The sequence below is a fragment of the Methanobacterium lacus genome, from assembly GCF_000191585.1.
GTDB lineage: Archaea > Methanobacteriota > Methanobacteria > Methanobacteriales > Methanobacteriaceae > Methanobacterium_B > Methanobacterium_B lacus.
In genome coordinates this window covers 1,605,172-2,527,917 of the sequence record NC_015216.1, presented here as the reverse complement: position 1 = coordinate 2,527,917, position 922,746 = coordinate 1,605,172, and the positions used below count along the sequence as shown (strand labels likewise).

Annotated in this window: 900 protein-coding genes, 17 tRNA genes and 7 pseudogenes (1 of these 924 only partly in view); 517 read left to right on the top strand and 407 right to left on the bottom strand. The window is 36.3% G+C overall.

The genetic code is table 11. From position 1 onward, the window contains the following. Window positions 1-163: 163 nt before the first annotated feature. From METBO_RS12300 to METBO_RS12285, 4 genes are all read right to left on the bottom strand, one after another. Window positions 164-916, bottom strand: coding sequence for a HesA/MoeB/ThiF family protein (locus METBO_RS12300; protein WP_013646047.1), 753 nt, complete (start codon window positions 914-916; stop codon window positions 164-166). A 129-nt stretch (window positions 917-1,045) separates the two neighbouring features. Continuing rightward, window positions 1,046-2,098 carry a radical SAM protein gene (locus tag METBO_RS12295; protein WP_048186473.1) on the bottom strand — a complete coding sequence of 351 codons (1,053 nt, stop codon included), beginning with the start codon at window positions 2,096-2,098 and terminating at the stop codon, window positions 1,046-1,048. An 11-nt stretch (window positions 2,099-2,109) separates the two neighbouring features. Continuing rightward, window positions 2,110-2,514 (bottom strand): hypothetical protein, encoded by a 405-nt coding sequence (locus tag METBO_RS12290; RefSeq protein ID WP_013646045.1) that lies wholly within the window; start codon window positions 2,512-2,514, stop codon window positions 2,110-2,112. Window positions 2,515-2,819: 305 nt separating this feature from the next. Next, the gene (locus tag METBO_RS12285; RefSeq protein WP_013646044.1) at window positions 2,820-3,893 is read right to left on the bottom strand and encodes an ABC transporter substrate-binding protein; all 1,074 of its coding nucleotides are present in this window, start codon (window positions 3,891-3,893) and stop codon (window positions 2,820-2,822) included. A gap of 549 nt (window positions 3,894-4,442) precedes the next feature. Between METBO_RS12285 and METBO_RS12280 the strand changes: the two genes are divergently transcribed. The 10 genes from METBO_RS12280 to METBO_RS12235 all read left to right on the top strand — a co-directional run bounded on the left by METBO_RS12280 (window position 4,443) and on the right by METBO_RS12235 (window position 19,986). Then, window positions 4,443-5,057: a 4Fe-4S dicluster domain-containing protein gene (locus METBO_RS12280; RefSeq protein ID WP_013646043.1), complete on the top strand. Its 615-nt coding sequence runs from the start codon at window positions 4,443-4,445 to the stop codon at window positions 5,055-5,057. Next, on the top strand, window positions 5,050-5,970 hold the full coding sequence (locus tag METBO_RS12275) for a CoB--CoM heterodisulfide reductase iron-sulfur subunit B family protein (RefSeq protein WP_013646042.1): 921 nt from the start codon (window positions 5,050-5,052) through the stop codon (window positions 5,968-5,970). The genes METBO_RS12280 and METBO_RS12275 overlap by 8 nt, the downstream gene beginning before the upstream one ends. Beyond that, the gene (locus tag METBO_RS12270; RefSeq protein ID WP_013646041.1) at window positions 5,967-8,282 is read left to right on the top strand and encodes an FAD-dependent oxidoreductase; all 2,316 of its coding nucleotides are present in this window, start codon (window positions 5,967-5,969) and stop codon (window positions 8,280-8,282) included. The genes METBO_RS12275 and METBO_RS12270 overlap by 4 nt, the downstream gene beginning before the upstream one ends. A gap of 58 nt (window positions 8,283-8,340) precedes the next feature. Next, window positions 8,341-9,045 (top strand): ABC transporter substrate-binding protein, encoded by a 705-nt coding sequence (locus METBO_RS12265; protein ID WP_013646040.1) that lies wholly within the window; start codon window positions 8,341-8,343, stop codon window positions 9,043-9,045. 285 nt (window positions 9,046-9,330) lie between these two features. Further along, entirely contained in the window at window positions 9,331-12,957 is a 3,627-nt protein-coding gene (locus tag METBO_RS14000) for a PKD domain-containing protein (protein WP_013646039.1), read from the top strand. Window positions 12,958-13,145: 188 nt separating this feature from the next. Further along, a complete protein-coding gene (locus METBO_RS13995; RefSeq protein WP_013646038.1) occupies window positions 13,146-17,072 on the top strand; it encodes a chitobiase/beta-hexosaminidase C-terminal domain-containing protein in 3,927 nt (1,308 codons plus the stop codon). Window positions 17,073-17,246: 174 nt separating this feature from the next. Further along, complete coding sequence (locus METBO_RS13470) at window positions 17,247-18,152, top strand: DUF11 domain-containing protein (RefSeq protein WP_013646037.1); 906 nt, start codon at window positions 17,247-17,249, stop codon at window positions 18,150-18,152. A 118-nt stretch (window positions 18,153-18,270) separates the two neighbouring features. After that, on the top strand, window positions 18,271-18,915 hold the full coding sequence (locus METBO_RS12245; RefSeq protein ID WP_013646036.1) for a MotA/TolQ/ExbB proton channel family protein: 645 nt from the start codon (window positions 18,271-18,273) through the stop codon (window positions 18,913-18,915). Further along, window positions 18,912-19,226, top strand: coding sequence for a DUF2149 domain-containing protein (locus METBO_RS12240; RefSeq protein WP_013646035.1), 315 nt, complete (start codon window positions 18,912-18,914; stop codon window positions 19,224-19,226). The genes METBO_RS12245 and METBO_RS12240 overlap by 4 nt, the downstream gene beginning before the upstream one ends. 61 nt (window positions 19,227-19,287) lie before the next feature. After that, on the top strand, window positions 19,288-19,986 hold the full coding sequence (locus METBO_RS12235; RefSeq protein ID WP_013646034.1) for a hypothetical protein: 699 nt from the start codon (window positions 19,288-19,290) through the stop codon (window positions 19,984-19,986). Between the two features lie 173 nt (window positions 19,987-20,159). Here the strand turns inward: METBO_RS12235 and METBO_RS12230 are convergent. Further along, window positions 20,160-20,269: transfer RNA gene (locus tag METBO_RS12230), tRNA-Met, on the bottom strand. A 185-nt stretch (window positions 20,270-20,454) separates the two neighbouring features. Between METBO_RS12230 and METBO_RS12225 the strand changes: the two genes are divergently transcribed. Next, a complete protein-coding gene (locus tag METBO_RS12225) occupies window positions 20,455-21,285 on the top strand; it encodes a methanogenesis marker 8 protein (RefSeq protein ID WP_013646033.1) in 831 nt (276 codons plus the stop codon). 106 nt (window positions 21,286-21,391) lie between these two features. Here METBO_RS12225 and METBO_RS12220 read toward each other — a convergent pair whose 3' ends face one another. Then, window positions 21,392-21,772, bottom strand: coding sequence for a CBS domain-containing protein (locus METBO_RS12220; protein WP_013646032.1), 381 nt, complete (start codon window positions 21,770-21,772; stop codon window positions 21,392-21,394). Between the two features lie 340 nt (window positions 21,773-22,112). Between METBO_RS12220 and thiC the strand changes: the two genes are divergently transcribed. The 8 genes from thiC to afpA (METBO_RS12180) all read left to right on the top strand — a co-directional run bounded on the left by thiC (window position 22,113) and on the right by afpA (METBO_RS12180) (window position 29,574). Beyond that, window positions 22,113-23,387, top strand: a complete 1,275-nt coding sequence (gene thiC, locus METBO_RS12215; RefSeq protein ID WP_013646031.1) for a phosphomethylpyrimidine synthase — start codon at window positions 22,113-22,115, stop codon at window positions 23,385-23,387. Between the two features lie 106 nt (window positions 23,388-23,493). Next, the gene (locus tag METBO_RS12210; RefSeq protein ID WP_013646030.1) at window positions 23,494-23,751 is read left to right on the top strand and encodes a TIGR04165 family Cys-rich peptide; all 258 of its coding nucleotides are present in this window, start codon (window positions 23,494-23,496) and stop codon (window positions 23,749-23,751) included. Between the two features lie 149 nt (window positions 23,752-23,900). Next, window positions 23,901-24,179: a glutaredoxin family protein gene (locus METBO_RS12205; protein WP_013646029.1), complete on the top strand. Its 279-nt coding sequence runs from the start codon at window positions 23,901-23,903 to the stop codon at window positions 24,177-24,179. Next, window positions 24,176-24,685, top strand: a complete 510-nt coding sequence (locus METBO_RS12200; RefSeq protein ID WP_013646028.1) for a ferredoxin-thioredoxin reductase catalytic domain-containing protein — start codon at window positions 24,176-24,178, stop codon at window positions 24,683-24,685. Before METBO_RS12205 ends, METBO_RS12200 begins: the two co-directional genes overlap by 4 nt. A 235-nt stretch (window positions 24,686-24,920) precedes the next feature. Beyond that, window positions 24,921-26,603, top strand: coding sequence for an ATP-dependent DNA ligase (locus METBO_RS12195; protein WP_013646027.1), 1,683 nt, complete (start codon window positions 24,921-24,923; stop codon window positions 26,601-26,603). Window positions 26,604-26,689: 86 nt separating this feature from the next. Further along, the gene (locus tag METBO_RS12190; protein WP_013646026.1) at window positions 26,690-27,082 is read left to right on the top strand and encodes an OB-fold nucleic acid binding domain-containing protein; all 393 of its coding nucleotides are present in this window, start codon (window positions 26,690-26,692) and stop codon (window positions 27,080-27,082) included. A gap of 165 nt (window positions 27,083-27,247) precedes the next feature. Then, on the top strand, window positions 27,248-28,600 hold the full coding sequence (gene glmM / locus METBO_RS12185) for a phosphoglucosamine mutase (RefSeq protein WP_013646025.1): 1,353 nt from the start codon (window positions 27,248-27,250) through the stop codon (window positions 28,598-28,600). 398 nt (window positions 28,601-28,998) lie between these two features. After that, a complete protein-coding gene (afpA, locus tag METBO_RS12180) occupies window positions 28,999-29,574 on the top strand; it encodes an archaeoflavoprotein AfpA (protein WP_013646023.1) in 576 nt (191 codons plus the stop codon). Here afpA (METBO_RS12180) and METBO_RS12175 read toward each other — a convergent pair. Further along, entirely contained in the window at window positions 29,567-29,893 is a 327-nt protein-coding gene (locus METBO_RS12175; protein ID WP_013646022.1) for a hypothetical protein, read from the bottom strand. The genes afpA (METBO_RS12180) and METBO_RS12175 overlap by 8 nt on opposite strands. Before the next feature lie 142 nt (window positions 29,894-30,035). Continuing rightward, a complete protein-coding gene (locus METBO_RS12170) occupies window positions 30,036-30,524 on the bottom strand; it encodes an adenosine-specific kinase (RefSeq protein WP_013646021.1) in 489 nt (162 codons plus the stop codon). A gap of 210 nt (window positions 30,525-30,734) precedes the next feature. On the opposite strand from METBO_RS12170, the gene METBO_RS12165 reads away from it, so the two are divergent. The 14 genes from METBO_RS12165 (at window position 30,735) to METBO_RS12100 (ending at window position 47,032) form a co-directional block, all read left to right on the top strand. Beyond that, window positions 30,735-31,289: a helix-turn-helix domain-containing protein gene (locus METBO_RS12165; RefSeq protein ID WP_013646020.1), complete on the top strand. Its 555-nt coding sequence runs from the start codon at window positions 30,735-30,737 to the stop codon at window positions 31,287-31,289. Window positions 31,290-31,337: 48 nt separating this feature from the next. Further along, window positions 31,338-33,011, top strand: coding sequence for an AMP-binding protein (locus tag METBO_RS12160; protein WP_013646019.1), 1,674 nt, complete (start codon window positions 31,338-31,340; stop codon window positions 33,009-33,011). A 55-nt stretch (window positions 33,012-33,066) separates the two neighbouring features. Then, entirely contained in the window at window positions 33,067-33,375 is a 309-nt protein-coding gene (locus METBO_RS12155; RefSeq protein WP_013646018.1) for a 4Fe-4S dicluster domain-containing protein, read from the top strand. Beyond that, window positions 33,336-34,391 (top strand): 3-methyl-2-oxobutanoate dehydrogenase subunit VorB, encoded by a 1,056-nt coding sequence (locus METBO_RS12150; protein WP_013646017.1) that lies wholly within the window; start codon window positions 33,336-33,338, stop codon window positions 34,389-34,391. The genes METBO_RS12155 and METBO_RS12150 overlap by 40 nt, the downstream gene beginning before the upstream one ends. Next, a complete protein-coding gene (locus METBO_RS12145; RefSeq protein WP_013646016.1) occupies window positions 34,391-35,836 on the top strand; it encodes a 2-oxoacid:acceptor oxidoreductase family protein in 1,446 nt (481 codons plus the stop codon). The genes METBO_RS12150 and METBO_RS12145 overlap by 1 nt, the downstream gene beginning before the upstream one ends. A gap of 224 nt (window positions 35,837-36,060) precedes the next feature. Continuing rightward, a complete protein-coding gene (locus METBO_RS12140) occupies window positions 36,061-37,776 on the top strand; it encodes a 2-oxoacid:acceptor oxidoreductase subunit alpha (protein ID WP_013646015.1) in 1,716 nt (571 codons plus the stop codon). Between the two features lie 2 nt (window positions 37,777-37,778). Next, a complete protein-coding gene (locus METBO_RS12135; RefSeq protein WP_013646014.1) occupies window positions 37,779-38,639 on the top strand; it encodes a thiamine pyrophosphate-dependent enzyme in 861 nt (286 codons plus the stop codon). Between the two features lie 155 nt (window positions 38,640-38,794). Further along, the gene (locus METBO_RS12130) at window positions 38,795-39,568 is read left to right on the top strand and encodes an exodeoxyribonuclease III (RefSeq protein ID WP_013646013.1); all 774 of its coding nucleotides are present in this window, start codon (window positions 38,795-38,797) and stop codon (window positions 39,566-39,568) included. 191 nt (window positions 39,569-39,759) lie between these two features. Then, entirely contained in the window at window positions 39,760-41,073 is a 1,314-nt protein-coding gene (gene gatD / locus METBO_RS12125) for a Glu-tRNA(Gln) amidotransferase subunit GatD (RefSeq protein WP_013646012.1), read from the top strand. A 21-nt stretch (window positions 41,074-41,094) separates the two neighbouring features. Further along, complete coding sequence (gene gatE / locus METBO_RS12120) at window positions 41,095-42,975, top strand: Glu-tRNA(Gln) amidotransferase subunit GatE (RefSeq protein WP_013646011.1); 1,881 nt, start codon at window positions 41,095-41,097, stop codon at window positions 42,973-42,975. Between the two features lie 21 nt (window positions 42,976-42,996). Continuing rightward, complete coding sequence (locus tag METBO_RS12115; protein WP_227717275.1) at window positions 42,997-43,944, top strand: NAD(P)/FAD-dependent oxidoreductase; 948 nt, start codon at window positions 42,997-42,999, stop codon at window positions 43,942-43,944. A gap of 43 nt (window positions 43,945-43,987) precedes the next feature. Next, complete coding sequence (locus METBO_RS12110; RefSeq protein WP_013646009.1) at window positions 43,988-44,824, top strand: TIM barrel protein; 837 nt, start codon at window positions 43,988-43,990, stop codon at window positions 44,822-44,824. A 245-nt stretch (window positions 44,825-45,069) separates the two neighbouring features. Continuing rightward, a complete protein-coding gene (locus METBO_RS12105; RefSeq protein ID WP_013646008.1) occupies window positions 45,070-46,191 on the top strand; it encodes an AAA family ATPase in 1,122 nt (373 codons plus the stop codon). Between the two features lie 112 nt (window positions 46,192-46,303). Further along, window positions 46,304-47,032, top strand: coding sequence for a DUF4013 domain-containing protein (locus tag METBO_RS12100; protein ID WP_013646007.1), 729 nt, complete (start codon window positions 46,304-46,306; stop codon window positions 47,030-47,032). 65 nt (window positions 47,033-47,097) lie between these two features. On the opposite strand, the gene hemA is transcribed toward METBO_RS12100, so the two are convergent. From hemA to METBO_RS12030, 14 genes are all read right to left on the bottom strand, one after another. Further along, window positions 47,098-48,324: a glutamyl-tRNA reductase gene (hemA, locus tag METBO_RS12095; protein ID WP_013646006.1), complete on the bottom strand. Its 1,227-nt coding sequence runs from the start codon at window positions 48,322-48,324 to the stop codon at window positions 47,098-47,100. A gap of 58 nt (window positions 48,325-48,382) precedes the next feature. Beyond that, window positions 48,383-49,009: a precorrin-2 dehydrogenase/sirohydrochlorin ferrochelatase family protein gene (locus METBO_RS12090; RefSeq protein WP_013646005.1), complete on the bottom strand. Its 627-nt coding sequence runs from the start codon at window positions 49,007-49,009 to the stop codon at window positions 48,383-48,385. Between the two features lies 1 nt (window position 49,010). Then, window positions 49,011-49,487: a methanogenesis marker 9 domain-containing protein gene (locus METBO_RS12085; protein ID WP_013646004.1), complete on the bottom strand. Its 477-nt coding sequence runs from the start codon at window positions 49,485-49,487 to the stop codon at window positions 49,011-49,013. 4 nt (window positions 49,488-49,491) lie between these two features. Continuing rightward, window positions 49,492-51,093: a methyl coenzyme M reductase system, component A2 gene (gene atwA / locus METBO_RS12080; protein WP_013646003.1), complete on the bottom strand. Its 1,602-nt coding sequence runs from the start codon at window positions 51,091-51,093 to the stop codon at window positions 49,492-49,494. A gap of 165 nt (window positions 51,094-51,258) precedes the next feature. Next, on the bottom strand, window positions 51,259-51,975 hold the full coding sequence (locus METBO_RS12075; RefSeq protein ID WP_013646002.1) for an MJ0144 family RNA dihydrouridine synthase-like protein: 717 nt from the start codon (window positions 51,973-51,975) through the stop codon (window positions 51,259-51,261). A gap of 96 nt (window positions 51,976-52,071) precedes the next feature. Next, a complete protein-coding gene (locus METBO_RS12070; protein WP_013646001.1) occupies window positions 52,072-52,833 on the bottom strand; it encodes a GTP cyclohydrolase III in 762 nt (253 codons plus the stop codon). Then, window positions 52,830-53,735, bottom strand: coding sequence for a 2-phospho-L-lactate transferase (gene cofD, locus METBO_RS12065; protein WP_013646000.1), 906 nt, complete (start codon window positions 53,733-53,735; stop codon window positions 52,830-52,832). Before cofD ends, METBO_RS12070 begins: the two co-directional genes overlap by 4 nt. 36 nt (window positions 53,736-53,771) lie before the next feature. Further along, window positions 53,772-54,533, bottom strand: a complete 762-nt coding sequence (locus METBO_RS12060) for a coenzyme F420-0:L-glutamate ligase (RefSeq protein WP_013645999.1) — start codon at window positions 54,531-54,533, stop codon at window positions 53,772-53,774. A gap of 19 nt (window positions 54,534-54,552) precedes the next feature. After that, a complete protein-coding gene (locus METBO_RS12055; protein ID WP_048186801.1) occupies window positions 54,553-55,155 on the bottom strand; it encodes an IMP cyclohydrolase in 603 nt (200 codons plus the stop codon). Between the two features lie 55 nt (window positions 55,156-55,210). After that, a complete protein-coding gene (locus tag METBO_RS12050) occupies window positions 55,211-55,603 on the bottom strand; it encodes an ExbD/TolR family protein (RefSeq protein WP_013645997.1) in 393 nt (130 codons plus the stop codon). 54 nt (window positions 55,604-55,657) lie between these two features. After that, the gene (locus METBO_RS12045; protein WP_013645996.1) at window positions 55,658-56,497 is read right to left on the bottom strand and encodes a MotA/TolQ/ExbB proton channel family protein; all 840 of its coding nucleotides are present in this window, start codon (window positions 56,495-56,497) and stop codon (window positions 55,658-55,660) included. Beyond that, window positions 56,494-57,108: a ribonuclease HII gene (gene rnhB / locus METBO_RS12040; protein WP_013645995.1), complete on the bottom strand. Its 615-nt coding sequence runs from the start codon at window positions 57,106-57,108 to the stop codon at window positions 56,494-56,496. The genes METBO_RS12045 and rnhB overlap by 4 nt, the downstream gene beginning before the upstream one ends. 134 nt (window positions 57,109-57,242) lie before the next feature. Then, a complete protein-coding gene (locus METBO_RS12035) occupies window positions 57,243-58,316 on the bottom strand; it encodes a rod shape-determining protein (RefSeq protein ID WP_013645994.1) in 1,074 nt (357 codons plus the stop codon). A 1-nt stretch (window position 58,317) separates the two neighbouring features. Next, window positions 58,318-58,947: a hypothetical protein gene (locus METBO_RS12030; protein WP_013645993.1), complete on the bottom strand. Its 630-nt coding sequence runs from the start codon at window positions 58,945-58,947 to the stop codon at window positions 58,318-58,320. A gap of 652 nt (window positions 58,948-59,599) precedes the next feature. Between METBO_RS12030 and METBO_RS12025 the strand changes: the two genes are divergently transcribed. The 8 genes from METBO_RS12025 to METBO_RS11990 all read left to right on the top strand — a co-directional run bounded on the left by METBO_RS12025 (window position 59,600) and on the right by METBO_RS11990 (window position 65,667). Next, window positions 59,600-60,283 (top strand): archaetidylserine decarboxylase, encoded by a 684-nt coding sequence (locus METBO_RS12025; protein ID WP_013645992.1) that lies wholly within the window; start codon window positions 59,600-59,602, stop codon window positions 60,281-60,283. A 25-nt stretch (window positions 60,284-60,308) separates the two neighbouring features. Next, window positions 60,309-61,028, top strand: coding sequence for an archaetidylserine synthase (locus METBO_RS12020; protein WP_013645991.1), 720 nt, complete (start codon window positions 60,309-60,311; stop codon window positions 61,026-61,028). After that, on the top strand, window positions 61,018-62,508 hold the full coding sequence (locus METBO_RS12015) for a DUF515 domain-containing protein (protein ID WP_013645990.1): 1,491 nt from the start codon (window positions 61,018-61,020) through the stop codon (window positions 62,506-62,508). Before METBO_RS12020 ends, METBO_RS12015 begins: the two co-directional genes overlap by 11 nt. Before the next feature lie 82 nt (window positions 62,509-62,590). Further along, entirely contained in the window at window positions 62,591-63,544 is a 954-nt protein-coding gene (locus METBO_RS12010; RefSeq protein WP_013645989.1) for a hypothetical protein, read from the top strand. Window positions 63,545-63,580: 36 nt separating this feature from the next. Next, window positions 63,581-64,300 carry a sortase gene (locus tag METBO_RS12005; RefSeq protein ID WP_013645988.1) on the top strand — a complete coding sequence of 240 codons (720 nt, stop codon included), beginning with the start codon at window positions 63,581-63,583 and terminating at the stop codon, window positions 64,298-64,300. A 1-nt stretch (window position 64,301) separates the two neighbouring features. Beyond that, window positions 64,302-64,670 (top strand): dihydroneopterin aldolase family protein, encoded by a 369-nt coding sequence (locus tag METBO_RS12000; RefSeq protein ID WP_013645987.1) that lies wholly within the window; start codon window positions 64,302-64,304, stop codon window positions 64,668-64,670. Window positions 64,671-64,749: 79 nt separating this feature from the next. Further along, window positions 64,750-65,121 (top strand): DUF5518 domain-containing protein, encoded by a 372-nt coding sequence (locus tag METBO_RS11995; RefSeq protein WP_013645986.1) that lies wholly within the window; start codon window positions 64,750-64,752, stop codon window positions 65,119-65,121. A 45-nt stretch (window positions 65,122-65,166) separates the two neighbouring features. Continuing rightward, window positions 65,167-65,667 carry a CcdC protein domain-containing protein gene (locus tag METBO_RS11990; RefSeq protein ID WP_013645985.1) on the top strand — a complete coding sequence of 167 codons (501 nt, stop codon included), beginning with the start codon at window positions 65,167-65,169 and terminating at the stop codon, window positions 65,665-65,667. Window positions 65,668-65,695: 28 nt separating this feature from the next. On the opposite strand, the gene larB is transcribed toward METBO_RS11990, so the two are convergent. After that, entirely contained in the window at window positions 65,696-66,460 is a 765-nt protein-coding gene (gene larB / locus METBO_RS11985; protein ID WP_013645984.1) for a nickel pincer cofactor biosynthesis protein LarB, read from the bottom strand. Between the two features lie 152 nt (window positions 66,461-66,612). Between larB and METBO_RS11980 the strand changes: the two genes are divergently transcribed. From METBO_RS11980 to sucC, 15 genes are all read left to right on the top strand, one after another. Continuing rightward, complete coding sequence (locus METBO_RS11980; protein WP_048186471.1) at window positions 66,613-66,810, top strand: hypothetical protein; 198 nt, start codon at window positions 66,613-66,615, stop codon at window positions 66,808-66,810. A gap of 300 nt (window positions 66,811-67,110) precedes the next feature. Further along, on the top strand, window positions 67,111-67,365 hold the full coding sequence (locus METBO_RS11975) for a hypothetical protein (protein ID WP_013645982.1): 255 nt from the start codon (window positions 67,111-67,113) through the stop codon (window positions 67,363-67,365). 76 nt (window positions 67,366-67,441) lie between these two features. Then, a complete protein-coding gene (locus METBO_RS11970; protein ID WP_013645981.1) occupies window positions 67,442-67,759 on the top strand; it encodes a P-II family nitrogen regulator in 318 nt (105 codons plus the stop codon). A 27-nt stretch (window positions 67,760-67,786) separates the two neighbouring features. Then, entirely contained in the window at window positions 67,787-68,155 is a 369-nt protein-coding gene (locus METBO_RS11965; RefSeq protein WP_013645980.1) for a P-II family nitrogen regulator, read from the top strand. 67 nt (window positions 68,156-68,222) lie between these two features. Further along, window positions 68,223-69,713 (top strand): nitrogenase subunit alpha, encoded by a 1,491-nt coding sequence (locus tag METBO_RS11960; RefSeq protein WP_013645979.1) that lies wholly within the window; start codon window positions 68,223-68,225, stop codon window positions 69,711-69,713. Further along, window positions 69,713-71,095: a nitrogenase component 1 gene (locus METBO_RS11955; RefSeq protein WP_013645978.1), complete on the top strand. Its 1,383-nt coding sequence runs from the start codon at window positions 69,713-69,715 to the stop codon at window positions 71,093-71,095. Before METBO_RS11960 ends, METBO_RS11955 begins: the two co-directional genes overlap by 1 nt. Before the next feature lie 178 nt (window positions 71,096-71,273). Then, the gene (nifE, locus tag METBO_RS11950) at window positions 71,274-72,641 is read left to right on the top strand and encodes a nitrogenase iron-molybdenum cofactor biosynthesis protein NifE (protein ID WP_013645977.1); all 1,368 of its coding nucleotides are present in this window, start codon (window positions 71,274-71,276) and stop codon (window positions 72,639-72,641) included. Then, window positions 72,631-74,016, top strand: coding sequence for a nitrogenase component 1 (locus tag METBO_RS11945; protein WP_013645976.1), 1,386 nt, complete (start codon window positions 72,631-72,633; stop codon window positions 74,014-74,016). The genes nifE and METBO_RS11945 overlap by 11 nt, the downstream gene beginning before the upstream one ends. Beyond that, the gene (locus METBO_RS11940) at window positions 74,013-74,333 is read left to right on the top strand and encodes a NifB/NifX family molybdenum-iron cluster-binding protein (protein WP_013645975.1); all 321 of its coding nucleotides are present in this window, start codon (window positions 74,013-74,015) and stop codon (window positions 74,331-74,333) included. The genes METBO_RS11945 and METBO_RS11940 overlap by 4 nt, the downstream gene beginning before the upstream one ends. A gap of 112 nt (window positions 74,334-74,445) precedes the next feature. Then, window positions 74,446-74,658 carry a 4Fe-4S dicluster domain-containing protein gene (locus METBO_RS11935; protein ID WP_013645974.1) on the top strand — a complete coding sequence of 71 codons (213 nt, stop codon included), beginning with the start codon at window positions 74,446-74,448 and terminating at the stop codon, window positions 74,656-74,658. Window positions 74,659-75,061: 403 nt separating this feature from the next. Beyond that, entirely contained in the window at window positions 75,062-75,271 is a 210-nt protein-coding gene (locus METBO_RS11930) for a 4Fe-4S dicluster domain-containing protein (protein ID WP_013645973.1), read from the top strand. Further along, window positions 75,261-76,388, top strand: a complete 1,128-nt coding sequence (locus tag METBO_RS11925; RefSeq protein ID WP_013645972.1) for a 2-oxoacid:acceptor oxidoreductase subunit alpha — start codon at window positions 75,261-75,263, stop codon at window positions 76,386-76,388. Before METBO_RS11930 ends, METBO_RS11925 begins: the two co-directional genes overlap by 11 nt. A 54-nt stretch (window positions 76,389-76,442) precedes the next feature. After that, entirely contained in the window at window positions 76,443-77,309 is an 867-nt protein-coding gene (locus tag METBO_RS11920) for a 2-oxoacid:ferredoxin oxidoreductase subunit beta (RefSeq protein ID WP_013645971.1), read from the top strand. 1 nt (window position 77,310) lies between these two features. After that, the gene (locus METBO_RS11915) at window positions 77,311-77,859 is read left to right on the top strand and encodes a 2-oxoacid:ferredoxin oxidoreductase subunit gamma (protein WP_013645970.1); all 549 of its coding nucleotides are present in this window, start codon (window positions 77,311-77,313) and stop codon (window positions 77,857-77,859) included. A 9-nt stretch (window positions 77,860-77,868) separates the two neighbouring features. Further along, window positions 77,869-78,975: an ADP-forming succinate--CoA ligase subunit beta gene (sucC, locus tag METBO_RS11910; protein ID WP_013645969.1), complete on the top strand. Its 1,107-nt coding sequence runs from the start codon at window positions 77,869-77,871 to the stop codon at window positions 78,973-78,975. A gap of 168 nt (window positions 78,976-79,143) precedes the next feature. Here the strand turns inward: sucC and METBO_RS14100 are convergent, their stop codons facing one another. After that, entirely contained in the window at window positions 79,144-79,686 is a 543-nt protein-coding gene (locus tag METBO_RS14100) for a hypothetical protein (RefSeq protein WP_320406854.1), read from the bottom strand. Between the two features lie 13 nt (window positions 79,687-79,699). Between METBO_RS14100 and METBO_RS14095 the strand changes: the two genes are divergently transcribed. Beyond that, window positions 79,700-80,032, top strand: coding sequence for a hypothetical protein (locus tag METBO_RS14095; RefSeq protein ID WP_320406853.1), 333 nt, complete (start codon window positions 79,700-79,702; stop codon window positions 80,030-80,032). 27 nt (window positions 80,033-80,059) lie between these two features. After that, window positions 80,060-80,209 carry a hypothetical protein gene (locus METBO_RS14090; RefSeq protein ID WP_320406852.1) on the top strand — a complete coding sequence of 50 codons (150 nt, stop codon included), beginning with the start codon at window positions 80,060-80,062 and terminating at the stop codon, window positions 80,207-80,209. A gap of 92 nt (window positions 80,210-80,301) precedes the next feature. Here METBO_RS14090 and METBO_RS11900 read toward each other — a convergent pair whose 3' ends face one another. Both METBO_RS11900 and twy1 read right to left on the bottom strand, forming a co-directional pair. Next, window positions 80,302-81,186, bottom strand: a complete 885-nt coding sequence (locus tag METBO_RS11900; RefSeq protein WP_013645967.1) for a DUF1002 domain-containing protein — start codon at window positions 81,184-81,186, stop codon at window positions 80,302-80,304. 220 nt (window positions 81,187-81,406) lie between these two features. Then, a complete protein-coding gene (twy1, locus tag METBO_RS11895) occupies window positions 81,407-82,327 on the bottom strand; it encodes a 4-demethylwyosine synthase TYW1 (RefSeq protein WP_013645966.1) in 921 nt (306 codons plus the stop codon). 331 nt (window positions 82,328-82,658) lie between these two features. Between twy1 and tpiA the strand changes: the two genes are divergently transcribed. From tpiA to METBO_RS11770, 25 genes are all read left to right on the top strand, one after another. Then, on the top strand, window positions 82,659-83,339 hold the full coding sequence (gene tpiA / locus METBO_RS11890; protein WP_013645965.1) for a triose-phosphate isomerase: 681 nt from the start codon (window positions 82,659-82,661) through the stop codon (window positions 83,337-83,339). 57 nt (window positions 83,340-83,396) lie between these two features. After that, entirely contained in the window at window positions 83,397-84,623 is a 1,227-nt protein-coding gene (locus METBO_RS11885; protein ID WP_013645964.1) for a phosphoglycerate kinase, read from the top strand. A gap of 237 nt (window positions 84,624-84,860) precedes the next feature. After that, window positions 84,861-84,934, top strand: a tRNA-Thr gene (locus METBO_RS11880). Window positions 84,935-84,972: 38 nt separating this feature from the next. Beyond that, window positions 84,973-85,047: transfer RNA gene (locus METBO_RS11875), tRNA-Pro, on the top strand. 8 nt (window positions 85,048-85,055) lie between these two features. Continuing rightward, window positions 85,056-85,129: transfer RNA gene (locus tag METBO_RS11870), tRNA-Tyr, on the top strand. A 151-nt stretch (window positions 85,130-85,280) separates the two neighbouring features. Beyond that, window positions 85,281-85,352, top strand: a tRNA-Asp gene (locus METBO_RS11865). A 4-nt stretch (window positions 85,353-85,356) separates the two neighbouring features. Continuing rightward, window positions 85,357-85,430 (top strand) — tRNA-Lys (locus METBO_RS11860). Between the two features lie 28 nt (window positions 85,431-85,458). Beyond that, window positions 85,459-85,692, top strand: coding sequence for a DNA-directed RNA polymerase subunit H (locus METBO_RS11855; RefSeq protein WP_013645963.1), 234 nt, complete (start codon window positions 85,459-85,461; stop codon window positions 85,690-85,692). A gap of 75 nt (window positions 85,693-85,767) precedes the next feature. After that, window positions 85,768-87,270 carry a DNA-directed RNA polymerase subunit B'' gene (locus METBO_RS11850; RefSeq protein ID WP_013645962.1) on the top strand — a complete coding sequence of 501 codons (1,503 nt, stop codon included), beginning with the start codon at window positions 85,768-85,770 and terminating at the stop codon, window positions 87,268-87,270. A gap of 90 nt (window positions 87,271-87,360) precedes the next feature. Beyond that, window positions 87,361-89,172, top strand: a complete 1,812-nt coding sequence (gene rpoB, locus METBO_RS11845; RefSeq protein WP_013645961.1) for a DNA-directed RNA polymerase subunit B — start codon at window positions 87,361-87,363, stop codon at window positions 89,170-89,172. A 70-nt stretch (window positions 89,173-89,242) separates the two neighbouring features. Beyond that, complete coding sequence (locus METBO_RS11840; protein WP_013645960.1) at window positions 89,243-91,858, top strand: DNA-directed RNA polymerase subunit A'; 2,616 nt, start codon at window positions 89,243-89,245, stop codon at window positions 91,856-91,858. Window positions 91,859-91,928: 70 nt separating this feature from the next. Continuing rightward, complete coding sequence (gene rpoA2 / locus METBO_RS11835) at window positions 91,929-93,083, top strand: DNA-directed RNA polymerase subunit A'' (RefSeq protein WP_013645959.1); 1,155 nt, start codon at window positions 91,929-91,931, stop codon at window positions 93,081-93,083. 10 nt (window positions 93,084-93,093) lie between these two features. Beyond that, window positions 93,094-93,390, top strand: coding sequence for a 50S ribosomal protein L30e (locus tag METBO_RS11830; protein ID WP_013645958.1), 297 nt, complete (start codon window positions 93,094-93,096; stop codon window positions 93,388-93,390). Window positions 93,391-93,395: 5 nt separating this feature from the next. Further along, window positions 93,396-93,827: a NusA-like transcription termination signal-binding factor gene (locus METBO_RS11825; protein ID WP_013645957.1), complete on the top strand. Its 432-nt coding sequence runs from the start codon at window positions 93,396-93,398 to the stop codon at window positions 93,825-93,827. 150 nt (window positions 93,828-93,977) lie between these two features. Further along, the gene (locus METBO_RS11820) at window positions 93,978-94,403 is read left to right on the top strand and encodes a 30S ribosomal protein S12 (protein ID WP_013645956.1); all 426 of its coding nucleotides are present in this window, start codon (window positions 93,978-93,980) and stop codon (window positions 94,401-94,403) included. A gap of 15 nt (window positions 94,404-94,418) precedes the next feature. Beyond that, the gene (locus tag METBO_RS11815) at window positions 94,419-94,982 is read left to right on the top strand and encodes a 30S ribosomal protein S7 (RefSeq protein ID WP_013645955.1); all 564 of its coding nucleotides are present in this window, start codon (window positions 94,419-94,421) and stop codon (window positions 94,980-94,982) included. Between the two features lie 30 nt (window positions 94,983-95,012). Further along, a complete protein-coding gene (locus METBO_RS11810; protein WP_013645954.1) occupies window positions 95,013-97,205 on the top strand; it encodes an elongation factor EF-2 in 2,193 nt (730 codons plus the stop codon). Window positions 97,206-97,258: 53 nt separating this feature from the next. Further along, window positions 97,259-98,500, top strand: coding sequence for a translation elongation factor EF-1 subunit alpha (gene tuf / locus METBO_RS11805; RefSeq protein ID WP_013645953.1), 1,242 nt, complete (start codon window positions 97,259-97,261; stop codon window positions 98,498-98,500). A 60-nt stretch (window positions 98,501-98,560) separates the two neighbouring features. After that, a complete protein-coding gene (gene rpsJ / locus METBO_RS11800; RefSeq protein WP_013645952.1) occupies window positions 98,561-98,869 on the top strand; it encodes a 30S ribosomal protein S10 in 309 nt (102 codons plus the stop codon). Between the two features lie 29 nt (window positions 98,870-98,898). Continuing rightward, window positions 98,899-98,983, top strand: a tRNA-Ser gene (locus METBO_RS11795). 313 nt (window positions 98,984-99,296) lie between these two features. Beyond that, a complete protein-coding gene (locus METBO_RS11790; RefSeq protein ID WP_013645951.1) occupies window positions 99,297-100,109 on the top strand; it encodes a DUF4013 domain-containing protein in 813 nt (270 codons plus the stop codon). Between the two features lie 113 nt (window positions 100,110-100,222). After that, the gene (ku, locus tag METBO_RS11785; protein WP_013645950.1) at window positions 100,223-100,987 is read left to right on the top strand and encodes a non-homologous end joining protein Ku; all 765 of its coding nucleotides are present in this window, start codon (window positions 100,223-100,225) and stop codon (window positions 100,985-100,987) included. Between the two features lie 20 nt (window positions 100,988-101,007). Then, a complete protein-coding gene (locus METBO_RS11780; protein WP_144017612.1) occupies window positions 101,008-101,907 on the top strand; it encodes an ATP-dependent DNA ligase in 900 nt (299 codons plus the stop codon). Window positions 101,908-102,205: 298 nt separating this feature from the next. After that, window positions 102,206-102,703, top strand: coding sequence for a TIGR00288 family NYN domain-containing protein (locus tag METBO_RS11775; protein WP_013645948.1), 498 nt, complete (start codon window positions 102,206-102,208; stop codon window positions 102,701-102,703). A gap of 172 nt (window positions 102,704-102,875) precedes the next feature. Beyond that, window positions 102,876-103,340 carry a GyrI-like domain-containing protein gene (locus METBO_RS11770; RefSeq protein ID WP_013645947.1) on the top strand — a complete coding sequence of 155 codons (465 nt, stop codon included), beginning with the start codon at window positions 102,876-102,878 and terminating at the stop codon, window positions 103,338-103,340. Window positions 103,341-104,020: 680 nt separating this feature from the next. On the opposite strand, the gene pscS is transcribed toward METBO_RS11770, so the two are convergent. Both pscS and METBO_RS11760 read right to left on the bottom strand, forming a co-directional pair. Then, window positions 104,021-105,160: an O-phospho-L-seryl-tRNA:Cys-tRNA synthase gene (gene pscS, locus METBO_RS11765; protein ID WP_013645946.1), complete on the bottom strand. Its 1,140-nt coding sequence runs from the start codon at window positions 105,158-105,160 to the stop codon at window positions 104,021-104,023. 402 nt (window positions 105,161-105,562) lie between these two features. Then, window positions 105,563-106,195: a PHP domain-containing protein gene (locus METBO_RS11760; RefSeq protein WP_013645945.1), complete on the bottom strand. Its 633-nt coding sequence runs from the start codon at window positions 106,193-106,195 to the stop codon at window positions 105,563-105,565. Between the two features lie 143 nt (window positions 106,196-106,338). On the opposite strand from METBO_RS11760, the gene METBO_RS11755 reads away from it, so the two are divergent. Continuing rightward, entirely contained in the window at window positions 106,339-106,884 is a 546-nt protein-coding gene (locus METBO_RS11755) for a hypothetical protein (protein ID WP_013645944.1), read from the top strand. A 44-nt stretch (window positions 106,885-106,928) separates the two neighbouring features. Here the strand turns inward: METBO_RS11755 and METBO_RS11750 are convergent, their stop codons facing one another. Beyond that, complete coding sequence (locus METBO_RS11750; protein WP_013645943.1) at window positions 106,929-107,945, bottom strand: phosphorylating glyceraldehyde-3-phosphate dehydrogenase; 1,017 nt, start codon at window positions 107,943-107,945, stop codon at window positions 106,929-106,931. A gap of 308 nt (window positions 107,946-108,253) precedes the next feature. After that, entirely contained in the window at window positions 108,254-108,400 is a 147-nt protein-coding gene (locus tag METBO_RS13465) for a DUF2197 domain-containing protein (protein WP_013645942.1), read from the bottom strand. A 551-nt stretch (window positions 108,401-108,951) separates the two neighbouring features. On the opposite strand from METBO_RS13465, the gene METBO_RS11745 reads away from it, so the two are divergent. Next, window positions 108,952-109,383 (top strand): SRPBCC family protein, encoded by a 432-nt coding sequence (locus METBO_RS11745; RefSeq protein ID WP_013645941.1) that lies wholly within the window; start codon window positions 108,952-108,954, stop codon window positions 109,381-109,383. 149 nt (window positions 109,384-109,532) lie between these two features. Further along, on the top strand, window positions 109,533-110,903 hold the full coding sequence (locus METBO_RS11740) for an MFS transporter (RefSeq protein WP_013645940.1): 1,371 nt from the start codon (window positions 109,533-109,535) through the stop codon (window positions 110,901-110,903). 340 nt (window positions 110,904-111,243) lie between these two features. Here the strand turns inward: METBO_RS11740 and METBO_RS11735 are convergent, their stop codons facing one another. From METBO_RS11735 to eif1A, 5 genes are all read right to left on the bottom strand, one after another. Continuing rightward, a complete protein-coding gene (locus METBO_RS11735; RefSeq protein ID WP_013645939.1) occupies window positions 111,244-112,320 on the bottom strand; it encodes a DNA topoisomerase IV subunit A in 1,077 nt (358 codons plus the stop codon). After that, entirely contained in the window at window positions 112,310-113,926 is a 1,617-nt protein-coding gene (gene top6B / locus METBO_RS11730; protein ID WP_013645938.1) for a DNA topoisomerase VI subunit B, read from the bottom strand. The genes METBO_RS11735 and top6B overlap by 11 nt, the downstream gene beginning before the upstream one ends. Window positions 113,927-113,999: 73 nt before the next feature. Further along, window positions 114,000-114,578 (bottom strand): KH domain-containing protein, encoded by a 579-nt coding sequence (locus METBO_RS11725; protein WP_013645937.1) that lies wholly within the window; start codon window positions 114,576-114,578, stop codon window positions 114,000-114,002. A gap of 58 nt (window positions 114,579-114,636) precedes the next feature. Next, entirely contained in the window at window positions 114,637-115,407 is a 771-nt protein-coding gene (locus METBO_RS11720) for a serine protein kinase RIO (RefSeq protein WP_013645936.1), read from the bottom strand. 189 nt (window positions 115,408-115,596) lie between these two features. Continuing rightward, on the bottom strand, window positions 115,597-115,902 hold the full coding sequence (eif1A, locus tag METBO_RS11715; RefSeq protein ID WP_013645935.1) for a translation initiation factor eIF-1A: 306 nt from the start codon (window positions 115,900-115,902) through the stop codon (window positions 115,597-115,599). A gap of 769 nt (window positions 115,903-116,671) precedes the next feature. Between eif1A and METBO_RS11710 the strand changes: the two genes are divergently transcribed. Beyond that, entirely contained in the window at window positions 116,672-117,925 is a 1,254-nt protein-coding gene (locus tag METBO_RS11710) for a molybdopterin-binding protein (RefSeq protein ID WP_227717227.1), read from the top strand. Between the two features lie 7 nt (window positions 117,926-117,932). Here the strand turns inward: METBO_RS11710 and METBO_RS11705 are convergent, their stop codons facing one another. Further along, on the bottom strand, window positions 117,933-118,718 hold the full coding sequence (locus METBO_RS11705; RefSeq protein WP_013645933.1) for a UPF0280 family protein: 786 nt from the start codon (window positions 118,716-118,718) through the stop codon (window positions 117,933-117,935). Between the two features lie 71 nt (window positions 118,719-118,789). Between METBO_RS11705 and METBO_RS11700 the strand changes: the two genes are divergently transcribed. From METBO_RS11700 to cgi121, 7 genes are all read left to right on the top strand, one after another. Beyond that, the gene (locus METBO_RS11700) at window positions 118,790-119,413 is read left to right on the top strand and encodes a PH domain-containing protein (RefSeq protein WP_013645932.1); all 624 of its coding nucleotides are present in this window, start codon (window positions 118,790-118,792) and stop codon (window positions 119,411-119,413) included. A gap of 156 nt (window positions 119,414-119,569) precedes the next feature. After that, on the top strand, window positions 119,570-119,899 hold the full coding sequence (locus METBO_RS11695) for a YnfA family protein (protein WP_013645931.1): 330 nt from the start codon (window positions 119,570-119,572) through the stop codon (window positions 119,897-119,899). Between the two features lie 185 nt (window positions 119,900-120,084). After that, the gene (locus METBO_RS11690; RefSeq protein WP_013645930.1) at window positions 120,085-121,251 is read left to right on the top strand and encodes an NAD(P)/FAD-dependent oxidoreductase; all 1,167 of its coding nucleotides are present in this window, start codon (window positions 120,085-120,087) and stop codon (window positions 121,249-121,251) included. Beyond that, window positions 121,242-122,297: a TIGR01177 family methyltransferase gene (locus METBO_RS11685; protein ID WP_013645929.1), complete on the top strand. Its 1,056-nt coding sequence runs from the start codon at window positions 121,242-121,244 to the stop codon at window positions 122,295-122,297. Before METBO_RS11690 ends, METBO_RS11685 begins: the two co-directional genes overlap by 10 nt. A gap of 101 nt (window positions 122,298-122,398) precedes the next feature. After that, window positions 122,399-123,904: a (R)-citramalate synthase gene (locus METBO_RS11680; RefSeq protein WP_013645928.1), complete on the top strand. Its 1,506-nt coding sequence runs from the start codon at window positions 122,399-122,401 to the stop codon at window positions 123,902-123,904. Between the two features lie 46 nt (window positions 123,905-123,950). Continuing rightward, window positions 123,951-124,517, top strand: a complete 567-nt coding sequence (locus tag METBO_RS11675; protein ID WP_048186469.1) for a hypothetical protein — start codon at window positions 123,951-123,953, stop codon at window positions 124,515-124,517. Beyond that, window positions 124,510-125,031: a KEOPS complex subunit Cgi121 gene (gene cgi121, locus METBO_RS11670; protein WP_013645926.1), complete on the top strand. Its 522-nt coding sequence runs from the start codon at window positions 124,510-124,512 to the stop codon at window positions 125,029-125,031. Before METBO_RS11675 ends, cgi121 begins: the two co-directional genes overlap by 8 nt. A 30-nt stretch (window positions 125,032-125,061) precedes the next feature. Here the strand turns inward: cgi121 and METBO_RS11665 are convergent, their stop codons facing one another. The 4 genes from METBO_RS11665 to guaA all read right to left on the bottom strand — a co-directional run bounded on the left by METBO_RS11665 (window position 125,062) and on the right by guaA (window position 128,992). After that, entirely contained in the window at window positions 125,062-126,048 is a 987-nt protein-coding gene (locus METBO_RS11665) for a DegT/DnrJ/EryC1/StrS family aminotransferase (protein ID WP_013645925.1), read from the bottom strand. Window positions 126,049-126,064: 16 nt separating this feature from the next. Next, a complete protein-coding gene (locus METBO_RS11660; RefSeq protein ID WP_013645924.1) occupies window positions 126,065-127,231 on the bottom strand; it encodes an Nre family DNA repair protein in 1,167 nt (388 codons plus the stop codon). 111 nt (window positions 127,232-127,342) lie between these two features. Beyond that, window positions 127,343-127,804 carry a peptide-methionine (R)-S-oxide reductase MsrB gene (gene msrB / locus METBO_RS11655; RefSeq protein WP_013645923.1) on the bottom strand — a complete coding sequence of 154 codons (462 nt, stop codon included), beginning with the start codon at window positions 127,802-127,804 and terminating at the stop codon, window positions 127,343-127,345. Between the two features lie 261 nt (window positions 127,805-128,065). Further along, window positions 128,066-128,992, bottom strand: a complete 927-nt coding sequence (gene guaA, locus METBO_RS11650; RefSeq protein ID WP_013645922.1) for a glutamine-hydrolyzing GMP synthase — start codon at window positions 128,990-128,992, stop codon at window positions 128,066-128,068. Between the two features lie 318 nt (window positions 128,993-129,310). Here guaA and METBO_RS11645 point away from each other — a divergent pair, with 318 nt between their 5' ends. Then, window positions 129,311-129,742 (top strand): GtrA family protein, encoded by a 432-nt coding sequence (locus METBO_RS11645; RefSeq protein ID WP_013645921.1) that lies wholly within the window; start codon window positions 129,311-129,313, stop codon window positions 129,740-129,742. A gap of 205 nt (window positions 129,743-129,947) precedes the next feature. After that, window positions 129,948-131,399, top strand: a complete 1,452-nt coding sequence (locus tag METBO_RS11640) for a glycosyltransferase family 39 protein (RefSeq protein WP_144017566.1) — start codon at window positions 129,948-129,950, stop codon at window positions 131,397-131,399. A 32-nt stretch (window positions 131,400-131,431) separates the two neighbouring features. Here METBO_RS11640 and METBO_RS11635 read toward each other — a convergent pair whose 3' ends face one another. Next, window positions 131,432-132,004, bottom strand: a complete 573-nt coding sequence (locus METBO_RS11635) for a GMP synthase subunit A (RefSeq protein ID WP_013645919.1) — start codon at window positions 132,002-132,004, stop codon at window positions 131,432-131,434. Between the two features lie 375 nt (window positions 132,005-132,379). On the opposite strand from METBO_RS11635, the gene METBO_RS11630 reads away from it, so the two are divergent. Then, a complete protein-coding gene (locus tag METBO_RS11630) occupies window positions 132,380-132,841 on the top strand; it encodes a DUF2124 family protein (RefSeq protein ID WP_013645917.1) in 462 nt (153 codons plus the stop codon). A gap of 9 nt (window positions 132,842-132,850) precedes the next feature. Continuing rightward, window positions 132,851-133,468 carry a DUF447 domain-containing protein gene (locus tag METBO_RS11625; RefSeq protein WP_013645916.1) on the top strand — a complete coding sequence of 206 codons (618 nt, stop codon included), beginning with the start codon at window positions 132,851-132,853 and terminating at the stop codon, window positions 133,466-133,468. A gap of 24 nt (window positions 133,469-133,492) precedes the next feature. On the opposite strand, the gene ade is transcribed toward METBO_RS11625, so the two are convergent. The 4 genes from ade to METBO_RS11605 form a co-directional block, all read right to left on the bottom strand. Beyond that, a complete protein-coding gene (gene ade / locus METBO_RS11620; RefSeq protein WP_013645915.1) occupies window positions 133,493-135,109 on the bottom strand; it encodes an adenine deaminase in 1,617 nt (538 codons plus the stop codon). 154 nt (window positions 135,110-135,263) lie between these two features. Continuing rightward, window positions 135,264-136,487: an ornithine cyclodeaminase gene (locus METBO_RS11615; protein ID WP_013645914.1), complete on the bottom strand. Its 1,224-nt coding sequence runs from the start codon at window positions 136,485-136,487 to the stop codon at window positions 135,264-135,266. A gap of 198 nt (window positions 136,488-136,685) precedes the next feature. Then, window positions 136,686-137,564, bottom strand: coding sequence for an agmatinase (speB, locus tag METBO_RS11610; protein ID WP_013645913.1), 879 nt, complete (start codon window positions 137,562-137,564; stop codon window positions 136,686-136,688). An 81-nt stretch (window positions 137,565-137,645) separates the two neighbouring features. Then, the gene (locus METBO_RS11605; RefSeq protein ID WP_013645912.1) at window positions 137,646-138,041 is read right to left on the bottom strand and encodes a translation initiation factor IF-5A; all 396 of its coding nucleotides are present in this window, start codon (window positions 138,039-138,041) and stop codon (window positions 137,646-137,648) included. A gap of 658 nt (window positions 138,042-138,699) precedes the next feature. Between METBO_RS11605 and METBO_RS11600 the strand changes: the two genes are divergently transcribed. The 7 genes from METBO_RS11600 (at window position 138,700) to METBO_RS11570 (ending at window position 144,818) form a co-directional block, all read left to right on the top strand. Then, window positions 138,700-139,143 (top strand): pyruvoyl-dependent arginine decarboxylase, encoded by a 444-nt coding sequence (locus tag METBO_RS11600; protein ID WP_013645910.1) that lies wholly within the window; start codon window positions 138,700-138,702, stop codon window positions 139,141-139,143. 14 nt (window positions 139,144-139,157) lie between these two features. Further along, on the top strand, window positions 139,158-139,997 hold the full coding sequence (locus METBO_RS11595; protein ID WP_013645909.1) for a bifunctional fructose-bisphosphatase/inositol-phosphate phosphatase: 840 nt from the start codon (window positions 139,158-139,160) through the stop codon (window positions 139,995-139,997). After that, window positions 139,998-140,828, top strand: coding sequence for an NAD(+) kinase (locus METBO_RS11590; RefSeq protein WP_013645908.1), 831 nt, complete (start codon window positions 139,998-140,000; stop codon window positions 140,826-140,828). A 4-nt stretch (window positions 140,829-140,832) separates the two neighbouring features. Further along, window positions 140,833-142,176, top strand: a complete 1,344-nt coding sequence (gene cfbE / locus METBO_RS11585; RefSeq protein WP_013645907.1) for a coenzyme F430 synthase — start codon at window positions 140,833-140,835, stop codon at window positions 142,174-142,176. 206 nt (window positions 142,177-142,382) lie between these two features. Next, window positions 142,383-143,255 carry a hydroxymethylbilane synthase gene (hemC, locus tag METBO_RS11580; RefSeq protein WP_013645906.1) on the top strand — a complete coding sequence of 291 codons (873 nt, stop codon included), beginning with the start codon at window positions 142,383-142,385 and terminating at the stop codon, window positions 143,253-143,255. Further along, a complete protein-coding gene (locus tag METBO_RS11575) occupies window positions 143,252-144,205 on the top strand; it encodes a Gfo/Idh/MocA family protein (protein WP_013645905.1) in 954 nt (317 codons plus the stop codon). The genes hemC and METBO_RS11575 overlap by 4 nt, the downstream gene beginning before the upstream one ends. A gap of 10 nt (window positions 144,206-144,215) precedes the next feature. Further along, entirely contained in the window at window positions 144,216-144,818 is a 603-nt protein-coding gene (locus METBO_RS11570; RefSeq protein ID WP_013645904.1) for an orotate phosphoribosyltransferase-like protein, read from the top strand. 64 nt (window positions 144,819-144,882) lie between these two features. Here METBO_RS11570 and prf1 read toward each other — a convergent pair whose 3' ends face one another. Next, window positions 144,883-146,112: a peptide chain release factor aRF-1 gene (prf1, locus tag METBO_RS11565; protein ID WP_013645903.1), complete on the bottom strand. Its 1,230-nt coding sequence runs from the start codon at window positions 146,110-146,112 to the stop codon at window positions 144,883-144,885. Window positions 146,113-146,273: 161 nt separating this feature from the next. On the opposite strand from prf1, the gene pyrH reads away from it, so the two are divergent. Beyond that, window positions 146,274-146,948: a UMP kinase gene (gene pyrH / locus METBO_RS11560; RefSeq protein ID WP_013645902.1), complete on the top strand. Its 675-nt coding sequence runs from the start codon at window positions 146,274-146,276 to the stop codon at window positions 146,946-146,948. A 30-nt stretch (window positions 146,949-146,978) separates the two neighbouring features. Further along, window positions 146,979-147,179, top strand: coding sequence for a DUF2116 family Zn-ribbon domain-containing protein (locus METBO_RS11555; protein WP_013645901.1), 201 nt, complete (start codon window positions 146,979-146,981; stop codon window positions 147,177-147,179). Between the two features lie 55 nt (window positions 147,180-147,234). On the opposite strand, the gene METBO_RS11550 is transcribed toward METBO_RS11555, so the two are convergent. The 5 genes from METBO_RS11550 to METBO_RS11530 all read right to left on the bottom strand — a co-directional run bounded on the left by METBO_RS11550 (window position 147,235) and on the right by METBO_RS11530 (window position 150,766). Further along, the gene (locus tag METBO_RS11550; protein WP_048186786.1) at window positions 147,235-148,170 is read right to left on the bottom strand and encodes a transcription initiation factor IIB; all 936 of its coding nucleotides are present in this window, start codon (window positions 148,168-148,170) and stop codon (window positions 147,235-147,237) included. Window positions 148,171-148,226: 56 nt separating this feature from the next. Then, on the bottom strand, window positions 148,227-148,505 hold the full coding sequence (locus METBO_RS11545) for an H/ACA ribonucleoprotein complex subunit GAR1 (RefSeq protein WP_048186468.1): 279 nt from the start codon (window positions 148,503-148,505) through the stop codon (window positions 148,227-148,229). A gap of 152 nt (window positions 148,506-148,657) precedes the next feature. Next, window positions 148,658-149,719 (bottom strand): UPF0104 family protein, encoded by a 1,062-nt coding sequence (locus METBO_RS11540; protein ID WP_013645898.1) that lies wholly within the window; start codon window positions 149,717-149,719, stop codon window positions 148,658-148,660. 89 nt (window positions 149,720-149,808) lie between these two features. Beyond that, on the bottom strand, window positions 149,809-150,471 hold the full coding sequence (locus METBO_RS11535) for an RraA family protein (protein ID WP_013645897.1): 663 nt from the start codon (window positions 150,469-150,471) through the stop codon (window positions 149,809-149,811). A 4-nt stretch (window positions 150,472-150,475) separates the two neighbouring features. Continuing rightward, window positions 150,476-150,766 (bottom strand): DUF211 domain-containing protein, encoded by a 291-nt coding sequence (locus METBO_RS11530; protein ID WP_013645896.1) that lies wholly within the window; start codon window positions 150,764-150,766, stop codon window positions 150,476-150,478. A 505-nt stretch (window positions 150,767-151,271) separates the two neighbouring features. On the opposite strand from METBO_RS11530, the gene METBO_RS11525 reads away from it, so the two are divergent. The 8 genes from METBO_RS11525 (at window position 151,272) to METBO_RS11490 (ending at window position 159,343) form a co-directional block, all read left to right on the top strand. After that, entirely contained in the window at window positions 151,272-151,712 is a 441-nt protein-coding gene (locus METBO_RS11525) for a toprim domain-containing protein (protein ID WP_013645895.1), read from the top strand. 61 nt (window positions 151,713-151,773) lie between these two features. Next, the gene (gene dnaG / locus METBO_RS11520; RefSeq protein ID WP_013645894.1) at window positions 151,774-152,919 is read left to right on the top strand and encodes a DNA primase DnaG; all 1,146 of its coding nucleotides are present in this window, start codon (window positions 151,774-151,776) and stop codon (window positions 152,917-152,919) included. Window positions 152,920-152,994: 75 nt separating this feature from the next. Next, entirely contained in the window at window positions 152,995-154,506 is a 1,512-nt protein-coding gene (locus tag METBO_RS11515) for an ATP-binding protein (protein WP_013645893.1), read from the top strand. Window positions 154,507-154,600: 94 nt separating this feature from the next. Further along, a complete protein-coding gene (xerA, locus tag METBO_RS11510; protein ID WP_013645892.1) occupies window positions 154,601-155,596 on the top strand; it encodes a site-specific tyrosine recombinase/integron integrase in 996 nt (331 codons plus the stop codon). A 127-nt stretch (window positions 155,597-155,723) separates the two neighbouring features. Continuing rightward, the gene (locus METBO_RS11505) at window positions 155,724-156,668 is read left to right on the top strand and encodes a YbgA family protein (RefSeq protein ID WP_013645891.1); all 945 of its coding nucleotides are present in this window, start codon (window positions 155,724-155,726) and stop codon (window positions 156,666-156,668) included. A gap of 285 nt (window positions 156,669-156,953) precedes the next feature. Further along, the gene (locus METBO_RS11500; protein ID WP_013645890.1) at window positions 156,954-157,574 is read left to right on the top strand and encodes a biotin transporter BioY; all 621 of its coding nucleotides are present in this window, start codon (window positions 156,954-156,956) and stop codon (window positions 157,572-157,574) included. A gap of 13 nt (window positions 157,575-157,587) precedes the next feature. Next, on the top strand, window positions 157,588-158,016 hold the full coding sequence (locus tag METBO_RS11495) for a DUF1284 domain-containing protein (protein ID WP_083804497.1): 429 nt from the start codon (window positions 157,588-157,590) through the stop codon (window positions 158,014-158,016). Between the two features lie 145 nt (window positions 158,017-158,161). Continuing rightward, window positions 158,162-159,343, top strand: coding sequence for a hypothetical protein (locus tag METBO_RS11490; RefSeq protein WP_013645888.1), 1,182 nt, complete (start codon window positions 158,162-158,164; stop codon window positions 159,341-159,343). Between the two features lie 10 nt (window positions 159,344-159,353). On the opposite strand, the pseudogene METBO_RS11485 reads toward METBO_RS11490, so the two are convergent. Then, window positions 159,354-160,555, bottom strand: a pseudogene (locus METBO_RS11485) (L-serine ammonia-lyase). A 273-nt stretch (window positions 160,556-160,828) separates the two neighbouring features. Between METBO_RS11485 and METBO_RS11480 the strand changes: the two are divergent. Both METBO_RS11480 and afpA (METBO_RS11475) read left to right on the top strand, forming a co-directional pair. Then, complete coding sequence (locus tag METBO_RS11480; RefSeq protein ID WP_013645887.1) at window positions 160,829-161,746, top strand: P-II family nitrogen regulator; 918 nt, start codon at window positions 160,829-160,831, stop codon at window positions 161,744-161,746. Between the two features lie 346 nt (window positions 161,747-162,092). Continuing rightward, window positions 162,093-162,650, top strand: coding sequence for an archaeoflavoprotein AfpA (afpA, locus tag METBO_RS11475; protein WP_013645886.1), 558 nt, complete (start codon window positions 162,093-162,095; stop codon window positions 162,648-162,650). Window positions 162,651-162,708: 58 nt separating this feature from the next. Here the strand turns inward: afpA (METBO_RS11475) and METBO_RS11470 are convergent, their stop codons facing one another. From METBO_RS11470 to METBO_RS11455, 4 genes are all read right to left on the bottom strand, one after another. Beyond that, entirely contained in the window at window positions 162,709-164,721 is a 2,013-nt protein-coding gene (locus tag METBO_RS11470) for a PAS domain-containing sensor histidine kinase (RefSeq protein WP_048186466.1), read from the bottom strand. Next, on the bottom strand, window positions 164,696-165,694 hold the full coding sequence (locus METBO_RS11465; RefSeq protein WP_013645884.1) for a PAS domain S-box protein: 999 nt from the start codon (window positions 165,692-165,694) through the stop codon (window positions 164,696-164,698). The genes METBO_RS11470 and METBO_RS11465 overlap by 26 nt, the downstream gene beginning before the upstream one ends. 652 nt (window positions 165,695-166,346) lie before the next feature. Next, window positions 166,347-167,189 carry a PASTA domain-containing protein gene (locus tag METBO_RS11460; protein WP_013645883.1) on the bottom strand — a complete coding sequence of 281 codons (843 nt, stop codon included), beginning with the start codon at window positions 167,187-167,189 and terminating at the stop codon, window positions 166,347-166,349. Window positions 167,190-167,198: 9 nt separating this feature from the next. After that, window positions 167,199-167,798, bottom strand: a complete 600-nt coding sequence (locus METBO_RS11455; protein WP_013645882.1) for a hypothetical protein — start codon at window positions 167,796-167,798, stop codon at window positions 167,199-167,201. A gap of 590 nt (window positions 167,799-168,388) precedes the next feature. Here METBO_RS11455 and METBO_RS11450 point away from each other — a divergent pair. The 11 genes and pseudogenes from METBO_RS11450 to METBO_RS14140 form a co-directional block, all read left to right on the top strand. Beyond that, window positions 168,389-169,654, top strand: a complete 1,266-nt coding sequence (locus METBO_RS11450; RefSeq protein ID WP_158304914.1) for an Ig-like domain-containing protein — start codon at window positions 168,389-168,391, stop codon at window positions 169,652-169,654. Window positions 169,655-169,877: 223 nt separating this feature from the next. Continuing rightward, window positions 169,878-175,310 carry an Ig-like domain-containing protein gene (locus METBO_RS11445; protein WP_013645880.1) on the top strand — a complete coding sequence of 1,811 codons (5,433 nt, stop codon included), beginning with the start codon at window positions 169,878-169,880 and terminating at the stop codon, window positions 175,308-175,310. A 107-nt stretch (window positions 175,311-175,417) separates the two neighbouring features. Continuing rightward, window positions 175,418-175,792, top strand: a complete 375-nt coding sequence (locus METBO_RS11440; protein WP_013645879.1) for a hypothetical protein — start codon at window positions 175,418-175,420, stop codon at window positions 175,790-175,792. A gap of 31 nt (window positions 175,793-175,823) precedes the next feature. Continuing rightward, a complete protein-coding gene (locus METBO_RS13790) occupies window positions 175,824-175,979 on the top strand; it encodes a hypothetical protein (protein WP_013645878.1) in 156 nt (51 codons plus the stop codon). A 682-nt stretch (window positions 175,980-176,661) separates the two neighbouring features. Beyond that, window positions 176,662-176,871 (top strand): hypothetical protein, encoded by a 210-nt coding sequence (locus METBO_RS11435; RefSeq protein ID WP_048186465.1) that lies wholly within the window; start codon window positions 176,662-176,664, stop codon window positions 176,869-176,871. A gap of 346 nt (window positions 176,872-177,217) precedes the next feature. Further along, entirely contained in the window at window positions 177,218-177,502 is a 285-nt protein-coding gene (locus METBO_RS11430; protein WP_013645877.1) for a hypothetical protein, read from the top strand. 535 nt (window positions 177,503-178,037) lie between these two features. Continuing rightward, a complete protein-coding gene (locus METBO_RS13785) occupies window positions 178,038-178,184 on the top strand; it encodes an Ig-like domain-containing protein (RefSeq protein WP_158304913.1) in 147 nt (48 codons plus the stop codon). A 317-nt stretch (window positions 178,185-178,501) separates the two neighbouring features. Beyond that, window positions 178,502-179,413, top strand: a complete 912-nt coding sequence (locus METBO_RS11420) for a hypothetical protein (protein WP_158304912.1) — start codon at window positions 178,502-178,504, stop codon at window positions 179,411-179,413. A 721-nt stretch (window positions 179,414-180,134) separates the two neighbouring features. After that, window positions 180,135-180,512: a hypothetical protein gene (locus METBO_RS11415; protein WP_013645874.1), complete on the top strand. Its 378-nt coding sequence runs from the start codon at window positions 180,135-180,137 to the stop codon at window positions 180,510-180,512. A 104-nt stretch (window positions 180,513-180,616) separates the two neighbouring features. After that, window positions 180,617-180,973 carry a hypothetical protein gene (locus METBO_RS13990; RefSeq protein WP_013645873.1) on the top strand — a complete coding sequence of 119 codons (357 nt, stop codon included), beginning with the start codon at window positions 180,617-180,619 and terminating at the stop codon, window positions 180,971-180,973. Continuing rightward, a pseudogene (locus METBO_RS14140) lies at window positions 180,943-181,059 on the top strand (hypothetical protein); the annotation flags it as partial. The gene METBO_RS13990 and the pseudogene METBO_RS14140, both read left to right, overlap by 31 nt. A gap of 4 nt (window positions 181,060-181,063) precedes the next feature. Here METBO_RS14140 and METBO_RS11405 read toward each other — a convergent pair. Then, window positions 181,064-181,435, bottom strand: a complete 372-nt coding sequence (locus METBO_RS11405; protein ID WP_013645872.1) for a hypothetical protein — start codon at window positions 181,433-181,435, stop codon at window positions 181,064-181,066. A gap of 1,344 nt (window positions 181,436-182,779) precedes the next feature. Here METBO_RS11405 and METBO_RS11395 point away from each other — a divergent pair. Next, window positions 182,780-184,558: a beta strand repeat-containing protein gene (locus METBO_RS11395; protein WP_013645870.1), complete on the top strand. Its 1,779-nt coding sequence runs from the start codon at window positions 182,780-182,782 to the stop codon at window positions 184,556-184,558. Window positions 184,559-184,661: 103 nt separating this feature from the next. On the opposite strand, the gene METBO_RS11390 is transcribed toward METBO_RS11395, so the two are convergent. Beyond that, window positions 184,662-186,233, bottom strand: a complete 1,572-nt coding sequence (locus tag METBO_RS11390) for an MFS transporter (protein ID WP_144017564.1) — start codon at window positions 186,231-186,233, stop codon at window positions 184,662-184,664. Between the two features lie 165 nt (window positions 186,234-186,398). Between METBO_RS11390 and METBO_RS11385 the strand changes: the two genes are divergently transcribed. Continuing rightward, window positions 186,399-187,487, top strand: a complete 1,089-nt coding sequence (locus tag METBO_RS11385; RefSeq protein WP_013645868.1) for a winged helix DNA-binding domain-containing protein — start codon at window positions 186,399-186,401, stop codon at window positions 187,485-187,487. Between the two features lie 12 nt (window positions 187,488-187,499). Next, complete coding sequence (locus METBO_RS11380) at window positions 187,500-188,045, top strand: DUF1697 domain-containing protein (protein ID WP_013645867.1); 546 nt, start codon at window positions 187,500-187,502, stop codon at window positions 188,043-188,045. Between the two features lie 114 nt (window positions 188,046-188,159). Here the strand turns inward: METBO_RS11380 and lon are convergent, their stop codons facing one another. Further along, entirely contained in the window at window positions 188,160-190,541 is a 2,382-nt protein-coding gene (gene lon / locus METBO_RS11375; RefSeq protein WP_013645866.1) for an endopeptidase La, read from the bottom strand. A gap of 60 nt (window positions 190,542-190,601) precedes the next feature. After that, entirely contained in the window at window positions 190,602-190,943 is a 342-nt protein-coding gene (locus METBO_RS11370) for an ArsR/SmtB family transcription factor (protein ID WP_013645865.1), read from the bottom strand. A 121-nt stretch (window positions 190,944-191,064) separates the two neighbouring features. Between METBO_RS11370 and METBO_RS11365 the strand changes: the two genes are divergently transcribed. Beyond that, window positions 191,065-192,210, top strand: coding sequence for a hypothetical protein (locus tag METBO_RS11365; RefSeq protein WP_013645864.1), 1,146 nt, complete (start codon window positions 191,065-191,067; stop codon window positions 192,208-192,210). A gap of 18 nt (window positions 192,211-192,228) precedes the next feature. Here the strand turns inward: METBO_RS11365 and METBO_RS11360 are convergent, their stop codons facing one another. From METBO_RS11360 to METBO_RS11295, 14 genes are all read right to left on the bottom strand, one after another. Beyond that, window positions 192,229-192,873 (bottom strand): hypothetical protein, encoded by a 645-nt coding sequence (locus tag METBO_RS11360; protein WP_013645863.1) that lies wholly within the window; start codon window positions 192,871-192,873, stop codon window positions 192,229-192,231. Window positions 192,874-192,951: 78 nt separating this feature from the next. Beyond that, window positions 192,952-194,085 (bottom strand): tetratricopeptide repeat protein, encoded by a 1,134-nt coding sequence (locus METBO_RS11355; RefSeq protein ID WP_083804512.1) that lies wholly within the window; start codon window positions 194,083-194,085, stop codon window positions 192,952-192,954. 32 nt (window positions 194,086-194,117) lie between these two features. Next, complete coding sequence (locus METBO_RS11350; RefSeq protein ID WP_013645861.1) at window positions 194,118-194,861, bottom strand: anaerobic ribonucleoside-triphosphate reductase activating protein; 744 nt, start codon at window positions 194,859-194,861, stop codon at window positions 194,118-194,120. Window positions 194,862-194,869: 8 nt separating this feature from the next. Next, window positions 194,870-195,970: a histidinol-phosphate transaminase gene (gene hisC, locus METBO_RS11345; protein ID WP_013645860.1), complete on the bottom strand. Its 1,101-nt coding sequence runs from the start codon at window positions 195,968-195,970 to the stop codon at window positions 194,870-194,872. Next, on the bottom strand, window positions 195,963-196,448 hold the full coding sequence (locus METBO_RS11340; protein ID WP_013645859.1) for a gamma carbonic anhydrase family protein: 486 nt from the start codon (window positions 196,446-196,448) through the stop codon (window positions 195,963-195,965). The genes hisC and METBO_RS11340 overlap by 8 nt, the downstream gene beginning before the upstream one ends. A gap of 46 nt (window positions 196,449-196,494) precedes the next feature. After that, complete coding sequence (gene glmU, locus METBO_RS11335) at window positions 196,495-197,775, bottom strand: bifunctional sugar-1-phosphate nucleotidylyltransferase/acetyltransferase (RefSeq protein WP_013645858.1); 1,281 nt, start codon at window positions 197,773-197,775, stop codon at window positions 196,495-196,497. Window positions 197,776-197,966: 191 nt separating this feature from the next. Then, window positions 197,967-199,322, bottom strand: a complete 1,356-nt coding sequence (glmM, locus tag METBO_RS11330; RefSeq protein ID WP_013645857.1) for a phosphoglucosamine mutase — start codon at window positions 199,320-199,322, stop codon at window positions 197,967-197,969. Window positions 199,323-199,337: 15 nt separating this feature from the next. Next, on the bottom strand, window positions 199,338-200,564 hold the full coding sequence (locus METBO_RS11325; protein WP_048186463.1) for a 2,3-bisphosphoglycerate-independent phosphoglycerate mutase: 1,227 nt from the start codon (window positions 200,562-200,564) through the stop codon (window positions 199,338-199,340). 9 nt (window positions 200,565-200,573) lie between these two features. Next, window positions 200,574-201,242, bottom strand: a complete 669-nt coding sequence (locus METBO_RS11320; protein WP_013645855.1) for a TIGR00297 family protein — start codon at window positions 201,240-201,242, stop codon at window positions 200,574-200,576. A gap of 15 nt (window positions 201,243-201,257) precedes the next feature. After that, window positions 201,258-201,842: a 30S ribosomal protein S3ae gene (locus METBO_RS11315; RefSeq protein ID WP_013645854.1), complete on the bottom strand. Its 585-nt coding sequence runs from the start codon at window positions 201,840-201,842 to the stop codon at window positions 201,258-201,260. Between the two features lie 274 nt (window positions 201,843-202,116). Next, window positions 202,117-202,572, bottom strand: a complete 456-nt coding sequence (locus METBO_RS11310; RefSeq protein WP_013645853.1) for a flavodoxin family protein — start codon at window positions 202,570-202,572, stop codon at window positions 202,117-202,119. Between the two features lie 52 nt (window positions 202,573-202,624). After that, window positions 202,625-202,960 carry a NifB/NifX family molybdenum-iron cluster-binding protein gene (locus METBO_RS11305; protein ID WP_013645852.1) on the bottom strand — a complete coding sequence of 112 codons (336 nt, stop codon included), beginning with the start codon at window positions 202,958-202,960 and terminating at the stop codon, window positions 202,625-202,627. Next, window positions 202,957-203,715, bottom strand: a complete 759-nt coding sequence (locus METBO_RS11300; protein ID WP_013645851.1) for a class I SAM-dependent DNA methyltransferase — start codon at window positions 203,713-203,715, stop codon at window positions 202,957-202,959. Before METBO_RS11300 ends, METBO_RS11305 begins: the two co-directional genes overlap by 4 nt. Window positions 203,716-203,739: 24 nt before the next feature. Then, a complete protein-coding gene (locus tag METBO_RS11295; protein WP_013645850.1) occupies window positions 203,740-204,306 on the bottom strand; it encodes a flavodoxin family protein in 567 nt (188 codons plus the stop codon). 539 nt (window positions 204,307-204,845) lie between these two features. On the opposite strand from METBO_RS11295, the gene METBO_RS13140 reads away from it, so the two are divergent. Further along, entirely contained in the window at window positions 204,846-208,079 is a 3,234-nt protein-coding gene (locus METBO_RS13140) for a PAS domain S-box protein (RefSeq protein WP_013645849.1), read from the top strand. Between the two features lie 48 nt (window positions 208,080-208,127). Here METBO_RS13140 and METBO_RS11285 read toward each other — a convergent pair whose 3' ends face one another. From METBO_RS11285 to METBO_RS13865, 10 genes are all read right to left on the bottom strand, one after another. Then, window positions 208,128-209,000, bottom strand: coding sequence for a CheR family methyltransferase (locus METBO_RS11285; RefSeq protein WP_013645848.1), 873 nt, complete (start codon window positions 208,998-209,000; stop codon window positions 208,128-208,130). 209 nt (window positions 209,001-209,209) lie between these two features. Next, window positions 209,210-209,920 carry a TetR/AcrR family transcriptional regulator gene (locus METBO_RS11280; RefSeq protein WP_013645847.1) on the bottom strand — a complete coding sequence of 237 codons (711 nt, stop codon included), beginning with the start codon at window positions 209,918-209,920 and terminating at the stop codon, window positions 209,210-209,212. 229 nt (window positions 209,921-210,149) lie between these two features. Further along, window positions 210,150-211,802 (bottom strand): coenzyme-B sulfoethylthiotransferase subunit alpha, encoded by a 1,653-nt coding sequence (gene mcrA / locus METBO_RS11275; RefSeq protein ID WP_013645846.1) that lies wholly within the window; start codon window positions 211,800-211,802, stop codon window positions 210,150-210,152. A 1-nt stretch (window position 211,803) separates the two neighbouring features. Beyond that, the gene (mcrG, locus tag METBO_RS11270; RefSeq protein ID WP_013645845.1) at window positions 211,804-212,598 is read right to left on the bottom strand and encodes a coenzyme-B sulfoethylthiotransferase subunit gamma; all 795 of its coding nucleotides are present in this window, start codon (window positions 212,596-212,598) and stop codon (window positions 211,804-211,806) included. 2 nt (window positions 212,599-212,600) lie between these two features. Then, entirely contained in the window at window positions 212,601-213,089 is a 489-nt protein-coding gene (gene mcrD / locus METBO_RS11265; protein WP_013645844.1) for a methyl-coenzyme M reductase operon protein D, read from the bottom strand. A gap of 25 nt (window positions 213,090-213,114) precedes the next feature. Beyond that, window positions 213,115-214,446 carry a coenzyme-B sulfoethylthiotransferase subunit beta gene (gene mcrB / locus METBO_RS11260; RefSeq protein ID WP_013645843.1) on the bottom strand — a complete coding sequence of 444 codons (1,332 nt, stop codon included), beginning with the start codon at window positions 214,444-214,446 and terminating at the stop codon, window positions 213,115-213,117. 655 nt (window positions 214,447-215,101) lie between these two features. Beyond that, complete coding sequence (locus METBO_RS11255; protein ID WP_048186462.1) at window positions 215,102-215,986, bottom strand: Ig-like domain-containing protein; 885 nt, start codon at window positions 215,984-215,986, stop codon at window positions 215,102-215,104. Between the two features lie 443 nt (window positions 215,987-216,429). Next, complete coding sequence (locus tag METBO_RS11250; protein ID WP_013645841.1) at window positions 216,430-217,131, bottom strand: DUF116 domain-containing protein; 702 nt, start codon at window positions 217,129-217,131, stop codon at window positions 216,430-216,432. A 92-nt stretch (window positions 217,132-217,223) separates the two neighbouring features. Further along, window positions 217,224-217,709 (bottom strand): hypothetical protein, encoded by a 486-nt coding sequence (locus METBO_RS11245; protein WP_013645840.1) that lies wholly within the window; start codon window positions 217,707-217,709, stop codon window positions 217,224-217,226. After that, complete coding sequence (locus METBO_RS13865; protein ID WP_173319783.1) at window positions 217,676-217,831, bottom strand: hypothetical protein; 156 nt, start codon at window positions 217,829-217,831, stop codon at window positions 217,676-217,678. Before METBO_RS13865 ends, METBO_RS11245 begins: the two co-directional genes overlap by 34 nt. A 182-nt stretch (window positions 217,832-218,013) precedes the next feature. On the opposite strand from METBO_RS13865, the gene METBO_RS11240 reads away from it, so the two are divergent. Continuing rightward, complete coding sequence (locus METBO_RS11240; protein ID WP_227717274.1) at window positions 218,014-220,146, top strand: VWA domain-containing protein; 2,133 nt, start codon at window positions 218,014-218,016, stop codon at window positions 220,144-220,146. Window positions 220,147-220,251: 105 nt separating this feature from the next. On the opposite strand, the gene METBO_RS11235 is transcribed toward METBO_RS11240, so the two are convergent. Beyond that, window positions 220,252-222,624 carry an Ig-like domain-containing protein gene (locus tag METBO_RS11235; protein ID WP_013645837.1) on the bottom strand — a complete coding sequence of 791 codons (2,373 nt, stop codon included), beginning with the start codon at window positions 222,622-222,624 and terminating at the stop codon, window positions 220,252-220,254. 240 nt (window positions 222,625-222,864) lie between these two features. Between METBO_RS11235 and METBO_RS11230 the strand changes: the two genes are divergently transcribed. The 4 genes from METBO_RS11230 (at window position 222,865) to METBO_RS11215 (ending at window position 225,218) form a co-directional block, all read left to right on the top strand. Beyond that, the gene (locus tag METBO_RS11230; RefSeq protein WP_013645836.1) at window positions 222,865-223,374 is read left to right on the top strand and encodes a DUF367 family protein; all 510 of its coding nucleotides are present in this window, start codon (window positions 222,865-222,867) and stop codon (window positions 223,372-223,374) included. Between the two features lie 2 nt (window positions 223,375-223,376). Continuing rightward, the gene (locus tag METBO_RS11225) at window positions 223,377-223,523 is read left to right on the top strand and encodes a 50S ribosomal protein L40e (protein ID WP_013645835.1); all 147 of its coding nucleotides are present in this window, start codon (window positions 223,377-223,379) and stop codon (window positions 223,521-223,523) included. 125 nt (window positions 223,524-223,648) lie between these two features. Further along, window positions 223,649-224,389, top strand: coding sequence for a geranylgeranylglyceryl/heptaprenylglyceryl phosphate synthase (locus METBO_RS11220; RefSeq protein ID WP_013645834.1), 741 nt, complete (start codon window positions 223,649-223,651; stop codon window positions 224,387-224,389). Between the two features lie 148 nt (window positions 224,390-224,537). Then, on the top strand, window positions 224,538-225,218 hold the full coding sequence (locus tag METBO_RS11215) for a DUF169 domain-containing protein (RefSeq protein ID WP_013645833.1): 681 nt from the start codon (window positions 224,538-224,540) through the stop codon (window positions 225,216-225,218). Between the two features lie 276 nt (window positions 225,219-225,494). Here the strand turns inward: METBO_RS11215 and METBO_RS11210 are convergent, their stop codons facing one another. From METBO_RS11210 to METBO_RS11195, 4 genes are all read right to left on the bottom strand, one after another. Next, window positions 225,495-228,920, bottom strand: coding sequence for an Ig-like domain-containing protein (locus tag METBO_RS11210; protein WP_013645832.1), 3,426 nt, complete (start codon window positions 228,918-228,920; stop codon window positions 225,495-225,497). A gap of 438 nt (window positions 228,921-229,358) precedes the next feature. Beyond that, entirely contained in the window at window positions 229,359-230,027 is a 669-nt protein-coding gene (locus METBO_RS11205; protein ID WP_320406851.1) for a nucleotidyltransferase family protein, read from the bottom strand. Window positions 230,028-230,135: 108 nt separating this feature from the next. Next, window positions 230,136-231,329, bottom strand: a complete 1,194-nt coding sequence (locus METBO_RS11200) for a hypothetical protein (RefSeq protein ID WP_013645830.1) — start codon at window positions 231,327-231,329, stop codon at window positions 230,136-230,138. Between the two features lie 159 nt (window positions 231,330-231,488). Next, window positions 231,489-232,712 (bottom strand): Mur ligase family protein, encoded by a 1,224-nt coding sequence (locus METBO_RS11195; RefSeq protein ID WP_013645829.1) that lies wholly within the window; start codon window positions 232,710-232,712, stop codon window positions 231,489-231,491. Window positions 232,713-232,924: 212 nt separating this feature from the next. Here METBO_RS11195 and hypD point away from each other — a divergent pair, with 212 nt between their 5' ends. From hypD to METBO_RS11165, 6 genes are all read left to right on the top strand, one after another. Continuing rightward, window positions 232,925-233,983, top strand: coding sequence for a hydrogenase formation protein HypD (gene hypD / locus METBO_RS11190; RefSeq protein WP_013645828.1), 1,059 nt, complete (start codon window positions 232,925-232,927; stop codon window positions 233,981-233,983). A gap of 28 nt (window positions 233,984-234,011) precedes the next feature. Continuing rightward, window positions 234,012-234,677 carry a phosphoglycolate phosphatase gene (locus METBO_RS11185; RefSeq protein ID WP_013645827.1) on the top strand — a complete coding sequence of 222 codons (666 nt, stop codon included), beginning with the start codon at window positions 234,012-234,014 and terminating at the stop codon, window positions 234,675-234,677. A gap of 78 nt (window positions 234,678-234,755) precedes the next feature. Continuing rightward, window positions 234,756-236,060, top strand: a complete 1,305-nt coding sequence (locus METBO_RS11180) for a TldD/PmbA family protein (RefSeq protein WP_013645826.1) — start codon at window positions 234,756-234,758, stop codon at window positions 236,058-236,060. A gap of 217 nt (window positions 236,061-236,277) precedes the next feature. After that, window positions 236,278-237,087 carry a HEAT repeat domain-containing protein gene (locus METBO_RS11175; protein WP_013645824.1) on the top strand — a complete coding sequence of 270 codons (810 nt, stop codon included), beginning with the start codon at window positions 236,278-236,280 and terminating at the stop codon, window positions 237,085-237,087. Between the two features lie 11 nt (window positions 237,088-237,098). Then, on the top strand, window positions 237,099-237,314 hold the full coding sequence (locus METBO_RS11170) for a hypothetical protein (protein WP_013645823.1): 216 nt from the start codon (window positions 237,099-237,101) through the stop codon (window positions 237,312-237,314). A 226-nt stretch (window positions 237,315-237,540) separates the two neighbouring features. Beyond that, window positions 237,541-237,942: a zinc ribbon domain-containing protein gene (locus METBO_RS11165; RefSeq protein ID WP_013645822.1), complete on the top strand. Its 402-nt coding sequence runs from the start codon at window positions 237,541-237,543 to the stop codon at window positions 237,940-237,942. Between the two features lie 70 nt (window positions 237,943-238,012). Here the strand turns inward: METBO_RS11165 and METBO_RS11160 are convergent, their stop codons facing one another. The 12 genes from METBO_RS11160 to METBO_RS11110 all read right to left on the bottom strand — a co-directional run bounded on the left by METBO_RS11160 (window position 238,013) and on the right by METBO_RS11110 (window position 248,951). After that, window positions 238,013-239,284, bottom strand: a complete 1,272-nt coding sequence (locus METBO_RS11160) for a methanogenesis marker 16 metalloprotein (protein ID WP_013645821.1) — start codon at window positions 239,282-239,284, stop codon at window positions 238,013-238,015. Window positions 239,285-239,562: 278 nt separating this feature from the next. Next, window positions 239,563-239,739, bottom strand: a complete 177-nt coding sequence (locus METBO_RS13860; RefSeq protein WP_013645820.1) for a hypothetical protein — start codon at window positions 239,737-239,739, stop codon at window positions 239,563-239,565. Window positions 239,740-239,875: 136 nt separating this feature from the next. Then, window positions 239,876-242,593: an alanine--tRNA ligase gene (alaS, locus tag METBO_RS11155; protein ID WP_013645819.1), complete on the bottom strand. Its 2,718-nt coding sequence runs from the start codon at window positions 242,591-242,593 to the stop codon at window positions 239,876-239,878. A 312-nt stretch (window positions 242,594-242,905) separates the two neighbouring features. Next, window positions 242,906-243,208 carry a 50S ribosomal protein P1 gene (rpl12p, locus tag METBO_RS11150; protein WP_013645818.1) on the bottom strand — a complete coding sequence of 101 codons (303 nt, stop codon included), beginning with the start codon at window positions 243,206-243,208 and terminating at the stop codon, window positions 242,906-242,908. A gap of 62 nt (window positions 243,209-243,270) precedes the next feature. Then, window positions 243,271-244,272: a 50S ribosomal protein L10 gene (locus METBO_RS11145; protein WP_013645817.1), complete on the bottom strand. Its 1,002-nt coding sequence runs from the start codon at window positions 244,270-244,272 to the stop codon at window positions 243,271-243,273. Next, complete coding sequence (locus tag METBO_RS11140) at window positions 244,272-244,910, bottom strand: 50S ribosomal protein L1 (protein WP_013645816.1); 639 nt, start codon at window positions 244,908-244,910, stop codon at window positions 244,272-244,274. The genes METBO_RS11145 and METBO_RS11140 overlap by 1 nt, the downstream gene beginning before the upstream one ends. Window positions 244,911-245,104: 194 nt before the next feature. Then, entirely contained in the window at window positions 245,105-245,593 is a 489-nt protein-coding gene (locus tag METBO_RS11135; RefSeq protein WP_013645815.1) for a 50S ribosomal protein L11, read from the bottom strand. Further along, window positions 245,593-246,054, bottom strand: coding sequence for a transcription elongation factor Spt5 (locus tag METBO_RS11130; protein ID WP_173319782.1), 462 nt, complete (start codon window positions 246,052-246,054; stop codon window positions 245,593-245,595). Before METBO_RS11130 ends, METBO_RS11135 begins: the two co-directional genes overlap by 1 nt. Before the next feature lie 58 nt (window positions 246,055-246,112). Continuing rightward, on the bottom strand, window positions 246,113-246,298 hold the full coding sequence (locus METBO_RS11125) for a protein translocase SEC61 complex subunit gamma (protein WP_013645813.1): 186 nt from the start codon (window positions 246,296-246,298) through the stop codon (window positions 246,113-246,115). Window positions 246,299-246,495: 197 nt separating this feature from the next. Next, on the bottom strand, window positions 246,496-247,584 hold the full coding sequence (ftsZ, locus tag METBO_RS11120) for a cell division protein FtsZ (RefSeq protein WP_173319806.1): 1,089 nt from the start codon (window positions 247,582-247,584) through the stop codon (window positions 246,496-246,498). Window positions 247,585-247,875: 291 nt separating this feature from the next. Then, entirely contained in the window at window positions 247,876-248,445 is a 570-nt protein-coding gene (locus tag METBO_RS11115; RefSeq protein ID WP_013645811.1) for a pyruvate kinase alpha/beta domain-containing protein, read from the bottom strand. A gap of 263 nt (window positions 248,446-248,708) precedes the next feature. Next, on the bottom strand, window positions 248,709-248,951 hold the full coding sequence (locus METBO_RS11110) for a hypothetical protein (RefSeq protein WP_013645810.1): 243 nt from the start codon (window positions 248,949-248,951) through the stop codon (window positions 248,709-248,711). A gap of 488 nt (window positions 248,952-249,439) precedes the next feature. Between METBO_RS11110 and comA the strand changes: the two genes are divergently transcribed. The 7 genes from comA (at window position 249,440) to METBO_RS11075 (ending at window position 254,689) form a co-directional block, all read left to right on the top strand. Next, window positions 249,440-250,213 carry a phosphosulfolactate synthase gene (comA, locus tag METBO_RS11105; protein ID WP_013645809.1) on the top strand — a complete coding sequence of 258 codons (774 nt, stop codon included), beginning with the start codon at window positions 249,440-249,442 and terminating at the stop codon, window positions 250,211-250,213. Continuing rightward, window positions 250,213-250,989 carry an ATP-binding cassette domain-containing protein gene (locus tag METBO_RS11100; RefSeq protein ID WP_013645808.1) on the top strand — a complete coding sequence of 259 codons (777 nt, stop codon included), beginning with the start codon at window positions 250,213-250,215 and terminating at the stop codon, window positions 250,987-250,989. The genes comA and METBO_RS11100 overlap by 1 nt, the downstream gene beginning before the upstream one ends. Then, window positions 250,986-251,687, top strand: coding sequence for a GTP-binding protein (locus METBO_RS11095; RefSeq protein ID WP_013645807.1), 702 nt, complete (start codon window positions 250,986-250,988; stop codon window positions 251,685-251,687). Before METBO_RS11100 ends, METBO_RS11095 begins: the two co-directional genes overlap by 4 nt. A 23-nt stretch (window positions 251,688-251,710) precedes the next feature. Beyond that, the gene (locus tag METBO_RS11090; RefSeq protein WP_013645806.1) at window positions 251,711-252,400 is read left to right on the top strand and encodes a (Fe-S)-binding protein; all 690 of its coding nucleotides are present in this window, start codon (window positions 251,711-251,713) and stop codon (window positions 252,398-252,400) included. A gap of 57 nt (window positions 252,401-252,457) precedes the next feature. Beyond that, window positions 252,458-253,297, top strand: coding sequence for a coenzyme F420-0:L-glutamate ligase (locus tag METBO_RS11085; RefSeq protein WP_013645805.1), 840 nt, complete (start codon window positions 252,458-252,460; stop codon window positions 253,295-253,297). A gap of 325 nt (window positions 253,298-253,622) precedes the next feature. Then, window positions 253,623-254,111 (top strand): transcription factor E, encoded by a 489-nt coding sequence (tfe, locus tag METBO_RS11080; protein ID WP_013645804.1) that lies wholly within the window; start codon window positions 253,623-253,625, stop codon window positions 254,109-254,111. A 68-nt stretch (window positions 254,112-254,179) separates the two neighbouring features. Continuing rightward, complete coding sequence (locus METBO_RS11075; RefSeq protein WP_013645803.1) at window positions 254,180-254,689, top strand: TIGR00295 family protein; 510 nt, start codon at window positions 254,180-254,182, stop codon at window positions 254,687-254,689. A 2-nt stretch (window positions 254,690-254,691) separates the two neighbouring features. On the opposite strand, the gene METBO_RS11070 is transcribed toward METBO_RS11075, so the two are convergent. Together METBO_RS11070 and METBO_RS11065 are read right to left on the bottom strand one after the other, a co-directional pair. Beyond that, the gene (locus METBO_RS11070) at window positions 254,692-255,369 is read right to left on the bottom strand and encodes a polymer-forming cytoskeletal protein (RefSeq protein WP_013645802.1); all 678 of its coding nucleotides are present in this window, start codon (window positions 255,367-255,369) and stop codon (window positions 254,692-254,694) included. Window positions 255,370-255,382: 13 nt separating this feature from the next. Beyond that, a complete protein-coding gene (locus METBO_RS11065) occupies window positions 255,383-256,006 on the bottom strand; it encodes a YhbD family protein (RefSeq protein ID WP_013645801.1) in 624 nt (207 codons plus the stop codon). 238 nt (window positions 256,007-256,244) lie between these two features. Here METBO_RS11065 and METBO_RS11060 point away from each other — a divergent pair, with 238 nt between their 5' ends. Together METBO_RS11060 and larE are read left to right on the top strand one after the other, a co-directional pair. Next, window positions 256,245-256,892: a TfuA-related McrA-glycine thioamidation protein gene (locus METBO_RS11060; protein ID WP_013645800.1), complete on the top strand. Its 648-nt coding sequence runs from the start codon at window positions 256,245-256,247 to the stop codon at window positions 256,890-256,892. Window positions 256,893-256,966: 74 nt separating this feature from the next. Further along, window positions 256,967-258,016 carry an ATP-dependent sacrificial sulfur transferase LarE gene (gene larE, locus METBO_RS11055; protein ID WP_013645799.1) on the top strand — a complete coding sequence of 350 codons (1,050 nt, stop codon included), beginning with the start codon at window positions 256,967-256,969 and terminating at the stop codon, window positions 258,014-258,016. A gap of 79 nt (window positions 258,017-258,095) precedes the next feature. Here the strand turns inward: larE and METBO_RS11050 are convergent, their stop codons facing one another. The 8 genes from METBO_RS11050 to rimI form a co-directional block, all read right to left on the bottom strand. Then, window positions 258,096-258,518 (bottom strand): hypothetical protein, encoded by a 423-nt coding sequence (locus METBO_RS11050; RefSeq protein ID WP_013645798.1) that lies wholly within the window; start codon window positions 258,516-258,518, stop codon window positions 258,096-258,098. A 1-nt stretch (window position 258,519) separates the two neighbouring features. After that, window positions 258,520-259,356, bottom strand: coding sequence for a CBS domain-containing protein (locus METBO_RS11045; RefSeq protein ID WP_013645797.1), 837 nt, complete (start codon window positions 259,354-259,356; stop codon window positions 258,520-258,522). A gap of 74 nt (window positions 259,357-259,430) precedes the next feature. Next, window positions 259,431-259,871 carry a universal stress protein gene (locus METBO_RS11040; RefSeq protein WP_013645796.1) on the bottom strand — a complete coding sequence of 147 codons (441 nt, stop codon included), beginning with the start codon at window positions 259,869-259,871 and terminating at the stop codon, window positions 259,431-259,433. 202 nt (window positions 259,872-260,073) lie between these two features. Then, window positions 260,074-261,354, bottom strand: coding sequence for a serine--tRNA ligase (gene serS / locus METBO_RS11035; protein ID WP_013645795.1), 1,281 nt, complete (start codon window positions 261,352-261,354; stop codon window positions 260,074-260,076). A gap of 134 nt (window positions 261,355-261,488) precedes the next feature. Further along, complete coding sequence (locus METBO_RS11030) at window positions 261,489-262,640, bottom strand: amidohydrolase family protein (RefSeq protein WP_013645794.1); 1,152 nt, start codon at window positions 262,638-262,640, stop codon at window positions 261,489-261,491. A 126-nt stretch (window positions 262,641-262,766) separates the two neighbouring features. Beyond that, window positions 262,767-265,949: a carbamoyl-phosphate synthase large subunit gene (carB, locus tag METBO_RS11025; protein ID WP_013645793.1), complete on the bottom strand. Its 3,183-nt coding sequence runs from the start codon at window positions 265,947-265,949 to the stop codon at window positions 262,767-262,769. Between the two features lie 112 nt (window positions 265,950-266,061). Continuing rightward, window positions 266,062-267,144, bottom strand: coding sequence for a glutamine-hydrolyzing carbamoyl-phosphate synthase small subunit (gene carA, locus METBO_RS11020; protein ID WP_013645792.1), 1,083 nt, complete (start codon window positions 267,142-267,144; stop codon window positions 266,062-266,064). Between the two features lie 197 nt (window positions 267,145-267,341). Then, complete coding sequence (rimI, locus tag METBO_RS11015; RefSeq protein WP_013645791.1) at window positions 267,342-267,776, bottom strand: ribosomal protein S18-alanine N-acetyltransferase; 435 nt, start codon at window positions 267,774-267,776, stop codon at window positions 267,342-267,344. Window positions 267,777-267,802: 26 nt separating this feature from the next. Between rimI and METBO_RS11010 the strand changes: the two genes are divergently transcribed. From METBO_RS11010 to cobK, 3 genes are read left to right on the top strand one after another with little or no spacing between them, the layout of a single operon-like run. Next, window positions 267,803-268,204 carry a UPF0146 family protein gene (locus tag METBO_RS11010; RefSeq protein WP_013645790.1) on the top strand — a complete coding sequence of 134 codons (402 nt, stop codon included), beginning with the start codon at window positions 267,803-267,805 and terminating at the stop codon, window positions 268,202-268,204. Next, entirely contained in the window at window positions 268,188-270,701 is a 2,514-nt protein-coding gene (locus METBO_RS11005; RefSeq protein WP_013645789.1) for a calcium-translocating P-type ATPase, PMCA-type, read from the top strand. Before METBO_RS11010 ends, METBO_RS11005 begins: the two co-directional genes overlap by 17 nt. Next, entirely contained in the window at window positions 270,698-271,498 is an 801-nt protein-coding gene (gene cobK, locus METBO_RS11000; RefSeq protein ID WP_013645788.1) for a precorrin-6A reductase, read from the top strand. Before METBO_RS11005 ends, cobK begins: the two co-directional genes overlap by 4 nt. 225 nt (window positions 271,499-271,723) lie before the next feature. Here the strand turns inward: cobK and METBO_RS10995 are convergent, their stop codons facing one another. Further along, window positions 271,724-272,956 carry a proteasome-activating nucleotidase gene (locus METBO_RS10995; protein ID WP_013645787.1) on the bottom strand — a complete coding sequence of 411 codons (1,233 nt, stop codon included), beginning with the start codon at window positions 272,954-272,956 and terminating at the stop codon, window positions 271,724-271,726. A gap of 604 nt (window positions 272,957-273,560) precedes the next feature. Here METBO_RS10995 and METBO_RS10990 point away from each other — a divergent pair. Continuing rightward, window positions 273,561-274,037, top strand: a complete 477-nt coding sequence (locus METBO_RS10990; protein ID WP_013645786.1) for a multiprotein bridging factor aMBF1 — start codon at window positions 273,561-273,563, stop codon at window positions 274,035-274,037. Between the two features lie 52 nt (window positions 274,038-274,089). On the opposite strand, the gene METBO_RS10985 is transcribed toward METBO_RS10990, so the two are convergent. The 11 genes from METBO_RS10985 to nikR form a co-directional block, all read right to left on the bottom strand. Beyond that, window positions 274,090-274,470, bottom strand: coding sequence for a DUF356 domain-containing protein (locus METBO_RS10985; RefSeq protein ID WP_013645785.1), 381 nt, complete (start codon window positions 274,468-274,470; stop codon window positions 274,090-274,092). Between the two features lie 80 nt (window positions 274,471-274,550). After that, window positions 274,551-275,810: a hypothetical protein gene (locus METBO_RS10980; RefSeq protein WP_048186770.1), complete on the bottom strand. Its 1,260-nt coding sequence runs from the start codon at window positions 275,808-275,810 to the stop codon at window positions 274,551-274,553. A 13-nt stretch (window positions 275,811-275,823) separates the two neighbouring features. Beyond that, window positions 275,824-276,264: a hypothetical protein gene (locus METBO_RS10975; protein WP_013645783.1), complete on the bottom strand. Its 441-nt coding sequence runs from the start codon at window positions 276,262-276,264 to the stop codon at window positions 275,824-275,826. A 134-nt stretch (window positions 276,265-276,398) separates the two neighbouring features. Further along, window positions 276,399-277,925 carry a Mur ligase family protein gene (locus METBO_RS10970; RefSeq protein WP_013645782.1) on the bottom strand — a complete coding sequence of 509 codons (1,527 nt, stop codon included), beginning with the start codon at window positions 277,923-277,925 and terminating at the stop codon, window positions 276,399-276,401. Then, window positions 277,918-279,330, bottom strand: coding sequence for a Mur ligase family protein (locus METBO_RS10965; RefSeq protein WP_013645781.1), 1,413 nt, complete (start codon window positions 279,328-279,330; stop codon window positions 277,918-277,920). Before METBO_RS10965 ends, METBO_RS10970 begins: the two co-directional genes overlap by 8 nt. Before the next feature lie 213 nt (window positions 279,331-279,543). Beyond that, window positions 279,544-281,004 (bottom strand): Mur ligase family protein, encoded by a 1,461-nt coding sequence (locus tag METBO_RS10960; protein WP_013645780.1) that lies wholly within the window; start codon window positions 281,002-281,004, stop codon window positions 279,544-279,546. A 29-nt stretch (window positions 281,005-281,033) separates the two neighbouring features. Then, window positions 281,034-282,107 (bottom strand): glycosyltransferase family 4 protein, encoded by a 1,074-nt coding sequence (locus METBO_RS10955; RefSeq protein WP_013645779.1) that lies wholly within the window; start codon window positions 282,105-282,107, stop codon window positions 281,034-281,036. Between the two features lie 109 nt (window positions 282,108-282,216). Then, window positions 282,217-283,356, bottom strand: a complete 1,140-nt coding sequence (locus METBO_RS10950) for an ATP-grasp domain-containing protein (RefSeq protein ID WP_013645778.1) — start codon at window positions 283,354-283,356, stop codon at window positions 282,217-282,219. Window positions 283,357-283,480: 124 nt separating this feature from the next. Further along, the gene (gene hycI, locus METBO_RS10945; RefSeq protein WP_013645777.1) at window positions 283,481-283,984 is read right to left on the bottom strand and encodes a hydrogenase maturation peptidase HycI; all 504 of its coding nucleotides are present in this window, start codon (window positions 283,982-283,984) and stop codon (window positions 283,481-283,483) included. Further along, window positions 283,944-284,729 carry a 50S ribosomal protein L11 methyltransferase gene (locus METBO_RS10940; protein WP_013645776.1) on the bottom strand — a complete coding sequence of 262 codons (786 nt, stop codon included), beginning with the start codon at window positions 284,727-284,729 and terminating at the stop codon, window positions 283,944-283,946. Before METBO_RS10940 ends, hycI begins: the two co-directional genes overlap by 41 nt. A 66-nt stretch (window positions 284,730-284,795) precedes the next feature. After that, on the bottom strand, window positions 284,796-285,206 hold the full coding sequence (gene nikR / locus METBO_RS10935) for a nickel-responsive transcriptional regulator NikR (RefSeq protein ID WP_013645775.1): 411 nt from the start codon (window positions 285,204-285,206) through the stop codon (window positions 284,796-284,798). A gap of 334 nt (window positions 285,207-285,540) precedes the next feature. Between nikR and METBO_RS10930 the strand changes: the two genes are divergently transcribed. Further along, complete coding sequence (locus METBO_RS10930) at window positions 285,541-285,942, top strand: CBS domain-containing protein (protein WP_013645774.1); 402 nt, start codon at window positions 285,541-285,543, stop codon at window positions 285,940-285,942. Window positions 285,943-286,263: 321 nt separating this feature from the next. Here the strand turns inward: METBO_RS10930 and METBO_RS10925 are convergent. After that, window positions 286,264-286,337, bottom strand: a tRNA-Gly gene (locus tag METBO_RS10925). Window positions 286,338-286,339: 2 nt separating this feature from the next. Beyond that, window positions 286,340-286,413, bottom strand: a tRNA-Gly gene (locus tag METBO_RS10920). Window positions 286,414-286,843: 430 nt separating this feature from the next. On the opposite strand from METBO_RS10920, the gene METBO_RS10915 reads away from it, so the two are divergent. Next, window positions 286,844-287,494, top strand: a complete 651-nt coding sequence (locus METBO_RS10915) for a potassium channel family protein (RefSeq protein WP_013645773.1) — start codon at window positions 286,844-286,846, stop codon at window positions 287,492-287,494. Between the two features lie 23 nt (window positions 287,495-287,517). Here the strand turns inward: METBO_RS10915 and cobQ are convergent, their stop codons facing one another. Next, window positions 287,518-289,020, bottom strand: a complete 1,503-nt coding sequence (gene cobQ / locus METBO_RS10910) for a cobyric acid synthase CobQ (RefSeq protein ID WP_048186768.1) — start codon at window positions 289,018-289,020, stop codon at window positions 287,518-287,520. Window positions 289,021-289,474: 454 nt separating this feature from the next. Between cobQ and lonB the strand changes: the two genes are divergently transcribed. From lonB to METBO_RS10895, 3 genes are all read left to right on the top strand, one after another. Further along, window positions 289,475-291,391: an ATP-dependent protease LonB gene (gene lonB / locus METBO_RS10905; RefSeq protein ID WP_013645771.1), complete on the top strand. Its 1,917-nt coding sequence runs from the start codon at window positions 289,475-289,477 to the stop codon at window positions 291,389-291,391. A 289-nt stretch (window positions 291,392-291,680) separates the two neighbouring features. Then, complete coding sequence (locus tag METBO_RS10900) at window positions 291,681-293,270, top strand: DEAD/DEAH box helicase (RefSeq protein ID WP_013645770.1); 1,590 nt, start codon at window positions 291,681-291,683, stop codon at window positions 293,268-293,270. A 79-nt stretch (window positions 293,271-293,349) separates the two neighbouring features. Next, the gene (locus tag METBO_RS10895) at window positions 293,350-293,931 is read left to right on the top strand and encodes a hypothetical protein (protein WP_013645769.1); all 582 of its coding nucleotides are present in this window, start codon (window positions 293,350-293,352) and stop codon (window positions 293,929-293,931) included. A gap of 165 nt (window positions 293,932-294,096) precedes the next feature. On the opposite strand, the gene METBO_RS10890 is transcribed toward METBO_RS10895, so the two are convergent. After that, a complete protein-coding gene (locus tag METBO_RS10890) occupies window positions 294,097-294,963 on the bottom strand; it encodes a ribose-phosphate diphosphokinase (RefSeq protein WP_013645768.1) in 867 nt (288 codons plus the stop codon). 211 nt (window positions 294,964-295,174) lie between these two features. Here METBO_RS10890 and hypA point away from each other — a divergent pair, with 211 nt between their 5' ends. Both hypA and hypB read left to right on the top strand, forming a co-directional pair. Continuing rightward, window positions 295,175-295,561, top strand: a complete 387-nt coding sequence (gene hypA / locus METBO_RS10885) for a hydrogenase maturation nickel metallochaperone HypA (protein ID WP_013645767.1) — start codon at window positions 295,175-295,177, stop codon at window positions 295,559-295,561. Next, a complete protein-coding gene (gene hypB, locus METBO_RS10880; protein WP_013645766.1) occupies window positions 295,554-296,207 on the top strand; it encodes a hydrogenase nickel incorporation protein HypB in 654 nt (217 codons plus the stop codon). The genes hypA and hypB overlap by 8 nt, the downstream gene beginning before the upstream one ends. Window positions 296,208-296,303: 96 nt before the next feature. On the opposite strand, the gene METBO_RS10875 is transcribed toward hypB, so the two are convergent. Then, a tRNA-Ala gene (locus METBO_RS10875) sits at window positions 296,304-296,376 on the bottom strand. A gap of 76 nt (window positions 296,377-296,452) precedes the next feature. Here METBO_RS10875 and METBO_RS10870 point away from each other — a divergent pair. The 26 genes and pseudogenes from METBO_RS10870 to METBO_RS10745 all read left to right on the top strand — a co-directional run bounded on the left by METBO_RS10870 (window position 296,453) and on the right by METBO_RS10745 (window position 312,314). Then, window positions 296,453-296,941, top strand: coding sequence for a GNAT family N-acetyltransferase (locus METBO_RS10870; RefSeq protein WP_013645765.1), 489 nt, complete (start codon window positions 296,453-296,455; stop codon window positions 296,939-296,941). Between the two features lie 140 nt (window positions 296,942-297,081). Beyond that, window positions 297,082-297,543, top strand: coding sequence for a DUF1890 domain-containing protein (locus METBO_RS10865; protein ID WP_013645764.1), 462 nt, complete (start codon window positions 297,082-297,084; stop codon window positions 297,541-297,543). Between the two features lie 2 nt (window positions 297,544-297,545). Next, complete coding sequence (locus tag METBO_RS10860) at window positions 297,546-297,854, top strand: DUF1894 domain-containing protein (RefSeq protein WP_013645763.1); 309 nt, start codon at window positions 297,546-297,548, stop codon at window positions 297,852-297,854. Between the two features lie 33 nt (window positions 297,855-297,887). Beyond that, window positions 297,888-298,862: a methionine synthase gene (locus METBO_RS10855; protein ID WP_013645762.1), complete on the top strand. Its 975-nt coding sequence runs from the start codon at window positions 297,888-297,890 to the stop codon at window positions 298,860-298,862. Further along, window positions 298,853-299,470: a thymidylate synthase gene (locus METBO_RS10850; RefSeq protein ID WP_013645761.1), complete on the top strand. Its 618-nt coding sequence runs from the start codon at window positions 298,853-298,855 to the stop codon at window positions 299,468-299,470. The genes METBO_RS10855 and METBO_RS10850 overlap by 10 nt, the downstream gene beginning before the upstream one ends. A gap of 178 nt (window positions 299,471-299,648) precedes the next feature. Continuing rightward, complete coding sequence (gene mch, locus METBO_RS10845) at window positions 299,649-300,611, top strand: methenyltetrahydromethanopterin cyclohydrolase (RefSeq protein WP_013645760.1); 963 nt, start codon at window positions 299,649-299,651, stop codon at window positions 300,609-300,611. A gap of 92 nt (window positions 300,612-300,703) precedes the next feature. Then, window positions 300,704-301,162, top strand: coding sequence for a riboflavin synthase (gene ribC, locus METBO_RS10840; RefSeq protein WP_013645759.1), 459 nt, complete (start codon window positions 300,704-300,706; stop codon window positions 301,160-301,162). Window positions 301,163-301,463: 301 nt separating this feature from the next. Continuing rightward, the gene (locus tag METBO_RS10835) at window positions 301,464-301,784 is read left to right on the top strand and encodes a carboxymuconolactone decarboxylase family protein (RefSeq protein ID WP_013645758.1); all 321 of its coding nucleotides are present in this window, start codon (window positions 301,464-301,466) and stop codon (window positions 301,782-301,784) included. A gap of 237 nt (window positions 301,785-302,021) precedes the next feature. Then, window positions 302,022-302,567: a 50S ribosomal protein L15e gene (locus tag METBO_RS10830; RefSeq protein WP_013645757.1), complete on the top strand. Its 546-nt coding sequence runs from the start codon at window positions 302,022-302,024 to the stop codon at window positions 302,565-302,567. Between the two features lie 3 nt (window positions 302,568-302,570). Further along, complete coding sequence (locus METBO_RS10825) at window positions 302,571-302,990, top strand: RNA-binding protein (RefSeq protein ID WP_013645756.1); 420 nt, start codon at window positions 302,571-302,573, stop codon at window positions 302,988-302,990. Beyond that, entirely contained in the window at window positions 302,968-303,699 is a 732-nt protein-coding gene (gene rnp3 / locus METBO_RS10820) for a ribonuclease P protein component 3 (RefSeq protein WP_013645755.1), read from the top strand. Before METBO_RS10825 ends, rnp3 begins: the two co-directional genes overlap by 23 nt. A 38-nt stretch (window positions 303,700-303,737) precedes the next feature. Continuing rightward, window positions 303,738-304,127 (top strand): Rpp14/Pop5 family protein, encoded by a 390-nt coding sequence (locus METBO_RS10815; protein WP_013645754.1) that lies wholly within the window; start codon window positions 303,738-303,740, stop codon window positions 304,125-304,127. A gap of 105 nt (window positions 304,128-304,232) precedes the next feature. Then, window positions 304,233-304,982: an archaeal proteasome endopeptidase complex subunit alpha gene (gene psmA, locus METBO_RS10810; RefSeq protein ID WP_013645753.1), complete on the top strand. Its 750-nt coding sequence runs from the start codon at window positions 304,233-304,235 to the stop codon at window positions 304,980-304,982. A gap of 2 nt (window positions 304,983-304,984) precedes the next feature. Continuing rightward, window positions 304,985-305,677, top strand: coding sequence for a ribosome assembly factor SBDS (locus METBO_RS10805; protein ID WP_013645752.1), 693 nt, complete (start codon window positions 304,985-304,987; stop codon window positions 305,675-305,677). A gap of 43 nt (window positions 305,678-305,720) precedes the next feature. Beyond that, window positions 305,721-306,496: pseudogene (rrp4, locus tag METBO_RS14075) on the top strand (exosome complex RNA-binding protein Rrp4). Then, the gene (gene rrp41, locus METBO_RS10795; RefSeq protein WP_013645751.1) at window positions 306,493-307,224 is read left to right on the top strand and encodes an exosome complex exonuclease Rrp41; all 732 of its coding nucleotides are present in this window, start codon (window positions 306,493-306,495) and stop codon (window positions 307,222-307,224) included. The pseudogene rrp4 and the gene rrp41 overlap by 4 nt, the downstream one beginning before the upstream one ends. After that, window positions 307,224-308,015, top strand: coding sequence for an exosome complex protein Rrp42 (gene rrp42 / locus METBO_RS10790; RefSeq protein WP_013645750.1), 792 nt, complete (start codon window positions 307,224-307,226; stop codon window positions 308,013-308,015). Before rrp41 ends, rrp42 begins: the two co-directional genes overlap by 1 nt. A gap of 135 nt (window positions 308,016-308,150) precedes the next feature. Next, complete coding sequence (rpl37A, locus tag METBO_RS10785) at window positions 308,151-308,420, top strand: 50S ribosomal protein L37Ae (protein ID WP_013645749.1); 270 nt, start codon at window positions 308,151-308,153, stop codon at window positions 308,418-308,420. A 1-nt stretch (window position 308,421) separates the two neighbouring features. Next, complete coding sequence (locus METBO_RS10780; protein WP_013645748.1) at window positions 308,422-308,553, top strand: DNA-directed RNA polymerase subunit P; 132 nt, start codon at window positions 308,422-308,424, stop codon at window positions 308,551-308,553. Window positions 308,554-308,668: 115 nt separating this feature from the next. Next, window positions 308,669-309,061, top strand: a complete 393-nt coding sequence (locus METBO_RS10775; RefSeq protein WP_227717224.1) for a ribosomal biogenesis protein — start codon at window positions 308,669-308,671, stop codon at window positions 309,059-309,061. A gap of 2 nt (window positions 309,062-309,063) precedes the next feature. Next, window positions 309,064-309,351, top strand: a complete 288-nt coding sequence (locus METBO_RS10770; protein WP_013645746.1) for a KEOPS complex subunit Pcc1 — start codon at window positions 309,064-309,066, stop codon at window positions 309,349-309,351. A 70-nt stretch (window positions 309,352-309,421) separates the two neighbouring features. Further along, complete coding sequence (locus METBO_RS10765; RefSeq protein WP_013645745.1) at window positions 309,422-309,787, top strand: prefoldin subunit beta; 366 nt, start codon at window positions 309,422-309,424, stop codon at window positions 309,785-309,787. Next, window positions 309,784-310,044 (top strand): DUF3194 domain-containing protein, encoded by a 261-nt coding sequence (locus METBO_RS10760; RefSeq protein ID WP_013645744.1) that lies wholly within the window; start codon window positions 309,784-309,786, stop codon window positions 310,042-310,044. Before METBO_RS10765 ends, METBO_RS10760 begins: the two co-directional genes overlap by 4 nt. A 59-nt stretch (window positions 310,045-310,103) precedes the next feature. Then, window positions 310,104-310,775, top strand: a complete 672-nt coding sequence (locus tag METBO_RS10755; protein ID WP_013645743.1) for a HisA/HisF family protein — start codon at window positions 310,104-310,106, stop codon at window positions 310,773-310,775. 8 nt (window positions 310,776-310,783) lie between these two features. Continuing rightward, window positions 310,784-311,689, top strand: a complete 906-nt coding sequence (locus METBO_RS10750; protein WP_013645742.1) for a PfkB family carbohydrate kinase — start codon at window positions 310,784-310,786, stop codon at window positions 311,687-311,689. A gap of 199 nt (window positions 311,690-311,888) precedes the next feature. Beyond that, on the top strand, window positions 311,889-312,314 hold the full coding sequence (locus tag METBO_RS10745; RefSeq protein WP_013645741.1) for a hypothetical protein: 426 nt from the start codon (window positions 311,889-311,891) through the stop codon (window positions 312,312-312,314). An 82-nt stretch (window positions 312,315-312,396) separates the two neighbouring features. On the opposite strand, the gene METBO_RS10740 is transcribed toward METBO_RS10745, so the two are convergent. The 5 genes from METBO_RS10740 to METBO_RS10720 form a co-directional block, all read right to left on the bottom strand. Next, complete coding sequence (locus METBO_RS10740; protein WP_013645740.1) at window positions 312,397-312,579, bottom strand: hypothetical protein; 183 nt, start codon at window positions 312,577-312,579, stop codon at window positions 312,397-312,399. 316 nt (window positions 312,580-312,895) lie between these two features. Further along, entirely contained in the window at window positions 312,896-314,443 is a 1,548-nt protein-coding gene (locus tag METBO_RS10735) for an ATP-binding protein (protein ID WP_048186457.1), read from the bottom strand. 79 nt (window positions 314,444-314,522) lie between these two features. Continuing rightward, window positions 314,523-315,203: a TIGR02253 family HAD-type hydrolase gene (locus METBO_RS10730; RefSeq protein ID WP_013645738.1), complete on the bottom strand. Its 681-nt coding sequence runs from the start codon at window positions 315,201-315,203 to the stop codon at window positions 314,523-314,525. Window positions 315,204-315,349: 146 nt separating this feature from the next. Beyond that, a complete protein-coding gene (locus METBO_RS10725; protein WP_013645737.1) occupies window positions 315,350-316,009 on the bottom strand; it encodes a DNA polymerase domain-containing protein in 660 nt (219 codons plus the stop codon). After that, the gene (locus METBO_RS10720) at window positions 315,990-316,370 is read right to left on the bottom strand and encodes a 30S ribosomal protein S8e (RefSeq protein WP_013645736.1); all 381 of its coding nucleotides are present in this window, start codon (window positions 316,368-316,370) and stop codon (window positions 315,990-315,992) included. The genes METBO_RS10725 and METBO_RS10720 overlap by 20 nt, the downstream gene beginning before the upstream one ends. A gap of 450 nt (window positions 316,371-316,820) precedes the next feature. Here METBO_RS10720 and METBO_RS10715 point away from each other — a divergent pair, with 450 nt between their 5' ends. The 3 genes from METBO_RS10715 (at window position 316,821) to METBO_RS10705 (ending at window position 319,005) form a co-directional block, all read left to right on the top strand. Continuing rightward, a complete protein-coding gene (locus METBO_RS10715; protein WP_013645735.1) occupies window positions 316,821-317,144 on the top strand; it encodes a hypothetical protein in 324 nt (107 codons plus the stop codon). Window positions 317,145-317,383: 239 nt separating this feature from the next. After that, window positions 317,384-318,394, top strand: a complete 1,011-nt coding sequence (hypE, locus tag METBO_RS10710) for a hydrogenase expression/formation protein HypE (RefSeq protein ID WP_013645734.1) — start codon at window positions 317,384-317,386, stop codon at window positions 318,392-318,394. Between the two features lie 170 nt (window positions 318,395-318,564). Beyond that, window positions 318,565-319,005, top strand: a complete 441-nt coding sequence (locus METBO_RS10705) for an RDD family protein (protein WP_013645733.1) — start codon at window positions 318,565-318,567, stop codon at window positions 319,003-319,005. A gap of 119 nt (window positions 319,006-319,124) precedes the next feature. Here METBO_RS10705 and METBO_RS10700 read toward each other — a convergent pair whose 3' ends face one another. Both METBO_RS10700 and METBO_RS10695 read right to left on the bottom strand, forming a co-directional pair. After that, window positions 319,125-319,781 carry an ABC transporter ATP-binding protein gene (locus METBO_RS10700; RefSeq protein WP_013645732.1) on the bottom strand — a complete coding sequence of 219 codons (657 nt, stop codon included), beginning with the start codon at window positions 319,779-319,781 and terminating at the stop codon, window positions 319,125-319,127. Next, window positions 319,778-320,446, bottom strand: a complete 669-nt coding sequence (locus METBO_RS10695; RefSeq protein WP_013645731.1) for an ABC transporter permease — start codon at window positions 320,444-320,446, stop codon at window positions 319,778-319,780. Before METBO_RS10695 ends, METBO_RS10700 begins: the two co-directional genes overlap by 4 nt. Before the next feature lie 283 nt (window positions 320,447-320,729). On the opposite strand from METBO_RS10695, the gene METBO_RS10690 reads away from it, so the two are divergent. From METBO_RS10690 to METBO_RS10670, 6 genes are all read left to right on the top strand, one after another. Next, a complete protein-coding gene (locus METBO_RS10690) occupies window positions 320,730-321,980 on the top strand; it encodes a tyrosine-type recombinase/integrase (RefSeq protein WP_013645730.1) in 1,251 nt (416 codons plus the stop codon). Between the two features lie 325 nt (window positions 321,981-322,305). After that, window positions 322,306-323,118 (top strand): ArdC-like ssDNA-binding domain-containing protein, encoded by an 813-nt coding sequence (locus tag METBO_RS10685; RefSeq protein WP_013645729.1) that lies wholly within the window; start codon window positions 322,306-322,308, stop codon window positions 323,116-323,118. A 1-nt stretch (window position 323,119) separates the two neighbouring features. Beyond that, complete coding sequence (locus METBO_RS13780) at window positions 323,120-323,272, top strand: hypothetical protein (protein ID WP_013645728.1); 153 nt, start codon at window positions 323,120-323,122, stop codon at window positions 323,270-323,272. Then, on the top strand, window positions 323,262-323,651 hold the full coding sequence (locus METBO_RS10680; protein ID WP_013645727.1) for a hypothetical protein: 390 nt from the start codon (window positions 323,262-323,264) through the stop codon (window positions 323,649-323,651). The genes METBO_RS13780 and METBO_RS10680 overlap by 11 nt, the downstream gene beginning before the upstream one ends. A 111-nt stretch (window positions 323,652-323,762) precedes the next feature. Then, a complete protein-coding gene (locus tag METBO_RS10675) occupies window positions 323,763-324,800 on the top strand; it encodes a hypothetical protein (RefSeq protein WP_013645726.1) in 1,038 nt (345 codons plus the stop codon). 247 nt (window positions 324,801-325,047) lie between these two features. Next, window positions 325,048-327,927, top strand: coding sequence for a chitobiase/beta-hexosaminidase C-terminal domain-containing protein (locus METBO_RS10670; protein ID WP_048186455.1), 2,880 nt, complete (start codon window positions 325,048-325,050; stop codon window positions 327,925-327,927). 225 nt (window positions 327,928-328,152) lie between these two features. Here METBO_RS10670 and METBO_RS10665 read toward each other — a convergent pair whose 3' ends face one another. From METBO_RS10665 to METBO_RS10650, 4 genes are all read right to left on the bottom strand, one after another. After that, a complete protein-coding gene (locus tag METBO_RS10665; protein WP_144017562.1) occupies window positions 328,153-328,497 on the bottom strand; it encodes a PepSY domain-containing protein in 345 nt (114 codons plus the stop codon). A gap of 566 nt (window positions 328,498-329,063) precedes the next feature. Further along, window positions 329,064-330,818, bottom strand: a complete 1,755-nt coding sequence (locus METBO_RS10660) for a DNA primase family protein (RefSeq protein WP_013645723.1) — start codon at window positions 330,816-330,818, stop codon at window positions 329,064-329,066. 325 nt (window positions 330,819-331,143) lie between these two features. After that, window positions 331,144-331,557 (bottom strand): hypothetical protein, encoded by a 414-nt coding sequence (locus METBO_RS10655; RefSeq protein ID WP_013645722.1) that lies wholly within the window; start codon window positions 331,555-331,557, stop codon window positions 331,144-331,146. Between the two features lies 1 nt (window position 331,558). Further along, a complete protein-coding gene (locus tag METBO_RS10650; RefSeq protein WP_013645721.1) occupies window positions 331,559-331,759 on the bottom strand; it encodes a hypothetical protein in 201 nt (66 codons plus the stop codon). Between the two features lie 387 nt (window positions 331,760-332,146). Between METBO_RS10650 and METBO_RS10645 the strand changes: the two genes are divergently transcribed. The 3 genes from METBO_RS10645 to METBO_RS10635 all read left to right on the top strand — a co-directional run bounded on the left by METBO_RS10645 (window position 332,147) and on the right by METBO_RS10635 (window position 337,245). Then, window positions 332,147-333,187, top strand: a complete 1,041-nt coding sequence (locus METBO_RS10645; protein WP_013645720.1) for a DUF2971 domain-containing protein — start codon at window positions 332,147-332,149, stop codon at window positions 333,185-333,187. Window positions 333,188-333,347: 160 nt separating this feature from the next. Next, window positions 333,348-336,413: an Eco57I restriction-modification methylase domain-containing protein gene (locus tag METBO_RS10640; protein ID WP_013645719.1), complete on the top strand. Its 3,066-nt coding sequence runs from the start codon at window positions 333,348-333,350 to the stop codon at window positions 336,411-336,413. Continuing rightward, the gene (locus METBO_RS10635; protein WP_227717223.1) at window positions 336,403-337,245 is read left to right on the top strand and encodes an AbiJ-NTD4 domain-containing protein; all 843 of its coding nucleotides are present in this window, start codon (window positions 336,403-336,405) and stop codon (window positions 337,243-337,245) included. Before METBO_RS10640 ends, METBO_RS10635 begins: the two co-directional genes overlap by 11 nt. Window positions 337,246-337,253: 8 nt before the next feature. Here the strand turns inward: METBO_RS10635 and METBO_RS10630 are convergent, their stop codons facing one another. After that, entirely contained in the window at window positions 337,254-337,739 is a 486-nt protein-coding gene (locus tag METBO_RS10630; protein ID WP_048186454.1) for a GIY-YIG nuclease family protein, read from the bottom strand. A 197-nt stretch (window positions 337,740-337,936) separates the two neighbouring features. Here METBO_RS10630 and METBO_RS14135 point away from each other — a divergent pair. The 3 genes and pseudogenes from METBO_RS14135 to METBO_RS10620 form a co-directional block, all read left to right on the top strand. Then, a pseudogene (locus tag METBO_RS14135) lies at window positions 337,937-338,041 on the top strand (hypothetical protein); the annotation flags it as partial. Between the two features lie 11 nt (window positions 338,042-338,052). Next, complete coding sequence (locus METBO_RS10625) at window positions 338,053-338,565, top strand: DUF1802 family protein (RefSeq protein ID WP_013645716.1); 513 nt, start codon at window positions 338,053-338,055, stop codon at window positions 338,563-338,565. A 15-nt stretch (window positions 338,566-338,580) separates the two neighbouring features. Further along, window positions 338,581-338,784, top strand: coding sequence for a hypothetical protein (locus tag METBO_RS10620; RefSeq protein WP_144017561.1), 204 nt, complete (start codon window positions 338,581-338,583; stop codon window positions 338,782-338,784). Window positions 338,785-339,214: 430 nt separating this feature from the next. Here the strand turns inward: METBO_RS10620 and METBO_RS10615 are convergent, their stop codons facing one another. The 4 genes from METBO_RS10615 to METBO_RS10600 all read right to left on the bottom strand — a co-directional run bounded on the left by METBO_RS10615 (window position 339,215) and on the right by METBO_RS10600 (window position 341,541). Continuing rightward, entirely contained in the window at window positions 339,215-339,706 is a 492-nt protein-coding gene (locus METBO_RS10615; protein ID WP_013645715.1) for a rubrerythrin family protein, read from the bottom strand. Between the two features lie 548 nt (window positions 339,707-340,254). Beyond that, window positions 340,255-340,437, bottom strand: a complete 183-nt coding sequence (locus METBO_RS10610) for a hypothetical protein (RefSeq protein WP_013645714.1) — start codon at window positions 340,435-340,437, stop codon at window positions 340,255-340,257. Window positions 340,438-340,460: 23 nt separating this feature from the next. After that, window positions 340,461-340,799: a cupin domain-containing protein gene (locus tag METBO_RS10605; protein WP_013645713.1), complete on the bottom strand. Its 339-nt coding sequence runs from the start codon at window positions 340,797-340,799 to the stop codon at window positions 340,461-340,463. A 16-nt stretch (window positions 340,800-340,815) separates the two neighbouring features. Further along, window positions 340,816-341,541 carry a 4Fe-4S binding protein gene (locus tag METBO_RS10600; RefSeq protein ID WP_013645712.1) on the bottom strand — a complete coding sequence of 242 codons (726 nt, stop codon included), beginning with the start codon at window positions 341,539-341,541 and terminating at the stop codon, window positions 340,816-340,818. Window positions 341,542-341,720: 179 nt separating this feature from the next. Here METBO_RS10600 and METBO_RS10595 point away from each other — a divergent pair, with 179 nt between their 5' ends. Together METBO_RS10595 and METBO_RS10590 are read left to right on the top strand one after the other, a co-directional pair. Then, entirely contained in the window at window positions 341,721-342,515 is a 795-nt protein-coding gene (locus tag METBO_RS10595) for a TrmB family transcriptional regulator (protein WP_013645711.1), read from the top strand. A gap of 118 nt (window positions 342,516-342,633) precedes the next feature. Next, on the top strand, window positions 342,634-343,284 hold the full coding sequence (locus tag METBO_RS10590) for a DUF2284 domain-containing protein (protein ID WP_013645710.1): 651 nt from the start codon (window positions 342,634-342,636) through the stop codon (window positions 343,282-343,284). Between the two features lie 63 nt (window positions 343,285-343,347). Here METBO_RS10590 and METBO_RS10585 read toward each other — a convergent pair. Both METBO_RS10585 and METBO_RS10580 read right to left on the bottom strand, forming a co-directional pair. Continuing rightward, window positions 343,348-343,842, bottom strand: a pseudogene (locus METBO_RS10585) (DUF6448 family protein). 61 nt (window positions 343,843-343,903) lie between these two features. Further along, complete coding sequence (locus tag METBO_RS10580; protein ID WP_013645709.1) at window positions 343,904-344,098, bottom strand: hypothetical protein; 195 nt, start codon at window positions 344,096-344,098, stop codon at window positions 343,904-343,906. 196 nt (window positions 344,099-344,294) lie between these two features. Here METBO_RS10580 and hcp point away from each other — a divergent pair, with 196 nt between their 5' ends. After that, window positions 344,295-345,599: a hydroxylamine reductase gene (gene hcp / locus METBO_RS10575; RefSeq protein WP_013645708.1), complete on the top strand. Its 1,305-nt coding sequence runs from the start codon at window positions 344,295-344,297 to the stop codon at window positions 345,597-345,599. 178 nt (window positions 345,600-345,777) lie between these two features. Beyond that, on the top strand, window positions 345,778-346,542 hold the full coding sequence (locus METBO_RS10570; protein ID WP_013645707.1) for a V4R domain-containing protein: 765 nt from the start codon (window positions 345,778-345,780) through the stop codon (window positions 346,540-346,542). A gap of 131 nt (window positions 346,543-346,673) precedes the next feature. Here the strand turns inward: METBO_RS10570 and METBO_RS13855 are convergent, their stop codons facing one another. Beyond that, window positions 346,674-346,964 (bottom strand): hypothetical protein, encoded by a 291-nt coding sequence (locus METBO_RS13855; RefSeq protein WP_173319774.1) that lies wholly within the window; start codon window positions 346,962-346,964, stop codon window positions 346,674-346,676. 118 nt (window positions 346,965-347,082) lie between these two features. Then, window positions 347,083-347,487 (bottom strand): ATP-binding protein, encoded by a 405-nt coding sequence (locus tag METBO_RS13850; RefSeq protein WP_173319772.1) that lies wholly within the window; start codon window positions 347,485-347,487, stop codon window positions 347,083-347,085. Window positions 347,488-348,039: 552 nt separating this feature from the next. Between METBO_RS13850 and METBO_RS10560 the strand changes: the two genes are divergently transcribed. Further along, window positions 348,040-348,360, top strand: coding sequence for a carboxymuconolactone decarboxylase family protein (locus tag METBO_RS10560; protein WP_013645706.1), 321 nt, complete (start codon window positions 348,040-348,042; stop codon window positions 348,358-348,360). A 235-nt stretch (window positions 348,361-348,595) separates the two neighbouring features. Here METBO_RS10560 and METBO_RS10555 read toward each other — a convergent pair whose 3' ends face one another. Next, window positions 348,596-348,946: a DUF488 domain-containing protein gene (locus METBO_RS10555; protein WP_013645705.1), complete on the bottom strand. Its 351-nt coding sequence runs from the start codon at window positions 348,944-348,946 to the stop codon at window positions 348,596-348,598. Window positions 348,947-349,014: 68 nt separating this feature from the next. After that, a complete protein-coding gene (locus METBO_RS10550) occupies window positions 349,015-349,311 on the bottom strand; it encodes a DUF2769 domain-containing protein (RefSeq protein ID WP_013645704.1) in 297 nt (98 codons plus the stop codon). Between the two features lie 1,107 nt (window positions 349,312-350,418). On the opposite strand from METBO_RS10550, the gene METBO_RS10545 reads away from it, so the two are divergent. The 7 genes from METBO_RS10545 (at window position 350,419) to METBO_RS10515 (ending at window position 356,715) form a co-directional block, all read left to right on the top strand. Then, a complete protein-coding gene (locus METBO_RS10545; RefSeq protein ID WP_013645703.1) occupies window positions 350,419-351,084 on the top strand; it encodes a cobalt-precorrin-8 methylmutase in 666 nt (221 codons plus the stop codon). Window positions 351,085-351,272: 188 nt separating this feature from the next. Beyond that, the gene (locus METBO_RS14085) at window positions 351,273-352,130 is read left to right on the top strand and encodes a CatB-related O-acetyltransferase (RefSeq protein WP_013645702.1); all 858 of its coding nucleotides are present in this window, start codon (window positions 351,273-351,275) and stop codon (window positions 352,128-352,130) included. Between the two features lie 127 nt (window positions 352,131-352,257). Next, window positions 352,258-353,520 carry a glutamate-1-semialdehyde 2,1-aminomutase gene (gene hemL, locus METBO_RS10535; protein ID WP_013645701.1) on the top strand — a complete coding sequence of 421 codons (1,263 nt, stop codon included), beginning with the start codon at window positions 352,258-352,260 and terminating at the stop codon, window positions 353,518-353,520. Between the two features lie 152 nt (window positions 353,521-353,672). Beyond that, the gene (locus METBO_RS10530; protein ID WP_013645700.1) at window positions 353,673-354,122 is read left to right on the top strand and encodes a hypothetical protein; all 450 of its coding nucleotides are present in this window, start codon (window positions 353,673-353,675) and stop codon (window positions 354,120-354,122) included. Between the two features lie 118 nt (window positions 354,123-354,240). Further along, window positions 354,241-354,966 carry a methanogenesis marker protein Mmp4/MtxX gene (mtxX, locus tag METBO_RS10525; RefSeq protein ID WP_013645699.1) on the top strand — a complete coding sequence of 242 codons (726 nt, stop codon included), beginning with the start codon at window positions 354,241-354,243 and terminating at the stop codon, window positions 354,964-354,966. Between the two features lie 136 nt (window positions 354,967-355,102). Further along, a complete protein-coding gene (gene uppS, locus METBO_RS10520; RefSeq protein WP_013645698.1) occupies window positions 355,103-355,870 on the top strand; it encodes a polyprenyl diphosphate synthase in 768 nt (255 codons plus the stop codon). 86 nt (window positions 355,871-355,956) lie between these two features. Beyond that, on the top strand, window positions 355,957-356,715 hold the full coding sequence (locus METBO_RS10515; protein ID WP_013645697.1) for a TatD family hydrolase: 759 nt from the start codon (window positions 355,957-355,959) through the stop codon (window positions 356,713-356,715). A 21-nt stretch (window positions 356,716-356,736) separates the two neighbouring features. Here the strand turns inward: METBO_RS10515 and METBO_RS10510 are convergent, their stop codons facing one another. Next, a complete protein-coding gene (locus METBO_RS10510) occupies window positions 356,737-357,114 on the bottom strand; it encodes a carboxymuconolactone decarboxylase family protein (protein ID WP_013645696.1) in 378 nt (125 codons plus the stop codon). A 309-nt stretch (window positions 357,115-357,423) separates the two neighbouring features. Here METBO_RS10510 and METBO_RS10505 point away from each other — a divergent pair, with 309 nt between their 5' ends. After that, the gene (locus METBO_RS10505) at window positions 357,424-358,056 is read left to right on the top strand and encodes a 2,5-diamino-6-(ribosylamino)-4(3H)-pyrimidinone 5'-phosphate reductase (protein WP_048186760.1); all 633 of its coding nucleotides are present in this window, start codon (window positions 357,424-357,426) and stop codon (window positions 358,054-358,056) included. Window positions 358,057-358,077: 21 nt separating this feature from the next. On the opposite strand, the gene METBO_RS13775 is transcribed toward METBO_RS10505, so the two are convergent. Beyond that, on the bottom strand, window positions 358,078-358,239 hold the full coding sequence (locus METBO_RS13775; protein WP_013645694.1) for a hypothetical protein: 162 nt from the start codon (window positions 358,237-358,239) through the stop codon (window positions 358,078-358,080). A 27-nt stretch (window positions 358,240-358,266) separates the two neighbouring features. Then, window positions 358,267-358,932, bottom strand: a complete 666-nt coding sequence (locus tag METBO_RS10500; protein WP_013645693.1) for a histidinol phosphate phosphatase domain-containing protein — start codon at window positions 358,930-358,932, stop codon at window positions 358,267-358,269. 74 nt (window positions 358,933-359,006) lie between these two features. On the opposite strand from METBO_RS10500, the gene METBO_RS10495 reads away from it, so the two are divergent. After that, window positions 359,007-359,903 carry a pantoate kinase gene (locus tag METBO_RS10495; RefSeq protein WP_013645692.1) on the top strand — a complete coding sequence of 299 codons (897 nt, stop codon included), beginning with the start codon at window positions 359,007-359,009 and terminating at the stop codon, window positions 359,901-359,903. Window positions 359,904-360,012: 109 nt separating this feature from the next. On the opposite strand, the gene METBO_RS10490 is transcribed toward METBO_RS10495, so the two are convergent. From METBO_RS10490 to purC, 8 genes are all read right to left on the bottom strand, one after another. Beyond that, complete coding sequence (locus tag METBO_RS10490) at window positions 360,013-360,804, bottom strand: DUF7839 domain-containing protein (protein WP_013645691.1); 792 nt, start codon at window positions 360,802-360,804, stop codon at window positions 360,013-360,015. 12 nt (window positions 360,805-360,816) lie between these two features. After that, entirely contained in the window at window positions 360,817-362,214 is a 1,398-nt protein-coding gene (gene recJ, locus METBO_RS10485) for a single-stranded-DNA-specific exonuclease RecJ (RefSeq protein WP_013645690.1), read from the bottom strand. A 43-nt stretch (window positions 362,215-362,257) separates the two neighbouring features. Continuing rightward, a complete protein-coding gene (locus tag METBO_RS10480; protein WP_013645689.1) occupies window positions 362,258-362,533 on the bottom strand; it encodes a signal recognition particle subunit SRP19/SEC65 family protein in 276 nt (91 codons plus the stop codon). A gap of 60 nt (window positions 362,534-362,593) precedes the next feature. Then, complete coding sequence (locus tag METBO_RS10475; protein WP_013645688.1) at window positions 362,594-363,379, bottom strand: uroporphyrinogen-III synthase; 786 nt, start codon at window positions 363,377-363,379, stop codon at window positions 362,594-362,596. Then, window positions 363,369-364,100: a uroporphyrinogen-III C-methyltransferase gene (gene cobA / locus METBO_RS10470; RefSeq protein WP_013645687.1), complete on the bottom strand. Its 732-nt coding sequence runs from the start codon at window positions 364,098-364,100 to the stop codon at window positions 363,369-363,371. Before cobA ends, METBO_RS10475 begins: the two co-directional genes overlap by 11 nt. Window positions 364,101-364,221: 121 nt before the next feature. Then, window positions 364,222-364,875, bottom strand: a complete 654-nt coding sequence (purQ, locus tag METBO_RS10465; protein ID WP_013645686.1) for a phosphoribosylformylglycinamidine synthase subunit PurQ — start codon at window positions 364,873-364,875, stop codon at window positions 364,222-364,224. 3 nt (window positions 364,876-364,878) lie between these two features. Then, a complete protein-coding gene (purS, locus tag METBO_RS10460) occupies window positions 364,879-365,133 on the bottom strand; it encodes a phosphoribosylformylglycinamidine synthase subunit PurS (protein ID WP_013645685.1) in 255 nt (84 codons plus the stop codon). A gap of 78 nt (window positions 365,134-365,211) precedes the next feature. Then, complete coding sequence (purC, locus tag METBO_RS10455; RefSeq protein ID WP_013645684.1) at window positions 365,212-365,958, bottom strand: phosphoribosylaminoimidazolesuccinocarboxamide synthase; 747 nt, start codon at window positions 365,956-365,958, stop codon at window positions 365,212-365,214. A gap of 551 nt (window positions 365,959-366,509) precedes the next feature. Here purC and METBO_RS10450 point away from each other — a divergent pair. From METBO_RS10450 to METBO_RS10405, 10 genes are all read left to right on the top strand, one after another. After that, window positions 366,510-368,300, top strand: coding sequence for an FAD-binding protein (locus tag METBO_RS10450; RefSeq protein ID WP_013645683.1), 1,791 nt, complete (start codon window positions 366,510-366,512; stop codon window positions 368,298-368,300). Next, the gene (locus tag METBO_RS10445) at window positions 368,301-369,074 is read left to right on the top strand and encodes a succinate dehydrogenase/fumarate reductase iron-sulfur subunit (protein WP_013645682.1); all 774 of its coding nucleotides are present in this window, start codon (window positions 368,301-368,303) and stop codon (window positions 369,072-369,074) included. 1 nt (window position 369,075) lies between these two features. Then, complete coding sequence (locus METBO_RS10440; protein WP_013645681.1) at window positions 369,076-370,461, top strand: aspartate ammonia-lyase; 1,386 nt, start codon at window positions 369,076-369,078, stop codon at window positions 370,459-370,461. Window positions 370,462-370,472: 11 nt separating this feature from the next. Beyond that, entirely contained in the window at window positions 370,473-371,750 is a 1,278-nt protein-coding gene (locus METBO_RS10435) for an alpha-hydroxy-acid oxidizing protein (protein ID WP_083804495.1), read from the top strand. Between the two features lie 333 nt (window positions 371,751-372,083). Then, window positions 372,084-373,859, top strand: a complete 1,776-nt coding sequence (gene glmS / locus METBO_RS10430) for a glutamine--fructose-6-phosphate transaminase (isomerizing) (protein ID WP_013645679.1) — start codon at window positions 372,084-372,086, stop codon at window positions 373,857-373,859. A gap of 147 nt (window positions 373,860-374,006) precedes the next feature. Continuing rightward, the gene (locus tag METBO_RS10425; protein WP_013645678.1) at window positions 374,007-374,294 is read left to right on the top strand and encodes a hypothetical protein; all 288 of its coding nucleotides are present in this window, start codon (window positions 374,007-374,009) and stop codon (window positions 374,292-374,294) included. Window positions 374,295-374,472: 178 nt separating this feature from the next. Then, on the top strand, window positions 374,473-375,045 hold the full coding sequence (locus METBO_RS10420) for a helix-turn-helix domain-containing protein (RefSeq protein WP_013645677.1): 573 nt from the start codon (window positions 374,473-374,475) through the stop codon (window positions 375,043-375,045). 85 nt (window positions 375,046-375,130) lie between these two features. Further along, window positions 375,131-375,550, top strand: a complete 420-nt coding sequence (locus tag METBO_RS10415; protein WP_013645676.1) for an acyl-CoA thioesterase — start codon at window positions 375,131-375,133, stop codon at window positions 375,548-375,550. A gap of 66 nt (window positions 375,551-375,616) precedes the next feature. After that, window positions 375,617-377,275 (top strand): AMP-binding protein, encoded by a 1,659-nt coding sequence (locus tag METBO_RS10410; protein ID WP_013645675.1) that lies wholly within the window; start codon window positions 375,617-375,619, stop codon window positions 377,273-377,275. Between the two features lie 268 nt (window positions 377,276-377,543). Next, window positions 377,544-380,045, top strand: a complete 2,502-nt coding sequence (locus METBO_RS10405) for a DUF5814 domain-containing protein (RefSeq protein ID WP_013645674.1) — start codon at window positions 377,544-377,546, stop codon at window positions 380,043-380,045. Window positions 380,046-380,069: 24 nt separating this feature from the next. Here METBO_RS10405 and arfB read toward each other — a convergent pair whose 3' ends face one another. Together arfB and METBO_RS10395 are read right to left on the bottom strand one after the other, a co-directional pair. After that, a complete protein-coding gene (arfB, locus tag METBO_RS10400) occupies window positions 380,070-380,777 on the bottom strand; it encodes a 2-amino-5-formylamino-6-ribosylaminopyrimidin-4(3H)-one 5'-monophosphate deformylase (RefSeq protein ID WP_013645673.1) in 708 nt (235 codons plus the stop codon). Window positions 380,778-380,811: 34 nt separating this feature from the next. Then, a complete protein-coding gene (locus tag METBO_RS10395) occupies window positions 380,812-381,288 on the bottom strand; it encodes a DUF1947 domain-containing protein (protein ID WP_048186449.1) in 477 nt (158 codons plus the stop codon). Between the two features lie 542 nt (window positions 381,289-381,830). Between METBO_RS10395 and METBO_RS10390 the strand changes: the two genes are divergently transcribed. The 5 genes from METBO_RS10390 to METBO_RS10370 all read left to right on the top strand — a co-directional run bounded on the left by METBO_RS10390 (window position 381,831) and on the right by METBO_RS10370 (window position 386,007). Next, window positions 381,831-382,073 carry an LSM domain-containing protein gene (locus METBO_RS10390; RefSeq protein WP_013645671.1) on the top strand — a complete coding sequence of 81 codons (243 nt, stop codon included), beginning with the start codon at window positions 381,831-381,833 and terminating at the stop codon, window positions 382,071-382,073. Window positions 382,074-382,133: 60 nt separating this feature from the next. After that, on the top strand, window positions 382,134-382,316 hold the full coding sequence (locus tag METBO_RS10385) for a 50S ribosomal protein L37e (RefSeq protein ID WP_013645670.1): 183 nt from the start codon (window positions 382,134-382,136) through the stop codon (window positions 382,314-382,316). Then, the gene (locus tag METBO_RS10380) at window positions 382,317-383,207 is read left to right on the top strand and encodes a toprim domain-containing protein (RefSeq protein ID WP_013645669.1); all 891 of its coding nucleotides are present in this window, start codon (window positions 382,317-382,319) and stop codon (window positions 383,205-383,207) included. Between the two features lie 107 nt (window positions 383,208-383,314). Continuing rightward, entirely contained in the window at window positions 383,315-384,715 is a 1,401-nt protein-coding gene (purF, locus tag METBO_RS10375) for an amidophosphoribosyltransferase (RefSeq protein WP_013645668.1), read from the top strand. A gap of 44 nt (window positions 384,716-384,759) precedes the next feature. Further along, entirely contained in the window at window positions 384,760-386,007 is a 1,248-nt protein-coding gene (locus METBO_RS10370; protein WP_013645667.1) for a peptidase U32 family protein, read from the top strand. A 29-nt stretch (window positions 386,008-386,036) separates the two neighbouring features. Here the strand turns inward: METBO_RS10370 and METBO_RS10365 are convergent, their stop codons facing one another. Both METBO_RS10365 and METBO_RS10360 read right to left on the bottom strand, forming a co-directional pair. After that, the gene (locus tag METBO_RS10365) at window positions 386,037-387,491 is read right to left on the bottom strand and encodes an MDR family MFS transporter (protein ID WP_013645666.1); all 1,455 of its coding nucleotides are present in this window, start codon (window positions 387,489-387,491) and stop codon (window positions 386,037-386,039) included. After that, on the bottom strand, window positions 387,472-387,954 hold the full coding sequence (locus METBO_RS10360) for a MarR family winged helix-turn-helix transcriptional regulator (RefSeq protein ID WP_048186448.1): 483 nt from the start codon (window positions 387,952-387,954) through the stop codon (window positions 387,472-387,474). Before METBO_RS10360 ends, METBO_RS10365 begins: the two co-directional genes overlap by 20 nt. Before the next feature lie 193 nt (window positions 387,955-388,147). Here METBO_RS10360 and METBO_RS10355 point away from each other — a divergent pair, with 193 nt between their 5' ends. Further along, on the top strand, window positions 388,148-388,627 hold the full coding sequence (locus tag METBO_RS10355) for a CBS domain-containing protein (RefSeq protein WP_013645664.1): 480 nt from the start codon (window positions 388,148-388,150) through the stop codon (window positions 388,625-388,627). Further along, window positions 388,620-389,420, top strand: coding sequence for a Ni-sirohydrochlorin a,c-diamide reductive cyclase ATP-dependent reductase subunit (cfbC, locus tag METBO_RS10350; protein ID WP_013645663.1), 801 nt, complete (start codon window positions 388,620-388,622; stop codon window positions 389,418-389,420). The genes METBO_RS10355 and cfbC overlap by 8 nt, the downstream gene beginning before the upstream one ends. A gap of 33 nt (window positions 389,421-389,453) precedes the next feature. On the opposite strand, the gene METBO_RS10345 is transcribed toward cfbC, so the two are convergent. Next, on the bottom strand, window positions 389,454-389,918 hold the full coding sequence (locus METBO_RS10345; RefSeq protein WP_013645662.1) for a GIY-YIG nuclease family protein: 465 nt from the start codon (window positions 389,916-389,918) through the stop codon (window positions 389,454-389,456). 16 nt (window positions 389,919-389,934) lie between these two features. Next, window positions 389,935-390,771, bottom strand: coding sequence for an MBL fold metallo-hydrolase (locus tag METBO_RS10340; protein WP_013645661.1), 837 nt, complete (start codon window positions 390,769-390,771; stop codon window positions 389,935-389,937). 189 nt (window positions 390,772-390,960) lie between these two features. On the opposite strand from METBO_RS10340, the gene METBO_RS10335 reads away from it, so the two are divergent. After that, the gene (locus METBO_RS10335) at window positions 390,961-391,374 is read left to right on the top strand and encodes a DUF371 domain-containing protein (protein ID WP_013645660.1); all 414 of its coding nucleotides are present in this window, start codon (window positions 390,961-390,963) and stop codon (window positions 391,372-391,374) included. 45 nt (window positions 391,375-391,419) lie between these two features. On the opposite strand, the gene METBO_RS10330 is transcribed toward METBO_RS10335, so the two are convergent. Beyond that, window positions 391,420-391,502 (bottom strand) — tRNA-Leu (locus METBO_RS10330). 293 nt (window positions 391,503-391,795) lie between these two features. On the opposite strand from METBO_RS10330, the gene METBO_RS10325 reads away from it, so the two are divergent. The 4 genes from METBO_RS10325 to METBO_RS10310 all read left to right on the top strand — a co-directional run bounded on the left by METBO_RS10325 (window position 391,796) and on the right by METBO_RS10310 (window position 395,468). Beyond that, on the top strand, window positions 391,796-392,638 hold the full coding sequence (locus METBO_RS10325) for a hypothetical protein (protein WP_048186447.1): 843 nt from the start codon (window positions 391,796-391,798) through the stop codon (window positions 392,636-392,638). 160 nt (window positions 392,639-392,798) lie between these two features. Further along, the gene (locus METBO_RS10320; RefSeq protein ID WP_013645658.1) at window positions 392,799-393,242 is read left to right on the top strand and encodes a MarR family winged helix-turn-helix transcriptional regulator; all 444 of its coding nucleotides are present in this window, start codon (window positions 392,799-392,801) and stop codon (window positions 393,240-393,242) included. Between the two features lie 104 nt (window positions 393,243-393,346). Beyond that, window positions 393,347-395,026: an MFS transporter gene (locus METBO_RS10315; protein WP_013645657.1), complete on the top strand. Its 1,680-nt coding sequence runs from the start codon at window positions 393,347-393,349 to the stop codon at window positions 395,024-395,026. A gap of 139 nt (window positions 395,027-395,165) precedes the next feature. Further along, a complete protein-coding gene (locus METBO_RS10310; protein WP_013645656.1) occupies window positions 395,166-395,468 on the top strand; it encodes a DUF167 family protein in 303 nt (100 codons plus the stop codon). Window positions 395,469-395,500: 32 nt separating this feature from the next. Here the strand turns inward: METBO_RS10310 and rfbB are convergent, their stop codons facing one another. Beyond that, a complete protein-coding gene (gene rfbB, locus METBO_RS10305; RefSeq protein WP_013645655.1) occupies window positions 395,501-396,439 on the bottom strand; it encodes a dTDP-glucose 4,6-dehydratase in 939 nt (312 codons plus the stop codon). A 332-nt stretch (window positions 396,440-396,771) separates the two neighbouring features. On the opposite strand from rfbB, the gene galU reads away from it, so the two are divergent. Next, window positions 396,772-397,617, top strand: a complete 846-nt coding sequence (gene galU, locus METBO_RS10300; protein ID WP_013645654.1) for a UTP--glucose-1-phosphate uridylyltransferase GalU — start codon at window positions 396,772-396,774, stop codon at window positions 397,615-397,617. Window positions 397,618-397,719: 102 nt separating this feature from the next. Here galU and galE read toward each other — a convergent pair whose 3' ends face one another. Beyond that, window positions 397,720-398,697 (bottom strand): UDP-glucose 4-epimerase GalE, encoded by a 978-nt coding sequence (gene galE / locus METBO_RS10295; protein WP_013645653.1) that lies wholly within the window; start codon window positions 398,695-398,697, stop codon window positions 397,720-397,722. Window positions 398,698-399,035: 338 nt separating this feature from the next. On the opposite strand from galE, the gene METBO_RS10290 reads away from it, so the two are divergent. Continuing rightward, the gene (locus tag METBO_RS10290; RefSeq protein ID WP_013645652.1) at window positions 399,036-399,488 is read left to right on the top strand and encodes a hypothetical protein; all 453 of its coding nucleotides are present in this window, start codon (window positions 399,036-399,038) and stop codon (window positions 399,486-399,488) included. A 312-nt stretch (window positions 399,489-399,800) separates the two neighbouring features. Beyond that, the gene (locus tag METBO_RS10285) at window positions 399,801-400,115 is read left to right on the top strand and encodes a DUF2769 domain-containing protein (protein WP_013645651.1); all 315 of its coding nucleotides are present in this window, start codon (window positions 399,801-399,803) and stop codon (window positions 400,113-400,115) included. A gap of 252 nt (window positions 400,116-400,367) precedes the next feature. Here METBO_RS10285 and METBO_RS10280 read toward each other — a convergent pair whose 3' ends face one another. Continuing rightward, window positions 400,368-400,832, bottom strand: a complete 465-nt coding sequence (locus METBO_RS10280) for a hypothetical protein (protein WP_013645650.1) — start codon at window positions 400,830-400,832, stop codon at window positions 400,368-400,370. Between the two features lie 262 nt (window positions 400,833-401,094). Between METBO_RS10280 and METBO_RS10275 the strand changes: the two genes are divergently transcribed. The 4 genes from METBO_RS10275 to METBO_RS10260 are packed head-to-tail and all read left to right on the top strand — an operon-like array spanning window position 401,095 to window position 407,546. Then, a complete protein-coding gene (locus METBO_RS10275) occupies window positions 401,095-402,177 on the top strand; it encodes a DNA double-strand break repair nuclease NurA (protein WP_013645649.1) in 1,083 nt (360 codons plus the stop codon). Then, window positions 402,174-403,709: a helicase HerA domain-containing protein gene (locus tag METBO_RS10270; protein ID WP_013645648.1), complete on the top strand. Its 1,536-nt coding sequence runs from the start codon at window positions 402,174-402,176 to the stop codon at window positions 403,707-403,709. The genes METBO_RS10275 and METBO_RS10270 overlap by 4 nt, the downstream gene beginning before the upstream one ends. Further along, the gene (locus METBO_RS10265; protein WP_013645647.1) at window positions 403,709-404,854 is read left to right on the top strand and encodes a metallophosphoesterase family protein; all 1,146 of its coding nucleotides are present in this window, start codon (window positions 403,709-403,711) and stop codon (window positions 404,852-404,854) included. Before METBO_RS10270 ends, METBO_RS10265 begins: the two co-directional genes overlap by 1 nt. Beyond that, complete coding sequence (locus METBO_RS10260) at window positions 404,844-407,546, top strand: AAA family ATPase (RefSeq protein ID WP_013645646.1); 2,703 nt, start codon at window positions 404,844-404,846, stop codon at window positions 407,544-407,546. Before METBO_RS10265 ends, METBO_RS10260 begins: the two co-directional genes overlap by 11 nt. A 318-nt stretch (window positions 407,547-407,864) precedes the next feature. On the opposite strand, the gene serB is transcribed toward METBO_RS10260, so the two are convergent. Next, window positions 407,865-409,667, bottom strand: a complete 1,803-nt coding sequence (gene serB / locus METBO_RS10255; RefSeq protein ID WP_013645645.1) for a phosphoserine phosphatase SerB — start codon at window positions 409,665-409,667, stop codon at window positions 407,865-407,867. Between the two features lie 39 nt (window positions 409,668-409,706). Then, window positions 409,707-410,252 carry a TATA-box-binding protein gene (locus tag METBO_RS10250; protein ID WP_013645644.1) on the bottom strand — a complete coding sequence of 182 codons (546 nt, stop codon included), beginning with the start codon at window positions 410,250-410,252 and terminating at the stop codon, window positions 409,707-409,709. 424 nt (window positions 410,253-410,676) lie between these two features. Here METBO_RS10250 and METBO_RS10245 point away from each other — a divergent pair, with 424 nt between their 5' ends. The 7 genes from METBO_RS10245 to METBO_RS10215 all read left to right on the top strand — a co-directional run bounded on the left by METBO_RS10245 (window position 410,677) and on the right by METBO_RS10215 (window position 416,520). Then, entirely contained in the window at window positions 410,677-411,084 is a 408-nt protein-coding gene (locus METBO_RS10245; RefSeq protein WP_013645643.1) for a hypothetical protein, read from the top strand. Between the two features lie 16 nt (window positions 411,085-411,100). Beyond that, window positions 411,101-411,643: a class IV adenylate cyclase gene (gene cyaB / locus METBO_RS10240; RefSeq protein ID WP_013645642.1), complete on the top strand. Its 543-nt coding sequence runs from the start codon at window positions 411,101-411,103 to the stop codon at window positions 411,641-411,643. 218 nt (window positions 411,644-411,861) lie between these two features. Beyond that, a complete protein-coding gene (locus tag METBO_RS10235) occupies window positions 411,862-413,037 on the top strand; it encodes a homocitrate synthase family protein (protein WP_013645641.1) in 1,176 nt (391 codons plus the stop codon). A gap of 80 nt (window positions 413,038-413,117) precedes the next feature. Continuing rightward, a complete protein-coding gene (gene hacA, locus METBO_RS10230; protein WP_013645640.1) occupies window positions 413,118-414,362 on the top strand; it encodes a homoaconitase large subunit in 1,245 nt (414 codons plus the stop codon). 4 nt (window positions 414,363-414,366) lie between these two features. After that, a complete protein-coding gene (locus tag METBO_RS10225; RefSeq protein WP_013645639.1) occupies window positions 414,367-414,900 on the top strand; it encodes a chorismate--pyruvate lyase family protein in 534 nt (177 codons plus the stop codon). A 33-nt stretch (window positions 414,901-414,933) separates the two neighbouring features. Next, complete coding sequence (gene fen, locus METBO_RS10220) at window positions 414,934-415,920, top strand: flap endonuclease-1 (RefSeq protein WP_013645638.1); 987 nt, start codon at window positions 414,934-414,936, stop codon at window positions 415,918-415,920. Window positions 415,921-416,238: 318 nt separating this feature from the next. After that, complete coding sequence (locus tag METBO_RS10215) at window positions 416,239-416,520, top strand: hypothetical protein (protein ID WP_013645637.1); 282 nt, start codon at window positions 416,239-416,241, stop codon at window positions 416,518-416,520. Between the two features lie 231 nt (window positions 416,521-416,751). Here the strand turns inward: METBO_RS10215 and METBO_RS10210 are convergent, their stop codons facing one another. From METBO_RS10210 to METBO_RS10195, 4 genes are all read right to left on the bottom strand, one after another. Beyond that, window positions 416,752-417,360 (bottom strand): DUF2119 domain-containing protein, encoded by a 609-nt coding sequence (locus METBO_RS10210; RefSeq protein WP_013645636.1) that lies wholly within the window; start codon window positions 417,358-417,360, stop codon window positions 416,752-416,754. Window positions 417,361-417,413: 53 nt separating this feature from the next. Beyond that, a complete protein-coding gene (gene ahcY / locus METBO_RS10205; RefSeq protein ID WP_013645635.1) occupies window positions 417,414-418,667 on the bottom strand; it encodes an adenosylhomocysteinase in 1,254 nt (417 codons plus the stop codon). A 285-nt stretch (window positions 418,668-418,952) separates the two neighbouring features. Beyond that, complete coding sequence (locus METBO_RS10200; RefSeq protein ID WP_013645634.1) at window positions 418,953-421,142, bottom strand: CDC48 family AAA ATPase; 2,190 nt, start codon at window positions 421,140-421,142, stop codon at window positions 418,953-418,955. A 259-nt stretch (window positions 421,143-421,401) separates the two neighbouring features. Further along, window positions 421,402-422,709 carry a prephenate dehydrogenase gene (locus METBO_RS10195; RefSeq protein WP_013645633.1) on the bottom strand — a complete coding sequence of 436 codons (1,308 nt, stop codon included), beginning with the start codon at window positions 422,707-422,709 and terminating at the stop codon, window positions 421,402-421,404. A gap of 771 nt (window positions 422,710-423,480) precedes the next feature. Between METBO_RS10195 and METBO_RS12900 the strand changes: the two genes are divergently transcribed. Next, window positions 423,481-424,635 carry a chitobiase/beta-hexosaminidase C-terminal domain-containing protein gene (locus METBO_RS12900; protein ID WP_013645632.1) on the top strand — a complete coding sequence of 385 codons (1,155 nt, stop codon included), beginning with the start codon at window positions 423,481-423,483 and terminating at the stop codon, window positions 424,633-424,635. A 135-nt stretch (window positions 424,636-424,770) separates the two neighbouring features. Here METBO_RS12900 and METBO_RS13770 read toward each other — a convergent pair whose 3' ends face one another. Then, a complete protein-coding gene (locus METBO_RS13770; protein WP_013645631.1) occupies window positions 424,771-425,604 on the bottom strand; it encodes a response regulator in 834 nt (277 codons plus the stop codon). Window positions 425,605-425,864: 260 nt separating this feature from the next. Between METBO_RS13770 and METBO_RS10180 the strand changes: the two genes are divergently transcribed. Both METBO_RS10180 and METBO_RS10175 read left to right on the top strand, forming a co-directional pair. Then, window positions 425,865-426,932: an mRNA surveillance protein pelota gene (locus tag METBO_RS10180; RefSeq protein WP_013645630.1), complete on the top strand. Its 1,068-nt coding sequence runs from the start codon at window positions 425,865-425,867 to the stop codon at window positions 426,930-426,932. 70 nt (window positions 426,933-427,002) lie between these two features. After that, window positions 427,003-427,881 (top strand): cell wall biosynthesis protein, encoded by an 879-nt coding sequence (locus METBO_RS10175; RefSeq protein WP_013645629.1) that lies wholly within the window; start codon window positions 427,003-427,005, stop codon window positions 427,879-427,881. A gap of 21 nt (window positions 427,882-427,902) precedes the next feature. Here METBO_RS10175 and METBO_RS10170 read toward each other — a convergent pair whose 3' ends face one another. From METBO_RS10170 to METBO_RS10160, 3 genes are all read right to left on the bottom strand, one after another. Continuing rightward, complete coding sequence (locus tag METBO_RS10170) at window positions 427,903-428,682, bottom strand: sulfite exporter TauE/SafE family protein (protein ID WP_227717222.1); 780 nt, start codon at window positions 428,680-428,682, stop codon at window positions 427,903-427,905. 125 nt (window positions 428,683-428,807) lie between these two features. Beyond that, window positions 428,808-429,956 (bottom strand): ABC transporter permease, encoded by a 1,149-nt coding sequence (locus tag METBO_RS10165; protein WP_013645627.1) that lies wholly within the window; start codon window positions 429,954-429,956, stop codon window positions 428,808-428,810. Beyond that, complete coding sequence (locus METBO_RS10160; RefSeq protein ID WP_013645626.1) at window positions 429,953-430,687, bottom strand: ABC transporter ATP-binding protein; 735 nt, start codon at window positions 430,685-430,687, stop codon at window positions 429,953-429,955. The genes METBO_RS10165 and METBO_RS10160 overlap by 4 nt, the downstream gene beginning before the upstream one ends. A gap of 334 nt (window positions 430,688-431,021) precedes the next feature. Between METBO_RS10160 and METBO_RS10155 the strand changes: the two genes are divergently transcribed. The 3 genes from METBO_RS10155 to METBO_RS10145 all read left to right on the top strand — a co-directional run bounded on the left by METBO_RS10155 (window position 431,022) and on the right by METBO_RS10145 (window position 432,625). Further along, a complete protein-coding gene (locus tag METBO_RS10155; protein WP_013645625.1) occupies window positions 431,022-432,089 on the top strand; it encodes a glycosyltransferase in 1,068 nt (355 codons plus the stop codon). 132 nt (window positions 432,090-432,221) lie between these two features. Beyond that, complete coding sequence (locus tag METBO_RS10150; RefSeq protein WP_013645624.1) at window positions 432,222-432,404, top strand: hypothetical protein; 183 nt, start codon at window positions 432,222-432,224, stop codon at window positions 432,402-432,404. Window positions 432,405-432,427: 23 nt separating this feature from the next. Beyond that, complete coding sequence (locus METBO_RS10145; RefSeq protein WP_013645623.1) at window positions 432,428-432,625, top strand: hypothetical protein; 198 nt, start codon at window positions 432,428-432,430, stop codon at window positions 432,623-432,625. A gap of 65 nt (window positions 432,626-432,690) precedes the next feature. On the opposite strand, the gene METBO_RS10140 is transcribed toward METBO_RS10145, so the two are convergent. Further along, window positions 432,691-433,314, bottom strand: a complete 624-nt coding sequence (locus tag METBO_RS10140) for an FmdE family protein (protein WP_013645622.1) — start codon at window positions 433,312-433,314, stop codon at window positions 432,691-432,693. 1 nt (window position 433,315) lies between these two features. Next, window positions 433,316-434,614: an FAD-dependent oxidoreductase gene (locus METBO_RS10135; RefSeq protein WP_013645621.1), complete on the bottom strand. Its 1,299-nt coding sequence runs from the start codon at window positions 434,612-434,614 to the stop codon at window positions 433,316-433,318. Between the two features lie 153 nt (window positions 434,615-434,767). On the opposite strand from METBO_RS10135, the gene METBO_RS10130 reads away from it, so the two are divergent. Next, the gene (locus tag METBO_RS10130; protein WP_013645620.1) at window positions 434,768-435,016 is read left to right on the top strand and encodes a HypC/HybG/HupF family hydrogenase formation chaperone; all 249 of its coding nucleotides are present in this window, start codon (window positions 434,768-434,770) and stop codon (window positions 435,014-435,016) included. Between the two features lie 57 nt (window positions 435,017-435,073). On the opposite strand, the gene METBO_RS10125 is transcribed toward METBO_RS10130, so the two are convergent. Further along, window positions 435,074-435,577: a hypothetical protein gene (locus METBO_RS10125; RefSeq protein WP_013645619.1), complete on the bottom strand. Its 504-nt coding sequence runs from the start codon at window positions 435,575-435,577 to the stop codon at window positions 435,074-435,076. Window positions 435,578-435,729: 152 nt separating this feature from the next. Between METBO_RS10125 and trpE the strand changes: the two genes are divergently transcribed. The 7 genes from trpE to trpD all read left to right on the top strand — a co-directional run bounded on the left by trpE (window position 435,730) and on the right by trpD (window position 442,405). Then, on the top strand, window positions 435,730-437,115 hold the full coding sequence (gene trpE / locus METBO_RS10120) for an anthranilate synthase component I (protein ID WP_013645618.1): 1,386 nt from the start codon (window positions 435,730-435,732) through the stop codon (window positions 437,113-437,115). A gap of 24 nt (window positions 437,116-437,139) precedes the next feature. After that, window positions 437,140-437,715 (top strand): anthranilate synthase component II, encoded by a 576-nt coding sequence (locus METBO_RS10115; protein ID WP_013645617.1) that lies wholly within the window; start codon window positions 437,140-437,142, stop codon window positions 437,713-437,715. Then, on the top strand, window positions 437,712-438,548 hold the full coding sequence (locus tag METBO_RS10110; RefSeq protein ID WP_013645616.1) for an indole-3-glycerol phosphate synthase TrpC: 837 nt from the start codon (window positions 437,712-437,714) through the stop codon (window positions 438,546-438,548). Before METBO_RS10115 ends, METBO_RS10110 begins: the two co-directional genes overlap by 4 nt. Further along, window positions 438,545-439,252: a phosphoribosylanthranilate isomerase gene (locus METBO_RS10105; RefSeq protein ID WP_013645615.1), complete on the top strand. Its 708-nt coding sequence runs from the start codon at window positions 438,545-438,547 to the stop codon at window positions 439,250-439,252. The genes METBO_RS10110 and METBO_RS10105 overlap by 4 nt, the downstream gene beginning before the upstream one ends. A 91-nt stretch (window positions 439,253-439,343) precedes the next feature. Further along, on the top strand, window positions 439,344-440,525 hold the full coding sequence (gene trpB / locus METBO_RS10100; protein ID WP_013645614.1) for a tryptophan synthase subunit beta: 1,182 nt from the start codon (window positions 439,344-439,346) through the stop codon (window positions 440,523-440,525). Beyond that, window positions 440,522-441,346: a tryptophan synthase subunit alpha gene (trpA, locus tag METBO_RS10095; RefSeq protein ID WP_013645613.1), complete on the top strand. Its 825-nt coding sequence runs from the start codon at window positions 440,522-440,524 to the stop codon at window positions 441,344-441,346. The genes trpB and trpA overlap by 4 nt, the downstream gene beginning before the upstream one ends. Window positions 441,347-441,358: 12 nt before the next feature. Continuing rightward, window positions 441,359-442,405 (top strand): anthranilate phosphoribosyltransferase, encoded by a 1,047-nt coding sequence (gene trpD / locus METBO_RS10090; protein WP_013645612.1) that lies wholly within the window; start codon window positions 441,359-441,361, stop codon window positions 442,403-442,405. Window positions 442,406-442,720: 315 nt separating this feature from the next. On the opposite strand, the gene METBO_RS10085 is transcribed toward trpD, so the two are convergent. The 7 genes from METBO_RS10085 to METBO_RS10055 form a co-directional block, all read right to left on the bottom strand. Further along, window positions 442,721-442,793, bottom strand: a tRNA-Ile gene (locus METBO_RS10085). Window positions 442,794-442,970: 177 nt separating this feature from the next. After that, on the bottom strand, window positions 442,971-443,528 hold the full coding sequence (locus tag METBO_RS10080) for an adenylate kinase (RefSeq protein ID WP_013645611.1): 558 nt from the start codon (window positions 443,526-443,528) through the stop codon (window positions 442,971-442,973). Between the two features lie 5 nt (window positions 443,529-443,533). Then, on the bottom strand, window positions 443,534-443,824 hold the full coding sequence (locus tag METBO_RS10075) for a metal-sulfur cluster assembly factor (protein ID WP_013645610.1): 291 nt from the start codon (window positions 443,822-443,824) through the stop codon (window positions 443,534-443,536). A gap of 166 nt (window positions 443,825-443,990) precedes the next feature. Continuing rightward, the gene (locus METBO_RS10070; protein WP_013645609.1) at window positions 443,991-444,905 is read right to left on the bottom strand and encodes a DUF5591 domain-containing protein; all 915 of its coding nucleotides are present in this window, start codon (window positions 444,903-444,905) and stop codon (window positions 443,991-443,993) included. Window positions 444,906-445,117: 212 nt separating this feature from the next. After that, a complete protein-coding gene (locus tag METBO_RS10065) occupies window positions 445,118-450,277 on the bottom strand; it encodes a DUF3320 domain-containing protein (protein ID WP_013645608.1) in 5,160 nt (1,719 codons plus the stop codon). 258 nt (window positions 450,278-450,535) lie between these two features. After that, window positions 450,536-452,035, bottom strand: coding sequence for a glutamate synthase-related protein (locus METBO_RS10060; RefSeq protein WP_013645607.1), 1,500 nt, complete (start codon window positions 452,033-452,035; stop codon window positions 450,536-450,538). A 62-nt stretch (window positions 452,036-452,097) separates the two neighbouring features. Further along, entirely contained in the window at window positions 452,098-453,855 is a 1,758-nt protein-coding gene (locus tag METBO_RS10055; protein WP_013645606.1) for a thiamine pyrophosphate-dependent enzyme, read from the bottom strand. 166 nt (window positions 453,856-454,021) lie between these two features. Between METBO_RS10055 and METBO_RS10050 the strand changes: the two genes are divergently transcribed. Both METBO_RS10050 and METBO_RS10045 read left to right on the top strand, forming a co-directional pair. Next, on the top strand, window positions 454,022-454,771 hold the full coding sequence (locus METBO_RS10050; protein WP_013645605.1) for a P-loop NTPase family protein: 750 nt from the start codon (window positions 454,022-454,024) through the stop codon (window positions 454,769-454,771). A gap of 229 nt (window positions 454,772-455,000) precedes the next feature. Beyond that, window positions 455,001-455,816, top strand: a complete 816-nt coding sequence (locus METBO_RS10045; protein ID WP_048186744.1) for a UbiA family prenyltransferase — start codon at window positions 455,001-455,003, stop codon at window positions 455,814-455,816. A gap of 158 nt (window positions 455,817-455,974) precedes the next feature. Here the strand turns inward: METBO_RS10045 and METBO_RS10040 are convergent, their stop codons facing one another. Together METBO_RS10040 and METBO_RS10035 are read right to left on the bottom strand one after the other, a co-directional pair. Continuing rightward, window positions 455,975-457,162, bottom strand: coding sequence for an NAD(P)/FAD-dependent oxidoreductase (locus tag METBO_RS10040; protein ID WP_013645603.1), 1,188 nt, complete (start codon window positions 457,160-457,162; stop codon window positions 455,975-455,977). Between the two features lie 24 nt (window positions 457,163-457,186). Then, the gene (locus tag METBO_RS10035) at window positions 457,187-457,354 is read right to left on the bottom strand and encodes a 4Fe-4S binding protein (protein ID WP_013645602.1); all 168 of its coding nucleotides are present in this window, start codon (window positions 457,352-457,354) and stop codon (window positions 457,187-457,189) included. A 377-nt stretch (window positions 457,355-457,731) separates the two neighbouring features. Here METBO_RS10035 and METBO_RS10030 point away from each other — a divergent pair, with 377 nt between their 5' ends. The 7 genes and pseudogenes from METBO_RS10030 to METBO_RS10005 all read left to right on the top strand — a co-directional run bounded on the left by METBO_RS10030 (window position 457,732) and on the right by METBO_RS10005 (window position 462,056). Then, window positions 457,732-459,147 (top strand): peptide MFS transporter, encoded by a 1,416-nt coding sequence (locus METBO_RS10030; protein ID WP_013645601.1) that lies wholly within the window; start codon window positions 457,732-457,734, stop codon window positions 459,145-459,147. A 190-nt stretch (window positions 459,148-459,337) separates the two neighbouring features. After that, on the top strand, window positions 459,338-459,718 hold the full coding sequence (locus METBO_RS10025; RefSeq protein WP_013645600.1) for a carbonic anhydrase: 381 nt from the start codon (window positions 459,338-459,340) through the stop codon (window positions 459,716-459,718). Window positions 459,719-459,943: 225 nt separating this feature from the next. Further along, window positions 459,944-460,336 carry a DUF2085 domain-containing protein gene (locus tag METBO_RS10020; RefSeq protein WP_013645599.1) on the top strand — a complete coding sequence of 131 codons (393 nt, stop codon included), beginning with the start codon at window positions 459,944-459,946 and terminating at the stop codon, window positions 460,334-460,336. Window positions 460,337-460,363: 27 nt separating this feature from the next. Then, a pseudogene (locus tag METBO_RS14130) lies at window positions 460,364-460,444 on the top strand (zinc-ribbon domain-containing protein); the annotation flags it as partial. Window positions 460,445-460,447: 3 nt separating this feature from the next. Next, window positions 460,448-460,996: an Ltp family lipoprotein gene (locus METBO_RS13330; protein ID WP_265101210.1), complete on the top strand. Its 549-nt coding sequence runs from the start codon at window positions 460,448-460,450 to the stop codon at window positions 460,994-460,996. Between the two features lie 408 nt (window positions 460,997-461,404). Continuing rightward, window positions 461,405-461,632 (top strand): hypothetical protein, encoded by a 228-nt coding sequence (locus tag METBO_RS10010; protein WP_013645597.1) that lies wholly within the window; start codon window positions 461,405-461,407, stop codon window positions 461,630-461,632. A gap of 64 nt (window positions 461,633-461,696) precedes the next feature. Then, complete coding sequence (locus tag METBO_RS10005) at window positions 461,697-462,056, top strand: zinc ribbon domain-containing protein (RefSeq protein ID WP_013645596.1); 360 nt, start codon at window positions 461,697-461,699, stop codon at window positions 462,054-462,056. Between the two features lie 15 nt (window positions 462,057-462,071). Here METBO_RS10005 and METBO_RS10000 read toward each other — a convergent pair whose 3' ends face one another. The 4 genes from METBO_RS10000 to METBO_RS09985 form a co-directional block, all read right to left on the bottom strand. Next, entirely contained in the window at window positions 462,072-462,266 is a 195-nt protein-coding gene (locus tag METBO_RS10000) for a TIGR04165 family Cys-rich peptide (RefSeq protein ID WP_013645595.1), read from the bottom strand. Window positions 462,267-462,419: 153 nt separating this feature from the next. Continuing rightward, on the bottom strand, window positions 462,420-463,556 hold the full coding sequence (locus METBO_RS09995) for a TIGR04083 family peptide-modifying radical SAM enzyme (RefSeq protein WP_013645594.1): 1,137 nt from the start codon (window positions 463,554-463,556) through the stop codon (window positions 462,420-462,422). Window positions 463,557-463,616: 60 nt separating this feature from the next. Beyond that, window positions 463,617-464,033: a hypothetical protein gene (locus tag METBO_RS09990; RefSeq protein WP_013645593.1), complete on the bottom strand. Its 417-nt coding sequence runs from the start codon at window positions 464,031-464,033 to the stop codon at window positions 463,617-463,619. Between the two features lie 441 nt (window positions 464,034-464,474). After that, window positions 464,475-464,792 (bottom strand): DUF2769 domain-containing protein, encoded by a 318-nt coding sequence (locus tag METBO_RS09985; protein WP_013645592.1) that lies wholly within the window; start codon window positions 464,790-464,792, stop codon window positions 464,475-464,477. A 175-nt stretch (window positions 464,793-464,967) separates the two neighbouring features. Here METBO_RS09985 and METBO_RS09980 point away from each other — a divergent pair. Both METBO_RS09980 and METBO_RS09975 read left to right on the top strand, forming a co-directional pair. After that, window positions 464,968-465,053, top strand: a tRNA-Ser gene (locus METBO_RS09980). Between the two features lie 264 nt (window positions 465,054-465,317). Further along, window positions 465,318-465,665 carry a PepSY domain-containing protein gene (locus tag METBO_RS09975; RefSeq protein ID WP_013645591.1) on the top strand — a complete coding sequence of 116 codons (348 nt, stop codon included), beginning with the start codon at window positions 465,318-465,320 and terminating at the stop codon, window positions 465,663-465,665. An 83-nt stretch (window positions 465,666-465,748) separates the two neighbouring features. On the opposite strand, the gene METBO_RS09970 is transcribed toward METBO_RS09975, so the two are convergent. From METBO_RS09970 to METBO_RS13970, 4 genes are all read right to left on the bottom strand, one after another. After that, entirely contained in the window at window positions 465,749-466,102 is a 354-nt protein-coding gene (locus METBO_RS09970) for a hypothetical protein (RefSeq protein WP_013645590.1), read from the bottom strand. A 14-nt stretch (window positions 466,103-466,116) separates the two neighbouring features. Then, window positions 466,117-466,404, bottom strand: a complete 288-nt coding sequence (locus tag METBO_RS09965) for a winged helix-turn-helix domain-containing protein (RefSeq protein ID WP_013645589.1) — start codon at window positions 466,402-466,404, stop codon at window positions 466,117-466,119. A 101-nt stretch (window positions 466,405-466,505) separates the two neighbouring features. Beyond that, window positions 466,506-467,192 carry a hypothetical protein gene (locus METBO_RS09960; protein WP_013645588.1) on the bottom strand — a complete coding sequence of 229 codons (687 nt, stop codon included), beginning with the start codon at window positions 467,190-467,192 and terminating at the stop codon, window positions 466,506-466,508. A 4-nt stretch (window positions 467,193-467,196) separates the two neighbouring features. Then, complete coding sequence (locus METBO_RS13970) at window positions 467,197-467,346, bottom strand: hypothetical protein (protein WP_227717221.1); 150 nt, start codon at window positions 467,344-467,346, stop codon at window positions 467,197-467,199. Window positions 467,347-467,834: 488 nt separating this feature from the next. Between METBO_RS13970 and METBO_RS09950 the strand changes: the two genes are divergently transcribed. Next, window positions 467,835-468,128: a hypothetical protein gene (locus METBO_RS09950; RefSeq protein WP_013645586.1), complete on the top strand. Its 294-nt coding sequence runs from the start codon at window positions 467,835-467,837 to the stop codon at window positions 468,126-468,128. A gap of 183 nt (window positions 468,129-468,311) precedes the next feature. Here METBO_RS09950 and METBO_RS09945 read toward each other — a convergent pair whose 3' ends face one another. The 4 genes from METBO_RS09945 to METBO_RS09930 form a co-directional block, all read right to left on the bottom strand. Continuing rightward, window positions 468,312-470,006, bottom strand: a complete 1,695-nt coding sequence (locus METBO_RS09945; RefSeq protein ID WP_013645585.1) for an MFS transporter — start codon at window positions 470,004-470,006, stop codon at window positions 468,312-468,314. Window positions 470,007-470,031: 25 nt separating this feature from the next. After that, the gene (locus METBO_RS09940; protein ID WP_013645584.1) at window positions 470,032-470,553 is read right to left on the bottom strand and encodes a PadR family transcriptional regulator; all 522 of its coding nucleotides are present in this window, start codon (window positions 470,551-470,553) and stop codon (window positions 470,032-470,034) included. A gap of 275 nt (window positions 470,554-470,828) precedes the next feature. Then, a complete protein-coding gene (locus METBO_RS09935; protein ID WP_013645583.1) occupies window positions 470,829-471,167 on the bottom strand; it encodes a hypothetical protein in 339 nt (112 codons plus the stop codon). An 83-nt stretch (window positions 471,168-471,250) separates the two neighbouring features. Then, entirely contained in the window at window positions 471,251-471,532 is a 282-nt protein-coding gene (locus METBO_RS09930; protein WP_013645582.1) for an ArsR/SmtB family transcription factor, read from the bottom strand. 447 nt (window positions 471,533-471,979) lie between these two features. On the opposite strand from METBO_RS09930, the gene METBO_RS09925 reads away from it, so the two are divergent. Together METBO_RS09925 and METBO_RS09920 are read left to right on the top strand one after the other, a co-directional pair. Further along, entirely contained in the window at window positions 471,980-472,294 is a 315-nt protein-coding gene (locus METBO_RS09925) for a hypothetical protein (RefSeq protein ID WP_013645580.1), read from the top strand. A gap of 118 nt (window positions 472,295-472,412) precedes the next feature. Next, complete coding sequence (locus METBO_RS09920; RefSeq protein ID WP_013645579.1) at window positions 472,413-473,186, top strand: alpha/beta fold hydrolase; 774 nt, start codon at window positions 472,413-472,415, stop codon at window positions 473,184-473,186. Here METBO_RS09920 and METBO_RS09915 read toward each other — a convergent pair. Then, window positions 473,179-474,489 carry an L-cysteine desulfidase family protein gene (locus METBO_RS09915; protein ID WP_013645578.1) on the bottom strand — a complete coding sequence of 437 codons (1,311 nt, stop codon included), beginning with the start codon at window positions 474,487-474,489 and terminating at the stop codon, window positions 473,179-473,181. The two genes, METBO_RS09920 and METBO_RS09915, sit on opposite strands and share 8 nt — an antisense overlap. Window positions 474,490-474,662: 173 nt before the next feature. On the opposite strand from METBO_RS09915, the gene METBO_RS09910 reads away from it, so the two are divergent. The 3 genes from METBO_RS09910 to METBO_RS09900 all read left to right on the top strand — a co-directional run bounded on the left by METBO_RS09910 (window position 474,663) and on the right by METBO_RS09900 (window position 476,896). Beyond that, the gene (locus METBO_RS09910; protein ID WP_013645577.1) at window positions 474,663-475,319 is read left to right on the top strand and encodes a nitroreductase family protein; all 657 of its coding nucleotides are present in this window, start codon (window positions 474,663-474,665) and stop codon (window positions 475,317-475,319) included. A gap of 29 nt (window positions 475,320-475,348) precedes the next feature. Then, window positions 475,349-475,918: a flavin reductase family protein gene (locus METBO_RS09905; RefSeq protein ID WP_013645576.1), complete on the top strand. Its 570-nt coding sequence runs from the start codon at window positions 475,349-475,351 to the stop codon at window positions 475,916-475,918. 345 nt (window positions 475,919-476,263) lie between these two features. Beyond that, window positions 476,264-476,896, top strand: coding sequence for an exopolysaccharide biosynthesis protein (locus METBO_RS09900; RefSeq protein WP_013645575.1), 633 nt, complete (start codon window positions 476,264-476,266; stop codon window positions 476,894-476,896). 74 nt (window positions 476,897-476,970) lie between these two features. Here METBO_RS09900 and METBO_RS09895 read toward each other — a convergent pair whose 3' ends face one another. Continuing rightward, window positions 476,971-477,411 (bottom strand): hypothetical protein, encoded by a 441-nt coding sequence (locus METBO_RS09895; protein ID WP_013645574.1) that lies wholly within the window; start codon window positions 477,409-477,411, stop codon window positions 476,971-476,973. A 279-nt stretch (window positions 477,412-477,690) separates the two neighbouring features. Between METBO_RS09895 and METBO_RS09890 the strand changes: the two genes are divergently transcribed. The 3 genes from METBO_RS09890 (at window position 477,691) to METBO_RS09880 (ending at window position 480,449) form a co-directional block, all read left to right on the top strand. Further along, window positions 477,691-478,359, top strand: coding sequence for a DUF998 domain-containing protein (locus METBO_RS09890; protein WP_013645573.1), 669 nt, complete (start codon window positions 477,691-477,693; stop codon window positions 478,357-478,359). A 184-nt stretch (window positions 478,360-478,543) separates the two neighbouring features. Beyond that, window positions 478,544-479,488, top strand: a complete 945-nt coding sequence (locus METBO_RS09885) for a prenyltransferase (protein WP_013645572.1) — start codon at window positions 478,544-478,546, stop codon at window positions 479,486-479,488. Between the two features lie 37 nt (window positions 479,489-479,525). After that, window positions 479,526-480,449, top strand: coding sequence for a prenyltransferase (locus METBO_RS09880; RefSeq protein ID WP_013645571.1), 924 nt, complete (start codon window positions 479,526-479,528; stop codon window positions 480,447-480,449). A gap of 261 nt (window positions 480,450-480,710) precedes the next feature. Here the strand turns inward: METBO_RS09880 and METBO_RS09875 are convergent, their stop codons facing one another. Further along, a complete protein-coding gene (locus METBO_RS09875) occupies window positions 480,711-481,088 on the bottom strand; it encodes an Ada metal-binding domain-containing protein (RefSeq protein ID WP_013645570.1) in 378 nt (125 codons plus the stop codon). Between the two features lie 674 nt (window positions 481,089-481,762). Between METBO_RS09875 and METBO_RS09870 the strand changes: the two genes are divergently transcribed. The 3 genes from METBO_RS09870 (at window position 481,763) to METBO_RS13765 (ending at window position 484,149) form a co-directional block, all read left to right on the top strand. Continuing rightward, a complete protein-coding gene (locus METBO_RS09870; RefSeq protein ID WP_013645569.1) occupies window positions 481,763-482,320 on the top strand; it encodes a hypothetical protein in 558 nt (185 codons plus the stop codon). A gap of 118 nt (window positions 482,321-482,438) precedes the next feature. Beyond that, on the top strand, window positions 482,439-483,416 hold the full coding sequence (locus METBO_RS09865; protein ID WP_048186442.1) for an Ig-like domain-containing protein: 978 nt from the start codon (window positions 482,439-482,441) through the stop codon (window positions 483,414-483,416). 565 nt (window positions 483,417-483,981) lie between these two features. Next, window positions 483,982-484,149 (top strand): hypothetical protein, encoded by a 168-nt coding sequence (locus METBO_RS13765; RefSeq protein ID WP_013645567.1) that lies wholly within the window; start codon window positions 483,982-483,984, stop codon window positions 484,147-484,149. 68 nt (window positions 484,150-484,217) lie between these two features. On the opposite strand, the gene METBO_RS09860 is transcribed toward METBO_RS13765, so the two are convergent. The 3 genes from METBO_RS09860 to METBO_RS09850 form a co-directional block, all read right to left on the bottom strand. Further along, window positions 484,218-484,589, bottom strand: coding sequence for a hypothetical protein (locus METBO_RS09860; protein WP_013645566.1), 372 nt, complete (start codon window positions 484,587-484,589; stop codon window positions 484,218-484,220). 408 nt (window positions 484,590-484,997) lie between these two features. Next, complete coding sequence (locus METBO_RS09855) at window positions 484,998-485,615, bottom strand: YfgM family protein (RefSeq protein WP_013645565.1); 618 nt, start codon at window positions 485,613-485,615, stop codon at window positions 484,998-485,000. Between the two features lie 263 nt (window positions 485,616-485,878). Continuing rightward, a complete protein-coding gene (locus METBO_RS09850) occupies window positions 485,879-486,220 on the bottom strand; it encodes a hypothetical protein (RefSeq protein WP_013645564.1) in 342 nt (113 codons plus the stop codon). A 412-nt stretch (window positions 486,221-486,632) separates the two neighbouring features. Between METBO_RS09850 and albA the strand changes: the two genes are divergently transcribed. From albA to METBO_RS09835, 3 genes are all read left to right on the top strand, one after another. After that, complete coding sequence (albA, locus tag METBO_RS09845; RefSeq protein ID WP_013645562.1) at window positions 486,633-486,917, top strand: DNA-binding protein Alba; 285 nt, start codon at window positions 486,633-486,635, stop codon at window positions 486,915-486,917. A gap of 223 nt (window positions 486,918-487,140) precedes the next feature. Continuing rightward, window positions 487,141-487,431, top strand: coding sequence for a DUF2769 domain-containing protein (locus METBO_RS09840; protein ID WP_013645561.1), 291 nt, complete (start codon window positions 487,141-487,143; stop codon window positions 487,429-487,431). Between the two features lie 272 nt (window positions 487,432-487,703). Next, window positions 487,704-488,105: a nuclear transport factor 2 family protein gene (locus METBO_RS09835; RefSeq protein WP_013645560.1), complete on the top strand. Its 402-nt coding sequence runs from the start codon at window positions 487,704-487,706 to the stop codon at window positions 488,103-488,105. 22 nt (window positions 488,106-488,127) lie between these two features. Here METBO_RS09835 and METBO_RS09830 read toward each other — a convergent pair whose 3' ends face one another. Together METBO_RS09830 and METBO_RS09825 are read right to left on the bottom strand one after the other, a co-directional pair. Next, window positions 488,128-488,433: a hypothetical protein gene (locus tag METBO_RS09830; RefSeq protein ID WP_013645559.1), complete on the bottom strand. Its 306-nt coding sequence runs from the start codon at window positions 488,431-488,433 to the stop codon at window positions 488,128-488,130. A 13-nt stretch (window positions 488,434-488,446) separates the two neighbouring features. Beyond that, complete coding sequence (locus METBO_RS09825) at window positions 488,447-488,947, bottom strand: NUDIX hydrolase (RefSeq protein WP_013645558.1); 501 nt, start codon at window positions 488,945-488,947, stop codon at window positions 488,447-488,449. Window positions 488,948-489,636: 689 nt separating this feature from the next. Between METBO_RS09825 and METBO_RS09820 the strand changes: the two genes are divergently transcribed. Both METBO_RS09820 and METBO_RS09815 read left to right on the top strand, forming a co-directional pair. Then, on the top strand, window positions 489,637-489,912 hold the full coding sequence (locus tag METBO_RS09820) for a hypothetical protein (RefSeq protein ID WP_013645557.1): 276 nt from the start codon (window positions 489,637-489,639) through the stop codon (window positions 489,910-489,912). An 85-nt stretch (window positions 489,913-489,997) separates the two neighbouring features. After that, window positions 489,998-490,759, top strand: coding sequence for a BPL-N domain-containing protein (locus METBO_RS09815; protein ID WP_144017560.1), 762 nt, complete (start codon window positions 489,998-490,000; stop codon window positions 490,757-490,759). A 406-nt stretch (window positions 490,760-491,165) separates the two neighbouring features. Here the strand turns inward: METBO_RS09815 and METBO_RS09810 are convergent, their stop codons facing one another. Further along, window positions 491,166-492,596 (bottom strand): B12-binding domain-containing radical SAM protein, encoded by a 1,431-nt coding sequence (locus METBO_RS09810; RefSeq protein ID WP_013645554.1) that lies wholly within the window; start codon window positions 492,594-492,596, stop codon window positions 491,166-491,168. 305 nt (window positions 492,597-492,901) lie between these two features. Here METBO_RS09810 and METBO_RS09805 point away from each other — a divergent pair, with 305 nt between their 5' ends. After that, complete coding sequence (locus METBO_RS09805; RefSeq protein WP_013645553.1) at window positions 492,902-493,693, top strand: class I SAM-dependent methyltransferase; 792 nt, start codon at window positions 492,902-492,904, stop codon at window positions 493,691-493,693. Between the two features lie 48 nt (window positions 493,694-493,741). Here the strand turns inward: METBO_RS09805 and METBO_RS09800 are convergent, their stop codons facing one another. Then, on the bottom strand, window positions 493,742-495,712 hold the full coding sequence (locus tag METBO_RS09800; RefSeq protein ID WP_013645552.1) for an FUSC family protein: 1,971 nt from the start codon (window positions 495,710-495,712) through the stop codon (window positions 493,742-493,744). A 374-nt stretch (window positions 495,713-496,086) separates the two neighbouring features. On the opposite strand from METBO_RS09800, the gene METBO_RS09795 reads away from it, so the two are divergent. Further along, window positions 496,087-496,914: an ATP-binding protein gene (locus tag METBO_RS09795; protein WP_013645551.1), complete on the top strand. Its 828-nt coding sequence runs from the start codon at window positions 496,087-496,089 to the stop codon at window positions 496,912-496,914. Between the two features lie 62 nt (window positions 496,915-496,976). Here the strand turns inward: METBO_RS09795 and METBO_RS09790 are convergent, their stop codons facing one another. Both METBO_RS09790 and METBO_RS13760 read right to left on the bottom strand, forming a co-directional pair. Next, the gene (locus METBO_RS09790; RefSeq protein ID WP_013645550.1) at window positions 496,977-498,656 is read right to left on the bottom strand and encodes an ABC transporter ATP-binding protein; all 1,680 of its coding nucleotides are present in this window, start codon (window positions 498,654-498,656) and stop codon (window positions 496,977-496,979) included. Between the two features lie 259 nt (window positions 498,657-498,915). Beyond that, window positions 498,916-499,077, bottom strand: coding sequence for a hypothetical protein (locus METBO_RS13760; protein ID WP_013645549.1), 162 nt, complete (start codon window positions 499,075-499,077; stop codon window positions 498,916-498,918). Between the two features lie 359 nt (window positions 499,078-499,436). Here METBO_RS13760 and METBO_RS09785 point away from each other — a divergent pair, with 359 nt between their 5' ends. The 3 genes from METBO_RS09785 (at window position 499,437) to METBO_RS09775 (ending at window position 502,226) form a co-directional block, all read left to right on the top strand. After that, window positions 499,437-500,318 carry a CBS domain-containing protein gene (locus tag METBO_RS09785; protein WP_013645548.1) on the top strand — a complete coding sequence of 294 codons (882 nt, stop codon included), beginning with the start codon at window positions 499,437-499,439 and terminating at the stop codon, window positions 500,316-500,318. A gap of 310 nt (window positions 500,319-500,628) precedes the next feature. Then, the gene (locus METBO_RS09780; protein ID WP_013645547.1) at window positions 500,629-501,543 is read left to right on the top strand and encodes a deoxyhypusine synthase; all 915 of its coding nucleotides are present in this window, start codon (window positions 500,629-500,631) and stop codon (window positions 501,541-501,543) included. A gap of 86 nt (window positions 501,544-501,629) precedes the next feature. Then, window positions 501,630-502,226 carry a hypothetical protein gene (locus METBO_RS09775; protein ID WP_013645546.1) on the top strand — a complete coding sequence of 199 codons (597 nt, stop codon included), beginning with the start codon at window positions 501,630-501,632 and terminating at the stop codon, window positions 502,224-502,226. Here the strand turns inward: METBO_RS09775 and pyrF are convergent. Continuing rightward, the gene (pyrF, locus tag METBO_RS09770) at window positions 502,173-502,823 is read right to left on the bottom strand and encodes an orotidine-5'-phosphate decarboxylase (protein ID WP_013645545.1); all 651 of its coding nucleotides are present in this window, start codon (window positions 502,821-502,823) and stop codon (window positions 502,173-502,175) included. The two genes, METBO_RS09775 and pyrF, sit on opposite strands and share 54 nt — an antisense overlap. A gap of 171 nt (window positions 502,824-502,994) precedes the next feature. Here pyrF and METBO_RS09765 point away from each other — a divergent pair, with 171 nt between their 5' ends. Beyond that, window positions 502,995-503,249 carry a hypothetical protein gene (locus METBO_RS09765; protein WP_013645544.1) on the top strand — a complete coding sequence of 85 codons (255 nt, stop codon included), beginning with the start codon at window positions 502,995-502,997 and terminating at the stop codon, window positions 503,247-503,249. A gap of 76 nt (window positions 503,250-503,325) precedes the next feature. On the opposite strand, the gene METBO_RS09760 is transcribed toward METBO_RS09765, so the two are convergent. Beyond that, entirely contained in the window at window positions 503,326-504,093 is a 768-nt protein-coding gene (locus METBO_RS09760) for a nitroreductase family protein (RefSeq protein WP_013645543.1), read from the bottom strand. A 312-nt stretch (window positions 504,094-504,405) separates the two neighbouring features. Here METBO_RS09760 and METBO_RS09755 point away from each other — a divergent pair, with 312 nt between their 5' ends. From METBO_RS09755 to METBO_RS09735, 5 genes are all read left to right on the top strand, one after another. Further along, a complete protein-coding gene (locus METBO_RS09755; RefSeq protein ID WP_013645542.1) occupies window positions 504,406-505,245 on the top strand; it encodes an ATP-binding cassette domain-containing protein in 840 nt (279 codons plus the stop codon). Window positions 505,246-505,730: 485 nt separating this feature from the next. Continuing rightward, entirely contained in the window at window positions 505,731-506,174 is a 444-nt protein-coding gene (locus METBO_RS09750; protein WP_013645541.1) for a hypothetical protein, read from the top strand. A gap of 113 nt (window positions 506,175-506,287) precedes the next feature. Then, window positions 506,288-506,731, top strand: coding sequence for a hypothetical protein (locus METBO_RS09745; RefSeq protein ID WP_013645540.1), 444 nt, complete (start codon window positions 506,288-506,290; stop codon window positions 506,729-506,731). A gap of 107 nt (window positions 506,732-506,838) precedes the next feature. Beyond that, on the top strand, window positions 506,839-507,966 hold the full coding sequence (locus METBO_RS09740) for a hypothetical protein (protein ID WP_013645539.1): 1,128 nt from the start codon (window positions 506,839-506,841) through the stop codon (window positions 507,964-507,966). 80 nt (window positions 507,967-508,046) lie between these two features. Then, complete coding sequence (locus METBO_RS09735; RefSeq protein WP_013645538.1) at window positions 508,047-508,478, top strand: peptidase associated/transthyretin-like domain-containing protein; 432 nt, start codon at window positions 508,047-508,049, stop codon at window positions 508,476-508,478. A gap of 209 nt (window positions 508,479-508,687) precedes the next feature. Here the strand turns inward: METBO_RS09735 and METBO_RS09730 are convergent, their stop codons facing one another. Further along, window positions 508,688-509,074, bottom strand: coding sequence for a 4Fe-4S binding protein (locus METBO_RS09730; protein WP_013645537.1), 387 nt, complete (start codon window positions 509,072-509,074; stop codon window positions 508,688-508,690). Continuing rightward, window positions 509,075-510,619: a homocysteine biosynthesis protein gene (locus METBO_RS09725; RefSeq protein ID WP_013645536.1), complete on the bottom strand. Its 1,545-nt coding sequence runs from the start codon at window positions 510,617-510,619 to the stop codon at window positions 509,075-509,077. 483 nt (window positions 510,620-511,102) lie between these two features. Between METBO_RS09725 and METBO_RS09720 the strand changes: the two genes are divergently transcribed. The 4 genes from METBO_RS09720 (at window position 511,103) to METBO_RS09705 (ending at window position 514,752) form a co-directional block, all read left to right on the top strand. Beyond that, window positions 511,103-512,488, top strand: coding sequence for a TldD/PmbA family protein (locus tag METBO_RS09720; RefSeq protein WP_013645535.1), 1,386 nt, complete (start codon window positions 511,103-511,105; stop codon window positions 512,486-512,488). Between the two features lie 43 nt (window positions 512,489-512,531). Beyond that, on the top strand, window positions 512,532-513,107 hold the full coding sequence (locus METBO_RS09715; protein WP_013645534.1) for a TIGR00296 family protein: 576 nt from the start codon (window positions 512,532-512,534) through the stop codon (window positions 513,105-513,107). Window positions 513,108-513,317: 210 nt separating this feature from the next. Next, window positions 513,318-514,307 carry an NOG1 family protein gene (locus tag METBO_RS09710; RefSeq protein WP_013645533.1) on the top strand — a complete coding sequence of 330 codons (990 nt, stop codon included), beginning with the start codon at window positions 513,318-513,320 and terminating at the stop codon, window positions 514,305-514,307. Then, window positions 514,294-514,752, top strand: coding sequence for an Hsp20/alpha crystallin family protein (locus METBO_RS09705; protein ID WP_013645532.1), 459 nt, complete (start codon window positions 514,294-514,296; stop codon window positions 514,750-514,752). Before METBO_RS09710 ends, METBO_RS09705 begins: the two co-directional genes overlap by 14 nt. Before the next feature lie 100 nt (window positions 514,753-514,852). On the opposite strand, the gene METBO_RS09700 is transcribed toward METBO_RS09705, so the two are convergent. Both METBO_RS09700 and METBO_RS09695 read right to left on the bottom strand, forming a co-directional pair. Further along, the gene (locus METBO_RS09700; RefSeq protein ID WP_013645531.1) at window positions 514,853-515,860 is read right to left on the bottom strand and encodes an SIS domain-containing protein; all 1,008 of its coding nucleotides are present in this window, start codon (window positions 515,858-515,860) and stop codon (window positions 514,853-514,855) included. Continuing rightward, entirely contained in the window at window positions 515,857-516,957 is a 1,101-nt protein-coding gene (locus METBO_RS09695; RefSeq protein ID WP_013645530.1) for a thiamine-phosphate synthase family protein, read from the bottom strand. Before METBO_RS09695 ends, METBO_RS09700 begins: the two co-directional genes overlap by 4 nt. 440 nt (window positions 516,958-517,397) lie before the next feature. Between METBO_RS09695 and METBO_RS13965 the strand changes: the two genes are divergently transcribed. After that, on the top strand, window positions 517,398-525,992 hold the full coding sequence (locus METBO_RS13965) for a PKD domain-containing protein (RefSeq protein ID WP_013645529.1): 8,595 nt from the start codon (window positions 517,398-517,400) through the stop codon (window positions 525,990-525,992). A gap of 73 nt (window positions 525,993-526,065) precedes the next feature. Here the strand turns inward: METBO_RS13965 and METBO_RS09685 are convergent, their stop codons facing one another. After that, a complete protein-coding gene (locus tag METBO_RS09685) occupies window positions 526,066-526,509 on the bottom strand; it encodes an adenylyltransferase/cytidyltransferase family protein (protein WP_013645528.1) in 444 nt (147 codons plus the stop codon). 305 nt (window positions 526,510-526,814) lie between these two features. On the opposite strand from METBO_RS09685, the gene METBO_RS09680 reads away from it, so the two are divergent. Further along, window positions 526,815-528,377 carry a flippase gene (locus METBO_RS09680; protein WP_013645527.1) on the top strand — a complete coding sequence of 521 codons (1,563 nt, stop codon included), beginning with the start codon at window positions 526,815-526,817 and terminating at the stop codon, window positions 528,375-528,377. A gap of 207 nt (window positions 528,378-528,584) precedes the next feature. Here the strand turns inward: METBO_RS09680 and METBO_RS09675 are convergent, their stop codons facing one another. The 3 genes from METBO_RS09675 to METBO_RS09665 all read right to left on the bottom strand — a co-directional run bounded on the left by METBO_RS09675 (window position 528,585) and on the right by METBO_RS09665 (window position 532,302). Beyond that, the gene (locus METBO_RS09675; RefSeq protein WP_013645526.1) at window positions 528,585-530,060 is read right to left on the bottom strand and encodes a Mur ligase family protein; all 1,476 of its coding nucleotides are present in this window, start codon (window positions 530,058-530,060) and stop codon (window positions 528,585-528,587) included. Between the two features lie 274 nt (window positions 530,061-530,334). Continuing rightward, window positions 530,335-531,072, bottom strand: coding sequence for a 1-(5-phosphoribosyl)-5-[(5-phosphoribosylamino)methylideneamino]imidazole-4-carboxamide isomerase (gene hisA / locus METBO_RS09670; RefSeq protein WP_013645525.1), 738 nt, complete (start codon window positions 531,070-531,072; stop codon window positions 530,335-530,337). Between the two features lie 291 nt (window positions 531,073-531,363). Then, window positions 531,364-532,302, bottom strand: coding sequence for a DMT family transporter (locus tag METBO_RS09665; RefSeq protein WP_013645524.1), 939 nt, complete (start codon window positions 532,300-532,302; stop codon window positions 531,364-531,366). A gap of 163 nt (window positions 532,303-532,465) precedes the next feature. Between METBO_RS09665 and truA the strand changes: the two genes are divergently transcribed. From truA to METBO_RS09640, 5 genes are all read left to right on the top strand, one after another. Then, window positions 532,466-533,281 (top strand): tRNA pseudouridine(38-40) synthase TruA, encoded by an 816-nt coding sequence (truA, locus tag METBO_RS09660; protein WP_013645523.1) that lies wholly within the window; start codon window positions 532,466-532,468, stop codon window positions 533,279-533,281. 74 nt (window positions 533,282-533,355) lie between these two features. Then, the gene (locus tag METBO_RS09655; protein WP_013645522.1) at window positions 533,356-534,783 is read left to right on the top strand and encodes a DUF460 domain-containing protein; all 1,428 of its coding nucleotides are present in this window, start codon (window positions 533,356-533,358) and stop codon (window positions 534,781-534,783) included. A 109-nt stretch (window positions 534,784-534,892) separates the two neighbouring features. Next, the gene (gene wecB / locus METBO_RS09650; protein WP_013645521.1) at window positions 534,893-536,200 is read left to right on the top strand and encodes a non-hydrolyzing UDP-N-acetylglucosamine 2-epimerase; all 1,308 of its coding nucleotides are present in this window, start codon (window positions 534,893-534,895) and stop codon (window positions 536,198-536,200) included. Between the two features lie 75 nt (window positions 536,201-536,275). Further along, complete coding sequence (locus METBO_RS09645; RefSeq protein WP_013645520.1) at window positions 536,276-537,295, top strand: ATP-grasp domain-containing protein; 1,020 nt, start codon at window positions 536,276-536,278, stop codon at window positions 537,293-537,295. Further along, window positions 537,292-538,341, top strand: a complete 1,050-nt coding sequence (locus METBO_RS09640; protein ID WP_013645519.1) for a hydantoinase/oxoprolinase family protein — start codon at window positions 537,292-537,294, stop codon at window positions 538,339-538,341. Before METBO_RS09645 ends, METBO_RS09640 begins: the two co-directional genes overlap by 4 nt. Before the next feature lie 227 nt (window positions 538,342-538,568). Here the strand turns inward: METBO_RS09640 and METBO_RS09635 are convergent, their stop codons facing one another. Further along, a complete protein-coding gene (locus METBO_RS09635; RefSeq protein ID WP_013645518.1) occupies window positions 538,569-539,087 on the bottom strand; it encodes a CDP-2,3-bis-(O-geranylgeranyl)-sn-glycerol synthase in 519 nt (172 codons plus the stop codon). 56 nt (window positions 539,088-539,143) lie between these two features. On the opposite strand from METBO_RS09635, the gene tes reads away from it, so the two are divergent. From tes to METBO_RS09600, 7 genes are all read left to right on the top strand, one after another. Beyond that, on the top strand, window positions 539,144-540,646 hold the full coding sequence (gene tes, locus METBO_RS09630) for a tetraether lipid synthase Tes (RefSeq protein WP_013645517.1): 1,503 nt from the start codon (window positions 539,144-539,146) through the stop codon (window positions 540,644-540,646). Between the two features lie 28 nt (window positions 540,647-540,674). Further along, entirely contained in the window at window positions 540,675-541,667 is a 993-nt protein-coding gene (locus METBO_RS09625) for a beta-ribofuranosylaminobenzene 5'-phosphate synthase (RefSeq protein WP_013645516.1), read from the top strand. Window positions 541,668-541,687: 20 nt separating this feature from the next. Beyond that, the gene (gene hacB, locus METBO_RS09620; protein ID WP_013645515.1) at window positions 541,688-542,179 is read left to right on the top strand and encodes a homoaconitase small subunit; all 492 of its coding nucleotides are present in this window, start codon (window positions 541,688-541,690) and stop codon (window positions 542,177-542,179) included. A gap of 210 nt (window positions 542,180-542,389) precedes the next feature. Beyond that, window positions 542,390-543,016, top strand: coding sequence for an HVO_0476 family zinc finger protein (locus tag METBO_RS09615; protein ID WP_013645514.1), 627 nt, complete (start codon window positions 542,390-542,392; stop codon window positions 543,014-543,016). Further along, complete coding sequence (locus METBO_RS09610) at window positions 543,009-543,659, top strand: protein-L-isoaspartate(D-aspartate) O-methyltransferase (RefSeq protein WP_013645513.1); 651 nt, start codon at window positions 543,009-543,011, stop codon at window positions 543,657-543,659. The genes METBO_RS09615 and METBO_RS09610 overlap by 8 nt, the downstream gene beginning before the upstream one ends. A 254-nt stretch (window positions 543,660-543,913) precedes the next feature. Continuing rightward, a complete protein-coding gene (locus METBO_RS09605) occupies window positions 543,914-545,191 on the top strand; it encodes a tRNA (N(6)-L-threonylcarbamoyladenosine(37)-C(2))-methylthiotransferase (RefSeq protein ID WP_013645512.1) in 1,278 nt (425 codons plus the stop codon). A gap of 58 nt (window positions 545,192-545,249) precedes the next feature. Further along, window positions 545,250-545,870, top strand: a complete 621-nt coding sequence (locus METBO_RS09600; protein ID WP_013645511.1) for a hypothetical protein — start codon at window positions 545,250-545,252, stop codon at window positions 545,868-545,870. 47 nt (window positions 545,871-545,917) lie between these two features. Here METBO_RS09600 and METBO_RS09595 read toward each other — a convergent pair whose 3' ends face one another. Then, complete coding sequence (locus METBO_RS09595) at window positions 545,918-546,109, bottom strand: hypothetical protein (protein ID WP_013645510.1); 192 nt, start codon at window positions 546,107-546,109, stop codon at window positions 545,918-545,920. 242 nt (window positions 546,110-546,351) lie between these two features. Between METBO_RS09595 and METBO_RS09590 the strand changes: the two genes are divergently transcribed. The 7 genes from METBO_RS09590 (at window position 546,352) to METBO_RS09560 (ending at window position 549,775) form a co-directional block, all read left to right on the top strand. Continuing rightward, on the top strand, window positions 546,352-546,711 hold the full coding sequence (locus METBO_RS09590) for a VOC family protein (RefSeq protein ID WP_013645509.1): 360 nt from the start codon (window positions 546,352-546,354) through the stop codon (window positions 546,709-546,711). Window positions 546,712-546,735: 24 nt separating this feature from the next. Beyond that, window positions 546,736-547,218 (top strand): MarR family winged helix-turn-helix transcriptional regulator, encoded by a 483-nt coding sequence (locus METBO_RS09585; protein ID WP_013645508.1) that lies wholly within the window; start codon window positions 546,736-546,738, stop codon window positions 547,216-547,218. Between the two features lie 567 nt (window positions 547,219-547,785). Then, window positions 547,786-547,857 (top strand) — tRNA-Val (locus METBO_RS09580). 3 nt (window positions 547,858-547,860) lie between these two features. Beyond that, window positions 547,861-547,933, top strand: a tRNA-Phe gene (locus tag METBO_RS09575). Window positions 547,934-548,403: 470 nt separating this feature from the next. Next, complete coding sequence (locus tag METBO_RS09570) at window positions 548,404-548,859, top strand: GerW family sporulation protein (RefSeq protein WP_013645507.1); 456 nt, start codon at window positions 548,404-548,406, stop codon at window positions 548,857-548,859. 43 nt (window positions 548,860-548,902) lie between these two features. Then, entirely contained in the window at window positions 548,903-549,493 is a 591-nt protein-coding gene (locus METBO_RS09565; RefSeq protein ID WP_013645506.1) for a DUF2953 domain-containing protein, read from the top strand. A 30-nt stretch (window positions 549,494-549,523) separates the two neighbouring features. Further along, window positions 549,524-549,775, top strand: coding sequence for a hypothetical protein (locus tag METBO_RS09560; RefSeq protein WP_013645505.1), 252 nt, complete (start codon window positions 549,524-549,526; stop codon window positions 549,773-549,775). Between the two features lie 279 nt (window positions 549,776-550,054). Here the strand turns inward: METBO_RS09560 and METBO_RS09555 are convergent, their stop codons facing one another. Together METBO_RS09555 and METBO_RS09550 are read right to left on the bottom strand one after the other, a co-directional pair. Further along, entirely contained in the window at window positions 550,055-550,546 is a 492-nt protein-coding gene (locus METBO_RS09555; protein ID WP_013645504.1) for a rubrerythrin family protein, read from the bottom strand. A gap of 175 nt (window positions 550,547-550,721) precedes the next feature. Further along, entirely contained in the window at window positions 550,722-550,928 is a 207-nt protein-coding gene (locus METBO_RS09550) for a histone family protein (protein WP_013645503.1), read from the bottom strand. A gap of 153 nt (window positions 550,929-551,081) precedes the next feature. Between METBO_RS09550 and cofH the strand changes: the two genes are divergently transcribed. From cofH to METBO_RS09535, 3 genes are read left to right on the top strand one after another with little or no spacing between them, the layout of a single operon-like run. Beyond that, window positions 551,082-552,206, top strand: a complete 1,125-nt coding sequence (gene cofH, locus METBO_RS09545; RefSeq protein ID WP_013645502.1) for a 5-amino-6-(D-ribitylamino)uracil--L-tyrosine 4-hydroxyphenyl transferase CofH — start codon at window positions 551,082-551,084, stop codon at window positions 552,204-552,206. A 15-nt stretch (window positions 552,207-552,221) separates the two neighbouring features. Then, window positions 552,222-552,704: a MarR family winged helix-turn-helix transcriptional regulator gene (locus METBO_RS09540; protein ID WP_013645501.1), complete on the top strand. Its 483-nt coding sequence runs from the start codon at window positions 552,222-552,224 to the stop codon at window positions 552,702-552,704. A gap of 32 nt (window positions 552,705-552,736) precedes the next feature. Next, complete coding sequence (locus tag METBO_RS09535; protein WP_013645500.1) at window positions 552,737-553,336, top strand: GNAT family N-acetyltransferase; 600 nt, start codon at window positions 552,737-552,739, stop codon at window positions 553,334-553,336. On the opposite strand, the gene METBO_RS09530 is transcribed toward METBO_RS09535, so the two are convergent. The 4 genes from METBO_RS09530 to METBO_RS09515 form a co-directional block, all read right to left on the bottom strand. After that, window positions 553,333-553,689: a cyclophilin-like fold protein gene (locus METBO_RS09530; RefSeq protein ID WP_013645499.1), complete on the bottom strand. Its 357-nt coding sequence runs from the start codon at window positions 553,687-553,689 to the stop codon at window positions 553,333-553,335. The genes METBO_RS09535 and METBO_RS09530 overlap by 4 nt on opposite strands. Before the next feature lie 102 nt (window positions 553,690-553,791). After that, window positions 553,792-554,457: a deoxyribose-phosphate aldolase gene (deoC, locus tag METBO_RS09525; protein WP_013645498.1), complete on the bottom strand. Its 666-nt coding sequence runs from the start codon at window positions 554,455-554,457 to the stop codon at window positions 553,792-553,794. Between the two features lie 24 nt (window positions 554,458-554,481). Further along, on the bottom strand, window positions 554,482-556,110 hold the full coding sequence (locus METBO_RS09520) for a tRNA uridine(34) 5-carboxymethylaminomethyl modification radical SAM/GNAT enzyme Elp3 (protein WP_013645497.1): 1,629 nt from the start codon (window positions 556,108-556,110) through the stop codon (window positions 554,482-554,484). A gap of 118 nt (window positions 556,111-556,228) precedes the next feature. Next, the gene (locus METBO_RS09515; protein ID WP_013645496.1) at window positions 556,229-557,296 is read right to left on the bottom strand and encodes a site-2 protease family protein; all 1,068 of its coding nucleotides are present in this window, start codon (window positions 557,294-557,296) and stop codon (window positions 556,229-556,231) included. A 154-nt stretch (window positions 557,297-557,450) separates the two neighbouring features. On the opposite strand from METBO_RS09515, the gene METBO_RS09510 reads away from it, so the two are divergent. Further along, window positions 557,451-557,684, top strand: coding sequence for a PRC-barrel domain-containing protein (locus tag METBO_RS09510; RefSeq protein ID WP_013645495.1), 234 nt, complete (start codon window positions 557,451-557,453; stop codon window positions 557,682-557,684). Window positions 557,685-557,726: 42 nt separating this feature from the next. Next, on the top strand, window positions 557,727-558,044 hold the full coding sequence (locus METBO_RS09505; RefSeq protein WP_013645494.1) for a DUF2098 domain-containing protein: 318 nt from the start codon (window positions 557,727-557,729) through the stop codon (window positions 558,042-558,044). Here the strand turns inward: METBO_RS09505 and METBO_RS09500 are convergent. Next, window positions 558,041-558,457, bottom strand: coding sequence for a hypothetical protein (locus tag METBO_RS09500; RefSeq protein WP_013645493.1), 417 nt, complete (start codon window positions 558,455-558,457; stop codon window positions 558,041-558,043). The genes METBO_RS09505 and METBO_RS09500 overlap by 4 nt on opposite strands. Window positions 558,458-558,939: 482 nt before the next feature. On the opposite strand from METBO_RS09500, the gene METBO_RS09495 reads away from it, so the two are divergent. From METBO_RS09495 to METBO_RS09480, 4 genes are all read left to right on the top strand, one after another. Further along, window positions 558,940-559,716 (top strand): EFR1 family ferrodoxin, encoded by a 777-nt coding sequence (locus tag METBO_RS09495; RefSeq protein ID WP_013645492.1) that lies wholly within the window; start codon window positions 558,940-558,942, stop codon window positions 559,714-559,716. A gap of 23 nt (window positions 559,717-559,739) precedes the next feature. Further along, on the top strand, window positions 559,740-560,363 hold the full coding sequence (locus tag METBO_RS09490; RefSeq protein ID WP_013645491.1) for a hypothetical protein: 624 nt from the start codon (window positions 559,740-559,742) through the stop codon (window positions 560,361-560,363). A 73-nt stretch (window positions 560,364-560,436) separates the two neighbouring features. After that, the gene (locus METBO_RS09485; protein ID WP_013645490.1) at window positions 560,437-560,826 is read left to right on the top strand and encodes a DUF488 domain-containing protein; all 390 of its coding nucleotides are present in this window, start codon (window positions 560,437-560,439) and stop codon (window positions 560,824-560,826) included. Window positions 560,827-560,862: 36 nt separating this feature from the next. Next, window positions 560,863-561,129, top strand: coding sequence for a hypothetical protein (locus METBO_RS09480; RefSeq protein WP_013645489.1), 267 nt, complete (start codon window positions 560,863-560,865; stop codon window positions 561,127-561,129). 32 nt (window positions 561,130-561,161) lie between these two features. Here METBO_RS09480 and METBO_RS09475 read toward each other — a convergent pair whose 3' ends face one another. The 7 genes from METBO_RS09475 to sppA form a co-directional block, all read right to left on the bottom strand. After that, window positions 561,162-561,698, bottom strand: a complete 537-nt coding sequence (locus tag METBO_RS09475) for a DUF2115 domain-containing protein (RefSeq protein WP_013645488.1) — start codon at window positions 561,696-561,698, stop codon at window positions 561,162-561,164. A gap of 49 nt (window positions 561,699-561,747) precedes the next feature. Beyond that, the gene (locus tag METBO_RS09470; protein WP_013645487.1) at window positions 561,748-562,287 is read right to left on the bottom strand and encodes a DUF2115 domain-containing protein; all 540 of its coding nucleotides are present in this window, start codon (window positions 562,285-562,287) and stop codon (window positions 561,748-561,750) included. Window positions 562,288-562,312: 25 nt separating this feature from the next. Then, window positions 562,313-564,394, bottom strand: coding sequence for a DEAD/DEAH box helicase (locus METBO_RS09465; RefSeq protein ID WP_394294927.1), 2,082 nt, complete (start codon window positions 564,392-564,394; stop codon window positions 562,313-562,315). Between the two features lie 20 nt (window positions 564,395-564,414). Beyond that, entirely contained in the window at window positions 564,415-564,885 is a 471-nt protein-coding gene (gene moaC / locus METBO_RS09460) for a cyclic pyranopterin monophosphate synthase MoaC (protein WP_013645485.1), read from the bottom strand. A gap of 277 nt (window positions 564,886-565,162) precedes the next feature. Continuing rightward, window positions 565,163-566,239 carry a cobalt-precorrin-5B (C(1))-methyltransferase CbiD gene (gene cbiD, locus METBO_RS09455; protein WP_013645484.1) on the bottom strand — a complete coding sequence of 359 codons (1,077 nt, stop codon included), beginning with the start codon at window positions 566,237-566,239 and terminating at the stop codon, window positions 565,163-565,165. 23 nt (window positions 566,240-566,262) lie between these two features. Beyond that, a complete protein-coding gene (locus METBO_RS09450; protein WP_013645483.1) occupies window positions 566,263-566,523 on the bottom strand; it encodes an MJ0307 family thioredoxin in 261 nt (86 codons plus the stop codon). Between the two features lie 55 nt (window positions 566,524-566,578). Beyond that, window positions 566,579-567,517 (bottom strand): signal peptide peptidase SppA, encoded by a 939-nt coding sequence (sppA, locus tag METBO_RS09445; protein ID WP_013645482.1) that lies wholly within the window; start codon window positions 567,515-567,517, stop codon window positions 566,579-566,581. Window positions 567,518-568,067: 550 nt separating this feature from the next. On the opposite strand from sppA, the gene METBO_RS09440 reads away from it, so the two are divergent. From METBO_RS09440 to METBO_RS13125, 18 genes are all read left to right on the top strand, one after another. Continuing rightward, on the top strand, window positions 568,068-568,973 hold the full coding sequence (locus METBO_RS09440) for a shikimate kinase (RefSeq protein WP_013645481.1): 906 nt from the start codon (window positions 568,068-568,070) through the stop codon (window positions 568,971-568,973). Further along, window positions 568,966-569,259, top strand: coding sequence for a chorismate mutase (locus METBO_RS09435; protein ID WP_013645480.1), 294 nt, complete (start codon window positions 568,966-568,968; stop codon window positions 569,257-569,259). The genes METBO_RS09440 and METBO_RS09435 overlap by 8 nt, the downstream gene beginning before the upstream one ends. Before the next feature lie 5 nt (window positions 569,260-569,264). Continuing rightward, on the top strand, window positions 569,265-569,456 hold the full coding sequence (locus tag METBO_RS09430) for a 30S ribosomal protein S17e (RefSeq protein WP_013645479.1): 192 nt from the start codon (window positions 569,265-569,267) through the stop codon (window positions 569,454-569,456). Between the two features lie 90 nt (window positions 569,457-569,546). Continuing rightward, the gene (locus METBO_RS09425; protein WP_013645478.1) at window positions 569,547-570,767 is read left to right on the top strand and encodes an aspartate kinase; all 1,221 of its coding nucleotides are present in this window, start codon (window positions 569,547-569,549) and stop codon (window positions 570,765-570,767) included. Beyond that, window positions 570,764-571,654 carry a 4-hydroxy-tetrahydrodipicolinate synthase gene (gene dapA, locus METBO_RS09420; protein ID WP_013645477.1) on the top strand — a complete coding sequence of 297 codons (891 nt, stop codon included), beginning with the start codon at window positions 570,764-570,766 and terminating at the stop codon, window positions 571,652-571,654. The genes METBO_RS09425 and dapA overlap by 4 nt, the downstream gene beginning before the upstream one ends. A gap of 141 nt (window positions 571,655-571,795) precedes the next feature. Beyond that, window positions 571,796-572,617, top strand: coding sequence for a 4-hydroxy-tetrahydrodipicolinate reductase (gene dapB, locus METBO_RS09415; protein WP_013645476.1), 822 nt, complete (start codon window positions 571,796-571,798; stop codon window positions 572,615-572,617). A 30-nt stretch (window positions 572,618-572,647) separates the two neighbouring features. Then, a complete protein-coding gene (gene asd / locus METBO_RS09410) occupies window positions 572,648-573,694 on the top strand; it encodes an aspartate-semialdehyde dehydrogenase (RefSeq protein WP_013645475.1) in 1,047 nt (348 codons plus the stop codon). A gap of 312 nt (window positions 573,695-574,006) precedes the next feature. After that, on the top strand, window positions 574,007-574,543 hold the full coding sequence (locus METBO_RS09405) for a hypothetical protein (protein WP_013645474.1): 537 nt from the start codon (window positions 574,007-574,009) through the stop codon (window positions 574,541-574,543). A gap of 78 nt (window positions 574,544-574,621) precedes the next feature. Beyond that, the gene (locus METBO_RS13960; RefSeq protein WP_013645473.1) at window positions 574,622-575,032 is read left to right on the top strand and encodes a hypothetical protein; all 411 of its coding nucleotides are present in this window, start codon (window positions 574,622-574,624) and stop codon (window positions 575,030-575,032) included. Window positions 575,033-575,345: 313 nt separating this feature from the next. After that, window positions 575,346-577,013: a thermosome subunit alpha gene (thsA, locus tag METBO_RS09390; protein ID WP_144017559.1), complete on the top strand. Its 1,668-nt coding sequence runs from the start codon at window positions 575,346-575,348 to the stop codon at window positions 577,011-577,013. Window positions 577,014-577,177: 164 nt separating this feature from the next. Next, on the top strand, window positions 577,178-577,615 hold the full coding sequence (locus METBO_RS13445) for a hypothetical protein (protein WP_013645471.1): 438 nt from the start codon (window positions 577,178-577,180) through the stop codon (window positions 577,613-577,615). Then, on the top strand, window positions 577,524-577,763 hold the full coding sequence (locus tag METBO_RS14125; RefSeq protein ID WP_083804489.1) for a class I SAM-dependent methyltransferase: 240 nt from the start codon (window positions 577,524-577,526) through the stop codon (window positions 577,761-577,763). The genes METBO_RS13445 and METBO_RS14125 overlap by 92 nt, the downstream gene beginning before the upstream one ends. After that, the gene (locus tag METBO_RS13695; protein ID WP_013645470.1) at window positions 577,700-577,879 is read left to right on the top strand and encodes a class I SAM-dependent methyltransferase; all 180 of its coding nucleotides are present in this window, start codon (window positions 577,700-577,702) and stop codon (window positions 577,877-577,879) included. The genes METBO_RS14125 and METBO_RS13695 overlap by 64 nt, the downstream gene beginning before the upstream one ends. A 154-nt stretch (window positions 577,880-578,033) precedes the next feature. Then, complete coding sequence (locus METBO_RS13690; protein WP_158304910.1) at window positions 578,034-578,177, top strand: hypothetical protein; 144 nt, start codon at window positions 578,034-578,036, stop codon at window positions 578,175-578,177. A 126-nt stretch (window positions 578,178-578,303) separates the two neighbouring features. Then, a complete protein-coding gene (gene acs, locus METBO_RS09375; protein ID WP_013645469.1) occupies window positions 578,304-580,205 on the top strand; it encodes an acetate--CoA ligase in 1,902 nt (633 codons plus the stop codon). Window positions 580,206-580,270: 65 nt separating this feature from the next. Further along, the gene (locus METBO_RS09370) at window positions 580,271-580,849 is read left to right on the top strand and encodes an acetate uptake transporter (RefSeq protein ID WP_013645468.1); all 579 of its coding nucleotides are present in this window, start codon (window positions 580,271-580,273) and stop codon (window positions 580,847-580,849) included. Between the two features lie 395 nt (window positions 580,850-581,244). Next, complete coding sequence (locus METBO_RS09365; protein ID WP_013645467.1) at window positions 581,245-582,744, top strand: sensor histidine kinase; 1,500 nt, start codon at window positions 581,245-581,247, stop codon at window positions 582,742-582,744. A gap of 46 nt (window positions 582,745-582,790) precedes the next feature. Continuing rightward, window positions 582,791-584,401, top strand: coding sequence for a histidine kinase dimerization/phosphoacceptor domain -containing protein (locus METBO_RS13125; protein ID WP_013645466.1), 1,611 nt, complete (start codon window positions 582,791-582,793; stop codon window positions 584,399-584,401). Window positions 584,402-584,558: 157 nt separating this feature from the next. On the opposite strand, the gene METBO_RS09355 is transcribed toward METBO_RS13125, so the two are convergent. From METBO_RS09355 to METBO_RS09340, 4 genes are all read right to left on the bottom strand, one after another. Continuing rightward, window positions 584,559-584,912 (bottom strand): tautomerase family protein, encoded by a 354-nt coding sequence (locus tag METBO_RS09355; protein WP_013645465.1) that lies wholly within the window; start codon window positions 584,910-584,912, stop codon window positions 584,559-584,561. Between the two features lie 134 nt (window positions 584,913-585,046). Then, window positions 585,047-586,249 (bottom strand): FAD-dependent oxidoreductase, encoded by a 1,203-nt coding sequence (locus METBO_RS09350; protein ID WP_013645464.1) that lies wholly within the window; start codon window positions 586,247-586,249, stop codon window positions 585,047-585,049. Between the two features lie 102 nt (window positions 586,250-586,351). Next, the gene (locus METBO_RS09345) at window positions 586,352-586,786 is read right to left on the bottom strand and encodes a hypothetical protein (protein ID WP_013645463.1); all 435 of its coding nucleotides are present in this window, start codon (window positions 586,784-586,786) and stop codon (window positions 586,352-586,354) included. 211 nt (window positions 586,787-586,997) lie between these two features. Further along, a complete protein-coding gene (locus METBO_RS09340) occupies window positions 586,998-588,038 on the bottom strand; it encodes a cobalamin B12-binding domain-containing protein (protein ID WP_013645462.1) in 1,041 nt (346 codons plus the stop codon). A 262-nt stretch (window positions 588,039-588,300) separates the two neighbouring features. On the opposite strand from METBO_RS09340, the gene nucS reads away from it, so the two are divergent. Next, window positions 588,301-589,074: an endonuclease NucS gene (gene nucS, locus METBO_RS09335; RefSeq protein WP_013645461.1), complete on the top strand. Its 774-nt coding sequence runs from the start codon at window positions 588,301-588,303 to the stop codon at window positions 589,072-589,074. Window positions 589,075-589,123: 49 nt separating this feature from the next. Next, window positions 589,124-590,074, top strand: coding sequence for an ABC transporter substrate-binding protein (locus METBO_RS09330; protein ID WP_013645460.1), 951 nt, complete (start codon window positions 589,124-589,126; stop codon window positions 590,072-590,074). A gap of 56 nt (window positions 590,075-590,130) precedes the next feature. Here METBO_RS09330 and METBO_RS09325 read toward each other — a convergent pair whose 3' ends face one another. Continuing rightward, window positions 590,131-591,633 carry an MFS transporter gene (locus METBO_RS09325; protein WP_013645459.1) on the bottom strand — a complete coding sequence of 501 codons (1,503 nt, stop codon included), beginning with the start codon at window positions 591,631-591,633 and terminating at the stop codon, window positions 590,131-590,133. Between the two features lie 213 nt (window positions 591,634-591,846). Between METBO_RS09325 and METBO_RS09320 the strand changes: the two genes are divergently transcribed. Continuing rightward, a complete protein-coding gene (locus METBO_RS09320) occupies window positions 591,847-592,632 on the top strand; it encodes a metallophosphoesterase (protein WP_013645458.1) in 786 nt (261 codons plus the stop codon). A gap of 91 nt (window positions 592,633-592,723) precedes the next feature. Here the strand turns inward: METBO_RS09320 and METBO_RS13255 are convergent. The 6 genes and pseudogenes from METBO_RS13255 to METBO_RS09300 all read right to left on the bottom strand — a co-directional run. After that, window positions 592,724-592,900: pseudogene (locus METBO_RS13255) on the bottom strand (FHA domain-containing protein); the annotation flags it as partial. A gap of 116 nt (window positions 592,901-593,016) precedes the next feature. Continuing rightward, window positions 593,017-593,172, bottom strand: a complete 156-nt coding sequence (locus METBO_RS13685) for a hypothetical protein (protein ID WP_158304909.1) — start codon at window positions 593,170-593,172, stop codon at window positions 593,017-593,019. Window positions 593,173-593,579: 407 nt separating this feature from the next. Continuing rightward, a complete protein-coding gene (locus METBO_RS09315) occupies window positions 593,580-594,725 on the bottom strand; it encodes a VWA domain-containing protein (RefSeq protein ID WP_048186438.1) in 1,146 nt (381 codons plus the stop codon). Window positions 594,726-594,741: 16 nt separating this feature from the next. Next, on the bottom strand, window positions 594,742-595,593 hold the full coding sequence (locus METBO_RS09310; protein ID WP_013645456.1) for an AAA family ATPase: 852 nt from the start codon (window positions 595,591-595,593) through the stop codon (window positions 594,742-594,744). 135 nt (window positions 595,594-595,728) lie between these two features. Further along, window positions 595,729-596,133: a TIR domain-containing protein gene (locus METBO_RS09305; protein ID WP_013645455.1), complete on the bottom strand. Its 405-nt coding sequence runs from the start codon at window positions 596,131-596,133 to the stop codon at window positions 595,729-595,731. Window positions 596,134-596,151: 18 nt separating this feature from the next. Continuing rightward, window positions 596,152-596,415, bottom strand: coding sequence for a ferredoxin (locus METBO_RS09300; protein WP_013645454.1), 264 nt, complete (start codon window positions 596,413-596,415; stop codon window positions 596,152-596,154). 244 nt (window positions 596,416-596,659) lie between these two features. On the opposite strand from METBO_RS09300, the gene METBO_RS09295 reads away from it, so the two are divergent. Continuing rightward, complete coding sequence (locus tag METBO_RS09295) at window positions 596,660-597,502, top strand: carbon-nitrogen hydrolase family protein (protein ID WP_013645453.1); 843 nt, start codon at window positions 596,660-596,662, stop codon at window positions 597,500-597,502. 83 nt (window positions 597,503-597,585) lie between these two features. Here the strand turns inward: METBO_RS09295 and METBO_RS09290 are convergent, their stop codons facing one another. Further along, window positions 597,586-598,143, bottom strand: coding sequence for a HEAT repeat domain-containing protein (locus tag METBO_RS09290; RefSeq protein ID WP_013645452.1), 558 nt, complete (start codon window positions 598,141-598,143; stop codon window positions 597,586-597,588). A 655-nt stretch (window positions 598,144-598,798) separates the two neighbouring features. Between METBO_RS09290 and METBO_RS09285 the strand changes: the two genes are divergently transcribed. Further along, complete coding sequence (locus METBO_RS09285; protein WP_158304908.1) at window positions 598,799-599,509, top strand: hypothetical protein; 711 nt, start codon at window positions 598,799-598,801, stop codon at window positions 599,507-599,509. Between the two features lie 23 nt (window positions 599,510-599,532). Here the strand turns inward: METBO_RS09285 and METBO_RS09280 are convergent, their stop codons facing one another. The 4 genes from METBO_RS09280 to METBO_RS09265 all read right to left on the bottom strand — a co-directional run bounded on the left by METBO_RS09280 (window position 599,533) and on the right by METBO_RS09265 (window position 602,853). Continuing rightward, window positions 599,533-599,988 (bottom strand): hypothetical protein, encoded by a 456-nt coding sequence (locus tag METBO_RS09280; protein ID WP_013645450.1) that lies wholly within the window; start codon window positions 599,986-599,988, stop codon window positions 599,533-599,535. Window positions 599,989-600,105: 117 nt separating this feature from the next. After that, entirely contained in the window at window positions 600,106-601,290 is a 1,185-nt protein-coding gene (locus tag METBO_RS09275) for an ABC transporter permease (RefSeq protein WP_013645449.1), read from the bottom strand. A gap of 5 nt (window positions 601,291-601,295) precedes the next feature. Continuing rightward, window positions 601,296-602,312: an ABC transporter ATP-binding protein gene (locus METBO_RS09270; RefSeq protein WP_013645448.1), complete on the bottom strand. Its 1,017-nt coding sequence runs from the start codon at window positions 602,310-602,312 to the stop codon at window positions 601,296-601,298. Next, entirely contained in the window at window positions 602,305-602,853 is a 549-nt protein-coding gene (locus METBO_RS09265) for a PadR family transcriptional regulator (protein ID WP_013645447.1), read from the bottom strand. Before METBO_RS09265 ends, METBO_RS09270 begins: the two co-directional genes overlap by 8 nt. A gap of 456 nt (window positions 602,854-603,309) precedes the next feature. Here METBO_RS09265 and METBO_RS09260 point away from each other — a divergent pair, with 456 nt between their 5' ends. From METBO_RS09260 to METBO_RS13250, 6 genes are all read left to right on the top strand, one after another. Next, entirely contained in the window at window positions 603,310-604,047 is a 738-nt protein-coding gene (locus METBO_RS09260; protein WP_013645446.1) for a metallophosphoesterase, read from the top strand. A gap of 21 nt (window positions 604,048-604,068) precedes the next feature. Beyond that, window positions 604,069-606,660: an ATP-dependent helicase gene (locus METBO_RS09255; RefSeq protein ID WP_013645445.1), complete on the top strand. Its 2,592-nt coding sequence runs from the start codon at window positions 604,069-604,071 to the stop codon at window positions 606,658-606,660. A gap of 237 nt (window positions 606,661-606,897) precedes the next feature. Beyond that, the gene (locus METBO_RS09250) at window positions 606,898-609,606 is read left to right on the top strand and encodes a PAS domain S-box protein (protein WP_048186437.1); all 2,709 of its coding nucleotides are present in this window, start codon (window positions 606,898-606,900) and stop codon (window positions 609,604-609,606) included. A gap of 255 nt (window positions 609,607-609,861) precedes the next feature. Continuing rightward, a complete protein-coding gene (locus METBO_RS09245; RefSeq protein WP_013645443.1) occupies window positions 609,862-610,044 on the top strand; it encodes a hypothetical protein in 183 nt (60 codons plus the stop codon). Between the two features lie 5 nt (window positions 610,045-610,049). Continuing rightward, entirely contained in the window at window positions 610,050-610,373 is a 324-nt protein-coding gene (locus METBO_RS09240; RefSeq protein ID WP_144017557.1) for a hypothetical protein, read from the top strand. A gap of 22 nt (window positions 610,374-610,395) precedes the next feature. After that, window positions 610,396-611,079, top strand: a complete 684-nt coding sequence (locus tag METBO_RS13250) for a response regulator (protein ID WP_013645441.1) — start codon at window positions 610,396-610,398, stop codon at window positions 611,077-611,079. 226 nt (window positions 611,080-611,305) lie between these two features. Here METBO_RS13250 and METBO_RS09230 read toward each other — a convergent pair whose 3' ends face one another. The 12 genes from METBO_RS09230 to METBO_RS09175 form a co-directional block, all read right to left on the bottom strand. After that, the gene (locus tag METBO_RS09230) at window positions 611,306-612,751 is read right to left on the bottom strand and encodes an amino acid permease (RefSeq protein WP_013645440.1); all 1,446 of its coding nucleotides are present in this window, start codon (window positions 612,749-612,751) and stop codon (window positions 611,306-611,308) included. A 63-nt stretch (window positions 612,752-612,814) separates the two neighbouring features. After that, window positions 612,815-614,260, bottom strand: coding sequence for an amino acid permease (locus tag METBO_RS09225; RefSeq protein ID WP_013645439.1), 1,446 nt, complete (start codon window positions 614,258-614,260; stop codon window positions 612,815-612,817). A gap of 731 nt (window positions 614,261-614,991) precedes the next feature. Further along, complete coding sequence (locus METBO_RS12890) at window positions 614,992-617,049, bottom strand: CHASE4 domain-containing protein (protein WP_013645437.1); 2,058 nt, start codon at window positions 617,047-617,049, stop codon at window positions 614,992-614,994. Between the two features lie 249 nt (window positions 617,050-617,298). Then, the gene (locus METBO_RS09215; RefSeq protein WP_013645436.1) at window positions 617,299-618,129 is read right to left on the bottom strand and encodes an isocitrate lyase/PEP mutase family protein; all 831 of its coding nucleotides are present in this window, start codon (window positions 618,127-618,129) and stop codon (window positions 617,299-617,301) included. A gap of 48 nt (window positions 618,130-618,177) precedes the next feature. Beyond that, window positions 618,178-619,554 carry a 4Fe-4S binding protein gene (locus METBO_RS13440; protein ID WP_013645435.1) on the bottom strand — a complete coding sequence of 459 codons (1,377 nt, stop codon included), beginning with the start codon at window positions 619,552-619,554 and terminating at the stop codon, window positions 618,178-618,180. A gap of 34 nt (window positions 619,555-619,588) precedes the next feature. Next, entirely contained in the window at window positions 619,589-620,665 is a 1,077-nt protein-coding gene (arsB, locus tag METBO_RS09205) for an ACR3 family arsenite efflux transporter (RefSeq protein ID WP_013645434.1), read from the bottom strand. Window positions 620,666-620,677: 12 nt separating this feature from the next. Beyond that, the gene (locus METBO_RS09200) at window positions 620,678-621,337 is read right to left on the bottom strand and encodes a DUF166 domain-containing protein (protein ID WP_013645433.1); all 660 of its coding nucleotides are present in this window, start codon (window positions 621,335-621,337) and stop codon (window positions 620,678-620,680) included. A gap of 15 nt (window positions 621,338-621,352) precedes the next feature. Next, entirely contained in the window at window positions 621,353-621,850 is a 498-nt protein-coding gene (locus METBO_RS09195) for an arsenate reductase ArsC (RefSeq protein ID WP_013645432.1), read from the bottom strand. Between the two features lie 53 nt (window positions 621,851-621,903). Further along, on the bottom strand, window positions 621,904-622,278 hold the full coding sequence (locus tag METBO_RS09190) for a putative zinc-binding protein (RefSeq protein WP_013645431.1): 375 nt from the start codon (window positions 622,276-622,278) through the stop codon (window positions 621,904-621,906). A 9-nt stretch (window positions 622,279-622,287) separates the two neighbouring features. Beyond that, window positions 622,288-622,647, bottom strand: a complete 360-nt coding sequence (locus METBO_RS09185) for an ArsR/SmtB family transcription factor (protein WP_013645430.1) — start codon at window positions 622,645-622,647, stop codon at window positions 622,288-622,290. Between the two features lie 13 nt (window positions 622,648-622,660). After that, window positions 622,661-623,419 (bottom strand): arsenite methyltransferase, encoded by a 759-nt coding sequence (gene arsM, locus METBO_RS09180; protein ID WP_048186436.1) that lies wholly within the window; start codon window positions 623,417-623,419, stop codon window positions 622,661-622,663. Window positions 623,420-623,568: 149 nt separating this feature from the next. After that, on the bottom strand, window positions 623,569-624,891 hold the full coding sequence (locus METBO_RS09175; RefSeq protein ID WP_013645428.1) for a glutamine synthetase: 1,323 nt from the start codon (window positions 624,889-624,891) through the stop codon (window positions 623,569-623,571). Window positions 624,892-625,250: 359 nt separating this feature from the next. Between METBO_RS09175 and METBO_RS09170 the strand changes: the two genes are divergently transcribed. The 3 genes from METBO_RS09170 to METBO_RS09160 all read left to right on the top strand — a co-directional run bounded on the left by METBO_RS09170 (window position 625,251) and on the right by METBO_RS09160 (window position 627,471). Further along, window positions 625,251-626,069, top strand: a complete 819-nt coding sequence (locus METBO_RS09170) for a type I restriction endonuclease (protein WP_227717216.1) — start codon at window positions 625,251-625,253, stop codon at window positions 626,067-626,069. A gap of 264 nt (window positions 626,070-626,333) precedes the next feature. Then, a complete protein-coding gene (locus METBO_RS09165; protein WP_227717215.1) occupies window positions 626,334-627,128 on the top strand; it encodes an ion transporter in 795 nt (264 codons plus the stop codon). Window positions 627,129-627,396: 268 nt separating this feature from the next. Further along, window positions 627,397-627,471, top strand: a tRNA-Glu gene (locus METBO_RS09160). Window positions 627,472-627,543: 72 nt separating this feature from the next. Here the strand turns inward: METBO_RS09160 and METBO_RS09155 are convergent. Continuing rightward, window positions 627,544-628,233: a hypothetical protein gene (locus METBO_RS09155; RefSeq protein ID WP_048186435.1), complete on the bottom strand. Its 690-nt coding sequence runs from the start codon at window positions 628,231-628,233 to the stop codon at window positions 627,544-627,546. Between the two features lie 385 nt (window positions 628,234-628,618). Here METBO_RS09155 and METBO_RS09150 point away from each other — a divergent pair, with 385 nt between their 5' ends. Continuing rightward, window positions 628,619-630,055, top strand: coding sequence for an Ig-like domain-containing protein (locus METBO_RS09150; protein ID WP_013645425.1), 1,437 nt, complete (start codon window positions 628,619-628,621; stop codon window positions 630,053-630,055). A gap of 64 nt (window positions 630,056-630,119) precedes the next feature. Here the strand turns inward: METBO_RS09150 and METBO_RS09145 are convergent, their stop codons facing one another. Then, a complete protein-coding gene (locus METBO_RS09145; protein WP_013645424.1) occupies window positions 630,120-630,791 on the bottom strand; it encodes a cyclase family protein in 672 nt (223 codons plus the stop codon). A 224-nt stretch (window positions 630,792-631,015) separates the two neighbouring features. Between METBO_RS09145 and METBO_RS09140 the strand changes: the two genes are divergently transcribed. The 3 genes from METBO_RS09140 to METBO_RS09130 all read left to right on the top strand — a co-directional run bounded on the left by METBO_RS09140 (window position 631,016) and on the right by METBO_RS09130 (window position 632,923). Beyond that, window positions 631,016-631,237, top strand: a complete 222-nt coding sequence (locus METBO_RS09140; protein ID WP_048186434.1) for a sulfurtransferase TusA family protein — start codon at window positions 631,016-631,018, stop codon at window positions 631,235-631,237. Between the two features lie 8 nt (window positions 631,238-631,245). Further along, complete coding sequence (locus METBO_RS09135; protein WP_013645422.1) at window positions 631,246-631,683, top strand: DsrE/DsrF/DrsH-like family protein; 438 nt, start codon at window positions 631,246-631,248, stop codon at window positions 631,681-631,683. A 73-nt stretch (window positions 631,684-631,756) separates the two neighbouring features. Beyond that, a complete protein-coding gene (locus tag METBO_RS09130) occupies window positions 631,757-632,923 on the top strand; it encodes a cysteine desulfurase family protein (RefSeq protein ID WP_013645421.1) in 1,167 nt (388 codons plus the stop codon). 29 nt (window positions 632,924-632,952) lie between these two features. On the opposite strand, the gene METBO_RS09125 is transcribed toward METBO_RS09130, so the two are convergent. Together METBO_RS09125 and METBO_RS13120 are read right to left on the bottom strand one after the other, a co-directional pair. After that, window positions 632,953-634,371 (bottom strand): B12-binding domain-containing radical SAM protein, encoded by a 1,419-nt coding sequence (locus tag METBO_RS09125; protein ID WP_013645420.1) that lies wholly within the window; start codon window positions 634,369-634,371, stop codon window positions 632,953-632,955. Window positions 634,372-634,739: 368 nt separating this feature from the next. Beyond that, window positions 634,740-636,779: a histidine kinase N-terminal 7TM domain-containing protein gene (locus METBO_RS13120; protein ID WP_013645419.1), complete on the bottom strand. Its 2,040-nt coding sequence runs from the start codon at window positions 636,777-636,779 to the stop codon at window positions 634,740-634,742. Window positions 636,780-636,888: 109 nt separating this feature from the next. Here METBO_RS13120 and METBO_RS09115 point away from each other — a divergent pair, with 109 nt between their 5' ends. Continuing rightward, the gene (locus METBO_RS09115; RefSeq protein WP_013645418.1) at window positions 636,889-637,572 is read left to right on the top strand and encodes a class I SAM-dependent methyltransferase; all 684 of its coding nucleotides are present in this window, start codon (window positions 636,889-636,891) and stop codon (window positions 637,570-637,572) included. 179 nt (window positions 637,573-637,751) lie between these two features. Then, the gene (locus METBO_RS09110) at window positions 637,752-639,461 is read left to right on the top strand and encodes an ABC-ATPase domain-containing protein (RefSeq protein ID WP_013645417.1); all 1,710 of its coding nucleotides are present in this window, start codon (window positions 637,752-637,754) and stop codon (window positions 639,459-639,461) included. A gap of 61 nt (window positions 639,462-639,522) precedes the next feature. Here METBO_RS09110 and METBO_RS09105 read toward each other — a convergent pair whose 3' ends face one another. Further along, window positions 639,523-640,164 (bottom strand): DUF998 domain-containing protein, encoded by a 642-nt coding sequence (locus METBO_RS09105; RefSeq protein WP_013645416.1) that lies wholly within the window; start codon window positions 640,162-640,164, stop codon window positions 639,523-639,525. Between the two features lie 53 nt (window positions 640,165-640,217). Continuing rightward, on the bottom strand, window positions 640,218-640,604 hold the full coding sequence (locus METBO_RS09100; RefSeq protein WP_013645415.1) for a hypothetical protein: 387 nt from the start codon (window positions 640,602-640,604) through the stop codon (window positions 640,218-640,220). A gap of 156 nt (window positions 640,605-640,760) precedes the next feature. Here METBO_RS09100 and METBO_RS09095 point away from each other — a divergent pair, with 156 nt between their 5' ends. Next, window positions 640,761-641,276, top strand: coding sequence for an RQC domain-containing protein (locus METBO_RS09095; RefSeq protein WP_013645414.1), 516 nt, complete (start codon window positions 640,761-640,763; stop codon window positions 641,274-641,276). Between the two features lie 51 nt (window positions 641,277-641,327). Here the strand turns inward: METBO_RS09095 and METBO_RS09090 are convergent, their stop codons facing one another. Then, a complete protein-coding gene (locus METBO_RS09090) occupies window positions 641,328-642,524 on the bottom strand; it encodes a low temperature requirement protein A (protein WP_013645413.1) in 1,197 nt (398 codons plus the stop codon). A gap of 426 nt (window positions 642,525-642,950) precedes the next feature. Between METBO_RS09090 and METBO_RS09085 the strand changes: the two genes are divergently transcribed. Both METBO_RS09085 and METBO_RS09080 read left to right on the top strand, forming a co-directional pair. After that, a complete protein-coding gene (locus METBO_RS09085) occupies window positions 642,951-643,613 on the top strand; it encodes a nitroreductase family protein (RefSeq protein ID WP_013645412.1) in 663 nt (220 codons plus the stop codon). A 55-nt stretch (window positions 643,614-643,668) separates the two neighbouring features. After that, entirely contained in the window at window positions 643,669-644,178 is a 510-nt protein-coding gene (locus METBO_RS09080; RefSeq protein WP_013645411.1) for a nitroreductase family protein, read from the top strand. 12 nt (window positions 644,179-644,190) lie between these two features. Here the strand turns inward: METBO_RS09080 and METBO_RS09075 are convergent, their stop codons facing one another. The 4 genes from METBO_RS09075 to METBO_RS09060 form a co-directional block, all read right to left on the bottom strand. Beyond that, a complete protein-coding gene (locus METBO_RS09075; RefSeq protein ID WP_013645410.1) occupies window positions 644,191-645,192 on the bottom strand; it encodes a CARDB domain-containing protein in 1,002 nt (333 codons plus the stop codon). Between the two features lie 142 nt (window positions 645,193-645,334). Further along, window positions 645,335-646,144, bottom strand: coding sequence for an Ig-like domain-containing protein (locus tag METBO_RS09070; RefSeq protein WP_013645409.1), 810 nt, complete (start codon window positions 646,142-646,144; stop codon window positions 645,335-645,337). A gap of 734 nt (window positions 646,145-646,878) precedes the next feature. Then, entirely contained in the window at window positions 646,879-648,465 is a 1,587-nt protein-coding gene (locus tag METBO_RS09065) for a bifunctional aspartate transaminase/aspartate 4-decarboxylase (RefSeq protein WP_048186433.1), read from the bottom strand. A gap of 40 nt (window positions 648,466-648,505) precedes the next feature. Beyond that, window positions 648,506-650,587, bottom strand: coding sequence for a tetratricopeptide repeat protein (locus METBO_RS09060; protein WP_013645407.1), 2,082 nt, complete (start codon window positions 650,585-650,587; stop codon window positions 648,506-648,508). Window positions 650,588-650,807: 220 nt separating this feature from the next. On the opposite strand from METBO_RS09060, the gene METBO_RS09055 reads away from it, so the two are divergent. Next, entirely contained in the window at window positions 650,808-651,116 is a 309-nt protein-coding gene (locus METBO_RS09055) for a hypothetical protein (protein ID WP_013645406.1), read from the top strand. 91 nt (window positions 651,117-651,207) lie between these two features. Here METBO_RS09055 and METBO_RS09050 read toward each other — a convergent pair whose 3' ends face one another. Then, window positions 651,208-651,531: a hypothetical protein gene (locus tag METBO_RS09050; RefSeq protein ID WP_013645405.1), complete on the bottom strand. Its 324-nt coding sequence runs from the start codon at window positions 651,529-651,531 to the stop codon at window positions 651,208-651,210. A 216-nt stretch (window positions 651,532-651,747) separates the two neighbouring features. Between METBO_RS09050 and METBO_RS09045 the strand changes: the two genes are divergently transcribed. The 3 genes from METBO_RS09045 (at window position 651,748) to METBO_RS09035 (ending at window position 653,984) form a co-directional block, all read left to right on the top strand. Further along, the gene (locus METBO_RS09045; protein WP_013645404.1) at window positions 651,748-652,770 is read left to right on the top strand and encodes a S1 family peptidase; all 1,023 of its coding nucleotides are present in this window, start codon (window positions 651,748-651,750) and stop codon (window positions 652,768-652,770) included. Between the two features lie 159 nt (window positions 652,771-652,929). After that, window positions 652,930-653,286 carry a hypothetical protein gene (locus METBO_RS09040; RefSeq protein ID WP_013645403.1) on the top strand — a complete coding sequence of 119 codons (357 nt, stop codon included), beginning with the start codon at window positions 652,930-652,932 and terminating at the stop codon, window positions 653,284-653,286. Between the two features lie 212 nt (window positions 653,287-653,498). Further along, the gene (locus METBO_RS09035) at window positions 653,499-653,984 is read left to right on the top strand and encodes a TspO/MBR family protein (RefSeq protein ID WP_013645402.1); all 486 of its coding nucleotides are present in this window, start codon (window positions 653,499-653,501) and stop codon (window positions 653,982-653,984) included. A 164-nt stretch (window positions 653,985-654,148) separates the two neighbouring features. Here METBO_RS09035 and METBO_RS13240 read toward each other — a convergent pair whose 3' ends face one another. Continuing rightward, window positions 654,149-654,901: a response regulator gene (locus tag METBO_RS13240; RefSeq protein WP_013645401.1), complete on the bottom strand. Its 753-nt coding sequence runs from the start codon at window positions 654,899-654,901 to the stop codon at window positions 654,149-654,151. Window positions 654,902-655,390: 489 nt separating this feature from the next. Between METBO_RS13240 and METBO_RS09025 the strand changes: the two genes are divergently transcribed. Beyond that, entirely contained in the window at window positions 655,391-656,086 is a 696-nt protein-coding gene (locus METBO_RS09025) for a hypothetical protein (RefSeq protein ID WP_158304907.1), read from the top strand. 386 nt (window positions 656,087-656,472) lie between these two features. Here the strand turns inward: METBO_RS09025 and METBO_RS09020 are convergent, their stop codons facing one another. From METBO_RS09020 to METBO_RS09010, 3 genes are all read right to left on the bottom strand, one after another. Then, entirely contained in the window at window positions 656,473-657,417 is a 945-nt protein-coding gene (locus METBO_RS09020; RefSeq protein ID WP_013645399.1) for a sortase domain-containing protein, read from the bottom strand. Between the two features lie 520 nt (window positions 657,418-657,937). Then, window positions 657,938-658,624: an ABC transporter ATP-binding protein gene (locus METBO_RS09015; protein WP_013645398.1), complete on the bottom strand. Its 687-nt coding sequence runs from the start codon at window positions 658,622-658,624 to the stop codon at window positions 657,938-657,940. Beyond that, window positions 658,617-659,786: an ABC transporter permease gene (locus tag METBO_RS09010; RefSeq protein WP_013645397.1), complete on the bottom strand. Its 1,170-nt coding sequence runs from the start codon at window positions 659,784-659,786 to the stop codon at window positions 658,617-658,619. The genes METBO_RS09015 and METBO_RS09010 overlap by 8 nt, the downstream gene beginning before the upstream one ends. 572 nt (window positions 659,787-660,358) lie before the next feature. Here METBO_RS09010 and METBO_RS12880 point away from each other — a divergent pair. Then, window positions 660,359-662,464: a histidine kinase dimerization/phosphoacceptor domain -containing protein gene (locus METBO_RS12880; protein ID WP_048650816.1), complete on the top strand. Its 2,106-nt coding sequence runs from the start codon at window positions 660,359-660,361 to the stop codon at window positions 662,462-662,464. A gap of 77 nt (window positions 662,465-662,541) precedes the next feature. Here METBO_RS12880 and METBO_RS09000 read toward each other — a convergent pair whose 3' ends face one another. Beyond that, the gene (locus METBO_RS09000; protein WP_013645395.1) at window positions 662,542-663,177 is read right to left on the bottom strand and encodes an Hsp20/alpha crystallin family protein; all 636 of its coding nucleotides are present in this window, start codon (window positions 663,175-663,177) and stop codon (window positions 662,542-662,544) included. Window positions 663,178-663,533: 356 nt separating this feature from the next. Between METBO_RS09000 and METBO_RS08995 the strand changes: the two genes are divergently transcribed. The 11 genes from METBO_RS08995 to METBO_RS08945 all read left to right on the top strand — a co-directional run bounded on the left by METBO_RS08995 (window position 663,534) and on the right by METBO_RS08945 (window position 674,094). Then, window positions 663,534-663,719 (top strand): hypothetical protein, encoded by a 186-nt coding sequence (locus METBO_RS08995; RefSeq protein ID WP_013645393.1) that lies wholly within the window; start codon window positions 663,534-663,536, stop codon window positions 663,717-663,719. Between the two features lie 621 nt (window positions 663,720-664,340). Next, window positions 664,341-665,168: a nitrogenase iron protein gene (nifH, locus tag METBO_RS08990; RefSeq protein WP_013645392.1), complete on the top strand. Its 828-nt coding sequence runs from the start codon at window positions 664,341-664,343 to the stop codon at window positions 665,166-665,168. A 314-nt stretch (window positions 665,169-665,482) separates the two neighbouring features. After that, window positions 665,483-667,012, top strand: a complete 1,530-nt coding sequence (anfD, locus tag METBO_RS08985) for a nitrogenase iron-iron protein, alpha chain (protein ID WP_013645391.1) — start codon at window positions 665,483-665,485, stop codon at window positions 667,010-667,012. Window positions 667,013-667,052: 40 nt separating this feature from the next. Beyond that, window positions 667,053-667,403: a Fe-only nitrogenase subunit delta gene (gene anfG / locus METBO_RS08980; protein ID WP_013645390.1), complete on the top strand. Its 351-nt coding sequence runs from the start codon at window positions 667,053-667,055 to the stop codon at window positions 667,401-667,403. A 27-nt stretch (window positions 667,404-667,430) separates the two neighbouring features. Next, the gene (gene anfK, locus METBO_RS08975; protein WP_013645389.1) at window positions 667,431-668,807 is read left to right on the top strand and encodes a Fe-only nitrogenase subunit beta; all 1,377 of its coding nucleotides are present in this window, start codon (window positions 667,431-667,433) and stop codon (window positions 668,805-668,807) included. 220 nt (window positions 668,808-669,027) lie between these two features. Further along, complete coding sequence (locus tag METBO_RS08970; RefSeq protein WP_013645388.1) at window positions 669,028-669,741, top strand: type 1 glutamine amidotransferase; 714 nt, start codon at window positions 669,028-669,030, stop codon at window positions 669,739-669,741. Beyond that, window positions 669,738-670,274 (top strand): pyridoxamine 5'-phosphate oxidase family protein, encoded by a 537-nt coding sequence (locus METBO_RS08965; RefSeq protein WP_013645387.1) that lies wholly within the window; start codon window positions 669,738-669,740, stop codon window positions 670,272-670,274. The genes METBO_RS08970 and METBO_RS08965 overlap by 4 nt, the downstream gene beginning before the upstream one ends. Window positions 670,275-670,446: 172 nt before the next feature. Further along, window positions 670,447-670,626, top strand: a complete 180-nt coding sequence (locus METBO_RS08960; RefSeq protein ID WP_013645386.1) for a hypothetical protein — start codon at window positions 670,447-670,449, stop codon at window positions 670,624-670,626. Window positions 670,627-670,957: 331 nt separating this feature from the next. Further along, on the top strand, window positions 670,958-671,509 hold the full coding sequence (locus METBO_RS08955; protein WP_013645385.1) for a LemA family protein: 552 nt from the start codon (window positions 670,958-670,960) through the stop codon (window positions 671,507-671,509). 8 nt (window positions 671,510-671,517) lie between these two features. Beyond that, window positions 671,518-673,359: a DUF2207 domain-containing protein gene (locus METBO_RS08950; protein WP_013645384.1), complete on the top strand. Its 1,842-nt coding sequence runs from the start codon at window positions 671,518-671,520 to the stop codon at window positions 673,357-673,359. Window positions 673,360-673,467: 108 nt separating this feature from the next. Further along, window positions 673,468-674,094 (top strand): hypothetical protein, encoded by a 627-nt coding sequence (locus METBO_RS08945; RefSeq protein ID WP_013645383.1) that lies wholly within the window; start codon window positions 673,468-673,470, stop codon window positions 674,092-674,094. A 29-nt stretch (window positions 674,095-674,123) separates the two neighbouring features. Here METBO_RS08945 and METBO_RS13115 read toward each other — a convergent pair whose 3' ends face one another. Continuing rightward, window positions 674,124-675,290, bottom strand: a complete 1,167-nt coding sequence (locus METBO_RS13115) for a CARDB domain-containing protein (RefSeq protein ID WP_013645382.1) — start codon at window positions 675,288-675,290, stop codon at window positions 674,124-674,126. Between the two features lie 455 nt (window positions 675,291-675,745). On the opposite strand from METBO_RS13115, the gene tfe (METBO_RS08935) reads away from it, so the two are divergent. After that, the gene (tfe, locus tag METBO_RS08935) at window positions 675,746-676,240 is read left to right on the top strand and encodes a transcription factor E (RefSeq protein WP_013645381.1); all 495 of its coding nucleotides are present in this window, start codon (window positions 675,746-675,748) and stop codon (window positions 676,238-676,240) included. Between the two features lie 787 nt (window positions 676,241-677,027). Continuing rightward, a complete protein-coding gene (locus METBO_RS13110; RefSeq protein ID WP_052296794.1) occupies window positions 677,028-678,245 on the top strand; it encodes a transglutaminase domain-containing protein in 1,218 nt (405 codons plus the stop codon). A 635-nt stretch (window positions 678,246-678,880) separates the two neighbouring features. Here METBO_RS13110 and METBO_RS13105 read toward each other — a convergent pair. Together METBO_RS13105 and METBO_RS13100 are read right to left on the bottom strand one after the other, a co-directional pair. Then, window positions 678,881-680,389: a CARDB domain-containing protein gene (locus METBO_RS13105; RefSeq protein ID WP_013645378.1), complete on the bottom strand. Its 1,509-nt coding sequence runs from the start codon at window positions 680,387-680,389 to the stop codon at window positions 678,881-678,883. 258 nt (window positions 680,390-680,647) lie between these two features. Further along, window positions 680,648-681,748, bottom strand: a complete 1,101-nt coding sequence (locus tag METBO_RS13100) for a BPL-N domain-containing protein (RefSeq protein ID WP_052296793.1) — start codon at window positions 681,746-681,748, stop codon at window positions 680,648-680,650. A gap of 7 nt (window positions 681,749-681,755) precedes the next feature. Between METBO_RS13100 and METBO_RS13680 the strand changes: the two genes are divergently transcribed. From METBO_RS13680 to METBO_RS08910, 3 genes are all read left to right on the top strand, one after another. After that, window positions 681,756-682,016: a hypothetical protein gene (locus tag METBO_RS13680; protein WP_158304906.1), complete on the top strand. Its 261-nt coding sequence runs from the start codon at window positions 681,756-681,758 to the stop codon at window positions 682,014-682,016. 285 nt (window positions 682,017-682,301) lie between these two features. Beyond that, entirely contained in the window at window positions 682,302-682,715 is a 414-nt protein-coding gene (locus METBO_RS08915) for a hypothetical protein (RefSeq protein WP_144017555.1), read from the top strand. 212 nt (window positions 682,716-682,927) lie between these two features. Continuing rightward, window positions 682,928-683,956: a TolB family protein gene (locus METBO_RS08910; RefSeq protein ID WP_013645375.1), complete on the top strand. Its 1,029-nt coding sequence runs from the start codon at window positions 682,928-682,930 to the stop codon at window positions 683,954-683,956. Window positions 683,957-684,315: 359 nt separating this feature from the next. On the opposite strand, the gene METBO_RS08905 is transcribed toward METBO_RS08910, so the two are convergent. The 6 genes from METBO_RS08905 to METBO_RS08880 form a co-directional block, all read right to left on the bottom strand. Beyond that, on the bottom strand, window positions 684,316-684,987 hold the full coding sequence (locus tag METBO_RS08905; RefSeq protein ID WP_013645374.1) for an ABC transporter ATP-binding protein: 672 nt from the start codon (window positions 684,985-684,987) through the stop codon (window positions 684,316-684,318). Further along, entirely contained in the window at window positions 684,980-686,104 is a 1,125-nt protein-coding gene (locus METBO_RS08900; RefSeq protein WP_265101208.1) for an ABC transporter permease, read from the bottom strand. The genes METBO_RS08905 and METBO_RS08900 overlap by 8 nt, the downstream gene beginning before the upstream one ends. 277 nt (window positions 686,105-686,381) lie before the next feature. Then, a complete protein-coding gene (locus tag METBO_RS08895; RefSeq protein WP_013645372.1) occupies window positions 686,382-688,622 on the bottom strand; it encodes a NosD domain-containing protein in 2,241 nt (746 codons plus the stop codon). Between the two features lie 169 nt (window positions 688,623-688,791). After that, window positions 688,792-689,169 (bottom strand): PepSY domain-containing protein, encoded by a 378-nt coding sequence (locus METBO_RS13090; RefSeq protein ID WP_013645371.1) that lies wholly within the window; start codon window positions 689,167-689,169, stop codon window positions 688,792-688,794. 23 nt (window positions 689,170-689,192) lie between these two features. Beyond that, window positions 689,193-690,182, bottom strand: a complete 990-nt coding sequence (locus METBO_RS13085) for a transglutaminase domain-containing protein (RefSeq protein WP_013645370.1) — start codon at window positions 690,180-690,182, stop codon at window positions 689,193-689,195. Between the two features lie 569 nt (window positions 690,183-690,751). Beyond that, on the bottom strand, window positions 690,752-691,006 hold the full coding sequence (locus tag METBO_RS08880) for a hypothetical protein (protein WP_013645369.1): 255 nt from the start codon (window positions 691,004-691,006) through the stop codon (window positions 690,752-690,754). Between the two features lie 240 nt (window positions 691,007-691,246). Here METBO_RS08880 and METBO_RS08875 point away from each other — a divergent pair, with 240 nt between their 5' ends. Both METBO_RS08875 and METBO_RS13080 read left to right on the top strand, forming a co-directional pair. Next, window positions 691,247-691,468, top strand: coding sequence for a TRAM domain-containing protein (locus METBO_RS08875; protein ID WP_048186430.1), 222 nt, complete (start codon window positions 691,247-691,249; stop codon window positions 691,466-691,468). Window positions 691,469-691,947: 479 nt separating this feature from the next. Further along, window positions 691,948-692,385, top strand: a complete 438-nt coding sequence (locus METBO_RS13080; RefSeq protein WP_013645367.1) for a PepSY domain-containing protein — start codon at window positions 691,948-691,950, stop codon at window positions 692,383-692,385. A 69-nt stretch (window positions 692,386-692,454) separates the two neighbouring features. Here the strand turns inward: METBO_RS13080 and METBO_RS08865 are convergent, their stop codons facing one another. Next, the gene (locus tag METBO_RS08865) at window positions 692,455-693,219 is read right to left on the bottom strand and encodes a C39 family peptidase (RefSeq protein WP_013645366.1); all 765 of its coding nucleotides are present in this window, start codon (window positions 693,217-693,219) and stop codon (window positions 692,455-692,457) included. A gap of 288 nt (window positions 693,220-693,507) precedes the next feature. Here METBO_RS08865 and METBO_RS08860 point away from each other — a divergent pair, with 288 nt between their 5' ends. From METBO_RS08860 to METBO_RS08850, 3 genes are all read left to right on the top strand, one after another. Next, entirely contained in the window at window positions 693,508-694,290 is a 783-nt protein-coding gene (locus tag METBO_RS08860; RefSeq protein ID WP_013645365.1) for a type 1 periplasmic-binding domain-containing protein, read from the top strand. A 250-nt stretch (window positions 694,291-694,540) separates the two neighbouring features. Then, window positions 694,541-695,788, top strand: a complete 1,248-nt coding sequence (locus tag METBO_RS08855) for a pentapeptide repeat-containing protein (protein WP_013645364.1) — start codon at window positions 694,541-694,543, stop codon at window positions 695,786-695,788. Window positions 695,789-696,095: 307 nt separating this feature from the next. Next, on the top strand, window positions 696,096-696,611 hold the full coding sequence (locus METBO_RS08850; RefSeq protein WP_013645363.1) for a DUF308 domain-containing protein: 516 nt from the start codon (window positions 696,096-696,098) through the stop codon (window positions 696,609-696,611). 410 nt (window positions 696,612-697,021) lie between these two features. Here METBO_RS08850 and METBO_RS13675 read toward each other — a convergent pair whose 3' ends face one another. Further along, complete coding sequence (locus tag METBO_RS13675; protein WP_013645362.1) at window positions 697,022-697,177, bottom strand: SHOCT domain-containing protein; 156 nt, start codon at window positions 697,175-697,177, stop codon at window positions 697,022-697,024. A gap of 366 nt (window positions 697,178-697,543) precedes the next feature. On the opposite strand from METBO_RS13675, the gene METBO_RS08845 reads away from it, so the two are divergent. Beyond that, on the top strand, window positions 697,544-697,966 hold the full coding sequence (locus METBO_RS08845; protein WP_013645361.1) for a pyridoxamine 5'-phosphate oxidase family protein: 423 nt from the start codon (window positions 697,544-697,546) through the stop codon (window positions 697,964-697,966). Between the two features lie 169 nt (window positions 697,967-698,135). Further along, window positions 698,136-699,665, top strand: a complete 1,530-nt coding sequence (locus tag METBO_RS08840; RefSeq protein WP_048186429.1) for an MFS transporter — start codon at window positions 698,136-698,138, stop codon at window positions 699,663-699,665. A 432-nt stretch (window positions 699,666-700,097) separates the two neighbouring features. Here METBO_RS08840 and METBO_RS08835 read toward each other — a convergent pair whose 3' ends face one another. The 7 genes from METBO_RS08835 to METBO_RS08805 all read right to left on the bottom strand — a co-directional run bounded on the left by METBO_RS08835 (window position 700,098) and on the right by METBO_RS08805 (window position 708,184). Then, a complete protein-coding gene (locus METBO_RS08835) occupies window positions 700,098-700,445 on the bottom strand; it encodes a hypothetical protein (RefSeq protein WP_013645359.1) in 348 nt (115 codons plus the stop codon). Continuing rightward, window positions 700,446-701,210 carry a ParA family protein gene (locus METBO_RS08830; RefSeq protein WP_013645358.1) on the bottom strand — a complete coding sequence of 255 codons (765 nt, stop codon included), beginning with the start codon at window positions 701,208-701,210 and terminating at the stop codon, window positions 700,446-700,448. A 332-nt stretch (window positions 701,211-701,542) separates the two neighbouring features. Beyond that, on the bottom strand, window positions 701,543-702,811 hold the full coding sequence (locus tag METBO_RS13075) for a pseudomurein-binding repeat-containing protein (RefSeq protein WP_052296790.1): 1,269 nt from the start codon (window positions 702,809-702,811) through the stop codon (window positions 701,543-701,545). A 435-nt stretch (window positions 702,812-703,246) separates the two neighbouring features. Then, window positions 703,247-705,301 (bottom strand): PAS domain S-box protein, encoded by a 2,055-nt coding sequence (locus tag METBO_RS13235; protein WP_083804486.1) that lies wholly within the window; start codon window positions 705,299-705,301, stop codon window positions 703,247-703,249. 333 nt (window positions 705,302-705,634) lie between these two features. Beyond that, window positions 705,635-705,931: a hypothetical protein gene (locus METBO_RS08815; protein WP_013645355.1), complete on the bottom strand. Its 297-nt coding sequence runs from the start codon at window positions 705,929-705,931 to the stop codon at window positions 705,635-705,637. A 1,021-nt stretch (window positions 705,932-706,952) separates the two neighbouring features. Then, entirely contained in the window at window positions 706,953-707,888 is a 936-nt protein-coding gene (locus METBO_RS08810) for a transcription initiation factor IIB (protein WP_048186669.1), read from the bottom strand. A gap of 140 nt (window positions 707,889-708,028) precedes the next feature. Next, window positions 708,029-708,184 (bottom strand): ribbon-helix-helix protein, CopG family, encoded by a 156-nt coding sequence (locus tag METBO_RS08805; RefSeq protein ID WP_013645352.1) that lies wholly within the window; start codon window positions 708,182-708,184, stop codon window positions 708,029-708,031. 1,160 nt (window positions 708,185-709,344) lie between these two features. Here METBO_RS08805 and METBO_RS08800 point away from each other — a divergent pair. Together METBO_RS08800 and METBO_RS08795 are read left to right on the top strand one after the other, a co-directional pair. Beyond that, a complete protein-coding gene (locus METBO_RS08800; RefSeq protein ID WP_013645351.1) occupies window positions 709,345-709,539 on the top strand; it encodes a hypothetical protein in 195 nt (64 codons plus the stop codon). A gap of 269 nt (window positions 709,540-709,808) precedes the next feature. Continuing rightward, window positions 709,809-710,159 (top strand): hypothetical protein, encoded by a 351-nt coding sequence (locus tag METBO_RS08795; RefSeq protein WP_013645350.1) that lies wholly within the window; start codon window positions 709,809-709,811, stop codon window positions 710,157-710,159. A gap of 81 nt (window positions 710,160-710,240) precedes the next feature. On the opposite strand, the gene METBO_RS13070 is transcribed toward METBO_RS08795, so the two are convergent. Then, window positions 710,241-711,962, bottom strand: coding sequence for a PAS domain-containing sensor histidine kinase (locus tag METBO_RS13070; RefSeq protein WP_013645349.1), 1,722 nt, complete (start codon window positions 711,960-711,962; stop codon window positions 710,241-710,243). Between the two features lie 707 nt (window positions 711,963-712,669). Then, window positions 712,670-712,801 carry a hypothetical protein gene (locus METBO_RS14070; protein WP_013645347.1) on the bottom strand — a complete coding sequence of 44 codons (132 nt, stop codon included), beginning with the start codon at window positions 712,799-712,801 and terminating at the stop codon, window positions 712,670-712,672. Between the two features lie 866 nt (window positions 712,802-713,667). Here METBO_RS14070 and METBO_RS08780 point away from each other — a divergent pair. The 6 genes from METBO_RS08780 (at window position 713,668) to METBO_RS08755 (ending at window position 717,291) form a co-directional block, all read left to right on the top strand. After that, the gene (locus tag METBO_RS08780) at window positions 713,668-713,889 is read left to right on the top strand and encodes a TRAM domain-containing protein (protein ID WP_013645345.1); all 222 of its coding nucleotides are present in this window, start codon (window positions 713,668-713,670) and stop codon (window positions 713,887-713,889) included. 38 nt (window positions 713,890-713,927) lie between these two features. Beyond that, on the top strand, window positions 713,928-714,149 hold the full coding sequence (locus tag METBO_RS08775) for a TRAM domain-containing protein (RefSeq protein ID WP_013645344.1): 222 nt from the start codon (window positions 713,928-713,930) through the stop codon (window positions 714,147-714,149). Between the two features lie 497 nt (window positions 714,150-714,646). Continuing rightward, on the top strand, window positions 714,647-715,171 hold the full coding sequence (locus tag METBO_RS08770; RefSeq protein ID WP_013645343.1) for a hypothetical protein: 525 nt from the start codon (window positions 714,647-714,649) through the stop codon (window positions 715,169-715,171). A gap of 169 nt (window positions 715,172-715,340) precedes the next feature. Further along, window positions 715,341-715,922: a PH domain-containing protein gene (locus METBO_RS08765; protein WP_013645342.1), complete on the top strand. Its 582-nt coding sequence runs from the start codon at window positions 715,341-715,343 to the stop codon at window positions 715,920-715,922. 25 nt (window positions 715,923-715,947) lie between these two features. Further along, window positions 715,948-716,961, top strand: coding sequence for a zinc ribbon domain-containing protein (locus METBO_RS08760; protein WP_013645341.1), 1,014 nt, complete (start codon window positions 715,948-715,950; stop codon window positions 716,959-716,961). A 60-nt stretch (window positions 716,962-717,021) separates the two neighbouring features. Beyond that, a complete protein-coding gene (locus METBO_RS08755; RefSeq protein WP_013645340.1) occupies window positions 717,022-717,291 on the top strand; it encodes a hypothetical protein in 270 nt (89 codons plus the stop codon). A gap of 135 nt (window positions 717,292-717,426) precedes the next feature. Here METBO_RS08755 and METBO_RS08750 read toward each other — a convergent pair whose 3' ends face one another. Further along, window positions 717,427-719,118: an MFS transporter gene (locus METBO_RS08750; RefSeq protein ID WP_013645339.1), complete on the bottom strand. Its 1,692-nt coding sequence runs from the start codon at window positions 719,116-719,118 to the stop codon at window positions 717,427-717,429. Window positions 719,119-719,259: 141 nt separating this feature from the next. Then, the gene (locus tag METBO_RS08745) at window positions 719,260-719,712 is read right to left on the bottom strand and encodes a universal stress protein (RefSeq protein ID WP_013645338.1); all 453 of its coding nucleotides are present in this window, start codon (window positions 719,710-719,712) and stop codon (window positions 719,260-719,262) included. A gap of 301 nt (window positions 719,713-720,013) precedes the next feature. Between METBO_RS08745 and METBO_RS08740 the strand changes: the two genes are divergently transcribed. The 7 genes from METBO_RS08740 to METBO_RS08710 all read left to right on the top strand — a co-directional run bounded on the left by METBO_RS08740 (window position 720,014) and on the right by METBO_RS08710 (window position 728,737). Beyond that, window positions 720,014-720,712, top strand: coding sequence for a DUF169 domain-containing protein (locus tag METBO_RS08740; RefSeq protein ID WP_013645337.1), 699 nt, complete (start codon window positions 720,014-720,016; stop codon window positions 720,710-720,712). A gap of 69 nt (window positions 720,713-720,781) precedes the next feature. Next, window positions 720,782-721,138, top strand: a complete 357-nt coding sequence (locus tag METBO_RS08735) for a VOC family protein (protein ID WP_013645336.1) — start codon at window positions 720,782-720,784, stop codon at window positions 721,136-721,138. Window positions 721,139-721,823: 685 nt separating this feature from the next. After that, complete coding sequence (gene kdpA, locus METBO_RS08730; protein ID WP_013645335.1) at window positions 721,824-723,527, top strand: potassium-transporting ATPase subunit KdpA; 1,704 nt, start codon at window positions 721,824-721,826, stop codon at window positions 723,525-723,527. Between the two features lie 13 nt (window positions 723,528-723,540). Beyond that, window positions 723,541-725,589: a potassium-transporting ATPase subunit KdpB gene (kdpB, locus tag METBO_RS08725; RefSeq protein ID WP_013645334.1), complete on the top strand. Its 2,049-nt coding sequence runs from the start codon at window positions 723,541-723,543 to the stop codon at window positions 725,587-725,589. Continuing rightward, the gene (kdpC, locus tag METBO_RS08720; protein WP_013645333.1) at window positions 725,589-726,161 is read left to right on the top strand and encodes a potassium-transporting ATPase subunit KdpC; all 573 of its coding nucleotides are present in this window, start codon (window positions 725,589-725,591) and stop codon (window positions 726,159-726,161) included. Before kdpB ends, kdpC begins: the two co-directional genes overlap by 1 nt. Before the next feature lie 70 nt (window positions 726,162-726,231). Next, entirely contained in the window at window positions 726,232-728,187 is a 1,956-nt protein-coding gene (locus METBO_RS08715) for a DUF4118 domain-containing protein (protein ID WP_013645332.1), read from the top strand. Between the two features lie 145 nt (window positions 728,188-728,332). After that, window positions 728,333-728,737 (top strand): hypothetical protein, encoded by a 405-nt coding sequence (locus METBO_RS08710; RefSeq protein WP_013645331.1) that lies wholly within the window; start codon window positions 728,333-728,335, stop codon window positions 728,735-728,737. A gap of 70 nt (window positions 728,738-728,807) precedes the next feature. Here the strand turns inward: METBO_RS08710 and METBO_RS08705 are convergent, their stop codons facing one another. Continuing rightward, on the bottom strand, window positions 728,808-729,584 hold the full coding sequence (locus METBO_RS08705) for a class I SAM-dependent methyltransferase (RefSeq protein ID WP_013645330.1): 777 nt from the start codon (window positions 729,582-729,584) through the stop codon (window positions 728,808-728,810). Window positions 729,585-729,699: 115 nt separating this feature from the next. On the opposite strand from METBO_RS08705, the gene METBO_RS13065 reads away from it, so the two are divergent. Continuing rightward, on the top strand, window positions 729,700-733,497 hold the full coding sequence (locus tag METBO_RS13065; RefSeq protein WP_013645329.1) for a PAS domain S-box protein: 3,798 nt from the start codon (window positions 729,700-729,702) through the stop codon (window positions 733,495-733,497). Between the two features lie 502 nt (window positions 733,498-733,999). On the opposite strand, the gene METBO_RS08695 is transcribed toward METBO_RS13065, so the two are convergent. After that, window positions 734,000-734,803: a methyltransferase domain-containing protein gene (locus METBO_RS08695; protein ID WP_013645328.1), complete on the bottom strand. Its 804-nt coding sequence runs from the start codon at window positions 734,801-734,803 to the stop codon at window positions 734,000-734,002. A gap of 232 nt (window positions 734,804-735,035) precedes the next feature. Here METBO_RS08695 and METBO_RS08690 point away from each other — a divergent pair, with 232 nt between their 5' ends. Then, entirely contained in the window at window positions 735,036-735,284 is a 249-nt protein-coding gene (locus METBO_RS08690) for a hypothetical protein (RefSeq protein WP_013645327.1), read from the top strand. Window positions 735,285-735,396: 112 nt separating this feature from the next. On the opposite strand, the gene METBO_RS08685 is transcribed toward METBO_RS08690, so the two are convergent. The 7 genes from METBO_RS08685 to METBO_RS08650 form a co-directional block, all read right to left on the bottom strand. Beyond that, the gene (locus METBO_RS08685) at window positions 735,397-736,071 is read right to left on the bottom strand and encodes a nitrite/sulfite reductase domain-containing protein (protein ID WP_013645326.1); all 675 of its coding nucleotides are present in this window, start codon (window positions 736,069-736,071) and stop codon (window positions 735,397-735,399) included. 127 nt (window positions 736,072-736,198) lie between these two features. After that, a complete protein-coding gene (locus METBO_RS08680) occupies window positions 736,199-737,209 on the bottom strand; it encodes a phosphorylating glyceraldehyde-3-phosphate dehydrogenase (protein ID WP_013645325.1) in 1,011 nt (336 codons plus the stop codon). A gap of 40 nt (window positions 737,210-737,249) precedes the next feature. Continuing rightward, window positions 737,250-737,651: an SANT/Myb-like DNA-binding domain-containing protein gene (locus tag METBO_RS08675; RefSeq protein ID WP_013645324.1), complete on the bottom strand. Its 402-nt coding sequence runs from the start codon at window positions 737,649-737,651 to the stop codon at window positions 737,250-737,252. An 84-nt stretch (window positions 737,652-737,735) separates the two neighbouring features. After that, window positions 737,736-738,761 carry an SIS domain-containing protein gene (locus METBO_RS08670; protein ID WP_013645323.1) on the bottom strand — a complete coding sequence of 342 codons (1,026 nt, stop codon included), beginning with the start codon at window positions 738,759-738,761 and terminating at the stop codon, window positions 737,736-737,738. A gap of 62 nt (window positions 738,762-738,823) precedes the next feature. Then, the gene (locus METBO_RS08665) at window positions 738,824-739,093 is read right to left on the bottom strand and encodes a SemiSWEET family sugar transporter (RefSeq protein ID WP_013645322.1); all 270 of its coding nucleotides are present in this window, start codon (window positions 739,091-739,093) and stop codon (window positions 738,824-738,826) included. After that, window positions 739,074-739,889: a trehalose-phosphatase gene (otsB, locus tag METBO_RS08660; protein ID WP_013645321.1), complete on the bottom strand. Its 816-nt coding sequence runs from the start codon at window positions 739,887-739,889 to the stop codon at window positions 739,074-739,076. The genes METBO_RS08665 and otsB overlap by 20 nt, the downstream gene beginning before the upstream one ends. Before the next feature lie 889 nt (window positions 739,890-740,778). Next, entirely contained in the window at window positions 740,779-741,213 is a 435-nt protein-coding gene (locus tag METBO_RS08650) for a DUF5946 family protein (protein WP_013645320.1), read from the bottom strand. Window positions 741,214-741,377: 164 nt separating this feature from the next. Here METBO_RS08650 and METBO_RS08645 point away from each other — a divergent pair, with 164 nt between their 5' ends. From METBO_RS08645 to METBO_RS08635, 3 genes are read left to right on the top strand one after another with little or no spacing between them, the layout of a single operon-like run. Then, a complete protein-coding gene (locus METBO_RS08645; protein ID WP_013645319.1) occupies window positions 741,378-741,929 on the top strand; it encodes a nitroreductase family protein in 552 nt (183 codons plus the stop codon). Window positions 741,930-741,989: 60 nt separating this feature from the next. Then, window positions 741,990-742,667, top strand: a complete 678-nt coding sequence (locus METBO_RS08640) for an MBL fold metallo-hydrolase (RefSeq protein WP_013645318.1) — start codon at window positions 741,990-741,992, stop codon at window positions 742,665-742,667. A 9-nt stretch (window positions 742,668-742,676) separates the two neighbouring features. After that, window positions 742,677-743,531 carry an alpha/beta fold hydrolase gene (locus METBO_RS08635; protein WP_013645317.1) on the top strand — a complete coding sequence of 285 codons (855 nt, stop codon included), beginning with the start codon at window positions 742,677-742,679 and terminating at the stop codon, window positions 743,529-743,531. A gap of 89 nt (window positions 743,532-743,620) precedes the next feature. Here the strand turns inward: METBO_RS08635 and METBO_RS08630 are convergent, their stop codons facing one another. From METBO_RS08630 to METBO_RS12855, 4 genes are all read right to left on the bottom strand, one after another. Further along, window positions 743,621-744,046 (bottom strand): response regulator, encoded by a 426-nt coding sequence (locus tag METBO_RS08630; RefSeq protein WP_227717270.1) that lies wholly within the window; start codon window positions 744,044-744,046, stop codon window positions 743,621-743,623. Between the two features lie 231 nt (window positions 744,047-744,277). Next, complete coding sequence (locus METBO_RS08625) at window positions 744,278-744,916, bottom strand: zinc dependent phospholipase C family protein (protein WP_227717214.1); 639 nt, start codon at window positions 744,914-744,916, stop codon at window positions 744,278-744,280. Window positions 744,917-745,924: 1,008 nt separating this feature from the next. Continuing rightward, on the bottom strand, window positions 745,925-746,473 hold the full coding sequence (locus METBO_RS12860) for a TetR/AcrR family transcriptional regulator (protein ID WP_013645312.1): 549 nt from the start codon (window positions 746,471-746,473) through the stop codon (window positions 745,925-745,927). Between the two features lie 27 nt (window positions 746,474-746,500). Beyond that, a complete protein-coding gene (locus tag METBO_RS12855; protein ID WP_048650814.1) occupies window positions 746,501-747,058 on the bottom strand; it encodes a TetR/AcrR family transcriptional regulator in 558 nt (185 codons plus the stop codon). 291 nt (window positions 747,059-747,349) lie between these two features. On the opposite strand from METBO_RS12855, the gene METBO_RS08610 reads away from it, so the two are divergent. Further along, window positions 747,350-748,192, top strand: coding sequence for an ion channel (locus METBO_RS08610; RefSeq protein WP_013645310.1), 843 nt, complete (start codon window positions 747,350-747,352; stop codon window positions 748,190-748,192). Between the two features lie 10 nt (window positions 748,193-748,202). On the opposite strand, the gene METBO_RS12850 is transcribed toward METBO_RS08610, so the two are convergent. From METBO_RS12850 to METBO_RS08595, 3 genes are all read right to left on the bottom strand, one after another. Beyond that, entirely contained in the window at window positions 748,203-748,793 is a 591-nt protein-coding gene (locus METBO_RS12850; RefSeq protein WP_048650813.1) for a hypothetical protein, read from the bottom strand. Window positions 748,794-748,937: 144 nt separating this feature from the next. Next, window positions 748,938-749,642: a hypothetical protein gene (locus METBO_RS08600; RefSeq protein ID WP_013645309.1), complete on the bottom strand. Its 705-nt coding sequence runs from the start codon at window positions 749,640-749,642 to the stop codon at window positions 748,938-748,940. 10 nt (window positions 749,643-749,652) lie between these two features. Then, the gene (locus METBO_RS08595) at window positions 749,653-750,360 is read right to left on the bottom strand and encodes a pseudomurein-binding repeat-containing protein (protein ID WP_013645308.1); all 708 of its coding nucleotides are present in this window, start codon (window positions 750,358-750,360) and stop codon (window positions 749,653-749,655) included. 480 nt (window positions 750,361-750,840) lie between these two features. On the opposite strand from METBO_RS08595, the gene METBO_RS13670 reads away from it, so the two are divergent. The 8 genes from METBO_RS13670 to METBO_RS08560 all read left to right on the top strand — a co-directional run bounded on the left by METBO_RS13670 (window position 750,841) and on the right by METBO_RS08560 (window position 756,147). Further along, window positions 750,841-751,002, top strand: coding sequence for a hypothetical protein (locus tag METBO_RS13670; RefSeq protein WP_013645307.1), 162 nt, complete (start codon window positions 750,841-750,843; stop codon window positions 751,000-751,002). Between the two features lie 260 nt (window positions 751,003-751,262). Then, a complete protein-coding gene (locus METBO_RS08590; RefSeq protein WP_013645306.1) occupies window positions 751,263-751,823 on the top strand; it encodes a TetR/AcrR family transcriptional regulator in 561 nt (186 codons plus the stop codon). A 125-nt stretch (window positions 751,824-751,948) separates the two neighbouring features. Continuing rightward, window positions 751,949-753,172 carry an aldo/keto reductase gene (locus METBO_RS08585; protein ID WP_013645305.1) on the top strand — a complete coding sequence of 408 codons (1,224 nt, stop codon included), beginning with the start codon at window positions 751,949-751,951 and terminating at the stop codon, window positions 753,170-753,172. Between the two features lie 208 nt (window positions 753,173-753,380). Continuing rightward, window positions 753,381-753,671 (top strand): winged helix-turn-helix domain-containing protein, encoded by a 291-nt coding sequence (locus tag METBO_RS08580; RefSeq protein WP_013645304.1) that lies wholly within the window; start codon window positions 753,381-753,383, stop codon window positions 753,669-753,671. A gap of 41 nt (window positions 753,672-753,712) precedes the next feature. Then, complete coding sequence (locus METBO_RS08575; RefSeq protein ID WP_013645303.1) at window positions 753,713-754,042, top strand: hypothetical protein; 330 nt, start codon at window positions 753,713-753,715, stop codon at window positions 754,040-754,042. A gap of 444 nt (window positions 754,043-754,486) precedes the next feature. Continuing rightward, window positions 754,487-755,074, top strand: coding sequence for an undecaprenyl-diphosphatase (locus tag METBO_RS08570; RefSeq protein ID WP_013645302.1), 588 nt, complete (start codon window positions 754,487-754,489; stop codon window positions 755,072-755,074). Further along, window positions 755,074-755,745: a DedA family protein gene (locus tag METBO_RS08565; RefSeq protein ID WP_083804508.1), complete on the top strand. Its 672-nt coding sequence runs from the start codon at window positions 755,074-755,076 to the stop codon at window positions 755,743-755,745. Before METBO_RS08570 ends, METBO_RS08565 begins: the two co-directional genes overlap by 1 nt. Beyond that, complete coding sequence (locus METBO_RS08560; protein ID WP_013645300.1) at window positions 755,746-756,147, top strand: hypothetical protein; 402 nt, start codon at window positions 755,746-755,748, stop codon at window positions 756,145-756,147. It begins immediately after the preceding gene. A 4-nt stretch (window positions 756,148-756,151) separates the two neighbouring features. On the opposite strand, the gene METBO_RS13060 is transcribed toward METBO_RS08560, so the two are convergent. Continuing rightward, window positions 756,152-756,580, bottom strand: a complete 429-nt coding sequence (locus tag METBO_RS13060) for a hypothetical protein (protein WP_013645299.1) — start codon at window positions 756,578-756,580, stop codon at window positions 756,152-756,154. A 271-nt stretch (window positions 756,581-756,851) separates the two neighbouring features. Between METBO_RS13060 and METBO_RS08550 the strand changes: the two genes are divergently transcribed. Both METBO_RS08550 and METBO_RS08545 read left to right on the top strand, forming a co-directional pair. Then, entirely contained in the window at window positions 756,852-757,484 is a 633-nt protein-coding gene (locus METBO_RS08550; protein WP_013645298.1) for a TMEM175 family protein, read from the top strand. A 351-nt stretch (window positions 757,485-757,835) separates the two neighbouring features. Next, window positions 757,836-758,021, top strand: a complete 186-nt coding sequence (locus METBO_RS08545; protein ID WP_013645297.1) for a hypothetical protein — start codon at window positions 757,836-757,838, stop codon at window positions 758,019-758,021. Window positions 758,022-758,126: 105 nt separating this feature from the next. Here METBO_RS08545 and METBO_RS08540 read toward each other — a convergent pair whose 3' ends face one another. Then, window positions 758,127-758,792: a stage II sporulation protein M gene (locus METBO_RS08540; protein WP_048186425.1), complete on the bottom strand. Its 666-nt coding sequence runs from the start codon at window positions 758,790-758,792 to the stop codon at window positions 758,127-758,129. Between the two features lie 101 nt (window positions 758,793-758,893). Beyond that, on the bottom strand, window positions 758,894-760,087 hold the full coding sequence (locus tag METBO_RS08535) for a potassium/proton antiporter (RefSeq protein WP_013645295.1): 1,194 nt from the start codon (window positions 760,085-760,087) through the stop codon (window positions 758,894-758,896). Window positions 760,088-760,361: 274 nt separating this feature from the next. Here METBO_RS08535 and METBO_RS08530 point away from each other — a divergent pair, with 274 nt between their 5' ends. Further along, window positions 760,362-760,736 (top strand): VOC family protein, encoded by a 375-nt coding sequence (locus METBO_RS08530; RefSeq protein ID WP_013645294.1) that lies wholly within the window; start codon window positions 760,362-760,364, stop codon window positions 760,734-760,736. Window positions 760,737-761,041: 305 nt separating this feature from the next. Here METBO_RS08530 and METBO_RS08525 read toward each other — a convergent pair whose 3' ends face one another. The 4 genes from METBO_RS08525 to acs (METBO_RS08510) all read right to left on the bottom strand — a co-directional run bounded on the left by METBO_RS08525 (window position 761,042) and on the right by acs (METBO_RS08510) (window position 766,409). Next, window positions 761,042-762,169, bottom strand: coding sequence for a hypothetical protein (locus METBO_RS08525; RefSeq protein WP_013645293.1), 1,128 nt, complete (start codon window positions 762,167-762,169; stop codon window positions 761,042-761,044). Window positions 762,170-762,325: 156 nt separating this feature from the next. Continuing rightward, window positions 762,326-762,964 (bottom strand): SGNH/GDSL hydrolase family protein, encoded by a 639-nt coding sequence (locus tag METBO_RS08520; protein ID WP_013645292.1) that lies wholly within the window; start codon window positions 762,962-762,964, stop codon window positions 762,326-762,328. A 44-nt stretch (window positions 762,965-763,008) separates the two neighbouring features. Then, the gene (locus METBO_RS08515) at window positions 763,009-764,160 is read right to left on the bottom strand and encodes an aldo/keto reductase (protein ID WP_013645291.1); all 1,152 of its coding nucleotides are present in this window, start codon (window positions 764,158-764,160) and stop codon (window positions 763,009-763,011) included. A 344-nt stretch (window positions 764,161-764,504) separates the two neighbouring features. Next, complete coding sequence (gene acs, locus METBO_RS08510; protein WP_013645290.1) at window positions 764,505-766,409, bottom strand: acetate--CoA ligase; 1,905 nt, start codon at window positions 766,407-766,409, stop codon at window positions 764,505-764,507. 185 nt (window positions 766,410-766,594) lie between these two features. Here acs (METBO_RS08510) and METBO_RS08505 point away from each other — a divergent pair, with 185 nt between their 5' ends. The 6 genes from METBO_RS08505 to METBO_RS08480 all read left to right on the top strand — a co-directional run bounded on the left by METBO_RS08505 (window position 766,595) and on the right by METBO_RS08480 (window position 772,882). Then, complete coding sequence (locus tag METBO_RS08505) at window positions 766,595-767,365, top strand: winged helix-turn-helix domain-containing protein (protein ID WP_144017552.1); 771 nt, start codon at window positions 766,595-766,597, stop codon at window positions 767,363-767,365. Window positions 767,366-767,528: 163 nt separating this feature from the next. Next, window positions 767,529-768,206, top strand: coding sequence for a DUF998 domain-containing protein (locus tag METBO_RS08500; RefSeq protein WP_048186424.1), 678 nt, complete (start codon window positions 767,529-767,531; stop codon window positions 768,204-768,206). Window positions 768,207-768,311: 105 nt separating this feature from the next. Beyond that, a complete protein-coding gene (locus METBO_RS08495) occupies window positions 768,312-768,893 on the top strand; it encodes a TetR/AcrR family transcriptional regulator (protein ID WP_013645287.1) in 582 nt (193 codons plus the stop codon). Window positions 768,894-769,001: 108 nt separating this feature from the next. Continuing rightward, complete coding sequence (locus tag METBO_RS08490) at window positions 769,002-770,906, top strand: YhgE/Pip domain-containing protein (RefSeq protein ID WP_013645286.1); 1,905 nt, start codon at window positions 769,002-769,004, stop codon at window positions 770,904-770,906. A 241-nt stretch (window positions 770,907-771,147) separates the two neighbouring features. Beyond that, window positions 771,148-772,365, top strand: a complete 1,218-nt coding sequence (locus METBO_RS08485) for a C45 family autoproteolytic acyltransferase/hydolase (RefSeq protein ID WP_013645285.1) — start codon at window positions 771,148-771,150, stop codon at window positions 772,363-772,365. A 100-nt stretch (window positions 772,366-772,465) separates the two neighbouring features. Continuing rightward, entirely contained in the window at window positions 772,466-772,882 is a 417-nt protein-coding gene (locus METBO_RS08480) for a DUF3795 domain-containing protein (protein ID WP_013645284.1), read from the top strand. Window positions 772,883-773,102: 220 nt separating this feature from the next. Here the strand turns inward: METBO_RS08480 and METBO_RS13665 are convergent, their stop codons facing one another. Next, entirely contained in the window at window positions 773,103-773,252 is a 150-nt protein-coding gene (locus tag METBO_RS13665; RefSeq protein WP_158304905.1) for a hypothetical protein, read from the bottom strand. Window positions 773,253-773,346: 94 nt separating this feature from the next. On the opposite strand from METBO_RS13665, the gene METBO_RS08475 reads away from it, so the two are divergent. Both METBO_RS08475 and METBO_RS08470 read left to right on the top strand, forming a co-directional pair. Then, entirely contained in the window at window positions 773,347-773,880 is a 534-nt protein-coding gene (locus tag METBO_RS08475; RefSeq protein WP_227717213.1) for a class I SAM-dependent methyltransferase, read from the top strand. 245 nt (window positions 773,881-774,125) lie between these two features. Continuing rightward, window positions 774,126-774,587: a pyridoxamine 5'-phosphate oxidase family protein gene (locus METBO_RS08470; RefSeq protein WP_013645282.1), complete on the top strand. Its 462-nt coding sequence runs from the start codon at window positions 774,126-774,128 to the stop codon at window positions 774,585-774,587. An 11-nt stretch (window positions 774,588-774,598) separates the two neighbouring features. On the opposite strand, the gene nudC is transcribed toward METBO_RS08470, so the two are convergent. The 4 genes from nudC to METBO_RS08450 form a co-directional block, all read right to left on the bottom strand. Further along, a complete protein-coding gene (gene nudC / locus METBO_RS08465; RefSeq protein WP_013645281.1) occupies window positions 774,599-775,471 on the bottom strand; it encodes an NAD(+) diphosphatase in 873 nt (290 codons plus the stop codon). Between the two features lie 70 nt (window positions 775,472-775,541). Continuing rightward, window positions 775,542-776,336: a metal ABC transporter permease gene (locus METBO_RS08460; RefSeq protein WP_013645280.1), complete on the bottom strand. Its 795-nt coding sequence runs from the start codon at window positions 776,334-776,336 to the stop codon at window positions 775,542-775,544. Window positions 776,337-776,366: 30 nt separating this feature from the next. Further along, window positions 776,367-777,122, bottom strand: a complete 756-nt coding sequence (locus METBO_RS08455) for a metal ABC transporter ATP-binding protein (RefSeq protein ID WP_144017551.1) — start codon at window positions 777,120-777,122, stop codon at window positions 776,367-776,369. A 36-nt stretch (window positions 777,123-777,158) separates the two neighbouring features. After that, the gene (locus METBO_RS08450; RefSeq protein ID WP_013645278.1) at window positions 777,159-778,040 is read right to left on the bottom strand and encodes a metal ABC transporter solute-binding protein, Zn/Mn family; all 882 of its coding nucleotides are present in this window, start codon (window positions 778,038-778,040) and stop codon (window positions 777,159-777,161) included. Window positions 778,041-778,319: 279 nt separating this feature from the next. Between METBO_RS08450 and METBO_RS08445 the strand changes: the two genes are divergently transcribed. Next, window positions 778,320-778,703, top strand: a complete 384-nt coding sequence (locus METBO_RS08445) for a CopG family ribbon-helix-helix protein (protein WP_013645277.1) — start codon at window positions 778,320-778,322, stop codon at window positions 778,701-778,703. A gap of 100 nt (window positions 778,704-778,803) precedes the next feature. Here METBO_RS08445 and METBO_RS08440 read toward each other — a convergent pair whose 3' ends face one another. Both METBO_RS08440 and METBO_RS08435 read right to left on the bottom strand, forming a co-directional pair. Beyond that, complete coding sequence (locus METBO_RS08440) at window positions 778,804-780,189, bottom strand: MFS transporter (protein ID WP_013645276.1); 1,386 nt, start codon at window positions 780,187-780,189, stop codon at window positions 778,804-778,806. A 57-nt stretch (window positions 780,190-780,246) separates the two neighbouring features. Next, window positions 780,247-780,699 (bottom strand): MarR family winged helix-turn-helix transcriptional regulator, encoded by a 453-nt coding sequence (locus METBO_RS08435; RefSeq protein ID WP_013645275.1) that lies wholly within the window; start codon window positions 780,697-780,699, stop codon window positions 780,247-780,249. Window positions 780,700-780,912: 213 nt separating this feature from the next. On the opposite strand from METBO_RS08435, the gene METBO_RS08430 reads away from it, so the two are divergent. Beyond that, a complete protein-coding gene (locus METBO_RS08430; RefSeq protein ID WP_013645274.1) occupies window positions 780,913-781,749 on the top strand; it encodes a HEAT repeat domain-containing protein in 837 nt (278 codons plus the stop codon). A gap of 29 nt (window positions 781,750-781,778) precedes the next feature. Here the strand turns inward: METBO_RS08430 and METBO_RS08425 are convergent, their stop codons facing one another. Then, window positions 781,779-782,720, bottom strand: a complete 942-nt coding sequence (locus METBO_RS08425; protein WP_013645273.1) for a metal-dependent hydrolase — start codon at window positions 782,718-782,720, stop codon at window positions 781,779-781,781. 237 nt (window positions 782,721-782,957) lie between these two features. Next, window positions 782,958-783,683, bottom strand: coding sequence for an MBL fold metallo-hydrolase (locus METBO_RS08420; RefSeq protein ID WP_013645272.1), 726 nt, complete (start codon window positions 783,681-783,683; stop codon window positions 782,958-782,960). Window positions 783,684-783,949: 266 nt separating this feature from the next. On the opposite strand from METBO_RS08420, the gene METBO_RS08415 reads away from it, so the two are divergent. Then, window positions 783,950-784,201, top strand: a complete 252-nt coding sequence (locus METBO_RS08415; protein WP_013645271.1) for a hypothetical protein — start codon at window positions 783,950-783,952, stop codon at window positions 784,199-784,201. A gap of 84 nt (window positions 784,202-784,285) precedes the next feature. On the opposite strand, the gene METBO_RS08410 is transcribed toward METBO_RS08415, so the two are convergent. Continuing rightward, the gene (locus tag METBO_RS08410) at window positions 784,286-784,663 is read right to left on the bottom strand and encodes a hypothetical protein (RefSeq protein ID WP_013645270.1); all 378 of its coding nucleotides are present in this window, start codon (window positions 784,661-784,663) and stop codon (window positions 784,286-784,288) included. Between the two features lie 880 nt (window positions 784,664-785,543). On the opposite strand from METBO_RS08410, the gene METBO_RS08405 reads away from it, so the two are divergent. Beyond that, on the top strand, window positions 785,544-785,957 hold the full coding sequence (locus METBO_RS08405; RefSeq protein WP_013645269.1) for a DUF3788 family protein: 414 nt from the start codon (window positions 785,544-785,546) through the stop codon (window positions 785,955-785,957). A 92-nt stretch (window positions 785,958-786,049) separates the two neighbouring features. Here METBO_RS08405 and METBO_RS08400 read toward each other — a convergent pair whose 3' ends face one another. The 5 genes from METBO_RS08400 to METBO_RS12845 form a co-directional block, all read right to left on the bottom strand. Continuing rightward, on the bottom strand, window positions 786,050-786,748 hold the full coding sequence (locus METBO_RS08400; RefSeq protein ID WP_013645268.1) for a DUF169 domain-containing protein: 699 nt from the start codon (window positions 786,746-786,748) through the stop codon (window positions 786,050-786,052). 93 nt (window positions 786,749-786,841) lie between these two features. Further along, complete coding sequence (locus METBO_RS08395; RefSeq protein ID WP_013645267.1) at window positions 786,842-787,174, bottom strand: DUF2149 domain-containing protein; 333 nt, start codon at window positions 787,172-787,174, stop codon at window positions 786,842-786,844. After that, entirely contained in the window at window positions 787,146-787,745 is a 600-nt protein-coding gene (locus METBO_RS08390; protein WP_013645266.1) for a MotA/TolQ/ExbB proton channel family protein, read from the bottom strand. The genes METBO_RS08395 and METBO_RS08390 overlap by 29 nt, the downstream gene beginning before the upstream one ends. A gap of 71 nt (window positions 787,746-787,816) precedes the next feature. Further along, on the bottom strand, window positions 787,817-788,518 hold the full coding sequence (locus METBO_RS08385; protein WP_013645265.1) for a DUF2162 domain-containing protein: 702 nt from the start codon (window positions 788,516-788,518) through the stop codon (window positions 787,817-787,819). Between the two features lie 231 nt (window positions 788,519-788,749). Next, window positions 788,750-790,450, bottom strand: a complete 1,701-nt coding sequence (locus tag METBO_RS12845; RefSeq protein ID WP_013645264.1) for a right-handed parallel beta-helix repeat-containing protein — start codon at window positions 790,448-790,450, stop codon at window positions 788,750-788,752. Window positions 790,451-790,830: 380 nt separating this feature from the next. Between METBO_RS12845 and METBO_RS08375 the strand changes: the two genes are divergently transcribed. Then, window positions 790,831-792,687, top strand: a complete 1,857-nt coding sequence (locus METBO_RS08375; protein WP_013645263.1) for a right-handed parallel beta-helix repeat-containing protein — start codon at window positions 790,831-790,833, stop codon at window positions 792,685-792,687. A 112-nt stretch (window positions 792,688-792,799) separates the two neighbouring features. On the opposite strand, the gene METBO_RS08370 is transcribed toward METBO_RS08375, so the two are convergent. Then, window positions 792,800-793,561 (bottom strand): 4Fe-4S binding protein, encoded by a 762-nt coding sequence (locus METBO_RS08370; protein ID WP_013645262.1) that lies wholly within the window; start codon window positions 793,559-793,561, stop codon window positions 792,800-792,802. Between the two features lie 203 nt (window positions 793,562-793,764). Here METBO_RS08370 and METBO_RS08365 point away from each other — a divergent pair, with 203 nt between their 5' ends. Next, window positions 793,765-794,610 carry a UbiA family prenyltransferase gene (locus METBO_RS08365; protein WP_013645261.1) on the top strand — a complete coding sequence of 282 codons (846 nt, stop codon included), beginning with the start codon at window positions 793,765-793,767 and terminating at the stop codon, window positions 794,608-794,610. An 81-nt stretch (window positions 794,611-794,691) separates the two neighbouring features. Here the strand turns inward: METBO_RS08365 and METBO_RS08360 are convergent, their stop codons facing one another. The 3 genes from METBO_RS08360 to METBO_RS08350 all read right to left on the bottom strand — a co-directional run bounded on the left by METBO_RS08360 (window position 794,692) and on the right by METBO_RS08350 (window position 796,262). Beyond that, window positions 794,692-794,979 carry a VOC family protein gene (locus tag METBO_RS08360; protein WP_227717212.1) on the bottom strand — a complete coding sequence of 96 codons (288 nt, stop codon included), beginning with the start codon at window positions 794,977-794,979 and terminating at the stop codon, window positions 794,692-794,694. Window positions 794,980-795,151: 172 nt separating this feature from the next. Next, complete coding sequence (locus tag METBO_RS08355; RefSeq protein ID WP_048186422.1) at window positions 795,152-795,574, bottom strand: MarR family winged helix-turn-helix transcriptional regulator; 423 nt, start codon at window positions 795,572-795,574, stop codon at window positions 795,152-795,154. 142 nt (window positions 795,575-795,716) lie between these two features. Then, complete coding sequence (locus METBO_RS08350) at window positions 795,717-796,262, bottom strand: hypothetical protein (RefSeq protein ID WP_013645259.1); 546 nt, start codon at window positions 796,260-796,262, stop codon at window positions 795,717-795,719. 381 nt (window positions 796,263-796,643) lie between these two features. On the opposite strand from METBO_RS08350, the gene METBO_RS08345 reads away from it, so the two are divergent. Next, the gene (locus METBO_RS08345) at window positions 796,644-796,886 is read left to right on the top strand and encodes a hypothetical protein (protein ID WP_013645258.1); all 243 of its coding nucleotides are present in this window, start codon (window positions 796,644-796,646) and stop codon (window positions 796,884-796,886) included. Between the two features lie 2 nt (window positions 796,887-796,888). Here METBO_RS08345 and METBO_RS08340 read toward each other — a convergent pair whose 3' ends face one another. Then, complete coding sequence (locus METBO_RS08340) at window positions 796,889-798,889, bottom strand: Ig-like domain-containing protein (protein WP_013645257.1); 2,001 nt, start codon at window positions 798,887-798,889, stop codon at window positions 796,889-796,891. A 233-nt stretch (window positions 798,890-799,122) separates the two neighbouring features. Further along, entirely contained in the window at window positions 799,123-799,872 is a 750-nt protein-coding gene (locus METBO_RS08335) for a winged helix-turn-helix domain-containing protein (RefSeq protein ID WP_013645256.1), read from the bottom strand. Between the two features lie 152 nt (window positions 799,873-800,024). On the opposite strand from METBO_RS08335, the gene METBO_RS08330 reads away from it, so the two are divergent. Then, complete coding sequence (locus METBO_RS08330; RefSeq protein ID WP_013645255.1) at window positions 800,025-800,438, top strand: pyridoxamine 5'-phosphate oxidase family protein; 414 nt, start codon at window positions 800,025-800,027, stop codon at window positions 800,436-800,438. Window positions 800,439-800,470: 32 nt separating this feature from the next. Continuing rightward, window positions 800,471-800,677: a MoaD/ThiS family protein gene (locus METBO_RS08325; protein WP_013645254.1), complete on the top strand. Its 207-nt coding sequence runs from the start codon at window positions 800,471-800,473 to the stop codon at window positions 800,675-800,677. A gap of 84 nt (window positions 800,678-800,761) precedes the next feature. On the opposite strand, the gene METBO_RS12840 is transcribed toward METBO_RS08325, so the two are convergent. Both METBO_RS12840 and METBO_RS08315 read right to left on the bottom strand, forming a co-directional pair. Then, window positions 800,762-802,498: a histidine kinase dimerization/phosphoacceptor domain -containing protein gene (locus METBO_RS12840; RefSeq protein WP_013645253.1), complete on the bottom strand. Its 1,737-nt coding sequence runs from the start codon at window positions 802,496-802,498 to the stop codon at window positions 800,762-800,764. Window positions 802,499-802,817: 319 nt separating this feature from the next. Next, window positions 802,818-803,576: a metallophosphoesterase family protein gene (locus METBO_RS08315; protein ID WP_013645252.1), complete on the bottom strand. Its 759-nt coding sequence runs from the start codon at window positions 803,574-803,576 to the stop codon at window positions 802,818-802,820. Between the two features lie 300 nt (window positions 803,577-803,876). Between METBO_RS08315 and METBO_RS08310 the strand changes: the two genes are divergently transcribed. Beyond that, entirely contained in the window at window positions 803,877-804,362 is a 486-nt protein-coding gene (locus METBO_RS08310) for an SRPBCC family protein (protein WP_013645251.1), read from the top strand. Between the two features lie 50 nt (window positions 804,363-804,412). Here METBO_RS08310 and METBO_RS08305 read toward each other — a convergent pair whose 3' ends face one another. Beyond that, window positions 804,413-804,898, bottom strand: a complete 486-nt coding sequence (locus tag METBO_RS08305; RefSeq protein WP_013645250.1) for a VOC family protein — start codon at window positions 804,896-804,898, stop codon at window positions 804,413-804,415. 287 nt (window positions 804,899-805,185) lie between these two features. Between METBO_RS08305 and METBO_RS08300 the strand changes: the two genes are divergently transcribed. The 4 genes from METBO_RS08300 to METBO_RS08290 all read left to right on the top strand — a co-directional run bounded on the left by METBO_RS08300 (window position 805,186) and on the right by METBO_RS08290 (window position 808,469). After that, the gene (locus tag METBO_RS08300; RefSeq protein ID WP_013645249.1) at window positions 805,186-805,692 is read left to right on the top strand and encodes a PadR family transcriptional regulator; all 507 of its coding nucleotides are present in this window, start codon (window positions 805,186-805,188) and stop codon (window positions 805,690-805,692) included. A 13-nt stretch (window positions 805,693-805,705) separates the two neighbouring features. Further along, the gene (locus tag METBO_RS13660; protein WP_013645248.1) at window positions 805,706-805,876 is read left to right on the top strand and encodes a hypothetical protein; all 171 of its coding nucleotides are present in this window, start codon (window positions 805,706-805,708) and stop codon (window positions 805,874-805,876) included. Between the two features lie 251 nt (window positions 805,877-806,127). Further along, a complete protein-coding gene (locus METBO_RS08295; RefSeq protein WP_013645247.1) occupies window positions 806,128-807,825 on the top strand; it encodes an MFS transporter in 1,698 nt (565 codons plus the stop codon). 149 nt (window positions 807,826-807,974) lie between these two features. Further along, the gene (locus tag METBO_RS08290) at window positions 807,975-808,469 is read left to right on the top strand and encodes a MarR family winged helix-turn-helix transcriptional regulator (RefSeq protein ID WP_013645246.1); all 495 of its coding nucleotides are present in this window, start codon (window positions 807,975-807,977) and stop codon (window positions 808,467-808,469) included. Between the two features lie 57 nt (window positions 808,470-808,526). Here METBO_RS08290 and METBO_RS08285 read toward each other — a convergent pair whose 3' ends face one another. Both METBO_RS08285 and METBO_RS08280 read right to left on the bottom strand, forming a co-directional pair. Further along, window positions 808,527-808,742, bottom strand: a complete 216-nt coding sequence (locus METBO_RS08285) for a hypothetical protein (protein ID WP_048186420.1) — start codon at window positions 808,740-808,742, stop codon at window positions 808,527-808,529. Window positions 808,743-808,954: 212 nt separating this feature from the next. After that, window positions 808,955-810,448, bottom strand: coding sequence for an MBL fold metallo-hydrolase (locus METBO_RS08280; protein WP_013645244.1), 1,494 nt, complete (start codon window positions 810,446-810,448; stop codon window positions 808,955-808,957). 392 nt (window positions 810,449-810,840) lie between these two features. On the opposite strand from METBO_RS08280, the gene METBO_RS13055 reads away from it, so the two are divergent. The 10 genes from METBO_RS13055 to METBO_RS08230 all read left to right on the top strand — a co-directional run bounded on the left by METBO_RS13055 (window position 810,841) and on the right by METBO_RS08230 (window position 820,739). After that, window positions 810,841-812,484 (top strand): sensor histidine kinase, encoded by a 1,644-nt coding sequence (locus tag METBO_RS13055; protein WP_013645243.1) that lies wholly within the window; start codon window positions 810,841-810,843, stop codon window positions 812,482-812,484. A 103-nt stretch (window positions 812,485-812,587) separates the two neighbouring features. Beyond that, window positions 812,588-813,217, top strand: a complete 630-nt coding sequence (locus METBO_RS08270; RefSeq protein ID WP_013645242.1) for a GyrI-like domain-containing protein — start codon at window positions 812,588-812,590, stop codon at window positions 813,215-813,217. Window positions 813,218-813,386: 169 nt separating this feature from the next. Beyond that, a complete protein-coding gene (locus METBO_RS08265; protein WP_013645241.1) occupies window positions 813,387-815,000 on the top strand; it encodes a glycosyltransferase family 2 protein in 1,614 nt (537 codons plus the stop codon). A gap of 210 nt (window positions 815,001-815,210) precedes the next feature. Beyond that, the gene (locus tag METBO_RS08260) at window positions 815,211-815,408 is read left to right on the top strand and encodes a hypothetical protein (RefSeq protein WP_048186419.1); all 198 of its coding nucleotides are present in this window, start codon (window positions 815,211-815,213) and stop codon (window positions 815,406-815,408) included. Continuing rightward, window positions 815,405-816,202: a metallophosphoesterase family protein gene (locus METBO_RS08255; protein ID WP_013645240.1), complete on the top strand. Its 798-nt coding sequence runs from the start codon at window positions 815,405-815,407 to the stop codon at window positions 816,200-816,202. Before METBO_RS08260 ends, METBO_RS08255 begins: the two co-directional genes overlap by 4 nt. Before the next feature lie 284 nt (window positions 816,203-816,486). After that, entirely contained in the window at window positions 816,487-817,443 is a 957-nt protein-coding gene (locus METBO_RS08250; RefSeq protein WP_013645239.1) for an ABC transporter substrate-binding protein, read from the top strand. A 2-nt stretch (window positions 817,444-817,445) separates the two neighbouring features. After that, window positions 817,446-818,183, top strand: a complete 738-nt coding sequence (locus METBO_RS08245) for an ABC transporter permease (RefSeq protein ID WP_013645238.1) — start codon at window positions 817,446-817,448, stop codon at window positions 818,181-818,183. A 6-nt stretch (window positions 818,184-818,189) separates the two neighbouring features. After that, window positions 818,190-818,942 (top strand): ABC transporter ATP-binding protein, encoded by a 753-nt coding sequence (locus tag METBO_RS08240; RefSeq protein WP_013645237.1) that lies wholly within the window; start codon window positions 818,190-818,192, stop codon window positions 818,940-818,942. Between the two features lie 445 nt (window positions 818,943-819,387). Next, on the top strand, window positions 819,388-820,161 hold the full coding sequence (locus METBO_RS13050) for a zinc dependent phospholipase C family protein (RefSeq protein ID WP_013645236.1): 774 nt from the start codon (window positions 819,388-819,390) through the stop codon (window positions 820,159-820,161). A 353-nt stretch (window positions 820,162-820,514) separates the two neighbouring features. After that, window positions 820,515-820,739 carry a hypothetical protein gene (locus METBO_RS08230; RefSeq protein ID WP_013645235.1) on the top strand — a complete coding sequence of 75 codons (225 nt, stop codon included), beginning with the start codon at window positions 820,515-820,517 and terminating at the stop codon, window positions 820,737-820,739. 12 nt (window positions 820,740-820,751) lie between these two features. Here the strand turns inward: METBO_RS08230 and METBO_RS08225 are convergent, their stop codons facing one another. After that, window positions 820,752-821,501 (bottom strand): HEAT repeat domain-containing protein, encoded by a 750-nt coding sequence (locus tag METBO_RS08225; protein WP_013645234.1) that lies wholly within the window; start codon window positions 821,499-821,501, stop codon window positions 820,752-820,754. Window positions 821,502-821,725: 224 nt separating this feature from the next. On the opposite strand from METBO_RS08225, the gene METBO_RS13655 reads away from it, so the two are divergent. From METBO_RS13655 to METBO_RS08220, 3 genes are all read left to right on the top strand, one after another. Further along, on the top strand, window positions 821,726-821,866 hold the full coding sequence (locus tag METBO_RS13655) for a hypothetical protein (RefSeq protein ID WP_013645233.1): 141 nt from the start codon (window positions 821,726-821,728) through the stop codon (window positions 821,864-821,866). A gap of 68 nt (window positions 821,867-821,934) precedes the next feature. Beyond that, window positions 821,935-822,090 (top strand): hypothetical protein, encoded by a 156-nt coding sequence (locus METBO_RS13650; protein ID WP_158304904.1) that lies wholly within the window; start codon window positions 821,935-821,937, stop codon window positions 822,088-822,090. A 49-nt stretch (window positions 822,091-822,139) separates the two neighbouring features. Further along, window positions 822,140-822,916, top strand: coding sequence for a 4Fe-4S ferredoxin (locus tag METBO_RS08220; RefSeq protein WP_013645232.1), 777 nt, complete (start codon window positions 822,140-822,142; stop codon window positions 822,914-822,916). 106 nt (window positions 822,917-823,022) lie between these two features. Here METBO_RS08220 and METBO_RS08215 read toward each other — a convergent pair whose 3' ends face one another. After that, window positions 823,023-824,498: a pyridoxal-dependent decarboxylase gene (locus METBO_RS08215; RefSeq protein ID WP_013645231.1), complete on the bottom strand. Its 1,476-nt coding sequence runs from the start codon at window positions 824,496-824,498 to the stop codon at window positions 823,023-823,025. 355 nt (window positions 824,499-824,853) lie between these two features. On the opposite strand from METBO_RS08215, the gene METBO_RS08210 reads away from it, so the two are divergent. From METBO_RS08210 to METBO_RS08195, 4 genes are all read left to right on the top strand, one after another. Further along, window positions 824,854-825,093 carry an MTH865 family protein gene (locus METBO_RS08210; protein ID WP_013645230.1) on the top strand — a complete coding sequence of 80 codons (240 nt, stop codon included), beginning with the start codon at window positions 824,854-824,856 and terminating at the stop codon, window positions 825,091-825,093. Window positions 825,094-825,190: 97 nt separating this feature from the next. Next, window positions 825,191-825,478, top strand: coding sequence for a hypothetical protein (locus METBO_RS08205; protein ID WP_013645229.1), 288 nt, complete (start codon window positions 825,191-825,193; stop codon window positions 825,476-825,478). A gap of 487 nt (window positions 825,479-825,965) precedes the next feature. Next, on the top strand, window positions 825,966-828,053 hold the full coding sequence (locus METBO_RS08200; RefSeq protein WP_013645228.1) for an acetate--CoA ligase family protein: 2,088 nt from the start codon (window positions 825,966-825,968) through the stop codon (window positions 828,051-828,053). 159 nt (window positions 828,054-828,212) lie between these two features. Next, window positions 828,213-828,590, top strand: a complete 378-nt coding sequence (locus METBO_RS08195; protein ID WP_013645227.1) for a protease inhibitor I42 family protein — start codon at window positions 828,213-828,215, stop codon at window positions 828,588-828,590. Between the two features lie 203 nt (window positions 828,591-828,793). Here METBO_RS08195 and METBO_RS08190 read toward each other — a convergent pair whose 3' ends face one another. From METBO_RS08190 to METBO_RS08180, 3 genes are all read right to left on the bottom strand, one after another. Continuing rightward, entirely contained in the window at window positions 828,794-831,274 is a 2,481-nt protein-coding gene (locus METBO_RS08190; protein ID WP_013645226.1) for a hypothetical protein, read from the bottom strand. A gap of 345 nt (window positions 831,275-831,619) precedes the next feature. Beyond that, complete coding sequence (locus tag METBO_RS08185) at window positions 831,620-831,808, bottom strand: hypothetical protein (protein WP_013645225.1); 189 nt, start codon at window positions 831,806-831,808, stop codon at window positions 831,620-831,622. A gap of 307 nt (window positions 831,809-832,115) precedes the next feature. Then, on the bottom strand, window positions 832,116-832,337 hold the full coding sequence (locus METBO_RS08180) for a hypothetical protein (protein ID WP_013645224.1): 222 nt from the start codon (window positions 832,335-832,337) through the stop codon (window positions 832,116-832,118). Window positions 832,338-832,531: 194 nt separating this feature from the next. Between METBO_RS08180 and METBO_RS08175 the strand changes: the two genes are divergently transcribed. Further along, window positions 832,532-832,960 carry a hypothetical protein gene (locus METBO_RS08175; RefSeq protein ID WP_013645223.1) on the top strand — a complete coding sequence of 143 codons (429 nt, stop codon included), beginning with the start codon at window positions 832,532-832,534 and terminating at the stop codon, window positions 832,958-832,960. Between the two features lie 339 nt (window positions 832,961-833,299). On the opposite strand, the gene METBO_RS08170 is transcribed toward METBO_RS08175, so the two are convergent. The 3 genes from METBO_RS08170 to METBO_RS08160 form a co-directional block, all read right to left on the bottom strand. Next, window positions 833,300-833,647 (bottom strand): hypothetical protein, encoded by a 348-nt coding sequence (locus METBO_RS08170; RefSeq protein ID WP_013645222.1) that lies wholly within the window; start codon window positions 833,645-833,647, stop codon window positions 833,300-833,302. Window positions 833,648-834,029: 382 nt separating this feature from the next. Continuing rightward, entirely contained in the window at window positions 834,030-834,515 is a 486-nt protein-coding gene (locus tag METBO_RS08165; protein ID WP_227717211.1) for a DUF5518 domain-containing protein, read from the bottom strand. A 303-nt stretch (window positions 834,516-834,818) separates the two neighbouring features. After that, window positions 834,819-835,571, bottom strand: coding sequence for an ion transporter (locus METBO_RS08160; protein WP_013645220.1), 753 nt, complete (start codon window positions 835,569-835,571; stop codon window positions 834,819-834,821). 117 nt (window positions 835,572-835,688) lie between these two features. Between METBO_RS08160 and METBO_RS08155 the strand changes: the two genes are divergently transcribed. Next, window positions 835,689-838,490 carry an ATP-dependent helicase gene (locus METBO_RS08155; protein ID WP_013645219.1) on the top strand — a complete coding sequence of 934 codons (2,802 nt, stop codon included), beginning with the start codon at window positions 835,689-835,691 and terminating at the stop codon, window positions 838,488-838,490. Between the two features lie 14 nt (window positions 838,491-838,504). Next, window positions 838,505-838,927 (top strand): YkvA family protein, encoded by a 423-nt coding sequence (locus METBO_RS08150; protein ID WP_013645218.1) that lies wholly within the window; start codon window positions 838,505-838,507, stop codon window positions 838,925-838,927. Window positions 838,928-839,214: 287 nt separating this feature from the next. On the opposite strand, the gene METBO_RS08145 is transcribed toward METBO_RS08150, so the two are convergent. The 6 genes from METBO_RS08145 to METBO_RS13645 all read right to left on the bottom strand — a co-directional run bounded on the left by METBO_RS08145 (window position 839,215) and on the right by METBO_RS13645 (window position 845,901). Further along, on the bottom strand, window positions 839,215-842,337 hold the full coding sequence (locus tag METBO_RS08145) for a DUF11 domain-containing protein (protein ID WP_013645217.1): 3,123 nt from the start codon (window positions 842,335-842,337) through the stop codon (window positions 839,215-839,217). A 657-nt stretch (window positions 842,338-842,994) separates the two neighbouring features. Further along, entirely contained in the window at window positions 842,995-843,774 is a 780-nt protein-coding gene (locus METBO_RS08140; protein ID WP_013645216.1) for a slipin family protein, read from the bottom strand. 351 nt (window positions 843,775-844,125) lie between these two features. After that, window positions 844,126-844,614 carry a hypothetical protein gene (locus tag METBO_RS08135; protein ID WP_013645215.1) on the bottom strand — a complete coding sequence of 163 codons (489 nt, stop codon included), beginning with the start codon at window positions 844,612-844,614 and terminating at the stop codon, window positions 844,126-844,128. A 130-nt stretch (window positions 844,615-844,744) separates the two neighbouring features. Then, window positions 844,745-844,906, bottom strand: coding sequence for an AbrB/MazE/SpoVT family DNA-binding domain-containing protein (locus tag METBO_RS13435; RefSeq protein ID WP_144017549.1), 162 nt, complete (start codon window positions 844,904-844,906; stop codon window positions 844,745-844,747). A gap of 190 nt (window positions 844,907-845,096) precedes the next feature. Further along, window positions 845,097-845,624, bottom strand: coding sequence for a hypothetical protein (locus METBO_RS08130; RefSeq protein ID WP_013645214.1), 528 nt, complete (start codon window positions 845,622-845,624; stop codon window positions 845,097-845,099). 103 nt (window positions 845,625-845,727) lie between these two features. After that, window positions 845,728-845,901 carry a hypothetical protein gene (locus METBO_RS13645; protein WP_013645213.1) on the bottom strand — a complete coding sequence of 58 codons (174 nt, stop codon included), beginning with the start codon at window positions 845,899-845,901 and terminating at the stop codon, window positions 845,728-845,730. 528 nt (window positions 845,902-846,429) lie between these two features. Between METBO_RS13645 and METBO_RS08125 the strand changes: the two genes are divergently transcribed. Both METBO_RS08125 and METBO_RS08120 read left to right on the top strand, forming a co-directional pair. Further along, window positions 846,430-846,990, top strand: a complete 561-nt coding sequence (locus tag METBO_RS08125; RefSeq protein ID WP_013645212.1) for a response regulator — start codon at window positions 846,430-846,432, stop codon at window positions 846,988-846,990. Between the two features lie 117 nt (window positions 846,991-847,107). After that, window positions 847,108-847,398, top strand: a complete 291-nt coding sequence (locus METBO_RS08120) for a zinc-ribbon domain-containing protein (protein ID WP_013645211.1) — start codon at window positions 847,108-847,110, stop codon at window positions 847,396-847,398. 158 nt (window positions 847,399-847,556) lie between these two features. On the opposite strand, the gene METBO_RS08115 is transcribed toward METBO_RS08120, so the two are convergent. The 4 genes from METBO_RS08115 to METBO_RS08100 all read right to left on the bottom strand — a co-directional run bounded on the left by METBO_RS08115 (window position 847,557) and on the right by METBO_RS08100 (window position 849,649). After that, complete coding sequence (locus METBO_RS08115; protein ID WP_144017548.1) at window positions 847,557-848,459, bottom strand: pseudomurein-binding repeat-containing protein; 903 nt, start codon at window positions 848,457-848,459, stop codon at window positions 847,557-847,559. A 270-nt stretch (window positions 848,460-848,729) separates the two neighbouring features. Next, window positions 848,730-849,014 (bottom strand): putative quinol monooxygenase, encoded by a 285-nt coding sequence (locus tag METBO_RS08110; RefSeq protein ID WP_013645209.1) that lies wholly within the window; start codon window positions 849,012-849,014, stop codon window positions 848,730-848,732. 22 nt (window positions 849,015-849,036) lie between these two features. Then, on the bottom strand, window positions 849,037-849,345 hold the full coding sequence (locus METBO_RS08105; RefSeq protein ID WP_013645208.1) for a cupin domain-containing protein: 309 nt from the start codon (window positions 849,343-849,345) through the stop codon (window positions 849,037-849,039). 97 nt (window positions 849,346-849,442) lie between these two features. After that, window positions 849,443-849,649 carry a tautomerase family protein gene (locus tag METBO_RS08100; protein WP_013645207.1) on the bottom strand — a complete coding sequence of 69 codons (207 nt, stop codon included), beginning with the start codon at window positions 849,647-849,649 and terminating at the stop codon, window positions 849,443-849,445. Between the two features lie 1,072 nt (window positions 849,650-850,721). On the opposite strand from METBO_RS08100, the gene METBO_RS08095 reads away from it, so the two are divergent. The 4 genes from METBO_RS08095 (at window position 850,722) to METBO_RS08085 (ending at window position 853,265) form a co-directional block, all read left to right on the top strand. Next, entirely contained in the window at window positions 850,722-851,168 is a 447-nt protein-coding gene (locus METBO_RS08095) for a hypothetical protein (RefSeq protein ID WP_013645206.1), read from the top strand. A gap of 328 nt (window positions 851,169-851,496) precedes the next feature. Further along, window positions 851,497-851,661, top strand: a complete 165-nt coding sequence (locus tag METBO_RS13640; protein WP_158304903.1) for a hypothetical protein — start codon at window positions 851,497-851,499, stop codon at window positions 851,659-851,661. Next, a complete protein-coding gene (locus METBO_RS08090) occupies window positions 851,624-852,328 on the top strand; it encodes a DUF4013 domain-containing protein (protein WP_083804482.1) in 705 nt (234 codons plus the stop codon). Before METBO_RS13640 ends, METBO_RS08090 begins: the two co-directional genes overlap by 38 nt. Before the next feature lie 124 nt (window positions 852,329-852,452). Next, window positions 852,453-853,265: a DUF4013 domain-containing protein gene (locus tag METBO_RS08085; protein ID WP_013645205.1), complete on the top strand. Its 813-nt coding sequence runs from the start codon at window positions 852,453-852,455 to the stop codon at window positions 853,263-853,265. Between the two features lie 166 nt (window positions 853,266-853,431). Here the strand turns inward: METBO_RS08085 and METBO_RS08080 are convergent, their stop codons facing one another. From METBO_RS08080 to METBO_RS12830, 3 genes are all read right to left on the bottom strand, one after another. Beyond that, on the bottom strand, window positions 853,432-853,779 hold the full coding sequence (locus METBO_RS08080; RefSeq protein WP_013645204.1) for a YbjQ family protein: 348 nt from the start codon (window positions 853,777-853,779) through the stop codon (window positions 853,432-853,434). 142 nt (window positions 853,780-853,921) lie between these two features. Beyond that, window positions 853,922-856,045: a PAS domain-containing sensor histidine kinase gene (locus METBO_RS13045; RefSeq protein WP_013645203.1), complete on the bottom strand. Its 2,124-nt coding sequence runs from the start codon at window positions 856,043-856,045 to the stop codon at window positions 853,922-853,924. A gap of 320 nt (window positions 856,046-856,365) precedes the next feature. Then, the gene (locus METBO_RS12830; RefSeq protein WP_013645202.1) at window positions 856,366-859,716 is read right to left on the bottom strand and encodes a PAS domain S-box protein; all 3,351 of its coding nucleotides are present in this window, start codon (window positions 859,714-859,716) and stop codon (window positions 856,366-856,368) included. Between the two features lie 383 nt (window positions 859,717-860,099). Between METBO_RS12830 and METBO_RS13955 the strand changes: the two genes are divergently transcribed. Then, window positions 860,100-860,912, top strand: a complete 813-nt coding sequence (locus METBO_RS13955) for an SRPBCC domain-containing protein (RefSeq protein ID WP_013645201.1) — start codon at window positions 860,100-860,102, stop codon at window positions 860,910-860,912. 96 nt (window positions 860,913-861,008) lie between these two features. On the opposite strand, the gene METBO_RS13040 is transcribed toward METBO_RS13955, so the two are convergent. The 5 genes from METBO_RS13040 to METBO_RS08035 form a co-directional block, all read right to left on the bottom strand. After that, window positions 861,009-864,749: a PAS domain S-box protein gene (locus METBO_RS13040; RefSeq protein ID WP_013645200.1), complete on the bottom strand. Its 3,741-nt coding sequence runs from the start codon at window positions 864,747-864,749 to the stop codon at window positions 861,009-861,011. A gap of 265 nt (window positions 864,750-865,014) precedes the next feature. Then, complete coding sequence (locus tag METBO_RS08050) at window positions 865,015-865,842, bottom strand: alpha/beta fold hydrolase (protein WP_013645199.1); 828 nt, start codon at window positions 865,840-865,842, stop codon at window positions 865,015-865,017. A gap of 257 nt (window positions 865,843-866,099) precedes the next feature. Continuing rightward, a complete protein-coding gene (locus METBO_RS08045; RefSeq protein WP_013645198.1) occupies window positions 866,100-866,948 on the bottom strand; it encodes a YbjQ family protein in 849 nt (282 codons plus the stop codon). Between the two features lie 229 nt (window positions 866,949-867,177). Further along, the gene (locus METBO_RS08040) at window positions 867,178-867,405 is read right to left on the bottom strand and encodes a hypothetical protein (RefSeq protein WP_013645197.1); all 228 of its coding nucleotides are present in this window, start codon (window positions 867,403-867,405) and stop codon (window positions 867,178-867,180) included. 272 nt (window positions 867,406-867,677) lie between these two features. Further along, entirely contained in the window at window positions 867,678-868,061 is a 384-nt protein-coding gene (locus METBO_RS08035) for a hypothetical protein (RefSeq protein ID WP_013645196.1), read from the bottom strand. 405 nt (window positions 868,062-868,466) lie between these two features. Between METBO_RS08035 and METBO_RS08030 the strand changes: the two genes are divergently transcribed. Beyond that, window positions 868,467-868,688, top strand: a complete 222-nt coding sequence (locus METBO_RS08030) for a hypothetical protein (protein ID WP_013645195.1) — start codon at window positions 868,467-868,469, stop codon at window positions 868,686-868,688. A 132-nt stretch (window positions 868,689-868,820) separates the two neighbouring features. Here the strand turns inward: METBO_RS08030 and METBO_RS08025 are convergent, their stop codons facing one another. Next, a complete protein-coding gene (locus METBO_RS08025; protein WP_013645194.1) occupies window positions 868,821-870,524 on the bottom strand; it encodes a DUF11 domain-containing protein in 1,704 nt (567 codons plus the stop codon). Beyond that, window positions 870,482-873,334, bottom strand: coding sequence for a right-handed parallel beta-helix repeat-containing protein (locus tag METBO_RS08020; protein ID WP_013645193.1), 2,853 nt, complete (start codon window positions 873,332-873,334; stop codon window positions 870,482-870,484). The genes METBO_RS08025 and METBO_RS08020 overlap by 43 nt, the downstream gene beginning before the upstream one ends. Window positions 873,335-873,950: 616 nt before the next feature. Between METBO_RS08020 and METBO_RS08015 the strand changes: the two genes are divergently transcribed. Beyond that, entirely contained in the window at window positions 873,951-874,349 is a 399-nt protein-coding gene (locus METBO_RS08015; RefSeq protein ID WP_013645192.1) for a hypothetical protein, read from the top strand. 144 nt (window positions 874,350-874,493) lie between these two features. Here the strand turns inward: METBO_RS08015 and METBO_RS08010 are convergent, their stop codons facing one another. After that, window positions 874,494-875,567, bottom strand: a complete 1,074-nt coding sequence (locus METBO_RS08010; protein WP_013645191.1) for a right-handed parallel beta-helix repeat-containing protein — start codon at window positions 875,565-875,567, stop codon at window positions 874,494-874,496. 233 nt (window positions 875,568-875,800) lie between these two features. Further along, window positions 875,801-876,604 (bottom strand): DUF4013 domain-containing protein, encoded by an 804-nt coding sequence (locus METBO_RS08005; protein ID WP_013645190.1) that lies wholly within the window; start codon window positions 876,602-876,604, stop codon window positions 875,801-875,803. 199 nt (window positions 876,605-876,803) lie between these two features. Between METBO_RS08005 and METBO_RS08000 the strand changes: the two genes are divergently transcribed. Continuing rightward, window positions 876,804-877,799 carry a hypothetical protein gene (locus METBO_RS08000; protein WP_013645189.1) on the top strand — a complete coding sequence of 332 codons (996 nt, stop codon included), beginning with the start codon at window positions 876,804-876,806 and terminating at the stop codon, window positions 877,797-877,799. Window positions 877,800-877,884: 85 nt separating this feature from the next. On the opposite strand, the gene METBO_RS07995 is transcribed toward METBO_RS08000, so the two are convergent. Then, window positions 877,885-878,181, bottom strand: coding sequence for a PadR family transcriptional regulator (locus tag METBO_RS07995; protein ID WP_173319767.1), 297 nt, complete (start codon window positions 878,179-878,181; stop codon window positions 877,885-877,887). A gap of 29 nt (window positions 878,182-878,210) precedes the next feature. Between METBO_RS07995 and METBO_RS07990 the strand changes: the two genes are divergently transcribed. Next, on the top strand, window positions 878,211-878,393 hold the full coding sequence (locus METBO_RS07990; protein ID WP_013645187.1) for a hypothetical protein: 183 nt from the start codon (window positions 878,211-878,213) through the stop codon (window positions 878,391-878,393). A 167-nt stretch (window positions 878,394-878,560) separates the two neighbouring features. Here METBO_RS07990 and METBO_RS07985 read toward each other — a convergent pair whose 3' ends face one another. Then, window positions 878,561-880,456: an Ig-like domain-containing protein gene (locus METBO_RS07985; RefSeq protein ID WP_013645186.1), complete on the bottom strand. Its 1,896-nt coding sequence runs from the start codon at window positions 880,454-880,456 to the stop codon at window positions 878,561-878,563. 249 nt (window positions 880,457-880,705) lie between these two features. Between METBO_RS07985 and METBO_RS07980 the strand changes: the two genes are divergently transcribed. Beyond that, the gene (locus METBO_RS07980; RefSeq protein WP_013645185.1) at window positions 880,706-881,572 is read left to right on the top strand and encodes a class I SAM-dependent methyltransferase; all 867 of its coding nucleotides are present in this window, start codon (window positions 880,706-880,708) and stop codon (window positions 881,570-881,572) included. 40 nt (window positions 881,573-881,612) lie between these two features. Here the strand turns inward: METBO_RS07980 and METBO_RS07975 are convergent, their stop codons facing one another. The 4 genes from METBO_RS07975 to METBO_RS07960 all read right to left on the bottom strand — a co-directional run bounded on the left by METBO_RS07975 (window position 881,613) and on the right by METBO_RS07960 (window position 885,096). After that, window positions 881,613-882,635 carry a Fic family protein gene (locus METBO_RS07975; protein WP_013645184.1) on the bottom strand — a complete coding sequence of 341 codons (1,023 nt, stop codon included), beginning with the start codon at window positions 882,633-882,635 and terminating at the stop codon, window positions 881,613-881,615. 197 nt (window positions 882,636-882,832) lie between these two features. Further along, window positions 882,833-883,426, bottom strand: a complete 594-nt coding sequence (locus METBO_RS07970; protein WP_013645183.1) for a transglutaminase-like domain-containing protein — start codon at window positions 883,424-883,426, stop codon at window positions 882,833-882,835. A gap of 239 nt (window positions 883,427-883,665) precedes the next feature. After that, complete coding sequence (locus METBO_RS07965) at window positions 883,666-884,493, bottom strand: succinylglutamate desuccinylase/aspartoacylase family protein (protein WP_013645182.1); 828 nt, start codon at window positions 884,491-884,493, stop codon at window positions 883,666-883,668. Between the two features lie 150 nt (window positions 884,494-884,643). Next, window positions 884,644-885,096 (bottom strand): hypothetical protein, encoded by a 453-nt coding sequence (locus METBO_RS07960; protein ID WP_013645181.1) that lies wholly within the window; start codon window positions 885,094-885,096, stop codon window positions 884,644-884,646. A gap of 382 nt (window positions 885,097-885,478) precedes the next feature. On the opposite strand from METBO_RS07960, the gene METBO_RS13635 reads away from it, so the two are divergent. Then, window positions 885,479-885,622, top strand: coding sequence for a hypothetical protein (locus METBO_RS13635; RefSeq protein WP_013645180.1), 144 nt, complete (start codon window positions 885,479-885,481; stop codon window positions 885,620-885,622). Window positions 885,623-885,798: 176 nt separating this feature from the next. Here METBO_RS13635 and METBO_RS13035 read toward each other — a convergent pair whose 3' ends face one another. Then, the gene (locus METBO_RS13035) at window positions 885,799-887,466 is read right to left on the bottom strand and encodes a pseudomurein-binding repeat-containing protein (protein WP_158304902.1); all 1,668 of its coding nucleotides are present in this window, start codon (window positions 887,464-887,466) and stop codon (window positions 885,799-885,801) included. Between the two features lie 415 nt (window positions 887,467-887,881). Then, the gene (locus tag METBO_RS07950; protein WP_013645178.1) at window positions 887,882-891,334 is read right to left on the bottom strand and encodes an Ig-like domain repeat protein; all 3,453 of its coding nucleotides are present in this window, start codon (window positions 891,332-891,334) and stop codon (window positions 887,882-887,884) included. A gap of 387 nt (window positions 891,335-891,721) precedes the next feature. On the opposite strand from METBO_RS07950, the gene METBO_RS07945 reads away from it, so the two are divergent. Then, window positions 891,722-892,690 carry a Fic family protein gene (locus METBO_RS07945; protein WP_013645177.1) on the top strand — a complete coding sequence of 323 codons (969 nt, stop codon included), beginning with the start codon at window positions 891,722-891,724 and terminating at the stop codon, window positions 892,688-892,690. A gap of 137 nt (window positions 892,691-892,827) precedes the next feature. On the opposite strand, the gene METBO_RS07940 is transcribed toward METBO_RS07945, so the two are convergent. Next, window positions 892,828-893,772: a UDP-glucuronic acid decarboxylase family protein gene (locus METBO_RS07940; protein WP_013645176.1), complete on the bottom strand. Its 945-nt coding sequence runs from the start codon at window positions 893,770-893,772 to the stop codon at window positions 892,828-892,830. Between the two features lie 346 nt (window positions 893,773-894,118). Between METBO_RS07940 and METBO_RS07935 the strand changes: the two genes are divergently transcribed. The 5 genes from METBO_RS07935 to METBO_RS12825 all read left to right on the top strand — a co-directional run bounded on the left by METBO_RS07935 (window position 894,119) and on the right by METBO_RS12825 (window position 901,542). Beyond that, a complete protein-coding gene (locus tag METBO_RS07935) occupies window positions 894,119-895,381 on the top strand; it encodes a chloride channel protein (RefSeq protein ID WP_048186624.1) in 1,263 nt (420 codons plus the stop codon). 106 nt (window positions 895,382-895,487) lie between these two features. Continuing rightward, window positions 895,488-896,690, top strand: a complete 1,203-nt coding sequence (locus METBO_RS07930; RefSeq protein ID WP_013645174.1) for a cation:proton antiporter — start codon at window positions 895,488-895,490, stop codon at window positions 896,688-896,690. Between the two features lie 240 nt (window positions 896,691-896,930). After that, complete coding sequence (locus METBO_RS07925; RefSeq protein WP_013645173.1) at window positions 896,931-898,514, top strand: MFS transporter; 1,584 nt, start codon at window positions 896,931-896,933, stop codon at window positions 898,512-898,514. Between the two features lie 31 nt (window positions 898,515-898,545). After that, window positions 898,546-899,406: a phosphate ABC transporter substrate-binding protein gene (locus METBO_RS07920; protein WP_013645172.1), complete on the top strand. Its 861-nt coding sequence runs from the start codon at window positions 898,546-898,548 to the stop codon at window positions 899,404-899,406. 141 nt (window positions 899,407-899,547) lie between these two features. Beyond that, complete coding sequence (locus METBO_RS12825) at window positions 899,548-901,542, top strand: histidine kinase dimerization/phosphoacceptor domain -containing protein (protein WP_013645171.1); 1,995 nt, start codon at window positions 899,548-899,550, stop codon at window positions 901,540-901,542. 31 nt (window positions 901,543-901,573) lie between these two features. Here METBO_RS12825 and METBO_RS07910 read toward each other — a convergent pair whose 3' ends face one another. Next, entirely contained in the window at window positions 901,574-901,933 is a 360-nt protein-coding gene (locus METBO_RS07910) for a response regulator (RefSeq protein ID WP_013645170.1), read from the bottom strand. Between the two features lie 171 nt (window positions 901,934-902,104). Then, entirely contained in the window at window positions 902,105-905,878 is a 3,774-nt protein-coding gene (locus METBO_RS07905; protein WP_013645169.1) for a PAS domain S-box protein, read from the bottom strand. 538 nt (window positions 905,879-906,416) lie between these two features. On the opposite strand from METBO_RS07905, the gene METBO_RS07900 reads away from it, so the two are divergent. The 6 genes from METBO_RS07900 (at window position 906,417) to ppk1 (ending at window position 913,326) form a co-directional block, all read left to right on the top strand. Beyond that, window positions 906,417-906,659 (top strand): hypothetical protein, encoded by a 243-nt coding sequence (locus METBO_RS07900; RefSeq protein ID WP_013645168.1) that lies wholly within the window; start codon window positions 906,417-906,419, stop codon window positions 906,657-906,659. A gap of 375 nt (window positions 906,660-907,034) precedes the next feature. Continuing rightward, window positions 907,035-907,670, top strand: a complete 636-nt coding sequence (locus tag METBO_RS07895) for a TetR/AcrR family transcriptional regulator (protein ID WP_013645167.1) — start codon at window positions 907,035-907,037, stop codon at window positions 907,668-907,670. A 217-nt stretch (window positions 907,671-907,887) separates the two neighbouring features. Beyond that, a complete protein-coding gene (locus METBO_RS07890; protein WP_013645166.1) occupies window positions 907,888-909,030 on the top strand; it encodes an ABC transporter permease in 1,143 nt (380 codons plus the stop codon). 21 nt (window positions 909,031-909,051) lie between these two features. Then, window positions 909,052-909,744, top strand: coding sequence for an ABC transporter ATP-binding protein (locus METBO_RS07885; protein ID WP_013645165.1), 693 nt, complete (start codon window positions 909,052-909,054; stop codon window positions 909,742-909,744). A 563-nt stretch (window positions 909,745-910,307) separates the two neighbouring features. Next, the gene (locus tag METBO_RS07880) at window positions 910,308-911,231 is read left to right on the top strand and encodes a Ppx/GppA phosphatase family protein (protein WP_013645164.1); all 924 of its coding nucleotides are present in this window, start codon (window positions 910,308-910,310) and stop codon (window positions 911,229-911,231) included. Then, complete coding sequence (ppk1, locus tag METBO_RS07875) at window positions 911,212-913,326, top strand: polyphosphate kinase 1 (RefSeq protein WP_013645163.1); 2,115 nt, start codon at window positions 911,212-911,214, stop codon at window positions 913,324-913,326. The genes METBO_RS07880 and ppk1 overlap by 20 nt, the downstream gene beginning before the upstream one ends. 43 nt (window positions 913,327-913,369) lie before the next feature. On the opposite strand, the gene METBO_RS07870 is transcribed toward ppk1, so the two are convergent. Beyond that, window positions 913,370-913,666 carry a hypothetical protein gene (locus METBO_RS07870; protein ID WP_013645162.1) on the bottom strand — a complete coding sequence of 99 codons (297 nt, stop codon included), beginning with the start codon at window positions 913,664-913,666 and terminating at the stop codon, window positions 913,370-913,372. 526 nt (window positions 913,667-914,192) lie between these two features. Here METBO_RS07870 and METBO_RS07865 point away from each other — a divergent pair. The 4 genes from METBO_RS07865 (at window position 914,193) to METBO_RS07850 (ending at window position 916,850) form a co-directional block, all read left to right on the top strand. Then, window positions 914,193-914,275, top strand: a tRNA-Leu gene (locus tag METBO_RS07865). A gap of 304 nt (window positions 914,276-914,579) precedes the next feature. After that, window positions 914,580-914,984: an Ig-like domain-containing protein gene (locus tag METBO_RS07860; RefSeq protein WP_013645161.1), complete on the top strand. Its 405-nt coding sequence runs from the start codon at window positions 914,580-914,582 to the stop codon at window positions 914,982-914,984. Between the two features lie 151 nt (window positions 914,985-915,135). Next, a complete protein-coding gene (locus tag METBO_RS07855) occupies window positions 915,136-915,576 on the top strand; it encodes a hypothetical protein (RefSeq protein WP_013645160.1) in 441 nt (146 codons plus the stop codon). An 89-nt stretch (window positions 915,577-915,665) separates the two neighbouring features. Then, entirely contained in the window at window positions 915,666-916,850 is a 1,185-nt protein-coding gene (locus METBO_RS07850) for a hypothetical protein (protein WP_048186413.1), read from the top strand. A gap of 75 nt (window positions 916,851-916,925) precedes the next feature. Here the strand turns inward: METBO_RS07850 and METBO_RS07845 are convergent, their stop codons facing one another. Continuing rightward, window positions 916,926-917,228 (bottom strand): hypothetical protein, encoded by a 303-nt coding sequence (locus METBO_RS07845; protein ID WP_013645158.1) that lies wholly within the window; start codon window positions 917,226-917,228, stop codon window positions 916,926-916,928. A 388-nt stretch (window positions 917,229-917,616) separates the two neighbouring features. Here METBO_RS07845 and METBO_RS07840 point away from each other — a divergent pair, with 388 nt between their 5' ends. Continuing rightward, window positions 917,617-918,027, top strand: a complete 411-nt coding sequence (locus tag METBO_RS07840) for a hypothetical protein (protein WP_013645157.1) — start codon at window positions 917,617-917,619, stop codon at window positions 918,025-918,027. A gap of 25 nt (window positions 918,028-918,052) precedes the next feature. Here METBO_RS07840 and METBO_RS07835 read toward each other — a convergent pair whose 3' ends face one another. Then, window positions 918,053-918,547, bottom strand: a complete 495-nt coding sequence (locus METBO_RS07835) for a hypothetical protein (protein WP_013645156.1) — start codon at window positions 918,545-918,547, stop codon at window positions 918,053-918,055. A gap of 32 nt (window positions 918,548-918,579) precedes the next feature. Further along, window positions 918,580-918,957: a hypothetical protein gene (locus tag METBO_RS07830; RefSeq protein ID WP_013645155.1), complete on the bottom strand. Its 378-nt coding sequence runs from the start codon at window positions 918,955-918,957 to the stop codon at window positions 918,580-918,582. A 139-nt stretch (window positions 918,958-919,096) separates the two neighbouring features. Between METBO_RS07830 and METBO_RS07825 the strand changes: the two genes are divergently transcribed. Further along, the gene (locus METBO_RS07825; RefSeq protein WP_013645154.1) at window positions 919,097-920,836 is read left to right on the top strand and encodes a DNA-directed DNA polymerase; all 1,740 of its coding nucleotides are present in this window, start codon (window positions 919,097-919,099) and stop codon (window positions 920,834-920,836) included. A gap of 82 nt (window positions 920,837-920,918) precedes the next feature. Here the strand turns inward: METBO_RS07825 and METBO_RS07820 are convergent, their stop codons facing one another. The 3 genes in view from METBO_RS07820 to METBO_RS07810 are tightly spaced (at most 59 nt apart) and all read right to left on the bottom strand, a layout consistent with a single transcriptional unit that may run on beyond the window. Next, a complete protein-coding gene (locus tag METBO_RS07820) occupies window positions 920,919-921,395 on the bottom strand; it encodes a hypothetical protein (protein ID WP_013645153.1) in 477 nt (158 codons plus the stop codon). A gap of 59 nt (window positions 921,396-921,454) precedes the next feature. Next, window positions 921,455-922,183, bottom strand: coding sequence for a PsbP-related protein (locus tag METBO_RS07815; protein ID WP_013645152.1), 729 nt, complete (start codon window positions 922,181-922,183; stop codon window positions 921,455-921,457). Between the two features lie 27 nt (window positions 922,184-922,210). Then, window positions 922,211-922,746: the 3' portion of a zinc ribbon domain-containing protein gene (locus METBO_RS07810; RefSeq protein ID WP_013645151.1), read on the bottom strand. 79 nt of this gene lie beyond the right edge of the window; only the last 536 of its 615 coding nucleotides appear in the window; the start codon falls outside the window, past its right edge; it ends in the stop codon at window positions 922,211-922,213.

The window sequence follows — 922,746 nt, the reverse complement described above, 5'->3', positions numbered from 1 at the left end:
TTTTTGCTGTACATTGATGATTATATCCAAGGATCAATGTTGAAATGCTTAACCCTACCCATCAACGATTTTTTGATAAAACTACTTTTTAATTGACAGAAACTGATTTGTACACATCAACTAATCAAATTTAACCAATAAAAAGAGTAAAAGCAGGAGTTAATTAAAATTCAACTACTGAAAATGATTCTTTCTTTAAAAGATCGAATATTAATACTTCAGGTGCCATGATAATATTTCCCTTTCCAGTCAATATCTTCACAACTTCAAATGACTGTAAACATCCAACTATGTTTGGAACTGGCCCAATAACAGGCGGAACCTCTTTAGCCAATTTTGAAACTTCATTAAAAACATCTTCAGTCAATTCTTTACCAAAAGAATTCAATCTAAATGTTTCTTCGTAATTGGGAGTTTCATTGGTGAAGGTTGTGACTTGTCCCATTGTACCATGAATGGCACCATGCACAAAAGGCACCCCAAGTTCCATGGCTTTTCTGCTGGTTATAATTCTTGTTTTTAGGTTGTCAAGAGCATCCACCACGATACTACTGCCATCTACTATTTCTTCAACGTTTGATTCATTTAACTCAGTGTTAAAAACATCGATGTCAACAAAGGGATTAATGGACTGGATAGTTTCTTTGGTTACATCTGTCTTTGGATGTCCGACATGATCTATACTGCTCATGAGCTGTCTGTTGATATTGGAGTAATCAAATACGTCTTTATCAACTATTCTAAGATGATTTACTCCCATCCTTGCAAGCATTTCAATTACTGCACCTCCAATACCGCCACACCCAATCACAGTTACTACTGAATCTTTAAGTTTTAACTGCTCTTTTTTGTTTAAAATTCCCTTCTGCCTGTTGATCATTTCCCAGTATATATTTTCATCGTAATCATTTGACATTTACAAACACCTACAGAACAGTTATTCACAACTTTTAGTTAACTGTTTACAATTGATAATTTTTTCAAAATATGTGCCTCAAGAAGTAAACACCATAATTTTTTGTTAAGCTAATTACATCCGTCGATACTAGATTTCTTCAGCATCGTAACATAGGAAGAGTTCCTTAAAAAACGGACACCTGCCCCTACATTCAGAATTTTTATCACAATCTTCACAGCTGGCTTTGGTGTTTTCCGCGACAAATTCCCTGTAATCAAAAAGTTTTTCCTGCCAAATGTCTTCAATACTAATTTTATTCAAGTTGTAGCCGTAACTTGCATCGTTGCAAAATGAGCAGGGGCTTACATTTAAGTTTTCATCGATGTAGAGTGAGAAAAATCCACATTCACAGCTGTCTACAAAGTCTGTATCAATTGCAGTGTGCTTGATCAGGACAGGAACGAAGCAAGCATCAAATCCGATTTTTAAATCGGTGGGGGATTTGTCAACGAGGTTTAGAAAATCTGTTAGTTCTGGGCCTTGTTGCAGTATATCGGAATTCGATGCCCTTCCAGTGGGCTTGTAGGTCAAAAATATCACAGAGTTAAAATTTAACAGATATTCCTGTAAATCTCCCTTTAAAATTTTTATGGCTGTTTCAATGGTACTATTCGATACTACGTAGTGTATGTTGGACGATATATCATTGGCCTTAAGTAATTTTCCCAGCTCTTTAAGTTCGTCCAGTGTAAGGTTCCTAGTGGGATCCCAAGATACTGCAATTGCACCACAGCATTCACGGGTTGTTTTAAGATTTTCTTCTGTGAAAAATTTTCCACTGGTTGTGTAGTTGGGAATGATGTTGTATTCCCTTGTCAATCTCAACATTTTGCTGAAATCGGGATGGAGAAGTGGTTCTCCGCCTCCAAGGGCTATCTGGAATACGCTCCCGAATTTTGTATTGTTGAGTTGTTCAAGACAAGTTTGGAAGTCTTCTATGGACATAAAACTTCCTGTTTCACTGCTCTGTCTGTAACAATAGTCGCAATCGTTTGTACAGTAATTTGAAATGGATATGTCCACCAGTTCTGGCCATGGTGCCATGTAAGGGTCTTCATTGAAACTATTTCCCCATCTAAATGTAACTCCTGTTTCGGGATCTGCCAGGAAATTGTAACCACTGAAATGTTTTCTCATCATGAACTCCCTTTTTAATCGCATTCACATTTAGGGTCAATGATCTGTGTTGCACCTATGCCATAGAGATCCTTGCCTTTGCCCTTGACAACTATCCAATTGATTAGGTTCCATAGTTCCTCATCTGACAACTTACTGAAGTCTGTAGATGCAATTTCATCTGGATCAATGTTTTCATTTAGTTTGATAGATTTTCCTATCAAAAATTTCTTTTGAGTGAAATAAAATTCATTGTCCCCTATTTTTGCCTGTTTACCTTCATTTTTCATTTCATTCTTAAGGAAGTTAAGAAGTTGAACAACACCTATTTTCCCAGTTTTTGTGAAGTGTTCGATGTTCACATCAAAAATATCTTCCTTGGCAGTCAAAATGAAACTAGTTGAACTGCTGTTTGTCACAAAATCTCCACGTATCTTCAATTTTAAACCTCCATGAATTATCTGTTCTCTAGTACAGAGTTATTTCTGGTTTGCTTTGAATAAATTTTTTCATGAAAACTAAAAAAATCATGTGTGAGAGTTGATCAACACTGTTTATTCAGTAGAATTTGTTTAATTTTTAATTTAAAAAAAATAGAATCAGAATTAATAGATGAAGGAAATTAGGGAAATTTGGAGGTATTCCCCTAATCTCAGTTGTCTATGGCGTCCTACTTAAAACATTTCAGTCGATTTATAACATTCCATTGTATGTTCGATGAGCATATTTAAACGTATCGATTATTTCAATTCTTCCCCAAACCCGATGAACTAAGTATATTCGACACTTGTTCTTCAGTCAAGTTGTAGTGATAAAACTTGGAATAAAATGTTTGTGTGAGATTATTCAAGTCCAGATCCTGGAATTTGTCTGGATAAAGGACTTTAGCTGTCCATGGGATCCCAATTATGGTGTTAGCTCCCGGTGGGCTTTCAAACCAGTTGAATGGATCTTGAGGTGTTAAATAGACTTGTTTATTTTTAACAGCTGTGATATTCTGCCATAACTGATTATTATAAACTGAATTGTAAAATTCACTGCTGCTAGTGATGATAACATCAGGATTCCAACTGATGACCATTTCCATGGAAACTGCCATGCCTCCACTGGCAACAGGTGCCTGTACAACACTCTTACCTCCACTTATGGCAATCAATTGTGTTTGAGGGGAACCTGCAGCAAATGTTGTTAGTCCATCGCTGCTTCTGGCATAATAAACCTTTTTCTTCTCAGAATCAGGTATGGTTGAAACAGTGCTGTTGACCTGATCCAGCACAGTTGTGTAAAAATTGATTAAATCATTTGCCTGGTTTTGATTTCCAAGTGCAGTTCCCATAAATTTAATAGATGGAATAATATTTGTTAAATTGTTATCTCCTTCAATATCTAACGCTGGAATTTCTCCAAACTTCTGTTGGATCTTGTTTATGGTATCGTTATCTCCTCCATGTCCAACAAACACAATATCGGGCCCTTTGGAAATAACACCTTCATAGTTAGCTGTTCCTTCTCCCTGTCCCTGTCCACCACCTAATACTGGTAGAGTTTTATATTTGTCTGGCATGTAATTGTTGGTACCATTTTGAGAGTTCCAACCAATCATGGTATCAGGGGCCAGCATGTAAAGCAGTATTGTAACTGATCCTGCAGTGGAATAGGTTTTATTGATCTCAGATGGCACTGAAACAGTTCTGCCTGCCATATCAGTAATTTGGCCGTTATTTGGGGATGTATCTTGCAGGTTTACATACGTCCAAATCAAACCAACCACTGCTAAGATTGCTATTAAAGAGATTATAATTATTTTCTGATCTTTCATTGTTAACACCGAACTTTAACTAGAATAAGTTCTGCTTTACGACATGATCTAATATAGTTAGTGGTTATGGGGCTGACACCCAAAAAAATCGCTATTATAAATGTTTCTATTCCAACTTAATAGATTATAAAGCCATATAATTCATTATATTAATATTTAAACGATTTTTATCTAAATATTTCGTTGAATTATGGATCAATAATTTATTTATTTGATTAAACTTCCAAATATTAGGATTTAAATCTTAGGAATACATCCGATATGTATATATATGCAATTTGCTATATTTTTTTATGTCTTACTTAACAATTGTTAAAAAAGGAGGGGCAAAATTAAAAGTTTAGGGTAAGTACACAGTTTACATACCAAACAGTGCTTTGAATGACAAAGCAGGAAACAGTGCAGCCAGTTACACCCTGAACTACGCAACCAAGAAATAAACCACATCCTTAACTCTTTTTATTTTTTTGTTAACCAACACTATTTTTAATAACATCAAATTAGAATTAGGATCAAAAATAATCTTATGAAAAATATGGATACAATAAAATGGGGAATAATTGCAAAATTTCAGAAAAAACCTCTGTAAGAAGGATAACACTCGAGGGAAGATCGGGATCCATCAAGGATTTAAGATTCAAAAAGAGTGGATTTAAAAAGTGCATACAGTGTGGAAGATGTACTGGAAGCTGCCCATCAACAGTTATCCACAAAGATTTCAATCCAAGGGACATGATGCGCAGGTTCATGTTCGAAGATCTCAACTCGGATCATGTCAATGAAATCATATGGAAGTGTGGCCAATGTTACTCCTGCAGATCAAGATGTCCTAGAAATTGTAAAGCAGGATTAGGAGTAGTCGCACTACAACATAAATCCTATGTAGATGGTAAAGCACCAAAAAACATAGTTGAAATAGCCAAAAAAATAAGAAACAATCTTTACTCCAGGGGAGAGACAATTACCCCCGAAAGTTATAACTTAAATTTGAAAGAAGAATTTGGGGAAAAAACTGCAGAAAGATGTTCTGATAACCATAAAAAACGTGAAAAACTCGGGTTTATGCCCGAAGATGCCCGTGAAATTCCAATCCCTGAAGATTCACTCGATGGAGTGAGGTACATTTTAAGATCAACAGGATTCAAGGAGACAAACCATGGATGAGAGTACTAAAACTCCGAGTCATTACCTGTTTAAAAGTTGTACAGCAGGTTCCATATATCCGGGAATAGAAATATCAACCCGTTACGTCCTTGATTCCCTTGAATTAAATTTTATAAACGATCCAAGACAGTCTTCATGCACAGGATCAGGAGTAAACCTGGGTGTGGTGCCTATGGAAACTAACATGGCACTCAATGCCCGAAACCTATCTTTGGCAGGAGAAACTGATTCTGATGTCGTTTGTATTTGTCCCTTGTCCTACACAAATCTTAAGCACTGTCAAAAACTCATTTCCAAAGATAACAAACTTGAAAATAATTATGAAAAGATCATGGATGAAATTGGCCTAAAATACGACATAAAATCTGATGTGAATCATATATCCGACCTATTTTTGGAATATAAGGATGATATCGCAGGATTAACCCAGGAATTCTCTTCAAATATCAGAGTGGCCACACACCATGGTTGTCAATACTCTAAATTCTTTTTTAAAGACGTTAGTTCTGGCACATTTGAACATCCAACAGTTTTAGATGAAATATTGAAAGGTGTAGGGTTTGAAGTGGTGGACTACGATGAACAATTCCTTTGCTGTGGTGGGGGTTTACATCGCTACATGGCAGATAAGGAGTACTCCAAAAAAACCTTCAGAAAAAAATTTCAGAGTCTTGCAGAGGTTATGCCTGATATCATAGTTACCCAATGTCCAGGATGCACATTTAACATGGATTACTTACAAGAAAATGTCCTCGAAGAATTGAAAATGGAATGCAGCATACCTGTACTAAACATAGCCGAACTTCTGGCATTGTTAATGGGAGTAGAACCAGAAAACATAGGTTTGGATATGCATGCAGTGGATCTGGAACCATTTATCAAAAAACTAGAATTAGGGAGGGATGATAAGTGAAACCAGGAGTTTTCCTATGTTGCTGTGGAGACAACATTTCAAGCAAGATAGACCTTGATAAACTAAAAAGATCTGTCTGCGAAGATGTACAGTTCATTGATGAAGCTACTTACCTATGCTCCAACGAAGGCATGGAACATATTGTGACGAAGATAAAATCCGAAAAACCTGGGGGAATTGTTATTGCTGCTTGTAGTCCAAAAATGCATGAAAAACGGTTCAGAAGCTGTGCTGAAAGGGCTAATATGAATCAGTATTTGGTGGACGTTGCAAACATTAGAGAACAGTGTGCATGGGTTAGTAAGGATCCTGATCCAACAGTTAAGGCCATTGATATAGTAAACTCATCAATCAACGCAGTTAAAAATTCAGTTGGCCTTGCTAAAATTCAAATTCCAGTCATAAAATCTGCACTCGTGGTTGGTGGAGGTATTTCCGGAATAACAGCAGCATTGTCCCTGGCAAAACAGGGTATACATGTACATTTAGTCGAAAAATCGGCCAGCATAGGTGGTAACATGGTCAAAATAGGTAAAGTTTTTTCAGCAGACACCCTGAGTGAAGAATGTGCCATGTGTTCATTGGGACCGTTGATAAGTGAAGTGGGAGAAAATCACAATATAGATGTGATTTCCATGGCGGAGGTTTCTGGAGTAAGTGGACACATGGGAAATTTCTCAGTTACCCTCCAAACCGATCCAAAGATGATTGATGGTGACAGATGCACATCATGTGGGCGATGTGCTGAAATCTGTAGTATAAATGTTCCAGATGAATTTAATTTCAATTTAACACTTAGAAATGCTGCTTACAAACCATTTGCAGGAGCTTTACCCTCTTCATTTTCCATTGATCCCGATGCATGCATCAAATGTGGAAAATGCGTTGAAGCCTGTCCAGTAGATGCCATAAATCTTGAATCCAAAACAAAGAACATAGTACTGGAGGTAGGTGCAATTGTACTGGCAACAGGATACACAGAACTAAATCCAGAGCAAATGGAAGAATTTGGATACAAACGGATCCAAGGAGTCATTACACAGATGGAACTTGCAAGGCTGCTTGCTGTAAATGGTCCAACATCTGGGAAACTAATTTCACCTTTAACAGGGAAAAAACCCCGGAACATAGTCATGATACAATGTGTGGGTTCAAGGGACAGGAAGCAGGGATCGATCCCCCAATGTTCAACAATATGCTGCATGACGGCATTAAAACACGCAAATTACATCGTGAATCATAACAAGGGAACTGACATTTATATCTGCTACACAGATATGCGAACTCCCGGAACTTACGAAAATTACTACTTCGAAACACAAAAGAAGGGTGAAAAATCATTAAGATTCATAAGAGGGAAGGTTGCCCAGGTTAAAAAAGTAAATAATGATGCCTTAGTGGCGAGAGTTGAAGATACGTTGGGTGGCGGAGTAACAGATATAGAGGCGGATATGATAGTTTTATCATCTGCACTCATGCCTTCAGACACCATAGCTGGTGTCCAAGAAGCCACTGGGGTAGGTTTGACCAATGAAAAATTTGTGAAGGAAAAAAATTCTAAGATGGACCCAACACAGACAACTGTGCCGGGAATATTTGTGTCAGGAACAGCTAAAGGTGCAATGGACATAACTGAAACAATTAACATGTCCAGATCTGCAGCTTCAAGAGTTTCTGAGATGTTAACACAGGAATTCATAGAGGTCGAACCTAACTTTGCAGTGCTTGATCAAGATAGGTGTAATCAATGTTTAAGTTGTTTAGAACAATGTCCAGCCAAAGCAATTTACTTAGATAAAATGGTTGAAGTAGATCCAGTAGCGTGCACAGGATGTGGCTACTGTGTATCCCTATGTGAAACAAAAGCTCTTTCCCTTCCACTCTATTCAGATCAAGTAATACAGGCAAGAATAGATGGCGCCCTTAAAATGGGGAATCGGAGCATCTTAACATTTCTAGATGAAAAAATAGCATATGTTGCTGCAGATAACATGGGATCCAACAGATTGAACTACCCCACAGATGTCCGCATAATCAAAGTCCCATCAATTTTAAGGTTAGAAGTTAAACACCTACTATACGGATTTAAAAAAGGTGCTAAGGGAATATTCTTAGGAGATGGAACAGCAAATGCTTCAGACGAAACTATGGATGAAATGTTAACTAAAAAAGTTCAAGAACTCATGCAAGGAGCTTCAGAAGAAGGAATTGATCCTTCTAGAATTTACTTTTATCCAGCTTATCTGCCCCACTACAAGGGCTTGGCAGATAAATTAAAGGAATTTTCCAAGATATTGGAAAAAATTGAATAATTATATGATTAATGTGTTTTCAGAGACATATTTTTAAAAAATGAGGAATGATATCAAAATGATATACGTGTGTTTAGACGATACTGACAATTTGGAATCTCGAGGAACTGGTAAGTTGTCTCGAACAATAGCCAACGAACTTTCGAAAAATTATCCTGTATACGGTGTTACAAGACATCAGCTTTACAAACATCCTGAAATTCCCTACACATCCCACAACACCTGTTCAGTCATTCATATTGAAACAGATGATGATATTGACGTAAAATACAACGATGAACTTTTTGAAGCTGTTAAATTTGAGATGATGGCTGATTTCATAGATGGAAGCGACCCAGGACTTGCTGTTGCCCATGAAGATCAGATTAAACCTGCCCTCACAGCATTTGGTAACGATGCAAAGTATAAAATTCTCAACCAGCAACTTGCAAGGGGACTGGCAAAGAATTTGGGCATCAGACTAGAAGGTCTTGGAGGAACTGAAGATGGAGTTATTGGGGCAATGGCAGGAATAGGTCTCGCACATACAAAAAATGATGGAAGATTTTTGCTTGTGAAAAATAATAAACTCAAAGGTTCAAACACTGTTGAAACAGTACTAAATTCTGGGGTTGATGCTGTTTACACCATTGATGGACGATTAGTTACAAAGGGTGTCATCGTAAATGACAGCAAACTCACAAAACCGTGCCCTGTTAACGGCGAAGTGATCCTTTTTGTGGTGGAAGAGAACGGACTGTTGAAAGCTGTCAATCGAGGCTGATAATAAAGTGAATAATTGAAAATCTAATTTTTTTGCTTTGATTAACCATTTATTTTTTTAAATTAACTCGTAATTTATCTTTATTTTTATTGTTTTAGTTTATTAATCATAAAATTACTTATTAAGTTTTTTTCTAGCCATTATACCATGTTATTATATGCTTTCAGCACCTGAAAAGCGATACGTATAAATATATATTTCGAATAATCCATTTTTACAGATCGTTTAGTAAGTGATCTGTCAAGTTAGGTAAAGGACAAATTACGCATGATTTAGGAGGCTAATATGAACAGATATGCTATTTTTATAGTACTTTCATGTGCTATGATAGTAATGATCTGTGGAAGTGCTTCGGCTGCTTCGCCAGCGGCGAATTTCACAGCCAACACCACCAATGGACACTCTCCATTGAATGTGCATTTCACTGATAAATCCACTGGAAATCCAACCAGTTGGAATTGGGACTTCGGTGATGGAAGCAGCTCTACCGATCAAAATCCTAACCATACATTCAGTACGGTTGGGGCTTACACAATTAAATTAACTGCAACCAACGATGATGGTTCCAGTTCTCTTACGAGAAACAACTACATCACAGCTTGGAACACAACAAGCGTAATGACTAGTAACAATGGAATTGCATTTTACGTTGCCAACGATGCAGGAGTAAAATATGACATAGTAAACGGTGTTAATCAGCAGGGAGATTATCAACAGATACACGTCAACAACAGTTACTACATAAGCAGGGGTGGGGGAGGAATGAACCCTGTTCAGTTATCAACTGACCCCACAAACAAATATGGTACCATAACCACAACAGGCAACCAAACTGGTAAGTTTTGGGTTGTATTTAGTGGTGGAATTGGACACATGGATGATTGTATTTTGATGTTGGCTGTAAATGGAACGATACCTGACAACTTTGCATTCCATGTAACAGCAAGCGGATACACTTATGATATACCTGCGCCAGCCCTTTCTAACCCATTAACATCCTCTTTAACAAATGTACAGTATGTAAATGGAGTTAACGAAACATTTACTAAAGATGATTTTATTTATGGGCAACAAAGTTGGAAACCAACCAACACTGTGAACTACCCAATTTACCAAGGTCAGGATCCTAATAATAAATTTTCATTGATGTTTATTGATCTTGATGTGGGTGCATTTTGTACTAATGCCTATACAGGTGTAACGAATGGATCTATAGAAGTTGATTACAGTTTCAGTAATTTGGAATCATTCGCTTCTTTCGGAGCATACGGTTGGTTCTCTGCATGTAACTGGGGTACGGGAATTCCAATGGCCAGTAACATAGCTCAAGGTGGTTACAATGTCCAGGGAATAACACCAATCACACCTGTAGCTAATTTTACAGCAAACACAACAACAGGATTGAACCCTGAAACTGTACAGTTCACTGATACCAGCAGCAACACACCAACTAGTTGGTTATGGGACTTTGGGGATGGAACAACCAGCACAGATCAAAATCCTACACATGTTTACAGTTTACCTGGAAGCTACACAGTAACACTGATTGCAACCAATAATGCTGGTAGCAGCACTTTAACCCAGACAAATTACATCACAGTATTTAATAGCTCAAATCCTACAGTTACAGCTACACCAAAGGAAGGATACTATAATAAAACTGTTAATGTTAGTTTGACTTCGGATCAGCCAGATGCTGTGATATATTACACCACTGATGGTAGCGATCCAACAGACAGTAGTAATAGTAGTAGATTACCTTACTCTGATCCTATACCAATCAGCAACAACACAATGCTTAACTTTGCAGCTGTAAACAATGGGGGAGTTTGGAGTTCAAGGTACTCTAAAACTTATGTGATTGATACATCCATACCAGAAGTTTATACAAATCCTAACGGGGGAAATTATCCTGAATCTGTGACAGTTGAGTTAACTGGTAAAGATCCAGATACCTTAACAACTGTCTACTACACAACAGATGGTTCAGACCCAAGGACAAGTACAACTGCAAATGTCTACACTGGCCCAATTACACTGCTTTCTACAACCACTTTGAAGTATGTGGCTGTTGATCAGGCCAGTAACTGGAGCCCAGAGTACGTTCAAACATACACAATAGTAAACGCACCTGTTGCAGATTTCACAGCAAACAGTACCAAGGGAACAGCACCTTTGGGTGTACAGTTCACTGACAAATCCATTAACTCTCCAACAAGTTGGTTATGGGACTTTGGCGACGGAACAACAAGTACAGATCAAAATCCAATTCATATCTACGACACACCAGGAATCTACACAGTAACATTAACAGCAACAAACCTAGCAGGTAACAGTAACTTAACTCTAATCAACTACGTTACAGTAGATTGGCCTACTCCTGTTGCTAATTTCACAGCTAATGTAACAAATGGCACTGCACCATTAGATGTTCAGTTCACAGATAAATCCAATGGTAATGTAAAAGATTACAATTGGGACTTCGGAGATGGAAGTACAAGTACAGCACAAAGTCCAACACATACTTACAACACTCCTGGAACCTACTCAGTAACCTTAACTGTCTCAGGTCCTGGAGGAAGTAGTACTGAAACATTCACAGACTACGTTACAGTAAACTGGCCTACTCCTGTGGCTGATTTTGCTGTTAATGCAACTAGTGGTACTGCACCATTGGATGTTCAGTTCACAGATAAATCCAATGGTAATGTAAAAGATTACAACTGGAACTTTGGAGATGGAAGCACATCGGATTTAAAAAATACTGAACATGTATTCACTGTTCCAGGCACCTACACAGTAATATTAACTGTAAACGGACCTGGAGGTATGACATCACAAACCAAATACATTACAGTCAACTACCCTGCTCCAATAGCAGGTTTCACAGCTAACACAACAAAGGGTACAGCTCCTCTCAAAGTCAAGTTCACTGACAGTTCCGCTGGAAATGTTTCAGGATACTTATGGAACTTTGGGGATGGAACAACCAGCACCGATCAAAACCCTACACACAGTTACACAAAACCAGGAAACTACACTGTAAAACTCACAGTAACCAATCATGGCGGAAGTTCAACGATATCCAGTTTGATAACAGTACAAAACCATGTTTTACCCACAGCTACAACCAACGTTAAGGGCGGACTTTACAATACCGAAAAAACAGTTACAATTGCTATGAGTAAATCTGGAAGCATTTACTACACAATCAACGGAACCACTCCAACAACTTCAAGTAAGAAGTACACGGGACCTATCAGCATCAAATCCACAACCACCCTTAAATTCATTGCAGTGGATAATGATGGTTACAAATCCAACGTATACGCTGAAACTTACACAATCGACAAAATACCACCAAAAGCAAGTTCAAATGTACAATCTGGATTATACAATGCAGATAAATCAGTAAAACTAACAATGGATAAGAATGGAACGATCTACTACACAATTGACGGAACCGCACCAACAACTTCAAGTAAGAAGTACACTGGACCTATCAGCATCAAATCCACAACCACTCTTAAATTCATTGCAGTGGATCTTGCAGGTAACAAGTCTCCTGTGTACACAAGCAAGTACACCATTGACAAAAAAGCACCTACAGTAACATCGAGCAATCCTGTAAACGGTGCAAAAAATGTTTCAACAACAAGTACAATAACGATCAACTTCAACAAATTACTGAATTCAAGTTTAAACTGGTCTAAGATTTATATTAAAAATTTAAACACAGGAAAACTTGTATCCATTAAAACAACCATCAAAAACAACCAGCTTAGCATTAAGATGACACAGACAAGATACTCAAAAAACAACTACCAAGTGTACATACCACAATCGGCTGTTAAGGATAATGCTGGAAATAATCTCAAAACGGCTTACTACTTCAGATTTAAAACCAAATAAACATTATTTCTTTTTTTCTTTTTTTTTTAAATCAAATTTTAAGCTTTCAGAGCAAATTTAAGAACTAATTTTCTGTATTTTAGGATGCAATTTTACTTGTTTTTAACTTTAGAATTTCATGTTAGATCATACTTATTTATATAAGAGAAATGTAACACTTGACATATCGAATGGGGGAGGAGAAAGTTTTGGGAGATATAAAGAAAAAGATTTTAATTTTAACACTGGCTTGTTTGACTGTTTTAATGTTTAGTGCAGAAGTATCAGCAGCTGATCCTCCTGTTGCAAATTTCACTACTAACACTACAAGCACAAGTGCACAGTCGAATATCCAGTTCAACGATACATCAACAGGCAATCCAACAAGTTGGAAATGGAACTTCGGTGATGGAAAAACATCAACACTCAAAAACCCAGTTCACAACTACACAAAAACTGGCAACTTCAGTGTTACACTGAATGTCACAAATACTGCTGGAACTTCAAATTTAACACTTTTCAACTACATCAGCATATTCAGCAGTCCAATTTCCAGTTACAACAATGTTAACATTACGACTGCCAATAATGGCACAGTTTACATGCAAGATCTAGGATCTGGAGGTGGTTTAAACGCAATACATATAGCTTCCAGTACTATTTTAGGTCCAAACTACGGACAGTACACAGTAACATCAAACCAATCTGGAGTGCTGTATGTTACAGACACCGGTGGAAGGGGATATCAGGATAATATTGTTCTTATGATAGCTGTAAATGGAACCATTCCAGATAATTTTGCTTTGAAGATAAGGGCGAGTGGATACACATGGACACCAGCAGGATTTAACACTGCTCCATCACTTGCAAATATAACTTATCAAGCGTATGCCATCAATCAAACATTTTACAAGAATGATTTTATTTATGGGCCTCAAAACTGGAAAATGGCAGGTGGAAACACTGCATATCCAATATACCTCAACGAGGATATGAATGATCCTTCAAATAGATTCAGTTTGTTGTTTATAGATCTGCATGCAGGTCCACTTGGATCGAATTATCCTACAGGAAATGGTGCTTTAACAGATTATGGTGCTGTGAAAATAAATTATATATTTCAAAATTTGGAATCCATAGCAGCATTCAATGCCTATGCATGGAACGCAAACACAACCCATGGGGCAGGAATGGGATGGACCAACAGTATTTTGCCAGGTCAAACTGGAGGTCCAAGTGGTTATGAAGTTATTGGTTCGAAAAAACCAACAGCAATGTTCTCATCTGATGTTAAAAGTGGTGTGGTACCCTTAACAGTTCACTTCACAGATGAATCAACCCAAACACCTACATCATGGTTCTGGGACTTTGGAGATGGAACCAGCTCAACTGAACAAAATCCAACACACATCTACAATCATTCAGGGAATTACGTTGTCACATTAACTATTCACAATGCCTACGATACAGACACCACAACTGGAAACATAGCTGTCGGTAACATTGATGTATCAGCATCGTTACCCAATGGATCCTACAACACCACACAGTATGTGAATTTAACAGCTGAAGATAATTTATACCCAAATCCAACTATCTACTACACAACAGATGGTACAGATCCCACAACAAGTGGTCAGATATATACTGGCCAAATAGTGCTTAGTGACGAAGGGAAGGTTGTGCTGAAGTTTTTCGCAGTTGATTCAGGAGCAAACGTATCCAACATTGTAACAATGAATTACACCATCGATAAAACAGCTCCAACAGCAAATACCAAACCTTCTGGAAGTACCTACAACACAAAACAGAATGTTTCAATAAATGCTTCAGACAACTTCGATCCAAATCCCGTAATATATTACACACTAGATGGCACTGACCCAACCAACAGCACAACAAGGGTCCGATATACAGGTCCAATAACAATTACATCAACAACCCGACTTAGGTATGTGGCTGTTGATGATGCTAACAACTGGAGCCGGGTTTACGACGAAAGTTACGTCATGAACTACACAAAGGCACCAGTACCATCAGCAAACGTACCAAGCGGATCCTACACTTCTGATCAGGTTGTTACCTTATCTGCAACTGATCAAATAGATCCCAAACCCAAGATTTATTATACACTCGACGGATCCAAACCCACAAACAAAAGCACCCTATACACCTGGCCAATAAGCATCAATACCATTGGAACAACCGTTCTAAAGTTCATAGCAGTTAACAATGCAGGGTTGGCATCTAATGTAATCACCTGCACCTACACCTTGAATAAACAGGGGGCTGGAGGAACATGGAACAGCACAACAATAGCAAACAATGGAATGTACAATTCCATAGCCATAGATAAATCAGGCAACCCTCATGTGGTCTATTACCAACTAGCATCACCAACTGACAAATATCCTGAGTTAATATATGCATATAAAGACAGTAAAGGCTGGCACAAAGAGCTTGTTGACAAAAGTAATGCAGGTTCAGGATTTTACGTATCAATGGCATTAGATTCCTCAAACAACCCCTCAATGGTTTATGGGGAAGTTTTCGGTGTAAATTCAACCGATAAACTTAAATATGCATACAGAAACTCAACAGGATGGCATATCACCATACTAACACAGAACAGCTATATTTCATACATCAACATGGTGCTTTACAACAACCAGCCAAGGATCAGCTTCTACAATGACTCTGCAAACAATGGCCAAGGTGAACTACAGTACATGTACAAAAACGGCACCAAATGGTACATCGAAAATGTTACGACAAAACCATCAGGGGGAAGATGGAATTCTTTAGCACTTGACAAAAATGGTAATCCAAGAATAAGTTACTACGATATCTATGGAGGACCAGTGCAGGGGAGTTTAAGATATGCTGAGAGAACTTCGACAGGCAATTGGTTGATCACAACTGTTGACGGTAACATGGTCGATCCTGTTAACGTTGGAATCTGGAATTCAATAGCAATCGACTCCAATGGAAATCCACACATAAGCTACAATTCAAATCTTGGAGGGGGAGGAGGAAGCCTCAAGTACACCTACTACAACGGAACCAGTTGGGTCGTAACTACCATCAGTAACTTAAAATCTTCCTGCAGTAAACTGATATTAACCAAATCTAACAGTCCATTAATAGTTTATGAGGATGTAACAACTGGTAACTTTAAATATGCTTATCTTGAAGGTAAAAAATGGATAATAAACAATATTGACACTGTCGATGGAGTGGGTCAATGGATCTCTCTAACACTAAATGCAAAGGGAATTCCATACGTCTGCTACTCGACTGCCAATTCAAAAATTAAGTACACTTACTTGATTCCATTCACTGTAAATGCAACAGCAGGTGGAACATTTAACACAACAAAATCAGTGGTAATTAAATCAACCCCTGGAACAACTGTTTACTACACAAAAGATGGCAGTGATCCTAGAACAAGTAAAACAAAAATCAAATACACAAATCCCATATCAATTAGCACTACAACGAGTCTTAAATTCGCAGCGGTAGATTCTGCGCTTAATTGGAGTTCAATAACAACATCCACATATGTAATAAATCTACCACCAACAGCCGCAGCTGGAACCAAGGGAGGATATTACAACACAACCAAATTAATTAAACTTACAATGAATCAACCAGGAAACATATACTACACAATTAATGGAATCACACCTACGGCTACAAGCAATAAGTACACTGGATACATAACCATTACAAAAACAACAACTTTGAAATTTATTGCAATCAACCAAAGTGGACAAAAATCCATAATTTACAACGAAACATACAAAATTGACAAAATTGCTCCAGGAATCATCTACACTTCTCCCAGAAATGGAGCTACAAATATTCCAAGGAAAGGAACAGTGAGTATAAAATTCAGTGAAAATATAGTTCCAACATTAAACTGGTCTAGGATATATGTAAAAAACTTAAAAACTGGTAAACTGGATACAATCACTAAAACTGTCACAAACAACACTTTAAATTTGAAAACATCCAGTTCAAGGACAGGCAACAATTGGTACATTGTATACATTCCATCGTCCTCTGTTAAGGATGCTGCAGGCAACAAGTTAAGCAAAGCTTATACTTTCAAATTCAGAACTGGAAGTCAATAAGCATTTTTTTATATTTTTTTAAGAGATTGCAAAGTTGCAATAGTTTAATCGATACGTATAAGTATACAAGTAGTTATATAATAGTTGATATATTTGGACTTATCATTGAGAATATTAGCCTAAGAAGACTTAAGAACATTTAATCAATATTATTAAAAAAAAATATCGAGAGTCATGAAATTTATAACAAAAATATTGCTTTTGTTGGTGTTTCTATCAAGTTTTGGGGTTTCATATGCAGACAACGATACTGTGGTTTATCCAATTGATCCTGCAACATTGTACAGTGGATCTTTAACTGTGCAAATAAATCCAACTCCAATCCATGTAAATGATACAATAATGATAATTGTAACGGCTACAAATACTGGAACAGCTGATTGGGGTCAATTGAAAATTTATATGCCTGTCCCTAAGGGAACTCAATTTGTATCATTTGTAGTTCCAGATAGAAATTTGCAGAACTATGATCCAGATACGGGCATATGGAACGTAGTTCAAATGAAACATTTTGATAGGGGTCAACAAAAAACAGCTATTCTCACAGTTAAAGTACTTCCATCTGCAGCAGGAAAAAAATTGAGGGCTACAGCAAGTTTTAATACGTTAATTTTGGAAGGTTACGGGATCAATATGGCTGGACAAGCTTCAAATGCTAGGGCAGATGTCCAAACTGTTTTAATAAAGGGTGATGGTCCTGGTGATGGTCCTGGTGATGGTCCTGGTGATGGTCCTGGTGATGGTCCTGGTGATGGTCCTGGTGATGGTCCTGGTGATGGTCCTGGTGATGGTCCTGGCACGACAGATAATGCTAATAATGGAAATACTAATAGTCAAGATCCATTAATTCATTCAAATGGTGATTCAAAAGTTATTTCGGAGTTAAATAACTATACAAACTCACAGCCTAGTCCTTTAACATCCCAATCTGGAGGAGGTGGGGGTGGAGGTAAAAAGGTTTACGACGTATCTTTGCCTTCAATATCTAAGAATGACTTTTATTCATATTTGATTGCAGTACTTCTAATAATTGGAATGATAGTTGCAGGTTACTACTATGGAATAAAAAAAGAGGACTAAACAAACATCACATCGGGCCATACCCATGAGGAGTTTCAAACAAGTGTCAGCCTCACAATGGATCAACTTAATCAATCAAAGTATCAATTTAATAGAATTTATAATAAGAGGTAGTTAAATGGTGATAGCATCTATCGAGAATACATTCAACAGTTCTTTACACATAATCACTCAGAGTTTTCTGATACCTGTGATGGCTGTACTTGTTATCTTTTTTATCTATTCACTGATTAATTTGGGAATATTAATTGCCCAGTATTACAAGAGAAAACAGAAAAAGTTTGATTTCAAGCATTTCATCGACCAATTTTTGATGGAATCAAGGAATGGAAACACAGCAGAACTATCTAACATAATAGAATCTGCAAAAATATCCAGAAGCCATAAGGAAGTTCTGACAACATTGTTAACAACAGATAATGTGAGTAACGAATTTCGAGAGTCATTAGCACTGAAAATGGTGGAAGATGAAACCATAAATTCGGCTAAAAACCTTGAAAAAACGGATATTGTGGCGAAAATAGCCCCTGCTATTGGTCTCATGGGAACACTCATACCTCTTGGTCCAGGATTAACAGCACTTGGAGCAGGAGACATCCAAAGTTTAGCCCAACATCTAACCATAGCATTTGATGCAGCTGTGCTGGGTATGGCATCAGCAGCCATAGCATTTATAGTTTCCAAGGTCAGGAGAAGATGGTATGAAGAAGAAATATCCAACCTCGAAACCCTTGTGGATACTGTTTTAGAGGTGATGAAATGATCAAACAGAAAAGACGAGCAAGAAGAAGGGCTGTACTTTCTTCAGATGATGAAATTGACCCAATGATCTACGCAGTAAATATGATAGATTGTATGCTTGTTTTGGCTGTTGGATTTCTAATATTCACCATAATATTCATGAACACCAATCCAAACGAAGCTTCACAGGCCAATGTAAACATTAAACTAGGCCAAGAATTGAATGAAACTCCTCAAAACAGTTCATCAAATTCCCAGACTGGATTGAACCCTGTGGGAACTGCTTATGAAGATCCAACTACTGGAAAGTTAATTTTGGTTAAGAACTCTTGACTAAGAATTCTAAATTATTTTTTTTTTTTTAGATTTATAAAAATCATGGAAATGTAACAAGATGATATACGTTGGAATCGATGACACAAACAATGAAGAATCTGTGGGTACTGCAAAGTTTACTAGACAGGTTGCTTCAAAGGTAGCTGAGAAATTTCGAGTGTATGGAGTTACAAGGCACCAACTCGCTCAGAACAGTGAAATTGATTATTCTATACACAATTTCTGTGCAGTTATCCATGTGGAAGCTGATAAAAGCCATTTAAATACCATATTCTCCATTGCAAAAACTGAAATTATGAACAACTTCAATATAGGAAGTGATCCTGGCCTTGCAACAGCCCATGAAGACAATATTTCTTCTTCTGTGGTTTCATTTGGATTGGATGCTAAATACAAAGTTGTTAAGAGGGACGCTGCTATTAAACTGGCGAGAGATTCTGAAATTATAATTGAAGGTTTTGGTGAAGCAGGAAATGGTGTTGTAGGAGCACTTGCAGGGGTTGGTCTCGCAAGCACAAAAAACGATGGAAGATTTGTGCAGCTTGGTGATCTCCGAAAAATTAAGCAGCCAGAACCAATTCAGAAATTTCTAAAATCAGGGATTGATAAGGTCATCACCGTGGAAGGGGTGATCATTGAGGAGGGAATAATTTTTAACACCGATAACAAACCAGTTAAACCCTCTCCAGTTAATGGGGAAATAGTTCTTTTTGTTGAACCTGTAGACAATATGTTCAGAGCAGTTAACAGGGATTGAATAAGTCTTAAACTGTTGTTTAGAAGTTTACTCTATCTACATTTGATGTCAAAATAATTGAGAAATAAAAATTTAATAAGCTTTTAATTTTGGATTGAATTATATATATCGAAAATTAATAATTGTTTTAATCCTGGGAATGATATGTGAGACCCACCTGCACAAATATTGAGTGCCGGGGGCGGGATTCGAACCCGCGGCCTCACGGTATCCCAGGAAAAAGTCAGAGCACTTGCTTAATACCCTATGAGCCGTGCGCTCTAACCAACTGAGCCACCCCGGCATGGCTTATATGCTGTTTGATGTCATATCACTTAAACCTTTCTATGGGGCTATTAATATGGATATTCTTATTATTATTTAAATGGAGAAATCACCCGAAAATTGTGCTTCAAAAAAGTAGAAATCATTTGAGATAATATATTAAGAGATAGAACTAAATATTTTTTTTTTAAGGCTGGTGAAATAATGGATGAACATATTATAGAAGCATTGGGAAAGGCTAAGATTAAGGTAAAAAATGGTAAGGTAGTGGAGGTTGGTGAACCTAAAATTGATTACTGCCCAATATTTGACAAGTACAGAGGAATTAAAAAACTCACACCCGAAACAATAAAAGAAAACATCGAATTTAGAATAGAGGATTTCGGGATGTGCACCGAAGATCGGACCATGAGAATGCATGATTTTCTTTCATTTGGAGTATCCGAAACCCTCACAACAATTTTAAAAGAGGGTGAAATTGATGCTGTTGTCAGCGTTTGTGAAGGATGTGGCACAGTTATACTAACGGAGCCAGAGCTTGTTCAGGGTACAGGCGGCAGAGTTTCAGGATTGGTAAGCACATGTCCCATTGAAAAATTGATGGAAGAAGTTGGGCAAGATAACGTTTTAGATCCAGCCAATGCTTCAATAGACCAGATAGCAGGCACAATGAAAGCCATTGAAATGGGATTTAAAAAGATAGCAGTAACCATAGTATCTGCAGATGATGCTATACGACTCCGGGAGATTGAAGCAGAAAATAAGGATGTTAATATTTTCATATTCGTTGCCCATGTTACTGAAATGTCTGAAGAAAATGCCATAACCATATTTAACCATGCAGATGTTGTCACAGGCTGTGCATCAAAGTATATACGAAACATCGGAAAGGAAAAGGAATATTTTGTTGCCGGTGATTCAATACCTATTTTTGGAGTTACAGATACTGGAAAACGTTTCATGGAACTTAGAATAGAAAAAATAGGAGGAATGAAGGATAAAAAAGATCCAAAAATTCCTAAACCTTTGATATGATTAACTGACAAACTACATTTTGGGTATTTAACCTGGAATACTAAATTAATTATTTAATGTCCTTTTTTTAAATTTTAATTTAAAATGTGGCCAAGATATTCTGCAATTAATCGAGACCTGCAAGCGCACGTATGAGGCTGCTTTGGGTGATGAGTCCCACAAGATCGCCATGGTCATCGATCACAGGAATTCTCTGATACCCTTTGTCTGCCATTATTTTTGTGATCTCCACTATGGGAGTTTTCTTATCGGCAACCATCAGATCTTTACTCATTAAATCGTCAACTTTAAGAGTAAGGGCTTCTCCACCTGCTAAAAGAATATCTCTGTGGGTTATCATACCAACGAGCTTACCTTCATCAACAACTGGAAGTCCACCAACATTGCATCGCATCATTTTCAGTTTTGCAGCCGCCAAAACATCTGTTCTACTGGTTACATGAACATCCTCTATCATGATCTCTTCTGCAACAAGGTTATCTTTCATGCTATTGATCTGGACTTCGATATTTAAAATAGTTATTTGTCGAATGTAACGAATTCAAGATGTTTGATAAAATAACCAGACTTCCAGAGAAATTTATGGATTTAAACCACTAAAAGATCCAAATCCCTGAACTATTTTTTTTCCACACCAATTTAAATCAATGAAAATTTTACAATCTTTTCAACAATTTCTTTAAGGTAGAACAGATATAGAAAATGACAACTATTAAATTAAGTTTAAATTTTTTAAGAAAATTTTTGTTAATGAAAATTTACGCATGAAATAAAAGATGATTTATGTTAGATTATTAAATTAACGCGTTTTAGATGAGGTATGAAAAGTGACCCAGATGCAAGATGCCCTAAGAGGCAATATAACACCTGAAATGAAGTTAGTAGCAGAATCAGAAGGTATTGATGTTCAAAAGATTGTTCGTGGATTGTCAGATGGACGCATTATTATTCCAAAAAATGTAGAGGGAAAAACCAAAGCCGTAGCCATAGGTAAAGGACTCAAAACCAAGATCAATGCAAATGTTGGTTCATCATCCGAGCTAGAAAAGGTAAAATGGGAAGTTGAGAAAGCCAAAGCAGCAGTTAAATACGGTGCAGATACTATTATGGATTTAAGCACAGGTCCAGATTATCAAAATGTTTTAAATGCAATAATGGAAGCTGTAAATGTTCCAATTGGGACAGTTCCAATTTATGAAGCTGGAATCACAGCATCAAATAGTAAAGGTGCTGTTGTGAACATGGATGAAGATGATATGTTCAATGCCATTACAAATCAGGCAAAGGCCGGTGTGGACTTCATAACTGTACATTGTGGCATAACTAAGGATCTGATTGGGAAGGTACAGGATTCAAACAGGATCATGGGCATTGTTAGCAGGGGAGGATCATTTTTAGCTGCTTGGATTCTTCAAAATGAACTTGAAAACCCTCTTTACAAGAACTACGATTATCTCTTGGAAATTGCTTCTGAATATGACGTTACACTCAGTTTGGGTGATGGATTAAGACCGGGATGCTTACATGATGCATCAGATGTTTCACAGATTCAAGAACTGGTAACACTTGGAGAACTGGTTACAAGGGCCAGAAACGAAGGTGTTCAAGTCATGGTAGAAGGTCCAGGCCACGTTCCAATAAACCAGATAAAAGCCAACATTGAAATTCAGAAAACAGTGTGTAAAGAAGCTCCGTTCTACGTTTTAGGACCACTAGTAACTGATCTAGCTCCGGGCTACGATCATATCACTTCTGCCATCGGCGGTGCCATCGCAGCTTCTGCCGGTGCCGACTTCCTATGTTATGTGACTCCTGCAGAGCACCTGGCAATTCCAAATATTGATGATGTAAAGGAAGGGGTTATAGCTTCTAAAATTGCTGCTGAAGCTGCGGATGTTGCTAAGGGTGTTAAAGGTGCATGGGATAGGGAGGTTGAAATGGCTAATGCAAGAAAAAACTTTGACTGGGAAAAACAATTTGAACTGGCATTTGACCAAGAAAAGCCTAGAAAATGTCGCGAGCGTAAACCTATTTCAGAAGACGACATGTGTACCATGTGTGGAGAATTTTGTGCATTGCGCCTCGTAAGGAACAATATATAACTGAAACTCAACATAGTTAGTATCATCCCAAACTATTTATAGTGTTTGAAACAAGATATTAACTGTAAATATTTTTTGAATATCAAAAAAAATTGAAGGTTTTACCATGAAAGCAGAAAATTTAAATCAAAAATGTCCTGTATGTGGATGTACTGATAAAGATATATCAAGAAAAAGAGATGCCGGCCACAATGATGAGGCATTTTACATTCCCCATGTACCACAGGGAACTGTTGGTGTAATTAAATGCAGTAACTGTGGGCATTGTTTTGAGTACTGTACAGATGAACAGTGTTTAGTTGAAATACACAAACTAGTTCTGGGTGAAAATAAGGATAAACAGGATGAAAAAAAGGAGCCTTAAACCTTTATTTAGATTTAAACTGTTCATCCCATACAAAATCTTAAAATAAGATATAAATATTTTTTTTATTTGTTTTTACAGAAAATTTAATACCTATTTGAAACTAAAGTAAACATTGAAAAAAATTTCATGCCGGGAGGGCGAGACATATGAAAATGCAGCATGTAGAAGGTCAAAATAAGGGTAAATTAGTTCTTTTTGCACTAAGCACTTGTGGATGGTGTAAGAAAACCAGGGCACTGATCGAGGATCTTGATGCGGATTATGAATATGTATATGTGGACCTTTTGAAGGGTGAAGAAAGGGAAGAAGCAGTTGAAATGATAAAAAAATGGAATCCACAGTTATCTTTTCCAACCCTTGTGATTAACGATGACGTAACAATTATCGGGTTTAAAGAGGAGGAAATTAAGGAGGCTCTTGGATGAGCGACTTTGATGAACCTGATGAACAAGAAGTTGATTCATACTACCAAAAGGTTAAGGCAGATGCAGAATCTGGAGGATATCACCTCAATTCTGATGAAGAGTTTACAAAAGAACTTTTAAAAAGCATACTCATCAACAAAAAACGTTATGGGTACGGTGCATGTCCATGCAGACTCGCATCTGGAACGAAGGAAGAGGATCTGGATCTGATCTGTCCATGTGACTACAGGGATCCTGACCTGTTTGATTACGATGCATGTTACTGTGGTCTCTACGTCTCAGGCAAAATATTGAGTGGGGAAAGCGAACTCCAATCAATTCCAGAGAGAAGACCAACAGCAGAAGAAAGGAAAAAGATCCAAGCATCCAAATCAGAAACAGTTAAAAACCTTTCAAAACCTGTTTGGAGATGTAATGTATGTGGATATCTATGTGCAAGGGATGCACCCCCTGAAACTTGTCCCATCTGCAAGGTATCAAGCGACAGATTTGAAAGGTTCATGTAACCAACAAATTTATTCATCTATTTTTTTTAAATCAAAGAAAATTTAGAAGTATTTCTTGGCTTCCAATTAAATGCTCAAAAATTGATTCAAATAACTTTTTTTATGTTAACCAATGCAAAACTATTAAATTAATTTTCATAAGAATTAATATTGGTATTGGAATAAGTCAGGAACTTAATTACCAATTAATCAAATCAAAGTCAAATAACTAAATTTTTTTTGGGTAGGCAGGAATATGAAAGATTCACATGATGGTACAAGTTACAGTAAAATGGTTGAAGTTTACGAAGAACTGGATTCAACTACCAAAAGACTTGAAAAAACATCTATACTAGCAAAATTTTTTAATGAGATAGGTAATGAGGATTCAGAACTTTTACCGGTGGTCACGCTACTCTCCCTTGGAAGGGTTTTCCCTACGTGGAGTGAGGAAGAACTGGGCATAGGTTCTAAACTGCTAATGAAAGCAATAGCATTGGTTGTAGGTGTAAAACCTGAGGAAGTGGAAGATAAGCAGAGGGATGCTGGAGATATTGGTAGAGCTGCCCAGGAATTATTTTCAAAGAAAAAACAGGCGACCCTGTTCTCAAGAAAGCTAACCATTAAAAAGGTGCGAAGCAACCTAATGAAGATGGCCACAGTGTCTGGAAACAGGGCTCAATCTAAAAAACTCGAAATATTGCGGGAATTATTATCATCTGCCTCTCCAACTGAGGCTAAATACATAACCAGAACAGTTATTGAAGAATTGAGGGTGGGGGTGGGTGAAGGAACCATCAGGGACGCACTTTCCCAGGCCTTCGGTGTTGATAAGGCTATTGTTGAAAGGGCACATATGCTCACCAATGATCTTGGCCTGGTTGCAGAGGTTTCCAAAGAAGAAGGGGTTGAAGGACTTCAAAAACTCTCATTAAATCCTGGAAAACCTGTTAAGCCCATGCTTGCACAGCTTTCTCCTGGAATTGAAACAAGTATTACAGAGATGGGATGGGCTTTTTGTGAAACCAAATACGATGGTATCCGGGTGCAGATACACAGACTCGGAGATGAAGTTAATGTTTTCACCAGAAGACTCGAAAATATCAGTAATGCAGTTCCAGAAATTGTTGAGTACATAAAAAAAGATTTACCACATAAAAATTTCATTGTGGAAGGTGAAATAATTGTTACGCGTGATGGAAAACCAATTTCCTTCCAGTATATCCTCCAGAGGGTTAGGAGGAAGTACGATATTGAAAGGATGAGAAATGAAGTACCTCTTAAATTATACCTCTTTGATGTTCTTTACTACGGAGAACCGTTACTTGATGCTCCATTTGAAAAGAGAAGAGAAGTTCTCGAATCAATTGTGAATATAACTCCTGATAAAATTGAATTAAGTGAACAGGTCAAGGTCACTTCTGAATCTGTTCAAGAGGCTCAGGATCTCTTTAACAATTCCATTAAAGGAGGTCATGAGGGTATAATGATTAAAGATCCCACAGCCCCATACATCCCTGGTATCCGGGGTAAAAAAATGCTTAAATTTAAAGCAGAACCTGAAACCCTCGATCTGGTTGTGGTTGGGGGGACCTATGGTAAAGGAAAAAGGGCACATTTCATAGGATCCTACCTCCTGGCTGCCCAGGATGAGGACAACGAATTTAAAACTCTTGCCCATGCTGCCACAGGCCTTGATGATAAAACCCTTCAGGAACTTTCTGAACTAAGTGAACCACTCATAACCAGTAAGGTTGGGAGGCAGGTCCAAATTGCTCCTCAAATTATTCTCGAGATAGCTTACAGTGAAATTGTTAAAAGTCCGGAATACGAGTCCGGATATTCTTTAAGATTCCCTGTGGTTAAGAGAATAAGGAATGACCTTAGTTTGGATGATATTGACACTGTGGATAGAATAAATTCCATGTTCAAGGAATGAATCATCAATTATTTTTTTTAGAATATATTAATACTTCTTAACATAATAATATTACATGGGTAAACCAAATTTTTTGGAGTCCGTGTATGAATGATGAGACCATTTACAAAGTTGCTTTAACAACATCAATTTTGGGTATTGTGGGTATTATCATAATTTCTGGCCAGTTATATCCTCAGGAATACCATATAACTGATATTAACAGGGGCATGCTTGATAAACAAGTATCCATTCATGGTGTGGTTGAAGAGATTAAAAAGTCTAAAACTAGTGATACCTACTTTTTGGAGCTTGCAGATGAAACTGGAAAGATAGATGTGGTTGTGTTTCACCAAACTGTTGAAGACTATGAGAAGTACAACTTGAAAATCAGTGAACTCATTAAAAGAAGAATCAGAATAATGGGTACAGTAACAGAACACGATGGTCATCTAGAGATAATATTGACTGATTCCAAGTCTGTTAAACTGATAGCTTAAACAGAAATAATGGATAGTATTGGATCAACTACTGCCCAGGGAAAGTTAGATTCTTAGTTTCCATGAATCTTCAACATGATCCATTCGTTAAGTTAATTTTAATAGGTTTACATTCCATATCAATAACAAACTAAATTAATAAATAATTCAATCGGAGTTTATTTTATGACAATTAAACGATTATTTGGAACATTTGGAGTTAGGAGAATTGCTAATCAAGAATTAACACCAGAATTTGCTTCAAGACTTGCAGCAGCATATGGATCTATTGTTAAGGGAACAGTGGCTGTTGGAGGCGATCCAAGAACATCTACAGAAATGATCAAACATGCAGTGATTGCAGGACTTTTATCAGCAGGATGTAAGGTCATAGATCTTGGAATTTTACCTACTCCCGCAGTTCAGTTTGCAGTTAGAAACTATTATGATGGAGGGGTAATGATAACAGCATCACACAACCCTCCAAAATATAATGGACTTAAATTTGTTGATTCTGATGGAATAGGAATCGAAGAGAAATGGGAACAAAAAATTGAGGCAATGTTCTTCGATGAGGAACCTGTAAGGGTTTCTTGGAATGCTATTGAAGAATCAACTAAGAATCATGGTATTGTTGAGGAGTACATCGAAAATGTCATCGAAAGGGTGGACTCCCAGGCAATTAAAGAGGCCAATCTCAAGGTAATAGTTGATTGTGGAAGTGGAGCAGCATGTTTCACAACTCCCTACTTGTTGAGAAGGTTAGGGTGCCAGGTAACTACAATGAACTGTCAACCAGATGGATTTTTCCCTGGAAGAAATCCAGAACCAACATCTGAAAACTTGGAAGAACTGAAAAATGTTGTTAAAGCCACAGGGGCAGATCTTGGTATAGCTCATGATGGAGATGCAGATAGGACCATATGCATCGATGAAAATGGAGAATTTGTTTTCGGGGACAAAACATTTGCACTGGTTGAAAAGGCAATGCTCAAGGAAAATGGAGGCGGAACTATAGTAACAACTGTTGCTACTTCTGCTGCAATATATGACATTGCTGAGGAATATAATGGAGAAGTTATAGCCACCAGGGTGGGTGATCTTCTGGTTGCAAGGGAACTGAAGGATCAAAATGGACTTTTCGGAGGAGAAGAAAATGGAGGACTCATCTTCCCAGAATTTGTATATGGAAGGGATGCAGCTCTGTCCACAGCTAAAATAGTTGAAATCATGGCAAAAGAAGCTAAACCTCTGTCTGAACTCATTCAAGAACTTCCTAAATACTGTTCTGCAAAGTTGAAGGTTGAATGTGCAGACCATCAGAAATCGACTGTAATGGACAGGATCGTTGAAGCAACCTCAGATCATGAAGTGGATACCAAAGATGGAGTTAAAATATTAACAGAAAAAGGATGGGTAATTATCAGACCATCTGGAACCGAGCCAATATTCCGCTGTTTTGCAGAAGCTCAAACAGAAGAAGATGCATTAAAAATGGCTAAATGGGGCATATCTTTGGTTGAAGAAAATATGGAGTGAATTTTAAACTCCCATATATTCTTTTTTTTTAGTCGCTGTAAAACCCATAAAATTCAGAACAGTATGCACACATAGGATACTTACCAAATTTATAATGACTTGAATCGTCTTTATTTATATCAAACTCTTTGAGGCAGAAGTAACATTTCTCTATCTTTTCAGGTTTCTCGTTCTCAGAATCATTGCAGGCTTTTTCATTGTTTATTTTTTCACTGTTAATCCTAACACCCCAGTACTAACTATTTACTGTGATCATAATGATCGAGTTGGTTTATGAAACTATTGATCCAAGAAAGATATATCCTTTCATAAATTAGTTGAAACTTAATTGATTTGAATGATTGAAAACCATCTGATTCTCGAAAAAAATTTAATTCAAAAAAACCAAATAATAATACATGATAGTCAAGGGTAAAAAACACAAGGTTGCTTGGGGAATCACAGGAAGTGGTGAAAAAATTCTCGAAACAGTAGAGATAATGGAGCAGATGAAAAAAAAATACAAAAATACCTTCGATATCCGAGTTTTCATATCTAAGGCTGGAGATCAGGTTTTAAAATACTACAATTTATCCAATACTCTTGAAACATTATTTGACAAAACATGGACTGAAATAAATGCAAACTCTCCATTTTTAGCAGGTAAAATCCAACTTGGAACGTTTGATTTTTTGTTGATAGCTCCTGCGACTTCTAACACAGTAGCAAAGATATCTTTAAGAATAGCGGACACTTTACTGACGAACGCTGCAATCATGGGACAAAAAACTTCAACACCAATTTATATAATGCCAACGGATTTTAGAGAAGGCGAAACAGTAACAAAACTGCCAAATGGTAAAGATTTGGTGCTTAACATAACTCGGGATGATGCTAAGCATGTGGAGAATTTGTCTAACATGCCTAACACCACTGTTTTTGAACATCCAAGCGAAATTCCATCGATATTTGAGAAACACTCCAAGTTTAAATAGTTGTAGATAAAAATTGCAGGGTCACTCTTAGCTTGTAAAGCCCTTCAGTATCTTCAACCATATCTGAAATGCCACGGAAGTAATGATCAACATCACCAGATCCTGCGATGTTAACTTTTATAGGTTCAACATCGTTTACTTCGCTGAAGAAATTGTTTATATTCATTATTTCGGACATCGTCCCCTCAAAGTTCATAACAACACTGCCGCCCTGTCTGGATTGTATTGTAACATTTTCTCCACTAATTTCCAAGGTTTTTTCATCTTTATACTTGTTGTGTTTCATATTTACAGTAAATACCACGTTGGTTTCATCCATTATAAACACCTACAAAAAGTTCCATAACCTGATTTTTTCACTTACTATATTATTGGGCTCTCAGACTATAAACTTTTTTTGCAATCATACAATTTGGGCTTAATATTGGCTGAAAAGAGATTTATGGGTTTAAATCGGGTTTTTAAAATTTATATCCGATCTCCCTTAAAAATTTTCTTCTGAAATCTTTATCGTCTTCGTTCTCTATTCCCTTAGGCTTAAATCCATCTACAACACCTACAATTCCTCTTCCCTGTTCTGTTTCTACTATTAAGATTTCAACTGGGTTGGCTGTAGCACAGTATATGTTAACTACTTCTGGAACACTTTTAATTCGATGTATAACATTTATGGGAAAAGCGTTTTCTAAAATTATCAAAAATGAATGTCCACATCCAATTTCTAACATTGTATCTGCTACAAATTCTTCTAATTCTTCATTGTTCCCTTCTGTTCTAACTAGGCAGTCTCCTGATGCTTCTGAAAATGCAATTCCAAATTTTGCATTGGGTACTGTATTGAATATTGCTTCGTACAAATCTTCAACTGTTTTTATAAAATGACTTTGTCCTAATATGATGTTGCAATCTTCGGGGGCCTCAACTTTTACCATTTTTAGTTTCATTTCCATGAAATTCCTCCAATCATCAGTTTATTACTACTCTGTTTTTTCGGTTATTTCTAGATATGAACGATCCTTTCTTCACCCCAAAAAGATTAATTCTACTTAGGGGATCATTATATATATCAGAATTTTGAATAAAAAATTATCATTAACAATCATTAATAATTATTTTGAAGGTATTCTAAATATTTTTTTAGCTAATCAAGGAGTTCGAATATGAAAGAGAAAATGATAGAAATTGCCCAGCGTGTAAAGGAATTGAGGGAACTTTCTGATATTGAAACCGAAGATATTGCAGCCAGTTTAGGTGTTCCTATTGAAACTTACAGGAACTATGAAGAAGGAAAACTGGATATTCCTGCAAGCGTACTCTACGAAATTGCACAAATTTTAAAGGTTGATATGGGGTTGCTCTTAACTGGTGAAGAAACCAGAATGCACATATTCACAGTTACAAGGAAGGGTAAAGGTGTAGGGGTAGAAAGGCGAAAACAGTACAAATACGAAAACCTCGCTGAAAAATTTATACACAAAAAAGCAGAGCCATTCATAGTTACTGTTAAACCAAGGAAGGATCTTGGTAAACCATCCACTAACTCACATCCGGGACAGGAATTCAACTACGTTATTGATGGAACACTTAAATTGTACATCCATGACAACGAGATCGTGCTTGAAAAGGGTGATTCAATATTCTTTGATTCATCTTATGAACATGCAATGGAAGCATTAAGTGGTGAAAAAGCCAAATTCCTTGCGATAATATTATAAAATTAATGAAAACTTTGGGGAAAATAGGGTAAAAAGAGGGAATTATACATGTCATCGTTACTCAATGAATTCGTTTCAAAAACTGATTTTGAATCATACAGTGATTTTGAAGAAAACTTCAGGATAAACATACCTGAAGAATTTAACTTTTCTTACGATGTGGTTGACAAATATGCAGAGATGGATCCAGAAAAAATTGCCATTGTATGGTGCAACGACAACGATGAGGAAAGAACATTCACCTTTAAAGACCTGAAAATTTACAGTGACAAGGCTGCAAATCTGTTCAGGGAAAACGGAATTGTTAAAGGTGACACTATCATGCTCACATTAAAAAGCAGGTATGAATTTTGGTTCTGTCTTTTGGGACTTAACAAAATAGGAGCTATACCAATTCCAGCAACCCACATGCTGAAATCTAAGGATATTGTGTACAGGATAGAAAGTGCAGATATCAAGATGGTGGTATGTATAGCAGAAGAAGGAGTGCCAGAATGTGTTGATGAAGCTGAAAAACGTCTTAAATCAAACAAAATCATTAAAGCAGTTGTTGGGGGAAATAAAGAGGGATGGTTAGATTTCAAGTCAGAACTTGAATCTCAATCCTCTAAATTTACAAGACCAACTGGTGATGAAGCAACAAACCTCGATGATGCTTCAGTGGTTTACTTCTCATCAGGAACAACAGGACTTCCAAAAATGATCATGCATGATTTCACCTATCCACTTGGACACATAATAACTGCCAAGTACTGGCAAAATGTAATTGACGACGGTTTGCACTACACTGTTGCAGACACAGGTTGGGCTAAGTGTCTATGGGGAAAAATTTACGGACAGTGGATAGCAGGCAGTGCAGTATTTGTCTACGATTACGATCGTTTTGATGCTGCTGAAATGCTTGAAAAAGCATCAAAACACGGCGTCACCACCTTCTGTGCTCCTCCAACAATTTACAGATTCCTGATCAAGGAAGATCTATCCCAATATGATTTCTCCACGTTGAAGTACGCTGTCACAGCGGGAGAACCATTAAACCCTGAAGTTTACAACAAATTTTATGAATTCACAGGATTAAGATTAATGGAAGGTTTTGGACAGACAGAAACAGTGATCAGCATAGGAAATTTCACATGGACAGAACCAAGACCAGGATCAATGGGCAAACCATCACCAGGATACAACATTCAATTGATGGATAAGAAGGGCAAAATTGTCGATGTTGGAGAGGAAGGAGAAATTGTCATAGGAACCAAGGATGGAAAGCCTCCAGGGCTATTTTCAGGATATTATAAGGATAAGAAAAATACCAAAAAAGCATGGCACGATGATTACTACCACACTGGAGACACGGCATGGAAGGATGAAGATGGATACCTATGGTTCGTTGGAAGAAATGATGATATTATCAAGAGTTCAGGGTACAGAATAGGTCCATTTGAAGTGGAAAGTGCTGTTATTTCACACCCCTCTGTTTTGGAGTGTGCGATTACAGGAGTCCCAGATCCAGTTAGGGGCCAGGTTGTTAAAGCCACAATTGTTTTGGCCAAGGGCTACGAGCCATCTGAACAGCTTAAAAAGGAAATCCAAAACCATGTTAAGGCAGTTACAGCACCATACAAGTATCCTAGGGTGATTGAGTTCGTTGAAGAACTCCCAAAAACAATAAGCGGCAAAATAAGGCGTATTGAAATAAGAGAAAAGGATGAAGAAAGCAAGTAGACATTTAGACATTATATTTCGAAAATAAGTTATAAAATTATAAAGATTTGATATCATGACAGAAAAGAAGGATAAAAACGAACCCTATCCTGTTATAAATGCATTAGAATGTAAGGAATGTGAAAGGTGTGTTTTAGCATGCCGAAAGGGTGTTTTAAAAATGAGTGATTCTCTAAATGAACGTGGATATCACTACGTAATTTACACAGGAGAAGGTTGTACAGGATGTGGGGATTGTTACTACACATGTCCTGAACCTTTAGCAATAGAAGTTCACATACCAAAAAAGGCTAAGAAGAAAAAAGAAAAGGAGGAAGACATAGAATGGCAACACAACTCATTAAAGGAAACACAGCCGTTATAATAGGGGCCATGTACGCAGGATGTGACTGCTACTTTGGCTATCCAATCACACCAGCAACAGAAATCCTCCACGAGGCATCAAAGTACTTTCCAATGGTCGGAAGAAAATTTGTACAGGCAGAATCAGAGGAAGCAGCAATAAACATGGTATACGGAGCATCAGCCGCAGGTCACAGAGTTATGACAGCATCATCAGGTCCGGGAATAAGTTTAAAACAGGAAGGAATATCTTTCCTAGCCGGAGCTGAATTACCATGTGTAATTGTGGACATAATGCGTGCAGGCCCGGGACTGGGAAACATTGGACCTGAACAAGCAGATTACACTCAACTAGTCAAGGGAGGAGGCCATGGAAATTACAAAAACATTGTTCTGGCTCCAGACTCAGTTCAAGAAATGTGTGATTTTACTATGAAAGCATTTGATCTCGCAGATAAATACAAAAATCCCGTCATAATCTTGGCTGATGGAGTTCTAGGGCAAATGGTCGAACCACTCCAATTCCCAAGTGAAGCAGTCAAACCCGAGATTGACACATCATGGGCTGTTTGCGGAAATCATGAAACAAAAAATAATCTGGTAACATCTATATTCTTAGATTTTGACCAATTAGAAGACTTTAATTTCAAATTACAAGAGAAATATGATGAAATTAAAGCTAAAGAAGTGGATTATGATACTTACTTAGTTGAAGATGCCGATATCATCTTAGTTTCATACGGTATAAGTAGCAGAATATCTAGATCTGCAGTTGAAAAAGCCAGATCAATGGGAATTAAGGCAGGACTGTTCAGGCCAAAAACACTCTTCCCCTTCCCTGAAAAAGCACTAAATGACATTGCACAAAGAGATTGTAGTTTCATATCTGTTGAAATGAGTAATGGGCAGATGATGGAGGATATTGTACTTGCAATAGGATGTAAACGTCCTGTGGAACTTGTTAACAGGATGGGTGGAAATTTGGTGGATATTGAAACAGTAACCAACAAAATAATCGAAGTTTCAGGGGGAAAATAATGTCTAACGAACTAAAGGATGAGAAGATATTAGGAAAACCTGAAACCATTCTTAGTGAGTTTCCAAGGAAGGGTGGAAGTGCCCCAACAGCAACACACTACTGTTCTGGCTGTGGACATGGAATACTCCACAAACTGATAGGCGAAGCTGTTGATGATCTTAAAATTCAAGACAGAATGGTAATGACCAGTCCAGTGGGATGTGCAGTATTTGCATACTACTACTTCGACTGTGGCCATGTACAAGTTGCTCATGGAAGAGCACCGGCAGTAGGCACAGGTCTTTCAAGGGCAGAAGAAGATGCAGTTGTAATTCTCTACCAGGGGGACGGTGATTTAGCTTCCATAGGATTAAATGAAACCATTCAAGCAGCTAACAGGGGAGAAAAAATGGCAGTTTTCTTCATAAACAACACTGTTTATGGAATGACAGGGGGCCAAATGGCACCTACGACCCTGATTGGTGAAGTAACGGTCACATGTCAAGATGGAAGGGATCCTCGGTATACAGGCTATCCACTCCACATGTCTGAACTTTTAAACAATCTTAAAGCACCAGTCTTCATAGAAAGGGTATCACTGTCTGATCCTTCACACATTAGAAAGGCAAGAAGGGCTGTTAGGAAGGCTTTGGAGATCCAGAGGGATGGTAAAGGATATGCTTTTGTTGAACTGTTATCTCCTTGTCCAACCAACCTAAGGCAGGATGCTGAAGGTGCAGAGAAATTTTTGAATGAACAGATGGAGGTTGAATTTCCACTGGCAAATTTCAGAGATAGAACTGCAGAAGTTGAACCTCTCTGCAGGGAATCCAGTGATTTTTCAAGGGAATCACTGGACAAAATATTTGATGTGGGAGAGGAAAGTTCACTGGGAGCAATTGATGACCCTGAATTTGAAACCAAAGTGGTCAAGATATCTGGATTTGGGGGCCAAGGAGTTCTGAGCATGGGCCTTATACTGGCAGAAGCAGCATGTAAGGCACGTAGACATGTTTCATGGTATCCTTCCTACGGTCCTGAACAGCGAGGGGGAACATCGAACTGTACTGTAATTGTTTCAGGGGAAATTATAGGCTCACCAGTTGTTTACAGATCAGATATTCTGGTAGCACTAAACAGACCTTCCCTGGAAGAATTTGCAGAAAGGGTAAAGCAAGGTGGAACCATCTTATATGATGAAGAAATAGGAGATTTCAAACCACCTGAAGGTGTTAAAGCCATTGGAGTTCCTGCATTAAAAATTGCCAAGGAAAATGGTGTTGGGAAGGCAGCAAATACTGCCATGTTGGGAGTTTTAATGGAAGTATCTGATGATATGTCTGTGGATGATTTTAAGAGTGCTATTTCCCAAACATTTGCGAAAAAACCACATTTAATAGATTTAAATCTGGAAGTACTCTACGCAGCTGCAGAGTGGGCACGAGAAAATTTCACCAAGGATTGAATAACCCCAATCAACTAAACTCCCTATTTTTTTTTAGGGATCACATTCTCTTTTTTAAATTAAATGTTTTATATCATATTATAATTAAAATTAAGCAATAATATTTTTTTAATTCCAGATATAATATGTAATAACTCCTGAATTCCATTTTAAAACAAACTTTAAGTAAATCAAACTACAAATAATATAGTAACAAGATTTTAAGAATTTTCAGGGGGCTAAAAATGTCACAGAATTCTTCGTTGGATGATGTTAGCATAGTTCTTTGTGGTGAAGCTGGTCAAGGAATTCAATCAGTTGAAGCCATACTTGCTCAGGCAATTAAAAAATCTGGATACAATGTTTTTTCTACTAAAGAGTACATGTCCCGTGTTAGGGGTGGTGAAAATTCCACAGAACTGAGGGTATCCTCAAAAAGAGTCATGGCCTATGTAGACAGGATAGATATTCTACTATCATTGAGTGAGGGTGCAGTTCCACACCTCAAAAATAGGATATCAGAGTCCACAATCATCATGGGTGATGAAAAACAATTAAAATCAACCTCATTTGAAAACACCTTACCAATTCCACTTTTAGAAATGGCTAAAGAGATGGGCGGTGCAATTTTTTCAAATGTGATAGCGGCCGGAGTAATAGCATGTATTTTAAACGTTCCAAAAACAGTATTCAATGAATCAATTAAGGATATTTTCGGACGTAAAGGGGAAAAAATAGTAAATAAAGATATTTTAGCTGGAACTAAGGGTTATGAAATTGGAAAGAATATTATGAAATCCAACAGACTGAATATCAATGTAAAAACCAATGAAAATGTATTCAATGAAGTTCTTCTAAACGGAACAGAAGCAGTTGGTATGGGATGTATTGCAGGGGGATGTAAATTCATGTCTTCATACCCCATGACTCCTTCAACACCATTACAATCATTCATGGCATCAAATTCTGATGAATTTGAAATGATATTTGAACAGGCAGAAGATGAAATTGCAGCAATAAATATGGCCCTTGGAGGATCCTATGCAGGGGCAAGGTCCTTAGTTGCAACATCTGGAAGTGGATTTGCCCTTATGGAGGAAGCTGTTGGGCTTTCTGGAATGATAGAAACTCCTGTGGTGATTTATTTGGCACAAAGGCCAGGACCTGCAGTTGGACTTCCAACTAGAACCTCTCAAGAAGATCTGAACCTTGCACTTTATTCCGGGCCTGGAGAGTTTCCAAGGATAATATTTGCACCAGGAAACCTTGAAGATGCCTTCCATATTTCTCAACGGGCTTTTAATCTGGCTGATAAGTATCAAATTCCTGTGTTCATACTGTCAGACCAGTACTTCGCAGATATTTTCTACAACACACCCATGATGGACATCGATGCAACAAAAATAGAACATTATCTAATTAAAACAGATAAAAATTACAGGCGGTACCAGTTGACTGATGATGGAATATCACCTAGAGGTATTCCTGGGTGGGGTGATGGTCTTGTGCTGGTTGATTCAGATGAACATGATGAAGAAGGTCATCTAACAGAAAACCTTGACATCAGGGATAAAATGGTGGAAAAACGTCTTAAGAAATTGGATTTAATAGAGGGAGATGTTTTGGCTCCTGAACTTATTGGAAGTTCAGATTATGAATACTTAATTATTGGATGGGGATCAACCTACGGATCCATTCTGGAGGCTTTAAATAATTTAAACCAAGATAAAATCGGCTTTTTATATTTCAAACAGGTATATCCATTGGATAAATCAGTATCAGACTATCTTGTTAAGGCTGATAAAACCATTATTTTTGAAAATAATGCCCAGGGCCAATTTGCGGATCTTATCAAGCTAAAAACAGGGCATGATTTGCATAAAAAAGTTTTGAAATACAATGGAATGCCATTTTCAGTTGAAGAAATTGAAAAACACTTAAAAGAGTTTTTGGAGGCTTAATAATGGATTCTACACAGTTCGATGTCGAAGGTGCAGATGTTGCATGGTGTCCAGGATGTGGAAATTTTTCAATATTAAAAGCACTCAAGGAAACACTGGCAGAACTAGAAATAGCTCCTGAAGAAGTTGTTATGGTGTCGGGAATAGGACAAGCTGGAAAGCTGCCTCATTACATCAAATCAAATGTTTTCAATGGTTTACATGGGAGATCTTTACCGATTTCAGCCGCAATTAGGGCGGTAAATCCTGAAATTTTAGTAGTCAATGTCAGTGGCGATGGATGTACCTATGGTGAGGGTGGTAACCATTTCATACACAACATAAGAAGAAACCCAAACATCGTGAACATAGTCCATAACAACATGGTATATGGCTTAACCAAGGGACAGGCATCTCCAACAAGCCAGCTAGACTTCAACACACCTCTACAGGTTGATGGGGTGTTTGAAGAACCATTTAATCCTTTGGCCACAGCTATTTCATTGAATGCTTCTTTTGTTGCCAGAGCATTCAGTGGTGATATCAATCAAACTAAGGCAATACTTAAAAAAGCCATAGATCACAATGGATACTCTTTGGTAGATATATTCCAACCTTGTGTAACATTCAACAAGCTCAACACTTTTCAATGGTTTAAAAACAACACATACTACCTTGACGAATCCCATGATCCCACCGACAGGGAACTGGCCTTTAAAAGAGCCATAGAAACAGAAAAATATCCATTGGGAATCTTCTATATCAACGAGAAAAAGAAAACCTTTGAAGAAAGCTTACAGGTTTACAAGACAGATAAATCACCCATGTTTACCAGAAAACAAGATATGGACAAATTAAAAAATCTCATGGAATCTAAGAAATAATAATGAATGGTTATCCAGATTCCCTTGGTTTATACACATGGAACTATAAACTGAGTTGCACCTCAAATTTTTTTTAAGAGTTCGATCTAATTAATGAACATATCAAGGTAGTGTCAAACAGTGTTGAGAAAACAAATCCAACAAGGGGAAACAAAATGGATAAGATCAGAATATTATCATGGAACGTCAATGGGATAAGGGCTGTGCATAAAAAAGGTTTTTTAGACTGGTTTAATAATGAAAAACCAGATATATTATGTATTCAGGAAACTAAAGCCGTTAGAAAGCAGTTTCCACCAGATATTAGGGCTGTAGATGGATATCAACTTTACGTGTCCGAAGCATCCAGAAAGGGCTACAGTGGCACAGCAACTTACACTTCCCTCAAACCAGAAGGTGTGAAGTATGGATTTGGTGTTGAAAAATTTGATACTGAAGGAAGAACCTTGATAACTGATTATGGAGATTTTGTCCTATTTAACATATACTTTCCCAATGGAAAAATGTCCAAAGAAAGATTGGATTATAAGATGGAGTTCTACGACACCTTTCTGGAATATGCTGATGAACTGAAGGATCAGGGGAAAAACATCGTTGTTTGTGGAGATGTCAACACAGCACACAGGGAAATTGATCTGGCACATCCCAAGGAAAACTCAAAAATTTCGGGGTTCCTCCCTGAGGAAAGAGCATGGATAGACAAATTATTGGATCATGGTTACGTTGACACCTTCAGAGAATTTAACCAAGAACCAGAAGAATACACCTGGTGGAGTTACCGTACACGTGCAAGGGAGAGAAATGTTGGTTGGAGACTGGACTACTTCTTTGTTAACAGGGATTTCATGAAAAATGTCAGTGCAGCCTACATACTCCCAGAAGTGATGGGATCAGATCACTGTCCAGTTGGAATCGATGTCATCCTCTAAGAACTGATAAACAATGAATTTAGAACATCCTTTTTTTTATTGAAACTTAAAAGTTTTATTATATATACAACTAAATAGATACATTCAACTCTAAGTAAATATAACACTAGATAAATAATATTCAATTCTGAGAATTTTTTTGTTTAAACTAAAAAAATATATTAATTTAAATTTTGATAGAGGGAAGATCAATGGTTTATAAAGGTTTGTCAGCTGAGTTTTTGGATTCATCAGGTTTGTCAATTGGAGACTTGATAAAGGTAGAAAAGAATGGAACATCCTATTTTGGAATACTTCTTGATAGGGCAGAAGATCCTGATGAAAAACACATTGTAATCAAATTAAACAGTGGTTACAATATTGGAATCGATGTTAATAATGCAACGGCAGAACTGGTGGAAAGTGGGGATAAACCCAAGATAGAACTGGCTCCACTAAACATAGAAAAGGATGCTGAAAAACCAGATATTTCAATAGTATCAACAGGTGGAACAGTGGCATCGGTAATTGATTATAAAACCGGAGCAGTTCATCCAGCATTCACTGCAGAAGATCTTATACGTGCCAATCCTGAACTACTGGAACATGCCAACATAAATGGAAAGGCCATTTTTAACATATTAAGCGAAGACATGAAACCTGAGTATTGGGTTAAAACCGCAAGATCAGTTGCTGATGAGATCAACAACGGAGCAGACGGTGTTGTAATTGCACACGGTACCGATACCATGCACTACACCTCTGCAGCATTAAGTTTCATGTTGAAAACACCTGTACCTGTGGTTGTAACAGGTGCTCAAAGGAGTTCAGACAGACCTTCTTCCGATGCATATATGAATCTTATTAGCTCTGTTGTGGCTGCTAAATCTGATATAGCCGAAGTTAGCCTTTGTATGCATGCAGAGGAGGATGATTCCTTCTGCTATCTCCACAGGGGAACCAAGGTAAGAAAAATGCACACGACCCGTAGGGATACATTTAGAAGCATAAACTCCCTTCCACTTGCCAAAATACAAAAATCAAAACTTAAGCTAGTTGACAAAGCTATGGTTTACAACAAACGAAGCACTGAATCCTTGATAATAGAAGATGAAATAGAAGAAAAGGTTGCATTTATAAAAAGTTACCCTGGAATTCAGGCAGAACTAATTGACTACCATATTGATAAAGGGTACAAGGGAATGGTTTTAGAAGGTACAGGTTTGGGACACTGTCCAGAAGAGTTAATTCCATCCCTTGAAAGGGCAGCAGACGAATCTATTCCTGTGATCATGACATCGCAGTGTTTGTATGGATTGGTGAACATGAATGTTTACAGTACAGGGAGAAGAATTCTCTCGGCAGGAGTAATATCAGGCCTTGACATGCTTCCTGAAACAGCATTTGTAAAACTGGCATGGGCCCTTGGACAGACAGACAACATTAAAGAAGTGGAAAAAATTATCCACACCAACGTAGCAGGAGAATTAGGAGAAAAATCATCTGAAAAATTCTTTTTGAACTGAATTTTCTGGGGAGGGGTGATCATGAATTACGAAGAATTAGGCCTTAAAATGGGATTAGAGATTCATCAACAACTTAACACTGAAAAAAAATTATTTTGTCCATGTAAGTGTGAATTAATTGCTGAAAAACCTGATTATAAACTGCTAAGATACCTTAGACCAACACAAAGTGAACTGGGAAAAATTGACAGGGCTGCCTTCGAGGAATCCAGGAGAAAGCTTGAATTTATTTACGAATCTTACGATCATGAAACTTGCCTTGTCGAATCTGACGACGAGCCTCCACACCCATTAAACAGGGAAGCACTAGAAATAGCTTTGACCATAGCCTCATTACTCAACATGAATGTGGTGGACGAATTCCATACAATGAGAAAACAGGTGATAGATGGGAGTAATACTGGGGGATTTCAGAGAACCGGGCTCATTGCAACAGATGGACACATCGAAACAGAGCATGGAAAAGTTGTAATAGAAAACCTATGTCTAGAAGAGGATGCTGCTAGACGTATAGGCGAAAAAAAGGGTAAAATAATTTTCAGACTAGATAGGCTCGGAATACCCCTCCTGGAAGTAACAACTGACCCATCAATGAAACATCCAGAACAGGTTAGGGATGTAGCATATCAACTAGGTCAAGTTCTAAGGAGTACTAAGGTTAAACGTGGATTGGGAACCATAAGACAGGATCTGAACATCTCTATTTCTGAAGGCGCAAGGGTAGAGATCAAAGGTGTTCAGGACTTGGATACCATGCCTAAAATGGTGGAAAATGAGGTTAAAAGACAAATTGGCCTTATTGAAATCAGAAACGAACTGCTGAAAAGAAACGCCAGTGTTGACGAGAACATTCATGATGTCAGCAAACTCTTCGACGAAACAGAATCAAAAATAATATCCAAAGCAGTATCGAAGGGAGGAAAAGTCCTGGCAATCAAACTAATAGGATTCAAAGGACTCATAAAAAAAGAAATCCAACCTGGAAGACGGTTTGGAACTGAACTAGCTGGCTATGCTAAAAAGATGGGTGTCTCAGGACTTTTCCATACTGATGAACTTCCAGCCTATGGAATTACAATGGAAGAGGTAACATCCATTGAAGATCATCTTGAACTCTCAAATCAGGATGCATTTATACTGGTGGCAGATGAAGAAGAAAAAGCAACAAACGCCATAAAAGAAGTTCAAAGAAGGGCAAAAACAGCCATGATCGAGGTTCCAGAGGAAACTAGAAAGGTTTTAGAAGATGCTAACAGCGAATATCTGAGGCCATTACCTACTGCTAGCAGGATGTACGTTGAAACAGACATACCAACAACTGTAATAAAGAGGAACGACCTTGAGGAAATCCGTGCAAACTTACCAGAACTTCCCGATGAAAAGAAAGACAGGATAATAAAGGAATATGGACTGAGCCAGGATATCGCAAACCAACTGGTACGACTGGAAAGGGCAGATGACTTTGAGTACATAATGTCTAAAACAAATCTTGATCCAACCACGGTAGGATCTGCACTGGCTTACACACTCAAAGAGTTGAGGAGGGATGGAAAAGACATTTCAAAACTTGACAACGAAGTACTAGTTGAAACATTTTCGCTGGTAGATTCAGGTAAAATAGCTAAAGATGCTGTTAATGAAATTTTAAATGGTATATGTGATGATATGGGCTCTCCAGAAGAGATAGCCATTAAACTAAACTTGGTCATGCTTTCAGAATCTGATGTAGAATCCATCATCGATGGTCTGATAGAAGAAAATATTGACATGATCAAAGAACGAAAAATGGGTGCTATGGGTCCTTTAATGGGTAAGTCCATGGCAAAATTACAGGGAAAGGCCGATGGAAAATTAGTGAATAAATTTTTGAAAGATAAAATACAGAATATAATCAGTGGTTAAGGTTAGGATTTTCAAAAAAAGATAATTCATAAATTCAAAATTCAGGTGAATAGTATGGAAGAATACGATATCATCATAGTAGGTGCAGGTCCAGCAGGCTTAACTGCAGGTATCTATGCAGGCAGAGAAGGTTTAAAATCTGCTGTAATTGAGAAAAATCTTAGAGGTGGTAATGCAAATACGGCTCCGGTCATCTTAAATTACCCCGGTTACAAATCAATTCCCGGCATGGAACTCCTGAAGAAGATAGCTGAACAAGCAGAAAAGTACACTGAGATCAAAGAGAACGAGGAAATAAAGAAAATTGAGAAAATTGATGGAAAATTCAAGATTGAAAGCTCCAAAAATGAATATTTAACCAAATCCTTGATATTCTGCTCAGGAACAACCTACCGTAAGATTGGAGTTGCAGGGGAAGAGGAATATGTTGGGCGAGGAATTTCATACTGTTCAATATGCGACGGTATGTTATTCAAGGGCAGGGATGTTGTTGTTGTAGGTGGGGGAAACTCTGCAGCAGAGCACGCACTTCACCTAAATGATATCGGGGTGAATGTTAAATTAATTCACCGAAGGGGAGAACTTCGAGCTCAAAAGTACCTTCAAGAGAAACTTAAGGAAGAAGGTATACCAATCCTATGGAACACAACTTTAAAGGAAATTAAGGGAAACATGTTTATTGAAAGTGTTGTGCTGTACAACAGTAAAACCAAACAAGAACAGGAATTGAAGGTTAATGGAATATTTATAGCGGTTGGAGAAGTACCAAACAGCCAAATTGCAAATGATCTGGGTGTTGAAATTGATGATTTGAACTACATCGTAGCAGACAGGGATCAAAAAACCAACATTCCCGGAGTTTACACAGCGGGGGACATTACTGGCGGTGTAAATCAGTTGGTTGTAGCATGTGGAGAAGGTGCAGTTGCAGCAGTTAACGCCTACAACTATATCAAAAGGACGGAGTAAAACACAACCATCTTTTTTTTATAACTACTGAGGAAATTTTATCATGAAAGTACGTTTTGGACCTGCAGGTCGCCCCATAAATTTTTCAGGCAATGCTAAAGATGCATGTGCTTATATTAAAGCTGAAGGTCTGGATGCATATGAGTATCAAGCTACCTATGGAGTTAAAATATCCCAAAGCTCTGCAAAAGATCTTAAAAGCAGTTCCAAATCTGAAAATGTTTTGGTTTCAATGCATGCTCCATATTACATTAACTTATCCTCAAACAAGGACGATGTAATTGAAAGATCCATCCAACGACTTGTACAATCTGCAAAGGCTGCTGAATGGATGGGTGCCTACAGAATTGTATTTCATCCAGGATTCTACACCACATACACGCCTGAAGAGGCATTAATTAGGTGTAAAAATGCGGTAACAGATATTTTGGATGAGCTGGACTCTTTGGGTGTGAAAGATTTTTGCTTCGCACCTGAAACAACTGGTAAAAAGTCTCAACTTGGAAACTTGGATGAAATAATTGAACTGTGCAGATCATTTGATAAATTCCAGCCCACCGTAGATTTTGCCCATGTTCATGCTAGAAATGGGGGTGGAATAGCCTCTAGGGATGATTATGCCGGGATATTTGAAAAACTCGAAAATGAACTGGGAATAAATTGTTTACATTCCCATTTCACCCATATAGAATACACTGATGCCGGTGAGAGAAAACACCATATTCTAGGTGATCATAACTATGGACCACCTCTGAAACCATTTATCGAAGAAATTATAGAATGTGGATGGAAGGTTACAGTTATATGTGAGAGTCCACTAATTGATCAAGATGCGATAGTGATGAAGGATCTCTACAAAGACTTAGTAAAATTAGAATAAAATGAAATATTATTAAATTCTGGATGATTTTGATCTATATTTTGAATATAAAAAATTTCTCAAAATCAACTTTTTCTATGATAACTTTTTTATCGTTTGCATTACACATTATGTTCATAACAAACTGATAAAAAATTGATCTAAAACAAGAACTCTAATGGTTCAAACTGATCAAATTTATAAAATTTTTAACTAACAAAAAAAAATAAACTATATAATCAACATAATTAACGGTAGGTATCCTAGTGAAACTGAATAATATAACTCCTGATCCTTTGGTATCAGACAAAAAATCATTAAAAAATATTAATGAACCTAATGAGGATGCTAAATTAGTTGTTCTCCAATCAATTGGCTATCCTTTCCTATGTAACTTGGTTGAAAATCCCAAGATAGAAATATTCGACAAAGAACTCTTTGAATTGTATGCAAAGGAACAGTGGGAGGGATCTGTGGTCTACGAAGGATCTTTCCTGTTTGACCAGAAGCTACTACCTGACTTTGCATTTAAAATAGTCAAGGCCCATCCAGATAACTCCAAGATCACCTCAAAAACATCCATACTTTTGGTGGAGGTACCAGAATCAGCGGAGATCAAGAAAATAGAATCCAGCGTCAAGATGGAAGATGTTATAGGTCAAGAAAGGGCAAAAACCAAATGTAAAATTATCACCATGTACTTGAAGGAACCTGAAAAATTCAAGGAATGGGCACCAAGAAATGTTCTCTTCCATGGAACTCCGGGAACAGGAAAAACCATGCTTGCAAAATCCCTTTCAAACGAACTAAATGTTCCGCTGTATTTGGTGAAGGCCACAAGTTTGATAGGTGAACATGTTGGTGATGGTGCAAGACAGATACATGAACTATTTGAAATGGCGGCTGCAAATGCACCTTCAGTTATTTTCATAGATGAAATGGATGCAATAGGGCTTGATCGAAAGTTCCAATCGTTAAGGGGTGATGTTTCAGAAGTTGTGAATGCTCTTCTTACAGAGATGGACGGCATAGATCACCACAATGGAGTGGTAACCATAGGTGCTACCAACAACCCTCATTTGATTGACTTTGCAATCAGAAGCAGATTTGAAGAAGAAATAGAATTCACACTGCCTGATGAGAAGGACAGAAAAGCAATTCTTGAACTTTACATAGAAACACTGCCGCTTAAAACAGATTTTAATATTGAAAAACTTGTTAAATGTACAAAGGGCATGTCAGGTAGAGATATTAAGGACAGGGTTTTGAAGGTTGCACTCCACAAGGCCATATTCGAAGACCAGGAGATAATAACATGGGGTCACTGTAAGTACGCCTTAAAGCAACACAAAATTAAATTGAATGAACCTAAGGGAATGTTTGCCTAAGATTTGTATTCCCTTTGCATTCAACAATTTAATACTTTTTTTCATCTTTTAAGAAGTTTTTAACAGACAATTTTATAAGTAATAAAATGCTTTAGTAATTTGGGGACTAATCATGGGGCGAATGAGTATTAAGGATATAATAATCGATTCATTGAAATATTCTGCCTCGGACTTGAAGATTCTTCTTTTGTTGGGAATTGTACTGGTTATTGCAGATCTTGGTGATGAACTTTCCTTTCTTGGAGATATATCAAATACAGTTAAATTCACAATATTTGTTCTGGTTGTTTTAATTGCAATTTTTGAATCGGGATACGTGTTCAGAATAATAGAAGATACAATCAAGGGATCCAGTAGTTTACCCAAACTCAATGAATTTAGGCGAATGTTCATTCATGGATTGAGTGAAATCATACTGATCTTTATCTACTTCATAGTTCCAGTTGCACTGGTCATGGTTTTATACGTGTACTTCTTCGTTGGTGACAATATTGACGACTTATCTGTTCTTTCAGGACTGATACTACTCATCATAATATGTTTTGCAATGGTTATACTCTCCTTGTTCCCGGCTGTAATGCTTCACAGGGCTAATAATAACACTGATATCAGATCAAGTTTTGATATTCCTGCAATTTACCACAAAATCCGTAGAGTGGGATTTAAAAGACTGATAATTGTATATTCTGCTATTATTCTCTTGGTTGCAATCATAAGGGCAGTTATTGTACCTGACATAGAGGGGATCGTACCATTAATCATAGGAATTATCTCGGATATGTTAATAGCGCCTTACTTGTTGATATTCACATCAAGGGTACTGGGATTGCTCGATAATTAACAAGTGAAAATCTGTTTATTTAAAAGTAGAAGAATGTATTGAGAAATAGTTATCTAAAATTTTTTTTAATTTGAATCAAAGTTTTTGAATTTAGCATCGGCAACTTGGTTGTTAAAAAGGGCTTCAGCAGCTTTTATGGTGGTTTCATCCCCATTTTCTGCGGCTTTTTTAAGATTTCTAATAACATCGTTAAAAATTCTTTCCACAACGACTTTGGTAAGGTTGTCAACAACTTTTTCATTGCCGTTCATATCCCCCAACATCTTAAAAGCTTTTTGAGTCTCTAACTTCCTAATATTTTCGGCAGAAATTCTTATTTTAGATATTATAGGTTCAACTTCAAGTTGTTTAATGGATCTCTTCAACAGGATCATCTCTTCTGCCACGATCTCCTCAGCATCACATGCTTCAGCTTGCCTCATTTCACGACTTCTTTGTGCTATGCTTCTTAAATCGTCGATGTTAAAGAGTTTAACTCCCAGTTCTGCCACTTCTTCTTCGATGTCACGGGGATTTGCGATATCAACCATCACCATGGTTGAAAGATTTTCGCTTGGAACCACGTCCGAAATTTTATCTCGGGTTAATATGGGGTGAGGTGCCCCTGTTGCACTTATAACAACATCAGCATCTTTAATTGCTTCATCGAGTTTATCAAAATGTATTGCTGATCCACCGAGTTCCCTTGCAAGTTCAACAGCCCTGTCATGTGTTCTGTTGGCAACAACTATGGCTTTCAATTTTTTTTCAACCAGTGCCTTGGCAACCAGAGTTCCCATTTTACCTGCACCAATAACCAAAACCTTCTTGCATTTAAGGTCACCATGCACATTTTCTGCAAGTTCAACAGCAGCAGATCCAATGGATAATGACCCTTCATTAATTTTAGTCTTCTTACGAACAACTTGCCCTACATGAACAGCTTTTGTAAAGATGGTTTCAAGCATTTGACCACAACACCCATCTTTGACACTCCTATTTTTGGCATCCTTTATCTGCCCGAGTATCTGATCTTCCCCAATGATCATGGATTCTAAACCCGAAGAAAGTCTCAGAAGGTGTTCAATGGCATCATCATCAAAATCAGTAACAAAATTTTCTATTAAACGTTTATCAGGGTGTTCATTTAACACCAAATATATTTCTGCACGGTTACAAGTTTTTAACTCCACATATTCACGCACATCATAATTTGTAATGATCTCTTTGAACACGATCCCGAGTTGTTCGCTTGATTTTTCCATCTGGTTGATGTCTGCGGTTTTATGATCAACCCTGATATTTAGAATCAATTTTCTTTTCTCCATGAAATTATTAATGTTATAAAGATTTACAGATCAGAGTTGGAAATCAAGCTTGATCAATGGTATCTATGATCGTAGATGCATGTTTTTTGGCAGATTCCAAATCGCCTTTGTTTAACAGTTCTTTAATTTTTAGATCCTCTAAAATTTTGTAAAGATATTCCCTTCGAATTTTCTGATCATCAATATTTTGTTTTAAGATATTTCTAGCATAGTATTGTAGTTCGAGTTGGTATATATCCTCAGGTTTTATTACTTTTTGGATCTTTTTTCTTAACTCCTTTGACATGAGGGGGCTCTTCCCACCTGTAAATATACATATTTGTACATCGCCTATGAAAAAAGATGATGGTACAATGAGATTCCCATCATTTGGATTGTCTGCCCGGTTAATTAACTTATCTCCGGACATTTCTCCAACCCTGTTATTTAATTCATGATCTCCAGAAGCTGCAACAACAATATCTGCCCAGTCAATCCACAGACCAAGTTCATCAATGGATTTTACAATGGCTCCAAGTTGAACAAGATCATCATTCACATGATCTCCAATCAAAACAACTTTGGCGCCAGCATCTAAAAATCTTTCACATCGTCTGGATCCAACCTCTCCTGAACCTACAATCAAAACTTTTTTATCTGCCATGTTGAGGTAGAGAGGAGTCCAACCCATCCTATAACTCCAAATCTTTCATTTTAAGCAGTTTAGCTGCTTTTTTAACGTCGTTATCGCATTCCTTTAATACTTTGAATGCTTCTTCTCCTGTGACGTTGAAGGTTTCAGCAAGTGCAACAACACTTTCCTTGGTGTTTGATTCTGGTTGTCCTACTAATTGTTCGGATAACTGTTTTTTAAGGTCCATGTATTCATCAACACTCATATCGATCCTTCTCATAACCATGTCCCTTAATGGGCAGGGTTTTGAAGGTTTACAACACCATACAAGTGAACCGAAACAGGTTCCTTCTCCTTGACCAAGTTTGGTTTCTTCTGCAAATTTCTCTTTGATTTCTACGTATTTTTGTGCAGTCAGTTCTGCATCTTCAAGTGCGTATATTACTGGACAGGGTTTAACTGGTGGACAACAAAATGATAATGCACGTTTGTCCCCTCCCCTGCATACGTGTGATGGTGAATCTTCCCATGCCATTATTTTATTCCTCCGTAAGCATCTTTTCTTTTTCTTTTGGAGTTAAATCTTCGACAATTTCCACTGGATCGCCTATTTTTAAAATTTTTCCACCACGCATGAGTGCAGCTCTGTCACAAACATCCAACACGAAATCCATATCGTGTGATATGATTACGAATGTTTGGTTGAGTTCGTCCCTAGCCCTCTGAATTGAATCTGTAACTTGAACCCTTGTTATGGGATCCATGGTACCTGTAGGTTCATCTAAAATAATGATGTTAGGTTCCTTGATCAACACTTGGGCTAAAGCTACTCTGTGGCGTTCTCCTCCACTAAGTTCATCAGGATATTTAGTAAGTAAACTGTCGGCATATTCTTCATCAAAACCAACAGCCTTTAAAACATAAATAGCTTTCATCTTCGCGAATTCTGCTGGAAGTTCGAGACTTATGGCCTCAGTTAGATTTCCTAGCACGTTTCTGTGGGGATATAAACTGTACTCTTGGTGTAAAATTCCAAGGTAAGGAATTACACGGCCTCTACCAAAGGGACCTTTTTGTGTCATGTCGATCCAGTTTTCTCCTAATTTAACTTCAATGTTCCCGCTACTGGGTTCAGTCAATCCATACAATATTCTGGACAGTGTGGTTTTTCCGGCTCCGCTTAAACCAACAATTCCAAATATCTCACTTTCCCCAACTTCCAGATCAATTCCGTCAACAGCTTTCACAACACCCCTTTCAATGGAGTAGTAGTGCTTTTTCACTCCTTCCATCTTTATTATGGGCCCTCCAGTTTTGTAGACTTCCTTTTTCTCTGGTAGTGGAACCTGATCCATGAACTTTTTAACAACAGTATCGGGATCTCCTTCAACTATAATTTCTCCCTTTTCAAGCCAGATTACATGGTCTGACAATTTTTTCATTACTTCTGGCCAGTGGGAGGTGATGATCATGGTAGTACCCTTATTTTTTACCCCTTCGATCAAAGCTTGATGAAGCAGTTCAGCTGTTTTAGGGTCGAGTGTACCTGTGGGTTCATCAGCCAAGAATATCATAGGTTCTTTGGCTATTTGTCTTGCAAGCACAACCCTCTGTTTTTCACCACCACTGAGATCTCGGGCAATATGTGTAATTCTGTGGGCCATTTGAGCCATTTCAATTAGATCAATTGCCATGTAAGTACTTTCTTCTTCATCGTGACCAGTTATTGATTTTAAAACGTTATCTATGACAGTATCATCTTCATAAAGTGCGAAGGTTCTTTGAAGCATGATGGAAATTCTGCGCTTAATTGCAGCAAATACCTGCCTTTCACTATTCCAGAAATCAATAGTTTTTAATTCAAATTCACATCCGCACCCACATCCACAGATCTTTCCAGCTGCAGATGGAGGTTCAACCCTGAGACACTCCGGACAAATTGCAACTGTATACAAAATTTGGCCATCATCGGGTCGGTATTCTTTCATTCCACGGAGCATGTTTATGAGTACAGATTTTCCAGAGCCACTCCTTCCAAGGATACCCAAAACTTTTCCTTCATCTATGGTCATATTCAAATTTTTCAAGATTTTAACATCGTTAAAAGATTTTGTGACATTTTTAAGTTCTATAAATGACATTCGACCACCTTCTATGAATTTGAGATTTTTTTAGCCAAAGAAATAACGTTTAATTATTTTGAAAATATTTATTATTAAATTATTTGATTCAAACAATATATAATTTCATGATACATTTTTTTTACATCTTCAAACTACTTGAGAAGTTAGTAACTTCACCTCGTATTAAACAAGGGACATATCAAAGGGTATATTTCCTCTAATCGCGGCTCTGGCAATGGATATTCCATCTGCTCCTGAGGATAACATTTTTCTTGCAGAAGCAATGTCTTTAATTGAGTTGTTTCCAATGACAAATGAATCTGTGTTCCTCTTTACCCATGTTATAAAATCATAATCTGCAGAGTCGTAACCTGGTTTCATGGCATCTACATGAATATAATGGGCTCCAGCATTTTCAATTGCTTCTAATACTTTTAAATAGTTTACTCCTTCTACGTTGGCCCGGATTTTGACAGAAACTTGTTTTGAACATCCCTCAACTGTACCGTGTACCAGGTTGTAAAGTTCATCAGGATAGTTCATGAGAGCCTGTCCATAGCCAGATTTAACAAGTTCTGCCTGTCTGCAGTGGGCATTTATCTCAACAACATCAACTTCAGGAATTTTAGATATTTTTATGATTGGGTCAGGAGTTATTGCACGAAGGTTTACAGACACTCCAACATTTTTATTGGAACCGTCTTTGATGTATTTAGCTTCACTTGTAATATGATTTACCAAGTCGGGCTCTTCTACATGGAATTCTTTCCTGCCCCTTTGAATTATTTTTAATCCCGCATTGATGGATGCTTTTTCTGCATTGTACCCTCCAAGGGTCAGAAGATCAAATCCATAATCTATCATTCCTCTGCAGAATTTTCCATCGGTTACACCGGCCATTGGCGCTAGTACTTCAATGGGTTTCCTCCATAAAATTTTTATGAAAAAAAATTAGAATTAATTGATTTCTATAAATCCAATTTAATTTATTCCTAACTACTCTTCATTTTTCATAACATGCACTAAATTGTATGTAAATCCGCCTCTGATCTCTTCTAGAGCCAGATCTGCTAGATTAGCAGCTTTTTCTGCGGTCGGTGCTTTACCAACACCTGCTTTAAGAGCAATGTTTATTTCATCTTCTATTTCTTCTATGATCTTAAGTAGTCCTTCAGGGTTTAACCCGTTGCATGGAGACATGAAGTTGTCTCCTCCTATGAAGAAAAGAAGCGAACCTTTTTCGATAAGTTTTTTCATTAAAAAGTGTTGGACTCGATTAACTATAAAAGAAGTATCATAGGCAGGGATGATGTCTGTTAAAGAATCTGTAATCCCGTTTATGTCTATGTGTGCTATTTGAACGAAACTTTCGTCAGCTTTCACAAGCCCGTCAATGGCAAGAACTTCAGTCCTATCTTCTGACTGGGCTCCACCATAATTTTGGAGAGCATTTGTTGCTTTGCGCTGTGCTTCGTATGGAGTTTCAGCTGCTCCAACTCCCATACTGATGGTAATTGGGTATCTGTTTCCTATGGATTTTTGAATCCTTTTGTGATCCTCCATATCCACACCGTTTGTAACTGCAAGCATGTTATCGAAACGGGTGAAAAATACAAGTCCTCCCTTAGCTGCAAACTGTCTTTGAAGATCTGCGTAAAGTTCTGATTGCAGAATCTGAAGGTCTGCTTCGGCCCGTGGTGTTGGTGTTACAGTCCATGGACCATAGTTATCGATCTGAATTAGAGTCATTTGAATCATATAATTTCACCCAAACTAATTTTGGCTAACATCATTTTATCTCCGATGTTCTTCATGTTGGTGTTTGTTACTACTGCCTCTGGTATTAGTCTTTCTATTTGATCTTTGTAGTCGACATCCACGAGGTCAATAATGAATTTGTCTAAAAATTTTGAGTACATTTTTGCAACACCAAAACATGATACATCATGTCCTAATGCATTCATAAATTTTGCTGCAGGCCCACTAACAGGAGAATTTCCTATTATTGGGGAAATACCTACAACATAAGCTTTTTCAAGAGTTTTAACCACATGTTTCATGGATATAATTGGCCATAAAGAGGTTATGGGGTTGGAAGGCCCTAAAATAACCATTTCAGATTCTTCAATAGATTCAATTAGACCCGGTGATGGTTCGACTTGGTTGTAGAAAATATCTTTAACATGAGGTTTTCCTTGTTTTTCAATGAGAAATTCATGAAATTTCATTTCACCTTGGTCTGTAACGATGGTTATATTGGATTTATCGTTGCTCATGGGTTTGATTTCTGATTTAATCCCTAAAGCATTTTTCTGAATATTTACAACCGTGGATAATGGATATTTTTCCATGAGCATGGTTTTTTGAATTTTTGTGGCCCTGTCTTTGTCTCCAATTCGAAGAGTTTCAGGGCAGTTGATCTCCTTTAAAGTTTCATGGGTTATAAATGTATCATTCTCAATACCATACCAAGTTTCGGTGTTGATGATCCCTGCTAGGGTATACATTACTGTGTCAATATCTGCAGCAACATAAACCCCGGAAAAGTAATCATTTTCTAGTGTGTTGACAATGATGTTGAGATTTTTTGGATCAGAAACCTTAACAAGACCCTCTAATAATTTGGGGGTACCAGTCCCTCCTGAAAGTACTGTTATCATATTGATCAACTAGTGTTTTTTTACATGTAAAAGTTTTCATCTAAAAACATCGAATTTCTTTGGTCTTAGAATAGGTTTTATATTTGAAGTGGTGGATCTCAATTTTTCAGCGTATTCCACACCTCGTACTATTATGACTGGCAAACCCTCAGCTGCTTGGCCCATTACAATGGAAGCTGCTGATGCCAATTCATCTGCAACAGCTATGGTGGTTGTTTCAAGTTCTCTCTCAAAGAGATCTGTTTCTCCTTGTCTGTTCCAAACTGGATCTATACCAGATACTCCCAGTGCAACTCCAACTGCACCTTCCCTGAATGGACGGCCTTGTGTGTCAGATAATATTACTGCTACATTTTTTCCTGTAGCAGACTCAATGGTTGTCCTAATTATGGAAGCACTCTCATCTGAATCATGGGGAATGGGTTTTAGAAAACCAGTTTCTACATTGGACTCATCAATGCCGGCATTTGCACATACAAAACCATGTTTTGTTTCGGATATTATGAAGTTAGGTCCGACTTTGATAATTTCTACGGATTCATCAATTATTGTTTGAACGATCCTAGGATCCTTCGATGTTTTTTCGGAAATTTCTAGGGCTTGTTCACTGACCTCTATTGAATCCAGTTTTATCAAATTTCCTTCAGCCTTTGAAACCACAGTTTCTGCAACCACAAAAACATCATGATCCATTATTTCAAGACCCTCAGATTTTGCAGCTTCGATGATGATGGTTCCAACATCATCTCCTTGACCTATCATTGGTATGTTTTTAATGCCAATGAGTTTCACACACATTTATACACCTATTAAAAATTTATATTGAACTCAAGTTCCATTTATCTGTTCCAAATGCCGCTGTAGATGTCACAGGATTGGTAAATTCACTGAATTTTCCCTGATCCATGATGTACTGTGCTGCTTCCTGGGCATTGTTTGCATCGTACTTCACTGTTTTCGGTTTAATCTGTTCATAAGTTGAAATGTATGCACAGGTTCCCTTTTCAAGTTTTTCCACAATAAGATCTTCATGGGTAACTATTCCAATATAGGAATCTCCACTAAGGGTTGTGACTCCTGCTATTCTTGGGGTGTTGAAATCATCCTTTTCATAGTCCATTGAAAGTAAGGATAATGCCATTGAATCCCTAATACTCATTCCAGATGCTATTTTATCTGCAATTACGTCAGTGTGCCCTCCGTTTGATACCACTGCCTTATCTTCAATGATTCTAATGGAATTGTATGCTATGTACGGATTTTTAAAAACGTCTTTTTCATTTCCTTCTGTGGGAACTATGGAGACTCTGTCTTCAAATGTTTTTGCGGTTCTGTTTGGAAAAGATCGGCTTGAAACCCTGTAAGCCACAAAATTTCCAGTTTCTGTTGTTCCTAATGCTAAAATTCTTCCTAGATACACGTCATCACCTTTTTTACTTTTAATAATTATTATAAACAGACCATAAAATTTATTGTTAGGATTGTGGAACATTCACTGCTTGTTCAGGAGATATTCCTGCGGGAGCTGTAATGACAATGGCCCCTTCTTTAGCTTTTATGTTGATATCGCCCTGATCAATTACCGAGGTATGAACTGCTATCGCACCATTTCTAATGTCTTTAGACATATCCACACCATTAACTGTGACTGTTTTCAATCCTGCCACTGGGATGAGATAATAATCAGAAGGTCCTGTTGTTTGATTGATCTGTGGTTTTCCAGAGTCAACATCAGCAGATCCTTGAAAGCTTGCTGCAACCATTAAAAATATTAGAATGGTAAAAATAACATCTATAAGGGGCACTAAATTTACCTGGGGACTGCTCTGTTTCAACTTGTTTCTGTATCTGCTTGTATCCAACACCATAATAATTTCCCCACTTCTACTATTTCATACAAATTATTCAATATTTTAAATTTATCACTGCATCAGTTTACTTTCGATGATCTGAGGATCCAAATTGCATTTTTCCTTTACGATATTGTTAATACTTCGATCTAACCTGTTTGGATCGATGGAAATCCATATATTCGCTTCGGGATCCGAGATATGCCTGACTTCAATCACTCCGTTAGATTCTTGAAGGGCTTCAATAGCATTTTCTATGCATGAATCCACTTTTATACGGATTTCTGCAGTTCTCCAATTGGTCATTTTCTTTGCAATATCAATTTTATCGATTTCTTCTTCGATTTTACTGTTGATGTAGGAGTACATGGGCAAAATGACGATGGCAACAGTTAAACCTGCAATGGTAGTTATAAGTGCGATGTATATTCCTTCAGCCATTTGAGAAGTGTTTGCAGAGATTCCCATGGCCTTAAATGTCACCCAAATTCCAATAACTGTACCTATCAAACCAAGCAGTGGTGCTATTTCGATTATGGTTTTAAGGCTGTTTAAACCCTTGGTCATGTTTCCCATTTCGACTATGAAAACCCTTTCCATCGCATCTTCAACCTCTACATTGTTTCTGTAGCCGATCTTAAGGGCTTCAGAAGTTATCTTAGATATAGGGTTTTGATACTTTCCAAGGGAACGAAGGGCCTCAAGGGATCCTCCCCTTTCCATTGAATCATTCACAGTACTCATTATCTGGGGTAAACTGACTTTAGAAACCTTTCTAAGGTACAAAATTTTTTCAAAAGAAAGTATAACGCCGTAAATCCCTATTATTGTAATTATGTAGGTGATTATGCCTCCACTCTTAAACATTTCTAGGATGGTGGCAAAGGAACCCGTAAAAAATTCGATTATCATTTTAGCCTCATTTTTTCAACTGTAGACCAGGATCTTCTGACGAAGATTGGGAGCTCTTTGTAGGGTGTAGCTTTCAAGTATGCAACTGTTTTAGGATCGCTAGGGTAACCCGATCCAATCTCACCAAATTCTTTTTTCAGCCTGGAAATTTCCTGGTCACGTTCAACCTTAGCAACTATGGATGCAGCAGAAACAATGGGGTAAGTATCATCTGCTCCATGTTCTGCAACAACTTTTAGATTCTCTTGAAAATTCTCTATCTCGTTGGTAAATCTTTCTGGTTTAACATCAATGCAGTCTATGTATGAAATGTCGGGATCACAGTTCCCAATGATCTGTTTTATGGCAATCTTTTCGATCTCGTTCAAGTTAACATCCTTGGATCTTAACAGATCAATATCTGCTGCACTTATGTGTACTGGGTGGCAATCAGCAATTTTTTTAATTTTCCTGTATAAAACAATTCTCCTTTTTGGAGTGACTTTTTTAGAATCCTTCAACTTGAGTCTTTCTAGATATTTCAATCTTTCTTCTTCGATTGAAACACCACAAACTACGAGGGGCCCTAAGACTGATCCTCTTCCTGCCTCATCTATACCAACGATCTTCATTTTATTAATACCAAATTTTAAATCAATAACTCAAATTAGATAACCTTTCCTATTCAGTTTTATGTACAATTTTGAATGGAAGATACGACAACTGTTAGGCCAGAAAAATAGTAAATAAAAAAAAAGTAAATAAATTATTTCATAGCTTTTAAACGTACTTCAGGTTCGAGAGCTCTTGGTTCTGCTGCAACTATGGCTGCTCCTTTAGCTACTACTGTCATGGGGTCGTCTGATATTTCGACTGGAACTCCCACTTCCTGATAGATCCTTTCTTTTAAGCCCCTTAACTGTGAGGTTCCACCCACAACAACGGTTTTGTTGTAGACACCGGAAATTAGTTCGGGGGACATGCGTTCAAGAACTACTGCGAGTGCTTCAATAAGATTCTTAACTATTGGTTCAGCAGCATCTGCAACGATTTTAGAATCAATTTCTACCTGTTTAGGTTTGTTGGTTTCCATTGATTTTCCTATGGCTGTGTTGATTAAATTTTCAACATCTGCATCAGAATGGACCATACCTACGGCAATTTTGGCTTTTTCAGCTTCATGTATACCAATTTCTACATTGTAGAGTTCTTTAACCTTTTCCACAATATTTTTATCGATATCATCCCCACCATCCCTGATGGTTTCAATGTCAGTGATTCCTCCGAGGGATATCACAACGATATCACTTGAACCTGCACCTATGTCTATTACCATGGTCCCTGCTGCTTCTGCAATTGGTAAACCTGCACCTATGGCTGCTGAAAGTCCTTCACTTATGACGAGAACATAATTTGCACCAGCTTTAATACCAATCTCTTCAACGGCTCTTTTTTCAACTTCTGATGCATCTCCAGGTATGCCAACAACTATTCTATCTATGCTGGCGTTCTTTTCACCCGAGCCTTTGTCAATGGCATAAACTAAAAGAGCTTCTGCCTGTGCAATACTTTCAATGACACCTTTCCTTAGGGGTCTAACAGCTATGATGTCTTCAGGAGTTCTTCCAAGCATGGATTTTGCTTCTTCACCAACTGCCAGTACGTATGCAGGGTCTTCTTTTTTAACAGCTACCACTGATGGAATTTTATATAAGTCGAATTTATCTCCGGATGGTTTTGCCACAACTGTGTTAAGGGTTCCTAAATCGATCCCTAGAGTGTCTGTGAGGGCTTTCTTTTTAACATCTACTTCATCATTTTTCTTTAGAAAATCGAACATTTCACTCCTCCTTCAAAATTTTGTTGAATTCAATTACAAATATCTTATTAACCTTAGCAATTTCCTTAATTTTAGGAATAACCTCTTCTTCTGCAGAGATTAAAACTGTTGACAATGCTACATCTGCCATTTTAAATAATGGGTCAATAGTGCTGCGCACAAAATCAGGTAAAACATTGGTGATGTAGACATCGGTTTCTATGAAACCGGTAGTTTTGTCTTCAATAAGAAAATTAATATTTAATCGAGACTTTTCACAGTCTCCCATGAATTTTTTAATGGAATTTTCAGGACCCACAGATAAAATTAAATTGGGTTCATTTAATACGTAATATGGGGCTATTTTTAGATATGCACCACCATTCTCTTTGCATAACAAGCTCAAATCTCTAATCTTGTTTATGTCTCCGTGTAACAAAATAAAATCGAATTTTTTGGTTACAAATGATTCTTTGCTATTAATATGTTCTCTGCGAAGGATTTTAACCCTATCCTTGTCAGTGATAGCTGCGTATGCAATGTTATTAACCATCTCTTCATTTCCAGCTATAACGCACCATATTTCGTCGGATTCCTGCATGGTGGAAACTTTGGCAGCTTGTCTCAAGGTTTTTATCTTATTCTCTATCATTTTTACCACGCTTACAGTTTGTGGAAAGATTCATTGATCGATAAATTAATGAAAATTTTCTAATATTATACTCTGATACCTTCCAGATTCAAAATCTAAATGTAAACATCAATGTGTTATTTCCGATGTATATACTCTTATATATTAATTGATCTATTTTAGAATCTAATTTAAATAAACTTCTATAAAAATTTTCGAAGCTCTTAAAAGAAACATTAAAAAAATCTACAGATTCGTTCCTTTCCATCAGCCTTAAATTTTAACTTTTGTTTACAGTCAATTAGCAAATAAAAAAAATCTTAGATCTGTTTGGAAAGAATCATCAATCACCTTAGGATAATATTCAGCCAATATTTGGCAGAATTTCGTTGTTTTTAATTGAAATTTTTTGAAATTATTATATTCATTCGAATCTATTGATTTTAATATTACATTATATAAACTTTTAGGTATCAATTGACATAATAGTTTAGTTAGCACATCATAAATTGATGGTTTGTTACAATTATAATTTATTTAAAAATTTGAGTATGATATTTATTAGTTAGTAGATTTAATAAAATAACAAAATTTACAGATTCAAGGTCTAATATTAGTATAATTGTTATCCAATAAATATATTAACGGGATTATTTAAAGTGGGGAATTTATAGTGTTTGTTAAAGGTTTATCAAAAAAGAAAATTGGAATTTTATTAACCATTGCTGTGTTGCCTTTCCTTTTTGGTTACTTTATCATTAGTTTCATCATTTTTTCAATAATAGCATTTTTCATGCAGTTTTTCAGAGATCCCCAGAGAAAAATTCCTGATGGGGATGGAGTGGTTGTTGCACCTGCAGATGGTAAAGTACTGCAGGGAAAAATTGACTTCTTAAGGATAGTTACTGTGCAGGATGATCCTGTTATGGGAAAAATATTGAAGGATGGGGAAAAGGGAATTTTAATTAGCACATTCATGTCGCCATTTGATGTTCATGTGCAGAGAGCTCCTGTTTCTGGTAAGATTTTGGAAACTAAATATTATCCTGGTAAATTTAAAATTGCCATGGGAGATGTTCACACAGTAAACGAAAAAAATTTAATTGTTATTGATTCAGAGTATGGAAAAGTCGGAGTGATACAGATTGCAGGCTTTGTTGCCAGGAGAATTGTACAGTATGTGCAGCCTGGGGATACAGTTACGATAGGTGACAGGTTGGGAATGATAAGATTTGGATCCCGTGTTAATTTAATAATTCCCTACGATAAATTTAGGGTGATGGTTTTTGAAGGGGAAAAACCAACAGCAGGGGAGACTATAATGGCAATGTTCAACAGTGAATTGAATGCGAACTGAAATATTTTAATTGGAGTTTTTTAGAATGAATATCAAAAATTTTATGTCCTACGCAGATTTGGTTTCGCTAGCCAATGCGTCTTTTGGATTTTTATCGATAGTAATGGCTTTTAAAGGGTATTTGGACCTTGCAGCACAGTTTATGTTGATTGCAGTCATTTTTGATTCGCTTGATGGTTGGGTTGCAAGAAGAACAAAAAGAGTAGATCAGTATGGATTTGGAGAAAATATTGACTCATTATCTGATGTAATTTCTTTCGGTGTTGCACCGGGAATGCTTTTGATTACAGCTACTTCAACGTTTGGGATACCATACCTTAATATAGGAGTAGCACTCCTAATACTATTATGTGGGGTATTAAGACTTGCAAGGTTTAATGTAATTGTTAATTCGGGTGAAGTTAAGGATGAAAAATTTGTGGGCTTACCCATACCAACAACTGCTTTGATCCTGGGATCATTTTATCTTTCAGGCTTTTTCCAAGCAGATTTGGCAATGCTCATAATGGTTGTGATATCATTGATGATGGTTAGTACAGTTGAGTATCCTAAATTTAGGAGTAGCAGCGTAGTTGTTATTGGTAGTTTGTTGATATTTTTAACGTTACTGCCTCAGAACTTTTCATCAATAATTGCAAATATTCCTGCAAAGCTTTTATTCATTGTCTCTTTAATATATTTAATAACGGTACCTTTTATGGGTTTATACTCCAAGCTCCGCAGAAGTGGTCCAAATGTTAGATAAGATATTAGGAAAAAAAGATAAAGATAAGAATGACACGCCTGATCTCCGAAAAAATGGCAAAAAACCTGATTCGGATAATTCAGATATAGGTGGTCGTTTGAAAGACATGGTGGGTAAGGTCTCTGGTAAGCCCAAGGACGACGACACTGATACGAGTAAGTCTGATTCTAAGCTAAATAGTTCATCTAAGCCTAAAATTGTTTCGAAGAAACCAGCTGCTGAGCGAAAAATGCCTCGGCCAATAACTAAACCAACATCCAAACCAATAGATTCTAAGCCTAGATTAAGAACTCCTGAGAAAAAGAAATCCGGGGGATTGGCTGGGATTGGAGGAGGATTTGGGAAAAAACTTCCTGAAGATGATCAAAGGACTCTAGTTGGTGCTGCTGTTTTTGGAATTATTTTGATCATTCTGGTAGGGGCTGGCTATTATTTCTTAGTTTATGGTCCGTACCAAGATACACTAAACAGTGCTAAAATGGCCAAGATAAATGAAGTAAACTCTTATTTCAAAGGAGCATTATCTGCTGATCCACATAAAACTCTTCTTCTAGCTGACATTGATTCAGGGCAAACACCTGATCAGGTTCTTGCTGTAGATGTTATAGGACCTGCAACCAGTGCTTGGAGAGATTATCAGAATCAACAGATAAATCTTAAGAAGGATCCATATAACCGGGTTCAAATAAGTTATTCCGTTCCTTCACAAACAGGTGGTGGAACCAACGGAACAGCAGCCGACACATCTACTTCGAGTGCGGGTACATCTAGTGCTAATGTTAAAAACTTGATATTAAACACCACTGCCGCGGGAATAATTGTAAATGAAGCAGATGCAAGTGTACTTGCTAACATGGAAATTGTTACCCCAGATACTGTTGCGGTTCCAGTTTACATTTCAAGAATACAGGCTGCGGGTGGTTTAATTAACGTTGGTGATTCAGTTGATGTTTATCAGAATGTGAACACTTCTCAAACAACTTCATCTGGTAACAACACCACACAGGCACAACCAACAACCACCACCACCACAACGTCATCACCAGAAATAAGTGGAGCTACTGTGTTAGCTATACTTAGGGACACATCTAATGGTATTTACACTTCAACTGATGCAAACCTAACACATCAACAACAATTTTCAGTTAACGGTGCTGGGGTTTCCACATTAACCAGTCAATCTGCTCAGGGTAATGTTGAGGCACTTTTAAAGGCAGGTGCATCGAGAAACTGGAATGAAGCTCAGATCACTTCTCTCCTGAATGCGTATGGTTGGAGGTTATCAGACTTTGAAAGGGTTTCGAATCTAGGAGATCTAACCAACAATTACCTGGTTGTTCTGGAAGTACCGAGGGAAAATGCATTGTGGGTTATTCAAAACGACAATGTTGTGGCAGGTTCAAGTCTTTATCTTGTTGTTCCAACTCAAAGGGCTCCTGAATGGATGATAACAGAACTCCATCAGATATATGGTTCATAGAACTAAAAAAAAATTTTTAGAAGGTCTGCAGGTTTATGCAGATCTTATCTTTACTTTGTTTCAAGGGTAATGGGGATATAAAATGGATCTTAACAATATTTACATTATTTCTGTAGCTATTCTAGTCTTAATAGTAGGATTAGCATCATCCAATATGGTATCAGCAGAAACATTTGGTGAAAGTAACGATCAACAGGCATGGATACAGGGTACAGGATCCACGCTACAGTTCACCTACCTTCAAGCTACCATCAGCTTAACTGTTCACAACAACAACGATCATGCTGAGTTCTTCAAGGTCAGCCAACAGTACACTGGTGATGGAACTGTGACTGTTACAGGAACTAATTCATCTGCCATTGATTGGGTCATCTTGTCAACCAATCCTTCTGCAATCAGAATGATAAATTCCATCAATCCTGCAGGGGATTTGGGATGGGAAATTGATGCGGGACAGACAAAAACTGTGACATTTGCACTCAAGGAAAGTAACCCTCCAGCACCTTGGTATATCCAAAGGGGAGACTCAGCTAATACTTTCTGGCCAACAGTAAATGATCCAGGATTAACATCAAGCTGGTTCCTTCCAAACGAATTAGAATATTTAAACCCTAATTTACAAGTTGTTAAATGGCAGGGAACATTTTTCTTCTATCTCAAAAATATGGTAGCTTCTGGTCCTAGGGTTGAAGGTTTAGTTAGGGCTCCAATAGTACCAATGAACTCTGTTTTAACCAGTAGTTCTCCTACAGTGAGTTATATTGATAATGAGAATCCAAGTGCTCAGACAGCTGCATGGGATGTTACATTGTACCCTGGTCAAACCAAGGGATACTCCTACACTTACACTTATCCAAATGGCACATCTGTAACACCGGCTAACAAAAAGACAGGTTCCACACAAATTAACGATCCGAGCCATGGAAATGCTTCATCAACGCTACCAACTAAAAATACTGGGGTGCCGTGGGGATTATTCCTTATAGGTGGGATTATTATAGCTTGTGGTATAATTTACGCTAGAGTGCTACGATAAATTTATTAGTTGGGAGTTCATTAAGATCAAAGAACTATGAAACTCTCAACTTTATTCGTTTTAATTGGAATAGTAATCATATCCCTCTACTGTTTGATTGAAGTGAGCTATTACTCATCGTCAGACAACAGTTCCCAAAACAGCACAAATACTCCGTACATAGAAATTCCATCTATAAATGTAGATCAAGCAATTAACAATAAATCAGTGGATTATGGAATTTATTACGATCCACAATCTGCTAAACCAAGTTTTGGAACCACTGCCCTTTTTGGACACAGGACCTTTCATGGATCACCATTTTTAAATCTTGACAAACTCAAGACTGGTGATAACATCACTGTGGCGTGGCCAGGAATAGGAAATGTTGAGTACGCTGTTGTTAATTCAACAGTAGTAGATGATTCATACAGATTAAACATTGAACAGGGAAATAAACTGTTTTTAATAACCTGTTATCCATTGGGATCCGATGCACAGCGGCTCATAATAGAAGCTAATCAGGTATCTATTTATCCAATTAACAATTCCCAACCCCACAGTACAGAGCCTCCATATGGAATATTTATTGTGGTTGGCTTCTTTGTTGGTGGCATGATCTTGAGTTTTTTGTATCCTATAAAGGATGATCAGTACATTATATTTTTAGTAGTTGTAGCCATCACAGCATTTCTGGTTCTGGCGTACTTGTTTCCCATTCCTCCAGATGCAATTGAATCTCAACTATCATGGTTTAATAATTTGTTAGGTGTTTAAAGTGAATGCAGAAGAAAAGTACTTTAATAATATAACAAACAGAGAAAGAGCTATTTTTGAAGGGGCTATAACAATGGGGGCTTTGTTCCATCAGTTTGTTGGGACGCCTGTCAATATTGATTCTGTTGAATCACTTGAAAAAGCAATTGAAGCCGCCATGTCTGTTCAACCATGTGTTTTTAGGGTTGAAGTAGTAATAGATCGTAAAAAACTGGAAGAAATTTCTAATGAATTTGATTATGTTTCTTTAACTGGTGAAATGTTGGATGTGAAGGTAACTACGGTCTGCTCTGATAAACAAGCTTTAATCAGATTGAAGTTTGTATCAGAACTAAATTATCCCCTTATGTACGTTGAGGATGTTGATTAAAGCTATGGACACATAAAAGGATTTATATAACTTAAGCTACATAAAAATACACATATAACATAGTTATGAAACAACAGGGGTGATTGGTTTGGTTAATTGGACTGCGGCATTTGTGGGATTCATACTCGCTGTTATCCTTTCAAATGTTTTCGGTTATTTCATGGGTTTTGTTGGAATAAGTATTGGATTGTTCATTGCAGGGATAGTTGTAGGACTCATGGTAGGAGGTGGAGTTCTCACTGGATTTGGTAATGGACTTGTTGCAGGAGCATTTGGTGCAATAGTGATCTCCATCATATTATTAATAGGTGGAACAATTACTGCTGGACTCGTAGGATTTGGTGTTGCAGCTGCAGCATCTATTGTATGGATCCTAACCATCTTCGTTACCAGTGGATTTGTGGTGGGAGTTGGTGGTGCAATAGGATCACTTATTAGTGGTAAAAACTAAACTTTTTTTTAACTTTTTTTTACAAATTAAATGGAGATTTTTGCAGTGATAATTTATCCAGATAACAGCATGTTCACGAGTCAGTCATTTATTATTGTCATACTCTTTCTAGTTATACTTCAACTTAGAGAAAGAAGGGTCAAACCATTGGGTTTAATGATCATGCCAGTGGTCATGTTTTTTATATCCATATTTTTAGTGGATGAAGTTCTATTCACTAGTTTATTGAATTTTATTTTGATAGTTGGCGGTTTCATTTTAGGAACAATAATAGGCTACGTAGTGGCCTCATTTATGAAGGTGAAGCTGGATAAAGACGGCAATGTCGTGATGAAGGGGTCTGTTCTAGCTGTTGCAGTGTGGGTTCTCGTGATAATTTTAAAATTTTATGGAGAACAAACCTTAGGATCCGCACATTACATCGACTTCAATGTTTTGACTTCAATTTTTATTATGATGACCTTAGGGGCCATGATCTCACGCAGACTCATAATTTATAGAAGGTACAGGGAACATAAGCTCATGATAAAAAAAGCAAAGGAATGAAATCAGATTATTGTGTGATCTATGAGTTTTAACTTCTTTTTCTTGATTTAATTATTTTTGATGCGAATATGGCTGCTCCAAATCCATTGTCTATGTTTACGACTGCAATACCTGGAGCACAAGATTGTAGCATAGCATAAAGTGCTGTGAACCCTCCTTCACCAACACCGTAACCAACAGATGTTGGTACTCCGACCACTGGCACATCAACCAGTCCCGCAACAACGGATGGTAAAGCACCTTCCATTCCTGCAACAACAACGATCACTTCCACGTCAGCATCAAGCATTAACCTTATTTGGCTAAATAGTCTGTGAATTCCTGCAACACCCACATCGTAGGATTTCAAAACTTCACATCCAGATTCTTCTGCAACTATTCTTGTTTCTTCTGCTACAGGTATATCTGAAGTTCCTGCTGTTATTAAGCCGATTTTACCAATTTTTTTTACTTCTTGTGTTCTGATAACCAAAATTCTTGCCTTTTGGTTGTATTCAATGGCCATATTTGGGGTCAGAACTTGGTTGATTCCTTCTTCCATCTGTTGGTAACGCTTATTAGTGAGTCTGGTGACGATGATTCCGTTGTTGGAGCTGCTTTTAATTATTTTGAGTAATTCTGCATCGTCTTTACCCTCGGCAAACACTGCTTCAGGAATCCCAGTTCTCAGTTCTCTGTGGATGTCCATCTTTGCAAAATCTTCTAATTCAACTATATGATCGTTTCTGAGCATTTTTTCAGCTGATTCAACTGAAATTTCACCATTTTTAAGTTTTTGAAGTATATCCTTCATTTTTTCCCTCTAAAAATTAAGCTAGATTTCATCCAGGTTAATATTATATCTTTGAATTTAATTAATGTTGAGGCCATATTTTACCAAGTTTTACAATGGGGTATTATATTGTAGGAGATATAAAATTAAGTACTAGGTTTGCAGGTGATACTATGTCAAAACTTTCAGACGAAGATAAAGCATTTGAACAAAGCTTAAAGGGTAAAATGGGATGGAAATGTTCCTGTTCATTGGATATTGTCGATAAAAAATGTTCTTTGAAAGAAGTTGTTTGTAAAGGGTGTGGAAAAACCTTTAAAACAAATAGTGACGCTAATTATTGTTTTGATTGTGCAAAAAAGATTAAATAATGAATTGACTCCTATTTTTACAAATTTTTTACTATGAGTACATTATTTTTTAAAAATTACTATAATGTTCATTTAATTATAATATTATGATTATTTTGTTTAACTAATTGTGGTATGTTTGGTATTAAATTTAGTAATTATACTAAAATTTGGTTCTCCTACTCATTTTGATCCAAATGTTTATATAACATGAGATTCAATTGTATGTTGTCGGAAAGAGGCTTCCTTCTTCCGATACTACACACTTCAAAATAGAAGTTGATGAATGAAAATTTTTAAAAAAAATTTAAAGAGGTTAAAATGGTTAAGAAAATTGCTGAATATGGTAAAACTGAACTTGAAAGGTCCAAAACAAAAACAGGTCCCACTGAAGCCACGGCACATTTTCACATCAAAAACTCAATGGTTCGTGGATCTATGCTTCAGATTAAATCCAAAGAAAATCTTTTAGTAGAAAACCTGCAAACCAAGATAGAAAAATCAAACATTGTAGAAAAAAACATCTACAAAGGTGTTGTTGAGTATTTAGAATGTATTAACCTCAGTGGAGATTAAATCTAAAGATATTTTGAATTTATATATTATTTTGGACTTAATTCGCTACAGATAGTCGATTATTGGAGGAATCATAATGAAAATGATCAGAGCAATTATAAGACCTGAAAGGGTTGAAAACGTCGTTGACGCACTTGATAAGGCTGGATTTGTAGCCATGACTAAAATGGAAGTTATTGGCCGTGGAAAACAAAAGGGTATACAGCTTGAAAATATTTACTACGATGAAATACCCAAAACAATGCTGATGTTGGTGGTAGAGGATGAAAAAGCCGATAAAATCGTAGAAATAGTCACAGACACATCTTACACAGGAAACTTTGGAGATGGAAAGATATTCGTAAGCCCTGTTGATGAAGCTTACACTGTAAGAACAAGAAGCAGCAGTTTATAGGGTTTAAAAAATAAGGATGTTTTAGAAATGAAAGAAATTACCGCTATTATACGCCCAAAAAAGGTGACAAGGACTAAAGAAGTCTTAGATTCATTAGGATTTCCTGCAATGAATGCATCAAGAGTAATGGGAAGGGGAAAACAAAGGGCGATCCTTGATGAGGTTAACTTTGAAATTGATGATCCTGCTCTGCTTGAAATGGAGGGTGCCATGAAGTACATACCAAAGAGAATGATTTCATTGGTTGTACCAGACGAAGAAGTGGCGTTGGTTGTTCAGGCCATTATTAAAGTAAACCACACAGGACAAATAGGTGATGGCAAGGTGTTTGTAAGCCCTATTGAAGAGGCGTTCAGGGTTAGAACATCTGAACAGGGCGATAATGCGATTACTTAAAAAAATAGGATTTATCTGTAAAAATATTTCAACATATTCGATTTATAACAATTAGGAGAATTATTAAATGCCTTACAAACTTTTAGAAGTGGATAAAAAGATCCCTCAAAGAAAAAATCATGTCTATGTAAAGCATTGCTCAGACCCAGATGACGAAATTCCAGATTGCAACACTAAAACAGTGCCTGGATCAATGTCAGAAAGGGGATGTGCATTTGCAGGAGTGAAAGGAGTTATCACCGGAGCCATAAAAGATGTTATACACGTGGTTCATTCACCAATAGGTTGTACAAGCTACGGATACGGTACCAAAAGATACCCAACAACACCAGACATGCCCAATGGAGAGAAGTTTCCAATAGAAAACTTCAACCTCAAGTACATACTGGGTACAGATCTTCAAGAATCTGATGTGGTTTTTGGAGGAATGAAGAAGTTAAAAAAATCAATAATTGAAGCTCATAAAGAATTTCCAGAAGCAACTGCAATTTACACCTACTCAACATGTACAACCGGATTAATTGGAGATGATCTGGATGCAGTAGCTAAGGAAGCATCAGAAGAACTTGGAATTCAGGTAGTTGCATTCAATGCACCAGGATTCTGTGGACCCAGCCAATCAAAGGGACATCACGTAGGAAACTTGACTTTGTTCGAGAACCTTGTAGGTACCAAGGAGCCACTCGAAACAACACCCTATGATGTGAATCTCATAGGCGAATACAACATCGATGGAGACCTTTGGATAATTAAAGAGTATCTAGAGGAAATGGGAATCAACCTGCTGAGCAAATTCACTGGAGACTGTAGTCACGATGAAATATGCTGGATGCACAGGGCAAAATTAAGCCTGGTTAGGTGCCAGAGGTCCGCTACCTACATTGCAGATCTCATAGAAGAGAAGTACGGTGTTCCATACATCAAGGTTGACTTTTTCAGTACCAAGTACTGTGCAGAAAACCTTAGAACAATAGGCAAATATTTCGGGCTTGAAGAAGAGGCAGAAAAGGTAATTGAATCCCGAATGGAAAAGGTTGCCCCTGAAATTGAATTTTACAAGTCTAAATTACAAGGAAAAAGAGTATTTATATTCTCTGGAGGTCCAAAGAGTTATCACTTGTCAAAACCACTTGAAGAAGAACTGGGAATGGAAACTGTTGCTGTAGCATCTCAATTTGAACATAAAGATGGATATGAAAAGATGAAAAGCCGTGTTAAGGAAGGCACACTCATAGTGGACGATCCAAACTCTTTAGAATTTGAAGAGATTATCCAGGTGTACAAACCAGATCTAATACTGGCCGGTGTAAAAGAGAAATATTTGGCTCATAAATTAGGAGTACCATGTTTATTGATCCATTCATATGAGAACGGACCTTACATGGGCTTTGAAGGATTTGTAAATCTTGCCAAGGATATGTACAGGAATATTTACAGTCCAGTATGGAATATGTTGGAGTTTGAAGAAGAACCCGCAGTTGGGGAAAACACAGAAGTCCAGGAAGATTCATCTGAAAAACAGGAAAACAAACCAGAAAATACAGGGGAGTTGGCATAATGAGTTGTGTGAATGTTATTGAAAAGGATAGGAATGTAATTATAAATCCTCTCAAAACTTGCCAGCCACTCGGAGCCATGTTCGCAGTTACTGGCATTAACAAAGGATTTCCAATAGTTCATGGTTCCCAAGGATGTTCTGCATTTGTAAGATATGGATTTGCAAGACATTTCAGAGAACCATCAGAAATAGCTGTTACAGCTTTACACGAAGATGCAGCAGTGTTTGGAGGAAGAACAAATTTGGTGTCAGGTATTGAAAACCTTGCCTTGAGGTTCGATCCTGATGTGATAGGGATAATCACCACATGTTCAAGTGAGATCATAGGTGACGATGTTTATGGATTTGCAGACACAGCCCGTGGAAATTTGAAGGAAAAGCTTGGGGAAGCTGCAGACAAGATCGAAATCATACCAATAAACACACCAAGTTTTGTTGAGAGTCATTACAAGGGATACGACAATGCAATCAATGCACTGGTAAATCACCTAGCACGTAAGGATGAACCCAACGAGAAAGTGAACATAATTCCAGGAATAATAAATCCTGGGGATATCCGGGAGTTAAAACATATGTTGGCTTCAATGGATACCGATGGAATATTCCTCACCGATATTTCAGATCCATTCGATGCACCACTTAGACCTTCAAAGACCAAAGAAATTCCGTACTATCCAAAGGGCGGAACAACAATAGATGAACTAAGGGACAGTGCCAACAGTTTAGGAACAGTTTCAATCTGTAAGTATGCAGGTTCGGGAGCAACATCCCTTGAACGGGAGCACAAAGTACCATCAGCAATTGAAACACCGCCAATCGGTATACAAAACACAGATCAATTCGTGAGAAACGTCTCGAAATTCACAGGAAATTCAGTTTCAGAAGAACTTCTAGATGAACGTGGAATGCTCGTAGATTCAATGGCAGACAATGCAGCAAGATACCTGTATGGCCGTAAAGTTGCAATTTACGGAGATCCAGATCTAACAACTGGAATGGCCAGATTTGTTGGTGAACTTGGAATGGAACCAACCATGGTATGTACAGGTGTTAAATATCCTGATTTCAACCCTGACATGGAGAAAATTTCCAAGGAATCAGGATCAGATATTGATGTGTTGTATGGTCAGGATCTGCGTGCAGTTGAAGTGTACCTGAAGGAAAACCCTGTGGATCTATTGATAGGAAACTCTGATGGAAGGTTAATAGCATTAGATCTTGACATTCCACTCATCAGAATGGGATTCCCTGTCTACGATCGTGTTGGCTACCAGAGACAATCAGTATTAGGTTACAGGGGAGGCCTGTACCTGATGGATCTAATTACCAACACAGTCTTGGAGAAGTACTACGAACCTACCCACTGGAAGCTACAACAGTAAAATTACACTCTATTTTTTTTTAGGGGTTTAAGATCTCGCGATCTGTATTTATCATGATTAATATGATATTGGAGGATATCCCGTGATCTGTTGAATATTCGGAAGATATCCTAGTGTCTGAAGAATATTTTGAGTTATGGCAATGAATAAATTAAAAAAAATATAGGATTGAGTAAAAATGGAACCAGTTATCGAAACATTTGAATCCCGTAAATCGCACATGTGTGTGAAAGGAGATGGAATATCGATCCCTGTTTGTGATAAGGCAAGCTTACCCGGCACCGTAACTCAAAGAACTTGTGTATATGGTGGTGCTAGGATAGTGCTCATGCCAATTACAGATTCGATACATCTTGTGCATGGACCTATAGGATGTGCTGCTTGTACTTGGGACATCAGGGGAAGTAAATCTTCAAGGGAAGATCTTTACAAAAAAGGTTGTTCAACAGACCTTCAAGAAACAGACATCGTGTTTGGAGGAGAAAAAAAGTTATTTGAAACCGTCATAGAACTTAACAAATTATACCATCCTGGGGCCATATTCGTGTACGCCACATGTGTTGCAGGTATAATTGGGGATGATATTAAGGCAGTTTGTAAAAAAGCTGAAGAAATTACAGGATGCCGAGTTATACCAGTTCAATCAGAAGGTTATCAAAATCACAATAAAACCAAGGGCCACTGGATTGGTGGTGATGCCCTTTTGGATTATGTCATAGGTACAAAGGAGCCTGAAAAAACCACACCTTTTGACATAAACATTGTTGGAGAATTCAATGTTGCAGGTGATCTGTGGGGAATCAAACCTTTGATCGAAGCAATGGGAATCAACATCATAAGCACCCTCACAGGAGATTCTCATGTTGATGAAATTGCCCAGGCACACCGAGCTAAACTGAATATTGTGCAGTGTCAAAAATCTTCCAACTACGTTGCAAAGAAAATGGAAGAAAGGTACGGAATACCATTCATCAAGGTCAACTTCTTTGGCCTGGAACAGACAGTAAATTCCCTGAGGGATATAGCTGACTTCTTTGGAGATCCTGAAATGATCGAACGAACTGAAGAGATCATAGCTAATGGATTGAAAGAAGTTGAACATAAAACCGATGAATATAAAAAGAGGCTCAAAGGAAAAACAGTTGCTTTATACGTCGGTGGAAACAAAGCATGGTCTCTTGTCAGGGCATTTGAAGAACTGGGCATGGATGTCATGATGTCCGGAACAAAAAATGGAATCAAAGAAGATTACGAGAGAATTAAAGAAACAGTAAAGGATGGAACCATCATAGTGGACGATGCCAATTCAACTGAACTTGCAAGACTCTTAAAGAAGTACAAACCAAATCTTCTCATATCTGGGGCCAAAGAGAAATATATCTCACTTAAACTTGGCATACCATTTTGCGACTTTAACCACGATAGAATATCTGCATTTGCGGGATTCAGAGGCTTTGTAAGTTTTGCAAAGGAAGTTGATGCTTCTGTTTCAAGTCCTGTGTTTAATTTAAGTTCAGAATTGGGAGGTGGACTAAATGGAACATGATAAAAAATTTTCAGTTGTCAACCCATCAAAAATGTGCCAGCCAATGGGAGCTGTACAGGCACTTCTGGGTGTAAACGACACCATGCCAATAATCCATGGATCACAGGGTTGCAGTACCTACATAAGATTCCAGTTAACAAGACATTTCAGAGAACCTATAGAAGTTGCCTCCACGTCCATGAGTGAAAAAACAGTCATTTACGGTGGAGAATTTAATTTAATGAAGGCTTTAAAAAATGTATCCGAAAAACAAAGCCCTAAACTGATAGCAGTCACATCCAGCTGTCTTACAGAAACAATTGGGGAAGATATGGAGGGTATCATAGAAAAATTTAAGGATGCAAATTTTGACAAAAATCTGCCAATAATTGTCCCAATTTCCACTCCAAGCTATGTTGAATCACATGTTGAGGGTTACAACAGAACCATCAAGGCATTGGTCGAGAATCTAGCTGAACCTTCCACACCCAACGGTAAAATAAACATAATCAATGGAATATTATCGCCTGCAGACGTTAAAAATGTTAAACAGTTATTAAACGATTTGCACTGTCCAAACATCATGCTAACAGATACATCTGAAAACCTTGATGCTCCACTTTCTGAAGAAGCATTGGGTTTGTACAAGGATGGTACCACCATTGAAGAAATTCAAGATACAGCCAATTCATTGGGAACCATTTCAATATCCAAACACGCAGATTCAGCAGCCAAATTCTTAGAACAGAAATATGGTGTAAGATCTGTTTCAGGACCGCTCCCACTGGGAATAGAAAATACAGATCAATTCGTAAATAATGTATGTGAACTCACCGGTCTTGAAGTACCAGAATCTGTTAAAAAAGATCGTGGTAGACTACTAGATGCCATGGTAGATGCCCATTCCTACAATTACCACAGAAAGGTTGCAATATTTGGAGATCCAGATTTTGTCTCGGGAATGACACGTTTCACAAGCGAAATGGGAATGACACCCACAGTGGTGTGTACAGGGGCTAAAAGCAACAAATTTAGCGAAGACATAGATTTAATTGCAACTCAAAAGGGAATAGATCCAGTGGTACTTGCAGGAAACGATCTGTATGATATGCATCGAGAAATCAAGGATGTTGGAGCAGACATTTTATTGGGTAACTCATATGGAGCAAGTATAGCCGAAGAAGAGAAAATACCTTTGTTCAGAGTAGGATTCCCAATATTTGATAGAATGGGTGCTCAAAGAATATCCACATTGGGTTACAATGGTGGAACTGAATTTGTGGACAGACTCACCAATACACTACTGGATTTCTACTACGATGAGGCAGGATATGAGCTAGAAAAGTCTGAAGAAATAGCTGATGAAGAACTGTTTGCAGAGGGAGAATTAATATGAAAATAGCGGTGGCATCATCCAACGGAAAAATTATCGATCTGCATTTTGGAGATGCAGATCGATTCATAATCTTTGAATTAAAAGACGGTGAAGGAGAATTCAGTGAAATAAGAGAAAAAAATGGCATGAATATTGATAATCATCAAGAAAGATGGTTGGCTTCTTTAGATCTTGTTGAAGATTGCAAGGCAGTTCTTTGCAGTAAAATAGGTAAAGAACCGTCTATTGAACTGATGAAACTCGGAATCAAACCAATTAAATTGGATTGTAATGTTAGGGAAGCAGTCAAATCTTGTGCTGAACATCTGGTGTGCTGAAAAACAGTAAAATTGAATAATCAGCCCACAGATGTAAATTTTTTTTAATATTTTCAATTAGAACGTGAAATTAGGGTTGAATCAAATAAGAAGTTTTAAAGGGTGATATGATATGATCATGGTTGAAATTGCCTTGGATCATGCTAAATGTAAAGGAAAGGAATGTGGGATATGTGCATATATTTGCCCCACAAATGTTTTCGCAATCAAAGACAGTGAAGTTTTGGTAAACTCTCCCCAATACTGTAAATTGTGCTATGAATGTTTAGAGACATGCCCAACAGCAGCATTAAAAATCAAAAAAACAGAAGGAAACTGTGTTTAATTAACTTATTAGTTTAAGCACATTTTTAAAAAAAAACAAATTAGATCCAAATTATACGTTCTAAATGGAAATTATATTTCTAATGTTTTAAACTATCAACCCACATTAAATCAACAGATAACTGGTATTATATTAATTAAGATATGTTAGTCCCAAATTATCATAAATTTTTTTTTTAACAATTGTAGATGTTAAGATGTTTCTACAAATTTAGCCTCTAACTGTTTATGGACATAAGAAAACTGATACATCATTTTCCCATGGATCAATTTTTCAAATCTAGCAAAACTTAAAATGTTCAATCATCCTAATAATGGATAAGTATTGATCTATTTGATAAAAATTCTAAATTAAATCAGAATATTACAACCAGTTAATTAGGATAATCAACCGGGAAAAGAACATGATAACAGTAAATGAAGAATTATGCAAGGGATGTAACATTTGTAAGGAGTTTTGTCCACATAATGTCTACGAAGAATCAAAAGCCCTTAACAAGAAGGGAATTAATGTTCCATGCCCTAAAAACAAGGAACAGTGTACTCAATGTGGATTATGTACTCTTTTATGTCCAGACCAAGCAATAAAAGTGGATGATGAGGATGAAGATTGAACAATATTTTATACAGGGTAATGAAGCATGCGCAAGGGGCGCTATACATGCCGGATGCAGATTCTTTGCAGGATACCCAATAACTCCTTCAACAGAAATAGCTGAAGATATGGCTGTATTCCTTCCGAAGGAAGGCGGTACATTTATTCAGATGGAAGATGAAATAGCTGCGCTGGGTGCAGTTATAGGTGCGGTATGGGGCGGTGTAAAAGGTATGACTGCCACATCAGGACCAGGATTTTCTCTCATGCAGGAACATATAGGTTATGCTACAATGACAGAAACTCCCCTTGTAATTGTTAACATGCAGCGAGGATCTCCATCAACAGGACAACCCACCATGGCATCACAAAGTGATATGATGCAGGCAAGATGGGGGTCCCATGGAGATTACGAGATAATAGCACTTTCACCATCATCTGTACAGGAATGCTTTGATTTTACTGTGAGAGCATTTAACCTTGCAGAGGAGTACAGAGTTCCTGTAATGGTCATGGCAGATGAGATTGTGGGGCACATGCGTGAAAAGATCACCATACCTGAAACAACAAATATAACCCCTAGAAAAATGCCTGATGAAAGTCCAGAAACTTTCCTACCATACAAGGCAGACCCTGAAGGCACATCAAAAATGCCTGCATTTGGAGATGGATACAAACTTCAAATAACAGGACTCACCCACGACGAAAGAGGATATCCGGATGCATCTAATCCTAAGACTCATTCAAAACTTGTTAATCGTCTGGTAAATAAAATTATAAAGAACACTGATAAATTAGCCTCTTATAAATCCTTTAACACTGAGGATGCCGATGTTATAATAGTATCTTACGGTGCACCATCAAGATCTGTGACCACTGCAGTTAAAAATGCACGAGAAGAAGGAATAAAGGCAGGATATATCAAACTGGAAACTGTTTGGCCTTTCCCAGAAGACATTTTAAGAAAGGTAGCAAAAAATGCTCAAAGGGTCATAGTTGTTGAGATGAACCTTGGACAAATATACCATGAAGTCCAGAGGGTTCTAAAGGATCATGATGTGGAGTTAATCCCTAAAATTGGCGGGGAAATGCATAAACCCGATGAAATACTCAAAATAATCGAAAAACAACAATAGGGAAAACAAGATCAAACTAATTAATTCAATATTTTAATTCAGGAGATGAAACGTATGGATAAAACGAATCAAAATCGTTTTATGAAATATCTGAGAACAGAAAGACTTCCCAACATATTCTGTCCAGGATGTGGAAATGGGACAGTAATGAATACATTTTTTAATGCTCTCGAACTGGCAGATATGGATTTTGACAATATAGCCTTGGTATCTGGAATAGGCTGTTCATCAAGAGTTCCGGGATACGTGGACTGTGATTCACTTCACACAACCCATGGAAGGCCAATTACCTTTGCAACCGGATTAAAACTAGCAAATCCTGATCTGGATGTGGTGGTGTTTACAGGTGACGGCGATGCTGCGGCAATTGGTGGAAACCATTTGATACATGGATCAAGAAGGAACATTGACATAACTGTCATATGCATAAATAACAGCATATATGGAATGACCGGTGGCCAAATCAGTCCTACATCACCAACAGGAAGTTATGGTAGTACTGCTCCATACGGGGCACTTGAAACTCCATTCAATCTCTCAAAACTCACTAAAGCAGCTGGTGCAACCTACGTTGCCAGATGGACAACAGCACATCCTGTTCAACTTTCTAATGCAATTAAGAAGGGTCTTAAGAACAAGGGATTCTCATTCATAGAAGCAATTTCACAGTGTCCAACTTACTTCGGACGAAAAAATAAGATGAAAACTGCGGTTGACATGATGCACTGGATGAAGGATCAGAGTGTTTTGAAACGTAAAGCAGATAAAATGGATCCATCAGAACTAGAGGATAAACTTATAATTGGGGAATTCGTAAACAAAACCGCCCCAGAATACACTGAAAAGTTCTGCGAACTTCTGGAGGATAACTGTGAATCGGGAAAACCTTCATCTGTAAGATCAGCATACAGGGTGGATTAAAATGCGTAAAGATATTAGAATAGCAGGATTTGGTGGTCAAGGAATTATTTTGGCCGGAATTGTAATTGGAAAGGCTGCTGCTCTTCACGATAACATATTTGCAGTTCAAACACAATCTTACGGTCCAGAAGCTCGTGGTGGTGCTTCCAGGACAGAAGTAGTGGTAAGTGATGAAGATGTGGACTATCCTAAGGTTCAAAGACCAGATATATTTGTTGCAATGTCACACACAGCTTTAATAGCTTACTTGGATGATTTAAAGGATGGTGGAACTTTAATAGTTGATCCAGACATGATAACCATGGATGAGATAATGCCTTTTGTTAAAGAACACAATATCCAACTTTACACTGCACCAGCAACTCGAACAGCGGCAGAGGAAATTGGAATAAGGATTGTTGCAAATATAGTTATGATAGGGGCAATCGTCGAGATAACCAAGGTTGTAACTGAGGAAGCTGCAAGGGCTGCAATAGCTGAAAGTGTTCCTCCAGGAACAGAGGATAAAAATCTCGCAGCATTCGATGCAGGCGTAAAACTTGCAAATTAGGAGGATTAAATGAAGATTCATGAATACATTGCCAAGGAAATTTTTAAAGCAGAGGGAATACCTGTACCTGCAAGCCAGATGGTTAAAAATTCAGAAGATGCACACAAAGCTGCCCTTGAAATAAATAAACCCGTGGCCATCAAATCACAGATCCTGGTCGGTGGTAGAGGTAAGGCAGGAGGAATACAATTTGCAACAGATCCAGATGAAGCACGTGATGTTTCCTCGAAAATTTTAGGTTCAACTGTTAAGGGTGAGTTAGTTGAAATGGTTCTGGTGGAAGAAAAATTGTCCATTGAATCTGAATTCTACGTGAGTGTAGTTCTGGATAGATCAGCTAAAAAACCACTCATCATGGCCAGCAGTTCCGGTGGCATGGAAATAGAAGAAGTTGCCACGGAAACACCCGAAAAAATTGTTAAATATTATATAAATAGTTTAGACGAATTTTTACCTTATCAAGGAAGGGAAATTGCCATAAAAATGGGAATTCCTAATGAGCTCATTTCCAAGGTTGGTGGGATAATATGGAAACTGGTACAAATATTTGACAAGTACGATGCAACCATAGCAGAGATTAACCCATTGGTACTCACCAAGGAAGGAATTATAGCTGCAGATGCTAAGCTGGATATTGATGACGACGCCTTATACAGGCAAAAAAAACTGGTTGAACTTGAAAATATCAAATCTGGAGAATTTGCATACGTGAAACTGGATGGAAACATTGCAGTGATAGGTAACGGTGCAGGATTAACCCTGAGTGGAATGGATATGTTAAAACTTTATGGGGGCGAACCAGCCACATTTCTTGACATAGGTGGCGGATCATCCAGAGAAAACATAGCAAAAGCACTCAACATAGTAATATCGGATCCTGATGTTAAAACAGTATTTTTAAATGTTTTAGGTGGAATCACAAGGGCCGATGATGTTGCAAGGGGAGTCCTTGATGTTATGAAAGAATCTGAAAGAAAAATACCCCTGGTAATTCGTTTAACTGGAACCAACGAAGAGGAAGGTCAGAAAATTCTTAAAGATGCAGGAGTTTCCTTCGAGACATCCATGGAAGCAGCGGCACAAAAGGCTGTTGAACTCTGTAGCACAAAAAATTAAAAAAACTCAAAGGTAACCAACATCACTTTTTTTTAAAGCTAGCATTATTTAAAAATACAAATCATCAAATAAACCTAGTTTTCCTAAGCCTTTAGTTCCATTATTCTCAACCCCGTCCTGAACGGGTCATGTGTTGCTTTGGCAGAGGGGGGTTCATTCCAAATCTGCCTAAACTTTTCTTTTAATGGACATGATATGTGCCACCACCAGTGCAGATAGTAAAATATAAATTATCATGGCAGCACCGTTAAATGACCTGTTAAATAGGAATAACCCGATTATACTCTGTGAAATGAAAGCAGTAAGTGCTCCAATTAACAATGCTTCCCTTCCAATATAATTTCTACTGCCTCCCAATCTTTTACTACGATACTCCCTTAGGATGTACAAACCTGTAACTGTGACGATCATTACCCAAGTCATGAGTGCAAACAAACCCAAGTATCCGAAGTCAAAGGCCACTCCAAAGATTCCTGGAAGCATGTAATCTATGGCATCCTTTTTAACAACAAGAACCCCTGCAAAAAGTGGGAATGGTAGGGTGAACATGTTGACAAAGTTCATGGGTAATGTGAGGTAACCATCTGAACCCCCCAAACATTTTGCACCCCAGTAACACGATCCAGGAACATGACCCCAAAGTGTTGTGTTATTGATTACCGTGACAAGACTGGGCATTGCAAATTCTTCAACCCTACTAATTCTTAACAAGGGACTGAGTATTGTGAAGTTCAAAATTCTGGATAAAACTTCCAACAGTCCAAAACCTGCTAATCCAGCTGCAATAACTGCAAAAACACGTTTAAGTGTTATCTGGGATGTTCGTTTGAAACTTCTGGAGATCAACAGAGTTCCAATAAACCATCCCAACAACCACAACAACAGGAAAGATCTATGCATCATTCCACCTGCAACTGCGATTATGAAGAAGAGAATAATTGCCAAGGTTTTAATTGATGCTGATCTGATCTCAAGCTCTGTTAAAAGGCTTGCTGAAGAAAAAAAGGTTACCCAAGCAAAAACTGCAAGGGGTCCAAATGGATGTGTGAATTCATGATGACTCACGAATGGAAGAAAAAGAAATATGGTATCTATTCCAAACAAAGCAGCAATAATAATGGTGAGCACCATCGAAAGGAACAAAACCAAACTGAGGGGTATGATGATGATGTTGAACATCAACAACACCGCAGCATGGATCAAGATAGCGATTTCTATTATGAACTGTAAATGATTTTCTGCAATTAACATTTGTATCGGTGATTCTGTGTTAGATTATTTTTGCGAGGTCTTTGAACTACTGGAATTCTATCTTAACATTCCATTTCAAAATTTATGAGCCACTTGACTGTCCGAGATCAGATTACTTACGTAGTTGATTATGCCTTGAACAAAACTCATGATCTGATCCAAAATTCCTCCGGACTGGGATGCCTGATTACTCACATTCTGGAGTTGTTTTTTAAAGTCAGTTAAACTAGCCTGTGCATTCTGTGAATCTGCTAAACTGTTAGCTATTTGCTGTGCTTGATCCTGTGTTAGATTGATATTCATAGTTGCAGCCACATTGTTCACTATTACCAAAATCTGATTGGTGTCTGTAATATTCTGTGCCTGAATCTGATCAGTCACATTTGAAAACAGATTTGAGATCTGATCTGGATTTTGTCCAGTTTGGTTTGCTATCTGAGTTTCGGTGTACAACTCTTGTGTAGCTGCTTTTTTAGCCTGGTCAGGAATTGGTGTTCCCACCGCAATTTCATAGGATCTTAAAACACCGGCCAGTGCTGCTTCTCCGGATGCAGATACTGGGGACGAAACAACCACGTAACCATTACTGATTCCTGTTGATTTTAAAGCATTTTCATACATTTTTGGGGTTACCACAGTTATTTTACTGGTATCTACCGAAACATTAATTCCTTTGTTGTAACTCAGATCCACCATGGCACACGAATAGATCTGGCTGGCTGGATAGGTTTTCCCTGTGATATTTGAGGAAATTGCGTTAACTTCAGATGCAGTAACAACCTTTGTTGCAGCATCTGAAACGTTTTTAGTGGTTTTTGTTTGGAAATAAGTGTCCATAGAATTTTTCCAATTGGAATTGCCATAGGTAGTTTCTCCATAGGTTATTGCAAATCCAGTTGCAGCGTAAATAGGACTCAGAATCATCAACACAAATATAAATCCAACTAAATACTTTTTCATAACGTATCACCACCAAAACATCTTGTTTTTTTAAATTTAATATACATCCTTCTCATATTATAGTTTATACTTATTAACCTTTGTCAAATTCGTGGTTCTGATGTCATCCAACGTTAAATACATCGTATCCCGACACACGAACCTTGATACTTTAGTGATTCACTTGAATAAAATCACATTAGGTAAAACAGTTTTCAAAAAAAGTCCAAAATTTGGAGTTTCATTCTATTAGTACCACCCTACTTTCATGGGCATGGTCTTTAACTTTTCTACCACAAAGGGCGGCGATGGATTCTGCAAACTCCAAAACTTCCTTGTTAGAGGGCATGTTGTCAAATGTTAATCTATCCCTTGAACTTCCAACGAACATGTATGCCTTAATTTCTATGAAGTCTGGATCAGTTTTCGTTATTATTTTAGCATACTCTTCAGGCAGCTGCATATTCAGATCTTTCACACAAGTTGTTCTAATCACTGTTCTGGAATTGAAGCTCTTCATGAGTTCTAAGGACTTGTTTAAAAGTTCCCATCCTCCGTTTATTTGGGGCTGACACACTTCGTTGTAAAGAGTTTTGTTTGGAGCATCCAAGGAAATATAAAGTTGTGTTGGTTCATCATCAAGATTTTCCAGTTTTTCAGGTGTCATTCCATTGGTCACGAGAAAAGTTGTGAAGTTTCTTCTGTTGAATTCCGAGATCAATTCATTGATATCTGGGTAGAGCATAGGTTCGCCAGCCAAGGATATGGCTGCATTTTTAGGATCCTGAGCTTCTTTAATCTTTTTCTTGTTAACACGTGCGTTGCCGAAGAAACCGCATAGAAGATTGCGCTGTGCTTCCACACAATCATCAATTACGGTTTTTGCATCATCAAACTCTTCATTCCATTCTGTTTTTGTGATTGAGGTATCTCTCCAACAGAATGAACATTTTTGATGGCAAAATGGAATGCTGGGAGACATCTGAAGACATCTGTGACTTTGGATACCGTAAAATTTTTCTTTGTAACACACCCCTTCGTCTACCAAACTCTTTTTAGTCCAGTGACATACCTTTGCAGCGGCATGTTTGTATTTGCCTGCAAACCTGTATCCTTTCTTTTCAAGGGCCTTAATTTCTCCTTCATTGAGTGATGTTTTCATGAGATTCAACTTCTTAATACAAATTTGATTATTTCAATTTCAAGTAACTCCATATATTATAGCTAGGTTCTAAATTAATTCTTCATTTATATATGGATGTTGGCCATCAGAAGATCACCACGACCTAATTATAATAATTGCGCTGATGTGGATAACAGGGATATGGGGCTTATAACTAGGTACAGACATGGTTCAAATCCTATTAAACTGTAATAAATGATTTTTAGTCCTTAACGATTATTTCATACAAGTTTTATACCAAAAATTTTTTAAGTATGGCAATAGAGAAAGATGATTATAAATTTCCCAATGCTTTTTTTGGAGGTTAAAAATGAATAATACCAAGAGAACTCCAATAGTAATCTTAAATTTCAAAACGTATCTAGAATCAACTGGAATAAATGCTGTCAACCTTGCAACAGCTTCTGAGATGGTTGCAGAAGAAACAGGTATCAACATGGTGGTTGCACCACAAAGTTCAGACATATACCAATTGTCTAACAAAGTTAACATACCTGTTTTTGCCCAGCACATCGATGCTGTGGATGCAGGTGGCCATACAGGAAGCACACTCATTGAATGTGTTAAAGAGGCCGGAGCAGATGGAAGTTTAATAAATCATTCTGAACAGAGAATGAAACTTGCTGATATTGATGTTGCAGTGAAAAAGCTTGCCCAAAAAAACATGGTTAGTGTGCTGTGCACAAACAATATCGAAACCAGTGCAGCAGTGGCCACATTGAAACCTGATTTTGTTGCCATCGAACCTCCGGAACTCATAGGATCAGGAATTCCAGTCTCCAAGGCCGAACCTGAAATTGTTGAGGGTACTGTAGAAGTAATCCACAAAATAGATCCAGAAATAAGTGTTCTTTGTGGAGCAGGAATATCAACGGGAGACGATATGAAGGCAGCAATGGATCTGGGTGCAGACGGTGTTTTACTCGCATCTGGAATTATCAAGGCCGATGATCCTAAAGAAGCCCTACTCAACCTTGTAAGCAAGATATAACAAATTTTTAGGGGAAACAATATTCAAACAATTAAACCAATACACAACGGTGAACAGATGTCACTTGATTTTTACACCATAGATGATTTTGATCTCGACGATAAAACTGTGCTGGTTAGGGTGGACATTAACTCTCCAGTAGACCCTTCAAGCGGACTCATATTAGATGACACACGAATAAAACTGCATGCTGAAACAATTGCCGAATTGTCAAAAAAGGGTGCCAAGACAGTGGTACTGGCCCATCAAAGTAGGCCTGGTAAAAAGGATTTTACAACACTTGAACAGCACGCTGATGCCCTTTCAAACATACTCAAACATGAAGTGGCATACGTGGATGATATTTTTGGGAGTCATGCCAGGAATGCCATTGGAAAAATGAAACGTGGGGATATTTTACTCCTAGAAAATGTCAGGTTCTATTCTGAAGAGATACTCAAACGAGATCCAAAACTTCAATCAGAAACACACATGGTTCAGAATCTAGCACCAATGGCTGATTACTTTGTTAACGATGCATTTGCAGCTGCCCACAGATCTCAGCCTTCTCTGGTTGGATTTGCCTTTGCTTTACCTTCAGCTGCGGGTCGTATTATGGAAAGAGAACTTAAGGCTTTGTACAATGCCATGAACAACGTTCAAAAACCTTGTATTTACGTACTTGGGGGCGTTAAAGTTGATGATTCCATCATGGTAATGGAAAATGTGCTTGAGAATGGAAGTGCAGATTACATCCTTACAACTGGTTTGGTTGCTAACATATTCCTATGGGGATCTGGCGTCAATATTCGGAAGTACAACAAGGAATTTATCGAGAAAAAGGGGTACTGTGATTTTGTAAGAAAATCTAAAAAGCTTCTTAAAAACTTCGGTGACCAGATTATACTCCCAAAGGATTTGGCTGTTTGCATGGGAGATAAGAGGGTTGAATTTTCAGTGGAAGACCTTCCAAATCAACCAATATTTGACATAGGTACAGAAACTATAAAGGAATATGCAGGTTACATTAGAAGGGCAAACACACTGTTTGCAAATGGACCTGCAGGAGTTTTTGAAAAGGACGATTTCAACATAGGCACAGACGACATTTTAAATGCCATAGCATCTTCACCAGGATTTTCCATCATTGGTGGTGGACATCTTGCAGCTGCAGCTAATCAGATGGGCTTGTCCAAGGGAATTAGTCATATAAGTAGCGGGGGTGGAGCTTCAATAAATCTGCTGGCAGGCGAGGATCTTCCTGTTGTCACAGTGTTGAGGGATCATGCCGCTAAAAAAATTTGAATGAAATTGTGGGTTATGGAAAAATTTTGTCCATTTTCTTACAAAATATTCCATAAAAATCCAAAGGGTTATAAAGGGGAAGAGTACTATAGGGAATGGTGTACTCATTACGGTACCAAACTTTGTATCCTGAATTCTAAAATGAAATCAAGGTGTTAAATAAACTAAGGGTAACCTTATAAATAATTGGGACATAACCCATAACTATTTAAGTTAATATTCCATATACCTAAAAATGCCTCGGTAGCTCAGTCTGGTGGAGCGCGAGACTTGTAATCTCGTGGTCGGGGGTTCAATTCCCTCCCGGGGCTCTAAGCCAGTTTAAAAACGGCTTGATAATCTTTCAATTGGGACCATAGGGTAGCTTGGTCGATCCTTTGGGCTTTGGGAGCCTGAGACTCCGGTTCAAATCCGGGTGGTCCCATCCATTATCCCGCCTTAGCTCAATTTGGCAGAGCATCGGACTGTAGATCCGAGGGTTGCTGGTTCAAGTCCGGCAGGCGGGATTTTGTTACATAATAACTTATCCCTTGAAATATTCCCATAGATGGGGAAGTAGCATACAAAAGTTTATATACTAGCAAACTTAAGTTTGTTTAGCGATAACTATATATAGTGGTGTAGGTATAATTTCTTATACTCTCATTCTATGGAGCTGCCCTGGTGGTGTAGGGGCTATCATGCAGGCCTGTCGAGCCTGCGACTCGGGTTCAAATCCCGGCCAGGGCGTTTAGGGCCCGTAGCTCAGTCTGGGAGAGCGCTCGGCTTTTAACCGAGTGGTCGCGGGTTCAATTCCCGTCGGGCCCGTTCTTGATTTTTAACTGGAGGATAAATTGTGAAAAAAGATATTTTAAAACACAAATTGGTTCCAGATCATACTATTTTGTCCGATACAGAAGCTAAGAAAGTAGTGAAAAACTTGAAGGTTCATCCTGAACAGCTACCAAAGATAAAGGCAGACGATCCCGTTGCCAAAGCTATTGAAGCTAAGCCTGGAGATATTCTACAGATAACTAGAAAGAGCCATACTGCTGGAAAATTCGTTACGTATCGATTGGTACTTGAATAGTTGGTATTGGAGTTAAAGAAACTGTAAATTGTTTTTTGGAGGAATTTAAATCGAATTGTTTTTTGGAGGAATTTAATGGTAAAAAATGCATGGAAACTGGTTGATGCATTTTTTGATGAATACAACTTGGTAGACCACCACATCAAATCCTACAACGACTTTGTCAATCATAGAATACAAGATATAATCGATATAACAGAGCCAATTGTTCTTGAACAAGGTGAATACACTATTAAAACAGGGAATGTAGAGATCAAAAAGCCTTTCATTAAAGAGGCAGACGGATCAAACAGTAAAATTTTCCCTACCGAAGCAAGACTAAGAAACCTGACATACTCTGCACACATGTATCTTGAAATGGCATTGACCAAAAAGGGTGATGAAGAACAGGAAATGGAGAATGTTTACATCGGTGAACTACCAGTGATGTTGAAATCAAATATTTGTCATCTCAATGGTTTGAGTGAAGAGGAAATAGATGATGTTGGCGAAGATCCTCAAGATCCTGGAGGATACTTCATAGTGAATGGTTCAGAAAGAGCCATTGTTACCATGGAAGAGATCGCACCCAACAAGATCATCCTCGAAAGGATTGGCGAATTAGAAGATAGGCGTGCAAGAGCCATTGTCACTTCGATAAAAAGTGGATTTAGAGCCCGTATCACCCTAGAATACAGAAAACCTCGTAAAAAGGGCGTATTTTTAAGAATATCTTTCCCATATGTGCCTGGAGAAATACCATTGGTAGTACTTTTAAGGGCCCTTGGATTTGAAACTGATCAAGATCTCATCACCAGCGTATCAGATGAAAACGACATACAGTTCCTTCTCATCGATGATATACAGACCTCTGAAATAATGACCCAGTACGATGCAATAAAGTACATCGGAAACAGGGTTGCTAAAGGCATGACCGAGGAGTATAGGATTAAGAGGGCTGAAGATGTTATAGATAAATATCTACTACCTCATATCGGTGTTGATCCAAGTCAAAGAGCTGAAAAAGCAACTTATCTGGCTGAAATGACTGAAATGCTCCTTCAAGTAATTTTCGAAACAAGAGAACCTCATGATAAGGACCACTACGCCAACAAGAGGCTGAGGGTATCAGGCGATCTGATGGAGGACCTTTTCAGAGTAGCTTTCACCAGTTTAACAAGGGACATGACCTATCAGCTCGAGAGAAGCTTGGCCAGAGGTAAAGAACCATCCGTAAAACAAGCTGTTCGTTCTGATGTTCTGACAGAGAACATTAAACATGCAATAGCCACTGGAAATTGGGTTGGTGGGCGTGCAGGTGTAAGCCAGCTATTGGACAGAACAAGTTACATGGGAACATTATCACACCTGAAAAGGGTTGTATCCCCATTAAGCAGAAGTCAGCCTCATTTTGAAGCTCGTGATTTGCACCCAACACAGTTCGGTAAGATATGCCCAAACGAAACACCAGAGGGTCCAAACTGTGGACTGGTTAAGAACCTTGCAATTTTATCAAAAATATCCGAAGGTTCAGATCCAGAGGAACTTGAAGAAATAATCAAAAAAATGGGAGTTATAAAGCCTGTACAAACTTTATAAAACCAAATATCCAAAGGATAATTCTTATAGAGCTTTGTTTCACACGTCAAAGTGGGTATCAAACTCTAAAATCCTTATGGGGGCAAACTCGTGAAAAAATCCAAGATATATATTAACGGCAAAATCATCGGGACAAGTGATGATCCAGAAGACTTTGTTAGGTCCATGAGGGAAAAACGAAGAACTGGTGAAGTATCTCCCGAAATGAACATAACCTACTATAAAGAAACAGATGAAATTTTCCTATTCACTGATCCAGGCCGAACCAGAAGGCCACTAATAGTAGTTGAAAACGGAGAGTCCAAACTCACAGAAGAAACCATACAATTGATTGAAGATGGTGAATTAGATTGGGAAGGTCTTATCAACCAGGGAATAATTGAATACATGGATGCAGAGGAAGAAGAAAACTCCTACATTGCCATGTTTCCAGAAGACATAACTGAGAATCATAGCCATCTGGAGATAGATCCCTCCACAATGTTGGGAATCTGTGCAGGTATCATTCCATTTGCAAACCATAATTCCTCTCCAAGGAACACCATGGAAGCAGGAATGACCAAACAAGCACTTGGTCTTTACGTATCCAACTACAACATGAGAACAGATACACGTGCTCATTTATTACATCATCCACAAGTACCACTGGTAAAAACCAAAAGTATGGATGCAACCAAGTACGATAAACGTCCTTCAGGACAGAACTTCGTTGTAGCAGTTATGTCGTACGAAGGGTACAACATGGAAGATGCACTAATTTTAAACAAAGCATCCATTGAAAGGGGCCTTGCAAGATCCTCATTTTTCAGGTCCTACGAAGCTTCAGAAAGACGTTACCCTGGTGGACAGGAAGACAAGTTCGAAGTTCCAGAAAATATTGTTAGGGGCTACAGATCAGAGGAAGTTTACAGACATCTTGATGAAGATGGAATAGTCAACCCTGAAGTTGAGGTCAAATCTGGAGATGTTCTCATAGGTAAAACATCACCTCCAAGATTCCTTGAAGAAATAGACGAATTCGGAACAGTTGCAGAGAGAAGAAGAGAAACATCTGTAACAGTGAGACACGGTGAACACGGTGTTGTTGATGCAGTTCTTTTGACTGAAACAGTTGAAGGCAGTAAACTGGCCAAGATAAGGGTCAGGGATCAGAGACAACCTGAGTTTGGTGATAAATTCGCATCAAGGCACGGTCAGAAGGGAGTTGTTGGACTCATAGTTTCCCAGGAAAACATGCCTTTTACAGAAGTTGGCGTCGTACCAGATCTCATAATAAATCCACACGCAATTCCTTCAAGGATGTCTGTGGGTCAAGTTATAGAGATGCTTGCAGGTAAAGCCGGAACCATGGAAGGTAAACGGATGGACGGTACTCCATTTGGAGGTAAACAGGAAGCGGAAATCATGGAACTACTCAAACAGAATGGTTTCGAAACTGCTGGTCGTGAATCTCTCTACAATGGAATAACTGGAGAAAGAATTGAAGCTGAAATATTTGTTGGAGTAGCTTTCTACCAGAAACTGCACCACATGACAGCAGACAAAGTTTATGCAAGATCCAGAGGTCCAGTACAGGTTTTAACAAGGCAACCTACAGAAGGTAGGGCAAGAGAAGGTGGATTAAGATTTGGTGAGATGGAAAGGGATTGTCTCATTGCACACGGTGCGGCATTAGCTTTAAAAGAAAGGCTATTGGATGAATCTGATAAGTATGAAGCCCTTGTATGCCAAGATTGTGGTATGATAGCCATATACGACAGGATACGAGATAAAAAATACTGTGCTATCTGTGGAGAATCAGAAACTTTCCCAGTTGAGATTTCATACGCATTCAAACTTTTACTCGACGAACTAAAGAGCCTATGTATATTCCCTAAATTGGTTCTTGAGGACAAAGCATAGGGTGAATAAAAAGCTGATTTGAGGCTGTTCAGCTACGTGAAGCAAATAATATTTTAAGGAGAGAATGAGCTTGAAAGGAATTTTAAAAAAGATTTCCCAAATCGACTTTGGTTTGATGTCTCCCGAGAACATTAGGAAAATGTCCGTTACCAAGATAGTAACACCGGACACCTACGATGAGGACGGCTATCCAATAGAAGCAGGACTTATGGATCCAAGGCTAGGAGTTATTGACCCTGGTCTCAGATGCAGGTCATGTGGATCAAAGGGTGGAGATTGTCAGGGACACTTTGGACACATCAATCTAGCAAGACCAGTTATCCATGTGGGATTTGCAGATACCATCCACAAAATACTCAGGTCAACATGTAAGGATTGTGGACAGGTTCTTTTGACAGAATCAGAAAAGGTGGATTACAAGGAAAAAATAGAGACTCTAATCAAAAATGAGGAGAGTATTACAGGAATTATCAAGGAAATTTATGCAGTTGCCAGAAGGGACAAGTGCCCAAGCTGTGGTGAAGAACAGGAAGATGTTAAAATTGACAAACCTGTTTCAATTGTCGAAGGTAACTACAAACTCACCGCAAGTGAGGTAAGGGAACGGTTGGAAGCAATTCCTCAAGATGATTACATCTACATCGGTATCAACCATGAAGTTGCAAAACCAGAGTGGATGGTTCTGACTGTTCTTCCAGTACCTCCGGTTACAGTGAGACCTTCAATTACCTTGGAAACTGGTGAAAGATCAGAGGACGATCTAACTCACAAACTCGTTGATATATTGAGGATCAACCAGCGACTTAAGGAAAACATGGAAGCAGGAGCACCACAACTAATTGTTGAGGATCTTTGGGAACTTCTACAGTACCATGTTACAACCTACTTTGATAACGAAGCATCTGGAGTACCTCCAGCCAGACACAGGTCAGGAAGACCTTTAAAAACGTTAGCACAACGTTTAAAAGGTAAAGAAGGACGTTTCAGAAGTAACCTTTCAGGTAAACGTGTAAACTTCTCTGCTAGGACTGTAATATCACCAGATCCTAACATCAGTATAAATGAAGTTGGTGTGCCTGAGATGATAGCCACAGAAGTGACTGTACCAGTATTTGTCACAGAGTGGAACATCGAGAAAATGAAAGAGTACATAATGAACGGACCAAAAAAACATCCTGGTGCCAACTACGTTATAAGGCCTGATGACAGGAAGATCAGGGTTTACGATGAAACTAAGGAAACTGTCATAGAAAAATTGGAACCTGGATTTGTTGTTGAAAGACACCTCATGGATGGGGATGTGGTTCTGTTTAACAGACAACCTTCACTTCACAGGATGTCCATGATGGCCCACGAGGTAAAGGTTCTTCCTTACAAAACATTCAGGTTGAACCTGTGTGTATGCCCTCCATACAACGCTGATTTTGATGGGGACGAAATGAACATGCACGTATTCCAGACAGAAGAGTCACGTGCAGAAGCAAAGTCACTCATGAGGGTTCAGGAACACATATTGTCTCCAAGGTTTGGAGGCCCTATTATTGGTGGAATACACGATCACATATCTGGAGCATATCTTTTAACAAGGGAAGGTTCAAACTTCTCTGAAGAAGATGTTTTCCAAATGGTCAAACGTGCAAGAATGGAACTACCAAAAGCAACAGGTAAAGATTGGACTGGAAAACAAGTTTTCAGCCTTCTCCTGCCGAACGATCTCAACATGGTTTACAGGGCAGAGATATGCAGAAAATGTGATGAATGTTTGAAGCTGGAATGTAAAAACGATGCATACGTTGTGATTGAAGATGGCCAGATAAAAAGTGGTGCCATGGATGAAAAAGCATATGGAGCATTTTCCGGTAAAATTTTAGATTCCATTGTTAAGGAATACGGAACAGACAAGGCAAGGGAATTTTTAGACACTTCAACCAAACTTGCAATTGCAGGAATCATGAAACGAGGTTTCACAACCAGTACTGCCGATGAGGAAATTCCTAAGGAAGCCAAGGATCGTATTGAACAGCTTCTTGCAAATGCTGAGCAACGTGTTGAACAACTCATTGATGCATACCACAACGAAGAACTGGAAGCACTTCCAGGAAGGAGTCTCAGGGAAACTTTGGAAATGAAGATCATGCAAGTTCTTGGTGAGGCAAGGGATAAATCTGGTGAAATAGCAGAAAGTTACTTTGGAATGGAAAACCATGCGGTTATTATGGCTCTTACTGGTGCAAGAGGTTCAATGTTGAACTTAACTCAGATTGCAGCATGTGTGGGTCAGCAGTCTGTTCGTGGTGGCCGTATTGAAAGAGGTTATTCTAAACGTACGTTACCGCATTTCTATGTAGGTGAAATGGGTGCGAAGGCGAGTGGATTTGTACATTCAAGCTACAAGAAAGGTCTCGATCCCCTAGAATTCTTCTTCCATGCAATGGGTGGAAGGGAAGGACTGGTAGATACAGCTATACGTACAGCTCAAAGTGGTTACATGCAAAGAAGACTGGTCAACGCTCTTCAAGATTTGAATGTACAACTTGATGGTACAGTCAGGGATAACAGGGGAGTAATTATCCAGACACAATATGGTGAAGATGGAATTGACCCTGCCAAGAGTGACTATGGTAAAGTTGCAGACATAGACAGGATGATTGAAGAGATGAGGATAAAATCCAAGGCTGGAAAATAAAATCCCCAAATAAATGATCTCCAAAATATTTTTTTTGAGACTCATTATGGGAACATGATCAGGTGGTTTTGTGGATATTGAAAAGGTAGAAAAGGTTGTTAAGAAAAAAAGAACCAAGTTTCCTGAAAAACTTATTCAGGAGATAGCAGAGGCAGCCGAAAGACACAACTTAGATGACAAGGAGTTGGACGAACTTGTCAAGGAAATTAAAAAGGCAAACCAGCGTGCAGGTGTGGAGAATGGAGAAGCTGTGGGTACTGTGGCAGCTCAGTCTGTGGGAGAACCAGGTACACAGATGACAATGCGTACTTTTCACTATGCAGGGGTTGCAGAACTTAACGTTACACTGGGACTTCCGCGTCTCATTGAAATTGTTGATGCAAGAAAGAAAATATCAACACCAACAATGGGAATTTACTTCGATGAGGAGTACAGTGCAGACGAAGAATTCGTGAGGAGAATTGCAAATCGTATTGGTAAAATTATTCTTAACGATATTTTAAAGGATTTCAATGTGAATTACGCCAATATGAATCTGTCCATAGAGATCGACGAGGAAAAGGTTGCAGATAAAAGACTTGATTACGATGAGATCATAGCCAAGATAGAAAAAGCTTTTAAGAAGGTAGATATAGATAAGAACCTACTCAGTTTTGAACCTACGATTTCTGATCCTAAACATGCAATTAGAGAATTAAGACTTTTAGCCGATAAGGTCCGCGATCTCCAGATAAGTGGTGTAAAGAATATTGGAAAGGTCGTTATCAGGAAAGAAGGTCCAGAATGGGCTATACACACTGAAGGATCAAACCTTGGAGCAGTCCTCAAAATGGAGGGCGTCAATAAAACAAGAACAAGCACTAACGACATACACGAAGTAGAGAAGGTTCTAGGAGTAGAGGCTGCACGAAATGCTATCATACATGAAGCACAGAGTACAATGGAAGAACAAGGACTTACAGTTGATGTAAGACACATTATGCTAGTTGCAGATATGATGACTGCCGATGGTAAAGTTAAGTCCATTGGAAGACATGGTATTAGTGGTGAAAAGGCCAGTGTTCTTGCGAGGGCTTCTTTTGAAGAAACTGGTAAACATCTATTAAGAGCCAGTATACGTGGAGAAGTAGATCACTTGACTGGTATAATTGAGAACATAATTATTGGACAACCAATACCACTGGGAACAGGGTCTGTTGGTGTCGTTATGAAAGACAAGAAATAGGAGGCAGTAGATGGATATAGATAGAGGAATTCGAGTTGCTGTAGATACAGGTAATGTCACACTAGGATCTGATAAATCAATTCAAGAGCTTAAACTTGGAAAGGGTAAGCTAGTTATAATTGCTCGCAACTGTCCTGAAGATATCAGGGAAGATGTGGAACAATACTCAAAATTATCAGATATTACCGTTTACACCTACGATGGCACAAGTGTCGATCTAGGATCAGTATGTGGTAAGCCATTCACAGTAGCAACATTAATTATTCAGGATCCTGGTGACTCAACAATATTAGAGATCATGGGGTAGTTTTTGTGACAGTTAAATTTTCAACCAACGAAATAAGATACATAGCTCTGTTTGAAAGTATGACAGGGGCCATGGTTAAAGATCTTTTAGTTGATGAAGAAAATGGCAAATTAACTTTTCTTGTAAAAAAGGGAGATATGGGACTTGCCATTGGAAAGAGAGGAAGTACTGTAACTAAAGTTCAGAAAACAGTGGATAAAGGGGTTGAGGTAATAGAACACTCAGACGATCCAGTCGAGTTTATCACCAATTTAATGGCTCCTGCTAAGCTTAGAAGCATTAGAATTCTCCAAAAAGAAAATGGAGAAAAAATTGCCACAATTGAAGCTGATTCGAGGAACAAAAGAACTGCTATTGGCAAAGCTGGTCAAAATATTGAAAGGGCTAGACTGTTGGCCAAGAGGCAGCACAATATAAATAACATTATAATAAAATAACAGAAGAACGAAGAAAAACAGATTCAAATTCATATTGTTCAAATAATAAATTATTACTCGTGACTTCGAATGTAACTATTATTAAATAATTCAATTGAATAAATCTGATAACTTTGATTAAAATGGTAATTTTACAAGGAGGAATTTCATTTGCCGGGACTTTTCGCAGCAAAAAAGCTTAAAAAGAATAGACAGAACTTCAGATGGAAGGATGTTGAATATAAAAGGAAAGCTTTAAGATTAGACGTTAAAGCAGATCCATTGGAAGGCGCTCCTCAAGCTAGGGGAATCGTTATTGAAAAGGTTGGTGTGGAAGCAAAACAGCCAAACTCCGCCATAAGGAAATGTGTACGTGTACAGCTTATAAAAAATGGTAAACAATTAACAGCCTTCGCTCCTGGTGACGGTGCGATCGGATTCATCGATGAACACGATGAAGTCATGATCGAGGGAATCGGAGGACCTTCAGGAAGGTCCATGGGCGATATACCTGGAGTAAGATGGAAGGTTACAAAAGTTAACAACGTATCTTTACAACAGATGGTTATTGGTAAGATTGAAAAACCAGTAAGATAAAAGTGAGGTAATTTAATGAGTTTTAAGGTTTTTGATAAATGGGAATTAGAAGAGGTGAAGGTGGAAGACTTAGGTCTTGTAAATTACATCTGCCTCGACGAAATTCTGGTTCCGCACACCTTGGGAAGGCATGTTAAAAGACAGTTCGCAAAATCGAAGGTTTCCATTGTTGAAAGGCTCATGAATAAGATCATGAGAACCCAGAGAAATTCCGGTAAAAAGAACAAGTCCTACAACATAGTTAAAGGAGCACTGGACATCATAAATCAGAGGTCCAAACAGAACCCTGTACAAGTTTTAGTTAAGGCAGTTGAAAACACAGCTCCAAGGGAAGAAACAACCAGAATTAAGTATGGTGGAATTGGATACCAAGTAGCAGTTGATATAGCACCTCAAAGAAGGGTGGATTTAGCTGTTGGATTCTTAACAAGAGGGGCTCTACAATCCTCATTCAAAAGGAAACGATCTGTAGAGGAATGTCTTGCCGACGAACTTCTTTACGCTGCAGAGTACGATACAAGAAGCTTTGCAATTGGTAAGAAGGAAGAAAAAGAAAGGATTGCAAGATCTGCCCACTAAGTTTAATGATTATAAATATAGGTGATTTTGGTGAGTAGACGTACTAAAATGATTAATAAGATTAAGGAACTGATGTACCAACCTAAATATATTAGGAACATCGGTATTGTGGCACACATTGACCACGGTAAAACCACACTTTCAGATAACCTACTTGCAGGTGCAGGTATGATATCTTCTGAACTTGCTGGAGATCAACGGTTTCTGGATTTTGATGAACAGGAACAGGCAAGAGGTATTACCATTGATGCTGCAAACGTTTCAATGGTTCACAAGTACAAGGATGAGGACTACCTCATAAACCTTATAGACACACCGGGTCACGTTGACTTTGGTGGGGACGTTACAAGGGCAATGAGAGCGGTTGATGGTGCAGTTGTAGTTGTCTGTGCAGTTGAAGGTATCATGCCCCAGACAGAAACTGTGTTAAGACAGGCTCTTAAGGAAAATGTTCGTCCAGTACTCTTTATAAACAAAGTAGATCGTCTAATAAACGAGCTTAAACTCGAAGGAGACGAATTACAAAACAGATTCCTCAAGATCATAGCAAGCGCAAACAAGCTCATAAAGAACATGGCTCCAGAAGAGTTCAAAAAAGAATGGCTTGCACGTGTAGAGGATGGAAGTGTAGCATTTGGTTCAGCATACCACAACTGGGCTATAAACGTGCCTATGATGCAGAAAACAGGTATAACATTTAATGATATACGTGAAGCATGTAGGGATGACAAACAAAAGGATCTAGCAGATCAAGTTCCTATACACGATGTACTACTTGGTATGGTTGTGGATCATCTTCCAAGTCCTGATGTATCCCAGAGATACAGGGTTCCAAGCATCTGGAACGGAGACATAGAATCTGTCGAAGGACAGGGTATGATCAATACAGATCCTGACTCACCACTCGCAGTGATGATCACAAACGTGAGTATTGATAAACACGCTGGTGAAATTGCAACAGGTAGGGTTTACGGTGGAACCATTGAGAAAGGAACCGAAATATTCTTCGTAGGTTCTCATGGTAAAGCCAGAACTCAACAGGTAGGAGTGTATATGGGGCCAGAACGTATCAACACTGATAAGGTTCCTGCAGGAAACATAGTTGCAATAACCGGTGCACGAAATGCAATGGCTGGTGAAACAGTTACAAATTACGGTACCAAAATTGCACCATTCGAAGGTATTGAACATATTTCTGAACCTGTAGTTACTGTTGCTGTTGAAGCCAAAAACACCAAGGACCTTCCAAAACTCATAGAAGTTTTAAGACAGGTTGGTAAGGAAGACCCTACTGTGAGGGTTGAGATCAACGAAGAAACAGGAGAACACCTCATATCAGGTATGGGAGAACTTCACCTCGAGATCATAACCTACCGTATCAATGAAAAGGGTGTAGAAATAGAAACTTCAGCTCCGATCGTTGTTTACAGGGAAACCATTGGTGGAAGAGCAACAAACGTTGAAGGAAAATCACCTAACAAACACAACAGATACTACTTGGACATCGAACCTCTTCCAGATGAAATGTTCGCAGCCATCCAAGATGGTACCATCAAAGAAGGTCGTGTTAAGGGTAAAGAAAACGCTGCAACATTTGCAGAATATGGACTTACCAAGGACGAATCCAAGAAGGTGTGGGATGTTTACAAGAGATCAGTATTCATCAACATGACTCGTGGTATTCAGTACCTGGATGAGATCAAAGAACTTCTCCTCGAAGGATTTGAAAGTGCACTTGACGATGGTCCAATAGCCAGGGAAAAGGTTATGGGACTTAAAATATCACTCAAAGACGCTAAAATTCACGAAGATGCAGTTCACAGAGGTCCAGCTCAGGTATTGCCTGCAATAAGGAAGGCTGTTTACGGCTCAATTATGTTGGCTCAACCAATGTTAATGGAACCTATACAAAAAGTATTTATCAACGTTCCACAAGACTATATGGGTGCAGCAACTAGGGAAATCCAGAACAGGAGAGGCCAGATCGTGGACATGTCACAAGAAGGAGACATGGCAACAATCGAATCAACCGTTCCCGTCGCTGAAATGTTTGGATTTGCAGGAGATATAAGATCTGCTGCTGAAGGCCGATGTCTCTGGTCAACTGAGAGTGCAGGCTTTGTAAGATTGCCTAACGAACTTCAGAAAACCATCATAAAAGAGATCAGACAGAGGAAAGGATTGAACCCAGAACCTTACGGACCAGACCATTACATAGGCTGATCAGGCAATAAATCTAATAAATTTACACAAAATGTTAAATGGAGGAATATTTTATGGCTAAACAAAAAGAACATATGAACTTAGCGTTTATTGGACACGTAGACCATGGAAAATCAACACTTGTAGGACACATCTTATTACAGTCAGGAGCTATAGCTGAACAGCAGCTCTCAGACGGTGAGAACAAGTTTAGATTCGTCATGGACAAGCTCCAAGAAGAAAGAGAAAGAGGAGTTACAATCGACCTTGCTCACGCAAAATTCGAAACTCCTAAATATGAATTCACAATTGTGGACTGTCCCGGTCACAGGGATTTCGTTAAAAACATGATCACAGGTGCATCCCAAGCAGATGCAGCAGTATTAGTAGTTGCAATTGACGACGGTGTAATGCCACAGACCAAGGAACACGCTTTCCTTGCAAGAACACTAGGTATCAACCAGTTAATCGTTGCAATCAACAAAATGGACCTTGTTAAATACGATGAAGCAAAATTCAACGAACTCAAAGAAGAAGTATCTGCTTTGATTAAAACAGTTGCTTACAAACCAAGTGAAATCAACTTCATACCAATTTCCGCTTTCCAGGGTGACAACATCACCAAGAAATCCGAAAACACCCCATGGTACAAAGGACCAGCCCTCGTTGAATCATTAGCAGAACTCAAAGCACCTGAAAAACCAACACAGTTACCTTTAAGGGTACCTATTCAGGATGTTTACTCCATCACCGGTGTGGGAACAGTACCAGTGGGAAGGGTAGAAACAGGAATAATGAAGAAGGGTGACAACGTTATATTCGAACCTCCAGGATCCAGTGGAGAAGTTAAAACCATCGAGATGCACCACGAAATGCTCGACCAAGCAGAACCTGGTGACAACGTAGGTTTCAACGTAAGAGGTGTAGGTAAAAACGATATCAGAAGAGGAGATGTAGCTGGACACACAACCAATGCTCCAACAGTAGCAAAGGAATTCACAGCTCAGATAGTTGTTTTACAGCACCCTGGAGTTATCACCGTAGGATACACACCTGTATTCCACTGTCACACAGCACAGGTTGCATGTACCTTCATGGAACTACAGAAAAAGTTAGACCCAGCAACAGGTCAGACAAAAGAAGAAAACCCAGATTTCCTTAAAACAGGTGACGCAGCATTTGTTGTAGTCAGACCTACAAAACCTATGGTTATCGAAAAGATTAAAGAAATTCCTCACATGGGAAGATTCGCCATAAGGGATATGGGACAGACAGTTGCAGCTGGAATGTGTATTGACATTGTACCAGCTAAATAAGTAAGAAACTATAACTGAAGGTAATTTAAAACCTTCTTTTTATTTTTATGGAGGATTGGAATGCACAAAGCCAGAATAAAACTCACAGGTACAGACCCAGAAAAACTTGCATATGTATGTGATCAGCTAAAAAGAATAGCAGAGAGAACAGGTGTGGACTTATCAGGCCCAATACCACTGCCAACAAAGAAGCTCGTTGTACCAACCCGTAAATCCCCAGATGGAGAGGGAAAAGCTACATGGGAAAAATGGGAGCTTAGGATTCATAAAAGACTTGTTGGAATTGAAGCTGATGAGCGTGCAATGCGTCAGGTCATGAAAGTTAATGTACCAGACAACGTGAGTATAGAAATTGAATTAAAAAGCTAATATAGCTTAATCCTTTTTTATATTTGGTAGCCGAGATAGCCTAGCCAGGGAAGGCGCAGGACTTGAGATCCTGTGGAGTTTGACTCCACCTGGGTTCAAATCCCAGTCTCGGCGTTCTATTATTATTGGGGGTTTCTCAGCCCTCACCACATTTTACAATTTTTCTTTAACATAAACTAAAACATTATCCTAATTCTTAGTTCTACTTTTTAGAGTTTAAATTACAGCTACAGGCTACTTTGTTGAATGTAACACAACGAATGATTTGAAATAACTATGATACTATTTTAAATTCCTGTGTTTTACGAGTATATTTACAGGGCTTTCCTTTTTAGAAATGTTTATATGCTTTTTTAATAAAATTCTGTAGAGAAACATACGGAATAATCTGGTATGAATATGGGGAATAGTTAGGGGAAATTAACAAATGAGAATATGGGAAATTCTATATGAATCTGCTAAATATCCTTTTTATGGAGTTAAACAGTTCATTTTATTGGGATTTATAATCTTAATCACTGTTTCTGTATTTGGATATTATGGTCTGTTTGGTAATTATTTACACCATTTCTTAGGAGTTGATTATTGGGTTCTACTTCTGTTACTAATCAGTTTGGCATTCATACTACTACTGTTTGAAGCTGGATATGCATTTAGAATGGTTCAAAAAAGCATAGAAGGCATTAATGTGCCTCCAAAATTTAATAAGTTTGATATAATGTTTAAACACGGTATCAACGAAACAGTACTCATATCCATATATTTTTCAATTCCCTTGATCATCCTTTACTATATTTTAAACTACACTTTGACTCCAATGCCCATAATAATCCTATTCCGCCTTGTAGATTACCTAACTTCTGGATGGAATATCTTAATCTCACCAATACCAGACCAGATGCTGTTTATACTGGTGATATTCGTTGTAATTTTGGGATTTATTTTAGATATGATATTCACTGTTGCAATTCCCTACATGGCATCAAAGGGAGGATCCTTCAGGGAAGCCTTTAACTTCAAAGAAATATTCAAAAAAATTAAAAAAATAGGATTAAGAAGAATGTTAATAGCATATTTTCTGGTTCTTTTAACCATAGTTGTCATGGGCGGTCCTTTACTGATAAAAGAGATTTCTCAGTTAAATATTATCGGTTTTATTATAGCAGAAGGATTAATTGCTCCTTACATTGTCATGTTGGATTCACGGTTTATTGCATTACTGTATATGAACCCTGAATAGAATATTCTCTGCAGATAAATGTCATGAAAGTTGCATTGAATTTTTTTTTGATCAAAAAAATAATTTAGGACCAGAAACAAACATATTATTTAATTCTATGTAGGGGGGATTAAATGAGGTCTATATGGTCGGGTTACTTATCATTTGGCACAATTCTAGTGCCTATTCGATCCTATGCTGCAAGTGGTAATTTACATATAAGTTTCCATCAGGTTCATAAAGAGGATTGTGGAAGGGTTCGTTACAAGAAGGTATGTGAAAAGGATGGTGAGGAACTTAAACCAGAAGACATCACCAAAGCATATATTGTTGGGGGAGAATGTCTCCAATTTACAGATGAAGAATTGAATACATTAAAACCATTTTCAACCAAGATAATGGAAATCAAAGGATTCTGTGAGATGGATGAAATTCCACTAGAAGCCTTGAGTAAACCGTACTACTTGGGAACTGATGCTCCAACTAAGGGCGGAGCAGGAAAAAGCTTCCTACTATTGAAAGAAGCTATGAAACGAAGTAAAAAGGTTGCAATTGTGAAGTGGGTTTCAAGAACCAATGAGTACATCGGAATGATCATGCCCCATGGAAAGGGATTGCTTCTTAAACAACTTCTCTACAATGAGCAGGTAAGATCCATAGATGAAGTGGAAGTATTGGAGTCAAGTGTCACTGATGAATTGGTAGACAAGGGAGTTCAAGCAATTAACAAGATGACATTCAGTTTTAAATGGGCTGATTATACTGAAACCTACACTAAAGAAGTTAAAGAACTCATTGAAAAACGGTTTCTAGGGGAAGAGGTTGAAGCAGAAGAGTTTAGCTTGCCTGAAACCAGATCCATAGAAGCAGAACTTGAAAAAATGCTTGAAACAGATTAGATGGAGAAGATCCCTTGAACATGATAGAACCTATGTTGGCCACATTAACGGATCCATCCAGTTTGGATCCTACAGATTCTTGGATCATAGAGCCCAAGTATGATGGTGAAAGGATCATAGCCATGAATTACGGTGGAAAAATAGTCCTATGGACCCGGAGAAACATTCAGGCCACTCACAAATTCCCGGAAATAGTGGAAGCACTAAATAAGAATATTCATGATGATAACTGGATAGTTGATGGTGAAATGACTGTGAAAGGAGGTTTTAGACAGCTTCTTAACAGAAATGTTGAGGATCGATTCAAGATCAGCCTCCTTTCTAAAAAAATTCCTGCCACCTACAATATCTTCGACATAGTATGTTACAATAAACAAGATATCAGTAAAAAAAACCTCTATGAACGCAAATCAGTTTTGTTGCACTCTGTAGATGAGGATGAAAGAATAAAAATTGTCCAGTTTGATGTTTTAAAGGATCCAGAAAAACAGTTCAATCAGTACATTACTGATGGTTACGAAGGGGCTGTAATAAAGAATTTAGATTCAAACTACGAGTTTGGACAACGATCCAAAAACTGGTTAAAGGTTAAGAAGGGAGACACTGTTGATGTTCATATCATAGGAGCAACCAAGAGTGCAAGCAGCATACCATTCGGAGCTCTCATGATGGAAAAGGATGGGAAGTACTTTGGTAAGGTTGGTACAGGGTTCAGTGATAAAGAAAGGGAAGAAATATTAAGGATGCTAATGGAAAATCAACAACCATTAACTATTGATATTCCAGCTGATCTTGAATCAGAAGTACTTGTGACTTCCAAACCTTTCCCCGCAGAAATTAAAATGCAGGAAATGATAAAAAGATCTCCAAGGGCTCCTGTATGGGTGAGATTCAGATGGGATGATGTGAGTAGTAAATGAAAAAATTTCACTGAGAATAATGCTATGATCCAATTTTTACTGCAAGGTTAAAAAAAATCAATACAAAAAAAATGTCGTTTAAATCCACGAAATTCTAATTTGGAGGTTTAAACCAGTTTTTTTATGGATGTGAGTGGAATTTTTTTATTTTTTTATATTAGAAAATTCAATTTGGGTATGATTTAGGCATAGGTACTTATCATTTATTGACTATAAAGATACTTACATCATTTAAAGAATTTCCATTTACTAAATTAATCTGTCATTAAACGTGAAAATAATTCACTGGAGTGATAATATGCATCGTTTTGAAAAATTAAGTTCATTTAAAGATTATATTCCATTAATTAGGGAAAATTCCCAGGGAAAAAATATAGGATTGCTTGTAGATGGTCCTAATATGCTCAGAAAAGAGTTCGATTGTGATCTTGAAATTGTAAGGGATCTGATGCTCGAGCACGGTAATGTAAAAGTAGGTAAAGTATTTTTAAATCAATATGCTTCAGACAAACTGATTGAAGCTGTTGTTAATCAAGGATTTTCACCAATGATTGTATCTGGTGAAACTGATGTCCAAATGGCTATAGAAGCCTTTGAGTTAATCCATAATCCTAATATTGATATAATTGCATTAATGACTCGTGATGTTGACTTTTTCCCACTCATAAATGTTGCAAAGGAAAATGGTAAACAAACCATAGTCATTGGTGCTGAACCAGGTTTCAGTGCTGCTTTAAAAAATTCTGCTGATGATACAATTACCCTGAAAAATAGCCATCGTCCACATCCTGTATGAGGATAGGTTAGGATCATCAACACACTTTCTTTTAACTTTTTAACATAGGTTCTTTCATTTTCTTGTCTGGTTCTTTTTTTTTACATATTAGTTTTCTAGCATGGTTTCTTGAAACCCACACAACTATTTTTAATATCTATGATCTACAAATTTAAGTTAGGAGTGTAAAATCATGGAAATACTTGAAAAAAGGATCGAAGAAACTAAAGTAGCATATGCACAGTACAAAGGAAGTTACAGTAAAATACCAGCCCATCTTCAGGAAGTAGGACAGCTGGTAATTGATGACGGTCTTAAAATGACAGGAATGGTTTATGGAGCATATTTCAACAGTCCAGATGAAGTTCCTGAAAATGAGTTGGAGTACGAAATAGGATTTTCATTTGATGGGGATTTGAAGCTTCAAGAAGGTATGCTTGGATTTAAGGAGATACCAGAACATACAGTACTAGCAGCTATCCACAAAGGCCCTTATACTGAAGTTGGTCCAGTAATACAAGCAATAGCAAAGTATGCTGATGAGAATGGTTATGATATTGTGGGGCCTGTTACAGAGGTTTATTTAAACGATCCAAGCGAAGTTTCAGCTGAAGAATTGTTGACAGAAGTTAGGTTTCCTGTCATAAAAATGGGATGAGTTTATTTGGATTTTATAAACTGAACATCAGCAATTACAGTTCAATCCAACAAAAATAGTACCCACTACAATTTTTTTTACGATAAGAAATATAAAGAAAAACAAAAAAATTTGGATGAATAACTTTTTTTTACTTGATATGTGGCAGCTATAATGGATTTGATTGATAAATAACTCTGCGGTTATTGACCTGGCTGTACTGATTGGCGGCCGTCAACATTTCTTTACAACATTCAAAGAAGTTGCATACGTGATGAATACGAAGGTATAATTTGTGTAGAGAGTATCTGAATTAGTAAAAGTAAAAATTGAGATTTCTGTTCACGAATTAATTCATGATATATTTGCATAATGTTCTTAAATGAAATTAGATTAGTATAAAAAGGTTAATTGAATAAATTTATTGAAGATGACTATCCAGTGCTTGGAGCACCCATGAGATATACATACTTCAACTTCAAAGGAAGAATCTATAGATGACCTAATAACAGAATGATAGTTCTCAGTATTTAAAGACTAATATCTAACACAAACTTCAAATAAATGAAGCTTACTTTGTGCAAACTGGGGTTTGTTCTTCTCTCTATTTCTTGGATAATTCAGTGACAAAAAAATATATCATAAAAAAATTGGGGTTGATACCTAAAACAAGGATCAACACAAAGTACTTAGTTCATATATCAGTAATCTTTTGAAGCTATATCAACGAAGGTTTCTGCGATGTACTCCTTCTGTTCAGCACTAAATCCATACACACTGCACTTAAACCATTTTGTTTGGCCACGTTTAATTCCAACTATTTTTCGTTTTTTAAGCTCTTCATACAAAAAGAACCCTCTTCTTGTGTGGTGTTTTGCAATTTCATCAAATATTGGAGTTTCAAATCTAACGAGATCATGTTCTTTAGGCTTTTTACCTAACTGATTAATGCCCTCAATATTTTCCAGGGTTTCAACAAATTTTCTGGTCTCTTTAACTTCAACATCCCATTTTTTCACCCTATCAATCACATGGGGAAATGATGCCATGAGGGTTGCAACAGGAGCTCCACGGCTGGTACATCCAAGCATTTCAAGTTCCTTAACTTGAGCCCTATCGGATCTTTTAAGAATAATATCTGCCCATTCTTCCTTTAAACCCAAGACTCCAATGGGTCCAGATGCAGCCATACTTTTATGTCCACTACCAACAACAAAATCTGCATTCAATGCTTTCGCATCAATTGGTAATCGGCCCATGGAGTATGCACAGTTAAGAAGGAGCGGTACACCTGCATCATGTGCAATTTTACCTATAGACCGAGCATCGGCTAGGTTACCGTAGTTACCATCAACATGGGTTAAAAGTACAAGGCTCACTTCTTCACCTTGATCATACAGATCATCAAGAACTTCTTTATATGATTCCGGGGTAACTTCGTAGTTGGGATAATCAGTGTTTGGCACATCAACCATGTTTAAACCCACTCTTTCAGCAGCCACATGTGTGGTGTAGTGAGCATTACCATCGATAACTATGGTATCTCCAGGTTCGCACAGGGCATGCATTACTGCGAACTTACCCTCTCGTGCTCCATGAACTGTTCTTGCAAAATCTGTATTTATAAAACCTGCAAGATCCTCTAAAAATCCATTTATCTGGGGTTTAGTTATTTCATCGAGCCTACCTGAACAGTAGTCACAAACACTGTAACCATCAGAAAATTCATAAAGAGCCTTCCTAGCTTCAAGTGGAAGTACACCACCCCTTTGAAGTGGATTTAAATTCAAATTTTTTCTTTCAGTATCTCTTGTGAGTCCATAATCTTGACATTCATCCATAACAAATCACCGTGATTGAGTAGTACATCCTTATTAATGAGAATAAATTATTATGCTATTGGTTCTGTTATTGGTTATATTAAATTTATTTCATGTTACTATTTGGAACATAATTCCAGAATATGATTTACCAAATATCTTGTTTTACTCCTATTGATGGATCCATGAAATTTTTGTAATCCCGGAAATAGCATACTCTGTAGAGATTTTACAAAATTCTGGATATATTTTAAGAGGAGACAACAAAGCAGCTTCAGATGATTATGCAAAACTTGATGAGCTAATGGAGGAAAATCAGCATTTGAATATGGTGATGCGTGACCTTACACAGAAAATAATCAACGATCTGGAATGATAAATTTGGCAGTCAAAGGTAAAAACAGGTTCATCCTCTTTAGATGTTCATGCTCTTCTCCATATCTTAAGCAGCTTGGTTGTAACAGGGTTTAGGATGTTTGATCTTCGACCGAAAACAGTTAAATCTCCCTTTATAACGGCTTCTCGAATATCGGATCTTTCTGTTGAAACACCTGCGTTTCCAACTTCATTTTTAAAATGAGCATCACTACCTGCAATGGTATTCAAATGGTTTTTTTTGGCGTATTTTTGTGCCAGATCGTTGTAATCATTACGAACACACCTGGAATTAAACACTTCTACACTGTCTACATACCTAGATAGTTTTTGATCTGGATGTGTTGATGTGCCCCTCACACCATCAAATGGATGGGGCAGTACAACAACTCCATTTTGAGATTTAATATCTTCAACAACATCATAAAAATCGTATGACACTACTTCATCCATTAAAAAAAGTCCTATAACTTCTCCAATGTTAGTTAGAATTTCAGATCCTATTATGACTTTAATTTTATTAGTTTCATATTTCTTAGCTTCTAAAGCACCTTTGATGGTGCCATGATCAGTTACAGCAATACCATCTAAACCTTTCTTAACTGCAGCCTTAACAAGTTCCCTTGGTTTTACATAACCATCGGCTGAATATTTTGAATGGGTGTGAAAATCATATTTCATGTTATCTATTAATGTAGGATGTTTCTATTCTATTTATCATTAAAACCATATGATCCATATTCATAACAATCATGGCCGTCTATTTTTTTCGAAAGAATAATCTAGTTGTAAACCAATAAAAACTATCTAAAGGTGTTTGAACTATGAAAAAATCCCATAACCAAAGTCTTGATCAATACTGGAAACTGGATGACCAACAACTTAACACTCCCGACCATGATGCGATGTTGCTTTGGATTTTAAAACCAGGAAACCTAAAGAAACTAATAACATCCAGAAGTTCAGAATCTGAAAATTGGGATTGGAAAAACGTTAAAATACATGCTGAAGAATATATAGTTTCTAACTCTGGATTCAGAGTTGGTGCTCCAGATATAATTTTTTTAGTGCCTCATTATATCTGTAAAACATGTAAAACAACTCATAATGATACTAATAGCTGTCCAAACTGCAACAGTGAAGATATAGCTCCCCATCCTGATCATGAACATCATTACGACAGATACTTCGTGGAGATCAAACCAAAAATAGAGAATTTTGGCACAACCCTGAGACAACTTAAACTATTTATATCGTACGGCTATGATGATAGGGCTTACCTTTTTACAAAGGATTTAAGATTCAAAGCTGAGTTTGAGGGGCAAGGAATTAAGGTGCTCCACCAAAGCAGTGTGCAGTCTAGTTTTTAAATAAAATAGTAAAAAATTAATAAAAAAATATGGAATAATTGTTTTTAACCAATTATGCCCATGTTTTTATTGGTTTTTGCAATGGATTTCTGTGGGTCTGTTTCCATTTCAAGCATTGCACGTATTGCATCAACATTTTCAGGAACCACATCCGATTCTTGATGTATTGCCTGCATGTAAAATAGTTCGTTGTCCACGATGTTGAGGGATTCCTTCCAGACAGCTATTTCAAACAGATCTCCTCTAGGCCTTCCAAGATCCTTTGCAAACTCCATGATCTCCGCAGTGGAACCTAAACCACTGGAAGCTTCAACAGGAATTACCCTAGGAGTTTTTTCAAGAACATCTAGAACATCATCCACACTGACACTGGAATCAAGTTCAACCATGAGGTTGTGCTGATGCATGAGTGTTGTTGGAACCAAAATTGCCATTGTGGTTATTTTTAGTCCTTTCATAACAGTTTGTACATCTGGACCATGGTGAGAAGGCACAGTTGGCGGGTTAGGTACTATTGAATTGATTGGACCCTTGTTTACCTGTCCAGGATCTGCACCACGCCTTACCATGACTGCTCTGACCTTATTTATGCCTGCAAGTTCTTTAATTGGGTTTAATGTTCTACACAAACCAGTTGTGTTACAAGAGACCACCCTTGTAAAGTCCGCACCAACAGATTCTTTGAAGTTTGAAAATGAGTTGAAGGATCTTCCTATCTGGTCGTGTTTTTCACCGCCCTGAAATATTCCTTTGACTCCAGCCTTTTCATAGTCTGCCATGTTTTTAGCACCCACTCCGCCGGGTGTGCAGTCTACTATCACATCTACTTTATCATAAAGGTCATTAATTGTGCCTTTAACAGGAATGTCTGCCTCTTCAAACAAATTTTCCCTATCTGGGGCACTCATATAAATATCGTAACCTAGTTCAACGGCCCGTTTAGCTTCAAAATTCGGAGTTCTTTTTGTAACACCAACAATTTTCATATCATCCTGTGCAGAAACTGCATCTGCTACTCTTTTACCTATGGTACCGTATCCGTTTATTCCAACAGCTTTCATAAACTAAACCTCCAATTTTTTAGGAATTATTTATAAATATCATGAAAAAACACTGATTTTATAACATTCTTCAGGAACTTAACCTAATATTAAACTTGATAAGAGTAATTTAACTCTAAATACACTATTCCATGATCATTTTATATTTTTCATGGTATTATAAATTTTATGTTCTGAACTTCAAAATTAAGAGAATACAGAGTAATTTGGATTGACATGAAGCATGGTTACTCCAGTCATTTTTAGATTAACTAAATTATAAAAATAAAAAAAAAGAAAAAAATTGAGTCTTATTTCTCACACTATTTTCACTCATTTGCCTTTATTTCTTCATCGCAGTCTGGACAAATATATTCCTTAACTTTTCCTTCCTTTTTTATCTTGGCAATTTTTTCCCTTTCGAGTTCGAACCATTCATCACATCTTCCACATTTCACAGTTTCTGTTTCTGCCATGATCTTCACCAGATTATACTATGTTGTTGGGTGCATAAATTTTTTTCATTTAAACCCTCCAATATAACATCCTCATTTATGTAGATTGTTAGAGAATTCATACATTACATTATTAAATAGCCATAATCTGCTTAATGGGGATATGTATGAAATTCCCCTCCCCTTTTCCCCACAAATAAATATATTATTTTTTTTTATGCATCTTTTCATTTAGATGGAAAGTATTATTTTGAAAATACCAAATCCATAAATTTCAAGGTTAAATAATATAATTCGTTGATAGTACATCAAATATTTGTATATGGACTATGTAACAGGTTAAAATTGATAATTGGTCCAGCTGTTGTTTATCTTAAAATGATATTACGAAGTTTATATACTAAATTGAAGTTGGATATTGTCATTGAATCTTAGAATAAGATAGGTGAAAATATTAGTGGAATATACAACTGAGATTGATTTTAGATAATGTGTCAGAGAGGGTGATAGATAAATTTCAAATAGATAAATCCACAAATTAATAATTATATGTGAGTTAGTGGGGGGATAAGATCAAGATCAACGAAAATGCCCCAGCAAGTGCATGTGCCGAGGTCAAGATCAACGCAGATCCTGAATTGGTGTGGAATGTATTGATCGATGTCAAAAATTGGCCAAATTGGAATCCTGATGTTAAAAATGTTGTAATGGACCAAAAATTCGCTGTAGGATCACAATTCAAATGGAAAGCAGGACCCGGTACCATAAGCTCTAAATTACAGGAAATAGAAAAACCTAAACTCCTTGTTTGGACTGGAAAAACAATGGGTATTCATGCGGTTCATGTTTGGAAACTAAAACCTATTGACAGTCAAACACTTATCAGTTCTGAAGAATCATGGGATGGTTTGATAGTCCGTATATTATCTGGAAGTATGCAAAAAACCCTAAAAAAATCAACTGAATCAGGTTTAAACTACCTGAAACAGGAAATAGAAAAATAGATAAAAACCTCGGTTTAAAAGTATCTAAGGTAATTTATTAATGAAGCAGGTTATCGTCTTAAAAATGCCATTAATAAGAACATAACTGGATTTATAAGTTTAATTTGGACTGAAAATACATATGATACAGTAATAGTTACAAAGGTTATATGGTGAGCTCTAATAGATCCATTGAGAGGTATGCCCTTGCACTAAGTGTTTTGATCAGTTTTTTAGTTGCATACGTAAGTTCGGCAATTAACATTGCTCTGCCTGAGATTGCCACAACATTTTCGCTTAATTCTGTATATTTAACATGGATTCCCACGTCTTACCTTCTTTTTTCAGCAATTTTTTTAATACCCTTTGGGAAAATAGCGGACATCTACGGTAAAAAACGTATCATAAGTTATGGATTAATAATTTTTGTTTTAGCCAGCATAACCTCTGCTCTATCAGTTTCAGGAAATATGTTGTTGATATCTCGAATTTTCCAAGCCATAGGCAGTGCCATGATCTATGGAAATGTATATTCCCTACTGGCATCTGTACACTCTGAAGGAGAAGCAGGCAAGCCTTTATCAATCAGTGTTGCTTCTGCTTACGTTGGACTTTCAGTAGGGCCAATATTAGGTGGATTTTTAACTGAGTATTTGGGTTGGAGAAGTATATTCTTTTTCACCATCCCAATAACTGTTTTTGCCATGTTATTTATCTACAAATTGAAGGGTGAATGGTTTGGAGAAGATGGGGAAATATTTGACATTAAGAGCACATCTGTACTGGCAATTTCACTTATACTTGTTATGTATGGCTTTTCAGTAATTACAAACATCTTAGGCATATTATGCTTAATAATAGGATTTATGGGTGTAATAATGTTTATATGGCTTCAAAAAAAGGTTATAAATCCTTTAATTCATCCTAAGCTATTATTTGACAGGGTTTATATCATTAACAATCTCACATCCCTTGTAAATTATGGCCCTGGTATATTCACAATTTTCCTCCTGAGCCTTTATCTTCAAGACATCAGAATGTTGAACCCTACTCAAACAGGATTACTGTTGTGTGTACAATCGGTATTCATTGCAATTGCATCGCTGCTAGTTGCGAAACTTCTTGATTTCACACTGCCCAGATATATTGCAGCTGTTGGAATGGCCCTAACAGGTATTGGATTGGCTTTGTTTTTATTCCTCACAGAAACCACCAGTTTAATATACATAATGGTGGCATTATCAATAATAGGATTGGGTTATGGGTTTTCAGCAGCATCAAGCACTGAAATTTCATTGAAGTACGTAGAAAAAAGATTTTACGGAGTTTCAAGTGCAACATTGAACACCATGAGGGTTTTGGGACAAATGATGGGTATGGGAGTAACCACAGCCGTACTCGCCATATTCATAGGAACAGCATCACTTACTCAGTCCAACCAAATTATTTTCATTCAAACCAGCAAAATACCATTTCTGATATATGCGATTCTTTGTTTTGTATCGATATATGGTTACTTCATAATTAGAAGAAAAAATTGAATTTATATAAAAAAAATATTGATTGACAGTTCTATTCAGTATTACGAAAATCATGGATCATTAAAAATAGTAAATTTTTTGTTGGCTAAATAGATTGATTTTAAATCTGTTTTAATGATTTAACTGCCCGACAATATTAACATTAATCCCTTTGCAGTCATGGTATGGCTAGTCAGATAAGATCTCGAAGAAGGTTAGTGCTAGCATTTCATTTCCACAATTTAGGATTTAAACTTCTAAAAGGACCTTAAAAATACAAAAATAATTTGATTTAAGCTCTAAAATAAAAAAAAGGGGTTGAAATAAATGGTTTCAACCAAATTTGAAGCACACATTAATTTTATAGTGCGTCAAGTTTTTCAGGGATGTATGTATCAACAACATACTCGAGCCCGTACTTCGAGAAAGACTGCTGTTCTGCTTTTTTCCCTATTTTAAGCATTTTCTTAATTTCAACCTTCCAGAACTCATCACGATACCTCGGATCCTTGTAAAGTTCCTTGAGCCTTAGAACATCTATATCCTTGAGGGGGTCTGTAGGTAGATCGTAGTTGACAATGTCGGATGCTGTAACTCCGAGGAACTTGGCGTTTGGAGTGGCAAGTTCATGGTTCACATGTGCAAGTTTTGCACTTCCAGAGATGATAACCATGGCAATATGGAATCCCCATGGATCTCCATCGTTACAAATATAAACAGGAAGTCCAAGCTCTTCATTAACCCTTTTAAGGAATCTTCTAGTTGCACGTGCAGCTTGTCCCTTGAGTCCCACAATAAGGGTGTTGAATTTTTTGTAAGCATTCTCCTGAACCATCCTGTGGAACATACCCATGGTTTCCACAGCTATGACCCTTTCCACATTATGGTCTAGTAGTTCAACCTCATCAATGGTTGGAGAGATGGTGTAACCTGACTTACCCATTCTCATGGCATTGATTTCAACATCATCGTCTTTGAGTGTTATATCACCATAAACAGAGGCACCATCCTCTTCTGGCATCAAACCTAAATCTTCACGAGTGATCCCAAGAGTAACTTCTAAATCTTCACCTACAATGTTTGATTCCTGCTGGTCTCCAAAGTCTATGTCCCAACCTTCTGAAACATAGTACATTTCCCTTAAAGTTGCAGTTTTACCTGTTTGAACAAGCCCCTTACAGAAATTAGCCATGTAAACCATTTGACCAATTTTTTTGATCTGCTTAACATTTCCAAGGGATCTCTGCCCGTAACGATCTCCTAGTACATAATAACGCCTGTCTTCATCGTAAACAATGTTAGAAGTACCCCTTGATGGTACACGTATTGCTGGAACAGTCTGTTTAGCAACATCATCGATGATCCTGTCACCGAGACTAGTCAGTTTGTTAACTGCAAGATCTCTCCTCTTTAAGGCATGTTCTTTTCTACTCGTCATCCTTATCGCCTACCATATCATCATTAGTTAACTCTTGTAACGTTTCTTTGTCAATTTCATCCAGAATTTTAGGCCTTCTGGTAACCTTTGCAAGTATGTATTCATACTCTGGAACATCTCTTCCAGACAGTATGGCTGCTTCCTTTAGGATCACTGGAACATATGTTTCAAATATTTTAGAACGCATTTCCTCTTCCTTAGCTGCCCTCTTTGCATTAAGATACTTCTGAAGACTCCTAGCAATTTTCATTGTGGCCTGTCTGACCTCATGAAGAATCTCATCCTCTGGCGCAACACTCTGCTTACCTGTTGAGAGGTATGGTACATTGGTAGATACGATGTTAACAAAAACAGTTATGGGTGTATTTTCAATATCACGTATTCCGTATCGTTTCCAATCAATACTCTTCAAAGCTTCTGTCAAAGCACAACTTCCCTGATCAAAGCTAAGTGGAACCCTGTTTGCAAACCTCATAATTTCGGATCGTTTCTGATCTCCAACAACCCTTCCAGAATTTCCTCCGTAGGCAATACCTGCTTCTATAATGAAAGAAACTCCTCCACGATAAGTTTTAGGTTTCCTGGTGGTTGTTGCAACAAATTCTGGGTTTAAAATTTCTCTAATGCCCTTTTCAATTTGTTCCTTTCCAATTGGGATCAATCCGGAAGTAGGAGGTGCCATGAAGTCCATCTGGGCGAAAAGTTCAACGATCTGTTCTGCTTCTTCCCATTTCATGTCTTTAGGTCTTTTATTAAGATCGATCTTGGTTATTTCTTCGATCTCGTTAACCCTCTTGGTGGACATCCTTGATAAAGAACTGGTTAAAAGACTTCTAAATCTTCTTTTATCGGTGTGTTTGGCCATGAATATCAAATCATCGGCCGTAACTCCCTTAGGGTGTGGAAGAACTTCTTTTGGAAGTGGTGGTATGATTTCAGTTGCCCTATGGAATATAAACAGCTGTCCTGTAGGATCTCGGAACGTAACCTTTGCATGTGGGTTAGCAATCATACTCCTTCGAATGTACTCAAATGCACCCTGTTCACTTAAGGAATAGGATACATCCTTGAATTGAAGTTCAATTGCAACACCAGTAGAATCCACATCTACTTTTTTCTTGTTGAGTATCAGACCTTTATTGGTTTTAACATCCATTTTAAAGGTCATTTCAACGCCTTTAATTTCGTCACCTTTTTTATAGCCTGAAATTACTCTTGCAGGTTTACCTGTGGTCATCTGAGACAACAACACACATCCACTGCAACCTAAACCTTGCTGTCCCCTGGATTGAATGTTCCTGAACTTAGAACCTGCAAACATGGTACAGTATACTTTGGTGATGTAATTTTCTGGAATTCCTGGCCCATTATCTTTATGTTTAAGTATGTAATGGTCTTTGTCAACTCTCTTAAGGTCTATGGATATTTCAGGTTGGATTCCTGCCTCTTCTGCAGCATCGAAACTGTTGGTTATCAGCTCGTGAAATACCATTGTGAGGGACCTTATTTTTCCTGAGAATCCCAGCATTTGTTTGTTCCTTCTGAAAAATTCAGATGCTGTAAGTTCCTTAAATTCTTCAAAAAGTTCTGATGCTTCTCTCTCCAAACTTAGCCTCCTTAAAATGATTATGGATCCATAATCAAGTATTTAAAAATTTATAAAATCTATAAATTTGAATTTATGTAATGTCTGTTTCATCCTTCGCAATTCTATGGAATTCTTGGATCTTCATATCCCTTGATTTCCTTTCAAGGAATGCATAAACAGTTTTGTGCCTCACACCGTTTAATATCATTTCAACAGCTTCTTTGGCTATGTGTATTTGTTCCATGCCTCCAATGATGGCAACTGTTTTTCCATAGATAGAAATATCAACACCAGTCATGTCAATGATAATATCCTTGGTACGTCCTTCTTTACCAATTATTCTGGCTTTCTGTCTCATTATAGCCTTTTTGGATTTACCAACGTAATCTGGTAAATTAATTATTTCCAGGAGGGTCTCATCACTTAAAAGTTTTAAAGAAATTTCTGGATTGAATCCTCTGCCAATAGCTTTAACAATATATCTTGATTTCCAAACAGCCAATGGGTCTTCAGTTGCTTCTGTGGGTGATACTGAAATGCTTCCAGTTTCACTGTCGATGTTTATGTCTGTTTTAGTCAAATTCTCAATTTCATCCTTAGTAATGCCGTTTTTCCCAATTAAGACCCCTACTCTTTCGCGGGGAATTTTGAGGTATTCTGTGTTAGGCATGATCTCACCTCAATTTATATAAATATATTCATATCCTTTATAATATACTTTACTAATCTCATACATCCATAATTTTACTTTTAATCTCATCTTTGGATATCTCAACACCCATTTTTTTAAAATCATTGACTAAATTGGTTATATCTCTATTTAAAAGCTCCCTTGATATTGGATTGTCGACTGTGACGCCTTGGGAAATGTCAATAATAACAGGTTCTCCATCGTCAATTAAAATATTGTAACCTGATAAATCACCATGAACAAGTTTAGCATTATTATAAAGTATTTTAACATAATTCAGTATTTTATCTGCAACATAATCAGGATTTGAGATTATTGTTTGTCTCATTAACTGTGCAGGATTTCCAATATCATCACCAATGAATTCCATGACCAGAACGTTGTTCTTTGCCACCAGGGGTTTTGGTACTTTCACACCAACTTCGAGAGCTCGCTTAAGATTTCTCATTTCTTTAGTAACCCATGTATTAATGATCTGGCGTTTATTGGAAGTTTTTACATTGAATCTTGGATCTCCCTGGATATACTGTTGCATTTTTTTAAAATCTGAAGTGCTTACCCGGTATATTTTCACAGCAACAAAATTTCCCTGATCATCTACTCCTTTAAATACATTAGCTTCCTTTCCTGTACTGATGGCTCCTTGAAGCTGGTTAACGTAACCCATCTTAGCAAGTTTGTAGAGGGTTTCAAGTGTGAGCCTGTCAAAAACTTCACTCCCCACTTTTCTGTCTTCATCACCCTTTAAACGCTTTTCAGATAGGAGTTTTCTCAAGTCATTATCTGCTTTCGATACCTTAGAGCACATTAATTTCACCAAAATGCTTCTACTCAATTTCAAATTAGTATTTACTCTATTAACATTTTAATGGACAGTATTAATAGAAATAACTTAGTAGATTAAAAGATTTTAAGTTTAAAATAGTATGGATTTTTATCAGTCCCTTTCATTGGACTGTTTAAATTCTAAACCATTTTTGTATTGATAAAAAGATTATTAGAGTTTTAAGTAACCACGTCTTTCAAGCCAGTTGGCTTCAGTACGGGTGTATCTCCATATAACATCGGCTTTTTCATCGCTCTGGAAATCCCATGGCTTTATTAAAACCACATCTCCTTCCCTTATCCAGATCCTCTTTTTCATTTTTCCGGGAATCCTAGATAATCGAGTCTTTCCATCTGCGCATCTGACTTTTAGTTTTCCATGGCCGAGTATCTGCTCAACTACCCCTGGAATTTCCCCTCTGCGGGGTGACCTTACTCTTCTAACTTCTTGTGGGCTTTGATTTTGTCCTCTTGTCAAACACTCTCCTCCTTTCTGTGAAGTTAATATTGATCTTCAGAATAATGATGAATTTTCACTTAAATTGTAAAATCATATTAACAACAATAAATAGTTTATTACATACTGCATCGATCATTTAACCTTCTTATTTTATTTAGTGTTTTGGGGTATATATAAGAGAGCTTTTACAAGCAGATTTTGTTTCAAAATTTCTTGATACAAAATATTTAAAGAACGATTTAAAGGGTTCAGGGTTCAATAACTTAAACACATACCTTGGGAAATGTATCGAACAAGATGGTGTCTTTATTTGATCATATTTGCATTGGATGATGAAGGATCTACACTCTAAAAACTTTGTTTTCATGAATGTATACTATTTTTAATTTTTCAAGCTTTTTTTACACCTCCAATTCAGACAGTGGTTCCCATCAAAAAATATGCCATAAAATGACTATTTTTAAATATTCAGCTACATTTGCAGGTTTTTAAATAGCCACTGATCTTAATTAAATATTTATGGAAACATATAGATTGGAACTTAACAAGAGCACGATCCTGAAACCATATGGGCATATGATTGAAGTAAACATCCAAATATCATATACTACTCCAGACATGACTCATTTTAGTAAATCCTAACTTCAAGGAGAGTAGTGTGTTTAATGGTTTATATTTTTGTTTGGCAAGAGCATTTGAAAAGTTCTCGAAGATTAATACCAAACACTAAAATAGATGGAAAACATAGTTTAGTAATTAAAATATTAATTCCGATTCATTGAAATGGATGGAACGTGTTTATATGGGAAACGAATTTCTAGACATAAAAAACCCCGATGATGTCAAAGGAATCATCAGTAATTTTCAGACGATCAAAAAGTACGAAGCTGTTTCAATAGAAAACTCACTGTATCGAGTGCTGGCAGAAGACATACATGCAACAATAAATCTTCCGCCCTTTAGAAAGGTAACCATGGATGGATATGCTGTTATTTCAGAAGATACATTCTTAGCTTCCGAAGATGAACCAGTTAAATTGGGACTTTTAGAAGTTATAGGTGCTGGGGACGTTCCAAAAGAAATTGTAAAGAATGGCTTCTGCACAGAAGTGGGAACAGGATCTCCTTTGCCTGAAGGTGCAGATTCAGTTGTCATGGTGGAATATACAGAAGTTAGGGATGGAATTATTTCCATACATGAAAGTGTGACAATGGGTCAGAACATTGCAAAGGAAGGTTCAGACATAGGGGAAGGTGAACTTCTACTTAAGAAGGGAACAACAATAACTCCCGAAAAAATAGGAGTTTTAAGTGCTATAGGTTTGAAAACAGTTCCTGTTTACAAAAAACCAGAAATAGCAGTTATATCAACGGGAAATGAATTGATACGTTATGATGAGGAAATCCAATATGGAAAAATATTTGACATCAACTCCCAAACTATCTCGAGTGCAGTAACAGCTTGTGGTTGTATACCAGTCAAAACTGAGATAGTTAAGGATAACTACAACGATCTGAAACGAAAAATAATCGAGTGTCAAGATATGGATCTTATCATCACTTCCGGAGGCACTTCAGCAGGTCGAGGGGATGTTCTAAGACAAGTTCTGGATGATTTGGGTGAGGTACTTGTCCATGGAATAGCTGTTAAACCTGGCAAACCCACAATCATAGGGCGTTTTGAAAATGAAGGTGTTGATAAGTATGTTGTTGGACTTCCAGGAAATCCTGTTGCAGCTTCAATGGTTTTCCAACTATTTTTTGCACCGTTCCTTAAGGACATGGCTTCAATTAAAACGAAATCCCGATTAAGGAAAACAAATACCATAAAAATCCCGCTTTCAAGAAGATACAGGCCTGCAAAAGGAAGAAAACATTTTTTACTTGTTAAGGTAGATGATGATAATGCAATACCTATTTTAAAAGATTCTGGGGCAATAACTTCCTTGGCTGAAGCTGATGGCTACATTGAAATTGGAAAAAATGTGGAGATAGTTGAAAAGGGCACTTTGGTCAAGGTTCATCCACTAGGGAACTGGTAAAAGAAGATCAAACTTCGAAGAGATCGCCTAGAACTACTTTTTTATCTGTTTGAACCAACTGCGGGATCCTTCCAAGTGTTCCTGCAGATTCACCAACCACCACCATGACACCACGCATGGCTTTCTTAAATTCTTCAGCATGCTCCAGGGATCGTTGGACAGCATCTTCGTCTTTGGTTCCTTTTGCTTCGTTGGCGATCGAAGTGGCTAGAGCATCTGCAATGCTAGCTTCATTTGCAAAGACTGTCACAGAATCAGCCCGTCCAAAGCTGATTGAATGACCCACAGTTCCTGATGATGTGCATATTCCCATGGGCGTCTGTTTAGGTTTTATTTTAAAACCCAGTTCTCCTGAAAGGGAAGATTCTCCAGCATACAGTCCCACCACAACATCTTTATTTATTTCAAGGGATATGTCTCCACCGTTGTCAATAATTATAAAATTGGCACCTTTTTCAACCATAAACCCCATTAAAAGCTGGGAAATTGTACCTGCAACGGCGGCCATAGGGCCAACATCTGCCCTTCTCCCGGCCCTACTCATTAAATTAACTATCAACGGAACTTCACTCGTATGGCCATGATCAGGACTTAATTTATTGTCTAACGTTTCTTTGACTGTCAACGGTTCAAAACTTGTAAGAAACTCTGGATTCTTCATGATATATCCTTTAAGCTGTGAACGTAAACTGATAATATAATTTGAAAGTTCGGGTACCATTAAATCTGAACTGACCTTCAGTTCGGTTTCACCAATTGTTATCCTCTCTTCAAATATTGTTTTGGCTTTCATCTGAGTAATTAATCTGTTTGTTACTACATAAAATATTTAGATAATCAACAAGAGAGTAAGGTTTGATAATCATGTTTGATAGAAATAAAAGAAGTTCAATTCCTGGAGAAAGAATATTATATAAAACCAGGCCCAGATTTGTTGTAAGTCTAAAATCTGCAATCATTAAATTTATAATAGTTTTAATACTAGTTTACTTCTTCACAACCTTGATAAAATATGCTGCTATGGTTCAGGGAAGGGTTGGAGCATTCATTAACATACCATTTGTAGAAGGAACAACGGACTTGATTGTGATAGTTATTCTGCTGCTCCTTGTTTGGATCTTATGGAATTACTTGTCCTGGAGATCTACGTACTACACCCTAACAAACCAGAGAGTCATGCTGAGAAGTGGTGTAATAAGGAAAAAATCAGCATACATGCATTACAACAAAATTCAGGACATAGTTGTATCCCAGAGTGTAATTGAAAGAATATCTTATTCTGGAGATATTGAAGTGTTTGGGGGGCACGACAATACCAGCATAATACTCGAAGATATCCCAAATCCTGGTGAGGTGGAGGACACCATCAACAGAATGATAGATGGAGATGAGCCGGAATTTGAAACTAAGGCTCCTAAAAAAACAGAAGAACCCAAAATCACGGGAAGATCCATAATGGAGGAGTACGATAAAAAATTTAAACTATAAATTTTCTTTTTTTTGTCATAAGAAAATGAATTAAACAGGAAAAGAACTACGGAATTCAACTACTAATATTCATAATCAAAATAGTCCCTACAAGGATCATTTCTATAAATTATTTCATCGTAAAAAAAATCTCTAAATTTGAAGTTAAGTGATTAAATGGAATACTTAAAATCAATATTTTACTTTGTGGTGGCTGGTTTATTTGAGATAGGGGGAGGCTACCTTATTTGGCTCTGGATTAGGGAAGGTAGGGGCATTGAATTCGCAATACTCGGTGCAGTGATCCTGGTTCTTTATGGTGTCATACCCACACTACAACCAGCCAACTTTGGAAGGGTATATGCTGCCTATGGTGGAATATTTATTTTTATGGCACTTCTATGGGGATGGCAAGTGGATAAAATAACTCCTGACAGATTTGAAATTATAGGTGCAACTATCGCCCTATTTGGAGTATTTATAATCATGTACTGGCCGCGAAGTTAATATTTAATTATTAACATTAACAAATGCTATATAATCAAACTAAACATACCAGATTGTAACCAGAGATAATTTAACTATATCTGATTAGGTTTAAATTCCAAGCCTATAAAAAAATAAATTCTATTCTTTAGGGATCGTTCCAGATAGGAATCCTGATAGCAAAATTTTATGGATGAGGATATAATATGAAGAAGTACGACATTGCTGTTGTTGGAGCAGGGCCTGTGGGATCTACATTTGCAAGATATGTTGCAGATAATGGTTTAAATGTTGTGATGGTGGAGAAAAAACGTGAAATAGGCATTCCACTTCAATGTGCAGGATTATTGGGGCAGAAGATTAAAGAAATAAATGTTCTGCCAGATGAATATGTGTTAAATCAAGTTCGAGGAGCATACATTCACTCACCTTCCAACAACATGATGAAAGTAGGAAAGGAAAATGTTCAGGCCTACGTAATTGACAGGGTAGGATATGATAAGTACCTTGCTAATTTAGCAGTTGATTCTGGTGCCGAACTCCTTATGAATCACAAAGTAATCCATTCAGATCTTAATGGATGCATAGAAACAAAGGAAACTAAGATCCAGGCAGATATCATTGTGGGGGCAGATGGCCATTCATCAACCCTCTCCAACAATTTCAATGAGAAACCTAGATCATTCATGGCGGCTCAGTACCTCATAGAAACTGATATACCCGTATTTGATCTTGAAAATGTACATCTGCATGTTGATGATTTAATTTCACCAGGATTTTTATGGACCATACCACTGACAAGTTCAACTGCCAGAATAGGACTTTTTGCTGACATGAACTACACTGAACTCAACAATGTTCTGGCCAAGTTAATGGCAACCGAGCCCATGTTTAAGAATGCTAGGATAATTCAAAAATACCAGGGTTACATCCCAAAATACGATCCTAAGAAGAAGATAGTTGACGAAAAAACAATCCTCTTAGGTGATGCAGCATCTCAAGTTAAACCAACAACTGGTGGGGGATTGTTAATTGGTTTTGAATGTGCTAAAATAGCAGCTGAATGTGCAACCAAAGCAGTTGAGATGGAAGATATATCTTATCTTAAGGAATATGAGAATCAAATAAGTAAACGATTCAGAAATGAGCTTAGGGTGCAGATAGAAGTGCAGAAAATATTTGAATCAATGAACAACCAAGATCTAGATGAAATGTTTACCAAACTCAAACAAGGAAATGCAGAAGAGCTTATTTCAAAGTACGGGGACATGGACACCCAATCCACACTCATAAAAGAAATGATAAAAAATGGTCTTCTCTTTTCAATCGTACCTAAATTACTTACAAGGAGGATCATGGGCCTATGGAAATAGTTTTCATAATATCACAGGAACATCAGACCCTGCCAAGGGCAGAAATTGAGGCAGTTTTAAGGGCGGAAGAAATACCCTTCAATTTTAAAAAACAGTACGAAGGAATACTGATAGTTGAAGTAGCCAATGAACATGAAAAATACATGGAAAGAGTTGGAAAAAGGCTTTCATATACTCATGAACTCTGTAAACTGTTAATTGAAACAGATAAAACCAGCTTAAACACTGATGTGGGAAAAGTTGATTGGAATGGGATCATCACTAACGATTATGTTGTCAGGGCAAGGAGAATGGATAAAACTGACAAATTTGATACATCAAAGATTGAAATAGAAATCGGGGGAACCATAAACTCTATTGTCGAAGGTTCGAAGGTAAATTTAAAGGATCCGGATTGTTTCATAAGGTTGATATACCTTGATGAAATTGTTTTGTTAACACAAAGAATAGTTAAGATTGATAAAAAACATTTCAACAACTTCAAACCACATAAAAGACCATTTTTCTACCCTGGATCAATGAGTCCCAAACTCGCAAGGTGCATGGTAAATCTAACTGAGATCAAAGAAGATGACACAGTTTTAGATCCATTTTGTGGAACTGGAGGAATCCTTATTGAAGCAGGTATCTTGGGAGCTAAGCTTATAGGGTCAGATCTAGATTATAAGATGGTTCAAGGTACAAAGAGCAATCTTGAATATTGTGGTTTTAAAAACTACAAAATCTTTAGAGAAGATGCAAAGAAAATTCATCTGGAAACCAGGGTAAATGCCATTGTCACAGATCCACCCTACGGCATATCTGCATCAACAGGTGGAGAAGACAGTACAAATCTGTATTCAGCTGCTTTAAAAAATATGGATGGCTTACTCAAAGAAAAGGGAAAAATATGCATGGCAACACCGCATTACATGGATATTAAGGGTTTAATAAAGGATACAAACTTTGAAATAATAGAACAACACCACATAAGAATGCATAAAAGTTTAACAAGAGTCATATCACTGCTTACAAAAAAGAATTTATCGCAAAAAAACTTAATTTAATTTAAACATCGGGGTAGCTGAATTTGTTATTTGGGGAAAATTTGGATTGAACATACACATCCAAATGATACATTTAAATTATAATAACTGGAGGGGTAATTTTGAAAGCCAGAATATTTGATACAACATTAAGGGATGGAGAACAAACTCCAGGAGTATCCTTAACTCCAGATCAAAAATTAAGAATAGCAGTTAAACTGGATAATCTTGGAGTGGATGTTATAGAAGCAGGATCTGCCATCACATCTTCAGGAGAAAGGGAAGGAATAAAATCAATAGTTTCAGAGGGACTTTCAGCTGAAATATGCAGTTTCGCCAGGGCAATGAGAATTGATGTAGATGCTGCCCTCGAATGTGGGGTTGACAGTGTACACCTGGTTGTTCCAACATCAGATCTGCACATCGAGCACAAACTAAGAAAAACCAGGGAAGAAGTCAAAGCCACAGCAATTGATGCAGTGGAATATGCTGTTGACAACGGACTTTTGGTTGAACTTTCGGCAGAAGATGCCACTAGAAGTGATTATAACTATCTAAAACAAGTTTTTAATGAAGGAATAGAAGCAGGTGCTCGAAGAATATGTGCCTGTGATACTGTGGGAATGTTGACACCAGAAAAGGCCTATGAATTTTATGGGGGCTTAACTCAACTCGGTGTTCCGTTGAGCGCCCACTGCCACAACGATTTTGGTTTGGCAGTAGCAAATACTCTTTCTGGACTTAGGGGAGGGGCAAGCCAAGCCCACGTCACAGTCAATGGTATAGGTGAACGTGCTGGAAACGCATCCCTCGAAGAAGTTGTGGTGTCATTGTACTCACTCTACAACTCCAAAACAAATATCAACATCGAGATGTTGTACGAAACTTCTAAAACAGTTGCAAGAATGACTGGAATTTATTTACAGCCAAACAAAGCAATTGTGGGAGAAAATGCATTTGCACATGAATCCGGCATTCACTCGGATGGAGTTATAAAGAAGGCAGAAACCTACGAACCAATAACACCAGAACTTGTGGGACATAAACGAAGATTTGTCATGGGGAAACATGTGGGATCCCACATAATCAGGAAAAGGATCAAAGAGATGGGTCTGAGGGTGGATGATGCCAGATTTGAACAGATATTCCAGAGGGTTAAAGCCCTTGGAGACATGGGCAAATGCGTTACAGATGTGGATTTACAGGCAATAGCAGAGGATGCTCTGGGCGTTTTAGCAGAAAAACCGGTAGAACTGGAAGAACTAACAATAGTATCTGGAAATAAGGTTACACCAACAGCATCAGTCAAGATCAACGTAGATGGCTCAGAGAAGGTAGAAGCAGGTGTAGGTGTAGGTCCAGTAGACGCAGCAATCGTTGCAATCAAGAAGAGCATAATGGATGTTGCAGATATACAGCTCGAAGAGTACCATGTGGACGCCATCACAGGAGGAACAGATGCCCTCATCGATGTTGTTGTAAAACTCAAAAATGGAGACAACATAGTCACTGCAAGAAGCACACAACCAGACATCATCATGGCAAGTGTGGAAGCAGTATTGGGTGGAGTAAACAAAATCGTCAGCGATCAAAAGATCAAGGAATCTGAAGAAAAGGACAAAACATAAAATCTTCAATATATTCCCATTGTAAATTACATATATGGTATTGAAAATGAACTTAAAAGATTTAAATGCTAAATTTTCAGGCGTTAAAAGGTTTTTTAGCGTACTTGGTAATTTAATCACCACCTACATGGGAATAATTCTCACCATAGGATTTTTAGTGCCTTGGTTGTTGGGAGCAATTAAAATCCAGGATTATGGTGAAATAACCGGGTTCATTGAGGTTTTTGTCCTTGTTACAGCCACATTATCTTTACTCAGCTTCACATACATCATGGCTCTCAGTGAAATGCATGAAAAAGTCAAGAAATCCATGATAAAAGCTGGAGAAAATTTTTTCATGTCAACTGTACAGTTCATAGTGGGGCTGTTTTTGCTCTTTGTAATGGATTACATTACCCACAGTTTCATTAACATATCCAACTTAAGTTTCACAGCGGTGAATCTGGGATCCATAATAATTTTCATAATCCAGATCTTCATACTCCTTGAATTAATTTTTGCAGTTTCAAAATTTTTCCAAGGAGTCATAGGAGTTTACGTCTCTTTCAGAGCAGAACATCTCAAGGACTCAATATTTTACATACTTAGCTGGAGGAATGCAGGTAATGAATAACAAAACCAGCGAGGAAATTGATACAAAAAGAATTCAAATAGCAGGATTTAAATCAGACTTAACCAACTTCAAAGCTGTTATGGAAGAGTTAAAACTAAACTATTCTGGTTGTGTAATTCAGTTAATGGATGCAGATGCAGTAGCAGGAGTTCAACATGTGCTCAATTCCACCGTACATGCAATTAAATCCTTTTCAAGAAATGAAAATATTGCGTCTGACATGGGCCTTGAGATATGTGTGAGAACATCGGGACAGAGACAAATATCACAGGCAATTAAGATGTTGGGCATAAGAAATGGTAAGATGAACATATGTGCAGTTGCCATGGATTGTAAATCCGATATCATGGAAGATCTAGTTAATATTTTAGGATTAAGAGATGATCATGTGCTTGAACCAGACACAGACAAGTTGAGGTCTATCTACAAAATTTCAGACACCCAACTAAAAACCAATCCTGACATAACAAAGATTTTAATGGAAAAAACAGCATTACTCATTATTGATACCTAAAAATAAAATCCCTACAACTTTTTATGTGAATCAACTTTCCCCTGCTAATTTGATTATATCTGTTATTTCATCTAAGTTCTTGGAAGTTAAACATTTAACATCCAAATTCTTCAATTCAATACAAACAGCACGGGCCTTGATCCTGTTGTAGTTTGGACTAAGACTTACAATACTTCCTCCATGAACATTTAAATTCTGCCTAATTTCACTCCCCAATAGTTTCTGGTTTCTGTCTGGAAGGAGGATGTTTAGACCCCTTGATGTGGGATGGATCACTTCCCTGAAATTTGATGTATTGTTTTTCAACCTTTTAGTTGCAGCACTAGTTTTCTCAAATATTTCCCCTGCTTTTTCTGATTCTGAAGCTATTCCTGCACAGGTAACTGGATCTGCCCTTAAAATTTTTAGGAGATAGTTAGCATTATCGGATATTTCAGGTTGGTTGGTGGATAAAAAACCTCCATTTCCAACGTTCACGGTTTTTGGACTCCCAGTAGAACCCACTATTACATGGGCATGGTTTCCATTCCCAAGCCTTCCCTGGGGGTCACCAATTCCTCCAGAGGCATCCTCAACTAACATTATTCCATTATCCTCACAGATTTCATATATCTCCTTTAAAGGTTGTTCAGCAGTGTAACCTGCAAAACTCGTTAAAAACAACGCTTCAGGATTGTTTTGTTTAATATTTTGATCCAGATTTTCAAGGTCTATTAAACCCAGATTTGTTGGAACTTTAACAGTTTCGATACCAAAAAATTCAGCCATTTTCCTGAAACCGTACCAACCGCCCTGATCAGGTATCATCACCCCGTTTTTAAAACAGCTCATAACAGCCATGATTGCAGAGTTGCCACTGTTTAGAACATGTACATTTTCATGTTGTGTTAATTTTCCAATGGCATCTTCAGCAAGTGAAATTTCTTCATCCTTGCCAGGGGTGTGCTTCAAATTTTGTGCTGCTGTGCACATGGCGTTCCTAGTTTTAGCAGAAGGTCGTCTGTAAAAAAGTTCCATAATATCTTATCTCCATTCATTTGAAGAAACTATCCAGAGTTGTTTGCCTGGAATTTAGAAGTTCCTTCATTAAATCGCTTTGTTTTACAAATTTTTCCAGCGGTAATTCTAATTTGGTTGAAATATATGAAAGAGCAGTTTTCATGTCTTCAAATTCTAGAGGGGTTTGTTCCATGGCATTTCTGACATTTTCACGAACATTGAAAACTCCAAGAGGCACATAACCATTGTAAGCTTCTCTTAATACTATTACTCCTGCCTGTTTGGATTCACGTTCCAGAGCTTCGAGAACAGCCATCTTACAAGTATAGTAACAGCCACCCACCCTGGAATATTCCTTTTTACCACTGTTGGTTTCATAGTCAGAAAATATCAGTTCTTCACGTCCTAAAACCTGAAGAAATGCTTCCATCCACTCATACTGCCATTCTGTTGGGATGAGCATTATGGCATAGTAATTATTAAGACTTGAAAATTCATATACTCTGGTCGTATCAATAATATCATTAAAACGAACGGTTTTAAGAAGACGATCTGCTATTGTACTGTCACAAGCAGTGATAGACCATCTTGTTGGTACCAATTTCCTTTTTTTACCCACACCCATGGCACCCACTGAAAATGCTTTTTGTATGTTTGAGAATGGTATGCCCCTTTGATTTAGGTCAACAACTGCATCAGCAGCTTTGAGGTCTGTGTCGTAAAACGCCTTTTCAAGTCTGTGTTCCCATTTCACATTATCGATATCAAATTTTTGTATTATGCCGCTGGGTCCGTGGGGAGTATGTTCATCACTGAAGGATGATCCTCTAGGTTTTTTAATGAATTCAGCTTCACTTTCAATGGAATTTTCTGCAAGTGAAATTTCTTGAAGCTTTTCTACAAATCCACTTTCAAGATCCTTTATACCTACGAGTTGCTTTCCACGTACAAGGCTCATTCTGTAGCCTATAATATCTTCTTGGCTTTTAGATTGAGGAATCCATGATTCGGGCATGTCCATAATGGTTGTATCTCCTGAAACAGGAGCTATCATTGGACCTGCATACACCTTGGGATAATTCCAGCTCCCTATAAAAACAGATGGTGGAGTACTCCCATCAATTTCTTTACCCACATCAACGGAGGGTATCCGCATCTTGGAGGTTAATCTTTTGAGGTATGCTGTTTTTCCTTTTATCATTTTCTATCTAGAAAACTATTCAACATCAAACTTTATAAGGTATACGAGAGCATCTGATTACTAAAAAAAATTATTGAATGATAAAGTTTGCTTGTACTGGGGAGGTTGCCATTACCTTTTTGATAGTTTTAAAGCTGCTGAATTCATACAGTATCTTAAGCCTGTTGGTTTCGGACCATCATTGAAAACATGGCCCAGATGTGCTTCACATCTTGCACACAACACTTCTATCCTGATCATTCCAAGGCTTTTATCTTCATGTTCCTTTACATTTTGACTTGCAACAGGTTCCCAGAAACTTGGCCATCCTGTTCCAGAATCAAACTTGGCTTTAGAATCAAAAAGATCAGTTCCACAACAGACACATTCGTAGATTCCATCTTCATGACAGTCATGATATTTTCCAGTGAAAGCCAGTTCTGTGCCCTGTTTTCTTGCAACACTGTAAGAATCTGAACTTAAAATTTCTCGCCATTCCTTATCTGTTTTAACAACCTTCTCAACCATTTCAACATTTCCAGATTTAACAGAATAAATGGGAACTAAGTTTTCATTGTTTGAATTGGATGTCATACACATTACTATGTAACTAAAGAATTAAATAATTCACTACCCTAATTCCGGTGGATATATTCAGATATTAAACGGATATTATACTCTTATTTTTCATATATCACTAAATTATTCCTAAAAAATGGTTTTGATTGTTAATTTTATTTAGATTTACTATAAACAATAAGAATAGTCCTATAAGCATAACAATAAACTGATTTAGGATATTTAAAGTGGGTTGATCAATATTAAAAAAAAAGAAAATTTTGAAAAATTTTAGATTTATGCAAATTCAATTGTGCTCGGTGGTTTGTCGCTTACAGAGAGGGAAACATGTGTAACTTCGGATACTTCGGCTGTTATTCTCTGTGAAATGGTTTTAACCATGCTCCATGGTAGTTCTGGAACACTAGCTGTCATTGCATCAATTGATTCCACCATTCTGAGCACAACCAGATAACCATAGTCCCTTATATCTCCCTTAACACCAGTGACTTTAGTATCGGTTAGAACTGCAAAGTACTGCCATAAACTAGCGTCTAAACCTTCTTTTTTGACTTCTTCTTCAACAATTGCGTTTGCTTTTCTGCATATTTCAATTTTTTCTTCAGTCAGTTTTCCTACTATTCTAACTGCCAGCCCAGGGCCAGGGTAGGGTTGTCTGTTCACCATTTCCTCAGGCAGACCCAGTTCAGTACCAACAACACGAACTTCATCCTTGTAAAGTTCTCTTATGGGTTCCACAATATTTAGTACCAATCCATGTGGCAGTGCAATGTTGTGATGAGATTTAATTTGGCCTTCACTTTCTATCCAGTCAGGTGCGATTGTTCCTTGAACCAAAAATTCTGCACCCACTTCTTCTGCCACCCTTTCGAATACCCTTATGAATACTTCTCCAATTATCTTACGTTTTTCCTCGGGGTCGTATACGCCATCTAAACGGCTTAAAAACTCTTCAGATGCATCAACAGTCCTTAAATTTAATCTGTCCTTAAAAGTGTTGTTAACGTAATCAGACTCTCCTTCTCTTAAAAGCCCATGATCAACAAATACGGCAACAAGATTCTCACCAATTGCGGTTGAAGTTAATACAGATGCTACAGAACTGTCAACTCCTCCGGAAAGGGCAATTATGGCCTTTCCATCGCCTATGGTTTTTTTTATATCTTTAATAGATTCTTCTATAAAATCAGATGGATTCAACATTTTTTTCACCTAAGTGTGATATTTTAAATTAAAAACTTTATTAAACTGATAATGATATTAATTTGTTTGGCACTTATTAAATTTATACCATACTCATGGTAAACAAAATTTTAGGAATCAAACTTGTCAATGTAAATAGCTAGATTTCAGATTTGGATGTACTTAATTTAATAAATCTAAATTTATTGGTCAAATATTACCAACAAAAAAGGGTTATAAATACAATCTAATAATAAAATTATAAAATTTTATCATATAAAAAAATTGGACAACCTCCAATTTGAGAATAATAAAAAATATCGCAGTGAATGGTTTAAAATGAAAATAACACCCAAAAATATGATTCAAACTTGGTTAAAACAGAGTACAAATAAAATATCCATCCAATTTTTCAGATACATTTTCGTGGGTGGAACTGCATTTTTAGTTGATTTCGGTTCTCTATACATTTTAACAGAATATTTTGGAATATTTTATCTTCTGTCTGCTGCAATAGCCTTCACATTGGGTCTTATTGTAAATTACTTGCTGAGTGTAAGATGGGTCTTTAACAAACACACACTAGACAACAGATTTCATGAAGTTGGCATTTTCACGATGGTTGGAATAGTTGGTTTGGGACTAAATGAAGTTATAATCTGGTTTTTCACTTCAAATATGCATTTATTCTACATTTATTCCAAGATCATTTCCGCTGTGCTGGTACTCTTCTGGAATTTCTTTGCAAGGCGTTACACAATATTTCGGTGAATAAGATAAGATTTAAAAATAAATGGAAAATATTAATCAAAAATTTATAAACTAATAAAATTGATTTTGTGGAACAAATTCAGAGGGGAATAAAATATTGAAAAATTTAGGGCTAAAAAAATTATTTAAAACTAAATATGATATTTATTTCAGTTTGATTTTGTTATTTTACATAGTAACAGTTAGTTTTCTCTTCAAATATTACATGTATCAGATAAACAACGATGGAATAGTTTATATCAATATTTCCCGGCAGATTTTGGAGGGACACTTTTATGAATCCATAAGCGATTATTGGGGGCCACTGATATCATGGTTAATGTTGCCATTTCTTTACTTCCTAAAAAGCCCTTTAATGGGTCTTTACTCTGCAAAATTGACGTCCATAGTAATTGGACTTGTAACGCTATTTGGAATAAGAAGATTGTCCTACAGATTTGAAATGGAAGAATGGCTTAGGACATTGATTATACTGACCACAGTGCCGGTTATCACCTACTTCGTAATGAGCTTCATAACACCTGATCTTTTAATGGTGTGTGTCTTAACCTACTATCTTGCAGCAGTGTACGATCCAAATTACTCTAAAACAGTATTAAATGGGATTTTCTGCGGATTTTTAGGGGCCCTGGCATACTTTACCAAGAGTTACGGATTCACATTTTTCATAGCCAGTTTTTTGATCTTCAACTTAATTCACTACCTAACAGAAATGGATAAAACAGCTGTTATAAAAAATTTAGCAGCAGGATTGCTAGTTTTTTTATTAATAAGCAGCGTATGGATATGTTTCATAAGTTATAAAGATGGAAAAATTACATATGGATCTTCTGGAGATTTTAATTACGCTTTGGTTGGCCCAAACTCCATGGGATTTGCAGAATATTCAGAAGGTCTTCACAACCCAGATCAGGTCAACACCAACTACCTTCCCAAGGAATGGTCACCTTTCTCATCATGGGCCAATTTCCAACATCAACTGAACTTAATATGGAAAGGGGCTCAAAAAACAGGTACAATTCTTAATTACTTCTCAATATTATCGTTTCTCATAATAATAATTTATATCCTACTTTTAATTGTTCCACCTCGGAATGTATCGAAGATTGATCTTGTATATCCTCTGATAACAATGTTCATACTGACTGCAGGTTACATAATTGTTGTTGTTGAAGAAAGATATATATGGCTTATTTATCTGTTACTGATACTTATGGGGGGATATTTGTTAAATAAACTGTTTAATTTGGATTTATTTAATTCTTTGAAATGGAATTATCTTTTAAAGTTAGTATGTGTTGTTGGATTTATTTGCCTCATGACCCTAATGCCAGTCAATTATCTTATTGGAAATTTAAACACAGGAAAGGATAGCTATGCCTTGGCCAACACATTGAATGGATACGGGGTGCATGGTAACGTGGCAACCAATGATAAACTCACAGAAATGAATTATCTCCAGTATTATATGGGCACGGATTTGTATGGGCAATCACAAAGAAATATCAGCTCTAAAAATCTGCAAAATGATCTGAATTTATTGGGAATTAATTATTATTTTGTCTGGGGAAATTCAAATCAAAACAGTTACATGGGTAGTTACACTCAAGTAGCCAATTTAACTTCCTACAACTTAGTAATTTATAAAATAAATTGAATTAATTGAAAAAAGGAATAGGATTAGGGTTTTTATTCAATTCCATGATATTTTTTGCAAACTTCATAGAAATTTTCAAATATTACACCACCATTTTCGGTGTGGTGCACTTCGGGATGGAATTGGATACCGTATACAGGTTTGGTGGGGTGTTTCATTGCTTCCACTCCACAAATTGATGATGTGGCAATGACATCAAAATTTTCAGGTGCTTTACAAACTTCATCTTTATGGGATGCCCAAACATCCAATCCTGTTCCAAGACCCTTTAAAATATCATCTTCATCTAAAATATTGATCTTGATCTTGGCGTAGCTTTCAATACCTGCAGCACCAATTTCACCGTTGTAGGCCTTGGCAATTATTTGATGACCTAGACAGATGCCTAGTATTGGACAGTCAAATTCCTTCACGTAATCTAAAGAGTACCCAGCACGCTCTATTGATGGACCGCCCCCTAGAATTAATCCCAACGGATTTTTTTCCCTAAGTTCTTCCACGGGGGTTGTATTTGGAACGAGTTCAGCAGGTATTTTTAAATAATGTAAACTCCTGTAAATTCTGTGATTGTACTGTCCATGATTGTTTATAACAGCTATTTTCATTTAAACTCCTCTAACTTATTTATTCATAATTTGGCAAATAGATAATTAGTATATCATCTTAATTCTATTGGATAAAGATACTTAAAATATGGGAATATATTTATGCATTTTTGACAATACTATATGCATGGAATTACAGGATCTCATTTATATTGTTGTGGCCCTATTCTTAGCTTTGATATTGTTCTACATTTTCATATGGTTAGTACCAATAATAATAGTATTAATCATAGCTTATGTAATATATATCTTTTTGAAGGGTCCTAACTACTAAATTAGTATTACAAATTTGGATAGCGATCCCAAATTTGATACTTTATTTTTAATTTTTAACAGGTTCTGTCATAAATTCCATGGTTTTAGAGATGAGAAATTATGAAACTAGAAAGGGAATTTACAGGAATAACAGAAAACCTCCTTGCATTCAGGGAGGAAGTTAAAGATGCTGACAAGGTCACTTTTATTGGAATGCCCGGAGTGTGCAGTCCATTTGCAGAACTATTTGCATATGTTATTCGCAATAAAGAAGCTGTTTTTATCACTGGAACTAATATTGAAACAGCTCGAAAAATAGAGATGACTCCACAGGGAATGCAGTTTGGTGAAACCGCAGATCCATCGAGCGCTGTTGTTGCAATTTTAGGGGGTCTTGCAATGCCCAAATCCAACATCGATCCTGAAGCCGTTAATGAGTTGATAGATAAAGTTATTCAAGACGATGGTAAACTTCTTGGTCTTTGTTACATGGATGTTTTCAGGGAAGCGGGTTGGCACGAACTACTTGATTTTGATTGTATCATAAATGCCACATTAAATGGATTTGTTTTAAAAAAATAAGGTGAAAATTTGGATCTTAAAGATATTGGCATGGAAAGGGGTCTGTTATACGAAACTGTAGTGACAACTGTTGACAGTAATGGAAAACCAAATGCTGCACCCATTGGCATAATCTGTAAGAATAATTTGGAGGTTGTTTGTTACCTGCACCATGGTTCCACTACAGTCAAAAATATAAAGGATACTAAAAGTTTTGTTGTCAACGTACTTAAGGATCCAATGATATTTGTTGAATCAACTCTGGGAAATCTTCCAATTGAAAAATATGAATCTCATGGGGATAAATTCTATATTGGGAGTACAGACGCATTTTTCGTTGCAGATGTGACTAGCATAAAGGATGTTGAAAGGAAGGATCAGTTTGGAGTTTCTGTAACATCAGTTTTAAAGGCAGATGTTTCGGATATTACCAAATTTAAACAATGTGTTGAACCATTAAATAGAGCTATTTACGGTATTGTGGAAGGTTTGGTTTATTTAACCCGTATGAACATGGTTTCTGGAGATATGGAAAAATTGTACCGTCACAGAATGGCAGAAATAGCAAGGATAGTTTCCAAAGTCGGTGCTAAGGATCATAAAAATGCAATGGACATGATCATGGAAGCATTCAAGGATTTTGATTGATTAAAGAAGTTGAGTACTATCAAATCAATCATCCAAAACGATATTTACGAATTCAAATTTTTCAACATCAAAAAGTCCCATATCACTTATTTTTAAGTTTGGAATAACCAGCAGGGCTAAAAATGACAGGGTCATGAATGGGGATGAAAGGGTTGAGCCCATATCATTTACCAATTGTTTCAGTATTGTAAGATCTTTTGCCACATCTTCTGCAGTTCTATCACTCATCAAACCAGCTATGGGCAGTTTCAAATCAGTAATGCCTCCATTGGAAACTACTGAAAGTCCTCCATTATTGGTTATGACAGTGTTCACAGCCTTTGCCATATCTTTGCTATTAGTTCCAATTACTATGATGTTATGTGAATCATGGGCAACACTTGAAGCTATGGCTCCATTTTTAAGATTGAAACCTTTTATAAAACCGTTGGTCATTTTATTATTGCCGTAACGCTCAACAACAGCAATTTTAAGCACGTCATTTTCTAGATCAGCCATTAGATTTCCATCTTGAATATCTAGGTCTGCTGTTTGTTTATTGGTTATAAGTTGATCCTCAATGATTTCGATGACCCTAACAGTTTTAGGACTGTCTGAAGTTAGGTTAAAATCAGATGGTTTTTTAGGGCTTGATTTGAATGTACCTTGTAATTTAAGGGGGTTTACTTTGAAGTTTAAAGAGCCATTTTTAGAAACGAGTTTTCCATCTATGTAAACGTTTTTAACATTTAATTTTTCAATATCATCAACGATTACCATGTCTGCAGCTTTTCCTGGAACCAGACTTCCAGTGTTTAATTGGTAGTGTTCTGCAGGGTTTAAGGTTACCATTTTAATGGCTTTAACTGGATCTATACCGTATTCGATGGCCTTTAACAGCATATTATCAACGTGTCCTTCAACGAGATCTTCAGGATCCTTGTCATCGGATACAATGAAGTCTCCACCCACAACTGCAAGGGCTTTCAAATTTTTGGCAGATGATCCCTCCCTCATCATAATTTTCATGCCAAGCCTTCTTTTTTCAAGGGCCTCAGATGGAGTGGTGGATTCGTGATCCGTTGAAATTCCCGCAGCAGCGTAGTTACAAAGTTCTGCTCCCGACAACATAGGGGCATGTCCATCAATGGGCTTATTATTTACATGGGCAACTTCTAACTTTTCAATCACTTCGGGGTCTTGACCAATGACCCCTGGAAAATTCATGACTTCGCCAAGCCCAACGAATTCTGGCCTTTTAAGCAGGGTATCAATGTCCTCAGAGGTGATAATTCCTCCAGCTGTTTCAAATTTGGTTGCTGGAACACATGATGGCACAGTTAAAAACATTTTAAGGGGAACAGATGAAGCATCATTTAGCATGTAATTTATTCCATTTAAACCCATGACATTGGCAATTTCGTGGGGATCAGCGATGACAGAAGTAGTTCCATGGGGAACAACTGCTTCTGCAAATCTGGAGGGACATATCATTGAACTTTCTATGTGGATATGTGAATCAATAAATCCTGGTAAAATTAGAGTTTTAAAGTTGCCATCAACAGGTTTAACACAGGAAATTAAACCGTTTTCAAATCCTACTTCAGCGGAGTATATTTCTTCAGTAAATACATTCAACAGATTTCCCCTTATAAATTCCATTTTTCAGTCTCCTACCCATATTTTTAGTTTATATATTTACAACTAAGCAAGGAACACAATTTGGAAAAACTGATCCCATTACATTTCTATGGGACTGTACCGAAATTAAAGCCATCGAAAAAAAGTTAGATTAAAAAAAATTGTAAATTTTTGTTTATTGTTCTGTTTTGAGTTCGTTGTAAAGCATTGGTAAAAATGTTCCAACATCTGTCACTATTCCCACGACTTGTGCACTTCCTCTGTCACTTAACTTGGTCACTGTGGCAGGGTTGATGTCCACACAAATACTTTTCACATGGGATGGAAGCAGGTTACCAGTTGCTATTGAATGCAGCATGGTTGAGATCATGATCACCATATCTACATCTTGAACATATTTTCTCATTTCTTCTTGAGCTTCAATAACATCAGTTATCACGTCTGGAAGTGGACCATCATCCCGGATAGATCCTGCAAGAACGTATGGTACATCATTTTTTATACATTCGTACATTATTCCCTTTTTAAGAACGCCTTTATCAATTGCTTCTTTGATGGATCCTGCTTTGTTAATTTCGTTTATGGCATATATGTGGTGTCTATGTCCCCTTCGAACTGCTTCGCCAGTTTTTACACAAGTACCTAGAGAAGTTCCATACAGTGCACTTTCAATATCATGGGTTGCGAGGGCATTTCCAGCAAATATAATATCAACAATACCTTCCTTTATCATTGATGCCAATATTGGCCCTGAACCGGTATGAACCACTGCAGGACCTGAAACAACCGCAATTTTTCCGCCACGTTTCTTGATTTCTTTGATTTCCGAAGCTATTTTTTTTATGATGGATTCTATGGGTTTTTCTGATGAAGCTTCGCTTGACATGAATTCAAATACTCCCTGCTTACCCCTTGGACGTTCTGGAGGCATTACTTTTATTCCATCCCTCCCAACCACGATGTGGTCGCCCTTGTTGATTTGACCGATTGGTCTGCATAGGGCCCTTTCAGCTGTTTTATCAACAACAATCATACAATCCATTTCAATGTCTTCAACAGTTATCCACTTTCCATTGTAGTGGATTTCTGTAGGGTGATGGGTTGTTGAATAAAAATCTGCAGGAAGAGTTTTATCCTTCTCAGAAACAAGCAGTTCAACATCCTTCAATTCAACAACAACAGCCCCTATTTCGGAGAGTTCATCTAATATTTCTCCAAGCAAGGTTTCGTTCGATGCCTCAACAAGTAACTTGGCATGGCTGATGTCTCCCTTGAGTTTTCCCACTGTGAACTCCATAAATTTAAAATCACCACCCATGTCCAGAATCCTGTCAAGAGCCTTAGGGAGTATTAAGGAATCAATTATATGGCCTGAAAGTTTTACTTCTCTATTGTACATGTTATCCACCTTTAAAAATTTTGATAAACTATTTATAGTGAGTTTTATGTTTAGTTTAATGGCAGCAGGGTCATAAACCCATCTACACCACTTGAAGATTATTTATCTAATTTTATTTTCAGATAAAAATTTCTGTTTTTGTAGTTTAATTACTTGATAAATTTATAAATAGAAGTAATTATTGGAATAATTTATTTATTAGTGCAGACACAAAAAATCAAAAATAATTTTAGCAGCATTCATGGCGGTTGAGTCGCCAATTTCTGTGGAAGCAACTTCAACAAGGTCCATTCCAACTAATTCCTTCGATTCAAGATTTAGTATTAGTTTTTCTATCTGCATGGGATCTAATCCGCATGGAGAGGGAGTTCCAGTTGAGGGTGCATATGCAGGGTCAAGGACATCAATATCAAAACTAATGTATATGGGGCCGGAGATGTTTTTTAGACAATTTATAATATTTTCAATATCTTCACATACTTGATGGGAACTGAAACTGGTTAACCTTTCATCTGAAAGGGTTGCCTCTTCTTCGGCCGCTGATCTCACCCCTATCTGAATAAGTTGCAGTGGATTTAGATCAAGTATCCTTCTCATCACAGTTGCATGTGAATATTTTTCGCCCCCATACTCGTCGCGAAGATCCATATGGGCATCAAAATGGATTACAGTGAGTTTATTCTCTCCCAAAGCTTGGGTAATGGCATTGATTATACAGAAACTTATGCTGTGATCTCCACCAATGGATATTGGGATAATATTTTGGGATAAAACATCATCAATGGTTGATTTTAGTTTGGAACAAGTTTTTTTGAAGTTTCCATGCACCACTTCAATATCTCCAAGATCCAGTACTCCTGTGGGAACAGTTTTTTTCAACTGAAAGTTGTAGGCTTCAAAGTTGTAAGATGCTTCCCTAACAGTCCTAGGTCCAAATCTGGCACCAGGTAAGTAGCTGGTAGTACCATCAAATGGGACTCCTAAAATACCAAACTTCAATGATTCAGATGTTTCATATGGATCATTTGTTTCATTTGAAAATGCAAATTTTAAAACATTTTCTGTGTGTAAAAACATTTAAACCGACCCATTATAATCTAAAATTAAAAATAACTCATAAAATTAAAGTTTTGGATATGGATAAACCATAATCCAATCTTATCCGCTTTTAATCCTCATTAACTTTTTGTTGCCCATTGCAACTATGTAATCTACTTCAGCACCTTCGTTAATTTTGCCCTTTAATTCTTCAGGGATCTCTATTTCAAAGGTTTCGTAGGTTTCCATGTCCATTAACTGCACATCGTTGCCCATTATTGCTAGTACTTGGCCTAAATTTTTGTCAATCATTGGAACATCACATTTAGCATCCACAGGTTTGACAAATGTCCTTTTCTGATTGTCAAAAATTCCAACTGCTTCAACTCTTGCCTTAGCTGCACCGTGTTTTCCAGGTGATGATGTTGAAATACTTGTAATTTTCGATGCTTCATCATTTATTATAACATATTTACCAACTTTTAAGGTTTTAACTTCCACTACCTTCTTTGACATATTTTTTCCTCCAATATCCATTTTACGAATCACAATAGATTCTGAATATTTATAAATCTAAAAGAGATCAACAAAATTCATTCAAATTTAAGATTATTTAATATAGCATCTACATTATCATAATCGTATCTATTTTTAGATATGTAAACTTTTTTAATCAATACTATTGATAAACTTATCAGTTTCTTTTTAATGTTATGGTTGATGGTATTTTTGAATATAATTTTGAATGAAAGCATGACCCATTTATTTCTTAAAAGTTTCAGAGCATTAAATTATTTACATGAAAACTACAATGAAATCTTTAAAAAACTTAGCCACGCTGGAAATGTGTTCAATGTTATGATTGATTTGTTTAAAGTGCTTATTGATCTTTGGTGTTTATCAAGAATATTACTAATCTCACAAAAAATTAGACATGTTGTGCAAGTGTAAAATGATATTAGGTAATAACTATACAAATGCCCATACTAAGCTGAAAAATAATGAAATTAGATCAGTAATTCGAATTTCCAGATCACAACAACATTAAATACCATGTCAACATGATTAAGATTGAGAAAAAGTTACGGATTCAATGAAAAATTATGAACTTTTTAAAACATGTTTAGGATGAATTGGTTATTTTTTTTTAGATTAATAGATTTAAGTGATACAAATGAGGATTTCAATAACTTCTGGAAGGGCTGAAGGCCCAACAAAACTTAACACATTTGATAATGCTTTGCTAAACGCAGGAATAGGTGATGTGAATCTGATAAAAGTTTCAAGCATACTTCCCAAGGATGCTGAGATCGTTCCAGTACCTAAATTAACACCTGGTGATATGATAAATTCTGTTCTTTCCTATGTTTCATCGGATAACGAGGGAGATATAATATCTGCATTTGTGGCAGTTGCGATTGCCGATGAATTTGGATGTGTTGTTGAAAACACTGGGATAAACAGAAATCCTGACGATGTGAAGGCTGAAGCAGAAGAAATGGCCCGTTACATGGTTGATGTGAGGGGTATGAAACTGAAGGAAATAATTATAGAAGGAAAGAGTCATATAGTAAAAAAACAAGGAGCAGTTGTTGCGGCAGTTGTGTACCTTGATTGAAGTAGTGATGAAAAGTGAAACCCAAGGATATCAATTTTTGGAGTGAAGTATCTGAAGAGATAATGTTTGAAGCCCATGAAGCTGTCAAACCACTTATTGGAAAGGAAGAAGCAGGTAAAACAGTTAAGATGGGTGCTGATGGCACTCCAACTAAACTGATAGATATCGTTGCAGAGGACAAAGTTGTCGAAGTTTTAGAAAAGACAGGAATACCTGTAACACTAATAAGTGAAGAAGTAGGCGAACTAAAAATAGGTGAAGGAACATCAGAAGCAGTTTTAGTGGTAGACCCTCTTGATGGTACTCGAAATGCCCTGAAAAATATCCCAGCCTATGGAATTTCAATAGCAATTTCAGATGGAAATTTAGAAAATGTCAATGATTTGAAACTATCAGACATTGAACTGGGATTTGTTAAAAATTTCGCAAACAACGATGTTTACCACGCAGTAAAGGGCGATGGTGCATGGTTGAACAAAGAAAAAATCAGCCCATCCAAAAGAATGGAAGTGGCAGGTTCATCCATAGGGGCATATATTTACCGGGCAGACATGTCAAAGATTGACAAACTATGTGCAACAGTTAGGAGCATGAGAATTTTAGGGTCTGTGGCAATTGAACTTTGTTATGTGGCAAATGGGACATACGATGCATTTCTCGATATCAGGGGCAACATGAGGGTCATGGATATTGCCGCTGCAAAGTTAATAATTGAAGAATCCAATGGCCTTGTAACTGATGAAAAATGCAGACCACTGGTAAATGATTTAAATGTTCTTGAAAGGACATCCATAATAGCATCTTGCAATAAGAATTTTCACACTCAAATAATGTCTATTTTGGGAGGAATTTAAATGCGAATAGGAGTAGTGTCCCGTTTTGATGTTGAAGAAGCAGTTGAAATGGCTGAAAAAATAGTTGAATTTCTCATGGAAAATGAAGTTGAAACTTTGATAGATTCTCAGTTGGCAACACATCTAAAACAATACGAAGGCATTGCCTCAGATCTGGAGGATATGGATGTTGATTTGGTTGTTGCAGTAGGTGGTGATGGAACCATACTTCGAACACAGGGAATAATAAACCACAAAAAAATTCCATTGGTAGGCATCAATAAGGGTGCAGTGGGATTTCTAACTGAAATAGATCCTGAAGATGCTGTAACTGCGTTGGAACAGGTTTTAAATGGTGATTACTTCGTAGAAAAACGAACACAGCTTAAGATATGCCACAACAAACAGCTTCACTCGGCCTTAAACGAAGTAGTTTTGATGACACAAAAACCTGCAAAAATGCTTCACATAGAGATAAGTGTGGATGATGAAGTTGTGGAGGAACTACGGGCTGATGGATTGATAGTTGCTACTCCAAGCGGTTCCACAGCGTATTCCATGTCTGCAGGCGGACCAATAGTAGATCCCCGGGTTGATGCATTTATAATAGTGCCAATTTGTCCATTCAAATTAGGTGCAAGGCCGTTTGTGGTGCCAAACGACAGTGTGATCAAGGTTAAATTTTTACGTAAAGGTAAGAAGGCAGTAGCTGTCATAGACGGTCAGCAGGTCGAAGAAATTGATTACATGGATGAAATAATTTTCAGGAAGGCAGATAACTACGCCTACTTTGTAAGGCTCTCCAAAAACTTCTACAAAAGGGTTAGGGAAAAACTCCAAGGGGATGTCTAGGTTCATGGACTACTTGGTTGTTGACATGACCCATGGCGGACTTATAATTGCTTCAGAATTGTCTAAACTCCCTGAAACTCATGTATATGCATGGGATATCTATAGAACCCTTGATGAATCCATAATAGAAAAATATTCTTCTAGTAGTTTGGAATTTGTTGATGGAAATTGTTTTAAAGAGCCTAAAGAGTTAACAGTTGTTAGTCCAATTCACTGTAATTTACAAAGACATGTTGACATGACTCATCATGATGCTGTAAAATTTATTTTGAACCATAAAATAAATGTTCCAGTTGTTGAAGTCACAGGTGTGAAGGGAAAAACAAGCGTTGTTTGGATTTTAAAGGAGATTCTAAAACATAAGAAACCATTAGTTTTAAGCAGTTTAGGGGTTGAAGTGTTTGATGGAACGAAATGGGTAAAACTCAAGGGGAACATAAGCATAACACCGGCAAGTATTGTTGAAGCATGGAAACTTGCAGAAAATTATGAAATAGGAATATGCATATTTGAAACATCCCTAGGGGGAACAGGATTGGCTGATGTAGGAGTTTTAACCAATATTGCAGAGAATTACTCCATAGCAGGTAACTCAAGCAACGCAAGCAAAGCCAAGTCCCAAATATTTAAGAGTAAAATGGTTGCATGTGATCAAGAATCATTTGATTCAAAATACATAAAATATAAAGAAAACACCAACACATTCGGAATTCTTAACAATTCAAAAATCATACCAGATCTAACTGCAACAAATATCAAATACAGCTTCGACAAAACAGATTTTGATGTTCAACTATCTCATTTTAAAACAATTAGCAGTGGCTTAATTGAAGGGACGTTTAAACTCAACACATTTGCACCAGCACCCATCCACGTAAACAATGTTCTTGCAGCAGTTTCAGCATCTGTGATGTTGGGAATATCCGAAGAAAAGATCAAAACAGGCCTATTACAATTCAAAGGATTGAATGGTAGAACTACAATAAAGGAATTAAATGGTGTTAGAATAGTGGAAGAAATCAATCCGGGGCTCAATGTCACAGCGGTGAAAGAAGCCATCAAAATGATGGAAAATATTGATGATGTTGCGGTGGTTTTCGGAGGAAGATACGGTGTAACTTGTGAGGAGATCGATGAAAATTCTGTTTCGCAAGTATTAAACGGAATAAATGAAGATACAAAACTAATTTTAGTAGACGAGCTAGGAAAAAATGTTAATAAGCTACTGAAAAGAAATTCTATTTATTATAATAATTTAAAAGATGCTGTAAACTACGCATCAAAAACTAACTCTCATAATATCTTAGTTGTTTACAGATCCAATTATTCAGACTTGGAAAAAAGATAATTGATGATTATTTTGTGTCTATGGTAACATTTATTAAACATATACAAGAATCATTCAATAGGGGATTTAATAAATACTATTCCTGATCACAGTTCAAAATATTACAGAACATACTTTAAATTTGTATCTAAGAAATTTTAAGTTCTATAATCAATTTTAATGTGAAAATATTATCATGATGAAATTTCTTACTGGAGATGATTTTTTTGAAGGTTGGTACCCGTGGAAGCAGTCTTGCAACATATCAAACCAAGACTATAATTAATGAACTGTCCATAGTTACAGATGAGAAAATTGATGTAGAAATTATCAAATCTACTGGGGATAAAATACAGAATTCACAGCTATACAATATTGATGCTAAAGGGATATTCACCCGTGAATTAGACGACGCTGTATTAGATGGAACTGTAGATTTCGCAGTACACAGTTTGAAGGATCTGCCAACTGAACTTGAAGGGGACCTTGAAATTGTTGCTGTGCCTGAAAGGGAATCTCCAAATGAAGTTTTAGTTTCCAAGTTAGGATGGGATGAACTGCCAAAAGGTGCAACTGTTGGTACCAGCAGTATCAGAAGGGAAGCTTTCTGTAACCATCATGACAAAGAATTTAATATAAAACCAATAAGAGGAAATATAGATACAAGAATAAAGAAAGTATTCAGTGGAGAATATGATGCTACAATTATGGCTGAGGCTGGTTTGAATAGACTTGGGCTGACTGAATATATTAAGCAAAGGTTTTCAATTGAATATTTTACTCCTGCTGCTGGGCAGGGGGCAATTGCAGTTGTTGCAAGAAGTGATAGTGATGTTAAGGATGATTTACAGAAGATAAATCACCTCAAATCTTTTCAGGAAGTCACTGCTGAAAAAAGGGTGCTTCTTGAAATGGGGGTGGGTTGTCAATCACCTTTGGGTGTTTCTGCAAGAATTAATGAGAATAAACTCAAACTTTGTGCTGTTCTTCTTACTCAGGAAGGAAAAATAGTTTCAAGGGTTATGGTTGAAGGTTCTGCAGATAAAGCCAGTAATTTGGGTTTAAAGGCTGCAAAACTTATGATGGAGGATTATATTTGAATAAGGTGAACGTTGGAGTAATCGGTGTCGGAGCAATGGGTTACAACCATGTTAGGGTTTATTCTGAACTTGAAAATGCTAACTTAATGGCTGTTTCAGATCTAATGCGAGGTACACTGGCAGAAGTTTCAAAGGAATTCAACACAGTAGGTTTTGTTGATTATGATAATATACTCAAGATGCCTGAAATAGATGTTGTAAGTGTATGTGTGCCTACCACTTACCACTATGATGTTGTTATGGGTGCTATTGAACAAGGAAAGCATGTTTTGGTAGAAAAACCTATTGCATTCACCCTTGATGAAGCAAAGGACATGGTCAATGCGGCTCATGATGCTGGAGTTAAACTGGCAACGGGTCATGTAGAAAGATTCAACCCTGCAGTAGATGAGGCTAAACGACTTCTAAATGATGGTGCTATAGGAGAGATTGTTTCTGCTTCAGCAAAAAGGGTAGGTCCATTCCCACCACGAATAAAGGATGTTGGTGTGGCCATAGATCTTGCAATACACGAAGTGGATATCATGTTTTATTTATTGAACAGCCCAGCTTCTAGTGTTTACGCAAACATGGGTAGCAGGCTTGAAAAATGTGAATATGAAGATCATGCAGAGATCATGATGAAATTTGAGAATGGTGTGGTGGGTATATTAGAAACCAACTGGCTCACTCCATACAAGAAGAGACAGCTTGAGATCACAGGGGTTGATGGGATTATTTCCATGGATTACATAGATCAAACTGTTGAAGTATATGGAAAAAATGCACAGAAGGTTGAAGTGGCCCATACAGAGCCTCTTAAGGACGAACTTCAATCATTTTTATCGTGTGTGGTCAACGATGAGGAACCTAAAATAACAGGTGAAGATGGTATTCATGCCTTGAAAGTTGTGCTTGCTGCAATGAAATCTGCACAAAAGAAGATAGTTGTAAATATGAATGAATGTTAAGGTGCGTAACATGAATGAAAAACTCATAAAACGGGCTTATGAACTGAGAAACAGGGGTTTTACAACAGGAGAAATAGCTGATGAATTGAATGTTTCTAAAGACACTTCAAGATGGCTTATTTTGCAGGGTAAAGACAATAAAACAAGTGCTGAATCTGAAAAGGCACCAATAGATTTTGCTATTAATTGGAACAGTCTTGGTGGAAGTTCTGTCAGAATGAAATATGTATCTGCAGCTTTAGCAGATATGGCACTCAAATATGGGGAACCTGACGTGATTGTTGGCATCACCGTGAGTGGAATTCCATTTGCAACCATGATGGCTGAGATTCTCGGTGCAGATATTTCTGTTTTCCATCCAATTAAACACAGGAAGATGGAAGAAGATGCTAAGGGTGCTGTGAGTAGTAACTTTGCATCTGTGGATGGCAGAAAAGTTGTGATTGTTGATGATGTTACAACAAGTGGCAGAACCATCAGGGAAGCAGCCAGGGTTTACAAGGATCTTGGAGCTATTCCAATTGCAGTAGTTGTCTTAATTGATAAGGCAGGTATTGCAGAAGTGGAAAATGTGCCTGTAGAATCATTAATAAGTGTCAGCAGGTTGGGATGAATATTTCCAACTTTTTTTTATATAAAATATAGTCTACTGTAGAAATAATCATTTAAAAAAAAGATTAGAGCCTGTATCTTAATATGGCTCCAACACCACCAAACGCTCTGAAAAGCTGCATTCCTTCTTCAGTTTCTGTTGAAATAATTTCTACTTCCGAACCAACTTCTTCTGCTAGTTCAACAAAATCATCAATGATGTCAACTGTTTCTTCAACCTTCATTCTCTCATTACAGTTAGAACAGGTTTTTTCAGGAATGGCTACATCAGATTTCAAAGTTTTTTCAGCTTTTGTTCCGCAGGTTGGACATTCGTAGTTCAACCTTTTGGATTTAAGATCTTCTGAAAGTAAAAGTACTTCCACAGCACCCATCTGTAAATTTTTTCTGACTTCGGCTTCTCCATAAGATGCCAGACCATGTTCATCAATTAATTCAACCAGAAATTTTTGAACCAACTTTTTCTCTCTGACAACATCTATTTCTGTCAAAACATCCATGGACTTTTCCATAACTTCCCTTATACCAAATTCTCCAGTGTAGGATGTGTCAACGGTGGTGATGAGTTTGTTCTTTATTTCATGGTGCAAGTAGTCCCCTTCAACAAATTCTTCCTTTGTATGGCCGGGTCCACCAATAATCACTCCCTTAAGATCGGGAACATCTAAAAATGCTTCGTTCATGTGCGTTCCTATCCTTTTTAAAAATTCGTGTGCTGCAAGATCGATGAGCCTGTCGAATCTTCTCTGGGATTGTCCTCCTGCTTTATGTTTTCCAGGAACACCACTGGTTAGGTTTTTTATGATGTCGATCCTTTTTCCGCGTAGGATTGCAATGGTTGCTTCCTTACGATCTATGACTGCAAGTCCGTAGACATCTTTATCCTCGATGATTTCCTCGAGGGGTTTAAGATAAAATGTTGAATCACAGTGGTAAATGTAGGTTTGAACTGGTTCAGGAGGTTCGAACATGTATGTTTCCATTTTTTCTGTTCCAGGACCCCCCCTAGGTATCATTCCCACAAACAGCACCAAACCCTTTTCTGGAGGTTTGGGAAACAGTTTCATCCTTTGCATTATGACTTCGATTGCAGATTGAACATTTTTCTTGGTTTGTTTACTTTTGATGTTGGCACTCTGGCTAAGTTCTTCACGCATATGCTTAACAACATCACTTATCTGCTTTTCAGGTGGAATATAAACAGTTACTAATTCTGTACCTCTGCCCTTTTTATCTGCTAACTCTTTAAGGGTTCTTTTTACTTCGTACAGCTCTTTAGATGATACTTCGCTCAAATTTTTTCACTCCTAAATTCTGGAATTAATTTTATATAATAATATATAAAATAGATCTTTTTAAAAATAATGAAATGAGTTTAAACACTTCAACTTACTTATGTTATATCTGTCTAAACTATTTATTATATTAAATTTAATTTATCTTTGATGGTGATGAGATGAAGATAGTTGTTACAATAGGCGGTTCAATACTTATTAAGGATCATGATTATAAAAAATTCAGAGATTACGCAAATGTTCTGAAGAAGTTAAACCAAGATAATGAGGTATTTGTTGTTGTGGGTGGTGGAAAAACTGCACGGGACTATATTGACATTGCTAGGTCTTTGGAAGTTTCAGAAGCCATGTGTGATGATGTTGGGATCGAAGTCACAAGGTTAAATGCAAAACTTTTAATTGCAGCACTTGGCAAAGATGCATACCCTGATGTTCCACACAACTTTAGAGAAGCATTAACTTACGCAAATTCTGGGAACATTATTGTAATGGGAGGAACTGAACCTGCTCACAGTACTGATGCGGTTGGAAGCATACTTGCTGAGTTTGTGGGTTCAGATCTGCTGATAAATGCCACATCTGTGGATGGGCTTTACAACAAGGATCCAAACAAATATCCTGATGCTGTGATGTTTAAAGAGGTTAAACCATCTAAAATGATGGAGTTAATGTCCCACAACGATGTTAAAGCGGGAACTTATGAATTTTTTGATATGACGGCCATACAAATCATTAAACGGTCGAGTATTAAGACCGTGATAGTTAATGGTGAAGATCCAAAGAATATTTTAATTGCAAATGAAGGTAATATTGGAACCACAATTATTCCAGAATAAAAAAATTTAAAGATTAACGAGGTTAAAAAAATGACTGATCAACACAAGCACTGTCCAGTGTGCCAAAAACCAATACCACTTTCTGAAAGATTTTGTTCACCAAAATGTGAACAGATTTACATGGAAAGACAAAATAAAGTCGCAAAAACTAAAAAAACACTCTACGTATTATTTGCAGCATTTATTATAATCTGGCTGCTATTCACATTAAGGGGACAATTAGGATTTTAATACCTAAATTACCTTAAAATTCTATTTTTTTAAAATAAATAAAGATTTGGGCATTTTATAATGTTACACCCATATCAAGCTGTTCTGTAAGCTCTTTATATCTGTTTCTTATTGTAACTTCTGTCACTCCAGCTATATCTGCAACGTCCCTTTGGGTTTTTCTCTCTCCAAGGAGTACTGATGCTATGTAAAGTGCTGCTGCTGCAACTCCTGTCGGGCCTCTGCCTGATGTGAGACCTTTTTCCATGGCTTTTTCAATTATTTCGATGGCCTTGGATTGTACTTCTCCTGAGAGGTTCAGTTCACTTGCAAACCTTGGTACATAATCTACAGGAGACGTTGGTGGTAGTTTGATGTTGAGTTCTCGTGTTAAGAACCTGTAGGTTCTTCCAACTTCCTTTTTACTCACTCTAGACACTTCAGCTATTTCATCCAAAGTTCTTGGAACGTTACATCTTCTGCATGCGGCGTAAAGAGATGCTGCGACTACTCCTTCGATACTTCTTCCTCTGATGAGTTTGTTTTCAACAGCGTTCCTGTAAACAACTGAAGCTGCTTCACGAACACTTCTTGGAAGTCCAAGTCTTGAGGAGTCCCTATCAAGTTCGGACAGTGCAAATGCGAGGTTTCTTTCGGTGGCTCCGGATATTCTGATTTTTCTCTGCCATTTTCTGAGCCTGTACCATTGGGCACGGTTTCTGGCGGGAATGTCACGACCGTAGATATCCTTGTTTCTCCAGTCGATCATGGTGGAGAGTCCCTTATCGTGGATGGTATAAGTTATCGGTGCACCAACTCTGGTTCTTTTATCACGCTGTTCATGGTCGAATGCTCTCCATTCAGGGCCCATATCAACGATGTTATCATCAATCACAAGTCCACAGGCACCACAAACTACTTCGCCTCGTTCATGATCGTTGATAAGTTTTTCAGATCCACATTCTGGGCATTTAGTTTCTTTTTTCTCAATTTCAGAAACATCCTGCTTCATTTGTTCTTTTTCAGAAACTTCAGGTTCTGAAATGCCCTCGTTTACAACTTCATGTTTCAATTCTTCTTTCGTTTCCTTCGCCCCCGCTTTTCAATCTTGTTTGAAGAGGGAATGTACAAGTCTTTTCCAATTAATTTTTCAAGGTTCCTTGAATTTTTAGCAAAAACTTTTACAGATATGTACTGACCTTTAGTAGGACCAAAAACATCATAAACAGTACCAAATTTTTTGTTGTCTTCTGTATAAACAGGTAGACCAAAACCTGGAGTTTGATTTGATTTTATAATTATTCTGTTTCTGTTGGAAATATGCGAAATTTTACCCAATTGCTTCATTTGTCGACCCATTTGTAATTTTGTTTAATCCCTCTAAACCGAAACTTTTATATATTGATAACTAACCCGAACTAGTATATATAGTTTGCGATAGTTTTAAAAAGGTATGTACATCGAATTGCAGAACTTTACACCTCTATTTAGGGCTTGTTTTAGTTAGAGGAGCTTCTATCTTTTTTTGCCAAAAGCTTTCCATAGTACGCAGTTGCAATGATACCCACACCAGTTGGCATTAAGTAACTTACCACACGATCAATTAAACTGGCAGCAATCACCACATCGGCAGGAACTCCTACAACTAAGAATAAACCGACCATTGTTACTTCACGAAGTCCTAAAGCTCCCGGTATTGTTGGTAATATTGTTATAAGGATTGCTATGGTGTATATGATGATCATGGGGATAATTGGTGGGGATGATCCAACCGCAGCAAAACATAGGTACATCCTCAGCATGTCAGTTCCCCACATCAAGAAAGAAATTGAAAGACCAAGTACGAACATTTTATGATCCTGTAGAACTGTTGCAAAACCTGTAGAAAACCTTTCAACGTAGTACTGTATTTGTTCGCTCACAGCTGAAAAGGTGGTTTCTTTTTTGGTTATTTTCAATGCGTATGGGAAGATGGAACGTGCTATTGAAAGAATTATTCTTTCTGCAATCTCTCGTTTTACACCCACATAAATTAAAAGCCCGAAAAAAGCCATTGTAACTATGATAAGCAAACTGATAAAAATGGTACTCCAAAAACCAATATGCCATGTTGATATCATGTAAATGGCAAAGGCTGACACCAGAACAAACGGAAAAAATTCAAAAACACGATCAGCACTCGCAGAAACAAATGCAAGGTCGAATGATATATTCTCAAACTTACTAAGAAGATAAGCTCTCATGGGTTCTCCACCAGCAGCACCTGGAGTGATGTTGTTCCCAAAAAGACTCGCGAACATCATTACAAAAAGTTTACTGAAACCTGGAGATTTATCTATAACCTTCAAAATTAGTGACCAACGTTCAGTCCACATACAAATCAGCACTATCTCAAGCAACATGGCTATTGCGATAATTTGGAGATTTGCATCTTTTAAAACGTTTATAATATCTTGCAAACCCACTGCAACTGAAACAATGAATATAATCAATATACCAATGATTATGGCTATCAATATTCCCCATTTATGCTCATGTATAAATTCAGAAGTGGTCTGCATTTTAGAAAATATTTCGTTGTTTATATATCAAGTTATCCATCTTTAAATAAAATAAAAAAAAAATAAGGTTTTAATCAATCAGGAAATAATTATTTAATTCCTAATATTTCCATGAAAGATATGTTTTGATTTAATTTGGAGCTGATTTCAGTTTCGTTACTCACTATTTTCATTGCTACTTTCATGACCTCTGAAACCATTTTTTGGTCTACACTCACAACTCCGCATTCATCTCCTATAATGAGGTCTCCCGGTTTGATGATGGTGTCTTCAATTGTGAGGTTTATATTGATTTCACCCTCTGTCAGGGGCTTTCCAGCATTTGGAACTACATTTCGAGAAAATACTGGGTATTTCAAACTTTTTATCCCTGCACTGTCTCTGCTGGCACCAATAACTACTGTTCCTGAAAGACCTCGTATTTTGGCTGCTTCAGATGCCAATTCGCCCCAAACTGCAGTTTGATCATCTTCACAACTTATCACCAGTACATCTCCCTTTTTGGCACTGTATATTCCTTTGATCACAGTACCCCAATCATTGGAAGATGTTTTAACGGTTGTAGCTCTTCCAATAATTTTGAAATCGTCAATTGGTTTTATATTTACTAAAACTCCATTTTTTCCTGTTAGCTTGGTTAAAGCATCTGAAAACTGTGATGTTGTAACATCAGGATATGCAGGTTCTTCAGAAGATTTGGAAGCAAATTTTTTTAAAAAGGTTTCTGGAGAAAGTTTTTGCTTTCCATCCATTTAATCAGTCCTGAGGTGTTGTAACTTCTTCAATTAATTTTTTTCCAGCCACAACTTCATCCACACTGTGGATTGAACCACCATACTCTTCAATTGCTTCTGTGATGACATCGTAGTCTAGATCATCACCTTGCATGGTAACTTTTATGTTCTCAGTTTCCTTGTCTATTTCTAAAAGTGTGATATTTACGCCCTCTACGCCGTTAATTTCACTTAAATATTTAGCAAACGTGGGGATTATTGGTTCATGTGGTTTCAATATGTCCAGAACTATCCTAATAAGGCCTTTTGCCACTTTAATTTCCTCCGATTTTTTTTAACTAAGATGTTACAGAACTTATTCTTTCTGTTCATCTAACTTTATTATGTATCAGTTGATAATGAGATCAACTTTCTATATACATTTTCTGAATTTTAGATTTGATTCAAATTTATGATGATTGATTGTATGTTTAGGGCATATTATCGCCATAGAATTAAAATAAACTACAATTTGCAATTGGTAGTATTGAGCCAAGTGATCAGTAACTAAAGTGCATGTAATATTTTTTCATAGAGTCTCAATGGAATCTTCATTTAGAAACTCAAATTTTTAAATTCATTTCAAACAATTTTGTTAGTGTTTCATATAGTAATATTACCACAAATAATTTAAATCAGCGAGTAATTAGTCCTTATAATCCTTTAAAATCCTTAAAATAGTGATTTATTAATACTGCTATCAATTACTTCAATTTTATATATAAGATGGGTTATAATATGATATAGATACTTATCAACATCATAAAAAGGGCTTATAGATGAGTTTTAAAAAACTATCATGTATTATAGAGGAACTCAAGATCTGTGCGGAGCAGGGAATGCCAATACTTATCGAGGGAAAAAAAGACGAAAATGCTTTGAAGAAACTTGGTATCAATGGTACTTTCATTAAAGTCTCAGGTTCTGGTCTTAAATTATTCGAAATTGCTGAAAAATCTGTGAAATTGTCCTCAAAAGTTATCATCCTTACAGACTTCGATAAAAAAGGAGAACAACTTGCCAAAAGACTTGCAGGGGATATACAAAGTCTTGGTTCATATCCAAATCTGGAGATCAGAAGAAAAATTATGGGTATTACCAGGAAATTCATAAAAGATATTGAGAGCCTCCCAAGGCACATGGAGCAATTAGAACTCGAAGAAAAACCCGATGGTGTTAGTGATAATTTCGATCATCAACGTTTCTGTGTCAGATACTGATGCCAACTGGGCATGATATAATCATCATGAGAGTATCTATACAAGAAGGGGAGGCCCAAAAATGGGAAAAGAAGAGATTAGTACGACTAAATATCTTATTCACGCTCAAATTAATGCTAATGGAATTGTTGAAAAGCCAGATGTCGTTGGAGCAATTTTCGGACAGACAGAAGGGCTTTTAAGTAACGATTTAGATTTAAGGGAACTGCAAAAAACTGGTAGAATCGGAAGGATTAAGGTCAACATTAACTCCAAAGCAGGCAGATCCAAAGGAGAAATAGTCATTCCATCCAGTCTTGACAGGGTTGAAACCGCCATTCTCGCAGCATCACTAGAAACCATAAACAGGGTAGGGCCTTGCGAAGCATACATACAAGTTTCTAAAGTTGAAGATGTCAGGGCAGTTAAAAGGAGAAAAGTAGTAGACAGAGCCAAAGAGCTTTACAAGGGCATGATGGAAGAAGTAACTCCAGAAAGTCTGAAAATGATTGAAGAAGTCAAAGAAGCCATGAGAATCCATGAAATTGCGGAATATGGTGACGACAGACTTCCTGCAGGTCCAAATGTTATTTCATCCGATGCCATACTGGTAGTTGAAGGAAGGGCAGATGTGCTGAACCTTCTCAGGTACGGTGTGAAGAACTCCATCGCAGTTGAGGGTGTAAGTGTACCTAAAACAGTTGCAGAACTAACCAAACATAAAACAGTCACAGCATTTCTCGATGGAGATAGGGGTGGAGATCTAATTCTTAAAGAACTTCTACAAGTTGGAGAAGTGGACTACGTTACCAGAGCTCCTCGAGGAAAAGAAGTCGAAGATCTAAGTAAAGACGAAGTCATGGTTGCACTCAGGGATAAGATCCCAGTCGAACAGATATACCATGATGTAGGTGTGAAGGTTGAGAAGGTTGAACCTAAAGGACCAGATAAAATAACAGTTTTAAAGGGTATTCTAAAGGATCTTGAAGGTTCCGGAAATGCTGAAATATTGGATGATGCACTCAACATTTTGAAGGAAGTGAAGGTTGAAAACCTGTACGACGAACTCAAAACAGTAAACAACAATGCATACGCTGTTGTTTTTGATGGAGTTATCAGTCAAAGATTGATAGATATGGCCAAAGAAAAGGGTTTGAAACATATAGTGGCCGTCAGAATGAGTGATGTAGTAAAAAAACCAAGTCCCATAAAGGTAATTACCAGATAACTCCTATTTAATTGGAAAATCCGTAAAAAAAGGATCATACAGGGATTATGAATTTAATCCCTGGGGGAATTTTTTATGTACGTAAACATGAAAAAAGAATTTTTAAGAGATATTAACACTACTAAAGATATTCTCATACCTAAAGATCCGCTTGAGAGAGTTATTGGACATGAGGATATTATCAGATCCGTTAAAATTGCTGCTAAACAGAGAAGAAACCTTCTACTTGTGGGTCCTCCCGGAATTGGAAAATCTTTAATTGCCCAGGCAATTTCATTCCATCTTAAAAAACCCAACGAAGAAATAACAGTTGTTCAAAACCCTGAAAGACCGGAAAGACCATTTGTTGAAACCAAAACCCGCAATGAAATGGAGCATGAAAAGAGAGATCTTGAAAGAGCAGAAGGGGAATTGGTCAGTCCAGAAAATGTTCCAGAAGCAGTTGCAGATAGATTAGGTTTTCGATGTGTCAACTGTGGAGGGTACAACAATGCTTACCAGAGCATATGTCCCAACTGTGGTGCAGATAAATATTCCCACATAAACGCCCGACGGAAACACCTGGGAGATCTCCTTGGAATGTTTGAGATGAACGAGGGATCTGTTAACATTCCCCAAGAAAGGGTTACAACTACCAGAATGAAAAATGGCAGGGAAGAAGTTGTTATTTATGAACGTGTTGATGGGGAACACATCAAGATACTGGATCAGCATGCCCTAGAAAAACGAAGGGAATTGGTTGAAGAAAAACCAAAGAATGTAATCATCCCAATCGATAGGAAATTGTTTATTCAAGCCACAGGTGCCAGTGAAACTGAACTTTTAGGTGATGTGCGCCATGATCCCTATGGGGGACATCCTGAGTTAGGTACACAACCCTACGAACGTGTGGTTCCAGGTGCTGTTCATGAAGCACACGAAGGAGTACTTTTTATAGATGAAATAATCCATATCGCACCCCTCCAACGCTACATCTTAAGTGCTATGCAGGACAAGGTGTTTCCAATAGTTGGAAGAAACCCCCAGAGTGCTGGAAGTTCGGTGAGGGTGGATAATGTTCCATGCGATTTTATATTCATAGCAGCGTGCAATATCAGAGATATTCAACACATACTGCCGCCTTTACGCTCTAGAATTCAGGGCGAAGGTTATGAAATTTTGATGAATACAACCATGCCTGATAATGATGAAAATAGGGCTAAACTGGCCCAATTCGTTGCCCAAGAAATAAAACTGGATGGAAAAATACCCCACGCAACAAGAAGGGCTGTTGAAGTGTTAATTGAAGAAGCAAGTCGAAGGGCAGAATCAATTGATGAACAAAAAAATTCCTTAACACTGAGACTAAGGGATCTAGGTGGATGTTTGAGGATGGCTGGGGATATGGCTGTTATGGAATCCAGCGATCTTATAATGGAAAATCATATGAGTTTCGCCATAAAAAATGCCCTATCTATAGAGGATCAGATAATAAAAAGATACAGAACCTTTGAAAATGCATTTAACAAGGATATTTCCAGTTCTCAAAACATGGGTACTGGACAGAAACAGAATCCAAATGAAAACGTTGACAGAAGTTACATGTAAACCTCCAACAATATACTTAAACTATTTACATTAATAAACATAAAACATCTACTAAAATAAATAATTAAAAACAAATTTAGGTTCTCTGACTAAAATGAATCCCTACTCAAACCAACACTGGAAAAATATCGAGGGTGGTTCGGCACAGTTGCATGGGACAGTTTCAAGCGAGTCTGGGCATGTTTTGAGAGAAAACATACTCGATGCCTTTGATTTTCCTGAGATGATTGAAGATTACCTCATAGAACTGGAAATAAGGAACTACTCAAAAAACACCATAAAAACCTACAGATCCATCATAATTAATTTTCACAAATTTTTAAAGAGCGAAAAGGATCTGTACGATGAAAGATTAGTTTTAAGAGCTTTTAAGAGATATATCCGTTATCTTAAACGGGAAAAGAATGTATCACAAAATTATATTTACCTGGTAACTGTGGTTGTCAAGAAATTCTTTGAATTTGGAGGTATCGGTGTTTTAAAGGATGTTCAAACACCTAAAAGGACCAAGTCCCTTCCAAAATCATTAAATGAAAATGAGATTCTGTCGCTTATAAATGCTATGGATCATGACAAAGATGATTATCTATCCGAAACTTCAGAATTTTTAAGGCTCAGAAACAAGGTGATACTTGCTTTATTATACTCCTCTGGATTGAGGGTTTCAGAGCTTGTGACACTACATTCAGATAGCTTTGACCTGACTGACAGAACCATTCGTATCCGGGGAAAGGGTGAAAAGGACAGAATAGTACTATTTGATGAACAAACCAAGGAACTCCTCGAGGGTTATCTCCAAGTCAGAGGAGATCATAGCGATTACCTCTTTGTAAACAGATCCGGAAATCATCTAACACCCAGGTACATACAGATGATGATCAAGGATTATGCAAAGGCAGCAGGCATTAAAAAGAAGGTCACACCCCACATTTTAAGACATTCCTTTGCAACTCACCTGCTTAAAAATGGAGTGGACATAAGGGCAATACAACAATTATTAGGCCATTCAAACCTAAGTACTACTCAAATTTATACCAGCGTGGATATGCACACTCTTAAAAATGTTTATGACAGGGCTAAATTGTCATAATGATTTTATTTGCAGCTTCAACGCATGATAGAAGGATTAATTCAGTTTTATTTGACTATTATCTAATTAAACCAAATGTTTAATGGGATGGGAATTTTCATTCTAGGTTCTTATGGAGAAATTAGAAATGGATTTTGAAAAACCAAGGATAGTAGTGAGTAAATGCATTGAATTTGCACCGTGCAGGTACAATGGCCTTATGATAAAGAGCAGCATAGTTGAGAAATTAAAGGACTATGCAGATTTTTTGCCGGTTTGTCCCGAAGTGGGTATGGGCTTGGGAGTTCCAAGGGATCCCATAAGGGTTGTTGATTCAGGGGGTGGATTGGAATTATTCCAACCAAAGACTGGGAAAATTTTAACAGAGGAAATGAATAAATTTTCACAGACATTTTTAGAATCAATATCTGATGTAGATGGTTTCATACTTAAAAACAAATCTCCTTCTTGTGGTGTTAAAGCTATCAATATTTACCCCTCGTTTGAAGATTCAAGACCTCAAAAGGATGGAATTGGACTTTTTGCAGCTCATGTTTCGAAGGTTTTTCCAGAATTACCTCTGGAAGATGAGGGAAGGCTTAGAAACCTTATTATTAGAGAAAATTTTTTAACAAGCATATTCGCCCTTGCAAAGTTTCGTAGGGCGATTTCTGGAGATTTCAATGATCTAATTACCTTTCATACAAAAAATAAACTTTTTTTAATGTCTCGCAGTCCATATTACCTTAAGTTAATGGGGCAAATCTTGGCAAATAACGATAAAAAAGCGATTGATAATATTAAGGAGGAGTACCAAGGACTTTTATTTAGGTCCCTTGCAGAAGATTCAAACCCTTCATTAAATGTTAATGTTATGATGCATGCCATGGGATACTTCTCAAAGGGGATCAAACACGATGAAAAAACATTATTTTTAAATACGTTAAATGATTACAAAAATGGGCGTATACCTCTTTTGGTTTGCTTAAAAATGCTTGAACTTTGGATCATTAGATTTGAAAATGATTATTTGGCTGAACAAACATTTTTTAAACCATATCCTCATGATTTGATGCAGATAACTTTTATTTAACATGGTACCCTTGTCAACTTTTTTTTGGAAATCATGCATGCTACTATTTCAAGCTATATCTACAATCTAATTAACAATCATGTTATTTTTACAAGGAGTCTCCAAGAGTTCTAAAAAAAGTATTTATAATATCTTAACATAATTAATTAAGGGAATGGGTAAAAGTACTTTAATCTTTAAAAAGCTATTTTTTCCATCTAAAATATCATACTATCTGTTCAATTAAATTAATTCGTAATTTTTTTAGGTTTAGACTGTTGAAGTATCAATATAAGGAGGAATTTAATGGAGATAACAATTGACAATTATTTTGAAAAGAGATACACACTTTTTAAATGGAGATCCGAAACTTCAAATGCTAATAAATTGGTGATGGCATTTTTCATGGCCTGTTTAACTGGTTTAATGGCCCAAATAATTATTCCTTTACCTTGGACTCCTGTACCTATTACTGCACAAACCTTTGCTGTATTGTTTGCAGGAATAGTACTTGGAAGGTACTGGGGCGGTTTGAGTATGTTGATTTACATAGCAATAGGCTTAGTCGGTGTGCCATGGTTTGGAGGAATGACAAGCGGAGTTGAAATCCTATTCGGGGCATCAGGAGGATTCTTAGTAGGATTTGTTTTAGCTGCCTTGGTTGTGGGATATCTATCTGATAGATACGTCAAAGTGAGAAATTTCATGCCAATGTTCACTTTGCTTGTATTTGCAAACTTCCTCTTGATCTACGTGCCTGGTGTCATAGGTCTGGCTGTATTCATGTACATTGCCAACGGCACAGTGCCGGGAGTATGGACCTTACTTGCAATGGGTGTATTGCCATTTGTGATTGGAGATCTAGTAAAAATCGGTGGAGCCGCAGCACTTGCAAAAGCAGTAACTCCAAAGGACTCATTTATCTAAATTTTAGGGTTTGATGATGCTCGAAGGTACTGATAAAGCTTTGATTAAAATTCGAGCTCATCATCTACTTTGTTTACAGGGATTTCAAGGCTATGGATACAATAAAAACTTTGCACTGGGAATGAAAGAAATACTTAGAGTCTTAAAATCAGATCCTTCTCCGAATATTCAATTAGTGACAGAAGCAGATGAAATATGCGGCATATGTCCAAATTTAGTTGATGGAGTGTGTGTTGATTGCATCAAAATAAAAACAATGGATCTAAACGTTATTGAAACCATTTCTTTAGAAAATAATCAAATTATAACATTTAAAAACGCTTTACAAATTATTGATAAAGAATTAAGCTTGGAATCTATTAAAAAAATTTGTGAAGGCTGTGTTTGGATGGATAAATGTCTATTTTTTCTTAATAAAATTGGATCTAAAGTTGAATCTTAATAATTCGTTTTTCAAATTTTTTACATTGTCATTTTAAACTACTATTTTAACAAAACTTTAATGTTAAGTAACAATCTATATAAGTAATAAAACTTTTAAGTGTTACATGAAACTTGAAGATCATTTGTTTTAGGAGCATACCAAATTGAAAAAATTTACGATCTTAGTCATGATGGGTTTAATTTTTGTAGGTTTATTAGTAATTGGTTTAGAGAGTTCTTATTCAAATAATAATACTAATCAGAACTATTTTCAAGGTTTAGAAACGAATCCTTCCCAGGCAACCATTATGGTGCTTGGATCAACTTATTTATACGTTCCCAAAAATGCGAAGGTTGTTACACAAGTGGATCGTGTCATCAAAGATGTTGCTTCCAACGTCAATGTTAACACTCCTCCAGGTCAGAGCCCGAACTCTTCAAAACAACTGGTACCCTATATGGAAGGTGCCAGGGTGGCAGAACTCATGAACTACGCCGATGTAAAGGTTATTCCAATTACAGGGGTTCCAATAAAAAAAATCAAGGGAGAATGGTACGGGCCAGATGAAGCTGGAAATTTCCAATTTGGAGTTGACCCCAGTAAAGCAGGATCTCTGTTTTCAATAGATGGTAATGATAGCAACACAAAGATCGAAGTAAACACGCATGGAATGAATGTTCTTGTTCCAGGAGCCATAGATAACCATGCATATTTGGTTGTTGCATGTGGAGATCTGCCCGGTAAAGCTAAGGCAGAAAAATATCTTTCGGATCATGGAATTAATTGTTATGCTCCATGTGATAGGTTTTCAGCACTTGTAATGCCTTACAATGGAACTGGAAAAATAATGGCTGGAGAACCCATAAGAAAGTGTTTAACAGGTGGCGCAGTAATTGGTGCCCAACCCCTAGCCATACAAACCAATGAAACTATTGTGGTACAATCCACGAATAAAACTTATCCTGACCAGTACTGCGATACTCCCAACAGATACTTTCACTGTTTAGAATCAGCTTACAACATGACACTCAAGTTAGATGTTGTTGATGCAGGAAAGGGAGAAGCAGAAAAACTAATTAATGAGACAAAAATTACAGGATCAAAGGTTATTGGTGTTCGAGTTTTAACTGTTCAAGATAAAACTGCCGTTGCAAACTGGCTTAAATCTGATCCTGATAATCGGGCAGTACTCTTCCATTCAGCAGCTTACGAGCCAGGTTATTCACTGTTCACTGAATTTCCAAATCAAGTAACTGGACAGGATTTAAACCCTGTTTTCATTAAACAAACCCCAAGTGATCAGCTAAATCATATATTTGATGAAATTCGAAGTTTATGGTGTTAAAAAAAGGAATTTATATTTTTTTACTGTAACAAACTGCCAGACCACCTTCTGAAGTTTCTCTGTAATGTTTTTTAAGATCCCTACCAGTCCTGGCCATAGTATCAACTACTTCATCAAATGACACCATGTGCCTTCCGTCTGATAAAATAGCATAGGAAGCACAGTCCACAGCCCTTACAGATGCAAAGGCATTCCTTTCTATACATGGTATTGCACAAGCCCCATTATAGGATCACATGTCAGACCTAGATGATGTTCCATTCCCATTTCTGCTGCGTATTCAATTTGATGAGGAGTTCCTCCCATGAGTTGAGCTGCAGCTCCAGCAGCCATGGCACATGCTGTTCCAATTTCTCCTTGACATCCGACCTCTGCACCAGATATTGATCCACTATTTTTTATAAGGTTTCCAATCAACCCTGCAGTTGCAAGTGCTCTTTGTACCTGTGTATTGTTAAATCCATTTAATTCCTGAAGTGAAAATATCACTGCTGGAACCACACCAGCAGATCCGCAGGTGGGCGCTGTGACAACCAAATTTCCACTGGCATTTTCTTCTGCAACTGCAAGTGCATATGAAAATATTGTACCATTTTCTTCCACAAAACCACTGGAATTTTTAGCTTTGGCATGAAATTGAGCAGCTTTTCTCCTTAATTTAAGATCCCCTGGAAGTACTCCCTCCTGGTTTACACCCTGGTCAATAGAGTCTTTCATAACTTGTATTAATTCATCGATGTAGTTCCAAATTTCTTTTCCTTCAAACTCTTCAACGTAGTTCCAGATGACTTTCCCATCGTCATCGCATCTTTTAAGAAGATCTTGCATCTTGTTAAATGGATAAATATCATTAGAATCAGATTTATGAAGAAAATCATTAATTGCACCACCACCAGTACTGTAGACAGTCCATTCATCAATTATATTATTATTTTCATCATAAGCATGAAAAACCATTCCATTAGGATGCATTGGAAGTTCTTCATTCTTTTTCCAAACCACGTCACATTTAACAGTATCAAAAATAGTTTTTATGGCATGATCAGTTAAATGACCTTTTCCTGTTGCTGCCAAACTCCCATACGATGTAACATTATATTTAAAAGCTTGAGGGGTTTTGCTGCGGAAAATTTTAGCAGCATTGGACGGTGCTATGGTGTGGCTACTTGAAGGTCCAAGACCTATTCTGTAAAGTTCTTTTATTGTTTTCATTTGGATCGTTTTAAAATAATTTTTCAGAATTTGTTAGTTTTATAATAGATTTTTAAATTATATCCATAGATATAAATAGATTAACTTTTAAGTTTTACCTTTGTTTAAGAGTTGTGTTGAAAGATCAAGGGCTGTGGTATGTATTGAGATTCAAATTGGGATATTAGACTTCATTTTGAATCGTGTTAATTATATTACCAGTAACCAATAACTATATAGGAAAGAGGAATCCTTATTCCTACATTGTAGATATCTTAATAAATGGGGGTAAAAATGGGGTACAAAACTAACATCTTAATAATAGGGCCGTCCAATTCTGGGAAGGATACAGTAGTTAACAACGTTGAATGGGGAGAAACAAGGATCATGGTAGCTTCCTACGCTAGTGTGGTTTTAAACAACAACAAAAATTATTTGTTCATGTTAAAGGGGGAAGATAACTACAAGTCATTCGATGAAATTCTACTGTTTCAAGATGGACAGGGTCCGGATGGAATAATCATGGTACTGGACAGCTCAAAGGGATTTAAGGAAAATGATCTTGATGTGGTTGAAATGATAATATCCCAGGAAATTCCCCATGTGATATTTGCTAACAAACAAGATATGGGGAATCAAAACTTAAACAACCACTTCACAAATTCTTTAATCGTTCCTACAATTGCAAATGAGGGAATAGGGATAAATGATGGATTTAAATTATTATTAAAGTCTGTAAACGATGATTCTGAGCTAACAAATTCAAAACCTTTACCAAAAGTGAAAACCGAATTTAAAAGAGAAGAACCATCCAGAATAAATGATAACGATATGGTTGCAAAAATGAAGGATGCGTTAATACCCTCCAAAAATCATGGTATATGCCGATTAAAAATGTCTATGCATCCTGTAGAACTTGAAAATGTAATGAAAGTTCTTGAAAACAATGGATTTGCCAACATGACCGTGATAAAAAATAGATTAGTTCAAGATGTGGGTTCAAAAGAAATTTACAGGGGTTACAAGCATGAAGCCCGAATGAAAATGAGAACAGAACTAATCATGACCATCAGATCAGATGAGGTTTCCTACGTTGTTGATGCAATAAAATCTATAAAAACAGATGATATAGATGATTATATTAGTATCAAGCCTGTTGAAGATGTTTTACGAGTAAGAACATTGGAAAGAGGAGTAAATGCGCTAGATTAATCTGTTACAATGTAAATACAAGTAACATTCACCTAAGAGATATGCTCTTAAATACTTTTTTTCTTTTAACCTTCTTCTCAAACTTTTTCAGACTCATAAATTTTATTACACTAAAATTTGGATTACTGGATAAAAAATTTATAGAACCCTGATCTATATAGATATTAGTGTGTAGATGAAGATTTTGTATAAAATTAACGTTAAAATCCCGACCATACCCATGGTTCTGTTTGCAAATTTTCAATACCTCAAAATTATATCTGTCTAGTGTATGAGTATTAAAAGGAATGTGTCTTTGGTGCCAAGAAATTAACATATTGAATAAAATTTATTGGAGGAAAAACTGATGAAAAAACCTAAAATTGCATGGGGACTCACTGGTGCAGGGGATAAAATCGTTGAAACTCTTAAGTACATGGAAAAAATTAAAAAAGAATATGATGACCGGGTTGACATAGAACTATTCGTGTCTAAATCAGGTGATCAAGTTCTAAAATATTATGGAATCTCCACTGAAGTTGAAACCCATTTTGATAAAGTTTGGACAGAAATAAATGCTAACGCACCATTTTTAGCAGGCAATATTCAGTTGGGAAAGTACGATTTCATGTTGATAGCACCTGCAAGCTCAAACACCGTATCCAAAATCGCAATGCGAATGGGAGATACTTTGATATCTAACGCAGCTATAATGGGTCAGAAAGCTGATGTACCCCTTTACATCTTACCCTCTGATTATGAAGAGGGAGTTACAATCACCCAACTTCCAGATGGTAACGATTTGAAGATCTCCATAAGGGAGGAAGATGTTGAGCACATAAAAAAACTGGCCAAAATGCATGAAACCTATGTTATCAAGGAACCAAATGATATCCATGGAATATTTAGAAAATACTATGATTAAATGAATAAAAATGTACTAAATTTACTTTAATTTTTTTTATCCATGAAAAAAAGATTTTTCAGAGCCTTTTTTTATATTCCAACTCTTTAAATGTGATATCAAATTTAGTTCCATGATTTGTTTCAAGGCTTATTACACCGTTGAGTTGATCTACTAGGTTAGTAACAAGTTTAAGTCCTAATGAATCTGTTTTCTGATAATCAACACTTTCAGGAATGCCAATACCGTCATCGGCAACTGTTAGTGTTAATGTGTTGTTGAAACTTTTGAAAATAATTTTTATAGAACCTTTCCCTTGTGGAAATGCAAATTTAAGGCTGTTTATCACAATTTCATTAATTATTAGTCCCAGGGGGATTGCTGTTTCCATATTCAATTCGATATTTTCGATCCTGAGGATTGGATTAATTGCACCGACTTTAACTCCGTAGGTATAAAAAATATCTGTAACCAAATGTTCAACATATTCTTTGAAGTTGATATGGCTTAGGTCCTTTGACATGTACAGTTTTTCGTGTATCATTGCCATTGATTTAATACGGCTTTGACTATCCTTCAGTATATCCTTGGATTCTTCCCCCTGAACATTGGCAATTTGCAGATTCAGTAGGCTGGATATGATCTGCATGTTGTTTTTTACTCTGTGGTAAACTTCCTTTAACAGGGCTTCCTTTTCATCTAAAGATTTTTTAAGCTGTATTTCATCCGATTTTCTCTGGGTTATATCTTCTGAAATCCCTAGAAGATATTTTGATCGTCCCTTTTCATCGATTAGTGGAATTTTTTTGGTATGCAGTATTCTTTCACCATTGTATCGGGTATCTATGATCTCTTCAGGAATATCAGATAATTCAGATTTTTTCAAAACTTCTAAATCATCTTTGATATAGGATCTTGCTTTATCCTCTGAAAATAGGTCATAATCGGTTTTTCCAATGATTTCATCCCTTCCATAACCCCAAATATTTTCTGTGGCCCGGTTAACCCTTTCAAACCGGAGTTCATCAGCTGTTTTCACGAATATCATGTCGGGAATGTTGTCGATAATGTTGTCTAGGAATTGTTCATTTTCTTTTAGGGATCGTTCCCTCATCTTAAGATCTGTAATGTCCTCTACAACAATTGCAATTCTTTCGATTTCAGATTCTTTTTTTATAAATGATAAATTGATTCTGATGAATTTTTTTTCACCCTTCTTATTGAAGTACTCCCACGCTGTTGGAATAGATTTTTCATTTAAAACTGCTTCAAATACTTCTTTAAAATCGTTTGAATTAATTTTCAATTCTCTATTTATATATTCCAGGTTTTCACCGATTAGTGGCTTGTTCATATCTCCGAATAGTTCTCGGGATTTTGGGTTGGCTTCGATGATGGTACCATTTTTATCTAGTAGTATGATTCCTTCTTCAGCAGTTTCAATAACGTACTTATATTTCTCCTGACTATCTTTCAGTGCATCATTAGCGGATTTTAGATCGGTAATGTCTTCAGAGAAAATGATTATACCACTAATACTGCCTGAAGGGGAGTACCATGGAATTGCCTCCCATTTAAGCCATTGAACTGTACCATCTAAACGTATAAATTTATCTTGGGAAGCTTGTTCTCTTGAACCTGCAAGAACTCGTTTATGTACTTGTCTCAATTTTTCTGTAATCTCTGGAAAGACATCGTAGTGGGATTTGCCAATGAGTTTGTAGCCTTCAATATTGTAATCTGCAATCCAACGATTACTGACTGAGATGTATCTCATTTCATTATCAAACATGGCAATTGATGCGGGTGCATTCTCAATGAAAAGCCTTAATTGTTCTTCTCTTTCTTTCAATGTTAGATTTATTTCCTTAAGTTTTATTTCAGAAGATTTAACTGATGTGATATCTCGTCCAACCACAACTGATCCTGTTATCTGACCTTTTTTATTCTTAATAGGGGCAAAACTGTAACTACCCCACCATTCTTCGCCAGTATCCTTTCTCTTTAAAAGATATTCCTCATTAAATTTGGTTTCTCCCCTTAAAGCTCGGGGCACTGCCCACATATCAAGTGATAATAATGTATTTTTCATCTCCATAAACTTCAAGAAAATCAGGATATTCATTTAAGGTTTTTTTAACATCTTTTTTTGATTTGAACTTGTGATAGGTTGCAAATGCTTTATTAAATTTTAAAAAATTTCCTTCATCATCCGATACGAATACTGCGTCTGGAATACTTTCAATAACAGATTCTAGCATGTTTTTTGTTTCTGTTAACTCCCATTCTATATTGGTTCGTTTTGTTATGTCTTTAGCAGTTCCTATCCATTCAATAATTTCTCCATTTGTATCTAGCACGGGCACTGCCCTAGATAATGTCTGGCCTATAGTACCATCTGCGGCTATGACTTTATGTTCCAGTTCGAATTTAGTTTTATCTTTAATTGCATTATTAATTGTAGTTAGAACTTTTTCTCTTTCTTCGGGAGGGATATAAGTGTTTATCCAGGATTTAGATGGATTGAGCGTGCTGTTTAAAAAATTTCGACCTTCTAAATGTTTCATTTCACCCCAATCTGGACTCATTATGTACACAGAATCAAAACTTGATTCTATCAGGGCGTGGTATCTTGATTCACGTTTCTCGAGTTTATTGATCCTATCTTTCAGCTCCTTTTCTTTCAAATGTTTCTGAAGGGCGAATTCAATGCTAGTTTTTAGTAATTCTGGATCAACGGGTTTGATAATCGTTCCAAAATAGTTAACTTGATCAACAACTTCTTGGTTAAATCCTTCTTCAGGAGTGCTGATGTAAATAAAAGGCAGATCAAGCTTGTTGATCATGGAGATAGTGGCTTCCAAGAATTTTTTGTTTAGTGAACTGTCTACTAAAATAATATCTGGTTTTAATTCCAATTTTTGTAGTCTCTTGACCATGGTAACAGAATGACCTAGAGATTCAATTGTAGTTTCTAGATCCTTTACAACTGAATCAACATTGCAAACCAGGAAAATCTTGATAGCTGAAATTTTTAATCTCCTACCAAATTTTTTTTTATTCATGAAGAGTATTTAAAATTCTGAATTTAATTTTGATTAAAAAAATTTATCTTCTATTATTAAATCCGTTGGTACTGAAAATAAATTTTTCTATATTCATTGTATGTAGAATGGTTGTTGAAGATTGAAACTGTAAAAATTGTACCTATTCTGATGGGTTTGGTCTATATGTTCCGATAGAAACAGGGTAATTATTCACTAAGTACTCAAGTAACAATTTTATCATGATAAAAAACAAGGATTTTCAAACGAAAAATTTGTAATTTTACAAATTATTTTAAATTTTTAGGAAAATTTTATTGCAAAATCATCTACTTCGTTATAGGCGAGTTTAAATAATTATGTGTTCGCAAAATATAGCTACTTCGTTATAGTCTTATTTTACGCAGTAAAATTATTATTAATATTTTAAATTATTAATACAAATTCTTGAAGAATGGATTTTTTATAATATCGTTTTAAGATCATCATAATTTATGAATATGCGGAGATTTTCTATAAATTAATGCGAAATCAATGGGCTCCGTATTGGGATCACATCCATCCCATATCCAATAATCTTCTAAATCAACTGGACTATCCATTCCACCATTTTTAGCAACCCTAAGCCAAATTCATTTTTTTACTCATTATATTACAGTTTTATTATAAATTTCTAAGATGAGCGAGTTACATATATAATATTAGATATGGATTTGTAATTCGGTAAATCAAATCCTACTTTGTTATTAGAATAGTCTAAATTAGTTACGATTGCAACTATCTTAAATTGTCTTCCAATATCTCCTTGGCTTCCTAAATATGCATTACATTTCCAAGTTCCATCTGTTTGAACATCAACCGAGATCGGATGTGTCGGAGTAGGTTGAATATACCATTCATAAGGCCCATCTCCACTTATGGGTTGTGGTTGAACTAGTAGATAAACTTTATCACCATTTTGGAGGTTTTTTACTTTGCCCGACACAGTAATATTTTGTTCAACATAATCATGATTTTGGGGTTGATTTATAAATATTATCGATTCTAATTGACCAACAACAATATTTATCATGCTATTCTTGTGAACTAATACATTATCCTTAGGATTTTGAGATAAAACTGTATTAACATAAGATGAGTTGTTTACGATTTTGTAAGTGACATTATATGTTAAACCAGTTTTATTCAATAAATTTTCAGCATCTCCTGAACTCTTACTAATAAGATTTGGTGTAGTAGCAAAATCATTTGAATAGAAATAATACGAAAATGCTATAGTAAAAACTATAAAAATGCTTAAAATCAATATAAAAGCTTTCATTGAGGTATTAAAATACCATTTAAATAATAGTAAAAATGTAACCATGACAAGACAAATGATTATAATACAAATTAACCAATATATTGCAGACTGATTTGTAAGAGATTGTGGAATAATATAGGAAATTAATAAACTAATCAAAATGATTAGTACACTAGAACCTAAGAATTTAGTTAATTCTTTCTCATCACTCATAATATCACTTTACGTTGAATTTATATAAAATGCGGTTATAGTTGGATAAAACTTTCCAGGATCAGATAGTTCTCGTTTCCCAGTAATGATTCCATACACAGTTATACTATTATTTGCATTTATACTAAGATCTCCCGTATGAAATACTGCTATTTTATCATTTGGTTCTTTATTTACATCTAAAATTATTAATTTGGAATCACCTTCTACATCTGTATGCTCTACAAAACCACTAAATTTAACTTTTTTTCCTTCATAATTATTAAAATTCTTATTCAATTCATAATATGAAATATCGCTACATGAGTTTTGAAATATATTCTGTGTATTATCTTCTAATGAATCGCTTATATAAAATGGATTCACTATCATTCCAATCAACAAAATAATTATTAAAGATTCCCAAAGAATCAATTTGGTATGTTCCTTACTTTCATCCACTTTTATGTAGTATTGTAAGATAAATCCTAAGAATGTGATTATGATTATAAAAAATATTCCATATGACAATGGAATTAAATGGGTGTTATATAATTCACTGAAAATAAAAACTACTATAAGAAAAGCAGTAACATGAATTAACCTTTTTTCAATTGGAGAAATATTCATTTATTTCATTAACCCCACAATTTAATAATCAATTACATTTGAACATAACCTTCATTTAATATATTGACAATATTAATAAAATAAACGGTTTTGAGTAAAAATTATAATATTATTATTTTCCCTAGAGACCATTTAATAAAATAATTGGTTATTAAAAAAATGCGAATTTTGTATATTATAATTATGTAATTCTACTAAAAAAAAATAATGATATTGTAATTCGTTTTTAGAAAGTTATTTTGATATTAGAATTAAAAAATAAGTAATATAGTAACTCCTTGGTGAAGATATCTATATTTAACGCCATAATTATTATAATATTATTCGAATAATTTTATGAATTTCATTGTTTTGAGATATATTGAGATATTCTTTGAACATTTTGTCTCGGAGTTTGTATTTTCCTCTAGATTTCTTATTAGTAAGTTATTTTCCTGTCACATTTTTATAAATTACATTTTGAATGAATTTTAAATAGAAAAGTATTAATATTTATTTTATTAATTATATTTATTTATTATTGGGGGCGGGAATTTATGAATGGTGGTATAGTTCGTACTAGGTTTATGTTAGTTATTTTGATTTTTATTTTGTTTAGTGTTTTGGGGACTGTTTCTGCAAAGGATGTGTCTAAACCTGCAGTTGTTTCTATGGATCCTGTAAATAATAGTTGTATTTTATCTGGAAGTCCTGTGTTAAAAGTTGTATTTTCTGAAAACATAAAATTAGGGACAGATTATGTGGAGCTTAGAAACAGCAATAAAAAAGACATTCCAATAAACAAAAGTTTAAACAATTCAATTTTGACAATTAAACCCAATACTATTCTCACCAATGGCAGCAAATATACATTGTATTTGCATAGTGGTAGCTACACTGATTTTGCTGGCAATTCCATGAATATTTACAGCACTTGTTTCACAGTTAAAACCGCTCCAAGCTATCAGATTTATCTTGAAAAGATTCAGACAGACATGAAAATAAAAGGTAAATCAGTTTATGCTGAGTATGCAATTTATCAAAAACCAACAAACAGCACCACATGGAATAGATATCTATTTAATCATATTGTTAACAAGGCAAAAACAGGAGTTAACGGACCTGAAAACGATTACCGTATCTCCAAATTACAAAACGTAGTATTAAATGACAATACAAAAAATTTACAAATAAAAAGCAGTACAGACCTCACATCACCAGGTAATTGGGAAAAAGCAGTGCTATTAACTGGTAAGTCGGAAAAAATTGGGGGTATGCACGGATACGAAAACTATACAGAAATAGTATTTTATAAAGATGGTAAACTCTTATTCCCAAACATTAACAACCCCATAACGAAGTGTAAGAATCTGCAGATTAAAGAAACTTCAAATCTTTTCAACCCAAATAATCCTTCACAAATCGTTGCAAAAACCATTACAACATATGAATGGAATGGTGAAGCATTAAAAATCCAAAATATTTACAACTGGAAAATCAACACTACTGTATTGGAAGCCTATGTAGCAATGTTCCCCACAAAAAACAGCCCTACAGTAACTAGTGAAGGAAAAATAAACGGATTATTGACGGAAAATTTCCAAACACGAACAACAGATCTCCATGGAAATTCAGCAATAGCTGTTGTATGGAACAATTTAAACAATCTCCACATGAGCATGGAAATAACAAATCCAATTATAGCATTTAACAACTACTCAAATACTGGGAACACCACACATGGAGAAACATGGTTTAGAACAGCAAGCTCATACATCAAACTATACATGAGCAGAGTATGCCAACCAAAAACCGAAAAAATTACCCCAAACACAACTTGGAACATCCAAACAACATACAAAGTATGGAACACATAAGCAAATCCACAATTTCAACGAAATAGTGATTCATATTCAATTTTAGTTTCATTAACTAATTTTTATTTTGAATTTTATATCTGTATTATTAATTTCATAAAAAATAATCCGAAAATAATAAATATAACTTTCATTAAACTACAGACGAAATGGAATAATGATAACTTCGTTATAATATGTAGTCAAATTGAATTTTATATTTTAATCTGGGGGGATTAATTAAATGGGATTAAATAAGAAAAGTTTATTTTTTGTAATGATTATTTTTGTATTTTTAATATTATTTACAGGTTCAGTATCTGCGACTGACACCACTGCTCCAACAGTGACTAATGTTGATCCGGCTAGTGGTACATCAAATGTTCCAGGGAATAAAGTAATTAACGTTACTTTCAGTGAGCCTATGCAACATGGTTATGATAGTGTTGAATTGAAGGACAGCAATAGTAATGTTATTCCAATTACTCAGTCGTTAGGTAGTAGGGTTTTAACAATTACACCGAATGACTACTTGGATCATGGAGGTTACACCCTTATTTTACATACTGGTTGTTATAAAGATCTTGCAGGTAACAATTTAGCTGTGTATACATCAACTTTTACGGTTGAAAGCACAGCACCAACAGTCATAGCTGTCGATCCTGATGATGATGCTACGGGGATACCGGGAAATAAACAAATTAAAGTCAGTTTCAGTGAGCCTATGCAACAGGGTAATAGACTTGTTGATTTGAAGGATAGTAACGGTAATGTTATTCCAATTACTCAATCATTGGGAAGCAGAGTGTTAACAATTACTCCTAATGACTATTTAAATCACGGAACATACACATTAACCTTACATACGGGCTGTTATAATGATTTAGCTAATAATTATCTAAATTTATGGTCCTCAAATTTTGCAGTTGAAAGTACAGCACCAACAGTCACAGATATCGATCCAGATAACGGTGCAACAAATATACCTGCAACTAAAATAATCAATGTCACTTTCAGTGAACTTATGCAACAGGGTAATAGACTTGTTGATTTGAAGGATAGTAACGGTAATGTTATTCCAATTACTCAATCATTGGGAAGCAGAGTGTTAACAATTACTCCTAATGATAATTTAAATCACGGAACATACACACTAACATTACATAGTGGTTGCTATAATGATTTAGCTAATAACTATCTGAATGTATGGTCCTCAACCTTTACAGTTGAAAGCACAGCACCAACCGTCACAGATATCGATCCAGATAACGGTGCAACAAATATACCAATCAATAAACAAATCAAAGTAACTTTCAGTGAAACAGTGCAAAGTGGTACAGGATCAGTTCAATTGAAGGATAGTAATAATAATATTGTTTCTATTACTAAATCATTGGCTAATAAAGTTTTAACTATTATTCCAAGTAATCTAAGTCCAGGACCATATATTCTTTATCTATATAATGGATGTTACAAGGATTTAGCAAATAATAATTTAGCAACATTCACCTCTAGTTTTACTGTAGATAATATTCCACCCAGTGTAATCAGTTGTGATCCTGTTAATAATGCTGTTAATGTTCCTTTAAATAAAACAATTTTAGTTACTTTTAATGAACCTATAATTGGTGGCAATAATCAGATAGAATTAAGGGACAATAATGGTTCTACAATCTCTACAGTAAATACAATAAATGGAAATGTGTTAACCATAACACCAAGTACATTATTTAGTTATGGGAAGATTTATACATTACATTTACTTGCAGGAAGTTACAAGGATTTGGCTGGGAACTTGTTAGGGGATTATAATTACAGTTTTGCAGCTAGAAACTTAGTTTTAAATTTAAATACAAATCAAACTTATTCCACTATTCAAGACGCCGTTAATGATGCTTCACCAAATGACATTATTCAACCACTAAGTGGAACTTATATAGAAAATATTTTAATTAGCAAAACACTTACTATAATGCCGGTTTCTGGTTCTAGAGTAATAGTTCAAGCTTTAATATCATCTAGTCCTGTTTTTAATTTAACTAGTAACGGCATAATTATTCAAGGGATGACCATCAGGGGATCTACTAATAATCAATCAGCAGTATACATAAATTCTGGTGCTTCAAACTGCATAATCAATGGTAACACCATTACAAACAACTATGTGGGAATAAATAATGTATTGTCAAACAATACTAGGATAACAAACAACAACATCACAAACTATAGTTATATGGGAATCAACATGGGAAAAGATCATTTATATACAAATAACACCTTGATTCAAAACAATATTATAACCACGGGACTTTCAGGAATTACCTATGGAATTCACTTTGGAGATTGTAAAAACACAACTATCATAGGTAATTCTATTTTATGGGAAGGTAGTAGCACAACAGGTGTTACAAGTCTGGGTATAAATGCTCAAGATTCAACTGCTAATATAAATTTCAATCGTATAGCTGGATTCACATATTGTGGATTACGAGATCAAAATAGTACAGTCAATTATTCAAATAATTGGTGGGGAACAAACAATCCAATCTATTTCACTAATGGAGACTCCAATGGAGATGTTTGTGATCCAAACGCAATTTCAAATCCATACCCATATTTAAAATTGAAAATCTCATCAAACAAAAATCCTACTGGCCTAAATAATACCTGTTCTATTACTGCAGATCTGACTCATGATAACAATGGTAAAAATACCTCCAATTCTGGAAGTTTACCCGATGGAATTCCTATTAACTTTACATCTACATTAGGAACTATTGCAAACCCTGGTTATACAAGATATGGTAAAGCTGTAACTACATTCACAGGGTCAATTTATGGCAATGCTACTATTAATGCAACCTTAGACAACCAAATAGTATCCACAATGGTCAATTTAGTTAAAGTTTATAACAACAGAACATTAGCAAGTTACACAAATATACAATCCGCAATAGATGATGCTCTAAGTGGCGATACTATTATCGTCGAAGATGGAACTTATAATGAAAATATTACCCTGAATAAAAAATTGACTCTTAAATCTGATGTTAACAGTAATTCAATTATTAAAGGAGTAGTAACTATTAGTTCCAATGGAAGTAATTCTGTGCTTCAGGATTTAATAGTGAATGGCCATGTTAATTTATTTGCAAACAATTGTAATATTATTGGGAATAGGATTATTGGAAATGGTTCATCGGGAGTTATTGCTTCAACTTCCATTAATAACTTCATTTTCAACAATACTATAACTGCCAATGGTTATGATGGAATCAACAGCACATTTAGTAACAATACCTATTCCGGCAATGAAATATTTGGGTGTCATAGTGGAATTTATTCGTATTATTCTGCTGATACAATTGATGGTAATGATTTGACTGGTAACTACTATGGTATTTGGACTTACAATGCTGCGGATTTAATTCATTTTAATAGAATATCTGGAAACACATATGGTCTTAGAAATGATTTAGGAATTGTGGATGCGACTGATAATTGGTGGGGTAACAACAATGATCCATCAACCGAATCTAGTAATATTAATCTTGTAAGTGGATCAGTAAACTCCTCTTCATGGTTAGTTTTAAGTGTAAATACTTCATCTACAAATTCTGGTGGAAAAACGAGTGTAACAGCTGATTTAACTCATGATAATACTGGATCAGATACATCTTCAAATGGTCATATTCCTGATGGTATTCCTGTAAATTTCAATACGAACTTTGGAACAATTATTGGCACGGCTTATACATTGAAAGGGAAATCCAGTACTATCTTAAATTTAGGTACAACACAAAATGCTACAGTTACATGTAATGCAACCCTTGATAATCAGAATGTATCAACAACAAGCTTAATAATCACAGGTGTGGCAGTACTAAATATTACAAGCACAGCAGTTGACAATGCTACAGGATCACCACTGAATACCACATATACTATTCCCTTAAATAACTCTGTGACATGGTTGAGTGTTTTATGGATTAACAGGGGCATGTTTACGGATGAAATGCAAATAATAATAGATGGAGTAGTAGTTCAAGATAAATACTTTACCAATCCAGCTTATACAAAATGGCAAAATAGTTATCCAACATCACTTTTTGATGCTATCAAATATGTTAACCAGCATTTGCCATTTATTGCCACAACTGAATTACCTACATTCTGGAATAACCTCACAACACAATATAACCTAACAAGTGAAGAACTAACCTTCATCAAGAATCATTCCCAAGATTTTACAGATAATATAACGTTTGATATAGTTTATTCTGGATCACCCGGATTGAAACTAAATGTAACTGACTCACATTCAAATATTTTTAATTTGAACTTCCCGGGAAATGCTATTAAAAGGACTAGTCAAGTTATATATGTCGGTTCTCAAGGGGAAGGTGTGAAGAGTTTTGCTATAGCAACAACAGATGTGACTGCTGATGTTTTACAATACTGGTGGAATCAATATTCCAGTTATCAAACTGGGGATGTTAAGAATGTTGCTTACAATACTTTTCTAACAGCATTAACAGTTGAATATCTTCACGACCAAATCGCAGACAATATTACAACTTTATTGAATGTTACTTGGAGTCGTACTAGCCCTATCATAGTTTCTGTTGCTGAGGATCCACAGCAGATTTATGTGACTTTAGAGTGTGATCATGGTATGGGGATGACAGTAGTAGGACAATTTGAAGACATTTATGTATTTAACTTTATGACATCGTTTTATATTTCAAATATTGAAGATGATGTAATGAGTAATGCATATAACTTGAGTTTTAATTCTGTGACAATGGATTTACTCTACAGATACAATAATAATAAGAATGACTTGGAAAGCATTGAAGAAGACGGATTCATTATAGTAAAGTCCATATCAAATGATAATTTCTTGGTGTTTGACTCAGAAACAGGCATGGTAAGGGATATAGATACTGTTCATAATTTTTATGGAGGTTATTATTTCTATAAGCAAACTACAAACATGATTAATTACATTACACTAATAGGATTTAAATATTTATATTGGCAAATATCAAATCCGTGGGATTTGGGGAACTTCCAATTTCTTTGGAATGGAACCGGAAACGTTTTTATCTCTAGTAATGGTAAATTTCTAGCTGATATCAGTGCTGATAATATATTGGAAATTACAGGACCTATGGGATCAAAAACTGTTGTAGGGACGCAAGGAGCTTTGGATATTACAGATATTCTTGATGCAAATGCAGGTCTTCAAAATCTTCACCTTATACTTACAGATACGGATCAAGGCTTTATTGCAACTAGCCCATTATATATACTCTGGGCAGGTATAGATAGACAAGACCTAGAATTACCTCAACTCTTCCCCACTCCGTCATTTACTTGGCCTCCATCACCATTTCCTCCATTACCATTACCACCGGCCAACTTCCCACCAACCCCATGGGATCAAAATTCTCCAGAAATTCCAATAGACCCAAACACAGTTTTTAAAGATTTCTGGAGAGACACAATAAACCCATTTATATCAATACACAACTATATACTAAAGTCCCAAGATTTACCTCCTAACGCACAAATACCTCCAGGTTCACTATATATAGTAATACATACCCCTTTCAACGATGCAGAAGGTAACCCCTATTATTACATTCCATGGATTCAGCCAGGAGGAGCATGATATCGAAAAATGTAAGTGGACAGTATAAATATGTTTATTTCATATTAGGCTTGGACACTTCATTTTTTTATAGTATTTGAGTTATAATGAATACGGAGAGATATTGTATGAGATTAAGTCCGATAAAATCTATTACATTAGGATTCCTAACATTTTTTATTATTTATATTTTCATTATTAACTTAATGATTCGATTGGGATTTATATTTGATAATATTACTTTAGCATTTTCATTAGTAGTTGGGAGTTGTATAGCCACTTATTATACTAAAGAAAAAAAAATACAATATGGAATTTATGTAGGTTTAATTTGGGCAGTTTTAGGATTAGTACCTCTATTAAGCTTTGGTTTCCCTGCAGATTTATCAAATCTAATAATTAACTTTTTAACTTTTATAAAAATAATTATGATGGCCATTATAGGTAGTTACTTGGCAATAGTAATTGGTAAACATCAAAAATATAAACATGAAAACTTTTAATGAACTTTATAAGGTTAAGGGGTGAAAAATCATGTCAAACGCAATGGGTGTAATTGTTGCATATGGTACTTCTCATTTAACATCAAATCAACAAATAACCGAGTTAATTATAATTTTAATAACTTTATTGATAATTATATTATTAATCCGGAGATATGATAAAAAAATAACCATCGAAACAAAATAGACTGTCATACAAATTAAAAAAACATCCAATCTTTCGGTTCAATTATTCAAATAATATATAAAATGATATTTAAACAAAATCATTCATAAAATTGAGTTTAGGAATAATGGGGAGTTATTGTTATTATAAACATTATAATTTTATCACCATTTTAGAGAGGAAAGTTGTGATCATATGAATAGATCGAATTCATTGATATGTTTAGTATTAATTTTAATTTTTTGTCATTTTCTTAAGAATAATCATCAGAAAATTTGAGTTAAGTTATTATCTATAATATTTTCTACATTACAACTTTAATTTCAATTGAAAACAGAAAAACAGAATCCTAAACTTAACAAATTATTTTTAAAAAAAAATCTACAAAAACCTGACTTAAAAATTTAAAAAAAACAAGGGTTTCTACAAAGCCAAAATTTAATAAAAGATTTCACGATTCTAGAATATCATCCAATATGGGATGATTAATGGAATAGATTCAAGAGTGTCTTGAGCACAATAATAGTCGAATAAAAGAAAAAAAAATGGGGAGATAAACAATGAGGGGGAATTTCTTTGTAATTGGACTAATGTTATTTACATTGGTCTGTTAGGAGGTAGTAGTTCTGTATTTGCTACAAATGGGCTGGCAGAAATAAACCACTATACCAATCAATCATATGTGTATGATCATTCTGTTTATATGAGGAAACAACAGTCTGATGCTGATGGAGCACAATATGTAATCTATCAAAAACCTACTGATAACAACAACAGTAGATGGATAAAATACATGTTTTATCAACAAAAAAATCCTGAAACCAATAAATTTGAATACAAGCTTGTTGGCATTGCAAATGTTACATTGATGAATAAACAATCCACATTCAGTAAATTTCGCAGCAACAAATAAAACATCCTATATAACAGCAGGAAATCCAACAAACGGACTTAGTGATCTAAACTATGAAGGACGATTTTATCCAGGATATTCATATGATTTACAAGCAACAGCATTTTATTTCAGATATTCGGATTCAACATACCTTAATGTAGTATTTACTCCAAATATAAATACACCTCTTTCAGCAATGGATGTTCTATCAGCAAAACAAGTAGCAAACATTGTACTATCGGGAACAAATACCATAATTGGTACTCTATCAACAGTATGGACATGGGATGGTCAAAAATTCAATATCGATTAAAAATACACTTGGAAAGCTGTAAATAACGTTACAGACATCGAAGCAGGAAATATGCCAATACAATCTAATGCTCAACAAACTTATTCTGGATATATCGAAGATAGTCCAAATACAATAACTTACTACAAAGACGACAAAACTACAGTTTCAGTTCACAGCCTTGAAAATTGTTATTGGAACGAATCAGATCCTGTACATGATATATGGAGCTTCACTTCAATCACTAATGTATTAACAAAATCGCTTCCCGCATTTGATGATAGTACATCATTTATAACACAAATTAACGATGTACTTGAAGTTGCATACGACTACATAATATCTGTGACAAACTAAGTGGTTTAAAACCACATTTTTTTTAGGCAAACTACGATAAACTTATTTTAGAATAATAATAAGAAAAAGAATTTAATAATTGTTCAAAAATAAAACTTATTTTATAATGTTTAACAGTTGCCTCAATTACATTTGTAATATCTAAAATTACTTTTTTTCTTTATGCATAAGGATCTAAAGATAAAATTATCATTGCAACCAAAAACTGAAAAAGTCACCTCAAACACAACATGGAACATTTAAACAACATACAAAGTGTGGAACACATAAACAAATCCGAATTATAACAAGATAATACATAAACTATTTATATTCAAATTTTTATTACCACTAAATTTATTTAAAGTTCTAGATTATCTAAGTATTAATAATTTCATAAAAAATAATCCGAAAATAATAAATATAACTTTCATTAAACTACAGACGAAATGTAATAATGATAACTTCGTTATAATATTAAGTCAAATTGAATTTTATATTTTAATCTGGGGGGATTAAATAAATGGGATTAAAAAAGAAAAGTATATTTTTTGTAATGATTATTTTTGCATTCTTAATATTATTTACAGGTTCAGTATCTGCAACTAACGATACCACAGCCCCGACTGTTACAGATATCAATCCAGATACGGGTGCAACAAATGTACCGGGAAATATAATAATCAATGTCACTTTCAGTTAATAATCAAAAAATACCTTTAATATTATGGATTTATTGAATATAAGGAAGTAATTTAACAAATTAATTTAATAAATTATTTTTTTATAAAAAAAAGACAGGATATGTTATTATTGGACTATATTAATTAAAGAATTCTCTAAGGAAAAAAACAAGATAGGAGTCATAGCTCTAATTGGCAGAGCCCCCTCCATTGCAAAGAGGGACTACGGGTTCGATCCCCATTGATTCCAATTGCAACATTGTTGCAACCAAATAGTAGATTAAATCAAAAGAGTAACGGAGGAAAAATGATAAAAAATGTTTTTTTAATGTTACTGATGCTGGCATTGATTACCAGCATTGGGGGAATAGAAGGGGTTTCAGCAACTAATCCTTGCGAAACTCATATAGGAACAAACGAAAGTTTTTCATATGCACACAATGTATACATGAGAAATCAAGCAGATGGACAATATGTGATTTATCAGAAACCCAAAGGGTACAATAATACAAAATGGATCAAGTATTTGTTTTATAGAGTACAGGATGACAGCAGATTACTTGATACATATAAATTAGTAGAAATACAAAATGTAACTTTGGTAAATAACAATTTATATAGCGTAAACTTCCCTAGAACATCAGTTGCATCTGTTATGGCTGGAACAACTAGTGAAGAAATGGGAAGGGGTTTTGAAAGCCATGTTATATTGATTTCAGATGATGGTTCAGATATAGGAGTTAACAGTGGAACGATATTATCGTCAATAAACTTTTATCATGAAAGTAATAGCTTTACACCAAATGGCGACCTTAGTGGACTTGCAAAATTGCAGATAATAATCAAAAACAATCTTTATCAGGGTTCAATGATTGCTGGAAATTCTACAACAACCTACACGTGGAATGGAGAGACTTGTACAATTGCAACAGTGGATAAATGGACAAAGGTACTAAGTGATACAGAAATTGCATCAGGAAAGCTAGCTGTATTACACGGGGCCGCATCTACAATGAGTCCAGATGATAATGGTGGTGTATTTAACAGGGACCCTTCAAACAAAATCTATGCCCATCCCGGTGTGAACTCAACAATCATAGGTGAATCAGGAGGAAATGTTATTGGCTATGGGTGGTTTTCTGATGTAACGACAGAAGGTTGGACTCTAGCACTTTATGAGCATTATGATGTAGCAGTTAATACTGTGATGAGTTTCCTATATACCATAACAGCATATGTAACAGGTTAAACCTATTAACCTAGAATTTTTAAACCTTTTTAATTTATTTATTTTTTTAATTTAGTCTATTTTTGGAATAGTATATTTGATTTCAGATATAAGTTTTGGTCAGATAAGGGAATTCAAACATTCTAGTTTGGTTTGGATTGTTCATAGGCGGTTTTTAATTTATTTTGTTAAAGGAGATCATATCAACTAAGGATTTATATGAAATTCTCATAATCTTAGTCATCCTTAAACTAAAATACATATATTGGACAATTAATTGCTGAATTGTCGTAATGATAATTAATTGTAATGTCAATAGTTGCTGGAATGGCCAGATAAACATTATTTATCAAATTATAATTTATAAAATTATGTAATGTGTCTTACACCATTATTTCGTAAATTCAGCATCTTCACTGACTTTGGTTCTGTATTTAATCTTACTCTAAGCCATAATCTACAATAAATAACTCTGGCTGATAAGAAGTAGTATCCCCATTATTTCAACACTGTCAATATTCCCATATCCCCAACTAGCTCTGCATAGCCTATTATCTATCCTCAATTTTCCAATTTAAATAATTCACGACATACTTGAGATTATCATCAAATAAAAAGGAAATATGATACTATAGAACGAATTGCTAATTAGGAAGTAGTTTCAATAAATAAAGTGAAAAAGTACTAATTTATGTTTTTTTTAGGTTTTTTATATAATTACGATAATTAAAAAAACAATATCATGATTTTTGATAGGGTCTTCCTTGATTTTGACGCAGAGAATGAAGAAGCACGAAAAATTAAAAATAAGCTGATTAAACTCAGATGTTATGGATTAAATTATAAAAAATCTTTTCAAAATAAACTCCAGGAAAAATTACAAAAATTAGTAATAAATGAGAAAATATCTAAACCTGCAGTAGACAAGGCTAAAGACTTTGTACAAAATTTTAAAGAAACATTTGGAAAGCCCCCAATCCTATTTTTCAGTGGATTTAAAGGTTGTCACGCTTACTTATTTTTTAAGCCTGTGGAGTTTCAAAATATTAACTTAGCCATTTCATGGTTTGCAAAAAATACTAAAAAAGCATATAATTATTCTACCTTGATTTATCTGTGACTAATGATGCCAAGGCCAGACTCTCAAGAGTTCCCTACAGCAAACACCAATTAACTGACCTAATAGTGGTGCCATTCTAGCTTTCTGATGATTATGAAGATATAATGGTTAGATCATTAGATCCACATATCAAAAATTTTGATGTTGTGAAATATCGAACAAATTTATATAAACACCTACAAAAAATTGATGAAATAGAATATTACAATTCAAAAATTAGAAAAACAACCTCAAAACCGAAGAGGACCACAGGAAATAATTTTAAAAGTGTTGAAGATCAACGAATATTATTCAGACAAATCCTAGGAGTACCTGTTCATGAGTATCCAGAAAAGGAATATGTGATGTATAACTGCCCATTCCATGACCATGAAGATAAAAACCTTCTTTTAGCGTTAATAAAAATGGATATTACTGTTACGGATGTGGTAGAAAAGGTAATTATTGGCAATTTTTTTTAGACTACTACACATGGAATCATGTAATGCAATTTGATTTTAAAAATAGAAAAATTCATTCATTATTAGACTGTTGGTACTCTTTATAAATTATTAGATTTTAGAATCTACTACTGCTTTTTCAAGTATTTTTTCAGCTTCGGATGTAAGATCTTTAGATGAATTAAGCTCTTTAATTAAATCATCCAATATCGACACCATACGTTTTTTAGCTAGATTTATATCCCTAGATATACATGGAAGGTTATAAACTGTATCTCTTAAACCTTGTATACCTGCTAATGCGGGTATAATACTACTTTTTATTCCTTGCACATTAATAAGTGAATTTGAAATCTCTTCCTTATTTACATCTGGGAAATCATTTAGTATCGCTGCAGCACGGGCATAATAATCAATACCTATAGAAAATGAATCCGAAAATACAGGTATTTCCGGCGCTACACGTTTGACAAATTGTTCCATATCTTCAGCAGTTTTGATTCTTAATAATATTACCCTTCAAAAAAATAGCAATGTAGAATCTAAATTTTTAGTTAATTTTTTTATATAAATCACAAACATGGAATTCGTCTACTTTTATATATAAAAACTTACAATCTGCATTTACACCATTAAAAGATCTTTTATTGTAATATTTGCATTTTGTACAGTTATCAACAGAATCCGTTTTTCTGAAGTTAAATTTACGATCCGAACCTTTAGAATCGAAATACATCCAAATTAGTCCAATAATAATAATTATGATTGCACCAAGACTAAAATTATAACTTGGATCATGTACAATTCGAGTAACTAAAAAAGCAATCACACCTATTATAATAATGATAATGCTTATGTACGATTTCATTTTACCTCTAAAAGTTCATTATTTTTTTTAATTTATGGGTTTGTAGAAACCCATTTTTTAGTTGATTTGTGTTGATCTGTAGATATTGTATATTGTGTTTTTAAGTTTTATTTCTTTGTTTGATAGTTATGTGGTTCTGCTGTGGTTGTAACGTTGAATTTTCTTTTTATTGTTCAAGTAAAAACGAAACCTAAAACTAAATCTTTTTTATTTACAAAAAAATCCATAATAAATCTCGACTTCGAATAAAAAAAAAATTAGGGTTTCTACAAAGCCATTATTTAATTGTAAATTATTTCATCAATAATTTGTAAGTGTTTAAAAAAATTGTCTATATTTTTCAACTTCTAAATTTTCAATATAAAGTTGTAAAGATTGGCCATTACATCTTCATAATCATCAGCTGCCTGAAATTAGAACAGTAGTTAGGTCAGTTAGTTGATGTTTGGTGTAAGGAATTTATGAGAGTAAAGTCTTAGCGTACGAATCATGGATAATCAAGTTTAGAATATTTAAGATTTTTAGTGTGTTACAAACAAATGATGGATAAATTGATCCATATAAATTCACTGGTTTTGAAATATATAGGTATAAAATCCTTTGAAATCGCTGAAAAAGAGTATAGGAGTTTTCGGAAGTTTCTTTAAATTTTTGTGTAAAGTCTTTAGGTCATTTACTGTATGTGTTTAGGCATTTGATAATTTACTATCCCTATTGGAGGATCTCTTGGAAGCTTGTTTTGTAATGATTTTGCTATACTTTTCACAAATTTAGACTCAAAATTGATTAAATATTTTTAGCATTTGATTCGTTAATAGTTTTAGGTTTTAATTTCATAGGATGGGTTTATATTGAATTGTAGATTAAATAAATTCTAATATCTTATTTAAAAAATAGAATTAATCTAACGAAATTAAAAATAAGTTGAATCATTTCTAAAAACTTTTTGGGGGTTAAATATGGTCTTTACAAATAAAAACATTGCTTTAACAGCTTGTTTTGTATTATTTTTTTTGATAATTATCTCGGTCGGAGGGTTTTACCTTGCATCTGCTGAGGGCAACAGCAACACCATCTACGTCAACCCTGTAAGTGGTAACGATGCTAATGATGGTTATAGTTGGTCAACTGCGAAGGCAACCCTGGCAAATGCCATCACAACAGCTTCAAACAACGGAACAATTTATTTAGCAGATGGGAATTACAACACGACTGCTAACTACAACCTAACCATCAACAAGAACTTGACTCTTAAGGGTCAGAGTCAAACTGGAACAGTCATTAATGCAGAGGAAGTTAGTGGCATATTCAATGTAACTGCTAACATTACTTGCACGATAGAAAATTTAACACTTGAAAATGGTAATGCAACCAACGGGGGAGCAATTAATAACATGGGAACATTATCACTCAACACATGCACTTTACAAAACAACTCTGCATCAAATTATGGTGGTGCAATCAATAACGAAGGATTCTATGGTCAAGCCACAGCCAACATAGCTAATTGCACATTTTTAAGCAACAATGCAACAGATGGTGGTGCCATTATCAATGAAGGAGCTTATGGTAGTGCTGTATGTAATATAAATAATAATACGTTCTGGAACAACTCTGCACTATACGTTGGCGGTGCAATATTTAATGGAGGTATTTATGGTAATGCCAAAGCCACTATAACTAATAATAAGCTCCTAAATAATCATTCAAAGGGACATGGAGGTAGTAGTGGTGCTATTGACAATGCAGGTGATTACGGAAATGTTACTGCCACGATATCCAACAACATACTATCCAACAACTCAGCAACATTTGTTGGTGGGGCCATTGAAGACACTGGATTTTATGGTAACAACACCAACACAACCATAAGCAGCAATATATTCATAAATAACGCTGCAATAAATGGCGGTGCTGTTATAAACGATGGAGATCGGGGTAATAACCTCGTAACTACCGTAACAAACAATACATTCCTAAACAACACTGCAACCAACGGCGGTGCAATTTCAAATGCAGGTGACTATGGTAATGTTACGGCTTCTGTCGATAATAATCATTTCCTAACTAATACTGCCACCGACGGAGGGGCCATCGATAATTCAGGAAATTATGGTAATGTTACAGTCACTGTAAACAGCAACACACTTTTAAATAACACTGCATTAGAAGGCGGTGCCATCATAAACGATGGAGATTATGGTAGTCAAGTTAATGCGATGTTAAACAATAATACATTCATAAATAATGCTGCAAAAGATTATGGTGGTGCTGTGTACAATACTGGAGATTACAGTAACTCTACTGTAACCATTAGTAACTGTACCATTATAAACAATACTTCAAACAGATTTGGTGGCGGAATTGATAATGAAGGGAATTATGGGGTTGTAACATCTACAATAACCAACAATATTATTGCAAACAACACAGCAGCTGATGGTGGAGCTATAAATAATAATGGAAATTACGGTAACGCAACTACGACCATCACCAACAACACAATCACAGACAACACTGCAACTGATAATGGAGGTGCAGTTTACAACACAATAGAAGATGGATATGCTAATGTTACTTTAAACTACAACCATATTGATAATAATACAGTAATAGAAGTGTATAATGAAGACGCTACAATTAGTGCAGAAAATAACTGGTGGGGAACCAACTTCAAAGGAACAGATCCAGAATCTGCTGGCATGACTAACTTCAACATCCAAACATGGCTGTATTAACCAATATTGCCATAGCATGCAATTAACTGTAAATTAGGAACACATGAAGTGTATTAATATTTACTTAATTGCTTCCTTTTTTTTTAAATTAAATATTTTTAGCCTATTTATCTTCAGCTTCGTAGCTTTCAAGCAATGTTTTTTCATCTTCATTATTTGGGAATTTGAAGTATATGAGAATCCCGCCAATGAAAATTGCCAGTATTCCTGCCAAATAAGCCCAATGATCTCCAGCTAAGAAAGAGAATTTCGCAGCACTTATTATATTTGACGAGTACTGCGGATACTGCAGAGCAACATTTGATGCACTGTCAAATGATTTAAGAAGCTCGGAGATGATATTGTTCGAAATTTGACTTTGTTCCGAACTTGGAAGTCCAGAAATTTTTGTACTGAAGGACTTTGCATAGCCCGCAGTTAAAAGAGCGCCGAAGATTGAGGTCATGATTGCCCCTCCAAAATCTCGCTGAAGATCCGCAGTCCCTGATGCCATTCCCTCACGCTTCAGAGGAACGGATCCAGTGAGTGAATGTGATGCAGGGGTGCCTGCAAATCCAACTCCTACACCAATGAATGCATATGCAAGCCCCACCTTCCAGTAGGGAATGCCCTCCTTCCAAAGAAGGAGCATGGTTAAAAATCCGAATAAACAAAAAATGTAACCTAAAAGCAGGGTGAATCTGGAACCTCTGGAGCTTACGAGCCTAGCAGAAACTGGAGCCACCAGCACCATGCACACCACAGCAGGTAAAATAGTTAGGCCAGAATTAAAGGTGGAGTAGTTCAGTATATTCTGGAGAAATTGCTGTCCAATGTACATGGCACCCATGAGGGAACCAAATACAATGATCCCTGCAGTTGCTGCCACCCAAAATATCTGGCGTCTTGCAACTTTCAAGTCGTACAATGGACTCTTGGCATGTTTTTGTCTGTAAATAAATAGTATAAGGGCCACAACAGCAAAGACCAGTAATTCCAGTACGAAAATTCCTTGATTAGGTACCGGTGCGAAGTTTATGGCCATTATAAGTGTTCCGATCATTAAAAGGGATAAAAGTCCCCCTACATTGTCTACAGAATCTGGGGTTTCATTTATATGTGCTGGAACATATTTTATTGCCATTAACAATGCCAAGAATGCTAATGGTAACGTAATTAAAAACACAGAACTCCAGTTGAAGGATAAAAGGAGATAACCTGATATTACTGGTCCGAGAGCAGCAATGGCTGCACCTATGCCGGACCATAGGGCAATGGATTTTGTCCTGTCATTACCAGACCATAGAACAGCTATCAATGCAAGGGTAGTTGGAAATGCCATACCTGCAGCTAAACCACCTATGATACGTGCCACAATAAGAACATCAATATTCGGTGCCAATCCTGCAAGTAATGAAGCAGGTATTGCAAGCAATGTTCCTGCGATAAGCATGGTTTTCCGTCCGTAATGATCACCAATAGCACCGAACCAGAGTACAGAGGCAGCAAGACCCAGAGAATAACCAACAGCAACGAGATTTAATTGAAATTGAGACGCATCAAATGCAAAACCAATTGAGGGGAGTGCAACGTTTGCAACAGAAAGATTCAAATTCGCAACACCCGCAACCAATATGAGAGTGGCTAAAACTAGTTTTTCAGGTTTGTCCCGATTTTTCGCTTGCAAATGGATCACCCAACAATAAAAATTATAAAATTGGACTAATTATTTTTAGTTTTAGATTACAACATTTAATTAGTTTTCCTAAGGGCCATCAATCCCCACGAAGAAAAAAATTAGTAGTTTCTGCACCATAAATGAAACTAGTCTGTTAATCCAACATTTTCAAGGTAAAAAATTATGGAACCAAATGAAATAGCAATTGAAAGGTTAGAAAGTCAACACGTAGGATCGGGTAGGATCAGATCCCCTGCCAAACTTGTGTCTTGGCTTGTGGCTGTACAAGCACAGGAATATGATGGTGCTAAATGGTCAATAGGGCTGAGATTAAGAAATAAAACAGATAAATATGTTGAAAATGCACTTAAATCCAAAAAAATAGTTAGAACATGGGCTAACAGGGGAACATTACATATAGTTAACTCCCAAGATTTGAAATGGCTGCTCAACTTAATAGGGCCACGTTTGATAAGAAGAAGTTCCCGAAGATATCGAGAACTGGAATTAGATGAAAAAACTCTGAAAACAACTGGAAAGATCCTTCAAGAAGCGCTTTCAGGCACAAATGGAATTCAAAGGTCCAAGTTAAGGGAAATTCTTATTGAAAATAAAATTTCAACAGAGGGACAGAGATTTACATTCATACTGCAAAGGGCTTCGTTGGAAGGTTTAATTCACCAGGGAATTTCAATTAAAAACGATCCAATCTACCATTCATCGGAAGATCTTCCATCACCACAACTCACAAATGAGGAGGCATTGATGGAAATTTCCAAACGATATTTCCATTCACATGGTCCTGCAACCCTTAAAGATTTTGTTTGGTGGTCAGGATTAACAGTTAAAGATGCAAAAACAGGATTAAAATCTGTAAAATCCGAACTAAACAGGTTTGAAATGGGAGATAAAACTTACTGGTCAAAAATTAGCTCCATAACTCATGAAGGGCAACTTCAAACTTGGCCAAATATTAAAATTCTACCACAGTACGATGATTATTTACTGGCGTACCAGGATCGTGGAGCATCCATTGATGGAAAAGTTAAACAACTTTTAAAACCAAAGTATGGCAGATTCAATCAGGTAATTCTAGTCAGCGGCAAAGTTACAGGAACATGGAAGCGCAAGATCACTAAAAATAACGTAGACTTTAAATTAAACTATTTCAGGCCCCTGAGTGAATCTGAGAATAAAGCATTAGTTTCTGAGATAATGTGTTACTCAAATTTCATTGACAAAACTTGTACAGGTATTGAAACCAATTTTTAAGGGTGTAACTTCATGACTACATACATATCCATGGTAAGGGGAATTAACGTAGGAAGTAAAAGAATTAAAATGGCAGATTTGAGGGATATCTATACATTCCTGGGTTTTAAACCAGTTAAAACCTACATTCAAAGTGGTAATGTAATTTTTAAATCAAACATCGATGATCCAGATGAACTGGGCCAAAGAATAGCACAAAAAATATTTGAAACCTACAATTACCATGTGGAAATCGTAATAAGGACCATGGAAGAACTTAAAACCGTGGTTCAATCATGTCCATTTGGGAATAAAGAAGTGGAATATTTACATGTGACATTTCTTTCAGCAATACCTGGGGGAGATAGGGTTCGTTCAATAGATATGGAGAATATTAATGGAATTAAGAGTACTGAAGAATTTAAGTTGCTTTCTAAAGAGATCTATCTATATTTGCCCGAGGGTTACGGCAGAACTAAATTGAACAACAACTTCTTTGAGAAGAAATTGGGATTAAATGCCACAACAAGGAACTGGAAAACAGTTAATAAATTATTAGAAATAGCAGAGAGCTTATAAAAAAAATATAGTTATTATTTAAAAAGAATCCTTTTAGGGATGTTTGAGTAAAAATAAAATAAAATAGAGAAATAATTCTCCAGTTATGGAGAAATTTCTCTTTTAGGTTTTTTTTTAGATTCCAGCTCCGCCAGGAACATGGTCGTCGTTGGTAATGCCCATGATCATAGGTTTTGGAAGTTCAATTCCTATGGTTTCTTTGATAACATCTTCAACAGTTTCCACTGGTATGAAAGTTATCTCAGTTTTAACATCTTCTGGAACATCGTCAAGGTCTTTCACATTCTCTTTAGGCAGGATTATACGGTTTATTCCTGCACGGTGGGCTGCAAGTACCTTTTCTTTGATTCCTCCAACTGGAAGTACGGCTCCCCTCAAGGATATTTCACCGGTCATTGCCAGTTTAGGATCGACTTCGTGACCTGTTACTAGTGATGCTATGGTACTCAAGAGAGCTACACCTGCAGATGGACCATCTTTAGGTATTGCTCCTGAAGGTACATGTATGTGAAGGTCCTTTTTATCGAACTCAGCATTTTTCATGTTGAAGGCCAGTCTTGAACGAATCAATGTCTGGGATATTTTAGCTGATTCCTTCATGACATCTCCTAACTGTCCTGTGAGTGTTAATTTACCTGTTCCCGGCATGAAGGCACCTTCAATGAACAGTATATCTCCACCTACTGGAGTCCATGCTAGTCCGGTAACAACTCCTGGAGGGTTGTTTTTACCTGCTCTGTTGTACTGGGTGAGTTCGTGTCCAAGTATGTCGTAAAGCATGTCTGATTTTACAACATATGGTAGTTCAACATTTCCAAGAACGATCTTTTCAGATACAACCCTTGCAACTGCCGAAAGCTGTCTTTTTATTCCCCTAACACCTGCTTCTCTTGTGTACTTTTCTATAATGGTTTTAAGTGCTTCATCCTCTATTTGAAGCTGTTCAGAGTCGATTCCATGATCTTCAAGTACTTCTGGTATGAGGTGTTGTTTGGCTATGTTGAATTTTTCGTGGCTGGTGTAACTGCCTATTTCTATGGTTTCCATACGGTCTCTGAGCGGTCCTGGAATATCTCTGAAGGAGTTGGCTGTTGCAATGAAGAACACATCTGAAAGGTCGTAGGGTACCTCGAGGTAGTGGTCTGAGAAGCTGTCGTTTTGTTCAGGATCAAGCACCTCTAGGAGTGCACTTGCAGGGTCACCATTGTAGGCTGCCATGAGCTTATCAACTTCGTCCAGAATAAATACTGGGTTGGTTGTTCCGGCTCTTTTCATTCCCTGTATGATTCTTCCTGGAAGGGCTCCTAAGTAGGTTCTTCTGTGGCCCCTTATTTCTGCTTCGTCTTTAACTCCTCCAAGACTTATTCTCACATATTCCCTTCCTAAAACTTCTGCTATGCTTTTACCTAAACTGGTTTTTCCAGTTCCTGGTGGGCCCACAAGGAGAAGTATGGATCCCTGTTTGTTTTGTTTTAGTTTCATCACAGTCAGGTGCTGGATTATACGATCTTTGACCTTTTCAAGTCCATAATGCTGTTCATTGAGCAATTTTCTAGCTGCTTCAATATCCACATCTTTTATTTCACTTTTTCCCCATGGAAGGGTTGTTAGGAGATCTAGGTAGCTTCTGATGATGTTTTCTTCTGAACTGTGTGGTCCTTGTCTGTCTAATTTGTCAACTTCTTCAAATGCTGTTTCCTTGACTTCTTCCGGCATTTCAGATTCTTCAATCAGTTCTCTGTAATCTTTTTTGCCACTTCCACCTTGGGAGTCGTTCAGTTCTTCCTGAATAGCTTTTAACTGTTCTTTCAACATGTTTTCCCTGTGGGTTCTGTTCATTTCATTGTTGAATTTGGCAGCTAGTTCCATTTGGAAGTTGATGGATTCTTTCTGTTCTATAAGGATGTCTATAAATTTTAAACTTTTATCCTTGAGAGATCTGATTTCAAGGAGTTCTTGCTGTTCTTCTATTGAAATCCTGAGGTATGGGTAGACGTATCCCATGATCTGGCCTAAGTCATTTAACTTGTTTATCTGTTCTACGTAGGTCTGTGAGCCTTTAAAGTTTTGACTCATTTCAGATACTAGATCCTTGATGTGTTCAACAATTTCCTGTTGAGTTTCTTCATCGAGATCAACGATGTCTGGTACAACTCTGTAGGTTGCTTTAAATCCTGGACCATCAGGAATTACATCTTCTATTTCTACCCTTTCTTCTACTTGGACCATTATTTGGTAGAAATCTTTCAATGGTTTGATATTTTCTATTCGGATCAGGGTTCCGATGCTGTAGAGATCAGACTCTGAATAAAGTCCCTCTAAATTATCTTCTTTAACTGCCACAGCTATGGCTTGAAAATCATCATTGGCAACTTTTTGGTAGAGTTCACCACCTACTTTTTTACCGATCTTGAGGGTCATCTTGGTGCCCTGTATCAAGACCTTGTCTGATATGACTAGTACTGACAATTTTTTATTAACATTTATATCGTTCATGGTATCACTTTTGGAGGATTTTTTAGGATTTAGGTAAATTTTTATGCAATTAAAATTAATTCATTCTTCGTTGTGTTCGCATTTGTTGAAAACACAACAAAAAAGGGAGTCAATTTTTTCTTTGTGTTCAACGAGGGCGTTTTTATTGAATGTGTAGTAAATATAATTTCCTTGTTTATTGGAATGTAGTATGTTTACAGTTTTGAGTATTTTCAAGTGTTGTGATGCTGCTGGCTGGGTTAAGCCCATCATCTCTGCCATTTCAGTGACGCTGAAGCTTTTTTTTTCCGTTGATGCCAAGCAGTAAATAAGAATCAACCTGTTGACATTTCCCAGAGCTTTAAATAATTCTTCCAATTCCTCTGATCGATCTTCGTCATCAGGTTCAATTCTTAGCATCATGTTACATAAGTATATACTTATATACTTATATACCTTTCTGTTTTTACAAAAGAAATATTCATTTCAAACACCATAGTAATAAACAGCAACAATTTCCAAAATAACAGAGCTTGTGTTTAAAATGGAAACAACAAAACTAACCAGAATTACTGATTTAATGACTAATTTTGCAGTTAACACAGGGTTAGATCCAGAATTTTCATCACCTGTGAGATATCTATGGACAGATGCCTTTGCAGTCTGTAACTACATGGGACTATACAACTTAACAGGAGACACCCATTATCTTGATCTTGGAACAAAACTCATTAACCAAGTTCATCAAGTGCTGGGTAAGTTGAGAGATAAATCTGGATGGATAAGCGGACTAGACAAAAAAACAGGTGAAAAACATCCAACCATAGGTGGACTGAGAATAGGGAAAAAAATGGATGAAAGAGAGCAAAACCAAGAATATGATGAAATTCTCGAGTGGGAAATGGATGGCCAATACTACCACTACATAACCAAATGGATACATGCACTCAACATCACAGCCAAAGTATCTGGTGATACAAAATATCTTCAATGGGCTGGAGAATTACTTAAAACAGCGCATGATGCTTTCACATACTCTCCTGCCCCAAACATTCCATCGAGACTCTACTGGAAGATGAGTGTTGATCTAAAACGACCACTGGTAAGTTCCATGGGGCAGCAAGATCCCATGGACGGTTATGTAACCTACAAAGAAACAGAAACCATATCGTCCATGTTTGATGGTCAGAGATATGAAAGGGAAATCAATGAAATCAGTACCATATGCAAGAAAATGGATCTTAAAACCAACGATCCACTTGGTATCGGAGGACTTCTGACGGATGCAACTAGAACAACCCAGTTAATGGTTTATGGATCCATAAAAAGACCGGAAATATTGGAAAATCTTCTGAACTCAGCACTCTTGGGCATCAAATCATACAAAGAAACTGGTCAACTAGCCTTAAATCCAGAACATAGATTAGCATTTCGTGAACTTGGCCTTTCAATAGGTTTTAAGGGACTAGATCTAATGGAAAGATGCATAGAAAACAATCCAGAAATTTTCATATCCACCCATCTCAAGCAATTAAAACAGCTTCAAAACTATCGATATATGGTCCGATACATCGATGAATTTTGGTTAGATCCTAAAAATCAGTACTCCATGAACTGGAAAGAACACAGGGACATTAACACTGTAATGCTTGCAACCGCCATGTATCCCGATGGATTTTTAATAATTTAGTAAAAGAATGAATAGAAATTAAGTTGGCAGGTTGTTAGTATTTGAACTAGTTGGAGCTGGAGTTGAATTTATTGGGGTGATGTTTGCTGAATTATCTGGGGTGGAGCTGTTGGTTTGGTTGTTTGACGGGCTTGTGAATGGAACACTCACAACTGTAGGTACGGCTATGGGTGTTGCTTCCATATACCTGGCAGTTATCTTAGGTATTATAAGCTGTCCATTGGAAATTGAAACGTAGTTGTAAGTTCCGACCACATCTCCATAAACTGTTACAATGTCTCCGGCCTTAAACTGAGTTTGGGCATTGTAGCTTACAAATATAAGATCAGAAGTTGACCAACCACCGTTAACTGGGGTTACAGACATCACTATTTGTGTTTTCCCGTTGTTGGTGTTTATGGAAACTACTTTTCCACTAAATTTTACATGTTGGCCAGTGTACTTTCCAATGTTGGTACTGAGCTCTTGATATCCAACTGAGATACATGAGGCTTCGTACTGGCTGAGTGCATTTCCAGTTAGTGGTGCATCTCCATAAACAAGATTGAAAACTAGGAGGGCTATTAATATAATTACCACAGCTGCTGCTATGATGATTCCAATTTTGTTTCTTAAACTTTGATCAAAAAACCAGTTTATAAAGTCCTGTAATCGGTCCCTCACATTAACCCCTCTACCATTTAAAGAAATTCTACAGTTACATGTTAAATTTTCAGATAAATAAAGTTAAACCCTTTTGTATCAAAGATTTTCAAGACATTCATCCTTGAGTATTTTTGCATCTTCGTTGGATGGATTTATAACCAGTGCTCTTCTGAAACATTCAATGGCCTTCTCGTAACGATTGAGTTCGAGTAATGCAACTCCCTTGTTACAGATGAATGCATCGTTTCCATTGTCGTGTTTAATGGCTTCGTTGTAACATTTCAAGGCTTCAGCATACCTTCCAAGTTCCATGAGTGCATTGCCTTTCCTGTTCCACATTGCAGCATCCGGTGATAGATCAAGACAGAGTTCAAGGGCCTTATCATAACAGTCCAGAGCTTCTTCAGTTCTTTCTAATTCTGATAGTATGTTGCCTTTGGCATTCCAAACATCAGGATCTTCTGGGTTAATAACGAGTATTTTGTTGTAACATTTCAGTGCTGAGTCCAGTTCCCCCAACATTTCCAAGATAAAACCCCTCCAGTAAAGTATTATCTCGTTGGAATCATTGATCTTCATGGCTTTGTCATTGCATTTTAAAGCCTTCTGGGGTTGATTTGAATTTAAAAGTGCGATGGCCTTGTTGTTGTAAAGATACTCGTTGTTGGAATCTAGTTCAATTGCCTTGTTGTAGCAGTCCACAGCTTCTTTGAACCTTCCAAGTCTTGATAAATTGTCCCCCTTTTTATTTAAAAGATAAACATCGTCCGGATCAAATTTGAGGGCCGCAGAATAACAGGCCACGGATTTGTTGTATTTACCCACATCAAAGAGTATGTCTGCCCTTTTTGTTATGAGGGATTTTTCATCGATCTTTTTACCCTCCCATTCCTCGATGGGAAGTTTCCTGAATCTTATAACTTGAAACAGTGACGAATCTTCTGTATCTTCGGGGTATATCTTCCTGAAATCTGTTTCAAGTTCCTTTGCTGTTGAATATCCTTCTTCTTTAGCCAGGGAATCATTTTTAATAAGATCTCCAAATTTAACTACTTCAACATCAGTTACCACAGCCTCGAAAAGTTTTTTTCTTTCCTTTGACACAAGGTTCCAGTAGCAGTGCAGCCTGTCACCGGGAATTAATGGTTTTTTCCATAGTTTCCGTATAGTTGCTGTTTTCTGACCCGTTATAAGTTCAACATGACGGCTTCCAAAGAGTAAAATTGGTATATAAGACACCTTCTTTAATTTATTATTATTACTTAATTGTCTGAACTAGATATTATTTCTTCTCCAAACTCGTAGGTTTTGATACGAATATTATCCAGGTAGGGCTTCAATGATTCTGCAATTTTCTTTACATCATCCCTCAAAGGCATAACAGCTTCTTTTAATCTTTCATCAAGCACAGTTTTACTATTGAACTGTTGCAAGGTGTAGATGTCACATTGGATTGATTTTGCAATTTCAACAACATCCTCAGGTTCCATGAGTGCAGGTACGTAGGTTGTTCTGCACTCAAGAAAGGTATCAGGATCTTCGCTGCAAATTTCCATGCTGGATCTGACCTGTGATCCAATGGCTTCACCTATGATCTGTTCATATTTATTGAAGGGCGCTTTAATATCTAGAGCAACATAATCAATTAGTTTAATCATTTTTTGAAGTTTTTCTGGGTAATATCCGTTTGTATCCATTTTAGTTGATAGTTCAAGGGATTTTGCATGCTTTAAAATTTCAAACACTTGCGTATCCTGCATTAATGGCTCTCCACCACTTATCACAACACTATCTATGAAATCAATGGATTCTTCAATTTTCTGGAATATTTCTTCCAACTGATATACATCTCCACCTTCTATGATTTCAGAATTATGGCAGTACGGACATCTTAACATGCATTTAGCTGTGAAGATTACCAATGCCATTTTACCTGAAAACTCAATGGAAGATATTACCATGCCCCCGATTTCTATGGAGCTGCTACAGGATCCTTTTTTACTCATGTTAAACCTTAATTAATTAGTTTTCCCAAAATTTTTATGAACCTTTCATCCTCTTCCATGGTTCCTACACTGACACGTATCCAGTACTCATCAATTCCCTTAAACGAAGTGCAGTCCCTTACAATAACGCCTTTTTCCATGAGTTTTTGGGTGAGTTCCTTGGCTGTGAATCCTGTTTTTCTCACATCCACCAGGATGTAGTTGGATGCTGATTCGTAAACAGTTAATTCATTAAATTTAGACATTTCAGTGTACAACAGTTCTCTGCTTTTTAAACTAAGTTCTGTTGATTTTTTGATGTATTCTTCGTCGTTTAATGTGGCGCTTGCAGCCACTTCAGAAAGTTTGGTGAGGCTGAAAACTGGTTTTACACGGTGCATGTATTCTATGACAGTGGGGTTGGAGAGGCCGTAGCCAATTCTCATCCCTGCAAGTCCAAGCACCTTTGAAAAGGTTCTGAGTATGAATACGTTCTCATATTTTTCCAGAAGATCTACATTTCTGTGGTCTGAAAATTCTATATAGGCTTCGTCAACCACAACCAGTGCATCGGTATTTTCAATTATTTTAATTAGATCCGGCCTTGGAATCAAACCCCCTGTAGGGTTGTTTGGTGTGCACAGGAAAATTAACTTGGTTTTAGGGGTTATGGTATCTAAAACAGAATTAACATCTAAAGTGTTGCTTGGAACATCCCATTTGGCGTATACAGGCACAGCACCCTGAATTTTAAGCATGAATTCGTAGTACATGTAACCTGGAATTGGGACTATGAATTCATCTCCGGGTTCGGTGAAGGTCTTTCCAAGAACATCTATTATTTCGTCGGCCCCATCACCTCCAATAATAACATTTGATGGAGATACTTGGGAGTACTCAGCAATTTCTCCTTTAAGAGTTTCCAAATTTGATTCTGGATACTGGTGGATGAGTTTAAGATTTTTTTTTAAGGCTTCAACAGCCTTTGGTGAAGGTCCCATTGGGTTCTCATTACTGCCCAGTTTAATTATATTTTCAGGTTCTAAACCATAGGTTTTTGCAATGTCGTCCACTGATCTGCCTGGAACGTATGGATCAAGTTCTTTAACTACTTTATTAATTTTAATCATTTAAATCACTTTTAAGAGCCATTTTAGAGTATCTGATGGCGTTGTTTGTTATGTTTTCAATTTCTTCGTTTTTGAGTGTTCTTACGGCCTTTGCTGGAACTCCGAGTATAAGGCTGTTTTCAGGAAATTCATGGTTTTCAGTTACCAATGCTCCAGCTCCAACAATGCTGTTTTTCCGAATTAAGGCTCCATTTAACACTGTTGCATTCATTCCAATCAAACAGTTGTCTTCTATGTCACATCCATGGAGCACAGCAGCATGTCCCACTGAAACTTTGTTACCAATTGTGAGTGGATAACCCTTAGACGAGTGCAGGACACAGTTGTCCTGAACATTGGAACATTTTCCAATTTTAATGGGCTCTATATCTCCCCTTATCACTGCATTGTACCATACTGATGATTTTTCATCTATGGAAACATTTCCATTAACTACTGATCCCTCAAATGATGTATACTTTTTAGATCCCATTTTCATCTCATTTCCTTAATTTTGTTAGTTACAGCTGATTTTTGTGTTTATTTTATTTGGATTTATTATTTTCAATTATTTGATGTTCCTGAACAGCAATTAACAGTTTGTTTGATTCCAGGTCTTTGCTTAGAATTACCCCGGCACCTATTCTGGAATTCACTCCTACCTTAACACCGGGATTGAAACTACTGTTTATACCAGTTTTCACACCATCTCCGAATACTACACCCATTTTTCTCCGGCCGGAATCGATCTTTTCGTTTTTCACAACGATCATAACATTTCCATCGTCAAATCTGAGATTTGCTATGTTGGTACCTGCAGCTATGTTGCAGTTTGACCCTATTATAGAGTCTCCAACGTAACTTAGGTGGTTTACATTTGTGTTGTCCATGATTATGGAATTTTTCAGCTCCACAGCATTTCCAACGCTCACGTTGTTGCCTACGCTGGTGTACTTTCTCATGAAGCTGTTGGGACCTATATCACAATTTTCCCCTATGTACACAGGCCCCATGATGTAACAACCCGACCTTACAACACTGTTTTTACCTATAAATACTTGGCCATGTATTGTTACGCCTTCTTCAACTTCTCCCTGTATATCTGTTTCAAGATCCTTCAGAAAGTGTTCATTAACATCTAGAAGTTCCCATGGTCTTCCAATATCTATCCATCTGTTGGTTGATCGAAGTCCAACCACATTTTCATCTTCATTCATCTGAAGCTGGAGTGAATCTGTGATTTCGTACTCTCCCCTTTCAGACTTTGGTGTTTGATCGATTGCATCGAAGATTTGATCATCGAAGAGGTATATTCCTGCATTGATCAGGTTGCTTGGAGCCTCTTCTTTTTTTGGTTTTTCAACAATTCTGATTATCCTGTTTCCATCTAATTCTACAACCCCGAAGGATGATGGATCCTCAACTTCTGTAAGCACCAACATGGATCTGGCATTTTCTTCCCTGTAACCATCAATAAGTTCGGTTATCAATGCGGGATCAACAATAATATCTCCATTGAGGGTTATAAATTGTCCATGAACATGTTTTCTTGCAGAACCTATTGCATGTGCTGTTCCAAGCCGGTCTTCCTGGGTAACGTAGCTGATTTTAACACCAATATCTTTACCATCTTTAAAATGGTCCTTTATCACTTCTTCATGATATCCAACCACCAGGGTTATTTCATCCACACCTGCATCACGCAGCGACTCAATATTGTACTGTAAAATAGGTTTTCCACCAATTTGAAGCATTGTTTTAGGCTTTGTAATGGTAAGTGGCCTCATTCTTGTTCCTTCACCCGCAGTGAGTATGATCGCGTTCATAACTTATAAACCCCATTGAAAATCCTTTAAAAGAATAAATCTTAAGTATTAAAGTATATTATCTAAGGTGTATAATTATTTTGTTGAACTCTATAATAAATCTTATAATATGCTGTTTTTACTAAGAGTCAGAACAGAAAAATTTTCTGAGATAAAAAAAAATTTAGTTGAAAAAGAAAAAAAATATTAATTTATATGATGTCTTCTATGAATTCTGCACATTGATCCCTGATCATACAGGCCTTCTCATCACTGGTTGCCTCAAGAGTGATCCTTACATAGGATTCTGTACCCGACGGTCTAATAAGTACCCAGCTTCCATCAACCATTGAAATTCTGACACCGTCTATTCGATTTACATCAACCACATCATCAAATAGATTGTGAAGTTCATCTTGAACCTTCAACATGATGATCTCTTTTTGGTAATCTTCACAGATGATCTTGTCCCTTATGGTTGGAAAACTTGGCACCGAACTCAGCTGTTTGGAAAGTGATCCATTGTGTTGAACCAGTTCTATCACCCTGAGTGCTGAAAGAATTCCATCGGGACACATGCAGAAGTTGGGATGTATCCATGTACCTGAAGGTTCTCCTCCAAAACTCGCAGAAGCATCAACAATGGATTCTGCAACGTGCACATCACCAACCTTAGTTCTTATAACTGTTCCATTAACTTCTTCCATACATTTATCGGTACATAGGGATGCATCAACTGTTGTAACAACCACACCACCTATTTCACGAGATACTATAGCTAAAAGTTTGTCAAAATCAGCCATATTTCCCTTTTCATCTATGGCTATCATTCGATCTGCATCACCATCGTGTGCTATTCCAATTTCAGCCCCTGTAGCTTTCACAACCTTCATGAGTTCTTGAAGATTTTTTTGTGAAGGTTCAGGCATCCTGCCTGGGAAAAATCCATCAGGATGGGAATTTATTGATACAACATCACAGCCTGCCTTTCTAAGTATTAATGGGGATAAATAGGATGCTGCACCATTTGCACAGTCCACAACAACCTTGGTACCGGGTTTGATCGTGATTTGCTTCAGAATATCGTCAATATAATCGTTTACAACATCTTCATTCTCTTCAATCAACCCAATATCTTGCCACGAAACAGTTTTGAAAATTTTTTTGTGCACAATCTCCTCGATGGTTCTTTCTTGTTCCTGTCTGTAGGCCATTCCATCGGGGTTCCATAACTTTATTCCATTGTACTCCGGTGGATTGTGTGATGCAGTAATCATCACCCCCGCATCTGCATTTAACTTGATGGTTGCATAACCCACAAGGGGTGTTGGTGCCATTCCGAGTTTCACAACGTTGCAACCACATTCAAGGATTCCTGCAGTAATTGCATTTTCCATCATGATATTTGATGTCCTGGAATCGTATCCAAGCACAATTTTACCGCCTTCACCACCTATGTAAGATGCTATTGCTCTTCCAACATCTAATGCGAGTTCGAGGCTGATATCTTCACCGACCTTTCCCCTTATTCCGGATGTTCCAAATAATTTAGGAATTTCTAATGACATGGTTTGAATGCTCCATCAGGCTCCGAATTTTGTTGATTTGTTCATGAGGTCCATTAGTATGTCCATCACATTACATCCCTGAATTCTGCAAAGACCTCCCTTTGCAGCAGCCCTCTCACTGAATATTTTCACATCATCTACCTTAACTTCTGGGCCGTTTATGAGGATGGGAACTGGATCTCCAGTATGATCCATGGTGGAAATAGGGGTTGAATGATCTGCAGTCAAAATGAAGTAAGCATCTTCTATTTCCATTAATCTGGCCAGCATATCATCCACTTTTTCAATGAATTTGATTTTCTCATCCAACTGTCCATCGTGTCCGGCTTCGTCTGCACCATCAACATTTATCAATAAAAAATCGTAATCAAGGGCTGCTGTATCGAGAATTCCCCTTTCAATATTTTCAAGGTTGGTATCAATACCTCCAGTGGCACCTTCGATATCAATAAGGTCCATGCCAGTGATGTTACCTATTCCCTTGATCAATCCAGTTTCAGCTATACAAACTGGTTTTAAACCATATTTGTCTCCGAAGGGTTCTACATATGGTACTGCACCAGCACCCCTTGGGATGATTATGTTGGCAGGATTTTCACCAGCTTCAATCCTTTCAAGGTTTATAGGAAGATCCTTCAAAACATCGTAGGATTTGGAAACTATCATGTTCAAGATATCTGCAGTTCTTGCTGCTTCCTTGGTATCATCAAGGGGCACAACCTTTTTAGGAGGTTTGCCTTCGTGTTTAGGATCTGCATCTGAAATCTGATCAGATAAGCCTTCTCCCCTTAAAACTAGAACTGCCCTGTGACCTGTGGATTCTTTGAAGATAACTTCAACGTCGTCAGCAATTACCATTCCATTTATGGCTGCTGCAATTTCTTCAGTACCTTCCCTTATTCTTCCAGCTCTTCTGTCAGTTATGATTCCATCGGAATCTGCAGTTGAGAAGTTGCATCTGAATGCTATGTCTCCTGGAAGAACCTTCAACCCTACACCGGCAGCTTCAAACGGGCCCCTTCCTGTGTAAACTTCATAAGGGTCGTATCCAAGAATCGATATGTGTGAAGTGTCACTACCCGCCCTTATACCGGGCCTAATTGGGTCCATAATTCCACATATTCCTCTTTCAACCATTTTGTCCATGTTAGGTGTTTTTGCGGCTTCAAGAGGTGTTTTATCTCCAAGTTCCTTTATGGGACGGTCTCCCATACCATCAATGATCATTATGATTCCTTTCATTTATATCACCTAAACCATTAAGATTCCTATTGCGGCTCCTGTTATGGTTGCTATGAGATTAACGTACTCATTGGATATGTAATCTCTTCTTTCAAGAACAGCACCAAGAATGCTGTCAACAAAACATCCAACTGTTCCTGCAACTAAGGATATTTTCAGAGTTACGAATGGGTCAGGGTATATTCCAAGTAAATATGCAGCCACTCCTATTATCCCTGCACCGATAATTCCAGCAGCTGTTCCAACTAATGAAATTCCCCCATCTGTTCCAGGAGGCACCTTCTTCAGTGTTGTGATGAGCCTTGGTTGTTTAACCACGCCCACTTCACTTGCAAGGGTATCTGCAGTTGCAGTAGCTATAGATCCTATAAATCCACCATAATTTCCAAAGGCAGCCATTACAAAGGCGACAATTCCGTTAGAAATAACATTTTTAAGAGTTCTTGTCCCTTCGTAAACTCCAATTTTCTTTTTGTACTCATGTTTGTACTTGGTGGCAAGGAGCCCTAGAATTAGAAAAAGGAAAATTAACATTAGCCAGTTTGCACCGGCACTAAAAATAATTATTATACCCATGACTATCATGAAAATGGATCCAAATAGATCTAGCGCCTTTTTCAAGTAGACAACAAGACCTAGAACTACTATAAGGACCACATATTCCAGAGGATTAATCATATATTTCCCGCATTATTATTTTTCCACAATTACACGAGTTTTGATGGTTTCAACACGTTTAAGGGGGTATATTTTTTTGGATTCATGGTATATGTGGGATGCCATTTTTCCGCCGAGGATATCTTCGATGAGTTCCTGGAATTTTTTGTCCTTTGCTGCGTTTTGAACCATCTTTTCCATGGTTTCTCTGATGAACTTCTGCTGGGAGGATTTAGCCCTTTTAATTGTTATTGCAAGCACGTGAACCTTAAGCTTAACACCGTCTTGGGATGTTACGTTCACGATTGAATCAATTCGGCTTGTACCTCTTCTAATCATACTTCTAACGTAGTCTGTTGTTACTTGGTGTCCAACAAAGCTGGTGGTTGCTGTGTCACCTGCAACTTCATTTATTTCGAAGAAAAGTTTGATATACTGTTTACTGAAGTCTCCAGTTAGTTCACGGAGGGAGGATTCAACTCTCCTTTTCATTAACTGTTCTGGTTCCCTTGCAGGGGTTGTACCAATTTCCTGATCTCCAAAATCCTTAGGAGTCATTATTGTGTACCACTGTTTTTCCTTCCAAGTATCTCTTACTCTTCTACGTCTCGCTTTAGCCATAATATCACTTTTACCTGTAAAAATTTATCAATAAAAACCTCATGTTCTTGATACAATTCTAAAAAATCATAATCTAGTTAATCTGGATAAGAACCATTTATTATAAATCACATTCATGGTTTATAAAGATTGTTAAGGATCCAGTACCTGATCATGTAAACAATTAAAAACAAGTTAAGATTAAAATTCACACCGAGGTTAAATAAAGTTTAACTTCATGGTATATAGGTTTTTCCTACATGAGTTGCAATGTAACAAAAACTCAAAAATTTCCTTAACCTTCCTCCCCAACAAGTTGGCAAATAAAATTGTGAGCAGATTTCAGATCATCAGAATTTGGCCTGCCCTTATTTATTCCTCCAACCAATTTTAAAGGACCCCATGCATCGAAGGCTTTGCAGGAAAATTCTCCCACTATTTTAAATCCATTCTCTGAAACTTTAGCTGCAAGTTTTTCAGAGTAATTAGAATCACCTTTTCCACTGGTTGTGAATACAAATGCCTTTTTATTCTTTACTATGGGCAAACTATCTATGAATTCAACAAAATCCTTCCCTGGTTTACCATAGTAAATTCCGGATCCAAATCCGACAAGATCGTAGTCTAGTACGTTGTATCCATCCACTTCGCTGTAACTTAAAATGTCTGCATCTATTGAATCTGCCATTGCTCTGGCTATTTTTTCGGTATTTCCACGATGAACTGAATTGTAAATTATTAAAACTTTCATATTTCACACCTAATTATATTTAAAACTCAAAACTAGTATTTACAAAAAAATATTAGAAATTGAGGGGTTTTCTAAGGAACTTCTCATGTTCTACAAATCTATTTAAAACTTCTTCAACAGGCCCTTCATCTTCAACAACTTTTTTTCCTTCACTTTTAAGCCCGGGCTTTGCAGTCATTCCAATCTGATGGCATATTACAACATCAGAATCCTCTACAATATTAAGAGATTTGCTCCATTGATGTTTCTCTCCAGGAACCTTTTTTGACTCTCTTCGGTCTATTAATTCAACTTTATCCCCATCAAATTCATAGATAAGAAATTTTTGCGCCCTTCCGAAATGTTCTGTGAATTTTTCATCGTCAGAAACAGCCACTGCAACTCTCATAAACTAACACCCCTAAGATTTTTGACTCCAACAAAAACTGGACGTTCAACACTGTTTTCTGTCCATTCCTCAGATTTGAAACCTGCATAGACAAACGTTTCAAATTTTTTGTTTTCCATCAAATTTATTACCTCTTCCACTTCAAAGACACCCAGTTCATGTTGATCAATGTCAAAATCAAACTCTCCATCATCTTTCACAAGAAATACGAAGTTTGCATTGAATATTCCATCTTTCAGCTTGGACTGACAAATTCTGGCTATTTTAAGGTCTTCCTCCACAACAGTGTCGACACTAACTAAACCTTCTATCCAGTTGTTTTTGTTTAGACTCAGATCAAATATTAATATTCCTCTAGGATTTAGATGTTCATAAAAATTTTGGATGGTGTCCCCGAGCTCCTTTAAATTTCTGTTGTAGTGGATTGCAGAGAAGATACAGGTGATAACATCGAACTTGGATCCGATGTTTAGGTTCTTCATATCTCCCTGTATGAAATTGACATTTGGAACCTTTTCTCTGGCAATTTCAAGCATTTGGGAGCTTAAATCAACGCCTGTGATCTTGAAGTTATCTGTTAACTTCTGTGCATGTGTTCCTGTTCCACATGCAACATCCATTAGAAGATTGGTTGAACTGGGTTGGTGTTTGTGGACGGCCCATTTAATAAATTCTACTTCTCCTTCGTAATCCATTCCCTTGTAGATCTTGTCGTAGTACCTTGCGAAGTTCTTGTAAAGTTGTTCTTCTGTCATTTATAATCCCTGAATTAAGTTACTTCAAACGATCTTATTAATTAATGTGGCAACATTTTCACCAAATCTTTCAATTGTACGGATGCCCTCAGCATCTTCCAGTGCTTCTCCCTTTTCCCTTCCGAACACCATGTTCCAGTAGGTTGAACCAGGCACAATCATATCGTTTATCAAGTAGAACATTAGAAGCTCTTGAAGTGTTGATGTTTGCCCTCCGCGTCTGGCTACTGCTATTGGTCCTCCCACTTTCCAGGATAGGAAGTTGCCGTTGTTCATAGAAACGTAACCAATTCTCTGCAGTGCTGCCATTAGATCTCCCCTTGCAGTACCGAAGTATACAGGTGTGGCCACTATAAACCCTTTAGATTCCTTAATTTTCTCAATGATCTCATTCAAACCATCATCTATCTTGCATTTGTGGATTTTAGCACATTTACCGCAGGCCCTGCAGGATTCTATGTGTTTTCCCCTCAAGTACACAACTTCGGTTTCTAATCCATTTTTTTCCACTACTTCTGCGCATTTAGAAATCACTTGTGATGTGTTTCCATTTTTACGTGGACTTGCACATACAAAAAGTACTTTTTCCATGGTGTAACCTCTTTAAAGATATTTTATTTGTGTTCAATAATATTATTAGTAAAATAATCCAAATTTTGGATTATTATTGATTGGTTTTAAAAATTAATAAATTTTAGTGTGGTTCAATATTTTTTAACTTATTTCATGGAAAAATCACATCCTCACAATATTAATAATTCTGATAATGACATGAATTAGGGAGATTTGAATCAATTCTAAGTTCAAAACATTATAATGTCGAAATCATACACTTAAAACTAATTTTAAGAGCTAAATTACCAACAAAAGACTGTAAAATTATGCACTCGTATAATACCAGGGTGTTGGATCGATTAGAAAATTATTAGTAATCAGTTTTTTTTCAACAGTAGTGGAGATCATATATTCCAGTTAAAGCAGTTTGAATTTTAAGTAGATAGCTGAATCATTTAGGTATGAATTGGAATTATAGTTATTGATAACTTAACCCGAGTTTGATAAAATTTAATTAATAGATATTTCATATGTTATTTATCTCATTTTAAACCATTTTTTGGGGGGGTTAATTTGTGGTAGATAACGAAGATAAAGCAAGGATCATCAAAGAAGAACAAAATTCGAAGTCTGCATATCTAAAAAAAGATTTGGAAACATCTGAAAGTTCAGACCAAGTCACTTCACACAACCATTTTATCGATGCATTCCAAGAGAATTACTGGTTATATCTAATATTCCAATATATTGGGGCAGTTTTACTAATTATTTTAGCTTTTGGAATATATTCTTTTTTAACAGCACAATTTGGCCCAGGATTACCTACATACATATTATTTTATCCTGCTGTAATCATAGTTTCATTGTTATGGGGATTTGGTCCAGGGCTAGTGGCAACAGTTACCTCTTTGTCAGTGGCAGACATCTGGATTCTACCTCCACAGGGACAATTATCAATAGCGTCAACAACAGATTTAGTAGGGTTAATACTTTTCTTGACATTTGGTATATTGATCAGTGCCGTAGCAGAGCTGTATCATAGGAATAGAATAAAAGCTGTTGCCTATGATAAAGAAAATTCTTTACGTGAAGCAAGAAAAGAGAAAGAATTTCTAGCAAATATTTTGGAGCATTCATCACAACCATTTGCTATTGGATTTCCTGATGGAAGACTTGGACTATTCAACCATGCCTTTGAAGAACTCACAGGTTACACAAAACAAGAATTAAATACCATTGATTGGTCCGACGCATTAACTCCGGTTGAGTGGCGGGAGAAGGAAAGTCAAAAGTTGGATGAACTTCATAGAACAGGCCAACCTGTTCGCTATGAAAAGGAATATGTCCGGAAGGATGGATCTAGGGTGCCTATAGAACTCTTTGTAGACATCAATATGGCGGCTGATGGAAATCCAGAATTTTATTATTCATTTATATCAGATATAACCAAACGCCAGAAGGATGAGGCAGATTTGAAGAGACAAGCTGCATTATTAGATGTGTCTTATGAAGCCATTTTTTCATGGGAATATGATGATGGAATAATATCATGGAATGTAGGTGCTGAAAAACTCTACGGATTTAGCAATGAAGAAGCCATAGGCCATGTAAGTCATGATTTGCTTAAAACTAATTTTCCAATAGAATTTAAAGATTTTCTCAAAATTCTCAAGAAAAATGGAAATTGGGCTGGAGAATTAATTCACACAACCAGAGATGGCCGGTTGATTGTTGTTGAAAGTAGACAACAATTAATAAAGGATTTTTCAGGAAAATTAATCGTTATTGAAACGAATAGGGATATTACACAACGTAAAAAGATGGAGCAATTGTTGAAAGATAGTGAAGAAAAATATCGAACCATTTTAGATAATCTCCAAGATGCTTATATTCAAGCTGATAGCAATGGAATTATCACGATGGTCAGCCCATCTGCAGCAAGCATGTACAACTATGATTCCCCAAACAAAATGATTGGTAACTATATAAAAAATTTGTATAAAAATCAGTTAGATAGGGATGATCTATTGGAAAACTTGGAAAAATTAGGTAATGTAGAAGATTATGAGAGTGTTGCATTAAGAAAGGATGGTACAACTTTTGATGTCTCATTAAATTCACAGTTCCTTTATGATAATGAAGGTCAAATACAGGGGACTGAAGTATTTGTTCGTGATATTACTGAACGTAAAAATGCTGAAAAGGCATTACGGGTGAGTGAACAAAGAATTTCAGACATGATCGAAAGTATCAGTGATTATATCTATGCAATTGACAGTGATTGGAATTTTATTTTTGTGAATGAAACAGCTGCTAACGATGTGGGGTATGAATCTTCTGAACTGTTAGGAAAAAACATATGGTCTGCTGTGGATAAGGTTGTGGGGACCGAGCTCGAAACAAATTTTCGTGAAGCAATGGATAAGAGAGAGATTAAACTGTTCGATTGGGAAACAGTCTACACAGATAGCTACAAGGAATTTACTGTGTATCCCTCTGCAGAGGGGATCACGGTATATGGTAAAGATATAACAAAACGCAAAAAAGCAGAAAAACAGCTCAAAATTGAAAATGAACGTTTAGAAACCATTTTAGAAACAAATCCTTCTGCTGTAATCATAGTTGAAGCAGATGGAAATATTTCCTACATTAACCAAAGAGCCAAGGATATATACGGTATCAACATAACTGGCATGGATTTATCAACTGCAATAGCCAAAGTCAAGGCAAAGAAGATAGACGGATCAGAGTACTCCGTTGGAGATGGACCGACAGGCAGAGCTTTAAAAGGTCAAATGGTCCGTAATGAGGAAATGATTTTAGAACAGCCCGATGGAACAGTCATACCTATACTTGGAAGTGCTGCACCAATATACAATTTAGAAAATCAAATAATTTCTGCCGTAGTTATTTTTGATGATATAACACAAATAAAACAGGAAGAATGGCGCAAACAAAAGATGCTGGAAAAGGAACAGCAGCTTACTGAGGAGCTTAGTGCTACTAATGAGGAACTACAAGCCACTACTGAAGAACTTAAGACTTCAAATGAAGATTTGATTCTTGCACAAAACAGTCTCATGGAAATGGTGACTAAATTAAAAACCTCAAACAAAGAATTGGAACAATTTGCATATGTGGCATCCCATGATTTACAAGAACCATTGCGTATGGTGGCAAGTTTCACACAGCTACTAGAACGAAGGTACAAGAATCACTTGGATGATGATGCTAATGATTACATAGATTTCATTGTTGAGGGTGCTCAGCGTATGAAAGATTTGATTGATGACTTATTAGCATTTTCAAGACTGAATACTGAGGTACATAAATTTGAACCAATTTTAGTAGAAGTTGCATTGGATGATGTTTCATTCAATCTTAAATCTTCAATAGAAGAAAATAATGCCACAATAACTTATGATCCTTTACCCACCATTAATGGCGATCCTTCACAGATCAGACAGCTTTTCCAAAACTTAATATCGAATGCCATAAAGTTCCATGGTGATACACCTCCAAAAATTCATGTTTCTGCCCAGGAATTGGATGATGAATGTATTTTTGGTGTAACAGATAATGGAATAGGAATAAACCAAAACCATCAGGAACAAATTTTTAGCATTTTCAAAAGACTGCACACAAGGAAGGACTATGAAGGAACAGGTATAGGGCTGGCAATATGTAAAAGAATTGTTGAAAGACATGGTGGAAAAATATGGGTAGAATCAGAAGAAGGAAATGGTTCCACATTTTATTTCACAATTTCTAATAATCAAATTGTTAATAGTTCCAATGGTCTTTACTGAATCTTCAACTTATTTTTAATCAATCAATGGCTGTAATTAAAAAAAGGATTATTGAGTGAGAAAATTTGTTTTTAGGTTTAATCTCATTCTTCCAGAATTAGCGCCTCTAAATATGTTCCATTTATTGTCTTCAATTTTGAATGTATCTAAAAATTTTCCAATATTTTCTGAAGGACCTAAAAATAAAATCCCATCTTTGTTGAGGGCATTAACAAAGTTGGAGATAACTTGTTGTTGAGCAGATGATTCCAGGTAAATTAAAAGGTTTCTACAAGATATCATGTCTAATCTAGTGAATGGTGGGTCTGTGATGACGTTGTGAGTTGAGAATATCATCATTTCTCTAATTTCGTTTTTTATAGTATATTCATCACCATTCTTGTAGAAATATTTGCAGAGTCTGTCATAATGGATATTGGAAGATATTTTATATTTTCCTGAACGAGCTTTTCGTATGACAGATTCATCTATATCTGTTCCAAAAATTTGAACCTTGAAATTTTGATTCATTTCTTCAAACAGTTCACTAATCATGATTGCAATTGAATAAACTTCTTCTCCGCTTGAACAACCTGGAACCCAAATTCTAATAACATCATCATCTTTTGCTTCTAATATGTTTATAAAGAATTTAGATTTTAATGATTCGTATGCTTCAGGATCTCTGAAGAACTGAGTAACGTTAATCAGTAATTCATTATATAGCAGATGAATTTCATCGGGATTTTCATGAAGATATTCTAAATAATCGCATATTTCGTCAACTTGGCAAGTTTTCATACGTTTTTGAATTCTTCTGTTTATGGTGCTTTTTTTGTATGCTGAAAAATCGTGCCCAGTCTTGTTTTGAATCAGGATAAATATTTTATTCAATATTTGGGCTGTTTTTTCTTGGTGTGCTATAACTTTTGGAACGGTCATTTTAAACAACAATTGACTTTGTAGAAACCTGATTTTTTTAGTTTAAGTCAGGGTTTGTGGATTTTTTCATAAAAAAATTTTTTAGGTTTAAGTTTTTGTTTTTCCCGACTAAAATTTTCAGATTAATAATAACATGGATATATGCCTTTTGATTTTAAAATATATTGATATTGGGGGGTTAATGAATTTCAGTAGTTTGCAACAAAATTTTACTCAGTCTGTTCGTAGTCCCAGTTCATTATCATGTGGTGTATCAGATCACTCACATCTCTGAAGTAGCTTTCACTGTTTATTCCCCTTTTTTCAAGTGCTTGGAGATGATCGGCGGGGATGTTGGAAAGGCTTTTAGAAATTGCAGATAGTAGTATGGATACTTCAACAGGATCCACATCTTGCCTTATACTTCCATCATCAAGACCAGTTTGTACAGATTGACATAGAATTGAAAATCTTTCCTTCCTGAGTTTTGATATTTCAGTTTCACATGCTATTTCATAGGGAATTGAATTATCATTGGATTTAGATTTAGTTTTACGTTCATCTGAACCATCAGGTTCCATGTTAAATCTTCCTGATCTGAAGTAGTTGTATATGTTGATGTGATCAGGATAGTTCCATGTAAATTCATTGTAGGCGTTTCTGTAGGCTGCGATCTTATCGATCCCTTTATCCTCTTTTTTGACAGCTTCCCTTATTATTGAATTAAGTATTTTAGTTCCCCTGAGAACTATTGCGAAAAATAATGATTTTTTGTTCTGAAAGTAAAGGTAGAGTGTTGCCTTAGAAAGTTCAACTTCCAGTGCTATATCATTCATAGATACTTCATCGTAACCCCTAGAAAAGAACAATTTTTCAGCTGCATTGATTATATCATGCTGGCGTTGTTTTTTTTCCCTTTCCCTTCTATCAGTGATGGACATAAATTTTTACCCCCATAATACTGTACCTCAATAAAATTTGTTGTTAGTAATATTACAGTGATTTAATATATTTGACTTTTGTTTTGATTTTTTCAAACCCAAATCAAATTGAAACCTGAAAATAGTTTTAAAATAAACTGAAACAAAATTTTTAGAATGAATATCTGGTGAAATTTAGATTTAAATAAAAAAAGAAAGGGTGGAAACTGAATTCCACCAAAGATGTTACTTAAATACTTGGGTTGATTAAACCTCTTTCTCCGCTAGGCATGAACTCTCTTAAAGCTCCCTGAGCTATGGATTTTCTTGGGTTTGTGAAGTCAAATCCAAGGTTCTTGTCAGCAAATGCAATTTTTATTAAAGGATTTGCACAAAATGCGTCTCCTCTTGCTGCGTGAGGTGCCTGAGCAATTCCTGCGTACTCTGGCTGGTGACCCACGTTCATTGCATAGTTAGGGTAGTTAGGTCCTCTGAGTTCGTGTATTAAACCTTCATCACTTCTAATTGAAAGTGAGTTGGATGCACCACACTGATCCTGCAGATCGTATCCGTAGAAACCGAGCCTGCTGTGAACTTCTTTGTGGAGTATCTGGCTTAAATACCAACCGTTGATACCTGCGTTGGAGTTACCTGTAGCGAAAGCTGTTGAACATCCAGCTGCTGCTGCTGCAACACATGCTCTCTGTGATCCACCGAAGTGGTCTTCGAGTAATGCTGGGATTTCGTACTGTTCCATTGCGTAGAGTGTAATTTCTGAGGATATATCCTTAACTACATCTGCATCTGCTTTAACACCGCATAATCCGAACTTGTCTTCTACGTATTCTTTACCGTAGTAGAGGAAGTCGTCTAATATGTCATCGGTGTATGCAGCTGTTGCATACTGTGTGAAACCTACACCACCAGACATGTATGAACCTAACCAGATCTGATCGTATATTGCTGCTGCTGCTGCAATTACCTGTAGAGATACTTCTGCAGGGTCTTCAGATACTCTGGAGGTCTGTATCATATCAGCTAAAACACCGAATGGAATTCCACCAGGTTCGTTAGGTCCTCTTGCCCTTCTTGCAGGTAAGATGCTTCCCATGGAGATTACGTCAGCATGTTTTGCTGCGTAAGAAAAGTCAGCAATTGCTGCTTCTCCAGCACAGAGTTTGTATGCTGAAATGAAACTCATTCCAATCTGCATTGCAGACCATCTGGAAACTGTTCCACCGTCACAAGCCCTTACAACCATGGTAGGTACTCTGCTTATCTGGTAAGTTTTTTTACCGATGTAGTCTTTGAGCTGTTCTGCCTGTTCTTCAGGGAATTCCTTGTTTATATCGACGAGGAATCTGCTGTCGAGTTCATCTATGAGGTCGTCATCTCCACTGAATAGTTTTGCGTAACAGTCTCCAACTAAACCTGGGTGAACTTCTACCATGTGTTCCTGCACAACAGCTCCTCCTGGGAGTGCGTGGTTTATGGTTTCCATGTAGTTGTTTATGGTTTCAGGAGTAACTTCTACACCTAAACGTTTTTCTAGAACAGCGTGAGCTGTGTCCATACCTACAATGATGGTCCTTTTGATGTCGTCAGACAACTGCTGGATAGCACTGTTGTTTAGGAAGTGAAGATCGTCACCTTCAACATAGGAATCTGTTCCTGAAACTTTGTAGGACATTAATTTCCTCTGTCCTAGTGGAACACCTATGTCCGGGTTGTAACCGGGGAGTCCCCTTTCTTCTTCTAGTTTTTTGGAGAATTCATTGAATTCTTTTTTACGAGGGGATTGTTCCCAACCACCGTAGCAGTAATAGTCGGTGTAATGTTCGTTAGGGTCCTCGTTAAATTTGTTTTTTAAAGCTTTTAAAAACAACTTTTTATCATTTTCCATCTTATTCACCTAATTTGCGCTTTAAATCATCTTTGAAAACTTCTAATCCGAATCCACCATCTGTTCTTGCTGCGTGAATGGCTTCTACTGTTTCGATAGCTTCAGGGTCATCCCTCATGCTGATGTTGTCGCTTCTGTAGATGGTTGTGATTTCTTTGAGATTTTCTTCATCCAATGGTGCTCCCATGTCAACAGGCTCATCGAGTGGCCTTCCAACCTGGTCTTTAATATAGGATACTGAACCTGTTTTCTCATCGAAAACATATCTCTGGAGAGCATCAAACATTAAACCGTTTTCATCCAATCTTAATGAATGTCCGTGGACAGTTGCGCCCCTAATACCTGTTTTAGCAGGGTCAAAGAGTTCGGTTTCAACGAGTGTTTTGGAAATCTTTTCCAAGTCCCTTTCCCTTATTTCTATAACTTGCCTACCGGACAGTGTACCTGTGTCTACTCCTCTGAATCTCCACATGTATGTTCTTGCCCTGTCGTATGGCTGAGCTGGAGCATTGTACATAGAATCTGTGAACTGGACGTATCTTGTCCTGTTACCTTCTTTTGCACCTTCAATAGGCTCCACCATTTCTTTCATTAAATCTTCTTCAAAGTCCATCTCTTCTAATGGAGGATGAACACTTTTATATCCTTCACCCGGGTTTCTGTGCCCTAGAATTTTGACTATATCTTCGTCAGCTATTTCCCTGATCTTTTTTAGTTCAAAATCAGGATCCATATGTTTCCTACGGTTTTCAGCAATTTTTGTATTACCGGGGGTGTATTGAACTTCATAAGACATTCTTAATCACCTATTAAATTTATGGTTTCTGAGGATTTTGAGTTTGGATCTACCAAACCTATGAGGCTCGGATCTATTCCATTCTCTAAACCTAAACCTATTTTTATATAATCTGAGACAGTGATGTCTGTTTTTGTAAAAATTCCGGTTTTTACATCGTATTTCATGGTTAAAGTTTCTTTTAAAAGAGTATCAAGTTTTTCCATGAAAGATTCGAGTTCATCATAGTTGACGGTAATGATCAATTCTCCAACTGATACACAGAGTTCAATATTTTCATTTTTAACTCCTATCACCTTTCTGTCTTCATGATTCACTGGAGTTCCCTTTGCAGGTCCGTAATTTACTACTTTTGGTATGGAATTTCCATTAACCAAAACTCTCAGTACACCATCAAATTCCATGATACCGTTAAGTACCTTTTCTGTTGTTTGTGGTTTCAAACGCCTGTAAGGGAATATTTTTACATCAACGGCTTTTATTTTGTCCATAAAACATCACCTAAAACTATTCAGATTAAATAATATCTTTGACTTCCTTAGCTCCATCGGCTACGTATTTAACTGGCTGGTTGAAATAATCAATGTCGCCATACACAGTACCTATTAATCCAGAGGTAGATTCCACTGAAAACATCTGGGTTCCTGCATCTAAACACATTGCAGCTGCGTTACATGGGGTTACGTAACCTTTACTGTGTCTTGTAACTACGTGGTTACCGTGGAAAGTTCCAGGACCTCCACCACCATAAATACCGTGGGAGAAGAAACTCATTCCAACACCAGTTCCCTGTGCTCTTCCAAAGTCAACACCTGGAAGTCCAGTTTCGTATTCCACTATGTCGTTGAAATAGAGGAGTGTTGAAGCTATTCCTTGAGCTGCCCTTGAGGCACCTATGTTAACTATTACTGATGCTATGAGACCTGCTGCGGCATATGCGTTCCATAGTGCCCAGTCATTTGGTTCGTAAACTTTGTAACCTGAAGGCATTGTTTTGGCCACTTTAATGACGCCATCGTCAATTGCCCTTTCAACTAATGTTGCAATAACTGTACCTACTGTTCCCTTACCATTTTCTTTAACTAGGTCGAACACTAGGTTGTTTGCGTTTAATCCCTGATAAGCCATACCTAATAGGTGGCTTCTTTCGAATGCACCTAATGCATCACCAGTTTCGAACATTGCGGTGTGTTCTAGGATTGAGGATAAAGCTACTGCGTTAAGGGTGTTTTTCTTGGTAATTGCAACAACATGGTTAGCCATGATGTTCCTTAGACCGTAACCAAGTCCTTCAAGCATTACAGGTGGTCCTAATAATGCAGAAACGTTTGCACCCATGAAATCAACACTCTGAGGGTACCTTCCTAATACTGCTGTTTTAACTGCTGATGCATCGAATTTGTCCACATCGAATGTGTCTATTATTGCCTGGACTACTGCTCCACCTGCAACTAGTGTGGAAACTGTGTAATCTGCTGCCCTGTTTATTCTCTGAGCTGGCATCTGCACAAGCATCTGATCTCCGCCGTTGATTAACTTCAAGTTGAAGTCATCATCTTCGTCGATCTTAATTATCTTCTCGATCTTTTCGGATAATACATCTACATTACCCTTAAGATCTAGTTTTAATTCCCTTCCAGGGATAAAATTGGATTTACCACCATATGCTGCCTTTTCCAGAGATTTTTCAATTCCGGCTAAGTTTACAGCAACGGATCGTTTTACATCATATACGATTTTACCAATAGTAGGGTTTACCATTGGACTGACAGCTTCTAAAGGTACATCTGATTCTAAAAGCTTTCCATTTACCCCGTATAGGTCTATTTTATCTTCATACGTTGGCATTACTTTTACACCTCGTTTGTATTGTTTTTCATTAAAATAATGAAATGTAGAGGAATGGGATTTACCTCAGGTGTTTAGATTTCCAAATTGGCAAAGTTGGTGTTTTCCCGTTTCGTAGGAGGGAAATAGTAATTCTAAACGTTTATTCTTCAGTAAAACTTTTTATATGAATTTATTCGAGTTATACTCAATTATTCACTTTCCTTTTCCATTCCATCCGAATTTAAATAAATTAAATCCGGAAATAACCTTTAGTAACAATATTACCAAAGGTCATTTAATAATTAATGGTCATTAACTATATAAAGTTTTCAATTTAATTTTCCGAAACAGTGAGAAGAAGTAATACTAAAATAGAATTAATAAACACGTTATTTAAGTTAAACCATTTCAAGGGATGAATGTGTTATTATTTAGTAACAGTTGAAGAGCTTCAAAAATATTTGAATTTTCATCAAGTTTTAAATGGCTCATCCCAAGGGTAGTTTGCATGAAACTATCCATTCATTTTTTAACCCAACGTTGAATTTCATGGGATGAATGGGGAACTCAGTTTTTAGAAATAGATGTTGATCTAGAGATTTTTTGATAAAACAATTATAAAATCAAGATGAATGTACTAAACTTAAAAAAAAAGAATGAGAATGGATATGTTTTAACACTTTGCTATAACAGTTCCATAGCTCTGAGTGTTGTTGAACATGTCAGTTGAGAAGTAGGTTCTGTAGGGTGCATCGACCCATGAGCCATTTTCAAGGTACTGAACAGATCTGTGGTTACTTGCGTACCTAGTTGGGTACTGTATGATTCTTGAATGAATGCCTGCTGCCCTCATTTTCTTGTAGAGGTAATCACTCATTGCCCAACAGTCACCTGCACCATTACGTTCCATAGCTTCTGCAGTGGATGCAGAATGGCTGTAACTATATTTAGATGCGCCTTTCATGATGGTTGCTACTGATGAATCAATGTCAGAATTAGATGACTTAACAACAGTTGTTGTGTTAATTTTAAGTCCCTGGGTAGCAATGATCTTCTGGAAGGTAGTTATGGATATCTTGGTGTCACCGTAACTCACGTAGTTAGGTAATCTGTAGTTTGTGTTGTAGAATGTTTGGGCTCTTTTTAATCCATCTTTCATTTGAGCCAATGTAAGTTGAGATACTGTGAAACTTGTGGTATAAACTCCTATTTTATCTCCTGTAATACTTGTGACACTGCCAGAATGTAATATTAGAGTATATTTGTAATTAGTTGATAATGTGGTTGAAGGTGTAATGGTTAATGTATTGCCATTAACAGTTTTTTTAGTGGAAATTAGGACGTTGCCGTGTTTGAGTTCAACGTAGTTGTTTCCTGATTTAATAGATTCGTTGAACTTTACTTTAATGTTTTGACTCTTTTGAATTATTGCGTTGTTCGCTGGATCAACAGCCACAACCTTAGGTGATGTATGGATACCTGTTGCATTAGCTGCAGATACTGAATTTACATTTAAAAGTAGTGCTACACCAAATAACAATAGCACTGATAAAAACAATTTTTGCTTAATTCTATCGCCTCCGTATCCAATAAGCCTCAATAAGATTCTTTCTTATCGAACTTTACTAGACTAATCAATAATCATTTAATATCATTTATAAAGTTTTTGATTTAATTTTCAAAAAAAGTCGTTCATATGGCTGTTTTTTTAATTTAAGACGACCTAAACAGTTATTGATAATCAATATTACTGATAAGCTCTTTGGATTGCTAATTTTAAGAAATAACCTCTTTTTTAACTTATTTTTCTTAAATTTGAGGTATTCATTCTTTTTGTAACAAGAGTATCATATTCTTTATTAGAAGAAACCTTGATATATTTATTATTTGCCAAAAATAGCATATTATAATTCTATTTAAAGAAATTAACGATTAATTAAACGATAGAATAAAATTAGGCCACTTATTGTTCATTTAATTGTAAAATAATAAATTTGGGGTTTACATTGTTTTTTGGTTGTAGGATTCATTGCTGCAAGAGCTACTAATTGGGTTAGGGTCCTGATTTTGGATCTCACCCAGTTTCTCAAAAACAGCTTTAACATCTACTTTGGTGTTGATGCAACCATCCTTTAACAGTGGTACGCCCTGACATGAAAATTTTGACAGCTTCATCATGGACAGGTTCAAATCTTGGTAACATGCCACCCCTAAAACAGCTTTGAAATCATTTTTTTCTAATATTTTCTTTAGAAAAGTTGATCCTGGGATAATAAATACTTTAAATCCCTTTTCTTCAGCTTTGGTTTTTATGACTCCTATCACACATCTGTTACAATTGTTGCAAACCAATCCTGATGTTTCTAAGTTTGCTTCACATTCTGTTGATCTGAGACAGTGTGGAAGAACCACGATCTTGTCTTGTGGCTTTGTATGTTTGTAAACCTTTTCATTAACATTGTTCCGGACTTCTACCCCTATCTGATCCACTATCTTTCCATCCACACCAACGTTTTCAGAGAACTTTTTAAAGATTCCGTAGAACATATCGACTGTAAATAGTAAGAGCCTGGGAAAAACAAGTTTATCTTCTTTAAGAAGAAGTTTTCCAAGTATTAGGGTAACAGAAAGAAGGGTCAAAAGCACAATGGCCAGAATGAACACGATCTGCCCAAATATTTGATAAAATTCCATAAATGCCATATACTAAATAAGTTGCAACTACTATATTAAGTTGATTATGCAGTGTAAAAAACTAAAAATCTAACTATTAATGCTCCTTTTTCATGTAGGAATTAGTATTGATCCAGTTTGTCCATCCTAAACTGTTCAAAATTTCCTTCAATTTCGACTCCGTCCTCAACTGCATCTATATCCAGACCAGAAAGTTCGGAACATGCACACAGTATATCTTGTTCTGGATGGGTGCCGGCCTGCACATCACAGTCCAACTTGATATGATCCCCACATGCAACAACCATCTTCAGCCTTTGGGATGTGGGATGGTTTTCAGGAAGTACAATGATGGGTGATGAAAATTCCTTCAGCAGGTACATCATGGCAAGTATGCCCTTTTCTGCTTTTTTACCACTTTCAAATGCAGATACTGCAATAAGATCATCCTTCCCTAAAAAAACAACGATCTCTTCTTTTTCAGGAGTTCCAATAAATATCTGCATGTCATGTCCTGTCTTAACCAGCCCAAGCTTTCCAGAAGGTCCTGTTAAAAATAATACTTGATCTGGATTTAATTCGATTCTTCTACGTTCTCGGACTGACATGAAGGACAAACTACTCTTTTTCCTATACCCTGAAATTCGTTTCCACAGTCTAAACATTTGTAACGTTTTGTTTTGAGCTTTTTCATTTTAAGATCGGCCATTGGGCCTCCAACAGTACACATATAATCACCATTTCAACTATGTTTCGGGAGATATTTATTTTTTGTTATGTGGAAAATAATGATCCTGGTAAAGAAATTAAAAGTTCTTAGACCATTACTACATCTATTTATTCTTTAGATTTCATATAAAAAACTTAGAATAACAAGTTTTTAAAAATCAGGGAATTTACTGTTAAACCATGGTGAGACTATTGAAAAACATTATTTTTCCATTTTCTGCAATTGTAGGTCAAACTGATGTTAAAAAAGCCCTAATATTAAACGCTGTCAATCCAAGTATTGGTGGAGTTTTAATAAAGGGAGATAAGGGAACAGGAAAAACAACTGCTGTGAGGGCATTGGCAGATCTCCTACCTCCAATAAATGTTGTAAAGGGATGTCCTTTCAACTGCGATCCAAATGATACTGATGCTTTATGTGATTCATGCAGGTCAGCTGATTTTGAGACTGAATTAAAACCAATGCGGGTGGTTGAACTTCCACTGGGTTCTACAGAAGACCGGGTTGTTGGATCCATAAACATTGAAAAGGCACTTAAAGAAGGATTAAAAGCTTTGGAACCAGGAATTCTTGCTGAAGCCAATAGAAATATTCTTTACGTTGATGAGATCAATTTGCTGGATGATAACCTTGTAGATGTTCTTCTAGACGCCGCAGCCTATGGTGTGAATCTAGTGGAACGTGAAGGCATCTCAGTTGCACACCCTTCCAAGTTCATGTTGGTTGGTACAATGAACCCCCAAGAGGGTGAACTCAGACCCCAACTTTCAGATAGAATTGGCCTTCACATATCTGTCCACACCATCATGGATCTGGAGGAACGTGTAAAAATAATGGAACGGCGGGAGGATTTCGAGGGAGATCCTACTGCATTTAAAAAGAAATTCGAAGCCAAACAAACTGAAATTCTTAATAAAATAGTTAAGGCAAGGGAAATTCTTAAAAAAGTACATATTTCCAGGGATCTCCTGGAGATCATAGCATACCTATGCATGGAAATGGGTGTGGATGGTCACAGGGCAGACATAGCAATTCTAAGAACATCAAAAGCCATAGCTGCCTACAGCGAGATATTGGAAGTAGATCTGCACCATGTTGAAGAGGCTGCAATACTGGTACTGGGTGAAAGATTCCACAACACCTCCCAAAATAAAAACCAAATATCGCAGATGGTTCAGAGGGCCATGGATGATCTAAATAAACGGAACTCAGAAAGGGAAAACTCTGAAAAACCAGAACCTGATGAAGATACTACTGATGAAGAGGGGGACACCCAAACCTCAACTGAAGAATCAGGTGGGGAAGAGGGATCTTCAAACTCCAATGAATCCCAAGGGAACAACCAAGAATTTGAAGATGAATCCCAAGAAAATTCTTCAGACGAACCCAAAACAACGGAATCAGAACCTGAACCTCAAAATGTTCCTGATGATTTTGAAGATATGGGGGAAAGGGATACAGGAAAAAAACTCAGATCAAGAGATGAAGAGGATGAAACAGAATCCTGTGATGAGGGGCTTGATATAAAAAAATTGTTGAAGATCAAGGGAAAATCTAAGAAAAAACTCTATGGAAAAAGAGTTGATTCAACCACGTCCAAGGGAAAATATGTTAAAAGCAAGTTTCCAAAGGATATGGGCAATGACATAGCCATTGACGCCACATTAAGGGCTGCTGCCCTTCGTTCTGAAGGGGAGATAACTGTTAAAACTGAAGATTTACGTCAAAAGGTTCGTAAACATGGTGCTAAAGCTTCCATTGCAGTTGTTGTTGATATTAGTGGATCCATGTACGGTGAAAAAAAAGCAGTACGTGTTAAGGACATACTCAACAACCTTATAGAAGATGCAGCTAGAAATGGTGATAAGGTCAGTGTTGTTGGATTTAAGGGTAAAGATGCTTTGATTATAATACCAACAACACGAAGGGCAGTATCATTTAAGGAACAGATTGAAAATCTTAAGATAGGTGGAACAACACCCCTAGCTTCAGGAATGAAAAGGGGATTTGAGATTCTTAAGAAGGAAAAGTTCAGGGATGAATACGTTCCAATGATGTTGATACTAACCGATGGAATGCCCAACGTAGCAATTAGTAAGAGTCCAGTGGATGATGCTATTGATATTGCAGGAAGCCTCAAGGAAAATGAGATCCATACAATTATTATTAATTTTGAGCAGGCAGTAAAGTACGGAAGGGACATGAACATGGAACTTGCTGTGGCCTCTGGAGGAAGGTACTACGATCTCGAACATTTAAAATCTCCAGGCTGTGCAGTTTCAATGATTCTTGACAACGAGAGAAAAGATCTTTAATGGCAATTTAAGTTAATCAAGTTCTAAAATAATGTTTTATTTTGATTAAAGTTTAAAATCTGTGCTAAAATTAGTTATTTCTAAAGAAAAAAAGAAGGGAATATTTTATGCTTCTGTTCTAAAACTTATTGTGTAGAATGTTGATGGGTTACCTGCATTATCAACAACACTTCCCGGGTTTAATGTTACGGTGTACAGAGTTAGTGGATCTAGTGCAGTAGTTGGTGTTATTGTTAGAGTTTTGTCACTTACAGTTGTTGTAAATAATATAGGTGTACCGGAGTTTGTTAGTGTAATATTCATTAGTCCTGGTTTTATAGGTTCGTCGAAGATTATTGTAATTGGTTTATTTTTTGCAAAGTTTATTGAATTATTTGCTGGATCAGAAGAGAATACATATGGAGATATGCCTACGCTGAATGTGCTATTCCAATATGCTACCGGATTTCCTGCCAAGTCAGTTACACTGCCAAATAACAAAGTTACAAAATATTTGTCTTCAGTAAGATTGTTAACGGGTGTTATAGTCAATATATTATTATTTACACTGGTCGTTATTGCTATTAATTTTCCATTACTATCTTGAAGGGTAATTTGTTCATTTCCTATTTTGATTGGTTCGTTGAATGCTATAGTGATTACCTTGCTTGGAACTACATTTACTGCGTTGTTTGATGGATTTATACTGGATACTGTGGGTGATAAACCTGTGCTAAATGTACTGTTCCAATTATCTATTGGATTATCATTTAAACCGGTTATGCTACCTATATTAAGTATTATAGTATAATAATCTTCATTTAGATTGTTATTTGGAGTTATTTGTAATTTATTCCCAACTGAACTTATTGATATTGGTATTAAACTGCCATCGCTGTTTTTGAGATATATCTGTCCGTTTCCTATTTTGATTGATTCATTGAAGGTTACTGAGATTACTTTGTTTGAAGGGATGTTGTATGCATTGTTTGTAGGATCTACACTGACCACTTTTGGTGGTATTCCTACACCAAATACACTACTCCAATTTTCTATTCCATTACCGGCTATGTCTGTTATACTGCTGGAATTAAGAGTTAGTGTGTAAAGGTTGGAATTTAGTAGATTAGTTGGAGTAATATTTAGGGTATTATTGTAAATGCTTGTTGTTATTGGGATTATTTGTCCTTGAATATTTGTGATGTATATTTGTCCGTTTCCCATCTTGATAGGTTCGCTGAAGGTTATAGTAATTATTTTATTTGGTTTCACATTCAACATGTTATTTTTAGGATCGATGTTGGTTACTGATGGTGCGATTGTGTCGATATTAACTAATGTTGACACAGTAGTTTGATTATCTGTGGCTGTCACATTGGCTATACCACTGATGTCCCCGCTGTATAAAATTGCTGTAGCGGCACCTTTTAAAGTTCTTGCTGAGCTGTTTATGTTTCCTAGATCAGTAGTAAAGTACACAGGTATACCATCAGGCACATATCCATATGATGGATTATGATAAAAGCCGTTTGAATCATGTAAAAAGTCTGCAGTTATGTTAGATTGGCCACCAAATGGAATTAGGTTCTGAGATGCCTTTATACTTAATACTAACCATGATTTAATGTTTGTATAACCATAAATAATATCGGTAGTTGGTTTTTTGTTTGTACCCCACCAGTTGTATGGTATGCAAACTTTACCGGCTACATTGAAGAAGTCACATCCATGGTATAAATGGTTATTTGTTATCCTACAGAAGGTCATGTTCAACGTTCCTATGTTGTTGTAGACTCCTCCACCCTTTGGTGCGTTGTTTAGGAATATGTTGGTTTGTGTTATTTTTGCAGTGTACAAATTGTTGTAGATTCCTCCACCACCATACTTTGCACTGTTTTCAAAAAATTTAGAGTTGTTTATGTTGATAGTACCAAAGTTGTATAAACCTCCTCCATAGTTGTAACGGGCTACATTTTCAAAAATTGTTGCATTCTTCAAGGTCATAGTACCGATATTGTAGATTCCTCCGCCATTGTAGTATGCAGCACTGAGGAATACGAGGCTGTTACTTAGATTAACAGTTCCTTTATAATTATAAATTCCTCCACCGTAGTTGGCGTAGTTAGAATTAATTTTAGTATCGTTTACAGATAATGTTCCTTTGTTGTTGTATATGGCTCCACCATTGGGATTTGTTTTGTTTGATGAAGCGTATCCATTCACAAGTTGAAGATAATTAAGATTCAGTTTAACTCCAGAGTTGATTAAAAATACTCTGCCATTTTTCTGAGCATCGATAACTGATCTGGAATCACCACTCTGATTAGATCCTCTAATTGTAAGGTTTTTATTTACAACAAGATCATGTTCGTAGTAGGTTCCGTTCAAATTTAATGTGTCACCTGAATGAGCATTGTTAATTGCAATTTTTATTGCATTGGGTCCAGGTGTTACATTGTAGCTGGCTGCACTTACAGTTCCAGATACTATTATTGTCACGAGAAATATTAATCCAATTAATAAAAAAAACTTGGATAAACTAGAAAATTGATTATTTAGTCTTATTTTTCCATTATTTATTATTTAACCCCCCTAATTGAATTTATAATAAAACTTCATATATTATATATTCACATACATTTATTAATCTTAGGGGAGTATTAATTTGTTGATTTTGGAAAAATTTTATGTGGATCAACGATCTTTTTATAGTGGGAAGATCAAGGTAAGATGTAAACAATGAAAGTATCGGTGTATCATGCAGAACAGTGTGACCCTAAAAAATGTACCACTGTAAAGCTTCAAAGGCAGGGTAAAATTAAAGTTGTAACTAAACTTACCATGTTACCTAAAGGAGCATTAGTACTGGATCCATTTTCTGCAAAATCGGTTTCATACGAAGACAGAGAAATAGTTGAAAAAAATGGTATTGTAGGTCTTGACTGTTCTTGGAACAGAATTCAAAAGTCCAGTATAATGTTCAAGGGCAAAAAATATCACAGATCTCTTCCTTTCCTTGTTGCAGCGAATCCCGTCAATTATGGAAAGCCATGCAAACTCTCAACTGCAGAGGCTATTGCAGCAACTTTTTATATAGTGGGACTTAAAGATAATGCTGTTGAAATAATGTCCCAGTTCAAATGGGGACCTCATTTTCTCAAGCTCAACCATGAGTTATTAGAGGAATATTCAAGTGCTAAAACAAGTGCTGAAGTTGTTAAGATTCAAAATAGTTTTATAGGAGGCTAAAAATGGCTAGATTTGAAGAAGCAGAGAACAGGCTGTTTAAAATTAAAATTTGCCTTAAATGTAACGCAAGGAACCCACCGACTGCAAAGACTTGCAGAAAATGCGGTTACAAAGGTTTAAGATATAAAGCAAAAGAAGCAAGAGGTTAATTTTGCACATACCGATTTAACTAGGGGTTTAATACCCTAATGTTAAATTATATGTCCTAAAATGATAATTAATGTTTAATATTGATTTTAATATTTTTCTATGATTGTTTTAATAGAGTGATTAGATGAACGTTGAAAATTACATCAGAGAAACTCTAAAGGATCACAAGTTACACCTAACACTTCTTGATCCCGAGGAACAAACGCCTGAAGAAGCAGTTTCCATAGCTAAAAATGCTGTTTCTGGTGGAACAGATGGTATAATGTTGGGTGGTTCAACAACTAATTCTACAGAGCTTGATGCAACAGCCAAAGCACTTAAAGAAAATGTTGATGTTCCGATCATACTGTTTCCTGGTAACATAACTGGTGTTAGTAAATATGCTGATGCTATATTTTTTATGAGTCTACTGAACTCCTGTAATCCATACTGGATAACTGGAGCTCAAGCACTAGGTGCTCCAACAATTAAAAAACTGGGCATTGAAACCATATCCATGGGATATTTAGTTGTGGAACCTGGTGGAACAGTTGCATGGGTTGGAGACGCCAAGGTAATCCCAAGGAAAAAACCTGATCTGGCAGCTGCGTATGCAATGGCTGCAGACTTCATGGGCATGAAACTCCTCTACCTCGAAGCAGGATCAGGGGCTGATGAGCACATTCCAAAGGAAATGATACAGCTCGTTAAAAAGACCACAAATTCCATTGTAATAGTGGGTGGTGGAATCAGAACAGCTCAAGACGCTGCTGAAGTAGCAGCTGCAGGTGCAGATATGGTGGTTACAGGTACAGTTGTTGAAAACAGTTCCAACATCAAAGACAAAATTCAGGAACTCGTTGATGGTATAAGATCAACAGGATAACTGAAACCCATACCAACATTTTTTTATTTCAAAACTTTTTTTATAAATTATAAATTTTCTTTATTTATTTTTCTAAGTCATATTCACGGCGTTATAAAGCAAATAATATATTTCTGAACACACAATATCTTTTTAAGAGGTGAATATCATGAGTAGTTGTGATGTGAACGGTTATGAGGAATTATCAAATAAGATGAAGACCAAACTTGGACTAGAAAAATCTCCAGTTGCAGTTAAACTTGTTTTAAGGGAAGAAGACATTCCTGAGGGCATTTCCAAAATAGACTCCAAATTAAGGCACTGTGAAATGGTACAAAAAGCAGCCCAAGGAGAAACATTTTACGCAACTGTTGAAGAACAATTATGTAAAGGGGGAGCTGGTGCAATAGGGCTCATGGAACCGCCTGAAAAGGTTAAAACAGGGGAAATGTACTACTCCTTGGAAAGGTTTTCCAGCCTCGGTGCAGCCAAGAGAACAGTTGATGCCATACCCAAAATAGATCCAATTATGAAGGCTATAATCTACGCACCCCTGGAAACAGCACCCTTCGATCCAGATGTGGTGGTCATAATAGGCAACTCAAAACAAGCGATGATGTTGGCACAGGCAATGGTATTTACCCTTGGAGGAAGGATCGAAGCAGACTTTGCTGGAATTCAATCCATTTGTGGAGATGCAGTTGCAGGGCCTTACACAACTAAAAAACCAAACTTCACACTGGGATGCAGTGGCTCAAGAAAATATGCCGGAATAAAAACCGACGATGTAATAGTTGGAATGAACGGTGAAAATATAGGCTGCGTTGTAAACGCACTCGAAGCACTCTAAATCAACATCAATTATTTATTTTATTTTAATTTCTTTTTGTATTTTTTTAATTCATGTTTTTTTTATCTAATAAAAATCTAGTTAAGCTGAAGTTCAGTTTCGTTCAAGATAGATTGTAGTACAAAATTTGTTAGTTTAGAATAATTAAGTTATTTTTGGTTTTTTGAGGGTGTAATTGAAAATTAGTTAAACCCCATTATTTGATTAATACACTTAAAGAATTGTAAAGATTAGTGGATATTGAATTCAAAAAAATAAAAGAAAGGGAGATTGTTCCTAAGACGTTGTGGTAAAGCTGAATGAATACGGTGCTGCCATGTAGTTGCCGCTTCTATCAATAATGCTTTTTGACTGGAATGTTACTACGTACTTTGTGGATTTAGCATATGTGCCTGTTGGCAAGGTTAAAGTTAAAGTTTTACCATCTTTGCTTATAGAGGGGGTAAGTTTTATAACAGTTCCACTAGTACTTTTTATCGTAACCAAATTCATATTTACGCTATCAACTGGTTTACTGAATGTTATTGTTAACTGTTGCTTTGTAGAGACTTTGGTTGCAGAATTTGTTGGTGTTGTACTGACAATTTTTGGAGGCACAGCGTCAACTGTGAATTTTGTTGTGTAACCTGAGACTAAACTTGTGTTGTTAACATCTACAACACTATTAACAGGTAAGGTTAGTGTGTACAATCCACCTGCAAATGTTCCACTGCTTTTGGTAATGGTTAAAACATTACCGCTTATGGACTTTGTTATTGCTATATTTGTGTTTGAACTGTCCTTCAATGTTATTTGGCTGTAGGCGGATCCACTATAGATCGGTTTATTGAATATGATTTTTATTACCTTGGTTACTGGAACATTGATTGCATTGTTGACTGGGTCTGAGCTTGTTACTTGTAATGGTGGAACGGTGGTGAAGCTGGTTGTGTATGAAGCAGCAGGGTTGCTTGTTAAATCTTCTATAGCATCGTTAGGTATGTTTAGGGTGTATGTTGTTCCTGAAATTAAATTGGCCAAAGGAACTATATTAAGCGAATTACCGGATATTGTCGGAGTTTTTATTGCCACATGACCGTTAACAGTGCTTAATGTTATGCCTGAAAAGTTTGCTCCTGCTTTTATAGATTCACTGAATACGACCTTGATTGATTTGTTTAATGCTACATTAACTGCGTTTTTTACTGGATCTGTGCTTTTAACTTGTGCTGCAGGAATTGTAGTGAAATTAGTGGTGTAAGAGCTTGCAGCGTTACCAGCTAAATCTTCTATGGCATCATCTGGTAAGTTAAGGGTGTATGTTACTCCTTTGAATAATTTCTCCATTGGTACTACTATTAGGGAGTTGCCTGTTATTCTTATGTCAGCAGCTATTTGGTCAGTGTTGGAGTTTAATGTTATGTCTGCAAAGTTTGCCCCTTCTTTAATAGGTTCATTGAATACTAACGTAATTACCTTATTGAGAGGTACATTAATTGCATTTTTTAAGGGATCGGTTTTGGTTACAATTGGAGGTTCTGTGTCAACGAAGTTGTCGATCTCTGTTACATATGCGTCTTTTGTGTATCCAAGATCATCATGTGCAAAATTATTGTAAGCACCTATGGTGGTTGGATAATCATTAGACCATGTATTACCTGCCACATACACTTGTCCACTACCGGTCATTGCTGCACAGTTTCCATAATCTGCATTTGCCCCGCCTATTATTGAGGTATCCAAGGTTTGTTGGGATGTGTTTGGATTTTTAAGCACAGAGAAGAATACGTCTTCATTACCGTTGTAAGCTGGGGAAGATGTTACACCTGCAAAGTTAGTTGAATTTGTGGTTCCAACGACTCCGAAATTTGGACCTAATCCTGAAACAACAACGCCATTTGCAACATCGTTACTGTTACCACCTAGATATATACTATATTGGACTGATTGCAGTTCTTTATCTAATATGGTAACAAATGCATCTTCCTGACCTCTGTTGTTACTTGCTTGTTGTGAAACTATTGGCTGGAAATCTGTTGACCAGGTTCCTCCAACAACGTAAACTCTTCCAACAGGATCTACAGCAATACCATTACCCACATCTTTTGCAGATCCTCCTAGTAAAGCTGCGCTTTCTATATTTTCGAGGTACTGGCATGATAATTTAACAACGAATGCATCATAATCTCCTTTATTGTTTACTAAACTAGGGTTCTTGGGATACGTGTTTGCTAGTGGTATGGCTGGGAAATCAGAAGCATTGGTTGCTCCGGTTATGTATATATAATTCTGTTGGTCTACAGCTATTGCATTAGCATAACTAGTTCCCTCACCTCCGAAAACAACTCCGGATGTGAAGTAAGTAAGATCATTGTTTAATTTTGATACAAATACATCTCCATTACCAACATAGGTATAAGCATTTGTAGGTTCTCCAAAACCAGAATATCTGACAGGATAACCTGTTACGGATGCGCCTTTAGGATCAGTTCCGTTGTAGGAGAATGTTTGTCCTGTTATGTAGATGTTGTTTGAAGCATCTATCAAAATTCCTTTAGCTATATCTGAACGATTTCCACCGAAGAAAGTACTTGTATTTAAACCTAGATTATTGTTCAATTTTGTGATGAAAACATCACCAGCTCCAGTATCCCATGGAACTGTCCATGCACCATTTGTCATAGGATAATCATGAGAATAGGTTACACCTGTAACAAATACATTACATCCGGATCTGCCGCTGTTATCCAGTGCAATACCATAGGCCTGATCACTGTAACTTCCGCCAATGTAAGTACTTTGTTCTAAGGTACTGAGGTCACTGTTGAATTTGGATACAAATACATCCCATTCGTTTGTTGGAGCACCATTGTTATATGTTCCAGAGGCTGGGAAATCATTTGATCCAGTGTACCCTGTTACGTATACGTCTCCATCTTTGTCCACAGCAATTGCATTGATCCCATCATAACTGTTACCACCGAGATAGGTGCTTGAAAGTAATGGGTCAATGAACAGCCTGTATTTCTTGTTGTATGCCCCAGTTTTGTATCCGTAGCTTGTTCCGTTTAAAACGTAAGAAACAGGTACAACAACACGTTTTCCATTGATCATCTGATAAGCGAATGGTTTTGTGAGTTTAAGTGCACTTGAACCGTTTAGAATTTCAAGTTCCCCATTTTTGTTAACTTTTAATCCTGTAGATCCGCTAACATTAACCCATATACTGTTTGGACTTCCGTTACGTGTTATAACGTATATCTTTTCGATGTTCTTTCCATGTGCCTTCAGATGGAGGTTCACACCTGTGTAAAGATTGGTGTATAGAACCTGATTATAGGTTGAAACGTTTTTCTTCCAGTCTTTAGAATTCTTTCCAATGTAGTAGTTTACCTTGGTTTTTGAAGAGTCGAGTCCTGAAACAGCTACATGATTTGCACCGTTAAAATTCTCGCTAACGATCCATGACTTTTTATCCTTACTTAACCTGTAAATAATTCCATTGTTCTCGACATAAACACTTCCAATAAACGTGTTTGCCGAGTACTTCACATTTTTATCTGCTATTTGGCCGTTATTTTGGGTGAAAGGTATTGTGACATTGACAAATTTTTTATCATTCACACTTACCTTTTTTGTTGTGTTGGCAGCACTTGCCGAACCCATGAAAATAAAAAGAACCATAATCAACAGAATTATCAATCCTTTTTTTCGTATGTTCAAATTGAATTTCCCCCTTATGGAATAACTTGTTGACAAAATTATTTAAAAAAACAAATTATCTACTAAAAAAAATTGTTGTCCACTCTATTTTTTTGGTCTACGCCCCCATTCAACCCCCGATATATTTTTTTATTCGAATTTCATAAAAAATGATTATCGAAAGTTAATTTCTACTTCTGTATTATTAAATTTTTCTATGTGTAATAACGGTTAATTAGCCATATTTTAAGAATAAAACATTGAAATAGGGATATTTAAATGAAAACAGCATTAAATGTTGAAAACAAATTTTAATAAACAGTATTTACAGATTCGATCAGGAATAACTGGACTAATTCGGGGTTTGCATATTAATTTTCAATAGTTTGACATTGGCTGGTTTGAATTAAATTTTATTTGGCCATACTCAAACTAAATATTGGATCAGGACTTAAACCATTATAAACGATCTTTAATATCGATATAGTCTTGATACGTGTTGATATTTATGAGTTCAAGTTTGTTTAGTGAGGGAATTCCATAAAAAACAACCCCATCTCCTATCATCTTGATTAATATTGGATTTAAATTGTTTTTATCATGGGGTAAATATTTCAAAAGCAGGTCTAAATGGCAGATAAAGGGCATACCCAACCCTTTAGCAGTTTGAAGTAATCCAGTAGCTTCTCTGGCCAAGACAGAAACGATGTTTTCAGGATCACGATAGTTGACGGCGGTGTCAATCAAATTTCTGTACGTTTCGGCGGTTACAGTTGGTTGATCTCCAGCTACACACAGTACCAAACCTGAACTTGAATTTTGAACCCCATTTAGAAGTGTTTCAGATAATTCAACGTTTTTGTCTGTATTTTTAACAATTTTCAATCGCTCATCAGGATAGTCCTCAAGTACTGGGCCTATCTCTTCATTGAAATGACCAAGCACCACTATGCACTCATCCACACCCGACTTTAGCACGTTATCAATGGTGTGTAGAATAACAGGTTTCCCACCAATATCCATGAGCAGTTTGTGTTTAATTTCCAGTTTACGGGACTTAAGGTCTTCAATCATTCTCCTGTTTTTACCAGCTGCTGTGATCACTGCTGAAACCATGATTTTGCTCATGAGAACTATATCTATAGATTGTGAATAATAAAATAATTGGTTTAAAAACTAATTCATTAAATAATTGGCAAATTCAAAAAAAGGATAAAAAAAGATAAAAAATGGGGTTTATGAAGTGTACTGGATTGCCTGTGCATATATTGACATGCCCGTACCGCCACCAACAGTCCAAAGAACCACCTTCACAGGATAATCAGTGGGATTGTAAATTGAAATGCCGGAACTCGGGTTGGCATCCACAGATACTGCGTAAAATCCGCTTGACATTCCGCTTGGAAGTGGGAAACCAGCATCCATGACTGCAGCTCTTAATGCTCTTCCTGAGGGACATGCACCGTGTGATGGGTAACTTTTAAGTTCTGGGTCGTACACTCCTACAAAGGTAACATTCGTTTTTCCATAAGCTGTTGTGTGTGGTGGTACTATTGTATTGTTCCAACCATCAACAAATACCCGTGCATTTACTTCACGAAGGCTGTTGTCGTATTCTGCGTAGTATCCTAAAACACTGTTACCGGATCCAACCACGGTTTGATTGGTGGCTCCATTGTAAACCATCACTGGAGATCCTGAAGGATATCCTGCCATGTACTTGGTGGTGTTTGCACCAAATAGTGATGTTATTTCACTTGGAGTTACTGTGTTTCGTCCATCATTGAATTTTGCGAGTGAATAATCAATTGTTAGATTGTCACCAACATCAGAGGAGTTATACCATGATTTAATGGAGTTGGTAGTCATGTTAGTTCCTGAAACTGTGCTGTTGCTGATGTCTGCAGTTGCAACACTTTTAACGGTTTTATTTTCGACTTTAATGTCTACACCGTGTGCAGTTTTAACAGCTACTGTGTAGGGTGTTTTAAATCCCCATACAAATGTTCCAGGGGCATTAACAACTAATTTGCTTCCGTTGACAGTGACCATTCCTGGGCCGCTGAATCCTTTAGCAATTCCTGTGTTTGTAACGTTACCGCTGGTTATTTCGTTTATGGGTGTTTCAACAGATCCTGTTGTCAGTGCGGTGTAAAAATCACCATATTCTTGATTTTTTAGGTCATCAATCAAGTAATCTGGATGGTAAATTACAGGTACTTTCCTGATATTGTTGCTGTTAACAACGTTCTCTCCGCTAACAACTGTGTCTCCAATATTTACTGCAGAAAATTCTGTTGGGTTCTGAGCAGGTATGTTGGTAGCTAAACTTTTTCCCAATGTTCCCAGACCAACCACAATGATAATTAAAACTAAAAGTATTAAAATGGGATTTTCAAGGTAATTGGTCAGGATAATTCCTCCTTTCATTCATCAAACATATCTCTCCTAGTAAATGACTCCCCCAAAAAAATGCATCATAAAAATCAGTGTGCATAATCTAAGGTGTTACATCAATATATTTATAGTATGTGATTTTCATTTGAATGTGCTGCATTAAGCTGAAAGAATAATGCAATTCAACAAGAATTATTCATCAACCAACTGTAATAATGAAGACTGGAGAGACATGATCTTGGCCTGACCATTTCCACCGATGAATATTTTACCATTATTTTCGGTGTAGTCCAACACAAGATCAACTAGATTGGACCTGTCTTCTGTAACTATGATGGTGCCGCTGTATCCAAAATTAATCAAAACTTTCCTTGCAAATTCTGTGGTATCATCTAAACCTGGAAAAAGAACAACTTCTGATGGATCTGCCATTGCAACTTCCTTCAAGATGTTGTACCGGAATTTTTCATTTCTACGGGGTGTTCCAATAATAACAATGTCGGGTTGTGCTTCACTCAAAACTGCGGAGGTTGAATCGGGATTATCTGTTTTACCGATGATTATTTCAGAACCATTCAACTTCAAAGTTTGTATTCGTCCTTCAACAGCCTCAAAACTGGATAGAACCTCATTAATTAATTTAGGTTCCACCCCTAAAATGCTTGCAACTTTAAATGCTCCAGATGCATTTTCTTGATTAAAACTTCCGAATAATTTTAGATCTCTAACTTCGGAATCGAAGTATTGGGCATTTCTAGATTTACATCCCTTAAGCATGGGATCGTTACCATTTAACACGACCTGATCCACATCCTTCAGGAACTTATCAACGGAACTTCGATAGTTTTCCATGGATTGGTGGTGCTCCATATGATCATATCCCATGTTGGTTACGAGTACCATGTCAAATTCAAAGATACGGGATGCGAAATCAAGGGTCATGTCACAAACCTCTACGATCATGACATCGTAGTTTGATTCATTTGCTTGGATAGTTAGTTGGGTGTAACCATCAAAACCACCACCAGCATTTCCACCCATTAAAACTTTGTAACCTGCTTCAACCAGGATCTCATTTAACATGTGGCAAGATGTTGTTTTTCCGTTGGTGCCTGTGACACCAATGGTGAAAATAGTTTTATGCCCTTTTAAAACATCTGAAAACAGTTTATTTTTCCCTACAATCTGATTAATAGCACTTTTATTCCATAGGCTCGGACTTAAAACCACACAGTCAGATGCATCTACTTTAGTTTTATCATGAAATCCAAGATCCACATCCAGATCACTTGATTTGAATTCAGATAGATCTAAACTTTGATCGAGATCAGATGCGTAAACACTGGCTCCATAGTCAAGAAGAGCTTTAACTGATTTTTTACCTTCTATTCCAAGTCCTAAAACTGCAACTTTCATTTTATTTTTCCATAAGATGATTCGAGTTTATTTTATTTAAAAAAATATTAAGATCATTTAATATAAGTCAACATACTGAGTTTAGTTTATACTTATTTTTATCTATTTGTATTTACAATAGATATAATACAAAACCAATTGAAAAAGATGAACTAGTACAACATGGATTTTATTCAGTCCAGTTCACATTAAACTTATCATGGTGTATAATAATGAAGAACCTTTCTAAAGAAATCATAGAACGAATAGAAAAAATTTCAAGACCCGTAAAGATAATGCATGTCTGCGGATCCCATGAACATACCATTATGCAGTACGGAATTAGAACTTTGATACCGGAAGAGGTTGAAATAGTAGCAGGACCAGGTTGTCCTGTGTGCTGTGTACCATCTAGGGAAGTTGATGAGTGTCTCTACCTTGCAAGGGAAGGAGTAACCATAGCCACATTTGGAGATATGTTAAGGGTTCCAGGAACTAAAGGAACGCTTGCAGATGCTAAGGCAGATGGTGCTGATGTAAGAATAGTTTACGGAGTTAACAATGCCGTTGAAATGGCCCAGAAAACTGATAACGATGTTGTTTTCATGGCAGCAGGATTTGAAACCACGGCCCCCACAACAGCAGCAGAACTTGTGAACAGACCTCCTGAAAATTTCTCAGTTATTTCATCACACAGACTGATACCTCCAGCACTTAAATTTTTAATAGAATCTGGAGAAGTAAACTTAAACGCATTAATTGAACCTGGCCATGTTTCAACCATCATAGGAACAAAACCATACGAAAGTTTTTCAAAGGACTATGGAATTCCCCAAGTTGTTGCAGGATTCAATCCATTCGATGTGTTGATAGCAATTTACATGGTGCTTAAACAATTCGAAAATGGTGAAGCAGAGGTACAAAACGAATATAAAAGAGCAGTAAGGGATGAAGGAAATGTTAAAGCTCAGGAACTGCTTGAAGAAGTATTTTTCATTAAAAGCAGGGAATGGAGAGGTTTTCCTGAAATTCCGAACTCAGTGTACGAAGTCAAACCGGAATTTGATGAGTTCAATGCAAGGAAAAAATTTGACATAGACATAGGAGAATCAGAACCAGTTGTAACTGGATGTATCTGTGGACCAATACTCAGGGGAGTTGCAAGACCAGAAGAATGTAAACTCTTTAAGAAAGAATGCAACCCAATGAATCCTGTTGGAGCATGCATGGTGAGTAAGGAAGGTACATGTAATATTGCATTCAGATACGGTTCATTCGACCCAGAACTCTAAGCAAGCACACAAAGAGGAGAATCTAAACTTGATTAAAGTACTGGCCACAGATGTTGACGGAACAATCACAAATACAAGTAGAAGAGGTTGTTTAAGCGCCATAGAAACCATACATCGTGTTGAAGATATGGGAATGCCAGTTATTATTGTAACTGGGAATATTTCATGTTTTACAAATGCGTTAAGCACATTTTTATCTACATCCGGAGGAATTGTGGCTGAAAATGGTGGGGTGATAGAGTTCAACGGTAAAACCGAAATTTTGGGGAATTACAAACTTTGTAACGAGGCTTATGAATACCTCAAAGCAGAACTTCCTGTTGAAAAGGTTCAAAACTCAAATTTAAGGGTTTCAGAAATAGCTTTAACTCGAAAGGTGCCTGTGACTACCATTAAGAATGTTCTTAAGGATCATCCTGTGGAGGTGTATGACAGCAAGTTTGCAATTCACCTAACCGATCCTGAAGTGAACAAGGGATCTTCATTACTCAAGGTTGCAGGGGCATTGGGTTTCAATGCAGAAGAAATAATGGCAGTTGGAGACAGTGAGAATGACATGGAATTTTTAGCTGCAGCAGGATTGAAGATTGCGGTGTCCAATGCTAATGAAGAACTCAAGGGTATTGCAGATTACGTGACAAAAAACGCTCATGGAGATGGATTTAAAGAAGCTGTTGAGAGATTTATATTGTAAAAAATAGACTAAAAATTCCAAATGAGTTAATGTTTCTTAAATTTTTCTTTAAGTATAGTTTTTCGAGGTGTAAAAAAGATGATGCATGATGTAGCAAACCAAACACTTGATCTGGCCCTAAAATATACGGATCAAGCAGAGGTATATGTTGAAAAGGAAGAAGGAGTAGATGTTGACATTAAGAATGATAATGTCGACTTTGCCAAGGAAGCCTTCACATTTGGTGTTGGTGTGAGGGTCATAGTTGATGGTAGAATGGGATTTTCATACACAACCAACACAGACAGCCTTGAAGAAACTGTTAAAAATGCAATTTTCAATGCAAAATCCAATGAAGTAGATGAAAACTTTTCATTTGCCCCCAATTCAAAGTATCCTAAGATCAAAGATATTTATGACCCAAAAATTGAATATCTGGAACTTGAGGAAATTATTGATGTTGCCAAGATCATGCTCAAAACAGTTGTAGAAGAAAAATGCGAACCCACATCTGGAGGTTTTTCAACAGGATACAGCAAGTTAATAATGGCAAATTCAGAAGGAGCAGTTGCAAAGGATGTTTCATCAATATTCACAGGTTACATGGCGGTCAATGCAGATGATGGAGATGCAGTGTCCACAGCCAGTGAATCTGATTCTTCAAGGTTCATGAACATTGATCCTGAAAGTATCGCCCTAAAAGCATGTGAAATAGCAAAAAAATCAAGGAAAGGTCAAACAATAGACACTGGAGATATTCCGGTAGTTCTGGATCATCATGCAGCTGCAGGTTTGCTTGGAACATTTTACGGTGCATTCAATGCAGACAACATTCAAAGGGGCAGATCAGTGTATGCAGACAAGGTTGGACAACAAGTGGTATCCAGTTCCCTAAGTATCTACGATGATGGAACACTACCTGGAGGGCTTCAAAGTGCCACATGTGATGGTGAAGGAGTTCCAAGTCAAAAAACTGCTCTCATAGAAGATGGAATCCTTAAAAACTTTTTATTCGATATTTACACAGCCAACAAGGGAGGAGTAGAATCCACAGGAAATGGTATGAGAAGTTCCTATGGAGATGTTCCTGCAGTGGGTTTATCGAATTTCATTTTAAACTTCAACGAAGTGAACCCTATTTCCGATCTGAAAGAGGGAGTACTTGTCACAGATGTTCTAGGTGCACACACAGCAAACCCAATATCTGGAGACTTCTCAGTTGAAGCCATGAATGCATTTAAAATAGAAAATGGTGAAGTAACATATCCAGTTAAAAAGGCAATGTTATCCGGCAATATTTTTGAAGCCATGGGAATAGCATCAGCAACAGAATCAGAGAAACGAAGCATAGGACCATTTGTAATCCCAAGGATACTGGTTGAAAAGTTAAGGGTTGTAGGCTAAAAAAAATATGGTCATGATTCTGAGGGACTCTCAAGCAATTGAAAGCCCTAAGAATCCCCAAAACTTTTTTCAAAAAAAAACCATATCAAAAAGCCAAATGGCCCCCGAAATTAAGGTTTCAAACCTACTCTTTTTTTTATAGATTGAACTCCATCACCACCAACTATGGCCATAAATCGGGATAATTTGTTAAAGAATTAACTTCGAGCTGATAAAAATGGGATTCTATGATTTATCAAAGGATGAAAGATCCAAACTTGTTAAACAAATACATGACGAGATTGAGGAATCTATTTTGAATGCAAAATTCGACGGTGATGGAAATAGTTCTGCACCAGAAATCCTGGTTCAGTATGCCTCAAATGAAGATGGATACATACGTAAAGCAGCATACAATGCAGTTGCAAAAATTTATTTAGAAAACAATGACTTGCATAAAAAAATTCTTACAATCATGGCTGAGCTTTTGAATAATTCCAATCCCAAGGTGAGACAAACAGCAGTTTACGTGCTCGGTGAAATAGGAACTAAGGACATCACAGATATACTGGTTATATTTGAAACAGCACTAACAGATGAGCACCATTCTGTTAGAAATGCTGTTATTGGAGCTTTAAAACGTATGGGCCAAAGAAATCCTAAACAAACCTTTAAATTTGCATCGAAACATATACAAAGCAAAAATCCAATGATTAGGCGGGAAATTGTACATGGAATTGAACTCAGGGGAAGAACCCACCCTGAAGAAGTCATGCCCATATTAAAGAAGTTAGAATACGAAGAAGATAAAGCTGTAAAACAAATGATTATCCATGTAATCGGGCAGATAAGCTACAAAAAAGGCTGTCTTGAAGTGGTTGTTAGAGATTTGAATGATTGGTCAAACAAGGGACTGGTGTTGGAAGCATTCAAAGAGATTGTTGAAGTACATGAAAACTACAAATTTGCTACAAGAACACCAGAACAAGCCAAAAACTATATCAAAAAAAATTTAGAAACTAAGAATTTGAATTTAGAAGAATTTTAGAGGTAACGATCATGGAAATGAAGGAAATGGAAATCCAAATATTTGAGGACCTTAAAGGGGATTATGATGGTGTAGAAAAAATTACAATGCAATCTGAACAAGAATTTCTGGTCTTTGCAGATGATGAAACACTCTGGAATATTTTTGAAGACATGATCAACGAATTCAGTTCCATAGAATTGGATGCAGAAAAGGGAGAAACTCATTTTTTGAGGATACAGATCTAATGTATTGGGACCCCAAAAAAATAGAACACCATTTTTAGGATCCTAAACTGAATTTACAGTTATTATGTGGAATATATTCCAATATTTATTTTAAAATATACCCTTTAACTTCTTAAAAACTCTAAAAAGGATTTGAAGTGTAAGTATTTATAAACAACGAATAATATATTATAATTTAATAGTAATGCTTTGATTTAGGTAATACTGAAAGATCATGTGATGAGCTATGATTTGTGAAAACTGTGGTGCTGAGATAAGGAACAGAGAAAATTACTGTCCAAACTGTGGAATGGAAGTAATAAGCCCATACAACAAATCAATAAAAGCCAGATACATGGCTGGGGAATACACAGAAAATCAAGGTGATTATTATTCAAGAAAAAGACGTTCCAAAGAGGAAAAGGTTTATGTTGAAGAAACTGAGCCACAGGTTTCAAAGGAAACTGACCCGGAATTAGTCGAAGAATATTACGAGCCCGAACCAGAAGATTTTGAAGAGTCTGGTGGAGTTTCGGTTCTCACGGTCATAATACTATTTTTGGTAGTAGCCCTTTTAATAGGATTTGTAATCGGAATACTGGTTTTTTCAGGTTTCTTACACTCCTTACCAGGATTTTCTAAGCTTTAATAAAAAATTTTGAATTGAAATATTAATTTTTCAGGGTTTCTGACTAGCCGTTTTATAAAAAAATGGGGTTTTAGGAAGTTTTATCCAAACAGTTGTTTAAAATGAAACTTCCATCTTCAATTCTTCTTCTGAGTTCTGCTGTTAATTCTCGTGCCCTTTTGATGTCGGATTGTCTGCAAATAATTGGCATGTCATATGTTTTATCTTCTATACCAAAACTCACACTACCAGTTTCCATTGTGAAGGCTTGATTTGGACAGGAGTGTACACACATTCCACAGCCGAAACATTTTTTCAGGTTCAAATTATCTGAATAGGCCCCTGTTGGACATCTTTCCCTCACAACACAGTTATCACATTTAATACATTTCTCAGGATGATAAACTGGTCTTTCATCAGAATTATCCCACACTTCTCCATAGTTGGTTGAGGATAAAACACTGTGTCTACCCCGAATATCTGTAATTGGAAGAACTATGTCCTTATTTAATATGAATGTTTTTTCGAAGATTTCATTGTCAAGCACTGGTATGGCACATGCAACGCTGTCAAATACTTCTGGACCTGCTCCTGTTTGGAATCCTCCAAGGAAATGAGGATCCATCTGCTTCATGTCTCCGGTGATCATTAAGTTAGGTTTTTCAGGACTGCTACGAGTTCCATTTCCTATAATTATACTTTCAGCTCCATTTAAAAGTATTTTAGACCCTGCACAAATGGTTTTCATTACAGGATCGTTTTGTAATGGATTGAGCTGGCCACAGCCAGAAACAGATAATCCTTTAAACGGACCTTCCATATCTACAGCATGGAATATTGATGAGATCAGTTCTTCTGATGGATTGGTGAATGAATTATAATTCTTAAATGCCATTCTTGTACCCAGCATCTGGGCAGTACCTATATCATCCACAGTAACAGTTTTATGGAAGGTTTTTCCATCTATGGATTCTACTTCCACTTCAATATCGTTCCCTGCAACAATATCCTTAAATAGGAAACCTCCACCATATTTCTCATCTTCACTACTGTGTGAGGTTCCATATATGACCAGATCAACTGATCCAAGCCATTCATTAGGACAAGGCCCAGGAAAACCTGGAACACCATTTAAACTGATTTTACTGGCTTTTTTAAATGCACCAGGATCTGAAACAGGAACATGGAGCACTGCAGCAGTTCCAGACATTATACCACATGTTCCTGTGGTAACAACATCTACATCTTCTGCCTTGGGTGTTTCACCCTCTTTAATAAGGTTTGATATTTCCTCCGCGCTTAGCACGTTGGCATTTCCAGCTTTAATTTTTTTATTAATTTCTTCCACACTGCGGATCTTCAATTTAATATCTCCAATAAACTCTTTTTTTCATTAAATGTAAATGTATAAAAATATTTCCAGGAAACATAATCCCTGTTTAAATTCCATCTAAAATAAACATGGTTAATATTATGTTAATATCAAGGCTATAAATTTTTGAATGCTGTACCTTAAAAAAAAATTTTATTAAATATTTCCAATTTAGAAGTTCTGTTTATCAGCCTAGAACTTTTTCAGGTTTAGTTACTCAATGGTTTGATAAATATAAAGAATAAAAAATAAATTGGCTTTTGGGGGTTTTATCTAACTTTTCCCATGCCGTAGTACTGTCTGTATCCGCCGCCGATGATCCAGATTATCACTGCACCAACAACACCGTATTTAATGGGATAAAAATCAAAAACACCTAATAAAAGTACTATAAGTCCCACAACACCCATGATGTATAGTATGAAATTTATTTGATTATCTTCCATATTATTTTTCCTCCTATTTTTGTATTTTAATGCTCCTATATTCTTATTATAATCAGAGAAATTTATATTCTTCGGGGTATGGAAATAATGGAGGTACTGTGGATGAAAGTTGTTTCCCACAGTTTGATAATCCTGTTTAACCACCTTTCAAGATTTCTTCAATGGTTTTGAGTGCAGAGTTTAGAGCCTCTTCCATCATTTCATGGTTTTTACCAGCGCCCTGTGCAAGGTTTGGTCTTCCACCTCCACCTCCACCTAACATGGCAGCTGCATCCTTGATGATGTTGTTTATTTTCAAACCCCTTTCAAGGGCTTTGGCAGAGGATCCTCCTACGATCTTACCCTCGGTGTTTCCAATCACAACCACGTCAACTCCATCCACATCTTCAGTCATGTCTGTGACGATTCCAATGAGTTCGTTCATATCTGCATCCATGAGTTGGGTCAGTACAGTGAGATCAGATATTTCAACTGCCAGGTCCCTTATACTTCCAACCTTTAGTGTGGCAATTTCATCCTTGAGTTTGGTGTTCTCATTTTTGTAGGCCTTCCATTCCTTGAAAAATCTTTCACAGGTTTTTGGAAGTTGTTCAAGTGGCACCTTGAAGATTTCACTGCTTTCTTTGAGTATTTCGTCGTTCCTTTGAACTGCATCTATGGCAGACTTTCCAGCTGAAAACTCGAGCCTTTCAACCCCATCCTGAATCCTTTCGGTTCTGGTAATTTTTATCAGACCAATTTCGCCTGTGTATTTAACATGTGTACCTGCACAGGCTTGAACATCAATTTCATCTATTTTAACTGTTCTGATATTCGCACCTGGAACCACACCTCCCTGGTAAAGTTTGAACCCGTACTTTTTCTCTGCCTTGGTACGGTTCATCCATGAGGTGTGAACCTGATAATTTTTCATAACATAACTGTTGGCAATTTTCTCGATCTCCCTGAGCTCGGTGATGCTGATACGTTTGTAGTGTGAAAGATCGATCCTTGACTTTTTAACACCCTTCTGTGCCCCTGCCTGCCAGACATGATCTCCCAGGACTTCACGTGCAGCAGCCACTATTAAATGGGTTGCGGTATGGTTTTGGGTGAGTGATGTTCTTCTCTCAGGATCTATACTTCCTGTAATCCTGGATCCTGCAAATGGTTTGAGTTTTTCAATATCTTCAGGTTCCATCTGGTGCAAAACAACACCCTGAATTTTTTCAACACTTAAAACATTATATTTTTCCTTATTGCCCTTAACCCGTATATATCCAATGTCGGATGGTTGTCCTCCACCTTCAGGATAGAATATGGTACGATCCAGAACTACATTGTTTTCATAAAATCCTAGAAGCCCGGCTTCAAACTCTGTTTTGCGACTGTGTTCATAGAATACGAGTTCTGTTTCAATGAACTTGATCTCGATGTCCTGTTTTTTATCCTTCTTCTCTGCTTCATGTTCCTCTGCAACCAAGGTGTAAAAATTGTCTGGAACAGCTGCATTAAAGTTTTCTTCGGAGGCGATTTCTTCGATGGTTTCAGGGGGCATTCCATGGGAATCATACAATTTTATCAAAGTTTCAACTGGAATCTCTTCGAGGTTTTCCTTCTTAAGATCCTGGATAGTTTTCTTAACCAGCTGTTTTCCCTTTGAAACAGTTTTGGTGTAACGCTTTTCTTCGAGGGTCACCACATTTAGTATGTGTTGTTTTCTTTCTTCGATCTCTGGATAGGTTTTAGATAAAAATTCCAGTTGAATTTCCATTATGTCTCCAAGGGACTCCTTCAACCCAAGATCCTTCATGAAACGTATGGTTCTTCGAAGTATTAGTCTGGCTAAATAGCCTTCCTTCACATTTGATGGAATGACACCATCTGCAAGCATGAAACACAAACAGCGGGTGTGGTCCGCAATCACGTACACAGCTTCCATGGGTTCGGTGGCGTTTTTCAGTTCTTCCATGGTGATTCCGAGCTTATCTGCTACCCTTCTTCGAAGTTCCTTCAAATCTGCAATGTCTTCAATATCCATCATTCCAGCGATCCTAGCATTTTCAGCCAGTACAGCTTCATTTAATTCCACACCTGCAAGTTCCTTTATCTGGCTTATAACCGGACCAAAGGATGCATCATAGGCAGTGGGTGTGCCTTGGGATATCCATGCAAATCTTTCCAGACCGTATCCTGTGTCCACAATTTTCAGTGGAATTTCCTTCAAACCTTCTGCTGTGGTTTTGTACTGTATGAAAACCAGTGTTGCAAGTTCCACTCCCCGGACACATATTTCGTAACAGGGTCCGGCATTTCCACCGCCTTCCCACCATGATTCTATGTAGGTTATTTCAGATGGATCAATGCCTATGTGTTCTATGAAGTCATGACAGTATTTCACTGTTTCATCTTTCCAGTAAACCTCATCATCAGGCTTGTTAAATGCATGGTGTGCTCCCATTGTAAAACAGGTCATGTGTCTGCCAGTTCTTCCAACATTGTCAACATCATTTAACCTGATGGATGGCTGTGCTATGACCAATGGATTGGCCGGAGGCTCAACCAGACCTGAAGTTACCCATGGCTGAAAATCGTAGATGGATGCTCCAACAAGGAAAACATCATCTCTCCATCTTTTGGCAAGCACTGGATACCTTGTTATTGGTGTGTGGCCTCTTGCTTTGAAGAAATCATTGAACTCCTTCTGGATCTGGTAGAGATCATATTTTACGGTGGTTGCAGGATTTCCTATGAATTCATACTTGTCGCAGGGTGCATCTCCACATGTGGATCTTTCACCTATCGACCAAAAGTCGTTTCCACAAGTTTCACATGTTTTTTTAGTATATCCTAATTCTTCTAATTGGCGAGACATGATAATCAACGTTAACAATCTTTTAATTACATTTTATTTTTATTGACTAGTTAAATAAAGATTTAAATCCCAATACTTGGATGTAAAGATCTATTTTTAGAGATTCATTAAAACAGTCATTTTCAATTCAATGATCTAGTTGATCTTAATTTGATAAAAACTTGTTTAAATAGTTTTGAAACTAGCAAAAAATAACAGTTTGAACATTAAAATTAGGGGGATGCAAAGGATTAATTGAAATTTAAAAATAAAAATTTAAGAAAGGATCGGATCATTAAAATTGAATTTAAAGATCCGAAAAAAGAAAAGAATTTATCCGAAGAGTGCGCCTAGACCGGCTGCTGCTTCTTCTTCTTTTTCTTCTTCTTCTTCTTCTTCCTCTTCTTCTTCCTCAGCTGCTGCTGGGGCTGCTGCTGCTGCTACTGGAGCTGCTGCTGCTACTGCGGTTTTTTCCATTGCTTCTTCGATGTCGACATCTTCGAGAGCTGCAATTAATGCTTTAACTCTTGCTTCGTCTACTTCTGCGCCTGCTGCTTCTAAAACCTTCTTCACATTTTCTTCGCTAATTTCCTGACCTGTTGTGTGCAATAACATTGCTGTGTATATATATTCCATGAGATCACCTCAAAGTTTAAATTTTGTTTAGTTTTAATAAATTTTTTAAATTCAATTTTAACTTAGCCAAATAGAGCTCCAAGACCTGCTGCTGCATCTCCTTCCTCTTCTTCAGCTTCTTCTTCATCTTCTGGTTCGTCGTTGTTATCTTCCGGGGTTTCAACTTTAGCTGCAGTTGAACTCAATTTTTCTTTAAGCTCGTCATCAACAGCATTTTCATCCTTGGCAGATACTTCTGATGCTAATGCAAGCATCTGTGCGTATGCTTTGGCCAATAGGACGTCCCTTGTTTTTTCGTTTAATATTTCTGCGTTTAAAGCAAGGTTCAATGACTGTGAAACAGCTTTCTGTATTATGAGTGGTGTAGATTCCTTGTTGAAAATTACAGCTTCGACTGATAAGTTCAGTGCTTGTGTAAATGCTTTCTGGACATCTGCTAAAGTTTTTTCCTCGTCAACTGTCAATAGATCAGATGTGTAAATAGTCTCTGCTTCATAGGCAGCTCTGAGATCAATTCCTACTTCTAGTGGGAAAATTTCAAGCCTTGTAAGTATGCTTGCAACATCCCTAGGAATAACTTCTCCAGCTTCAACTATGACCTTATCATTGGTGATAACTATTTTTCCCTTCTCTATCTTGGCAGGAATTCCTGCCTTTTGAAGTTCACCAAGTACCGGACCAGGTTTGAATGCAGTATCGCCCTTAGGAACAATTATGTCTTCAGGTGCTATACTTCCAGCCTTTGCAGGTGCTGGTGTTTTACTGCTCTCTAGAATCTTGTAGAGTTTAAATGGATTCATATTGGTGAATATTAGGGCTGGTTGCCCTTCCATGTAGTCTTCAAGATTTTCTATCTGGGCTTTTTCACTGTCGTTCAATGCAAGGCTCATTAAAGTTTTCCTTGACATCTTCAGAGTAGCACTGTCTTTGAGTGTTCTTCGCATTTGTTGGAGCTGAGGGGCTGGTATATCTGCAAGGTTTGCCATACCCACAACTTCATAGCTGTTTATAAGGTCCTTGAGGTTTGCTACTTCATCCTTTTTCCATTCAGCAACATGAGGCATTATATCACCCTCGCTACTGGGCCCATGGTTGTTTTAATGTACATGGACTTTATCTGACTTCTGCCCTTCTCAAGTTTTTGATCCAGTATTTGAAGAATTGCTTCAATATTCTCAGCAATCTGTTCATCGTCCATCTCTTGCGAGCCGACAATTGCCTGGATAACTGGCTGGTCTTTAATTCTTACTTTTGCTGTATTTTTTAATCTCTCCATCAGCGGTTCTGGTTTTGCTGATGCAGGAACTGGTTTTGGCATTTTCTTTCTAGGTCCTAAAACTGGTCCTAGGAATCTACCCACAAGTGGCATGAAATCTGCCTGGGCAACAAAGAAATCATTCTGGTTAGCAACTTTTTTAGCTGCTTTCCTGTCTTTACCAAAGCTTTCTAAACCTTCTTTGGTAATTACAAGGCTTGCACCAGCATTTTCTGCCTGAAGTGCCAGTTCTCCATCTGCAATAAAGACGACCGAAACGTCTTTACCACGGCCATTTGGGAGAAATACTTCTTCGTCTATACGGTTTTCTGGCTTTTTCACGTCTAAATCCTTGATTGTGATGACCACATCAATGGATTGTGTGAAGTTCCTCGGCTTTGAATCTTCTTTAGCCTTCTTCACCGCTTCCAATATCTCTTCTTTCATCTAATTCCTCCATGAACTTTAATTTCAAAAGTTCACACGAATTATTTTTTTCTATTGTGTTTGTGTTCAATGATATGATTTGCCATATCTATGAAATTGAATTTGTGAAATGTTTTTGATCTGTAATTATGATCATTGAATTATCATTACATAAAAGCATGATCATAGAACTAAAACAAAAAAATGAAATAAACTTAGACGTTTTGGACGAGTGTTTCGTCGTAAACTCCTTGATCTATCTCTTTCTGCACGTCTCTAGGATCTTTTCCTTCGACTGTTATTCCCATACTCACGCATGTTCCAATAACTTCTTTTGCAGCATTTTTGTAGTCGTTTGATAGAAGTGCATCGAACTTCATACGTGCGATTTTCAATGCCTGTTCAACCTTGAGATCTGCAACCTTTTCAAGTCCAGGATCTGTTGAACCTTTCTCAATTTTAAGTTCATCAATGATGAGTGCTGTTGTAGGTGGAGTACCAACTGTGACTTCAAATTCTTTGGTTCCAACATCTACGATTACCTTTACAGGTACTTTCATACCTTCAAAGTCGGATGTTTTTTTGTTTATCTGCTCAACAACCTGCATCATGTTTATGCCTAGCGGACCTATTGCTGGACCCAATGGTGGTCCTGGTGTTGCTTTTCCGCCGTCTATAAGAATTTCTACGGTTTCTTTTGCCATTAATCTGCCTCCTTCTGTATTAATCTGATTTGATCACCTTTAACTGTAACTGGGATTGGTACTGCTGCTTCTATCAGTTCCAAAACAACATCTTCTTTGGATTCATCGATCCTGACAACTTTAGCTTTCTCCCCTTTAAATGGACCGGATATGAGTTCGACAATACTTCCCTTCTGGACCGATGCAAGTATTGGCTCCGGATTTAGAAAGCTTTTAACTTCTTCGTAGGGAATTTCACCCTCTATTGCACCCTTCATATGTGGTACTTTAAAGGCTGGATTCTGCATATCGATCTTGGTTGAAGATTCAACTAAAATGTAACCCCTCAGGCTTTCGGGAACAAGAATAGAATGGACTTCAATTCCACTATTTTTAACGTTTCTGCCGATTATTCTTGCAACGTTTTTTTCTTGACCTACAAGGGTTCTTATTGCATAAATCAAACTATCACTAACCTTCAAAAAATTTTATTAAATAGACTATGAGTTAATTAATTAATTCTATGATCTTCAAATTTTTTTATATACCGGATAAAAGCTGCGCTCCTATACTTATTATGAAACCTATGGCGCCTATTATAATGACACCTAGTCCAGTTATTTTTGCTACGTTCAAAAATTCTTCTCTGCCAGGCTTTCTGGATACATGCAGAACTCTTTGACAGAGTTTTATAAAATCGACTAGAGACTTTTTATTCAAGTTCATGGAAATACCCACTTCAATTATAATTTATAGAGAATGAGAATTTTTAAAATTTAGATAGATCACATTAGGAGGGTATGGGTTTAGAGATTTATAAACCTTTCCATTTATGGGAGATGGTAATCACTAAACTCAAAGGAAAGTAGGGTAGAGAATTAATTGTAACGGGTTTTTCCCTTTAAAATTAATTGAAGGTCAGTTTAAAAAACGCCATCAATAAATTCTTCTAATGAAGATTCAGGAACACTTTCGCGTTGTTTTTCCTCAACGTACTCTTTTTCACCAGGCATTCCAAATATGTGTGGTGATTTAACACCTGCAACAACAATGGTTGTCCTGATGACATTTTCTAAGTCTTCCTGTATCTGAGTACCCCATATTATGTTTGCATCTGGATCCAGTTCGTCTGCTACGATCTGTACCACCTTTTCAGCCTCGTGTAAGGTGAGGTCAGAACTTCCGCATATGTTAATGAGTGCCCCTTTAGCATTGGATATATCCAGATCAAGTAGTGGACTGTTTAAAGCTTCATGAACAGATTCAATTGCCCTGTCTCCAGAGTCAGATTCACCCATTCCGATCATGGCCATGCCAGATCCCATCATGATGCTTCTGATATCTGCAAAGTCGAGACTAACCAAACCAGGTTTGGTAATGAGTTCTGTTATTCCCTTAACAGCTCTTCCAAGGAGCTCATCAGCAACCATGAATGCCTTGTTGATTGGCAAGTTTGGTGCTACTTCGAGCAGTTTATCGTTTGGAATGACTATTACGGTGTCTGCAGCATCTTGAAGTTTTTCAAGTCCTTTTTCTGCATTTTCGCGTCTTCTCAGTCCTTCAGCACTGAATGGCATGGTGGCCACAGCGATTGTTAAGGCGCCTATTTTTTTTGCTAACTTGGATATTACTGGTGCGGAACCTGTTCCAGTTCCTCCCCCTAAACCGCAAGTAACAAAGACCATATCTGCCCCTTCGAGTTTTTCTTTGATCTGTTCTTCGCTTTCTTCAGCACTTTCTTCCCCGATATCAGGTATTCCACCTGCACCGAGTCCTCCGCATGTCGATCGTCCAATCAGTATCTTATGATCTGACTTGGAATAAAAGAGATCTTGTGCATCCGTGTTAACGGAAAGTGTGCCCGCACCTTCGACTCCTATTTCCGCGAGTCTTGAAACTGTGTTATTTCCAGCCCCTCCAGTTCCTACAACGAAAATTTTAGCCCGGCTTCGTTGGATAATCTCTTTTAGATCGCTGTCGATGTTGTCGTCAAATGAATTGCGCTCTTCCATGGTTGATCTTTCCTTTCTTTTTTCAGATTCCTTTATGGTATTGTTTATAAGAGATTTCAATTCCTACCCCCACAGCTAATGTTTTATTATGTTAATTGTGTTATTGGACCTACTCATATTTAAAAGCAACGGTATTTTTGGTCATAATTTACCACTGAACTATGATTTTTAACCCTTATCTTTCAATTCTCATTGAAAGTTATGTACTATCCAATTCTGAACATGGATGTTTTTCAAGTTTAGGATTGTGTTCAATTTTGGGGAAAATTTTGACAATAAAACCCTTCGAGACTAAGGTCGGGGCATTGCAATTATTTCATTTATTTTGAGGTCAAAAAAATTTCCCATGTGGGCTGGTTTCAAAACAATGGCAGAATCTAAACCTTTTCCAGTTCCCCCAACAGCGATAATTTCGGTATCAGTTGGGATAAGACCTGCGTCGGCTGTCATTATAGATATTTCCACACCAACTTTTACTCCTTGAGAAAAAAGACGTAATGTGGCAGCGATAATTTCTACGGGAGTTATTCCTCCAAATTTATTTGATATGCCTCGTCCAACTCCACTTAAAGAGTGTGATCCAATGAATGTTTTAACTCCATTTTTTTCTAGTTCTGTTCTGTATTCTGGTTCCAGTTCTATGATATCTTCACCCTTAAAACCTGAGTGGTGTGTGACATTTACGATGTTGAGTTCAGGATTATCCAGGGCCTTAACCAGTTTAACTGCCGAACTTCCTGATGCAGAAGCAACAACAATATCCTTTATTCCTAGTTCTTCCATTCTGGTCTTCACAAGTTGGATCAGTTCATCGGTATTTTCTTTTCCTGGCCTTTCAAAGTACTGAATAGTTTTTTCCATAACTTACATCTCCTTTTTTAGGTTTAAAAGATCTATCTCATTAAATTCTCAAATCTATTAACATATCATATGCTTTTCTGTGATGTAATTGTCTATGTACTATAGATATTAATGCTTCAGATCATGCGGGTTGAGATATGATCAATAATTGTTTTCATAAAAAAAATGAGAATGTTATAAACCACTTTTTTCGGGTGTTGTTTGTATTTTGAATATAGAGTTTCTTTTAAATCCTCAATTACTCATTAAATTGATATTATTCATCATGATGATTTGGAGTACAGATGGAAGTAAACATCGTAATGGTTCATTGGATTATCCCATAAACCATCAACACAGTTTTCAGTCCATAACTGTGCTGTAACACTTATCTTGTCTCCTTGATTATATGTTATTGGAGCTATACTATCTAAATGGGTATGGAGGGTTGTTGCAAACGCTACAGGTGATGCTACCAGCACTGTTAACACCAACATCATAACTAGTTTTGAAATGTTTCTTTTCATTTTTTCCTACTATCGAATAAAATTGAACAATTTAAATTTAAAAGTTTAATTATATAAATTAACTGTATTATTGTCCTAATATGCTAGTTTTATTTAAAAATATTTCATCTAAATAATCAAGAATTCCCTGTTTACCATGATTTTAAATGTACTCATGCCTTAAAATATTCTTAGGGATTTTCATTTTGTATTTGAGTAATTATTTGCGGTTTAGATTGGGTGTAAAAACCAATTCTCTCTTTTTTGTATGTGGACAAATGGTGTTTAGGTAATGGATAAGCAAAACGAGTCCATACACGAGCTAAACTTCATGTTAAAACCAAAAATAGTAAAGTCAGCTTGAAGATATAGGATAATCTGAAAGTTTAGTTAAAATGATAGAAGGTGAAAATTAAGCATATTCTGCATATTTGAAGTATCATAAATTTTTTTAAGCAAGAAAAAAATCTAACTAGTGGAATGTACATAATTATATAGTAGGTGATGCAATGAATGCATTTGATTTTCTTACAAAGGATCGTATAAGACCTTCTGGTGAAGGTGTTACAATGATGTTAGACAAGGGAATGGGTCCTAACATGGTTGAAGACTTTTTAGAGATTTCTGGCAACTACGTTGATCTTGCCAAGTTTGGATGGGGAACTTCCGCAGTGCATGAAAGGGAACTCATAAAGTACAAGATCGATACCTATATTTCCAACAACGTTGTACCCTATCCCGGGGGAACACTCTTTGAACAGGCTTACATAACCAATAAATTCAACGAATTTTTAAAAGAAGCTCAAGAATTAGGATTTGGAGCTATAGAAATATCTGATGGTACAGTGGACATATCTGCTGTTGAAAGATCTGATATAATTGGAATGGTTAAGGATGCAGGTTTCATGGTGCTGACTGAGGTTGGTAAGAAGGATCCAGCCAAGGACCATCTTCTGAGTCCTGGTGATCGTGTGAAACTCGTTGAACAGGATCTAGAATCTGGGGCGGATAAAGTTATTATCGAGGCTAGAGAAGGTGGAAAAGATTTGGGCATCTACAATGGCAAGGGCGAAGTTAAGGAAGAGGATATGCAGATCTTAATAGATGCTCTTGATGTGAACCAACTGATCTGGGAAGCGCCACAAAAAAATCAGCAGACCTACATGATACTCAAATTTGGACCCAACGTGAACCTCGGAAACATAGCACCAGAAGAGGTCACCGCACTTGAAACAATGAGAAGAGGTTTAAGAGGAGATACTTTGGGTAAGGTGAGTTTTTGATGATTGAAAAGGTTACCGTTCTTGGTGGTTACAACAAACAGGGAGAAGAAGAATCTGTTAAAAAAGTTGTGATTAAAAAAGGAGAAATAGTAGGTGTGGTTGGTCCAACTGGCAGTGGTAAAAGCTCATTAATAGGAGATATTGAACAATTAGCCCAGAAAGACACATTTTCCAAGCGAAAAATTCTTGTAAATGATGAAGAACCCAGTTACGATGATAGAACCAACCCAAGAAAGAAAATGGTGGCCCAGTTATCTCAAAATATGAATTTCCTGGCTGATATGAGTGTTGGAGATTTCCTCAATCTTCATGCAAAGTGCCGAGGTGCAAGCAGCAAGTGTGCCGATGCAGTCATCAAACTTGCAAACACACTGACAGGAGAACCAATAAAAGAGGAACATGATCTCACCATACTCAGTGGTGGACAGTCCAGGGCATTGATGGTGGCTGACGTTGCAATCATCAGTGATTCACCCATAGTTCTCATTGATGAAATTGAAAATGCAGGTATAAGGAAACATGACGCTTTAAATGTGCTATCTGGACATGGAAAAATAGTGATGGTGGTTACCCATGATCCTGTGCTTGCACTCATGACAGACAGGAGGATAGTAATGCGATCCGGTGGAATGGAAAAGGTGATCTCAACCACAGAATCTGAAAAGTCCATATCTAAGAAACTGAACAGAATAGATGATCTTTTACTGAATCTAAGGGACAAGGTCAGAAATGGTGATGTCATAGAGGACATCAATTTGGATGGTGTGAACTTATGAGAATGATTATTGTTGCAGGAACGCCGGGTTCGGGTAAAACTGCGGTGCTCATACATGCTCTTCGTAGCCTTAAAGAAAGGGACCTTAAATCTTCAGTTGTCAAGATCGACTGTCTTTACACCGATGATGGTAAGAAGTTTGAGAAGATTGGAATTCCAACCAAGGTCGGGCTTTCAATGGACATGTGCCCAGACCACTTCGCAATCTACAACATCGAGGACATGATTGAATGGGCCCAAGAAAATGATTCAGAATGTTTAGTAATTGAAACTGCAGGGCTCTGCCACAGATGTGCTCCTTACACCCAAAACAGTTTGGGAGTTTGCGTCATAGATGCTACAAGTGGACCAAACACTCCACTCAAGGTTGGGCCGTTTTTAAGCACAGCAGATATTGCAGTGATTACCAAGGGTGACATGATATCGCAGGCAGAAAGGGAAATATTCAGAGAACGTGTTCTGGAAGTAAATCCTAATTGCAAGGTAATAGATGCAAATGGCCTATCTGGACAGGGCTGTATGGAACTTGCAGAAGAAATTTACCAAACAGAAGAAGTTTCCCTAGAAGAGGAAAAATTAAGACATTCTGCACCTTTGGCAGTTTGCACGCTCTGCGTGGGAGAAACCAAGGTCAACAAAAAACATCACAGGGGAATTCTCAGAAAAATTGATGGATTCCAAACCTACAAAGGTGAATGAAAGTTTTTTTATGGTGAAAACATATGAGTTCAGTAAATTCAAATCAGAGATCCAAGGTCACAAAACTCCTGCCTGGTTTTAACTGCGGAATATGTGGATACGCCCGATGCGAAGAATTTGCACATTCCCTTCTAAAAAGAAAATCTGATCTTGGAAAGTGCAGATTCTTGTTTCAGGAAATATTTAACGAGAACAGAAATGAACTTGAAGAATTCTTACGCCAGGAAAATATCATAACCCCTGAAAAGAAACCTGTAGGTGTTCTTGATGGTTATGAAGCAGATTTTATTTTGAATCCACTTCCCAAGGAGGAATCCTGTCGTGAAGTTCTCTACCCTTTCACAAGAAAACTTCTAAAAAAGGATGATATCATCCGATACAGACCTCTTGGTTGTCCAATAATACATTTTGCCAGAATATTGGATGAAGACAACGGCCTAATAACTGTGCACATGATAGGGCCTTGTCACAGAATGGATCCAGACAGCGAATTTGAGTACATGGACATTGGAATTTGTATGGTGGGAGGATTTGAAGGATTGGTTGAAGGACCACTGCCCTCTGTTGGTGAAACAGTCAGATTTCTTCCTGGCCACTGCATGATGCAGAAGGTACATTCCGGCGTTGTTGTGCAGGTGGTCGGTAAAAGAGTCATTATTGAGGGCATAGACCTTAAAGTATGGGCCCCGCCTGTAAAGGGTTCTGCAGATTAAACCGATCTGTCAGTGTCCCAACTATTTTTTTTAAAAAATTATTGGAAAGAAAATAAAATGGAGTACAGAACAATCCCAGTTAACACGGGTTATATTAAACCTAATGAGTCTTACGACATAATAATAGATAATGCATCATCTCTGCTTGAAGATGGGGATTTTCTGGTCATTTCAGAAACACCAATATCAGTTTCACAGGGAAGGTTGGTTGATGAATCTGAATTTGAACCATCAATACTTTCAATTCTTTTGGCAGATGTTTGGTCTAAATATTTATGGGGATACTTACTGGGTCCGATATTTAGGATCAAACCTAGGACAATTAAAAACTTAAGAAAATTACCAAATGAGGCAAGAACACATAAGAAGGTTATTCTTGAGTACTATGGAATTAAACACGCTCTTAAACCAGCATCAGAAGCAGGTGTGGATCTTAGTAATGTTCCTGGGTCAATGGTTTCGTTACTGCCTGACGATCCCACAACTGTTTCAAAGGATATTTCATCTAAGATCAAGTTAAATCATGGGAAAAATGTGACTGTATTGATAATCGATACAGATGCTAGTTACCAAATATTCAACACCAAGTTCACTTCACTACCAATTGCTGTTGAGGGTATACGTTCGGATATGGGGTTTTTTGGATATTTACTCGGGAGATTTTCGACTCTGCTTGGACCCACACCCCTTGGAATTTCAGAATCAATTGATCTAGAACAGATATTGGAAATAGCAGCTGCTGCAGAAAATTTTCATAAAAGTAATGAAACTGATATAGAAACAGTTTACGATATGAGCAAGGCATTTGAAGGGGATATTGCAGATGTAACTATTGAGATGCTTGATTCTGTAAAACATACTCCTGCAGTGATAGTTCGAAGTCTTAAAAAGCCGTGATTATCCATATTTAACAAGGTCTTAACTTGCTTCAACAAATTATAAATACTAATGTAACTATATAATTTAGTACCAAAGTTAATAATCTTAAAACGAGACAAAATTAGATTTTTCGTTAAGATTAATGATTTTTTAATGGTTTGAAAGCTTTGGAAATGGAAATTTTTGATATTTGTTACTAACTACTTTGAATTTGTGTTTGGCTACATATTAGGGTACTGTAAATTCATGATTTCATACTAAATTCATTTAATAAAACTATGTTTGAAATCCTTATATCAAATTCCAAAGAACCAAGTAAAGATGTGTAATAGGAGGGGCATTAATGCTTAAAGATCCAGCAGTTCAGGAAATTCTAATGGATATTACCAATGATGAACAGAGTAGTGTTTCAATCATTGAGTGTTTGTTAAATGGTAAAACAACAGATGAAGAAATTGCCGAAGAAACTGAAATAAGGTTGAATATTGTGAGAAAAGTGTTGTATAAATTATACGACGCAGGTATAGCAACTTACAAGCGAAGTAAAGACCCAGAGACCCAGTGGTATACTTACAGCTGGACATTTGAGCAAGAAAAGGTTGCTGACATTGTAACTGAAAAGTTCGAAAAGTTCTCCCGAGAAATTGAAGAATCCTTGGAGTACGAAGAAGGAAACATGTTCTTTTCATGCAAGTTAAATGGACACCGTTATAAATTTGATGAAGCATCAGAAAATAACTTTGAATGTCCAGAATGTGGCGGATCCCTGGAATATCAGGACAACTCCACGATAATAGTTGAATTGAAACAGATGATGGATAGAATGGCCTAAAATAATAATTTTTTTTGCATTCACTATTTTTTTCTATTTTTATTTATTAAAATTACCGAGGGAAATCTTTGGATATAACCACCTGCTTAAAAGCTTTAAACGATTATAACTGCCCCCCAAATGTTATTGCTCATTCTAAGGCTGTTTCTAAAAAGGCTGTGGAAATAGCTAAAACCTATTCCGAAAAAACTGATGCAACTGTAGATGTGGAACAGGTGAAGTATGGTGCACTGGTGCACGACATTGGCAGATCAAAAACCCATTCCATCCAACATGCAGTTGTGGGGGCTGAAATTCTGAGGGATCTTAACTTTCCAGAATGCTACATCAACATAACCCTTAAACATATTGGGGCAGGCATTCCCTGTGAAGAAGCAGAAGAACTTGGTTTGCCCAAAAGAGATTACATTCCCTCCACTATTGAAGAAAAAATTGTGGCACAAGCCGACAATCTAACCAGTGGAACAGCTGAGGTTGACTTAACATTTGTTCTAAAGAAGTGGAAGGAAAGTTTTGGAAAGAACCACCCTGCAATTAAAAGGATCAAACTACTGCATGAAGAACTTTTACTGGACTGACCCTATATTTTTTCAGCTGATTTTACCCTTGATTTTTCATGGTTCTGGTAACTGTTTTGATATTCCAATCTATCAATTTGGCAGTTTGGTCCGAGTGTAATATTTTTTCCTCTGACAACCTTTGCATGGGTGTTTTCAAGATAAATTTCATCTCCTTCCACTGTATCAACTTCCAAGAAACCCTTGTTAGAATGGGGAGTTATCCTATTTTTCAGACCTAAGAAACTGAATTTAGCATCTTTTTTTACTGTAATGTTGGTTCCGCCTATTTCTGATACTTTGCATGGCCAGTACATGGTTAGTTCAAATAATTCTACATTTAAAAGTCCATCAATAACAAATCCTCCTTCGATTTTGCAGATTTCAGCGTTTAGATCTCCCTTTAATTCCAAACTTCCCTGAAATGATGCTTCATCTGCGAAGATGTCTCCTAGGAAATCTGATTCACCATAAACCTTTAGGTCAACTGTGTTTATTTGGCCGCCAAATTTGAATTGTCCCTTAATCATAACCTCTTCAGCAGTTAAATCTCCCTTAATCTCTCCGGTACCTAGGACTTCACATTTTTTACATTCTAGGTCTCCAATTATCTGGCCACTTCCCTTGATCATAACGTCTCTAAATTTTCCCCCACCAGAACTGCCCTGTCCATAAATTTTTAAATCTGTTAAATTTTCCATATTAATCTCTCCTTTAAAACATCTTAATTTTTAGTTCTTCAATTAATTCTGAGATATTCATAATTTCCATGATCTTTATGGTTTCTTCGAAGTGAACATCCTTGGAATCTGGGACCATGCAGCAGCTTGATACTCCCATTTTCCTGAAGAATATTAGTTCACAATTTTTCCCCTTGAATTTTTGATATTTGTCACTAAATAGTTGAAACACAATTTTACCTTCAGAATGTCCTATTTTTCCAGATTTGAACATTTTATCCAGCAAATAAATGGAAATAATTTGTTCAAAACGAAATTCTTTTGTTTCACCATATTCTTCCCTAGTGAACTCCAATGTAGCTTCTGAAACAATGTTACGATCCTTGAGTTCTTTTTCACTCACTATTTTTTCCGTTAAATCTGGAGATAACATGTCTGCAAGGCTGTCTAACGAAATATCGCCCTTCATATTTTTTATTTTTTCAACCCTATCAATCACTTTGTATTTTGGAAAGAAAGTTTCCTGTCCTGTGAATGTGGATTTTTTTATGAACCATTCTTCTGGTATTAATTTTTTCCGTTTCCAGCGATATAACTGTCCATAAGAAATTCCAGTGATTTCTAACAACTCTTTTTTAGATATTAAATCTTGGCTCAATTGATCACCTCAAGACCATATGTAACATAACATAACATTGTTTCATTATTGTTGGTTTATGTTATATAAAATTTATGTGTACAAAAAAAAACTATATTTGAAAACCCAATTTAAACCAACCAACCATTTAAAAAATATTTAAGATGAAAACCAATAGTTATGTAATCCAACATAGAAAAATAGGTAATTTTTCAATTGATAAACTGGATAACATTAATCATCTAAATTAGGTGAACCAATGGTTACAAACAAGAAAATAATAATTTTCACAGGACCCTCATTACAGCCCAAGGAAGCAGAAACAATTCTAAAAGCAGATTATCGCCCCCCAATAGCAAGGGGAGATATAATTCAGGCTTTAACTGATGAACCCGATATTATAGGAATTATTGACGGAGTTTTTCATAAGGAACCTGCAGTTTCCCACAAGGAAATTCTCGAAGCACTAAAAAAGGATGTTACAGTGGTTGGAGGGGCAAGTATGGGTGCATTAAGGGCTTCAGAACTAGATGACTTTGGGATGGTTGGAGTGGGTCAGGTTTACATGGACTACAAAACTGGTGTGATAGAATCTGATGATGATGTTGCAGTGGTTATAAACCCTGATACAATGGAACAACTATCAGAAGCACTGATAAGTATAAACTACACCTTCAAAGCAGCTCTTAAACAAGGCGTGATTAACAGATCTGACTACGATCTACTTATAAAAACTGCCAAATCAATATATTATCCTAAAAGAAGCTATTCTAAAGTATTTGCTGAATCGGGGCTTGAAAAATCCAAGGTAGAACTGCTCCAAAAATTTTTAGAAGTCCATGCAATTGATGTTAAGAGGATGGATGCTCTGGCAGTTCTTGATTACATCAAAAAAATAGCTATTTAAATTATCATTAACAAGTTAAGTTAATTCTTAACAAAATTTACAAATTTCATAATAATAATTTCAGGAAGGTTCAGATGGAAGTTGAAACAAAACTGCAAAACCTAAAGGATTACTTAAGGGATAAAAATATTTTAATAGCCTTCTCTGGAGGGGCTGATAGTTCTTTGGTAGCCAAAATAGCTTCTGAAGTATCAAAGGAATCCCTTGCTGTTACAGTTGATAATGGAGTTATGCCTCAGGATTTTATTGCAAACGCAACCAAAATAGCCGGGGAATTGGGAATAAAACACAGGGTTGTTGAAGAGAATTATCTTAATGATCCCGCATTTCGATCCAACCCTCCAAACAGGTGTTACATCTGTAAAACTAAGATGTACACCAAACTAGCAGAAATTGCAGGGGAAAATGAACTGGAAATTATGGACGGAACCAACATAACCGACCTGCTTGAGGACAGACCAGGCATAATTGTGAACTACGATCTAGAAATTAAAAGCCCACTTGTAATGGCAGGATTCACATCAGACGATGTTAAAGAAGCCTTAAACCAACTTGAAATAGAATATTCTCCATCAACCACATGCATGGCAACCAGAATATCAAAAAATTCTGAGATCACACCCAAAAAGATCAACAGATTGAAATATGCAGAGTCTTTGCTAAAGGGACTTTCAGGTTCTAAGGTGGTTAGGGTCAGAGATCAGGAAGATATGGCCATATTAGAAGTTGAAAATATTGAAAAACTTCTGAATTTAGGAGTGCTAAATCACCTTGATTCTGAGTTGAAGGCAGTGGGATTTAAACGTGTAACACTGGACATAAGTGGGCATGGTGATACAAAAAAGGAGCTCGTGGTTTACAAGCCATGTAAAGATGAGGCCAACAAGATAATGTTTGAAACAGAGCTTCCATACTCCATAAACATCAAACAAACATGTGCCGAACTTGAAACAATTGGCACTGTGAAATGTTCTGTTGAAATGGGAATCGCCATGCTAGAATCCGATGGAAGAAATGTGACTGTGTTTAAAAATGGTAAGCTTGTGGCAAGGAAGGTTGCTGATCAAGAAGATGCAGAACAGCTTTTAATAGAAGTTTTACCTAAAATACGAAGGAACATTTAAGAAATAGAGCATCATTAAAAAAGAATTAAAAAAATTAAATTAAACTTTTTTTATTTAAAAATAAAATAATTTGAAAATCTCAGATCTCCTTATGAACATCTTGAGAGAACTTCCTTCTGAAACTTGTCAACTTCTTGAAAAAGCCTCTGGAATCTGATCCTCCGATGGTTATAAATCTTCCACCTATGTCCACATCCATATCATCTGCCTTGATGTTGGTTATCTCAACAACTATCTCCGATGCATCCTTCAAGTCATCATCTGCAGAGTAGGTGTAATCAATGGTCATGACATCGTGGGGATAAACCTCATTTAAAGCCCTCTTTATGGTGAGTTCCATGACATTGAAGAAAGTTTCAAGTTCAGGAGCTTGTTCCCACCATAGGTTGGCCATGATCAATCTGAGGTTGATGTCTTGAATTGATACATCACCCCGTTTCTTGGCAATTATTTTAATGGTTTCAGGGTTGGATTTGATCTTAATTATGGGTGTTTCTGACATTTTAATCATTTATGGCTTTTATTAAGTCAACGGCTCTTACTAGTCCTACAAGGTCTCCTTCAACATCAATAACAGGAATTTGTTCGATGTTTCTCTGCCTCATTTTATTTGCACATTCTTGTACCGAGGTTTTCGTTGTAACTATAACAAGGTCTGTGTTTGCAACATCTTTGATCTTTTTATCAGAGAATTTAAGATGGTTCTTAATGACGTAAAGGACGCTCTTACTGTCCCAAGACCATTTATCACCTTCTGTACCTACAGAAGTGTTGTGCACAGTTCTCTCGGAAACAACTTCACTTTCTTCTATAAAATCTGTTTCAGTAAGTATTCCTGTGAGTTTACCGTCGTTGTTCAATCCAAGAAGTACTTTTAGTCTGTAGTATCGCATTATTTCGAAGGCAACATTTAAAGGAGTACCTTCCCAACTGGTTGGGATGTTTTGGATCATGTAATCCTCTGCAGGTTCCTGAATTTCCATCTTCCAGAGCGCTTTATTAACTAAATCTGAAGCTGTTACAAGTCCTACTAATCTTCCTTCCTCAACTATGGGTATTCTTCTGATGTTGTTGTTGATCATCTTCTCTGCAACGGTTTTAACACTATCATCTGGTGATGCAGTAATGATGTCTCGAGTCATTATCAGTGCTATCTGTTCTTCATCAGGATTTTCAACAAGATCTGTTCTTGTTAGTACGCCTACCAATTGATCAGTTCCATTTTTTACTACAGGCAATCCAGATACTTTCTTCTTTCTCATGATTTCAAGGGCGTTTGCACGATTTCCAGGAACATGAACCGAGATAATATCCTTTGCCATTATTTCTTTTACAAGCATTTTATACACCAGCCATAAATAAAATTAAATAAAAAAAATCAATAAACTAAAAAAATTTATAATTAGTTTTTTTTTTAATGCACGGCTAAAACAGGACACTTAGCAGATCTTACAACCTTTTCTGTGACACTTCCCAGCAGGAATCTGTCCAAACCATGTTTTCCTGAAGTTCCAATTACTACCAGATCAACATCCTCTTTTTCAATTGTTTTTAGGATGACATCTGCGGGTGAACCTTCCTTTGTTTTGAGGGTTACTTTCAGTTCCCCTTCCTCAACAGATTCTTTGCTCGCCATTTCAAATATGTGTTCTAATGCCTGTCTTCCTTCTTCCTTGAGCATATCCTTAATTCTGACTATGAGATCCTCTGCAGGCAATCCAACGAGTGATGAGGTTTCTATAACATTTAATGCAATTATTTCGGCTCCACTGGCGTTAGCAATCCATATTGCGTGTTCTGCAGCTTTATTTGCAAATTCTGAACCATCTGTTGGTAAAAGTATTTTTTTGTACATTCGGTTCACCTCTCCATGATTTTTTTAGAGTAATAAACTACTGTTTCTCCAAATCATAATCAATTCTATTGGTATTTGGTCTTCATATCATATAAATATTCGATTGGCTGGTTTCACAAAACCAGTTGGTTAATATTTATATTGGATATATTATTAATATGTCTGGGTTTCACCAGCGAACTTCGAAAAAATTAAAAAAAAATTAAAGTCCTAAAACAGTTTTGCCATTCATGTATGGGATTAAAACTTCTGGAACTTTAATTGTACCATCTTCCTGTTGATAGTTTTCTAGGATGCAGCAAATAGTTCGTTCTGTTGCTATTGCAGTACTGTTTAGAGTGTGGCACATTTTCAATGAATCTGAATCACCATGAATACCGTAGCGTGCATTCAATTTACGGGCCTGATAATCTCCACAGTTGGTACAAGATACCAGTTCTCTGTAGGTTGAAGACCCAGGGAACCATGCTTCAAGGTCGTATTTTTTAGCAGCATTATCATTCAACTCACCCGAAACAATGGATACAATTCTGTACGGAAGTCCGAGTTTCTGGTAGATGAGCTCTGCATTTTCAAGCAGTTCCTGATGCAGATCCCTCGAAGATTCAGCATCACAGAATATGAATTGTTCAATTTTTTCAAACTGATGAACCCTGAAAATTCCAAGGGTATCCCTACCATGGGATCCTGCTTCCCTCCTGAAACAGGTAGATAATCCGCAATATTTGCGTGGTAACGTTCTTTCATCTATTATTTCACCACGGTGCAGGGCTGCCAGGGTTTGTTCAGAGGTTGCTATCATGAAGAGATCTTCACCTTCGATCTTGTAGAGTGTCTCTTCAAAATCTGCAAGTTCTGCAGTTTCCTTAATAACATCGTGTTTGATGAAGAATGGTGTTTGAAATATTTCGTAGCCCTTCTGGGACAGGGTGTCCATTGCAAATTTTAAGAGGGCCATGTTTAGGTAAACAATATCTTCCTTCAAGTAATAAAATCTGGATCCTGACACTTCGGCAGCTCGCTTAAATTCTGCACCATCAATGGTTTCAATTAAATCCACATGATTTGCAGGTTCAAATGAGAAGGATGGCATATCTCCAAATTCAGATATGACCTTGTTATCTTCTTCTGTTTCAGATACTGGAACATCAGAGTCTAGAATGTTTCCAACTTTGTACCTGAACTCATCCCTGGCTTCGATGTACTCTGAAATTTTAGGTTCCAGTTCATTAATTTCCTTTGAAATTTCCTTTGCCCGGTTTTGGAGCGCTTTAAGCTCATCCTTTCCCTGTTTTCTTGCTTCGTTAAATGACTTGGATAACTTGTTTCGCTCTGCACGAAGTTCGTTGAGCTTTTTTAAACCGTTTCTCCATTTGAGATCGAATTCAATTACTTTTTCAACATTTTCAGTAGTTCTGAAACGTTTTTTTTCTGATTCAAGAATTAAATCAGGATTTTCCCTGAAAAGTTTAATATCTAACATGGTATCATCGTGTCTTAATTGATTGTAAAGATTTTCTTTAAATTGAAATTAGAATTATATTTATTATTAAGTTTATCAAGTTATTTAATGGTTTAAAACCCAAAATAGTTGGGAAGAGCTTGAGTCCAATTTGTTCAAGCACCAAGTACTACTGAACCATCCTTGATCAAAGTGTTAATACCTTTAGATCTTGTCCTGTTTATGATTGATAAGATAGGATCTCCGGACACGCCTTTAATTAACATTATATCTGCAATTTTACCTTCTTCTATGACTCCTGCTTCGAGTCCTAGAGCTTTGGCAGGGTTAACTGTTGCCATCTTAAAAATTTCAAGCGGATCTAAATGGGTTTTGTAAATACCCCTGGTAACCTTCAATGCATACTCCATTTCAGAAAACATGTTTGGGGAGTTGAACATCAAGTTATCAGTGCCGAGGGCCACATTCACGCCATTGTCTAGCATGGCTTTTATTGGAGGAATTCCCACTGAAAGAGCACCATTGGATCTTGGACAGGAAACAACTGTGGCATTTGACCTACCAACAGTTTCAAGGTCGTGGTCAACAGGTTCAGTCATGTGGATCAATAGGTTGAAACCTGCATCTACAGCCCTTTGAATTTCGGTTTTTCCATGTACATTAAGTGATTCACTTTGTAACTTCAAATACTCTGCCACGTGTATGGCTGACAGCTTACCAACTTCATCACAGGTTTCCACAATGAGCCTGGCTACATCATCTTTAATTTCACCAAAACCACTTAAACCAATGCCATCGCAGTGATTTAAGATTTCCTTGGCTGCCATCTTAATCTGAGTTAGATCATCAGATTCTTGAAATGAGGCATGCCTTCCCAAGACAATTTTTCTTATGGGAATATTTTTAGATGCCTCCTCCAGAATTTCAATGCCTTCAACACCACCTTCTCGAAAATCAACGAAGGTAGTTGTGCCTGTTTGAAGCATTTCTTCCATGGAGTTTCTCATGGAATTCATCATTTCTTTTGAAGATGTTTCGCCCAGTATGCGATGTTTAATTCCATTTGGTGGTTTCACAATTTTCTCAATTGGTTCTCCATCACCAACATCCTTGGCTACAGAATCTCCAATATGAACATGTGAATTTATTAGTGAGGGGGCAGCAACACAGTTTTGTCCATCAACCACCCTTCCCTTGGAACCCCTGGGAGTTAACTCAACAATTTCATTATCCTGAATGATGATGTTCAATTTTTGAAGTTCCATGGCTTCGCGACAGAGGACCTTGGCATTTTTAATGGTGATCATCAGAATAAATTATTTTTATTGTAGTATTTGAGTGTTGGCAAAAATTAATTAAAAACCCATGAACTTCTTAAAATATATTTTTTTTGTAGAATAGAAAAAGAAAAATTTATGGAAAAAAGGAGTGGTTTAACTGGAATGGTATTCATTAAGAGATTTAATACCGATCTCTCCTTCTTTAACATGTTCAATTGCGTTTAACACTGCACGTGCACCTGCAAGTGTTGTTACATATGGTATTCCCATTTCAATTGCCATTCTTCGGATATAATATCCATCATCTGCAGATTGTTTTCCAGAGGGGGTGTTGACTATGAGATCTATTTCACCATTTACAACTGCATCCCTTATGTTGGGAGATCCCTGGCTCACCTTGCGTATGGTATCGATGTTCACGTAGCTTTCTACTGCTTGTGCAGTTCCATTTGTAGCTACCAGTTCGAATCCAAGATTCTCTGCCTTTTCAACAATGTCTTGAATGCTGTTCTTATCAGAGTCCCTCACACTTATGAATAGTTTACCCTTTTTAGGAAGTTCCATACCTGCAGAGAGTTGGGCCTTGTAGTAGGATACACCGAAGTTTTCATCTATACCCATGCTTTCTCCTGTTGATTTCATTTCTGGACCGAGTACAGAGTCTGCTGCTGGCAGTTTTATGAATGGGAATATGGATTCCTTGACAGACACATGGTTTACCACAATTTCATCCTTCAATCCAAGGTCTTTGAGTTTGTACCCCACCATTAACATGGCTGCAATTTTAGCCAGTGGAACTCCAACTGCTTTACTTACAAATGGAACAGTTCTGCTGGCTCTTGGGTTGGCTTCGAGTATGTAAACCTTTTCATCCTTCACAGCGTACTGGATGTTCATGAGACCCACAACTTCCAGTTCCAGGGCGAGTCTGGTTGTGTACTCCTTCATGGTATCTAAAACTTCTTTAGATATGCTTTGTGGAGGTATAACACATGCAGAATCTCCTGAATGCACTCCTGCTTCTTCGATGTGTTCCATTATTCCGCCTATGAAAACGTCTTCTCCATCTGAAAGGGCGTCCACATCTATTTCTATGGCATCTTCAAGGAATTTGTCAACTAGAATTGGATGTTCTGGTGATATCTTAACTGCTTCCTTCATGTACCTTTTAAGTTCATTGGCGTCGTAGACAATTTCCATGGCCCTTCCACCTAGAACATAGGAGGGTCTAACAAGTACTGGGTATCCAATTTTATCTGCAACCAACTTTGAATCTTCGAATGAGTACGCAATTCCGTAGTCTGCCTGGGGAATTTCAAGAAGATTCAGTACTTCTGTGAAACGTTCACGATCCTCTACCCTGTCAATACTTTCATGTGCAGTTCCAAGGATTTGAATACCTTCCTCTGCAAGGGGTACTGCAAGATTTATGGATGTTTGTCCTCCAAACTGTACTACGACTCCGTCAGGTTCTTCCTTGTCCATGATGCTCATGACGTCTTCGAGTGTTAAAGGTTCGAAGTAAAGTTTGTTAGATATATCGTAATCTGTACTCACTGTTTCAGGGTTGTTATTTATGATAATGGTCTCTATTCCTTCATCTTTAAGAGCCAATGATGCATGAACACAGCAGTAATCAAATTCAATTCCTTGTCCAATTCGAATTGGTCCTGCACCAATAATAACAACCTTCTTCTTATCATGGGATACAGTTACTTCGTCTTCACCTTCGTAGGTACCGTAGTAATATGGGGTTTTAGCTTCAAATTCTGCAGCACATGTATCAACCATTTTATAGGTTGGAACAATTCCCTTCTCCCTTCTTAAATCCCTTATTGATTTTTCAGGGATTGATGTTATGTTGGACAAGATTTTATCAGAGAATCCCATTTTCTTGGCTTTGTATAAAACTTCTGGGTCGAGCACTTCTTCAGGGCTTAAATTCCTCAGATAGTTTTCATGGTCAATTATGCTTTGAATTTTGTATAAAAAGAATCTGTCAACTCTAGTAAGTTCGTATATTTCATCAATATCTCTACCATCCTTGAGTGCTGTGTAAAGATGGAACAACCTCTCATCTGTGGGATACTTTAAAAGTTCATCGGTGTATGGAACATCTTCAAATCCAAATTTACCTATGTCAAGGGATCTTATGGCCTTGTGAAGAGATTCTTCAATGGTTCTTCCAATGGACATAACTTCCCCTGTGGACTGCATCTGCACACCAATTTCCCTTTTAATGGCCTTGAACTTGTCGAAGGGCCATCTTGGAATTTTGGCAACAACGTAGTCAAGGGATGGTTCAAATGATGCCGGTGTTTCCTTGGTAATATCGTTTTGAATTTCATCAAGAGTCATACCAACAGCGATCTTAGATGATATCTTGGCAATAGGATAACCAGTAGCCTTAGATGCAAGGGCACTACTTCGACTAACCCTAGGATTCACTTCTATAACCTTATAAGCACCAGTTTCGGCGTTGAATGCAAACTGGATGTTACATCCTCCCTGAATTTGCAGAGCCCTTATGATCTTGATGGATGCATTTCTGAGTCTCTGGTTGTCCACATCTGAAAGGGTTTGGGAAGGTGCAACAACCACACTTTCTCCAGTGTGAATTCCCATGGGGTCGAGGTTTTCCATGTTACATACAATGATACATGTATCGTTTTTGTCCCTAACAACCTCATACTCAAATTCTTTCCATCCAATTACAGACTCATCAATGAGAACCTGGTTTATGAAACTCATATCCAGTCCTCTTGTGGCAATATCCACCAGTTCCTTTTGATTATGGGCTACACCGCCCCCTGTACCTCCAAGAGTGAAGGCGGGTCTCACAATCACAGGATATCCAATTTCAGTAACAGCGTCTATTGCCTCATCCAATGTTGTCACGGCTCTACAGTGCGGTATTGGTTCATTCAGTTCTAGCATGAATTTACCGAAGAGTTCCCTGTCCTCAACATTTCTAATGGTCTGAACAGATGATCCTATTACTTCAACATCTTTAAGGGCTCCTATCTTTTCTAGCCCTGTTGCAATGTTCAGCCCGGTCTGTCCACCCATAGTGGGTAATATGGCGTCTGGTTTTTCTTTTTCTATGATTTTGGCAACTATTTCTGGTGTCAATGGTTCTACATAGACAGTATCTGCCATATCAACGTCTGTTTGTATGGTTGCAGGGTTACTGTTTACAAGAACTGTTTCGATACCCTCATCCATGAGAGATTTACATGCTTGAGAACCTGAATAGTCAAATTCAGCAGCCTGACCTATTTGGATGGGTCCTGAACCAATGATGAGAACTTTTTTTATTTCTTTGTCCCTTGGCATTTACAATCCTACCTTTAATTCATAATGATCTATTAATTCATCCATTTATTTAGTAAATAATTTTATGAGATTCATCTAAAATTGTATTTTTCAGTACTTAACTTTCATTGTTCTAGTAATTCTTCAGGGTTTCAAGGAACCTGTCGAAGTAACTATCAGAATCATGCGGACCTGGACCTGCCTCTGGATGGTACTGAACACTGACTATTGGCAGTTCTTCATGCTCTAATCCTTCAGGTGTGTGGTCGTTAAGATTTATTTGGGTAATGTTGATTGGAATATCCTTGCATGAATTTGGGTCTAAGGTAAATCCATGATTTTGTGAGGTTATGGATACTTTTCCAGTTTTAAGATCCTTAACAGGTTGGTTGATTCCCCTGTGTCCAAATTTCATTTTATTGATCTTGGCTCCGAAGGCCAGGGATATTATCTGTTGACCTAGGCATATTCCAAATATTGGGAGTTTAGTTGACAGATCAAGCACTGTTTGAGCTGCTTCAGTGACACGTGTTGGGTTTCCTGGGCCGCTTGAAACAAGCACAGCTTCAGGATCGTAGTCCATGATCTCTTTGTAACCTGTTTTGTAGGGTACTAAAACCACACCGATGTCGCGTTTTAACAAAGCATTTATGCTGTTCTTTTTTATTCCACAGTCAAGAATCACTGCTCTGTGCTTATTATCTTCACCGATTATTGTGGGTTTTTTTACAGATACTTTATCAACCAGATCCATATTCTGAATTTCTGTCTGTTCCTTTGTGAGCTTTAAAAGTTCATCATCTTCAATTTCTTCGGTTGAAATTGCTCCCTTCATTGCTCCATGTTCTCTGATCTTGAGTGTCAGAGCTCTGGTGTCTATCCCACTGATTCCAGGAACTTCAAATTCTTCTAAAAAGTCATTCAAATTTTCTTGGGAGAGTCTGTGGGATGGATAGTTGTTCTGTTCCCTAACAATAAATCCTTCCGCCTTAATTCCTTCTGATTGGAACCATTCTCTTGATATTCCGTAATTTCCTTGTAAAGGATAGGTTGACATGAGTATTTGGCCTTTATAAGATGGATCTGTGAGTGACTCAACATATCCGGTCATTCCAGTAGCAAAAACCACCTCACCAGTCTTTATGGTTTCAAAACCGAACCCCTCTCCTTTAAGTATTGTACCATCTTCTAAAGCTAATTTAGCCTCTTTTAGCATTTCATCACCGGTTAAACTGTTAAATTAAAAAATTTTAATATTCAATGTAAAAACATATTCCATCATCATAGTTTTGTACACTATGTTTAATTAGATTTTTTATTATGAGTATAGTTATCCCATAGTGTAGTTAATAAAATATTATTTTCATTGCAGTAATAAGATTATTTGCATGAAACTTCACCCAAATTAAGGTACTACTTCATGGGTTTGGTCATGATTACAGCGTCTTCTAAATCTTCGTAGTAATCTTCAACAACCTTATATTCCTTGAATCCAATTTTAGAATAGAATTTTCTGGCACCTGTATTTCCTACCCTTACCTCGAGTTTCAGTATCTTTACACTGAATTTTTTGAAGGATTCTATGCTGGCTTCCACAAGTTTGGTACCAACCTCAAGTCTTCTGAAATTTTTATCCACAGCAATTGAAATGATATGGCCTTCATCTTCATATTTGATCCAAAATATAATATACCCTACAATCCTATTATTTTCCTGGGCAACTAGAAATCCAGCACCTAAATTGTAAATATCAATGAGAATGTTTGGAGGGTAGGGATCATTGAAGGATGCCTTCTCAATTTCTAGGACTCTTTTTATGTCCTGACGTTTAAATTCTCTTATTATCATAAATTTCTCCAATAAAAGTGATAAAAATGTGGAAAGATTTTTCAGAATACATCATTACAAATTACAAAGATGCTTCAAAGATAGTTGAGGTCGGTATGGGAAATTTCCCAAGGGTTGCCCTCACACTGCAAGAACATCTTAACATGGATATCATCATGACAGATATTAAACCTTACCATCCAACGGTGACGGTAGATGATATCAACGATCCAGACTTGGAAATATACAGGGGTGCTTCGCTTATCTACTCAATAAGGCCTCCAGAAGAACTTCAAAAGCCTATAAAAACAGTAGCTGATACTGTGGGTGCAGATATTATTATAAAACCCTTTTTAACAGAATCTTTTTTGAACGATAAAAAATTTAAACTCATAAATTACAAAACAGCAATATTTTACAAGAAGTGTAATAATGAAATGGCAGATTAAAACAACGGAAGAAACCCTAGATATGGTAAAATCAGATTACAATGGGTTAAAATCCGATGAAATACCCGATAGAATGGCTAAATACGGGAAGAACGAACTTGTTGAGGAAGAAAAGGCAGGTCCAATAACCAAATTTTTCAACCAATTCAAGGACTTCCTAATCATACTACTTATTGTGGCGGCCATAGCCGCAGCATTCATAGGAGACACAACAGATGCAGCAGTTATTCTTTTAGTAGTTGTTTTAAATGCAGTTATAGGATTTGTACAGGAAAACAGGGCCGAAAATGCCATGGCACAACTGAAAAACATGACCACTGTAACTGCAGTTGTGGTGAGGGACGGTGAAGTTCAGAGCGTAGATGCCAACCAACTCACAGTTGGTGACGTTGTGATCATTGAAGAGGGTGACAGCATACCTGCAGACATCAGGATGTTAGAAGCCCATGATTTAATGGTGGATGAATCTGCACTCACAGGAGAATCAAAACCATCCAACAAAGTTGAAAACACCGTTTCAGAGGATGAAACTTCAAACCTAGCATTCATGGATACCTACGTATCCAAGGGAAGGGGAAGGGGAGTTGTTGTAGAGGTTGGAATGAACACTGCCATTGGAAGAATTGCTGAAATGATCCAGGTCGAGGATGAGAAAACACCACTCCAAGACAGGATACATGGCCTTGGCAAATTAATGGGACTCATTGCCCTGGTTGTTTGTACTGGAATATTTGCACTCCAATTCTTCAAGGGAGTGCCAATAGTTGAAAATTTCATGACAGCAGTTTCATTGGCAGTTGCAGCAGTTCCAGAGGGATTACCTGCAATATTAACCCTCACACTCGCACTTGGAATGCAGAGAATGGCCCGAAGAAATGCTGTTGTACGCAAACTCCTTGCAGTGGAAACCCTGGGATCGTGTACCACCATATGTACAGATAAAACAGGAACCCTAACCAAGAACAAGATGACTGTGCGTGAAACCAGTATTAAATCGTCTGAAATGGCTTTAACCATATCTGCACTTTGTAACAATTCCCATATCTCCGAGGGAAAGATCATTGGTGATCCAACAGATGGGGCAATACTGTTGTATGCTGAGGAAAATGGCTACAAACGGGAAGAACTTGAAAAAACACATGAACGTCTCTATGAACTGCCCCTGGACAGTGAAAGAAAAAGAATGACCACGGTGAACAACTTCCAAAATAAGAGGTACGTACTTGTTAAGGGAGCCCCTGAGATCATCTTGGAAAAATCCAACTACCTAGAAGAGAATGGAGAAGTCCAAGACTTAACAACAGAAAATAAATCTCAAGCCATGGATGAACTTAAAACCATGACCTCCAAGGCATTGAGAGTTATTGCAATGGCCTACCGGATCATGGATGATTCAGAGGATTTAGAGGGTAACAATTCATTGGAGGAGGATCTGATCTACGTTGGAATGGTTGGAATGATGGATCCTCCGAGGCAAGAAGCTAAGATAGCAGTTGAACAGTGTGAAAAGGCAGGAATAAATGTGGTCATGATCACAGGTGACAACAAAGACACTGCAGCTGCAATTGCTTCAGAACTTGGAATTCTTAAAGATGGAAAGGTTTTAACAGGACCGGAACTTGAAAAAATTAGTGATGATGAGTTCAGGGAAGTTGTGAACACTGTAAATGTTTACGCAAGGGTATTTCCAGAACAGAAGGTGAGAATTGTGGAGGCCCTTAAATCCAGAGGACAAGTAGTGGCCATGACTGGAGATGGTGTGAATGATGCTCCTGCTCTCAAAAGGGCTGCTATTGGTGTGGCCATGGGTTCAGGTACAGATGTTGCAAAGGAATCTAGTGACATGCTGCTTCAAGACGATAACTTTGCAACCATAGTGGATGCTGTGGAAGAGGGACGTACCATATTTGACAACATAAAAAGATTCGTTAAATTCCAACTGTCAACCAACATAGGTGCCATACTCACCATAACCTCGGCCTCATTAATGAACTTACCAATACCATTCAATCCAATCCAGATTTTGTGGATAAACATAATAATGGACGGTCCTCCAGCCCAGTCACTGGGTGTTGAACCATCAGAACCCGATGTCATGGAAAGACCACCAACAACCGGCAACATCATCTCAAGAAGAAACCTCATTAGAATGGCCATTGCAGGCGTAGTAATGAGCATAGGAACCCTTCTTCTGTACACCTACAAACTCAACAGCGGTGCAACAACCATAGAAGCCATGACAGTTGCATTCACAGTGTTTGTCATGTATCAGATATTCAATGTATTCAACTGCAAGGCCAAGGGCAAACTTCCAAACAAAACCCTACTCATAGCAGTTGCAGCATCTTTCCTTTTACAGGTGTGTGCCATCTACGTTCCATTCCTCCAGCACATATTCAAAACAACCGCCATCACTGGTTTGGATTGGCTCATGATTGTGTGCGTTGCCTTGACAATATTCATTTCAGAGTTCGTGAGTGAAAAGGTGATAAAATGAATGTTATGGTGATGTCTGGTACATCAGATGCAGTCAAGATAATCAACTATCTTCATGCCATTGATGATACTGTGATCACCGCAACAACAACAACCAGTTACGGTGCGAAACTTGCATCTGATGCAGGTGCCGATGAAGTAAAGGTGGGTGGGCTGGGAGTTGAAGCCATGGTTGAACTTATTCAACAAAAAGAAATAGATCTTCTCCTTGATGCCACACATCCATTCGCATCCCAAGCAACAGAAACTGCTCTAGACGCAGCTAACAGTGCAAAAATTGAGTACCTCAGATTTGAAAGACCCGCAACCCAGCACCATACAATCAAAGGCATCCATGTTGTGAAAGATTTTAAGGAAGCTTCCAAAACTGCATCTGAACTAGTTTCCAAAACAAAAAATGGGAGGATAATGCATCTTGCAGGTGTATCCACACTTCCGCAGGTGTTAGAAAAGATCTCAGCACATTCAATTATTGTAAGGGTGCTTCCAGCTGTTTACTCCATAAACAAATGTCTTGAACTGGGAATTCCGAGTGAAAATATCGTTGCAATGCAGGGAACATTCTCATCAGACTTTAACAGGGCACTCATGGAAGAATTCAACGTGAACGTGGTAATAACCAAGGAAAGCGGAGAATCTGGAGGAACATTATCTAAATTAGAAGCAGCATCCCAACTTGAAATCCCGGTTGTAATGGTTAAAAGGCCAGAAATTAAACAACTCAAAAAATCTAAGGTTTACTCAGATATTCCTGAATTGATCAACGAAGTAAAAAGGTTTAAATCTAATTTAGGTTGAATAATTTTTTCTAGCCCACTAAAATGAGTAAATGTGCAAGCCTCAGATCGCCCATCAGTCATCATTGATCAGAGCTCATAGGGTTCATCACAGGCCAGCTTATGATTAATACAATTATTTTTCCTTTTCTAATAATTAACAATTGGTATAATAGATTAAATGAGTCGCAAATTATACGTATAATACTTTAAAAAAAATTTTGAAAAAATCCAGTTATTCACTGGATCATCCAAACATTACGCCTGCTTCTTTTTTCATCTCTTCGTCGTGTTCCATACCCACTATTTTATCAATAGCGTCCATGAAATCGTTCATTGTAACGGTTGTTCTTTCTTCTCTTATTGCGAACATACCGGATTCTGTACAGATGGCCTTAAGATCCGCACCTGAAGCACCCTCTGAAAGTGATGCAACAAGTCTAACGTCCACATCTTCATCTAGGGACATATTTTTGGTGTGGATTTTGAGTATTTCCATTCTGCCGTCCTCGTTTGGAATAGGAACTTCGATGAATCTATCGAAACGACCAGGTCTTAAAAGTGCAGGGTCTAATATGTCCGGTCTGTTGGTTGCTGCAACAATTCCAACATCACCCCTACCTTCAAATCCGTCCATCTCTGCTAGTAACTGCATAAGAGTTCTCTGAACCTCTCTGTCTCCACTGGTGGAACTTTTCAGTCTTTTGGCTGCTATAGCATCTATCTCATCGATGAAAATGATACTCGGTGATTTTTCCTTTGCAAGTTCGAAAACACCCCTAACAAGTCTGGCACCTTCACCAATGTATTTTTTAACGAATTCAGATGCAACAATTTTTATGAAGGTTGCATTGGTTTCGTGGGCAACTGCCTTGGCAAGTAAAGTTTTTCCAGTTCCTGGAGGTCCGTAAAGTAGAACTCCCTTCGGAGGTTCGATACCAATGTTGGTGAACAGCTCTGGTTTTTTAAGTGGAAGTTCAACAGTTTCTTTGATCTCAACGACCTGTTCCTCTAATCCACCTATTTGAGCATACTCAACATCTGGTTTTTCATCAACTTCCATACCTGTAACTAGTGGGTCCTTTTCTGATGGCAGTACATGCACTATGCTAAATGTCTGCTGGTTAAGAGCCACACGAACCCCAGGTTCAAGTGACTTTTCATCTAAGAATCTTGAATATCCAATAACAAAATTAGGGCCTGTGCTGCTTTTAACCACAACTCTCCCGTCGTCTAATACTTCAGTTACTGTTGCAATAACTAAAGGTGGTGATCTGAATCTTTCAATTTCGCCCCTGAGAGATTTGACCTCCCTATCGAGCCTCATTTTTTCATTTTCAATGAGGACCTTATCCTTTTCAAGTTTTCTAACCTTCCACATAAGGTTACGTTTGGTTTTGGTGTTGTCCTCTTTAAGGATTTTTATCTCCTTTTTAAGGTCTTCAATTTTTTTCAGTACATTTGGGGACATGTTTTCCATGATCCTCGCTCACTCCTAACTTTTATTAAAAAAAATAATTGTTTAATTATTTATGGATTTATTGTCCTTAATATTATTTAAAGGTTCGTGGAGGTTTTTAATTACCTCACTAAACTTTGTTAAACCGTTTGTTCTGCCCATAGAAATTGGGATTTATGTTTTGTATTTATTATATATATCCCAATCTAACCCTATTTGAAACTATGGTATTGAAAGAAAATTTAAGGCCCAAACAAATTAATATTTTGGTTTAAACCAAATAAAACTCATGGTTCTAGAATTGCGGAAAACCCTTATGATATGACCCTGGTTAAAGCTAGTTAATTTAAGCATCCAAACAGTTGAAAACAATTTTCTTTAATTCACAAGAACCTGTTTTGTCAATTTATCATGGGTGATCATGTTGGAAGAATAGTTTGATATCAAATGAGGAACCACTCATTTATTGTAGTCTCCAAAACTTCAAATGTCCAAAACTTTAAAATAGATATTCCATAAAAAAATAGTTAAAAAACACTTAGTAACATAATCCTCAATTTACATCTGAACTTTTTAGATGTGGGATTTATGTATGTAACAATGATTACAAGTTAAAGGGATCGTCATGAGATGCGAGATATGTGGAAAAAAACTAGTTGAAGAACCATTGAAAACTAAAATTGATGGTTCAATCATGCTTACTTGTAAAGAATGCTCAAAGTTTGGTAAAGTTCAAAAAGAACCTCCTAAACCAAAGAGAAGAGGAGCTCCAAGGGGTTCTAGTGGGACCAGAAGAACTTCACGACCACAGGAACCTACCGAGGAAGTTATTGAAAATTTCAATCAGTTAGTGCGTAATGCCCGTGAAAAAAAGGGTTGGTCTCGTGAAGAACTTGGTGAAAAGCTGTATGAAAAGGCTTCAGTCATAAGCAGAATAGAATCCGGTAAAATGGTTCCAGATATTAAACTTGCAAAGAAACTCGAGAAAACACTGAAAGTGGTTCTTATAGAAAAGAATGATGGGACAGCAATGGATGAACTGGCTCATGCAAAGGTTAGAGAAGCAACAATAGGGGATATTGCTAGAATAAAAAAGAACTAACTTTACCCTATTTTTCTTAAATAATTTTTTTTTTTAATGTTGAATTATCAATTCAATCTTCTTTTTTAGAATCAGAAGATTTTTCACTCTTATGGGAATAATATCCTCTCAGGGGACTTAATTTATTGAAATTAGCTTCTAATTCTTTAAATTCCGCATATTCCTCGCTTATGACCACTACATGTGCTGGTGGATGTATTTTTCTGATGTGAACTATGCTCTTGGTTGTGTCGTCAACCACCTTCACAAGAACTGCTATGGCTGATCTGGATCTTATCTTTTGTTTCAAAATTTTAGTTGCTATGTTATCTGCCTTTTTTGAATCCATGATCCTGGGTTTACCACTAATTTTCAGGCCAGCATGTCTCTCGATATCTGCGAGGGTGTTTAAAAGTTTACTTTGGTCTTCTGCTCTTATTAAAATTAATGCCATAAAAATTTCTCCTATAAAAAATCTTTTAATTAAAAATAATTTAAATGGAATAAATTCATCATTTATTCCGCATTTTTTTACTACTTCTTTAGGAAGGATGATATTAACGTGCTTCTAAACAACACCAGTATCACCAGAATTATTCCTATGGCAGTTTGCATGTTTCCCAACAGGTTCAGTATGTTTGAGCTTATTGGTAGGTTCCATGGTGGGGATGATCTGTCATCTGGCAGTGCCTTGAAATACACACCAACAGCTTTTTGATTTTGATTCACATTGATATCACTGGCTTCAACATTGTTTACCCCAACTAGCAATCCATTTGAAATTGCGCTGTTGATATCCTTTGCAATTTGTGTTCCACTAAAACCATGTTTTGAAACAGATGCCTGAACTATTTCTTGGGTTGTTGAAGCAACTCCCGGTGCATCTGTACCATAAACAGCTACCGATGTTGTGTTTGAATCCACTGTTATGGCATTTTGCAGTGCTTGATATGCGTAAACCGTTGTAAGATTTGATCCATCAATTGGACTGACTTCATAATTCGCAGCCTCAGGATACGCCACACTCCAACCATTATCACTGATCTTACTGTAGGGTTGATCCATTGAAAAACCAGTGGTGTTTAATTCGGTAGGTGTGAACATGTCCCCAGTTGTTATACCAGAAACAAGGTTTAAAGCACCTCCACCATGTTTTTCACCGGCGTTTATTGCAACATTTTTAAATGCAGCTGCAACCACATCTGTGGCAGGATAACCATCCCGTATCATTTGGCCCATCATTTCCGCTGTTTGTAGACGCACAGCATCTGCAGTACCGTACTGAGGGTTACCTGGAGTGTTTCTCAGGTGAATAATAGCTCCCTTAGTTCCGGGGGGTAGAACTGCTAAACCTCCATTGTAGGGAGTTATGGTGATGGTACCGTTATCTGAAACAACCACAACGTATGCTAAGAAGTATCCTCCGACAGCAGCACCGATGGTAGGTCCTCCAGTCATGATCCTAATACCTGAAAATCCATTTGCAAGTGTTGCTGCAGAAGCTGCTGTTCCTCCATTTTCAAGGTTGTTCACAGCTGACACAATAGCACCGAGCCTTGGGGTTTCGTTACCCTCACCACCCGAGAGAACACAGAAATGTTTTTCTTTTGAAAGGATGAATGTGGACTGGAACATGTTTTCTGCCCAGGACTGACTTCCTGCTGCAGCACCGTTTGGATCCTGTCCTGTAGGGTCTGTTATAACAACAACGTTCATTGTAGCGGCAGAGGTGTGAACCAACATACCGACCGTCATTAGGAACAGTAAAATTCCGACTAAATTTGATCTCTTCATGAATTTCAGCCCCTTAATATGTTCCATTCAGCCCTTTTATGTATATGTTTGAGAAGTCTTCAATCACGTTCACTGTAACAATTCCTGTTGAATTATCCACTTCTACATCGGCCGCAACAATTGGCGTGATCTGCGTTCCTGGTATCGTTGTCAGCATAACAGCTTGCTTAGCATTATCTATGGCTTCATTCAAGGGAACTTGCCGCTTAGACGTGACTAAAGTATCTCCCTGGATGTAACTGCCTGATCTAAAACCAACATTTGCCATACTATTTTTAATAGAATCTAATGGCACAATATCGTTACCCTTAACAATCACACCAGAAATTGGAACTCCCTGATCAGAGGTGGTTGATGAGGCATATGACATGTAAGTCATGACCCTCCCTGAAAATATAAGCAGGAATGCCAGTAATAAAATTATTAAGGTATCTCTCCTAATTTTTATGAACATTCTAATTCACCTTCAGTGCATTGAAATATGAAATTATAATATTTAATATGTTTATTGATCTTATCTGATCTAATTAGATTATTTTTAAAAGATTTAAAACTATGCCATAATGTAATTATTTTTTTTCATAGAAACTATTTCAATTCTAAAATTGATTTTTTATACTTGAATGCGGCTTCTCCAAGACATATTAATGCTGAAGATTTACATTTCAAACCAGTTTTCATCCCATCTAACACTTGGTCTGAACTTGCGCCGAGTGTTCCAGTTTTATCGAATTTAACCACGGATTCACTTGTCAGCACAATTTTTCCAGATTCAATTTCTTCAACCTTGGTTTCTGCAACTACTCTGGATGCATGGGATGCTGGAACTATGAAATCTCCAAACTTCAACACTTTATCAAATATTTCCACGTCTCCATGTTCACCTGATTCGGAAGAAACTGTTAAAACTACTGTTATGGTTTCATAAACCTTTTTAAGCTCTCTTAAAACAGTTTCAATTCCTGCGGGGTTGTGTCCATAATCGAGGATAACTTCCATTTCTTCATGGGTGAAGAGATGTTCAATTCTTCCGGAAACCCCTTCAAAGGTTTCAACTGCAGTGAGAATTTTGTCCATGGGCAGGTTGAAATATTCCCTTGCAGCCACAATTGCACCTGTGACATTGTAAACATTGTGAAGTCCGATGAGCTTCATTTTCACTTCAAAAACAGAATCTGGTGTTTTGAGTTTGAACCTTCCCTCAGATTCTTCAACATCAAATGCAAGGTAATCTGGTTCGGGACGTTTGAGTCCACATTCACATTGGTAGTAGCCTGATCCTGTTATTGTTTCGTTGATCTCAATTTCATTACCACACCAGCATTCCTTGTAACCCACATCTTCAGTCGTTGTATCCACTCCAAACTTTATCACAGAATCTGGGTTTTTTATCAAACCCCACACTGTTGGATCGTCTGAGTTGATGATGAGTTTCTTCTTCTGGAAGTAGTCCACAAATTCTCCTTTGATCCGGGCGTAGTTAATAAAATCATGGGTTTTATCCAGATGGTCGGGGTTAATATTTGTTAAAACACCACAATCAGGTTCGCAGCGTTTCATCATAATTTCCAGGTCACCAGTGTTTCCAAAGGTTCCTGTTTCAAGAACTGCAACATCTCCCTTCAACCTGGCCTGCAGTGGAGGAATGTAATCTATGTTTCCTTGAAGTTTGATGAAACCATGTTCCGTTGGTTTAAGGTCCATAGTTCGGCATATATGTTTAAGCAGCGTTGTGGTGGTTGTTTTTCCATTGGTTCCACTGACACACAGAACTGGTTTATCTGGTTTAAACTGGTTTAAACAATCATCCACAGTCATAACATCATTGCCATGTTCTGAAATTAGCTTGAATAACTCTGAATCTTCACCTAGGCTGGGTGGCGGTATGATGATGTCTGAATCACTAAAAAATGATTCGGGATGGTTTTCTAGGAATTTGGGAAAATCATAATCTTCGAGTGTGTACAAAAATGTGCATCCTTTGGCCGGGCTCATATCTGTTCCCATAACCCTGAATTTTTTGTCCATCAACATCCTGGAAACTAGGTTTCCAACAACTCCACAGATTCCTACCACACCGTAAACAGGTTTCTGCCTGTTTTCAGAGTTAATCATATTTTTTACACCCTTCTTTAATGCCTGACATCATTTTAAATTTGAGATCATCGTAGTTGGTGATGGCTCCAGGCCCAACATGGACTACAATATCACCTGGTTCTGAGTGTTTGATTGCGAGTTCTCCTGCAACAAACATGTCTTCGGTCGCTAACTTTATAGCCGGTGATTTTTGAGCCCCCTTAATAACATCGTTTGCTGCTTTCACATCAAACTTTTTAGTTGTTTCGTTGTATCCGCTGCAGATTATTACCTTAGCATATTTGCCAATGACTTCACCCACCTTAACCTTGTCCCGAGGATTGGTGCTGTCAGGGTTATCCACCACCACAACTAAATTCTCGCTATCAAAGCTTTCAAGGGTATTTATAAGTCCTGCAGGTACAAAGGCGGCATCAAAATGAACTTCCCTGTCCTTATAATTTCCAATGTATTCCATATGTCCTTCAATACCTTTAAAATTAGATAACCCCTTTTTTATAGATTCTTCGCTGATTCCGTATGCAAGCGCTGCTGCTGCAGCTCCAATGGAATTATCGAAGTAGTATCCCCTGAGTTTGAATGGGGTGTTGAAATTACCTTCCAATCCCAATTCTGGAATGTTGTAATTTATATTGAGCAGACCATTTTCCAAAGTTCCCTGAACCTTGCAAAGCTCATGCTCATGACAGTAGTAAATGACATCGTCCCTGAATGATTCTATGTTTTCCTTGCATTGAATACCTGAAATAAGAATTTCACTGGATTGGGTGATGAATAATTTCCTTTCAACATACTTCTCCATTGAATAATCGAACTCGTCAAGATGATCTGGAAAGATGTTGGTTATGATTCCCACTTTGAGCTCCACCTTGGACATCAACCTGGATGTTCCATGGGGCAGTTCAAGCACGGCAACATCGTTGCTTTTATGAAGTCCATTAACTATTCCATCAACAATCACTTCGCTCAACAGGTTTCCCATCCTTGAAGAACACGACCAAACATTGTAACCTGCAGCTCTGAAAATTTCTGCCACTGTGTGGGTTGTGCTAGTTTTTCCAAGTGTTCCTGTTATCCCAATTGTATCAATTTCAAGCTGTTTATTGATGATATCTGAAATATATTCGTTGCTCAACACCTCAATATTCTTCTCAGCTAAAAACTCCCATACCGGAGCATTCAGAGGCACAGTTGGGGCCACATATGCATATTCAATTTCTTCAGATTTTAAACTCTCAAAATTATCAAAATCAAACGCTAATTCCACACCCTCATTTTCCATTATTTTTAGGGTTTCTTGCACTTTTTGAGGGAATTCATTCATTTTTTTTCTGTCTGTCATCAGGATGCTGTTCCCAACATAATTCAATATCCTTGCCACGGGCCTTCCAGCATTACCTGCACCAATTACTAAACACTTCATAACAATTTCTCACAAGAATCTTTTAAACACTGTAATCCATATTATTTCTTTTAATCAGATTTAAATCTTAATCTACTAAGTATTATTTCCAAGTAGTACTTATCAATTTCTCATTCTAATGGCCATGACAATGAGTAAAACTGATCCCCACGATTTAAACTAGGCAGATATTGGGTGTATTTTAAAATAAATAGGGTATTAAATTCATTAATTTTATTCTGGACCTTTTATCCGGTTTAAAATGTCCTTAGCAGGATCCATTCCCTGGGCACCAATTAATAGAATAGTATCTTCCTTTTTTGCGGTGTTCAAGGTGTAATTTAGGGCATCTTCCAGTTCTTCTTTGAAGGTGTGTTCTAGTTTATGTTCATCCATAACTTTCCTCACAACCTCAATTTCAGAGGCATGAACAGTGTTCAACTCGTCAACAACTTCAGAACTGCTTGTAATAATCAGGGAGTAATCAACGGCTTGAAGGGCAGATGCAAGTGCCTCTGCATTTAAACGGTTTATGACTTCGCCCCTAGATCCTCGGACTGCAAACAAGATAATCAGGGTGCCTTCAGACATTTCAGAGGCGCTTTTAATGGTTGCTGTGATTCCGTCGGGGTTGTGGGCGAAATCATCTATTATCAAAGGTTCTTGGTAAAGAATTGAAAATCTTCTGTTTAATGGACTGTAAGACAAAATTCCAGCTTTTATGGCACTGGTATCGATGTTCAGTGCCAAACACGCACCTATGGCTGCCATTGTATTTTGTAGGAAGTGCTTACTTTTAAATGGAAGATCTTCCATCTTTAAAAACAGTTCATCTTCATGGTGTATTCCGTCGGATTTAACAGTTAGATCCGGATTAAAATCTGGTTCAACAGAACCGTGGGATATTATGCTTGGACAGGTCACAATTTCTCCAGCCATTTTTCTTAGAAGCGGATCATCATAATTTAAAACAGCGTAGTTATTTTGGCATGATTTTTCTACTGCAGCCAGGGCTCCGTATATCTCGGCGTAGGTTTCTTCAATGGAATTGATTAGACCAATATGATCCATGGTTATGTTGGTCAGAACCAGAACATCTGGTTTAACTGCATCTGTCATTAGGTAAGCATGATCTTTCATGAGCTTATCCATCCATCCCTGAACTTCTGAAACTTCTACCACCATTGCATCAATGGGTTTTTTGGTTTTTGCTTTGAAACGTGATATTTGATCAGAAACAACAGGGTCAATCAAGGTGTTAAATTCAGATTTAGAATCTGTGTTGGTGTAACAGTTGTAACCTGCATGATTAAGTATGTTTTGTATCATGTGGGTTGTTGTTGACTTTCCATTGGTGCCTGTTACAACCACTCGTATGGATCCAGGGGCAAATTTTTCAATGGACCATCTGAGTGCAAATGCATTGGCAAGTTCAATTTTTGGGGTGATTATCAATGGAAAATCAAGTTCTTGTGCTGTTTTCACGGCATCACCCTTGGGGTTTTGAGTAACAACACATGAAACACCCCTATTTCTTGCTATTTCCACACCCTTTTCATCGATCCAATGTCTAATAACTGCATCTCCAGGTTTTGCATGGTTTAAGAAGGTGAAAATTCCCTGAATAACTATATCTGGCCCTGTTAATTTTCCATCGATTTTATTGGCCAGATAGGAAGTTGTTAATTCTGTCATATTATCCCCTAAATGTTCTAAGTTTTTTTTTAGATCACGTTGTAGATGAAGAGTGCTGCACCTGAAATTACTATGGTTGCTCCCCAGTAAACTGCCACGATCTTCTTTTCGGACAGTCCCTTGTAATGCAGTGTATGGTGGAGTGGTTCAACAGGCAGTTTGATGACATGTGCCCTGTGAAGAAGGCTTATGATAACGGATATTATTGGAACTGCTAGTGCTATGATTGCGAAGTATACGACGTCTCCAAGAAATGCTGCGGTAATATATCCAGCACCAAGGGCAAAGGAACCTGTGTCTCCCATGAATATGGATGCAGGATATCTGTTGAACACCAAGAAACCGAAGCATGTTCCTGCTATTACTATAAATGGTAATGCTCCCATTGGGTTTCCCTTGGAAAATGCGAAAAGTCCCGAAGCAATTGATGCTATTCCCAGTATTCCAGCTGCGAGTCCATCCATACCGTCTATCAAATTCACTGAGTTGATTGATCCAACTATACCACAGATCACCACGGGTATGATCAACAATCCAATATTGAAACCAAGAACTGAAGCACCAACAGCTCCTGAAGCAACTAAGAAGAGTGAAACCAAAATTTGGGATGCTATTTTTTCATTCTCTTTAATCTCACTTTTTATAGGTGCTTCACCAATGATTTCAACTTTATCAGTTCTAAGAAGCTCTTCAAGATCTTTTTTTGCTTTAGGTGTGGTAACTCTGGCGTTTTCTCCGTTTTTGAGTGTTAATCTTCCAATTTCAACTGGTTCAGCACTCTTGTTCATAACAACTTTCTGAATTTCCTTGGTTTTGAGGCCTATTAGATCATCCATCAAACCAACAATACCAGCAACCATCATTATTAAAACTGTTAAAACAAGCTGTGAATTTGTGTAGTACACACATGCAATCAACAAAACTCCCATGAGAATGGCAATTCCGCCCATTGTGGGTGTACCAGCTTTATGGCTGTGTTCAGTAACTATCGGGTTGTCTTTTACATCTGCATACTTCAAGAATTTTTTAACCAAATACGTGAAAATTGCAGTTGATAAGAATGCGAGTAAGAATATGAAGATTTCCAGGTTAAAATTGTTCAAGATACCACCTATGACTCTATTTTGATAATTTTGGTCAGATTCATTTATAAAGTTATAATTTTTACTGTTATTTCAATAAATTTTAGATTGATATATATCTATGGATGTACTACTCCAATAAAATTTTCAAATCCTCGGCAGTTTTAACTGCGTTGGCCATTGAATCGCCCCTGATCGTGATGCGTTCATGGTTTTCTGGACCATGAATTATCCATGAATTTTCACCACTAAATTCCCTGAATTTGTAGTTGTTCTTAGAAGAGCTGTAACTTCCAACTGGTACTTCGATGGAAGAATAATTTTTGATCCTGTCCCTTAGTTCAGAGGGATCCCACACACCAGAAACCATCTTCACGAGTTCTTGCATGATATAAACATTGGTTGCAGCACCAGTTATGTAGCGAGTTCCGCTCGGCCTTGCATTGATTTCAATCACATAATTTTTTCCGGTTTTCATGTCGAATATCAGGTCGATGTCGGCAGTTCCCTCTAAATTGAGGGTATCTGCAATTTTAATGGCTATTTTCCGGATCTCTTCGTTATTTAAATCATTGTCAACACCATCAATATCTAGAGGTGCTTTTTTAACCTTTTTTAGGGGGTGCAAACCATTTATAGTTGTTTTTCCCTTGTGAACTGGAACCAGTGGAATGGTTTTTCCATTCCATCTCAATACTTCGATGGATACTTCGTACCCTTCCAGAAATTTTTCTGCCAATGTTTCATCAAAGCCATCGAAGTAGTTTCCAACTTCTTCAAACTTTGAAACGATTTTGATGCCTGATCCGCCCTGGCCACTGCCCTGTTTCAGCACAACTGGGGATTTAGATAGTAGTTTCGTTAATAAATTAGCATTGTTGTTTTTTGAGAGTTTAAAAAATTCAGGGGTTTCAATACTGTTATCAACAAAGAATTGTTTGGTTTTAATTTTATCTGCACAGATTGAAGCGGCTTTAACACCTGAACTTGCTACTGGGATGCCATGGTCTTTTTCAAGGATTTCTTTCATCTTTGCAACATCAACAAGCGGACCATCAACACCTATCAGGGGAACCACTCCATCAACTTCTTCTTGAATAGCAATTTTCATGGGTTCTTCCATTCCCCTCGAAACTTCAAAAAATTGGTCTGAAAGTTTAAGATTTGGTGATTCAGAATTAGATTCGGTTATAATGGTTTTAATTGTATTTTGTTTGGTGTAAAGTGCTACATCGTCGAACAAACGTGCGCCTATAAAAAGTATCTTCATTTTATCACAGTTTATTTAATTGAAAAATATTACAGATTTGCTTAAATTTTTATTTTGAAATCCTAATCGAATGTTTGGATATTATATCTATGATCCATTGAGTTCTTTAATATTAGCTTCTATTTCATGGATCTTGACACTGAAAAATCCTTATAAGTTCTATCATCAAGGATTCAATACCTTCTTTAAGTTCTTCAGAGATTTCTTCAAACATTTCAAGGGATTTGGGTTGTATTCCAATCAATATTATTTCAGCATCAGAAAATGATTTCAAATATTTTATCATGAACGATAGTGGCATTGCATGGGTGGATATGCTGTAACTTGCAATTTCATCCTGATGAACCAGTCTTAAACTTCCAGGATCAAGGCCCATTTCAACGGCATCAACGAATATGATGTGTGAGGGCTGTTTGGATCGTATCATTCCGGTGTAATTTTCAGGTACTGTGCCTGCATTCACCACACTCATCATCAGATACTTATCTGGATGTTTCTGAATTTCCTGGCCGAATTTTTCGGCTATGATGGGTCCTGCTGCATCATCTCCCCGCATTTCGTTGCCAATGCATAGAAATATGATATTTTCATGGTTTTGGATGAATTTTTTCAGCTCTTGCTCTAACACTTTCCAGTCCTCCGCCCATTTCATAACTCAGATTAACTTCCAGCATATCATTTTCAACCACATTAATTTTCTTCAGAGGAATTATTAGAGGGGGATTTAACATGGGTGTTGGTCCGCAGATAATCTTTTCAGTTATTAAAGTGAATGTTGTTAACTTCAATCCATTAACTATTCCTTTTCTGTTGATCTTGATCATAAACATTTGCTTGAACTTGGGTTCAACAGGTTTGCTGAACATTAGTTTACTGTAGAATATTGGATCTCCAAGAACAGAATTTTTAGGAAAACCATCTTCTTCATAAGATATATGTTCACATGATGATTCAACTGGTTCTATACAGTTAATAATTCCACATGGAATTATCACCCCATCTTCCTTCAAGTACTTGAGTGCTGAGTTGAGTACAGGTACCTGTTCTTCATCTATGAGTGCTGTGTCAAGCATTTCACAGATTATAACATCTGCCTTGGTACTGAATTGATACTTACTTGCATCGGCATTCACTACCTCAACATTGTTGAAGGCTTCAAGATTTCTTTGGGCAATTTTTGAGGTTGTTCTGTTAATTTCTACAGCCACAACCTTATCTGCATACTGTGCTGCCCACGAAGATAGAACACCCGAACCTGTTCCAAGATCAAAAACTGTGCCCTTAGATTTTTCTTTGATGGCTTCGAAGAATCCTGCCAACCTTTCATAATCAGATCTTAAGTTGTGGTGATACGGAGTGTTTACAAGTGTCATATGATTTAGAATAAAAAATGAATTCAATTACACCATGCATTTAAAAATAAAAAAAAGGAAAAATATTTACTCTATTTTTTCTCCACTGGCAGTGCTTGTTAGTTTAACGTGTTCCACACCTTTTAATCTCATAATTTTTTCTGTAAGATCACGTATGTACTTAACATCGCCCTTGACTACTATGACTTCTAAACAGTACTTTTCAGTCATGTGAACGTGCATCACTGCGTTGATATAATCACGGTAATCATGTTGAATATCTGTAAGGTCCTCCATGACTCCTGTGTAATGGTGGTCGTAGATTACTGCGAGGATTCCAATTCGGTCTCCTTCCATTTCATTCATCCACTGGTATCTTACAATGTAATCTTTTAATGCATCTCTTATTCCTTTTGAACGGGATTGATAACCCCTGTCTTTTAATACTTCGTCAAAATCATTGAGTAATTTTTTAGGTAGTGACATACTAATACGCATCACGTTGTTCCCTCCCCATTTTTATAATACCATAATACTAAATTTGGCACTATTTAAACCTTTCCTCAAAAATATTTAATAGGATTTGGTAGTGTCAAGTTCACATTCAAATGATATATAATTAATACTTAATACTTTTTTCTATTATCGTGATTATTTTTATGGCTTTGAGTTTGTTAGGGATGAACATTTGAAATGATTTCATGTATCTGTAACTAGTTCATATGTTTTTCAACATCTGGAAATTGGATGTGCAAATAAATATTAATCATTTCAACTAAATCTATTTATTAATGACTGTGATGGTGATTATTCAAAATTTTGGAGGATCAAAATGGAAGTCAAAGAAGCCATGAATCAGGGTGTAATAACTGTTAATCCAGAATCAAAGCCTTTAGATGCATTTAAGAAGATGTATAAGGAAGGTGTGCGGAGACTGTTTGTATTGGATGCTGATGGAGATCCCAAGGGAGTAGTATCCTATTCAGATCTTATAGGAGTTTTAGGTAGTTTAAGACCCACAAATAGTGAAATGGCATCGTTAAGTATATCAGATATTATGTCTGAGGATGTTATGACCATTGATTCAGACAATGGGATAGAAGATGCTGCTAATTTAATGGTTAGGGCAGATGTTTCGGGATTGCTTGTTCTTGAGAAGGATAAACCTGTTGGAGTAATTACTAGAACCGACATCTGTAGAATGGTGGCAGCTGAACTTCTGGTACCTGCATAATTTTTTTTCCTGTACAATTATTTTTTTTTATTTGAAACAATTTTAAAAACCAAAAATTATCTGAAAATGAAAGTGAGTATTAACAATAAGTATTCATATAGTAATTGGATTTTCAGTTTGAAATTATGTTTCACACGTTATGGATTTTACTGTTCGATCCATAAAAAGTATGAACAATGATACGAAAAATGAGTAAATTGAATTTATTCCTAATATTATTTGCTTAACAAACAATGAAAAATCTTATTGAAATTAAAACAATATTAAACTGGGTTGGAAATACCACTAAAGGATTTCCAACTGATAGCTTAATAAAATGAGTGCGGCTGCCGGGATTTGAACCCGGGTCGTAGGCTTGGAAGGCCCAAGTCCTAACCAGACTAGACTACAACCGCAATGCGGCGTCCGGGATTTGAACCCGGGTCACTGACGTGGCAGGCCAGAGTCTTAACCAGGCTGGACTAACGCCGCATAGAATACTTTTGACAACATACCATGGTTTTGCGTTACTGGTATATAAGCTTTTAGGTTTGTAACCTTCATTAATAAAATTTCAACAAAATTTCGGGGTACAGAAACCCCAACTAAAATAATGATTATTACTAAATTTAATCTCGAACACAAGATTTTAACCATTTATAATGGGTTTAAAATGTTATAAAATGATAATAATTAGAATTTAATGATTTTTAATGCTTAAACCTGTTAAAAACTGAAATATTTTATTGTAAAGATTTCCTTACATTAAATTAAAACTGGACATTAATTTTATATAGCATGATCATTCAAGAATGAAGATATTACTATAAAACAACAGTGAATATAAAATTAGGATCAAATAAAATTTATTCAGTTGAATGATTAACGAAAAAAGTTCAAGATCGATTGTGATGGTGTTAACATGTACGTGGTTATAATGGGTGGGGGAAGGGTTGGTCTTGCACTGGCATCTTCCCTGGTTTCAGTTGGAAATGATGTAACTTTAATAGAAAACAATTTGGATCTGTGCAGTAATGCAGCGAGTGAATTGGATGCGATGGTCATTTGTGGAAATGGTACCGACATTAAAACGCTCAAGGAAGCTAACATAGCAGATGCTGATGTTTTTGTAGCTGCAACAGGCAATGATGAGGCTAACCTCTTATCATGCATACTAGTGAAGGATTATAAAATACCTAAGGTAATTGCAAGGGTGAGTAACCCTGATCACGATGATGCTTTCCGTAAAGTTGGGATCGATGTTGTTGTGAGTCCTGAACTTACAGCTGCAGGTTACCTTGAAAAGCTGATAACACGTCCGAAAATAGCTGATCTGATTGTTATTGGAAAAGGAAATGCTGAGCTTCTTGATATAAGTGTTAACAACAAGAAGGTTATTGGAAAAAAAATAGGGGAAGTCAGTCCCACAGACAACTACATCATAGCTGCAATTTACAAAAATGGTGAAATAAAAATACCCAAGGAGGGTATGATGTTGAAGGAAGGGGATAAGATATCAATACTTGCCAAGACCCATGCAATCAAGGAAGTAACCAAAAAATTCACACAGTAACTCCCTATTCAATTCTCTTTTAGTTACCTTTGGATATCAACTAATTTTGCATCGATGATACTCATATCCACATTTTCTTCGAAGATATTTGCCAGTCTTTCGATTGAAGATCTTTTCATGTCTTCGAAGTCATCGGTTCCAAATCCTAATTTTTCCATCCCTTTACTGCTTCTAACGTGATCAGTGAAGGTTCTTCTGAACTTGAAATTATGGAAAATTCCATGGAGATAGGTTCCAGAGACCAAACCATTCACTGCACCATCGTAACCCTTTGAATCATTACCAAATCCCTTCACAATTTTTATGAGGGCTTGGGAGTTATTAATGGAACTTGTGCCTTCGTGAAGTTCATAACCCTCAACAAGTTCTCCCTCTAGATCTTTAAACATTCCTTTCCCAGTTAAAATACCATTACTTTGGGTGATTACCTTTTCAACTTCACCAAACCTGGTTTCAATGTCCAGCAAACCCAGACCTTCCACAGTGCCGTGTTTGGATTCTTGGTGATCTTCATCGTGGATCATGGTTCCCAAAATCTGGTAACCTCCACATATCCCAAATACTGGTATTTTTTTGGATAGTTCAACGATTTTATCGGCATGTCCAGATTTTTTAAGGGCAACAAGGTCGCTCACACTGTTTCTGGTTCCTGGCAGTATTAGTGCGTCCACATCTCCAATTTCATCATCCATTTCAATTAGCTTAATTGTTACATCTGGTTCGTATTCAAGTGGATCTATGTCTGTGAAGTTAGATATTCTTGGAAGTCTTAGAACACCTATTACAACATCACCATCTCCACGATACTTGTGTTCTGACAACGATGCTGAATCCTCTTCAGGAAGTTTCAGATCATCATCGTAGGGCAGTACACCCAAAACTGGAACTCCCACAATTTCTTCTATCTGCCTGATTCCAGGCATTAAAATGTCCAAATTACCCCTGAACTTGTTGATGATAATTCCCTTGATCCTGTTCCTGTCCTCCTCTGGAAGTAAGGAGAATGTACCTGCTATGGATGCAAAAACTCCGCCCCTGTCAATATCTGCAACTAATATTACATCTGCATCAGCCATCCTAGCTATTTGCATGTTTGCAAGGTCTTTATCAAGCATGTTAATTTCTGCCGGTGATCCTGCACCTTCGATGACTATAACATCGTAATCTTCCTTCAATGCATTGATGGAACTTTCTATTGCTGCGAGTGCTTCTTGCCTGAAGTTGTTCTGGTAATGGTAGAAGTTCATGTCTCCTGCAGGTTTTCCATGCACTATAACCTGGGAAATAAAATCTTCCTTTGGTTTGAGCAGAATGGGGTTCATATTATATGATGGTTCCACACCTGCTGCTTCTGCCTGCAGTACTTGGGCCATTGCAATTTCAGCATCTTCATTGGTTGTGTATGAATTTAGGGACATGTTCTGTGACTTAAATGGAGCAACTTTATAGCCTCTTTTAGCAAATATTCTGCACAGGGCAGTTACTGCAACACTTTTACCTGCATTTGATGATGTTCCCTGTATCATTATACATGGGTAGTTGTTTTCACGCTGCAAATTTAGGCCTCCTTGATAGTTTATGTTTAAATTAGTAATGTTGATCTTAGTTTTTATTATTTACTCAATGGCCTGGAACATCCAAAACCCTGCTCAAGTTTTTGTATCAATTTATTAACCCGGGGTGTGCTGGCGATGGCGGCTATTAAAATGACTTTATAAAAGTTTAACTATGTTCTGTAGTTGAATCGTTGGTTTGGGCAGGGAATTATTGAGGGCGAACCTTATCTTTAAGTTTTCATAATTCTCTAGGTTACTGGATGATCAACCATCAAAAAATTAAACAAAACTATAAATATATGGTGGGATCAATTAAGGAAAATTCAAAGGACAAATATAAATAGGCAAGATTTGTATATTATATTATATAGAAAGCAAGTCGCGTTATTTTTTGATAGGTAAATTCAGGAGGCTGTCATCGGTTATGGCAAGTTTAAATTCAAATTCGAACGGTTCACTCAAGGAAAAGCTTGATTTCAGGACTTATACAACTTCTGGAGATATAGATATCCCAGATAAGATTATAGATCAAATAATAGGTCAAGAAGAAGCTGTTGAAACGGTGATTAAGGCAGCAAAACAAAGAAGAAATGTTCTTTTAATAGGTGAGCCTGGTATTGGTAAATCAATGCTTGCAAAGGGAATGGCAGAACTTCTGCCGCCTGAAGAACTTCAAGATCTATTGGTGTATCCAAACATCGAAGACCTACACAACCCCTTAATAGGTGCCATGCCTGCGGGAGAGGGAAAGAAGGTTGTGATGAATTACAAGATCAAAGCAAAGAGCCAGGAAGAAAAGAAAAACTTTTTCATGGTGATCATAATAGGACTCATCCTGGCAATTGGATTTTATTTAAGAAGGTACTTGGAAGCTATAATCGCAGCAGGAATAGTACTCTTGGTTATGATGCAAATGAAACCACGAAGTACCATCATGGTTCCAAAATTGTTAATCAACAACGAAAACAAGAACACAGCACCATTTGTGGATGCAACAGGTTCACATGCCGGCGCTCTCCTTGGGGATGTAAGGCACGATCCCTACCAGTCTGGAGGTCTTGGAACTCCTGCACATGACCGTGTTGAAGCTGGTATGATTCACAAAGCCAACAAGGGTGTGTTGTACATCGATGAAATTGGTACCATGCAGATGAAAACCCAGCAAGAGCTTTTGACTGCAATGCAGGAAAAGAAATATTCCATAACAGGTCAGAGTGAAACAAGCAGTGGTGCAATGGTTCGTTCCCAGGCTGTTCCTTGTGATTTTGTTCTGGTTGCATCTGGTAATCTTCAGGTGCTCAAAGGAATGCACATTGCTCTGCGTTCAAGAATAAGGGGTTATGGTTACGAAGTGTTTATGAAGGATTCCATGAAGGACACTCCTGAAAATAGGGATAAACTGGTGCAGTTCGTTGCTCAAGAAGTTAAAAAAGATGGTAGAATACCACATTTTAGCAGAGAAGCTGTGGCTGAAATTATAAGGGAAGCTCAAAGAAGAGCTGGTAAGAAAGATTCTTTAACACTCAGGCTAAGGGATTTGGGTGGTCTTGTAAGGGCTGCTGGAGACATAGCTAAAGGGGAACATGCTGAAAGCGTGACTTTAGAACATGTGATTGGTGCAAAGAAACTAGCAAGAACCTTAGAACAGCAGATAGCAGACAGATACATTGTTCAGAGAAAGAAGTACAGTGTATTTAAATCTGAAGGCAGTGAAGTTGGTAGGGTGAATGGTCTTGCAATAATAGGAGATAGGAGTGGAATACTTCTCCCAATTGCAGCTGAAGCAGCACCTGCACAGAGTAAAGATGAGGGTAAGATCATAGCAACTGGAAAACTTGGTGATATAGCCAAGGAAGCGGTTCAAAATGTGAGTGCACTCATCAAGAAAAACACAGGTACAGACATATCCAACCATGATATTCATATACAGTTCCTTCAAGCTTATGATGGTGTTGAAGGTGACAGTGCAAGTGTTTCAATAGCAACAGCTGTGGTATCTGCCCTTGAAAATGTTCCGGTTGATCAGTCAGTGGCACTCACAGGATCCCTGAGTGTAAGGGGTGATGTGATGCCAGTAGGTGGAGTCACTGGTAAAATTGAAGCTGCTGCAGAGGCAGGCATGAAAAAGGTTTTAATACCTTATTCAAACATGGATGATGTTTTAATCGAAGAAAGGTACAAGAACAAAATAGAGGTCATACCTGTAAAGAATATGAGTGATGTTTTAGAACACGCCCTAATAGGATCAGGGAAGGCCAGCCTTGTAACTAAGATGAAGAAGATCACAGACATGGTTCCCAAGGGAATACTTCAAAAACCCCAGAAACCAGTCACACACTAGTCAAAATGAAGTGTGGGAAAACCGTTTTTTCTCACATATCCTTTAACTATTTTTTTGAGGTAAATTTCAAAATTTGTAATTTAGGTCCCCAATATCACTTACTTATATAAGTGGGGATTTACAATAAAATAATAAAGATTAATTGTGAATAAAATTTGTTCCTGAATTCAAATTGTCAGTAGGTTCTAATTTTAAGATTTCAAAGATTCAAATATTGAAATAATGTTCGTCGAACGAAACCTATTCTAATTGTTTTTTTGAATGTTCAGGAAATTAAAAGGAAGATAAAATGGAAAAACTTAGATTTAAAGATTTAAATATATCTAGCGAGATACAGCGTGCTGTTGAAGATATGGGTTTTGAGGAGGCCACTCCGATTCAATCATTAGCCATACCCCATGTCCTCGAGGGCAAAGATGTCACAGGTCAGGCCCAGACAGGAACAGGAAAAACAGCAGCATTTGGAATACCAATTCTCGAAACTGTGGATCCGTCCAATAGAGATCTACAGGCCGTCATACTGTGTCCTACAAGGGAACTTGCAATACAAGTTGCCGAGGAAATGAAAAAACTGTCCAAGTACATGCGAAAAATTGGAATACTACCTGTTTACGGTGGTCAACCAATAGAAAGACAAATAAAAGCACTTAAAAAGGGTGTTCAAATTATAATAGGCACACCTGGAAGGGTGATGGATCATATGAGGCGCGGAACCATAGATATGGGTTCTGTTAAGATGCTGATCCTTGATGAAGCTGATGAAATGCTTGACATGGGATTCAGGGAAGATATTGAATTCGTTCTGGATTACATTCCAGATGAAAGACAGATTCTTCTGTTCTCTGCCACAATGTCTCCGGATATTTTGTACATAACAAGGAGATACCAGGAATCACCAGAATTTTTAAAGGTTGTTCCCAAGGAACTCACAGTTCCTGAAATTAAGCAGATCTACTTCGAAGTGAAAGAGAAGATGAAACTCGATGTTTTATCCCGTTTACTCGATATAAATGATTTTAAACTATCACTAGTTTTCTGTAACACCAAGAGAAGGGTGGACAAACTTGTAAATCACCTGCAAATCAGGGGATACGCTGCTGATGGACTTCATGGAGACATGAGTCAGAGGCAGAGGGACAATGTAATGTCCAAGTTCAGATCTGGAAACATCGAGATCCTCGTTGCAACAGATGTTGCTGCAAGGGGAATTGATGTGGACAACGTTGAAGCAGTTTTCAACTTTGATGTTCCAAACGATGATGAATATTACGTTCACAGAATTGGAAGAACCGGAAGAGCTGGTAAAACCGGTATTGCATACACCTTCGTTTCTGGTAAAGAAGTTTACCAACTCAGGGACATAATGAGATACACCAAGACCAAAATTGAACAACAGCAAATACCATCAGCCAGTGATGTTGCAGAGATCAAAACAACCAATTTCCTTGAAAAAATCAAACGCATTATCAACAATGACAACATCGACAACGAAGTACGCATGGTTGAGAAGATGATGGAGGAAGATTACAGTTCAGTTGAAACTGCTGCAGCACTTCTAAAAATTGTCATGGAAAAGAGCGGAACAACAACTAAAACAACAAGTTCACAGGACTATGGAGATACTGGAGCTGCATCTGGACAGGTCAGACTTTTCATAAACATCGGAAGAAAGGACAAGGTCAAAGTAAGAGATATCATAAGGGCCATAGCAGATAAAACAGGCCTTTCAAGTTCTGCAATTGGAAAGGTGGATATCTTCGATAAATTCTCATTCGTAGAAGTTCCAAAACAAAGTGCAAGTGATGTTATTTCTACCATGAGCGGAACAAAGGTCAAGGGCAGAGCCGTCAATATGGAACCTGCAAACAGGAAAAGCTGAATCCCTTTATACCTTATCTTTTTTTTGAGAAATACCGAAATCAAGCAGATAGGCTTGAAACTTGAAGAGGTCTTAAAAAATGTTAGAAACACAAGATTTACAGGGTAAATGGCAGAGTCCTGAAATTGAAACTGTTAACAATCCTGATGGTAGTGTGATGTACATCCAGAGGGAGGCAACTTTTCAGGGAGATGAATGGGGCATACGAATCCGTTCATATCTTGATAAAAATGGAAAGGAACCCTTTTTCACCATACATGCCAAGGGAAATTACATATTAAGTGGTGAATCAAGTTACGTGAACAACACCACTTGTGTGGACTTTAATAACACTGGAAGATACGTGACTGCTCATCACACAGCACTCGTGGACATGTTAAATGAAGTAAGTGTTGACACAGAATGGAACCTTGGTGAGGAACACGATGTCAGCATAACTGGATGTGCACTTGTTCCATCCATAGATAACTGTCCTGTTGAATACGATATAATTCAGATAGAAGACAACAAGATCTACTTTGGAGAGTTCACACAGGATCAGCAGGAAGACATACAAAAACTTTCAAGGGGAGATGTCGAACCGTCAGAAGATTCTGCCGGTATCTGCAGTGTAGATAACAGACCCCGCCAACTGATGTCGTACCCACTTGTTAAATCCTAAAAATATTTAATAAAAATTTTTTTTGGGTTATTATTCTTATTTTAACTCTTTTATTTTTGCATTAAATTTTTGAATCACTAAAAGAAATGTTTCTAGAATTAATTTTTGATTTTAGTATCAGTGATCCTGTAAAAAAAAATAGAATTGATTATTTTTAGAAATTTTTCATTCGAACTTCTTAAGACATGCTGCAACTAACGGTGCAACGGAAATGTTGCTCACATCTGATCTGAGGGTGTCTGTTGAAAACACATCATCGACTCCTGCCGCAAATATTTTTAGTAGAGCATCTTCCACCAGCACTGGATGTACACATCCAACAACAACCTTTTTAGCTCCAAGATCCTTCAATATCTTGGTTGCATTCACTATTGTACCGCCTGTACTGATGATATCATCAATTATAACAACTTCCCTTCCATCCACATCAATATGTTTCGGTTTGGTTTCAACGTGTTCAGGTGAGATCCTGACCTTTTCAAGATGATCACATTCACAGTCAAGAATTTCAGCTATTTCCTCTGCAAATCCCAAGGCACCTTTATCAGGTCCAAGTATTAATGGGTTGTTCATGGTTTTAGCTATGTAGTTAGCAATGAGTGGCATTGCAGATATTTCATGTACGGGGATGCTGAAGAATTCCTTGATATTTTTTTCATGGAAGTTTATGGAGTATATCTCTGAAGCACCCGCAGCTTCAAGCAGTTCTGAAACTATCACTGCAGACACTGCTTCCCCACTTTTAAATCTTCTTTCCTGTCTACCATATCCGAAGTAGGGTATAACAACTCTTATTCTCTCAACACCGAGACTCTTAAGATTTTTGAGCATTAAAAATAATTCCATTAAATTTGCATCTTGAGGATGGCCTGTGGATTGAATAACCACAGCTTCATTTAGGACTTCTCCTTTTATCCTTATGTATCGTTCCCCATCTGGAAATCTTCTAGTTTCAACGGGGTTTAATTTTTGGTCCAATTCCCTTGCTACTTTAGCAGCTAATTTTTGAGATGCAGATCCTCCTATTAACAAAAAAACCACCTTTCTTCATTGGTAAATTTAGTATAATCATCAATACAACATTTTAAAGTCATGAACTTAAGTTACTCCCCACACTATTTATCTGTGACCATTGGGAGTTGAAATTTTTTTTATCTATTCAAATATTTGTTAACTTTATTAATAAGCTTCCCATAATATTAGGACATCGAATGAAGCAAATATTAGAATATGAGGTGGCTTAATGCACGAACTTTCAATGGCTGATGCCATGGTAAAAACAGTTTTGGATGTAGCTGAGAAGAATGATGCTACAGAAGTACTTGATGTTACCATAGAAATTGGTAAACTCACAATGCTCAACCCAGAACAGCTAAAATTCCTTCTGGATGTCCTTGTTGAAAATACCCTGCTTGAAGGGGCAGAAATCAACATAGTTGAAGTGCCAGTCGAGATCAACTGTAACGTATGTGAATACTCAGGCGCTGCTGACATGGATGATTCAGATCATTACTTGGCAATAGTTGAATGTCCCGAGTGCGGAGAGAGAAATGTTGAAATAACCGCAGGAAGGGAATGTAACGTTAAAAATATCAAAATAGAAAAGGAAGAGGGAGATGAAGATGCATAAAATTGCAGATATAGAAATTCAGCATGACATCATGGTTGCAAACAGTAAGTTAGCCGGAAAAAATCAGAAGATCCTAGATGATGCAGATGTATTTTCCGTGGATGTTTTAGGAGCAATAGGATCCGGTAAAACATCACTTATTGAAACCCTCATACAAAAAATGGACCACAACATAGGGGTCATTGCAGGGGATGTCATAAGTAAGTACGATGCTGGAAGGTTTGAGCAGTACGATATTCCAGTTGTGGGTTTAAACACTGGAAAGGAATGTCATTTAGATGCCCACCTTGTTAAACATGCATTTGGAGATCTTCCCCTAGAATCCATAGATCTTCTCTTCATTGAAAATGTTGGAAACCTGATATGTCCAGTTGATTTTGATCTGGGTTCCCACATCAGGATGGTTGTGATAAGTGTCAGTGAAGGTGATGACACAGTTGAAAAACATCCCCTAATATTCCAAAATGCAGATCTGGTTGTCATCAACAAGGTAGATATAGCAGATGCTGTCGGAGCAGATCAGGATAAAATGGTTGCAGATGTTAAAATATTAAATCCTGATGTGAAGGTAATTAAAAGCAGCCTCAAAACTGGTCAAGGACTCGATGAAATAATAAGCTCAATTGAATCTTTCATGAAACAGTAAACACATATTTAATTACTGTATCATTTTTTTTTAAAATCAAAAAAAATTTGTAACTTAAACTAGATAAGAATCTGATTTTGTTCGTTAAAATAAGAATGGACTGGCCGGGATTTGAACCCGGGGCCTCCGCCATGCCAAGGCGACACTCTACCACCTGAGCTACCAGCCCGCATATGAACTTTGACGTTGTGCTATTTAAAGTTACTGAATTTTTCAAATAATTCCAAAAACCCTGGAGGAAAATCATGGATTTAGATATTAGAAACGTTGTTACAGATGATTTTATGGGAATTGCAAGATTAGCTGAGAACTGTGGGCATATGTCAACCATGCCCAACGCTGTTTACCATTTATTCACAAGACATTTTAAGAAAACATCATTCGTGGTTGAAGACAATTCCAACCATAAAATTCTAGGTTTTCTACTGGGGTTTATATCACAAGACGATCCAGAAGAAAGTTACATCCATCTGTTATGTTTAGATTCTGAGTTGAGGGGTGGTGGAATTGGAAAAGCTCTCATGAACCAATTTGCAGAAACTGTATCTAAAAATGGCTGTAAAAAGATTAAACTTGTAACCAAACCCCACAACAAAATATCCATTAACTTCTATCTTAAAATGGGTTTTAAATCATGTAAATCCTCCGAAACATTTGAATCAGAGGGTTTAAATGTTTATAAAGATTTTGATGGGCCTGATGAAGACAAAATTATATTTATCAAATCGCTGTGAAAAAGTCATAAACTTATTAAAATATAATATATAGATTAGATCATCGTCTAAGCTAATCTTTACAATTTCGCCTGAAAAACTCCAGAGTTAAGTGGGCAGAATTTTAAAGAAATATTTATCATTATAAATGGAGGAATTCTATGAAAAAAGCTTTAATACTTTTAGGATGTCCTGAAGCACCTTCACAAACCCCTCTGGCAGTTTATACTACTTACAAACTCAAAGAAATAGGGTACGAAGTCACTGTAGCCAGCACACCATCTGCAATGAAGCTGCTGGAAGTTTCAGATCCAGAAGGTTTCTACGTAACGAACAAGGTAGATATAGAATCTTGTCTTGAAAACCTGGAAGAAAAGGAGTACGATCTGCTGTTTGGTTTTGTTCACAAAGATGCTGCAGCAGCCTACTTCGTTACATTCTACCATATTTTAAACACAAAATCTGTTGCCCTGGTATTTGAAAAGGATATTGACCTGCTTGAAAAGTTTATAAAAGATGTTCAGGATAGCACAGATTCAGAAATAGTCTCAGCAAGGGCTTACCACAATCCAACTCCATTACGGGTTAAGGTTGACCGTTACATAAAATCATTGGAGGATTAAACATGTCTTTCTGTTTAGAACAGCACCTGCAACAATCTGAAGACTACAAAATTCTCATTAAAAACACAGGATTTAAAGAGGCTAAAAAGGTGATTGAAAAACATTCGCCCAAAAAGGTGTATGTGAATGCTGGCGAAAAGATTTTAGGGGCTAGAATAATAGGTATACCTCCGATACCAATCGGAATAAACGATGATGAATCTAAGGTTACACTTCCATACACCAAACCCTGTCATGGAACTGCGGTGGTTGAACTTCCACTTGAGAAGGATGAAATAGACAAGATCAAATCCTCAGCAATCAAGGATTAATTTAGATGGAATAGAAGTATTAGGATAAGAAATATGTTAACAACAGTTGTGGGCAGTTACCCTGTGGTTGAAACCAAAACAGAAACCTTCGGCACTAAAATTTCAAGGCTATTTGGAAGTTACGATGAATTCAAACCATCCCTTGAAATGGCAGTGAAGGATCAGGTACTGGCTGGTGTGGACATCGTGTCTGATGGACAGGTCAGGGGTGATATGGTGGAAATATTCGCCAAAAAACTTCCTGGAATGACAGTTGAAGACGATGTTCCAGGAATCAACGGAAAGATCAGGGCGTTAAATGGTTCTATAGGTGCGGCAGATATGAAGCTGGCCATAAAAACTGCTGAAAATATCTCTGAAGATTTCAAAAACAGCGAACCCCTCATGGATGGGAATCATCTGAACCATTCATACAAAGGTGTTAAAGGAATTGTAACAGGCCCCACAACTCTTGTTCTCTCAAGCAGAGTACTTGATTTCTATAAGAAGGATAACAAATCCAAGATAATCATGGACATGGCGCAAGCTCTTAAAAAAGAAGCGAAGGAACTGGAAGCTGCAGGTGCAGGAATGATCCAAATAGATGAACCCTTCTTATCAACAGGAATAGCCGATCTTAAGGTTGCAAAGGAAGCCATAAAAACCATCAGCACAGATCTTAAGGTGCCTGTTGCCATGCATGTTTGTGGAGATGTGGAAGAAGTGCTTGGAGACCTTCTTAAATTTCCTGTTCAAATTATTGACTGCGAATTTGCAGGTGTTGATTCAAATATTGAAGCTCTAAAAACAGAGTACAGGGGCTCTAAAAAAATAGGTTTTGGATGTTTAGACACCAAAACCGAAGTTGTAGAAACTGTTGAGCAGGTTTCAAATCTTGTGAAAAAGGGCATAGATATAGTTGGGAAAGAAAACATGATGATCGATCCAGACTGCGGTATGAGAATGCTTTCAAGGGAAATAGCCCAACTTAAACTTAAAAAAATGAAGGAGACAGTGTCATGGCTGTGATGATCAAGGTTCCAACCATAAAAAAAGGATGGGAAACATTAGTAAAGAAAATAGTATCGAAGGGTGTAGAAATAAAGGATGAAAGGGGTTCTGTTACCAAGGAACTATTGAATACAGTTGTAAACGTAACTGATCCATCCAACACAGAATCACCTGAAGGTTACTTCTGGACAGGTGAAAAACTGGACAAGTACTCTGAACAGTTCTTAAGCGGTGATAAACAAGGTTTTGTATACACCTATGGAAACAGACTCAGAGCACATTTTGGAGGGATCGACCAAATTCAAGAAGCAGTGATGCGCCTCAACAATTTTAAAGAATCTAGAAGAGCAATATCAATAACATGGGATCCTTTAGTGGACACCCAGAACGATGAAGTTCCATGCATGATGCTTGTGGACTTTAAAATAAGGGACGGTGAACTACACACAACCGGACTTTGGAGATCACACGATATTTACGGTGCATGGTTTCCCAATGCAGTGGGACTCTCAAACCTGGCCAAGTACGTAGCAGAGGAAACAGGATCCAAACTCGGAACTTTGACAATACATTCCATAAGTGCCCACATATACGAGGTTAACTTCAAAGAAGCAGGATCTATTTAACTACTTTCATACTCCCTTTATTTTTAACGATTCAGGCATTGATTGAAATTAATTTTTCAGACCTAAACAAAACTAAATCTATTTTACTGTGTACAGTTAAAAATTGAAATCGTAAGTTTAAACACATACAAAATCCCAAGTAATTTTAATTTATAATTTAATCTTAAAAGGTGAAATAATGGTAAGCGTCAATCTCGAAGCAAAAAAAACAGTAGACTACATGATTGAAAATGCAGACGACATAGGCATAGCAGTTTCCAAACTTGAAAATGGTTCAACAATTTTGGATTGTGGTGTTAATGTTTCTGGAAGTTTTAAAGCTGGTGAACTCTACACAAAGATCTGTTTAGGTGGACTTGCAGAGGTAGGAATATCCATTCCTGGAGATCTCTCAGAAAACTTCGCAATTCCTTCAGTTAAGGTAAAAACTAATTTTCCTGCAATTTCCACATTAGGAGCTCAAAAGGCAGGATGGTCTGTGAGTGTTGGAGATTTCTTTGCACTTGGTTCTGGACCTGCAAGGGCTCTTTCACTAAAACCTGCAGAAACATACGAAGAAATTGATTACAAGGACGATGCAGACATTGCAATACTAACACTTGAAGCTGACAAGTTACCTGGAGAAGATGTTGCAGACAACATAGCATCTGCATGTGGTGTTAAATCAGAGGATGTTTACCTCCTAGTTGCACCAACATCATCACTCGTGGGATCCATACAGATCGCTGGAAGGGTGGTTGAAAACGGTACCTACAAAATGCTCGAATTTTTAAAGTTCGATGTGAAAAAGGTTAAACACGCAGCAGGAATAGCTCCAATCGCACCAGTAGACCCAGATGGACTTAAAGCAATGGGAAAAACCAATGACGCAGTTCTCTTCGGTGGAAGAACCTACTACTACGTAGAATCTGAAGAAGGTGACGATATTAAAGCATTAGCAGAACAGTTACCATCCTCCTCATCAGAAGGATATGGAAAACCATTCTTCGATGTCTTTAAAGAAGCTGAATTTGACTTCTACAAAATAGACAAAGGAATGTTTGCACCTGCAGAAGTAGTTATTAACGATATGAGAACAGGAGAAACATTCAAGGCTGGAGGAGTTAATGTTGAACTCCTCAAGAAATCCTTCGGAATTTAAGGTATTTAACCTTAAATTCTATTCATTTTATTCTTTTTACAATCAAATCCAATGAGCATCAAACATTTATAATTTTTAGGGTGATGAAAAAAATGAAGATGGGAATATGTGACACCACATTTGCAAGATTCAACATGGCAGGGGCGGCCATGGATCAGATCAAGTCCCAAGTTGCCAACATCAAATTTGTTGAAAGAACAGTTCCAGGTGTTAAGGATCTTCCTGTAGCATCGAAAAAGTTGATAGAAGAGGAAGGCTGTGAACTTGTAATGGCATTTGGAATGCCCGGACCCGAAGACATAGATAAAGTATGTGCCCATGAAGCCTCAACAGGATTAATACAGGCCCAATTAATGACCAACACCCACATCATAGAAGTTTTTGTCCATGAAGATGAAGGAATTGATGATAAGGATCTTAAAGTACTGGCTGAAAACAGGGCAAGGGAACATGCAGACAACGTTGTTAAAATGTTGTTCAAACCTAAAAAAATGAAAAGAGAAGCAGGAACTGGGATGAGGGAAGGAAGAGAAAATAAGGGTGCATTATAGGGATTTAAAAATCACTTCCCCTACATTACCATACTATTTTTAGCATAATGAATTCCAGATTTATTAGAGTACTATGGACAAGATTAAAGTTATCCGAAATAAATTAATCACCAAAAGAATTTTTAGGAATGCAAATTGTACTTTATTAGTTAAAATTTGATTATGGTCTTTCATTAAACATTAGCAACCTCCCTTGTATCTACACGACTTTTTAAATCCTTTTTTCAGTTCATGGTTGATAAAGTTATATGAATTGAAGAACATAGAATAAAGTGTGTATAAAAAAAATAGAGGTGGTAATATGAAGGAAGAAGTATTTTTCAGCAAGGGCATGAAGCATGTTAAAGAAGATTATCCTGATCTCTACGAGGCAAGTATCCAACTGAACGATGTTTGTTACTCCGGTAAAACTCTAGACTACAAAACCCAGAAACTGATTGCAATTGGAATAGCAGCAGCTGCATCTGATGACAGGGCTGTTAAAAAACAGATACTCAGTGGTATGGCTGAACTTGAAATAACAAGGGATGAAGTAGTGGATGTTCTAAGGGTAGTGCTTTTATTAGCTGGTAAACCTGCATTTACCAAGGGTATGAACGCTCTATACAAGATCGAAGAGTAAGATTTAAAAATTAAATTTCTTTTTTTTAAGTCCCATCCCAGTCTGTGAATTTAATTGGGGAATGTGGATAGTAATCTTTTTAAACTAAGTTGATCAATAGTGATCACCGCCAGTTTTGGCGATTAAATAATTGACTAAAACTTGATTGCTTACATTGAAGTTATATAAAACTTTTTTTTGGGATAAGTAAAACCATCCCATGGATGTGGCGCAAGCTGAACAAAGAGGTGTAATTTAATGTACAAATATATAAGGGACGCATGGAAAAACCCAAGCGAATCCTACGTTAAAGAATTAATGCAATCTCGTGCTCCTGTTTGGAGAAGAGAAAGTGTTATTAACAGAATTGACAGGCCAACCAGAATTGACAGAGCAAGATCCTTAGGTTACAAAGCCAAAAAAGGTTATGTAGTCGTGCGAACCAGAGTTCGCAGAGGTGGAATGCGTAAGTCAAGATTCACAGCAGGAAGGAAACCAAAGAGAATGGGTGTAAAGAAGATCACACCAAAGAAATCCATCCAGAGAATTGCTGAAGAAAGGGTTGCCAGAAAATACCCAAACCTAGAAGTATTAAACTCATACTGGTTATGGGAAGATGGAAAATTCAAATTCTACGAAGTAATTCTTGTAGATCCTAACCACCCTTCCATAAAGAGTGATTCTAAAATTAACTGGATCTGTGAACCTCAGCATACCAACAGAGTATTCAGAGGACTGACCAGTGCAGGTAAGAAGTCAAGAGGACTTCGAGGTAAAGGTAAAGGGGCCGAAAAGGTACGATAAGGTATGATCCATAACATTTCTTACAGAGCATTTGTTTATGGAACTGAAAGTAAGGAAAAAGTGTTAGAAGCAATTTCAACACTTTTTCCAAATTCATCCCCTCAATGTGAAGCAACAGAGGGGTATTATAAAAATCAAGTTCTAATTTTACACGACAAGATCGATAAGAAAAAACCGATCAAAGAGTTTGTTGAATTACTATCTTCAATGGATGATCCAGCAAAGAAAAGGATTATCAATCAATTAGAAGATAAAATGGATGATTATGGAAATTTATTTCTACGTTTCGATAAGCAGAGAGCATATCAGGGCGATATGAAGGTTGTTGAACATGGTGATTCCATCCATACAAAAATAAAGATAGCAGCCTATCCAGCGAAAAAAAAGGTGGCATTGGAAATTGGAAGGAAATTATTCGACTAAAAAGAATTACAGGGAAAATTTTTACGATCTAAATATCAGTGGAAACAAAAGTATCGTTCAAGAGGCTGAAAGATTAGGATTTGCCGGTGTTTCCCTGACCTACAATTTTGATGATTACAACTCAGAAATTTCAAAGGAATACGATGAACTCAAATATGAAAGCAACATAATAATTAGGAAATGCCTTGAAATCAATTGTAAAAATCCTGAAGAACTGAAGAAGAAAGTTCGAAGATCCCGAAAAAAAGCCGACATAGTCATGGTAAGGGGCGGGGATAACAGTATAAACAGGGCAGCCTGTGAAGAAAGAAATGTGGATATACTTTCACAACCTTACAGAAACAGAAGGGACAGTGGAATGAACCATGTTCTCGCAAAAAAAGCTGCTGAGAACGATGTTGCAGTTGAGATCAACCTGTCGAGTTTTTTAAAAACCAATTTAAGGTACAGGCACAGGATAGTTAGCCAGTTCAGACACATCATGGCCCTCAAACGAAAGTACGGGTTTTCTGTGATTATAACGAGCGGCGCAAGATCAAGCTATGATCAAAGAAAACCCATGGACATATTTGCCCTTTCAAACTGTTTTGACATGACTGAAAACGAATCCTTCGAAGCACTCTCAATCATTCCCCAACACATCATAGACAGAAATGACAATAGGAACAATTTTGTCTTGGATGGAGTAAGAACAGTTGTAGAGTTGTAAACCCTCAAACGAATAATACTCATAAAGAATTGATTGCAATGAATCAAAAACTCAAAATACTGCCCCCAGCCATGAGGGATAAAAAGCGATACATAGCTTTTGAATTAATTTTTCAGGGGCATATGACCCGGGAAGATGTTATAGATACCATAATCGAAGGTTCCCTCTATTTATATGGTGCATGTGGAACTGGAAAGTTCGATATTTGGGTGGTTAAACTATGGAAATGTGGAAAGAATACCAGTCCCCATGGAAACCCCGATGAAAACTACATGAGGGGAATAATACGCTGCAGAAGAGAGGAAGTTGATTCTGTCAGAGCCGTACTTCCAACAATAACAAGATTCCGGGGTAAAAACGTGGTTTTCCATACTCTGGGAATTTCTGGAACAATTAAATCTGCAATAAAAAACTTTATTAAACTATAAAGCTAAGATGAAATAAAAGATTAATAGTTTATAAAAGTTAAGTTTAGAATTATTTTAAGATTATAAATTCATTTTTAGAAAAAAAACTTTTAGTGAGGTATATGTATGCAACCGTTTCAAGGAGCAGGATACGATAGGGCTATAACTGTATTTAGTCCGGATGGAAGGTTATTTCAGGTTGAATATGCTAGGGAAGCTGTTAAACGAGGTACAACTTCTTTAGGTGTTAAATCAGTTGAAGGCATAGTACTGGTGGTTGATAAAAGACCCACAAGTAAACTCGTAGAGCCTAAATCCATCGAGAAGATATTCCAGATCGACGACCATATTGGAGCAGCTACCTCTGGGCTGGTGGCAGATGCAAGGGCACTGGTTGAAAAGGCAAGAATGGAATCTCAGATCAATAAGATCACCTACAACGAACCTATAAGGGTTGATGGTCTTGCTAAGAAGATATGTGATATGAAACAGATGTACACTCAGCATGGAGGAGTAAGGCCATTTGGTTCAGCACTAATCATAGGTGGAGTAAACGAATCAGGATGCAAACTATTCGAAACAGATCCTAGTGGTGCATTGATAGAGTACAAGGCCACAGCAATAGGTGCAGGAAGACAGATTGCAATGGATGAGTTTGAAAAGAAATACAGTGAAGACATCAAACTTGATGAAGCAATTGAACTAGCTTTAGATGCTGTTTACGAAGCAACAGAAGGTAAAACAACGGTTGAAAGTGTTGAAATTGCCATCATAGATGCTAAGGATAAGAAGTTCAGGAAACTCGCAGATGATGAAATTACCGAGCATGTTGAAGAACTCCTCATAAGAAAATCCAAGGAGGAAGAAGAGGAATAGACATGGTAAACCTTGATGATGCAGTAACAGCACGTTTGGAATATTTTGGTGAACATTTCGAGATACTGGTTGATCCAGATCTTGCATCAGACTTCAAGAGGGGTCAGGACATAAATGTTGAAGATATCCTCGTTGTGGAGGAAATTTTCAAAGATGCAAAAAAGGGAGACAAATCCTCTGAAGAAGCCATGATGAAGGCTTTCCAAACAACGGACCATGTTGAAGTTGCTGCTAATATTCTAAAAAAAGGCCAGATTCAGCTCACAGCCCAACAACGTAAAGAAATGCAGGAAGAAAAGCGTCTGAAGGTAGTAACAACCATTGCAAGGGAGGCAATAAACCCCCAGACAAAACTTCCACATCCAGTAAGAAGAATAGAAATTGCTATGGATGAAGCTAAGGTACGTATAGATCCATTTAAAAGTGTTGATGAGCAAGTAAACACAACTTTGAAGGCCATTAGGGTCAAGATTCCCATCAGATTTGAAAAAGTTAAAGTAGCTATAAGGGTTCCTGGAGATTTCTCAGGAAAAGTCTACGGTGCCATTCCGGAATTTGGAAAAACCATGCAGGAAGAATGGCAACAGGACGGCTCTTGGGTGGCTGTTGTTGAGATACCTGGAGGTATGCAGGATAACTTTTACCAGAAACTCAACGAACTAACCCATGGCCAAGTAGAGACCAAGCTGCTCTAACTGTAAGTTCATTTTTTTAGCATTCCAATAAAGGAGGCAGAATGTGATATTTGTAGAGGATAAAGAAATTGTAATTCCTGGAGATATTCTGGCTGATGAAGAATATAACTCTGGAAGAGGAACTTTCAAGGAAAACGACAAGATTTGTTCCTCACTTGTAGGCCTTGTGGCAATAAGGGACAAAAAAATAAGTGTAATACCCTTACAGAGCAAGTACATCCCTAAGAGGGGAGATGTGGTCATAGGTGAAGTCACAGACATAAGATTTTCCATGTGGAATCTTGAAATTAACTCACCGTATTCAGGATTTTTACCAGCATCTGATGTATTTGGAAAGGAAAAAGGGAATTGAACCGCACATTTGATGTGGGCGATGTTTTATTTTTGAGGGTTGTAGATGTTGACGAAGTGAAAAAGGTCAAACTCGGTCTTAAAGGTAGAGGACTGGGTAAGTTCAGGGGAGGAATCCTCATCAACATCACACCAACCAAGGTTCCCAGACTCATTGGTAAGAAGGGATCCATGATCAACATGATCAAGGATGAAACCAAGTGCGAAGTCATTGTGGGACAAAATGGAGTGGTTTGGGTCAAGGGAGATCCTACCATGGAAAGGGTTGCAGAAAAGGTCATTAACATGATCGAAGAACAGGCCCATACATCGGGCTTAACAGACCGTGTTAGGGACATGTTAGCAACACTTTTAGGACGTGAACCTGGCTCTGATGATTCTGAAGAATCAGAAAATCCTGAAATTGAAGAATCTGAACCAGAAGAAGAAACGAAAGAGGATGACGGTATTAATCCAAATGAGGGGTGATTATCATTATAACCAATACCAATCTAAGCACTGGTACTGAAACCAGTGGAAGAGCCGATAACAGGGCTTTTGACGAGTTAAGGAAGATGAAGATAGAGGCAGGAGTCCTTGAAAGAGCGGATGGATCAGCTTATCTTGAAATCGGTGGAAACAAAGTTCTAGCTGCTGTGTATGGTCCGAGGGAACTGTTTGTAAGACGTTTAATGCAGCCAAACAAGGCTGTTTTAAGGTGTAAGTACAACATGGCACCATTTTCTGTGGACGACAGAAAGAGGCCAGGGCCAGACAGGAGATCTGTAGAAATCTCAAAATTAGCTTCTCAAGCTCTAACTCCCGCAGTGTTCCTGGAAAAATTTCCACGTTCAACCATAGATGTTTTCATAGAAGTTATAGAAGCTGAAGGCGGAACAAGATGTGCTGGAATTACAGCAGCATCAGTTGCCCTGGCAGATGCAGGAATACCAATGAGGGACATGGTTGTTGCCTGTGCAGCAGGAAAATCTGATGGTAAGGTCATACTCGATCTCTCTGAGGTTGAAGACAAGGAAGGGCAAGCAGATGTTCCAATTGCCATCATGCCAAGAACAGGTGAAATCACATTACTACAGATGGATGGAAATCTCACAGAGGAAGAATTTGAACAGGCACTGGATCTCGCAATTAACGGTTGTAAAATTATAAGCGAAAAACAGAAAGCAGCCATAAAAAACAGGTATGGTGATGAATAATGGTTCATATAGTTCCAGAGATCATAAAGGAAAGTGTAACCAATCTGGTTAAAAACGGTGAAAGAACAGATGGAAGGGCCTTTGATGAGTACAGGGAAATATCCCTTGAAGCCGGAGTTATTGAAAAGGCTGAAGGTTCCGCAAGGGTAAAAATTGGTAACACCCAGATAATTATCGGGGCCAAACCCCAGATAGGAACACCATTTGGAGACACACCTAATGTTGGAGTTTTAATGACCAACACAGAGTTACTGCCAATGGCAGCACCCAACTTCGAGTCAGGACCTCCAGATGAAAATTCTGTCGAGCTTTCAAGAGTCACAGACAGATGTATAAGGGAAGGCGAAGTTGTTGATCTAGAAAAATTATGCATAGTTCCTGGTGAAAAGGTATGGATGATCTTTTTGGACCTCCATGTGGTTGACTACGATGGAAACCTGATGGATGCAGCTGTACTTGGAAGTGTTGCAGCACTCATGAACACCAGGTTACCAGAAGCCAAAATCATTGACGACGAAGTTGTACTCGACTACGACAATTTGATACCCTTACCAATCAACGACACAGCTCTCATGTCAACATTTGCAAAGATAGGTGAAGAACTCATCATAGATCCTTCCCTCGAAGAAGAGGAAGTGATGGGAGCCCGTTTATCAATAGGCATAACCAAAGATGGTAACATATGTGCAATGCAGAAAGGTGGAGAGAAAACTTTAACTCAAGAGGAAGTATTGAAGGCTGTTTCAATTGCGAAGATCAAGACAGCTGAACTCAGAAAACTCCTTCCATAGATGCATTTATAACTGTGGAATTTCAAATTCTATGATCTAGACATTCATAATTGAAATTTTCATAAATTTTTTTTTATGGATTAACAATTAAAATTAGATATTTTCAAGAATTAAAATTAATCAAGGTGATATAAAATGGCAAGAACTAAAAAAGTAGGCATAACCGGTAGATTCGGTGCAAGATATGGTAGAAAAGCCAAAAGGACAGTTAAATCAGTAGAAGAAAACATGAAGGTCAAGCATGTTTGTCCTCAGTGTGATAGACCAGCAGTAAAAAGGGTTTCAGCAGGAATATGGAAATGCAGAAAGTGCGGTAACGTATTCACAGGCGGAGCTTACCTTCCATCAACTCCAATGGGTAAAACAGCTGCAAGGAACATAAAAAGAATAGTTGGAGGATTATAAATTGTATAAATGTGGGAAATGTGGAACATTGGTAGATATCAAGGGTTACACCGAATCTAAATGTCCTAGTTGCAGGTACAGAATTCTGTTTAAAGAAATTCCTCCTGTAAGGCGTAGTATAAAAGCAAGATAATATTCACTTATTAACTATGCTGATAACAACGTCGAGGAAACCTTCCCAAAGAACAAGATCATTCTGTAAAAGTTTGGTCAGAGTCCTTAACTCCAGTTATACTAACCGGGGAAAAATGAGTCTCCGGGACGTTTTGATCAAATCTTCTGAAATGGGCTACGACAAAACAGCCGTAATCTCCCAGATGAAGGCAAATCCCAGTAGGATCGACTTTCACCAAGAAGATGGGGAACTTATACTTTCTCTTGATATTACTGTAGGTCTTGATAACAACTCAGGATCTAAGAGCAGGGTAAAACTTAAGGATCTGAAATTCTACAGTGAATTAAATGAACTGGAAGGACTTCGAGACATACTCAACATTCCCAGTTTAACCAAGGGTTCGGAATTTAAAAATCTCATGCTATTAAAGGCATCAGAAGAACCTAATACTTCTAAAATTGAATTTTATGCAGATGACGGCAGTTTAACTGGTCCAAAAATATTCATACAGGGATGGAGGCAGTAGATTTGAGTTCTTCAAATGTACTTGCAGGCACAAGAACAGAACTGGTTTTCGAGTTTGAAGATCCAGAAGATGTTGAAGTGATAATGGGTTCAATCGAACCAGAAATAGATGGACATCCCTCTGACAGAACATCTGTTAGTATAAAAAAGGATGGAAACAACCTGCGGATACATATAGAATCTCAAGACAGTGCATCCTTCCGGGCTTCTTTAAATTCCTACTTAAGATGGATAAAACTATCTTCAGAAATACTTGGTCTTAAAAAAATAGATCAAAACTGTGATGTGTAGTTCATCATGAGTTTTACTTAAGCTACAAAATAAAAAAATATAATTTCATTGAAAAATGAGGTGATTTAATATGGAACTTCCAAAAAATATCCAACATCAAATAGCACAATTCCAGCAGGCACAGCAACAGGCTCAGGCAATTACAATGCAAAAACAGAGTGTTGACATGCAGATAAAGGAAACTGAAAAGGCACTAGAAGAATTGAAAAAAACAGATGAAGGATCTGATGTCTACAAAACTGCAGGAAACCTTTTAATTAAAGTTAACAGGGACGAGATCAACGAAGAACTCGAAGAAAAAATAGAAACCCTAAAATTAAGAGAAAAAACTGTAAGCCGCCAGGAAGAACGTATAATGGCTAAACTACAGGAAATGCAAAATTCTTTACAGGAAGCAATGCAGGGATCAGGAATGAACCCGGGGTTAGGTAATTGAGGAAACTTTCAGACCAAGAATTAGATGAAATTTCAGAATTAGCAGTTAAATCTGCAGAAACCTTCATCTATTCACGGGTTTCAAAAAAAGAAATATTAGACCTTGACATCAAGGTCGAACTCGATTATGATAAGGGGTTAGATGTTGACATAGACATAGATATCAAATTCGATCCCCTGTCAAAATCCGACAACACAATTGCAGAAGAAGCTGCAAACCATGCAATCACCCAAATAGACAGTTACTTGGCTGATTAAATAGGGATTACCATCCCATCAAATTATATTTTATTTTAATTTTAAAGGAAATACTTACCATGATAACTCCAGTTTTAGACCTTAAAAATGGGTTGGCAGTGGCTGGTAAGTCTGGTAAAAGGGAAACCTACAAACCACTTAAAACAGTTTTCACCAACTCCTCAGATCCCCTGAAAATTGCAGAGGCACTTAAAACAGCGGGCTACAGTGAACTTTACATCGCAGATCTGGACTCCATCGAAGGAACAGGTTCGAATCATGAAATAGTGAAGAAAATAAACAAAACCATCCCCGTCATGCTAGATGCAGGAATCACCAAACACCAGGACATTGAAGCTGTTGTTGACAGTGCAGAAAAGATCATAGTTGCCACAGAAACCCTTGAGAGCATGGAAGAGATAGGGCAAATATTTTCCCTTAACTCCAAAAATTCCCTTGTGTTGAGTGTTGATCTGGTTGGTGGTGAAGTGCTCTCTAAAAATATGAAACTCAACTTTGAAGATGTGATGGGAATAATTGAAAAACACAATCCTGCCGAAGTCATAATTTTAGATGTTTCAAGGGTTGGTACAAATTCTGGTTTTGATGAGGCAGTGGTGGATCGTTTCAAACACACCGACACCCAGTTAATTGTGGGTGGAGGAGTTACCAAGACAACAATCAAGGAACTTGGAAAACTTGGAGTCAATAAATTCCTGGTTGGAACAGCTATCCACAACGGTGATCTTTAGGTGAAACCATGGCAAGGTTCATGATCATAGGTCCAGTTACAAGGGACACAATTAACAGAGATGGAATGATCTACCACCATACTGGGGGTGCTGTTTACTTTCAATCTGCTGTATTTTCAAGTTTTAACAAGGACGTAACAGCGGTTATACCACTGTCTAAATCTGACACAGATCTCTTGAAAGCCTTTCCAGAGGATGCTCATATCCTCCCTGTTTTTGTGGAGGAAACAATGGAGTTTGAAAACATCTATCCCAACCACGATCTTAACCACCGTGTGCAAAGGGCAAGGGTACCCGACAATCCAGTGCTTCCAGAAAATCTTCCAGAATCCATGGAGTCCTACGATGCTGCAATTCTCTGTCCACTTTCACCCACAGACATTCCCATCGAAACAGTGAAACACATTGCCAAACATGATGTGCCTATTTACATGGGTGCCCAAGGATACTTAAGACATCTTAATGCAGATGAGATTATATTAAAACCTTGGGAAGATTTTCCTAAATTCTTGAAACATGTTGAACTGCTGTTTTTAGATGAGGCCGAAGCAGGGATCATCACAGACTTTAAGGATCATGATCTTGAAACCATTGCCAGACAACTTTCGAAGTTTGGACCAAAGGAGATAATTATTACCAGAGGAGATAGAGGAGCTTTGATCTATTCATCACGATCCAATGAACTCTACAGAATCCATGCATTTCCACCCAAGCAAACAATGGATCCAACAGGATTAGGTGACACATATATGGCGGCCTACGCATCTAAGAAGATTGAAGGTTACAGTTCAAAATCCTGTGGAATTTTCGCATCAATGGTGTCTACAATGAAACTAGAAACCATAGGTGTTTTCAAGGGAAACAATCAAAAAGTCCTTGAAAGACTTAAAGAACATGAAATAACAGATATTTAAACACAGTTTCAAAACAAATCTTAAAAATCAACCCAACAAATTCATCCACTACCCAATTCAACTAATTGGATATTTTCTTCTAAAAGCTACTAAATGAAACTATTTTTTTTTAAGACATTATTTCATGAAAATTTAAAACATCAATATTTATTAGTTGAATACATTAAATTGTTAATTAGAACCTTTGGAGTAGTGTGATATGATTGAAGAAATTGAGCAGAGAATAGTGGACAATTTTCATAGAGATCTGTTGAAGTCGCGTGGGGAAAAGCTGGTCAAATGCCAAAGGATATTACCCAAATTAGTTGAAGGCAACACAGAAATCATGGAAAAGATCGTTTTAAGCTTTGAAGACACTGACCAGATCGATATAGAAAATACCTACAATGTATGCATCAAGGCAACAAATATGGACTTCAAAGCCTGTGATAATTTCAACAATCCTGTGGATATCGAAGAAATAATAGGAAGAAGACTGCTTGACTATGGAGAAATATACTTCGACACATTTAACAGTGAAACAAGTGGATCACTAAGAACAAAACTCATCTTTGAAGATGATTACGAGATAAAAGTAGATGGTAACAACCTAGAGATCGAAGCCCACATAGAAGATTCTGTATAGTTCAACTAAACCCTAAAAAAAATTAATTTTTAAAATCACTAAAAAATAAATAAATAGTGAATAAATTTTGGTTATTTTTTTTTTAATTCAACAAGAATGGAAGAACTAAAAATGGAATGATACCTGCTGCAAAGAACAGTATAATTCCAATTATGGTGTAAACATTCTTTTTGTCCATAACTCCTGCACAAATGAGGATAACACTTATAACTGCCATTATTGGTGGAATTATGTGAGAAAATAATATTGCCGATGGATTTGCCATTTGGATCACTTCAGAAAACTTTTTGATGAATAAATTTTAAAACTTAGTTCTAAATAGATAAATTTTCAGTACTAATTTAAATTTTCATAATAGTATGGTGTTGGGGGATATATAATTTAGGTATTTTTTTTAAGTGGATTACTTCCAAGGCACAATTAACACCATGACAATTCTGAGGGGTTATCAAACTCCTTTCCATGGATGGGCTAAACTCAACAGGATAACTTATTTTAATAAACAAATTTGTAGCTTTCCAGAGAATTCCCGGATAATTGAAGATCAAAAATAAAATGTGGTGCAGATATAAGGAATTTGATTAAACATTAAAGATTGTACGTTTAATTTCCTTTTCTGATTCTGCTATCATGTCTATTCTGTCTACTTCGATGCCTGAGCTGTGCAGATATTCAGCAAGCTGAACAGGGGTTATGTTGTCATCGATATCAATTATAACAGCTTCAGATTCATGGCTCAGTTTGGATGCTCCGAAATTTCGGATGGCATGCTTGGCCTCCTCAATCTGGGATGTTTTAATCCTGAAAGAACGTGTTTTGCGGGTTATTTGGGAAATGTCTATGTTCATCCTTTGAAGAACAATAAGAACATGTTTCTGAAGAGCATCTTCAAGCACATTACAGTCAACCCTTTCCTTTTCCTGATTTATACGCACAGCCTGACAAATCTGGGCCACATCCCTGGCATGGGCAAATGTGGGGTTTAAACCTTCTCCACCATCATCACAGTCACAGTAAATATTTTTAAACTTCTCCAACACTTCATCATCGTAATCTTCACTTAGATAATCAAGGTTTATCTTGAAAACTTCGGCCACATCTGCGATGGGTGGATTTCTAAGGAAAACATGTAAAGGTGCCCTTCTCAAGTGAGCTTCATCCATGATGCTTATGTCTAGATTGGTTGAAAATGCAGGAATGAAATCACAGTGCACTGTCACAGGTATACCCCTCACGTAGATCACATCCTTCTTGTTTTCCATTGGAACGATGAGTCTGTTGAGTATCAAGTCATGATCATCCCTCTGTCTTCCAAGATCATCAATGAGAAGTATTCCTCCGTTGGCCTTAATTATGGGCGAAGTTTCATAAACACCCTTAGTAGCATTGTAATTAGTTTCAAGCTTGTTCAAATTAAGTTCTGAACCTGTTAACACGAATGGGGCATGTATTTTAACCCATCTAGGATCTTCAGGCTGTTCAGGGCATTTCTTATGGAAATCTGGATCGTAGATCTGGATGATCTTACCACCGAACTCCAAAAATTTTGGAATAATTACAGGAGGCAGTAGATCCGACATCTTAGCTGTTAAAAATGTTTTACCTGTTCCAGGAGGTCCGTAGATAAAAATACCCTTACCAATAATACAAGATTCGATAAGAGATTCCTTTGCATTTTCAACTCCAACAACATCGCTAAAAGTTGATTCAACAACCTCTTTTGGTATGTTAATTGGATATCTGCCCTTGAGTTGGGCTCCCATAATTTTATAGTAGTTCTCGTAACTCACAGGAGCGACACCAATGTAGGGATTTTCTTCACTAATGCCCTTGCTTTTTTCACGGCCTTTTTTAGAAATACTGTACTGCACACTGGAAAAAAGAAAACTTCCACTCACAGGAGCGCATAAACCTTCCTTCTCCAGTTTTCCAAGGCATTGTTCGAGAATGTCCCAATGTATACTGGTAATATCGTAGATAGTGCTGGTGTTAACAGTACCAAAGCTTGTTAAAATCTTCAAAATTAAATCTTTAATAAAGGATTCAGATAGTTGAATGTCTTCAATAGTTTTCGGCTGCTTCAGACCTTCAAATATTTGCTCCATCTTAGAATCATGATAATAATTCATTCCACCACCCCAAATAATAACATTGAATATATCCAATATCCATTTCATGCTATTATAAGATTTGTGGTTTGATTTTTTATCAGAGTATTTTTCTAATCTCTCCAATGTCAGATACTATATCAAGATCGATTTCACGTTCTTTAATTGTTTTTCTTTCTTGTTCTGTTAGTCCGGGGGTTAAATATATGGCAGACATGCCAGCGTCTATAGCTCCCAGGATATCGTCTCGGAAGTTGTTGCCTATCATAACAGAATTTTCAGGATCACAACCCATCCTTTCCATTGCAAGCTGGTAAATTTTAACGTCTGGTTTTTCAACTCCAGCTTCTTCAGACGTGATCACGAAATCAAAGAAATGATGCAGACCCAGCCTAACCAGTTTTTCGTACTGTTTAATTGTCAGGCCGTTGGATATTACACCCAACTTGTAACCCTTTGATTTAAGGTCTATCAGTGTTGGCATGGTGTTTGGGAACAATCTTAAAAGAGCAAATTTAACGTTGTGGTAAGTTATCATACCAATAGCTATTAACAATGGTTTTTCTTCTCCAAACACTCTTTTTGTCAGCACATTCAAATGTTTATTGTAATTTGAACCCTTTTCTTTTATTATTTCTCTTAAAAGTTTGTAGGCATCTTCATGCGACATTGGTAGACCTGCATCTATCATGGCATTCAATGCCGCTCTTCTTGCGAGTTTAGCAAATTCCGAGGTGTTGTAAATTGTATCATCAATATCTAAAAAAACAGCTTTTATCATGGTTGCACCAACCTTTCTTTATCTGAACCATAAATCAATGGACAATTAAAAAAACTAAAAATAAAACAAAATTTAGTCATCAATATTTGTTTCAAATGTTTTGAGTAAAATAATTTTAACATCTTCTACCCTCATGACCTTAGTTTCTAGGAGAAATATGAATCAAGACTCACCTGTTTTTCTTTGTGAAGTATATCTTCCTTTGAGTAACCAAGGGCTTCAACAATTCTTGAAACAGCTGGAAGAACCTGATTTTCTATGTAGTAAGTTGGGTCGTAATCTGAAACATCAACATCTTCCAGGGGAATTGCACGTTTGCTTATGGGATCTTTACCCCTCACAATAACGTAGCGGATTATGGATCCCCTCGAAATTTTTCTTCCATTCGCAATGGCCCTCTTTGCAGCAAGTACATGGGGTGCCATCTGAACATAATCTTCAGGATTTTTAGTTATCTGTGTATGGATCACCAGATCTTCCAAGGGTATCTTTCCCTCTTTGATCTCTTCCACCACAGATTTAATGATTTTAGCAGCTTTCTTAGGATTAGCTTCCTCGAGAATAGCTCTTAAAACCTGTTCCTGAGTTTTTTTGGCAACAGGAGCCCAGTCACGTCTGACCAGTTCCAAGCCTTTCACAACAATATTTTTGTTTTCTATGAGTGCGTACCTCTTCTTGGTAACAAAGAATCCTCTCTCATAGAAACCTTCGTACTCGAGTTCCATTCCTTCGGGGAGGTTTTTATTCACATCCCCAAGGAACTCTTCGACTTTGTTTAAAATTTGTTCATTCAACAAGCACACCATTTATCATGCCGTCTTGACCAGGTCTTGAGGTTACTTTAACCCTTCCAAGATTGGTTTCTACTACGGCACCTTTGGTTATGATGTTCCTTCTTACAAAGTGAGTGTTTGCTGTGTTTTCAACAACTGTGCTTATTTCTGCGACCTGTACCTTGTTGGTTTTAGGGTCGACCACGTTGATGTTGGTGTCGTTGGATAATCTTGTTTTGGTGTTACCACCTTTGGTTCTTATCTTTTTAACCTTACGATCTCCAATTTTGGTTTCTGCAGGGTCCCTACCGAATTCCATATTTCTTTTGTTTCTGTTGGACTTTGATCTAGCCCCTGTTGGTTTTCTTAATGATTTTCCTTGCCAAATTGCCATAATTTCACCTCTAAGCTTGAATATAAATGTTTTTTTTTTAAATTTTTGAAAATTATCTGCATGAAGTCGTAACTACTTACTCACTAGTTTCATAGAGCATCAAATAATCTTTACTAAGAAAGTGTAGATTTGTAGATCACAATATATTAATCTTGTTGATATGGAATCAAATCAAACAAAACTCAAAACTTCATTCAAAATATTCAGTATGTTCCATCATTTATTAGTGAAGACTTAAAAATATATGGTATGAAATTGCTGGCACATCAAAACTGAAACCATTTTCAGGCAAATTTTTTAGGAAAATTGTGTGGCAAAAAACTGCCACCAAGTTGCCATGGTAACTAAATAATTTAACTCTCACAAACTACTTATTATGTTTACAAAATAGTAATTTTCTAACACCAAAAAAAAAATACAATTATTTAATATATTAACAGGCTGATTCTTATGGCTAAAAATACCGATAATAAAAATGAATGGAAAGAAATTAAGGATGCTGAAGATGTTGTATGGAAACCTGTAAGGATGGGGGATGAAATTTCAGGTAAGTACATACGCATGGAGGAAGATGTTGGCATGTACCACAGTAACAAGTACACCCTGGAAACTGAAGATGGAGAAGTGGATGTTTTCGGATCAACAGTGTTAGATAATAAATTTAAGGACGTTCCATTGGGATATGAGGTTAAAATAATTTATCAAGGTGAAAAACCTAGTGCCCCTCCTAAAAAACCATTTAAATCCTTTCAGGTCTTTTTAAGAGAACCCTAAACCATCAAATCTGGTTTGAGATTTGAAAGTTAGACCATGAACCATGGCACAGGGTCGGGTAGTTCATGTTTTTATATATTATCATGATCAATAAACAGAATTAACTAAGTTCTAAAATGGATACAAACTTGTAACGATTATGAACAGGTTTTTTTTAAGGGTTAAATTCCCATCTATCCATCTTTATGGAAAAATTTTGTAGTACAAAGAATTCAAAAAAAAGGAGAATGGTGAATCTTATGAAAATAGGTATGTCGCACGGAGCCGGCGGTGGGATCATGCAGGGTCTCATTTCAGAAATCATACTTGAAAATTTAAAGAATAAAAGTGTCAATGGCGGAGTAGGACTGGATGATCTCGATGATGGGGCCTCAATTCCAATGGATGACTATGAAATTGTTGTAAGCACAGACAGCCACACCGTAGATCCAATATTCTTCCCTGGAGGAGACATAGGGACCATATCTATCGCAGGAACAGTTAACGATGTTTCTGTTATGGGTGCCAAACCCCTTGCAATAACCAATGCAATGGTCATAAGTGAAGGCTTTTCAGGGGAGGACTTTGAAAAAATAATCAAATCAATGGATGCAGTCTGCAGAGAGGCTGGTGTTTCGATAATTACCGGGGATACTAAGGTAATGGAACATGATAAACTTGATAAAATAATCATAGCCACCACAGGAATAGGCATAGTTAAAAAGGGTGAAATTAAACGGGACTCTGGCCTTGAAATTGGTAACAAGATCATCTTAACAGGCAGTGTTGGTGACCATGGAATATCGTTGATGTCCTACAGGGAAGGGTTTGGATTTGAAACAGACCTGCAATCGGATGTTGCACCAGTGTGGGGTATGGTTGAAGCAGCACTCAAGGTTGGGGGAGTTACAGCAATGAAGGATCCAACCAGAGGCGGAATTGCCAACGCATTAAATGAACTGGCTTCAAAGTCGGGTGTTGGAATGCTCATCGACGAAGAAAAAATCCCGCTCAAAGCTGAAGTGGTTGCTGCATCTGAAATGCTGGGTCTAGATCCCTACGAAGTTGCCAACGAGGGTAAGGTCGTAATGGGAGTGGAAGCAGACAAGGCCGATGAAACATTAGAAGCCATAAGAAAGACTAAATATGGAAAAGACGCTCAAATTATAGGAGAAGTAACAGACAATGTTCATGTGGTTATTGAAACTCTTTTAGGCGGTAAAAGAATTTTAGAAGCCCCAATAGCAGATCCTGTACCAAGGGTTTGCTAAATCATATTTTTGTTGTTTTCAATCCTTCACCAACCTAAAATCAGAGTCTTTTAAAAAAATTTATTAAGGACGAATACAAATAAAATGAGTTAGAGTTATTCTAATTCATTACAAATTTTGTATAATACATTTTAACATGAAATAAACAAATATTTCGAGACGTGATAAACATGGGAAACTTTTGGGGTCGGCGACTTATAGCGTTGATAGTTGACATAATTATTTTAACACTTTTCATGTGGATTTTAAGTGGAATAGTTTTCTTGATAACAGCAGGTATTGGAGTATTTTCCACCCTCACATATTGGATATTCATAGGCGCAATCATAATACTGGTCTACTTCACCTACTTCGAAGGTAAAACAGGTAAGACATTTGGAAAAAGGTTGTTCAACCTGAAGGTTGTGGCTGAAGATGGAAATCTCACCTACAAAAAATCTTTAATCAGAAGTCTCTCGAAGATACTGTACTTACCATTAATACTGGATTTGATACTGGGATTCATATTTGTCAAATCAAACGACAGGTTCCTTGACAGGGTTTCAGGCACACAAGTAGTACCAGCTGACCAGGAATCCCAACAAAGAAATGATCTCTCACGAGCAGACTAAGAACCTAAAATCAACATTTTTTTACTATTTTTTCATTGATTTAAAAATAAAAAATATTTAGAGCTATCCGCATCTAGAATTAGCTCTCTGGATATTTAATAAGCTTAATAGACACTTGTTCAAATAAATTTTCCATCTTCAAGTTCCAAGAAGTCACCGTAAGCCCCAAGTTTTTTGTTGTTGGTGGTCAAGATAATGGTCAAATTCAAGGATTTATTCAGGTCCTGGAGAAGATTCATAATTTCAGCTGCTTCTGATCTGTGGAGATCTCCCGTTGGTTCGTCTGTGATGAGTACTGAGTGATTGTTAACCATGGCCCTGGCTATACTGACCCTTATCTCTTCTTCCTTTGACAGGTCATTTGGATATTTTTTAAAATCATTAAAACCAACTGTTTTCAACAGTTCTTGGGTCGGGGTGCTGTCAGAATTGTTCATTGGAAGGTTAACATTCTCAAAAGCACTGAGTGTTGGGATTAGATTTTCGTTTCTGAACACGAACCCTATCTCCCGCTGGATAATGGAGTTTTTGTCCTGTTGTGACATTTGGCTAGTGTCAGTTCCATTTACAAAGATTTGTCCCATGGTTATATTCTCTAGCAGCCCAACAATTCTTACGAATGTTGATTTACCAGAACCTGAGGGTCCGTAGATTATGCTCATTGATCCACGTTGGAATGTGTGGTTCAAATCAGCAAGGGAGTGTGTCACTTCATCACCATTCTTGTAGATCTTCCAGACATCAACGAGTCTGATGCTGGAGTTGTCGTTGTTCATGGGATCACCTCTTCAATGTTTCTGTAAGATGCAAACCATCCTGGAACAAGTCCAAGGATGGAGGCCAAGACAGTTGTCAACACGATGACACTCGGAATTAACCATAAAGGAATCAGAATTGAGATTGGAATTCCGATAAACATTGCAACTATTGATATTCCAAGAGATCCGAGTATAACTCCTCCTATGCCTCCGAAGAATCCTATTAAACCAGCTTCAAGGGACATGCTGATTAGCAACTCTTTCTCAGAGAAACCCATGGTTTTTAATATCCCAATTTCCCGATTTCTTTCGTTGAGATTGAAACCCATGGTATTCATTATATCTAAAATTCCCACTAAAAACACGATACTTGCCAACCCGTCCAGTATATATACTGCGTTGTTTATTAAAGTATCAATTTTACTTCCAATAACAGAAGTAGTACTGTTTACTCCTAAAATAGCGTTGAGCTGATTAGTGACTGTTGAAATAATTAAATCTGAATTGTTAACATTGTCGTTCATATGAAATGAGTTGGCCTGTTTTAAAAATGTGTTTAAACCAATACCAGAACTCAGCAAAACAAGGAGAATTAGAACACCAAAGCTTATTCTTACCACGGCAAAAAAATTCCTCATCTTGTTCCTTCGAAGATTTTTCATGGATAATCTGTAAATATTCATTTAACACACCTTTACAATTGACTGAACATCAATTTATTAACTTGATCAGTGTTTAAAATATTCTAATTTGATTTTAATTAACATTTATCAATATCAAAACTTTATTTATCACAATTTTTTCTGTAACTAATAGTTAATCCAATTTATCATGAACAATCATATAACGAACGAACGTTTGTTTTATACCAGATATAACTCGATCAATATCAAATTAACTAACGGTAATCCTCCATTTGGTTTACTTAACCAATATTTTATATGTTAGAAAAGCCATAATATAACCATGAATTCCGAACTCATTGAAAAATGGTTTATAAAAAAAGATCTGAGTGAATCTACCCAATCATTATATCGTTTAGGGCTAAAAAAATACTGTGAATTAATAGGAAAATCTCCTGATGAACTTTTAGAAGAAGCTGAAAGAGAAGAAGATGAAGGGCTTCGTTTAAGGAAACGAAAAATAGATTATTATTTACCTAAGTATAAAAAGCACTTAGAAGAAGCAGGGAACTCTCCACAAACAATTAAAGTCTATTTAAGTGCTGTAAAATCTTTTTATAAAACCAATCAAATTGAGATTCCGGAAGTGAGTAACAAAGTCACAGATATTTGTCTCGAAAAAAATGAGGGGAGACTGTTAACTAGGGATGACATACAAAAAATGATAGAAACATCACCTATAAGGGAAAAGACTATTATTTATTTGATGGCTCTCACAGGAATGTCACAAGCAGAAGTGAGAAACCTCACAATCCAAAAGTTTTTGAATACTGTAAATGAGTCCGTAGATAAGAAAATTGAAACAATAGATGATTTGTTTGAAAATGAAAAACTCTTAAATGATGTTGTTTTGATAATTGAAATTACAAGGCAGAAAGTCCATTATCGTTATCAAACGTTCATTCCTCCTGAAGTGACACGTAACATAGTTTTATATTTAAAAGACAGGGTTTATGGTAGAAATGATAATGTGAGGATAATAGACTGCAATAAAACATTGTTTGTGAGTAACAAAGGGGAAAAGTTAACAAAACAGGGTATTGCAAGTAATTTTAACAGAATAGGTAAGAAAGCGGGGTTTACTGCAAATGAAAAAGGAGCATATGGTTTTTGGCGCAGTCATGGTTTGAGAAAATATTTCATTTCCACTATCATCAACAATACTGGAGATCATATATTAGCTGACTATTTAGTAGGACACAAAATTAGCCCTATTAAAAGAGCTTATTGGAAAGCTGACCCAGAAAAGTTAAAAGAAAAGTACTTAGAAGTTCTGCCTTACTTGTCTATAGATGAAATAAAAGTTAAAGACTTTAAAACAAAGGAATATAAAGAACTGAAAGAAAAGAATAAGGCTCTTCAAGCCCAAGTAGATAAGATCAATAAAAACATGGAAGAAAACATGAAAACAATTAATCTGTGGAAAGAAGTTCTACCCAAAAAATTTCAAAATTTAAACAAAGATGATGGTAAAAATGGAAATGATACAGTTTTAGCAAAATACAAGATTGATTATCAAGATAAGAAGGAGTGATAAAAAATACATTACGTTAACTAATAGTTAACATTAATTCTACAATTTTTACACGCAACTAAGAACTATGCCCCCATATATGAGTCGTGAATAGTTTCCTTGCTTCCTTTCTGTTTTTAGGGAACCCTGACCGTGTCGTGCCTCCACGGTCTCCCTTATGATTTATTTTTACTTTTTTTTATTTTCTATCTTAGTTTCCACCCTTCCCCGACCACCTCCCCCTTGCTTTGTCTCGCTGTCGCTCGCCAAATAGATTTGTGGCTATGTATGTGCATGGCTCGCCTAATGAATTAAATTAAAAAAAAGATTAGGAGAGTGATTGTACATGGTTTTTAAGATACCCAAGGAGTTGAAAGGTAAGGAACTAACTGCATTTTTGGTTGAGCAGAGGGATTTGTTGGCTGATTCTATGGTTCAGGATCCGGAGCAGTTGGAGAAGTTTGTGCAGATGTGGGAAGGAAATTTAGGGCTGCATGAGTATAGCTTTAACAACATTATTCTTGCTTGGTTGCAGCATGGTCAGGTATCTATGCTTGCAGGGTTTCGTAAATGGCAGAGTTTAGGTCGAACTGTGATTAAAGGTGAGAAAGCTATCAAGATTCTTGCTCCTCTTACTCGGAAGATTAAGGATAAAGAGAGTGAGGAAGATGATTATGTTATCACAGGTTGGCGATATGTCAATGTTTTTGACGTGTCGCAGACTGAAGGTGAGGAGTTAGAATTTGGGCACTCTGATAAAGTAGTAGGAAACGTTTGTTTTGATGATTTGAAGAAGATTAGTCCATTACCTGTGATTGTTGAGTATGCAGGTACTTCGAATGGTAATGTTACAAAAGATAGGGTATTGGTTTCTCCTAAAGAGAATCAAGCTGCTATGGTTGCAACTTTAATTCACGAGATGGGACATTACAAACTTGGGCATCTTGAAAGTGATTTTGATAAAGAGACCAAAGAAGTAGAAGCAGAAACAGTTAGTTTCATTGTTACTTCTTATTTGGGCTTGAAAAATGAGAAATCGAAATATTATGTAGGCTCATGGAATGGATCCGGTGAAAAGCTGCGAGGTCGCGGTAAAAATATCATAGCAGTAGCAGAAGCTATTATCAAAGACATCAATTCTCTAAGCGGAGATGAATAAGATGAAAGTTGATTCTCAGAAGTGTGTCTTGTGTGATAATGCAGTAACATCTCCTGAAGAGGGTTGGAAGTTCACTAATTTTAACATATGCCATGATTGCATAGAACGCATCTTTAAAGATATGAGTTTTGTCAGAGGTGGAGATGATGAATAAAGATACAATTCCAGGGTATAGAAATTCTAAGGACTGGAATAAAGGATTTAAATTGTTTATGGACTACTTCAGAGATAGTCTCAAATTCATCAGGTGTGGAGGAGACGGATCTAAATATCACTCTGATGGGGAAACTCTTGAAGAAATGAATCAAAATTTTTCAAAAGTAGTAGATAAACTTGTAAACGGAGCTATGGCACTCCAATATATAAGTGATAAGGATTTCTACTACAAGAATGAAGATGTCGAGATTATCATTAAAATGAGTGATCAAAGCAATGATATTAACCTTAGTAAATTACTTGAAAAGGTATTTAACATTTTAAAATCAGAAGAGAAGCAGTTTGTACGCATAGTAAATGCTTTGGAAACTAAATAAATTTCTATTTTTTTTAATTAACTCCTTACAGTTTGTTTTATCATTGGAGATAGCTTGCTGTAAGGTTTGTATACTTTTTTTGTGAATTAAACTTAAAAAAGAGGTGCAAATATGATAGATCAGGTAGGGCAAATGGATGAAATCTTTGATAGAATAGATAGAGAAGCTGAAGAATTTCTTGAAATAGAAAGGCAGAAAGAAGAAAGAGTAAGATTAGAAAAAGAACGTATCTTAAATAGCATGAGTCCTGAAAAGAGACAGATCGTTGAATGTGTTGATAAGGCAATGAACAAACAAAACACTATGTTCTGCAAATTAAGCAACGAACAATTTGTAAAAGAACATTGCATTTACAAACTCTGCAAAGAACGAAACATCCAACATGAACGGCCATCCTCAAGGATGAACAATAACACAGAGGATAGTATAAACATAGTATATGGCTTTGCTTTTGAATTACTTGATGAAATAGAAGTTCAAAGTTGGAATGTGGAACTAATAATAACGGACCTATATAGATATGATCCAAAGAAATCTCAACCCGCTATTGAAAAGATTCGGAGAGTTCCTAACCATCGTGCTGTTAATCCACTACTAAAAGCTTTAAAAAAATCTAAAAAACATCACGAACTAATATACAGTGCTCTAAAGTTCTACATAAAAGAACAAGACATTGATTTAAATCTATACTCAGATAAAGATATAGTTGAATGGTCAGCCAAATATGCATTAATTAATCTGTGTCTACAGCCATATACAAAGAATCATAGAGTTTCTGAATTAGTAGAAGCAGTACCTGAGTTTGCAAAATTCATAGCGAAGGTAGGAAAGCAATTGAACTCAGCAGATCCTCAACTCCGAATAGTAGGAGTTAAACATATAGGCGCAGACAAAGAATTCTTAGAAATACTAAAGAGAATATCCTATGAAGATCCAGATGAAAAAGTTAGGGATGCAACTAGAGTTTCTCTTCGAAGAAATCACAAAATAAAAGTTCAATCTGTCCTTAACGATCCCTACACAGAATATTCACCAGATGAGGACACAAACACAGAATCATATAGCGAAATAAATCGAAGAGACTTTGAAGCTCAGATCGAAGAAAATGAAGAGTATATGGATGATATAATCGCAGGACTATATAGATAAATCTTTTAAATTTCTATTTTTAAACTTTTTTAAAATTAACATTTCAGAACTATTAATGAATTTTTATATGAATTAATAAGCAATATTTAAGAATAACTTCTTAAATAACTAAATAGGTTATACTTTAAAGAATTGGGGGGTTAGGAATATTTTTAGGACTAAAGAGTACTATATTAATAAAAGTAAGAACAATTTAATACAATTTGGACTAATTTTGATTAGTTTAATTATTATTTTTAGTTATGGTATGGGTAATGATGCAGCTGCTTCAAGCGATATGATATATGTTAGTGGATCTTCAGGAAATGATACTTGGGATGGTCAAAATGCAATATGGAATGGAACAAGTGGACCTAAATCAACAATAACCAATGCAATAGGCACTGTTACATCTGGGGGAACAGTATCCATTGATAAAGGAATTTACAATGAAACAAACATCAACATCAACTCAAATGTAAATATCGTAGGTAAAAATGAGAACACTATAATAAATGGTAATGATAATAAAGAAAACATTTTTATAATTTCATGGGGAACCAACGTAAATATTTACAATTTAACCGTAACACATGGACATATCTATACTGAAGGTAATTTAAATATTACTCATAGTATTATTACAAATAGTACGGGTGGTATTAGTAATTCCGGTAGATTGAATATAGTAAATAGCTGTTTCATTAATAATACGTCCGATTATTATGGTGGTGCAATTTATAATCAGGGAATATTGAATATTATTAATAGTACTTTTACAAATAATAGTATTATTGGTGATGATAGTACTGCTGGTGGAGCAATTTATAGCGTAGGTAAACTGAATGTTACTGGAAGTATTTTCACCAACAACTCTGTAAGTTACTCTAATGGTTATAATAATGGCGGAGCAATTTATGCAATTTCCAATACTTTAATCAAAGATTGCACATTCATAAATAACTCTGCAATAAATGGCGGTGCAATATATGTTTCTAATACCTTCACAGGTAATGGTTACGCATATGGAATTTTGAATCTGACTAATAGCTCTTTCATAAGTAATAGTGCCAATAATGGTGCTGCTATATACAATTCAGGTATTTCAAATGTAAAATGTTGCAATTTCATAAGTAACAAGGCAATTTTTGGGAGCTGTTTATATAATCAAAAAGGAGAAACAATCTATGAATCATATGCTTATTATACAGCAAATGGTATCACTGCTAACATAAATTTCAATAGAATCATGGGCAACGCTCCAGGAAACATAATTTATAATAATGGGAGTACAATAGATGCTTCACTTAATTGGTGGGGGTCCAATGATTATCCATCAGAAAATATTTATGGTAATGTAGATATAGCTCCATGGCTGGTTATGACAGTCACTGTAACTGCAAATAACAAAAATAGTGATAATTCAACAATTAAGGCTGACTTATTATATGATTCAAGCAATAAATATCACAATCCATCAATAGATCATTTACCGGATGGAATACAAGTTAACTCCTCGACAACTTTAGGAAATATAAATCAAATACCATATACAGTTAATGGAAGTTCAATATCTAATTTAAATACAGGTTTAGAAGCAGGTTTAGCATACATTACAACAATAATTGATAATCAAACTTTACAAACGTTATATCATCCTACGGGAGGATTATATAATTCTACCAAAACAATTATTTTGAACATGGGTACTACTGGAATTATTTATTATACAAAGGATGGAACTATACCAACATTTAACAGTAACAGATATGTCAATCCATTAATAATATCCACCAATACAACTTTAAAATATTTCATAATCGATCCAACCGGTAATAATTCACCCATCTATACTGATATATATAAATTTGATTTTATATCACCAACAGCTAGTGCAAATTCAACAGGAGGATTATACAACTCTTCAAAAACTGTTAATTTAAAAATGAACGAACCCGGAAAAATTTATTATACTCTAGATGGAACAACACCAACAACTTTAAGCATGATATACAGTTTCCCGATAAATATACTAACTAAAACCACGGTAAAATTCTTTGCAGTAGATTTAGCAGACAATAAGTCACCAATTTATGTTGAAAATTATGTAATTATTCCAACATGCATAAATAATCTAAAATCAGGAGAATATAACACCACTAAATCCGTCACATTATTGATGAGCGAACCTGGAATAATTTATTATACTACAAATGGAACTACACCAAGCAGTTCCAGCTTAGAATATATTTCTCCCATAATAATAACAAGTAAAACAACATTGAAATACATTGCAATTGATTTAGCAGGTAATCAATCGCCCATTTATGCCGAAAATTACAATATTATTCCCGCATGCTTTTCTAATCCTACTGGAGGACAATATAATACAACAAAATTAGTATCATTAATAATAAGTGAACCGGGAATAATTTATTATACAACAAATGGAACTACACCAACTACCTTCAGCTCACAGTACGATTCTCCAATAATCATAAGCAATAATACTATCTTAAAATTCTTTGCACGAGATTTAGCAGGAAATCTATCACCAATTTACACAAAAATCTACACAATAGACACTATTCCTCCAACAGCAAAAATCAACATCAATGGAGGTTTATACAACACAACAAAAGTTATAAACCTTTCAATGAGTGAAAATGGAACAATTTACTACACCATTAATGGAACAACACCCACCACTAAAAGTACAAAATACACAGGACCTATCACAATAAGTTCTACAAAGACATTAAAATTCTTTGCAGTGGATCTAGCTGGTAACAAATTTCCAGTATACACTCAGACTTATACGATAGACAAAATAGCACCTAAAGTCGTCTCAACAACACCAACAAACCTAAAAACAGGTGTTAGCAGAACTTCTACTATAACAATTAAATTCAACGAAAACATCAAAAACAGTACATATTACAACAACATCAAAGTCAAAAATCTAACAACAGGCAAATACGTAACTATAACCGAATCTATCAGTGGAAACACACTCACCATCAAAACAACAACATCTAAAAGCAAAAATACAATGTATCAAGTAATTATACCAAAAGCAGCAATTAAAGACAACGCAAGAAATAACTTAGCAGCAAACTATACATTTAAATTCAAAACAGGAGCATAATTACTCCTTTTTTATTTTCTTTTTTCATATACATATCAGTGATCACCAGGAATCTCCTAAATACGTTCATGGGCTTATGAACCAAATGAATCTTATTTATCAACTTGCTATGATGTTGAAACAAATAATACCAAGTTCAATTTTCTGCGAAGGATTCCAAAAAAAAATGGTGGGTACTTTCATAATCCAAAGCTGAATTATTGAGAGTGTAGTATGGATTAAAAGTTATGTTCCTGCACTGATTATTTTACCTGTGATTGCGTTAATCTTGACAAATCCGCCGGGACCAATAGTAGCGGGCTCGTTCAAGACATCAACCCAGTAATAAGGTGAATCATCTGTAGGATAAGAACTTATAGAATATGTGGCTTCAGGTACGGGCCATGCTGCTTTAGCTAATCTTATAGCTTCAGCTTTGCTAATATACTTACTTTTAGTACTATCTACCTTAGTTTGATTAGTAGAATTTGTCTGATTTTGTACAGAACTATTTGATGAATTTGTTGTGTTATTTGTTATTACAGGTTTGTTAAAACTAGTACCTAACAATAAACCTACAGTCAAACTCAATCCTGCCACCAAAATAATAACGACAACAATTAAAATCTTAGTTAATTTTTCCAATATATTCCCCCAAACGAGTTTATTTATAATCTCCAATAAAATTTTCTATTTTATACAAGATAACTAACGGTTAAGACAAAATTCAAACAAAGACCAAATTAACATAGTGAAAAATGAGCCCCCTAAAAAATATTTTATATCAATTTGATCTATGAAAAGTATCGAAAGGAATAAACAAGGAATTAGGAGAAATATTTGGGCATATTAATGGATAATACCTAAAGTAAAAGCAATAATATTAGTTCCTTGTACCTCCTACTTCTTGGTGGTATATACGCTCATTGCTATGTAGTGGAATTTATTTTATGACAGATATGAAATTGAATGCAATAATAGATCAATTTAAAATCATACATTTTATGGAAGTGATGGAAGATCTTTTTTAAACTATGATGAATTGAAAAATAAATTAATAAATTATAAAAAAAAGTTATAAGGGAAGGGACGTTTGGATATTGCGCTTCCATCATGGGACATAAAAAAAAATTGAGGTGGATGGGAGATTTTCATCCTTACCATCCTAATTCTCTTTTTTCTATGTATCTAAAGCCGTGTATCTTTTCTTCAAGTATCCGTTTTTGGCCTTCTTTTGCTCCACATTTTTTTACTGCATCATAGTATTCACTTTTGTTTGCTGGAATTCTAAGGTCATGTTCAATTAGAAAATCATTTATGGAGTCAACAATTTCTTTTCTAGTTAAGAAATTATCTGGGCTATCTGTAACTTCAAATAATTGCTCAGATGCATATAATGCAGGATCAGAGTTTTTGATAGCTTCTTCCCGTATTTCACGGTAGGTGTCTTCTGTCCATCCAGTTTCGCGTATCTTTTTGTATGCTTGAATTGCATTAAATATGAACCATTCCATACCTTCTGTATCATTTAAAAGTTTTTCTGTTAATTTGGTGTCCCTGCTATCTCCATCAAATGTTTTTTCAAGTTTAATAATGACGATACGTCTCCAGAGAGCATAACTATCATCCATTATTTTAGGTAGTCTGTTACCAGCACCAACTATTTTACACTTTAATTTTGTAGTAAGTGGATCTTTGAATTTCCTATTTATGGTGATATCGTCCCCACCAGTTATTGCCTTAATTTGACCTGTTTCTTCTATTGTGGCTATAGGAAGGTCTGATAGTAGGTTTACTCTTTTTCCAATTAATGGTTGTAGTCCGAAATCTTTCTGAAAATCTTGTAATGGCACAGCAGCACTACTGTTAATGAAAATTGCACTTATAATCTGCATAAGCAACGATTTGCCATTTGCCCCCTTACCCATGAGTAAAAAGAGTTTATTGTGGGGATTACCTTTGGCAAATAGATATCCTACTATCTGAAGGAAAGTCTGAAATTTACCCGGGTCATCAAATATCTCACATATTTTTTCTTTAAAGAATGGTGAATCTGCTGATGGATTCCAATTATATGGAACTTTGAATCTTGTAAAAATATTTGGGTCAAATTTTCTTGTTTCAAGAGTTTCAATGTTCATTAAACAATTGTTAAAAGCTACATGGTTTGGATCTTCTTCTTTAATTTCGTTAAACAAGCCCATAAGCTTTTTAACTTCATCCACAAAGAATTCTTTACCTACAACTTTTTTAAGGAATCTTGAAAACTTCTTTTCATCATAAGCTTTATAAATTCCCTCACTTTCATCGTAGATACATAGATCGTATGATTCTTTGTCAATTATTATATTGTATTTCGTATTGATGTGCTTGTATAATTCTAATAATGCTTGTTCTTTTTCACTTCTTTTTATGTCTTTTTCAAATTTGAATATTGAACTGTATTTTTGTTTTATGAACTGACCTGCTTGGTTGATAAATTTGGATGTTTCTTCTTTGTTTGCAAAGTCTTTTGCTAAGTCAATTAATTTATTTTCGAGTTGAGTATTTGTAACACTTAATGGTTTTTTACTGTTTGCTTCTCGTGATTCTCCTTCTTTGGATACCCAATAAGACTTATAGTTTGAACCATTTCTTTTATGAACTAAATAAACACTTGAGCTATCATGTTCTTTAAAAAATAGTTTTACACCATTTTGTAGATATTCTACATTTTTCCCATTAAACATAACTGGTTTAGGTTTTTCGGGAACATCAAAATCAGATTTAATTTCTTTTTTTAAACCGCCAAAAACACCCATCCGACCTCTTTCTGAAATTTTATCTGAAGTTTCATTGGATATGTTTTTATTACGGACCAAGATATTCTTATTTGACAGTTCTGTTTTATTATTTAATTTACTTTTTTGCATTAATCTCCGTCTCCTTATAAGTTATGGAGTGGAGTTAGCCCTAAAATAGGGTTTAGATGAGTTAATTAAAAATAGAATTTGTAATTCCTGATTTTTAACGAACGTCCGATCTGTAAACTCCACAAATTTGCTTTTGCATGGTGTTTACACCTCGTTTTTTTACGTCCTAGTTAAAGGTTAGTTTATATCTTGCTATAAAAGATTGAGCATCATAATATAAATACTTTTGGTTACTAAATTTATTTTTAGAACTAATGAAGTAAACATTTGAATCCCAATTTTTAGACCTTTAGATATTAAAGAAAATAAAAAAAACCATCAGACTTTAACATAAACCTTTCCATCCAATAGAAATATCTGGTATTTCCAAGCTACCGGGTTTACCTATTACTATCTTATATGGAAAAGTAGTGCTGTCATGGAAACTACGTTTCAAAGGAATTAACTCTACTTCAAACCTTTCTGCCATTTTCGTATTAATTCTTCGAATTCTTATAGGATTATACGGTTCTGTGTAGAAGATGTGTTTACCATCTTCATAGACATATCTCTCATGATCCAATACTCTCATGTTTGGAAAGACTGCATTGGTAATATTATACAATTTTTCCGGAACAGATACTACTTCAGAATAGCGCTGTAATGGTTTATCAACAACAATGACACTATAAAGATCATATTCTTCTTTAATTTTATCTTCCAACGTCTTTAACTTTTTAAAATCAGCTACTTGATACATATTATTCATCCTCCTTCTTGTCATAAAACTGTGGGGTGTACTTTAAAATAGCTTTATTTTTATATTCATTGATGAAAATTGATATAGCGTCGTTTATCAAATCCATCAAGGTTACTTTACCTCCATTCTCTATAATTTGCCTTTGAATCGCATCTAGATCTGTTTTTTGTTCTATTCCAATATTTATCTGCTTTTTAAACATTTCTTAAAAATCTCCTTTTATTTTTAATGAAGCTACACAATATATGGCTCCTAAACATTCTATCAATCAGCCGTGTATAAAAGGTGTTGGTCATAGTAATCGTTCATAAATTCTGAATTGAAGTCTAATCACGGTTTAATTGAATTTATGAATCCGCATTGATCTGCATTGGATCAACGGGGGGAAATGTTCAATTTCATATCGTAGAAAAAAATAGTAAAATTAATGTTAGGTGCAAATCAATTCTTATCATGAATAATCTATAGGGTGGGGTAATGGCAAAAAAGAACAACAATGGCGCTAACTTAGGTTTTGAAGAGAAATGGAGCATTATCCTACAAGCTAAAAAACAACAAAAATATTAGATGGATGGAAGGGGGTTAATTTTTGTGGGAAGATGATTTCGCGAACCTTTTATTTTCAAATGATCCAACACGAGTAAATGCAAAAGAAGCTGCAGAATTAAAATATAATAAGTTTCCTTCTCATTTATACAAATATAGAACGTTTGATGAAAATGAATATTCTGTAAAAGCATTAGAAGAGGACAAAATCTTTCTTTCGAATCCACTTGAATTTAATGATCCTTATGATTGTGCTTTGTTATGTAAAGATGCTAATTATGTAAAAGAAGATTTTTTAAAAAATCTTTTAGCAAAAGATCCAAAAGGTTTTAGGAAAGCTCATAATCTCACTAAAAAACAAATATCCAAATTACAAAAAAGTGACAAAATTATCAAGGATTTATCTATATTTATAGCTAAAAATAGCCCAGAATATAAAAATAACCCCAAACGCCTTAATGAACTAAGTAAAGAAAATGAACTACAGATTAGGGCAATAAGTGCTGATTTTAATGAGTTAAGAAAAGATATGCTTGTTTCATGTTTTAGTGAAGACTATAAGTCCATTTTAATGTGGAGCCACTATGCTAAGGAGCACACAGGTTTTTGTGTTGAATATGATTTTAAATCATTAGGACATAATAATCATTTAACACGGAATCTTTTTCCAGTATTATATGCCAATGAAATATTTACAATAGATGATTATATTTATAATCCACAACCTCAATTTCCTAACATTCTTTCGAGCTATTTGGAGGGTATTGATTTAAATAAAATTATGGATGGGATACAATTTGAAATTTTGGGAAATAATAAATATAACAATATGTTCCCAGTTTGTGCTGCATTAACCAAATATGAAGGTTGGAAATATGAAAAAGAGTGGAGATATGTTCTTTATAGTCGAAATGAATCAAAATCAACGTATATAAATGTCCCTAAACCTACAGCCATATATTTAGGGACTAAATCAAATAAGAAAGACATAATTTTAGAAATCGCAAATAATAAAAATATTGATGTTTACCAAATGCAAATGAAATCTTCTGATTATGCACTTGAAGCTGAAAAAATATTGTAATTCATATACCCTACAATTCAAATTAGTAGATTAATTATAAATAAATCCTTTAATATTAGAATTTAACTTAACTCATTAAAAAATTTCTATTTATTTAATGACTGAAATTAAAAAAGATACGCTTTGATTGCAACATTAAATATGAGTAGGAGTGAAAACATTGTCAGATGTTCCTGTTGAAATAATAGAATTGGTAAATAAGTTTGAAAGAAATATTGAAGCTTATAAAGATCCTAGTTACAAGGAAGAACAACTTAAACAAGAATTCATAAATCCTTTTTTTAAAGCTCTGGGCTGGGACGTTGATAATACTGCTGGAGCTGCGCCACAATATCGTGATGTTATTTTTGAAGATTCAATTAAAGTATCTGGCGGTACAAGAGCACCTGACTATTGTTTTACACTTGCTGGTCGGAAGATGTTTTTTGTTGAAGCTAAAAAGCCCTCAGTAAATATAGACAAAGACATCAAACCATCTTACCAGCTTCGTCGTTACGCTTGGAGTGCTAAATTACCCCTTTCTATCCTTACTGATTTTGAAGAGTTTGCAATTTATGATTCTAGAACTCGGCCTAAGAAAACTGATAGAACAAGTACCGGTAGAATAAAGTATTTCACATACAAGGATTATGTTGAACAATGGGACTTCATATATAATACTTTCTCAAAAGATGCAGTATTCAAAGGCACTTATGATAAGTATGCAGAATCAACTAAGAAGAAGAAGGGCACAACACTCGTTGATGACGAATTTTTATCAGAAATAGAATCTTGGAGAGAATTATTAGCCAAAGAAATCGCTCTAAAAAACTCAGATCTAACAGTTGATGAACTTAATTACTCTGTTCAGCAAATAATCGATAGAATTATCTTCCTTAGAATGGGTGAAGATAGAGGAGCCGAAAAATACGGCCAACTACGCAATCTCCTTGATAAACCAGAAATATATCAAGAATTATGTGAATTATGGAAAGAAGCAGATCAAAAATATAATTCAGGGTTATTCCATTTCAAAGATGAAAAAGGACAAAATAGCCTCCCAGACATATTAACTCCACACCTCAAAATCAAAGATGGCGTATTCAAACAAATAATCAAGAACTTATATTATCCTGATAGTCCATACGAATTCTCAGTACTATCTCCAGAGATCCTTGGAAATGTATATGAACAGTTTCTAGGAAAAGTTATTAGACTAACTCAGGGGCACCGTGCAAAAATAGAAGAAAAACCAGAAGTAAAAAAAGCAGGTGGAGTATATTACACACCACAATATATTGTTGAATACATCGTAAAGAATACAGTGGGTAAACTCTGTGAGGGCAAGACACCACAAAAAGTATCTGAATTGAGAATATTGGATCCCGCATGTGGATCAGGTTCATTCTTACTCGGAGCATATAACTACTTACTAAATTGGCATCATGAATATTATATCAACCTCAAAAACAAAAATCGTTTAAAGGACCAAATATACAAAGGAAAGAATAACGAATGGCATCTTACTGTCAAAGAAAAAAAGAGAATCCTCTTAAACAACATATATGGAGTAGACATCGACCACCAAGCAGTAGAAGTAACCAAACTAAGCCTACTACTTAAAGTCCTTGAAGGGGAAAACAAAGACGTAATTGAAGCACAACAAAAACTATTCAAAGAAAGAGCACTACCTAACCTCGAAGATAATATAAAATGTGGTAATTCACTCATTGGGCCAGAGATATATGATGATTCAAAATTCGATTTAAAACAAGAAGATATTAAACGTATAAACCCATTCGATTGGAAAAATGAATTTTCTGATGTATTTAATAACGGCGGCTTTGATACTGTTATCGGAAATCCTCCATACATTCGGATACAAGCAATGAAAGAATGGGCACCAATAGAAGTAGAATTTTACAAAGAAAAATATTACTCGGCTAGTAAAGGCAATTACGACATTTATGTGGTGTTTGTAGAAAAGGGTCTTGAATTATTGAATGAAAAAGGGCTTATGAGTTATATCTTACCACATAAATTCTTTAATGCTAAATATGGGCAGCAATTAAGATTGATTATTTCGGATGGTGAGAACCTAAATAAAGTTGTGCACTTTGGAGACCAACAAGTTTTTGAAAATGCCACCACATATACTTGCTTGTTATTTTTAAGTAAATCTAAACAAAAAAAATTTAGTTATGTTAAAGTAGAAGAACTGGGAAAATGGAGAATTTCCAAGGAGGCAAAAAGTGGGATAGTTTCTGGTAACAAAGTTAAAGCTGATGAATGGAACTTTTTTGTAGGTCCAAATGCTGAAATTTTAAATAAACTCCAAGAAATGCCGATTAAATTAGGCAATATTACTAAAAAGATTTTTCAGGGATTGATCACAGGATCAGATCCTGTATTTCTTTTAAATTATCTGGGAAATGATGAGTATTACTCTGATGCTACAAATAAAAAATATAAATTAGAAAAAGAGTTGATGCATCCATTATGCAAAGGTTCAGTCAATTTAAAAAGATATCATGTATCTGAAATAACTAAACACATATTATTTCCCTACAAAATTGAAAAAGATAAAGCTGTGCTTTTGTCCAAAAAAGAGTTATCTACAAATTATTCAAACATATGGAATTATTTGAATGATAATAAAAAATTGTTAGAGTCAAGAGAACGAGGTAAATGGAAAAATGATAGATGGTATGCATTAGGAAGGACACAAAATCTGAACCAAATGGAACAAATCAAAATATTAACACCTAGCATTGCTAATTCTGCATCTTACTCCTTAGATTTAGAAGACTATTTTTATTTTGTAGGAAGTGGGGGAGGGGGAGGGGGAGGATATGGAATAATTCTCCAAAATACAGACGTTAAAGAATATCAGTATATTCTTGGGTTACTAAACTCTAAACTACTAGACATTTATCTCAAAGAGTGCAGTAGTAGGTTTAGAGGAGGATATTTCGCTTATAACAAGCAATATATAGAAAAATTACCCATTCCAGAATTGAATACTGATCCAAATGACATCACAATAATACATGATAGTATTGTTACTATGGTTGAAAAAATGTTGCAACTCCATAAAGATATTGATATAGCTAGAACGCCACAAAGCAAGGAGTTAATTCAGCGACAGATTGATGCAACGGATAAACAGATAGATAAGTTGGTTTATGAGTTGTATGGGTTGACTGAGGATGAGATAAAGATCGTTGAAGAAATGAATGAGGGATAATATGACTTTATTTTCTGAAAGAAATGGTTATAAATCTGTACAAGATACTTTAAAAGTTGAATGCATGGATATTGATTTGAGAACTTCACTGTGGAATGTTATATTAATCCATGTTTTAGATGGCACAGAACCCGATGATGACTATTATCAATGCTATGACGAAATTAAGACTTTAATAACAAAATTGTTTAGGGTGTATTGGAAAAGGTCTCTTGATGAGTTGACGGAGTATACTTTTTTTCCATTTAGAGCTATAAAATCATATTTTTTTGATTGTAAGTGGTGTGAAGTTTATGATTTTTTGGAAATATTGGTTAAAATATACCCTTTTCCAAATGTAGAAGAGTTTACAAATGAGTGTAACGATGTTTTAGAAATGGAGCATTCAGGATATAGGTTTGTTGACATTTCAATAATGGAAATTACTTCAGAAGAAGAAATAATAGAGATCGAAGAAGCTTTAAACGATGCACCAAATCCAGTTAAGATACATTTACAAAAATCATTGGGTTTGCTATCTGACAGAGAGTCTCCAGACTACAGCAATTCAATAAAAGAATCTATAAGTGCTGTTGAATCTGTATGTAAACAGATAACAGGGGAATCATTATCACTTGGTCAATCATTAAATAAAATAGAAAAAAATGGAATTATAGATCTACACCCTTCATTAAAAAATGGTTTTAAAAGTATTTATGGATATACTAGCGATTCAGATGGTATACGTCACGGTTTAACTGATGAACCAAACTTAAGTTATGAAGATGCTAAATTTATGTTAGTAGCTTGCTCAGCATTTGTCAACTATTTGAACGCAAAATGGAATAAATAATTTATGGGCTATTTAACCTGTTTTTCCAGATAAGATAGTTGGTGCTGTACTTCTTCATCGTTCAGACCATCGTTTTTTAAAACGAATTTATTTTTAGGTTTAGGTGATACATTTAACATTTTTTGATGTGTTCGATGAGTTATTCCTTTTTGATAATAATCATTTTCACTGTCAATGTATATTTGATGTGGGGCTTGATAGACGTACCATGTATTCTTTTGACGCCTTAAGTTTTCAAGATCTTCCATAGTTTCCCAATCTTCCTTGAAATGTATTATTTCCCATTTAAACGCATCAAATCCATATTCTCTAATCGCATTATGAAAGCTGGAGTCAGTGCTGCATTGTTTATGTTCAGCCATTGCTTCTTTAAGCATTCCTTCCGTTGCACCAATATAACATTTCCATTCTGATACATTTATTGACGATTTGGTATTGAATGCCTGATAAACTACGCCTTTATGATTAAAATCATTTCTTATTTCATCGTTCATCTTTATCACCATTACTTCGTTATACCTTGCTAGAAATTTTTGATATAAAAACCTTTTGGTATTCTAAAAAAAATTTATACTTGTATAGCCCAATTTAACCAGGAATTATCTAGTACAATAGCAAAATATTTTTGGCTAACTTGATAAAAGTGGACATTAAGGGAAAGTGTTCAAGCTAAAATGAGGTTGATGTAAAAAAGATATTACGCCAATTTGGTTATCCACCAGATAAAGAAAAACTAGCAGTTAAAAGTGTGCTTGAACAAGCAACAAGAGTATGTGAAGAATGGGCGAAGGTTTAGGGAGGTTTTAAATGAATTCAACACATAAATGCCTTAAAGAATGGAATGCTACACTTGAAGCATTAGGACATGGAAAACAGACCATTTTGGTACGAAACTATAAAACCAATGTTAAGGAGTTTTTATTATATCCTACTGTGAGTTATGCATCTAAAGATGATTATTTGGACAGTTTCCAAAATAAATATCAAGATTTCGTAAAGGATAATGCACTCCCTGAGAAAAATGGTGATAAAGTTCTAATCAAATATTTCGCCACTTTGGAAAGAATGGTTGAAAAACCTGTTTCTAGATTACCTTCAGATAAATTCTATATCTGGACTAAGGACCATGTCAAGAACTATATGTCTGGAAAAACTGCTTACATTTGGATTCTTCGAGTTAATAAATTAAAGGAACTATACTGGGCAGAACCTACTCCAGGAGCAATAAAATATGCCAATCTTAAAAATGAAGTATCCCTTGATGGTATGAAACCTGTATTGAGCGATTCTGAGTTTGAAAAAACAGTTAACAACATTTAAACTGGAATGATTAAAGTGTTAACAAAAGAACATCTGAGAAAACGTTTTGATGAACTTATTGATGGAATTGATGATATAAAACCCACTAATTTTTGGTTTTGGGTGAGTGGGGAATGTTTAAATAAAAACGAAGAAAGGTTAGATTTGTTGGCAGGTAAATCATTAGAGGGCAGATCTGGATGGACATGTGATGAAAATACTAAGAAATTGGAGACCTAGCTGTAATTTATAGGACCTTACCAAAAAGTGATGTTAAATATATTATTCAAATAAGGAGTAATCCAAAAATTGAGGAAAATGATGCAGAAAGTGGAATGTTACATTGTGATTGTTATATCATCTACCAATTTAATAACACACTCAAATCGACAAAAATGAAATCTAATTCTATACTAAAAAATTCTAAACCAGTAAGAAGAAATTTTCAAGGACAAAACGGAATACATGATTTGACAAGTGAGGAATGGATTGAAATAAATGAACTTTTAACAGATGAAAACCCTGATTATTCAGTTTTATTAGATTATTTATATAACAGGATGCCTTCCTTAAGCCAATATTTTCGTTTAAATAAGTAAAATTGTTATAATAAGTGAATTCCTCATAAAACTAAAATAATGGCTAATCAAGTTTAAAAAAAAATAAATATTTATTCAATTTTTTTAAATTCTACTTTTGGTGCGCCACAGATTGAACAAATATCAGGAGCTTCTTTCTCTACAGTATTTCCACAGAAGTTACATACATAATAGATTGTTTCAACATTTTCTCCAATTGAGTCCAGAGCTTTTTGATAAAGTTCTGCGTGGATTTCTTCTACTTGATTGGCAACATCAAAGGTCCAATGAGCTTTCTTGTTATTTTCTTCTTCTGCAACTTTAATAAAAGCAGGATACATTTCTTTAAATTCTTCCACTTCACCTGCAATTGCTTCTTTAAGATTTTCTTCTGTACTTTTAACTCCTTTCAATACAGTTAGATGATTATTTGCGTGAACTGTTTCAGCTTGAGCTGCTGCCCTAAATAATCTTGCAACTTGGAATAGTCCCTCTTCATCTGCTTTCTTTGCAAAAGCTAGATATTTCCTGTTTGCTTGTGATTCACCTGCAAAAGCTTCCTTTAAATTATCAATACTATCCATTACATTCCCTCCAAATTAATTCTTAAATTTAATGGTTTTCTATACACAAATTTATTATAAACTTAATTTAATAAACTTTTTTTTATATAATTTAAAAATAAGAATAGTGTATTAACATTGTCTAAAATGTTTCAAAAGTGATTTTAATGAAATAGTTTATGAATATAATCTATATTGACTTATTTTAAGTATATAAAGAACTAATAAAGAAGCAATAAAAATCGAAAACTAGCAAATGATTATTTTTCATAATAATTTGTTCAGCTGCTATTCCATCAAGAGGATGTCATTCTATTTCATACTAATATTTCTTAGACAGAGATATTTTATCCTTGGTTTAATTTGAATGAGTGAAAAGTGTTTTTCATTAATTTTAGAGCCCAATATGATGGGATTGATATATAGTAACTTGCAACATATGTGAGTTACATATAAACCTACACATTTACTTATAGATAGATGCATTTATTTATATTAGTTATGTATTGATATATCATTTACTCAGGGGTACTGATAATTTGAGAGTAGTATGGTGATATTTATAATCCTTATGGTTCATCATAAAATATTTCTTTACATTCTAAACAATAATTAGAATTGTAATTGCTTTTAAACATTGTATCACATCCTTTACATATAATTTGTTTTAGGGAAGATTTTTTATCATTTTTTAATGAAAATGGGCATTTCCAATCATCTTTTATTTTCTTTTCATTTTTTTCTTTTATCAAATTAGATAACTCCCTAAATTTTTTTATACGATTTTTGTAGATTTATGGGGTCTTGGAACTTTGACTATTAAAATTCTCAGATCGTTTTGTCCTTTATTATACCATGTATGAGGGGTTTTAGCAGGACTTTCAATCAGAGAATCTTTACTTACCTTTTCTTTTTCATCTCCAATTTCAACTATACCCTCACCCTCTAGAACATAGAAAAACACATCAACAGGGGTGCTATGTTTTTTTAAGGATTCTCCAGGTTTAATGGTCATGTGAACGACTACAGCATTTTCTGTATCATATATTTTACGTGCATCCACTCCATGAGGGTTAGGAGAGCATTCAATGTCTGCAAATTTAGATATTTTCATTTTATCACCTATTTTTTTAATCTTTAGCTGTGAATGAATAATTAATAGCATCTTTAGGACATTTTTCTATACATTCACCACATAATATGCAATTTAAGTCATTCAAAGTGCTGTTAGTAACCATTTGGTTTACGTCTAAACCCATTGGACAGGATTTATCACATAATTTACAGTTTGAACAGTTATTGGGGGTTGATTTTAATTGTAAGGAGGGTATTTTAATTTTTCTACCTATTTTGGATCCTATTGTTAAAAACACTCCTTGAGGACATAGATATCTGCAAAATGCTCTACTTCCAAATAGTATTGATAATAAGCTGATCGTGATTATTGAGATGGTTATGAGAATAATCAATTGTAAATCGTCATTTGAAGCAAATAAATCTATGTTTTTTGCTACTCCTAAATTAAAAATTAAAAATGAAACCAATAGAAGGAATATTACAGATATAAAATATCTTATTTTATTTGCTTTTTCAGATTTAGGCTTCTTTTTTGAAACATGGATTCCTAAAATTTCTTGTAATGCTCCATATGGGCAAGTGTAGGCACATGATACTGATCTGCCCATAAATAGTGATAACATAAACCATGCTGCAAAAATAAGAAAGCTTGCCGTGATTATACCATTTCTAATTCCCCAAACCATTAAGATGGGTGAATATACATTTATTAATATTGGCAAAGTTAGTACTAATGCTACTAAAATATAGATTCTTAAACGTATTTTATGTTTTTTCATTAATTTACCCCCTAATTTTATAGCCTTCGCTAGGATAACATCAAAACGGTATTTAATTTCAAAAATAACTTAGTATGGATTTCATTCAGTTATTTTCTAATATTTTGATCAGATATCCACAACATATAAATGTTTTTTCACTAAACATGTATAAAGTAAGAAAATAAAGGAGGGATTTCATTCCGATAAAACAAGCCACAATAAATGCATTAAAAATATTAGGGCTTACTGACTACGAATCTAAAGCATATCTATCTTTAGCTTCTTTAATATCCGCTACTGCGTTAGAAATTAGCGAAGATTCCGGTGTTCCACTTTCTAGAACATATGATGTATTAAAAAGTTTATATAAAAAAGGTTTTTTAGAAATTACGAGAGGTAAACCTTTGATATATGGAGTTGTGCCTCCCCAAGATGTTTTTGAAAAATCAAGAGTGAAAATTAAAGAAGAACTTGATGAAGCGGAATCAGAAGTTATAAACATCTATGAAAGTCAAATATCTAAATCTCCCGCCCCCATATGGTTGATTTATGGTTCTGATAAAATTGTGAAAAAAGAATTAGAAATCATTGGTCGTGCTAAGAGCACATTGCACATTGCATCAGGTTTTATGTTTCAAGAAGAAGTTGAAAAATTAAATGAAGCTTTGAATAAATCATTAAAAAGAGGAGTTCAGACCAGGATAATAGCAGCACCCTACAACATTACCGATGATGAAAAAATAGACATCTCTGAAAATATTAAAAAATTAGATTGTGAAATCAAGACATTCCAAATACCATTCATTAAGGCAATTATTAGAGATAAAAAAGAGATGCTATTAATATTCTGTAAATTTAAGGATGGAAGTGTAATATCCCAAACAGCGATAGGTGTGTGGAATCAGTATACAGAATTCGTAGAAACCATAACTGACCTATATAACCTTGTATGGACCATGAACCTTTTCAACATGGCCACAGATTATAGATAGAAATGTGATTAAAGCAATACGTTCGATGTATATCGAACAATATAAATAATATTTGTTACTAAAATATTACACAATATATTATGAGTTTTGGTCATGCTTTTATAGGGGGTTTTTTCTAATGGTGCAGGAGATAGCAGAGTTTTCTGAGAACGTTTCAGATGATAAACTAGAAGCTGATGTGGAAAAATATCTAGTTTTAGCTAAGGAGTTAGGAGCTAATGATGCTATAAGGATCAGTACTGATATGATAATTGTTGATGAAAGAGTCAGAGCTAAGTGTTATTCTCCTAGATGTCCTTATTATGGTACAAATCTTAACTGTCCACCCCATTTTGATTGGGACTTAGAAAAAACCATTAAAATAATTAGTAAATATAAATATGGTATTTTTGTAATGCTTCAAGTCCCACCAGAAGAGCAAACTGGTAAAGATTATGATAACATCAAACATCACATTCCAGGTGCCAGGAAGATGTATGAAATCGTAGCTAAAGTTCAATCTGCAGCATTTTATGATGGATACCCTCTTGCCTTAGGTTTTGCAGGTGGACCATCATGTAAACGCGTGTTCTGTTCAACAGTAGAATGTAAAGGAATCAAAGGAGAAGGCTGTAGAATGGCTCTCAAATCCAATCCAACTATGCATAGTGCAGGAATGGACGCATATTCCATGGCCAAAAAAGTGGGTTGGAAAATCTACCCCATAGGAAAAACAACAGAACCTTCACAAATAGCACATGGATTAGAATTGGGATTAGTCCTCATATAAAATAAAATTCCCAATTTCTGTAAAATAATAAATACAAATATTATCTGTTCTATTTAATTTATTCTAGACATGCTCTCCACCAGATATAATGTATTTATATAGGTGATGTGAGGATAGGACAAAATGGAGCATTAATTCTGTATATTCTCTTGCAGCATCGACATTATCTATGTCATAATCCTTTGCTGACATGGTAGCCTCAAATTTTTTCCTCATCTCTTTTTCAACTATGCCTTTTATAAATTCTATGGTTTCGGTTGGATCTCCTTTTTCTATATCCTTTTCTGCTCTCGGAACAACAGGACCTCAATCCAATCCAGCTGGTTTAAGACCGGTATAAGGGGCACCTTCTCCTTTTCGATGTAGACGTACAGATGTTTCAAAAAACCATAGATCAGCCACGTCTTTGGCGTCTTCTCCTAATTCTCTCGCCTTAAGGGTTTTATTATATACTAGGGTTAATTCTTCTCCAGCTTCTTTAGGTACAAATGGAATTACATAGTTAATATTTCCCATTTTTAAAGCCATTTTACAAGCCGTAACCACAGGCCCATCCATAGTATCACAATGTGGTGCCATATATATCCCTCCTATCTTTTTGAATAAAATTAAAAAAAAATTAATGTTTTTTCTCGCAATCAAAGCAATATTCAACATCTCTGTTAGTCTTGAATACTTTACCACAATCTTTGCATGCAATCTCTTTTAATGAACATTTTTTGTCCACTATATCCAGAGAACATGAACATTTCCATCCCATTTTACCTTTTAATTTCTGTTCAAATGCTTTGTCTTCATCTACTTCTTTAACCATTTAATTCCCTCCAAAATTAATTAATATTGGAATTTTGAAATCAAATTTTATAGTGTTTTCTTTTATTGCACTGGCGAATATTATGACGACCGTAACTTATAAATACTCTTGTTCGTATATAAAAGAACATTCGTCAATGAACGAACATTAAGATTTCGTTTTAATTAACGAATATAAAAGTTTGGAGGAGAAATTTATGCCAGAAAAAGTAGATATGTTTTGTTACCAGTGTTCCCAGACAGCATTTGAAACTGGATGTACTGTTAAAGGTGTTTGCGGTAAAGAAGCTACAGTTGCTAGACTTCAAGATAATCTATTATTCTCAATGAAAGGAATATCGGCTTATTTATACCATGCACGTGAGTTAGGATACACAGACCCTGAAGTGGACGCATTCATAGAAAAAGGATTCTACTCAACACTCACAAACGTTAACTTCGATGCTGGAGAGTTTGTTAAACTCGCAACAGAATCAGGAATGATGAATATCAAAGCAATGCAGCTATTAAAAAAAGCTCACATCGAAACTTACGGAGAACCTACACCAATAGAAGTTAAAGTCGGATCTGTAAAAGGTAAAGGCATTATTGCTACTGGACATAGCATGAAAGCCCTTGAAGAATTATTAAAACAGACAGAGGGAACCGGAATAAATGTTTACACCCATTCAGAACTTTTACCTGCACACGGATATCCGGGACTACGAAAATACAAACATCTAGTTGGACAGATAGGTGGACCATGGTTCGATCAGAAAAAAACCTTCTCAAAATATCCTGCTGCAATAGTTGGAACATCAAACTGTGTACTCATACCTAAAGATGAATACAAAGAAAGAATGTTCACACTTGGAGTAGCACAGATACCTGGAGTTAAACACATAGAAGATTATGATTTCTCACCAGTAATTGAAACAGCAAAATCACTACCAGATCTAGAAGACGAACCAAGAGAAACTGTTCTTACAACAGGATTCGGAGCTTCAACAATACTATCACTTGCAGGAAAGATCAAAGAACTCGTTGAAGCAGGTAAAATAAAACATTTCTTCGTCGTAGGAGGATGTGACTCACCAAAACCACAGGCAAGCTATTATACAGAGTTCGTAAAAAACCTTCCAGAAGACACCATAGTACTTACACTTGCATGTGGAAAGTACAGGTTCAACGACATGGATCTAGGAGACATTGAAGGAGTGCCTAGATTAATAGATATTGGACAGTGTAACGATGCAATAGTTGGAATAGACGTTGTAGTTGCATTATCAGAACTCTTCGGTATGGAAATAAACGACTTACCATTAACATTCGTATTAAGTTGGATGGAACAAAAAGCAGCTGCTATACTTTGGAGTCTACTAGCACTCAACATTCAAAATATGTATCTAGGACCAATTATCCCTGGATGGGTTAATGAAGATATATTAAATGTTTTAGTCGAAAACTATGGGTTAACTCCAATAGGAGACCCAAAAGAAGACATAAAGAAAATGTTAGGATAAAATGGAAACCCATTTTAATCCTTTTTTATATTTTTTTAACACACATTTTGGTGTATTAAGTTTTGTTATTTAATCTTACTTTATTAAATGGATGGAAAAATTAATCATTAACATGTTTTGGAAATTTTTAAATACAAATATGGAGTAAATGGAATTATAATTTGAGTGGTTAAAAAAAATGGTTAAAAGAGAACCTTTAAAGGATATGCAAATAGAGCTATTTGCTACATCTGAAGGGATTTATGCTATTAACAGCCCTGTAAGGGTTAAAATATTATCTATGCTTAGGAAGGGAGAATTAAGTTTTGATCAGCTGGTTTCACTTTCTGAAAAGGCAAAATCAACAGTATCAGTACATCTTAGAAGGATGGTTAATGAAGGTATTATAGGTTCTAAAACAGACCCACAAGATGCTCGTAAAAAGATATTCTTTATTAAATCGGAATATTTGGGTAAGTTATCCGGTAAAAAGGATGTGACAGGAAATATTGAAGAATTTGTTTCAAGTTATGTTGATAGCGAAGGTGATCCTTACGAATTTTTCAGACTTATATTCCACACAATACGTGTATCCCTTATAAGACAAGGAATAGATATCGACCCAATATTATACGAGGCAGGTGTTAAGGTTGGAGAAACATTATACAATAAAGTTAAGGATCCTGATATAAACAAATTGGCTGAAAATATTGCAATGTTCTGGGAAACCCATAACCTAGGCCATGTTGAAGTTAAACAATTAGACCCCCTCATAATAGATGTTTCTGATTGCTTTGAATGTCAAAGCTTACCACCAATAGGAAGACCCGCTTGTGCATTTGATTCAGGAATATTAAAAGCTGTTTTTTCAGCACATTTCCAAGAAGAATTTGTTGTAAATGAAACTAAATGTTATACCATGGGTGACAACCAGTGCTCCTTCACCATAAAAAACAAGGAATAATAGTTTACTTATTAGAGAAGTGAGTTATTATTAATTGTTTTGTGGATACGTCATTTAATGAATAAACAACAATCCCTACCTATGAACTTTATCATATATTATTTAGAAATTTAGAAGTAAAAAATAGGTTTTTAAATTATTTCACCTGCTATTGATATAGTATAATCTTTGATTATTATAGTTTTTTGAGCTTTTTCCATTGCTCTTTTTATTATAATCTCTATACCTGAACAGCATGGAACCTCCATGTGTACAATGGTGATGGATTTAATCTCCTGTTTTTCAAAGATTTCAGCTAATTTATCAACATATTGGTCAATTGTTTTATCTAATTTTGGACAAAAAATTATTAAGACTTTGTCTTTTAAAAATCTCTGATGAAAATTTGCATAAGCAAATGGGGCACAATCTGCAGCAATCATCAAATCAGCATTTTTAAATAAGGAGCATTTGGGTTTAAAAGGTGTAATTGTATTGGCCAGTTTTTGAGTTCTGCGCTAAGTATTTGAGGTTTATCAGCACTTTCAGATCTATTTTCACTTAAATCTTGATCTTTGAACTTTTACAATCACAAACTAATGGTACTTCTTCATAGACAGGAACTTCAATATTTTTTTCCTTTAAATAATCTATAGCCTGATTAAGATAACTCTTCTGACCATGCTCATAAAGATGTTTTAAATGGGCCTTTGTAACATTAGGACCTGCTTCAACAATATTTTTCATAACTTTATACTCGTCATAAGGCTCAGCTTCTCTTTTTTCAATTTTTATAGCATTTTCTGGACAATCTCCAATGCAAGCCCCTAAACCATCACAAAATAAATCACTTATAAGTCGTGCTTTTCCATCTATTACTTGTAAAGCTCCTTCAGGACATCCCGTAATACAATTCCCACAGCCGGTACATTTTTCTTCATTTATTCGGATAACATCTCTTTTCATAGTTATTCCTCCTAATAATTATTAAATAAAATATATAATTGCGTTTAAGTATTTAATTAAGTTCTAGATTTAAATTAAGGATATTCTTTTCCAAAAACACATTTTATCAATAAATTACCTATATTCCTTTAGATTTACTAGAATATTTGTATTCTTTTAGGTAAAACTTTTTTTTATATAACGTTGGAAAAATATTATAGTTAATATTAAATTTTTTTTATACTTTAGTTAGTATCTATAATTATGGCATGGTAAGTGGGATAAAATTGGTATAAAACGGAAAATACCCGTGGAGGAGGTAGATAAGTTGATTAAAAGTTTAAAGTTAGATGTTAAAAATGTTGAACAGGTCACATTTCATAAAAAATCGATATCTTGGCGATTCTGTAGAATTAACTGCTTCTAAATCCGGATGAAATATTTAAAGGAAGAGAATATAATTGGCCCTTTATTATGACTTAATATCTTAAATTAAAATTTTTAAGTTAAGTTTATCCAAACTAAGATCATAATAAACATATAGATATTATAAACATTTTTGAGGTGTCAGTTATGAAAGACGAAGTTTTTTTTAGTAAAGGTATGAACCCTATCAAAGAAGATTATCCAGATCTCTACGATATAAGTGTCAGTTTAAATGATGTTTGTTACACAGGAAAATCATTAGATTATAAAACACAGAAACTTGTAGCCATAGGAATCGCTGCAGCTTCATCCGACAATAGAGCAATTAAAAAACAGATACTAAGTGGTATGAAAGAACTTGATATAACCAAAGAGGAAGTAATGGATGTTTTAAGAGTTGTTCTCCTCTTATCAGGTAAACCCGCATTCATGAAAGGTATTAATGCACTATACAACATAAAAGAATAAAAATAACATTTAAAATATTCCTTTTTAATACCGAAATTTTAGTTGCAACTATTAATTATGGGAAAATACCGGCTCCGATCAAGTGTCCACTCCAATGGCAGACCAAATATCAATCGATTTTACATATGGAGCATCTTTACTCATATTAATCAAAATATTTTTTTATTATTAAAAGTAACTTAAAGAATAAACTGGGAAAATAATACTAAGGATTTGATCTAATTTTTACTCGAATTCATTTGTAGTCCTTTAATACATCTCTTAGTACTATGGCATTGTTGTGTTCCTCATCTTTAGCCCCGTAAACTAGGGTGATTATTGATTTATCCTTTTCCAAGTCTTTTATCTGTTTTAAAAATTCCTTTTTATCCTTTAACTCTTCATCATATTTACTTTGAAATTCATCCCATCTTAGTGGGTCATGATTGAACCATTGACGTAGACTGTTAGAAGGTGCAATGTCTTTCATCCATAAATCCAATTTTGCTTTCACTTTTGATATCCCACGAGGCCATAATCTATCTACCAGAATTCTAAAGCCATCCTTTTCATCTGCTGGTTGGTATGCTCTTTTGATTTTAATCATTTTATCATCCGATTCTTGGCAACCTTTACAAATCTTTATTAAAAAAAAGATATTTTTTAATATTGATCCTATCCTCTTTGTTCCATCTCACTGCCTTTTAAACAATATGTGTTACGTTCCACTCCCACATCAAGCGATTGTGCTAATGGACATGTAGGACACATGCAACCTTTGAGTTCTGTGATACAACTAGCACTTATGCCAGTTACACAGAAAAGTTTTTCATTGGCCTCTTCAGCGCATTTATTCCATGTTGGACAAGTGGGACAGATACATGAAGCTTTATATTCTTCTATGGCTTTGTTTTGATCACCTGGTGACATTTTACCAACATCATTCATTAATTGTTCAAATTTATCCATCATATATCAACTCCTTTTTGTATCTAGTTATATTATGAACTTAATCATTAATATTTGTTCGTTTGGAATAGAATAATAATGGATCTTAAATTCATTCATTTAAAATTTTTAATAATAATTAATTAAAAATAGAGCTCAATCAATTTGAAATACTAAAATATCTTTATTTACAGATTAACATTATTTTGAGATGGAATTATTAAATCTTAATTTGAACATTTTTGTTATGGAATAATTAATGGAGTTTCTCAATTATTCAGATATTAGAAGGTCTTTTGACCTTAATCTAAAAAATAATAGAATGTGGATACTAACCAAATCATGAAGGTGTGTTGCCTGCATACTTAATAAAAAATGGTGAATTTGAGGAAGTTAACTAAATTATTCACTTTGCATAATGGAATGGTTTGAATTAATTAATATGCAGTCAAATAATCATTTTTTTAATATCATTGTCCTGACTAAACATAGACTTAATTTTTTTCAATTCAAATTTAGCAAAAAGAATGTTATCTTTAGAAAAGCTACTCATTCCATGAGCATTCCCCAATCTTAGTATAAGAGTCTTTTGCTATAGCTGAGTTACAGCATAAACTGGTTTATTTATATGCCATTCTATTAACACACAGATTCGTTTAATTGTTTATGTAGTGATCTATGTGTTTAATAATTTAATAATACCTACTTTTAATTTAACGCCTTGTGTTTGAAAAAATATTTTTCCAAAAAGAATACGAACATGCGTTAGTTTTATATAGGGCGTTTCCAATTATTTTTAACAGCTAACGAACATTTGTTAGTTAATTGAGGTAATTTGATCTCAAATTATTGATAATTTACAGTTAAGTTAACCACTTGGAATAATAACTAACGTTAGTATATATTAACACAGAAATTTAAGTCCGAGACAAAGAATATCGGCAATATTTATGAGTATCAAACAATTTACAGATTGATGAAGAGGATAATCACTCATGGACTCAAAATTTATATGTCAAATATGAAAACTGTCCTAAACAACTGTCTTGTTTCAAGATTTTCATCCTACATAAATCAATATATTAGCTAGTTCACAATAGGTTATAGTAGAGTTTAGTTGAGTAGGTAACCATGAGTGAAAATAACGATTCAGGAAAGGCAACCATTTCTATGGGTGCTTCAACAAAACAAGGCTATGAAATTGCCGAAAAAAGTAGGGAAATAGTAAAATCCCTTATTAATGCTAAAACCAAGGATCTTACACCTGAAGAACAGTCAATTGTTGAAAGGATAGTGCATTCCACAGCAGATCCAGACTACGCTGACATAACAAGGATCAGTAAGAACTTCGTTACTGAAAGCTTAAGGGCGATAGATCAAGAAAAAGACATTTTAACAGATATTAATATGGTTAAAACAGGAATAAACAGCTATTCTGGTAGGGTGGACTGTTACATTCGTGATGAAAGGGCAGTGAAAATAGCTAAAAAAGAGGGAATTACCAGGGCAGCTGCTGCAATTCGGGTTGCAGCCCAAGAAGGTTTCGATGGAATTGTAGCAGTGGGAAATGCTCCAACAGCACTATTAGAAGTTCTTGAACTTCATAAAACAGGGGAAATTAAATTAAATTCGGTAATAGGTGTTCCTGTGGGTTTTGTAGGTGCTGCTGAATCAAAACAAGCATTAAAACAGACAGAAATACCATACATAATTACAGAAGGCCCTAAAGGCGGTACACCCATAGCCGTAGCAACAGTAAACAGTTTAATAAATCTTAACAAGGGCAACAAGGCCTGAAATTAAATTATTACACGGGAAAATCATGATGACTCATGGACAGGTTTTTAATATGGTGGGATGTTAAATGAACCCACTACCAGTCATTTAGACCTTAAAACAATTACACTTTACATGGATTCAAACATGAATTTTAATATGACTTAATAATCATGAACTAAATACTTAAACTATTGGGGGTTTTTGTAATGGTTAATATTATAAATAGATTTAAAAATCATTTATTAAACCGAAGTGGTCAGTATCGTTTCTACAAATCACAATATGAGCAAATATACGAGGAAAATTCTTCTAATCCTGAGAAAATGGTAAAATTTGAAACACTATCAAAACAGAAGGATAATGATAGCATACTACTCAAAAAATTAGATGAACTAGAGTCCCTGCTAAAAAAAGAGGATAACAATCAGATCCTACTCAAAAAACTAGGGGAACTGAAATCCGAAATAAATCCACACAAAGGAGAAGTTTTCAGGAATAAAAGGGGAAAAAAGCTTTCTGATATACGCAGTAGTCATCCTGCCAATTCCATTAAAAATGTCACTGTTGGGGACTTCACCTATGGAAATCCTAAAATTGAACGATTCAATGAAAATGATACACTGATCATTGGAAAATTTTGCAGCATATCAAAAGAAGTAAGAATACTGATCGGAAAGGGGCACAACATTCAATCTGCAAGCAGTTACCCATTTAGCTCATTTCTTGGAACACGCAGAGTGAACATCAGTAAAATACCCATGATGCAATGTGGGGATACCATCATAGGCAACGATGTATGGATAGGGTACGGTGCTTTAATTTTATCTGGGGTAACAGTAGGTGATGGTGCAGTGATAGGTGCAGGAGCAGTGGTATCCAAGGATGTTGAACCCTACAGCATAGTGGTTGGCAGTCCTTTAAAACATGTGCGATACCGCTTCCCTAAAGAAGTAAGAGATTTACTCGTTGAGAAGAAATGGTGGGATTTACCAGACGAGAAAATAGATGAATTAGCACCCTACCTCATAGACATAAAAATTGAAGATTTACTTGAGAGGTTGTAGCAAAACACAACAGAATCAACTTAAACAATTAATTTGTAATATCCATAATTAACATGGGCAGTAATAGCCGAATATTCGCAGTTTTAGAAAGTTAAATAGCCAGATAAATCTTATAGGAGGAATATTTATGAATTCCAAACAGTTATTTGAAGAATCGAAAAAATTCTTGCCTGGAGGTGTGGATTCACCAGTCAGAGCAATTAAACCCTACCCCTTCTTTGCAGAAAAAGCAGAAGGATCAAAACTGACAGATGTGGATGGAAACAGTTACATTGACTACTGTTTAGCTTATGGTCCAATGGTTTTGGGTCATTCCAATCCTGAAGTGGTTTCAGAAGTTGAAAAACAGCTAGTTAAGGGTTCAGCCTACGGTGTTCCAACTGAAAAAGAGATAGAACTTGCAAAGATGGTTGTAAACAGAGTTCCATGTGCAGACATGGTGAGATTTGTAAACTCCGGAACAGAAGCCACCATGAGTGCCATCAGACTGGCAAGGGCAGCCAAATCAAAAAACAAGATCATCAAGTTTGAAGGAGCCTACCACGGGGCACACGATAATGTACTGGTAAAATCAGGTTCCGGAGCAGCTGGACTCCCAGATTCACCAGGAGTTCCTGAAGAAACCACCAGAAACACCCTTTTAATTCCATTCAACAATGAAGAATCAGTCATTGAAATAATTAACAAAAATAAAGATTCCATTGCAGCCATCATAATCGAACCAATAATGGGAAACGTAGGATTAATCCCGCCTAAAAATGGCTTTTTAGAATTTTTAAGAAAGATCACCCTGGAAAATGATATCACCCTTATATTTGACGAAGTGATCACAGGATTCAGAATAGCCCAGGGAGGAGCACAAGAATACTTCAAAGTAACACCTGATCTGGTTACATTTGGAAAGATACTCGGAGGAGGATTTCCAATGGGTGCAATTACAGGTAAAAAGGAGTACATGGAAATGATAGCCCCTTCAGGCAGTGTTTATCAGGCAGGTACATTCAATGGTAATCCAATCTCCATCACAGCAGGACTGGCAACTTTAAAACAGCTCGACCAACAATTTTACAGCGACATGAATTCGAAGGGCAAAAACTTCAGGGAAGGAATACGCAATATTCTTGAGGATAAGAATTTAAATTACCAGGTAGCCGGTGTAAGTTCGATGTTCCAGATATATCTGACAGATAAAACAGTTTGGAACTACGATGATGCGAAAACCGCAGACACAGACAAATTTGAAACCTACTTCAAAACATTGTTAAAGGAAGGAGTATTTGTTCCCCCATCACAGTTTGAATGCTGTTTCCTATCTAAGATGCATGATGCGGAGGATATTGATAAAACTCTGAACATCATTGACACTGCAATGAAACAAATTAAAGACTGATTAACCCATAATTTTCTATTTAAATCCTTATTTTTTTTTATTTTTTTAACACCCTGAAACTAATTTTCAGCCTTGTATCCGATAAATTTATATATATTAACTTTTAATTTTTAACTTAACATTGAAGTTTTTTTTAAGGGGTTAATTTTTTCATGAAAAAAAGTGTTAAGTTGACAGGAACATTTTTCATTGCATCCCTGATGATCCTGGAAATATTCACATTCATGATACCAACGGATCAACTGAGTTCGAGTGCTGCAACCTACGAATCACAGCCCGATAGTAAGATCATAAATGAATCCCAGGTTATTCGGAGGTTCAACGAAATTAAGACCATCAAATACGATGAAGTGAATATGAACTGTAAAAATAAATCAGAACTTTTTGCAGGTTATCTTAAATCAATTGGTGCAACAGACATCTACATCGTAACTGTAAAACACGGTTCAGGAACCTATTCCCACGAATTTGTTGAATGGAACGGACATTACTACGACACTTGTAGTTCAGATACCAGCTACGAAATTCCAATGGAAGAGTACAGTAAGAAACTGTACAAGTTAGGTTTCACTGGAATCTCTGTAACATCTCCCTATCAATAGGTTAAATCTAATTTCTTTCTTCGATTCATAAATTCAAAATTGCAGCGAGTAAAAGGTTAATGTTTGAATATTCATAACTTAACTAAGAATAATCTATAATGAATTAGAGGTTGGAAAGTTGGTTGTTGTCGCTGGTGTGGGTAAAAATAAGAAAATATTAGAAGCAGTAGCCGATGTTGATTTTGATGTTGTAACTGCAGAGTCTGAAGATGAACTGGTTGAGCTTCTCATGAATGGAGATGTTGATGCAGCTGTAAGGGGATCCCTCAGTGCTTCTCTCATCATGTCCAAACTCAAACAGATCTACCCTGAACTGTACAGGGCATCCTACATAGAATTTAATGCTAAAAAATTTCTTCTAGCACCTGTAGGGATAGATGAAGGTGAAACTGTAGCTCAAAAACTTCAAATAGCAGTTTTAGCATCTAAATTTCTGGAAGCTGAAGGAGTCAAACCCCACATAGCAGTTCTTTCCAGTGGCAGACCCAACGACAGGGGCAGAAACAAAAGGGTAGATGAATCGATGGATGCCGGAGAAGAATTAACAGCACTTATTAAGGAAAAATCCATCGATGTTAAACATTACTACGCCCTACTGGAAGATGCTGTGAAGAGTGATGCAAACATCATAATAGCCACAGATGGAATAGTTGGAAACACAATATTCAGAACCCTGGTACTTGTTGCAAGAGCAAAAAGTTATGGTGCAGTTACATTGGGAATGAAAGAAATATATATTGACACGTCTCGTTCTCAGGACAACAACGGTTATAAACGAGCTTTGACACTTGCAGATAGACTTGCTAAAATCACCCAGACAAGAAATAGTACGAACAGTGATTGAAATAATACATGCTAAACTTTTTTTATTAGATGGGATTAATATTATTCCAAATTAAAGTATAATGTATATACATACTAATTTTTTAACTTATAAAAAAATAATCAAATGATCGTACATGAAGCAAAAGGAGCTGAAAATGTCCATTTTAAAACCAGTTTACAAAGTTTATGAGTGGTATATCTCAAGAAATTTGAGTCCAGAGAACATGCCGAAGCACGTTGCAATTATAATGGATGGTAACAGAAGATTTTCAAGAATTCAAGGAAACATCGACGCTATAGAAGGTCATAAACGAGGTATAGGTACTCTTGAAAAATTTCTAGACTGGTGTGTGGATTTAGAAATAGAAATAGTCACTGTTTACGCATTCTCAATAGAAAATTTCAACAGAACCGAACAAGAAGTTCGTGGTCTAATGAATCTTTTCAAGGAAAACTTCGAAGGCATAGCAAAGAACGAGAAGATCCACAAGAACAAAGTAAGAATTAAAGCCGTGGGTAAGATGGAACTTTTACCTGAGGATGTTCGAAAGGCAATTGAAATAGCAGAAGATTCAACTGCAGACTACCATGAAAGACTCGTGAACATAGCCATAGGCTACGATGGAAGGCTGGAAATAGTTGACGCCATAAAAAAAATTGTCAAGGATGTTGAAGATGGCAAAGTCCAAATAGATGATATTGATGAAAAACTGGTCAACCAGAATCTGTACACAGCAGGACTAGACGATCCCAACCTGATCATAAGAACAAGCGGTGAGGAAAGATTAAGTGGATTTTTACTATGGCAATCATCCTACTCAGAACTGTACTTCTGCGATAGTTTATGGCCAGAGTTAAGAAAGGTTGATTTCTTAAGGGCGCTGAGATCGTACCAACAGAGAGAAAGACGGTTTGGAGTTTAAACTTCAAACAAAATTTCTTTAAATTGAACTGGGGAGTCCTATTTTAATGGGATGAACAGCCCTGATTTTTTTTGAGGTGAAAAAAGATGATTGATACACACTGTCATGTTGATTTTAAGGAGTACAACAAAAACAGGGAAGAAGTTATGGAAAGGGCCAAAAAAAAGCTCACCGCCATCATCAATTCAGGAGCCAGTCTTGGAGGTAACAGAAGAACACTAAAACTTCAAGATGAATATAAAGGATTTCTATATTCCACCCTCGGATTTCATCCATCCAACGCTTCAAAGGCAGATTCCACCATAATAAAACAGGTACTTGAGGAGATAGATACCAACATTGAAAAAACTGTTGGTATAGGTGAAACTGGTTTGGATTTCTACGAAGTGAAAGAATCTGATAAAAGAAAGAGGCAGCTTAAAATATTTGACATCTTCATTGAACTATCAAATGAATACGACCTTCCTCTGGTTTTACATGCCCGGGATGCCGAGGCAAAATGTTTAGAAATTGTAAAAAAGAAATCTAACATCTACGATGTCATATTCCACTGTTACGGTGGAGATGTGGAAACAGCAAAACAGATAGTTGAGGAAGGCTACTCAATATCGTTTTCAACACTAGCATGTTTTTCAGAACATCACCAAGAATTAATTGAACACGTACCAATATCCAACATACTAACAGAAACAGACAGCCCATACCTGTCCCCATTCAAGGGAAAAAGAAATGAACCCGCATTTGTTGAAGAAACAGTTAAGATCATAGCAGAAAAAAAATCTTTAACACCCAGGGCAGTTGGAAAACAAACAGAAAGAAATGCCAGGAAGATCTTCAAGATCTGATCCAACATTAGTTAAAAAAACCTAATCTTGGTCAAGTTCTTCAAAAACTTCTTTTGCAGCACTAATTCCATTAATAGCCCTAGGAAATCCGGCATACACAGCCATCTGCATGATCACTTCTATAATTTCCTGTCTGGAACATCCCACATTCAAAGATCCCTTAATATGATCCTTGAGCTCGGGTTTAGTATCACCCAGAGCTGTTAGGGCGGCTACAGTGGCAATTTCACGAGATTTAAGATCCAATCCTGGTCTGTCGTACACTTCACCATAGGGAAATTCAATCACAAACTTTCCAAGATCAGGAGCAATATCTTCCAAATTTTTCATTAGAGCTTTACTGGCTTCTGGATGTATTTTTTCAATATTTTTTAAACCTTTTTCATACCTATCAGACAAAAAATTCAATCCTCCTAAAAAAAATTTCTAAAATTATTTATTTTCTAATCACACTAAAATATCTTAAGTTAATTCTGTTTATTCTATGAATAGAAATTTTCTATGTACGATTTCATTTTATTTTTTGTAAAACCAATTTATAAGATGAAATATTCTCGATATTCTTAAAATAATATGCCTACAAATAATATGTACATCACAATTTATTAATGAACAACCAGATACTTGCATCAAGAAGACAAAAATTAGGATGGAAGCTAAGTGTCACCTAAAAACTATGAAAAACCATACACAATACTGAACTCTGCAATGACCTTAGATGGGAAAATTGCAACTAAAACTGGAAGTTCTGAAATTTCTGGCCAAGAAGATCTGGTGAGGGTTCATGAACTTCGAATGGAAGTAGATGCCATCATGGTTGGAATAAACACGGTTTTAGCCGATGATCCAAGACTCACAGTACACAAAATTCCATCCAGCAAATCAGACAACCCACTGAGGATAGTTGTTGATAGCAGGGCAAGAACACCATTAAATTTTAGGATACTCAATTCAGATGCCAAAACATTGCTTGCAGTGACCCAAGCCGCAGATCCAGTGAAGGTTAACAAGTTGAAGCAACTTGTTGATGTTGTTGTGTGTGGAGAGAAACATGTGGATCTTAAAAATCTAATGAAACACCTCTATGAATTGGGAATTAAAACACTGATGCTTGAGGGAGGATCAACACTCAACTACTCCATGCTGAGTGAAGGTTTGGTGGATGAAGTACGTGTATGCATAGCTCCAATGGTTGCAGGTGGAAAATATGCCAAGACACTGGCAGATGGTGATGGTTTTGATGAGATGAAAGACTCTGTAAAACTCGAATTTAAAAAAAGTTATACCTTGGGAGATGACCTCATAGTTGAGTACAAGGTTCTCCCCAGAAAATTAAAATAAACACAAATCAATTATTTTTTTTTATCCCTTCTTCATTATGAAGTACACTCCAGTTGCAGCCAGTCCTATGGCAATCAACCAGATCAAAATATCGAAGAACTGTGGTACAGCATACTTAACAACAACTATTAAAAGTGCGACAACTATGTAACAAATTCCCATCAGTGTATTCTTATTGTTCAAAAATTAACACCCCAATTAATATATTTTTCAGATTAAACCTTTACTTCTGAGTATTCTCTTTGGATTATCTTCAAGTGCCTTTTTTATTTCTTTACTCTTTAACCCTGCTCCTAAAGCTACCTTGTGTGCCATCTCATAGGAGATCAGATCTCCAGGCATGTGGGTATCGGTGTCGACCACCAAATCAGCACCCACCTCTGTGGCGAGTTTGGCAACATGTCCATTACCAAGACAATGGCCTCGTCTTGAGCTAATTTCAAGGGCAATACCATTTTCTTTGGCTGCCTCCACTTCTTCAACTGTGATAAGTCCGGGATGTGCCAGTATATCCACTTCTGGACAGTTCACGGCACTCCAATTGGTTCCTTCTATTACGGGTTCTACTATGGTTTCACCATGAACAACAACAATTTCAGCACCATTTTTACGTGCTTCATGGGCAAGTTTGTCTATTATTTCCGCAGGTGCATGTGTTATTTCAGCACCAGGAATAATTTCTATGTCCCAGTTGTCTCTGATGTCAGTAACTGCTTTAATTACATTTCCAACACACTCTATATTAGATGCATCAACATGGTCTGTGATTGCCACTGCACTGTGGTTTAGCACCAAAGCACGTCTTGCAATCTCTGATGGTAAGAGTTCACCATCACTAAATATGCTGTGTGTATGGAGATCTATTCTTTTTTTGATATGGAATCCTCCATTCCCTTTTCTTAGTAGTTTATTTTTATGTATGATCCACCATAATATATTTAGTGATAAAAATGAAATGTTCTGTTTTCGCACCATCCCATATTACGGGATTTTTTGAGATTAAAGACAACAAAGAACCATTGAAAAAAGGATCTCGAGGTGCAGGTATTGCCCTTGACAAGGGTGTTGTAACCAACCTTCAACTAACTGAAAAAGATAGTCCAAATGGATCAAACATCGAAGTAACAATAAATGGAGAGAAGGATCAAAAAAACACCACCATAACCCATAAAACCATGGAAATAATGGAGGCTAAATACAAGATCAACCACTTACTCCATGGAACCCAACTAAAAATAGATCATAAGGTAGATGTACCCATAGGTGCAGGCTTCGGAATTTCAGCAGCATGTGCAATTGGAACTGCACTCGGAATCACCAAGCTCCTCCAACTCAACCTAACCTACAACCAAGCCACAAGCATAGCACACCTTGCAGAAATTGAGATGCAAAGCGGTTTGGGCGATGTGGTGGCAGAAGTTAATGGAGGCATAACACTGAGGATCAAGGAAGGAGCTCCTGGTGTAGGTGTGCTTGACAAACTCCTCCCTAAAAATAAGGATCTCTACATACTATGCAAAAGTCTGGGCTGTATCGAAACATCGGAAATAATAGGAGATCCTGGACACAAGGAAAGGATCAACCAAACAGGTGGGGCCATGTTAAACCAACTACTCCTGGATCCAGTTCCAAAAACTTTCCTAAAACTTTCCAAGAAATTTGCAGAGAACACCAAACTCATGACTCCAGAAATATCAGAAATCATAGCTATTCTCCAAGAAGAAACAATGGGAGCTTCAATGGCAATGCTTGGAAACACAGCCTTCGCCATATCAAAAACTCCTGAAACTTCTATAGAAAATGTAATTGTATCAAGAATAGATGAACAGGGCTGCAGATACATTTAAAAAAAAATGGAGTCATAAAAGTTGAGTTGGATAGTAAATCCAACCCAATCCGTTATTCCATTGGAAAAAATCAAACATCTAAAATTGATTAAATTGAATAGATTTATGGTTAAGTTTTTGTTGAAACATCTTCCAAGGTGTACTTCAATCCTTCTTCATCCAATTTTCTGATGAGGCTTTTACTCATTTTGCCAACTGTAAATACCAGAACATTCAGACCTCTTTTTGATGCTGCTACAGTTGCGTTGGGGGTGGCAAATTCAAAATCACTTTCAATACCTGCTTTGTTGATAACAACCCTTGAAACAGTGCCCATAATTCCTACCTTGTCAAAATTTCCGTTGTAAATCTTTTTGATCTTCTCAAGGCTGCAAGCATTTGATCCGCCCTCGTTTATGGTGGGAACTTGAATAATGGTTATCTTTCCGGGTTTAAGCTTAATTGTACCACCTAATTTTATGAGGGCCACATCATCACCTGCAACAGCATCCTTTAAAACCTCGGCATAGGCAGATTTTTTCTTTTTACCTGCATAGAGAGTTCCATTTTCCATTTCAAGCCAAACAGTTTCACCTTTAGCCATATCTTCCCTTGCTATAGCAGGCCATACAGATTTGTAGGTGTTCATAGTTTCTAGAACGTTGTCAGCGTACTTTCGAAGGTTCAGGGCATCTGTTTTAACCTTCTCAATACCTCTCTTGGTGATGTTGTACTTGGCATTTCCCATTCCAGTTTCAACGTATCCCTCATCAACCAAGCTTTTGATATTTTCTGAAACAGCTTGGATGGTTATTCCTAGTTCGTTTGCAATGTCTTTCTGCCTTAAATGTGGCTGTTCCTTGGCTATCTCGGCAAGTATCTGGAATTTTGTAAGTTCACCTTTTTTCTTGAAGACCAACATTTTCACTATCCCCTAAACAACACCCTTCAAACTTTCATCGAAAATTTTTAAAAATTTAGCAGTACTCCCCTCGGGTATGTATGCACCGCATGCAACAGAGTGACCTCCTCCGTTTCCACCCACCTTCTTTGCAACCTTACGTATTAAATTTCCGAAGTGAATTCCATCATATGCTAAAAGCCTGGAACATCTAAGAGATACTTTAATACCTTCTTTTTCCTCTCCAATAGGTGTGAAACCAACTATTGGTTTTTTCCAATCACCATAACTCAGTATCATTCCTGCTATGGTTCCTATTACTTCACTCTTTATTTCACTACCCTCAAAGTACTGGAGGTTGTTCATTGGAGTGATTCGTTCATCACCCCTTATCCATTCCATTTTTTGGGCAAGGTAACGCCTGTGTTCAAGGGCTAAATGTTCCATTTCATCTAGGCTAGCACCCCTGTCACCTTTAAGTACATTCATTGCAACTTTGTGGTGTTTGTGCCTGCCGCAGGCATTGACAGCAGTTGAAAATTCACTGGCATCTCTGAGGGGAGAGTACTTCTCTTCCATTAAAAATTCATAGGAATCTCCAGAAATTAATTTAGGCACATATTTAACGTACCTTGAAGGTACCTCCAAACTCAACATTCTCACCAGTTCAGAGAACAACCTTCCCTTCTCTTCAACACTTAGATCACACAGTGACCTGTACTTACGACCATTTTTCATGGGTATGTCGAGTTTGTTTAACAACATCTGGCACTCAGTTTTGTTGTTGGTGATTGGCAGATTAACATCTCCAAAGTAGGACAATGCAATGTATAGGGGTCTTGTTTGTCTTCCATAGATTGCAAGGTCGTTTTGAGACGAGATCAGATTTTGTTGAATGCTTTCTTGAAGTATGCTGCTGTTTAATCCGATGAGCTTACCTGAAAAACTGTTTTGCATGTCTCCAACAGCACTTAAAACTCCCATCCAACTTAGATCAGTGTAGCCAAAGGTTCTAGCCAAAAGGTAGGTCATACCTCCGCCTGAAACTTCGTAGGATCCATCTATGTTATGATGGTGTGGGTTCAGTTCTATTAACTGGCCATTTAGATAGTTATCCAGCTTTCTTATGGGGGGATGGTGATCCAAAATTAATGTCTTTGAATTGGATGTGCAGAGTTTGTCCATTTCCTGTCCAGATCCCAGGTCAGAAAAGATGGTTAATTCATTTTCTGTCACAAGATCATCCATCTGATCCAGACTGATGAATTCTACTTCGTGATCCTTTCCAAGCTTATCAAGCATTGAAGACAGCACGGCACCTGCTGTAACACCATCACAATCGATGTGTGTGTATATTTTAATATCTTCAGATTTCTTTATCAAATCATGGGCCTTTTCAAAAGATAAATTCATTGGATTTGATTTCAGCATTTTAACTCCTTATTCATGTGTTAAATTCTATTTAATTCTAGGATTACTTCTCTCTGTAACCCCTGATGATGTTACTTACCTTCATCAGGATCTCCCTTTTGGGCATGGTCTTATCAACTGTAACCCTTCCTGAATTCTCCCACCATGATTTGGAGTAAGATTTATCCTTTTCCACGTCTGGATTTAAACCCAGCTTTTTAGCAGCCCTGGAAATTTCTCGAAGTTTAGGGGCAGTGATGGCGTGTTCAAGGGATACTTTTCTTCCCTCGTGTTTGGTTTTTTTTGCATCGATATAAACGGGCCAAATTGTTGCTCTCATAATAACACCAGGTTGTAACTTAATAAAATAATCAATCTATATATTATATTCAATTAACAGTTATATTTTACCCATCAAAATCTCAAGCATGGCACTAACAGTGTACTTTTCAGGTATTAACACATCAATATCCAGTTCATGCAGAGGCATGGCAGTTACAGGGCCAATAGCTGCAACAACCACATCGTCACTCTTTAAAATGTCAACAACATCCTGTTTTTCAGTTTCATCCAACATGTCAAAGAGATTTTTAACTGTCAACGTACTTGTGAAGGTCAAAGCATTGATCTTCCTGTTTAGAATGGCTTCTACGAGCTGGTTAACCCTTGTCCTGTCCTTTGGAAGGTCTGATTTATAGGCTTCAGCAACAAAAACATCCGCACCCATAACCTTCAAACCAGTTGGAAGAGCATCTCTGGCAGCCAGAGTTCTTGGAATACCTATCTTTTTGTTTTTCAAGTCATGATCCTCGAAGCATTCAAGCAAACCCTCTGCAGTGTAACTTTCAGGAACAATATCTGCCTTGAGTCCCTTTTTTTCCAGATAATTTTCAGTTCTGGGCCCTATAACAGCTATCTTGCAGTTGGGATTCAATCGGGTTTTAAGGTCACTGCAGTGTTTAAATACAGATATGATTCCGGTTGGGGATGTGAATATCAGCCAATCAAGTTCTCCTGCCATTTCACAGAGTTGGATCAGGGATTGGGTGTTGGATACCTGGAGTTCGAGTGTGGGTGCCACAAGTGCAGTACCTCCATGTTCTTCCACAATAGCAACAGCCTCTTTAACCCTTTCTTCAGGACGGGTGATACCAATTACTTTACCCTCAAATTCTTTACCCTTCATTTATATCTTCCCCTCTAATTTTCAGGGCATTTTTATAGATGTCCACAACATGGCCGATAACAACCAATGCAGGAGTGTTAATATGATTTTCAGTAATGTTCTTTAGTGTTCCGGTTATGATCCTTTGATCAGGGGATGTTCCCTTTTCAATCACACACACAGGTGTTTCAGGATCCTTGTACTTCATAATTTCCCTGGTATTTTCTTCAAGCAAACCAACACCCATGAGAATAATTATTGTATCTGCTTTAAAGTCCCATTTGACCTGTTTATTATCCTTGGTTGGATCTTCATGTCCTGTAACAACAGTTAATGAAGTTGCAACTCCTCTGTGGGTAACTGGAAGTCCCGCGGAGGTGGGTACTCCAATGGCAGAGGTTACACCAGGAATAAATTCCACATCTATCCCTTTTTCAAATAGAGCAAGCATTTCTTCGCCTCCTCTACCAAATACAAATGGATCTCCTCCCTTAAGCCTGACAACAACATCGTGTTTGAGTCCCTGTTCAATCAGGATCTCATTTATTTCAGGCTGCTTCTTGTAGTGTTCTCCTGCCTTTTTGCCTACGTAAATCATCTCAGCACTTTTAGCATGCTTCAATATTTCTTCGTTGGCAAGCCTGTCGTAAACAACAACATCTGCATTTTCAAGGGCTTTAACAGCTTTAAGAGTTATAAGGTCCGGGTCTCCTGGTCCGGCTCCAACTAAATATACTACCATAATTTTCACCTATTTTTTTCATACCTGATTAACCTAAAAAACATTTGATCCTGTTTTAGTTAAACAGCACTGCTTCTAATTTTAATTAAAGAAAAGAAATTTAAGGGTCTTATCTTTCTTTTTATCTGAATTTCATTATGCCTTCAAAAAATTTACGACCATCATCTGATCCTAAAATAGATTCTGAAGCCCTTTCTGGATGTGGCATCACTGCACAAACCAAACCTTCCTGGTCACAAACTCCTGTAATTGCCTCCATTGAACCGTTGGGATTTTCAGATTCGAATGATAAAACGATCTGATCGTTGTCCCTGAGTTCTTGGATATTTTCAGTGTAGTAACGACCTTCAGCATGGGCAATTGGCATTCTTATGATCTCATTTTTCTTGTAAAGTCTTGTAAATGGTGTTTTCACACTTTCAACCTTCAGATCTGTCCATTCACATATGAACTTGGCATTCTCATTTTCAGTGAAAACACCGGGAACCAGACCAACCTCAGCAAGTATCTGTGCACCATTACATATACCGAGAACAGGTTTTCCCTCACTGACACAATCCTTTATACCATCTACGATGGGTGTTATTGCAGCAATTGCACCAGCCCTTAAATAGTCACCGTATGAAAAGCCTCCTGGAATTACTATGGCCTCATAATCTGACAGATCCCTCGTGTTCCACCATACATATTCTGGTTTTGCACCCACCAGTTCCAGCACATGAAACACATCCCTGTCACAGTTGGATCCCGGAAACCTTATTATCCCTACCTTCATTTTTTATTCCTCTTGAGCCGATATTTTAATGGTGTAATCATGGATCACGGGGTTGCAGAGCAGCCTCTGGCACATTTCATCCACTTCTTCCTTAACTGCACCTTCACTGTCCCCTTGTATTTGGAACCTTATCAGATCAACTGTTGAAGTATTTTCAACCTGATACTCAAGTAATGCAAGTGCCCTCTGTATTGTGGCAGCTTCAGGATTTAACATACCTTTTTTAAGACTTATTCTAACTTCTGCATCATATTTCATAACATCACCAAGTATTTTTTTTGGATAATCAAAAAACTATTTTTCTCCATTTAATTTCATTCAACAGGTACATAAACTCTAAAACTCAACGTTCCATTTAGCAATGTCTGTTTCATCCAGTAGAAGAGAAGCTACCTTCATATAAGCATCCATAACTCCATCTTCACCCTTTCTAAACAGATCCTTATCGAGAACTTCACTGGTTTGAGCATCCCACAATCTACAAGTATCTGGACTGATCTCGTCACCTAAAACAATATTCTCCTCTGAATCAAACCCGTACTCTATTTTAAAGTCTGGGAACAAAATAGCTTTAGAGAGCAGAAATTCCTTTAATACAGAATTTATTTCCAGAGTTATGCTTCTTATTGTGTCAAGTTCTTCCTTGGTAGCCAGTTCAAGGGCTATGGTTATGGAATCATTCAACATTGGATCATGATACTCATCATTTTTGTAGTCCATCTGTATTATTGGAGGTTCCAATTCCTGTTTTTCTGTGAATGGAAACTTCTTAAGAAGACTTCCTGCAGCGATGTTTCTGGTTATTACTTCGAGCGGTATCATGTCAAGCTTCTTACATAGCATGTAACCAGGTTTTATTAATTTTATGTACTGGGTTTTAATTCCAGCATCTTCAAGAACCTCGAAGAACTTCGCAGATATAACCGAGTTGTAGTAACCCTTACGAACCAGACTTTCAGTTTTAACTCCATCTCCAGCAGTTATATCGTCTCTAAATTTAACTATAACTTGATCAGGATCATCGGTTTCGTAAACAGTTTTTGCTTTACCAGCATATATGAGATTTCCCATTTTTGGATTCATGTTAAGCTCCACATATTTTTTATTATAGTATGAAAGTTTAAATTTCAAATAAAAATTTTTGTAAACAATTTTTTTTGGATTTCTTCAAAGATCAAAAAAATTAATTTTTGAACTATGTTCCATCATCCACATCTATTAAGATTAAGTCGGTTGGTTTATATAAAAACTTCGAAAGAAATAACGAGCTATCATGAATATAACTGCCCTAATCTTTAATTAAAGGAATAGTAAATTGATTGAATGATTCAAGTCCCATATACATATACTTTCAAAATAGTTGCATAAAATTTTTCTAGTGAACAGTTTTTTGATGCGAAATTCAATAAATTTTTTTCTAAACATTTACACGAGATTTTAGGGTTTAAACACAAACCTGCTGTTTTTGATGGTGTCCTGTTTGTTTTCACAAATTATTAATTCCTTGAGAAATAAACAGATTACTAGTTAATGGAAACCCGATTCAGTGGTTTGATTACTCTGTTTCCAAACTGGATATTTATGCATTGAAAAAAATTTGTCACAGCTCTTAAATTTAAAAACTGAATGATATCTTGTTAGATAGAAATCCTAAGGAAGGAGGAATGGACATAACAACAAAATCAATAAATCAGGACACAGCCATTGGTGCAGATAGATCAAGGATGCACCAACATGATCTGTTGGTGGTTGGGGGAGGACTTACGGGTCTAAGGGCAGCAATGCAGGCATACGACGCAGGTTTAGATGTTGTGGTGATCTCCAAGGTCAATCCACTCAGATCCCATTCTGTTGCAGCCCAAGGAGGTATGAATGCATCGTTGGGTAATGTGAAGGGCGAGGATGGTACAGATGACAGCTGGGAAATGCATGCCTACGACACTGTCAAGGGATCTGATTACCTTGCAGATCAAGATGCAGTCGAACTCATGTGCAGGGAAGCACCGAGATCTGTTGTTGAACTCGAACACCTTGGAACTGTATGGTCAAGACTAGAAAATGGAAAAATTGCCCAACGACCATTTGGAGGGGCAGGATTTCCCAGAACATGCTATGCTGAGGACAGAACAGGACACAACGCACTTCACACCCTCTTTGAACAGGTTGTTGCAAGAAGAATTCCTGTTTACGAAGAATTTTTCGTAACCTCTCTGGTAACCAATCAAGGAAGCTGTGTGGGCTTAACTGCCATCGATATCAAAACCGGAGATATTCACGGTTTTTATTCAAAGGCCACACTAATGGCCACTGGAGGTTTTGGAAGAATATACAGCAGATCCACGAATGCAATAATAAACACTGCAGATGGCCAGGCACTTGCAATGGATGCTGGTGTTCCACTTAAGGATATGGAATTTGTACAGTTTCACCCAACAACCCTCTACGGCACCAACATACTCATGAGTGAAGGGGCTCGTGGAGAAGGAGGAATCCTGGTTAATAAGGAGGGTGAACGTTTCATGAAACGTTACGCACCCAACTCTATGGATCTGGCACCGAGGGATGTTGTTGCAAGATCCATTGAACAGGAAATTCTCGAGGGAAGGGCCTTTGATGAGGGATACGTACATCTGGATCTAACCCACCTTGGATCAAACCGTATAAAAGAAAGGTTACCTGGAATAAGACAGATAGCAATGGATTTTGCAGGAGTTGACCCGATAGAAAAACTGGTACCAATTCAGCCTGGCCAGCACTACTCAATGGGGGGGATTGATGTGGAAAAAGACGGATCCACCATTTTGAAGGGGCTGTATGCTGCAGGGGAATGTTCATGCATCAGTGTTCACGGAGCAAACAGGTTAGGGGGAAATTCTCTACTTGAAACAGTGGTGTTTGGAAGACTGGTTGCAGATAAAATAATTGAAGATATCACGAACGCTGAAAAACCTGAAACAGAACCAGTACTAGAGGCAGTCAGATCCATGGATGACAAAATCCAAACTATACTCCAAAGAAATGATGGTGAAAAGTTTTTTTCCATCAAAACAGATTTGACAGTTACAATGCAGGAAAAATTCGGAATATTTCGTGATAATGACACAATGAACGAAGGACTCCGCGAAATAGGTCAGTTAAAGGAAAGATTTTCGAATTCATGCTTCAACAACAAGGAACCAGCCTACAACCAGGCACTCATACAATTTTTAGAACTTGAATCCATGCTTAAGATAGCAGAGGTTGTAGCTTTGGGAGCAATTGAAAGGAGAGAGAGCAGGGGTTCCCACAAGAGAAACGACTATCCCGACAGGGATGATGAAAACTTCTTAAAACATACCCTTGTCAACATGAAAGATGGTGAAATTGTTTTAAACTACAAACCAGTTAAACTTGGAATGTTTAAACCCAAGGAGCGTGTTTATTAGATGAAGTTCAAAATTTTCAGGTTCAAAGAGGGAATGGAAAACCCAAGCTACGACAAATTTGAATTTGAACCTCCAACTGGCATGACAGTGCTTGGTGCTTTATTTTATATACAGCAAAACTTTGATGATTCCATAGCCTTCCACTACTCATGCAGAGGAGCTGTTTGTGGAACATGTGGAATGCTAATAAACAAAGTACCCAGATTGGCATGCAGAACACAGCTCGAACCCCTAATTCATGGAGAACTTAAGGTACCTCTATCACCCTACAGTGCCATTGAAGAAACTGGTGCATGGGATCCTGAAGAAGAGATTTTAATAGAACCACTGCCTCACCTGTCTGTTAAAAAGGATTTAATCGTAGACATGGACAGATTTTTTGATTACTACCAGCAAGTTGAACCAGTGCTCCAACCAGCAGATCCAGAACCCACCTTGGAACGTTTGATGGATCCTGAAGCTGTTAAGGAACTGGAACTCTACACCAACTGCATACTGTGTGCTTTATGTTTCGGATCCTGTCCTGTTGACGGTGCTAAACCTGACTACTTGGGTCCTGCTGCGCTTGCAAAACTCTACAGATTCTACATAGATCCCAGGGAGGGCAAAAATGAATCCAGGCTTCTTCTAGCAGACAAACCCAACGGATGGTGGGACTGTGAATTTCATGGTAACTGCAGAAGAGTTTGTCCAAAGGATGTACCTCCTTTGATTGCAATTGCCAAGGCAAGGGAAAAATTAAACATCATCAAAAACAGGAAGGATGGGAAGTAGTATGCGTGAAGAAGAGGATTTTCTAGGTAAAAAAAACCTGCCAGATTCTGCCTATTACGGTATACAAACACAAAGAGCCGTTGAAAATTTCCCAGTAACAGGCCGAGGGGAAAGTAAAGAGTTCATACTGGCCTATGTCATGCTTAAAATAGCAGCTGCAGAGGCAAACATGGAACTTGATAACTTAGATCATGAGCAAGGTTCAGCAATTATCAAGGCAGCTCAAGAAATTTTAGGGGGCAAATTACTGGGGGAATTTAGGGTGGATCTGTTCCAGGCCGGAGCAGGCACCTCATTTAACATGAATGTAAACGAGGTAATTGCCAACAGGGCCCTGGAAATATTGGGCCACAGTAAGGGAGATTACAACTACCTAAATCCCAACGACCATGTTAACAGATCCCAATCAAGCAACGATACATTTCCAACAGCCTCCCACGTGGCAATTGTGATGGAAGCAGATAAACTAATGGAAACACTCCACAAACTTTCCAGTTCAATGGAGGATAAGGGAAAAAGTATGATTTCTGTACCAAAATCCGGAAGAACACACCTAATGGATGCCATGCCAATAACAATTGGAGATGAATTTATAGCCTACAGTGAGGCAATCAAACGTGCATTAAACAGGATAAAAGAAAGCAGAAACAATCTCCTTGAAATACCCCTTGGGGGCACAGCAACTGGCAACGGGGTAAACACACCACCACTTTACAGGGAAACTGTGATAAAAAAATTATCCAAACTCACATCGCTACCACTCTTACCTGCAAAAAATGGGATGGAAGCTCTGCAGAGCCGGTCTATAATGGTTGCCTTTTCAAATTCCCTAGCAGAACTTGCAGTTGAACTCTCAAGAATAGCCAATGATCTCAGACTCATGGGATCGGGACCCACCTCAGGACTAAACGAAATAGTGCTGCCCCCTGTACAACCAGGATCGTCCATCATGCCAGGAAAGGTTAATCCTGTAATGGCCGAATGTATGAATATGATATGCTTCCAAATAATGGGAAACAACAGCACAGTGTCACTGGCAGGTCAGGCGGGCCAGTTCGAACTCAATGTAATGACTCCAGTCATGATATCCAACATCTTGGAAACCTTGGCCATGTTAAACAACTACCTTCCAGTGTTTCAAGAGAAATGCATCGAAGGTATCATGGCAAACAAAAAAACCATAGAAGATAGAACTGGTAAAAATCCGAGCATAGCAACACTACTATCTCCCAAAATAGGATATTCAGAAGCTGCTAAGCTATCGAAGGAAGCCCTGAAAACTGATCAATCCATAAAGGATTTGGTGGTTATGAAGGGGTTAATGACCATGAAAGAAGCTGATAAATTCTTTGATCTTGATAAAATATCCAAAAATCCCTACAAATGATGGTTTAAATTATGGAGAGAATCGATAAAATGAGATATATTTGTTCCTATTGCAATATTTACATCTACGATGAAGAAAAGGGAGACCTTGAGACTAAATTAGAGCCTGGCACAACTTTGGAGGAAATACCAGATTCATGGCTTTGCCCTGTTTGTGGAATGCCTAAAGAATATTTGAAACCTGTCAACAACAAAATTTTTGAAATCAAAGCTAAATCCTACACCGAAACCCAACATCAAACTCAGGACATCAACTACTACCGTTCCATAGCCCGGAACATGCTGCATGGAATTTGTGGAGAGTACGATGTATGCAATGGTAAACCAGATAGGATGTGCTCGGGTCAGAACTTTGGAGGTTCCATAGGATTTGGAGGTGCAGGACAGGGAAAAACCTTTGAGGAAAATTACAATTCTTTACAACGGTATAAACTGAAAATGAGGGTGATAAAGGATCATAAAGAACCTGAAATGTCTCTATCCATATTCAACAAACAGATCGCACTTCCAGTAATGGGCTCAAGTCTTTCAGGCGTTAAAAACAGTATGAATGATTCAATTCCTGAAGAAACCTTTTATAGAGGTCTTTTACATGGGGCTATGTCATCAGGCACCATTGGAATGGTTGGAAACACCAACGATGTTCCAGATGATCTTGGAGTGAAAACAGTCGGTGAAAACCATGGATGGGGCATACCCATCTTCAAACCCCAATCTCAAGAAAGATTACTGGAATTAATCAAACAGGCAGAAGAACTAAACGTCCTTGCAGCAGGGGTAGATCTTGAAGGTGCAGGCTCAACCTTCTGGAAAACTGCTAAAAAACCAGTTTACCGCAAAGGGGAGAATGATCTAATTGAACTGGTGGACTCCACAGAACTACCCCTCATATTCAAGGGCATAATGTGCAGGGAAGATGCTGCCAAACTTTTAGATGTTGGTGCTGCAGCATGCTACGTTTCAAATCATGGAGGAAGGGTTCTTGACGGTGCACAAGGAGTTGCAGAGGTACTTCCTGAAATTTCTAGTGAGGTGGATGGGAAGATACCGGTACTTGCAGACGGTGCAATAAGAACAGGTTATGATGTGCTTAAAATTTTAGCCTTGGGGGCTGATGTGGCATTGATAGGAAGACCCCTTGCAAGATTGTCATTGGCCGGAGGAGAAGTTCCAGTTAAACTATACTACAAATATGTAAAGGATGATCTTCGAAACGCAATGCTATTAACTGGATGCGACAATCTAAACGAGATAAACATGGATATTTTAACTGGACCATCGATGAATTGATAAAACAAAATTTGTTTTTACATTTTTAACAAATTATTTGGATGTAAATTGAGGATCAAAGGGTCATTGTAACCCAAAATTAATTTTTTATATCAAGTTACACAGTTTTTTAATAGTTATTTTAAATAATAATTATGTCCATATTAATTATAACCCAAATCTATTGTTGATGAAAATTTTATATAGATGGTGAAGGTTCATAATAGTAAATGTTTAAGAAAATTTAAATTTCAAAGTTGTTCTACTTGTATTAAAAAAAATAAAACAGTATGCATTGATTAAACTGTTTAATGATTACCGTTTCAAATTATAAATAAATCCCTTGGTGAAATCATGTGTGGAATTGTAGCATGTATAATTAAAGATGAAGCTAGTACTGTACTTTTAGAATGTGTACGAAGGTTAGAATACAGGGGATATGACTCTGTTGGGATAGCAACGCTTTCTGAGGATCTATACATCAAAAAGGGCGAAGGAAAAATTGATGAAGTTCAAGAAAAAATTGTTTTAACAGATATTCCTGGAAACATGGGAATAGCTCAGGTAAGATGGGCAACACACGGGCTTCCAACAGGAAAAAATGCCCATCCACATACGGACTGTCAGAAAAGAATTGCGGTGGTTCATAACGGGATCATTGAAAATTATAAGGAAATAAAGAATAGCCTCATAGATGAAGGTCACATATTTGTTTCTGATACTGACACCGAAGTTATACCTCACCTCATAGAGAAATATATGGACATGGGTAATGGTCTTGAAGTGGCAACAAGAATGACCACCAAGGATATCAAGGGGTCCTATGCAATTGCAGCCATCAGTGCAGATGAGCCAGATAAAATAATTGGAGTCAGGAAGGAGAGCCCATTAATTGTTGGGGTTGGTGAAAAGGAATTTTTCATTGCATCAGATGTTCCTGCTGTTTTAGACCACACAAATAAGATAATCTATCTAAACGATAATGAAATGGTTATACTAACTGCTGATGGAGTAATTGTCAAGGATGATGAGGGTAAAGTCCTTGAAAAGGAAATTGAAACCATAGAATGGACATCAGACATGGCTAAGAAGGGTGGTTACAAACACTTCATGCTGAAGGAAATTCATGAACAACCAGAGGTTGTAAAGAATACTCTGATGGAATATTCAGAAATAGAGAAGGTAGTTCAAAACTTTTCAGACTTCAAAAGGGTTTGTTTTGTGGCATGCGGAACTTCTTACCATGCATCTTTAGTTGGAAAGTACCTGTTTGAAACACTCCTTGGAATACCAACGGATGTTATTCTTTCATCGGAATTCATATTCTCAGAACCTTCACTGGATTCAGACACATTGGTAATATTCATAAGCCAATCCGGGGAAACTGCAGACACACTCAAGGCCCTTAAAGTGGCCAATAAAAAATCAGAAACCCTTGTGATTGTAAATGTTTTGGGAAGCACAGCAACCAGAGAAGCCAACCATGTGATATATTCCAGAGCAGGCCCTGAAATAGGTGTAGCAGCAACAAAAACCTATGTGAGCCAACTCGTATGCATCTATCTCCTTGTAATCGCATTAAGTGACGATAAAAAACTTTTAGAGGAGATTAAAAAGGTTCCAGATCGTATGAAGTCTGCAATAGAAGATGAGGAACATATCATTGAAATAGCCAAGAAGTACAAAGACGCCACCGATTTCTTCTTCATTGGAAGGGGATTTTCATACCCAACAGCACTCGAGGGTTCATTGAAACTCAAGGAAATAACCTACATCCATGGTGAGGGGTACGCCGCAGGTGAACTTAAACACGGACCATTAGCATTAATAGATGATGATGTACCTGTTCTTGCAGTTGTACCTCCGGGACAGAGTCATGATAAAACTTTAGGAAACATTGAAGAGGTTAAGGCCAGGGGAGCCAGTGTAATTGCAGTGGGATCCTCAGAGGACACCGTACTCAGATCAGAGGCTCATGATTTCATAGGATTTGAAGCAGATATAACTGAAATGATATCTCCAATACCCTACGTTGTACCGCTTCAATTATTATCTTACCACATAAGTGTTGAAAGGGGCATAGATCCTGATAAACCAAAGAACTTAGCCAAATGTGTTACAGTTGAATAAACTGAACAATTCAACAAGTAATGACATTTGCTCATGCTCAAACATGAAAATGTTTTAAGTGAGCCAATACAAAATTAGAATCAAGCTTTGATAACTTACTTGAGTTACCAAAGCAAGCATAAAAATCCATCAAGGTAGATAATAAAAATGAATCCAAAAAAATCTGGAACCCTATTTATAGTGCTGATAATAGCTTTATTGGCATTTGGAGTAGCTTCGGCAGCCAACGTATTTGGTTTGGGTTCTAACTTGATAGATTCTTCAATTCCTTCAAATTTGAGTTTAAATGGACAACAACAAATATCAGCAATTGGAGACACTTCATTCACTCCAGTGTATGTTAACAAACGTGTGGTTGTAAATATAACCAACACAACCCCGGTAGTTGTACCAACAAACAATTCAACTAACTACACCCCAACAAATTCGGGTTAGAAGGAATATTTAATAGAAATATTTCCATTAATGGTCTTGTTTTCATTTGGAACACCGTTCCAAATTTTAGGTTTGTTAATATCAAATATTTCTTTGAATTTTTTACAAACACAGAAGTGATATTGAAATGATATGAAACTAAATATCAATTATAGGTGGATAATTAAAAGGTGATTTAATGTCAGAAAATCGTGTAGGCGAAAAAATACGTCAATTAAGAGAAAGTAAAAATATTTCAATCGAAGAACTAGCAGAAAATTCTGATCTAAGTGTAGAAATGGTTGAAAAACTTGAAAGTAACACTGTAATGCCTTCATTATCTCCATTGTTAAAAATAGCCAAAGCACTAGATGTTAGGCTCGGAACCTTTCTGGATGATGCACCACAATCAGGACCAGTTGTAGTTAAATCAGGGAAATCAGAAAATGTTATGAGATTTTCTGGAAAAAATACAGATCTTAAGGAAAGTACCCTTGAATTCTACTCTTTAGCATCTGGAAAAACAGACAGGCACATGGAACCATTCATAATTGATGTTCACCCTCCTGAAAACGAAGACTACCAACTCTCCTCCCATGAAGGTGAAGAATTTATTTACGTTATGAATGGAGAGATTGAAGTTCTCTACGGCAAGGAAAAATATTTGGTTTCCAAGGGTGACAGTATTTATTACGATTCGGTTGTACCCCACGATCTCCACGCATACGGTGGAGAAGCCAAGATACTGGCAATTGTCTACACACCGATCTAATATTGTAATGGTAGATTTTTAATATCACAAAATTTTAATGAAACAATAAACTAAACAGCGAACTAACAAATATAAGAGGAATTAAATGTTTAAAACAGTAGTAACTCCAAGATTTGGAGACATAGACGGACTTCGACATGTAAACAACACAGTTCTAGCAATATGGTTTGAAGAGGCCAGAAATCCAGTGTTCAGAATGTTCACACCTGATCTTGATTTAAGCTATGAGAACTGGAAACTCATAATGGTCAGAACAGAATTTGACTTCGTGGGTGAAATGTACTATGGTGAGGACATAGAGATACGAACATTCGTTGAAAAAGTAGGTAACAGTTCATTCACATTGGGACACGAAGCATGGCAAAGGGGTAAACTAAATGTTAGGGGAAAGGCCGTTGTTGTGCACTTCGATTTTATCGAGAAAAAATCCATGCCCATACCAGAATCCATAAGATCACAGTTGGAAGAACATTTACTGCCCCACGGAACCCAGAGTCAGGAATAGAAATAATAAATTAAATAAAAAAAAATAGATGATAACAACCAATTAGTTAAGTATGGGGGAATTTTCATGCTCTTTAGTGAAGAAACCATCGGAGACTTCTTTGAAAAACAGGTAGAAAAGGATCCATCCAGGGATTTCCTAGTGTATCCCGACAGAGATCTTAGGTTTACATACAAACAGTTTGATGAACGTGTAAATATGCTTGCAAAGGGCCTTTTATCAATTGGTGTGAAAAAGGGCGATCATGTGGGTATATGGGCTAAAAATGTGCCGGACTGGTTGACATTCATGTTTGCAACAGCCAAAATAGGGGTGGTTCTTGTTACCATGAACACAGCCTACAAATCCCACGAACTGGAATACGTACTTAAACAGTCCGATATGAAGGCCCTTGCAATAATTGATGGATTCCGGGATGTGGACTACTTGAAAATACTCTACGATCTTGTACCTGAACTCAGAACCCATGAAAGGGGAGAGCTTAAGAGTGAAAGATTCCCGTATCTTAAACAGGTCATCTACGTGGGCCAGGAAAAACACAGGGGAATGTACAACACCAACGAACTCATGCTTCTAGGTAAGCACACCGATGATACTGAGTTTTTAAGGGTTAAAAAAACCCTCGACAACCATGATGTTATCAACATGCAGTACACCTCAGGAACAACAGGATTTCCCAAGGGTGTGATGTTAACCCATAGAAACATCCTAAACAACGGATACTACATTGGAGAATGTCAGAAATTTACAGAGGAAGATAAATTATGCCTGCCTGTACCGCTTTTTCACTGTTTCGGTATAGTGCTTGGAGTACTGGCAATTTTAACCCACAGGGGCACACTTGTAATGCTTGAAGAATTCGACCCATTACTTGCCCTTGCAGCGGTTCAAAAGGAAAGCTGCACAGCTTTATATGGTGTTCCAACCATGTTCATAGCAGAATTTAACCATCCAATGTTTGAAATGTTCGACCTAACTTCCCTTAGAACAGGTATAATGGCAGGATCCCCGTGTCCAATTGAAGCCATGAAAAAGGTAATATCAGACATGCACATGGAGGATATTACGATAGCCTATGGATTAACAGAAGCTTCACCAGTTTTCACCCAGACAAGTGTGGATGACTCTGTTGAAAAACGTGTGAACACAGTTGGAAGGGCACGTCCAAACATAGAGGTCAAACTAATAGACCCAGAAACCGGTGAAACACTGGGACCAGGTCAGCCAGGAGAAATTTGCTGCAGAGGCTACAACGTAATGAAGGGCTACTACAAAATGCCGGATAAAACTAAAGAAGCTATTGAAGAGGATGGTTGGCTTCACAGTGGAGATCTTGCAACCGTGGATAAAGATGGGTACTACACCATAGTTGGAAGAATAAAGGACATGATCATACGTGGTGGTGAAAACATCTACCCAAGGGAGATAGAAGAATTCATCCACACCATGCCCGAAGTACAGGATGTCCAAGTAGTTGGAATTCCCGATGAAAAATACGGAGAAATAGTCGGAGCATTTGTAATCCCCGAAAAGGATGTTGATTTGGAAGAAGAAGATGTACGGGACTACGCACTCCAAAAAATAGCTCGTTACAAGGTTCCTAAACATGTTTTTATTGTTGAGGAATTTCCACTCACAACCAGTGGAAAAATTCAAAAGTTCAAATTAAGGGACCAGGCTGTGGAACTTTTAAATGAAAAACTGAAGAAGATGGAAACTGTATAAACTCCAACTTCATTTTAATTATTTTTTTTAAATATAATTACAGTTAGTTACGGTGCATCGTCTGGAAATAGCTTCAATAATGATTAGACCTTTTTTTAAGGTAGTTGTTTACTAAAAGTTAATATGATCTTAAATTAAGGAACTGAAGTTTCAAACTAACATTTTTTTTTTAATCCCCAAAAAATACTATTAAATCTTTAAATATACAGAGATTTAAAGTGAATCAAATAAGACTGAAAATATTTTTTATAAACAATTCAAGATTTAAATGATAATTTTAAGGAAAAATAAAAAGATATTGGAAATGTTTCCAATAGGCAGTGCTAAAGGTGCTGTTAACACCCGCAGGAAACCTTTATTTTATGGTTATATTAAATTAGAGAGGAAAGGAGATAAGGTAAGGCCAAATAAATTCATCGTTAAAAAAGACCCTGATAACGAGAACCTGTTCCCCCCAAGTGAAGCAATCAAAATTTTAAGGAAACAAAATGTTTACTTGGTTGGAGACGATGAAGAAACTGAGGAAATGCTCGAATCCCTCAATATACCATTTAAGAAAACCATAATGTGCAGGCACTGTACATTTGAAGGATTCATAACACTCATCAGAAGAGATTCATCCTACCTCTACCATAGGGAGTACCTCTGCAAAAAATGTGCAGAAGAAGAAATAAAACGCGAACTCAAGGCACACAACTTTGACATGAGCACGTTTCCTAACTTCAAAAGGAAACTCGAAGAAACTGGAGACCTGAACGTAGTGCTTAAAATGATGGATCCCAGGTTCAACCCTGTTAAACATCCAAATCTCACACTCTATGATAAAATAGATTCCAAGGGCCCAGATGCACCCAAAATTTTGATAGATGACATTAAAATACCTGGCGAACTTAAAAAGATTTTAAAGGGTCATGGAAAACATTTACTCCCAGTTCAAGCCCTTACACTAAAAAGCGGACTTCTTGAAGGGGAAAATCTCCTGGTTGTATCTGCAACAGCTAGTGGAAAAACCTTGATAGGCGAACTTGGAGGAATACCCAATGCAATGAATGGAAAGAAGTTCATATTCCTCACACCACTCGTGGCACTTGCAAATCAAAAGTACAGGGACTTCAAAAAGAAGTACAAACAGTTAGGACTCAAAGTATCAATACGTGTGGGAATGAGCAGAATAAATGCCAAAGAAGAACTATCCATACACGATGAAAAAATTAACAACTCTGACATAGTTGTTGGTACCTACGAGGGATTGGATTTTCTCCTTAGATCCGGCAGGGCCTCAGATATCGGAAATATCGGCACAGTGGTTGTGGATGAAATACACATGCTGGACGACGATGAAAGGGGACCCAGATTAAAGGGATTAATACGCAGGTTACAAACCTTGTTTCCAGATCTGCAGATCATTGGTTTGTCTGCAACTATTAAGAATCCCCAGGAAATTGCATCGGAATTTCGAATGAAACTGGTGGAATACGACAAGAGACCAGTACCCCTTGAAAGACACCTGATATTTGCAAGAACTGACCATGAAAAGGAGGATCTGATTGCTAGATTATCCAGAAACGAGTACAAAACAGTTTCATCCAAGGGATTCCACGGTCAAACCATAATATTCACCAATTCAAGGAGAAAAACCCATTCAATAGCAGATTACCTGGCAAAAAGAGGAATTTCTGCAGCAGCTTATCATGCGGGTCTTTCATATGCTAAGAAGAGCAGAATTGAGAAGGATTTTTTGAAACAGAAAATTTCAGCAGTGGTTACAACAGCAGCCCTAGCTGCAGGGGTGGATTTCCCAGCTTCTCAGGTGATATTCGAAACTCTGACCATGGGAAATAAGTGGCTGAGTCCAAACGAATTTTCACAGATGCTTGGAAGGGCAGGAAGACCAACCTACCATGATATTGGGAGGGTATTTCTAATACCTGAAATTGGATTAAAATACGACGACGAAACAGAGGAAACACAAGCAGTCAGACTCTTAGAAAGTGATGTAGAATCCATCGATGTACACTACTCTGAAGAATCTTTAGTGGAACAGGTTTTAGCTGATCTTTGTTCTGGAACAGCTGATAATGTTTCTTACCTTGAAGAAGCGTATAAAAATGATGACCTGCCCATGGGTGTGGATGCAGTTTGCGATCTAATTGTTGACCATGGCTTCGCAACATCCAAGAACGACTCTATATCTCCAACATCCTACGGCCGTGCAGTTTCAGTTTCATTTCTAAACTACCAAGATGCAGATTATATAAAGAAACGGATCACATCCTCCAAACTGAGTCCGGTGGACATTGCCATAGGTTTAAATCCATTTGAAAGTGCTTATCTATCATCACGCATAGTCCAAAAACTTGCCCAAGCTTTAAAATCCAATGTATCATCCAGGCTCTTTGCAGATTCAACCCTCGATATATTGAGTTCAGGGGATGCCATCTCAAAACTCGAACCCAAATTTCAGGAACTCCTAATAAATCTGCAGATGGAGTTCATGTCCTGTAGATGTAAGGACAGACCTTTTTGCACCTGTTTCCAGGATGAAATGTCCATGAAAATATTGAAGTACCGTAACATGAAGTACGACCCTGCGGACATAAGCAAAAAACTCCTCAGGGACTATGGAATACATGCCTATGCTGGAGACATATTCTCATGGCTGGACTCATTAATAAGAACGTTAGAAGCAGTTAGAAGAATTTCAGAAGCATACAAACGTTTTAAACTGGTTAAAGAGTGTACACAGATAATCAAGAAAATAGAGAATTAGGGAACTAAAAAATATAAATATTTTTTATTCTTTTTTTGTATCAGCTGTTAGTTTCTCAACATCGTCCATCACAGCCACAATTGCAGTTTGGAGTATGGACTCGCCAAGCTCAAGATCGATACACACACCAGTATCAATGACTTCCAGAGCACCCTGATTTATTCCTTCCTCAGCTTTTCTGGCTTTATCAAAACCAACCATTCCAACTTCAGGATAGTTTTCGAAGTTGCAGTGTTCGTCTAATTTGGTTTTATCAAGAATTCCCAGTAGTTCACCCACTGATACTTCTCCTGTACCTGCATGTGGTCCTTCAATTTCCACAATTTTGTTGTTGAAAATAATTTTGAGACCAGTTTCTAGCTGCACATGTTCAAGATAATCATTAACTGGAACGTTGCCTCCATGGCCATTTACAAGGACAACTGAGTCGAGTTGAAGCAATTTCTTCGCTGATCTCAGGGTTGGAATCAGCTGTTTATTAACGAGTTCTTCTGGTTCTTGGTGAATTCCATGCTCAACATATTCGTACTCTGTTGCAGAGTAAAGTATTCCAAGGTACTTGGCCCCTGTTATCAAAGCTGCTTGAAGCCCGATATAGGCAGCTATCTTGGAATCTGTATCAATGGGTAGAGCAGCACCATGATTCTCCAGATGTGAACCCACTGCAAGAACACCCACACTGTGAACCTGTGGAGATACAACGTTACCTGCTTCGTATCTGAGATCAGTCATTTTATCAAAGTCACCTCTTTTTTACAATCAACTTCTAGATAACCAGATCCCAGATCTCGTCACCAACATGATGAATATTTTTAATTGCCTTACCCTCCCTATTTTCAACCATTTCAGGTCCTGTTAGGAGACTTCTACCTGTTGCAAGGGGTTTGTGATGGGTTTCATCCACAATCACAACCAGATCTCCTTCAACGATGTTTGGATCGGCATCTGTGATTCCGGGCGACATGATATCAGCACCCTTAATAACAAATTTAACTGCACCCATGTCAACCACCACAAACTTGGTTTTGATATCCAGTTCAAGGGCTCCTTTAAGGGTTGGAAATGGTTCCCCATCTATCATCATGATCATGGGACTTCCATCCACAAGTATGATATCGTCAAGGTCTGTTTCGATGATCTCGACCTTGCTTTTAGGTTTAATTATTCCTGAAAAATCTCCTAGTTGTCCTTCCATATCCCTGAGCATTTTCTTTTTAAGATAATATCTTTTCCTGATCTTCAATTTACAACACCTTACACAATTGATCGATGATTTTCAAACAAGAACTATTGTTCAATAAAATTTTTTTTTATACACCAATGATCTTCAGTTATGGTTTAATACTTCAAATTACTACATAATTATTGACCACAACTGTTTTACAAATGATCGTTTACAATTAATTTGAATCAAATAGTTACAAAACAAATTTTCTGTTATTAATCTTTATAATACAGTTCTTTCATTGGAAATATTAAGATATGGGTTGGTTTGGATTTTACATATTTGAATATGTTCGTGCTGCTTCAAATATTTTTTTTGGGCAGGCCATAAATTACCATAACTTTTTCATTGGATTGAAATTTTTATCAGTGGTTGAATGATTAAATGTATATAACAAGATGATCTGAGTTAATGTAAGAAAAGAATTTGATCTCATTTTAAATAAAAATGCTTTTAATTCTGAACTTAATTGAGTTGCAATAAATTATATTAGCGGTTAGCAACGGATACATTTAAATACAAATCTGACCAACATTGAAGTTATAGGAAAGGTGATATTAGTGACTGTACAAAAGAATTTAAATACGTCGAGGCCCTTAGATGTGCTTGGTAAATCATTAAACTCACAAGTATTAATTGAACTCAAAGGTGGTAGAGAGTTCAGGGGACTTTTAAAAAGTTTTGACATGCATATGAATTTAGTATTGAATGAAGCTGAAGAATTAGATGGCTTAGAAACAGCTAAACGATTAGGAATAGTCCTTATTAGAGGGGACAACATAGTATATATATCTCCGGTGTAAAACTGGGACCTAATCTCAACAAATTTTTTATATTAACACAATTCACGGAGGAAAATTAGAATGAAAGGAACACCATCATTTGGTAAGCGTAACAAAAAAACCCATATACGATGTAGACGTTGTGGAAAAAACTCTTACAACGCACGTAAAAAGTACTGCGCTGCCTGTGGATTCGGTAGATCAGCTAAGATCAGATCCTACAACTGGCAGAATAAGAAACTTAATGGTTACAGGTTGAAGTAAATGGATGCAATCAATCCAATAGATGTTAGGATCATTGTGGAAGGTGCTTCGGATGTGGAGATAGTTTCCAGGGCCATGCAGAACATAGCCCTTGGAGCAGAATACCACATAACCATATCCTCCATAATTCCAACAACTAACCCTGAAATTGCAAAAAAAGCGGTTCAGGGCGCAGATATAGTGCTTATAGCAACAGATGTGGATGCACCAGGCAGGGAACTGGCTGAAAAGTTCAGAAAATGTCTCAAAGATAAAGTTGGACATGTTGAACGTATGAAATTCCCATTTGGCCATGATGTGGAGTACATGGATCCCTCCATCATAAGGAAGGAAATAAAAAACGCCATAATAAGAACAGGCTTGATATCAATAGCCAACGTTCAAAAATTCAGAGAACTTGAAAACAATTTAACTGAATCAAGGGAAAATATATTAATTTTAGCTAAAGAGAAAAAGAATCTGGAAACAGAAAACCAGAACTTAGTCTCGGTAAATGAAGATTTAACTAATTCTAACTCGAAATTAACTGAAAAACTCAGAATTGTGGAAGATGAATTTAGAATTGCTAAACACAAGCATGCAGATATTAAAAACAAATATCAATTCATCAAATCTAAACAACTCTTTGAAAGGTTTTCATTAAAGGATCTCTGGAAAGAATTATTTGATGAAGAATTAAATGATGAAGAACAAGTTTATTTTATATCTAATGAATTTAAGCCTGAAAAAATAGTTGTAGGGCAAGGTTACATTGCAGCAACTTCCAAGGAAGCTGCCAAGGAATGGTTAAATATCATAAGAGCGGTTTTAATTTTTTACGATTCAAAGATAGAAGATCTAAAGGATGAATTTACAGATGAAAAATTTAACCCAAACCTACTGAAGGAATGAAAAAAATAACCAAAATGTAAATCTGATTTTAAACTAAAGTATATTATAAATGATCAATTTGAGATAATGGATCGGTAATTATCTTATAATATCAGGGAGATTTTCAATTGAGGGATAAATGTGGAATTGTAGGTGCATATTCTCGAGATAAGTCTGTCCATGTTTCACGCCAGATATACTATGGCTTGTACTCTCTGCAACACAGAGGACAAGAATCAGCAGGTATATCTGCACATGACGGAAACCAACTTTCAACCTATCGTGGTATGGGTCTAGTATGCGACGTGTTTAACAACGGTAATGTTGAAGGAATCGATGGTAATGTCGGCATTGGACATGTAAGATATTCAACTACTGGTAAATCAAAAATAGAAAATTCACAACCAATGTTCAGTAATTTTGAATTGGGAACTGTTGCTGTTGCCCATAATGGAGACATCATAAACTCTCCAGAGTTAAGATGTGAACTGGAACTATTGGGATACGAATTTGAATCAACAACAGATTCTGAAGTTTTATGCCATCTCCTCACACGGGAAATCTTAAAAACTTCAAATGTTGTGGAATCAATAAGAAATGTTACAAAAATGCTTAATGGTTCCTACTCACTTGTAATACTGTTCAACGAAGACTTATACGTTGTTAGGGATCCCAACGGCATCAAACCCCTTTCCATGGGTGAGCTGGGAGACTTAACAATGGTGGCATCAGAAACAGTGGCTTTTGATGTTTTAGGGGCCAAACATCTCAGAGATGTTGAACCTGGTGAAATCATCCGCATTGGGGATAAAATAGAAAGCTACAAGCTTTCCGAGACAGAAAAACCTCGAAGAGCTCATTGCATGTTTGAATATGTTTATTTTGCCCGTCCTGACAGTGTTCTTGACGGAAGTTCTGTTTACAACGTGAGGCTAAACATTGGAAAGGCACTTTCAAAGGAATTTCCAGCAGACGCAGATGTTGTAATGCCAGTTCCAGATTCTGCAATTACAGCAGCAATCGGATTTTCAAGAGAATCTGGCCTTGGTTACGGTGAAGGTCTCCTTAAAAACAGGTATGTGGGCAGAACATTTATCATGCCTACCCAGGTCGAAAGGGAAACATCGGTAAGACTCAAGATGAACCCAATCAGATCTGAACTGGAAGGTAAAAGCATAGTACTCGTAGACGACAGTATTGTCAGGGGAACAACCTCAAAATCTCTTGTAAAAGTATTGAGAGAAGCTGGTGCCAAGGAAATACATCTCAGGGTGGGATGTCCACCAATTATTTCACCATGCTACTACGGTATTGCAATGGCAACCAAGAAAGAACTCATAGCATCTGACAAAGATGTTGAAGATATCCGGAAAACTTTGGGTGTGGATTCACTCGGTTATCTGAGCCTAGAATCACTCATAGAATGCATAGGAATTGAAGATGGCAACCTATGTGTGGGCTGTCTCACAGGTGAGTATCCAACAGAACTACCTAAAGATATCAAAGAGTACGAAGCTAAACGTTGCTAAAAAATAGATTTAATTAATTTTTTTTAAAACATTTTTTTTTTAAGGTGGTAAAAATAGTAGAACTTCTCTCCCCTGCAAAGGACAGGATATCACTCATCTCCGCAATCAAAAATGGAGCAAACTCTGTGTACGTGGGCCTGGATGGTTACAACATGAGGGCCAACATTGCCAACTTCTCAATGGAAGAAATTTCAGAAGCTGCAGCACTCTGCCACCAAAGAGGAGTTAAACTCTACGTATGTATCAACACGTCTCTTAGCGAGGTAGAAGTAGAGAAACTCAAGGTTAACATGCCTAAGTTAAAGGATTCTGGTGCAGATGCTGTTATTGTATCAGATCTTGGCGCAGTTAAAATAGCCAGGGACTCTGAAATGGAAGTTCACATGAGTGTACAGGCAAACATCACCAACAGCGAGTCATTAAAGGTCCTGAAGGAACTTGGAGTGAACAGGATCATCTTATCAAGGGAACTACCCATCCAATCCATACAAGAAATAGCGGTAAATTCTCCCATGGAACTTGAGGTCTTTGTACATGGGGCCATGTGTGTGGCAGTTTCAGGTAGATGTTTTTTAAGTTCGTACATGTACAACAAAAGTGCCAACTGTGGAGAATGTCTACAACCATGCAGAAAGGAATGGAAGCTAACCTCAGAGGATGATGAAGAATTTATCCTTGGGGAGAACAATTTTTCAAACACAGGAAACACCTCAGAAACTCGGGCCACAACCCACATTCTGAGCCCAAGGGATCTGTGCATGGTAGAACACATTCCCCTCCTCATAGAATCTGGAGTCAAGGTTTTTAAAATAGAGGGCAGGGCAAAACCTGCAGACTACGTTGCAACTGTAACCAAAGTTTACAGGGAAGCAATAAACGAGTACGAAGCAGGCCTATGGAACACACCAGAACATGAAGAAAATGTCATAAGATGGTTGGAAGAACTTAAAAATGTTTTTAACAGAGGTTTTGACACAGGATTTTATTTCAACACACCCAAGGAAAACAGCAGTTCTAACGAGGCAAAATATAAGAAAAAAGATGTGGGTGAAGTTGTAAATTATTACAAACGCGTCCAAGCCGCCGAGATAAGAATCTGGGATGACATCGATGTGGGGGACGCACTGATTATCCAGGGCCAAACAACGGGATCAATAGAACAAACTGTTGAATCAATACAGATCGACGGAAAACCTGTTAAAAAAGGAGCTAAAGGACAAAATGTAGCTGTTCACGTCACTGATATTGTAAGGCCCGGTGACAATGTTTACAAAATGGTCTTCAAAAATTAAAAAAAATATTTGAAGAAATTCAGGCTGTACTAAACTTCTTCGGTTCCAACTGGTTCATCAATCACATTAAAATCGTTTGAATTACTTAAAACAGCATCTTTTAACATTAACGAAGCTATTAATCCAATTATACACATCACAATTCCAAATGTGAAGACATTGTGAATTGCTGTGATCATGGGTCCCACTGGAACACTGCTTACAGCATTTATATCCATGTTCATGGTTAGGTTTACAATCAAACCAAAGATTGGGAGGGTTATGGTGGCACCAACATTTCTGAAAAACTGGCTAGATGCCGTTGCAATTCCAATGTCCCGTCTTAACACAGCATTTTGTATTGCCACAGTGAAAACTGGATACATTATTCCTGAACCAATTCCAAGGATGGTTGTGTAAATAAGAATTTCAGCTGTACCTGTTGATTGGGTTATTGTGGTGGCCATGACCATTCCAACAGTTATCAAACCAAATGCCATTACACCCATCTTTTTATAGGTTCCTGTTTTAGAGATCACCTGACCTGCGATTAGAGATGCCACTGTTAAACTAACTAGCATAGGAGTTATTAAAGCCCCGGAACCTGATGCACTTATTCCCAGAACCTTCTGAATAAATAGTGGTATGTAGATAATTCCACAGAACATAACAGCGTTTGATAGGAACATCGCAACTGCAGACAAATTGAAGACAGATATTTTAAACAGATGCATTGGCAGTAAGGGTTCAACTGCCCTACGTTCAACATGAATAAATAGGATGAACATCAGTGCAGCGAAGATAAACAGAAAACCCACCACATATTCTGGAAGGTACGATGATCTCACGTAGGTTAAAGCAACGCACAATGAACTAAACGATAGTGACATGGTAATTAGGCCAGCGTAATCTATGACCTTCTCCCTCACAACCTGTTTCAAGTGGGGGAAATAAATGCTCAGCATGACAATTGCAGCCACTCCAACAGGAACATTAACGAAAAAAACCCACTGCCATCCCATAAAATCAGTTATAACTCCTCCAAGTATTGGTCCTAGAACGTTTGATATACCAAACACCGATGCAAGTATTCCTGTGTATTTTCCCCTCTGTCTAGGTGGGAATAACTCAGCAACCACTATGAAGGGTATGGTTATCAATATTCCACCACCAATACCCTGAATTCCCCGGAATATAATGAGCTGGAGCATGTTGCTTGAGAACCCACATGCAACAGAACTCAACACAAACAATACTATCCCTGCTATCAAGATCCTCTTACGTCCGTAGAGATCTGATAGCTTTCCAAACAAAATAATAGCGATGGTGGAGGTGAGCATGTAAATGGTGAATGGCCACACGTAGTAAACCATACCACCGAGGCTTGAAATAACCTTGGGCATGGCAGTTGCCATGATTGAATTATCCAGTGCAGCCACAAGCAGACCTATCATGAGCCCGGCCATTACAAGGCTGATGTTAAATTCATTTTTTGATGGTTCCATGATGACACCCCTCGATCATGAGAATTTTAGATTTAATTGTTTCAATACAGTGTTCAAGCTCAACCAGCTCTTCATTATTTAAAACATTCAAGGTTTCTTTTATATTGTTTTTAACCCAAGTTCTTGATACTTTGATGTAATCCAAACCATTTTGGGTGATTCCTATGTTGATGACCCTCCTGTCTGTTTCATCAGGAATTCTCTCAACCATACCTTCAGATACCAGTTTGTCAAGATGGGCTGTCATGTTGGGTCTAGATAACAGCAATCTTTTTCCAATTTCAGATATTGGGAGATGGTTGTAATGCTCAAGCAAACCCAGTATCTGGTACTGATCAGCTGTTCTTTTTTTGTAGCTTGATTTTGTGATATCAGTTTCCTTCGCAGTTGTTAATTTTTTGTAAAACATGGGCATGTAGATAAGCAGAGAATCTACCAACCTGTCCATTTCCTGTTGTTTCATTTTATCACCGTGATAACATTCATAGTAATTCATTAACTTAATAATTAATAAACTTAACTATTCAGTTTTTGAACTAATTTAAACAACAAAACAAAAGTAGTAGGACAACCAAAGATCAACTAATTTTTCTAGATAATAACATAATAATACTCAATTAAGACTTACTGTAAAAAAATAGGGAGTTTTGGTTTAAATGAATGTAGAAGACATAATGCAAAAGGAAGTAATAAAATTTAATGAACTGGATAAAATTGTCGATGTTGCACAGAGTTTCAGGGACAACAAGATCAGCGGAGCTCCAGTTGTTGATGAGAACAATCATGTGGTTGGTGTCATAAGCGAAGGAGATATAATGCGCCTCATCGAGATACATTCACCCAAAATAAACCTCATACTTCCAGCACCACTGGACCTAATCGAACTTCCAATAAAAATGAAGTACGAACTAGACGAAGTTGCTGAGGATATGCAGAAGGCAGGATCAACAGTTATCGATCAGATAATGACTAAAAAAATAATTAAAGTCAAACCTGACACTTCTGTTATAGATGCAGCCAAGTTATTGGACTCCCATAAAATTAAAAGGCTTCCTGTAATTGATAACGATGGAAAACTCGTGGGCATCATAACCAGGGGAGACATCATCGCATCCATGGTGAGAGGGGATGAGTAAAACCAAAAAAATCGCTATTTATGGGAAGGGAGGGATTGGTAAATCCACCACAGTATCCAACATAGCTGCTGCCCGGTCCAAGGACAGTGAAGTTCTGGTAATAGGTTGTGATCCTAAAGCAGACACTACTAGAACCCTTGTTGGAAGAAGAATCCCAACTATATTAGATATTTTAAAGCTTAAAAAGAAGGATCTAAATCAAGAAGACATAATAGTAAAGGGCTTTGGTGATGTGAAATGTGTAGAGTCTGGAGGACCTGAACCTGGAGTGGGATGTGCTGGAAGAGGAGTCATAGTAGCTATGAACCTCCTGGAACGTCTAGGTGTTTTCAAAGAAAACCTGGACCTCATCATCTACGACGTGCTTGGAGACGTGGTATGCGGAGGATTTGCAGTTCCACTCCGTGAAAACTTCGCAGATGAAGTTTACATAGTCACCTCAGGTGAATACATGTCTCTGTATGCTGCAAACAACATCTGCAAAGGAATAAAAAAACTCAAAGGCAATCTTGGAGGCATAATCTGCAACTGTCGGGGAATTGAGAATGAACTCGAAATTGTGGAAGAATTTGCAAAAATTGTCAACACCAAGATCATAGGAGTAATGCCCCGTAACGAACTGGTTCAAAAGGCAGAGATCGAAGCAAAAACAGTGATAGAAAAGTTTCCAGATTCTGAACAGGCTGAGCTTTACATAGAACTGGGAGAAAACATCTACAACAACCAGAAATTTGACATTCCAAAACCCATGGAAGTGGATGATTTTGAAAAATTCTTCAGAAAGTTTCACTAGTCCAAACTGAATACCATAAAAATCCACTTTTTTTTATTCAGATTCGAAGTTGGAACCATCACTCCAAAGAATAGGATGGAGTGACAAGGTTTCAAATGAATATGATGAGCAGGATACTGCAGTTTCAAAATCTTCAAATTTAAAGAGATGAGAACCACATTTACAGTCTGAACATCCGAATCGGGCTGTTTCAATCCCCTTCTCTGAAATTTGTGCAGCAATGGAACACTCCCATTTACCATTATCCACAACGTAGACAATGTCAACCAAGTTAGCATTAACATGATTTAGCATGTAATCCACATGCCAATGCAACTTTTTTTCATGGCTTAAATGTCTTCGCAACCTGCTTTCAAGGGAGTTTAGAGCAGATCCCACATAAACGTAGTGGCCCTTTTTAAAATCAATATTACCCAGGCTACCCACCTTCACAACAGAATCCTCTGATAAACTTATTATGAGACAGTAACTGCCCTTGTAAATTCGTTTCTTCGACATTTTTAACCAAATTCTCCTAGAACATCATCATTTTTCCACATTCAAGTGGTTGAAAAACTTCTTTAAACTTATTTTTAAATAAACACTGGGCCTCAAAACCGTTACAATGTCCTAAAACAAGTTTAGTGGCGTATATATTTTCAAATTCTTGAACTGTCCTCAATCTTCTGTTTACATCAGCAGCGACAAGATGGGTTCCACCAACCACACCATAAATATTCTCGTGGAAATAATCAGAAACAGCATTTATAGAGTTTATAATGCCTCTGTGGGCGCATCCTGAAACAATAACCAGTCCGTTATCTGTCCTCACAACTACGACAACTTCCTCTTTGAAGGTATCTTGAACGAAATTTCCATCTTCTAAACATAGAAGGGAAGAACTCAATTGCTCAAAATCATTTAACATGGGAATATCAGTGAAGATATAAATATCTGGAGCAATTTCCACGGGTTTTTCAACAAATTTCACTGAGGATATGGAGTGTTTTAAGCTGAAATTTCCATACTCTGAATGGTATTCTTCAGGAATTCCAATGAACTTCCTTTCACCGTCTTTAGATAAATATTTGGGCTTTAAACCAGTTTTGTGCATGTAGATATCTGCAGAACAATTTCTAAATATGGCTGGAAGACCACCAGTATGGTCGCTATGGCCATGACTCAAAACAACAGTTTCTAAATCATTAAAACCATTTATAAGTCCCATATTTCTCTCCAAAACCTCTGGAGATTTGCCAGCATCACAGAGAATCTTGGAATCTTCATGTTCTATTAAGACTGAAAATCCATGTTCAGCCCAAAATTCAGACGAAAATGTTGCTGTGTTCTCAACAACGCATGATAACCTCAAATTTTTCACCTCAAAAAAACACATTTACATAGACCAATTTAAATATTAAATTTTAATATTAAAATAGAGTTGGTATTTTGATGGTTCAAAACTAATGAATATCCAACCCAAAATAAAGAAGATTTTTCAAAAATTTGATTGGTTCTAAATTTCTAAAATGAATTCGGTTCAGATGGAGGTAAAAATAATATGGAGTACAGTTTTATTTTAAAGGGGCATCCAAACGTGACTTCCAGACACAAAACAACACTGGAATTTACCAAGGATCCCGAGATTGGATTGAAGGCAGACTGTATAGTTGGTGTTGGTTCGGGAGTTTCAATGGAGAACTTTCCCACGGGAATGATCGATGCAATCCAAGATGAAAACACCAAAATAACAGTTAAACTCGAAACAGAAAATGCCAAAGATGAAATTCATGGCTTTGGACACCCCGATTTAACATTAGATCATCCAACTGACATGGTTGTACGAAAAAGTGAGTTTAAATGTTCCAGAACCTTGATGATCAACGCAGACAAGGCTGCATGTGATCTGAAACTTAAACTCGTACGCGATCTTGCAGATTCAAAACAGTTGAAAGTTACCATTATTGTTGGATAAAAAGAAAATACTTTTAATTTAGATTTAAATTTAAATAGAATAGAGTGCAGGGAACGGGATTCGAACCCGCGAAGGGCTACCCCACTAGGCCCTCAACCTAGCGCCTTTGACCGCTCGACCATCCCTGCCTGATCAAATATTTCAAGATATTTGAGCATACCAACATCTTTCATTCTCACTATTTAAATGTTTTCATTGACTCTAAAAATTCCATAAACTCATAATAAAGATTCGATACAATATATTAAAAAAAAATTATCTTTATACAGTTGGGGTTTTTTATTTCCTGCATAGATCAATTGGAAAACATTCAGTAAATTATATAATACTGGATAGCAAAATGAACTAATTAGAAATAAATCTATTAGTTTAAATTAATATTTGGGGGTTTGATTAAACGGTAAATATTAAAAATAAAGCATTGGGAATCATAGTGGCATTTCTTTTCGCTGTAATACTGAGCGGTGCAGCATCTGCTACAGAATCTGTACATTTCTCTTCAGATGGAAAAAATATCACTGTGACCCACAACTATGTTAAGTCAACATTAACAACCCATGTAACCACCAAAAAAGGTTATGGAAACTATGGTTATGGCCAGTACGTGACACTAACTACTTCTGGAAAGGATAACGAGGGTAGGAACACTATACAAACTTTATATTCATTTAATGGTAAACCTAAACAGATGATTTACAAGCTTTGGGATTCTGACTCTAATGCAAAGGTAGTAGCAAATTTCTACAACACCAGAGCTGCATACACAATGACGGGAAAGGACAGCGCAACGGGTGCTACTATTAGTGGAACAGGAGTCAGTCTTTATCGAACCATAGCTGGACAGAAATATGTGGGTAACACCACCATGAACATGATCTACACCATTAATGGAAAAGTTTTGGCTAGGATAACACAAATTACTACTTACCAGTATGGAGCATTCAACGGTGGTTTTCAAACTGTAAAAACCATCTGTACAACCAAATCAGCCTATGCCATTGCGAATTTTAATAAAAAAAGTGTGATAAACAGTTATTACACGAGAAATTCGGTGGGAACACTCACTGGAATGAAAATATCTGGAACATCAAAGGGAACTGAAACAATAAACAACAAGTTGGTTAGCTTCACAGGAAAAATTACCATAAGCCCTAAGTACGATCCTAAGAACATTTATACTGAAGGATTCTCAGAGGGAGATTACAAGGAAGTTTTAACAAGTTCTTCGCCAACACTTCTTAAATTTTACCCTATTGAAGCTTGAACAGGGTTAAAACTTTTTTAAAGTTTTCTATTTTTTTCTTTTTTTTAGTTCTTCACAGAGTCCTGTAGTTTTGAACCATCAACTATATAACGCAATTTATCAATAATATCATTTAGGTTATAGTTGATATATCAACTACTTAAATATTTGTTGTGATATTATGCATGAGATCTTAGATGATAATTCCACTGTCAGACTGCTTACTAGATCAAGCAATTTATTGAAAAAGAAATTAGCTGTTGATCTGGTAGATTTTGATATTTCACCGGAACAGTGGGCTATTTTAACCAGAGTACATGGCATGGAAGGATCTAATCAAAAAAATCTTGCTGAAACATCATCTAAAGATAGGGCAGCAGTCACAAGAATCTTGAATATACTTGAAGACAAGGGATTGGTGGAAAGGAAACATTCCTCTTATGACAAAAGGGAGTTTCTCATTTATCTAACCTCTGATGGCCATAAGATGTACAAAGAAACATCGGAGATAATAAGTGAAAGTCTAGAAGAAATTAATTCTATACTGGATTCTGCAGAGCTAAAAAATATGAGACAATCTTTAATAAAGCTAATTTCTAATTTAGAAGACCTTACTGAGAAATAATTAATAAATTTTGTATATGGAAATTAGGATTTCTTAGACTATTAATTGATATATCAACTATTGATATATCAATTTGAATTTAATGAGTTACAGGAGAAAAATGAATGTCATTATTAAATAAATCAACAATCACTAATCAACCTAAATCAGTGTGGGCTGTATTTTTCGCATCCATAATCGCTTTTATGGGTCTGGGTCTCGTTGACCCAATTTTACCAGCTATTTCCAACCAGTTAGGTGCAAGTCCAAGCCAAGTGACATTACTATTTACAAGTTACAACGCTGTCATGGCAATAGCTATGCTTGTCACAGGAGTTATCTCTACTAGATTAGGTATTAAAAAAACATTACTCCTGGGAGTAGTGATAATAGCTGCATTTTCAACACTTGGAGGTCTGTCCAACAATATCTGGACCATTGTAGGATTACGTGGATTTTGGGGAATAGGCAACGCCCTGTTTGTTGCAACAGCATTGACAGCCATAGTGAGCCTTTCAAAAAACGGAACATCCAAATCTGTAATTTTATATGAAGCAGCTATAGGACTTGGAATTTCAGTAGGACCGCTCCTTGGAGGAATATTGGGGGAAACATCTTGGAGATATCCATTTATAGGTGTAGGTGTTTTAATGGCAGTAGCATTCGTATTCCTCATAACCTACATGCCAGAATCTAAAGAAGAGCAAAAACAAATCCCCACAACATCACTGCGTGATCCTTTCAGGGCAATGAAACATAGGCCCATAGCTGTGTTTGGAATAGCTGCATGCCTCTATAATTTTGGTTTCTTTACTCTCTTGGCCTATGCACCATTTATAATGGGATTAGATGCCTATGGCATAGGCTTTGTATTTGTGGCATGGGGAATTCTCCTTGCTGTAACATCCATTTTCATGGCACCCAAACTCCAAGAGAAATTTGGAACAGTTAAATCCATGTGCATAATGTTAACTGCATTTGCAGTTGTTCTTTTGATTATGGGAGTTTGGACATCCACCCAATGGGTTGTGATTGCATGTATCATATTCTCAGGAGCACTGCTGGGAAATAACAATACGTTAATCACGACTGCAGTGATGAAAGCAGCACCAATTGAGAGATCAACAGCATCAGCTGCATACAGTTTTTTACGTTTTATAGGATCGGCTATTGCTCCATTTACAGCCGGAATACTTGCAGAAATATATTCTCCACACATTCCATTCCTTGTGGGAGGATGCTTTGTGTTGGGTTCAGTCATATTCATTCTACTAAACCGCCATCATATCATTCATGTTGATAAATCGGAGGATATAGCTATGGAAAAACCTGAAAAAAGGACTTTAATTGTAAAAGATTTTATGGTATCAAATTTAATATCTGTTAAATTAGATTCAACAATTTTAGAACTATTAAAACTCTTCACAAAATACAGGATTGGTGGTGCGCCTGTATTGGACAGTCAGAAAAACTTGATTGGAATGGTGAGTGATGGAGATATTATTAGATATCTTGCACCCAAGGAAGGATCAGTTCACGACTTCATTTATGAGGTTTTAGTTGAAGATGAAGAAAATGAACAAGATGTTCTAAATGAAAGAATCAACGCAACTGTTGAGGATGTCATGGAAAAAAAACAGATATACACAGTAAAAGAAGAAGACACCTTTGAAAGAGCTATTCGCATACTGTCCCACCACCACTTCAAAAAACTTCCAGTATTAGATTCAAACAACAAAGTCATAGGCATTATCAGCAGGGGAGACATAGACAACAACCTAATGAAAATACTGTCAAATAAATAAATCATAGACAAGAAATAAACAACTATTGATAAAAAAAAATAATAGCTTAAAATTTGGATAATACAACCTATTCTTTCCAAGTAAAAATGTCTGCCTAGGGTAGATATGGGTTAAAAAATTCATAGGGGTAGAAATGTAAATGGTTGAAATGGAAGCCATAACAACAACAAAAGATGGTGTGCTGCTAAACATCGAAGTTGGTACAAAATCTGACAACTTCAGGATCACGGGTTACAACGACTGGAGAAAATCATTTGAAATTAAAATAAAAGCAGTTCCTCAGAAGGGTAAAGCTAACAAGGAAATTATTCTGGAGTTCGCAAAGCTCACCAACAAGAGGGTTGAAATTATTTCTGGACACAAAAGCCACCGTAAAACTCTCAAGATCTACGATATTAATGAGGAAGATCTTCTAAAATTAATAGAACAAGAAATAAGATGAATAAAAATAAAATGGAAGAATTTTCAGGATATTTAAGCCCTGAAAATTGAAATATTCTCTTTGTACCAGTCAATGGTTGCTTTGATTGCGTCCTCAAACTTGACTTCAGGTTTCCATCCAAGCTTTTTGATCTTGGTAGAATCCAGAGAATATCTTCTGTCGTGACCAAGACGGTCCTCAACAAAGGTGATGAGATCCTCTGATTTTCCTAAGTTTTCGAGGATTAACTTGGTGATTTCGAGGTTGTTCTTTTCGTTACCTCCACCAACGTTGTAAACTTCTCCTAATTTTCCCTTCATAAGGGCTGTGTAAACTCCTCTACAGTTATCAGGAGCATATATCCAATCCCTCACATTTTTTCCATCACCATAAACAGGAAGCTGTTTATCCTGCATTGCATTCAAGATGAAAAGGGGTATTAACTTCTCTGGGAACTGGTAAGGTCCAAAATTGTTACTGCTCCTGGTGATGAGTACTGGGGCTCCGTAGGTCTTGTAATATGCACTCACAAGCACATCAGCACCGGCTTTACTTGCTGAATATGGGCTTGATGGGTCAATATTACTGAGCTCAGTAAAGGAACCATTCTCAATACTTCCATAAACTTCATCTGTAGATATTTGGAGGTACCTTTCAACATCGTACTTTCTAACATTTTCAAGAAGGTTGTAGGTTCCAATAACATCGGTCTTAACAAAAACCCCTGGATCTTCGATGGACCTGTCAACATGAGTTTCTGCAGCGAAGTTCACAACGTAGTCACAGTCCTTCATGACATTTTTAACTGCTTCTGCATCTCCAATATCTCCCTTAACAAATTCTATCTTGTCTTTCACATCATCAAGATATTTGGGATTAGCTGCGTAGGTTAATTTATCGAAAACAACCAGATCATGATCGTATTTTTCAACCATCTGATGCACGAAGTTACAGCCTATAAAACCTGCACCACCAGTAATAAGCATTTTCATATTTTTTTCACCATTTAACTTTTTATAATAACATTATGATTCGAAACTATATTAAACTTGATTTTTAACAAAAAAGTTGAAATTTTACTAAACGGGTTGGAATCAGGATGAAAAATTTAGTTTTCAAATTATTCCTAAATCAAGGTTAAATTCTGATATTTATCAAACCCTATTTTAGATTTCTCAAAAATTTTATATACTCCATTCCTATTAAACCATTACTATTGAGTAACTAAATTTAAAATGCTGTAAAATGCATATTACAATTGAAAATTGAAATTTATTAAGTTTTTTAAGTGTAATTGATCATAATAATTGGGGTGATTTAAAAAATGAAAGCGGTTATACCTGCTGCGGGTTTGGGTACAAGATTTTTACCTGCCACTAAAGCACAGCCAAAGGAAATGTTACCTGTATTCAATAAACCAACCATTCAATACGTGGTTGAAGAGGCAGTAGCATCTGGAATTGACGACATTCTCATAATAACAGGTAAAGGTAAAAGATCAATAGAAGATCATTTTGATAAATCATTCGAGTTGGAATATTTCCTTAAAAGTTCTGGTAAAACTGAAAGACTCCACGAAATCGAGTCCATATCTGAAATGGCTGATATTTATTATGTGAGACAGAAGAAACAAGAAGGACTTGGTGATGCAATAAGATGCGCCAAGAAACATGTTGATGGTGATGCATTTGCAGTTCTTCTAGGTGACACAATAGCAAGGTCAAAGGTACCATGCACAAAACAGCTGTTAGACATATACAACAAGTACGAAGCATCAACCATTGCCATTGAAAAGGTTCCTGACGAAAAGGTTGAAAGGTACGGAATAATTGGTGGCAAACAGATCTCAGAAGATCTCTACGAGATCCAGGAACTGGTTGAAAAACCCAAACTCGAGAATGCACCATCCAACCTTGCAATCACAGGAAGATACGTCTTTGCACCTGAGATATTTGATCATCTAGCACATATCAATCCTGGTTTTGGTGGGGAAATACAACTAACCGATGCAATGAAATCATTAACCAAAATTTACGGCCACATATACGATGGAAAGATCTACGATATTGGAAACACAGTAGAATGGCTTAAAAGTTCTGTAGAAATTGCACTCGAAGATCCAGAAGTAGGAGAAGACCTGAGATCCTACCTAACAGGAATAATCAAATAATTAAAAAAGCCTTAATTCAAAATATATGGGTTTTAAACCCATAAAACGGTTTTTAGTGGATTGAGACCATATTTTTTTTTAGGGTGACGAAATAAGATTCGTTTACTCCACATCATTATTTTTTATATGCCAGTTCCATGCTGTTTCTATAATCACACTAATATCGTTGTACTTGGGTTTCCAGTTAAGCACACTTCTGATCTTATCAGAACTTCCAACAAGCACTGGAGGATCTCCTGGTCTTCTGTCAGATTCCACAGCCACAATTGTTTTTCCTGTAATTTGCCGAGCCCTTTCTATAACTTCTTGGACAGAAAATCCACTTCCATTACCTAAATTGAAATAATCACTTTTACCTCCATCTTCAAGGTATTTTAAAGCTTTTAAATGTGCATCAGCAAGATCTGTTACATGAATATAATCCCTTATACAGGTACCATCTTCAGTTTCATAATCAGTCCCAAAGATTTGGATATTTTCCCTCTTACCAATTGCAGCATCCAGTATGAGTGGTATTAAATGAGTTTCTGGGTTGTGATTTTCTCCTACTTCAGCTTCTGGATCGGCACCAGCAGCATTGAAGTAACGGAGTGAAACGTAGTTTAAATCATAAGCACGGCTGTAATCATCAAGAACTGTTTCAACCATTAATTTTCCCCTTCCATAGGGGTTTATGGGGTTTTGAGGATGGTTTTCTGTGATTGGAATTTCAACTGGGTTTCCATAGGTTGCACAGGTAGATGAAAATACCAACCTTTTCACATCAAATTCTAGCATGACTTGAAGCAGGTTTAAAGTGTTTAATACGTTGTTCCTGTAATATTTCTGTGGATCCACAACAGACTCGCCAACATAGGCAAACGCAGCAAAATGCATAACAGAGTCTATTGTGTACTTTTTGAACACTTTCCTTATGGATTCAATATTTCCAAGATCTCCCCTTTCAAAGTGACCCCACTTAACAAAATCTTCATGTCCATAACTTAGATTGTCAAAAACAACTGTTTCATAGCCGTTTTCTGAAAGCATTTTATTTATGTGGGATCCTATGTACCCTGCCCCACCTACTATGAGTATCATGATCTAATCTTATTTGGTTCAACATAAAAAAAAGTTTCCAAATCTTTACTCACTGACTAATTTTAAATCGTTGATATCAACTTTTCAACAAAAAAAATCAGTATATTTGTCCAATCTCCTGTATTAATGTCAAATACTGGAAATAATGACTTATCAACTTTTCAGTACCTATTTTAGTAATAAATATTCTTCCAAACAATCTGAATGCTACCAAACATGATGGATTTTAAGAATATATCGTTTAATTTATATATTTAAACTTTTAAAGTATAAGTGTAGTTGGTGGTTCCACACATACCTTTTGTGGAATCGACTAATAAAAAGAGGTGAATATCGGTATGAAAATGCGTATAATGTCTATTGCAATGTTTTTTGTAGTTTTAATGATGTCTTTCAGTGCAGTTTCTGCAGCAGAATATAATAGTTTTACCAATGTGAATATGATAAATAGTGGTGCGTTAAATGTTAATACTGAAGCCCATGATAACGCCACTATGGCACTTCATGGAGATTTAAGTTTTAAAGGGATCCAATACGTGGATTATGCTGCTGTAAAAGCTAAATGGACAGATTTTGTTCCTGCTTCGGAAACTTACTTCATTATACTTACTATAAATTATGTAGATACTTTTGGTGACATAGCAGACTACTACGAGTACCTCTACGTTACAAATGGCACTTCTTCAACATCCGATGTAATGGCAATTCATTACATGGACTTGAGCAAACCTGCAAACGTAACAATTGAAGCAGAAAAAGTTTCTTATGAACCTTGTGGGCCAATATGTTAGATTAGCCCTAGTTAGGAGAATTTTAAGGTTTTAATTCTTGTTTGAATTCCTCATTTTTTTTTAAATCCATTGAAATTTAATTTATCATCCTGTTGTTTGACTGGAATTTACAATATTTCATCTTTAAATTTCTATTTTCTCCATATTCTCCTTTATTTTAATCATTAAAAACAGTTTTATGGTTAGAGAGTTTCAGTCTTTAAATAAATGGTTGGTATGGTTGATTATATGGTTTAATTTCCTTTAAACTCAAATTTTAACAATTTTTATAAGATTCCATGAACATATATAATGTTAAAGGTGGGATCAAAAATGGGTAAAGTAGATTTAAACCGAGAAAATATCAATAAGTGCCTGTGTGCAACATGTCCGGTACAGGTCGATAGTAAATGTTCAAAGGACAAACTTGAACTGTTAAATCAGAAACTTGAGAAGGAAGGTGACGTTAGGGACATATTTAAGGATGAAGAACTTCCACTTGTTTACTGTGCCTTTGGAGTGGCAGAATGTGGTGATCTCTCAAGCACGGAACTTTGCAAATGTACTCAGTGTCCAGTGTGGTTAGAAAACAATCTGGCAAACAACGAACCCATTGAGTACTTCTGTGTGGAGGGTGTGCCGAAGTGAAACCTTAAAAAGTTTCATAAAAAAAATATTTTTTTAACTAGAAAATTAGTTCTGATCTAACATACATCAGATGGAAGTTGACTTGTTGCTGCTTAAATACTAATCCTAATGGGATATGATAAGCATACCTTAGATCAATCTAATCCATGTTCCATTTGATAAACATAAATCTCTATGGAACCATACACATTTGCTTGTCATATAGTCCATGGTTCATGCATCATGAACAAAATCAAATCAAAAAGAGAGAAATTAAGAGTTTAATGTGTAATAATCTCCATCTGGAAGTTGTATCTTGCTTATAAGTCCCTTATTTTCTAGTGAAGCTAGAATGTTGTAAGTCTTAAGACTGCTGAGTTTAAGTTCTCCGTAGAGCATTTGTCCTTCAAGGAGTGTCTTGGAAATTTTTCCATCGTCTCCAACAAAATTCTTTAAAATTTGAAAAGCCTTTTCTTCTGTCTGATTCAACTCTTCATTGGCCACTTCTTCCTTAGAATCCCATACATTAACATTTCCAGTTTCAAGAAGTTTGGCAGTGCTGTTACTGTATTTTATGATGGCTTTACTGTCTAAATTGTTTAAAATATCTTTCAAATCAACTTCAGACATGTCTAAATCTAATTTAAGTATTCTGTAGGGAACTCCTTCCTTGTACTCATTTTGAAAGTACTTAACCTGATTAAGGACCCTGTTTTCTTTTTTAGTTATGTGGAGCATGTAAAATGTGTATGTACACCTAATAAATTAAACATTTCCCATGCTCGATTTATTTACCATGCCATCCTTTAATCAAAAAAATTACAAATATCAATTAAAAGGGCATAGGATGGAATAACTGTTACTGTTTTGTATTTTAGGGGCACGAATATTCAATAAAATTGTTCCATATATTTCATGATTGGGAATTAAAAAAATTGGAATTAAATATTGGAATGTATAATATTAAACTAATCAAGACCATGTTAAGGAAGGTTTAGAAATGTTAGATTCACTCTATCAAAGGGCACTACAAAAGAGGGATGAAATAAACCAGAAGATCAGTGATGATTTTATGGATGCGGATGTGGATCCATCCCAATATTGGATATCACACAAAATAGAAGAGGACGATGGAAACTGTTCCATAGCTGCAGGTGATGGGAGCATCAACAAAAAAAATTTCATGGGATTCATATTCTACGCCATCGATGCTGAATGTTTGGTTTTCAATGATAAACTCATGAAAATAGGAAGCTCAGAAATTGACATCATACCACACCACGACTTTGTTGAAGACAGGTTAAGAAATTACATGGGAATATTCGAGGTTAAAAATGCACTTCGAGCTCTGAACGAACACGAAATAAAATATCTACTCTTCGATGGTTCAATAATGGGAAACCTCATAAGACCAATTCCAATGGAAAAAAGACTTAAAGCAGAAATTAAGGATAAAATAAAGAAAAAATATGTGCCTAGATTAGTTAAATCATTGGATTTGGATCTTAAAAATTCTGAGGTCGGAATAACATCCTCCCAATTTTCAGAGGAAATGGAAGAGTTTGAAGATCCTGTAAATGCCATGATATACTTAGAAAGTATTGAAAACCTGCTGGTGATAAAGAAACTACTGGAAAATAAAAGATCTGTAATGGGAATATCAAAAACATCCACCAACAGGGAATATTTCGACTATAAAATTCCTGACATGGCAATATTTGACAGGTACAGCAGAGAGGAAGGATTCAGCAAACCCAGAAACCTCAGAATATTTGATGATGATTTCAAACGTGAAGAGTTTCCAGTTGCCAACGATTTTTTCAAGGGACTAACCTTCACAATATTCTATGTGCGGCTGGAAAACCACAAGAACATACTGAAGTTTGAACTGCCCTACAAGGTTGATGAAACTGAACTGGATCAAATTAAAAAGTTATTGGGAACAATTAAAAATCACAGTGCGGAAGGATATCCTTTATTACTAAAAAAAGCACATAACGATGTTGTTATAAAAAGGAAAGACCTTGAAAATCTTTCAAAGATTATAGGATTCATGGAAAAAAGCGGGAGAGAGATGTTATGACTGGAGAAGTAATTGGAAGGTGTGTGGGTGAAACATCACTGGTTGATGTCAGTTTTATATCCAAGGAAATGCCCATGATGGGTGAGTACGTGACCATGGAATACGATGGTAAAAAGGTACTTGGAATGATCGAAGGACTGGTAAGGGGAAGTGTATCCATAAACAACGAAATCTATGATCCTAAAACCATAGAAAAGATCAGAAGGATGGAGGGTGATGATCACTACATCAGGGGAAATGTGAGAATACTTGGAGACGTGGAAAACAACCTCAGAATACCCAGAACACCGGCACCTCCAGGCACAGAAATCAGATCTGCAGACTCTGAAATATTGAAGAAAATATTTCAGGTAGATGTTGCAGGACTCAAACTCGGAAACCTGATCACCCAGGAAAATGTTCCAGTGGAGGTTGACATAAACAAAATGGTATCACGCCACCTAGCAGTCCTAGCAATGACCGGAGCCGGAAAATCAAACACTGTATCGGTAATAGTAAACGGACTCCTGAATGTCAATGGAAGTGTTCTGATATTTGACATGCACTCTGAATACGTTAACACAGACTTCGGAGATGACAAGGTCAACATACTGAAACCAAAAATAAATCCCATCTACATGTCCTTTTCAGAGGTTAAAAAACTCTCAAACATACCTCCAAATGCATATGTGCAGGAAAGATACTTCAGAAAAGCCTACAACTCAGCCAAGAATGACCTGAAAAAGGGAGGTGTTGGAAATGATTTCATAGGCCTCCTACTCTCAAAACTTGAATCCTGGTTGATGGAAGAATCAGATGAGTCCGATGGAAAATCTGCAAATTCTGCAGACAGAAAATCCATAACAGACGTACTAAACAAGGTAGAGGATATGAAGCTCAAATACGGCAATATCTTGAGTCTGGAAGCACCAAACATCATAGACAGCATCAAAGTTGCCAAGGCAAACATCCTTGATCTTGGATCAGTTGACGAATTTGCATCGGATGTGGTTGTAAGCCACGTGCTGAGAACTGTACTAAAAAGCAGGAAAGATTACTTGAGGCAAGGTGAGGGTCTTAAGTTCCCAGTTTTCCTGATACTTGAAGAGGCACATATACTGGCACCGCAAAACAGGAAAACAGAATCCAAACTATGGATAAGTAGAATTGCCAGGGAGGGACGTAAATTTTCAGTTGGATTGTGTATGGTGAGCCAAAGCCCAAAATCCCTAGATTCAGATGCACTGTCACAGGCAAACAACATGATCATACTCAGACTCGTGGAACCCACAGACCAGAATCATGTTCAAAGGGCAAGTGAAAGTTTGAGTGATGATTTAATAGCCCAACTACCCTCACTCAACATTGGAGAAGCAATAATACTCGGATTAATGACCAAGATACCAACACTCGTGAAGATAGATGAATTTAAGGGCAAAGTATCGGGAGGAGATCTTAACGTGGTTGAAGAATGGTCAAAAACAGCCGAAAAAGAGAGATCCATCCTTGAAGAACAGAAGAGGGAATATGAGGATCTTGGAGGAGATTACTGATGCAGTTTGTTCATATGGCAGACACCCACTTAGGCTACAGACAATACGGACTTTCAGAACGTGAAACAGATTTTCTCGAAGTGTTTGATAGGGCTGTTGAAGAAGTTGTGAGTGAAAGACCTGACTTTGCAATTCATTCAGGAGACCTGTTTGAATATTCAAGACCACCTACAAGAGCCCTTTTAACAGCTCAACAGGGGATTTTCAAGCTTAAATCTGCCAATATACCATTCTACGCAATAGCAGGAAACCATGATATAGTCATGAAGAAAAATGCCTTACCTCCACAAATACTTTTCAAAGACTTTGGTTTAAAGGTTATAAGCCCAAAAAATCCATATTTCATAGAAAATGGAGTATTCATAGGGGGAGCACCATACGCATCCAAGCTCACATCAAAACATCTGATTGAAAGACTAAATGAAGTGGAAAAAGCATCAGAAAAATATGAGAAAACGATACTGGTACTTCATCAGGGAATTGACAGGTACCTACCCTACGAATACGAAGTTAAAATTGGAGACCTTCCAAAAACATTCAAATACTGTGCCTTTGGCCATATACACGAAAGGATAGTGGATGATTTTGGAGATGGAAAACTGGTCTACCCAGGTTCCACAGAAATATGGAGATCAAACGAGGTAGATGGTTACAAGAAAAATGGTAAAGGATTTTACCTAGTTGACATGGGTGGAGATGTACCTGAAATCGAGAAGATCAATCTAGAAATGTCAAGGGACTTCATTAAAGAAGCTGTCCAGTACTCCAAATTAGAGGAGGAAATAAAACATCTAAACGATCTCATAACCCAGATGAATAAAAAACCTGTTTTGAACCTGACTGTTACCGGTGGAAACTTCAGCAGATCAGAAATATATGAAACAATCAACAACGCACTGGCAGATAACTGTCTATCAGTCAGATCAAGGTACAAACCAGATCTTGTTGAGGAAATCATGGACCTTGAAAAATATGAGAAGGATGCCCTGAATATAAACAGGATGATCAAAGAACGTTTAAAGGATTTTAACGATGAAAAAGTATCTGAACTTGCAACAGGACTTCTGAAGGAAATGTCAGAGGGAGACATGGATAAAGCCAGTGAAATGACCAGAAATTTCTACGAGGAACTACATGATAATTGAAAACCTAGAGATGAAAAATTTCAAATCACACAAGGATACTAAAATAGATTTTGACACGGGTATCACAATAATAATGGGTGGAAATGGAGCAGGTAAATCAAGCATACTCGAAGCAGTCAGTTTTGCACTTTTTAAACAACATTCAAGTAAAAAAATTGAACAGCTCATCACCCTAGGTAATGTTAAAAACAAACTCTACATAAAACTTGACTTCAAATCCAACGGAAGAACATACAGAGTCACAAGGGAACGTGGAAAAACAGGTTCCAAGGCAAGCATACTCATCAAAGACCAGAGTGGATTTCAACAACTGGCTTCAGGGGACAGTCAGGTAACCCAGGAAATTCAGAGCATACTAGAAATGGATGGAGATCTCTTTTTAAATGCAGTTTATGTAAGGCAGGGAGAAATAGCAGATCTGGTTGATAAAACACCCTCAGAAAAAAAACAGCTCATTGGAAAACTATTAGGCATAGACTCCCTTGAAAAAGCATGGAAAAATATGAAAGCCGTAATAGAGGAGTATGCAAACGAGAAAATCAGGTTAGAGGGTAAGTTAGAGAACACAGATTCAATAAATGAGGATATAAAATCCAAAACAGACGAAATAGACAAGTACGCCACCGAAATTGAAACCATAACCAAAAAAATCAATGCAATCGAATCTGAACTCGTTTCAATGAACCAGGACAATGAACAACTTCAAAACGACCAGATAAAATATCAAAATGCCAGCACCAACCAAAATGCCAAGGAAGGCTTGTTAAATGAGTTAAGGAGAAACGAAACTGATATTCAGACACATCTAAATGAAATAGCCAATAAAGAAGTTGAAATGGCCGAAATAAAACCTCAACTCCCGAAACTTGATAAACTCGTCTGTCTGAAGGAAGCCCTCAAAGACTTACGCATCATTAAAGATAACTGTGACGATCTAAAAGGAAAGTTAGAGAAAATATCCGAACTTGAAGAAAAACTAGGGAACAACAAACAATTTAATGAGGAGTACAACCTAGTTTCTGAGCAAATAAACCAGATGCAAACGAGCAGATCCAAATTTGAAGGATCAAAAAAACTGCTTGAAGGAAATAATAATCGAAGGGAAGAAACACTTAAAAATATGGGAGTATCCCATAACAAGATTGTAACCCTCATGGGAAAGGCCAATCGGGTATTGGGAACTAAATTCACCCTTATAGAAGAACTGGAATCCCACCTCCAAACAGTTAAACCTAAAACCAAGCAGGAGATCGATGATCTAACTGGAAAGATAAATCAGTTAAATAAGGATATATTCAACCTTAAAACCCAGAGTAACGATCTTAAAAAACCTATCAATGAATTGGAAGCTGTGAAGGAAAAGTGCCCAATCTGTGAATCAGAGATAGATGAAACCAAAAGGAACGAACTGATAAACAGGTACCAATCCCAGATAGACACGAACACAAATAAAATATCCAAATTTTCCAGTGCACTCACCATGTTCACAACTACAAAAACAGATTTAGAAACTAAATATGGTGCAATTCAAGATATCAACATAGATGTGATGAAGGAACAACTTGGAAGCCTTAAAAATGGGCAGAGTGAACTGAAAACTTTGAAGGATTCAAATAAAGAACTTGAAGCCAAAGTAGAATCTTTGAACAGTTTAGATATTGAGCTTCAAGCAAAAAAAGAGATTCAAAAGAATTTAAAACCCAAATATGAAGATTATTTGAGTGCACAGGGCTCATTGAAATCCTATGAAGATCCTGAAGAGATCAGATCCAAACTCCATGATTTAGAAGAGAACAAATCCCAGATGACAAACAAGGTACAAAATTTAATAGAGATGATCGGGGGGTCTGTCGAAAATCTTAATGAAGAAATTGAATATTTCCAAGGACTCAAATCCAAATATGATACTCTTTCTGGAGCTGTTGCTTCAAAAGAATCTTTATTAAATCGAATTACTAATGTTCAAAATCGTATCGTCACCACTGAAACAGAATTAAATCAGTTAGTACAGGAAATAGAAGCCCTTGCCTACGATAAAGAGAGGCACAGCCAATTAAAAGACACCATTAAATCAACACAGGAGAAACATTTGGATCTGACAGGCAGTAAGCGACAGTTAATAGGGCAAAAAGAAGGGGCAGAGAACACTTTAAACGGACTACAAAAACAACTGGAATCCTATGAAAAATATGAGAAGGAAATGAGAAGTCTTAATGATTTTATCAAGTTACTGGAGTACATTCGCGATTTATACGGAAAAGACGGTGTTCAAAAGGATTTAAGAGATTTTTCAAGGCCTTTAATAGAACAAAACACCAGGGATTTCTTTGAAAAATTCAACTTCGAGTACTCTGATATAAGGCTCGACAACGAATACGATGTAACAGTCTATGGACCTGCAGGTGAAAGCAACCTTGACATGATAAGTGGAGGAGAAAAAATAGCAGTTGCACTGGCACTCAGACTCGGAATCACCAAAACCCTATCTGGTGGAAGTCTTGAATTGGTAATGTTGGATGAACCAACCATACACCTTGATGCCTACAGACGCCAGGAACTCATAGACCTACTTAAAAGAATGTCAATCATTCCACAGATGATCATTGTCACCCACGACAGTGATTTGGAAGATGCTGCAGACAACATAATCAAGGTTGAAAAGGATGAGGGAATATCTCAGGTCAACACCTAAAACCCTCACATTTTCCCACTTACTTTACTTGTTTTCTGGATTTTCCAACTTTTTTTTGTATGAATTATTCCATCAAAAAAAATTGTTATCAATAAATTTTTTTTTTAGAACTAACCTTTAACAATCGTTCCAAATTGATCTGAAGATATTATCAGAAATTTTTAATGACCATAAAAAACAGGGTAGATCTAAAATTGGTTAATTGGGAAACAATGTAGAAATTTAATATGCGAAAAATAAAAAAACAGATTAAAAAAATAGAGATTTAGTTAAAACTCAAAAATTAGAAAAGATTAGAAAAATGTTTGATCAGTATGATCAAACAATGTTATGCTTCTGGAGGAGTCTGAGTTCTTCTGTAGAGAGTTTTTTACCCTCTTTGAACTTCTCGAAGATGTCTTTAGCAACTTCTTTCTCAGCCATGTTTTTCTTCTTACTCTTTTCACTTTCGATGTTCCGTTCTTTGGCTTTGACCTTGTCAAGACCCTTATTTTTCTTCCTAATTTCGTTTAGAACGGCTTTAACTTCTTCGTGTTTTGCAGAAGCTTTTTCACGAGTTTCTATAAACGTGTTATGAGCAGTATCTGCTTTTGCTCTTACTTCGTCTATGTTTTTGAAGTACTCGAGCATCTTTTCGTGAGTTTCCTGTGCCTTGTCTGAAAATTCAACAACCTTAGCATGATGTGCTTCTGATACTTCTTTAAGCGCAGTTGCTTCGGTCTGAACCTTTTCATCTTCCTTCATTTCAGACAGGGTTTTGCTTAGATCCTGAACCTTTTTAACCAGTTCATTTTCCTTTCTCATGTCAAGAACCTTGGTTTCGATGGTTTTTTCGATCTTGTCGATCTCATTTTGAATCTTGAGAATGTCCCTTCTTCCAGAGGCATATTCCATCTTTTTAAGTTCTTGATTAGTTTCGTCCCTTAATTTTTTGTACTTGCGAACTTCCTTGTTGATCTGGTCACGTTCATCACGGTACTTGAGAGCTTTGTCGAGATTTTCCTTAATACTAGCGTTTAATTCGTCCCTAGTCTTTTTAAATTCACGAGCGTTCTCATTCAGATCGTCACGTTCTTTAGTCAGTACTTTAAGCTGTTTTTCGAGTTCTTTTTTGTTTGAAAGAAGTTCCCCGAAACTTTTTCCAGCATCAGGATTAGGTTCAGCTTTTACATCTGGAGATGGTTTTTCTGACTTTTCCTTATCATCCTTATCATCCTCTTTATCATCTTTATTATCTTTAGAGGATTCTTCATCTTTTGCTGGTTCCTTTTCAGAACTTTCTTCTGGTTCAGCTTCTTTTTCTTCAACTGTTTCTGTGGTTTCTTCTGGTTCAGTTGTTTCTTCTTCAACTGTTTCTGTGGTTTCTTCTGGTTCAGTTGTTTCTTCTTCAACTGTTTCTGTGGTTTCTTCTGGTTCAGATGCTGCTTCTTCTTCGGAAGGTTTTTCTTCTTCTGATGGCTCTTCATCTGCTGATTTGGCAGTTAGTTCAGAATTTTCATCTGGGAAAATTTCTAAAAGTTCTTTCAAATCTCTTTTTTCAACAATTACATCAGCTTTTTCTTTCAAAACTGGTTTTGCATTAAATGCTATTCCTAAACCTGCTTCTTCAAGCATTGACACATCGTTTGCTCCGTCTCCTACAGCTGCAGTTTCTTCTGCTATTATATTTTCCATTTCCATAATCTCCTTCAGGACTTCGGCCTTCGAACCTTTAACGAGGGGACCGCTTACTTGTCCTGTTAATTTTCCCTCTTCTTCATGGAGAATATTAGAAAATGCATAATCCAAACCTAAAGTATCCTTCATCCTTTCTGCGACGATTTCAAAACTACCGGTTATGGTTGCAATTTTATATCCTCTCTTTTTAAGTTCTGCAATAGTTTCTTCAGCTCCCTCCATAAAGGGCATCTTAAAAACGACTTCCCTGATATCTTCCACCGAGGCACCTTTTAACAGTGCCACCCTCTTGTTGAGGGAAGTTTCAAAATCTAGATCGCCTTCCATTGCTTTTTTAGTTATCTCAGATATTTTTGATTCAACGCCCATCAATTTTCCAATTTCATCAATTGCTTCTCCATCAATAAGAACGTTATCAAGATCAAATGCTATGAGTTTAATCAAAAGATCACCGATTTACATCAAATAAATAAATAAATAAAATTATATCAAATCCAATTCAGCTAGTCGTTCTTTAGTTTTTTCAACTCCAAGCTGAGCATCTTCGAAGCTTTTTGCACCGGTACAAACTACTTTCCCAGAGCCGAATAATAGTAAAACAACTTTTGGGTCATCTAGTCTGTAAACCAATCCTGGGAACTGTTCAGGTTCATATTCTGTGTTCTCGAGGTCTAATGCTACTGATTCTAGGTTTAATGTTTTGCCCAGGTTTGCAGATGCAACGATATTTTGGATTTTAATTTCAAATTCATGGGGGATTTCTGTATCTAAGGCTCTCATTTTGTCAACGGCTATGTGAATTGCTTTTTTTGAATCTTCTATAGATTTAGCGCCGGTACAAACAAGTTTACCCGATCCAAATATTAGTGCTGCTGTTTTTGGTTCTTTTAATTTGTAAACCAATCCTGGAAATTGTTCTGAGTTGTACTCAACACCTTCCAGGGCAGGAGCGACTTGGGGAAGGTCTAAAGACTTTCCAAGGGCGGCTGATGCCACTATGTTTTCAACTTTAATTTCTACAGTTGTCATTACATTCCTCCAGATGTATTTAATATAATCAGAATTGAGTTAATATGTTTATAGTATATTATTCTATAAAACTTAAATTAATCCTTCAAGATATATAAAAGTATTTTTTGTTGTACTATTTATATAGTTTTTATACTGATTTAAATAGTTTCAACTTAGAACCCGATAACTAATCATTAGTTTCACTATATAAATAAATTTTTTTAATTTAGATCAAAACAATCAGTAAGAAGATAAAATATCATGAACTGGAAATTTTTCCAGAGATTCTGGGTTATACATTTTCACTCCTTATAGTTTGTACGACAGTCAAAATGTATTAAGTTACCGATCCATTTTACTCTGCACGAAATTTAAATGAAAAAATTAATTAATCATTGATTTACTTATATTATTTATCAATTCAGATAAGCTGTTGTGTATCATGAGCCCAAAAAAGTACCGTCAACAATTACTTGATTTAGAGATAGATGGTTTTGAAATAGACACATCTACCATTAATAATACAATGGATACTTTAAACAAGTTAAACGAGCTTGAAAAGATATTGAGTAAAATACGTTACAATGTTCGCGCAGACATAAGAAACATCCGATTGGATTACATGGGCAAACTTCAAGAGGTTGATAAGTCTGTAAATGAGAAACAGGGATTGTTAAGAAGAAAAAAATCTGTTTCACAAGTAATTAAAGAGAAAAAGGTACTGACCAAGGAAAGAAATCTTACCATAGCAACCTATGCCGTTGTTGAAAACACCATAGATGACTACCTTGATCAGATCGAACAATCTAAGTTCTACATAAAAAGCTCGATCCAGCATAGGGTTGGATAAATTAGAGGTGCTAAATTTGATAGAAGTTGAAGTTAAAGCGAAGGTTAAGAATTTTTCAGACATCAAAGAAAAATTAATTGAAATGGGTGCACAAAAAATTAAGGACGAATATCAGAGTGACACTTACTTCAACGCCCATGACAGAGATTTTGGAGTTACCGACGAAGCCCTAAGAATCAGAGAAATTCCTGAAAATTCTGGTAAAAGATTTATTTTAACTTACAAAGGGGCTAAGATGGATGATCTCAGCAAAACACGCCAGGAAGTTGAGGTGGATATTACAGATTCCGAGAACATGGCACTTATACTCATAAATCTGGGCTTCAAGAAGGCTGCAGTGGTGACAAAGGACAGGTCCATATACCATTTGGATGAATTCATAATCACACTGGACACTGTCCATGGTGCTGGAATCTACGTTGAAATTGAGACTGATGTGGAGGATGGAAAGGACACAACAGATTCATTGAATCAAATTTTTGAAATCTACAAAACCATGGGTATTGAAGACGGGTTTGAGAGACGATCGTACCTTGAACTGTTAGGTGCTCCCAAATAAATACCCAGATCCAAAGAGATGTTTAATGGAAAAATAAAACTATATAAATATACTGATCCTATAATAATATTAGTGGTTAACATATTTAAAAATAAATATTTAAAACTGATCAAAATCAAAAATTAATTTATCTCAGTATAAGATTTCTAATGAATGCTTAAAATAAATCATTAGGGATTTTTGTTTTTTTAAATAAAAAAAATAAGGTGGTAATTTCATTGCAATACCTAGTAAGCCCCTTTAATAAAGAAGCTAATCTAAAGTTTCCAGAAAAAATTACAGTGTACGACACAACTTTAAGAGATGGAGAACAAACTCCAGGCGTATGTTTAAGAACTCCTGAAAAACTTAAAATAGCTAAAAAATTAGACGAAGTTGGAATACATCAAATTGAAGCAGGTTTTCCTGTTGTATCTAAAGAAGAAAAGAAATCTGTAACTGCAATCGTAAATGAAGATTTAAATGCCCAGATTTTGTGTCTGTCACGTACCAAGAAATCAGACATAGACACAGCCATAGACTGTGATGTTGATGGTATAATAACCTTCATGTCAACATCTGATCTGCATTTGAAGCACAAAATAAAGATGAGCAGGGAAGAAATACTAAACGTCTGCATGAACTCCATAGAACATGCAAAGGACCATGGTCTTTTTGTTGCATTTTCAGCTGAAGACGCAACCAGAACAGATCTTGATTTCCTCAAAAAGATGTACAAGAAGGCAGATGACTACGGTGTTGACAGGGTTCACATAGCAGACACGGTGGGAGCAATCAGCCCCTACGGAATGGATTACCTTGTTAAACAATTAAGATCAACAATCAATGCAGAAATAGCTCTGCACTGTCATAACGACTTTGGAATGGCTCTTGCAAACTCCATAGCAGGATTACTTGCAGGTGCAAATGCAGTTTCCACCACTGTAAATGGAATTGGAGAAAGGGCTGGAAATGCTGCTTTAGAAGAACTGGTAATGACCCTTAAATTCATCTACGGAGTAGATCTTGGTTTTGATGTGAGTAAATTCTGCGAACTTTCGAAGCTGGTTGAATCCCTGACACACATGGACATACCCTACAACAAACCAATCGTTGGAAAAAACATATTCCGCCACGAATCTGGAATTCATGTGGATGCAGTCATAGAAGAACCCCTAACCTACGAACCATTTTTACCAGAACTCATAGGACACAGGAGACAAATTGTTCTCGGAAAACATTCAGGATGCAGAGCTGTAAGGGCTAAATTGAATGAATGTGGAATAGATGTGACCAAAGACGAACTCTGCAAAATTGTGGAACAAGTTAAGAGCAAGAGAGAAGAGGGTAACTACATCAATGATGAACTGTTTAACAGCATTGTAGCATCTGTTAGAGGTCCATTTGAACTTTAAAATTTTTTAGTGTAACAAAAACCTGATCTAAGGATCCCTAATTATTTCCGGGGTCCTGATTCAATTTAGAGTGATAATAAATGAACATTACAGAAAAAATACTGGCCAGGGCTGCGGGTAAGGAAGAGGTACACCCCGGAGAAATAATAGAAGTTGATGTGGATCTTGCAATGGCACACGATGGGACATCCCCACCCACAATAAACAACTTCAAAAAGATCCAAGACAAGGTCTGGGATCCTGAGAAGATAGTCATAATATGTGACCATACAGTGCCTCCCAACACCATAGGATCAGCAGAATTTCACAAGGTTTCAAGGGAATTTGCAAGGGATCAGGGAATTAAAAATTATTTAAATCATGGTGAAGGAATATGCCATCAAGTACTTCCAGAGTACGGTTTCGTTAAACCAGGCGAAGTGGTTGTAGGAGCAGATTCCCACACATGCACCCACGGGGCATTTGGAGCATTTGCAACTGGAGTCGGAGCAACAGACATGGCATTTATTTTTGCAACTGGACAAACATGGTTCAGAGTTCCTGAAGCCTACAAAATTACAGTTGATGGAAAGTTAGGTAACTTTGTTAGCGCCAAGGACGTTATTTTAAATGTGATAGGTGAAATTGGAACCTACGGGGCAACCTATAAATCACTGGAATTCTGTGGAAATACCATAGAAAACATGGATGTTGCAGGTAGAATGACCATATGCAACATGGCAATAGAAAGCGGTGCGAAAAATGGAATAATGGAACCTAACAAAGCCACCCTACAGTACCTGAAGGATAGAAATGTAAAAGGCTTTGATGTTGTAACATCAGACCCTGATTACACTTATGAAAAGGAATACTTCTTTGATGTGGATGACATGGAACCACAAGTGGCATGTCCACACAACGTGGATAATGTTAAACCCCTGTCCAAAGTCACTGGAAAAACCATCAACCAGGCATTCATAGGTTCATGTACCAATGGAAGGATGGAAGATCTCGTGGCTGCAGCTGAAGTTCTGGAAGGAAAACGTGTTCATCCCGATGTCAGACTTCTCATAATACCGGCATCAGCTGAAATATACAGAAAAGCTATTAACAGTGGATTAGTAGACATATTCATGGATTCAGGGGCAATAATCTGCAACCCTGGATGTGGACCCTGTCTTGGAGGGCATATGGGTGTGCTTGCAGCAGGCGAAGTTTGTGTAGCAACAACCAACAGAAACTTCCTGGGAAGAATGGGAGACCCCGAATCTGAGGTTTACCTTGCAAATCCTGCAGTGGTAGCATCTTCAGCACTCAGTGGTGAAATAAACGATCCAAGGGATTAAAAAAATGGATAAAACTATTCTCAAGTCTATAGAGGGTATAGAATCTGAAGTGGGAGAACTTTCAAACGCACAGAAGATTCTACTAACAACAGATGGTTCTATAACAGCCATACTTGATGTGATCAAGGGTCACGCTAAGATAGAAACCCTTGAACAGAAGTTCATAGAGGCTGATGAAAAAATCGCCAAACTTCTAGATATTGAAGTTGGAGACGAAGTCAACTACAGGGTGGTTGTAATTGAAACCAACGAACCATTGATATATGCTGTATCGTTGATACCTATAGATAGGCTTGAAAAAGATTTTAAAGAGGATATTATCCGGGCAGATATTCCAATCGGAAGAATACTTAGAAAACACAAGATAGAATCTCGAAGAGAAATAAAATCTGTGTACTCAGAGAAACCATCACCAGAAATTGGTGAAATATTCAACACAGATTCTGTGATGCTCGCAAGGACATATAACATAATTCATCACAATGAAATATTAATATGGCTCATGGAAACATTTCCATACTCCAATTTCAGAAATTAAAACCTTTTTTCATTACAGTTGGGGGATTAGTAGATGGGTGTAAAATTTAAAGATATTGTAACTCCAGAAAACATCAAATTTCAGGACTTAGAATCAAAAATAGTTGCGTTAGACGCTGCAAATGTAATTTATCAGTTTTTATCAAGCATCAGACAGGTGGATGGAACACCGCTCATGGATGAAAACAAAAATATCACATCCCACTTCAGTGGAATACTGTATCGAACATCATCCCTCATAGAAAAGGGAATTAAACCCATATACATCTTTGACGGAGTATCAGATGCACTTAAAAAGGACACCCAAGATAAAAGAAGGGAAGTGAAAGAAGAATCCCAGAAAAAATGGGATAAAGCCCTTGAAGAGGGTAACTTGGAAGAGGCAAGGAAGTACGCTGTAAGATCCTCCAGGATGTCCAGGGACATCATTGAAGGGTCGAAAAAACTATTAGAGATTCTTGGAGTACCCTACATCCAGGCACTGGGTGAGGGAGAAGCACAAGCATCGTACATGGTTGAAAATGGAGATGCATGGTGTGTGGGTTCGCAGGATTACGACTGCATCCTCTTCGGGGCCACGAGGATGGTTAGAAACTTAACCATAACTGGTGGAAAAGCAAATCTTGAGTTAATCACCCTTAAAAAAGTGCTTGAAAACATGGAGATCACAAGGGAACAGCTTGTAGACATAGCCATACTTGTGGGAACTGATTTTAACAGGGGAGTTAAAGGTGTGGGTGCAAAAACAGGTTTGAAACTCATAAAAAAACATGGAGACATATTCAATGTCATAGAAAAGAATGACTATGAAATGGATGTTGATCCAACCATACTACGGAACATGTTCTTAGAACACAATGTGGTCAAGGACTACGAACTAAAATGGAATTCTCCTGATAAAGAAGCTGCTGTAGAATTCCTTTGTGACCAGCACGACTTTTCAGAGCAGAGGGTACTTAGTGCACTTGACAAATTTGCCAAGCTAGATAACAAACAAAAAAGCCTTGAAGACTGGTTCTAAATGGGGATTATGTATGTAATATACTATTTCAAAGTCAATAATTTTCATAATTTATTAATAACTAAAGGCTGAATCATTTTTTTTAATCAATAAATTCGCGTTAAAAAATATTTTTAGCAATATAATACTGCATTTTTATTTTTTTGAGTTTAACTCCGCACTGTAATCAATAGATTAGCTAATTTTTGATGTTTTGGTGTGAAATTTCTAAAGATTCTCAAGAATCACTTAAATATTATAATTTTTAAATTATAATTGTAAATTTTTAATTGTATGAAAAGTTGTTTGTAAATTTTTTTATGAGGAGGTGGAGAGAATATGGGACAGTATGAATTTTGTATGAATTTTAGAAGGGATCATTCTAATTTGATGGTTTTTACTGTAGTAATATCATTATTAGGAGTTATTTTTGCTTCGGGCATGGGTAATGTTTCGGCTGCTTCTGGTGATACTAGTTATGATGCAACCCCAAAAAATGGTGGAGCTATCTATAATGATGGTAGTTTAAATGTTAACAACTGCACATTTACAAATAACAAAGCAACAGATGTTGGGGCTATCATATTATGGTGGAGCTATCAACGACCATGGAAATATTAACCGCAACTAATCAGGGGAACGTTGAAAATCGAAATGATCTGTAGTTGGGATTCATTAAAACGCTATGCCATGATTTTATAATTATAGAAGCAATAAAAACAGAGTTGTGAACTAAATTTGCAGCGATTTACAAGTTTCAAAAACTGAATTAAAAAAATATTCTCACTTTAATTCAAGCAGATAAACTGTTTCTATTTTATCGTAAAACTTCAATAGTCTTTTGAGTCTGTATCAGAAGGATGGGTATTCTCCGAAAAATTCAGCAGCGTAGATTCTGGCCCTTTCAACCTGTTTTGGATACTTAACCCTTAACTTTGCTTCAAATTCCTTTCTGTTATTTGAAGTTGCAATCTGCTGCATTATCTCAAAGTAAACCTTTTTAGAGTTTTCTGAAGGGTTGCAGGGCATTTCGAGGGTTATGCACACATCATCCCTTTTGAAGAGTTCAGTTCTAAGGTAAGGTGCAACAGAACTTATAAGTACACCTTCTTCAAGTTCTATGAGTGGAGGTACCCCTGCTTCATCCTTTCGATTCAAGTTTATGAGTTTTTGGTAACTTGAAGGTTTGTAGCAGTGCAGTTCAACGTAGATCTCTGGTCTGTACTTCTCGATGATCTTGATGATGGTCTGACCCATTTTTGTCTGGTAGTAATCAGGATCCAGGGTACTAATGTATTTGCTCTCTGGACAGTTGAAGAGGATGAGTTTACCATTTAAAACATCCATTTGACTCAACTGTTTTAATGGTTCAATGGTGGTTAAACCCTCTTTTCCATGGACTCCCCCTACAAAAACACGGGTAGGGCCATGGTTTCCATTAATTTTTTTAATGAACTGCATTTGAATCGTTATATGTTAAAAAAAAGTAGTATTGGGGGATTTTGATGAATTATTCAGGTTCCTTCATCCCAATTTTTGAGGTATGCAACTTGTCTTTCAGTTAAACTGTCTATATCAATTTTCATTGCGTTTAATTTGAGTTTGGCAACATCTATATCAGTTTCATCTAGGGTCTTGTACACTCCAACATCCAGCTTGTTTTCAAGGAGATATTTGGCGGATAAGGATTGCATTGCAAAGCTCATATCCATTATTTCTGCTGGGTGGCCCTGACCACGTTCACCAGCAAGGTTTACGAGTCTGCCATCTGCAAGCAGGTACAGTTTTCTTCCATCTTCTGTTGTGAACTCTTCAATATCAGGTTTAAGTAGTTTGGTGGTTTTGGATATTTTTTGGAGGTCCTGTTTATTGATTTCAACGTTGAAGTGACCTGAGTTGGCCATGATACAGCCATCTTTCATGTACTTGAAATCATCTCCCGAAACCACATCGATGTTTCCTGTGACAGTTATGATCATGTCAGCTTCTTTAACAGCTTCCCTTATTTTCATGACTCTGTAACCATCCATACGTGCTTCAAGTGCCCTTATTGGATCGATCTCTGTTACAATGACGTTTGCTCCGAGTCCGGCTGCTCTCATTGCAACTCCTCGACCGCACCATCCATAACCGCAGACAACCAATGTTTTTCCTGCTATGAGTACGTTGGTTGATCCCATGATTGAATCGAAGGTGGACTGACCTGTACCGTATCTGTTGTCAAACAAGTACTTCATGTAGGAGTCGTTAACAGCCATCACAGGAAATTCAAGTGCTTTGTCTGCATGCATGGCCTTGAGCCTGTGAATTCCGGTTGTTGTTTCTTCACATGCACCAATGATCTTGTCCATGAGGTCCCTTCTTTCTTTGTGAACCAGGAAAATCATGTCTGCACCATCATCTATGATGATGTCTGGTTCATGGTCAAGTACTTTGTTCAGGTTTTCGTAGTACTCTTCGTTGGTTTCTCCTCTCCATCCGTACATGTTCAGTCCAAGGGATGCGCCTGCTGCAGTGGCATCATCCTGGGTTGATAAAGGATTACATCCTGTCATGGCCACTTCAGCACCACCTTCCTGAAGTGTTAAACCAAGATTGATTGTTTTAGGTTCGAGATGTAAACAAGATGCAATTGTCACACCCTCAAACGGTTTTGTTTCCTGAAATTCCTTTTTTATATGTTCAAGAACTGGCATGTGTTTTTGAACCCATTCAATCTTTTTTATACCTTCCGGTGCAAGTGACATATCCTTTACATTGTTGCTCATAGTTATTCACCTAAAATATTCAATTTTAAAATCGACATGAAAAAATATCACTGATAAAATCAGTTCATATCCATTCAATTTTCTAATTAACTTATATTCCCTATCAATATTTAAACTTTGTAAAAGTTACAAAGAACTTGAATTTGAATTAAATATTAAATTAAAGGTTATCTGGGTAGATAATTAAGGAAAAAAACGTCAAGAACTGATTAGTACATAAAATTATTTTAAAAATAAAAAAAAGAGTAGGGGGATTTGGAGAGGGGTATCTCTCCAAATTTAAATTTAACTGTAGTGGCTTAGATCTGATTCATGTTTAGGTTTAACTTTTTTAATAGCTTCCTGGAAGTGTTTCATATCCACTAGTTCGGATTTTATGTTTTCCCTGAGTGTGAGCATCACTGCTTCTCTGCAGACTGCTTCGATATCTGCTCCAACAAATCCATGTGTTCTTTTTGATAGAACTTCTAGATCCACATCCTCTGCAAGTGGCATATCCTTGGTGTGAACTTCGAATATGGATAACCTTGCTGTTTCATCTGGATCATCTACCTTTACATGCCTGTCAAATCTTCCAGGTCTTGTTAGGGCAGGGTCAAGTATATCTACACGGTTGGTTGCAGCAATCACAGCCACGTCCTGCAGTTCTTCTAAACCGTCAATCTCTGTTAAGAGTTGGTTTACAACACGCTGTGTTACACCGGAATCTGTGCTTGATCCGCTTCTTGCGGATGCTATTGAATCGATTTCATCGAAGAATATTACTGTTGGTGCTGTTTGTCTGGCTTTTCTGAAGACTTCGCGCACACCCTTTTCAGATTCTCCAACCCATTTTGAGAGTAATTCCGGTCCCTTGACTGCTATGAAGTTGGCATCACTTTCGTTTGCAACTGCCTTTGCAAGTAGGGTTTTACCTGTTCCTGGAGGTCCGTATATGAGCACTCCTCTTGGTGGTCTCACACCGAATTTTTCAAAGCTTTCAGGATATTTTAAAGGCCATTCAACTGCCTCTTGAAGTTCCTGTTTGGCGCTTGTCAATCCTCCTATGTCATCCCATTTAACATCGGGCACTTGAACTAGGACTTCACGCAGTGCTGAAGGTTGGACTTCTTTGAGAGCTTCCTTGAAATCTGTTTTGGTTACAATCATTTTCTTAAGGGTTTCCTTGGATATTTCTTCGTCTCCTTTTATGTCTGGAAGAACTCTCCTTAGTACCCTCATTGCAGCTTCTTTACAGAGTGATTCAAGGTCTGCACCGACAAATCCGTGGGTTATGTCTGCCATTTCTTCGAGATCCACTTTGTCATCCAGTGGCATTCCCCTGGTGTGTATCTGAAGGACTTCTCCCCTTCCATCTTTATCTGGCACTCCAATTTCAATTTCTCTGTCAAACCTTCCGCCTCTTCTTATTGCAGCGTCTAGTGCGTCTGGTCTGTTGGTTGCTCCTATTACAACGACTTGTCCTCTTGATTTAAGACCATCCATGAGTGTTAAAAGCTGTGCTACTGTTCTTCTTTCAACTTCTCCGGATACCTCTTCTCTTTTTGGAGCTATGGCGTCAATTTCATCTATGAATATGATTGATGGTGCGTTTTCTTCTGCTTCTTCAAACAGTTCCCTTAAACGTTCCTCTGATCCTCCGACGTATTTACTCATGATCTCGGGTCCGTTTATGGCTATGAAGTGGGCATCACTTTCGTTTGCAACTGCCTTTGCAAGCAATGTTTTACCTGTTCCTGGTGGACCGTGCATTAATACACCTTTAGGTGGTGCAATTCCCAGTCTTTCAAATAATTCTGGTCTCTTCAGGGGTATTTCTATCATTTCCCTGACTTTTTTAACTTCTTCCTTAAGACCACCTATATCTTCGTAGGTTACATCAACTACGTTTTTAACTCCTTCGAGTTTTGATACGTCGACGGGTTCTGTTTGCACTTCAACATCTGTCATTTCAGTGATCTGTACGATTCCTGCAGGTTTGGTGGTTACAACTGCGAGTTTGATCTCGCCCATTGGAGCAACGTCCCTGAAGAACTCATCGAATAGTCCTGAACGCATGGTTTGCTGTTGCTGTTGCTGTCTTACGCCAGTTATTATCATGTCTCCCTGGCTGAGTACCCTTCCAAGAAATGCTGATTTAACATCTCCCCTTACGAGTATCTCCTGTTCAACTGGGGCGAGTACTACTTTCTTGGCTTCTTTGTAGTCGGCATGTCTGACAGTTACTTCTTCACCAATGGATGTTCCTGAATTTTTTCTGATGTAGCCGTCTATGCGTATTATTCCAAGGCCAATATCGGATTGTGAGGATGCAACCCTGGTTGCAGTTAATTTTTTTCCCTCAATTTCTATGATGTCTCCGTCTAAAAGGTCGAGTTTCTGCATGCATGCAGGGTCGATCCTTGCAACTGACCTTCCAACATCAGCCTGTGAGAAGGCTTCAGCAACTTTTAATTTCATTTCTTTATTTTCCATATAAAACCCCTCCTAATATCATGTTAAATATGTTCGAAATGCTTTGTAAACGTGTAAAATAGTTTTAATCAATTTTCTTCTTTTAGTTAACTCATGTTACTATAACATTGTTTTTTCTACTATATATATGTTGTGTTTTTGTGCTAAAAAACTTGTCGATTTGTAATAAAAAAAATCTTGAAAAAGAAGGATGTAAATTGACCCAATAAACAAAAAAAAGCCGTAGAACACGGAAAAAAATGTAAAAAAAACAATTAAATCAACGTATTTGACATCCAAATCCCTTTAAAAGTTTTTCAACTTCTAAAACTGCATCATCATCAAACACTAAATACCTCAACGTGATACTGATACTGCCCTCTGGAATCTGACTGCCGCTGTAGGTATCCATGACTTCGGCATCCACAACACCCTCAAGTCCTTGGACAGTGGCCACAACAACCTCGGGATCTGCAGATTCTGGGAACACAGCGGATACATCGTAGCTCCTCAGGGGATAGTTGTTAATTTTCCAATCTTTGAGCTCTTTGTCTGTTAATATTTCCACATTTGACAGTTTGAGTTTTGTTGAACTGTTGTTTAACTTTAAAACCAGAAACTCTGGTTTTAGTTCCTCCAACATTCCCACATGAACCTTACCGGAGTAGATGTGTTTAAGCCCAACTTCCCTTCCCACAAGGTTCTTTAAAATATTAACCTCTTCTGAAAGTGCGGATATGGCCTTATCAGATCTTCCAAGTGCACTTTCAAGATCATCGATGTGTTTGGCAGCATTACTCATGGCATGTACAAATCCTTCTTCATCACCATCTGCAATCATGTTCTTAAGCTCGTTGAAGGTTTCGTTGAAGGTTTCATGGGCATCCTTGATGTACTTATTCGAGGTCTGTATAGAATAAACCAGGTAAGGGTTTTGAGCTGTTATCCTTGCAATGGTATCCAGCATCAGATTGTAGATGGGACTTGCAAACTTCCTAGACTCCTTGATGTCGATGTCAAGCCTGTCAATGGTTGCTGCAATGCTCACGTATGCGAAGTGTGTGAGTCCCTGTACAATGCTCATCATCCTGTCGTGGATCTCTGGAGTGGTGACAATTATCCTTGTATTTTCATGTTCTAAAAATTTGTAGACCTTGGTGTACCATGATCCATCCACAGATGGTGTGAGCACTACCACCTGGCCATCGAGGGATCTGATCCTGGGTCCGAACATGGGATGGGATGGAACAACCTCAACACCTTCTGCAGCGTACTGCTCCATCAAATGACTAGATTCTTCCTTGACTGAAGTCACATCCATTAGTAGAGATCCCGGTTTCATGAGTGGTGCAAGTTCCTTGATGATGTTGGGTGTTGCATGTATTGGTACGGAGATTATCACCACATCTGAAGTTTCTGCTGCCAGTGAATTGTTGTTGGTGTAACCTGTGCCAATCTTCTTTGAAACCAGTTCACCATCAGTGACGTTTCTACCGGTAATTAAGACATCAAAACCTTTTTCAGCTAAAAATTTAGCTATCCATCGGCCTAAACCTCTTGTTCCACCAATTACTGCAATTTTTACCATTTAAATCCCTTCTGAAATTCAGTTAACTTAAGGGTCATATACAGAATCCCTTTTACTCTATATGTCTATTGATGTTGGGATATAAAATATTGTTGAAAAATAACATTTTTAGCGAACTAAGCACAAAAATAAATTGAAATTTTTTGAGGTTACCGAATTCAAGTTTTTTGAAAAATAATATTTATTATAAATTGGTAGAATGAAATCGTTCATAATTTTGAGTTGGATGTGTGAGAACAAACTCGTTTGTTATCTGTACCAATCAGATGATTTCTAAGTTTAATCAAAAACACCGTATTTATGCTGGGTGGTATAGGTGTGCTGCTGGATTTAGAGGGCATTTGCAATATTTTGATTTTACTGTATCCAAATTCAGATTTTTGGATTGATCTGAAAATGTGATTCCAAATATTTTCCCGGGATTATACTGAAAAAAATTGGTCAATTTTATACAACTTCGTTATAGACGGCTTTAACGCAATAAAATTATTACTAAATATTATCATTATTAATATATTGATGAATTTGGTTTACAAACTGAACTCAGGATACCTACACTACACATTCCATGATTTAGATATTTAATAGTTTAGTTTTCATATTTAGCGTATGTTTGGGAAATGAATTTCAATAAATAATCTGCATTGGAAACAATTGGACTTTTTCACGAGAATCGTAAATCAATTTTTCATTTTTAATTTATCGATATGTATTTATATTCAGATTGAAATAAGTTAAATTTAGAAATAATAATTAACTGTGGGGGGTTAAATGACAAACATTAATAAAATACCATTAATATTTCTTTTTATAATCATATTCAGTTGTATTTCTGCTGTAAATGCTGAAAATCCACAGCAGGTACAGAATAGTCCAACAGTCACATATCCAGCTGATCCTACAATGTTGTATTCAAGCTCAGTATCTATAGCAACATCTGAAAATACGGCCCACGCGGGGGATACAGTACAAATCTTGGTAACAATAACCAATACCGGTTTAGTGAATTGGAATAATGTATCATTATACATTCCAATACCAAACGGTACTCAATTTGTATCCAATGTTGTGCTGGATAGAAATCAAAACCTTCAAAACTATAATCCACTTACTGGTGTGTGGGACCTAAATATTATAACACATATTGAGAGGGGTCAACAAAAAACCCTATGTTTAACTGTTAAAGTGCTCCCTGAAGCTGTTGGAAAAACTTTAAGCGTAATGGCCAAATTTAACCAGTTGTTGTTGGAAGGTTCCGGCATTGACATGTCCAACCAAGCTCCATCAGCAAGATCAGTGAGTCTTGTTGTTTTAAATGGTGGAAACTGCAGTGGTAATGGTTCTATGGGAAATGGCGGTGGAACTAGTTTTTCAAATCCTTGGGCCAACACATCGAGTGGAATCTACAACAAAAATCAACTGGTGAAGTTACAGGTGAATGGGAATGAAACGATCTATTACACAACCAACGGTAAAACTCCAAACAACATGAGCCAGAAATACACCAAACCAATCAGCATAAACTCTACCACTCTGCTGAAATTTATTGCAATGGATCAGTTTTCAGATAAATCCACAGTATACACTAAAAATTACATAATCGACAAGGTTCCACCTAAAGTAGTGAAATCAACACCTAAAAACAATCAAGTGGGTTTCTCGCTGAGTGCACCCCTAACACTGACATTCAACGAAAAGATCTCTAAAGCCAGCCAATACAACAACATCCAGGTTAAAAACAAAAACACAGGAAAACTTGTGACAATCAAAAAATCAGTATCTGGAAACAAGTTAACAATTAAAATGGTTCGAAGCAGGCTCAGCCTAAACAACTACCAAATATACATACCCACAGGTGCGTTTAAGGACGCAGCAGGGAACAAAAACTCCAAGTACCTATCAACGTTTAAAACAGGTAAGTATTAAACTAAATAAGAATTAAGCAGATGTTTAAATTCTTACTTTTTTTATTTTAACATTTTTTGGCTAGATCCATTTGACAGGTAAAACTAGTTTGATTTCAACTTAGTTTGAAATCTTTCGCCAAATTATTCAAAATTGTCATTTCATTTTTTTACGATTACTTATATCAAAAATTGTTGACCTGCTTATCAAAAAGTTGTGATTATCATCATAAATTGCTGTAGCACTTAAAAGAATTGTTAATGGTGATCCATCCTTTTTGATCATGTCAAATTCCAGATCGTGCACAAATCCCTGTTCTAGGAAGCCCGGATAATTCATTTCAAATTTTTCAACACCTTCATCAGTCACAAGATCCCTGAACTTCTTCTTTCCAATGATTTCATCTTTGGTGTATCCGAGCCATTTGAGTTCTGTGTTGTTAATTTTAACAAAGTAACCATCTTTATCAAGAGAATGATAACCACAGGGGGCATTGTTATAAATATCTGAAAGTTCTTTGTAGGCATTTTCAAGTTCAGCGGTCCTTTCTTGAACCCTTAACTCCAGATTATCATGTGCATCCTTGAGTTTTTCCTGACTTTCTGCCAATTTTTTATCAAGGTTGTGTTTGTAGATGGCTGTTTCGATTGATATCAGAAGCAGCTCAGAACTCACGGGTTTATTTACAAAACCATAGGGATTGGTAAATTTTATTCGTTCGAAGGTATTTGTGTCAGTGAATGCACTCATATAAACAACGGGAATATTGTAATGAGATTTTATTTCTTCAGCAGCTTCAATTCCATCCATATCTCCCTTGAGACTGATGTCCATAAGTACGAGGTCTGGTCTGAATTCTTCTGCCTTGTTGATTGCATCCTTTCCAGTGGAAGCGATTCCTAAAACATCAAATCCATAGTTTTTCAACATGTTCTTGATGTCCATGGCTGTGATTACTTCATCTTCAACAATCAAAATTTTGTCCGGCATTTATTATCACTGTTAACTAATATGTGCTTCAATTGTTTTTATATGTTATTAATTGGTAACTTGCTACGATTAAGATTATCAACATCATATTAGTGTTAGTAAACCTCTATTAAGGTTACATGGTGGATGGTTCATTTTATGAAAAGATTCGAAGCCATTTTTTTTTCACCAAAGTTTAAAATATTAACAAATTAAAAGATCAGATGAGAAGCACTGAAATCGATAGTGAATTAAACTGAAAATCATAGGGAGTGTTACATTTGCGCATAGTTTATCAAGATAAAAAGAAGGGAGTAATAGAAGTAGTTCCAGAAACACTCGATGATCTGTGGCATTTATCCCATATAATAGAGAAGGGTGATTTGGTATCATCCCTCACCAGTAGAAGGATCCAGGATTCTACAGGAGAAAGGATCAGGAGTGACAGGGGAATAAAAAAGACGTTCTTCATGGGTGTGAGGGTGGATGATATCAGTTTCCACAAGTACACAGGAAAATTAAGGGCAACAGGAACTATAGAAGTAGGTCCCGAAGATCTGGTGCCACTGGGCTCCTTCCACACCCTAGATCTCAAACTCAAAAATTCAATAAAAATCCAGAAGGAACACTGGTCCAAATGGAACCTCAAAAGACTTAAGGATTCGATAAAATCTTCAAAAAAACCAACAGCATTAATAGTTGCAATAGAAGACGATGTTGCCGATATAGGAATTATAAGACAGTACGGAGTAGACTATTACGGACCCATAATTGGCAGTGTATCAGGCAAAAGAATAGTACAGAAAAACCGTAAACAAGCCATAAACGACTTTTTCACAGAACTAGCAGAGGTCATCAAAGGATTTAAAGAAGTTAATACCGTGATACTGGCAGGGCCAGGATTTTCAAAGGGAGATTTTCATGATTTCCTCGTTCAAAAGTACGCTGAAATAGCCAAGATGACTGTACTTGAAAGCACAGGTGCAGGTGGAAGAACAGGAATAACCGAAGTTCTAAAGAAGGGTGTAATAGAAAAAATGGCCACAGAGGGAAGAATAGCCTTTGAAATCAGGAAAGTTGAAGAACTACTCTCAGAAATCGGAAAATCCTCAAAACTTGTTGCATACGGTAAAAAAGAGGTGGGTGAAGCAGTTCAAACAGGAGCAGCAGAAACCCTCCTTGTGATAGATGAAATGGTACGTGAAAGGGACATTGAAAAATTAATGGATCTAACAGAAAACATGGGTGGAAACGTCGTGATAATAAGCAGCGAACACGACGGAGGTAAACAACTCTCAGCCTTGGGAGGCATAGCAGCCACACTTAGATATCCACTCACAAGAACCTAAAAATCCAAATTAGATTAATTTAACACAAAAAAAATAGGGGAGAAAGAAAATTTTAAACGAATTAGTTGCAGTGGTTACAGTTTTTTTAGCATCCCTACTATTAACACTGGGATTTAAGGAACTCATAACCAGATTTGGAGGAAATCTTTACACAAACATAAGGGGCGGTACTCCAAGGGCAGTGGGCATAGCCCCCTTCGTAGTTCTTCTCATCTTTTTCCCAGCTCCAGGCAAATATTTAATACTCATAATAGGTTTATTTGCACTTTTAGATGATATTGTTGGGAGAAAAAAGATCAGGGGAAGCAAATTAGAATTTGGACAGCTTTCAAGAGGTATTGGTATGTTGCTGGTTATGGTTGTTGGATACTTCTACCTTGGACCAGTTTCAATACTCATAGCCCTCATGATCCAACCCCTGAACATAGCAGATATGCAGCCAGGAACAGCCTGCACAACAGTGATACTGATGGGTGCACTGGTACTCATAGGAATTTTAGCACTCGGATACCTTTACTATCCAGTACTAGTACTACTAGCAGCTTGCCTTGGATACGCACCACTGGACTTCAGGGGCAAAATAATGATGGGTGAAGTTGGAAATCACAGTTTTGCAGTGGCACTGGGTGTTTCATTCGCATTTTTAGGAGGCTTAATTGGCAACTTCACACCAGCCACAACATTCGTTGTAACCCTTGTCCTGCTCTTGCTAACAACCATGGTAATAGCCTACCTCAGACAGCACAACTTGAAACAGTTCCTCGAAAAAAATCTAAATATCAATGATCCCAGATTTGGAGATTACTTCATGGATGTTTTAACAGGGGGAGGACTTGGAGATCTAATAAGGAGAACCACACTCAAAAAAAGGAGTGTCACCATAAAAAATCCTATACTGGTGAGTTTAGGGTTTAGAAGACTTTTTTATAATCCCTACTCCTCAAAATAATCTAAAAGCCCCACCTTTTTTTTAGAATTTCAATCCACCAATAATTAGAATGATGCTTGCAAGTCCAATTGCCACCATCACCATTCTTTTAAACAGGGCCTGAGGTATTATGTTCACTATTCTTTTACCAACGTAAGAACCTAATATTCCTAAAACCACGAGTATGGGTATGTAGTAGTAGTACTGGGGTTCAAGCAGATTGTTTGTAAGATAAATTGGTAGTCTGGTTAGATCGATCAGCACTGCCAGAGCTGCAAGGGTGGCTATGTATCTGTACTTATCTAGATCGTATGATATTAAAAATGCACTTCTAATTGGTCCACCTATACCAGCTAAACCCTGTAAAAGTCCGGACAATCCACCGCCAAAGATTGTGTTGTTTCTGTTTGCAGCCACCTTAATATCAGGCTTTAAAAGAAAGGTCACAGAGTAAATAAGGAGGCAAATTCCCAATATTATTATTAAAATGTTTTGGGGAACATAAACCACCAGATATGCCCCTAGCACCGTGAGCAAGATGCTTGGAACACCAAATAGCAGTATCAATTTCTTTTCCAAACCATGGCGAAAGAAGGTTGTGGCGCCGATGTTACCAGAAAGATGGCTGACAGCTACCAGCACAAGGGCAGTCTTAAAATCTACAAAGAACAGTGCAATGGGAAGAAAAATAGTTGAGGTACCAAATCCTGCCACTGTACCCACAACAATTGACAGGAATGCAGCCACAAAAAACAGCAATGAACCATCGTACATAGATTTTAATATGAACTTTTTTCTATAAACATTTTTATCAGTGGTCAAACCAAGATTTTAAAGATTAAAAAGCCACCATAAACCTTGATACTGCTTTAAAAATAAAAATAATATATATTTTGGTTTTGAATTTTCCTCTACTATTTAAAAAAGGAAGATTATGTGTTCAATGTTTAATCCTTACGTCTTTTGAGGGATAATGTGGCAAGGATGAGAAACAGAACAGCAAATAGTATTAGTGCAAGAATATCTGGCCATATTCGGCTTAAACCCCATCCCTTAAGAAGAACTGCTCGGCATGCATCCACTGCGTAGGTTGGCGGTACTAAATATGATAACGGTCTTAACCATACAGGTATTGCTTGTATTGGCCAGAAAACTCCTGAAAGCAGAAATACTGGTAGAATGATGAATGGTACAAATTGCACGGCTTGCCCTTCGGTTTTTGCAAGGTTTGAAAGCAGTATTCCAAGTGCCTGTGAAACAACTGCAAGGAGTGCAACAACCAGAAATGCCAGAAAAACATCACCAATAACTGTGATCCTGAAAACAGCTATGGCAACCAGTAGGAGAAATGCTGCCTGCACAGTTCCGATGATTCCAAATGCAATAGCATAACCTCCCACCATCTCCGACTCTCTTATAGGGCTTGAAAGCAGTCTTTCAAGAGTTCCTGATGTTCTCTCACCAACAAATGCAAGGAGTGTGAGTAAGGTGGTTAACAAGTAAACTATGAATCCCATAACTCCCGGAACAACAAAATCTATGAACTGAGCATTTTGGCCGTAGATAGGATCAGTACTCAATTTTACAGGAGGATTTACTCCATTATTCTCCATAGTCGTGGTTACGGCATCAGCCACACTTCCAGTAATTGCAGTTTTAATATTAACAATGCTTTCATCGTCTTTAATAGTGATTTCAGTACTTGAACTTGAATTTCCTGAATTGGTTCCTGTTTGGCTTTGAATAATCTCTTGCGTGAAATTTTCAGGGAATATAATGACTGCGTATGATTTACCATCTTGAACTTCCTTAGTTGCAGCTGCATCATCTGTCATGTAAGTTATATTCATGACAGAGGTGTTTAAATTGGAAATTATATCCTTTGAAATCGAGGTGTTCTGACCACTGGGCGAAACAAAGCCATTATCATGGTTCACTATGATGGTGCTTACATCTTCAACATTTCCACTGAAGGCAAGTCCAAACACAAACATTGCAAATATTGGGGCGATTAAAATCAAGGCAATGGTACGTTTATCGTTTTTAACATCTTTAAAAACCCTTTTAGTCACTGCTAAAGTTCTTGAAAGATTCATTTTTGAACCTCCCTGGAAAACACGAGAAAAGCATCTTCAAGAGAGGTTTTACCCGTAATCTTTAGTAGTTGGGATGGTTCGTCTTCAGCTATGAGTGTCCCTGATTTCATGAATCCTATCCTATCACAGTGTCTTGCCTCGTCCATGTAGTGAGTTGTGATAAGGATTGAAACACCGTTGTTCTTTAGATCGTTGAAGTACTTCCAGAATGAAACCCTCAACTCCGGATCAACTCCAACTGTTGGCTCATCTAAAAATAGGAGTTTTGGTTCGTGAATGAGTGCGCAAACAAGTGAAACCCTGTGCTTCATTCCACCGCTCAGATTTTCAACAAGTTCATTTCTCCAGTTTTGGAGGTCAATGAATTCAAGCAAAGAATCTATCCTTTCACTTATCCTCTGTTTATCCAAGCCATATATCTCCCCAAAAAATTCCATATTCTGCTGAACACTCAATCCTTTGTAAAGAGCTGTTTCTTGAGGCATGTAACCGATTTGATGAGCTATTGAATGATTTGGAACTTTGGTTCCAAGCACGTATGCTTCTCCACTTCCATAATTGATAAGGCCACAAAGTAATCTAATGGCTGTGGTTTTACCCGCACCATTGGGTCCTAGCAGACCATAAATTTCTCCTTTTTTTATTTTAAGATTTAAATCATTTATTGCAGTGAAATCTCCAAACTTTTTAGTTAAAGAGGATGTTTGGATAACATATTCATCAGACTCCATAACGATCACCCATGTACTTTAATCATAAATATGTCTCTACCAATATTTTTGGACCAACATCAAATTTATAAACTGTTATTCTGTTTGCTACCTATTCTGGTTCAAGTTGGGAATTTTTGGATATCTTTGATTATGTTTTTAACTTCGCCCATCTTGGTACTCTAAACAATTATAAAGGATCAGATTGAAAGATATGAACCAATAAGATTCTGGAAATTAATGAAAATTGGGATGGTTTTTTTAAAATATAAAAATTTTACTAGTTTTAAAAACAGTTTAACCCCATTAATTGTTTAATTTAAATTCAAACTAACATTGTATCAAGGAGATTTATATGAAAGCGTTGTTCGTGGTTACAGGTAGAGGAATTGGAGGAGATGCTGTAACAGCACTAAATATTGCAAAGGCATTGGAGAAATATGGTTTTCAATGTGAATTTGCACTGGATCCAACTGCACCAGGTTTACTATTTAAAAAACATGGAATTGAATGGCACAAAACAAGCATTCCGCAGGCAGGTGGACATGCAGCCACCAAAAAAACCCTGGTAAATGCAGGGTTTAAAACATTGAAAGCATCAATTAAAACAGCCAGCTTATGTCGAAAAATCAAACCTGACGTGGTTGTAGGTGTAATAGGTGGCGGTGCCGTAGTAGGATGTCTGGGGGCGATGATTGCCAAAGTACCATCTGTTGGAATTTTAATAACACCTGCAGATGCCAAGGTATGTACCAAAATAACCACAACTGTTGTGCTACCGGAATCCAACCTTTTCCAGATGGATTTAAACAATGAAACAATACACAAGGCCTACTCTCCTGTGAGTCCGGATATTGTGGTGGGTGACAGGGAAAATGCACTCAAGAACCTTCCAGATAATTTTGATGAAAACCTGCCAACCATACTCCTATCCTCAGGTTCAACACTCTTCGAGAAAATGGCCAAGGCAGCTTCAATGCTTGGAGATAAAAACTTGAAAGCCAACCTCATAGTGGTGGGCCATCCACTGGAAGACGAGTACGAAAGCTACCTTGAAAACCCCAATTTAATAAATCTGGGCTACATAGACTGGATCAAGGATCTTTACAAGGTGGTGGATATTGCCGTTGTAACAGATGATGGAATGATGATACACGAAGCAATGGCATGGGGCATTCCAGTAGTTGCACTTCTAGGTGTTAAATATGGACGTTACCATAACCTGGCCGCTGTTTTTGAGGGTGCGGTACTTGAGAGCGAACTTGAAAATCTGGACACAGTGATCGATGAAGCATTTGCCAACATCACCACCATGAAACAAACTGCAAAGAACTATGGAAGGGATGTTCTCGAATCGTCGGACAAGATCGCGGGCATCATAAGCAAACGTGCAGGTGGACCATCTTCTTCAAAATCAGATTAACTAAAATATGGATATAACAAATTAATAACTAAATAAATTTACATCCTTTGACTTGGATTTATATTCTAATTATTAAGAACTATGAATTTAAGAACTATGAATTTAAGAGGTGATATTTAAGAGGTGATATTTATGAGTAGAATATTGGATTACTTGAAGGATTGGAAGAACATTGCAACACACAGTGCAGTAGGTATAGCTTTATTATATTTCCTAATAGTAGCACCACTTGAACTATGGCAACGAGTAGCAGCCCTTGGAGGAGTGATAACATTCAACATTGGGAGAATGCACTATGATAAATATATGCGTTAAAACAAGTATTTTAAGGGTGTTTAATGATGATACCTATGCTTAAGGGAATGGGAGTTGCAAAAGTAGGATCAGTGGGAAAGGCAGCATCCGTGGGAAAAATTGGATTCTTAGGAAAACTGGGATTAATCGGATTTTTCGGTCTTTTTGGACTGGGAATAATAGTTTTACTTATAATTGCCGCAGTGGTTTACTTCTTGTTCATAAAAAGAAGGAGATATTAACTCCAAATAGAGTTAAACAGTGGAATCATCCATGTAATGGATGTCTAATATAAATTTTTTTAGTTCTAATCTTTGAAACATGGTATGCATACGAGTTCGTCGTTTAATATTTCTGTTCTGTTTTCTGATACCATTTCACCGCATTTGGAACATTTAACAGATTTGAATAGCTTGGCCTTGGAAGGTGCTTCCATTTCAACATGCTCAACTTCGAACATGTTTTTGTAGGGTATTTCAAGTATTTCATTTGCAACATCCTTGACCATGTTCTTTAGATCTTCCCTTTCAAGGTCTGTGGCATTTCCAGCATGAACCTTCGCCCTTAACTGGTTAAGCTTTGGTGCTAGGAGATCCACACTGAAGGAATCTTTAAGTGCAACTCTCACACCATCGTTGGTTTGTCTGTTGTAAAATGTGTAAACCTGTTTTCCATGGTCTAAAAATATCAAATTACCCTTTCCAAATGTACAGCCTGTAACAACCTGTATTGCATCAACTGCGCAGCTGTCATTTTCAACAATGGCAACGATTTCTTCATCAGACGAGGCTGATGATTCAAGCTCATTTAAACCTGCTTCAGCAGCTTTGTATCCAATTGCCGAACCTGGACACACATGTCCATGAAACTCTGTAACTTCTTTAAATGCTTTAATGGGAATTAGATCTCCTTTATTTTCGATTCTTTTCATATTATTTTCCTTCCTTTTCGTGGCTTGCAAAAAACCTTATTAACTTGTAAACTGCATCGGTTGATGGATGTGCTTCAACAAAATTCTCGAAATCATGTACTGTATACCCATCCTTCATAAACTTGGACATGTAAGCCAACACTGTCCTGGATGAGGGGGATATGGATTTAATACTTGCGATCTCACCTGTTTCAAGATCGACACTCATTTTTGTCATTCCAGTTTCACTATCAAGCACATCCCAGTAAGCATTTGGACCACCAGATCCTGGTATGTGTCCTTCAACACCTTCCTTACCAGTATCAACATAACTTACATCATGGTGCAATGTTATTGATAAAGGTATGTAGCTGTAATCCACTTCTGATGCAATTCCACACGAATTTCTGGCTGCAACAACCCCTTCCATCCTTGCAACTGGTGTGGTTCCAATTCCACCAACAACATCACCAGCAGCATAAATATTTTCGTGGCTGGTTTCCATCCGTTTATTCACAATAATTTCTCCCCTTTTCCCTGTATCAACCAGTTCATTTACAGCTTGGGAGTTGGGTATCATTCCAACAGCAAGGAAAACTTCACCATTTAACTTACCTTCGCTGGTTGTTACACCGTCTTCATGGATCTCTTCCACATCAACGTGTTCATGTATTTCAACATCATTAAGGAGAATATCTGCGATGTATTTTTTGATATCTTCATCAACCTCTTTAAGGAAGATTCCCCTGCAAAGGATATGGACCTTTGAACCTAATCCTGAGAATATGCCTGCAATTTCCGTTGCTATTGTCCCACTACCAACAATGATTAGTTCTTCAGGTACTTCAGTGTAATTCAACATTTCTTTATAAGTTTTTGCGTATTCTTTACCCTTAGTATCTGGAATAAATGGATTTGAACCTGTTGCTATGATCAATTTGTCGTAGGGATAATCTGTTTCATTAACTGTCACGTAACCCTCTTGGATTTTGGCTGTTCCCATTACGATGTTTACCCCTGCTTTTTTTGTTTCATGGGTGAGTACTCCCCTTATTTTAGTTGTTGTATTTATTATCCCTTCTGAAACTTTTCTAAAGTTTATCTTGGGGTTTGAGTCTATTATGCCTAATTTTTCGAATTTGTGATTGGCCTGAACAGTTTTCACAACATCGTTTAGTGCACATACAACCATACATCCCTGGTTAAGACATTTTCCACCAATTTTATCTGTTTCTATTAGGGTTACATCTGCTCCGAGTTCGGAAGCTTCGATTGATGCTGTTCTTCCTGCAGATCCACCACCCACTACAACCAACTTCATAACTTCTTTCCTCCAGAATAGTTTATAAGGCAAAAAAACTATATTACAGTAACTGAAATCTTAATGTTAATATGTATAGTGCAGTGTTCTTAAAATTGTTTTGATTTGGGAACGGAACACATTAAATAAATTTTATTTGAGGAGGAGATAGATATGTGTATTGCAGCACCAGCAAGGATTGTAGATATCACAGATAACGTGGCTACAGTTGATTTTGGCGGAGTTAAACAGAGTGCCAAATTGGATTTAGTTGGAGATCTAGAAATAGGTACACATGTTCTTGTTCACTCGGGATATGCCATCGAAGTTTTATCAGAACAGGAAGCTAAAGAGTCACTCGAAGCATGGGATTTGCTTTTAGAAGCCTTAGATGAAGAAGACAAAGAAAGGAACAACAACTAAAAAATTCAATATTTTTTTACAGGCCCCAAATATATTTTTTTTAAAGCAACTTTTTTTTTAATAGATTGAAACCCTCTTAACTCCAGGAATCTTCAAAAATTCGTTGATAAGATTGCCTTTAACGGGTTTTTCTGTGATTATCGTTAATTTTGGATGTTCTTCCAGTTCAGGATCACCTGCATGAGCCTGTCTAATACTCAAACCTTCGATTGAAATTAGTTCGGTTGATCTTGCAATTATTCCCGCGTTACCTGCGTCTGCTTCAATTTCAACCACTCCAAAGCCCAAATTTTTAGCAATGTTTTTTAATAGGGTTCCTGCTGGGTGGATGTTTTGGAAGATCTCTGATAACTGTGGATCAGCCAGGATCACGTCAACTGTGGATTTAATGGTTCTTCGATCAACGTTAACAGATCTTGCCAGTGCAACATCATTTATTTCGACATCATCGAGGTATATTTTACCATTTTCTCCAACACGAAGACCTAATTCAACAATTTTTCTTGCAACAGCCATTCTGGCCGGAAATTTTTCAAATTTATGTTTGATCCTGTCCCACATACTAGTTTCACCTGTAATTATATTCTAGTTGTACAACTATATAAATTTATGTACAAATGTGTACTCTAAAGGTTTAAATAGTACTTTGATGATAGATTGTTGTATACTTTATATAATTTAAAATTTATTTAAGGTGACAATTATGAAAGGCAGTGAATGTTTTTGGCGAATACAATATAAAAATAAAGCAACCGAAGAGTATAGATCTTAATTCTGATTCTCCATTTGAACTATTTAAGAACCTCTACACGAATCATTCCAGCAGCTTCCTACTAGAATCCATGGAAAGCGACAGTGGAATGGCAAGATTTTCAGTACTGGGATTTGAACCTGCAGCCATTTTAAGGGCCAGGGAAAACGTGCTCGAGGTAGATATCGATGGACACACCGAAGAAATTGACGTGAAAAATCCATTCGACGAAATAAGAAAATTAACCCGGCCCAACAACGGTAAAAAAGGATTTTGCGGAGGACTTGTGGGATACGTATCCTACGAAGCAGCAAGACACTTCCTACCAATAGACCTTAAACCAGGTAACAAACCAGACTACGAGTTCGGACTATTTTTAGACGGAATAGTCTACGACAGAATCCGAAACACGTGCAAGTACGTTACACTGGGAGAAAACAGGTTTGAAGAGGTTGAAAAATTTTCTAAACAAGAAATTCCAACGGGTGAACTCAGCTACCAGGAAACTAACCACTACTTCACCAAGAAAGAGTTTGAGTCCATGATCCTCGATGTTAAAGAAAGGATTAAGGCTGGTGAAATTTTCCAGGACGTAATATCCAATGCAAGGGAGTACGAACTATCTGGAAACAAACTATCCTTCTACGAAAACTTAAGAAGGATCAATCCATCACCCTACATGTACCATCTGAAGCTCGGTGAAAATGAGATCATAGGATCCAGCCCAGAAATGCTGGTCAGAGTAGAAAACAGGATGATCGAATCCTTCCCAATAGCAGGAACAAGAAAACGTGGTAAAACCGATGTGGAAGATGAAAAACTCGAAATTGAACTTCTAGAAGATGAAAAGGAAAGGGCAGAGCATTTGATGCTTGTAGACCTTGCACGTAACGATGTTGGCAAGGTCAGTGAATTTGGATCTGTCACTGTACCAGAGTACATGGGTGTGAAGAAATTTTCCCATGTCCAGCACATTGTCTCCCACGTCACTGGAAAACTTAGGAAGGACAAGGATGCTGTGGATGCATTTGAAGCCATGTTCCCTGCAGGAACACTGAGTGGAGCACCTAAAATTCGTGCAATGGAAATCATCGACGAACTTGAACAGGTACCACGGGGACCCTACGCAGGGGCAGTTGGATACTTCGCACTCAATGGAAATGCAGACTTTGCAATAACCATCAGAACAATGGTGTGTCATGATAACCACGCAACTGTACAGGCAGGCGCAGGAATTGTTTACGATTCAGTTGCCCAAGAAGAATATTACGAGACAGAAAACAAGGCCGGAGCACTTTTAACAGCACTTCGATCAGGAAACAACCTGGAGAACACTCCAAAAAAATAAATCTTCTTTTTGAGGTTAGATAATATGATACTAATAATTGATAACTATGATTCATTCACCTACAACCTTTACCAACTCATTGGACAGCTAGATCCAGACATAAAAGTTGTTAAAAATGATGAACTCAACCTGGACGAGATAAGAAAACTTGAACCAGACAGCATAGTAATATCACCAGGACCTGGAAACCCTGGAAACAAGAGGGACTTCGGGGTCTGCAACGACGTTATACTGGAACTTGGCGGTGAAATACCAATACTTGGAGTTTGCCTGGGACATCAGGGCATTTTCGCTGCATTTGGCGGCGAAATTGTAAGAAACCAACCGGTGCATGGTAAACAAAGTTCCATAGTTCACGATGGAAAAGGATTGTTCAAGGGACTTGAAAACCCATTACCCGCAGCCAGATATCATTCATTATCCTGCAGTGAAAAAACCACACCTGAATGTGTTGAAGTAACTGCCAGAACAAAGGATGACATGATAATGGGAATAAAACACGTTGAAAAACCCATATACGGACTTCAATTTCATCCTGAATCAGTTGGTACAGACCATGGAATCCAGATACTCAAAAATTTCCTGGAGATTAACCAATGAAAACAAGGCCTTCCATATCCGAAATACTCATAAAGAGAAGGGAAACCTTGGAGGAACTCAAAGAAAAGGTTCCCCTCGAAACACTGTTGGACAGATTAGACTCAGATAAAGGTAACTCAAAAAATAACCAGTCTTTTAAAGATTTCAGAGGGTCCATTAATCATGATGAGGATGTGGCTGTGATATGTGAATTTAAACCAGCATCACCTTCCAAGGGACACATATCTGATTCAAAAATTCAAGATGCTCTCGAAGTTTTTAAAAAGGCAGATGCAAGTGCTGTTTCAATTTTAACTGAGGAAAACTATTTCAATGGAAGCTTGGAAAATATTAAGATAGCACAAAATATCATCGAGCTTCCAATACTAAGGAAAGACTTCTTAATGGACGAATATCAAATTTACGAGGCCAAACTCGCGGGAGCAAATGCTGTTTTGTTAATGAATGATGTTTATCCAGATATTAAAGAGGGAATATCCCTCTGCAGCGAACTTGAACTCGGCTACATAGTTGAATGCAAAAACAGGGAAGATATTGAACATTCACTTGCTGCAGATGCCGATGTCGTGGGGGTAAACAACAGAAACTTCCAGAACTTCAGTGTGGATCTTAAAACCACACAAAAACTTTCAAACAGCGTACCACCAGAAGTGGTCCTAGTATCTGAAAGTGGTGTTCAAGGTCCGGAAGATGCAAAGAAAGTAGCAGGATATGGGGCAGATGCAATACTTGTTGGATCTGCAATCATGGGAACTGCAAACACTGAAGATATGCACAGGGCAGCAAAAAATATCATAAAATCTGTTAAAGGTTTAAAGGTTGGTAGAACATGAAGATCAAAGTCTGTGGAATCACCAGATCAGAGGATCTAACCCGATGCGAAGAATCAGGTGCAGAGCTCATGGGCTTCATCAACGTTAAAAGGTCCAAGAGAAATTTGAGCCTCAAAGAAATTAAAAACCTAAGATCTGGGATGAAAAATAAGGAGAAAGCGGTCCTAGTCTTAGAACCTGCAGATATAGAAGAAGTGGTCATGAAGATGAAGAAGACAGGGGTGAGAAATGTTCAACTCCACTCCCTCACACCCAACCAGATCAACTATCTCAGGTGGATAGAAAAATATGAAAGAACACCGTTTGAAGCCCACCTTAAAATATTCAGGGCAGTGGGACTATCACCCGATTCAACAAAAATCAAAAACGGTGAAACAGTACTTACACCTGGAAAGAAAAGGGAAATAGAAGAATTTGCACGCTGCTGTGATGCACTTGTACTGGACTATCAAATGAACGGTAAAAGTGGGGGCACAGGAAAACAGATACCCATGAAAATAGCATTAGAAGCAGTTGAAACTGCAAAAAATGCAGATAATAACGTTGAAATATTTCTTGCAGGCGGAATAAACACTGCAATAATAAAGAACAGGAAGGAAGTCCTGGAAAAGGTGTTTGACTACGTCGATGTTAATTCTGGAGTTGAAGATGCTCCCGGAATAAAAAATTCTCAACAGCTTAAGGAACTCTTTGAACTGACTTAAATGGGTTTAAAATATCATTTGAAAGTTAATTTAGAAGAAATAATCTTTATTCGCAGATAAAAAGTATAATAATTATTGGAAGTGATTAAAAATGTTGGAAGATGGTAAATTTGGTAAATACGGGGGAATATTTGTTCCCGAACTCATCATACCTGCACTTGAAGAGCTTGAAGAAGCATTTTACAAGTACAAAGACGATCCTGAATTTAATGAAGAACTCAAATTTTATTTAAAGGAATTTGCAGGCAGACCAACCAACCTTTACTTCGCTGAAAATTTATCAAAGAAGTTTGGGTGTAGGGTATACTTGAAGCGTGAGGACATGCTCCACACAGGAGCCCATAAAATAAACAACACACTGGGCCAGGGACTGCTTGCAAAGTACATGGGAAAAACCAGATTAATAGCAGAAACAGGAGCTGGACAGCATGGAATAGCAACAGCTGTTGTTGGGGCACTGTTTAAACTGCCTGCAGATGTGTACATGGGTAGTGAAGATGTTGAAAGGCAGAAGATGAATGTTTTCAGGATGGAACTCTCTGGAGGAAAGGTTATTCCAGTGGAAACAGGTTCAAAAACACTTAAGGATGCTATTAATGAGGCATTCCGGGATTGGATCACCAATGTGGAAAACACACACTACCTAATAGGTTCAACAATGGGACCACACCCATACCCAACCATGGTTAAACACTTCCAGAGCGTCATAGGAGAAGAGGCCAGAAGACAGATCATGGAGAAGGAGGGCAAACTTCCAGACGCAGTCATTGCATGTGTTGGTGGAGGTAGTAATGCCATGGGAATATTTGCAGGATTCGCTGCTGATGATGAAGTTGAACTCATAGGTGTTGAGGGTGGTGGTGATGGGACTGAAACACCACGAACAGGTGCAACTCTGTGCAAAGGTACAGAAGGAATTCTCCACGGTTCATTATCCTTCGTACTTCAGGACCAAGATGGCCAAATAAATGAGGCACATTCAGTTTCAGCAGGGTTAGATTATCCTGGTGTGGGACCCGAACATGCACACATGAAGGTAACAGGACGTGCAAACTACGTGGCAGTAACCAACAAAGAAGCACTCAGAGGATTTGAACTACTCTCCAAATACGAGGGAATAATACCTGCACTTGAAAGCTCACATGCAGTTGCATACGCAGAAAAATACGCATCAATGGAAGAGAACAAGGGAAAAACAATCATCATAAACCTGTCTGGAAGGGGAGATAAGGACATGTTCATAGTTGCCAAGGAAATGGGGGTGGAAGTATGAACCCAAACAACCAGAAAACCAAGACCTACAAAGAAGTATTTGAAGAACTTAAAAACAAGAATGAAGGAGCATTCATACCATTTGTAGTTGCAGGGGACCCTAACTTTGAAACATCCATCGAGATAGTTAAAAAATTCGTTGAAAACGGGGCAGACGCACTTGAAATTGGATTCCCATTTAGTGATCCTGTTGCAGACGGTCCAAGTGTACAAACAGCAGATATCCGTGCACTTGAATCTGGAATGACCACAGAGAAGTGCTTCAAATTCATAGAAAGAATTCGTGAATTTACCCAGGTACCTATAGGACTGCTTGTTTACTACAACCTCATCTACAGGAAGGGCATTGAAACATTTTACAAACGTGCCAGTGAAGCAGGTGTAACTGGAATTCTTGCAGCAGACCTTCCAATAGAAGAAGCAGGATCCGCAGTTGAAATGGCAGACAAGTACGGTGTCAATCAAATATTCATGGTTGCACAGACAACCAGAAACGAGAGGATCGATGAAATAGCTAAACATGCATCAGGATTTCTCTACGTTGTGGCCGTCATGGGTGTGACAGGCGCAAGATCAGACATCCAAACAAGCACAGTTGATCTCATAACAAGGGTTAAAGATCGTACAGATCTACCAATTGCAGTTGGCTTTGGAATTTCAAAACCTGAACATGTGCGGGACGTTATAAAATCAGGATCCAACGGTGCAATAGTAGCCAGTGCCATCATAAACATCATCACAGCTAACCTTGACAACAAAGACAAGGCACTCGAAGAGATTGGTAAATTCTGCAGTGAACTTAAACAATCAACCAAGATATAGGACGCACACAAAATGATATCTGAATGTCTCAAAAAGGTTGTAGCTGGAAATGACCTGACTCAAGATGAAGCCTACACCTCAATGATGGAAATGACCAGTGGAGAAGCTGGAGAAATAAGAACAGCAGCATTTTTAACGGCACTTAGTATGAAGGGTGAAACAGCAGATGAAATAACAGGCTTTGTGAAGGCTATGAGGGAGTTATGCATCGAAGTTTCACCTGAAACTGACCTTCCGCTGGTGGATACTTGCGGTACCGGGGGGGACCGGCTTAAAACATTCAACATAAGCACCACAGCCGCAATTATAGCTGCTGCATCCGATGTTGCCATAGCAAAACATGGAAATAGGAGCATAACCAGTAAATGTGGAGGTGCAGATATTCTTGAAGCCCTGGGTGTTAACATAAACTGCGATAAAAGTTCAGTTGAAAGATGTATCGAAACCTGTAAGATTTCCTTCATATTTGCACCAAATTTCCATCCCTCAATGAAAAGGATAATGCCAGTCAGACAGGAACTGGGAATAAGAACGGTGTTCAACATATTAGGCCCTTTAACCTCACCTGCAAATGCAGATATACAGCTGCTAGGTGTTTTTGACCCGGAATATGTGGAGATCATTGCAGATGTTCTTAAAAATCTTGATGTTAAACATGCAATGGTGGTGCATGGATTTGATGAGAACGATGATCCAGCCATGGATGAAATTTCTACCATAGGCAAAACCAGGGTGGCAATTCTTGAAAATGGAAGGGTAACTGTTAAAGACATCTATCCCGAAGATTTTGGTGTTAAAAGGTCAAAGTCAAGATTTATAAGGGCACCTGAAACCATTGAAGAAAACATCCAAGTGGTGAAGGATGTTCTATCTGGTAAAAACAGCACAACAGAGGAAAGGGCAAAGCTTGACATGTGTCTTGTTAATGCAGCTGCCATACTCTACATTGCGGGACAAGCAGATAGTTTAAAGATGGGTTACCAAAATGCATATGCAACAGTTAAATCTGGAAGGGCATTGGAAAAACTTGGAAGTTTCATCGAGATAAGTAACAACTAAAAAAAAATTCAACCCTGAATTAGAAGACCGCGACAAGGAAGTTGAATAAATTTTTAAATTCAACATCCAACACTTTATTTTATTTTTTAAGCTTTAATATTATTTAGAAGTAGATTTAAACTTTTATTTGATATATTATTGAAAAAAGAGGTAAAAAAATGAGGTAATAATGTGTTTAACTCATTACCTTGAATTTTACAATTGCTCCATTTGAATATTTTTTTTACTCAAATATATATTTTTTGAAATTGTTCTCGATATTAAAATTTCAGAAATAATGGCATAAAAAAAAAGTTGTAGCAATGAAAAATTTAATGGGCCCGCTGGGATTCGAACCCAGGACCTCACGGTTATCAGCCGTGCGCTCTACCGCCTGAGCCACGGGCCCTCAAATATAAAAGAGTTACACATACTTAATTGTATTCGTAAACAGTCAAAAATACTATAGGGGTAGATTCAACATTTACACTTCATCCTATATAACCTTTTTCTCTATTTCATGATTTTTTAGGTTGCACCAGGAGATCTTTAGTACCATGGATCAGAATTTTATTACATATTCCAGTCAAGACCCTTTTGATAGCAAGCTCACAAGTTCGGTGACGCAACTATCAAGATCATCGTTGTGCAAAATTTTAACGAAAGCACTACATAAAACAGCGGCAGACATCATGGACATCCTCAACAATTGAAACTGTTCTTCCAAAGATTTCAGATCAACCAATGATCTGTTACGTGTATCATCACCCATCCTTCGAAGCATGATGTCTTCGTAGGAGGCTTCAACAATAACGATCAGATCTGGACAGAAGGTTTCAATTGGTAACGATTGAATGTAACCCTCATCAGAAATATCTAAACCATGCAGATCCACCAGAAGATTCTGGTTTTTTGCCATGGTCCGAACTTGGATAGCAGCCTGTTTCCAAATGAATTCCTGGACTTCAAGTTTTAGATGAAACATTTCACCTTGACTTGAAGCCAGATCATTGGATGTGGCTACTTCGAGCATGAGCTCTCCATAGTTCACATATTTAATTCCAACTTGCCCTGTTGCAGTTTTGCAAAGTGAGGTTTTACCCACACCTGGAACACCAACAAGGGCTGTGATGTTCCAATTCATGGCATTTATTTGTTGACCATTTCACTGATGGCATCTGCCATCATATGGCCTTCCATTACAATTTCAGCCTTATCAATTTCATCTAAACCTTCAGCAGCTGTTCTGGCCTGCATAGCCATGTTAGCAGCACTCATACATCCAGGGTTTGTAGGTGTAATGGTAATTTTAGCTGTTTTAGCTTCTTCATCCACTTCAATACCAGTTACCAGGCCCATTTCAACAATACTTACTCCCATATGTGGATCTGCTACAGTTGAAAGTGCGGTTCTTATTTTCTCTACTAGTTCTTCTGACATGTTATCCCTCGATTCCTTTTTATTTTTTTAAATCTTATTTTTTTTCAAATTTAATTTTTATGTTTTGTAAATTTGAATCTAAAAAATTATTCTAGATTAGAATGAATTAGTTGTCTTTTAATACCCTATGGTATTTATACTTTATAGGGTGTTTAAAAAGAAGGGGTTAATTCTTTTTTCTGTGTCTGATTTTCACTGCAACACCTTTAGTTGCAGATTTCATCTCTTTTCCACTGAGCACAGATTTACCCACGGCCATAACTTCCCCATCTCTAACTACCACAACTTCATCCATTGGCACGATATTCGGATCTGCATCAACAACTCCTGGTGTAAATAAGGTGTTGGTCTTCATCTCAAAATCAATTTCAACCCAGTTAACACCCATGTCGTACACCTTCTCCCCACCTGGAAGGTTCAAGGAGTACAGTCCAGTATCGAAGGACAGTGTTGCAAACTGTTCATGGTTGTAGATCATCTTACGTGTGAATCTTCCAACAGCTTTGGTTTCATCTGGTATGAAACTATCGCCCTTTTTGGTGTTGAACTGGTACCTTGCAATGGATCTGAAACCATTAATTCGTTTCTGACTGTTTTTGATCCTGGGATAATTTCTGAGTTCCTTCTTAAGGTTGTCCATGGATTCCCATGAAGTTGCCCTACCATCTTCAACCGTGTAAATGGCATCTTCAAGGTGTGCTTCACAAGCCTCCCTGTAACCACCTGAAACATGTGCAATCACATCTTTTCCATCCACGTAGCTTTTAAGACATTCTCCAGTGAGATCAATTTCCTCGTGGGACCAGTCTCCTGTGGTGGATGTGTCGTAGGATTGTATTGGATAGGTGCGATCCATTTCACGTGGACAAACACCAAATGGTGAGGTTAAAATTGCCTCCTGAACACCCTTGGTTGCCCTCATAAATACAGAGTGGGACTTGGAATTTGTGTAGGGTTTTCTCATGCTGCATGGTAAAACCACGACCACATCACCCAGTGGTTCGAGCAAACTCATTCTTTCACGCCATCTGACCACTTCAGGCCGATATAAAGATTCATCAATGGTACATGGTATTTTCATATTAAATTTTCCTCGTGTAAATGATTTTATTTTATATATGTATACTAGAAATTTAGTCAGTTCTATATTAATAATGTTCTCAATAAACCTAAAAATAATCTACAGTAGAAATATTTCTGTTGGAATCAAAGAAAAAATTTGGTAGAAAAACCCAATTAATGGTCAAATCAATGAAGTCTTAAGGATTTCAAACCATATCCTCCATGATATGCTTATGATTTAGGGAAATTTATCATTCCATTGGCCTGCAACTCTAGAGATCCGCTTTCGAGAAGTTCCAGTACAATTCCTTCGATTCTTTTAGCTGTAGCTCCTCTTGTAACTTTTATTCCGAACAACCTGGATGTTTGCTTAATAATTTCTGCCATTGGAGATGCATATTGGGTTTTTAAAACTATCTGCACTGCTTTTGCAATTTCCTCATCACTTATGAGGTTGATCTTGGCCGGAGGATCAACGGAACGTCTTCTGACCCTTAGTACAGCACTTCGGGAGTAGACAAAATCGTCCCTGATGATGATGTTATTTCTCTCATCTGCAAGCTGCACACCTGCCATGATAGAATCATGAATTCGTTTACCTGCCCTTTTAAGTCCCCAAACAACTCTTATTCGCCTTATTATTTCGTTGATGTGTATTGGGCCTTCTTCATCCACAATTTGCACCACGAGCCTTGCCATGTCCTCCGCAGATTTTTCATGGATCTCACCGGTCACTGGAATACAGAACTCTGTGCAAGGGACATAATCCACAACACTGTCTTCTTCATCTTCCACAATATCCACGAACTCAACAGCTTCATCTATAACAGGTTTCTCCAATTCTTCGTGAGCAGGAGTTTTGGATACTTCTTCCTCCTCAACTTGTAGTGGTTCGTTCGCTGCCCTATGTTTTTTTATGTTTTGGGGTTCTGGTTCTTCTAATTCTGGAATGGTTCCTTCTTCAACAAACTCTGAGGATACTTCTGGTTCTTCGAACTTGGCATTTTCAACGATTTCAGAGTCTGCAATGATTTCAGGATCTGTTTCAGGAGATAGTTCAGGGTTCAAATCCTCAGATTCCCACTTAACTGTCTGAGGATCGGTTTCCTCTTCAGGTAATGTGCTGTTTTCTGGGTTTCCAGTTCCTGTTCTCTCGTAGGCAGGTTCGTACTCTCCAATGGGTTTGACAGTTTCACTGTCGTCTGGTGTTGTATCGAGTTTGACTATTGGCTTTAAATCTTTAGCATTTTTAACAGCTTCGAGTAACCGTTTTTCAGATTCAGCACGGTTTCTGTACCAGTCTGTGGACCATACTCTGTAGATGTGCCATTCTAAACCCTCTAGAATTTGCTGGCGGAGCCTGTCCCTATCCCTGGCTACTGGTGAACTGTGGTAGGTTTCCCCATCACATTCGATTCCCACAAGGTACTTGCCCCTTTCTTCTGGATCTACAACTGCAAGATCTAGCCTGAAACCTGCACAACCCACCTGCTTGTGAACTTCGTAGTTGTGGGATCTCAGGAATTCATAGAGGGAATCTTCAAATTCCGTGTTTAACTCGTCATCAGAATCGTACTTGGTGTCAAGCATCTTGGTTTCAGAGTACTTTAAAAATGATTTAAGGGCTCTGAGTCCGAATGGTGCATTTTCATTCAGATTAATTTCTGTGTGTCTGAAATTGGAGAATACAACAGTTTTTTCTCTTGCCCTGGTTATCAGCACATTTAAACGTCTTTCTCCTCCTTCCCTGTTTAGTGGTCCGAAGTTTAAACTCAGGTGTCCGTTTTCATCGTTCCCGTACCCTACACTTATGAATATTACATCTCTTTCGTCTCCCTGGATGGTTTCCAGGTTTTTAACGAAGAAATGTTCTTCAAGATCGTTTGAAAAGTATTTTTCAAGTGAGGGATTCTGTCTGAGGTAAAGTTCTACCTCCTCAAGAATTGCCTGTTGTTGTTTGATATTGAAGGTTCCTATACCCAAACTCTTGGAGAGACCATGTTCTCTGTAGTGATCTCCAGCAGCTTCAACAACCCTTCGTGCTTCCAGCCTGTTTGACGATGTGTTACCACGATCGTAAACTGTGTCTTCCATATATTCGAACTTGAGTCCGAGGCTTTCAGTTTCATGACAAGGTGAAGGATAGATGAGTAGGTTGTTGTCATAAAATTCCTGGTTGGAAAGTGCTATTAAAGATTCATGCCTGCTTCTGTAGTGCCACCTCAACATCTTAGTTGGGAACCTTCCCTTGCAAAGGTGTAAAATACTTTCCATATCAGATATAGAAGCAATTTCATAGTCCTCATTCTCATCAGTCTCGAGTATGATGTCAAAAAAGGTTGTAGGTGGAAGCTGTCTTGTATCACCCATAACAACAGCTTGATTAGCCCTTAAAAATGCTCCAAGTGAATCTTCGGGTTTGACCTGACTGGCTTCATCGAAGATAACCACATCGAACCGAAGGTCCACAGAATTTTTAGGGTCTATGAACTGGGCAACGGAAAGTGGACTCATCATGAAACATGGTTTAATCTTTTTAACCAGGTTACCTGCATTGGACAACAGTTTTCTTATGGGCATGTGACCCCTTTTCCTGTTAAATTCACTGAGTAAAATTCCTAACTCGGAAGTTCTAGAAACTGCAGTGTTAATGTGGGGTCTGTTGTAGGCTATCCTGTTTGAAATTCTTTTCCTGTTGAGTGAAATAATCTGCCTGTCTAGATCAATGAACCTACCGATTTTTCTCTCGTGAATTTCACCAATAAAGCTTGAAAGTATGTGATTTTCAAGAAATGCATTTCTTAGAAGATCGTCTGCAAAGTTAGCCTTTAAACATGGGATAATATCGTCGATATTAATTTTATCCGCCTTTATAAGCTCCACAATTGGCTGGGCAATTGGGCTTGGAGTTTCATTTAAAATTGCAGTTAACTGTGACCATTTCTGGAGTAGGGGCATGCCCTTAAGGAAGTTTTCAATACGGCTTTCCAGTTCGTGAAACCTCACAAACCTCATTTTAGCACCGAACACAAGTTCCTCATCAATTTTGATGTAACCTTTTATTGCCTTGTAAACCTTTAAAAAGCTGCCATAATCCTTGTTAAGTTTTTGGATGGTTCCATTGATGGTTGCAGTGTCTGGTCCGTCCACAATAATATCAAAGGTCCTTTCTGTTATCTTTCCTGTTTTCAACAGTTTTTTAACTGTCAAAACCCATTCAGCAAGGTCCTTAATTTTTTTGAGATCAGTTTCAGTACCCTTCCACTCATCTCCAAACACAGCTTTAGCTTCAGAATTTAGATCCTCCAGTTTTTTCTGCAGTTCTTGACAGGATTTAAGGGTTTTAAGATCTTCAATAATCACTTCATCATCTTCAGGAACAGCGTCCCTGTAAAGTTTGGCTATTTTATCTTTGGACTTCTTGTATTTTCCCCTGAAACTTTTTAAGAATTTGGAAGAAGTTTCCTGGTAATCGTCTAGAAGACTCTGGATATTGGTATTTAAAACTCCTTTGTTGAACCTCTTTTCCAGTTCTTTCCTGTTTGTATCGTACTCCACCATGATGTCTATGATGTGTATGATTTCACTCCTACCAATTTCCCAGACAGGATTGAAAAGTACATCAGGATTGGTTGTGAGGGGATCTGCAATTAAAAGTGCTGTTTTGATGGAACTGTCAAGTTCACTCTTATTTAACGGTTTCCTAATGCCAGTTAATTCGATTAGTTCGTAAAGATCTGCTTCCACATCGTTGAGTGTTAAAACAGCATTTTCAAGCAGTTCAGCAATGTCTTCACTGTCTGTTGGTAGTATGGTTCCAGGTTCGGTGTTGTACCATGCATTCTTAGAAATTGGTTTAAGTGGTGTTATGACTTCGGTAACATTTTTCAATGTTGAAACAGCATTTTTCCAATCCTTTTGGGTGTAAGATTCAGGATTCTCGATGTGTGCCCTTGGAATATTTCTTTCAACCTTCTTGAAGTGTTGAATAGCATCTTCCTTCATACCGAAGAGTTGGAAGGGTGAAAAACCAGAGTTTCCAATGGAGGTGTGTAGAACTTCGTTGTACTGGTTGAGTTCAAGTTTCAACCTTTCAAGTTCTTCAAATTCTTCGTCCAAGGGTCTTAAACGGTCATATTGGCTGTAAAGAGTTCTTTCAAGTTCTTTTAAAACATTTTTCTTGTTGGATTTGTGGCTGTGAAGCTCGAGACAAAATTCTCCCAATCCAATACTATCTAAACGTGTTTTAACAACCTCTAAAGCTGCCATTTTTTCACTGACAAACAGTACGGATTTACCGTTGGCCATGAGTTCAGATATGAGGTTTACAATGGTTTGAGATTTTCCTGTGCCTGGGGGTCCCTCAACAACCAGGTTCATTCCACTTTTAGCCTCTTCAACCACTGCTATCTGTGAAGAGTCAGCGTCAACAACGTTAAAAACATCTTTACTATTCAGTTTCTTGTCAACATCTTCCTCATTAAACTCTGTTTTGTCAATGGATTCAACATCATCAAACAGGGTTTTTATTATGCTGTTTTCAGCAATGGAAACTCCGCCCCAGCTCGCAGGGTCCAGGTCCTTGAACATCACGAACTTGGTGAAGCTGAAGAAGTTGAGGTAAATTTCGTACACAACGTTCCAATCTTTTTTAGGTTCTATTGCATCGGAAACAGATTCGAAGTAGTGGTAAATACCCTCCTTATGTTCGGGCATTTCAAAGCCAGGCAGTTCAACACCCTGTTCAAGCAGTTTTTCCTGGAGCGAAATGTTTGGAATGATATCTTCACCAGTCCATCTGAGTTTGAAGGAACCTTTAACCTTTTTACGTTCCAGTTCAACTGGTATCAATATTAAAGGTGCCTTTCTCTTGGTTTCAAGGTCGTTGTTTTCGGTCCACTCAAGAAAACCAAGGGCCAAGTAGAGTATGTTGTATCCCTGTTCTTCCAGCACTGATCTGGCCTGTTGATTGATGTAGAACAATCTTTTTTGAAGCTCTTCAGCTTCGTGATTGGTTTGAAGCAGCAAATTCCTGTGTTTGCTTGAAACCTTGCTGTTTGGAAGGGGTAACTTCCAGAGCAGGGATGCTTCCTTGTCTGTGATGTCTATGGGTTTGAGTTTTAACTCTTCCTCTTCTTCCTCGACCTCTTCAGGTTTTTGATTTCCTTCAAAATCCTTTTTTACAGGCTTTCTGGCCCTTGGAATGAACTGCATCTTCTTATCTTCCAAGACCATGAGCTGGTAGATCTCCGTTGGAATTTCATCCACAACTTTGATAGATTTGGCAAGCGGTTTGAAGTTTAAGAGTTTGTTTCGCATGGTCAAATCAAGCAAATTTTTTCTGAGTGCCCCTATCTTTGCTTCCGTGTTAATATTTGCTGATTCTTCCATCACAACTACCCCAACATCTTATCCAATTACAATTTATTCTTTAAAAAACTATCTTAGTCTTATATGGAATAAGTTTTTCTATTGTTGATTGGTTTCTGTTCCAATATTCCAATGGATTAACCATGAATATCCAGAAACAATAAAAAAAGATTCAAACCCAACCTTAAAATTTTATCATGAAAAATAGACAGAATTGGGATTTTGTATTAAAATATATAAAAAAAATTTTTGTAAAGAAAGTTGTTTTTAACAGGTTCACTAGCTTTGCAGTTCTCCGTTTATCCATTTAACCCCAGTTATAACAGCCAGGTCCCTGTTTACAGATACTAAATCTGATTTATCCAGTTTTGAAACATTATCCTTTCCTGTTATTCTGGTTAGGTTAGCTACTTCCTGGGATGATAGCTTTATGAAGTTGATTAGTTTATGAACACTTTCCTCCTGATCCACCTGTTTTTCGAGCTTTGGGTTTTGGGTTGCAATGCCTGTTGGACAGTTACCTGTGTAGCACAACCTGTACTGTTCACAGTTAATTGCTATCAGGGCTGCTGTACCAATATAAACTGCATCGGCACCGAGGGCAAGACATTTAGCAAAGTCAGCAGAGCTTCGAAGCCCACCGCTACCAATGAGTGAAACTCTTCGTTTGGGTTTTAAATTTTCTAAGGTTTGCTTTGCACGTGGTAATGCAGAGAATATTGGTATTCCAACATTTTCCCGTACATACTTGTCTGTTGCACCGGTACCTCCACCAAAACCGTCAAGTGCTATGAAGTCCACTCCAGCTTCCACAAGTACCTTCACATCATCTTCAACATTTCCGCAACCGATTTTTGCACCTATGGGTGCTCCTGAACTCATTCTCCTGAGTTTTGACACCTTCTTTTTCAGATCCCTTGGTGTGAGTATGTCTGGATGGTGGGCTGGTGAGTAGGCTGGTTCGCCATTTTCAAGGTTCCTCTTGCTTGAAACTTCTTCAGTCATCTTCTCTGCAGGTAGATAACTTCCCTTACCTGGATAGGCTCCCTGTCCAAATCTGATCTCTATTGCAGCGGCATTTTTTAAGATTTCATCTTCAACACCAAACCTTCCAGTGGAGTACTGAACAACCATGGTCTTGGAACTTTCTAGTTCTTCATCAAGAACACCACCTTCACCTGAGTTAAAACCTACATTCAAGTTCGAAGCAGTTTTTGAAATCACAATTTTAGCACTCTTTGAAACAGCACCAAAACTCAGTCCAGATATCATTATGGGACTTGACAGTTTCAAAGGCTTTTTAGCATCTTTTCCAAGCACGATACTGGTTTTAACAGGGTCTGTTGCATTTAGGGGTAGAATCATGACCTGAGCTGGTACGAAGTAGAGGTCGTCCAATGAAAATGGGAGTTTTTTAAGGGATCCCATGGATCCAACCACACTCTCACCAACAGCACTTTCATCCTTTATGTCCACCACAGCTTGGTAGCGATCATCATCCTCATCTGAACGTTTTTTTCTCATGAAAACCTTGTTTTCACCAACCATGTCCTTGTCACAGAAATAAATACCCTTGAGATTATATTCGAAGTAAATGGGACATGTATCGCAGATACAAACCTCGATGTCCACATCACATTTACTTGGCCCCTTTCCACAGTAAAGAACTTCACCACCACATTTGTAGGGGTAGCTTGGACATAGCTTACAGTGGCACTTAGCACGATTTTCTGGCGAATTTTTTATTTTCATTAACTTAGATTCCGAGTCTTGAACCATTTTCTACTATCTCCAATAAATTTTGTCAATGGTGAGGTTTCAAAGGGATGCATTGATCTTGTCTATACGAACCTCTTAGGATCTGTATTAATATCTACGATCACTGGTTTTTCAGATTTTAAAGCTTTTTCAACTGCAGCTGGAAGATCTTCTGGTTTTTCAACCTTGATACCCACACCTCCACAACACCTTGCATAATCTGCATAGTTAAGATCCTGGAGTTCTGTCTGCCAATTTTCATAGCCCTCCATCTTCTGTTCCTGCATGATCATTCCCAACTGTTTGTTGTTGAATATGAAGACCTTGATTGGAAGCTCATATTTAACTGCCGTTAAAAAGTCTGCCATCACCATTGAAAAGCCACCGTCACCTGTGATACACACAACCTGTTTATCCGGGTACATGAGTTGGGATGTGAGTGCAGCTGGGAATCCAAAGCCCATTGAAGCCAGATTTCCCGACATGATCATTTTCTGAGTCTTTTTCATCCAGAAATTTCTTCCAAACCACCAGCAGTGCTCACCAACATCGAGGGTAATTATGGCATCCTTGTCAATCATCTCATTCAACACACCCAAGATGTAAGGTGCCCTGAGAGGAGTTTTATCAGACTCAAATTCCTGTTTAAGAAGTTCTATCCATTCTTTTTTGAGTTTAGCCATTTCTTCCATGTAGTCCTTTCTTTCTACCTCTTTCACAAGGTCATGGAGCATTGGTAGAATTTCTGAACAGTTTCCAATTAAACCAACCTCAACTGGAAATCTTCGGGATATCATAAGGGGATCAATATCTATCTGAACAGTTTTTTTCTCTGGTATTTGGGTCATGTCTGAAAATGATGATCCAATCACTATGAGCAGATCTGCATCGTCCACGAGTTTGGTTGATGCTGTTGATCCAATACCTCCGTGGCTTCCAACGTAGAGATCTTCGTACTCGTCCACCACTCCCTTGGCCCTGAAGGTGGTTGTGATGGGTGCCTTAATTTTCTCTGCAAATTTTAAAAGAGCTTCGCCCTGTTCTATTGAACCAAACCCTGCAATAATAACTGGCCTTTCAGATTTATCTATGATCTTGGCTGCCCTTTCAATGAGGTATTCCGTGGGTTTGGTTGCCCTGGTTGGAAAATTTCCCTTAAATGGAACTAGTTTGGTTTGGTGGTCCAACTTCTGGACATCGTTGGGAATTCCAATATGTGAAACTCCCCTTTCAATCAATGAATGTTTAATTGCCAGGGTTGCCAGGGTGGTTGTCTGATCCCGGGACATTAGGATCTTGTTAAACACAGTTAAGGGTTCAAAAAATGAGTACTGATCTATTTCCTGGAAGGATCCCGGGCCAATTAACTGTCTTTTCACCATTCCTGTTAAAGCAACCACAGGGGAATGATCTAGTTTGGCATCGTAGAGTCCTGTGGCAAGGTTGGTTGCTCCAGGACCTGCAACAGTTAAACATGCTGCAACATTTCCTGTGAGCTTACCATAGGCTGAAGCCATAAATGCTGCGGTTTGTTCGTGTCTGACTTGTATGAACTCGAGTTTTGGATTGTTTTTTATGGCATCCACCACACCCAGTATGGATGTGCCTGGAATTCCAAAAACATGTTTAAGACCTAACTCTGCCATCTGACCAACCAGAATATCTGAAACACTTTTATCACCCTTCAAATGTTCAACAGACTCTTCTTGTAACGGTACAAAAACAGATTTAGGGGAGTTACAGACCGGACATCTCCAGTCATCAGGCAGTTCATCAAACTTATCAGATTCAACATCTTCATCATAAATGTAATTACAGACTGTGCATCGATATTTGCCCATTTAAACACCTTTCAACTAAAAAATAAATTAAATATATCCACACCTATTTATGAATTCCAAACTAAATAAAATCTTGTATTATGGGTTTAGAAGGTGTTTTTTTGGTGATAAAAACTGGAAAAATTAGGATTTAATTTTTTATGATACAAAGTACAATATATCAGACATGGAAAATTTCAAGGTGAACAGGGGATCAGACAACAGAACATTCATTGAAACACGATCCTACAAAAATCTTCACAAACAACTGAAAACACTTAAAACCCGGCATGGAAGAATAATTCATGTGGTGGGTGCACCTGGAACAGGAAAATCTTCAAACATCTACGCAGCAATTAAAGAACTCGGATTAAACTGTTATGATCTTGAACTTGGACTCATGGATCCCAATGCAGATGCATCCAAACTCATGGACCAGATATACCATGATCTGAAGAGTGGTTTAAATGCAAGGTCCAAATCAGAAATCTACCATGATCTAGCAAGTTTTGATGCCCTGGTCATTGCAGACAAATTTCATGACACACATCTAATGAACACTGAAATGGTGGGGTACAGTTTATGGACAAAAACCAAGGGAATTGGTTCGCTTAAATTTTATATACTATGTATGAAGGAGTACCTTCTAAATAGGAAGAAGTACGAAGAAATTAATATAATTATTCAAACAGCCTGGACTGTGAAACTAAATAAGGAGAAGAAGGATCTTTTTACGGATTTTGGAATCTTGTCCAGGTTTGCATTGGCCATGTTGAGGCTGTTTTTTGAAGTTGTGGAGATAAGGTACAGTCGTGAAGAAACTGTTGAAATAGTCAAAAGCCATGTTGATGCAGACCAAAAAATCATCGAAGCCCACATAGATGAACTTGGTAACAAACCAAGGTTGGTGTGCCAGGCCATAAAATACGAGTCGTAAATAAATTTAGTTCCCTTTTAATTCGCAAATTTTATAAAAAATTATTAATGTAAATTATATTCATAAAGTTATATCCTTAAAACAAATAGGAGCCCATCAAAAATTTAAGGAATAAACAGATGGGTAAAATTTGATACCACATTTATATGAATTCCAATGGTTTTGTGTTTAAATTTCGTTCATGGCATGGATTTTGTCCGTTAAAAAAAAATTAATTATTCCCGATACCATGATTAAAACTCTTATAAAGTCCACAAGAATTAGTTGGGCCGCAAAAAATGTGAACATGTACCTTCTGGTTTTAACATACGCCTACTTTGCAGATGCATTTATAAGCAATCCCCTTGAAATACTTGAAGGCCTAATTCTTGTATCTGCGCTTTGGGGAGCTCTTTACAGTCTAAACGATCTGACTGATATTGACGAAGATATGAAGGACTCCATGAAACAGTCCAGACCATTCATACAGGAACATGTTGAAAAGAAGTGGATAGTTGCATTTTGCTCGGTGATCATAGGAGCCGTGTTTGTGGTTTCAATTTTAACACTGCCCCTGGCCTTCACAGTGATAGTTCTGTTGATGTTTTTAAATCAGGTGTTGTACACTGTTCCTCCTATCAGGCTCAAGGACACGGTACTTGCACCATTTTTCAGCACAGCAACCAATTCAGTGCTTAGAATGGCTTCCTGTGCAGTTTTACTGGGAAGTATTGCCATAGTACCTTGGAGTGTTTACCTGTTCATGTACGTTGGAAGCATGGGTACCTACATCATGTACAAATCCAAACAGAAAATGGCCAGTGTATTAACAGCCATAACAGGAATTATACTCCTTTATGCATTTATTAATGGAGATATGAATCTGATACAGTTTGCTGTGGCAGTTCTACCGGCATCCTTTGCAACCTTACCACTTTATCTGTCCCTATTCACACAGAAGGATAAGATGTTCGATATTGCAGACGTGCTGTACCACCAAATTGCCATGATCTTCTTCTTGATCTGCATATTCTACATACTATTTTTCCATTCAACACCTGTCTAAAACTCAAACACCACATTTTTTTTTGAAGCCACCTGCCCAGGTTACTATGTGGTAATCTAAAATTTCAGATCAAAATGGTCTAGTTATTTGTATAAAAAAGTAAAATCTTAAAAAAATGAATAATTTAAATTTAAAATAAGAAATAAGGGAAATTTTAATTAGAAAAGTTTTCCCAGTTTGAGCAGAGCCTTTGGTGAAACTTTTATGAGGAGCTTCACGAGTTCGGATGTGCTTATCTTCTCAAATTCGTAGTCTTGGAATGCTTCAGCAATTGAATCCAGTTCCTCATCTGAAAGGCTTAACATGTACTCCTTGGTTTTGAAGTACTTGTTGAAGGAATCTCCAATTTCCTCTTTACATATCTTTTCGTATTCTTTCAACCTTTTCTTGGAACAGTCTCCTTCTTTAATGGCTTCAGCTGCTACTTCACCGGCGTACTTACCTGCTTCAAGTGCTGTGATAATTCCTCCACCTGTGAGGGGGTTTACATGTCCTGCTGCATCTCCAACTATCATGACGTTGTCTTCAACCAGGTCCTTGAGCATTCCTCCAACTGGGTCTCCGCCTATGTTTAGTTCAACTGCCTGTGCATTTTGGGTAGCTGGACAGTTTTCAACAAATTCAAGGAGGTGCTGGTAGGCAGATTTATCTGTTACTGTGTTGACAATTCCAAGACCCACATTTGCTATGTCGCCACCCTTAGGGAATATCCATGCGTACCCTCCAGGTGCAACACTTCCAAAGTAGAATTCGATGCAGTCAGGGTCTTCCATTTCAACTCCTGCCATTTCAAACTGAATTCCAGATTCCATGTTTTTAGGTTTGACAACAGTTTTAAGTCCTCCCCATCTTCCAACACGGGATTCTGGACCGTCTGCTCCAACAACGATCTTGGCTTTGATCTCGAAGTCTTCTCCCATATTTTCACAGCTGACTATGTAGCCGTTGCTGTCCTTTCTCATGCCCCTTGCAAGGGTTTTGATCATGATGGTTGCACCGGCCCTTGCAGCGTCCATTGCCATGAACTTGTCGAAGACCTTTCTCTCCAATATGTAACCAGCCTCTGGAAGTTTGACCTGGTCATCGTTTAACCATACATCGGTACCGTTTGGGCTGACGAGTCTAACTCCGCTTAGTTCCTTGGTAACCCACCTGCTGCTGGGTTCGATTCCAAGTTTTTTCAATCCTTCCTTGGAAACTCCTTCTGCACATCGTTTTGGTGCTCCAATTTCTGATTTTTTATCCATAAGTATAACTTTTGCACCGTTTTGTGCTGCGTATTTAGCAGTGGATGATCCTGCTGGACCTGCTCCAATAACAAGAACGTCTGTCTCTATTAACTTCATAAGTATACATCTCCAGTAAAAATTTTAGTCTTCTTTGTCCAAAGCGTTAATAGGACACACACTTACACATATCCTACAGTCTTTGCATCCTTCTTCGTTAAAAATTAAACTTGTCTCACGGACTTCTATTAATGCACGAGGACAAACTCCTGCACATTCCCCGCAGTACATGCACCATTCCTTAACTATCATGTTTGATTACACCTACATTATTATTTTATAAATTTATCAAGCATTTTTTTTGAATTCTTATAATATATTATGTATCTACCAATAAGTACCAACATTATTTTTAGAAATCAAAGCTCTTTAAATTAAAGTTAAAAATTTTTTTATATATTATTTAACCTCTTTTAGCATAAAGGTTACCCTAGTTCAGGGGCATATTCAGATTTTTCTGATAAATTTTAATCTATTTTCATCCAATTTTTAGTTATACTAATTCGCACTAATCCTATGATTGATAATAACAAGTTTTATATATCTTAAATTTTCCATTATAACTTAACAATTAGTTTTACCAATATTGGGGTCAGATTTAGGAAGATTTTTCATAGGAGTATTATATAATGTTTAAACAGCATCCGAAGGGATTGTACCTGCTTTTTACCACTGAGATGTGGGAAAGATTTAGTTACTACGGTATGAGGGCAATACTCTCACTGTACATGATAAAGGCTTTGTTTTACAGCACAGCATTCACATCCAGCATATACGGATACTACACTGGACTGGTTTATCTGACACCTTTAATTGGGGGTTACATCGCAGACAGGTACTGGGGTAACAGAAAATCAATAATCACAGGTGGTTTTTTAATGGCTATGGGCCAGTTTTCACTTGCCCTGAGCAGCTACCTTTACACACCCCAGGCTGCTGGTACAGTTAACAGTTTCTTTGTTTTTAACCCTCAAACTGAATTCTTCTTGATTGGTTTGTTTTTACTGGTTTTTGGTAATGGATTTTTCAAACCCAACATATCATCCATGGTAGGGTTTCTCTACTCTGAAAATGATGGAAGAAGGGATTCTGCATTCACCATATTCTACATGGGAATCAACCTCGGAGCACTGATATCTCCACTTTTAATAGGAGGATTTGCAGATACAGGCGATCCAACCAACTTCATGTACGGTTTTTTAATCGCAGGAATAGGAATGTTATTTGGATTGGTGGTATTTATACTGGGAAAGAACAGATTTTTAGTGGATCCAGAGGGAAGATCAGTTGGTGTGATTCCAAACCACAAATACGATCCAGAGGACTGTGCCAAGTCAGAGGGCACACTCACATGGGTGGAAAAACAGAGGATACTGGTCATATTTATCCTTGCATTTTTCGGAATATTCTTCTGGGCAGCCTTTGAACAGGCAGGAGTGTCGTTAACCTTCCTGGCAGAGCAACACGTTGATCGTGTGGTAACAGCCCTTAACTTCAGCATACCTGCAGCATGGTTCCAATCTGTAAACCCACTTGCAATACTCCTCTTTGCACCAATCTTTGCAGCATTATGGCTTAAACTAAAGGATATGGGAAAAGAACCATCAATACCACTTAAAATGGCAATGGGACTGCTACTACTATCCTCGGGATTCATGCTCCTGGTGTTTGCAACAGGATCCCTGGATCATGGGGCCACAAGCATCAGCCCACTCTGGCTAATAGCAGTTTACGTACTCTTTACCTTTGGAGAACTGTGCATCTCACCAATAGGCCTGTCAATGGTCACAAAACTTTCACCTAAAAAGTTCACATGCCTGCTCATGGGTGTATGGTTTTTAACGAGTGCAGTTGCAAACATACTGGCAGGACAGATAAGCACACTCTACCCAGATCCATCGCTACCCACACCCTACTTACTTGGAATGCCCATCAACAGCTTCACATCATTCTTCATGATATTTGTGGTGATGTCACTCATAGCAGCTGTATTACTGTTCCTAATCAGAAAAAGACTCGAAACCATGATGCACGGGATAAGATAAGTTTAAAATTTAATTTTCCTTCCTTCTTTTTTTTCTTAATTTACAGAATACTATTCTAGCAATATTAGGCAAGTATTATCAATATATCTCTCTATGCTTACTTGAAATGGTTAACTATATTAGGCTAATATTTCATAACATGTTAAAATTGTTCGATCATAATTGATCATACATATTGGAGTAATGTGCTATGAAAACCGAATTTGTAACCTGTCTTAACTGTATCGACGGTAGAGTCCAACTACCTGTAATCAACTGGATACTAGAAAATTACGACGTTAAATACGTGGACATGATAACTGCACCAGGAATAAATGGTTTACTTTCAAATAGAAATAATGATGTGAGTGATATTCTTGAAAAGGTAACGTTTTCTAATGAAGGCCATTCAACAGAACTTATATTTGTTGTGGGACATCATGACTGCCTAGCAAATCCTATGGATGATGAAACACATAATAAACAAATAATTGAATCAGTGGAGCGTATTAAGGAATTGTACTCTGCTTGTGATGTAGTAGGATTATGGGTTGATGATGATTTCAATGTCCAAATAGTTTGTGAGCTTTAATTTCTATAATGACTCATGTTCGTTGTTTTATTTTTGATAGAACCACATATTTTTTTTAGATATTTTTAAAATAGAAATCTTGTTTTGTTTAATGGTGCGATGGGAATTATTATTCCATTACAGTCATAAAATAAATGGTTAAAAAAATCATTTTAATAAACAGTTTCTATTTTGTTTTAATAGTTAACTTTTAAGCTATCTAATTATCTGATATTAATTGGGGGGATGGAACTGTCATTTTTAAAATCTTGGAAGAGCAAAATCAGTGTAAACAATACCTTTGATTACAATATTTTCACAAAATTTCTATGTCACCGTATTCCAGAACGAACATTTAACATACGCGGATATTATTTCCCAGTATGTTCAAGGTGCACAGGATTTTATTTGGCTGGTTCTTTGTACTTCATTCTAGCTTATTTTCTTTATATTCCATACACCATCCCGATTATTATATTAGCTAGTTTAATGTTGATCCCCACTTTTTTTGATGGTTTTACTCAATTATTAGGATTGAGAGAAAGTAACAATGTTTTAAGATTTTTTACGGGTTTAATGGGTGGTGTTGGCCTAGCTATTTTGCTCAAAGCTATTAAATGGGCAATTGTAATGGGTTAATATTTTTTTTTCAAAGTCAGGGGAGGAATGATAAGAATGACAAAAATTTGTCCAAAATGTAAAACAGAAAATAGTGATAATGCGGATTTTTGCCAGAATTGCGGTACAGAATTGAAAGGATCTACAGATGCAGTAAACTCTAATGAAACATCTGGAAATGGAGTAATAGGTTTCTGGAATAAACAAAGTTCAAGAGGTAAACTTGGTATTGGTATAGGTGGTATTTGTTGTATAGGATTAATTTTAATTATTGCAATATCTGCATTTATGGCACCAGATGCTACAACTACCACTACAAATCTTAATAATACTCCTACATCTCCTTCTACACCATCTACAGATACCTCAACTAATAGTTCAGGTACAAGTGTAACTGCGGGTCAAGAACAAGCAGCAAAAATGGCTCAAAGCTACTTAAATACCATGGCGTTTTCACGATCTGGATTAATTAAACAGCTCAAATATGAAGGATTTACACAACAGGAAGCTGAATACGGAGTAGATCAAACTAATGCTGACTGGAATGCGCAAGCAGCAAAAATGGCTCAAAGCTACTTAGATAGCCAGTCATTTTCACGATCTGGATTAATTGAACAGCTCGAATTTGAAGGATTTACACGCCAGCAAGCGGAATATGGAGTCCAGGCCACGGGATTGTAATATATAAAACGTCTGCCTGATAATGGCATTACTTTTAGTTAATCGTTCAGCAATCAAACTTGTAAAAATCAAATAAAGGAGGTGAACAAGAGATAATTATGATACCAATCAAAAAGAAGATAAATAACAAATAGCATCTTTAATAAGCTTAGTTCTCTTATTCACAACAAAATAAAGCATATTCGCATTTGGTATCGGTGTTTGTTGTGTTGGTCTTTTAATACTTTTTGCTATAGGTTAAATGGTTACACCAGATAAAAATACTGCAACTACTCAAACTAACAATACAACAGCCACTAACCAACCACAGACTACTATACTTGCTGTGACTTGGCATAGTGTGCTAATTTCACAGGAAGCGGTGATAAAAATACTCCATCATTTACAACAAAAGTAAATAAGTTTAAAGTGGTTATAAATGCTTCAGCCAGTAACCCACAATATGCAGTTATGAGCTTCTTTGCCTATCCTGAAGGTGAAACAAAAAGTTATGTTGGTTCTGGAGACATGGGCACTTTCAGCCAATCCAGTCAGAGTGATGAATTTGAAGTTACAGCTAGTCCTGGAAATTATTATCTGAGCGTGATAGCAGCAAATCTAAACAAATGGCATGTTGAAGTGTTTAATTATTACTGATCTTCTTTTTTTTATTTTTTTTAAAGAAAATCAGTGACAAGATTTGAAAATTTAGGAGCTAGTAATGATAAAAATCAGAAAATGTAACATAATTCAGGATGAAAAAGGAGCTTTTTTTGTTTTTGGCCCATTGTGGTTTGTGATATTAGTAATGATTGTGGGATTTATTGCTACGTTAATAAAAAATAATAATGGAAAGAATAATCCTGAAAAAGTCTATGATTACAACCCCAATCAAATAGTAAATCCTTTAAAATCAAGGAATATATGTCCTAAATGTGGTCAAAATAATAGTAAGTCTGCTAAATTTTGTAACAAATGTGGAAGCAATTTGTTACCAAAAAACAAATCTTGCTCAAAATGTGGGAGTATAAATCAAACAAATGCTAACTTCTGTCAGGATTGTGGAAACAGATTGGAATAGTTAACATGAGCAAATTTAATCTGTGCCCGTCTTGTCTTTTTTTTTATCCTGTTCTTCATCGTCTTTACTCACAAATACATAGCCACACTTGCTGCAGGTAAGTGAACCTGTTTTTGCATGAGCATGAAATTCTGAATCAAGATCCCTTTTCAATGTTTTGTCTTTACAGCCGCACTTTGGACATTTTTCATTCAGTTTACCTAGATTCATGTTATCACATCTCCTGTTACTATTAGGTATGTCTGAACATCTATTTTTCTTTGATCAAATTTTATGTAGATATTTCAAAACAAGATAATATATTGGATCTTATACTTTCAAGTAAAGCTAAAATTCCTGTTAAACAAAAGATTTTCAGTACTTTTATCTGGATTCTTTGAGCATGAGGTCCATGATACTGTACTTGGTGGTTTTTGAGGGCTTGGAATTTCCCATGAGTGAACCTGACAGCATTTCCTTGGTGGCCTTGTCTGTAATTTCTTTGAATATTCTTTTATAAGCTGTGCAGTGTGGATCAACGGCTTCAACCTTGGCATCTGTTATTGCCAGGGCATTGTATGGACATCCTCCCCTGCAGAACTTTACGTAGTTACATCTCTTACAGTCTGTATCTACGAAGTCTTTAAATTCCATCAAGAGTTGCCATGGTTTGGACTCTGCAAGATCATCCAGACTTGGATCGTCATGAACATTTCCCATTACGTAATCGGGCATTCCAACAAATCTGTAGCAGGGATAGATACTTCCATCGGGGCCTATGGCAAAGGTGTCACCCATACAGTCTACAAAGGTGCATACAGTACCCCTTCTTCTGAAAACGCTCTTTGCAAGGTTGTCAATATTCATTATTTCGACTTCATCCATTTTGTCCAGGTACTCTTCAAGTAGGTAAACCAGAAGTTCTCCATAATCCTCGGGGGACAGTGCCCATTCATCAGGATTATCATCCCTCATGGATGGTAGGGATGGGTGCAGTTTGAGTGTCAGATCATTTTCAAGGAAGTAGTTTAAAATCTCTTCCTTGTGTTTGATTGAATGGGATGTGAATGTGCAGATAAAACTAACCTTTAAGTTATGTGCCTTGGCAATTTTATAGCCTTGCATGGTTTTCTGGTAGTAACCCTCACCCCTTTGATAGTCGTTTAACTCTTCAGGTCCATCTATACTTGAACCGATTGGGATGTTGTAGGTACTGAAGAGTTCTGCAAGGTCATCTGTCATGTTCCAAAGGTTGGTCTGAATTGCAAGGGCTGGTTTTAAATGGTCAAGTTCTGTTTTGATGAGTGGGAGTGCTGTTTGAAAAAATTCTAAACCCGCAAGCAAAGGTTCTCCACCATGGAACGTCACTGTCACACTATCTTCACGAAGGGTTTTAAGCCAGTTAACTGTTTGTTTCAATGTATCAATACTCATAAGCTCGGAACCTTCCTCAGAACTCCAACAGTAACCGCAGTTAGATGGACATCCAAGGGTGGGTACAAGCATAACATGAAAAACCATACACAAACACCTTTTTAATTGTAAAAAATTTTTCTTATATCCTAGAATGCATTGAAGAAATTATTTTTTAGATTCCTTTCCAGAATCTTCATGGGATTTATCTGCATCGGTTCGTTTTAAAAACCTTCCAAACAATCCTTGACCAGATTTTGTGTCTGAACCTGTGTTTTTAAGTTCTGCAAGCTCCTTTTGTGAAGCTTGGTACTTATCCTTCAGATCTTCGTGGTCAGCCAACAATTTCTGATACTTGGTTTTAAGTTCTCCAATATTCTTCGGGGCAGGATGATTTATGGATTCTAAATCTGCAAGCTTCGCTTTTAAAACTTTCAGCATCTTTTTTTGCTCTGAAACTGTGGAAATAAGGTTTCTGTTGGTGTACTTCAATTCAAGATTTTTAGTTTCAATGGTTTTCAAGTCGCTTTCAAGTTTAGCTATAATCTCATCCTTTTCATAATCTAAAATTTCAATCAGCCCCAATCATAAATTCAATCCTAAAAAATTCAAATCTCAATCAAAGAAATTTAATCAATAAAAATTCTATGAATATTTAAAATTAATATATTTTTTCATTTGAACATTAAAATTAAAGTTGAGCAGGGAATTGTTAGGTTTAAAACCCATAGTAACCCTGCAAATATAGAAATCGAAAGGTATCTATTGTTGTAATACGCGCCTCCTTTCAGACTCTAAATTTAGGTTACTACTTTCTCAATATAAATAGTTACGATCAAAGGCTGGATCACAATGGTTATATGAAGTTATTTTACACTTTTACAGGAAATATTAAAGATGCTCCACCTTCAATAGAAATTAAATTGTCCCAAATAAATTGGTTTACAAACTAGTTAATCCAATTTTCATGACTAAAAAATACAAATAGCTGTGCAAGTTAAAGTTTAGCTTTGATCATATCTTAATTTAGGGTTTGAACTTTCCATTTTCACAGAAGTATCTGTTGTTTTCAAATTTATCCAGGGAAAATTCCATCCAAACAGGGCATTCATCACATTTACATATTTCATGTGTGTCAAGGTCCTGACAAACAGCTTTTCCAGTTGAACAGTAAAGTCCTGGAACCTTGTCTGGACCCATCATCATTGGACTGTCAAGGTCCTGATTTTTAATTAAAAGCATCAACTTTTGCCTGTCCTTCACACACTCACTTCTTTTTTGCACATCACATACACTACATAGACATCGCTTGATATTTTCCATGCTGAATTCAATTTGCTGCATTTCAAACTCCTCCGATTATTGATAATTTTTTAGGTATGGAACAACTGTGTTCAGCTGTTATTTATGAAGTCCGCAGAACAAATTTTTTTTGATGAAGATTTTTTTTTATATCCCTGAAAACTAAATTGTTATATTGGAGTAAATTCCAATTAGAGATATTGTCAATAAAAATACTGCCGGGATAGTCTAGTCAGGTAAGGCGCAGGATTCGAAATCCTGTTGAACGTACGTTCGTCCTGGGTTCAAATCCCAGTCCCGGCGTTCAATCTAAAAAGGTTTGGCAGTTAAATATATAGCTATTAATTCACATTTTCATGAACATATTCCTGTTTTTAACTTTTCTCAAATTGTTCACAACTTTCCCCTAAAATCTGGGGGATACCAGTCGAATTTGGATATTTTTTTATATTTTGAAGTAAAAGAGTAGTATCATGAATTGATTTTAGTTATTGAAACTTGGAATCTTCCAAGTTCTATGGTTTTAAAAAACTTTTTGAGAAACAATGGATTAAATGGGGGAATGGGATGGGATTTAACTCGAAAAATTTGGTTGTAGTGGTTTTTTTGGTGGCTGTTTTAGTTGCTGTTAGTGGTTGTACATCCAACACCAACATGACCAACAACTCAACGAACAACACTAACAACGTGGTTGTAAACAACAGTACAGGGCACAACACAACTAATTATATCAGCGCCTCAAAGGCCAAGGAAATAGCTCAACAGTACACAGCTATGGGAGTTACATTGGGTGAACCAACTTTAACCACTTACAATGGTGTTAAGGTTTGGAAGGTTCCTGTGAACACTGTGGGTACAGAGGAGCATGTGGATTTCATTTATATAAATGCTGTATCAGGTAAGAAGGTTCAGTAAAAATAAATATTTCTTAAATTAGTTTACCTGACTTTTTTCAGCAATATCCACTTTTTTTTAATTTTTTTTCGTTAATCTCACATTTATATCCATGTAGTTTTTAGTAGAACCAGCAAGGCACCAAATTCTATTATGCTCAAACTCAGGACTGGGAATCCCATTCCTGCACCGTGGAATCCTTCTCTAGCTAGTAAGAAGAACATGAACAGAATGTTTTGGACTATGAGTAGTGTTGCAAATATGATGAGGCCCAATGTGAATTGAGATTTCAGCTTTCTGTAACTTGTTACGTAAGTGAAGAGCAAAATCAACAACAATCCTATGTTCGCTGCACAAACTACTGCTGCAAATATTGCTAAGCTTGGATCGTCTAGAGGGGGTCTTTCTGCTCCGCTCCTATTAAAACTGCCATTTTCTGGAGGTCCATTAATATCCATACATAATCACCTTATTATTTTTCTTCAGTTTCATGCCAAATACTCTGGAAAAGTTCATAATTTTCTTCCATTGATGATGAAAGGAAGTACATGGTTCCATATTTTTCTCCAGATGTTGTTATTACGTTGTTATCTTCCAAGACTTTTATATGATGCCTTACAGTTTTATAATCCAGATCTAATTTTTCGGCCAGCTGATGGGCATTGTAAGGCCTTTCATTTAGAAGGCTTAAAATCCTTGCTCGATTTATTCCTCCCTTAGTACCAGCTATAAGCCACCAAAGTATTTTTTTCATAGGCATCACCAAATAGTCAATGGGTTATTAAACCATTACAAAACTAAGTTTTTATAATGGAATGGGATATACTTATCGTTTTTGTATGATTATACTGGTGATTGTTCCTACTTAGATGGTTTGACTTTTTTAGGTTTTTGCATAGATCCAAATATTTTAAACATTCTTTTCAATGGTTTTCTGTAGATGTGCATGTGGATCAAAACAGCAATAACCATTAAAATGGATATTTCAGCATGCCAATAATCAATACTTGGATTTAACGCGGTTTTTATTCCCAAGTTAATTAGAAGCAAGAGTAATGCTCCTGTAAAACCTGTACCTACAAAACCCGCTGTTAAAAACAGGTTCCATATGCGCCGATGCTTCTTTTGACTTAATATTCCCCTGGAAAATAGGAAATGTGTGAATAGGTAAATTCCTATGATAATTAAACTTAAGGGTATCACATTGAAATCCGCACCATCTGAAAAGGTAGTACCATCACCTCCATTGTTGGAGTCTAAGTTAACAGTGGAATTTGAATCGTCAGAGCTGTTATTAGTTGATGAACTGCTGTCTGTTGTTCCGCTGTTGGTGGTTGTTGAGGTTATTGTCTGTGAAAGATCACAGATTCCATCTCCATTTAAATCTGTGTATCGTGGGCACTGGCCAGGATATGGATCGTTAACCAATCCATACGGACAGCCAGCAGCACAAGAACCTGACATGGTGGCCACCGCAATTGCTGGAACTGTTAAAGCTGCATTTACCACCTTTTTATTCTTTAAAATATTGTATAACTGTTGCTTCATCTTCTTAAACTCCCACATTTAGATTTAACATTTTTTTTGTGGAATTCCAGTATGTGTGGATGTGGAACAGCCCTACAAGTATCATGGTAATACCAAATTCAACATGCCAGTAAAGTAACTGGCCATTCACTGGAGAGGTTAATCCCAGATCCATCAAGATCACCAGGAAAAACCCTCCCAAACCTGAAACTAGAAATGTTAACAGGATTGCAAGGTTCCAAATACTAATATGAACTCTTTTTTTAATTAAATTCTTTTTATAACATGTGTAAGTAACTAGATAACCGATAATTACGGGAATTGATGGTATAAATGTTTCATAACCTATCTAAAACCCTCCTTTAATACTTTATTTAATTTATTTTTTTCGTCAAACTACTTTGTATTATAATATGATTTGGCTATAACAAAAGTAGTTTTTCCAGATTTACACCCAATTTTCACCCAAACTCTAGGGTGATCCCGAGTTTTTAAAAAATAGTGGAGAAAGATTTAAACTGGTTTTAAGCTCTTAAATTGATTATCTGAATTTCACTGAAACCAGCAACCCCGTTTATGTTGAATCAAAAACTTGAAATGGAATCTGGTGCAAAAATAATAATTAATCATAGAAAAAAATGACGATCCAGGGAGGTTTTAAAGTTGGTGGAAGTTCAAATATTGGAATTTGGATATTCGTTAGAAAAGGGTAGGCACTTCATAAGATTTTTAGTGACTGGTTTAAAAGACAAGGATATCGAAAAGATAGGGGGAATAGTGGGTCAGATTCCTGAAGGCAGCTTCAAACGATTCCAAACATGGAACACTGACACAGGACTAGAGATATATGAACTATTCCCAGCCAAGGAATATCCATTTAATAAGGAAATACCTTCGCCCGAAGAATTCAAAGCAGTAGAAAAGAATGTTCAAGGATTCTTAGCACGGTTCAATTAAAACATAAACATCGACCATTTTAGGGTTGGAAAATCCTTTAATAGAATTTTCTTACTGAGTTTGCGAAATAATTTTTTTTTTTAAATTGGATATTACAATCTCAATCCTTTTTTCATCAAAAAAAGATTCGAAAAAGAATGGATCAATCTTAGATCAAAAATATTGTCCTAAGATTTGATACATTTACTTTCCCTTGGATTTCTCTAAATTTTCAACCTTGACTCCATCATTTTCATGGCTGTACTTATCTCCCCTAAGTGCGGATAGTACTGCGGCTGTTCCTGTTAACAATGCACCTACATAGAAAGAAATTTGTAAAGATGGCATGAAAGCAGTTGCAAATGTTGTTGGGAACCATGTGGTACCTGTTAACGTGCTTAAAGTTGCTGGGGGAATATTTGCAACTGCAGGTGCTGGTAAACTTGCCAATATGGAACCTATTGGATTGTATCCTAGGAGTGCTGAAAATAATGCGGATGTTGCAGGGATATTGTTTAAAAGCGGTGCTAAGTTAGAGGCCCCTATACTCACCAGTGAAGATGTCATTTCAGCGGGGAATCTTTGAGTTATGCCAACAATGAGCACTGTAAAGAACAGACCCATACTAACTGTGAAACCTGTGTTCATGAGGGTGTAGATCATTCCAGAAGCAACACCCCTTTCGTTTGGAGGTACAGATTTCATTATGGATGCATTGTTGGGCGAACCAAATATTCCATTACCCACACCCATGAAGAACACCAACAAACCAAACTCCCAATAATTGAAGTTGTATGGCAATGCTGCTAACAAGAGGAAGGTTATGGTACAGACAACCATGCCTGTGGTGGCTATTAAACGAGATCCATACTTATCAGATAAAATTCCTGATATTGGCCCCATTATACTCATTCCAATTGTTAATGGCAGTATGTAAATACCGGCCCAAAATGGGGTGGATTCGTAACTGTAACCATGCAGTGGTAACCATATTCCCTGAAGTAATATTATAAGCAGGAACATCATTCCACCACGTCCCAATGCACTTAACAATCCTGCTAAGTTACCATATCTGAACATTCGTATTTTAAAGAGATCGAAACGGAACATGGGATCTTCAACTCTCTGTTCAACGAATGGGAATGATATTAATGCCAAAACACCTAGTATCATACTTATTATTACCCATGGATTGCTCCAACCCATTGGATCTGAGCCGTAGGGCAGCAGCCCATATGTTATTCCTATGAGTAGGAGAGTGATTCCTAATATGAATGTGGCATTACCCCAAATATCAATTTTGGTTTTAACAGACTTTAGGGACACTTCTTTTAATTTGTAATAGGATAAAAATGTTCCTATGACTCCAAATGGCACACTTACAAGGAATACATATCTCCAGTTTAATATTGCTAGAATTCCTCCTAGAACCAAACCTATGAAGGATCCGCTCATGGCAGCCACAGTGTTTATGCCCAGGGCCTTTCCAAGTTCATTGGATGGAAACACGTCCGTTAGTATAGCTGCACTGTTTGCCATAAATAATGCTGCTCCAACGGCCTGTATCATTCTGAAGGCTATGATTTCCAGAGCACCGGCGTCTCCAGTTGATGGGGTTAAACTCAGCAGTACTGAAGCAGCAGTGAATATTAGGAATCCTAAACGGAACATTTTGACTCTGCCGTGAATATCTGAAAGCCGACCGAAACTCAGAAGTAGGGTGGCAGTAAGTAGCGAGTATCCCATTATCATCCATAATAAGTATTGAAATGAATTCAGTGGATTGATCTGTATCCCATTGAAAATTGCGGGAAGGGCAATGAGCATGATGCTCATGTTGATGCTTCCTATGAGTGAAGCAACAACGACAGTTAACATTACGATCCATTTGTTCTCCATAAAAAACCTCCCATCACCTATAAAATTATTCAAGAGATTTTTCAAGTTCTATTAGCATTTTACTCATTTTACTAATGGATTCTTTCTTACTCTGTAATTTTTCAGGTTTAATATCACTTAAAAATCTAATATAACTTTCAATTTCATTTAATGCCGTGTCCACCATTATCGTTCCACGGTTCATTGGTTCATTCAATGAATGGTGTAGATGACCAGAAATTTTTTCGAGAGTGTAACTGCCCTTTTCTGTCAGTTCATACTTGTTATCTTCTCTTTTTACTATGAGGCCCTTTGAAACCAATTTCTTTAACAATGGATAAATTGCGCCCGATGATGGTTTTAATGAACTGCAAATTTCTTCAGCATTTTCATCATGTGAATGTCGGTTTAGCACCTTGTTTACTTGTATACGGTGCCTTTCAATGGAATCCATAATTTCTGTCCCATTTTTTGGACCCTTATCAAGGACGTGAAGAACCATGAACTTGAGGCCGCCTAACTTTTCCAACTCCCTCAATTTTTCAAGAACATCAACTAAGTTAATCATAGTGATCTTTCATGTATAACATGCTATATATATCTTACTACCTACATAGTTGAAAACAGATATTTTACTTTAAAATTAAAATTTAAGCATTATTAAAGTTTTATTTTAAAATAATTTTTAATCTTTATCTAAAATAAGATAAAATATTATATAAAAAACTCGGGTGTAGAAAATCAATGGATTTAAAAAAATGAACATTTGTTTGCTTCAAAAACAGATAAAAATCCTAAAAAGTGAATATAATGGTTTGAGGAGTGAATTTAACACTCCTCCTTTTATTCCTTGGTGATCTTGTAGAGAATGCTCAGGGCAATGAGCTGCACCAGATTCACAAATAAAAATCCTATGTGTGGCCTGTCTAGATCGTAACTCGGAACATTGTACGGAATATGGGGAAGCAGAAGTGGTAAAGCCGAGGCAAAGGTTATGGCAATATTTTGTAAGAGCAGGAATGATGCAAAGTACAAGAGGCCTATGGTAAATTTTGACTTGATCTCCTTGTAGGTTTTCCAATAGGCATAGAGTAAACCAAACAATAAAATAACGTTAGCTGTTCCAATTGCTACCGATGTGTATAACAACAGCACAGTGGCCGGTCCAAAATCTGAAAACATATTATATTTCTCCTTTTTTTTAGTTAGGACAGCTAATTAAAGATTTATCCAAAACATGATGATCATAAATCTCCATGCTCTCCTCATTCTTTCAGTTCATTCCATAGGTCTTCAAAAATATCGTAATTTTCTTCCATTCCAGTGGTTAGGAAGTATAGTTCCCCATATTTATTTTTCCCTGATGAAGTAATGATATTGTTCTCTTCCAACAGTTTAAGATGATGACGAACAGTTTTATAATTTAAATTAAGAGATTCCGATAGTTGATGAGCATTTTGAGGCCTTTTTTTGAGTGCCATAACTAACCTGGCCCTGTTAGGTCCTCCAGATGTTCCTGCAAATACCCACCAAATAAGTTTCCTCATCACTACTCCCTTCCAAACAATATTATCACCTAAGTACTTATAATTATAATTGATAAACATATTAACATAATATTATTATAAGGTGAATTAATGAGTACTAGCGCAATAGTGGCCATAATAGCAGTTACAATAATGGTAGTTTACATATTAGTCAAATACTGGAGATTATACAACAAATCCAAACCAAAATAGGAAAACTAAAGATTATCCTCAGGTTACATAAACACCAAACAAGTCGTTCACAGCAAATCGACGTTGTAATACACATTTCTTTTTTTGCGCCTCAAGGGTGCATCAATTTTTCTCGGTATTAAACCATAATATACTCTGTAATAAGTGATTCAACCAATTTAAAGGGACGCTCGAGATAGTGGTAATGGATAACTTAACAGGTTACTAACCATAAATTAATATTTCGTAGAAACCATAGTATTACTGGGTGATTCCTTGAACAAACTAGAATTTTCATTAGAAAATTATGAGAAATGTAAATGCATAAAATGTCCTGTTCAAATATGTAGCACTTGTACAGTAGAAAAACAACAAGAAATTGATCCCAAAATTGAAGCAAAGGGGACTGATTCAGATTCTGTAAATGTTCCCGGAATGTACTGTGTAACTGGAAGATCGAGCTGTGGCGATCTAAACACTAAAGAAATATGTCAGTGCTACCGATGCCAATTTTGGACAGAGTACGATCTACTTCATGGAGAACCAATGAGATACTTCTGCAGCAAAGGAGTGTCCAAACCAAAAAAATAATTCACACTTCCCACGCCCTATCAAACCCTTAAAATCTTCTAAATAATGAATAGGGAAAATATGGGGACAGTGTACTTAATATTGAAATTTTTTACCACAAGGAAAATGAGAAATCCTCATGAGCTATATAAACAGCCACTATGCACAGATATACTACAACACCCATGGTAAAGGGGATCCCACCATATTTTTACATGGACTCTCAGATTCTTCCCAATTTTTCAAACCCCTAAAAAACAATATAACAGGTATAAAAGCAATTCAACCAGATTTAAGAGGTCATGGTGAATCAGATCATGATGTCGATATTTCAATGGAACTTCTAACAGAAGATCTAATAAACCTGCTCAACGAACTCCATATTAAAAGGGCAAATATCCTGGGATTTTCACTTGGATCGTTAATTGCCCAGAATTTCGCACTAGAATTCCCAGAACATGTTAAATCACTCATAATATGTTCAGGATACAGTAAGTGCGGCCATGAACTATCTGAAACCTTTAAAAAACTGGAAGATCTAACCAGCCAGGGAGGAGTACCTGCATTTTTTGATGAAATGATCAAACTCGTGTACACAAAGGATTACCTTTTAAAACACAGAGAAATCTATGGATTTAAAGACATGGCAGTACAAACAAATTCTAAAGCTGCTGTTTTAAAATCCCTAAGCATCTGCAGAACTTTTGATGTGGAATCCCGGTTGTCTGAGATCAATGTTCCAACCCTCATAATGTACGGTTCAGAAGATATTCTGGTACCTCCTGAAAGTTCCCAGAAGATGCATTGTAAACTAACTCATTCCAGGATACTAAGTTTTCCAATGGGTCATAACTTCTTTTTACAGGAAAATATTAAAAAAATAGCTGTGGAAATCCAAAAATTTCTTATTTAGAATCAGATTCTAGATCTGCCTTCTGTTTGTTGGATTTGTCCATCATTATTTCAAGGATGATCTTGTCTGCCTCAGCCATACCTACCTGACCTATCTTGCAGAAATTCTTTATGGTATCTTCAGGATCTTCCTCCACTATACCATCAGTTGATTGGATGTGCTGACCTTCCATCACACAGATAACAGACTGTATAGCAGCCGTGGTGCACGTTGCAACTTTAAGGGCACAGCCTGCCTTTGCACCATCACAGATAATTCCAGTTACATTTCCAAGAATATTCTGCAGGGCAGATTTTATCTGGTCGTTGTTTCCACCCATTAAATAGGTTATTCCACAACAAGATCCTGCAGATGCTACTGTAGCTCCGCATAGTGCAGATAAACGTCCTAAACTAGATTTTATGTAGATGGTAATGAGGTTACTTAGAGCAACAGCTCTGATTAAAGTTTCTTCATCAGCATGGACATATGCGCCAAACACCACAACAGGTGTGGTTGCACTAATACCTTGATTACCACTTCCTGAATTGGTCATAACAGGCAGATTACAACCTGCCATCCTGGCATCTGATCCTGAAGCAGTCAATGCAACGGCATGATTACAGATATCGTTGCCAAAGATATCGCCACCAATATTAGTCTGGATATTTTTACCCACCTTGATTCCGTAACAGTTATTTATTCCCTCCAAACTGATCTTAGAGTTTAAATCAATGGATTGTTTGATCAAACCTAACTTATCAGTATCAACCTCGGTTACAAACCTTAAAATTTCATCCAGGGTTAAATCTTCAAACATGCTGGCATCGTTTTTCATGGGTTTAACCGAGTTTTTTACGTCTAATTTTTTACCATCAACCTCTACCAGTACGAGGTTGTCATGAAAATCTTCCACAACAGCTTTGGAAATGGATCTGTCAGTTTGAACAGTGACTTCAACGTACAATTTTTTTGGTGTGTCTGCAAGTTCAACAGTTATCAATCCATCTTCAACCATTTTTTTTGCTGCATCCACTTCTTCTACTTTAATATCCTCTAAAACTTCCATATTTATTTCAGATGCACCAATGTACATTCCCAGTGCTGCAGCGAGGTTGATTCCACAATCATCTGTTCCAGGGATCTTCACAGAGAATGCATTTTTCACGATGTTACGTGATGCTTTAACATTCACAGCTTCGATACTACCCTTTGAATGTTTCTTTGCATGGGCTGCTGCAATCACTATTGCAATGGGTTCTGTACAGCCCATGGCAACCACAAGTTCCCTGTTTAATATCTCAAAAAATTGTTCTTCCAACATGACAATCAACTCAAAAACTCAAAATAAACCCTTTATAATAATTAATGTAAAAGTGTAAACATATAACTTTTGTGGTAAATGATTTACCAAAAACTAATAAAAAGATTAAAAACATAAGAAATTTGATACTGTTCATAGTTAATAAGCTATTTTGGAAACTTTGGAGGATTATTATGGCGGATTCCGTTGATAATCAATGTAAAACTTTAGATGAAATATTAGAATCAAGACGTACTGTTAGAAATTTCAGCAAAGAAATTCCCACGAGGGAAACAGTTGAACAAATACTCAGATCAGGATTACAGGCACCCTATGCTGCACAGGCAGTTGGTGAATCAACAGTGTTCAGGAGATTTTTCGTATTTGAAAATGGAACAGAATCCATGAAAACTGCAGAGAAACTCATGAGAAACAAGGCTGAAGAAGGTTTAAACCATTTTAAAGGAATTTTAAAAGAACAGCCAATGTTAAAACAGAGAGTTGGAAATTTCATGGAAAGACTTCAACTATTTGTGGACAATGGAGTTATAGGAGTTGGAACAGCACCTTACTTCATAGTGGTAGCAGAGTTGAGGGGAATACCACCTGTGGAACAAGAATCCATAGCGCACTGCATGGAAAATATGTGGCTTAAAGCAACAGAACTGGGCCTGGGATTCCAAATCGTATCCTTAACCAGCCAAATGTCAGAAAACCAAGAATTCTTAGACTTGCTTGGAATACCATTGGGGCCCTACGAAATAAATGGATGTGCAATAGGCTACCCTGCAACAGAAATGTCAAAGGTGGTACGTCCAGATATAAAGGAAGTCAGCCAGTGGATTGATTAAAAAAAGATATAGAAATGGGGGATGAGTTCATGAAAAAATCTTTAGGAGCTAAAACCATAGTGTACCCAACACCGGTTTTCATAGTTGGGACCTATGATGAAAATGAAGAACCAGATGTTATGGCAGCAGCATGGGGAGGTATTTCATGTTCAAATCCACCCTGTGTATCAATATCTCTACAAAAACATAGGTACACCCTTAAAAATATAAATGAAAGGAAGGCTTTCACCATAAGCATACCATCAGAGGGGTACGTTTCTGAGGCAGATTACTTTGGAATTGTATCTGGAAAGGATGAAAACAAATTTGAAAAAACAGGACTGACACCAGTCAAATCAGAACTTGTTGATGCTCCATACGTTGAAGAATTTCCCCTGGTGCTCGAATGTAAAGCCATAAACACCTTGGATCTCGGAATGCATGTCCAGATAACAGGCGAGATTTTAGATGTGAAACTCGATGAAAGTGCAGCAACAGACACTGGAAAACCTGACATCGAAAAGATCAAACCATTCACCTACGATCCAGCGGCAATATCCTATCGTGCCATTGGAAAAAACCTTGGAAAAGCATTTAACCTCGGAATGAAATTCAAATAAATTTCAGAGTTTTTAGGGTGGAAAGGTTAAGAAAATAAGGTTTTTCATCCTATTTTTTTATATTAAATACTATTTTTTTTAATTAAATTTCTTAATGGTGCTTGTGAGTTTACTATATCTTGTTGGGAATGTTTGGTGCTGATATTCTCAAAAATTTATTATTTCACTTCAACCAAAGAACATATATTCTATGAAAACTATCCCAATATCTTGGATGTAATTCAATTAAATTTTAAATCAGGTTCAGATTCTAAATTTAACTTCAATTTGAAAGAGTTTTAATAGTAATCTGATTAAATCTGATTAAATTGTTTTAACATTCTTTAATTCACACAGGAATCAAACATGTCTAAAGAATCAACCACAGAATCAACTTCTAAAATTATTTCCGGAGTATCTGAACAGATACCAGAGGATGGAGTTAATTTCAGAGAGTTTTTGGATCTTATTGGTGAACAGGGAGGTTTAATATCCTGTTTAATTCTTGTTGCACCTTTTTTACTACCTGTGTCTATTCCTGGAAGCAGTTTACCATTTGGATTGGCTATAATACTCATAAACATTGCAATACTTACCAAAACCCATCCATTAATCCCTAAAATGGTCATGGAATATAGGATATCTCAAAGTACCATGGTAAGTCTTTTAAACGGTATGAACCGTATTTTGAAGGGGCTTGAAAAGTTTGTAAAACCCAGATTGAACATCGTAACCCGACCTTACATGGATCAGATAAACAACGTCTTCATGATCTTCTGTGCATTTCTACTCATGCTGCCACTGCCTGTGCCCCTCACAGATTTTCTACCTGCATACAGCATACTATTTTTAACACTGGGTTCTGTGGAAAATGATGGGTACATGGTAATAGCAGGTTATTTAATGGCTTTAGTAACAGCAATCTACTTCCTCTTAATAGCATTACTGGGAATATCAGGAATTAAAGCTTTGCTATCAATTTTAGGGATCAATCTCTGATGTTATGTTTGATGGAATCAACAGAGTTTAACAAGGTTTTAGTAAGTATTTAAAAAAATAATGGAAATGAAGTGTTAAAATGAATAGCTCGTACTGACTACTCCTGCATCAGCTGTTGTACTTTGTGTAGCTACAACCTTTCCAGTTTTATCCAGTATTTCAACGGTTAATGTTCCGGTATTTGGAGTTATAGTACCATTTTGACTTACTTCATTAGAGTTATCTTTTTGGAAAGTTACTGCTACGACTCCAGGATCATCAGTTAACTGGAATGTTTGACTTCCTGAACCATCAACTGATCTACTTCCAGAATTATCAGCAATATTTCCCGTCCATGCACCATTTCCAGTAACTTTAACAGCAGGAGCCCCGGAATAAGTTGCAGCTTGACCATTGCTTTGGTTGGACTGTCCATTTGAACTGGAATTTGAATTGTTACTTGTACAACCACTTGCAAACACAACTAACAATACAATTCCTAAAATTCCTAAAATTCCAAAATTAATTTTTTTCAATAAATTCCCCCCAAGAATTTAATGATAATTTTATTAGCTTTTAGTATTAAAATTTTATTATTTAATCATGGATTTTGTATGAAAATATAAATGTAATTGCAAAACTCCTAGAAAAATAACCCTTTCCTATAAACTAAATTCAGAAACTGAGAAAAAGTACTACATGGTACTTAAATTTTTCACAATCATAACCCAAATCTGCATTTACTACTCCTGACAAATATTATACCATAATTACAAGAAAATGATCAAGGTTCATTCAATTGAGGGGGAATCACTATGAAATTTCAACGGGGAAGTATTTTTAGGCCAGAAAAGGATTATTATAAATATGCTGGAACTGTTTTGATTGTGGCTACAATTCAATTTTTCTTAGCAATCACCTTAGCTGAAACTCAGTTTCCAGGATACAGTGTTTCTAAAAATTCATTAAGCTACCTTGGGGGATCAATCCCACTCGTAGAACCATCAGCAATGATATTTAATGTGAGTGTTATACTCTTTGGACTTTTAGGTATTCTGGCAGTTTACCTAATTCTTAAAAGTGGAGGTTGCCGTCTTTTCTCAATTTGCCTTCTAATATCATCATTGGGTGCTGTTGGAGTAGGTTTATTTCCAGAGTACACTGGTTCAACCCACCTGTTTTTCGCACTCACAACATTCCTATTTGGAAGCTTAGCAACCATATTCAGCTACAGACTGGGACTTAACATTCCAATGGTTATAATTTCACTGGTACTTGGAATAGGATCCCTCCTAACAATAATACTCCTTTTAGTGTTAGGGTCAACTCCAGCTTCCAACCCTCTAATAGCATATTTAGGTGTTGGAGGCAATGAAAGATTCATTGCATATCCCATCATACTTTATTTAACCGCACTTGGAGGTTACTTAACAAGCAGAGGAAAGGATTGGGTTAGAATAAGATTTACAAACGGGTATTTTTAGGTAAATGGACGAGATACTCATCTTTAACTTTTTTTAAGAACATTACATCAGTCTTACTACTACTACTTCGGAATATTTTTAAAAAAAAATAGTTTGATTAACGAGTGTATCCATATATAATACTACGAGTATCATGCATTGTGGAATTTAGGCTTAACATTTTTTTGGGTGGGGGATAATTGTTTTGTTTAGGGATGTCAGTGTCAAGTCTAGTAATTTAAAGGATTTATTCAAGTTTATTAAGCTTGGTAAACCTCAATTTGCAGTTGGTTTATTTTTTTATTTCAGTCTAGGTGCTTTGCTTGCCCTTTTGCTTGGTGCTGAGTTTAATCTTACAAAATTCATTCTGGGCTTTGTTATTATTTTCTTTTCTACTTGGGCTGTTCATTACCACAACGACTACTACGATTTTGAAGCTGACCACTATGTCACTCCTACGCCTATTTCAGGGGGTAGTGGTGTTTTAATTGAACATCCAGAATGGAAAAAATCTTCCAAGTATATGGCAATTTCTTTGATAAGCATAGCAATACTAGTGTCTGTGGTTTTCACTCTTTTATTTGATTATCCACTAACCTTTATTTTGTTCGTTATTTTTGCCAATATTTTATCATGGTTCTATGCTGCACCTCCATTTAAACTGTCCTATAGGGGACTCGGGGAATTTGGGAATACTGCCATTGGAATATTGTTTCCTGGTTTGGGATTTTTTGCATTGATGGGAACCTTAACCCTTCCATTTTTAGCCTTTGCAATTCCCATGCTTTTTTTACAAATGCTTTTCACCATGAGCGTAGAAATTCCGGATATGGAGGGAGATAAAGCTGGAGGTAAAATGACCTGGATAGCTACTCATGGTCGCAGATTTGGATTCAAAATAATTGCAGTTTCAGGATTATTAACAACCATATCCTTTTTAATTTTGAATTACACCAATTTATTTCCTGACTTTATAGATTTTAGAGTAGTTGCAGCTATCTCATCAATTCCATTAATTTTAGGAATTATTGCGTTAATTAAAAATCCTGAAGATAAATTAACCGCTACAAAATTTTGTATCTACAACTTAGCAGGAATATTTGCGGTGGTAATATTGATTAACATATACTTCATTTCCCTGATAAAGTAATCTTAGATAATATGATAATGATTTAAGGGTTATAATTATGGATATCAACTTGAAAACAGTGATTAATATAATTAAGCTTGGAAGGCCCCAGTATTTGGCTGGAAATTTTCTTGTTTTTACTATGGGTGCACTTTTGGCCGTGATATTAGGTTCTGAATTTGTTTCAAGCAAATTTATTCTAGGGTACTTAATTCTGTTTACAGCCCATCTTTCTGTTCACTACAGTAACGATTACTATGATTTTGAAGTGGATCATTTAACAACTCCCAATTCAATCTCTGGAGGTAGTGGTGTACTAATTCAAAATCCAGAATTAAGGGAGTTTTCGAAATGGTTCGCACTGTTAATCATGGCGATATCCATTTTATTAGCTGCTGCATTCACAGTTATATTTAATTATCCCATCACCTTCTTTTTGTTTCTTTTATTTGGAAATTTATTAGCATGGTTTTATACTGCCCCTCCCATAAAACTTGTATATCGAAGATTGGGGGAAGTTGCAAACATCGTTGCCGTGGTAATATTCCTTGGAGCGGGTTACTTCGCAATGAAGGGAACACTAGATCTAGCTTTCTTTATCTTTGCCATACCCGTGATTTTTCTCCAAATTATTTTTATCAACTGCTTCGAAATTCCAAGTATGGAGGGGGACAAGCTTGGTAACAAGATCACGTGGATAGTTTTAAAGGGCCGTGAATTTGGTTACAGGATCAGCTTGATCTGTGCTTTTTTGGCCACATTTACATTTGTACTAATTCCCTACACTGGACTGTTCCCTTTAAAAATAGATTTTAAAGTATTGGCAGTTATTTCCCTAATTTCAGTAACCATGGGAATAATCACACTCGTAAAAAAACCGTTGGATGAAAAGTCTGCAACGAAATATGCCACGATCTATGTGCTGTTACTGTTTCTAATGTCCCTTTTAATCGATGCATATTTTATCTATCTTTTAATGTGAAATTAAATGAAAATTAACTTGTATTATTTAGAGTTAATAGATTTTAAAGCGTAGAATCTATTAGCTTAATCCAGAGCTACATTTTTTCAAAATTAAGTTAAAACAAGATGGTGGAGATCTAAGAAAAATAATGAATTAGTGATTACCCATCACCTAGTATATACATACAACTATATAAAATAGTAATATTGTTAATTATTTCCAGATACTAAAAAACAAGTTTGAAGATCTAAAATTTAATTTAGATTCTTCAAATCTGTATTAGGGATTGCAAACTTTACAAGGCACATATCCTGAAGATATTGCAGATTCTCTTGAATTGAAAAATATTTTATTACCTTCATTCATCTTTGAAATATATCTACATGATGCAAGATGAAATTTCCCTGTATTTGCATTTCCAATGTAGTTACCTGGACCAGAACTAGATTTGCTAGAACTTGTAGTGTTAACAGACGGTGCTGGTGAAGAAGTGTTTGAAGCTGTTGAAGTATTTGTTGTTTGTGTTGTTACAGGCGTTTGTGTTGTAGTATTTGTATAGCTTTGATTTGAAGTGTTTCCATCGTTACTTGTACAACCAGATATTCCAATTATCCCTACAATCAAAAATAGAACTAGTATGGTTGCTATTTTTTTCAAAAATATCATTCCCCCTAATGATTTTTTTGGATGGATATTAGTTTAGATATTTTATTATTATTTGTTTGTATTCACACAAAAAAGAAAAAATTTATAAACAAAAACTTAATTTTTCAATAAATTACTAATCATTTATCAGAATAATAAGTTTTTTTAGTACTTTAATTTGCTTGAAGTTGGTCTAATTTTCCATGAACTTCATCATACCAATACAAATGTTAATAGGTTATCATTTTAGAATGAGTTCCAATTGGATATTGCAGATAAAAATAAACAATAATATCACGATTAAGAGGAATATAAATAAAAATACTCCAAGAATAGGGACCTGTCCAACTGAGAAATAATTCAATATACGAATTTGAAGGGGAATAAGTATTTTTGACAACAGCTTTCTAATATCTAAGATAATCCTTTCATTTCGTTCATTGATCCTTTAAATCTCATGATAATAATTAAAACCTATTAAATTAGTTATCCAAATTAAAATTACACCTAAAGTTAGTTCTATTTTGTTATTACTAAACTGCTATTTTGAACGGTTTAGTATGCATTAAACGATTTATATAGAAATTCTCTATAAATTCCCTACAAATTCTCTATAGATTCTCAAAAATGATTTAAATACTAGAATTTTTACACTATACGTGTTAAAGTTGGGAGGTGTTTTAGAAATGATAAAAAAATGTGGGATTTTGATGTTGAGTTTACTTGTTTTATTTGTTGTACCTGCAAACGCAGTTCAGATTGGATCGCAAGAAGAAAGTTTCAATTTGAATAGTGACAATGAAATAAAAAACATTGAAATCAAAGATATGTTACTAAACAATAATGAAACTGCAGACATTAACGGAACTGTTACCAATGAAACAACCGATTTAAACAGTACTGTTGGTAATTATACTAACGAAACATTTGTAAATAGTACTGTTGGTAACGATACAAATAGTACAGTGGGTAACGATACGAATAGTACTGTTGATAAAGAGAAATTGAAAGAACAGAAACAAAAACTTAAAGAAAATATAGTCAATACTTTAAACAATGTTGGTGTTATTTCTGGTGTTGTTGGTGGCGTCTTAATGACAATGTCATCAATCTTAATTACAGTTCCAGATCCAACATGGATTACGAAAGTTATTACAGCTGGGTGTATAGTCGGTACTGCGGCTGCTGCTGCTGTTTCCATTGGTTGTGCTATTAGTAGTATATTAGTGCAGTGGTTTATGTAACTCATTAACTCCTTTAATTTTTTAAACAAATCTCTAATGGATATTATTAATGTGAAATTTATGAATAATTTATATGGTTAGATTTCTATAGTATATGATAGTTAGGGGTGAAAAAAATATGAAAAAAGGATTTCTGGTGGCTGCGGTTTTATGTTGTGTTTTTGCTTTTGGAAGCATGACAGCAATTTCAGCCGCCCCCACCGGAACATATTTAGCTAATATTGGCAGTTATACTGCTGTAGGTACGGGTCCATGGAATACTGTAGGTTTTACACTAAACAGTCCACAAGCAGAGACGTTACAATTTGAATGGAAAAGTGAAATAGTCTATGAGAAGTATCATGTTCAATTAGAAACAATCTACACTAAAACTAGTGGAATTCGAGAAATCGTCACCGATGATATGGATATAATGCTGATGGGGTATTACAATGGAAAATTATTACAAACCCCTGATATTGACCTGACTAAAAACGTTTACGTAACAGTAACTACATGGAGAATTAATTCTGGAAAACAAAATATAACTCCTGGTGCTCCAGTAGTCAAAGCTGATGTGAATACTGGACTTTACAACACAAATAAACTTGTCACTTTATCAATAAACAAACCTGGAACAATATACTACACTTTAAACGGTAAAATACCAACAAATACCAGTAACAAGTATTCGAAACCAATTAAAATTACATCAACAACTATATTGAACTACATGGCCATTGGCACTCAATTAGACAAATCTCCTCTTTACAGTAAATTGTACATAATCGACAAAATTCCACCGAGGGTAACTGCAGCTAAACCCACAAACAACTCAAAACATTTCTCACTAACTTCACCAATAAAGATCTACTACAACGAAAAAATCAGCAAAGGAACAAACTACTCTAAGATCTACATCAAAAACCTAAGCACAGGTAAAATCGCAAAATCAACTGTAACAAGCATATCTGGAAATGTATTAACTCTCAAAATGACCAAAAGCAGACTAAGCCAGAACACATATCAAGTGTACATACCAACCAATGCGATCAAAGACACTGCAGGAAACAAAAACGCAAAGTACACATTAAAATTTAAAACAAGCAGATATTAATCAAAATATCTTTTCTTCTTTTTTTTTGAAATTGTTCTACATATCTTTAAACATCATTATTCTTTAGCATTGATTTTAGTTCCATTTTGTTATAACTTAACTGCTCCTAGTACATTAGCAAATGATGATATTGCAACGGTCTATGGAATATGTAATGGTAAAACTGAGTACGATACAGCTATTGGGGGTTCAAATAAAGTACCAAAAATAACTGTTAAACCAGAAAACATACAAGTAACGGGAACCTCATCATAATCAATGTTAATATATTTTTTTAAATTTTTTATTATTTTTTAAGTTCAATTAAAAATCTACATTTAAATTATCTTAGCGGAGGCTATAAAAGGTATAATGAGTATCAAGCTGTTCAAACAATTCTAGTAGAATAGTACCATCCATGGACTAAAACAGTTAAAAATGAGAAGTCAATGATAGATTTTGTAAAATGGTATTTTAATAATATTGCATCCAAGGGAGAAACTACGAACAAAAACTGAAGAAACGGATAGTGATTCAGTTAAATATGAATAATTTTCCTCTTTTTATTTTTTAGGATATGATAACCATGACAGAACTCGAAATGCTAATAGCCATACTTGCACCAGCTGTAGCAATCATATTATTTCTTTTAGGGTTAACGTTCCAAGTATTGCAACGAATTACAAAAGTAGAAACAAATGTATCCCTACTCTTACAAGGGGTAGCATGTTTAAATGGAAATATGAGCACATAAAAAGAATTTAAAGACTTTCTAAAGAAACTAAAAAAAGTAAACAAAGAAAATTGTGGTTGATATTGTCACTATTCCAATTCTTCTGAATTCTTTATGAATAAAGATCCTATTGTACCACCAATAACTCCGATAATACCAAAGAATATTGCATAAAATACAGAGTAAAATACATAAACGGATGCTGCGACGTATTGATACATAATACTCACTGACAAGCCCATTAGAAATCCACTAATTACACCTATAATTATGCCATAAATTGCTCCGTTTGTTTTGTTTTCACTAATTTTATAACCAATATATCCAGTAACTAAGAGCGAAAGTATAATTCCTAATGATAACATGTCTATTACAATATATGGTAGGACTATTAATGGAAAAAACATGGTTATAGCAACAATTAATATTATACCAACAATTACGGGTTTCAATTTGATCATAACATCATTACCTCCTACTTTTGTATTATTTAATTTACTTATTTAAAATATTGCTTAAGATTAATTTAAGCCAATAATCGCTTCGAAATACTATAAATTAAATTATATTCTGTAAGGATGAATTTAAATGAAAGATAAAACTCCTTGGATTAATTTAGATCAATTAAGGTTACATCCAGAAAATCCTAGAAGCCATACTCAGGAACAGATCTAGAAAATTGCAGATTCAATTAAGGAGTTAGGTTGGGTAGACCAATAATTATTAGTAAAGATAATTTTATCCTTGCAGGCCATGGAGCATATATCGTAGCTTCAAAAATACTTCAATGTGAACAAGTTCCATTATTTTAGGCCAGAACCAATTTAATCTTTAGGATCTAAAATATAAATTTTTCAATGTAACTAACTTTAAATCATAGCTTTTACATTTGACAGTTCTGATTGAGCTTTATTTAGCTGTGTTTGTGCAGTATTAACCCTTTGTGTAATTTCATCTTTAGATTTACCTGACGACAAAGCACTTTCAACATCGTTTATGTCTGAATTTGCCTTTACAAGTTCTAATTTAGCGTTGATAAATGCTGTTTTTGCATTTTGATTGTTCGAACTATCAACTGAAGTTTGAACATTAGTAAACTGGTCATTTAAACTGTTATAATCTGATTTTAGAACTGCAAGCTGATCATATGCAGACCCACTTTCCTCATCATGGGATACTACCATTCCAACAAAACCTATGTAAGCCATTGGCCCGATAAAAATAACTAATCCTAATACTACTATAAATATAATCAATCCATTTTTAACCATTTTATTTGTCTTTGTAGGCTTATTATCGTTGATTGAACTGTCTTTTGAGTAGGTTAATTTGCCTCCACATTCACACTCATCACTAAAATCTTCTGGTTTTTCTCCAGGAAGTAATTCATAGGCACCTTCACAATTATTACAAACTAAATATTCTTTTATATTTGTTCCTTCCCTTTGTTCATGAAGTCTTTGCCTAATTTCATCGTTTGTAACCATTTAAACCCCCAATCCAAAATAAATCCCAACATTAAACATGTTATATACATGCACGTATAAAAATAGTAATATATTCTCTTTTTAAATAAATTGGTAACTTTGTTCGTACCGAACATTTTCAATTTAAAAAGGAATTGCATTTTTAAAACTATCAATAACCTGATTTTACACATAAGTATGATGCAGTTATCCTTAAATATTATTTCCAGATTAAATCCATAATATGGATTTTGAAAAATTAACTCAAATAAAAAAAAAGAAATTTATAAAATATTATTTGAGATGTTTACAATACCGCCGTCTTCTGTTGTAGTCTTATTAGCTATTATAGTATCTCCTGATAACAATTGAACAGTTAATGGACTAGTATTTGGAATTATACTATCATTACTATCTCTGCTGTCTTTTGTTCCGTCTTTTTGGAATTCTACAACGATCTTTCCGGGATAAGATGATAATTGAAATGTTTTATTTCCAGTTCCCATAATGTTTTTAGTTCCTGAAGCATCATTAATAGTTCCTACCCATGGGCCTGATGCAATAACTGTAACACTTTGAGTCTTAAAATTTGGTTGGGTGTTCTGTTGATTATTAACACCACTCACATTACAAGAAATATTAAAATTGCAACTATTACAATAATTCCAAGAATTTTTTTCATGTAATCCCACTTACTATTCAAATTATACTATTAACAATATACAAGAAGCTTATCGTAACTCCTTAAAATATTTCCTAATCAAAGTTTGATTAAAAAGATAATTATCAAAAAAATATTAAACAAGGTATTAATTAATCTTTCAATTATTAAATGCTCAATAATTAAGACAAATGTGTGAATAACATTTGACATTATTTGACTAACCACTAATTTTCCAAAATTCATTAAAAAATTCATAGACTTCCTCAAAAAATGCAAAGTTACTAAAGCATCTCAAGAAAATCAAATGGATAATTGGATATAATAGATGAGAAAGAATAATTAATAATTTATGGATTATCTTGGAGGTTTAAGTGATGTCAGAGGAAAATGTTGTTTACATTGGAAACAAACCAGTAATGAACTATGTATTAGCTGTTGTAACTCAGATGAATAGTGGGGTACCTGAGGTAATGTTAAAAGCAAGAGGAAGGGCAATAAGCAGAGCAGTGGATGTAGCGGAAATAGTGAGGAACAGATTCTTACCAGAGTTAGAAGTAGGTTCCATAGATATCTGTACCGAAGAAATGACTAGCAGAGAAGGATCCAACAGTAATGTTTCGGCAATAGAAATACAACTGTGCAAAACAGAATCCATTTAATCCACTCTTTTTATTTTTTTTAATTTTTAACATAATCCTAAATTCATATCAACTTACTCAGTATCCCTGCTCTTCATCTGGTACCAATTTTCCCTGAATTACCCCCTACCTCCATTTAATCCATTATTTCCAGTTAGTTTTTCACATATGTTTCATAAAAATTGATAAAGAATTGAGTCCAAATACTATACATGATGCAAGTAAATTAAGGGGGATAAAAAAAATGGACAAGTTTGAAGAAGCATTGGAAAATGTAAATTCAATGGCGGCTGATGAAAGGGATAAAGCCATACAAAACTACAAGGATTCTTGTATCTGCCATACATGTGCATCCTATACAGAATGTTCAAAGGATGCCAATGAAAAACTCTTCTGCGTAACAGGCAAGAGTAACAACTGCATAACAGAACTCAAGGGATGTGAGTGCCCAGCATGTCCCCTGGCAAGATCCTTAGATGTGGGAATAGTACACAACGCATACTGTTTAAACGGCAGTGAGATGGAACAGCGATGATTAATATCCTAGGATAAAAACTGGGATCAAATTGGTAAAAAACTGAATAGGCCGTAATAAAACTTCAATTTTAAGAGTTGAATAATAGAATTATCGTTACCCTAGTTTTAGGACTGTTACATTAAAATCAATCAAAATCAAGGTTATAATAGATTTTAATTGCACAATTAATATTCATTAATTATGTGTTTAATAAATTTATATTTCTAATGAATTGTAAGATTGTTAATCGTTAATTTAAGGTTATAAATCCAGTGGAGTGTATTAGTGAAATGATCTCAGAAGAAAGTGTTAAAGAACTGTTTAATTACCTTAAAACTGGTGAAAATGTGAAGTTTTTTTCCAAGGTTTCGGATGATGTTAACTGGACTGTTATGGGAACACATCCCTTGGCTGGAAACTATAAAACCAAGGAGGAGTTTGTTAAAAGCACCTTTCTAAGATTGAACAAGGTTTTAAACGAAGGTGTGGTTTTAAAGGTAAACCAGGTTCTGGTTAAAGATGCCACTGCAGTGGTTGAGATGGAATCGTTGTCAACAGCATTGAATGGTAAACCTTTCAACAACACTTACTGCTGGATTGTAAGATTTGAAAATGAGATGGTGGTAGAGGTTAGGGCCTACGTTGATTCAGCCCTGGTTCAAATGGTTTTAGATGAAAATGAAACCAATTAAACAACTAATTTCATTCTTTTTTTTAATTTTCTTTGTCTTCCTCTTTAAAAGCAACTGCCATTTTTAACTGGGCTCTGCACTGTGCAAGTTCCATTTCAGACCTTTTTAACTCTCTTTTTATGAGGAAATTTTTAGTCCAGAGGAATATTGACACACCAAGGAGTAAGATGATGAGTATGCACAAGATAGCTATGATAATTCCCGATGCAAGTGCCTGCCATACTAGTGCGAATCCATACACTAGGTAAAGAAGTGCTGCAACCACTGCAAGCACGATGGCCAGTATTAAGACCAGCCTCAACCTTGCCATCATTTCATATCTTCTCATGGATAGTACCCTCCTATTTTCTAGACATCTTATCGAAGGTGGTTTTTATGGATTTGATCAGGGGATCAAAACTGTTGTCAGTTTTATCAACCTCTTCTGGATCTTTAAAATGGAATGTTGTGCTCTTGTTCAGGTAATCCTCAAGCCAGTCTGCCAGTTCATAATCACCTAGTGTTTCCATCAAAACCCAGGCATAACCCTCATGTTCACTGCTGAGTGTTAATTCACCCTCCACAATCTTCCCGGACATTATAATATGAACTGCTCGTATTATGTGCAGGTTCTGCTCTGAAGCTCCTACAACATGGCCCAGTTCAATTTTAAGTCCAGTTTCTTCGTAAACTTCTCTTAAAAGGGCGTGGTCAAAGGATTCATCCTGGTTTACTTTTCCACCTGGAAGTTCCCATTTTCCAGGATTGGTCTTGGAATCTGTGGAACGTTTCAAAATGAGAACCTTTCCATTTTCATCCACCAGAAGAACCCTAACAGCCAGTCCGTAAACATGATTTATCATTATATCATTCCATAAAATTTGTTAATAGTTATTAACCTAAGATTATTTATAAGGGATCATTTTCTGGACATGGAATCCCATATAAAAAAAAATTCTAAACCACAACCCTTGAAGTTTTGTACAGAAAATGAATTTTTAGAAAACTGGGCTTAATAAAAAAAACCAGGTTGGTCAGAATCTCTTCAATAACCTCGTTAATAGTTTTTAAGGTTGTTAAATTGCTTTTTTTAGTTTTAATTCCATATATTAATGTTGGTATAAATTATTAACTGATATTTTAGCTTTTATTTTGATTAATAGTTCCTATATTGTTTATAATTAGGATTAAGTCCAAATTAGGTGTCTTTTGGGCATGATTTGGGTGTAAATTGGGAAAATGGTTATTTATACTTCAAATCAATTTTTTTATAACTAAAATTGCCTTAAACCATATTTTCGAATTTAAAATGCTCATTTAAAAAAAAATCATAACAAATGGGCCAATAATTCGCAAAAAACAAGTTATAGGACTCCAATCAATTCCATGATCTTTATAACGGTGTAATCTAAATTCTAGGCCCAGAATCCGGGACTCAAAATACACTTCACATGGTTGTTGATGTTTAAAACTTGATTCCGGTGATAAAATTGTTATGAAACTTTTTTTATCACAAACTTTTGATGGTGTATGTAACTTTAGGTGACTTTATATGCCGAAACGAAAACCGAGGTTGATTATTTTGAAACAAGAAATCTCCAAATTTGATAACTGGTTTAAAAGAGTTCTTCTACGCGAAAAATCAGCTATTTACGCACACAAGAAGAACGAACTCAACTACAAATTCGATCAGTACCACAGATTTTTAGATGCCCTAGAAAGCTACGATATGATCACGGTTCAAGATTTTAACCAATCATTGAACGAAATAAACCAAAAACGGATCAAAGAAGAAGAAGACCTTGCTAAAACCATTTGGCAGGATTGAAATGGTGTACATGCCAGTTCAAAGGAATTAATTTACCATTACTCTCCTTTTGAGCTGTCAGAAAGAATTAAACTAATAATGTGGAGTGAAACGTATCAAAAAGTTAATATATGCCTTAATATTCTTGTGTATCATTGGAATTGTTCTCTTTGGATATTCTACTATAAAAACGTCATCATCAACTTCAAACAGTGTGAAGTATGTAAATGTTTTGATATATGATGGTACTGGAACCATGTCAAGCAGTGTCAGTGGATTGGAAAACTGTTTAGATGAACTTAACAATAAATCTTCCAATAAAAAGTTCATATATTCCACTGCTGTGGAAATAAATTCCCAAACCCTCCAGGGTTACGATGTTTTAATAATGCCTGGAGGCGATGCATCAGAATATATTCAGAATTCTAAAATAGATAACAGTTCAATAAAACAATTCGTATCGAGTGGTAAAGGATATTTGGGCATATGTGCAGGGGCATTTGCTGCCTCAAATTATGTTGATGGTTACTACAATGGATGGGGACTTGAACCTGATGTAACAGCTGAAACAGTGGATTATGTAGGGGACCTTTCCATATCTACAACATCCTATGGAAAAAAACTAAGTGGTACCTCAGATGTAACAATCTATCATCAAAATGGGCCTGCATTGTACACTAACGATACTGAACATATTTTATCCACATTTTCGGATAATAATACTGGTTACGAAGGGTATGCTGATATGGTGGGTGAGAGTTATGGATCTGGCAGGGTGTTACTCAGTGGATCCCATCCTGAGCTTGAACCTGAAAATCAGGAGTTACTCATGAACATGCTGTTATGGCTTTCAAAAAATTTGGACTGAACATGGTATGGGATCAAGGTACTGGGAATTCTTGTCAGGTTCTAAACACAAAAAATATATTTGGCAGTAACCGAACATTTTATATTCTATGGTGATCTATAGTATAACTGTCAAGATGTTTTAGACATGACTTGACATGTATTTGAGTTAATCATTTGATTAACAAATTTAACCAAATTTCATGTTGTCTATAAAAAAATTTGTTTAGGTGGTGAAAAGCAAATGTTACCAAAATTTGATTTACAGCATTTCTGCTGTGGCCCTAAAGGCTGCGAACTCGAAATTGTTTACGGTGAAATGATAGATGCAGAAGATTAAATTTAAATGCCATTCCTCATACTTACCCCCCAAATTATTTACTTTTTATAGGAATGGATAAATTTTCATCCTGCATTTATCTTTTTTTTTACTTAGAAGAATTGTCCAAATTCTGATACCAACCCTTAACAGTACTGCCCCGAAATTTAGGAATTATAAAACTCCTGAACAAAGTTTCTATCATCACCTTTAACATGTACCTGTGTTTTAATAGATATTTTGGTCTGGTGTAAAACTTAAGGTAGGCACGGGCCAGGTTTCTTTCGATCATGTCCTTGTTTAAGCCCAGTTTTTCGTAGTTTAAAATAGGCTTCATAACTGTGTACTTCTCCCAGTTTTCAGTTTTAATGAGATCTTTGTCCTTCAAGTCATGATATATTGGTGTTCCTGGAAACGGTGTAAGAATTGAGTACTGGCAGTAATCTGGTTCGAGTTTTATTGAAAACTTGATGGTTTCATTCATATCATTCTGGGTTTCACCAGGATAACCAATAATATAAGATGTTAAAACTTCAAGCCCCGCATTTTTAGCATTTTTAACGGCATTTTCAGCTTGTTTTAAGTTAATACCCTTCTTCATTAGGTTTAAAATTCTTTGGGAACCTGATTCAACACCGTAGTAGATGGTGTTCATACCAGCGTTTTTCAGTTTAAACAAAAGATCCTGGTTCACCATATCCACCCTTGAGGATGCTACAAAACTCACATCTAGGTTTCTTTCCTTTATTTCATCTGCAATTGATGCTGCCCTGTTCTTGTTCAACATGAAGGTGTCATCCATGAATGCTATATCATTGAGATGGTAGTTGTAGACCAGTTCCTCAATTTCGTCCACAACATTTTCTGGACTTCTTGATCTGAATTTCTTTCCCATTATTAAGGATGATGAACAGTAACCACAGTTATAAACACAGCCCCTGCTGGTTATCATGCCTCCTGATTGACTTTTAGAAATTCCGTAGGATTCAAATGATACCAGATGTCTTGCTGGAAACGGTAAAGAATCCAGGTCCTCTATGAGTGGTCTGGGATTGTTGGTTTTAATGGATCCAGTTTCAGGGTCCCTGTAAACAATTCCCTTCACATCCTCAAGGGATCCGCTGCCATCAACCTGATTGTTTGCAAGGTCTGCAAAGGTTTCTTCTCCCTCCCCCAGCACCACAACATCTAGATCATCAGAATTTTGGAGGGTGTTTACTGGTAAAAATGTGGTGTGAGGTCCACCAATCACAGTTAAAACATGGGGCATGACCTTCTTAATTTCCTCTAAATATTTAAGGGCAGTTTTTATTGTGGATGTTGTGGCAGTGATTCCTATAATTTCTGGATCCAACTTCTCTACATGATCTCTGACTTCAAAAAATCCCTTCTGCATCAGATCATCGTCAAATATCTCCACAGAATGGTTGTTCTTTTCTAGAGACGCTGCCAAGTACATCAAATTTAGGGGCGGTGTAATAAAGCCCAGCCCATTTTTCACAGCATTTTCATCGTACGGGTTAATTAAAAGCACATCCATAAACAATCCCCCTCCTAAATAAACCTTTTTTTTTTAGATCACTAAATGAAAAATAACGATTTAAAAGCAATAATAATTGTGAAACAATGGATGATTGTGTATTAAAATAATTATAATGTATCAATATTATTGACAATATCACAATATACTATGACTTAGCTACATAATAAATTATTCGATCAATAATAACTATACACATAACTTAATTAGTACAACTGACAAGGTTGTTTTACAAAATAAATTGTTATAATTATCACATTTTTGAGAATGTTTTAGATTAACAATTGATCTGGGGGAATATTTTCATGGGTTTAATTACAGAACAGTACAAGGATTCCAGTAATTTTGTGGCTAGAATTGAGCTTAACAGAAAATTTAGTACTAATCCTCAGCCTTTAACCCGTTGGCTTTTTGATCAAATGGATTTTCAGAAAAGTTCAAGGGTTTTGGAACTTGGATGTGGAAACGCCATCCTGTGGAGGACGAACAAGGACAAAATAGTGTCTGATGAAAAAATTGTACTCACAGATTTTTCAGAGGGAATGCTTGATGATGCCAAGAAAGTTCTTGGAAGCCTGAGGGACAGATTCGAATTCAAGGTCATGGATGCAGAGAACATCAGCTTCCCTGAAAATTCCTTTGACATAGTCATAGCAAATCTTATGCTTTACCATGTGCCCAACAGAAAAGAAGCATTTAACCAGATAACCAAGGTTCTTGCTGATAATGGTTTGTTCTATGCCAGTACATTTGGAAGGAACAATATGAAGGAATTAAACGAACTAGTCCAAGAATTTTACCCCCAACTCAATTCACTGGAAACTCTATCAAACAGATTTGGACTTGAAAATGGAAAATCTCAACTCGAAGACTATTTTGAAAAGGTTACAATGACAGAATACCATGATCATCTAGAAATAACAGATGCTCAACCTGTAATTGAATATTTCCTGTCCTTTGCAGGAAATAAATCTGTTCTAAAACCGGACAAGCTAGATGCAATGAAAACTTGTATCAACGAGGTCATTGAGGACAATGGCTTTATGAAGGTAACCAAGGAAACAGGACTCTTCAGGGCGAGGTATCCATTCAAATGATAAATGGTTTTTTTAGAAGCTAAATTTTTTTTATGCAATAGTAATGGTTTAACTTAGGTTGGTGTAACGTTTGAAAAGGTCTGTTTTATGGGCCACTTCCAAACCATTGAAGATTAACTGGATATCTGAGGAGATCCAGTTGATGAGCTGGGCTAAATCATCGGAATTTTCGTTGATGGAAGTTAAGTTGATGTTTAAAACTTTATCAGGGTCCCAGTTTAGGTTGAGTTCCCTGAGTTCCATCAATGAATCTTGGATAAGGGTGCCTTGAACTTCTTTATTTGAAATGGTCTTTGAATTATCACTTACAACTGCTGCCAAGGCCGTTAAATCGGCTGTTAATTTGATATTCATGGATAAAATGTTTTGATAAAGACTTAAATCAGAATTAACATCGTTAAATGTGTCTTCTAATTTTTTGATTCCTGCTTCGAGGTTGTTTTCTTGAAGCATGTAATTCTGGAGCTTAGCAGTGGCCTGGGTTTTATCGAAGTTGTTCTGTGTAGTTTTAACCATTTCAAGACCGTAGTCCAGATTGGCGGTCATGGTCTTGGTTAACTGTTCAGGAAGGTTGATACTAATTCTACTTGGTAAGATAACGTAGGCACATATGAATGCAATGATACCTCCAATGCTTATGTCCACGATTCTTGAAATTGCGTTGTCATAGACAGTTCCAGTGGGCCAAACAAGCACTATGAAAACTGTAATGGCCATCACAGAAAGCCCCATGTAGGTTGGGTAGAATGCTCTAAATAGGAAGAGCATTAGGACTGCAAACCAGACAAGTATGTAGTGTGGAAATAAAAATCCAAGTATTATGGCCACTACAATTGCAATAAAATTGAATCCTATCCTTTGAATAAGGTTGTCCACCGTGCTTGTGATGTCTGGTTTGATGATTATCAGAATTCCCATGGTTATCCAGATGGCACTCCTTTCACGTGTTAAATAGATAAATATGAGTCCAATTGTCATTGCAAGAGTGAATCTAACAGCGTGACGCATGTACATATTTTTCAGGTTAAAATTTGCACTGATAACTTCCTTAAAAGATTTTTCCTTGGTTCTAATGGTTTTATGTCCATTTTCAGGATTTTGATTTAACAGGGAGTTGCAGTAAGTTAGGATCTTCTGGATATTCCTACTTACCTGTATGATCTGTTCATTAGCAACTTCCTTTGCCCCTGTATCAACCTTTAACTCGTAGGAATTCATGATCTTTTCATCAACAGAACCATTCATGGATTGAAAATTTTGTCCAATCCTTTTTGAAACATCGTCCGTCAATTCAAGGTACTTGGTGAAGTATTTTTGATCGTGTGGATTGAGCCTAGCTATGATGAGTTCAGAGTAACTTCTTAATATTTTATAGTAACCCCCGAATTTGAAGAATTCGTAGTAAACAGAGTTCAATGAAATTCCTGAGAGTATGTGCATGTTTGCTACCACGCTTTGTATGGTTGATTCTGGATTGAAACCAACTGAAACAAGCTGACGGATTTTCCTCTTTTCCATCCATAGTTTGGGAATTAAAAGGGTTGATGCCACAAGGTAGGCCAATGTGGTATAGGATATCCATTCAATGGGAGTTGATTCAGGGTTAACAATTAAAACAGCTACGAAGTAAGTTAAAAAGAATGAAAATCCGATGGCACCTTCCATGTTTCCAAATATGTACATGGAAATACTGAAAAATGCCCAGAGTACCGAGAAAATTATGAAGGCAGCTAAGTTATGAACAGACAATGAAACACAGAGAAATGCTAGCGTGGTCATAATAAAACCTAACAATCCCAGAATTGCCACCTTCTTTATGGGCATGCTTATGTCTAGGATGATGGTGGCAAGGAGTGTGACCATAATAATGGCTTCAATACCGTTATTAAATTTTAGAAGGGTGGCCAGCAAAGCGGCAACAACTATTAAAATAAAAGCCTTCAAACCCTGTGACCAGTTAACAGTACCTGTAGGCTTGGAAAGTGTTTTAAATCTTCCAAACAAACCTTTTTTCTCCAATTCAAAACTCCCCTTTTTAAGACAAATATTCCCAATTTATGAAGTAACAATATTTATGAATTTTTTGTAATATCATTTTTTTCTAAATGAAAAGGAAAAATTTGTTTCCAAACTGGGGATTGGATTGTAATCACACTAAGATTCCAAAGAAAATCCTTTTAAACCTTAAAATCATGCATAAAATGATTTTAAATTGAATAAATAACTTTTTTAATAAACATTATTAATTTGCAATGACATAGTATACATATAAAAGATTAAGTTCGTTCATTTGATGGTTTAGAAAGCATTATGTCCAAGAAAACCTTTGGATGTTAAGTAGTTGGATAATTGTTTTGTAGGGTCTAGAATGTAATTTTAAGGAGATTAAACCCATGAAGAGGGATGTTATACGGATAAATGAAGATAAGTGTACTGGATGTGGGGATTGTATTCCTGGCTGTCCTGAAGGTGCTCTTCAAGTTGTTGATGGTAAGGCAAGACTCATAAGTGACCTTTTTTGTGACGGACTGGGAGCCTGTATTGGTACCTGTCCACAGGGAGCCATTGAAATTGAACAACGAGAAGCAGAGGAGTACGATGAAAGGAAGGTCATGGAAAACATAATCAAGGGCGGAAAAAATGTTATCAAAGCCCATCTGCAGCATCTAAACGATCATGGTCAGAAGAAATATCTAAATCAGGCAATCCATCTACTAGAGGAGAAGAATATACCAGTTCCAAATTATGAACATGAGAAAACCTTCGCATGTGAATGTCCCGGAGCAAGGGAGATGGAACTTGAACCTTCATCTGAACCATCAACTGAAGCTGTACCAGATTCTAAACCTGAACTCAAAAATTGGCCAATACAACTCCAACTATTAAATCCCAACGCACCCTACCTTAAAAATGCCGATCTCTTAATAGCAGCAGACTGCGCTCCATTTGCATACCCCAACTTCAACCAGAAATTTTTAAAGGGAAAAATACTCATCATACTCTGTCCAAAACTCGATAAAACCATCGAGGAATATATTGATAAACTAGCTGAGATATTCAAGATCCAAGACATACACTCCATATCCATAGTCCACATGGAGGTTCCATGTTGTTCTGGAATAGGTGTAATTGTTAACCGGGCACTTGAAAAGGCTAAGAAAGATATAACTGTTGAGGATTATACCATTTCTATAAACGGTGAAGTAATAAATACACAATAATGTCAGGTTTCCTAGGTTGTAAATTGAATATCTTCAATCTTTTTTTTTTGTATATGAAATTATTACGGGGCAAGGTCTGGGATTGATGATGGTGCAGGGTTTTTTGACTCACTATCCTGCTCTAAATAAATAATATTGCTATTTACCTCGATTTCTCTGCTGTTATGGGTCACTATTATGATTGTTTTTTCCATTTTAAGTTCATCAATTACTTCGTTGATGGATTTTCTGGAATCCTTGTCTATGGATTTGGTTACCTCGTCTAAAAGTATTATGGGCGAATCTTTTAAAACAGCCCTTGCAAGTGCTATTTTCTGTTTTTCACCACTCGAAAGCATTATCCCATTTTCTCCCACTTGTGTATCGTATTTGTTTGGGGTGGTTTCGATGAAATCATGTATCTTAACCAGTTTGGCCACACTTTTAACCTCATTGTATGTAGCATCGAGTTTCCCAATTCGCAGGTTTTCATAAATGGTGCCATCAAATAAATAGGGATCTGAGAATATCATGGAAATGTTTCCTATTAGGCTGTCCCTTTTAATTTTGATTATATCTTGCCCATCAACCTTGATGCTTCCCTTTTCAACAGGGTAGAGTGAACAGATCAACTTGAGAATTGTACTTTTTCCAGTACCATTATCCCCGACTATGTAATTTAAACCCTTTTTAAATGTAGCATTAAACCCATTTAATATGTAACGATTGTCGTAGGAAAACCAGACATTGTCAAATGTTATTTCCCCATCTGTTACACTTAGCTCACTTTCTATTCCTGTTTCTTCGTCCATGTCTAATATTTCTTTTAACCTGTCAAAGGCAGGTAATGAACTTTTGTATGATGTCCAAATCCCTGATAACTGCGATATTGGGGAGAAAAAAATGGATGTGTAGGCTAAAAAGGCCGTGAATGTTCCAAGGCTTATAGACCCATCCAGCACCATGTATCCTCCAAATGTAATGAGCAGCACTATTGGTACTCCTAAAATAAGAGAACTCAAAGAAGAGTTTAACGAGGATGTTTTGGTATAATTCAAAGAAATCCCATAATAATCATTCATATGGTTGTTAAATCTATTTTGAGACCATTTTTCAAGATTAAAAACTTTAATTAGGGGTATGATGGATAAATTTTCCTTTAAAAATGAATAGATGGATGCGTTAGTTTCTAAAAAAGCTTTCTGAATTTTTTCCATTTTATTTCCAAATATGTTGGAAGACAATGCAAACAGTACAACAGGGCTCATGATTATGAGTGCGAGTGTGTAATTCAAAGAGAGCATGATAAAGAAAGGAACTATAATGCTTACTACGCTCATGAAAATCTGCGGAATTATTCTAACCGGAATATTAATGGCTATTTGGGTGTTACCCATGATACGTGTTATCATATCACCCACTTTTATGGTTTGGGTACTTTTTAAAGAAGCAAATTGAACCACATTAAAAACAGTTCCTGATACTTCTCGTAAAAGTACCAAGTTTAACTTTCCAGTTAAATAACTGTTGTAGTAACTTGAAACTGAAGAAAAAATGTACATTCCAATTATCCCTAATATGATATATACAAATAAATTAGTCATTTTACCTACAAACACGTTATCTACAAGGGACTTGATTAGTAAAGGGCTTATAAATGAGAAAAGTAATGTACAAATACTTAAAAGGAATATCAGTAACAAAGTCAAGGTGTGTTTTTTAATAAATTTATTTAAAAAATATTTGAAGCTTGTTTTTATCATACTCTCACTGAAAACCCTTTATAATAATTAATACTGTTTCTGATTAGTATAGATAAATATTATTTAATACAACGGATGGAACTAAGATTAAATAAGCATTTATGCAATTAGATTCAGTATTGAATTGTTTCAAACACCAATTCCCCCATCACTTGGAACCTTCCATTTTTTTAACTTTTATAAAAATTAACAATGGAAAAAAAATTAAAAAGAAATTAAATAATTTTATTAGGGCATCAATTGACCAATATGAACTGTTTCACCAGCCTGTAAAAGGACAATACCATTTTCCATAACTTGGACAGTCAGTTCTGTCGCAAAGGGCATTTTGTGTAGAAATTCCACTAGATCTAGAACATACTTTTGGTGCACTTTCGCTGTTTATACTTGCTGATTTTCCTAATCCACTCAAATCTTCCATTAATCTCAACCCCTTTTTTTTAGTAACTGTATAATCATAATAGTCATATTTAAATATATAAACTTTTACATATAAATGTAAAACTTAATAAATATCTTCAATACAATAATATTCTCACACCTTTTTATGGATTTTACGATGTTCATTTGTTTTGTAGATATTATTCGTGATTTTTTATCATTCAATTTTAGCGTAAAATAGTAATTTGTCCAGATTAAAGGGAAATTTAAATAATCCACGATTGGATAAAACTTATTTCTAAAACAAACTATCATACACCAAATAAAAAGAATTAAATATTAAAAAGCCATGATAAATTTATAATTATAAATAATAATAAATCGTCAAGGGTGATTTGAATGCTCACATCAGTCCAAAAAGAAATACTACAAAGTTTAATTAACTTATACAGAAACGCCGATGCCTCTATTAAGGGCGAAGAAATAGCAGAAATTATGAACCGTAACCCCGGGACGATCCGAAATCAAATGCAATCATTAAGGAGTTTAGGATTGGTTAAGGGCGTTCCAGGCCCCAGAGGAGGATATAAACCAACTATTAAAGCTTATCATACATTGAATATACAGGCCAGTGACAATCAATCTTTAGTACCTATTTTTAGAGATGGTGAAAAAGTTAAAGATATAACAGTTTCACAAATAGAATTCACGAGCATAACCCACCCTGGAGAATGTGAAGCAGCCATCAAAGCCGTAGGAAACATTAAATATTTGGATCTTGGAGATGAGATCAGAATAGGTCCAACACCTGTAAACAAACTTATTGTTGATGGAATTGTTGTTGGAAGGGATGATATGGACAACATACTACTCTTGGACACAACAGCCATTAGAAGCATACCCAAGAAAACAGTACTAGAAGTGGCTTCAACAGACCTCATCCAACTAGACCCAACTGACAGCATCAGGAATGCCTCAAAAATATTATCTGATAGGGACATTGAAGGAGCTCCTGTTGTAGAAGATGGACATGTCATAGGAATATTAACACTATCAGACATCATTCGTGCCATAGGAAGAGGAGATGAAGAACAGAATGTTTCAGAGGTCATGTCATCTAAAAACATCATAACTGTAAAACAGGATCTGATGATAGCAGACGCCATTGAAATAATGAACAAAAACAGCATTGGAAGAGTGATAGTGGTAGATGACGATGCAAGTCCAATTGGAATCGTAACAAGAACAGATCTTCTGGATAAAATAGCAGGATTAAGGTAATATTCGTTTTAAAACTAAATATTTCAAGTAAACAGATTTTTTCCCATCTTCTTGGGATCAAACCTTAAAATTCTTATTCTAATCTGATCCTTTGAATTATAATTATAATTTATTTTTTAGATTAAGTAGAATCTAGTAATTTTAAATACTAATCCCAACTAAGATCAAGTTCATAGGATTAAATTTGCATTAGTTCTAATTTTTATTAGTTTCCAGACAAAAATCCAGAAATTTTTTGGGTAGTGGAAATTATTGTTGTATTGAGTTAAAAGATTGTTTTAGGAAGTGTATTAAACTGAAAATTGACCAGATGGAAATTAAAAAGGGCATGTCTGTCCTGGAACTCATCCAAGAGATGGGAGGTTCCGGTGTTTTAGGTGCGGGCAGGGTTTACAGGGCAACAGAGTTACTTGCAGAAGTTATAAAAGATGAGGATACAGCAGTTTTTCTCAGTGTGGCAGGACCCCTGGTGCCTGGAGGTCTGAGAAAAATTATTCGGAACATGATCAAGGATGGGGAGGTGGATGTGCTCATAACCAGCGGAGCAAACATCACCCATGATCTGCTTGAAGCCTTCGGAGGCAGACACCACCGAGGAATAGAAGAAGATGATGAAACCATGTGCGAACATGGAATGGGAAGAATAGCTGATCTCTACACGAAATCCGAAGATTTTGAAGTGTTTGAAACAGAAATAGCAAAAATATTGGCAGACATAGCAGCTAAGGATGATCATTTAAGCATAAGGGAATTTTTAACCTTAATTGGCAGTTCACTCGATGATGATGAGTCCATACTAAAAACAGCTGCAGATAACAACGTACCAATCTACGCGCCGGGATTTATAGACAGCATGTTGGGACTGCAACTTTGGATGTTCACCCAGGACACCAAACTTCACATCGATGCCTCAGGAGACATGGCAGAACTATCAGACATTGTATACGATTCAAAAAAAGTCGCAACCATGATCCTTGGGGGAGGACTCCCAAAACACTACGCATTAGCATCCAACCTACTTAAAGGAGGGGTTGATGCTGCTATACAGATAACCATGGACAGGAGTGAAACAGGCAGTCTTGGAGGAGCACCACTGGAGGAGGCCAAATCATGGGCCAAGGCCAAGGCAGGATCCAAACTCGTGACAGTGGTTGGAGATGCAACCATAATATTCCCATTGATACTGGCCGGTGCAAAGGAAATGAACCAACGATCCATGGAATGAATAATAAAAGAATTTCCATTTTCTAATTTTTAATAATGGAAGAAAAAACTAACATTCTAAACTCTTAAATCAAGGACAAAAATAACATGCTTTTAGAACCAGTACTCTACGCATTTTCAGGATTCTTCATGAAGTTTTCTGATGATGCCTACGACAAAAAAAAGAATATTTACATGGCAGTAATGGCAGCTGTTCTCTGCGGTGTTTCAATAGCCTACCTGGCAGTGACCAGTTCAGATTCAGCATGCTTATTCATAGCCATACTGATAGGCACAGTTCTATCCCTAAAGGTGGACAGTTTAAACCATGTACTGGCACTTATCTTGTTTCTGGTAATAATCATTTACATTGGAATACCTTCAATCGGAATTGTAACCCTGATTTTATGTACATTAGCAGCATTCATCGATGAAGTTGGTAACGATAATGAGAGAATAAAAAAATTAGGCAGGGGAGCGGAACTGTTCTTTGATTACAGGTTCACACTAAAATTAACGGTGTTGGTGTTTGCTGTACTGGGCCTTCTTGTACCCTACTTCCCAGTTTTAACACAACCCAACATCCAATACTTCCAATTTCAAACCTTCATCTACTTCTTGCTGTTTGATCTGTTCTACGAAGTTGCAGGGTTAAAGTTTGATGCTATCTACAATGGATTTAACAACCTCTTCAGGATATTCTGAGGAGTAAATTGAACGTCCAACAATGATGGCATCAGCAAATTCGAGTGTTTGATTCGGATCTCCACCTTGCACACCCACGCCTGGAGATATTATGAATGAATCTTTACCAACAACTTCCCTAATTTTTTTAAGCCTGTCGGGTTTGGTTGAAGGTGCCACATAATTCTTTAAACCCATCTCCATGCCCATGACTGCAATGTCCTCTGCAGCTGGCTGGAGAAATCTTGATGCTCCGGGATGTGACATTTCCGTTAGAAGAAACACTTCTGTTCCAAATTCCTCTGCAGAATCTACACAAGCCTTAACACTGTCGGGACCTACAAATCCATGCACAATTATGGCATCTGCTCCAGCTTTAAATGTCAGATCTGCAATTTTCTTATTTGTTTCAGGGATGTCTGCCACCTTAAAATCGGCAATTATTTTGCAGTCAAACCTATCCTTAACCAATCCAATGGATGGCAAACCTTCAGCTAAAGCAAGGGGATAACCGATTTTTATGGTATCCAAATAGTTAATAACACTGTTTCCAACCTCCAGTGCACCATCAATGGTCAGAAGGTCCATGGCAAGTATTATTTTGTTTTTGATTTCCATAGATTAATACTCATTTTAATTCTTTAAATTATTTTTGAAAATAATCAAAGATCCAAAGGTAGGATACCATTTATATAAAAATACCAAACCTATATTTAGCAGAGGTACAAAGAAGTTCCAAAGTAAAAGTTTTGAATTACATATATATTATTCAAGGGAAAATGGATTTAAATGGCTGAAATAAAGAAAAATAAACTCAAAGCGATAATTGGTGCGCTTATAACATTCATTGTTGTTGGATTACTGGCTGTACAGGCCATGTTCTTTTTGAAGGGTTATGCCCCATCAACCAACATGATGAACCATCAGTTTTTGGTTTCAATAGGATTTTTAATAGGAATACTCGCAGCTTCATACGTTTACACCTACCTTCAGGGTGAGGACAGATCATCCTGGCTCTACGATAAAGATGGAAAAGAGAAGTAAAGAATGAATTACCCTGATCAATTCGTCCTGGATTTTCCTTTTTAACATTCAATTTTTAGGTGAAGTTTAAAGATCTTTATTTTCTATCAGGATTCAGGTTGATTGATGCACAGTAGATGTATCCCTTTTTTTCAATACCTTCTTTAAAGACTACTTCTGGATTTTGTTTGAAGTGTGTCGCTGCAACCATGATCTGGTAAATTACTATTCCCGCATCTATTGGGATGTATTTTTTTGCAATTAACGATCTTATGAAGTTGGGTTTGGTGGTGAAAACATCGATGCAACTATCATCCCCACTTAAAAACCAGGCTTGACTGTTGGTGGCTGTTGGTGAGAGTCTTCCAGCCTCCAATATTTCCCTGTTTTCATCTGTGATGGTGATGTCTGTCATTTTCTCAATGGGATTTCTTTTAAACTCACTTATATCAGATCTGTGAAGTGGTTCATCAGGGTTTCCAAATGCCAGAAGAATCACAAATTTAAGTTCTGATCTTGGTTTCACATGGTCTTTAATGGTTGGAATACCCTGCCAGCAGCATCCTATACCATTTGCAGAAAATAGAAGATCCATCTGCTGCAACATGTAACCAACATTGGTTAGGTAACCTTCCTTCTCCTCAGAAAATACTGCCAAGTAGTGGGGAGCCTTTTTCATCATCCTGGTTTTAACATCTTCAGAGGAAATTAACAGAACTTCAGTTTTAATCCCTGGAATTAAAGGTTTTAAATCCATCACTTCACCTTGAATATCCTTTAGGATTTCCTCATCTAGAGTATCTTGATCGTACTTTCTAATGGATTTTCTCCTGAAAATTGTCTCGTAAATTTCATTTTTATCCATAATACCGCCCCTTAAAAAGCAATTATTTCTACTTAATTAATGAATCAAATTAATTAACTGAGTATACTTCATTTCTTCTTTTAAATCTTGTTTTACCCTTTGTGAAATATTTTTCTAGTGATTTATGCAAAATATTTTCTTGTGTGTGTTGTTGGTATATTATATTTCATGTGGGCTTTATTTTTTTTCAACCATCATGGAAATATTTATAAAGTTTTGCCAACAGTATCCCATTTATACAACTTATTAATTAAAATTAGTATTACTCTGAATAAAGCGTGGATTTACTCTCGATTTTTTGAGGATGGTTAAATGAAAATAATTGAAACCAATGATCTTACATACGAATATCCGGATGGAACCAAAGCCCTGGAAAAGGTTAATTTTAATGCTGAAGAAGGAAAGATAGTTGCACTTTTAGGGCCCAACGGTGCAGGTAAATCAACTTTATTCCTGCATTTTAACGGTATACTAAGACCAACACATGGAAGTGTACATGTTGATGGGGAAACTGTTAGTTACGACAAGAAGGAACTGCTAAAAATACGTCAAAAGGTGGGAATTGTTTTCCAAAATCCTGATGACCAACTTTTTGCCCCAACAGTACTTGAAGACGTTGCGTTTGGACCCATGAACATGGGACTGTCCAACGAAGAAGTGGACGAAAGAGTTAAAGACGCACTTTTAAGGGTTGGAATGGAAGGATACGAAAAGAAAGCACCACACCATTTGAGTGGAGGTCAGAAAAAACGTGTTGCAATTGCAGGAATACTCGCAATGAAACCCAAGATCATGGTGCTGGACGAACCCACCAGTGGCCTCGATCCAAGGGGTGCTTCACAGATACTCAAACTTCTCTACCAGTTAAACAGTGAGGGAATGACCATTGTAATATCAACACACGACGTTGATCTGGTGCCAATATACGCCTCTAAGGTTTACATCATAAGCCAGGGTAAAATTATCAAGGAAGGCAATCCTCAGGATGTGTTTGAAGATGTTGAAACCATAAGGGGAGCTAATTTAAGATTACCAAGGATAGCACACCTCATGGAAATTCTTAAAAAGGAAGATAAACTTCCATTTGACAAACCATACCCTTTAACAATTGGAGGGGCCAGAAAACGTATATTAAAAGAGTTTGAAGATTGATTTATTATTTTTAAATCAATTGGATCATTTACATTCTTCTTTTTTTCTAAAATCTTCTCGGTAAATTTTTTTTTGCTTAATGGTAATACAGATGATATTTTCAACCTATCTACTTAACATGGGTTAAAATTGGCAGTTTTTTTTATGTAATGTTTAGAAATAATTAATATTTTCTTTTAGTGATATGTCTGAGTAGATGAGACTGATCATATTCTTTGATATTTTGCCACAATTTGTGTTTTTTTTATCCTTAAATTATGATTAACTTTTTCTTGATCCTAGTATATGTTAGATCATTTCTAATTGATCTCTAAACTTCCATTAAAATATCTATATATGTATTCATTAGTATCTGGGGCTTATTTGTTTCATATAGTTTCAATAACCTAATTGATTTAACATTAGCGTATTATATGGTGATTTTTTTATAGTTTAACTTTTAATCTTTAATTGTAAAGTATGAATTATCATGAGGTGGTAATGGAATGAAAAAAATTATGGGAATGTCGGTTTTTGCTGTTATGATACTGAGCATCATTGCGGGATGTTCAGCAGCAAATCCTAATGATACAAATCCTTTAGTTAATGTAGAAATGAAAACGTCTAGTGGACTTATTTTTACCATGAACGAAAATCAAACATTTACATTTAAAGCCAATGATCCATTCTGGCTCACTGCTACAGTTCAATCCAACGGTCAAGTTATATCTTCAAATCAAAATATATTATTCTACGATCATGATTTGACACACGACGTAACCTACAATCACATAGTTCCAAGTGGTCAAGAATTCTCAATCAACACTAACGAAAACAATGCACACGACCATAAATATCAATTAGATCAAGGAACACACGAACTCAAATTCGTATACAAGAATAACAACAACGAACTAGTGTCCACAACATTCTACGCAGTTGTAATATGAACTAAGGATAAAAATTCAATGAAATAACACAACATTTTTCAATTTATAAATCAATTTCTTAATTTTTTATTAAATTGACAAATGACTGATAAACGATAATGGAGGCTTATCACATGAAAATTGAGAAAATATCAATATTTCTTGCTGCGTTACTGTTATTGGCAACTGCTTCAGGGACTGTTGCAGCAGCTAACAGCAACAACAGCACTAACACCACATACAACATTACAAACAACATAACAACTAAGGAACAAGCATTAAGTAGAGTAAACTACCTAGAAAACCAGATTGGAGAATTACAATTTCAAATAGGGACTATTAATAAAAATATCAACCAGAAAAACGACCAAATCAAAAATCTAAATTCTCGTTTGTTATTAGCTTGCTATAAGAACGATCTTGGACAGTATAAACTGATAGAATGCAAAATCAATAACTTAAAGAGCGATATCAATGCACTTGAAGTGCAAAAAACTACATTGTTAAACACTCGAAACTCATTCAGTTGGGAAATGGAAGATCTCAAGATCAAGTGGGGCATAATAGATCCAGCTTAAAATAATTTCTTTTAATTTATTGGAGGAAATATTTTCAGAAACTGAGAAGGACAAACTTAAAATGAGGTGATTTTATCTTAAATAAGAAGATCATAAGCATTCTATTATTGTTCGGTGTAGTAGCATCTGCTTTTTCAGGATTCGCTACAATTTATGCAGCATCGAATAATCACAAGGATATTACCACTGGAATGCATATTGATATAAATGACCACGGACCGAATCAAATAATTGATATCACCAGTTACGAAGGTGATTCCTCCAAAATCAAGGCTGAAGTTTGGTGGAATTGCTATGGCGGTACCACAGATCCATTCACAAATGTCTACATGACCATTTATGATAAAACTGGAAGGGTAGTGTGCACCGAAGTGAAAGAAAGCAATATAATAGGTAACTGTTACTTTGACGTACCTGATAATTTAGCTAGTGGAAATTACGAAATAAAATTCAGCGCATCAGGTGATAGTTCAACAGGGCAGAATATTTATCGTGCTGAAACTTGGGCTAATCTTGTTGTGTGTGATCCTGTGAGGGGTAATCCCAACGCTGCTAATGGAAATTTGAATGTAAACGCAGGTAACATAATTCAAGGACAAAAACTATCAGCATCAGCTAATTTTGTTAACAGTACACGCATGGCCAACTATAAAAATCAAACACCTGACAAAAATTCAGATTTAGGCTACATAGATTATGTTGTGGTTGATGATAAAAACAACATAGTTATGAGGGGTTGTGGAACTTTAAAATTATCAAACAACCAGATAATATCTGATTCAGATTTAAATACAGCCAATCTCCAGCCAGGTACCTATCACTTGCAAAGCCAAATCCAATTAAACTCTTTCATTAAACCTATAAACACAGAACAAACCTTCAATGTTTATTCAAAAAACAGCTCATTATCGGTTAGTAATGAAAGCACTCTTAACGTAACAAAGGGCAACGATGCACAAGTAGTAGCATGGATAAACAATGATGGACTGGCAAACATATCTAATAAAACTGCACCAAAAGCCAGCGTAACATTCACAGTGTTTGACCAAAACTACAACGTGATCACAGGGGACACTTTCCCTGCAACTCTGGTTAATGGACACTATGTAGCGTACATGGATTGGAACACTGCAAATTTCAAACCAGGAACCTACAAGGTACACATGGCAGTTAATGGAAATCCATATCTTTCAGACTGTGATTCATGGACAACCATAACCATCAACCCAGAATAGGATATTAATTGAAAAACATTCGATGAATAAATGGAGTGATATAATTCCATTTATTTCATTTTTATGGAGGTTAGAAGATTATGATGAAAAATATATTTTGGAGTTTTTTAATTGTAGGATTAATGGTGGCAGCTGGAACAGGTTGGGCATCAGCTTCAAATCCAGCTCAACTTGGTCTAAACAGTGTTAAGTATCCCTCACAATTTGAAAATTTGCAGTACAATATCAATGGAAATAACACAATATCCCTCAATGGTACCTTAACATTTACAGATAATTCCACAACAAAACCAATTGCAGGAGCATATTTATTTCTTGCAATCTTAGGACTCACCAATGACAAAGTCAATCACAACATAGTGTACCATGGATTTTGTGTCACAGACAAGGATGGTAATTTCCAGTTTAATAGTGGACCGTATTTCACAGGATTTCCAGGAAATTATACCCTACTTCTACGTTATCATGGCAACAGAACCTACGATCCATGCAACTTAACATTTGATATTTAACTCCAATTTTTTTTTTTTAGAACACTTAAAAAAATGGATGTATGAAATGGCTGGAACCTAAATTTTAACAATCAACTAACAAAAAAAGATGATTAAACCTTTGAAAGCAATGCCAAAAAAAAATATAATATTCGGGAATTAAAAAGAATTAATTAATAATTCCACCTTAAAATCGACTTTTTTTTGTTGAAAATGGGAGTATTAACTCCCTATTCAATGACTTTGATTGCTTTGGTTGGACAGGAGTACGAACACAGTTTACATCCGATGCATTCTTTGTCCTTGACTTCAACTGTCCAATCATCTTCAACTATGATGGCGTGAACTGGGCAGAGGGATACACATGCACCGCAGTCTATGCACATTTCTTCGTCCTTTTTCACCACTCTTTTAATGGGACTCACACTTATTCCTGCATTTTCAATGTAAGCAATTCCTTGTTCTGCCTCGGGGCCATTGATTTCCATCAACATCTTACCGCCTTGGGAGTCAATGTCTGCCCGCAGTATATTGAAGTTAACATCAAAATTTTTAACAAGATCTGTGATAACGGCTTTGTTAGCCATTTTTGGGGAAAAATACAGCCATGCTTTCATTTAAATTCCCTCCTCGCGATTTTTTGCACACATGAGCCTTGAAATATCTTCGGCAGTTATCATGCCCTTCACATGATTATTTTTATCGATGATTGGAAGTCCAGAGATTTCATGCTTGTCAATACGCCTCGCAATAATATCCACTGGCTCATCTTCCCTTGCAATAACCACCTTTTTGGTCATGACATCCTTAAGCTTGGTTTTGCCCTTTGCAACTGCGTTTGCAATGTCCCATGAAGTGACTATTCCAAGCAGTTTCTGATCATCATCAACAACTGGAAGATGGTTAATGTTGTTTTGCACCAGTCTTTTAGCTACATCTCCGATTTCATCATCAGGATTTGCAGTTATCAATGGTTTGCTCTGTAATTCATTCACAATAGGAGTCTGCCTCCTAATTTCAAGGGGTTTAGGACTGTAACCTTCGTGTGCAAGTAAATTAACAGGTGAGGTAAGCAAGAATTTACCGTTTTCAATCCATGATTGAAGTTCCTTGGCTATTTTAACAGCCTTTTTGTAGGATGATAATGGGGAAGTTTCGACTTCAACACCGTTTATTTCAATACTTCCACTCCTAAGTTCTTGGTAATTAGTTTCCAGAATGGTTGGTTTGCTTCTTCTTGCCACTCCATAATCAGTCACATGGCAGGTGATGTCCTCATCTGCTATGGCTGTGCGTTTGGCAATGTCACTGTTTAGTACGGGTATTGGAACTCCCACACCAACGAAGAGTGTTGAACCGTATTTAGGCATGGTTGCACCACGGACAAATTCATGATCCATCTGCTTCATATCACCCTTGAGCATCATGGTACCAGCACCTCCCACAGGCACCCCATTTTCCCTTTTAACCTCAGTACTGTGCTGTGTACCCTCACCAATAACGTAACCCTCAGCACCGCATAGGAAAATCTTAGTTCCCAAACCAATGGTCTGGAAGTAGGGATCATTTAAGAGGGGACTGAGCCCTCCAGCACTGGAAAAACTCACATTACCCATGTTGGGTAAGAGAGTACCCATGTAGGTGTAGATTGTTTCATCTGTGGAATTCACTGCAGCAGCATAATTCTGGTAGGAGTTACGAGGATTTATCATGACTGCGTCGTTGAGATTTTCCAGATTAACTTGTGTTTTAACTTCTGTCAATGGATAACAGTCCGTACCATAGGAATCTGCAACCAGTTCAACATCTTTACCACTGATGAGATCCTCTATGACATGGGCCCCACCATACTCAATACCCACATCAGGATTTCTGCTGGGCTGTGTAGCTCCTATGTAAGTGTCAACCGCTGCAAGTCCGGAGTAGGATTCCACACCATTTAGAAAAGTTTTGGTCATTTTAATCGGGGGATCTGTGTGTCCAAAGTTTAAAAATGCTCCTGAAGAACACATGGCTCCAAAGGTACCTGTTGTAACCACATCAATTTCATCTGCAGCTTTTTCAGCACCATTTTCTCTAACAATTTGCGTCATTTCTGTTGCAGTGACAACAACCGCATCTCCATCCTTAATACGTTGATTTATCTCTTCAATGGTCTTCATTTATTCACATCCACACCATCATTAGTTGTATTATCTATTAAAATTAATAATTAAAAAATTATTTGAATTTATATCCATAAGTTGGGTTAATGATCATATTTACCTGGAAACATGACTTTACCTAGGCAATACAATTCCCAACTCAAATCCAGTTTTTACATAAATAAAATATACTCAATAATGATACTAATAACCTTACTATTTAACAAGTTTTTCTATCCCATGGACCCATGAAGGACAGATCAGTTTTTCACATGTTTTTGAACGGTTCAAACCATATTTTCCATTTTCAATTTGAAGTTATTTTGCGAATGGACATTTAAAAATGATGTGAACTGGAAACTTTGGACTTCTCAACCAAACTATTTATTTGGGTTTTATGGGGAAAAATATTTCAGTTTACAAACAAAGATAATAGAGCAGTACAATTTTAAGATAGAAAATATTTCCAGCAACAATTAATTCATTTATAGGAGTTTAAAAATGCCGTCATCAAAGGAAAATAATCTTGATCCAGATTTATTCAGAAAAACAATTGAGATCGTAGAAAAAAAAGTAGATTTTGTGGATATAAGAGTTAGTGAAAGTAAAAATAACGTAATAGTGATGAAGGATGGTCAAATTCAAGAAATTCGTTCAGGAACTGATTTTGGAGGTTCTGTGAGGGTTTTAAAGAATGGATCATGGGGTTTTGCATACACAACTCAACTTTCAAGACTTGATGAAATGGCAGAGGCAGCACTCAAACTTTCAAATTCTCTCAAAAGTGATGTTGAAGTCTCAAAAACAGAAGGATCCACTGACAGTGTGAAGTCGAAGGCTAAAATTCCACTGTCCAGTGTTTCTTTAGATGAGAAAAAGAAGGTTATGGAAGAAGCTGAAGCAGCTGCCAACATTGACAAAGTAGTCAGCACAACAGTGAACTACGTTGATGGTGAATCTAGCTCACTTTACATGAACTCCGAGGGTTCTGCAATTTCCATGGAAGAATCCAGGGTTGCAATGTTTTTAAATGCAGTGGCTGCTTCTGAGGGAGTTATCCAATTTGGACATAAAAGCATCGGTGGTTCAAAGGGATATGAGGCCATACAAAATCAGGATATTGAAGAGTTTGGAAGGTTAGCAGCAACAAAGGCTGTAAGGCTCTTAGATGCTAAGTCTCCCCCATCTGGAAGTTTTCCAGTTGTTTTAGATCCTGAACTCACAGGAGTTTTCATACACGAAGCACTGGGCCATGCATCAGAGGCAGATCTCATACTTCAAAACGATTCCATACTCAAAAATAAGATGGGAACCCAGATAGGTTCAGATCTGGTAACCATAGTTGATGATGCCAGCATGGATGCCTTTGGTTACTACGCCTACGATGCAGAGGGAATCAAAACAAGGGAAAATATTCTGGTCCAAGATGGAGTATTATCATCCCTTTTAAGTTCGAGGGAAACAGCATCTAAACTTAAGATGGAATCTTCTGGAAATGCAAGATCGTCTGTGGGTGATCAACCAATAGTTAGGATGAGTAACACCTACCTCAAACCGGGTGATCAGTCTTTAGAAGAACTTTTGGAAGGAATTAAAGATGGAATTTACTTGAAAGGTTCAAGGGGAGGTCAGGTGGACACCGGTAAGGGAATTTTCCAGTTCAACGCTGCAGAATCATTTGTAGTTGAAAATGGAGAAATTAAAGATCCATTGAGGGATGTGTCACTGTCTGGAAATATCTTGGAAATTCTCAATCATATAGATGGTCTTGGCTCAGATTTCAAGATGGGAGTAGGATTCTGTGGTAAAAACGGACAAACTGTTCCTGTGGGTGATGGCGGTCCCCATGTCAGGGTTTCAAAGGCAACTGTGGGTGGTGCAACCTAAAAATTAAATTTTGTAAACTTAATTTTTTTTGGAGAGAAAAAACATGTTATCTGAAGAACAAGGCCAATTTCTGTTAAAATTAGCACGTGAAGCAATAACTGTTTATTTAAAAGAGGGAAGAGTCATTCCCATACCTGAAACAACAGACACCATAATGCATGAAAACAGGGGTGTGTTCGTCACACTAAACAAGGAAAATTGTTTGAGAGGATGCATAGGTTATCCCGAACCAGTAATGCCATTAATAAATGCTGTTGTAGATGCAGCAATATCGGCAGCAGTTCGAGATCCAAGGTTTAATTGTGTGACTCTCGAAGAACTCGAAACCATAGAACTCGAACTCAGCGTACTCACCAAACCAGAACTCATCCCTGTTGATGATCCAACAGAGTATCTGGATAACATCATCATTGGTGAAGATGGACTCATAGTTGAAAGCGGACCCTACAGGGGCTTGCTTTTACCCCAAGTAGCAACAGAATGGGGTTGGAACAAGGAAGAATTTCTCTCAAACACATGTAACAAAGCAGGACTTAATTCTGAATGTTGGTTAAGTGGTGATGTGAAGATATACAAATTTTCATCAGAAATATTTGAAGAGGATCTAAAACCCAAATGAACACCATAAAATTTAGTGACAACTTCATGATTTCATTTTTTTTAGGACAATTGAAAGGAAGTTTAATATATAAATGAAAACTAAATAATGGGTATCGGTTTCTATTTATTTTTAACATTGATGAACATAGATAAAAATTCGTGATTATTATATCCAAAATTTAACCATTATTTAACCAATATTAACTAATTAATTAAAAAAAGTGATCAAATGTTTATACCAACTATTCCCACTCCCGAAGAAGTTCTTGATAAAAGTTTCAGCAGGGCTAAAAAAGCAGCGAACAAGGTAAGGGGTTCTAAAATCCCTCGCCATCAGAAGTCAAAAAAAACTGAAGAGGCCAGGATCAAGACAGCATGTCAAGTGACTCAGGAAACCTTCAACACCATACTTGAAAAGGTTCCAAAGGTAGAAGATCTTAACATGTTCTACCAGGACTACATTGATGTAGTTGTGGGTGTGGACCAATTTAAAAAATCATTAGGAGCTCTTAAATGGGCTTCTGAACTAATAGCAAAATTTGAAAACCAATATGTCTTTAAAATGAGAAGATCAAGTTCTGAAAATGCATCAAATGTTAGGAAAGAGGCTTTTGGAAGGTTAGCATCTGTTGTTTATAGGATTGAAGACGAATTAAATTTCCTGGATTTTGCAAAGCAGAAACTCAGGAACATGCCAACCATAGACTTCGATGCAACCACTGCAGTTATTGCAGGATTTCCAAATGTGGGCAAATCCACACTACTCAGACAGTTAACATCAGCAGAACCCAAAGTAGCTGATTATCCATTCACAACTACTGGAATACAAATAGGACACATAGAACATAAATGGATGCCCTACCAATTCATAGACACCCCAGGACTTCTTGACAGGCCGGTGGACGACATGAATGAAATTGAATTGAATGCTATGGTAGCACTGGAACACCTAGCAGATCTGGTATTTTTCATATTCGATGCTTCAGAAACATCAGGATTTCCACTTGAAAGTCAAATGAAACTGTACCATGGCATTAAAAGTATTTTTAACACACCTATTCAGTGTGTTTTTAACAAGATGGATCTAGTCGAAGACACCACCCTTGTTGATAAATACATTGAACAGCTTGATAACCCAATTAAACTATCAGCTGTTGAAGGCATTGGAGTTTCTGAATTAATTACCAAGATGGAGGAATTTAAGAATGAAAAGAAATGATGCAGAAGAGGTATTTAACGATATTTACACCACCCTACTTGAAAAACAAAGGGAAATTGGTGACATGGTGGACAGCTACATTACAAACACACCAAAAAACACCCCGAGCACCATTATCCAACCAGCTGTAGATATTTTAGACGAAGATGAAACTGTGGTTGTAAATGTTGATCTTCCAGGTATTGAAAGGGAAAAAATTAAACTAGATATCACAGAAAGATCCATAGAACTCACAGCTGATTACAGAGACGAACGAGAAGCTGAAAAGAACTATTTAACGAGGGAAAGGTACAGTGAAATCATTGAGAGAAAAATTTCACTACCAGAAGGCCTTGATATTAACAACACAGCTGCCAAGTTTGAAGGCGGCGTACTATCAGTTACCATTCCAAAAATAGTAGAAACACCAATGGAAGAAAACAACTTCGAAGTCAAGGTTGACTAAAATTTCAATCCCATTTTTTTTATATTTCTCTTTTCTTATTTTGAACAGTACTCAAACTCATTTTAAATTACTTATAAAAAAAAATATGGATACTTAGTTTTCAATCGTATCTTACTTTACCTATGTGCCTGGTACTTCCAGGATCTTCCCCACTGTAATGGGATAAGTAGTATATGAACCATTCTACAGGGATCACGAGTATGAACGGGGAAAGTAATGGATGGATGTCTGAGAAATCTCCCATATTAAATGTAATGGTTTTAGCACCTATTTTATTCGAAAAGTCTATGGATTTGTTGGTTAATTCATCACCAGGAAATCCTGCGTCCAAAAATATTATTGGAACATCCTTTTCTGCCCTTTCAATTAAACCGTGTCTGAACTCTCCAGAGTAAAGTGGACAGGCATGTTTCAAGGCACCTTCCATGAGCATGGTCATGGCGATCTTGTAGGCCAAACCAAAGTTTGGACCACTGCCCATACAGTAGAATATATCATCATCCATGTACTGTTTGGCCAGTTCCCTGTTGGGTTCTTCTGTGGTTTCCACCAGTTTCTGGGCAATTGACGGTATCTTATCCAAGTCTTCCAGGATCTTACCAGATTCTTCGGATCCGTCCATCGAGAACAGTATTTGATACAAACAAAGAAGTTGGGTCATGTAAGTTTTTGTTCCGAGTATGGCAGTTTCTCTACCGCATCTTGTGAGAACAGCATCATCAGCTTCCTTCATCATACTACTTTCAGGCTCGTTAGTGATTGAAATAGTATAAATACCTTCATCTTTGGCTCTTCGAAGTGCTGCAAGGGTATCTGCAGTTTCTCCTGACTGTGAAGTGGTTATTAGTGCAGAATTTGTTTTTTGAAGATTTTTATGATGTACAAATTCATAGCCTGTGTGTACTTCAATAGTTCTGTCTGATAAAAATCCTAGTGCATCACGGGCTGAGTAGCAAGTGGAAAGAGAACTTCCACATCCAACGAGATATATTTTGTCGGTATCCTTCAATTTCTGTGCAATCTCCACCATATGATCCTTTTCTTCTTTCAAAGTTTCTGCCAATGACTTTGGCTGTTCCTGAACTTCGTTGTACATATCATACTTCATAATGATTCCTCAAAATGCAAAATGTCCAGTTTTTCAATGAATTTAGAATACATAACATCAATATCCTCTTCAATAACTCGGGTATTAGCAGTTGTTTCCATGAACCCTGATTCGTATTTGAATCTGGGTACAATATGAATATGGAGATGGTCAACACTTGCTCCAGCTGCTTCACCTAGGTTGATCCCCACATTTATTCCGTCGGGTTTAATAACATCTCTAATTAGTGAAATTGTTCGTTGAACAATGATGAATAAGTCTTTTATCTCTTCAGTACTCAACTCATTAAGGTCTGTGTAATGTTTAACTGGCAATACTTCAAGATGACCCCTGTTGTAAGGGTACAAATTCATTAGTACCATATTTTTACCATCATTGTATAAGACCTTTTCTTTTACTTCGGGATTACCATCAACTATTGAACAAAATATGCAACCATCAATGGGTTTTGAATCCTTCCATTTCTTCCTTGAAGAAGCAAATAGTACGCTGTTAGATTCAGATGGTATGGTTGGTTTAACCTTAACTTTACTGTTTTTTTCTACCTTGTAAAGTCTTGCTATGCAAACCGCCATTTCAGCAAGCTCAACAGCATCGGTACCAACGATGCATATCATGGGTTCCTTTCCCCAGGCACCTTCGTGGTAAATAACATCTGGAATATCATCAATTTTTTTGATTGCTTCTTCAACACCCCATGGTATGGTGCCACCTTCAACTTTACGCACCACTTCTGGTTCGTAGGTTCTGTCGTAGGAAGAAATTTTGAGTCCCAATTTTTCGCAGATTTCAAGAATCAAGGGATCGTATTTGATGTTAATGGCACTTCTAAGGGATGGGTCGTGTTTCATCATGCTAAGTGCTAGCCTGGCCATGTGTGATGTTTTTAAAAAATCAGGGCTGCTCACTGTTTTTGGCATCCCATTTAAGTTGGTAATTCTCCCTGGAATTCCAACAACTTCTTCAATTTTTTCAGCATTTTCCAATGCCATAACAAGATTACTGTGAACTTCTGGAATGATAATGGCAAACTCTGAAGATTTCTCCAGGATGGATGCTCCTTCTTTAACCTTTTCTATCTCTTCAATATGATCCATAGTCAATATTTTCTCATGATCAAATATAAGTTGTTGGTTTTAAAATCAACAATTCTAAGAAGGAATTTATGAACCTCTACTTTTCAATTTCTCAATATGCATGATGACCACTGTCACCATCAACATGAAAAATGGATATTAACTAATTTTAAATCCATAAACCTCTTAATTTAAGATTTTAGCATGAATTGCTCATTATTCTGGGTTTAATTTTTTATTTGTTGGTAATGCAATAAGATATGTATTATGATACATTTTGAAGTCTTTGTTGTGCCAATTTTCACAATTATAATAGTTTATACTAGATTTTAACGGATATATAAAGACTTTTTATCGACATGTTTTTATATTCAATTTGATCAACATATTCTTGATCTTTAAATAGTATTTAAGATCATGAATATCGACGTGATTAAAACAAATATATAGGGAGGTTAAAATTGTTTAGGAATAGGGAAAAATTAATCTTATTGATGGTTTTTGCTCTTTTTTTCTGTATTTCAGGAGCAGGGGCCGTAAGTGCAGCAGATGCGCCCGTTACAAACTTCACAAGTAACGCAACACACGGAAGCGCACCACTAACTGTACAATTTAACGATAACTCAACTAACAATCCAACCAGTTGGAACTGGGACTTTGGAGACAGTGGAACATCGACAGATCAAAACCCAACACACAGCTACACCAAATCAGGAAGCTACAACGTAACACTAATCGCAACCAACGATGCTGGAAGCAGCACACTCACACAAACAAGTTACATAACCATAGCTACTCCAAGCGTAACAAACAGTTTAGATGGAGGAACATACACTAAAACCCAAACAACAACACTGACAACCAACGATCCAAATAATTCAATATACTACGCCAACGACACTACAGATCCAAGAACAAGCACCACAAAAATCGCATACAACGGACAAATAAGCATAGATAAAACAACAACGCTAAGATACGCTGCACAAGATGCAGCAGGAAACTGGAGTCCATTATACACTGTAAATTATGTTATAGGAAATGGAACAGCTACAGATACCAAGGGACAATCAATTTATCAAGGACCTAAATCCAACACTGTAATTTGGACGACTGGTAATAATGGAACATCTTTTTCCAGCCCAGTCATAGGTTCTGACGGAACAATATACGTTCCAAGCTTTTCTACACAAACCTTAATTGCTTACTATCCAAACGGAACCCAAAAATGGCAGTTTTATATGCCAAGTACCGGTGGATTCAGTACAACGGCCTCTGCAGTAATTGGTACAGATGGCACCATATACATTGGAAGCCAGAACTACGTTCTATACGCTTTAAACCCAAATGGAACTCAAAAATGGAACTTTACAGCACCAAACGCAATATACGGTCAGGTATCCATTGGTGCAGATGGAACAGTATACATGGGTTGCTATGACCGAAGGTTGTATGCATTAGATTCCAATGGTAGTGTTAAATGGACATATAGGGCTGAAGGAGTTTTAAACGGACCACCGGCAATAGGTAATGATGGAACACTCTACTTTGGATGCATGGATGGTAAAATATATGCATTAAACCCTGATGGAACTCAGAAATGGAATTACACTACTGGAGGATACATAGGCAGTTTTACAGGCCCAACAATAGGTTCTGATGGAACTGTATATGTGGGAAGTTCTGATCACAACCTCTACGCTTTAACACCCAATGGTGAACTTAAATGGAGTTTCAACACAGGTAGTTACATATCTAATTCTGTGGCCATTGCAAACGATGGAACCATTTATTTAGGTGCTGATGACAACAATGTTTATGCATTAGACCCATATGGTAGTATTAAGTGGATCTACACTACTGGAAGCCACATAGCTAGCTACGGTAGTCTGTGCATAGGTTCCGATGGAACAATCTACTTCGGAGATTATGACAACAAGGTTTATGCGTTAAATCCTGACGGCACATTAAAATGGAATTACACTACAGGGGGCATAATTTATGGCACACCTGCAGTTTCAGCCGACGGAACACTCTACGTAAGAAGCAACGATGGAAAATTATATGCATTTAAAGATACTGCTCCAGTTACAGACTTCACTGCAACTCCTGTTGCAGGTGTATCTCCATTAACTGTGCACTTCAATGACATATCAAAGTACAATCCAACATCATGGTTATGGGATTTCGGTGATGGAACAACCAGTACATTGCAAAACCCAACACACACCTATACCACAGCTGGAAATTACTCTGTTAATTTGACTTCGAGCAATTATATGGGTAGCAGTTCCCTTTTAAATTACAATTTAATTGCTGTTCACAACTACCCTCCTCCTGCAACCAATTTCACAGTGGATAAAACATGGGGTGTAGGTAATTTAACAGCACACTTCACAGACACATCCGTTGGAGACAGTATCACTTCATGGTTATGGAACTTTGGAGATGGAAATACCAGTACATTGCAAAACCCAACACACAACTACACAGGAGCAGGCAACTACACAGTCAGTTTAACAGCAACCAACAGCGAAGGTGGAATCACCCTCACAAAAAACAACTACGTCCAAGTGGTTAGTAACATCATATCCACCTACCAAAACATCTACATACTGATGTCCAATAAAAATGGAACCTTATATGCTGATGGAGGACCAAATAATACCTACTATTTTGTTTCAGGTGGAAATAATCAGTTACACATAACCAATAATCCTTCAACTATCAACGGACAAAGTACAACAACTTCATCACAATCTGGAGCGTTCTACATAACCACCACTGGGGGAAGAGGATTTAACGATGATATGATTCTTCTGGTAGCAGTGAAAGGACCAATTTCAGATGATTTTGCAGTGAACATAGTTTCAAATGGATACGTATGGAACGCCACAGGATCCGCACCAGCAAGTTACAACTATGTAAACGGTGCATTGAATGAAACCTTCACCAAAGCAGACTTCCTCTACGGTCCACAAGTATTAAGACCTGCAAGTTCAAACATGATGGCAATTTACAGTGGTCAAAATACCACAGATCCATCAACAGCAATGTATTTGATGTTCATCGACCTTAAAGTCGGAGATATCTCAAAAAGTTTGAATGCAACTGCAATAAACGGTGGTGCAGCAACAGTTCAATACACATTTACAGGACTAGAAACACAAGCATCCTTCGATGCCTATTCATGGGCAAGCGGCTATCACTTAAAATGGTCCAATGATGCAACAAGCGGATATAATGTACAAGGCATACCTAAACCAGTTCCTGGATTTATTACAGATGTAACCAACGGAAATGCACCATTAAGTGTTCAGTTCAATGATCAATCAACAGGAAATATCACTTCCTATGCTTGGGACTTCAACAACGACGGAGTGATAGACAGTACAGTTCAAAATCCATCATGGACTTACACCAAACCTGGAACCTACACAGTAACCGAAATAGTTACAGGACCTGGAGGCAGTAAAACACTGATCAAAAACGATCTTATAACAGTAAATTGGACAGTTCCAGTAGCAAACTTCACAGTAAACACAACTAAAGGAGCAGCACCACAAACAGTTAAGTTCACAGACACAAGCAGCAACAATCCAACAAGCTGGTTATGGGACTTTGGAGATGGAACAAAAAGCACTGAAGAAAATCCAACACACACCTATTCAGCAGTTGGAAACTACACAGTAACACTCTTAGTAACCAATGCAGCAGGAAACAGCACACTAACCCAGAACAGCTACATAAACGTGTTCAATGGAACAGCACCTAGTGTTAATGCAACACCAGATCAGGGAATTTACAACCAGGATCAGAACGTGAGTTTAGGTAGCGACCAGCCAGATGCTGTAATATATTACACCACTGATGGAAGCGACCCAACAGACTCTAACAACACAAACAGAGTTCCTTACTCAAATCCAATACCCATACAAAACACGACTGTTTTAAACTTTGCGGCCGTGAACACCGGTGGAATTTGGAGTTCAAGGTACAAAAAAACCTACGTAATAGACAAATCCATACCATTTGTAACAATCAGTCCTTTAGGAGGATTGTACACCACATATCAAACAGTAACATTAACTGGTGGGGATGGTGACACAGAAACTAAAGTTTACTACACAACAGATGGAACAGATCCAAAAACAAGTGGGACCTCGAATATTTACACGGGCCCAATATCAATTGGTTCAACAACAACTCTCAGGTACATAGCTGTTGACGGGGCAAGTAACTGGAGCCCGGAATACACACAGACATACGATCTAGAATCTCCCGTTGCAAACTTCACAACAAACACAACCAAGGGAACAGCATCATTAAATGTTCAATTTAATGACACATCCAGCAACAATCCAACAAGTTGGTTATGGAATTTTGGAGATGGAATAACAAGCACGGAACAAAACCCTACACACACCTACACGAAATCCGGAATATACAACGTAACACTCACAGCAACCAATGAAATAGGAAACAGCATATTAACAAAAAATAACTTAATCACAGTTCTACTGAACGATGTTTATGTCTCAACGACAGGCAGCGACACAACAGGAGATGGAACAAACACCAACCCATTCGCAACCATACAAAAAAGCCTTAACTTCGTTACAAACGGAGGTACAATACACCTACAATCAGGATCCTACAGAACAAATGGAGTACCAATTACAGCAACCAGTAACGTTACATTCATGGGGGAAGACCCAAACAACACCTCAATAAACGCAACTACATCAGGCAGAATATTTGTTGTGAGTTCGGGTGTAACACTGACAATAAAAAACCTAACACTAACAAATGCAACATCGGATACAGGCGGAGCAATTTACTGTAACAACTCCACAAGCATTTTGAATGTAACCAACTGTAATTTCCTAGCCAACAATGCAAACAACGGTGCTGCTATCTACAACATGGGTACAATAACACTGAACAACTGCAGTTTTTCAGGCAACACAGGAAGCAGTAGTGGTGTTGGACTCTACAACACAGGCAGGGCAAATGTGAATAACTGCATATTCACGAGTAACAAAGTTAATGCCTATGGTACGGTCTATAACACTGGTAATTTAACACTAAATGGTTGCAGTTTCATAAACAACACAGTATCAGGTGGTGGGGCCCTATACAACACTGGAAACAGTACAGTAACTGGTTGCAGTATTGTAAACAACACGGCATCCACTGGTGGAGCAATTTACAACTCCGGAAGTGCCAGTAATTTAACAGTACATTTCAGTTCATTTGTGAACAACCACATAACAGGCAGTGGAATGATATACCGTTCATCTGGTAACGTGAACGCCGAGTACAACTGGTGGGGTTCAAACAACAGCCCATCCACCCAAGTATACGGTGCAGTTGATTACACTAACTGGTTGTACATGATCCAAACTGTCAATCCAATTACAATTCCAAATGGCAGTATTGGAAGTGTTACAGTCAGCTTCAACAATGCCTGCAACGGAACAAATGTCACAAGCATTGACCCTGCAAATGGACACATACAAGATGGAACCATCGTTACTTTCAACAGTGTTTTAGGAAACTTAAATCCAATAATCGCTGTCACAACCAATGGTATTGCAACAACCACATTCACAGCAACAAATACTCAAATTAAACCTATTACAGCAACAACTGACAATCAAACAGTTTCAACCTACATCAATGGTATAGGAACCACAATTTCTGTTGTAAACGTAACAACAGCTAAAGATGGTACTACAAACCTAACAGCAACTCTAGCCTCTATTGATGGCACAAGTTTAGCTGGTAGGATTGTGAACTTCACAGTTAATGGAAACAGTTACAATGTTACAACCGATTCCAATGGTGTAGCAACCATGAATTACACCCCTCATGATCTCGGTGTGTTTAACATAACTGCTAGTTACGCAGGAGATTCAACTTATGGGGACAGTACCAAAACCGGTTATTTAACTGTGCTATTAAATGATGCCTATGTTTCCCCAACAGGAAACGACACAAGTGGAGATGGTACAGCAGCTAATCCATATGCAACAATTCAAAACGGACTAAACAATCTAATTTCAGGAGGTACACTACACATAACACCTGGAACCTATGCAGGTACAGGTAATTCAGGGTTAACCATTACAAAGAATGTAAAACTCATGGGAACAAGCCCAGCTAATACAGTAATAAACGGACAAACATTAAACACCATATTCACAGTTAACTCCGGGCTAAACGTTACAATAGCAAATTTGTACTTTACATATTGTAGAGGAGCGAACGGTGGAGCTATTTACAGCAGTGGCAATTTGAATGTGAACAACTGTGTCTTTAATGCAAACACAGCAACAACCAAGGGAGGAGCTATTTACAACACAGGTACTCTGACTGTTAATAACTCTACATTCATATTCAACGCAGCTACATCCAACCATGGAGGAGCAATATTCAACCAGGGTACTTTGGATATTAATAACAGTATTTTCAGTGGAAACACAGCGAACATGAACGGTGGAGCAATCTTCAGCCAGGGCACAATGAACTTACATTTCAACTCCTTTGCAAACAACCGCGCATCAACAGGCAGTACAATTTACAGTTCCTCTGGAAATGTGAATGCAGAAAATAACTGGTGGGGAACTAATAACAGTCCTGCAAGTCAGATCTACGGTACAGTTGATTACAGTAACTGGATATACATGACCATAACCCTTAACCCTACAACCGTAGTTAATGGAACAACGGGAAGTGTAACAGTAAACTTCAACAACATATACAATGGAACTGACGTGAACACAATAAACCCAATATCTGGCCATATTCCAGATGGAACAACAGTGAACTTCAGCAGCATACTAGGAACATTCAACCCAGTAACATCAACAACAATAAACGGCATAGCCACAACAATATTCACTGCTACAAACATCCTAAACGGAAACATAACAGCAACAACAGACAGCCAAGTAGTTTCAGTATTAATTAATGTGATATACACAGCACCAACTGCTAACTTCACAGCTGACAACACCAATGGAACAGCACCAAACACTGTTAAATTCAATGACAAATCAACTGGAAACGTAACCAGTTTCAACTGGGACTTTGGAGATGGAACAACATCAACTGATGCAAATCCAACACACGTCTACAGCACACCTGGAACTTACACAGTAACCTTAACAGTTACAGGGCCTGGTGGAAGCAGTACAGAATCATTCACCAATTACATAACTGTGAACTGGCCTGCTCCTATTAGTAACTTCACAGCTGACAACACCAATGGAACAGCACCAAGCACTGTTAAATTCTCAGATTTATCAACTGGAAACGTAACCAGTTTCAACTGGGACTTTGGAGATGGAACAACATCAACTGATGCAAATCCAACACACGTCTACAGCACACCTGGAACTTACACAGTAACCTTAACTGTCATAGGGCCTGGTGGAAGCAGTACAGAATCATTCACCAATTATGTGACTGTGAACTGGCCTGCACCTGTAGCTAACTTCACTGTTAACAGTACTTCTGGAATTGCACCTGTTAATGTGCAATTTACAGATAAGTCAATTGGTAACGTAACAATCTATGCATGGGACTTTAACAACGACGGAGTGATTGACAGCACACTACAAAATCCTGTTTGGACTTACAGTGCAGCTGGAACTTACAGTGTATCTGAAACAGTTACAGGACCTGGTGGAAGTAGTACAGAAACATTTACCAACTACATAACCATCGATCCAGACACAAACGCACCTGTTGTTAACTCAAACGTTCCAAGTGGCCTGTACAATACTAAACAGACAGTAACCTTAAATGCAACTGATAACAAGGATCCAAATCCTAAGATTTACTACACATTAAATGGATCCACACCAACAAATATGAGCACACTCTATACTGTCCCAATTGTAATAAGTAAAGAAGGAACGACAATTCTTCGATTTATTGCAGTTGACATGGCTGGAAACATTTCAAACCTCGGAAGCAACATCTACACAATAGACACAACAGCACCAACAGCATCTGCAAATGTTAAAACAGGACTCTACAACAAAACACAGAGCGTAACACTAACCATGAATGAAGATGGAAACATTTACTACACAATCAATGGAACCACACCAACAACAACCAGTACCAAGTACACAGGACCGATTACTATCTCAAATACAACGACTTTGAAATTCTTAGCAATTGATTTAGCAGGTAATTTGTCTTCAGTTTACAGTAACACGTACACCATCGATAAAACAGCACCAACAGCAAACAACACAATTAAAGGAGGATTATACAACACAACTAAAACAGTTAAACTCAGTATGAACAAAGCCGGAACCATATACTACACCTTAAATGGTAAAACACCAACAGCTAACAGCACTAAGTACACAGGACAAATCAATATCAGCTCAACAGCAACGTTGAAGTACATTGCAATTGATCTTGCAGGAAACAAATCCCCTGTTTACACAGCAACCTACACCATCGACAAAACAGCACCAACAGCTGCAGCCAACATAAACAGCGGAATATACAACACAAATAAAACAGTTAAACTCCGCATGAACAAAGCTGGAACCATATATTACACCTTAAACGGTAAAACACCAACAACCAACAGCACTAAATACACGGGACCAATCAATATCAAATCCACAAGCACATTGAAATTCTTCGCAGTGGATCTTGCAGGTAACAAATCTCCAGTGTACACTAAGACCTACACGATCGACAAAAAAGTACCTAAACCAGTTAAAACCACACCAGCACAAAACACTCAAAATGTGTCACTCACAGCACCAATAACCATAAAATTCAACGAAAATATCATTAAAGGAGTTAATTTCTCCAAGATATACATCAAAAACATTTCAACAGGAAAAATAGCAAAATCAACAGTAACAAGCATCAATGGAAACACTATCACACTTAAAATGACAGTAAGCAGGTTAAGCCTCAACAACTACCAAGTGTACATACCAACCAGCGCAGTCAAGGACACAGCAGGAAACAACAACAGCCAATACATGTTAAACTTCAAAACAAGCAAATATTAAAATTCCCTTCTTTTTTTCTTTTTTTTAGAAATTATTTCAAAAAGGAAAGCCTAAGGTTTCCTTCTAAAAATTCTCAGCATTCCTCAAATATTTTAGGATCGAATTCCATGGACTGTACTTTTTTAATAATTTTACAAGTACTGTCTAGTTCGGCTTTCCTGTATCCAGTAACCTTAACCACATCAGATTCTATTCCCCTTTCTTTCAGTTGATTCTTAAGTTTTTCAACGTTGTGTTTCTGATCTGGACCTATGGTTATGATGTCGGGTTTGATTTTCTCTACAACCTTAAACATGTCATTTTCATCACCAAGATAAGCTTCATCCACAGGTTTTAACATCTGAACAACTTCCAGCCGTTGATTTTCATCGACAACAGGCAATCTTTTCTCGGATCGTACAGTGGAATCCCTTGCAACCACCACAACAAGATGGGCATCTTCACCACCAATTTTCTTAGATTCTTCAAGGTAGTATCCATGACCTGGATGGATTATGTCAAATGTGCCTGTCGCCATAATAACTTTAATAATATACACCCCTCATTTAAATTTAGAACGAAATTTCTGTTAATGTAATAAAATACTGAAATTTGAAATTCATATATTGGTCCATGTATTTATACATGTAGAACTAAACACTAATTCTTAGCAGAGTTAATGAAGTGTCCATTATTCTAATTTCAATCATGGAAAACCATCAAAGTCAATTTTGACTGGATCGATATCCATTATACTATTATAGACATCAAACATTAAATCTATGACTAGAGATAACTCTGGTTTAGGATCTAAAACTAAATTAAATTTCAATGGTTATAATTATGAGTTCAAAGATTGCTAAAGGCAGTATAGTCATCCTCATTGGATCTTTCCTCTACAGGATTGGAGGGTACATATACAAGGTGGCAATGGCAAATTTACTTGGTCCTGCAGGTTACAGTATACTGAGTATCACCTGGCCACTCCAAGGATTTTTTATCATCATCGCAGGTGCAGGACTTCCTCCAGCCATTGCAAAACATGTATCGGAGTATCATGCTCAAAATGATACTGAAATGGTTAAATCCATTATAAGCGTTGCAATGACGATGATGACTGGGTTTGGACTTATTTTCAGTGTGATCATATTTTTCTTAGCTCATCCAATTGCTGTAGCACTTAACAACCCTGAAGCAACTCTTCCATTCCAACTCATAGCACTCATCACACCATTTAGTGTCATTGTAGGGGCCATGAGGGGAACTTTCCAGGGATTCTATCAGATGACCAACATTTTGATAACAAGGGCTGTGGAACTAATTTTCATGGTTGGAGCCGCTATTTTACTTGTTTGGGCAGGACTATACGTTGCAGGAGCTGTTATTGGTACGGCCATAGGATTTATGGCAGCACTCGGTGCAGCAGTCTATCTTTTCCAGAGGGATATTCGTACAAAACTGTCAAAACCCCGGAATCTGTTATCGAGGGCAAGCACCAAGTTAGAATTTTCTGATCAGTTGGGAATAGCCAAGATGTTGATAATTTTTTCAATACCAGTAGTAATCACTGGACTGGCTGAACTAGCCCTTTACGATATGGCTACGTTTGTAATAGCCTATTACTATCCTGGAAGTAACTTAATGGGATACTTCAACGTATCGAGCACCATAGCCAGACTCCCTCTCATAATATCCATGGCTGTGGCAACATCGGTGCTTCCAGCAACTGCAGAGGCAATGAGTCTAAGAGACCATGTACTACTTAAGACTTACATCAGACAGTCCTACAGGTACGTTTCCTTTGTGGTGGTACCGCTCTGTGTTGGAACAGTTGTGTTTGCAAATCCAATAATTAAACTATTATTCGGACAGGATTTTCTACCAGGAGTCGCAGCACTACAAATACTTGCAGCAGGAATGCTCTTCTTCACACTTTACACAATTTCATCAAGTATCTCACAGGGTCTTGGGAAGCCAAGACTACCAATGTACGTACTGGTTGCAGGAATCACTGTGGATCTAATATTAAGCTTGGCACTCATTCCTCCATACGGTATTAACGGTGCAGCTGTTGCAACAACCATTGCATCACTATCAATCATGGTAACCTTGATGTGGAGCACGTTAAAACTTGCAAATGTCAAACTGCCCCTCGGGGAATATGGAAAAATTTTATTGGCATCCCTCATAATGGGGGCAGTATTCATGCTGTTCCCACCAACTGTACTGTTCCTGTTCATTGGAATTGTGGTATCCCCATTTTTATACCTTGGAGTGTTGGCAATTATAGGTGGATTAAAATTAGAAGATCTAAAACTGCTCTACAAAGTTGCAAACAAGTTAGGCCCACTCTCAGGAACTATCCATAGAATGGTGGACATTTTAAGTAGATATGCAGTTGAATAAAATAAATTTACAAAAAAAATAACATCCACAATTATTTTTTTTAGATATTCCATTAAACCATCAAAAGAAAACTGATATACATCATAAAACCAGTTCATGGGTTTGATCACGTTCAACGATAATTTTAAAAAAAATATTGTTCTAGGAAGTTAGGTTACTTTAAAAATAATATGGGAATTTTTTATAACTAATTTTTACCCAAAAGGTTTAATTCATGTGGGTTTTAAGTTCTGATTTAAGTTCGGCCCACATGTAATGCTCAGGACCACAGCCAGATACTAAAACGTATTTATATGGTGAATTTAGGATTAGGTCGATGATCTTGGAACGTCTTTCCTCCATTTCTTTGTATGGAAGGGGATAGAAATCAGCATCTAAATTTTCGGCTATTATTTTGTAGTAATTTTTAGCAGCATCAACAGATGTTCTTCCAGGAACAACGTAAACCTTCTTGGGGTTTGCAGCAATAACTGACTGCAGATGATCCTCAAAGATTTCATCTTCCCCTGTGTCGGGAGTTGTGTAAATAAATCCAAGGTCATCCTTAACATATTCACACATAAACTGAACATTTGCGTTTAATGCATCCCCATTATCTCCCTGGCCCATTCCAACCAATTTATCTCCGACTTTCATTATTTCAAATCTTCCAGGTGGTAGAATGGAAAGATCAAGGGAGTTTGTAATTTTTTTCACGGTGCTTTCAATATTTTCAGGTTTGTTTGTGAAGGATGCGTAGGTTGTTACTGCACACAATAAATTGTAGAGGTTGTAAAGTCCAAATGCTGGTGTTTTTATCTTTAAAAATACTGGAATTTCTTTTTCTGTTGTATGGTTGTACACTTCACCTTCCAGTGTCACGTACCAAGCATCAAACTCCTTAGTTAATTCTGTTAACTTCATATTTGGTTCTGGTCTTTCAAATCCACATTGGCAACTGTATTTTCCCCTGTGGTTTGAAAACATCGTGGAATATTCGAGTTTAGAACCACATAATGGACAATCAACATCTGGTTTGGCCATGGTTTTGTCTTCAGATTCTAAATCAAATCCATAATAATTTACCCTAATTTCCGCCTCTTTTTTAGTCCCAATGGATGCTGTTCTGGGATCATCTGCATTGCAGATAACAACACCAGTTTTCATTGGTGTGCACAGTAGTTCCTTGGCCATCAAGTACTTGTCGAATGGATTTGAAACACCGGCCACAAGCGAATGTTCCCTTGAAACATTGGTGTAAACAACTCCTATTGGGGCCACGAGTTTGCAGACTTCATCTGGAAAGGCATGTGCAACATCACGGATACCGTACTCAAAAACTCCATAATCAATATTATTACTCAAAAGGCCCGTTGTAATAGCGTTTAAAGTGTTACTGTCGTAGTTGTACGATATTGGTGCATCGTTTTCCAAGAGTAAACTAATTAATTTCGTTGTGGTTGTTTTTCCGTTGGTACCAGTAACAATGATGCTACCAACCCTCGGAGTTTTTGCCAACTCCTTTAAACAATCATATGATCCAATTTTAAGGAATAAGTACCCTGGAAAACTTTTTCCCATGCCTTTACCTACTTTAACAAGGCTTTTTGCCAATTTTCCTGATACTTTTGCTGTTTTAAACCGTATTTTTCCAGATAGTCCCATGCATCTTACTATGCCGACGAGGTATTTAAATTCTTCCATGAAAGCTTAAACTCTGAATCAGAACTCTGAATAACGACTCAAAATCAAATAAAAATCAAAGGTTTGCATCGTAAAAACAAAAATAAAACCATGGTTAACCTTTAATTTCATTACAAAACCATTGGTTGCCTAATTAAAATACAATGTAAAATTAGATCTACATTGAACTATGCGAGTACGTATCTACAATCCCTTTGGAGATAAGCTAAAAAATAAATGGGAGTTTTTTAAGATGGATTTAAGTGGGTTACAATGTTATATTGGTATTGTGAAGTTAGAAACTGTGAACAGCCTGAAATTTTAGGGCGGTTTCAAAGTCTATCCTACCTTTGTAGAGGGCAGAACCTATCACAGTACCGAAGGTTTTGGTTTTGCTCAGTGTCTCAATATCTTCGAGGGTTGTAACTCCTCCAGAGTATATGACTGGAATGTTAACGGCATCTAACAATTCCAAGAGGGGGTCCATGTTAAACCCTGATAAAAGTCCTTCAACATCCACATTTGTAAACAGAATTCCTCCTGCCCCATGTTTTTGGAGGGATAATCCCAATTCTGGTGCTGTTTTTCCAGTGGATTCTGTCCATCCCTTAACAACCACCTCAGAATTTTTACTGTCCAGTGCAACAATGATACTATCACTCCCATAATCATCAGATAATTGGTTGACCAGTTCTGGATTTTCAACTGCCATGGTTCCCAAAATAACCTTTTCAACACCTAAATCCAGGAGGTTAGCAGCATCATCCACTGTTCTTATTCCTCCACCAAGCTGAACAGGCACAGAAACTGTGTCAATAATTTTTTCTATGACTTCTCTATTTTTAGAGTTCTCCCCAAAGGCCCCATCAAGATTGATTACATGAAGTATTTCAGCACCTTTATCTTCCCAATTCTTTGCAACTTCATGGGGATTATCTATGATCACTTGTTCAGTTCCAGGTTTTCCCTGAACCAACTGCACACATTTGCCATTTTTAATATCAACTGCAGGTATAATATACAAAAGAATCATTCCTAAACATTTTTTTTAACAAATATTCCATTTATTCTCAACCAAAAATTTTTACCTCACAACCAACATGGATTTATGGGTTTCATTTTTTTTTATATAAATTTCTTGGTTGTCATGGGCTTCAAATAAAATTCTTAGAACCCCATATACACCATTCTATTTTGTTGATCACTAAAAAAGTTCACCCTAAAAATTCCCTAAATTAACAAAACTTAGAAATCTATTGATGAAATGAAAATTTTAAGCAAAAATTTAGTTGTTTATTTATTGGGGATCAAGATTATTTCCACATCATTCTTGTTGAAACTTGTAGATTATAAAAACACCAACGATCATCAACATGCCGTAGAGTAGTTGCATGATTGTTAATGGTTCTTTTAATATTATAAATGAGAATATGGCTCCAGACAATGCTGCAAATGGAAATATTGATCCTGTCCTTGCCGAACCTATCTGTCTTATGGAGTAAAGTATCATTACAACTGTGCATCCAATTATGAAAACACCAGCAAACAGCAGGTAAATAATATGATCCAGGGGCAGTGTAAGGTTCTTATGAAGCATTAAGCTGAGAGTTAAAAGTATCAAACCACCCACGGTACATTTCGTTGCACATATCATTAGCAGATCCCTTTTGAAACTCAAAAATTTGCTTAGAATGGTGTCCAAACTCCAAAAAAATGTGGAAACAACTATGAGTATCGAGCCCAAACCTTCAGAAGCCGTAAATTCGAGGCTGCTACCGTTGGTTGCAAGCAGCACAGTTCCAAGCACGATAAGAAATACACCTATCAACTCTTTTTTTCTGAACCTTTCCTTCAGTAGAACAATACCAAATGCAATGGTGAAAAGCACCTCAACGTTCATTAACAACGATGCATTAACAGCCGTAATATTGTTAAGACCGGATAAATAGACTAAAGGGGCAATCACAGAACCCGAAACTGCTGTTATAAAGATTAACATGTAATCTTTGGTTTTGAAAACTGTTTCAGCTTCTTGATTAGAATCCATCATACTCATCAGATGATTGTTTATCCCGGAGTACCTCACTAAAAACAAGAAGATTCCTGCAATCGAGTAAATCAGGGCTGAAAGTGCGAGCGGATCAAGATCTTGAAGTAAAATCTTGTTTATAGGGTTCCATATCCCAAAAAGTACTGTGACAGCAACCAAACTCAGGTAACCCCACTTAACATTTGAAACAGCAGCTTTTGACGATGAACTCATTGAACACTCCACAAGAAATGGTTATTGTTACTCATTTAAACTATAGATTCATAAAAAGATGGATAAATAGGTTGTTGAGAATAAACTTTATAAAAATTATATAATATCTACAAGTTATAGTTATAAAAAATCAAGAAAATATTTCATTCAGGAGTCTAAAAACATGCTTAAAATAGCTTTCAAGGTCGCATATATTGGGACGGATTATCATGGATTTCAAAGACAGCCCAATCTTCCAACTATTGAAGGTGAACTTCTGAGGGCATTTAAAAAATCAGGAATATCAGACAGCCCTGAAAAATCTGATTACTCCATTGCAGGGAGAACAGACAGGGGTGTGAGTGCCCTTGGAAATGTTGTGTGTCTTAAAACCGACAAAGACGTAACAATTAATCGAATAAATTATTATCTTCCATCAAATATACGTATAATTGGATCTACAATGGTTTCTAATGGTTTTAAACCAAGGTATGCGAAGTTGAGACATTACAGGTACATTCTTGATAAAAGTTTGTGTCCAAATACTTTAAACCTCAAACTCATGAAACAGGCAGCCAAACAAATGGAGGGAAAACATAACTACATAAACTTCTCCAAACGATCCGAGAGAGCTCCTGAAAGAATGGTTTACAGTGTTGATCTTGTTGAAACCCCTGATAACATAGTTTTTGATGTGGTTGGTGAAAGTTTCCTCTGGAACATGGTCCGAAAGATGGTGAAAGTTTTGGTGATGTTCGGTAGGGAAGAGCTGACTCTAGAAAATTTGGAAACACTGTTCAATCCCGATGTTCCTGCTGCAATCAAACCCGTAGCTTCAGATGGATTAATACTAATGGATGTTGTTTACGATGGAATTGAATTTCCATGCGAAGGTTACGCAGTAAACAATTTCATGAAAACTCTGAAACAGGAATATGCACGTAAAAAAACCATTCTTGACGTGGAAAAAGAGATGATTAATGTTTTAAATGGATTTTGAAAATCCCAACAAACCATAAATATTATGTTACCCATATATATTCATGTACTTACCCAAATGGAGGAAATATTCTGGTGTACAAGAATACAGGTTCAGAGGGTATTAAAGAATCAAATCTAATTTTTAAGACACAAAAATCCAGTAGGACTACAAAGGGAATAATTGTAGGTTACGACCCTGGATTAACAGTGGGAATAGCAATATTAAACCTTAATGGCGAACTAATTTCTCTGGACAGCTTCAAAGAAATAAGGCGTTCAGAAATAATAAGCCATATCATTGGTTATGGAAACACAGTTTTAGTTGCCACAGATGTTTATCCCGCTCCAAAAACAGTTAGAAAAATTGCAACCATATTAAATTCTAAAATATGGTCTCCCTACAAGAACATGTCTGTAGAATCCAAGATAGAAATTGTTGACAGCTTCACAGCCATGGGAAACAGTTTGAATGTGCCACAAAATGCACATGAAAGGGACTCACTAGCAGCTGCAGTGAAAACCTATAAAGACCATCTAAATAAATTTAGACAAATAGAAAAACGTGCAGAACAACTATCAATGACTCAAGCCATGATAGATGAAGTAAAAATACGTGTTATTAATGGTAAATCCATCAGCAACTCTTTAAGGGAAGTTTCACAAGAAAATATAGATAATGGTTACATTGGAAATTTAAATCATAAAACAAGGGGATCATCCAAATCCTGTCATGATAAAGATGTTTTGAAACTCAGTACAAAGGATCCTGAAACCCCTAAAGTGGAACTGAGTCCTGAAGAATTGACAATTAGTAGGTTGAAGAATAAGTTAAGCTCTCAAAAACGTTACATAAATGAACTCAGGGAAAAAAATCAGGAGTTAGAGGCTGAAGTTAAATTCCAAAAAACTGAAGTATCTAAATTTCAATCCAAGATGGATAAGCTTCGAAACGAATATTCCAGGAAGATACTGGAAAAACGGGAATTTGCATCCAAAATATCCATGATAAAGAGGCTTCAAAATAAGTACTCCCAAGAAAGGTCAATGAGGTTGGAACTTGAAAAACAGTTAGATCCAAATTTTGGATTGGAAACCATTGGCGAAGATGCAGTTGAGCTCAAGATCATAACTTCCTTCACAAGGGAAGGAATTCGTGAATCATCACTTCTAATGAAAATATCCAAGGGAGACGTGGTACTTCTTGAGAATTCAGAGGGTGGAGGATCAAACACCGCAGCAATACTGTGTGAAATAGGAGTTAAGGCAGTTATAACCCGGGATAAAATATCTGATCCTGCTGAAAATGTTTTTATAAACTGTATGATTCCGGTCATACCCGAGGATTCCATTGGAATTGAAAGAGTGGCACAGGGAAGCTATGTTGAGTCCGAGGATCTTGATGGGCAAATTAAAAAGTGGATGGAAAAAACCAGGAAACAACAAACAACTGAAGATAAAAATAAATTAATCAGCCTGGTGGATGAATACAGGGCCCAAAGAAGAAGAGAGCTTGACAGCTGAATCTAATTAGGTAAAAGTTATTTAATGGGTTTCAATATATTCTTTTTTTGATGAAATGTTTACGATTAACATTGATCACAATGATAAAAATTGAGGGGGCAAATTTACGATGAAAATAGCATTTATAATAGGTACCCGGCCTGAAATTATTAAAATGGCACCTATAATTGATTTAACACAAAAAAGGGGAATTGAATATGTTCTCATTCACTCTGGACAGCATTACGATCATGAAATGTCACAGAAGTTCTTTTTAGATTTAGAAATTGAAAAACCACACTACAACATAGGTGTTGGATCAAATTCCCACGGAAAACAAACTGCACAAATGATGGAAGAGATAGAGAAGGTTTTAACACAGGAAAAACCCGATGTTGTCATGGTACAGGGAGACACAAACGCAGTTTTAGCAGGTGCGGTTGCAGCATCAAAACTAAATCTTGCTGTGGGACATGTGGAAGCCGGGCTCAGATCCTTCGACAGGACCATGCCCGAGGAAATAAACAGAAAGATTGCAGACAGCTGCTCAACCATGTACTTCGTACCAACTGAGGAATCTGCCTTAAACTTGGCAATGGAATCTATTGATCCCCATGAAATCTTCATAACAGGAAACACAGTGGTGGATGCATGCATAAGACATCTTAAAATTGCAGAAGAAAATTCCAATCTACTCAGAGAACTCGATGTGGATGGAGACATACTAACCCTGACCATGCACAGGGCTGAAAATGTAGATGACCCAGAAAGACTGAAAAATATCTTGGATGCCATCATGGAACTTGAAGATATAACAGTTGTGTTCCCAGTACATCCAAGAACATTGAAAACTTTGGAGAACTTCGGATACTTAGAACAGCTCGAAAATTCAGATCACATAAAACTAACTAAACCCATAGGCTACCTTGACTTCTTACTACTGCTTTCAAAGTCTAAATTTGTGATGACAGACTCTGGTGGTCTTCAAGAAGAAGCAATAACACTCAACGTACCATGCATCACTTTAAGATACAATACAGAAAGGCCAGAAACAGTTACTGCCGGTGGAAACATACTTGTGGGTTCAGATAAAACCAAGATAACTGAAACTATCAAAAAAATTTCCAACGACAACGAACTCTACAAAAAAATGCAAGAGGCTAAAAATCCATACGGAGAAGGTAATTCTTCAGAAAAAATTTTAGAAGCACTTTTAAAATTTGAAAAGGAAGGAAAATTAGACATAAACTCCCCTGAAAACATAATGAATGGTTTAAGCCGTAGTGTGCTTATGATTGAGGACGACGTAACTGTCAAGGAATACGAAACCATCAACCCCTCCACAAGGGTTCAATTAGTATTTCAAGGAGAAAAAATTCTATTCCCATCTCCTGAATTAAATTTGAAGCACAAGCAGATTTTGTTGAACACCCATTAGAAAGTAGGGTTACAAACAAAACTTTTTTAATGAGTTTCAATAGAACATATAAAAATTTCTTTTTGGAGGAAACCAATGAAACTGCTTGTTTTTGAATATGCAACCGCATCAGGGGTAGATGATCCATTCATAACTGTAGAGGGTCTTGCAATGTTAGAGGGTGTGTTGGATGATCTCAAAGAATTCAAACCACATTACCTCGTACACTCAGAATCAAGTGAACTAATTTCTGATTCTGTTCCAGTTGTTGTAAAAGGAGATGTTAGACAATGGCTCACCACACATATTAAGGATTACGATGCCTGTTTACCAATAGCCCCTGAAGAAGATGGTATTCTACATGATCTCACCCAGATCATTGAGCGAAACGGTGTTAAAGTATTCGGTTCAAATTCAAAAGCAATACAACTTACAACAGATAAATTTGAAATGTACAAGTTTCTAGCTGGCAAGGTACCAGTTATAAAAACAGAAAAAATCTACTTCAACCAAGAACTTGAAGAGATGGGAAGGGCTGCATTTCAAGGATCAGGATTAAAGGTTATTAAACCTGCAGATGGAGTTTCATCTTCCGGAGTGATGGTTGTGGCCACGTTGGAAGAATTTTTAGATGGTGTGAACAATATCCAGAAGTTCACTAAACTTCCCTACTTTGTAATGCAGGATTATAAGCCCGGGGTTAGTGTTAGTGTGAGCTTGTTAAGTAGTGGGAAAACAGCAGTTCCAATCAGTTTAAATCTTCAGGACATGGAAATTAAATCATGCAAGATCAGTTATAATGGAGGAACTGTTCCCTACGATCATGATCTTTCAGAACAGGCAAAAGATATTGCCCAACAGGCTGTAGAACTTTTTGAAGGTAGTTTGGGATTTGTTGGGGTTGATCTCATCTTGGGTGAAGATGAAGTGCATTTGGTGGAGATCAATTCGAGATTGACAACTCCCTACGTAGCACTGAGAAGGATCACCAACTTAAACCTTGCAAGGGCTTTGATGAACTCTGTTGATGGAGAGTTACCAGTAGACATAGAATTGGATGGACAAGTAAAATTTTATAAAGAGGGTAAATCCCTAGGGGTTAGTGTTTTAAAATGAGAATAGCAGGTTTTGATATAGGTGGAGCAAACACAGATTTGGCAGTTGTTGAACTGGATGAATCCGGAGATATAACAGACGTAAAAACAGATTTCAGTTACCTTCCAATGTGGGAGCGTAAGGATGATCTTGCAGATGTTTTAAAGGAATTGTTAGAACCCTTCGGTGAAGTTGATGCAGTTGGAATTTCAATGACAGCAGAACTTGTGGATGCATACAAAACAAAAAAGGAAGGGGTAGTAGACATTGCTTCCAAGTCCAACGATGCATTTGATGTTCCTGTGGGGTTTGTGGGTTTAGATGGAATGATGAATCTCAAAGAAGTATTGGATGATCCATTGAAGGCTGCAGCTGCTAATTGGATTGCAACCGCACCGCTTGCAGCTAAAATTAAGCCTGATACAATTCTTCTTGACACTGGAAGCACAACCACAGATATAATTCCCATAAAGAATGGTGTTGAATGTGCACTGGGAAGATCAGATCTTGAAAGGCTGCAAACTGGTGAACTGGTTTACTCTGGTACATTAAGAACGAATGTAGCTGCTCTGGTTGAGAAGGTTCCTTTAAACGACACCATGGCAAGGGTTGCATCAGAACTTTTTGCAGTCACGGCAGATGTTCACAGGGTTTTAGGTAACATAACCAAGGAAAACTACAGCGGAGTCACCATGGACGGTGCTGGAAAATCCATTGTTGACTGCAGAAGAAGAATTTCAAGGGTTGTATGTGGAGATCTTGAAGTTCTAAGTACAGATGAAATTGAAAATATTGCTGCCTACATCTACTCTGAACAGGTTAGAAAAATTTCCGAAGCCTTGAAGGAGGTTTCAATTAGGAATCGCTTGCACCATGTGGTTACCACTGGTTTGGGAATGGATATAATTGCTTCAATGGCATGTGAACTTGCAGGTCTTACATTCACGGGCATGGATAAACTATTGAAGAAGGAAGATTGTGTCAATGCACCTGCTGTTGGAACAGCCCTTATGATGGAGCCATACCTCACAAAAAAAAATTTAGAAGAAAATTTAGAAGGATTTTAAATCCTTTTTTAGGTTTTAATTCTTAATATAGTTTATTTTAAGGTTCAGTTATTAAATAATGAGTTTTCTAACAAGTTTTTCCATGTTGTAACTGTAGATTATTCTAAAAATCGTTTTAGATAGGTTATATTTTTAAATATTGTTTAAGAAGTTGTAAATACTTTAAAATCTTATTTTGACGTTTTTAAAATTATTATTATTTTATTACTGCTTTAATTTTTTATAAATCAATACCATACTTCTTTAATTCCTAAAAGATATGCTATAATATTTGTTCCGAGGTGTAGGAATAAGGTTAGTACTATTATAATAACGATCATTTCCAATGGTAAAATTACAATGAGCGACGCAAAAACAAGTGCACCCACAACGAAGTCTAACTGGTCCAGTAGCGGGGCTGGTTTTCCCCTTCCAATATTCAACCTTCGTTTTATAAAACTTCCACATGCATCTCCAATAAGTGCCCCAGCACCTAGGGTGAAACCTAACAATATGCCTTCAATTATATTTCCAGTTAATATTCCCTGTACTACTCCAACTAAAGTTCCAATTAATGTTCCTATTATTGTTCCTCTTACTGTAACTCCGTTTCCTATTAACCGTCGCCCGTCACGAAATTTATGATTGAAATCAAGTGGTTTCCCACCTCCAAATGCTAAAGCTGTAACGTTGGCAAGGTATGCAGGTAACATAAAGTATATAGCATATGCTGATAAATTTATTACACTGACTACACTAGAGTCCATAGTTTACCTCCAATTTAAAACAAGATAATAATTATAGTTAGCTATTAAATAATGTTATGGGTGGGATGATAATTATAAAAAATACCAAAAGTCTATGCCCCATATGCCTCAAAGTTGTAGATGCAGAGGTATATGAGGATAATGGCAAAATACTGATAAAAAAAACATGCTCTGAACATGGAGAATTTATTAACACCTATTGGAGCAATTCAGAAATTTATAACAAAGCAGAGAACTACGATAAGGTAGGGAACGGTATTGAAAATCCACAAACAATTGCAGATACAGATTGTCCTAATAACTGTGGGATATGTGATGAGCACGAAAGCCACACAGTCCTAGGACTTATAGATGTTACCAACAGATGTAATTTGAAATGTCCTGTTTGTTTTGCCAATGCCGCAGTTTCTAAAAAATTATATGAGCCATCATATGAAGAAATAAGGACAATGTTACGTAATTTAAGGAACAACAGACCTGTTCCAACCCCAGCAATTCAATACGCTGGTGGTGAGCCGACAGTACGTAAAGATCTTGTTGATCTGATAAAACTTGCCAAGGAAGAAGGATTTTCACACACACAAATTGCAACTAACGGAGTTAGACTTGCCAGATTACCTTCACTTGCTCAAGAACTCAAAGATGCAGGTTTAAACACTGTTTATTTACAGTTCGATGGTGTTACAGAGGAACCTTACCTGGAGATCAGGCAGAAGGATCTGCTAGCAACTAAAATAAAGGCAATAGAAAACTGTCGTAAGGCCAACTTGGGAATTGTACTCGTACCAACTTTACTTAAGGGAATAAATGATGATCAGATAGGTGACATACTCAAGTTTGCTACTGACAACATCGATATCATAAGGGGAGTTAACTTCCAGCCAGTTTCATTTGCAGGCAGAACACCCGCAGATGAAGTGGAATCTCAGCGTGTAACTGTACCAGACTTTGCAGAGATGGTGCAAGAGCAGACAGATTCACAAATAACTGTGGAAGATTTCTATCCTGCCAGTAGTGTGACTCCAATTTCCGAATTTATACAGGCCATGGATGGAAAAGATGCTCAAGTCACATTCACATGTCATCCGCACTGTGGTACAGCCACCTACGTATTTTTGGATGATGATAAGATGATACCCATCACCAGATTCATTGATGTTGACAGGTTCTTCGATCTCTTGGTTAACAGCACAGAAAAATTGGAAGATGGTGGATTGGTTGCAAAGGCTAAGATCGTTGCAAGGGCCACAATGGAACTTCCAAAAACTGTGGACATGTCAAAATCTCCAGAATCTGTAGATTTAAGAAGTATCATTACTGCAGTGTTTAAGGAAAGATCCTACAAGGCTCTTGGAGAATTTCATAAGAGAACGTTACTGGTGTCATGTATGCACTTCATGGATCCATTCAACTTCGACCAAGACAGGGTTAGAAGATGTGTTATACACTACGCTGTACCTGACGGTAGGATCATACCATTTTGCTCTATGAACACGCTTTACAGACAGGAAATCGAGAATAAATTCTCAAAACCACTCAAAGAAATGCCTAAATATTAAATAAAAAAAATTAGTGGGGTTGTAATTTTTGATCGTTGAAACTCCCTCAAGGTTGCATATTACTCTCATTGATCTAAATGGTGTTCATGGAAGAATTGATGGTGGTGTGGGATTAACAATAGATGATCCCTGCATCCAAATTGAAGCTGAACCTGCAGATAATGGAATCAGCACGATTTTCTCGAACAAAAGTCAAATGATTCCAGGATTACTGGAAGACTACTCCAAGAAAATCGAAGGGGCAGCATCAAGGGTAATTCAAGCCAGAAAATACACTGAAGGATTTGAATTCAAGGTAGATGCAGCATACCCTCCCCATTCAGGATTGGGATCAGGAACACAGCTATCATTAGCTGTAGCTAAACTGATGACCGAGTTGAATGGAGAGTCATTACCTGCCCACGAACTTGCAAAAATTGTTGGAAGGGGAGGAACCTCGGGGATCGGTGTTGAATCATTTGAAAATGGTGGTTTTATAATTGATGGAGGACACAACTCCCATGATAAATCCAGTTTTCTACCTTCGTCAGCATCCTCTGCATCACCACCACCAATCATTGCAAGGTACAATTTTCCAGAGGATTGGAAGGTAGTGTTAACTATACCCGATGTTGAGAAGGGTGTTTCAGGATCTAAAGAAATAGATGCCTTCCAGAAGCACTGCCCAATAAAGCTTGAAGAGGTTGAAAAGTTATCACACCTCATACTCATGAAACTCATGCCTGCTGTTGTGGAATCTGATTTAGATTCATTTGGAAGTGCCATTAACATTATCCAGAATACAGGATTTAAAAAGATCGAAAATAAATTACAGAGTGTTCATATAAAAAGAATTATGGAAGAATTAAGAAATTCTGGAGCTGCAGCTGTTGGAATGAGCAGTTTTGGGCCCACAATATACTCTGTTACAGACACCAATGTTAAAACTGTGGTCAAGGAAGCAAAAAATTCCATTAAAGATATTGGCGGCCAAGTGATCCAAACACAAGCAAGGAACCATGGAGCAAAATTTTTTGATTAAAACTAGTAGAGGGATGAAGTATGGAAAAATTAGAGGGCAAAGTTTGGAAGTTCAGGGACAGTATTGATACCGATGTTATAATAGCCGGAAGATACCTCCGTACATTCAGTTTGGATGATCTTGCAAGTCATGTGATGGAAGCTGAAGATCCTAATTTCGCAGAAAATGTTGATGAAGGAGATATAATTGTTGCTGGCTGGAATTTTGGATGTGGCTCATCGAGGGAACAGGCACCTGTAGCACTTAAACATGCAGGGGTTTCAGCCATCATAGCAAAGTCATTTGCAAGAATATTCTACAGAAACGCTATAAACATAGGTTTGCCAGTAATAACAGCAGATGTAACTGCCGAAAAGGGAGATGAAATTTGTATAGATCTTGAAAAAGGTGTTATACTCAACAAATCCACAGGTTCGGAGTTTAAAATCCAACCGTTCGATAATTTCATGCTTGAAATCCTTTCAGACGGTGGACTTGTCAAACATTACCTCAAGGTCAAAGAATCACAGTAAAAAATTTTTTTATTACATCCTACTTTTTTTGACTCAACATTTTTAGAAAACTTCATTCGAGTTCAAAAATTTGCATTATATTGTATCAAATATTTGTTTCTTGTATGAAAATGTTGAAAATAAATATTCAATGGGTACATATTGATCAAGGTACATAGTATAGAACGAAAATTAAAAAGGAAATACATTAAATAGTTAAGGAAGTTAAAAATGAATTGCACTCAATGCGGGTCTGAATCCTGCGAAATACTAAAGTCCAAGGGTAAAAAATCCAAGGAATTATTACTACAATGTAATGAATGTGGAAACATATTCAGAGAAACTGTAGAAGTTGAAAAACCATTAAAAGTAAGGGTTGTTGTAAGTGAATACGAATCATCCCACAAAACATCAGTTGACCTGTATCCCGATGAAGTACTGGAATTTGAAGGAATGCTCGATCTAGGTGGAAGACCTGCCCAGATAACATCCATAGAGAACAACAGGGGTGGAAGGGTCATGGTTGCAAATGTATCAGATATCGATACAATATGGGCCTCCTACGTTGACATACCTGCAAGAATTGGTATATCTGTTGACTATGGTGGAAGAATTCTCTCAAGAAAGGTTGAAGTAGACAGGGAATTTGAATTTACCATTGGCGATGTTGTGAAAATGGGAACTGAAATCTTCAAGATAAGGGCAATGAAAACCCAAGACAGAAAAATGAGAAAGGGATTTGCCAAGGCATTTGTAATAAAAAGGGTTTATGGAAGGCCAGATAAAGATTTAAGACGTTACAATTATGATTTAACTTCCAAAATTGTTGAAATTTCAAATGGTAGTGTAGATGAATAAAAGAAGAGAACTGGTTAACACGTTACGGAATATGGGCTACATTAAAACTGATAAGGTTAAAAAAGCCATGCTCAACGTGCCAAGGGAAGAATTCATGACTCCTGAAACCAGGGATCTGGCCTACTTAGACAGGCCAATACCACTCAAGCATGGACAGACAATTTCAGCACCACACATGGTGGCCATGATATGTGAACAACTATCCCTCAAACCTGGAATGAACGTTCTAGAAATAGGAACAGGATTTGGATACAACGCAGCTGTTGTAGCTGAAATTTTAGGTCCGGAGGGGCATGTTTACACCATCGAAAGGATCGAATCCCTAAAAGAAAGGGCAGAAAAAAATCTTATTAAAACAGGATTCACCAATGTTGCAGTAATTCATGGTGATGGAACAGCGGGTTATCCTGAAAAGGCACCCTACGATAGGATATATGCAACTGCCAGCGCCCCTAAAATTCCAGATCCCCTAGTGGATCAGCTTAAGGTAGGAGGCAGATTATTGGCACCAATTGGTGAAGATCCTAATTATCAGGAACTTATCTGTATTTTAAGAGGGGGAAAAACAGAATATCAAACATTCAATCTTGGAGGAGTAGTATTTGTTCCAATGATAGGTGAACATGGCTGGCCCGAAGAGTAAACCAAGAAACTATAAAGATATATATGTTTTTATAATAGAATGTTAAGTTACAACCAGGGTTTAAAACACGACTAACCGGTTTTTGAATCATCAGTTGGACCATGTTTACAAAAAAATATAGATCATGATGGAAAAATGTTTACTCCAGCATTTTTCAGAAAATAATAGATGATAAGCAAAAAAAAAGCTAAATATCACGGCATATTTTTTGACTAATTTTTTTACTAATTTACTATCAAAATTAAAGGGATAACATGAAGGTATACATTGACACAGTAGGATGTACATTCAATCAGGCAGACTCACAAATAATGGCAGGGATACTCAAGGAAAATAGGGTTGAACTAGTTGATACTCCTGAGGATGCAGACACGATCATAATGAACACATGCTACGTGAAACATCCAACTGAACAAAAGGTTCTGACCAAGATCAAGAAGATGCAGGAACAGTATCCAGAATCCAAACTCCTGATATCAGGATGCATGGTTGAGATCGATCCAGAAAAACTGGCAGATGCTGCACCAGAAGCAAGTTGGATAGGCCCCCACAAAATAAAATCAACCTACGAAATAGTTAATTCAGTTCATGAAGGAAACATCGTCAGAGAGACAGGATTTTCCTCAGAACCAAAGGTTGGCCTGCCTAAAGTTCGTACAAACCCCATCATACATATCATTCAAATCTGTGAGGGATGTGATGGTTTCTGCACTTACTGCTGCACCAGATTTGCAAGGGGAAGAATACAAAGCTACTCCTCAGAAATGATTAAAAAAGAAGCAGAACAAGCAGTTACAGAAGGTTGTAAAGAAATACAGCTCACAGCACAGGATACTGCTGCGTATGGAAGGGATACAGGGGAATCTTTGGCAGATTTAATCAGCATGATCTCGGATATAGATGGGAAATTCAAACTCAGAGTGGGCATGATGCATCCAAAGAGCATAATGAACCAGGTAGACCCCATAATTAAAGCCTTTAAAAAGGGAAAATGTTATAAATTTCTCCACCTGCCAATTCAAAGCGGGAGTGACACAGTACTTCATGACATGAATCGATGTCACACTGTGGATGAATATAAAACCATAGTTTCAAGGTTCAGGGAAGAAATTCCAGACATTTCAATTTCCACAGACATAATTGTTGGATATCCAACAGAGACAGATGATGATTTCAAGGCAACTCTCAATTTAATTAAGGAGTTAGAACCAGACTTTCTCCACATATCCAAGTACATGCACAGACCAGGAACAACATCCTCCCAACTCGAGGAAATTGAGCATGAAACAATGAAAGAGCGTTCCAAAGCATTAAACGATCTTAAAATGGAAATTGCCATGAAAAAGAATAGTATGATGATAGGATCGAAACAAACCATCCTGGTAACAAATAAGGGTCGTAAAGGGGGATATGTGGGTCGTAGTGATGGCTATAAAACAGTGATTATAGAAGCTGCAGAAATTGGAAGTTTCGTTGATGTGGTTATCAAAGATGCCAAACCAACCTACTTACTTGCTGAATTAGATCAATAAAAATTTCCAACCAAAATTTATTATTAGATTCAAATCAATATTTTAGAAGTGGTGAACAATGTCATATCTTGTGTGTGAACAATGCGGTAAATATTACGAGCTTGATGAGGGTAAAACTTCTTTCAGCTATGAAAAATGCGAGTGTGGGGGAAAATTATCCTACAGAAACAATTTAGACAGAACAGCGACTGCAGCAAACCCTGTAATTACAAACAACAAATGTGGAAAGTGCGGTGCTGAAATACCTCCAAACACTGTAATATGTAACAACTGTGGAAATAACAGTGAACAACTTGGTATTGAACAATCAACTGGACTGAGCATTGCAGGTGTGGCTGTGGGGTTTGGATTTCTTTTGTTAACCACACTGATTGCTGTATTCGCACTTTTTGGAAATAATATTCCCTTGAAGGCTGAAGATATTCCCTACAGAATGTTAATAATATTTGGGGTAGTTGCAACCATTGTTTCAATACTCTCAGGATTAGTAGCTTCTTACATAGGTGGAAGCACTAAATTTCAGGATGGATTTCTTAACGGAGGACTTGTAGGTGTTGTTTTAGGTATTTTAGTGGCACTCACCAGTGGAAGTTTGGCCTCCATAGAAGTTCTTTTGATATTTGGTTTCCTATCTGGTATGGGTGGATTAGTAGGAACTGTATTGAAAAGAAAGTATTAATTTAATTTAATTACTGCAAAAACCAGTTAAATAAAATAAAGTAGGGTTTATCTCCCTCTTAACATCTTTTTACTCAATTTTTCAAGTTTTCTAGTTTCTCTGAGTTGTTTTTCAATGTTTCCATCTTTAATTACTACAGAACCTGTGTATCCGCATTTGGAACATTCCCACAAAGGGGCGTTTGGATTGTGTATTTTCATCATCTTTGAACCGCAACGAGGACATGAACTTGTGGACATGTTACTTCACCTCTAAAGATTTTATTAAAACATCAACAACAATTATTACATCCTATATACTTTATTTTATTTATATCTTCCACTATGCTCCAAATAAGAGAGTATAGCATAGAAATTTTTTTATATCCATGAAAAACTGGATCTTGTGGTGAATTTTCATATTAGAAACCTTATAAAAAAAAAGATAAATATAATAATCATGATTATAATATACTAGATTATAATAATGGAGGAGTAATTATATGAAAACAAATGTCGATTTTATTTCAGTTCAAGTGAAGGATTTGGAATCTGCTTCCAAATTTTATACAGAGATTTTAGGATTTGAAAAAACAGAAGATAAAAATCCAGATGCAACAGTATTTAAAGACGATGGTGGAGCTATTTTTGCTATTCGTAAACCAATGTTCAAAATTACAGAAAGCACACCCTTAGGTTTAGGTGTTTCAATATGGTTTGGTGTTGATGATATTGATAAAACATTTACCCTTGTTAAAAATTCAGATGCACAGATTATTAGTCCTCCAGTTGATGGTCCGTTTGGGAAAATGTTTATAATAAAAGATATGGATGGATATATGTTGACATTTCATCAACTTTAATCCACTTTTTTTAGAGCAGAAATTATGATAGACAATGATAAATATGTTAAATATTGGCGTGAAGAACCTGAAGAAAGTGTAGGATTTCTTTTTTGGCAAATAACACATCTTTGGCAGCGTAAAATGAATTTAGCTTTGAAAGAACTTGATTTAACCCATGTACAGTTTGCTTTATTGTCAGGTATTGCTTGGCTTGAAAGATTTGACGAAGATATAACTCAAGTTAAATTGGCTAATCATGCAAAAACTAATATTATGATGACATCAAAAGTCTTGAAAACACTTGAAAAGAAGAATCTCATATCCCGAGAGGAATGTGAATTTGATACTCGTGCAAAATGTCTATCCATAACAGATGATGGACGTGAAAGAATAGAAAAAGCACTCCAAATTGTTGAAGAAATGGAAAATAAATTTTTTGGTGGACAAACCAATGATCAGGATTTTATAAATAATTTATTTAATATTTTACAGTTAAATCAACAAGAATACTTTAAAAATAAATAAGAGTTTTTTTTTTATAAATCTAATTTAAAGCTAAATATCAAAGCAATATCTTCTGTGAAACCATTTAGAAGAGAATGAGTGAGTAACAGAATATTCAAATTCTAATTACTAATCAAAGAAATTAATACGATTTAACTAATTCAAATCTATATTTCAAGATTGCAATTTGTATAATCCTTTTACTAGGTTAAAGCACATAGTTTAAATGTTAAATATGAAGATTCTGTAAGTACTTTGGAGAAATGAATGGTAGAAATATAATTTATTATATCAAATTTCCTTTTCCTAGACTTATATTAAGATTACAATGAAAATAACCTAGATTATACTGCGGTATAAATTGAATAAGTTTATAATAAATTAATTTAAGATAATATTTTGTCCATGAAAAACATCAAATTTAACATATTATATTCCATTATTTAGGGATAATAACCCAATTATTATCCATTTAAATAATAATTAACAGTTCCTTAATAATTTGGACAGATTTGATCGTGTTTAGGATTCATAGAATGCAAAGGGTTAAATAGGAATAGAGTTATATTCAAGATGGACGCATTTAGGGGGCCGGTGGTCTAGGGGTATGATACCTCCCTGACACGGAGGTGATCACGAGTTCGAATCTCGTCCGGCCCATTTGCCGTGGTAGTTCAGTTGGGAGAACGCCAGACTGAAGATCTGGATGTCGCTGGTTCAAGTCCGGCCCACGGCACTAATTATCTTTTTTAACATATATTTTCACAAACTAACTTAAAATCTTGCTTTTTTCAGGTTTTTTAAACTCAGAATTTCACAAGTATTTTTAAATCTATTTTTTTAACAATCCTCGATTCATTGGCTTCCATTTGAAATAAAGGGTTTTAGCATGGTTACTGTGCAGTTTCGCTGGATCTTACACTACTAATTAAATGTGGGTTGATGGATTGGGCTTGGGATTGCATCAAAATAAATATTTGATGAAACATCAACCAAAACACCGAAAAAATTCAGATAAAAAGTTTATAAAACATCTACTTTTATAAAATAACTGTTTAATTACTTTTAAATAGGTTGAACCAAATAATTCTCTGTTTTTATCCGATAAAATCAGTTTTATGAACCATTATAATAAATATTATATGCTTTGGATTACAGATTATAAGATGATTAGAATCTTTATTTAAAATATTAGGAGGAATTTGATTGGATATAAATGACCCAATTAAAACTACAGTTGAAGAAATCCGTAAAGTTTTGAATATTGAAAACGTGATCGGTGAAACCATAGAAACTGATGAATTTTTACTTCTACCCGTTACAAGAATGGGAATGGGATTTGGAGCAGGTGAAGCCGAAGGTAAAGGTATGGATAATATGGGAGGAGCTGGTGCCGGTGCAGGTGGTGCAGCAGGTGTTGAACCTATAGCAATGGTAGTTGTTCATAAGGGTGTTAAAGGACCCGAAGGTGTCAAAGTCATGTCCCTCAAGAGCCCAGACCCACTTTCAAGGGCAATTGGTGAAATAAGCACAGCTGCAGTTGAGATCATGGATCAAGGCTCCAAGATGATGAAGGAAAAAGGCAAAGCTAAAGCTCATTTCAAAGGCAAAGACAAGGGTAAAGATACAAAAGAAGCCGAAATTGAAGTGAAAAAGGAATAAATACCTTTTTTTTTAAACCTAAAACCTACGGAGTTTTCACAAATTGATAACAATCCTGATAATCGTGGTGCTAGTGGTGGTGTTCATCATCGCATGTTTACTCATGGTTCCATTCCACATAATCCTGAACCTAGAAAATCAAGGGCTCGAGTTCAAGGGTATTATGCAAATAAAGTGGATGAAGATCGGGATAATCAAAAGAGAAATACCCTCAGAAACTCCAGAGGAAGAAAAGGAAGAAAAAAAAGAGGAAAAAGGGGAAGCTGCAAAATGGAATCTTGACAAAATTGTCAAGGTCTTTAATCTTTTTTTAGAATCCTTACCTCATTTTGAAAGAATTTTAGTTGCCCTCTACAGATCCATTGATCTTGAAAGGTTCTGGTTAAATTTAAGGGTGGGACTCGACAGTCCAGTGGACACTGCAATGATTGCAGGAGTTTTCTGGTCAATGAACTCCATCATAAACACTATTCCAAGGGTAACAGTCACATTAAATCCTCAATTTATGAAACCAGTCTTTGAGGGTAAAGTTGAAATTGAATTTAAAATAAGACTACTGTGGATAGTTGCAGAATCAATAAGGGCTGTAACTAAGAAACCAGTTAGAAATTTAATACGTGAAGTCAGGGCATAAATAAAAATTTATTTAGGATAATGGTTGACCATGAAATCTAAAATGAAGGTTGAAAAGAAAGTTGGCAAACTATTTTTGATCGACGAGAGAAAATTTTATCCCATTGTGGAAATTTCAACCATAGAGTCAGACAACTACTTCGCTGAAACCCTCACACCTGTGGCATTTCTGGTTTCAGAACCAACAAAAAAATATATTCTACCACTATCTGAAGATGAAATTGATAAGGAAGAAATCATCAGACTAGTTTTTCCAGATGGATTGAATCACACTGGGAATTAGATCCTAATTTCCCATAGAAATAAACTTATTTTAACTATTTTTCCATGAAATACAACAACCACGACAACTACATCAACTTCATATACACTCTGCACACGGAAACCATAAAAAAAGCAGACACTACAATAAATATTCAATTAGAGACTTAATTAAATTCAACAAAACATTACAAACTTAATTATTATTATGGCTCTAGAGCATTAAATCAATAGATCTTTCATGGGCTGATATGAGTTTGATTGTGTGATAAAAAAAATAATGATTATGGAAAGATTTCCATCAATCTATCTTCATGAACTCTGAATTTTCAGCTCCGCAGATTGGACATTTTTCTGGAGCTTCATTTTCAACGGTGTTTCCACACAGTGCACAAACGAAGTAGTCGACGTCAGAATTTTTTCCAAGATTTTCAAGGGCATTCTTGTAGAGATCAGCATGGATCTGTTCTACACTGTTTGCCACATCAAAGGTCCACCTTGCAGCATCTTCCTTTTCAGCTTTAGCTTCTGCAATGAAGTTAGGATACATGGTTGTGAATTCAAAAGTTTCTCCCTCGATTGCATCTTTCAAATTTGCCTCTGTATCGTTGATTCCACCAGCAATTTCAAGATGGTTGTGTGCATGCACAGTTTCAGCAGCTGCTGCAGCCCTGAAAAGTTTAGCAACCTGACTGAAACCTTCTTCATCAGCTTTTTTTGCAAATGCTAAGTACTTTCTATTGGCTTGAGATTCACCTGCAAATGCTTCCATTAAATTTTCTTTTGAACTCATAATTTTAACCTCCAAATTAATATCAATTTACAATATGATTTCAGTTGAATAAATCCTTTTTGAAACGTTCGTTCCATATGGAATAATACGAAAATCAGTATAAATAATCAGCTTAATAACAGTTAATTTTTAAAATAAAACCAGAAAAATTAAAACAAAATAAAAAAGAAGAAAATTAGGCTGTTTTAACAGCCATGTCTATGTCGTCTGCTTTGACAGTTTTTCTTCCAGCGTGTTTTGCAAGTTCAACAGCTTTCTTAGCTATTTCTTCACCCTTTTCTTCGAGTGATTTAGCTAATGCCTCTTTTGCATCATCACTTATTCTTTGAGCACCAGCGTTTTTTATGATCCTTCCAACTGGAGCAATTGGTAATTCGGCCATAATTTCACCTCCTATTTATCCTAGGGATAATTAATATTTAAAACTATCGGTTTTAGTAGGATTTTTAGCCACAACTTTTACAATGGTAGGCGAGTCGAAGAGATCAATATCCAACCAAAAGTTTTAAGCGTACTAACATGAATATGAAATTCCATGTTTGAGCAGTTAAACATCGACAGCTATACAGAAGAGATATTAGAAAAATCCTTAAAAACCGTGATATCTAATGAAGAAGCTTTAACACTCATTAATTCTACGGGTAGGGAACTTCAAGCACTTTTGTTCGCTGCAGATATGCGTCGTGAGGAACTTGTAGGAAACAATGTTACCTACGTAAAGAATTGGAATATAAACTTTACAAATGTTTGCACAGGAACTTGTGGATTTTGTGCATTCAAATGTGATGAATCAAGCAGCGAAGCCTACTTTCTTTCAAACGAAGAAGTTGTTAAAAGGGCTAAAGCAGCATGGAATAATGGAGCAAAGGAAGTTTGTATACAGGGAGGATTACATCCCGATGTAGATGCCTATTACTATCAAAAACTGCTCATAGACATTAGAAAAGAACTTCCAGACATTTACATACATGCATTTTCACCAATGGAGATATTGTACGGTGCCCAAAATTCTGATATGGAACTGTCTGAAGAACTGAAAATGTTGAAGGAAGCAGGACTGGACTCAATTCCAGGCAATGCAGCAGAAATATTGAACGATGATGTGAGAAAGGTGTTGTGTCCAAGTAAGATGAACACTGCAAAGTGGATCGAAGTCGTTGAAACAGCTCATAAAACAGGAATTCCAACAACCTGCACCATGATGTATGGCCACATCGAAGAATTGAAGGATAGGGTGAATCATATTGACACCTTAAGACAGATACAAAGGAGAACTGGAGGATTTACAGAGTTCGTACCTCTCACTTTCATGCACAAGAACACACCAATATTCCGGAAGGGTATTTCAAGCCCAGGATCTACTGGAATTGAGGATCTTAAGGTTTATGCTGTTGCAAGGTTGATGTTTGGGGATCTGCTCCAAAACATCCAAGTATCCTGGGTCAAGTTGGGTTTCAAATTTGCCCAGGTTTGTTTAACTGCAGGCGCAAATGATCTTGGTGGAACACTGGGGGAAGAAAACATATCCAAATCTGCAGGTGCCCAGCATGGTGTTAGAACCAATCCTGAAACTTTTCAGAGAATAATTGAAAATATGGGAAGGGTTCCAGCTGAAAGGGACACCCTCTACAGGAATGTTGAGCCATTAAAAAAAATCTAAAACTAGGATTTTACCATGGATGATCAGTTGGCAGTCACAAGGAAAATGATGATGCAGTTCATCAGGATGAACAAAAAATTTCAGAAGTTTGAGAAGAATCCAATTGAATTTGGAGATGGTCAAAAACTCTATCCCAGTGAGATCCATATTTTAGATGCTGTTGGCAGCGGTGTTGCTAACAACGTCACTGTTTTGAGTCAGAAATTTGGAATCACCAAGGGTGCAGTTTCCCAAGTTGTGAATAAGTTGCATGAAAAGCAGCTTATAAAAAAGGAAAAGATCGAGGGAAATGCCAAGGAAGTTAAATTGACACTAACATCCCATGGAAGGAACGCCTTTAAAATTCAGGATGAACTGCACAAGAACTTTGAAAATGAATTTTTCAACTACTTCAAAAACCTTGAACAGGATAAAGTTGATTCTTACTTGGAGATCATGGACACCATCGATCTGTTTATGGATAAGGTTTTAAATGATCAAAAACCAAAGAAAAAATAGTTTAGTAACTAAACTATGGGGTGGTTTTTATCATGTCTATGAAGTCAGCTGTTAAGGAACACGTAAATTCTCATGTAACTGAACATGTCAAAAAACATGGCTCGTTTTTATTAAATGAAATCCTTTTAGACGGATTTATCTCAAAATTAGAGGTTGATAATCAGAATTTCGTAAAGTACATGGATGGGTTGGAATTTAAGAAATTTTCCCAAGAGGACCTTGATAACTCAGCAAAACTCTACCAAGAAGTTTTTTCACAACAACCATGGAATGATGAATGGTTCAGACTTTCAAGGGTCAAAGAATATCTAAGAGAACTCATAGAAAATCCTGTTTTCAGTGGTTTCGTTGTGTATCAAAATTCTGAGCTGGTGGCTGCATGTTTAGGTCATTCACGTTCTTGGTGGAGTGGTGATGAATTTTTTATCGATGAATTTTTTGTATCCTCCAAGTATCAGGGCCAGGGTATTGGATCGTTACTCATGGACTACGTTGAGAACCATCCTGAACTCAAGAATATTGAAAGTTTTCAGCTTTCAACCAACAGCAATGTTCCTGCAAAGGATTTTTACCATAAAAATGGATTTAAAACAAGAAAAAATAGGGTTACAATGACTAAAAAGTTTTTTTAGTCTTCTAATTTTCTGATGATAATTTTATCATCATTTTCCACTTCTTTAAACAGCTCAAGATTTGAAAGAATCTCTCCAATATTGTTAACTGCTGATGCGGGTTGAGATTGACCGTAAAAAATACAAAAAGCAGGTCCTGGAGGCCAATATGAAATATCTCCCTTGGAAGTACTGGTTGATGGGTTTTCATACTCCTCCTTAATTGGGGCATCGAAGTAGACTTCTTCAAGCCAAATATTTGCCTCTCCCTCAAATGGAAGGTTGTTAAATATTTGTTTGGCTGTTATTGGATTTCTATCATCCAAAACTCCTTCGGCCTTTCCCTTTCCAATCACTTCTATTTCAATCTTCATAGTGGTTCAGTTCTCCCAAATAGATTTTCTCTGTAAAACCCAAATTCTCCGGCAATTGTTTAAGTGTTTGTTAAACCATGTTCTTTAAAATTTCTCCATGATTCACAACTCTTTAAAACCATTCATGATTGAGGGTCCTGCAGAAGTTCCAATTTTAGATGCTCCAGCTTCAATCATTTCCAGTGCAGATTTTAGGTTTCTGATACCGCCTGAAGCCTTTACACCCATTTTTTGTCCGACTGTTTCCCTTAGAAGTTTAACATCTGCTGCATTTGCACCTGGAAAACCCACACCAGTGGAAGTTTTAACATAATCTGCCCCTGCAGATTTGGCAAGCATACATGCTTCAACCTTCTCATCATCAGTTAAAAGAGCAGTTTCTATAATGACCTTGACAACCATGCCCTCTGCTGATTCTACAACGTGCTCAATGTCCCTCTCAACCATACGTGACAAACCTGATTTAAGCGCACCTATATTTAGAACCATATCTAACTCGTTAGCACCATCCTCAACTGCTACAAGTGCTTCGAATGCTTTAATTTCTGATTTAGATGTTCCGAATGGAAAACCAATCACTGCACACACACCAACATCTGTACCCTTCAGAAGTTCACTTGCAAGTGCAACGTTAACAGGGGTCACACATGCACATGCAAAGTTGTACTCCGATGCTTCCTCACAAAGGGCATTAATATCTTCTGTGCTTGCATTGGGCTTTACATTGGTATGGTCAATCATTTTTGCTAACTTTTCAGGTGTCATCATATTAAACCAACTCCATTACTCACATTAAATTTTTTTAGACATGTAGGGTCCTTCTAATTCGTATCCAAATTTTCTGTAGTAATCTCTGGCTCCCAAACCACTGATTATTAGGAGTTTTTTCCTGTCAAATTCTTCAGACGCTACTCTCTCAGCTTCCTGAAGCAGTTGTTCTCCGAATCCCATGTGCTGGTACAGTTCATCACTCTTTTGTCCAATTTCTGCCATTTGACCGTAGACATGCAGCTCCCTTATGAGTGCTGTTTTATCATCTACCTCAACCCTATGGGCATTTTCAGATGGTATTCTGAGCCTTAAAAATCCCATTAAAATGTCTTTGCTCAGGTCTTCCTGTGAAAGGAATATTTCACGTCCTCCAGCAGCATTGTATTCTGTTTTAACCAGGTCAACATTGTGGAAATCTGGAATTACTCCATTGGCGGCTCTGTGTCCAACTTCACGGCACCGGATACATTTACAGTTCACACCTTCCCCTTCCAACTTGTTGTAAACCAGTTCTCCAAGGTTAGATTTTTTCACACCAGCTTCTATAAGCTGTGAAGGTATGTCCCGTTGTATCCTCATGGTTCTGACCCATTTAGGAAGTATTTTCTTCACTTTAACTATTAGATCAACGGCATCTTCGGTGCTGTAGGGTTCATAATCTCCGGCTTTCCATAGGTCGTAGAGTTTTGAGCCCTTGGTAACCAGGCATGGATATATTTTTATCATGTCGGGTCTGAATTTTTCATCTTCAAAGATCCTGTGAAATATTCTCATGTCACGATCCGGGTCTGAGAAAAGTCCAGGCATCATATGAAACGCTACCTTGATTCCAGAGTCCCTAAGATACTGGGCTGATTTCACTGCATCCTCCACCCTATGGCCTCTTTCGATACGTTTGTAGATAAAGTTGTATATGGTTTGAACTCCAAGTTCAACCCTTGTAACTCCCATGTTAAGCATTCGATCGATGTCTTCAATTTTTGCGTAGTCAGGCCGGGTTTCGAAGGTCATGCCCACACACCTCACACTGGACAGCTCATTTTTTATCTGTACATCTTTGAGGTACGCGAAGTCTTCTGGAACTTTTAACTCTCCAGTTTTCCTGATCTTAACCTTGGTGTCAAGATCTTCCAATCCAAAGTCATTCATTGCCCTTAAACATTTTGTTATGAACCATTCTTGGTAACATACATTGTAGGATGGAAATGTGCCTCCCATTACAATGAGTTCCACTTTGTCAATGGGATGTCCAATACTTTCAAGTTGTAATAGCCTGTTGTAAGTCTGCATATAGGGATCAAATTTGTACATCCTTGCCCTGAGTGCTGCTGGTTCTTCTCCTGTGTAACTTGGTGGTGCAACTTCACTTTCTGGACAGTAGGTACATCTTCCATGGGGGCATTTATGTGGTTTGCACATAACAGCCACCACAGCAACACCTGATATGGTTCTGGTGGGTTTTTTTCGGATAATCGGTGCTATGATCTTCCTTTCCTCAGGACTGGCCTTCTCGAGTATCAATGAATTACTCATAAATTCCATTAATTTGAAGTCTCTACATGCCTTTAACTTAACCTTTTCAAGGTCTCTTTTGCTGTTAATCTTGCCTGTGAGTATTTCATCTATGATAAATCTGCATGCGTCTTCCATGAATATCTCCACAAAATTGTTTCCTAAAATACTAATATTTTAGTCATGTATCCAATAACTAGTTTCTTTTGTTGTTGATGAAATTAATTTTTTCATGCCATGTAATGATTTTGAAGGGTTACTTTTTCTTTTTTTCAAGCAAATTTTGCTTCATATCCAAGACAGTGGTAATATCTGTTTTAGATACAATACCAACGAGTCTGTTTTCCCAAACAATGGGAACCCTTCCAATTCGATTTCTGTTAAGTTTTTCAAGTGTTTCCATCAGGCTTTCTTCTGGATCCGATACAACAAGGTCTTTGGTCATGATGTCATTTATGAGTGTATCCTTTTCAGCCTCTGGAATCTTAGATAGATCATGGAAGGTTACGATTCCAATGAGATGCCCATCATCTGTTACTGGGTAGCCCATGTGCTTTTCTTTAAACATGATCTTCAAGGTTTCCTTCACTGTGTTACTGGGTTTAACTGTGTGAACTGTTGTTGTCATCACATCTTTGACTTTTTCATTTTCAAGGAGGGTTGACAACAGCACTGTTTGATATTCTGCTTGGGCACCTAGGTACACGTAGACAGCCACGAGTATGAGTAGAAAATTAAAGAAGATCCCAACCAGTGCCATGATTATTGCCAGTTGTTTCCCAATGTTTGCAGCCAACTTGGTGGCATCTATAAAATTCATTCTTTCTGCAAGAAAAGCCCGTAATATTCGTCCACCATCCATTGGAAAGGCAGGTAACAGGTTGAAAAATCCCAGAAGAATATTCACGAAGACGAAGTAGTAAATTGCCGCTTGGATGGTTTTTGAAATGTAAGCCAAGCTTAGGATTAAAATAAGATAACATATTCCCCCAATCAACAGGTTGGAAACAGGACCTGCAAGGGCAATTCTCAATTCCTTTTTTGGATCCTTGGGAATTTCTTCCATCTCAGAAATACCGCCTATTGGGAGAAGAACTATTCTTTCAATACCAATACCGTACCTTTTTGCTACGTAACAGTGGGCAAGTTCGTGTAGTACCACAGAAACAAATATGAGTGTGATTAAAACAGCAGTTAAAAGGGTAACGTAGGATACCACATTAAGCAGAGCAATTATGTAGATAAGGACGATTAAAACAAGGAACGAAATATGTAATTCAACAGGTATTCCAAAAATACTGAATATTTTAAAGGAGTACTTCATCTTCAGATGGTTCACCTCAAAACTTTTTTTTATTTATATAATATTATTGTTGAGGAAACTATTAATAGGAACATACATTAATTAATCCTCAAGGTTATTTTCAGTTAATAAAATTAAAGTGAATCAAAAAATAAATATATATTCAGGTGTTTCAATGAACGTTAGTGAATTTCTAGGAACAAGAGTGTTTGACAAAAACGGATTTGAAATAGGAAAGATTTCAGACATGTTAATAAACCCTAAAGAAGGGGTAATTAATTTTATATCAATATCAACTGGTGAATTTGGAATAAGAAGGAAGGATGTCCAGATCAAACCATCTGATGTTAAGGTCATGGGAGATTACCTTCTCCTGAACCTTGCAAGGGAAGATCTTGATATTGATTGAACATTCCTTAATAATGACTGAAAATTTGTAGGGGTGAAAATTTTGGAAGATGTTAGGGGAATACCAATAACTAAGGGAAACCATGTAAGATACACTGGCACAGGCAGTACCGGTGAAGTAACCGACTTAAAATCTGATGATGAAGGAAGTTGGGTTCTTTTAGACACAACTGAACTGTGGTACAAAACAGATTCCCTTGAAGTCATAAGGGAAGAAGACTACCTCAAGATCAAGAATCATACCATTTTCAAATCAGAAAAGGTAAATGAAAAAGAAGATGTTAAAGATAAGGTTCAAAGGTCTAAGACCAAATTTGAAAATGTAGATATGAGCAATGAACTTTGTGACGGTGGAGGTTAAACCAGCCTCAAACCATAATTATGGTAAACCATCATCTTAAGGTTCATCATTTTACGCTCAATTTCATGTTTTTTAGCCCTTTCTTTCGTGTAGAGTTCCACGTAGCGTGCATGTTCCTTATCTGCCCTTTGATGTTCCTTTTTTAAGCTGGAATGGAGCATCATCAAACTCTTTTTTACTAGTTCATCCCTTTCAGACTGAAGCTCTTCGAGGGTTACTGTTTTTTCAGATATTTTAATGTTCAGGTCAGATACTTGAACTCCAATTTTTTCTAATTCCTGGTTACATTTGTTGATTGATTTACAAACATCTTCATCGGATGTTTCAGATTCAAATTCTTCAATTTTTTTCTCTTCTTGAGAAACCATAATTAGATATTTATTTCTTTCAGATTCAAGGGTTTTTAATTCCATTTCAAAATTAGAAATTTTTAGGTCAAAATTGTTAATAACTTCAATTTTACCAGAATCTTCTAAAAACTCATTTAAATCGCTAATACTATCCTCTCCAATATTATATTCTTATTTAAGAATTAATTAATTTCGTAAAAAAAATCTACAAACAATTCAAAGGAAAACTTTTTTTCAAGATTTTTCTAAAAATATGTTTGTCCAAACTATGGTATATACTTTGATAATATTATATTAAAACCAGAAATCAAGGATTTAAAATGATTTCCAAGGATAATTTAAGTCTTAAGAGCTGGGATTTAAAGAGAATGAACCATGTATTAAAAAATCTAGTATTAATGAGTATTTTTAAGGGTAAATCCTATATTTTGTCCTATAAAAACTTGTTTCAACCCCAATTTATTGGGCTAAAATTCTCATAATACTATGGAAAAAGTATGATCCATCCAAAAAATTATTAATCACCCACCCACTAAACCATCATTATGAACCATTGTATTGATTTCTATTTCTTTAGCGGAACTGGCAACACATTACTTGTTGTAAAAAGAATGTCCGAAGTATTCCAATCCAAAGGACATGAAGTTCATTTGAAAAGGATTGAAAAATCAATGCCAGATGATGTGAATACAGAGTGTACAATAGGACTTGGATTTCCAGTTGCAGTCCTTTCTACATATGATCTGGTTTGGAAATTTATCAAAGAACTTCCAGATGTAGATGGAACAGAAATATTCATGATAGACACACTAGGAGGGTACTCAGGAGGCATAGTTGGTCCGCTAAAATCGATCCTAGAATCAAAGGGATACAAAACAATTGGGGCCTGTGAAATTGTAATGCCCCTGAACATATTTTACATACAAGACAGCACCGTAAACACCAAAAAAGTTGAAGAAGGACTTTTAAAGGCTGAAAATTATGCATTATCGTTGTTAAACAATGAATCAAAATGGGGACATTTTCCACTACTTCCTGAGGTCATGAGATTCATATCAAAAATGGGAATAAGACTGACTGCCACATCTGTCCATCAAAAAATTCTTAAATTCAAGGTGGACAAATTAAGGTGCGATAAATGCGGGATATGTAGGGATATTTGTCCAAGCAACAATATAAAAATGGGTGAATATCCTTTAATTGGAAATAGCTGTGAGTACTGTATGCGTTGTGTTTCCATGTGTCCATTTAATGCTCTGGTCTCCATATTTAACTACCAAGGTAAAACATACAGTGCAGTAAAACCTAAGGAGTTTAAATAACAAATAATGGTTAAGGTGGTAAAATGGACTACGATCTAGGAGAAAAAGGTGTTGATACTAAAAAATTAGCACTTGAAAGTCTAAACAACACAGAATTATTCAAAGAACTGATAATAGGGATAAGATCCAAGGATAAAACCGTGAGAACTAATTCATTCAATGCCCTCATGGTGGTGGCAGATAACAATGGAGATATCTTGTATCCTAAATGGGATTACTTGCATGAAATGTTGGTAAGCAACAATTCTAACGAACAGTACGTTGCAATATATTTATTAGCAAATTTAACAGCTTCTGACACTGAAAATAAGTTTGAAACCATTTTTGACGATTACTTCAGCTTACTCGGCGGTGAAAAAACCCTGCCAGCATCCCACGTCATATTGAGCTCTGGAAAAATAATAGAAAACAAACCAGAACTCAGATCCAAAATAATTTCTAACCTTTTAAGCACGGATGAAACATTTAAAGGAAGACAGAAGGACCTGCTCAAGGTTTACGTGATTGAAACCCTCAGAAAAATTCCTTCAGATCCCGGTGATAAAGATAGGATAGAAGAGTTTATCAAGTCCCAGTTAAACAGTTCAAGTTCCAGAACACGTTCAGCAGCAAAATGTTATGTTGAAAGATGTTTTTTAGATTTATAAACTGAACTAAAACACATCTGATAGAAAAAAATAATTATTAGTCATAAAAAACATAATACTATCTGGTGAAACATTGTTCAAACTTAAAAGAATCTATGAAGAACCTGAAGAAGAAGATGGCTACAGAGTTCTCGTGGACAGGTTATGGCCCAGGGGAGTTTCAAAGGAAAGGGCAAATCTTGACGGGTGGATAAAGGATATTGCACCCTCAAATGAACTAAGGAAATGGTACAATCATGAACTTGATAAGTGGCCAGAATTTAAAACTCGCTACCTTAACGAGCTTAACGAAAAAAAGGATCTTCTGAAACAACTGAAAACCATGGCTAAATCCCATGAAAAAGTCACACTCCTTTACTCTGCAAAGGACGAAGATCATAACAACGCAGTTGTTTTGGGGGAACTACTCAACCAGCCAACAAAAACTGTTAAAACCAGTATTTCAAGAATTCACGGATCTTAAAAATACTGTTACCTACAAATTTTTTGGGGCAGAAGCATGATAAAACTGAAAAAATCTCCTCAAATCAATACAAAAACCGATGCAATGAAGGAAATTGAGGCCAAACTATCCTCATCTGAAATTGTTAAGGAAGATCAAGTTACCGAGGTTGAGGAATGGACCGACGATCCAAAAAGATGGAGATTGTTCAAAGAAAGATACATGGATGAATTTGAAGACAAACTGGATCTGATGGACAACCTCATGACCCAGAAGAGGGGCAAGGTCGAAGTAACATGGATATCTATTTTTAAAAAGAAGTGAATTGGATTTGAAGTGGGTTAATCTTTTTTTTATCAGCTTATGGCTTTTTTATCTTGTACTGAAACACAGAATTTGCAAAGGGCACTTGGATTTTTCATCTGACGCTGTTTCACTGGACACATATAGTTACCATTTTCAATGTGGAGCACAAATCCTCCTGGAAATTTGGTTCCAACGGGATGGATGGGTTCTTGGCACACGAAGGTTGTGTAGGTGCTTATGATCCTTGCAATTTTAACAAAACATTTTTCTTGTTGGGTCCTGGCATTTTTACTCTGTTCATCCAGGAGTTCAAGAAATTCAACTAGATCCTTTCTGTTAACATCTCCAGGATAATTTTTCTTATCATCCTTGATCTCCTTCACCCTGGAGAAGAAGGATTTGGAAAATCTTTCTATGTAATCATCCCTGTAGGATTTTGGCATGTACTGGGCATCATCCCTTAAAAATGATGCAGCAAGCATGATATCCTTGATGTGAATGTTTCCTGCTTCTGATTTAACAACATCCTTAAGTTCATTTCTACTGAGTTTGTGAGTTAAATCAAGTTCTTCAATGGATTTTGCCATGGTATATCACTTAAAAAAATTGGTAAATTATTTTCATAAAATTTTGGGTTTAAACAACGTCGGGGTCCTGTTCAGCTATGCAGAAACCGCAAACAGCACCGGGATTATCCTTTTGTTTATCTTTAACAGGACAGTAATAGGTTTTATTTTCAAACTTAACCTTAAAACCGCCTGGAAATTCTGATCCAACCACGTGAATTGGTTCTTCAAGAACGAAGGTTGTGTATATGGATATTATCTGATATATCTTTGAAAAATTGGGGTCATGGGGATGATTCCTTAAAAGGTCAATTTCCTGTTCTTCCAGAAGTTTTAAAGATTTTTTAAGCTCATCCATATCAACCAACTGTTGGATTGTGCACTTATCATCCTTAACCTCTTTGATTCTCAGTATAAAACCCTTTAAATAGGCGTTATGAAATTTTTCCCTGTAACTGGGCTGAACATACTTTCCCTCTTCAAAAAGAAAGTTGCAGGCATTCATGATGTCTTTTATATGGATATTTTTGGCTTCTTTTTTCAGTTTTTCCAGTAACTCAACCCTTGTAAGCTCATCCATATCATCAATGTCTTCAACCTTTAAAATCATGATAGTTATTCTCCAATTAATTTGATCATCCGTTACCAAACTTTGCAATGATGGCTTCTGCTGTTTTAGGACCTATACCATCAATACGTGTCAATTTTTCAGGGGTAACATGTTTTAGATCATCACCGAAGACTTTAACAACGGCTCTGGCTCTTTTCCTTCCCAATCTTTTAACACTCACAACTAACGGCACTAAATCTGGTTTAACACCATAATAAAGTCTTGCAGCTAACATGTCCAGCTGGTCTGTACCTGAGTAAATATTTAAAATGTTACAAATATTTCTGAAAAATTTCACGAGTAAAGATGCTTCGTAGGCCGATCTTCTTGTGGATGCAGCGTAGACATTGAACGCATTTTCAATTTCGTACTCGTTCCTCTCACCCATCCATTCAAGCATTGTGGCTGCAGTTGCCTCACTCAAACCAATGTCCACCACAAAAATTCCCTCGCTGTTTAACCTGTCCCTCACAGGTTCCTTCGATTTTCGTCCCTTGAAACTTATTAATGGCATATCGGGAGTTTTGCTCAACTCGTATATCAACTTGGACGATTCAATTTCCTCAGAAACAGATGCAAATTCCCTGAGCCTCACTGCAGTTTCAACTGTGTAGTTACTCTTGGCAATGAGCATTCCAAACTCAGTTGTTTTGAGTCCATCTGGAGTTGGCATGATAATTCCATTTTTCACAAGAAACTCCAGTGCAGTGTTTACTTCGTACTCTATGGAATCTGAACAGAAAGATTCTAAATATTCGTTGTGAGACATCTGCCAACCATAAAAGGTTTCCAAGAAAAATTTGAAAAGATCTTTGGGTGTTTTTGCGAGTGTTGAAGCCACCTGTGTTATTATCTGTCTGTAAACAGCATCCTTATTTTCTATTAACTTAGAATTGGTTGGTTCTATTTCTCCATAAACGTAGTGATCCTTCAAGTTGTAGGCTTCATCCAATGTCTTTGCAATGAGGTAAGAGTAACCTTCAGTATCGTAACCTGGCCTTCCAGCTCTGCCTGACATCTGTTCGTAATCAAACACTGGAATTGGCTGGGGTCCCTGACTGGTCCACCTGGTGTAATCCCTTATCACCACATTTTTAGATGGTAAATTCACACCGTACATGAGGCTTGGAGTTGCTGTTATCATCAAAAGGTTGCCTGCACGGAATTCATCTTCAATAATTTCCTTCTGCTTGTCGAAGAGACCTGCATGATGAAATGCCACACCATTTTCAATACTCTCTGCCAGTTTCAGACACACGGCTGTTGGTAGTGAACCCCTCTTCCTAGGTACGTCCAATATTTTTTCACTCACCTCATGGAACGCTTTTTTTTGTTCAGGTGAAAGTTTTCGTTTGACCTTGTCTGAGGTGTACTTTGCGAGGGACTCTGTGAACCTCCTTGTGGATACAAAGACCAGGGCCTGTGAAGATTCTTTTATGGATGTATTTAATATTTTGACTATCACATCATTCTTGTTTTTGGTTTCCATTTCTTCAGTTGTCAACACATCCTTGTAAAGGGGCACTGGTCTGAAATCGTGTTCAACAACATGTGCATCCAGCCATGATGACAGATCACCCATGTTTTGAAGGGTTGCTGATAATGCAACGATCCTCATCCCGGGGTTTAACTGTTTAGAACGGGTTATTGCACATTCCATGGTAGGGCCCCTTGAGTACTCTCCAATCATGTGAAATTCATCAACCACCAGAAGATCAACATCGTTTAAGGTGTTCCAGGAAAACCTTGTTATGGCATCGAATGATTCGAACACCATGACAGCAAGATCCGATGATGATGGATGTTTACCCACCTTGATACCGTATTTTTCAAATTTCTTAAATTCCTTGACCTTTTCATTTTGGATAGAAATTAAAGGAACAGCATAAACTGCTTTACCTCCCTTTAAAATGGCGGTCAGTGCAGCCATAACTCCCAGAACAGTTTTTCCACTGGCTGTTGGGATGGCTATGATGTAGTTGGTTTTATCCTCAAGATAACCTGAATCAATAACAGACTGTTGTGCAGGGTTGAACTTCTTGATGTTAGGATAACTTTCCCTTATGATCTCGTGAACCTTGGTTTCTATAGCATCCATAAATATCATTTTTGTTTATTTTTTTAGGTTTAATTCTTTATTTTTTCAGTTACCACAATATCAGAGATTTTTGTGGAGGGATACTGTCCATTTTCATCCTTCTCAACACTTTTAACCATGTCCCATATCGTTAAAAGTCCCACACTTGCACCTGTAAGGGCTTCCATTTCAACCCCTGTTTTTCCTTCACATTTGACAGTAACCTCTACATCGATGAATTCAGTATCTACCTGAAAATCAACATCGACACCTGTTATTTTAAGGGAGTGACAAAGGGGAATCAGATGATGGGTGGATTTAACAGCACTGATAGCTGCTATCTGTGCTGTTGTAAGAACGTTTCCCTTCTTAATTTCTTCTTTGATAATTTTTGCTATGGTAAATTCTTGGAGGTATATCCTTCCTGAGGCTTTAGCAGATCTTTTGGTGATAGCTTTATCTCCAACATCCACCATTCTAACCCCTTTTTGTGTAACATGAGTAAATTCTTGGTTATCCATAAAAAATTCATCTCCATCTCTACATTTCCTTGGAATCTGATTTCTTAAATGAAATATGGAGCTCAACTTATTAACATTTTTATAACGATAATTTTCATCAAAAAAAATTTTCTAAAACACCAGAGAAAACTAAAGACTCTAAATCCAGTCTAAGATATGGGCCTGTGTTGATTGATCTAAACATAGTAAGTTGTTAGGACTGTTTTTACAGCCAATGTAGCTGTTAATTTTTTGAATAATTAAAATTAGTAACGAATTAGATTTTATAGGATTAAATTTATGAATTTAAAATTTCTCCTTCCATGTTCACTATGGTTACTTCAAAGTCCATGTTGAATTTGGAGGAACACAGTTGTTTCATCTTTTTTGCGATGCTGTTAAAAACCTTAGTTTTCAATCCATTTTCTTCCAGGACAGTTATCATGTCTTCGGTGGTTGTGGATTTGAATAGTTGCCCAACTACTTGCTGATCTGCACCTTGAAGTGCTGCATGGGATGCAATAATTTCGTGTCTTCCATCTGCAACAGAATGTTTGGTGTTGAAAATGCCGGCAGATATTTTGATGAGTTTTCCTGCATGGCCGAGTAACATGATCTGTTTAACACCCTTTTTTGAAGCTTCGTCAAGCATGTATCCAACGAAATTTCCCATCTGCACTATCTGATCCTCTTCGATATCCAGCAGTTGTTTGGCGATTTTTTCTCCAATATTTCCAGGGACAAAAACTAGGTACTCGTAACCCCCTGCAACTGCCACATCTATTTGACACCTGTAGGATTCTTTGTAACTTTTTAGATTCATGGAACGTGCAAATCCAGTTGTTCCAAGAATTGAAATACCTCCAACAACTCCTAAACGTGGATTAAGAGTTCTTTTTGCCAGTTCCTTACCATGTGGCACGATAATTGTTACTTCAGCACCCTTTCCTTCGGGTAAATGGGACTCAAGATTGGATACTATCATCTCCATTGGAGTGGGATTTATTGCAGGACATCCTACTGGTACTTGTAATCCCGGTTTGGTGACTGTTCCAACACCATCTCCACCCTTCACAGTGATTCCAGGTTCATTTTTAAGAATAAGTTCGGCCACCACTTCAAGATTTATGGTGACATCTGGATCATCGTAGGGGTACTTTACAACTGAAGCTCTTCCAGAACAAGAATTTAATTTCTCTGAATGTTTAACATCCAGAATAACTTCTCCAAGTGGTGTGTTGATCTTAACTTCCTTAACCTCACCATTCAAGGAGAAAAGGGCTGCAAGTGCAGCTGCGGTTGCTGCACTGCCTGTGGTGATTCCGTATTCAGATTCCTTAAGATGGTACCTGTCAAGAATTGCCCTATTTTCCATGTTAATAAATTATTTGAGCTATTTTAACCTTTGGATGCTTCTTTGATAGCTTCAATTAGTTCTTCCTTACCTGGAGCTCCAACAAACCTTACAACTCCATTTAAAGCTATTGCTGGTACTGCCATTAGACCATATTCCCTAGCTTTTTCTTGATCAACCATTATATCAATTTTGTCTACTTCTAAATCTTCTGTCATCTCTTTTTTAACTTCTTCCACCAGCTGAACAGCCATAGGGCAGTATGGGCATGATGGGGATGTAAATACTTCAACTTTGACTACCATTTTTTCACCTCTAATCTCTAAACCTTTTTTTTTGCAACTTGTTACATATATACATTCAATAAATCGAAGGTAATTTTAAGTCGTTGTCTGTACCGTTCTTTAAATTGTTTCCAATTCCCAGTCCAATTGAATATGCAATTCTTGATGACATGCTGTTTAATATATCGAGTAAACCTGAAGATGGATTGATATCGATGGTGTTGTAGCTTCCTGTTATGCCGCCGAGTTTTGCTGCAGCATCTAGGGCTTGTTTTTCTCCACCTGTATCATTCACAAGTTTTAAATTTTTAGCCTGTGTACCTGTGTAGATTTTACCCTCTGCAATAGATTGGGTGTAATTCACAGTAAGATTTCTGTTCACAGCTACAATGTCAATGAAATGGGCGTAATCTTCGTTCACCATGCCTTGAAGCATATTTGTTTCGTTAGTTGTTAAGTTCCTGTAATCTGATCCCATGTCTTTGTACTCACCGGCTTTTATTGAATACTTGTTGATCCCATTGTTTTCGTAGTACTTCGACAGATCAGTTAATCCCATTATGACTCCTATGCTTCCGACCATGGAGGAAGGGCTTGCAATGATATCATCGGCAGAAGATGCAGCCAGGTAAGCCCCTGATGCTCCTGTATCTCCTATCCATACAACAACAGGTTTTTTGCTTTCGTTGATGGCATTCATGATCTCTTCACTGGCAACAGGCGATCCTCCAGGACTGTTAATTTTGATGAGAATCGAACTTACAGTTCCATCTGATTCAGCTTGATTTAGAGCATCTTTGACATTTTCAGGGGTTACTATTGTTTCACCACTCACTCCTGATGATCCATAACCTATCTCACCTTGTAGGGGTATTACAGCTACGGTGTCTCCATTTGGAGCGGAATTTAGGAAATTTGAACCTCCAAGCAGCGATACTGTTGCGACTAGGAGCGCTATCACCAAAAGGGATCCCCCCACAAGAATTCCTAGAACGATCTTACTGTTTTTTTTCATTATACCACTCTGAGTTTATTGTCTGGTTTTTATTTTCTGTTCTTGATCTTGTTTGTGGCACTCTCAGTACCCTCAGATAATACAGTTGAATTGATTTTGTTTAATGTTTAAAATTTATTAGACAATATTCTGTCTATAATTTCTTATATAGCTAATTAATTTCACTGAATAATCAATATATATGGTTTGAATATTCAATTAATCACCTATTTTTGGTATAAAATTAATTTAAGAATTGATTAAATAAATGTTGCAGTTTTAACTATTCATGAGGTTGATAAAATTTTTCAGAACCCCTTGTTGGGTCTGGATTTCCTTTGCCATGTACCTATTGTTAAATTTGGTTGCATAGAAAAATCGTTTGTTGGATTGGATGGTGGTGTTGATCCTGGTTTTTTTAACCTCAATATTTATATAGCATCCTAATTCTATAATATATAAACTGCTTATTTTTTGATTAATGAGTTTTGTTGAATCATTTATGAGTGTTTCTTAATTTGAACTCACAAAAAAGTAGTTTTGATACGAATTAATTGTTGGAGTGATGTTTTTGAAAACCATTGCACAGTCTCCGGGTTCAGCAACCATCATAAATGCCATATCAACTGGCTCAGGTTCTGCATTTGGTATTAAGTTGTATGTAACGGCAGAAGTTAAGTTAACAGAATCAAAATCAACAATTAATTGTAGTACCGATAGAAATGTTGACACTACCCTCATGGAGAAGTGTGTCAAGAAAGTACTGGACAAGTTCAAAGAAAACTTTCCAGAACATGAAATTGATACTGGAGTTTCAGTTAAAACAGCTTCAACTCTTCCTGTAGCTTCTGGTTTAAGCAGTAGCAGTGCCACGTCCAACGCAGTTATCATGGCAACTCATGAGGCTTTGAAAACTAAATATTTAGATGGGTCTACCGAGGATTATTTGAATTCCCATGATCTGATAAATATGGGTGTGGATGCATCGCTTGAGGCTGGAGTAACCATTACAGGAGCATTTGATGATGCGAGTGCTTCTTTTTTCGGTGGTTACACAGTTACCAACAATGTTAATAGGAAGATTTTAAAGATGGATAAATTGGATGAACAAAATATATTAGTGTTCATGCCAAATAGAAAGTCACTCACTGCACAATCTGATGTGAGTAGAATGAAACTCATTTCACCACAAGTGAAACTAGCATTCGAGGAAGCTCTTAAAGGCAATTTGTACGATGCATTAACTTTAAATGGAATTTTATACTCTGCGGCATTGGGGTTCAACCCAAAAATGGCGTTAGATGCCATTGGTGCTGGTGCAAGAGCTGCTGGACTTTCTGGAACAGGACCTTCCTTTGTGGCTGTAGCTGGAGATGGAGATATTGACAACATCGCTGATGTTTGGAGTTCCTATCCTGGAGAGATCATTCGTACTGAAGTTGATAACACCGGTACAAGGGTGATTGGTAGTGGATAAAGAAGAAGCTTCGAGACTGCTTCAAGAATCAAGAACCAAAATTGATGAAATGGATGAATTGCTAATTGATCTCGTTGAAAAAAGAACCTTGCTTGCTCGAGACATAGTAAATGCTAAGCTTGTACTTGGCATTGAAATCGAAGACAAAAAACGGGAAGCATATATCCATGAAAAGATCAAACAAATAGCAAGGGAAAAAAATATTGACGAAGTTAGTCTTACCAGTATAATAAAAATATTGACTGATATGAGTAAAAAAGAACAAAATAAGATTTTGAGGAGGTAATTATTATGGGAAACATAAGAACATCATTTGTAAAGAGAACATCAAAGGAATTAATCGAAACTTACGAGGGTGTATTCACCACTGATTTTGATGAAAATAAAAAATTAGTTGAAGAGTTCACAACTGTGAGTACCAAACATTTAAGGAATAAAATTGCTGGTTACGTAACCAGGTTAGTTAGACAAGGATCAAATTAAAGTTTAAGCAAACCTAACAAAGAAATTTTTTATTATTTTTTTTTAATTTTGCTTATTCTGATGTTTAGGTTAATTTAAAGGTGTGTATTAATGGAAATAATAGTGGCCAAATTCGGTGGAACTTCGATAGGTAATGGAGATAGAATAAGAAAAGCTGCAGAATCTGTTGTAAAAGAGTATATGAAGGGAAAAAAAGTTGTAGTTGTAGTATCTGCTATTAACAAAACAACAGATGACATCCTCAAGACAGTAGACGATGCCATAGGTGAATCAATAACACCAAAACAGCTGGCTGACATAGTTTCAATGGGTGAAATTACAAGCGTCAGAATATTCTCATCAACAATAGAATCCCTTGGAGTTAAATCAGAATATATAGACCCTCGTGCTGAGGGATGGCCCATTATTACCGACAGCGACTATTTGAATGCTGACGTCAACTTTGAATTAACAGAAAAGAAGTGTGAAGAACTCATAAAAATCCTTGATCAGGGTATTATTCCGGTTCTTTGTGGTTTTGTTGGAAGGGACGAAGATGGAACCATCACCACCCTTGGTCGTGGTGGCAGTGATATAACTGCATTTCTGCTTGGACACTGCCTGAAGGCAGAGGAAGTTGTTATTGTAACAGATGTTGGCGGTGTGATGTCAACTGATCCAAACAGACTCCAATCTGCAAAGAAATTGGACAAGATATCTGTCGAGGAAATGAGGGACCTTGCAACCCACGGAGCTAAGGTTTTACATCCCCATGCTTTGAAGTACAAGGATCCGCTAATAAATGCAAAGATCATAGGATTCGAGCACGGTGATCTCTCAGCTGCAGGAACTGAGATCATAGGTCCTGCAGGTAACCACATGCTCAAGACAACAGCTTTGAATGTTGAGCCAATATCTGTTATTGCAGTTGTTGGAGAGGAAATCCTAACAAAAACAGGTGTTTTGTCTGAATTAACAGATGCACTTGCACAGAACAGCATTAATATTTATGGAATATCAACTGGACAGAATTCTGTGACCCTATTCATAGACAAGTCCATTGTGGACAGGGCACACAACATCCTCCATGAAGTGGTTGTTGAAAATCAGGATCTCAGTTCAATTTCAGTGGGAACAGACATAGCAATGATAACAGTGACAAGTCAAGATTTCATAGACACACCAGGAATAATTACCAGAATTACAGAGCCATTGCGTAAAAAGAAAATTAACATAGTTGAGATCTCTTCGAGTCAGACATCTGTGGTTGTTTTTGTAGAATGGAAGGATGGTAAAAGAGCATATGAACTTGTAAGGAGTGTCTTAGAATGAGTTTGAAAGGTACAATAGTTGCCATGGTGACTCCGTTCACCAAAGAAGATGAGGTTGACGAAGCTGGTATGCGTGAAAACATTAACTACCTCATTGATAGAGGGGTTGATGGATTGCTTGTAGCAGGTACAACCGGCGAATCTGCCACCATAACGCATGATGAGCAGAGGAAGATGATCGATATATTGGTTGACGAGGTCAATGGAAAGGTCAATGCAATTGCAGGTGCAGGTAGTAACTCATCTAAGGAAGCTCTTGGACTAGTTCAATACGCAGAAAATGCAGGTGCAGATGCTGCCTTGGTTATAACTCCCTACTACAACAAACCCCAGCAACATGGACTCGTTGAACATTACAAATTTCTAAACGAGAAAACTGAAATACCTAAAATAGTCTACAACGTACCATCAAGAACAGGCACAGACATAGAAGTAGAAACCATTGTTGAAGTTGCAAAGTTAGATGGTATAGTCGCAATTAAAGAGGCTAATCCTGATATGGATAAAGTTTCAGCGACTATTAAAAGATTACAAGAAGAACAGGTCGAAGATTTCATTGTAACATCTGGAAATGATAATCTCACCCTCCCAATGATAGCGTTGGGAGCCCAGGGAGTTATCAGTGTAGTGGCAAATGTTGACCCTGCAAGAATGAGTCAGATGGTAAACAAAGCACTGGAAGGAGATTATGCCGGTGCGAGCAAACTTCACTACGAACTCTACGATCTCATGAAGGTTCTCTTCATAGAATCCAACCCTGTTCCTTCAAAGGATTCACTTAATATGATGGGAAGACCAGCAGGACATGTAAGGTTACCTTTAGCTCCAATGAAGGATGAGAGTACAGTTAAACTTACAGAGGTTCTTAAGGATCTGGAACTCATCTAAAAAGTAGGGATCCTTGGATAAAATTTTATTAGTTTTCAGACTTATTTTGGAAACCATTTATTTTTTTTTGTTTACTATTTATTCGAGGTTTTTAATGGAACCATCGAGCTTCTAAAATACTCTTAGGAGGGATTTAAGAAAATGATCAAAGTGGCAGTAACAGGTGCATGTGGACGAATGGGTTCAAAGATACTAAAAAAAATATTGGAACAAGATGATATGGAAGTGGTGGCAGCTATCGAGAGCCCAAACACTCCATTCCAATCAAAAGATGTTGGAGAAATAATTGGTATTGGTGAGTTAGGTGTTGAAGTCAACGGGGCTGAAAAACTGGCTGAAACACTTAAAACCAGTAAAGCAGATGTTCTTGTAGATTTTACAATTGCCGATGCTGCAGTTGGAACCATTAAAACAACTTCCAAGGAAGGTGTTAATCTTGTTGTGGGAACAACAGGATTTTCAGACCAACAGCTTAAAGAGATTAAAGAGTCCATACATAAAAATCAGGTGAGTGCAGTCATTGCACCAAACATGGCTGTTGGAGTTAACGTCTTCTTCAAGATAATTAAGGATGTGGCAGCACTCATTGGAGATTACGATGTTGAAATTATAGAGGCACACCACAGGCACAAGAAAGACTCTCCATCTGGAACTGCTGTTCGTGCAGCTGAAATAATAGCCGAAGAATTGAACAGGAATTTGGATGAAGTTGGTGTTTACGGACGAAAGGGTATTGTCGGTGAAAGAACAGATGAGGAAATAGGAATTCACGCTGTTAGGGGAGGGGATATTGTTGGAGATCATACAGTACTCTTTGCAGGTGAAGGCGAAAGAATCGAAATAGTACACAGGGCCCACAGCAGACAATCATTTGTGAGTGGAGTGATTAAAGCTTTGAGATACGTAGGTACTGCCCAAAAGGGCAGTATCAGCGACATGGGTGATGTGCTGGGCATTAAATAATTAATTCATGAGATACACAGGTGATTACAAATGGTAAACGTAGGAATTTTAGGCGCAACAGGAATGGTGGGGCAGCGTTTTATTCAACTGCTGGCTGATCATCCAGATTTTGAGGTAACAGCACTTACAGCTTCCAGTAGATCTGCAGGGAAGAAGTACGAGGATGCAGTCACATGGCACCTTGAAACTAAAATACCTGATGCAGTGAAGGACACTGTGGTTGTCAACACAGATCCAAGGGAAGTTAAGGATGTTGAAATTGTTTTTTCAGCACTACCTTCTCAAAATGCTGCTAAGGTTGAACCTAAATTTGCAGAGGCAGGCATGAAAGTAGCATCAAATGCCAGTGCAATGCGAATGGAACCTGACGTGCCATTGGTAGTTCCTGAAGTCAACCCTGAGCACCTGGACCTGATCGAAACCCAGCAAAAAAGGAGGGGATGGGATGGTTTTATTGTGACCAACCCAAACTGTTCCACAATAGCGTTGGTAATGACTTTAAAACCTTTATACGATCAGTTTAACATTAAAAGGGTGTACGTATCCACGATGCAGGCAGTGAGTGGAGCAGGGTACAATGGAGTACCCTCCATGGCCATAGTCGACAACCTGGTACCATTCATTGGTGAGGAAGAAGAAAAAATGGAGAGCGAAACCCTCCATCTTCTAGGAGACTTTGACGGGGAAACAGTTAACAACGCTAATTTTGGTGTCAGTGCATCTTGCCACAGGGTGGCAGTTCTTGACGGCCACACAGAAGCTGTTTTCATTGAAATGGATGACGATTTCGACCTGGACGAAGTTAAAGGATCCCTTACAAACTTCAAGGGACTTCCACAGAAACTGAACCTCTACTCTGCACCAGAGGATCCTGTTGTGATCCGTGAGGAAGACAACAGACCCCAGCCAAGAATGGATAGAATGGCTGGTAATGGAATGGCAGTATCTGTGGGCAGATTAAGAAGGGATGAAGTGTACAGTAACAGTTTAAAATATGTTCTTGTAGGGCACAACACCATAAGGGGTGCTGCAGGAGCTTCAATTTTAAATGCTGAGCTCATCAATGAAATACTCTAAAAAATAGTTGTATACTGGAATTCCAGTATCCCGTTTTTTTTAAGACAAATTCAATCTTCTAATTTTTTATAGCCAATTTTTATATTAATTATGTTTACATTTTTATTCTCTTTTAAAACAATGTTGAAGCTGTATTTATTGGCATTTGTTTGTTTCACGATGGTTTCAGTGTGAGTTTGTATTTAGATCCTAGTTATCCCTGTGATATTTTTGGAATGGCTTGGTTTTGGAATGAACTTTTTCGTAGTTACCATAGGGTTCATATCTTAAAGCTTAAAACTGCGTGGATACATAGATAAATGTAGTGATACAATGCCGTTGTTAAAGGACACTGAGAGAGAACAGTTGAGGCAACTTGTTAAAGCATGTTTGCTTGAAATCAGTAAGCTGAAGATTGAACTCAAGAAATGTCAGAAGGAATCCTCAAATTCTGCAACCGATGATCTGAAGGTTGAGTCATTGAAACAAGAACTCAGTGAACACATCCAGAGGAAGGATGAAGAAATACAGGAAAGCATCAAGATTAAAGAAGATGAAATAGAACTTCTTAAGACCATGATTGAGGAGAGGGACCAGAAAATCAGTGAACTTGAAACAGTGAAGATATACTTCGAGGCTGTTATTTCTCCTCCCAGACGGAATCTCACATCCTTCCAATCCCAGATATATGAACTTTTACCCTTTGAAGAACAGGATACTGCAATTCATTTTTCACACCTCAGAACCATTGGGTTTAAGGAGTTGTCCCATGATAACCTGGAAAGTGCCCTTAAAAATCTTGAAAGAAAGGGCTATTTTAAATCAAGAGTTGAGGATGGTAAAACATTCTGGATAAAGATTGATAGATAGATTTAAACTCCAAAAGTTGTTAAATTCTTAAAATAAAAAATATCATCAAATTATAATATCCTATACAGGGCTAATTTTATGGTCACCAATGAACAAATAAAGTTAAGACTCCGTAATAAAAGGGATGGAATACTTAGTGAGGGATATTTAGTTTGTGATAATTGTGGCGGGTTTTATGAATTACAACCTGGAGAAAAAATTGAAGATTTTAATTGTAATTGTGATTGTGGGGGTACATTAAAATATTTCAAACAAAATCCATACCCTCCTAATAATATAACTGAACAAGAACCAACATCTACGTTAGCCTATGTTGGGTATGTGTCCATTATCTTCTTTGCACTTGCATCCATTGTAATAGGAATTATCCTTTATCGGAGAGGTGGTAATGATAAACAACACGGTATTTTAATACTAATTATATCCTCTGTTCTGGTATTGCCGGTTTTATTAATTTCAATGCTTATTATATACAGAACTTATATGTGAAATGGTGATATGCGCTTCATATAATGAATTAAAGGATTATTCAAAGGTAGAATATTGGCATAAATGTGAACTTCAAGTAATTTTGTATTTATATTTAAACCTAAATATCATTTAGTTTTCATTTCATAATTGCGGTGTAGTATGTTATTTTATTAAGTATTTAGCTTCGATATGGTATTTATATAAAAAAATAAACTCTACAATCTTGTAGATATTAAATTAGGGTCTACGATGGTGATCTATGGGTTTCGATATCGAAAAGTTTCGTAAAAAAGTTCGATCACAAACTATTTATATAACCTCTAACCCACTAATGAATTACATATATACAAAAAGAGGTGATACTGTGGCACAATTAGGCGGCCAAGGCCAACAAGTTTTAATTTTACCTGAAGGTACAAACAGGTTTTTAGGAAGAGATGCTCAGAGAATGAATATTTTAGCTGGTAAAGTACTCGCAGAAACAGTGAGAACAACACTAGGTCCTAAGGGAATGGACAAAATGCTTGTCGATTCACTTGGAGATATTGTAGTGACCAACGACGGTGTGACCATTCTTAAGGAAATGGATATTGAACACCCAGCAGCAAAAATGTTAGTAGAAGTTGCAAAAACCCAAGAAGACGAAGTGGGAGATGGAACAACAACAGCAGTTATCATTGCTGGAGAACTACTGAAAAAGGCAGAAGGACTGCTCGACCAGGAAATTCACCCAACCATCATAGCAATGGGATACAGACAGGCAGCAGAGAAGGCACAAGAAATTCTCAACGTCATATCCATAGATGCAGATGACAGGGACACCCTCCTGAAAGTTGCTATGACAGCAATGACAGGAAAAGGTACAGAAAAAGCCAGAGAACCTTTAGCAGAACTCATAGTAGCAGCTGTTAAACAGGTAGAAGAAAATGGCGAAATTGACACCGACCACATAAAAATAGAGAAAAAAGACGGTGCAGTTGTCGAAGAATCCAAGCTCGTTCAGGGAGTAATTGTGGACAAAGAAAGAGTTCACCCTGGAATGCCTAAAAAGGTCGAAGACGCTAAAATAGCACTGTTAAACAGCGCAATAGAAGTTAAAGAAACTGAAGTTGACGCAGAAATCAGGATAACAGACCCAACCCAGATGCAGGCCTTCATAGAACAGGAAGAAGGAATGATCAAGGGTATGGTAGAAAAGATCACCGATGCAGGAGCAACAGTACTCTTCTGTCAGAAGGGTATTGACGACCTAGCACAGCACTACCTAGCTAAAGCAGGAGTTTTAGCAGTACGCAGAGTTAAAAAATCCGACATGGAAAAACTCGCAAGGGCAACCGGTGCAAAAGTTGTATCCAACATCGAAGACATGACCTTTGATGACCTAGGAGAAGCAGGATCCGTTGCAGAGAAAAGAATTTCCGGCGAAGAAATGATCTTCGTGGAAGGATGCAAAGACCCTAAATCTGTAACCCTACTCGTAAGGGGTTCAACAGACCACGTTGTTGACGAAATCGAAAGGGCAGTCGACGATGCAATAGGTGTAGTTGCAGCAACAGTTGAGGACGGTAAAGTTGTAGCAGGTGGAGGAGCAGCAGAAATCTCCATTGCAAAGGGCTTAAAAGAATATGCAGACAGCATAAGTGGTAGGGAACAGCTAGCAGTAGCAGCATTTGCTGAAGCACTAGAAGTCGTACCAAAAACCCTCGCAGAAAATGCAGGACTCGACAGCATAGACTCACTCGTGGATCTAAGGGCAGCACATGAAAAATCCATATACATGGGACTCGATGTATTCAAAGGCGATGTAAGGGACATGTACAAAGCTGGAGTTATCGAACCTAACAGGGTTAAAAAACAGGCTATCCAGTCAGCAGCAGAAGCAGCTGAAATGATCCTAAGAATTGATGATGTAATTGCATCCACAACTCCAAGAGAACCTGATATGGGTGGAATGGAAGGTATGGGTGGAATGCCTGGCGGTATGCCTCCAATGATGTAATTAGGGTTTTAAACCCATTTTTTTCTATTTTTTTTTAATCTGAATTTTCAAATTCTAAGTTTTTATCTAACAGCCTGTAGATAATTGTTTATAACAACAGGGCACCAACATACAAAGGGAAAATTATATCTAAAAAAATATCCCTAGAAAATGGTTGTTTCACTATGAACTACAACGATTTTTCCTGTCCTTTATGTAAACAAAAATTAGAATTCCATGGTGAACTGTTTAAATGCAGCTGTGGAAACACCTTCAACCTACTAGATGACATACCATATTTTTGGGTTGATAACGGTAAAACCAGGGAAATGGATGCTTATTTTGACAACGTACCAGAACAGTACGAATCAGTGAATTACCTGTCTAGAATTTACCAATTTTTTGGAGGTTTAGCTACACAGCCCGAAGATTTGATGGTACCCATAATAAACCAGGGCATTCAAGATGGTTTAAACAGTATACTCAAACCCCAGCACCAGTCAATACTCGACCTTGCATGCCGGTACAGGAATGTACACCCGAAGTCTTTCAAGGGAAGCTTCTCATGTATGGGCAGTGGATTTATCCATGGAAATGCTAAAACAAGCAAAATTAAAGCTTGAAGAAGAAAATTTGGAGAATGTAACATTGGCACGTGCCGATACTTTGAAGCTACCATTCTCTGATGACCAGTTTCAGGGAGTATCATGTATGATGCTATGCAACTTTTCAGTGACATTGATGCCACACTTGCAGAAATTAGAAGGGTAATTAAGGACTGTGGTACCTTGGCTGTTATGACCTATGTAAAGGAGGGTGTTTGGAAGGAACCAGAACATCAAGAATATCTTGAAAAATTGGATATTCACTTCTTTGAAGTGGAGTAGATTGAAAATTTTCTCAAACAAAATGGATTTGAAAACTTTCGCTACAGGATCAATGGATCCATGATCATGTTCTCTTGCAACGCAGACCAAGAATAAAAATCTTCACAATCTCCATTTTTAATGGGTTTATACGCTGTTTATGGTGTTTATTAAGGTGTTGAATGCAAAGGCAAACTTGCACAATCCCAAGAACCTGGACCTGAGGGTGATGGATATGCTTCAGTCTATGCTGAAGGGTATAAATGTGGTTACAAAAACCGGTTACATCCAAGCTGTTCAAGAATTTAAACGAAAATAACACTTCTTTCATTGATTTTTTTTACCAATAAATAATTTATCATGATTAATCATAGGAAAATATTTATAGCTTGAAGAACTTATTCAGTAGCAGAGGGTGTAAAAGGCAGAATAAAGGTGGAAAAAAATGAAACGTGATACAACCGTTCTTCTAGATGAGAAAAGAATTTTCAAACCCGATGTTGAAACTGTGGAACGGGCCCACGTAAAAAATTGGGAAAATGAGATTGAGAAGGGAAAAAACTTCGAGGCTTACTGGGAAGAAAAAGCAGAAGAATTAGAATGGTTCGAGAAATGGGATAAAGTACTCGACGAAACAAACAAACCATTCTACCAATGGTACGTAAATGGAAAGATAAATCTCACCTACAACGCAGTAGACCGGTGGATATACACTGAAAAAAGAAATCAAGTTGCCATACTGTACATAAATGAAAGGGGTGACGAAGAAAAACTCACCTACTACGAGCTCTACAGACAAGTAAACAAAATGGCTAACGGCCTGAAAAACCTAGGAGTTAATAAGGGAGACACAGTATCCATGTACCTGCCGATGTGTCCGGAACTTCTAATATCAATGCTGGCATGTGCAAAGATCGGGGCTGTTCACAGTGTTGTGTACTCAGGACTAAGTGTAGGTGCATTTGTGGAGAGAATGAATGATGCCAACGCTAAAATACTCATAACTGCAGATGGAACCTACAGAAGAGGAAAAATAATAAACCTCAAAAAAATAAGTGACGAAGCACTTCTCCAGTGCCCCACAATCGAAACAGTAATTGTCCTTAAACACACAGGAAGCGAAATAAATGTATCGGACTTGAGTGGAAGAGAAATATTCTACGACAGATTTTTAGAGGGAGAACCCGCAGAATGCGAACCAGAATGGATGGATGCCGAAGATCCGTTGTTCATACTCTACACCTCTGGAAGCACAGGAAAACCCAAGGGAGTTCTACACACAACTGGAGGTTACATGGTGGGCGTGGCAACAACCCTCAAAAATATCTTCGACATACAAAAGGATGATCTCTGGTGGTGTACAGGAGACATAGGATGGATCACAGGACACAGCTACGTAATATACGGACCACTACTCCTTGGAACAACCACCATAGTCTATGAGGGAGCACCAGACTACCCGGACCCTGGTGCCTGGTGGAAAATAATCGAAAAACACGGAGTGACCAAATTTTACACGGCACCAACAGCCATAAGACACCTTATGCGATTTGGAAACAAGTACCCTAATATTTACAACCTATCCTCGTTGAGAATATTGGGAACGGTGGGAGAACCCATAAATCCAGAGGCATGGATGTGGTTTTACAAAAACGTTGGAAAGGAAAAGACACCCATCATGGACACATGGTGGCAGACAGAAACAGGAATGCATTTAATATCACCCCTGCCATCAGCCCATCTTAAACCTGGTTCTGCAACCAAACCATTTCCAGGTGTAGATGCAGATGTGGTTGACGAAGACGGAAATCCAGTACCCCTTGGAAAGGGAGGTTACCTCGTCATCAAAAAACCATGGCCAGCCATGTTCAGAACCCTTTACGAGGATGAAGAAAGGTTTCAACAAGTGTACTGGAACCAGATTCCCGGAGTTTACAAGGCAGGGGACATGGCAAGAAAAGATGAAGATGGATACTTCTGGATACAGGGAAGATCCGACGATGTACTCAAAATTGCAGGGCACAGGGTGGGAACCGCCGAAGTAGAATCAGCATTTGTAAGCCACCCTGCTGTGGCAGAAGCAGCAGTAATAGGAAAATCCGACCCAATCAAGGGACAGGTAATCAAAGCGTTTCTGATACTCAAGGAAGGCTACCAACTAAAAACGAAACTAATCGAAGAACTGAACAAACACGTGAGATATGAACTTGGACCAGTGGCAGTCATCGGTGAAATGGAACAGGTGGAAAAACTACCAAAAACCCGAAGTGGAAAAATTATGCGGAGATTACTCAGGGCCAAGGAATCCGGAGAGGATCTTGGGGACACATCAACACTCGAAGAATAAAAAAATTGTCATAATGACACGAAATTAAGATTTAATAATTACTGAAGGGTTTAGAGGGATAAAAAATGGTTGAAGAAGTTAAAAAAATAGTACTAGAAGATTTAACAGCAAATCCTGCACCTTTAGGACTTTTGGGATTCGGACTCACAACAGTACTATTGAACATTCACAACGCAGGATTTTATCCTATGAACAGCATGATCCTTGCAATGGGAGTGGCGTACGGTGGAATAGCACAGATCATGGCATGCTGGATGGAGTACAAAAAGGGAAATACCTTTGGTATGGTGGCGTTTGGATCCTACGGCCTTTTCTGGTGGAGTTTTGTTTTACTGCTCATACTGCCAAAGCTAGGTCTTGCAGCAGCACCAGATCCAGCTGCACTTGCATCTTACCTATTTATGTGGGGATTATTCACACTTGTAATGTTCATAGGAACTTTGAAACACAGCAGAGGACTTCAAGTCGTATTCATTTCACTGGCTGGACTGTTCTTCCTTCTAACAGCTGCAGAGTTAACTGGAAATCCAACCCTAACACTGGTGGCAGGTTACGAAGGAATATTCACAGGACTTTCAGCAGTCTACGTGGGCCTTGCAACTGTGATAAACGAAACCTATAAAAGAGATGTGCTGCTGGTATAAACAGTAACAAGTTGGGCCGAATTACCCAAAAAATCTATTAAATTGGTGATCAATGAAAGTAGCCTGTTAAATGGCTTTAATTGGTGGGATCCGATTTAATATTTTTTTATATCTTTTTAATATTGGGGCAGCAGTTAACTGAGGGAATTTAGTCTTTGTTTAAAATAAGTAGTTTTTTAAAATAATTTTCATCTACATGTTGAAAAATTATCCAATTAATTCAGAAATCTTTTAAAATAATGAATATCTTTATATAACCTAATTTCACAATTTATTAATATGAAGTTGAGGTGCAGTAGGGGAGGCACCGCTCACAATAATAAATACTACTAAGTTTTCAATAAAAGTCACTTGTTAATTATATTTTTTTGTTAACTTACAAAAAAAGGTTTATAATGCGTTTTCAAGCTTGTGATGTTGAAAAAAATTCGTCAGAGAAGATCAAAATGGACGAACAAATTAAGATATTGATAATTGAGGATGTACCATTTGATGCAGAATTAATTGATCGAGAACTCCAAAGAAGTGGTATGAATTTCATTTCACGACGTGTGGAAGAGGAACATGAATACCTACATGAATTAGAACATTTTATGCCTGATATCATCCTTGCTGATCATTCACTCCCAAACTTCGATGGACTGTCTGCACTGAAAATTGCAAACCAACTGGTTCCAGATGTACCATTCATCTTCGTGAGTGGAAAGATGGGGGAAGATTTTGCAATAGAAGCTCTTAAATGCGGAGCAACAGACTACGTTTTAAAGGGCAGTTTATCTAAAATTGTGCATGCTGTGAACAGAGCTTTGGAAGAAGTTATAGAACATTCAAAACGTAAAATGGCTGAAGAAGCGTTGATTAACAGTCATAGACAGCTGCTTGAAGCACAGAAAATTGGGCACATAGGCAGTTGGGAACTGGATATAAACACGAATAAAATGCGTTGTTCAGCAGAATTTTACAACATCATGGGTACAGATCCATCCAAATTAGGGGATGGATATAATGCAATCATAGAACTCATACACCCTGAAGATAGACCTATGGTGGAGAAAAGCATTCTCAATGCCATTGAATTACATGAAAGCTTTTCACATGACTACCGTATTTTAAAGTCAGATGGGTCTGTAAGGATACTTTCATCTAAGGGTCTGGTAATCAATGAAACCTCAGGAGCGGCACCAAGACTGGTTGTCACTGAGCAGGATATCACCGAACAGAAGGTGGCTGAGGAGAAGATCAGATCTTCACTCAAAGAAAAGGAAATGCTACTTGCAGAAATTCATCACAGGGTAAAGAATAATTTACAGGTTATTTCAAGCCTACTTAGACTCCAATCAAGATTCATAGAAGATGATGCATCGATAGAAATATTCAAAGAAACACAAAACAGGGTTAGAAGCATAGCAATTCTCCATGAGAAACTGTACCAGTCCGAAGATCTTGCCAAGATCAAGATCGATGAATACGTTAAGTTACTGGCAGAAGACCTGCTCTACTTCTATGAACTGGAAAACAGCAAGGTGGAAATGAATATAGATGTGGAAGAAGTGTATCTAAACATCGAAACTGCAATACCCTGCGGACTCATAATAGATGAACTGGTTTCAAATTCATTGAAATATGCATTTAAACCAGGTGAAAACGGTACAATCACAATTAAACTTCATTCAAACGAGAATGACAGGTTCACACTCCAAGTGTCTGATGATGGTGTTGGAATACCCCTGACAGTTGATCCAGAAAATTCAGAAACCTTTGGAATGCAGCTCATCAAATACCTATCCAACCAACTCAAGGCAGAGATGGAGTTGGACAGAAGAGATGGAACAAAATTTAAATTAGAATTTAATGAATTACAATACAAAAACAGAGTATTTAACGAAGAACAATAAAGTTAAAACCCTTAGATTTGGGTTAAATTGTAAAAAATAGGATAAAATGACTAACGAAAAGATATTGGTTGTTGAAGATGAAGAACTCATAGGCCAAGACATCAAATTTTTGCTGGAAGATCTTGGATATGAAGTGCCAGATCTGGTACCCTCTGGAGAGGAAGCAATTCAGAAGGCAATGGAAACCAATGCAGATTTAGTTCTCATGGACATCATGCTAGAGGGGGATATGGATGGTATTGAGGCAGCCAACAGGATCAACAACCAATATGGAATTCCAGTTATCTACCTCACAGCCTACAGAAACGAGGAAATTTTCAACAGGGCAAAACTATCAGAACCCTACGCATACATTGTAAAACCCTTTGAAGAACGTGAACTCAAAACCAACGTAGAAATAGTTTTAAACAGACACAAAGCAGAACAGGAACGCATAAAACTCACCGAGCTCACCGCAAAAAATGAGATACTGAAGAGATCATTGAATGAACAAGAAACCCTGCTCAGGGAAATTCATCACAGGGTAAACAACAACATGCAGATAATAAGCAGCATGTTGTCACTTCAATCAACACAGGTAAAGGATCCAAGTGATTTGCTGCTGTTTAAAGACAGTCAGAACAGGGTTAAATCCATGGCAAAGGTTCATGAAAGACTTTATCAATCCTACGATCTTTCCACCATCAAATTTGCAGACTACTGTAAAAGCCTCTTAACAGATCTTTTCAGTTCACACAGAGCTCCTCCAAGTGTGAGGCTCAAACTAGACATAGATAATGTTCCATTCAATATGGAAACTGCAATTCCCTGCGGACTGCTCATAAACGAACTGGTTTCAAATTCCCTTAAATACGCATTTCCAGATAAAAATGGGGAAATAGCAGTGAGTCTCAAACACTACAACCAAAATCAATACTTGCTTACCATAAGCGACAATGGAATTGGAATACCGGATGATATAGATTTTGAAAATGGTCCATCTTTAGGATTTAGATTAGTTCATAACCTCACAAATCAGCTTGAAGGTGAAATTGAACTCTTTAAGAATGGTGGAACAACATTCAAACTGCTTTTCATGGAACTTGTTTACGAAACAAGATCTGGAATAAAGGATACCATAACCACGGCCTACAGGTCCAGAGAACTTCGTGAAACAGCTGAAAGAATATTGAACAATAGAATTGATGATATTGAAACAATACCTCAGGATTACCATGAACTGCTGCAGGATCTGCAGGTTCACCAGATAGAGGTGGAAATGCAGAAGGAAGAACTCAAAACATCCAAAAGGGAAATTTTAGAATCCAGAAAAAAATATCTAGATCTCTACAATTCCTCACCTGTAGGATATCTGTCCCTTGGAAAGGACTGTATAATCAAGGAAATAAATGATACTGGTGCTTCAATGTTGGGAATATCACTCGGAGGACTTATAAACACCTCATTTTTAAGCTTTCTACGATCAGATTCACGGTTAATATTTGAAAATTACAACGACAAAGCAATAAGAACATGGAAAAAGCAGAAGTATCGAATGGCACTTTTAAGGGCTGAAGGAAATGAATTTGATGCATACGTAGAAGTAACTCCTATTATAAATTCCGATGGAACTTTCAAGGAATTTCAAATGACATTAATAGATTTTAGCAGGTTTTAAAGCATAATTTTAATTCAATCTACTAATTTTTTTAATTCTACTCTATTCAAAAAAAATTTATGGAAAGCTATTTTTAGAGTTTTCCAAATATTTAAGCTTTAAACTTAATTAGGAAAGGGTTAATACCTGAAATTTAATGGATCTGTATCCTTAAATATCAGTCAGGGTACTTAAACAACCAATTTTCCATTGGAGGTTCAAGAAGTACTGTTATGATATCTCCAGCTTCAATTCCAGGATCTTCAGACAGATTTTTAACTATTTCCTTGAAGAGCTTCTTTTTTGTTGATTCAGTCCTTCCAGGGTAAAGGGTTATTTCAATGATCGTTAAGTTTTTACTTCTGTCAGATGGTATGGTGCAGGTTTCTTCTGAAATTTCATATAATCTTTGGACTATTTTAATTTCATCAACAGCCACAGCATCTTTAATTGCATTTTTAATACTGTTTAATACAGATTTTTTGTAGTCTGATGTTTTACCTTCTAAAACTTCAATTTTTACCATTGGCATTTTAGTTCTTGTCTCCTAAATGAAACCCATTTTTTTGGGTCTAGATAAATTTTCTGGACAACTCTTGCTTTCACAGGAATACTATCAAAAAAAATAAATATTTAAAATTTTTTGTTTTTCATTTACAAGTTTGATCAAACAGATCCAATGTAGTTTCCAAGCCTCTTTGCCAGTGCAACTATGGTGAGTACTGGTGGTGCACCTGGAGCCCATGGAAATACACTTGCATCTGAAACAAACAAGCCTGAAACTTCTGTTTCAAGATTTTTATCCACTACTTCTCCTATTGCTGCGGTTCCACCTGGATGTGCACCCCTGGCTATGGTGCTGGTCAAGGTTTTTGGATCAACTCCTGATTCTTTGAGTATGGCTGCTGCAACTGCAGCACCCTTTGCAAGTAAACCAACATCCTTGGAAGTGCTGAACTTTTGGATGTGGTCTTCGCGAACCTTTCCAGATGGTTCATCCCCGATCTTCACCATCATCCCAAGAATATCACTACTTCGGGCATCAAATTCTCTCAGATTGTTAACCAGCATCTCAGAATAATGTGGGGCTAAAATAACATCGCCCAAACTTATGAGGGAGTTCATGGTAACTTCGGTATCGAACTTAATATCCTTTAAAAGCCCACCAACCGTTATGAAACTGTCTACAAAGAGATGATTTCCAGCTTCAATGTTGCTCCTTCTTAAGATTCTGGGAGTTTCAATCCCTCCAGCTGCAAGAACAACGTGGTCTGCGTAAAATTCTTTATCCTGAGTTTTAACCCCTTTAATTTCATTATTTTTAATGATTAACTCTGTGACGTTGGTGTCTGTTACCAGTTTAGCTCCTTTATTTAATGAATCGTTAACGTACTCTTGACTCGTCCATTTAGCATTCCTTGGACATCCAAATGCACATTTTCCACAGGGTTTACATTCTTGTGGTTCAATGAACTTGGGCATTTTTTGGGTGTTAAATCCTAATTCCTTTGCAGTTTTCATTATAAGATTGGTACCATCACCAAAATGTGAATCTGGGAGTTTTGAAACTCCCATTTCTGCTTCAATTTCATTAAACTCAGTTTCAAGATCGATACCTAGTTTCTTAAATGGTTCCTGACATGTTCTAACAGCATTTCCTGCTGTGACAAGAGTGGTTCCTCCGACACATGATGTTTTTAAGAGCTCCACACCCACATCACAATTATCGTAGTGTTTGTATGCATTTCCAGTGGTATCACTGGGACCCCTTTCAATGAAGGTTACTTTCATTCCCCTTTTTATCAGTTCCCTTCCAACTGTGGCACCGCCGGCACCTGTTCCAACAACGATAACATCTTTCATATCCATCACAAAATTCCTTGTATCCTTTAAAAAAATATAGCTCTGCTAAGAACAATTTATTCTATGCTCCAATTGAGAAGGTCTGGTAAAAAGAAAATATGGAATGATTTAAGATCTTTTCAAAGTTCTTTGAGGCCTTCTTGGTTCAAATTCTTGTTTCTTCTCTTTTTTTTCCTTGAAAAATTTGAGGGCAATGTACCCTCCCAACATTCCAATGACACCGTATATGATTATTGACACTATTAATCCCATTAAAAGGTAAAAAAGACCTGTTAAAGGAACAAGAATACCCAGGGCCAATGGACTTGGAAGTGTGTAGGGAAGTGTTGGACCTGTTAAAAATCCGAAGAAGAAGAAAAACACTCCAAAAACAATTGCAGCTATTCCGCCAACCATTGCACTGGTGTTTTCTGTTTTGGTGAGGTAAGTTGCTGCAAATCCCATGATGAAAATGGAAAATACTCCTCCGAGATGAATCACAGGAAGTGCAAGTCCCAATATAAAGCTTATTACGATTGCAGTTTCAACGCTGAAGTTGGCCATCCAAAATTTCCTCCATAAATAAGGTTAAATTTGTATTCCATAAATCCGGTCTCGATACTTTTAAAGATCCCGACCAGTAATTAAACATTAATTTTTTTTTTGAACAAAAAAATATTTACAATTATTTTTTGTAATTAAATTATCCATTGTATTATATCCTTTTTTTGGATTTTATGAAAATTATCCAGAGAAATGTATGGATGGTTCAATCCTAAAAACTGTCATAACCTTCTGAAACTATGCTGTTTGCGAGTAAAACCGCATTTTCAGCATTTTCAGCCTGGCCATCGGCACCAACTTTCTTCCAAAGCTCTTTATCCACACCGAATGGATAACCTCCCACAATTATCTTAGGTTCACCGCACTGTGAACATGAACGCACATTTCTAATGAGCCTCACAACCTCACCTATGTTAGAACTGATGGTTGCAGAGATAAGAAGTAAATCAGCATGGTTGGTGGTGATGGATTCAATAACCCCATCCCCTGGGGTGTTTGCACCTAAATATATTGTTTTCCATCCGTCCATTTCAAAGAAATCAGCAACCATCCTCACCCCAATCTCGTGAAGCTCTTTACTTACACTGGTTGCAACCAAAACTTTTCCAGTTTTTTTGGTTCTTGATATGTAGGGATAGAGTTGGGACATTATAAGCTGTGTTGCGGCGGTGAAGTAGTGTTCCTGTGCAACTGTAATTTTATTTTCCTGCCAAAGTCTCCCAATTTCATAGAGAGAACTTTGAAAAACATTCAGATAAATATCCTTGACACTGATCCCATTATCAACAGCTTCAATCACCATTTTCCCGGCTGAATGACGATCACCTTTAAGAAGCAGGTCAATGTACTGTTCTAACAGTTTTACAAGGGGTTGATCCTCATTTACAAATGAAACATACTTGGAGGGTTCTGTGAGATGATCTATACTGTCTTCAATATATTTAACAGCAAGACTGCTCCTTTCAGGGGATAAATTTCTGATGATGACATCTTCCATGACTTCCAACCTTTCCTTCAAAAGTTCTTCAGGCATTCCAAGATTCACCAGAAATATTCTCTCCCACGAAATATAATCTTCAAAGAGTTCGGGGCTGGATGCTTCAATTGCTTCAAAAAGATATGAAAGACTGTACTCAGTATCTTCGATGTATTTATTAAACTCTGATTCGCCATAAAACTTGTAAAATTTGTTCTTTGTTTCGAACTGTTTATCTACAATTTCAATTGCCAGTTCATTCGCATCTTTCAACAATCAAATAACCTCCAAGCCACTGTTAGAATAATTATATAAATTGGACTGTGAATTTCCATGATTAATATTAAAACTACATTAATAATTAGGTCTTTAAAAGGATATAAATTTTGTTTATGTCTGAATTTTTGAATCTAACCCTAAATTAGTCAGATTATTTTTATGGTTTAAAAATAAGTGGGTGGACTAACCCTCCTAGTTGTTGTGACTCGATATTTGGTTATGGTTAATTATTTTATGCAGGTCTATTAAAAAGTAGTTCATGAAATTTTTGTCGGAAGAAAATCCAGATCATCAGCGTACATTTGAGATAATTAATGAGGGACTGTCAAAGAAGGCGGTTGTTGTAGTAGTTGCATGTTGCACTGTGAACTATGATGGTAGGGCTAGAAGTAAACTTGGAGCAGGGGATAGGATGGTTATGATCAAGTCAGATGGTTCTTTCATGGTTCACCAGAACATCAACCTAGAACCAGTGAATTGGCAACCTCCAAAATCCAACTGCAGTGCAGTTTTAAAGGATGGAAACATAATACTCGAAGGCAGTAGAAGAAGTCCTCCAGAAAGGCTGCAGGTGGTAATTCACAAGACATACGTGGCATCCTACTACAATGGAAAGGATAACAAGGATTTGGAGTTGACTGGCTATGAAGAAAATATGCGTGAAATGATATTTAAAACTCCTGATATTATTGAAGAAGGATTTAGACCCTCAACTAAGGAATATCCCACATCAACAGGATTTATTGATGTGCTGGGAAAGGATAAAAATGGCAATGTTGTGGTGCTCGAACTTAAAAGTCGTAGGGCCGGGATAAATGCTGTTAAACAATTAAAACGCTATTTGGATGATTTTTCTGATCACAAGGAATTTGTTAGGGGAATTCTGGTGGCACCATCTGTAACAGATGATGCAGCCGAACTTCTTGAAGGTTTCAAACTAGAATTTAAACCATTAGACCCTCCCAGAGAATTTGGGGCAGATAAAAATCTCACGTTGGATTTCTTTTCCAAGACACAAGATACTAAAACTTAATTGTTTGTAATAACTACTGTTATTAACTGAATTAGCTTTGTGAGGAAATATGAAGAAATATTTATACTTGGGATTGATTGTACTGGCAGTTGTAATGGTATACGGAACTTATGACTACTATACAGTTACATCCGATACCATAGTGGTGGGATACCTTCCAAGCAATCATCATTCAGCACTTTTTGTTGCCAATGCCAAGGGCATGTATGAGAAGGAAGGCTTCAAGGTGCAGATGGTGCCCTTTAAAAATGGTGCAGACATGATAGATGCTGCCAACAAAAATCAATTAGATGTTGGATTTTGTGGAATAACTCCAATCACCAGTTCAATTGATAAAAATTCAACCATTAAAATTGTGGCTCCCGCAAACGAAGATGGAAGTGGAATTGTTGTTCAAAATGGGAGTAACATAACTAATTTAAAGGATCTCGAGGGAAAAACAATTTTAGAACCAGGATCCGGAAGTATTCAGGATGTTTTGTTGAGATACATGCTTATGAAGAACAACGTAAGTACGTCGAACATTAACATATCCCAATTTGAAGTACCACTCATGCAGGAGGCTTTGACTGATAATAGGGCATCTGCTTTTATTGCATGGGAACCCTACGTTACCCAGGCAAATTTAACTGGAGAAGATGATGTGTTTATTTATTCAAGCGACATATGGGATGATCATCCATGTTGCGTGATATTTGCAACCCAGAATATGATGACAAAAAAGCCTGATCAACTAAGAAAATTTTTAAAGGCCCATACCGAAGCAACTGACTACATCAATGGAAATTTGAATGAAACATCGATAATAGTTTCAAATAAGCTTGGAACTAACCCCAACATCGAACTTGCATCGTTGGAACATGTTAAATTTATTTCAGAACCAAACACAGAATACGATAATAATCTCATGAAACTGGTCAGTCTTCAACAACAGCTTGGTTACGTTAAAAATAATTTAACCCTTTCACAGATAGTGAATTATAATTTCCTACCCAACTAAATTCAGTGATTTATTTTTTTTAAATTTATGATTGGAAATGGAAACTGAGTTAAATATTAACTTTCTGGTTCAATTATATCTTTATTGATGGGTTCCACTTCAAGTCCATCTGTTACATCGGTGTTTTCCTTTGCAAGGAATGATGCAGCAACTATTAAGACACATATAAACACACCAATCATGAATGCGTGGTGAAATCCTGTTAGAAGTGTTTCAACAGGTACACTGTACTGGAAAGCCCCTGTTCCAGTGACACCTTCCATATGTCCGGATGAGTGGCTGATTGTACTGTCAAATATTGTTTCAAAGATAACAACCCCCAACACCAATCCTAAATATTTTGCAGTGTTCAACAGGCTTGAAACCGACCCAACCATTTTTGGGGGGCTGTGGCTCATGACCAGCTTGTTGTTTGCAGGTGAAAATATTCCATCGGCCAGTGATCTCATTATGAGGGCTAATATAATCAGTACAACACCAAACTCTCCAACTGTGGGATCTATCAGCGTGAGTATTATCATGGTGGTGGCAAGTAAAAGTGCCCCGAGTATTGCAGGCAATTTAGATCCAATTTTATCTGCCAACCTTCCGGACATGGGTCCAACAACAATTATTAGGAGTGTTGATAGGAGAATTATTATTCCAGCAACATCTGTATCGTAGTTGAGTATTAGTTCAAAGTAGAATGGTAAAAGGAATATGGTTCCTGTTAAAACGAAACTGGTCATAAAACCTGCTATTATTGAAATATTGAGCTGTTTTTGTTTAAGAAGACATATATGGAAGAGCGGATTTTTGTAATTGTGTTCCCATTGGTAGAAGATTAAAAAGATAACTCCCGAAGAAATTAAGCCACCTATGATAAGTGGTGAAGTCCAACCTAGTTTACTTCCCATTTCAATTGGCATTATCAACAGGATAACAGCTAAAAATATCAGAATGGATCCAACCAGATCAAATCCACGGTACTCAATTCCGGTTTTAAGTTCAGGAAGATAGAAGTAGGTTAAAATGGTAGCTGCAGCTCCAAGTGGAACTGTTACAAAGAATATCCAATGCCATCCCATGTACTCTGTTACAATACCACCAACCCCGTAACCAAGGGAAAGTCCTATTGTGGTTGCAAGGGAAATAAAACCGAATATTTTACCCCTTGTTGTATGTGGGAAAACCTTTGAAATTATTGCAGGGGTCATTGATAACAGCATGGCAGAACCCACACCCTGAAGGATTCTTGAAGCTATTAGTTGGGTAATGCCCAGGGATATTCCTGAGAGGTAGGATCCAACTGTGAACAAAAATAAACCGCCCAGGTAGATATTTTTGTAGCCTACATAATCCCCGATTTTACCAAATATTAGGAGAAAACTAGTTAAAACAAGAAGATGGGCAACAACTACCCATGACACCAGTGCGGTATTAATATCCATGTACTGGGATATTGTTGGCAGTGCAATTGTCACTATTCCTGCACTAAAAGACCATATAAAAACACTGAAGGCAATTATAAATCCAATCAGATTTTGGCTGATTTTAGTGGGGGAATTCTTGTTGAACATGCTGATCTAAACTGATATAATTTCCTTTTGTTGCACATCGTTATAAATACCCCCATGTTTTTATTATTAACAGACACTTAATAAACGTATCTTCGAATTAAAATTAATTAATATTTAAAAAATTCGGTTAATATCTAAAATTTATACAATGATTTTGGAAATATTTGGTGCAAAGATACAAATTTATATACTAAATCACCAATAATTAATACTATGGGGTTTTATAGGGGGAAACTTATTGAACTGCCAAAGGAAGGTCATGCAATCGTTGTAACTGATATTCATGGTAACCTCACAGACTACAATAAATACTTGGAATTATGGAAAAAATATGGCGAAAAAAATTTCCATTTTATTATAACCGGAGATTTTATACATGCCATGGGTAAAAAGGATGACAGATCCATCGATATCTTGGAATCTGTGATGCACAACTTTAAACACTGTAAAAATTTCCATGCTTTACTGGGTAACCATGAATGGTCAGCGATCTCCATGGTTTCAGTGTACAAAGGTGGTGTTAATCAGTCACACAGTTTTATAAAGTTGTTGAAGGATCGTTTTGGGAATGGTTGGGAAGTTAAACTTGAAGAGTATCAAAATTTTTTCAAAAAACTCCCAGTAGCAGTTAAAACCGATAATAAACTTTTTATAAGTCATGGCGGCCCTCCAAGACGCATTAACTCAATTGAAGATATTGTTCACATTACTGACAAGGGTTACGGAGAGGATAATAATAAACTCTACCAGTTACTTTGGAATAGGGAAGAAAACTTCAATAAAGAGGATCTAAACAATTTTCTGAGGGTGGTTAACTGCAATGCCATGATAGTTGGTCACACACCTGTTGATGGTGTTAAAATGGTGTACGATAAACAGTTAGTGGTTTCATCCAGTTTTTCACTGGGTAAAAAGTCCTATTTGGTTATAAATCTCAAGAACAACATTGAAAGGGCAAGAGATCTGCTTAGCATGGAAAATTTGCACTGGTACAGCTAGAAATTAGAAATAGAGACTTAATTTTTTTTAGTGTTCACTTTTTTCAAGCTTTTCATGGTAGTATATCTTAACTGTTTGTCCGACTTCTACATCATCTTCCAGATCTTAGCAGTTTTTTTTCGTTGGGCACAAGGGTTCCCCCGTTGATCTTGGTGCCGTTTTTGGTGTTCAGATCTTGGATGTAAAAGTGGTCCCCGACCTTGGTTATCTTCAGATGATCCTTCCCAATGTAGAGGAGTTTGTCGGTGGATATCACCCCAACAAAATCTTCTCTTCCAACAACCCTTTCTGCACATTAACAAGGATGTTGATGTTGTTTGGAAGGATTAATTTAGCAAAGGAAACATTGTTACTGAGACTATGTTCAGGGTGGTCTTCAATATCTTAGACTGGGGTGAGTACTTCCTGTATATTCTGTCTATTACCCAATCCCACAATTACTGCCATTATCACTGCGAAGATAAGGTCTACGAATATCTTTTGGAACAATGTTGAAAAATCTTCCAATCCAAAAATAATCAGGGCTATAACTAATCCCAAGCAGTGACAGAAAGTATTATCGCCAAAATTTTGCTCAAGCTCATCTTAACATTTTCCTAGGGCTCATTGGTATTAATGTTTCTAAGATTTAACATTTTCATGAACAAATATCCATTTTAACAGTTATCAGTATTATTTATTTCCATATTTTATTTAAAACTTTACAAAACAAAGAACCTCTCACAGTTTATTCTGCCCAACTTATTATGGAAATACAGAGAACTGATGGTATGAAACTGTCCAACCCTATGTGTCGCAGTTTAAAAATAATCTTTTTGAGTCGGACAATCGTTATATCACATTTACCTAACACTATTATGGATGGTCAGCTCAAACTTTTAATAATGTAATTGGTTACTTTCATTTAAACTAAGATCCCATGGGAGTATATTCTGGGTTGGTTTTTGTTAGATGAGTGTGATGAGATCTGCCAGTTGTTCCAAATTTCTGACCTCATGAACATGTGCTCCAACAGCTTCGTAATCAGAAACACAGCTGTCTGCAATGTTCCATTTGTTACTGGGTTCAGGATTTAAAATTAAAACCTTCTTGGATTTGTTAACCATGTACTCCATTAGTTCAGAACTCAATGGTTTGCCCTCGGATTTAGGACCTGCCCAATCTCTACAATCACTTAGTACAAGAACAAATGACTTGTTGTTGAGTTTCGCAACTGTTTCGAATTCTTTGAATGCCCTGTACATGTTGGAGGTTCCGTGTATCATCAAATTTTTCTGACGCATATCCCTCACCTTTATAAATGCATCCAGAATATTCGGTTCTTTAAGGGCTGCTGTGGTTTCAATGGTTTTATTATCAAATTCAAATGTTCTTGCTAATTTGAAAGAGTTTAAAGCTGCGTAAACCATGCAAAAAAACCAGTTGCTCACCCAGTCACAGGAGCCACTCACATCGTTTAAAAAGAAGTGTCTGCTTTTCTTTATTCTGGGCTTGGTTTTAACCACTTCAATGAGTGCACCGCCGTTTTTCAAGTTTTTCCTTATGGTTTTCCTAATGTCTGGATGCACGTTACTTGCAAGTTTTTGCCTTCGAACCCTCTTGTTTGCAATTTTTTTGCCGAGTCTCTGGCAGAGATCCAGAAGCTCCGGCTCGAAGGTTGTCAGATGTTTAATGTCCCGTTTCATAAGTTCATTGTCATCTAATGGCGGTTTTAGATAGTCATCAAGGGGAGGTCTGTAGTCCGTGATATCAGATTCATTCAGGTTGATCTTCATGGGCTTTGAATCTTGAACCCGAATCTTGTAGTTGTAAGCCTTTAAAAATTTCCGGGTCTTATTTGATCCTTTATCAGCACCTTTGACTTCCTCTGACTTGTCACCATCTTCCCCTTTAAACACTGATTTGAATATTTTATCAAATTTTTTATCTTGAACCTTGTCCTTGACATAAACTGCTCTAAGGGCTTCCTTAAGATTTTCATCATCACCCTTAAAGATTTCATAGGTTTCACAAGCTGCCTGTGTAGTTCTTACACTAACTGGAAAGTTAGCTTCCCTTAAAACCTTGGAAAAATTTACGATTTCCTTCATAATAAAAAACTAATTTCATTCAGTATTTTTTCATGACTTTTTTCTTGTCATCTTCACTCTTTAAAACAACTGTTACAGTGTCTTTGAAATTTTCCTGGTTCAATTCAGTTTCATTGAAATTCATGAGGGTTTTAACCCAGTCAATGGTGGCTCTGATCGAGGGTTTTTTAACCAGGTTCATGTTTCTAAGTTCATTTATCCTTTTTACAACACTTTCAATCAGTTTTTGTGACGCGTCTGGAAGGGTTGCCTTTACAATTTCCATCTCCCTCTCTGGGGTTGGATAATCTATGTATAAAAACAGGCATCTGTCCTTGGTTTCATCTAGTAGTTGTCGCTGTGAATTGGATGTCATTATAACCATGAGATCGTTGTTGAGTTCGAAGGTCCCAAGGTCGTTGACTGTGATCTGACTTTCTCCAAGGGCCTGTAAAAGAAAGCTTTCAACTTCTTCGTCTGCCTTATCAATTTCATCGATGAGGATGATGGATGGATCTGGGTTAATAAAACCCTGAAGTAGCGGTCTTTTAATAAAAAATTCTTCATGAAAAACATCTAGATCCGTTTCCTTTATCTCCTTTATCCTATTCATTTCAAGGTGCAGGAGCTGTTTCTGGTAGTTCCACTCCCCAACTATTTGTTCAAAGGTTATTCCTTCGTAGCATTGAACCCTGAAAAAATCCATGTTAAAACTTCTGCTTATGGCCTTTGAAAGTTCTGTTTTACCCACTCCTGGAGGTCCTTCAACAATCAAAGGTTTTTTTAGTTTAAATGCTAAATAAACAGTTATTAATGTGTTTTTATCTGGAATGTAATTGTTTTCAATGAGTTTTTCTTCAAGTTCTTCCATGCTGAGATCATGGGTATTCATGGATCACTATTTGGTTTTTGGAAATTATAAAATTATTTATTTCGCAAACAACCAAAGAAAAAAAATAGTATCTTATTAAAAAAAATATTGTACTGCTTATTATGAATGGTGCCAAAGAATTTGAAGCTATTAATTTTAAAAATCTTCCTCTTCTTCAAGGGTTTCGGTAATGGATTCGATTATACAACCTGCGTTCCATCCAATAACTTCATTTGCAACTTCTTCGATTTTTCCTGGAACATTCTCCATTCCGTAGGGTCTTACCATTATGATGGGTTTTTGAAGTGTCTTTGCAACATCTATTTCCCGTTCTATGAGACTTTTATCCGTTGAATAAAGGCCGGATAAAATAACCACCACATCAACATCCTTCATCTGATCTTCAAGTTCTTCCTTTGAAGTTTTCCCTGGAACTGAATGATCTTCAAATTTAAAATCCTCAACTGAGCTCAGTTTTCCTATTAACCTGTCATATTCGTAGGTTGTTTCGTCGAGTTGGCTTATGAACAAACTGTAAGTCTCTGATTCCTCTTCCATCATAACCTTTCCACCACTAATTTAGATGAGTTCTTCACCATCTTCGTAAACATGAATACACATAACTGGACAGCTCTCAGCAGCATCTAAACTACAATCTTCAGTTTCCACGCCAAGTTCATCGTTGTTTCCCACTCTTTTAGAACCTTTAATATGTGCCAGACTTTCAGAGTCTAATTCAAAGAGTTCAGGACACGCATCTTCACATGTTCCACAAGAGGTACATTTATCCCTTTCCACAACTACTAAAAATTTTGGGTTATCATCACTGTTTCCAGAATTCATACCACTATATTTGGTATTATTTCTATATAGATTTTTTTAATCTTTTTAAAGTTTAAATTGGATGTGGAAGTTTTTATTTAGGAAACATCAGATGCAAGTTTATATTTTTGAAGTGTTAGGAATCAAAAATTAGGTTTTATTTCAAAAATTAGTTTAGAGGTGTAATGTAAACTAGAACTTAACAGAAAAAAGGCAATGCCAGGTTTGATGTGAGATACTTTGTCTACTCTATGTTTGGAAGGTGATGATCTTGAAGAAAAAAAGCTTTGAAATAGCCCTGTGTCAGATGAATGTGGTTGAGAGCAAGGACGAAAACCTTGAAAGGGCAGTTTCAATGATCAGGGAAGCCAATGTTAACGGCGCAACTTTGGTTGTACTTCCAGAGATGTTTAACTGTCCGTATGATAATGATAAGTTCGTGGAGTATGCAGAAAATAGAAAGACTAGTAAGTCTTTAAAAGCAATTTCAAGGGCTGCGGATGAAAATAATGTTTATGTGGTTGCAGGTTCCATTCCAGAGGAGAGTTGTGGAAACATTTACAACTCAAGTTTCGTCTTTGATGATCGTGGGGAGGTGTTGGATGTTCACAGGAAGATCCACCTGTTCGATGTTGAGGTTAGTGATGGAATAAGTTTCAAAGAATCCAACACCATAACTCCTGGAGACAAGGTCACTGTTGTAGAAACCCCTTTTATGAAGTTTGGTGTGGCCATATGTTTTGATCTGAGATTTCCTGAACTCTTTAGGTTGATGGCAATGGAAGGTGCCAAACTCGTTGTGGTGCCAGGAGCATTTAACATGACAACAGGACCTGCTCATTGGGAAACCACCATTAGAACACGTGCCATTGATAACCAAATCTATGTGGTGGCTGTATCACCTGCAAAAAATGATGAACTGTCCTATGTTGCCTATGGTCATTCAATGGTGGTTGATCCTTGGGGTGATGTGGTTGAAACTGCTAAGGAAGAAGAAACCATAGTTTATGCAACCATAAATGAAGATATGGTTAACAAAATACGTGAAGAACTTCCACTTTTAAAAAATAGACGTGAAGATATCTATGAACTAATAAAAAAAGAATAAAGAACTAATTAATATAAATTCAAACAAAAATATGGAAGGTTAACAGTAAATTTCTTCCATGATTGACTAAAATTTGGCTTTTATTAACCTATCTTTTTTATGGCCTTGGTTGCAACTTTTTTAAATTCTTTATCTCCTTTAGCAGCTCGTCTGGCCTTTTTTAGTGGGTCAATTGCTGTTTCATCCCCAAGATCTCCCAGGGCCTTGGCAGCAGAACAACGAACTCCCCAATCATCATCTTGAAGGGTGTTTATGAGTGGTTCAACAGCTTTTTGGTTGCCCATTTCCCCGAGGGATTTGGCTGATGTTTTTCTAACACTCCAATCATCGTCTTCAAGGGCATCTATGAGGTGAACAACCACGTTATCATCACCCATATTTTTCAAGGCGAAGGTTGCATACCGTTTAGTGTTACCTTCATCACCCTTTAAAGCTTGGATAAGTGGGTCTACTGCAGGTTCTCCAACTTCTGCAAGTGATTTGGATGCTTGAAATCTCACATCAGGATTTTCATCATTCAATGCTTTCATCAATGGTTCAACATTGACTTTTACACCTTCAACACCAAGCTGTTCAACTGCATCCCTACGAACTGCAGGATCATCATCTTCCAATTGTTTTAGTAAATCTTCAAATTCCATGGACATACACCATATTTTTTTTGTGAATCAAAAATTTTAGATATTAATTTTTAAACAAGATACCCAACTTCATATTACACATAATATTTTTTTTTGTTTCAAGTAAAAAAAGTATCCATTGGGCATCACTTTTCTCTTAATTTAATTCCTTCAACTACATTAATTTTAATTTAAGCTATTTAATATTTTTATAAATTGATTTTTTTAAACTATCCTATGATTGATTCAAAGTATTTGCATTATACCATTCCTTAATTCCCCATTTTGTATTATATTCCAATTAACATATGCATGGTCAAAATATGTTTTTATTAGGGAGTCATGATGAGGATTAATACACTATTAATAATCTGCAGAAGTACTACAATCTGAGCATATCTAATTTCACATATTTCGGTCGTTGGAATCGGCAATATATATTTTTTTGTAGGATTAAATACAATAATATTGAGATGTTAAGTTTATGAAGATAATTCATATAGTTAAAATGTGATATTTTAAATTAAAACTAACATTGGATTAATTATACATTTAAATTTATTAAATTTGGGATGATTTAATGATGAAAATGCGTAAAAATATGCTGTATTCTAGCATTATTAGTATTTTAATTGGATTGATTTGGACAATGGGGAATAGTTATATTGGCCCCCTGATGTTGGCATTTGGAATAATACTTACTTCATTCTATCTTTTCAATACTAAAAAACCGAATAGTTTCGCATTTATTGTAGTTACATTGGTAACTTTAGCATTGATGTTCAGTTTAGAATATTTCATGATACATATTCAAAGCACTGTTTTTTACGTGCTTCTTTTTGTTATGAGCGTAGGGACAGTTTTAACATTTTTCTTTTCTTTTAAACCAATGAATGTTATTGATCGAAGGGATAAAATAATAGCATGGGTAGGAGCTATTATATTTTCAATAAGTTTTTTTGGCCTAATTTCCATTATTATAGATAATTTTGAAGTTTCAATCACTTTTGGTGCTTTATTTTTATTTCTAGTTGTAGGCATGTTGTTTATTCGTAGAAAAATATCGAAGGATATTGAAGAAGAAAATGAATTTGAAGTTGAAAATGAACCAGATGAATTTTATTCCACAAAACTGGACTTTGATGAGTACTGGTTTAAATTTAAAGTTGGTGGGATTCCAAAGCCTATTAGTTGGCAAGGATGGGCATGCTATGCTCTTATTCTTTTATCACCCGGGATATTAATTTTTGTAAGGGATCCAACCACATGTACTATTTTTGTAGTGGCGATTATTTTTATTGTAACCACAGTATCTATTTTAAAGAGTGATTATAAGGCAACTGTTAAAGAATACAGAGAAAATTTAAAGAAAGAGAATGAAGGATGAAACTTTGGGTTTGGTTTTAGAACCTAGTTTGTGCTGATTTTTAGGGGTGCATCAGTGAGAATTGTGCCCCAGTTAACACCGGAACCAACTTCGGGGGTTGTTAACAGGCCATTTTCACCAATTTCTCCGAGATTTGCATGGTTTGCAGCAATCACATGTAATGATAAGTATGATTCATTGGTGTCGTTGGTTTTTGGGAAGGAAAATGAGTTGTAACCTTCATCTTCGAGTAGGTCGCAGATTTTCATGGTTATGGTTTTTAACTGACAGTTGGTTCTGTTATAAATTTCTGGATTGGTTGAATATTCGTTGTAAAATGGTAATGTGATTCCAATTGAAATGGATGTTGGATACTCATTAAACAGTGTGTTGTATCCTTGGATCATTGGATCGTCCGTGTTTTGAAGATCACCAAATCCTAAGAAATAATCGTCACATTCATTTTCAATTATCTGTCTGGCTTTTTCTTCTAATAACATTTTTTTTATCCTCCTTTAATTAATTAAGGTGTAAAATTAAGTTTCCATGGATATTAACTTGTTACTATGGTTTCCATGGAAATTTCAACTTAACTTACCCTTATTTTTTATTTTTTTTTATCGAGTCATTGATCTTCTAAAGAGTGGCACTGCAATTGCCATTGTCACAACACCAAATGCTATGAGTATGAGCACTTGGGTGATCACGTCTCCTAATCCTGCGTTTAAGAGCATTATTTTACGCATTGCATCTGCTGCATAGGTGAGTGGAATTACTTTTGAGATGTCCTGCATGAACCATGGCATCTGCTGTAGTGGATAGAATATCCCAGCAAGAAACATCATTGGGAACATTAAAAGGTTCACTATCATAGTTCCTGATGCTTGATCTTCTGACATGGACACCGCAACAATTCCTATTCCAACGAAGCTGAAAATTCCCAGTAGGAGCATGAAAAATGCTAGGAGTATGCTTCCCTGTATTGTCACACCGAAGAACAACACTGCAAGGACCAGTATGAGTATGCACTGTCCAAATCCTCTGACACATAGGGCTGCAGTTTTACCCAAAATTATGGATATCTGATTTATTGGGGCTGATAACATTCCATCAAAGGTTCCAATCTCCTTTTCCTTTGATATTGCCTCTGGGATTCCTGTCATGACAGTCATCATCACTATCATGATCATGAGTCCTGGTGCTAGGAAGTTGAAGTAGTTGTTCTGACCGGGAATGGTTGTTGCAATGTTTGGAGTGTATGGGAATACCACTGCCTGGGGATTTACAGTTTGCCCAGTTGTTTCACTCATGTTCACCACATTATACACTGCCTGTTGACCATTCATCATGGTAATGGTGTTGGATGTCACACTTTCCATCTGTGTGGCCATCTGAGGGTTACTGTTATCAACGTACATGATCACGTTTGCAGACTGACCATGGCTCATGTTATAACTGAAACCAGGCGGTATTATAAAGGTTCCATAGAGCTTTCCCTGATTTATCTGTGTTTTCGCTGCATCTGTGGATGTGAAGTTTTGAATTTTCAAGTAGCTGTTGTTGGAGTTCAGGGCATTTAACTGTGAAATAAATTCTGTGCTACCCTGCCCACCATCCAAGTTTACCATACCGACCGGCATATTGGTTTGGGTGCCGCCGCTGGGGAATATAAATCCAAACATGACCAAAAATGCTACGGGCATGATGAATAATGCTGCCAGAGACATTTTATTTCGTCTCAAGCTCAGCAGATCCTTGGCCATGATGTGGTAACTGTCTTTAAATAGTTTTATTAAATCCATTAGCTTCACCTGACCCTTGCCTGGGCTTTTGCACCGTGTCCATGGGAAGTTGGGGCAGCCTTTTCACTGGCATGATCCCGTATTTCCTTTCCTGTGAGTGCTAAAAACACATCTTCCAGGGTTGATTCATTGCTGTTTGTAATTGAAAAGATGTTTCCTCCCTTTGCTCTGATGGAGTCAATGATGATGTTTAAGGCATTTTCTCCAGTTGCACTAATTTTTAGGGTGTGATCATCTTGTTGTGCTAGGGCAGTCACATTTTCAAGGTTTTTGATACTTTCAATGAGGTGACTTGTTAGATTGGTTATTTTCACACTGAAAATGGTGGTATTTTCGTCTGAAATCATATTTTTAAGATTTTCCGGTGTGTCTAAAGCAGCAATTTTTCCGTGATCGATTATTGCAACTCTATCACTCAGTGCTTCAGCTTCAACCATTGCATGTGTGGTTAAGATCACTGTAACTCCCTTTTTGTTAATGTCTCGGATTATTTCCCGTATTGAAAATGTTGTCTGGGGATCCAGTCCAAGTGTGGGTTCGTCCATGAATATTATTTTGGGTTCTGGTAAAAGAGCCCGAATAACGTTGATTCGTTGTTTCATTCCAGTTGAAAACTTGTTTATCTGGGTATCTTTCCACTCCTGCATATTCACCATTTCAAGGAGTTCGTCAATTCTTCTTTCGAGTTCAACCTTGGGTATTCTGTACAGTTTTCCAAAGAACCTTAGATTCTCTGCAGCTGTCAGCGCATCGTACATTATCATTTTCTCTGCTACCAGGCCTATGTTTTCACGAACCTTGGCAGCATCCTTCACCAGGTCATAACCTGAAATAGTGGCACTGCCTGATGTGGGCTGTGCAAGTGTGCAGAGCATTCTTATGGTTGTACTTTTTCCAGCCCCGTTTGGACCTAAAAATCCGAAGATTTCTCCGGCCTTAACATTTAGGGACAGATCGTCCACAGCCTTAAAATCACCAAATTCTTTGGTGAGGTTTTTAATTTCTATTGCATTTTCAGTCATGATCTTCTTCCTCTGGGTTGTTTAGTGAGTTCATGATTCCTTCGAATTTCTTGTTGAGGGCATTGATCCTAGGGCAGTACTCTTCAAGTTTTTCTGGCTTTATGCTTTCAAGGAATGCTACATGACCTTCGATCTCTGCCAGTACATTTTCAACAACCATTTCGCATTTGTCCATGTTGGCTTCTTTTGGTCTGAACCTGCCAAAGAAGCTGGATGCAATTTTCTGGCCTTTTTCAGTTAACTTGTACTTACCGTCCTCTAGTTTTATTATCAAATCTTCTTCTACCATTTTTTTTAACATGGGGTATACTGAGCCCGGGGATGGCCTTTTCATTTTTGCCATATGGCGTCTGAAGCGTTCATCAGTCATGTGACGTTGTTCCATCATTTTGTGATGTTCTTCTATGGCGTCCATAATTTCAACACCGTTTTTCGGTCCTTCATCTAGAACATGGATGATCCAGATCCTCATACCTCCGAGTCTCTGCATTTCCCCTATTTTTTCATGAAATTTTTCATGAAGTTTCGAAAAGTCCCACATAAAATCTTCAACTCCTATCGACTATGCGAAATAATATCTATATTGTGATAGGGATCAAACAAGTAATTGTGTTTGAAACCCTTTGATGATCCTTGGATCATGTATCAATATCAAATGTCCGATATCGATTAGTCGATATTATGTTTTTCTATTATATAAAGCTATCTATTTGGTGTTGTTTTTCAAACAAAAAAAATGGAAGTCAACCACTAAAACAGTAAATAACCCGCTAAAATCTAAATATACCTTTATTCAAATGAAATCAGTTTAGTTCTAAACAAGATCATGACCACTTTGATCAACTATATATGTTTCATGAACAACCTTAAATTAATAATAATCAGGGTTGCAGTAACTTCGTACTCATTACAATCATCGATGTTTTAAGGATTTTTTTTATCAATATTTAACTCACGCACTTTAAACATAAAATATTCAACTCTAACACAGATAAAAATGGAAACTAACACGATTTACAACGCAGAAATTGCGGATCTAGGCCTCATAATAAATGATCATCTGATAATTTCAGATATTCACATAGGTTACGAAGGAGCCCTCAATCGTGAAGGAATAATGGTTCCAAGATTTCAATACAAAAAGATACTGGAGCGAATAAACGAAATTATCCGAAAATATGAACCAAAAAAAGTGATTGTTAACGGAGATCTCAAACATGAATTTGGGAGGATTACAAGCCAAGAATGGAAGGAATCCAAGGACTTCATAGAATTTCTGAAGACCAATTTCCAGGATACAATACTCATCAAAGGCAACCACGACAACTTCACAAAATTTATAGCAGAAAAAACTGGCCTGGAAGTTTATGAAAGCTACGAACTGAATGAACATGTGATCATGCATGGAGACAAACTCCCTGATGAAACAACCTTAAAAAATTCTAAAACCATAATCATAGGCCACGAACACCCCTGTATAGGAATTAGAAACGGTGAAAGACTTGAAAAGATCAAATGTTACATGAAGGGCAGCTACCAAGATAAAAATATGATTGTGATGCCGTCGTTCAATTTTGTCACCGAAGGATCGGATATTCTCCATGAAAAACCACTCTCACCACTTCTAAAAAATAACAAAACTGATGAATTTGAAGTTTACGGCGTAGAAAACTTTGAAGTACTATATTTTGGACGTATAAAGAATATACTAAAGGTTAAAGACAAATTTTACTAGGTAATTTAGGGAATAAATAAAATGATTGAAAAACAGGAAAAATCCTACACAGACAAGGAAATTTACAGGGTACTGCATCCATGGGTAAAGAAATGGTTCAGTGGTAAATTTGAAACCTTCTCTGAGGCACAGAGATATGCCATAATGGATATTCACACGGGAGAAAATGTTCTGGTTTCATCGCCCACAGGCTCAGGAAAAACTTTAACAGCATTCCTATCTATCATAAGCGAACTAACAACTCTCGCCGAAAAAAAGGAACTGGATGATAATGTTTACTGTATCTATATCTCACCATTAAAGGCACTGGATAACGACATTGAAAAAAATCTTGAAGAACCCCTCAAAGAAATTGAAGCCATAGCAGGCCGGGAACTGGGAATTCGAAAAGCAGTAAGAACAGGCGACACCACCCAGTACCAACGTTCTAAAATGTTGAAGACACCGCCCCATATCCTCATAACCACACCTGAAACCCTTTCAATACTGCTCTGCGCACCAAAATTCAGGGAAAAACTCAGCAATCTCAAGTACCTAATTGTGGACGAGATACACTCCCTTGCAGACAACAAGAGGGGAGTACATCTGAGCTTAACACTCGAAAGATTACAACACCTAACTGGAGGCTATACAAGAATAGGGCTCAGTGCAACTGTCCATCCCCTAGAAAAGATAGCAGGTTTCCTGGTAGGATATCAAGGTGGAAAAGTTCGAAACTGCAAAATTGTAGATGTTAACTACATCAAGAAACTGGATATGAAAGTACTGTGTCCAGTTGAAGATATTGTGGAATCAGATCCCGAAGAAGTAAACACCGCAATGTACGAAATGCTCCATGAACTCATACAAGAACATAAAACCACACTCATATTCACCAACACCAGAAGCGGAACTGAAAGTGTTGTATTTAACCTTAAAAAGAAATTTCCTGAATTTTACCATGGTGAGAACATCATGGCACACCATTCCTCCCTTTCAAAGGAACTCAGACTCGAGGCAGAGAACAAACTTAAAGATGGAGAATTGAAGGTTGTTGTATCATCAACATCTCTTGAGTTGGGTATTGACATTGGGTTTATAGATCTGGTGTTGCTTGTGAGCTCACCCAAGTCAGTGTCAAGGGCACTTCAAAGAATAGGTAGGAGTGGTCACAGACTCCATGATAAATCCAAGGGAAGAATAATAGTGGTTGAAAGGGATGATCTGGTAGAATGTTCCCTTATACTTAAAAATGCAGTTGAAGGTAAGATAGATGAAATACACATACCAAACAACTGCCTCGACGTACTCTCCCAACAAATATACGGCATGTCCATCGAAGGTAAATGGGATATTGAAGAGGGCTACAACGTTATAAAAAGCAGTTACAACTACAGAAACCTTTCTCAAAACGATTTTTTAAGTGTTTTAAGTTACCTTGCAGGTGACTACACAAGCCTTGAAGACAGGTACGTTTATGCCAAGATATGGGTTGACTACAAGGAAAAACAGTTCGGAAAAAGGGGAAAACTCGCAAGAATGCTCTATTCAACCAACATTGGAACTATTCCCGACAGATCAGCTGCCAGGGTTAAGTGCAACGGTCAGGTCATAGGCAGGATAGAAGAGGACTTCATGGAAAAGCTTCGTAAGGGAGACACCTTCGTACTGGGAGGTAAAATTTACAGGTTCAACTACGCCCGAGGCATGATGGTGAATGTAACACCTTCCTCAGGACCTCCAACCATTCCATCATGGTTTTCAGAACAATTACCGCTGGCATTTGACTTAGCAATGTCTATACAGAACTTCAGAGCCATCATGGAACAGAAATTTAACAGCAAAAAGAAGAAGAAGGAAATAGTGGAGTTTATCCATGAATACCTCTACGTGGATCTAAATGCAGCCAATTCAATCTACAGCTACTTCAGGGAACAGTACATCTACGCATCCATACCCAGTGCAAGAACCCTTCTCATAGAATTTTACAAGGGATACGGAGGAAGAAAATTTGTAATATTCCACAGCTTGTTCGGAAGAAGGGTTAACGACGCACTTTCAAGGGCAGTTGCCTACCTCATAGCAGAGAAGTATAAGAGGGACGTGATGATTTCAGTGTCAGACAATGGATTTTATTTGAGTTCAGATGGAAAGGTGGGAGGCATAGATGTGCTTGAAGAGCTCACACCCGACAATATCGAAGAAATTCTTATAAAAGCCATTGATAAAACAGAAACTTTAGCAGCAAGATTCAGGCACTGTGCAGGAAGATCCCTCATGATACTTAGAAGGTACAAGGGAAATGAGAAGAGCGTGTCAAGACAGCAGGTGAAGGGTAAAATTTTACTCAAATTTGTTAAGGATCTGGATGAAAACTTTTCAATACTTCGAGAAGCAAGGCGTGAAGTGATAGAAGATTACATGGATGTTAAAAATGCGAAAAAAGTACTTGAAATGATACAAGATGGAAGAATGAATCTTAAAAGAATAGACACCCAAATTCCATCCCCATTTGCATTTAACCTTGTAGCACAAAGCTACCTCGATGTCCTTAAATACGAAGAAAGAATCGAATTTATCAGAAGAATGCACCAGGCCATAATAAAGGAAATTGGAGACGAGATCCCAGAATAAATAATTTAACAGCTAGTTGAAAATATTTTTCTAATAATTACTACGATAATGGCTTCTATTTTTGTGTTGGAACATAGAACATGGTTTTTCATCTGCAATTTTTTTTTGGAAACCTCCTTCAGATGTACAAAAAAAATATAGATTTTTACCTTAAAGTTTTAGTTTAAAATCAGTTTCTATTTCATTTTAATAGCAAATAATAAGTCTTTACTAATGCCATATCCATATGGTAAAATCATGCATGATCCTAAAACATTATTAATTACTGAAGATGTCATGGAAGCTACTGAAATAGCTAAATTGATGCATTCATGGGATTATCCTGTAAAAACTATGGAATTTGGATCCACTATTTTTAATGAAAATTTATTGGAATACGACCTGATTTTAGTAGATTTACTTGTTAACGATGATTTTAATCGCAGCGAACTCCTGAAAAAAATAGGGCAATGTCAGGGCTGTCCAGTTCTCTGGTTCTCAAAACAGGGAATTAACAAAAATAAGTATTTATCGTACGAAATTAATCATCTAGAAAAACCATTCAATGCAAAGCAGCTTAAATTTGCGGTTGAAATGGCAACTTACAAACATCAGATGAAAAAATCATTAATTGAAGCCGAAGAAAAATACAAACTGCTGGTTGAAAATGCTGATGACCCCATCATAGTACTGGGTGAAGATGGAACCTTCAAGATGGTTAACAATGTGGCAGCAGAGTACTTCGGAAACACACCGGAATATTTTGATGGAAAGACCATGTGGGATGTTTTTCCACAGCCCTACGCAGATTCCCAGATGAAATCTGTTAGAGAAGCAATAACAACTGGAAAAACTTCGGTCAAAGTAGAAAGAACTCTGATAAAAACCCAAGAAAAATGGTTTTCCACAAAAATTCAGCCGATTAAAGATTTTGATGGTGAATTTAGAAGTGTGCAGATAGTTGCAAGGGACATAACTTCACAAAAGAACATTGAAAATGATCTATTGGAAAGGGAAAGTTTCTTATCTGGAACACTAAACGATATGCACACCTACGTGGCGGTTTTAAATCCGAAAGGTCAAGTTATCTTCGTAAACAACACTCCACTTAAGTTGTGCGGTATTAAGATTGATGATGTGAAGGGTAAGTTCTTCCATGAAACTGAGTGGTGGAATTATTCTCCGGATATTAAGGCAATGATTAAAAGGGATATTGATCTCTGTGCATCTGGAAAAACCTTGAATCACGCGATACAAATAAAAACCAAAAATGGTTTGAAGTGGATCGATTACAGTATGCACCCTGTTTATGGTTCAAATGGAACTGTTAAATATTTGATACCTGAAGGAAGGGACATTACCAAAATAAAAATGGCAAAAAGGGCGATGGCCGAGGAAAAGGATCGTCTGAAAAATATCACAGAAAATTTACCACTGGGAATGGTTTTCATAGATGTTGATGGAGATTACAAGTACATCAACCCCAAATTTATTGAAATGTTCGGCTACCAACCATCCGAAATTCCAGATGGAAGGGCATGGTTTAAAAAGGCGTTTCCAGACCCTAACCGAAGACTTGATGCTATTTTAGCCTGGAAAAATGACTTTAAAACGGCCCATGTTGGTGAAAAGAGGCCAAGAACATTTGAAGTGGTCTGTAAAAATGGTGACAATAAGATCATAGAATTCATCCCTGTCAAACTTAAAAACAATGAATATTTAATGACAGTTAACGATGTAACCCAGAAGAAAATAGCAGACACTGCACTCAAACAGAGTGAAGAAAGGTTCCGTACCGTTGCAAGTTCAGCTGTAGATGCAATAATCATAACAGACCATGATGGAAATGTTGTTTTCTGCAACAACAGTGTACAAAGAATTTTCGGATGCAAAGAAGAGGATCTTGTTGGCAAATCCGTGAACAAAATCATCCCTGGAAGGTACCATGATGAATTCATCAGAAAACAGGAACAATTCAAATTAACTGGAAGACATCTTCTTTCAGGAAAATTATTCGAATCATACGGATTTAGAAAGGATGGAAGTGAATTTCCAATTGAAATATCAATAACTGCATGGGACATTGATGGAGAAAGATACACAACCTCCATAATAAGGGATATAACCGAAAGGAAACTGGTTGAATACGAACTCAAGAGCAGTGAAGAAAAGTTTAGACAGATGACTGAAAATATTGAGGAAGTATTCTGGATCATAGATCCGAAAATGAGTCAGATAGTTTACATAAGTCCGGGCTACCAAAAAATTTGGGGCTGCAGTAGGGAAAGTCTGTTTGATAATCCCAGATCATGGATAGAATCCATTCATCCTGAAGATAGGAAGAACGTAATAGACACCATATTCAGGACTCCCAATGAAGTAAAATCTGGAAACGAGGGAATTAATTACAGAATTATAAGACCTGATGGGAGTATCAGATGGATACATGGGAAGGCATTCCCTCTCAAAGATGATGAAAATAGCATTCAACGTATAGCAGGCATAGCAGTGGACATAACCAAAAGAGTGGCTTCAGAGGAGAAGTACCGTAATCTGTTTGAAAATATCAGCGTAGGTGTTTACAAGTGCACACTCGAACCCAACAGCAGATTGGTTGAATCAAACAATTCCCTCCTTAAATTGTTCCACTACAAAAAATCTGAAATAATGGCAATTAAAGCATCCTATCTTTATCTGGACGGTGAAGACAAGTTTAAATTCGATGAAAAGGTTCTTAAGTATGGTCATATAAAAAATGAGAAGATTCGGTTTAAAAAACAGAATGGAACCCCATTCACGGGCTTGGTATCTGCATACGTTGTTAAGGATGAATTTGAAAATCCCAAGTACATAGAATCTATTATTGAGGACATAACACCACTCACCGAAGTTGAAAATATCAAGATCAACAAACCAACTGTGTCCACCCCAATTTCTCTGCTAAACAAATTCATGGATGACCATTAAACTAATTTTATTTTTAGATAATCCTAAATTTTCTTTTAATATTATTAACACTAAATTTTAAGAGTTATAAACAGATTTAGACAGATTAAATTCATTATAAATAATAATAATCTTGTAAAAAGTTGTTAATTCAATTTTTGTATGTTCTTAATTGATTTAGTTTTTCCATTTCAAATTATACACTTTACATTAACATTATAAAGTAGTGATATCCTACATTGGAACATATTCTTAACAAAAAAACGAGGTATTTTAATGGGCTGCGTTACTATATGTATATCTGATGAATTAGAAATAGCTTTTAGAAGGTTGGTTAGACTTAAATACGGTGAAAAGCAGGGGAAAATTTCTAGAGGAGCTACAGAAGCGATATTTGATTGGTGCCAGCGGGAAAGAATTAAGCTTTTAGACGAAGATCAGTTACTCGAGGATGAGTGATGAACATGGTTAACGAAGAAAAAACTGTTAGTGTAGAAGAAGAACTCGACCTTGGTGCCCTATCCAAAGAAGTAGATAAATTTCTTGAGGATCTCGAGAAACATATAAGAATCTCCATAATAGGATCCAAGGCAATCGACAAATTAGAAGATTTTACATTAGATGTAGGACTTAAAAAGACATATTTGTGTGCAAAGAATACTGAAGAATCCTATCCAATTCTTGCCAAAGTAATAGAACTTTTTATCAAGGTCTATGGGGCTACTATCACAATGTACCCTAAGGGCGAAAAAGTATGTCTCGAACTAATAACCCCTAAACGTGAATAAATTTATTATGGGTGAGATTAAAATGGAAAAAATAAATATTCTGGTGGTTGAGGATGAAAACATTCTAGCATTGGGATTAAAAAAGAAGTTAGAAAACTTAGGATATGCTGTTACAGGAATGGCAGATTCTGGAGAAGAAACTTTCCGACAGATAGAAGCTAATGTGCCTGATTTGATACTCATGGACATAGTCATAAAGGGGGAGATGGATGGGATAGAAACAGCTGCAAAGCTGAATAAATCTTATTCAATTCCAGTAATTTATCTCACAGCATATGCAGATGATGAAATCCTTAAACGTGCTGCAAGAACTGAACCCTATGGTTACATTCTGAAACCTTACAAGGAGAAAGAGCTAAAGGCAAACATTGAAATGGCCATCTACCGAAAAAAATCAGAGAACGATGAAACCTTCGATTTCGAAGATATCTACAAAGAAACAACCAGTTTCATAAATAAAAATGAGAAACCATTCAAGAAGATATTGATGGGATCCTACTATGATGAAGTGGAAGTCAGTGTTGATGTTGGTACCAGCAAGCTGTACATTTCTGCAGCCCGAAACCAACAAACCTCGGATGGACAGGATGTTTCCGAAGTTTTAAGCAAAATCGCATTTAACTACCTAGAAAGATATGCTGGTGAAGCTTTAATTTATCCTAAAGGGGATGAAATCTGTTTAGAAGTTGATAAACCAGAATTCTAAAACATTTTTTTTATTTTACTTCTTATAATTACTTTTTTTCATATCAAACTAACTATTCAGTCTAACATTTTAAGGTGATGCTGGGCATCCCTTATTTTATCATAAAATTGTTTTTAGATTAATATTCCCCAAAAAAATGAAAGGATCAATAAAACAGCTGTTTAGTTTGGTAATTAATGTGTAAAAAATAATAATAATGATTGATGGGATGTACCCTGCTTTCTTTTTATTCAACGTCTGTGTCCAGAACATTATCAGATTCTATTTTCATTGTTTCAATGGATTTGGTTGTGGATTGGATTTTACTGTTTCTAAATCCATAGACCATATAAACTGAGAATCCTATGATCAGGCTAATTATGAAATATTCTACTGTTTTTAATGATAGCTGTGTTATGAGGAAGACGCATGAAATGATGGATAGTATTGGAACAGCTGGTACGAAGGGACATTTGAAACCCCTCTCTAGATCTGGATTTTGTCTTCGAAGGATTATTATGGAAATTGCCAGGAAGATAAATCCTGAAAGTGTTCCTATATTCACAAGTTCAATGATTGCAGCAAGTGGAACCAACGCTGCAATGAAACTTGCAACAAAACCCACAAGCAGAATGCTTGTTACCGGTGACCTGAACCTGGGATGAACCTTAGAAAATAGGCCTGGAAGTAATCCATCCCTACTCATTGAAAAGAATATTCTGGTCTGACCAAAGAGGCTGGTTAAAAGAACACTTGTAATTCCAAAAATAGCTCCAACACCAACTATGGATGCTACGGTTTCAAGACCCACGTAATTCAATGCGAATGTAACAGGAGCAGCTGTGTCCAATAAATTGTATGGAACCATACCAGTTAAAACAGCTGCCACAATTATGTAAAGCACAGAACTAATTAACAAAGACCCTATTATACCCTTTGGAAGATTTTTTTGAGGGTCCTTAGTTTCCTCTGCAGCTGTGGACACAGCATCAAAACCTATGTATGCAAAGAACACCATGGCAGCACCCTGAAATATTCCTGTGATACCGTAGGGTGTGAATGGATGGTAATTTGCAGGGTTGATAAATTTCAATCCAAATATTATGAATATCACTATAATGGCCATGTTAATGAGAACTATAGCCCCATTCACACGCGTACTTTCCCTGGCTCCTATGAACAAAATCATTGTAAGGGTTAAAATTATGAGAACTGCAGGTACATTGATGAGGCCACCTGCAAATATTGAAGCAGTTATCATGTGTGGTAAATTTATTCCAACGGAACTTAGAAGTTCAACAACGTATGATGACCAACCCACAGCAACAGCAGATGCAGATATTAAATATTCAAATATCAACACCCATCCAATCATCCACGCCCATACTTCGCCCATTGTAACGTAGGTGTAGGTATAAACACTTCCTGAAATTGGTAGCATGGATGCAAACTCTGCGTAACAAAGGGCTGTGAAGCTGCATGCGATTGCTGAAACTATGAATGACACTATTATTGCTGGGCCTGCAAATTTTGCAGATGCTACTCCAGTTACAATAAATATCCCTGCACCAACAATACTTCCCAAACCAAGCAGTGTGAGTCCTGTGGGTCCAATGGATCTCTTCAGACTTCGGTCGGGTTTGTGAGACAATGTTTCTTCGATAGATTTTTTAAGAAACAGTTTTTTAAACATGATAATTCCTTTCTAGAATGTTTGATCTTTTAAAAAATATAGAGTAATTAAAAAAAGGGAATTTTATTTGGATGTAGGAACATCTACAGGTTCAAATCCTTCAGCTTCATCATCCACTCCGCAAACTGGTTTGGTGAATAATCCACGATATTTACCGTAGACGAAGTAAACAATTATTCCTACAGCTAACCAGATGGCGAATATTTGTAGTATGTGGATTTTTAACTGGGATATGAGGACTAAACTGAATATTATTGACATTACTGGTATAACAGGTACCAAAGGACATTTAAATGACCTTTCCAGTTCAGGTTCCTTTATTCTGAGAATTATCACAGCAAGTGCCAACACCATGAATGCTGTTAATGCTCCCACATTCACAAGTTCAAAGATACTGTTCAGTGAAAAGAACGCAGCTATAATGGTTGCCATGGCGCCAACCAGAAGTATGCTTGCCACTGGAGCTTGGCAGCCGTCTTTAACATTTGAGAATACACCTGGAAGCAGACCGTCCCTGCTCATTGCAAATATTATCCTGGCCTTGCTGAACATATTTACAAGAACAACAGTGGTTAAACCTGCTATTGCACCTATGGTTATTACTGTGAACGCCCATTGAACTCCCACATATTGAAGTGCGAATGAAACAGGGGAAGCTGTATTTAGTAAGTTGTATGGCACCATACCAGTCATCACAGCTGCTACAGCTACGTAGAGTATGGAACTTATGATAAGTGAACCTATTATTCCGATTGGAATTGTTCTTCCAGGATTTTTAGTTTCTTCTGCTGCAGATGCTATTGCATCAAATCCTAAGTATGCGAAGAAGACCATTGCAGCTCCTTCAAATATTCCTGTTATTCCAAATGGTGTGAATGGATGGTAATTTGCAGGATTTATGAAATATATTCCAAGGGTTATAAACAAGAGGATTACTGCAACCTTTACGAAGACGATTATTGCATTTACCTTTGCACTTTCCTCCGCACCCCTCACAAGAACGGCTGTTAAAGCTAAAATTATCAGTACTGCGGGTAGATTTATGAGGGATCCATTAACACCCATTGGGCCGCTAATGATTGCAGGTAGTGTTATTCCAAATGAGCCTACCAATGCAACAACGTATGATGACCATCCAATTGCTACTGCTGCAGATGCTATTAAGTATTGGAGTATCAGTATCCAACCCATTATCCATGCCCATATTTCGCCCATTGTAATGTAAGTGTAGGTGTAGACGCTTCCAGCAATTGGTATCATCGAGGCGAACTCCGCATAACACAGCGCAGTGAATGTACATGCTATTGCTGCAATTATAAAGGACACTATAAGTGCCGGTCCAGAACTTGCCGATGCCACGCCGGTAACAATAAAAATCCCGGCACCAATTATTCCGCCAACACCCATTATAGTCAAATTTAAAGGTCCTATGGATCTTTTTAGAGTATCACCGTTCTTGGCACAGTCAAGGGCTTCATTTATGCATTTTTTTTGGAATATTTTTTTCATTTAAATCCCTTTTCAAATTTGGTAGTGTGTAAAAATCATAAATATTTATTTTATTCTCTGCTATTTGCTTTATTTTGAATTTTAACGAAGGTATCATGAGGCATGCTTAAAAACAGAATCGGATGGTCATAAATTTTGACCATGATAATAAATTTTGGTTTTTTTGGGGGGGGTATTACAAAATTTAAGGAGTAAGCAGCACGCCTTCCACCTTCTTACACTATAGTGTAAAAGTTTAATCTTATATACTTTGTGTTAATATGTTATGGATAACTAATATTAATCTTGTTATAAGGCTTAATAATGGCTAAAACAGAATTATACTTGTTCATAATAGGTTTTAACAAAAGTTTGCTTAGAAAAATAAATAATGATTCAATGATAATTGTTACTAGAGAGAACAGTTTATAATTATCATAATAAAATTGTTAAGTAAGAATAAGTAATATGATATTTGAAGGGGTTTCAATGGGCATGCGTTAAAATAAGTTTAGGTGGACGTGATTAAAAGGCGTCACCCTTCATAAATTATTTTTGGGGGGGGTAATTTATAAGGGAGATTTATTAAGTCGCATGCCCTCTGCCTCTTACATTATACTTTAAAAGTTTTAGTATTTAAACTTTGCTACAAATTCATGCCGCATTCAAAAACTTGAATGAAAAGAATAAACTAATACGTATGAAATTCATTTATTAGTGGTTTAAGGCATAGAAATTGTAGTTTAAACTAATTACAATCGTTTTTTGTATTTTAATTCCTTAAAATGAATTATGTACTGGGTGCCTTGGTTAATATTAACTTCTACGTTGCCTTCAAGTTGATTAACTAATTGGTTTACCAATAAAATTCCAAGGGTGGTTGTGCTGGAAATATCAAATCCTTTCGGTAATCCCACACCATTATCACCTAATATGAGCTCGTATTCATCGTTTAATTTTGAAAGTTTTAACTCTATCTTCCCTTTTCCATCTTTGAATGCGTGTTTGATGGAATTTGATAACAGTTCTGTTATTATGAGTCCTAAAGGTATTGATGTTTCTATTCCAAGATCATGTTCTTCAACCTCCACATCCAAGGTTATATTGTTTGTATCCACATCGTAGGAATACAAGATATTCTCTATGAGGGCTTCAATATATTCCCTGATGTTTATTTCAGAGATATCTGTGGAGTTGTACAGGATCTCATGAACCAGGGCTATGCTGTGTATACGATTTTCACTTTCGCTGTAGCTTTCCTTGATAATTGGATCATCAAACTCAGATGCTTGAAGGGAGAGGAGTGATGCTATTATCTGTAAACTATTTTTCACCCTGTGGTGTATCTCCCTTAACAACAGTTCCTTCTCTTTTAACGATGATTTTAACAGAGTTTCGGCCATTTTTCTGTCAGTTATGTCTATGAGAGATATCAGGCTCTTTTTGGTTCCAGGTATAAAATCAAAGGTGGCAAAGAAATATTTAGCTTCGTTATTGACTTTGATTTCAACATCGTAGGTTTTTAAACTCATTTCAGTGTTATCATCGGAGTGTGTGCTATGATACCTTTGAACTTCTGCCCTCTGTTCTGGAACAACGAGTTTTATCCAGTTATTCCCAATTATATCACTCTTTTTCAGTCCAAGCATGTTCTCAAATGTTTTGTTAACGAGGGATATTGTAAGATCATCCTCTGCAATCAACATTGCTGTGCCTGTGTTTTCAAAGATATTTCTGTACTTTTTTTCACTGGTTTCAAGATCTTTTTCATACTTCTGTAGTGAGAATAGGCTGCTGTTTATTGAACTGGCTAACGCACTGAGTTCGTCATCTCCAGAAACAGTTACACGCCTTTTGATGTCTCCAGCTTTTCCAATATCTACTATTTCTCCTATTAACTTATCCAGACGGTTTAAAACATTTTTATCTAAAACGTAGAGTGCAAGGATAACGAACAATATTCCTACCAGTAAAATGGATCCAACGAAGTAAAACACACTGTTTAGGTAGGAGTGATACAGTGTTCTGGCCATTTCTGACTTGACAATGATGGAAGGATTTCCATATATGTCATTTAAAAGTCCGTAGGCTGCAATAGAATTTCCTCCCAGTACTTTGAATGAGGTTGGAGTTGCATTGGATAGGTGTGGTAAAATAGTTTTATATTCTGGAGATGTATTAGCAGAGCTGTAGGACTGGATCGATAGTGTGCTGTTTGGAATATTTATTAGTTTGTTGAGTTCTGTTTGGGTGAGGTACCTTCCCATTATAAGTGTCCCTGGAGATGGTCCCTGGTCATGGCCAGTTAAAACAGGTTTAGAAATAATTATCATTGGGCCTTCAGGCAGGCTAAGGAGTCCGTAGTAACCTTGCATATTGTTGGATTGTAAAATCTGACTTTCGTTACTGAAACTACTTAGATTTTCTGGCAAACTCATAGATTCATTGTTTTCAAGGTTGTAGGCCTTTCCATATTTGATGTTCCCATTGGTGTCAACGTACATGATCAAGTTAAGATCGAGTCTTTTGAAGGTTTGAGGATTCAGATCATCCGTGGCAAAGCTTGGATTGTTGCCATTGAGGTAGTCATAAGCATCATCCCACTGTGACCAATCCCTTGCAGTTTCATTCATTGCAAATATGGTTTGGTTTAACCCAGAAAGTTCATCTTTAAGAACATGGTTACTGTAGCGTTGTTCATAATCTTGTGATGTGCTTAAAAAAACAAACTGTGAGATCAATAGAAGTATCAATATCAGCAGTGTTATGATAATACCACTGTAAATCAAAGTTTTGCTTCTTAACTTCATTTTAACTCACACATCTCAGGAACATTTGTAACAAGTTAATCATTACTAGTGATTCCTTAAATAAAAAGCTTTTATTTCCAAAATTTCTTGTGATATTCCAAAATATTAAGAAACTATTTAGAAAAAGTATTATTTAAATCTTTTATAAAAAAATATTTAAAATTAAATATTTTACCCAATTGTTGAATGGAATATTTTGTACATTAAAATTGTGTGCCTCAAAATGGAGGTTAAAGCTGAATAGTTAGTTTAAAGGATTTTGTTTAAACCATCTGCCGGATAAACTAATTCTTCTTCAAACATTTCTGAGAGACTATCTTTTTTGAGATGTTCTAAAGCAAGGTTAATTCCATAGAGACTTGTGAATATGAGTAAAGTTGGTAAACTAACTCTTTCTACATTGTAAGTCTTTAAATCATTGATTGTAAATTCATTTATGTTGTATGGTTGTCCTGCTGCAATAGTTACAGGTCCTTTAACTTCTTTCTTGATTTGTTTAACCTCATCAAGTGTGGCAACATAAGTAATAAATGTTAAATCTGCACCAGCTTCAATGTACTCATTGGCACGATCAATGGCAATTTCCAACCCTTCATATCTATCTTCAGTTGATCTCAATGCATCAGTACGGCCGTTAATAATAAAATCGGGTTTAGCTTCAATTTCTGCAGTTTCCTTAGCAACCCTAATTTTTTCTGTCATTAAATCCGCATCAACAACAGAAATACCGTTCTTTCTACTCGGGATTTGGTCTTCAAGGTTGAGACCTCCAACACCTGTTTGTAAAAATTTTTTAACGGTTTCCATCACAACTTCAGGACCTCCATAACCGTCTTCAGCATCAGCCATAACAGGAACATCTACAGATTCTACAATTCTACGTGTCCACTCAAGATTCTCATCTAGAGTAACATCAATTTCATTGTTGTAACCCGCTGCTATTGAAAAACTGTAACCTGAACACTGTACAGCTTTAAAACCAGCATTTTCTATTAATTTAGCACTTATGGGGTCGTATGCATCGGGCATAACGAGAGTTTCAGGTGAATTTAACAGATTTTTGAGTATTTTCGTTTTCATAAATTATCCCACAACCATTATTCTCCACATAAACGACTTAAATTGGATTTAACCACAACAGCTTCCATCACCCTGACTGATACCCAACTTATTTAAAAATGCAATATATCCTTTAGTCTTTAGTTCTAACTGATCGTTAAGTCCGTATACATCTATTTCTTTAGAAGAGAGTAATTCAGCAAATTTATCTGTAGTGAAGTCTTTAAACAGTTCTTCTACAGTTTTTTCATCCATTACAAATAGTAGATCAGCATTACATGTTTCTAATTCATCTATGGGTTTTAAATCTACTTTCAAATCATTATCAACTCTAATTATCTGGAGCATATTTTCATTATCAGCAACTGCTATTGCCATGGTAAAATCGTTAACTAGGTCTTTAAACAGTTCTGTGTTCTCGATAACCCATTTGTTCCACAATTTAACATCGAAGTATTTAGCTTGTTTTTCTTTTAATTTGGCATTAATTTTGTCAAATTTGTTTTTCACATGTTCATAACCCTTTTCTTCAAAGGGACAAGCCTCTATACAGTAGGTACAGCCTTGGTTACACCCTATACAGTTCTTCTTTACAATTTCAACTTCGCTACCACAACAGGAATCTACTTCTACCAATGCATTCTCAGGGCAAGCTTTAACACACTTACCACATATTTCACAGTATTCAGGTATCCAAGCATGTTCGTTGTTCTCTTTAATAGGTAAATTTGCAATACTCACAAATATTGCAGAAACCTTCAATCTAGGGCCGAGTTCAGGAGTTATTAATAAACCACTATCTCCTATATGACCTAAACCTGCCTTTTGACCTAGTAACGATAGGTTAACCTTACTTTTCATTGGATCAGCTATTTCTGTGCCATAACCTTCCTTCCTAATGTAATCAGAGATTTTGGTAGTTAAAATAAACGCCCTTACATATGCGGTATCATTAAGATCCTTTGCATCATCTCCAGGGGGTGTTTCCAGGATTTCATTATCCATTTCCATAGTTAAAACAATTGTAAATGGATATTGGATGAATTGATCTTTGATTAGCAGATCAGATGTAAGTAAAGTGTACCCTATGTTACTGATGCCCAATGAATGTGCATACTCTTCGATTTCTTTAAAAAAATTAGGTTCAGCTAGAAATTTTGGATTTACAGGATTTTCTACGCGTGATAGATCTGGTATCTCAATATCTCCACAACAACCACCTTCTTCATGTGATTCATCATGTTCTTCACCACATCCACATCCTGTATCTTCTTCATGTTTTGCAGAATTTTCACCACAGCCACAGTCTTCTGTTTCTGCGGCATAATGATTGTCTTCTGGAGATTCATTATCACAGCCACAATCGCACTTATTATCTTCTTTTATCTTTTCTTCCGTTTTTTTATCTAAATTATCTTCTTCACATCCACATTTATTATTGTTCATATTTGTTTCCCCTTTAATTTTTTTTCAAATCGATTTATTTATTAAAATATTTCCTTTGGAATATTAATGCTACATTTACAAGGCTGATAAGTACTGGAACTTCTATTAAAGGCCCTACTACGGCTGCAAATGCTACTCCAGATCCTATTCCAAATACTGCTACTGCAACAGCAATGGCTAGTTCAAAGTTGTTGCTTGCTGCTGTAAATGACAAAGCTGAAGTCTTGGAATAATCGGCACCTATTTTGTATCCCATCCAGAATGTTGTAAAGAACATTATCACAAAGTAAATCAGTAATGGAATGGCGATTAATACCACATCAGATGGTATCTGGACTATATAATTCCCTTTTAAGCTGAACATCACAATTATTGTGAATAAAAGTGCAATAAGGGTGATTGGGCTAATTTTTGGTATGAATGTTTCATGATACCATTCTTTGCCTTTTCTTTTCACTAAAATGTATCTGGTAAGTATTCCTGCAATAAATGGAATTCCAAGATAAATAAATACACTTTCAGCAATTTGAACAATGCTAATATCTACAACACTTCCATAAATTCCAAATATAGGTGGCAGTACAGTTATGAAAATCCAAGCATACACACTGTAGAAAAACACTTGAAAAACACTGTTAAACGCTACGAGTCCTGCAGCATATTCTGTATCTCCTTTTGCAAGTTCATTCCAAACTATTACCATTGCAATACAACGAGCAAGACCTATTAAAATTAAACCTACCATGTACTCTGGATAGTTATGTAAAAATATTATGGCCAGGGCAAACATTAAGATCGGGCCAATTATCCAGTTTTGGAATAAAGATAACCCTAATATTTTTGTATTCCTGAATACTTCTCCTAATTCTTCATAGCGCACTTTAGCAAGTGGAGGATACATCATTAATATTAATCCGATTGCAATAGCAATATTTGTTGTACCAACTTGGAACTTGTTAATAAACAACTCTACAGTGGGGATGAAGTAACCTATAGACACTCCAATTGCCATGGCAATGAAAATCCAGAGGGTTAAATATCTATCAAGAAATCCAAGTTTAGGTGTATCACAAATTTGGTCGGTCACTTGTTGTGTAATGTCTTTGGCCATAAACAACCTCTTTTACTTATTAAGGGCTTCTTCAAATGCATCTCTATGAAGACCGGATGCCATTTCTTTTTTACATTCTTCGTCTGTAAATAGCCTCATTTTAGCAGCTCTACATGGATAGTGCTGTAATTTAAGCCCAGCTTCGATAGGAACATTTTCTAGATCGTCGCTGCCGAAATATTTCTCTGACAAGTAATCCGAAACAAATTTAGTTGAACCACAAGGAGAAGATCTAATAACATCAATAATCGCAATTTTACCATTTTCAAGGGTTATATCTACCTTGGGCTTCCCAATTTTAGATGTGAATGAATCGAAAACTTCGTTACCATTTTCTTCCAATTCGCACATGATATATGGGCAAGTAACATTTTCATAAGATTCTAACTGATTTTTAAATCCTTCACCGCTCCATGCTGCAACGATGATGTGATCTACATATTTGTTCACCAAATCTACAATGTCCAATGTAAGGTCTGGATGTTGTGTGTAAGTTATTAAGATGTTAGCTTCTTTAATTTTATTTAATTCATATAATGGTATGTCTATTTCATCCATAAACATTGATTCAGGTTTTTCAAGCTCAACAAATTCAGTATCAAACTTTTCTTTTATGTTTTCGTATGCTCTTTCACCATATGGTCCATCTGTAACTACTACAACATTTAACACGGTTATCAACTCCAATTATCTGCATGAGAATTCCCTATCAATTGATCCACAGCAAACATCCTTATCTTCTTCAACAACTCTTTCATCGTCAGGCAGCAAGTATGAATAGTACAAATCATTTAACCAGAAGCTTAATTCATCCCGGACTTTGTTGAATAACTCTAATTTTTCTTTTTCGTTTCCTTCAAAGGATGATGGATCTTCAAATGCTTGTTTGAAATATTTTATACCTCCTACAAAGAATGGACAGGCATTGTATGAATTTCCACAAACTGTTATTACATAATCGAAGTTTTGGCCTTCGAATTCCTTTAAACTCTTAGATCTGTGGTTAGAAATGTCAATTCCAATTTCATCCATACACTTTATTGCCAGTGGGTCTACCCCTTGAGGTTCACTTCCTGCGCTGTAAACATCAAAACCATCTCCATAAAAATGCCTGAACAATCCTTCGGCCATTTGTGATCTGGCTGCATTATGGATACACATGAATAAAACTCTTTTTTTGACCATTTAACTCACTTTAACCTGTTAAATTTACATTTCAAGTCGCAAAGAATATTAATTTAGTCTATGAGTTTCGTAATTTTCTGTTTCAATAGTTCAACGCATTTTTCACCATTTTCATCGAGTCTTACTGGGTCTGTTGGTTTTAGATTAGCTGAATTTAATTCTTCCTGGGCATTAACAACCTTTGAAACTTTCACACCTTTTTGTAGTAATATTTTATCAACACAAGCTCCTTCACAGCCATTGACTGCTATAATTGGATACTTTTTGATTAATTCTTTAAATCCTTCTCTGTCAGCAGATGTTGCACCCATACAAATGGATATAAGATCGTCACGTTCCCTGACAACATCGCTACTTGCGGCCCTTGTTATTAAACCATATGGGCTCATTCCACTACATGGGGCCAGAGCATATTTTTTCTTCTCCATAGTTATCACCTATTCAATTGTAGCGATCAATTCGCTTACTAAATCTGTAATTTTAGGATCTGTCAGCCTGTAATGGATCCAAACCCCTTCTTTACGTCCTGTAATGAATCCTGAATTTTTTAGTATGTTTAAATGATGTGAAATACTGGATTGTGGCTTGTTTAAAGCATAAATTATTTCACAAACGCATAATTCCTTATCAGTCAACAAATATAAAATTTTAAGTCTAGTAACATCTGATAATGCTTTAAGTTTGTTTGAATGTGTTTCTAATTTCTTATCATCGGGTAGGGATGCTAATATTTCTTTCATTCTGAGTATCTGCTCAGAATCAGGTTTTCCTTCTTCTGGTATTGGACAAGTTTTCATCAATATTCCACCGTTATTTCGTTGCTTTAACTTGTATGCTGATTATTTTACCAACCAATCTTTCGTCCAGATTGGTGTCTGTGAAGTAGTGCTGTTCAACAATTTCAATACTGTTGAAACCTGCTTCTTTTATGGTATTCAAGTATTTTTCTAATTCAACAGCTCCAGCTGAGCATTCTGACCATGCTTGGAACTTTTGCATGATATTTTTGGGAAGCTCTTCCTCTGTTACCAGATCCGACACTAAAATCTTACCACCGGGTTTCAGTACCCTGAATGCTTCTTTATATGCGACTAACTTGTCTGGAGTTAAATTAATGACGCAGTTACTTATTATGACATCAATTGAATCTGTTTCAATGGGCAAATCTTCTATTTCCCCTAATTTAAATTCAACATTTTCATATTTACCTTCCAAAGCATTTTTTGTGGCATTTCGAACCATTTCTTCGGTCATATCTATTCCAATTACTTTTCCAGATTCTCCTACCTTGTTAGCCGCGAGAAATACATCAATTCCTCCACCAGATCCAAGATCAAGAACAACATCACCTGGTTTTAATTCCACAAGTGCAGTTGGGTTTCCACATCCAAGTCCGTACATTGCGTTTTCAGGAATACTCTTCAGATCTTCCACTGAGTAACCTGCAGATTTGGCCTGTTCAATCACTGAATTGACACTACAAGAAGTACACGAATCATTATCAGACTTTTTTATGGCTATTTTTGAATATCTATCTTTAATATGTTCTTTAATTTCGTTAGATTCCATTGTAACACCTTCAATCATATTAAATTGATATATCTATATATGTCGATATATTGATTGTTGTTAGTGTTGTCTTATAAATTTAACTACAAACGAAAGTTACAAAAAAAATAAAACTAATTTAATTAGATCTTCCAAAGGCACAATAAAATTCAAAACTTATCCAACAATAGATTAACCTCTTCTTCAAGGCTTAAATTCTTTAAATAATTATTTTCTTCGGTTTTGACAGCGATATACGCCTTTGAAAGTCCATCTCCCATGGCATTCATCAGCACCTCATCCTTGGATAGGGATTTTATTGCATCATCTACACACGAAGGTAAATCCTTTATGTTGAGTTTCAACCTTTCATCCTCTTCAAGTTTAGCAGGGTCCAGTTGAACAGGTTCTGGGAGGGACAATTTTTCCTTGATTCCATTTAAACCAGAAAATATGATTGATCCAATGGAAAGGTAGGGATTTGAAGTTGCATCAGAAGTTTTGATTTCGAAGTGTTTAATAGTTCCATCTGGCTCCTTAACTACTCTTATACTGGCTTCTCTGTTATCAAAGCCCCAACAACCATATTTACCGGCCCATGAACTGGGAAGAATTCTCCTGTATGAGTTGGGTGTGGGTGTTGTGATGGCCATCAGGGCACTTAAATGTTCAAGTATTCCTGCAATGAAATGATGGGCAGTGTTTCCCAGTTCAAAGTTTTCATCAGGGTCATGCAAGATGTTTACACCGTCTCTCCAGAGGCTAAGATGGATATGGCATCCACTTCCAGCATGATCAGCAAACAGTTTGGGTAAAAATGATGCCACCATTCCATGTTTTAATGCAACTCCTCGCACAGTTTCTCTGAAAATGATCTGGTTATCGGTTGCCTTCATTGCATCATCGTAGTGTACAGTAATTTCATGTTGACATGGACCAGATTCAGAATAGTACTGTTCCACAGAAAGACCCTGTGATTCAAGATAATCTGCAATTTCCATGATAACGTCATTATTCAAATTCATGGAATTGGTGGATCCAAAGGCGGTATTTTCATGACAGTTTAATGGATCATCCTTATTTAGGAGATAAAACTCGTTTTCAAACGATGCTTTTATTTCAAGCCCTTCATCACGTGCTAGATTCAATATCTTTCTTAAATAGTTCCTTGGACAAAAGTCCCATGGACTTCCATCCACATACATATCCCCAATTGCCAAGGAATTTCCAGGGGCATAGGGTACTTTCCTAATTGTTGAGTTGTCTGCTTTTAGATAAACCTCTCCAACAGGATCCAGCGGTGCACCTGGAACAACACCATCGTAAACCACAGGAACTCCCTGCTGGGCACGAGATATTCCAACCACAGCTTCTGAAACATCATCATCAACTTTCAAACGAAGAGCCTTCGAACGTATCATGTTAGCATTATCAATCCATAAAATTCTTAAAAATCGAGATCTCTCACCAAGATCTTCCAACTGTTTCCCCATGACTCAAACCCCTCCAACAAACTCAGATAGTTTACAAACAATCAAGTTGTTAACCATGTTCCTCAATATACAAAATAATATTATAATTTATTTTTTCTTTCATATCTAAATAGCATTTCTTATTGCACAAATTATATTTTGTCCTTACGAAAATTCTGAAGACTTTGAGATTATAATATGGTCTATAAAGATGTAATACGATAGCAATGTGTAGTGTATTAAATTGCAAAACATACAATCCAATACGGTATATAGATTAAATTAATGGATAATTTGATGATTAACATTTTTTATAAAAATTTAAATGATTAGAGATTGAACATTTATTCAATTATTGAAATTGTTTATGGGGGGATTATATGGATTTGATTGATAAATTAAAAAATATTTCAGAGTCTATACCAAAACAGATTGATAAAATCGAGACAGAAGAAGCTACTAAGAATGCTTTTATAATGCCTTTTTTAAATGCGTTGGGGTACAATGTTTTTGATCCAACTGAAGTAGTTCCGGAATTTACTGCAGATGTGGGTACAAAAAAAGGTGAAAAAGTAGATTATGCAATAATGATGGATGGCACACCATCAATTTTAATTGAATGCAAACCATGTAATTTTAATTTAGATGAAGCGCATGCTTCACAGTTGTTCAGATATTTTTCAGTAACACCTGCTCGTTTTGGTGTTTTAACTAACGGGATAATTTATAGATTTTATACAGATATAGAAGAACCTAATAAAATGGATTCTAAACCATTTCTAGAGATAGACATGTGTGATGTTAAAGAAGCTCATGTCAACGAGCTTAAAAAGTTTACAAAGGCTTCTTTTGATTTAGATGAAATATTAACAACAGCTAGCGAATTAAAATATACTGGTGAAATGAAGAAAATTATGGCCAGCGAAATTAATGATCCATCTGAAGATTTTGTTAAATTTTTTACAAAAAAAGTATATTCTGGACCTGTTACTGAACGTGTACGACTGAAATTTACAGGTATTACAAAAACAGCATTAAATCAGTTTATTAAAGATCAAGTGAGTTCTAGATTAAAATCAGCGTTAGATGCTTCAGATGTGAAACAGGAAGAAGAAATTGAAGTACATGTTGAAAGTAAAAAAGGTATTATAACGACTGAGGATGAGTGGGAAGGATATTATATTATTAAAGCAATTTAAATGAAATTGTAGATCCTGATCGTGTCACAATAAGAGATACTTTAAGTTATTGTGGTATCTTATTTGATAATTCTAATAGACAACCAGTATGCAGACTTCATTTTAACGGTAAACAAAAATATCTAGGATTATTCGACGAACAAAAAAAAGAGGAAAAAATTCCTATTGAGTTTGTCAAAGACATCTATAATCATGCAGACAAAATTAAAACAACAATAAGTTTCTATGAAACTGATTGATAATTAATTCATTATTTCTATTTTTTTGGCAGGTCCTAAAATGAATATAAATATAAATCAAAGAAATATTTTTCAAGGTTTTATTATAGTTTTAATTATTGTAGACCTTGTATTGCTTATGTTCATCACATTTAGCACAGTTAGTCAACCTATATTTTTAACAATAGTTTATTTTGACTTATTAGTATGTTTTATACTTTTTGCTGATTTTATTTACAGAATTAGACAATGTGATAATAAAAAGGCATTTATCAGGAAGAATTGGACAGATATAATTGCAATGGCTCCGTTAGACATTTTATATTTCAGTCCAATAACTGTTCCTCCAAATTATATGTTTATTATTCGGCTTTTTAGGTTCACACGATTAATAGCTCTATTCCGAAGGGAATGGAAATATATATCCTCCTTTTTTAAACAAACACATATTAATTTTGCAATGGGAATGTTATTATTCACAATGTTTGCAGGAACTATTCTTTTTTATTTAGTTGAGCATAGTGTTAATCCAGAGGTCCATACTTTTTGGGATGCTCTGTGGTTTACTGTAACCACAATGATTTCTGGAAATAGTAATATTGTTCCAAGCACATATTATGGGGAAGGAATTTCTGTTTTAATGATGCTCATTGGGATATCATTCGTAGGAATTTTAACTGCATCCCTAGCGTCCTGGTTAATAAGTAAATCCAAAAACAATGAAGAAGATAGTCAAGAAAAGAAATTAGAAAATCTTCAAACTGACATAACAGAAATAAAAACAGATATATCTAATTTAACAAAGGATATTAAAGAATTAAAAAATTCTTTTAAAAAATAACAGATAATCCTACTAAATTTTGTTCTCGTTATTTTATATCTTCAATTACTATTTTTTTAGAATATTCCCTAAGGGGTGTTTATGAGTTGAATTTTGTACACAAGTAACGTCCGCAGAGCTACAATAATAAGAATAAAACCTTTGATAACATTCAAGCCTTACTTTCCAATGTTTAGTTTCCTAAAAAAAGTGTATGTTTTTTTTGGATCAAAATAATATATCCGCAAAACTTATAAGTGGTCAATGAAACAACTTAATAAGTACAGTTGCTCCGGTAGTGTAGTCCGGCCAATCATTTCGCCCTCTCGAGGCGAAGACTCGGGTTCGAATCCCGGCCGGAGCATTCAAACCTAAAATACTAATTTTAATAATTTAATTCACTTCTAACTGAGTATTAGCACCCTTTTATTTTAACTCAGTTTATGTCCATGAACTCTTTATACTTATCTAAATAAAGTTTTGAATCATGGATCAATTTTTCCACTTCTGTGGACAAATCATTATTTAGCAGTTCAAGTCGTTTTAATTGATTAGTGTCTTCATAACCCTCAAATAGATCAATTTCAGGTGTTATGCTCACGTACAATGTGCGCAGATACTCATTTCTTCCCTTTATTTGCTCATTGATATTGTAGGTCAATTCTTTAATTTCAATCAAATCCCTAACCAATTGGGGGTCAATATCAAAATCAATAATATTGCCCATGAAAATAGGCCAGAAACCATTGTTTAATGTGTCTGTTTTTTTAGATTCCCAACCATTTGACAATAAATTTTCAGCATGATTTTGATTGGTTTTAATAGTATCATTAACGACGTAAATTATTCTTTTAACTTTTCTAGATTCCCGATCCCTTTCTAAACGATTGTTTAGATAGAATCCTATTGCTGCTACCATCATGGAACCCAGTAACAAGTAGACTGAATTGAAGTATGATGGAATCCATGTCATTCCCAGTCCAGTGGTTAATATTATGACAAAAATAAAGGCAATTATGAATAGGTAAATCATGACACGTTCATAATAATTGCTTATTGATGCGTTTTTCAGGACTGAAATTGTATACACCATAACCAGCACTAGTGTACCAATTAGAACTGACAAAATTAGGGCTAAAATATAATCTCCGCTTTTAGTAAAAATGTAGATAAAACAAGAACATACAATGAGTATAAAACCGATAATTGCTAGAATTTTTTTCATCACATCATTTTTTTAGGATTATATTATATACTATTTCCTAAATTCATGTTTGAACATCAATAAAATCAACATCTAAAATTTTACTTCAAAACTATTTGTTAAAAAAATAGATTGAATGAATAAATGTGGCCCTATTCCCTATTATTATTTTTTTATCTACGAATTCCTGTTACACTAAAAATATTTGTTGGAATTTTACATTAAAGTTTTATAAATATGTGGAATAAATTTACAGTTAAGGCGTTAAGATAACATTATATCTTAATCAATTGGGGGGGGAAGTAATTTGAAAAAACAGTTTATATTTGTCTCAGCGTTAATTTTTGTTTTTCTAATAATTGGAACAGTTTCAAGTGCCAGTGCGTCAGATACTCTTCAACCAAAGGTTAAAAGTATCAATCCTACAAATAACTCTTTTAATGTACCAACTTATCATAATCTCACCATAAAATTCACAGAACCTGTTAAAGCTGGAAATAATTATATAACACTAAAAAACAGCAAAGGAACATCTGTTCAATTTAAAAAGATTATAAGTGGAAATACTTTAACAATCAAACCAACCTCAAACCTTTCTAGAGGAGTTAAATATGTTCTATACCTACACACTGGCTGTGTTAAAGATCTTTCAGGCAACAACATCTCCATATTCAAATCTTGTTTTACAACAGACAGTACCGGACCTAAATTAACATCAATTGATCCTGTCAAAAATGCATTTAATGTGAACTTAAACAAAACAATAAGCTTAAAATTTACAGAAGCAATTAAATTTGGAAATAACCAAATTGAATTGGTTAAATCAAATGGTGCACATGTTTCATTCACTAAAATGATCAAAGGAAATGCTTTATATATAAAGCCTCAGTCTCTTTCAAGTGGCACCAAATATTTCCTCACCTTCCATACCAACAGCTTAAAAGATATATCTGGAAACGGAGTAGCCTATTACAAATCCTACTTTGTAACATCTTCTGGTTTAAACACTAATCATCCATTATCCACGGTGAAAATTTGTTTCATTCATCATTCAAGTGGGGGTAATTGGTTGTCAAATGGAAATGGAAATTTAGGGGCAGCACTTAACCGCAACAACTACTACGTAACAGAAACAGACTACGGGTGGAGTGCTGAAGATGGTGATAATTTAGGTGACCGTACAGATACAGTCAACTGGCCTGAATGGTTTAAGGATAGAAAAATGTCCCATGTATATCAAAACAATTACCACTCTGCCTATACCAACACCATAGGCAATCCCGGGGGCGAAAACGATATCATAATATTCAAATCTTGCTTCCCAAACAGCAAAGTAGGTTCCAGCATTGATGATGAAAAAGAAATCTACAACAGCTTGAAAACATATTTTGCAGCACATCCAAACAAGTTATTCGTACTCATAACTCCACCTGGAGAAACACAGGTAAGTAGTTACAAATTAACCAAGGATCTCTGTAATTGGTTAGTTGATAAAGATGGATGGTTAAAAGGATACACTGGTAAAAATGTGTTGGTCTATGATTTTTATGGTACACTATCAGAAACCAACTCCCATCACAGATACTACAACGGAGTAATTCAACATGTCTATGCCTCTGATTACGATGGTATATCTCCCTATCATGATGGAGATGACCACCCAAATGCACTAGGTAATCAAAAAGCAACCAATGAATTTATAACCCTATTAAACATTGCTTATAACCGTTGGAAAAACCTTTAATTTTTTTTGGAAGGTTCGAAGCGTTTTTTATACAATCTTTTGTATTTTATGGGCCTAAATCTCATTAAAAAAAACCGATCACAGTGCAGGGTGTGCTGTCAACTCCTTTGATCTGCCATGGAACAACCATAACTTCCTTTATGGTTAGTTCTTCATCCATGTCGAGGTTCATATCTTCGATGAAGAGGAGGGGTTCTCCATAGTTTGGGCTGGTTTTAAAGCCTGTAATATGGGTTTGTTTTGCATTTTCAGCATCTCGATATCTTGACATGGATATGGTATCTATTCCAAGGCAGCGGATTTGTGGATGGGTTTCCCTGATCCAATCAACTGTTTCCACTGCTATCCCTGGACTTTTAGTCAGATATTTTTGAAGGTCTGTTTCTCTGAATTTTCCAAACCCGGTTTTAAAGAGCAGACATTCACACTTATCAAAGTCTGCGTCTGAAATGTCTTTGATCTCTATGAGTTCGTAGGGATTTTTGGGACAGTCGAGCACAATGGGATTTTTAAAGCTTAATTCTTCTGGACTGTAATCTAATATAGATCTTCCAGTGTCAACGAAATGTTTTGGAGCATCAATATGGGTTCCGCTGTGATTTCCAACGGTAATCTTGTAGGTGTTGTAATCATCTCCATTTTTTATTTGGGTTAAAGGTTCCAGAGATGGTTCTGTGGTACCTATGTAATGTGGAGAGTTGTTTTCTATTGGGTAGGATAAAATTACTGTTTTCATTCATTATCACCGTGTTTAAACTTTTGGTTTGTAGATGTAAATAGATTACAATTTCTTTTCTGTGATCCAAACCAATAAATATAACAATTGTTATATTATTTTATTGTTCGTATATATCGGGTGATAAAAAATTGGAAGTCTTAATAACAGAAATTTCATGTTGTTTCAACAACAAATATAGTATTAAACTTACGAGTTTAGGCAAAAAAATACGGGGTGATTTAATGGCCGAAGTCAAAGTAGATGTTAAAGGAGAAACATGTCCTGTACCTCTAGTAGAAATGAGAAAAGCCATCAAAAATGCTTCTGAAGGAGAAATAATAGAGGTGGAGGGAACCCATCCAGCATCCAAGAAGGAAATTCCAATGGCAGTTGAGGCATTGGGATCAGAAATTGTGGACATCCAAGAAACCAACGGTGTCTGGAAAATTAAAATTCGTAAATAGGTGATTTTATGGTTGATGAAGCCAGTAAGGTTGATAAATCGACAATAATTGTTCACAGTGGAGATATGGACAAAATTTACAGTGCCCTCATAGTATCAAACGGAGCCCTATCCATGGGAATGGAAGCCTCATTATTTTTCACTTTTTGGGGTTTACAAAGACTTCAAAAGGGAGGATTGGATAAAGGACCCCTATCAAAGATGCACTTCCTAGGACTGGGCAAATGGATGATCAAGGGTCGGATGAAAAAAGCCAATGTAGCTTCCCTTGAACGTTTAATAAAAGATTTTAAAGAACTCGGAGGGAAAGTCATTGCCTGTGAAATGACCATGGAAATAATGGGAATTTCAAAGGAAGACCTTGATCAGGATCTGATAACTGAATATGGGGCTGTTGGAACCTACGTTCAAGAAGCAAGGAACTCCAAGATCACACTGTTCATATGATCAAAACGTTTATGAACAAAAACTCTTTGTTTTGGGTCTAGACAAATATTGAAAAACAGGAGGGAAATGTGTTATGGAAGTTAAGTACAGGTACCTGGATAATTCATCAATTACAAGGATGGATGAAAGAGTTTTAGAAGCCATGAAACCATATTTCTTCGAAAAATATGCTATTCCAACTTCTGAAACAGGATACTCCATGGGTATAGAGGCCCGTGAGGCTTTAGAAGATAGTAGAAACTACTTGGCAAACTACATTGGTGCAGGTGAGGGTGAGCTCATATTCACATCTGGAAGTTCTGAATCAAGTAACGCAGCAATTAAAGGTGCTGCAATAGCACAAAAGAATAAAAAAGGAAATCATTTAATTGTATCTAAAATTGAAGATTTTCCGGTCTTAAATAGTTTTAAATCCCTTGAAAAACAGGGATACGAAGTTAGCTACCTCGATGTGGATGAGTATGGGATGGTGGATCCTGAAACGATCCAGAAACTCATCAAACCAGAAACCAGTCTTGTATCAGTACAGCATGCAAACCAGGAAATAGGTACCATCCAAGATATAAAAACCATAGCTGAGATATGTAACGAGAAAAATGTGCTTTTACATACAGATGCAACCCACACATTTACCAAACTACCATTGGACCTTCATGAGATAAAAGCGGACATGGTAACAATATCTGCACACACCCTCCACGGACCAAGTGGAATTGGGGCACTGTACTTGAAAAAAGGAACACCATTCAACAAATATTTGGATGGAGGTTTCCAGGAATTTAACAAGAGGGGTGGATTGGAAAACATCCCCGGAGCAGTAGGTTTTAAAAAGGCAGTTGAACTCACAAGTAGTGAAGAGAATGATAAATTCATTCAAATGAGGGATCACCTCATGCAACGTGTGCTAAATGAAATACCCCACACCACACTAAACGGCCATCCCACAGAAAGAATTCCTCAAAATGCCAACATAACATTTGACTACGTTGAGGGAGAATCAATCACACTCCACCTGGACATGAGGGGATTTGCAGTGAGCACGGGATCAGCATGCTTCAGCCGTTCACTCCAAGCAAGCCATGTTATCTTGGGAATAGGGGGAGATCCTGAAAGGGCCCATGGATCACTCAGGATAACCTTCGGACGCTTCAATAGCATGGATGATGTTGGGGCCATGGCAGATGCATTAAACGAAATAGTGAGTAAGTTAAGGGAAATTAGTGCAATTGGCACTCAATAAAAAAAAATAGATGGTACGGTGAATTGGATTTAATCCAGATCCACCATTCTTTTTTGAAATTTCATTGGAACATCATCATTCTTCTTTGCAGGGAACATGATGTTTCTCATCACACCAGATATGGTTTTAACAAGTATGGGTCCGTCCATGATTACTTGTCTGATGAGGTACATTGGCCTCAGATAGAACTTTTTAAATGCAGATGCCTGTAATTTTTTGAGTTCGTCCAAGGAACAATCAACTGTCTCAAGAATTGGGGAGATCAAAGTGTACTTGGACCAGTCCTTAACCTTTATGAGATCCTTCTCAAGGGTTTGCTGATAGAACCGAGTTCCTGGATAGGGTGTGGCCAGTGAGAATATGGCGTAGGAGGGATTGAGTTCCTTCACAAAGTTTATGGTATTTTTAATGCTCTCATGGGTGTCACCAGGCATTCCAAGAACAACCGATGCTATGGTTCTGATTTTTTCTTGACGGGACACTTCAAATGCATCCTTGATCCTTTCTATGGTGGTTTGCTTGTTCACTGTGTCAAGCATCTGCTGATCTGCAGATTCAACTCCCATGAACACGGTGATACACCCTGCTTTTTTCATTTTCCTTAAAAGTTCCTTGTTTAAGGAATCAACACGTGATGTGCAACCCCACATTACATCGATATTTCTCTCTTCAATACCTTCACAGAGTTCAATCACACGTTTTTTACTTATGGTAAAGGTGTCATCCATAAATGCGATGGTTTCGATGCCCATCTCATTAACAAGGTACTCCATTTCATCTAAAATCTTATCCACAGATCTCATACGGAGTTTGGATCCATGCAGGGCTGCAGATGAACAGAAGGAACATTGCATTGGACAGCCCCGACTGGTTATCATGGTTGACATCTTAGTGTCCATGTTTAGAAGTTTGTAACTGTCCATGGGAAGTAGATGTCTGGCTGGAAGTGGTAAACTGTCAAGGTCCATGATCAACTGTCTTGGAGGTGTTACAACATCATCAAAAGCTATTCCATTAACAGATGTTAATGGTAGGTCATATTCCAGTGATCGTGTAAGATCCAGGAGTGTTTCTTCTCCCTCACCGATGGTAACCACGTCCACGAAGTCGTACTTTAAAATTTCCTTGTAGTTGAAGCTTGGATGGTAACCTCCCATCACTATCAAAGAGTCTTTACAAACACTTTTTGAGTATTCTGCAGTTTCAAGTGCCTTTGCTATGGTTGGTGTCAGTGCTGTGAGTGCTATGATATCTGGTGAGAACTCCCTGAGTTGTCTACCAACAGATACAAGATCCATCTCAAGAGCACAGGCATCTATGATGATGACTTCAACATCATTTTCTTCCAGAACTGCAGCCATGTATGCCAGTCCTAAAGGGGGTGCAACCACTCCCATAAATTTATATTTTGAATCCAATTGAGCTGGATTTATTAACGCTACCTTCATTTGGTCACCTCGTTGATTTTCAATTCTAATACATTTGGTAAAAATCAATAAAATGGATATGATGACTTGTTTTTACAAGAACATTTTAAACAAAGGTGTAAACAAGAATAAAAGTATGTAAACTATTTTGTAAACAATAAAAATTATAGATATAACTAATTCAAGTTACTGTTATTTAAACCTTGTGTAGATGGTTGTTGGGAAGAGCTACAAGTATCAATTAACAAATTCGAACCGGATTACTATTTAAAAACTATCTAAATTTAAAATAATAACTTTAATTTATGAATATCCCTCAACGTGTAATGATGGTTTAATATCCTTGATTATGGCAGTTTAGAGTGGGCAAATATGTTTTAACTGTCTTTTCACAATCGTTCGTTGTATTTTAATTCTTTAAATTTTAAAAGAAATGATGTTCCGTTGTTGGATTTTATTTCAAGTTCACCTTCAAGCTGTATTGCTAAACTGTTAATGAGTTTCAAACCGAGGGTTGATGACTCATGGATATTTAAATCTTCAGGTAACCCTATTCCATTATCTGATACGTATAATAAATAATAATCATCCACATATTTAAGTTTAAGAGTAATTATGCCGTTTTTATTTGGAAATGCGTATTTTGTGGAGTTTGATACAATTTCGTTTACCATTAAACCCATGGGTATTGCAGTGTCAATGTTTAGTTTGATGTCTTCGACATCCACATCCATGTCTATGTTAGAGGAAGGAGTGGAGTAGAATCTTACTACGTCACGCACCAAATTGTTTAAGTATTCTACCATGTTTAACTTGCCGATGTTTTGACCGTGGTAAAGTTTTTCGTGTATCATGGCCATGGATTTAACACGACCCCTACTTTCTTTAAGAATTTCCACTGTTTCTTCGTTGTCGGTGTGGTTGGCCTGAAGTGACAGGAGGCTTGAAATGATCTGCATATTATTTTTCACTCGATGGTGAATTTCTTGAAGCAGAACTTCCTTCTCCTTCAGTGAATCCATAATTTTTTCTTCTGCATCCTTGATATCAGAAATATCTATGATGATACCCCTGAACCCTTCAAATACTCCCCTGTTAAAAATGGGGTTTGAATGAATGATGATTGGAAAGAGACTTCCATCCCATTTCTTTGCAGTGTACTCATCACCAGAACCATTTCCATTGAGAACTTCGGTTACTTTTCCCTTTGATATGGATCTTTCTTCTTCTATTATCAGTTCCAATATATTGAGACCTTCATCAAGATGTTTCTGGGTGTAACCAAACATCAAAAAACCATAAACATTCATGAAGGTTAACTTGGCATTTTCATCTGTTTCAAAAACTGTTTGGGGAAGCAGATCTGCCAGTTCCCGGTACTTCTTCTCAGATTTGGCGATTCTGTTCTCAATACCCTTTCTCTTGGTGATATCTTCGAATATGTAGATCCAACCTGAAAATAATCCACTACTGTAAACAGGGGTAAATTGAACTTCTATCCACATATTTTTGGAGTTGTTCAACTTTAAATCAGTAGAACCATCATTTCTTCCATTTGGTGCTATTTTATCCCATATTTCCAATTTATCCCGGGCTTCCTGTCCGATACAGTACTTATCTAAACCAAGCATTTTTTCAGCAGCTGGATTGAGGTCCATTATTCTTTCGTAGGTGTCTAAAACAACAACTCCATTTTTCATGCTCTCAAAAAGTCCTTTGTAAGCTGGTGGCATTATATCGAGGAGTTTGTACCAGAAAATGCTCCAGACAATGAGAATTCCTGATATTGTTATGGCAAGAGGAGTTGGATCAAAATAGAATGGATATAAGTTGGTTATATAAATAGAATTACTGAGCAAAGGTATTAAAGCTGCTAAAAATATCAGCATGGCCTGTTTTTGATATAAATGTGAGGTTTTAAATAAATTCTGCCCCACCATGACAAGACCGGCAAGTATCAGGATGAAGGAGTATATTGCTGAGAAAATTGCAGCAGGACCGTGTTGATAAATTAAAAACAATCCCTCTGCAGTGTAAAGGGCAGTTATATTGGGCCAGATAAGCCCGTGCCAATCGTTGGTCAGGGCCAGATAAATGATGAAAATTGGAATTAAGAATAAAATAATTACCCTGGGCTTTTTTATTACTTCCTGGTTTTGGGTGTAATCTAGTGTGAACAGAAACCAAAGTGGAGGTATCAGAATCATTCCTATGTAACTCAGTTTTGCGTAGACAATCTTGAACATTACATCTGTTGAGGAAATTTCCAATGCACTAGTAAGTGACCATTCAGTCACAAATATGAAAAGTAGACAAAGATAAAGGGCACCATTAACTTTTCGCCTTTTCCAAGCACTCCAAGACAAAAAAATACTAATTAATGAACTGAATATTAACAGTAGTGAGTAGGTGATGTACTGAAATTCCATTTAATGGCCCCATAATTTTAAATTTAATTGTTTTACCTACTAAATATGCTTTGCTATTTAATTTTTGGGATAGAAAAAATTTTTAGCTTGGAGAACCATTAATTAAAACATGGAAACAGGTAGCGGATGGAAACAGTTTGTTGGTAAACAAACCCCTTCTACAGTAGAACTTAATGGGCTATTCTTTAACAAGGTTCCAACTGAAACCAAAGTCGTGGATTTTGGATGTGCATGGGGTAGAGTCGGATTTGAACTCCAAAAAAAGGGATACCATGTATGTGGATTTGATATCAATGAACATTCAATTGAGTACGCATCAGAACAAGCAAAGAAAACCAACAATAAATATCCTGGAAAAATAGATTTCATAACGGCAGATGCTTTAAATTTACCATATGAAACGAATTATTTTGGTGCATGTATAATGCAGGCTTTTTTAACCACTGTTACCAATCCTGAGGCTAGAAATGAAGTTATAACGGAAGCTTGGAGGGTTCTCGCACCTGGTGGAATACTCTACCTTGCAGATTTCGGACAGAACTGGAACAATCCCATTTACAAAGCAAGGTACCTGCGAGATTATTCATCAACTGGAGAAAAGGGAACATTTTTTGTGACTGAAGATGGTAAAGAAGGAGGAAAAGAACTTTTTTTAGTTCATCACTACACATTGGAAGAACTGAAACAGCTCCTAAAAAATCGGTTCGCCATAGAAACAACCCTGAGTACAACCTTTAAAACATTTCATGGTAACAACACCCTGGGCTACATCATCGTGGCCAAAAAAATCTAAATTTTGTAAGTAACAGCTAAGAGTGACTGGACAGATAGAACTAATGATTCTACAGTTGAAAAATATATGGGTGAATTCCCATGAAAATACAGATATACTGATTAAGAATGGGTTGTTTTGAGTTAATAGGCTCATTTTAAACTTAAATAGAGATTTTACGATTATTAAGAATTGATACCATGAAAAATTACAAACAACTTCAGAAGCTATTTGGAATGATAGATGGAAGGGGATACAAGAACTACAATGAAATTAAGGGAATTTATAAATTCGATTTTTTCACCCTTGAAATTCTTCATGTTCAACGGGATCCCTTTGCATCACCTTCGTTAATAAGAATTTTAATGGATGAAGTAACCTTTCCAAGGGAACTTCTATCAAATCATGGTAGAAAAATAGCGGTAGCAGATTATATTGGCCGTGTTTTCAATAAATCCATCAAAAAACAGGTTCAAGGCAAAACAGGTAGTGGAAAAAGTGGAGTGATATCCATAGATTCTGGAGGTCCAGAGATCCTCGAGAGAACCAGTGTCTCCATAGATGAATCATCCCTTGAAATCAGATTATCAGTGGGCCTTCCAGCCAAGGGAAGAAGAATACTTGGAAAGGAAGCTAAAAAACTGTTCTTAGAAATTCTGCCACGAATAATCACGGAATCCTGCATCCACGATCATGTTGATGCCGAGGATCTGAGGGAACATGTCTTCATAAATGAGGATTCAGACTTCATCAGAAATGAACTGAAAAAAAGAGGTATTGTGGCATTTATATTGGATGGATCAGTACTTCCCAGAATGAGTGGGATTTCAGAAGAACCATTGGAAGGAGCTGTAAAATTTAAAACTCCGGAATCACTTCTCATCAGCATAGAAACACCAAACCATGGCACTTTAACTGGTATGGGAATTCCCGAAGGTGTGACCTTGGTGGTTGGTGGAGGTTATCATGGTAAGTCCACACTACTAAATGCAATTGAAAGGGGTATTTACAACCACAGATATGGGGATGGAAGGGAGATGGTTGTAACAGATCCAAATGCTGTGAAGATTCGTGCAGAAGATGGAAGGAGAATAGAGGGTGTTGATATAAGTTCGTTTATTCACGACCCTCCATTGAACAAGGACACCTCAAAATTTTCATCTGAAAATGCATCAGGATCAACCAGTCAAGCAGCAAATATCATGGAGGCCATCGAAGTGGGAGCAGATCTACTGCTCTTTGATGAGGACACCTCTGCAACCAACTTCATGATAAGGGATGAAAGGATGCAGAAACTTGTATCAAAGGACAAGGAACCCATAACACCATTTATTGACCGGGTGAAGGAACTGAGAAATGAACATGGAATTTCCACCATCATGGTAATGGGAGGATCAGGGGACTACTTCGAAGTTGCAGACACAGTTATAATGATGGACAACTACGTGCCCCACGATGTAACAGAACTTGCCATGGATGTAAGGAAGGAAATACCAATAAACAGGAAAATTGAAACCAGCTCTAAATTCGGTTATAAAAAGAGATGCCCATTATCAGGATGTTTAAAACCATTTAAAGGGAAAAGGTTGAAGCTGGATGCACGTGGAAAAACTATGATAACGTTTGGAAATGAACTAGTAGAATTATCACATGTTGAACAGATAGTAGATACCAGCCAAACACGCGCAATTGCATATGCAATGAACTACATCTCACCTAAATACTTAAATGGAGAAATGTCCATGGAAAACATTATGAAAGAGTTAAAAAAGGATATTGAAACAAATGGACTGGATTACCTCGCACCCTCAGGACGAAAATATCCAAACAACCTATCAAAACCCAGAATATTTGAAATAGCAGCAGCATTAAACCGTATAAGAACATTCAAAGTCCGAAGCTGTCAATGATGGTATTAGATTGAAGATTACTCAAAAAATTTAAACCCTAAATGTATCGAGTCATAATATATTATGAGTTTGATAATGAATAGAGTTTTAATCCGGTTCCTTCAATCCATATCATCCACACAGCAATGAACAGCCTTTCAGAAGCTCCGTGATAGGAATAGAATTGGGTGTATGATAGTATTACAAGTGTAATTATCGAAAATAAGCCACATATGAGGGAAAACAACCTATAATGTCCCCATATGTCATTATTACTATTTCTTAACGCGAGCCAGGTTAAAAACATTGCTATTATAATTAATAAGAATGCTACGGCACTTACCAAGCCGTGGGATACAACATCTTTAGCATAAGTTACATCGCCTGGAGCAGACAACAATGTAACACCTGCCAGTATTATACACAATCCAAACACTGTAACTAACCATTTAACTGCTTTTCCAGCGCGATTTGGTAAATTAGCACCAAGACCCATGGCAAAGCCAATTGATAATAGACCAAATACCATGAAACTTATATTTTGAATTAATGCATAGGGCCCTAAACCAAGATCACTAACATCGTTTAATATCTGGCTGTAACCTGGCCTTAAAAGACTTTCTATAATTACAAGAACTGTGAAAAGAATTGGGGCAACGATCCCACAAAGGGCAAATATCTTCTGATGTTTCTGATACGAATCACGTGAATTATTATTGGTCATATGTTTCCTCCTGAAAATTCTCTGAGTAAGTTAACGTAATTTTAGAATAAAATTTATGGAGTAATGTATCCATTTTTAACCATAAAATCCTTTAACAGGTCATAATTTTCATCTTTAAGTGGATATGTTTCCGTTTTACCATCATATATAAAATTGATTCTTTTAATTGGCTGTCCTAAACTTATTTCTTCCATTTTTTTAAGTTTAAACCGTTTAATCTTACCTGTTCTTCTTGTTCTGTAGTAATTTTTTCTGTACTCTACAAATTCTGTTTCAGTAATTTCCAGGTCAAAAAATGCGTCTTCAAGATATAAAACAGTTTCAAGCAGATCTTTATCACAAATAATACAATTAGCTTCATTATCTGGATTTGCAACTCCACATTTGGGACATATTTTGTTGAAAGTTATTTCATCGTTAATATTTTCATCTAAGGACATAAAAAATCACCATACCCCGAGATCGGTTACTTTTTTTTTAGATTGAAAGACATGATGTAACAATAGCTACCATTAAATAATGTGAAACTGAGTTAATTAACAGATATAGTATTTGTGCAGTCAGATAAATTTACTTAACTAAGGTATGGTGTCAAGATGCCCTTTATGATATGTAAAAACTGTGATGTGTACTACGAGATAGCTGACAAGAATCTCGTGGAGGATATTAAAACATGCCAGTGCGGCACTAAAATGAACTACTACGAAAAACTCGAAGATTACCTGAATTTAAAGCTTCAAAAATCAGTATCAGAACCATCCATTGAAAAATTAACTTCGGACTACGAGTCAGCACTTTCAAGAATGATACTGATGAGTCTGAAACAGGTTCCAGTTCAACTGGGTATCAAACGTTTAATGCTTGTTTTAAAGGGGAGTAGTTCACCATTTATTTTTAAATACAAAATCAACCAACTGGAAACCTATGGAATCTTAAATAATTTTTCAGAGGAAGACTTGAGGTACATGGTAGATGTGTTGATTGAGAGGGGATTCATTGAATCGGAATATTTATCTCAGTACGAAGGTTCAACCCTTAAATGTACAGTTGAAGGTCAGGAATTTCTAAATGGTACTGAAACAATCAGCTTAGGTTTTGTAAAAAGAAATTAAGATCAGGACGGGATGATCTAAACTTTTTTTTTTATATCAAATTATTTTGTTTTAGAGTTGACAAACTGCTTCAGGTGTTTCCCTGAGGGAAATTATAACGTTTATTATGCATAGAATTGTTAAGATGAGGAGTACTGTAAAGCCGGATACAACCGTACTTAAAAATCCTGTTGCAATCACCAGGGCTATTACTAGGTAGTAGGGCATTCTGTAGTTTAAAAGTACTCTTCTCCTGCAATCTTCCCATTTAAATGATGAAATGAAGATTAAACTTATGGATATCAGGGCTAATGCTAGTGATAAACACATCAACCACGTGTCTGATGAAGCAAGTTCAAATCCAAAGGGTAAACTTATCACATGCTTAATTCCCGCGGCCGCACCCACCACTCCCAGCATGAAAGGAAAATGTGAGTATAACCACAACTGATACTTGGCAATTTGATCTCCCCTATCTTGAACCCTTTCTTCAGCACCCTCAGCTTCTTCGAAGTATCCCCACCACAGTGAAAAGGCTATTATCAATCCCATCAAACCCATGAGTTCGGTGATGAAGGCGGTTCCTATGTTGCTCACAGCAACTTCAAGACTTAAAATTGCCTCACCAATCACTATTATGCTGAACAAACCAAACCTCTCAGGAAGATGGGTTGGGTGGGGTGGGAAGTTGATGTGAATTTCCCCAGCAGTGAACGGTGTTAAGAAATCAATAAGTAGAGCAACTCCCCACAGAACAAATCTGTATGGATCAGGAACAAATGCAGATATAAGCCAAATAGTTGCTGCCAAACCAAATCCTAAGGAATACCTGTTGGTGAGTGGACTTGCCTGTGGTAATTTTCTCCCAACCCAAATATACTCTGCCACCAAAATAAATCTCAGCATTGCATATGAAATTGCAAACCCTGCACCCGAAGTTGTTAAAGCGTCTTTAACGTTAACAGCCAACGATGCAACGGCAACCATCTGTAACATGGTAACTATTCTGCTGAAAATGTCATCGGTACCAAATCTGTCAAGATAAAATGTATGGCCAGCCCAGCCCCACCAAATTGCAAAGAAAAGGGGTAATGATTCTAAGAAGGTTATCAAGTTGTAGCTGTCGCTCAAATTCAAAGCAAGCCTTGAAATAGCAGCAACAAAAATCAGATCAAACAGAAGTTCTAGCCAGTCGGCATGTTTTTCATCCGTACGATCACCTTTGTATCTTAAAATCGGTACAGTGATGAAATCTTTTCTAAGCTTCATATAAAACTCCCATACAATACAGTTAAATTTCCCCCATTTTTATATTTAACAGATAATTAATAATGTTATTATCCAAGGATAGATATAAACATTTCAATCGCTCAACCAAAGAACAAAATCATTTTATTGATAACCATTCATGACACGAATGAACCATAAACTACTCAGACACTAAACAGGATCAATAAACTCCTAATTTATGGTGCAAATACAGTGTTAAGCAGAGTATAGTTACCCAATTACTTATTGGGACATTGTATTTTTTTTTAAAGTTAAGATAAGCATTAATAATTGTTTAAAATTCATGAAACAAATTTTTTTTATCCGGGCAAACTAAATTAATTGGTTTAAACAATAATATAAATTAAGAATTTTTTGGACAGTTTAACAATTTTATGAAGGTTTTAGTGGGGGTTCAATAGAAAAATGAATGTTTCAGATGCATTAAAATCTCGTTTTACATGCAGATCTTTTAAACAGAAACCTGTGTCACGAGAGAAGATCACAGAAATTTTGGAAGAGGCCCTTCATGCTCCTTCCTGGGCAAATACACAACCATGGGAAATTTATGTTGCCAATGCTGAAAAGCTTGATAAAATCAGGGCTGAATATCTGGAGTATTTCGATCAAGACAAACCCAGAAATCCTGACGTGGCACTGGCAAGAACTTGGCCAGATAAATATCAAAAAAGGATAAGGGATCTTGCAGATGAGATGTACAACCACCTGAAAATTTCAGGGACTGATGAGAAGGAAAGAAATGCCAGTTGGAGAAGCAACTTCGAATTTTTCAATGCACCTGCTGTTATCTACCTCTGCATGAACCAAGAACTGGGTGAATGGTCAATGTTTGATATGGGAGCAATTTCCCAAAGCATTATGCTCGCTGCAACAGAAGCAGGTTTGGATTCAGCCCCTGCAATAAATCTGGTTGTGCATCCAGAAATACTGCGAAGTGAACTCGACATTCCAATGGAACTTTCAATAGTGTTGGGAATTGCACTGGGCTACAAAAATGATGAAGCACCACAGAGCAGTTTCAAAAGTTCAAGAAGATCCTTGGAAGAGGTAGTTAAATACTACGAATAAAAAAAAATACACTGAAAACAAATAGAAAATGGATCTATAAATGGAGGATAAGGTTATGGATGTATTTGAAGCAATAGAATCTAGGAGAAGCATTAGAAAATATCTTACAAAGGAAGTTGAACAGGATAAAATAGATAAGATCCTTGAATCTGCAAGGATAGCACCCTCTGCAGCCAACAGACAGGAATGGAAATTTGTGGTTGTAAAGGATCAACAAAGTAGGGATAAGCTTGTGGATGCTTGTATGGGACAGAAATTCGTTGCCCAGGCACCTGTATTTATTGCTGCATGTTCCACAGAATCTGAAAAGGTCATGCCTTGCGGACAGTACGCTTACTCTGTTGATCTCTCCATAGCATTATCTTTCATGATCCTCGAAGCAACAGAACTGGGACTTGGCACATGTTGGCTTGGAGCCTTCAAAGAGGACGAAGTAAAATCCATCCTGAACATTCCAGAAGAAGTAAGGTTGGTGGGACTCACGACACTGGGATACTCCGATGAAAGTCCTGATAAACGTCCAAGAAAATCATTTGAAGAAGTTGTAACCTATGAAAAATGGTAACCATGGGAAACTCTAGTTGTTGGCCTGGTTGTATATGGCCTCAACTATCTTTTCCACGTTTCCATCTTGCTGGTAGAGGTATTTATATCCGTTGTTGTCCAATAGCTTTCCTGGATTTGATAGTCCGTCCTTTTCACCCAGATTTGGTTCAAATTTTCCATTGTGGTTGGTGTCTTGAAACTGTGGAAAACCACCCTTTTTCCCATACTGTGGAGTATCATTGTCATCAGATGCTCTTTTTAAGAATTTAACTGTTTTTATATTTACATTTGTATTTATCCATATGGAAAAAACCTTCCTTGAACCAAGGGCCTTTTTGTAGTAGGGCTGTGCCATTTCCCAGATTGTACCTGCACATGCACCTCCATAAATATTTACTATTAGGGCATTATCGGGGACTTTAATATTTTTAAGTACACTGTAATGTTTGTTAGGTCCTAAACCATAGTTCACTGCGTACAATCCCTTTTTTTGAAGGCCTTTCATTATTGCATCCACCTTGGAATTATCGGCGGTGTTGTTTTTTATGTGATCACTTGTTATGTAAACCGGCCTTCCTGTTACCAAACTCAATTTTTTTTGGCTGTAAACCACGTTGTTAGTTTTATTTGTTTCATTCAGAACATTTGTGCTGTCTAAAACAATTCGAACGTAATATTCAGCATTTTTAAGGGTTTTTGGGAGGTTGAATGAAGAATTAACAACACGAGATTCCAAAGATCCCAATCCACCAATATGAATGCTTCCAATATAAACATTTTGACCAGTATCAGCTGATTTAAGGAAATAATCCATATAAAACTCTTTACAAGAACTTTTACCCAAATTACTTAGTGTGCTTGAAATTTTAATGGTTTTATTTCTAAAAATAACTGGATCAGTTTTAACATCCTTTAACACAACATCACAAGATGAGTTGTTTGATAGTTTCATTTGTTTATGAGTCCCAGCACTAACTGGGTTTACCACCATCAACATAACAACGAATACGAATATGAACACTAATTTTTTCATAAAAAAATACCTACCAATATAGTAATTGAAATTTTAATTTTTGATTCCGTGCATTTAATTTAGGATATTGTTGGATCATTAATTAACTTTTACTTTTTCCATGAATCTAAAAATAAAAAAAAATAAATTATTTTGATTATTACTAGGCTTTGATCAGATGTTTTGGATGGTTGTGCACCTTTTCTTTTCCGCATGCTGAACAGTAATCACAATCACAGTAACTGCAGGTCCATTCTCCTTCATAAACGCCTTTAGGATTCCATACTAGTGTTTCGTACCTTCCGCAGTTTGGACAGTAATTTTTATAGGTACTGGTATGGTACACGTAATCTCCACATGCTCCACAGGAACATTTGGATGTTGATGAAACTACTTTGTTGGATAGGGAAATGTTGTAGGCTATACAACCCACTTGCCTGGTGATGCTGTAGGTTTTAACACTGGATGTTTTGTTCAACTTTAAATTTTGAGTTGTGAGTAACTTCTCAAAATCATTGATCATGATCTTTTTTGAACCAAAGCTCACGTAGTTTGGAAGCCTATGATTTACGGCATAAAATCTTTCGACCCGGGATTTTCCATCCTTCATTTGTGCTAAAGAAATTGGGGATATGGTGAAACAAGATTTATAATTGGAATTTCCATTTTTATATGAATCTGTAACTGCACCTTTGCCAAGTGCAAGGTAGTACTTGCCTGGTTTGAGTTGGTTTACAGGGGTTAAGATGAGTGATTTTCCACTAACTTTATTGTTGGTTGAAATAAGTTTTCCATCCATATTTTTTAGTGTAATGGAATTTTTATTGAGTTTAATTGATTTAGAAAAAGTAAGTTTAATGGCTTGACTTTTAGGGATAATTGAATTGTTCCCAGGGTTTACAGAGTTAACTTGGGGTGTTGAACTGTTCAATTGATATGCATCAGAATGATTGATGTTGGATAATAAGATCATGCTAAACAGCAATATCCCAGATAAGATAAATATTCGCTTAATTCTACCGCCTCCGTAATCTAACTTGATTTAAAACAAAACAATCAAGTAAGATTAATATTGATAGAAATAATTTCACATATAAAGATTGTGCTTTTAATCTCTAAAAAAGCTGTTATCAGGGTTCTTTTTTTAATTTAAAGCCTTCTATAATCTTTTCATATCTTCCATATAGGGAAGATAGTTATTGAATGGTATTTTCAGCTTATCAGATTAATTTAATCTTTATATTAAAAAATTCGGCCTATTTAATCTTAGTTTAAACCGTTACTCCATATACTATTCTAACTTGAATGGTGGTACTTTATCATTAAATGATCAGGAGGTAATATAACTCTATAATAGCCCATAAAACTATTATTAACTTGTTAAAATATGTTTAATGGTTTATGCATCGATTTTCATATTTTTTTAATCTAAAAGCTTTAACCCATCTAAATCCAGATTTCATCCTGAAAAATAATTTGGGGTCCTTTAAAAATAATGGAGGTATTGATGTTGAGATTTGCAGAGAAAAAAAATAACAATTAAAAGATTGTGGACCTACAGTAATTTCACCATGGATATGGTGCAGAATATCACAAATAACTAATTTAAATATGCTAAAAAAAGCACGAGTTCAAAAATGAAAAAGATCTAGGGCTTAAATAAAAAAATTAGGATGGGGAGTTGTTTTGAAATCAGGGTAACAGTTCTCATTGATTCAGCTCGTAGTCTTTGTAGGCGGCATCCAAGGTTTCTAACATTTTTTTACCAATCTCTTCATAGGCTTCGTATCTTAAATTGGCCAATGAAACCCTCACAGTCCATCCTGGAGCATCAAAACCGGATCCTGGTAGGATTACTACGGATTCTTTGTCCGCTAATGCAAATACGAATGAAACTGAGTTGTAGTTTTGTTCCATCCACTTTGCAAATGAGTGGTTGTACCTGTTTTCTGCAATTTTCAGGAGATCGATGACGGCGTAGTAGTTGGTTGCAGTTCTGTCGTAGTCGAGAGGCAGATCCAGGGCGTTGTAGAGTACGTGTATACGTTTGTTCAGGGCTTTTTTGGTTCCTTCGATGTAATTAACATTGTCCTCGATCATAAAGAAAAGTGAAAATAGTGCCATTTGGGTTTGTTGAGGAAGTGATAATCCTGCAGTGTGATTTAGAGCTACAGAACGGCTGTCTGCAACTAACCTGTCTATGAACTTCATGTTTTCAGGATCCAAACTGATACTTTCGTACCTGTTAATGAGATCTGCCCTTTCAGATTCTGGCAGGTTTCTTATCATTTCATCTATCCTGTTGTTTTCATAGATTGCAACCACACCCAACCTCCATCCTGTGCATCCCATATGTTTACTGAAGGAGTAGACACAGATGGTGTTTGAAGGGATTTCTGCCATGATTGAATGGAAATTCTCAACAAATGTGGCATAAACATCATCGCTAATGATGATGAGTTCAGGATTATCATTTTTTACTATATCTGCAATTAATTTAATTTTAGCATTACTTATGGCTCTTGCCTGTGGATTTCCAGGATTAACCACAAAGAATGCTTTGATTGATGGATCCTTCAATTTTTCAAGTTCAGAATCTGGGTACTGCCAATCATCATCGGGATCTGCCATGATCTCAACTTCCACCAAGTCGTAATCATTTAAACGTGGAATTTCAAGGTATGGACTGAATATTGGTGATGCTATGGCAATTTTATCCCCCTTCTTTATGAGCTTATTTTCCATGAGGGAATTGAAAACGTATATTATTCCACCGGTTCCTCCTTCGGTTGCAAAGAGATCGTACTTACATTTTTTTTCTTTGTTGTTGCATAGAAATTCGATCAAAAATTTATGAACCACTTGCTCTACATGTGGCAGGATCCTGTCGGGTTCAGGATAAAAGTCGCCTATACTTCCTGTTGACAGTTCGTAAACCCATGAATCTGGTTCGAAGCCCAATTGGTTTATTCCGTATTCAACCGAGCTTTCTAAAAATTTCATACCCGGTGCATCTGGATTTGCCTTTGCAAACTGTTTGAAATTGTTGTATATTCCTGTTTTTTCGGGATGAAATCCTGTATGTATGTATTCGCAGTCACACTTGGATTCCAAAACTGCGAAGTTTCCAAGGGTAAAGAAAGCTTGACGAGGGGTGGTTGCAATCCAATTAGGGTTTCCCCGACCGGCATTTAGCAGTGTTCTGTCTAAAAAGTTTCCAGCAATATTGGTCAGTGCGAATTGAACTTCAAATGGACTGAGTTCCATATAACTTTTTAATTCCTTATAATCCATGGTTTCACCATCAAATCTGAATTTATACAAAGTAGTTCGTTTAGTCCCCTTCATTCATCATCTGAATTGTCATATTTTTAAACTGCAGAGCATCGGGATTTTGGGGATCCTTAATTAAAACATCATCAAAACATTCTAATGCTTCTTTAAATTGTTTGTTCATTCCCAGGCAAACTCCCTTTTCCAGTAGTGCAAGTAGGAATTTAGGATCTTCATCCAGGGCATTGTCAAATGATTCAATGGCCTTTTCATACTCTCCTACTTCCTTGTAATTTAAACCTATCTGGTGCCATGCCCATGGATTTTCAGGTTCCATCTCAAGAACTGCTTCAAATGTTTTTATGGATGCGTCATGGTCTCCCATATGTTTTAAGGCCACACCACGATAATTCAATGCTTCTACATTATCTGATTCTAAGTCTAATGCTTCATCAAAATATTCCAGTGCCTTTTCGGGTTTATCCATAAATCCATATGCCTGACCCTTGTTTATCAGCACATCAATGTTGTCTGGGGAAATATTGAGGACTGCATCAAAATTTTTGAGTGCTTCATCGTAGTTTCCCTGCTCCATGTTTATGAGTCCAGTTAGATGGAAGGCTTCGTAATTTTCAGGATCCATTAGGGTCACCATTTCATAGCTTTTGAGTGCTTCATCAGCCCTTCCAAGCATCATGAGAGACCTTCCCTTGAAGTACCAAGCACCAATATTTTTGGGTTCAATTTCGATGGCCTTGTTAAAGGATACTAAAGCATCTTCAGGTTTGTTAAGATATTCCTGGGAAACTCCAATTAAAAACCATGCTTCATCGTTGTCAGGGTCTATAGAAGTTATTCTTTCGAGAGTTTCTATGGATTCATCAAATTTAGCAATGTTTTGTTGGGTTCTGGCCTTTAAAAATAGTGCAGCAACCTGGTTGGAATCAATTTCAAGCACCCTGTCACAGTATAAAATTGCATCATCGTAGTCTTCAACACTTATGAGCACACTTGCCTTGTTCATCAGCGCTGTTTGATCGTTAGGATTCAATTCAAGTGCCTTTTCAAGACATACTAATGCTTCTTCATTTCTGCCGAGGGTTAGGTAGGTGGCTCCCTTGTTGGTCCACGCCTCTGAAAACTCTGGATCTATTTCCAGGGCATGGTTGTAACATCCAATTTCCTCTTCATGTTCGTGGATTTCGTAGAGTGAGAGTGCCTTGGAATTCCAAATTGCAGCAGATTTAGGTTCTAAATCCAGAGCCCTGTCGTAGGATTCTATTGATTGTGGGAACTGTTTAAGGTTGTACAGTACCAGACCTAACTTGTACCATCCTTCGGTATTTAATGGGTTTAAATCTACTGCTTTTTTGTAACAGTCGAATGCTTCCTTGAGTTCATTCATTTTGGTTAGGGTTTCTGCCTTCAAGAACCATCCTCTATCATCATCCACATCGAGGTCTATTGCATGATCAAAACATATGAGTGCGTCACTGTAGCATTCAAGCATGCTGTATGCAACACCCTTAGCATTCCATGATTCAACAAATAATGGATTAAGGTTTAAACTAGTTTCAAAGGCTTCAATTGCTTCATCAGTTCTTCCAAGTCCTCCCAGAGCATTTCCCTTCTTGAAATACAGGTCAGGATCGTCTGAAACCTCTTCAAGAACTTCGTTAATTGAGTTTAGAGCATCATCATACCTTTCAAGATTGAGCAGGCAGTTGGTCTTTTCTTTGAGAACAGAATTTTTGTTATCGGTGGTTTTTAGGATTTCATCGAAGAGAATTAAAGCCCCTTCAAAGTTTCCCATTGATGAAAGTAGGAAAGCCTTGTTATTTATGAGAACTTCGTCATCTGGATGGATTTCCAGTGCCTTGTCAAAACATTCTAGTGATTCATCATATCTTTCAACAAGTAACAGTGCCATGCACATGTTGTCCAATGCCCATGGATAGTTCGGCATGATAGCAAGGGATTTATCAAAACATTCTATTGCTTCGTTTATTTTTCCAAGACCCATGAGGGCCATACCCTTACGTGTCCACGTTTCATAATCCTCTGAATTAGTCTTCAGGAGCTCATCACAAGCTTCAATAATATCACTGAATTTTTGATGGTTTTCACCGTCATGATCTTCCATAAGCGACCTCCTTTACAATTTATTATATCAATGAAACTTCATGTAATTATCCCTCGATGTTGATTCAAAAATGTTGTTTATCCCAGGTTTTTTTCATGGGCAGGGTTGTTTTAATAGTAAATATTTAATCTTAAAATTAACATACAAATGCATAGGAAGAAAAAACTAGTGATTGAAAATGTTTATTAAGCATCATTTTTTTTGAGGAGGAATGATTTTTTTGAGTGAAGACAAAGATTTATCAGCGATTGAAGAGAAGGCAGATGAAATTTTAAAGGGCCATAATGGAGTTTATTTAGATAACAGATTATATTCTGCTTTACGAAAGGACTTTCCGGAATTATCAAGGAAAGATTTTAGAAAAGTCATAGATAATCTCTTAAAGACAGGATATTCCATTGAAAGAGGATTAATAAGGCCTTTAACAGAAAATGAGATTAAGGTGCAGATGAAGGAGCATGATGAAGGAAAAAATTCAGGTAAAGGTTCATCTGATCGTCCAAGACTTTCGACTAAAAGAGGTATTTAACAAACAGTAACAGGATAATAAATCCTTTTTACCTTCTTTTTTTTGTTAACATCGATATTAAAAAAAATTTATTTGATTTTATATAATGGATTTACATATCCTTTGAAAGGTCTTCAAATTCCCTGTTGTAAATGGCTGTAAATTCCATCAATTTGCTGAATATGTATTTGACAGTATCAACATTTCCAGCTTCAGCTTTGGTTACAGATACAAAAACATCAACTTCAACCCTGTTTTTATCTGAATTGTAAGACAATTCAAAATGCCTTGTTGGTTCTACAGGGCCTAATTTCCAGCTTAACAACCTATAAAGCATTTCCTTGGAATCATCTTTGGACAGTTCATTATCAAAGAAATTTAACTCACCATGAAATGCATTTTTTTCCCGATTTATCTTTACATTATCGATCTGCATGCTTGTTTCACCCAATAAATTTAAGTTGTTAATAGTTCTTATTTTTTTTTAAAAATAGGGATAATTTAGTAAGTTAATGTAGAAGATTTTTTGTCAGTTGGCTCAGTTTAATATACATTTTTTAGAAATATATTTCATGTTTCAGCATCATACTATACAGTATAATCTTTAACATAATCCTTGGAGAATCTAATTCTTTAATCGTAGGAACAAAGAATGAATCAAAATCAAAGATCAGTGTTACTCGTAGTAGTTGTCTTAGTTATAATGGGGTTCACTGCAGTAATAGTTTTTAACAGTTCATCAACGTCAGCATCAACTTTAAACGCTCAAGCAGCTGATTCTGTTGTTTATGTAGAGAATGGTGTGTCTGGAGTTGTTACCATCACTGATCCATTTCTTAACAAGACATCTGATGTTAACATTGGCTACTATCCCCTTGATTCTGGATCAGGATTTGTAGTTAACGATGAGGGGTACATTGTCACAGCCTACCATGTTGTGGGTGATCCACAGGCTGTGCAGGATAAAGGAGTTTTAAGATTGATGGAATCTGGAGATATCCAACAGTACCTTGAAAGAGCAGCAGTATCCGGATATGTGTCGAGGTACAATCCTCAATTAGGCTTAGAACTCCTTAACAACACTACAGGCCAGGGGTTAATTCAAACACAGCCAGATGCAAACACGACAACCGAACTAATGAATCAAAGGAACCTGCTCCATGTTCAATCAGCCAAACAACAAATTAGGGTCCGACTTCCAGGGAGCAGTGTCGGACAATACGTGAATGCTAATTTAGTTGATGTTGGAAATCCAGAAACATCGGAGGATATGGCCTTGATTAAGATCAATACATTTTTTATCAGGTTACATCCACTCACATTAAATTCTAACACTCCCATTTTAAACCAGAGGATTCATATATATGGGTATCCTGCAACAAAGCAGGGATCGTACTCAAATTTTAACAGTTCTTCACTCAAACCAAATTCTAGCTCAGGTGTTGTAACCAATGAGTTACCTACCAACGGAACCTTTTATTATGAAACAACAGCACAGACAACCTATGGATTCAGTGGAGGGCCAGTTCTAGACTCTAACAACGAAGTTCTTGGAATATTAATATATAAATTAGTGACATCCAATAACACAGATCAATCTAGAAGTGTTTTTCTTTCGTCACAGTATATTACAAAACTCTTGACTAAAAACAACGTATCCGTGAACACGGAATGAGATTGTTATTCATTACATTTTTTTTTATCAAAACTATTAAACTCTCAAAAGATCAACGTTTGTCCAGAATTTAATTTAGACTAAATTACAGGCTAAATAATATGGAGCATTTTTCATTGAACAGTTCTTATTTAATTCAAATTTTGAGGTGTTATTTAAATGGATTCTACTAATTTAGAGACAGATATCAAGATTACAGAAGAAGATGTCCTGGAGTTACTGCATCTCTTTACCAAAGTTCCATCCCTAATTCTTAAGGGAGTAGTTGCAAGAAGATCTAATGTGGTCAAGTCATTCGAAGGTAAAATATTGGAATATAAAGAACAGCTGTCAGAGGATGAACTTGCCAAGATCAGGGTGGTACTAGAAATGCCAACTTCTGAACTCCAGAAAATACTGCATAACGCATATGAAAAAACTGGAAAGAAACAGTTAAAAATACTTTCCGAAAAAAATGCAGAACCGTTTATCGAGAAAAATTTGGATGCCCTCGAAAAAATTCTTTTCAATGCATAACCACATTTAAGTTGGATTATTTTTTTAGTATTCAACATTAATTTTTATCATTTTTTTTTGTTCATGGATTTTGCGTTTTAGAGGGTAATTGTATTATTTGAATGGTTTTTGTTGAGTTTATCTTGATGCAATTGATTAATAACATACATTTATATTTAATTAGGTACATACCTTATAATTAATGGGGTTAATGAAAATTGGAGGTAATTAGTATGAATTTCAGCTGGAGAGAACTTCCTAAGTTGATTGTATCCATATTAATAGTTTTTTTAGCTGGGGCCGTAGGAACTGTGTTCACACTAAAGGAAATAACAACATGGTACGTGAATATTCCTAAACCCAGTTGGACACCACCAAACTGGGCATTTGGACCTATTTGGTCTACATTGTACGTGTTAATGGGCATATCACTCTTTCTCATATGGAGGGAGGGTTTAAATCGTAAGGATGTTAAAATTGGAATCGGAGTCTTTGCTGTTCAACTCATCTTAAACGTTGTTTGGTCCTTGGTATTCTTTGGATCCCACAACATAGCTGGTGGATTGGTAATGGTAATACTGCTGTGGATATCAATACTCATAAACATAGTAGTGTTCTACAGAATATCCAAACCCGCAGGAATAATACTGATCCCTTATCTCATATGGGTCACAATAGCAGGTTATCTAAATTACAGCGTTTACTTACTGGGGATTTAATCATTGTTCATTACAAAATAAGCCTTCATGATCCCTGTCTAATTGGTACTTGAATAGAATCTTAATTAGAACAGGTAACTGGCTTTATGAACAGATTAGAAGTTTAAAGAACCAAAAAAAGTATCAAAGGATGGAAATAGAATGTATTCTGTTTCCAATTATTTTTATTTTACATCAACAATTTCCAATGCACCTATGGTTTTGCCCTGAATATTTTTTATTAGAGAAGCACTGAAATTGAGCATGACTCCATCGTAAACCTTTGGAAAATACTCCTCTGCACTCCAGGAATCATCGGACATATCAATTTTTCCAGAGTACAATTCATGCATCATCCGAAACTTATTATCCATTAACAAATCCGCCATACAAGGTCTTTTACTATCATAAAATGATTGCCAATGATTATCAGTCCCAATTATTTCATTTATAGGTGTTCCACTCAATTTTTCCATGGCTTTATTCCAAAATATTACTTCATGTTGGTTGTTTATAAAGAATAGTGGTAATGGTGTTTCCTGTATTATTCCTTCCATTTTAGTTATTTGCTCATGTTTTTTAAGGGCCATGTCAATGGTTAATGTTAGCTCATACTCATCGTAGGGTTTGAGTATATAACCGTAGGGATCAGTTTCTTGGGCCCTTTCAATCAAGGACTTATTCTTGTAGGCAGTTAAATAAATAATCGGTATGCTAAGGTTTTTAATTTGTGATGCGGCATGTATACCGTCCATGTTACCCTTCAATGAAATATCCATCAATATGAGATCTGGAAGTAACTCTTTAGCAATTTTTATTGCATCTTCTCCAGTTGAAACGGTAATTGGAACCTCATAACCGACGGCATTTAAAACACGCTGGATATCTAAGGATATTATTTTATCATCTTCAACAACTAAAATTTTAGTATCTGACATATTTATCAAATCGCAAATTTTATCAAAAATCCCTATACTTTTAGTCCATTAAATATAATACAATACTTAAATTAACATGACAATGTAATAAACTTTGTTGAATAATCTGCAAAAAATATTAAATGTATATGGTTTTTGTTTGATATATATAAAACAAATTTCAGTTAAAGTCATTTTTTACAGTGAAATTATATTGATTTATTGATCTTCTTTTCATTAATTATTTTCAAATTTGACCACTGTTCAATGTTTATTGTTGTTTTATAGAATATTAACTAACAAATACACTAACAAACGCATCATAAATTATCATAACCCTTATCATCCCTGTATAAAAATCGTATTTAGGTAAATATATATAAATTAAAACTCCATATTAAGTATATGAAAGTATTAGATTGTGAATCATTTCATACTACTTTATTATCACTTGAATCTATAACTCATGTGAAGCAAGAGAGTATTTTGAGCTTTTTGAATAATTTTGATATGGATGATTTTTATTATAGAAACCCTCTCTATGGATCTGGAGATGAGTTACTGCTATTAAAATTTAAAAATGAATTTGACCCTGTAACAAGTTATGATCAATCAAATTGGTTTCATTTAACTAGATTATATAAAAATGATGATTTTAAGGATGGAATTCTTCCTTTAGTAGATGTGGTTGAGGATAAATGGGATAAACTTTACAGTTTAATTTCAGACAAGGTATCAACAGAGGAATGGACGGATTTTAGAAAAAATATGGAAATAGGTGCATTAGGACCTCACTCCAGCTTGTACAAATTTCGTATGTCCGGCACAGATTTTAAAGGACCGTACGCCATTTCAATAAAGGAAACTGCATTTGTTTCGGATCAAATTAGAAACCATGATTATCTTGCTGTACCTGAAATCATAAAGGACATATGTTTCTGTTTCGAACAAACCTTTGGATATGATCTTTTCAAGGAATACACAAAAAATTCTGAACCATGTATTGTTAAGTTCAAGGCAGAATATTCCCATCCCAATCTTATAGGAAAGGTGCTGTTCTACCTCTATCAAAGAGTGCATGAAAAAGAGTTAAATTCTAATTGTAAATCCAATTACAATGCTAATGGAAATAAAATACCTCCAGAAGATATTTTAAAGGTTGAATATTTGAACATGGGAACTATAATTGATGGTTCAGCTGTTTAACCAAGATTTAAAATTGATAATAATGAAATTTAACTAATGATGTAGATGCTCTTCAGTTAAGCCACGTTTGACTGGATGAATGCAAACGGACATTATTTTTTAAAATTTTTTCTTTTTTTTGGAAATGAATTATTACATATTGAACTGCTATTTACCCATGGATCAAATTTTGGAATACTAAACTATCTGCCCATGGACTGGCAGGTAACAAATCCCGATCTACATAATTGATAAAAAAAACAGCACCTAAAGTGAAATCAACCAACAACTGAAATGCTAAGAATGTGTCCCTAACTACACAGATAACCATTAAATTGAACTAAATAAGTGATCAGGATAAAAAAAATTTAATAGTCTTTTTTTTGTTCCAATCTTCTTTAGTAATGTTACTGATTAATTTGTTCAATTGAAACCAATTTAAGATGTGTTTGAAATGCTGCTTCCTCATATCCTGGTGGGTAACATGTTACAAGAGTTAGTTCGTAGTTACCAGGGGCGAATTGAATAGGATTGGTTTTATAGTCACTTTTAATATCAGCGTTACTTTCAACTTGATAGATGTAGTTTCTTTGTGTCAAATAATCCGTAATTATTACTTTATCTCCTGTGTTGAGGAGGTTAATATTGGCAAATGGTGCTGAATATCTTGTATGGTGACCTAACAATCCTACAGTGCCATTTTGCCCTGTGAAGAAACTATCGGTGTAGTGAAAAACAGATCCATAATAATTAACCCCATCCTGGCGGATGTCCCAAGTTACATTTTGTGTGGGAATGGTTATTTGACCCCAAATTGGGGTTGAAGGTAATGAACTGTCTTTTATTGTCAAGTTTTTTGTAACAGCTTGAATTTCTGGGCTTTTATAATTTAAGTCCTTGTCTGTTGTTGTGTAAATTATGCTGTACATTGCATTGTTCTTATTGATCCAGATTTCAGTACGCTGATAGGTTTTATCGCTTTCATTAAATTGATATATATTTTCATCAGCCTTTGTACCATTGAGATCTATAGTTTTATGGGATACAAATTTAAGTCCAGATTGATCACCGGGACCCGTGATGGTGAAATTTTCAAATGGCTTGTACTTCGATACAATATTCCACCTGTTAACTGTTACATTTAAATTAGAATTTGGATCATTAAATGCAACTATTTCTGAGGTTCTTGATTTATTTACAATCTGCCAACTGTCAGGGTAATCGAATGACACCTCGTCCTTTTCAAAATGATTTGTTTTGATATTTTTTCCTGAAAATGCAACTGTTGTAAATGCTACTCCCACCACAACAATTGCAATAATGATTAAAATATGTTTGAATTGAATATTCATGAACAATGGCTCCAATACATGTTAATTTATCTATAATTTGTAAGAATTAGATTTATATCAAAGGAACATCCTTTAGTTTTTCTTTTAAATTAGAGAATTTATCTATAATTTTTATAACTCCAAATTATTCATCATACTATAACTACTTTATTAGATAATAAATTATTAATAATAAGTATTATGAATTAAATCAATAATATTGGATGAATATCCAATTAAGGAGTTAATTGATGGTTTCTTTATTTGGAAAAATTTATCGCCATCATATTATTAACTTAATAACTACATAAGTTGTTAAGTTGTTAAGTTGTTAAGTTGTTAAGTTGTTAAGTTGTTAAGTTGTTAAGTTGTTAAGTTGTTAAGTTGTTAAGTTGTTAAGTTGTTAAGTTGTTAAGTTGTTAAGTTGTTAAGTTGTTAAGTTGTTAAGTTGTTAAGTTGTTAAGTTGTTAAGTTGTTAAGTTGTTAAGTTGTTAAGTTGTTAAGAAAAAGAGAAGAAGTTAATGGTTTTTTTTCAAACCATTTAACGCAATTTTTCATCGGTTTTGCACTTTCCATCCAGTACTGTTACCAATCTTTCTGCCATGTTGCCAACGTATGGTTCGTGGGTTACCATGACAAGGGTAACATTTTCTTTGGTGTGCAATTCCTTGAGCAGATCTAGTATGACCTCTCCTGTTTTTGAATCAAGTGATCCTGTTGGTTCGTCTGCCAGAATTATTGAGGGGTGGTTGACAAGTGCCCTTGCGATTGCAACACGCTGCCTTTCTCCACCAGATAATTTGGTTGGTTTTTGATCGATCTTCTTTTCAAGGTTTACAGACTTCAATAGTTCCAAGGCCCTTTCTCTCATTTCTGATGAGTTAGCTTTGGTTTCGTACATAGGAATTTCCACGTTTTCAATCACAGATAGGTTTGGGATGAGGTTGTGCATCTGAAATACGAAACCAATTTCCTGGGAACGGAAAAGATTTAATTTTTTGGCTTTCATCAGATCTATGCCTGCAACTTTGATCATTCCTTCATCTGCGGTGTCTAAAGCTCCAATCATGTTTAGTAGTGTTGATTTACCCGAACCTGAGGGCCCCATTATTGATATGAATTCTCCCTTTTTTACTGTTAGGTCAATGCCATTCAGGGCTTTTATATTTCCATTGTCGTAACTTTTCTTCAGGTTTTTGATTTCAATTACATTTTCGGTATTATTCATAACGCAGTGCCTCCGTTGGGGATAATCTGCTTGCTCTGTAAGCAGGATATAAACCTCCTATCACACCTACAAGGAATGCAACTACGAATGCTCTTGCAAATATGTCCAGTGCAAATGATGGTTTAATTATTCCCGATACTGATGGGCTGTATGTCAGTAGTATCTCCACTCCAACAACGGCTATTATGGTACCAACTACAAATGCAATTAAGGTCAGTACGATTGATTCTCCAAGTATCATGCCCAATATTCGTTTATCTGTCCAACCAACTGCCTTTAGTACTCCAATTTCCCTTGTTCTTTCGTATACAGACATTATCATGGTGTTTATAACTCCCACAGCACCGATGAATATGGCAAGTAATGAAATTGCCCATGATGCAGTGTCAATAAATCCTAATCCCTGATTTATTCTGCTTGCTGTGGCTTCAGCTGTTGTTGTTGTGAGCTGATTCGGATAAGAAGTTTCAATATTTTGACTCACGGTAGTTACATTTGCGTTGTCTGTTACTTTAACTAGGATTGCACTGACCTTGTTGTCGTTGCTTGTTAAATTTTGTAATGTTGACAGTGGCATGTAAATTCCAGCGTCAGTGAGGAAACTTCCTGTTTCGAATGTTCCAGTTATTTTAAAGTCTTTACCATAGAGGTTAATGGTGTTTCCAACTGTTAGGTTTTGATCCTGGGCAAATGTTTTGCCTATTATTACCTCATCGGTGCTTCCGTTGCTAAATGCTGAGCCATTCACAGAATCAATACCAACTAAACTCAACTTTCCAGCATCTATACCAGTTATGGATATCGAACCCCCCGGTCCGAAACTAGATTGAGAGCTGTTCGAACTCAAAGAACTCGCGCTGCTGGATGTGTTTGTCGCTCTTAAAATACCTGCAGTATCTTTAACACCGTTAGTTGAAAGCAGATCGTTTACCAACGATTCATTCAAAGTTCCACCTGAACCGAAACTGTTGGACCCTGTTTGTAGGGCAGTTATTTCTGCTGCTCCTGCCTTCAATGTACTTTGTGTTGAAGTTTTAAGGCCGCCTGTAACCATCCCCAGTGCTACTATTACCATTATACCAATTGCTATCCCAACAATAGCAAGGGCACTTCTTGTTTTGTTTCTGAATGGATTTTTTACCACCAGCGATAAAAATGACATGGTCTTTTTCTCTTTTAAAATCTTTTAAAAATATTTATGCACAAATTTAGAATCTAATTAACTTAAAGCAACTAATTTAACAATTAACTAATTTCTCCCATTTTTTGATTTAAATTTAATAAAATCACTACCCCACAATCTAATATTATGTTTTTGATGGAATTTAAAATATTACTGTCTTAATAAAATGAGCTAGTATTCTTTAGGTAAACACAATAGAATTCAATCATCTCTGGAGAATTTGAAATATAAATGGTGTTGAAAGGACTGATTTAAGTAGATAGTTTTTAAAGAGGTATTTTTTATTTATATTTATATTTACGTTTTAGAATTAATTAAACTAGAATATTAGAAATTTTTCGTGAAAAATATCACAAAAAATAACTTTAATTATAACGTGGTGTGATGTTTATAGATATTTTATATCCCATGTTGTTTATATTGATTAATATTCAATGGTCTTCAAATAATGATTTCAATTATATGAGAAAATTATTTAAAAGATATTTCACTGTGGATATTAAATATTACAGATGATTATTGCTGTGGAATATAGTAATGGAAGGGTAGTTATGATTGCAGAAGAGGACAACGAGAAAATCCCAACTAAAAATTATACTCTTTCTTTCCAAAGGGCGGGAATATTTTCAGTTCTGTTTTTATTATTGTACGTTGGGCTATGGTTTGGTTTAGGATCTAACCACAACACACAAGCAGTTATTTCTTTTTTCATGGTTTCCATAGTTTATCTAGCAGTTACCATCATCTTATATTTCACAACAAAGTCAATAGGATCGTCAGAAAAGCGATTGAAGGCAGCATGGGGATTTTTAACCTGTGCAGTTTTAGTTTCATTTTTAGGTAATTTGTTTTGGGTTTTAAGTATTTTTTCCAATCAAAATCCAACCACGTCGTTTGCTGAAGTTTTGTACGTGATATTTTATCCTCTTTTTTTGATTGGAGTACTCCTTTTTCCATCTTCTAAAAAAACTCAGATTCAACAGTTGAAACATTGCTTCGATCTTATCATCATAATTTTCTCTTTCATGTTGATGTTCTGGATATTTCTACTGGCACCGGGTTTAAAAAATTTCAGTGGAAACTTCGCCAATCTGGTAATAATGTTGTCATACGTTCTTGGAGGACTTGCACTGGTTTTTGCAATGTTCGATCTGTTGCTTAACAGACTAAAAGAGGATATGCACGGTCCTGTGGTATTGTTGCTTTCAAGCACCCTCATCCTTCTAATAACCAACAGTATTTACATCTACCAGTTCATTCATAATTCCTATTTTTCAGGTGATCCTTCAGACATAGGTTGGATCATTGGATACTTACTCATTGGACTTGCTGGAGTGTCCCAATTAAATAATCAGAAAATTAAATTGGATATTTTGATCGAAATTTCGTCCAACATCTACAGAAATTATTCATTTACTTCTTACCTTGCTGTTGCAGGTGTTTCAGTGGGTTACTTATCCTTAGTATGGGCGTACAATACCAACAGTTCAGATTTATATTTTTTAGAATTGGGGGTTGGTGTTCTGATAATTTTAGTTGTTGCTCGTCAATTCGTTTCAATAAATGAAAATAAGAACCTCTACAAACAGGCACAAACTGAAATTGCGTTGAGGAAAGAAATTTCTAAGAATCTAACAGATTCAGAATTGGCTTATCGTACCATATTTGAGAACACAGGTACTGCAACAGTTATTATAGATGAAGACGATGTGATTGCTCTTTCTAACACAGAATTTGAGAAGTTGTCGGGTTATAAAAAAGGGGAGATTGAGGATAAAAAATCTTGGAAAGAATTTGTGGTTAAGGATGATCTAAAACTCATGAAGAAATACAATCAGATAAGGATACTTGAAAATGAACTGGATCCTCAAAACTATGATTTCAGGTTAAAGAATAAAAATGGGGAAATAAAAAATGTCTACGCTGTGGCAGTTTTAATGCCTGGTTCTAATTCTAGTTTAATATCGTTACTGGATGTTACAGATCAAAAGAATGCTGAGGATGAGATAAAAAGATCGTTGCATGAAAAGGAAATTCTTCTCAAGGAAATACATCACAGGGTAAAAAACAATTTAACTGTTATATCAAGTCTTCTTAACCTGCAGTCAAGGTACATAAAGGATAAGGATGATCTGAAAATGTTCATGGAAAGTCAGAGCAGGGCTAAATCCATGGCAATTATCCATCAAAAATTATACTCCTCTCAGGATCTTAAACACATAGATTTCGATGATTATATTAAAACACTTGCAAGGGATATTTTTGATGTTTATGTTCAAAATCCATCGGAAATAAACATGTTCTTTGATGTGGAAGATATTAAACTGGATATCAACACTTCCATACCATTGGGACTCATATTAAATGAACTTTTAACCAATGCACTGAAATATGCATTTCCCCATAATGAACCGGGGGTTTCTAAAAATCATGAGGGTAAAGTCACTGTTAAACTTCACAGGAGAGATGAGGGATACAGGTTAATTGTTGAGGATAATGGTGTGGGTTTACCCGATGACTTTGATATGAACAGCAATACTTCACTGGGTATACAACTTATTAACACGTTAACACAGCAGATAGATGGACATGTGAGTTACTGCAGTGACAATGGAACCAAGTTCATAATAGACTTTAAAGATAACTTGTACTCATGAGTCTAAACTATTTTTTTTGAATTTGAGTTTGTTTTAATTTGAAAAGAGGAAATAAAAGGAAAAAATAGGAAGTTTCTTTAATCAATTTCTATCTTGATCTTGTCTTCTTTAACTTTTGGCAGTTCTATTGTTAACACAGAATCTTCAAATTTTGCAGAAGCCTTTTTAACTTCTACCAGTTCTGGAAGTTTTATTTTCCGATTTACTTCGCCGTAATTTCTCTCTTTTTTGATGAAATCTGCATCTTCAGGATAATCTTCAAATTTAGCTGTAATTTCTACTAAATCTTCGGTTATATGGACAGATACATCTTCTTTTGAAACTCCTGGAAGGTCTGCTTTGATTATGAAAGATTCTGGGCTGCTTATTATATCTGTGAGTGGTTTTTCTCCAGTTGCGTAATCTGAAAGTGTTTTGCCTAGTTCGTCCTGTTTACCTTTTAGAGAGTTGATGAAATCATTTATTTTATTTTCAGCTTGTTTTCGGGTTTTTTCAGTGTTTTCCTTTAACTCTGTTGTTTTCTCAGAAGCTTCATCCTTTATGGCTGCGGTTTTGGTGCCGGTATCTTTTTTAATTTGGGATGTTTTCATAAGGGCTTTGTCCTTTGCTTCGAGTGTTTTGTCGAGGGCTTTGTCCTTAGCATCTAAAGTTTTTTCTAATGCTCCTTTTTTAACTTCTATGGCTTTTTCTTTAGTTTTTGAAGTTTTATCCATGATATCACCTTTTATATCTCAGTTTTCTCCTTTAGATCTTTTGTCCCTGTTTTTTTTAGGGATCTTTTATTCAATGTATCTGTTTGGACTTTTTTATCTGCCATATGAGTTCACCTCATAATTTTCTCCATATCTAGTTTATGTTGTTTTGTTGAAATTAAGTTTACTGTTTAATTATTACATAAATTGAGTTGGTTTCAATAGATTTGTTGGGATGTATACCTTCTAATTATTTTTATTTACCTTTGGTTATTTTAAGATAGGTTTATATGTTAGTATATAATAAGTTAATATATTAAATTTTTATATATTAAAAATTAATATATAAAATTTTAATATATCTGAGGAGAAAACCAATGAAACCAATAGTTAAAGGAATTAAAAATTATTTTTCAGACAAGAAAAACAGGATCGTACATGTAATAGCAGGAATTTCTGGTTTATTAGCCAGTCTATTTAGTTTAATGGGATTTTATGATAGGATATTACTATTTGCCGTAGCGATTTGTTTCAACGTGGTTAGAATGAGGATGATGCCGTGAAAAGTGGGATTTTTGAATTTAATTTTAGCACGAATACGATAATTAGATTTCAAGATGTTTTGGTAGTTTTTTAACAGGTCTAATTTTTTTTATTATGGTAAATGGATTAGTTGTTAAAAATTAAACAATAAATTAAAATTTGACTATTTTTAGGGCGAAATTTTGTAATATTTTATATTCAAAATGATATATTTTGTATTTTGTTTAATATATTTTAAATAACCTGTACAGATGATGTATCAATCATGTGCTTAACCTACTTTTACCAGGAATTTGTACTGGATCTGTGGGGCTTTGTATCAGTCAACTTAAGTTTTGGCAACAATTTTTTCTTCTTTAAAATCAGCTTGATATTTATTTAAACAAGATTATTTTGCTGATTTAAGGCTTTTTTGATTTTAATGTTCTTTATATATATTTTTAAAGTCTGATTCATTGTTTATGGATATATTTGGTTGATTAAAACTTTTTTGTAGGTTATGGGATCCCTTGATGGTATCCAAAGGTTTATAAACAATGAGAGACAAGAACAGTATTGTCGGAAGACGGAAGCATACTTCCGAGTATTTACAAAAATACGATTAAAAAATAAATTCAAAAACAAAAATTTAGAGGTCTATTATGGTAAGAAAAATTGCGATTTATGGAAAAGGTGGAATTGGAAAATCTACAACTACTCAGAACACAGCATCAGCCATGGCTCATTTCCATGGAAAAAAAGTTATGATTCACGGATGCGACCCTAAAGCAGACAGTACAAGAATGATACTTAGGGGTAAAATGCAAACCACCATGATGGACACACTTAGGGAAGAAGGCGAAGAAGCATGCATGAACCTGGACAATGTTATGTCAACAGGTTTTGAAGGAATAAAATGTGTTGAATCTGGAGGTCCAGAACCAGGTGTAGGATGTGCTGGTCGTGGTGTAATAACAGCTATCACACTCATGGAACAACTCAAAGTCTACGATGACAACGACTTTGTTTTCTTCGATGTTTTAGGTGACGTTGTTTGTGGAGGTTTTGCAATGCCAATCAGGGATGGTAAAGCCGAAGAAATATACGTTGTAGCATCTGGAGAAATGATGGCACTTTACGCAGCAAACAACCTGTGTAAAGGTATGGTAAAATATGCTAATCAGAGTGGAGTGAGGCTTGGAGGAATCATCTGTAACAGCCGTAACGTGGACGGTGAAAAGGAACTACTGGAAGAATTCTGTAAAAAAATTGGAACTCAACTTATCTACTTCGTACCTAGGGACAACATGGTGCAAAAGGCAGAGTTCAACAAAAAAACAGTTGTTGACTTCGATGCTGAATGTAACCAAGCACACGAATACGAAGCATTGGCTGGAAAAATTATCAACAATGAAAACTTCGTGATTCCAAAACCAATGTCCATGGACGAACTGGAAGAAATGGTACTACAGTACGGTTTAACTGACTAAAATTAAAATAATCAGAAAATAAACATGAACAGAAAATTGGTAAAAAATACAGTTTATACGACTTTAAATCCAGCAACATAAGATTCAAGGAAACCATCCTCTAGCAGGAATGAATCATGCTGCTGAAACCAACAAGATCCCCGAAAGGGGTTTGTTGTTCATTTATTTGATCCGATTTTCATCATTTTTTTTAGATTTTTTTCAGGTGAATGCCTACTACCACACGATATGCATAAACATGATCATCATTGGTGTTAGTTTATAAGTTAGAAAAAAAATCAACAAAAAAACAATAAATTGAAGGAGAGAATATAATGCCGTATCATACATTTAAATGCAGTAAATGCATTCCTGAAAGGACAAAGCATGCTGTCATCAAAGGACATGATGAAGATTTAACATCGTGCCTACCTTTGGGTTACCTGAACACCATACCAGGATCAATATCTGAGCGGGGATGTGCATTTTGTGGTGCGAAACACGTTATTGGCACGCCAATGAAGGATGTTATCCACCTCTGCCACGGCCCTGTGGGCTGTACCTATGACACATGGCAAACTAAAAGGTATATCAGTGATAACGATAATTTCCAGTTTAAATATACCTTTGCAACTGATATGAAAGAGAAACACATAGTTTTTGGTTCAGAAAAACTATTGAAGGAAAGTATCACAGAAGCCTTCAAAGCCTTTCCAGAAATCAATAGAATGGCCATCTACCAAACATGTGCCTCTGCACTCATAGGTGATGACATGGATGCTGTGGCACAGGAAGTCATGAATGAAATGCCCGATGTCGATATCTTCGTTTGTAACTCTCCAGGATTTGCAGGACCAAGCCAATCAGGAGGCCATCATAAAATTAACATAGCATGGGTTAACCAGAAGGTAGGAACAGTCGAACCCAAGATCACCAGTGACTACGTAATAAACTATGTTGGGGAATACAACATCCAGGGTGACCAGGAGGTTATGACTGATTACTTCAAAAGAATGGGAATCCAGGTACTTTCCACCTTCACAGGAAATGGATCCTATGACGATCTAAGAAGCATGCACAAGGCAGATCTAAACGTGCTTGAATGTGCCAGATCTGCAGAGTACATCTGTAACGAGTTAAGGGTTAGGTATGGAACTCCAAGAATGGATATTGATGGATTTGGTTTCAAACCACTTTCAGAATCACTCTTAAAGGTAGGATTGTTCTTTGGTCTCGAAGAAGAAGCTCAAAAGATCATAGAAGAAGAAACTGCCAGATGGAAACCAGAACTCGACTGGTACGCCAGAAGATTGAAGGGAGTTAAAGTCTGTCTCTGGCCAGGTGGTTCAAAACTATGGCACTGGGCCAATGTTATCCACGAGGAAATGGGTGTTGAAGTTGTATCGCTTTACACAAAATTTGGCCATCAAGGAGACATGGAAAAGGGCATAGCAAGGTGTGGTGAAGGAGCACTGGCCATCGATGATCCAAACGAACTCGAAGGTATCGAGGCAATGATGGAACTCCAACCAGATGTTATATTCACCGGTGTGAGGCCTGGTGAAGTTGCCAAAAAACTCCGAGTCCAATATTTAAATGCCCATGCATATCACAACGGACCATACAAAGGATATGAAGGATGGGTAAGATTTGCCCGTGACATTTACAACGCAGTTTATTCTCCAATCCACCAACTTTCAGGCTTAGATATCAGTAAGGATGAAATAGACATGAACAACGGGTTTGTGACTAAAAATATAATATCCGATGCTAAAATTGATAAAGAAGCATCAATTGCCAATAATGAAAGGGAATACACAGGAAAATATGATTGTGTAACACATCTTCGTGATAAAACTTACTAACAAAAATTTTTTACAAGAATATTGACTGGGAGAATTAATAATGGACGAAATTCAACAGGAAAAAGTAGAAAAACTGGTCAACTACATCATGAAATGGTCATTGTGGCAGTTTAATTCTCGTGAATGGGATAGGGAGAAACAGAACGAAGAAATACTTAAAAAAACCATGCAATTGCTTTGTGAGGAGCCAGTGGAAAATGAAACTCCTGAAGACAGGTACTACTGGAGCGAAGCCATGATACTCTCAAGTGATTTTAAAACCAACTTCGAATGGATTTCACAGATGAACAAAACAGAGATAAAAAAACTTATGGAAGACCTTAAAAATCGTATTGATTATTTAACAATAACTGGATCTTTAAATGCAGAACTAAAAGTTGAACGTTACTAAGAAGGAGGTATTATCATTTCTTGCGAATTGAAAAAAAAGGAAAGATCCGGTACCATCAATCCAATATTCACATGCCAACCAGCAGGTGCGCAGTACGTTAGTATTGGTGTGGAAAATTGTATTGGAATTGTACACGGAGGACAAGGTTGTGTAATGTTTGTGCGTCTGCTCTTTGCACAGCATTTTAAAGAAAATTTCTTACTAGCATCTTCTTCCCTTCACGAAGACACAGCAGTACTCGGAGCAACTCACCGTATTGAGGAAGCAGTAGACGTACTCTTGATGAGATATCCAGAAGTCAAGGTGGTACCCATCATCTCAACCTGTTCAACAGAAATAATAGGGGACGATGTTGAGGGAGTAATCAGAAAACTGGAAAATGGTCTTTTAAAAGAGAAGTACGCAGACCGTGAAGTTCACCTAATATCCATAAGCACTCCAAGTTTCAAGGGCAGTATGGTCAGCGGTTACGATATAGCTGTTAGAGATTTCGTTAGGAAATTTGCAACAAAAAATGAACCCAACGAAAAAATTAATCTCATAACAGGTTGGGTTAATCCAGGGGACGTGACAGCACTTAAACATCTTCTAAAGGAGATGGATGTGGATGCAAATGTTTTGTTCGAAACAGAATCCTTTGACTCACCCCTCATGCCCAAGGGTGATGCAGTGTCCTATGGAGGAACAACCATCAAGGATCTTGAATCCACTGGAGATGCCATTGGAACCATAGTACTAAACCGGTACGAAGGTAAGCTTGCTGCAGACTTTCTGGAGACAGAATTTGAAATTCCATCAATCATTGGCCCGACACCCATAGGCATACGTAACACCGACGCATTCCTAAACAACTTGAAGAAAATGACTGGAAAACCAATACCAGAATCACTTGTTAGGGAAAGGGGTGTGGCCATAGATGCACTAACAGATCTTGTTCACATGTTCTTTGCAGACAAGAAAGTTGCAATCTTCGGAAACCCCGATCTTGTCATAGGATTGGCAGAATTTTGCATAGATCTAGAAATGAAACCAGTTTTACTCTTACTTGGAGATGATAATGTAAACTACTCAAGGGATCCTAGAATAAAAGAATTTGAGGAAAAGGTAGAGTTTGAAATGGAGATCATTGAAAATGCAGATCTATGGGATCTTGAGAAACGCATCAAGAATGGAGATATTGAGCTTGATCTAATAATAGGACATTCCAAGGGACGTTTCATTGCAATAGATAATGACATACCCATGCTTCGTGTGGGATTCCCAGTCTACGATCGTGCAGGTTACTACAGACATCCAATAGTAGGATATGCCGGTGCAACCTGGTTAGCCGAAGAAATGGCAAATGTTCTTTTCACAGATATGGAGTACAAAAAGAACAAAGAATGGATTCTAAATGTATGGTAAAGAACCATATCTGCTCTAGAGTAGATCCAGACATTTCAAGAAACAACCGTAGGATTTAACTGATAAAACCAGCCAACATGCCTGCTATAGGATCGTACTGTACGATCCTGGTTTTTTTTAAAATTTTTTTCATGATTTGATAATATTTATCTGAAGTAAATAAAAAAACCAAAATAATACAGAATATATTTGTTAAAGTTTACACGAGGTTAAATAAACTATGAGACTCCACTATCTACAACATGTGCCCTTTGAAAATCCTGGAAGCATACTCAGATGGGCAAACCTGAACAGCGTTGAAGTAACTAAAACCCTTATGTTTCAGGATGAAGATCTTCCTGAACACGATGATTATGACTGGTTGGTGGTTATGGGAGGACCCATGAACATCTACGACCATGAAAATTATCCGTGGCTCGTAAAGGAAAAATCATTCATAAAAACTGCCATAGATTCTAGTAAACTCGTTATAGGTCTTTGTTTAGGTGGGCAGTTAATAACTGATGTGATAGGTGGTGAAGTGACTAAAAATTCCCATCTTGAAATCGGATGGTTCCCATTACATCTCAAAACAAATGCAAAATCATCCCCATTTTTCTCATTTTTACCAGATCAGCCTACAGTTTTCCACTGGCACGGAGACACATTCAATAAGTTACCTGAAAATGCTGAACTCATAGCAAAAAGTGATGCATGTGAAAATCAGGCCTTCGTATACAATGACAGGGTATTTGGATTCCAATTTCACCTGGAAACAACTGAACAAATTATCGATGATCTCGTTGTGAACTGTGCCGATGAAATGGTACCAGGCCCATATGTACAGTCAAAAAATGAACTCCTAAACAATGAAAACATAAAACAAACCAATGAATGGATGGATACATTCCTAAACAAATTATTTGATCGAGAAAATAGGTGTGATGATATATGAATAAGATCAGGTACGTTCAAAGGAAATGCAGTGACAAAGAAAAAATTAACGATTTTTTAACATCTTCCAGGGTAGGGGTGCTTGGGATGAATGATGAAAACTCACCCTACGCAGTTCCATTAAACTACGTCTGGTACCATGATTCAATTTTCTTTCATGGGGCAGGATCCGGTAGAAAAGAACTGATACTTTCTAAGGAACCCAAGGTATGTTTCACAGTTTTTGAGGAATTTGGGACAGTGTTGGATCCCATGCCCTGCCATGCAGACACATCATACATGAGTGTTATGCTTTTTGGACAGATTCAAAGGGTAATGGATTTTGAAGAGTCTGCAAACATATTGGACCAACTGGTTGAAAAGTACACTCCAGGTTACTACAAGAAGGGATTGTCTGCAAAGATGATGGAGAAGTACCTTTCAGATCTGGATGGAAATCCTACATCAGTCTACAGATTAAAACCAACTGATATAACTGCCAAGGAAAATGTTGTGGAGGAAGATGAACTTTTCAAATCTGGTGATCGTATATGAGTTCCAATTTTGAGTCATGTTGGTATAATTCTACAAACTACTGTTGCAGCAAAACTTTATATTCTAGAAAAACCAATATTAAAGTAACAAATATTAACTAAAATTAATTGGTCAAGATTACTAAGTTTACAGAATTATACAACAGCTAAATGATAATAAGGAGAGATAAAATATGTTAGAACACACCTACAAATACCAAAATTATTTAAGAAACAATTCACCATGTTTTGGTCTATTTTATACGGCGTTTGTAGTTGCCCTGGAACAACAAATTGAAATATTAGACAAATCCATGGGATACACAGCTCCAATAACCTCAAATATAAATGAAATGGCTCCAATGAGTTATTAAGATTTTTTTATATCCTTTTTTTTAATTTTCAAAGCCATTCATTCTAGATATATTTCTACTGTAAAACTATGATGCACTAAATCTCGGATTTAAATCTTGAAAACTTATTCTACAGTATAATCTCATTGTCCCTTTTAATTTTCTCTATTGAACATTGAACTACTTAGCCAAGATGAACAGAATGATAATGATTTACAAAAACTTCGATCCAATAATTAACCCAATTAGCAGCTTGTTTTTAATTTGATTATTTCTATTACATGGAGATCATTAATTACATATAATTAAACGCATATAATGACACTGCATACTAAAAAAATGAGATGATAAAATGATAATCGAAATAATAATCGTACTCATATTAATTGTAATTGTTGTGGCAGTAATATTGCTCTACAACGGCTTAGTAAACCTCAGAAACAGGGTAAAAAATGCATGGTCACAGATTGACGTGCAGTTGAAACGAAGAACAGATCTTATTCCTAACCTTGTTGAAACTGTTAAGGGATATGCTTCCCATGAAAAGGGAGTGTTTGAAAACGTTACCAAGGCTAGATCCAGCCTTATGAATGCAAGCGGAGTTCAAGAAAGTGCCGAAGCAAACAATCAATTAACAGGCGCATTAAAAAGCTTGTTTGCTGTTGCAGAAAACTATCCAGATCTTAAGGCCAGTCAGAACTTCAGAGAACTGCAGGCACAGTTAACAGAAACTGAAGATAAGATCGCTTACTCCAGACAGTTTTACAACGACACAGTCCTCAGGTACAACAATAAGGTTCAGATGTTCCCAAGTAACATTTTAGCATCACTTTTCAAATTCAACGAAGCAGAATTTTTCGAAATGGCTGAAAGCGAAAGAGCTGTTCCCGAAGTTAAATTTTAGGTGATGGAATGGATAAAAAAATTTGTCTTTCTATAATTCTTTTTTTTTCACTGTCCATATTGGCTGGCAGCGGAGCAGCCTTTGCTGCGAGTGATAACAGCTACACCATTCCACTCATAAATCAAGATATCTACCTTCAAAACGATGGATCAATCCACGTTGTGGAGAAGATCCACTACACATTCGATGGAACATTCCACGGAATTAACAGGTACATACCACTAAACGGTTCTCAACAGCTGACAAATGTTAATGTAACCACAGATGGTGCCTACAACAGTTTTCAAATTCTGGATGTGAATTCCACCAAGGACATTAAGGTTTATTTATATTCTGATGCAGCCAAAACACAACCAATCAATGGAGGGAATGTAACTGTTACAATTTCCTACGATCTCTTTAATGTCATGAAGTTTTACAACGATATTGCAGAGCTTCACTACATGCTGGTGCCTAATAAGTGGCAAGTTGACATTGGTCAGGTTGTGGCAAACATACACACAAGTTCCAGTCAGGGAATTCAATACTGGTTAAATCCTCCCTACTACAATAAGAGTGCAGCTTGGCAGGGCAACACTTTGACTGTCACGAGTGATACAATTCCCGCTGGCCAGTACTACGAGATAAGGATGGCTATTCCAAGGGATCAGTTTGCTGCCACCCCTTCACATGGACTCATCATCAATCAAAATGGATTAGCTCAGATACAGCAGCTACAAAATGACTACCAGAATTCTTTGAATTTCAGAACCAATCTATACTATTTCCTGTCTGTTCTCATGTTCCTGGCACTCTTTGTACCTCTGTTGATATACTTCAGATATGGTAGGGAACCCAAGATTGATTATCAGGCAGAGTATGAACGGGACATTCCAACAGATGATCCTCCTGCAATGGTGAATGCCATATGCGGACCTGGATTTTCCAAGAAGATCGGAGAACCAGATATGGATGGTTTCAAGGCAACCATAATGGACCTCATAAACAGAAAGTATCTGATAATGGAAAACGAACCTCTGGAAGAAAAATCTTTGGATAAGGAAGGATACGGTCTTGTAGGTTCGATGTATTTGAGGTACAACGTTCAGAAAGATTCATCTGAGTTGAAAAGTTTTGAAAAGAATGTTATCAACTTTTTAACGGAGTACGAGGATGATGATGGTTTGATATCGTTGGATGCTATTTCAGATAATTTGAGTGTTCGCGAATCTGCCAGATCCTTTAGAAACACCTACCTCGATTGGAAGGATAACCTTCGAAACACGTTATTGAATAACAACGAACTGGACAAATTCTTCAACAAGAAGGGAGATTCATATTTGAAAATCTTTGGTGTTTTAGCACTTATCGTTGCAGTCATAGTGTTCTTCTTCAGTATTATGGACGATATACCTGCAGCAAACCTATCATTGTTGTTGTCAATTGTTTTAGGGGTTGTAGCAATAATCAGCTTACTTCTACCCCAGAAGGTTGGGGGTCAGTGGACAACCTACGGTGAAGAGTACGATGCAAAGTGGCATAACTTCAAGAAGTATATCCAAGACTTCAGTTTGATGAAAGAGTACCCTCCAGAATCAATAGTGATATGGAACAAGTACCTTGTATATGCAACTGCTCTTGGTGCTGCTGATGCAGTTAGAAAAGCCATGGAACTTAACGTACCAAAGGATGACCTAAACGGAAGCGATCTTTACATGTTCCATTACTATGGAGGATACCTGCTTCTGGACTCGGCATTTGATACTGGAATGACCACAGCAACGGCATCTTCATCAAACGGTGGAGATTTCGGAGGAGTTGGTGACATTGGAGGAGGATTTGGTGGTGGAGGCGGAGGTGACGCCTTCTAAAACCAATTTCCATATTTTTATTCTTTTTTTTAATAGTAAGGTTTTTTTGAAATAATGTACAAATCTATTACTAGGTTCTCCATTAGTATATTGGGGGAGGGTTTGTGAGTGGAAGATCTATATTTTGATGTTTACAGCGATATGGTAGAGTACGTGCTTGATAAATTTCAAGTAGAAGTGCCGAACTACAAGATAATGTTCTTGACTGACAGGGAATTTGATGTTTTTAACTACGAATGTGATATTGTTCGAAGCTTCTACTACGTAATAACACAGGAGAAACAGTTTGGATTTAACAAGTACAAGAACATGTACTTGGACATGGTAACCAAGGAGTACGGTGAATTTTTTTATCAGAGTGAAGAAGATATTTTGGCATCGTTGATACATGTAAACAAGGTGTACAACACATTGGAACCAGTTCATAATGCACTACAAATTTTAACTGAAAATGATGCCACAAACAAGGATGTTTCATTTTTACACAACTTGATCACCACCAACATAGATCAGGACTACTTGATCCTTCTGAGGAAAACACGCCATGAAAATCTGTCCAATGGGCTGATCGATGATAACAACATATTTTTTGATGTGGTACACGAAGCACTTCATATTATTGAGCACGAAAATCAACATTCAAAATGGAAGTTCTGGACTAAAAAACGTATGAATTCCGATGAAATGGACAGCATCACCAAGGAAATTTTTAGTGAATGGAACATACAACTTTAAAAATAAATAATGAAGTGGTATTTTTAGTTTTAGATGAGCGGTACAGGGAACTTGAAAAATTTCATGGCTGCTTTAATCATTTTAAATTCCGTTAAGGCAGAAACGATTGTTGGAGCAGTGTCTCGTTCAACTTCCATTGTTATGGTGCTTATATTATATTTAAATGCTTCAGCTCTCACCATGCCCGTTTCTAGTGGTTGGACTCTGCTAACACAACCTGATGTTGAAGTGATGTATTTGGCCCACTTAACTTCCTGGGAATTGGAGGTGCCTGTGTTAACATTTAAAAGCCCCTTAGATGTTACTTCTCCTCCGGAGTGCACATCCAGGAGGTAATTTATACTGTTTTTGTGTGCAAATTGTATTATGTTCCAACCTGGAGAACCAGCTACGTTGGCAATCCTGTTTGGGTCGTGGCCATGGTAAAATCTGGTATTTTTTGCTGTGTCAAGGGGAATATCGAATGGTATAACATAGAGGGTACCTTTGATGGATTTATCCTTGATGTACTCCAAATATTTCATTATGGCTATGTTTGCTTCGGTTTCATTTCCATGAATACCAGCAGATATCAATACCTTTGGCCCATTTCCATTTCCAAATTTAAGCATCACAGATCCAGATTTTTCCAAGTTGAAAATAGTCTTGGCAAAACTGGTCTTTGGAATGTACTTGTTTATCTCAGGATTTTTCAGAACATCTCCTCCTACATTTTTGTCGAAGATTATGTAAGTTGGACCCACGACTTTTAAGAGGGATGAGTAACCTTTGTTGTTACTTTTGTTGGATTCAGCAATGCTGTTGCTTGCATCTGCAGATGCCATTAGTAAATAAGAGCCCAGTGGCATGTTGGTTGGAATGTAAAGCAGGGTATTTTGGGTGTTGGATGAACCAGTTTTAAGACCATTGATGTACCTTTTTCCAATCAGGTAGCTGTTTGATGTTGGATTGGTTTTGAGGTAGTAGTTTACCCAAAAACCTCCAGCTGAACCATTGCCAGAGTTGGTGATGGTGTTGTTAACAGCTATGTTACAACCCCTCACTAGTGAACCATGCACAACCACGTTTGTAACTTTTAAGTCCGCTTTTAATGTTTTATTGTTAGAATAAGAGTTAATTTCTGTTGCAGAAACTTCACCTGCCACAATGAACGGAGTTACCATCAAAATTAACGCCATAATTACAGTTTTTTTCATAATATTTTCACCAAAGTATGCTACCCAAAAAAAATAAATTTCACAAAAATCCCCAGTATTTTACAATTGGTTTGTATTTTTTAAGTTTATAATGGGAGTTTTAAGATGTAAGATTTGGTTTTAGTTTGATCAAACTACTCTTAAAATTAATGGGAAAAACTATATATGCTAGTAAATACAATATATTAATAGATAAAATTGGGTTGTTGTTCTTTTTCTTCGCAATATATTCAATTTTTAATGAATTTTTTAATTGATTCATGATAAAATTGAGGTTGAGTTATTTATTTCATTAATTTGGATTTGAGTTGAATATTATTTAATATTGTATCTTTTAGTTTAAAAAATTAATCCAAAATAATTTACTCTTACCCACTTAAAAAAAAAATTTGGCCAATGATAAATGAAGGGATTAAAGTCTTCGTTTATTTTATGGAAAAGGAGGAATAGCTAATATGTTTAGAGATCCTTTAGTTAAGGAAATTTTAATGGATATCACCAACGATGGGGAAAGCAGTGTACCTATTATTGAATGTATAATCAATGGAAAAACATTCGATGAGGAAATTGCTGAGGAAACTGATATTCGTTTGAACACAGTTCGAAAAATACTTTACAAACTCCATGATGCTGGTGTGGCAAATTATAAGCGAAGTAGGGATCCTGAAACCAACTGGTACATTTACAGCTGGAAGTTTGAAGAGGACAAGATATCAGAGATCATATCCAAGAAATTTGAAAAGTACTCTGAGGACATCGAAAAGTCATTGGAATACGAAGAAGGAAATATGTTCTTCATATGCAAGGCCAATGGTCACAGATACTTGTTTGAGGAAGCTTCAGAAAACAATTTTGTATGTCCTGAATGTCAAAACACCCTGGAATATCAGGATAACTCCACAATCATACAAGAGCTTAAACATATGCTAAAAACCAACCAAAAATCCTAGGATTTTAGGTGTTAATCAATGAATGGAGGATCTATTATGATCCATCATTCTTTTTCATTGTTAAATAACAGCTTTCTTATTGAATAAGTTGAAATCCTTTTTTTAAATTCATTATTAGTACTTAAAATTCATTTTGAACATCAGATTTATATCCTATACTAACTTTTTCAGTGATGGGGTGTTCCATATTTTTTGCTTCAAGAGTATTAAGAATTAAATTGATGAGATTAGTTTTTTAATAAAAAATCAAGTTTAGATCAACAGTTTTTTTGTTGGTACTTTTGATACAATTCTAAATAAGGATACTAATTTGTTGCTTACTTTAAAACATAATACACTTGTTCCCATCAAATTTTTCACTTTAAACGGATATTCATATTTTTCAGCCTTATTGAGTTTATAGAGTTTACTATTCATCTTTTTTGTTAAACAATGGTTAAATATTTCTTTTTTTGGTTTAAAGAACGATTTTAAGGTTTTACGGCATGGGCTCATAATACAACTTTACTGAATACGAATTATTAAGTTTTATTTTTTTAAATTAGTTTTATTATGGAATTATTTGGGCAAAATAAGATTTATTAAGGCTTTTTAATCATATGATTAGACTAACTCCTTAGAATCCTCTATTTGGTTAATAAGCAGTTAATTATTGTTTTTTTTATAATTTTAAATCGTAATGTTTATATATTATTTTGAAGTTACAATGAGTTAGATCATATAATCTCTAATATTCTTTGATTTTATGACCGGAGGCGGTATAATTAATAGAAAATCGATATCCATTTTGTTACTGCTTTTGACAATTGCTATCCCATTAAATGTGGATGCAATTTCAGCTGCAGCAACAAGTCAAACCAATACAGATCAGAAAACCAGTCCATCTGTGACAAACAACTACATCCAAAACACCACTACTAAAACTAGTAACACAACTACCACTAACAAGAGTCAGGTTTCAACAACAAAAAACACTACAACAAAAAATTACGCAGCAGCAGGCACGGTGAAAACTGTTTCATCTACGAAAACAACTTCACTGAGTTTTAAAAACATAGTGGCTGCTTCTACCAGTGTAAAAAATTTCATCAACACCAACAAACGATTGCCAAGCTACGTTACAATTTCTGGTGTGAAAATTACCATGCCGCAGATGCTTTACTACCTTTCACAAGCAATAGTAAAGATTAATAGCGGTACTAAAACTAGTTCTACATTAATAACTGTTAAAGCTCCTACAGTAAACAACACTGAAACAGTGAAAGCAGGAAATTTAACCAAAAATCAATATTTGTCCGAGGCATCTTCTGTCTACAACTATATATTGAAAAATAGAATGGCTCCTTCCACAATAAGTAGTTCACTTGGAAAGATCCGTTACGAATCTGCTATTTTCTCGTTTTCTAAGGTTGTCAGTTTCTACGGTACCAACACTAGATTACCAAAATTCGTGGCTATTGTGCCATTGGCTAAGTCTACAGTAAAACCTAGCACAGGCACCAGTACAAATGGTTCTTCAAGTGGTTACGTGGAAAATGTAGTTCCAACAAGTCTGAAAAGCTATTTGCTACCTACAGCCAATTGCCAGTCAGATAATTCCCAGATAAAAACTTTGGCAGCTTCCATAACCAAGGGACTAAACACCCCGATGCAGAGGGCAACTGCCATATACAATTGGGTAAGGGATCATATATCCTACTCTTTCTACTACAACACCCAGAAGGGTGCTCTTGGTACACTAAGTGCAAGAACAGCAAACTGTGTTGACACAGCACATCTAGTTGTTGCACTCGAAAGAGCTGCAGGATTTGCTGCTCAGTACGAACATGTGACTGCTCAGTTCTCTAGTGGAACCTGGTATGGACATGTGATTGCATTGGTATATGTGAATGGTGTATGGTACAAAGCAGATGGAACAAGTTACAGGAACTCTTTTGGAGTAGTAAATAACTGGAACACCAACACAGCTACTGTACATGGTAAATACAGGGAACTTCCATTTTAATTAAATGGATTCCAACTTCAATTTTTTTTATTTTTAATTTATTATTTTCTGAAAACTGTAACTAAGACGAAGGTTATGGATGAATAATAATATGCATATTATTATTACTAGTTTAACGTAGGATCTAATCATTTCTAGTCTGCCAAAATCGAACTTTTTTTATTCAAGATTTCAACATCACTTAATAAGTTATGAGATTATCATTTATTCACTTATTAATTTATGAAGTTAGGATGTTATGAATTTATTAACTTATGATCTTAGTAAGTTAAGTTGTTTTTAAGTTATGATCTAAGGATATAAACCCGGAATGTCTGCTGGAGTAGCATGCATTTGATAAATTAGAAATTTTTCTAATATTTCCAATATAGCTAAGTCTAAAACCTAAAATTCTTTGGTTTAAACAGGACAGATAACTTAGAAAACTAATGCTTCAATTGTACTAATTGAGAAATATTAATGGGTTCTTCTGTTTAATTGATGATGAGATCGTTAATCAACATTACGATGGAGCAGATGTAGATGGAGGTGTCCAATTATGTATGGATCTTAAAATTTGAATCTTAAAAAAAAAATTAGAATTTTTGATTTGAGTGAAAATTTTTAGTATGGGGTTCACTCGTTACAACTGAAACCTAGTGAGATAACTTAATAGAACTTATTTGTATGTTGTTGGTTCTGTTGGATTCCTTGATTTTTATTTGTGGATCAATGTAGGATACAATTTTGTAGTCACTACTGTAGGATTTTTTCAATGTAAACTGAATGTTGTGGGATACGCTCTTACCTGAACTTAAACCATCAAAATATTTATGGCCCACGTAGGTACCCAACCCTGTTTGTCCATTCTTTTTAAGGTAATAATTAACATAAAAACTGTCTGTTTTAGTGTTCCCTCTGTTCTTAACTGTGTTTGAAACTAGTAATTTTTTGTTTAGTATGGTTGCATTCAAGTTGGAACTCAGGAGGTCTTTGAATGGATGGGTGATCTGTGTTTTATAGCTACTTTTTTTGTAATTGTTGTTTTCATTGGATTCAGCATTGGTTTCATCAGAATCTACGTAAGCAGCTATGTAGTAGTTACCTGATGATATTTTTGAAGGTAGTGTCACGGTTTTTTTCACGTACCTAATCGAGTTTCCAGCTAGACTGGAGACGAATGACTTACCCAGGTAAACGAGTTTGTTGTTTGGGTCGTGTTTCAAGTAGAAACTCACATAAAAACCGCTTGAGGATGCGTTTGCAATATTTTTTATCACGGCTGTGGTGCTGAAGGTGTGGCCAATTAATCCAACTTTAGGATTGATCACGTTGGTAACAGTTAAATCTGGTTGAAATGGATTTTTTGATCGATCACTGTTGTACCAAGCTTCTGCAGCAGCATCGTTGTATTTTGTGGTTTTATTGGCTTTGGGAAAGGTTCCTAACCAGTTTCCAATGAATGCGGAATAACCATGGTTGTTTCTCCAAATAGTGGTGTTTTTATAAACCGTACTTTTGGTTATTGGATCGTAGTTTAATTTATTGGCTTCTTTAAAGTTTTTAGCCCCATTTATAAGGTCTTTAACAAAATCTGCCCCTATCCATGATGTTGCATAGTAATTTGCACCAGTTCCTGTGAACATTCTTGCAAAGTTGTAAACAGTTGCTGTGGGGTTTGCAACTTCTTTGTTATCAACCCAACCCGTTGAAAAACAGGATTGAAGTATCAAAACCGGTATGTTATTTTTGATTGGAGCACTGAACAGTTTGCCATTCCAACCTTCCCTCATTTTATTTCCAATTCCCCAGATAAAATCGTTTGAACCCACGAGGGCAAATGGTGCACTTGCACTTCCACCATTTGAATCGTAGTTTTCTGATTTGTAACCACCATGACCTGCATATATGATGGCATCTGCACCGTACATTCCCTTCAGAATATTTTTGGTGGTAGCATTATTTCTGTAAACTTCATAAACTTGATATCCTTTAGATTTAAGAAGACTCGCAACGCTTTTAGTTTCAGAGTAAGCATCTGGAATATCACTGTGAGAATCTCCGATGATGAGTATGTGTGCCGATGAAAAGGGCACAAAACAAAGGACAAACGAAAGTGATAACATTGTGATGAGGGCACTTTTAAGCCAGTTTTTAGAATTCAAAATATTACATCCGTTGGTTTTATGATACTTCAAGTATTGGTAATGTATTCAAACTGTTTTCACATTTATTTAAGGATCAACACTGGGTCTGTGATTGTAGTCACTAGAAATATGGTGTAACATAACACCAACTTTGAGCCCACTTAAATTGCATTTTCATGTTTTTCAACGATTCATTTCAATATTAGACTTTGAATCTTGAACATTAGTTCTAGAAAATGTTGTTTCGATTTTTAAAAAAATGGAATAGGATGAATTTTATAGTTTCAATCCATAGGCTGCTATGATCTCTTTGAATGTTGCTATTGGGATCTGTTTAGTTCCGAAGCTTACGTAGTTTGGAAGTCTGTTATTTTTGGATTGAAATGCATGAACTCTGTTTATACCATCTTTCATTTGGGCGATTGTGAGTGGACTCACTGTGAAACTGCTGGAATAACTGTTTAAAGTTTTTCCAGAGGATGAAACTACAGTTCCACTTGCTACTGTAAAGATGTATTTAACACCGGTTGAAAGCAGTGGATGTGATATGGTTAGGGTGTTTCCTGAGACAGATGTTGTGATGGGTACAGATGTTCCTGTGCTGGTTTGTAATTTGATGTTACTGTTGGCTAATTTCACTGATTCAGTGTATTTTACAGTTATCTGCTTGTTGGCTGCAACATAAACAGCACCATTTGAAGGGTTTACAGATGAAACAGCAAAAATTTGTTGGACCTTATTCACATGAGCAGCCCATAAAACCATTTTAGCAAGTAAACTTGAGTTGGTTGGTTGTAATTCTGGATGAGGCCCGCTTAAAACAGTCCTCCCACTACCATAATAATCTCCAACTATGGCTTTTTGTCCCTTGTAACCTGTTTTGTTGTCTGCGTAGTATGCAAATGTGACTGTGTTACCTCCACGAGTGTACATTGCAGGGCCGTTGTAGTGTGCAAGTGTTAGGGTTTTGCTTGGTCCAAGCAATGAACTTATGGCGGTGCTTGTTTTTACAAGAAGGTTTCCTTCATGACTGATATGGTTACAGTACACATGGGGTGCCAGTCCCCAACCATAATAAAGGCCCTTAACATACTTGGATCCTGAATAGGCACCTGCACAGATACCAACATATCCATGGCCGCTTGAAACAAATTTTTTTATGGCATTACCATCCACATTTTTAATGTAGTTCAAACCACTGGTACCTCCAGGCATAACAAGCACGTTGTAACCTGACAAGGTTTTTGAACTGATGGTACGTGTTGTTCCACAGCTGAACTTGTAACCAGGCACAAGATTCTTGTTGTTGGAGTAGTGTAATCCATTTATAACCCCTGAAACACAGCTATTAATGGCTCCTGTTCCACTGTATATCAAAACCCTAATGGTTTTGACTTTGGTTGTTGAAACAGTTGTTTTACTTGTTGAAACAGTTGTTTTACTTGTTGAAGTAGTTGTTTTACTTGTTGAAACTGTATGCGAAATATTATTGGATGAAAGTGTGTTAATGCTTGAACTGTTAGAATTCAAATTTACATTTGCTGCTGAAGCACTCAAAACACTCAAACTTACTGTCAATCCCAATATTAACAGTAAACTGAATAAATATTTTTTAATAAATAACTCCCTCCATTTGATGCAATGAAAATGCTTAAACTCATATTCGGTCCAATGTGCATTGACCTATAATAGTTTTAATAATTTTAATTTAAGTTGAAAATCTTAAAAAAATACTGATCTTAGTTTATCTTTTCCAGTTTTTTTAAAGGTTTTGATTACAAATAGATGAAATAAAACCAGTAATTGTGTTACAATGTTTAATATTTGTAACACTAATCAAAAAAAATACTTTAAACTTACTAATTAAATACTAATATTAATTCAGGGATGTTTATTGGGATTGTGTTTAGGTTTCTATGGAGATGTTCAAGTGACTATGTTGGGAATGACAAAAAGACAATTTTTAAAACGGACTAAGGAATGTTTAGATGCTCAGGGTATTCACGTGCTTAACATAAGTGAGCTCATTGATTTGGAACGATCTGGTAAAATCAATGAAAAAGAATCTTATGAAAGAATAATGGCGATTATGAAGGATATTGAATCAATATTTGCAGGGTACGAGAGATTAAACCCTCCTTCGGACTGTTATGATACCAAGTCCAAAATTCTTACCTCTATCATTCTTCTACAAGAAGCAGCAGCAGCATTTTATGAATATATCTTAACAATCATAAAATACCAGTCCAAGGACAGTTCCAAACTTGAAAAAGCATATTTACTTTTAAATAAGTTTAGAGAAGCTTTTAAACCATTGAACAACTCAATTAACCCTCTTTTATAAAAGCTGAAGTATGATTCATGTTAGTAGGTCAGCATTTCTGTGGGATGTGCTAAGATTTGCCTGAACAAAAACCCTAATACTTTATATGAATTAAATAATAATTATTAATATATTAATTCATAATTCGAGGTTGTTATGAATAAGTAGTTGGATTTCAAAGATATGGGAATAATATTTGGATAAATTAATTGCAATTGTTAGGGGTTAAAAATATGTATAATAAATTGGGTATGGTTATAATAACTTTAATTTTTGCTTTTGTCTTGTGTGGAGCTGCTTCAGCAGCCACATTAAAGACCAATCATACAGTACCTACTAAAACATGTACAGTGGGTAGTTCTGCCTACGATCAGGATTATGCTGCCATAGATGGATCAAGAGTTGTTTGGCAGCAAACTGATTCATCGGGTCATTCATCAATTTACTACAAAAATGTTGTAACAGGTTACACTGGAAAGGTTTTTAATTCAAACTACAACCAGTTCTCACCTGCAATTTCTGGAACCTGTGTAGTGTGGTCTCAAAATAAGACAAAGGGAATTTTTTCAATTTACTATAAAAATATGGCCACAGGATACTGTACAGGAGTAATGAATTCCACATTCAGTCAGTACGCCCCATCAATATCTGGTAAAACTGTGGTGTGGGTTCAAAATGACACTTCAGGAAATTTTTCGGTATACTACAAAAACTTTTCAACAGGTAAATATGGAAAGGTTTCAAAGAATTCTCAAGTAGTATCAAGACCTTCCATTAGCGGATCAAGAGTTGTTTGGAGTCAAGTAGTCGCATCATCAACACATGCAGTTGTTTATGAAAAGAATTTTTCAACTGGATTCTATGGACAATTATCATCATCTACCCAGGACCAACTAAATCCAGTTATAAGTGGTTCAAGGGTTGTTTGGGTGCAAATATCAGGCAACGTTGGTGTAATTTACATGAAAAACCTTTCTTCAGGCACGATCAGCAAGGTTAACCCTTCATCAAATCTTCAATACAATGTTGCAGTGAGTGATCAAAGAATTATATGGACCCAAATTCAGGGACAAAGTTCAGTGATATACCTTAAAAATTTAGCAACAGGATACTTGGCACCTGTAGTTCCAGTTACTCAGAATCCAGTGGATAATGCAGCAATTTCAGGGGTTAGAATTGTCTGGACAGAGTACAAATCAGATGGTCACACAGTTCTCTACATGAAAAATCTTTCAACAGGTTACAAGGGTAGGGTTGCTTAAAACATACTGGATTAAACCCTATTTTTTTAATCCTTTTATTTTGTTTTTTTAATCAATTAAGGAATTTAAAGGATCTATTTAAGAATAAGTCATACTATTTCTCTAAAAACAGGTTTCAATAGTTAATATCATTTAAGAACAAATGATTCACTTTAACTTATCGAGTATATATGATTCCTCTAAATTTTTTTCTAAAAAATTTGAAATGATGTTTTCTACAATTTTATAATTTCATTACCACTTATTGGGATCTTTAACTCCTATTTTTAGGAAAATTAATTTAAATAAAACTAAATTTTTAGGAAAAATAGGAACTGTGAAAAATTAAATTTTCAGTTCCATTACCTAATTTTAAGGTTTTAAGTTGGTTTAATTTTTCCATCTAACACATATATGCTTCTATCCGCCTGTTTAGCTACATATGGTTCGTGTGTAACCATTATTAGGGTTACATTCTCTTTTTTATGAATGTCTAGGAGAAGTTTCAGTATCACTTCTTGTGTTTCAGAATCAAGAGCTCCTGTAGGTTCGTCTGCCAAAATTATTGATGGATGGTTGACGAGTGCCCTTGCAATTGCAACACGCTGTCTTTCTCCACCAGATAATTTTGTTGGTTTTTGATCTACTTTATTTTCCAGGTTAACTGACTTTAAAAGTTTTAAAGCCCTTTCTTCCATCTTCTTATCATCGATGTCTGTTCCTAGGAGGGGTATTTGTACATTTTCAAGGACAGTTAAATTTGGAATCAGGTTGTGCAGCTGGAACACAAATCCAATTTCATTCGATCTGAAGTTGCTCAGATCACTGTTATCCATAAGATTTACTCCTGCTACACTGATTTGACCTTCATTTGCCTTGTCAAGTCCACCTATCATATTTAGCAACGTTGATTTTCCAGATCCAGAGGGGCCTATGATGGATACTGATTCCCCCCTTTCAATTTCGAGATCAACATTGTTTAAAGCGATGATTGAACCGTCTTCATATTCTTTTTTCAGATTTTTTATTTTGATTATGGTGTTATCATTCATAACGCAACGCCTCTGTAGGTGATAATCTGCTTGCTCTGTATGCTGGATAAATACCTCCAAGGATTCCAAGTAGTAAAGCTACTCCTATTCCCTTTAAGAAGAGGAATATTGAAAATGCCGGCATTATTCCCCTTAAAATATTGGTTGTGCTCAGAAGTTCTACTATTCCAACTCCAATTACCAGACCGACAAAAATAGCTATAAATGACAGTACAATGGATTCTCCCATTATCATGGCAATTATCCTTTTTTGTGTCCATCCCACAGCTCTTAAAACTCCAATTTCTCTGGTTCTTTCAGCAACAGCTTTGAGCATGGTTATAATTACAATTATTCCACCCACCAGCATTGCAAGTAGTGATACTGCCCAGGAACCTGAATTTATCACATCTAGACCATTGTTCATCCTATCCATTCCTGATAGTGATGTTGAGGTTGTTAACTCGTTGGGGTAGTTATTTTGGATTTTGGTTGCAAGACTCGTTGCATCTGTGCCGTTATTTGCCTTTACAATGATGAGCGATACTTCTCCAGTTTTATTGGTTAAACTTTGGAGGCTGTCTAATGACATCACAATTCCCCTATCATCCATGAAGTTACCTGTTTCGTAGATACCTGTGATTTTAAAGGTATTGTTTGATATGCTGATGTTGTCACCCACAGTTTTGTTCATTTCCTGTGCTGCTGTTTTACCTATTATGACTTCGTTGTTGTTTGAGTAAACTGTGCCGTTGGTTACAACGATATCGTCCATGCTTATTGAACTGCTGTCAATTCCTATGATGGAAGTCATTGATCTGAAATTTGATGGTCCGGACGTTGAATTTGTAGTTGTGTTGGTGCTGTTGCTTAGATCCACCGATGTTCTAAGCACTCCCACAGCACTTCCTACACCCGTTATCTTACTTATCTCAGTCACCTTGGTTTGGTTAATGACTTGATCACCACCCATACCACCGGGAGGTCCCCCTCCATTATTTGGTCCGGTTGCAGCAATAACTGAAAAATCACCCGCACCTGCTGTTAAAGCATTTTCTGTAGATTTAGAAAGGTTGTCAGTGACCATTCCAAGCCCCACTACTGCAGCAACTCCAATGGCAATGCCAATAATGGCCAACAAACTCCTTGACTTGTTTCTAAATATGTTTTTTAAGATTAGATTCCTAAATTTCATAATTTTTGTTTAATAACTGTATTTATGTAATTATACCAACATTCTACACAAGATTCTTCCTAGTTACACCCAAATTATTCCCAAATTTGGTTCGCTAATGTGTTGAAATTTTCATGAGAATACAAGGTGATAATCAGTTGGTTAAAAAAATAGGGGTGCATATTTTGGTAGAAAAAAAATCTTTTTAATAAATTATTCGAAAAAAAGGAGTTGGATGTGTCTACAGCTTAAAAGTTTTTATGTAGGCAGTTGAAAGTCCGTTTCCAGTGTCGTCTTTGATGCTGTTGGAGTGAACTATCAATTTGTAAGTCACTCCCTTTTTAAGTGCAGTTTTTGGAGCTAGGTAAATGTGGGTACTGTCCCTACGGGTTTTGAAGCTTATTAGTTGGTTAGGTTTTGAAACTTGTTTGAGTTCGATCCAGGTGCTGTTGTAATTATAGATTGCTTTGTTTAAATACAGCTCTATTAGGTTATAGTTTTGTGAGCTTCGCTGTGTTATGGTGTTTAAATTTAAAACCTTTAAAACAGGTTCTATTATTAATGTACTCTTTAGGGTTTGATTGTCTGTTGTGGATGTTAAGGTGGCTTTTCCCAATTTTGTTGCACTGTAAATTGCAACTACCTCTCCATTTGCAGATTCTGTTTTTACGTAGTTTCCTTCAAACTTGCCAAGGTTGGTTACAAAAAAGTTTATTGTACCGTTTGGGATGTAACCAAGTTTTTTATCGAATGATTTAAGGGTTCTACCATCGTATAAATTGTTAAAGCTGGTTTTAACAGTTAATTTGGAACCTAGAATTGTTCGCTGTGTTTTTGTTGTGATTGTCATGTAGATCCAGTTTGGATATTTCACCTTTCCTGAAACAAGTTGGGTGAAGGTTGGGTGGTTTGAACCCCACCAATTCTGGCCTGCATTTACAGTTACCATGGAGTTTCCATTTTTAATTCCAACAGGACAAATTATTCTGTTGAAGTTAACATCAATATCTGGAAGGGTCGTAACTTGAATGGAACCCACAATAATGTGTTTCGATGCACTCACAGTTTTAACAGCGCTAGAAGCTGCTGAATTGCTGTTTTCAAGCAGTACTCCACATGAATCTGGAATGTTGCTTGTGATAAAGTTTGATACTACTGTACAGTTATCAGAATTTTTAAAAAATATTCCTGTGGGTGCATTTATAAGAGTATTCTGGTAGAATGTGTTACATTCAGAGTTCAATGAGTAGATGTTGTTGTTAACGCTATTTGAGATTGTGTTGTTGAATAAGGAATTGTTGAATGAAAGTTCCAGTTGAACACCATTTAAACAGCTTGAAATATTGTTGTAACCTACCAAGTTTTTCAGATCTTCTGTTCCAAAACAATTGAACAGACTTATTCCATCTTCACCCATTTTTGATATGGTGTTGTTCATTACAGAATTATTTAATGATGAAATCAATCTCACACCTGTAAACAAGGTAGCCACAACATTATTTTTTATCAGGTTGTTGTCAGATTCCACCAGCTGAATTCCACAACCAGTTGTTCCGGGTCCTGTTATTTTGTTTCCCAGCACTTGGTTAGAATTTGAATTTTGAAGTTCCATACCACTCATGGTACTGAGGGTTTTCATGTAGTTGTATGAAATCACGTTGTTTTCTGAATTAAGTGTGTGAATTAAGTTTACAGCCGTCGGATTGTTTATTGCTGTTTTTAAATTGTTGTGCTCTATAATTGATTTGGAACAGTTGTCAAGCACAATGTAGTCTGATCCACGGCCGTTTGTGATGTTGTTGTTGGAGATTTGGATGTAAGATGATCTGCTTATGAAAATTGATTGAAGCAACTGGCTGAAACTGTTCCCCTTAATTATAATATTTTTGGAGTTTGTAATGTCTACTCCGTCCATTCCATCCTTGAAACTGCTGTACGATACTGTGTTGTTTTGGGAATTTTGGATTTTTATGGAAATTCCTGGTACGTCAATGAAGTTGTTTTCTGACAAGGTACATCCGTTGGCAAAATTTAATAAAATAGCGTTACTTACTAGGGGGTCATCTGAAACGAAATTAAACCCTTTGATAACTGTTCCACTTCCATTTTTGGAAATTGTGAATATTGGAAGGTCAGGGTTCTTTGCAGTTATGTTGGTGTTGGTAAATGCCACTATACTGATTTTTTTGTTGATATTAACATTTTCTATGTAGTTTCCTGCTCCAACAATTATTGTGTCCCCTTTTATGGTATTTTCAGAGTTTACTGCATCATCAATCGATTTGAACCTTTCTTTGGTACGATTGTTGGTTGGGTCAAAATAATTAGAGCTGGACACTTTAACCATTCCATTATGATGACCTGTTAAGTTGGTGGTGTTGGCTGCGCTTGAATTACCAATGTTGAACATCACCACCACCATGAAAATTATTCCCAATAAAATCAGGTATTGACTCTTGAACCCCATGAGTCTTCTTTTCATTTGCAACCCCCAGTTTTTAAATGGACTTATCGTTGTAATCACATACATTAATACTAAAATGATTTTTTTGTGAAAGGGAGTGAGAATGGTCTACAATCATTTGAAAACAAAAAGTTAATTTGAAAATAAGAGTTTATTAAAAAAAAATTAAAAACTTAGAAGATGGAAATTATATTCCTCCAGCTCCTCCTAAGTTACGACCTGTTTGTGCATCTATATCAATTTCACCTGCTGTTTGTCCATTGTAAATTACAGGCACAATATAAACCATTGTTCCGTCTTGATTAACGAGTTTTGGTGTGCCGGCATATGCACCAGTCTGATTGATGTATTCACTTGCTTTTTTCTGAGCTTCTGATGAAGATATCATGTTATCTACACTCTGGTTGTTGTTGGTACTTGTATTTCCAACATCAACATTTTTTGCTGTATCTGAACTCGTTGAGTTGTTTGTGGAATTCTTGGAATTTGCAGTGCTATTTAAGGCCATTGCCACCCCTATAATTGCCACCACAACCACCAAAGTCACAGCTATTGCTTTTTTCATAGAAATTTCATCTCCTGTTTACATTAAAATGGCAGTGTTTGGTATATGCCATGTAATGTGTAGGTAGCTGTGTTCCAATTTTTAACAACTCCCAATGAGTTTTTGTAGCTTGTACCGTCTGCATTGAGCCATTTACCATTCACATATAACTGGGCCCATACATGTCCGTACCATGTACCACTTGAAAATTTGCAGGTTCCATGTAAGTATCTGGCTTGAATTCCTGCAGCTCTTGCCAAGGCCACCATAAGGTTTGCAGTATCACAGCAGTTTCCAATTCTATTTTTCAATGTTCCAGATGCTCCATACTTACTGTTGTAATAAAATGAGTAGCTAATATGGTCTCTGACCCAGTTGAATATATTAACTGCAGTTTGGTACTGGGATGATGAACCTTTTTTGAGAGATGCTGCCAATGCAGATACTGAACTGGTATCTATCTTGTTGCCTGAGCCGCTTGTGTTGATCTTGAGTCCCGCTGTTGAAACGTTCTTTTGGAATGTTGTTATTGATATGTTTCTGGTTCCGAATGATAGGTAGTTGGGTAATCTGCCGTTTTTCTTGTAAAATGCTTCGGCTCTAGAGATTCCATCTTTGATCTGTGCAATTGTCAATCCATTTATCTTTGTAGTTGTTGTTGTGTTGATTTTAAGTCCCTGTGTTGCTATGTTTTTTTGGAATGTTGTTATTGATATGTTTCTGGTTCCGAATGATAGGTAGTTGGGTAATCTGCCGTTTTTCTTGTAAAATGCTTCGGCTCTAGAGATTCCATCTTTCATCTGTGTTAATGTTAATCCATTAACTTTCACAGGTTCTCCTGCCGCCATGGTACTGTTTATTTTAGATTTGTTTGTTGAGTTAACTGTAACCTTAGAAATGGGGGTTGTTGATTTAGAAGTGTCAGTTAATGTTATATTGGATACTGTGTTGTTGTTTCCAACTTTATAAACTGAACTGCTCCCATTTGTTTGATTTACAGATGCTGCAGTTGTAGTATTTACATTTACTACCAAAACTAAAGCAAATAGTAATAGGGCAGAATACAATATTTTTCGCTTAATTATACCGCCTCCGTGTTCAAAATCCTCAAAAAAAATAATATCAGAGGTTTTGAATACAGGGTTTAGTTATAAATTTAAGGTATATAAACTTTGTTATTGTGTAATGATAAAAAAACCCGGTTAGAGGTCTGTTTTTAATTTAATCCCTTATTTAACGGTTTTGTAAACAGGATTAGCAGAATAGTCAGATACATACTATTTTTTACAAAAGCTTATTCCTTGAAACTTATTTTTAAAAAATAGTCGTTAACGCCAGTTGTTTATGGGGAACATTCCACTCTTGAATTTCTCAAAACTCAATAAATATTACTTATCAATTAAAAAATCGTTATTGGTCTTTGTGATGGGAATAAGAACATATTAAACTGATTTTTATGGAACTTAATCACTAAATAAAACAAATTAAATTAAAATAGCGCTGATTACAGGGGGTAGATGAGATATGGATAATCAAATTGCTGGGCTAAGTATATTGTCGGTAATGAATAACTGACTGTAGTATTTGAGCTTAATTTTTCTAATTAAACAGAACAATCATCATGGTCGTAGGTACGTATCAACTGAAATGAAGGAACGTCATCAGATATGAAGATAGCTAGATCTAAAATCTGAGTCAAGGACTCCTTAGTATCAATGTTTATAAAATCCTTTAAAACAGAATAATCATTGGAATTGATTAAAATAGCATTAGGAAAACGTGCCTTAGAATGAAACATTTTTCTTCTATCTTTGATTGAATCTAAAAGTTTTTTGCCTGCAGTTTTTTTATTTTCCATATTTCGTCTCCTTGATGTATACTATGAATAATTGTTGTTCTTCAATTTTTTTTATTTTCCATATTTTCAAAGGATATTTTGGTCTAGTTGATCAGTTTTCAGATTTTTTTCGTTTTACAAAAATTATTTTCTAAAAAAACGTTCAAAAATCCCATTACTATATATGCTCTAAAAACCAAAGTAAATACGTCTATAATTGGCTATCAAGTCTTTATGGACTAAAATTTGGAAGTGATAATTTTGTTTGGAAATAGCTACGGAAATGATAGAGGAAATGACGCCCCAATTAAAGAAGGCGGAGAATACGATGTTAAAATTGAAGATACTGGAAGAGATGGCGATGGAATCGCTCGTATCGAAGGATTTGTAGTATTTGTTGCAGGTGCTAAAGTCGGCGACGAAGTTAAAGTTCGTGTTAACTCAGTAAGAAGAAACTTTGGATTTGCTGATATCGTAGAATAATACTAAAAATTCAAATTGAAGCTTGTTTTTTAGATAAGAATGATGAATTTAATAAAATTTAATCATTTTCACTAATAAAGCTTTACTTTGACTTTTTAATCAATATTTTTTTAAAATTTTACTTTTAGTTGATTCATAGTTCACTATTTTTATAATTACATATCTTACTACCATCTACATTTGTTTCTATTGGATCATTCTTATTTCTAATTGCGGTCTATGGATCATCATGATCCTGTCACAAATATTGTACTTTCCATTGGATTGAGCAATCATTTTTTTATAGAATCTAATTTGATTAGGATTCATTTATGTGGCCTATTAATCAAATCAGAGGTTTCAAACAGATTATTTTTTTTTACATAGATCCATTTGGAAAATTATATTAGTCATGATGAAGTAGTATGTAATAGGATGAATTTAGCTATTTTAGTGGTGGCAAATTTTTCTGAAAACATTTTTGGGGAGGTTCAAACAAAATGTTTGGAAGGGCAGTTTTATTGTTTACAATGTTTATTGCTTTGTCTGGAGTTCTAATTGTGGCCTTTGCTGTTTCTGATGTTAACACTAATAAACAGGTAATTTCGTCGCCATATCAACCAGTATCAAATCAGATATCGGGTCAAACAAATGGTAATGATCTAAACCAACTATCGCCACTCACAGTATCAGCATCATCCAATGTAAAAACTAAATCCAAGGGGCATATTATATCCAGTTTAACAGCTAAATTATTGGCAAAAAAATTCATAAAACAACATGGTGCAGGTCCAGGAACACCTAAACTCGTTAAATACAATAATAAAAGGGTTTATATCGTTCCTGTAATTCAAAACAGAATAAAGGTTGGAGAAATAGATATCGATGCAAAAAATGGCAAGAACTTGGGTGGAGCAGGAGGAGCACCCAGTAAATAACTATTTTTTTTAAATTTTGAGTTTTATAAAAAAAATAATAGGGTTTGTTTGTGGGACCATGAAAAAACCTTAGTTTAGTTTTACAAATAATGGTGGGGATGTGGAACTGCCGCCTGTAACAATTATTCCCATGTGGTTGTAGAACAAAATATTGAAATTCGTGCTGTTGGTACTGTTAGTATTGTTGGTTGTGTTAGTTGAATTTGTGCTGCTGTTTGTGGAGTTTGTTCCAGTTTGAAAGGTTGCATGCCACCTATCTAAAAATTCTTGATTTGGAATGTAACCAACGCTTCCAAGGATGGTTGGATCCTCCAAATAAACATTTTGACTGTCAACACCAACAATTACCATATATTCTCCGTTTTGCTGGGAACTGGTCCAGTTGAAGTTTTCTGTTCCGTTAATTCCCGCTTGGATATTCACAATAACTGGTATGCCTTGGTCAACGTAGTTTTGAAGATCTTCAAGGCTCATATTTTCTTTTATTTCACCTTGGAAACCTAAAGAATCTGCAGCTTCGACTATGTTATTTGGGAAGGTTCCATTTTCAGTGTTGTTAGTTAGGTTAACTAATTTATCGATCCCAATATTGGTTCCATAATAGGCTAAAACTTCTTGCAATGCTGTGGGTCCAGTTGAGTTTGCAGTTGGAGCTAAAAGGTCAGGTACCCTAAGAATAGTAGTATTATTATGTGAAAGGTTTTGACTGTTCGTTATGTTTATAATAGGAATATTTTCTGTAGAGTTGTTGGTTGATTCTGAATAAACACCCAATGGAACAGCTACAATTACAAGTGATAGAACCATTAAAATTAACTTTAATTTCAGATTCATAATATAAAATAAGTTTATGCTGTTATTTAATTTTTGGCCAATGAAATGGAAATTTATTGGTACAATATAATTTTATTTATTTCTATGGCTGGTTGATCTGCTAATTATTTATATTAGAGTTAGATATTTAACTTAGTTAGTTAATTATTTGTAAAGGAATTAAGTTCCATAAACTAAAATTCAATAAATAGATCAGTTATGGAATAAGTATTTAAAAAAAAGAAGTTCATATTAAATTTAATAAATGTATAATTTCTAAATAGAATTTAGATTCTTTGGTGATAAAAAATGAAGTTTTCCACTGTAATTATTGGTGCAGTAGCATTGGTTTTGGTTTTTTCGTTTGTAATAACCCTATTTGGACCTATCCAACCTCTGGGAAGACTTTCATTTGTTAAACTTGAAAATCCAGATATGTATCCAGGACATCCTCATTCTGTACTGCTTGCCAAGTATGCAGAAGAACATAACTCCAAATGTGCTTTGGTTGTTCACTTCGCAGGAAGTTCAACATATTCCAGCTACTTAGAAGATGGTGTTAATAGTACCACGGATCCAGACGGAGTTTACATAATAGAAGTTGCCTTTATAGACACACAAGGAGGAGGTTCCACAAGCTTGAACCAGACAAATTTCTTTGATTCATTAAAGGTAGCGCTATTTGGTGTTCCTGATGGCAGATACAAGTACATGTCCGATGGTGTTGTGTACGACAACTATGATGATATGATGAAGCATGTTCAAAAGGTTGCAAAACAACATGGACAAGATGGCCCTATTCCAATGGTATGGCATGGAACAGTACGTACAGACAATCCAGTCATAGCTCCAGGATGTGGTTTTCCACTTTACTTCCAAATATTAACAAAAACCTACGGAATAATTCCTGCTTATATTTACTGTATCACAGGACTAATATTCCCGTATCTAGAAAGTCCATACACAAATTATGAGCTTTTACATGCCTCTGAACTCCAGTACTACTACAATAATGGATATATTAACATAGATTATGTTAAAAGTGGTGTAAATACTGCTAAATATTATGGCGGAACCTCTAGCTACGATTAGATTAGATATGTATTCCACCAACCTCTTTTTTTCTTCTTTTAATGTTATCAATCACTTAATTAAACATCGAATTACAACGATCTGCAACTCCATATTTAAATCGATTTTAACGGCTTTATTTTAAAAAATATAGGTTATTAAACGGTTTTATTGGTAAAAACACACCCAAATATATATAAGGCATTGAGGCGGTAAATATTGTTTGCGGAAAAAAATTAAAGATTTGGAGTGAAAAGGGAGGTAAATTATTTTGAAGGGAATACAAATATTCAAAATATTGGGGGTATTAATTACTCTACTGGTATGCTTATCAGGGAGTTATGCAGCAAACCCAAACGAAGTAAATACTGCAGATAACGTAAATTTACAACAAGCAGATCAAACAACCACAGACCTAGGATACATGGCAGATGATTCTGGTGCTGATGATTCTGGTGTAGATGATTCTGGTGCTGATGATTCTGGTGTAGATGATTCTGGTGCTGATGATTCTGGTGCTGATGATTCTGGTGTAGATGATTCTGGTGCTGATGATTCTGGTGCTGATGATTCTGGTGCTGATGATTCTGGTGTAGATGATTCTGGTGCTGATGATTCTGGTGTAGATGATTCTGGTGCTGATGATTCTGGTGTAGATGATTCTGGTGTAGATGATTCTGGTGCTGATGATTCTGGTGTAGATGATTCTGGTGTAGATGATTCTGGTGCTGATGATTCTGGTGTAGATGATTCTGGTGCTGATGATTCTGGTGCTGATGATTCTGGTGCTGATGATTCTGGTGTAGATGATTCTGGTGCTGATGATTCTGGTGTAGATGATTCTGGTGTAGATGATTCTGGTGTAGATGATTCTGGTGTAGATGATTCTGGTGCTGATGATTCTGGTGTAGATGATTCTGGTGCTGATGATTCTGGTGTAGATGATTCTTATACAATAGACCCTGTTTACGAACCATTAAGTGACGTATACAGAACTCTAACTCTAGAAAAATTCGTAGCAGATGACTTAACAACTGATGATTCTAGTGCTGACGATTCAGGATCTGACGATACAAACCCAACTGATATCTACTACACACTAGCAACATCTGAATTCACAGACGGAAACGCACCATTAGCAGCTGGAGGAGAAGAAACAGACGACTCTGGAGCAGATGACTCTGACAGTGGTTCTGGTGAAGTCGACGACAACGGGTACGATGAAACAGGAATCGATGACGGATCATCCGATGATAATGGATCAGATGATAATGGAATTGATGATGGATCATTTGATGATAATGGATCCGATGAGTATACAATAACAGCTGAACAAACCGGAGTCGCTGGTAACGGCGGTAACGGCGGTAAAGGTGGAAATGGCGGAAATCTTTCTGCAAACGACACTTTAAACAGTACAAACTCAATTCCAATGCAACACACTGGATTACCTATTCTACCAGCACTTCTAGGAGTACTCAGTTTAGTAAGTGGATTTGCTATCAACAAAAGATCTTAAATGATCTTTTTTTAACTTATTTTTTTTAAGTCTAATATTTTAAAATTAACTGGGTAAGTACTCGAATTTTAACAGGATTTAACTGATTATTTTTTAATTTCATTCCCATAAAAAAATTTTAATAGCTGTATCGACATATTATTGATTGTAAAGTTTAGAACTAAGTTATGACATGGAGATGTCATGAAGTGCATGATTAAATTCAGGATAAATTTGTAAATCCTAAGAAAATTAAATTTCATGGGTTAACATGAACCATTTTTAAAAAATGGGGGCTCAAAACTAAAATATTAGGAGGATTTAATCTATGGCAAAGGAAGGCAATGTACTTTTAGGTATTTTAGCAATTATATTAGGTATTTTAGTGATAATATTCCCATTAATCAGTGTTTTCACTGTAAGCTTAATAGCAGGTATTGGAATATTGTTTTTAGGAATATGGTTACTCATCCAGAGTTTTGGAGTTTGGGCTTCAAACAAAGGAGTCAGTATCTCATATTTAATTCTTGGAATTTTAGCAATTATAGTAGGTATAGGTCTGTTTGGTAATGTTTTAGCATTCAGTTTCCTTGTAAGCTTAGCACTTTACATAGCAGGATTCTTCCTGTTAATATCAGGATTCCTATCATTGTTCTCTAAAGAAGGAACTGCTGGTAAAGGATCCGGTGTTTTGGGTATAATACTCGGTATCCTCTACATGATACTAGCAGCTTATGCATGGAACCCAATATATCTTGCATTTTTAATAGGAATTTGGCTAATCATTGATGGTATAGCATTATTTTTTGTCAATCCAATGGAAGTGGCAGAAGCACAAAACTAAGATTTTTTTTAGCCCCCATTTTTTTTAATTCAACTAAACTTTTTTTATATCAAAAATTGTTTGTCCATTAACATGACAGATTCAAGTAACCAATCGGCATATCCTGGGTAAATTTTTTTGGGAGGCGTTTACCCGGATAATACCGCTGGTTTTGAAGAGGTTTAAAAATAGTATTATACTTTCCTCAGACATGCTTTTAGTTTGGATGATATAAATCAATATTCCCAAATCATGCCAAAATCATGCCCAAAAATGCTATTTTAATGGAATAATTAAAATTATCAAGACGATAGTCGTTTAAATTACTACACTATTGAAAAAAATCTTGAAATTCCCATTGGACATAAGGTCATAATTCAAAAAATTAAAAAATATATTGAAATGTAGGTTAATGTTCTCAAATTTATTAGTTATTTTCGGAATAACCACTGGTAAAGTCCATATACTATTAGTATTATGACCACGATCCAGAACAACCAATAAAACAATCCTGGCACAGCAACAGCTAAAATCGCAAGTACCACACCTAAAACAAACATCATTGCGCCCACAGTACTATCGTTCATAATTTTCCTCCCTAAATGTAATGTAATATGTATTACACCATATTTTTTTCTTTAAAGGATTTTAAAGCTGTAAAACAACACTCTGCTTCTTTAAACTTCTACACAAAGTGGAACTTGAAAAGTTCCTACCTTAATAATTATGTTGTAGCTTTTACATAAATTTACTGATTGAATTTATAAGCCTTAGTTTCAATTATGGATAATGTTGTTGTCGACTTGAAACTCATTTTTGGATTGGGATTTATATTTTTCTTATAATTGACCATTTGTTGATGTGAATGCTGTGATGGTGTTGATTTAATAGAAAATTTAAAATTCCATGCACTAAATAATAGTATTAATCACAAGTTTTAGGAGGAATTCAATTTGAACTACGACGATTGTATAAAATTTGCCAATGATACACCTGTTTGTTATCTTGCTTCTGCAGAAGGAGATCAGCCTCGTGTAAGGGCTTTAGGTTTCTGGTTTGCGGATGAAACTGGTTTTTATTTTCAGATAGGTGCTGTAAAAGATATGTATGCCCAGCTTCAAGCAAATCCAAAGGTTGAAGTATGTTTCTGGCAGCCAGGAGAATATTCTGGAACCATGATGCGGGTTGCTGGTGAAGTAGAATTCGTGGATGATCCTGAACTTAAAAAGAAGGTACTTGAAGACAGACCATTTCTAAAGGAATTTGGTATGACATTTGATCATCCTGGACTGGTAATTTTCAGGATTCCAAGTGGTGAAGCCTACTTCTGGACCATGGAATCAAATTTTGAACCCAAGAAAATGATCAAATTCTGAGATCTAAAAGTTTTTAGACGTTTGGAACAAGTAATTGGTCTGGTCTTTATTGATGGATCAAACCAATTAGTTGTTGATTTTAAAATATTGGCATTGTATATTTGAAATAGTTAATAATAATTGTAATTATCATTCATTGGATTATACTAAAATTTTTACAGTGGTTATTATGGAGGAAAATCAATACAAATGGGGAGTGGTAATCATTGCCTGTATGGCAATTTTTATCATTGTTTTAGATTCTTCAGCAATGAATGTGGCCATCACAACATTGGTTGTAGAATTAAACACAACACTAAGTGCTATTCAGGGCATTATAGCAATTTATGCATTGGTAATAGCATCTTTTATGCTGTTGGGCAGTAAATTACAGGATATTCTGGGCAGGAAAAAAGCCTTTCTCATTGGACTCGGGATCTATGCCTGTGGAACACTGACTGCAACCTTGAGTGTAAATGCCACCATGTTACTTATAGGCTGGTCAATTCTTGAAGGTATAGGTGCGGCCATGATTTTACCTGCAACCACAACCATTGTGGGCTCACATTATAGTGGAAAGGACAAAGTCACGGCATTTGGTATATGGGGAGGGATAGCTGCCATGGGTGCTGCAGTGGGCCCAATAATTGGGGGAATTTTCACCTCCTTCTTAACCTGGAGATTGGTGTTCGGATCTGAACTAATATTTGTCATTATCATATTTTTATTTAGAAACCGCATATCAGAATCTGTACCGACCCTCAAGTGGAAGGATCTAGACTTGGTTGGAGCGGTTCTATCCATAGTGGCCCTCATACTCATAGTACTGGGAATTCTGTTTTTAACACGCCCCGAAAATTGGGGATCTGTAGCAGTTTTAATAGGATCTGGACTGGTACTCTTTGCAATATTCTTACTGTGGCAAAGAAGAAGGATCAAAAATGGACAGGAACCACTATCTGACATATACCTATTGAAAGATCGGATATTTGGATTGGGAATACTCAACAACTTCATAACACAACTGCCCCTTGCAGGTTTTCTGTTTATAATACCTGTATTCTTGCAGCAGGTTACCAAGGTTGATGCCTTCACAACTGGTTTAACACTTTTACCGGCATCTATAACCATTTTGATATGCTCGCTTGGAGGGGCTAAACTATCCTCGAGGCTCGATCCAAAGTACGTGCTAATGTTGGGATTCTTTGTGGCTGCACTTGGAACATTCCTCTTAGGGGGAGTCTTCACTGTTTCAGCCAGACCAACAGATATCGTACCTGGAACAGTGATATTTGGAATCGGTATTGGACTGTTACTATCTCAACTCACCAACATCACCATGTCTGCAGCAGGGGACGATCAAGAAACAGATGCGGCAGGTCTTTTAAATTCATTTAAAAACTTAGGATACTCGGTGGGAACAGCATTAATAGGTGTTCTGTTGTTAGTTGGAATATTCTACGGAGTAGTTGCTGGTGTTGAAGCAAGTGGACAAACAGGAAACATGACCAAAGCAGAGATCGAAGGTGGAGTGTTTAAGTACGTTGAGAAGATGCAAACAGGCACACCTGAGGTTCCTCCGGATCTTGTACCGTACTACAGTCAAATAATAGACTCGTCAATAAGCAGTGCAATGAAACAAGCATTTAATGTGCTGTCCTTGATACTCTTGTTGGGATTTGTGTCTTGTATCTTCATTCCAAGAAGAAGAACAACTTGAGACTCTTTTCCCATTTTTTTTATTTTTATTTTTATTAAAATAGTTAGGAAACAAGACGGTTTTTATTTACTTAGTAAGTTAATAAGTTACTCACTAAATAAGTTATAATATTCTTCTAAATATAATTATTCTAAAGATTTTTAAGTTTTTACAACTAATTCGTAACTTAACAAAAACCTCATTTAGGACTTTGTGATCAATGGCAATTTTGGATGATAACTTATTAACTTCACAAGTTAATCACTGATTACATAATTAACTTATTAAGTTACTAAGTGATTCAGTTATTCACTGAATAAGTTATTAAGTGATCAAGTTAATCATCTCATGAATTTTCATTTATTTAAATTTTTAACTCGATCCCTGTTTGAAATTAGAAAATAAATAAAAAAAAGGAGTTGCAAAAAAAAAGAAATATTGGTGCTACTCTCTTTATTCTTCCCTCAGATTTTCAACTTCTGACCATAATTCCGGATACTCCCTTTGGAAGTATTCATGGAGAACTGTGGAAATCTTGCGGCTTATGCTAAATTTTGGCTCTGTTTCTCTCAAGTAACTCAAGATAACCTTGGATTCCAAATCCCAGAAGGATATTCTGGGCTGGTTTTTAGCTGTGCCATGAAGATTTTCAATTAGATCTGAATCTAAACCTTGGTTTGCAGAGACCTGTTTAGTTGGTTTGGTTTCCTTTACTTGGGCCTGTGTTTTTGCTTTTTTTTCCTTACGTTCAAGTAACTTGCCCATATCGTTACCAAGACCGCCTGTTTGCATTTTCTTCATTTATTCATCCCTCTTTAAAAATTCTTCAGTCAGCTTGAGGTAGGCCTTAGTACCTGTGCAATCTGGGTCGTAACTAATCACAGGCTTGTTGTAACCTGGGGCTTCTGCAACCCTAATATTTTCAGGTATCTCTGTGCTGTACAATTCTTCTTCGAAGTACTTCTGCACTTCAGCCTTCACTTCCCTGCCTAATTTGGTTTTAGGTTTGAATTTTGTTAGAAGAACACCTTTAATTTCTGTTGGGCTGTTGAGATCTTCTGCAACTATGTCAATAACCTCTAACAAGTCAACCATTCCTTCTAAAGCAAACGGTTCTGCTTGTATTGGAATTAAAACACTATCACTAGCAGTGAGAACATTTGTGGCTATGATGTTAAGTGTTGGAGGTGAGTCAATGAACACGTAGTCATAATTTTCCTTAATATTCTTTAACTTATTGTTCAAAACTGCAATAGGTGCTGTTTGAGCGTTTAAATAAGCTTCGATTCCTGAAAGTTTGATGTTTGCAGGAATTAAACTCAATCCATTATGTTCTGTTTCAAGGACAGCTTCTTCAATATCGCACTTTCCATAGAGAACATCCCTCATGGTATTATCCATTTCCCTCTTCATGAGTCCTAGTGATGTGGTGGCATTTCCCTGAGGATCAAAATCAACTAATAAAATCTTTTTACCCTTCAATGCCAATCCTACAGCTAAGTTAACTGCGGTAGTAGTTTTACCACTACCTCCCTTTTGATTTAAAACTGCTACAACTTCCACCATGTAAATTACAACTCCTTAATCTAATAAATCTTTGTTTGAAAAAGTTTTTTAACAAATCATCAGTTCTTAAGTTAATAAGTTATACTGATATTGATATTTCATAGTTATAAATGTGTTTTACATTTGTAAAGCTCAAGACACAAAAAAAAATCCAGATCAAAAGGATTGTAATAAAAGATGACTAATCTGTCTTTTCTTGAAGATTTAGACCGTCAAAATTAAGAGACATAATATAAAATTAGCATTATGATCGCTCGTCCAATAAAAAAATACTTAAAAAAAAGGATTGAAATTTGGATCCAATGATGGATCCAAAAAATATATTTTTTATTTTAGAGGTAACTCGAGCTAGTCATTGAAACGTAGCTCGGCAATCTTCCGTTACTGGCGTAGTAAACCATGATCTTGGAGAACATGTAAACCATTGATCCGAAGCCGATTTTTCCAAGGGTGCTTGATGCGTAGGATGGTGCTCTGTTGTTGGTGTTTATGAAACTGTTAATACTGTTTGCAATCTTCAAATATTCAGATTTTTGAATATTTCCTGCTTTAAGCGTGTTTACTGTGCTTCCAGGTGCTGTTGTTGAAGTTAATGTTATTGCGGATGATGATCCGCTGTTCACATTTATCAAGTCGGAAGTTAAAAGTTTAAGGAACTGTGCCATTGTTACCTGAGTACCTGAGATAGTAACATAGGATGGCATTTTCTTGTTGGTTTCAATGTACGTTTTAACGCTTTTAGCAGCAGTATTTATCTGACTCATGGTAAATGAGGTAGATGTGGAACTGCCAACATTACTGGCCCATATCATCATTTTAGCTAATAAAGTTGGATTTTGAGGAGCTAACTCTGGATGAGGTCCGCTTAAAACAGTCCTACCACTACCATAGGTATCACCCACAATAGCACCGTAACCCTTGTAACCTGTGCTGCTATCTGCATAAGTTGCAAAGGTGGTTATTGTACCGCCTGAAGCATACATAGCAGGGCCGTTGTAATGCGCAAGGTTTAAAGTACCACTGAAACCTAGTAATGAACTTCCGCTACTGGTCATGGTTACAGGAAGAGTTCCTTCGTGTATAACTGACTTAGATCTTACATGGGGAGCAACTCCAAGTCCAGAGTACATACTATCTACGTAATTGGAACCTGCATATGCTCCTGCACAAATACCTAAAAATCCATGGCCGGTGTAAACAAAGTTTTTAATCGCACTCTTCGCCGAACTACTCAAGCTATTTATATATGTCCTTCCACTACTTCCACCCGGCATGACCAGAAGGTCATAATTCGATAGAATTGAAGAACTAATGGTTGTGGATGTTGCGTAGGTAAATTTGTATCCTGGTACAAGATTGTTGTTGTTAACAGATGTTAATGCAGTTTTAATACCAGTAACACAGCTTGTAATGGCACCATTTCCATTGTAGATAAGAACTCTAACTGTTTTAGTGGATGTTGTACCCACTGTTTTTGCGGTGGATACTGTTTTAGTTGATGTGGCTGTTGTTTTCACTGTTGTATTTGTTGTATTTTTGATTTGAACGTTGGATGTACTGGAACTGTTTGCTGCAAAGGACGTACCTAAATTTAAGGTCATACTCAATCCTATTAGCAACAAAATTGTTAGGGCTAATTTTTGTTTAATCTTAACAACTCCTAAATGAAATAAACTATCATATTTTGACAATTAAATGATTTAAATGCCATAAATTCTTAACAGAGGATTAAAAATCTTTGAAATCAATAATAATTAGTCTTAATACTAATTTACATTGACCAAAGTATTTAGATGTTTTAATACCCCCTTTGGTCTCATCCAATGATTTAGTATTATATAAAATAATTCTAAACAAGATGAGTGTTTTCTAATATTGTAGTTTTTCTCATTTAATACTTGTTCAATTTTTTCAATGAAAAAGGTTCAATATTATACAATTTCAATTAAATTTTTAGAATTTTATTGGCAGATTAAAATAAGTTGTAACCCTAAAAATTTTCATGGGTTGCACATCCCATTTTCAGGGGGTACTGTTTAAATGGAATTCTGCAATTTCTTTGAGATGGTGAAAAAGAAGGTGGAACCTTGGCCCAATTCAGACTCTACCCAAACTCTGCCTGAATGTCTGTCAATTATTCTTTTAATGATTGCAAGGCCAATTCCAGTACCATCATACTCCTGATTGGTGTGCAAACGTTTGAAGATCATGAAGATCTTCTGGGCATGTTTGGAAGCTATACCTATGCCATTGTCCCTCACAGAAAATATCCATTCCTCCTCCTCTTCCTTAACTGAGACATGTATCCTTGGAACTTCTTGGTTCCGGTACTTAATAGAATTTTCAATCAAGTTCTGTAGGAGTTGTATCATCTGCGATTCATCAGCCCAGATTTTTGGGAGGGGATCGTAGGTAATTTCTGCATGGGTCTCATCAATTGAAACCTTTAAATTTATGATAACGTGTTCTAAAACTTCTTCCATGTCCATGACATCAAATTCTTTACCTTTGGTCATGATTCTGGAGTAGGCAAGCAGATCTTCTATTAGGTTGTGCATCCTTTTAGCACCGTCCACAGCAAAGTCTATAAATTCGTTGGCATCACTGTCAAGTTCGTACTCGTACCTCTGTTTTAAAAGTTGAAGAAAGCTTGTAACCATTCTTAATGGTTCTTTCAAGTCGTGTGATGCCACATATGCAAATTGTTGAAGTTCTGAATTGGATATTTCAAGCTTTTTAATGGTTTTCGTTAACTTCTCTTGGATGTCCAAAAGTTCCTGGTTGGAGTGCTGTAACTTTTCGCTCAGATCCTGTTCCTTTTTTAAAAGTATTTCTTTGTGTTCTTCAGAAATTTTACGCTCTGTTATATCATATATAAAAGAAATAGTATGGGGTTTGGATTTTAATTCAATTGATTCAGAGAGAGTTAGAATTATGCGTTTTTCACCAGATTTAGTTGTTATCCCATATTCTGTTTCGGTGTTCTTCTCTAAATCTTGACCATCCAAGGGATTATCATTTCTTAAATACATTACCGGGCTTAATTTTTCTGGAGTGGTTCCAATCAATTCTTCCCTACTGTAACCAGTTAGTTTAACATAGCTTTCATTTAATTCCACCAACCTGTCTTCGTTGTCGGTGATGATCATGGCTGCAGGATTTTTATGAAACGCATTGAAAAATTTGTTTTTGGCTTCCCTTAAGGTCAGGTTAATGTTAAAAAGTTCCATATGCTGGTTTTTAAGCTTTTCATTTGCTGTCTGAAGTTTTTTAGTGAGTTTTTTCTGTCTTTCCAAAAGTTCTCTTCGGTGCCTTTCAATCTTTTTCCGTTCAGCTATGTCCATGGCAATGGTCGCTGCCCCAACTGTAGTTCCACTAGGATCGATGATGGGTGATATGGAGAGTGAAACAGGGATGATGGTTTGATCCTTGGTAATCCTAACTGTCTCATAGTTTTTGATGGATCTGCCCTCCTTGATCTCGTTCATTATCCACCAAACATCATCTTCAAGATGTTCTGGCACGAGCATGGAAATGGATCTGCCCACAGCTTCCTTGGCACTGTAACCGTACATCTTTTCTGCACCTTTGTTCCAGTCAGTGATTGTACCATCAAGATCCTTTCCTATGATGGTGTTTTCAGAAGACTCAACAATGGTGGCCAATCTATTGTGAGATTCTTCAAGCTTTTTCACATCTGTGATGTTGTGAACAATATGAACTGCACCCTTCAACTCGTCACCCTCAAAAATAGGTGAAACAGATACCTTGTAGAACCCATTTAAACTGTCTATGAAAAATTTTTTGGTGTGCTCCCTATGATCTTTGATGAGTAATGAATGGGGGCAAAAATCAGGGGGTTCATCAGTTGAGTGAACCAGAGAATAACAAGTTTTACCAATAAAATCTTCTGGTTTGCCATTTAAATGTTGGGTAAAATTTCTGTTGATATTTGTGATGATGTGATTTTCATCGATTATGATAACAAGATCTGGTAAAACATCAAAAGTTTGTTCCCACATAGTTAAATTTGCAGTTGAGCCAATACAACCATCAGGATTTAACGGAGTGTTAACATTTTTTTCTTCCACTATTTTCAACCCCAATCCTAAGTTAAACCAAAGTTTCCAGAATTACAATAAAAAAAAGCATAGTAAATCCTTAGTAAATAAAATTTAACAAATAATCATTACATGAACAAGATGTTTCAGTGGTAAATCATACTCCTACACTAATTATATTGTCTCATATTCTAACTTAACATTATGGTTGATACACTATAAATATTTCTGCATTAGAATGCTATACACTGAATTTAGTGGATACTCACATCTCAAAAACTATTGGTGGATGTATCATAAAAAAAATTTAGTCAACAATAAAATTGAAGATCATTGAAAAATAGGGATCCTGGGCAAAAAAGTTTAGGGAGTTAAGAAGAATATTTCAGGATCTAAACTATCCTTATTGTTCAGGTAGTACATATTCAATATGGATATTAATTCGTAGATCAAAGTTTCACGATGTTTAATTTCCTTTGGACTGAGTCCTTCCATTGCTGTTAAGTCGCATATTAAAATTTTAATTCTCATCAAATTTTCCTGGTTTAAAATTTGATTCTTATCCTCGAACTTATCAAAATTTTCTTCAAGAAACCCATCGATATTCATGAAAACTTCTTGAACATTCACACCGTACTGTCCATAAATATTTGCAATCATCCACCAAATCCTCCTAGTTTAAAATTTTTAAGGAGTATAAAGACTTTATTCAGTATTTAAAATGTTTATATCCTAAAAATTGGGTTAATATCACAACTATATAAATTTACTGGAACTCTTTTGTGAAAATACTCATATACTTGGTGGAAATAACAAAAAAAATGTGCAGTTCATATCCAGCAAATAAAATCCTCATAACTCCACACCATCAACAACGGTTACCTTAATAAATGGAGTTTTAGGAGGGTTAAATCCCCTAAATCATGGATATGGTTGGATTGAGTCACGATTTTTAAGATTATTTTTGGAAATTTTCTAACTATAATCTTATATAGTATGGAAACTTAAACAGTGTAAATGATTCATTACATGAGAATTTTTTGAGCTGGATTGCTTTCGATGTAATCTTTTTTAAATATCCTAAAGAATTAAATAATAATACCAACCTTAAATTACAAATAGAGCTTTAGTTAAAAAAATTTTCATGTTCAGGATAGATAATCATATTTACCCTGAAACTTTTAATGGATCTAACAACAATTCAAAATTTGAAGTTGGATTTACTGGGTAGTTTAACTTGATCAATTCATAAATCTAAAGTTTTGAAGTTTATACAAAAATAGGAGTTGAATTAATATGGCAAAAATATCAGGAACTAACAAAAGAACTCGACCGAAGAAAGGATACAAAAAAGCAGGAAGTAAAAGGGGAAGGGCAGTTAAAAACCCATTCACCAGATAAATCCTTTTTTTTATCTAAATTTTTCTATTTTTAACTTTAAGCAATATGTACTCAATTTTTTTTATGTTTTTTATTTTATCAGATCTAACTCATCCAACAATTTAGCTTGTTTTTCTCCTCTAAAATAAAACAGATCAAATACCAGTTTACAAGAGAGTAAATTTTGATTTTAAATTGCATGTAAGAACTGTTTTTAAAAATAGAGATTCCAAAATAATGTATAAAAAAAAATTTGTATTTTTTAGGGGATTTGAAAAAAAATAATGAGTTAAAATGGGTTTTAAATGGTTAAACCCATTTCTATTTCTTCGCTTAGTTCTTTGTACCTGTTTCTTATGGTTACTTCTGTCACACCAGCGACTTCTGCAACGTCCCTTTGGGTTTTTCTCTCTCCAAGAAGTACTGATGCTATGTAGAGTGCTGCTGCTGCAACTCCTGTCGGACCTTTACCTGATGTAAGTCCCTTTGCCATGGCGTTGTTAATTATTTCGATGGCCTTGGATTGTACTTCTCCTGAAAGGTTCAGTTCACTTGCAAACCTTGGTATGTAATCTACAGGGGATGTTGGTGGTAGTTTGATGTTGAGTTCACGGGTTAAGAACCTGTAGGTTCTTCCAACTTCCTTTTTACCCACCCTGGATACTTCTGCTATTTCATCCAAGGTTCTTGGAACGTTACATTTACGGCAGGCTGCGTAGAGTGATGCTGCAACTACTCCTTCGATACTTCTTCCTCTGATGAGTTTGTTTTCAACAGCGTTCCTGTAAACAACTGAAGCTGCTTCACGAACACTTCTTGGAAGTCCCAGTCTTGAGGAGTCCCTATCCAGTTCGGACAGTGCAAATGCAAGGTTTCTTTCCGTTGCTCCGGAAATTCTGATTTTTCTCTGCCATTTTCTGAGCCTGTACCACTGGGCACGGTTTCTGGCAGGAATGTCACGACCGTAGATATCCTTGTTTCTCCAGTCGATCATGGTGGAAAGTCCCTTGTCGTGAATGGTGTAGGTCATTGGTGCCCCTACCCTGGTTCTTTTATCACGCTGTTCATTATCAAATGCTCTCCATTCAGGTCCCATGTCCATTATATTGTCGTCGATCACCAGTCCACAAGCTCCGCATGCGACCTCTCCACGTTCTGGATCGTTTATGATCTGTTCAGATCCACATTCTGGACATCTGGTTTCCTTCTTTTCAATTTCTGAAACTTCCTGTTTCATCTGTTCTTTTCCTGAAACATCAGGATCATGAGTATTATCCATTACCTTTACATCTCCCTTACATCACTATTTTTTAGACCTTAAGTATTACCTGGAAGCAAATTTAGTTAAAACCAATGAAGTTCAATCTATATTTTTTTTTAGAGGTTACTGTTGTCGTATTTTTCAAGATATTCTGCTATGGCTATTCTTATGTGGTGACTTATTGGGCTTCCACCTTTACGCTTGGAGAAAGTTTTTAGTTGTTCGAGTTGAACTTCGTCTAACCTTAAACCAACAGCTATCTTTTTGGACATAGTTTTTTTACCATAAATTAAAAAAAAGCGCCACAGACCATCAACTTATACAAGTCAGTAGAATTGTTATATATATAACTTGTTTTACATACTATATATAATGATCTATTTTGTTATACAAATGATCTGTTTTACACCACACATCCAGGTTTTAACATTTCCAGAATTTTTAAATCAGGATCCAATCAATTTTTATGGAAAATATGATTGTGTCAAGGGATCCGTTAACAACAAAAAAACTAGAAATGACCATTAATCTTTTATATCATAATTGTACCATTTCATATATAAAAGTTTTGCTAAAGGAATATTAATAAAAAGTATCTCAACCCATATCAAAACCGAAGATTTTTATTGTGTGGTAATTAACTGTTAGTAGTTTTTTTTATAGTTGTAGTTATCACATGCTCTTACAATAATTTCTATATTAATTGTGTAAAAGCATAGGATATGGAGGATAACTAAGCTATGTACTCGGATGAAGATATAATTGATTATTGGTTTGAAAAAAGAATTTAAGCCAAAGTACAAGAAGATTATATGAATTAGCTATTAATCAGTACTCTAATTTATTAAATAAAACTATTTTAGAAGTTTATGAAGAAGCAGATCAAGAAGAAGTAGAAAATATCAGATTAAATAAAAGAAAGTATAGTTTTTATGTAATCAAATTTAAAAAACATTTAATTTCTAAAAAAAAACTCCCCTCAAACTATACAAAGCTATATAAATTCTGTAAAATCGTTTTATAATGCTTTTAATATTCACCCTCCTGGTATAACTCTAAATAAAGAAGATATAATCTTAGAAAAAAATTAAAGTAGGTTGATGACTAAAACTGAAATTCAAAAACTTGTTGAAGTATCTCCACCACGAAATCAAGCAATTATACACTAATGGCTTTAATAGGTCTAAGCCAAAGAGAAGTCAGAAACCTTAGGTTCAGCACATAACAACATGCCACCATACTAGGCTGTCTATATGTGGAAGAGAACTGCATAAAATTTTTTTTCTAATACAATAACATTTTTCTACAGAATTTTTTTTTTTATGTTTCCAAAAAACGAAAATTGTATATTTTTAGTAATGTAATATATTGTAATAGGTTTATTTAAACTGTATTTGAATATATATTTTAAATAGAAAGGAGCTGTTATAACATGGATGAAAATAAAAAGAAAAAAAAGGAAACCGGTGATGACATGTGGTCTTCAGCAGAAGAAGACATGAAGGAAAGGGCACCGCCTGATCTCCTTAAAAAAGAAGATCCAGAACTATATAAAAAAGAATATGGGGATACTAAAGTTAACCCTAAAGATTCAGGTGGGAAAAAACTGGAGAGCAAAAAGAAATAAAAATTTTTTATTTCTTTTTAGATAATTAGATTAGAATGGGTTATTTAATGTCGATCGTTGTGACCAATTATATTAGCCCAATAGCACAAAAATAACTAAAATTTTATCATATTATTAAATTACTAACATAAATTTTAATACTTTTTTATAAATCTTGAAATAATAAATAATGTTACATTAAGATGTAATACACTTTATTAAGCTGTTATTATATAGTAAAATGCATATAGACAATCAAATAAATAAATTATACAACTGAGCATCTCTAAATGTTAGAATACAACTACTCCCATCACAAACTACCTCCCAGCTTACCTGGAGACTTAAGAATCCATATAAACTTCATAGACAATGAAATAATAGATCCAGAAGAAAAACTATATTTAGATCTCAAAACTCAAAACTATATTTCAAAAGTATCAAAATACGATATAGAAATGAATTACAATGTAAATCATGAAATTAACTATTTTGAAATAGAATTTATACTAAACTATGCAGTATACACTACTAACTTTTATAGTATATACACCAAAGCCCTAACTCACCTTAAAAAAATCCTAGAAAACACATACTTTCCATACTACCAAGAATTAAGAAATAGCTTCATCATAAAATGAATTTTAGATTCAATATATACATTTCAAATGTTCTATGATGTACAAAATGAACTATACAATCGAAGTCTTAGAAAAAAAATCTTAATAATTTTTATTAGGTATAGTAAAGTAGAATGTTGTTCCTTTTCCAAGTTCGGATTCAACCCAAATTTTTCCACGGTGTTTTTGAACTATTTTTTGTACAATAGCTAAACCAATACCTGTTCCTTCATATTCTTCTCGTGTGTGTAGTCGTTGGAAAATAGTAAATATCTTTTTCAAGTGATTTTGATTCATTCCAATTCCATTATCTTTAATAATAAATATATATTCATCATTTGCATTATCTGTTGAAATGTGTATCTCAGGATTTTTTTCTCCATGATATTTAATGGAATTGCTTATAATGTTTTGAAATAACTGAATCATCAGCTGTTCATTAGCAAAAATTAATGGTAGTGGATCATGAGTTATAATGGCATTAGTATCTGTTATTGATGATTTTAAGTTCATTAAAACCGTATCAAGTAGTTTTTCGCTTTGTAAATATTCAAATTCCCTTTCTTGATTTCCTATTCGAGAATATTCTAAAAGATCATTGATCATATTATCCATACGTTTAGATCCTTCAACAGCAAACCTTATGAAATCATTAGCTTCATTGTCTAATTTATCTTTATATCGTCGCTCAAGTAACTGTAAAAAAGTAGTGATCATACGTAATGGTTCTTTAAGATCGTGGGATGCCACATAAGCAAATTCCTTTAATTCTTTGTTTGATTGTTTAAGTGCTTTTGTGCGTTCATTAACTTTTTTTTCAAGTGTATCTTGATATTTTATTAATTTCCTTTCTGCTTTTTTAATACCGGTTATGTCACGTGCAGCAGCAAAAACACCTATAACTTCATTAAATTTATTTTTATAAACCGTTGCATTGTATAATACTGGTGTTGTATGTCTATTTTTATTTTTAATTTCTAATGGATAATCTAATACATAACCTTCTTTGAATACTTGTTGATATCCTTCTCTAGCTTTTTCAGGTTCTGTGAAGTAGTCTGAGAAATCACTGCCAATGAGTTCATTTCGAGTACAGCCTGTAAATTTTTCAGTTGAACTATTTACATCAGTAATTTTACCATCCGGCCCAATAGTTACTAATGGATCTAAACTGGCTTCTATTAAACTACGATTATATTCATTTGCAGACTTTAGCTCTTGTGTACGTTCTTCTACTTTAAGTTCTAAATTATGTTTGATCTGTTTTAAAGCTTCTTCTGTAGTTTTAAGTTCATTAATATCGAATACACTCATTCTGAACTCTATTAAATTTCCCTCATTATCTAAAACTTTAACGGTTTCCAAATGTGCGTAAAAGGGATCATTCATCTTTAAGAGTTTGATATTTGCAGTTTGGTCCTTTCTTTGTTTTTTAACATTCATAATATGATGATGAAACTCGTTTCGACAAGCAGGATCAATGTATTGAATAAATGCTGATTTTTGGAGATTTAGTCTTTCAACTCCTAATAATAATGCTCCTGCAAGGTTAACGTCTAGTATTATCCCATCTTTATTTAGAGTAAAGTATCCAACAGGTGCATAGTTGTATAAATCAAAATATTTATGTTTTGAATCTTCTAATTTTAACTGAGCTACCCTCAGTTCCTCATTTTGCATTTCTAATTCAATCTGATGAACACGTAACTCATAAATTACTTCATCAACATTTTTCGATGTATATTTTATAGGATTGAAATTGCCTTGAAGTATTTCTTCAGCTTTTTTACGCATCTCACTATCTTTTGACTTTTCATTATCCATTGAACCCTCACATAAAAAATAATTAGACTAATTACTGTATTGATTATGCTCTTCAAAACATTAATAATTTTATGTAAAATTCAGAATTATATTCAAAAATATGATTAAATTATTTTTAAATAAAAAAATAAGCAGATCTCAATCACCAAAATTTGTACATAATATAAAAATAATATTATAATCGTTGGTTCAGTGGGATAATAATCTACAACAGTATCTAATATCTTAAGAAACATTTTTATGGTATATGAGTATTGCTTATATTAAGCTCAGTGCAGAATAATGAAGTTCTTTTTAAGGGAAAGGATAAAGAATTAAATAAAATTTTAGAGAGTATCATAAAAAAAATGGATCCAGCAATTGATGAGATGCGTGCAACTTTTGGAAAATATTTCCAAGCATTAAATAAGTATTATAATATTAATCATAAATTAATTTTTAAATAAAAAAATAATTAAATTTTTTATATACATTTGTAGTATGGAACTTTTTCTTTAATAAGTGACTGTTTTGATTTAACCGGTGTAGATGCATCGTACAAAAAAGCATCTAATAAGTTTGCTGTGACTTTTCCGTTAATAACATATCCATATTCTTAGCAATAATATGTACACGTTCCATTATCTTAGGCCAGTAACTCATTAATCTCCATGTTTCATGAGGTTCCAATTTCAAAGCAATGTCATTAACATAATTAATTTGATTCATCAGGATCTGTATATCCAACCAAATTCTTCCCTGGTAAAAACAATAACTTCCTCATGATCCTGAAAAATATCAGGATCTGTTATTTCTGCAAATCTACCCTTTTTAGTACCTTCACTAAATCTCTTATTCATCACGTCCAGGTACAAATTTTGATATTTTATTTATAACCAGATTGATTAGAGTGCATGTGAGAAATAAAATTTTTATGCAACATTATTCCATAAAGGAGTTTAAGAATTACTGCTTTTGAAAATTTATTTGATAAAATTTATAGTCTTCCTCAAAAATAATGAAAACTAGATAACTCACACCAAGGAAATCGTAATTGGATATAAGTCAAATAATATGATCAAAAATAGTCAAATAAAATAATATCCAAAAAGATATATACATTCAAATTATACTATATGTTTGGTAACTCAAGGTATAGAAAAAATACTAACTGTTATTAGTAGCTAAAAATTTGCAATGAGATGTTTACATTAAAAAAAATTTGAGAGTAATATTTTACTTGTTTTTAAATAACATTTGTTTGGGATAAAAAGCGATATAATATATACTATGAGCTACATATAAAATTTAGAACTAATGGAATTGTTAAAATTATACTAAACGCGTGGGATAAAATTAAGCTTAATCATAGAGGATTTAATTTGAGGAACTACTTTTTTAATGTAATATCCTTTAAAATAACTGTTCTGGATATGATTTCTGATTTGAATAAACTTTTTTTTGTCCAAAAAATTGTTTATGTAAAAAAAAGATTTAGAATTTCAGTAGTTTAAAATTATGTATGTGAGGTGAAATTATGATGGTAAAATTTGATTTACAACACTTTTGTTGTGGGCCAAAGGGCTGTGAAATAGAAATTGAATATGGAGTCATGGCAGACGCAGAAGATTAACAAATCTACTCATCTATCATCTAATATACAGAACACATTTGAATTGAATAGTAAAATAACCTTAATGGTTGAATATTTTGGAGTTGAATTAATATGTTTGGAAATAATTACGGAAATGAAAGGGAAAATAACGCACCTATAGAAGAAGGTTCAGAATACGATGTTAAAATTGAAGATACTGGCAGGGACGGAGACGGAATTGCTCGTGTCGAAGGTTTTGTCGTGTTTGTTGCAGGTGCTAAAGTCGGCGACGAAGTAAGGATCAGAGTTAACTCTGTAAGAAGGAACTTTGGATTTGCTGACATTGTAGAATAATTTTATTAAAATTCGATATCAATCGGAGTTGAATTAATATGTTTGGAAATAATTACGGAAATGAAAGGGAAAATAACGCACCTATAGAAGAAGGTTCAGAATACGATGTTAAAATTGAAGATACTGGCAGGGACGGAGACGGAATTGCTCGTGTCGAAGGTTTTGTTGTGTTCGTATCAGGTGCTAAAGTCGGCGACGAAGTAAGGATCAGAGTTAACTCTGTAAGAAGGAACTTTGCTTTCGCTGACATAGTTGAATAAACTCCAAAATTTTTTAATCAGCATACATCTTAGAAAATTAAACTACTTTAATTTTCATCTTTTTTTTTACAAATACAACTTACTTCTTAAGGTCATTCTTTTTTTTATAAAATCATTAGAAATCATAAAAACAGTCCATTTAAGGTTTAAATTTAAATATAACTGTTTAAAATGAAGTATTTTTATCTAGTTTCGACTATTAAATAGGTTGCGGCATTTTACTCAATCTGTACCTCAAATTAACCTCGTTGTAATAAACCTTATTTGGATAATCCAAGTTTAAATTGGTAATTTTCATTAAAAATATCCATTAAATAAAGATTTCAGTTAACAGCTAAAACAAAAACTGTTAATTGGGCTTTAATTTCTATAAATCGTTCTAAGAGCCTGTTTTTTTCAAGTTTGAAACAAAAGGTTTATATGCGATCATGAAGGTATAGGGAAACCAGTCCAAAAAATCTTTTTTAATAAAGATTTTTGGGATCGGAGGCGAAATAATGAAAAAAGAACTATTTGCAGTATTTTGTGTGGTCACCATACTGGCTGGCACAGCACCAATATATGCAGCAAACACAACAACCACTAAAACAGTGGTTTTAACAGGCAATCAAACTGCAAAATTAACTGCAGTACAAACACAGCTAAATGATCTTATAACCAAGATAGAAGGTCTTAAAAAAACCTACAACAATACAACAAAGAATAAAGGACTACTAAGCGCACTAAATCAGTACGAAAAACAAGCAACTAAACTAAACACTGCCATAACAAGTTACCTTAAAAATCCAACATCACCTGCAAACATCAAGATCAAGAACTTCCAGATCAAGACCAAACAGCTACAGTGGAAGGTTAATGTAACAGAGAAAGTTTTAAAGAAGACCAACATCAAAAAACCAGTAAAACCAATCAAACCAGTAGTACCAGTACATCCAGTAGGACCTGAACCAATTAAAAAACCAGTACACCCAGTGGTACCAGTACACCCAGTAAGCAACTGCACAACAAATGCAACCAAATAAATTTTGGATAGTACTTTTTTTTAGGGATAAAACCCTAAAAAATTCTTTTTTAGAAATAAATAAATTATTGTATCCAAATTTTTTTAGGAAATATCAGAAATCTTATCCAGGACATGAAACATGGATAGATATTTAGAACCATAGTCCCATACTATAAACGAGTGATAGAATGAGCATGAGAAGACCAACACATCCTGGTGAAAAAATTTTACTTAAAACAAGGCCCCAATTTATTTCAACCCTTGAATCAGCCTTTATCCGATTAATAATTCTATTGTTACTTCTATATTTCTTCACTGCAATAATTGGAATTTTTGCAGCTATACAGGGCAGAATTGACTATCTCACAACTGTACCATTTGTTCAGTACTCTACATATGTCCTACTCATTATAATCGCAGTACTCTTCTTCTGGATTCTTTGGAACTTCCTTAGCTGGAGATCCACATGGTACACAGTCACAACCCAAAGAGTACAGATAAAAAGCGGAGTACTGAGTACTAAAAGTGTTTACATTCATTTCAACAAGATGCAAGACATTGAAGTAACCCAAAGCCTAGTACAGAGAATATCCAGTTCTGGTGACATTGAAATATTCGGTGGTAGGGATAAAACCAACCTCATTCTAGAGGACATACCAAAACCAAACCAAGTTGAAGATCTAATAAACCAGAGGATCGAAGTACTAAGCAGAGAACCCGAATCAAGGGCATCAAAACGCAAAGAAAGGTACGACGACGAAAGATTTTAAATCGGGGGGGGGGGATGTCTTAACCATGTTTTGTCCAAACTGCGGAGCCAAAAATCCAGCAGATGCCAGGTTCTGCAATCAATGCGGAACCCATCTTACAGAGTCAATGAACGATCCTACAGAAGACCCAGATCAAGACAGTGGGTTGGAATCAGATACCCTAAATTCTACCCATGAAGATGGTGAAACAGAAGATTCTGCTGTGCACTGTTTAATCTGTAAAACTGGTTCAATGCATCCAACCATCCATTCAGGAACCTTCGGCTTTGGAACAAGGAAAATGCTCATCTGCAACAACTGCGGAGCCGGCTTTGAGATAAAGGGTCAAAAATATAAATTCTCAGAAATTTCAGATACAACACAACCCCTTTGGCTAAGGTACGGTCATCAAACACTCACAGAAGCTGAGTGGATCAGGATTAGTGAAGGTGGTGTTTCAGATGAGGAACAGAAGAAAATCAACAGGGAAGCAGAGGCATTAAAGAAACAGGAAATTGCTAAACAGAAGGAAAAGGATGCCAACGATTTTTTGATGGGACTGGAGAATGGGAGCATACCAATTAATTACTCTGGACAAAGCCCAGTCATACTCAAGAAGGATGAATTGATCTCGATCATAATGGAAAATATTAACCTCCAAGAACCTCGAGCTGTAAGACAGACAAATGCAGCCTATGGTGGGCCAACCATAAGGGTGGCCAAGGGAGTTTCCTTCAGGATGGGAGGAGCATCAGCAAGAAGTGAATCCTACGAAGAAATCAGGGTCATAGATAATGGTAAACTCGTACTCACAAACAAAAGGCTCATATTCATTGGAACCAAGAGAACAGTGAACATAGATCTGCGGAAGATCATGGCAATAGTGCCCTACAAAGATGGTATAGAATCTCAACGTGAAAACAAACAGAAACCAGAATACTTCACAGGCACAGACAAACATACAATAAATTACACCATAAACGGAAGATCAGGAACAGTTCCAATTTACGGCAACGTTTTAAAGGCAGCAATTCAGGGTTTAATTTCAAAACTTCAGTAAAACAAATCATCACAGATGAGATTTATTTTTTAAACCAACTTGATTAAGGATGATGAAAATATGAGTACCAAAAAACAACCCCTACGGTCTACAACAGGCAGGGTGGATGATTCAGAAACAGTGAAGCTGTTGGATGGATCCCATGATCTTAAACCTGACGATGTGGTGGTGGTTATCCACGCAGAAGACTATCAAAAAACATTTCAGAAGATGCTAGAAAGGATCAATGAAATGGACAAGAAAGTTGATGATCAGTCCAAAATATTGAAAGAAAGTGCAGACCAAGAAAAGAAGGGTTTCATTGGAAGATTTAGAAAACCTAAAGAATAGTTAAGAATGCTTTTTTTGAATTTACAACTTTAAATATTCAATTTTATTTGTTGTGCGTAACTATTTTTAAAGGGCTTTGTAGTTTTTAAAAAAAATAGAAAATATTTAGGGAATATGATCCCTAAATCGTGTTTATTATTTGCCTCTACCCTTTTCTGCTTTTATAATCTCTGGTTCATCGTCGTGGATGTAGTTTTCACCACGAAGTGCTGAGAGAACTGCTGCACCAAGGGACAGTGCTGCGCCAATGTAGAACGAAATTCTAAGCGATGGCATGAATGCAGTTGCAAATGTTTGAGGGAACCATGTTGTTCCTTCCAACGTTGTCTGGGTTGCTGGAGGTATCATCGCAGCCACTGAAGGAGGTAAACTGGATATTATACTTCCAATAGGATTGTACCCTAAGAAGGCTGAGAAAAGAGCCCCTGTAGGTGGTATACTGTTTAGTAAAGGTGCTAATTTCACAGCTCCTATGGCAGTGAGAGATGCTATCACAGCATCAGGGTATCGCTGGGTGATTCCAACTATGACTATGGTAAAGAACATTGCCATACTGGCTGTAAATGCCGTGTTCATGACGGTTGTCATCATTCCAGATGCAACACCTCTCTCGTTTGCAGGTACTGAGTTCATAATTGATGCACTGTTTGGAGATCCGAACATTCCACTTCCAATACCCATGAGCAGGAGTGCAAAGGCGAAGTAGGCGTAATCGAAGTTGTACGGCAGTGCTGCTAACATGAGAAATGCAACGGTGTTAATAACCATTCCAAAGGTTGCGATCCATCTTGGACCGTACTTATCTGACAACCAACCGGATATTGGCCCCATGATGATCACACCGGCAGTCAAGGGCAGCATGTAAATACCGGCCCAGAATGGTGTTGATTCGTAGCTGTACCCATTTAAAGGAAGCCATATTCCCTGCAGTAAGAGAATGAGCATGAACATCATACCACCTCTGCCCAAGGCATTTAGTAGTGCCGCTGAATTTGCGAAGGTAAACATTTTTATCCTGAAGAGTTTGAGGTTGAACATTGGATACTCCACACGCCTCTCCACAAATGGGAATATTATCAGGAAAATTAGTCCTGCTACAGCGGACAGTACAACCCATGGATTGGACCATCCCATTGGATCGTTTTTGTAGGGCATAAGACCGTAGGTTACACCAACCAATAGAAGTGTGATACCCAAAATAAATATCGCGTTTCCCCAGATATCAAGTTTAGTTTTAGGAGATTTAATGGAGGTTTCCTTAAGCTTTAAACTTGACCATATGGTTCCAACAATACCAAATGGTACACTGACTAGGAACACAAATCTCCAGTCGTACATTGCCAGAATACCACCAAGTATCAAACCTATGAATTGTCCTGACATGAGTGCAACCATGTTGAGACCAAGTGCCTTACCCCTTTCAGTCACAGGGAAAGCATCTGTCAAGATTGCCGAAGTATTTGCCATGAAAAGTGCACTACCTATCGCTTGAAGAATCCTAAATATGATTATTTCAAGTGCACCTGCATTACCTGTGGAAGGTGTGAAGTACAGCAGTACCGAAGCAACTGTGAACACTAAAAATCCGAGCTTAAATAATTTAACCCGCCCATAAATATCCGAAAGCCGACCAAAACTCAAAAGTAATGTTGCAGTTACAAGGCCGTAACCCATGAGTATCCACAAGAGGTACTGGAAAGAGTTGAGGGGATCGATGTGTATCCCATTAAAAATTGCGGGCAGGGATATTAAAACAATGCTCATGTTTACCATTCCCATTAGGGAAGCAATAAGCACGTTTGATAGGGCTATCCATTTATACTCCATTTAATACCCCCAAATAAAATTTATAATCTTTTTCGTCTAATCTTAATATTCGTTTTTTATACAAGTATCCATTCACTTTGAAATCACCTAAACTATTTAATTAAAATAATAAAGAACTTTAATCCATTTAAATAAAATTTTTTAAGGTACAACCATGACAGGAACCTTGGCAGATCTAACCACACGTTCTGTAACACTTCCCAGAGCAATTCTGTCAAATCCATGTCTTCCAGATGCACCCATAACTATCAGATCAACATCCATCTCTTCCACAGTCTTGAGAATTTCCTGATATGGTTTTCCATCACGAACAACCATGGTAATATCAGTTTCTTCATTGAAGTTTTCAGAAGATCTGAGCTTTTCAATAAATTTAGCTGAAATATTTTCCGCCTCTTTCTTTAGAGGTTCGTACATATCTTGATTTGAACCTGGAATGGTTGAAAATGGAACCACCAGAGTGGGGCTGTATAATTCAAAAACATTCAAAACCAGAATTTCTGCATCGCTTTCATTTGCAATCCACAATGCATGGTTAGCTGCCTTTTCGGCATTTTCAGAACCGTCTGTTGTTATTAATATTTTACTGTACATGGTATTAGATCCTAAAAAAATTTGTAAATAAAAAAATATTCAAATTAAAATTCAATAAATAGTATATGTACGCTGTGATTTATAAAAGGTCTGTAAGAATATGATCCCTTAGTGGTTGTATAATTAACTCTACAGACCATCTCACCATTAACGGCGTTAAAATCTTCAATTGTTGAATTAATTCCGAAAAACAAATATTTATTATTTTTCAAACCAATACATACATGATAAGATCATCATTCATTGGTGAATGGAACATTTGAAGTACTGAAATTCTATTTAAAAAAATATAGAAGATGGTATGGTGGAACTTAAGAAACAATCGGAATTATTTAAAAATTTATTGGAACTTAAATATGAACCTGTAGCTGTTATTTTTACTAATGACCAAGTTTCAACTGGAAAGTATGAAAAGACTCCCATTTGCAGGGCAATTAAACTTGCATCTGAGGGTGGTTGTTACATCGTAGACAAAGAAACATCCACATGTCCTGGTGGAAGTAGGTACTGTGGCTTTTCTGGCACACCCACCATGGATGAAAAGAGGAGACTTCAAAACTTCTTAACCCGTGGAGAAAAACTTACCAGTTCCATAGTATCCTTTGAGAGAATGCAGAAGTTGAGTGTAGAACCACCAACTGGGCTGTCAGACAGGATAATTATCTGTCCTTTGAGTCTGGCAGAAAAACGTCCTGATGTGGTTTTATTTTTAGTAAATCCTGAACAAGCATGCCGGCTGGTAACACTGGACACTTATTGGGATGGATTGTCTCCTGATCAACGTATCATAGGGGCGCTCTGTCAAACATCAATTTCCTACAGTCTCATGACAGGAAACACCAATCTTTCAATGGGTGACTGGACAGCAAGACACCATCAGGAATTTGATCCAGATATTCTATTCCTTTCAATTCCATATGAGAGAATGGACAATCTAATTAAAGCAGTTCCCAAATGTTCAGCAGGGGATGCATCTGTATTGTTACCAGATGATTTATAAATTTGATACTGGAGTATTTCTAAGAAACAGAATATTTCTATTCCAAAAAAATGTAGGAGATGTTAATTTATGAAGGTCAAATATGCAACCATAGCAGTGTCAGACATGGAAGAATCTGTGAAGTTTTACACCGAAGTAATGGGATTTAACGTTGATCATACATTGAATCCATACCCTGGTTTTAATATAACCTTCCTTGCAAACGAAGGTGATGCAATGGTGGAACTCATAGAAAATAAGAATGAACCACAAACACCAGGTATTTTCCTAATTGGAATGGAAGTTGAAGATATGGACAAAACTGCAGCAGAGTTAATAGATAAAGGTGCTGAATTTACAAGAGGACCATTAGAAGTTGGAGACGGTGCCAAACTAGCATTTTTAAAGGATCCAAACGGTGTGGAGATCGAACTCATCCAGCATTGAAAAAATAAATTCTATACTTATTTTTCTTTTTTAAATCATCTGCTTGGTTTTTAATCTTAAAACTAGAATTCAACCAATATAACACAGTTATAATTGAGAATCGTTATATTTGAGTTTTTATATGGGTAATGGGTAAATTTAACCATAACTTGCCCAGAGCTAATCCTTTGAAAAAAGGCTTTTTGAAATTCCTATTAATGTTATAAAACTCCTGTAATGTCCATATTAAGCATATTAAGGCTTTAATTTTGATGATTGGGACTATTTAAAGTTATATATTAATATGGGTTCAACACAAAATTTAAATAGTAAAATATTCATATTGCAGAAGTTGGTGGGTAATTAAAAGGCGCCGGAAGTTTTTTATAAAAACTTCCGACTCTCACATAAACATAATGGGGGTTTAAAAGGATTTGAAACAGTTATATGATAAAATTCTCGTGATAATTTATTTAATGTCTAAAATTGGAATTGTCCATTCTTAGAAGTCCCAAGTTCGATCATCATTGAACCAATTAAAAAAAATTCGTCGACTTCCTGGAAAGTACTTGAAAAAAACTTTTAGAAATTTTTTAAAAAAGATTTGAAAGTATTAAAATATATTTGAGGTGGATTAAATGATGGTGAACGAAGAAAATGAAGAAGAAATAGAATCTGATCAACCAGATCAATGTGAGGGATGGCTATGTCTCTAGATGAAATAATTCTAATCATACTGTTCTTCATCATAGTTTCATTAGCAGCAGTACCTGTGGGAAAATATATTTCAAGGGTTTTAACCGGTGAAAAAACATTCATCACCCCAGTAATAAGACCTGTTGAAAAATTCATCTACAGAATCTGTTCAATAGACGAGAACAGTGAGATGTCATGGAAGACATACGCTATTGCATTATTAATTTTCAATATACTGGGAATAATTTTTCTTTTTACTTTACAATTAATTCAAAACTACTTACCACTCAACCCTGCTGGAATGCCGGCTGTTAGATGGGATACTGCATTAAATACAGCTATTTCGTTTACAACTAACACCAACTGGCAGTCATATGTGGGTGAATCAACAATGAGTTACCTGACCCAGATGTTGGGTATGACACTACAAAATTTCCTATCGGCATCTGTGGGAGTTGCTACTCTACTTGCTCTTATTAGGGGATTCACAAGGAAAAATTCCGATACAATCGGTAACTTCTGGGTTGATATCACAAGAACAGCACTTTATATCCTTCTACCCCTTGCTGTGATCTTTGCACTGGTTTTTGCATCCCAAGGTGTAGTCCAAACTGTTGGGCCCTATGTAACTGCCCATACATTAGAGGGAATAAACCAAACAATTGCACTTGGACCTGTGGCATCTCAGGAAGCTATTAAAATGATAGGTTCCAATGGAGGTGGCTATTTCAATGCAAACAGTGCCCATCCATTTGAAAATCCCAATGGATTTACCAACATCCTTGAAACCTTTGCCATTCTACTTATACCCATGTCCCTTGTATTTGCATTTGGATACATCATAAGAAATTTCAGACAGGGTCTGGCAATATTTGCTGCCATGATGATACTCCTTTTAGGTGGAATGGGAGTTGCATACTGGGCTGAAACCCAACCTAACCCAACAATTGAAAAACTTGGAGTATCTGGGGGAAACTTAGAAGGCAAGGAACTTTCATTCGGGGTAACTGAATCGATACTCTGGGGAGTACCAACAACAGCGGTTTCAAACGGTGGTGTAAACTCCATGCATGACAGTACCATGCCCCTAACTGGACTGGTTTACATGTTTAATTTAGGTGTTGGAGAGGTAATTTTCGGAGGACTGGGAGTGGGTCTCATAGGAATGCTTTTCTATGTTATTTTAACCATGTTCATTGCGGGCCTGATGATCGGCAGAACACCAGAATTTTTAGGTAAAAAATTAGGGCCGTATGAGATGGTGATGGCGGTTATAGCCCTATTAACACCTGCGATTATGATCCTGATCTTGTCTGCAGTTGCAATTTCACTACCTCAGGGCCTCACTGGTTTGAACAATCCATCTGCCCATGGAATATCAGAAATTCTCTACGCCTACGCATCAGCCCTTGCAAACAATGGATCAGCATTCGCTGGGCTGAGTGCAAACACAGTATTTTACAACTTAACACTCGGACTAGGAATGTTAATAGGACGGTTTGTGGTTATCATACCTGCACTGGCAATTGCAGGAGCACTTGCCAAAAAAGGAAGGGTACCAGTTGATGCCTCAAGTTTTCCAAGTACCAATGTCTTATTTGTTATAATGCTGGTAAGCGTTGTGCTGGTAGTTGGAGCCTTAACATTCTTCCCAGTATTCTCACTAGGACCAATACTTGAACAACTATTCCTACAGGGAGGAATGACATTTTAGGGGGTGTTAGAAGATGAAAAACGAAAAAACAACGAGTATCTTTGAAGTAAAAACATTATTAGAAGCATTTAAAGGTTCATTAAAACGCCTAAACCCCCTTACATTGATAAAGAATCCCGTTATACTAGTTGTGGAAATTGGAGCAATTATCACAACCCTAATAGGAATAACCAACTTGGTATACGGTGGTAACTTCCTCTTCAACATTCAGATAAGTATCTGGCTGTGGTTCACAGTGATCTTCGCAAACTTTGCAGAGTCACTAGCTGAAATAAGGGGCAAAGCCCGTGCAAAATCCTTGAAAACAACAAGAACCGAGGCATTTGCAAATAAATTGGGAAATGATGGTGAAATTACCAGCGTTCCTGCACTGTCCCTAAAAAAACAGGACATGGTGTTGGTAAAAGAAGGTGAAATAATACCAAGCGATGGAGACATCGTAAAGGGAACAGGGCTGGTTGATGAATCAGCCATTACAGGTGAATCAGCACCAGTCATAAGGGAGTCAGGTGGAGATATAAGTGGAGTGACAGGAGGAACTAAATTATTATCCGGAGAGATAAAGATCAGGATCACAGTTGATCCCGGGGAAACCTTCCTCGACAGCATGATAAACATGGTTGAAAGTGCTAAACGAGAAAAAACACCCAATGAAAAAGCACTTGAAATTCTTTTGATGGGTTTAACAGCACTGTTCATCGTGGTTGTTGTGACCATCACAGCATTTTCCAACTTCATGGGTGTAACTATTAGCATACCCATACTCATAGCACTCCTGGTATGTCTAATGCCAACAACCATAGGAGGGTTATTACCAGCAATTGGAATAGCAGGAATGGACAGGCTTTTACAGCATAATGTAATTGCATTAAGTGGACGTGCAGTTGAAGCATCTGGTGATGTGAGTGCAGTTCTATTGGATAAAACTGGTACAATAACATTAGGAAGCCGAAAAGCTTCAGAGTTCATTCCAGTTGATGGTGTAAAGATGAATGATCTGATAGAAGCCTCAATACTCTCTTCGCTTGCTGATGAAACACCAGAGGGAAGGAGTATAGTGGTTCTGGCTAAAAAAGAGCTGGGAATAAGGGGTCAAGATATTAGGGCGCCAGATGACTCAACTTTCATACCATTCACACCAGAAACCCGTATGAGTGGAATAGACTATGGACCAAACAAAATACGTAAGGGAGCATCAGATTCTGTGCAAGAATTTGTAAAAAGCTGTGAATCAATAGTTCCTGATGATGTTAAATCCATAGTTGAAGAAATTTCAAGAAGCGGAGATACGCCACTTGTAGTGGCAGACTGTAGTAAAATTTACGGTGTCATAAGGTTGAAGGACGTTGTAAAAAAAGGTATAAAAAACCGACTGATGCAGTTAAGAAGGATGGGAATTCAATCTGTGATGATAACAGGGGACAACCCACTTACTGCTGCATCAATTGCAGCTGAAGCAGGGGTTGATGATTTTGTTGCAGAGGCTAGACCAGAAACCAAACTGGAAATGATCAGAAAGTATCAAAGTGGTGAAACACAGCACCTGGTGGCAATGATAGGAGATGGTACCAACGATGCACCAGCACTTGCACAGGCAGATGTGGCAGTAGCAATGAGCGCAGGTACAGCAGCAGCTAGGGAAGCAGCTAACATGGTGGATCTGGATTCTTCACCTGCAAAACTTCTAGACATAGTTGAAATAGGAAAGGAAATACTCATAACAAGAGGTGCATTAACTACATTCAGCATAGCCACAGACGTTGCCAAGTACTTCGCAATAATACCTGCACTCTTCGCTGTTACCTATCCTGAACTTAACGTGCTAAACATAATGCACCTTTCAACACCTGGAAGCGCAGTACTTTCGGCCGTTATCTTCAACGCTTTAATAATCCCTCTTTTGATACCACTATCACTAAGGGGTGTTAAGTACAGGCCAGCATCATCTGTAACAAAGCTTCTGGGAACCAACATCCTAATTTATGGATTGGGTGGACTTGCACTGCCATTTATCGGAATAAAACTGATAGACATGATAATATCCTTTTTGGGGGTGATCTAATGGGTGAAATTATGGGTGAAATAAAAAGGGCAGTTTTACTCTTTGCAGTATTAGCAGTGGTCCTGGGACTCATCTATCCCCTAGTGATAACTGGAATATCTCAGGTTGTATTCCCATTTCAGGCCAATGGAGAAATGATAAAAATAAATGGAACTGTTGTGGGGTCAGAACTCATTGGACAAGATTTTGAAGGTTCGCAGTACTTCCAGGGAAGACCTTCTGCAGTTGAGTACAATGCAAGCACATCTGGAGGTTCAAATTATGGGCCAACCAACCAGAAATTAATTGACAGGGTAAACCAGAGTCTGACAAGTATACGGGCCAACAACAGCCTATCATCCAATGCAACTATACCTTCTGATATGGTGCTTGCAAGTGGAAGCGGTTTGGACAGATACATCAGCGTACAGTCTGCTATTATTCAGGTTCCAAGAATAGCGAAACAGAGAAATATCAGTGAAACAGTTGTAATGGAACTTATAAATAACACTGAGGAAACGCAATTTCCATGGATAGGCCAACCAGTTGTGAACGTGCTTAAACTGAATATAGGCCTCGATAGGATCCAGTAAAATGGATCCAATTTCCATTTTTAGTATTTAAAACTTAAAATATATACATTTCAACCATAGGTAGGAAATAATGAAACCACAATATTCAAGACCGGACCCTGATGAACTTCTAAGAAAAATAAAAGAAGAAGAAAGGAGTAATAAGAGTAAAAAAGGTCATCTAAAAATATTTTTGGGTTACGTGGCAGGAGTGGGGAAAACATATCGAATGCTTTCTGAGGCAGGATTTTTGTGTCAGAAGGGTTACGATGTAGTGGCAGGTGTAGTTGAAACACATGGGAGGGCAGACACAGAGAAACTGTTGCAAGGACTGAATATCATCCATAAAAAAGAAATTGAATACAACGGTATAACAATTGGTGAATTGGATATCGACAAAATTTTAGATGTCCGGCCAGAATTTGTCCTTGTTGATGAACTTGCCCACACCAATGTACCGGGATCTCGTAATCTCAAACGTTACCAGGATGTTGAAGAATTATTAAAAGCAGGTATCAACGTATATTCCACCTTAAACATCCAACACATCGAAAGTATCAATGACATTGTGTATCAAATAACCGGAGTGAAAGTTAAAGAAACTGTTCCAGATAAAATTATAGATTTGGCAGATAAAATTGAGCTTGTTGACTTACCCATTGATGAATTGATAGATCGTCTAAAGGATGGTAAGGTTTACATCCCTGAAAAGGCCAAGGACGCCATGAATAAATTTTTTACAAAAAGGAATCTTGTGGCCTTGAGGGAGATGGCGCTTAGATATGCAACTGTTCATGTAGACTACGATATGGATCACTACTTGAAAAAGGAAAATATTTTGGGTCCATGGGAGACAAGTAACAAAATAATGGCATGTATCAGTCCGAACAATTCCTCAAGAAGGTTGATAAGAATTGCCCACAGGTTTTCTGATAGGTTCAATGCAGAATGGTTCGCAGTATATGTTGAACCCTCCTACAAAATAAGACAATCTCCAGATGAGCTTCGTAAACTTGAAATCAATTTGCAGTTGGCTGAAAAACTAGATGGAAAAGTATTCCGACTCACAGGCTCAATATCTGATGAAATTACCAAGTTTGCAGATTCAGAAAACATAACTTTGATCATGATGGGCCATTCTAGAAGATCAAGACTAAAGGAACTCATAGAAGGTTCTATAATTAACCAGGTAATACAAAAAAGCGATGCCCAAGTTTTGGTTGTGGAAAATGAAAAACAAGAGACAGAAGTTACTGACACCGTTAACTCCATGGATTTTAAACCCTATGGAAGAAATATAAAACCATATTTATTCAGTTTTCTAAGTATATCCTTTACAGTATTTTTGTGTTACTTAATTAGGCCATTCATCGAAGCAATCAACATTCCCATGATCTTCATAATACCTGTGGTTTTTACGAGTCTCATCTACGGTAGAAAGGCAGGTATTCTTGCGTCGATTCTGGCAGTTATTTCCTTTGATTTCTTTTTTGTGCTGCCATATTACTCTTTGAGTGTTGCGGATGTGAGGTTTATTCCAACATTTTTGGTTCTATTAATTGTTGGAATTATCACAAGTTTGTTGGCAGATTCTGTACGAAATCAGGTCAGAGTAACGAGGCAGCGGGAAAAATTTATTTCAGCATTGTATGATTTTAGTAAGGACCTTTTGTCTTCACAGGATCTAAATGATATTGTTGACAGGAGTACAAAATACATTTCAGAAACCTTTAACTCTGATGTTTTAATAATGTTACCAGATGAAGAGGGTAGATTGGTAACTTATATGAATTCCGAAGATTCTGATTTTAATGATAATGATATGGGAGTTTCGAATTGGGTGTTTAAACAGGACAAATCTGCTGGTTATGGAACTGATACCCTTTCATCATCAAGATGGTATCAAGTACCTCTAGGAGTTCAAAACACCACAATTGGAGTGATTGCAATAGCACCTAAGGGTCCCATGGGAAATGAACAAAAGCATCTTGTTGAAGCTTTTGCAAGGGTTGTTGCGTTGGCACTTTCAAATTCAATCCAAACTTAACAACCAGTATTTTATTCTGGGATTGGGGTCTAATTCAGGTGTTCATTATTTATAATATACTGCAAATAAAATTGATACTGTGTCTAAAAAGAACTGAAAAAAATCTCAAATATTTAATATTAAAATTAAGATGAGGTGATTATTTATGAATAAATTGATATTAATATCCCTCTGCACTATATTGATGTTTTTAAGCCCAGTTTTTGCAGCTGATTCTGGAAGTGGAACAAATATCCAGGGATTTGGGAACAACACAGACATTTATGGCACCATCAACAATTGGTTTAGCACCATACAAGGGGATGTTAATGGATTCATTGATACTGAAAATCTTCAGGCCAAGTTTGGAAACTACGTTAACACGTCCAATATTGAATCCACAGTTAATTCCAACCTTCAAAACATGGATATTCAGGCATATCTAAATGATTTGATGAACAACACTGATGTTCAGTCCTTCATAAACAACCTGAACATTCAATCCATTACCAACAACCCGGATATTCAGTCTTTCTTAAATTCTCTTAAGATTAACACTGGACAGAACTAGTAAAAGAATAATTATGGATGTGATAGTTATACAGTAGACTTTTTGTCACTGTAAAACAATCTATTTTTTTTTATTTTCTTCCATGTATGATGCCTATGTTTCCAACCATGAAAGGAAGCTTTAATGATTTGGGAATAAATTCATAGTCACTTGTGTGGATGAAGTTCACCTCTTCAACTCCCCAATCCAGTATGGTGTCCAGCAGATCATCAATATTTCCGTAGATCTTCTTTTCCTCGAATAGATCCTGGAACGAGAATACTCCTCCCTTTTTCACAACCCTTAGAGCTTCTTTCATCACCATTTTCTTATCTGCACGGTCTTTAACCTCATGAAAGACCATGTTACTCATGGCTGCATCGAAGGATTCATCTTCAAATGGAAGATCAGATGCTGATGCCTTGAGAAAGGTTGCTCTGTTTGTAACTCCTTCAATTTCAGCATTAGTTTCACAGGCTTCCTTCGAAAACTCCCACATTCCTCCCCAATAATCAATTCCAGTTGCATGGGCGTTGGGATATTTTTTAAGTGCTTTGATGGTTAAAGGAGCATTACCGCAGCCAATATCTAATAATTTCCCATTACCATCCCATTTTAATTCATCAAGCACCAGGTTTTGTATTTTAGCCTGTAGATCACCACCTTCGGGTGCAAACTGTGCCCTTGCATAGGAAGTGTACATGGTTACCATGAGGAATATGAGGGCCAACACTATCACTGGGTAGTAAAAGTAGGAAACAACAACAAACAACATTCCGAGGAGTCCTGGGATGTAAACGTATTTGCTTGGAACCCAGTTTCCATAATTTGCTTCTTTTTTGGTCAAATTTTCTTCAATTTCATCCATTTAAATAAACCATCCTCCCAAAATTATATGGGATATTATAAATTTTTCTAAGTAAGATTGATTAAATAGATATTAATTATAATCGATTCCATATAATATCGGGGGTTGGAAGTAGATGTCACACATAAAAATACTTATAATTGAGGATAAAGTATCAGAAAACACTGATACAGTTAATATTTTGAACTCTTTGGGCTTTGAAGTGTCAACCCTGACATCAAATTTTGAAGAATTATGTGCCCAAGACATCAACCATGACTTGGTTGTGGTGGAGTTAGCCTCAACAAAAAATTATGATGAACTAAAACTAATATTTAATGAATTGAATACTCCAGTAATTTTCATAACTGAATCGTCTGAAGAATTTGAAATAGATCAACTCAATCTCAAACAACTTCATGATCAACTGGAAAGACCCTTCACTCCAACAGAACTTAAGTACTCCGTTGAATTTTTAGTTTACAAACACGAAACTGAAAAGAAACTCACAGATGTTGCAAACAACACTCATCTACTTTTTAAAAATAGTCCCATTCCCTACCACTCACTGGACCCTGAAGGGAACATTTTAGATGTTAACACTGCATTTTTGAATGTTTTAGGATATTCCAAGGAAGAAGTAACTGGAAAGAATATCACAGAGTTCATGACATCCAACACAGTAGAACATTTTGAAAAAAATTTCACAGAGTTCCAGTGTGCTGGTGAAATTCACAAAGCAGAAGTCCAACTGAAAAGAAATGGAGGTTCACACATCATTGTTTCCTACGACGCCAAAATTGGATACGATGAATCAAATTCTGTTAAACAGACACACTGCTTTTTACAAGACATGACTGAAGTAAGAATGTATGAAGAAAAGATAAAAGAAATTAACCATCTCCATTCAACCATCAGTCAAATAAATCAATCAATTTTACGAATTAAAGATAAAGATAAACTGTTTCAAACGGTTTGTGATGTTTTTATTGAGTATGGAAATTTTGAAATGGCATGGGTAGGACTTCTTGATTATGAAACAGGCGACATCAAACCTGTGGCCTACGCTGGCAATGAATCAGGGTATCTGAAAAAAATTCCCCTCAACCTTTACAAAGACCCCATTTTGCAGGAACTTTGGCTTAAAAAGTTCAAAAATGGAAGTTTAGGTGTTATGGGAAATGTTGATTCATTTAAGAACCGAGAATGGCGAGAAGAAGCTATTAATCGTGGTTATTATTCATTAATTTCCCTCCCACTTAAAGTTGAGGGAAAGATCATTGGAGTCATAAATATCTACTCTTCCAAGCCCAATTATTACCTTGAAGAAGAAATTGATCTCATAAGCAAGATAGGATTGGATATATCCTTCGCAATTAAAGTTATTGATACAGAAAATGAAAGAAGGTTAGCAGAAATAGCACTGAAGGATAGTGAGAAACAGTACAGGGATCTGGTTGACAACTCCCTCATCGGAATATACAAAACCAATGTGAAGGGTGAAATTCTATTTGCAAACCAAAGTGTTGCCAACTTATTCAATTACGACAGTGTTGAAGAACTGAAAAACCACAACATCATCGATGTCTATAAAAACAAGGATGATCGCCGTGAATTTTTAGAGGTATTAAATAAAAAGGGAAGAATTAGCCGATGTGAAAGGGAAAATATTCGAAAGGACGGTCAAACAGTTCATGTTTTAAGCAGTGCAAGTTTGGATGGAGATGTTATAAGTGGCATGTTTATGGACATAACAGACCGTAAACAGGTTGAGGATAGATTTCATTCCATCATCAACAATTCAGCTGATCTCTTCATAATAGTAAACAGTGAAAGACGCATAACCTTCAGCTACCCCACATCTGAACGTATTTTAGGTTACTCCAATGAATTTTTAACTGGTAAAGATCCCAGTGATTTTATCCACCACGAGGATGTTGGAATATTCAAGGAACATCTTGAGGAAGTGAGCAAAACCCGTAATAAAGTATTGTTCAGTGAATACCGGATCAGGAAATCGAATGGAGAATATCTTCCTGTGGAATCTGTAAGCCAGAACATGAAGAATGTTGATGGAATTAACGGTATTGTGTTGACAGCCCATCCAATTCAAGAACGAAAGGAAATGGAAGAAACACTTCAAAAGAGTGAAGAACGATACAAAACACTTTTCCAATTGGATCCAGATTACACTCTGGTTTTGGGGCTTGATGGAAAAATATTGGATGTTAACTCTGCAACAGAACAGTTTTCAGGTATTTCAAAGGAAAAGCTGGTGGGAAAACGTTTCAATGACCTTAATATATGTCCAACTCAGGATGAATCTATGCACATGGCGAAGTTTTCAAAGCTACTTGAAGATGGAAAACTCGCTCCCTACGAATCCAGAGTTATTGATTTGGAGGGAGAAATTCATTGGGTCAAAACAGTGCTAACCATAATCAAAAGAAACAACGTTCCAATATACTACCTAATAATTGCAACCGACATAACTGAACTTAAGAAGAAGGAAGAAGCATTAAAAGAAAATCAAAGAGTTTTTGAGACTTTAATAAGCAACCTTCCAGGAGTTGCATACAGATGTAAAAATGACTCAAGATGGACCATGGAATTTGTGAGTGGGGGTTGTTACAGTTTAACAGGGTATCATGCTGAAGATCTCATCGAGAACAAAGAAGTATCGTACAACGAAATAATTCACCCCGATGATAGGGAACGGGTTTGGGACACCATACAAAAAGCCCTGGATAAGAACGAACAGTTCAAGATGATCTACAGAATATGCACCAAGGATCGTAGTACAAAATATGTATGGGAACAAGGAATGGGTATATTTTCAGATAAGAATGAGTTAATGTGGTTGGAAGGATTTATTACAGATGTAACACGCCGTATAATTGATGAAGAAAAGATTAAGGAATCCGAAATTTATTACAGGACCATGTTTGAGAACACAGGAACTGCAACTGTCATAATTGAGAAGGATAAAACCATTTCTGAACTGAATACAGAAGCCGCAAATTTATCAGGTTATGCTAAGGATGAAATTGAAAACAAGAAAAAATGGACAGATTTTGTGGCTAAAACTGATTTGAATAGACTTAAGAACTATTTTGAAATGAGGATGAAATCAGAATCTGCTCCCAAGAAGTACGAAACAAAACTAATCAACAAAGCTGGAAATGTTAAGGATATTTTTGTTACAATAGCACGTATTCCTGGAACTGAAAAGGAATTAGCATCAATTTTAGACATAACAGAACTAAAAAATGCAGAAAAGGATCTTCAAGCCTCCCTGAAAGAGAAGGATATTCTTCTTAAAGAAATACATCACAGGGTAAAAAACAACATGCAGATAGTTTCCAGCCTGCTGAGTCTTCAAACCCAGTACGTTGATGAAGACGAAACTCAAAATGTTCTGAGGGAGAGTCAGGGGCGGGTTAAAACCATGGCCATGATCCATGAGAAACTGTACAGTTCCAATGATTTCACACAGATAAGGTTCGACGAGTACATTGTAAAGCTTGTATCAGACATATTCTATTCCTGCAACATTAATAAAGACAGAATAAAACCTGTTGTCCATGTGGATGAGGTGAATTTAAACATAGAAACAGCAATACCATGTGGACTCATTATCAACGAACTCATATCCAACAGCCTGAAGTACGCATTTCCAAATGGTGCCACAGGAACTATCTGTCTATGCCTCAAAAAATCAAGAGAAAACTACGTATTGACAATATCTGATAGTGGTGTGGGATTCCCTGAATCATTAGATTTCCGAAATACCGATTCCTTGGGATTACAGTTAGTCAACAATTTAGTGGATCAAATCGACGGAAAAATAGAACTCAACACAGATCAAGGAACAAAATTTAGTATAGAATTTAAAGAACAGGACTACAAGGAAAGAATAGCATTTCGCGGCTAATTAGGTTTACATCTGGATTTTAGTATGACAATCCTTAGAATAAATATAAAGCAATCAATGAATTTAAAGATATTTGTGGGTGTAAACTCTTAGAACTGCAATTTAAGATATAAGTGAGTTGGGCTTACCAAAAAAATAGGAGGTTGTGTAAGCCCAACTATGTACTTTATATCAAGGGTTAAATATTGGGGGGTGTGTCAAATGTTTTTACACAGACACAGTTAGTTGTAACGTGTTCATGTTTTAAATTGATTTTCCCAATTTACACCCCAATCATACACAAATTCAAACCCAAAGAATACCCATTTAATCCTAAATTATCGCACTCTAAACCCCTAAAAAAATATCCAGGACTGTTAGGTAATATACATATGAATTCTTTATTTACAGAAAATCTATTACAACTGAATAGTTAGATACATAATATGAATTTGTAAAATTTCACCATGAACTGCAAAATATGGACACTATTCGTTCTATTCTTAAATTATCAGGTTAAACTTTATTTGATTCCAATACCCTTAAAAAAGTTGTAAAAAAACACTCCATCGGGCTCTGTGGTTTTGTACAGATCTTTTATTCCCTTTTCCCAAGTTTCAAGGTCGATCATTCCAGAGCTAATGGCCTGATCCTTAACACCCTCCACCATTGCTATGATGGTCTTTTTATTGAATCCTTCAACCAACTCAGGATTGCTTGAATCTACATAGACAATTTTGGGTGAAACCTCAATATTTTTAAACCCTGAATTTTTTAAAAGTGGATATATCTCCCTTCCAATCATGGGATTGCAATCAAGCCCAGTTTGGCATTTAACAAGACATTCCCATGCTTTAACAGCTTCTTTTGTTTTTGGATAAAAATAACAGGAACCATGATCACCTTCGATGACTGTGATGGAACCACCCATTTTAAGCACCCTTCTTAAACCTTCCAGAGCCCCAACTGGATCCTTCAAATGTTCGAGTACGAAACAGACAAAAATATGATCGAATGTTTCAGCTTCAAATGGTAAATTAAAAATATCTGCCACCTCAAATTCTACATTTGAAACTCCATGCTGTTTTAATAAAAGTTTTGCCCTGTTTACAGATTCTTCAGAGATATCTACAGATTTTATTTGGGCATCTGGACTGTTAGTTGCCAACATCAAAGTTTGCGCCCCAACTCCACATCCTGCTTCTAAAACCTTACTACCTGCACTGTAAACAGTGTCATTGTGTAAAAGATTGGCGAGTGTGTTTGCCTGATCAACTAATCTATCCGACTCAATTTCTGAGTATCCATGAACATATTCATCTTCCATAAAAAATCAATCCCTTATTTTACTTTTAATCAATATTTTTGGTGTCAATATTTATATTTTTATCCTACTATATGGAGCATACTAAAAAATCATATCTATATTGTCTAGAATTAAAAATTAAAGATATTACAATATTTAATTTTAGGCCCGGAACATTTCTTCCCCCATAATGATAAATATAATTGAAGTTGATCTACTATGAACTAATAAATATTATTGCGAGGTATAGAAAATGTTTGACCCAAAAAAATTAATGGATAGTGCAGTGGATCAAGTTCAAAAACAAGCTACTGATATGGTTACAGGAAATTCTAATCGAAGAACTGGTGGATCTGAAATTGATGAGCTGATGTACAGGATGAGTCGAGATATGGAAGATCTTCGCAGAAAAAATCAAGAACTAACTGATCGATTAAATGATTTTGAGAGACAATTTAACCATTTAAAAGATGCTATTAACAGAAACAGTAGACGATACTAAAACTAGACTTGAACACAGTTTAACATTTTCAAGTCATATCATTTTTTTTTTATTTGGATGATGTTTTCAAATTGTTTGGATTAATAAAAAAAAATTAAAAATGAGAGTTTTTTTAGTATAAACTAGTATTAATATCTTTTTTAAACCTTTCAAATCCAATTTTCTCAATGAAAACTCCCATACGGTTTGGAAGGTTCTTTTCCACGTAGTAATCCAATATTTTTTCGATGTAGATCATGACCTGGCTTTCAGACAGGTTTTCAGCCAGCAACCTTCCGGGCCTTGCCTGCAGACCACAAGTTCCCCCAACAAGAAGTTTCCAGCCTTTAGGTGTTCCAATTAAACCTATGTCTCTGACATTTGATTCACCGCAGGAATTAGTGCATCCAGATATGGCTATTTTAACCTTGTTAGGTGTTTTCATCCTGTGAAACTTCTCATCGATCTTTAGGCCGATGTTGATGGTGTTTTGATATGCCTTCTTACATGAACTATTGCCTATACAAAATTTTGAAGCCCTCACACATTTTCCTGTGAAACCACCAGGTTCCATATCAAGATCATCCCAAATAGGATCAATATCCTCTTCTTTAACTCCGTAAAATCCAATTCGGTGTTCAGAATTTAATTTTATAATTTTAACCCCATACTTATCAGCAACATCCGCAATTTTGTGTAGTGTTTTAGGATCAACCAATCCCCCCGGGATGTATGGAATAATTGCAAAACTTTTCATGTCCTTCTGAACTGCAGCACCTTTTTCAGGTATGTTCTCTTTTGTCACCATAAAATATTACCTCAACCTTTACTATTTGGGTTTCAGGATAATAATTTTTAGGTGTGGTGAATAAATTCAATCATATGAAAACTCGAAGATAAAAAAAAAGAATTAGTTGGAAAAACTGTACTGAAATTTAGAGAATTCCCATGCTTTGGTTGGTCTTGGAGATGGATACATTTGAATCACCCAATTCAAGAAGAGCCCTTACAGCATCCACATTCTCAGGAACAACATCCGATTCCTGATGCACAGCCTGCATGTAGTAGAGTTCGTTATCAACGATGTTTATAGATTCTCTCCACACCGCAATTTCGTAAAGATCTGATCTCAACCTTCCAAGATCATTGGCATATTCCATTATTTCAGCAGTAGAACCCAAACCATTCTTGGCATCCACAAGAATTACCCTGGAACTTTCCCCAAATTTGTTTACAACATCATCGATCTCGAGCTTAGAATCGAGTTCTATCATGATGTTGTGCTGATGCATGAGGGTTGTTGGAACCAGCAGTGCTATTGTAAAAATATTAACTCCCTTGAGCACGGTTTGAACATCTGGACCATGGTGGGATGGTGTTATTGGGGGATTGGGAACTATTGAATTTATAGGGCCCTTATTAACCTGACTTGGATCTGCACCACGCCTGACCAACACGGCTCTAACTTTTCTTATTTTCGCAATTTCAGCAATTGGTGTTAGTGTTCTACACAGGCCTGTGGTGTTACAGGAAACCACCCTCACATAGTCTGCACCAATATTTTCATCGTAATTTGCAGCTGAGTTGAAGGATCTACCAATTTCTTTGTGGCTTTCACCACCCTGGAATATTGCCTTGATCCCTGCCCTTTGATAGGATTTGAGATTTTTTGCACCAACACCTTCTGGAGTACAATCAATGATCAAATCAATTTTATCTTGAAGATCATCTATGGTTCCAGCTACTTTGATATCAGCTTCTTCAAAAAGCTGTTCTTTAGTTGGATCGCTCATGTAAATATTGTAACCGTTATCTGCAGCCATTTTAGCTTCGAAGTTAGGTGTTCGTTTGGTTACTCCCGCAAGTTTCATGTCCTTTTGTAAAGAAATTGCATCTGCAACCCTTTTGCCAATGGTTCCATATCCATTTATTCCTATGTATTTCATTTTCAACCCCACATCCGCTAATTAAACTGTTATTTTGTTTTTAATTAATCTTCGGTGCTTTTTTTTTATTTTTATTTCCAATCAGCTTTTCCAATGTTTTAGTTTCATTGAAGTCGCAGGGTTTTTCACATGGGGGTTTGTGATAGTACAAAGCATCCCTTGTTAGTTTAGCATTGACTGCTGCTTTACTCCTGTTTGGGAGTAGGTCTGCAATCTCATGAACATTCAGGCCATGTTTATATAAAATATAAGCCATCCATATTTCTTTATCTGTCCACTTGTTAATTGATCCAATCTTTAATTTGATGCAACGTTGTAGTATTGATGCGTAGCTCCTTCCAGGTAATTTTTCAGATTTGTATATTTGATCCGGTCCAAAATTTTGTTTATGTAATGAAATTATAATTTTATCTTCTTCAGGAGTCCAATGTTTGCCGCCCATAAACTTTTCTCCTCATTTTTTTAATCATTATCCATTTTCTTATAACGAATTTTACTAATTTTAACATGTTTACCCATAAAATTTTTAAGAATATCTTATTTTTCCAATGTGTCTGGTTTCTCCAGGATCTTCTCCATTGAAGTGTGCAAGATAATATATGAACCATTCTAATGGTATTACAAGGGTAAATGGTGACATTAAACTGTTCATGTTGGAGTAATCATGCATGTTATAAACAATGGATTTTGTGCCCAGTTTTTCTCCAAATTCTATGGCATTTTTTGTAATTTTATCTCCAGGATAATCTGCATCTAAAAATATTATTGGAACATTTTTTTCTGCTCTCTCAATTAAACCATGACGAAATTCCCCTGAGTACACTGGACAGGCATGTTTAAGAGCTCCTTCCATAAACATGGTCATGGCAAGTTTGTATGCAAGCCCGTAGTTTGGACCGCTACCCATGCAGTAAAACAGTTCTTCATCTTTAAATTGTTCCCCTAACCTTAACCCTTCAGATTGGGTTCTTTTAATCAAATTTTCAGTGATATTGGGAAGTTTCCTGATGTCTCTTAAAACATTTTTTCGGATATCTAACTTATCACCACTAGTTTCATGGTGCATCTGAAACAGTAAATTGTAAAGACACATGAGCTGTGTTGTGTATGTTTTGGTCCCGAGGATGGCCTTTTCAGTACCTCCACGTGTAATTATTGAAGCATCAGCTTCATGGGCCATTTTAGAATTTAATTCATTTGTTATTGATACAGTGTAAACACCCCTTTGCTTAGCAAGTCTAAGTGCAGCAAGTGTATCGGCTGTTTCACCAGATTGTGATGTTAATAGTGCTGCAGAGTTTTTATAATCTGTATTTTTATTGTAAACAAATTCATAACCTGTATAAACTTCTATATCTTTATTTGAAATATAATCCACCGCACTCTTGGCAGAGCAACAGGTTGAAAATGAACTGCCACAACCAATAAGATAGATCTTGTCAAATTCATCCATTTTTGCTGCAAGTTCAGTCATGTGAACTTTTTCTTCTTTAAATGTTTTTCTTAAAGCACCAGGTTGTTCAAGAATTTCCTGATACATTTGATACTCCATTGTTTCGCCTCCACAAATGAATGTAGTCAAATTCAAACCTTAGTTATTAAATATTCGCTATTTTATCGGTATTTCCATACCACTGCTGCGGTAGTTAAAGATAACACACACCCAACGAAGTTGGGGATTAGGATGTAATTATTAGATAAGTAGAGTCCGTAAATAGACCAGAAGAAGCAGTTGAAAAACATCACCCAATAAAGAATTTCTGATACTTCCTCAGAATTTTCGGTTTTCAACACGGTTCTCATCTGATCAATCGTACTCAAGTACATTAAAAAGGTGAATAAACATGCCAAACTACCTATAACCTCAATTGCATTTATTGACATCTTTATCACTCAACCATTTCAAAAATTCAAAGGTTTCCTGTACATTTTCAACGTAGAAGTTTGCAGATTCTTTAACATGTTTTGGAACTTCTTTGGAGTTAACAGCAACACTCACACCGAGGATTTTTTGTTCCTTACTCAGTTCCTTCAACTTCTTAAAGGCACAAACATCGTTGATATCATCTCCGATGTAAATTATTTTTTTGATGTTGTTTTCTGTGATGAACTTTTGAAGAACACTGCCCTTATCATCACCAACTGGAGGCCTGATCTCTAGAAGATCCCTACCTTCAACTATCTTAACAAGTTTACCAAGTGACATGGTGGATATTGTGTTTAGAACCTCCTTTTTTGCACAGCACTTGGGGTAGCATTCATTGTAATGAACTGTCAGGCTTAAAGTTTTGTATTCAAGGTTAAAACCTGATGAATCCTTTAACTTAGTTGTAAGTTCTTCGTAGATTTCCTTAATAATGGGAACATAAACATTTACACGGGAATCTGTGATTATTTTTCCATTTTTCAACCTTTGCAAGCCATGATTTCCCATATAAACAATTTTTTTAAGTTTTATAATATTTAGGGCGTCATTAATATCTCTTCCAGTTAGCACTCCAACAAATTTGAATTGGGAAGATAGCACAAACAGGATATTTCTCATGTCTGCTGTTATTTTTGCATGTGATGGTTCAGATGTAATCTCACTAATTGTACCATCAATATCGGTAATCACGACCGATTGATCTTCTTTAAATGTTTTTAGATCATTTAAAGAATTAAAAAGATATTTTACCAATCTTATCAACTCCTTTTAAATAAATACCTTTTATTTTTTAGGTATTTTTTAGGTTCAATTCCAAACTTATAATGGTACAGTTAAGCTATTTAAAAGTTACTAATATGATAAGTAAAACAAGGGATAATACGGGATATAATGGAGTATTTTTAAATTTAAAGGCTTATTTGGAGGTTAAGAAAAAATAATAATTTCAACTTCTAACAACTGAACTGGCCAGTTTCAAACAAATCTACATTTGAGGGTTGAATAAGAATTTAAGTAAAAAATAGAGCTATATTTAAAATAATAAGTAAATTTAACATTTAACATGCAATTTAAATCTATATTTATTATTAGAATTTATTTTTAATGTTGTTTATTAATTTTTTTTCCACGATTTTTATTGGGGATTGTTGAGAATATTCCTGAGTTATGTTAATTTAGTAATAATTTTTAGGTTCAATACTAAACTCAAATCGAAGGGGTTATATAATGGATTTGATACTAAGTTTTCAATGTAGTTGAAAGATGCATAAACCATCCAATAAAAAAAAACATTTGACTCCTTATTTAGGGTTCAATTCCAAAATGTAATTTTAGAGTATTGTTTAGTGTATCTTTCTAATTACAACTAAAAAAAATAATTGATTTAAACGTTTACATGCTTTTAGAATAAGTTGAAAAGAGATTGCTATTTTATTGAGAATGCATTCCCAGACTAAAAAAAATATAAATTGGAGGTGATCCTTTTTTTTGTCTGGGAAAGTACATTATCATGGGTTTAAAAAATATTTGGGGGGATTGTGGTGTGAATATTTCACTTCCACAACATACAGTTTGGATTGATAACTTAAGTTGATTTTCCCAATTTACACCCCAATCATGCATAAATCCAACTGAAATATGATTACTTATCTCTCCAGAGTTCGTGTTGAACTAGTTCTCTTACAGCTTCATGACAGGATGAATAGGCATTCCAGACAGATAAACACCAATTTTCAATGGCCATATCTCGTTTAAAACCTTCTGGACACTCCATAACATTTTTTATACCAATATCTCCACGGTTTAGAGGTAAAACAAATCTTGGCCAAGTTTTCCTCTGTTTTCCAAGTTTAATATGTGCATTTTGAACCTCTTTTCCAGTGAAATTCTTTTCAACATGTAAATAGAGTCCAATTAATGCAAATGCAACTCTTATATTTTTAGTTTCATCATCAGCAGTTTCTAAAGCAAATGCATCAACTACGTACTGATGAATAAATTCGGGATCCCCATGGGAAGAGCTGTAACACGAAAGTTCATGGAACATCTCAGGTTTAGATTTGTAATTTTCAGACATGATAATTTACCAACAACGTTTAATAAATAATGGATTAATGATTTAAATTTGATTACCAACCATATATAATAGAATAAACTCTTTATGAATTCATGTTGAAATACCATATGAAAAAGGAATTTGTAAAACATATATGATTATATTTATTGGGGAGGGGAATTTGAATGAATCAAACCATTGAAACTATAAAAAATAGGCGTAGTGTAAGAAATTATCTTCCAGAACAGGTAAAGAACGATGAAATGAAAATAATTTTAGAAGCTGCTGTGTATGCTCCAACAGGTCATAATGACCAACCATGGCATTTTACAGTGATTCAAAATCCTGAACTTATAAATGAAATTAGTAGGGGTGCCAAGGAAGCCATGGGAAAAACAGGGGAGAAATGGCTGGAAAACCTTGCACAAAATGAGAATTATCATATATTCCACGGAGCACCCACCGTTGTAATTGTTTCAGGAAAGAAAAATGCAACCACGCCCCATGCAGACTGTTCAGCAGCAGTTGAGAACATGTTACTTGCAGCTGAAAGTATGAATATTGGTTCCTGCTGGATTGGGTTTGCAGCGTTCTACTTCACAAATCCTGAAAGTTTAAAGAAATTTGATATCCCCGAGGAAAATGATGTGTATTTCGGTGTTACATTGGGATACAAAGCAAAGGAAAATGGAAAAGCACCCAAGAGAAATAGGAATGTTGTAACCTATTTCAAGTAATCCCAAATACAGATCCATTATCCCAGGGGTTCAGCAAAAAATAATATTGGGGGAAATTTAATGGGAAAATCCAAGTTTACCGAAGTTATAACTGGAATATACCAGTTTCAAGGCATTTCAAATTTTTATTTAGTACAAGATAGTGAAAGTTTTGTGGTTGACACAGGGCTACCAGGTAAGGCAGGACAACTTGAAAACTGTCTGAACACCCTGGGAAAAAATCCCGAAGATATTGGGGTGATAGTTTTAACACACCACCACTTCGACCACACAGGGAGTTTGAATAAAATAGAACAACTAACAAAGGCAAAAATTGCAGCTCACAAGGATGATTGGCCGTATGTTTCTGGAGAAAAAGGTGATGACGGTCCATTTATCATGAAACCCTTCACAAAACTTATGAACCTGATATACAATATTAAACCAGTTAAAACAGACATGATACTGGAAGATGGTGATAAAATAGCAAACTACACAGTTATACACACTCCTGGCCACACACCTGGAAGTATCTGTCTTTACAACCCAATTAACAAGGTTCTATTTGTGGGTGACAACATGAGTTACAGTAATGGTGTTTTAAATTCCCCATCAGGAAGATTACTTCCAGATCCAGTAAACTACAAAAAATCCATGGAAAAACTCGGCAAACTCGATGTGGAAACCATACTAACTGGTCATGGAGAAGCTGTAACCACAGATGCAAACAAGTTGATTGAAGAGTTCATAAACCATTGAGGTAGAGATATGAGATACGAAAAGGAATTTGTGAGTTCCAGTGATAGCACAGTAGTAGGTTACAGGAAGATGGGAAATGGTCCTGGACTGGTTCTTCTGCATGGTGGAGCTAATTCCTCCCAACATTTCATGGAACTTGGAGAATGCCTGTCTGAGGACTTCACAGTTTACATTCCAGATAGAAGGGGAAGGGGTTTAAGTGGTGATTTCGGTGATCAGTACTGTATGGAAAGGGAAATGGAAGATTTAGATGTTGTACTCAGAAAAACAGGTGCAAAGTACATTTTTGGACTCAGTTCAGGTGCTTTAATAGCACTGGAAGCTGCATTAAACCTTCCAATAACTAAAGCAGCAATCTACGAACCTCCACTAGACATAGATAACAATGTTTTAAGTATCATGTCATTCATGAAACGTTTTGACAGGGAGATGGCAGAGGGAAATATAGCAGCTGGAACTGCCACCATGACCAAAGATTTTGGAAGCCACTTCGGACTACCAAAGACAATTACAAAATTGCCCCATTTCCTTCTTGAACTAATTTTTAAAGTGTACCTCAAAACAGAACGGGTCAAGGAAGATGAAGTCCCATTTAATGTATTAATACCAACTTTTCATTACGACTACGAGTTAGTGAAGGAAGAGAGCGGTCAGGTAGAAAAGTTCAGAAATTTGAAGGCTGAGGTTTTATTAATTGGTGGAACTGAAAGTCCGACATTTTTAAAGAAAACCATGAAAAAGCTTAAAAATACCATTCCAAATGTTAGACAAGTTGAACTTAGTGGTCTTTCCCATACAGGTCCACTTGTAACGGGTAATCCCAAGTTAGTGGCAGAAAAATTGAAGGATTTCTTCTGTGCATGATTTTTAAGGTCTTAAAATTTATTGGAGGGTTTAGGATCCAACTATTGAATTATGTATTTAAAAAGAAGTTTAATATGACCTTTTTTTTTTTATCTGTTAATTTCCTTCAACATTTCACTCGAAAATTTCAGTACCTTGGCACTGTTTTTCAGGCGTTGCTCGTTGTGATGGTTGTAAACAGCCATTTCAATGGCACTTCTTAAACCCATGTCTTCGTAGGGTTTGATAATGTAACCGTAGGGTGCTGTTTTTTTGGCTTTTTCCAAGGTGTCGTTGTCGTAGTAGGCTGTTAAATATATGACTGGAATATCACTTTTTTCCATGATCTGATCTGCTGCCTGAATTCCGTTCATGCTTCCCTTGAGCATTATGTCCATGAGTATAAGATCTGGAAACAGTTCTTCAGCCTTTTGAATAGCAGCTTCACCCGTACCCACAATACCTGAAACAGAGTAACCCAATCTTTCAAGCCGTTTTTTTAAATCTGCAGCTTCTATAAATTCGTCTTCAACAATTAAAATATTTGCGTCTAAAATAAATATACCCCCAGGGATCTATTTAGATGAAATTTTAATTTACTATACTAAATTATGTTTGACCACAATAGTTATATTTTTTGATTTAATTCTAGTTAATGGGTAATTTTTATTAATATTTCATTGATCTGAGCATATAATTCTTCCAGTTTTTAGGTTGAACCATAAAAACCAGTTCAATTACTTAAAGCCAAAAAAAGATGTATGGTTTTATCCAAATAATTTGGAGAAAAAGTTTAAAATAACATCAAATATGGATTCTGATTTTGTGTTGGTAGCTTCACTACTGTTACCTGTTACACTGGTTTTCACTGCTTGTAAACATACTGATGTTCCGTTATCCAGATTTTTTTGGATGATGGAATCATCGTTGGTTTGAATCCAACTATCCCAACTTTTAGAATCTTCAATTTTTCCATTTTCCATTAAACTGTTCAGATCTCCGTTAACAGAACTTGCAACGGGGGTTAATTTTTTAGCATGATCCTCGTACTTACTGTGCAGTGAAGACGATTCTCCACTTACTCCATGGGGTGCTGAAAACGTGTCTGAGATGTAATGACATGCTACACCGTAATCGTAACTAGCATTTGCATAGTCACCATTATCGTAGGCAGTTTTTCCCAAGTTCAACCAGTAAATTGATTTGTTGTAGCTCTTTGGATAACTGTGGTAGGTGAAATCATGAAAAATTTCATCGGGATCGTTGGAAGCATTTTCCATGATTCCAAGGTTCAAATTCCTTTGAACATCGGATGGCAGACCGTAGTAAACAACATCTACAACCTGGGAATGGGTTTTCCAGCTCCAAGCATCTGAAGCAGGTACCATTATCAACAAAGAAATCATAAAAACTACCATTAAATTTAAGATTTTATTAAAATTCATAGACCCTCACACATTTTAGTATATCATTAATTTTTCTTGTTACAAATTTTGATGTTAATATTTATCTGGTTTATCTTTTAAAACTCTTTCATCTACATAATTATATATTCAAATTCAATTTGCTTTTTTTTTGTCCGTAGAAATAGTATATAATGAGTCCAAATGAAAGCCAGTTAAAAACCTTACCTGTGTTAATAATGGCAGAGCTACAATGAGCAAACTGCAGAATATAATTGCAAGAATTGGGATCACAGGCATTAAAGGAGTTTTAAATGGTCTTGGAATATTCGGATTTTTCCAACAGAGTACTTTCTAAATAGATTAAACTTCATCAACCATTATTCACAATAATTTATTAAAATAGTTAATTCATTTAATATCATTAAAAGGAGAAAAATTGCTGTTTAAAAATAATGAATCACCAAACAAGATATCAGAATGTCAATTTACAATTAAACAGTTATGTAGGAATAATTGGGATGATGTGATTCTAATTTTAAGCTCTACTTTTAGATACATGCCCCTAAATATAATATTTTATTTTGAACCACTGTATTCATGTTTGGAATATCCAATTGAAGTTGGTATAAATTTAAAATTAGATTCAACTTTTATATAATTTCCAACAGTAAAGTATAAGAAGTATTGATACTTTAAAATGATATGTGAATCATTGAATGATTCAGTTTCAATTGGGGGAAACCAATAAATGTGCGAAACCGAAATTGAGTTTAAGTGCGTGAACTGTGGAAATTTGTACAACCCTAAAATAGAACTCGAATGTCCTGAGTGCTATGATAAGGGTGAAGGCATTAAAAATCCAAATTAAATTTTAAAAAAGCATAAAAGTAGCTAAAAATTATTTGATTGGCCTAGTTTGTTTTCTCGAATATTTTTTTTATATAGACTTTTCTACGATGTTTCATTAAAACTTCAACCAGCTTTACAGTATTTTGTTTTAACTTTCATTCAACGTAGGCATCTAACCATGTTGTTGGTGAACCGTTTGATGTTTTCTTCGTATCCATCGCTGTTTATTCCATGGAACATATCCAAATTCAAGGTGTAGATAAAGGTGTTAATGGTAAACACTATCGATGTTACTTCACAACAGGTGTTACCTATATTCTCTGAAACAAATTCACTCAAAACATCTCCGAAGTCACCCATATCAGAATCAACATGTAAGTTATCTTCAGTTACCATGATATTGAAGAATTCGAAGTTTTCATGATAAAAAACAGCCATTCTTTTTATATACTCCCGTAAGAACTCTTCGGGATCCTCAATTTTCTCAAGATCTTCCATGAGGCTGATGCATGTTTCTTGTAGTATTTCATGATTCACACTCATGGCCTCTTTGAACAATTTTTCTTTGGTCTCAAATTTTCTAAAGAGGGTTATCTCTGAAAAACCAGATTGATTTGCAATGTTACGTGTTGTAGCTGAATTGTAGCCTTCTTTTGCAAAAATTTTTAGTGCAGCATCCAGAATTATTCTTTTGGTTTCATCCGTCATTTTAACCAACTTAATTGAACTAATCAACTATTTGACCATGCAGTATATCATTTCTATGAAATTTTCAACCACAGACTCAGCTGACTTTCCAAACGAAGCTTTTCTGTTGTGGTAATTTTCAAGGTTTACAATGTACACGAATGAAATAATGGAAATTCCTAAAGTATCATAATCAATTTCAGGATTTTTAATATGTTGTTTTAGATAATTTCCTGCAGCATTAGTTTGTTCAGCCATCAGCTTTTCCATGGACTTATTTTCTTCGTTTAAAGATATGTAAAACACTTCGAAGTTGTTCATCATCACTTGTTGTGTTTGTATTATGAAATTGGCAATGAAATCTTTAACATTTTCATATTTTTTACCATTAAAGACGTTTTTATTGAAATCCTCTAGCATCAATTTAACGTTTTGATTCAAAACCATTTCATAGAGATTTTTTTTCGTACTAAACTTTCTAAATAAGGTCATCTCTGTAAAACCTGATTTTTCTGCAATTGCTTTGGTAGTTGAGGATTTAAATCCGTTCTTTGCGAATATTTCAAGAGCAGCATCCATAATTTTCTGTTCAGTCTTGTTCGTCATAAAGATCATCTATTTTATTACTAGTCAATTTAACTCATTTTAATTTATATTTTTTAATAAACTAATCCCTTAACAATTAATTAGAAGCGAATTATAACCTAACTGTGAACGTATAATAATAAATATATACTAACTTGTTTTAAAAGGTTGCTCACATTTCCCTAAATATTTTTTTTATGAAGATCATGATCTTTCCAATTAAATTGATAACTGTTCTTTAGAAAAATAAAAAAATGTAATAAACATGAGATAAATCAAAGGAATATTGCTCAATCATAATCTCATGAAGGTGTGGGCAAAGCTGGGGCAGTGGGAGATAAGAAAATTTTAGGTAAAAAAGTGGGATCAACAGGGGCGATTGAAGAACCTATGATTCAAAGGAGAGACTTGCTTAATAAACTCTCCAATGTCAAGGATGTTATAATCATTCTTTGGATGCTTGCAGATATCATCCTTTTAACACTGACTTATTTTGTTGATTTATCTAACATATACTTGTTTATAGTTGTTTTTGACACTGGTCTTTGTGCTGTGTTAATTGTTGAATTCAGTTACAATCTGTATCAAAAGGAAAACAAATTAGCTTACCTGCGTGAGGATTGGAAGGGTGTTATTGTTGATATACTTGCCATGTTCCCATATGAACTCATAACCTTTGGTTCGTACGGTTTTATAAGACTTTTAAGGTTAGTTAGGATATTTGCACTTTTTGGGAAGGGAAGAAGGAATATATTCAATTTTGTTGAAAAAACCCATTTAAATTACATTCTTTTCACACTGATACTCATTGTTGCAGCCTCTACCATTGCTGTTTTGGTGTTGGAAAGTAGTCCGACAGGTGAGATTCACACCCCTTTAGATGCTCTTTGGTACGTTGTATCTACAGTTACAACTGTGGGATACGGTGACATAGTCCCGGTATCTCCAGGTGGAAAGGCACTGGGTATTATTTTGATGATAGTTGGTGTTGGATTTTTCAGTCTTTTAACAGCTACCCTGTCATCCTACTTCATGAGAGATATGGAATCTGAAGAAAAAGAACTGAAAGAACAAGTTGAAAGTCTTGAAAATTCTATAAATGAAATGAAATCAGAAATTGCAGAGTTTAAGGAACTTTTAAAAAAAAATAGGTGATGGATAACGATCAGTAGTATCCATCATCCGAACCATCGTAGTCTGATGAGTAATCATCATCATAATTTTGGTAGTCAGCATCGCTTGAATCATCGTAGTTGTCATTTGAATCATCGTAGTTGTAGTTTGAGTTGTCGTAGTTGTCATCGTTGTTGTAGTTTGAATTATCGTTGTAGTTTTGATTGTTGTACTGATCTGTGGTAGTTGTTGTTGTGTTGGTTGGTAAGTTCAGTTCCCTGTAAATAACTGCCCCTGTTTTTGCATTTAATATTATACCTCCAACTATCTGTCCATTGTAGTAATAATTGCAGATATAAATTGCTTGGCCATCATGATTCTTCATAAGAATAGGATCACTCACACTAACACCTTTAGATGCCTTGGACTTAGCAATGGATTTTGCCTTGTCAAAACTTATGTACTCGGAGCTGTATGGTATTGCAGTACCATTTTGCATGGTCTGATTTATGGTGGTGATGTTGGCACTGTTGTTTGCAGCAGCCTTAGGTGCTGAAATGTACATGTATCCAAATGCAAAACTCAATGTCCCTGCCAATATAATTATAACTATTATCAGCAGAGTATTCCTTTTCATATTCATGTAAATTCCCCCAAATTTTCTCATGTTTACAATTAAGTTTTATCTAAATAATATCCCTTAACCCTAAAAATTATAAATATCCCTTGATAATTCTTTAAAATCTCCTAAACCGTGGAGCATGGGAGTTTTATTACAATTCACCATTTACAATTTAAGCCCATCTACAGCCTCTAAAAATTCATTTGCATGGTTGTATTTTTCAGAGTCAGAATCGTTGTGGAAGGTTTCATACACCAGTGCAGGTATGCCTGCGTTTATCAGTGGTTCTGTTACGTATACTGTACTGGTTGGATTGGGTGGGACGTAGTATGAGAGCCACGGCAACTCATTGGACAAATTTTTTCCGATGGATTCTGCACTGCTCCCTGCTACAGGTGCAAAGATGAACCTGGTTTTCTCCCAGTTTCCAACATTTGAATGAACATCAATGGTCAGATTATACTTTTGATTGATTATATCTGGCACTGCAAATTTGTTTGCAAGGAGCTGACCATTCATCCTACCCCTCTGATAATCATCGGGATCTTGGGTTACATTAACCTTGTAAATGGTGTAACTGTACTTCAAAGAATTTGAATTCTGTTTGATGGCATTTAACATGGCATTGTGGGCATCAGATTCCTGTGGATGTACTCCCATTATGATGGCTATTTTTGTATCTGATTCTTTGTTACCGTAGGGTCCTTCCTTGACAACAGTTCCGTATGTGATGTTTCCAAGGTTTTGTGTTGAAACCCCAGCGTACTTCTGCTCGTTACTTGTTGGTGTGAGGTAGTACGCTGTGCAGAGGGTGATTGTGAAGATGATTATGAGGCCCAACACAATCAGTGCTTTAGTTTTTGTATTCATCCATGATCACTTAGGGTATTGATACCGATGATGGAAGCTGTCCTGTGGCTTTGTAATCTGAGAGTACCTTTGCAAACATGTTGAGTGTGGTGTCTGGTGAGAGATCAGGTTGGCCTGGATTGGTTATGCCCACGTAGTTAGGAGCGTTTTTGTAGTTATCCATCCATGTAACTGTTCTTGAAGCTATGTCCACGTAGTCAGATTTTATGATGGTCGCGGATGTAACAGTTCCTGCAGGATTAGCTGCACTGCCATAGGAATTTATTGGTATATTGCCTGTTTGACCTGCATTTAACATAACAACTGCCTTTGCAAGTATGTAAAGGCACTGGTTCTTGTCTAGAGTTACTCCGTTGTAGGTAACGCTCGAAATGGTACCGTTGTTTTTCATGATCTGGTAACCCAGATTGGGTGCTTCAGACACTGGAAAACCATCAGCCTTTGAGACAGGAGTGCCGGTTGAATTTGAATTTGATCCATTAACTGCTACTGCAGGGGTTTGCTGATTATTTTTTATGAGGTAACCTGCTGTGATTCCCACACCTACAATCAACACAATACACACTGCTATTAAAACCTTTGTAAGGTTGCTGAAGCCTGTTTCAGTCTTTTCAACATCATAATTTCCATTAGAAAAACCATTGATCTTTTTTCCACAATTTTCACAGTAAGATGCATTTAAATCGTTATCATAACCACAATCATTACATTTAACCAATTTTCAACCCCCCAGTTGATCTTGGAATTTATTTAAAGCTAAAAGAGAACAAAAACGTTATTTTAATAATTTAGAAAGGTTTTCATCTCCAAATTCTATTAAAACATGAAATATAAATCACAACAGTAAAATGGATTCTATATCATTGATGTGAATACAATGGGATCGATCCATAATATTTTATCTTTGAAAGATACTGAAGGGAATCAAATCAGTTGGTAAAGGAAAAGAGTATTTCACAACAATTTCCTTTAATCTGGGTTTTGATTATTCAAGCAAGGAATTTAAATGACTTTTATTGATTATCATTTAGACACTTTCATAATTATCGTTAAATATTCAATGTTTTTAATATGTATTCTATATTTATCATTTAATATAATTTGTCTTTTTAATTTCTGACGACTTTTTTAATTGCAATGTTAAATTTATATATTCTTCGACACATAGTGAACTCTACATTTAAGGAGGATTCTAAAGTTGTCGCCAAAAAATAGATGGGATGAAGTTGAATCAATGTTGACTTTACTACTGAATGAAAAGGAAGCAATAAAACTTGTTGATGCCATTAAGGAATCTATAAAATATGACATGGAAAGAACCTTAGATAGGTTCGCAAGTAAAAACAAGTTAACAGAGTAGTTAAATGACACACATTTCTTTTCTACTTTAACTTTTTCTAAATAACTCTACGATATAAATTTAAGTCGTAGACGTGTTTGCATACGAATTTTGGGGTTATATTTTTCGCTGATGCTTCTCCTGTAGACAATTTAAATTTTCATGTGATCTTCCATACATTCGTTTTTCCTATTTTTTATAGGGATAACTATATATACTGACTAATCAGTCTATATTGTGTAAAACAATTGATCGCATAAAAAAAATAAGGTGTGTAAAACTTGAATGAGAAAAAGCAACTATTACTAAATGCAGCACTCAAACTCTTTGTTGAAAAGGGGTTTCATGGAACTTCAACATCAGAAATAGCAAAAACAGCAGGGGTTGCAACAGGAACACTTTTTCACCACTTTAAAACTAAACAGGAACTTATAAACAGCCTTTACCTCTACACCAAAGAGCAGCTTCTAATTGCAATAACCATAGATTATCAAGATTCAGAACAATTTAAATCTAACCTAAAACGGCTGTGGCTCAACTTCACACACTTTGGAATCGAAAAATCGGACATGTACCAGTTTATAATCATTTTTCACAGCTCACCTTACATAACATCACTAACCAAGGAACAGGCAGAAACCAGGTTCGATGACTTACTGACCTTTTACAGGAAGGGAATAGAAAACCAAGAAATTAAAACTGTGAAGGACGAGATGATGGTGGAATTCTTTTTGGGCACAATATTTTCCACTGTGAACTACTTCACTAAACATCCAGAAAGGTTGAATGAAAAAAACATGAACCTATCATTCGAACTCTTCTGGGACGGTATATCCAAATGATCTACTGTATACTTAATTCGTAAGAAAAATAATTATAAAAAAATAGGGATAAATGGGGAATGGTTGGGAAATAGACTCATTAAAACTAATCTAGTTAATTTAGCAATTTGAAGGGGTTTGATTTTATGCAGTACAGAAAAATAGAGAAGAATGGAGATCAGTTATCGGTACTTGGATACGGTGCAATGAGACTGCCGACAAAAAATGGTAGAACTGATGAGAAACGTGCAATTGAACAGATAAGATACGCCATTGACCATGGGGTGAATTATCTAGATACGGCCATAATGTACATGAACGAACCACTAGTTGGAAGAGCATTGAGGGATGGTTACAGGGAAAAGGTAAAACTCGCAACCAAACTTCCACCATGGACAGTTAACAAAGAGGAAGATCTTAGAAGCACATTCAAGGTACAGCTTGAAAACTTTAAAATATCCTACATAGATTACTACATGCTCCATGGATTAAACAGGGCAAATTGGAACAAAATGTTAGAGTTCAATGCCCTGGAATTTCTCGATGAAATTAAGAAGCAGGAAAAAATATTGAATGCAGGCTTTTCATTCCACGGAGATATAGACACATTTAAGGAAATTATAGATGCATACGACTGGGATTTCTGCATGATTCAATACAATTTTCTAGATGAAAAAAATCAGGCAGGAACCGAGGGTTTAGAATACGCAGCGTCCAAGGATATTCCTGTAATTGTAATGGAACCCTTTAGGGGAGGTAACCTGGCAAGGAATGTTCCAGAGGAAATTCAGGCAATATGGGACGAAGCAGAAGTTAAAAGAAGTCCTGCAGAATGGTCCCTCAGATGGGTGCTTAACCATCCCGAAGTTACCTGTGTACTTTCAGGTATGAACGAAGAAGAGCATATCAAAGAAAATATCAGAATAGCAGATGAAGCCCTTCCAAATTCACTCACAGAAGACGAACTCAAACTAATTGAAAGGGTGGCTGACAAGTATCGAGAACTCATGGAAACAGGATGTACCGGTTGCAGGTACTGTATGCCGTGTCCAAAGGGAGTGGACATAGCCAAATGCTTTGAAGTCTACGATTCAGCTAAACTATTCAACACAGGAAATATTCAGTCAAAGGTAATGTACGCTGCAGGTTTAGGAGTGATGAACGATGGAAAGCCCGGATTCGCATCTAAATGTACAAAATGTGGAAAATGTGAGAAGCACTGTCCACAGGAACTTCCAATCATGGATCTCCTCGATGATGTTTCAAATGAAATGGAAGGACCACTAACCAAGATAATACCGCCAATATTTAAGGCATTCCTATCCATCCAAAGTTATAGAAATAATAGGAAGGCCAAAAATTTAGAGTAAAAATCCCACTAGATTTTATCCAAAACTAAAGAGCTTGTAATGGACTCAATAATTGGGGGATAGTTTAAGAATTATTTTTATCTAAATTTTAAACTATTTCTACTTTTTTTTTATTTGCATTTCTATGTAACATGGTAATATTAAAATGTGATTTGAATTATAATTTTAGTCACTGTATAATTCCTTTTAAATATTGAGGGTTTGTGTTATGAAACATCTTGAAAAATTGCTCTGGTGGTTGTTAACTGGTAAAAGGGGAGGAACCAATCGTGCCAGAATAATCGAAAAACTCAGAGAAAGACCTTATAATCCTCATCAGCTTTCAAAGGAGTTAAATCTTGATTATAAAACCATCAGGCATCATATAAAAATTTTACGCGATAACAACATAATTAAAGCTACAGGAGATTCATACAGCAAATTATATTTCCTAACAGATGCCATGGAAGAAAATTATGAGGTTTTCCAGGAAATATGGGATAACTACATCGAAAAATAAAAGTTTTAAAAAATTGCGGTATTAGAAATTTAGGAGTAAAAATGACTTTAGAACTGATATTCATAAACAGGATGATCATACTGGCAGCAGTCATTGTAGGCATTGCAAATGTGGGTCTGCTATCTGGACTGTTCTACTTCTACTGGAACAGCTACCACGAACTTAAATCAAAATTCACAACAGGCCTTATTTACTTCGCAGTCATACTACTGGTGCAGAATGTCCTGGCAATTATGGCACTGTCCTTATTTGCATTGTTAGGTATTGAAATGCATGAAAGGGGAGCAACAGAAGTTTATTTCGTTCTTCTATTGGTTGAAACAGCACAGTTAATTGCATTTACCATTCTGTTTAAAATAACATGGGACTAAAACAGCTGATGCAAGGTTCCACAGAGAACAGCTTAACATAGTTAAACTATTTGAGAATTAGGGGATTTAAATGGAATAGTCCCATCAACTTCTTTTCATGTTGAGTCATAGTTTATTCTTATTTTTAGGTTAGCATAGTTTAGTTATTTAGAACACGTTGATCCCCTGGTCTTCAGTGGTGTTCCTCTTTAGATTAAAATATCTGCCCTTTAAACGGTTTAAATTGAATGGTTGGGTAGAGATTGGGTAGAGATTGGGGTATAAGTTCGGCATAATTACTTAAATATTCATCCAAATAATTACTGTTCAAGAAGAAATTTAAGGAGCTATTTTAAATTAATAAGTATAAATTTAGCATTAAACAGGTTAAATAAATGTTTAATCTTATAATTTGGCTTAATTCTCCTTTAAATATCGTTAATAAACTATTGTTGTTTTGGTATTATGATTGAACAGTTAAACTTTGCAGTGTTTCATTTAATAAATCAGTACGCAGGAATGAATCAATTTCTTGATACTTTCATGGTTCTGATTGCCAAGTACATGCCATTGTTAGTTGTGGTAGGTATGATAATTTTATGGATGTTTAAAGGAAGAAAAACTCGTGATATAATTCTTTACGGATTTTACGCCGCTTTAATTGGTTTAATAGTTAATTATTTAATAGGTTTTGTTTACTATCATCCAAGACCCTTCGTTATTCCAGTTGGAACGCTACTTTTCAGCTACCCTGCTGATTCTTCTTTTCCATCTGATCATTCCACCATCATATTCTCCATGGCCTTGATGCTTGCCTACTTTAAAAGAACAAGATTTCCGGGTTTATTATTTTTAGTGCTGGGAATTATTGGTGGAACTGCCAGGGTCTTTGCAGGGGTTCATTTCCCACTGGATATAGTTGGTTCCTTGGTTGTGTCAGGAATTAGTGTTTTATTGGTACTCAAGCTTAGAACAAAGTTAAACCCATTAAACGATTTTATCAATGTAGTTTACAATAAAATACCAATGGTAAGTTCGGAGGTGGTTAAGTGATCAGTGTGGTTGAACTCGTGAGTAATTTTGCAATACACATCATTCAAATCTTGGGATACTGGGGTGTTTTTATAGGAATGACACTCGAAAGTGCATGTATACCCCTTCCAAGCGAAATTATCATGACCTTCAGTGGATATGTTGTTTGGCAGGGCACCACCAACATGACCCTCCTGGGAATAACCTTGGTTGGTGCAGTTGGAAATTTGATAGGTTCTTTAATAGCCTACTTCGTTGGATTAAAGGGTGGAAGACCATTTCTTGAAAAATATGGGAAATATATTTTCATTTCCCACTCAAAACTCGAACTCGCAGACAGATGGTTTGAAAGATACGGGTGGGAAGCAGTTTTAATAAGCCGTATGCTTCCTGTTATACGCACGTTCATATCTTTACCTGCAGGTATCGCAAACATGGATCTAAAGAAGTTCAGCCTGTACACCTTCCTAGGTTCACTTCCATGGAGCTTTGCATTGGCATATATTGGGGTTCAGTTGGGTCCTAATTGGGATGTGATAGAATCATACTTCCATATCATGGATATTGGAGTTTTCATAGGAATTGTGGGACTTATAATTTATCTGGTTTTAAGTTACAGATCAAAGTCTAAAACAACAGGTTCAGAACCAGAAAAACAGAATAAAAATAGAAAAATCAGGGATGATCATTAGATGAAAGACCTTTACAGCATACTCATTGGAACTGTCATGGTGTCAGGATTATTTTTCCTGGTTGATACACTATTTTACAGCAACAATTCTTTAACAACAAACCTTTTCATCATTATTTTAATTTTAGGTGGTTACTTGGTGACCTACACCTCAAACACACTAAAAACCAGAACAGCCATATTTTCAGGATTTTTTGTTGGAATTGTTTTAATAGTTTACCAGATTATCTTCAACAGTTCGGCCTTTGATCCCCTGGCCATGATAGGATACCTTGTGCTACCTGGATTTTTCATGATGATAGGTGGATTTTCAGCTAAAATTACACAAAAACAGATGGAAGAACTCGTTGATCATTTGCTTAAAAGAAAAATTGAATCAGAATCAAAAAATACAGGTAAGTAGGTAGTTAACATTCCCTGTCATACTTACTGATTTTTCTTTTGAAATCGTTATCATCCATTTCATATTTCTGTTTTATTCTATCAAAAACTTCTTCACGCTTATCAAGGTCTGATAATTTTTTTTCGATCTTCATGAACTCCAAGGATCTTTTGGATTCATCAACATTCCTTAGGAGATTTTTGTAGTGTTTGGCCCCAAAATTTGGAGAGTAGATTGGTTTATCAACCTTTTGCTTTTTCTGGCATACTGCTCTCATATCATCCTTCACAAGCTCTAGCTTTTTTAGTTTAAGTTCCTCTCCAAGGTAATTGACCTTTTTTTGTGCTTTTTTTATCCTTCTTATCTGGATCAGAATAAATATAAGGCCCACTACTGCAATTGCAGCTATTATTATGTAAAATGTCCTTTCGCTGATGTTTGGAATGACGACCATTGTAGTTACCCACCTATAATACGACTCGAATAAAAATTGTTTATAAAGCTCTACTTATTTTTATGTTGGTTGGTTCTAAAATATTTAACCCAGATTTGAAATTTTGGATAAAACCAGTTTTAAGCAAGTTTAGATTATTCTAATTTTTTGGGATTATTACGTTTCAATAAAGTTGTGGGGTAAATTATTTTACATAAAAGAATGATAAAACTGTAATAGAAATCATATAAAATGGACTGTTTTAATCTACAAATTTGGATGGTAATGTTCAATGACAGATTCAACATTAAATTTACCTACAAACAGAATTGAGACATTGGCAGATGGAATATTTGCCATTGCAATGACACTACTTGTTCTTGGAATTTCAGTGCCGAACTTACCTTCCTCCACAGATCCACAGGTATTCAACGCTTATATCTTCAGTTTAATACCGGAAATTTTAGTGTATATCTTGAGTTTCATACTTCTAGCAGTTTTCTGGTTGAACCACCACGTATTCTTCGTTATAAAAAAGAGTGACATCACATTGCTTTGGATCAACATATTCTTTTTGATGTCTATCGCCATAGTACCATTTACAACATCGTTGATTGGGAAGTACGGCCAGTTCCATCTTTCGGTCCTAATATTCGATTTAAACATGCTCATTATAGGGATCTTGTTTTACTCCATATTTGCATATGCAAAGAGGCATGACTTTCTGGTAGGGTCAGCTCAGAAGAAATCTGCAAGTATCCAAAGATCTAACCTCATACTTCCAATATTAGCCGGTGTTGCAATTATAATTTCATTTTTCAATTCAAAATGGAGTGTTTTCATATTTTTCCTTTTACCAATTACATTCACACTCTACAACTTTGCAAGACATCTTTTTGTAAGGAACAAAGATCATGGTGGTTGATGATACAGGGATGAAGTTTTAGGGATCCCTACTATTTTGAGGAGGGTATGCTCGAAAATATTAATATGTAGTACTCCCTATGTAGAATTGGGGTGTTAGTAATTAATCACTATATTCCGTCAAGTAAAAATTGGGGTATTTTCCTGATCTTGGTTGGACTTCTTTGGAGCATAGTTTGATCCTTTTAAATGGTGTGTCTCCACTAATCAGGTTAGGTCTAATTGGGCTTGGTTCATTTACATTCGTGTTGTTTGGAGCCTACTACTTAAATCAGTTTCCAGATTTTAGATAAGTGGCGAATTTAGAAAAGCAATCACCATTTATACTTGTAGTTTCTTCGCATCACTTGCAATGGGAGATCAAATACAGCTCTCGCCAGACTCAATCTTAAGACAGGTTTTAAACAATTATTGGGCTATTTTAAGTACAGTTATAGCATTTTACTTCGCATCCCGTGTTTTGGATAACCAAACTGCGGGAGAAAACGTAGAACAAGAACCTGTAGAAAAATCTGAACAAGAACTTGGAAAACAGTAAATTTCAGCCAATTTTAGCAAATATTTTGAATTTAGAGCATTGAATGAAGCTATGGCTTAGTGAAACATCCCTAAAAAAAAAGATTTTTAATTTATTTTACTATTTTTAAAGGTGCTGGAATATGAAGTTTCCAATGTGGAGGGTTACATTGGTTTCTATTATGGCAGCAATAAATATTAATACCACGGCAATACCAAAGAGGGCCAGAGCATCTTTAATCTGATTGTAGTAGTAGTTTGATTCCTCATCCTTTCTTATGATGTCTATGATGATGGTGCTCAACCTCAGACCAGCTGCACCTGCAATTATAAAGCCCGAAATTTCAAATATTCCATGCGGCACAGTGTACACAATAAATTTAAGTGGTGTCAGTGAACCAACACTACTTGCCTGTCCTCCAATAACAGGGTTGGATGCCACGTATCCTAGGAAGGCACCGTAAACAAATCCATTAATGATAATGAAGATAACTGTTATTACAGCTGTGATTCCGCCAACAAAGGTTAAAACCAGACTGAAGAGGTTGTGTGAGAATATTGTTAGGAAGTTGAACCCCTTTTCACTCAAAAATTGTCTGTCAGTTTGGACCATGGTGGTTAAATAGCTACTCACAGGACCACTTAAGAACAATGCCAACATAATTCCTGCAATAACTGATAGGAAATATATGGAAAATGAAACCATCAACAACTTCTTGTTTCTACGGTACAATCCTGAAAAATAATTTAAATAACTGTTTCTATCATGTGTACCATCTGTTTCCATCGACATTCAACTCCCCTATAAATCTATGATTTTAGTCTAAAAATTTATTCTCTTTCCACACACTTAACCTTTTACGAATAACAGAAAACCATGGTTTACAATCCAAACTAATTTTCCTTGTTTGGAATGTACAGTCCCAAGTACTTGGACAGGATTTCTATGGTGGATCCTTGTACAAGGGCAGATATTATGGTGATGAAGAATATGATGTTAAAAATTATCTCTGAACCTGCTATGCCTGCAACAATTGGATAAGTTGCAAATATGATGGGTACAGCACCCTTGATACCCACCCATGAAATGAATATTTTATCTTTAAATCCAACCTTGAATGGTATAAGACACAGGAAAACAGCTACTGGTCTAGCAACTAATATTAAAACCACTGAAACGAAAATTCCTATTCCAAGGACAGGTACGATTTGGGAGGGGAAGACAAGGAGTCCTAGGGTTAAAAACATTATAATTTGCATTAATAATGCTATACCATCAAAGAATTGTATTTGTTCAGTTTTATGCACGAAGTGGCTGTTTCCAAGAATTAGTGCTGCAATGTAAACACTTAAAAAACCATTTCCACCTATGAAGTACGATACTGAGAAGGTTAAAAAGGCAATTGCAAGTGTGAAAACCGAGTAAAGCCCCTCTGTATGGAGTTTGATGTTGTTAATTATCCATACACTTCCCTTACCGAAGAAGAACCCGACTAAAATTCCCAAACCCAAGGATTTTATTAGGAGAATTACCATGGCTGTGAGTGAAGTGGTGGGGTTTATTATTAAAAAGATGAGGGTGGTCACTAGGAAGTAGGCCATGGGATCGTTGGTTCCACTTTCAAGTTCTAATAAAGGTGCAATATTATTTTTTAACCCCATTTTCTTCGAGTTAAATATTGCAAATATTGCAGCAGCGTCGGTGGATGATATTATCGAACCTATGAGCAACGATTCAAGAAGAGGGATATGTAAAAACCAGTATAGGAAAATTCCGGTCAAAATTGCAGTTATGAACACGCCCACAGTTGCGAGAATGAGTCCCTGTCCCAGTATGGGTTTTATTTCGCTGAATTTGGTATCTAAACCTCCTGAAAAAAGGATGATTACCAATGCTATTATTCCTATGAACTGTGTAATACTTGGATTGTCGAAATAAATTCCTCCGATACCTTCCGAACCTGCTAACATTCCAATTAAAAGGAAAAATAACAGTGAGGGTATTCCGAGGCGGTGGGAAGTTTTGCTTATAACAATGCAAATAAAAAGTAATACTGACCCAAATAAGATGAACTGTTCTGATATCATTTAAATATAGTTTTATTCCTTGGATTATTTATATTTTTAATATTACATTGATTAAATTCCTTAGTTGATCTTGTTTAGATGGTTAGAATTATTATTTTTTATTTTCAATTTTTACGCAGCTTCTCATTTTATGGTGACAATGCAGTGGGATCATAATTTTTATTAGTTCAATTCAACATAATATTAATTGAAATAACCTGCTTTAGGTTGATATTGACTGTGCTGATCCATTGTTTAATTCTTTATTTGAAAATGTCCATGGAGTTGAGAACTGATGTCTAGGGTTATATGGTTTGAAATACCTGCAGATGATCCTGAAAGGGCTGCAAAATTTTACGAAGATGTATTTGGTTGGGAAATTGAAAAATGGGAAGGACCTTTTGATTACTGGCTCATTCGAACGGGTTCTGATGAGGAACCCGGTATTCACGGTGCAATCATGACCAAGGATATGGGTGAGGTTGTGAGGGATACCATCGCAGTTGATTCCTACGATGAATTTTCAAAGAAGATTGAAATGCAAGGCGGGGAAATGCTCACAGAAAAAATTGAAGTACCCAACATGGGATACATGGGTTCCTTCAAAGACACAGAGGGCAACATCTTCGCTATCATTGAATCAAACATGACAGAAACATCCACTAAATAAAGTTCAAAATGGTTGGAGGGTAACATTTAAGCGTTTCCACATGAATATAATATATTATATTGTGAGAATTCCAAGAATTATTCATGGGATGATAAGATCGCAACTGTGTACAACCCTAATAAAAAACATAATTGGTATTACAGAGGACCCACACCCACAAAAGACGACCAGAAAATGATGAAAGAATATTTAAAACATCGTTTCAAAAGAAAATCCTTAAAATAAAATATAAGGATTTTAACAGCTGGTCTAAAACCAAAACAAAAAGGGGATAGGGGATTTATTACATTAACTATCTAATTTTTTCATTCAATTCCCAACAGATTTAAAACTGTGACTGACAGTTCATTATTTTCTGTTCTGCCGTTTCCATAAACTATTGAAACTGTGATGAAATGATTCTCCTGTGACACATCAGGATTCACGATCTGATTATCTTCCCCAGTAAGGATCAGTTCATGCACATGGTTTTTGGGAATGAAACTCGTGAAATCCCTTATAATTTTACCAGTGAACTGGTCAGTAATTTTGTAACTCCCTGCAACTGTTTTGAAAAGGTCTGAAGATGGTGGGTCATTGTTTTGGTCAAGGAAACTAATGGTCATGATCCTACTTGATCTTTCAGGAATTTTTTTGTTCTTTGAAACCAGATTCAGGTCCATGTAGATCTCTTTAAATGAGTAATCCACCTCAGGAAAACCTAAACCAAACGGTATCCATGGAGAAGCATACAACAGGTAACTTGGGCCGTTGTTTGCTATAACAGTGGAAATTTCGTTGTAAATATCTGAAAGGCTCCGTGGATCCAGATTAACAGCATTGTCATGTGTTAACAGTTCAACAACAACATCTCCCTCTGAATATTCTTTAACAGTTTGAATGGCCTTGGTAATTGGAATTCCCTCACTGTTACTCGTGAATATCTCTGTAACAGCATAGTCAAGTTTGGAGGAAACAGATTTCAGTGTGCTGGATCTCCAGTTCATGGATGCTGAAAATTCAATGGAGGGGTTCAAGTTTTTCAGGGTTGAAACAATTTCCCCAGCAAAATCCGATAGAATATCAGACTTTTCAGTACTGGTGTAACCATCCCAAGTTTGCCATTCAAAATCCTTGAAGGAAACACCACCCAAATCTGGAAAATCCTTTATTAAACGTGATAATGCATTTTTAAGCTTATTTCTATGTGCCGTGTTGGTAGGATCAACTAAAGAATCACTATTTGAAGATTTAAAAGCATTTAAAACGAATATTACCTTGAGGTTGGTGTTTTCAATCGTTTTAAATAGGTTTTTCAAATTTTTATTCACTGCATCGTAGTTGTTTAAAAGCAAATTATCCAAGTAAAAAACATGTGTCAATCCTCTAGATTCAAGTTCAACCAAATCCGGATATGGATATCCTTCAACAAGATATAAACCTCGCATATTCATATTAGGTCCCCTTCAATTTTTTTTTTATACACACATTTAAAGCTAAGTCTTGAATATTTTTTTCTGATCTTAATATGTACTTCCAAGTGGATAAAATTATTATAAAAAAAAGATTGGTTAAAGAAATATGAGTGTTAGATTTGGAGCATATTTTTTTTATCCTAGTATGGAAGAAACTTCTTTGATCAGGGCTCTACCAAGTTTTTTATGTTCAACTACAGCTGGATGAACACCGTCAAGTTCACTTGCAACCATGATCTTTGAAGTGTCCAGAAAGTAACAGCCATGCTCTTTTGCAATTTTCTCTACGTAGCCAGGTAACTTTTGGGATTTGTTGTAGGAATTTCTAAACTCGTCATCAAATCCAGTTGCTTCTAAAAGGAAGGGTGGTGCTAGTAAAAGAATTTCAGGACTCAAACCATTGGTTCCTGATTCACTTCTAAGTATGACCTCTACAAGAACGTTTATTCCCCTTGCAATTTCTGTTGTGGGCAGTGAAAACCTATGTTTCATATCGTTGGTTCCAAGCATGAGAACCACAAGATCAAGGGGTTTATGACTTGCAAGACAGGGTATTAAATATTTTAAACCATTTTTTTGGGAACCCTTTAATGGATCGTCCCAAACTGTTGTTCTACTGTTTAAGCCTTCTTCAATAACGGTGTATTCATCACCCAATCCACTATCGAGTATTCCAGTCCATCTTTTATCTTCATTCATTCGCATCTGATCCATTGGATTAAAACCCCAAGTGATTGAATCACCGAAACACAGCACCCTTCTTCTTTTTATCAACGAAAACCATCCCCAAATAGGTTTTTTTAATTAATATATTTTTTTTATTCGAACAGATCAACATTTTCTTGAAGGTAACTGGTTACTTCAAGGTTTTGGGTGCATTTTTTTTCACAGTCACCGCACTGGTTACAGTAGCCTGCACTCATCTTCTTACCCATAAGGAACTTGTAGTTACCAGTTGGTTTTTCCAAGTTTTTGTACATGTAAACATCATTCAACAGGCTGAGATTTAATGGGATGTCAACTCCCTTTGGACAGGGCATGCAGTAGTTACAGCTGGTACATCCCACATGAACACGTTCTGCGTAGACATTCTTGACTTTTTCGTAGAGTTCAAGCTCATCATGGGTAAGACTGTTAACATGGCCCCTTTTTGCAATTTCCAGGTTTTCATTCAACTGTTCCATGGTGCTCATACCGCTAAGCACAACGTTGACTTCTGGCTGGTTCCAGAGGTAGCGAAGCCCCCATTCAGCGGGACTTTTTTTATTCTCTGCACCATTCCAAATTGACTTAACTTCCTCTGGAAGGTTTTTAGTCAAACATCCTCCCCTTAATGGTTCCATTATCACAGTGCCAAGATCTTGATTTTTGGCATAATCCAGTCCTGCCTTACCAGCCTGAAACTTTTCATCCATGTAGTTCAGTTGGATCTGTGCGAAACTCCAGTCGTAGGAATCTACAACGAGCTTGAAAAATTCATACTCATCATGGAATGAAAAACCTGCATAACCTATTTTTCCCTCATCGATGGCATTATCCAGAAAATCAAAAACATCTGCAAGTAGGAGTGTCTGCCAAAAATCTTGATGAAGCCCATGCAAAAGATAGAAATCGATCCTATCTGTTTGAAGCCGTTTCAGCTGTTCATCCAAGAAAAAATTCAGATCTTCCTTCTTTTGAACCAGCCAACTTGGCAGTTTGGTTGAAAGGAACACATCTTCACGGTAATTATTCCTCAATGCATTACCTAGGAACACTTCACTCATTCCTCCACCTTGGGCTGAAGTTCCATGGTATGGGAAGGCAGTGTCTACGTAGTTAACACCTTCATCAATGGCATGGTAGAGCATTTCCCTTGCCAGTGGTTCGTTGATCTTTTCAGGATTTCCATCGAGAATTGGAAGCCTCATACATCCAAAACCTAGAATCGAAACCCTTTCACCAGTTTTTCCAAATTTCCTCTTAAGCAAATAAATCAATCTCCTCGTGAATAATAAATTGTTTAAAATTTAGGGCAGGTTTAGAAAAATTCAAACCAGCCTGTGAATATCAATTTCCATTTTTATATTCATTACTGGGCAATCACTTAAATTATTTTTCATATCCCCAGATTTGAATTGAGTGCAGGTACATGGAAATTAGTTTAAAATCAAGAATTAAGAATAGAAATATATTTTTGCAGTATCGATCAGAAAAACTGTTTAGAATCTGTGGTTATTAATAAAAAAAAGTAAAAGTAAAGTGAATGGAGGCGGGCCCAGGATTAAGCGGTCCTGGGCGTTTTTAATAATTAAATTTGGATTTTATGGTTTGTTTATTCTTCTAGCGTTGATATATCACCCACATCTTCTCCTCTGTCCCTTGCCCTAAGCACCCGTCTTAAGATCTTACCGCTTCTGGTTTTTGGAAGTGAATCAACCTGTTTAATCTGTCCTAAAACAGCCACAGGTCCCAGTTCGTATCTTACGTGTTTGCTTAGATCTTCGATGAGTTTGGTTTTAAGTTCGTAACCTTCCTTGAGAATTACGAATGCCTTGATAACTTCTCCCTTAATTGGGTCTGATTTACCTATGACAGCAGCTTCCACAACTGCAGGATAACTTACAAATGCAGATTCAACTTCACTGGTTCCTATTCTGTGACCTGCAATTTTCAGGACATCATCTGATCTTCCCTGTATCCAGAAGTATCCATCTTTATCTTTTCTTGCTATATCTCCTGCTGTGTATACGCAGCCCGGAATGTCTTTCCAGTAATTATCCACGTATTTCTTTTCGTCCTTGTAGAGTGTTCTAAACATTGATGGCCATGGTTTTTTAATAACCAGCATACCGCCCTTTCCAGGTGGTACTGAATTTCCATTTTCATCCACCACATCTGCATCGACACCTGGTAGTGCTTTGGTTGCAGATCCTGGTTTAAGGGGTGTGACTGGGAGGGGTGCTATCATGAACATTCCAGTTTCAGTCTGCCACCAAGTGTCTATGATTGGACAATTCTCTTTACCCACATTTTCGTAGAGCCACATCCATGCCTCTGGATTTATTGGTTCTCCCACTGTTCCAAGCACCTTAAGTGATGAAAGGTTGTATATTTTGGTGTATTTATTACCGAACCTCATTAGATGTCTTATGGCTGTTGGTGCTGTGTAGAGTTTGGTTACTCCATACTTCTCAACGATCTTCCACCATGCACCTGGATCAGGGTAGTCTGGAGCACCCTCGTAGACTAGTGTAGTTGTTCCAAGTAGAAGTGGTCCGTATAAGAGGTAACTGTGGCCTGTTATCCACCCAATATCTCCTGTGCACCACCAAAGATCTCCATCGTGTATGTTGAATGCATTTTTAAGGGTTGTGGCTGTTCCAACCATGTAACCTGCAGTACTGTGAAGAACTCCCTTAGGTTTTCCTGTACTTCCCGAGGTGAAAAGTAGAAACAGTGGATCTTCAGCATCCATCTCTTCTGCTTCACACTCTGCTGGTTCTCCTTCAATCAGTGTTTCGTAGAAGATTTCCCTCCCACTCAATTCTGACATTTCAATTGGAATTCCTGTGTGCTTCACAACCACCACTGTTTCAATTGTTGGGCACTGGAGTATCGCTTCGTCTGAAACCTTTTTCAAGTCGATAATTTTTCCCCTTCTAAATGTTCCATCTGCTGTTATGAGAATTTTAGCCTCAGCATCATTTATTCTTTCAACAAATGCCCCAACACTCAGTCCTGAATAGACCACACTGTGAACTGCACCGATCTTGGTACATGCGAGCAAGGTTACAATGAGTTCGGTACACATTGGAAGGTAGGTGGAAACACGGTCGCCCTTTTTCACACCTAAATTTTTAAGTGCATTTGCAAACTTGTTAACTTCCCTGTAAAGTTCGTAGTAGGTCATCTTCTTTTCATGACCACGTTCATTCACGTATAAAATTGCTACCTGGTTACGTTTGTCTGTATCTATCCATCTATCAACGGCGTTGTATGCCATGTTAATTTTACCGTTTACAAACCATTTGTAAAACGGTTTATTAGATTCGTCCAGGGTTTTTTCAGGTTTTTTAAACCAAACGAATTGTTCAGCCTTTTCTGCCCAGTATTTTTCGATATCTTTTCCCTTTTCTATTTCAGCTTCCCAATCTTTTATGTTGGCAAGTTTTAAAATTTCTTCACTGGGTTTGAAGACCCTTTTTTCATCGAGCAATACATCAGTGTCCTGTTTTATGTTAAAGCCCCCTTCAGTTTTTTTTGGTAAGATTGAATTTGTTTCAGTTAATTAAACACTGTTCAAATACAGTAATATAATTTACCGTTACTAAACTGTAGCTTTGAGGAGTGTTTCATAACACTACAATGACCTTTGGGGTTAAAACAGAAACCTTTAATTAAATTGAAATCAACAAAATGAACATGGATAAAATTAACAATAGGCAGATCGATCCATCCAACAGCTTCAAGGATATAAACAGCAAACTGGATGTTATACATAGGGAGGTTACCAGGATCAGGGAACGTTCCAATCAAGAACACCTTGATCTCATCATACTAAACACAAGGAAGGACCTTGCAAATTCCATGGCTGTCTACGTTACAGAAGATATTGAAACAGATCTTGAAAGGGGAATGGTTTCAGAGTGCCATCTAAAGAAAACATGCAAACAAACCTTCAAGGATTTCCTTGATAGGAACGTGGAAATAATCAAACAGGTCCAGGACATGGATAAAAAAACCATGGACGAAACCTACTCCAAACTGGATGAAATGAAAAATGATGCACCCTATGAAAAATGCAGGTTTTGCATCGATGAAGTTTCATCCCTACTCCAGAAACAGTTGAAATTAATCGAATCACTGAAGCTCTACCAGGGTCCAGAGTTTGAAGAAACAGATTTAACTCCATTTTCTGAAGAATTAATTGTTAAAGATGTTTTAGAACCTTTATCAAACAAACAGAGACTCCAAATTATTCAATCCATGGCCACAGAAACCAAAACCTACTCCGAACTATCTGAGATCACTGGACTCCGGGGAGGAAACCTGCTGTTTCACATCCAAAAACTACAAGATGGCGGACTCATATTCCAAAGACACGAACGTGGAGATTACATGGTAACTAAAAAAGGATATGCAATGTTAAATGCGCTTAAAAATATGCATAAATTCCTTGAAAATGAACTTTAAACTACGGTTTAACTATACAGCCGGCTTATTATAAAATGTAACCTCTTGTGTCCAGTGGAACAGTTTGAGATGATTCCTCCATTGTTTTAAATTTTTTTTAGGATCCTTTGGTGTTTTTTTTTAGCTGTAGTTCAGATCTGAATAGTTTCCGTTAAAACTTTACATGGAAACTATTTATTCAATAAATTCCATAGGTACTGGTATGAAATCATTGAACTATCGGATGGATCTTTTTGGGATTCTGGCACTCGTTGTTTTCAGTGTACTAACATTTATTTCACTGTCTTTGTATCCTGAATCCTATTCCATAGCATTCAACTGGCTCAGCAACTTGGGTAATGTTATTTTGAATCCACAAGGAGCAATTTACTTTAACATGGCCTGTATTGTTACTGGCATCATCTTAATTCAATTTATTATCCAATTTTATAGGTGGGACACTGGAAATTTGTTTGAAAGAATTTTACTTGCTCTTGCCATTGTTTTAGGAATTTTTGCATCGGTTTCTTTGATCTTCGTCGGGGTTTTTCCTGAGACTGATATTAACCTTCATGTCCTGGCAGCAAAGGGAGTGTTCGAAGCATTGTTCCTGTCCATCATATTAATGACGGCAGCTATATTTAATCATCCGAAGTTCATGATAGGTGTTGCTTTAATTGGTGTTATGGCTGTTATAATTGATCTGTTTTTCTTAACCCTACTTTCGCTACCGAAGTACCATGATGCACTTGCAACTCCATACCCAACTTTACCAATTCCAGGTTTGGAATGGTTCGCAGTATTTTTGTCATTCATCTGGCTTGCTGCATTATCCTACAACATGTACAAAATGAAGATTTAATATTTAATTTTAAAACCTGATTTAGATGTTTAAATCCATTTTTTTACTTATCCATTTCTTTTTTCTACGAAACATTTATATGCACGCAAGTACATACTTGCATCGATGGTTAGTACTGAAGATAAAATACTCGACGCAACAATTGAACTCCTGGATAACGAAGGATTAAACGGTGCAACAACCAGAAAAATTGCCAGTGAAGCCGGAGTTAATGAAGTAACAGTATTTAGAAAATTTAAAAATAAAAGTAGATTATTAAGGGCTGCAAAGGAACGGGGTGCAAACCAATTTCTTCTCGAACTTGAAACCATGTTTGACATCGATGAGGACGATGATGTGGAAAAATACCTCATGACAGTATGGAAGAACGCATCAAAAAAGATAGACAAAAGGATCAACCTAATACGAATTTCAATGGAAGAAGTTAGGGGAATTCCAATAGAAGATAAAGTATTTCCTAAAATTTCACACCTTATTAAACAACATCTGACAAAGTACTTCCAAAAACTCATTGAAAAGGGAATAGTAAAGGATATAGACCCTGAAGCAGCTGCAATGACCATATTCAGCATAGTGTTCCACATAACGATTTATGGAAAGATCTATGAACAGTACCCTGAGGAATCCATGGAAAAAAACATGGAAAACAGTTTGAAAATATTCCTACACGGTGTACTCAAAAATTGAATAAATTACAATAACAGAAATTTCACTTGTTTTGATGGTTATTAAAGAACTGAAAACAAGTTTATATTGATTAAACAGTGGATTAGAATCATATTGGATTTGATAATTATGATTAAAGACGTAAGAGAAATATTTAAAAATGATATTAAAACCGCGTTACACAGTCCAGCGGTTATGATAGTCATTTTTGTGATAATTATAATCCCTTCACTGTACGCACTTTTAAATATACAGGCCACATGGGATCCCTACTCCAAGACATCCAACATAGGAGTGGCAGTTGTAAATGAGGATGTAGGATACTCATTAAACGGAACCCAATACAATGTCGGAAGTATGGTAGTGGATGAGCTTAAAAATAACACCAAATTCAGCTGGCAATTTGTTGACAAGGACACTGCCATGGACGGTGTGAAAAACGGGAAATATTATGCCGCACTGATAATACCCAGTAACTTCACAGAAAACCTGCTTTCCATTCAGGACAACTCACCTCAACAGGCCCACATTGAATACATAGCCAACGAAAAAACCAATCCGGTCGCTACCAGGATAACCAATGCAGGAATGGACACATTACAGGCTCAAATTAATGATCAAGTTGTCCAAACTGTTGATGGTATTATATTCGGTAAATTAAGTGATGTAGGTGATTTGGTAGCACAAAACAAGGCAACTTTCCTCAAGGCCAAAGCATTTATGAACGAATTAAATGGAAAGATCGGAACAATCGATTCCACAATTGGACAGGCAAATTCTGATATGTCCACTGTACAAACTGTCTGGCCAAAGGTTAATGCAGCATTACCTGAAGTTCAAACCAACTCAAACAAGGTAAGAAGCCTGTACGACAACCTCTACAATGAAGTGGCCTCTGATCCTCAAAAGGCGAAAACAACCATAACCAACATGGAATCACAGTTAAATGATGCATTGGTCCTGTTGAAATTTGTGGATGATGTACTGCAAAGTTTATACGACGTAACTGGGGATCAAAACCTGTTGCCTATCATAAAACAGGTGGAAACCGATATAAATTATGTTAACAACACTTTGACCATACTTAAACAAGTAGCAGCAGACCTCAATAACGGCACCAGTCCAACTGGGGATCTTACCAAACTTAAAACTGCCATAGACACCATGGACGATGCTGTAAATCTCCTTGCAAATAACAGGGCAAACATAGGCAACCAGATAAATACAGCAGCATCAGAGCTCAGTGTTGTTAACTCTAAATGGCCTGCAATTAAGTCGGAAATTCCAGTTGCAACTGCAAAGATCAACTCCATAAGCGAAGCAGATATAGACAACCTGATAGCATTCTCAAATAAGAACCAGACAGCTGTACAAAATTACTTCCAATCTCCAGTTGTGCTGGATCAAGACGACATGTACCCAATAGCAAACTACGGATCTGCACTGGCACCATTTTACATACCAATATCATTATGGATTGGAAGTTTAATTTCAGTTGCCATGATAAGTATGAGGGTTAAATCCAGGAAGAAGTACAATGCTGAGAGCATTTACATAGGTAGAATGGGACTTTTCCTCATAATAGGATTCTTCCAAGCACTCCTTGCAGGTATTGGATCCATACTCCTAGGTGTTCAAATGACGTCATCGTTACTGTTCCTTTTGACCACGCTGTTCATTGGAATATGTACGATGATAATAGTTTATTCAATGACATCAACACTGGGAAATGCAGGTAAAAGTCTTGCAATAGTTATACTGGTGTTCCAAATAACTGCAACAGGCGGAATATTCCCACTTCAAGTACTGCCTTCTACCTTCCAAGCAATACATCCATACCTCCCTGTATCCTACGGTGTAGGTGCACTGAGGGAAATTGTTGGGGGAGTAATATGGAGCACCTACTGGTACAACATTGTAATACTAGGAATATTCACCCTGGCATTCTTTGTGGTAAGCCTGATCATAAAGGAAAAAATGAACAAGCGTGCACACCTCATGGAAGACAAGTTAAAAGAGAGCGGACTGTTCTAAAAGTTAATGTCATGAAAATGGGAATAATCCCAAATTCCCATATTTATTATTGACATGAATAATTTTAATTCAGTAAAACAACCAAATACTCCTTATTTACTTTTTTTTATTTATTTTGAACAATAATTGTAGTAAACCTCTGTTTATAAAGAAATTGAACAAGGGTTTCCCAGAGAGATAGTTGATAAATGATTAATTTTAAGTCCAATCTGAAACATATTATAATGGGGGTTTTTAAGCTATGATTTTGAAAAATGAAATAGTTGTTCCAAAGGCCGATGATGAATATTTAGAAGTGCGCAAATTGGTTGTTAAGGGATCTGATTTTGAGATCGGAAAAGATCTTGCAAAGATAGGAATGGAAGAGTACGAAGTCGAGTTAGACGAGTATCAATCTCCTGTTTATGGTAAAGCCAGGCAGAATTACATGGAGAAAAATTTTCCAGCACTAGCAGAAAGGGCTCTGGGAGTAGCTGATGCATTTAATTTAGATCCGAAAAACACGAAATACGATACGACTGTCTTACCATTTGATCTTGGGGATATTGCATGTTCTGCCATCTACTTTCCAGGATCTTTAACAGAAAATAAGCATCCCTGTATTTGCAGAAATCTGGACTGGTACGAAGGTAGCGTAACAGAATTAGAATCCGCATTGATGGGTATAAAAGGTAAACCTGCAAGGAAGTCTCTTTCTAGAATAACTACGGTGGAATTTTATCCAGATAATGGATACAGTGCTGTACAACTTGGTTCACATGACCTGCTAAACCCGCCGATGGATGGAGTTAACGAAAAAGGACTTTTTGTAACCATTTTAACAGATTTACAAGGATTGAAAACTCCTATGCCGTTTGGAGGAGCTATAGATACTGGAATGTCTTTTCCACAACTCACCACCATGATCCTAAACAAGTGTGCCACTGTAGAGGAGGCTAAATTTGAAATTCTTCAACAGAGGATTTACTTCCCATTTAGAGCTCAACATTTTCTCATTGGAGACAAGGATGGAAACGTAACACTATTTGAAATAGATGGAAATTCTGGTTTGTACTACTTCATTGACGGAATCCCAGATCAACCATTTATAGTTACCAATCATTCCATGCACCTGTATCCAGATCCTTCAAAATTCCCAGAATATGATCCAAAGGAAGGTTACAACACCTTCAATCGATGGAATCGATTGGATAATTACATCAAAAATCATGATGGTGTTTTCACTAAAGAAGACATGTTCGAGGCCATGAGTCTTGTTTACAGCCACTACAAGGATCCCATGGCAGCAGGTGGATCGTTCCCCTTCACTGAAAGATCCATGTACACCTACGTAGCAGACATACCTGAAAAAAGTATCGAAGTCAAATTTTATAGAAAGGACGGACCAGCTTTAGATGGAACAGATGAACCATCAATTATTTTCCATGATCCCGTCACCTTAACACTAAATGAGGAATAAGAAGAACCAACGGTATATACTGATGCAAAGTGAAGATAATTTAGGGATGTATTATAATATCCCTAATTATCCTCAACATAGGATCAAGAGTTATTTGATTATGAACACCCGAGAATATTCATTAATTGCCCCCTGTGGCATGAACTGTGCTTTATGCATGGCATTTTTAAGGGACAGAAATAAATGTCCAGGTTGCAGAGGACCGGATGATAACAAATCCATTACTAAAGTAAACTGCAAAATAAAAAAATGTGAAATATTTAAAACTGGGGATGCAGAGTTCTGTTTTGAATGCGAAGATTTTCCATGCAATAGATTAGTACATCTTGATAAAAGATACAAGAAAAAGTACCATATGAGCATGATAACCAACCTTAAATCTATTAAGAGTAATGGGTTGGAAAACTTTTTAGTGGATGAGAAAGAAAAATGGACCTGTTCTGAATGTGGAGGAACTATTTGCGTCCACAAAGGCTATTGTTATAGTTGTAGAAGGGTTTACTTTGAAATAAAATGAATAGCTATTTTTTATTTCCCATTATTTAAGAAACTATCAATATTTCTGGTGCATAAGTGTGAAAAACCTTTTAAAATAGGAGATTTTATTAAGATTTTAACCATTTCCATGCAGCTTCAATATCAGGTGGGTTGAAAAACTTGGCTTCTACGGAATGATAAAAAGGTTCTATAAGATTTGATTATCCAATCCAGTGGTTATCCAGTATCATTCCATTAACTTATGGACTAGATGCTATGAAATGTGTGTTTTTGAGAGGATTTAGTTTAGGTGATGTTGGAATGGATGTGATTGCAATATCAACCATTATCTTAGTGGCTTCAATAATTGCAATTATTGGATTGAAGATGAAATGTAAAAAACGTTGCAAATTAAAAAAATGTGATAAAAATAATTGTAGCATCAATTTTAATAAATGAGAATAGGAAAGGAGGAAAAAAATGTTTGATGAATTTAGGTTGAAAATGTTAAATAAAAAAGCATCTACAAAGGACTCAAATCCAGATGAAATTGTTGAAAATTTGGGAATTAATAAAGGGGATATTATTGGAGATATAGGTGCGGGGGGAGGATATTTTACCCTTGAATTTTCAAAAAAAGTGGGAGGTAATGGGAAAGTCTATGCAATAGACACTAACCAAAAATCACTTGATTACATTTCAAAAAACAATACACTTAACAATATCGAGACAAAACTTGTTGAAGATGATGAATTTGTTCTACCAGAAAAGGTAGACATATTCTTTTTAAGAAATGTGTTTCATCATCTGCAGGATCCAGTTGAATACTTCAAAAATCTATCTGTTTACCTAAAAAATGAGGGCTTAATAGTTGTTATAGATTATAAGAAGAAAGGTTTTAGTTTTGTTGGCATGTTCGGCCATTACACTTCCGAAGATGATATTATAAAACAATTGGAAGCAGCAGGGTTTGGAGTGCTTAAACAATATGATTTTCTACAGGATCAATCCTTCATAAAATTTAAAAGGAGAAATTAATTTTTTTTATATTTTATCTTTAAAAAAATCATAAATGTAAATAAAGTGGATACTAACCAAATCATAAAGGTGTGTGGCCTGAACACTAATCTATTCGAGGGCAATTTCAATTGAAACTATCATCAAATGTTAAGATCAGTAACGAACCTTAGATCCATATTTATTATTTAAATTTGATTTTTAATGTATGAAATGAAAAATGGACATTGTTCTAAATATTGCACAAATACCTAAAGAGGATTGGAATGAGAAGATCAGAGAAGGAAATAAAGGATATTAAAATTATTTACAAAATATTAAACGAAGCTGATGTATGTAGAGTCGGATTTTCTAAAGCAAACAAACCATACGTTGTTCCAATGAACTTTGGTTTTGATGAAAGTCACATCTACCTCCACTCTTCAGTTGAAGGTAAGAAAATGGAGATTTTAAAGGAAAACAAAAACATATGCTTCGAAGTTGATGTTAAAAGTGAAATTGTAAAATCTGAAAAGCCATGTAACTGGGGAATGCACTACATGAGTGTGATGGGGTTTGGAACTGCAGAACTGATTGAAGAACCTGAAGAAAAAATAAGAGCACTGGATATTATCATGGATAAATATGATCCTGAAGGTTTGAATTCATATGAATATTTAGAATCATCCCTCAAGAGAACCGCAGTTATTAAACTTAATATAACCGAACTCACAGCTAAAAAATCATGATTTTATGGAATTTAATACTTATCAAGGAACCATTCCACGAGTTCGCTTGCTATACTGATCTTTGAGGGGAACCTGGAAACTTCATTTGCATCGAACCATTTTGCATCCACTATCTCTTTTCCATCAACCTTTATCTCGCCACCAGCGTACTTCGCTGTAAAACCGACCATGAGTGAATTTGGAAATGGCCATGGCTGACTTCCGAAGTACTGGATCTCATCAACTTCCAAACCAACCTCTTCCATCACTTCCCTTTTAACAGCTTCTTCCAAGGTTTCTCCTGCTTCTAAAAATCCAGCAACTAATGCGTACCTATTTTTTAGTCCGTAGCTGTGTTTGGCCATGAGAAGTTTATCATCCTTTATTATGGCGGTGATAACAGCCGGAGAAATCCTGGTGAAACTTGTAAATCCACACTCAGGACAGATCTTAGCATTTTCATCCTCCAAGGTTATGGTCTCTGTTCCGCACTTACCACAGAACCTATGATTTTTATCCCAGTTCATGATCTGAACAGCCCTACCAGCCAAGAGATAAATATCTTCGTCCAGTATATCGTAGCTTGAACGCAGATCCAAAAATTCCATCCCATCCCAAGGTTCTGTTTCAGCATCAACCTCTACAACATAGACTGGATGATCATCTAAGGTACCCATATAATGTTTCCTCAGGGGAACAAGGCTAATTTCATCTAAATCATTATGAAAAGGAATTTTTAAACTGGATTTAGGATTTATGAGTATGTTTTCAGCTTTGAAAATGAACCAGTATGACTGTTCTTCACTGTAAGATACAGGTTTAACTGAAGGTTCGTACCTGTTGTAAATGCTTTCTCTTTTCATGAATACTAGGATTTCATCGAAGATTGATAAATAATTATTCATTTAAAAGAGAATTTAACATGAATATTTCCACATGTACAACAGGGGTTTTAAGATATATCTTTGCTTTTTGTTAACCATTCAGGTAGTAGGATATTGCAAATGCTGCTGCAAGCACCATTACAATGGTTGCTCCTGAAGCAAGGTCAAATATGTATGAAAGCACTAAACCTGTGGTTGTGAGGATGATTCCAAGTACGGTGGCTAGGATCATTAGATTTCTTATGTTGTAGCTGTACTGCTTTGCAATGGCTGCTGGAATTGTGAATAATGCTATGAGCAAAATAACTCCCACAGCCTTAATAAGAACAACCACACTCAATGCAACTAGGGCCAAAAGAAGCAGGTATATTGCAAGGGCATGCACACCTGTAACGTTCGAAAATTCTTCGTCAAATGAAACTGCAAGAAATTCTCTCCTGAATATGTAAACCACAGCCACTATGATCATGTCAAGCACTAACATTATGAGGAGATCAGAGTTTGAAACTGTTAATATGCTTCCAAATAGGTAACTGAAAAGATCTGGAGCATATCCTGGAGTTAAATTTATAAATATTACTCCTATGGCCATTCCAACGCTCCAGAGTATTCCGATTGCAGTGTCTTCACTTATTTTTGCAACCTGCCTAACCCCACCAATTGCCATTGCTGAAACTATACTAAATGGTATGGCGGCTAAAACAGGGTTAACTCCGATAAAATAACCCAAACCTACTCCTCCAAATGCTGCGTGGGAAATTGCACCACTTAAAGATACAATTCTTTTTATAACAACGTAACTTCCCACAACTCCGCAGGCTACACTGATTAAAACAGCAGCGACTATTGCTTTTTGCATGAATGGGTACTGGAAAATTTCAAGCATAATGATCAAATCTCCGTAGGATAATAGCATCTAATGATCTTTAAGTATTCTGTGGGGTATTCCATGACTGATGAGTTCTATTGGGCAGTGATAAATTTCTTCCAACCCCTGGGCAGAGTTTTCAACATCCCCGTGGTAGTAAAGTTTCCTGTTTAAGCATGCAATTTTATCCACGTGGGTGGAAACTGCACCAACATCATGACTCACGAGAACTATGGCCATTTTTTCCTTTAAACGTGCCATGAGATTGTAAAATGAACTCTGCATTTCTGGGTCAATGCTGGCCATGGGTTCGTCCATGATTAGAAGTTTAGGTTCTCGCACAATGGCACGTGCAATGAAAACCCTCTGCATCTGACCTCCAGACAGTTTACTTATCTGCCTATCCTTGAGATCTCTGATCTCCATATCATCCAGAACTTTTAAAACAGCTTCCCTGTCCTCCGTATTGTAACCCTTAAATAAACCATGGTACCTACCTGTTAAAACAGTATCAAACACATTTATGGGAAAATCAGGGTCAAAGTTAATATGCTGTGGTAGGTAACCCATTAAATTTCTAGATTTCAAAGGATCCCTTCCAAAAACCTTAACCTCACCAGAATCCGGCTTTAAAATCCCTAAAATTAACTTCAGTAGTGTGCTTTTACCTCCACCGTTAGGACCTATTACTGCCACAAAATCCTTTTCATTGATATCGAGACAAATATCCTCCAACACTAAATGTTCATCGTATTTAAGATCCACATTTCTGATTTTCACGGCTTCAACTGACATTTTCAACATATCCCACTGTAAGTAGTTTCATAAAAATTCAACCATTCATGTCTTGGAGAAGGCAACTGCAATGTTCGCCATGTTTTGAAGATAATTTTCACCAAGATCATTTACTGTAACAACTTTTCCCCCAATTTGCGAGGCTATGGACTCCATAAACTTTGGATCGTACTGTGGTTCATTGTAAACAGTTGTTATATTGTATTCCTTGGCAGTGTTTATCATCATGGCAATCCTCTGGGGTGATGGTTCTTCATCGTTTATCATGGCCCCTATTTCTGTTATGTTGTAGTCCCTTGCCATATATCCAAATGCAGGATGAAGTACAAGGATGTAGCTATTATTTTTGTCCTTGAGAAGCTTGGTGGTATTTTTGTCCAATTCATCGAGCTCTTGAAGATAGGCATCCCTATTTTTGGTGAAATAATCTTTATCTGAAGGATCAACCTCTACCAATCCATTGTAGATGTTGTTGACCATTATCTTGGCATTTTTAGGGTCTGCCCATACATGGGGATCTACAGTATCTGATTCGTTTTCTGCAGAGTTAGGTATTAATTTTACACCCTCAGATGCATTTACAACAAGTAGGTTGGGATTGGTTTCACGAATCTTATCCATGTAGTTGTTTTCAAATTCTACAGATGATCCCATCATAACGTAGATCTGGGCATTTGAAACTTGGGAAAGCTGGTTAGGCAGGGGTTCGTAGGTATGGGGATCAGATCCCTCTGGAACCATGAGGGTTACATCTACCTTGGATCCTCCTACAGCTTTAACCCATTCCACTTCAGGACCTAAACTAACAACCACTCCAATTTTGTTGTTTTCAGTCTTGGAACTATGTTTTTGCTGGGCCAGATAGCCTAAAACAATGGCAGAAATTAAAAGAATTATTATAACAACGATTACTCTTTTTTTCTTCATTTTACCCCTTAACACAATGGTTTAGAAGAATATTACAACATATTATATGGATTTATTAATATTTAAAACTAATCTTAATAATTTTTAGTAAATAATATTTAAAACATTATTAAAGTTCATACAAATCCAAAATAAAAAAGCCCATCATTTGGGAGGATTATTCTTAAAATCTTAAAAGTAGGGATTAACACACCTATAAAAGTGACTCGTTCATTTGTGTTTCAAGCAAAATAAATAATATTAATAACTATATTAAACATATTAACTAAATGATTTCCCATGACAATTATCAGCATATCCCTAAGTGAACAGCTGCTTCAAGAGATTGATCAGCTTAAGGATGAAACAGGATTTTCTGGCAGATCTGATGTGATCAGGGCCAGTGCACGCATGTTAATTGCTGATAATCAAGAAAAGAAAAATCTCGAGGGAAACATAAATTCCATACTCATTTTGATCCATAAACAGAAATCTGAAGACAAGGTTACTGAAATTAAACATGATTTTGAGGACATAATCGAAACACAGATACACAGCCATCTCAAGGAAGACAAATGTTTAGAGCTTTTCATACTTGAGGGAGATGCCAAAAGAATGCACACCCTGACAAAAATGTTTCAAACCACGAGAAAAATTGATTACGTGCGCCTCATAACAATTTAGACATTTACAAATGATATTCAATTTAAAAAAAGAAGAACTGGAAGGTTGAGTTAGATTTAACCTCGCCATTATATCCAGAATTTAAAACCCTATTATTATGTTATTTCCTAATATAGGATGCAAATATACCTACAAAGCACAGTCCTGCACAGATCATGAAGACAGTATTCACACTTGAAATGAGTGCAGGGTAGTTGGATGGTTCTATAACAACGTTTCCAATGAAGATTGAGAATACCAGCATGGCAATACCCATACTCAGCATTTGTCCAATTAAACGCATGGTACCAACTGTTGCAGATGCAATTCCATAAAATTTCTTTTCAACAGAACCCATTATTGCATTGGTGTTTGGGGATGAGAAAAGACCCAAACCAAATCCAAGTACCAGTAAAACCACAACGATGTACTCAATACTTGTGGAACTGCTCAAAAATGTGAAGCAGATAAGGCTTAACGTTGTAATAGCCATTCCTATAGTGGCAATAGAACCTGGAGAAAATTTATCAGAAAGACGTCCGGCTATTGGGGAGGTTATGGCCATGACAACAGGTTGTGCAACTAAGATTATACCTGCTGCCTGGGGATCCATTCCCTTTATGTACTGAAGATACAGACTCAAAAGGAAAATAACAGCAAAGGTTGAACTGTAATTTATCAGGGCTGCAAGACTTGAAAATCCGAATGTCCTATTTTTAAATAACCTAACTTCAAACACAGGATTTTTTACTCTTAATTCAAATGCTGCAAATATTAAAAGCCCTACAACTCCGGCTACAACCATTAAAATTCCATAAAGTCCAGGGAGTATTGAAAATCCATAGATCAAAACAACGAGTGCAACACTGTAAATAACAGATCCTGGAATATCGAAGGATTCACCAGCACACTCTGCCCATTCTCCCTTGAGTTTAGTTAGTGTAAGTGCAATAACTAACAATCCAAGGGGTATAACTACGAGAAAAATACTTCTCCATCCAAAGTATTGTGTAAGTAAACCTCCTAAAACAGGACCCATACTAAGGCCTATGTAAACACTTGCCACATTTATACCAATGGCCTTTCCACGTTCATTTCTAGGATAAACAGAGCTTATAATTGCGAGTCCTGTTACGAAGATCATTGCAGAACCCACACCCTGCATGATCCTGAACACTATGAGGGATATTATTGATGGTGCTATGGCACACAAAAATGAAGCTACTGTGAATATGATGATTCCATAGGTGAATATCTTCTTCATACCATGGATATCTGCAATTCTTCCAAATGGCACTGCAAAAACAGCAGCTGCAAGAAGATATGCAGTAGGAATCCAGCTTAAAAGAATAACATCAGCACCAAAACTGGAACCTATTGATGGAATTGCTATATTCACGGCAGATGCCATGAAAGGTGTGAAAAATGAGGCTAAAGTTGCGACGAGTAATGCAATTACCCTATTATTAATACTGTGCTCTGGTTTACAAGATTTTTCATTAGTCAAATAAAATTCTCCTTAATAATGAATAAATACACTAAAAATATTTGTTGTTATGATAGTTCACTTATCCAAGTTTTTGTTCAATTCTTTTAAACTTTTTAAAAGGTTTTTCAAGGATTTATCATCCATTTTGTTCAAAGCGTTGTTTAGGAAGATGTTTCTTGCTTCATTCTTAATGGTATCGATCATCTTCTGTCCCTCTTTACTAAGCATAACACGACAAATTCTATGATCCTTTTCATCCTTTATCTTCAGGAGGATTCCCCTATTTTCCAATCTTTTTACACGTTCAGAGATGGTGTGTGGGGCGTTTCCTGTAAAATCTGCTATGTTGCCTATGGTTGGCGGAAGGGAATCTGATGAGATGGTCATTTCATTGTGATGATCCAGTTCAATCAAAAGGTGAAACTGTTCAAAGGAAAAACCATACTTCTGCGCGGTTTCCCTGTGTTTCAGCCGGATTTGCTTGTTAATTTGTTCCCAAGATCTTACTATCTCATTGATATCTTCCATAACTAACACCACAATTATATCGTGATACGATTTATATCTGTGATTCTTAATATAATATATGGTTTCGTATCATGCAACAAAAATCCATGAATCATAATAAAACTAACATAATAAAACTAACAAATTCTACTCAACTACTAACTCAATACACTTGATAAAAAATTACTCCATGTAAGTTAATAGAGCTAAAATTACAAAATGAGTTGAAAATAGATGGATCAATCTAAAATCAAACAGATCAACCGTGAAAAAAGGGGTCAAATAACAGATGAGTACCTTTCACAGTTCAAAGAATTATCAGATGAAAGCATAATTCAAATGTTAAAGAATAAAAATCCTCAAAAACGGACTGCTGCCGCAAAAATTTTAGGTAAAACACTAAATTCGAAAAATGTGGCCATTTTATGTGGAGCAATGAAGAATGAGAAGGCCATTTATTCCAGAATTGCAATGTCTGAATCATTGGGAGAAATGGGAGAAATAGCAGTTCCAAATCTAATCGAACTCCTTGGAAAAATAGGAAATAACCAAGAAAAGGAACTGCCCACCAAATACTTCAAAAAGAAAAACTTTCCACTACAACGTGACCTGGCAGCAAGAACACTGGTAAAAGTTGGGAAACCTGCACTACCCCACCTCATACAAACAATAACAAGTACCCATGAGGTATTTACAAAGGAACAAGCAGTGGATGCTGTTGGGGGAATAACCTATAAAACCATGGATCAATCAGCTGTTGATACCATTATCCAAACAATCCATGAAAACACCAAAAATTCAGATAACACTTTACTACTCTGGAAATGTGTAAGGGCACTGAGTGGATTTCAAAAAAATAGAAGGGCTTTTGATTTGCTCATGGAAATGTTAGAACATGAAACTAAACCTCCAATCCTATGGGAAACACTCAGAAGTCTTGGAAAAGTAGGTATCTCTAACACTCAACTAACAACCATAGTTGAAAACTTTGAAACAGAAAATCCCGAAATAAAACTCGCATATGATGGAATGTTGACTGATCTAAACCTGAAAATTAAAATAATAAAATAAAAAGGGATTCAACACCATTACTTTTTTCATTACACCGTAACAGTTACGTTACTTTTTGTGTAGCTTTTTACAACATCGTAGTAGGTAACATCCCAACTATTTCCATTGTAACTGGCATTTTCAAGTGCAAAGAAGCTGTTCCATTTAAACTGTTTGACAGAAGGATAGCTGTCTGCGATCTTTATGGCTTTCAAACCCGAATTATAATCTCCACCAGTTATTAATGGGCTTGAATAGTAATTTAAATTGTACTGGTTGTTGTACCATCCATTGTAAACTGACACAGCAAAGCTTGTGTTATCGGGGTTGTGTTTTACAACGTTCCATACGAACATGTCGTTTGTTGGATACACATCCAGCTCAGAGTAGTTACCATACAACGTTGGTGTTTCATGGTCCATGATGTTAATTTTTTCGTAGGCCCTCACACCTCCAAAGGAAATCAAAATTATCATGAATATTGCCATGGCTGCCTTTTTATACTTGGTATCCACCTTTAGATAGATAATGATGAGCACAACTAATGCAATTACAATTGTTAGGGCATCCAGTGATTGGTAAAGATTTAAAGCGTACCTTGTAATTGAAAATGGGAAGAACAAGGGAATTCCAAGGGTAGTTAAATAATCAAGGAAAAGATGGGTTAAAACTCCAAAATATGCAATAGCAACAGTTGTTTTGGTAAATTTTACCGAAATATCCCGTCTTATAAGGTTGCCAATGAATTCATTCACCTGCTTTCTTGAAATCACATACAGAAATATGGTTGAGGTTACAAATCCGAAGATGAAGGAATGGGTAATTCCCCTGTGGGAGAATATGAAAAAATTTGGGGATAAAATCCCGATCCATGCGATAAATATGGTATCAAAATCTGGTGAAATACCACCAAAAGCCCCTGCAAGTTTATTTTTACTTTTAAGGGCGTAAAGAATTATGTAAGGCACTAAAAAATGTGTGAAGAGATCCATGATATTACCAACCAACAAATTGAAATCTTGAGATATTTTATTTAAGGGATTGAAATTAATATTCTCCTTAAAGCATTAAATAGTTATTATTTCTGTTAAAAAAATTAGTTAATGCATATTGTATCTAAAAAAATTAGAGTATAAAAAGTTGTAATGTTTAACATTCATTAGTTTCTACTCAGTCCAAGAGCGGGGTTTATGTCTTAACATTTGTAAAAACAATAACCTGGTGGTTGATCACTCTTTTATTAGGCTGTTAATGGATTGGTGGTTTGTATTTTTGTACAGGCCTCCATGATAGGTGATTATATTTTCTGCATCAAACTTTTCTAATTTTTTAAGGGATTTCAATGCTACCCTGTAATCTTCCTCCATCAGAATATCTTTCCTTGGACCCTGCAGAGTTCCATCTATGATATTCATTGCATCACCAACAATTAGAGTCTTACTTGGATGATGGTACAGACAGATATGTCCTGGTGTGTGTCCTGGTGTGTGTATGACTGTAATACCACCAACGAGATCCAGTTCCTCTTCATCTTGGAGTGTGGTGTCCACATTTACTGTTCTGAAATTTTTATACATTTGTTTCACCATGTTTCTCCTGTCTTCAGGCAACATATTTAGAAAATTCTCATTTAACCTTACAAGAGGTTTTTCTCCCTGAATATATGGTTTATCATCTTCATGGGTCATGACATCAATTGAATTGTTGGATGCATCAACCAAGTCTCCAAGCCCACCGAAGTGATCTAGATCCTGATGAGTTATAATTACCTTGTTAACCTTGTTGAAATCCACACCTTCCTTATTAAATGCATTTTTAAGTGTATCTAACTGTCCACCATACCCAACATCCACGAGCACCATGTTCTTGGAGTCCCACATAACAGTGGGATAAATAAACATGCCTGGAACAGTACCAGCAACTTCAAGCATAACAATTCCTTCATCGATCTTCAAATACAATTCCCCCTAAACTTCATGATAGTAAAAATAATTTATTCAAGGTATATACTTAAGTTTCAACAAATTAAAGTAACTTTTCATGGTCAGTATTTGAACAATATTCAACCATGGATTTTAAATATCTGTAAATCTGGAACATGTTCATTCCTAGGTAGGTGAACTTGAAAATTCAGGTGTGGACTAAATATTTAGAACATAACATACCATACAAGAATATCTAGAGTAAAAATATTAACTAAACTTAATGGGGAACAAATTTTATGTCATTCGATATTACAACCACTTTAAACTTGTGCTTCGATTTAATAATTGTTGTTTTAGGATTACTAGCATTTAAACGCAAACAATATGTACTTGCTCTCTATGTGGCCCTTGGATTTGCGATGTTTGCATTTTCATATGTGGAAATTATGATGGGACTTTCAAGCCAAAATATCTCAGTTGTATTCCTTAGAATATTGGGATATCTGGTTATAATCTATGCACTTCTTAAGGAAGTTATCCTTAAGTAAGTGATTCTCTTTTTTTTAGATGGCCAATAAAACTATCTTGTGTCAATCATCCTAAATTAGTATAAAAAAAACAATAAATTCAATTTAGGATACAATAGTGGCATTTAAAACTTGTATTTGGCCAGCTACAACAGTAGAATCATTTTCTAATGATACATTATATTCTACATTAGAATAATTGCCCATGTGGGGAATTTCAATATTTTTATCATTAACAACTTGACCATGTTCTCCAATTCCAGCAACATTTACCATTACATTGGAAAATGTGTGTTCGGAATTATCTCTTAATATGCCTGTGATAAAAACAGAACTTCCATTGGGGGATGCAGTAATTTTGGGAGTGTTATATTCCACAATTTCATAAATTAATGTTTCATTAGGATTATCATAATAACCAATTATTGCCAATGAACATATGCACAATACATATATTATGAGAAATATTACTGGGACATTCATTCTTTCACCAAAACATGTCAGTCAATGGAAAAAACCCCTATTTATCAGTATAATATATATTCATCGTGTTATTTATTTGCATCGGTCATTTATTTTCCATATTTAGCTTTAATAATATCCAAATGTATTCTTCTCGATTACTTTCATTTTAAGGCCCTATTTTTCCATAAATTAAAGATTTATCTGTTAAATAAATCGTTATAAAATTACAAACAACTAACAAACTTCTTTTAATGCTATTTTACCAGCCATTATTCTCATCTTCAATTATTTTTATGGTCCATAAAATTTAAAGAGTAGTTAACACGTATATTGACATGTATTAGCTCCATAAATTTCCATACAGCTTTCAAACTAAGTTAGAATATTTGATATGGGTTTAAAGTTTTTGAGATTTGCAGATAATAACTAATTAACTTTTTTAGTTGGTTATGAAGAAAAAAATGGAAATGATAATAAAAAATTGGTTTCTCAAAAAATTTCCATATTGAACTATCGATAAGGTTATGTATAAAATAAACATAAGTCAGATTAGGGGTAAATAGAAAATCTAATTCAAAATAGGTTTACTATATCTTTAAACAGGCTATTAATTAAATTTAGCAAGTTATATGGGTGAAATTTTATTATTACAGGTTTAAATCCAAATTAGATTTGAATATGAACATTTTTGATAATTTAATGTTTCAAACAGATTATTTGAGAATGGTTCAGGGCTTGAACTGCATTTAAATTAATTATACCCTATAATTTTGGCTTAGTCTGTGAAAATGTGTACATTATGAATGAATTTTTGATTTATGAAAAAAATAATTTGTTGAATCTGTTATTTCATTTAGTGTAAATTTTAGATTTTCTAGTTAAAGGAATTTGATGACATATGAGTTGGGGAGTATTCACTGATAAAGAAATTAAACCGTCTGATAAACATGTTTACCAATCTCTTGGAGGGGTTAAACCTTTATGGGACACAATAGTTAGTTTTGTAGAGGAGAAGTACGGAGTCGATGGTGAGTTCATTTTTTATGGCAAAAATTTTGGATGGGCCTTGAGGTACAGAAAATCAGGAAGAGTTCTAATAGCATTGTACCCTGGAAATGAAGAGTACACCGTTCAAATAATCTTAAACAAAACTCAAATTGAGGAAGTACTGGAATCAAATATTACCGAAGAAACCAGGAACATGATAGAAAGAACGACCATGATACGTGAGGGAAAATGGCTCTATCTAAAGGTTGATGAAGAAAGGGATCTTGATGAGATAAAAACTTTGATAACTGCAAGATCCCACTAGGAATCCTGTTTCTAAAAAATTATGAATTTCTAATAAAAAAAAAGTTATGGGACGTATCAAGTCCCATGTAAAAAAAAAAATTGTTCTGTTTTTTAAATATCTTCGGGTTCTCTTTCTTCCAGTGCGCTTACAAGTTCGCTTAAGTTTTCTCCATTCATACCCACAATAATTTCATCGGCCTGGACTTTTGCAAACTTCCTTGAACCGTAACATCCCAGCGTAAAATTGGGTTTTCCGGTGTTGTAAGGACCTGCTGTTGTATCGGAACATATGGATTGGATTCCTCCGAAGTTTGCTTCTAAACGACCTCCCAGGTTGTAGAGCAGTCCCTGGGATATTTTCATGGCCTGCAATGGTTTTGCAATTATGATTACCACGTCTGGATCGAAGGGTGCACTTTCAAGGGGCGCATATGCAATTGCATCCATGGTGGGTTCTATCTTCGGAATGGCATCAACAGTTTTTTTTGCAGCAGCTCTACTCGAAAATTTACCCATAGAATGGTGCATGGCACCCGTTTTAATGGGTTCTGGCATATCCATGAGTCCAAGGGCACCTACACCTCCTTTACATCCTTGAAGTTCGGATGCAGTAGCGTAGAATATATCTCCCTTTGTTGCATTTTGAACCATTTCGCAGTGCCTGTGTTCACCACCCTCTACCATTGTTACTCCCTCTGGAATCTCGGATTTATCTATAAATAACTTCACTGCAACTGGAGATATTTCCAAATCTATCAGTTCCTTAATTTTAGATGATAATGTTTCATTTTGTGTTTTATTGTAATTCATTGTAACTCCGCTCTCAATCTTATTATTTTCATTGCAAAAAACTTTCTTAGCTCTTTAGATCCTCAAAAAAAAGATGTGGATATTGATGGTTTATCAACCACCAACCATTATCATTTTACCTGTTTGGGGATCCTTGTAGACAGTTCCGACCTGTTGGAATCCGGTTCCGGTTCCTGAAACTGTTTGTGGGGTTGCATTAACAACTTTACCTTCTTGTAGTTCAACTGTTTGCTGCACGCTTTGCATGATGGCTTTTTTCTCTTCTGGTGATGCGTTGCTGAAAACAACACTCTGCATTCCAAATGACATCACAGTAAATATTAAAAAGCCAACAGCCAGTACGAGCATACAGTCAACCATGTTAACTGCGTAGGCCATGGGGTCTATGTCTTCAGTTTCAGTTAGCTTTTTTCGTTTCCTTAGCATTTTCTAATACCTCCAGTATTGATTCTGCTAAAGCCTCCAAAGTTGAAATCTGATCTTCGTACCATCTTTTTCTAACCTTTGAAATGGTGTATGCTATGGCTGCAGATGTTAAACCAAGTATTGCGGCATCAAATGCAATTATTAAGTTTTGGGACAGTGTGTTTATATCTCCAGCACCTAACGCAGCTAGACCTGGACCCATAGGTATCAAGGTTGCTATTAATCCCAGTGCAGGACCAATTTTTGCTATGATATCGGTTTTTTCAGTTCTCTTAATGGCCTTTAGTTCTTCTTCTTCTATCATTTTTCTGGCCATGACTTCCCGGGATTTATCTCCAATACCGGTGCTTCCAGCAAGTTTGATCAATATTTCCTTCTGCTCCTTGGGAAGAACACTGGCATTCACCACGTTTTCAATATTTTCAGGGGTTCCTGGATCAGAGATATTGTTAATGAAATTTTCAACTTCTATAAATTCTGTTTTCTTTCGCATGGAGTACTCTGAAATTATTCCTCCAGCCTCTATAACAACGTAAACCAGCACTGCCAACAGTATGACAAGCACTGGCATGAGTAAACTTTGAGCAACAACGTAAAGTGTGCTGTTTATGAATTCACTGCCTGGAATTGCCGTTATTTAAATCACCTCCAAATAGATTCTTTTTTAGTTTTTACAAACCCTATTACTGCCAGTATTATCATGAAAACCATCACGTATACGATGGGACCCACGGAATTTAGGTCGTAGGGTTTCATTGGTGACATGAGAACCTGATTAATATTCGGCAATAGAATTACCGATGAAAGGAAATATATTCCTGCAAACAACATTAGATTTCCGAGTAAAATTGGGTATGGTTTGTTCACAACTCTCACAATAATATCTGATGAGAAGTAAACCACCAGTATTATTATGGTCATTAGAACTGCAGCGTACCTTCCGATCATGGCTGAAGATGCACCGATAATAGGTGATGCAATCACAATTGCAGCAATAACTGCTGTGAAACAACATGGGCATGGTGCTATCATTGCAGCACAAGTTGCCTTGGCATGATTTTTTTGGTTCACTTTCCATTCCCTTATAGTATGCACTCCTGCGTAAATTATGATGATGGACATCACACTGAACATAACGAAGTTGTAGTCTATTATGGTTTTGTAGACAGTACTCGAACTATCAGTGATCACTGTGGAAAGTAGAAATATTCCCACACCATATCCCAATGCAATTAACACCGCTACCTTCTTAGAAAGTCCAGAAAAGCCCATGGCAAGACCAATTTTCACTCCAAAAAGCAAAATTGCAGATAATATTCCTAATTGCCATAACAACTCTATCATTTTGTATCAAATCCTAGCTTTTACTTGACAAATTAAAATTTTTTTTATACCTACTCAATACTCTATTAAATAGTTTCAAAAGAAACTATCTGTCTCCAAATTAAATTTTTTTTGTTATAAAGCGACTGTTATATCTATATCAAATTTTTATCTCTTCTTTTTGAAAAATAGCTCCAAATTTTAAAAAAAAGAAATTAAAAAAAGGTAAATTGTTAGTCATTTGAAAAATGACTATTTACCAGTTATGGTGTAGTTTTTAGCAACTTTTCCGTTGATGTACACAGGTAACTGATATGAACCTTTTTTGGTGACTTTTACCCACATTTTCAGGTTAACTGTTTTGTTTGCACCAACAGTTCCAGTCCATGTTCCGTTCTTGTAGGTGAAAGGAGTGTTCTGAGCTGTGCTGATGACTTTAAATGCACTTGAAAGTTTGTCCTGAACTGTGAATTTGTTTGAAGTGTCTAAACCCATGTTTTTAAGGGTCACGGTGACAAGGAAACTTCTGTTCACATTGACTTTTGTGGCGTTAACAGCTGTGGTGTAGGATGTTTTGATATCCTTGTTGATGTTTAAACTGTTGTTTTTAGCTACTAGGTAGTTTGCTCCATTGTTGTCTGTGTAGTTCACAGATGGTGCGTAGACAGATGCTCCGGATTTTTTAGCTGTCACAGTGAAGACGATTATAGCGTCACTGTTAGCGTTTAAGTTGTCAACGTTCCAGGTTCCTGATGTTGCATTGAAACTTCCCCTTGAAACTGCTTGAATCTGGTAGTTAGTGAAATTTCCAGCTGGGAGTAAGTTGTTTATGGTTAAGTTTTTAGCAGTACCGTTTCCTAAGTTTGAAATTTTAACTGTGTAGGTTGTGGACTGACCGTTGGTTATGTTGTTACTTGCAAAGGAAGAACTTAAACTGACGTTTGAGTACTGGTATGCGCTGTCTGTGAAAACTCCACTAGTTGCTTTACTCTGTAGTGAGCTGTCTGCTATGAGTATGTAGTATGGGAATGTTGGTGGGAAACTGGTTGATTTGAGTGTGAAGTTGTTGTTGGTGATGTTGATGTTTTCAAATCCAGATGCGAGAAGAACTCCTACAAAACTGTTTGTCATGGTGTTGTTGTAGATGTTGCAGTCTGCTGCTCCGTACGCTGTTATTGAACTTAGTGTGCAGTTGCTTATTGTGTTGTTGTACACGTTGTGACCTGCAGAGTGCATGAGGTAAATACCTTCATCTGCATTGGTGATGGTGTTTCCAGTCACAGTTGCGTTGTATCCTAAACCGTGCCTAACATCAATTCCATGGTTTGCAGCATTGGAAACAGTGTTGTTTGCTATGTAAGCTTCTGCTGAACCAAATGCAAGAAGTCCTGTGTTTGTAAAGTTGTTAGCAGTGTTATTAATGATCTTTAATTCAGGGCATATGTATGCGTAAACTCCCCATGCAGATGAACTAAGGGTGTTGTTTACTATATTGAGTCCTAAAACGTTTGTTGCATAGATGAGAGAAGCCGATGTTGTTTGATTGTTAGAATTAGTCGTGATATTAAATCCACTTATGCTGCAGTTGTCTCCTGAAGCGTTGACTGTTGCATTACTGTTGTTTAAGAAATAGAATGCTGCTGTGTTTGATACTCCAAGGGCTTTAGCTGCTGCTGGAATGTTTGAACTGTTAGTTATTGCTTTAATGACTGTTCCAGTGTTTGCTCCCACTAAATTCAGTGTCTTATTAATTACCAGTGCAATATCGTCATATTCACTGCCTAAAAATTGTAGTGTGTCTCCAGAATTAGCATTATCAATAATAGTCTGTATCTGGGTGTTGTTAAGTCCGCTTGCTACATCTACTGTTGCTGCAGATGCACTGGACACTCCAGAACCTAGAATCGATATCATAATTAAAGAAACTAATAATATTTTTTTGATATCCTTCATGTATACCCTCCATTTTTTCGAACCGATCCAAAATATCATACTCCGATTTTTTTGTAATCAATTACAAAAATGTGATGGTCGAATGTATTATATAAACATATCGAATACTGGTCAATTTTACATGAAAAATGAATAAATAAATGTTAATGATCATATTAAAACAATATTGGAGGATTATTTTACAAAAAACCAATTTTTAGGATCAATAATAGTAAATAAGTTGAAATAATTCCAAATTATACTCATTTTTTATTCAAAAACTCATTCCTACCTAAACCTAATGTATAAATAGACAGTTCGATATATGCTAGTAGTGAAGTAAATGGTTAAAATACAGAATAGATAAGAATTTACCGTTTATTCGTAATATTTGTGATAAAATGAGACCAAGTACAAATACACGTCCCATAGTAGCAGCTGCATGCCTACTGATACTAGTTGGAATGATCCTAGCCCCTGTTGGAGCAGCAAATGTCACTGTAAATTCTGGAATGAAAAATTCAGACATACAGAATTTGATAGACAATGCTAAATCAGGAGATACCATTAAATTTAATGGAGGAGACTACCAGAATGTCTCAATTGTAATAAATAAGAAGTTGAATGTGGTGGGCACGAAGAATGTTGTATTAAATGGAACAGATTCTGCTGATTCGAATGGAAAAACCACTTTCGTATTCTACTTCACCAGTAAAAGTTCTGGAACAGTTCTTTCAGGATTTAACATCAACACATACACAGACTACGCTGTGATACTAAACAATGTCAACAATGTCAACATAGCCAACAACAACATAAACGGTGGAGCTAAAGGTTCCATCTACGTTGCAAGCTCATCCAACATCAACTTAACCCAAAACACAATAAAAAACTCCGATGGAAATGGAGTGACCATAGATTCATCCAAATCAGTCACACTCTACAAAAACTTGATCAACCACAACCATGGCGATGGAGTAACGGTTTTAAACACTCAAATAACCAATTTTACTCTAAACAAAATATCCTACAATGAACTAAACGCCATAACCCTAAAAAATTCAAACAACACACTCATACACAACAACAGTATAAACAACAACAAGGGTAATGGAATTGACCTTTACAACACGAAAACTACCAACATAACTGGAAACAACATCACCTACAACATACTAAACGGAATTTTATTTGATGGATGTACCACATTTACCTATGTGTCCTACAACTACTTCATACATAATTTAAACGGGATCTACTTGGATTCCATTAGTTATGGAGATATAATAGTGACTAACTTCATAGCCAAGAGTTACAAATCTGCCTTCACTCCCTACGAGTTTGATTATACTGGAACCGGAATCATGGTGGGGGACAACTTCAAAGACGACGATTCAAAAATAAACATATACTACAACTCTATCTTAGGAAATGAAGCATACTCAATTAAAAGTAATGTAAACTATGGATACCTAACGGTAGGTGCAAACTTCTATGGCACCAACGATAAATGGGCTTGTGCAGTTTGTCCAATGATTAAAACGGATATGTTGTATGCCAAGGTTGTTAAAGGTGTTAATGGAGTTAAATTGATATTTTATCAACCAAGTAATGCAAATCAGCAGGTGACCCAAGTCATTGATCAGAGCGTAAACTGGATTGTATCAGAACTAAATCCAGATGGTACAATCACCCAGATTAAAAATAAGTTGGGACAGATCACAAACGGTACCTCCTTCTTTAATTTCACAAGGAACAATAGCAAAACCTACATAGTTACAGCAATAATCAATGGTGTACAATATACTTACCAATGGGATCCAGACAACAACACAGACCAACCCAACAACGGTACAGGCAACAGCAATGGAACCAAGCCAGGCCCAGGAAATTCAAATTCAACTGGAACAGGAAACAATACCAATGGTACTGGTGGAACAGTTAACAACGGTACTGGAGGACAATCCAACTCCAATGGAACTGGTAATGGAAACAGTGGATCTGGAACTTCCAATAGTAACGGTACAGTAACTGGATCTGGAGAGGACATAACTCAAGTTGGTTTTGAAGGTACAAGTGCAAACAATGGTGGTCAGCAGTCAGCAGGAGATTCATCAGGTGGAAGTGAGAGTGGAGTTGAAGTGGCAATCAAAAACGCCATCACCAAAACAGTTACCAACCCCTTCAACAACCTGGGAATAATAGCACTCCTAGGATTAATAGGTATAGGCTACTTCAAACGGGACAAATTTAAATGAGAATATTGAATAAATCCTTTTCTACCTTTTTTTATTTTTTTAAATGAAATACGGGATAAATAATTTCTTGCAAAAGAAAAAATAAGAATAATCTGAGTTCTATTTAGAAAATTCAACGTCCAAGTGGACAGGTTTTGGTGCAGTTGAAGCAAACGTACTGGGATCCCAATGCTTGGGCTTGGTAGATTAACCTATAATTATCTCCACTTAACATCTCCTCCTGCTCATGGGGGTTTGAATTTATAAATTTAGTCCAGAACTGTTTATTTCCTCCAAATCCATATGGCTGACTGTTTGATAAACATTTCATCACATCAGTTTTGCCATCTTCATCTAAAGCATTTACTGGACAGTTTTTCACACAGTTATCACAGTATGTGCAGTCAGTTTCTTCAAGGGGTGAATCTTCATCCAGATCAAGATCTGTTAATATGGCCATGAACATAACCTTTGAACCCATTTCAGGGTGAATGATTAGATTGTGCCTTCCAAAATTGCCTAAACCTGCAGCGTATGCTGCATGCCTTAACGATACAAATCCTGACGGCATGAAGGTTTGTTTACTCATGGTAATGGGTCCTGAAGAAGGTACTATCATGACTTTGGCATTGAAGTTGGTTTTAATATAATTTGCAAGCTGATAACTCACACTGTGTGAAAAATCAGAGATCAATTTTATACCGACGGATGCAAACTGGCTGCTGTTGCTTTCCATGTTATCAACCTGTTGAAACGCAAGCACAACCATGTTTTTAACGGTTGGAAATAGTTCATGAACATCCACGGAGTTTGGACTGTTGTAATTTTCGATAGATGCAATTCCAATATCATCTACCCCTAATTCTTTGGCTTTTTCAATAATTTTTTCCTTCATAAACTTAACACCTGCTATTTTGAGGGAAACTAAATTTTATTAACATACAAATTATTTGTATACAAATAAAATTGTTGGTTTAAACATATATAATTTATCCAAAAACTGGCATAGGGTTTTGTGGGGGTTATAAGAAAAATAATTTAAATTATAAACATCTAAAAAAAATAAGTTAACTATAGTTAAGTGGAGATAAAGAATCTATGGAAAAATTGAAAGCGATCATTCAGCTCATCCGACCAGAATTACCACTTGCTGGAGGAATATGTGTCATTGCAGGTCAGATAATCGTACTACAAAACCTTCCAAGCTTGTATGTAGGGTTACTGGGATTTCTCACGGGATTTTTCATCTCCAGCGCAGCCATGGTAACCAACGACTACTTTGATTTGGAGGTGGACAGAGTAAACCATCCTCAAAGACCGCTACCATCCGGAAAAATATCACTGTCTGAAATTAAAGTTCTAACTGCTATTTTGTCAATTTTAGGATTTTTGACAGCGGCGCTACTTGGACCATTAACATTGGCACTATCAATCTTTTTGTGGGTGGTAGCAATCATGTACAACTGGAAGTGTAAGGAAACAGGCTTGTTAGGAAATGTGATGGTGGCAATTTCAGTCACGGGATTCTTCATATTCGGCGGACTTTCTGTGGGAGGATTAATAAACGGCATCATCTGGATATTTGGTGCATTAGCATTCCTATTTGATCTTGCAGAAGAAATAGCAGGTGATGCAATGGACATGGAAGGCGATAAAGAACGTTCATCCAAAACCATTGCCAGAACCCATGGAAAAAAGTACGCCCTCACAGTTTCAAGCACACTATACTCATTTCTAGTAATTTTAAGCTTAGTACCCCTAATTATGGGCTGGCTTGACCTGAAATTTCTCTATATTTTCATTCCACTGGACATGGCAATTATATATTTAGCCCTAAAAATTTTAAAAACCACAACTGCTGAAGAGGGTAGAAAAAGAATTCGTCAACTTTTCCTTACAATGACAGCGTTTGTCATAATATTTGTAGCACTATCACTACTTTAATAAGTAAATTCCAAAAAAAAATAGCTAACATCCTCAATTGATAAAAAAATAGAGATACTGGATTTTAAACCATAATTTAGTTTATTTTGAAGTTTTTGAGTAATCTGTGATGCCTAACCTGTTACCAGAGGGATCTTCAAACTCAACAGCCATTCCAGTCATGATTTCAAAAGGTTCAGATAAAAAGTTAACTCCCCTTTCCTTCAGACTATTGTACTCATCTTCAACATCGTCAACCACAAACCATATCGTGGGTTTAACATCTGGAAAACTATTTAAATCCTTCAAAATAATGGCAGGTTCCTGATCTCCCACATTAAATGCTGCCATACCCTTATCTGAAAAGTCAAACTTTAATTGAAGTCCCAAAACATCTTATAATATTTTTTAGCCTGCTCAAGATCATCAACACCTAGAAAAAAATTATCGTAGTCCTTCATTTTTCACCCTCCAAAGTTCTATGATTCCTATGATTTTAAAAATTTTAAAATTTATTGTTCTAACGAGGGGATACATAATTTCTTCAATCTGGTTTTATTACCTATAGTTGGTCTAAAACAGCTAGGAGTTTGTTGTAATCTTCTTCAACTACATTTTTCCGGAATTCTGCATCCAAATCCTTGGCAATTTCTATCATTTGTGGCCGGATATCCTTTGATTTAGATGTTAAACAAACTAATACAGATCTGCGGTCTTGGGTATCTTCAGTTCTTTGGATAAAATCTCTTTTTTCCATCCTGTCAAGCACACCTGTGAGGGTTGCACCGTCCATATCCAACCTTTTAGCTAGATCTTTAAATTTAATCTCATCTTTGTCCCACAGTGCACTTAAAACATAGAACTGGGCAGGTGTGATCTTAAATTGGGCAAGTTTTTCCTCGTAGTACCTGTGGATCTTACGCCGAACCCTGTTCAACTTGAAACAAACATAATTTTCTGGTCCTTCACTCTCAACCAATATCATAACCTCTTATAATTTTTGATGGATATATAGCATTTTCTTATTCAATTGACTATTAGTTTTCTATCATGATCCATATAGTAATGGGGGCTATGAATTTAAAAAAAATAACTAGAACTTAAAAAAAAAGAGAATTTAATAGTTTTTATTCTGCACCTGTAGGGGCATTATTTATCATTCTTTCTCTAAATGAGGGGTAACCATTACTTTTGTTCCAATAAAATTGGAGAGGAGTGCTCCAAAGACCATCTAATGTTTTGTAACTACTAGCACCCCAACTTTTAGGACTCACTGAGTGGTAAACAATATTACCATTCTTTGTGGCGTAATTCCCTATTACTATGGTTTGATAAATTTCCTTCTTGAGTGTGGTATGGTAGAAATGGGTGTAGATAACTATAGTTCCGTTTTGATAGAGGTAAGTTTTCCAGTAGTATTTGGTTGGTTTGTTCATCCCAGGATAAATTTTATCGGCAATACCAATGGAATAATGGCCTGCACTGTTCTTCTTGACACCATAACCCTTGGTAAGTGTGACCCCAGCATCTATGAGCTTAGGATATTTTGAATTGCCAAGATTGGTGGAGCTCGATATTTTTGAAGAATTAACATTTCCTGTTGCAAAAACAGTGCTACACATTACTAAAACAGAAAAAACTGCCAAAATTAATATTAAATCCTTTTTATCCATTGTATTTCATTCCTTTTTATGATTATATCCTGGTCATAATATTAACAATTAATACCATTACTACTAATACTCAATTATAATATATATGGATTTTGGTTAATTAAATTTAGCTTTGAAAATGTATCAATATTTATCGTATTAATTCTACAGCTTCCAATTAAGTAAATCCAAATTAAGAACACTACAACTTCATAACACTATTTTAAGCTGTTAATCAAGTTTTAATTGGAACATACTAATTCTTTTGTTCATAATCTGATTTGTAAATAACATTGAAGAAAAGTACAACTTTTATATTCTTAAAAAGGTAATTTCTTTAATGAAAATTCACATAATATATTTATTATGTGCAGATCTAAATTTCAAAGGGGTTGATTGTTGATGGATTTAGAATACTTGAAATCTGATACTAAACGAATCGAAAAAAAGTTTGAAGAACTGAACAAGAAGTACGATGTTATCCAACGTGAAAAGGAACTGGAATTACTTGAAAAAAGATCCAATGCGATAAACGAAGGTTCAGATGACAACTTGAAAACCCAAATTTGGGGAGATATCTACAAGGATGTCCTTGAAATTGAGAAAAAAACCGATGTAAAACCTGATAAAAAGAAGAAAAAGTAGGTTCAAGTTTTAAACTTGAAACTGTAATTAACTTGCTGGTTATTGCCTGCATAATCCTTCACAGATGCACTGGGCACACTAACAAGGTACCATGTGTTTTTAGTTTTTGTACTAGTCTGGATAAAAATACTGTTTTTTGATGCACCGCTTTTTATGGCTATGTTTTTACCGGTAATCAAATTTTTAACTGTTATTTTTGAGAAATTTGTACCTTTTTGTATGTTTTCGTTGTAACTAATACTGATGGTGGCAGTTGGTGAAACCTTGGTCTGAAGATTTTTTGGACTGGTGGACATCAACTTTGGAGCTGTGTTATCAACAGCGAAGTTTAGCCTGTAAAGGGATAGGCTGCTGTTAAATTGACTCAGAACAGATCCTGAGTGCAATATCAGGTAGTAATTTCCTGTTTTGAGTGTAGTTTTTGGTGTAAGTGTTAGTACGTTGTTGATGATACTGGTTGTGAATGCAATTTTTGTTCCACTTGAATTTAACAAGTCAATGGACATGTTTCCCTTTTTAATATTCTGGTTGAACTTCAACTGTATCTTGGTATTTCCAGGTACATTTGTCGCACCATTTTTAGGTGTGGTTCCATTAATGAGAAGGGGTTTAACAACTGTTACATTGGATTTTACTGTTTGATTATCTGCCAATGCATTCAGGGTCACAGTACCACTTTGTGTTGCGGTGTAGATTGTCACTACTTGGCCATTGACTGTGTAGGTGCCTGATGGTTTGAAACTGCCTTGGGTTGATGAGAATATCACGTTCATTCCATCAGGTACGTGACCATTAGATGGGTCGTGTTTAACCTTTGTGTTGTCGTAGAGAAAATTTGCTGTGATATTTGTTGGAATGCCATTCTTGATTAGCTTAGTACTGTTAAGGGTTAAAACCATCCATTTCGTTGCATTAACATTTCCGTATATGAAAGCTTGTGGTGAACTGTTTGATCCCCACCAGTTGTAGTTGGCGTTTACATAGTCTTTATCTGTGTAAACTATTCTTCCTTGATCTGCTATGTTTCCAACTATTCTGTTGAATTTCAGATTGGCATTACCTCCATAACCTGCAAAAACCCCACCATTGTAGTATGCAAAGTTTTTGGTCATGGTGCTGCCTGTGAGGTTGAAGTATCCTTGGTTGTACACTGCACCTCCATACTGAGCTTGGTTTGAAATGAAGGTACAGTTGTTAACTATGGTACTATTTTCGTTGAACAATGCACCACCAAATTGTGCTGCGTTGGTATAGAACACGGAGTTGTTCACAGTTAAAATTCCACTGTTTGATACTGCTCCTCCAGAAGTTGTTGTGGATCCCAATACATTATTTCCTGAGAAATTGGTGGATTTGATTGTGCAAGTGGATTTAGCAGAGTTAAATACAGCACCACCCATGAATTTTGCTAAGTTCTGGGTGAAATTGGAATTTGAAATGATTATATTTCCATTTTCATTGTAAATCGCTCCACCTCCATAGGAACTGCTGTTACCAACATTGGACTCGAATGTGCAGCCTGTGATGGTCATTGTTCCTTCGTTCCAAACAGCCCCACCACTACTTGCAGTGTTCTTTGAGAGGTAGGTGTTGGTGAGTGTTAGTTTCCCAGAATTTTTTATGGCCCCTCCAAAGTCTGAATTACCATTTATCAGTCGAATATCCACAATTTCAACTGTGCTACCCTTTGGAATTATAAATATTTGGCCTTTTTTATCCCCATCAATAATGGTGCCGGTTTTACTCTGGCCCTTGATGGTTATTTCGTTGTTTATTGTAATTCCAGTTTCATGGTAGGTTCCGATTTCAACAAACACCATCCCACTCTGCAGTGATTTGGTGGCATTTTTTATGGTTGCTTTGGGTCCGCTTTTGCTTGTGCTGTTGTAAGTTGCACTTTGACCATTCCAACTGTCGTTACCATGTGGGCTGACGTAGATGGTTGAAGATAGTGCAGCACTGGAGGTGTCTACCCCCAAACTGAAAATTAATGCCATTCCCATGAGGAACATGCCTATAAAAATTAATCTCTTATGATGTTGGATAACTATTCCCTTCCCCCCTTTTTATAATATTTTAGATGGATACTTTTTATGTACTGGGTATGTAACCAAGCATCTTAAATAAAATTTGGTTATCCCTGTTTTTTTCATAGTTTATTTGGGATATACAAACAGGGGTGGGTAAAAAAATAGTAGTTTTTAGACAATTATTTTGATTTGTAGAGTTAAAATTTTTAAAGCTGTTTTTGAAATTCTGCAAGTAACATCAGGATGTTGAATCCTTTGTTTGTTATCATGTAGTCGCCACGTTCGTGTCTTTGAATGATTAAATCATGGTCTTGTAATTTCTGTATGTGAAACAGCAGGTTTCCTCCACGAAGGCCTGTGAGTTCAGAAAGGGCACTGAAGGACTGGGCCTTGCTTGACATTTCCTTTAAAATCTGCAGTCTTTGTTTGTTTGAGATGGGATCTAAAACTTCTTTCACCAGTTTCTTTTCATGTATCGAGGAAATCTTAGGTTTCTCATCCTGAGCACTGTCGCTGTTGTAAATGTCGTTTGATCGAATTAGGTTTAACTGTTGATTGAACAAAGTTTGAACCTCACTAAAACAGGTTTCACACTTAGTGTAGGGAGCTTTATCTTTTATCCTTGCCAGTTCATCCTTTTTTTCTTTGATGGATGTTTCTGTAGCATTGTTGTTCTTTAAAAGTTCTGTGTTGCCATTTAAAAAGTCTGTGAAAACTTCTTTACATGTTGGTTTCATTTCACAGATTTCCATGTTGTTATCCAACCTGGTTTGGGCATCATCCTTCAGATATGTTATGATGGAACGTGTAAAATCCTTTCTGAGGTTGTTTAACATGAGTTCTAAATAATCCTGGTTAGATTTTTCCATCAATCGTTTAATATCTTGATGTATCTTATCCAACTTCTCATTAACGTTACTTGTAGTCATAACTTCATATTCATCCACATTTACCATGGGATCATCTATGGTTTTCTAAATAAATAAAGGTTTGTTTCTTAACCAAAACAGTCATTGAAGTACATTGAACTGTACAAGGTATATTTTTATGACGGTTTAGTATATATTAATATTGGGACATATATGGGGAGTGAAGTTAAAAAAAATTAATGGAAGGTGTTTTAGTGGTAATGAATCAAGAAATGATGGATAACATAACAAAGAACAACCTAGTATTTTTGGCAACAGCAGCAGCAGACGGAACCCCAAACGTTGTTCCAATAGGATTGGCAAAGCCATTGGATAACAAAACAGTTTTACTGGTTGCTAACTTCATGAAAAAAACCATTCAAAACCTTAAAAACAATCCCAAGGCATCGGTAATTGTTGGAAACGTGTCTGAATGCCCCTACCAGTTTAAGGGAAGTGTGAAGATCGAAGAATCAGGTAAAAATTATGATGACGCAGTTGAATGGGCTAAAAGTGTTATGGCACAATTGAACCCATTTGCAGCGGTAATACTTGAGGTTGAAGAGGTTTACTCTGTGCAACCAGGTCCAGATGCAGGTAAATTAGTGGATTAAAAAAAAATAACACCGGGGGGGGGGATGAAACAGTGAAGGTTTTAACCACCGATGGAATGGGCAACGATGAGACAGTAGAAATCGATGCCGAAGAAATAACCGGAAAAGAACTCCTAGAAACATTAAAAATATCTGCCTTTGAAGCAGTTATAGAGAAAAATAATGTGATTGTAAGGGAAAGTGATGTGTTAAGAAGCAACGACAAGATCAAGGTACTCAACATGATACATGGGGGATAAAACCCGCCATTTCTCCCTAACTTCCATGTAAACCTATTAAAATTCAAGTCAATTTAAACCATGATCTATACTACTTTCTTTTTTTTACATCCTTTTTTTGTACTCCAGTTCCCTGAATTTTATAATGAACTTGGTTCCGCATCTTTTATCCAGTTCAATTGTACCATCCACCTGGTCAACTAAGTTGTTTACAAGCTCCAATCCCAATGAATCTGTTCTTGTAAATTCTAAATTTTCAGGGAGTCCCACACCATCATCACCAACTACTAGAAGGTAGCCCTCCCCATGGCATCGTAGTGATACTGTTATCTTCCCGGTTTTACCATCTGGAAATGCGTATTTCAAACTGTTAGATACGAGTTCACTGATTATTAATCCGCATGGAATTGAAGTTTCAATGTTGAGTTCTATGTCATCGTATTCCACATGGGGTACAATTTGGTCCTTGGGTACTGCGTAGGAGTAGAGAAGATCGTTAACCAGCTTCTCTATGTACTCACCAATTTCCACGTGCATGAAATCATGGGATTGGTAAAGTTTTTCATGGATCATGGCCATGGATGTGACCCGATTTTGACTCTCCTTTAAAACATCCAATGCCACTTCATCACCACCAACATACTTGGTCTGTAGGTTTAGAAGGCTGGATATTATCTGCATATTATTTTTCACACGGTGATGAATTTCTTGAAGCAGAACTTCCTTCTCTTTAAGGGAGGCTTTGATCTTATCTTCTGATTTCTTTCTCTCGGTAATATCTTCACTCACAGTTACAAACATATCATTTGAAAGGTAAAACACTGAAATATCAAAATATTTATCCAACAGGTCGAAGTAGGTTTCAAACCTTGTTGGCACCCCTGTTTCAATCACCTTGGAATAAATTTCAAAGTAGGGAGGTTTTTCTAACTTAGAAAGCTCTGAAACCATTTTAGAAACGCAGTATTCCCTGGAAAGCCCAGTTATTTCTTCAAATGCAGGATTAACATCAACTATCTCATAATCTATTGGAATATTTTCCTTTGAATAAACTAGTTTGTTTATTGAAACAGCTTCGTTCATGGAGGAGTACAAGGCCCTGTAACGTTTTTCACTTTCTTTAAGCTGGACTTCAGATATCTTCTTAGCTGTGATGTCCATGAACATTCCTGAAATCATACCATTTTTTAAAACAGCCCCTAAAATCAACTTCAATGTGTTGCCAGCCACATCAACTGCATCTAATTCATAATCATTCAAAGTTCCGTCTTCAAATAGTTGTTCGATGAGAAGGGATCTGTCTTCAACATTTTTGTAGTGGTTTGTTACTTTGTTCTTTTTTAAATCCTCAGCATCGTTGTAACCGAACATTTTTGCCATGGCGTTGTTTGCAAAAAGAATATCTCCATTGAGGTTGGATGTGAAAACAGGAACCATGGGATTTTCCAGAAGTTCGTGGTGCAGTTTTTTATATCTGGGACATTCATCATTTGCTCCATTTCTATCGATGGTCAAATGCATAACTCTGGACAAGTTACCAGCCTCATCAAAGATAGGGGTGCAGGCAATCATACAGTAACCATCAACTGTTTCCATCATCTTTTCAACAGTTTCTTTGATTTCACCATCCAAGATCATTTGCATTGGACAATCCTTCAGGGCTTTCCCACATTCTTCACCATGTACAAGTTTGAAACATTTAGAACCCATAATATCGGCTTCGTTCATTCCAACCCTATTTTGGAAGGTTTTGTTCGCCGCAACAATTTCATTGGATACATTTAATATGAATGTGGGATGGTTAATTCCATCGAGTATAGCTCTAGAATTGATGGTGTCCATAAAATATTTCAACTCCATGTTCTGATGATCGATAAACTTTTCTTTGAATCCTGTACGTTTTCTAAATAGTTTTTAATAATAATTTTCAAAACCACGATACCAATTTCGTTGTGCACCCTATTTGATTAAGTGTTTTAAGATTCATATTTCAGTTTTTACGAAGGATTAATAGGGATTTATAATATTAACCTAAAAATATGGACTTTCAAATTGATACTGAGATTTTTTACTGATCTAATATGGATAGGGTTGAGTTTAATTTATAATTATAGGTTAGGTTATCTAAAATGTTTAAAAAAAGTTTTGAGGAAATAATGGTTCATTCCCTGTAGAATTTAAGGTCCATGTTTCCATCATCTATTTCAACGTAGCTATTTTGGTAATCCTTATTTTTCAGTTCATCAGTCCAGGAACCTGAATTTACCACTGTTTTGCTTTGGTTTATAAATGGGCCGTGTGTGTGTCCGAACACCAATCTTTCATGGGGTTCGATACCGAAAACATAACATTTTCCAGTTGAGATGGCCATTTTATATATTTGCAATGATTCTTCACTGGTTTCAAACCTTTTTCTCGGATCCTTTTCGAGCCTTTCTTTAATGTCACTTCCCTGGATAATATCCCATATTTGGCCTGCAACTCCACCTATAAAATCCTCGCTGAAGCACATTTTTTCGCTGAAATCTTCGTACATGTCGATTGTGAATGGTTCGAGCTGAATAGCTTCAAATTCATAGCCGTGTGTGAAATAGAATTTTTTGCCACTGTCTTCCAGCCTCAAGTTTCTCTTAACTTCAAATGGAAAGTTATCACCATACCTCTCTTTGAGTTTCAGCATGTAATAATCATGATTTCCAATGATGTAATGAATCTTCTTGGCTTCTAGATCCAACAGTTTCTCCAAGATTTTTTCATTTTCAAGCACAATCTCAGAGTTATTTTTCCTCCAAAAATCAAAAAAATCACCTAGAATTATTAGATGATCTAGTTTGGTGTTATAATCATCTAAAAAATTGTAGAATGCATCCTTGTTGCTCTTTTCGTATCCTAAATGTAAATCAGAAATTACCAGCATCATACTGTACCACCCCTAAAATTTTTAAAGATTCCATATGTGCATTTCCAATCTGAATATCCAGTTTAGAGTAAAATTGCATGTTTCAAAATTTTTTTAACCTTCTGCATATATTTTTGTTAATTCTACAATAAATTTTTTTAAGATTTAGTTTTGTGTTCAAAAATTATATTTGATTTTAAAATCATATAATTAACAGAGTGGGTTGTTATTAGAATAATTCATTCATTGATCCAGGTTTTTTGGGTAATCCTTGGAATTATTATTTGATTCTTATTAAAAAATTAGAGGATGATGGTATAGATGGGTGAAACAGAAATTGTGATTGAACCAGGTAAACAAGAAATTTTAATCAAACACATTGCAGATGCCTCACGTGAATTGGTATTTAAGGCTTTTACTGACCCTGAGATTTATGCAAAATGGATCGGTCCGGTGGACATGGAAACTGAACTGAAACTGTTTGAACCTAAAACTGGAGGGTCTTGGAAATACATTCAAAGGGATGAAGCCGGCAACGAGTTCGGTTTTCATGGTGTAAACCATGAGGTTGAACCAAATGAAAGAATTATTGGGACCTTTGAATTTGAAGGGTTACCTGAAAAAGGCCATGTAATTCTTGAATCAGTGAAGTTCGTAGAGTTAGAAGCAAACAAAACCGAAATTCAAGAGCAATCAGTTTTTCTATCTGTTGAAGACAGGGATGGGATGGTTGGAAGCAACATGGAACAAGGTGTAAGGGAATCCTACATGCAGCTCGATGAACTATTAAAATCTATGCAAGGCTAAAAAAAAATAATTTTAATGTTTACGAGGTTACAAAAAACCTATCCTTTTTTTTATTCTTCTTTGTAGGCTTGTTTTAACTCTTCAATGTTTATTTTAACCATCTTTAACATGGCTTCAGTCACATTTTTAACCCTTTGGGGGTTGGAATCAGACAGGTATTCCACCAATATTTTTGGCACCACTTGCCACGAGAGTCCATATTTATCCTTAAGCCAACCACAAACTTGTTCTTCTCCTTCAGCTGTCAGTTTTTCCCAGTAGTAGTCGATTTCATCTTGAGATTCGCAGTTTATAACCAGGGAAACTGCTTGATTAAATTCAATGTCAGTTACTCCGTTTAGTGCTGTAAATTCCATGCCTTCAAGTTCAAATTGAACTGTCATAACACTGCCAGCTTGTCCAGGTCCAGCTGCACTGTATCGGACCACCTTTTTTATACCTGAATCCTTGAAGATGGACACATAAAACTTGGCAGCTTCACAAGCATCTTCACCAAACCACAGAAAGGGCGTGATCCTTTGAATTATTTCAGCCATAAATTAAACCTCCAAACTTGTTCACAAGTTTCCCTTAAAACTAATTTTTTTTTAATTCTGTACATTAGATATGTGCCTTTGAAAATTTATAATTTGGGTGATCCTCCATAGTTTACTTTTTAAAATCATTTTTGTCCCTGGTAACCCACTAATTTGATAACTGTTGTTTCGGTTTTTTTTTGTTTCAATGAAAATATTTAAATAACAGAATATACTATGTTAAAAATAACATAGGTTAAAATTAACCTATACTATGTGCTGTGGTTAATTAATTGGATGTGAAAAAAATGGTTAATTCAGAACTAATTGTGCTTGGTTTGATTTATTTTAAACCTAGTCATGGATACATAATCAAGAAAAATGTAAAGCATTACTTTGGAAATCCCCACTACACTTTGAACAACAACGTACTTTACAACACACTCAAAAAACTCGAAGGAAATGGATATATCAAAGGTGAACTAGTTACAATGGAGAAAGTCAACAAAAAAGTGTACACCATAACAGCAGAAGGTGAGAAACATTTGATTGAACTTGTGGCAAAACCTGCAGAACCTGGCATCGATGAATTTGATTTCAAGGTTAAGGCAGTGTTCTTCGATCTGATACCTCAAGAATCCAGAATAGCCGCAGTCAAACCTTTGTACGAATCTAAACTAGAGATGTTAAGGGAAGCAACGGAAAAAAAAGATGAATACGGTTCATTCATGCCAATAATTGCAAAAAAAGTGTTGGATTATGGAATTATCGAACTTAAAAATTATGTTGACTTTTTGGAAAAACTCATGGAATAAGGGGGAACTAAAAATGGTAAATTGGAATATGATCATGGTGGGAATAGTCTTGGTGGCAGTAGGAACATTTTTCTCGCTATTTGGTACAGTAGGAAGTATAATTGGATTTATAATGGCAATATCTGTTGTAATTTGGTTCATAAAAGAAACAAGGGCCAATAAACCTGCCAGAATGTCGAACTAGTTTTTTTAACTATTTCTATTCTATTTTTTTTAGGTTTGGTATTGAGTTGAATTTTTCATATTTTTTTTGATGTTTGTTAGTTTTCTACAACTCTTGCACTAGGCAAGTATTTATAACAGTTCACACATACTTGCATAAGACAATAGTTGTATTATGCAACAATTGTTGATAATTTTTAGGAGAATAAAAATATGAAACTAATCCCTCAAATAAGGACAAATAATACTCAAAACAAGATGGAGGTAAAGTAAATGCAATACAAATGGATGGCATTACTTGTGGTTCTTATATCCTCTCTCATGGGTATGATAAACATAAGCATAGTTCTAATATCCCTTCCAGCAATTTTTAATGGGATACATATAGATCCCCTCAACTCATTCCAGTACCTTCTATGGATACTCATGGGTTACAGTCTTGTCACAGCAACACTTCTATTAAGTTTTGGAAGATTATCTGATATGTTTGGAAGAATAAAGATGTTCAGGCTGGGCCTCATCATATTCACCCTAGGATCCATACTACTCTACCTCACACCTTCCACAGGAGATGCAGGGGCAATGGAAATAATCCTATTTAGAATATTTCAAGCTGTAGGGACAGCTCTGTTCATGGCAAACAGTGCAGCAATCGTTGCAGACGCGTTTCCAAGAAACGAACTTGGAAAGGCCATAGGCATCAACATGGTGGCAATAATGGCTGGCCAGTTCCTTGGACTAATACTTGGAGGTGTCCTTGCAACCATTGATTGGAGGTACATATTCCTATTGAGTGTACCATTCGGATTGATTGCAACATTGTTATCCATCAAACTTAAGGAAATATCCATAAGGGACGTTAAAACCAAACTCGATATCTGGGGTAACTTGGCATTCATGGGAGGTATCACTCTGCTTTTGGTGGGTGTAACCTACGGATTAATGCCCTACAAAACTGAACTCATGGGATGGCACAATCCATGGGTCGTACTATCCATGATAAGTGGTGCAGTACTACTTGTACTCTTCCCATTCATTGAAAAAAGGGTTGAATCCCCAATGTTCCGGATGGACCTCTTTAAAAACAGAATGTTCACCTACGCAAACACAGCAGGATTTTTAGCATCCATAAACAGAGGAGCAGTAATGTTCGTGTTAATATTACTCCTACAAGGGGTATGGCTACCACTTCACGGTTACAGCTACGAATCAACACCCTTTTGGGCTGGAATTTACATGATACCATTAACACTGGGAATATTCATAATGGGCCCAGTATCAGGAGCACTCTCGGACAAATATGGGCCAAGGTGGATTGCAACACTTGGAATGCTCATCACAGCATTGGCATTCATATTCCTGGCTGTAATGCCCTACAACTTCAGCTACATCGAATTTGGTTCGGTACTTTTCCTCATGGGAGTAGGGTCTGGAATGTTCGGATCCCCCAACAGCTCATCAATAATGAATTCAGTACAGCCACAAAACAGGGGTGTGGCATCTGGAATGATGCAAACACTAAACAACACAGCGATGACAGCAAGTATGGCAATATTTTTCACCATACTCATTGTGGGAATAACCCAAAAATTTCCAGATGCCATGGCAACATCACTGGCATCAATAGGAGCCTCACAACTCGCACCAATATTCTCAAACATTCCACCTACAGGCGCATTGTTTGCAGCATTTTTAGGATACAATCCAGTGGACACCTTGTTAGCTGCACTGCCTCCACAAGTAGTGGCACAAATACCCTCAACAACCATCAGCACATTAAATGGTACCACATGGTTCCCAACCACATTTGCCAATGCATTCCTACCATCACTCAAAATTTCATTCCTCTTCGGAGCACTACTTTCCATAGTGGCAGCCATACTATCTGCAATGCGAGGTGAAACAAAAACAGTTGAAACTAAAAATTTAAACACGGAAGATGCACAAAACATACAGAAAACAGGGAAATAGGAAAAATGTGGATACTAAAAACTGGAATATTTGATTCTTCCACCACATTTATTTTTCTGTGAAACATCCTCCATTTTTTTAATTCCCAGTTGTAAGATCAGTAAATTAGTTGTTTAATTAGTTACCATATAAAAATTCAGTGATATAAAATGGGAGAGAAACAATTATCCAAGGAAAAATCTGGTAAAACAAGAAGTAAGGGAAATTTATCAGCTGAAGAAATTTCAGAAATGTCCATAGGAACCTTAATATCCAGCATAAGCCGTGCTCATCTAAGATATCTGTTTACAGAGATAGAGAAACATGGAATAACAGGAGGGCAATACCAATTTCTACTTGGACTGTCTAAACAGGATGGCATAACCCAAGAGGAACTTGCCAGTAATTTCCACATGAACCAGAGCACAATCGCAAGGGCACTTAAGAAGTTAGAAGATGCTGAAATGGTGCTCAGAAAGACAGACGATACCAACCGTCGAAAAAATATAATCACAGTTACTGATAAAGGAAGAAAGGTGGCTTCAAAGATCCAGCTTACAGATGAAAAATGGGAAGAAAATGTACATTCACTCTCAAATGCAGAAAAATCCACATTTAAAGAAATGTTAAGGAAGGTACTTCAAGAATCACTGGGTCAGGACTAACTCAACTAAACCTAACCCTAAAAACTTTAAATAATTACACTAAATATTTCGATGGATTTAATCTCCGGTGATGCTGTCAAACACACTTTTTAATTGTTTTAAATCATCAGGATTTTCTAGGGAATCTAATATGATCTTCATACAGTTGTCAAGCACAATCAGTTTAATATCATTATTACCCACGTTGTAACAGTTTCTAACCAGAATAAACAACTCTTCAGTCACTTCCTCTAGATTCATATCTTTGTCTATTGAAGGATTTGTTTTTACCATTCTCTTCACCATTTAATATAATAATAAATATTTTTTTAACCCTAAATCAATTCAACTAAACTCATTTGTATTTATATTAATAGGAACTTCTAGGATAAATAATTTATAAGATTACTTAAATTTTTCTCAAGAAAACTTGAATCATTCATACATGTTTGAAAAAGTGTTTTAAGGGACCTATAATTTGGGGTTAATAACCTTTTTTTTTTAGTTCACAAAATTTTCTCTCCTTTTTTAAGTTCAGGATGTATGACTTCAATTCCGTCTTCTTCTAGAACATCGAAGAGTTCAACATGTTGGGTGTGCACTGGATAAACACGCTGTGGTTTTATTTCCCTCACCATCTCTAATATTTCCCTGCCACTTGCATGTCCAGATGCATGGTATCCCCTCATAATATCCAGATTAAAATGGTTTAACCATGTTTCTGCCTTTTCTTCCATAATTTCCATTTGTTTATCGAAGGGTTCTGTACTGGATTTGATGTAAGTTCCACTTTCGGGTTTAATATCTATCAACTCTTTAAATTCGAAGAAGTCGCACCTGAATATGTAATCCTCTGGATTTTGACTCAGATCATGGTGGGTTACTGTGTTGTCCCAATTGATGTATTCCCTTTCCCAGATTTTGTAGTCAGCCATGAGTTGCTTAGGATCAAGATCTGAACTGCAAATCCATTCATCGTTTACACAGCTGTACCTGTCATCACTTAAGAGTCCCCATCCCTTTTTAGGTTTGTAAACCATCACATCCTCTATTTTAGGATAACCCAAACCCTCAAACAGGTTCAGGATGTAGGCCTGTTTAAGGCTTACAACCAGTTCACGACCTGTTTCTTGTGCTGCCCTATAAAATGTCACAAGCCTGTCAAGATCCCTGACAGGAAAGTTTACCACAACCAAATCTTTAAGGTCTTCAATTTCTTTTATAGCTTTAGCTTCGATTTCAAATTCAGATAAACTTTCTGAATCCCCTATTCTGGTGCCCTCTGTTATCAAGGTGTTTGGCCTGGATTTTTTTGATTCCTTAACAAACTTGTTGGTTAGTTCTGGCTGTCTACCATGAAACCTGAGATCTCCGGTGTAAACAACTGTTTCCTCATCATTTACTGCGATGTAGCCAGATGCACCTGGCAGGGAATGATCCACAGGAGCAGATTTTATGCTGAAATCCCCGATAGAAAATGGTTTGTAGGGTTTCACAATCCTAATATCCCTTTCAACAGCTAATTTCAGACGTTTATAACCGTCTCCTTTTTTGGTTGGTCCCATGTGGAAGGTTTTTTTCAGGTGAAGATACTCTGAAAAGGCTGAAGCTCCAGTTTCCTCTAGGGCCCGGAGTATCAGGTAGGATTCTTGGCTTAAGAAAATTGGTATGTCTTCACGAAGATGATGAACATATGCCACATGGTCAACATGGGAATGGCTGAGTAAAACTCCATCTACAGAAGGTTCAGGTTCATATTTGATTCCCACATGCTCGAGATAATCTTCACGATATATTCCCTTGATGTACGGCAGAAATTCAAGTTCCACAAAGTCTAAAATACCGTTGGATTTACGGGGCTGTAAAAATTCTGATAAATATTCATTGGCCTTGGAGAAACCCATACCAAAATCCAGGAAAAAAGAAGTTTTACCATCCTTAACCAGTATTTTGTTTCCTCCAATTTCATCTACACCTCCGTAAAAGTCAATATCTACCATTATCTCTTTTGCCTCCCTAGAAATTCCCTTTCACCATATAATAAAACCACAGCTCAATTTGTATATATTTAGTATGTACAAGTATATAATACTTATTTAAAATTTTAATTTAGGAATATATTTTTTCCACAAAAATTGGTGTGAACCATTAAACAAAGATTATAATCCGTAATATTCGAAAATATCTGCAAATGGCATCAACACGTCTTTCCTTGTTTTTTTCTATGGACTTGTTATTGATATTATTTATATAATCAGAGGGTATATAAAATAAATAATTGGTGATGGTGGTCATTGGTTTAGAGGGGATGTTTTGAAATTATAAATTTTAAAACCAAGTTCGTAGTAAATTTGAGGCCACCGTAAGAATTTAAATTAATTTTGTATAAAACATGATTACCAAATCAAAAACAGCTCAATTTAAAGGGATGGCCACATATCTATCTGTTATCGTGGTACTTTTAGGGGTTTTATTCCTAGTTGGATGGCTGTTCAATATCAAACCACTTATAAGTCCCGGTTCGGACTTTTCCACTATAAAATCAAATGTTGCAGTTGCATTTATTTTAATTGGTTTAGCCTTATTTCTAATCCTAACAAGGGGATCCATTCCAAAATACAGGTTACTCGGAAAATTTTTGGCGTTATTAGTGTTTTTAATGGGTGTATTAACTTTATTCGAGTATCTCTTTGGATTAAACCTTGGAATCGATCAACTCTTCTTTAAAGAAGCTGCAGGGGCATTTAACACTTCATCACCCAATAGAATGGCTTTCAATGCATCAGTTAACTTGGTGTTGGCTGGTCTGGCAGTGATGGTCATTGATGTCCGGGTAGGTCATTGCCAAGAACTTTCACAGGGGCTGGCATTTTTAGGTGGTGTGGTTTCCATCTTGGCATTACTCGGATACTCCTTCAATGCTTCAATACTCTACCATCTTCCCCAGTTTACAGGAATTGCAATCTACGCAGCCACTACATTTATCCTAATTTTCTCAGCCATACTACTTGCAGATCCAGACAATGGATTCATGAAACTCCTAGTCAGTGACACCCTAGGAGGATACTTTGCAAGAAGGGTTCTGCCCCTGATAATTATTGTACCATGGTTACTGGGATTTTTAATAAAATTGGGAATCAATTATGGAATTTATGATTATTCCTATGGCTACGCTCTCTTGATATTTTTTATAATCTTGTTTTTAACTGTGATTTTGGGAATAACAAGTTATTCTATAAAAAATATTGAAAAAGAGAGAAATAAGGTCAATCAAGATTTGAAACAATCAAAAATGGAACTTGAAAAAGCCAAGGAAGATCTTGAAGAAAAGGTTAAAGAAAGAACCATAGCACTTGAAACTTCAAACAACGAACTTGAACACTTTGCCTATGCCACATCCCACGATCTAAAGGAACCACTTCGAATGATAACCAGCTTCTTACAGCTCTTAGAACGTAAATATGACAACGATCTCGATGAAGATGCCCATGAATACATAGGATTTGCAGTTGACGGTGCCAAACGCATGAACGAGATGATAAACGATCTACTAGAATATTCCAGGGTCACAAGTGAAGAAAGGGTTTTCAAAAATTTAGACACCCAAAAAATACTGGATGAAGCCCTACTAAATCTGAAGGTAGCTGTGGATGAATCAGGAGCCATAGTAACCCATGAAAATATGCCGGTTGTAATGGGAGATGAAAAGCTCATGGTGCAGCTCTTTCAGAACCTCATAGGAAATGCCATTAAATATTGTGACACTAATAAAATCCCTGAGATACATGCTACAGCAAAGAAAGAAGATGATCATTACCTGTTTTCAGTTTCAGACAATGGAATTGGAATTGATTCAAAACATCTAGCTAAGATATTCACAATATTCCAGAGGTTGCATAGGAACGATGAATACAATGGAACAGGAATTGGCCTTTCTATAGCTCAAAAAATAGTCCAACAACACGGAGGAGTTATATGGGCAGAATCTACACCTGGAGAAGGCAGCACATTCTACTTCACCATGCCCTTGCCCTAGTATTAGGGGAGTGTTAAAGGATGAACCCAGTATTCAACCCAATGATGGGGTAGAAGTAAATAAAATTTAACTTATCTTAATATAGGATTACTATGGGGGATTGATGACCATCGCAAAGATAGATCTAAAAAAAGAGAATAGAGAACTGTATTATCCTAAAAAAGGTCAGGTTAATCTGATTGACGTGCCTGAAATGAACTTCCTATTGTTGGATGGTGAGGGGGATCCCAACACTTCACAGGAGTATCAGAATGCCATGGAAACAATTTTTCCAGTCTCATACAAGGTCAAATTCATGAGTAAAAAGGAATTAGATCGGGACTATGTTGTCATGCCTCTTGAAGGTTTATGGTGGACCGATAACATGGAAGATTTCAGTGTAGAGGATAAGGACGGCTGGAAATGGACAGTGATGATTCGTCAACCAGATTTTATTGATATTGAAATGGTAAACTCAGTTGTGGAGGAAATTTCGAAGAAGAAGGAACTTCCATCCATCAAACAGTTAAGGCTTGAAAAATTTAGAGAGGGAAAATCTGCACAGATACTGCATGTTGGTCCATTCTCTGAAGAGGGACCCACAGTAGAAAAACTTCACGAATATATCGAAGCAAATGGATACAGTTTCGATGGAAGTCTTGACGGAACTAAACACCATGAAATATATTTAAGTGATATAAGAAGGTCCAAACCAGAAAACCTCAAAACAGTGATAAGACAACCTGTAAACTAATATTCACAGCAATTTAAAAGAACACAGATAAATAAAGGATAAACCTCTCGAATTATCCTATGTCAAATTTATCATATGATTGTAATGCATGAAACTGAACTGCATAGTTAAACAGTTTTAGGGGATAAATCATAAAAAATGTATGTCTTTGGAGTCAATATATTAAAGTATGAAATCTTTTTTCCATGAAAAATTTCATATCTACAGTTTCAAGTACAGGGACAATTTATCCATCTTAATAACTTTTTTTTCATTCATTTTATTTCTGGCCATACTCATTTTCATACTATTCAATTCCACACCCCTCATGAATGCTGATCTGTCGTTATTTGAGAAGGTAGTTTCGGCAGTGTTGTTGTTATCATTTTTGTACAGTGGACTGCACTGTGTGGGCTACTTGGATCACATATTAAAATCTGTAATTCTCTACGATGATGAACTAATCGAAAATAAAAAGGAAACCAATGGTGGAAACGCATTTGTGGCCATTGTAATTCCAACGTTAAACGAAGATCCAGACATGGTTAGAAAAACAGTTATGGATGCTAAATCTTTGGACTACCAGAACTACGATATCTTCTTAATAGACAGTTCTACAGACCTGGAAATTCGTGATAAAACTGAGGAAATGTCCAAGAAGTTGAATATAAACTATATCTACAGGGATAATTTGAGGGGTTACAAGGCGGGTTCCATCAATGATTCAGTTGCTTGCCTCCATGAGAAATTTGAGTACCTACTTATTTTAGATTCTGATCACAGACTGAAAAGATCGGTACTGGGAGATCTCATACCACTACTGGAAAATGATCCTGATCTAACTTTTATACAGACGCCCCAGTACTTCAAAGCCCGTGAAAATGACAGGCTGGGATTGGCGTACTCATTTCAACAGCATATCTTTTATAAACACATATGCAGAGGACTGTGTGTAAACAAAACTGCATACATATGTGGAACCAACGTTATCCTACGTTTAAACCATTTAAAAGAAGTTGGAGGTATGGATGAAACTTGTATAACTGAAGACATATCAACATCATTCAAACTGCACAGTAACGGCTGTAAATCTATTTACATTGATAAAGTATATGCAGAAGGTTTGGCACCTCCATCACTATCTGCTTACTATGGTCAGCAGCTCAGATGGTCCTACGGCACATTTCAAAACACAAAGAGGGTTATTAAAAGATTTATAACGGAACCAGGTACTCTTAAATCGTTACAATGGTGGGAGTACATAGTTTTAAACGGTACATGGTACTTCATAGGTGTTGCTATATTTGTATGGCTTTTGTATCCTGTTATCGTCCTCATTTTCAATCTCAAACCATTGGTGTTGGGGTCGCTAAACATACCATTTTACATATTTGTAGTGATGATCATAACCCAAACACTTGCAAGCTATTTAGAAAGGGGTTATCCACTCAGAAAACTCCTACTTTCACAGGCCCTATTTTTCAGTTTGTTCCCGGTTTATACCAAGGCACTGATATATGGACTGATGAACAAGGAGTTAAAGTTCAATGTAACTCCAAAGGAAGGTGCGAAAAATAATGTAGAGAGAACTGAATTTAAGGAAATTCTACCCCAAATAGGGTTTATGATCATTTTAACCATCTCCATAGTTGTGGGAATTATTAAACTTGGAAATGGAGAGAACACAGCAACATATCCTTCAATAATTTTATGGGCAAGTTACAGTCTATTAATGCTCGTGATATTCATAATTTACTTTTATTTAGATGATAAATCTGTTAAAAACCCGGATTTAAACAGTTAAATGTTTTTTAAGTTTTTGGTATAGTTATCTTCCTACGAATTTTTTATTTATATGTTCTAGTGAGCATCACGAACTGTGAAAAAATGTATTTATGTACAAGTACAAATAATAGTGCATTATGAGAACTATTTATGACCAAATGTGAAACTTTTTATAGTAGTAGGTCTACTACTTTATATGAGAATGGGAAGATGAAAAAAAAACGATATCTTGGAAAAAACACTGAAAATGATTTTCATACCTAATGGAACCAGCTTAATTTCATCATCAGCCTTAAACAAAGGTTCCGTTCGAATGATTCAATCTTTTCAAGAACATCCAGATAGAATGCCTCCAGGACCTCTCACAAAACTAATCCTGGAGGCTAAGAAAGAATATGAAATAAAAACCTGTCATGGTGAAAAATGATGGATAAAAAGCTGATTCACATATCTGATCTTCATTTTGGGGAATATAAATTCGATGAAAAGCTTAAAAACAACCTTAAATTTCAGATAGAATACGAAAATCCCGATCTTATAGTGGTGGCAGGGGACATAACTGCCCTGGGATATCTGGAAGATTATAACTTGGCCAGGGAATTTCTATACGAACTCAACAACATAGCTGAAACCTACGTTGTACCAGGAAATCATGATTCATGCAACGTTGGTTTGGTACACTTCAGAAAGCTCATAGGAGAAAGAAGATTTGTTGCAACGGACAAAAATGAAGATATCGTACTAATTGGTCTTGATTCTTCAGAACCGGACATCCACGATGGAAAAATAGGATTTGACCAGATAGAATGGTTAAATGATGTACTAAACAAGATTCCCAGGGACAGATTTACCGCAGTGACATTCCACCATCACCTACTGCCAATACCACAAACCGGCCGTGAAAGAAACATACTCCTGGATTCTGGAGATGTTTTAAAACTTCTGGTTAGTCACGGTGTTAACCTAGTGCTAAATGGACATAAACACGTTTCAAATGCCTGGAAAATAGATGATATGGTGATATTAAATTCAGGTACAGCCACAACCAACAGACTCTACGGAGATAACTCACCCTCATACAACAAGGTACTGGTTGATGATGAAACCATAACAGCGTACAAAATTAAAACAGAAACAGGTGAAGAAAAATTACTTGCACATTACACCTACGAACAACAGATCCACAACAGGTCCAAAATTCCAACCATATTCTCCTATTAATTATTCTCCCTTAACATTTGAACTTGACAAATCACGAACAATGGAGAACAGATTCTAAACTCCATTATACTAATTGTAACATACTTATTTTAAATTTATTAGCTTGATCCAATTTAATCATTTTATTCACTTTCTGTTTAGGAAATGATTGGTTTTTATAGTAGAAATGTTAAGTTAATGTTAATTATTAATAATGAGTACTGCATAAATTAGTTAGTAATAATCTTAGGAGAAGGGGAATCCCAAAAAATGTATACACTACTCCTACTAAATGTGGTTTTCCAATGAATCAAAAAAGAACCGTGCTCATTGTTTTGGGCGTTTTAATAGTGGTTGGATTGGCTCTGACCACCACCTACTCAAGTTCAGACACCAACAAGATCAAAGTAGCATACATACCCTGTGATCATGATGCTGCATTGTTCATTGCCCTTGCACAGAACAAGTACAGTGCCAATGGTTTGAATGTTGAACCAACATCGATATCAACAGGATCCAGCATAGTGTCAGCCCTTGCAAGTGGAGATATTGATGTGGGTTATATTGGTATAGCACCGGCACTACAGGGAATAGCTGAGGGTGTACCAATCAAGATAGTCGGGGCAGTGAATGAGGATGGCAGTGGAATAGTTGTAAATACCAATTCAGACATCAACAACACAACAGATCTGGTGGGTAAAAAAATAGCAACACCTGGTGTGAGCTCCATACAACAGGTTTTACTCCTTTACCAACTGGCCAAGTACAACATCACAAAAAATCAAGTTGATATTTCATCTGTCAATATATTCATGCTCCCAAGCACCCTTGCATCGGACAAGGTGGATGGATACATTGCATACGAACCCTACGTTTCAATTGCACCTTTTACAAATGTTGGAAGGGTGCTGATGTACTCTGATGAGATAATGCCCAACCATCCATGTTGTGTTATTGTTGCAAGGCAGGATTTTATTGATCAACACCCGCAGGAACTTCAAACCTTCCTGGACATACATAAAAACTGTACAGAATTTGCAAACAACAACACAAACCAAACAGCAAGCCTGGTTTCAGATGAATTAACAACCAACCCTGAACTTGAAAAAACAGCCCTTAAACATGTGATCTTCGTATCACAACTCAACAACGACTTCCAAACCAAGGTACTGGACTTTATGAACATCGAGATCGAAATGGGATATCTGAAGAAAAACCTTACATCCAGCCAAATATTTGATTCAAGCTTTTTAGGTGATTGAATTTGCGAAAAACAATAATCTCACTGGTAATACCCGCTATAATAATAGTTATATGGGCAGTTCTTACCACTTATACTGGAATAATTCCATCGTACCTTATTCCAAGTCCACATGATGTTTTTGAAGCATTTAAAAGCCTTTTAATGAATGGCACACTTATACAAGACACTATTGACACGTTGAGTCGTGTTATACTAGGATTTATTGTGGCGGCCATTGTGGCTGTTCCACTGGGAATATTAATCGGATGGTCAGAAACTGTTGAAAATTATCTGAGCTTCATAATAGGAATACTCAGGCCCATACCACCCATCGCATGGATACCCTTTGCAATACTCTGGTTCGGGTTAGGTCTTGGATCTGCAATTTTCATAATATTTGTAGGCAGCGTATTTCCAATACTCATAAGTACTGCAGATGGTGTTAAAAGAATAGATAAGGTGTACATAGAATCTGCATATACATTGGGTGCCGATAAACTTCAAACCATTAAGAAAGTGGTTTTTCCAGCTGCACTGCCCAACATAATCACAGGACTCAAGGTAGGTATGGGAATAGCCCTCATGTGTACCGTGGCAGCAGAGATGATAGGATCAAACAATGGATTGGGATACCTGATACTGACTGCAACTAGTATGCTTGACAGTGCAAGTGCAATAGTGGGTATGCTGGCAATCGGAGTTATAGGATTGACATTTGAATACATATTCACTCGAATGGAAAGAAAACTAAACTGGTGAGTGTCCATGGTTTTTAAAATTAAAAAGGTCAATAAAAACTTTCAAAACAAGACAATGGAAATGGAAATTCTCAAGGACATAGATCTCACCATAGAAGATGGAGAATTTCTAGTTCTTCTGGGGCCATCTGGTTGCGGTAAAACAACCCTGCTTAGAATGATAGCTGGACTTGATTTCCCAACTACAGGGACCATAACAGAAAATGATGTACCTGTATTAAATCCAAGTCCAGAACGGGGCTTTGTATTTCAACAGTACTCATTATTCCCTTGGAGAACAGTGCTTGATAACGTGGCATTCGGACTAGAGGTCAATGGGATAGATGAAGAAGAGAGGTACGAAAAGGCTAAAAATTACATTGAAATGGTTGGATTATCAGCGTTCCTCGAGAGCTACCCCAACCAACTGTCAGGGGGTATGAAACAGAGGGTTGCAATTGCACGTGCCCTTGTAAACGAACCTAACTCACTCTTGATGGACGAACCATTCGCTGCTTTAGATGTGCTCTCAAGACACAAACTACAGAAGGAAATCATCCAAATTTGGGAACAGGAAACTAAAACCATAATCTTTGTGACCCACAACGTTGATGAAGCAGTTTTCTTGGCAGACCGCATACTGGTGTTTAGCGAACGCCCTGGAAGAATAATTGAAACATTTAACATAGAACAAGAAAGGATACGTGACAGAACATCCGAAGAGTACCTTGCTATTAAACGCAAAATAACTGGGCTACTTGAAACCAACCAAAAATTCTAATTTTTTACACACCGCAAGTCCCCATAATACAAATGGAAGGATTGGGGATATTTAAACAGTATTAAGAATTACAAAACAGTTTAGGTGTGAGGATGTTCCTAAATTAATTCTTTAGTATTGGGATGTAAGACTAAATGGGAACATCCTCGTCTTTTGTTCTTATAAATATCCTATATATGTTTATTTTTTAATGAACAATAATGTTAAATTAATTTTAACTAGAAAATATTTGAATAAAACCGGAAAATCAATCCACTAAATATACATTGAAGTCCTTAAATAAAACATGAATTTTATAATGCCTATTTTAAAATTTAGTGTAGTATTAGGTTCATTCTGGTTTTATGCAGTGCTTTAATGGTCACTCTGCTGAAAATTTTTAAAAACAATTAAATATTCTTCAAACCCTATTATTGATATATAATTAGGGGAGGGAATTATTTCAATGAATTATTATAAACTACCAATGATATTTTTAGCAGTGTGTCTCATTTTTGCACCTGTATCTGATGCATGGACATGGAGTACCCATAGCAACATTGTTGATTCTACATATTACTCATTACCCACTTCGATCCATTCTAAACTCAGTTTAAGTGCAATGCGAGATGGTTCAAACGATCCTGATGAAAAATTTCATGATTATCGTGATCATAGCTATCCAAACAGCTACAACAAGGCACTGTACTACTTAAACCAGGGTTCGAGTTACTACAAGCAGAAAAAATATTATGAGGCAAGCAAATCCTTTGGTATTGCAAGTCACTACATATCCGACACATTTTCAGCACCCCACTGTGTGAGTGGAGAATTATCATCACAGCACCAGGCATATGAAAATCAGGCAAGCAAACTCAAACCCCATATCACTGCAGTCACTGGCAACTTGAAGGTACTCATGTACAATGGGTACACAACTGAAAAATCTGACTGGTCCAACTGGCAGAAAACACGTAGCACCTACTACACCCAAAAGGATCTAAACAGGGCAGCATCAGTAACCTACATGGCAATATGTAACAGCATAAAATCAAGCAGCACAACCAAACCAATTTTAACCAACACAGGTAAGTACGTTGGCAATTCAAAAACCAAGAAATTCCATCTAAAGAACTGCAGATACGTGGATCAAATCAGTCCAGATCACAAGGTGTACTTCAGTACAAGACAAGCCGCAATAAATGCAGGATACTTACCATGTAAAGTTTGCAACCCTTAAACCAAAAAATTCAAATTTCCTTTTTTTTTAGGTACAAATGGTAGATGCAATGTTTTTTTCGGTTTTGTTTTATAAAATTTTATAGTTTTCTCAACAATTCTTTAGGGATTTACATCAGTTTCCAATTAAAATTTTGAAAATATCTATTTAAGTTGTTGATTGGTGTTGATATCATACTAAAATTATATATTGACTAAAAACAAATAATAATATAATGATTGGGGATGTATGGAACGTGGTGGGTTTGTCTGTAAATAATATTCCTTACTATGTTGTTTTGAATGTAAAAATTTGTGGATATATTTCTTTTTGGAAGCTTTAGATACAAACATAAAATTGATGGAGAATTAACCATGACCATGAAGCTTAGGAAACAATCAAAAAATAGGGCCATTAACAGGGAGATCCATGATGATGTGGGTAAGGACCCTGAGGAACTTGATCAATTCCTGGAAAATATTGGAAAAAAAATAGACGAAACAAAGGAACTCATCATCCATGAACTTCATAAGATTCCAGAGACAGGAAAACCAGAAAAGAAGACTGAACCTAGAAGATCCCTTAATAAAAGGCAGTAAACAAAATTTTATTTATCCCAACTTTTCAAGGGCATTTGAAACTGCTTCTTGGACTTCTAAACTATCATCTTTTAAAAGATTCTTCAGTGGACTGACAGCTTTTTTATCTCCTATACTTCCCAAAGATTCTGCAGCTGCTTTTCTAACCCATGAATTTCCATCTTTCAATGTTTGAATAAGTGGTTCTACAGATTTTTTTAAACCAATGACCCCAAGAGCCTCAGCAGCTTGACTGCGAATTTGCCATTTATCATTGGACAGGGCACTTGTAAGAAGATCTACCGAGGGTTCACCAATTTCCACCAGTGCTACCATGGATTTATTTCTAACACCACTGTTCTCATCCCCCAATGTTTCAATCAATCCGGGAACTGCTCGTTCATCCCCTATTTTTCCCAGTATCTCGGATGCATACCATCTTATTTTCCAATTCTTATCTTCAAGAGATTTTAAAAGGGGTTTGACAGAGGGACTTCCAATTTCAACAAGTTGAACTGTGGCCTGTTTTTGAAGTTCATGATCATCGGATTTGAGAGATTTTACGAGTTCCTCAACAGACTGTTTTGTTGGTTTAGGGTTTTCATCAGTTGATTCCATCCCTGAATTGGGTCCTGTAATTTTTCCAATGGCAAATGCAGCTTCCCTTCGAACAGATTCATCCTGCTCAAATTTAAGAAGCCTTGTGAGTCCTTTAATATCTCCTTCTCGTTCCATTTTTTTAATATCGGGTTTTTGTAGCCCTAAAATTTTCTTGAGGTCCATTATCTTTTCCACCTTGACTAAAAAAATCTTCTAAATTTGTTAGTTGGGAAAATCATTAGTAGATCGATACTTAATAATTTTTAAACTGTATTAACATTTATAAGAAATTATTTGGTTTGCATGTCTTTGAAGTTTACACTTGTGAAACATTTATTTTTGATACACTAAAAAGTAGTTGTGATACAGTTAGTTAAAAAAATTTTATTTTATTGGTGGTCCGAGATATGGCAATAACAGCTAAACTGAACATAGAAAAAACGTACGTGAAAATAGAAAACAGTTGCACTGGAACATTTTTACTTTTAAACAAAGAAGAAGCAGTCAAATTAATGGATGATCTGGCTGTTGTTACAGAAAAAATGTAAATAAATATTAAAGTTTGAGAACAGATAATATGTATTGAATTATTGTTACAGTTGAATTGATGATTAACATGGATAACAGGCTAAAAGTAGGGTTGGGAGTTATATTTTGCGTTTTAGGTGTTCTAATTATTGTAAGCAATTTTTTTTACATGATTGTAATACCTGGGGGGCTGTTTTCAATTCTTGTGGGATCCATGTTGATCTACGATTCAGTTAAAAAATAATAAAAATTGGAGACGAGTTTTTTTTTAACTATGTGGGGAGGAAAGTGATTTGTTTTTAGAGGAATTAGAACTGAAGATTGGTAAATTTATTGAAACCAGTGATATGAACTTGGTAGAGGATCTTGATGGGCTGCAGATATTTGACAAGCCCCTCATTGGAGTGGCAGCTTCGGATGATTCCCTCTGGAACACCTTGAAAAAACCCGAAGTTGTGGGGCCTGACCATATGGCACCTACTGAATGGATGTCCGAATCAAAATCCGTTCTATCATATTTTCTGCCCTTCACTGAAGCTGTGAGAAAATCAAACAGAACTAAGGGTATGCCTTCAATAGAATGGCTTTACGGACGTTGGGATGGTGAACTATTTAACAATGCACTTCGATCCTTTATGGTGGAATCTTTAGAAGATCAGGGTTTCAGAGCTGTTGCACCTGCACTGAATGAAGGATTTTCTGTGGAAAACCATAAGAGCAACTGGTCCGAGCGTCATGTTGCCTACATAGCTGGTCTTGGAACCTTCAGCATTAACAGATCATTAATAACCAACAGGGGAACAGCAGGCCGTTTTGGAAGTGTTATAACAGATTGGGAGCTTGAACCCAAACCTAGGGATTACACAGAAGTTAACGAGTACTGTGATGGTTGTGGTAGTTGTATTTCACGGTGTCCATGCAAGGCAATAACCATGGAAACCATGGACAAGGAGCAGTGTTTCGGTTTCTTAAACAAAATATTAAAAAGAAACCATCCCCGTTACGGTTGTGGAAAATGTCAAACAGCAGTTCCATGTGAATTTACAAATCCAACGACTCATGATGGTTGAATAAAAAAATAGTTAAATTTTGGAATGGGAAATTTCCTATTTCTTCCATTCCTTACAATTTATTTTTGGTGTTCAATTTTTTAGATTTCAACCTATTATTTCTTGTTTAGTAGAGTAGTGTGGGGTTTTCTTTTTCATCTATATGTTGTAATCGTTCGTGGGTTGTTTGGTTTAGTGTGTCAATGGATTCCATGATGTCGTCAAAGAGCATTTCCACCATATCCTTGCTGAAACTTTCCTTCACAACAATTCTTAACACCGCCACATCATCTGCGTCCTCAGGGAGTGTGTAAGCAGGTACAATCCATCCTTTTTGTCTTAACTTTTCTGATAGATGGAATACAGTGAAGTCACAGTTTTTAAGCTGGACAGTTACGATTGGAAACTGTATGCTTTTGTTTATCACATCGAATTTTCCTGATCCATTCAGTTTGGATGCTAAATAATGGGCATTTTCGCTCATATTTTCCATGATGTCTCTGTAACCTTTCATTCCCAATCTTATGAGGTTGTAGTACTGTGCTATTATTGTGCTGCTGCCCTTTGAGAAGTTAAGGGAGTAGTTGGGCATTATTCCTCCGAGGTAATTTATTTTAAATATGAGTTCTTCTGGAAGGTCTGATACATCTTTGAATATTAGCCATCCCACACCAGGATACACCAGTCCGTACTTGTGTCCAGAAACATTGATTGATCTGACCTGTTCGAGTCTGAAGTCCCATTTAAGGTCGGGATTTAAAAATGGCAGAACAAATCCCCCACTTGCTCCATCAACATGTATTGGTATGTCCCATCCCTTGGTTTTTTTAATTTCAACCAGGGCATCATTTATTTCTTCCACTGGATCCATTTGTCCTGTGAATGTGGTTCCGACCACTGCACCCACTGCTATGGTGTTTTCATCCACATGTTTTTTAATATCTTCCGCTGTAACAGTGTACACATCTTCTTTTAGTCCGCTTATACAGCTAAATGAAGACATTATTTGGGTTATTTCTGTTTCTGTTTCTTTGCAAATGTTCTTCTTGAGTGGTATGAGTTTGAGTTCCACATCGAAGTAGAGTGCAAACTTTTCCCATACTGTGTGGACATCTGCACCTATCACGATGTTGGGTTTGTCTGTGGATTTTCCTTCTGCTTCTCTTCGCTTTTTCCATGACCATTTGTGTGCAAGTAAACCGAGCATTATAGATTCTGAGGAACCTATTGTGCCGCTTCCAATTGATTTAGCATCTTTTGGTGCGTTGAATAGTCTTGAAAGCATGTTGACTACTCTGTTTTGAATCACTTCTGTTTGTGGGTATTCATCGTTGTCAACGTAGTTTTTTCCGATGCTTTCCATGATCAACATGTCTGCTTCAGGTTCCATCCAAGTTGTTACGAAACTTGCAAGGTTGAGTGCAGGGTTACCATCCAGATTCAGTTCATCATGTATTATTTGATATGCTGCTCTGGCAGGCATTCCTTCTTCAGACATTTCATACTTGGGTACAGTTTTTCTGAAGTAACGACTACCGTAAGTTGTTGTGTGTTCCCTTTCAGATTTGCTCATATGTTCCAGATTCTTTTTATCCGATAACATTAAATTATTCCCCCTTAATTTTTTTTTTATAAGTAGATGAGTTTCATTTCATAATTTTTATAATGCCTATGGAATTTATAACCTTGGAAATGTGAATGAAACATTTAAATTAAATTAAGGAAAACTGAATCCTGTAGATTTTGTGATTGGGTGGGCTGATTTCATTTTGTTTTAGTTTTTATCATAGATATATTTTTTATTTTGGATTTAAAATGTTCTGATGTGGTTTTATTTTGTTTGGGTTTTATTAGGTAGCGTTACAAAACTGTATGTAGTACATTTTAATGACGGTTTAGTATATACTTATATTTTACCATAATATTGATTGTCAGTCAAAATATTTTGAGGTGAAACTATGGGAGTTAAAGAAGAGATTCATGCACAAATTATGGGAGCACTAGCTGGGGCTAAATTTCCCCTTGAAACACCTGAAGAACTTTTAGGATCATTTCCAGATGGTGCAGAAACAACCTGCAGATCTGGTGAGGTTGAGCTTAAAGCTGGTGATGCAGGTAAAGTATTAACTGGTGAAGATTTCCCATTTAAAAGTGCAAAAGAAGTAGCTGATGTAATTGTTGAAAGGGCAGGTTTGTAAACCTCCCTTTTTTCTTGTTTTAAATAGTTTGAAGTCTTATTTTAGATGATTTTATTCTATTCTTGAAATTATTTTATTCTATTTTCAGGGTCATGGAATGGATATGGGGTCATGGCAAGTTTTATATGCAAGCATAAGGAAACATATTTCCGGTGATAGTTTGATTGATCTTAACAATAATTTACACATGATTATAGGTTTAGTTGGAATTGGGGGGCTGGCAGTGAGCATGCTGCTAGTAGGTGTTTTAATGTTTACTTTATCAGCATTTTATCTGAGGAAACCAATGATTGCAGGTTTAATAGGCAACCTTTCTTCATTCACAGTTGCTATTGGAGTCATACTCCTCTTCATAAGGAAAGATTTAAATAAAAACCAAACTTAACTATTTTTTTTCTTCATATCTGGTTAAAACATCGAGTAACTTAATTTATTCATGATTTTTTAGCTTTAACTTTTTGATCACAGATTCATAAACCCAATTTTTATTATTCCTTTTTAGTTGAATTTTGTATGATGGGTTGAACAAACTCACCATGTTACAACCATACATTTAATTAGTTGTTTATTTATGTTGATTTGTTAAACAGTTAATGATATAAACCAGTATTTGGGGCAAATAATTTCAATTTAGATGTAATATTATTTTTAGCCAATAATTATTACTTAAATGTAATATTTACAATAATATTCTATTTATTTTTGGAAAAGAAACGAAAGTTTAATAAATAGAGTTATACTACTTTTTTATTAATTTAAATGATTTAAATAACTTCAGGATTGGTTATTTTTTTGAATTGTTTATTCATTTGAAGGTTTAGAATTAATAAAATCTTATGGGTATATAAAAATCATATGATAGGTGATGTACAATGCTTAATGTCATGTTCAATGCGAAATCGGTTGCAGTTATAGGTGCATCTGAAACCAAGGGTAAAATAGGAAATGATTTGATGATCTCTCTGTTAAATTATTACCATGGAGATATCGTACCAATAAATCCAAAGGGTGGAGAAGTAATGGGGATTCCAGCACATACCTCCATCAAGGATTATGGATACGTAGATCTTGCTGTTATAGTCATACCTGCTCCATTAGTTCTCAGGGCAGTGAGGGATTGTGGAGAAACAGGAATCAAAAATGTGGTTGTGATATCTGCAGGATTTAAAGAGGCAAGTGAAGAGGGAGCAAGGCTCGAGAAGGAACTGGTGGAAATATGCAATGAATTCAACATAAACCTGGTTGGTCCTAATTGTTTGGGTATAATGAATACCTACAACGATATGAATGCATCGTTCTCTTCAGACATTGCACACAAGGGAAAAATTGGTTTCATGACCCAGTCAGGAGCAATATTTGCTGCAATTCTTGACTACGCAGATAAGAAGAACATAGGATTTTCCAGACTCATAAGTCTTGGTAACAAGGCAGGGGTCAATGAGAAGGAGTGCATGGAAAATTTCATGGAAGACGAAAACACAGGTGTAATAACAGCCTACCTCGAGGGAATCGTGGATGGTCCGGGATTTATCCAAGCAAGCAGAAAAGCTTCGAAGAAAAAACCTGTGGTTGTTATAAAGTCCGGAACAACTGCCAAGGGATCAGAGGCAGTGTCTTCCCACACTGGAACAATAGCAGGTTCGGACTCTGCATACGATGCAGCATTTTCCCAATGTGGAATTCTTCGTGCAAGTTCCCTTGAAGAGATGATGGACTTCTCCAGAACTCTAGCACTTTTCCCACTTCCTAAGGGTAATAAAGTAGCCATAATCACAAATGCTGGTGGTCCCGGTATCATGACAACAGATGCTACCATCAAGGCAGGTCTAGAACTTGCAAATTTAACTGATGAAACCAAACAAAAATTAAGGGAAGGATTACCAGACACAGCAAACGTTAAAAATCCAGTGGATGTACTTGGAGATGCCAGCCCAGAAAGGTTTGGATTTGCACTGGACATAGTGCTTCAAGACCCAAATGTTGACGGTGTGATCTACCTTGTAACACCACAATCAGTAACTGATCCAGAGGGAACAGCCAAGGTTGCAATAAAACACGCAACCAAATGTGCTAAACCAGTTCTTTTCAGTTTCTTCGGAGGAACCCGATGTGAAGAAGCAGAAAAAGTTTTAACAGATAAGATGGTCCCAAACTACCTGTATCCAAAGACAGCTGTAACAAGTATGAAGGCACTCTACGACTACACAGTCATAAAGAATCAGGAATATCCTGAACCACCTAAGTACGATGTGGATAGAGCTAAGGTCGAGGCCATAATTGCGGATGCAAGAAATAGGGGTGTCACAACCCTAGGTTTAGAATCATTCGACCTTTTAAAGGCCTATGGTATACCAACAGTTGGAACAGCAATAACCAAAACAGTGGAAGAAACTGTTGAGGCTGCAGAGGAAATTGGATATCCTCTGGTCATGAAAATAATGTCTCCACAGATATCACACAAGTCAGATGTTGGCGGAATCAAACTCAACCTCTACAGTGCAGCTGATGTGAGGGAAGCCTACGAAGACATGATGGAAAACATACCTAAACTTGAACCTGAAGCTGTACTTGAAGGTGTTCAACTTCAAAAGATGCTCTCCGGGGGCAAGGAAGTGATCATTGGAATGATCCAGGACCCAACATTTGGACCAACCCTCATGTTTGGATTGGGTGGTACATATGTGGAGATACTAAAGGATGTTAAATTTGCCATTGCACCAGTAAATGAAATGGAAGCCAGTAATATGATAAAGGGAGTTAAATCCTATAAACTTCTGGAAGGTGCACGTGGAGAAAATGCAGCAGACATGGCATCAATAACAGACACCATTCTCAGAATATCACAGCTCGTCACAGATTTCCCAGAGATCAACGAGTTTGAGATAAACCCGCTCATGGTATTCGATGAGGGAGAAGGTGCACTGGCAGTGGACATGAGGTTAATATTGAAGGATGAATAGGTCCACCACCAATTTTTCTTTTTTTATATTTTTTTTAATGTAAACTGTTAGAACTGAAATATTTTCATTAACTTCTATATATTACATTTTACAAATTTAGTATTCCATTCTATAAACTTAAATAATATAACTTTTAATGTTAAAATGGAGGTAGAATAAATGAATCATACAAAGAATTTTTTTGGTTTGTTAATTGCTTTCATGTGTCTTGCAATGATCTCAGGATCTTCCGCAGCAAATCCCGATACTAAAAATATAGATCAAGGAGGCGCATTTCCTTGCTATAAGTTGACGATAAATTTAGTTTGCAATCCCTCAACAGGATATATGTGGGTACCAGAATTCAACTCTTCCGAAGTTAAATGGATAAACGATAGTTACATCGATGGATCAGGATTAATTGGTGAAGACAAATTAGAACAATTTGTATTTGTGGGTGTAACAGGTGCAAAAGTTGTAATGAAACTTGAAAATCCTAATAAACAGGTGGTTGCAATAAAAACTTACAAAATACCGGGATTTTTCTTTGATTATTAAATTAATCCCATAAAAATATTTCAAGTAAACTTAAAATCTCCACATTTTCTTATTTAATTTATATTCCATGGATTAAATCCTAAAAAAAGAATATAAACTGATTTTACACAGATTTCCCAAACCTGGTCTTTTTAGTCATGATATGTTTGAATTTGCCCATCTAAAAAAATAAAGAAGAATGAAATGAGAATGGAATGTATATTTTACAGCTTCACATAGTTGGGTAACCTAGACTGATCTTTATAGAAGTTTATAATCTTAGCGTAGGTATATACTAATTTTTTAAAGGAAACTGTTCCTAAACTGGTTTTAATGTTCTTCGGTGGTGTACCATGGTTTTTGAAGTATTTCTGAATTGATGCTGCTACTCCTAAGTATTCGGGTCTGTTGATCTGGCCTGGTGTGTAGTTTGCTACTGATTTGTAGCCATAATCAGTTGATGGTATAACTATTGGATTCAGATTTCCATTTTTGATATTCTGTGTAGCTGTGGTAAGTAGCCAGAGTAGTTGTGGCATGCTGATGTAATGGTCAGATACCAATATGTTCACTGGTAAATCATGATGTAATTCGTAGTACTGTTTTATGCTTGTTGCTGCAGTTGTTAATTGTTTAACAGTTAAACTGTTAACAGCCACGCTGGTTGATACCCTTTGATTATCAACTTTAGCAGAAACATAGGCTATTTCACCATTGTTTAAATTGGTTAGTGTGGTTTTTGTTTTTCCATTTGCGAAATTATAATTCTTAAGATTTCCCCGGGTTGTCATGAAATTTGCGGAATAGTTGTATGGTACAGTTACACCTGAGCCATAATAAACACCGTAATTATCATGGAGTAAATCAGCAGTTATTGTTGAAGATTTTCCAGGTTTTACCATTGATGGACTGGCATTAATTGATAGAACTATCCATGGATTGTAATTGATGCTTCCATTTCCCTTGTTGTAAACCTGTGCTTTAATATTTGCCAGGCTATTGTATCCCCACCAATTTAAAATTGCACCAACATTTCCACCGTTGTTGTAGATGGCTTTACCTTTAGCTGCGTTGTTAGCCACGATCCTGTTGAAATGAGCATTTACATTCCCATATTCATTGTAAATAACTCCTCCATTGACAAGTGCCCTGTTAGAGCTGAGGTTGTTTCCGTTTAAATTTAAAGTTCCCTGGAAATTGTAGATACTGCCTCCATTGTTTGCTGTGTTGTTTACGAAACTGCTTCCAGTTACTGTTAAGAGTCCTACATAGTTGATGATGGCCCCTCCATTTGGGGATGTGTTGTTTTTAAATTCACTTCCAGATACTGTTAAGTTACCATTTGTATAAATGGCTCCACCCATATCTCCATAGTTAGAATTAAAAATACAGTTCAGAACAAGTTCTGTTCCGTACATATTATTCCTGAGAGCTCCTCCCCTGTTGGAATGATTTTTTGTGAATTTTGAGTTTATCAAAGTAGCTGTTCCATCGTTGTAAACAGCACCACCATTTGATCCTGAGTTGGATGTGAAATCACTGTTTGTGACTGTTAATGCACCATGATATCCCTCATTTTCGATGGCACCCCCTGTATCGTTTGCATTGTTGCTGGTGAATTTACTTCCAGAAACGTTTAAGGTCCCCTTGTCACTGTTGAATATTGCTCCGCCGCTTTTGTTTACCGAGTTGTTTTTGAATAAGCTGTTTGTAACAGTCAACCTGTTCTGGTTGTATAAGCTTCCTCCATCATCCAGAGCAAAGTTGTTGGTGAAGCTGGTGTTTGAAATAGTTGAATTTCCAGTGTTAAAAACTGCCCCTCCACTGTCAGTTGCTTGGTTATGGTTGAATTGGGAGTTGTTAATGTTTATTACTCCTGTTAAATGGTTATATATTGCTCCACCATTGTTGGTTGCTTCATTTTCTGTGAAGCTGTTTCTGTTTATTTTCAAAATTTTTGAGTTGTATATTGCCCCACCAAAGAACCATGCTGTGTTGTGGTTAAAACTGTTGTTGGTCAGTGTTAATTCATTGTAGTTAGTCAATGCACCACCAACTCCGTTTGGTGCGGTGTTGTAGTTAAATACACTGTTATTTATGGTTAATGTTCCATAGTTATCTATTGCGCCTCCGCCCATGGCGGTGTTGTTGGTGAATAGGGTTTTTTCAACCTTTAAGTTACCATTATTTTTTATGGCTCCCCCAACTGATATTGCACCGTTATTTTCAAATTTACAGTCACTCAGTTTCAGAGTTCCATTATTTTCAATGGCCCCTCCACTAAAGGCTTTTCCATTTATAAATGTTATGTTAATTATGCTCAGATCCACACCTTGAGGTATGATAAAAATATTTCCAAGACCTTCAGCATTGATCTGGGTTTTTTGGTACGATTTACCCAGAATTTTCATATTGGATTTAATTGTGATGCCGTGCTCCTTGTAAATTCCATTTCCAATGTACACTGTTCCTCCAGATTTCACTGTTCCAGTGGCATTTAATATGGTGGATTTGGGTCCGCTTTTTGTAGTGCTGTTATAAGTGGCACTTTGACCATCCCAACTGTTGTTACCATGAGTGCTTACATAAATGGATGAAGGGTTAGCTGCGGATACAGAACTAACTCCAAATGAAAAAATAAGTGTAATTCCAATGAGCAACAGAACCAAATTAGTCGGTACTTTACAATTACTGTTGATATTCATGATGGCGGTATCCTCCTAAAAAATTTTATTAAATTAATAAAATATTCATAATATTTGATATTCTTTATCCACATATAACACTTATCAAATAATTATTATAAAAACGGAATTTTTGTTTAAAACGACAAAAAATCTGGCAGGTTTTTGATAAAAAAAGACTTCAAATATTTTAAAGTATCTTGTATATTTTAAGATTATTTAGGGGAACAAATCTAAAATAAGCAGTGTTGACTTTTTATTCAAAAAAAGCTGTGTTTTTAGTTACTGGATTTATTATCAAATTTTAATACTAAAAAAATAGGTGGATTAATAAATTCCTTTTTCAGAATTTATTAGTCAAATGACTTACATTTTAGATTTTAACATTTCACGGCTTTTTTTGAGATATTTAAGTTTAAGTTCTAACATCTCAATTTTTTCATCCATTTTCATGGCATACATTGCCATCATATCTTCTTTACTCATCATTTCCATCATTTTTTCACCCATCATGTCATGTCCACCCATCATATGTTCTTTGTGTTGTCCCCACATAGTATCTCCCTCTTTTATTTTTTTTTCAAAAACTATATTATATAAGGTGTTAAGAAATTCAACTTCTACAGTCTTAATTCACCTTAATACATTATTATACAGCATAATTAATACAATTTTTGATCCATAAATTTGCATATTACAATGAGATGATAACTTTTGTTTGGAAGTTACCTTGGAATGGTAGTTGGGAAAATGAAAAATTAATAATATTAAAAAATCAGAAGTCCTAAGTTAACCAGTAGTTAGTCAGAATGAAATTTTTATTAAATCAAGATCTATGTAAAAAAAAATTGATGAATTTTTATTAAATTTTTTCTAAAAGGGCAACGCCTTCACGTGTGAGTTCTACAACGTGGCCGTCTGAACCTTTTCCAGCGTACTTGATATGTCTTTTATGTCTGAGATCATGGATGTAACTTCTTAAAAGTGGGCATTTTATCTTCAGTTTTTCTGATATTTCCCTTTCAGATATACCGTTTTCAGCTTTAGCCACCAACTTTATGATTTTAATTTCATGTTCTTCCATTACTATCACTCCTAATAGCCAATACATACTATTTAATCACAGTACTATTAACATTTAACGATTTTAATCTGTTTAACGATCATATCTGGATTTGGCCAACAAGAAAATTAGGAGATTATCCATACAAATACCCATCCATTTCAATAAAAAATTTGTGGAAATATGTAGATACTTGGTTAAACAGATAGTTAACCATGGAAGAACACGAACAAGTTGAAGTAAAAATTGATGATGACTTTGTTATACTGGTTGATAAGGGATTGGAAGACGTTGTTGAAAACTTCTTTCACTGGGAAATTGAAACCTGCAACTCATGCATTGATTACAAGGGATCTGTGTGGATAGAATTCTGCGACTTCGAAGAATGGCAGAAATTTCTACAGTTGGCATTAAAAAACAAAATCGAAACAAATGCCGTCCCTGAAACAGACACCCTATGGAATTTCCTCCAAGAAAAAGTCAATGTAAAACTAGTTTACGATGAAGAACTCATGGAAGACCCAAACAACGAAGATGAAGTATTAGGAACAGGAGTGCTCATTATCTGCGTGGGACTAACCTTCCCAAGGGAATACTTGGATGAGTTTAAAAAATTATTCTTCCAAGTCTTTAAACCGGAATAAAGATTTGGAATGATGAAAATACACATTATCCCTTATTTTTTAGGTTAATTTTCATATTTAGAGCATTATATTTCCTAGATCAAGGATTTCCTTGATTTTACTTATTTTTTTTAGAAATCTTTAAATTTCTAATATCACTTTTAATATATTCCTATCTCTCTTTAAGATGACAAACAATCTATTTACCACGATATATATATATAAGTTTACAGTTTCATTTTTACCTATTGGGGGTTTTTATTCGATTGTGACCTCACTAATGTAGCTATGAACCTTCATGAATCCTAAAGTTTAACTAAAAATAATGGGTTGGATAAAATTAAGAAAGTTAAAGCGGTTTTATGGATTTTTGTTATTTAAGCGTGTTCTCCAATATTTTGCAATGAATCCTCCTAAAAATCCTAATATTGGATTAATAATCATCAAGATTATCAGTACGGAAGTTACAGATCTAAAAATTAGTATCATTGGTAAATATCCTACTATCGAACCTGTTAAACCTTCATAAAATCCTATTATTGCTTTATTTGTTTTAGATAAGTATGTGGAAGTGAAACCACCCACAATAAATATTAGAATTACTAATATATCTGAACCTGGAATATTTGCTGGCAAAATAAATGTTAAAAAACCAACGAAAAAAATTCCAATTATTATGGCACTAAGTGTAGAATATCTTTTCAACATTAATCTCCGGGATTTTTTTTTATATCTAATGTAACTTCTTTATCTAATGAAACACATGAGTTATCCGTTCTGATATGAATTTAGCCGTAATGCTATCTGTTAAAATGATCTTACTAATCAATTCTTTGATGCTAAATAAATTTGATTTAACAATAATAATCAATTTATAAAGGATTCATTTTTTTGAAAATATTTATAACCAAATGATTCATATCAAATATTCTTAATTTATCAATTAGTACCATATAGAATAAAAATAATGTTTTAAATTGAGAAATGGATTTTCCTAACTATTCTAGCTTCAATTGTGTTTAGATTAATTATTTGCTTCGAATTTTGTTGATGAAGTCTTATAAAGCTTTTAAATCTATTGTTCAAGTAATTAATATATTTTATTCCGTATTATAACTCCTATAATTCCACCTATAGCATCCAAAATCATTGTGAAAATCGCATTGATAATTCCACCCACGAATAAGTAAAATATTATATGATTAGCTGATGGTAGATTAAGAAGAGGTATAACAAGCAAAATTCCCAGAATAAATCCCCCTATAATTCCGGTAATAATTCCATTTTTAGCACCATTCTTATAATCGTTGTTGACAAGGTATCCCACGATTATCCCCGGAACAAACATACCAATAAAAGTACCATACTCAACTATTCGTAGAAATAGTCCTAGTACCACAACCAAAGTCGCTCCTAAAAAAATATATTTCCAATTTAACATATTATTATCAACTCCAAAGATCTTTCCAAGCCTTATACAAATCATCCAAAGATTGTAAAGTAGCAATCCTTCCACGAACTGCACCACAATATTTGTATTACTCCCATCGGGACCCTTTGCACCCTTAATATACATAAAAACTACTGAATGTAATAGTCTCTCTACCTAGTAAATTCAATGGTTTTTTCCAATCGTATCCGACTCAGAATTTATCGTATCTTGTATTTATAAAATTTATGTGGTATAGGTATAAAGAAGACCAACCTATATATCTAAAATTGTCTGCAGCTGTAACCACAAAGCCAATTAATATATGAAAATATATAAATGTTTTATAATATTGTATACAGTATAAATAATAGCTTATAAACTGTTATATACAAAAATAAATAAAATTAGAATTACATAACAACTTTTTATTTAATTCAGAGTAAACATCTACTCCTTTTTTAACAAATCTGAGAGTTCAGTTATTTCTTTTTTAATGTCTTGAAGGGAAGTTTCAATATTTTTTATCCTTTCTTCCCTTTCATCTTCAGTTTTCTTTGATTTGCTCATTAACCACGATGCAAGTGATGCTGTTAGAACACCTACAAATGATACACCTATAAGCATCATGAAAACAGATATGGCTTCGCCATCGTAGGTGGCTGGGCTGATGTTACTGTTTCCTGCAACCATGGTGGTGACTGTGAACCACAGAGCATCCCAAAATGAGTGTATGCTGGGATTTGAGCCGTTTTCTACGATGTAAAATATGATGGTACCTGCAAAGAGCGTGAAAAGTAACATTCCAAATGCAAAGTTGATGTGTGTCTGCTTGAAAAATGAGGATATATACTTCCACTCACGTCTGAAGAGCGCAAACAATCTTGCCAACCTGAAAATTCTAAGGAACCTTGCAAAGAACACGTAGGTAGGATTCAGTGCGAAAATATCGAAGGGGATCATGGCGATGATATCAGGCCAGTTACGTTTAATGAACTGTTTTTTATCAGTTTCTTTACGCATCCTGTGGATAAAATCAAAAAATAATATTATGCACACCATTAAATCGAAATAAATAACAGATACAAATATAGAGTAGCTGACACTGGTGAAGGTTATCAACATCAACATTACAAGGTCTGCGATGATCAAAATAATAATGAAGGCTTCAAACAGATTTCTGATGTTGAATTTAGTTTCCATTTTTTTAATCCTCTTTTTAGTACTTTTGAATATTGACTATTTAAATCTTAATCAGATTTAGCTAATTTTAAATTATTAATTAAACAATTAATTTATATTATTAGTTTGGGGGTAAAAATGAATTCAATATGTAACAGGGAAGATAGTTGCACTTCTGCACAGAGGGAAGCAGCAAAACATTTTGAAGGTCCATTATTAATTGTGGCAGGTCCGGGCGCTGGAAAAACAAGGGTACTTGTTGAAAGGGTTGCGTATCTAGTTAAAAAGAAGAAGGTGGATCCAAGCAACATCCTCGTTATAACCTTCACAGTTAAAGCTGCAGAGGAATTAAAAGCCAGATTAAGCCACTGTGTGGGGCAAGAAATAGTTTCAATGCAGATATCCACCATTCACTCATTCTGTCACGAAATATTGAGGGACTACTCAGATTATCATGAGTTAGGTGCAACCTTTGATGTTTTAGATAGTGAAATGCAGCTCATGTTCATGAGGGCAAACTTCTACAAACTGGGAATAAACAGACTTGTTAATATGGGCAGAATTTCTGAAGTATTAGATGGATTTAATAAGTGCGGAGAGAACATCATCCCTCCAAACGAACTATCAGAGCACCTGAAAAAAAGATATCCTGACAACAAGAAATATCAGGAATTCTGCAAATCCTACGAAAAATATTTGGAGGCCCTTGGAGAACAAAAGAAAATAGACTTTGCAGGCCTACAAATTAACGTATTAAAACTTTTAAAGAATAATCCTGATGTTTTAAAGGCAATTCGAGATAAGTACAGGTTTATTTTGGTTGATGAGTACCAAGACACCAACCCAATACAGGACGAATTTTTTGATCTAATTTCAAACACGCACAAAAATATCTGTGTGGTTGGGGATGAGGATCAAAGTATATACGCTTTTCGTGGGGCGGATCCTTGGAACTTCATACGGTTCAAGGAGAAGTATGATTCAAAGTATGTTTCCCTCGATAAAAACTTCCGTTCAACATCTAACATAGTAAAACTATTCGATGGATTCATGGAAAACTACAGATCCTACCCAAAGAAGATAGAACCTTCAAGGGAATGTGGAAACAACATAATCATACTAAAAAGTGACGATGTTACAGACGAAGCAAAAAATGTTGTTAGAACCATAAAACAACTAAAAGAAGATGGTATAATTCCACACTACGGTTATGTTGCACTTCTATTTAGAAGTGTGAGGTATCATGCAAATAAAATAATTGCAGAACTTAAAAAGAACGACATACCATACACAGTCAAAGGACATGGATCGTTTTTAGACAGGAAAGAAATCCAAACAATGCTTTACATGTTGTCATACGTAGATCCACCCAGTTATGATGACAGATTCACATCATGGAACAACTGGTGGAATATTTCAATGTTCGAAACAGAGTTTTTAAATTTGAACCCAAAAACTGTTGAAGCACTGTACAACCTTGAAAAAGACTTTGATATCAGTTCTCTCCTGACAAAACAAGAATTTGTAGATATTGGAATGGAAGATGATCAGGATATAAACAAGTTACAACAGTTAAACCAGTTGAAACAGGAACTTTCAGAGAAACCACGAACCATACTCCAAACCTACTATGATATCCTAGAGATTTCAGGTTATTTGAAATGGTTGGTCACTGATGAAACCCCAAAAAATCAGGAGAAGATCTACAATCTGGCCCAGCTGAGTTCAATTTTAAACAAGTACGAATACATGAACAAAAACCCGAAAATTAAGGATTTCATGTTTTATCTCTATCTACTACCAAGTGGAATGCAGTACGACGAACATGTTGTGGACAATCCCTTTTCAGTTAATATATCAACGGTACATCAGTCCAAAGGCCTGGAATTTCCAGTTGTTTTCATATGTTCTGTTATTAAGAACAGATTTCCTGGAAGGAAGAAAAAAGAAAAAAATTTAGTACCCATACCCCAAGAACTCCTTTTAAAATTTAAAAAAAAGGATTTAACCCTGTTAACAGAAGACACAATTTTGCCCGATGAATTTGATATGGAGGAACGCAGATTGTTTTACGTTGCCATGACAAGGGCCCAGGATGTGCTGGTGGTTTCAACTGCAGACAAGATAAAGGTTAACAAAGTTGGTTACTCTCCCTACGTGAAGGAGATAGAGAAGATTGAAGAGGTAACTAACAGCTGCAAATTCATGGAAATGTGCAAAGATCGAGATTTGTCAAAGGAAAAACCAATATCCCTAAGTTATTCCTCAATAGACACCTACAACAGGTGTCCATTCATGTATAAAATGCTTTATGAATACGGATTTCAAACTCCTCCCTCTTACATGCAAAATTATGGTATTATAATCCACAACTGTCTTGAAAAAATTCATATAGGCCTTAAAAACGATGAAAATATCGATGGATCCCGAATTAAAGAAATAGTCCAAACATGTTGGATAACTCTTCACACTAACAAGAAGAAGGATGAAAATCAGAGGATGATGGTGGAAAGAAATTTATTGGACTACGTCCACGAAGTGAAGGATCACAGCAGAAAAATAATTTCAGCAGAAGAACCATTTTCCATCGTCAAAAAGAATATGGAGATAAATGGACGTACAGATTTGATACTTGAAAATAATCAGGGTGAAATAGAACTGTTAGATTTCAAGGCAAGGGAACAGATGGGAATAGAAAAAACAAGTGTTGAATTCCAACTAAAAATGTATGAGTATGCATTGAAGGATAAATACAAATTTGATAAACTCTGTGCATACACATTTAAAGACAAACAAAAGACTTTCTTCGATTCCAAACCTGAAGATATTGATGAACTTGATAAGAATTTGGAAAAATTATGCGACAAAATAAATGAACATGAATTCACACCTAAAGAAAGCAACTTCTGCACACACTGCGGATTTAAATTCTGCTGTTAAAGGGGATAATTAATATGGAAAATCAATTCAAAGACTTTTACGATGTACTGCGAGAAAACCTGGATAACTACAGGGGAGATTATGAGAGATTTGTGGACTACGGTCCGGATCTCTACAAATTACTATCAGATTTATTGAACGACCAATCATTAAAATCCAAGTACCGACTCAGAATATGCGCCACACTGGGTTACTTCGTAGTACCATTTGACATAATCCCCGAACAAATATACGGCCCCCATGGATACATAGATGACATATTCCTGTGTTCATATGTTTTAAACGAAGTTAAAGAAGAAATTGGAATAGAATTATTAGATGAACACTGGGATGGTGATGAAGAACTAGAAAATGTTTTGGATGTTTGTTACACCAGTTCCAAGGAAATATTAGGGGATAAAACAATTGAAATCCTGAACTATGTTGGGTTCATTTAAATTTATTAGTATACTAAATTTTTCGAATCCAAATCCTTCAGAAAACAGAATAATTCCCTTTTAATATTAAAATATTTAAATGATATTGAATTAAAAGCCTGGAATAAATATAACGGTACAGATTATAGCTTGTTTAATTTTGAAGTATTTCAAACCAGAATGCTGTATATCATAATTAATATTTTATGGAAATTATTTTAAAATTTTTAAAATCAGAATTTACATAATATGGAATTCATGTCAAAAAAAAAAATTGGGGAAAAAAATTTTAGTTGCTTTTTTTGGTTTTACCGTTTGAGCCTAGGAATGATTGTTCCACCAAGAACCAGGAGTAAAGCTGCAATTATTCCAGTGAATGGTACACCAGTTTTTTGCATGCCTATGGTTCCAGATGATTCTTTCGCAGCATTCAAAGTAGTTGAATGGTTTCCAGAATTGTTGTTACCACCAGCAGCTCGTACATGAACAGTTGTGGTCGCATTTTGTCCTGTGTTCAACAGTGTAGCAGTGTTTACAATATTTGTTCCGGCTACAGAAGCTGTAGGGGTTACAAATATTCGTAATATTGCATTAGTTCCACTTAACAGGGTTCCAACATTCCATATTCCGGTAATATGGTTGTAGGTTCCTTGTGTTGCAGTGTAACTGTTGAATGTTAATCCATTATGGATTAAATCCATCACCTGAACACCAGTTGCATTTGTTGCACCATTATTTGTCACGCTTAACGTGTAATGGAACTTATGGCCCACTATAGGTTTACTTGTACTTGCAGTTTTAGTTAAAACCACATTTGCTGCAGATACAGTATTAACAAATATAGCTGAATTAGCTATCTGTCCTGTTGTTGTTGCAGAGTTTATTACTGTTTCACCTGCTACAGAAGCTGTAGGGGTTACAAATATTCGTAATATTGCACTAGCGCCATTTAACAGGGTTCCAACGTTCCATATTCCTGTAATGTGGTTGTAGGTTCCTTGTGTCGCAGTGTAACTGTTGAAAGTTAGCCCGCTTGGCACATGATCAGTTACCTGAACATTGTTAGCTGTATTAGGGCCGTTATTCTTCACAGTTACTATGTAATGGAATCTATGACCCACGTTACTCACAATTTCACTAGCAGTCTTAGTTAAAACCACGGGCACAGGACTTACTGGTACAGATACAGTTGCGGTTGCTGAATGACCAGATGTTGTTGCGGTGTTTATTATGGTTGTACCTGCTGCAGCAGCTGTAGGGGTTACAAATAGTTGTAACGTTGCAACAGCCCCACTTAACAGGGTTCCAACATTCCATATTCCCGTTGCACTGTTGTAGGTTCCTTGTGTAGCGGTGTAACTGTTGAAGGTTAAACCACTAGGTATATGATCAGTCACCTGAACACCTGTTGCGGTATTTGAACCATTATTTGTTGCAATTAACGTATAATGGAACTTTTGACCCTCATTAGGTGTACTTGTACTTGCAGTTTTGGTTAAACCGATAGTTGGTGGTGTTGAAGGTATGGTTACAGTTGTACTGTTGGTAGTGTTTGTATTGACAAGTGTTACATTTTTAGTAACAAGTGTACCTGCTAAGGAAACTGTAGGTGTGACAAACAGTTGTAATACAGCACTTGCACCACTTGCTAATGTACCTATATTCCATATTTCAGTGGAATGTGTATATGTTCCCTGGCTTGCAGTGTAACTATTAAATGTTAAACCTGCAGGTATACCATCAGTCAACTGCACATCTGTAGCTGCATCAGGACCATTGTTAGTCACAGTTATTGTGTAATGGAACTGCTGACCTACAGCAGGTGAACTGTTACTGGCAGTGATGGTAAAGGTCATGTTATAAATCTTGAAAGGATTTACAGCCACGGTACCTACCACATCACCGGCCACAGGACCTGTTACAGAACCCCACCAGTTGTTAACAGCATTTACTACTCCTATATTTGCAGGAATAGGGCTTGTGACAAATACATTGTTGTTTTGTGTAGAAACAACATTGTTGACAATATCTCTACCAGTTGATGCATGATTGTCCACAAGAGCATTATCTGTTACACTTGAGGTAGCTGCATTTGCTAGAGTTGTACTTGTTAGTGAGTTTTGAGTTACAGTTGATACTGCGTCGTTGTATAGAGCCCCACCACTTTGAGCAGTGTTACCAGCCAAGGTACTAAAGGTTGCTGTTATTGTAGCAACATTGTTTATGAGGTAACTTGTAAACGTACTGGTAGTTGCACTGGTTATAGCGGCATTATACAGGGCTCCACCATTATTTGAAGCAATATTGCCCATTATTGCACTATCTGTGATTGTTACAGTTCCAGTGTTAAGTGCAGCTGCTGGACCTGTGAGGGTTACAGCATTACGCGTTACAAAATTAGCAACGTTACTCACAGCACCACCATTAGTAGCTTTATTTCCTAAAAATGTGCTACCTGTGATTGTAACTGTCCCACCATTCTTTGTAATGATGGTACGTGTTAATGTGCTGCTATCAACCACGCTGAAAGTAGCATCATTTGCTATTGCTCCACCGTTGTTTCCAGCGGTGTTGCCGGTAAATATACTTTTATTTACAACTAAAGTTCCACCATTCTGTGTTATTGTGTAATCTGTGAGTGTTGTACTGGTTGTTATGTTTATGGTTCCACCGTTGAATATAGCTCCACCATTTTGCGTTGCGGTGTTACCTGTAAATGTAGAGTTGTTTACAGTTAATGTTCCACCGTTTGCTCCAATGGTTTCACCGGTATGTGTGGTTGAATCATAAGTTAATGTGCCGCCGTTGTAGATAGCTCCACCATTTGTTGCAGAGTTACTCTTGAAAACACTATTTGTAACAGTTAAAGTTCCATCGTTATGGATACCACCACCAGAAACTCCCTTTCCATGGGTAATTATTAAATTTCTGAAGTGTGCCGTAACTCCTTTACTGATGAGAAATATTGTTCCAAGATTTTGGCCGTCTATTGTGGCATAACCATTGCTAAATACATTGAAATCCAGATTTTTAGTGATTAAAAGTCCATGTTCAAAGAATGTTGCACCTTTTTCAAGCATGATGGTGTCTCCACTTTGAGCATCTGTAATTGCAGAAGCAATTGTTGGGAAAATGTATCCTGCAGGGTGTCCTCCACGGGCCACGGGAGCTCCACTATTATAAATTTGTGGATCTGCTATCTTTTGTCCGTTTTTAGAGTTTGGTGAATTAGAGTTTTTGTTATTTTTTGAAGAGTTAGTTTTGGCCTTTGACTGAGCAGTTGTCTGGGTATTCGCAACTTGTCCAGTACTAGTCACTTTAACATCATGTGATGAAGTTACCACATGGTTAGATGTGCTATTTGCCGCACTAACATCGTTAACAGAGAATGATAAAACTAAAGTTAGGGCTACCAGAAGTAATGGAACCAATATTTTAGTTTTATTTTCAAATATGAAGTTGTTACTGTCTTCGTTTGTAATTTTTTGTTTTCTTATATTTTCACCTCCTTTATGTTTATTCTCGGATTGAGAAAATCATAAATTATTGGGGTCTAAATAATTGAAAACATGTTATTACATCCATAAAATATCCAACAACGATAGGACTAAATTAAAAATAATTGTTGAAAGCATTGATCAATAGTATTCTTTTGCTGTTTTTATGCAAATAAAAACATTGAATTCGGAGTGTAATGACATTTCCCATCCTAATTATTATTTTTGGTTTCCATAACCTAAATAGTTTATCATTATATGCTGAAAAAAGTTGAAATAAATTCAATTAAGCCCCACTTAGGATGTATTTTTTTTATATTATCTGTGAATACCAATAAAATTGTATAAAATGAAATTGGAATTTAGAAATGGAGCATTAAATTTTTTAAAATTAGAATTTCTTTAATTTAATGTTTATATGAATAAAATAAACCCATTCAAATAATTTAAAGTTGAAAAGCAACTAACAATTTGTTTATTTGATGTTACAAGAGGTATATACATAAAAAAAGGTTCAGAAATACCAATTTAACATATTAGTAAAAAAAAGGTATGGGAAATTTAATTTAAAATTAATAGGGCGAAATTTCCCTATTTCTTTCCTTTTTCCATATTTTCTGTTTTCAGGAAGTTAGAAATGTCTGTGATGCTGTTCATAAGTGGCGCAGGGAATATTATGGTTGAATTTTTCTCTACAGCTATCTGGTTTAGCACCTGCATAATTCTAAGTTGTAGTGCAATTGGATGTTCAGATATTATATCGGCAGCATCTCCCAGTTTGGATGCAGATAAATATTCACCTTCCGCTGCGATAATTTTAGCTCTTTTCTCCCTTTCAGCTTCAGCTTGCAATCCTATTACCCGTTTCATGTTCTCAGGGAGTGTTATGTCCTTGATTTCTACCGTTGTAACGTTAATTCCCCAGGGTTCGCTGTGTTTGTCTATGATCTCTTTAATTTTCAGGTTAATTTTAGGTGTTACAGATAGGATCTCATCTAGGTTGAACTGACCAACAACACTTCTTACAGTTGTTTGGGATATCTGGTTTACAGCCGCGGTGTAATTTTCAATTTCAACTACTGCTTTGTATGGGTCTATGATTTTGAAGTAGGCAACTGCTGCCACATCAATTGATACATTGTCTTCTGTGATGATTTTCTGTGATTGTATTGGCATGGTAATTATTTGCAGTGAAGGTTTGACCATACGGTCCACAAATGGAATTAATAATCTTAAACCCGGTTCTTTGACTCCAATAACCTTTCCAAATCGAAAAACAACACCTCTTTCATATTGATTCACAATACGTATTGAAAGTCCCAAAATAACTAAAATGACAATTAAAATTATGATTAATGTTATTAAATCCATTGACTAAACCTCCCCATGTTAAATTCTTTTAATTTTTCGAAAAAATTAAATAAATGACTCACATTTTCTAAACTTTAATAATATATTATATACTCAAAACAGTATATAATTATCATTAAATTTATTTTTAAGTGAAAAAAAGATTTTAATTTGAAAAAAATCCTTAAATATCTTATTAAATACCATATTAATTCTATATTCAAAATTAATCTATTTTAAACGATTTAATTTGATATTTTAAAGAATAAAGATGGTTTATAACATTAACATTTGATGATAGAATTATCAGGACAGTAATTTCTATTTTTAGGTATTAAAAAAAAGATTGTTAAGGTATGAATATATAAAAAATTACCTGTTATTGGATGTCATATAATCGAATAACTCTGGATATTTTGATCTAAACATCAATGGATCAGAATCTATCTGTTTTTGGATGGTTAGTATTGATTCTTTGGATAAACTCTTCCCTGATAGGTTTCCTATAGATTCTAGTTCTGCTCTTACGGTATCATGAACATTTTTAAATCCATTGATCTCGTCTGTAGGATTTGAATCTGCCCTGTTGTGTAAATGGGAAGCCCGTTTCATTTCCTCTAAAAGTTCGATCTGTTCTGGATCAACATTTTCTTCTGATTTCAGGATATCAATTCTGTGTTGAATATCTTCAAACTTCAAGGATGAAACTCTTTCTTTTTCTAATTTACTATATATATCTGGTAATCCTATTCCTAATGCTTCTGAGTTAACTTTCAAGTTTTCAGGTTCTTTTAATAAGGAATTTTTAGTCTCTAAAATACTAAAATCCTTTTGAAATATTTTTTTAGTTTTGTTATCCATGTTAATCACTAAACTCTTTTAAGACTAACCTAATATTTGTTGGCATATCTGATTAAATCTTACCATTTTTTTTTGTATGAGATTTAAAATTAAATATAGACACAAATTTCGATGTTTTAATAGATAGATATCATTCGTAGCTCTTTTTTATAATTAACCTATTAAAATCGTTTTCATCAATTTCTAAAGTTACATGCCCACCTTTTTTTAGGCCTACCTTTTTAACCCATTCATTTGGCAATATAACATGGAACTTTTCGTTACAGTATACAAGTCTACGTTTGCACTTCATAAAATCACCCCAGTTTCATAAAATTGAAGTAAGAAACCCATTTTGTTTTCGTTTGTTGTAATGTAATCTATTCCTATGCTGTTGGAGCAGATTACCCCTACAAACTAGTTAATGAGTTCTACATCTAATAATTTCATAAACATTTGAAGTGACCTGATCTTGAAAACCATTTATTCTATGTATATTATCTTTAAATTTTATTATCCAGTCCCAAATTTCTTCTTTCTTCCTTCTCTACATAGCTCTTTATTATGGAAATTGCCATATCAACCACATTCTCCCCATTTTCAACTCTGATTCTGTACTTAGGGTACAGTTTCAGAAATTTTCTTAATCTATCCATATCGTCCGTTTTTGGAATAATTTGGCTGGAAACTTCCATGCTTTTCAACATAGGAGTTAATCTGGGCTTTTTTTGGGAGTTTTCTTCAATTACAAACTCGATATTTTCTGGTGACACATTATTTTTTTGGGCAATCGATAAGAACCATTCAAGTCCTTGTATTCGGCATTCATACCATTTAGAAGGGTTTTCCCATTGTTGGATGTAGGAATCTAACTTGTCCCTTTGTTCCTTGGGAACCTTTGAGACATCAACTTTATTCAGATCTGTTTTGGTTGAAGGCTTCCCAATTTCTGAGGGTTGTAATTTAAAATCTTTGTGAACAGATTCGACATTTGTCTCTATTACCTTTTTCAAGTTCTTAAAATTAGACATAATTTACTATTTTACCCCTTTTCTATTTTTTTTGTAATTTATTAATGTTATTTTTTTGATTAAAAAATTTTTATTTGAGTTTTCTTTTCATGAAAATGTGATCTTATTTCATATCCATTGTTGCAGGACCTTTCTGGATGGGTAAATCAATTTTACCTTTAAGGTATGCCTTAGTTATATCATTTTTATTTACAAAATAACCACATTTTTGGCATTTAATTCCATTATTAACCACTTTCATTATTCCATTATCACTTTTATGAGTTAAATTAGACATAAATATCACCTATTTAAAAAAAATATTCCTCAAATCTATTATTTTATGATAAAATTTATTGATTAGCCTTCTAAAAATATAGTCACACTTTGTCAAATTCATAAAAATATCCGAAAAATATTTCCTTGTACTTTTTAGTTTTAAAATAAAATCTACTTAGAAATTAAGCAAAATAATTAAAATTTCTATACTAATATATTGTTATACATCCATTATATAGTATTGCATTAGTTTTAACTCCTTTTTATAAAGAGTTTATTTTTGGTTTATTGTTTTCCTATAATTTAAATTTTAATCCAATATTTTTTTTATAACAATTTTTAATATTGATCAAGAACATAATATAACAGGAAGTAATATGGTCCAATAATTTTATTGATCATATTTTATTGTTAAATATATTAAATTTTGCTTTCATATTCACATAAAATAATTGGATTGATTTAATAATTAATTCTCTTAACTTGCTTGCATGTATTTAAGGAATTTTAAGGAATTTTTAGGTATAAACATGGAGTTGATTATTAAATGAGTAGAAAAGATGAATGGAAATCTGTTGAAAAGATATTGAATAATGTTTTTAATGAGGAAGACACAGAAAACCTGGTATATTCAATGAAAACTTCTGTTAAACATGAAATTGAACAAATTGTGAAAGGATTTGCAAAGAAGATCAATGAACCAGTTGAAATTCTGTTGGTTGGAAACGATCCCAAATTTATGCAAGAAATAATTTCCACCTTTGGAAGATCAAATCTGATAACAACTATCAGGTTTACTGGAAGTATTGAAGAAGCGCATAGCATGATATTTCAACAGGGAGTTTATACAGATTTTCCCATAGCAAACATAATAATATTTGATTTCCCCACATTATCTGGGAAGAATGGAATAAAAATCTTAGAGGAGATAATGGTGAAGGATAGCATAATACAAAATGTTCCTGTATTTATCTTAAATGATGATTTTGAAAAAGTTAAACATCTTGCCAAGTATCATCCAGATTTATTCTTAACTAAACCCGATAACTTTGAAGAATACAAAAACGTGATAGAAGAGATAAAGGAATTCTGGCTCACATATATCTAATGATCAATTTCTTAAACTAAATTATATCTCATAGAATTTAAGGGAGGTAATTCATTCATTTCTTTGATTTATGGATTTGAAACCTGATAAAAAAAAATTGAATTGGGAGATCTATAAATGACCAATTGTAAAAACTGTGGAACTGAAATATCAAAAAAGAATAAATTCTGTCCAGAGTGTGGTATTTTAACAGGAAATATCGATGAAAACTCTTCTGATCGTATTTATGATGATGAAATAAGAACCAACAGAATTGAAAATGAAATAAAATTGGGTCAAGGAGAGTGTTGTGGAAACTGTGAACATTCAAATGATTGGGGCTATGAATGTTCAGGAAAATGTAAACTACATGAGATCTATGTGAGTTTGGATCAAAAATGCAAAGATTTTTCCTCTAAACAAAAATGAATTTTTTTATACTTCTAATCCAAAATAAAAATGAGATTTATATTTTCATAAAAATGTAGAAAAGGGGATTACATTACATATTATGCTAGTTTTTAAATCCCCTAACCCTCTAAATACTTCATATTTTCTTCTGTGTGATTTGATGTTGATTGTTTTAGTTACACTGAGGATTTTACAACGTAATCTCCACTACCAGTCGGTCCGTGGTGTTGGGAGTTGTACTTGGCATAATCCCAAGTTTTCCATCCGTTACCTATGTTGATTTCTATCCATCTGTGGAGTGGGTAACTTCCTTTTGTGTGTCCAATGACCCTTACAGCTATTCCTGCCTTGGATAATTTGTTGTACAACCATCCGCTATCTGCCCAGCAATCTCCGTAACCGCATTGATCCATGACACATGGACTTGACTGGCCCTGAATATCTTCAAATTTAGCTTCAGCATATCCTATAGAATCAACTATTGCCTGAGCATTAGAACCGTTTTTAACAGTTGATGTGCTGATCTGTGTGAGTGATGTTACTGAAACGTAGTTTGGTAACCTGTTGTTTGTTGCTTGAAATGCCAGAACTTTACTGAAACTATAAACCAGGTTCTGGAATTTAATGGTTCCAAGTGAACTGTTTACATTGTTTGGTGCTGCACCTTTGGTGTAGATGTAGTTTCTTGTAGTTTTAGCCAGACTGATGTACTGTGCCTGAGTTAACTGTCCTGTTTTTACATTTTCAACGGGTTTTGATGGTGCTGTTACGTTTTTGAGTGTTATGGAGTTTGATTTTTTGTTACTTAGTTGATATATGTTGTCTGTAACTAACTGAAGGAACTGTGGCATCGTGACTTTGTGGTTGTTTATGTTCACGTAGCAAGGTAATTTATGATTTGTTTCGTAGTAAGTTTTAACTTTAGATGCTGCAGTGTTAATTTGACTCGGTGTGAAATTAATTTTAACAGCTGTTTGTTTCGCTGTTACTGTTTTGGTGTGATTTATGGTGGTTGAACTGCTTGTTGTAGCTGCAGAAACCCCACTTACATTAAAAATCAGTACCATGCCCACCAGCATGAGTACTGGTAATATCCAATTTCGCTTAATTATACCGCCTCCCAATCCAAAAAAATACTGAATAAATTTCTAAAAATCTTCAATGTTGTTAAATTTCATACTAACCCTTATAAAATTTACGGTTTTAATTTTAAAAAAAAAGAAGTATTAATGGTTATTTAAGAAATTAAGTCCAGTATCTTTGAGAATGGATTTGGTATGTGTATTATTACTCATTCAACACGACATATACTCCGGTTCGTAATGCTTTTCCATGTTTTAACAGGTTTTTTAGTGTTCTGTTTGGTTTATCTCATCTAAAAACTTAAGTTCTGGAAATCCCACAACTCCAGCTTTTTTCATCACGTTTTTCAGATCATGTGAACTGGAGAATTTTTTTGCAGTATCTTCATCTTCCCATTTTGTGATAACCACAATTTCATTGGGATTATTAGAATCTCTGAGTATTTCAGCTCCTTTAGAACCCCTAACCCTTCTTTGGGTGCTGTGTTCCTCAAAAACTTTTTTCCATTTATCAAAATCTTCAACCTTCTGAATGGCCATTAGATAGATCATTTAAATCACCCCTTACATTAAATCAGTTCTTGGTTTCAACAACGATGCAGTGGCCCTCTGTTGAACCAACATTTTCTGTTTGGTGGGATCCAGCTTTTATCCATTTAACCTGTCCTTCCACCAGTTTAAAAACTTCGGTGTTACCATTTGGAAAGTACAACTTAAACTCTGCATCCTTCACAACGTATATCACATGATCATTTGGATGGTTGTGCATAGGAGACTTTTCACCGGGTTTTAATCTAATCTCTAGGACTCTAACCCTATTATTTTCTAGAAGAAGGTTATATCCACTTTTTGCTACGTCCATCACATCAGGAATACTACTCATATTTTTCCCCCATAAAATTTTTGAATTGAACCTAGTTTAAACCTGTTATTTGTGAATTCAGGGATTTTTAATATCTAAAAAAAAATTATATGGAAATTCATTTTCCAGGTCCAACATCCTTAAATTTAACAGAACACAACTCTCCACCCACACCCCAGTGGGATTTTGGAACTTCGTTCACTAAAATTTCCACGGCCTGTGCAGGCACATCAACCTCAACAAAGGCTTGGGTAATGTTTTTTATCAGGTACTCAATTTTTTCTTCTTCAAAACCCTTCCAGACATTTATTTGAACCATTGGCATTACTAACACGTCCAAAAATTTTTTAATGAAAAGATCTTTGTATATAGTTATGTCTAAACTGGAATAAGTAATCTTCTTAAAGGTTAAAATACAGTTCTAATATGATTTAAACCAGTTATTTAACTTTTATCTTTTTTAGTGCGATTATTTTATTTATTTTATTGAAAATTGATATTTATTGAAAACAGTGGTTTGAAATTTGAAAGGTGTTGAGATATGAACCCGTATCACCTCCTGTGGGTTATTTTATTTTTCCACTATTGTTTTTTGAGTTTAGCTTAATTTGTTCTTAGGTAGAATGAGGCTATTTCGAGTATTATGCGGGCTAGGACTATGATAATTCTAGCTATCGCTATTTTGTTTGCCATTATATCACCTTATTTTTGATGATGTTCTGTAAGGATTTAAAAAGAGTCTTAATACTACCAATATTGGAGATATTGATTCACTATTTAAAAATAAGATTTTAATTGATTCATCTTCATAATATACTGTAACGGAGACTCTTTTATTTTATCATAATAACTTAAAATTAATACTTCAATTGAAGAATATCATGGTATAGGGCGATTTAAATTTCCATTAAATATTTTTGGTGATTAATATTTGTTATAATCAATTAGGAATCATCATAGAGTTCTCAAATTTATGGGAAAATAGTGATAATTATTCCATAAAGAAGTGGCAATAAATCTCTATTAAAATTTAATATTTTAATCATAAAAATTAGAAATGGATGATTTCCATCCTTAACAAAAGAATTTAAACGCGTTTTTTTATTATAACTTATGTCTGGGCATTTTTTGATAAATTAAAAGAAGTTATGATAAAAATATTATAGATCCAATTATTTAAATGTATGAATAATAACGCATTGAGCTTTAAAATATTAAGTGGGTACAAAGTGGATTCGTGTTGGTATGTTATGGTCTTTTAATTCTACCAAACAGATGATTAGTGCTGGTTTTAAGGCTTTGATGGATCAGATAAAATTTTGATTAAACACAACGAATTAATATTAAGAGAGCTTAAGAAATTAAATAAGGAGTAATAAGTTATCGGGGGGAATTATATGAAAATTAATAAAAACATAATATTTGTTTTAACTTTAATTTTGGGAATTAGTTTAGTATTAGGAACAGCTTCAGCCGCTGATTCTAAAACATTTGTGAAAACAACTGTAAATAAACAAACATCTGTTTATGCTTGGGAAATTTTTGGATATTCTTATCAGAATAGTTATTTTAAAATTACAAAAGGTACGAGTTATGTCAATGGTTATGTGACTGGAATAAATCCTATGACTGGAAGATCTGAGAAAGCTCCTGTTTATGGTTATAGGGTTAAAATTACACCTTTAAATAGTCATGTTAAAATCAAGAAGATAACTATTAGATCTAGAGGTTATCCTAGCGGTAAACTTTATTCTAATACATATTACACTTGTAAAAATGTGTTCACTCCTAAAAAATATATGGGATTTGACAGATTTACAGTATACTACACATACAGTAGATAAAAAGAAAGTAGAATTTATTTTTTCTTCTACTTTATTCCTTCTGTATGTGTCTAACCTTCAAATTCTGCGACAGAGATCCTTTCTTCACTACGCCTTTTGGACTTACTTTAGAGTTGAGTTGTTTCTTTTTTCCGTCCTCTTTAGCTGTTTCATTGGTTTAAACTTACCATAGGCTTGGATTCAACCAGTCGATTTTTTTTCAGGCTTTATATCTTCAGGTTTTGAATTTCTAAGTTTTAATCACATTTTTATTTTACTTGAACTGCTTAGTTTAAATGCTTCCTTTCCATATGAATATTTATATCATTCAAGGGAGAGTTCAACATTTATGACTATGAAATCAATTTTCGAAGATGCTTTAAGATATCCGTTTTCTGATTGGAAGAAGATTCTAATTTTAGGAATTTTACTACTAATTTATACTTCAAATATGTTGGGTTATGCAGTGACCTACGATATTCACAGTATTTTTAAATATAACTGGTTTAGGTAATTTTATAGCAGGGGATATTTTTTTTGGGACCGCTGGTATTCTTTTTAATTTAATTGGACTTTTAATACTATTTTTTATATTTGGCTACTATTTCAGAATCATTCAAACATCCTTAAATGGTGCTTCAGATCTTCCTCAATTTAAAAATTGGATGGAAATGTTTGAAGAAGGTATTAAAATTTACGTTGTATTTATTGTTTATTTAATTCCCCTCGTTTTATTTACATTAATATCAGGTTCTTTTGAAGTTATTGTCTATCCAGCTCCAATATCCCAGTTTACATCTTTCTTATGGGTATTTATCAGCTATGTTTTTGCTAAAGAATGGATCATCGTTTTGTTGACGTTGTATTTATTCATAATCATACCTGTATCCTATGTTGCAATCGCAAATATGGTAGATAATAACTCTAAACTCATTTCAGCCTTCAGATTTAGGGAAATATTCAGTAGGATCACAAAATTAGGGTTAAAAAAACTTATAGCATTTTATATGGCGGCAGTAATTCCAATATTTCTAATTTCGTATGTTGCAATTGTACTCGGAACAGATGTTACATATCTCCCAATTAATCTAATAATAGCCCCTTATCTTTCAATGTTCATTTATAGGCTATTGGCATTGTTGTACATATCCGATAAAGAATCAGTTCATGCTTCAAGTTAAGATGAACGATAAAAGTTGAAACACTACATATTTCGTAAATGGATTTTATGTTGTCATGTTTAAATAGAAGAATTAATGTAATTCAAATTATTGGGTTACATAATTAAATTTTGGGGTAGAAGAGATGAGTATTGGGGAAATTACTAAAGATGCTTTGAGGTATCCGTTTTCTGATTGGAAGAAAATTCTAGTTCTAGGAATTTTTGGAGTAATTGCCACTTTAAGTATCAATGAATTGATAGGGACTGTTTACCTGTTTTTTGATAGTAGTGCTTCTGTAAGTATAGTTGTTTTAACCATAATTGGACTTTTAAGTATATTTATAGAAAGAGGTTATCAGTTTAGGATCTTAAAATCTTCTTTAAATGGTATGGTTGAACTTCCAAAGTTTAACTCTTGGATGAGTATGTTAAAAGATGGTTTTAAACTGTCTATAGTTACGATTGTTTATTTAATCCCTTTTGTTCTTATATATTTAGTTTTAAAAGGTCCATTTGTAGCAATTTTACAATTAATTTTCAAATCTCCCATTAAAATGTCTTTTTTTACTACTGTTGGAATATTGCATTTGATGGAGTTTTTTATTTTATTTTTGTTTATAAACATAATTCTCATCATGTTCATGATTTCGATTGCGAATATGGCAAACAACAACGGCAAACTCAGTGCAGCCTTCAAATTTCGCCAAATAACGAACAAACTTTCCAGTGTAGGATGGAAAAACCTGATAGTATGGTACGTGTTGACTGAATTCATATATTTAATAATATTATTTATATCTGGAATTATAATTAAAGAGATATCACATCTAATCATTCCAAGCGCTGGAAACGCTCTAGGACCATTAATTATAACCATATTAATGTCCTTAATTGTAATTTCCTATCTCTACATGTACCTCTATCGATCATTAGCATTATTATGGCTTAAAAAATAGTTCAGAAATAGAATTTATGAATCTGTAGTAAAACAAATTTCACATATAAAAAACGTAAATAAAATAAAAGGAATTTCTTATTATTTTTAAGATTTTTGTGAGAAATTTCTATAAATAAAACTTTTTGAAAAAAAACTTTTTTAGGGATTTTCACGGGCTTTGGGGTTTAGGATGAGTTTTCTGTGGCTGTTACCTGTACCGCAGTTCCTGTGACTGTTACCATTATGGTGTTTCCCATGGAGCCGCCTAGGTTGTTGTATTCAACACGAGTACCTATGATTGCGTTTGCACCGAGCTTTTCAGCCTTTTCCATCATACTGTCGATGGCAATTTTTCTGGCTTCACCTAGCTGCACCTCATATTGGGATTGCTTTTTTTTAACTACACCCTTAACCTCTCCCAACATATCCTTGTACAGGTTTGCACCTATGAGAGATTCTCCTGTTACCAGCCCCATGTGTTTAGTGACATTTTCCCCTAGAACCGTTGAAGTAGTAAAAATTCGAATATTGATACCCCCATCTACTTTTCATTAATTCTCATTACTTTCATATGGATTCAAATAAATTTCCAATCACACCTTATATTCAAATTTTAAGTTGTATTTAGTATAAATTTTAGTTGGTTTACTTTTTTTCTTTTAGATGTCCTGGGTGTCATGGTTTCAGGAGTTCATCTGCATTTTCTGAAATTGTGAAGCAGAAGGTTGCACCCTTTCCAAGTTCTGATTCCACCCATATGTTACCGTTGTGTCTTTCTATAATTCTTTTACAGATGGATAAACCCATACCAGTGCCTTCATATTCTTTTCTTGTGTGCAGTCTTTTGAAGATGTCAAATATCTGGTCATGATACTTGGGGTCGATACCTATTCCATTGTCACCTACAGTTATTAACCAGTGATCATCAAATTTTTGGCAGGTAATATTGATTTTTACATGGTCCTGACCCTGAAACTTAATGGCATTTCCAATTAAATTTTGTAAAAGCTGTTTAATTTGCATGGGATCTCCCTTTATTTCAGGCAGATTATCATATTGGATTGTGGCGTTTGATTCGTTGATTGAGGATTTAAGGTCCAACTGAACCACATTTAAACAATCATTCAAATCAATCCACTGAAACTTCGCTGTTCTGTTGTTTAATCTGGAGTAGGATAACAAGTCATCGATCAAGTTTTTCATCCTCTGCGCACCTTCAACAATAAAATCAATATATTCATCGGCATTATCATCTAATTTACCCTTGTAACGTCTCTCTAAAAGTTGGGTAAAACTTGAAACCATCCTCAGTGGTTCTTGAAGATCGTGGCTTGCAACGTATGCAAACTGTTCCAGTTCCTTGTTGGAGATCATCAATTGATTTACAAGGTTTTTCAGATTGGTCTGTGCAGTAACCAACTCTTCATTGGTCAGCTGAAGCTTGTTTGTGGTGGATATCAACATTTCATTGGAGGCCTGAAGCTTTTCAGTAAGCTTCTTTTCTTGATCAAAGAGTTTTTGCTTGAGATTTTCCACCTGTTTCCTCTCTGTAATATTGTGCCCAACAAGAAGTGCTCCGTCAAGCTTATCTGCACTGTAGATCAATTTAATGTTCAAAAGAACCCAAATTAACCTGCCTTTACTATCAACAAATTGATACTCGATATCTTCATCGATCTTTTCCCCAGCTTTAGCCAGTGATATCTTTTCTTTGAAGTCAGCCCGGCTTTTCTTGTCTAAAATATCCAGTGGATTTTTGCTCAGAATATCCTTTTTTGAACAGCTTAAAAGGTTGCAGAATGCTTCATTCACATTTTTAAAGCTCGGACCTTCAAAGTCTATTTCAAATATTGCTGTGGGTGCACAGTTCACCAGATGTTTGTATTCCATTTCACTTTTTTTGAGGGCCTTCTCCATATCTTTTCTTTTGGTAATGTCTAAAATGAGGGCCACTCCATTGTAACAGGCTTCATCAAGCATGGCACAGGCTATGATTATGGGCATCTGTGTACCGTCCTTTCTTGTGTAAACCTTTTCAAATGGAGTTTGATTGGCTCCAAAGGATCTGAGTTCCTTTATGGAATTTTCATCGGTGTACCTGTACTCTGCAGGTGTCATTTCAAACCAGTTTAAGTTTCCATCCTCAAGATCTTTTCTTGTGTAGCCCACCATCTCCAGGAACTTGTCGTTTGCATCAACAATTTTATGATCCATGTTCCAATATATGACACCGAAAAGCCCTGATTCATAAAACAAACCAGATTCATACAATCTTTTAAACCTCTCATCGTAGGATTTCAAAGCATCAAAACTATCAATTTTTTCTAGATCATCCAATAATTTTAAGCTGTGGGATCCTTTTAAATCGATATTTTCATTTTTCTTGGGACTTTCCAGGTTTCTTACTTCGTGAATGATATATTTGACATTTCCATCCACAACAACAGGAACGTTACTACAGCGCATCATACCTGTACCATTACTCAGTGAACATTCGGAGTCGTTACTGATGATCTTAACCTTGGTTTCAGCCCCATTATTGACACATTTTAAAAGGGATGATCTAAGTTTTTTTACCTCATTAGGTTTAGAATTTCTTTTCAAAATTTCAAAAAAGCTTTTTCCGATAATATCTCTTTTCACTATTCTGGTTCTTTCAAGATAAGCATCAGTCACACCAACAGTGGTGAAATTTGGAGTATCAGTTTTAAGTATTAATTTGCATCCAGACAAGGCATTAAAAACCTGTTCAAATTCCAAACAATCAACTGTCCCATTAGTTTTACTTGAAACTGTCAAAAAATCACTCCCACAAAAATCACAGCTGGGCTACAGCAAATGATCTTATATTACAATAATATTGGTGTGGTGGATAATTAAACTATCGATAGTTATAAATAGCTAAACTTTTAAATTAAAAGTTCCAATAATAAATGAAAATTTAACTTTCTAAACTTAATCAGAGTTTAAAAGTATTAAAAAAGGAAAACAGCCGGTTTAAAATTAAATTTGACAGTTATAGTAGAGAATTTTTATATTGCAGAATTTTGATAGTGAATAACTTGGAAGATTCTTGGGGGGTTGGTTTGGGATACCTCATTTAAAAACAAATACAAGTTTTAGATTAATTGGGTGTGTTCAGGTTCTGTTGGTAGGGTGAAGCAGAATTTTGCACCATCTCCGAGTTTGGATTTGACCCATATGATTCCACCATGTTGATGTACAATTTTTTGGGCTATGGCCAGACCAATACCTGTTCCTTCATACTCTTGATCCGTGTGTAACCTCTGGAACACAACAAATATTTTCTCAAGATACTCCTCTGAAATACCAATTCCATTATCTTTAACACAGAACAGCCATTCTGAACCTTTTTTTAACGATGTAATACGGATTTCAGGTTCAGATTCACCCTTATATTTAATAGAATTACCTATGAGATTCTGGAAAAGTTGAACCATTAGATTTTCATCTGCCATTACAGTGGGAAGATGATTGTAAATTATTCTGGCGTTGTTTTCATCGATTGCGGTCTTCAAATTTATGCATGTTTTTTTGAGTACGGTGTTCATATCCACTCGTTCCAAAGCCCGTTTTTTCTTGGCCACCCTAGAATATATTAAAATATCGTTGATCATGGTGTCCAACCTTTTGGCACCATTCACTGCGTAATCAATGAATTCATGGGCATCACTGTCGAGCTCATTCTTATATCTTCTCTCTAAAAGCTGTAAAAAACTGGTGATCATTCGAAGTGGTTCTCTGAGGTCGTGGGAAGTAATGTATGCAAACTGTTCAAGTTCGGCATTTGAACGTTTGAGATCCATTAAACTGTTTCTCAATGCAGTTTCTGCTTTCTTATGTGCCCTTTGAAGTCTTAAGGTGGTTATTCCAAATGAGATATCATTGGCAAGTTCTTGGAGTAATTTTTTTTCTTCCTCTGAAAATGGGTTGGTTTCAGGGGAGTAAATGGTGAGGGCACCAAAGACAGTCTTGTTGTATATCAACGGAAACACAATTGAAGAAGCATAACCACGTTTTAAAGCTTCCTTTCTCCAGGGTTTAAATTTTGGATCCACGAGCATGTCTTCGCACATGCATGGTTTGCCTGTTCTTATGGCTTTGCCTGTAGGTCCATTTCCATACTTGGTGTCGTCCCATGTGAAGTTCAGATTTTTAAGGTAGTCCTCTTCAAAACCTGAGTAGGCAACAGGAACAACCTTCTTAGTTTCTTCATCTGTGTAACCTATCCACACCATTGAATGTCCGCATTCTTCAATTATTATCCTACATACTTCGTTTAAGTAGAAGTCTTCATCCACAGCATGCATCATGGCAAAACTACTTTTTCTAAGGGCTACAAGTATTCTGTTCAACTGATTACGTTCTTTTAAGGTGTTAATTAATCTGTCTTCAGTTTCTTTTCGTTTGGTTGTGTCACGCACAACTGCAACTGCCCCAGTTATCACGCCTTTATCATCTTTGATGGGTGCAGATGTCACATGGCGGTTTAGTTTTTCCCCAGTTTTTGGTACAACCACATCTTCCTCAAAATCTTCTAAAACTTCGCCTTTCAAAGCCCTGTACAATGGCGAACCACTTTTTAAACGTATTGATCCATCTGAACTGTATGTATCCACGGCAGAAATTACTTCATCGAGGACATCAGGATCATTTGCATCGAGTTTTGCTTGGAAATTTCTTGCTGAAGCATTTGCAAGTATAATATTGCCTTGAGCATCACAAAACCATACTTCATCCACAATATTTTCTATAAGGGTTGATAACTCCCCTTTCTTTCGTTGAACATACTTCAATAACTTTTCTTTTTCCTTCATTATCTGGATACGTTCTGTCATATCGAAGTTAAATGTGATGATCTTGATTTCCCCTTCCACTTCAATGGTTTCAGCATCGGTGATAACGATACGTTTATCACCGGATTTCGTATAAATTTCAAGCTTCATGCTTTTTACAGAACCTTTGTCCACCAATTCCCTTTGGAATCTTTCACGATCTTCTAATCTTATGATCCCAAGATCAACTGATCTGTTACCAACGAGTTCTGATCTGCTGTACCCTGTAAGTTGGGTGTAGCTATGATTAACATCTGAGAAGTACCCATCCAGGTCGCTTATGGATACAGATGTTGTGTTCGCATGAAATGCTTTTGAAAATTTTTCTTCACTTTCCTTAAGGGCACGGTTCACTGTTAAAAGTTCGTCTCTATTTGCTTCCACTATTTGGTTGGTAATTTGGAGTTTTTGTGTGAGGGAAACAAGCTCTTGATTGGAGGCTTGAAGCTTTTCAGTGAGTTTTTCCCTGCTTTCAAGAAGATTCTGTTTATTTTCTTCCACCTTTTTACGTTCGCTGATATCCAGGTGAAGCCACAACCTTCCATAGGATTTGCCATCCATTGTTATGGGAATAAAATCCCTAATACAGGTTTCCCCAGTTTTCATAGTCACTTCCTCGCCTGAAACTGGTTTCATTGTACTTGTAATTTCTTTTATACGTGCAATCTCTGCTTCAGGATCTCTGTAGCTGTTTTTGATCTTCTCGATCATGTTTTTGTCAGAGATTCCAATCAAATCCTCTGGCTGTTCATTAAGGTGGAAGTAATCACAAAAAGCGGGATTTAAGTATTCGATACTGTTATCATTGGTCACAAGTAAAACGCTGGCCCTTATATTTGATAAAATACTGTATAAACGTTTTAAGGTATTTTGGGCGATGTTCTCTGCCATTTTATAATCTGTCATATCATGGTAGATGACCACGTAACCAGTTGTGGTAGTGGAATCTGAAGTTATTTTAGTTGTGTTCTGTTCAACAACCAAATTTTTTCCATTTTTATCTTTGACTCCAACAAGTGTGCTGGTTCTTCCATTTAATACAGGTTCTTGGGGTGGGATGTCAAGATTTATGTTTGTTTGGAGTAGTTCGTAGGGATTTCTTCCCAGAACTTCTTCTTGTGTGTAACTAAACATTTTCTTAGCACCCCAATTGAGGTAAACAATCCTAAAATTCATGTCCAACCCAAAAACTGCATCATTTACTTTACTTAAAAGAAGTGCTTGAAATTTAATCCTATTTTCATCGATTTTCCGTTCAGTAATGTCCCGAATAGTTATTAAGTTGCGTTTGACACCTTTATCATCCTTAAAAGAATTGGCAGATATTTCAGCAGTAAATTTGGTTCCATCCTTTTTTATATGTATGAGTTCGCCTTGGTACTTCCCTGTTTTTTCCCTTTCTGCGAGTATCAAATCTAAATTCGGATCTGTGGTGTCCACTATTCCGGATCTTCCAATTTCACAAATCTCCCTTTGAGTATAACCAAACAATTTCTCTGCAGCTGAATTTGCATAGGATATAGTCCCATCGGGCAGTGTAATTATTACAGCATCAGGACTGGATTTAAAAATAGTTCTATAATTTATTAGGAATTCTTTTGAAACATCAGACATTGTGGTACCGATTGTTTATTTTTATACATATTAGATCAACCATGTATAAATAATTTAACATAAGATTTTGGAGTTAAATATGATTTTAATCAATTTAAATCTGCGATTGAAATAAAGACCCATCCCCTGTGGAACTATCACTAAATTTAGGAGGAATATTATGATCCATTTAGTTTCAAATTTTTTTCACAGTTGTTTGAGGGGTGCTTGAAATAAATATATTTAGATTTGTACCTTAATATTAGGTTTCATTTAATAAATTGAGGGATTGTTTAAAAAAAATTATTAGATCATAAAACCATAGTGTAATCATTTAAGGGTGGGTGTAATGAATTTGGATAAATTGAAATTGCATACTAATTTAAAAGGAGTTGGAATTTTATATGTCAAGAGTCATACACTTTGAAATACCTGCAGAAGATCCTAAGAGGGCTATAAATTTTTATGAACAAGTTTTCAGCTGGGAAATTCAAAAATGGGAACATGGAGATTATTGGCTTGTTTCCACAGGATCTGAAGAAGAAAATGGGATAAACGGGGCAATCTATCCCAAAGAAACAGGGAGCACCGTTAGGGACACCATTAATGTCGAGTCTTACGAGGAATTTGCTAAAAAAATAGAAGCGAACGGTGGGAAGATGTTGACTGATAAAATGCCCATACCAGGCATGGGTTTTAATGGCCTGTTTCGAGATACTGAGGGTAACGTGTTTGGAATTATTGAGGTTACAATGGTCTACATTTCAAGACTCTTCAATGCTAAAATTGAGGATGTTTGGGAAGCATGGACAGAACCTGAACATGTTAAAGAATGGCTGGCACCGAAAAATTACACTGCACCCTTGGTGAAAATGGATCTTCAAGTGGGAGGCTCTTATTTAAATTCAATGAAATCTTCAGAGGGAGATGAAGTTTGGAGCACCGGTGTTTACAGGGAAATTGTACCCAAAGAAAAAATAGTATCAACAGACAGCTTTGCAGACAAAGATGGTAACGTTGTTCCAGCAAGCCACTATGGAATGGGTGAAGACTGGCCAATGGAACTCACTGTAACAGTCACCTTTAATGAGGAAGATGGTGCCACCAGATTAACCATCGAACATCAAGGCTTTCCAGACCATCATAACAGTGCCATGGCAGAAACTGGCTGGCAGGAATCTCTGGACAAGCTCGAGGCCCACTTAAAAAAGAAGTAGTTTGAAGGAAAATTTTATTTTCCAATCATTTTTTTTAGATAAATTCTAACACTACACAGCATACATTTTTAGTTAGTCTGTAACTGTTTTAATTCATTAATTAGTTGGTTTGATTGGTATTGTGAAGTAGAAGGTGCTGCCTTTTCCAGGTTCTGATTTTGCCCATATGGTTCCACCCTGTTGATGAACTATTTTTTGGGCTATTGCAAGGCCAATTCCTGTTCCTTCATATTCCTCATGTGTGTGGAGCCTTTGGAAGATGGTGAATATTTTATCCAGGTGTTGCTTTGACATGCCTATACCATTATCTTTTATACTGAATAGGTAGTGGTCATTTTCCTTTTTAGCTGAAATATGAATTTCAGGAGTTTTTTCGCTCCTGTACTTAATTGCGTTTCCAATGATATTTTGGAAGAGCTGAATCTTTAATTTAGCATCTCCCTTGATTGTTGGCAGGGGTTCATGGGTTATAACCGCTTTATTTTCTTCTATTGGTACTTTCAAGTTCTGCAATGTTTCTTTTAGAACTTCTTCGAAGTTCACGAGTTTGATCTGTCTTTTACTACTTGCAATTCGTGAGTAGGACAGGAGGTCGTTGGTCATGTTATCAAGACGTTTGGCTCCAGCTACTGCAAACTCTATGAATTCATTGGCATCATCATCCAACTTGTCCTCATATCTTCGTTGGAGTAACTGTAAAAAACTGGTTATCATCCTTAAAGGTTCTCTGAGGTCGTGGGAGGTTATGTATGCAAATTGTTCCAGTTCCTTATTGGATTGAGCCAGTCTTTTCATGTGGTTAGTTATTTCCACCTCTGCCTTTTTACGGAGTAGCACTTCCACAAATGCCACTGAAAGGGTTTCTATATTTCTTTTATCCTGATGGGTGTAACCACCTTTTTTATTGGCCAGTGCAATCATACCAATTGTTTTAGCACCCTCTTTAAGTGGAACTCCTAGGAAATTATTTATTGGAGGGTGTCCATCAGGCAATCCCCTACTATCAGGATCAGAATTTGGATCGTTTACCAATTGGGATCTAGATTCTTTTATAGTTCGGCCCCAGTAACTAACTATTTCCATGTCCTTTAAAAGTTCAGTTGCATTTTCTGTTTCACATTTAGACCATCCTGGAGGACTCAGTGCCCTGTCATCTAAACGGCCTTTTTTATTGATCTCCCCTAGAAACCCGAATTCACTTCCAGTTAGATCCTCGGCAACTTCAAGACATTTCATAACAACTTCCTTTTCAGACTCTGCTGTTAAAGATTCCTGGAAAACATTATTAATTGCTTCAATCACACTTTTTCCAGTTAATATTTCCTGTTCAGCCAATTTAATTTCTGTAACATCCTGATAAATACCCATGATCTTTTTGGCGTTTCCAGCAAGGTCATGATCAGTAACCTCTGCAAGGGCAGTTAGAATACGTGTTGAAACATTGTTTAAAACAACTTTAAAATCAAATTTAACCTTTTCATCATCTAAAACAATAGTATTAAACTGTTTAGATACAAATTCACGGTCTTCAGGGTGTAAATATTTGAAAAATGATTTCATTGTAGGGGTGTAATGTTTCTTGTCAAGGTTGAAAATGGAGTAGAGTTCGTCTGACCAGCTAAGCTCATCAGTTTCAACCTCCCATTCCCAGCTACCAATAAGTGCTATGCGCTGGGCCTCAGCTAAGTTGTTCCTGCTTTTTTCTAGATCTGCTTCTGTTTGTTTTTGTTCTGTTATGTCCTTGACAAACATGTCTATGCCCTTTTTCTGGCCATGTTCTCCGAGATGGTACTGACAATTTAATGATGCATAAAACGATCCACCATCCAATTTGATGAGGGTGCTCTCTAAATTTTTAACTTCACCCTTTCTGTTTAATAGGTGAATTATCCCTGACAACTGTGTGCTGTCAGAAAAGAGAGTTTTAACTTCCACACCTTGCATTGTTTTTGAAGAACTGTAACCAAGCATCATGGCTGCAGATGGGCTTACCATAACTATTTTACTCTCGGTATTTACCCTTATAAAACCGTCTTGGAGGTTGTTAATGATGTTTCGATATTTTTCTTCACTCTTGTGCAATTTTCTCTCGTACTCTATTCTGGAAGAAATATCTTCGAACACTGTGGCGAAACTGTTTTTATCTGGAGAAATAACGGATATGCTGAAATGTTTCTGGAGTGGTTCGTAGTAAGTTTTAAATTTTTCAGACACTCCTGTACTGGCCACCCTGGAGTATATGTCCAAGTAGGGAGGTTTACCAATACCATATATGTCTGAAGCTTTCCTTCCAATCACTTCTTCTTCGCTGAGTCCCACCAAGGTTTCATAGCTGTTGTTAATATCGGTGACAACGTAATCTACAGCTTCACCCCTTGAGTTGTATACTAGTTCGTGAAGTGCCACTCCTTCGTTCATTGCAGAGTAGAGTGAGTGATACTTTTTTTCACTCTTTTTAATGGTTTCAAAGAGTTTAGAATTTTCCACTGCATAGGACAGTGACGATGCTAATTTATCTGCAAAGTCTACCTGTGCTTCACTGAAAACTACCTGACTCTCATGGCGATAAAATGCAATGACACCAATAACAGCATCGTTTATCAGGATGGGTGCAACCAGTAGAGATGCAATTCCATCTGCTTTCATACTTTCCCTGTCAACACGTGGGTCGGAAACAGCATCGTTAAATGCAACAGCTTTCCTTTCGTTGACTACGTACACAGATGTTGGGGATTCTCCATAGGTTTTAACCTGTCCTTTTATGCTGTCTGGAAAGTTGTAACTGTACTTAACAACCCATTTATCATTTTCAAGTAAATTTATGACTGATGACTCTGCACCTATGGATTTAACTCCCTCTTCAAGTATGAATTCCATTATTTCATCGTAGCTGTGCTTTGAATTTATATGGGCATTCACCCGATTTAAAGCCTGGCTTAACTCTTCCCTTTCTTCCAGTTCTTGATTCAGGTTTAAAAGATAATCCTGCTGCAGCATCAATTCTTTGTTGGTTGCCTTGAGTTTCTCTGTCATGATTTTAAGGTCGATGTTGGTTGTTTGAAGTTGGTCTGTGAGGATGTGTTCATGTTCCCTTAACTTCTTTTTGATCTCTTTTTCCTGCTGTTTGTCTGTTATATCATGATAAACAATAAGATAACCCTTGTTACCAGAATTATCAACTATTTTTGTTGAATTCACTTCTGCAACAATTTTTTCCATCTTTTTATTGAAGGTATCAATTATAAAAGTAGTTTTAGGACGTAATTCCATATTTTTGTAGAGGAACTTTTTATGTCGTAGCAGTTTGTGGGTTGTTTTTCCAATGGCTTCAGATTCTGTGTAGCCATAGGTATCTTCAGCACCGTTGTTCCAATAATTTATCTTGAAGTTCTCATCCACCCCAACAACTGCGTAGTCCACACTGCTTAGTAACATGGAATGGTACTCAATCTGCTTTTCGTTCAATTTACGTTTAGAGATATCCCTCACAATCATGAATGTGCAGTCATTGTTTCCAGCATAACTGAATATGCTTGTGGAAATTTCAGCAGGAAATTTGGTACCATCCTTTTTTATCATGGTTACTTCGCCCTTGGCCTTGCCGTAATCTATTCTTTGCTGTAAAAGGAGGGATAAGTTTTTATCTAGGGAATCTACTATGCCTTTTCTTCCTAGTTTGCATATTTCAGCTTTTGTGTATCCAAATAAAGCTTCAGCTGCAGGATTTGCATAGAAGATGGTGCCGTCAATTTTAGTTAACAATATAGGATCCAAACTATTCTTAAAAAGAGCCTTACAAAGTATAAGATTTGAATCTTCATCAGTTTTAACAGCCAAATCAAATCACCAATCTCTATGATTATTTATTTGTACAGAATCGATAATAAACTTTTCTAAAAATTTAATGGACAATTTTAATAAATAAAGAGGTTTATTAGGCTATTAATGTCTTATGATCTGCACTTTGGCTAGTTATTAAATTATTCTGTTCAATTGGTTTTACAAAATGATGTGGGAATAAAAAAAAATAGTTTGAAAAAAGCCCAAAAGAAAATTAGTTTTTCTTTTAATCCCTAGGTTTTGTTATTAGCTTGGGTTCAACCTATAAAAAGTCCAAAATGGCCTGATTAACTTGTTCTGCATGTGTCCATATGAGGCCGTGCGGCCCGTTTTCTATTTCTACATATTTGTTGTTTTTTATTAAATTTTTAAGTTTTCTAGCTGTTGCGTCTATTGGAAGTATTCTGTCTGCATCTCCATGGAGGATCAAAGTAGGGATATCTATGGCGTCAACATCCTTTCTAAAGTCTGTTAGCCATGCATCAACACATTCGTATGTACCTGTAGGTGACGCTTTTGAAGCAACATTCCAACTGTTTTGAAAGACTTCTTTGCTCACAAGTTTTCCTCCGAGTAGATCCATGTTGTAAAAATCATTTAAAAATTGGGCTAAAAATGCAAGTCTATCTCCCTTGATTGCAGCTTTAATTTGGTTAAATCCTTCCCCATCAACTCCATCAGGATTATCCGAAGTTTTAAGAAGGAATGGTGGAATTGAAGCCAGAAGACATGCTTTTTTAATGTTATCTGTTCCATAAGTTCCTATGTACCTGGTAACTTCACCAGTACCCATGGAAAATCCTGCAAGTGTCACGTCTTCAAGTTCTAAGGTTTTTATGACCTTATCAAGATCTGCTGCAAATGTATCATAATCGTAACCCTCTAAAGGCTGACTTGAATCTCCAAAGCCTCTCCTGTCGTAGGTAATTACTCTATACCCTGAATTCAACAAGGCCAACTCCTGTTTTTCCCATGATGCTCCATTCAATGGCCATCCATGTACTAATAACACAGGATCTCCCGATCCATGATCCTCGTAGTGGAGTTTGATTTTTTTGGAGTTTTCCTTTCCAACTTCGATGTACTGCATTGAGTAAATTCCCCCTAGTTTTTTTAATAAAACAACTAACAACACTACTACTATGGGCTTTGATTCCTATAATAATTTCGGCTTATATCTGCCTATAACATCTAAAACCATCACACATTTAAGTATTTTTTGCAGTTGAAAATTAAAATTATAGCTCAATGTCAATTTTTAAGTTGGAAAAGTTAACAGAAGATTTTTGAATGGAATCAAAAAAAAATTAGGGTTAAATAAAAAAGAATATGGTGCTAAAATGGTACCTACTTGTACTTCACAGCTGTTCCTGTAGCTGTTATAATGAGAGAACTGCCTTGAAGACCGCCCATGGAAACGTATTCAACAAGCACTTCAATGACACTGTTTGCTCCAATTGCCTTAGCTTCATCTAACATTCTTGATATGGCCATTTCACGGGCGCTAGCCATGTCGTAATCACCCAGTTCAACAGGTTCAATAATGCTTGTGAGCTTTTCTATAGTTCCTTCAGATTCCCTTTCAGTTGCAACAGCTTCACCACTAACCATTCCCATGTACTTTTCTATTTTGCTAATATCTGCTGCTATTGACAAAATAGGTATTGGAAGGTCGTCAAGAAACTTTTCATCAACTCCTGGTGTTGCAGTGTCAATTTGTATTGATTCTTCAGGTTTAACACCTTTTCCCATGAGCCTTCTTGGAATGTAGAGTAAAAATCCGATGATTTTTTTCACAAAACCCACAGCTGTCACCATGAGAATGTAATTTACAAGGGTGGGGAATGCTGCCTGAAGTGTGAGTATAATGGCTATTATGGTTATGAGGCTGAGTGTTGCAGGTTCTTTGGTGGGGTCAATGACTGATGCCGGTAAAAACCAGCCGTAGATGTTGATCAAGATGAAGGTTATAAGTGCACTTATTGCACCAGTACTTTTTCCATACTTCTGACGTGCAATTAGGGTTTCAACAACACCAGCTATTAGTGGGCTTATGATGTACATTATGTTGAATCCAAAGATCACCAGGTGCCAAAGGATACAAAAGTATGCCGATGTGAATCCAACTAAAAATCCTGCAAGTACTGCTATGTATCCCCAGCGTTTTTCTTTTAAATTTTTCACAGTAGCCACCATAGCCATCTCCCAACAAAACTTTTTTTTAAATTATTTCTAATATTAAATCAGTCCATTTATCTATAATAAATGCTACGGTTCACAACGAAGTTCTAACCGTTTTCATAATGGAATTAGTTTATCTTCCAAGGTTTAAATGATATTCTACAAATTTTCGTATTTTGGAATTGGTTAAAGAAATTTGTACAAAAAAAATAGAAAAAAAGAATACTTTTGATTCCAATCAAAATCAATCAAATATCAAGTTGTATTCACTTTCAGATATTACTCCCTTATCCTTCAGGAGTTTTGCTAACTTTACCAATTTGTCAGAACTTCCTTCTTGACTTGAAACAGATTCAGTTTGTGGAGATGTTTCAGTTTCCTGATCATCATTTTGCATCGAGTTTAAAGATGTCATCCTTCTTCTAGTTCTTCTTCTTGCTCCCCCACGTCCCATAGGTCCTAGTTCCGGCATATAAATCATCCCCCATTTGTTTCTTAGACTATATTTATTTCAAACAATAGCTACAACACACATTATTAACTATTATTATGGTACTTCAAACCTAATAAATATTGGGTTCATCATCTCTCTACAGCCATAAAACTCATTTCAATCATATTTTAAGTGATAACTACCAGATACAGACGATAAATATATTCAAAAATCAAAACAAATGTTAATGAACAGTTGTCATAAGAAATAAATTAAATTAAGTTTTCGAATTTGAATCCTAAAGTAGGAACTTAACTAATTTCTGTGGCGTTTAAGACCTTAACATCACCTGCAACTACTGCTGAACTATTTTCCAACGTAACATTATAATTAACATTAGAATCACTCTCAATTCGATCGATCTTGATAATTTTCGAATCAATTCTTTGCCCCTGCGAACCAATTCCATAAACATTTAAAAGAACATCATCAAAATTTTCCTTGGAATCATCTCTAACAACACCAGTAATGTAAACAGCAGAACCATTAATAGCTTGTTCTACCAGTGGTGTGTTGTATTCAACAATTTTATCATCAAGATCCTGTTTTATCAGCGGATTAACTTCTCCAAATATGGATATAAAAATAATTACACTTAAAATAACTATTGTAATTTCTAACCTATATTTCTTCATGATAATAACCGATTTAAAACCTGTTTTTTTACGACAATATTTATTTTCTAACTTCAATTAAAAAAATAGGATTTTTCCTGGCTTTAAAAGATTGATCCTACAAATAATTTCAAATAGATCTAAGTTGAACTGCCATGTACAACCAAATGGAATTTTTTTTGTATTCTTTTTTATTTTAAAAAAAGTTCTATTTAAACTAATGGGCTTATCAATGAAAAATATCCTTTTAAAACTTAATAAAATAGTATTAACTCTTTAAAAGTTTATAAGATTAATAATAGGGGGCTAATATGAGCATTCACTAACATTAACTCATTTTATGAAATTGTAACCATATAATAAAAACAAATAATTACTTGGACAAACTATAATAATATTAATTATAACTTAATTGGAGGTGATAATGTGGCAAATCCAATATTAGCTTTGATTATTTCTCTATTTTTACCTGGAATTGGTACAGTCTATGCTGGAAATATTATGAAAGGAATAATAATTTTCATCGTAGCACTTATACTAGGCGCACTAGCAACTGTTTTCTTACTTGGAATCATTGCTTGGATACTTTACGTCATTGTATGGCTTTACGGTATGTACGACGCTTACACTACAGCCAGTGCAACCTAATACCAAATATCCATTTTTTTTATTTTTTTTGCATTTAATACCGTAGCTATGATTTTTAATTTTTTGTAACCCGGGATAGGATTATTGTTTTGAAACAAAATTTTAGTAAAAAAAAGAAAGAATGAAGTAAATTTATTTACTTCGCGGTACCATGAAACCAGCAATAACAACTAGTATGGCCAAAACTAATCCTCCAATAGGCACGCCTGTGTGCTGCATAGGAATTGTTTTACCTTCAGAATTGGAACCAGGATCTGCAGGGTCGGATTTATTTTCTATCGTTATGGTGTTGTTGGCTTGGTTTTGTGGGTTGGGGTTGTAGTTGGTTTGGTTTAGTGTTGCTGTGTTTGTGATGTTGGTGTTTGTTTTGGTTATTTGTGCTATGATGTTTAGTACTGTTGTTTGTCCGTTTTGTAGGTTTCCTATGGTCCATATGCCTGTTTGTGGGTTGTAGTTTCCGTTGGTTGAGATGAATTTTAGTCCTTGTGGTAGTATATCCGTTACTGTGACATTGGTTGTATTGTCTGGTCCGTTATTGGTTACTGTGATGGTATAGGTGATCTTATCGTTTAATTTTGGTTTTGAATTATTAACTGCTATTTTAATGGCCAATACAGATTCTTTTTCTATCGTTATGGTGTTGTTGGCTTGGTTTTGTGGGTTGGGGTTGTAGTTGGTTTGGTTTAGTGTTGCTGTGTTTGTTATGTTGGTGTTTGTTTTGGTTATTTGTGCTATGATGTTTAGTACTGCTGTTTGTCCGTTTTTTAGGTTTCCTATGGTCCATATGCCTGTTTGTGGGTTGTAGTTTCCGTTGGTTGAGATGAATTTTAGTCCTTGTGGTAGTATATCCGTGACGAATACGTTGGTTGTGTCGTCTGGGCCGTTGTTGGTTACTGTGATGGTGTAGATGATTTTATTGTTTAGGTGTGGTTTGGTGTTGTTTACTGTTTTTTTGATGTTTAGTTGGGATTCTTTTTCTATCGTTATGGTGTTGTTGGCTTGGTTTTGTGGGTTGGGGTTGTAGTTGGTTTGGTTTAGTGTTGCTGTGTTTGTGATGTTGGTGTTTGTTTTGGTTATTTGTGCTATGATGTTTAGTACTGCTGTTTGTCCGTTTTGTAGGTTTCCTATGGTCCATATGCCTGTTTGTGGGTTGTAGTTTCCGTTGGTTGAGATGAATTTTAGTCCTTGTGGTAGTATATCCGTGACGAATACGTTGGTTGTGTCGTCTGGGCCGTTGTTGGTTACTGTGATGGTGTAGGTGATTTTATTGTTTAGGTGTGGTTTGGTGTTGTTTACTGTTTTTTTGATGGTTAGTTGGGATTCTTTTTCTATGTTTATGGTGTTGTTGGCTTGGTTTTGTGGGTTGGGGTTGTAGTTGGTTTGGTTTAGTGTTGCTGTGTTTGTTATGTTGGTGTTTGTTTTGGTTATTTGTGCTATGATGTTTAGTACTGCTGTTTGTCCGTTTTTTAGGTTTCCTATGGTCCATATGCCTGTTTGTGGGTTGTAGTTTCCGTTGGTTGAGATGAATTTTAGTCCTTGTGGTAGTATATCCGTGACGAATACGTTGGTTGTGTCGTCTGGGCCGTTGTTGGTTACTGTGATGGTGTAGATGATTTTATTGTTTAGGTGTGGTTTGGTGTTGTTTACTGTTTTTTTGATGTTTAGTTGGGATTCTTTTTCTATCGTTATGGTGTTGTTGGCTTGGTTTTGTGGGTTGGGGTTGTAGTTGGTTTGGTTTAGTGTTGCTGTGTTTGTGATGTTGGTGTTTGTTTTGGTTATTTGTGCTATGATGTTTAGTACTGCTGTTTGTCCGTTTTTAGGTTTCCTATGGTCCATATGCCTGTTTGTGGGTTGTAGTTTCCGTTGGTTGAGATGAATTTTAGTCCTTGTGGTAGTATATCCGTGACGAATACGTTGGTTGTGTCGTCTGGGCCGTTGTTGGTTACTGTGATGGTGTAGATGATTTTATTGTTTAGGTGTGGTTTGGTGTTGTTTACTGTTTTTTTGATGTTTAGTTGGGATTCTTTTTCTATGTTTATGGTGTTGTTGGCTTGGTTTTGTGGGTTGGGGTTGTAGTTGGTTTGGTTTAGTGTTGCTGTGTTTGTTATGTTGGTGTTTGTTTTGGTTATTTGTGCTATGATGTTTAGTACTGCTGTTTGTCCGTTTTTTAGGTTTCCTATGGTCCATATACCTGTTTGTGGGTTGTAGTTTCCGTCGGTTGAGATGAATTTTAGTCCTTGTGGTAGTTTGTCTGTTACTGTGACGTTGGTTGTGTCGTCTGGGCCGTTGTTGGTTACAGTTATGGTGTATGTAATATTGTCATTCAATCTAGGTTTAGAGTTACTAACTGTCTTGTTTATAATCAAATATGATGTTGGTGTATTAATAGAGATTTTAACATTCTCATCATCGGCCAACGATTTAATTGTGTAAACTATGCCATTTTTGGCAATGATATTGTAACTCACTGTCGTATTTCTAATATCTCCTGTAACAATGCTACCATCTGGTTTGGTTACATTCACTTCAAAGTAGGGTAACAACCATTGATTGTTAATCACAGGAATGTTGGTTTCAAGTGAATAACCTAAAGTTACAGAATCTCCTGGAGCAACTGTTTTCGTGGCATTAACAGTTGTGTTGAAATTATTGGCAGATAACTGAAGAACGTACCAATATTTCATGTCCAGATTAGTTCCAGAATCGTTAACCTGCGTTGTGGCATTGTTAACACCCCACCAATTCAAATTAGCATCGGTGTTGCTACCATTATTATTCAAACCCAAATTATTATGGTATATTCTGTTATAATTCAATACATTACCAGTACCATTAACAATGAAACCATATCCTGTGTTTTTAAGGATTGAAGAGCTTAAAACTGTGTTATTATTACCATTTAAAAGGATCCCGTTACCATTATCAATTATGGAACCATTGGTGAATAAATTACCGGAAGAAGTTGAATTAAATATCAATCCCATGTTAAGGTTATTAATAATATTCACGTTGTTTAAAACATTATTAATGCCATTAACAATAATCCCGTTGGTGTTGTTTGACACCACAACATTGCTTAGAATATCTTTGTTCCCGTTAATAGCAAGCCCATACTGATTATCCGACACAGTATTCTGTCCTAACACAATATTAGTATTATTATAACCTATAACAATACCAACACCGTTGTATTTAACCGTGTTATCAAATATGTTGTTGTTAACTGCATATACAGAAACACCTACACCATTATTTAACAGATTATTATCAGACACAGAATTTCCAGAATTTTCTAATCTAATACCAGATAAAACATTGTTAAACACAGTATTATCCGTCAGTGTTGAAGTTCCCTTTCCAGATATAATTATCCCATTTTGAGAGTTGCCAGAAACTGTGCTACCCTTGATAACAGAACTACCAGAACTTGATACAGATATTCCTGATCCTTGATTGTTAGTAGCTGTGTTGTTGTTTAGTGTTGTGGTTCCTGTTCCTGTTACGCTTATTCCGTTTTGTGTGTTGCTAGAGGCTGTGTTGTTGTTTAGTGTGGTTTTTCCAGAACTTGATACTGATATTCCGGATACTTTGTTGTTTGTGACTGTGTTGTTGTTTAGTGTTGTGGTTCCTGTTCCTGATACTGATATTCCGGATACTTTGTTGTTTGTGGCTGTGTTGTTGTTTAGTGTTGTGGTTCCTGTTCCTGTTACGCTTATTCCGTTTTGTGTGTTGTTAGAAAGGCTGTTATTTGTTAAACTAGAATTATCTGCATTTAACAATAAAATTCCATTATTTTTGTTGTTTGATGCTGTGTTATTAGTTATAGTGGAATTAAATGTATTTATTAGTCGAATTCCATCATAACCATTGTTATTTGCTGTGTTATTAATTATGGTGCTGTTAGATGAAGTTGTTGTTGTGGATCCAACCACTATTCCGTTGTTTATATTATTGCTCACGTTGTTGTTGATTATGGTTGTGTTAACAGAATTGGCATACACGTATATTCCATCAACATTTTTGGTTATAGTGTTGTTGAATATGTAGGAATTGATGGAAGTGGCTGAAACAATTCCACCATTTCCTGGGCTGTTATTAATTATGTTACCAGATACATTGGAATTGATGGAAGACGACAGATATATTCCACGATTTGTATTGTTGTAGAGTGAGTTGTTAATAATGTCTGTATTTGAAGCACTATCTAGGGTTATACCATTTTTGGAGTTATTATAAACTGTGTTATTGTTTATACATGTATTATTGGACTTTGCTACGTAGATTCCATAGGTGTAATTACTTACTGAGAATCCTGTTATATTCACATTGTTAGCATTAGATACTGAAATACAAATGGCTGCTCCCTTTCCAATTAAGGTTACAGTACTGTTTGCAACGATGTTAACTGCATTTTTCACGGACAATGCTAAGTTTAGATAGGTGCCTGATTGAAAAATTATGTTATCTCCATCAGATATGCTAAGTCCCTTCACTGTAATACCGCTAAAGAAGTTGTTGATATCAGCTGTGGTCCAGGTATTATTATCTATACTTACATCAGCTGCACTAACGTTGTTTAAACACATAAAAAAACAAAATACAACCAGCAATAGTTTTATAATACCCTTTTTATTGTCTATTGTCATGTTTCACCTCCTGTTTATTTTTTTTGGAAATGAACATGTGTAGTTATTAAGGTGATATACCTCATGATCCTATTTAAAAAATTCACAAAAGATACTATTTAATAAAAAATTTAGTTAAGCACCAAATAGGGATTTTTTTAATATATTAACCAATTAAATATCTTTAACATGATATTTCATATCCATATTAAAAATAATAAATTCACACATATAAAGCTGCCTATTTGGATTGTTAAAAAAAAGAGGATGTAAATTAAAACCATAAATAAGCTCATTTATGAATATTGATCCATATTAATCAGTTAAATTTTTTATATTACTTTATAACTAAAAAATTAGGAATCACAAAAAAAGCTATTGTCTGTGAAGTGGTTTGAACTGAACAAAAAATAGAGTAACGTAAAATGAATTTAATGGAGGGGTGCCAGATAAAGAAGGAGTTAACGACAACTATATCATGTTTTAATTTCATATTATATACTAATAATATGGTGTATTTCGAGTTTGATCCTTTAATTTAGGGGATTACAATTTGGAATTTAAAGGAATATTTTTAGGCACTATATAAATTGAAAAATTTTAAATTTATTTAACAAAGGATCTGGAGCTGTAAAAAATGTCTGGAATGGGAGAAAAGGCACGCACAGTAGTAAGTGGTGTAGGAGATAAGGTTTCAAGTAGTGATGAAGGAAGTGTAGTTGACTCTGTAGGTGAGAAGGTATCAGGACTCGGAGAAAAAATTAAGGGCACAGTTAAGAGTGTTCCAAAATCAGCTTCCAAGAGTACAGATGATTTATCACTTAGAATTGATGATTATTTAGATGAGAAAAGTAGCCAGCTAATTGTTGACTGGGAACTTGCAACCAACAACGATATAGAGAACATTGAAAAGAAATACAGCAAGGTAGCACAGGATCTTTCAACGTTAGATACTAATTTCAGTGAGTATCGTGATGAAACAAACGATAAAATTAAAAAAATAGAGGAAAGACTTCAAAAGCTCGAAAAACCTTAGAAATTTTCATCAAGCTTCTTTTTTATTTTTAATTCCTTTTCATAAATTTCATGTTTTAACAACTGCACACCCTATTTTTTTTGCCACATCAAATTTTAGCCATAATCATGTTTGAAAATGATATTTGAATGGTTTTATTAAGTTTTATTGGTTAACTGGGAAATTGTGTACTGGGTTTAAGTTCACGTTGTCTATGGTGTTGTTTGTGATGGTTGTGGAGATGTCTTTGAAGATTGAGGAGTAGTTGTAAATTCCCCCTCCCTTGATGGATGCATAGTTTTTTGTGACTGTGCTGAAGTGCAGGTTGATTAATCCGTAGTTACTGATTCCTCCTCCGTAACTGGCAACGTTGGAATTTATTTGGGTTACAAATATGTCGAATATTCCATTGTTGTTGTAAATTCCACCACCTTCAATGGCTTTATTTCCATTTATGTACGAACTGACTGTGGATATTACACAATGGTCGTTGTTTATTCCACCACCGATCTCAGCTTTATTATTTGAAACCCGAGACTGGTAGAGCTGCAGTTCTCCCTTTGAATTAATTCCTCCGCCCATTTCTGCAGTGTTTGAAAGAATATTGGTTCTCATGATGTAGGCGGTGTTGAGATTCTGAATACCTCCACCATTGTAGTTGCAACTGTTGTTTGAAATAGAGGATCCCCTGATGTTTACAGTACCTTCGTTGTAAATTCCACCACCGTCATTGGCCCTGTTGGATGTAACACATGAATATTTCAGGGTTAGTGTACCTTGATTTCGAATTCCTCCACCTAAAGAACTTTTACCATTGGTGAAGGTTAATCCATCTATTTGAACATCTCCAGAGTTTTTAATCCAAACACAAGAACTTTTATTGTTCCCGTTGATCACGGTGTTTTTAGAACTGTTACCAATTAACTTAACATTCTTATTTATCACGAGATTTTCAAAGTAAACTCCCTTGGCAACAACCACACAAAAATTACCACTTCCAACATTGATGGCTTTCTGTATGGTTTTAAATGCCTGTTTAAGATTTTTTCCCGTGTTATTATCGTTTCCCTTCATATCAACGTAGTAAACACTAAGATCGTTTGATGTTGGATTAGAACTCTGTACCAACTTACCACCATTATTCACGGTCTGGGAAGCATTTGTAGCCTGACTTGCAGATGCTGTTCCTAAAATTATTAAAATTATTAACGGTATGAATACAACTTTCAGATTTTTCATGACCAAACCTCCAAAAATTTCATTTTTAGGGATTCATTGAGAACCATCCTAAAAAAATCACTTAACCCCTCAATCCACTACAATGTTAGATACTTTTAATGTAAAAGTGAGACTATATATATTTATTCATTATATTATCTATTTATTCAGATTTATTATTATGATTAAGGTTTTATTCCTAAAAAATTCTATTTTTGTTCAGATTAGATCAAAAAAAATAAAAAAATGGAAGATTAAATTGTTAGTTCTGGATCTTCACTTGAATCAGTTTCATTTTCTAATTCAAGGACTGATCTGTACATGAGGCTGGTACTTCTATATAGAAATATTGATGCAAATGGTCCAATAATCAGGGCGTTAATAATAATTCCAATAAATTTAACGTGTCCTAGTCCAAAAGCAAAGATAATGGTCGTCCCAATAATTATTATAACTGCGTAGATGATTCCAGTCACAATGTACCATCCAATGTAGTTTCCAAGTCCAATTTCAGATATTTTGGTCCGAATTTCACTTAATTTAAGCGCGTAACTAATATTATTCTCATTTTTGGCCATGTTGGCAAGGGCCATGAGAATCAACGGATAAACAATGATGAGGTAGATTCCAACAATGGCCAGGATTGCCATCAGCATAATTTTACCCAAAACACTAGTTGAAGCTCCTGAGGAAATTAAGATCAGGCTTATGATGAAACCAAATACAAACAAGAGTATTAGGAGTGGAATTATGAAGATGATCAACACTATCCATATTTTCACACCATCTTTAAACATTCCCATCCAGTTTCCAAAATCTGGTAAAACATCGTAGCCACCTATGGATGAGTTCAGTATCCTCAGGTTGTAACCACTCCTGAAAATCATAAGTAAAAGTGTTAAAATGAGAAAAAGTCCAAAAATACTACTTTTAAATCCAAACGACTGTACAATTGAGTAAATTTCTGCAAATAAAATTATTACCCCTAAAATTAAAAAATTCTTTTTGTTTGAAAGGGGATAACCCAACGAATTCTTAACAATATCTCCAATATCCAATGTTTGACCTCCATGATTTTATTCACGATATGATCTTAGTCTCATTTCCCAATACTTAAACTTTGATGAATTATTCCAAGTAGAGCAGGATAAATTAAATAAATTTAAGTTTCATAGAGGCGGATCTAGTTTAGGGAAAAATTAAAGATATTTCAAGATGAATAAATTATTAAATGATCATTTTTCTGGGTGAAGGTTCATGGATAGAGATACTTTAATCAAGCACAAGCTCATGATGCAGAGTGATAGGATAAATAAATATCTTATGAACAGAATTAATGGACTGTATTCACTGATTTTGATAGCTTTAATCTTAAATATCTTCATTTATTTCGAATTTAACAGCATAAATTTTCTTTTTAATGTGGAAAATAGGTTGGAGTTAATGGTTTTCATTTTAACTGTGATATTGGTGGATGCCACGTTAGCACTACTGTCCTTCACATATCTCTTGGTTATTAAAGAGGATGATCAAAATTCAATGGATTTAAAGGGAACAACAATACTCAGTGATAAATCAGCCGGAGAAATAAGCTACATAATCAAAAATTGGAAAGAAGGATTGAAAGATAAATCAAGGCATTTACAAAGTCAGAAAAAAAAGTTACTGGAATACATAGATAAAATTGGAATTAAAGACGGAAATTTAGACTCAGAACCCAGAAACAAACATGGAAAACATGAAAAAAGAAGTGACGTCTTCAAACTACGGGAAATAGATAGGGATAGCAGAATGCCCACCTACGTAATTGAATCCAAATTAATTCAAATAAGCGAAGATTTAGATGTTTTTGATGATGATCTGGAAGAACTGGAAAGAAACGATGAAGATCATGAACTTAAATCTTCCCTTATAGAAGCAAGGGATCTGTATGAAAAATTGAAGGACCTTGAAAATGAAATCTTGGAAAATTTAACACTCCTAGAATATTCCATGGAGATATACAACTTCAAAACTTTGAAGATCATAGGAAAACTATTTTTTCAAAGTTCCATATCCATAATAATTGGATTTTTCATACTGGGCATTTTAGTATTTGCACTGCAAAATGACGTAATATTAGCAGTTCTTCAAAGCTTTGGAAGCTTACCACTACAACTCATCATATTCTTTGCATCCATTTTTGTGATAGATGGTTCATGGTCCTTTTTAAGGGCAGTATACTCATTTTTCAAACTTTACATCCGAGATTAACCACTAACAGCCTAAAAAATAGCATCAAAAAAAATAGTTGTTAATTTTTACCTAATTTTTATGTTAGGGTTCTTTTGTGTGGATATCATTCTTGGGAGTAATGTGACATCTCATTTACATCGTAGAAAATTTTACAGAAAAATTTACATGCAGATTTAAGTTCCAGTTCTCCTTTTTCAGTGAGTGCGTATGTTTTAGCTTCATCCACAGTTATTAATTCATTCTTTCTGAGTTCTTTAAGTGCGGGATAGATGGTACCGGGGCTGGGCTTGGTTCCTCGTCGTTTTTCAAATTCCCTTGATATTTCTGCCCCATTCATTTCACTCTTTTTTAGAGTCCAGAGTATGAGAAAGGTCAAATATCCCTTCATATCGCACTGCATACTAATTTGTATGGTTTGGAGCTATTAAATTGTATCGGAAAATCAATATTGGATGTCCGATAGATATATATGTTTTTTATTGCATATCGTATATTAAAGATGGAAATGGGGGTGAGATCATATTAGTAAGTTTTGAACTTCAGCACTGGTGCTGCGGACCTAAAGGCTGTGAATTAGAAATAGTTTACGGAGAAATGATAGACGCAGAATAAATAATTTGTTTTCAACCTAAAAATCCAATATTTTTTTTTTAAAACTTCAAATTTTTATTATTCTTTTTAAAAATCTACGCCCTAAGAAATTACCTCCCCTCATTAAATAGTGGAGCTGGTCCCAAGGGAATTCTGCCATAATCCTAAAAAAAGGAAAAAAAATTTGCTTAAACGGTTTTAAATCTTAAAATGTAGTTGGATTTGAACTGGTTTCCTACCTTATCCTTAACTGATCCCCTGGGTATGATTATGCTGTACCAGGTGTGCCCTGCTTTCTTGTTTTGAAGAATTAATGCATTGCCATTCAAAGTTTTATATGTGGGAACTGGTTTTCCTGTTCCCATGTTGGTGACTCTTATGTTATTGAAATTAATACCCCTAAAAATGGCTTCGTTGAAGTAGATCTCAAGGTTGCTTCGTGTTGAAACATGGGTATTCATCATTTTAGGGCTTGTATACTTGATTGTAGGGGGATTTTTATCAATGGTGTAGGTGGCTTTACCAGTTGAGGTGTTGCCTGCAAGGTCCACGCCTAAATACCTTATTATTGTGGTTTTTACTAGTTTAAATGGGCCGATGTATTTTTTGCTGAGGTTGGTGGGTGTGCTGTTGTCAAGGGTGTAGTAGATAGTTCCAATTTCATCCATCTTAATTGTAACAGTTTTCGTGCCGTTGTAGTATCCTGATACAGGGGTTACTGTTAGTTTTGGTACTCTGTTGTCCACTGTGAAGTTTGAGTAAAAGCTTTGATTCATACAATTGTTTGATACATCCATCAGACTGTTAAAAGGTAAATAAAGTTTATAATTACCATCCGGTAAATAAAATGCTCCGGTTACTGTAACGATGTTGTCAAAGATATTGGTTGTTATTGGAACATTTCCAGTGGGGCCTTTGAGGGATATACCACCGTAATTTGGTCCGGCCTGCACAGCTTCGCTGAGTTGGAGTGTTAAGGTTTTAATTTTTCCCTTGAAATGGGATTTATTGGGTGGTGTTTGGGACTGGACTTTGGGGGTCACGTTTATTTTAATGGTTGTGTTTAACACTTGACTGTCCATAAATGATGTGATGAGTGCGGTTCCAGATACTGCGCCAGATTTTAAGGTGGTTGTACACAGTCCATTTTTTGTGTTAACTGAAGGTTGAATTATTCCGAGTGTGGAGTTAAATAATACTGGCATTCCATCTGGAAGATGACCATTTAAAGGATCGTGATAGTTGTTAAAATTATCATGAACCATATCCACAGTCACATTTAATGAACATCCCTCCCCAATTGTGGTACGATCAACTTTCATAAGCATCACCATCCATGATGTGGTGTTGACTCCGTAGTTCACCAAGTCTGATGGGTCTGTGTTTGATCCCCACCAGTTGAAGTTGGCATCAACCACTCCAAATGGACAGTAGATCTCCCCTGCTAAAGGTTGGTTGTTAGTTATCTGATTGTAATTAACGAAGGAGTTGTATCCGAAGTAACAGTAAATAGCCCCTCCATTAGCAGCCTGGTTATTATTTAGTCTGCTCATTGAAACATTTAAATATCCTAAATTGTAAATGGCACCGCCATCCCCATTAACAGCTTTACAATTAGTTATGGAGCAGTTGAACACGTTCAATGTTCCTTCGTTGTATATGGCTCCTCCGTTAATGCTTTTTCCATTGACCATGATCATGTTGATGAGGGTTAGGTTCGCACCTTTATCAACTGTGAATATCCTATCTGAATTAAACCCATCTACCACGGTGTTTGTATGTCCTTGGATGGTAATGTCCTGGTTGATATAAATTCCATTTTCCCTGTAGCATCCGGAAGCCACTTCAATGGTTCCGTTATTCTTAACTGTTGCCACCGCATTTTTAAGTGTGGCCTTAGGACCATTGTGGGTTGTGCTGTTGTAACTAGCTGCAAGCCCGTTCCATGAATCATTACCATGGCAATTCACATAGATGGTGGGAGTTTCAGCTGCATTTGCTGTTCCAGCACAACTAAGAATCATTAAAAATATTCCAAAACAAATTAAACCAAGTAAACTAGTATTAACACCATCAATTCCCATTTTTCCCCACCTTAACAGATCGAACACTTAAATAAAGTTCAACCTTAATCTATTGAATCTGTATTTGGTGTTTACCACTAAAATATTTTCTAAAATCATTTTTTTATTTTTAGATCATTTGATTGAAAACAAAAATATTAGTTTATCTAATAAAACATAAGATAAAAACTAGTAATTAGTTAGTGGGAAAATTAATATTCAAAATGAAGTAGAAATTTATGGATTCATAATTAGGATGGTTAGTTTTAAATGACAAAAGAAGCAGCTAAAACAGCAATGGGACCCACATTTATGATTGCTGTTGAACAATCGTTCCCTGAAGAACAAAGAATAATAACAGATGAACTGGCCTACCCAATTTTACCCCTGAGTTACAGGTTAATGGTTAAGCTGTTTAACATAAAATTCGTGAGGCATTGGCTTATAGGCACAACTGAAACCAGCACACCGGGATTGTGGAGTGGAATCATGCTCAGAAAACTTTACATCCAACACAAAATTAACACTTCCCAGTCTGAAATAGGACAGGTGGTTAATTTAGGGTCTGGATATGATACAATGGCCTACACTCTCCCATCATTATCTGACATGTCAGTATGGGAACTCGACCAAAAAAATGTTATTGAAACCAAAACCCAAAGACTAGAAACCAGTATGGGAGAAGTACCTGGAAATGTCAAACTCATGGCAATGGATTTTGATCATGAAGACATTGGCCAAGCACTTAAAAGACAAGGTTACTCGGATGAAATGCCAACTTTCTTCATATTAGAAGCAGTGACTCAGTATTTGGATGAAGAAAGTGTTAAAAAAATGTTCACATTTTTATCCCAAGCTCAAACCGGCAGTAAACTCATCTTCACCTACATTTTAAGGGAATTTATAGAGGGTGTTGAAATGTACGAAATGAAAAATCTCTACAAAAAATATGTTTTCCCCAAGATCTGGAAATATGGACTCTTCACCCAGGACACCAAGGAATTTCTAGAAGGATATGGATGGAAATTAATCGAAGATGTTGAAGCCGATGATATCAACGACGACTATATCAAACCCAACAACAGGAACCTTAAAACTACAAATCTCGAGAGAATAGTCTATGCTGAAAAGATTTGACTGACTACTTTTTTGACTACTTTTTTGACTACTTTTTTGACTACTTCTTCAAAACGTAGTAGGTGGAACGGCTACCGCCCTGTTGTTCGATGATATTTTCATCCATAAGATATCTTAAATCTTTATAAGCTCCCTGTCGAGAGATATTTAAAAGATTTTGAACTTTAGAATTCGTGATGCTGCCATTTAGATGTATGTACTCCAATATTTTCCTATTTTTTTCCGACAGCTTAACTCGGTTTTCTTTCGATTTTTCAGGTGAAATAAGAAGCAGTTGGTCCTTGATTTTTAATAGGGAATGTTTAAATCCTTCTATAAAGTAGTCTAGCCAGTGTGTTAAATCTTGAGTTTTTTGATCCACGGAGTTTAGAGCTGAGTAGTAATCTTCTCTGTTTTTGTCGTAGTACTCGTCCAGTGTGAACATTCTATCCATATCAAATTTTCTGGTATGGAGATAGAGTGCAGTTAGTACTCGTCCTGTTCTCCCATTTCCATCAATAAATGGATGTACTCTCACAAATTCATAGTGCAAAATACCTGATGCAATAACTGGGTTTAATTCTTCCGAATTATTGATCCATTTAACCAGGTCACCAATGCTTTTTTTGATGGAGTTTACAGGAGGGGGTGTAAAAACAGTTTCTCCTTCCTTGTTAATTATATGAACTGGAACTATTCGATATTGGCCTTCTAAATATGTGTAGTCTAGTGTGTAATGTGTAATGCCTTCATGTAGATTTAGTATAGTTTTTTCGACTATTTTACCATTGACTAGATAGTTTTCAAGGTTTTTTAGCACATTTATATAATTTAAGACTTCTTGATCTGATTTTCGTTGTGATGTTTTTTCCATGGTCTTAAAAATAGCTTCAACTTGATCCATTCTCAAGGGATTTCCTTCAATGGCTGTAGAATGATGTGCAGCTTTTAAAACAGCATCCCGTCTTAGTGATACTTCCGTTTCTAATATTAACGGTGAGTTTATTATGAAATCTTTAATGGATTGTATTTCCACCAAATTATTGACCATTTTGTTGGTGTAGTTGAATTTTGGTTTAAACATGCTAACCCCTTTTTAATTTCTAATGGTACTATGTGCAGTACAAAATATATATTTGACTATTTTTTGACTACTAATCTTTAGGTTTTTATTTGACTGGCAATTTATTCATGAAAATTTTACCTGAAACTAGAATAATTAGTTTGAGAAATTAGAAAAAAAGAATGGAAAAAGAAAGTTAAAATAAATAAAGTTAACATCTACATGTTTAGATCGTAGGTTTCGGATACTGAACCCCTATTTTTCCATGTTGGAGCACCAAGTTTGCTAGTTTTTGACGATGTATCACAGATTAATTGAGTTCCGTTTTCAAGGAGAACCACAGGCCAAACATGTCCATAAACACTTCCACCCATGAACTGTACGGCACCGGAATAATCGAATTTTGTAGCGTTATGAGGTATTCCTGCAGCTCTGCATAGGGCTATAAATAATCTTGCCTGATCACAACAATTCCCTTCACCTAAAACAGCAGTTTGAACTGCGTAGTGTTTTGAATTGTAGTACATGGGTTTTTCATACTTCACATTGCTGTGCATCCACTTAAAAATAGCTTTAACAATGTTGTACCGGGAATCAGTACTATTTTTAGTCACATTTTGGGTTATGTTGGCGGCCAGTTCAGTGATGTATGGATGTTCACATTCGTAGTAACCATCAACCTTTACTCCGTTATTTACGCTGTTGTCTGCGGCGTATGCAAGATTGGATACACCTGTCATTGCTATGAACATTCCACAAATGAATACAAGTGATACAATTCTTTTTAAACAATTACCTCTGTACCCTTCCATTACCTTCAAAACCTCCTTTAAACCTTAGATCTTATGGACAAAATCAAGTGTTAACTTTAAGGTGTAAAAGTTTAGACATATAAACATTCCTATTTGGGAGGTTAAGGACATAGATTTTGTTAAATTTTAGAAAAAAATAATTCAAGAAAAAATAGTAGTATCCCAGAAAAGATATGATTTTAAGAAAAAAATAGTTAGTATCCCTGGTGAAATTGGGTTCAATTCATGTTTGAGGATTTTTACACAATTTTACAATATTCCAAAAATTTAATCATTTGATCGAATGATCTGTGGACTGTTTCTTCTGTTGCCACTCCCTGTGGAGATAAAACTTCACATGTTACTGCGGGTATTCCCTGGATGTTTGAAACGTCTTCAACAGCCCCTTCATAATCAACACCAGCCAAATCATAGGTTATGAGTGATGAATTAGAATATGATGAAATATACTCGGCCATAACATAACTTTCGTATTCTGGAGATTTAGAACAGAGCACACTGTAATTTCCAGGATAGCCTCCGGGTTGTGTGGAATGAAAATCTCCAAGTCTTTCAATTCCCAGCTGTTTACAAGCTAATATTACTGCATTTGAAGGTGTGCCTTCCTTATTTGCGTTGCTGTTTAAATTCTGATGATTCCAGTAACGCAAAGTTTGAGATGTTCCGTTTGGTGATACAAATGGCACCACATAGACTGTTCCATTAATTTCCCGCCCTTTCAGATAGTTAATCAATTCCATTGCAGCTAGTTGTGCTGGTATTTCATTTCCATGTACTCCAGCTGTTATCATTACCTTGGGGCTGCTGCCGTTGCCAAGGATGATCATTGGAGTCCCAAATTTTGCCAATCTACATACCGAATTTGAAATGTCTGTGTTAGCAACGTGATCCTTTATGTACTGGTTGTGTGTAACCTCACCACCGGTCATGGTTTGGGGATTGTAGTAGTCAGTTCCTACGTAGATCAACATCATTTTTCCATTATTCCCATCAATAGACTGTGCAAAACCAATTTGCATAAAACAAGACAGAACCAACAACAGTACAGTAAACCCGTATTTTATCATTGTATTCTCCTTGAAATGTAATTCAAATTTATATTTGTTTCCTAAACATCAATTAAACTCTGATTTGACTTTTTTCAGGGTTTCATAATATTTTCAGTACTATGGGGATAAAAAAAAATGATGATGAAAATGGAATTTGAACACTATTTTTTAATTAGATTTTGGCCTTACAGTAAATGTTGTTTCCTTTGAACAACCATCATAGCCGAATAGATCTCCTCCTCCATCGTAATGCACGAGGAGAGTGTAATTACCAGGGTTAATATTCTTTGTATCTATCTGTACCGATGCTTCTCCTGTAGGCCAACTTGTCTCTGTTGTTCTATGGAAAAAAATATTATTATCATCAGATATTCCGGAATATACGTAAAAATATAGATCTTCACCTGTTAGAGGGTTGTCCCAAAGATAATTTGTTATCCATAACTGTGCTGTGATTGTTACTACATCACCCTGTTCACAATTTACATGAGTTACACCGTCTATATGGGTCTGTTTAGGATCTTCTGCTGCAACTGAGCTAATACTTGACACTAATATCAGTGCTGCCACCATCAATGGTATTATTTTGTAAACTTTAGAATTTCCTTGTGTATTGAACATTTTTTCCTCCAAGATTTTCATTGTTTAAGCTTGATAATAACTTAATTTTTAATGTAAAAGTTTTAATATTTAAATGTGTTTATATTGTTCCTAATTTAACTAAACTGCAATGTATAATGAAGAATGATCATATTCGTGATTTTGTTCAATATTTCCAGAATATGCCAAATTTAATGGTTGTTATTTCCGAGTTGAGGATATAACTTGTAATGAAAGTGGAATCTATGTAGCGATAACAGATCATGATCATCTTTTTTGATATATTCTATGAAAACTATGTTTGACAACCTACACACTTATCAGTTAAATTTATATATGTAAACTTTTAAATCTTACTTACATTAAGTTTTGTTTGTATCAAAGTTAGATGGAAATGAAAACTATGACAGAAACTAAGATAGAATTCAAATGTCTAAAATGTGGAACTCACTACGATCCAAACATCAACCTTGAATGTCCAGTGTGTGGAAAACAACAGAAATTATCAACCCATCACAATTCAAAACATATCATAAAAACACATTAACTCAAAAAAAAACACCTATCAAACTAGAATAATTAAAATTTAATTTTATCAATTTTTTCTTTATTTAATTACTTACTTTAAGAAAATAAAGGAAGTGGTGGATCCCTAATTTTAACAAATGATAAAAAAAATGAGAAATTAGTTGAAGATGGATTCTTATAGTACAGGTTTTATAGTTAACTTTTTCCTGTTTTAAACTTAATAATTGTTGTTTTAGCTAAGTTATTGCCGGCATTATCCTTTAAAGCTCCACCTGGGATGTAAATCTGATAATTATTATATGCAAATCTTTTACTTACCATCTTAATATTCAGTGTGTTGTTTTTTATTGATTTGCTGATTCCAACTTTTTTTCCTGTATTCAAATTTTTAATATAAATATTCGACCAGTTACTGCTTGTTTTAATGTTCTCACTGAATTTAATTGATATTGGTGCTGTTCTTGAAAATCCTTTCGAATAATATGTGTTAGATGAAACCACCTTTGGAGCAATCTTATCGATGGTGTACTTTTCTGTATAAACTGGGGATTTTTTACCATTTAGTATTGCAATAAACTTCAGTGTAGTTGTGGTTTTAATGGTAAATAGGCCATTATACCTTTTGCTTTGATTTGTTGGTGTGGTATTGTTTAAAGTGTAATAAATTGTTCCATTTGCATTCATTTTAAGAACAATATTCTTATCAATATTGTAAAGCCCAGTTTTACAGTTAACAGTTGCTGTAAGGTTTATATCCTTAACAGGATCTACAGTTTTGTTGTTGTAAACTAGGGTGTCTACTGCATTTATAAATGCATTTGCATCTGAATCTTTTTTAGTTAGATTATCGTACATGTATGTTTCATAAATTATGGTGGGTATTCCATATTTTGCAATGGGCATTGTAACATATTCTGGACTTGTAGGATCTGGCGGAGTGTATATAACTAAAAATGGCATTTGACTGATTATTTGATTTGCATAGGTGGTTGTGATGCTTGTATTTGAAATGGGATACAAAAATCTGGCATAATCGTAACCACTGTCCAGGTAATGATTTTCGTGAATATCCAACGTCAAAATTGGGTTTTCTTTAGGAACATCAGGCACTATAAACTGCTGACCTAACAACTGTCCGTTCATTCTTCCCTTACTATAGTCATCTGCATCTTGAGTAACGTGTATCTTGTAAATAACATATCTTTTAGTGAGATTCAATGTCTGGTTTAATAATGCATTGGCAATGGCTGTGTGTATACCATTTTCTTGAGGATGTAATCCAACAATGAGAACTATCGTTTGATTAGAGCTTTGATTACCATACACTTCTTTTTCAACATAACCATAACTTGTGTAACCCAAAAGATTTGTACAATTTATTTTATTTGAAACACAGTACCAAGAAGTTAAATTAACATTTTCCGGTAAAACATGGTTTGTTTTATATGAATTTAAAATATTTGAGTACATATAAACCAATGATTCAAAGCCTATGCTGTTTCCAGTGCTTGTTTGAGTAGCATAATTAGGTGCACGTCCTTTAGAATCCATAAAATCCTTAACTCGTTTTGCAATATCCAAATATTCAGTTGAATTTATGTTGCTGTTTGTGATATTTTCTGAAGAATTGGTTGCATTCCCATAAATTCCGAGATTAATCAGATCGTTCGATGTACTGTTTATATTTAATATCACTGTTGTTAACAGCTCTAAAAATTGTGGCATATCCACCACAGATCCAGAAATATTCAAATCAACTGGAAGTGTATTATTTGCATCAACGTAGGATAGTATGGAGTCCGTTGCATTGATCACTTGGTCAGATGTGAAAGACACAGGGTCTGCGGCCGATACAGCTGACATGCTTAGAATAAATATTAAAATTAATATTGGAGTAATAATTAATTTTTGCATTTCAGGTCACTATTCATTTTTTTTTAATTATAATTACACTTATAATTATCATGCTCAAGAACATATATATTCTTTGGATAATTAGCTAAATTTTATAAGGTATTTCAATAAATGAATCGGTATTATTGTACTGGATAATATAAGTCTCTGTAAATGCTGAAATTTGTAAGATTAACAATGAAATAACTTGAATTACTAGAAGACTCGCTTTTTTTACTCGTAAATTTGATAAAATAGTTCTAACATCTAAAAGAAGGATAACTATGGGTGATGAAGAGTTAGTTGCATCAATTAAATTAGGTTTTTAATAAAATTTGTATTTGGGGTTGTTTCAAGTAAAAAAATGGAAAATTGGATAACAGTTTTATTTCTTAACTGCTATTCCTCCAATTACCATTAATAGACCCACTATGAGTGGTGCTATTGGTAGTCCGGTTTTTGGTAGTTTAGTGTTGTGGTTGGTGTTGTTTCCTGTTCCGTTGGTGTTGTTGGTGTTGTTATTGTTATTTTTTATGACTTCGATATTTACTGTCCCGTTTTGTGTCACGTTTGCTGTGGTGTTTGATGTTATGGTTGGTATTATGGTGTAGTTTCCACTTTTTAGTGCTTTGAGTGTGATTTTAAGGTTTGGATCACCTACAACCACGTTGTTTAATGTCCATGTGAGTGTTCGTGTCACTGGGTCAAAGCTCCATGTCCCGCTGTCTGTGTTTCCGGTTACAAATTCGAGTCCTGGAGGTATTTTAAAGCTTACAACTACGTTGTATGCTGTGTCAGGTCCGCTGTTTCCGAGTTTGTAGTTTATGGTGAATTTTTCACCAACCTTTGGATGTGTGTTGTTCACTGTGGTCTTGATGTATAGACCTGCCCATGGAGTCACATTTAACTTACCAGTTCCGTTGCTTCCAGAGTACACATTGTTTCCATTGAAAACTGCATTTATATTGAAGTTACCAGAAGTATCTCCAAGGTAATATAGTGTTGCGGTTCCTGTAGAGTCTGTTGTTGCGGTTCCAATTGTTTTGCCGTTTATACTGAAGGTTATGGTTTGACCAGCTAGGGCATTGCCATTTTCATCAGTTAAAACTGCAACTAAATTGGATTTGTCTCCATGTTTTACTGTGGTGTTTGGAACAGTTACATGGGTTGTTATTGGATTTACTGTGAGTGTTGCCAGGTTTCTGGATGGTTCGTAGATGTCATCTGCATAGGAATTTGCATAAATTACGTAATTTCCCATGGTTTGTGTTATGGTGTAGCTTAGTGTGGCTGTTCCAGTTGCATCTGTAATTGCTGTTCCAATTTTTATATTGCTTATGTAGAATGCTACGGTTTTTCCACTGAGTGGATTTCCGTATTCATCTGTTAAAACAGCCTTCAAGTTTACATTGGCTCCATGTTTGCCAGAGACATTTTTAACTGTGAGGTTTGTTTCGATTGGATTTACTGTGAGTGTTCCAGTTCCAGTTGAAGATGAGTATATGTCATCTTTTTGGAAGTTTGCAGTGATTGTGTAGCTTCCAATGGTTTGTGTTATGGTGTAGCTTAGTGTGGCTGTTCCTGTTGCGTCTGTTGTTGCTGTTCCAATTACGTTGTTGCCTATACTGAAGGTAACAGTTTTTCCACTGAGTGGATTGCCATTCACATCCTTAAGTACGGCTGTTAAGTTGGTTTTTTCTCCATGCTTACCTGTAACGTTGGTCACGGTAATTTTGGTGTCTAAGTGATTAACAGTGAGTGTTCCTAATCCTGTGGAATCCTGATATAACGGATCGTTTAGTAATGTAGCGTTGACTGTGTAAATCCCTGGATTTTCAGATATTTGGTAGTTAAATATGGCTACTCCCTCATTGTTTGTGGTTGCACTGCCTACATTAGAACCGTTTACATAAAAGACTAGATCTTTTCCTGAAATGGGATTTCCATTTTCATCCTTCAATGTGGCTTGAAGATCTACATGATCACCGCGCGCACCTTTAGTATCAGATACTGTAATGGAAGTAGGGATCTTGTTAACAGTTAATTTAGATGTGTATGATGATAGTTCGTAGGGGTTGGCTCCTGGGAATGATATGATGATGTTGTAATTTCCAGGGTTTCCAGTGATTGGGTAATAAACTGTTACGTCTCCATGGTAGTCGGTGGTACCTGTTATATCGCTGCCTTTGATGTTGAAATGCACTTTCTGACCTTCCAGTCCATTTCCAAATATATCCTCTAGGTGGGCCTTAATTGCAACTTTATCACCCACTTCACCAGTCACATCGTCAGAGGAAATTTGGGTAGGTATTAGCATCACCATTAACTTACTGGTGGCTCCGCTGTCACCGTATATGGTATCAGTTCCATCGTAGTTAGCATTTATCATGTAGATTCCAGCCTTCCATGATGATGGAATGGTCCATTGAGCAATTGCTAGGCCGTTAATTACAGGAACGTTTATGTTTTGATCATTGATTGTGAAGGTTACATATCCGCCGTTAACATCATAGCCATTTTCATCAGACACATCTGCTATCAAGTCGACAGTTTGTCCAGGGTAATTTTGAGCTGGATGCACATTAACATTTGTATCAAGTGGATCCACAGTTACAGTTGCTTGGAGTTTTTGATTGCCTGAACTTTCTTTTACAGTTCCAGTTCCCACTTCTTTTCCTGTGTAAATTGCAGTAGCCACTCCATTTTGGGTTAAGCCCGGCGTTGTGATAGTTCCAAGATCTGTTGAGAAGTCAACAATTAACCCGTCGGGTATGTGGTTGATTGAAGGATCGATAGGGGTCGTAATTTGTGTAGATGGATTGTATAGATTGTTGAAGTTTGCTATGAATTTACTAGTATCTCCACCTTTCATATAGTATTTATCAGCCTTTAACATCATCAATATCCAGTTATCTGCAGTATAATCTTCATAAATTCCGTTTGGTCCATTATTTGAACCCCACCAGCAACTGTTGACATTTAAATTGTTGTTCAACCTGTTGTCGATGTTGTTGGTTTGGCTAACTTGGTTTGCAGTGTTATTTACGAAACTGCAGAAATGCATCCTCACATTCACATCCGAACTGTAAAGAGTTAAAACGCCACCTGAACTAGCTGCGCTGTTATTTATGAAGACACAGTTGTCGAAGGTTTCATCCCCATTAAATGAATAGACACATCCTCCGGAGTATGCTTTGTTTCCAGTGAAGGTACAGTTGCTAAGGGACAGTGTTCCGTTGGAGTAAATTGTTCCTCCTCCTGTTGAACTCAATGAAGCATCATTGCTGATGAAATCTGTATTAGACACGGCTAATGCGCCATCATCCCCAATACAAATGGCTGAACCTCCTCCTAGGTAACCGTATGTAGTTTTGCACTTGGTGAATACACAGTTATCTATGGATGTGTAACCCTCGCTATATATTCCTCCTCCAAACTTGCTGTTTCCATTGGTTATGGTCACACCGCTGAGAATGAAATTTGCATTATTAGCTATTAAAAATATATTAGATGAATCTAAACCAGAAATTATAGTTTTGTTTTTCCCAGCACCCATTATTGCCATGCTGCGGTCTATTCTGATGTTGCTGTTTCCAGCTCCACTGTAGGTTCCACCTGAAATGGTTATGGTTCCTCCGTTGTTCACAGTTTTCGTTGCATTTTTAATGGTTAACTTGGCAGTTTGAGGGGTCAAACCATCATTTGTATCGCTTCCTGATGATCCATTGACGTATATATGGTCTCCACTAGCTGCAGATGCACTGCTCATGCATATGAACAGTAAACCTCCGAATATTAATAGGATGAGTAATCTTGTTGTAATTAAATTGTTTTTCATATTTTCACCTCCTTTAAAGTAGTTTTAATTACACAAAACTAGTATAATTATACAAATCTAAATACTTTACTAATTTCTTTCACTCCATCAATAAGGATTGATGAGCGTTTATTTCACCAATGCATAATTAGATCTCTATTCAATGGATTTTAAAAGTTTTTAGAAGATTTTTTTCAACTATTGGGGAATTTTTATTGCAGGAAAATATGGGCATTTTTGGATGTAATCACTCAAAAATGTGTATTCTGGGAAGCTGAGGGTTTATAGTATTTTTTTTGGACCAAGATGGTGCACCTCAAATGCGTATTATTATATCTAAAAAAGGTCATACAATTATAAAGTGTCAAAGTTACAGGATGGAAATTTTAAATTGGAGGGAAATGAACCATGTTTGATCCAAAATTTAATTACACCCACCAACTTGTAGATGTTTTATCACAAATATCGGCAGCAGATGCGATTATTAACAATACTAACCTGTTTAAGTCGTACGATCTACTTTTTAAAGACAGTGCAATGGTTAAAACAGCATATCACTCGATATCCATAGCAGGAAATCCACTCACAATTAAACAGGTCAACCAACTCTTCAATGGTGAAGAGGTCCAAGCAAGTGAGGTTGGTGTGTGGGAAGTACTAAACTACTTCACTGTGATTGAAAAACTTGATAAATTCCATGAAGCAGGACTCAATGAAGATACCCTTGGGGAGATAAACAGGTACCTCACAACTGGAACTTTAAAAAATCCTGCATTGTCTGGAAACTACAAAAATTCCCAACTCAAGGTAGCCATGCATGAATTTTTCACCTGGCTTAGGAATGAAAATTATCTGCACCCAGTTTTAACTGCAGCCATAGCCCACCATGCCATTTTAAACAAACTACCCTTCTCCAAAGGTAATGGAAAAACAGCTCGGGTCATGGTGCACCTGATTTTCAAACAGAAACAATTCAACTGTCGCGGCTACTACCAGTTAGATGAAGAATTCCATGAAAACATCACAGCTTACAAGGAAGCAGTGCTTAAAAGCACAGAAACTGAAGACATGACCAACTGGCTGGAATACTTTGCAGGGGTTGTATTAGTTTCAATACTGAGGACTAAAAAATATGTTCTTGATATCTACAGAGAAAAATGCATTCCCCATAACATGAATCAGCTACCAATTTCTCCCAACGAAATCAAGATATTCCAGTTTTTAAGGGTTCATAAAAGGATAAGAAGTCAAGATATACAGAGGATGTTTGGAGTATCACACCCAGGAGTATTCAAGTACATACAGAAACTCCTAGATTATGGTGTTATTAAACCATTGGGTCGTGGAAGAAACACTTACTACGTTTTCAAACATTAAAAGCAACTTAACATTTTGCTTATAATCAGTCACTGTAGTTGGGCATACCACTATCTGGAAATGGATTAGGATCATGAGATAACTGAATACCAATTCCATTTGTTACAATAACCTTTGAGGATTATTTAAATCTTTAATTAGTTTTCTAATTTGGTTTTCAAAAACTTTATAGTATTATCCAGTCCTTCATCCAAGGATACTGTTGGTTTCCAATCAATCAGACCTTTAACTTTAGTAATATCAGGACATCTTAGTTTAGGATCGTCTTCTGGCAGTTCTTGATAAACAATTTTTGAATTTGAATTAATTTTTTGTAAAATTATTTCTGCAAAATCTATAATCTTATATTCGTCTGGATTTCCAAGATTCATTATTTCTCCATCCAATCCATCCTTGATGGAAATTTTATAAATCCCATCAACCAAGTCATCAACGTAACAGAAACTTCTGGTCTGTTTCCCATCTCCATACACAGTCAAATCTTTGTGTGTCAATGCTTGTGCAATAAAGTTAGGAACAACTCTACCATCATTTATTTTCATTCTAGGCCCGTAGGTGTTGAATATGCGCACTATTCTAATGTCAACCTTATTTTTCCTAAAATATGCCATTGAAAGGGCTTCTGAAAATCTTTTTGACTCATCGTACACTGATCTAACACCATGAGTGTTGACATTTCCCCAGTAAGATTCTGGTTGGGGATTGATTAATGGATCTCCATAAATTTCTGATGTGGAGGCAAATATATACCTAGAATTTTTTTCTTTAGCAATTTCCAAGGTGTTATGTGTTCCAAAGGAATCCACCCTTAAAGTTTCCAGTTGATACTCCATGTAATCCTCAGGGCTTGCAGGACATGCAAAATGGAGAACAATGTCAATATTATTCTCAATTTTTATGGGATTTATTATGTCATGTTCAATGAATTCAAAATTTTCATGATCAATGATATCAGAAATATTTTCTGGACTTCCAGTAAGGAAATTATCTATTCCAATAACATAACATCCTTCTTCAATGAATTTAGTTGCCAGATGACTTCCTATAAATCCTGCAACTCCAGTTATTAAAACTCTTAACATTAAGGTCTCACCTTCAAAATTGTGTTTAAACAATGATAAATGGAATTTAGCATTTTTTTATTAGTAATATTGTGAATAATTATTAGAATTTCTATAAACCTATTTGATTGGTTTATTTTTTTAATTTTTCGATGAAATATAAATGATCCTAACTCTTTTCATTAACTTTTAGGATTTCAATAAAGAATTACGGAACTTCTACGGTCTTGGGCATTTATAAAAGTTAAAAGAAATAATCTATAATATTTTTATTTGTATAAAATCAAATTATATAGTATATTCAATGATTTTAATCATGAACTTGGCTGTACTACAGGGGATTTATTGTTGTAAATAAATAATGGGGATGGTATTTATTTCAGATAATTTTAACCTTAGATCGAAGGCTTACTGGAAAAAAATGGGATGGGGACTTTTATTAGGTTTAATTGGTGGTATTTCCGCTTTGATATTTGTTGTGTTGATGAATTTTGGTCAGAGCTTCTTCGTACCGCACATCACCCAGAACTGGACACCATTTTCTGGGCCGTGGTGGATAGTTCTGTTAATGACTGGTGTTGGGGTTATAATTGGACTCATACATCGATACACTCCAGCTAAGGAGATGGATGTGTTTGGATCCTTTGACAAGGGTTACCTAGATCCCAAACCCATGCCATCATCAGTTTTCGCATCCCTCATTTCAATAATTGGAGGTTTCAGTTTAGGTCCTGAGGTATCAACTGGAATGTTATCAGGAGGTCTTGCAAGTTGGATCTCAAAGAAACGGAACTTGGATCCTGAAATTACCAAGACCAACTATCTGAGCAGTGTTTCAGGGGCCTGGTCAGGTTTATTCACATCCCCCCTGGCAATGATCTTAATACTCCTTGAAACCAAACACAAACAATCTGTACTCTACTACGGCACACTTTTAATTGCAGGACTGGCAGCCGTGATTGGATTTAGCATATTCTACGCTTCACAGGGATTTAACTACTCCTCACTACTGGGAATTTTATCACCTCCAGAGTACCATCTGGAAATCTGGCACTTGGGTGTGGCGATAATCATGGGAATAATCGCGGTACCTGTGGCACTGTTGTTTGTGGTGTTTACCAAGATATTTGACAGACTCATAAAACCCTTGGACAAGAAACCTGTGATTAGAAGTACAATTGGAGGTCTGCTCCTGGGACTTTTAGTTTTTGCACTGCCTGTAACACTTGGACTTGGAACAACTTCAATGCTCCTTGTGTACCAAAACGCTGCTGAAATAGGTGCAGTACTCCTACTCATATTTGCCATAGCAAAGATGGCAGCACTGACAGGAGCCCTTAGATTTGGATTTATAGGCGGGCCAATATTTCCCCTCCTATTCACTGGTTCATGCATGGGTGCCCTGATACACCTTATCTTCCCTGCAGTGCCTGTGGGTCTTGCAATGGGATGTATGATAGTAGCAGTACCCGCAGCAATTGTACCAATTCCATTTGCCCTTGCAGCCATCGGCATAATAATTATAGGAGTATCTCCGCAAGATGCCCTCCCAATAATAATAGCTGCACTGGTTGCATTTTCCACAACCAGGGGATTCATACTCAAGGGAGAAGAGGTTGAAACTGTGTAAAAGTTGGAAACAATTCAAAATCAATTTCTTATTTATTTCCAAGTGTTATCCAACGAACTGTGGTGTATAAAAAAAAAGGGATCTGTTGTGGGATGTGTGATATAGTATGATAGAGTTACTTTTCTTCTTCGTAGTACTGCTTTTTGTATCAATTTTTTCGGCGGTGATTGGAAGGTTGCCAGTGAGCTTTCAGATGATATTTATACTTGCAGGAATGGCTGTTGGATGGGCTGTGACAGGTTACATCGATGTTAGCAAACCTCCATACTCAACCATCATATTTTTAGTAGCAGAGATTGCACTGGTCCTGGTTCTCTTCACAGATGCTTCCAGGGTGGGTCTCAGGGCCCTTAGAAACAATCTCAGCACGCGGCTTTTGATGGTGGGACTACCATTAACCATAATATTTGGAGTTGTGGTGGCAGTACTACTGTTCCCATCCATACCATGGTGGGTTGGAGGTATCATAGGGGCTGTTCTCGCACCCACAGATGCTGCCCTGGGCCAGATAGTTGTTCAAAACATCAAAGTGCCAGAAAGAATAAGGAGAACCATCGAGATCGAAAGCGGATTAAACGATGGTGGAGCAGTTCCATTTCTTCTGGTTTTCATAGCCATAGGATTGGCTTCAGAAGTTTTCAGACCAATGGGTTACTTTGTAGAGGTTGCAGTGGAACAAATAATTTTCGGAGCAGTTGTAGGTTTACTGATAGGTATTGTAGGGGGTAAAATTATCTCCAAGGCCCGAGAAAATAGTTGGATCACACCAGAATATCAGAGGATCGCCTACCTGTGCCTGGCACTCATGACCTTCTTCGTTGCGGATGAAATAGGTGGGAGTGGATTCATAGCAGCCTTCATAGGGGGTTTATCCCTGGGCTATGTTATTAAGGATGCTGGGGACATGTTAATTGATTTCTCAGAGGCAGAGGGGCAGCTCCTAAATTTAGCAGTATTTTTCCTCCTGGGAATAGTTATCCTGCCAATCATTCCCCTCATAACATGGCAGGTTGTGGTCTACGCAGTGTTAAGTTTGACTGTGATAAGGATGATACCGGTGGCACTTTCTTTGATTGGAACCAAGCAGAGTCTGGATTCCATCCTTTTCATTGGCTGGTTTGGACCCAGGGGACTTGCATCAATTGTGCTTGCACTCTTGGCCATATCAGAATTGGATGTTTTTCCAGGGGACACCACCTTTATTTCGGTGGTTTTCGTCACGGTACTCCTGAGTGTTTTTGCCCATGGATTATCAGCATCCCCACTCTCAAATCTCTACGCCCGAAGAATCAAAAGGAAATCAACTTAAATGGTGGGTGTGGATGTTAAAGATTCTTTATTAAAGCCTTAGTTGTATAAAATGTTAATTTAAATTTTTTTCTCTTTTTTCTATGTTTGTTTCAGTTTATGTGATCTTAGTTTTACAATAAAAAAACAATAAAAAACACTTATTGTGAATAAAAGTTCACATAAAGAAAACTATATTTATTGGTTGGTTTCATAAGCATTGATTGAAAACTAACAAAAAAAATTGGGACCGGTGTGAAAAATTGGAATAAAAATCAGTAAAAATTTTTTCAAACCATTAATATCTGAAACAAGTTCTCAGCAGCTATGGTTTATTTTATTGGCCATATGTCTTGTTAACTTCATGTTCAATTTTTACATAGGAATGGTGAATATCACCCTACCAACCATTACAGAATTTTATCATGCTGATGTCATAACAGCAACCTGGATATCCAACATCTACCTACTAACCCTCACAATATCAGTAATATTCCTTGGAAGGATAGGTGGGCTGTGGAGTAGGAAAAAATTTTTCATAGCAGGAACACTGCTCTGGGTTGTAACATCTCTGCTCTGTTTCTACTCAAATTCTCCAGACACATTAATACTGCTTCGGGCTGTTCAGGGATTTGCAGCTGGATTCATGGCATCTGTGTACTACGCTATTCTTGATAAAACATTTCCCAAGAAAAGACTGGGATTTGCACTTGGATTCTTACTCATAGCACTCTCAGGAGGCTACGCAGTAGGGCCCCTTGTGGGCGGCTACATAGCAGCCTACCTTGGCTGGCAGTACATATTCCTGGCAGTCATTCCATTCGGACTTTTAAGCGTGGTTGTGTACCTCTTCACAGCACAAAAACCCCAAGCTGACCATGATCTTGACCTCTTAAATCTACGGGAGAAATACAGGGTGAAGTACCCCAAGTTAAATGGTAGAGAAATATTCACCAAGATACTCGACTGTAAAGGAGCCATTCTTCAGGCAGCTGCCCTCTTCACCATAACCATCACCCTCATCATGGCACAAAAATTTGGATTCAACATCTACGACGTGGTGCTTCTAATACTCGCAATGATATTCGGAGGACTGTTTGTATGGGTAGAAGCCAAACACGAAGAACCACTCTTCAGATTCACGGTGTTTCGAAGCATCACATTTTCAGCCTACATCACAGGCCTACTACTAAACTACATCATACTCTACATGGCCCTCTTCATACTACCATTCTACCTCCAAAAGGTTATAGGAGTGCCTGTAAATGTATCAGGAACACTGATAAGTGTGGTTTGGTTTGCAGCCATGATAATTTCCTTAATTGCAGGGGGACTCGCAGATAAAATAGGTGTTAAACCCCTGGCCATAACTGCCGGTGTGAGCTGCCTAATCGCAACCATACTAATCCACAGCTTCCAAACCAGTGCCAACTGGTACTTCATAATAGTGGCCTTCATAATCCTAGGGTTGGGATACGGATTTTACCAATCACCCAACAACAAGATGCTCCTCTCTGTAATACCTGCAGAGTACAAGACACAGGTTTCAGCCATGATGACCCTGACTAAAAACTTGGGATCAGTTCTTGGAAATGCCTTTGCAGGACTGATAATAAGCACAGCCATATCACAATCAGCCCTAAGTGGCAAAATGGTTCTTACAGGATCCCAAGCAACAGACTTCATGAATGGATTCGAAAGCATATTCCTCTTCGGAGCGGTTTTAAGTGTGATACTGTTAATTTCAACCTTCGATCTCGAGGGATACATAAAAAAATACAGCATCACCCAGACCAAGATCAAGGACCTTTTCAAATTCAACAACAGAGGACATCCAAAAACTTGAAAAAAAACTTGTAAAGACAGGAATTTTTACAATGAAACTAAAAAACAATTACGTGATAATAACTGTTGTAGCTGTCCTAGTAATCATAATAGCAGCCTATGCAGGAGTAACTCAGTACAGCCAATCCAATGATATAACCATTGAAGGATCCACATCAGTATATCCTGTTGCAACTGCACTGGCCAAGGCTTACATGGAAAAACATCCCAACGTCCAAATAGATGTGCAGGGCGGGGATTCAGAAGCAGGTATAAACAATGTTAAAGCTGGAAAAGTGGACATTGGAATGTCATCAAGAAATTTAAGCAGCACAGAATCCCAAGATCTATCACAGTACCGCATAGGAAAGGATCCAGTTGCTGTAATAGTGAACCCTGTCAATCCAGTAAACACCATAACAACCAATGAACTTAAGGACATCTACACTGGTAAAACAACGAATTGGGAAGCGCTAGGGGGTAACAATATTCAAATCACCCCTGTAATCAGGGAAAAGGGTAGTGGTACAAGGTACGACTTTGAGCAGTACATCATGGATGGTGATGAATATGCAAAAAACATCGTGGTAACAACCTCAACCTACGGTGCCCTACAAACAGTGGCTGTTTCACCAGACACCATAGGATACGTCTCAAACAATGCCCTAAGCTCGGATGTTAAAACCTTGAAAATCAACAACGTAACCTTAAACCAGGAAAATGTTGAAAACGGAAGTTACAACCTCACAAGATCCATGCTCTTCCTTGTTAAGGGCAGTGCAACTGGAGAGATCAAGGACTTCATAGACTTCAGCCTGAGCACCGAAGGACAGAACATAATAAACAGTGTTGAATACGGTTCACAATCTAACAACACCAACACAGGTATTGGAATCGGGCCAGTTGGAGGATAAAAGACACATTCAGGAAAAACTGCATTGTGGGGCACAATGACTAAAAAACATATATTAAATTTAATTCCGTTACCAACAGACTTCGGCTGAAAATACTGGTTCAAAGTAAATATGAACATTTAGGATGTTTAAGGTTAAATTATGAATTTAAGAGCTAAAACACTTCTTGTTGTGAGTTTAACAATTTTGTGCCTCACATTGGTGCTTCTCCTCATATCCAACTTCCTATTTATAGACAACCTGTCTGATATAGAGGAAAATATAGCCTACAACGATGCTGGAATTTTAAATGAACAGGTCATCAAAGAATTATCAGAGCTCAACTCAACAACAGTCAAATTAGCTAAACAAGACCCGAACTTAGATTTCAACGACACTTCACTGGCCCAGTTAATTTCCAACACCAATATCCAGATGGTGATGGTTTTAGATCCAAGCAACAATATCGAATATGCAAACTACTACACACAGGCCAATGGAAGCTTCACAAACATCACAGAACCTGTAAAAACCTACATATCCCATCAGGATGAACTTACAAACAGTTCATCTGATAGTTACAATCCCGAAGGAGTACTGTTACTTAAAAATCAAACTTTTCTAATAACATCTCTCAAGATGCATACATCTGGAGGAGATAGGACGTTAATTACTGGCACTCCACTCAATTCAAAAGAGATTCTTAAGGTTCTAGGAAATCAGAACAGCAGCTTCACATTCACACCTTTAAATTCAAACCAATTTCCATTCTACGGTGGTGTTGATTCCAATTTTTCAGAGAACTCACCAATATGGATAAATAATTTCAATGAAAATGTACAGGGAATATCTATCCTTAGAAACAAACAGGGAGAAGCTATTTTTGATACGGAAGTGGATGAACCACACACCATAATGAACAATGCCTATAAAACATTTTCATACTCCATGGGGGCGTTTGTAATTTCAGCCTCACTTTTGGCTTTGGTGGTGCTGTTTTACATTGACAGTATGGTGCTGGCCAGACTCAAACATCTAACCGAAAGGGTGAAGATCATATCACGGAGGGATGATCCCACTGGAAGGCTTGCTGTGGAGGGGAACGACGAACTTTCAGACCTCACCAACAACATCAACCAAATGCTGGAATCCATGGAAAATTCGAGGGAAATTGTTTCAAAGAGCCGTTTGAAGTACAAAAATGTGTTCAACAACACCGGAACAGCCATGACCATACATGGCAGTGATGGGAAATTTAGCATGGTAAACACAGAATTTGAATATCTGTCCAAGTACTCAAAGATTGAAATTGAATCAAAAATGTCCTGGATGAACTTCTTTAAAGGCAAAGATCTTGAAATGATGAAGGAGTACAGCAGGGAAAGAACCCACAACAAAGATCCACCTAGAACTTATTCCGCAAGATTCATAGACAGACAAGGGGATGTTAAGGATGTTATGATGACTGTAACAACCATACCCACTACAGAAGATGTTCTCATATCCTACATGGACATAACCCAGCTTAACAACACTCTGAAGGAGAAAGAACTTCTTGTGCGTGAGATACACCATCGTGTTAAAAACAACCTCCAGATAATAAGCAGTCTTTTGAATCTGCAGTCAAGATACGTTACTGATGAACTCTCACTCCAAGTATTAAGGGAGAGTGAAAACAGGGTAAAATCCATAAGCATGGTTCACGAAGGTCTTTACAGATCGAAGGATCTCTCAGACATCAACTTCAAAAACTACATAGAAAACCTGGTAACGCAGCTTAAAATCTCCTATGGATTGGATCAAACAGAAATAGGAATTAAAATGGATATCATGAACCTATCATTGTCCATAGACACAGCGGTACCGGTAGGGCTTTTAATAACAGAAATTTTAACCAACTCCATCAAATACGCATTTCCAGAGGAAAAGGGAAACATATCAATAGAATTTTTCAGGGTAAATGGATATTATATCTTGAATTTAGAGGATGACGGTGTAGGATTTTCATCAGAAAAACTCGATACTAGCAAAACCCTTGGAATGCAGCTCATCCATAGTTTATGTGAACAGCTTGATGCGGAAATGGAGAAAGATACAAGCAATGGAACAAGGTACTCATTTAAATTCACAGAAATAAGCTACAAAGAAAGAATGTGAAACTAAACCCAAAATAACTCATTTATTTTTTTTAATCCTTAAAAAGGTTTGATATTGCGTACTTCAAATGATCCTCTTTGATGGGTTTAGACAGGGTAAGAGCATCTTCCGGAAGCTGTAACGACATTGTTAAACAGTTCTTGGTAAACACAGTTATGAATATTACTGGAACAGCTAAATATTCCATGATCTTCCGTCCAGCATCAACCCCCTTCATTGCTCCCAATAGATCTAAGTCTATTAAAACAAGATCTGGACCCAGTTCAACTGTTTTTTGAACTGCTTCTTCACCTGAAGAAACCACTGCTACGATGGTGTGCCCAAGTTTTGGAAGGATATTTTTAAGTTCGTTTACAGTCCGCTCTTCGAGTTCAGCTACTAAAATATCCAAAGAAAGCAACTCCATAGATTAATCATTCAATAATCATACAGCCCTTTACAATTCAACATTTCTAAACTCGATACATATAAAATTATAGTACTGATATTGAATAAACAACCCACAGTACGATGTTTTTCAGATTATCTACGGGGGCTGTGTAGTTAATTATTTCTTTTTTTTTTAGATCCTTGGTTTGTACTGGAGTTCCTTGAAAACAATTTTGAACTCTGCTCCATGGTCTTGATTGAGTTTTATTTCACCATCTAACTGTCCTACTAGGTTATTTACAAGTTGAAGCCCTAAAGATTCTGTGTTTTTAAAATCAAGATTTTCTGGTAAGCCAATACCGTTGTCGCTTATAACTAATTCAAAGAGGTCTCCATATTTTTTTAGAGATATTTTCAGTTCATTGTTTTTATCCTTGGAATATGCATATTTAAGGCTGTTTGACACTAGTTCGCTGATGATGAGTCCGCACGGGAGGGCGGTTTCTATGTTCATTTTAATGTTGTTGATGTCGATAAATGGGTTTACATTTGTTGCAGCGTAGGAGTACATCAGATCGTTTGTGAGTTTTTCCACATATTCTTGGATGTTGATGTGTGTCAGATCATCTGATTGGTAGAGCTTTTCATGGATGATGGACATGGTTTTAACACGGTTTTGACTTTCTTGCAGCACATTTATTGCCTCTAAATCATCCACATATTCCTTTTGAAGATTTAAAAGGCTTGATATGATCTGCATGTTGTTTTTTACCCTGTGATGTATTTCCTTCAGTAGAATCTCCTTTTCATTGAGTGAGGATTTAATGGCATTTTCCATTTCCTTTCGTTGTTTTATGGGGTGGGTTGTTACAACAATGCCCTTCACACTTGGAACATTGAACATGTTTTGGGCTACGGATTCCACAGGTAAGTAGGTTCCATCAGATTTCAATATTCTAAATTCTGAGGGTGTGCCAGGATTTTTATTTTTATACACTTCTTCCAGATCAGATTCAACTTGGTCCCTGTCATCTGGATGTATGAGTTCCAAGGGACTTGTACCTACGAGTGAACCTTCAGGATAGCCTAAAATACGGGTGGAGGATGGGGAATCAAACACAATTTTACAGTTTTTATCGAGTATTCTTATGAGGTCCGATGAGTTGTTGATGATTGCCTTGAACTTTTCCTCGTTTAACTTGAGTTCAGATGCTGTTCTTTCAATTTCAGTAATGTCTTTGGCAGCTCCATACAACCTTAAATTACCGTTATCTTCGACGCATTCCAAATGGTTTTCGAGCCATATTATTTTCCCATGGTTTGTGATGATTCTGAAATTTTCAACGCTGGTTTCCCCAGGTTTGAGTTTGTTTAGCTGGTTAACTGCAATTTCTTCATCATTGGGATGGACAGTGAAAAGCCAATTTCCGTGTTTAAGCAATTTTTGTTTATTAAATCCTGTTATATTGAAGAAAGAATCAGTTATCCATTCATTTTTATAAATTCCGTCACTGTCTTGTTTGCATGAATATGCAAAATCTGATATGAGCTGTCCAACTTTTCTGTACCTGTTCTCAGATTCTTTAATGCGTTTTTCTGCGATTTTTCTCGGACTAATATCTCTGATTTGAGTTACACTCTTTTCGTTTCCGGCTCTATCATAATAATTGGATGAAAGTAATTCTGCAGTGAATTTAGTCCCGTCCTTTTTTCTTAAATTTAATTCGACCTGATAATAACTATTTAAATTGGTATTTGTATGAAAAATATGGTTTGTTTCTTCTCCAGGGTCTATTAAATCATTTCTTGAAAGTTGTAGAAACTCTTCTTTGCTGTAACCGAACAGTTCTACAGCAGCATGGTTCGCATCGGTGATCTTTTCATTTACAACTGAGAGAATAATGGCGTCCATGGAATAGTCAAATATGGAATGGTACTTCTCTTCACTGGCCTTCAGTTCTTTTTCAGAGTTTATTCTGTCGGTCATATCTCTGCAAAGTCCCATGTATAATTTTTTACCCTCAATATCCACTGTTGCAAAGCTTATTTCAACAGGAAATTGAGTTCCATCCTTTCGTATTTGGTTGCGGTAGATGGTGTTTGATGATCCTGGAATGATACTTTTCCAGGTTTTCCTTGCAGTTTCTAGATCAAAATCTGGGTCTATGTCGGCCACATTCATGTGTAGAAACTCCTCCCGGGTGTAACCTAGACTCTCACTGGCTTTTTTGTTGATATCAACAAAGTTTCCATCATAATCATGGACCAAAAGGGCGTCTGAAGCATTTTCAACCAGTGCCCTGAATTTATTTTCGCTGTTTTTAAGTTCGGCTTCAACTTCTTTCAACTGGCTTATGTCCATCATCATACCTGAGATCTCATCATCGTTCAACTTCGCACTCAGTAAAATGCTGACGGGGGTTCCTGTTTGGGTGGCCATTTCAACTTCGCACTGTTTTATACTTCCCTCAAACAACAACCTGTCCATCAAAACCTTTCTGTCATTTATATCCATGTAAAGATCTTTTACATTGGTTTTAAACAGTTCTTTGATGGATTTAAACCCAAAAAATTCTGCCATTGCATTGTTCGCAAACAAGATGTTTCCTTCAAGGTTTGTTTTGTAGATAGCAACTATTGAATTATCAACCAGTTCACGGTAGCTTTCTTCACTTTCAATTAATGCCCTGCTTAGTAGTTTGCGTTCCTTTTCAGAATTTAATGTGGTTATTGCGAAGGATATGTCCATGGCCATTTCCCTTATGAGATCCAGTTCTTCATGGGTGAAGAAGTTTACTTCAGAGGAGTAGATGTAGAGCATGGCAATCACACGTGCTTTGAGTTTTATTGGAATGACAACCATTGAATTGAAATCTCTTTTGATAGCTTCTTTGACCCATGGTCTATTCAGCTCTTCCCTCACATCCTTTATGAGTATGAATTTTTTAGTTTTCATCGCCCTGTTACTGGGGCTGTTTAATTTCTTAACATTCACATCTACAGTGTCCAGATAGCCTGATTCAGATCCTGTATGCACTAATGGTGTTACCTTGCCTGTGGCTTCATCAACAGACCCTATCCATGCCATTTTAAACTTTCCAAATTCTATACAAACGTTACATATGATCTTGAAGAAAGATTCCTGATCATTGATCCTGACTACTGCTTGGTTTATTTGGCTCAAAGTAGCGTAGAGTCTGTAAAGTTTTTCAATTTTTTTTTCAGATTCCTTGGGTTCTGTGATGTCCCTTAGAAAACTTTCAACACCCATAACCTTGTTAGTTTCATGGTAGGGCTGTGAATTCATGGACAACCAAAATGTTGTGCCATCTTTTCTTAAACCCTCAAATTCGTAGCCTTCAAGTTTAGAGTGTTTCTCCAACTGTTCAAGCATTAAGTTCCTGGTATCAGGGTCACTGTAAATAGTTAGCACCGACTGCCCAATCATCTCCTTTGATGAGCTGTAGTTGAACATGCGGGCTGCAGATGGGCTGGCCATGATAATGGTACCTTTATTGTCTGCACGAAGATAGGCATCTTGAAGATTTTCAATGATATTCCTGTACTTCTTTTCACTTTTTTTTAATTTTTCATCCATGGAATGTCTGTACAATGCAAACTCCACGGTATTTTTAAGATCGATCGGGTCGTAGGGTTTTACTATGTAACCGTATGGCTCAGTTTTTTTAGCCCTTTCAACGGCTTCATTATCGGAGTGTGCAGTTAAAAATATGACTGGTATGTTGAGTTCTTTAATTTTTTTAGCAGCATTTATTCCATCGAGTTCTCCCTTGAGAACTATATCCATTAAAATAAGGTCTGGTCTGATTTTTTTGGCAGTTTCAACTGCAATCGCACCGTTTAGCACGACGGATGGAACATCGTAACCAAAAGATTCCAGCATTTTCTTGATGTCCAAGGCTTCTACAGTTTCATCTTCAACAATCAGAATTTTCTTCCCTGCCATAAAATCCAACCTCTATTATTTTATTGTTTTAACTCTAATAAGTTTTTTCAGATGTTTGATTGGTCGTATATATTTTAGAAAAAGATTTAGAGTTTTTCATTTATTTCCACACTTTTTACATCATTTTAATTGTAAACTATTCAAATCTTTGGAAACTCAGGGATTGATGTGGGGGCTCTGGACTTGTTTTTAATCTCAAATATTAAATGTCATAATTTATAGAAGTCGAAATAATTGTTTGATATTTGTTGGAGGGATATAATTCTTGGAAGCTAATAATCGTAATATCATCCCTATTTATAAAACCATTGAAACGGAAGTAGCAAATTCAAGATAATCCTACTTTTTTTTTAATTTCAAGCAATTTTTGGAGTTTAGTAACAATAACACTGGATGTTTTGCAGTTGAAAGTGGGATAATATGACTTATTATTGGGGAAATAAAAAAAAGTTGAAGGATTGATAAGTAAATACTAATAGTATTGGGTTCAAATATTAGTTAAGAAAGCTATATTTATTTTTTATTTGGAGAAATTATAATGGATGAAAATACTAAAAAGAAAATATTAAAATTATTATCTAAGGCAAAAAAGGAAAATCCCGAAAATCCTGCTGTATCTTGCAATGATTTGGAAGATGAATTGAATATGGACGATCATGAGCTTGATGTGTACATTCGAGATCTTGAGTACAGGGGATATATAGAATACGAGGGATCTAAAACCTATGATGGCCAGGACATTACCCTCACTGTTAAAGGGGAAAAAATTGCTAAAAATTAAGTTTAATTAATTGATTTTTGAGTTATCTGAAACTTTGTGTCCCTGGCAGATATTTCCTCAAATATTTTAGGTTGATATTCCATACTATTTTCCATCAGCACTATTTTTTTTGAATCAATTAGTTCTTCCAATGATGGGATGATTGTTGATTGAAAATTTAGTTCTGGGCTGTTTTTGTGATTGTATACTCAATACTTATATACAAGAAAACATAATGTTAATTATACTGACATAGTGTTCGATATTTTGATGTAGTGTATGATAAGAATTATAAGTGTAATTTACTTTGAACTCGTGTCACTTGATGAACCAGGTTCATCTGAAAATATTTTAAATAAATTAAACTGATAAAAAGATTCTCTGGAGGTGGTAAATTTGACTAAAGCCGAGAGAAAACAGCGTGAACTGGAATTAAGACGCAACGATATTGTTGATGCCGCAGAAAAACTATTTTTTGCCAAGGGATATGAAACAGTTAACATGAACGACATAGCCCAGGAAGCAGAGATGGCCAGGGGCACCCTTTACCAGTACTTTAAAAATAAGGAAGACATATACGCCTCCATAGCATTACGCGCAGCCAAAATGATAAACGAAAGATTCCAAGAACTGCTGTCCCATGATCTCAATGGAATTGATAAGGTGCGTTGGGTATGCAAGTTTTACTATGATTTCTACCGGGAATATCCAGGATACTACGATGCCTACTACCATTCTCAAATGTTCGAAATCGATGATTCAAAAACACTCAAAAAACTACAGAAAATCAGGAAAACCAGTTTCAAATTGGCAGTAAATTCAATTAAAGAAGGAATAGAAGACGGCACATTGAGAGATGATATTGACCCAGTTGTCACGGCCTTGTACCTACTATCAACTTCAAACAACATAAACAACATCAGCCCAGTCACACAGATGTACCTAGACGAATATGGACTCACACATGATGATCTATTCAACCAAACACTCGACATATCAATTCGATCCATTGAAAACAGCAAAACCAGCTAAATGGTGCCAAGACAGACTTGAATTTACAAGATAATCAGTAAACCAACCATTAAATTAAAATTTGGGATTAAAATAGGAAATTGGCAGTGAATCTCAGCTGCAGCTAATTTTTTTCTCATTTCATTGATATTAGGACTCATTTTTTTTGTGATGAAGTCCATAGATAATTCTTTAAAAAAATATTTGGGGTAAATTAATCAAGGGGAGTAAAATTTAAATGTTAGATATAGCTTTTAAGGATTTTAAAGCCAAAAAGAGCAGGGCGGCCATGTGCATAATAGGGGTCATGGCATGTGTTTTGCTTATTGGTGTAATTAATGTGGTTATGTATGAAATGGTTTCAGGTCTCAAGGGAGATCTTGGAACAGTGCATGGAAAGATGTACTTCGAACAAAATGGAACCAGCTACCCACCTGCAGGAAGTGTGATAACTGAAAGCCTGGGTAACGAAGTATTAAACAACAGCGTAGTTGACAGTCAAAAAAGTACCAACGCACTTTTCACACCGTTACAGGGAAGTCAAACCGATGACGGGGGAATGACAATGGTAGTTGGACTCTCGCCCGGTAGGGAAGATGCATTCATTGGAAACGCAACAGTAACAGGGAAAAGTTCACTGGTGGGTGAAGCAGATAATGCAGTTATAATCGGCTCTGAAACTGCGAAAACCTACAATTCCACAGTTGGAAGCACCATCACAGTCAACAACGAAACCTTCAAGGTTGTTGGAATAATGAAAAAAGTGGGAAGTGGATGGCCATTAACCATAGACAGTTCAATGGTCATGTCATTGGCCCATGCACAGAATATTTCAGACAGGAAAGGTTTAGTATCAACAGTCATAATGGTACCATCAAATGGAAACTCACAGCAAACTGTTGAAGACACCCTCCAAAGTGCCTATCCAAAGTACGATGTTTACACAGAGAAGGACACACAGAAAACCATTGACAATCAGTTGAAGGAAGTCATGATCTTCATGAATATGGTCATCATCATGATCTTCGCAGTGTCCATGGTTCTCATCATGAACGTGATGATGATGTCTGTGAAGGAGAAAACAAAGGACATAGGTACCATGAGAGCATTAGGAACCAAGAAACGATCTATAATGCTGTTAATAATCTATGAATCTTTGATTCTAAGTTCCATAGGGGGTATAATTGGTATACTTCTTATTTCCCCTGTGTACAGTTTACTGGGAATTCTCATGGGGGCCACGAACTTCAGCTTCGTACTGCCCACATCTGTGATAGTGCAGGTTGCGGTTATAGTTCTGGTTATTGGAACATTTTCAGGGTTACTTCCAGCCTACCTTGCAAACAAAATAAGTCCAATTGAGGCTTTAAGGTACGAATAAAAATAAAGGAGATTGTTTAAAATGCAAAATTTGGTTAACGGTAAAGAACTCTGGAAAACCTATGATCTAGGTGGTGTGAAGGTCAACGCACTGAGGGGACTGAATATAACTGTTGATGAGGGAGAATTTGTGTCTATCATGGGCCCTTCAGGTTCTGGGAAATCAACACTCATGAACTTAATAGGATGTCTTGACACTCCAACAGAGGGCGAGCTCACCATTGATGGCAGGGAAATATCTTCGATGAAGGAATCTGAACTCACTAAAGTTCGGGCAGAGAAGATAGGTTTCATCTTCCAAACCTTCAACTTACTACCTGCACTGAGTGTTCGTGATAATGTTGAGTTTCCAATGAGAAACTTGAGCGGAGATAAAAAGTTGAATAAATCAGCTAGGAGAGCACGTGCAGAGGAGTGTTTAGAGTGTGTGGGTCTGGGTCACAGGCTGGATCACCTCCCTGCCAAATTATCGGGTGGAGAAAGGCAGAGGGTGGCAATTGCACGTGCCCTTGTAAACAAACCTAAATTCATACTGGCAGATGAACCAACAGGAAACCTTGACACAGAATCAACAGAAAACATCATGAAATTGCTCCACGATATAAACGATATGGGCACAACCGTGATAATGGTAACCCACGACGTTGAAACCACCGAAAACACAAGGATACTTAGAATTAGAGATGGAGTAATAGAACCAAATAAAGAGGGTTAAAACTAAACCCTCAGGTTCTATTTTTTTTACTTTTAGAGATAACATTTTTTTCCGCTGGGGATAGTCAATCAATTTTTTAGATTATTTCTTGTTTTTCTATGATTTTTAGTTTTCACATTTTTTTTCCAACAAACAATATTTGTTCTCTTTATGTGAAATAAAATTCTTAAATAGCATAATTTATATAGTTGGTTTGACGATACAATAAAATAATTCAGAAATTCACTTAAAAAACACCAAAATGGGGGGAAAGTTGGTAGAAACATCAAGGATTCGATTTAATTCAAACCTATTTTAAATAGCTCACTAGCAATCCTTGAAGTACATTAATCAAACCAGTTTTGTGAGATGTGTAGTTGGGCACTGTTTTGGTCCCTATCCAGTATCACACCGTTAATTCACTAAATACATCAGTTATTTCAACTAAAAATATTACCATGGCCACGATCTTAGGGAAATCAGTGACACTAAAAATTATGAATTAAATTTTCACTAGTTTCCACAAAAAAATGCCGTGACTTGATGATATTTTAAAAAAAACATTTTAAGAGGTTGTAATTCTAATGACAGTAGGAATTATTGATATTGGCTCAAATTCAGTTAAATTAAATGCTTACCGAAGCAACGCAGATGCTGTGCACATAATATTTTCGAGAAAGGAAAGTTTAGGTCTGGTATTCTACGTTAAAAAGGGAATTTTAACGGATGAAGGAATAGAGAAGCTTTTAGATGTACTTAAAAGTTTAAAAACCGATCTGGACTATTTGAAAATAGACAACTACAGATTCTTTGCAACAGCATCCCTTAGAAACATCAAAAACAGTGCCCAGGTCATTCAAATTGTCAAGGATGAAGTTGGGATCGACATCGATCTCTTATCAAGCAGCGAAGAGGGTGAGCTGAGCTTTTTAGGATCACTGTCCTCCATAAAAGAGGATGATGGAGTTTTAATAGATGTTGGAGGGGGCAGTGTCGAGGTTGTACCCTACAAAAACAGGGAAATAACCCAGAAATACAGCATACCTGTGGGTTCGCTTAAAATGTACAACCAATACGTTTCAAACTTAATACCAACCGAACTTGAATGTTACAAGATAGAAAAAAGAGTTTTCTCCGAACTAATAAAACTCGGAGTTAAAAATGACGAAAAAAAAGAATTTCTATGCACAGTAGGTGGCAGTGTCCGCGCCATAGAACAGTTAATGGTGGATCTCAAAATAAAATCTAAAGATGAAGAATTTATAGATATTAAACAGTTTATGGAGTTAAAAAATCAGCTCCATGGAAACACCAAGGAAACCTACAACAAGATACTGCATGTTAAACCATCAAGGATCCATCTACTGGTGCCCACCTTGATGATAGTTATTGCAGTTGCATCCTACTTCGGCTGTGAAAAAGTGCAGGTAAGTAAGTTCAGTGTTAGGGAGGGTTACTTGCAAAAGAAAATATTAAAAAGGTGCCCAAATGTCACGATGGGATTATAGTTACACACAAAATCGAGAATTATCGTGGTTAAAATTTAATAAACGAGTCTTAGAAGAAGCAGAGGATCTGTTCGTTCCCCTGCTCGAACGTTTAAAATTCATATCCATATTCACAAGCAACCTGGATGAATTTTACATGGTACGATGTGGAAGTCTCTACGATTTATCAATTGTAGATGATAAGTATTTGGACAACAAAACAGGGTTAAATGCCCATGATCAGCTAGACATGATTTACGACAGGACCAAATATTTATACCAAGATCGTGATGATGTATTTGACTCGTTAAATCAGCTCTTAAAGGATGAGGGAATTGTAGATCTGGAATTTTCAGACCTCACAGATGATGAGATGAAATTTGTAAACAAGTACTTCTTCGACTTCATATTCCCTGTACTCTCACCCCAAGTCATCGATGTTCAACACCCATTTCCACACATGTTGAACAAATCATTAAACGTGATGCTACTCCTTAAAAATCAGTCTGAAACACTCTACGGCCTCATACCCATACCATCATCCCTGCCTAAGTTAATTTACATGCCAGAAAATAAGAATCGCTTCATACTGCTTGAAAAAATAATCTACGAATATGCAGGGGAAGTGTTTTCAAATTACAAGGTGAAGTTCAAGACTGTGGTGTCTGTGACAAGAAACGCAGATGTAGTTCTTTCAAACTCCAACTTGGATGATGATGAAGATTACAGGGGTTACATGAAGAAAATTTTAAGGAAAAGAACCCGTTTAGCTCCCATCAGACTGGAATTTTATAAATATTCAGATTCTAAGCTGACCAAGTTTCTCTGTGAAAAATTAAATATCCAGAAAAATCAGGTATTTGTCTCAAACACACCCCTTGAAATGAGCTATGTCTTCGATCTCTACGGTCATGTTAAGGAGGTTAACGAGTACATATTCAACAAACTCTCCTTCACACCATTTAACCCAAAAATACCAGACACAGTGAAGGATGGATCCATTATTTCACAGCTCAAGAAAAAGGACTTCCTCTTCAACTACCCCTATGATTCAATAGAACCATTTTTAAGGCTGCTTAAAGAGGCTGCCAATGATGAAAATGTTATTTCAGTTAAGATAACCATCTACAGGCTGGCCAGATCATCGAGCGTTATCAAGTACTTGCTTGAGGCATGTGAAAATGGTAAGGATGTGACTGTGATAATAGAACTCAGGGCCAGATTTGATGAGGCAAACAACATCCACTATGCAGGTCTGCTTCAAGAAGCAGGTTGCACAGTTCTCTACGGCTTTGAAGACTACAAGCTTCATTCAAAGATATGCCTCATAACCCGTAGGGACAGAAACAAAATACAGTACATAACTCAGCTTGGAACAGGCAACTACAACGAAAAAACAGTGAAACTCTACACAGACATGAACTTTATAACCACAGACAAGGCAATTGGGGAAGATGCAATGCTGTTTTTTAAGAACATGGCAATTTCCAACATAAACGGTGACTACGAAAAGCTTTTGGTCGCACCCTGTGGATTGAAGAACAAATTCATCGAGAAGATCGAGGCTGAAATTGAAAAGGTTCGAAACCAAAAACCCGCAGCCATAACCATGAAAATGAACTCCCTAACGGACCGGGAACTTATAGACATGTTACAGAAAGCATCAGAAGCAGGTGTTAAGGTGAAATTAATAATTCGTGGTATATGCTGTATAATTCCAGGGTTACCTGGTAAAACAGATAACATTGAAATCATAAGTATTGTGGGCAGGTTTTTGGAACATTCCAGGATATACTGCTTTGGAACTGGTGATGATCTCGAGATATACCTTTCAAGTGCTGATCTCATGACACGAAACACCGAAAAAAGGGTTGAAATAGCATTTCCAATAGAAAAATCCGTCCTAAAAAAGAGGATCATGAGCATACTGAACATCATGCTAAACGACAACCTCAAGGCCAGAAGGATCAATGACAAGGGGGATTACGAGAAGATCATAAGGGGTGTTGACCTCATAGACTCCCAGAACTACTTCATGCACGATGACTTCAGGATCATAGAAGAAGAAACAGAGGAAATATCCTTCTTTTCAAGACTTAAACACTTGTTTAAATGAATATATTTTTAAAAAAAAGTTTAATCCATATGATATATGTGGATTAGATTTTTTGTTCTTGGGGTAGGTCTTGGGTGTACTTGGCTGTGAGATCGGTGATGTTCATTTTACCATCCCTCATGTCATGGGTTATGTTGTTCAACTTATCCACTAGTTCACCAAATTTTTCATCTGTCCCATGATCAATCAAGTAAGTTTGTCCTTCAATGGTTGTATCCAGCACACTTACGGCTTTTAACATTTCATGGATATTGACCTCTCCACATTCCCCAGCACGTATCCTTTCAACTAACTCCTTATTTAACTCTCTTAATTCATTTTTTGTGGCGATATAAACCATCTCCTATTTTTTTTGATCAACAAATTGAAATCCAAATTAAAAGAAAATATTTTAGTAGGTTAAAAAAAATCTATTAAAATATAAAATCGAGGTGTGAATTAATCCCTCAAATTTTGAATGAAAATCTTTAAAAATTTTAGGAAGATACATGCTTTTGAACTAAATTCATATTTCAAAAATTAATAAAACCCATCTTCATTAATAGTATTTGTCGGTACAAGTTAATATACTAAATTCTTTTTTATAAAAATCAACTGATGAAAGTTCCATTATAAAATCCTAGTAAATACCAGTTATTTTTCATTGAAAATGAATTATTTTAGTTCTATTTGGGATGATCAACATTTAAATGTTGAATAATTACTATTTGAGTCATCTTCCCCATATTCTTATTTTGATGGAATCTAAAATAGTTAATATTATAACTAATTGTGGATTAACATAGAATAGTAAGTTTTGGAATGTATTTTTGTGGACTGTTACAAATCAACAAAATTTACAGACTAATACAACTTTAGTTTTTTATGCAGGAATACCCGAGCGGTCAAAGGGGGTGGACTCAAGATCCTCTGGCGTAGGCCTACAAGGGTTCGAATCCCTTTTCCTGCACTCACTTTTCTCTATTTTTAAGTCAATTCTTTTTTTTTACAGATATGTTTATCAAAAATTTTCCAGGTTTTTTCATCAAATTTTTTTAAACTCATTCTCGCAAGATAGTTGGTTCTGGTTTCTCATAAAACATTAATAATATTAATTACAAATAAAGTATTAACAATATTTTTGGAGGTGTAAAAAAACTACACAAAACCAATCTAATTCCAGAAATACTTGAGCTAACTTGGTACTTAATAATTTCCAAGTACAAACAAATGTTTTCAAATAAAATAAACGGGTACAACTAGGTTGTGATAAAATGAAGATGATTAACAACAAGGTTACTTATGCAACGTTCTTGTTGGTTTTAACATGTGCATTGACACTGGGATACTGTGGATCCCATGTATCAGCGTTGGTCTCTGGAGACAGTATTCAAGCTACTGATCTCACTGTGAACAACATTCATGGATCAACTGGACACTACACATTTCTAAAGGCATACCTGTCTGACGAACATGGAAAAGCAGTACCAAATAAATGCATAACCTTCAAAGTAGACGGAGATCCCCATGATTACATTGCTGTCACAAGCCCAAATGGCCATGCACTACTGTACTACTACATACCACAAAATCCAGGCACCTACAGCATCAAAACAGAATTTAAGGGTGATGAAAACTTCGCACCCAGTGTAAGTACAGGAGTGTTGACAGTTGTTTAATTTTTTAAACTTTATTTTTTTTGAATTTAAACAGGGCATATATCGTGATTTGTATAATTCTTTAACAATTTATTGAATATAATTCTATTTATTTATATACTATAACTTTTAAATTATAAAGTAACAAGTTTAACTGGGAGGTTTAATAAATATGAAAACAAAGTTATTACCATTGCTCTTGATGGTTATGTTTGCATTTTCTGTGGCCCAACCAATATTTGCTTCAAATCCCCAGCTTGAAGACACCAAAATAGCAGATAAATTTGGTAATCCACTGAAAGATATAACTGTAAATGCAGGGGAAACAATAGAATTACAGGCTAGGCTGTACTGGTTCTATTACACAGTTGATGACTCTAAACCTGTATGGATCCCCCAAGTAGTTCGCTATCTAGATTTCTACGTCTACAAATTAAATGCCAATGGAACCAACGGAGATCTTGTTTGGAGTGACACTGCAGTTACCAACTTCTTCACAGCCAACGCAAATCCAGATACATTCAAATTAGAAAAGGGTAACTACAGATTGTTTGTGAAGTACGATGGAAGCCTAAAACCTTGTAATACAACTGCTAAAATCTATGTTGTTTAATATTTTTTCATTTTTTTTTAATGTAAATGGAGTTAAATGGGAGTTAAATTAATGAATCTGAAATTATTATCCTTGGTTTTGTGTTTATTGTGGTTGTTACTGTCCAACCCCTGTTTGGTGCATCTGAGTCATCTCATCCAACTAAAATAACAGGTGCTGATGGTAAATCCTTGAAAGATATAACAGTCAGTGCTGGAAGTCCAATAGAATTACAGGCCAGGCTGTACTGGTACTTTTTGCCTTTTACTACCGATACTTTTACCTGGATCCCTCAAACATGCCGTTATTTAGAATTTTATATCTACAAAGTCAATCCAGATGGAACCAATGGTGATCTTGCTTGGAATGATACTGCCATGACCAATTTTTTTACTGGCAATGCCAATCCTGATGAGTTCAAATTAACTGAGAACGGTACCTACAGCCTGGTTGTAAAATACGATGGAAAACTCCGTCACTGTAATGCAACTGCTAAAATTTTTGTAGAATCTCAAAATAATTACAAACTGTGGGATAAAAGAATAACAGGTCCTGATAGGGAACCTTTAAAAGATATACATGTACGTGATGGAGATTTAACACAACTGCAGGCAAGAATTTCTGTTTATGATCATTTATGTAACGAAAACACTTCAATTAACAAATGTTGGGTCGATAAAATTGGCCTCTATTTGCATTTTTATATCTACAAAACCAATCCCGACGGATCCAGTGGAGACCTTGTTTGGGATGATACTGCCATGACCAATTTAGCCACTTTCAATGCCAATCCAGACAAGTTTTCATTATCTGAAGCTGATACTTACAACGGTACCTACAACCTGGTTGTTAAATATGAGGGAGACATTGCAAGACCTTGTAATGCAACTGCTAAAATTTTTGTTGAGCCCAGAAAAAATGCTGTGCTGGGCGATACCAAGATAGCTGGGAAGTATGGTTGCCCATTAAGGGATATAACTGTACACTCTGGAAGTCCAATAAAGTTACAGGCAAGACTGTACTTGTATGAAGATGGTATGAGTATGGATTGGTATAACAAACCCGCATGGCGCCCTATACCATGGTACTATCTGGATTTTTTTGTCTACAAATCCAATCTTGATGGAACCAATGGTGGCCTTGTGTGGAATGATAGTGCCATGACCAATTACTTCACATATAACTCAAATCCAGATGAGTTCACATTAACTGAGAAGGGCTGCTACAACCTAGTTGTAAAGTATGATGGTAAAATGAACCATTGCAGATCTGATACTAAAATTTTTGTCGTTTAAAAATTAATACTCTGATAACTTAACCATAGATCATTTTCTTTTATTTTCAAGAAATTTCCGAGAAAATTTTGGATTTTATTCAACGACGGTTATGTAGTAGTAATCATTTCCGTGTACTCCGGGATCCACCACCACGGCTTTACCACAGTCCCTTGCTACGAAGTAGTTTAGGTAGTGGTCCTGGTCGTAGGTTACATGTTCAGTTTTGTAATTGAATATACAAAAATCAGAATTCTCGCAGAGGAATGGAGCAGAGGTATCTATAATAAATCGATCATATAAATGGTAAGTTTTGTGGTAATCCGCTGCAGCTATTGTTTGTGAATTTAGGGCAATTACCATCACTAAAACTAATAATAATACTAACTTCTTTAACATTAGAACACTTTCCAAAATTTTTTATCAAAACATTCCTAAAGTAATAATAACTCTTAAATTTTTACTTTAAAACTTTATACATATAAAATTTTGTATTATTTTATGAATATTCGTATATAGATTCAAACTAAAAATAGTGGAATTTACGAATCTGAAAAGTTGTTCATGAATTATTAGAATTTTGTTTTGTTGTAAAAAATTCATTCTCAAATATATAATTGTAATTGCTAACTCCTTTTTAAACTGATGCTCAATGGAAGTATTCTCCCTATCCTCAAGAAAATTGTATCAAGAAATTTATCCTGAACAAAAAGATTTATTAATACTTTCATTTAAATATATAATAATATCATACTATTAAAGTTTTAAAAACAAAGGTGTGTAAATCATGTATACAAAATTAGCAATATTTGCGTCGATATCCTTGTGTGTATTCTCATTATTGGTTCTTCCAGTGTTTGCTGAAGATTTTAATGAATTCAGAATAACTGGTCCCCACAGCGAAGATCATTATCTCAACATGTTTGGTGTCATGAGAGGTGATCCAATAAATATAGAACTTAAATTAAGCCGAAATATAGGTTTTTGGAATCCCCAGGGATTTCAGTGGATTAACACCACAATATATGATGTTCATTTAAATTATGTATGTTCACAGTACACACAAACTGATGAATGGAAAGGTGTAACCAAACTTCAAACCTTCACAATAAACACCAATGGAACTTACATACTGGTTGCAAACTACACAAACAATACTCATCACTGTTTTGCTGCCACTGCGTTTTTTGTCCTGTAGAAAGTGTCTATATTTAAACTAGAATTTACTCAAATAATTTCTCATTTTTCTTGATTTTTACAACATCACTACTTACCTGATCCACAATTTCCAGTACATGCTTTTCTTTCATCCACGGTGTGATCCTGGGTTTTAAAAGGATTTTGGTGTCGCACCGTTTCATATCTGTTGTGTAGTTGTTTCCAACCATTTTCTTGTACTTCTCATCCAGTGTGGACACGTAATGATGGGACAGGTTTAAGATGTTGTTTTCATCGAAAATATCCTTAACTTCGTCTGTGATATTGTTTAACACTGCATTTGCCAGGTTAAAATCGTTCATATCAAGAGATAATGGTTTTTTAACGGTTCCGGATCTGAGCTGGATCTGGTAGAGTCCATCCAAGTACTCCTTTATATCTCCGTGCCATTTATGAAACTCCCTGGTTGGGAATATTAGAACATCGTTGTTTCTTAGGAATAGTTGTGGGTGGTAGAGTAGTATTTGTTTCTGGTCGAGTATACCGTAACTGTAACGCATAAAATTAACATCCCACTAAAAATATGGAGGTTCTATATTGGAAGCATGTCCTTTACTGAAACCTTCCCTTTAGATGCTGCAACTTCCCCACTAAAACTTCCAACCGAACTCTCTAGGAATGCATCAAGGTAACACTGGAGGGGTTCATTCTTCAACAGGGCATCCATGTTCCTGTCAATGATGTAAACCCGCTCCATAATTTTAGGCCAGTAACCCATCAACTTCCATGTTTCAGATTCATCGAGGTAGAGATGGATCTGGTTAACATGATTGATCTGCTCCATCATGGATCTGTAAATACGATTGAACTCATCCCTTTTAAACACAACAACCTCTTCACGCTCCCTGAAAATTTCAGGATTGTTAAGCTCAGCTATCTTTCCCCTGGTCACTCCCTCACTCACTCTCATTGTAAATTCACCTTCCCCACTCTTTAGATAAAAGTACATTATAGTATTCAAAGGTCATGGAAATTGAGGTAGAGAGCATATGAGAAGTAATACAACCTTGAAAAGGTATATTACCAATGCACAATAAAGTAAATCCCATATGGAGACTAAAAAATTCGTGCTCTTAGACATTGATTACATCACACAGAATGGTGCAGCGGTCATAAGACTATTTGGCAGACAGATTGGTGAAAACAACAAAACAATAACAGCACACCACAAAACATTCAAACCATACATATACATCCACACAGACAACATATTACTTTGTAAAAAGGAACTAAGCACACTAAACCTTTCAAATATCGAAACAGTAACAAAAGAGGACAATGGAAAAACCAGGGATTTTCTAAAGCTCACACTAAAACATCCCCACGACACCCACAAATTAAAAAAGGAACTAAAAAACCTCAAATCTGTGGATGAAATACGGGAATATGACATACCATTTTACAGAAGATACCTCATTGACAATGATCTTCACCCCATGAACATGGTGGAAGTTCGAGGTAAAACCATGAAAACCTTGGACAACGGAAGGTGTATCTTCGAAATACAGGAAGAACCCACAGATATGGGATTGTACCCGGAGAAGCTAAAAATACTCAGCTTCAACATCGAAGCAGCCACAGCCTATGGAACACCCAACATTGAGAAAGATCCCATCATAATGATAAACTTCTCAAGTAACCACGGCCTTCAAAGGATCATCACCACCAAAGAATCATCCCAAAAATTTGTGGAAACAGTCTCAACAGAGGAAGAACTCATCCAGAGATTTATAGAAACAGTGAACAGTGAGGATCCAGATATTCTTTTAGGGTACAACTCAGACAGGTACGACTTCCCATACTTAACAGGCCGGGCAGAAAAGCTTAAAGTACCACTCAAACTTGGAGTGGATGGATCCAAACTTAAGATCCGAAACAACGGACGAAGAAATGCTGCAACCATAAGGGGAAGGGTGCACATAGACCTCTACTCAAACCTGCGAAGACACCTGCCCTTGGAACACCACACCATTAAAAGGGTTTACAAGGAACTTTTCGGAGCAGACAAAGGTGATATTCCAGACCACGAAGTTTACACAAGCTTCCATGAAGGAGGTAAACGGTTGGAAACCTTATTCAAATATGCCTTGGCAGATGTTGAGGCAGTCACCAAGATCGGTGAAAAGATGCTGCCCCTCAGCATAGAACTCACCAGGATAGTTGGCCAACCACTCTTTGATGTTTCACGAATGGGAAGTGGAAAACAGGTGGAATGGTACCTCATAAGAAAGGCTTATCACTCCGGAAAGATAGCCCTAAACAAGTTTGGAAACTACCTAAGGGATGTGGTTGGAGGCTACGTAGAAGAACCAGTACAGGGCCTTCAAAAAAACATCCACTACTTCGACTTTAGAAGCCTTTACCCCAGCATAATCGTGGCAAAAAACATCTCACCCGACACACTCACAGAAAATCCAAACTCCCATGTAACACCAGAATTCGGGTACAAATTTAAAAAAAATCCACAGGGATTCATTCCATCGGTGGTTGTGGAACTCCTTGAAAACAGGAGAAAGGTCAAAAAAATCATGGCACAAACAACAGACCCCAGGGAACTCCAAATACTAAACTTCAGACAAGAAGCATTTAAAAGACTCACCAACACCATATACGGACTTTACAATCACAGCACATTTAGATGGTACAGTATAGAATGTTCAGAAGCCATAACAGCATGGGGGCGAGATTTTCTCCAAAAAACCATGGAAAAATCTCGTGAACACGGTTTCAAACCATTGTACGCTGATACAGATGGATTTTATGCAGTTTTAGATGAAAAATTGGAATAGAATGGGTGATACCTGATTGAGTAGGCTTCTAATGTTAGAATTTTGAGTGAAATTTAAATTTTATTTAAAAAATAAAGTAGAATTATAGTCTGACATTTTCAGTTCTGTTATCTAATTCCATGCTTAAATTTTCCTCTACTGTTGTTAAACTTAATTCCCAAGTCTTTTTACTAATATCAAACATCTGATCTGTTGTAGTTTGATTGGTATAACTGTATCCACCTAATCTTCCATCAATATAATACGTAGTATTAACATTTGAACCATCTTGAACATAAACCTCCTTTAATTGATGCATGGTATCATTTTCTTTACTCAATTGTTTTCCAGTTCCAATCAAAGTAATTGTGGTGCCATTTTTGTATGCTACATAGCTACCTGCAAAAGCATCTATAACTTCTTGAGAAACTCCACCAAAATGATCTGCACTCACTTTCCAATTTCTTTGATAAATTTTTGTACCATTCTGTTGAGAAGAGCTGCTTGTACATCCTGAAACCATTATAACTAAAATTAAAATTACCACGATCCCAAAGATTGAACCATTATATTTCTTCATATTAAGACCCCCTTATTTGATTTATCTATTATTGCACGTCATGTTATCTCGAATCTGATTTATAAGAATTTGAAACTGTTCATTATCTGATCAAAGCTGGAACTGTCTTGATCATACTGGTTTGCGTTATCTGCACCTACCAATGCATAATACTCTGAACCCGGTGATTTTTCCACCAGCACCATCCTCTGGATGATCAGTTTACCATTACCTGATTTACCTTGGTAGGTTGTTTCATGTGCATGTAAACCATCCACCAATATATTTCGCTCTGATTGGATTGAAAAACCATTAGAAGTCATCTGACTTTCAGAGCTTGACACATATTCCGATAAACTGCCGTATCCATATTTAGATTCATCGTAAACACTAAAAGATGGATAGTGTGGAAGACCGACTATGGCCATAATATTACTTGTATTGGGTAAAACATCCCAATTTGAAGGGTACTGGAAATAGATAATTCCATTACTGAATGTCTTTGGCCCAGCATTAGCACTGCTTTTAACATTATTTGTCGAGCTTGTTGATTGATTAACAGAATTAACTGTAGATCCTGGAACTGTGGCCACTTTATTAAGCTGTGATAAAGCAGCGGCACTCACTCCCAACACTGCAACCAGTAAAATACATACTGTTATCAATATTTTGGTGGATTGTTTCATACCCCTATCGTGAGGAGGTTGTCTAGAACCCCCATTTTTTAATGGGTTGAGGTTTGCTCCACAGTTTTCACAGAAATCTGCATCTCCATCATTTTCTTGTCCGCATCTTTGACACTTAACCATTTTTTCCCACCAACATCCTACGGATTTTTAGTTAAACTGGTCTTTAATTAAAACACCAAGTGCACCGCCGATGGCTCCTGAAACTAGGATAAGCACCAATGAAGCAATGAGTTCCACAAGGTTTAAAATCAGATTCAAAACATTTGTACCTGAAGCAGAGCTTGTTGAATTTAGCGATGATACTGCTCCAGATGTTCCTGATCCAAGCAAACTACTTGCAGGTCCAAATGCACTGGCCAATATTGAAGCCACTCCCATGAATGCTAAAAATATGAATGCAGCAATTATACCTGCCAGTACCAGAACAACCAAACTTAAAAAACTGCCATTTATGTAGCCGTCATCAACAGTTTTAGAACCCCAAACCCCTGGAATGATTGACCCAACAAAAACCGAGATAACCAAGACCAATAATATATAAACTACAGCTGGAACAGCTTTAAAAGTAACTAAACCAATGAACAAAAAGCTTGTAATGAACATTACAATTATAAAAACAATTAAACCCAGGGTTACTGCTAAGAAATTTAGCCTAGCATTTATACGAACAATTAAATTTTCTT

What these genes read in the sequence shown, in the direction of transcription:
- METBO_RS12300 (WP_013646047.1), bottom strand. Translation starts at nt 916, where the DNA reads ATGTCAAATGATTACGATGAAAATATATACTGGGAAATGATCAACAGG.
- METBO_RS12295 (WP_048186473.1), bottom strand. Translation starts at nt 2,098, where the DNA reads ATGATGAGAAAACATTTCAGTGGTTACAATTTCCTGGCAGATCCCGAA.
- METBO_RS12285 (WP_013646044.1), bottom strand. Translation starts at nt 3,893, where the DNA reads ATGAAAGATCAGAAAATAATTATAATCTCTTTAATAGCAATCTTAGCA.
- METBO_RS12280 (WP_013646043.1), top strand. Translation starts at nt 4,443, where the DNA reads ATGGGGAATAATTGCAAAATTTCAGAAAAAACCTCTGTAAGAAGGATA.
- METBO_RS12275 (WP_013646042.1), top strand. Translation starts at nt 5,050, where the DNA reads ATGGATGAGAGTACTAAAACTCCGAGTCATTACCTGTTTAAAAGTTGT.
- METBO_RS12265 (WP_013646040.1), top strand. Translation starts at nt 8,341, where the DNA reads ATGATATACGTGTGTTTAGACGATACTGACAATTTGGAATCTCGAGGA.
- METBO_RS14000 (WP_013646039.1), top strand. Translation starts at nt 9,331, where the DNA reads ATGAACAGATATGCTATTTTTATAGTACTTTCATGTGCTATGATAGTA.
- METBO_RS13470 (WP_013646037.1), top strand. Translation starts at nt 17,247, where the DNA reads ATGAAATTTATAACAAAAATATTGCTTTTGTTGGTGTTTCTATCAAGT.
- METBO_RS12245 (WP_013646036.1), top strand. Translation starts at nt 18,271, where the DNA reads ATGGTGATAGCATCTATCGAGAATACATTCAACAGTTCTTTACACATA.
- METBO_RS12240 (WP_013646035.1), top strand. Translation starts at nt 18,912, where the DNA reads ATGATCAAACAGAAAAGACGAGCAAGAAGAAGGGCTGTACTTTCTTCA.
- METBO_RS12235 (WP_013646034.1), top strand. Translation starts at nt 19,288, where the DNA reads ATGATATACGTTGGAATCGATGACACAAACAATGAAGAATCTGTGGGT.
- METBO_RS12225 (WP_013646033.1), top strand. Translation starts at nt 20,455, where the DNA reads ATGGATGAACATATTATAGAAGCATTGGGAAAGGCTAAGATTAAGGTA.
- METBO_RS12220 (WP_013646032.1), bottom strand. Translation starts at nt 21,772, where the DNA reads ATGAAAGATAACCTTGTTGCAGAAGAGATCATGATAGAGGATGTTCAT.
- METBO_RS12210 (WP_013646030.1), top strand. Translation starts at nt 23,494, where the DNA reads ATGAAAGCAGAAAATTTAAATCAAAAATGTCCTGTATGTGGATGTACT.
- METBO_RS12205 (WP_013646029.1), top strand. Translation starts at nt 23,901, where the DNA reads ATGAAAATGCAGCATGTAGAAGGTCAAAATAAGGGTAAATTAGTTCTT.
- METBO_RS12200 (WP_013646028.1), top strand. Translation starts at nt 24,176, where the DNA reads ATGAGCGACTTTGATGAACCTGATGAACAAGAAGTTGATTCATACTAC.
- METBO_RS12195 (WP_013646027.1), top strand. Translation starts at nt 24,921, where the DNA reads ATGAAAGATTCACATGATGGTACAAGTTACAGTAAAATGGTTGAAGTT.
- METBO_RS12190 (WP_013646026.1), top strand. Translation starts at nt 26,690, where the DNA reads ATGAATGATGAGACCATTTACAAAGTTGCTTTAACAACATCAATTTTG.
- glmM (WP_013646025.1), top strand. Translation starts at nt 27,248, where the DNA reads ATGACAATTAAACGATTATTTGGAACATTTGGAGTTAGGAGAATTGCT.
- afpA (WP_013646023.1), top strand. Translation starts at nt 28,999, where the DNA reads ATGATAGTCAAGGGTAAAAAACACAAGGTTGCTTGGGGAATCACAGGA.
- METBO_RS12175 (WP_013646022.1), bottom strand. Translation starts at nt 29,893, where the DNA reads ATGGATGAAACCAACGTGGTATTTACTGTAAATATGAAACACAACAAG.
- METBO_RS12170 (WP_013646021.1), bottom strand. Translation starts at nt 30,524, where the DNA reads ATGGAAATGAAACTAAAAATGGTAAAAGTTGAGGCCCCCGAAGATTGC.
- METBO_RS12165 (WP_013646020.1), top strand. Translation starts at nt 30,735, where the DNA reads ATGAAAGAGAAAATGATAGAAATTGCCCAGCGTGTAAAGGAATTGAGG.
- METBO_RS12160 (WP_013646019.1), top strand. Translation starts at nt 31,338, where the DNA reads ATGTCATCGTTACTCAATGAATTCGTTTCAAAAACTGATTTTGAATCA.
- METBO_RS12155 (WP_013646018.1), top strand. Translation starts at nt 33,067, where the DNA reads ATGACAGAAAAGAAGGATAAAAACGAACCCTATCCTGTTATAAATGCA.
- METBO_RS12150 (WP_013646017.1), top strand. Translation starts at nt 33,336, where the DNA reads ATGGCAACACAACTCATTAAAGGAAACACAGCCGTTATAATAGGGGCC.
- METBO_RS12145 (WP_013646016.1), top strand. Translation starts at nt 34,391, where the DNA reads ATGTCTAACGAACTAAAGGATGAGAAGATATTAGGAAAACCTGAAACC.
- METBO_RS12140 (WP_013646015.1), top strand. Translation starts at nt 36,061, where the DNA reads ATGTCACAGAATTCTTCGTTGGATGATGTTAGCATAGTTCTTTGTGGT.
- METBO_RS12135 (WP_013646014.1), top strand. Translation starts at nt 37,779, where the DNA reads ATGGATTCTACACAGTTCGATGTCGAAGGTGCAGATGTTGCATGGTGT.
- METBO_RS12130 (WP_013646013.1), top strand. Translation starts at nt 38,795, where the DNA reads ATGGATAAGATCAGAATATTATCATGGAACGTCAATGGGATAAGGGCT.
- gatD (WP_013646012.1), top strand. Translation starts at nt 39,760, where the DNA reads ATGGTTTATAAAGGTTTGTCAGCTGAGTTTTTGGATTCATCAGGTTTG.
- gatE (WP_013646011.1), top strand. Translation starts at nt 41,095, where the DNA reads ATGAATTACGAAGAATTAGGCCTTAAAATGGGATTAGAGATTCATCAA.
- METBO_RS12110 (WP_013646009.1), top strand. Translation starts at nt 43,988, where the DNA reads ATGAAAGTACGTTTTGGACCTGCAGGTCGCCCCATAAATTTTTCAGGC.
- METBO_RS12100 (WP_013646007.1), top strand. Translation starts at nt 46,304, where the DNA reads ATGGGGCGAATGAGTATTAAGGATATAATAATCGATTCATTGAAATAT.
- METBO_RS12090 (WP_013646005.1), bottom strand. Translation starts at nt 49,009, where the DNA reads ATGGGTTGGACTCCTCTCTACCTCAACATGGCAGATAAAAAAGTTTTG.
- METBO_RS12085 (WP_013646004.1), bottom strand. Translation starts at nt 49,487, where the DNA reads ATGGCATGGGAAGATTCACCATCACACGTATGCAGGGGAGGGGACAAA.
- atwA (WP_013646003.1), bottom strand. Translation starts at nt 51,093, where the DNA reads ATGTCATTTATAGAACTTAAAAATGTCACAAAATCTTTTAACGATGTT.
- METBO_RS12075 (WP_013646002.1), bottom strand. Translation starts at nt 51,975, where the DNA reads ATGGCCGGTGTAACCGATGGAAAATTCTGCAGAGGAATGATAGATTAT.
- METBO_RS12070 (WP_013646001.1), bottom strand. Translation starts at nt 52,833, where the DNA reads ATGATTCAAATGACTCTAATTCAGATCGATAACTATGGTCCATGGACT.
- cofD (WP_013646000.1), bottom strand. Translation starts at nt 53,735, where the DNA reads ATGATAACAGTACTTTCAGGAGGGACTGGTACCCCCAAATTATTAGAG.
- METBO_RS12060 (WP_013645999.1), bottom strand. Translation starts at nt 54,533, where the DNA reads ATGTGTGTGAAACTCATTGGCATTAAAAACATACCAATGATAGGTCAA.
- METBO_RS12050 (WP_013645997.1), bottom strand. Translation starts at nt 55,603, where the DNA reads ATGGTGTTGGATACAAGCAGATACAGAAACAAGTTGAAACAGAGCAGT.
- METBO_RS12045 (WP_013645996.1), bottom strand. Translation starts at nt 56,497, where the DNA reads ATGATAATCGAATTTTTTACGGGTTCCTTTGCCACCATCCTAGAAATG.
- rnhB (WP_013645995.1), bottom strand. Translation starts at nt 57,108, where the DNA reads ATGAAGATCGTTGGTATAGATGAGGCAGGAAGAGGATCAGTCTTAGGG.
- METBO_RS12035 (WP_013645994.1), bottom strand. Translation starts at nt 58,316, where the DNA reads ATGTTCGATTTTCTAAAGAAAAATGATGAAGTAGATGTTAAAAAGAAA.
- METBO_RS12030 (WP_013645993.1), bottom strand. Translation starts at nt 58,947, where the DNA reads ATGATAGAGAATAAGATAAAAACCTTGAGACAAGCTGCCAAAGTTTCC.
- METBO_RS12020 (WP_013645991.1), top strand. Translation starts at nt 60,309, where the DNA reads ATGAATATCAAAAATTTTATGTCCTACGCAGATTTGGTTTCGCTAGCC.
- METBO_RS12015 (WP_013645990.1), top strand. Translation starts at nt 61,018, where the DNA reads ATGTTAGATAAGATATTAGGAAAAAAAGATAAAGATAAGAATGACACG.
- METBO_RS12010 (WP_013645989.1), top strand. Translation starts at nt 62,591, where the DNA reads ATGGATCTTAACAATATTTACATTATTTCTGTAGCTATTCTAGTCTTA.
- METBO_RS12005 (WP_013645988.1), top strand. Translation starts at nt 63,581, where the DNA reads ATGAAACTCTCAACTTTATTCGTTTTAATTGGAATAGTAATCATATCC.
- larB (WP_013645984.1), bottom strand. Translation starts at nt 66,460, where the DNA reads ATGAAGGATATACTTCAAAAACTTAAAAATGGTGAAATTTCAGTTGAA.
- METBO_RS11980 (WP_048186471.1), top strand. Translation starts at nt 66,613, where the DNA reads ATGTCAAAACTTTCAGACGAAGATAAAGCATTTGAACAAAGCTTAAAG.
- METBO_RS11975 (WP_013645982.1), top strand. Translation starts at nt 67,111, where the DNA reads ATGGTTAAGAAAATTGCTGAATATGGTAAAACTGAACTTGAAAGGTCC.
- METBO_RS11970 (WP_013645981.1), top strand. Translation starts at nt 67,442, where the DNA reads ATGAAAATGATCAGAGCAATTATAAGACCTGAAAGGGTTGAAAACGTC.
- METBO_RS11965 (WP_013645980.1), top strand. Translation starts at nt 67,787, where the DNA reads ATGAAAGAAATTACCGCTATTATACGCCCAAAAAAGGTGACAAGGACT.
- METBO_RS11960 (WP_013645979.1), top strand. Translation starts at nt 68,223, where the DNA reads ATGCCTTACAAACTTTTAGAAGTGGATAAAAAGATCCCTCAAAGAAAA.
- METBO_RS11955 (WP_013645978.1), top strand. Translation starts at nt 69,713, where the DNA reads ATGAGTTGTGTGAATGTTATTGAAAAGGATAGGAATGTAATTATAAAT.
- nifE (WP_013645977.1), top strand. Translation starts at nt 71,274, where the DNA reads ATGGAACCAGTTATCGAAACATTTGAATCCCGTAAATCGCACATGTGT.
- METBO_RS11945 (WP_013645976.1), top strand. Translation starts at nt 72,631, where the DNA reads ATGGAACATGATAAAAAATTTTCAGTTGTCAACCCATCAAAAATGTGC.
- METBO_RS11940 (WP_013645975.1), top strand. Translation starts at nt 74,013, where the DNA reads ATGAAAATAGCGGTGGCATCATCCAACGGAAAAATTATCGATCTGCAT.
- METBO_RS11935 (WP_013645974.1), top strand. Translation starts at nt 74,446, where the DNA reads ATGATCATGGTTGAAATTGCCTTGGATCATGCTAAATGTAAAGGAAAG.
- METBO_RS11930 (WP_013645973.1), top strand. Translation starts at nt 75,062, where the DNA reads ATGATAACAGTAAATGAAGAATTATGCAAGGGATGTAACATTTGTAAG.
- METBO_RS11925 (WP_013645972.1), top strand. Translation starts at nt 75,261, where the DNA reads ATGAAGATTGAACAATATTTTATACAGGGTAATGAAGCATGCGCAAGG.
- METBO_RS11920 (WP_013645971.1), top strand. Translation starts at nt 76,443, where the DNA reads ATGGATAAAACGAATCAAAATCGTTTTATGAAATATCTGAGAACAGAA.
- METBO_RS11915 (WP_013645970.1), top strand. Translation starts at nt 77,311, where the DNA reads ATGCGTAAAGATATTAGAATAGCAGGATTTGGTGGTCAAGGAATTATT.
- sucC (WP_013645969.1), top strand. Translation starts at nt 77,869, where the DNA reads ATGAAGATTCATGAATACATTGCCAAGGAAATTTTTAAAGCAGAGGGA.
- METBO_RS14090 (WP_320406852.1), top strand. Translation starts at nt 80,060, where the DNA reads ATGGTATCTATTCCAAACAAAGCAGCAATAATAATGGTGAGCACCATC.
- METBO_RS11900 (WP_013645967.1), bottom strand. Translation starts at nt 81,186, where the DNA reads ATGAAAAAGTATTTAGTTGGATTTATATTTGTGTTGATGATTCTGAGT.
- twy1 (WP_013645966.1), bottom strand. Translation starts at nt 82,327, where the DNA reads ATGAAAACATCACTCAATGAAGGAGAAATTAAGGCCCTTGAAAAGAAA.
- tpiA (WP_013645965.1), top strand. Translation starts at nt 82,659, where the DNA reads ATGAATAATACCAAGAGAACTCCAATAGTAATCTTAAATTTCAAAACG.
- METBO_RS11885 (WP_013645964.1), top strand. Translation starts at nt 83,397, where the DNA reads ATGTCACTTGATTTTTACACCATAGATGATTTTGATCTCGACGATAAA.
- METBO_RS11850 (WP_013645962.1), top strand. Translation starts at nt 85,768, where the DNA reads ATGGTAAAAAATGCATGGAAACTGGTTGATGCATTTTTTGATGAATAC.
- METBO_RS11830 (WP_013645958.1), top strand. Translation starts at nt 93,094, where the DNA reads ATGGATATAGATAGAGGAATTCGAGTTGCTGTAGATACAGGTAATGTC.
- METBO_RS11815 (WP_013645955.1), top strand. Translation starts at nt 94,419, where the DNA reads ATGAGTTTTAAGGTTTTTGATAAATGGGAATTAGAAGAGGTGAAGGTG.
- tuf (WP_013645953.1), top strand. Translation starts at nt 97,259, where the DNA reads ATGGCTAAACAAAAAGAACATATGAACTTAGCGTTTATTGGACACGTA.
- rpsJ (WP_013645952.1), top strand. Translation starts at nt 98,561, where the DNA reads ATGCACAAAGCCAGAATAAAACTCACAGGTACAGACCCAGAAAAACTT.
- METBO_RS11790 (WP_013645951.1), top strand. Translation starts at nt 99,297, where the DNA reads ATGAGAATATGGGAAATTCTATATGAATCTGCTAAATATCCTTTTTAT.
- ku (WP_013645950.1), top strand. Translation starts at nt 100,223, where the DNA reads ATGAGGTCTATATGGTCGGGTTACTTATCATTTGGCACAATTCTAGTG.
- METBO_RS11780 (WP_144017612.1), top strand. Translation starts at nt 101,008, where the DNA reads ATGATAGAACCTATGTTGGCCACATTAACGGATCCATCCAGTTTGGAT.
- METBO_RS11775 (WP_013645948.1), top strand. Translation starts at nt 102,206, where the DNA reads ATGCATCGTTTTGAAAAATTAAGTTCATTTAAAGATTATATTCCATTA.
- METBO_RS11770 (WP_013645947.1), top strand. Translation starts at nt 102,876, where the DNA reads ATGGAAATACTTGAAAAAAGGATCGAAGAAACTAAAGTAGCATATGCA.
- pscS (WP_013645946.1), bottom strand. Translation starts at nt 105,160, where the DNA reads ATGGATGAATGTCAAGATTATGGACTCACAAGAGATACTGAAAGAAAA.
- METBO_RS11760 (WP_013645945.1), bottom strand. Translation starts at nt 106,195, where the DNA reads ATGAAATATGATTTTCACACCCATTCAAAATATTCAGCCGATGGTTAT.
- METBO_RS11755 (WP_013645944.1), top strand. Translation starts at nt 106,339, where the DNA reads ATGAAAAAATCCCATAACCAAAGTCTTGATCAATACTGGAAACTGGAT.
- METBO_RS11750 (WP_013645943.1), bottom strand. Translation starts at nt 107,945, where the DNA reads ATGAAAGCTGTTGGAATAAACGGATACGGTACCATAGGTAAAAGAGTA.
- METBO_RS13465 (WP_013645942.1), bottom strand. Translation starts at nt 108,400, where the DNA reads ATGGCAGAAACAGAAACTGTGAAATGTGGAAGATGTGATGAATGGTTC.
- METBO_RS11740 (WP_013645940.1), top strand. Translation starts at nt 109,533, where the DNA reads ATGGTGAGCTCTAATAGATCCATTGAGAGGTATGCCCTTGCACTAAGT.
- METBO_RS11735 (WP_013645939.1), bottom strand. Translation starts at nt 112,320, where the DNA reads ATGACGAGTAGAAAAGAACATGCCTTAAAGAGGAGAGATCTTGCAGTT.
- METBO_RS11725 (WP_013645937.1), bottom strand. Translation starts at nt 114,578, where the DNA reads ATGCCTAACACAGAATACCTCAAAATTCCCCGCGAAAGAGTAGGGGTC.
- METBO_RS11720 (WP_013645936.1), bottom strand. Translation starts at nt 115,407, where the DNA reads ATGTGCTCTAAGGTATCGAAAGCAGATAATGACTTGAGAAAACTCCTA.
- METBO_RS11710 (WP_227717227.1), top strand. Translation starts at nt 116,672, where the DNA reads ATGGAACGTGTTTATATGGGAAACGAATTTCTAGACATAAAAAACCCC.
- METBO_RS11705 (WP_013645933.1), bottom strand. Translation starts at nt 118,718, where the DNA reads ATGAAAGCCAAAACAATATTTGAAGAGAGGATAACAATTGGTGAAACC.
- METBO_RS11700 (WP_013645932.1), top strand. Translation starts at nt 118,790, where the DNA reads ATGTTTGATAGAAATAAAAGAAGTTCAATTCCTGGAGAAAGAATATTA.
- METBO_RS11695 (WP_013645931.1), top strand. Translation starts at nt 119,570, where the DNA reads ATGGAATACTTAAAATCAATATTTTACTTTGTGGTGGCTGGTTTATTT.
- METBO_RS11690 (WP_013645930.1), top strand. Translation starts at nt 120,085, where the DNA reads ATGAAGAAGTACGACATTGCTGTTGTTGGAGCAGGGCCTGTGGGATCT.
- METBO_RS11685 (WP_013645929.1), top strand. Translation starts at nt 121,242, where the DNA reads ATGGAAATAGTTTTCATAATATCACAGGAACATCAGACCCTGCCAAGG.
- METBO_RS11675 (WP_048186469.1), top strand. Translation starts at nt 123,951, where the DNA reads ATGAACTTAAAAGATTTAAATGCTAAATTTTCAGGCGTTAAAAGGTTT.
- cgi121 (WP_013645926.1), top strand. Translation starts at nt 124,510, where the DNA reads ATGAATAACAAAACCAGCGAGGAAATTGATACAAAAAGAATTCAAATA.
- METBO_RS11665 (WP_013645925.1), bottom strand. Translation starts at nt 126,048, where the DNA reads ATGGAACTTTTTTACAGACGACCTTCTGCTAAAACTAGGAACGCCATG.
- METBO_RS11660 (WP_013645924.1), bottom strand. Translation starts at nt 127,231, where the DNA reads ATGATAAAAGGAAAAACAGCATACCTCAAAAGATTAACCTCCAAGATG.
- msrB (WP_013645923.1), bottom strand. Translation starts at nt 127,804, where the DNA reads ATGACATCCAATTCAAACAATGAAAACTTAGTTCCCATTTATTCTGTT.
- guaA (WP_013645922.1), bottom strand. Translation starts at nt 128,992, where the DNA reads ATGTTGAATCCATCTGATTTTATAGAAGAATCTATTAAAGATATAAAA.
- METBO_RS11645 (WP_013645921.1), top strand. Translation starts at nt 129,311, where the DNA reads ATGAAAATAACACCCAAAAATATGATTCAAACTTGGTTAAAACAGAGT.
- METBO_RS11640 (WP_144017566.1), top strand. Translation starts at nt 129,948, where the DNA reads ATGTATCAGATAAACAACGATGGAATAGTTTATATCAATATTTCCCGG.
- METBO_RS11635 (WP_013645919.1), bottom strand. Translation starts at nt 132,004, where the DNA reads ATGAAAATAGCTGTTATAAACAATCATGGACAGTACAATCACAGAATT.
- METBO_RS11630 (WP_013645917.1), top strand. Translation starts at nt 132,380, where the DNA reads ATGAAACTAGAAAGGGAATTTACAGGAATAACAGAAAACCTCCTTGCA.
- ade (WP_013645915.1), bottom strand. Translation starts at nt 135,109, where the DNA reads ATGGAATTTATAAGGGGAAATCTGTTGAATGTATTTACTGAAGAAATA.
- METBO_RS11615 (WP_013645914.1), bottom strand. Translation starts at nt 136,487, where the DNA reads ATGTACAATAGAGAAGTAAAACTTTCAGGCCATATAATTGATTCCTTA.
- speB (WP_013645913.1), bottom strand. Translation starts at nt 137,564, where the DNA reads ATGTTTTTACACACAGAAAATGTTTTAAAATTTGCATTTTCAAATGAA.
- METBO_RS11605 (WP_013645912.1), bottom strand. Translation starts at nt 138,041, where the DNA reads ATGTCAAAGAAGGTAGTGGAAGTTAAAACCTTAAAAGTTGGTAAATAT.
- METBO_RS11600 (WP_013645910.1), top strand. Translation starts at nt 138,700, where the DNA reads ATGAGGATTTCAATAACTTCTGGAAGGGCTGAAGGCCCAACAAAACTT.
- METBO_RS11590 (WP_013645908.1), top strand. Translation starts at nt 139,998, where the DNA reads ATGCGAATAGGAGTAGTGTCCCGTTTTGATGTTGAAGAAGCAGTTGAA.
- cfbE (WP_013645907.1), top strand. Translation starts at nt 140,833, where the DNA reads ATGGACTACTTGGTTGTTGACATGACCCATGGCGGACTTATAATTGCT.
- METBO_RS11570 (WP_013645904.1), top strand. Translation starts at nt 144,216, where the DNA reads ATGAATGAAAAACTCATAAAACGGGCTTATGAACTGAGAAACAGGGGT.
- pyrH (WP_013645902.1), top strand. Translation starts at nt 146,274, where the DNA reads ATGAAGATAGTTGTTACAATAGGCGGTTCAATACTTATTAAGGATCAT.
- METBO_RS11555 (WP_013645901.1), top strand. Translation starts at nt 146,979, where the DNA reads ATGACTGATCAACACAAGCACTGTCCAGTGTGCCAAAAACCAATACCA.
- METBO_RS11550 (WP_048186786.1), bottom strand. Translation starts at nt 148,170, where the DNA reads ATGAAGCAGGATGTTTCTGAAATTGAGAAAAAAGAAACTAAATGCCCA.
- METBO_RS11545 (WP_048186468.1), bottom strand. Translation starts at nt 148,505, where the DNA reads ATGAAGCAATTGGGTAAAATTTCGCATATTTCCAACAGAAACAGAATA.
- METBO_RS11540 (WP_013645898.1), bottom strand. Translation starts at nt 149,719, where the DNA reads ATGCAGACCACTTCTGAATTTATACATGAGCATAAATGGGGAATATTG.
- METBO_RS11535 (WP_013645897.1), bottom strand. Translation starts at nt 150,471, where the DNA reads ATGGATGGAAAGCAAAAACTTTCTCCAGAAACCTTTTTAAAAAAATTT.
- METBO_RS11525 (WP_013645895.1), top strand. Translation starts at nt 151,272, where the DNA reads ATGAGTTTTAAAAAACTATCATGTATTATAGAGGAACTCAAGATCTGT.
- dnaG (WP_013645894.1), top strand. Translation starts at nt 151,774, where the DNA reads ATGGGAAAAGAAGAGATTAGTACGACTAAATATCTTATTCACGCTCAA.
- METBO_RS11515 (WP_013645893.1), top strand. Translation starts at nt 152,995, where the DNA reads ATGTACGTAAACATGAAAAAAGAATTTTTAAGAGATATTAACACTACT.
- xerA (WP_013645892.1), top strand. Translation starts at nt 154,601, where the DNA reads ATGAATCCCTACTCAAACCAACACTGGAAAAATATCGAGGGTGGTTCG.
- METBO_RS11505 (WP_013645891.1), top strand. Translation starts at nt 155,724, where the DNA reads ATGGATTTTGAAAAACCAAGGATAGTAGTGAGTAAATGCATTGAATTT.
- METBO_RS11500 (WP_013645890.1), top strand. Translation starts at nt 156,954, where the DNA reads ATGGAGATAACAATTGACAATTATTTTGAAAAGAGATACACACTTTTT.
- METBO_RS11495 (WP_083804497.1), top strand. Translation starts at nt 157,588, where the DNA reads ATGATGCTCGAAGGTACTGATAAAGCTTTGATTAAAATTCGAGCTCAT.
- METBO_RS11480 (WP_013645887.1), top strand. Translation starts at nt 160,829, where the DNA reads ATGGGGTACAAAACTAACATCTTAATAATAGGGCCGTCCAATTCTGGG.
- afpA (WP_013645886.1), top strand. Translation starts at nt 162,093, where the DNA reads ATGAAAAAACCTAAAATTGCATGGGGACTCACTGGTGCAGGGGATAAA.
- METBO_RS11470 (WP_048186466.1), bottom strand. Translation starts at nt 164,721, where the DNA reads ATGAAAAATACATTATTATCACTTGATATGTGGGCAGTGCCCCGAGCT.
- METBO_RS11465 (WP_013645884.1), bottom strand. Translation starts at nt 165,694, where the DNA reads ATGAATAAAAAAAAATTTGGTAGGAGATTAAAAATTTCAGCTATCAAG.
- METBO_RS11460 (WP_013645883.1), bottom strand. Translation starts at nt 167,189, where the DNA reads ATGAGTGATGAGAAAGAATTAACTAAATTCTTAGGTTCTAGTGTACTA.
- METBO_RS11455 (WP_013645882.1), bottom strand. Translation starts at nt 167,798, where the DNA reads ATGAATATTTCTCCAATTGAAAAAAGGTTAATTCATGTTACTGCTTTT.
- METBO_RS11445 (WP_013645880.1), top strand. Translation starts at nt 169,878, where the DNA reads ATGGGATTAAATAAGAAAAGTTTATTTTTTGTAATGATTATTTTTGTA.
- METBO_RS11440 (WP_013645879.1), top strand. Translation starts at nt 175,418, where the DNA reads ATGAGATTAAGTCCGATAAAATCTATTACATTAGGATTCCTAACATTT.
- METBO_RS13790 (WP_013645878.1), top strand. Translation starts at nt 175,824, where the DNA reads ATGTCAAACGCAATGGGTGTAATTGTTGCATATGGTACTTCTCATTTA.
- METBO_RS11435 (WP_048186465.1), top strand. Translation starts at nt 176,662, where the DNA reads ATGAGGAAACAACAGTCTGATGCTGATGGAGCACAATATGTAATCTAT.
- METBO_RS11430 (WP_013645877.1), top strand. Translation starts at nt 177,218, where the DNA reads ATGCCAATACAATCTAATGCTCAACAAACTTATTCTGGATATATCGAA.
- METBO_RS13785 (WP_158304913.1), top strand. Translation starts at nt 178,038, where the DNA reads ATGATTATTTTTGCATTCTTAATATTATTTACAGGTTCAGTATCTGCA.
- METBO_RS11420 (WP_158304912.1), top strand. Translation starts at nt 178,502, where the DNA reads ATGCTGGCATTGATTACCAGCATTGGGGGAATAGAAGGGGTTTCAGCA.
- METBO_RS11415 (WP_013645874.1), top strand. Translation starts at nt 180,135, where the DNA reads ATGATTTTTGATAGGGTCTTCCTTGATTTTGACGCAGAGAATGAAGAA.
- METBO_RS13990 (WP_013645873.1), top strand. Translation starts at nt 180,617, where the DNA reads ATGGTTAGATCATTAGATCCACATATCAAAAATTTTGATGTTGTGAAA.
- METBO_RS11405 (WP_013645872.1), bottom strand. Translation starts at nt 181,435, where the DNA reads ATGGAACAATTTGTCAAACGTGTAGCGCCGGAAATACCTGTATTTTCG.
- METBO_RS11395 (WP_013645870.1), top strand. Translation starts at nt 182,780, where the DNA reads ATGGTCTTTACAAATAAAAACATTGCTTTAACAGCTTGTTTTGTATTA.
- METBO_RS11385 (WP_013645868.1), top strand. Translation starts at nt 186,399, where the DNA reads ATGGAACCAAATGAAATAGCAATTGAAAGGTTAGAAAGTCAACACGTA.
- METBO_RS11380 (WP_013645867.1), top strand. Translation starts at nt 187,500, where the DNA reads ATGACTACATACATATCCATGGTAAGGGGAATTAACGTAGGAAGTAAA.
- lon (WP_013645866.1), bottom strand. Translation starts at nt 190,541, where the DNA reads ATGAACGATATAAATGTTAATAAAAAATTGTCAGTACTAGTCATATCA.
- METBO_RS11370 (WP_013645865.1), bottom strand. Translation starts at nt 190,943, where the DNA reads ATGATGCTAAGAATTGAACCTGATGACGAAGATCGATCAGAGGAATTG.
- METBO_RS11365 (WP_013645864.1), top strand. Translation starts at nt 191,065, where the DNA reads ATGGAAACAACAAAACTAACCAGAATTACTGATTTAATGACTAATTTT.
- METBO_RS11350 (WP_013645861.1), bottom strand. Translation starts at nt 194,861, where the DNA reads ATGAGTAAAAAAGGATCCTGTAGCAGCTCCATAGAAATCGGGGGCATG.
- hisC (WP_013645860.1), bottom strand. Translation starts at nt 195,970, where the DNA reads ATGATTAAAATTAATAAAGTAGTTAAAGAACTTGATCCATACGTTCCA.
- METBO_RS11340 (WP_013645859.1), bottom strand. Translation starts at nt 196,448, where the DNA reads ATGAAAATGGGATCTAAAAAGTATACATCATTTGAGGGATCAGTAGTT.
- glmU (WP_013645858.1), bottom strand. Translation starts at nt 197,775, where the DNA reads ATGAACGCGATCATACTCACTGCGGGTGAAGGAACAAGAATGAGGCCA.
- glmM (WP_013645857.1), bottom strand. Translation starts at nt 199,322, where the DNA reads ATGTCATTAGAAATTCCTAAATTATTTGGAACATCCGGAATAAGGGGA.
- METBO_RS11325 (WP_048186463.1), bottom strand. Translation starts at nt 200,564, where the DNA reads ATGAAAGGAATCATAATGATCATTGATGGTATGGGAGACCGTCCCATA.
- METBO_RS11320 (WP_013645855.1), bottom strand. Translation starts at nt 201,242, where the DNA reads ATGATTAATCCTCTGGAATATGTGGTCCTTATAGTAGTTCTAGGTCTT.
- METBO_RS11315 (WP_013645854.1), bottom strand. Translation starts at nt 201,842, where the DNA reads ATGGCTAAAGCGAGACGTAGAAGAGTAAGAGATACTTGGAAGGAAAAA.
- METBO_RS11310 (WP_013645853.1), bottom strand. Translation starts at nt 202,572, where the DNA reads ATGAAAGTTTTAATAATTTACAATTCAGTTCATCGTGGAAATACCGAA.
- METBO_RS11305 (WP_013645852.1), bottom strand. Translation starts at nt 202,960, where the DNA reads ATGAGAGTTGCAGTGGCTGTTTCTGACGATGAAAAATTCACAGAACAT.
- METBO_RS11300 (WP_013645851.1), bottom strand. Translation starts at nt 203,715, where the DNA reads ATGACAGAAGAACAACTTTACAAGAACTTCGCAAGGTACTACGACAAG.
- METBO_RS11295 (WP_013645850.1), bottom strand. Translation starts at nt 204,306, where the DNA reads ATGGAAAAAGTACTTTTTGTATGTGCAAGTCCACGTAAAAATGGAAAC.
- METBO_RS11285 (WP_013645848.1), bottom strand. Translation starts at nt 209,000, where the DNA reads ATGACCGTTCCAAAAGTTATAGCACACCAAGAAAAAACAGCCCAAATA.
- METBO_RS11280 (WP_013645847.1), bottom strand. Translation starts at nt 209,920, where the DNA reads ATGTCCATCACTGATAGAAGGGAAAGGGAAAAAAAACAACGCCAGCAT.
- mcrA (WP_013645846.1), bottom strand. Translation starts at nt 211,802, where the DNA reads ATGGAAAATGATAAAAAGTTGTTTTTAAAAGCTTTAAAAAACAAATTT.
- mcrG (WP_013645845.1), bottom strand. Translation starts at nt 212,598, where the DNA reads ATGTCTTATGAAGTTCAATACACCCCCGGTAATACAAAAATTGCTGAA.
- mcrD (WP_013645844.1), bottom strand. Translation starts at nt 213,089, where the DNA reads ATGGACAAAATAAAAGCCGTTGATGTAAAAATATTCCCTTACAGGCGT.
- mcrB (WP_013645843.1), bottom strand. Translation starts at nt 214,446, where the DNA reads ATGCCAACGTATGAAGATAAAATAGACCTATACGGGGTAAATGGAAAG.
- METBO_RS11250 (WP_013645841.1), bottom strand. Translation starts at nt 217,131, where the DNA reads ATGGCATTTATGGAATTTTATCAAATATTTGGGCAGATCGTGTTCATT.
- METBO_RS11245 (WP_013645840.1), bottom strand. Translation starts at nt 217,709, where the DNA reads ATGTCAGTCCGAGAACGTAGAAGAATCGAATTAAATCCAGATCAAGTA.
- METBO_RS13865 (WP_173319783.1), bottom strand. Translation starts at nt 217,831, where the DNA reads ATGTGTACTGTTGGAGGCCCAATGGCCGATCTTAAAATGAAAAAGCTC.
- METBO_RS11230 (WP_013645836.1), top strand. Translation starts at nt 222,865, where the DNA reads ATGAAAGTATCGGTGTATCATGCAGAACAGTGTGACCCTAAAAAATGT.
- METBO_RS11225 (WP_013645835.1), top strand. Translation starts at nt 223,377, where the DNA reads ATGGCTAGATTTGAAGAAGCAGAGAACAGGCTGTTTAAAATTAAAATT.
- METBO_RS11220 (WP_013645834.1), top strand. Translation starts at nt 223,649, where the DNA reads ATGAACGTTGAAAATTACATCAGAGAAACTCTAAAGGATCACAAGTTA.
- METBO_RS11215 (WP_013645833.1), top strand. Translation starts at nt 224,538, where the DNA reads ATGAGTAGTTGTGATGTGAACGGTTATGAGGAATTATCAAATAAGATG.
- METBO_RS11205 (WP_320406851.1), bottom strand. Translation starts at nt 230,027, where the DNA reads ATGAGCAAAATCATGGTTTCAGCAGTGATCACAGCAGCTGGTAAAAAC.
- METBO_RS11200 (WP_013645830.1), bottom strand. Translation starts at nt 231,329, where the DNA reads ATGAAAGGAGGAATTATCCTGACCAATTACCTTGAAAATCCCATTTTA.
- METBO_RS11195 (WP_013645829.1), bottom strand. Translation starts at nt 232,712, where the DNA reads ATGAAAGTTGCAGTTTTAGGACTTGGAATAGAAGGTAAAAAATCAGTT.
- hypD (WP_013645828.1), top strand. Translation starts at nt 232,925, where the DNA reads ATGAAGAACCTTTCTAAAGAAATCATAGAACGAATAGAAAAAATTTCA.
- METBO_RS11180 (WP_013645826.1), top strand. Translation starts at nt 234,756, where the DNA reads ATGATGCATGATGTAGCAAACCAAACACTTGATCTGGCCCTAAAATAT.
- METBO_RS11175 (WP_013645824.1), top strand. Translation starts at nt 236,278, where the DNA reads ATGGGATTCTATGATTTATCAAAGGATGAAAGATCCAAACTTGTTAAA.
- METBO_RS11170 (WP_013645823.1), top strand. Translation starts at nt 237,099, where the DNA reads ATGGAAATGAAGGAAATGGAAATCCAAATATTTGAGGACCTTAAAGGG.
- METBO_RS11165 (WP_013645822.1), top strand. Translation starts at nt 237,541, where the DNA reads ATGATTTGTGAAAACTGTGGTGCTGAGATAAGGAACAGAGAAAATTAC.
- METBO_RS13860 (WP_013645820.1), bottom strand. Translation starts at nt 239,739, where the DNA reads ATGGAAGATAATCAAATAAATTTCATACTATACATCATGGGTGTTGTG.
- alaS (WP_013645819.1), bottom strand. Translation starts at nt 242,593, where the DNA reads ATGTCTCGCCAATTAGAAGAATTAGGATATACTAAAAAAACATGTGAA.
- rpl12p (WP_013645818.1), bottom strand. Translation starts at nt 243,208, where the DNA reads ATGGAATATATATACACAGCAATGTTATTGCACACAACAGGTCAGGAA.
- METBO_RS11145 (WP_013645817.1), bottom strand. Translation starts at nt 244,272, where the DNA reads ATGCCTCATGTTGCTGAATGGAAAAAGGATGAAGTAGCAAACCTCAAG.
- METBO_RS11140 (WP_013645816.1), bottom strand. Translation starts at nt 244,910, where the DNA reads ATGAAAGAAGAGATATTGGAAGCGGTGAAGAAGGCTAAAGAAGATTCA.
- METBO_RS11135 (WP_013645815.1), bottom strand. Translation starts at nt 245,593, where the DNA reads ATGGCAAAAGAAACCGTAGAAATTCTTATAGACGGCGGAAAAGCAACA.
- METBO_RS11125 (WP_013645813.1), bottom strand. Translation starts at nt 246,298, where the DNA reads ATGAACTTGAATAAAAAGTCTCTAGTCGATTTTATAAAACTCTGTCAA.
- ftsZ (WP_173319806.1), bottom strand. Translation starts at nt 247,584, where the DNA reads ATGGAAGAGCGCAATTCATTTGACGACAACATCGACAGCGATCTAAAA.
- METBO_RS11115 (WP_013645811.1), bottom strand. Translation starts at nt 248,445, where the DNA reads ATGGAAAAAACTATTCAGTACTTTGAAAGGCCAGGAAAAGAAAATACC.
- METBO_RS11110 (WP_013645810.1), bottom strand. Translation starts at nt 248,951, where the DNA reads ATGAAAAGAAACATTTCAAAACTAGTTATGATGTTGGTGTTAACAGTG.
- comA (WP_013645809.1), top strand. Translation starts at nt 249,440, where the DNA reads ATGAATGCATTTGATTTTCTTACAAAGGATCGTATAAGACCTTCTGGT.
- METBO_RS11100 (WP_013645808.1), top strand. Translation starts at nt 250,213, where the DNA reads ATGATTGAAAAGGTTACCGTTCTTGGTGGTTACAACAAACAGGGAGAA.
- METBO_RS11095 (WP_013645807.1), top strand. Translation starts at nt 250,986, where the DNA reads ATGAGAATGATTATTGTTGCAGGAACGCCGGGTTCGGGTAAAACTGCG.
- METBO_RS11090 (WP_013645806.1), top strand. Translation starts at nt 251,711, where the DNA reads ATGAGTTCAGTAAATTCAAATCAGAGATCCAAGGTCACAAAACTCCTG.
- METBO_RS11085 (WP_013645805.1), top strand. Translation starts at nt 252,458, where the DNA reads ATGGAGTACAGAACAATCCCAGTTAACACGGGTTATATTAAACCTAAT.
- tfe (WP_013645804.1), top strand. Translation starts at nt 253,623, where the DNA reads ATGCTTAAAGATCCAGCAGTTCAGGAAATTCTAATGGATATTACCAAT.
- METBO_RS11070 (WP_013645802.1), bottom strand. Translation starts at nt 255,369, where the DNA reads ATGGAAAATTTAACAGATTTAAAAATTTATGGACAGGGCAGTTCTGGT.
- METBO_RS11060 (WP_013645800.1), top strand. Translation starts at nt 256,245, where the DNA reads ATGGTTACAAACAAGAAAATAATAATTTTCACAGGACCCTCATTACAG.
- larE (WP_013645799.1), top strand. Translation starts at nt 256,967, where the DNA reads ATGGAAGTTGAAACAAAACTGCAAAACCTAAAGGATTACTTAAGGGAT.
- METBO_RS11050 (WP_013645798.1), bottom strand. Translation starts at nt 258,518, where the DNA reads ATGTCAGAAACACCCATAATTAAGATCAAATCCAACCCTGAAACCATT.
- METBO_RS11045 (WP_013645797.1), bottom strand. Translation starts at nt 259,356, where the DNA reads ATGCTTGTAAAAGAAATAATGGCAAAGGATATTATCTCGGTTCATGTT.
- METBO_RS11040 (WP_013645796.1), bottom strand. Translation starts at nt 259,871, where the DNA reads ATGTACAAAAAAATACTTTTACCAACAGATGGTTCAGAATTTGCAAAT.
- serS (WP_013645795.1), bottom strand. Translation starts at nt 261,354, where the DNA reads ATGTTAGATATTAAACTTTTCAGGGAAAATCCTGATTTAATTCTTGAA.
- METBO_RS11030 (WP_013645794.1), bottom strand. Translation starts at nt 262,640, where the DNA reads ATGATCACCATTAAAAATGCCAAGGTCCTCTGTCGCGAAGCCATGGAA.
- carB (WP_013645793.1), bottom strand. Translation starts at nt 265,949, where the DNA reads ATGCCAAGGGACAAAGAAATAAAAAAAGTTCTCATCATTGGTTCAGGA.
- carA (WP_013645792.1), bottom strand. Translation starts at nt 267,144, where the DNA reads ATGCTAAAAGAGGCTAAATTAGCTTTAGAAGATGGTACAATACTTAAA.
- rimI (WP_013645791.1), bottom strand. Translation starts at nt 267,776, where the DNA reads ATGATAATAAGAGAATTTAAACGTCAGGACATAAAAAGAGTCCTAGAA.
- METBO_RS11010 (WP_013645790.1), top strand. Translation starts at nt 267,803, where the DNA reads ATGTGGAAAGATTTTTCAGAATACATCATTACAAATTACAAAGATGCT.
- METBO_RS11005 (WP_013645789.1), top strand. Translation starts at nt 268,188, where the DNA reads ATGAAATGGCAGATTAAAACAACGGAAGAAACCCTAGATATGGTAAAA.
- cobK (WP_013645788.1), top strand. Translation starts at nt 270,698, where the DNA reads ATGAATGTTATGGTGATGTCTGGTACATCAGATGCAGTCAAGATAATC.
- METBO_RS10995 (WP_013645787.1), bottom strand. Translation starts at nt 272,956, where the DNA reads ATGGAAAACATGTCCCCAAATGTACTGAAAAAAATTGAAGACCTTAAA.
- METBO_RS10990 (WP_013645786.1), top strand. Translation starts at nt 273,561, where the DNA reads ATGAGATGCGAGATATGTGGAAAAAAACTAGTTGAAGAACCATTGAAA.
- METBO_RS10985 (WP_013645785.1), bottom strand. Translation starts at nt 274,470, where the DNA reads ATGGCATTAATTTTAATAAGAGCAGAAGACCAAAGTAAACTTTTAAAC.
- METBO_RS10980 (WP_048186770.1), bottom strand. Translation starts at nt 275,810, where the DNA reads ATGAAGAGATCAAATTTAGTCGGAATTTTACTGTTCCTAATGACGGTC.
- METBO_RS10975 (WP_013645783.1), bottom strand. Translation starts at nt 276,264, where the DNA reads ATGTTCATAAAAATTAGGAGAGATACCTTAATAATTTTATTACTGGCA.
- METBO_RS10970 (WP_013645782.1), bottom strand. Translation starts at nt 277,925, where the DNA reads ATGATTAACTCTGAAAACAGGCAGAAACCTGTTTACGGTGTGGTAGGA.
- METBO_RS10965 (WP_013645781.1), bottom strand. Translation starts at nt 279,330, where the DNA reads ATGAAGTGTTTAGTAATTGGTGCAGGTAATGCTGGAAGGCCCGTGGCA.
- METBO_RS10960 (WP_013645780.1), bottom strand. Translation starts at nt 281,004, where the DNA reads ATGACAGAATTAACAACTTCCTATCTGGCCAATAAAATCGATGGAAAA.
- METBO_RS10950 (WP_013645778.1), bottom strand. Translation starts at nt 283,356, where the DNA reads ATGAAGATACTTTTTATAGGCGCACGTTTGTTCGACGATGTAGCACTT.
- METBO_RS10940 (WP_013645776.1), bottom strand. Translation starts at nt 284,729, where the DNA reads ATGACACTTGTAAACACTCCGTATCACCACAACTTAAGATCTGATTAT.
- nikR (WP_013645775.1), bottom strand. Translation starts at nt 285,206, where the DNA reads ATGCGTATTAGTATGTCACTACCTAAAAAATTACTCAATGATTTTGAC.
- METBO_RS10930 (WP_013645774.1), top strand. Translation starts at nt 285,541, where the DNA reads ATGGAAGTCAAAGAAGCCATGAATCAGGGTGTAATAACTGTTAATCCA.
- METBO_RS10915 (WP_013645773.1), top strand. Translation starts at nt 286,844, where the DNA reads ATGTACGTGGTTATAATGGGTGGGGGAAGGGTTGGTCTTGCACTGGCA.
- cobQ (WP_048186768.1), bottom strand. Translation starts at nt 289,020, where the DNA reads ATGATACAGGGAACATCATCAAATGCAGGTAAAAGTGTTGCAGTAACT.
- lonB (WP_013645771.1), top strand. Translation starts at nt 289,475, where the DNA reads ATGGCAAGTTTAAATTCAAATTCGAACGGTTCACTCAAGGAAAAGCTT.
- METBO_RS10900 (WP_013645770.1), top strand. Translation starts at nt 291,681, where the DNA reads ATGGAAAAACTTAGATTTAAAGATTTAAATATATCTAGCGAGATACAG.
- METBO_RS10895 (WP_013645769.1), top strand. Translation starts at nt 293,350, where the DNA reads ATGTTAGAAACACAAGATTTACAGGGTAAATGGCAGAGTCCTGAAATT.
- hypA (WP_013645767.1), top strand. Translation starts at nt 295,175, where the DNA reads ATGCACGAACTTTCAATGGCTGATGCCATGGTAAAAACAGTTTTGGAT.
- hypB (WP_013645766.1), top strand. Translation starts at nt 295,554, where the DNA reads ATGCATAAAATTGCAGATATAGAAATTCAGCATGACATCATGGTTGCA.
- METBO_RS10870 (WP_013645765.1), top strand. Translation starts at nt 296,453, where the DNA reads ATGGATTTAGATATTAGAAACGTTGTTACAGATGATTTTATGGGAATT.
- METBO_RS10865 (WP_013645764.1), top strand. Translation starts at nt 297,082, where the DNA reads ATGAAAAAAGCTTTAATACTTTTAGGATGTCCTGAAGCACCTTCACAA.
- METBO_RS10860 (WP_013645763.1), top strand. Translation starts at nt 297,546, where the DNA reads ATGTCTTTCTGTTTAGAACAGCACCTGCAACAATCTGAAGACTACAAA.
- METBO_RS10855 (WP_013645762.1), top strand. Translation starts at nt 297,888, where the DNA reads ATGTTAACAACAGTTGTGGGCAGTTACCCTGTGGTTGAAACCAAAACA.
- METBO_RS10850 (WP_013645761.1), top strand. Translation starts at nt 298,853, where the DNA reads ATGGCTGTGATGATCAAGGTTCCAACCATAAAAAAAGGATGGGAAACA.
- mch (WP_013645760.1), top strand. Translation starts at nt 299,649, where the DNA reads ATGGTAAGCGTCAATCTCGAAGCAAAAAAAACAGTAGACTACATGATT.
- ribC (WP_013645759.1), top strand. Translation starts at nt 300,704, where the DNA reads ATGAAGATGGGAATATGTGACACCACATTTGCAAGATTCAACATGGCA.
- METBO_RS10835 (WP_013645758.1), top strand. Translation starts at nt 301,464, where the DNA reads ATGAAGGAAGAAGTATTTTTCAGCAAGGGCATGAAGCATGTTAAAGAA.
- METBO_RS10830 (WP_013645757.1), top strand. Translation starts at nt 302,022, where the DNA reads ATGTACAAATATATAAGGGACGCATGGAAAAACCCAAGCGAATCCTAC.
- METBO_RS10825 (WP_013645756.1), top strand. Translation starts at nt 302,571, where the DNA reads ATGATCCATAACATTTCTTACAGAGCATTTGTTTATGGAACTGAAAGT.
- METBO_RS10815 (WP_013645754.1), top strand. Translation starts at nt 303,738, where the DNA reads ATGAATCAAAAACTCAAAATACTGCCCCCAGCCATGAGGGATAAAAAG.
- psmA (WP_013645753.1), top strand. Translation starts at nt 304,233, where the DNA reads ATGCAACCGTTTCAAGGAGCAGGATACGATAGGGCTATAACTGTATTT.
- METBO_RS10805 (WP_013645752.1), top strand. Translation starts at nt 304,985, where the DNA reads ATGGTAAACCTTGATGATGCAGTAACAGCACGTTTGGAATATTTTGGT.
- rrp42 (WP_013645750.1), top strand. Translation starts at nt 307,224, where the DNA reads ATGGTTCATATAGTTCCAGAGATCATAAAGGAAAGTGTAACCAATCTG.
- rpl37A (WP_013645749.1), top strand. Translation starts at nt 308,151, where the DNA reads ATGGCAAGAACTAAAAAAGTAGGCATAACCGGTAGATTCGGTGCAAGA.
- METBO_RS10775 (WP_227717224.1), top strand. Translation starts at nt 308,669, where the DNA reads ATGAGTCTCCGGGACGTTTTGATCAAATCTTCTGAAATGGGCTACGAC.
- METBO_RS10765 (WP_013645745.1), top strand. Translation starts at nt 309,422, where the DNA reads ATGGAACTTCCAAAAAATATCCAACATCAAATAGCACAATTCCAGCAG.
- METBO_RS10755 (WP_013645743.1), top strand. Translation starts at nt 310,104, where the DNA reads ATGATAACTCCAGTTTTAGACCTTAAAAATGGGTTGGCAGTGGCTGGT.
- METBO_RS10750 (WP_013645742.1), top strand. Translation starts at nt 310,784, where the DNA reads ATGGCAAGGTTCATGATCATAGGTCCAGTTACAAGGGACACAATTAAC.
- METBO_RS10745 (WP_013645741.1), top strand. Translation starts at nt 311,889, where the DNA reads ATGATTGAAGAAATTGAGCAGAGAATAGTGGACAATTTTCATAGAGAT.
- METBO_RS10740 (WP_013645740.1), bottom strand. Translation starts at nt 312,579, where the DNA reads ATGGCAAATCCATCGGCAATATTATTTTCTCACATAATTCCACCAATA.
- METBO_RS10735 (WP_048186457.1), bottom strand. Translation starts at nt 314,443, where the DNA reads ATGAATTATTATCATGATTCTAAGATGGAGCAAATATTTGAAGGTCTG.
- METBO_RS10730 (WP_013645738.1), bottom strand. Translation starts at nt 315,203, where the DNA reads ATGATAAAAGCTGTTTTTTTAGATATTGATGATACAATTTACAACACC.
- METBO_RS10725 (WP_013645737.1), bottom strand. Translation starts at nt 316,009, where the DNA reads ATGGTGTGCTTGTTGAATGAACAAATTTTAAACAAAGTCGAAGAGTTC.
- METBO_RS10720 (WP_013645736.1), bottom strand. Translation starts at nt 316,370, where the DNA reads ATGGCAATTTGGCAAGGAAAATCATTAAGAAAACCAACAGGGGCTAGA.
- METBO_RS10715 (WP_013645735.1), top strand. Translation starts at nt 316,821, where the DNA reads ATGGCTAAAAATACCGATAATAAAAATGAATGGAAAGAAATTAAGGAT.
- hypE (WP_013645734.1), top strand. Translation starts at nt 317,384, where the DNA reads ATGAAAATAGGTATGTCGCACGGAGCCGGCGGTGGGATCATGCAGGGT.
- METBO_RS10705 (WP_013645733.1), top strand. Translation starts at nt 318,565, where the DNA reads ATGGGAAACTTTTGGGGTCGGCGACTTATAGCGTTGATAGTTGACATA.
- METBO_RS10700 (WP_013645732.1), bottom strand. Translation starts at nt 319,781, where the DNA reads ATGAACAACGACAACTCCAGCATCAGACTCGTTGATGTCTGGAAGATC.
- METBO_RS10695 (WP_013645731.1), bottom strand. Translation starts at nt 320,446, where the DNA reads ATGAATATTTACAGATTATCCATGAAAAATCTTCGAAGGAACAAGATG.
- METBO_RS10690 (WP_013645730.1), top strand. Translation starts at nt 320,730, where the DNA reads ATGAATTCCGAACTCATTGAAAAATGGTTTATAAAAAAAGATCTGAGT.
- METBO_RS10685 (WP_013645729.1), top strand. Translation starts at nt 322,306, where the DNA reads ATGGTTTTTAAGATACCCAAGGAGTTGAAAGGTAAGGAACTAACTGCA.
- METBO_RS13780 (WP_013645728.1), top strand. Translation starts at nt 323,120, where the DNA reads ATGAAAGTTGATTCTCAGAAGTGTGTCTTGTGTGATAATGCAGTAACA.
- METBO_RS10680 (WP_013645727.1), top strand. Translation starts at nt 323,262, where the DNA reads ATGATGAATAAAGATACAATTCCAGGGTATAGAAATTCTAAGGACTGG.
- METBO_RS10675 (WP_013645726.1), top strand. Translation starts at nt 323,763, where the DNA reads ATGATAGATCAGGTAGGGCAAATGGATGAAATCTTTGATAGAATAGAT.
- METBO_RS10670 (WP_048186455.1), top strand. Translation starts at nt 325,048, where the DNA reads ATGGGTAATGATGCAGCTGCTTCAAGCGATATGATATATGTTAGTGGA.
- METBO_RS10660 (WP_013645723.1), bottom strand. Translation starts at nt 330,818, where the DNA reads ATGCAAAAAAGTAAATTAAATAATAAAACAGAACTGTCAAATAAGAAT.
- METBO_RS10655 (WP_013645722.1), bottom strand. Translation starts at nt 331,557, where the DNA reads ATGTATCAAGTAGCTGATTTTAAAAAGTTAAAGACGTTGGAAGATAAA.
- METBO_RS10650 (WP_013645721.1), bottom strand. Translation starts at nt 331,759, where the DNA reads ATGTTTAAAAAGCAGATAAATATTGGAATAGAACAAAAAACAGATCTA.
- METBO_RS10635 (WP_227717223.1), top strand. Translation starts at nt 336,403, where the DNA reads ATGAGGGATAATATGACTTTATTTTCTGAAAGAAATGGTTATAAATCT.
- METBO_RS10630 (WP_048186454.1), bottom strand. Translation starts at nt 337,739, where the DNA reads ATGAACGATGAAATAAGAAATGATTTTAATCATAAAGGCGTAGTTTAT.
- METBO_RS10625 (WP_013645716.1), top strand. Translation starts at nt 338,053, where the DNA reads ATGAATTCAACACATAAATGCCTTAAAGAATGGAATGCTACACTTGAA.
- METBO_RS10615 (WP_013645715.1), bottom strand. Translation starts at nt 339,706, where the DNA reads ATGGATAGTATTGATAATTTAAAGGAAGCTTTTGCAGGTGAATCACAA.
- METBO_RS10605 (WP_013645713.1), bottom strand. Translation starts at nt 340,799, where the DNA reads ATGAAAATATCTAAATTTGCAGACATTGAATGCTCTCCTAACCCTCAT.
- METBO_RS10600 (WP_013645712.1), bottom strand. Translation starts at nt 341,541, where the DNA reads ATGAAAAAACATAAAATACGTTTAAGAATCTATATTTTAGTAGCATTA.
- METBO_RS10590 (WP_013645710.1), top strand. Translation starts at nt 342,634, where the DNA reads ATGGTGCAGGAGATAGCAGAGTTTTCTGAGAACGTTTCAGATGATAAA.
- METBO_RS10580 (WP_013645709.1), bottom strand. Translation starts at nt 344,098, where the DNA reads ATGGTTAAAGAAGTAGATGAAGACAAAGCATTTGAACAGAAATTAAAA.
- hcp (WP_013645708.1), top strand. Translation starts at nt 344,295, where the DNA reads ATGCCAGAAAAAGTAGATATGTTTTGTTACCAGTGTTCCCAGACAGCA.
- METBO_RS10570 (WP_013645707.1), top strand. Translation starts at nt 345,778, where the DNA reads ATGGTTAAAAGAGAACCTTTAAAGGATATGCAAATAGAGCTATTTGCT.
- METBO_RS13855 (WP_173319774.1), bottom strand. Translation starts at nt 346,964, where the DNA reads ATGATTGCTGCAGATTGTGCCCCATTTGCTTATGCAAATTTTCATCAG.
- METBO_RS13850 (WP_173319772.1), bottom strand. Translation starts at nt 347,487, where the DNA reads ATGAAAAGAGATGTTATCCGAATAAATGAAGAAAAATGTACCGGCTGT.
- METBO_RS10560 (WP_013645706.1), top strand. Translation starts at nt 348,040, where the DNA reads ATGAAAGACGAAGTTTTTTTTAGTAAAGGTATGAACCCTATCAAAGAA.
- METBO_RS10555 (WP_013645705.1), bottom strand. Translation starts at nt 348,946, where the DNA reads ATGATTAAAATCAAAAGAGCATACCAACCAGCAGATGAAAAGGATGGC.
- METBO_RS10550 (WP_013645704.1), bottom strand. Translation starts at nt 349,311, where the DNA reads ATGATGGATAAATTTGAACAATTAATGAATGATGTTGGTAAAATGTCA.
- METBO_RS10545 (WP_013645703.1), top strand. Translation starts at nt 350,419, where the DNA reads ATGAGTGAAAATAACGATTCAGGAAAGGCAACCATTTCTATGGGTGCT.
- METBO_RS14085 (WP_013645702.1), top strand. Translation starts at nt 351,273, where the DNA reads ATGGTTAATATTATAAATAGATTTAAAAATCATTTATTAAACCGAAGT.
- hemL (WP_013645701.1), top strand. Translation starts at nt 352,258, where the DNA reads ATGAATTCCAAACAGTTATTTGAAGAATCGAAAAAATTCTTGCCTGGA.
- METBO_RS10530 (WP_013645700.1), top strand. Translation starts at nt 353,673, where the DNA reads ATGAAAAAAAGTGTTAAGTTGACAGGAACATTTTTCATTGCATCCCTG.
- uppS (WP_013645698.1), top strand. Translation starts at nt 355,103, where the DNA reads ATGTCCATTTTAAAACCAGTTTACAAAGTTTATGAGTGGTATATCTCA.
- METBO_RS10515 (WP_013645697.1), top strand. Translation starts at nt 355,957, where the DNA reads ATGATTGATACACACTGTCATGTTGATTTTAAGGAGTACAACAAAAAC.
- METBO_RS10505 (WP_048186760.1), top strand. Translation starts at nt 357,424, where the DNA reads ATGACCTTAGATGGGAAAATTGCAACTAAAACTGGAAGTTCTGAAATT.
- METBO_RS10495 (WP_013645692.1), top strand. Translation starts at nt 359,007, where the DNA reads ATGAAATGTTCTGTTTTCGCACCATCCCATATTACGGGATTTTTTGAG.
- METBO_RS10490 (WP_013645691.1), bottom strand. Translation starts at nt 360,804, where the DNA reads ATGTTGGTCTTCAAGAAAAAAGGTGAACTTACAAAATTCCAGATACTT.
- recJ (WP_013645690.1), bottom strand. Translation starts at nt 362,214, where the DNA reads ATGCTGAAATCAAATCCAATGAATTTATCTTTTGAAAAGGCCCATGAT.
- METBO_RS10480 (WP_013645689.1), bottom strand. Translation starts at nt 362,533, where the DNA reads ATGAGAGCAACAATTTGGCCCGTTTATATCGATGCAAAAAAAACCAAA.
- METBO_RS10475 (WP_013645688.1), bottom strand. Translation starts at nt 363,379, where the DNA reads ATGAAGGGTAAAGAATTTGAGGGTAAAGTAATTGGTATCACCCGTCCT.
- cobA (WP_013645687.1), bottom strand. Translation starts at nt 364,100, where the DNA reads ATGGTAGTATATTTAGTTGGAGCCGGACCAGGAGACCCGGACCTTATA.
- purQ (WP_013645686.1), bottom strand. Translation starts at nt 364,875, where the DNA reads ATGAAGGTAGGGATAATAAGGTTTCCGGGATCCAACTGTGACAGGGAT.
- purS (WP_013645685.1), bottom strand. Translation starts at nt 365,133, where the DNA reads ATGAAATATGATGCAGAAGTTAGAATAAGTCTTAAAAAAGGTATGTTA.
- purC (WP_013645684.1), bottom strand. Translation starts at nt 365,958, where the DNA reads ATGAATCCAAAAATGGGAAATCTCATATATGCTGGTAAAGCAAAAACT.
- METBO_RS10445 (WP_013645682.1), top strand. Translation starts at nt 368,301, where the DNA reads ATGAAGTTCAAAATTTTCAGGTTCAAAGAGGGAATGGAAAACCCAAGC.
- METBO_RS10440 (WP_013645681.1), top strand. Translation starts at nt 369,076, where the DNA reads ATGCGTGAAGAAGAGGATTTTCTAGGTAAAAAAAACCTGCCAGATTCT.
- METBO_RS10435 (WP_083804495.1), top strand. Translation starts at nt 370,473, where the DNA reads ATGGAGAGAATCGATAAAATGAGATATATTTGTTCCTATTGCAATATT.
- glmS (WP_013645679.1), top strand. Translation starts at nt 372,084, where the DNA reads ATGTGTGGAATTGTAGCATGTATAATTAAAGATGAAGCTAGTACTGTA.
- METBO_RS10425 (WP_013645678.1), top strand. Translation starts at nt 374,007, where the DNA reads ATGAATCCAAAAAAATCTGGAACCCTATTTATAGTGCTGATAATAGCT.
- METBO_RS10420 (WP_013645677.1), top strand. Translation starts at nt 374,473, where the DNA reads ATGTCAGAAAATCGTGTAGGCGAAAAAATACGTCAATTAAGAGAAAGT.
- METBO_RS10415 (WP_013645676.1), top strand. Translation starts at nt 375,131, where the DNA reads ATGTTTAAAACAGTAGTAACTCCAAGATTTGGAGACATAGACGGACTT.
- METBO_RS10410 (WP_013645675.1), top strand. Translation starts at nt 375,617, where the DNA reads ATGCTCTTTAGTGAAGAAACCATCGGAGACTTCTTTGAAAAACAGGTA.
- METBO_RS10405 (WP_013645674.1), top strand. Translation starts at nt 377,544, where the DNA reads ATGATAATTTTAAGGAAAAATAAAAAGATATTGGAAATGTTTCCAATA.
- arfB (WP_013645673.1), bottom strand. Translation starts at nt 380,777, where the DNA reads ATGACTGATCTCAGATACGAAGCAGGTAACGTTGTATCTCCACAGGTT.
- METBO_RS10385 (WP_013645670.1), top strand. Translation starts at nt 382,134, where the DNA reads ATGAAAGGAACACCATCATTTGGTAAGCGTAACAAAAAAACCCATATA.
- METBO_RS10380 (WP_013645669.1), top strand. Translation starts at nt 382,317, where the DNA reads ATGGATGCAATCAATCCAATAGATGTTAGGATCATTGTGGAAGGTGCT.
- METBO_RS10365 (WP_013645666.1), bottom strand. Translation starts at nt 387,491, where the DNA reads ATGGAACCATCAAAAAATGAATTTAACATCAGCCTTGTAATGGCCGGG.
- METBO_RS10360 (WP_048186448.1), bottom strand. Translation starts at nt 387,954, where the DNA reads ATGAAACAACAGGAAATGGACAGGTTGGTAGATTCTCTGCTTATCTAC.
- METBO_RS10355 (WP_013645664.1), top strand. Translation starts at nt 388,148, where the DNA reads ATGAATGTAGAAGACATAATGCAAAAGGAAGTAATAAAATTTAATGAA.
- cfbC (WP_013645663.1), top strand. Translation starts at nt 388,620, where the DNA reads ATGAGTAAAACCAAAAAAATCGCTATTTATGGGAAGGGAGGGATTGGT.
- METBO_RS10345 (WP_013645662.1), bottom strand. Translation starts at nt 389,918, where the DNA reads ATGTCGAAGAAACGAATTTACAAGGGCAGTTACTGTCTCATAATAAGT.
- METBO_RS10335 (WP_013645660.1), top strand. Translation starts at nt 390,961, where the DNA reads ATGGAGTACAGTTTTATTTTAAAGGGGCATCCAAACGTGACTTCCAGA.
- METBO_RS10320 (WP_013645658.1), top strand. Translation starts at nt 392,799, where the DNA reads ATGCATGAGATCTTAGATGATAATTCCACTGTCAGACTGCTTACTAGA.
- METBO_RS10315 (WP_013645657.1), top strand. Translation starts at nt 393,347, where the DNA reads ATGTCATTATTAAATAAATCAACAATCACTAATCAACCTAAATCAGTG.
- METBO_RS10310 (WP_013645656.1), top strand. Translation starts at nt 395,166, where the DNA reads ATGGTTGAAATGGAAGCCATAACAACAACAAAAGATGGTGTGCTGCTA.
- rfbB (WP_013645655.1), bottom strand. Translation starts at nt 396,439, where the DNA reads ATGAAAATGCTTATTACTGGTGGTGCAGGTTTTATAGGCTGTAACTTC.
- galU (WP_013645654.1), top strand. Translation starts at nt 396,772, where the DNA reads ATGAAAGCGGTTATACCTGCTGCGGGTTTGGGTACAAGATTTTTACCT.
- galE (WP_013645653.1), bottom strand. Translation starts at nt 398,697, where the DNA reads ATGATACTCATAGTAGGTGGGGCAGGGTACATAGGATCCCACATAAAT.
- METBO_RS10290 (WP_013645652.1), top strand. Translation starts at nt 399,036, where the DNA reads ATGAAAATGCGTATAATGTCTATTGCAATGTTTTTTGTAGTTTTAATG.
- METBO_RS10285 (WP_013645651.1), top strand. Translation starts at nt 399,801, where the DNA reads ATGGGTAAAGTAGATTTAAACCGAGAAAATATCAATAAGTGCCTGTGT.
- METBO_RS10280 (WP_013645650.1), bottom strand. Translation starts at nt 400,832, where the DNA reads ATGCTCCACATAACTAAAAAAGAAAACAGGGTCCTTAATCAGGTTAAG.
- METBO_RS10275 (WP_013645649.1), top strand. Translation starts at nt 401,095, where the DNA reads ATGTTAGATTCACTCTATCAAAGGGCACTACAAAAGAGGGATGAAATA.
- METBO_RS10270 (WP_013645648.1), top strand. Translation starts at nt 402,174, where the DNA reads ATGACTGGAGAAGTAATTGGAAGGTGTGTGGGTGAAACATCACTGGTT.
- METBO_RS10265 (WP_013645647.1), top strand. Translation starts at nt 403,709, where the DNA reads ATGCAGTTTGTTCATATGGCAGACACCCACTTAGGCTACAGACAATAC.
- METBO_RS10260 (WP_013645646.1), top strand. Translation starts at nt 404,844, where the DNA reads ATGATAATTGAAAACCTAGAGATGAAAAATTTCAAATCACACAAGGAT.
- METBO_RS10250 (WP_013645644.1), bottom strand. Translation starts at nt 410,252, where the DNA reads ATGACAACTGTAGAAATTAAAGTTGAAAACATAGTGGCATCAGCCGCC.
- METBO_RS10245 (WP_013645643.1), top strand. Translation starts at nt 410,677, where the DNA reads ATGAGCCCAAAAAAGTACCGTCAACAATTACTTGATTTAGAGATAGAT.
- hacA (WP_013645640.1), top strand. Translation starts at nt 413,118, where the DNA reads ATGAACATTACAGAAAAAATACTGGCCAGGGCTGCGGGTAAGGAAGAG.
- METBO_RS10225 (WP_013645639.1), top strand. Translation starts at nt 414,367, where the DNA reads ATGGATAAAACTATTCTCAAGTCTATAGAGGGTATAGAATCTGAAGTG.
- fen (WP_013645638.1), top strand. Translation starts at nt 414,934, where the DNA reads ATGGGTGTAAAATTTAAAGATATTGTAACTCCAGAAAACATCAAATTT.
- METBO_RS10215 (WP_013645637.1), top strand. Translation starts at nt 416,239, where the DNA reads ATGGGACAGTATGAATTTTGTATGAATTTTAGAAGGGATCATTCTAAT.
- METBO_RS10210 (WP_013645636.1), bottom strand. Translation starts at nt 417,360, where the DNA reads ATGCAGTTCATTAAAAAAATTAATGGAAACCATGGCCCTACCCGTGTT.
- ahcY (WP_013645635.1), bottom strand. Translation starts at nt 418,667, where the DNA reads ATGAGCAACAATGTAAAGGATATGTCACTTGCACCGGAAGGTATAAAA.
- METBO_RS10200 (WP_013645634.1), bottom strand. Translation starts at nt 421,142, where the DNA reads ATGGAAAATAAAGAAATGAAATTAAAAGTTGCTGAAGCCTTCTCACAG.
- METBO_RS10195 (WP_013645633.1), bottom strand. Translation starts at nt 422,709, where the DNA reads ATGGTAAAAATTGCAGTAATTGGTGGAACAAGAGGTTTAGGCCGATGG.
- METBO_RS12900 (WP_013645632.1), top strand. Translation starts at nt 423,481, where the DNA reads ATGACAAACATTAATAAAATACCATTAATATTTCTTTTTATAATCATA.
- METBO_RS13770 (WP_013645631.1), bottom strand. Translation starts at nt 425,604, where the DNA reads ATGCCGGACAAAATTTTGATTGTTGAAGATGAAGTAATCACAGCCATG.
- METBO_RS10165 (WP_013645627.1), bottom strand. Translation starts at nt 429,956, where the DNA reads ATGAATCTTTCAAGAACTTTAGCAGTGACTAAAAGGGTTTTTAAAGAT.
- METBO_RS10160 (WP_013645626.1), bottom strand. Translation starts at nt 430,687, where the DNA reads ATGGAGTCTGATGAATATGTTATCCAAACATCCTCTTTAACTAAAAAG.
- METBO_RS10155 (WP_013645625.1), top strand. Translation starts at nt 431,022, where the DNA reads ATGAAAGCGTTGTTCGTGGTTACAGGTAGAGGAATTGGAGGAGATGCT.
- METBO_RS10150 (WP_013645624.1), top strand. Translation starts at nt 432,222, where the DNA reads ATGAGTAGAATATTGGATTACTTGAAGGATTGGAAGAACATTGCAACA.
- METBO_RS10145 (WP_013645623.1), top strand. Translation starts at nt 432,428, where the DNA reads ATGATGATACCTATGCTTAAGGGAATGGGAGTTGCAAAAGTAGGATCA.
- METBO_RS10140 (WP_013645622.1), bottom strand. Translation starts at nt 433,314, where the DNA reads ATGAAAAGAATCGAAAATAAAGGAGATCTAATTCCCATTAAAGCATTT.
- METBO_RS10135 (WP_013645621.1), bottom strand. Translation starts at nt 434,614, where the DNA reads ATGAAGTTGGTTGTAGTGGGTGGTGGATCTGCAGGAAGAACAGCATCA.
- METBO_RS10130 (WP_013645620.1), top strand. Translation starts at nt 434,768, where the DNA reads ATGTGTATTGCAGCACCAGCAAGGATTGTAGATATCACAGATAACGTG.
- METBO_RS10125 (WP_013645619.1), bottom strand. Translation starts at nt 435,577, where the DNA reads ATGTGGGACAGGATCAAACATAAATTTGAAAAATTTCCGGCCAGAATG.
- METBO_RS10115 (WP_013645617.1), top strand. Translation starts at nt 437,140, where the DNA reads ATGATACTAATAATTGATAACTATGATTCATTCACCTACAACCTTTAC.
- METBO_RS10110 (WP_013645616.1), top strand. Translation starts at nt 437,712, where the DNA reads ATGAAAACAAGGCCTTCCATATCCGAAATACTCATAAAGAGAAGGGAA.
- METBO_RS10105 (WP_013645615.1), top strand. Translation starts at nt 438,545, where the DNA reads ATGAAGATCAAAGTCTGTGGAATCACCAGATCAGAGGATCTAACCCGA.
- trpB (WP_013645614.1), top strand. Translation starts at nt 439,344, where the DNA reads ATGTTGGAAGATGGTAAATTTGGTAAATACGGGGGAATATTTGTTCCC.
- trpA (WP_013645613.1), top strand. Translation starts at nt 440,522, where the DNA reads ATGAACCCAAACAACCAGAAAACCAAGACCTACAAAGAAGTATTTGAA.
- trpD (WP_013645612.1), top strand. Translation starts at nt 441,359, where the DNA reads ATGATATCTGAATGTCTCAAAAAGGTTGTAGCTGGAAATGACCTGACT.
- METBO_RS10080 (WP_013645611.1), bottom strand. Translation starts at nt 443,528, where the DNA reads ATGAATTGGAACATCACAGCCCTTGTTGGTGTTCCAGGTGTGGGTAAA.
- METBO_RS10075 (WP_013645610.1), bottom strand. Translation starts at nt 443,824, where the DNA reads ATGTCAGAAGAACTAGTAGAGAAAATAAGAACCGCACTTTCAACTGTA.
- METBO_RS10070 (WP_013645609.1), bottom strand. Translation starts at nt 444,905, where the DNA reads ATGAAAATACCATGTACCATTGATGAATCTTTATATCGGCCTGAAGTG.
- METBO_RS10065 (WP_013645608.1), bottom strand. Translation starts at nt 450,277, where the DNA reads ATGGAAGAATCAGCAAATATTAACACGGAAGCAAAGATAGGGGCACTC.
- METBO_RS10060 (WP_013645607.1), bottom strand. Translation starts at nt 452,035, where the DNA reads ATGGTTCAAGACTCGGAATCTAAGTTAATGAAAATAAAAAATTCGCCA.
- METBO_RS10055 (WP_013645606.1), bottom strand. Translation starts at nt 453,855, where the DNA reads ATGGGCAAATATCGATGCACAGTCTGTAATTACATTTATGATGAAGAT.
- METBO_RS10050 (WP_013645605.1), top strand. Translation starts at nt 454,022, where the DNA reads ATGGAAAATTTCAAGGTGAACAGGGGATCAGACAACAGAACATTCATT.
- METBO_RS10045 (WP_048186744.1), top strand. Translation starts at nt 455,001, where the DNA reads ATGATTAAAACTCTTATAAAGTCCACAAGAATTAGTTGGGCCGCAAAA.
- METBO_RS10040 (WP_013645603.1), bottom strand. Translation starts at nt 457,162, where the DNA reads ATGAAGTTAATAGAGACAGACGTTCTTGTTATTGGAGCAGGTCCAGCA.
- METBO_RS10035 (WP_013645602.1), bottom strand. Translation starts at nt 457,354, where the DNA reads ATGATAGTTAAGGAATGGTGCATGTACTGCGGGGAATGTGCAGGAGTT.
- METBO_RS10030 (WP_013645601.1), top strand. Translation starts at nt 457,732, where the DNA reads ATGTTTAAACAGCATCCGAAGGGATTGTACCTGCTTTTTACCACTGAG.
- METBO_RS10025 (WP_013645600.1), top strand. Translation starts at nt 459,338, where the DNA reads ATGAAAACCGAATTTGTAACCTGTCTTAACTGTATCGACGGTAGAGTC.
- METBO_RS10020 (WP_013645599.1), top strand. Translation starts at nt 459,944, where the DNA reads ATGGAACTGTCATTTTTAAAATCTTGGAAGAGCAAAATCAGTGTAAAC.
- METBO_RS10005 (WP_013645596.1), top strand. Translation starts at nt 461,697, where the DNA reads ATGATAAAAATCAGAAAATGTAACATAATTCAGGATGAAAAAGGAGCT.
- METBO_RS10000 (WP_013645595.1), bottom strand. Translation starts at nt 462,266, where the DNA reads ATGAATCTAGGTAAACTGAATGAAAAATGTCCAAAGTGCGGCTGTAAA.
- METBO_RS09995 (WP_013645594.1), bottom strand. Translation starts at nt 463,556, where the DNA reads ATGGTTTTTCATGTTATGCTTGTACCCACCCTTGGATGTCCATCTAAC.
- METBO_RS09985 (WP_013645592.1), bottom strand. Translation starts at nt 464,792, where the DNA reads ATGCAGCAAATTGAATTCAGCATGGAAAATATCAAGCGATGTCTATGT.
- METBO_RS09975 (WP_013645591.1), top strand. Translation starts at nt 465,318, where the DNA reads ATGGGATTTAACTCGAAAAATTTGGTTGTAGTGGTTTTTTTGGTGGCT.
- METBO_RS09970 (WP_013645590.1), bottom strand. Translation starts at nt 466,102, where the DNA reads ATGGATATTAATGGACCTCCAGAAAATGGCAGTTTTAATAGGAGCGGA.
- METBO_RS09965 (WP_013645589.1), bottom strand. Translation starts at nt 466,404, where the DNA reads ATGCCTATGAAAAAAATACTTTGGTGGCTTATAGCTGGTACTAAGGGA.
- METBO_RS09960 (WP_013645588.1), bottom strand. Translation starts at nt 467,192, where the DNA reads ATGAAGCAACAGTTATACAATATTTTAAAGAATAAAAAGGTGGTAAAT.
- METBO_RS13970 (WP_227717221.1), bottom strand. Translation starts at nt 467,346, where the DNA reads ATGGATCTGGGATTAACCTCTCCAGTGAATGGCCAGTTACTTTACTGG.
- METBO_RS09945 (WP_013645585.1), bottom strand. Translation starts at nt 470,006, where the DNA reads ATGGAGAACAAATGGATCGTAATGTTAACTGTCGTTGTTGCTTCACTC.
- METBO_RS09940 (WP_013645584.1), bottom strand. Translation starts at nt 470,553, where the DNA reads ATGATTAACTTAGTTGATGTTCTTGAAAAATTGAGGGAGTTGGAAAAG.
- METBO_RS09935 (WP_013645583.1), bottom strand. Translation starts at nt 471,167, where the DNA reads ATGTTTTCAGATTTTGGACCGGCCACTGTGCTGTTGTTATACACATCG.
- METBO_RS09930 (WP_013645582.1), bottom strand. Translation starts at nt 471,532, where the DNA reads ATGAGGAAACTTATTTGGTGGGTATTTGCAGGAACATCTGGAGGACCT.
- METBO_RS09920 (WP_013645579.1), top strand. Translation starts at nt 472,413, where the DNA reads ATGAGCTATATAAACAGCCACTATGCACAGATATACTACAACACCCAT.
- METBO_RS09915 (WP_013645578.1), bottom strand. Translation starts at nt 474,489, where the DNA reads ATGTTGGAAGAACAATTTTTTGAGATATTAAACAGGGAACTTGTGGTT.
- METBO_RS09910 (WP_013645577.1), top strand. Translation starts at nt 474,663, where the DNA reads ATGGCGGATTCCGTTGATAATCAATGTAAAACTTTAGATGAAATATTA.
- METBO_RS09905 (WP_013645576.1), top strand. Translation starts at nt 475,349, where the DNA reads ATGAAAAAATCTTTAGGAGCTAAAACCATAGTGTACCCAACACCGGTT.
- METBO_RS09900 (WP_013645575.1), top strand. Translation starts at nt 476,264, where the DNA reads ATGTCTAAAGAATCAACCACAGAATCAACTTCTAAAATTATTTCCGGA.
- METBO_RS09890 (WP_013645573.1), top strand. Translation starts at nt 477,691, where the DNA reads ATGAAATTTCAACGGGGAAGTATTTTTAGGCCAGAAAAGGATTATTAT.
- METBO_RS09880 (WP_013645571.1), top strand. Translation starts at nt 479,526, where the DNA reads ATGGATATCAACTTGAAAACAGTGATTAATATAATTAAGCTTGGAAGG.
- METBO_RS09870 (WP_013645569.1), top strand. Translation starts at nt 481,763, where the DNA reads ATGATAAAAAAATGTGGGATTTTGATGTTGAGTTTACTTGTTTTATTT.
- METBO_RS09865 (WP_048186442.1), top strand. Translation starts at nt 482,439, where the DNA reads ATGAAAAAAGGATTTCTGGTGGCTGCGGTTTTATGTTGTGTTTTTGCT.
- METBO_RS13765 (WP_013645567.1), top strand. Translation starts at nt 483,982, where the DNA reads ATGACAGAACTCGAAATGCTAATAGCCATACTTGCACCAGCTGTAGCA.
- METBO_RS09860 (WP_013645566.1), bottom strand. Translation starts at nt 484,589, where the DNA reads ATGATCAAATTGAAACCCGTAATTGTTGGTATAATATTAATTGTTGCT.
- METBO_RS09855 (WP_013645565.1), bottom strand. Translation starts at nt 485,615, where the DNA reads ATGGTTACAAACGATGAAATTAGGCAAAGACTTCATGAACAAAGGGAA.
- albA (WP_013645562.1), top strand. Translation starts at nt 486,633, where the DNA reads ATGTCAGAGGAAAATGTTGTTTACATTGGAAACAAACCAGTAATGAAC.
- METBO_RS09840 (WP_013645561.1), top strand. Translation starts at nt 487,141, where the DNA reads ATGGACAAGTTTGAAGAAGCATTGGAAAATGTAAATTCAATGGCGGCT.
- METBO_RS09835 (WP_013645560.1), top strand. Translation starts at nt 487,704, where the DNA reads ATGATCTCAGAAGAAAGTGTTAAAGAACTGTTTAATTACCTTAAAACT.
- METBO_RS09830 (WP_013645559.1), bottom strand. Translation starts at nt 488,433, where the DNA reads ATGAGAAGATATGAAATGATGGCAAGGTTGAGGCTGGTCTTAATACTG.
- METBO_RS09825 (WP_013645558.1), bottom strand. Translation starts at nt 488,947, where the DNA reads ATGATAAATCATGTTTACGGACTGGCTGTTAGGGTTCTTCTGGTGGAT.
- METBO_RS09820 (WP_013645557.1), top strand. Translation starts at nt 489,637, where the DNA reads ATGCCGAAACGAAAACCGAGGTTGATTATTTTGAAACAAGAAATCTCC.
- METBO_RS09810 (WP_013645554.1), bottom strand. Translation starts at nt 492,596, where the DNA reads ATGGATGTGCTTTTAATTAACCCGTACGATGAAAATGCTGTGAAAAAT.
- METBO_RS09805 (WP_013645553.1), top strand. Translation starts at nt 492,902, where the DNA reads ATGGGTTTAATTACAGAACAGTACAAGGATTCCAGTAATTTTGTGGCT.
- METBO_RS09795 (WP_013645551.1), top strand. Translation starts at nt 496,087, where the DNA reads ATGAAGAGGGATGTTATACGGATAAATGAAGATAAGTGTACTGGATGT.
- METBO_RS09790 (WP_013645550.1), bottom strand. Translation starts at nt 498,656, where the DNA reads ATGATAAAAACAAGCTTCAAATATTTTTTAAATAAATTTATTAAAAAA.
- METBO_RS13760 (WP_013645549.1), bottom strand. Translation starts at nt 499,077, where the DNA reads ATGGAAGATTTGAGTGGATTAGGAAAATCAGCAAGTATAAACAGCGAA.
- METBO_RS09785 (WP_013645548.1), top strand. Translation starts at nt 499,437, where the DNA reads ATGCTCACATCAGTCCAAAAAGAAATACTACAAAGTTTAATTAACTTA.
- METBO_RS09780 (WP_013645547.1), top strand. Translation starts at nt 500,629, where the DNA reads ATGGAAATTAAAAAGGGCATGTCTGTCCTGGAACTCATCCAAGAGATG.
- METBO_RS09775 (WP_013645546.1), top strand. Translation starts at nt 501,630, where the DNA reads ATGCTTTTAGAACCAGTACTCTACGCATTTTCAGGATTCTTCATGAAG.
- pyrF (WP_013645545.1), bottom strand. Translation starts at nt 502,823, where the DNA reads ATGGAAATCAAAAACAAAATAATACTTGCCATGGACCTTCTGACCATT.
- METBO_RS09765 (WP_013645544.1), top strand. Translation starts at nt 502,995, where the DNA reads ATGGCTGAAATAAAGAAAAATAAACTCAAAGCGATAATTGGTGCGCTT.
- METBO_RS09760 (WP_013645543.1), bottom strand. Translation starts at nt 504,093, where the DNA reads ATGGATAAAAATGAAATTTACGAGACAATTTTCAGGAGAAAATCCATT.
- METBO_RS09755 (WP_013645542.1), top strand. Translation starts at nt 504,406, where the DNA reads ATGAAAATAATTGAAACCAATGATCTTACATACGAATATCCGGATGGA.
- METBO_RS09750 (WP_013645541.1), top strand. Translation starts at nt 505,731, where the DNA reads ATGAAAAAAATTATGGGAATGTCGGTTTTTGCTGTTATGATACTGAGC.
- METBO_RS09745 (WP_013645540.1), top strand. Translation starts at nt 506,288, where the DNA reads ATGAAAATTGAGAAAATATCAATATTTCTTGCTGCGTTACTGTTATTG.
- METBO_RS09735 (WP_013645538.1), top strand. Translation starts at nt 508,047, where the DNA reads ATGATGAAAAATATATTTTGGAGTTTTTTAATTGTAGGATTAATGGTG.
- METBO_RS09730 (WP_013645537.1), bottom strand. Translation starts at nt 509,074, where the DNA reads ATGAAAGCATGGCTGTATTTTTCCCCAAAAATGGCTAACAAAGCCGTT.
- METBO_RS09725 (WP_013645536.1), bottom strand. Translation starts at nt 510,619, where the DNA reads ATGAAGACCATTGAAGAGATAAATCAACGTATTAAGGATGGAGATGCG.
- METBO_RS09720 (WP_013645535.1), top strand. Translation starts at nt 511,103, where the DNA reads ATGCCGTCATCAAAGGAAAATAATCTTGATCCAGATTTATTCAGAAAA.
- METBO_RS09715 (WP_013645534.1), top strand. Translation starts at nt 512,532, where the DNA reads ATGTTATCTGAAGAACAAGGCCAATTTCTGTTAAAATTAGCACGTGAA.
- METBO_RS09710 (WP_013645533.1), top strand. Translation starts at nt 513,318, where the DNA reads ATGTTTATACCAACTATTCCCACTCCCGAAGAAGTTCTTGATAAAAGT.
- METBO_RS09705 (WP_013645532.1), top strand. Translation starts at nt 514,294, where the DNA reads ATGAAAAGAAATGATGCAGAAGAGGTATTTAACGATATTTACACCACC.
- METBO_RS09700 (WP_013645531.1), bottom strand. Translation starts at nt 515,860, where the DNA reads ATGAAGTATGATATGTACAACGAAGTTCAGGAACAGCCAAAGTCATTG.
- METBO_RS09695 (WP_013645530.1), bottom strand. Translation starts at nt 516,957, where the DNA reads ATGGATCATATTGAAGAGATAGAAAAGGTTAAAGAAGGAGCATCCATC.
- METBO_RS09685 (WP_013645528.1), bottom strand. Translation starts at nt 526,509, where the DNA reads ATGGCGACAGGCACATTTGACATAATCCATCCAGGTCATGGATACTAC.
- METBO_RS09680 (WP_013645527.1), top strand. Translation starts at nt 526,815, where the DNA reads ATGAGTTCAAAGATTGCTAAAGGCAGTATAGTCATCCTCATTGGATCT.
- METBO_RS09675 (WP_013645526.1), bottom strand. Translation starts at nt 530,060, where the DNA reads ATGGAAGAATTTAAATACCTCGTCGGCATAGTAAGATGCATGGGACTA.
- hisA (WP_013645525.1), bottom strand. Translation starts at nt 531,072, where the DNA reads ATGATTCTTTTGTATATTATACCTGCAGTTGATATTAAAAATGGCAAA.
- METBO_RS09665 (WP_013645524.1), bottom strand. Translation starts at nt 532,302, where the DNA reads ATGAGTTCATCGTCAAAAGCTGCTGTTTCAAATGTTAAGTGGGGTTAC.
- truA (WP_013645523.1), top strand. Translation starts at nt 532,466, where the DNA reads ATGCTTAAAATAGCTTTCAAGGTCGCATATATTGGGACGGATTATCAT.
- wecB (WP_013645521.1), top strand. Translation starts at nt 534,893, where the DNA reads ATGAAAATAGCATTTATAATAGGTACCCGGCCTGAAATTATTAAAATG.
- METBO_RS09645 (WP_013645520.1), top strand. Translation starts at nt 536,276, where the DNA reads ATGAAACTGCTTGTTTTTGAATATGCAACCGCATCAGGGGTAGATGAT.
- METBO_RS09640 (WP_013645519.1), top strand. Translation starts at nt 537,292, where the DNA reads ATGAGAATAGCAGGTTTTGATATAGGTGGAGCAAACACAGATTTGGCA.
- METBO_RS09635 (WP_013645518.1), bottom strand. Translation starts at nt 539,087, where the DNA reads ATGGACTCTAGTGTAGTCAGTGTAATAAATTTATCAGCATATGCTATA.
- tes (WP_013645517.1), top strand. Translation starts at nt 539,144, where the DNA reads ATGGGTGGGATGATAATTATAAAAAATACCAAAAGTCTATGCCCCATA.
- hacB (WP_013645515.1), top strand. Translation starts at nt 541,688, where the DNA reads ATGGAAAAATTAGAGGGCAAAGTTTGGAAGTTCAGGGACAGTATTGAT.
- METBO_RS09615 (WP_013645514.1), top strand. Translation starts at nt 542,390, where the DNA reads ATGAATTGCACTCAATGCGGGTCTGAATCCTGCGAAATACTAAAGTCC.
- METBO_RS09610 (WP_013645513.1), top strand. Translation starts at nt 543,009, where the DNA reads ATGAATAAAAGAAGAGAACTGGTTAACACGTTACGGAATATGGGCTAC.
- METBO_RS09605 (WP_013645512.1), top strand. Translation starts at nt 543,914, where the DNA reads ATGAAGGTATACATTGACACAGTAGGATGTACATTCAATCAGGCAGAC.
- METBO_RS09600 (WP_013645511.1), top strand. Translation starts at nt 545,250, where the DNA reads ATGTCATATCTTGTGTGTGAACAATGCGGTAAATATTACGAGCTTGAT.
- METBO_RS09595 (WP_013645510.1), bottom strand. Translation starts at nt 546,109, where the DNA reads ATGTCCACAAGTTCATGTCCTCGTTGCGGTTCAAAGATGATGAAAATA.
- METBO_RS09590 (WP_013645509.1), top strand. Translation starts at nt 546,352, where the DNA reads ATGAAAACAAATGTCGATTTTATTTCAGTTCAAGTGAAGGATTTGGAA.
- METBO_RS09585 (WP_013645508.1), top strand. Translation starts at nt 546,736, where the DNA reads ATGATAGACAATGATAAATATGTTAAATATTGGCGTGAAGAACCTGAA.
- METBO_RS09560 (WP_013645505.1), top strand. Translation starts at nt 549,524, where the DNA reads ATGAAATCTAAAATGAAGGTTGAAAAGAAAGTTGGCAAACTATTTTTG.
- METBO_RS09555 (WP_013645504.1), bottom strand. Translation starts at nt 550,546, where the DNA reads ATGAGTTCAAAAGAAAATTTAATGGAAGCATTTGCAGGTGAATCTCAA.
- METBO_RS09550 (WP_013645503.1), bottom strand. Translation starts at nt 550,928, where the DNA reads ATGGCCGAATTACCAATTGCTCCAGTTGGAAGGATCATAAAAAACGCT.
- cofH (WP_013645502.1), top strand. Translation starts at nt 551,082, where the DNA reads ATGTTTGAGCAGTTAAACATCGACAGCTATACAGAAGAGATATTAGAA.
- METBO_RS09540 (WP_013645501.1), top strand. Translation starts at nt 552,222, where the DNA reads ATGGATGATCAGTTGGCAGTCACAAGGAAAATGATGATGCAGTTCATC.
- METBO_RS09535 (WP_013645500.1), top strand. Translation starts at nt 552,737, where the DNA reads ATGTCTATGAAGTCAGCTGTTAAGGAACACGTAAATTCTCATGTAACT.
- METBO_RS09530 (WP_013645499.1), bottom strand. Translation starts at nt 553,689, where the DNA reads ATGAAGATTGAAATAGAAGTGATTGGAAAGGGAAAGGCCGAAGGAGTT.
- deoC (WP_013645498.1), bottom strand. Translation starts at nt 554,457, where the DNA reads ATGATGACACCTGAAAAGTTAGCAAAAATGATTGACCATACCAATGTA.
- METBO_RS09520 (WP_013645497.1), bottom strand. Translation starts at nt 556,110, where the DNA reads ATGGAAGACGCATGCAGATTTATCATAGATGAAATACTCACAGGCAAG.
- METBO_RS09515 (WP_013645496.1), bottom strand. Translation starts at nt 557,296, where the DNA reads ATGAAGTACTCCTTTAAAATATTCAGTATTTTTGGAATACCTGTTGAA.
- METBO_RS09510 (WP_013645495.1), top strand. Translation starts at nt 557,451, where the DNA reads ATGAACGTTAGTGAATTTCTAGGAACAAGAGTGTTTGACAAAAACGGA.
- METBO_RS09500 (WP_013645493.1), bottom strand. Translation starts at nt 558,457, where the DNA reads ATGGAATTAAAAACCCTTGAATCTGAAAGAAATAAATATCTAATTATG.
- METBO_RS09495 (WP_013645492.1), top strand. Translation starts at nt 558,940, where the DNA reads ATGAACCATTGTATTGATTTCTATTTCTTTAGCGGAACTGGCAACACA.
- METBO_RS09490 (WP_013645491.1), top strand. Translation starts at nt 559,740, where the DNA reads ATGGACTACGATCTAGGAGAAAAAGGTGTTGATACTAAAAAATTAGCA.
- METBO_RS09480 (WP_013645489.1), top strand. Translation starts at nt 560,863, where the DNA reads ATGATAAAACTGAAAAAATCTCCTCAAATCAATACAAAAACCGATGCA.
- METBO_RS09475 (WP_013645488.1), bottom strand. Translation starts at nt 561,698, where the DNA reads ATGGCAAAATCCATTGAAGAACTTGATTTAACTCACAAACTCAGTAGA.
- METBO_RS09470 (WP_013645487.1), bottom strand. Translation starts at nt 562,287, where the DNA reads ATGATTTTAAAGGTTGAAGACATTGATGATATGGATGAGCTTACAAGG.
- METBO_RS09465 (WP_394294927.1), bottom strand. Translation starts at nt 564,394, where the DNA reads ATGATATTTATGGATGCTATAGAAACCAAGGTTCACGAGATCATAAGG.
- moaC (WP_013645485.1), bottom strand. Translation starts at nt 564,885, where the DNA reads ATGGATAACCAAGAATTTACTCATGTTACACAAAAAGGGGTTAGAATG.
- cbiD (WP_013645484.1), bottom strand. Translation starts at nt 566,239, where the DNA reads ATGGAAAATAGGGCAATTCTTGACAGGTACCATCTTAAGGAATCTGAA.
- METBO_RS09450 (WP_013645483.1), bottom strand. Translation starts at nt 566,523, where the DNA reads ATGGTAGTCAAAGTTGAAGTATTTACATCCCCATCATGCCCATACTGC.
- sppA (WP_013645482.1), bottom strand. Translation starts at nt 567,517, where the DNA reads ATGAAAAAAAACAGTAAGATCGTTCTAGGAATTCTTGTGGGGGGATCC.
- METBO_RS09430 (WP_013645479.1), top strand. Translation starts at nt 569,265, where the DNA reads ATGGGAAACATAAGAACATCATTTGTAAAGAGAACATCAAAGGAATTA.
- METBO_RS09425 (WP_013645478.1), top strand. Translation starts at nt 569,547, where the DNA reads ATGGAAATAATAGTGGCCAAATTCGGTGGAACTTCGATAGGTAATGGA.
- dapA (WP_013645477.1), top strand. Translation starts at nt 570,764, where the DNA reads ATGAGTTTGAAAGGTACAATAGTTGCCATGGTGACTCCGTTCACCAAA.
- dapB (WP_013645476.1), top strand. Translation starts at nt 571,796, where the DNA reads ATGATCAAAGTGGCAGTAACAGGTGCATGTGGACGAATGGGTTCAAAG.
- asd (WP_013645475.1), top strand. Translation starts at nt 572,648, where the DNA reads ATGGTAAACGTAGGAATTTTAGGCGCAACAGGAATGGTGGGGCAGCGT.
- METBO_RS09405 (WP_013645474.1), top strand. Translation starts at nt 574,007, where the DNA reads ATGCCGTTGTTAAAGGACACTGAGAGAGAACAGTTGAGGCAACTTGTT.
- METBO_RS13960 (WP_013645473.1), top strand. Translation starts at nt 574,622, where the DNA reads ATGGTCACCAATGAACAAATAAAGTTAAGACTCCGTAATAAAAGGGAT.
- thsA (WP_144017559.1), top strand. Translation starts at nt 575,346, where the DNA reads ATGAATTACATATATACAAAAAGAGGTGATACTGTGGCACAATTAGGC.
- METBO_RS13445 (WP_013645471.1), top strand. Translation starts at nt 577,178, where the DNA reads ATGAACTACAACGATTTTTCCTGTCCTTTATGTAAACAAAAATTAGAA.
- METBO_RS14125 (WP_083804489.1), top strand. Translation starts at nt 577,524, where the DNA reads ATGTACACCCGAAGTCTTTCAAGGGAAGCTTCTCATGTATGGGCAGTG.
- METBO_RS13695 (WP_013645470.1), top strand. Translation starts at nt 577,700, where the DNA reads ATGTATGATGCTATGCAACTTTTCAGTGACATTGATGCCACACTTGCA.
- acs (WP_013645469.1), top strand. Translation starts at nt 578,304, where the DNA reads ATGAAACGTGATACAACCGTTCTTCTAGATGAGAAAAGAATTTTCAAA.
- METBO_RS09370 (WP_013645468.1), top strand. Translation starts at nt 580,271, where the DNA reads ATGGTTGAAGAAGTTAAAAAAATAGTACTAGAAGATTTAACAGCAAAT.
- METBO_RS09365 (WP_013645467.1), top strand. Translation starts at nt 581,245, where the DNA reads ATGCGTTTTCAAGCTTGTGATGTTGAAAAAAATTCGTCAGAGAAGATC.
- METBO_RS13125 (WP_013645466.1), top strand. Translation starts at nt 582,791, where the DNA reads ATGACTAACGAAAAGATATTGGTTGTTGAAGATGAAGAACTCATAGGC.
- METBO_RS09355 (WP_013645465.1), bottom strand. Translation starts at nt 584,912, where the DNA reads ATGCCAATGGTAAAAATTGAAGTTTTAGAAGGTAAAACATCAGACTAC.
- METBO_RS09350 (WP_013645464.1), bottom strand. Translation starts at nt 586,249, where the DNA reads ATGGATATGAAAGATGTTATCGTTGTTGGAACAGGTGCCGGCGGTGCC.
- METBO_RS09345 (WP_013645463.1), bottom strand. Translation starts at nt 586,786, where the DNA reads ATGGCCAACTTCAGCGTTGAAACTGCAATCGTAATAAGCTTTATATTG.
- nucS (WP_013645461.1), top strand. Translation starts at nt 588,301, where the DNA reads ATGAAATTTTTGTCGGAAGAAAATCCAGATCATCAGCGTACATTTGAG.
- METBO_RS09330 (WP_013645460.1), top strand. Translation starts at nt 589,124, where the DNA reads ATGAAGAAATATTTATACTTGGGATTGATTGTACTGGCAGTTGTAATG.
- METBO_RS09325 (WP_013645459.1), bottom strand. Translation starts at nt 591,633, where the DNA reads ATGTTCAACAAGAATTCCCCCACTAAAATCAGCCAAAATCTGATTGGA.
- METBO_RS09320 (WP_013645458.1), top strand. Translation starts at nt 591,847, where the DNA reads ATGGGGTTTTATAGGGGGAAACTTATTGAACTGCCAAAGGAAGGTCAT.
- METBO_RS09310 (WP_013645456.1), bottom strand. Translation starts at nt 595,593, where the DNA reads ATGAATACCCATGATCTCAGCATGGAAGAACTTGAAGAAAAACTCATT.
- METBO_RS09305 (WP_013645455.1), bottom strand. Translation starts at nt 596,133, where the DNA reads ATGATGGAAGAGGAATCAGAGACTTACAGTTTGTTCATAAGCCAACTC.
- METBO_RS09300 (WP_013645454.1), bottom strand. Translation starts at nt 596,415, where the DNA reads ATGAATTCTGGAAACAGTGATGATAACCCAAAATTTTTAGTAGTTGTG.
- METBO_RS09295 (WP_013645453.1), top strand. Translation starts at nt 596,660, where the DNA reads ATGATCTTGAAGAAAAAAAGCTTTGAAATAGCCCTGTGTCAGATGAAT.
- METBO_RS09290 (WP_013645452.1), bottom strand. Translation starts at nt 598,143, where the DNA reads ATGGAATTTGAAGATTTACTAAAACAATTGGAAGATGATGATCCTGCA.
- METBO_RS09285 (WP_158304908.1), top strand. Translation starts at nt 598,799, where the DNA reads ATGTTGGCATTTGGAATAATACTTACTTCATTCTATCTTTTCAATACT.
- METBO_RS09280 (WP_013645450.1), bottom strand. Translation starts at nt 599,988, where the DNA reads ATGTTATTAGAAGAAAAAGCCAGACAGATAATTGAAAATGAATGTGAC.
- METBO_RS09275 (WP_013645449.1), bottom strand. Translation starts at nt 601,290, where the DNA reads ATGGATTTAATAAAACTATTTAAAGACAGTTACCACATCATGGCCAAG.
- METBO_RS09270 (WP_013645448.1), bottom strand. Translation starts at nt 602,312, where the DNA reads ATGACTGAAAATGCAATAGAAATTAAAAACCTCACCAAAGAATTTGGT.
- METBO_RS09265 (WP_013645447.1), bottom strand. Translation starts at nt 602,853, where the DNA reads ATGTGGGACTTTTCGAAACTTCATGAAAAATTTCATGAAAAAATAGGG.
- METBO_RS09260 (WP_013645446.1), top strand. Translation starts at nt 603,310, where the DNA reads ATGGAAACTAACACGATTTACAACGCAGAAATTGCGGATCTAGGCCTC.
- METBO_RS09255 (WP_013645445.1), top strand. Translation starts at nt 604,069, where the DNA reads ATGATTGAAAAACAGGAAAAATCCTACACAGACAAGGAAATTTACAGG.
- METBO_RS09250 (WP_048186437.1), top strand. Translation starts at nt 606,898, where the DNA reads ATGCATGATCCTAAAACATTATTAATTACTGAAGATGTCATGGAAGCT.
- METBO_RS09245 (WP_013645443.1), top strand. Translation starts at nt 609,862, where the DNA reads ATGGGCTGCGTTACTATATGTATATCTGATGAATTAGAAATAGCTTTT.
- METBO_RS09240 (WP_144017557.1), top strand. Translation starts at nt 610,050, where the DNA reads ATGGTTAACGAAGAAAAAACTGTTAGTGTAGAAGAAGAACTCGACCTT.
- METBO_RS13250 (WP_013645441.1), top strand. Translation starts at nt 610,396, where the DNA reads ATGGAAAAAATAAATATTCTGGTGGTTGAGGATGAAAACATTCTAGCA.
- METBO_RS09230 (WP_013645440.1), bottom strand. Translation starts at nt 612,751, where the DNA reads ATGTTTAAAAAACTGTTTCTTAAAAAATCTATCGAAGAAACATTGTCT.
- METBO_RS09225 (WP_013645439.1), bottom strand. Translation starts at nt 614,260, where the DNA reads ATGAAAAAAATATTCCAAAAAAAATGCATAAATGAAGCCCTTGACTGT.
- METBO_RS12890 (WP_013645437.1), bottom strand. Translation starts at nt 617,049, where the DNA reads ATGAAGTTAAGAAGCAAAACTTTGATTTACAGTGGTATTATCATAACA.
- METBO_RS09215 (WP_013645436.1), bottom strand. Translation starts at nt 618,129, where the DNA reads ATGAAAACGAAAATACTCAAAAATCTGTTAAATTCACCTGAAACTCTC.
- METBO_RS13440 (WP_013645435.1), bottom strand. Translation starts at nt 619,554, where the DNA reads ATGAACAATAATAAATGTGGATGTGAAGAAGATAATTTAGATAAAAAA.
- arsB (WP_013645434.1), bottom strand. Translation starts at nt 620,665, where the DNA reads ATGGCCAAAGACATTACACAACAAGTGACCGACCAAATTTGTGATACA.
- METBO_RS09195 (WP_013645432.1), bottom strand. Translation starts at nt 621,850, where the DNA reads ATGGTCAAAAAAAGAGTTTTATTCATGTGTATCCATAATGCAGCCAGA.
- METBO_RS09190 (WP_013645431.1), bottom strand. Translation starts at nt 622,278, where the DNA reads ATGGAGAAGAAAAAATATGCTCTGGCCCCATGTAGTGGAATGAGCCCA.
- METBO_RS09185 (WP_013645430.1), bottom strand. Translation starts at nt 622,647, where the DNA reads ATGAAAACTTGTCCAATACCAGAAGAAGGAAAACCTGATTCTGAGCAG.
- arsM (WP_048186436.1), bottom strand. Translation starts at nt 623,419, where the DNA reads ATGGAATCTAACGAAATTAAAGAACATATTAAAGATAGATATTCAAAA.
- METBO_RS09175 (WP_013645428.1), bottom strand. Translation starts at nt 624,891, where the DNA reads ATGGGGAAACAGTTGGAAGATCTTGGTGAGAGATCTCGATTTTTAAGA.
- METBO_RS09170 (WP_227717216.1), top strand. Translation starts at nt 625,251, where the DNA reads ATGGATTTGATTGATAAATTAAAAAATATTTCAGAGTCTATACCAAAA.
- METBO_RS09145 (WP_013645424.1), bottom strand. Translation starts at nt 630,791, where the DNA reads ATGAAAACAGTAATTTTATCCTACCCAATAGAAAACAACTCTCCACAT.
- METBO_RS09140 (WP_048186434.1), top strand. Translation starts at nt 631,016, where the DNA reads ATGGCCGAAGTCAAAGTAGATGTTAAAGGAGAAACATGTCCTGTACCT.
- METBO_RS09135 (WP_013645422.1), top strand. Translation starts at nt 631,246, where the DNA reads ATGGTTGATGAAGCCAGTAAGGTTGATAAATCGACAATAATTGTTCAC.
- METBO_RS09130 (WP_013645421.1), top strand. Translation starts at nt 631,757, where the DNA reads ATGGAAGTTAAGTACAGGTACCTGGATAATTCATCAATTACAAGGATG.
- METBO_RS09125 (WP_013645420.1), bottom strand. Translation starts at nt 634,371, where the DNA reads ATGAAGGTAGCGTTAATAAATCCAGCTCAATTGGATTCAAAATATAAA.
- METBO_RS13120 (WP_013645419.1), bottom strand. Translation starts at nt 636,779, where the DNA reads ATGGAATTTCAGTACATCACCTACTCACTACTGTTAATATTCAGTTCA.
- METBO_RS09115 (WP_013645418.1), top strand. Translation starts at nt 636,889, where the DNA reads ATGGAAACAGGTAGCGGATGGAAACAGTTTGTTGGTAAACAAACCCCT.
- METBO_RS09110 (WP_013645417.1), top strand. Translation starts at nt 637,752, where the DNA reads ATGAAAAATTACAAACAACTTCAGAAGCTATTTGGAATGATAGATGGA.
- METBO_RS09105 (WP_013645416.1), bottom strand. Translation starts at nt 640,164, where the DNA reads ATGACCAATAATAATTCACGTGATTCGTATCAGAAACATCAGAAGATA.
- METBO_RS09100 (WP_013645415.1), bottom strand. Translation starts at nt 640,604, where the DNA reads ATGTCCTTAGATGAAAATATTAACGATGAAATAACTTTCAACAAAATA.
- METBO_RS09095 (WP_013645414.1), top strand. Translation starts at nt 640,761, where the DNA reads ATGCCCTTTATGATATGTAAAAACTGTGATGTGTACTACGAGATAGCT.
- METBO_RS09090 (WP_013645413.1), bottom strand. Translation starts at nt 642,524, where the DNA reads ATGAAGCTTAGAAAAGATTTCATCACTGTACCGATTTTAAGATACAAA.
- METBO_RS09085 (WP_013645412.1), top strand. Translation starts at nt 642,951, where the DNA reads ATGAATGTTTCAGATGCATTAAAATCTCGTTTTACATGCAGATCTTTT.
- METBO_RS09080 (WP_013645411.1), top strand. Translation starts at nt 643,669, where the DNA reads ATGGATGTATTTGAAGCAATAGAATCTAGGAGAAGCATTAGAAAATAT.
- METBO_RS09075 (WP_013645410.1), bottom strand. Translation starts at nt 645,192, where the DNA reads ATGAAAAAATTAGTGTTCATATTCGTATTCGTTGTTATGTTGATGGTG.
- METBO_RS09070 (WP_013645409.1), bottom strand. Translation starts at nt 646,144, where the DNA reads ATGATCTTATTATCCAACATCAATCATTCTGATGCATATCAATTGAAC.
- METBO_RS09065 (WP_048186433.1), bottom strand. Translation starts at nt 648,465, where the DNA reads ATGGATTATAAGGAATTAAAAAGTTATATGGAACTCAGTCCATTTGAA.
- METBO_RS09060 (WP_013645407.1), bottom strand. Translation starts at nt 650,587, where the DNA reads ATGGAAGATCATGACGGTGAAAACCATCAAAAATTCAGTGATATTATT.
- METBO_RS09050 (WP_013645405.1), bottom strand. Translation starts at nt 651,531, where the DNA reads ATGCAGATCGATAATGTAAAGATAAATCGGGAAAAAAATGCATTTCAT.
- METBO_RS09045 (WP_013645404.1), top strand. Translation starts at nt 651,748, where the DNA reads ATGAATCAAAATCAAAGATCAGTGTTACTCGTAGTAGTTGTCTTAGTT.
- METBO_RS09040 (WP_013645403.1), top strand. Translation starts at nt 652,930, where the DNA reads ATGGATTCTACTAATTTAGAGACAGATATCAAGATTACAGAAGAAGAT.
- METBO_RS09035 (WP_013645402.1), top strand. Translation starts at nt 653,499, where the DNA reads ATGAATTTCAGCTGGAGAGAACTTCCTAAGTTGATTGTATCCATATTA.
- METBO_RS13240 (WP_013645401.1), bottom strand. Translation starts at nt 654,901, where the DNA reads ATGTCAGATACTAAAATTTTAGTTGTTGAAGATGATAAAATAATATCC.
- METBO_RS09025 (WP_158304907.1), top strand. Translation starts at nt 655,391, where the DNA reads ATGGATGATTTTTATTATAGAAACCCTCTCTATGGATCTGGAGATGAG.
- METBO_RS09020 (WP_013645399.1), bottom strand. Translation starts at nt 657,417, where the DNA reads ATGAATATTCAATTCAAACATATTTTAATCATTATTGCAATTGTTGTG.
- METBO_RS09015 (WP_013645398.1), bottom strand. Translation starts at nt 658,624, where the DNA reads ATGAATAATACCGAAAATGTAATTGAAATCAAAAACCTGAAGAAAAGT.
- METBO_RS09010 (WP_013645397.1), bottom strand. Translation starts at nt 659,786, where the DNA reads ATGTCATTTTTATCGCTGGTGGTAAAAAATCCATTCAGAAACAAAACA.
- METBO_RS12880 (WP_048650816.1), top strand. Translation starts at nt 660,359, where the DNA reads ATGATTGCAGAAGAGGACAACGAGAAAATCCCAACTAAAAATTATACT.
- METBO_RS09000 (WP_013645395.1), bottom strand. Translation starts at nt 663,177, where the DNA reads ATGGATAAAACTTCAAAAACTAAAGAAAAAGCCATAGAAGTTAAAAAA.
- METBO_RS08995 (WP_013645393.1), top strand. Translation starts at nt 663,534, where the DNA reads ATGAAACCAATAGTTAAAGGAATTAAAAATTATTTTTCAGACAAGAAA.
- nifH (WP_013645392.1), top strand. Translation starts at nt 664,341, where the DNA reads ATGGTAAGAAAAATTGCGATTTATGGAAAAGGTGGAATTGGAAAATCT.
- anfD (WP_013645391.1), top strand. Translation starts at nt 665,483, where the DNA reads ATGCCGTATCATACATTTAAATGCAGTAAATGCATTCCTGAAAGGACA.
- anfG (WP_013645390.1), top strand. Translation starts at nt 667,053, where the DNA reads ATGGACGAAATTCAACAGGAAAAAGTAGAAAAACTGGTCAACTACATC.
- METBO_RS08970 (WP_013645388.1), top strand. Translation starts at nt 669,028, where the DNA reads ATGAGACTCCACTATCTACAACATGTGCCCTTTGAAAATCCTGGAAGC.
- METBO_RS08965 (WP_013645387.1), top strand. Translation starts at nt 669,738, where the DNA reads ATGAATAAGATCAGGTACGTTCAAAGGAAATGCAGTGACAAAGAAAAA.
- METBO_RS08960 (WP_013645386.1), top strand. Translation starts at nt 670,447, where the DNA reads ATGTTAGAACACACCTACAAATACCAAAATTATTTAAGAAACAATTCA.
- METBO_RS08955 (WP_013645385.1), top strand. Translation starts at nt 670,958, where the DNA reads ATGATAATCGAAATAATAATCGTACTCATATTAATTGTAATTGTTGTG.
- METBO_RS08950 (WP_013645384.1), top strand. Translation starts at nt 671,518, where the DNA reads ATGGATAAAAAAATTTGTCTTTCTATAATTCTTTTTTTTTCACTGTCC.
- METBO_RS13115 (WP_013645382.1), bottom strand. Translation starts at nt 675,290, where the DNA reads ATGAAAAAAACTGTAATTATGGCGTTAATTTTGATGGTAACTCCGTTC.
- tfe (WP_013645381.1), top strand. Translation starts at nt 675,746, where the DNA reads ATGTTTAGAGATCCTTTAGTTAAGGAAATTTTAATGGATATCACCAAC.
- METBO_RS13680 (WP_158304906.1), top strand. Translation starts at nt 681,756, where the DNA reads ATGGTTTTGACTTTGGTTGTTGAAACAGTTGTTTTACTTGTTGAAACA.
- METBO_RS08910 (WP_013645375.1), top strand. Translation starts at nt 682,928, where the DNA reads ATGTATAATAAATTGGGTATGGTTATAATAACTTTAATTTTTGCTTTT.
- METBO_RS08905 (WP_013645374.1), bottom strand. Translation starts at nt 684,987, where the DNA reads ATGAATGATAACACCATAATCAAAATAAAAAATCTGAAAAAAGAATAT.
- METBO_RS08895 (WP_013645372.1), bottom strand. Translation starts at nt 688,622, where the DNA reads ATGAAAAGAAGACTCATGGGGTTCAAGAGTCAATACCTGATTTTATTG.
- METBO_RS13090 (WP_013645371.1), bottom strand. Translation starts at nt 689,169, where the DNA reads ATGAAAAAAGCAATAGCTGTGACTTTGGTGGTTGTGGTGGCAATTATA.
- METBO_RS08880 (WP_013645369.1), bottom strand. Translation starts at nt 691,006, where the DNA reads ATGGAAAATAAAAAAACTGCAGGCAAAAAACTTTTAGATTCAATCAAA.
- METBO_RS13080 (WP_013645367.1), top strand. Translation starts at nt 691,948, where the DNA reads ATGTTTGGAAGGGCAGTTTTATTGTTTACAATGTTTATTGCTTTGTCT.
- METBO_RS08865 (WP_013645366.1), bottom strand. Translation starts at nt 693,219, where the DNA reads ATGAATCTGAAATTAAAGTTAATTTTAATGGTTCTATCACTTGTAATT.
- METBO_RS08860 (WP_013645365.1), top strand. Translation starts at nt 693,508, where the DNA reads ATGAAGTTTTCCACTGTAATTATTGGTGCAGTAGCATTGGTTTTGGTT.
- METBO_RS08850 (WP_013645363.1), top strand. Translation starts at nt 696,096, where the DNA reads ATGGCAAAGGAAGGCAATGTACTTTTAGGTATTTTAGCAATTATATTA.
- METBO_RS13675 (WP_013645362.1), bottom strand. Translation starts at nt 697,177, where the DNA reads ATGAACGATAGTACTGTGGGCGCAATGATGTTTGTTTTAGGTGTGGTA.
- METBO_RS08840 (WP_048186429.1), top strand. Translation starts at nt 698,136, where the DNA reads ATGGAGGAAAATCAATACAAATGGGGAGTGGTAATCATTGCCTGTATG.
- METBO_RS08835 (WP_013645359.1), bottom strand. Translation starts at nt 700,445, where the DNA reads ATGAAGAAAATGCAAACAGGCGGTCTTGGTAACGATATGGGCAAGTTA.
- METBO_RS08830 (WP_013645358.1), bottom strand. Translation starts at nt 701,210, where the DNA reads ATGGTGGAAGTTGTAGCAGTTTTAAATCAAAAGGGAGGTAGTGGTAAA.
- METBO_RS13075 (WP_052296790.1), bottom strand. Translation starts at nt 702,811, where the DNA reads ATGACCTTAAATTTAGGTACGTCCTTTGCAGCAAACAGTTCCAGTACA.
- METBO_RS08815 (WP_013645355.1), bottom strand. Translation starts at nt 705,931, where the DNA reads ATGATTGCAAATATTTATGGACAGTACGGTGTGAATGTTCAAGAAGTT.
- METBO_RS08810 (WP_048186669.1), bottom strand. Translation starts at nt 707,888, where the DNA reads ATGAAACAGGAAGTTTCAGAAATTGAAAAGAAGGAAACCAGATGTCCA.
- METBO_RS08805 (WP_013645352.1), bottom strand. Translation starts at nt 708,184, where the DNA reads ATGTCCAAAAAGATAGCTGTTGGTTTAAGGTTAGACGAAGTTCAACTC.
- METBO_RS08800 (WP_013645351.1), top strand. Translation starts at nt 709,345, where the DNA reads ATGGATGAAAATAAAAAGAAAAAAAAGGAAACCGGTGATGACATGTGG.
- METBO_RS08795 (WP_013645350.1), top strand. Translation starts at nt 709,809, where the DNA reads ATGTTAGAATACAACTACTCCCATCACAAACTACCTCCCAGCTTACCT.
- METBO_RS13070 (WP_013645349.1), bottom strand. Translation starts at nt 711,962, where the DNA reads ATGGATAATGAAAAGTCAAAAGATAGTGAGATGCGTAAAAAAGCTGAA.
- METBO_RS14070 (WP_013645347.1), bottom strand. Translation starts at nt 712,801, where the DNA reads ATGAATAAGAGATTTAGTGAAGGTACTAAAAAGGGTAGATTTGCAGAA.
- METBO_RS08780 (WP_013645345.1), top strand. Translation starts at nt 713,668, where the DNA reads ATGTTTGGAAATAATTACGGAAATGAAAGGGAAAATAACGCACCTATA.
- METBO_RS08775 (WP_013645344.1), top strand. Translation starts at nt 713,928, where the DNA reads ATGTTTGGAAATAATTACGGAAATGAAAGGGAAAATAACGCACCTATA.
- METBO_RS08770 (WP_013645343.1), top strand. Translation starts at nt 714,647, where the DNA reads ATGAAAAAAGAACTATTTGCAGTATTTTGTGTGGTCACCATACTGGCT.
- METBO_RS08765 (WP_013645342.1), top strand. Translation starts at nt 715,341, where the DNA reads ATGAGCATGAGAAGACCAACACATCCTGGTGAAAAAATTTTACTTAAA.
- METBO_RS08760 (WP_013645341.1), top strand. Translation starts at nt 715,948, where the DNA reads ATGTTTTGTCCAAACTGCGGAGCCAAAAATCCAGCAGATGCCAGGTTC.
- METBO_RS08755 (WP_013645340.1), top strand. Translation starts at nt 717,022, where the DNA reads ATGAGTACCAAAAAACAACCCCTACGGTCTACAACAGGCAGGGTGGAT.
- METBO_RS08750 (WP_013645339.1), bottom strand. Translation starts at nt 719,118, where the DNA reads ATGGAGTATAAATGGATAGCCCTATCAAACGTGCTTATTGCTTCCCTA.
- METBO_RS08745 (WP_013645338.1), bottom strand. Translation starts at nt 719,712, where the DNA reads ATGTACAGTAAAATATTAATAACAACAGACGGTTCTGAAAATGCCGAA.
- METBO_RS08740 (WP_013645337.1), top strand. Translation starts at nt 720,014, where the DNA reads ATGGTGGAACTTAAGAAACAATCGGAATTATTTAAAAATTTATTGGAA.
- METBO_RS08735 (WP_013645336.1), top strand. Translation starts at nt 720,782, where the DNA reads ATGAAGGTCAAATATGCAACCATAGCAGTGTCAGACATGGAAGAATCT.
- kdpA (WP_013645335.1), top strand. Translation starts at nt 721,824, where the DNA reads ATGTCTCTAGATGAAATAATTCTAATCATACTGTTCTTCATCATAGTT.
- kdpB (WP_013645334.1), top strand. Translation starts at nt 723,541, where the DNA reads ATGAAAAACGAAAAAACAACGAGTATCTTTGAAGTAAAAACATTATTA.
- kdpC (WP_013645333.1), top strand. Translation starts at nt 725,589, where the DNA reads ATGGGTGAAATTATGGGTGAAATAAAAAGGGCAGTTTTACTCTTTGCA.
- METBO_RS08715 (WP_013645332.1), top strand. Translation starts at nt 726,232, where the DNA reads ATGAAACCACAATATTCAAGACCGGACCCTGATGAACTTCTAAGAAAA.
- METBO_RS08710 (WP_013645331.1), top strand. Translation starts at nt 728,333, where the DNA reads ATGAATAAATTGATATTAATATCCCTCTGCACTATATTGATGTTTTTA.
- METBO_RS08705 (WP_013645330.1), bottom strand. Translation starts at nt 729,584, where the DNA reads ATGGATGAAATTGAAGAAAATTTGACCAAAAAAGAAGCAAATTATGGA.
- METBO_RS13065 (WP_013645329.1), top strand. Translation starts at nt 729,700, where the DNA reads ATGTCACACATAAAAATACTTATAATTGAGGATAAAGTATCAGAAAAC.
- METBO_RS08695 (WP_013645328.1), bottom strand. Translation starts at nt 734,803, where the DNA reads ATGGAAGATGAATATGTTCATGGATACTCAGAAATTGAGTCGGATAGA.
- METBO_RS08690 (WP_013645327.1), top strand. Translation starts at nt 735,036, where the DNA reads ATGTTTGACCCAAAAAAATTAATGGATAGTGCAGTGGATCAAGTTCAA.
- METBO_RS08685 (WP_013645326.1), bottom strand. Translation starts at nt 736,071, where the DNA reads ATGGTGACAAAAGAGAACATACCTGAAAAAGGTGCTGCAGTTCAGAAG.
- METBO_RS08680 (WP_013645325.1), bottom strand. Translation starts at nt 737,209, where the DNA reads ATGAAATACATAGGAATAAATGGATATGGAACCATTGGCAAAAGGGTT.
- METBO_RS08675 (WP_013645324.1), bottom strand. Translation starts at nt 737,651, where the DNA reads ATGGGCGGCAAACATTGGACTCCTGAAGAAGATAAAATTATAATTTCA.
- METBO_RS08670 (WP_013645323.1), bottom strand. Translation starts at nt 738,761, where the DNA reads ATGGAGTATCAAATGTATCAGGAAATTCTTGAACAACCTGGTGCTTTA.
- METBO_RS08665 (WP_013645322.1), bottom strand. Translation starts at nt 739,093, where the DNA reads ATGTCAATAAATGCAATTGAGGTTATAGGTAGTTTGGCATGTTTATTC.
- METBO_RS08650 (WP_013645320.1), bottom strand. Translation starts at nt 741,213, where the DNA reads ATGTCTGAAAATTACAAATCTAAACCTGAGATGTTCCATGAACTTTCG.
- METBO_RS08645 (WP_013645319.1), top strand. Translation starts at nt 741,378, where the DNA reads ATGAATCAAACCATTGAAACTATAAAAAATAGGCGTAGTGTAAGAAAT.
- METBO_RS08640 (WP_013645318.1), top strand. Translation starts at nt 741,990, where the DNA reads ATGGGAAAATCCAAGTTTACCGAAGTTATAACTGGAATATACCAGTTT.
- METBO_RS08635 (WP_013645317.1), top strand. Translation starts at nt 742,677, where the DNA reads ATGAGATACGAAAAGGAATTTGTGAGTTCCAGTGATAGCACAGTAGTA.
- METBO_RS08625 (WP_227717214.1), bottom strand. Translation starts at nt 744,916, where the DNA reads ATGATTTCTTTGTTGATAATGGTACCTGCTTCAGATGCTTGGAGCTGG.
- METBO_RS12860 (WP_013645312.1), bottom strand. Translation starts at nt 746,473, where the DNA reads ATGACGGATGAAACCAAAAGAATAATTCTGGATGCTGCACTAAAAATT.
- METBO_RS12855 (WP_048650814.1), bottom strand. Translation starts at nt 747,058, where the DNA reads ATGACGAACAAGACTGAACAGAAAATTATGGATGCTGCTCTTGAAATA.
- METBO_RS12850 (WP_048650813.1), bottom strand. Translation starts at nt 748,793, where the DNA reads ATGAATATGAAAAGGAATACTCTGCTGATAATAGTTATAATTATATTG.
- METBO_RS08600 (WP_013645309.1), bottom strand. Translation starts at nt 749,642, where the DNA reads ATGAATACAAAAACTAAAGCACTGATTGTGTTGGGCCTCATAATCATC.
- METBO_RS08585 (WP_013645305.1), top strand. Translation starts at nt 751,949, where the DNA reads ATGCAGTACAGAAAAATAGAGAAGAATGGAGATCAGTTATCGGTACTT.
- METBO_RS08580 (WP_013645304.1), top strand. Translation starts at nt 753,381, where the DNA reads ATGAAACATCTTGAAAAATTGCTCTGGTGGTTGTTAACTGGTAAAAGG.
- METBO_RS08575 (WP_013645303.1), top strand. Translation starts at nt 753,713, where the DNA reads ATGACTTTAGAACTGATATTCATAAACAGGATGATCATACTGGCAGCA.
- METBO_RS08570 (WP_013645302.1), top strand. Translation starts at nt 754,487, where the DNA reads ATGATTGAACAGTTAAACTTTGCAGTGTTTCATTTAATAAATCAGTAC.
- METBO_RS08560 (WP_013645300.1), top strand. Translation starts at nt 755,746, where the DNA reads ATGAAAGACCTTTACAGCATACTCATTGGAACTGTCATGGTGTCAGGA.
- METBO_RS13060 (WP_013645299.1), bottom strand. Translation starts at nt 756,580, where the DNA reads ATGGTCGTCATTCCAAACATCAGCGAAAGGACATTTTACATAATAATA.
- METBO_RS08550 (WP_013645298.1), top strand. Translation starts at nt 756,852, where the DNA reads ATGACAGATTCAACATTAAATTTACCTACAAACAGAATTGAGACATTG.
- METBO_RS08545 (WP_013645297.1), top strand. Translation starts at nt 757,836, where the DNA reads ATGGGAGATCAAATACAGCTCTCGCCAGACTCAATCTTAAGACAGGTT.
- METBO_RS08540 (WP_048186425.1), bottom strand. Translation starts at nt 758,792, where the DNA reads ATGTCGATGGAAACAGATGGTACACATGATAGAAACAGTTATTTAAAT.
- METBO_RS08535 (WP_013645295.1), bottom strand. Translation starts at nt 760,087, where the DNA reads ATGATATCAGAACAGTTCATCTTATTTGGGTCAGTATTACTTTTTATT.
- METBO_RS08530 (WP_013645294.1), top strand. Translation starts at nt 760,362, where the DNA reads ATGTCTAGGGTTATATGGTTTGAAATACCTGCAGATGATCCTGAAAGG.
- METBO_RS08525 (WP_013645293.1), bottom strand. Translation starts at nt 762,169, where the DNA reads ATGAATATGCGAGGTTTATATCTTGTTGAAGGATATCCATATCCGGAT.
- METBO_RS08505 (WP_144017552.1), top strand. Translation starts at nt 766,595, where the DNA reads ATGGATAAAATTAACAATAGGCAGATCGATCCATCCAACAGCTTCAAG.
- METBO_RS08500 (WP_048186424.1), top strand. Translation starts at nt 767,529, where the DNA reads ATGGAAACTATTTATTCAATAAATTCCATAGGTACTGGTATGAAATCA.
- METBO_RS08495 (WP_013645287.1), top strand. Translation starts at nt 768,312, where the DNA reads ATGGTTAGTACTGAAGATAAAATACTCGACGCAACAATTGAACTCCTG.
- METBO_RS08490 (WP_013645286.1), top strand. Translation starts at nt 769,002, where the DNA reads ATGATTAAAGACGTAAGAGAAATATTTAAAAATGATATTAAAACCGCG.
- METBO_RS08485 (WP_013645285.1), top strand. Translation starts at nt 771,148, where the DNA reads ATGATTTTGAAAAATGAAATAGTTGTTCCAAAGGCCGATGATGAATAT.
- METBO_RS08480 (WP_013645284.1), top strand. Translation starts at nt 772,466, where the DNA reads ATGAACACCCGAGAATATTCATTAATTGCCCCCTGTGGCATGAACTGT.
- METBO_RS08475 (WP_227717213.1), top strand. Translation starts at nt 773,347, where the DNA reads ATGTTAAATAAAAAAGCATCTACAAAGGACTCAAATCCAGATGAAATT.
- METBO_RS08470 (WP_013645282.1), top strand. Translation starts at nt 774,126, where the DNA reads ATGAGAAGATCAGAGAAGGAAATAAAGGATATTAAAATTATTTACAAA.
- nudC (WP_013645281.1), bottom strand. Translation starts at nt 775,471, where the DNA reads ATGAATAATTATTTATCAATCTTCGATGAAATCCTAGTATTCATGAAA.
- METBO_RS08460 (WP_013645280.1), bottom strand. Translation starts at nt 776,336, where the DNA reads ATGCTTGAAATTTTCCAGTACCCATTCATGCAAAAAGCAATAGTCGCT.
- METBO_RS08455 (WP_144017551.1), bottom strand. Translation starts at nt 777,122, where the DNA reads ATGTTGAAAATGTCAGTTGAAGCCGTGAAAATCAGAAATGTGGATCTT.
- METBO_RS08450 (WP_013645278.1), bottom strand. Translation starts at nt 778,040, where the DNA reads ATGAAGAAAAAAAGAGTAATCGTTGTTATAATAATTCTTTTAATTTCT.
- METBO_RS08445 (WP_013645277.1), top strand. Translation starts at nt 778,320, where the DNA reads ATGACAATTATCAGCATATCCCTAAGTGAACAGCTGCTTCAAGAGATT.
- METBO_RS08435 (WP_013645275.1), bottom strand. Translation starts at nt 780,699, where the DNA reads ATGGAAGATATCAATGAGATAGTAAGATCTTGGGAACAAATTAACAAG.
- METBO_RS08430 (WP_013645274.1), top strand. Translation starts at nt 780,913, where the DNA reads ATGGATCAATCTAAAATCAAACAGATCAACCGTGAAAAAAGGGGTCAA.
- METBO_RS08425 (WP_013645273.1), bottom strand. Translation starts at nt 782,720, where the DNA reads ATGGATCTCTTCACACATTTTTTAGTGCCTTACATAATTCTTTACGCC.
- METBO_RS08415 (WP_013645271.1), top strand. Translation starts at nt 783,950, where the DNA reads ATGTCATTCGATATTACAACCACTTTAAACTTGTGCTTCGATTTAATA.
- METBO_RS08410 (WP_013645270.1), bottom strand. Translation starts at nt 784,663, where the DNA reads ATGAATGTCCCAGTAATATTTCTCATAATATATGTATTGTGCATATGT.
- METBO_RS08405 (WP_013645269.1), top strand. Translation starts at nt 785,544, where the DNA reads ATGAGTTGGGGAGTATTCACTGATAAAGAAATTAAACCGTCTGATAAA.
- METBO_RS08400 (WP_013645268.1), bottom strand. Translation starts at nt 786,748, where the DNA reads ATGAATTACAATAAAACACAAAATGAAACATTATCATCTAAAATTAAG.
- METBO_RS08395 (WP_013645267.1), bottom strand. Translation starts at nt 787,174, where the DNA reads ATGCTAAGGAAACGAAAAAAGCTAACTGAAACTGAAGACATAGACCCC.
- METBO_RS08390 (WP_013645266.1), bottom strand. Translation starts at nt 787,745, where the DNA reads ATGCCAGTGCTTGTCATACTGTTGGCAGTGCTGGTTTACGTTGTTATA.
- METBO_RS08385 (WP_013645265.1), bottom strand. Translation starts at nt 788,518, where the DNA reads ATGATAGAGTTGTTATGGCAATTAGGAATATTATCTGCAATTTTGCTT.
- METBO_RS12845 (WP_013645264.1), bottom strand. Translation starts at nt 790,450, where the DNA reads ATGAAGGATATCAAAAAAATATTATTAGTTTCTTTAATTATGATATCG.
- METBO_RS08375 (WP_013645263.1), top strand. Translation starts at nt 790,831, where the DNA reads ATGAGACCAAGTACAAATACACGTCCCATAGTAGCAGCTGCATGCCTA.
- METBO_RS08370 (WP_013645262.1), bottom strand. Translation starts at nt 793,561, where the DNA reads ATGAAGGAAAAAATTATTGAAAAAGCCAAAGAATTAGGGGTAGATGAT.
- METBO_RS08365 (WP_013645261.1), top strand. Translation starts at nt 793,765, where the DNA reads ATGGAAAAATTGAAAGCGATCATTCAGCTCATCCGACCAGAATTACCA.
- METBO_RS08355 (WP_048186422.1), bottom strand. Translation starts at nt 795,574, where the DNA reads ATGATATTGGTTGAGAGTGAAGGACCAGAAAATTATGTTTGTTTCAAG.
- METBO_RS08350 (WP_013645259.1), bottom strand. Translation starts at nt 796,262, where the DNA reads ATGGATAAAAAGGATTTAATATTAATTTTGGCAGTTTTTTCTGTTTTA.
- METBO_RS08345 (WP_013645258.1), top strand. Translation starts at nt 796,644, where the DNA reads ATGGATTTAGAATACTTGAAATCTGATACTAAACGAATCGAAAAAAAG.
- METBO_RS08340 (WP_013645257.1), bottom strand. Translation starts at nt 798,889, where the DNA reads ATGGGAATGGCATTAATTTTCAGTTTGGGGGTAGACACCTCCAGTGCT.
- METBO_RS08335 (WP_013645256.1), bottom strand. Translation starts at nt 799,872, where the DNA reads ATGGTAAATGTGGATGAATATGAAGTTATGACTACAAGTAACGTTAAT.
- METBO_RS08330 (WP_013645255.1), top strand. Translation starts at nt 800,025, where the DNA reads ATGGAAGGTGTTTTAGTGGTAATGAATCAAGAAATGATGGATAACATA.
- METBO_RS12840 (WP_013645253.1), bottom strand. Translation starts at nt 802,498, where the DNA reads ATGGACACCATCAATTCTAGAGCTATACTCGATGGAATTAACCATCCC.
- METBO_RS08315 (WP_013645252.1), bottom strand. Translation starts at nt 803,576, where the DNA reads ATGATGCTGGTAATTTCTGATTTACATTTAGGATACGAAAAGAGCAAC.
- METBO_RS08310 (WP_013645251.1), top strand. Translation starts at nt 803,877, where the DNA reads ATGGGTGAAACAGAAATTGTGATTGAACCAGGTAAACAAGAAATTTTA.
- METBO_RS08305 (WP_013645250.1), bottom strand. Translation starts at nt 804,898, where the DNA reads ATGGCTGAAATAATTCAAAGGATCACGCCCTTTCTGTGGTTTGGTGAA.
- METBO_RS08300 (WP_013645249.1), top strand. Translation starts at nt 805,186, where the DNA reads ATGGTTAATTCAGAACTAATTGTGCTTGGTTTGATTTATTTTAAACCT.
- METBO_RS13660 (WP_013645248.1), top strand. Translation starts at nt 805,706, where the DNA reads ATGGTAAATTGGAATATGATCATGGTGGGAATAGTCTTGGTGGCAGTA.
- METBO_RS08295 (WP_013645247.1), top strand. Translation starts at nt 806,128, where the DNA reads ATGCAATACAAATGGATGGCATTACTTGTGGTTCTTATATCCTCTCTC.
- METBO_RS08290 (WP_013645246.1), top strand. Translation starts at nt 807,975, where the DNA reads ATGGGAGAGAAACAATTATCCAAGGAAAAATCTGGTAAAACAAGAAGT.
- METBO_RS08285 (WP_048186420.1), bottom strand. Translation starts at nt 808,742, where the DNA reads ATGGTAAAAACAAATCCTTCAATAGACAAAGATATGAATCTAGAGGAA.
- METBO_RS08280 (WP_013645244.1), bottom strand. Translation starts at nt 810,448, where the DNA reads ATGGTAGATATTGACTTTTACGGAGGTGTAGATGAAATTGGAGGAAAC.
- METBO_RS13055 (WP_013645243.1), top strand. Translation starts at nt 810,841, where the DNA reads ATGATTACCAAATCAAAAACAGCTCAATTTAAAGGGATGGCCACATAT.
- METBO_RS08270 (WP_013645242.1), top strand. Translation starts at nt 812,588, where the DNA reads ATGACCATCGCAAAGATAGATCTAAAAAAAGAGAATAGAGAACTGTAT.
- METBO_RS08265 (WP_013645241.1), top strand. Translation starts at nt 813,387, where the DNA reads ATGAAATCTTTTTTCCATGAAAAATTTCATATCTACAGTTTCAAGTAC.
- METBO_RS08255 (WP_013645240.1), top strand. Translation starts at nt 815,405, where the DNA reads ATGATGGATAAAAAGCTGATTCACATATCTGATCTTCATTTTGGGGAA.
- METBO_RS08250 (WP_013645239.1), top strand. Translation starts at nt 816,487, where the DNA reads ATGAATCAAAAAAGAACCGTGCTCATTGTTTTGGGCGTTTTAATAGTG.
- METBO_RS08240 (WP_013645237.1), top strand. Translation starts at nt 818,190, where the DNA reads ATGGTTTTTAAAATTAAAAAGGTCAATAAAAACTTTCAAAACAAGACA.
- METBO_RS13050 (WP_013645236.1), top strand. Translation starts at nt 819,388, where the DNA reads ATGAATTATTATAAACTACCAATGATATTTTTAGCAGTGTGTCTCATT.
- METBO_RS08230 (WP_013645235.1), top strand. Translation starts at nt 820,515, where the DNA reads ATGACCATGAAGCTTAGGAAACAATCAAAAAATAGGGCCATTAACAGG.
- METBO_RS08225 (WP_013645234.1), bottom strand. Translation starts at nt 821,501, where the DNA reads ATGGACCTCAAGAAAATTTTAGGGCTACAAAAACCCGATATTAAAAAA.
- METBO_RS13655 (WP_013645233.1), top strand. Translation starts at nt 821,726, where the DNA reads ATGGCAATAACAGCTAAACTGAACATAGAAAAAACGTACGTGAAAATA.
- METBO_RS13650 (WP_158304904.1), top strand. Translation starts at nt 821,935, where the DNA reads ATGGATAACAGGCTAAAAGTAGGGTTGGGAGTTATATTTTGCGTTTTA.
- METBO_RS08215 (WP_013645231.1), bottom strand. Translation starts at nt 824,498, where the DNA reads ATGTTATCGGATAAAAAGAATCTGGAACATATGAGCAAATCTGAAAGG.
- METBO_RS08210 (WP_013645230.1), top strand. Translation starts at nt 824,854, where the DNA reads ATGGGAGTTAAAGAAGAGATTCATGCACAAATTATGGGAGCACTAGCT.
- METBO_RS08205 (WP_013645229.1), top strand. Translation starts at nt 825,191, where the DNA reads ATGGATATGGGGTCATGGCAAGTTTTATATGCAAGCATAAGGAAACAT.
- METBO_RS08200 (WP_013645228.1), top strand. Translation starts at nt 825,966, where the DNA reads ATGCTTAATGTCATGTTCAATGCGAAATCGGTTGCAGTTATAGGTGCA.
- METBO_RS08195 (WP_013645227.1), top strand. Translation starts at nt 828,213, where the DNA reads ATGAATCATACAAAGAATTTTTTTGGTTTGTTAATTGCTTTCATGTGT.
- METBO_RS08190 (WP_013645226.1), bottom strand. Translation starts at nt 831,274, where the DNA reads ATGAATATCAACAGTAATTGTAAAGTACCGACTAATTTGGTTCTGTTG.
- METBO_RS08185 (WP_013645225.1), bottom strand. Translation starts at nt 831,808, where the DNA reads ATGTGGGGACAACACAAAGAACATATGATGGGTGGACATGACATGATG.
- METBO_RS08180 (WP_013645224.1), bottom strand. Translation starts at nt 832,337, where the DNA reads ATGGAAGAACATGAAATTAAAATCATAAAGTTGGTGGCTAAAGCTGAA.
- METBO_RS08175 (WP_013645223.1), top strand. Translation starts at nt 832,532, where the DNA reads ATGGAAGAACACGAACAAGTTGAAGTAAAAATTGATGATGACTTTGTT.
- METBO_RS08170 (WP_013645222.1), bottom strand. Translation starts at nt 833,647, where the DNA reads ATGTTGAAAAGATATTCTACACTTAGTGCCATAATAATTGGAATTTTT.
- METBO_RS08165 (WP_227717211.1), bottom strand. Translation starts at nt 834,515, where the DNA reads ATGTATATTAAGGGTGCAAAGGGTCCCGATGGGAGTAATACAAATATT.
- METBO_RS08160 (WP_013645220.1), bottom strand. Translation starts at nt 835,571, where the DNA reads ATGGAAACTAAATTCAACATCAGAAATCTGTTTGAAGCCTTCATTATT.
- METBO_RS08155 (WP_013645219.1), top strand. Translation starts at nt 835,689, where the DNA reads ATGAATTCAATATGTAACAGGGAAGATAGTTGCACTTCTGCACAGAGG.
- METBO_RS08150 (WP_013645218.1), top strand. Translation starts at nt 838,505, where the DNA reads ATGGAAAATCAATTCAAAGACTTTTACGATGTACTGCGAGAAAACCTG.
- METBO_RS08140 (WP_013645216.1), bottom strand. Translation starts at nt 843,774, where the DNA reads ATGGATTTAATAACATTAATCATAATTTTAATTGTCATTTTAGTTATT.
- METBO_RS08135 (WP_013645215.1), bottom strand. Translation starts at nt 844,614, where the DNA reads ATGGATAACAAAACTAAAAAAATATTTCAAAAGGATTTTAGTATTTTA.
- METBO_RS13435 (WP_144017549.1), bottom strand. Translation starts at nt 844,906, where the DNA reads ATGAAGTGCAAACGTAGACTTGTATACTGTAACGAAAAGTTCCATGTT.
- METBO_RS08130 (WP_013645214.1), bottom strand. Translation starts at nt 845,624, where the DNA reads ATGTCTAATTTTAAGAACTTGAAAAAGGTAATAGAGACAAATGTCGAA.
- METBO_RS13645 (WP_013645213.1), bottom strand. Translation starts at nt 845,901, where the DNA reads ATGTCTAATTTAACTCATAAAAGTGATAATGGAATAATGAAAGTGGTT.
- METBO_RS08125 (WP_013645212.1), top strand. Translation starts at nt 846,430, where the DNA reads ATGAGTAGAAAAGATGAATGGAAATCTGTTGAAAAGATATTGAATAAT.
- METBO_RS08120 (WP_013645211.1), top strand. Translation starts at nt 847,108, where the DNA reads ATGACCAATTGTAAAAACTGTGGAACTGAAATATCAAAAAAGAATAAA.
- METBO_RS08115 (WP_144017548.1), bottom strand. Translation starts at nt 848,459, where the DNA reads ATGCTGGTGGGCATGGTACTGATTTTTAATGTAAGTGGGGTTTCTGCA.
- METBO_RS08110 (WP_013645209.1), bottom strand. Translation starts at nt 849,014, where the DNA reads ATGATCTATCTAATGGCCATTCAGAAGGTTGAAGATTTTGATAAATGG.
- METBO_RS08105 (WP_013645208.1), bottom strand. Translation starts at nt 849,345, where the DNA reads ATGAGTAGTATTCCTGATGTGATGGACGTAGCAAAAAGTGGATATAAC.
- METBO_RS08100 (WP_013645207.1), bottom strand. Translation starts at nt 849,649, where the DNA reads ATGCCAATGGTTCAAATAAATGTCTGGAAGGGTTTTGAAGAAGAAAAA.
- METBO_RS08095 (WP_013645206.1), top strand. Translation starts at nt 850,722, where the DNA reads ATGAAAATTAATAAAAACATAATATTTGTTTTAACTTTAATTTTGGGA.
- METBO_RS13640 (WP_158304903.1), top strand. Translation starts at nt 851,497, where the DNA reads ATGACTATGAAATCAATTTTCGAAGATGCTTTAAGATATCCGTTTTCT.
- METBO_RS08085 (WP_013645205.1), top strand. Translation starts at nt 852,453, where the DNA reads ATGAGTATTGGGGAAATTACTAAAGATGCTTTGAGGTATCCGTTTTCT.
- METBO_RS12830 (WP_013645202.1), bottom strand. Translation starts at nt 859,716, where the DNA reads ATGTCTGATGTTTCAAAAGAATTCCTAATAAATTATAGAACTATTTTT.
- METBO_RS13955 (WP_013645201.1), top strand. Translation starts at nt 860,100, where the DNA reads ATGTCAAGAGTCATACACTTTGAAATACCTGCAGAAGATCCTAAGAGG.
- METBO_RS08050 (WP_013645199.1), bottom strand. Translation starts at nt 865,842, where the DNA reads ATGCAGTACATCGAAGTTGGAAAGGAAAACTCCAAAAAAATCAAACTC.
- METBO_RS08045 (WP_013645198.1), bottom strand. Translation starts at nt 866,948, where the DNA reads ATGGTGGCTACTGTGAAAAATTTAAAAGAAAAACGCTGGGGATACATA.
- METBO_RS08040 (WP_013645197.1), bottom strand. Translation starts at nt 867,405, where the DNA reads ATGCCGGAACTAGGACCTATGGGACGTGGGGGAGCAAGAAGAAGAACT.
- METBO_RS08035 (WP_013645196.1), bottom strand. Translation starts at nt 868,061, where the DNA reads ATGAAGAAATATAGGTTAGAAATTACAATAGTTATTTTAAGTGTAATT.
- METBO_RS08025 (WP_013645194.1), bottom strand. Translation starts at nt 870,524, where the DNA reads ATGGACCATAGGAAACCTAAAAACGGACAAACAGCAGTACTAAACATC.
- METBO_RS08020 (WP_013645193.1), bottom strand. Translation starts at nt 873,334, where the DNA reads ATGACAATAGACAATAAAAAGGGTATTATAAAACTATTGCTGGTTGTA.
- METBO_RS08015 (WP_013645192.1), top strand. Translation starts at nt 873,951, where the DNA reads ATGTCTGGAATGGGAGAAAAGGCACGCACAGTAGTAAGTGGTGTAGGA.
- METBO_RS08010 (WP_013645191.1), bottom strand. Translation starts at nt 875,567, where the DNA reads ATGAAAAATCTGAAAGTTGTATTCATACCGTTAATAATTTTAATAATT.
- METBO_RS08000 (WP_013645189.1), top strand. Translation starts at nt 876,804, where the DNA reads ATGGATAGAGATACTTTAATCAAGCACAAGCTCATGATGCAGAGTGAT.
- METBO_RS07995 (WP_173319767.1), bottom strand. Translation starts at nt 878,181, where the DNA reads ATGCAGTGCGATATGAAGGGATATTTGACCTTTCTCATACTCTGGACT.
- METBO_RS07985 (WP_013645186.1), bottom strand. Translation starts at nt 880,456, where the DNA reads ATGGGAATTGATGGTGTTAATACTAGTTTACTTGGTTTAATTTGTTTT.
- METBO_RS07980 (WP_013645185.1), top strand. Translation starts at nt 880,706, where the DNA reads ATGACAAAAGAAGCAGCTAAAACAGCAATGGGACCCACATTTATGATT.
- METBO_RS07975 (WP_013645184.1), bottom strand. Translation starts at nt 882,635, where the DNA reads ATGTTTAAACCAAAATTCAACTACACCAACAAAATGGTCAATAATTTG.
- METBO_RS07970 (WP_013645183.1), bottom strand. Translation starts at nt 883,426, where the DNA reads ATGGAAGGGTACAGAGGTAATTGTTTAAAAAGAATTGTATCACTTGTA.
- METBO_RS07965 (WP_013645182.1), bottom strand. Translation starts at nt 884,493, where the DNA reads ATGATAAAATACGGGTTTACTGTACTGTTGTTGGTTCTGTCTTGTTTT.
- METBO_RS07960 (WP_013645181.1), bottom strand. Translation starts at nt 885,096, where the DNA reads ATGTTCAATACACAAGGAAATTCTAAAGTTTACAAAATAATACCATTG.
- METBO_RS13635 (WP_013645180.1), top strand. Translation starts at nt 885,479, where the DNA reads ATGACAGAAACTAAGATAGAATTCAAATGTCTAAAATGTGGAACTCAC.
- METBO_RS13035 (WP_158304902.1), bottom strand. Translation starts at nt 887,466, where the DNA reads ATGTCAGCTGTATCGGCCGCAGACCCTGTGTCTTTCACATCTGACCAA.
- METBO_RS07950 (WP_013645178.1), bottom strand. Translation starts at nt 891,334, where the DNA reads ATGAAAAACAATTTAATTACAACAAGATTACTCATCCTATTAATATTC.
- METBO_RS07945 (WP_013645177.1), top strand. Translation starts at nt 891,722, where the DNA reads ATGTTTGATCCAAAATTTAATTACACCCACCAACTTGTAGATGTTTTA.
- METBO_RS07940 (WP_013645176.1), bottom strand. Translation starts at nt 893,772, where the DNA reads ATGTTAAGAGTTTTAATAACTGGAGTTGCAGGATTTATAGGAAGTCAT.
- METBO_RS07935 (WP_048186624.1), top strand. Translation starts at nt 894,119, where the DNA reads ATGGTATTTATTTCAGATAATTTTAACCTTAGATCGAAGGCTTACTGG.
- METBO_RS07930 (WP_013645174.1), top strand. Translation starts at nt 895,488, where the DNA reads ATGATAGAGTTACTTTTCTTCTTCGTAGTACTGCTTTTTGTATCAATT.
- METBO_RS07920 (WP_013645172.1), top strand. Translation starts at nt 898,546, where the DNA reads ATGAAACTAAAAAACAATTACGTGATAATAACTGTTGTAGCTGTCCTA.
- METBO_RS12825 (WP_013645171.1), top strand. Translation starts at nt 899,548, where the DNA reads ATGAATTTAAGAGCTAAAACACTTCTTGTTGTGAGTTTAACAATTTTG.
- METBO_RS07905 (WP_013645169.1), bottom strand. Translation starts at nt 905,878, where the DNA reads ATGGCAGGGAAGAAAATTCTGATTGTTGAAGATGAAACTGTAGAAGCC.
- METBO_RS07900 (WP_013645168.1), top strand. Translation starts at nt 906,417, where the DNA reads ATGGATGAAAATACTAAAAAGAAAATATTAAAATTATTATCTAAGGCA.
- METBO_RS07890 (WP_013645166.1), top strand. Translation starts at nt 907,888, where the DNA reads ATGTTAGATATAGCTTTTAAGGATTTTAAAGCCAAAAAGAGCAGGGCG.
- METBO_RS07885 (WP_013645165.1), top strand. Translation starts at nt 909,052, where the DNA reads ATGCAAAATTTGGTTAACGGTAAAGAACTCTGGAAAACCTATGATCTA.
- METBO_RS07880 (WP_013645164.1), top strand. Translation starts at nt 910,308, where the DNA reads ATGACAGTAGGAATTATTGATATTGGCTCAAATTCAGTTAAATTAAAT.
- ppk1 (WP_013645163.1), top strand. Translation starts at nt 911,212, where the DNA reads ATGTCACGATGGGATTATAGTTACACACAAAATCGAGAATTATCGTGG.
- METBO_RS07870 (WP_013645162.1), bottom strand. Translation starts at nt 913,666, where the DNA reads ATGGTTTATATCGCCACAAAAAATGAATTAAGAGAGTTAAATAAGGAG.
- METBO_RS07860 (WP_013645161.1), top strand. Translation starts at nt 914,580, where the DNA reads ATGAAGATGATTAACAACAAGGTTACTTATGCAACGTTCTTGTTGGTT.
- METBO_RS07855 (WP_013645160.1), top strand. Translation starts at nt 915,136, where the DNA reads ATGAAAACAAAGTTATTACCATTGCTCTTGATGGTTATGTTTGCATTT.
- METBO_RS07845 (WP_013645158.1), bottom strand. Translation starts at nt 917,228, where the DNA reads ATGTTAAAGAAGTTAGTATTATTATTAGTTTTAGTGATGGTAATTGCC.
- METBO_RS07840 (WP_013645157.1), top strand. Translation starts at nt 917,617, where the DNA reads ATGTATACAAAATTAGCAATATTTGCGTCGATATCCTTGTGTGTATTC.
- METBO_RS07835 (WP_013645156.1), bottom strand. Translation starts at nt 918,547, where the DNA reads ATGCGTTACAGTTACGGTATACTCGACCAGAAACAAATACTACTCTAC.
- METBO_RS07830 (WP_013645155.1), bottom strand. Translation starts at nt 918,957, where the DNA reads ATGAGAGTGAGTGAGGGAGTGACCAGGGGAAAGATAGCTGAGCTTAAC.
- METBO_RS07825 (WP_013645154.1), top strand. Translation starts at nt 919,097, where the DNA reads ATGGAGACTAAAAAATTCGTGCTCTTAGACATTGATTACATCACACAG.
- METBO_RS07820 (WP_013645153.1), bottom strand. Translation starts at nt 921,395, where the DNA reads ATGAAGAAATATAATGGTTCAATCTTTGGGATCGTGGTAATTTTAATT.
- METBO_RS07815 (WP_013645152.1), bottom strand. Translation starts at nt 922,183, where the DNA reads ATGGTTAAGTGTCAAAGATGCGGACAAGAAAATGATGGAGATGCAGAT.